We start from the raw sequence: 922,746 nt of genomic DNA, 5'->3' as shown, positions 1-922,746 counted from the left end.
AAATGTTATTAAAACAATTGATTGAATTAAAAATCATTGGTAGCTTTGATGAAATTACAGGTGTCGGTCACCGTGTTGTAGCTGGTGGCGAAATCTTTAAAGATTCAGCACTAATTACAGGAAATGTTTTAGATCAAATTGAAGAGTTATCTGAATTAGCTCCTTTACACAATCCAGCTAATGCAACAGGAATCCGTGCGTTTAAAAAATTATTGCCAGAAATTACTAGTGTGGCAGTTTTTGATACATCTTTCCACACAACAATGCCTAAAACAAGCTATTTATACAGTATCCCAATGAACTATTATGAAGATTTTGCAGCACGTAAATATGGTGCTCACGGAACATCTCATAAATTTGTTTCAGAACGTGCAGCAGAAATGCTTGGTCGTCCATTAGAAGAATTAAAATTAGTTTCTTGTCATTTAGGTAATGGTGCATCTATTACAGCTATTGACGGTGGAAAATCAGTTGATACATCTATGGGATTCACTCCACTTGCTGGTGTAACAATGGGAACTCGTTCTGGCGATATTGATCCTTCATTAATTGCTTATTTAATGGGTAAATTAAATATTACAGATATTAACGAATTCATCAATATCTTAAATAAAGAATCTGGTTTACTAGGTTTATCAGGAATTTCAAGTGATATGCGTGACTTAGAAGTTGCTCAATTAACAGATGAAAATGCGAATGTTGCATTACGTATCTTTGCAGACCGTATCAAAAAATACATTGGTTCATATATTGCAACAATGAATGGTGTTGATGCTATCATCTTTACTGCTGGTATTGGTGAGAATGATATTCACATGCGTAAAGAAATCATCGATGGTATTACAGTCTTTGGTTGTGAAATGGATGCTGAATTAAACAATGTTCGTAGTGATGAACGTGTTATTTCGACAGCTGATTCAAAAGTAAAAGTCTTATTAATTCCAACAGACGAAGAAGTTATGATTGCTCGTGATGTTGAGCGTTTAAGTAAATAATAGTAAAATAAAAAGAGTAAAGATGTCAGTTTCTGACATCTTTACTCTTTTTTTATTTTTGTGGTATTTTATTCTCTAAGTCAGTTCGTACAACTAAGACATCACAGGGAGCTTGTCGGATAACATACTCTGAAACAGACCCAATAAATATACGTTCTACAGCATTTAAACCCGTAGCACCAACCATAATTAAATCAACTTTTTTCTCTTCAGGTATTTGTTTTGCAATTAGAGCTTTTGGAGAACCATACTCAATTGTGTAAGAAACATCTTGGACATCATGTTTTTTTGCATATTTTACATATTCTTCCATCGTGTTTTTAGCTTGCTCAGTTGCTTGTTCCGCCATGGCGCCATCAAAACTTGAGACACTTTGAAAAGCTCTAGTGTCAATAACATGTAATAAAAGTAAAGCGGATTCATTCCGGTTCGCAACATGAACAGCTTTTTTAAAGGCTAATTCAGCTTCTTCAGATCCGTCAACGGCAACTAAAATGCGTTTGTATTGTTGTAACATGTGAATCACTCCAATTCATCTGATTTTTATGATATGATAGAAGATATAGTTTAGCTTCTACATTCATTTTACACTAAAACAGTAGAAAACTAAACCATGAACTCTTTAAATTATTAAATTTCTAATGAAAGGATTTCTTAATTTGAAAAAAGAATTTTGTTTAATCCAAGATGTTTTTGCTGAGCCTAAATTTAAGCTATTTAAAAACTATTCTATAGAGCATCAATTGATTTATTTACAAGATATTAGCCCAGAAATCCTTGAAAACTTTGCGAAGCAGCGGGGAGTTGGAGCAGTCAAAATGACAGCACTAATCGAGCGACTAGCAGGCCCAGTGTCAACATTGCCACTAGATGTATTTACTACAGAATAAAAGGTTAGGAGAAAAATACTCTCCTAACCTTTTTAGTCGATTCTTCGATTCAATCCGAGTATTAATAGCAGCATTATGGCACATGTAGCAACTAAAAATAGCAATAAAAGCCAAGTTGAATGAATGAAAATTAACACAAGTGCAAATATACCACATAATAATAGTAGAGCACCATAAGATTTAAAAAACACTTGATTTGCTGCATGTTGATTTGCTGCATGTTGATTTTCTTTTTCATTAATAATCAGAATACTAGCTTTTCCCGATAATAAAAAACCAGCAGTTGCAAATAAAATTAAAGCAAAGAGAATCATTAAAATCGTCATACTTAAGAAACTCCTTTCAATAAATGTGACAGTTCCTATTTAGGATAACATAAATTTCAATCAAAATAGAACAATAAACTAAAAAATCATTTCTTTTTTTTCAGTTTGTTAATCTTGTCATATTGCCCTGCTAAGCTTGCTTCATATTTCCCTGTATAATTAGGGACATAATAAGTTGCATTTTTTAACTTATCTGGTAGATATTGCTGATCTACCCATGCCTCTGGGTATGCATGAGGATACTTATAGTCGATTCCTCGTCCAAGGTCCTTAGCACCGCTATAATGGGAGTCTCTTAAATGGTCTGGAACATCGCCACTTTTACCAGCACGAATATCACTTAAAGCGGCATCTATCGCTACGTAAGTCGAATTAGATTTTGGGGACAAGCATAAGTCGACAACGGCATTAGCTAAAGGGATTCGAGCTTCCGGAAAGCCCAATTTCTCTGCGGCTTGAACAGCTGTGACAGTTCGAGCTGCGGCTGCAGGATTTGCCAATCCGATATCTTCATATGCGATTACCATTAACCGTCGAGCAATAATGGGTAAGTCTCCAGCTTCAACCAAACGTCCCATATAATGTAAAGCGGCATTTACATCACTACCTCTAATCGACTTTTGTAATGCTGAAATCACATCATAATGAGCATCGCCGTTTTTGTCATGAGTCAGAGCTTTTCGTTGGACACATTCTTCAGCGATAGCTAAATCAATGATAATGAGCCCATCTTGATTAGGGTGAGTCGATTTGACGGCTAACTCAAGCCCGTTCAAGGAACTGCGTAAATCTCCGTTAGTTGCTCTTGCAAAATGCAGTAAAGCTTCTTCAGTGACTTCTACAGCGCTATCTCCTAGTCCATTGACCTTATCGACTAGCGCCCGTTCAATAGCCACCTCAATATCAGAAATTTCTAGTGGCTTTAATTCAAAAATCTGAGTCCGACTACGAATCGCAGGATTGATTGTAATATAAGGATTTTCAGTTGTAGCACCAATCATTACAACACGCCCATTTTCTAAATGAGGCAATAAAAAATCTTGTTTTGGTTTATCTAAACGATGAACCTCATCTAATAATAAGATGACAGTCCCGCTCATTTTGGCTTCTTCAACGACAATTTGTAAGTCTTTTTTTGTATCTGTTGCCGCATTCAACATTCGAAAAGCATATTTTGTTGACCCTGCGATGGCACTTGCAATACTTGTTTTTCCAATACCAGGCGGTCCATATAAAATCATCGAAGATAGCATTTTAGACTCAACCATACGTCGAATAATTTTTCCTTCTCCAACAAGGTGAGTTTGGCCAACAATTTGATCAATATTTGTAGGCCGCATACGAAAAGCTAATGGCTGATTCATAATTTCCTCCTTTATATGCATAGATCAGATTTATTTTTTGAATTCCTCTTTTTGGTATGAATTACATGTGAAACTAGCTTAATGAAATCAAAAACTTATCTATGTTTAGATTATTCACTCGTAAGAACTATAAGAATAGTATACCATTTAATTATGAATCCTACCACGGAAGGGAACGAATGTTCAAATGGTTTCGGTTTCATTATGTTTTTGTAATAGGTTAGATAACTTTACAAGAAAACCCACTAAAATCAAGACTTTTTTCGCTTTTTTTGAGTGAAATGTGGTATATTATGGGGGTATGGAGGAATGTTCATGAATATCTATAAACAGTTTTTAATCATTTTAAGCTTTTCTTTCTTAGGCGAAGTACTGTCAAAGGTCTTTAATTTACCTGTGCCAGGAAGTGTGATTGGCATGTTATTTTTATTTTTAGCATTAGAATTTAAAATTTTGAAAGTCAAAGACGTTGAAACAGTAGGGGGCTTTTTATTAGGAAATCTAAGTATTCTATTTTTACCTGCTGGTGTCGGAATCATGGTTTATTTTCCGATTATTAAAGATACGTGGTGGTTATTATTACTTGTTTCAATTATCACGACAGCTTTCACGGTAGCTTTTGTGGGCGTAATTGTCCAAGCAGTTAAGCGGAGATTTGAAGATAGTGCAGTTGACTTAGATGAAACTAGAAAGGATGACGCAAAAAGTGTATCAAGAACTTACAAGTAATCCTATGTTTGGTTTAATGTTGTCTATTGGCATGTATTTATTTGCTTTAGCTATTTTCAAAAAATTTCCTTTTCCTTTATTTAACCCATTAGTTTTGTCAACTATTTTTGTCATTATTATCTTAAAAGTTGGGCGTATTTCGTATGAAAATTATTTCGAAGGCGGAACAATTTTAAATATCTTGATTACTCCAGCAACAGTTGCTTTGGGAATTCCATTATATAATACGTTTCATTTGTTAAAAAAACATGTTCGTTCAATTTTAACTGGAATTATATGTGGAACGATTGCAAGTACTTTTCTCACAGGAGCGTTGGCAGTTGCCTTGCATTTAAAAAAAGATTTAATTGTTTCTATTATGCCAAAATCAGTTACGACGGCAATTGCGCTAGGTATTTCAGAAAAAATGAATGGTATTGCGACTGTCACCCTAGTTATGGTAATTGTAACAGGAATTATTGGCTCAATAATTGGCCCACCTATTTTAAAAAGACTTAAAGTGGAAGATCCAGTTGCTAAAGGTATCGCCTTAGGAACATCTGCTCATGCAATTGGGACCTCGAAAGCCTTAGAAATGGGGCATGTAGAAGGGGCAATGTCTGGTTTAGCTATTGGTGTAACTGGCGTTGTAACTGTTTTTGTAGCACCATTGATGATGAAATTTATTCTAGTTCTTTTTTTCTAAAATTGAAAATTCTCCTTTTAAGAAAGCTCTTTGTTCTTTGAAGGAGTATTTTTTTATTTAATAAACAGTTATTTTGTTTAAATAAGGTGCAATTTTGTCTGTTTTTTGAGATAATAGAAAAGAGTTTAGTCTAAATGAAGACAAGAACAGTAGATAAAGGCAAAAATCCACTTACACTGGGAATAGGGAGTGTGGAGAGAGGAGTTCATTCATGTCAGATACAGAACAACGCGAAAGAATAAAAATTCAGTTTAAACCCCAAATTATTGAAGATACAACGACAATCACTGATCAAATGGTTGATACTGTAAAAGGAACATTAAATGAATTGATTACTGAGTCTGTTTCAAAAGTGAATGAATTAAACATTCAACGCTTTGAAGAAAAACAAGCAGAGCTGGAAAAAGAATATCAATCAAAAATTGGTGAACTAATTGCTGAATATGAAGTGAAAAAAAATGAACTTGATCAAAAAATCGCGGATAAAGAAAAGCTTGTTTTAGAAAATGCTAAGCTAGAAGCAGAATCTATTTTACAAAATGCTTATGAAGAATCCAATGAAATGTATCAATCGGTTCAAAATGAAATTATAAATTTAAAAGCTCAATTAATGGATTACCAAGCCGAGGTTGAAAAAGAAAAGCAAGAACAAGATAAAGAATTGGCTAGGCGCTTAGATGAACTCAATTTGGTTTATCAAAAAAAGCAAGCTGAATTAGAAGCAAGCTTAAATGAGAAAGAGCAAGCTTTGTTAAGGGATGCTCGTAACGAAGCCAATCAAACTAAAGATGAAGCTAAACAAGAGTCCTTATTACTTTTGTCTGAGGCCCAACTTAAGGCAGCCGATTTGCGAGACGGAACAGCTCAAGAATTATTAGAAGAAAAGGCTGAACATCAGGCTAAATTATCCGATGATTTCCTACGTCTTACGCGAGAGAAAGAGTGGTTTTCTTTGTATCAAGAACAAGTAGAACAAAGGTTTGTCGAAAAAGAAAGAGCTTTATATCAAAAAACACAAACTGAGTTAGATGAACTACAATTAAAAGTTCACGAACTACAAAATCAAAGTGATTTTTATCAAGACATGGATCAAGAAAGAAAAGATAAATCTTTTTCAATTGGACTTTATATTTGTTTAGTTGCTGGAGTAAATGTAGTATTAATCTCTTTATTTGGTCAAAATTCAGTTGTATTGCCCATTTTGTCGGCTTTCTTAGGTTCATACCTCATTTACACTACGCTAACAGATGGTCGTTTTGAAAGCGGAACGAAGAAATTAACGAAAAAAAATGAATGGTTAATTGAAAAAAATGATGAATTGGCTAAAAAAACAACAGAGTTAACTCAAAGTTTACAGGAAGTAATGACTGAAAAAGATCAATTGGCTAAAGCTAAATTTGAACACGAAGCGTTAGTCCAAAATCTTGAAGAGTTGAAAAATTTAGTTCGTAAACAGGGAACTCAGAGAAAATTAGTTGAATCAGAAAATATTGTGTTACGTAAACGTTTGATGGATCAAAAAAAAAGAACAGAATAGATAGTAGCCTCCAAAATTAGAGTACTATTTAATTTTGGAGGCTTTTTTTAACGATTATAGCTAAATTTGACAACTTTCTAACAATTTTAAAAATTAAACTGAATTTTTTCAATTTTTTGAGCGCATCTTTTTCTTTTATAAAGTAAGTAGGCTATAATTATGAAGCAAAGTATTACGATCAAAGGAGTTATTAAATAATGACACTAGCATCTGAGTTTGAGCAAGTAAAGGAATTTCACGAGACCTTTAGTCCAGCTACTAATAAGACACCAACAGCATTTACTGTTGAAGAAGCGTTATATCGCGCAGATTTTACAACAGAAGAAATACTAGAATTTTTATATGCAACAGTTGAAGGAGATTTGGTTGCATTTGATCAACTTGTCGCAAAGTGGCAAGAGGGAATTACAAAAACGGTTAAAAAAATCAAAACAGAAGCCAAACCCGTTGAAGATAAATTAATTGGTCAAGTAGATGCACTCACAGATGCAAACTACTTTAACTATGGTTCATTTGTTTTATTAGGGGTTGATCCCAGACCGATTTTTAATTTTGTTCATCAGGCAAATATGGGGAAATTATTTCCAGATGGCAAACCTCATTATCGAGAAGGAGATGGCAAAGTTTTAAAACCTGATAATTGGGAAACCGACTTTGCTCCTGAAAGTAAAATAAAGGCTGAAATTGAACGACAAAAACAACTATAAGAAGAGGGTCAATTATGAATGATATTAAAACACGGATTAAAAATGAAAAATTAGGACCAGCTTTCTTAAAAGGAACATTTGGACTTGAAAAAGAAGGCTTGCGTGTCACACCAACTGGTGATTTAGCTTTGACAGATCATCCTGCTATTTTTGGGAATCGTAGTTTTCATCCCTATATACAAACAGATTTTAGTGAATCTCAACTTGAGTTAATTACACCTCCAGTTGAATCAATTGATGAATTATATAATTGGTTAGCAGCCATTCATGACGTAACAGAACGTTCGCTGCCAAAAGATGAATATATTTGGCCTATGAGTATGCCTGGCGCATTGCCAGAAGAAGCGCAGATTTCAGTAGCCAAGTTGGATAATCAAGAGGATGTTGCTTATCGTATACACTTAGCTGAAAAATATGGTAAGAAAAAGCAAATGGTTTCGGGCATTCATTACAATTTTGAATTAGATGCTGGCTTTTTAAATGCTTTATATCAAGGGCAATCAAGCATAAAAGAGTATAGTCAATTTAAATCAGAAGTCTATATGAAATTAGCTAAAAACTTTTTACGCTATCGCTGGGTTTTAACTTATTTATTTGGTGCTTCTCCAACAGTAGCTTCTAATTTCTATCAAGCAGACCAAGAGCCTTTAAAAGATTATGTTCGTAGTATCCGAGGTAGCCATTATGGCTATGTAAATACGAAGGAAATCCAAGTTTCTTTTGAGTCATTAGAAAGTTATGTAGAAGACATTGAAGAACTTGTAAATAAAGGTGCATTAAGTGAAGAAAAAGAATTTTATTCAGCAGTTCGTTTAAGAGGCGGCAAAAAAAATCGAGATCTATTAACGGATGGTATTCATTACTTAGAGTTTAGAATGTTTGATTTTAATCCATATGCAGCTTTTGGTATGACGAAAGAGGATATGAAATTTATTCATTTATTCTTGATGTCGTTGGTCTGGATGGATAAAATTGCGACTGTTGAAGAAATAGAAGTTGGGAACTTAATGAATGAAAAAACGGCATTAGAGCACCCAAATACAGTTTCTAATTTTCAACAAGAAGCGATTCGCTTAGTTGATAATATGCTTGAAATGCTTCAATCTTGTGAGTTTTCAACTGAAATGAAAGAGTTGGTCATACAGGCAAAAGCACAAATTCTAGATCCGCAAAAAACAATAAGTGCCCGCTTAATTAAGGATATAGCCAAAGTGGGATCTTTTAAAGAGCTTGGTATGAAGTTAAGTCGTCAATATAAAGAGGAAGCCTTTTTAAAACCTTATAGCTTACGTGGTTTCACATCAATGGAGTTATCAACCCAATTGCTGATGTTTGATGCGATTCAAAAAGGCATAGAAGTAGGGATTCTAGATGCTAGTGAGCAATTTTTAAAACTGCGTCACTTAGATCATATAGAGTATGTGAAAAATGCGAATATGACCTCAAAAGATCAATATATCGCACCATTGATTATGGAAAATAAAACAGTGACAAAAAAAGTTCTAGCTGGCGCAGGCTATAAAGTTCCTGCAGGTGAAGAATATCAAAATGCACGAGAGGCTAAAGGGGCTTATTGGAATTATGCTGGTAAAGGAATTGTTGTGAAACCTAAATCAACAAACTTTGGAGTGGGAATTTCAATATTTAAAGATGGTCCGTCTAGAGAAGATTACGAATTGGCGATTGATTTTGCATTTAAAGAAGATAAAGCTATATTAGTCGAAGAATTTATTACAGGTACAGAGTATCGTTTCTTTGTCATCGGAGATGCTGTAAAAGCGATTATGCTGCGGATGCCAGCCAATGTAGTTGGAAATGGTGAACAGACTATTGAGGCCTTAGTTAAAGAAAAGAATAAAGACCCGTTACGTGGTACAGACCACTTAGCACCACTAGAATTAATTCAATTAGGCGAAATTGAACAACTGATGCTAAAAGAACAAGGCTATACAATTCAAAGTATTCCAACAAAAGGTACGATTGTTTACCTAAGAGAGAATTCAAATATCAGTACTGGTGGAGACTCATTTGACTATACAGATACAATTGATGACTCGTACAAACAAGCTGCAATCAATATGACTAAAGCTTTGGGAGCGGTCGTTTGCGGAGTTGACTTAATTATTCCAGATTATACAAAACCTAGCACCAAAACAAATCCTGGCTATGCAGTTATTGAGGCGAATTTTAATCCGGCGATGCATATGCATACTTTTCCGTACAAAGGACAAGGACGTAGGTTAACAATGGCTGTTTTAGATATGCTGTTTCCAGAGTTAGGCATATTTTAAGAATTAGTTATGAAAAACTGTTCTGATTCAGTTAAACTAGAAACAAAAGCCAGCAATTGATATCATCGATTGAGGAAACTTGTAGCAGTTTATGAGAATCATAACCAATTTAAACTAGGTGAGACCGGATTATTCTGGGCCCAACAGTATAATCAAAATGAACAATTAATAGAGGCTGAGGACTTTGGTCCCAGCCTCTATTTCATAAAAATAAAAAAACGACCTAAATCAAAGGAAGTATTTGTTGAAAAGGTAAATTCATGATAGAATTTGAAGCATAAATGGATTTGTTACCTATAGATAGGAGCTAATTATGGAAAAAATATATTTAGATCATGCTGCAACTAGTCCAGTTCATCCAGAGGTTTTGGAAGTGACTTACGAAGCAATGAAAAACCATTATGGAAATGCTTCAAGTATTCATAACTTTGGGCGGGACTCTAGACGATTATTAGACGATGCTCGATTAACATTTGCAAAAAGTATTGGTGCTAAACAAAGTGAAATTGTCATTACAAGTGGCGGAACTGAAAGTGACAATACTGCAATCATTGAAACGGCTTTATCTAGGCAAGAAACTGGGAAGCACCTAATCACATCACAAATTGAACACCATGCAGTTTTAGAACCCATGGAGTATTTGGAGTCATTAGGTTTTGAAGTGACCTATTTACCAGTTGATACATTCGGTAGAGTTGATCCCGAAGCAGTCCGAGAAGCGATTAGACCAGATACTACATTAGTTTCAATTATGTATGGTAATAATGAAGTTGGAACCTTGATGGATATTGCCAAAATCGGAGAAATTGTTGCTGAAACAGATAGCTACTTTCATACAGATGCAGTTCAAGCATATGGGTTAGAAGATATAGACGTGAAGAGAGACCAGATTGATTTATTATCTGTCTCAGCGCATAAGATTAATGGACCAAAAGGTGTCGGATTCCTTTATATTAGCGAAGGCATCCATTTGCCTAGCTTTATGCGCGGTGGGGAACAAGAAACCAAACGTCGGGCAGGAACAGAAAACATTCCAGCTATTGTAGGATTTAAAAAGGCTGTTGAAATTATCGCGGCCGAAAAAATGGAGCGTCGTGAAAAATATCAAGGATATAAAGGTCAGTTGATTAAGAATTTAGTGGATGCAAAAATTGATTTTGAGATTAATGGGGACCAACAAAACGGTTTAGCTCACATAGTGAATATCTGGATTAAAGGTGTTTCCTCTGAGCAATTGCTGATGAACTTAGATTTGATGGGAATTGCAATTTCAGCAGGATCAGCGTGTACAGCTGGAAATGTTGAACCTAGTCATGTTTTAACTGCGATGTATGGCCCTGAAAATCCTCGGATTTCAGAATCTGTACGGATCAGTTTTGGGCTTGGAACAACTTCAGAAATGCTCTCTGAGTTAACTGATAAACTAGCTTTATTTGTTAGCCGATTAAAAATAAATTAGGTAGTTAAATAAAGAATTGCCCAAGTAATCATGCCAATAAAAAATAATACCCCGATGATAGCTTGGTACTTGAATAAACGATCCCACTTCATACATTCGTCCTCCTAAAATAAAAAGTTTGTTGAGCCGTTTAGCTCCGGCAAGAAAATTGGGAAAATTGATAGGACGCTTTTTATCCTCTCGAATTTTCATCTTTTTCTCGAGGAGTTGGCTCAAAAGAACTAGCCTAATAAAAAGTTTGTTGAGCTTGATCAATGCTTTACATTATTTAACTTTAGTATACAAGGACATTTAATGCATTAATAGGAACAAAAATGTAAGATGTCGTACAAATTTGCCACCTGCTGTTGTCAGTTCATTAAAGTAAAAAATTAAAGTAGAAGAAGAGACGGATTGTATGATATAGTAGTAATGTAAAGGGTTTATATAGTAATGGAAAATCTAATGAAGAGGTGACCTTAAATGGCATTTGAAACAACAGCAAGTTTAGTCGGATCAACAGAAAAGTATCGCTTGACGCCAAACGTCAAAAAATTTACATTACGTGATAACGGTTTTGAAGAAACCAGCTCTGGCAATTATCAATTTATTCGTCCTTTGGATGGATCACCAGAAAATAAACAAGGAATTAAATTGAAAATTATTGTTAATAAAGATTTAAAAACGTTTAAGATGTCAACTACAACTAGCAATGGGCTAAGAGCAGTTAACATTTATACAAATGAAAACTTTAAAATGAGCGTAGACAAATTTAAATTTATTATGGATGGATTTATTGAACGTGGTGTAATGGAAAAAGCTGAATAAAGAAGAAAAGCAGTTAGAGAGAGACTCTAGCTGCTTTTTTGAACGAATTAATTAAAATAGTGACAAAAATAGAACAGATAGTAAAATTTAATAGAAATGTTCATTGTTATTCAATACATTAATCTTGATTTATCATTAAAAGCCGTTATAATGATTAAGACTGGAAAAATACGACCTTCAAATCGTAAAGATTTTCAGAATCTATTTGAAATGATGGTGAAAGAAATGACAGACAACAGCAAAACACGTGTCGTAGTTGGCATGAGTGGCGGAGTTGACTCATCTGTTACAGCTTTATTGCTGAAAGAGCAAGGCTATGACGTAGTGGGGATTTTTATGAAGAACTGGGATGACACAAACGAAGCTGGTGTATGTACAGCAACGGAAGATTACAATGATGTGATTCGTGTGGCGAACCAAATTGGGATTCCTTATTATTCGATCAATTTTGAAAAGCAATATTGGGATAATGTTTTCCAATACTTTTTAGACGAATATAAATTAGGTAGAACGCCAAACCCTGATGTGATGTGTAACAAAGAAATTAAATTTAAAGCTTTTCTAGACTACGCAATGAGCTTAGGTGCCGATTACGTTGCGACAGGACATTATGCTCAAGTTGAACGAGATGAAGCAGGTGTCACTCATATGTTGCGTGGTGTGGATACAAATAAAGATCAAACTTACTTTTTAAATCAATTATCACAAGAACAATTAGCTAAAACAATGTTTCCCTTAGGAGGCATGGAAAAATCAGAAGTGCGTAGAATTGCTGAAGAAGCTGGATTAGCAACAGCGAAGAAAAAAGATTCAACCGGTGTTTGTTTTATAGGAGAACGAGATTTCAAAAAATTCTTAATGACCTATTTGCCAGCTCAAAAAGGCAAAATGGTGACTCCTGAAGGCGAAGTAAAAGGGGAACATGATGGCTTAATGTACTACACAATTGGTCAACGCCAAGGCTTAGGTATTGGTGGCGGCGGAGCATCTAGCGAACCTTGGTTTGTTATCGGCAAAGACTTAGCAAGTAATACATTGTATGTTGGACAAGGGTTCCACCATGAATGGTTATATGCAACTCATTTAGATGCAACAGACATTCATTTTACAACAATGAAAGAAATGCCAAGAGAATTCAAGTGCACAGCAAAATTCCGTTATCGTCAAACAGACACAGGTGTGACAGTTCATTTAAACGAAGATGGAACAACTGCTCGAGTTGAATTTGACGAGCCTGTACGTGCGATTACGCCTGGACAAGCAGTTGTATTTTATGATGGTATGGAATGTTTAGGTGGCGGTACAATTGATGTTGCCTATAATGATGCCAAAGTTTTACAATATGTTTAAAAAGTAACTAAATAGAATAAAAAAACAGCCAAGAATTTTGATTCTTGGCTGTTTTTTTAACAAGGTGTGAAAAAAGTTGCACTTTTCTGCTTTATGTAAATAATAAAATTGACAAGGCTCAATAAAAAAAGGTATGCTTTTTAGATTAAGAAAGGAGTGAACTAGATATGGAAGAGATTAAAAATCTTATCAGACAAAATCCTGATAAATTCAAGAAAAACCCACTATTATCAATAGTAGCCAGTATGTGTGGCGAAGAGAAAAAAATACAAAATACCGAAGAAAATTGGTACGTGGTCTTTAAGGAAACGATTAAATTAGTTGCGATTACAACAGTAGAGGGCGTGGAGCACTATTTCAACCAATTAAACCCAACAATTGCCTATTTGCTCATCAATTACATAAAAATACTTGAGTTTTCAGATTTGGAATTATTTATGGAACATGGAATTAAACTAGTCGACCCAGAAAATCCAACAAAGTATACAAAAGAGCAGAAAGAGCAAGATTATCAAGAAATGTATGATTGGTTACTTGAAAATAGCCGACTAACAAATGAGCTATCATTGACATTAGTTATACGCTATCATGCACTATTAAATCAATTATTGATTGAAGATTAAAACGTTATAAAAAAATTTTGAAATCTAGTAACTAGAAAAAGCCAAAAATAATGAAAAGAGTATGAAAATGCTAGCTCTATCCTTGAATTTATTACTCCATTCAAGGATAATAGGATAAAAGTGAGAAGAGGGCGTGAGAGGATGGCAAAATTATATTTTGTAAGGCATGGAAAAACAGAATGGAATTTAGCTATGAAATTGCAAGGGAGCAAAGGTGACTCTCCATTGTTAGAAGAAAGTTATTTTGAAACAGCTCTCCTTGGTGAACGACTGAAGAAAATTTCATTTTCTAAAGTCTATGTTAGTCCTCAAAAACGAGCAATTGAAACAGCCAATGTTTTAATGGATGAATTACTAATCAAACCTGAAATAATCCAAAAAGAAGGTCTAAAAGAATTTGGTTTAGGTGAACTAGAGGGACAGTTGATTCTAGATGCTATTGATGCCTACCCAGAGCAGATGCACCATCTAAGAAATAATCCTCATGAGTATGATCCCAGTGAATTTGGAGGCGAAACATTTAGTGAGATGATTAAACGGAGTGTGGTTGTCGTTGAGGAAGCCGTTATGCAAAATCCAAATGAGAACTTATTGTTTGTCGGTCATGGTGCGACACTAGTTGCGCTTATTCAAACACTATCAGGAAAACCGTTGGAACAGATTAGAAAAGCAGGTGGCTTAGATAATAGCAGTTTAAGTATTATTGAAATGAATGAGTTAGGTTATGAATTAATTTTATGGAATGATACAAGCCATCTAGATTCTTTGAACTAAGCTCATTGAAAAGTCTGGTTTATCAGCTTAAGATGGTGTAAAATAGTAAGGCTGAGAAAGAGTCAGGAGTGTGGCAAATGGATGAGAATTTAAAAGCTTTTGAACTGTGGGATAAGGGAGAATACAGCGAAGCTATCCAAGTTTTATTTAATCAAATTGAAGAAAATCCTGAAAATATGGCAAGTTATTATAATTTGGCCAATATGCTATTGGTTGCCAAAAAAGAAGAAGATGCGAAAGCTATTTTGCTTGTGGCAAATGAAAAAAGTCCAAACCATCCAGAAATTTTATATGCTTTTGGAACCTATTACTATCAAATTGAAGATTATCCTCAAGGAATTCATGCATTTTTAGCTGTTTTTCAACAAGATACGTATTTAAAAAAAGATAGTTTAGTGATGATTGCTCAGTGCTATATAGCATTAGGAAATCCTCAAAAAGCTTTAGTATACTTACTTACCGCTGAGGAAATAGATGGAACGGATAGTGACGTATTAATCGTGATGGGAAATACGTTTATGCAAATTAAAGATTTCAAACAAGCTCAAGAATATTTCAAAAAAGTGACAGAAGTAACGCCTAAAAACGCGGAAGCTTGGTTTAAAAGAGGTTTAACCAGTTTAGTTTTAAACGAAGAAAAAAAACTTGTTGAAAGCTATTTTAACCAATCAATGGAATTAGATCCCGTTTTTTATCAAAAAAACAGACAGCAGTTAGCTGAAATTCAAGCATTTATTCAAAAAAATGAGGACTAGCCAAAAAGATAGGAAGGAGGCTGATAGAAAATGGCGATGCAAGAAGATTTAGATTTATTTATCGGGAGCGAACCGTTTGTCGTTGGACAAGTAGTAGCAATTTTCTATCAAAATCCAACAAATTTTTATAAAGTTATTTTGGTTCGAGTGGTGGAAACAGACAGCAATTTTAAAGAAAAAGAGATTGTTGTTACTGGGAGTTTTGGACAAATTCAAGAAGAAGAAATTTATCGTTTTTATGGGAAGCTGACGGATCATCCTAAGTTTGGAGTCCAGTTCACGGCAAGTAGATATAGCCCTGAACGTCCAACATCAGCTGCTGGAATTGTTAATTATTTGTCTAGTGAAAAGTTTCCAGGTATTGGGAAAAAGACAGCTGAAAATATTGTTGAGGCTTTAGGTGATCATGCAATTGATGAAATTATTGCCAATCCAGCCGTTTTAAAAATGGTAGCAGGTTTAAATCAAAAAAAAATTGATTTATTAGCTGAAACGTTGCAAGCTGGCGATGGTATGGAAAAGATTATAATTGGTTTGAATGGATACGGGTTTGGTAGTCAACTTGCTTTTTCAATTTACCAAACTTACCAAGAAGAAACCTTAGAAATTATTCAAGAAAATCCCTATCAATTAGTAGACGATATTGAAAATATCGGTTTTAAAAAAGCAGATGCTATTGCAGAACAACTAGGTTTTGCAGCAGATTCTCCAGCCCGTATTCGAGCGGCTATTTTGTATGCTCTCAATGAACTTTGTTTAGGACGAGGAGATACTTATACGCTTGCAGAACCACTTTTAGAAGAATCATTAAGAGTGTTGGAAGAAAGTCGTTCGGTTATGATTGATCCCGATTTTGTAGCTAATGAATTAATTGGCTTATTAGAAGAGCGACGTTTAGTTGAGCATCAAGAAAAACTTTATTTACACTCGCTATATGCTGCAGAGTGGGGGATTTCAACTTCAGTCAAACGTTTATTAGAACGTAAAAAGAAAATTAACTATGATCAACATGATATCCCAAAAGAAATTCGCAAATTAGAAAAACGTTTAAATATTTCTTATGGTGCTTCACAAATTGAAGCAATTGCCGAAGCCGTTGTTTCCCCGCTTTTTATTTTAACTGGTGGTCCAGGAACTGGAAAAACTACGGTACTAAATGGAATTGTTGCTTTATTTGCTGAATTAAATGGGTTGTCGTTGGATATTAATGACTACCACAATGCTATTTTTCCAATTTTGCTAGCGGCTCCAACAGGTCGAGCTGCTAAGCGGATGAACGAATCAACAGGCTTACCAAGTAGTACAATTCACCGATTGCTGGGTTTAAATGGGCGTGAAAAAAATTCAGACCCAGTTTCTGAACGTGAACTGGAAGGCGGTTTGTTAATTGTTGATGAGATGTCAATGGTAGACACTTGGTTGGCCAATAGTTTGCTAAAAGCCGTTCCAACAAATATGCAAGTTATTTTAGTTGGGGATAAAGATCAATTGCCTTCAGTTGGTCCGGGTCAAGTTTTACATGATTTACTTGCATCTAAAGTAATACCAAGCATGGAATTAAATGAAATCTATCGTCAAGAAGATGGTTCATCTATTATTCCATTGGCTCATGAAATCAAAGATGGCAATTTGCCGGCTGATTTTACAGCGAATAAAAAAGATCGTTCTTTCTTTCAATGTGACACGATGCAAATTGAAAATGTGATTAGACAAGTTGTTGAACGAGCAAAAACAAAAGGTTTTACGGCACAAGATATTCAGGTTTTAGCTCCGATGTATCGTGGTCCAGCAGGTATTGATGCTTTGAATAAAATGATGCAAGAAATTTTCAATCCTAATGATACAGGTAAACGTAAAGAATTAAAGTTCAATGATAAAGTTTATCGAATTGGAGACAAAGTTCTACAGTTAGTGAATAATCCTGAATCAAATGTGTTTAATGGAGATATGGGTGAAATTGTTGGCATTAGTTACGCGAAAGAAACGGATGATAAAGTCGATGAAATGACGATTCAATTTGATACAAATGAAGTGACCTATAAACGGAACGAATGGAATAAAATCACATTGGCTTATTGTTGTTCTATTCATAAATCACAAGGTAGCGAATTTAAAATGGTTATCTTGCCGATGGTACGCAATTACAATCGCATGTTACGTCGTGATTTACTTTATACAGCAATTACTCGTAGTCGCGATTTACTTATCTTATGTGGCGAACCACAAGCTTTTTGGACCTGCGTTGAGCGCTCTTCTGATGACCGTTTAACAACATTGAAAGATCGTTTACTAGAAGATGATGAATTAGAAGTTTCGTACCAAGTTATTGCTTCACCTTATCAGGAAAAAGAACAAGTACTAGACGTTGAACCAAAAGCTCTGCCTGAAAAAAAAGTTACAGAAGTTAAGACTAAAGAAGTGAACTTATTTGAATTAGAAGAAGAAAGCGTCGAGTACCAAGTTGAAATAAAAGATCCAAATCGTTATATTCTAACAATTGAAATGGTTAAAAATAATCAGATTGATCCAATGATTGGAATGGAAAATGTTACTCCATATAACTAACAAAGCCTAGAATTTAACTATAAATCTTTAACGTCCTATTCTTATAAATGAGAAGAAGAATAAATATACATCAAAAGCTAGTTAAATTGGGGTATTCAGACCCAATTTAACTAGCTTTTTAGTAGTATTGATTTAAACTGCTTGTAGTTCTTCGTTTTTTTCATCTAATAGAGCTTGTCGATCAGCAATTTTAAAGAAAGGATAATAAATTAAGGTATTGATTGTTAAACAAATTAAGAAGATTAGGATATATTTAATTCCGCCCGCCAGTGGAATAGATAATAATTTTGGCGTAGTCCAAGGCATCAAGCCAATGAGTGGATTTAAATTGACTTGAATAAATGAAGTCAATCCCCAAGCGGATAACCCAATAATTAAGGGACTAAAAACCATTGGAAGAAAGAAAATTGGATTTAGAACCATGGGCATACCGAAAACTAAGGGTTCATTAATATTAAATAATTCTGGAATGACAGCTAATTTAAACATGGCTTTGTACCGTTTTGATTTTGCCACGACCATTGAAAGAATCAATCCAAGGGTACAACCTGCGCCACCCATTGTAATCATTGTCGTAATAATCCCTAAATTTCCATAAGGAAGATCGGTACCAATTCCGCCACTGGCTTTATAAGCAGCGATGTTTCCTAAAATAATGGTATATGTTAATGGAGAAATAGCTCCATAAACCACATTTGGATGAATTCCAAAGAACCAAAGGAAGCTAGCTAAGGTTAAAATAAGAATAAAAGCAATTGGAGTAGAAGTTAAAAGTCCTAAAGGTTTTGCAACTAATTCATTAAAGAATGTCAACATATTCCCGGCTTGTGTAAAACCAAATCCCACTCTTAAAGAAAAAGCGACGCCAACCACAACCATTGAAGAAAAGGCTGGAGATAAAGATTCTGCAACCATTGGTGGGATACTATCAGGCAGTTTGGGATTAAATCCTTTTTTTGTCATTTTAATATAGAGCCAACTAGCAACGAAACTAACGAGTAAAGCTGCTAGTAATGATTGTCCCCCAAATGCAGAAATAGGAAATGCTTCGATTACTTTACTCGTCGTCTCTTTCGTAATCGGATTAGTACTGTAGTTTTTTGCCACCTCTGTGATTCCTTGGCTTGTTGTTAACATAATTGTTTGTGGGCTAATAATTAAAAAACTTAATAGCCCCAAAAATCCAGCATTTTGTGAATTAACTTGCTGCTTTTTAGCATACGCTGCAGCAAAACTAAATGAGACATAAAGAGCTAAAGCATTCGTGCTAGCATTGATAACGGCATCGACATGTTCCATTATTCCAACTGAGGTTAACCAAGTTCCCCAAGCTGTTGGAATAGGCCAATAACCAACAATTGCAACTAAGGCAATGCCTAGAATGATAAAGGTTAGACGAACAAAAGATTCAGAAAGAGCACCTAAGAAATAATTATTATTAATTTTTTCAGCAATTGGCATAATCCGTTTAGTCATTAAATCTTCAATTTTAGTCATCATGATAGTGTCATCCTTTTCTATTTTGAATTAAAAGTAAATTTTTGATAAGGTAGATGGGCTAAATCTTGTAATAAGTGCAAATCATCTTTCGATAATGTTCCAATTTTGTTTTTATTTTCTGAATGTGCTGTTGTTTGAAGGATGATTTGTAATTCACACTCGTATTGTCCATATCGATTGTTAGCGATAATAATATCACCAAATTTTAAATCTCCTAGGTAGTCAACAGGTTTAATTTTTTCTTTTTTATGAAGATGTCTTGAAAAAGCTGAACGTAATACATACTCAGAATATTCTGGCCGAACAAAGTGAAAATCCGAATTTAAAATAGTTGCTTCAGATTCTGATAAAGGACGTTCCAACTCAATATCTAAACTAAATGGTTCGTCATAAAATAAGTGACTCATTTCTTTAAGCTCTTTTTCAGAAGCAAAACAATTACCAATGATAATATGATCAGCTAAATCAAGTAATAAAATCTGTTTTAATTGCGTACTCAAAGATAAATTCCGATGTTCTTCCAACGTACATAAACCTTCTTGGAGCTGCCATGGTCCTACTTCTGCTGACTTTGAAGAAACAAATAATGTTGTTGGTAAATGATGAGTATGGTACTTTTTAGTAATTTCTTTTGTATGTTCGACTAACATTCCTGTTTGGCGTTGAGGATAGAAATTATAAGACGCCGATAATTGCTTTTTATTTGGTGAAAAGCTCATAATGCGGTCAATATATTCTAGCCCAGCACTCATATTTAGCTCAATTTTTATCCCATGAGGATTGTGACTCATTATCATTTCCTCTAAACCAGAATAGCCTCCGTCTAAGCGTAGTGTACCAACACCAAGATCAGCAAAAAAAGATAAGTCTTTCCAACTAGCTCCAAGATTAGGTAAAAGTAGTGGATTTACGTCTAAAATAACCTCCATATCTAATGAGTTTGCATAGTGTATAATTTTTTTAAACTGATTGATGACATCAGTTGAATCGCCAGTTACTTGCAAAAGACTAGTAAAAACTCTTTTAAATTTGTATTTAGCTGCAAGTTTTAAATAAGCAATTGTCTCTTCGTAGCTTGTTTTTTCTGGATAAATTGAAATACCAATTGTTTTAGTCATATAATCTCCTTAATTAAACGTTTTCATAACTAGTTATATAGTGTATAGTAAAGGAGAAAAATGATTCAAGATAGTATAAAGTATTTATAAATAGTAAAATACTACTATAATGTTAGAGGTGTGAAAATGGAAAATTTAACTTTATTTTTATTATGCAAATTACATAAAGCTAATTGTTATCATGTTGGTTATACCCCTTTTTGTGTTAAAGATATTTACACAACTTTTTCAAAATTTGATTTGTCTAATATCATTTTAAAATACGAAGATAAATTTAAAAATGCGTTGTCTGAAGATATTTATATTTATGTAATCAATGAATTAAATAGTGTAGTTATTGCCTGTTCTAAAAATCAGGAATCCTATATTTTTAGTTTACAATTAGAAGGAAAAGTGACTAAAGAGAGTATTCATAACCTTGCGGAATTATTTTACTTAGAAATTTATTCAGCTTATAAGTCCTCTTTTATTTTAGTGGATACGCTAAATTTTGATCGAGAAGCTATCAAAGAAAAAGTCTTTAAAAAAACGTATGAGCAATCTTTACATCATAATCCTAATTTTGAAAAGTATTTATTACGTGCGGTTCAAAAAGGCGATGCAAATGAAGCTTTGGATTATTTAGACGAACTAATTAAACTTCCTTTAAATGCTTCTTTAGCAAAAAATAGTGATCGCCATTATAAAAACTTGTTAATTTCTTTTGTCACCATTATTACTCGGGCGACAATTGATGGAGGACTCTATTCAGAAAATGCATATATATTAAGTGATAATACGATTGAAAAAATTGAAAAACAAACGCGATTAAATTCGGATAAAGCTTATCAATTGGCTAGAGAAATTATTTTGGAATTTATTCAACTATTAATGACCAAAAAAAGGAGTAGACATTCTGGTTATGTCAATCAAACCATTCAGTATATTCAAAAAAATACTCAAAATAAAATAAAAGTCAGTACAATTGCCGATTTATTAGACATTACACCCAATTATCTGGCAACATTATTTAAAAAAGAAACAGGGATGACAATTCTTGCTTATAGTCAAAATGAAAAAATTAAAGAAGCTATCTATTTGATTGAGAATACGACAATCTCACTTTCGGAAATTGGAAGCATTCTTTCATTTACGGATCAAAGTCATTTTATTAAGGTTTTTAAAAAAATTAAAAATCAAACGCCGAAAGACTATCAGAGAAGGAATAAGAAAGTATAATTGAATGCGAAAAAAGGTTGAAATTAATTTAAATGGTCTTTATCAGATACTATTTGGCAGGAAATTAAAGTTGAAAGTTTCGGGTATAATATATAAGAAAGCCTATGTTGATGAACCACTTACAAGAAAAAACTTTGAGTTTAGCAGTTTCGGGATTGTCTGAAACTGTTTTTTTGTTCTAAAAAAATGATGCTAATTAGTACTTTCATACATAAAAAAGGTGTTAATGAGTTTACTCATTAACACCACAAAATAAATCATTTACTTAAAACCAAAAATAACGTGAAGTAGGTGTGAAGTGGAGGTTAAAAAGTTGGCTTCCTAGTTCTTCCCCGTCTGCTTGTCCGTTCTCAGGCATTTTTGTTTCAATTCGAATATCTTTGCCATTAAAATGCAAAACAGATTTAAAACGAGTATGGCGTCCACCTAACATCATTAAGACGAAGAGAAAAGCAATTTTTATAATAGGAATTTTTGAAACAATAATAACATCAATTAAGCCATTAGTAGGTTTTGCCATAGGGGCAATATTTACTCCACCACCAAAAAAAGGATGGTTCGTTGTTGTGACTAAAAAGGCTTTGTCTAAATAATGTGATTGTCCATCTACGTCTATTACAATGGGGAAATTAGGTTGGTGAAAATAAGCTTTTATTAATGAAGATAAATAGGCGAGAGAACCTAGGTTGTATTTGTTTAGCCAAGCTTTGGAGGTGGAATGATTAGTTAATTTTACGATTAAAGCATCAAATCCTAAACCAATATTGTTCACAAAATAGCCTGTTTTTCCAGTGTTTTCTTCTGAAAATTCAATAACATCTATGCTTCGGAATGTTTCTGCATTTAGCAACTGTTCCAAGGCTTTTAAAGGTTTTCTAGAGATACCAACTCCCCGAGCGAAATCATTACCAGAGCCAGCCGGAATGTAGCCTATTGGCAAATTTTGGTACGTTTTACCTAAACCTTGGATGGCTTCATGCAAAGTGCCATCGCCCCCAATGACAACAAGTCTTTCATCAATATTAATTTTTTTTGCTATTTTTTCAACAAGTTCAATTGTTTCACCAGCAAATGTACTGGTGTATTTTTGATAAGAAATTTCTTTTTTTTCCATAATTGGTAGTATTTTATGCCAGATTTTCAGGCCATTTCCACTACCGGAATGTTCATTAACAATAAAATGATAGATGATCTTTTTCAATTTTTTTTCCCCTGATTCTTTCTATAATAAAGTAAGTATAGTCGAAAATTGCATAGAAGAAAAGGAAAGATAGTTAGCCATTTAAAAACTATGACAAAATTGTAAGCTGAGAAGGGGCATCTGTAAGCTCAACCACAGGCTAGCTAAAAAGCAATATGCTAAGATAGATTAAGTAAAATAAAGGTTTAAAAATAAGTAGTATAAAAATATAAATTACAGAAAAAGTGGAGGAATTTAAATGAATGAATCAGTAGTAAGTATTAAAGATGTTCGAAAGGTTTATGGTAAAAAAAATGAAAATCAATTTGAAGCATTAAAAGGCTTGTCTTTTGAAATTGAAAAAGGTGAATTTGTAGGGATTATGGGACCTTCTGGATCAGGGAAAACAACGCTATTAAATGTGTTAGCAACGCTAGATACTGCAACATCTGGAACCATTAAAATTGCTGGGAAAGACATTACACATTTGAATTCAGATCAGTTATCTGATTTTAGAGCAGCGCAGTTAGGATTTATTTTCCAAGATTTTAATTTATTAGAAAATTTAACTATGTATGAAAATATTGCCTTGCCATTATCACTACAAGATGTGCCTTCAAAAAAAATTATGCCAAAAGTAGAAAAAATCGCAAAAACTTTGGATATCACTAGGATTTTAAATAGTTATCCAACAGAAGTATCTGGTGGACAAAAACAGCGTGTAGCAGCAGCTCGTGCTTTAGTTCATGAACCTGCCATATTATTAGGAGATGAACCAACTGGAGCCCTGGATTCTAAAAATGCGAAAAGTTTATTAGAGTCAATGAAAGGATTGAATGAAGAGCAAGCTGTGACGATTCTTTTAGTTACTCATGATGCGTACAGTGCTAGTTACTGTAAACGAATTTTATTTATTCAAGATGGAGTTATTTTTAAAGAGCTTAAACGTAAAGAAAGTCGTGAAGAATTTTATCATGAAATACTAGATGTCTTAGCAGACTTTGGCACAGATGAGTAGAATAGGAGTTGAACGAATTTGTTATTAAAATTATCACTATCAGGTATTAAAAGTAAGTTAAAAGATTACATTGTTTTATTAGTCGGTTTAGTTATGTCTAGTTCCATTTTTTATATGTTTCAAACATTGTCGATGAATAAAGATTTCTTAAAGAATAATTCGATGCTCAGTGCCATTGCATTTGTCTTTCTGGCTGGTTCGGTCTTATTAGGAATAATTACGATAGTCTATATTCTTTATGCCAATTCATTTTTACTTTCTTTGAGGCAAAAAGAATATGGAATGTATATGATGTTAGGGGCTAAAAAGAAAAAAATTGGGAAAATGATGTTCATTGAAACCTTGATTGTTGGAATCGTGTCATTAGTTATCGGGATTATTGTTGGAATTGGTTTATCTCAAGTCGTTGGGCACTTATTGATGCAACAATTAGAGTTTTCTTCTCCTGATTATACCCCTTTTTATATACCAGCGATGAATGTTACGGCTATCTTTTTTTTCATCCTATTTGCTTTAGCAGCAATCGTAAATGTATTTAAATTGGCCCGCTTCTCCACATTAGAACTAATCAATGGTGAAAAGCAAGCAGATCATATTGTTATTCGTAAAAATAAAATAATGATTCAATCGTTTGTAGCGTTTATTTTATTACTAATAGGCTATATTTCAATGATTAATATTCTTAGATTTCAAATGTTGGGAATATTTGTTGCATTAGTTACGATTACAGGAGGAACTTTTTTATTCTTTCAAACATTTTTACCGTATTTTGTTCAACTATTAAAAAACAATCGACGTATTAGCGAAAAGAAAATTAATATCTTTACTTTTTCACAATTGAGTTTTAGGGTCAACGACTTAACACGAGTCTTGGCCATGGTAGCAATGTTAATCGCCTTAGCTGTAGGGTCAATTGCTGTTGGAATTGGTTTTAAAAACAATAGTGAATTAATGGTGGAAAAAGCAGCAGCATATGATGTTGTTATTCATAATCCAACAGAGAAAGAAGACAAAGTTTTGGATAAAATGGACTTTGCTAAGAAAGTAAATTATCACTATAAATCTGATGGAACTATGCAGTATTTTATTAAAGAAGAATTAAATGAAAATCCTTTATTTATGGCAGAAAATGGAGTTTTAAAAGCAAACGAAGAAAAATTTAGAAAAGTAGAAACTCCGCTTGAAACTGGAACGATAATTAAGGTAGAAGAACAATATAATGATGAGTGGGCTAGTGCCTTTGCGCAAATTAGAGAAGAGCGAATTGAGTATGGTCAAGATTTGCCAATAAAAATCGTTTCTAGAGACGAATTTAAACAATTATCTGGAGAAGAGCATACTGTTTTGGTTGGAAATACAACTGGCTTTTTTGATTATTTACCTCAATTAAAAAAATTAAACGAACTTGAAAAAAACCGTGAACCAAAACAAGAATATTTATCGAGTCGTTACGAGTCATATAGTACATGGAACATTTTCTCAAGTGGAACTGTTTTTATGGGGTTATTTTTAGGCTTTGCTTTCCTAGCTATGATGGCAAGTTGTTTAATGTTTAAAGTTTTATCAGGAGCTTCAAATGATATTAAACGTTATGAGATGTTAAGCAAGATTGGTGTTCGTCGTAGTCTTTTAAGTCGTTCGATATATGTCGAAATGTTCTTGATTTTTGCCTTTCCAGCAGTGATTGGAATAATCCATGTATTAATTGGAATGCAAATGTTTAAGGGTTTCTTATTAGCGCCTTATTATAAAATATGGATACCTTTTGCTATCTTTGCGGTAATTTATGCAAGTTACTACCTAATTACGGTCTACTTGTATAAAGGGATTGTCTTAGAAAAAGCAAAAAAATAAAATTAAACGAAAAACTAAAAAGCTGATTGCAAATGAAATCAGCTTTTTAGTTTTTTTTGACCTTAAATACAGAAAAAAGCCATCTGATTCGTGGCAGATGGCTAAAAAGGGTGGGGTCCAAATTGTTTCTTTTGGAATAAGTAAAGTATAGCAAATGAATATAAAGAAAATGAGTGTATTTGTGTAAAATAAAAGTAAAGGAAGACTAAAAAAGTATGTGAAAATAAAAGTTTGTAAAGTGCTAGCGTTCAATGATAGAATAGTCTAGGAATTAAATTGTACAAAGTAAGGGGAACAGAAAATAGTGAAGAAAAAATTGATGTCACATCGACATTCTATGAAGGTAGTAGATGTCTTACATGTTTTAGTAGGGGCTTTTTTTATTGCTATTGCGGTAAATGGGTTCTTTTTGCCAAATCAAATCGTTTCAGGTGGAGTTAGTGGGTTAAGTGTGGTGTTAAATTATCAATTTGGTTGGCAACCCTCACTGATTTTATTGGCTGTTAACGTGCCTTTATTAATCTTATGTTTTTTGACTCTGGGTGTATCAGCAGGGTTAAAAACTATTTTAGGAAGTTTGATTTTGCCATTTTATGTTGAATTAACTAGTACGATGAAGCCAGTTACAGAAAATCCATTATTAGCAGCCGTTTTTGGTGGGATTGTGGTAGGAATTGGAATTGGAATTGTTTTTAAAGGGAAGGCCTCAACAGGTGGAACTGGAATTATCGCTTTAGTGATTCATAAGTATTTGCGTTTACCAAAAGGAACTTCTGTAGCTTTAATCGATGGTTTAATTGTTTTTTCGGCCTTTTTAGTATTTGACGTCGACATTGTGATGTATTCATTGATGTCTCTCTTTATTATTAGTCGTGTCATTGATTTGGTTCAAGTTGGATTTAATCGCTCAAAAAATGTTTTAGTCATATCAGAATCAGTCTTACTGATTAAAGAACAAATATTAACTGAATTAGATCGTGGGGTAACCAATATCTCTATTCGTGGTGGCTATGGCAATCAAGAACAAGAAATGTTAATGTGCGTCATCCCTGAGCGTGAATTTAATCAATTAAAAGAAGCTGTTCTTGAAATTGATGCGAATGCATTTGTTGTCGTAATGAGTGCTAGTGAAGTTATGGGTCGTGGTTTCAGTTTATTACGAGAACAATAAAAGAGTTGGAATTGCTTATTTTTATTGACAAATAAGCGTTAGTCTCCTATAATTTAGACACAAGTAAAAGGTCATGCTGTTTTATTTTGTTTGCTTAAAGAAAGATCTTCCTAGGCTGAAAGAAGATTAGAAACAATAAAATTAGTGCTCCCTATTTATTAACTTATAGTAGAAATACTATCGCTTCTCGCGTTATCGAGACTTAAGAGGTAATGAATTCAGCCAGAAGAATCATTGCAAACAAGGTGGTACCGCGATTTTTCGTCCTTGTATTGCAGTGTTTTTCTGGTTTTTTTGTTTTTGAATGAAAGTATAGCTAGTAAAAAAGAATGATTGGAAGGTTGTTGAAAATGAAAAAATTATCAAGTGCTGAAGTTCGTCAAATGTATATAGACTTCTTTGCATCAAAAGGCCATAAAATTGAACCGAGTGCTTCATTGGTTCCTGTTGAAGATCCAACATTACTATGGATTAACTCAGGCGTAGCAACATTGAAAAAATATTTTGATGGAACGATTATTCCTGAAAACCCAAGAATTGTGAATGCTCAAAAGAGTATTCGGACGAATGATATTGAAAATGTTGGGAAAACAGCTCGTCACCATACATTATTTGAAATGTTAGGAAATTTTTCAATTGGTGATTATTTTAAAGAAGATGCTATTACTTGGGCTTGGGAGTTATTAACGAGTCCCGAATGGTTTGATATGGAGCCTGAAAAATTATATATGACGGTTAATCCAAATGATGAAAAAGCGAAAGAAATTTGGTTGTCATTAGGAATTCCAGAGGATCATATTATTCCTTTAGAAGAGAATTTTTGGGATATTGGTGCTGGTCCAAGTGGTCCAAATACTGAAATATTTTATGATCGTGGTCCAGAATATAATGATGTTGCAGAGGATGATCCTGAAAACTTCCCAGGTGGAGAAAATGAACGTTATTTAGAAATATGGAATGTTGTGTTTTCTGAATTCAATCACAATCCTGATGATACCTTTACACCTTTACCTAAGAAAAATATTGATACGGGTATGGGGTTAGAACGAATGGTGTCTATTATTCAGGATGCGCCAACTAATTTTGAAACTGATTTATTTTTACCGATTATCGAAGCTGTTGAAAAATTAAGTGGTACAGTAAAATATGGTGCAAATCAAACAACAGATATCTCATTCAAAGTTATTGCAGACCACGTTCGTGCTGTTAGCTTTGCAATTGGAGATGGAGCATTGCCATCAAATGAAGGACGTGGTTATGTTTTACGCCGTCTTTTACGTCGCGCTGTCATGCATGGCAAGAAATTAGGTATTCATAAAGCTTTTATGTACCAACTAGTTCCAGTTGTTGGCGAGATTATGAGTAGTTATTATCCAGAAATTCTAGAGCAAAAAGAGTTTATTGAAAAAGTAATCCGGACAGAAGAAGAACGATTCCATGAAACAATCAATGATGGATTAACTATTTTAAATAATTTAGTTAAAGAATTGAAAGAAGCTGGAAAAGAAGAAATTGAAGGCAAAGATATCTTTAAACTATACGATACCTATGGCTTCCCTGTTGAGTTAACAGAAGAATATGCTGAAGATGAAGGTTTAAAAGTAGACCAGGCTGGTTTTGAAGCTGAAATGGAAATGCAAAGAAATCGTGCGCGTTCAGCTCGTAGCGATGAAAAATCAATGAATGTTCAAACAGGCTTATTAGCAGATATTAAAATAGACAGCGAATTTATTGGCTATGATAAAACAGATGCTGTTGGAACTTTAGAGCTAATTGTTGCAGAAGATGCATTAGTGGATAGTGTTAAAACTGGTTCAGAAGCACAGTTAATCTTCAATCAAACACCATTTTATGCTGAAATGGGAGGACAAGTTGCAGATACCGGTGTCATAAAAAATAAAGATGGCGAAACGGTTGCTAAAGTGACAAGTGTGAAAAAAGCACCAAGTGGTCAACCCTTACATTTTGTTGATGTTTTAGCTGAATTGAAGCTAGGTGAAGAATATGAATTAGTTGTTGATCAAGTAGCGCGTCGTAAAATTACGCGCAATCATACTGCTACGCATTTATTACACCGTGCTTTAAAAGATATCCTTGGTGATCATGCCAATCAAGCTGGATCTCTTGTAGCACCACATTATTTACGTTTTGATTTCACTCATTTCGGTCAAATTACTGCCAAAGAATTAGTTGAAATGGAACGTATTGTGAATGAAAAAATTTGGGCTTCGCTACCAGTTGTCACAGTTGAAACTGGAATTAATGAAGCCAAAGAAATGGGTGCAATGGCTTTATTTGGAGAAAAATATGGTGAGATGGTCCGCGTTGTCAATGTGGATGGTTACTCGATTGAATTATGTGGTGGTGTCCATGTCTCAAATACAAGTGAAATAGGTATCTTTAAGATTCTTTCTGAATCAGGTATTGGAGCCGGTGTGCGCCGTATTGAAGCTGTGACTAGTGAAGAAGCATATCTAGCTTTATTTGAAGAGCAAACACGTTTAAATGAAGTGGCAGCGTTAGTTAAGGCACCACAAACCAAAGAAGTTCCGACTAAAGTTAGTCAATTACTAATGGAGTTAAAAGAAGTTCAAAAAGAAAATGAATCTTTACAAGCTAAATTAGCAAATGAACAAGCAGGAGAAGTATTCAAAGAAATCCAAGATGTTTCTGGTGTTTCAGTGGTTACAGCTCAAGTTGAAGTCAAAGATATGAATGGTTTGCGACAATTAGCAGATCAGTGGAAGCAAAATAATATTTCCGATGTCCTTGTATTAGGATCAGTTCAGGACGGAAAAGTCAGCTTATTAGCAGCTGTTAGTGAAGAAACAATTAAAAAAGGCTTAAAAGCCGGAGATTTAATCAAAGAAATCGCTCCACTAGTTGGTGGCGGTGGTGGCGGACGCCCCGATATGGCTCAAGCCGGTGGGAAAAACCCAGCTGGTCTAGCGGATGCTTTAGCTAGTGTTAATCAATGGGTTGAGGCTAAAATTTAAAAAAATGGCGAAACTAAAAGCAACTTGATTACTTATCAAGTTGCTTTTTAGTTTCGCGTAAATTAGATGTGAATAAATAACCAAATAAATAGTCGGAACTATTCTATAAATAGCCTTAAAAACTAATGATTTTAATGAAATTACTGAAATAAAAGAAAAATTTAAAAAATCAGGTAAGAATAGACATTGTAGTTTGTTCCAATTTCTTGTAGAATAATAAGTAGAATCAAGAAAAATGAGGTGGAAAGTATGAGTTCAATAGATGAAACAGTTCGTTTTAATTTTGGTGAAAGCCATGAGAAAAATGTCAAGGAAACACTAACACTAGTGTACGATGCCTTAGAAGAGAAGGGGTACAACCCAATTAATCAAATTGTTGGCTACTTGCTTTCTGGAGATCCTGCCTATATTCCCCGTCATAATGATGCTCGTAATTTAATTAGACGTCATGAACGAGATGAAATTGTAGAAGAATTAGTAAAGACCTATTTGAAAGAGAGTGGACGAACATTTAAATGAGAACCATGGGGTTAGACGTTGGATCTAGAACTGTCGGTATTGCCATAAGTGATCCTTTTGGTTGGACAGCGCAAGGTATTGAAACGATAAGAATTAATGAAGATGAAGAAAATTATGGGATCTCTAGAGTCATGGAATTAGTTCAAGAGTATGAGGTTTCAAAATTTGTAGTAGGATTACCTAAGAATATGGATAATTCAATTGGACCAAGAGCAGAGGCTTCTATGCGTTATGCTGAGTTGCTAAAAAAACAAATTGATTTACCTGTTATTTTTCAAGATGAACGATTGACCACGGTTCAAGCCGAAAGAATGTTAATTGAACAAGCAAATACTTCTCGTGAAAAACGCAAGAAAGTTATTGATAAAGTTGCAGCTGTGATGATTCTGCAAAACTATCTAGATGGGAATCCGAACTAGCTTTTTTGAAGAAGATGCTGTAAAATAAAGCTGAACCCATATATATAAAGGAGTGTTGAATATGTCACACGATCACAACCACGATGATGAACACCATGACCACGAACATATTACGATTATTGATGAGAATGGAAATGAAGAGTTATATGAAATCTTATTTACTTTTGATTCTGATGATTACGGTAAATCTTATGTTTTAGTCTATCCAGCAGGAATTCCTGAGGGAGAAGAAATCGAATTACAAGCATTTTCATATGTTGAGCAAGAAAATGGTGACCAAGGAGATTTAAAACCAATTGAAACCGATGAAGAGTGGGACATGATTGAAGAAGTTTTAAATACTTTCATGGCTGACGAAGACGGCGAATAAACGTTATAAAAAGCAACGATTTTGATAATCGTTGCTTTTTTAGTTTGTTTTAGGAAAAAGTGAAGTCAAGTTATTAATAATTTCTTAAAAAACAAAAATAAAGCTAGGATAGTCAATAGAAATAGGATAAAATAATAGCGGTTCAATTATAAAAAATAAATCGTTTTTTTGCATATAGTATTTAATAGAACCGTTATGAGAACTACTATTGGTTCGATTTTATAGTTAAAATTTTCAATATATTTGGAAAAAATTGACTTTAATGTAAAAAATAACTAGTTAAGCAACAATTCTTCAAAATTCTTCACTTTTTAGTTCTCATTAATATCATTATCATGTATAATGATTGAAGTTAGTTAAGAAATTAAAGGAAAAGATAGAGTTTGTTTCCTTAATTTGTAGTTAGGAGGGTCTTTTCTTGGGAAATAATAATGAGAATCAGTCAGAAAAGCAAGAAAAATTGGTGGCTGAATCACACTCAAGGATGCTAGAAAGAGAAAAAGAATCAAAGGTAGTGAAAAAAATCGTACTTAGTATCATTTCAGTCCTGCTAGTTTTAGTTGTTATACTAGGATTTGTGGGGTATAGATATGTTTCAACATCATTAGAACCGTTGGATCCTAAGAGCGAAAAAAAAATATCTGTCGAAGTTCCAATTGGTTCAACTTCAAAAGAAATTGCAAAAATTTTAGAAGACAAAAATATTATCAAGAGTGCACTAGTCTTTAACTATTACGTCAAGACAAACAATGCTGCCGATTTTTTAGCAGGTTTTTATCAACTTTCACCATCAATGACGTTAGATGAACTGATTACAGAACTACAAAAGGGTGGGAGTACAGATCCATCTAAGACTATTTTGATAAAAGAAGGTTACACCTTGGATCAAATTGCGGATTCAATAGCAAAATCAACTAAATTTAAAGCAGATCAGGTTATGGCATTAGTCCAAAACCAAGCATTTTTAGATCAAATGCATAAAAAATATCCAAAATTATTAGATAGTGCCATGAGTGCTGAAAATGTTAAGTATCGACTTGAAGGATATTTATTCCCAGCGGTCTATGATTTTTCTGCAAAAATGACCCTAGATGAAATTATTGAAAAGATGATCAGTAAAACAAATGAAGTACTCTATCCATTTTATGGAACGATTAACGCACAAGGAAAAACAGTACAACAAGTTATGACAGTAGCTTCTTTATTAGAAAAAGAAGGAGTTAGCTACGAAGATAGAACAAAGATTGCAAGTGTATTCTATAATCGGATTGCAGAAGATATGCCTTTGCAAACAGATATCAGTGTTTTGTATGCATTAGGGGAGCATAAAGAATTTATTTCTATTAAAGAAACAGAGGTTGAATCTCCTTATAATTTATACGTCAATAAAGGGTTTGGACCAGGACCATTTAATAGTCCAAGTTTAGAAGCAATTAAAGCTGCTTTAAATCCAGTAGATTCTAGTTATCTATTCTTCTTAGCGGATACAGATACTGGTAAAGTATATTTTGCAGACACCTATGAAGAGCATCTAGAACTGAAAGAAAAATATATCGATAGTAAATTAGAGAAATAAATAACGAGTTAATTGAGTAGTCTAAAAATAAAAGCATTGAGTCATTTTGACTCAATGCTTTTCATAAGGAAAGAGGAAATAGTTGTTATGGGAAAAAATAAACCAATCGTAATTGGAGTTACTGGTGGTTCTGGTAGTGGGAAAACAAGTGTAAGTCGAGCGATTTTTAATCAATTTTCTGGTCATTCGATTTTGTTGTTAGAGCAAGATTTTTACTATAAGGATCAAAGTCAATTAGACTTTACAGAGCGATTAAAAACAAACTATGACCATCCGTTTGCTTTTGATACTGACTTAATGATTCAACATGTTTTGGATTTGATTGCCTATAAGTCAATTGAAAAACCGGTTTATGATTATGCTGCCCATACGAGAAGTGACCAAATTGTTTTGCAAGAGCCGAAAGAAGTCATCATTATTGAAGGAATATTGATTTTAGAAGATAGTCGCTTGCGTGAATTGATGGATATAAAATTATATGTTGATACAGATGATGATATTCGCATCATTCGTCGGATTAAGCGAGATATGGAAGAGAGAGGGCGTACTCTGGATTCTGTTATTGATCAATATTTAAGTGTGGTAAAACCAATGTATCATCAATTTATTGAACCAACAAAAAAATATGCAGATTTGATTATTCCAGAAGGTGGACAGAATCAAGTTGCTATTGATTTGATGACAACAAAAATTAGTTCGATTTTGAACAATCAATAAGAAAATAAAAAAATTAAGCATGTTGTTGTTTACAATTGACCAACTTCATGGTATCTTTGCACTATTAAAAAATAAATTAGTACGCTTTCAAAAATAAATGGAAGTATTGCATTATCTGTAACTATACAGATGAATTGAAGAAGGAGAGTTAATTAATCATGGTAGAAAAAGTTTATCCAATGACATTAGAAGGAAAAGAAAAATTAGAAAAAGAATTAGAAGAACTAATTACAGTAAAAAGAAAAGAAATTGTTGAACGTATTAAAATTGCTAGAAGTTTTGGGGACTTATCTGAGAATTCAGAATATGAGTCAGCTAAAGACGAGCAAGCATTCGTAGAAGGTCGAATTACATCAATTGAAAACATGATTCGCCTTTCGCAAATAATTGATAGTAATAATGATAAGAACACAGTGTCGTTAGGTCACACTGTTACATTTATAGAATTGCCAGATGGTGAGGAAGAAGTATACACAATTGTAGGAAGCGCTGAAGCGGATCCGTTTTCTGGAAAAATTTCAAATGATTCGCCAATTGCGAAGGCTTTACTTGGTAAAAGTATCAATGACAAAGTTTTAATTGCGACTCCAGGTGGAAATATGGAAGTCAAGATTGTTAAAATAGCTTAAGCACCTTCTGCTGTTACCTTTGAAAAGAAAATTAATGAAGCGAAGCTGCTCAACAGGGGCAGCTTTTGTTTTGCTATGGTTCTTGTTGATTTGTCATGGTTCTAGTTGCTTTAGCAACTTAGAAACATGATACACATCCATCAAAGATGGACTGTGTTCCTTTTATGAAAACACAGTATGCATCGGTCCGAAAGGGGCGATGTAATCTGGAAATTTTGGTTTCTTAGGTAATAACTAAATATCAGACTATAGTCGTAGATTAACTTCATGCTTTAGCACACTGTTTAATAACAGAAAAATGACTATACTAGAGATAGAATAAGAAGTAAAGGAGAGAGGATATGAATAATAAATGGAAATTATTTATCCTTGCCGAGTGTTTATTGCTAATCGGTTTAGTTTATCAGATTTTTAGCGCAGTGCCGTTATTAATAGCGTTCATTTTAGGTGCTGGTTTATTTGCTTGGAGTCTTAAAAATAAATTTCAAAAAAAACGATCAAATAGTTTTTGGATTGTTCTTGGCAGTTTATTAATGATTTTTGTTCTTCTATCTTCCAGTGCTTTTTGGGCGATTATTATTATAGGTGTTGTTTTCTTCATCGGTAATGGTAGCGATATGTTTACCAATATGAAATCGAATGATTTTTCTAAGGCACCTTGGAAAAATAAAGAGATGATCATTGTTGAAACATCTGGAGCTGTTAAAAAAAATAATAAACGCATGAAACGACCTTGGATAGGAAATGAACGAATTGGAAATTCTGTTTATGAATGGGATGATATCAACTTTTCAATTTTTGCTGGTGATACAATTATCGATTTAGGTAACACCTTACTACCAAAGGATGAGAGTTATGTAGTTATTCGTAAAGGGTTTGGCAAGACGCGTATATTAGTTCCTGTTGGTGTTGGAATTATGATTGAGCACAGTGCTATTTCAGGTAAAATTAAGTTTGAAGGTGAGTTTTTCTCACTTAAAAATGAATCTGTTAAGTTATACAGTGAGCAGTATGAAGAAAGTACACGTAAAATTAAAATTATAACAAATATCTTAATTGGTGACTTAGAGGTGATTGGAATATGAAAAAAGCTTCAAACCAAAAGCTATTTCTTTCAGTCTCCTTTTTTTCTTTTATCATTATGTTATTAATTTCAATTGCTTATGGCTCTGCAATTTCAAAAAATGCTTGGTACATTGATTTAATCTCATTAAAAATTTTGTACATTCCTTTTTTAGTATATTTGGTTGCTTTTTCTTTGATTATTGGTTTAGCCGTTTCAATGGTTATTTATTTCATCAATCAAAAGAAGTTTGAGCAAATTGAGAATGAATTACAGTCTTTAGCCGAGGGAAATTATGAAAGTTTTATTTTTGAACAAAGAAAAGTTGACTTAGAGAATACAACTGTTTATCAGGAAGATATTGAAAAACATATCTTAGTTGTTAGAGATAAGTTGTTGGAATTGTCTAAAGAGGTTCAAATCAATGGAAATCAGCCGAAATTAGTCGATGGTGAGACCAAAGAAGAGATTTTAACCCAAGAGCGTCATCGCTTAGCAAGAGAGCTTCATGACTCTGTTAGCCAGCAATTATTCGCTGCCATGATGTTACTGTCTGCATTGAACGAACAAGCATCGGTTAATACAAATGAACTCTTTCAAAAGCAATTAAAAATGGTAGAAAGTATCATTAATGAATCTCAATCGGAAATGCGTGCTTTACTATTGCACTTACGTCCGATTAGTTTAGAAGGTAAAACCTTAAGAAAAGGAATTGAACAATTATTAATTGAATTAAAATCAAAAGTTCAGATTTTGCTAAAGTGGGAAGTTGATGATATTTATTTACCCAATGGAGTTGAAGACCATTTATTTAGAATCGTACAGGAATTGCTCTCTAATACGTTACGGCATTCAAAAGCTAAAGAGCTTGAAGTTTATTTGAAACAAATAGACCAATCAGTGCTTTTAAAAGTAATTGATGATGGTGTTGGTTTTGACACAAGCGAAACTAAAGCTGGTAACTATGGGTTACAAAATATTAAAGAACGTGTTTCAGGAATGGGTGGAACATGTAAATTTATTAGTTTTCCTGGCAAAGGCACGAGTATCGAAATTAAAATACCAATAATAAAGGGGAGTGAATTGAATGATTAAAGTATTATTGATTGATGATCACGAGATGGTTAGATTAGGTGTTTCTGCCTATTTATCTATTCAAGAGGACATTGAAGTCATTGGTGAAGCTGAAAACGGTCAAATTGGATATGAGAAAGCTTTAGAGCTAAGACCAGATGTTATTATGATGGACTTAGTTATGGATGTTATGGACGGAATTGAGTCAACGAAGGCAATCTTAAAGGACTGGCCAGAAGCTAGAATTATTATTGTGACTAGTTTTATTGATGACGAAAAAGTCTATCCAGCTTTAGAGGCAGGAGCATCAAGTTATATGTTGAAAACATCAACGGCAGGAGAAATTGCCAATGCGATTCGTTCTACATATGCGGGAGAATCGATTTTGGAACCTGAAGTGACTGGCAAAATGATGGAACGCTTTACTAAAAAGAAAGAACCTGTATTGCATGATGATTTAACCAATCGTGAACAAGAAATTTTACTGTTAATTGCTCAAGGAAATTCCAATCAAGAAATTGCGGACCAATTATTTATTACTTTAAAAACGGTTAAAACACACGTATCTAATATATTAGCTAAATTAGATGTTGAGGATCGCACACAAGCAGCTATCTATGCATTCAAACATCATTTAATTGAATGATTCATAGAACAAGACAAAGGATGATTCTATTTTTGTTTCGTTCTTTTTTTGTTATACTGAAGTAGATTAAGTTTTCAGTCAAAAAATAATGAAAAGTGAAAGCAGAAGGTGTAAAAAATGAAAAAGAACTTTGCGATTATTGGCTTAGGAAGATTTGGCGGGAGTATTTGCCGAACTTTGATTGAGGCAGGACAAGATGTTTTAGTTATCGATTCTAGTGAAGATCGGGTCAATGAATTTATGAATATTGCGACCCATGCAGTAGTAGCTAACGCTCAAGATGAGAGTGTTTTACGTTCGTTAGGTATCCGTAATTTTGACCATGTTGTTGTGGCAATTGGTGAAGATATCCAGGCAAGTATTTTAGCTACTTTAATGATTAAAGAAATGGGTGTGCCTTTTGTTACGGCGAAAGCTCAAAATGAATATCATGGGCAAGTGCTAGAAAAAGTTGGAGCTGACCATGTTGTACATCCTGAACGGGATATGGGAATTAGAATTGGGCATCATCTCGTTTCAAAGAATGTTGTTGATTATTTAGAACTATCTGATAAATACTCACTAGTTGAGTTAAAGGTAACCAATTCTAAATTTTATAATAAATCTTTGGCTGATCTGGATTTTAGAGCGAAATTTGGACTGACTGTTATTGGAATGCGTCGTGGGCAAGAAATGATTATTTCACCTACAGCGGACGAAAAGATTCAAGAAAATGATACGTTGATGTTAGTTGGCGCGGTAGATGATTTAGATCGTTTAGAAGCTAAAATGCCTTAGTAAAATACAAAACTGTATTTAAACTTTATCAATGATTACTAGTGAAGCAAGATTTTTCTTTTAATTTAAATGTAAGAGTGCATTTCACAAACAGAAGAATGTGGTTTTTAATTTATTTGTGCTAAAATAGAGAAGTGAACATATTAAGGTCAATTTGACTGACTAACTTGTTGAATGAAAAGTTAGAATGTGAAATGTGAAGGGAGGAATCACAGAGAATTAATTTCTGTGAGTATAAATAGATGAAAATTGAAATTACAGAACGCGCAAAAAAATGGTTTGTAGATGAAGTTGGTGTTTCAAGCGGGGATGCTGTTCGTTTTTTTGGTAAATACGGTGGATCTAGTCCAATTCAAACAGGTTTTTCTTTAGGTATAGATTTAACAGAACCCCAAACACCGCTAGGAAAAATTGAATTAGATGGTGTAACTTATTTTGTTGAGGAAGCAGATGAGTGGTATTTCAGAGGTCATAATTTAAAAGTAGATTATAATGAACAAGTTGACGAACCAAGTTATGAGTATGTTCAATAAGTAAAAAAATAAAAAAGAGCAGCTTTAGGTTTTGGAAAAACTAAAGGTGTTCTTTTTCTATAAGTTCAAAAGAGCTAGAACAAAAAGGTTTTATAATTCCTAAAAACTAAATTGGGTCTTAATTTAGTTCGTTCTCTTTTATGGACTAAATAAAAACCATTTAAGCATTTGCTTAAATGGTTTTTTAATGAATTTACACAGGCATAATAATTGGTAAAATCATAGGGTGACGTTCAGTTTTTTCAAACAAGAACGGTTGAAGACTCCCAATAACGGTTTCTTTAATTAACTGTTCAGTCAAGTTCTCGTCAGAGCTAGTTGTTTCTCTTAACGCTCTAAAAATGACACGTTGTGCTTCATTAATTAAATCACCAGATTCACGCATATAGATGAAACCTCGTGATAAAATATCTGGACCAGCTAAAATATCTTTTGTTTTGTAGTCAATAGTTACAACAACGACAACAAGACCTTCTTCAGAGAGGATACGGCGATCGCGAAGAACGACATTTCCAATATCTCCAATCCCTTTTCCATCAACATAAACATCGCCAGCATTAAAATGACCAGCCATTCTAGCTGATTCAGCTGTTAAAGCTAAAACATCACCATTTGCTAGAATAAAAGAATTTTCACTAGGAATACCCACTTGTTTTGCTAATGTAGTATGAATTTTTTGCATTCTGAACTCACCATGTACAGGCACAAAATATTTTGGTTTCATTAAACGTAACATCAATTTTTGTTCTTGTTGACCACCATGACCAGAAGTATGGATGTTGTTAACTTTCCCATGAATAACTTCAGCACCAGCTTCAGAGAGTAAATTGATTACACGATTTACACTAGTTGTGTTACCAGGAATTGGTGAACTAGAAAAGACAACTGTATCACCAGGTTGAATTGAAATTTGTCTATGCGTTCCATTTGCAATTCGGCTTAATGCCGCCATTGGCTCACCTTGAGAACCTGTACAAAGAATCGTGACTTCACTAGCAGGTAGGCGATTAAGTTCTTGTGCATCCACAAAAGTATCTTCAGGAGCAGTAATATAACCTAATTGTCGACCTGTTACCATAGCTGCTTCCATGCTTCGTCCGAAAACAGCTATTTTACGGCCTGTTCGAACAGCAGCATTTGCAACTTGTTGAAGACGAGAAATATTTGAAGCAAATGTTGCAAATATAATCCGTCCTTCAACTTTTTGAAAAATACTTGTAATCGATTCGCCAACAATCTGTTCTGACTTAGTAAAGTTTGGTACTTCAGCATTTGTACTATCAGATAGTAAAGCTAAAACACCTTCATCACCAATTTTTGCCATGCGGTGTAAATTAGCAGGTTCGCCAACTGGTGTAAAATCAAATTTGAAATCACCAGTTAAGACAATATTTCCAGGTGGTGTTTTGACAACAACACCTAAAGCATCTGGAATACTATGAGTTGTTCTAAAGAAACTTACACTTGTTTTACGGAATTTGATTACAGTATCTTCGCCAATTTGGTTTAATTCTGCATCACGTAAAAGACCATGTTCATCTAATTTATTACGGATTAAAGCGAGTGCTAAAGGACCAGCATAAATCGGAATATTTACTTGTTTTAATAGAAATGGAATACCACCAATATGATCTTCATGACCATGAGTAATAACTAAGGCTTTAACCTTATTAATATTTTGAACGATATAGCTGTAATCAGGAATGACATAGTCAATTCCTAACAAGTCGTCTTCAGGAAACTTAATACCGGCATCCACGATGATAATTTCATCTTGAAATTGAACGCCATAGGTATTTTTACCAATTTCCCCTAACCCCCCGATACCAAAGACAGCAGCTTCATTATTTTTTATAGTTGGTTTCATGGATTAAAACTCCGTAATTTCGAATTCAGGACTTTGTTGTTCATAAGCTAAATGTTTGCCTTCAACTGGTTGAACAAATTCAATATTATAAGGGGTATTTTCTTCAACTAGCTTACGTGCTTGAACGGCATCCTCTGTTTCGACATATAAAGCTTTTGTATCCTCACGTTTTGGATTGCGTCCTTTTGTTTCTTGATAAGTGATTTTAAAAATCATAGTTTTCTCTCCTTTATAAGTTACTGCAAAAGCAGTGATTTTATTTAATGAACGTTTATACTTACCAATGGAGTTGTTTTTTTACAGCCAATAGCTGGAACTTGTGAATAGCGATAAGACGATACAATGAAAACAAGAAAGAAAATTTAGTCATAAAAAATAAAGGTGACTAGCACCATTATTAAAATTATAGGCTAACCAAGAACAAGATGATCTGTTTTACATCACCAAGTTACTCAGTTAAATGAAACCAAATAGAGTTCTGTTTCATTATAAATGTAGGTAGTAACACTATTAAAAGAGTAGAATAACGACAAAGTTGTCAGTTTGTCGACTCTTTCTTCAATTCCGAACGATGGTTGTGGTAAAATCACAACATTGTATGATTATTTTAACATAATTTGCTTAGTAAGTATAGAAAGTAAATCGTATAATTTGAATCCAAGTATAAATGATTGTTATTTAATATAAATTAGAGCCAATAATAACAAAAAATGAACGAATAATGAAAAAAATGAATAAGATTCAGTAAAGTGCTGACTTTTTATTATTATTTATGGTATAGTCTATTTATCGAACTTTTTCGGCTTAGACCCAAGCTGAAAAAGTTCCTTATTATGTGTTATACAAAGGAGATGATTTGTTGAAATTAATGTGGAATTATACAAAAAAATATAAGAAGTTGGTCTTCTTAAATTTTATTTGTGTATTTGGTTTTATTTTGATTGAGTTAGGGTTACCAACTATTTTAGCTCAAATGATTGACAAGGGAATTGCACAAAATGATTTTGAAGTAGTAAAACGATATGGGGTACTCATGCTCGTGATTTGTTTAATTGGTTTAGTAGCGCTGATATTCTTAGCCTACTGCGGAAGTAAGATCACCACAGGAATTGTTCGAGATATCCGGGACGATCTTTTTGAAAAAACACAATCATTCTCACATAGAGAGTACGATCAATTTGGCGTTTCTTCATTAGTTACAAGAACGACAAATGACGCTTTTCAAGTGATGCAATTTATGCAAATGATTCTAAGAATGGGAATGATGACCCCTTTAATGTTCATCTCAAGCTTTATTATGATTATTCGAACGAGTCCTTCTTTATCAGGCGTGGTATTTATTGCCGTACCATTCTTATTGGTAGGAGTCCTAATTATTGGGAAGAAATCGGAACCTTTATCTGAAAAGCAACAAGCTAATTTAGATGCAATTAATTTAAATTTGCGAGAAAATTTAACGGGATTACGTGTTATCCGCGCTTTTGTTAACGAGAAGTTTCAAGAATCTAGATTTAGTAAAGTAAATGGAAATTATACAGCTGTGTCAAAAAAACTATTTAAGTTAATGGCATTCGCCCAACCAGGATTTTCACTAATTTTTAACTTATTGTTTGCTTGTATTCTTTGGCTGGGAACGATTCAAATTAGTCAGAATAATTTGCAAGTTGGACAACTAATTGCATTTATTGAATATATTTTTCATGCACTGTTCTCATTTATGTTATTTGCAAATGTCTTTATGATGTATCCAAGAGCTGCCGTTTCTGCTAACCGGATTCAAGAGGTTTTAGATACAGAGGCAGTAATTACAGAAAACGAAGATGGTGTAACTGAAACAGAAACACATGGCTATTTAACTTTTGAAAATGTAACGTTTGCTTATCCTGGAAATACTGAAACGCCTGTCATCCGTGATGTAAGTTTTAGTTCGAAACCTGGTGAAACGATTGCGTTTATTGGAAGTACAGGTAGTGGGAAATCAACTCTTATCCAGTTAATTCCACGTTTCTATGATGTGACAAGAGGCCGGATTTTATTAGATGGTGTTGATGTTCGTGATTATAAATTAAGTGCGTTACGTCAAAAAATTGGTTTTATTCCTCAAAAGGCGCTTTTATTTACAGGAACGATTGCTGAAAATATGCGTTATGGAAAGTGGAATGCAACAACAAAGGAATTGGAAGAAGCATCTGATATTGCTCAAGCAAAAGAGTTTATTTCTCTTAAACCGAAGCAGTTTGATGAGTTACTAGCAGAAGGTGGAAGCAACATGTCTGGTGGACAAAAACAACGTTTGTCAATTGCCAGAGCGATTGTTAAAAAACCTGATGTTTATATTTTTGATGATAGTTTCTCAGCATTAGATTATCAAACAGATGCTAATTTACGTGCTCGTTTGCGAGATGAAACTTTAGATGCAACAGTCTTAATCGTTGCGCAACGTGTGGGTACAATTATGCATGCAGATAAAATATTAGTGTTAAATGAGGGTGAAGTAGTTGGTAGTGGTACCCATCAAGAATTGTTGAAGACTTGTGATGTTTATTATGATATAGCTTCTTCCCAGTTATCGAAGGAGGAATTAGCATGAGAAATTCACTTGGATCGATTAAACGGATAGGTTCATATATTAAACCTTATAAAATTGGTTTTATTGTAGCGCTACTTTTAACGGTTATCTGTATGTTTGCCAATGCTCTTCAACCATTTATTATGGGCCTTATTTTGACAGAGGTGGGGCATAATGTTGCGGATATTGCAAATGGTGTTGCAGGAGCAGCGATTAATTTTCCATATGTAATAGAAATTATTATATATATGTTGATTATTGCATTGGTTTATCAAATTACAATGTACGCATCTGCTTGGTTAATGACAAATGTGGTGCAAAATACAATGCGTGATTTAAGAGCAGACATAGATAATAAAATTAATCGTCTGCCAGTTTCATATTTTGACAAAAATCAACAAGGGAATATCTTAAGTCGAGTGACAAATGATGTTGATGCTATCAGTAATGCGATGCAACAAAGCTTGATTCAAATTGTTAATTCTGTTTTGGGAATTGTATTTGCTGTTGGTATGATGTTAGTTCTTTCAATACCATTGGCTCTAATTTTAATTGTTACCATTCCTGTATCTATTTTGATTTCTAAATTTGTCGTAAATAAATCGCAACCTTATTTTAAAGGACAACAAAAATCTTTAGGTGAACTGAATGGATATGTTCAAGAGAGTTTTAGTGGATTTTCTGTAATCAAATTATATGGAAAAGAAGCTGATACATTGAAAGAATTTAAAGAAATCAATCATCGTTTAGCTAGTTTTGGCTTTAAAGCAGCATTTATTTCTGGTATTATGATGCCTTTAGTTGGGTTAGTTTCCAATCTTGGCTATATTGGAGTGGCAGTTTTTGGTGGATATGCAGTTATTCAAGGAACTCTAACTTTAGGTAATTTGCAAGCTTTCACACAGTATGTTTGGCAAATAAACCAACCGATTTCACAAATTACTCAACTTTCTGGGGTTTTACAAAGTGCAGCAGCTGCAACAGGTCGAGTATTTGAAATTTTAGATGAGCCTGAAGAGAAACCAGATCAAGTCCAACGTCCACTTCCTGAAAAAGTTGAAGGAAATGTGAGTTTTGAACATGTGCAATTTGGTTATAATAAGAGCAATCCTTTAATTAAAGACTTAAATGTCGAAGTGAAAAGTGGTCAAACAGTCGCAATTGTTGGACCAACTGGAGCTGGGAAGACAACTTTAATTAATTTATTGATGCGCTTTTACGATGTTGATCAAGGAGCAATAAAAATAGATGGCATTGATACAAAAGAGATGTCTCGCGCTGATGTGCGTTCACAATTTGGGATGGTGTTACAGGACGCGTGGTTATACAATGCAAGTATTTCGGATAATATTCGTTTTGGTAAATTAGATGCGACTGAGTATGAAGTGGTTGATGCTGCAAAAACAGCCAATGTTGATCATTTTATCCGTACATTGCCAAATGGATACGACATGATTTTAAACCAAGAAGCGTCAAATATTTCATTGGGACAAAAACAGCTATTAACTATTGCTCGTGCGGTAATTTCAAATCCTAAAATTCTTATTTTAGATGAAGCGACAAGTTCAGTTGATACTCGTTTAGAAGCTTTAATTCAAAAAGCTATGAAACGAGTGATGGAGGGTCGTACAAGTTTTGTCATTGCTCATAGATTGTCGACAATTCGCGATGCTGATTTAATTTTAGTGATGGATCAAGGCGAGATTATTGAACAAGGAACACATGAAAGTTTATTAGCTAAAGGCGGATTTTATGAGAAATTGTATAATAGCCAATTTAGTGAAGAAGCTGAATAAAAAAATTCTAGTCAGAGACAGTTAGTCTGTTTCTGACTTTTTTTGTATCTTGTTTAGTTTTAAGAATGGGCAATTTAATTGAAATTAACGTATACTAGGAGTAGTTATTGTGAAGGAGGAGTTCAAATGGAAACATCTGAATGGATAAAAAATGAGTTGAGAAAACTAGCAGTAGATGAAAAAAGTACTTTTTTAGTGAATGAAACACTTGCTTATATAGATGAAATAAAATCGGATAATGAAAGTTTACAGATTGCCTTAGAAGGGGAGCTGTGGAGTCCTAAAAAATGGAATGAAAAGCCGAAGCCTTAATTAGAAAAAGAAGTTTTGCGCTTTCAGTAAAAAACAGGTAAAATAGATTGTGCAGGAAAAAAATAGAATTAGGTGGAGAATACATGCAAAAAAAAATGATTTTTTTTGATATTGATGGTACCTTACTAACAGATGAAAAAAAAGTATTGCCGAGCACAAAAGAAGCACTGAAACAATTGAAAAAAAATGGACATGAAGTTGCAATTGCAACAGGTCGAAATTTATTTTTAGCTCGTGATGTAATTGAAGAATTAGACTTCGAAAATTATATTGTCTGTAATGGAGCTGCAGGCTATTTTCAACATGAGCTTGTTTATGAAAATACCTTGAATGCAGCTGAATATCAACGTTTAATTCAAGTAGCAGATCAAAATAGACATCAATTAGTTTACCAATCACCAGAATTATTGCGGAGAAGAGATGCAGAGGCAGATTTTATGATGTCAGAGGCAATGCGCAGTATTGATTTTGGCGTTCCTGAATATGATCGGGATTTCTATCAAAACAATACATTGTATCAAAGTTTAATTTTTTATGGTACAGATGATCATGCACTTTATGAAAGTGGTCAATTTCCACAATTCCGCTTTGTAAGATGGCATGATTTTGGTGTTGATATTTTACCTCACGATGGATCTAAGGCGAATACAGCCTTAAAAATGGCCCAATCAAAAGGGATTGCTGTTGAAGATACACTGGCTTTTGGGGATGGTTTAAATGATTTAGAACTATTAACAAAAGTGGGAGTTGGTGTCGCAATGGGAAATGCTTTTGAAGAAGTAAAATTGCGTGCGAATAAAGTGACTAAAAACAATAATGAAGATGGAATTGCTCTTGCATTAGAAGAGCTAAATCTGATATAATTACGATTGTTCGATAAGTTAATTCTTGTCGAATGATGGGGGCATAGCTCAGCTGGGAGAGCGTTTGGCTGGCAGCCAAAAGGTCAGGGGTTCGATCCCCCTTGTTTCCATTATAGATTTTAATAAGGAGTTAGAAAAGCTTTCGTGAAGCTGTTTACGAGTCTTTTCTAACTCTTTTTTAACAGGTTGTTTATTTCGTTGGGTTTTTGACTAGTTAGTAAATGATTGAATTGCATAGAAACTCACCCACTTAACTCTCTTTAATTTTGTTTGTCGAGTAATTGTTAGGTATAATGACTATAGACAATAAATTAGCTATCCTATATAAGAACGGATACCAAAGCTTTATAAAGGCAACCAAATTTTACTTTAGGGAGGTCCATAGCATGTCAACTAATTTTATTATTTGGTTAGTTAGCACAATTATAATAACGATTATTGTGGGAGTAATCATTTTTAAAAAGTTAAAAAAATAAAATTATAAGTGCTGTTACTTTTTAAAATAGATTATATTTTATAAAGAGACTTGGAATCAATCTGTAAAGATTGTTGTCTATGTCTTTTTTATTTTCTTATAAAATAGGGTACAGACTATAAAACTCAACAGTGGTTTACTTAAAATAAATCTTCTATTTTTATATGCTTAAAAATAGCCAACTTATTCGGCATGATTTTTGAGGCTAACATAGTATTCCCAAATTTCAAATCCGAGCTCATCATGAATTTCGGAGGCACTTAAATTCCATAAGTAATGCTGAAGCTCGGTTAAACTAAGTTTATGATCTTCAAATAATTTAATTAGTCTCATTAATTATAAAATGCTCCCTTCTTATTTATACCTTTATTAATACATGATACGAACATACGTTCCTTTTGTCAAGTCGTTTAATTAGACAATTAATTTTAAAAAAATTAATGTAAATTCTAGTAACCTAAAAGTTACTTGGTTTAAAATTTGATAAAAGTCTAACTTTGACATTATCATTTATTATCGTTACAATAAAGAGGTACCAAATATTATTGATGGGAGAGTTTTATTTATGACAATTTTACTAGAAGTTGAAAAAAGAGAAGTAAGACCTCGCTCTATTAAGAAGAGGTTACGACAAGAAGGACGAATACCTGCAGATGTTTATGGTTATAAAACAGAAAATATCGCAATCTCAATTGATGAGAAAATTTTACAAAAAGCGTTGAGAAAAAATGGTCAAAATGCAGTTTACACAATTGATATTGATGGAAAAAAAATGAATGTTCTATTAATGGAAGAACAGACTGATGCTTTAAGCGGAAAATGGATTTACGTAGATTTTGTGTCCGTAGATATGAAAGAGCTTACAGAAGTTGAGGCTCAAATCGTGTTGATTAACGATGCTGTAGGAGTAAAACAAGGTGGAATGTTAAATCAAACTTTATATTCTACGTTAGTATCTGCAACACCAGATAAATTACCTGAAACAATTGAAGTTGATGTTTCTAAGTTAGAAATTGGACAGTCAATTACAATTGGAGACTTAAAAGAAAATAAAGACTATACTATATTAGCTGATAAAGAAGAACAGATTGCTGCTGTTGAAGAACGTGTAGTAGCGCCTGAACCAGAAGCTGAAGAAACAACTACTGTAGAATAAAAAGAAAGCCGTAAGACCAGTACATTGGTTTTACGGCTTTTTTTGATTGGTTTGGTCTTTTAATGAGGTGATTTCTAAAAAAGGTTCAAAATAGATTTGATGATTGGACACAATAATTCCATCAGCATATTGAACTTTATACTGTTCCAAAGCTTCAATTAAAAAATCTTCAGTAACTTCTAAATATTCAGCTGTTTCAAATAAGCTGTTGCAACCAAATTTTTTAGCTCGAACTAGTTCTATTAATGGTACTAAAAGTTCATGAGCATAACGTCGAGCCACAAGTTCTTGCTTTCTATTTTCGGTAACCTGTTGGTCAAGAATATTCCCAACATTTTTAATGCCATGTCCATATTCTTCAGCAAGAATACATTTTTTTTCGATTTCACTTTGAGTTTCTTCAATTAGAATAGTTCCATTACTAAAAAATCCATAGCTACCAGTTTGCTCAATCAAAGGAACTTCATAAACTGAAAATTCTTCGGAAACATAATTTAAGAGTTGCTCATAATTCAAAATGAATCACCTTCAATCCTTTTGTTCTTTTTGACTAATAATAAAATCGATGTAGTGGTTGATATTTTCTATATCTTCCTTAGATAGCTTTTTGTTTGTATTTGCCATATGAGCTGCAACTGTATTAATTTGATCAAAATTTAGTTTGTTTTCTTCAGATGGAAATCCATACATTAAAGTTTCGATATCAACATTAAAAATCTCACTCATGATAGCTAAATCTTTAGCTAGAGGAGTATTTGCTCCGCTAATCCACTTAGAAACAGCACTTTCACTTTTCCCTAGTAATTCCCCTAAATGTTTTCTGGTCATTTTCTGTTGCTGTAAAAAATAATCAATCATTTCTCCCACAATTAACTGTTTTTTCATAGAAGTATCCTCTTTCTATTATGATAGGTTAAGTATAACTTAAACTTGATTATAAATCAATTTTATTATCTATATATTGATTATAAATCTCTTTTTCATTGACATCGGATTTTAAATCAAGTATATTGAGAGTGTAAATAAATTTATAAGGCATATTTATAAGGTTGATTAAGAAAAAGACTTGATTTTAAATCATAAGAATAGGAGTGGTATTAATGGTAACTTTATTTGATGAAATAAATAAAGAAAAAACAAAAATAGCAGCTGAGGAAGTTTTGATGCAGTATCGAAAATTAAAAATGATTTCAAAACGAGAAATTCAAAAAAGGATGATTAATACCTACAACCGTTCATCCTCTGATGAAGAATCGGATATAACTAAACGTAAAGTAAGCGCGAAAATATACGCGGAAGAAGAAACAGAACGTATTGAACGTGCAGTAGAGTCTATTCCAAATGAAAAGCAAAGAATGGTAATTGAAGAACGTTATTTAAAAGGTTTTGAAAAATATGATTCAGAATGTAGCTTTAATTTGGATATGCCTACTAGCTCCTATTCAAATTATAAAGCTGCTGGTTTAATTGCTGTTGCTTGGGCACTTGGGTGTGAAGAATACTGAAATACAAGTAGAGTTATAATAGAATATAGTTTATAAAAAGCATTAGATTTGTTGAAACATATCTAATGCTTTTTTTATTTTTAAAACGATTTAAATAAATATAATTTTGAAAAAATTTGGAAGAAAGTTGTAAAGAATTAGTAAGCAATTTATCTAAGAAAATTGATAGGATAGTAGTATCAAAGAGTTAAAGAAATAAGCAAATAGAGTCAGAACTAAATCAGAGTAGAGATGTTGCAAAAGAATTCATTACCTCTTTGATAAATGAATTTAATCTAGAAAGTTACTTTCATTGTTTATTGATATTTTAACAAGGCTAATTCTTATGAGACAGCCCTTCGGGAAAAAAGATAAATTCCAGTAAAAGTAAAAATCTTTTCTTGGGATGTTCTATTCTTCATTCGAAACTGGACGAACTCAACAAGCTTTTGGTAGCAACAATTTTTTTAAGAAAGGAGGAGTTAGATGTTCACAAATATTTTACAAGAAATAGGTGCGTTCTTATTTGGCGGAAGCATGCCAATTCTGCGTGTTTATTTATTGGCAGTGTTTATTGATCTAGTAACAGGTTACATTAAGGCACTAAAAAATCATAACTGGCGTTCGGCGATTAATTGCTGGGGTATCTTAACTAAATTAACGACTATATTTGCCATTATTTCAGCAGCAATATTAGATGCAATTGGTCCATTTTTTGGAATCCAAATTCCAATTAATATTGCTCTTTGGGCAACTGGATTTTTAATTTTGTATGAAATTGGTAGCATTTTAGAAAATTTTGGAGAAATGGGAATTAAATTAGGTTTTATCAAAAAATATTTAGGTATTTTTACAGATCAAATGAATGGAAAGGATGAGGATAAGTGAGTCGAATATTAGATATTTCTGAGTGGCAAGTGCCTACTACTATTGACTATCAAAAGGTAGCGCAAGGGCTCGATTTAGTTATTGTGCGAGTTCAATACGGAAGTAATTATATAGATAAATATTACCAAACTCATATCCGTGAATTTAAGAAATATGGGATTCCAGTTGCTGTTTATGCTTGGGTACGAGGTGTAAATCGTATCGATATGGAGCAAGAGGCAAATGATTTTTATCAACGAGCTAAAGAATTTAATCCTTGTTTTTGGTGGTTGGATGTAGAAGAGCAATCAATGATAGATATGCGAGAAGGCTGTAGTGTGTATCTGCAGAAATTAAAAGCTTTGGGAGCAAAACGTGTGGGCATTTATATTGCTCATCATCTATATAAAAAATTCAATTTAAATGTAGCTGAGGCTGACGGGATTTGGATTCCTCACTATGGATTGAATAATGGTACACCTAACAGTCAGCCTGAATTTGCTTGTGATTTGCATCAATATACATCCGTTGGTAAACTATTAGGCTATAATGGACATCTAGATTTAAATCGACTGTTAGGGTCGAGAAATATAGAATGGTTTACAGATGCAACAAAGAGTAACAATAGTTTGCCAAATCAGGAGGCTGCTTCAAAAATTTCAGTTGGCGCCCAAGTTAATGTTCAATCATTTGCTACGCATTATGCAACAGGAGAATCTATTCCGGATTGGGTTAAAAATTCTTCGTATAAGGTAATTGAAATACGTCAAAAAAAACAATCAAATTCAGAGTATCAGTATTTAATGAGTTCTATTAACTCTTGGGTATTGGAGCAAGATATTAAAGTGGAGGGGACCTCCCAAAAAGGTAATGTATACGTTGTTCAAAACGGAGATAACTTGTGGTCTATTGCGGAGAAGGTCTATGGTGTAGGTGCTGATTATCCAAAACTAAAAGCTAAAAATGGATTAACTTCAGATATCATTCAACCAAACCAACATATTAATTACTAAAAAAACATGAAAGAGCCGCTATCCGGTTCTTTCATGTTTTTTATTGAGATATTAGCCTTCGTCAACAGTACTTTCATCCATATAGACAATTTCCCATAAATGTCCATCTAAATCTTGAAAACTTCTTGAGTACATAAAACCTAAATCAGAAGGTTCATTTGTAATTTTAGCACCAGCTTTTATGGCATTGTCAACTAGCTCATCAACTGTAGCTCGTGTATCTGCAGAAAGTGCAACGATGACCTCTGAATCTGTAGTGGTGTTAGGAATTTCTTTTTTTGTAAACCCTTTAAAATATGGTTTTACCAAGAGCATTGCAAAAATTGAGTCACTAATAATCATACATGTTGCATTTTCATCAGTAAATTGTGGGTTAAACGTATATCCTAATTGTGTGAAAAATTCAACTGAACGGTCTAAATTTTCAACAGGTAAATTAACAAAAATTTTATTTGTTTTACTAGACATAGAGGCACCTCTTCTTTTTTTATTAGTGTATTACACTGATAAAATAACATATTCATTCAATTGTTGTCAAAGGATTCGCATTACACTTGTAAATAAAAAAAGTTTGATTTCTGTTTAGAAACCAAACTTTTTTATTAAGGCTAGCTCTTATGAGCCAACTCCTCGAGAAAAAGATAAAAATTCGAGAGGACAAAAAGCGTCCTATCAATTTTCCCTATTTTCTTACCGGAGCTAACCGGCTCAACAAGCTTTTTATCAAGGCCAGCTCTTATGAGCTAGCTCCTCGAGAAAAAGATAAAAACTCGAGAGTACAAAAAGCGTCCTCTCAATTTTTCCTATTCTCTTATCGGAGCTAACCGGCTCAACGAGCTTTTTATTTAAGAAATCAAAGTCACATCATTTTCGACTTTATAGGGATCATCAGGGTTAATATGGTCATAAAACATGATGCCGTTAATATGATCAATTTCGTGTTGAACAACAATTGCGGCATAATTTTTCAAACGTAATTTGTGTTCGTTACCTTCTATATCAAAGTATTGTAGGGTGATTCTTGTGTGGCGTACAACGTATCCTGGAACTTCACGATCAACAGAAAGGCAACCTTCTCCTTCAGAAAGGCAAGAGTTTTGAACAGAATGGCTAATAATTTTTGGATTAATCATCACGGTACTCAATTGAGGCTCTGGATTTTCTTCAGTTCCTGGAATGTGTACGGCAATGATGCGTTTTTTTACATCTAGTTGAGGTGCGGCTAATCCAACTCCCCCTCGTAAATTGTATTTTTCGCTAAGATCAGGATCTTGGCTGTTAACCAAAAACTCCATCATTTCTGCTGTTAATTTTAATTCTTGATCTGTTAATGGAAAGTCAACATGAGCAGCTGACTCACGTAAAGTGGGATGGCCTTCCCGAATAATATCATCCATTGTTATCATAGTAGTCTTCACTCCTGTAGTTTAATTTTCAGTGTTGTGTAATTTGTACATCTTAATTATTTTAACAGTATTCACGGGAAAATGCACGATTTTCAAAAATATGCTATAGTTTAGTTATATTTTTCTTTCCATTATTAAAAAATTATGAGATAATGATGAGAAGTTGAAAAGCACATAGAAGAATGTCTTAAATGATATCATAGCTGTACAAATAATTTTTAGGGGTGACACAATGGAAAAAGCAAAAGAATATATTGCAGCAGTGTACAAGAAAGTTGAAGAAAGAGATCCGCATCAGGTAGAGTTTTTACAAGCAGTGAAAGAATTTTTTGACACGATTGAACCTGTTTTAGTTCGTCATCCCAAGATGATTGAAGAAAATATTTTAGAACGAATTGTGGAACCTGAAAGACTCATTCAATTTAGAGTACCATGGACGGATGATGAAGGAAATGTTCAAGTAAATCGCGCATTTCGTGCTCAATTTAGTTCAGCTATTGGGCCATACAAAGGTGGTCTTCGTTTTCACCCTAGTGTAAACCAAAGTATTGTAAAATTTTTAGGATTTGAGCAAATCTTTAAAAACAGCTTAACTGGTTTACCAATTGGCGGTGGCAAAGGCGGAAGTGATTTTAATCCAAAAGGTAAATCTGATTTTGAAGTCATGCGTTTTTGTCAAAGCTTTATGACGGAGCTACAAAAATATATTGGGCCAGATACAGATGTTCCAGCAGGAGATATCGGTGTTGGTGGACGTGAAATCGGCTATTTATTTGGTCAGTATAAAAAATTAAATGGTTTTGGTGCAGGTGTTTTAACGGGTAAACCAATTCCAATGGGTGGTAGTTTAGCTAGAACGGAAGCAACAGGTTATGGTTTAGTTTACTTTACAAATGAAATGTTAAAAGATGTAGGTAGAACATTTAAAGGTCAAAAAGTAGTTGTTTCTGGTAGTGGAAATGTAGCTATTTATGCCATTGAAAAAGTTCATCAATTAGGAGGGACAGTTATTGCTTGTTCCGATTCTGATGGTTACATCCTTGATTTAGAAGGTATCAATGCTGAAACAGTGAAACGTTTGAAAGAAGTAGAGCGGAAACGTATTTCAGAATACGTTAACGAGCATACTAGCGCCGAATATATAGAAGGAAGCATTTGGGAATTAGAAAATGAGTTCCAAATTGCATTACCATCGGCTACACAAAATGAAATTAATGGAATTACGGCTAAAAAATTAGTTGCGCAAGGCGTTTATGCAGTTGCAGAAGGTGCGAATATGCCAAGTGATTTAGAAGCGATTAAGGTTTATCAAGAACATGGTGTCTTATACGGCCCTGCAAAAGCAGCAAATGCTGGTGGAGTAGCTGTTTCAGCTTTGGAGATGAGCCAAAATAGTATTCGATTAAGTTGGACATTTGAAGAAGTTGATGATCGCTTAAAAGATATTATGGCGACGATTTATCAACAATGTCGTGATGTTGCGAAAGAATATGGTGTTGAAGGGGACTTCGTCAGCGGTGCAAATATTGCTGGGTTCCTTAAAGTAGCTGAAGCAATGTTGTCTCAAGGTGTTGTTTAATTAAAAAATAGTCTAACAGACCACTCTCTTAAATTTTCAGAGAGTGGTCTGTTATTTTAGTTAAGAGTATCTCCAATAAATTTTTTCGGCTTGACTTAATTTTTTATTTGATGTACATTGAAAGGGAAGTAAGAATTGAATACACGCTTCTGTTAGGTGAGGCTCCTATATGGAAAATGCTGCTGCCCTGCACATATCGAGAGACATGTGTAGCAAAATGTTTAACATCTTATAATAAGATGGAATGGGTCAACAGAAATGGTCGAATTAAGGTCATTTTTAATGTAGCTGATGAATAATCTACGCCATATAGTGCTAAAGCTCAATGATGGAGAATACTACTAGTTTTTTTGCGCTAGTTTCAAGTATTTATATGAAAATTGTTTGTTTTTGATGAACTTTTTAGCATGCCCTCTATGATTGTAGGGGCATGCTTTTTCTATAGTCTAATTTTCTAACGAGTGGATCAGGACTTACAGCAAAAGAAAAGTGTGTGAATGATAATTAGTAGCAAGCTTTTCAAAAAATACATAAAAAAGAGAGGTGAGTATGATGGAAAAACCAAGTCAAAAAGATAGTTCAGACCCAGGAAGTCAGAGGTTGCAAGAAAAGTTAATTAAGTTTCATTGTACTCACTTGTCTATTTAGATACGTTTGTATCAAAGATGCCAGCTTTTCTTGCTTATGAAAGCGAGGAAACCAAAATGATGATGAATAGAAAAACTCAAATTAAGACAGAAAAAAAATCTAAAGACAACGAATTGAAAAAATTAGGCTATTTACAAGAAGAAGAAGTACTGAGCCAATTTGGCACTAGTCTAGCAGGATTAACAGAAGATGAAGCTAAAAACCGGTTAGAAAAATACGGTCCCAATGAGGTTGCATCACAAAAACCAACTCCTTGGTTTATATTATTAATTGAAGCTTTTAAAGATCCCTTTGTATACGTGTTAATGCTTTTATTAGTCGTTTCGGCTCTGACTAATGATGTTGAAGCTAGTATTGTGATGGGGTTAATGATTTTATTTAGTGCAGGAATTCGCTTTGTTCAGGAATATCGCTCACAAAAAGCTAGTTTAGCATTAAAAGAATTAATTGAAACAACTTGTGCGGTTACTCGAGATGGAGAGACTAGGGAACTGCCGATTGATGAAGTTGTTCCAGGAGATATTGTCGTTCTTTCCACAGGTGATATGATTCCAGCAGATGCTCGTTTGATTTGGACAAAAGATTTATTTGTGAATCAATCTTCCTTAACAGGTGAATCGATGCCTGTTGAAAAATTTGTACGTATAGATGACCATGTAGCTGATAAAGATGAAACGGCGCTAGATTTACACAATTTAGCCTTTATGGGAACAGATGTGTTAAGTGGTCAAGGCAGAGTGGTTATTTTAAAAACAGGAGGAGAGACCTTCTTTGGCGATATCGCCTCTAATGTTTCTGAAAAAAGAGGAGAGACAGGATTTGATCGCGGCGTGACAAACGTAAGTAAATTATTAATTCGTTTTATGTTAGTTATGGTGCCAATTGTTTTTCTAATTAATGGTTTAACCAAAGGGGATTGGGGAGAAGCATTCTTCTTTTCAATTGCAATAGCAGTAGGTTTAACCCCAGAAATGTTGCCAATGATTATTACTAGTAATCTAGCAAAAGGTGCAATAGCTATGTCGAAGAAAAAAGTTATTGTTAAAGAGTTAAATGCAATTCAAAACTTAGGTGCGATGGATATTTTGTGTACGGATAAGACCGGCACAATTACAGAAGATAAAGTTGTATTAGTGCGCCATGTAAATCCCGTTGGAGATGACTGTGAGCGCGTCCTTGAATTGGCTTATTTAAATTCTAATTATCAAACGGGTTGGAAAAATTTAATGGATCATGCTGTTATTCAGTATTTTTCTGAAAATCGTGAAAATTTTGCTATTGGCGAAGTCGAAAAAATTGATGAAATACCATTCGATTTTTCTAGAAGACGTTTAACAGTTGCTGTGAATAATCAAGGACATCAAGTGATGGTTACAAAAGGCGCGGTTGAAGAAATGATGAAAATCTGTTCTTTTGTAGAATTAAATGATGAGATAGTACCATTGACTAAAGAGTTAATGGATCGCATGATGGATGTTAGTATAAAAATGAATGAAAGTGGTATGCGCGTCTTAGGAGTTGCATACAAAAATGATGTCCATGATACAGCTATCTATTCAATTGAAGATGAAAATGAAATGATTTTAGCTGGCTTTATGGGGTTTCTTGATCCAGCTAAAAAGTCTTCTATTACTGCGATTAAATCACTTCATGAACACGGCGTTAATGTTAAAGTTCTAACTGGAGACAACGAAATTGTGTCTAAAAAAGTTTGTCGTGATGTTGGAATAGAAGTGGGCAATGCTTTATTAGGGACACAAATTGAGAATATGAGTGACGAAGAATTAACTTTAGCAACGGAATCAACCAATTTATTTGCTAAATTAAATCCAACTCAAAAAGCACGAATTATTGCGCTATTGCAAGCTAAAGGACATACTGTTGGTTTTATGGGTGATGGAATTAACGATGCTCCAGCTTTAAGAAAAGCAGATGTAGGCATATCTGTTGATACTGCAGCTGATATAACGAAAGAAGCTAGTTCTATTATTTTACTTGAAAAAAGTTTAAACGTATTGGAAGATGGTATCTTAGAGGGTAGATCAGTTTTTGGGAATATGATGAAGTATGTCAAAATGACGATTAGCTCTAATTTTGGGAATGTTTTTAGTGTTCTTGTAGCCAGTGCCTTTCTCCCATTTTTACCAATGCTTTCAATTCAACTACTTGTGCAAAATCTAATCTATGATGTTGCTCAATTAACCATCCCTTGGGATCGTATGGATGAGGAAGATTTAATGTTGCCAGCTAAATGGGATACAAGTAACCTAATGAAATTTACGCTAAGTATCGGACCAGTCAGCTCTATTTTTGATATTTTAACCTATTTATTGATGTGGTTTGTCTTCCAAGCCAATACAGTTCAAGAGGCAGCTTTGTTCCATTCAGGTTGGTTTGTAATTGGTTTAATTACTCAAACAGTTGTGGTTCATGTTATTCGTACGAAAAAAATTCCATTTATTCAAAGCCGTGCAAGTTTCGGTGTAACAGTATCCACTATTTTAGTTATTATTGCAGCCGTTCTAATTCCAAGTAGCCCAATTGGACAAGTATTTGATTTAGTCGCTTTACCAAGTAACTACTGGCCTTGGATGATTGGTATTGTCATTGCTTACATTGTGACTGTTCAATTAGTTAAAATGCTTTATATCAAAGTCAACAAAGAATGGCTATAGGCTAGTTAAAATGAATAAATAAAGAATCAGTGATTTTCTATAGATTATCACTGGTTCTTTTTTGCATTATTATAGAAGAAAAAAACTAGTAGTAGTCATCTTTTTTTATAAAAGCATTAGAATAAAAAAATACAAAGTTGTTCCTAAAGGAAAAGAAACGGAATTTATTTTTTAGAAAAAGGCAAAAATTCGAATTATGAGAAAAAATTAATCTTAAAAAAAAGCATTGTGAAAAAAATATAATGTGAGCTGTGTCTCAGTTGAAACGCAAAATATTAATACAGTTTTTAATTAAGAGTATAACAGTTGGATGTTGAATCGACGGTTTTTAGCAAAATTGTTTTATTTTCAATGCTTCATTTTAACAATAATAAAATAAGAAAGGGGTCAAGTGAAGAATTTCACTATAACAGTCGTGGTTCCTGTTTTTTTAAGCTAGTCCTAGGTTTTTTCACTTTTAATGGTGTGGAAATCGTAGCATAACACTTGCATAAGATATGAAAGCGTGTTAAATTAAAAGGGTAAAGAGATTACACTAATACAGTTTTAGTGGTCTGTATAAAACAGCATCTTAACAAAAACAAATAGATGGTAAAGAGAGAGGAATGGGTAAAAGATGGCGACAAAAAAGAATAAACCTATCGATTTCGATGCATTGATGGATAGCGTAAACGCTGATTTTCCAACAATACAAATTTTAGATGAGGATGGTAAAGTTGTAAATCCTGACTTAATGCCAGATTTATCTGATGAAGAGTTAGTAGACTTAATGTCTAAAATGGTTTGGTCACGTGTGTTAGACCAACGTTCAACAGCACTTAATCGTCAAGGACGTCTTGGTTTCTTTGCTCCAACAGCTGGACAAGAAGCAAGTCAATTAGCAAGTCACTTTGCAATGGAAAAAGAAGATTTCTTATTACCTGGTTATCGTGATGTTCCTCAATTGGTTCAACATGGTTTACCTTTAAAAGAAGCATTTTTATGGTCTCGTGGTCACGCTGGCGGGAACAAATATGATGTGAACCTACATGCTATGCCACCACAAATTATTATTGGCGCTCAAATCGTTCAAGCAGCAGGAGTTGCATTGGGAATGAAAAAACGCGGCAAGAAAAATGTTGTGTTAACTTATACTGGTGATGGCGGTTCTTCACAAGGGGATTTCTATGAAGGAATGAACTTTGCTGGAGCATACGATGCACCTGCAATCTTTATTATTCAAAATAATGGATACGCAATTTCAACACCACGTTCAGTTCAAACTAAAGCGAAAACTTTAGCTCAAAAAGCTGTTGCTGCTGGAATTCCAGGAGTTGTAGTAGACGGAATGGATCCATTAGCAGTTTATGCAGTTACAAAAGAAGCGCGTGATCGTGCAATTGCTGGAGATGGCCCAACTTTAATTGAAACATTAACGTATCGTTATGGTCCACATACACTTTCAGGTGATGATCCAACTCGTTACCGTACTAAGGAAACAGATGATATTTGGGAAAAACGTGATCCTTTAGTTCGTATGCGTAATTTCTTAACTGAAAAAGGTATCTGGTCTGAAGAAAAAGAAAATGAAGTAATTGAAGCTACTAAAGAAGAAATTAAAGAAGCGATTAAAGCTGCTGATCAAGAGCCGAAACAAAAAGTTTCAGATTTCTTGAAAAATATGTTTGAAGAACCAAACCAAACAATTAAAGAACAAATTGCAATTTTTGAAGCAAAGGAGTCGAAATAAATCATGGCACAAAAAACAATGATCCAAGCGATTACTGATGCGCTTGCACTTGAACTTGGTAAAGATGAAAACGTCTTGATTTTTGGTGAAGATGTTGGGAATAACGGTGGAGTTTTCCGTGCCACTGAAGGATTACAAGCAACATATGGCGAAGACCGTGTTTTCGATACACCTCTTGCTGAGTCTGGTATTGGTGGTCTTGCAGTTGGTTTAGCATTAGAAGGCTTCCGTCCAGTTCCAGAAATTCAATTCTTCGGATTTGTATTTGAAGTAATGGATTCAATCGTTGGACAAGCAGCTCGTACACGTTACCGTATGAGTGGTACTCGTAACTTACCAATTACAATCCGTGCACCATTTGGTGGAGGAGTTCATACTCCAGAATTACACTCAGATAACTTAGAAGGATTAATTGCTCAATCACCAGGGATTAAAATTGTTATTCCAAGTAACCCTTATGATGCAAAAGGACTTTTAATTTCAGCAATTCGTGACAACGATCCAGTTGTTTTCTTAGAGCATATGAAATTATACCGTTCTTTCCGTGAAGAAGTTCCAGAAGAAGCGTATACTGTTCCTCTAGGTAAAGCAGCGATTGCTAAAGAAGGTACTGATATTTCAGTTATCACTTATGGCGCAATGGTTCGTGAAGCCCTTAAAGCAGCAGAAAAATTAGAAAAAGAAGGCATTTCAGTTGAAATCGTCGATCTTAGAACTGTTTCTCCATTGGATATTGAAACAATTATTGCTTCAGTTGAAAAAACTGGCCGTGTTGTTGTTGTTCAAGAAGCACAACGTCAAGCAGGTGTTGGTGCAATGGTGATGTCAGAAATTTCTGAACGTGCAATTCTTTCATTAGAAGCTCCAATTGGACGCGTAGCTGCACCAGATACTGTCTTTCCTTTTGGTCAAGCTGAAAATGCTTGGTTACCAAATGCAAATGACATTGAAGAAAAAATCAAAGAAATCTACAACTTCTAATAAAAATTAAATAGTTTAGGCGAATACAATCGATCCTTTCAATAGATATTGATTGATTGTATTTGTTTTATAGTTGAAGCTCAGATTAAAAAGTAGCACACAATTAAAAGTAGTTATTAAGAAGGGAAGTTATTAAAAATGGCTTTTAAATTTAAATTACCAGATATTGGTGAAGGAATTCATGAAGGTGAAATCGTTAAGTGGTTTGCTAAAGTTGGCGATACAATTAAAGAAGACGATACTTTATTAGAAGTACAAAACGATAAATCAGTTGAAGAAATTCCATCTCCAGTGACAGGTACAATTAAAAGTATCTTAGTTGAAGAAGGAACAGTTGCCGTAGTTGGTGATGTTTTAGTTGAAATCGATGCTCCTGGTTATGAAGAAGAAGAAGCTGCAGCTCCTGCTCCAGCAAAAACTGAAGCTCCAGCACCAGCAGCACCAGCAGCAACAAGCGGTAACGCAGCTTTATTCCAGTTCAAATTACCAGATATCGGTGAAGGAATTGCTGAAGGCGAGATCGTTAAATGGTTTGTAGCTCCAGGAGATACAATCAAAGAAGATGATACTTTACTAGAAGTACAAAATGATAAATCAGTTGAAGAAATTCCATCTCCAGTAACAGGTATTGTTAAAAATATTCTTGTTTCTGAAGGAACAGTTGCTAATGTTGGCGACGTTTTAGTTGAAATTGATGCTCCTGATTACGTTGATCACAGTGCTCCTGCTTCTGAACAAACTCCAGCACAACCTGCTGCAGTTCCTACTTCTGAAGCTCCAACACAACCAGCAACAGGAAATGGTTCTGGTGTTGTAGCAGTATCTGATCCATCAAAACGTATTTTAGCAATGCCTTCTGTTCGCCAATTAGCGCGTGAAAAAGGAATTGACATTAGTACAGTTGCACCAACTGGAAAAAATGGTCGCATTACTAAAGAAGATATCTTAAACTTCAATGGTTCTGCTGCACCAGCAAAAGTTGAAACTGCAAGTACTACACCAGCAGCACAAAATAATGCACCTGCTGAAAAAGCTGCTGCACCAGCACAACCATTTAGCTCAAATCTTGGCGAAATGGAAACAAGAGAAAAAATGTCACCAACACGTAAAGCAATTGCAAAAGCTATGGTAAATAGCAAAGCAACGGCTCCTCACGTGACATTATTTGATGAAGTAGATGCAACTAAATTAATGGCTCATAGAAAACGTTTCAAAGATGTTGCAGCTGATAAAGGCGTTAAATTAACATTCTTACCATATGTCGTTAAAGCATTGGTATCTGTTTTACGCAAATATCCAGCGTTAAATGCTTCTATTGATGACGCTACTCAAGAAATCGTTTATAAACACTATTTCAATATTGGAATTGCGACAGATACAGATCATGGTTTGTTTGTTCCAAATATTAAAAATGCAGATGCGAAAAGTATCTTCTCAATTGCTGGCGAAATCACAACTCATGCTCAAGCAGCAGCTGCTGGTAAATTAGCAGCAGCAGATATGCGTGGCGGATCAACAACAATTAGTAATATCGGTTCAATTGGTGGCGGTTGGTTTACTCCAGTTATCAATTACCCAGAAGTTGCTATTCTAGGCGTTGGTAAAATTGCTAAGAAAGCTATTGTTAACGCGGACGACGAAATTGTAGTTGCTCCAGTTATGCAATTGTCTCTAAGCTTTGACCACCGTATTATTGATGGCGCAACAGCTCAAAAAGCAATGAACGACATGAAAACATTGCTAGCTGATCCAGAATTATTATTAATGGAAGGATGATCTTAAAATGGTAGTAGGAGATTTCGCAATAGAATTAGACACAGTTGTAATTGGTTCAGGCCCTGGAGGCTATGTAGCTGCAATTCGTGCCGCTCAAATGGGACAAAAAGTTGCCATTGTTGAAAAAGAACACATCGGTGGTGTATGTTTAAACGTTGGATGTATTCCTTCAAAAGCACTAATTAGTGCTGGACATCATTATCAAGATGCAATGCATTCTGAGGTTTTTGGTGTAACTGCTGAAAACGTGGTTTTAGATTTTGCTAAAACACAAGAATGGAAAGATAACAAAGTAGTTAAATCATTAACTTCAGGTGTTGAAATGCTGTTAAAAAAACACAAAGTTGAAATTTTAAGAGGTGAAGCTTTCTTCGTTGATGAGCATGATTTACGTGTTATGACTGAAACGAATGCACAAAGCTATAGCTTTAATAATGCAATTGTGGCTACTGGTAGCCGTCCAATTGAAATCAAAGGTTTCAAATTTGGCAAACGTATTATTGATTCAACTGGTGGATTAGCACTTAAAGAAGTTCCTAAAAAATTAGTAGTTATCGGTGGAGGTTACATTGGTAGTGAATTAGCAGGAGCGTATGCTAATTTAGGAGCTGAAGTTGTTATTTTAGAAGGAGCACCTTCAATTTTGCCTAACTTTGAAAAAGATATGGTTAAATATGTAACAGATAACTTTAAAAAGAAAAATGTTACAATTGAAACTAGTGCAATGGCTAAAGAAGCAATTGAAACTGCAGATGGCGTTACAGTTAAATATGAAGTAGATGGCGCTGAAAAATCAATTGATGCAGACTACGTGATGGTAACGGTTGGACGTCGTCCTAATACTGATGAACTGGGCTTAGAACAAGCTGGTGTTGAAGTTGGAGAACGTGGTTTAATTACGGTTGATGCACAAGGTCGCACAAATAAATCAAATATCTATGCAATTGGAGATATTGTTCCTGGTTTAGCTTTAGCTCATAAAGCTAGTTACGAAGCTAAAATTGCTGCTGAAGCAATCTCTGGTAAAAAAGTTGCAGTAGATTACAAAGCAATGCCTGCTGTATGTTTTACAGATCCTGAATTAGCATCTGTTGGACTTACTCAAGCAGAAGCTAAAGCACAAGGTTTAGATGTAAAAGCTTCTAAATTCCCATTACAAGGTAATGGACGTGCACTTTCTTTAAATGCTACTGAAGGATTCGTTCGTTTAGTAACAACTAAAGAAGATAATGTTCTTGTCGGAGCACAAGTTGCTGGTGTTGGTGCTAGTGATATTATTGCTGAGTTAGGTTTAGCTCTTGAAGCTGGCATGAACGCTGAGGATATTGCTTTAACTATCCATGCTCATCCATCATTAGCAGAAACTGTTATGGATGCTGCTGAATTAGCATTAGGATTACCAATCCACATTTAAGTTTAAATTCAAATCTAGACGCATAGACGACTAGTGCTAAATATATTTAGTTGCTTATAAAATAAACTTCCGATTCTTTATGAGTCGGAAGTTTTTATTTATAATTGGAGAGATTCAGCCATAAATAGCTTTTAATGGCCCAATCAATTAATCATTTTTTTTATGACTAAAAAACCGTTTTCTTTACGATAAAATGACAAATTGATGACTTTGTTACAAAAGTTACTATAATGTGTTTTTTTTAGATATAATAGAAGAGGAATTAAAAGGAATTTTTTCTTTTTTTGATTTGGATGAGATACAGGAGGGTGTTAGATGGGTAGAGGTCATCTCAATAAAGTGATGATTGCAGGTTCCAATGAATCAGCCTATGATTTTATATTCTTAAGCATGATTAAGATGCAAATCAAAGAGTTGGTCGTGTTGAACTTGCCAGGGTTAGAGAAAGATGTGATTGAGGATTTAAGTTACACTGAATCCATTTTTCCTAATGGCGCTTTGAAGATTGGCAATGAAAAAGACTTCCACGATACTGATTTATTGGTGATTACGGCCATTGAAGAACGAATCGAGGGAGAGACAGATCATGATTACTTAAAAAGAAATATCAAACTAATCCGCAAAATTGTGAATCAAGCCATGGCAAATAGTTTTGATGGAATGGTGCTGGTGGCTAGTGAGCCTAGTGATATTTTTACGTATTTAATCTGGAAGTTTTCTGGACTACCAAAAGAACGTATTTTTGGAATTGGGACCTATTTTGACACGATTTATTTTCAAAATATGTTAAGTAAATTCTTTAAAATTTCCGTTCGAGACGTCAAAGGGTATATTGTTGGAGGAAGTGATCGAAATCAAAAGGTAGCGATCTGGAGTCGAGCGTATGTTGGTGGTACGCCGGTGCTAGGATTAACTGTGAATCCTGATAATGATTTCAATCAAGATGTCATGTTTGAAATGGAAGAAAAGATTTTAAAACGAAGTGACGCGTTAAAAATCACAGAGTCAGGGTACACAATTGCAGCAATTTTATCTAAAATTCTTCAGTTTATTGGAAATAATGAAGAAGCAATTGTGCCACTGGTTCATTTAGTTGATATTGACGAATACAAAGCAATTCCTTTGTCCTTACCAATTTTACTAGGTGAAAATGGATTAAGTGCTAGCTATGAGTTAGGGTTTTCTGATAGTGAAAAACAAGAAATCTTAGCTGTAGCTAAAGAAGTCAGAGAAAAATTAGACTTTATTGAGCAAGGGAAATAAGCGAAAGAGCAAGGTGTAAAAATGGAGAAAAGTTACAGTTATCCGATTGATTTAGATTGGACACAAGATGAAATGATTCAAGTCATTGACCTCTGGCGAATGGTTGAACTAGCCTATGAAAAAGGAGTTAGTCGGGAGGACTTCTTAAAAAAGTATCAAGCTTTTAAGAAAGTTGTTCCAGCCATTGGCGAAGAAAAGAAGTGGGGCAGGGAGTTTGAACACATTTCAGGTTATTCTTTGTACAAAGTAGTCAAGGAAGCCAAAGAAAGTAACCGTAAAAGCATAAAATTATAAAAATAATCAGAGGAATTCGTCCTAATTTAGGCGGTTTGCTCTGATTTTTTTTTACCAAGTAAAATAGTTATTGAATTCGCTTTACACGCTTAAATTTGATACAATAAAGTAAAGAATGAAGATAGAGGTGCTTTTGTATGACACGAGACCAGATGGATAAACTCATTCGCAGTTGGATGGAAGAAGCTGCAGCTATGATTAAAGAATCTTTCAAAACAACTTTAACTATTGAGATTAAATCAGATCGAAACGACTTGGTTACAAATATGGATAAAAAAATTGAACAGTTTTTAATTGAAAAAATTCGAAGGAATTTTCCAGATGACCGAATTCTAGGTGAAGAGGGTTATGGGGACAAAATTGAGGATTTGGTTGGTAGAGTTTGGATTATTGATCCCATTGATGGCACATTGAATTTTGTTAAGCAGCAAGCAAATTTTGCGATTATGATTGGTGTTTATCAAGATGGTGAAGGCCGAATGGGGTATATTTATGATGTCATGGCTGGTGAATTTTATTGGGCATTAGCTGGAGAGGGAGCTTATTTAAATGGTAATCCACTTCCAAATGTTGCTGATATTGAGCTTCGAGAAGGATTAGTGGCACTCAGCAGTGGTGTTTTTAGTTCAGATAAATATAAGGCAAAAGAGATAGTACGTGGTAGTTCGGGATTAAGAATGGTTGGGTCAGCTGGAATTGAAACAGTTCATGTAGCGGCTGGACGCTTAGTTGCTTATATTACGCATCGCCTTCAACCGTGGGATATGGCAGCTGGTAAAGTTATTGCAGAGGAACTCGGATTGGTCTATACGCAAATTAATGGAGAGCCTGTCGATTTATTGCAACAAAACGCGACGATTATAGCGACACCTACTGCTCATAAAGAAATTTTAACTAATTATTTAGTAGATATTTAACATAAATAAATGAGAAGAGAGGATGTATTTTAGAGCGATTATGCTTGAAATAATTCCTCTTTTTTTACTTTTTTATTGAAAAAACCTTAGAAAAAATAAAATTCAAAAATTAGTAACAAATTACATAGAGAATGAGTCTTAAATCAAATAAAGTTGTTTTAGCGACAAACTGATGAAAATCAGAAAAACTAATTTGCCAGATTGTTATAAAATGAGCAAAAAGACATTAGATTAAATAGTGATGTGAATTTGATGACAAAACGCTAATTTTAACTTATACTGAATAAAAATGACAAGTAAAGGATATTTTTTTAAAAGAAAACATCTAAATTAAACCTAACATGAACATTACATCGTATTGTAAGTTGATATCTCGTTAAATCCGTTTACAATACGTATATTGAGTTTACAAATAATAATATTGTATGTATAATTACGAGAATCAGAGAAAGAAAAGGCAATAAAATTCTATGAGCTGCCTTAAAACAAGAACTGTCAGCAATTTTATCAAACAAAAAAGATAACATCTATTTGGGACTAGAGTAGTGATGTTAACTTTTTAGTATTAGGGGGTATAGATGTGACGATTAAAAAAAAATCAGAAGCAGTGCTAACTATTGGAGAAAATACGTATCATTATTATCAATTAAAAACGTTAGAAAAATTAGAGACTATTGAAATAAAAAAACTGCCTTTTTCTATCAGAGTTTTATTAGAATCTGTTTTAAGACAAGCAGGTGAAAATGGCATTACAGAAGAGCATATTAAACAGTTGGCTAAGTGGTCTGGGAAGAATTCGAATGAGGGAGAAGTACCTTTTAAACCTTCTCGTGTGATTCTTCAAGATTTTACAGGTGTACCTGCAGTTGTAGATTTAGCTTCTTTGCGTAAAACTATCGCTGATTTAGGTGGTGATCCTACAACGATTAATCCAGAAGTACCAGTTGATTTGGTTGTGGATCATTCTGTACAGGTAGATGCCGCTGGAACAATGAACGCCTTGCAAGTTAATATGAAAATGGAATTCCAACGCAATGAGGAGCGTTACCGTTTTTTAAGTTGGGCACAAAAAGCTTTTGATAATTATCGTGTTGTACCTCCAGCAACAGGAATTGTACATCAAGTCAATATTGAATATCTTGCGACTGTTGTAACAACAAAGCAACTAAATGAAAAAGAATTTTTAATTTATCCAGATAGTTTGGTTGGAACAGACTCACATACCACGATGGTAAATGCTTTAGGTGTTTTAGGCTGGGGTGTTGGTGGAATTGAAGCGGAAGCAAGTATGCTAGGAGAACCTTCTTATTTTCCAATTCCGGATGTTGTTGGGGTTCGTTTTGTTAATGAATTATCTAGTGGAGCGACTGCAACAGATTTAGCATTGAAAGTTACTCAAGTTTTGCGAGAATACAAAGTGGTAGGGAAATTTGTGGAATTTTTTGGACCTGGGCTAAACTATTTAACACTAGCGGATCGAGCGACGGTTGCCAATATGGCACCTGAATATGGAGCAACTTGCGGCTTTTTCCCAGTTGATCAAGAGACATTAAATTATTTGCGTTTAACGGGTCGTGAATCGAATCAAATTGCGTTGGTAAAACGTTATTTAGAAGAAAACCAACTCTTTTATACGCCAGGAAAAACAACTGATCCTGATTATACAACAATTATTGAAATTGATTTAAGTGAAATTGAAGCTAATTTGGCTGGACCAAAACGTCCCCAAGATTTAGTTCCATTATCTCAAATGCAAGCTGATTTTAAGCGTGCATTAACAGCGCCAGAAGGAAATCTAGGCTTCGGTCTAAGTGCTAAAGAAGTTGAAAAAACAGTTGAAGTAGAACTGGATCAAAAAAAAGTTCAAATGAAAACAGGTGCTCTAGCGATTGCAGCAATTACGTCTTGTACAAATACATCCAATCCTTTTGTGATGATCAGTGCCGGGTTAGTTGCGAAAAAGGCTGTAGAATTAGGCTTAGAAGTTCCAACATATGTAAAAACATCCTTAGCTCCTGGTTCTAAAGTTGTTACAGCTTATTTAGAGAAAGCCGGATTATTGCCCTATCTAGAAAAATTAGGTTTTAATTTAGTCGGATATGGCTGCACAACTTGTATTGGGAATTCTGGTCCGTTACGCCCAGAAGTTGAAGAGGTCATTAAAGAAGAAAATTTATTGGTGTCCGCTGTACTAAGCGGCAATCGTAATTTTGAAGGTCGCATTCATGCATTAGTAAAAGCCAATTATTTGGCTTCACCGCCACTGGTTGTTTTGTATGCTTTAGCGGGTAATGTCAATGTTGATGTTATAAATGATGCGATTGGTGTCTCTAATCAAGGGGAAGCTGTTTATTTCAAAGATATTTGGCCTACACGGGCTGAAATTGAAACGTTAATAGAAGCCTATGTTACGCCAGAATTATTTAAGAAAGAGTATGAACATGTTTTTAGTGATAATGCAGAATGGAATGCCATTGAAACAACCGATGAAGCTTTATATCCTTGGGATCCAGAATCAACTTATATTGCAAACCCACCTTATTTTGATGGAATGTCTTTGGAACCTAAAGAAATTAAACCACTAAGAAACTTAGCCGTATTAGGGAAATTTGGTGATTCTGTTACAACAGATCATATTTCGCCTGCCGGAAGTATAGGGCCAGGTAGTCCAGCTGGTAAATATTTATTAGAAAAAGGCATTGCGATTCGTAATTTTAATTCTTATGGGTCAAGACGCGGTCATCATGAAGTTATGATGCGCGGCACATTAGCTAACATTCGGATTCGCAATCAACTTGTACCTGATACAGAGGGGGGAATTACAAAATTTGAACCGACAAATGAAATCATGTCCATTTATGACGCAGCAATGAAGTATCAAGCTGAGGGTAAAGGCTTAGTGATTTTGGCCGGGGAAGATTATGGAATGGGTTCTTCCAGAGATTGGGCTGCTAAAGGAGTTCAATTACTTGGAGTCGAGGCTGTTATTGCCAAAAGTTATGAACGAATTCATCGTTCTAATTTAGTGATGATGGGTGTACTACCTTTACAATTTAAACCTGGTGAAGGGGCAGAGACTTTAGGTCTTGATGGGACAGAGGAATTTGCAATTGATATAGAAGACACAATTGGGCTACTAGGGGATGTACCTGTTTGTGCTACAAGTAAAAATGGGACTAAGATTCAATTTATGACTACGGTTCGATTTGATTCAGAAGTTGATTTAACTTATTATCGCCATGGTGGGATTTTGCCAATGGTCGTTCGAAAAAAGTTGAAAAATAAGTTATAGAAATAGATATGAGTAGAAAAACTAAGAGATAATGCTCTTAGTTTTTCTACTTACTTTAGGGGGAGATAGAATGGAAATTCATAAGGGGTTAGAAGGTGTGATTGTTTCTGAAACGAAAATTAGCTCAATTGTAGAAAATCAATTACTTTTTGCTGGATATAATATTGATGAGCTAGTTGAAAAAAATGTCTCCTTTGAGGAAGTTGTTTATTTATTGTGGCATTTGAAAATGCCGACAGAACTGGAATTTTCTATTTTCATACAAGAATTACAAGCAAATATGGCCATTTCAGATACGATTATTACGTGTTTGAAAATTCAGACAAGGCAAAATTTACATCCAATGAGTGTGCTTCGTTCAACTGTTTCATTATTAGGCGTTTTCGACCCAAAAGCAGAAGAAATTAATCCTGAGGCTGTATATGAACAAAGTTTATCTTTACAAGCTAAAATACCAACTATTATTGCAGCCTATTCTCGTTTACGAGTCGGATTAGATCCGATTGCACCACGCTATGATTTGTCTTTTGCGGCTAATTTCATGTATATGTTAACAGGGGAAGAGGCAGATGAACAAGCTGTTTCAGCCATGAATGAAGCCTTAGTTTTGCATGCGGATCACGATCTAAATGCTAGCACATTTACAGCTAGAGTTTGTGCCTCAACATCTTCGGATAGTTACTCGTGTATTACTGCAGCTATTGGTTCTTTGAAAGGCCCGTTACATGGTGGAGCGAACGAGCGTGTTTTTGATATGTTACTAGAAATTGAAGCTGGAAATTTAAGTGTGGAAGAGTATCTAGATCAAAAGTTAAGCCGTAAAGAAAAAGTCATGGGTTTTGGGCATCGTGTCTATAAAACCGAAGATCCTCGTAAAAAGCATTTGAAAAAACTAGCTAAAGAATTGACAATGGCTAATGGAAAAGAGCAGTGGTATTTTTTATCTTGTCAAGTTGAAGAGTACTTAAAAGAAACAAAAGGTTTAATTCCAAATGTCGATTTTTATTCAGCAACGGTTTACCATTGTTTAGGTATTGATAGTGACTTATTTACCTTACTTTTTGCTATGAGCCGTGTTTCAGGTTGGCTAGGTCATATTTATGAGCAAAAAGTTGAAGATTGTTTAATCCGACCAAGGTCTCACTATGTTGGACCACAAAATCAAGTTTATACACCATTAAATAAAGAAGTATCGATAGGGGGAGCTGAATGATGAGTCAAGGTACAAAAATCGAATTTGAACATGGTCAACTAAAGGTGCCTAATTTTCCGATTATTCCATTTATTGAAGGTGACGGGATTGGTCCGGAAATTTGGCAAGCAGCTAAAGCGGTATTTGAAGCAGCGGTTTCAAAGGCGTATGGGAATGAACGGAAAGTAATCTGGCAAGAAGTATTGGCTGGTGAGAAGGCTTTTAATTCAACTGGGAATTGGTTGCCTGACGAGACATTGGAAATTATAAAAAGTCATTATGTGGCGATTAAAGGGCCATTAACCACTCCAATTGGAGGTGGATTTAGGTCACTTAATGTTACTTTAAGGCAAACCTTAGATTTGTATATTTGTTATCGTCCAGTTCGTTATTTCAAAGGAGTACCTTCGCCTATGCGTCATCCAGAATTAACGGATATGCAAATATTTAGAGAAAATACGGAAGATATCTATGCTGGAATTGAGTTTGCAGCAGGTAGTCCTGAAGCAAATAAGTTAATTGCCTTTTTAAAAAATGAGTTTAATGTTGATAAAATTAGATTTCCTGAGTCCTCGGCAATTGGAGTGAAGCCAGTTTCAAAAGAAGGAACAGAACGTTTAGTCCGAAGTGCAATTCAGCATGCACTTTCTCATAAACGTAAGTCCGTTACTTTAGTTCATAAAGGTAATATTATGAAATTTACTGAAGGTGGTTTTAAAAATTGGGGTTATGAGTTAGCTGAAAAAGAATTTGGTAAGGATGTATTTACTTGGACTAAGTATCAAAAAATTAAAGAGGAGCAAGGCAAAAACCAGGCAGAAGAAGCCTATAAACAAGCTTTAGCAGAAGGTAAATTAATCATTAAAGACAAGATTGCCGATATTTTTCTGCAAGAAATCTTGATTCATCCAGCTGATTACGATGTGATCGCTACGTTGAATTTAAATGGAGATTATATTTCAGATGCACTAGCAGCGCAAGTTGGAGGCATTGGAATTGCACCGGGAGCTAATTTAAATGAGGAAACAGGTCACGGTATTTTTGAAGCGACACATGGAACAGCACCTGAATTTGCTGGCTTAAATCAATTGAATCCCTCATCTTTATTACTATCAGGTGCATTATTATTTGATTATATAGGCTGGGGAGAAGTTGCTGAGCTGATTACGTCAAGTATTGAACAAGCCATTGCAAATAAAACTGTTACGATGGATTTTGCGAGACAGATGCCTCAGGCAACTGAAGTTAGTTGTTCTGGATTTGGTGAAGAGTTAGTTAAGCTGATTCAGGCTAGTTCATTGCAATAATTTAAATAGAATCAGAAAATAGTATTTCTTGCCTGACATTCGTTAAGTATAGGGATACTATTTTTCTGTCCATTTTAATAAGTAAATGAGATTTTTACTTTTGATATAGTAGGATTTATGCGAAAAGGTCCTTTAAAATAAAGAATTTTTGACTCTGTTTTTGAATGCACATAAGAGTTGAAAAAGATTTTCAATTCAATTAAAATGGAATTTAGAGGTGTTATTTATTTTGAAGGAACAGGTGAAGTATCAACTTTAAAGCGAGTTGTGCTAGTTGTTTTAAAAAAATAAAAAGAAGAGAGGCGGAGAAAAAAATGAAGAATTTTTCATTAATGAAACGTTTTCTAAAAAAAAACCTGCAAAACCAAGATTTTTTTCTTTTCAAAGTCCCGATTTAGTGTTAGACTAGACAAGTTGATAGTTGTCTTCATAAGTTTTCAATGCGTTTTCACTTTGGATTTTGCAGAAACTTATGAAAAGTTCCCAAGTAGCTTACTAGATGTAGCTTGAAGCGAACTGTTTTACACTTAGAAGTGGATAGCGAATCAGTATAGCATTGAAATAACTCTTAAAGAGTCTCGGAGGAAAATATTTATGAAAAGAAGAACTGACATTAGAAACGTTGCAATCATTGCCCACGTTGACCATGGTAAAACGACTCTAGTGGATGAATTGTTAAAACAATCAGAAACATTAGATTCACACAATGAATTAGCAGAAAGAGCAATGGATTCTGGTGATATTGAAAAAGAACGTGGTATCACAATTTTAGCTAAAAACACGGCTGTTGATTATAAAGGCACTCGCATTAACATTATGGATACACCTGGTCACGCGGATTTCGGTGGCGAAGTTGAACGTATCATGAAAATGGTTGATGGAGTTGTTTTAGTTGTTGATGCTTACGAAGGTACAATGCCGCAAACGCGTTTTGTATTGAAAAAAGCCTTAGAACAAAAATTAACACCGATTGTTGTTGTAAATAAAATTGACCGTGATGCAGCTCGTCCTGCAGAAGTTGTTGATGAAGTATTAGAATTATTTATTGAATTAGGTGCAGATGATGATCAATTAGAGTTCCCAGTTATTTACGCTTCAGCGATGAATGGAACTTCAAGCATGTCTGACGATAAAAATGATCAAGAAGCAACAATGGATAATGTTTTTGATACAATTATCGAAGCTATTCCAGCTCCTATTGATAATAGTGACGAACCGTTACAATTCCAAGTATCATTATTAGACTACAATGACTATGTTGGACGTATCGGAATCGGCCGTGTTTTCCGTGGGAAAATTAAAGTTGGCGATAACGTAACATTAACAAAATTAGATGGATCAACTAAAAATTTCCGTGTAACAAAATTATTTGGTTTCTTCGGACTTTCTCGTGTTGAAATTAATGAAGCTATTGCTGGTGATTTAATCGCAGTATCTGGTATGGAAGATATCTTTGTTGGAGAAACAGTAACACCTGTTGATCATCAAGATCCATTACCAGTTTTACACATTGATGAACCAACTTTACAAATGACTTTCTTAGTAAATAACTCTCCATTCGCAGGACGCGAAGGTAAATGGGTAACATCTCGTAAAATTGAAGAACGTTTAATGTCTCAATTACACACAGATGTGTCTTTACGTGTTGAAAGTACAGGTTCTCCTGATGCTTGGATCGTATCTGGTCGTGGCGAATTACATTTGTCAATCTTAATTGAAAATATGCGTCGTGAAGGTTATGAATTACAAGTATCACGTCCATCTGTTATCTTGAAACAATTTGATGGAAAAGTTTGTGAGCCTTTTGAATTAGTTCAAATTGACACTCCAGAAGAATATATGGGATCAATCATTGAATCATTAAGCCAACGTAAAGGCGAAATGCAAGATATGCAAAATAACGGAAATGGACAAGTTCGTTTAACGTTCCTTGCTCCTGCTCGTGGATTGATTGGTTACTCAACTGAGTTCCTTTCAATGACTCGTGGTTACGGTATTATGAACCATACATTCGATCAATATTTACCGTTAGCTGCTGGTAAAATTGGCGGACGTCGTAATGGTGCATTAGTTTCAACTGAAACTGGTAAAACAACGACTTACGGAATTATGGGTGTTGAAGACCGTGGAACAATCTTTATCGAACCAGGTGTTGAAATTTATGAAGGAATGATTGTTGGAGAAAACTCTCGTGAAAATGATATTACAGTTAATATCACTAAAGCGAAACAAATGACCAACGTTCGTTCAGCGAATAAAGATCAAACAAATGTCATCAAACGTCCTCGTACGTTATCTCTAGAAGAATCATTAGAATTCTTAGGAGACGATGAGTACTGTGAAGTAACACCAGAAAGCATTCGTTTGCGTAAACAAGTATTAAATAAAAACGAACGTGAAAAATCTGCTAAGAAAAAACGTTTAGCAACTGAATAATAAATAGTTGAAAAACAGTTAAAGCCAATTGAGGTTTTAGCTGTTTTTTTATTTGTATTAGATTGATTAAGCGTAGGATGAGATAAAATAATGGAAACATTGGAATAGAAAGGAACGAGTCATTTAGATTGTATTTATTTAATTTGAATTGGAAGTGAGTCGTATAATTTAAATTAATTAATGAAAAATTGAGAGAATTTATGCTTTCTGTGTTATTATATAGTATATATATTTATGCTATAATAGAATAGAATGAATAGAGGAGGAGAACCCAATTATGAATGAATTTGTTCAAAAACAGACAGCATTAGATATCTTAATGGCAGATGCTGAAAAAATTTATAATTTAATTAATAGTCAAAAGCAACATCTATGTTTGGCACAATGTCCAGCTTTTGAAGAAGTTGTTGATACTCAAATGTATGGCTTTTCTAAAGAGGTTGACTATGCAGTTAAAATAGGTGTTCTAACAGATACAGAAGGTCATCGCGTTTTAAGCGATTTAGAGAAAAATTTAAACGATGTCTATACTGAAATGTATGATGAAAAGAAAGAACAAGTATAAGAAATAAGGGAGGCAAGGCTATTTAAGCTAGCCGAATCAATGAAAAAATTAAAAAATATTGATTATTATATCTTTATCCCTTACATTGTACTGTCAGTTTTTGGGGTTCTTATGGTTTATAGTGCAAGTAGTTTTGCAGCAACCATTGCGCCGATTAATGCGGCACCAGACACTTTTTTTAAACAACAAGGCGTCTTTGTTTTATTAGGCTTTTTTGTTACGATGTTTGTTTTACTTTTTAAATATGAACTTTTCAAATCAAAGCGATTAATGATGTCCGCAGTGATGGTTATTTTAGTGATGCTCCTATACCTTTTTTTCTTTGGAAAAGAGTTGAATGGAGCCGCAGGATGGCTAAGGATTGCAGGGATTAGTGTGCAGCCAGCCGAATATGCTAAGATTGTCATTATTTGGTATTTTGCTTTTATTTTTTCTAAGAAACAAAAAGGTATTGTTCATGAATTTAGGAAAACAATCACTCCACCAGTGACGATCTTTTTGATTTTCTTAGCTTTAATTATTATGCAGCCAGATATTGGTGGAGCTGGAATTATCTTGGTAATCGGTGTGGTCATGATTTTTGCTAGTGGGGTTTCTGCTTCTCTGGGGATATCATTAGGAATTGCAGGCATGGCCTTAATTTATGGGATTTTAGAACTTGTAAAGGTTTATGGCACGAAGCTCTTTTTTTTACAAGAGTATCAATATGATCGTTTTCTGGCTTTTTGGGATCCTTTTTCAGTTTCTGACACAGCGGGCACACAGTTAATTAATTCATACTATGCGCTAAGTCGAGGTGGTTTATTCGGGGTTGGAATTGGACAGAGTGTCCAAAAAACGGGTTATTTGCCAGAACCGTTTACGGATTTTATTATTTCTATTTTAGGCGAAGAGTTAGGCTTGGTCGGGGTACTCGTAGTCGTTTCGATTTTTGTTTTTTTGATTTTAAGAATTTATCTAATTGGTATTCGGGCAAAAGATGCTTTTGGCTCGTTACTATGTATTGGGATTGCAACAATGTTATTAGTCCAAGGATTTATCAATTTAGGTGGGGTAATTGGGCTTTTACCGATTACGGGAGTAACATTCCCTTTTATAAGTTACGGAGGCTCTAGTACGCTTGTATTGACGATTTCGATTGGTTTAGTGCTAAACGTTAGTGCTACTGAGAAAATAAATCAACAAAAAAGAATAGCTGAAAAAAGAAATTAGAAAACAATTAGAGAAATTGATGTTAACTGATGCAAGAATTGTGTATAATGAAAAATAAGCAGAAAAGGACTTCAGCTTGATGAGGTCTTTTTTTTCTATAAAAACAGATAGACTAATGAAATAAACATTAATAATTAGAGGAGTGGGGATCATGAAAAAGATATTAGTAGCTAATCGTGGGGAAATTGCGATTCGAATTTTTAGAGCCTGTACAGAGTTACACATTGATACAGTTGCTGTTTATGCGCAAGAAGACGCGGGTTCTGTGCATCGTTTTAAAGCAGATGAAGCTTATTTGGTGGGAAAAGGAAAGAAACCAATTGAAGCCTACTTAGATATTGAAGACATGATCCGGATTGCAAAATATGCGGGAGCGGATGCGATTCATCCTGGTTATGGTTTTCTATCTGAAAATTTGACCTTTGCTCGTCGTTGTCAAGAAGAAGGGATTATTTTTATTGGTCCTAGCTTGCATCATTTAGATATCTTTGGAGATAAAATTAAAGCAAAAGAAGCGGCTGTTGCAGCCGGTATTCAATCGATTCCTGGTACAAATGGACCTGTAAATAGTTTAGACGAGGTTCTTGAATTTGGAGAAACTCATGGGTATCCAATTATGGTAAAAGCGGCGCTTGGTGGCGGAGGACGTGGCATGCGTGTTGCGGCATCCAAAGCGGAGGCGAAAGATAGTTATGAACGTGCTAAAAGTGAGGCTAAATCAGCTTTTGGTAGTGATGAAGTTTATGTTGAACGCTATATTTCTAGCCCCAAACATATTGAAGTGCAGATTTTAGGCGATACTCATGGAAATGTACTCCATTTATTTGAGAGAGATTGTTCTGTGCAGCGTCGTCATCAAAAGGTTGTAGAAGTAGCTCCATGTGTGTCTATTTCAACAGAGTTACGCCATGAAATGTGTGACGCAGCTGTTCAATTAATGAAGCATGTAGGCTATATAAATGCTGGGACAGTAGAATTTTTATTAGAGGATGACCGTTTTTATTTTATTGAGGTAAATCCACGTGTTCAAGTAGAGCATACAATTACTGAAATGATTACAGGTATTGATATTGTTCAATCACAAATTAAAATTGCGATGGGAATGGATTTATTTAAAGACATGCATTTGCCACAGCAAAAAGATTTGCATATGATTGGTGCAGCGATTCAATGTCGAATTACAACAGAAGATCCAATGAATAACTTTTTACCAGATACAGGTAAAATTGATACGTATCGTTCACCAGGTGGTTTTGGGATTCGTTTAGATGCGGGTAATGGTTTCCAAGGAAGCGTAGTTTCGCCATTTTTCGATTCGTTGCTAGTTAAAGTTTGTGTGCAAGGAATGACGTTTGATGATGCTGTGAAAAAAATGGATCGTTCGTTGAAAGAATTTAGAATTCGTGGTGTTAAAACGAATATTCCGTTTATGCAAAATGTTATTTCACATCCAATCTTTTTATCAGGTAATGCCAAAACAACTTTTATTGATACATCTCCAGAGTTATTTATTTTCCCTAAAACACGAGATCGTGGCAATAAAACAATGAAATATATTGGCAATATAACAGTCAATGGTTTCCCTGGTATCGAAAAAGGCGAGAAAAAATTCTTAGAGGCAGCGCGAGTACCAAGTAAATTAATTTTACCGAATGAACCATATATAAGTGCTAAAAATATTTTAGATAGCCAAGGGGCAGACGCCGTTGTTGAATGGGTAAAAAATCAAAATCAAGTTCTTTTAACGGATACAACCTTTAGAGATGCTCACCAAAGTTTATTAGCGACACGTGTGAGAACACAAGATTTTGTGAATATTGCTGAGGAAACACAAAAAGGTATTCCGCAATTATTCTCAGAAGAAATGTGGGGTGGAGCAACCTTCGATGTAGCTTATCGTTTCTTAAACGAAGATCCATGGGAAAGATTAAGAAAATTACGCCGTCGGATGCCAAATACGTTATTCCAAATGCTATTTAGAGGGTCGAATGCCGTTGGATACCAAAATTATCCGGACAATGTTATTGTTGAATTTATTCAGCAAGCAGCAACTAATGGAATTGACGTTTTCCGTATATTTGATAGCTTAAACTGGATTCCACAAATGGAAAAAAGTATTCAAGCAGTTCGTGATACTGGAAAAATTGCTGAAGCGGCAATTTGTTATACAGGAGATATTAATGATCCTAAACGAGCAAAATATACAGTGGATTACTACAAAGAAATGGCATTGGAGCTGGAACGCCAAGGCGCCCATATCATTGCCTTGAAAGATATGGCTGGTTTGTTAATGCCACAAGCTGCTTATCGCTTAATCAGTGAACTGAAAGCAACTGTGGATGTGCCAATTCATTTGCATACTCATGACACTAGTGGAAATGGCATCTTCACGTATGCCTCAGCAGTTAAAGCGGGTGTCGATATTGTCGATGTTGCAATGAGTGCAATTAGTGGAGCGACTAGTCAGCCAAGTATGAGTAGTTTATATTATGCCTTAGTTAATGGTGATCGGACACCTGATATTGAGATTAAAAATGTCCAACAATTAAACCATTACTGGGAAGATGTACGTGGTTTTTATACAGATTTTGAAAATGGAATTAGTGCACCACAAACAGAAGTTTATCAACATGAAATGCCTGGTGGTCAGTATTCTAATCTGCAACAACAAGCAAAAGCTGTTGGGCTAGGTGAGAAGTGGGAAGAAGTTAAACAGATGTATTCAACTGTAAACCAAATGTTTGGCGATGTAGTCAAAGTAACGCCTTCTTCTAAAGTTGTTGGAGATATGGCCTTATTTATGATTCAGAATGGTTTAAGTGAAGCAGATGTTTATGAAAAAGGTGCTTCAATTGATTTCCCAGATTCTGTTATTGGTTTCTTTAGAGGCGACTTAGGTCAACCTGTTGGCGGATTCCCTGAGAAATTACAAAAAATAATCTTAAAAGACAAAAAAGCAATCACTGTTCGTCCTGGTTCATTAGCTAAATCGGTTGATTTTGCAGCTGTGAAAAAAGAATTAGCTGAAAAAATGGGAGAAGAGCCCACTCATGAAGATGTGCTGAGTTACATTATGTACCCTCAAGTATTCTTAGAGTATTGCAAAATGCATGATCAATATGGAGATGTGACCTTACTTGATACGCCAACATTCTTCCATGGAATGCGTCACGGTGAATCTGTGGAAGTTCGAATTGAAAAAGGTAAAACGTTGATTATTAAATTAATCGAAGTAGGCGAACCTGATTCTGAAGGGAATCGTATTTTGTACTTCGAGTTAAATGGTCAAGGGCGTGAAGTTGTGATTAAAGATATTAGTATTAAAGGGACAGCTACTTTACGCAGAAAAGCTGAGCCAACGAATAAAGAGCAAGTTGGAGCAACGATGCCAGGTTCTGTTTTGGAAGTATTGGTAGAAAAAGGCGAGCGTGTTAAAGCAGGGCAACCGATTTTAATCACTGAAGCTATGAAGATGGAAACAACAATTCAAGCTAACTTTGAGGGGATTGTCGATCAAATTTATGTTCAAAATGAAGATATTATTGAAACAGGCGATTTATTGATTGAAATTAAACCTAGATAAATGCGATAATAGGGGTACGCTTTAGAAATGAGGATTGAAAAGAGTATGAAAACTTTTTTAAGAGCTATTCCCCTATTTATTGTTTTAATGATTATTTTTTATGCTACACCTATTTTACAATCAAAAGATAATCCCAAAGTTCCTGCTAATACACATGAAACAGGACAAGAAATGGATAAACCTAAAACGGGCATGGTGCAAGAAACAATTCCAGCAACTGGTTTTGCTGCTTATATTCACCAACCAGTTTCTAAAATAACTGAAAAATATGGTGAACCTACAAGAAAAGATCCAACGGCTTATGGATTTGAATGGTGGATTTATAATCAACAAGATCGTAATTATTTGCAAGTAGGTGTAAATAATGGACAAGTTGTAACTGTTTTTGCTTTAGGTAAAGAATTGACGGTAGAACCATTTGAAATTGGTATGAACATTGATGATATCTATCAAGTAACAACACTTTATCCTAATTTTGAGATAAATTTTAATGAAGATGTTTATCAAATTGAACTTTCTGAGGCAGATATGAATTATCATCCTTTGGTTGCTTTTGATAATGGAACTTTTGCAATGCTAATGTTAGATCAAGTGTCAAATGAAATTCTTGGTGTTCGTTATTTAGATGCGGATGTATTACTCCATCTCAATGTCTATGAAGTAGCGTCAATGACGCCTATTTCTACTATTATTAATGAACAACTTGATTGGGAATTAGTCAATCAAGCAAATGAAAAACAAACGCTTGAAATGATTAACGTACTTCGAAGACGAAATCAGCTAAATAGCTTAATTGAAAATGTAGAATTAACTAAATTAGCTACATCTGTTTTTACGACGTATAATTCACGAACAGACGAAGAAATTCAATCCAAAGGTTTAAGTAATAAACAAATTTCTGAAGTTGTGACTAAAGATTCTAGTGGAGCAAAAGATAGTGACAGTTTATATTTAAATCATACATCTGACGCTACATGGGTCATGAGTTATTGGTTCAGTTTAGAAACCCAACGTGAACTCTTAATGAATAAAAAGCTTAGAAATAGTGGGATTCGTTATCAAAATCAAGAAGTAATCCTATTATTAGACTCCCTTGACAAACTCTAATACTTCTCTGTATACTAAAAATAGAATGAGTATCAGATGTTTTTCTACAGACTATCGATAGTTGAACTAAATTTGATTATAGATGAAAGAAGGTTTCCTATGATTGTTACAGAAGATTACCTTGATATGGAGACAGAGGCATTTGCTTTAGTTCAAAGTATTATGGAAAGTGATATCGGGCAAAATTATTGTGCTGCTAAAATTGCTTTAGAACAAGATGAAGCTGCACAAGCTAAAATTCATGCTTTTAATCAAGCTAAAAAAGCTTTTGAAGAAATTGAAGTTTACGGTAAATTTGCACCAGATTTTAAAGAAAAAAATCGTGAAGTTCGTCGTTTAAAACGTGAAATGGATGTTGATGAGTTCGTTTATCAGTATCGATTAGTTGAAACAGATTTACAAACCATTTTAGATGAAGTCAGTTTAACGCTAGCAAGAGCGGTGTCAGATACAATAAAAGTACCAGCTGGGAATCCATTTTTTGCAACAGGAGCAAGTGGTTGTGGAACTGGTGGAGGTTGCGGTTGTGGATAGGATGGTGAGCACAAAATGGAGTTAATTTTAAATGAACGACAAGGGATTATTGTCTGGGTATATAGTTTGCGGCATTTAAAAACACTAAAACGTTTTGGGCTTATCCATTACGTGTCGAAGCGCATGAAATATGTTGTCATTTATGTTGATAAGTCTGAAGTAGAAACGACAGAAAAAAAACTAAATGGGCTTCATTTCGTACGAAAAGTTGATCTTTCTATGAGACCAGAAATCAATATGGATTTTGGTGATCGGATTGGAAAAGCTAAAAATCGTAAAGAAGTTGAAGATGCAGAAGAAATTGCGATGATTGAGGGAGCTACTCAATTAAAGTTAAAAGAAATGGTTTAATTATGAAAAGTGACTGTGACAGTGTTCACAGTTACTTTTTTTGTTTAAAATTGTGAAATTTATATGATGAATGATGGATTTTTTTAGCAATTAAAGTAAAAAAACTAAATAAGTAGAAAATTTTCTGTTAAAATGAATAATAAAGAAAAAATATGTAAAAAGAAGGAGCTAGTTATGCGCGTTATTTCAGGTGAATATGGTGGTAGAAAAATAAAGGCTGTCCCAGGAACTAATACCCGTCCAACAACTGATAAAATTAAAGAATCAATTTTTAATATTATTGGTCCTTATTTTGATGGTGGTGTTTGCTTAGATTTATTTGCAGGAAGTGGTGGATTAGCGATTGAAGCTGTATCTCGTGGTTTTGATAAAGCGATTTTAATTGATAAAGAAATTCTTGCAATCAAAACAATTAAAGAAAATATTGAAATGACGAAAGAGCCTGAGAAATTTCAACTTTATCGAAATGAAGCGAATCGTGCTTTAGATGCTTTAAGTAGACAAAATCAAGCCTTTGATTTGATTTTTATGGACCCTCCTTATATGAAACAAGAAATTGAAAAACAACTTACCCAAATTATGGATAAACAGTTACTAAACCCGAATGGAAAAATCATTTGTGAAGTTGATAAGAAAACGGATTTACCTGATAAGGTTGCAGGCTTGGTAGCAACACGCAGAGAAAGTTATGGAATGACAAAGATTGTTATTTATCAATTAGATGAAGAGAGTGAAGAAGATGAGTAAAAAAGCGCTATTTCCTGGTAGTTTTGATCCATTAACTAATGGTCATGTTGATACTATTCAGCGAGCTGCAAAGCTTTTTGATGAGGTTATTATTGCTGTTTTAACGAATACTTCTAAAGTATCTTTATTTAATTCGAATGAAAAAATTGACTTGATTGAAAAATCATTACAACACATTGAAAATGTTCAGGTTATTTCTCATGTTGGAGGATTGACGATTGATTTAGCTAAGGACTTGGAAATTACTGCCATGATACGTGGTATGCGAAATACTTTAGATTTTGAATATGAAACGAATATTGCCTTAATGAATAAACAATTAAATGAAGAGATTGAAACGGTTATTTTATTGGCTGATGAGAAGTATCGTTTTCTCAGTTCAAGTTTAATTAAAGAAGTAGCCCGTTTTGGTGGCGATATTTCTGCATTTGTTCCTAAAGTAGTAAATGAAGCCATTAAAGAAAAATACAAAAAATTAAATTAGCAGAAAAGAGTGGAAATGATGACTAATAAACCAAAAAAAACAAAATATATCCTCCCGATTATTGCTATTTTAATTGTTTTAGGCTTAGTTGTACCCATTCCGTATTTTATTGAATCTCCTGGATCGGCGGTTCATTTGAATGAACTTATCAGCGTTGATAATCAAAAAGATAAAGAAGATGGTAGTTTTATGTTAACGACTGTTGGTGTTCGGCAAGCAACAGCCTTTACCTATTTTATGCGCTTTTTACCCTTTCATGAAGGACTAACTAAAAAAGAACTTTATGGTGATGTCAGCTCAAATAAGGAGTTCAATCAAGTACAAGACTATTATATGACAAGTTCGGTGAACGCTGCTATTGAGCTAGCTTATCGAACAGCAGGCGCTGAATATAAAACACATTATAAAGGTGTTTATGTGATGTCGATTCTGGATGAATCAAAATTCAAAGGGAAATTAGAAGTTGGGGATACAATTGTTTCTCTAGATGGGCACTCATTCAAAAGTTCAGAAGAGTTTATTGACTATGTAAAATCTAAAAAAGTTGGGGAAGAAATTGATGTAGTTGTCAATCGGAATGGGTCAGAAAAAAAAGTTTCGGCTCCATTAATGAAAATGGATACGGATAAAAAAGCCGGATTAGGAATTAGTTTGGTAAATGACACAACTATCACAACTACAATTCCTGTTGATGTAAATACAGAAGAAATTGGTGGGCCGTCTGCTGGGTTAATGTTTAGTTTAGAGATTTATACTCAATTAAAAGGAATTAATTTACGAGATGGACGTCAAATTGCTGGTACAGGGACGATTTCACCAGATGGAACGGTTGGACGAATTGGTGGAATTGATAAAAAAGTGGTAGCAGCAGATAAAGAAGGAGCGACTATTTTCTTTGCACCAGATGATGAGATTGATCCGGCTATTAAAAAGAAATATCCGGAATTAAAAACGAATTATGAAGAAGCTAAAGCAGCTGCAAAAAAAATTGGTACGAAAATGAAAATTGTCCCTGTAAAAACTTTCCAAGATGCAGTGGATTATTTAGAAAAATAAAGGAAAAAACATTCTGGCATAATCGCTAGAATGTTTTTTTATTTTAAAAATTAAAAATTGAATTTATGCATACTTTCTTTGTGAAGGTTAAAAAAAAGGAGGTTGGTGGTATGGAAAAAATACAACAAGTAAAAACATGGATGTTGGATCATTTGTTCGCACTCAAGATTGCCTTAGGGGTACTTGGCATAGGGTTAATATTTTCAAGTTTAGTATTTGCAAGAAGCTCAGCTGTTTCTGAGGAGATACCTAGTTTAGCAGTTGATTCAACACTCTTCAACGAAGATAGTAGTGAAGAAAAAAGCAGGAAAGAAGATGTTGAAGTTCCTGATGAGAAGATGGTTGTAGATGTGAAAGGGTCTGTTTTGAATCCAGGAGTTTATTCTGTAAAAGCGGAGATGCGTTTGATAGATGCAATTGAATTGGCAGGTGGTTTTTTGACTGAAGCAGATTCTGTAGGTTTAAATCTTTCTTTACGTTTACAAGATCAGATGGTTATCTATGTCCCATTAATTGGAGAAGAACCAAAATTTGAAGAAGTAGACCGTGAAGAAAATGTAAAACAGAAAGATCAGAACTCTGAAGTTGAGGCCAAGTTAAATATAAATCAGGCCGAGGCAAATGAACTCCAAACTTTAACAGGAATTGGTGCCAAAAAAGCCCAGATGATTGTAGAGTATCGGCAAGAAAATGGTTCTTTTCAAAGTATTGAAGATTTAAAAAAGATATCAGGTATTGGTGAAAAAATATTTGAAGGCTTAAAAGAGCAAATTACAGTGGGCTAACTAGTAATTGAAAAAGCGTTGCAACTTAATTCTAGCTTTTGTATACTTAAAGAAATTAAAATTAGTATTTACTTGTTTTATGAGTATAAATGTTTAGAATTAAAAATTAGGTAAATCAATTTGATAAATTAGTGGAGGGTAAATGATGAAAAGGATTCCGTGGGATCAATATTTTATGGCTCAAAGTTTATTGCTGTCTTTACGAAGCACATGTACAAGATTAACGGTTGGGGCGACGATTGTGCGCGATAAAAGAATTATTGCAGGAGGTTACAATGGTTCCGTTACTGGAGATCTCCATTGTATTGATGAAGGGTGTTATATTGTAGATGGTCATTGTTTAAGGACGATTCATGCTGAAATGAATGCTATTTTACAATGTGCAAAGTTTGGTGTAGGAACAGAAAATGCAGAAATTTATGTAACGCACTTTCCTTGTTTACAATGTACAAAAATGATTTTACAAGCTGGGATTAAAAAAATTCATTATTTAGAGGACTATCACAATGACCCTTACGCGATAAAATTAATTGAACAAGCCCACGTTCAATGTCAAAAAGTCACACTCTCAAATGAGTATTTTGCACAATTAGATTTTGGCAATGGGAAAAACAACGTAGAATAAATGCGTAATTTCTGGATTTTTCCAGCTCTTTTAAGTTTGAGTAGTGTTCTTATTTTTTTTACGAATGCCCATTTTATTTCTGTGCTAGTTGTCCTGTTTGGTATTAGCAGAATAGTTTGCATTGGGATTCCCAAAGTAATAGTGACAAGTTTTATTATAATGGGATTCACAGTTTTGTTCACGTCTCGTTTTATTATGACAAACCAAACAGACTTAGCAGGAAATGAGCAAGAGTTTGTTGTTGAAGTTAATCCAACACAAAGTAAGGTTGATGGGGATCAACTACAATTTTATGGAACAGTTTTAAAAAAGAAAAAATATGGAAAAGTAAAAAAAGAGAAAATTGTTGGGTTTTACCAATTAAAAAACGAAAAAGAACAGATTTTCTGGAAAAAAAACCAAAATTTTATTGAGCTAACAGCTAAAGGAAGTTTAGAACAACCAGAAAATAATCGGAATTTCGCTCAATTTAATTATCGAAAGTTTTTAAAGAGAGAAACTATTCATTGGGTATTGAAAATAAACAAGTTTGAAAAAGTTGAGAAAAAAAAGATTGCTATATGGCAAATTCCTAAAATAGTTGATTTGTTAAGGAGGAAATTACTTTTACATATAGAATCCTATCCAATTGATAAAGTGGGAGAATTTACTGGAGCATTACTATTTGGCAATAGCAACCAATTAGAGGAGACGACGCGTCTAAATTTTTCTAAATTAGGTTTGATTCATTTACTAAGCATTTCTGGTGTTCATGTACAGTATTTAGTTACGGTTTTTAGGCGCCTCTTTAGACGTTTCAAGCTATCTAAAGAGTTAACAGACGAAGCACTACTTATGATGTTGCCTTTATATGGAGCGTTAGCTGGTGGTCAAACAAGTATTTTTAGAGCAGTTAGTATGCGGTGGCTACCTATTTTAGGCGAGAAAATAAAATTACAATGCAGTTCTTTGGATGCATGGAGCCTGACCTTAATTATCAGCCTTTGGCTAAAACCAACTCAGATTTTTTCTGTGGGTTTTCAGTTAAGCTATTTATTAACCCTTTTTTTATTATTATTCCCACTTAATTTAATCGATTTCTTGAAGTACGATGTGATGAAGTCTCTTTTTATTTCATCTATGATGTTGCTGATGTCAATTCCCATTCTGGCGTATCATTTTTATGAGTTTTCTTGGGCAACGGTTATAGCTACGAGCCTATTTACACTTATCTTTATTTACGGATTACTTCCCATTTTATTAGCTCTGCTCATTGCTTCTATATTCTGGTTAAATCAGCCTTTTTTTCAGTTTTTAGTGGAGATTGTGGGTATATTAATTAGTTGGATCGAGAGCTTTCTTCAAAAAATAAATTCAATTGGAAGCTTTATGATTACAACAGGGCGACCAAAATTCATCTTCATTTTTTTATTTTTTAGCTGTATTCTTATTTTTATTATGCAGTTAGAAAAACGAAAACACCGATTTCTTAGTTTGGTTACACTCTGTGTCAGTTTGGCTTGTCTAATTTTCAGCACACGTTTTGATTCTTCTTTAAAGGTAGTTGTCTTGGATGTGGGGCAGGGTGATTCAATTTTAATTAAAGATCGTTTTGGCAAAGGTGCATACTTGATTGATACAGGTGGTGCATTAACCTTTGAAAAAAAGAGATGGGCAAAAAAGAAAAAAAATACGAGTATTGCGCAAAATAAATTGATTCCAGCCTTAAAGGCAGAAGGTATTAGCTATTTGAATGGGGTTTTTATTAGCCACGGGCATGTTGATCATATGGGTGCTCTGGCTGAGTTGTCTGAAAGTATACCAATCAAAGAGATTAGTTATGCGACAGGATCAGAAACGAAACCTGCTTTTCGAAAAGCGCTAAAAAAGTTAAAAAAGGCTGGAACTCGTTTAAATAGTCTGCTAGCTCCAGAAGAATGGTCTATTTCTAGTGATATAAAATTAAAAGCGTTGTATCCTTCTGAAGTAGGGCAAGGTGAAAATCGAGATTCATTGACTTTATATGCTGAAATTGGGCAAATTAGTTGGTTATTTACAGGTGATTTAGATAGTGAAGGAGAACTGAAGTTGCTCCAAAAATATCCAAAGGCAAAGGTGAATGTATTAAAAGTAGGTCATCATGGGAGTTCAACGTCATCAAGCTCAATTTTTTTAAAGACTATAGAGGCCAAAGTAGGATTGATTTCTGCTGGTCTCGATAATCAATTTCAGCATCCAAGGCCAGAAACAATTAGTCGCTTAAAAGAACAAAATATGATTATTTTTCGCACAGATTTAGATGGTGCGATTTATTATACTGAACCACTAACAGGGCAAGGTAGCTTTAGAAGGATTATGGAAAAATAATGGTGTAAAAATATCTAACTTTCACTTGTCATTAGTAGCTATTCTCATGTATGATTGAGATAGAAAATGAAAGTGGTGGAAATAATGAATTATACAGCTGAAATGGCAAAAATCACTAAAGGTCAATTTTCTCCGGTTTACTTATTTTTGGGAACGGAGTCTTATTTAGCTGATTCTGCCAAGCAGACACTTATTCAAGCAACTTTAGCTGAAGATGAACGCGATTTAAATTTTGGTATATATGATATGGAAGAAGTTCCAGTGGGAGTTGCGTTAGATGATGCTGAGTCTGTACCTTTTTTTGGGGATAAACGATTAGTTATCATGGATCGTCCCAATTTTTTCACTGCTGAAAAAAGTAAACAAAAAATTGATCATGATTTAGTTTGGTTGGAAAATTATTTGAAAAATCCGCCAGATTTTACTATTTTAGCTTTTTTTGCTCCTTATGAAAAATTAGACGAACGAAAAAAAATTACGAAACTTTTAAAAAAAACAGCTACAGTTATAGAGGTCAACACCCTATCTGAAAAAGAAGTTCGTCATTTTCTGAAAGATACCATTGCCAATGAGGGCTATACAATGACTCCAGAAGCTTTTGAGCTTTTTATCCAATTGACGGATGCCAAACTTTCGACCGCTATGTCAGAATTGCCAAAATTGCTTTTATTTAGCTCTGATACAAAACAAATTACCAAATCTGCTGTAAATGACTTAGTTGCAAAATCACTTGAGCAAAATATTTTTGCGTTGGTTGAATATGTATTAAAAAGACAAACGGCAAACGCATTAAGTTTATATCAAGATTTACTTTTACAAAAAGAAGATCCAATTAAAATAAATGCTATTTTGATGACGCAATTTAGGTTGCTTTTACAAGTTAAGTTTTTGGAGAAAAAAGGCTATCAGCAAGGAGACAGTGCGGGTATGTTAAAAGTCCATCCTTATCGAGTAAAATTAGCCATTCAACAAGCTCGGAAATTTAGTGAAAAAGTATTAGTCTCAGCTTTTGAAGGTTTGGTAGATGCTGAATACCGCTTGAAGACAGGGCAAGGGGATAAAGAAATGCAATTTGAGTTATTTGTTTTGCAGTTTGCTGCAGTTAAATAACTTGAAAAAATCGAACTAGTTTGGGGAATGAATGAGATTTTAAAAAGCTTATTTTTACTTTAGTAGCAGTGGCTTAAAAGCTAAATTTTAAGCAAATTCTCTTTTTAATACGAAATATTTTGACTACTGGATTGAAATGCTTTAAGCTTAGTGAGGATAACAACAACAATTCAGCTTTCTTTGCCTATCAAGTAAAAAAACTTTACACTTTATATTGCAATGAAGGCCGTCATTATGTATAATAGTTGATGTTGGAAACAACTGGAATGTACCACATTTTATGTTGTAAATAATTGAAAGTGGGGTGAATCATTTGCCAAATATCGAATCTGCAATCAAACGTGTACGCGTAAACGAAAAAGCAGCTTTACAAAATAACGCTCAAAAGAGTGCTATGCGTACTGCTATTAAAAAATTCGAACAAGCTGTAGAAGCTGGTTCTGAAAACGTTGCATCATTACACAAAGAAGCAATCAAAGCTGTTGACATGGCAGCAACAAAAGGATTGATTCATAGAAATAAAGCTAACCGTGACAAATCTCGTTTAACTGCTAAATTAGCTAAATAATAAGAGTTGGAACGCTCATTCTGAAAAGATGAGCGCTTTATTTTTTTCTAAAACCTGAAAACAAATGATCTTCATTTGTTTTCAGGTTTTTTGTAGCTACATATGAAAAGAAGAGTATAATGAACTTTGATTTACAGAACAAACGTTCCGTGCTAGAATAAGAATATAACTATTGAAAAGTAGGTCATTTAAATAAAATAAAATGAAAAGAAGTGATGAAATGGATAGTATTGGAGTTATTGGTGCAGGACAAATGGGCGGAGCTTTATTAAAAGGTTTGATTGAGTCTGGTTTTAGTTCATCAGATTCAGTTTTTGTTAGTGGTGGAAGTGGTGGAACCGCTGCTATATTACAAAAAGAATTACACTATAATTTATGCCAATCCAATTCTGAGGTTGCTAAAAAAGTAGATGTTTTAATCTTGGCTGTGACACCTCAAATCATGCCAACTGTTTTAAATGAAATCAAGGAAGCTATTATGCCTGATACACTGCTGATTTCATTGGCTGCGGGGATGAAATTTAGTGAGTACACTAAACTATTGAATGAAAAAATAAAACTTGTTCGCGCAATTCCTAATACGCCTGTATCAATTCAAGCAGGAATGACAGCTGTGAGTTACAACGACCAGATTGGTAGTGGTGAACGCGATAAGACAGAAGCTCTTTTTCAAGCAGTTGGTGAAGTTGTGGAAGTTAGCGAAGCACAATTAAATAGTGCGGGTACAGTTTCTGGGTGCTCCCCGGCCTTTATTGCTATTTTTATTGAAGCTTTAGCTGATGGTGGTGTTTTAAATGGACTTTCAAGAAAACAGGCTTACTTATTAGCAGAACAAGCTATTTTGGGAACAGCTAAATTAGCTTTACTGTCTGGAGATCATCCTGGAATAGTGAAGGATGATGTTTGTTCACCTGGTGGTTCCACAATTAAGGGTGTTGTGGCTTTAGAACAGTTCGGCTTTCGCAATGCAGTTATTCAAGCAATTGATGCGGCAACTAAGAACTAATTGGATTACAAGTTTAATTTGGATGGAAAGTGGTGAAAGCAGTGGTGAAAGATACATTCGATTTAGTATCAAAATATCAACCTAATGGGGATCAGCCTGAGGCGATTCGTCAATTAGTCAAGGGAATTAATGAGGGACGAAAGGAACAAACACTTTTGGGAGCGACGGGGACAGGTAAAACATTTACAGTCTCAAACGTCATTCAACAAGTCAATAAACCTACCTTAGTTATCGCTCATAATAAAACATTAGCTGGTCAATTATATGGAGAATTTAAAGAGTTCTTCCCTAATAATGCTGTTGAATATTTTGTTAGTTATTATGATTATTACCAACCAGAAGCATATGTCCCTTCTAGTGATACGTATATTGAAAAGGAATCAAGTGTCAACGATGAAATCGATAAACTACGACATTCAGCCACAAGTTCATTAATTGAGCGACGTGATGTAATTGTTGTAGCTTCAGTTTCCTGTATTTATGGCTTGGTTAACCCTTTAGATTATAAAGAGCATGTCCTTTCAATTCGGCAAGGCGCAGAAATGGAACGCAATGAATTACTACGCCGCCTAGTCGAGATGCAATTTGAGCGCAATGATATTGATTTTCAACGAGGCCGTTTTAGAGTTCGTGGCGATGTGGTTGAAATATTTTTAGCTTCAAGGGATAGTGAAGCGATTCGTGTAGAGTTTTTTGGTGATGAAATTGAACGGATTCGTGAAATTGATGTACTAACGGGTGAGATTAAAGCAGATGTTGAGCATGTACCTATTTTTCCCGCGACTCATTTTATTGCAAATGCGGATAAGACTCGTGAAGCCGTTAATAATATTAAAGCAGAACTTGAAGCTCGTTTAAAGGTTTTACGCGGGGAAGATAAGCTAGTAGAAGCACAACGTTTAGAACAAAGAACGAACTATGATATGGAAATGATGCTAGAAATGGGCTATTGTTCTGGTATTGAAAACTATTCTAGACAAATGGATGGTCGTAAGGCTGGAGAGCCACCTTATACATTGTTAGACTTCTTTCCTGATGATTCAATGATTGTGATAGATGAGTCACATATTACGATGTCGCAAATCAGAGGAATGTACAATGGTGACCAAGCTCGTAAACAACGTTTGGTTGATTATGGATTCCGTTTACCAAGTGCATTAGATAATCGTCCATTACGTTTAGAAGAGTTTGAAGAACATGTGAATCAAATTATGTATATTTCGGCAACACCTGGTCCTTATGAACTTGAGCGAACTCCAGAAGTTGTTCAGCAAATTATTCGTCCAACTGGTTTGTTGGATCCTATTATTGAAGTTCGACCAATTCATGGTCAAATTGATGATTTGATTGGAGAGATAAATGCACGATCAGAACGAAATGAGCGTGTCTTTATTACCACACTAACTAAAAAAATGTCAGAAGACTTAACAAACTATTTGAAAGAAGTTGGGATTAAAGTTAAGTATCTCCATAGTGATATTAAGACTCTTGAACGAACCGAAATCATTCGTGATTTACGCTTAGGAGAATTTGATGTTCTGATAGGGATCAATTTATTACGTGAGGGAATCGATGTTCCCGAAGTCTCCTTAGTGGCTATTTTAGATGCAGATAAAGAAGGCTTTTTACGTAGTGAGCGTTCATTAGTTCAAACGATTGGACGAGCTGCTAGAAATTCAAACGGAAAAGTAATTATGTATGCAGATAAAATGACGGATTCAATGAAAGCTGCGATTGATGAAACGGGTCGTCGTCGGGCTACTCAAGAAGCCTACAACAAAGAACATGGGATTGTACCGCAAACGATTATTAAAGAAGTTCGTGATTTAATTTCGATTACTAAAGCTGTAGATGACTCAAATGATTACGATTCAGCTGCAGAAATGATTAATGATTTGACGCAAGCAGAGCGTAAAGAATTGATTGTGAAAATGGAAATGGAAATGCGTGCTGCTGCAAAAGAGCTTGATTTTGAAAAAGCAGCAAACTTAAGAGATATTGTCTTAGAGTTGAAAGCTAAGTAACTTTTATTCATCCACTAGAGTTGAGAAATAACTTGTACAAACATAATCCATTAAGTAGTTTGAGGGGAAACTCTCAAACTACTTTTTTTATTGTAGAATAAAATAATCATACCTTTAGAAAATCCTCTATTTTTATCTACTAGGCTAAACAGTCCACTGATGTACAACTTGATTGTGCTGAAGTTGGTCTTTTTTTGTTTTAAGGGAGAACGTATAGTTAGGGTAGTTCAAAAATAAAACGTTTTCAAAAGGAGTTTGATTAAATGGCAAAGGTTAATGAAGTAACAAGAGAATCTTGGATTTTAGCAACATTTCCAGAGTGGGGTACGTATTTAAATGAGGAAATTGAAGCAACTGTAGTTAAACCTAATACATTTGCAATGTGGTGGTTAGGATGTACAGGAATTTGGCTAAAGTCAGACAAAAGTACAAATATTTTATGTGATTTATGGTGTGGAACAGGTAAACAAAGTCATGGAAATGGAAAAATGAAAAAAGGTCATCAAATGATGCGAATGAGTGGTTGTGAAAACATGCAACCTAACTTGAGGACTCAGCCATTTGTAATCGATCCATTTGCCATTACAAATTTAGATGCTCTAGTGGTTACTCATATTCATTCAGATCATGTTGATATTAACACGGCTGCCGCTGTGTTACAAAATTGTGATGCCTCAGTGCCTTTTATAGGTCCACAAGGAGTTGTTGATATTTGGATGGAATGGGGTGTTCCAAAAGAGCGTTGTATTGTTGTAAAACCAGGGGATGTTATTAAAGTGAAAGATATTACGATTACAGCATTAGAAGCTTTTGATCGGACAGCTTTAATTACGGCTGCAGAGGATGTTGTTTTGAAAGGGCAACTGCCACAGGATATGGATGAAATTGCCGTTAATTATTTATTTGATACGTCCGGCGGTTCTTTGTATCATGCTGGAGATTCTCATTATTCAAACCAATTTGCGAAACATGGCAATCAGTATAAAATCGATGTTGCCTTAGGAGCGTATGGTGAAAACCCAAGAGGAATTACAGACAAAGTTACTTCTGTTGATATGCTGAGAATGGCGGAATCTTTAAATGCTAAAGTTGTGATACCCGTTCATTATGACATTTGGGCAAATTTTCAAGCAGATCCAAAAGAAATTTCTATGCTCTGGGAATCGAAAAAAGATCGATTACAATATGGTTTTAAACCTTATATTTGGCAAGTTGGCGGAAAGTTTGTTTATCCAGATGATAAGGATAAACGTGAATTTAATTATTATCGAGGATTTGATGATGTCTTTACTGTAGAAAACGACGTGCCATTTCCATCATTTTTATAAAATAAATTTCTATACAAAGTAAATTTGGGAGGCTGAGGAATTTTTGTCCTAGTCTCATAGAGAAGGATAAAAAGAAAAAGGAGCTGGAAAAATGGACATATTCTTACGTATCTTTGAGTGGTTCGCAAATAATATTCTACAAAAACCTGAATTTTTTATTGGTATTATTGTTTTTGTTGGATATGTACTTTTGAAAAAACCGTTATATGAATGTTTTGCAGGATTCATAAAAGCAACTGTCGGTTATATGATTTTAAATGTTGGGGCAGGTGGTCTAGTAACAACGTTTCGTCCGATTTTAGCTGGATTAAATGACCGTTTTAATCTAGATGCCGCAGTCATTGATCCTTATTTTGGGCTAAATGCAGTCAATGCAGCATTAGAAAATCTCGGCATTTCATTATCATGGACGATGATTTCACTTTTAATCGGTTTTTCGTTAAATATTGTGTTAGTTTTATTTCGAAAAATCACTAAATTGAGAACTTTGTTTATAACTGGTCATATCATGGTTCAGCAGTCAACAACGGTTACTTGGATTATTTTCTTTCTATTTCCTCAGTACCGCAATTTAACCGGGGGGATTATGGTGGGAATCCTAGTTGGGCTCTACTGGGCAGTATCCTCTAATCTAACTGTTGGGCCAACGCAACGTTTGACGGGGAATGCTGGTTTTGCCATTGGACACCAACAGATGTTTGCGGTTTGGTTAACCGATAAAGTTGCTGGTAAATTAGGTGATCCAGAAAAGAATTTGGATACAATCAAAATGCCTAAGTGGTTATCTATTTTTCATGACAATATTGTCGCTACGGGTACTTTAATGATGCTTTTTTTCGGAGTGATTATGACCATTTTAGGAGAAGATTATTTACGGGAAATTAATCCAGCTTTTACTCCAACAACTTCATTTTTAATGTATATTATTTCGCAATCCTTATTCTTTGCTGTCTATTTAGCAATTTTAATGCAAGGCGTGCGTATGTTTGTGGCGGAGTTAACCAACAGTTTCCAAGGAATTTCAAATCGCATTTTACCTGGCTCATTGCCGGCAGTTGATTGTGCAGCAACGTATAATTTTGCGCCACCTAATGCAGTTTTGTTTGGATTTATTTTTGGAGCATTAGGTCAATTTATTACAATCTTTGCTTTAATTATTTTTAAATCGCCGGTGCTGATCATTACAGGGTTTGTACCAGTATTCTTTGATAATGCAACGATTGCAGTCTTTGCAAACAAGCGTGGTGGTATCCGCGCAGCCATGATTTGTTCCTTTGTATCAGGTGTTTTACAGGTGTCCATCAGTGCTTTTGCTGTCATGTTCTTTGGGTTATATAAATACGGTGGTTGGCATGGAAATATTGATTTCGAACTGTTTTGGCCATGGGCTGGCGTTATTATGAAATATCTAGGCGTTATTGGATTTGCTTTAGTATGTGTCTTCTTTTTAGCAATTCCACAATTACAATATCGTTTTTCTAAGAATAAATCGGCCTACAACGAAGGTCTAGAGTAAACAAATAAAAATAAAGAAGCGGAGATGAGCGTATGTTAAAAGTATTAGCAGCATGTGGCAATGGAATGGGTTCAAGTATGGTCATTAAAATGAAAATTGAAAAGGCTTTAAAAGAATTAGCTGTAACGGATTATAAAGTCGATTATTGTAGTGTTGGAGAAGCGAAATCACAAGCAAATGGTTATGATATTGTTGTGGCTTCACAGCATTTGATTCATGAGCTAGACGGTCGTACGAAAGGGACTTTACTTGGTTTAGATAATTTAATGGATGATAATGAAATTAAAACCAAATTGGCTCCACTAGTTTAACGATACTTTTTTAAATCAGCTATTTAGCTAGTAAATGATACTAGATTTATAGAGAAAAGAGGACAATTATGCTTTCTTTAAAACAATCATTAATTGAGAATCAATCAATAAAATTAGGTGAATCTGCTGAAACATGGCAGGAAGCAATTGCTGTGGCTGCGGCGCCTTTAATTGCTAGTGGTGCAGTTGAACGAGATTATCCAACTGCCATCATTGCTTCAACAGAAAAGTTTGGTCCTTATTATATTTTAATGCCGGGTATGGCCATGCCTCATGCTAGACCAGAAGATGGAGTAAAGCGGGATGCCTTTAGTTTAGTTGTTTTGAAAAATCCAGTTGTTTTTTCGGATGGGAAAGAAGTTTCAGTACTCATTACATTGGCAGCAACTTCTAGTGATATTCATACAGGCATTGCTATTCCACAAATTGTAGCTGTTTTTGAATTACCCAATATTATTCAACGTTTAGAACAAGCATCAGATGTTAATGAGGTATTAACTATTATTGATGAGGCGGATATGAGCGCCTACTTAAATGAATAGAAAGAGGGATAAAATCAATGGGAAGACCTAATTTACAAATTGCTTTAGATAATTCTAGTTTGAGTTCAGCTTTACAATCCATTTCTTTAGCAGGTCCAATTGTCGATATTGTCGAGGCAGGTACGATACTTTGCCTTCAATCAGGAATGGAAGCTGTCCGTTGTTTACGAGCTTTATATCCTGATAAATTGATTGTGGCAGATACAAAATGTGCAGATGCTGGAGGGACGGTTGCTAAGAATTGTAGCGATGCGGGAGCAGATTGGATGACAGTTATTTGTTGTGCCACACTTGCTACGATGGAAGCGGCAATGAAAGAAGTCAAAGAATTACAAGTTGAATTGTATGGCGATTGGACATTTGAACAAGCAAAAGATTGGTACAGAATTGGAATTAGACAAGTCATCTATCATCAAAGTCGTGATGCCTTATTGGCCGGGGATACATGGGGTGAAAAAGATTTAGAAAAATTGCGCCGATTAATCGATATGGGTTTTAAGGTATCTGTAACGGGAGGCTTAACAAAAGAGTCGTTGCTCTTATTTAAAGAATTAGATGTCTATACTTTTATTACTGGTCGCGGTATTACAGCAGCACCTGATCCAGCTCTAGCTGCAAGTGAATTTAAGGCGGAAATTAAACGAATATGGGGGTGATTTAATGAATACTTTAGGTATTTATGAAAAAGCCCTACCTAAAAATATCAGTTGGGAAGAGCGACTACAACTGGCGAAGTCATTAGGTTTTGATTTTGTGGAAATGTCAATTGATGAAACGGATGAACGATTAGCTAGGCTAGATTGGTCAAAAAATAGTCGGAATGAAGTCAGCCAAGCAATTGTTAAAACTGGGGTTACGATTCAATCACTATGCTTAAGTGGACATAGACGTTACCCGTTAGGTTCTGTTGATCCCGTTATTCGTGGAAAAGGGCTGGAGATTATGGCAAAAGCAATTGATTTAGCCTCTGATTTAGGTATTCGAGTCATTCAATTAGCTGGTTATGATGTCTATTATGAGAAAAAATCAGTAGCAACACGAAGTTTTTTTATTGAAAATTTAGAAAAATCAGTTGCTTTAGCTGCTAGAAAGCAAATAACCTTAGCAATTGAAATAATGGATGATTCTTTTATGTCATCTATCACCAAATACAAACGTATCAAAAAACAAATTCCTTCACCGTGGCTACAAGTCTATCCTGATTTAGGTAATTTATCGGCATGGCCGGAAAATGATCCTGGTTATGAACTGGAACTTGGTAAGGGAGCCATCGTTGCCACTCATTTAAAAGATACGCTAGCTGTTACGGATAATTTTTCAGGGAAATTTAAAGGCGTTCCTTTTGGCGAAGGATGCGTTGATTTCTTGGGATGCCTTAAGACAATGAAGTCTTTTTCTTATAATGGACCCTTTTTAATTGAAATGTGGTCCGAAGAGAGTTCGGATTTTAAGGAGGAAATCAAGGTTGCTAAGGCTTTTCTACTGCCAATATTAAAGGAGGCGGGTTTTAATTATGAATACTAAAGCTAAAATTATTAAAGAAATGCAAAAAAATGTTTATGAAGCCAATCTATTTTTACCCAAAGCCGGGTTAGTTAAATTAACGTGGGGGAATGTGAGTCAGATTAATCGCGAATTAGGACTGATTGTGATTAAACCAAGTGGTGTACCGTATGAAAAAATGCAAGAAGCGGACATGGTTGTAACTGATTTAAGTGGTAAGGTTTTACAAGGCGAGTTAAACCCCTCTTCTGATTTACCGACTCATTGTGTCTTGTATCAAAAGTTTCCAGAAATTGGATCGGTAGTTCATACTCATTCGAAATGGGCTGTTTGCTGGGCACAAGCAGGTCGAGGAATTTCGGCCTATGGAACGACCCATGCAGATACTTTTTACGGTACGGTACCTTGTACCCGAGAGTTAACACAAACAGAAGTTGAAGTGGATTATGAGGTTGAAACAGGTAAGGTAATTGTTGAAACTTTTAATGAAAAAAAATTAGATCCTTTAGCTATTCCTGCTGTTATTGTAAAAGGTCATGGTCCTTTTACTTGGGGAGATACTCCTCAAAAAGCTGTTGAAAATAGTTTGATTTTAGAAGAAGTAGCCGAAATGGCTCTACATTCAGAAGAATTAGCTTCAGCCACTGAGTGTTTATTGCCAGGTTATTTGTTAGATAAACATTATTTTAGAAAGCATGGATCAGCTGCTTATTATGGTCAATTTTAGCTATTTAAGCAACTAGTTGTTTTTGGTAAACTGAGGTAAGAGATAAAGTTTATTTATCTCTTACCTTTTTGATAAGGATATTGATAAGTATCAAGATGGTCAAGCTTAAAAATAGTCTATGAATTAGGCTAGTTCCATCAGTTTAAAAAAGCAGATAGGGGCGGATAAACATGCAATTTGATTCAAAGTTTAACCAGTTTTTAAAGATCCTAGTAAAGCAAAAAGAGATTAGTGGGATTACAGCTTTAGCTAATCGCTCTGGTTTATCAAGGCGAATGATTTATTATTACATTGAAAAACTAAATGAACTTCTTCTGGTTCTTGATAGTCCGATACTTGAAAAACAAGCACGGGGAGTTTTACAAGTAAGTAGTCAGCAGCAAAGAAAAATTAAGGAGTGGTTAAAAAATCAAAAAAAACAAGACTTTATTTTAACCATTAATGAACGGCGTGTGATTGTGACAGTACTGATTTTAATTGAGAATCAAAAATGGCAATTAAATCATTTTCAAGAGTTGTTTTTAGTCTCAAGAAATACAATTTTAAAGGATATTCAGTGGGTTAAGGAACATTTTGCTGTTTCAGAAATCCAATTAAAAAGTACAAAAGCAAAAGGCTATCATATTATTGTAGATGAATTAGAGCGAAGACAACTGATTTATCAACAGCTATATTTAATTGAAACAGGACAAAAAGAAGCTTGTTTTGATTTTTTATTAGGAGCATTAGGCTATGAAAATCTAGAAATTTTAAAGGAAACGATTATTGAGCCAATAAAAAAACTTATTGAAAAGACGAAGGGATCATTAGGAAAAGAGTTAGCTGCACAAGATATTCATATCTTATCCAAATTAATTTTTATTTTGAAAGATAGAAATACTAAAAATTGCATTCCAAAATGGACAGATGGAGAAGAGTTTCTAATTAAAGAACGTTTAGAATATCAAGTTGCTAAAAAGCTGTTAGTTAAAATTGAATTAATAATTAAAATCAACTATCTTGAGGAAGAAGCTTTATACTATGGTATGTTGTTATTGTGTATTGAAAAGAACACAGATGCTCATTTTAGAAGCAACCCTTTTGAAAATTTAATTTATTTAACAGAAAATCTCGTGACCTTATTTGAACAAATAGTGGGATTGTATTTTCATGATCGAGAAAATTTAATAAAAAAAATCCAAACACATTTAAAAGTTCTTTATTACCGGCATGTATTTGATATGCAAATGCCTAGTTATGGACTAGATAATGTTTCTACTTATTATCAAAAAGCTTTTCGATTAACCGAAAAAGTCAGTAATTTAATGAAGTCTGATGTGGTTTTTCAACATAGCTTTCCAGATGGTTTTTCAAAAGAAGAGTTAGCTGAAGTTGCTCTATATTTTGAAGAAGCCATTTTAAAGGAACAAACCAAGCAATATGTTCCCCAATTAATTATTGTTTCTGATTTTCCTGATGTACTGAATTCCTTATTGGAAAACCATTTGCGTCAATTGCTTCCTAATGTGTCTATTGTAGGCATTTTAAAATCAGATAATGCCCATTTTTATTCGGGAAAAGTCGATTATTGTATTTCGACAAATACGAACTATGTGCATAATCAAGGTGAAACCGTTATTGTATCTGTAATTTTAACGAAAGAAGAAAAAATACGCATCAAAAAAATTGAACAATCCCATGGTCGCTATTTAAAAATGCGAGATAAAATTAAACAGTTAATGAATGATTACCAGTATTTAACGAATCAAGAGGATTTTATTGCAGAGTTGTCTCACGTGTTGGAACAATCAGAAAAAAACAGTGTAGAAACACAACATATTGAGTTGATTGATTTCTTAAAGAATCCTTTTTTTTGCTGTATTAAGCAAGAAGTCGGCTCATTAACTGAAATGATGTCTTGGCTTTCTGGGCCTTTAATCGAAGAAAAATATATTCAACCAACGTATACACAACAAGTTTTAAAGGAATTAAAGGAAGAAAGGTTTATTTTTTTATACCCTAAAGTGCTATTGGTTCACACTGATTACCGCTTTGGATCGATGAAACAAGGCTGTAGCTTTCTCTATTTGAAGACACCGTTTGTATTGAGTACTAATGAGCAAGTCCAATTTGTCCTATTTTTAGCAACGGAAGAAAACATGGGACATGTGCCTTTGTTGTTTGAATTAGATCATTTATTACAAGGTTCTTTTTTGCGCCAGTTAAAAGAAAAAAACTCGTTTAAGGAGGCAATAGCAAGTATAGATTGGTAGTTGAAAAGAGCACGTGAAATGATGTGCAGTAAAAATAGCAACGGAAGAAAGATAACGGACAAAATTCCTTTGACAATTAGGCTAAAAGAGCATAAAATCTGCTTGCTTTTTTAATGATTATCGTGTAAAGTTTAGGTTGTGCAAAGCACATGACCCTTACTTGGTTCTTCGAGTCACCAACGAACTACTCAGTAAGTGGCAAATCTAATAGGAAGAGGTGTTTAGAAATGGCAATTTCTAAAGAAGACAAAAACGTAATCATGAAACAATATGCAACTCACGAAGGAGATACTGGTTCTCCAGAAGTACAAATTGCTGTATTAACTGCAGAAATCAATCACTTAAATGAGCATGCACGTGTTCACAAAAAAGATCATCATTCATACCGTGGATTAATGAAAAAAATTGGTCACCGTCGTAACTTATTAGCTTATCTACGTAACAAAGATGTAGCTCGTTACCGTGAATTAATTCAAAGCCTAGGCTTACGTCGTTAATCTCGTATGCTGAAGTTGAAGCGAGGTTCATAAGAATCTCGCTTCATTTTGTATGTAAGTAAAAATAGAGAAGCTAATTTCAATCACTCAATTCCAATATCCTACTATGCAAATGTAAGACGTTCCCATTCACTGTTTACATTTGTTTAGTAGCTCGTGTGTATTGTGAGGAAATAAATTAGTAATCTTTAAAAACAAAGGAGACATGTAAAAAATGACAGAAAAACAAATTTTTACAAAAGAATGGGCTGGCCGGACATTAACAATTGAAACTGGACAATTAGCAAAACAAGCCAATGGTGCTGTTTTAGTTCGTTATGGTGATACCGTTGTTTTAACTGCTGCCGTAGCAAGTAAAAAAGCAAAAGATGTAGATTTCTTTCCATTGACTGTAAATTACGATGAAAAAATGTATGCTGTTGGGAAAATACCTGGTGGATTTATTAAACGTGAAGCTCGTCCAAGTGAACGTGCAACCTTAACAGCTCGTTTAATTGACCGCCCAATTCGTCCTATGTTCGCTGAAGGTTTCCGTAATGAAGTTCAAATTACAAATACGGTTATGTCTGTTGAGCAAGACTGTTCACCAGAATTTTCAGCAATGTTTGGTTCCTCACTTTCATTAGCTATTTCTGATATTCCTTTCAATGGACCAATTGCTGGTGTTGATGTTGGACGTATCAATGGTGAGTATGTCATCAATCCAACGATTGAACAAAACGAACTGTCTGATATTCATTTAACTGTAGCTGGAACGAAAGACGCAATTAACATGGTTGAAAGTGGCGCTAAAGAAGTGTCAGAAGAAGATATGTTAGGTGCTTTAATTTTTGGACACAATGCAATTAAAGAATTAGTCGCATTCCAAGAAGAAATTCAAGCAGCAGTTGGTAAAGAAAAAATGGAAATTCAATTATTACAAATTGATGCTGAATTAGAAAAAGAAGTTAACGATAGCTACCAAGCAAAAATGGTTGAAGCGATTCAAACAGAAGAAAAATTAGCCCGTGAAGAAAACATTGAAGAAGTAAAAGATGTAGCAATTGCCTTTTTTGCTGAAAAATATGCTGATCATGATGAAGCAGCTCGTATTCAAAAAGAAATCAAACAAATTGTTGAAGATATGGAAAAAAATGAAGTTCGTCGTTTAATTACGGTAGATAAAATTCGTCCAGATGGTCGTAAAGTAGACGAAATTCGTCATTTATCATCTGAAACGGGTATCCTACCACGTACACACGGTTCAGGATTATTTACTCGTGGTCAAACACAAGCTTTATCTATAGCAACTCTAGCGCCACTTGGCGAACATCAAATTATTGATGGACTAGGACTTGAAGATAGCAAACGATTCATTCACCATTACAATTTCCCACAATATTCTGTTGGAAGTACTGGACCAAGCCGTGGACCAGGTCGTCGTGAAATTGGACATGGAGCTTTAGGAGAGCGTGCGCTTTCAGAAGTTATCCCTTCAGAAGAGGATTTCCCGTATACAATTCGTTTAGTAGCAGAAGTTTTAGAATCAAATGGTTCTTCTTCTCAAGCAAGTATCTGTGCCGGAACGTTAGCTTTAATGGATGCTGGTGTACCAATCAAAGCTCCAGTAGCGGGGATTGCGATGGGTCTAGTTAAAAATGAAGATAACTACACTGTGTTAACAGATATTCAAGGTCTAGAAGATCATTTAGGTGATATGGACTTTAAAGTTGCTGGAACAAAAGACGGAATTACAGCCTTGCAAATGGATATTAAAATTGATGGAATTACGCAACAAATTCTAGAAGAAGCTCTAACTCAAGCTAAAAAAGCTCGTTTAGAAATTTTAGAAGAGTTAGTTTCAACAATTGCGGAACCTCGTCAAGAATTAAGCCCATATGCGCCTAAGATTGAAATGATTAAAATTAATCCAGATAAGATCAAAGTGGTTATTGGACGTGGTGGCGATCAAATCAATGCGATTATTGAAGAAACTGGCGTTAAAATTGATATTGATCAAGAAGGTAATGTAAGTATTGCATCTACTGAAGCTGATATGATTAAGAAAGCTAAAACAATTATTGAAGAGTTAACTAGAGAAATCAAAGTTGGCGAAATCTTTGATGGTACTGTAAAACGTATTGAAAAATTTGGTGCTTTTATTGAAATCATAAAAGGTAAAGATGGTTTAGTTCATATTTCTGAATTAGCAAATGAGCGCGTTGGAAAAGTTGAAGATATTCTAGCATTAGGCGATAAAGTAATGGTTAAAGTTACTGAAATTGATAATCAAGGAAGAATTAACTTATCACGTAAAGCTTTGCTTAAAGAAGAAGAAGCTAAAAAATAAATTATATTGAAGTGAGCAACTTGAAGGTTTTCCTTTAAGTTGCTTTTGTCATGGTTCTTGTTGCTTTAGCAACTTAGAAACATGATACACATCCATCAAAGATGGACTGTGTTCCTTTTTTTATGCATCGACTAAAAGGGGACGATCTAATCCGAAAATTTTGGTTTGCTGTGGTTTGGTAAATTCATTTTCATGTAATTGATTAATTAAGCTTAAAAAAACGGAAATTCCAATTAGGAATTTCCGTTTTTTTTTATTATTAGATATAACCATTTAGTCCACGGATTGAAATTTCGCCAGCAAGCAAAGGTGTAGACTCAGTATCACCCTTAAATTTAACAATCAGTTGTCCTGCACTATCAATCGTAATCGCTTGTGCTTGCCTCGTTTCTTTAGAGCTGATAACGTGGATATCTTTTCCGATGACAGCCGAATGTTCACGACAAATAGTTAGAAATTTTTCCGTCGAACCTGTTTCAATAAATTCTTGATAGAGATGTTCAAATTGATTTAAAAATGCACTAATTAATTGATTGGGATAAATTTTCTGTCCAAGCTGCAAAGCAAAGGATGTAGCTTTTTTTTGTAATTCATCAGAAAAATCAGTTATGTCTAAATTAGTATTTATGCCGATTCCAACAACTACATAATGAATTTCTGTTAATTCGGCGCTCATCTCAGTTAAAATACCACAAAGTTTTTGCCCATTAACTACAATGTCATTTGGCCATTTAATCTTAACTGGTAAGATAGGTTCACTTGCTAAGACAAAGGCAGCTGCAACTATCTGTGTGATGAGGCTTGCATTTGTTGGAGAAATTGATGGGGTTAACGTGATTGACAAGGCAACTGATTTACCTTTCGTAGAGTTCCAGGTTCGTCCTAATCGTCCACGCGCCCCGATTTGTTCTTCTGCAATTAAGACATTTCCATCAATTGGTGTTACGTCAGCCAACTGCTTGGCTACTGTATTTGTTGAAGAAATAGTTGGTAGAACGGTTAGATGTTTCCCAATAAATTTGGTATTTAATTGAGCCGAGATTGCTACTTTACTAACTGGAGGTTGAGTAAAATAGTAACCACTTTTCCCTTGGGAATGGATATCATAGCCTTCTTCTTTTAAACTTTGAATGGCTTTCCAAACGGCAGTTCTTGAAATTGTTAGTTTGTCACAAATTAATTGCCCAGAGATGGGCTCTGGATAGGCTTCTTGAATAAAGGCTAAGACCTTTTCTTTAGTCGTTGTCATAGTTAGAAAATTCCTTTCAATTCAAACATGTATGATTTTATTATAGCAGAAAAAGCACTGAAAAAAATTTCTTTAGATAAAAACTACGTACAAAGTCATCTTGTGGTATGCTTAATAAAGAATGCTTGAGCCAACTCCTCGAGAAAAAGATAAAAATTTGAAGTGTCAAAAAACGCCACATCAATTTTTGCTATTTTCTTGCCGGAGCTAATCGGCTCAACGAGCTTTTTATTAGAAAGTAAGGGAGACAAGAAAATATGATTAAACTAATTGCTATTGATATTGATGGAACACTTTTAAACAGCCAACATAGATTAACACAAAAGGTCATAGATACCATTAAACGCGCTAAAGCACAGGGTGTCAAAATTGTTTTATGTACTGGAAGACCGATTGTGGGAATTCTACCATACTTAGAGAAGCTAGACTTGTTGGATTCTACTGATATTGCTATTACTCAAAATGGGGCGTTGGTGCAAGAAACGGCGAGTAAAAAAGTTTTATCTCATTTGACGATTGAGTTGGAGCAATTGAAAGAAATAGAGAAGTTTTCTAAAACACAGAAGGCACAACTAACTTTCTTTGATGATAAAAAAATGTATACGCTACATCCAGAACCAAACAAGCTGCTTTTTGATGATGCAAAATTATTGCATACAGAGCTGACTGTGATTGATAAGAAAGATCTTTCATCAGACATGCTCCTAACAAAAGCGATGTTTTTAGGCGATTCCACTGAAATTGATCAATTACTTTTAGATTTACCGCCGTCATTTTACGATGAATTTTATTGCGTACGGAGTGTTTCGTATAATTTTGAATTTTTAAATCGAGGAGCGAGTAAAGGGGAAGCTTTAAAAGTATTGGCGGAGTCATTGAATTTAAAACCTGAGAATGTAATGGCAATTGGAGATGCTGAAAATGATCGCAGTATGTTGGAGTATGCTGGATCAGCAGTCGTTATGGAGAATGCTTTGTTAGAGATTCAGGCTTTAGCTACTTTTGTTACAAAATCAAATGACAACGATGGTGTTGCATTTGCGATTGAAGAATTAGTGTTGACCAAATAAAAGAAGAGGTTGGGATTTTCCCAACCTCTTCTTTTATAGTTTGAAGCCATTTTAAAAGTAATTCACTGACTTCGCTTTGTTGTTTTTTATCAGAAATACTGGCTTTATTATCTCCTTTTTGAGGACCATAGCTACCAAATCCTGCATGATTTCCCCCATCAATTACTTGGAAATCGGTTTTAGCGGGTAATAATTTTTGGCTAGAGTGATAGCTTTCCCAGTTTAACACACCATCTTTAGAGCCAGTAATGGATAAGACTGGTAGTTCTGTTGCGTTTAAGGCTCCTTTTTCATCGGGATAACTGGCTAAAAAGAAAACACCTTTTAAATTATCAGAAGTTTGCTTTTTAGCAAAACGGCTAGCCATCACACCACCTAATGAATGTCCGCCAATCACATACGAGTCGATTGCATACTTGTCAATGATTTTTTCAGCTTTATTTGCTCCTAGGACGGCCATATTAAAGGGTTGGTGGATTAAATAGGTTTCGTAACCAGCCTTAGCCAATTGATGAGCCCAGATACTGTAACTTGTTTCATCAACTAGAGCTCCTTGATAAAATAAAACAGCAGGATTATCTGTCTTTTTTTGGGGTGTGAAGATTAAAGCATCTTTTGTACGAGTAACTTTAACATTTTCACTGGTTTTTGCTGCTGCTAAAGCTTCATCGCTAGGCGAGTACGTTTTATTTTGGATTACTAGCAAACCGATTAAAGCTAAACTAATCAGTGTCAATATAATTATTAGGCTGATTTTGTATCTACGTTTCATTTGTTTTCTCCTTTTTGATTTTATTTCATTAGAAAATAGAAGATAATCTATTCAATTAATATTAACATAAAAAGTGAAGTTTGGTAGGATTTATGCTGATTCTATGGTAAAATATTAAATGGTAACTTTTTATTCTTAAAATGTTTCTTTGAGTTGGTACTAGAGTCAATAAGTTGGAGTCAAGGTAGCGTTTATTGTAGCTCAATAGTGAATTTAATCAGCAAACTTTCCTTCATTCGAACGAAATGAGAAATAGCTACTAAATACAAATAAAAAGTGAAAACACGAGTAAATAAAAATAATGAATTAAATTAAAGGGGCTGTATGTATGAGTGGTTATCAAGTAGCAGTTGTAGGGGCAACGGGTGCTGTAGGTACAAAAATGTTAGAAATGTTAGCAGAAGCAGATTTTCCAATTGCAGGAGTTAAATTATTAGCTTCAAAACGTTCTGCAGGGAAAGTATTACTATTTAAAGACCAAGAATTAGTGATTGAAGAAACAACTGCTGAATCATTTGAAGGCATTGATATTGCGTTATTTAGTGCAGGAGGATCTGTTTCAAAAGAGTTTGCTCCAGAAGCTGTCAAACGCGGCGCTGTTGTGATTGACAATACAAGTGCTTTTAGAATGGATTTAAATGTACCTCTAGTCGTTCCGCAAGTGAATGAATTAGCTCTAAAAGAGCATCAAGGTATTATTGCCAATCCAAACTGTTCAACAATCCAAATGATGGTTGCTTTAGAGCCTGTCCGTAAAGCTTATGGATTAAGCAGAATTATTGTTTCGACTTATCAAGCAGTTAGTGGTGCGGGAGTATCTGCGATCAATGAATTAAAAGAACAATCGCAAAAAATGCTAAACGACGAACCTGTTGAAGCACATATTTTACCTTGCGGTGGCGATAAAAAACATTTTCCAATTGCTTTTAACGCTTTGCCGCAAATAGATGTTTTTAGTGACGCTGGTTACACCTATGAGGAATGGAAAATGATGAATGAAACGAAGAAAATTATGGCAGATGAAACAATCAAAGTTGCTGCAACTTGTGTTCGTATTCCTGTTGTATCAGGTCATTCAGAATCTATCTACTTTGAAGTGAAGGATGAACTAGCAACTGTTTTTGGTATTCAAAATGAACTAGAAAAAGCTCCAGGAGTAGTGTTGCAAGATGATCCAGCAACACAGTTGTATCCAACAGCCTTAACATCTGTTGGGAAAAAAGAAACATTTGTTGGACGGGTTCGTAAAGATTTAGATGATGACTTAGGTTTCCATATGTGGGTTGTATCAGACAATTTACTAAAAGGTGCAGCTTGGAATTCAATTGAAATAGCGGAAAGTTTACATCGCTTAGATTTAGTGCGAGTACCTAAATAAAAATAGATTCATAAATGCGAGAGGATGATTGTTTTTGGAAATTGCAACAGCACAAATTATGACGGCAATGGTCACCCCTTTTAACGAAAATGGCCAAGTTGATTTTGCTAAAACAGCCACATTAATCGAATACTTGTTAGCTAATGGAACTGAAGGATTGATTGTTGGAGGAACAACAGGTGAATCTCCAACATTAAGTCATTCTGAAAAGCTTGAACTGTACAAAAAGACAGTTGAAATTGTTCATGGTCGAGTGCCAATTATTGCTGGAACAGGTTCATTTAACACAGCAGAAACCATTGCCTTTACAAAAGAAGTTGCAGAAATTGCTGGAATTGATGCTGCTTTGGTAGTAGCGCCTTACTATAATCGCCCTAATCAAGAAGGCTTGTATCAACATTTTAAAGCTGTAGCTAAAGCAAGTCCGCTTCCAATTATGATTTATAATGTCTCTGCTAGAACAGGGGTCAATGTTGAAGTTCAAACAACGTTGCGTCTATCCTTACTAGAAAATGTGATTGGCATTAAAGAGTGTGCAGGTTTGGAAGCGATGAGTGCCATTATTGAAGGAAGTGAGCCAGACTTTTTAGTTTATACCGGCGAGGATCATCTTGCTTTTCCAACAAAATGTATGGGTGGTGCAGGAGTTATTTCTGTTGCTAGTCATGTTGTAGGAAATGAGATGTCAGAGATGTATCGACTTTTAGATAACGGCTTATTAGCTGATGCTGCACGTATTTATCGTATGTTGTTACCGAAGATGAGTATCGTTTTTAGTGTTCCATCTCCAGCGCCAGTAAAAGCTGTCTTAAATCAGCAAGGAATCTCTGTTGGCGGTGTACGTTTACCGTTAGTAGAATGTACAAAAGAAGAAGAAATGACTATTTTTAATCGTTTAGAAATAAATAGATAAGCAAGAGAAATAATATTTTAGAGGTGAAGAAATGAGCGACATCAAAATTATCCCGCTTGGCGGTGTACGTGAGAATGGAAAAAATATGTACATTGTCGAAGTGGAAGAAGAAATATTTGTCTTAGATTGTGGTCTCATGTATCCTGAAAATGAGTTGTTAGGAATAGACGTTGTCATTCCTGATTTTAGTTATTTAGAAGCTAATGCAGACCGTGTGACAGGAGTATTTTTAACTCACGGCCATGCAGATGCTATCGGAGCATTACCGTACTTTTTACAAAAATTCAATGTTCCAGTATTTGGAACAGAGTTAACCATTGCATTAGCAAAACTTTTTGTGAATAAGGACAATTTAGTCAAAGGCTTTAAAGATTATCATGTCATTGATGACAAGACGGAGATTGATTTCGGAAATGCAGTTGTGAGTTTCTTTAAAACAACGCATACTATTCCTGATTCAGTCGGAATTGCACTTAAAACTTCAGAAGGCACAATTGTTTATACAGGAGATTTTAAGTTTGATCAAAGCGCAACACCGATGTATCAGTCTAATTTTGGTAAAATCAGTGATATTGGCGAAGGGAATGTCTTAGCTTTATTAAGTGATTCAGCTGAAGCAGAAGGATCTGTTGAGAATGCGAGCGATTTAAAAATTGCTGGTGAAGTCTTAGATACATTTAGAAATACAGACGGTCGGATTATTGTGGCATGTATCGCTAGTAATATTATGCGTGTACAGCAAGTATTGGATGCTGCTCACAAATCAAACCGCAAAATTTTTATTACAGGTAGAGATTTAGAAGAAATTGTCAAAACAGCTATGACATTAAATAAAATCCAATTACCAAGTGAAGAGTTAATTGTTTCTGTTAAAGAGATTGATAAATACCCAGATGATGAAATTGTGGTATTAGAAACAGGTAATCTAGGTGAACCAATTCAAAGCTTACAAAAAATGGCTATTGGCAAACATCGTCAAGTCAACATTAAAGAAGGGGATTTAGTTTATATTACAACGACAACCTCTACAGCAATGGAGACGACTGTGGCTAAAACAGAAGATATGATTTACCGAGCTGGTGGAACAGTTAAACAAATTTCAACCAATTTGAAAGCTTCTGGTCATGGAACAGCAAAAGATTTACAACTAATGATTAATTTATTAAAACCAACTTACTTTATTCCGGTTCAAGGAGAATATCGTCGTTTGGCAGCCCATGCTGATTTGGCACATGAAGTGGGTATTCCTCGTAAAAACATTTTTATCCCTGGCAAAGGGGACGTAATGGAGTATACAAAAGGTAGAATGCGCATGGCTGGTCAAGTTGAAGCTGGTAACACGATGATTGATGGAATTGGTGTGGGGGATATTGGAAATATTGTTTTACGTGATCGTAAGCTCTTGTCTGAGGATGGAATCTTCGTAGCAGTGGTTACAATCAGCCGTAAGCAAGGTAAAATCATTTCTGGTCCAGATATTACTACAAGAGGTTTTGTCTACGTTAGAGCCAACGAGGACTTGATTAAAGAAAGCAATGAAATTGTTAAAAAAGTCGTTGAAGATAACTTGAGTCGTAAAGAATTTGAATGGAGTCGCTTGAAACAAGAAATTCGTGAGTCTTTAAGCAAATATCTCTTTGAAAAAACTCGTCGACGTCCAGTGATTTTACCAATCATTATGGAAAGTAGCTATCGCAATACAAAACGAAATAAAGAAAGCTAATAAAAAAAAGTAGTAAGATTTCTTCTCGATGAGGAGGAATCTTACTACTTTTTACTTATTTCAAATCTTCAATTGAGTTGATGTTTTCCATATATGTTGGTACAACAAGCCCAAGCTTAGCGCCTTCAAGATTAATACCTAAATCTTCAATATCATCTTTATAGTCTTCATAAAAAATTCCAGCTGTGTTTGGTAACCAAGCAGCAACCATAGCATCAGCCGCATTTGTGGCAACAGATGCCCACATTGGTTGAATTTCCATTGCTTGAACAGTTGTGTCATACCCAACTTCATTTAAAGCCAAAGCAACCACATTAGTTGAAGCAATTTCTGAATCCCACGCAACATACGTCAATTTAATTGGATTTCCATCGACTTTTTTAAGATCTTTTGTCCATTCTTCCAATTTTTCTGGATTGGCTTTTAACCAATCAGCAGCAGCTTTTTCAGGATCAACGCCTTCATTGACTTGTAGCATGACATCAGCCATTTCTTCAGGAGTCCAATAAAAACGATCAAGGACTTCATAAGCCGTTGGTTCATCTTTTTTCAAATCCTTACGAACAATTGTATGAATATTCTCAGCCTTACCGAAAGAACCTTTTGGATCTTCTAAGAATTTTAAATCAAATTTTGTAAACATCCAATGAGGCGTCCAACCTGTTACAACGATTGGACGTTTATCTTTAATTGCTTTTGCTAAAGTACTAGTCATTGCTGCAGTTGAACTAGGTTGAAGTTGCCAATTATTTTTATCTAGTTGATAGTCACTAATAGCTTTTTCAGTACTAGACATAATCCCAGCACCTGCATCAATCCCAGTAATTGTATAATTTATTTGTTCTCCTACTGGCTTTTTAGCATCATACGGAGATAAAACAGACGCACAACTTGCTAAAAAGAAAGGGAAGATCATTAGTAGGAGCAATGTTTTAATTTTTTTCATTCTGATTCTCCTTAGTATAGATTGTCTCTATTTACTACGTTTATCTTTTGTAAATGCTTGAGTAATACGGTCTAAAATAATGGCTAAAATAACAATTGCTAAACCAGCAGCAAATCCGTTACCAGCATCATTTCGTCCAACAGCAAAGTAAACTTTTGTTCCTAAGCCCATGGTTCCAATCATTGAAGCAATAACAACCATAGATAATGAAAGCATCATACTTTGGTTAATTCCTGCCATAATGGTGGATTTAGCTAATGGCAACTCAACTTTGAACAATTTTTGCCAAGCTGTTGATCCAAAAGAATCAGCGGCTTCGTCTAGTTCAGTTGGTACTTCACGAATACCTAAATTGGTCATTCGAACAGTTGGAGGCATTGAGAAGATAACAGATGCAACAACCCCAGGAACCATACCGATTCCGAAAAATGCTACAGCAGGGATTAAATACACAAATGCTGGCATTGTTTGCATGAAATCTAAAATAGGACGAATAATTTTTTCAGCCCAACGGCTTTTAGACATCCAAATGCCTAGTGGAACTCCAATAATTAAAGCGATAAAGCTACTAGTTAAGACTAATGTTAATGTTTGAGTCATATCACGCCAAAAACCTAAGTTCCAAATAAACAATAAACCTAGCAAGCTAAAACTAACAAGACCCCATTTTTTTCCATTTCGATTGACATAGTAAACACCTAAAACAACGACTACTATGAAAAGCCAAATTGGTAAGATATCAAAGATCCATTGGAAAGCTCCAGCAATACTGGCGATAATAATAGAAATAAAATTGAAGAAACCTTCAAATTGAGTTAAACTTTCAACCAATTGATCAATCCAATTGGCAATTGGTAATGTTGGGATATTATCCATGTTGCTCCACCTCGTTTCCTGCTAATGCAGCTAATACAGAACCACGAATAATAATTCCTCGTAGCTTTTTATTTTCAACTACAGCAATTGGAACGTTCATAGTTGAAACTGTGTCAAGTAAGTCACTAATGGCCACATCTGGCTCAGTTGTAGCGACATCGTTATGAATAATACCTTCTAAAGAATTTTTCTGTTCTTGAATCGCAGCTAAAACTTCATTAGCATGGACTATTCCGATTAATTCTCCATGACGGTTTACCACAAACAGACTAGAAAGATTTTCATCACGCATTCGTTTTAAGGCTACCCGAGGTCCGCTCTTTTCAAGAGAGACTGTTGTCGGTTCAATCATGACATTAGCCGCAGTTAAGACTTTAGAACGGTCAACGTCCTCAATGAATTTTTCAACATAGTCATTTTCAGGAGTCGTCAAAATTTCTTCTGGCGTTCCAGATTGAACAACTGCTCCGTCACGCATAATCATAATTCGATCACCGATGCGTAAAGCTTCGTTTAAATCATGTGTAATAAAAATGATGGTTTTTTGAACACTGCTTTGCAAATCTAACAACTGATTTTGCATATCTTTACGATTTAAGGGATCTAATGCTGAAAAAGCTTCATCCATTAAAAGAATATCAGGGTTATTAGCTAATGCCCGAGCTAGTCCAACACGTTGTTGCATCCCGCCAGATAATTGATCAGGATATTGGTCTCCGTATCCATTTAAGCCAACTAAATCCAAAGCTTCATTGGCTTTCAAGGCACGCTCTTCTTTTTCAACCCGTTGAATTTCAAGACCATATTCAGCATTTTGTAAAATAGTCCGATTAGGAAAGAGTCCAAAGTTTTGAAAAACCATACTCATACTTTTACGACGTGTTTCACGTAATGTTTTTTTATCCATCTTAACTAAGTCTTGATCATCTAAAAATATATCTCCAGAAGTTGGTTCAATTAAACGATTAAGCAATCGGATTAATGTAGATTTACCACTACCCGAAAGTCCCATAATAACAAAAATTTCTCCTTCTTCAACAGAAAAACTAACATTATCAACCCCAATGGTTGCTCCAGTTTCTTTTAGAATTTCTTTTTTCGACTTATTGTCTTTTAGCATTGCTAAAGCTTTGGCACTTTTTTTACCAAAGACTTTTGTTAAATTTTCGACTCTAATCTTCGACAAATTAAAATCCTCCTTTGTTATTTTTGTTGACTACGAGCTTGATTTAGCTCAAAGCAAACATTGTTTTTACTCCCTAGTCGATACGAACAAAATAAAATGATTTTTCAATCAGCCATAAACAAATTTTGAGTATGGAAATTTAAAATGATTATTCTTATTTTATTATTTCGCTAGAAAATAAAGTGTGATTTTACATAAAAAAATACCCGTTCCAAAAGGCATGGTTACTATTCTAACATTAATTTAGGTAAAATGAAAATAAATTTGCTTTCAAAAAAAATGAATAACAGCGCTATTCATTGCTATGATAGGCTCAATAAGAGATTTAAAAAAATTTAATAAAAACTAAGATATCGCTTACTTTTTGACAATTTAAATGCAAAGAGTATCTGTTAAAAAATCAATCTGATTGAAAAGTAACGAGAGGATTGATACACTATAAAGGCAGAAAAAGAAAGGGTGCTAAAAGAAAAATGAAGCTAGATAAAAGCCTAATAGTAGATAAAACAAAACAATTTGTTTACGAGGAATTGATAAATGAACCAAGCGGTCATGACTGGTGGCATATTCAACGCGTTGTGAACACAACAAATACAATCGCAAAAGAGGAACAAAAAATGCAATCCGTTGATTTGTTTATTTGCGAAATGGCTGCGTTATTGCATGATATTGCAGATGAAAAGTTAAATGAGAATGCTGCAGCAGGTGAGAAACGAGTACAAGAATGGCTGGAAAAAAATAATGTTTCCCCACTAGATCAAGCAGCTATTTTAACCATTATTCTGAATATGTCTTATAAAGGTGGAACAAATAAAGTTGAGTTAAAGACAATCGAGGGAAAGATTGTTCAAGATGCAGACCGACTGGATGCTTTGGGAGCAATTGGAATTGCTCGCACTTTAGCCTATTCAGGTCATCATGGTCGACCGATTCATGATCCAAGACGAGTGGCAAGAGAAGATATGACACTAGAGGAGTATCGTTCTGGAGAGGATACTGCCATTATGCATTTTTATGAAAAGTTACTAAAGCTAAAAGAATTGATGAAAACTGAAACAGGGGAAAAATTAGCTATAGAGCGCCACAATTATATGCTTCATTTTTTAGACCAGTTTTATGGGGAATGGGATGGAGAACGTTAGAAGTAGCATGCTTACCATTAAAGTTTTTAATAGGCTGCCTACTACTCAAAAATAAAGTTTCGTCTTTTTTAAATAGTAAAGCAGTTTTTTGTTCATCTTTCTTATTACAAAAGCTACTATAATAAGATTATTTAAATAAAGTGAAATTTGAGGGGGATAATGATGGTAAGTATCAGATATGTTCAAGATAAAGACAAATCTTTTTGGTTTACATTAGACAAGCATATATCGGAAGTAGAATTCGAGAAGAAAGTTAGAGATAAAAGGGGATACATTCTAGTAGAAAATAAGATTCCAATTGGACTACTAAGATATAATCTTTTTTGGGATAATACACCTTTTTGTACAATGCTTTTTATCGATTGGGAATACCAATATAAAGGCTATGGAAGAACCCTCATGGAATTTTGGGAAAAAGATATGGAATCATTAGGTTATGGAATGGTTCTGACATCTACTCAAGCAGATGAAACTGCGCACTGTTTTTATAGAAAAATAGGATACCATGAAGCTGGTAAATTGTGTATTGATATTCCTGACTATGAACAACCTATTGAACTATTTTTTATTAAAATGATAGGATAAATTTAATATCTCTTCAGATAAAAGCATCTTTTAAAAGTATCTTTCCAAGCAATCTTCAAAAGTTTCAAATTATTTTGAAAAGGGCTTTGGAAGGATTTTTTTGACTGGATGAGTTGGGAAAATTTATCGAAACTCAAAATGGTAGTAGCTGATATTTATCTAAGAATAATAAATTGAGTAACTTGACGCAAACTTAGCTTTGCTCTTGACCTTCATCTACATAGCAAAATTAAGAAAGCTTTAAGAAAGTTCACTAGTAAATACTAAAAAAAATAAGTTATGATAGAACCAGAATAAAGGAAGATAGTGGAGGAAATCAGATGAAAGAGTATACGGTTTTGGTTGTGGATGATGATAAAGAAATTAGAAAAGCGATTGCTATTTATCTGCAAAATGAAGAAATAACTGTGATTGAAGCGGAAGATGGTTTAGTCGCTTTAAAAAAATTAGAAGAAAACGATGTTCATTTAATCCTATTAGATGTCATGATGCCTAATTTAGATGGTATTATGACAGCCTACCGAATTCGCGAAAAAAAATTAAATGTGCCGATTGTGATGCTTAGCGCTAAAAGCGAAGACATTGATAAAATTCATGGGTTGCAAATTGGGGCAGATGATTATATTACCAAACCTTTTAATCCACTTGAATTGATGGCACGAGTAAAATCTCATTTGCGTAGATATATGACATTAGGTGTTTATGAAATAAATGATGATTTAATTGAGGTACGTGGTTTAAGCTTGGATCAAAATGCCAAAAAAATTACAGTTGATGGCCGTGAAATTAAAATGACGCCCACAGAATTTAAGATTACGGCTCTCTTAATGGGGCATGCGGGAAAAGTTTTTTCTATTGATGAGATTTATGAATCTGTTTGGCAGGAACCTAGCTTTAATGCGGATAATACCGTTTCTGTTCATATTCGAAAAATTAGAGAGAAAATTGAAGTCAATCCTAAAAATCCTAAGTATTTAAAAGTGGTTTGGGGAGTGGGGTATAAAATTGAAAAATAAATTTCGTACAATTATTTTCTGGTTATTGCTAACGTTTAGTGTATGTTATGCTGTTGTTCCTTTGCTTAAGTGGAACGCTGAACCAACTTCAAATAGTCCAATTGGCTCTTTTAGTCAAAACCCTGATGAGCTCTATGGCAATGATCAGCCGACAACGATTAACATGATCTACAGTGATCACTTTTATAAAAAATTACTAAAAGATCCTGAAAAAAATCTTGTCGTCTCAAATGATCAAATGGATGCTTATCGGTTTTTTTACGGGGATTTAGGTACACAGCTGGCTGATATTGACCAACAATATCAAGACCTACTCGTGAACGCTGTTAACGAGAGAAATCAAACTGAAATTGAGCGCCTCAATAATGAAAAAAATGTAAAGCAAGCTGCTATTATGAAAAATTTTATGGATGATGATGCACTTAGAGAAAAAATCAAAAAAGAAAAATTAATTTATTTGCAGAAAAACAAAGCCGAGTTAATGGATCAATACAAAAATGAACTAAAGGATGTTGACGAAAGTTTTTATTATTATTTAGTTGATTCAAACGGAGAAGTTTATACAAACTTACCCGAAAAGCAAGTACCGAAAAGTATTGATGAAGCGCAGAAAGTCATTAAATCTAAAAAAACAGAAGAGCTTCAAAAGATTGATGAATGGGCTTATGTAACGAATAACATCTTTGGTAACGAACGAGATCTATTATTTCGTGGAGATGGCAATCAAGTTGAAATCAAAGGGGTAGCAGCAGTAAAAGCAAATTCTCCTGTATCTAATGATAAAAAAAGAATGGAGCAATTGAACAAACGTCGTTTTTGGAAAATTGGTTTTGGAATACTAGCAGGTTTAATTGCTGTAGTAATGGGCATTAGTAATTTAAAAAAAGCTGTATTGTTTCCAAATCTACTCAAAAAATACACTAAAGTTTCATTAGATATCCGCATTTTAGCTTTAGTAATATTTAGTTTTATACTTTATATGACAGCTATTGAAGTATACTGGGGAACAAAAATATTTTTCGTAGTCAGTTTTATAGTTGTAGCTTGTTTAACAACGCAAGTCCGCTATTTAGTTGAGAGTATTCGGAAAAAAGAATTGAAAAAGCAATGGAAGAACAGTTTTTCAGTAAAAATCGGTCAATTTTTTGTAGCTGTATTTTGTAAGCTTTCAAGTCCAAGTCAAATAATCGGCTTGATTTTCGTTTATTTAGCAACAGGTTTTGGTATTCCGGTAGCTTTACTGGCTACATTACGCTATGGATACTTTTCTATACTCTTATATGGCGTATTATTCTGTTTAATATCCTTGCCAATTACAATTGGAGTGATAAAAAGCTATTTAAAAATGAAAAGGTTAAGTCGGCAACCTCGGGCTATTTTAAATCAGCTTGATGCGGAGGAATATCCACTGGAAAATCAACATTTACCAGAACTTGAAGCAGATTTAAAGAAAATAAAAACCATTGTCTTAAGCTCTGCACAGAGACAAGTCCAAAGTGAAAAATTGAAAACAGAATTAATTTCTAATGTCAGTCATGATTTACGAACACCTTTAACTTCAATCATTAGTTATGCTGATTTACTTCGCCAAGGGACGAATACAGAAGTTGAAAAAGAACATTACATTGAAATTATTAATCAAAAAGCTGGACGAATGAAGCACTTGATTGACGATTTATTTGAAGTTTCTAAAATGTCAACTGGTGAAGTGATACTGGAAAAAAGTGAAGTTAATTTAGGCCAGCTTTTACAACAATCAATTGCCGAATATACTGAAGAATTTGACAAGGCTGATTTACAACTAAGGGTCTCTAAGGGATTAGAGCCAGTTTTAATTAGTCTTGACGGAGAACGAATTTGGCGCGTATTAGACAATATTATGGGAAATATTGTGAAATATGCACTTCCTGGCACAAGAGTCTATATGAAGTTAACCGATGGTCCGGATTTTGTTCGTTTAGTCTTTAAAAATATTTCTAAGTATGAGTTAAATGAGGAAGCGACTGAACTTGTGGAACGCTTTAAACGTGGAGATGATTCTAGAAATACCGAAGGATCAGGATTAGGTCTAGCTATTGCCCATTCAATTATTGACTTGCATAAAGGGAAGTTTGAGATTATCGTAGATGGAGATATGTTTAAATTGGTGATTGATTTGCCTAAAGAAAAATTAAATGAAGAAATTAACTAAATGTTAGAAGAAAATCAAGTTGGGCAAAATGTCTAACTTGATTTTTAGTTTAATTAAAGATAGCTTTTGCTTCTACTAGAGAAAATAAACATGTTATAATAAAATTATCACGAAAAAGAAAGTTGGTGCACAGATGAGTCACATGGTAGATATTTATTTACGAGAAGCTGTTGTTGCTGATGGTCCAATACTTGAAAGTTACCAACTGGAGGATAGTCAATATACGACTATGCCGATGGAGGCGATGACTGAAAGCCTGCATATTATTGAAAAATACCCTATTTTAATTTTAGTTGAGAATGATTTGGCTGGTTTTTTTATTTTGGAAATTGGAATGGATGTTCAAATTTACACAGATGAACCAAATACAGTTCTTTTAAGAGCGTATTCAATCGATGACCGTTTTCAAGGGAAAGGGTATGGAAAGCTTTCTTTAGAACGGCTTCATGGATTTGTTGAAACAAAATTTCCAAGTATAAAAAAAGTTGTTTTAGCAGTGAATCATGGAAATATCAGTGCCCAAATGCTTTATTTGAAAGCTGGATTTTATGATACGAAAAGAAGAATTCACGGAATCAAAGGCGTTCAATTTGTTTTTGAAATGGATATTAATGAAACTAGTAAGGAGTAGTTAGGGTGAAGTTTGTTTTTGATTTAGATGGAACCATTTGTTTCAACGGAGGACCTGTTTCACCGAGAATGATGAATTATTTAAAAGAGCTTTCTGTTGATCATGAAATTATTTTTGCCTCAGCACGCCCCATTCGTGATTTATTGCCTGTTATAGATCCTTATTTTTATGGACACACATTAATTGGTGGAAATGGTGCACTTATTTCCCAACAAACGAAAATTAGCAAAATAGCTAGCTTCAGTCAATCAGATACGCAAACGTTATTGTACTTAATTGAAAAATACCAAGCAACTTATTTAATTGATAGTGAGTGGAATTATGCATATACTGGAACGGATACTCACCCGATTAAATTAGGTCTTGATCCTTTAAAACAAGCACAATTGGTTTATGTCAATGAATTAACTTCCATTGTAAAGGTGCTGATTTTAACAGCTACAGATTTAGCTGCTTTTGAAAAAGAATTACTTTTATTAAATGTTGTCTATCATTTCCATGGAGATGAAAATGTGATTGATATTAGTCCTCAGGCGATAAGCAAGTGGTCTGCATTAGAGAAAATAGGGATTAAAACGGGAGAATTTATTGCTTTTGGCAATGATCAAAATGATATTTCCATGTTTAAGGAAGCTAAAATAGGTATCCAAGTTGGAACGTATAAAAATTTAACTCCTTATGCAAGTGAAACGTTAAATGGTCAATCACAAAAGGATATAGAAGAAGCTATTATTGAAAAACTAGATGAACTAAAAGATTAGGCTGAAAAGTTGTTAAACCAAAAAGAATTGGTTTAGCAACTTTTTTATTAAGCTGGATCTTATGAACCAACTCTTCGGAAAAAAGATAACTGGTAAAAAAGACGAAAAGTGTTATTCCTCCAATTTCTTATTTTTCTGTCAGAGTTAATAGGTTCAACGAGCTTTTTTTGAGGAGTTAAGTTTTATTCATTGACAATTTATTTTGAACGTTGTACACTACTAGCATAGATCGATTACAAATGTAAACGGAAAAGGAGTGGACGAAAATGCACGAACATAATCATTCGATGATGTCTCACGATGAGATGGATCATATGTCACACGAATCAATGCCTGGTATGGGACATATGGCTCATATGGGTAATTTAAAAGTAAAATTTTTCTGGTCATTAGTTTTAGCAATTCCAATTATTATTTTATCTCCTATGATGGGCATGGAATTACCGTTTCAATTTACATTTCCAGGATCTGATTGGCTTGTTTTAATTCTAGCAACGATTCTATTTATTTATGGTGGAAAACCATTTTTAAGTGGTGCTAAAATGGAGCTGAAAGATAGAAGTCCAGCAATGATGACGTTAATTTCACTAGGTATTTCAGTGGCTTATTTTTATAGTTTATATGCCTTTATTATGAATCATTTTATTAATTCCAATGCTCATATAATGGATTTCTTTTGGGAATTAGCTACGTTAATTGTAATTATGCTATTAGGCCATTGGATTGAAATGCGCGCTGTGAGCAATGCTGGAGATGCTTTGAAAAAAATGGCTGAACTTTTGCCAACTCAAGCTAATCGCTTGGAAAAAGATGGTTCAAGTAAAAAGATTTTATTAAAAGAGGTTCAGGTAGGAGATTTACTTTTAATTAAAGCGGGTGAAAAAATTCCAGCCGATGGTAAAATTGTTGAAGGTCAATCTTCGATCAATGAATCTATGGTAACTGGTGAGGCAAAAGAGGTTAAAAAAAATCGTGGTGATAAGGTCATCGGAGGAGCTGTAAACGGCAGCGGTACTTTGACTATTGAGGTGTCTGGAACAGGAGATACGGGTTATTTAGCTCAAGTAATGAATTTAGTTGGAGATGCTCAAAAAGAAAAATCAAAAGTAGAATCTTTATCAGATAAAGTGGCAAAATGGCTATTTTATGTAGCGCTTTTTGTTGGGATCTTTACCTTCATTATCTGGTTTTTCTTAACTAAAGAATTGACTACGCCTTTAGAACGAATGGTGACTGTCCTAGTGATTGCGTGTCCCCATGCATTGGGTTTGGCTATTCCGTTAGTAACGGCACGTTCGACTTCATTAGGTGCTAAAAATGGATTGTTGATTCGGAATCGCAATGCTTTAGAAGCAGCCAAAAAAATTGATAGTATCTTAATGGATAAAACAGGTACCTTAACTGAAGGGGCTTTTAAAGTTCATACAGTTGAAAGTTTAACTAAAGAGTATTCAGAGGAACAAATTTTAGCTTACTTTGCAGCTCTAGAACGGACATCTACTCATCCTTTGGCTGTAGGGATTTTAACGAAGGCAGAAGCAGAAAAAGTGACTATTCCAGTCGCTACTGAAACGAAAAACATGCCAGGAATTGGCTTGTCAGGTAAAATTAATCAAGAAGAGATTTCTATTGTAACGGCGGCTTATTTAGAAAAGATGGGGATTGTTTATGACAAAAAGCATTTTGAAGAATTAGCTAGTTTAGGCAATTCAATTAGCTATCTAGTTCGCAAAGGTGAGGCTGTTGGCTTAATCGCTCAAGGCGATAAAATTAAATCTGGAGCTAAAGCTATGATAGCTGCTCTGATTGCTGAAGGGATTGAACCAGTGATGGTAACTGGAGATAACGCAGCATCAGCTGAAATGGTAGCCAATCAGCTAGGAATCAATCAGGTTTATGCAGGTTTAATGCCAGAAGATAAAGAAAAAATTGTGAAAGATTATCAAAAAAATAAAAAAGTTGTGATGATGGTTGGAGATGGTGTCAATGATGCACCAAGTTTAGCAAGGGCAGATGTAGGAGTTGCGATTGGTGCAGGAACAGATATTGCCATTGATTCTGCGGATGTTATTTTGGTTAAAAGTGATCCAAATGATATCTTACATTTTCTCTCATTAGCAAAAAATACAACGCGAAAAATGATTCAAAACTTATGGTGGGGAGCAGGCTATAATATTATTGCCATTCCATTAGCTGCTGGTATTTTAGCGCCGATTGGTTTTATCTTAAGTCCAGCAGTAGGTGCGATTTTGATGTCACTAAGTACGGTAATTGTGGCTTTAAATGCACTTACGTTAAGAATCAAATAAATTGTAAAAAGTAAGAATATGAGAAATCGTATTTCTTACTTTTTATTTTTTCTTAGTTGTTTTTGAAGTGAGTTTATTTTAAAATTGTTAAATGAATAAAATAAATGAGGTGATTATTTGGAAGAAATTCAGATAGAGAAATTTCAAAAAAAAGATATTTGTGAGATTATTGAGCTATTTTACCGAACGATTGAATCTGTTAATAATCAAGATTACACGAAAGACCAGATTCTTGCTTGGCAAGGAAAAGAGCATGAAGCAAAACGTAAAAGAGAATGGTCGGATAAACTTCGGAGTAGTCAGACCTATCTTGCTCGAAATTCTAAAAATCAGTTAGTTGGCTTTTTAGAATTTACCCAATTGAATGAGTTGAATTTATTTTTTGTTCATCATGATTATCAGAGAAAGGGAATTGGAAAACAACTATTTCTTTATTTAATGAAGGAACTTAAAAAGAAATCAAGCGAAAAAATAACGGCAAATGTCAGTATAACAGCACGCCCATTTTTTGAATCCCTAGGTTTTATCTCAATAAAAGAACAAGTTGTGCAACTTAATGGACAAGAATTTATTAATTATAAAATGGAGAAAAGCTTAAACAATCATTAAATAAGTGGATTTTTAAAATAATTAATGTTAAACTAAAGATATTGCTTATAGAAACTGTAAGAATTATCTTTAGTTTAGGGGTTTATGTAAGCGGTTGTTTGAATGGGGAGGAGAGAAAATATGAAACATGTCAATGAATGCAAGAAGTGTGAATCGGCAGATATTTTAAAAATTGAGGGGAAGCAAATGATTGGAGAAACAATTAATCAATTGCGAACGACCATTTTAGAAAGTATTCCTGTGACTCGTTTTTTATGTTCAGATTGTGGCTACACAGAAGAATGGGTTGAAAATCATTTAGATTTAAAACGAATGAAGCGTAAAGTTAGCCAAGTTAATGAAAGTACACATTCAATCAAGATGCTTTTAAAAAATTTAGAGTTTGAAGGCTAAAATGAATGAAATAGACAATTTCTTTTTTTGAAGGATCGATTCTTTAAAAAAAGAAGTTGTCTATTTATGTGGAATACAGAATAAATAAAGAAATGTATCTCCGACTAGTGTATACTATAATTTGAATTAGAAAATAGAGTAGAAAGTCAGTAGGTGTTGAAATGATTGATTTTTCTTATGCAAAAATGAAGCAGATTTTGGTTCATTATGTAGGAAATAAAGCGCAAGAACAGGGCTATGAGATTTCTGAAAATAGTATTGAAGAGTTAGACGAAGAGATGAGCGAAGTGTTACATGAGATTTTTCTTTCTTCCTTTAAAGAAGCAAAATTCCATCATTTTACCCATCCAACTAGTTTGGAATATAATGAATCCTATAATTATATTAAAGATGTATTTGAAGAAGAAACGAGTTTTTTTGAAGGTTCTGTTAACTTAGTGAAGCAACTCTATGCTGCTTCAAGCCATCCAAATGTTAAAGCGGGTGATTTATGGTTAATTTATATGAGTGATTGTATTGTAGAAGGCGAATTAACTGATGCAATTGGAATTTTCAAAGTTGAAAATAAAGAAGTCTTTCTAAAAAATGAATACAATAATCAGGCTGTGTCGATTGGTTATGAAAAAGGTATTACTAAAAGCGATATTGATAAGGCGGCTATTGTGTTTAATTTTAGTGCTAAGGACGGGTATCGTGTCGTAGCATTGGATCGCTTAAATCGTAATGATAGTGTGTATTGGAAACAATTATTTTTGGCTATTGAAAAGATTCAAAATGATCAATTTTTAGCCGAAAGTTTTATTAATGTTTGTGCAGAGTTTGTAAAAAAAGATGATGATGGAATTGTTGGTAAATCAGCTTTTATTAAAGAGGCACAAGAATATTTAGAGGTTCAAGAAGAAATTAATCTAGAGGATTTTGCAGATGTTTTAGTAGCAGAAGCGAAACAAGATGAGTTTAAAACGGTTGTTGAAAATTATGAAAAAAGTCATGACGTTAGTTTTCCGGATAATTTTAAATTAAATCAAGAAAATAAAGATAAATTTAGTAAAAAAGTTAAAAATAAAATCAAAATTAATAATAACATCTCAGTAATGGTAAAAGATGTAAATAAATTAATGGAGAATGAAATTACTGAAGGCTTCGATGAAGTCGAACAAAAAAGGTACTTGAAAATTTATTTTTAGTTAAGAAAGAAGAAGGTGCAACGAAACTATGGGTTTCGTTGCACCTTTTTCTTTTGTATTAGCGGTTTTGTAATAAATAAATGCGTAAGCCCATTTGAATAGCTAATAATTCTTCAGCATCTGCAAAATTAATAGTGGTCAACTCTTTAATTTTTGTTAATCGATAGCTAATTGTTTTATAGTGGACAAATAGTTGCTCAGCAGTTTTCTTTAAATTTTGATTTTCATCTAAGAAAATTTTCAATGTGGGAATCCATTCAGGATACGTATCGATTAAAATACTTAGCTTAGCAGGAATAAAAGTTGTTAACTCTGTATTTTTTTCAAGTTCAGCAAAGACACGATAAATACCTAAGTCTTGATAAAAAAGAATAAAATCTGTTTTTAAGAAAACTTGTCCTTGGCGGATGATTTGCAGAGATTTTTTACTTTCGCTATCAAGTGTTTTTAATGTACATGGATCACTGATACCAATATTTAATAAAATTGATTCACCTTGCCAATTTTGATAGATTTTTTTCATGATTGAGCTGAAATCAATGCTTTTTTTCGGCTGAAAATAAGTATCTTCAATGATAAAAACAATTCGATTACTACGAATTCTGTAAGCAATATTTGGGTAGTGTTGTTTAATCCGATCAATCAATTGTTGCCCGCAATCTGCTAATTTTTTCCGTTTTTCAAAACTCGGTTGTGTCGTAAGTTTTTGATTGCTAAATTGCCAGACAATGACCCGATATGCTGTATTTGCTGACAGTCCAATTTGTTGCGCATAATCAACTTGCTGCTCTGGAGTCGCACATTTTCCGTAGAGTAAATCATCAAATAAGTCATTTCGATAGTTTTGTTTGACATTTCGAACTGCAAACTGTTTTAACATATCCATTTGTAGTGCAATTACTGCATTTTCAATCGCCATAAAATCAATTTCCCGTGTTGGATGATTGATTTCGTGAATAATCAATAATTTTTTGCCAACTTCATTTGTATAGATTGGAATCGCTAATTGCCAAAATGAAGCCTCAGCAAAATTAGGATGGGAAACAAGTTTCCGTTGATAAGTAAAATTAACCTCTGATTTTTCTTCAATTTCAGCTTCATCTTGGATGTCACACAGATTAAGTCGGCTATCAGTTGTAGCTAAAACATTGAAGTCTTCCGTACATAAAGAAATAGGGTTATGAATATAACTTTCCAAAGCAGAGAGTATATCGCCAATCGTAGCTTGATTGAGCGCTAAAATGGAAAAGTAACTATGCACATCTCGATAACGATTTAGTAAACGAGCTTTATGATTGGATAAAAGTTGCATGACCTCAACTAAAATAGTCGTATAACGAATCTTATTAGGGATTTCAATAATTGGTAAACTAAATTGTTGACTCCCTAATATAAAACCATTGGGAATTTGTTCCACAAACCGATCTATTTTAATAATAAGACCACTTATTTTTAAGTGAGCTAATTTTTCAATAAAAGCAAATTGTTGTTGTTCAGTATAGTTTTGAATGCTATAAAGGCTAGTTAGAATTAATTGACCAGAACTGCTCCAATTTTCAACATCGGGAGCTTCCATAACCATAATATCGGAAACTTCGTTGGTTAACCCATCTGTACCGCTAATGATTCGAGAGTCGCCAAGTGAATCTAAGTCTAGAATATCTGTTAATAAAATCGGCATAATAAAGCTCCCTTCTTATTGAATAGAATAATCAATCTAAGTAAGTTTGTCTAGTGAAAAGTTTTATCTTCTATAGATAAAAAGCTGTCAAGATATTATCTGAAAAGACTAATGTAAAAAACTACGTGAACGCTTACAATGAAACTATCAAATAACTTCTTTACTCTCGCTTAGAAAAGCTAAAAATCAAAAGCCGCTTTGCTTGCAATCTAGGCTTGAATTTATTTATAGTTGAGATAGATTAGTTGTATTGGGGGCAATTTAACTAGTTTAAAATAAAATATAAAGGAGAAAGAAAATGAAAAAGAATCAGAAAAAAGGATTACTACTAGCACTTATTTTAATGATTACGGCTTTACCGACTATTGCCTATGCAGCGGGAATTGAAGCAGTAAAAACACCAACTGGTTTTATGGCATTTGTTACCATCATTCCTTTGGTCTTAGTGTTAACGCTATTATTTTTAAAAGTAGATATGATTATTGCCGGTTTAGCCGGTGGTATTTTAGCAATGTTGATTGGTGGGATTGGACTGGCAGAAGCCAATACTCAATTTTTAGAAACCATTCCTACAATGTTAAGTATTACTGTTCCAATTATTAATTCTGCTATTGCTATGGCTGTATTTAAATCAGGTGGTTATACCGCGGCACTAACATTAGCTAAGCGGGGGACAAAAGGGAAAGTTGAGTATGTGTCAGCCTTTATCGTTATTTTACTTGCTGCTGCAACTTATATGTCAGGAATTGGTGGCGGAAGTGCCATGGTTATTGCACCTTTAGCTTTTGCAGCAGTTGGTGTTGTGCCAGAATTAATTGCTGCGATGTCCTTAGCTGCTGCAGTTTCATTTACAACTTCACCAGCATCTCTAGAGTCTAGTATCGTATCAAAATTAGGTGATGTGACAGTTAGTGAATATGTTGCAACAATGCGTCCTTATTGGTTAGTATTTGTGATTATTGCTATTTTATTAGCTTTCTTTGGAACAAAACTTCGCAAAGTTGGATTTAAAGAAGATGCAACGGATGAATACTCAAGCCTAAGTAACGGACAATTATTCAAAATTACATTACCCGCTATATTCTTGTTATTTGCAGTAATCTTTGGACCATTAGTTAATGATTTAGTCGGAGTTGCGATTTTTACACCGTTAGTTTATATGGTCGTTACAATTTTATTAATCTTTATTTGTACAAAATTCAATTTAAATGAATCAGTTGAAGCAATGGTAGATGGATCTACGTATATCTTAACTCGTTTATTCCAAGTCGGTATTTTCTTAGCCTTTATCAATATTATTGCTGAAACAGGCACATTTGCTGTCATTGCTGGGGTGGCAAATCATGCACCAGCCTTCTTAGTTGTACCAGTTGCGGTTTTAACAGGAATTTTAATTGGGATTCCAGCAGGAGCTTACGTGGGGTCAGTATTAACGTTGGTTTTACCTGTTGCTGTTTCATTAGGCTTTACGCCATTAGCACTAGGTTTTGTGACGATTGGTGTTGGTTTAGGTAGTCAAATGAGTTTTGTAAATATTACGATGCAAGCTTTATCTTCAGGTTTCCAAATTCCAATTCTTGATGTTGTAAAAGGGAATATTAAATGGATTAGTTTAGCATCAGTATTACTTTTAGTGATTTCATTAGTCTTTGCTTAAAGAAAATAAAACGATATGAAGGAGCATGAAAATGGATATTTTATTAAAACAAGTACGCTTAAATGATGATGAAGAATTAATGGATGTTGGAATTACAGATGGAAAAATAAGTGCAATTGAAAAAGAGATTAATGAACCAGCTACAAAAATTATTGAAGCAAATGGCAAGGTTTTAGTTCCTGGGTTTGTTGAGAGTCATATTCATTTAGATAAAGCCCTGATTGCAAGTCGTAAACCAAATAAATCGGGTACATTACAAGAAGCAATCAAGGTGACGGCTGAGTTAAAACCAACGTTCACAAAAGAAGATATTTATACTCGCGCTAAAAAAGCATTAGAAATGATTATTCCTCGCGGTGTAACAGCAATTCGGACACATGCAGAATTTGATCCAGCGCAAGGTTTTACGGGTTTTGAAACAATTATGCAATTGAAGGAAGAGTACAAAGATTTAGTCGATATTCAAGTTGTAGCATTTCCGCAAGAAGGTATCTTTAAAGCACCAGGTACCGAAAAAATGATGTACGAAGCGATGGAGATGGGTGCAGATGTAGTTGGGGGAATTCCGTACAATGATTCGCCAGCTAATGATCATATTGATTTGATTTTTGAGATTGCTAAAAAGTATAACAAACCGATTGATTTACATCAAGATTTTAGTGATGAGGCGACAGATATATCAATTGAATATCTTTGCCATAAAACCATTGAAGAAGGATATCAAGGTCGTGTATCAGTGGGCCATTTGACAGCGTTACATGCATTGCCAAAGGAACAGTTGGATCCAATTATTGCCTTAATTGCAGAAGCTGGGATTAGTGTTATGGCATTGCCTGCGACTGATTTACATTTGGGTGCACGTAATGATGCCTATAATGTTAGACGGGCTGTAACACCAATTAGAAAGCTCAGAGACGGTGGCGTTAACATGTGTATTGCGACTAACAACATTCGGAATGCATTTACTCCTTATGGGAATGGTGATATTTTACAAACAGCCATGTTAGCAATTCCTGTAGGTCATTTAGGTGGAGCAGACGATTTACCAACTGTTTTTCCAATGATTACAGAAAATCCAGCTAAAGCTATTGGTCTAACGAATTATGGGATTGGGGTTGGAAAACAAGCGGATCTGGTTTTACTAGACACCTTGTTGAAACATGATGCAATCATTGATATTCCAGAACGAGTATTTGTTATTAAAAATGGGAAAATAACAGTTGAAAGTCATAAAGAGACGATTATTTATCGTTAAAGAAGAGTAGTAACTTAAAAACAAAGCAATAGACTATAGTTTATTGCTTTATTTTTATCTTAAAGAAACCTTTTAAGCACTGTTTTGTGTATGTAAAAGGACACATTTTAAGTATTATAGTAGCTGTTAAAGCTAAATGTCACAAAAATGTGTACGAAATAAGTATAAAAAGTGAAGGAAGTCTTTTGGATATTGATATGTTTCTAGAGGTTCGTTATAGTAGATGTATAGACAAGAGCAATGCTATTTTGTTTTTGTAGAACGATGAAATGATTCACTTATCATATATATCATAGAATGACCACATAGTTGATTTACCCAATATACCATAGGAACACGACATAGCTAATTTATCTTATATATCATAGTGGAAGATACCTAACTTCTTAAAGGAGTAGTGGTATCTTTTTACATAGTATGAAACAAAAAAAGAACGAATCAAGAGAGTTCTATCCTAAACTCAAACTTGATTCGTTCTTTTGTGGCTATTAATGGATTTTTCTAATTTGAAGAAGCAATAGGACAGCAAAGAGCAAGCTAATGACGGACCAAATAACTAAATCACTATAACTTCCTGCTCCAACAAATCCTAATAATCCACCAATTGCATATAAAAGCATACTAAAGATTAACATTCCTTTTGCACCTTTAGATGCCAAAACTGTAATTCCAGCAATCAATAATAAAATTGAAAGCAAGAATCCAGTTGAACCACCAATTTCATTGTTTTGCGAAAGAGTATTGCCTAAACCTGCAATCATTGATTGGAAGCCGACAAAAACACTTAGAATAATAGAGATAATACCGATTGTTTTACGCATAAGTGCCTCCTATTTACTGTAAAGTAAATAGGAGGCAATTTTTCATCCTTTAAGCTAAAGGTAGGACTGACTTCGACGGAAACTGGGTTTTCAGTGTCTGCCAATTTATAGGCTGTTTTAATCGTAATCTTAGCACCAGGTTGAATTTCAGTTAAGCCATCAGAAAAACCATCTTCAGTCATAACAGCGCTATCTAAGGCAACACCATTTTGAAAGACTTTAGGACTAATCGCAACAGTGAACATTTGATTGTCTTCACTATTATTTGTGAACTCATATTGTACAATTCCAACTTCAGAGCCTTCGAAATCTTGTCCTCTAGAAAAATCTTGAATGGCAACATGGAAGTCACCTAAATCACCGCTATCCGTTGCTTGGTCTTTTTTTACTTCCTCAGTTTTATCTTCTTTTTTTGTCTCTGCTTTTTTAGTTGAAGTGTCTGAACTACAGCCCAAAGCGACACCTGCCAAACTCATAATGAACAAACCTAAACCTATTTTTTTTACATTTTTCATTTTCATCTTCTCCTTTATTATTTAGTCCGTCTTACAAATACAATTATGCCGATACTAGAAGGAAAAGTCCTATGCAAGAAGCATAGTTTCAGGAAAATAAAAAAGGCTTTGGATTGTTATCCTAGCCTAAAAGTTTAGTAAGTTATGTTTTAGAATCAGTAGAGTTTAGTTCTCTTTGTTCAATAAACTCAGGGGAGTATAGGTTTTCGAAGATTTGAATAGTGATTCCACTAAGGAAAAACCAACAGATACCAACCAATAGCCAGCCACAACAAACCGCCCAGAGCTTATTGGAGTGGATAAAAGGAATCCATTTTTTTATTGAGAGAAAGTTAGTCAAAATAATAAGAGGAAAGATAAAAAGAACTGTATAAGTGATACCTTCTAAAAAGCGGTCTAGCGGCGTACCTCTAGAAAGCATGATAGAGTAGAGAAGAAAAATACAAAGATAGCCAAAACAAGCGATGACCTTTTTCCATAGTTGATTGGTACGAAAGCCAGGTACATAATGCCTAATAAAATTTGATTGCTCTTTTGTAACGGTTTTTTGAATAGATGTTTTAGGAACGAGTCGCTTTTTTTCTACCGATACTTTTGGATTCTGTTTTGGGTGATTCTTTTCTATCTTCAAAAGAGTAAGTTGTTGATGAATAGCAGCTTGCACATCTTTAGCAGATTGGAATCGATTGCTTGGATCCAGCTTAATCGATTTTTGGACAATATCCTTCAAATAAACATTTGTTGTCAGCTGATCTTTTGGATAATTTTTTGTTAAGCAAACATTCAATACGACGCCAAGTGAATATATATCACTACGTTCATCTGTTTCGGCAAAACCAAATTGTTCTGGAGCAGCAAAGCCTAGTGTACCTAAGTTAACAGTATCAGTATCTTTTGTTCCATCATAGAAACGAATTGCATCAAAGTCAATTAACTTAATCACACCATCATTTGAAATCATAATATTGGTTAGTTTTATGTCTCGGTGAATCAAGTTTTTTTCATGGAGGACTACTAAAGCTTCTGTCACACTTTTAGCAATTTCTAAAGTAGTTTCAGTAGGCAATTGTTGATTCAATTGGATATATTCTTGTAAATTTTTCCCGTGGATAAATTCTTCATATAGCCAAAGTTCATTGTTTGAAGTCACGATTTCTTCAATTTTAGGTAGATGAGGGTGAGTAATTAAACTAAGTTTTTCTAAACGATTTTGTAATGTCAGAGCGTATTTTTTTCGAACAAAAAATTCTTTTGTTTGAATATTACGCACCAAAACAGGTCCATTTTCTTTTTCTGTCAAGGCTTCAATCTCTTTATAGTGTCCTTTTTCTAAATTCATAGGTCGTTAGTATCTCCTTTACTAAACAAATGTTTCATCAATTTTATTATAGCAAATTGTCAGGTAAAGAACAGGTTTGTTTGAAGGGAATAAAAATAAATCTGAATAAATGGTCACAAATTGTTATAATAATCACATAATCTAAAAGAAGCAGGTGTCAAAATTGGAAAAAGATACAGATAAATTAATGCATTCATTAAAAAAAGCAACAGACTTTAAGACGCTATTTAGCCAACATCAGGAAAATTTAATTGAAGAAGAGCTTAAACTCTATTTGACAGAGTTACTAAGTAAGAAAAATGTCACGAAAGCAGAAGTTATGCGTAAGTCAGGTATTTCTGAAGCGACTGGTTACCAATATTTTGATGGGAAACGGAAACCATCTAGAGAAAAATTAATTGCGCTAGCGATAGGCTTTGGTATGGATGTGGATGAAACCAATGACTTATTGAAGAAAACAGGCTACGCAAAACTTTACCCAAAACATAAATGGGATGCCATCGTTATTTTTGGGATGAGTCATAGTCAGAGCTTACTTGAAATAGACGAGTTATTATTTGATGCGCAATTAAAAACTTTTTCGGATGGGTAACGAGTGAGTGAGATAAATTGAACGACTAGGAAACAGGAAAGAGTTAGGTAGGTCTAAAATATATCATTAAATTTTACTACATTTCTGGTAGAGCCAAGAAAGCTAGACTATTTGTATGTTCGTTGGAATTCATTTATTAATTATGAGAGTTGTGGGCCATATTAACAGTTGAACCGATTTAAACAATTAAAAAAGTTGCATTTATCTTTATAAATTTAGAATAAATAGCTGAACAACCTATTGTTGATTTATCTAATATAGGTTGTTTTTTTGCTAGTTATCAAATGTGTTACTATTTGCCTATTTTTTTCATAATTATTAGCAACAAAGAAAGCGTTTTAAATGATAGGCTAATAGCATCATATTCAATAGAATTTGAAAATAATAAGTAGGGAGTTGAGCCAAAGATGGAAAGAACACATGAGAAATACTATCTAAGTTTGGATGTTGGGGGCACGTTTATCAAACATGCATTAATTGATAAAAGTGGACATATTATTTGTTTAGCAAAAGTAACAACACCAATTAATCTTGCTGATTTTCTTGAAACAATTAAGCAAATTGTTCAGTCTTATTTGCCGACTATTAGGGCGGTTTGCTTTAGTTGTCCTGGGAAAATCGATACGAAATCAGGGACTGTTTATTTTGGTGGTGCGTTACTTTATTTAGATAAGTTCTCGATTAAAACTTATATTGAAACTGAATTTTCCATTCCTTGTACGATAATTAATGATGGTAAAGCAGCAGCGCTAGCAGAGTTATGGCGTGGGCAGCTAGAAGGCATTGCAAATGGTGGTGTTATAACATTAGGAACTGGAGTTGGTGGCGGCTTGGTGATTAATGGAAATTTACTTGAAGGTACTAACTTTCAGGCTGGTGAAATAAGTTATATGTTAATGTCAAGGGATTCGCCAATTGCATTATCGGAAATTGCTGGAAGTATGGGATCTGCTGTTCGTTTCATCGAAGAGGCTTCAAATTTACTTCAGTTACCTACAAGTAATGGGGTAATTGTATTCAAAGAATTGCAAAAGAACAACGCTTTAATTCAACCATTGTTTGAAGAGTATTGCCGAAACATTGCTATTATTATTTCAAATATTCAAACTGTAGTGGATCTTGAGCGGGTTGCTATCGGCGGAGGAATTAGTGAACAACCGCTGCTGATCGAAGAGATATGTAGACAATATCGCTTAATGCGTGAAACATCAAAGGGGATCTTAGAAATGATACACCCAATTAGTATTGTAGCTTGTGAATTTCGAAATGAAGCGGGCTTAATGGGAGCGTTGTATCACTTATTGATTCAAATTGAAGAAAAACAATTGGACTATCATAGTTGACTAAAAAAGAATGGAGAGATGGAAAATAGCACTAACACAAGTTGACCTTAGCTCAAATAGATTATATCGGATGGTTATCTTTAATTTAATTAAACTGACTATTTGTCTGGGACAAAATCCAGTACTGGGAAGAGAAACATAATTTGACCGTAATTATGCTTTCATCCTCGTCATTTTCATATCGATAAGCCTGACGAGGATAAAGATCTAAGAATAAGCAACTATTAAGTTAATTAAGCACTCCAATGACCTTTTCTTAGTGGAATCATTGGAGTATTTGCGTATTAGATAAATATTTTTTGAAATCTTCAGATTGGTAAAAAAATAAACATCAATATTTGCCTATAAAGTACTTAACTAAAAGCAACATAGAAATCGTTTTCAATGCTAGAATATATGTGTAAACTAAATTAGAGAGGGGAATTTATGATGCCGAGAAAATATGATAAAAAGCTACTAACTGACATAATTAAGAAACAAAAAAATGAGGTAGTCGATGACGTTAATATCCTTTTTAAACCAATTCCAGATTGTGATATCAAAGGAGCTATGGATCCAAGGTTGTACAAAGAGATGAAAAACATGGCACTACTAACAAAATTTATGCCCAAAAGAATGATGAACATGAAAATGGATATGAAATCTTTACCTAAATTAAGAAAAATGTTTAACAGTGTTGATAGTACACCAATCATTGAAGAAGGGGTTAAAGTCATTCCAGACTTTGTAACGGCTGCAGATGGATTTAAAATTCCTATTTATTGTTTTAAACAAGACAAGCCAGTTGTCGATGCACCAGTTTTGTATTTTATTCATGGTGGTGGCTTTTTTGGTGGAAGTACCGATGTTGTGACAGATGCTTTAAAGCTGATTGTTGCTAATACAAATATTGTTGCTTTTTCAATTGACTACCGTTTAGCACCCGAGCATCCTTACCCAACAGGTCATGAAGACTGTTACAATGGGCTAAAATGGATTCATGAAAATGCTAGCCGTTTTGGTGGTGATCCAAAGAATATTTTTGTAGCCGGAGATAGTGCTGGTGGTAATTTAACGCTCTATTGTACGAATAAATCGTTAGAAGATAAGCTTAATTTAGTCAAAGGGCAACTAATCTTATATCCAACAGTTAACATGGGGGGGATTGATGATGAGCATGTTCGATTTTCTAAAGATAAATTTGATATCTATAAAAAACAAGCCCGAGCGATTAACTTGTCACTGGATATGTTAAGTGGTGCAACAGACGGTTTAGGAGTCTATTTAGGGACACAAGATTTGCTGAATAAGTATTTAACACCGTATATGGATGTTAGTAGTGAGATGCCGCCAACATTTGTGACAGTTGGGGAACATGATTTTCTTAAAATTGAAACATTGGCGTACGCCCGAAAATTAATTATGCAGGGAGTTGACACAACAACTATTGTTTACAAAGGATTAGGACATGCATATATTGATCGAATCGGTTTTTTACCACAAAGTGAAGATTGCGCAATTGAAATGGGCAATTTTATTTTAAAACATAGGAGTTGAGAAAAGTGAAAAAGGCTAAGATTACTTTTTTTGTGATAATAATGACATTGTTACTAATTTGTACATTTTATGATATAGAGATTTCCAAAGCACTTTTCAACACTAGTTCTCATTATGGTCAGTTTTTTGAAGCAATAGGTGAGCTACCAATGACGTATATTGGTTGTTTTTCTGCTGCAGCGTTAGTTGTAACGACGAAAAAAAGAACCAATTGGTCGTTTTATGTCGGTAAAATAGGTTTTAGTTCCTTAATGTTACTTTTTTCTTTCTTTTCAGTCATGATGAGTGGTATGCATATTTCCATACCCCTCTGGTTGAAGTTGGTCCTAACTCTTGTGACCTGTTTGTTTTTTTATTTGTTAGCTAGGGCCGTCCCAACATCTCAACATATGAATCTAAGAAAAGCAGCTAAAGTTGGTTTGCTACTAGCTATTTCTGCTATCTTACTAATTACAATTCTTAAAATGTTATGGGGTCGGATGCGATTTAGAGAAATGACCGATCCAGCGAATCAATTTACGAGATGGTACTTGCCGCAAAGCTTGACCACAAATAATGAATTTATGTCATTTCCATCTGGTCATGCTGCTAACGCAACAGTTTTTTTATGGATCAGCTTGTTGCCAACATTTGTAAAATCTCTAGTGGGGAAAAAAAGACTGTTAGAAGTGACTGCTATTGTGTGGATTGTTCTTGTAATGATTAGCCGAATTGTGATGGGAGCGCACTTTGCTACAGATGTAATTGTCGGCATGCTGATTTCAATGATGCTATTTTTCTTCTTGAAATATAAATTTATGCCTCAAAACAGTGAGAATACTATGCTATTATAAGAGAATAATGTAAACTTAACGTTCAATCAAGAGTAAAAGAGGGGGCGTAGTTAAAAAAATTACCCTCTAACATAAAAGGTGGAATCATGATGAGTAGAACAACTTATGAATCTGTTCAAATGGATGAGAATTTACCAATGCGAATTTTACACTTTTCACATGACCGACCGTTATTATTGCCGGATGGTCGCAGTTATCAGTTTGATGCAGCGACCCTTCAATTTGTTCCGCCACATTGGCACCGAAGTATTGAGCTGACATATGTTGTCTCAGGCACCATTCATGTCCGTCAAAATGATAAGGAACAAATATATGAAAATGAATCTTTTTTTGTTGTAAACTCTGGAGAAATACATGAACTTAGTAGCGTTCCAACGGAGAATTTTGAATTAATTTGTTTTATTATTTCATATGATTTCATCCAACAATTTATCCCTGCTGTTGAGAAAATTCGGTTTGATATGGGAACAACTAATAATGGCTATCAAATGCTTACTACATTATTTCGTGAAATTATGTCACTATACTATGAGAGTCAACCCTATAGTCATTTACAAATACAAGCACGATTAATTGAGATTATCTATCATTTGTGTCTTTACTACCAGTCAGAAGAAGCAGAACCAACTTCTCAGAAATATCGCCGTAGTCAAGCGCTTAACAAGCATATTCTGGAATATATTCATAAGCATTACATGGATAATTTAACTCTCGAACAAATGGCGAAAACTTTTAGTTTTTCTCGTGAACACTTTTCTAGACTATTTAAAGATACGTTTGGAAAAACTTTTTTGAATTACTTAAATGATTACCGCCTGTATTGTGCTTTTCCAGATATTGTCAATAGTCGCAAGACCATAGAGACGATAAGTATGCTTCATGGTTTTCCAAGTTCAAAAGCATTGATTAAACAATTTAAAGAGACGTATCATGAGACACCAATACAATATCGGAAAAATAGAGTGGTTACAATTCTTGATCACAATACTGACAAGCCTAAACATTAATAGTTAATAGCTGATATATTGAAAAATACTATCAATAATCAGCTATTTTATTGCTACTAATCCGCAACAAAGAAAGCGTTTTCTTTGATATAGTAATAATATAAATTATTATAAAAAAGGGAGCGAGTTAGATGAGTATGAAAAAGTATGTGTTTAAAAAAATTGTAACAGATTTTGTAATTATTAATATTATTATTAATGGTATTTTTTACATTTTTAATTTCAGAAAATTCTCTGGACAGTTAACATTCAATGATATTACCACAGATTTGTTTGTTGGCTTGTTACTTTTAGGAGGCGCATGCTCTTTAATCGGGTTTGTCAATATGCGCAAGGAATTATTAAAAGGAAAAATAGATGTATCTGAGTTTAAGACAAGTCAACTTTATAATAAGCTACCAAAAGCAACTGTTTTACGTGTCCTATTGTTAACGCTAATGACATCTATCATCACAATGACATTTTTCATTTTAGTGCCCAAAATAGTAGGTATTGATAAAATAAATCATTTTATAGGTTTTAGTTTTAAAATCTTTACTGCAGGTTTAATGGCTGCTGTAATAGGTTATATTGTAGTTGATTTGTCAATTAGTGACTATCAGCATAGTCATATCACGATGAAAGATACAACAGTTGTGTGATGATTTGAAAAAGGCTAAATGATAAATTTAAAATTGAAAGATAGACTACTAAAGGGTAGTATTACAGTGATTGACAAACTATGAAAACCCTGTTACTATGTAAAAGTATTAGCGATAATGCACAAATTAAATAGAACAACCATCACAAAGGGGTGCTGTTTTCAGCTGAGATTGAATCTTTGATTCTAACCCTTCGAACCTGTTCGTTAGTACGAGCGTAGGGATTGTGACGGGGCGAAGTAATTATTAAATGATAATTCGAGCTCCTCCTTTGTTGTGTGGCCCTGTTCTACACACAAGGAGGAGTTTTTTTGTTGAGTAAAAATTTAGGTGTTTGGATTGAAGGAACGATTATTGCCGCATTAGCTATGGCTTTATCTTTTATTCCAATCGATATTGGTTCAAGTTTTTCGATTTCGTTAGGCATGATTCCGATGACTTTATACTGTTTTAGACGAGGTTTTGTTCCAGGGATTGTAGCAAGTTTTCTATGGGGAGTTTTACATTTTGTTGTTGGAAAGGTTTATTTTTTAAGTGTGCCACAAGTTTTAATCGAATATTTATTTGCTTTCCTATTTATTGGTTTTGCAGGTTTATTTGCTAAAAATGTACAACTAGCGATTCAAAATAATAGCCGTAAAGATTGGATGAAGTGGATTATTATTGGCACTTTAGTTGGAACAGTTGCTCGCTATTTCTGGCATTTTGTTGCTGGTGTTGTTTTCTGGGGTGAGTTTGCTTTCGGTGGCATGAGTCCAGTTGTTTTCTCTTTAGTCATGAATGGCGCAAGTGGTCTAGCAACGGCTATAGCAACAATTATGGTATTGAGTATACTTGCTGTTAAGGCTCCAGCTTTATTTGTTCCAAAAGATAGCCGTTTTTTATTAAAAGGTGCGAGATCAACCTTTCTAAATTCTAAATAAAAAAGAATCTTCTGCTATTTTAGCAGGGGATTTTTTCTTTTTAGACTATTGACAACTATTAGTAGCTTATTCTCTTACTTCATAGTAGAATAATAAGGATATAATAGAGTTAATTAGGAGGTTTTCATGAGTACATTTATGTTGGTAATGCAAGCCATATTTATTATTAATACTGTTTTTGCTATTTTAACTGTTTTTAGAGAAAAACGTGATATAGCAGCGACTTGGGCCTGGCTATTAGTCTTAGTATTACTGCCTATTGTTGGATTTATTGCGTACCTGTTTATTGGGAAAAAAATTTCACGTGAAAAGATTTTCGATATTAAAACGCAAGAAAGTATGGGAATGAAAGAGCTTGTAATGGCGCAAAAAGAAATGCTTTTAGAGGATGAGTTACTATCAACTACACAAGCAACTGAAAATGCGAAAGAAATGGCAAGTTTATTTTTAGAAAGCGATGAATCTATTGTAACCAAAGGGAATAAAATTAAATTATTTATTGATGGTCACAAAAAATTCGATTCATTAGTCGCTGATATACAAAATGCGGAACATCATATCCATATGCTTTACTATACAATTCATCAAGATGAACTTGGCAGACGTGTATTGGCTGCTTTGGAAGAACGAGCAGCAGCAGGTGTTGAAGTTTTAGTTATCTATGATGCGATGGGTTCCAGATCAACGAAACATAGCTTTTTTAAACGACTAGAAAGTTTAGGTGGGAAAGCCGAACCCTTCTTCGGATCTCATTGGGCAATTATTAATTTGCGTCTTAACTACCGAAATCATCGAAAGATTGTTGTGATTGACGGGAAAATAGGCTATGTTGGTGGGTTTAATGTCGGCGATGAATATTTAGGCAAAGATAAAAAATTCGGTTATTGGCGTGATACTCATTTGAGAATTGAAGGAAATGCTGTTTTAGCCTTACAAAGTCGTTTTGCAATGGACTGGAATGCAGCAGTAGATAAGCATAAAATTGAATATAAGGAAGAGTATTTTCCTATTATTCATAATAAGGGTAAATCGAATATGCAAATTGTTTCAAGTGGACCAGATTCAGAACAGCAGCAAATAAAAAAAGGCTATATTAAGATGATTAGTATGGCAAAAAAATCAATTTACATTCAATCGCCTTATTTTATTCCAGATGATAGTGTCCTAGATGCTATATCGATTGCGGCCATGTCAGGTATTGATGTTCGTATCATGATTCCAAATAAGCCAGACCATCCTTTTGTGTACCGTGCAACAACTTACTATGCTGGCGAAATGGTAGCGGCAGGTGCCAAGGTTTATATTTATGATAATGGCTTTTTACATGCTAAAACAATGGTGATTGATGGTGAAATTGCTTCTGTTGGAACGGCTAATTTAGATTTTAGAAGTTTTAAATTAAATTTCGAGGTTAATGCCTTTGTCTATGATCCAGTAGTTGCGATGGAATTAAAAGCAATATATGAAAAAGACATGGAAGAATGTTATTTACTAACGAAAGAGATTTTAGCGAATCAGAGCCGTTGGATGAAGTTTAAGCAAGAATTTTCACGCTTACTGTCACCAATCTTATAAAAAATTCTAGTTTATTTGTCTACTTATGAAGTGGATAGATAAGCTATTTTTTTATAGATCAGCTGAATTAATCACGTAGTCATGTCGTTAGAGTCCCTTTTAAAATAAAAATAGTCGGCTCGAATGACTGGTATAGTAGTATTTATCCATTAAATTAGATACTTTCTTAAGCTTTCGATTTGAAATATTGCCCTATTTCATGGATAATAGAGTTTAGACAAGATTAAATTTGTTTTAATTTTTAAAAATAAAATTAAAATCAACGGGGTGAAGGATTTGTTAGAATTCAAAAATGTTTCTAAAGTATACAAAGGTGGAAAAAAAGCTGTCGATGACGTTAGCTTAAGCTTTGAGAAAGGCGAATTTATTGCCTTTATTGGAACCAGTGGTAGTGGGAAAACAACAACTATGCGGATGATTAATCGTATGATTGAACCAACTTCAGGACAAATCTTAATTAACGGAGAGGATATTGCGAAAAAAGATCCAGTTGAATTACGTCGTGAGATTGGATATGTCATCCAACAAATTGGATTAATGCCACATATGACAATTAGAGAAAATATTGTAATGGTGCCAAAATTACTTAAATGGTCCGATGAAAAAAGAAAAGAGATTGCGGAACGCTTAATTAAATTAGTCGATTTACCAGATGAATTTTTAGATCGTTACCCATCTGAACTATCAGGTGGTCAACAACAAAGAATTGGTGTTGTTCGTGCGTTAGCGGCAGACCAAGATATTATTTTAATGGATGAACCTTTTGGCGCATTAGATCCAATTACTCGTGAAGCGTTGCAAGATTTAGTCAAAGAATTGCAACAGGAAATGGGTAGAACGATTATTTTTGTTACTCATGATATGGATGAAGCTTTAAAATTAGCGGATCGAATTGTGATTATGCGCGAAGGTCGTGTGATTCAATTTGATACACCAGATAATATTTTACGTGAACCAGCTGATAAGTTTGTAGAAGAATTTATTGGACATGAACGTTTGATCCAGGCTCGACCAAATATTCAAACAGTTGAGCAAGTAATGTTGAAAACGCCAGTTTCAATTACACCAGGAAAATCTTTAACAGATGCGATTCGTTTGATGCGTGAAAAACGTGTTGATACGCTTTTAGTTACAGATGATGCGGGAGTATTAAAAGGCTATATTGACATTGAAAGTATTGACTACAATCATAAAACAGCAACGAGCGTTGGAGATATCATGAATAAAAACGCATTCTTTGTTCGTAAAGATTCACTTTTACGAGATACAGTTCGACGTATTTTAAAACGTGGTTTGAAGTATGTACCGGTTGTAGATGAAAAAGGTCTGCTAGTAGGGATTGTGACTCGTGCCAGTTTAGTTGATGTCGTTTATGACACAATTTGGGGCGATGAGGAAGTTGAAGACACCCCAAAGGTAGAGAGTGAAACTGAATTGGAAGCTGTTACGGAAAGCAATGAATAGAGAGGGGAACTAAAAATGATGAATTTTTTTACTACCTATGGCTCTGATCTATTGCTTAAAACGGGAGAACATATCTACATTTCGGCAGTAGCTTTAGGCCTAGGAATTCTAGTGGCAGTCCCACTAGGAGTATTATTAACACGAACAAATAAAATAGCGTCAGTAGTGATTGGTATAGCAAGTGTGTTACAGACCGTTCCATCATTGGCTTTACTAGCCTTGATGATTCCTTTCTTAGGGATCGGTAAGACACCAGCTATTGTTGCACTCTTTATCTATTCTCTTTTACCAATTTTAAGAAATACGTATTTAGGGGTAAAAGGTGTCGATCCTAATTTAAAAGATGCAGCAAAAGGTATGGGTATGACCAACATTCAATCGATTATGATGGTTGAATTGCCGCTAGCGGCTCCAGTTATTATGGCGGGTATTCGTTTAGGAGCGGTTTACGTGATTGCTTGGGCAACTTTAGCATCATACATTGGCGCAGGTGGTTTAGGTGATTTCATCTTTAACGGATTGAATTTGTACAAACCAGAATTGATTATCGGCGGAACGATTCCAGTGACTATTTTAGCCTTATTAGCTGATTTCTTACTTGGAAAAGTTGAAAAATGGTTTACACCGCTAGCATTAAGAACAAATGAATAGGAGGCTTCCAAAATGAACACAATGAAAAAAATAAAGAACATTGTGGCGCTTGGATTGGTGGCCCTTGTTCTAAGTAGTTGTGCTTTACCTGGTTTAGGTGGCGGATTGAATAAAGAAGCGATTAAAGTAACGGGTGGAGTAACAACTGAAACACAGATTTTAGCAGGAATTGTAAAAGAAATGATTGAACATTATACGGATCAAAAAGTTGAAGTTATTAACAATTTAGGTTCAACAACGATTAATCATCAAGCGATGATTAATGGAGATGCAAATATTTCAGCTGCACGTTATACAGGAACGGATTTAACGTCTATCTTACAATTACCAGCAGAAAAAGATCCTAAGAAAGCATTGGAAATTGTTCAACAGGAGTTTAAAAAACGCTACAATCAAAACTATTACCCTTCTTATGGATTTGCTAATACGTATGCTTTTATGGTGACAAAAGAAACAGCAGAAAAATATAATTTGAAAAAAATTAGCGATTTAAAAGCTGTTGCTGATCAACTTGAAGCGGGTGTTGATACATCATGGTTAGAAAAAGAGGGCGATGGTTATAAAGCATTTAAAAAGGATTATGGCTTTGACTTTAAACGTGTGTATCCTATGCAAATCGGTTTAGTTTATGATGCTTTAGCAGCAGGTAAAATGGATGCGGTTCTAGGATATTCAACAGATGGTCGGATTGCTAGTTATGATTTAGTTGTTTTAGAAGATGATTTGAGATTTTTCCCACCTTATGATGCGAGTCCAGTTGCGTCAAAAGAAATTCTTGAAGCTTATCCAGAAATCGATAAGGTTTTAAAGAAATTAGAAGGAACGATTTCAACAGAAACGATGCAAAAATTAAATTATAAAGCGGACAATGACCTAATTGAACCAGAAGTAGTCGCAAAAGAATTTCTAGAAGAACACAATTATTTTGAAGAAGGGGGCAAATAATCATGGAAAAGATGAACATGCTTCAACAGCTCATTTATTATTTTCAACAAAATGGTGCGTATGTCTTTAGCCAGTTTATGCGTCACTTTCTAATTTCTATTTATGGAGTGCTTTTTGCAGCTATTATCGGAATTCCATTAGGTATTTGGATCGCTAGACACTATAAAATGTCAGGTTGGGTCATAGGGATGGCAAATGTCATTCAAACAGTCCCATCATTAGCTATGTTATCCATTTTAATGTTAGGTTTGGGGCTAGGTGTGAATACGGTTATCGTGACAGTATTCCTTTATTCTCTATTGCCGATCATTAAAAATACCTACACAGGAATCAGAAGTGTTGATCATAATATTCTAGATTCTGGAAAAGGAATGGGCATGACAAAATTTCAAATTTTATATATGGTTGAATTACCATTGTCAATGTCTGTTATTATGGCTGGTATTCGCAATGCTTTAGTTGTTGCAATTGGGATTACAGCGATTGGGTCGTTTATTGGGGCAGGTGGACTAGGAGATATCATTATTCGTGGAACAAATGCAACAGATGGAACGGCGATTATTTTAGCAGGAGCATTACCAACTGCAGCAATGGCGATTATAAGTGATCTTTTCTTAGGCTTCTTGGAACGTAAGTTAGATCCAGTTCGATCAAGTAAATAAAATAAAAAAAGAATTTTTACTCTAATAGGGAGTGAAAATTCTTTTTTTTAGCCTCTAGATTAATCTGCTAAACGAATGTAACGAATATCTTGTAAAGCAATCATGTGAACAGTATTGTCTTTGCGACTTTCAAGAATCGCACGATTTTGATCAAGTGGAGAGTATCTCAGTAAACCTATTTGTTCGTTTACATTTAGGATGTGCTTGGTTTTATTTATTTGTATAATAATCGCTTTTCTTTGCTCATACGCTTGGTTTAGGAAAAAACGAATTTGATTTTCGGGCATTTGCGGCAAAATTTTTAAAGATGGTTTGGTATTTCCGACTAAAAGTTTCTTTTGTAAAAAGTTAAAAGCACGAGTTTGTTTTTCTGCGAAATAATTTTCCATTTGTAAAAACCTCCGAACGTTTGTTTGTATATCTCATTATACGAACAAACGTTCAGTTTTGCAAGCTTTTTTATTTATTTTTTTAGAATGTTGTCTTTTTAAGGGAAAACATGCCATAATATAGAAGAAGTTAGTTTTTTTATCAGGCTAGTTCTTTTGAGCCAGTCTTTCGGAAAAAGATGAAATTTCGAGGTGGTAAAAAGCACCACATAAAATTTCCCTATTTTTCTGCCAGGCCTAAAGGGCTCAACAAACTTTTTATTAAGGAGTTGTTAGAATGAGTTATCAAATTTTTACGGACTCATGTTCGGATTTACCATTGGAATTCGTTGAAAAACATAAAATTGCCATTATAAGTATGATTATTAGTATTGATGGAAAAGAATATAGTGATGATTTAGGCAAAACATTTAACCGCAATCAATTTTTCCAGCAATTAAAAGAAGGAAAACAAGCAACAACCTCACAAATTAATATTGGGACTTATTATGAAGCTTTTAAGCCGTTTGTAGAAAAAAGTGAACCTATTCTTTATTTAGCTTTCTCATCAGGGCTAAGTGGTTCATACAATAATGCTGTTTCAGCAGTCCAAATGTTAGAAGATAAATTTGGTACTGTAGATATTACCGTTATTGATACAAAAGCTGCTTGTTTAGGCGAAGGGTTGCTTGTGTACCAAGCTGCTTTAATGAAAGAACAAGGCAAAACATTGACAGAAGTTGCTCAGTGGGTAGAAAATCATAAAATGAACTTACATTCATGGGTGACGGTGGATGATTTAAAACATCTTGAGCGTGGCGGTAGAATTTCATCTGTAGCCGCAACAATGGGCTCGTTGCTTAGTGTGAAACCAATTATTGTTGTGACACCAGAAGGCACATTGGAACCCGTTGCCAAAGTTCGTGGTCGCAAAAAATCGTTACATTATTTAGTCGATAAAACAGTTGAAGGGTTACGTGATCCTGAAAATCAAACGATTATTGTCGGACATGTTGGTGTTCCAGAAGAAGCTGAGGAAGTAAAAAAAGAGTTATTAGAAAAAGTGAAAGTCAAAGAAATCTTAGTTTATCCTTATGGACCAACCATTGCAGCGCACACTGGTTTTGGATCGATGGCTGTTTTTTCTTTTGGCGAAGTAAGAGTATAAACTATAATAAACTCCATTTAAGTCAAGAGTATCTTGACCTAAATGGAGTTTATTGATGACTAAGAGGAGTACTGTGACGGTTTTGACTAGCAATTAGTTCATGGATTCGGTAAAATTAAGAAAATATAACGTGATGAGGTGCAAAATTGATAGAATCTGACATGCAACAAAAGCAAAATCCAGACAAAAAAACAGCATTAGTTTTAGGTGGCGGTGGCGCACGAGGTTCCTATCAAATTGGTGTCTGGCAAGGTTTGTTAGAATTAGGTATTGATTTTCAAATTGTAACTGGAACATCAGTTGGTGCATTAAACGGGGGACTGATTGTCCAAGGTGACTATCAAGCGGCAAAGGAAATGTGGCAGGCGATTGATACCAGTCATGTCTTGGAATTTGAATCACCAGTAGACGCGACTAGCTTTAAAGGCTATCGGAAAACGGTGGGAACTTTTGTATTCAATGCATTAAGACAAAAAGGAATTAGTGCTTTGCCTTTAAAAAACAGTATCATTGATCGTTTGCTAGATGAAGATCGGATGCGAAATCGAGGGATTGAATTTGGGATAGTTTTGACAGAATTTCCAGCTATGCGTCAAGTTTCTGTGTTTTTAGATGAGATTCCTAAAGGTTTAGTCAGTCTTTACTTATTGGGTAGTGCTTCCTTTTTTCCGGCCATGCAACCGACTAAAATCGGAACTAAATCTTATGTAGATGGCGGATATCATGATAATATTCCTATTGACTTAGCTATTTCCAAAGGTGCAACAAATTTAATCGTTGTTGATGTAAAAGGACCAGGGATTACAAAAGCAATTAAACTTCCAGCTGAAGCGACTGTCCATCAAATTGTCAGTAAATGGCCGTTGGGAGCGGTATTGCTCTTTGACGGTGCCCGATCAGAATTCAATATTCGGTTAGGTTATTTAGAAACGTTAAAAAGCTATGGAAAATTAGCCGGGAGCTGGTATAGTTTTAAAAATGAGGCTATTGTGAATCATGAAAAACTATTTTATCAAAAATTTGTCCGCTTATTAAATGACCCGCAAGATTTTTTTATTGCCGCTTTTTATCGGAATGAGAAAAACCAAGAATTACTATTAAAAAGAATACGAGGATCTTGGCGTGGTCGTGTTGGGAAAAAAGAGTTAAGTTATGCGATTCATGAATTAACAGGCAAATTATTTCAACTTAATCCAACAAAAATTTATTCGTTTTCTGAATTTAATCAGGCTGTTCTTGAAAAATATGAAGCAGCTAGAAAAGCAATTGAAACAGCTAGTTTGGCAGCTACATTTGAAATTGATATGATTTATTCTGGGGATGAATGGTTAGATAATTACGCTCAAATGATTCCCTTTATTTCTAATTTAAAAATGGTTCTCTATTTCGTTGACTTACTGGAAGCTAAGCAAGGTAGGCTAATGGTTTCTAAAAATCTACAATGGCTAATTTATCGAAAACCAGTAGCTTTCATGATGGCAACCTACATTTATCAACTGAAAAAGATGATAAAGTAACTAAAAAAAACTATAATATAGACTGATTTTATGGTAAACTAAATCTTGATATTTTTTATGAATTAGTAGAAATAAAGTTAATTTAAAAGCTAGATTTGAGGCGGTGAAGAAGATGGCAAAAGAATTTTCTTTTGAAATAATGGAAGAAATTGCAGTTCTTTCTGAAAATGCAAAAGGCTGGAAGAAGGAATTAAATTTAGTCAGCTGGAATGGCAATCAACCAAAATTTGATTTACGAGATTGGGATGCGACTCACGAAAAAATGGGAAAAGGGTTAACGTTATCTAATGATGAAGTTAAAGCTTTGAAAATAGCCTTAGAAAATGTCAGCCTTTAAGAAAGTAGGGAGCTTATGAAAAGCATGACTGGTTTCGGTCGAGCTTCGACAAGTCAAGAAATGGTCCAAGTTGATATTGAAATGAAATCGGTCAACCATCGTTTTCTAGAAGTGGTTAGCCGAATACCTAAAGAATTAAATTTTATGGAATTGCCCATAAAAAAACAAGTTAGTGCTCAGTTGAAGCGCGGACGGGTTGAAATTTTTTTAAATTTGAAGAAAAGTGCTGATAGCCAAAAAAAATTAGTGATCAATTGGTCATTAGTTGACGAAGCTGTAGCATTTGCTACAGAAGCAAGTCGTAAATACGATCAAATTCCTGGCTTAGATTTTAAATCTGATTTAATGGAGTTGATTGCTTCTTCTGATTTTTTAACAGTTGAAGAAAAAGAAGTGGGTGAAGAAATAATTGAACCACTTGTTAGAGAGGCAACTGAAAAAGCTTTAAAAGAATTGGTTGCGAGCCGACTATCTGAAGGGTTGCGCCTAAAGGAACATGTCCTCAATCATTTAGAACAATTTCAACTAGCGATTCATCAAATTACAGATTTATCGGAGTTGTTTGAAGAACATTATCGAACGCGTTTAGAAGATCGATTACAAGAAGTAGTAGGAAATTTCATTGACGAACCTCGCTTATTAACTGAATTAGCAATAATGTTAGAAAAAGCCGATATCCATGAAGAATTGGAACGTTTAGATAGTCATATTGTTCATTTTCGACAGTTAGTCGAAAAGCCAGAACCTGTCGGACGAGAATTAGATTTTTTAATTCAAGAAATGAATCGGGAAGTGAATACAATTGGCTCTAAAGCCAATCAATTGAAGCTGTCTGATACTGTAATTCTGATGAAAACGCAATTAGAGAAAATTCGAGAGCAAGTACAAAATATTGAATAAAAAAGTATCGTTTAGAAAGGGTTTTAAAGAATGACAGACCGTGGACTTTTAATTGTCCTTTCCGGACCTTCTGGTGTTGGAAAAGGAACAGTTAGGCAAGCAATTTTTGAAAATGATGGAACCAATTTTGATTATTCTATCTCAATGACAACTAGAAAAAAACGTGTTGGGGAAACTGATGGAGTGGATTATTTTTTCAGAACAAAGGAAGAATTTGAAACTTTAATTGAAAATGGTGGCTTATTAGAGTATGCTGAGTATGTAGGAAATTACTACGGCACTCCTTTGGCTTACGTAGAAGAGACTTTAGCGAGTGGAAAAGATGTTTTTTTAGAAATCGAAGTTCAAGGAGCCCTGCAGGTACGAGAAAAAATGCCTGAAGGAGTTTTTATTTTCTTGACGCCACCTGATTTAGTTGAACTTAAGTCGCGAATCATTGGACGTGGGACGGATGAAATGGCTGTGATTGAAGAACGTATGGAAAAAGCGATCGAAGAGATCGAAATGATGCGTTTGTACGACTATGCTGTTGTCAATGACCAAGTTGAAAATGCTGTTAGAAATGTCAAACAAATTATTGAAAGTGAACATTTGCGTGTATCGCGAGTGATTCACCGTTATAAAAAAATGATTGAGGAGCTGTAAATAATATGATGTTAGAACCGTCTATTGATAACTTACTAGAAAAAATTGATTCAAAATATTCGTTGGTGATTATTGCAAGTAAACGTGCGCACCAATTGCATGCGAAAGAAATGCACTTATTAGAATCGTATGATTCATATAAAAACGTTGGTAAAGCACTAGAAGAAATTAATGCTGGGGATTTAGTTATTGACCCAACAACAGTTGGACCAGAAGAATAAAAAAATAAAGAATGCCAAACAAAAAGATTTTTTTGTTTGGCATTTTCTGCTTCTTTTTACATATTTTTTTAGTAAGGGCCTTAAAATGAAACTATTTTCGATTTAAAAAATAGAAAGACATTAAAACACATCATGAATTCGTTAAAAATCAAGACAAAAAGCAATTTTTCTAGTAGAATAGATTAGATGAATAAAATGAAACTAAAGTGAAAAATTTCAAATAAATGAAGAAGCTTCTTTTTTCAACGAAAACAAAAGCAGTCTATGTAGTGAAGGGAGACTTTTGGTATGTTAAAAGGAAAGAAAATTGCCTTGTATGTAACTGGAGGCATTGCTATTTATAAAGTCTGTGACTTAGTGCGAAAGCTCATAAAATCGGGAGCTGAAGTGAAGGTGGCGATGACAGCGTCAGCAACGAAATTTGTAACGCCGTTAACTTTTCAAGTTTTAAGTAAAAATGATGTTTATTTAGATACATTTGATGAAAAAGTCAGTCAAGAAGTTGCCCATATCCATTTGGCAGATTGGTCTGATATGGCGGTAATCGCTCCAGCTACTGCTAATAGTATCGCTAAGTTAGCTAATGGGATTGCAGATGATTTTGTTTCAACAGCATTATTAGCAACAACTGCGCCTATTTATGTAGTTCCAGCGATGAATCAGCATATGTTGGAAAATCCTGCAACCGTTAGAAATCTAAAAACAATTACTGCAGACGGTCGTTACATTATTGAACCAGCAACTGGTTTCTTAGCAGAGGGATATGAAGGGAGAGGGCGTATGCTTGAACCTGCAGATATTCTTAACGAAATTGAATTAAGCCTCCTTAAACAGCAAAAAAATCTGCCTTTAAGTGGAAAGAAAATAGTCGTGACGGCTGGTGGTACAAAGGAACGCATTGATCCAGTACGTTTTATCACGAATGATTCTTCTGGTAAAATGGGATACAGTCTGGCCATTGCTGCACGAGATTTAGGTGCAGAAGTCCATTTGATTTCAGCTACAACTCTTATAGAAGCGCCTAAGGGTGTTCGTGTCGTTAACGTTCAAACGGCAGCCGATATGGAAAAAGCTGTCTTAGCAGAGTTCGATGCAGCCGATATAGTTATTATGGCTGCCGCTGTATCTGATTATAAACCAGCGATTGAAATTAAAGAAAAAATAAAAAAAGACGAAGATAAACTGATTTTAAATTTAACTAAAACAACAGATATTTTGGCTGAATTGGGCCAAAAGAAAACCCATCAATTTTTAATTGGATTTGCGGCAGAGACCAATAATGTTGAAGAATATGCCCTTGGCAAGTTGAAAAAGAAAAAAGCCAATTTGATTGTGGCAAATGATGTCTCTAAACCAGATGCTGGTTTTAATAAGGAGACGAATGCAGTCACTATTTATTCAGAAGTAAGCGAACCAATTGAGATTTCTGTTCGCAGTAAATTAGAGATAGCAAAAGAAATTTTAAACGTAGCGTTAAGTCAAATAAGTTAGAGAATGTTCAAATTAAATAAAGGGTGTGAAAATGAATGGTTTCTATTGCGAAAGTGATTGTTGATGTTCCAACTATGCAAACCAATCAACCCTATGATTATGGGATCCCTCCTGAATTTGTAGAAACTTTAATGAAGGGCATGCGGGTTGAGGTACCATTTGGACGTGGTGGGAGACGTGTGCAAGGTTTTGTCGTTGATATTGTCCACTCAACAGATTATACTGGTGAACTTAAATATATTGCGAGTTTAATGGATTTGAATCCAGTCCTAAATGAAGAAATGCTGGCTTTAGGTAAAGAAATGGCTGAAACAACTTTTGCCTTTCAAATAACATGTTTACAAACAATGTTGCCTAGTGTTATGCGTGCCAAATATGAAAAGAAAATTCGTTTAATTGATGAAGTTTCTGAATCTATTTTTACGTCGATTTTTAAGGGACGGAATGAGATTAGTTGGGAAGAAGCAGAAGAACGAGAATTATTACCTAAATTAATGGAATTAAAAAAGCATGAAACTGTTGAAGTTGTTTATGAAGTCAAAGATAAAGCAAGAACTAAGAAAAAAAGGATGATTAAACGACTGCTTTCTTTTGAACAATTAGAAGAAGCAAAAATAGGATTAGGCAAACGTGCTCCTAAACAGCAGATTTTAATTAGTTATTTACAAGCTATGGAGAATGATGTTAGAAGCGTTTCTGAAGTAACTAAAAATACAACGATAACAGCAGCCAATTTAAAAGAGGCCGAAACAAAAGGTTGGTTAACTTTTTTTGAAGAGGAAACCTATCGTGATCCTTTTGAAAATCATGAATTTAAACAGACAGAAGCGTTTACCTTAAATGCCAGTCAAACAGCTGCTATTACTCCAATTTTAGCAGCCACTAAAGAAAACAGAGCTGAGACTTTTTTACTGAAAGGAATCACTGGAAGTGGAAAAACAGAAGTGTATTTGCAAACTATTGCTGAAACCTTAAAAGATGGGAAAAGTGCTCTAATGCTTGTTCCTGAAATTGCCTTAACTCCGCAAATGGTCAATCATTTTAAAGGTCGATTTGGAAATGAAGTAGCTGTCTTACACAGTGGTTTATCCGTGGGAGAAAAGTATGATGAATGGCGTAAAATTCAACGAGGTGAAGCGAAAGTAGTGGTTGGCGCAAGGTCTTCTATTTTTGCTCCTGTGACAAATATCGGGGTCATTATCATCGATGAAGAACATGAAGGTAGTTATAAACAAGATGAAAGTCCCCGTTATCATGCTAGAGATATGGCTTTATGGCGTAGTTTATATCATCAATGTCCAGTTATTTTAGGAAGTGCAACGCCTTCTTTAGAGTCGCGTGCTCGTGCTCAGAAAAAGGTATATACATTATTAGAATTAACCGAACGGGCCAATCGCAAAGCTTTGCCTGAAGTTGAAGTGGTAGATATGCGTGATGAATTAAAAAAACAGAATCGCTCAAGTTTTTCATTGGTCTTACAAGAAAAAATACGTGAACGAATAGCTAAGAAAGAACAAATTGTTTTATTATTGAATCGACGAGGATATTCTTCATTTGTTATGTGTCGTGATTGTGGCTTCGTTTTGCCGTGTCCTAATTGTGATATTTCCTTGACATTACACATGGATACAAAGACAATGAAATGTCATTACTGTGGCCATGAAGAGGCTATTCCACATACTTGTCCAAGTTGTAAAGGACATAAAATTCGCTATTACGGAACCGGAACACAAAAAATTGAAGAAGAGTTACATGCTCTCATTCCTGAAGCTAAGATTATTCGTATGGATGTTGACACGACACGCAAAAAAGGAGCCCATGAAAAATTGCTGACAGCATTTGGAAATGGTGAAGCAGATATTTTATTGGGGACTCAAATGATTGCGAAAGGGTTAGATTTTCCTAATATTACTCTTGTGGGCGTTTTAAATGCCGATACTGCTTTGGGATTACCAGATTTTAGAGCTAGTGAGCGAACGTTTCAATTACTAACTCAAGTTAGTGGTCGTGCAGGACGAGCTGAGTTAACCGGTGAAGTTATTGTTCAAACGTACAATCCAGATCATTATGCAATTGTATTGGCTCAACAACATGATTATGATCATTTTTATCAACATGAGATGTTGTTGCGTAGACGGGGAAGTTATCCACCATATTATTATACGATTCTTTTGACAACAAGCCACGAGGAAGAACTTCAAGCGGCTAAAAAAATGCAAGAAATTGTTCAATTTATTCGACCTGAGATGCAGCCAGAAACAATTATTTTAGGACCGACACCAAAAGCAGTCGCTCGCGTTAATAACCGTTATTATTACCAAACAATTATTAAGTATAAACATGAACCCTTGCTGTTTTCTAAGCTTCACGAGTTATTAATCAACTCACAAAAAGAAATGGCAAAAGGCTTACAAGTAACAATTGATTCAGAACCTATGCATTTTATTTAACGAGACAAACGACAGAGAGAAGGTTTTAATATGGCACTATTGCCAATTGTTCAGTATCCAGATGATATTCTTGAAACTCCAGCATCTGAGGTGACTGAAATCACAGACGAAACGTTACAATTATTAGCAGATATGTATCAAACGATGGTTGAAAATGATGGTATCGGCATTGCTGCTCCACAAGTAAACCATTCTTTGCGAATTGCTATTGTAGAATTAGATGAAGAATCAGGATTATTTGAAATGATTAATCCAGAAATTATCAGCCAAGAAGGTTCTTCGATTGATGTCGAAGGATGTTTAAGTTTTCCAGGCGTGTATGGGACCGTTGATCGTGCTGATTATATTGTCGTCCGCTTTACCGATCGTTTTGGTGATGAATATGAGGTCGAAGCAGACGGTTATTTAGCTAGAGCATTCCAACATGAAATTGAACATTTAGATGGTAAACTCTTTACAGATAAAATTATCGAACATATTGATCCACAAGATTTAGAATCCTATATGGAGGAGCATGGCGAATGACAAAAATTATATTTATGGGAACTCCCGCTTTTTCAGTACCAATTTTAGATGAATTAGTCCGTGCTGGTTACGATATTCAAGCAGTGGTTACACAGCCAGATAGACCAGTGGGCCGTAAAAAAACGTTAACACCAACACCTGTTAAGGTAGCAGCCTTAAAACATAATATCCCGGTTTTACAACCTGAAAAAATAACAGGTTCAAAAGAAATGACTGAAATTGAAGCTTTAGCGCCTGATTTAATTGTAACAGCAGCTTTTGGTCAATTTTTACCACAAAAATTATTAAATGTGCCTAAGTTAGGTGCGATTAATGTTCATGCCTCTTTATTGCCAAAATATCGCGGTGGAGCACCTGTTCATTATGCTTTAATGAATGGCGACAGTGAGACTGGTGTGACAATTATGTATATGGAAAAGAAAATGGACGCGGGCGATATTTTAAGTCAACGAAAATTAGCCATTACTGAAAAAGATGATGTCGGAACTTTATTTGAGCGGTTAAGTATTTTAGGTCGTGACTTATTAATGGACACTTTGCCAGATTTGTTAGCTGGTAAAATTGTACCAGTGAAGCAAGATGAAGCGTTAGTTACCTATTCACCAAATATTTCTCGTGAAGAAGAACGAATTAATTGGGACAAAACGGCTCAACAAATTGACTATCAGGTTAGAGGAATGCGTCCTTGGCCAGTAGCATATACTTTATTGGCAAGTAATCGTTTGAAATTATGGGATGTAACACCGATTACTGAAGAAACAACAACTGAAACTCCGGGAACGATCATTCAACTAGGTAAAGAAGCTATTTGGGTTGCATGCGGAGATCAGACAATTTTACAATTAAACAAAATTCAACCAGCAGGAAAAGGTCAATTGACTGCTGGCGAGTTTTTACGAGGAATCGGCAGTCAATTAACTGTTGGAGAAATGGTGGGACAAGATGTCTAAAGAACAAATAGAACCAAAAAAAGAAGTTCAAAAACGTAATACGAAAAAAACAAGTCGCTATTTAGCGATGGAAATTTTAGATAAAACTGAAAAAAATGGTGCTTATTCTAATTTATTATTAAATGAGTCCATTCAAAAAAATAATTTAAGTTCTGCAGATGCAGGACTTTTAACAGAATTAGTTTATGGCGTTTTGCAACGTCGTTTAACCTTAGATTTTTATTTGGCTGACTTCTTAGATGAATCCAAAAAAATTGATTCTTGGGTTCGTAACTTATTACGTTTGTCTATTTATCAAATGATTTATTTAGATAAAATTCCGCAACATGCCATTCTTTTTGAAGCAGCTGAGATTGCTAAAAAGAAAGGTCATGTAGGAATTAGTAAATTTGTTAATGGCGTTTTACGGAATGCTGAGCGTCGCGGATTCAAGGATTTAACAGATATTAAAGATGATGCTGAGCGCCTTAGTCTGGAAATTAGTATGCCTTTATGGTTAGTTGAAAAGTTTATTAATCAAATTGGGTATTCTGAAACCAAAGCTTTGGGAGAGTCTTTATTAATTCCAAGTCGAGCAAGTGCTCGAGTAAATCAACGTTATTTAACAGTTGAAGAAGCATTGTATGCGTTAGAGGAAGAAGGTTTTGCTGTTCGTCGAAGTGAAATTACGCCAGATGCTGTCATTAGTGATGGTGGGCATTTTGCCTCGTCGCCCTTATTTACTTCAGGTCAATTAACGATTCAAGATGAAACATCGATGTTGGTTGCTCCAGCTCTGCAGATTGAACCTCACCACCAAGTTTTAGATGCGTGTGCAGCTCCTGGCGGAAAAACAACTCATATCGCTTCCTTTTTATCTCATGAAGCAGGGGGAAAAGTTGTTGCATTAGATTTACACAAGCATAAAGTAAAATTAGTGAAAGAAAATGCGGCACGTTTACATGTCGATGATGTTGTTGAAGGTCTTGTTTTAGATGCACGAAAAGTTGATGAAGTTTTCCCAGATGAAAGCTTTGATCGTATTCTAGTTGATGCGCCGTGTTCAGGTTTAGGCTTAATGCGCCGTAAACCAGATATAAAATATACAAAAAAAGAGCGTGATTTATTAAATTTACAAAAAATTCAATTAGAAATCTTAGAAAGTGTAGCGCCAAAACTGAAAAAATACGGTATAATGGTTTACAGTACTTGTACCATAACAGAAGAAGAAAACGAAAAAACAGTTGAACAGTTTTTAGCGTTACATCCTGAATTTGAAAAAACGACAGTCTTAGTTGGAGAAACTCTTCAACCTTGTCTTAAAAATGAATTCATACAAATTTATCCTCATGATTTTGAAACAGATGGTTTTTTCATCAGTTGTTTGAAAAAAATCAACTAAAAGTCATGAAGAGTTTAAAGAGGTGGAGAAATGCAGGTTGTATTTCAAAGTGATATCGGAAAAACAAGGAAAAATAATCAAGATTGTGCTGGACAATTTGACAATCAAGCAGGACTTCGTTTAGTAGTAGTTTGTGATGGTATGGGAGGACATAAAGCTGGCGATGTTGCTAGTGAAATGGCTGTTTCTCATCTAGGTCATGCTTGGGAAGAGACCAACTATGCAACTGCAGAAGAAGTCACACAATGGATGTTAAAACAAATCACGCTTGAAAATGAGCGTATTGTTGGAAAATCTACTCAATTTTCTGATTTAGATGGCATGGGAACAACCTTGGTTGCAGCAGTTTTATTTGAAGAAGAACTTGTCATAGCTAATATTGGCGATAGTCGAGGGTATTTGTATTCAAATAAAAAATTAGTTCAACTAACAGAAGATCATTCATTAGTTAATGAGTTGTTAAAAAGTGGGGAAATCACTTCAGAAGCAGCAGCAAATCACCCTAGAAAAAATGTCTTAACACGTTCATTAGGCGTTTCCTCTGAAATTGATATTGATATTACGATTTTTTCTATTTTAAAAGATGACATTTTATTGCTTTGTTCAGATGGTCTAACTAATATGGTTGAAGATAGTGCCATTTCAGAAATTTTAAGCCAAGATATATCCATTGAAGAAAAAGTAAATGCGCTAGTGTCTTTAGCCAATGAAAAAGGTGGGGCTGATAATATTACGGTATTATTAGCTGATTTCGCCGCGAGAGAGGAGTCCTAGCATTTATGGAAATAGGAAAAAAATTAAGTGGACGCTATAAAATTATTGGAACTGTCGGTGGCGGCGGAATGGCTAATGTATACTTAGCTCATGATTTAATTCTGGATCGAGATGTAGCTGTTAAAGTATTACGCTATGACTTTAGAGAAGACAAAGATATTATTCGTCGTTTTCAAAGAGAAGCATTGTCAGCAACTGAACTAGTTCATCCGAACATTGTCAGTGTTTATGATGTAGGTGAAGAAGATAATTTCCAGTATATTGTGATGGAATATGTGAAGGGCACGGATTTGAAAAAATATATTGGAAATCATTTTCCGATTCCGTATCAAAAAGTCATTGATATTATGGAACAAATCCTATCTGCAGTAGCAGACGCCCATAGAAACCGGATCATTCATCGAGATTTGAAACCACAGAATGTTTTAATTGATGAAACAGGTCTAGTAAAAATTACAGATTTTGGAATTGCTGTGGCATTATCAGAAACGTCAATTACTCAGACAAACTCTTTGTTAGGCTCTGTTCATTATTTATCACCTGAACAAGCTCGTGGCAGTATGGCAACGAAACAATCTGATATTTATGCATTGGGAATTATCTTATATGAGTTGCTAACTGGAAATGTACCGTTTGAAGGAGAATCTGCAGTTTCGATTGCATTAAAACACTTTCAAGAAACGGTTCCTTCTGTAAAAGATTTTGATGGTCGTATTCCGCAACCTTTAGAAAATGTTGTCTTAAAAGCAACCGCGAAGGAAGCTAGTGATCGCTACCAATCAGCAGAAGAAATGGCAACAGATATAGCAACTGCGCTTTCTCCGCAACGGGCGGGAGAGCCTAAATTTGAACCGGCTAGTATGATGGAAGAAACAAAAGTGTTAACCCCTATCCCAGGAGACTTATTAGAAACAGAGTCTGTAGAAGCGGAAGAAGTTAAAGAAGAGGATGAACAAAAGCCGGTTAAAGATCAAAAGAAAAAGAGTAAAAAGAAAAAAATTATTCTATTTTCGATTATTGGTGTGATTTTACTTTTTGTGATTGGCTTTTTTGCGATTGCAATGAGCGGTCCAAAAGATGTAAAAATTCCTGATTTAACGGGTTTGTCAGAAGCAGAAGCTAAAAGTGAATTAATAAATGCAAAATTAAAAGTGGGGGATGTAACGGAAGAAGCTAACCCAGAAGTCGAAGAAGGCCAAGTTATTCGTTCAGATCCTAAAACTGATCGGACTGTCAAAGAAAACACAAAAGTGAATTTATTTATTAGTACGGGTAAAGCGACTGAAAAATTTGGGAATTTTGTTGGTGAAGATTTCCAAGTTGTAAAAGCTAAATTAACCAATTTGAAATATGATGTGAAAACACCAATTGAAGTCTTTAGCCCAAGCGTTCCTAAAGGCCAAATTATTGAACAAAGTATCGAAAAGGGCCAAGAAGTTGTCCCTAGCGAAACTCAGGTCGTCTTTACAATTAGTAAAGGGGAAGAAGGTTTTATCATGCCAGATATGTTGAATTATGGTAAAAAAGATGTCGATGATATTGCCTCTGCCCAAGGATTAAAAGTTACGTACAATTCGGATTATTCTGATACAGTGACTGCTGGATTGGTAATGGCACAAACACCAGGAGCTGGAGAAACAGTTTTCCGTAATGATTCGATTACTGTCACATTATCAAAAGGACCAAAAGAAATACCAGTTGTAAGTGTTACAAAAAAAATCACACTTGAATATTTAGCGAAAACAATCAACAAACCGGCTTCTACAACAGATAGTAGTAATCAATCTGCAAATTCTAGTAGTTCTGAAGAAAGCATTAGTTCAGTTAGCTCAATCACTGAACCAGTAGCTAATAAGTTTGAGGTTTATATTGAAGACGAGGAAAATAACTTTAATACACCAGTTGTAACTAAATCAATTCTTGCTACCGAGTCGATTGACTTAACCTTTAAAATTAAAGAAGGTGGAGTCGCTCGTTATAAAGTAGTTCGCGATGGTGAAACAATTATTAATGAAGAGGTTCGACCTTAAGGAATAGGTGAGAGTTAGAGAATGATTTCTCTAACTCTCTTTGGTTTGTCATTGAATGATTGGTTCAGTAGAAAATCAGTTAAAGAGAACAGAAAATAGTTGCAATCTGACTTTTGATTAAGTACAGTAGAAGAGAGAATAGTTAAGAAGGAGTGGATTTTTTGCCAAGAGGTCAAATAAGAAAAGCGTTAAGTGGTTTTTATTATGTCTATTGTGAAGGTGAAACCTATCAAACTAGAGGAAGAGGCAATTTTAGAAAACGAAACTTAACCCCTTTAGTTGGGGACGAAGTTATTTTTGAAAGTGGAAATCAAGATGAAGGCATCTTGAAGGAACTTTTACCACGTAAAAATGAACTAGTACGCCCAACGGTTGCTAATGTTGATTTAGGTGTGATTGTGATGTCAGCAGTTGAACCTAACTTCTCTTCTAACTTGCTAGATCGTTTCTTAGTTACATTAGAAAGCAAAAAAATTAAATCCCTTATTTATCTGACCAAGATTGATTTATTAGATCAAGAACAGTATCAAGAAATGGAACAAATCAAAGTAGCTTATGAAAAAATTGGCTATCCAGTTATTTTGCCTAAGAGAGAGATGGACCATGAACCGATTGAAGAGTTAACTCCTTATTTTAAAGAGAAGATAACTGTTTTTATGGGACAATCTGGGGCAGGTAAGTCAACTTTATTAAATCAAATTGCACCAGATTTAGCTTTGAAAACTGGAGTGATTTCTAATGCCTTAGGTCGTGGTAAGCATACGACACGCCATGTTGAATTATTGCCTTTATATGGTGGGTTGGTAGCTGATACGCCAGGGTTCAGTTCGATTGAATTTTTAGAAGTAGAAGCAGATGAACTTCCAGAATTATTTCCAGATTTTGTGGAGGTACAGCATGAGTGCCGTTTTAGAGGGTGTAAACATCGTGAAGAACCTGGTTGTCAAGTCAAAAAAGACGTTGAAGAGGGAACTATTTTAGCATCCCGTTATAAGCACTATTTACAATTCTTAGAAGAAGTTGAAAATCGTAAACCTAAATATGGGAAGAAAAACTAAAAAAAGTGAGGAATTTATTATGAAAATTGCACCATCTATTTTAAGCGCTGATTTTGCCAATTTAGAAAGAGATGTTCGATTAGTTGAAAGTGGCGGGGCAGACTATATTCATGTTGATGTTATGGACGGTCATTTTGTTCCTAATATTACTCTTGGAGCTAATATTGTTTCGGCAATTCGTCCAGTAACTAAATTGCCATTAGATTGTCACCTAATGATTGAAAATCCAGAGAATTACATTGAAGATTTTGCTAAAGCAGGAGCTGATATTATTACAGTTCATGTTGAAAGTACACCTCATATTCACCGTGCTATCCAAATGATTAAAGCTGCTGGTGTTAAAGCAGGGGTTGTGTTGAATCCAGGGACACCTGTCGAAGCTGTGAAGTATGTCTTAGCTGAGTGTGATCTAGTTTTAGTAATGACTGTAAATCCAGGTTTTGGTGGGCAAAGTTTTATTGAAGAAACACTAGAGAAAATTACTGAATTAAGTGCGTTAAAAGAAATTAAAAATTACCATTATGAAATTGAAGTGGATGGTGGAATCGTGCCAGAAACGGCCGCAAAATGTAAATTAGCAGGAGCTGATGTATTTGTAGCAGGTTCTTATGTCTATAATGCTGAAAATCCATTAGAACAAATTCAAAACTTGAAGGATGCGTTAAAATAAATGACTACACGGGTAGCTTTGTTAGTTGGTGGACCAGAAAACATGATTCCAGATTTTATGCAGCTGGAAAACCAAGAAACGAAATGGATTGGTGTGGATCGAGGCGCATTACGTTTAATCGAAAAAGGCCTTGTTCCACGAATGGCTGTCGGTGATTTTGATTCCATCTCAACTGCTGATTTAGCTGTTCTAAAAGAGCGAATTGCAGATGTCCGTATTTCACCAGCAGAAAAAGATGAAACAGATACAGAAATGGCTGTTGCTTTAGCTTTAAATGAGTTAAAAGCGGATGAAGTTGTTATTTATGGTGGGACTGCTGGTCGACTGGATCATTTTTTAGCTAATTTATGGATGGTGCTTCAACCAAGGTTTATTAAACATGCAGCTAAAATAAAAATGGTCGATTGCCAGAACAGTCTATCATTTTATTTACCAGGCAGTTATGAGTTAATAAAAGAAGCTGATAAGCGCTATTTAGCTTTTGTTTGTTTAACGCCTGTCACAAAGCTTTCGTTAGTTGATCAAAAATATAGATTAGACGAAGCTGACTTCCTTTATCCAACCTCGTTAGCAAGTAATGAATTTATTGGTGAAACGGGGCATTTTTCTTTTACTAGTGGTGTGATCGCTGTCATTCAAAGTACTGATTAAACTAAAAAGAGTTCACTTTAAGTATGAAAATACTTAGAGTGAACTCTTTTTTAATAAAAAAAGAACCTAGTTTATAAAAGACCAGGTTCCTCATTTATTTAGATTAAACACGTTCAACTTTACCTGATTTAAGTGCGCGAGCAGAAACCCAAACTTTTTTAGGTTTGCCGTCAACTAAAATACGAACTTTTTGTAAGTTAGCTTTCCAAGTACGTTTGTTAGCGTTCATTGCGTGAGAGCGACGGTTTCCACTTTTACTCTTACGGCCAGTAATTACACATTCTTTTGCCATTATTCTTTCCTCCTTTGCCGATATCTCGAAGCAAAGCTTCAATACTCATACTTCAATAATTTATCATAATTAGCGTAACTTTGCAATAGTTTTCTTTCAAGTATTTTTACTTGACAGCTTTTTTTGCATTCTCTAGAAGTAGCCAGATTAAGATAGAGATTATAATAATAGAAGAAAACAGATAAATAATGGATTGGAAATAATCTTTTTCTATTTACATAGTTTGAAGTAAAATGACAAAAAGATAAGAGTATCGAGTTGTTTCGGCGATTATCCTTTTAAAAACCAGATAGCTATGATAAAATATAGAATAGTAATTTATGGCCTATGAGTCAAAAGGAGGATTTTTAACATGGCAGTTAAAATCAAAACACAATTTGGAACAATCGATATTACAAATGACGTCATTGCAACCGTTGTTGGTGGCGCAGCAACAGATATTTACGGTATTGTAGGAATGGCAAGTAAAAACCAAATTCGTGATAATTTAAACGATATACTAAAAAAAGAAAACTATTCACGGGGGGCAGTTGTAAGACAAGAAGAAAATGGCGTAGCTGTTGATGTTTTTATTATTGTTAGCTATGGAACAAAAATTTCTGAAGTTTGCCGTAACGTGCAAGAAAAAGTAAAATACAATTTGGAAACAATGTTAGGCGTTTCTGCAAATACTGTTAATGTATATGTTCAAGGCGTTCGCGTCATGCAAGACTAATTAAAAACAATAGTCATTGTCACTCAGCTAAATAGAGTGACCAAGGAGGAAAATATCGGTGGAAGTAACAAAATTAGAAGGTAACCAATTTCAGGCAATGGTGGCAATTGGTGCCAAACGTTTAACTAAAAATGCTGAGTTTGTCAATTCATTAAATGTATTCCCAGTGCCAGACGGCGATACTGGAACAAATATGAACTTATCTATGACAAGTGGAGCAAAAGCAGTAAATTCTTCAACATCAGATAGCGTAGGAGAATTAGCTAATGCTCTATCTAAAGGTTTATTAATGGGAGCACGTGGGAATTCTGGTGTTATTTTGTCGCAATTATTTAGAGGATTTTCTAAATCAATAGTAGGCAAGGAAACATTAACAGCAAAAGAATTTGCTGCAGCTTTTACAAGTGGAGTTGAAACGGCTTATAAAGCGGTTATGAAACCTGTTGAAGGAACTATTTTAACCGTTGCTCGTGAATCTGCTAAAGCTGGTGAGAAGAAAGCTAAAGATACAGATGATTTAGTTGTAGTAATGGAAGCTGTTGTTCGAGGCGCTAAAAAGTCATTAGCTAAAACACCTGATTTGCTCCCTGTACTTAAGGAAGTTGGCGTTGTAGATAGTGGTGGGCAAGGACTTTTATTTGTCTATGAAGGCTTTTTAGAAGCGTTATCTGGAAATATTGTTGAAGAAGATTATCAACAGCCAAATGAAAAGCAAATGACAGAAATGGTCAATGCAGAACATCATCGCAGCGTTTCAAATCATATTGCAACTGAAGATATTAAATATGGCTATTGTACTGAAATTATGGTTCATATTGGCGATGGTGAAACAGTTGATAGTGAATTTGACTACGATACTTTCCGTAACCATTTAAATGATATTGGCGATTCTTTATTAGTTGTTGCTGATGATGAAATTATTAAAGTTCATGTTCATACAGAGCATCCAGGTGAAGTAATGAATTATGGCCAAAAATTTGGTTCATTAATGAAAATTAAAGTGGATAATATGCGTCTTCAACATGAAACTATTTTAGACCATGAAAAAGAAGCGAAGCCAGTTGAGAAAATCCCTTATGGTATTATTGCGATTGCTGCTGGTGAAGGTGTTCAAGAACTATTTAAGAGTTTAGGTGCTCACTATGTTATTAGTGGTGGACAAACAATGAACCCTAGCACAGAAGATATTTTAAAAGCAGTTGCTGAAGTTCATGCAGAAAAAGTAATTATTTTACCAAATAATAAAAATATCTTCATGGCTGCAGATCAAGCAGCAGAAGTTAGTGATACTCCAGTTGTTGTGGTGCCAAGTAAAACTATTTCTCAAGGGATGACAGCGATGTTAGCCTTTAATAGTAGCAATGATTTGGAAACAAACAAAGCAGAAATGACAGCTGAATTAGATAATGTTGTTAGTGGACAAGTTACAATTGCAGTTCGAGACACAGCAATTGATGGTGTGACGATTAAAAAAGATGACTACATGGGAATTATTGAAGGCAAAATTAAATTCTCAGAAACAAGTCGCAAACAGGTTGCAGTTGAAACTTTACAAGCGATGATTTCTGAGGATAGTGAAATTGTAACCATTATTCTTGGTGAAGATGGAGACATGAATGAAGCTAAAGAAGTTGCAGAAACGATTGAAGCTGAATTTGAAGATGTTGAAGTTGAAATTCATGAAGGCAATCAACCCGTTTACCCATATATCTTATCTGTTGAGTAAAGTCTAAGGCGTAAATGGTTTTTAGAAAGTAGGAAAATAAATGGCACAACGTTATCACAGTGTTTTTGATATTATTGGTCCAGTAATGGTTGGTCCTAGCAGTTCTCATACTGCTGGAGCAGCCAGAATTGGAAAAGTCGTTCAGAAAATATTTGGTGCCACACCAGCTAAAGTTGACATTTTTTTGTATGAATCTTTTGCAAAAACCTATCGAGGTCACGGCACTGATATAGCTTTAGTTGGTGGACTTTTAGGGATGGATCCAGCAGATGAACGGTTAGCGGATTCCATTGAGATTGCCAAAGAATTAGGCATTGAAATCAATTTCATTCCCACAAACGAGAAAGCTGAACATCCAAACTCTGTCAAATTGGTCGTATCAACTCCAGAAAAATCTTTGTCTGTTGTTGGTATTTCAATTGGAGGAGGAAAAATTCAAATTTCGGAAGTTAATGGGTTCAAAATTCAATTGGAAGAAAACCAACCAACCTTTTTAATTGTGCATCAAGATGTTCCTGGAATGATTGCTCAAGTTTCAAATATTTTAGCTGAAAAGGCAATTAATATTGGAACTATGACAGTTTCTAGAGAATCAAAAGGGCAACAAGCAATCATGATGATTGAGGTAGACCAATATGAAGTTGGAGAAACCTTAGCTGAATTAAAACAAGTTGAGCATATTAAGCAGGCTAGTTTCTTTAAATAAGCAGATAGAAAGCGGAGCAAAGTCTAATTTTGTTTCGCTTTTTAGCTATACTCATAAAGAATGAGAGTTTGAAAAGAAAGTCTTGAATTTAGACAACTAGACTAGGATAATTTTGGAAAAGAAGATATAATTTCTCTAAAGAAATCAAAAAGTAAATAGACAACGGATACGTTCGTTTTATCATAAAGGAGAAATGAAAGATGTTTCAATCAGTCAGTGAATTAGTTACAGAAGCGAATCAAGTTGGAAGTATTGCTGAGGTGATGATTCAATTAGAATGTCAAACAACAAGAATGCCACGCCACGAAGTCATCAAAAAAATGGAACAACAACTAAGTGTCATGGAAAATGCTGCTAAAAAAGGCACTGCTGGGGTTACCTCGGCTACTGGTTTAACAGGTGGAGATGCGACTAAATTAGAAGCTTACTTAGCCAAGGGGAATTTTTTAAGTGGAGAAACGATTTTAATTGCCGTTCAAAATGCGATTGCTACGAATGAAGTGAATGCGGCAATGGGGTTAATTTGTGCGACACCAACTGCTGGTAGTGCTGGAGTTGTACCTGGAGTCTTGTTTGCGGCTAAAGATCGTTTAGATTTAGATCGTGATGCAATGGTGCGTTTTTTATTTGTAGCGGGTGCATTTGGTTTAGTAATTGCGAATAATGCTTCTATTAGTGGGGCAGAAGGTGGCTGTCAGGCTGAAATTGGTAGTGCCAGTGCGATTGCCAGTGCAGCTCTTGTGGATGCTGCAGGAGGAACTCCAGAAATGTGTAGCGCAGCGATTGCGATGGTATTAAAAAATATGATGGGGCTTATTTGTGACCCTGTTGCCGGTTTAGTTGAAGTTCCCTGTGTAAAACGAAATGCATTAGGTGCTTCTCAAGCTATGATATCGGCGGATATGGCTTTAGCTGGAATCACCAGTGTCATTCCAACTGATGAAGTCATTGAGGCAATGTATAAAGTTGGCAGACAAATGCCTAGCATCTTTAAAGAAACGGCAGAAGGAGGGTTGGCAGATACGCCAACAGGACGTGAAATTAAAATGCGTATCTTTGGTCAATCTGTATAGATAAATGGGAAAATCAATTTATGATCCAATTGAGCTTTTACCGCAAGTCGGACCAAAACGATTAGAAGCGTTACATCAATTAGGCATTTATACAATTTTAGATATCTTGTCTCACTATCCGTTTCGTTATGAAGATATTCAAGTCAAGGATTTGACGGAGATTGAAGACCAAGAAAAAGTTACATTAAAAGGTGATGTGGTTTCCGAGGCTGTATTGACACGTTTTGGACCGAAAAAAAATCGTCTAGTATTCCGTTTAGTGATTGACCACGCTGTTATTGCGGTTTCTTTTTTTAATCAGCCCTATTTGAAAAATAAAATAGTTGCTGGAGAGGAGCTTGCCGTTTTTGGAAAATGGGATGGCAAGCGGAAAAGCCTAACTGGAATTAAAATACTAGGTGTTGCAACAGAGCAGGAAGCCAGTAACTTTGAGTCCATCTATAATGGAAATAAAGGGATAAAACAAAAAACAATTTTTCAATTAGTTGAACAGGCTTACGAACGCTATCAAGATGTTATTCCAGATATTATTCCAAACTATTTGAGAGAGAAATATCGTTTAATTAGTCATCGAGAAGCTATTTATGCGATGCATTTCCCAACAGCGGAAGAGCAAACAATTCAGGCGAGACGAGAAGTTGTTTTTGAGGAATTCTTAGTTTTCCAAATGAAAATGCAAGTCTTACGAAAGCAAGAAAAAGCTAGTGGTCGAGGGACAGCGATTTTATATGAGGTTGCTGATTTAAGACGTTTTATTCAAAGTCTGCCCTTTGAATTAACCAAGGCTCAAAAGCGTGTAGTCAATGAAATTTGTAGTGATTTGCGACAGTCTTTACATATGCATCGCTTATTACAAGGTGATGTGGGGAGTGGAAAGACGATTGTCGCAGCTATTGCTTTATTTGCAACAGTCAATGCTGGATTCCAAGGGGCTTTAATGGTGCCAACCGGTATTTTAGCAGAGCAGCACATGGAAAGTTTAGATCAACTATTTGATCCTCTAGAGGTGAAAGTCGCGCTTTTAACTGGGGCGACAAAAACTAAGGAACGACGAGAAATTTTAGAGCAACTAGCTTCAGGTGAGCTTGATGTTATTATTGGAACCCATGCTTTGATTCAAGAAGATGTCCATTTTGCTAAATTAGGTTTAGTGATTACAGACGAGCAACATCGCTTTGGAGTCAATCAGCGGAAAATACTTCGTGAAAAAGGGACGCATCCAGATGTCTTATTTATGACTGCGACACCGATTCCTCGGACATTGGCGATTACAGCTTATGGTGAGATGGATGTTTCTATTATTGATGAGTTACCCGCTGGCAGGATTCCAATTGAAACAACATGGACGAGACCGAAAAACTTTGAGCACACCTTATCCTTCATTGAAACCCAACTTCATAAAGGTTCTCAAGCTTATGTGATTTGTCCATTAATTGAAGAATCAGAAAGTCTTGATGTAAAAAATGCTACGGATATTTACGAAAAATTGTGCCTTTATTATGGCCCGAAAAATTTTACTGTCGGGTTGCTTCACGGTAAGATGAAGGCTGCAGAAAAAGATGCGATTATGGAATCGTTTAAAAATAATGAGATACAAGTTCTTGTTTCGACAACCGTCATTGAAGTAGGGGTAAATGTACCAAATGCAACAACGATGGTCATTTATGATGCGGATCGCTTTGGACTCTCTCAACTCCATCAATTACGTGGACGTGTTGGACGAGGATCGAAAGAATCTTATTGTATCTTAGTTGCTAATCCTAAAAATGACACTGGGATTGAGCGGATGAAAATTATGACAGAAACAACAGATGGTTTTGTTTTAAGTGAAAAAGATTTAGAATTGCGTGGACCAGGTGATTTATTTGGGAACAAACAATCGGGTTTACCTGATTTTAAAGTCGGCGATATAGTGGGAGATTTTGGAGCATTAGAAGCTGCTAGAAAAGAGGCCGCTGCTTTAATTAATCAAACTGACTTCTTTGATAATCCTAACTATGCTGCTTTGCGACGTGAAGTTGGTTTAGAAAATATGAGCGCATTAGATTTTGACTAACAGAGAGTAGCGAAACCTTGATTTGCATTTTTTAGGTTTCACATCATTTGAAAATATGCGATAATAGAAGAGTAAGTGAGAGATTAGGAGGCAAAAAAAGTGAGAATTGCAGTAGACGCAATGGGTGGCGATAACGCTCCTCAAGCAATCGTTGAAGGTGTCATGATGGCAGCCAAAGAATTTCACGATGTAGAATTTATTTTATTTGGTAAAGAAGACGCGATTCGTACGTATCTAACAGATGAAACGAATATTAAAATTGTCCATACAGATGAAAAAATTAATAGTGATGATGATCCAGTTAGAGCAGTTAGACGTAAAAAAAATGCTTCTATGATTTTAGCCGCTCAGGCAGTTAAAAATAAAGAAGCGGATGCTCTCTTTTCAGCAGGAAATACAGGGGCTTTATTAACAGCAGGTTTATTAATTATTGGACGTATTAAAGGAATCGACCGTCCAGGTTTGATGCCGACGTTACCCGTTGTTACAGGAGCAGATCAAGTGTTTAACTTAATGGACGTTGGAGCAAATGCCGATACAAAACCAGAAAATATTCTTCAGTATGCGATTTTAGCTAGTTACTATGCGAAATTTGTTCGTGGTGTAGAAAACCCATCTGTCGGTTTATTGAATAATGGAACTGAAGAGAACAAAGGGAACGATGTAACTAAACGTGCTTATGCACTATTAGCAGCAGAAAAAGAAATTAATTTTATTGGCAATGTTGAAGCTCGTGAACTATTAAATGGTGTGGCTGATGTCGTTGTAACAGATGGATTTACTGGAAATGCAGTCTTGAAAACAATTGAAGGAACGGCTATGTCTATGATGAAACTATTGAAAAATGCTGTTTATGATAGTGGAATTAAAGGGAAATTAGGCGGAGCTTTATTGAAAGACAATCTTTCTGAAATGAAAGATAAATTAGACTATTCAAGATATGGTGGAGCTGTATTATTTGGCGTGAAAGCACCTGTTGTTAAAACCCACGGGTCAACTGAAAAAGAATCTGTCTATTTTACAATCCGTCAAATCCATGAAATGCTAAATTCTCATGTTATTGATGATTTAGTCACTTATTTTGAATCAAAGGCAGAAGCAGAAGCTATTTTAGTTGAATCTAAAAAAGAAACAGAGTAAAAGCTGGCTTTTTTTAACTAAAAAGAAAAAAAGGTGGACAAATGCTCTGCTTATCAGTAAAATAATTGTGATACTGACTATCAATTTTAATAACTGTATTTTAAAATGAACTCGCGGAGGTGTAGAAGTTGTCTCAAAATGAAACTTTTGATAAAGTAGCTAAAATTATTGTTGAACGTTTTGGTGTGGATGAAGATAAAGTTACAACTGAATTAACTTTTAAAGATGATTTAGGAGCTGATTCTTTAGACATCGTTGAACTTGTAATGGAGTTAGAAGATGTTTTTGGTACTGAAATCTCTGATGAAGATGCAGAACAAATTACAACAGTTGGCGATGCAGTCAAATATATTGATGCTCATCTTAACTAATTAATAAAAAAGAAACGATCAGATAGCAGAGTCTTAGTTGATTCTAGCTATCTGTTTTTTGTTCTAAATAGGATAGAGGAAAGAATAGGAACGTGATATAATAGACAAGATTAAGGTTTTAATAAATACATAATAACTACACTTAGGATTTGTTTTAGTAGCAGTGTTTGTTAAGTATGGAGTCTTTTTTAGTGAAAAATTTTATTTTTTAGCTAAAAGCGAGTATAATAGGAGAAGTCTGAATGACTGATTGAAAGGAGCGACATAATGAACGAACTATTTTTAAAAGAATTAAAAGATAAATTTGGAATTACCTTTCGAAATTTATCGTATTTAGAAGAAGCATTTACCCATTCATCATATGTGAATGAGCACAGGGATTGTCACATTCAAGATAATGAGCGAATTGAATTTTTAGGAGACGCAGTATTAGAATTGACCGTTTCTCGTTATTTATTCGATCATTATCCAGATCTACCAGAAGGCAAATTAACTAGATTACGTGCAACAATTGTTTGTGAAGCTAGTTTAAGCCAATTTGCTAAGGAATATGGTTTTGATACGTATATTCGCTTAGGTCGTGGAGAAGAACGAATGAATGGACGGAATCGTCCAGCATTGTTATGTGATTTATTTGAATCTTTTATTGGTGCATTATATTTGGATCAAGGAATAGAGGCAGTTTTAGATTTTCTACGCCAAACCATCTTTCCTAAAATTGCAACCGGTGCTTTCTCACATGTGATGGATCACAAAACAAATTTACAAGAATGGCTCCAACAAAATGGCGAAATAGTCATTGAATATAATTTACTTGATGAAGTTGGCCCTGCCCATGAGAAAGAATTTATTGTTGAGGTTAGTGCTGAGGGGAAAGTCTTAGGTAAAGGTCAAGGTAAGACTAAGAAAGCAGCAGAACAAGCAGCGGCTGAAAATGCGTTATTTATTATTAAAACAAAGTAAGAGTAGAAAGGAGCCACGTCCACAGTGTATTTAAAGAAAATTGAAATTGCTGGATTTAAATCTTTTGCAGATAAGACAACAATTGAATTTGTTAATGGAGTCACTGCTGTTGTGGGACCTAATGGTAGTGGGAAAAGTAATATTACTGAAGCTATTCGTTGGGTTTTAGGCGAGCAGTCTGCAAAAAGTTTGCGTGGTGGTCGAATGAACGATGTGATTTTTGCAGGATCAGAATCTAGAAAACAATTAAATCTTGCCGAAGTTACATTAGTTTTAGAAAATGAAGATCATTTTTTACCATTAGATTTTAGCGAAATTAGTATCACAAGACGATTGCACCGTAATGGGGATAGTGAGTTTTATCTGAATAAGCAGTCTTGTCGTTTAAAAGATATTGTCGATTTGTTTATGGATTCAGGTTTAGGTAAAGAATCTTTTTCAATTATTTCACAAGGGAAAGTTGAAGCTATTTTTAACAGCAAACCAGAGGATCGTCGTTCAATTTTTGAAGAAGCAGCAGGCGTCTTAAAATACAAAACCCGTAAAAAGAAAGCGGAGCAGAAGTTATTTGAAACAGAGGATAATTTAAATCGTGTTCAAGATATCGTGTATGAATTGGAAGATCAAATTGAACCATTAAGGGAACAAAGTAGTATTGCCAAAGATTATGTGATGCAAAAAGAACAGTTAAGTGAAGTGGAAATTGCTTTAACCGTTGTTGAAGTTGAGATGTTAAAAGAAAAATGGTTAGCAAATAAAAATCAAGCAGAAACTTTAGCGACAGAAATTAGCGAAGCACGCCAAGAGCTACAAACGGCTGAAACTACTGTAGCAGACTTGCGGGAAAAACGTCAAAAAATGGATGCTCAACTGGATGAAAGTCAGGCTCGCTTAGTTGAATTAGTTAAAACATACGAACAAACGGAAGCCCAGAAAAAAGTCTTATCTGAGCGGAGTAAAAATACCAAAGAAAATCGTGAACAGTTTGAACAATCTAAAGCTAAGTTAGAAGTTAAAATCCAAGAACTGGACCAGCAATTAGCTGATTTAACAAAAGATTTAACGGAAAAACAAGCTCATGAAAGAGAACTGCGTGGAACTTTAGCAGCAGCTGAAAAAGAGCAAAAAATGTTTAATCAAAATAGTTCGGTTACAGTTGAAAGTTTACGCGATGACTATGTTGATTTGATGCAAAAACAGACAACTTTACGAAATGAACAAGGATATTTAGAAAAAACATTTTTACAAGCATCACAAAAAAATATGAAGTCAGATGCGACTGTTCGGGCGTTGGAAAGCGATAGTGCATTGGCTAAAGCCAAAGTTCAAGAAAAACAACTAGATTTAAGTACCGTTCAAAAAAACCTAGCAACAAAACTGTTAGGTCATCAAGAGATTCAAGCTGATTTGCAAAAAAATCGTTATGATTTAGAAACCAATGAACAAAAAATGTACGAAGCCTTACGTTTGATGCAGCAAGCTAAAGCTAAAAGAGATAGTTTAGCAGATTTAAATGAAGATTACGCTGGGTTTTATCAAGGGGTAAAAGAAATTTTAAAACGCAAACGTGAAATAGGTGGCGTTGTTGGTGCAGTAGCTGAATTAATTGATGTACCAAAAGAAACAGAAGTTGCTATTGATATTGCCTTAGGAGCAGCAAGTCAAAATGTGGTTGTAGAAGATGAGGAAAGTGGCCGTAAAGGAATTACTTATTTAAAACAGAAACGTTTAGGACGAGCAACTTTTTTACCTTTAACAACAATTAAACCACGTTATTTACCAAGTAATGTTGTCCAAACAGTCAAAGGGAATGAAGGTTATCTAGGGATTGCGAGTCAATTAGTGCGTTATCCAGAAAAAGTAGCGACAGTGATTGAAAATCTATTAGGGACGACAATAGTCGCTCGTGATTTAACTTCAGCCAATCAAATTGCTCGAAGTATTCAATTTAAATATCGAGTGGTCACTCTTGAAGGCGATATTATGAATGCAGGTGGCTCAATGACTGGTGGTGCCAGTAAAAAAGGCAACCAAGGGAGTATTTTTGCTAGAAAGAATGAATTAAGTAATTTAAATCAACAAATTAGTTCGATGGAATCAACTCTAGAAGCGAAGGAAATTGATGTTCGTGCTTTGAAACAACAAGTAAAAAAACAAGAACTCGAATTAGAAGAATTACGTGTTCTTGGTGAAAAAGAACGGCTGAAAGAGCAACAATTAAAGAATGATGTTGAACTTTACGAGGAAAAAGAAAAACGTTTGACTCGTGAATTGAAAGCTTATACTTTTGAGTTTCAAGAAGCAAAGGAAGAGACAGAGCATTACCATCAACGAACGGCTGAGATTACGGCTGAAATGTCTGAAATTTCAACTGAAATGGAAAATATTAATCGCCAAATCGACTTGATTTCTTCTGAAAATGATAAACGAACTCAATTACAAGCGTCGGCGAATCAGCGTGTTCATGAAGTCACGGCTCAACTGGCTGTTGCCAAAGAACAAGTGACAAGTTTAGTGAAGGAACAAAAACGTTTAGAGGATTCTTTACAAGTTGAAAAAGAAAATCTTGCGAGTTTGGTTGAGCAATTAGAACTAATGATTAATAGTGATGGAAGCCACCAATTGACTAAAGGTGATTTAGAAGAGAAACTGGCTGAAATTGAAGTCGAAAAGACTGCCTTTGAAGAAACTATTTTATCGATGAAAGAAGAGCGCTACACATTAGAAGAACGTATTGATGAATTTGATCGAACGGTTGCGGCTAAAAATAATCAACAGCACATCTTGTTGGAACAACGTTCTAAAGCGGAAGTTGCGATGAATCGTCACGATGTTGAAATTGAAAATCGACTGGGACATTTAAGTGAGGAATACGGTTTAAGCTTTGATTTTGCCAAAGTGAATCATGTGTTAGAGCTTTCTTTAGAAGATGCGCGTCAAAAAGTAAAATTACTAAAACGTGGTATTGAAGAGTTAGGTTCGGTTAACTTAGGGGCGATTGATGAGTTTGAACGTGTGAATGAACGTTACAGTTTCTTAACAGAACAACGAGATGATTTATTGACAGCGAAGGCTAGTCTGTTTGAAACGATGGATGAAATGGATGAAGAAGTTAAAAAACGCTTTTCAGAGGTTTTCTTTGCCATCCGGGATAAATTTTCAATTGTCTTTCCACAAATGTTTGGTGGAGGTTACGCTGAGTTACGTTTAACAGATCCTGAGGATTTATTGAATACAGGAATTGATATTATCGCTCAACCACCAGGGAAAAAATTGCAAAATTTAAGCTTATTATCTGGTGGAGAGCGCGCGTTTACAGCGATTGCTTTATTATTCTCCATCATTCAAGTCCGACCGGTACCTTTCTGTATTTTAGATGAGGTTGAAGCTGCTTTAGATGAAGCCAACGTTGCTCGTTTTGGGCGTTATTTAAGCCAATTTGAAGGGGATACACAGTTCATTGTGATTACTCATAGAAAAGGAACCATGGAAGAAGCAGACGTTCTCTATGGCGTTACTATGCAAGAATCAGGCATTTCGAAAATTGTATCTGTGCGTTTAGAAGAAGTGGAAGAAAAAGGATTAGTTAAAGGATAAAAATGAAATAAAAGGTTGTCTATCATTGTGATGCAGCCTTTTATTTGGCGTTGAGTGGATTGATTACACTAGGTAAAGCCTTTTCTTCAAATAGGTATTCACAATTTAAGAATTAAACCGTATACTTAAGAAGGAAATACGAGAAGAATAGTTGAGCTTATAGTTACCAGATCCGACCCAACTAGACTAGGAGGAACGAGACAAAATGATTAAATTAATTGCGATTGATTTAGATGGAACATTACTTAATGAGAATAAAGAAATTACACCAGAAACAAAAGAGGCCTTAACAAAAGCAAAAGCGAAGGGTGTCAAAGTGGTACTTTGTACTGGACGTCCATTATTAGGCATGGCTCATTTTTTAGAAGAGTTAAACTTAAAAGAAGAAGGCGATTATGGCATTACTTATAATGGTGGCCTTGTTCAAAAGACTCAGACGGGCGAAGTTCTTTCACAAAAAACATTAACTAAGGCTCAAATAGAAGAATTGTATCAATTAACCAATGAATTACAAGTGCCACTTAACTTTATTGATTTAGTTCAAGTTTATGCACCACCGTATCCTGAAAATCGTGAATCTTTATACGGAGGCATTATGAAAGCTTTGCCAATGGTCCCAACGACAATGGCCGACTTACCTGAGGATGCTGAATTTAATAAAGCTGTAATTGCAGTGGATGTTGCTATTTTAGATGAGGCAATTGCAAAAATACCGGTTGAATTTACAGAGAAATATACAATGATGAAATCACGTCCAGTGTTATTAGAAGTACTAAACAAAGAAGTGGATAAAGGTCGAGGTTTGGCAGTTTTATGTGATTTATTAGACATCAAACCAGAAGAAGTCATGGCTCTTGGCGATGAAGAGAATGACTTAGCGATGATTCAATTTGCCGGATTAGGCGTAGCGATGGGCAATGCAACTGAAGAAGTCAAAAAGGTTGCTCAATTTGTGACGAAAAGTAATCATGAAAATGGTGTTGCCTACGCAGTTGAAAAATTTGTTTTGAATGAGGAAACTTTTAACAGTCATTCAAATGCATAATTATGTGGTATAATAGAATATATTGTCTGAGAAAGAAGGTAGACTATGGGATTTTTTGATAAGATAAAAAAAGCATTTACAGGTGAAGAAGTTGAAAAAACAGAAGTCACTGAAAAATATGAAAAAGGGTTAGAAAAAACGCGTAAATCATTTTCTGAACGCATGAATGAGCTTTTTGCTAATTTTAGAACAGTAGATGAGGATTTCTTTGATGAATTAGAAGAAGTTTTAATTGGATCAGATGTTGGATTTGAAACAACAATGGAGATTACCGACGCTTTACGACAAGAAGTAAAATTGCGTAATGCTAAGAATCAAAATGAAGTCCAAGAAGCGATTATTGAAAAATTAGTTGAACTATATGAACGTGGCGATACAGAAATTCCTGAAATTAAATTAAATCCAACTGGGTTAACGGTTATTTTGTTTGTTGGAGTGAATGGTGTTGGGAAAACTACAACGATTGGTAAAATGGCTCATCAATATCAAGTTGCTGGTAAAAAAGTGTTACTAGCAGCAGGAGATACTTTTAGAGCGGGTGCGATTGATCAGCTAAAAGTTTGGGGCGAGCGCGTCAATGTCGAGGTTGTTAGTGGGCCGGCAGGTGGAGATCCAGCAGCAGTTGTATTTGATGCAGTTAAGCAAGCCAAAAATCAACAAGCCGATATTTTAATGGTTGATACAGCTGGGCGTTTACAAAATAAAGTTAATTTAATGAATGAATTAGAAAAAATGAAACGTGTCATTGATCGTGAATTGCCAGATACTCCGCTTGAAGTATTATTAGTACTAGATGCAACGACTGGGCAAAATGCTATGTTGCAAGCGAAGCAATTTAAAGAAACAACAGATGTAACCGGGCTAGTGTTAACCAAACTTGACGGAACAGCCAAAGGTGGAATTGTGTTGGCCATCCGGAACGAGTTAAATATCCCTGTTAAATATGTAGGATTAGGCGAAGGAATGGATGATTTACAAGTCTTTGATCCTAATGAATACGTCTTTGGATTATTTAGTCAATTGATTAACAAAGAAAATTAATGAATTGGAGTCTATCTTTTAATAAGATAGGCTTCTTTAATTCATATTTTTTTGCTTTTATAGGAATTATCTATTGACTATAGGGTGAAAAATAGGTACGCTAAACAAGTGTGTAAACAGAAATCACTTGACAGATGTCAAAGATGAAAGAAGGGGTTTAAATGGAATTAGAAAAAACAAATCAAATGAATGCTTTGTTTGAATTTTATGAATCCTTACTGACCGAAAAGCAACAAAATTATATGCAACTGTATTACGCAGATGATTTTTCACTAGGCGAGATTGCGGAAGAGTTTGGTGTCAGTCGACAAGCTGTTTATGACAACATTAAACGGACTGAGCATATCCTTAAAGAATATGAGCGTAAACTGCATAATGTTGCAAACTTTGTCGAAAGTGAAGCAGTTATTGAAGAATTGACGAACTATGTCAAGGAAAACTATCCATTGGATCAAACCTTAATTAAGTTGATTGAAGCCTTACAAACAGAAAAAGATAATGAATAAGGAACGGTGAAAATAAATGGCATTTGAAGGATTATCAGAACGTCTCCAAGCAGCAATGAATAAGATGCGCCGTAAAGGTAAAATCTCTGAAGCTGATGTTAAAGAAATGATGCGCGAGGTTCGCCTTGCATTACTAGAAGCCGATGTAAACTTTAAAGTTGTTAAAGAATTTGTTAAAACAGTAAGTGATCGAGCAATCGGTTCAGAAGTTTTAGAAAGTTTATCGCCAGCACAACAAATTGTCAAAATTGTCGATGAAGAATTGACAGCCTTAATGGGTGGGGAACAATCCACCATTCAATCTGCACCGAAATCACCAACTGTTATTATGATGGTAGGTTTACAAGGGGCAGGTAAAACGACGACTGCAGGTAAGTTAGCGAACTTCTTACGTAAGAAGCAAAATCGCCGTCCGTTGCTTGTAGCAGCCGATATTTACCGTCCAGCAGCGATTCAACAATTGGAAACCTTAGGGGAGCAATTAGATATTCCTGTTTTTTCAATGGGAGATCAAGTTAGCCCAGTTGAAATTGCAAAAATGGGAATTGAAAAAGCGAAAGAAGAGCATTTAGATTTTGTAATCATCGATACGGCAGGTCGTTTGCATATTGATGAAACCCTGATGACCGAGTTAACAGATATTAAAGCTGTGACCAACCCAACAGAAATCTTCTTAGTTGTCGATGCAATGACTGGACAAGATGCAGTTAACGTTGCGGAATCCTTTAATGAACAACTAGATATTACTGGGGTCATTTTAACGAAATTAGATGGAGATACCCGTGGTGGAGCTGCACTTTCAATTCGTTCTGTAACTGGTAAACCAATCAAATTTACAGGTCAAGGTGAAAAATTAGAAGACTTAGAACCTTTCTATCCAGATCGTATGGCTAGCCGTATTTTAGGTATGGGAGACATGCTAACACTGATTGAAAAAGCACAACAAGATTTTGATGAGAAAAAAGCTGAAGAAATGACCCAAAAAATGCAAGATAATAGCTTTGATTTCAATGATTTTATTGAGCAAATGGATCAGCTAAATAACATGGGACCAATTGAAGATATTTTAAAAATGATTCCAGGCATGAACAATGTACCTGGTCTTGACAAAATGCAAATTGACCCTAAAGATACGGCTCGTATGAAGGCGATTGTGTTATCAATGACACCTCAAGAACGTGAAAATCCAGATTTATTGTCACAAAGTCGCCGTCGTCGAATTGCTCGTGGTTCAGGTCGTCCAATTGCTGAAGTCAACCGCATGATCAAGCAATTTAATGAGTCTAAAAAAATGATGAGTCAGATGTCAAAAGGAAACTTTAACGGCATGGACGGTATGTTTGGTAGTGGCGTAGGTGGAAAATTAGGTAAAATGGCGATGAATTCTATGGTTCGCAAAAATAAAAAGAAATTAAGAAAGAAAAATAAAAAGAAAAAATAGACAATAAGCGTATTTTTTTTAAAATGAACGAAAAAAATTTATGAAAAAATAGAGCCATAAATCCAGTTAAATCAATGTTTTTGGTTCTGTAAATAAAAAAAAATGCCCTGTAAAGAAAAAACACTTTACAGGGGGGCAATTTACTGGTAATATATGTAATTGTGAGATAAGTAATTGGAGGTGTAAATAAACATGGCAGTAAAAATCCGTTTAAAACGTATGGGCTCTAAAAAGAATCCATTTTACCGTATGGTAGTTGCAGATTCACGTTCTCCTCGTGATGGACGTTATATCGAAGTAGTTGGAACTTACAATCCAGTTGTACAACCAGCTGCAGTAAAAGTGGAAGAAGAAAAAGTACTTGGCTGGTTAGCTAATGGTGCACAACCTTCTGATACAGTTCGTAATATCCTTTCAAAAGAAGGCATTATGAAAAAATTCCATGATTCAAAAAACGTTAAATAAAAAGGATGTTTTCTATGGCTGACGTTAAAGAATTAATTCTTACCATTGTTCGTCCTCTTGTTACTCATCCTGATGAATTGGGAATTGTAATTGAGGAAACTAACGAGTATCTTGACTATCAATTGTCGGTTCATCCTGATGATATTGGACGGGTAATTGGGAAACAAGGTCGCGTAGCAAAAGCAATTCGTACGATTGTGTACAGCGTGAGGGTCAAAGGACCAAAGCGTGTACGTTTATCAATTGTCGATGGTTAATCCCATTTAATAACGAAGAAAACCATTTCTAACTTAGAGATGGTTTTTTTATTTACCTTAGAATTGCTTTATTTAAGATGAATTTCAGTATTTAGGCAGAGTTTATCTTGATTTTATGGTACAATAATGACGACAAAATAATAATAAATGAGGGATATTGTGGCTGAATTATTTAATGTAGGTAAAATTGTAAATACACAAGGATTAAAAGGAGAAGTGCGTGTCATTTCTCGAACTGATTTTCCAGATGAACGTTATAAAAAAGGGAATACGTTACTTTTAGAACAAGAGGGAAAACCTTTAATAGAATTAGTTGTAGCGAGTCATCGTAAGCACAAAAATTTTGATATTCTAAGTTTTAAAGATCATCCGTCAATCAATGATGTTGAAAAATACCGTGATGGAATGTTGCAAATTACTTCAGATCAAATGCATGATTTGCCTGAGAATGAATTTTACTTGCATGAAATCATTGGCTTAAAGGTGATTGATGAAGAAGGCGAAGAGATTGGTAAAATCAAAGAAGTCTTATCACCAGGAGCAAATGATGTCTGGGTGATTCAGCGTGTTCAACAAAAAGATTTATTGATTCCGTACATTGAAGAAGTGGTGAAAAAAGTCGATATCGCTGAAGGGGTAGTCACAATTCATATTATGGAAGGATTGTTAGACTAATGAGAATTGATGTGCTAACTTTATTTCCGCGCATGTTTGATGGGCCAATGAAGGAATCGATTATTGGGAAAGCCATTGAAAAAAAATTGCTAGAGTTCAACGCAATAAATTTCCGAGAATTTTCGACTCATCGTCATCAAAATGTGGATGATTATCCTTATGGTGGTGGTGCAGGAATGTTATTGATGGCTCAACCGATTTTTGGAGCTGTTGAAGCGATTGAAGCTGAGGTACCTGAGACTAAAAAACGCGTTATTCTTTTAGATCCAGCAGGTGTTCCTTTTACTCAATCAGTTGCAGAAGAGTTAGCTGAAGAAGAGCATTTAATTTTTATTTGTGGGCATTATGAAGGATACGATGAACGTATTCGTGAATTAGTCACAGATGAAATTTCGCTAGGCGATTATGTCCTAACAGGTGGAGAATTAGGGGCGATGGTGATTGTGGATGCAACTGTACGGCTATTACCAGACGTTTTAGGCAATCAGTCCTCTGCTATGACAGATTCACATTCAACAGGGCTCCTGGAGCACCCACAGTACACTAGACCTGCTGAATTTAGAGGCATGGAAGTTCCGCATGTCTTAACCAATGGAAACCACAAATTAATTCGTGAGTGGCAGGAAAAAGAGTCTTTACGTCGCACGTATCAACGACGTCCAGATATGTTAGAAGAAGTTGAATTATCTAAGGAACAGAAGAATTGGTTGAAAGAAATTCAAGCCGAGGAAGATGATTCTGAAGAATAATGTCAGATATCAAGGAAAAGACCTTTACAGTCATTTTGAGATATGTTAAACTATTTTAGGTGAGTAGAGAAAATCTACTCGATTAACGATATTCCGCTATGCCCGAATGGAGGTATATGAATGTTTGTTGGAAGGAGAAAAAAACATGAGTCAATTAATGGAATCAATCACAAATGAACAATTACGTTCTGATATCCCGGCTTTCCGCCCAGGAGATACAGTTCGTGTTCACGCACGCGTAGTCGAAGGTACTAGAGAGCGTATCCAACTTTTCGAAGGTGTTGTAATCAAACGCCGTGGAGCTGGAATCAGCGAAACTTATACTGTTCGTAAATTATCAGGCGGTGTTGGTGTTGAACGTACGTTCCCAATCCACACTCCACGTGTTGCACAAATTGAAGTTGTTCGCTTTGGTAAAGTTCGTCGTGCTAAATTGTACTACTTACGTGCTCTACATGGTAAAGCAGCTCGTATTAAAGAAGCTCGTCGTTAAGATAAGCTTAGGAACCCTTGATTATTCAAGGGTTTTTTTGTTTAATTGGCTATATACAAAAATGAAGCCAAGTATGTTTTGATCTGAAATATAATTTAATAGAATTTATTTCTTATATTGAAAAAATTATCACTTCATTTACTGAGAATATAGTTAAACTAACAATCTTCATGATATAATAGATTAAATGGTTGAACAATTAAAAAACAAAAGGAATGATTGATTAATGATTAACGAACAGCATAGATACGAGCAAACAACTATTAATGTACAAAAACAGGCTAATTTAATATGGAATGTTGCAGATATATTACGAGGTTTATACAAGCCTCATGAATATGGAAAAGTAATTTTACCAATGACGGTAATAAAAAGACTACATGATACACTATTACCTACTAAAGAAGCAGTGCTAGAAGCTTCCATAAAAACAAAAGATATGAATGATACAATGCGGACTCGTTTCTTAGAACAAGCATCAGGCTATTCTTTTTATAATACCAATCTTTATACATTTGAAACATTACTATCAGATCCTGATAATATTGAAGAAAATTTCAGAGCGTATTTAAATGGTTTCTCAAACAATATGCAGGATATTTTATCAAACTTCAAATTTGATGTTGAGATTACTAATATGGCAGATAATGATGCGCTATTCTATGTTATCCAAGAATTTAATAAGAAAGACTCTTATTTAGGCCCAGATAGAGTTACTAGTACTGATATGGGCTATATTTTTGAGGAATTGGTTCGTAAATTTTCAGAAAGTTATAATGAAGAAGCTGGCGCTCACTTTACAAGTAGAGATATTATCTACCTGATGACCGATTTACTATTGGCTGAAGATCGGGATACGTTAGCAGGAAAAGACGTAGTAAAAACAGTATACGACCAAACAATGGGAACATCTCAAATGCTGTCAGCAATGATGGAACGTATTCAATATTTTAATAAGGATGCAGATGTAAAAACATTTGGACAAGAGCTTAATCCAGAAACATATGCAATTGCGAAGGCTGACACAATGATTCGTGGTGGGGATGCTGATCAAATGAAGTTGGGAAGCACGCTATCAAATGATCAGTTTACAGATTTTACTTTTGATTATTGTATTTCTAATCCGCCATTTGGAATTGATTGGAAGAAGGATAAAAAAGCTGTAGATGCGGAGCATAAACATGGGGAGAATGGTCGATTTGGTATAGGGCTTCCAAAAATTAGTGATGGACAATTATTATTTCAGTTGAATGGTATTTCTAAGCTGAAAGAGACAGGACGAATGGCAATTGTCCATAATGGCTCCGCTTTGTTTTCTGGCAATGCTGGTGGAGGAGAAAGTGCGATTCGCCAATATGTTATTGAGAATGATTGGTTAGAAGCAATTGTCCAATTGCCTTCAGGGTTATTTTATAATACTGGTATTTCAACTTATGTCTGGTTGATTACAAAAAATAAATCAGCTGAACGTCAAGGAAAAGTTCAATTAATTGATGCATCAAAATGTTTTGAAAAAAGGCGTAAAAATATTGGTGAAAAGAAAGTAGATATTACAGAAAAATGTCGAAATTTAATTATTCAGGCCTATGGAGAATTTTCTAGAAAAGTATATCAGCAGGAAGAACGAATAGTTGAATCAAAGGTCTTTGACAATGACGAGTTTGGTTTTACAAAGATTACTGTTGAAAGTCCTCAAAGAAATGACGATGGAACGTTCGTTCTAAATAAAGGGAAACCTGTTGCTGATACAAAATTACGTGATACAGAAGATATTCCATTAAAAGAAGATATAAAAAGTTATTTTGAACGTGAGGTTATCCCATTTAATCCAGATGCATGGATAGATCGTAAAAAAGACAAGGTCGGATATGAAATCCCATTTACTCGTTTATTTTATAAATATACTGCGCCAGAACCGTCAGAAGTCATTGCTGAACGTATCCAAAATCTTGAAGAATCAATTGTATCAAACTTCGAGATCCTATCAGGGAAGGGTGTGTCTAACGTTGACTAGAAGAATGAAAGATTCAGGTGTTGAGTGGATAGGGGAGATACCTGAAAAATGGGAAATGCGAAGATTGAAAACATGTCTTAGAAAAGAAAAAAATATAGTTAATAAGCATGAAGGACAGCGAATATTATCACTCACTATGAATGGTGTTATTGTTAGAGATATAGCTAATCCAAAAGGTAAGATGCCGACAACTTTTGATGGGTATCAAGAAATAAAATCTGGAAATATAATTGAATGCTTATTTGATATTGATGTAACCCCAAGGTGTGTTGGTATAGCAAGAGATGACGGATTAATTAGCCCAGCGTACACACAATTTAAAATCATTAATAGTTTTGATACAGAATTTGTGTATCATTATCTCTTATTATTAGATAATGATAAGATTATTGTCCCAATTACAAAATCTTTAAGGAATACTATTAAAAGTGATGATTTTCTTAACTTACCTTTTAGTTTTCCAAGTCTGGAAATGCAAAAGAAGATTGTTAAAGAGCTGAAGCTGAAAATGGAATCAGTGGATAGGATTATATCTGAAACTAAGGAATCCATCATTGAGCTGAAAAAATACAAACAATCTTTAATTACAGAGACAGTAATAAAGGGATTAGATAAAGATGTTGAAATGAAAGATAGTGAGATTGAATGGATAGGTTGTATACCTAAACATTGGACCAAAGCAAGGGTGAAAAACTTATTTTTTTTAAGAGGCAGAATAGGCTGGCAGGGACTCACATCTAAGGAATATCAAACAGAAGGAGCACATTTAATTACAGGGACGGATTTTAATAGTGGCAAAATTAACTGGGCTACCACGGTTAGGATTAGTGAGGAAAGATATAATGAAGCTCCAGAAATTCATGTTCGAGATAATGATTTATTAATTACAAAAGACGGAACTATTGGTAAGGTAGCTATTTCAAAAAATACTCCAGAGAATGTTTCGTTAAATAGTGGGGTAATGTTAATGCGAGAACGAAAGAATAATGTCGTTAAAAAAAAATATATATATTATGTGTTAATTTCTGATGTCTTTTGGAGATGGTATGGTTCTAATGATATCGGTTCTAGTACTATAAAACATCTGTACCAAGGTCAATTTCAGAATTTTTCTTTTCCATTACCAGATGCAGCTGATCAGAAAAAAATTATAAAGTTACTTGATACTAAAATCCAGATAGTGGAGGAATTGATTGCTAATAAAGAGCAGATTATAAAAGAATATCTATGTTATAAAAAAACATTGATTTATGAATATATCACTGGAAAAAAAGAAGTTTTAGGAGGGGAGTTTGTTGATAGAAAATAAAGAGAGACGTTTTGAGCAGGATATTGAAACCAGTTTAACTAATGATAGTGGTTGGCAAAAATTATCATTTCTTCAATCAAATTATGATACTACTATTGGTCTTGATTTAGATCAGTTGCTCTCATTTGTTGAGACAACTCAACAAAAACAATGGACTAGGTATCAAAAGATTTATCGAGAGAAGTCTCGAGAGAAATTTTTAAAACGTTTTAACGAAGAAGTAAGTACGCACGGGTTGCTTCACGTATTGAAAAATGGTATCAAAGATCGTGGTGTTACTTTAAAAGTAATCTATTTTAAGCCTGTATCTGGCCTAAATGAATTAACTCAACAACAATATGAAGCTAATCATTTTGCCTGTATTCGTCAATTTGCTTATAGTTCAAATAATCAGAATACTATTGATATGGTTTTGTCAGTAAATGGTATCCCTTTGGTTGCTTTAGAATTAAAAAATCAATATACTGGACAATCAGTTGAAAATGCTAAAATTCAATTTCAAAAAAATCGTAATCCTAAAGAAATGGTTTTCGGATTTAATAAACGCTTTTTGGTTTATTTTGCTGTGGATCATTTTGATGTATATATGACTACTAAACTAGCTGGGAACAAGACCTACTTCTTACCATTTAATCAAGGGTCAAATGGACCTGGTAATGTTGGAGGAGCAGGAAACCCTGAGAATAATGAAGGATATCCAACCTCATATTTGTGGGAACAAGTTTTGACAACCGATAGTTTAATGGATATCATTCAAAAGTTTATGAACTTAGAAATAAAGAAGGAAAAAAATGGTGAACAAGAAATTACAAAGAAAACGTTAATTTTTCCTCGTTTTCATCAACTAGATGTTGTTCGCAAACTAGTTAGCGATGTAAAAAGTAATGGTAGCGGTGAAAACTACCTAGTACAACATAGTGCTGGGTCTGGTAAATCAAACAGTATTGCTTGGTTGGCCTATCATCTAGCTTCAATACATGATAAAAATAACTATCCAATTTTTTCTTCAATTATCATTGTCACGGATCGAACTGTTCTTGATCGACAATTGCAAGATACTATCATGAGCTTTGAACATACTGGTGGTCAAGTGGAAACAATTGATGATAAAAAATCGTCAGAGGATTTAAAGATGGCGATTAACGATGGAAAGAAAATAATCATTACGACATTACAAAAATTTCCTGTAATTTACAAGGAAGTAGATGAGGTTGTAGGAAGGTGTTTTGCAATCATTGTTGATGAGGCCCATTCTTCACAAACAGGCAACAGTGCTCAAAAGTTAAAAACCGCATTGGCAGATAAACAAGCTACTCTACAAGAGTACCAAGAAATTGAGACAGAGATTGAAAATCAAGAATTGGATGGACAAGATGAGTTAGTAAAAACACTAATTTCTCAAGGAAAACATAGTAATTTAAGTTTCTTTGCTTTTACAGCGACACCAAAAGAGAAAACGATTGATATGTTTGGAACGCTTCAAGAAGACGGAACAAAAACTCCCTTTAATGTATATAGCATGCGTCAAGCTATCGAAGAAGGATTTATTCTTGATGTATTAAAAAATTATATGACTTATAAAACTTCTTATCGTTTAGCAAAAGAGATTGAAGAAAATCCAAAATTACCAACAACAGAGGCTGTAAGAGCTATTGCAAGATATCAAGCTTTTCATCCTTGGGTCTTACGCCAAAAAACAGAGATTATGGTAGAACAGTTTAGAGAAGTGTCAAAGAAAGCGATAGGTGGTCGTGGAAAAGCGATGGTGGTGACTTCATCTCGTTTACATGCTGTTAGATATATGCGAGAATTTAAAGATTATATTCGAGAAAAAGGTTATAAAAATTTAAATGTTTTAGTCGCATTTTCAGGAAAAGTAACTGATGATGAAAATGAGTATACAGAAACATCGCTTAATCGTAATAAAATAGGCGAACAGATTAAAGAAAGTCAATTGAAAAAGGCTTTCCATTCAGAAGAGTTTAATATTCTCATTGTTGCAGAAAAATATCAAACAGGATTTGATGAACCATTACTTCAGACAATGTTTGTAGATAAAAAGTTACGAGGAGTAAAAGCAGTTCAAACTTTGTCTAGACTGAACCGAACTATACCAGGAAAAAAGGATACATTCATTTTGGATTTTGTAAATACTAATGAAGAAATACAAGAAGCTTTTCAACCATTCTATGAAGAAACACGATTAAATGAAGAAATCAATATTAACTTGATTTATGATACACAGGCAAAATTGAGAAAGTATAATGTATATAATCAAATTGACATAGATAGTGTGATTAAGTTAGTGAAACAAGCACAAAAAAAGCAAGATGAGCGCTTGTTAGGTAAAATATCCAGCCAGTTTAAACCGATTCTACAACGTTATGAAGAATTATCCGATGCACTAAAGTATGAATTTAGAGTCAGTCTTCGCAACTTTGGTAAGTGGTATAATTATATTTCTCAAATTGACCGTACTTTTGATATGGAGTTGTTAGAAGAAAGTATTTTTACTAATTATCTATTGAAGTTTATTCCTAGAGAACAACAAGAAAAAATTGACATCAAAGATAAAATTAGTATGGAATATTATAAAATTCAAAAAGATTTTGAAGGTGAAATTTTCTTGGTTTCAGAAGATCCTGATTATGGCATGTTTACAAATCCTAAACAAATAAATGCTGGAATAAAGCCATTAGATGACCGCGATTTTTTAAAAGACATTATTTTTAAAGTTAATGAACGTTTTCTAAATGACTTTACAGAAAAAGACAAGGTCTTATTGGAAGAATTGTATCGTTCATTTGTTGATGAACCAGATAAAAAACTAATAAATATGGCAAAAAATAATGATGCACAGATGTTTGAAAAAACATTATTCAAAGACATATTTGAAGCTAAGGTGATGAATGAATATCAGAAAGGTCAACAAGCGTATGAAAAACTCTTTAGTAAAGATGATTCTTATTTCAAATTAGTGTATACGCTTATTGCAAAAGACTTGTATAAGATGTTGAGAAATAAATAATGTACAATGGTAAGTATTGAAATCTTATTAAGGTCATAAAGCTAAAAAATCTGAAATTTAGCGAGTAAAGAAGCTCGTCTGTAAGGAAAGTTGGGAACTTTTTGAATATTCAAGAGGTTTATGTTTAGAGAAAAAAATATTTTTGAGATTTTTTTGATTTATAAAAAAGAAGTTTTAAGGAATTTATGTTTACTCCTCTTAGTACTTGCAACTCCTAGCCAATAAAAAATTTGTAAAATAGACGAATTATCCTCTATAATAGAAGAGTGAAGGCGATACAATCATTCCCTTATTCATTCTACGAGCTTTTTATACAAAGGAGGAACAACCAATGAATATTAAAAAAATTAGTGAATTAAGTGGTGTTTCAGCAGATACAATCAGGTATTATGAGCGAATCGGGTTAATCCCTCCAGTTAAAAGAGCTGCAAATGGCATTCGCGAATTTGATGAAGAAGATTTGCGTTGGATTACATTTAGTCGACAAATGAGAAATGCTGGACTTTCGATTGAATCATTAGTTGAGTATCTAACCTTGTTCCAAATAGGAAATGAAACAGTCCCAGCGAGAAAAGAAATTATTGCCAATCAAATTTCAGAATTAAAAGAAAAAGCAGAAGCTCTTAATGGTGCAATTGATCGCTTGGAATTTAAATTAGAAAATTATGATGAGCATATGTTAGTCACAGAAAATTCATTACGTAGCTTTAATGAAAATAAATAAAAATAAAAACTTCTAAATAGTTGGTTTAATCAGAAAAATCTAGATTAAACCAACTATTTTTGAAGATTTTTTTATTTTTTAAAAGAAAGCGCTTGACTTGGAGTGCACTCCAAGAGATAGACTATATTTGTAGATCAGAAAAGGAGGGTGAATATGGCTATTAGTAAAACTGCACAAAAGAACCACGATGAACTTTTTCCAAATCACCAGTCCGTTCTAGTCGAAACCGATCCAGAATTTATTGAACTGTTTGATAACTTTACTTTCGATGAAGTTCTTCAGTATTCAACAATCGATGTGAAGTTACGAATGAAACTCACTTTGGCTTCATTAATTGCGATGCAGTCGGTCAATGAGTACAAAGCAATGATGGTCGGTGCACTTAATGTGGGTGTTTCTCCAGTAGAAATCAAAGAAATTGTTTATCAAGCTGTACCCTATGCAGGACTAGGTAAAGTTTTTGATTTTTTACATGCTACAAATGAAGTTCTACTAGAGAGGGGAATTAAGCTTCCTCTAGAGAAAAAAGGCACCACAACAGTCGAAAATCGCTATCAAAAAGGCTTGGAAGTTGTCAGGCAAGTTGCAGATGATGCAGTGGATAAAATGTTAGAAACAATGCCGTCAAATCAGAAGCATTTAGCAACATTTTTAGCAGATAATTGTTTTGGTGACTACTTTACACGAGAAGGCTTAACCGCTCAAGAACGTGAACTTCTAATAGTTGCTATGCTGGCTTCAATGGGCGGCGCAGATGTGCAATTAAAAGGGCACATTCGCAATAATGATCGGATAGGCAATAAAAAAGAACGTTTGATTGAAACTATCACGATTTTGTTACCTTTTATTGGTTATCCCAGAACCTTAACCGCATTAACTTGTATCAATGAAATTTTACCAGAAAAAAATAAACTATCAGAAATGGAGAATGTAAAATGAAGTATGTAAAATTTGGCAACACTGGAATGGACGTTTCACAATTATGTCTTGGAGCAATGGGATTTGGAGACCCAAATAGTGGTTTTCATGAATGGGTTTTAGAAGAAGAAGAAAGTAAAGTTGTAATTAAAAAAGCGTTAGATTTAGGGATTAATTTTTTTGATACAGCCAATATTTATTCTTATGGAGCAAGTGAGCGCATCCTCGGTAAAGCTTTAAATGAGTATGCGAATCGTGATGAAATTGTAGTTGCGACAAAACTTTTTTCAACAATGAAAAAAGCACCAAATAGTGGTGGATTATCAAGAAAAGAAATTTTCCATCAACTTGATCAAAGCTTAGAACGCTTAGGAATGGATTATGTTGATTTATATATTATTCATCGTTGGGACTACAACACACCTATTGAAGAAACAATGGAAGCTTTGCACGACGTGGTTAAATCAGGGAAAGTTAGATACATTGGTGCTTCTGCGATGGCTGCTTGGCAATTTGCTAAAGCCCAAGCGGTTGCGGATAAGAATGGTTGGACAAAATTTGTTTCGATGCAAAACCATTTAAATCTTCTTTATCGTGAAGAAGAAAGAGAAATGCTTCCTCTTTGTGCAGATCAAAAGATTGCTGTGACACCTTACAGCCCATTAGCAGCTGGACGTTTGACAAGGGATTGGGGTGCATCAACTAAGCGTTTTGAAACAGATAAAACCGCGATGTCAAAATATGATAAAACGGAGGAACAAGATCGTTTGATTGTTGAACGAGTAGCAAAAATTGCTGAAAAACGCGGAATTGAACGCGTGGAAGTTACCTTAGCTTGGTTGCTTCAAAAAGAGCAAGTTGTGGCACCGATTATCGGGGCTACAAAAGAAAGTCATTTATTGAAAGCAATGCCAGCGTTGGATTTAGTTTTAACAGAGGAAGAAATTAAATTTTTAGAGGAACCTTATCTTCCACATGCGATTGTTGGGGCTAACTAAACCGCTAAGTTGATAAAACTATCTTTTTATTAAAGTAGGAAGCTAAAATGAATATTAAAGAAGTAAGTAAAAAAACAAATACTTCAGAAAATACGATTCGTTATTATGAAAGAATGGGTTTAATTCCGGTTATAAAAAGAACAAACGCTGGCATTCGTTGGTTTGATGAAGAGGATCTAAAATGGATTCTCTTCGTTAAACAAATGATGGAAGTAAATCTTTCAATTGAAGGCTTAATTGACTACGCAACTTTGGTTGTTCAGGATAATGCAACGGATCAAGCAAGAATTGAGATTTTAACAGAGCAAAAAATGCAACTTCAAGAGCAAATCGTATTATTAGAAAAAGCTAAACTGCGTATTGATTGCGAACTTGAAAAACAGCACAACGAAACAAATAAATTATCAGATAACTAAAGGAGTTTTTTTATGTGTGAAAGTTGTCAAACAAAAGTATTCCAGGCAGTAGACAAAAATTATTCATCATTTGAACGAGGCTTCATTGAACGTCGTGCATTAAAACCAGATGATGTAGCAATAGATATAAAATATTGTGGAATTTGTCATTCTGATATTCATCAAGTTGATAATGATTTTGGGCGTGGAGTTTATCCTATGGTTCCAGGTCACGAAATAACCGGAATCGTATCAGCAGTTGGCGATCAGGTCACAAGTTTTAAAGTAGGGGATCGAGTAGGAGTGGGTTGCTTTGTCGATTCTTGCGGTGAGTGTGATTACTGTCTCCAAGGCGAAGAGCAATTTTGTACCAAAGGAGTTGTTGTCGTTTTTAATTCTACTAATTATGATGGAAGCAAAACATACGGTGGTTACAGTCAAAACATTGTTGTAAAAGATAAATTTGTAATTCAAATCCCTGATACACTTGATTTAGCTGAAGCAAGTCCTTTATTATGTGCTGGGATCACTACTTTTTCCCCAATGAAACACTGGAATGTTGGACCGGGTAAGAAGGTCGCCATTATTGGAATGGGTGGTCTAGGTCACATTGCTGTTCAATTTGCTCATGCTTTAGGTGCGGATGTAGCCGTGTTAGGTCATTCTGAAAGTAAAAAGAATGAAGCTCAGCAATTTGGTGCAGATCATTATTATCTAACAAGTGATCCAGAGACATTTGAAAAGTTAGCGGGTCAATTTGATTTCATTTTGAATACAGTAGCTGTGAGCTTAGATGTTGATGCATATATTAGTTTACTAAAAATTAACGGTGCTATGGTTTATGTTGGATTAGCTACAGAAGCGCAAAGTTTCCATGTTGGAAAATTATTTGGGAAACAAGCGATTATTACAGCATCAAATGTTGGTGGAATTCCTATGACACAAGAAATGATTCAGTTTGCAGCAGAAAATAATATTTTGCCTAAAATTGAGTTGATTACAGCTGACCAAATCCCAGAAGCTTATGAACGAGTCTTAAATAGCGATGTTAAATATCGATTTGTTATTGATATGGAAACACTTTAATAAACTGTAATTTGGAATGAATTCTTTTAGCAGTTTTTTGTATTTTAATGTAAACTATAAAGGAATACAAAAAAGGAGAGTATCTATGGAATTAAGATTACTTCGTTATTTTTGGACAGTTGCTGAGGAAAAAAACATTTCAAAGGCTGCTAAAGTACTGCATATTACTCAGCCAACGCTTAGTCGCCAAATTAAAGAATTGGAAGAAGAGCTTGGTACAGCCCTTTTCAGCCGCGAAAAAAAACAGTTAAGGTTAACTGAAGAAGGCTATTTTTTAAAAGAACGGGCAATTGAAATTTTGTCTCTAGCAGAAAGCACAGAACGCGAATTTCGCAACCAAGCAAATAAGATTAATGGTGGCTATTTTTCGATTGGCTGTGTGGAGGCTGATAATTCAGACACTATGGCAATGATGCTGGAAGAATTACTTCATGATTATCCTGAAGTAGCGTTTAATATTGTTTCAGGTACAAGTGACGATATTAGCGACAAGCTTGAAAAAGGCATTCTTGATTTGGCAATTTTATTGGAACCTACCACTGTAAACGATTTTGGAAAGATTATTTTGCCTAGAGAAGAGCGATGGGGCTTACTGGTGTCCAAAAATTCTTTTCTCGCTAAAAAGAATCAAATAGAACCTGTTGATTTAGAAGGCATACCGCTTCTTTGTTCAAATCGAGTAGCAATTCAATCGATGTTAGAAGATTGGCTAAACAAACCACTTGATTCTTTACACATTATAGGAACCTATAATTTGATTTTTAATATTTTTTCTTTAGTCGAAAATCGTGTAGGATCAGCTTTAACGATTGAAGGAGCTACCTTAAATCGAAATGCATCTGAATTTACTTTTGTACCACTATTTCCTGAAATAAAAACAAATTGTGTATTGGTTTGGAAGAAAAATCGAATTCAATCTCCAGTTGTGAAAGAATTGATTCAACGATTTCATCATGCTTTTGAAGCATAGTAAAGAATTTTTTAAGCGTTAGACGGTTGTGATTATTAGTTGTATGATTTACTTATTAATAGTAAATCATACAACTTTTTTCTTAGATATACTAAAAATTGGGGGAAGAACAAATGGCAAAATTTGAAGAAGTAAAAAAAGGTATTATTTTTCCAATTGGTGAAAAAAATGAGGCCTACGCAAATTATTTTATTGGGCAAAGTTATTTAAAAACCTTGATTGCAGATTCAGCAGTGAATGTTGGTGTAGCCAATGTAACCTTTGAACCTGGATGTAGAAATAATTGGCACATTCATCACGAAGGCTTCCAACTTTTATTAGTTACCGGAGGAGAAGGATGGTATCAAGAAGCAGGAAAAGCTTCTCAGTTTTTACAAGTTGGAGATGTGATTGTGACACATGATGGAATCAAGCATTGGCATGGTGCAACAAAAGATAGTTGGTTTGAACATATTGCGATTACAGCTGGAGTACCAGAATGGTTAGAGCCTGTTTCAGATGAAGAGTACAGTCAATTAAAAAAGTAAGCTAAAAATGAAAGATATAGAAATAATGGATTAGTGGACTAAATTAATTTTAGGAGAGAATTCAATGCACAAGCTGATAAAAATTTCTTTGTTGTCTGTTTCATTACTTATAGTGTCTGCTGGCGCAATTGCAGCAAATATTCCAGCGATATCCTTGGCATATCCACTGGTCCCTAAAACACTAGTGGAGTTTATTACGACAATGCCGTCCTTATTTATTATTTTAACTGTACCTATCAGCCATAAAATTGCTCGGAAAATTGGTTATAAATTAACAGTACAAATAGGTGTATTTATGGTTTTAACAGCGGGAATAGCTCCGATTTTTGTCCATTCTTTCGGGCTCCTTTTTATGAGTAGGGTGCTATTTGGAGTGGGCATTGGTTTAATAAATCCTTTATTATTTTCTTTTGCAACTCAATTATATAAAGGTCAGGAATTATCTTCAGTAATTGGTTTACAAAGTGCTTGTGAAGGAATTGGTGGAATGCTGATAACCTTTTCTGTAGGTCAATTATTAATTACGAACTGGCGGTTATCATTTTTAGCATATCTAATCGCCTTGCCTATTCTTTTACTTTTCACTAGCTTTGTTCCGAAGGTTACTCCTATTATTGAAAAAGAAAAAAATAAGCTAAAAAAAGTAAAATCAACGAATACAATTTATGGTTACTTTATATTATTGATTTTAGTTGTCACAATTTATATGTCATTTTCGATAAAAAGTACCGCGCTATTACTAGAAAAAGGAATTGGTACAGCAACAGATGGAAGTAACTTGTTAGCCTTAGTTGGTTTAGGTTCAATGTTAGCTGGCTTTTTATTTGGTCGAACGCTCACATTTACCAAAAACTGGACAGTAGCTATTTCTTTTTTAGGCTTAGGCATTTCTTTATTCATCATCGCCTATTCTCAAACGATAATCTGGATTTCTATTGCATCTATTTTCTGCGGTTTTTCTTTTCGCACATTTGTTCCTTATCTATTTAATGAAGTGAATCAAAATCAAGCGGGAAATTCAGAAAGAGATACAGCTCTTTTATTGATAGGTTTTAATTTAGGGGCAGCCTTTACGCCGATGTCAATTGCACTCCTAGAAAGGATCATTCCATTTAAAGACAGCTCAGGCATTTTTTTCACAGAAGGGTTGATTATGTTTCTTTTAGCGATAGGAGCAGTTAGTATTCAAATTAAGAGTCACTTAAAAATGAAGGACTTATAGAATAAGTATGAGTGTATTAAGAAAAATTAACGAATTCTAATGAACAAAAAAAGCATGTGGCTACGACGAATATATTCAAGGTTTTTGCTATTTCACAACCAGAATCAGTTGGTATTACAGAAATGACCATATTATCAACTAAGCAAGCCTAAATTTTTTGAAATTAGGAGCTGTAAAATTTAAAAATAAAAACATATTCCCTTTTTTAAATGCTATAAAAATTATATTCAAATAAGCTTGCATTTATCGATGTATTATGTTAAATTGATATAGTTTTCAACTGAAGAATAGTGTTGTTGATCTAAGGATAAAGATCCAATCTAAAAGCTGGTTATTGTATCTTGATGGTGCTATAATAGGTTAAAATATTTCAGTTATTTTTTTATAGTAGTTTTAGTAAAAAGGGAGCTAAATGAGATGAGAAATTATTATTTTTTAGAATATGGCAGTGACAAATGCATCGCAGTTGTTGAGAATGATTTACGTGAGCGTTATGATTTGGAATTTAATAAACACGGAGATTGTATTGTAGGTGACTGTATGAACTATTCTGGAAAATATGCGGATCAAATGCTAATCAAAGAAAATTATTTTGGTAAAGACTGGCAATATCCTGAGCATAAAGAGTACAAAACAGTGATTGCAATTAGCTTTATTGAAGGAAAAAATAAAAATAAAATCCAAAAATGCAATACTATTAAAGATTGGTTTGCTGGGATGGAACATGTTCATCTATTAAAAGAAGAAACGGTTGTTGGATAAGTAAAATCAGTCTAATCAATCGATAATTAGTTAACTAGTAGTAAAAGCTGAATGATTAAGGGATAGTCTGTAAAGTAGAGGGAAAATCTGACTTTACAAGAGCCTTAATCGATTTCAGCTTTTTTTTATTATCTATTCTTTACTCAGTAAATAGTTTATAATTAAGAGGAAAAAGATTTATGAGAGGTAGGGAATAATAATGCCAAATATAACAGCAAGTTTCGAGGGGATTTTACGTGAGAAACAAGTTCCATTAGCTAAATCAATTGATGAGCAAAAACAAACTTTTTATAGTGGAAGTTTTCAGTTAACACCAACTAAAACGTTACCATTTCATGTCGCTTTTCAATCAGCAGATGGAATTAGCGATGTAGAGATTGTCTATTCAAAATTAGCAATGATTTCAAACTATCAAAAAAAAGCAGAGCTGTTGGAGCTATTTAACCAATTAAATGAAGCTGAAACAGCTTATTACCGAATTTGTTTAGCCGGTGATGGAGAAGTGTATTTACGATTGCTGACTCGTACTACAAATGAAGTAACGCCGATTTATGAAATGTTAATTACAGGATCAGGGATTGCGCAACAAATCATCAATAAGATTGAAGCCCTTTTAAAATAGGCTATTTCGTAGTGGAAGGAGCGAGGCATTCAGATGGAAAAGAGTATTTATCATACTGAAGTTGTGAATCAAGATGGTGGGACAGGTTTTGCTTATGTAAAAAATAATGGTTTATCTGTTCAAGTTTCTAGTCCTTTAAGTTCAGAAGAAGGATCAAATCCAGAAGAATTGTTAGGATTAGCCTATAGTACGTGTTTGAATGCAACGATTCAAGCAGTGTTGAAAGAACAAGGGAAAAGTAATTTAAGTCGCGTTCAAATAAATGTTGATTTAATTCCTGAAGAGATTGGCTATCATTTTAATGTTGAAGCTTTGGTTTGGATTGATGAACTATCGATAGAGGCAAGCCAAAAAGTAGCTGAAGCTGCAGACCTAAGATGCCCAATCTCCAAGTTACTTGCCGGTAGTGAGACAGTTGTCATGCACGCAGTAGCGGATTTAGATTAAAAAAAACGTATGAACTCCAATTAATTTGGAAGAGTTCATACGTTTTTATTTATCTGTAATTTGAGAATTGTAAATCAACAGGTAAATTAGCTCCTCTTAATAAAGAGATCACTTGTTGCAAGTCATCACGGCTTTTACCAGTCACGCGGATTTGATCATCTTGAATCGTACTTTTTACTTTAATACCAGATTGTTTAATCAAAGTATTAATTTTCTTAGCATTTTCTTTGTCAATCCCGCTGATTAACTCCGCATGTTGTCGAACATTTCCGCCAAAGGCTTTTTCACTTTCACCGTAATGGATATTTTTAGTCGGAACACCACGCTTAATTAATTTACTGGTTAGAACATCTTTTACTTGTCCAATTTTATAGTCATCTTCAGAAATAAGCACAAGTTGATTGTTTTCTATTTTAATATCACTAATAGAACCTTTAAAATCAAAACGATTTTTTATTTCTTTTAATGCAATTGCAACGGCATTTTTGACTTCTTCATGATTAATCTCTGAAACAATGTCAAAACTTGCTTCTTTAGCCATAATATAAACACTCCTTCATTTAATTTAGTTAATAATTTCAGTTTACCACATTTTATCAAAATTCTGAACTCTCTTTAAATTTAATAAGATCAGCTACTTTAGAAATAGTTTGTTTTATGAGACTATTCTGCCAATTACAATTGTATTAAACTTAGTCTAGGAATGTTGTAATAGAGCTTGTTATAACGTATAATCCAAGAGGGTTATTTTTATAATAAATGACGATGCATTACCGATATAAAATAAATAGGAGGAACTTAAATGGCACAATTAAAAACGCCTAGTTTTTATTCAGAATTGGCAAAAAAAATATTTTTTGTATTTTTTGCGGCAATTACTAATGCGATTGCATTAAATAATTTTTTAATTCCTGCTCGTGTTTATGGAGCTGGGTTAAATGGAGTTTCACAGCTATTATCTTCCTTTTTATTCGATTTCAGTCATATAGAAATTAGTACAGGACTTTTAATTATGCTTTTCAACATCCCAATTGCCTTATTAGGCTGGTATAAAGTCGGGCGTGATTTTACATTATTTAGTTTTTTGACAGTTGCTTTAATGTCTATATTTTCAATGATTTTACCCATTCAAGAGGTCACAAATGACCCGATTATGAATGCGATTGTTGGTGGAGTTATTAGTGGAGTTGGTGTTGGACTTTCTTTAAAATATGGATTTTCAACAGGTGGAATGGATATTGTTTCAATGGTTTTAGCTAAAACGACAGGTCGTTCTATTGGTACCTTAATGTTTGGTATCAATTTCATCGTCATTTCACTGGCAGGTTTTGCTTATGGCTGGGAATATGCTTTATATACGCTATTGTCTATCTATGTCTTAACAAAAGTAGTCGATACGATTCACACCAGTCATCAAAAGGTTACAGCGATGATTGTGACTCAACACTCTGCTGAAATGACAACAGCGATTAAAGAAAAGTTAATTCGTGGGATTACACTTTTACCAGCAAAAGGCGGATTTTCAGGCGCAGATAGCTCGGTTTTAATGGTTGTGGTAACACGCTATGAACTATATGATTTAGAACAAGCTGTTAAAGAGACGGATCCGTTTGCTTTTGTAAATATTTTGCAAACAAACCGCGTGATTGGTGAATTTTGGGATAGTGATAGACAAAAATCTCATCGTGAAGAAACAAAAAGAAGTCAAGAAAATAGATAAATAAAAAACGAGACAGAATTTTCTGTCTCGTTTTTTATTAAGCTAAATTCAAGTAATTCTCTAAATAAAGTGCCAAGCCATCTTCATCATTTGTATGACGCGTAATGTCATTTGAAATGTTTTTTAACGCTTCAATCCCATTTTGCATCACAACTCCATGACCAGCATACTGAATCATTTCATAATCATTATCTTCATCACCAAAAGCAATAATATCTTTTTGTTTAAAGCCGTAGACATCGGCAATTCGCTCAACACCAAGTGCTTTTTGAACACCAGCAGAAACAACTTCTAAACAAGGTGTGTTGCCACCCCAAGTTCGAACTTCAATGGAATCACCATAGCGAGCAATTAATTCATTTGTAATCGGTTTTTGGTTTTCAGCAGTTGTAAATAAACAAACTGAAGTTGGATTATCTTTTAAATTTTGTGGAGTTAACGCTGTAAAACTATTTTTTCCTTCTGGGAAAAAATGTTGATTTGGTTCATAAAAAGTATCTGCGTAAAATGAATCTTTGACTTCAGCACAAATCATATGAATATCTATATGTTGCTTTAAGCTTAGAATATCTAAAGCGACATCACGTTCTAAAGTCATATGATATTGAGATTCCCAATTTCTATTTGCAGGCATGTGACATAGAGCACCATTGAAATTGACAATTGGTGAATCTAATCCTAGTTCTTGGTAAAACTGTTTACTAATTCGGTAGGGGCGTCCTGTAACGATGGAAACTGTGTGGCCAGCATCACGTACCTTTTTAAAAACATCCTTCGTTTTTAACGAAATTTTTGACTCATTATTTAAAGTTGTGCCATCTAAATCGATTGCAATAAGTTTCTTTTCCATAAATACCTCCAAGTGGTTCTTTTCTTACAAATTCAACCTTTTATGGTACACTATTTTTAAGGCTATACAAATAGTGTACCATAAAAAAAAGGGGATTTGTACCCACTAGGAAAGAAGGAAAAAGAATGATTACAATTAAACGAGTGGTCATTGATGGCAATCCATTATTAGAAGTAGTGTCACAAGACAAGGCGACGGAGCAATTACCGACAGTAGTATTTTATCATGGCTGGACCAACTATAAAGAAAGTGTCTTAGTAAATGGCTATGAATTAGCAAAGCGGGGAATGAGAGCATTACTTCCAGATGCATACTTACATGGCGAGCGAATGGAAATGCCATTAGTTGAGGAAGCTTATAGTGAATTTTGGAACATTGTGACCCATAATTTAAAAGAGTTGCCTGGAATTAGAGACTATTATGTAGAAGCAGGCCTATCGGACCCTAATCGGTTTGGCGTAACGGGTCTATCAATGGGAGGTATTACAACTTGTGGAGCATTGACGTGCTATCCATGGATTAAAGCCGCTGTTTGTTTAATGGGAAGTCCTGAACCCATTCAGTTTTCACATTGGTTACTAAGCTCATCTTGGGCAGAAGGACTGAGTGTGCCTGAAAAATATTTAACCAAATTACAAGAATTAGAACCCATTGATTTAAGTTGTCAACCGGAAAAAATTGCAGGCCGACCCGTTCATTTTTGGCATGGTACAAGTGATACAATGGTACCTTATCAACCAACTTTTGATTTTTATCAAAAAATAAAAGAAGAAAATTTTGCTAAGAATGTTAGTTTTACGACAACAGAAGGAGTCGGGCATAAAGTTCCCTATTTAACTTCAGTCGAAATGGCCGATTTTTTTGCTGAGCATATCTAAATAGAAGCTAAGAAAGATTTACTTTTCATCTAAAAAAAGGTATGATTATGTCAGAACTTAACTGGAGGTAGTATGATACATGACTGATAAAGAAACAGTTTGGACCGAAGATGAAATTAATGCAATTAAAGAACATATCGTAGCTGCTTTGGAACAAGTTATTGATCCAGAATTAGGGATTGATATTGTGAACCTAGGACTAGTCTATGAAGTGGAATTATATAATGGTGGACAATGTGTCATTAAAATGACCCTAACAACTATGGGATGCCCATTGGCAGATGTGATTACTGAGCACATTATCCAAGCGCTAAAAGAAGTACCAGAAGTTTCAGAAACAAAAGTGGAACTTGTTTGGTATCCTGCGTGGACAACTGATAGAATGTCAAGATATGCACGAATTGCTTTGGGGATTCGTTAAAAATGAGTGAATTTTTAAAAGCTAGCTTACTTTGTCTAAAAAGTGAGCTAGCTTTTTTATAAGTTTTATTTGCTTAATGTGGTGGGATTTATGATTCTTTCATATAGCAACGTATAGTTAAAAATGGTATAATGAGCTATTATTATTTAAATAACTAAGAAAGTGGTGTGGGGAACCCGATAAATTATGAAAAAAATAGAAATTGATTGGAATTATTGGATTGTACGATTTTTATTCGTAGTTGTAGTTATACTTGGTTTTATATTCATAACAAATTTTCAAATTGTAATGGATGGAATAGGGCGATTTTTAGGTGTCTTATCACCTTTTATATTTGGCTTTATAGTAGCTTATTTATTAAATGGTGCTCAGAAAAAAATAGAAATTCTTGTTAAAAAAATTAATGTCCCTCTTATACAAAAGCGCAGTCGAGCAATAAGTGTGTTGATTTTATATACTGTTAGTCTCTTCTTAATCTTTTTAATTCTGAATTATCTTGTGCCTTTAATTATTCAAAATATTATCGATGTCATCCATTTGTTGCCAGCTTTTTATAGCTCTTTATTAGAGTTTGCGACTGGGTTAGAAGATAAAGGCATTATTGAGTTAATTAAGTTAGAAGACTTCTTTAAATCATTTACATCTAGTTACACGCCTGAAAAAATATTAATGCAAAGTACGGCGTCTTTAGCTTCATTAGGAATTTTTGCCAAAAATATTTCTGTGGGTGTACTAAATACGTTCTTAGCTTTCGTTATTTCAATTTATGCGTTGATTTTCAAAGATTCTTTACTTGGTTTTTTTGCACAAGTTTCTAAGAAAATTTTATCAGAAAAAACATTTAAGCGCAGTAAAACATTGGTGCAAAGAACGAATGAAATATTTTATAAATTTATCATTTGTCAGTTTATTGATGCGTGTATTTTAGGAGTGCTATCAACAATTATTTTATCCCTATTAGGTGTGAAATTTGCAGTAACACTAGGAATATTATTAGGTATTTGTAATATGATTCCTTATTTCGGCTCCATTTTCGCTTCGATTGTGACGATGATTATTACCTTTTTCACTGGCGGACTAAGCTTAGCAATAGCTACGATCATTTCGTTACTAATCCTGCAACAAATTGACGGTAATATCATCGGACCTCGTATTATGGGAGGGGCACTGAATTTAAACCCAATTTTAATTATTTTATCGATTACAGTTGGTGGGGCTTATTTCGGAGTATTGGGAATGTTTTTATCGGTTCCAGTAGCCGCAATTCTCAAAATATTAGTCATGAATTGGTTAGAAGCAACCAGTAAAGGCGATGAAAAAGGTCAAGAAATTTCTCCACTGTGAAAATGAAGAAGAAAGGCATTTTGTCTTTCTTCTTCATTTTTTTACATAAAATCTACCGTTCTCTTTTGTGTTAGTAAGAAAAGTTATAAAGAATACATAATAAAATTATGGTAAACTTGATGATTTTATTTCAAAATTTAGTATTTTTCTACCTAAATTAAAAGGGGTATCAGTTCAAGTTTTGCTTCAGTTGTATTATACTAAAGAAAAGGAGATGATGAACTATGCCTCAAGAATATCAACGAGTATTGGTAGCCATTGACGGATCAAAAGAATCTGATTTAGCCTTTAAAAAAGCCGTTCAAGTGGCGAAAAGAAACAAAGCTGCACTAATTAGTTTGCATGTGATTAATGATAGTGATTCAGTTTTCAGTTATGGATATGCAGGGATTGATTTGAATCAATTAATTGCAAATGAAACCAAAGAATCAAAAGAAAAGCTTGATACTTTACTGCTTTATGCAAAAGAACAAGGTGTTGAGTCGGTGCAATCTATTATCGAATTTGGCAATCCTAAAAAATTAATTGCTAAAACAATTCCTAAAAAAGAAAAAATTGATTTAATTATTGTCGGTGCAACTGGCTTAAATGCAATTGAGCGTGTGTTAGTAGGTTCGGTAGCAAGTTATGTTATTACACATGCTGCTTGTGATGTGTTAGTAGTAAGAGATGAAATTTCTGAATAGAAAAAACAAAGATTGGTCAAAATACCTATTGAAAACACAGCGATGCTTTGATGTGAATTTAATGGGTATTTTTTGCGAAAAAATAAATAGATTTTGTTTGACCTTTTTTGACCAATTAGATATAATACTAATAGAAAGTAATTAAATAAATAAAAATCATGTTGGAAATTGCTCTTAAATGAGCCTAAAAGAATTCAAAAAACTTTTTGTCTTGACCAGTTTTTATGAGCCAGTCCTTCGAGAAAAAGATGAAATTTCGAGATGGCAAAGAACGCCACATCGAATTTCCCTATTTTCTTACCAGGCCTAATCGGCTCAACAAACTTTTTATCAAGGCTAGTTCTTATGAGCCAGTCCTTCGAGAAAAAGATGAAATTTCGAGATGGCAAAGAACGCCACATCGAATTTCCTTATTTTCTTATCAGGCCTAATCGGCTCAACAAACTTTTTATCAAGGCTAGTTCTTATGAGCCAGCTCTTCGAAAAGAAGATAAAATCCCCTCAAAGTAAAAAGATACTTTGTGTGTATTTTCCTATCTTTTTGCCAGAGCTAAACGGCTCAACAAACTTTTTATTATAGGAGGAATTTTTATGGAATTAGAAAAATTAACTTCAACGATGCAACAAGCATTAGGTGATGCGCAACAAATCGCCGTGACTCGCCATAATCAGGATATCGATATTGTCCATCTTTGGAAAATATTTTTAACTCCTGATCATTTTGCTCGAGGTTTGTATCAAGAAAGCGGAATTGATACCGCCGCATTTGAACAAGAAGTTGATCGTGAATTAGATCGCTATCCATCTGTTGAAGGTGGCAATGTTCAATACGGGCAAGGTATGAGCCAAAATTTGTACAATTTATTATTAGAAGCAGATAAAATTAGAGAATCTTTTAAAGATGAATATATGGCAACAGAAACAGTTGTGCTTGCTTTAATGAAATTAAAGAATTATAGCTTAACTAGATATCTAAAAGAGCAAGGTTTAAATGAAAAAACCTTGCGTGAATTAATTGAAAAAATGCGAGGAGGAGATCGTGTGACATCACAAAATCAAGAAGAACAATACCAAGCATTAGAAAAATATGGTACTGATTTGATTCAGGCAGTTAAAAGTGGAAAGCAAGATCCGGTCATCGGTCGTGATGAAGAAATTCGCGATGTAATCCGAATTTTGTCTCGGAAAACAAAAAATAATCCTGTTTTAATTGGGGAACCAGGTGTTGGTAAAACCGCAATTATTGAAGGATTGGCTCAACGGATTGTGCGGAAAGATGTTCCTGAAAATCTAAAAGATAAAACTATCTTTTCTTTAGATATGGGTGCTTTGATTGCTGGAGCAAAATTCCGGGGTGAATTTGAAGAACGATTAAAAGCAGTCTTGAAGGAAGTTAAGAAAAGTGACGGTCGAATTATTCTCTTTATTGATGAAATTCACACAATTGTCGGTGCTGGAAAAACAGAAGGTAGCATGGATGCAGGGAATCTTTTAAAACCAATGCTAGCTCGTGGTGAATTGCATTGTATTGGGGCAACAACTTTGGACGAATATCGTCAATATATGGAAAAAGATAAAGCCTTAGAAAGACGTTTCCAACGAGTTTTAGTCAATGAACCAACTGTTGAGGATACAATTAGTATTTTACGTGGACTGAAAGAGCGCTTTGAAATTCACCATAGTGTCAATATTCATGACAATGCATTAGTAGCAGCAGCAACATTATCGAACCGTTATATTACAGACCGCTATTTACCAGATAAAGCGATTGATTTGATCGATGAAGCCTGTGCAACTATTCGTGTTGAAATGAATTCAATGCCAACAGAGCTAGACCAAGTCACAAGACGTTTAATGCAGTTAGAAATTGAAGAAGCTGCTTTGAAAAAAGAAAGCGACGATGCAAGTAAGAAACGCTTGAATTTATTACAAGAAGAGCTTTCTGAATTAAGAGAACAAGCGAATCAATTGAAAATGAAGTGGGAAACTGAAAAAGAAGAGGTTTCTAAAATTCGGGATAAACGGGCTGAAATTGAACAAGCACGTCGTGAACTAGAAGAAGCAGAATCAAATTATGACTTGGAACGTGCAGCAGTGCTACGCCATGGTCAAATTCCAGAATTAGAAAAAGAAATTGAAGCTTTAGAAGCTGAGAATGAAGAAAAAATTAAAGGCGATAATCGTCTTGTTCAAGAAGCGGTAACTGAAAATGAAATTGCGACGGTTATCGGTCGAATGACAGGTATTCCTGTTAGCAAATTGGTTGAAGGCGACCGCGAAAAATTATTGAAACTAGGCGAAACCTTGCATAAACGTGTAATCGGTCAAGAAGAAGCAGTTGATAGTGTAACGGATGCTGTTATTCGTGCTCGGGCAGGACTACAAGATCCATCAAAACCATTGGGATCATTCTTGTTCCTAGGACCAACTGGAGTAGGGAAGACAGAATTAGCCAAAGCGTTAGCTGAAAACTTATTTGACTCTGAAGAGCATATGGTTCGAATTGATATGAGTGAGTATATGGAAAAACACAGTGTTTCTCGTCTAGTTGGTGCGCCTCCAGGATATGTTGGTTACGAAGAGGGCGGTCAATTGACAGAAGCAGTTCGTCGCAGTCCATATACAATTGTACTTTTGGATGAAATTGAAAAAGCTCATCCAGATGTCTTCAATATTTTATTGCAAGTCTTAGATGATGGTCGTTTAACAGATTCTAAAGGCCGAATTGTTGATTTTAAAAACACTGTTTTAATTATGACAAGTAATATTGGTTCTAGTTTATTACTAGATGGAACAGATGCTGATGGTCAAGTTGATCCAGCTGTTGAGGATCAAGTTATGAATTTACTAAAAGGTTCATTTAAACCAGAATTTTTAAATCGAATCGATGACACTGTTTTGTTCACACCATTGAGTTTAGAAGATGTTAAAGGGATTATTGTTAAAATGACAGCTTCACTAAGCGAAAGATTAGTGGATCAAGAAATTGTCTTAGAGATTTCTGATGAAGCTAAAACGTGGATTGCTGAAAATGCTTATGATCCAATTTATGGAGCTCGTCCATTAAAACGCTTCTTAACAAAAGAAGTTGAAACACCGCTAGCAAAAGAAATGATTGCTGGTCGTGTCCTACCAAAAACAAAAGTCATTGTGACATTACTCGGTGACCGTTTGGTTTTTGAGAATATTGATTTAAGTGAAGATGTATAAAAAAATTAGTGAGAAACCTTGAATTGACGCGGAGTTGATTCAAGGTTTTTTTATGTATTTAACTAAATATACATTTGTGAATAGCTGCGCATGTATAAAATGCGTAATTGTTCAATTGTGAGCAAATGCTTTTCAGCAACAGATTTAGAAAAATAAAATAGAATGGAAATAAAAAAAGTACCAGCTAAAAAGCGATACTTTTCTTTTTGAACATTCAATTAATTAATCTGTTGTTGTTTCAATTTTAGCTTTTTTTGAATCACTAGCTAGTAATTCTCCGATAGCGATACAAAGTACGCCGCCAGCTAAACCAAGTAGTGTTGCTAATTTAAAATCATACGTACTATTTCCAAGGGCACTTCCAATATAATAAGTGGCTTGTCCAACACAAAATGCCCAAAATATAGTTGCTACATATTTCATTATTTGCACCTCTTCTCATTCGCTTATATTTTATCATATTTTAGTGTTTTGTAAAGCCTAAACCTGATTTATTTATAAGAATCGTCTAAAAAAATTAGGTTTAAAAAAAATGATTAAAATCTTTAAAAAATAAAGGGGAATGTTCGTTTGCTAAGTAGGCAGAAAACAGGTTATAATAGGAAAGATGATTGGTTTTAACTAGTAGTAGATAAATAACGATGGGGGTGACCAACAGTATGACTTTTGTACACTTACAAGTAATCAGTGCCTTTAGTCTTTTAAAAAGTACAACTTCAATTGAAAAGTTGGTTATTTCTGCTAAAAATAAAGGGTATAGTGCAATAGCTTTAACGGATCACAACGTACTATACGGGGTCGTGGATTTTTATAAATGTTGTTTAAAGCATAACATTAAACCTATTTTAGGTTTAACACTAGATATTGCAGGGGTAATGGATAGTGGGAATAATTATCCGATAGTTTTATTAGCTGAAAATTTAGAAGGATATCAAAATTTGATGGCTTTGTCTACTGAAAAACAGCTTTTACCTGATGGGGAACGGCTTGATTTTCAATATATAAAACCATACTCTGCACATGTCATTGCAGTTACACCCGGTGAAACTGGGGAAATCGAACAGGCTTTGCTTAATAAAAATCCCCAACTAGCTGATGATATTACGACGAAATGGTTGGACTTATTTAAAAAAGAAAATTTTTATTTAGGTGTTCAAATCCATCAAAAGTTACAACCAATTCAGTCAAATTTGAAGGCATTAGCTGAAACAAAACATTTGAAAACTGTCGCATTACATGATATACGCTATTTAGATCCAAATGATGATTTCAGTACAAAGGTGCTGCGTGCTATTGATGCAGGTGAAAAAATTGATTTAGCTATCGAGTCTACCAGTGGCCCTTTCTATTTACCTGAAATGTCTGGAATACGAGAACGATTCGCAACAGCTGGTTTAGAAAAAGAAGTTGAGGAAACTGTAAAATTAGCTAATCGAATTCAACCAGAAATCTTATTGCACCAACATTTGCTTCCGAGATACCCTGTTCCAACAGATGCTAAAACAGAAGATTATTTAGCAGAACAATGTTTTAAAGGGTTACAAAAACGTGTTCCTAATGCAGATGAGCGTTATCAAAAACGTTTAAATTATGAATTAAGTGTCATTCAGAAGATGGGTTTTTCAGATTATTTCTTAATTGTTTGGGACTTAATGGCCTATGCTCATAAAACGAAGATTTTAACAGGAGCGGGTAGGGGTTCAGCTGCAGGTTCATTGGTTTCTTACGTGCTTGAAATTACGGATGTAGATCCAATTGAGTATGATTTGCTTTTTGAACGTTTCTTAAACGAAGAACGTTTTACGATGCCGGATATTGATTTAGATTTTCCGGATAACAGACGAGAAGAAATGTTAATCTATGTTAAAAATAAATATGGACAGGACCATGTGGCACAAATCGCGACATTTGGAACTCTCGCAGCCAAAATGGCTTTACGAGATGTAGCCCGTGTCTTTGGTTTGAGCCAAAATGAAGCGAATGTTTGGTCGAAAGCTATTCCTACGGTACTAGGGATTACTCTTGAAGAAGCTTTTAAAACATCAAGTAGTTTAAAAAAATTAGTGAATGAAACTGAAAAAAATAAACTTTTATTTGATACAGCTAAACGCATAGAAGGTTTGCCACGTCATGTTTCCACTCATGCGGCTGGGGTTGTAATCAGTGATCAACCACTAGTTTCGTTAATTCCGTTGCAACACGGCAGTAATGGAATTCATTTGACGCAATATGCCATGGGTAATGTGGAAGAGATTGGTTTATTGAAAATGGACTTTCTTGGACTTCGTAATTTACAGATATTAGATAACGCCTTACAACTAGTAAAACGTGAAAACGGAACAGATGTAGATATTCATAAAATTCCAATGGATGATCAAGCGGCTTTAGAAATATTTAGAAAAGCGGACACTTCTGGTGTTTTTCAGTTCGAGTCATCTGGTATTAAGAATGTTTTGCGGAAGCTTGGTCCAACATCAATTGAAGATGTAGCTGCGGTTAATGCTTTATATAGACCAGGTCCGATGGAGCAAATTGATTTGTTTATCGATCGAAAAAAAGGGCAAGTTCCAATTGAATACCCTCATGATAGCTTGAAAGAAATTCTAGGTGTTACTTACGGGGTTATGGTTTATCAAGAACAAGTTATGCAAGTGGCTTCTAAAATGGGTGGTTTTAGTCTAGGGCAGGCGGATATCTTACGTCGTGCTATGAGTAAGAAGCAGAAAAATATTATTGACGAAGAGCGTAAACATTTTGTTGAAGGTGCGCTAGAAAAAGGGTATACATCTGAAGTTGCTACAACTGTCTATTCTTACATTGAACGTTTTGCTAACTATGGATTTAATCGAGCGCATGCCTTTGGTTATGCCTTTATTGCGTATCAACTGGCCTTTTTAAAAGCTCACTATCCCCATGCTTTTTTTGCTGCCTTGTTGAATTCAGCTATCAACAATCCAACAAGAATCAAAGAATATTTATTGGAAGCTAAAAAACGAAAAATAACGGTTTTACCACCAGATATTAATCAAAGTTTGTATATGTTTTCTTTGAAGGAAGGTAAAATCCAATTTGGACTAATTAGTATCAAAGGCTTACGTCGTGATTTAGTCAAAGAGATTATTGCTTCGAGAAAAGAGCATGGACCATTTAAGGATTTAGTTGATTTTTTACGGAGAATAGATCAAAAATGGCTGAAAGATGAGATTATTCGTCCATTTATCTATGCTGGAGCATTTGATTGTTTTGGATACAGCCGTGGAGTGCTAGTTGCTTCTTTAGATGGGATTTTAACAAGTGTCAAATTTAGTGGGAATAATGTTGGTTTATTTGATATTTTAGCGCCAAAATATGAAACTCATACAGCTGATCTAAGTATGGAAGAACGATTAGAGATGGAAGAGCAAACATTAGGCGCCTATTTATCAGGACATCCAGTCGAAAGTTTTGAGAATATTCGGTTTTTAAAACAAGCGGGCTATATCAAAGATTTACAAGCTGGGACCAATGCTCGGATTATTGGTCTGGTAAAAAGTGTTCGTAAAATTAGAACAAAAAAAGGTGAACAAATGGCTTTTGTCCAAGTTAATGATCAATCGGCTGAGTGTTCCATTACTTTATTTCCGCAAAAGTTACGTCAATTTGGACGTTTAATTGAGAAAAATAAAATTATCTATATAGAAGGTAAAGTTGAAGAAGGTCAGCAAGAGGAAAAACAAATTTTAGTCAATCAAATTCTAGATGCGGTTGTTCTTGGAAGTGAAAGTAGTAAAGATAAGTGCTTTATTCGGATTCAATCTGAATTGGACTCACCTGAAATTTTAAAAAAAATGAATCAGATGCTGCAAGAAGAGCATGGGAATATTCCGGTTATTCTATATTATGTTGCCACCAATAAAAAAATGGTGCTCAATGAATCTGAATGGGTAAATGGTTCAGAAAAACTCATTCTAAAATTAGAAGAATTAGTCGGAAAAGGCAATGTTGTGCTTCAAAAAGGGAGTTAAAAGTTGAATCTCTGGTTCATATTGCACAAATAACGTTCTTTTTTTGCAAAATCGCTATTTTGAAAAGACAATTGCTCTGAAAAGTGTTAGAATAGCCATGTGAGCTTTTTACGATGCTATTGTTTGATTTGTTTCAACGACGGCTTAGAAAAAGGTTTAGGAAGACGTAAAAATTCTTTTTTGAAAGAAAAAAGTTATTTTTACGATAATAATTCTATGAGGTGAGAGGTATATGAAACGTATCGCTGTTTTAACAAGTGGCGGGGACGCTCCTGGTATGAATGCTGCCGTTCGCGCAGTTGTTCGTAAAGGAATTTACGAAGGTATGGAAGTTTACGGAATCAACTACGGTTTTGCCGGTTTAGTTGCTGGGGATATCCGTAAATTATCAATTAGTGATGTAGGAGATATGATCCAACGAGGAGGAACATTCTTATACTCAGCTCGTTATCCTGAATTTGCCACTGAGGAAGGCCAATTAAAAGGGATTGAGCAATTGAAAAAATTTGGTATTGAAGGATTAGTTGTTATTGGCGGAGACGGTTCGTACCACGGTGCAATGGCTCTAACAAAACATGGCTATCCAGCTGTAGGTCTACCTGGAACAATCGACAATGATATTCCTGGAACAGATTTTTGTATTGGATTTGATACAGCAATCAATACGGTTTTAGAATCAATTGATAGAATTCGTGATACGGCTACTAGTCATGTTCGGACTTTTATTATTGAAGTAATGGGTAGAGATGCTGGGGATATCGCTCTTTGGGCTGGTATTGCTGGTGGAGCAGAACAAATTATTATTCCTGAAAAAGAATTTGATATGGCAGAAGTTGCAAAAACAATCCAAAAAGGCCGTGACCGCGGTAAAAAACATAGTTTAATTGTGGTTGCAGAAGGCGTTATGGGCGGAAATGAGTTTGCTGAGAAGCTAGCTGAACACGGCGATTACCATGCTCGTGTAACAGTTTTAGGTCACGTACAACGTGGTGGTTCTCCATCAGCTCGCGATCGTGTTTTAGCAAGTAACTTCGGTGCTCATGCTGTTGATTTGTTAAAAGTAGGTCGTGGCGGTTTATGCGTTGGGATTCGCGATAACAAGATTGTTGAAAATGATATTGTTGAAACACTTGAAAAAGGTAAGCATAAAGCTGATTTATCCCTATATCAATTGAATAAAGAGATTTCTTATTAAAAAGAATCAAATAATTGAGATTTAAGGCTTAAAAATATATTTTTGGGAGAGATTATAAAACATGAAAAAAACGAAAATTGTATGTACAATCGGTCCAGCAAGTGAATCAGTAGAAACTTTGGTGAAATTGATCGAAGCTGGAATGAACGTTTGTCGTTTAAACTTTTCACATGGTGATTTTGAAGAGCACGGTGCACGCATTAAAAACATCCGTGAAGCATCAAAAATTACTGGTAAAATGGTAGCTATTCTTTTAGATACTAAAGGTCCTGAAATTAGAACACACAACATGAAAGACGGTAAAGTTGAATTTACTACTGGAGATGTTGAACGTATTTCAATGACTGAAGTTGAAGGCGATAATACAAGATTCTCTGTATCTTATCCAGAATTAATTAATGATGTTAATCCAGGTTCACACATCCTTTTAGATGATGGCCTAATTGACTTAGAAGTAACTGATATTGATCGTGCTGCGAATGAAATCGTAACAGTAGTTAAAAACTCAGGTACATTAAAAAATAAAAAAGGCGTTAACGTGCCAAATGTTTCAATTAACTTGCCAGGAATTACTGAGAAAGATGCAGCTGATATTATTTTCGGAATTGAAAATGATGTGGATTATATTGCAGCTAGTTTCGTTCGTCGTCCTAGTGATGTTTTAGAAATTACTGAAATCTTAGAAAAACACAATGCAACACACATCCAAATCATTCCTAAGATTGAAAACCAAGAAGGTGTCGATAATATCGATGAAATCTTGAAAATTTCTGATGGTTTAATGGTTGCTCGTGGCGATCTTGGAGTTGAAATTCCAACTGAAGATGTTCCTATCGTTCAAAAATCTTTAATCAGAAAATGTAATGAATTAGGTAAACCAGTTATTACAGCAACTCAAATGTTGGATTCTATGCAAAAAAATCCACGTCCAACTCGCGCAGAAGCAAGTGATGTTGCCAACGCAATTTTTGATGGAACAGATGCAATTATGCTTTCTGGTGAAACAGCTGCTGGGGATTATCCTGTTGAAGCCGTTCAAACAATGAATAGCATTGCTATCCGTACTGAAGAAGCTCTAGTTAATCAAGATGCTTTTGCTTTGAAAGCATACAGCAAAACAGACATGACTGAAGCTATTGGTCAATCAGTGGGACACACAGCTCGTAACTTAGGTATTCAAACAATCGTTGCAGCGACTGAATCTGGTCACACTGCACGTATGATTTCTAAGTACCGTCCTAAATCACATATCCTTGCGATTACATTCTCTGAACGTCAAATGCGTGGTTTAGCACTTTCATGGGGTGTTTATCCTCAAGTTGCTGAAAAACCAGTTTCAACTGATGATATGTTCAATTTAGCAACTCGTGTTTCTCAAGAAACAGGTTTTGCTAAAGAAGGCGATTTAATTATTATTACTGCTGGTGTTCCAGTTGGTGAACGTGGTACAACAAACTTAATGAAGATTCAATTAATCGGATCACAATTAACAAGTGGTCACGGTATTGGTAGAACTTCTGTCATTGGTAAAGCAGTCGTTGCTAAAAATGCAGAAGAAGCAAATGCAAATGCTATTGAAGGCGGAATTTTAGTTGTTCCAACAACAGACAAAGAGTACTTGCCAGCAATCGAAAAATCAGCAGCAATCGTTGTTGAAGAAGGCGGCTTAACAAGTCATGCTGCTGTCGTGGGAATTGCTATGAGCATTCCAGTAATTGTTGGAGCTGCAAATGCAACTTCATTAATTAAAGACGATGAATTAATTACTGTTGATTCTCGTCGTGGTATTATTTACCGCGGTGCTACAACAGCAATTTAATTAAAAAATAAGACGAGTCTTGACCTTAAACATTTGTTTAGGTCAAGACTTTTTTTGTACCCAAAGGACCTTAATGGTTTGTAAAGTTTTTCTTAATAATGAAGAATTAACTTAAGTCAGTCTAGTGTTTTAGGTATAATAAAAAGGTGCTGTTTATGTAAAGTTAAAGGTAGGGATAATATGAACTATACAGTGTTAATTGTTGAAAACAAGCAAGAAGCAAATCAAAAAATTGCAGAAGAATTATTTGCATCAGGCTATCATATTCGACTTGCAAACAGTAGTGAGACAGTAGATGAAGAGCTTAAGAAACAAACTCCAGATTTGCTGTTGATTGACAGTTGTTCAATTACTCAACAAGAACTAGGTGCTCTACTAAAAAAAGGTCAAAAAAATGTAGTACCTGTTCTAGTTATAACGAATAAAGAATCTCAAGAAAAAGTTTTAAGGCTATTAGGTGTGAAAAAAGAAGCGTACATAACTAGTCCTTTTGAAATAAATGATTTAATTAAACAAATTTGTAATCTTGTAGGTCACCAATCTAGCAACACTCTTAATAATCAAAATCAATTTAGTGGCACTAGAATAGGTGATTTAGTCGTAAATATAGAAAAAATGCTCGTTAAAAAAGAAACAGTCGAAATTGAATTAACGACGACTGAATTTAATATTCTCAAGTACTTGATGCAACATCCTAATCAAGTCGTAACAAAAGAACGAATTTATCGTTCTATCTGGCAAGAAGACTATCATGAAGGTGAAAATAGTATTAATGTCCATATCTGTAATTTGAAGAAAAAAATTGAAACTTTTCCCTCGAAACCCCAATATATCAAAACAGTTTGGGGAAAAGGTTACATGCTTGAATGGTCTTGAAAAGTTGATGTAGTCCATTAAATACTAGATTGCCCTTTTATTTCAGTTGGTTTTTCGTTAGAATAAAGAGGATGGAAAAGGAGCGAATAAATGATGATAGAAAGTTGGCTGTTTTTAGGTGTTATATTAGGAATTGCTTTAATTGCTAAAAATCAATCTTTAATTATTGCAACTGTGGTTGTTTTAATCTTAAAATTAATTCCTCAAACCGATAAATGGATGACACTGATCCAATCAAAAGGGATTAACTGGGGAGTAACGGTGATTACAGTGTCTATTCTAATTCCGATTGCAACAGGTCAAATCGGGTTTAAAGACTTGGTAAATGCTTTTAAGACACCTGTTGGATGGATTGCAGTTCTTTGTGGGATTGGTGTTTCCTTATTATCAAGTAAAGGCGTTGGTTTGTTAGCTGGAAGCCCAGAAGTAACGGTTGCGTTAGTATTTGGAACGATTATGGGCGTTGTTTTACTTGAAGGATTGGCAGCAGGACCTGTGATAGCGGCAGGTTTAACTTATTGTATTTTACAATTATTTCAATTGGATAAGTAATTCCACTAGACTACTATAGAAGAGTTTTTCTAACTTAAATGAAAATTTATAGGCAAAGCTCGTATTCTAAGCTATAATAAGATGAACGAAAAAGACGGAGGAACAAAAAATGAATGAATCCTTAGGGAAAATCGTCACAGGTATTGTGACAGATGAGAATGAGAAAGCTTATTTTATCCAAAAAGAGGGCGTTACTTACCGCCTAAATAAAACTGAAACAATGAACTATCAATTAGGTGACCCCGTTGAAGGATTTGCCTATATTGCTATGAATAAAGACTTTGTGATGACACAAGAAATACCTAAAGCCCGTGTGGGACATTATGCTTGGGGAACAGTTGTGGATACAAGAAAAGATTTAGGTGTTTTTGTAGACATCGGTTTACCTGATAAAGAAATGGTTGTTTCGCTAGACGAATTGCCAACAGAAAAGCGTCTATGGCCAAAAAAAGGTGATCAATTGATGATTGCTATTAAAGTTGACCAAAAAGATCGTATGTGGGGAACTTTAGCAGAAGAATCTGTATTTCAATCAATTGCTCGTAAAGGGAAAATTGAAGAATTAAAAAATAAAAATATAACTGGGACAGCATTCCGTTTGAAATTAGTTGGAACGTACTTGATTACGGAAGACTTTTATTTAGGTTTTATTCATCCTTCAGAAAGAAAAGACGAACCTCGTTTAGGTGAAGTGATTCAAGGACGCGTTATAGGTGTTCGTCCAGATGGCTTATTAAATATTTCTTTAATGCCTCGAGCTTTTGAAGCTATTGATGATGATGCTGGTATGTTATTAGCTATTTTAGAAAGAACACAAACAGGTAGTTTCCCTTATACAGATAAAAGTGATCCTGAAGCTATTCAAGAGCGTTTTGGTATTAGTAAAGGTCAATTTAAACGTGCATTAGGAAACTTAATGAAACAACGTAAAATAGTTCAAAAAGATGGAGAAACCATTTTAGTTGAAGCTCTAAATGAGAATGAAAAATAAGATTTTACTAATAAAACTTAATATAACAAGGGAAACTCATTGCAATTACATTGTAATATCTATAAACTAAAGAAGAAAATAAGGTACCACTGTTTATAATAATTATCAATAAGCGAGGCTAGTACATTGAAAACAACTGAATCTCCATTACTAAAAATTAAAAATCAATTACATTCAGCTGGATTTAAATTAACCCCTCAGCGTGAGGCCACAGTTGGAGTGTTATTGGAAAAAGAAAAAGATCATTTAAGTGCTGAAGAAGTTTATATGCTAGTGAAAGAAAAAAGTCCAGACATCGGTCTAGCAACAGTCTATCGAACGCTAGAGATTTTGACAGAATTAAATATTGTGAATAAAATAAGTTTTAATGATGGTTTGGCCCGTTATGATGTTCGTAAAGAAGGCGCTAAACATTTTCATCATCACCTACTGTGTATTGAATGTGGGAGTATTGAAGAAGTTCATGATGATTTATTGGAAGATATCGAGCGTGTGGTAGAAAGCCGTTTTCATTTTATTGTTAAAGATCATCGGTTAACATTTCACGGCATTTGTAAAGAGTGTCAGGAAAAAGGAAAAAAAGACTCGGAATAGTCTAATAAAAAAGGAGCAATGATCATTTTAGTTAGTGTTCACTGCTCCTTTTCTTTGTAAATTTTGTAGAAAAGAGGGAAGAGTAAAATGGAAGATGATTTAAAAGAGTATCTTCATTTTTTAACCATCGAGCGTGGTCTTTCAAAAAATACAATTGAAAGTTATCGCCGAGACTTAGTTCATTACTTAGATTATTTAAACGAGCATCAAATAGCTAGTTGGAATGAATTAGATCGTTATTTTGTGCTGAGTTTTTTGCAACAGCTTAAAGATGAAGAGAAAGCTGCAGGTACGATTATTCGGATGGTTTCTAGTTTGCGAAAATTCCATCAATTTTTAAAACAAGAGCGCTTAAGTGAAATCGACCCAATGTTACACATTGATACTCCTAAAAAAGCGCAAACACTCCCTAAAATTTTATCAATGAAGGAAGTTGAAAAGTTAATTGAAACTCCTGACACAAATACTACCTTAGGACTGAGAGATCGGGCCATGCTAGAAGTGATGTATGCGACGGGGTTGCGTGTAACTGAATTAACGGAATTAAGGTTAACCGATTTGCATTTATCTTTAGGATTGATTCAAACAATTGGAAAAGGAGATAAGGAGCGAATTATTCCGTTAGGTGATTTAGCCATTGAATGGATTGAAAAATATTTACGTTATAGTCGGGTAAAATTAGAAAAATCAGGTAAGCGAACGCCTTATTTGTTTTTAAATCATCATGGTGGCGGTTTAACTAGACAAGGTGTTTGGAAAAATTTGAAAAAATTAGTTCTCTTAGCAGGAATTGAAAAAGAGGTCACACCACATACTTTAAGGCATTCATTTGCAACTCATTTATTAGAAAATGGAGCTGATTTGCGAGTCGTACAAGAGCTTTTGGGGCATGTTGATATTTCGACGACTCAAATTTACACACATATCACTAAAAAACGGATGACAGAAGTGTATAAAACCTATCATCCGCGTGCTTAAAATAGATGGAAATTTAGGTGTTTTTCTAGTATTTCATGTTTTTTTTTACTATAATTAACTAGATGAATAAATAAGTAGGAGGATGAATAAAATGGTATTTAAAAGAATTCATTTAATCGTAATGGACTCAGTTGGAATCGGGGAAGCCCCGGATGCTGCAGTTTTCGGAGATATAGGTAGTGATACTCTGGGTCATATTGCTGAAGAGGCTGGCTTGACGATTCCAAATTTAGAAAAATTAGGTTTAGGAAATATTCGTCCTCTAAAAGGTATTGCAGAACGTATCGATAATCAGGGTTATTATACAAAGTTAGAAGAAATCTCGGTAGGAAAAGATACAATGACCGGACATTGGGAAATTACTGGTTTAAACATTCAAACCCCATTTAGAGTTTTTCCGAACGGATTTCCACAAGAACTTTTAGAAAAAATCGAGGCATTTTCAGGACGTAAAATAGTTTGTAATTTGCCTTACAGCGGAACTGAAGTTTTAGAAGACTTTGGTGAACATCAAATGAAAACTGGTGATTTAATCATTTATACTTCTGCAGATCCTGTCTTGCAGATTGCGGCGCATGAAGAAATTATTCCACTAGAAGAATTATACAAAATTTGTCAATATGTCCGTGATATTACGTTAGATGATCCTTATATGATTGGTCGGATTATTGCTCGTCCCTATTTAGGAACACCAGGTGCATTTAAAAGAACGAGTAATCGACATGATTATGCGCTTAATCCTTTTGGTAAAACAGTTTTAAATGATTTATCTGAAGCAGGAAATGACGTTATTGCAATTGGGAAAATCAATGATATTTTTAATGGATCAGGGATTACAGAATCTGTCCGTACGACAAGCAACATGGATGGAGTCGATCAACTATTAAAAGTGATGACTCAAGATTTCAATGGTTTGAGCTTTCTAAATCTTGTTGATTTTGATGCTTTGTTTGGCCATCGTCGTGATGTTAAAGGATACGCAGAAGCAATTGAAGAATTTGACCAACGATTACCTGAAGTTTTAGCAGAATTACGATCAGATGATTTGCTCTTAATTACTGCAGATCATGGCAATGACCCTACTGCTCCTGGTACAGACCATACAAGAGAATATGTTCCTTTGTTGGCCTATTCACCGAAACTAAGTGGACATGGTAAAATTCCTCAAGGCCATTTTGCTGATATTGGAGCAACAATTGCTGAAAATTTCAAGGTGGATGGAACAGGATTTGGAACAAGCTTTTTAAAAGAATTAATCTAAGTTATTGAACTAAAGGAGAATAATAATGACTACAAAATTACAAGAAAAAATAACAGAGGCAGCAGAATTTATCAAAAAACAAGGTATTGAAGATGTAGAAATTGGCTTGATTTTAGGTTCAGGACTCGGTGAACTTGGTGATGAGGTTGGAGAAGCTAAAAAGATTAAATATGATCAAATTCCTCATTTTCCAGTTTCAACAGTTGAAGGTCATGCAGGCCAGCTTGTTTATGGACAACTAGGTGGGAAAAAAGTTTTAGCTATGCAAGGTCGTTTTCATTTTTATGAAGGCTATACTTTAGAAGAAGTTACATTTCCAATTCGCGTGATGAAAGAGCTTGGCATTCATTCAGTAATCGTAACAAATGCCGCTGGTGGTATCAATACAAGCTTTGCTCAAGGTGAATTAATGCTGATTACTGACCATATTAATTATACGGGCGTAAATCCTTTGATGGGACCCAATGATCCTGCTATGGGACCACGATTTACTGATATGAGTCAAGCTTACGATGTTGCTTACCAACAAATAGTTCGAGAAGTTGCCAAGGAAATGAGTTTAGATTTAAAAGAGGGTGTTTATATTGGCTATACAGGTCCTACGTATGAAACACCAGCTGAAATCAAAATGTCAAGAATAATGGGAGCTGACGCAGTAGGGATGTCTACGGTTCCGGAAGTGATTGTAGCTGCACATGCAGGGCTGAGAGTTATTGGTATCTCATGTATCACGAACTTAGCTGCCGGAATGCAAGAAAGCTTGAACCATGATGAGGTTGTTGAGACGACTCAACGTGTAAAAGGTACCTTTAAAGCTTTGGTTAAAAACACCTTAGCAGCTATTTAATCTGTGAATTCCATGAATTACGCTTTTTTTCATTTTAATTAAGCGGAAATAGTGGTATCATAGCGTTACTGGATAAAAAGACAAAAAGAGGCACTTCACTTTAAAGTGGCTCGTTTTTGTTCCGCGTCAAAACAATTGGCCTGACGCCAGTCTGTTTTAAAATATTGATTTATCTATTAAATTAGAACAATATTTGAGTATATAAAAAGAGTGTGTTAAAGTAAATAGAATAAATTAGTAAGGATTGAAACGGGGAGAAAATATGGAGAATTCTTTATTAACGGGGACTATGAAAATTAATCAAGAAAACCATTTAGAAATTGGTGGGGTAGACACAGTTAAACTAGTGAAGAAATATGGAACGCCTGTTTATGTATATGATGTTTTTCAAATAAAAAAGCAAGCAAGAGCTTTTAAACAAGCTTTTTCGGCACAAAATATAACAGCTCAAGTAGCCTATGCAAGCAAAGCCTTTGCATGTCTAGCTATGTATCAATTAATGGCGCAAGAGGGTCTTTCTGTCGATGTCGTTTCTGGTGGTGAATTATATACAGCCATTCAAGCTGATTATCCACCTGAAAAAATACATTTTCATGGAAATAATAAAACAGAAAGTGAATTGATCGAAGCCTTAAACTATAAAATCGGTTGTTTTGTCGTTGATAATTTTAGTGAGTTGCATTTGTTGCATAAGTTGACCACTGAACGGAAACAAGAAGTCAACATCTTACTACGTGTTACACCTGGCGTAGAAGCTCATACTCATGAGTATATTTCAACGGGACAAGAAGATTCTAAATTTGGGTTTGATCTCTTAAATGGTCAAGCTAAATCGGCAGTTGATTTAGCGTTAACAATGCCTTACATGAAACTGATTGGGTTACACAGCCATATCGGCTCGCAAATTTTCGAGACAGAAGGATTTATAATGGCGATTGACAAGTTGCTCGCTTCTGTTAAGGAATGGCAAAAAGCAACAGCTTTTGATTTGGAAGTTCTTAATCTTGGCGGTGGATTTGGCATTCGTTATATCGAAAGTGACAAACCTTTAGCCATTTCAGAATATGTTGATAGAATTATCGCTGAAGTAATTGCTAAAACCACAGAGTATGGAATTACGATGCCTGAAATTTGGATTGAGCCAGGACGCAGTATCGTTGGAGACGCAGGTATTACGTTGTATCAAACAGGATCCGAAAAAGAAGTACCAAATGTGCGCAACTATTTAGCTGTGGATGGTGGAATGTCTGATAACATTCGTCCGGCACTCTATGATGCTGAGTATACTGGGATTTTAGCCAATCGTGGAAATGATCCAGTTACAGAAACTTATTCGATAGCAGGAAAATGTTGTGAATCTGGGGATATGTTAATTTGGGATTTACCGTTACCAAAAGCAGAGCGTAATGATATTTTAGCTGTTTTTAGTACAGGTGCCTACGGATATTCGATGGCTAATAACTATAATCGTATTCCAAGACCTCCAGTTGTATTTGTGGAAAACGGAACGGACTATCTAGTCGTTGAAAGAGAAAGCTATGCTGATCTAATGAGATTAGACCGCTCCTTACCGAAGGGTTAAGAGTAAAGTAGGAGGATATTTGATGTTAATTAACTACAAGAATGATTATGAAAAAATTATGATGGGGTTACTCTCTTTTGTGCCTGATTTAAAAGAGGTTTCACGTTTAAAAGCAGAGATTAATTGGTATCAAGCAGAAGAAAATCGACGCTTATATTTGTGGAGCAACGAGGAAACTACCGATTTTATTGGAATGTTAGGCATTGAAATTGAGCCGGAAATGGTTTTACTACGTCATATTTCGATTAATCCATCTTTTCGTAAAGAAGGCATCAGTTTTCGAATGCTGCAGGAACTAGATGAGAAGTTACCAGAAAGAAAAATAATTGGAACATTAGAAACAGCGCCTATCATTGCTAAATGGGAGCATTATAAAGAAAATTCTGAGAAACCGAACGAGCTAACTTAAAGAAAGAGGTTGAAAAAATAATGGCAGATATCACTGTTAAAATTGATGTTTTCGAAGGACCTCTAGATTTATTGTTACACTTAATTCAACAGTTGGAATTAGATATTTATGATATTCCGATGGCTGAAATCACTGCCCAGTATCTAGCCTATCTCCATACTATGAAGGAGCTAGAGTTAGATATAGCAGGTGATTATTTAGTAATGGCAGCAACTTTGATGGCGATAAAAAGTAAAATGCTTTTACCAAAGCAAGAATTGGAAGTAGACGAGGACGAAGAAGGCTTTTATGAAGAGGGAGAAGATCCTCGAGATGCCTTAGTTGATCAGTTACTAGAGTATCGTAAATACAAATATGCGGCAGACCTACTCAAAGATAAAGAAGAAGAGCGGAGCCAATATTACACAAAAACACCAATGAATTTGCAAGATTTACAGATTGATGTTCCTTTGCAGCCATTGCAGGTAACGACAATTGATTTATTTACTGCTTTTCATCAAATGATTACAAAAAAACAACAAAAAATACCCATGCAAACGAAGATTTCGTCAGAGGAAATTACAATTGATGAAAAGATGAAGACAATTGTCAAACGATTAAAACGCTTAAAAAAAGATGAAGCTATTTTATTTGATGATTTCTTTCAAGATCCAACTAAATCAGAAATGGTCACAACTTTTATGGCTCTTTTAGAGTTAATTAAAGAAGGAGCGATTTGGATCAATCAAGAAGAAATTTGTGGAGATATTTTAGTTTACGGATCTCAAGATGAAAATGAAACAACTCAAGGAGTAGAATGATGATGAATGAAATTGGTGCTGTAGAAACGTTACTTTTTGTGGCAGGAGATGAGGGGCTTTCTTTAGAAGAAATTGCGACTGTTTTAGAATGTACAACGCAATTTGCTTTTCAATTATTAACACAGCTACAAAAAAATTATGAGTCTTCTAAGGCGAGTGGTTTAATGCTGCTTGAAGTAGGGAATCATTATCAGTTAGCAACAAAAAAAGAATATGCTGGAATTATAAAAAAATATGCTGTCTCACCCTTATCAACAAATTTATCTCAGGCAGCCTTAGAAACGTTGGCAATTATTGCGTATAAGCAACCTTTAACGAGAATGGAAATCGATGAAATTCGTGGTGTCCAAACAAGTGGAGCCTTACAAAAACTATTACTTAGAGGATTAATTGAAGATAAAGGTCGTGTAAATGGCCCAGGACGGGCGATTTTATATGGGACTACGAATTATTTTATGGATTATTTTGGTTTAAAGAATATTAAAGAACTGCCAGCAATTGATGAATTAGAACAAGATCAAGAAGAAGTTGAATCTGATTTGTTTTTTGAAAAATTCAATCAACAATTTCAATCGCAAGAAGAATAAATGTTGAAAAAAGGGGAATTATTATTATGGAACGATTACAAAAAGTTATTGCACACGCAGGTGTTGCGTCAAGACGTAAAGCTGAAGAATTAATTGCTACAGGTCATGTTAAGGTGAACGGGCTAACTGTTAAAGAAATGGGTATTCAAATTGGAAATTCTGATGTTGTTGAAGTTGATGGTGTTCCCATTGATCGTGAGCAACCTGTTTATTTCTTACTATACAAACCACGAAATACTATTTCTGCAGTATCAGATGACAAAGAGCGTCGTGTTGTGACTGATTTCTTTGGTGGAGTTTCACAACGTATTTATCCAGTTGGAAGATTAGATTATGATACAACTGGTGTTTTAATCATGACAAACGACGGTGAACTATCGCAACAACTGATGCATCCTAAGTACCACATTCCAAAAACTTATGTAGCGAAGGTAAAAGGAATGGTAGATCCAATGTCAATCAAAAAATTAGAACGTGGAATCAAAATAGATGGCAAAAAAACAGCTCCTGCTAAAGCTAATTTAATTTCAGCAGATCGTGTAAAACAAACGTCTATTGTTGAGTTGACTATCTATGAAGGTCGTAATCGCCAAGTTAAAAATATGTTTATGGCATTAGGTTTTCCAGTTCAAAAATTAAAGCGCGAAACCTATGGTTCTTTAAATTTAGAAGGTTTAAAACCGGGTGAATGGCGTGAGTTGAAATCATTTGAAGTGAATAGCTTACGCAATTTAGCAAAAGAATCTCAAAACCAAAAAGATAAACGCTAAAAAGGTTATTGGTTGAAAAAATCAAGGTTTCTTGTGTATAATTGAGAAGATAGTGGATTTACTTGGAGAAAGAAGGTAGCTTAGATGAAAACTGATGCAATAAATATATTGATTGTAGATGACGAAGAGCGGATTCGTCGCTTATTAAAAATGTATCTAGAGCGAGAAAATTTTATTATAACTGAAACGGATAATGGAGAAGACGCTCTCTCTTTAGCTTTAGAGAATGATTACGATTTGATTCTGTTAGATTTAATGTTACCTAAAATGGATGGAATTGATGTAGCTAAAAATTTAAGAGAAACAAAAGATACACCAATCATGATGTTGACGGCTAAAGGCGAAGAAACAAATCGGGTTCAAGGTTTTGAAGTTGGAGCAGATGATTACATTGTAAAACCCTTTAGTCCAAGAGAAGTTGTCTTACGTGTAGCCGCTATTTTGAAAAGAACTCAAAGTGCGAAACCTATTACTCCAGAAAATCCTGATTTAATCGTATTCCCGCATATTGAAGTTGATAATCAAGCCCATCGTGTTCTAGCGGATGGTAAGCCGGTTAATTTAACTCCAAAAGAATATGATTTATTATTGTATTTAGCTCAAGCACCAGACCAAATATTTGGCCGCGAACAATTATTACGTGAAGTATGGAAGTATGAATTTTTTGGTGATTTACGCACTGTTGATACGCACGTAAAACGATTACGTGAAAAATTAGCTCAACAGTCAGATAAAGCAGCTAAAATGATTGTGACTGTATGGGGTTTAGGCTACAAATTCAATTCTCACTATGACTCTAAGGAGTAGTGGAGTATGACAAAATTAAATAGTATCGTTTTTCGAACATGGCTGGTGACAATGGTAATTGTCGCCTTTTGTTTGATTAGTAGTACACTAATCTATTCAACAATTTATCAACGAACAGTTGAAGAAATATATGTAACTGATTTTAATAAATCAATTTCGAGTGTCGAAAAGCTGGTTGTTAAAAATCCAGTTTTTTTATTGAATAATCCTGAAAAATTTGATCCTTTTGATGCGCATCTCTTTTTTTTAATTGAGTATGATGGAAAAAAAGAATCTTTTTTTAATGAGCACTATGAAACGTTGTCTACTACTTATGCAGATAAAATCATGACTCGAAAAGATGTTCAAGAGGCTGCTAAAGCAACTGAAGATAGAGAAATCCGTGGCAATATGGGTGGGAAAAACAATTCGGAATTTATATTAAATATTAAACACTTTAGTTATGATGGAAAAAAAGGAACGCTGTATTCTTATGCAGATTTATCTTTTTTAACGTCGATTGCTAAGAAAATGAATCAATGGACAGCTTTCATTTTTATTATGTTGCTAATTCTATCTGTTTTATTTTACTATTATTTAAAATTACGAATTGGCAATCCTTTATCAAGAATGCGCGACATTGCTTTTGAATATGCAAAAAATGATTTTACAAGACAGACCCCAATTAGATCGAGAGATGAACTCTCGCAACTTGCATTAGCAATGAATAAAATGGGTAAGTCGCTGGAGTCAATCGGGATGGCTACAAGGCAAGAAAAGGAGTTACTCGCACATATTTTGTCTTCAATGACAACTGGAGTTCTATTTTATAACCGAGATAAGGATTTATTAATGTCAAATCCTAATGGCGAAGAATTTCTACAGCAGTGGCGTCGGAGTGCTCAATATTCTGATGTTGAGCGCATGCCTTATATCTTAGACCAAAAAATTAATGATGTCATTGAAAATACGGTTGATCTTATATTCGAGCTACAGTTAGATGATTACTATTATAAAATTAATCTGGTTCCATTATATAGTGAAGATATGGTAACAGTTCGGGGTGTATTAGCTTCTGTCCAAGATATGACTAAGGAGCGACGTTTAGATACAATGAGGGTCGACTTCATTAATAATGTTTCACACGAGCTCAGAACGCCTCTTGTTATGATTCGTGGCTATAGTGAAGCAATTCTAGATGATGTGGCCGAAACGCGTGAGGATAAACATGAGATGGCGAAAATAATCTGGGAAGAATCAGAAAGAATGAGCCGAATGGTTAATGAAATGTTAGATTTATCACGAATGGAAGCTGGCTATATTGAATTGCAGCGTACTGAAGTTGATTTATATAGTTTTGTGCGAGATTTAACTTCACGTTTCAATCAAATTGCCCAATCGAGTGAAGTGAAACTGTCATTTGAGATTCAACCAGATATGGAAACATATTACATGGATGAAGATAAAATGAGCCAAGTCTTGTTTAACTTGATTAATAATGCGATTAGACATACAACAATGGCTCATAAAAAAAATGGGCAAGTAGAGATATTGGTTCATTTAGATGAAGTAATGGATGAGTTACTGATTGAAGTTAAGGATAATGGAACTGGAATTCCTAAGAAGGACCTACCATTTATTTTTGAACGTTTTTATAAAGCTGATAAATCTAGAGTAATGAATAAAGAAAATAAGAGTGGTACTGGAATTGGCTTATCGATTGTCAAAAGCATTGTCGAAGAGCATGAAGGCTATATGGAAGTCCAAAGTATCGAAGATATCTCAACAAGTTTTATTATTCATTTGCCATACAGAGATAAGGTCAATTAACTAATTTTAGTATCGAAAGGCAAGCAGGCTGAAATTTCCTGTTTGCTTTTTTTGGCATCTAAAGCCATTAGTTAGAGAGGGAAAAGTATAATTCACTAACAAATAGTAAGTTTTTGTTGCAAAATTAAGTAAAAAAGGTATAATAGAATAGTACACAGCGCTGTGTCAAAAATAATTTAATGATTCGTCTTCAGGGGCAGGGTGAAATTCCCGACCGGTGGTATAGTCCACGACCTATTTGGTTCGCCATTTAGCTGAACTGGTGTAATTCCAGTACCGACAGTAAAGTCTGGATAAAGAAGATGGGGCTTATTTGAATCTATTCAAATGCTCTGTTTGATTTTTTTCTGAAGAGAAAGAAGTTAGGCGGAGCATTTTTTTGAGAACGTTCGATAAAGGGACGCGCTTTTGTTTAGATTTAAATAATTCCATAATCGCTCTAGATGAATCCTTTTAGGAGGATTTTTTATGAAAACCAGTAACACAAAAAGATTAGTTGGGATTGCAATGTTTGGTGCAATCGCCTATGTATTGATGTTCTTTGCTTTTCCTATTTTACCCAGTGCTTCATTTATGAAGGTCGATTTCAGTGATATTCCAATTTTGTTAGGAATGTTTTTGTATGGACCTGTTGGTGGAGTTTTAATTGCACTTGTTCGTACGGTATTACATTACCTTCAAACATCAGGTGATATGGGCTACCCAATCGGAGATATTGCTAGTTTTATCGCAAGTATTGTTTATAGTTACCCAATTTATTTTATCATGAGCAAACACATGAAAAAAGGAACATTAACAATGTCAAATACGCTTGTAGCTAATGTGACGGGAGTCATTTCTTTAGCAACTATCATGTCACTTGCCAACTGGCTAATCATCACACCTTTGTATTTAGCTGTCATGGGGTTCAGCGTTGGACCTATCAAAGAGTTCGTACTTTTAGGTGTTTTACCTTTTAACATTATTAAAGGACTATTAGTAAGTAGTGTATTTATCTTTATGTTTACTAAATTGCAACCTTGGATTATTAAAAACCAAGCTACACATATAAATGAATAAAAACAAGGCTTAAAAGGATGTCCTTTTAAGCCTTGTTTTTTTAGTTTTAGAATTGACTTAGATAACTCGTGCCAGATAGCTAGTTATTTGTTATGATAGAAGGACTAGCATTAAATGGTTCTGATTTCCGTAAAATAGCGTTAGTTGGACAAGCTGTATAAGCTAGTTTAAATTCAGAAATAAGTGCATCAGGCAATGGCATTTGACCAGTATTTTGATCAATGAGATTATAGGCCAAGCCATCTTCTGTATACTCATAAATTTGTGGCGCTTTTATTTGGCATAAGCCACAAGCAATACATTTTTCTTGATCGACTTTTGTGTAGAATTTAGGCATGATTTAACCTCTTTTTAGTTTATTTATAGATAAGGAGCGCGCGTAAATGGATGAACTTTCATACTTAGATTACCTTTTATTTAGTTTTTTTTCAACTAGTGAACCTCGAAAAGCCATGACTGTTTTCCATATTATATCAGGCAAACGGACAGCTTCGATTTTATATCAGGCAGAAATTTATCGATTATCTGCTTATTTTAGCCTCTTTAATAAGTTGAAAAAAGAGCATTATCAGCATAGCTTAAAAAAAGGAATAGCTTTAAAAATTCTAAAAAAAGAAGAAAATGACTATTATTGTTTGACGGAAATGGGGCAAAAAGAAATTACTGCTTACTTTGAAAAACAGTATTATCCGACGGAATTAAACTTTTTGCAGAATGGTCGTTGGATTCATGTTTATTGGCGTAGATTAGTTTTTGTAAGCCAAGTTTTATCGGAAATTCGTTATAAAAATCAATCCTATATTCCAATAGAAAAAGAATGGAGTCTCCAAGTATGGGTAAAAAAATGGGTAAAAAGCAAGTCTGAGAGCCGTGAGGAATTAGCCGAAGCCTTTGGAATAGAGTGGCTTCAACTAGCTAGAAACCAATCAAAAATAAGTGCTGAGATTATGATTGGTTTTCTAACTGGTCATGATTATTACGGACAAACAACCATGCAATTAGCAACGGCATTTTTAAAAGAAGCTGTTGAGGTTAGAATAATTTTGTTAGATGGACTAAGTAAGTTAATTCATGAAGTTACCGAACAACCAGAGACATTCCCAATTTTTTTCAGCATTTTTACGGATTTACTGGAAACGCATGGAGCTGTGAGCCAAAGTGTGAGACAAACGCAGAAAAATTTAATGGAAGGCTTGGATTTAATTGAAATTGCTAAAATTAGGCAATTAAAATTAAGTACTGTTTCTGAACATGTGATTGAATTAAGTTTGATAGATAAAAAATTTAATGTTCACAGTTTAATTAAGGAACAACCTTTTTTGGAAGTTAAACAACAATTAGAAAATCAGCCTATGAGTTCATTTTCTGATATAAAAGAATTTTTCCCAGAAGTACCTTTTTACGTGTATCGTCTCATGCAAATTGAAAGGTGGCGTGAAAAAAATGCGAACTAAACAACAAATTATAGAAGAGGCATTATTCGAACATTTTGGCTATCGACAATTACGCTCAGGACAATACGAAGCCATATCAGCAGCTTTAAGTGGTGAAAATACATTAGTTTTACTACCAACAGGAACTGGAAAATCGATTTGTTATCAACTGACTGGCTATTTGAGTGAGGGATTGGTTGTGATTGTATCACCGTTATTATCACTAATGCAAGATCAAGTTGAGCAGCTCCGACAAAAGGGTGAAAAAAAAGTTGCGGCATTAACTAGCCTACTAGATTATAGTGAAAAAGCTTATATTTTCCAGCAGTTCAATGAATTGAAATTTTTATTTTTATCACCAGAAATGCTGCAACAAGAGCGTGTTTTAAATGCACTGAAAAAAAGTACGATTGCTTTATTTGCCATAGACGAAGCTCACTGTATCTCACAATGGGGAATGGATTTTCGCCCAGATTATTTAACGTTAGGTTCTGTTTTGAAGGAACTAAATTCGCCTTTAACAATGGCATTAACAGCAACAGCCAATCAACGTGTCAAAGAAGATATTTTTGCGGCTCTCCAGTTGATTCCAGAAGAAACTACTCAAATTATTCATTCTGTAGATCGACCAAACATCGCACTGGAAGTGGTTGAGTGTTATAAAAATAAAAATGAGCAACTAATGGACTATGTGACTAAACTAGAAAAGCCGGGTATTATTTATTTTTCAAGTCGAAAACTAGCAGATGAAATTGCTGAAATGATCCGAAAGATGACACCTTATTCTGCAGAAAGCTACCATTCAGAAGTTGAATCGGCGGATAGAATCCGTCTGCAACAACAGTTTATTCATAATAAAATAGACATTATTTGTGCAACCAATGCATTTGGAATGGGCATTAATAAACCGAATATTCGCTTTGTAATTCATTATCATATCCCAAGCAGTATGGAAAGTTATTTACAAGAAATAGGTCGTTGTGGACGTGATGGCTTACCTAGCCTAGCTGTTTTGTTATATGAAAAAAGTGACGTCTATATTCAGATGCGTCTTCAAGAAAATGATTTGCCAACAGAATCAATGCTCGAATATGTGTATCGCAAAGGAAGCATTGTACCGGGAAGTTGTAGTGAGAGTCAGTACCGTTTACTCGAAAGTTATTTAAATTTAAACATCCCATTACATGAAGCCAAAGCTCAATTAAAAAATAGAAGCTACCAAAAAAATGCTCAATTAAAGTATATGACTGATTATGCGGAAACGACTAGTTGTAAAAGAGCGGTAATGCTTCACTACTTTGAAGAAAGTCAGGCAACAAAGATTAGTAATTGTTGTAGCAACTGTGGAATAGCGTACGAACCTTATTTAGCTAAAGAAAAGGAACCTGAGATTGCAGAAGAAAATAAAGAACTAAAATGGTTAGAAAAAATAACCTATTTATTTAAGCTAGATAAAGATTCTAAAAATGGCTAGATAAGCAAAAAAATGGTACATTAAAGGTATCAATTAATCTAGTAGTCTATTCATAAGAAATTTTTAAAAGACAAACATCTGAGGAGTATGGTACAATTAAGTCGAAATATTTTTAGGAGGAATACCAGATGAGTAAAAAAAGAATTGATGATCAGCAAAAAGAAGAAGCATGGTCACGTAAATTTGACGATGAAGGTGGTTTCTCTGAAGGGAACTATTCAAGAACAGCTCGCAAGAAAGCTAAGGGAGGAATCTCTCCTATTCTAACAACATTATGTGTGTTTTTGGCATTATTAATTATTTTACCGATTTCAGTCGTTTGGTGGTATTCAAACAATAAAGATGTAGAAGATACTGGGTCTGCTAATGACCAAGTAACAATGAATAGTAGCAGTAGTAGCAAAGAAAGTAGTAGTTCTAGTAGTAAAGAAAGTAGCAGTGAGTCAAAACCGGCAGAAAGTTCATCAGCTGTTTCATCTTTTAGTGCGCCAGTTGAAGAAACGCCAGCTCCTGTTGAACCAACACCACCAGTTGAGGAAACCCCTCCACCAGTTGAAGAGCCGCCAGTAACAAATACGTATACAGTAAAATCCGGGGATAACTTATATAGAATCGCTGTAAATAACGGTATGACATTAGATCAAATTAAACAGTTAAATGGTTTAAGTTCTGATACGGTATCTGTTGGGCAAGTTTTAAAAATAAATTAAGTTAGAAAAAAGGATAAAAAGCCGTCAGCTCTTGACGGTTTTTTATCTGTGTGAGAAGTTAAAGTTCAGAAAGAAGGCGTAATAATGACAGAAAAACGATTAAGAATAGCAATTGATGGTCCAGCATCAGCAGGTAAAAGCACAGTAGCTAAAATTTTAGCAAAAGATTTGGGCTATATCTACTGTGATACAGGAGCGATGTACCGTGCATTAACTTATATGGCGATGGAAAATAATATTTCAGTTGATGACGAAGCAGGGTTAGTTCAGTTGTTACAGGATATGACGATAACTTTTGATCCAAGTGCGGAAATTCAAAAAGTTTTTGTCAATGGAAAAGAAGTGACGGATGAAATTCGTCAAAGTGATGTGACCAATGGTGTATCAGCGGTCTCGGCTCATCAGGCTGTGCGAGTAGAATTAGTCAAGCGTCAGCAAGAAATCGCTAAGGCTGGCGGTATTGTCATGGATGGTCGCGATATTGGAACAGCAGTGTTACCTGATGCTGAAATTAAAATATTTTTAGTGGCTAGTGTCACAGAGCGAGCAGAAAGACGTTTTAAAGAGAATCAGACGAAGGGGATTACGACTGCGTTAGAAGTCTTACAACAAGAAATTGCAGATCGTGATTATAAAGATTCAACACGTAAAGTCTCACCATTGCTACAAGCGGAGGATGCTATTTTAGTTGATACCACGAGCTTATCCATTGAAGGTGTTGTTGCGAAAATTAAAAGTATTATTGAAGAAACTGTAAAAAAATAGCGTTTTTTTCAATTTCATGAATCTTTTTGTAGCAATATTTCCGAATATTCGCTAAAATAGAGAATGTAGACTTAAAAGGCTGTTAAGGAGGACTAAAAAATGACTGAAAACGTAGAAAATCAAGAAACAATGATGGATGCCATGAACAGTGTCCAAGATGTAAATATTGGCGATATCGTTCAAGGTGAAATTTTAACCATTCAAGATAACAAACAAGCAATTGTTGGGATTGTTGGCGGTGGTGTAGAAGGTGTGATTCCTTTTAATGAATTATCATCTACTCCCTTTGAAAACGTAACCGATGTGGTAAATGTTGGAGATGTAGTCGATTTAGTTGTAATTAAACCTATTAAAGATAAAGAAAATGGAAGTTTCTTACTTTCAAAACGTCGTATTGACGCTAAAAAAGTTTGGGAAGGAATCCAAAAAGACTTTGAAGCAGGTACGATTATCCAAGCGCCTGTCACAGATGTTGTTAAGGGTGGCTTAGTTGTTGATGTTGGGATTCGTGGATTTGTACCAGCTTCAATGGTAGATGCACACTTCGTTGATGATTTTTCTGTTTATAAAGGTCAAACATTAGGCTTTAAAATTGTTGAAATTGAACCAAGTGAAAACCGTTTGATTTTATCACATAAAGCTGTTGTTGAAGCTGAAAAAGAAGTAGCTAAAAAAGAAATTATGACAAAACTTGTTGAGGGTGATACAGTCACAGGTACTGTTGCTCGTTTAACTAATTTTGGTGCATTTATTGATCTTGGTGGAGTAGACGGACTTGTTCATATTTCTCAAATTTCATACAATCATGTGAAAGCACCAGGTGATGTTTTAACAGTTGGCGAAGAAGTTCAAGTTAAAATTTTGTCAATCAATGAAGAAACTGGTAGAATTTCTTTATCAATCAAAGATACTCAACCAGGACCTTGGGAAAATATTGAAGAACGTGCTGCTGTAGGTTCGACTTTATCAGGAATCGTTAAACGTCTAACTAGCTTTGGTGCATTTGTGGAAGTTTATCCTGGCGTAGAAGGATTAGTTCATATTTCTCAAATTTCTCACAACCATATTGCAACGCCTCATGAAGTTTTACATGAAGGTGACGAAATTAAGGTTAAAGTTCTTGAAGTGAATCCAACTGATCAACGTTTATCTTTAAGTATTAAAGCGTTGGAAGAAAAACCAGCTTCAGAAAAATCTGAAAAAGAAGATGTTGTTGATTATACATTACCAGAAGAAGATTCAGGTTTTACTTTAGGTGATATTTTAGGTGAACAACTTTCAGATATGACTTCAGAGGACGATGAATAAAAAATAAAACGAATTTTACTTAGATTTAAGTAAGATTGTTTATGCGATGATGAGGCTAAGGACATCTGTCCCAGCCTCATTTTCTGTTTTTTTGGACATTCGTTCTAAAGCATCTTAATTTCTTCTAATAAATTGGACGGAAAGCTTGCAACTTGAACGTTTATTCTATAAACTACTAAGAGGAACAAGAAATCTAAAAAGATGTTTCGTCTAAAAGGAAAATTGAAACCAGTTAGTAGTCTGAATAATGAAAATGAAATACTAATAAAATGATTTTTTATTTGGCAATTGTGGGAAACATGTTTTTGACAATTTAGAAACTTAATGAATAAAGTTTCAGATAAACTAAAAGAAGGAGGCTAAAACCATGGCAAAACCAGTTATCGCCATTGTAGGTCGTCCAAATGTTGGAAAATCAACTATTTTTAACCGAATTGTTGGGGAAAGAATTTCAATTGTAGAAGACGTATCAGGAGTCACCAGAGATCGTATTTATGCAGATGGTGAGTGGTTAGGAAAAGAATTTAATATTATTGATACAGGTGGTATTGATATTGGAGACGAGCCGTTTTTAGAGCAAATTAAGCAACAAGCTGAAATTGCAATGGATGAGGCTGACGTGATCATTTTTATTACTAGTGGCCGTGAAAGTGTTACGGATGCAGATGAAAATGTTGCTAAAATGTTATACAGAACTAAAAAACCGGTTTTATTAGCCGTTAATAAGATCGACAATCCAGAAATGCGTAATGATGTTTTTGATTTTTACTCATTAGGATTAGGAGAGCCTTATCCAATTTCAGGAAGTCACGGTTTAGGTTTAGGTGATTTATTAGATGCAGCTATTGGGCATTTCCCAGAAGAAACTGAAGAAGAATATGATGATTCTGTCATTAAATTTAGTTTAATTGGTCGTCCAAATGTTGGGAAATCTTCATTAGTAAATGCTATTCTAGGCGAGGAACGTGTTATTGTTTCAGATATTGCTGGAACGACTAGGGACGCAATTGATACTGAGTTTGTATCAGCTGATGGAACTGAATTTGTTATGATTGATACTGCTGGAATGCGAAAACGTGGAAAAGTTTATGAAACAACTGAAAAATATAGTGTTTTAAGAGCTTTACGAGCGATTGAACGTTCTGACGTTGTCTTAGTTGTACTAGATGCTGAAACAGGGATTAGAGAGCAAGATAAGAAGGTTGCGGGTTATGCTCATGAAGCAGGACGCGGTATTATTATCGTTGTAAACAAATGGGATACGTTAGAAAAAGACAATAGCACAATGAAGAAATTCGAAGAAGATATTCGTGAATCCTTTGCTTATTTAAGTTATGCACCAATTGTCTATGTTTCAGCGAAAACGAAACAACGTTTAAATACGTTACCAGATGTGATTCAACGTGTTAGCATGAGTCAAAATCTAAGAATTCAATCTGCAGTCTTAAATGATGTAATTATGGATGCTGTAGCAATGAATCCAACTCCGACTGATAAAGGCAAACGTTTGAAGATTTATTATGCAACTCAAGTGGCAATTAAACCACCAACTTTCGTTATTTTTGTTAACGAACCAGAGATGCTTCATTTCTCTTACTCGCGCTTTTTAGAAAATCGTATTCGAGACGCTTTCACCTTTGAAGGTACGCCGATTCGAATTATTGCTAGACAAAGAAAATAGGCATTTTAACACATTTGTTTGCGCTTTTCAAATAATATGAAAAAAAATGCGAAAAAGATTAAATTTTTACTGAAAAAGAGTAAAAAGCATTGCAGTATAAGCATTTCTATGATATCTTTTAGATGAAATGTTGTTTGTGGTTACTACAGGCTACAATTTCATTCAAACCATTTTTGGACCACTCAAAAATGGTATTATCGATGTATATTTGCTTATTCAAACAAAGCATATATTCTTCTTTTCGAGGGAGGTGAAATACACATGGCTAACAAAGCAGAATTAATCGAAAGCGTTGCAACTTCAACAGGTTTAACTAAAAAAGATGCAACTGCAGCAGTTGATGCAGTATTTGAAACAATCCAAACTACTTTAAGTTCTGGAGAAAAAGTTCAATTAATCGGTTTTGGTAACTTTGAAGTGCGCGAACGTGCTGCACGTAAAGGTCGTAACCCTCAAACAGGGGAAGAAATCCAAATCGCTGCAAGCAAAGTACCTGCATTCAAACCAGGTAAAGCTCTTAAAGACGCAGTTAAATAAGACGTTTAAAAAAGGTTGTTGCACTTTTGTGCAGCAACCTTTTCTTAGTAATAACGTAAAGTTGATTATCGTACATATTGAGTTAAGAATTATGGTAAAATAAGTTGAATTAGAAAGAGGATTGGAGGTCTAAAGATGAAAATAAGTCTAACTAGGAATCAACAAGTTGTCCCTTTTTATTTTGCAGCCCCCATTTCTAAATTAGTAGCTGAAAATAAATTTTTATTGCAGGAAACCAATAAGTATTTAATTATTACAAATCAAACTAGCTATGATCGTTATTATGAAAAATTACGGTTAGCGATTGGAAATGAATTCAATCAATTTTGGTATGTGTGTCCAAATGGTCAACAAAGTGCCAATCTAGCTGAATTTTCTAGTGTGCTTGCCTATTGTGAGGAAATGGAACTAACAAGTTCCATTAGTGTCATAGCTTTTGGAGATGAAGGCGTCAGTCGATTAGCTGGTTTTTTTGCTAGTTTATACCTAGGTGGTGTGTCGCTGATTGATATTCCGACAACTTTAATGGGCTTAGAAATAAGTTTGCTACATCAAGTAGCCTTAAATCATCAGAGAAATCTAGATATTCTCGCTACTCAGCAAACTGTCTCAGCAATTTTTTTTGAAGCAAGGTTTCTCCAAGATAATCAATTGAGTGAGTTGCAAGAGGGGTTCAGTTGCTGGCTACAGTTAGCTGTAACTTTAGATTCGGTTTTTTATGATTTATTGAAGGAGCAATTTCCAACTAGTAAAGAGCTAGAAATAAAAAGTGTCGTTCCTTATGTCACTTCTTACTTAAATTTGATTGAAACGAGCAATAAAGTGAAATCAGATGGGCTAGCGCGCTACTTTGGTTCGGAATTTCATCTAGCGATTACCCTAAATTCAACAGAAGAATCTATGTCAAGTAACAGTTTAGCTATTGGACTCAGTTTTTCTTTACTTATTTCGGCGAGGTATATGGGAGCATCACTTGACTTGGATGGTTGGTTTAAATGGTTAGCAGATTTAAATTATGATTTGAATTTACCTAAAAGTTGGTTCATAACAGATCTTTTAGCAAAATTAACGCAAAATGATTTAGGTAAAAAAACGATTTTAATGGTATTATTAGATAGCTTTGGTAAATTGAAGCAAGTAGCTGTGCCGGTTTTAACTGTGGCAGAAGCGATCGAAGAGTATCAACTTATAAAAAAATGAGACTATATACGTTAGGAGATAGAACTATGAATTATGGAGAACAAATGATTGAGGCTTTACAAAATAATGCTTTAGAAGAAGCGCAAGAATTATTTATCGAGGCTTTAGAAAAAGATCAACCCGAAGAATTATATGTCCTAGCAGATACACTCTATCAGCTTGGTTTTTTAGCAGAAACAAAAGCCATCTATGAGCATTTACTTATTGATTTTAGCCATGATGATGAATTGAAGATTGGTTTGGCAGAAATTGCAATTGAAGAAGATGATATTGATGGGGCGATGGATTGGTTAATGGCAATTGAAGAAGAGAGTCCGGCTTACCCGCAAGCCTTATTAGTTTCTGCTGATTTATATCAAGTTCAAGGATTGTATGAAGTTAGTGAACAAAAATTATTATTAGCTAAAGAACTTTTACCAGATGAGCCTATTTTAACGTTTGCACTAGCTGAATTGTATTTTGTAATGGGAAAATATGCCCAGGCTATTTATGGCTACGAGGAGCTCTCTGAAGCAGGTTTAGGTGAGATTAGTGGAATTAACCTGGCACAACGAATAGGGAGCGCATATAGCGCTGTTGGAGACTTTGAACAAGCAATACCATATTTAGAGTTAGCAGAAAAAGAAAATGAAACGACTGATTTATTATTTGAACTTGGTTTTACTTATTTGCAAAATAAAGAGTATCGACGGGCAAGCGAAACGTTATTTAAATTAAAAGAGTTAGATCCTAGTTATACGTCTCTTTACCCTTATTTAGCTAAAAGCTTAGAAGAAGAGAATCAATTAGACCGTGCTACCGAGGTTATTCGTGAGGGACTAAGAGCAGATCAATACAATCCAGAATTATTCTATTATGCTGCTGATTTATTCTTGAAATTAGGCGATGAAGAACAAGGAGAATATTACTATCAAGAATCTTTGGAGTTGAATCCTGATAACGAAACAGTGCAACTAGCGCTGATTAATTTATATTTAAAACAAGAGCGGTTTAGTGAAGCTGTTGTAAAAATTGAGACAGCGCTGGAAAATGAAGAAGCAGATGCACAGTTTTACTGGAGCTTAGCTTTGGCGCAAGAAAGATTGGAAAATTATGCTAAAGCTGCTGAAGCATACCAAACAGCGTACCCAAGTTTTACGCGTAATAAAGACTTCTTAAAAGCATATGCCTTATTCTTAAGAGAAGAAGGAGCGTTAGAATTAACCAAGGAAGTTATCGAGAAGTATCTTGAAATAGAATCCTCAGATGAAGAGATGATTGCCATCTTAGATGAAATTAATAGCGATATTTAATAAAATAGGCTATAATTAATTTAGATTAGTGGATTAGATAGATCATGATATGTGTAAGCCGAGATTGGGGGGGTTGAGATGAGCACTAAAATATCTTTAGAAACAAAAAAAGAGTTTTTAAGTTGGTTTTTAGATTACCACCAACTAAAAAGAAGAGAAGCTATGTGGATTTTAAACTATTTAATGACTCATGAAACAGTTCTAAATAAAGTTCATTTTGTTGAAGCTGTTCGAACAACTCCTAGAGGTATGGCTTTATCGGCTATTGGTACTGAGGAAGAGCCGTTTCGTTTCTTTAAGGAAGGCGCAGTTTTTGAAGATCCTGAACAAGGTTTTCATGAGATTCGGTTAAATTGGGCAGATCAACTGTATGTTGAATTGTTTTTCAATGATCAATGGAAATCACCAGAATATGTGGCTGTTTTAGAAGACAACCCGTATCATCGTTGGAACGACAGTGTTAGTGATGAAGTGAAACAAGAAGTTGATGAAGCATTAGTTAAATTTGACTTAGAACGAAAAAAAGCAGAATTAACGCCAAAAATTAATAAAGCATTAGAAGAAGGAAACCGAGCATTGTTTGACGAATTATCCAAAGAATGGAACCAGTTAATGGTTGAATTTGAAAAATTATAGCCAAAAAGTGTTAGAGAGTTTCCTCTCTAGCACTTTTTTTGTCATGGTTCTTGTTGCTTTAGCAACTTAGAACCATGATACACATCCATCGAAGATGGACTGTGATCTTAAACTATTGGTTTACTGAGGTTCTTGTTAGTTTGATCCGATTTCTATGAAATTTCGTGATGACAAAAAGCGTCACATCAAATTTTTCCGGCCTTTATTCGATCCTTAGCAAACTCAATAAGCTTTTGAAAGTGTTAATCGTCTCAATGAGCTTTTATTATTTATTAAAGGAATATCCTTTTTCTGACTAGCATCAAATGAGAAGAAATTGTATACTAAGTAAGAGAAACATAGCAAGGAGGACAGTCATTTGAAAAAAAGTTTACAAGATATGCAAGTAGAGGTCGATGATTATATCAATCAATTTAAGACTGGGTACTTTTCGCCGTTGGGTCAAATGGCTCGTTTAACTGAAGAAGTAGGGGAACTGGCACGGGAAATTAATCACCATCATGGTGAAAAATTAAAAAAAACCAGTGAACCAGCCAAAGAAGTAGCGGAAGAACTAGGCGATGTGCTTTTTGTTGTTTTATCAATGGCAAATTCTTTAGATATAGACATGACTGAAGCTTTTGATTTAGTTATGAAAAAATTTAATCAACGGGATAAATTCCGTTTTGAAAGGAACGATGGAAAAAATGATTAAAATAGTTGTAGCCGGATTTAAGGGTAAGATGGGTTTAACAGCCACTAAGATGGTTTTAGATAAAAAAGAATTTGAATTAGTTGGGGTTTTAGATCCATTTGCAAAAGAAGAAAATATCAATCAGTTAGCGCTTTTTAGTGAAGAAAATGTGCCTGTTTTTACGACAAAAGAAGCATTAGCTAGCCAAATTTCACCAGATGTTTGGATTGATTTTACAATTCCAAAAGTAGCCTATGAAAATACGAAGTTTGCGATTGAGCACGGGATTCGTCCGGTCGTAGGGACAACTGGATTCACAGATACCCAGGTTCAAGAATTAATTGCTGAATCAAGCGAAAAACAAATTGGTGGCTTAATTGCACCTAACTTTGCAATTGGTGCGATTTTGATGATGCAATTTGCTCAAAAAGCAGCGCACTATTTTCCTGATGTTGAAATTATGGAATTGCATCATGACCAAAAATTAGATGCTCCAAGTGGCACGGCCATTAAAACAGCTGAAATGATTGCTGAAGCCCGTGGCTACCATCAACAAGGAAATCCTGAAGAAAAAGAAATAATCAAAGGGGCACGTGGCGCTGACTTCGAAGGAATGAAGATTCACAGTGTCCGTTTACCAGGTTTGGTTGCTCACCAACAAGTACAATTTGGTAGTGTTGGAGAAGGTTTGACAATACGTCACGATTCTTATGACCGGGCTTCCTTTATGACTGGGGTAGCATTGGGATGCGAAAAAGTTATGGAACTAAATCAATTGGTTTATGGGTTGGAAAATTTGTTATGATGCAATTAGCTCCAGAATTTGAAGAAGCACTTCCTGTTATTCAAAAAATTGAAGAAGCTGGATTTGTTGCTTATTTTGTTGGTGGAAGTGTCCGAGATACGATTCTTAAGAAACCTATCTCAGATGTTGATATTGCAACAAGTGCTTTTCCAGAAGAAATTAAAGCTATTTTTCCTAGAACGGTTGATGTGGGCATTGAGCATGGGACCGTTATGGTTTTATGGCAAAAAGAAGAGTATGAAATTACTACGTTCAGAACGGAATCGACCTATCAAGATTTTAGAAGACCAGATGAAGTCACTTTTGTGCGATCTTTAGAAGAAGACCTAAAACGGCGTGATTTTACGGTAAATGCATTAGCAATGAGTCGTGATGGCGAGATTATTGATTATTTTGATGGCTTAGTAGATTTAAATAAGGGTATCATTAAAGCTGTTGGCTCCGCTACGGAACGTTTTCATGAAGATGCTCTTAGAATGATGCGTGGTGTTCGTTTTGTTAGCCAATTGGACTTTACTTTAGAAGCGAAGACAGAAGCTGCAATTATGGAGCACCATGCTCTTTTAGAAAAGATTGCAGTAGAACGCGTACAAGTAGAATTTATTAAGCTACTGTTAGGTAAAGGGCGTAGTCAAGCAACGATTAAATTAATTGAAACCGAACTATATCAGTACTGTCCTGGTTTAAGAAAGCATGGAGAAGGTTTATATCGCTATGCAGATTTAAGTGGAGAACTTCCTGATAGTTTGACTGCATGGACCTTGCTTGTTTATTTTATTCAATTAGACAATCAATCTATTGATGCTTTTATGCGCGAGTGGAAATGCTCAAAAAAAGCGATTCAAGAAGTTGAAGTAGCCAAAAGAGCGTTAGATTTCCGTTTGACTACAGACTGGTCAAAAGAACTGCTCTATCATACCGGTTTAGAAATAGCAGTAGCCGTTGAAAAAATGCACGCCTTGTTAACTGGTGAAAGTGACCTAGCTGCGTTAGAAACGCACTATAAAAACTTGCCTATCCATAATAAGAAACAGTTAAAAGTGACGGGAAACGAGCTGATAGCTACTTTAAATCGCCAACCAGGTATTTGGTTAGGTGAATTATTAGTTGAAATAGAAAGAGAAGTACTTATTGGACGACTTTCTAATCAAACGGAGGCTATTTTAAGTTGGGCTAAAGAACGAGAAATTTAATGAGCTCTGAAAGGAATCCTGATAGTATGATAACTAAACTAAGTAAAACGTTTATTGTTAAAGAAAAACAAACAGCTATAGAAATGAAATCTGGTGATTTAGCTGTTTTAGCAACACCAGCCTTAGTTGCAATGCTAGAAGAAACAGCCAAAGACAGCATCTTAGAGTTGCTTACTGAAGGAGAAACAACTGTAGGAATTGAAGTGAACTTGAAGCATGTGCGTCCGAGTAGGATTAGTGAAGAAATTCAATGTGAGGCTGAGTTGATTGAGCAAACAAAAAATATTTTGCGCTTTACTTTAAAGGCTTTCGCAGGAGAATCAATTATTGCTGAAGGAACGCATCAAAGAGCCATCGTAAATAGCGAAAAATTTATGGCTAAACTAGCCAAATAACAAGTATTGGAACCAACAATAGGTCATTTATTATTGTTGGTTTTTTTATGTTTGTGGGAAGCATCAGAAGCAGCAATAGCCTTTAGAGAAAGTAGGATTTGACAAAATAGGAATAAACCCCTATATTAAACATAGATAGATATCTATGTGGAGGTGGGATAGTGGACTATTTAAGAGTATCAAAAATGATGAAAGCTATTGCTGAGCCAAATCGATTACAGATAGTAGATAAGATTTCTACGGGTGAAAAATGTGCTTGTGATATTTTAGATGATTTTAACTTTACACAGCCAACGCTTTCACATCATATGAAAGTCTTGATAGATGCTGGGATTGTGTCCGCTCGTAAAGAAGGTAAATGGCATTATTATTCTCTGCTATCAGAGAATATTGCAGAATTTCAAAAACTCACAAATCAGATTTTTAAATTACAATAAAATTGAATGTTACTTAATGGTAAATAAGGTGAATAAACTATTGCTAAAAAGTTCAAAAAATGGAGAGTATAAAAATGAATGATGTTCAAATAGTTGAAAAAATTTTAAATTCTCTTGATACTGATTTTCAAATTGAAAAAAAATATTTAGATAATTACACTTCAAAGGTATATAAAATAGTTAATAGTAACTCTGAAAACAAAATAATGAAGATTTTCCCAGATAAATATGATTATGAAAGGGAGTTCGAAGTTATTCAAGCTTTGTCCGATGAGAGTCTTTATGAAATATCTTTTGCTGGAAATTGGGAGGGTGTTTACTACATTATTAGAAATTATATTGAGGGAAATATTCTTTCAAGTAGCTATTTAGAAAATCATTTAAATGTATGCTTTAAGTTGGGTCAATTACTAGCTAAGTTTCATTCTGTTGAAGCTCCTGATTTTTTCAAAGAAAGTTTAGGAGATATTTATATGAAATGGTCAACTAAATCATTACAATATTTTTCAATAGAAAAACAAAACTTGATTAGAAAAATCGCATTAAATAACACTTCGGCTCATTCATTGACGAAAATCACGCATATGGACTTCCGACTGGGAAACATTATCGTTGATGCAAAAGAAACTGTACAAGTAATTGATTTTGAATCAGTTAAATTCACAGATCCATTTCTTGATTTCCCAAAAATTCGAACAGAGTTATCAAAGATAGGAAATAACTATTGGTTAGAATTTGCTAAGGGTTACGATTCTTTAACAGATATCAACATTTTGAAACAGGACAATAAACATAAAATAGATTTCTGTGAATTCTTACATGGTCTAGGTGGACTATCCTTTATCCATAATAGTAATAGAGATACTGACGACCCTTTTTTTATAGCTAATAGACATATAATAGAATCTTACTTAGAGAATTATGAAAATGAGTAAAGGATATTATATTGGATGTAAGCGTGAAATCAATGTAGTTGTTAAGATGATATAATTTAATTCTATGTTTGAAAGAAATTGATTATCTTAAGTAAAAATTAAATACAGATGCTCTCACTATTTAGATAAAAAAAAGAGCTTGGAACATAAGTTCTAAGATAAACAAAATAGAAGACCGAAAATCGTAAAATGATTTTCAGTCTTCTATTTTTTAGTTTGTGGAAAGAATCCTCCTTGGATGTCATTAAAAATCTAAAAGTGTAATTTTTCCATTACTTTTACTGGCTAGATTCTCTCAAAATTAATGAAATAGGAACCAAAATTTTCTTACCTAATTCGACATTATTATTAATTAAAGACAATAGAGAGTTAACTGCATGAGAAGCAATTAAATCTGTATTCTGTTTAACGGATGAGAGGCTAGGAGTCGTGTATTTACCAGAATTAGTGTTATCAAATCCTATTATTTTTATTTTTTTAGGAACATCAATATGGTTTTTTTTGAGATAAAGCATTAATTCTAATGCTATTAAATCATTTATTGAGAAAATACCATCTGTAGCTGGATGCTTAGCAAGAAATGAGAGTAAACTTTTTTCAAAATTAGAATTTCCAATCTCTACATAAAGCAAATTTTGTTCGTTACTGAAAGAAATATGATTATTTTTTAAAGCATCTTTAAATCCTTTCAGACGTTCTTTTGCACTAGTAGATTTTTGATTGTGTATAGCAATAACAGGCTGTTGACATCCCTTGCGGATTAACTCTTCAGTACTTTCTAAAGCCCCTTGATAGTGATTAGACGAAATGAAAATAGTGTCTTTTTGATTTTTAGGTTCGCGATCAATACAAACATATGGAATTGTTTTTTCAGAGCTAGAAGAATCAAATTCAAATTTTTCTGCTCCAGAAATCACAATGAGACCATCAATGCCTTTTCCTTCTAAAATGCGAAGATATGCCAGTTCTTTTTCTGAACTTCTAGAAGTATTACAAATAATAGTCGAATACCCTTTAGCAAATAAAATTTCTTCTAATTGTTGAACAACTTCAGAAAAGAAGGAGTTGCTTATGTCTGGTACTAAGATTCCAATAGTGAAAGATTTTTTCATTCGTAAATTTTTTGCACTGTAGTTCATTTTATAACCTGTTTCTTCGATAATTCGCAGTACTTTTTTTCTAGTTTCTTCAGAAAAACGTCCATTATCGTTAATAACTCTAGAAACAGTTGCTACTGAAACACCGGCTATTTCAGCAATGTCTTTAATAGAATAATTTTTCATATATAGTATCCTCTTGAGTCATCTTTTTTTTCTTTCATCTTCTTTTGTATTTTCTCACATAAATGAGTGTAATACAAACTTTTAAATTCTTTTTGAGTTGACAGACTAAAATATTGATGATATATTATCCGTAATCAAGGTAAACGATTACTCACTTGTGATTTTTGTTTTTGGGTAATCGTTATCTCAAAGGAGGAAAAATAGATATGAAGAAATTATTATGTCCATCAATGATGTGTGCAGATTTTTCTAATTTAAAGAAAAATGTTGAAGAGCTTGATCAGGCAGGTAGTGACATTTTCCATATGGATTTTATGGATGGTAGTTTTGTTCCAAATTTTGGTATGGGGTTGCAAGATTTTGAATTAGTTCGTTCTGTTACAGATAAACCCTTGGATGTTCATTTAATGATTCAAGAACCCTACAGATATGTTGAAAAATTTGCTGATTTGGGTGCCGATATTATTTATATTCATCCAGAAGCAGATCAGCAACCTGCCCGAACGTTGGATGCGATTCATCAAAAGGGTAAAAGAGCTGGAATTGCAATTAATCCAAGTACGTCTGTTGAGATGATTCAAGACTTATTAGCATTAGTAGATTATGTAATGGTCATGACTGTTCATCCAGGTTTTTCTGGCCAGCAGTATTTAGAATATACGTATCCTAAAATAGAAAAGTTGGTAGCGTTATCGAAAAATAGTGATTACAAAGTGATGGTGGACGGAGCCATTTCACCTAAAAAAGTTATAAAACTTAGTGAAGTGGGCGTGACTGGATTTGTATTAGGTACATCAGCATTGTTTGGCAAACCTGAAACATATTCTGAAACGATAGCTAAATTAAGAATGTAGTACGAGTTCTAGTATAAGTAATAGGAGGAATTTAAAGATGAAATTAGCAATAGGAAGCGACCATGTAGGGTTTGAATTGAAACCAATTATTATAGAATATGTAAGAGAACTAGGTCATGAAATTGAAGATTTAGGGACTTTTTCATCAGAAAGAACGGATTATCCTCAATATGGGAAAAAAGTTGCAGAAGAAGTTGCATCTGGAAATTTTGATGCTGGTATTTTAATTTGTGGTACTGGAGTAGGTATTTCTATTTCTGCAAATAAAGTAAATGGAATTCGAGCTGTTGTTTGCAGTGAGCCTTATTCGGCCAAGCTTTCTAAAGAACATAACAATACAAATATTTTAGCTTTTGGTTCTCGAGTAGTCGGAAGCGAACTAGCAAAAATGATTGTAAAAGAATGGTTAAATGCACTTTTTGAAGAAGGGAGACATGCGCATCGAATTGAAATGATTCATCAAATAGAAAAATAAAAAATGAGTTTTTTTTGGAATTTTATGAACTTTTATGAAAATAAATGAAAAATAATGATTGAAAATGAAAAAGATAAATGCTATGATTGACTCGTAGAAGAGAAAAGGGGGAATAAAAAATGAAATTAGCAACAAGAATTAACTCATTTTTGCCAAAATTTAATAATAGTGTAGAAGAAGTCTTGCAAGAGTTTAATCAGTTAGGCCTCACTCATGTTGATTTTAATTATCCAGAACATGTAATCGATATTTCTGCAACAAAGATGAAAGAAATAGTTCAAGAAAATAATTTACTTGTGAATGGTGTAGCACTTCGTTTTAGAGATGAATTTATCAATGGAGAATTAGGTAATGCGGATTCAGCTATTTCTGATCGTGCAGTAGAATTGTGTAAAGAGGCATGTGATTATTGTCGTGATATAGGAGGCGAAGTTGTAACTATTTGGTTAGGCTTTGATGGTTTTGATTACTCATTTCAGATAGATTACGAGAAGGTTTGGAATCAAATCAAGGACTGTTTAATCCAAATTGCAGATTATGCACCGGATCTTAAAATTAGTATTGAATACAAACCTTTCCAACCGAGAGCCTATGCTTTTTTAGATAGTTTTGGAGTGTCGTTGTCAATGATTCATGAAGTAGGACGTGAAAATTTAGGCATTACTCTAGATTATTGTCATATGTTAATGAAACATGAGAATCCTGCCTATGGAGCAAGTATATTAGGAAGTCGGAAAAAGTTATTTGGAGTCCATTTAAATGATGGATATGGGTTAAATGATGATGGTTTAATGATTGGAACAAACAGTCTGATTAAAACAATTGAATTTATTTACTACACAAAATTACACAGTTACGAACATGCTTTTTACTTCGATACATTTCCTGTGATTGAAGATCCTATAGCAGAATGTAAACGAAATATCAAAATGATTAAAAAAATTGATTCTGTTATAGATAAATTAGGTATGGACTATATTTCAGGCGTCATCAAAGAAAATAGTGGAGTGAAAGTTAGTGATTTAGTACTAGAGATCTTAGCATAAGATTTCTAGTACTAAATGATAGTAATAAAAATAATAAGGGGAGTGGATGAGAATGAATTTTCAATTGGCTGCAAAAGAAATATTAGAACATGTAGGTGGCAAGGATAATTTGGTGAATATGACGCATTGTGCTACACGTTTAAGATTAACATTAAAAGACTCTTCTAAGGCAAATAATGAATCAATAAAAGAGATTGATGGTGTAGTTGGTATTGTGAATAAAGCTGGACAATATCAATTATTAATTGGGACTGAAGTACCAAAGCTATACGATGAATTTGAAGCATTAGTTACAGGTGGTGATGGAAGTGTCCATTTGAATACTAGCGATGAAAATTCTGGCACTATTATAAGTTCTATTTTTTCAGCAATTTCTGCAATATTTGCTCCGTTATTACCTGCGTTAGCTGGTTCTGGTATTTTACGCGGGCTCTTGATTTTAGCTGTGCAAACGGGTATTTTATCTGAAAATAGTGGAACATATAGTATTTTGAATGTTGCATCAATGAGTGTTTTTTATTTCTTGCCAATATTGTTAGCGTTTACTTCTGCTAGAAGATTTGGAGCTAGTCCTTATTTATCAGCTTTAATTGGAGCGGCATTATTAAATCCGGAATTTATTGCGTTAATGGGAAATACCGGAAATGGTGCTATGACTAGTTTTCTGAAAATACCTGTGGTTTTAATGAACTACAATTCTACAGTTGTTCCAATCATTCTTTCCATCTGGGCATTTTCTTATCTTTATAAATTTCTAGATAGAACTGTTCCTGAAACATTGAAATTGGTTGTTATTCCGTTGATTTCTTTATCTGTAATGATTCCTCTGACTGTTATTGTGATTGGCCCGCTTGGTGTATATAGTGGTGAAGCTGTTGCACAAGTTGTTAATTGGTTGATTGAGCGTAGTAGTATTTTGACAGGCGTGTTAATTGGTGGTGGCTGGAGTGTTTTAGTAAGTTTGGGTATCCATTGGGCTGTCAATCCAATCATGATTAATAATGTTTCAACTTATGGATTTGATTATATTGTTCCTTTTACATTTGCGTGTAACTTTGCAGTTATTGGTACTACAATTGGTGTGTATTTGAAAGCAAGAAATAAAAAGTTGCGTAATTTTGCAGCAACAGGACTAGTAACAATCGCACTTTCAGCTATTATTGAACCTGTTCTATTTGGGTTATTAGTAAAGAATAAAAAGCTTTTTTTAGCACAAATCATTGGTGGAGCTGTAGGTGGTGCTTATTTAGGACTAACCAAAGTCGTAACGAACGCGTTTGTATTTGGCAGTGTGACAACTTTTCCTGCATTTGTAACAGATAAATCTTCAAACTTTATTCAAGCAATGATTGGACTAGGAATTTCGTTGGTTGTATCTGCTATTTTAGCTTATATGTTTACTGATAGAGAAGAAGCGTTGTCTTAAAAATAAAAAGAACTTCTTTCAAATATACTTATTTCATTACTATTTATGTCTATTTATGGTATTTTAAGAATGGGGCTTTTCTTGAAAGTATAAGTAATGAAAAATTGAAAGGAGTTTCTTATGATTCCATATGTGCGACAAGAAAAAATTATAGAGATATTAGCAAACAAAGAATTAATTAAAATTGAAGAATTACAAAAATTTATTCCGGAAGTTTCAATTTCTACTCTTAGACGTGATTTAAAAGAACTAGAAAATGTAAATAAAGTTCAGATATTGTCAGGGGGAGCTGTCAAGATTTGTTCAAGTGTTTCAGAATTACCTATGGCAACAAAATCTAGTTTACAAACAAAAGAAAAACATTATATAGCAGAATTGGCTGCTCGTGAAGTCAGTGTTGGAGAAACGATTTATTTAGATTCAGGTTCCACATGTACAGTATTGTTAAAGGAATTACTAAAAAAAGATATTCGGATTATCACTACGAATACGGATGTACTTAGATTGACAGGTAATTTTGATGCTGAAATCACAATTTTAGGCGGAACCTATGATCCTAAAATATCGTCATTAAGTGGACCCTTAACCGAAGCAAACATAAAAAAATACGTATTTGACAAAGCTTTTTTAGGAGCAAATGGCATAGATTTAAAATTCGGTGTTACGACACCTAATTTAGTTGAAGCAACCAAAAAGAAAACGGTAATAGATTATACGAAAGAAGCCTTTTTATTATGTGATAGTTCTAAATTTCATAAGACTTCTGCAGTGAAATCATTTGATTTAAACGAAGTTGTTTTAATAACGGATAAGCTTGATTCTGAGTTAAGTAAAAAAATGAAAATTATTGCTAGGTAAAAGAAAAAAGGGTGCTGACTAGAAGATAACTGACCCAAAGAAATGAGACACAATAAAAAAAGCACTTCTTGTTGAAATCAAGTAAAATGAATTTAACAGGAGGTGTTTTTCATATGGGGACAAGAGTTTCTTATCCAATTGAAGTAAAGCAAAAAGCTATAAAAATGAAGTTAGATGGAAAAACAACAAAAGAAATTATGAGTGCTTTGACTATTAAAAATAAGACACAAGTTGAGACTTGGTGGCGTTGGCATAGAAATGGGGAAACTCATAGGTTTCTTCAGCCTTTAGGGAAACAATATACGTTTGGTAAAGGTCCTGAATACGAGTCTGAAGTTGAACAATTGAGAATTGAAAACAGATTTTTAAATCAACAAATAGAAATTAAAAAAAAGTACGAAAAATTGGAAGGGATGCGGAACCAAAAATATTTATAGACTTAGCAAATAGTATGAAAGGGAAAATGAGCATCAATGAGTTATGTAGTATGTTCCAAATCTCTCGATCAACCTAGCTTTGCATTGTTTTAAACCGCGTGTTATACTATTTTCATAATTATAAATGAAGGAGTGATTACTATGATAAAAATGAGTAATTTAAATAATAAAAGGAATCTTGGTCAAGTGATTGCTTTTACGTGTTGAATGGATTATATTTACTTGACTAATTGAAGGATTAGGAGAGAAAAAATGAATCAAATTAGCTTGAAAGAGGTCACTAAAGAGAATATTGAAGATATTTTACAACTACAAGTTAAGGAAAGTCAAAAAAGTTTCGTTGCAACTACGAGTAAAAGTCTAGCATATGCTTATGTATCCAGAGATGCAGTAAGTCCTTACGGAATATATGAAGAGGAACAACTAATTGGATACGTTTCACTTGTTTTTGATGAAAATGATCAGATGTATAATATCTGGCATTTTTTAATTGATGCGAAATATCAAGGTTATGGTTATGGAAAAAAAGCGATGAGAGCGGTAATGTATAACATTCGGGAAAAAGCATATGGTCTTACAAATGCGGTTGCGTTAGGTGTTGATTTGAATAATAAGCTAGCTATTCACTTATATGAAGAGTTTGGTTTTATTGATTCTGGAGAAACAGATGATGACGGTGAACTGATTATGTTGTGTAAAATTTAATTTTTAGTCATTTAAGTATTAATTACAGATGCTCTTATTATGTAGAGAAAAAAGCCGAAAAGACAGTATCTTTTCGGCTTTTAAAGTTCGAAATAAAGGCCTAGCTTCTTAAACCTCGACCTTTATTAATTAAATACCAGCAAACACTATATAAAATGATGGTAAAGAGAACAAGGATAGATAAAGAGAATGCGATTGGGACATCCGTTTGTCCAAGGAAGCCATAACGGAATCCAGAAACCATATAAACAATTGGGTTAATTTTAGAAACTGCTTGCCAAAATGGCGGCAACATTGAAATAGCATAAAACACACCACCAAGATAAGTTAGTGGCTGTAAAACAAAAGTAGGGACAATTGAGACATCATCATAAGACTTAGCGAAAACACCATTCAGTAGACCAGCTAATGAAAATAAAATGGCCGTCATAAGGAGTGTAACGATAACAATGAACCATGAGTAAACATGAAGTGGAACAAAAAACAATGAGATGATTGTAACGAGTGTGCCAACTAAGATACTTCTACCGAGTCCGCCAATGACGAATCCCCAAATGATAACATGTGTGGGAACAGGCGCAATTAATAATTCTTCAATATTCTTTTGCAATTTCTGTGAGAAAAAAGAAGAAGCGACATTTGAATACGAACTTGTAATAACAGACATCATAATGAGTCCTGGTACGATAAACTCCATGTAAGAAAATCCTTCTATTTCGCCGATTCTTCCTCCAATTAGATTTCCAAAAATGACAAAATAAAGCGAAGTTGTAATAACAGGCGGAACTAAGGTTTGGATCCAAATTCGTAGATAGCGGTTGGTTTCTTTTGCTGCTAAGCTTTTCAGTGCTGTAAAATATAATTTATACATGTTTTTCCTCCGTGATTTTTAGAAATAGTTCTTCCAGTCGATTGGATTTGTTGCGCATGGAGAGCACACTTATATTTTGTTTGGTCAGTTGCTCAAATAAGTTATTCAACCCTTGATTGCGCTCAACTTCAACTGCTAGCGTCAAGTCATCTTCAAAAAAGCTTTGATAGCCGTTAATTGCTGGCTTTTTGTCGTAAGGAGCTAAATCAAATATAAAGGTTTCAAACTCTAATTTTGCTAACAAAGTTTTCATACTTGTATTTTCAATTAATTCACCAGATTGAATGATACCAATATTACGGCAAAGCATCTCGGCTTCTTCTAGATAATGGGTTGTCAAGATAATAGAGGTGCCATTCTCATTCAATTCTCTTAGGAATGTCCACATTTCTCGTCTTAATTCAATATCAACACCGGCGGTCGGTTCATCTAAAATTAGTAGACGCGGTTCATGCATCAACGCTCGTGCAATCATTAAGCGACGTTTCATTCCTCCAGAGAGCATACGTGCGCGCTCGTGGCGTTTTTCCCACAAATTAGATTGTTTTAGGTATTTTTCGCTACGTTTCAGCGCTTCATTTCGAGGGACACCATAATAGCCTGCTTGATTGACAACTATTTGTTCCACTGTTTCAAATGGATTAAAGTTGAATTCTTGAGGGACGAGACCAATCTGCTGTTTTGCGCGAACTAAGTCTGTATCAATGTCATAATCAAAAACTTTTACTTTTCCAGAAGTTTTGTTAACAAGTGATGTAATAATGCCGATTGTTGTTGATTTTCCAGCACCATTTGGACCCAATAATGCATAAAAATCACCTTCTTCTACGACTAAATTGATGCCTCGCAAAGCTTCCACGCCTGTTGCATAGACTTTTTTTAAATCTGTTAATTCAAGTGCATAGGTCATTTAATAAACGCTCCTTTTATTGATATAAATTATATGGATCAATAGCTATCAGTATGTGAAAGCTATCTTATAGAATCTACTTCTATATATAGATAGATATCTATGTTAAATATAGATTAATGCGAATCTAATGTCAAGCAGAGCTATTTAGCTGAGGGAAGTATGGACTGAGAAATTTTAAAAAACTACTTAGGAAGTGGAATGTTAGAAGAACAATAAGGGGTAAAATCTATTTGTTAGTGGAGTGAAAGTGCACAAATAGCCTGTTTTGTATAAAACTTTAAAAAAGTAAGTAAAAAAGGTTTACTTACTAAAAGAAAGATGGTAATATATTGTTTGTAAGCAAATTAGAGGAGGAAAACAACATGTCAAACAAATATATTGAATTATTAAAAAATCGTCGTTCTATCTATGGAATTGGTAAAGATGTAACATTAGCAGATGATGCAATCGTGTCATTGGTAAAAGAAGCAGTTAAAGAAAGCCCAGCATCATTCAACTCACAAACATCTCGAGTTGTAGTATTATTTAACGAATCTCATAATAAATTATGGAGTATTGTTGAAGATGCGCTGAGAAAAGAAGTTCCTGCAGATGCATTTGAGCCAACTTTAGCTAAATTGAATTCATTCCGTGCTGGATATGGAACAATTTTATTCTTTGAAGATACAGATATCGTGAAAAACTTACAAAACCAATTTGAATTATATGCAGATAATTTCCCAGTTTGGTCAGAGCAATCAAGCGGAATCGCACAACATTCTGTTTGGACAGCTTTAGCAGAAGAAAATATTGGTGCAAGTTTACAACATTACAATCCACTTATTGACGATGCAGTTAAAGCAGAGTGGGATTTACCAGCAGCTTGGAATTTAAGAGCACAAATGCCTTTTGGTTCAATCGTAGCAGAAGCTGGCGAAAAAGAATATATGGATGATGCAGCAAGATTCCGTGTATTCAACTAATTAATTAGATGAATTGTTAAACCCTTATTTCTTTGGAAATAAGGGTTTTTTTGAGAGTGAAAAATGTGTTTAAATTATGCAGAATTGAATTAGAGATGATTTGCTAAAGTATTTTTGTTCCTTCGAAATTTCGAAGAGCTAGTTTAAAAGAGTTGGTCAAAACTAGTTAACTAATGTGATGAATCGAAGAGAATCTATGAGACTTCCTAAAAAAAGAGCTAGAAATGACAATTCCATGATCATTTCTAGCTCTTTTTTTAGTTAGTATAAGTGAATATCTCGGGGTGTTTTTATACATTGTTTATGCATTTATACAAAGATTAGAAAAAGATTAGAAAAAGTGCGTTAAACAAGTTGACTTCTAGAATGTCTTTGACTATAATAAGCTTTATATTCAAATAAGGAGTGGTTTTTTGAAGGTTTCTATTATTGGGGCAACGGGATATAGTGGGTTAGAATTAATTCGTTTATTAGAATCACATTCAAAAGTAGAGATTTTTTCTTTGCATAGTTATTCTAATTATTCAGAAAATGTTGCATATTTATATCCGCATTTAAAAGGGATTTGCGAATTACCATTAGAACCAATTGATGTTTCACGTATTTGTCAACATAGCCAAGTTGTTTTTTTTGCAGCTCCTTCAGGAATAGCAAAGGATCAAGTGGCACCGTTTCTTGAGGCAGGTTTGACGGTTATTGATTTATCAGGAGATTTACGTTTGAAAAATCCTGACGATTATCCAACTTGGTATCATTTTCCAGCAGCTGAAAAAGGGCTATTGGATCAAGCTATTTACGGTTTAAGTGAATGGGCTGATGTTAAAAAGCAAAAATTAATTTCAAATCCAGGATGTTACGCAACAGCAACCTTACTTGCTTTAGCCCCTTTGGTAATAGAAGACCTTATTGAGCTAGATTCGATTGTTGTCGATGCCAAATCAGGTTTATCTGGCGCCGGAAAATCAATGCAAACAACAAGCATGTACACGGAAATCAATGATAATTTAACAATCTATAAAATGAATCAACATCAACATATCCCTGAGATCATTCAGCAATTAAAAAAATGGCAGTCAGGAGTTGAGACCATTCAATTTTCAACTTCCTTAATTCCAGTTACGCGAGGGATAAGTACCACGATATATGCTAAGTTAAAGAGCAGATTAACAACAGAGGAGTTAAACGCTTTTTATACGAGTCATTATAACGATAAACCGTTTGTTCGAATTCAAGCACCAAACAAATTGCCAACCATTAAACAAGTTGTGGGATCAAATTTTTGCGATATAGGAATGACAGTAAATCCTACTACAAATCAAGTCATTATCGTTTCGGCGATTGATAATTTAGTCAAGGGAGCCGCTGGTCAAGCAGTCCAAAATTTAAATCAGAGTTTTGGTTTCGCACCTAATGATGGTTTAAAATTTAGCCCGATTTTTCCATAAGTAATTTTAGAAAAGGAGCAATGAATAAATGAAAAATATCGAAGGAACGATTGCTTCACCAATTGGTTTTTTTGCAGCGGGTGTACACGGTAAATTAAAATATAAAAAGAAAGATATTGGGTTAATTTATTCAACTTTCCCAGCCCAAGCTGCAGCTGTTTATACAACGAATCAGTTTCAAGCTGCACCAATTAATATAACGAAAGATAGCTTGAAGAATGGCCAAACATTACAAGCAGTTATAGTGAATAGTGGAAATGCAAATGCTTGTAATGGGGATCAAGGGATAGAGGATGCTTACCAAATGCGGCAATTAACAGCGGATAAATTAGGTATTCCGGCAACCGAAATTGCGGTAGCTTCAACAGGGATTATCGGCGAACCAATGCCTATGGACAAAATTACAGCTGGGATAACGGCGCTTGATTATTCAAAAGGAGAGCCAAGTGATTTTCACGAAAGTATTTTGACAACGGACACCTGTGAAAAGTTGATTGTGGTGGAAGTTCTCTTGAATAAAAAAAAGGTGACTATTTCAGGTGTGGCAAAAGGTTCAGGTATGATTCATCCCAATATGGCGACTATGTTAGCATTCATCACAACAGATGCAGCTATTGACGCAAAGTTATTAGACCAAACATTGCGTCAAAGTGTGAATCAAACATTCAATCAAATTACAGTTGATGGGGACACCTCTACGAATGATATGGTTTTAGTTATGGCAAACGGAGCAGCTAAAAATGACGAACTAAAAAGTGATACGTCAGATTATGTTATTTTTAAAAATGCTTTTGATGCTGTTTGTCAGCACTTAGCCAAAAAAATTGCTCAGGACGGTGAGGGAGCAACAAAATTAATTGAAGTAACGGTTGCATCAGCTAAATCTGTTTTAGAAGCACGAATGATTGCTAAAACAATTGTTTCCTCTAGTTTGGTAAAAACAGCGATGTTTGGCGAAGACCCTAATTGGGGGCGAATTATATGTGCTTTAGGCTATAGCGAAGGTACATTAAATCCAGAGAATATCAACATTGAAATTGGACCGATTGAAGTATTAAATCGAACAAAAGCGGTCTTATATGATGCAAATGCACTACGAGAGTATCTTCAAAATGAGGTCATTCGAATCACTGTAGATGTTGGTGTTGGCAATGAGAATGGTGTAGCTTGGGGATGTGATTTAAGCTATGAATACGTCAAAATAAATGCTTGTTACCATACTTAATAAAGTTAGCTTTTATGAGTCAGTACTTCAACAAAAGATAAAAATTCGAAATGGCAAAAAGTGCCATTTCAATTTTTCTTATTTTCTTGCCGGAGCTAATCGACTCAACAAACTTTTTATTCAGGCCAGTTCTTTTGAGTCAGACCTTCGGAAAAAAGATAAATTCCCAAAAAAGCAAAGAGACACTTTTCTTGGAATTTCCTATTTTTCTGCCAGGTCTAATCGACTCAACAAACTTTTTATTCAGGCCAGTTCTTTTGAGCCAGACCTTCGGAAAAAAGATAAATTCCCAAAAAAGTAAAGAGACACTTTTCTTGGAATTTCCTATTTTTCTGCCAGGTCTAATCGACTCAACAAACTTTTTATATAAGGAGGAAATTAAATGAGTGGAACAAATCGGATTGTGATTAAAATTGGCGGCGTTTCTTGTGAAGAGCTAGATGATACATTTTTTTTAGATCTAAAAAAATTACAGCAGCAAGGCAAAGAAATTATCATTGTTCATGGTGGTGGTAAAGCTATTACACATTGGATGGAAAATTTGGCTATCCCTGTTGAAATAAAAAATGGTTTACGTGTCACAAATGAAAAAGCTTTGGCAGTGACAAAAATGGTTTTATTAGGGGAAGTTCAGCCAAGCCTATTGCAACAATTTGCTCGGCAAAAAATAAAGTGTTTAGGGTTGAATGCTGCTAATAACAAGTTACTATCTGCTAGTCAAGTTCAACAAGGTAGTTTGGGGTTTGTTGGAGAAATAAAAACAGTAAATACTGAGTTACTTAAAGATGTCCTAGATCAAGGCTATATTGCTATTGTGGCACCATTAGGGGTTGACGATAATGGTCAATGGTTGAATATTAATGCAGATGATACTGCTAGTAAAATTGCAGAAGCCATGAAAGCTGAGGAATTGATTTTAATGACCGAGGTTTTAGGCGTTAAAAAAGAAGGGAAAATTCTTAAAAGCTTATCTTATCAGGAACTGGATTTGTTTATTGAAAACGGGACGGTTTCTGGTGGGATGATTCCTAAATTAAAGTGTGCTCATTACGCTTTGCGAAATGGAGTGAAACAAGTTCGGGTTACATTAGGACTAACGGTGCAAGGAACTAAAATGATTGGGGAGGGAAGTTAATGGTGAGCTCTTTGTTTCAAAATTATACAAAAGTACCGATTGAATTGGTTCGTGGACTTGGAACTACCGTTTTTGATCAAGAAGGGAAAAGTTATTTAGATTTCACCTCTGGAATAGCGGTTTGTAACTTAGGTCACTGTCATCCGCAACTGGTGAGTGTCCTAGAAGAACAAAGTCATAAAATTTGGCACACATCAAATTTGTTTGAAAATAGTTTGCAAGAAGAGGTGGCTGAAGCTTTATGTGGAGTTAATTATGTAGCATTTTTTGCGAATAGTGGTGCAGAAGCCAATGAAGCTGCGCTGAAATTAGCCCGTAGACATACTGGGAAAGAAAAAATTATAACGTGCAAAAATTCATTTCATGGTCGGACTTTTGCCACTATGAGCGCAACAGGACAAGCTAAAATTCATGAAGGATTTGGCTCATTATTGCCAACCTTTGATTATGTGGCCTATAACGATTTTTCTGCATTAGAGGCAGCTATTGATGAAGAGACAGCAGCGGTTATGTTGGAATTAGTTCAAGGTGAAGGTGGCGTGATTCCTGCTGAAAAGGAGTATATTACGGATTTAGTTGCTTTGTGTCATAAAATGGGTGTTTTAGTGATTGTTGATGAAGTCCAGACAGGAATTGGTCGGACAGGGAACTTTTTTTGTTATCAGCATTATGATTTTGAACCAGATATTATCACACTTGCAAAAGGTTTAGGTAGTGGTTTTCCAGTTGGAGCAATGTTAGGAAAAAAAGAATTAGCTAAGAGTTTTGGCGCTGGAGTTCACGGTTCAACTTTTGGAGGCAATAAATTAGCGATGGCTGTTGCTAGTAAAACAATTGAAATTATTAATGAAGAATCATTTTTAGCAGATGTAACCAATAAAAGTTTGTTTTTTAAACAAATACTAAATGAACAGTTAGCAGCTAAGAAGCAAGTTGTAGCTATCAGAGGTATAGGATTGATGATTGGCATTGAACTGACAATCCCAGTTGTAGAAATTGTTGAAAAATTAAGAACTAACGGTTTACTTGTACTTGGTGCTGGTGAAAAAGTACTGCGCATTTTACCACCTTTAACAGTGGCAAAACCAGAATTGGAACAGGCAAGCCAAATGATTCAAGAAGTAATCGTTTAAAGTGTTAGCTAAATTGTAAGGGAACTAGTTTTTGATAGGTCTAAACGGCTCAACAAACTTATTATAAATAGGAGGATTTTAATGCAGACAACTAAAAAAGATACATTAACATTATTGGAATGGAGCTCAGAGGAATTACTATCCATGATTGAATTAGCCATTGATATCAAAGGCAAGCCTGAAAAATATCAAGAAGCTTTAAAAGGCAAAATATTAGGCATGATTTTTGACAAAGCTTCTACTCGTACAAGAGTATCATTTGAAGCTGGAATGTTGCAGTTAGGTGGTTCTGCTATTGTGCTGTTTTCTCGTGATTTGCAAATTGGTCGTGGCGAACCAATCATAGATACCGCAAAGGTTCTATCCGAATACCTAGATGGGTTAATGATTCGGACATTTGCCCATAAAACTGTGGAGCAACTTGCTGAATACGGGACGATGCCAATTATTAATGGTTTGACAGATGAGCATCATCCTTGTCAAGCAATCGCTGATTTGCTGACTATTTATGAAGTCAAGGGGACTTTTGAGGGCGTTAAATTGGCGTATTTAGGCGATGGAAATAATGTCTGTCATTCATTGTTACTAGCAAGTGCTTTGGTCGGGTTAACGATTCATTGTGGAATTCCTCAAGGATACGCAGTTGATCCGGTTATTTTAAAAATAGCCCAAGATATTGCCGAATCAACAGGTGCCGTTATATCCATAACTGAAAGTCCAATTGAGGCTGTAACAGATGCTGATTTTATTTATACAGATGTATGGACAAGTATGGGACAAGAAGCAGAAAATGATAGTCGATTAAAAGATTTTGCCGAAGAGTATCAAGTAAACGCGAAATTAGTAGCGTATGCAAAACCAGACTATCATTTTTTACATTGCTTACCTGCCCATCGTGAGGAAGAAGTCACTAGCGAAATCATCGATGGACCACACTCCTTAATTTATCAACAAGCGGGAAATAGACTTCACGGGCAAAAAGCTTTACTTGTCATGACCCTTGGCGAAAATAATAGCATCTAACGTCTAATTACTTGAGAGGGTTTCCAAAATGGATTAAAAATCTGATTAAATTTAAGCATTTTATTTTAGAGTATGGTAAACTGTATGTGTGGGTTAGGTTAATTCGTTAGCGCTAACACCAAATTCTAAAGAATACACTGCGAAGGAGATCATACACATGAAAAGAGAAGTAGTAGGACTAAAATTCTTTTTCAGAAATGGTGAAACATGGACAATTGGAAAAGAGCATATCGGTGATTTATGGATTAAACAAATTACGAAAAGTTTTGGTAGAATTGGAACAAGTGATTTTCAAGAAATTTATCCTTGTGAGTCTTTAAGAATTGAAATTGCTCAAGAAGCAGATCATGTTCATACAGATGATATTAACTTAGGTGGATTAGAATTAGGTATGTTTGAACGTGCAACACAATATCCAGATATCGAAATGATGGATATTTTATACAAAGATGCAAATCATCCTAAATCTGACGTAATTGTGGATAAAGACCGCGTGTATTTCCCATATAAAGCGACAGATTCAGATGGTAATGACAATGAGTACCAAAGCTCTCATGTTAAGGACAATCATTTATATATTGTGATTGATCCAACTAAAACAGTGAAAGATTTATATCCAGAAAAATTCTAATAGTATAACCTTACGAAATTTCCAGATTTTTTGGTTGTTTCGTAAGGTTTTTTTGTATTTTTAGCCACTTCATAGTATGATGTATAGTGATGAAAAACATGACGAAACAAGAATTAGGTGACGATTTTGAAAAAGACAGAAACATACGCAGTTGTTGACATTGAGACGACTGGTGGAAATGTTGAAAATGGCGATAAAATGATCCAATTTGGCTGTGTATTAATTGAAGATGGCGAAATTGTTCAAAAATTTGCGACAGACATTAATCCATTAATGCGTATTCCAAAGCAAATTGAATATTTAACGGGTATTACAACGAAACAAGTTGCAAATGCGCCCTATTTTGAAGATGTTGCTACTACAATATATAATCTTTTAGCAGATTGTATATTTGTCGCTCATAACATTCAATTTGATTATCAATTTTTAAATGGAGAATTAAAACAAAGTGGCTTGCCGCCGCTTAAACTAAAAGGGATGGATACTGTTGAGTTAGCTCAAATTCTACTACCCACAGCACCAAGTTTTCGATTAACGGATTTAGCTACGCAATTTAATTTTAAACATGAGAATCCGCATCAAGCAGATAGTGATGCGTATGTTACTGGGCAACTTTTTTTACTCCTAAAAGAAAAAGCCAAAGAATTGCCCCTAGTAACGTTAGAAAAATTGGTTCCTTTGGCTCAACATTGTTCAATGGATACCGCTGAATTTTTTAGTGATCGTTTAGAGGAACTTAAAAGTAGTTTGCCACCGTTACCAGAAAATCTACTTATAAAAAATGGCATTGCGCTTCAAAAGAAAGAAGTTGTAATTGAAAGCCGTTCTTATCGGGAGCAATCTGATTATCCACTCGGTACAGATGAGAAAACGACTTTATTTAAAGATAAATTGACAGTACGTGAAGCTCAAATAACCATGATGGATACCTTAAATACTTATTTTTCTGGGGATTCTAAAAAACATATGGCGATAGAAGCTGCGACGGGTGTTGGGAAAACATTAGGCTATTTAATTCCATTGGCTTATCATGGAACACCAGAAAAACCGGTAATGGTAAGTACCTATACAACATTATTGCAAAAGCAACTGATGGAAAAAGACATTGCGCAGTTGAATCAACTACTGCCATTTAAACTTTCTGCTGCTATTATTAAAAGCAAAAGCCATTATCTACATCTAGCCAAATATGAAGCAGAATTAAAAAAAGAAACAACACATAAAAACGAAGCTTTAATTAAAATGCGAATTTTAACTTGGTTAACTATAACTAAAACGGGAGATATTGATGAGTTAAATTTAGCTAATTTAAATCAACCTTTTTGGCAAAAAGTGCGCCATCGAGGTTGGTTGGTAGACGCCAAGGAAGATGCATGGAAAGACGAAGATTTTTACTTATTTGCTAAAAAACAAGCAGAAAAAGCCAGTTTAATTGTGACGAACCATGCTTTTTTATGTCACGATTTGCAAAGAGAAGAACGAGAATTACCATGTGTTGAAACCTTAGTCGTTGATGAAGCTCACCATCTTTCTGATGTTGCTATTAGTGCTTCTAGCGAACTATTTAATTACTACAGTTTAATTCAAGCTTTCCGAACATTGGGTAAAATTGAAGCGGACTCAAGTTTTTTACAACAATTTTGTCAATTAGGAAAACGAATAAAAGCGATTAAAATGTATCAACTGACGAGTTTAGAAATGAGTATTTTATCTTTGGATGAGCAATTATCTGATTTTATTGATTATTTATTAACTTGGAGCTACTCTTTAAAAGAAGGTTCACAAAAACGTCAAGAATATACAGAAATTTTAGTGGATCCCGAAACGATTTGGCCTTTAGAAATAAAAAAAGCGATTAAAGATATTCATGCTTTATTTGTTGAAATTAATTTTATTGGAGAACAAATCGTAGCTAATTGTTTAAATGAAAAAGAACAACTAGGATTATCCGAAATTTATTTTGTAGAAGAGTTTAACCAATTGCTTAAGGGCATAGCTAAGAACCATGTAGTGTTTACGGAAGTTTTCCAATTGTCTGAAAAAAAAGATGTGACTTGGTTTACTTACAATGAAAAAAGTCCGAAAAATAGTTTTAAAATAAAACGTTCAAAATTAGATAGTGGTAGTTTCTTACAAACGAATTTGGTTGAAAAGATTTCTAAAATAGTTTATACAGGCGCAACATTAGAAATTAAAGAAAGTTTTTCTTATTTCACAGAGCAAATTGGTGAAGCTGAATTAACTACTTTAGTACTACCCTCACCGTATAACTATGCCAAGCAAGCACGACTTTATTTTTCAACAGATATGAAACCAATTAAGAGCTTATCGAAGAAACAATATGTTACAGACATTATCAGCCATTTAGAACAATTAGCGACAGAAAATGTAGAAAATATGCTCGTGCTATTTAATTCATTAGAGACCTTGCAAGATGTTTATCGAGGCATTCAACAAAAAGCTTTATTTACAGAAAGAGAAATTTTAGCTCAAGGGATTTCTGGCAGTAGAGAGCGGATGTTAAAACGTTTTTTTCATGCCAATGGTGGGATTTTGTTAGGTGCAGATAGTTTTTGGGAAGGTGTCGATTTACCAGGCAAAGCCTTGCGGATGATTGTGATTACGCGTTTGCCTTTTGATTCACCAGAACAGCCCTATACAAAAGCGAAATACCAATTACTTGCCCAGCAACAGTTAAATCCTTTTTCAGTAGATGCTTTACCAAAAGCAACTTTACGTTTAAGACAGGGATTAGGGCGCTTAATTCGGTCAGAGCAGGACAAAGGGATTCTATTAATTTTAGACGATCGTTTATTTAAAACTAATTACGGTAAGCATATGCTGCAAGCATTACCTAAAGAATTGCCTAAAGAGTCATTAACGATTAAAGAAATTTCGGCTGAAACCAAAAAATTCTTACGTTAAATATAAGAATTTCGTGTAAAAAAAGCGCTGGAAATTTGATATACTAGAAGAGTTAGAATAAAACTAATCGTGTGAAATTAATTATAAACTCATTAAAGTAGGTGAACGAATGAAAAAAGGAATTATTTTAACCTTAACGATTGTGATGTCCATTATTGTCATTGGAGCGGGGTATGTGTATTATGTTGGGCATCAACCGATGGCGAAAGCACGAAAAGAAGCTGTAGAAATCGCTGAAGAACATGCAGGATTAAAAGAAATGGATCAATTTTTCTGGTATAATGGAACTGAAACTTATTTTACTGTAACTGGAAAAAATGATAAAAAAGAAAATATTATCGTGATTATTGCAAAAAAAGGAGCAAAAACGCAAATTATTCAACAAAGCGATACAATTTCTGAAAGCGAAGCTCGTAAGTTAACTCGTGAAGCCAAAAATCCTAAGAAAATTTTAGAAACAAGAATTGGGATGGAAAAAGGAGTCCCAATTTGGGAAGTTGCTTATAAAGAAGAAAATGGACGACTAGGTTATCATATTATTACGCTAAAAGACGGAGAGTATGTTCGTGATATTGGCAATATTTAAGTAGTAAATAATGGGGGCGTGGAAGAATGGATTTAATTTCTGAGAGAATGAAAAATGTATCACCATCGATTACTTTAGCAACAAGTGCAAAAGCTAAAAAATTACTTGCTGAAGGCATTGATATTATTGGCTTAGGGGTTGGGGAACCTGATTTTCAGACTGCGGATTCAATCAAAAAAGCAGCGATTCGATCTATTGAAAACGGAAGTGCTAGTTACTACACTGCAACGGCTGGTTTACCAGAGTTGCGTAAAGCGGTGTTACAGCGCGTTTTAGAAGATGAAGGACTTGTTTATGAAGACAATGAAGTTATCGTCGCAGACGGTGCTAAAAATGTGTTATATAATTTGTTTCAAGCTATTTTAAATGAAGGTGATGAAGTTTTAATTTTAGCACCTTACTGGGTTAGCTATACAGAACAAGTGAAATTAGCGGCAGGACAACCTGTTGTGATTGAAACACAACCTGAAAATGATTATAAGGTAACTGTGGCGCAACTTGAAGCACAGCTATCTTCCAAAACAAAAGCCCTTTTACTGAATTCTCCTTCGAACCCAACTGGGATGATTTATACAAAAGAAGAGTTGGCGGCAATTGGAAATTGGGCAGTTAAAAATAATATTTTAATTGTTTCAGATGAAATTTATGGCAAACTGATTTATAATGGACATGAGTTCATTTCGATTGCGACGATATCTGATGAAATTAAAGCTCAAACTATTTTAGTGAATGGTGTTTCAAAGACTTATGCAATGACAGGGTGGCGGATTGGATACGCTTTGGGGAATGCGAAGATTATTAAAGCCATGATTGATGTGGCAAGTCATTCAACTAGTAATCCAACAGCAGCGAGTCAATATGCAGCGATTGAAGCATTAAGTGGCGATCAAGAGATTGTTGAAACGATGCGTCAAGCTTTTGAAGAACGATTAAATGTAGCTTATTCACTATTGTCAGCTATTCCTGGATTTGATGTCAAAAAGCCACAAGGAGCTTTTTATTTATTTCCTAATGTCAAAAAAGCAGCGATGGCTTGTGGGTTCTCATCTGTTGATGAATTTGTCGATGAACTTTTAATGGAAGCTCATGTAGCGGTCGTCCAAGGTTCTGGGTTTGGTGCACCAGATAATTTTAGAATTAGTTATGCAACAGATTTAGTAACATTAACTAAAGGGATTGAGCGAATAAATCAGTATGTACTAGAAAAAATGAATGACTAAAAAATTCAGTTGAACTAAAGGAGCAAGCAGACGTGAAGAGAATTACGATTAATGAAGCAAAAAATTATGTTGGTGAAGAAGTAGAGATTGGAGCATGGGTGGCAAATAAACGCTCAAGTGGTAAAATTGCCTTTTTACAATTACGAGATGGAACAGCTTTTTTCCAAGGAATCGTAGTAAAAAGTGAAGTTGGCGATGATGTTTTTCAATTAGCAAAAGGTTTAAATCAAGAAACATCAATTATGGTTAAAGGAACGATTCAAGAAGATAGCCGCTCAAAATTCGGTTACGAAATTGTTGTCAGTGGTGTTGAAGTTATTGGTGAAAGTCATGACTATCCAATTACTCCTAAAGAACATGGAACTGAATTTTTAATGGACCATCGTCATCTTTGGTTACGTTCTTCAAAACAACATGCAATTATGCAAATTAGAAATGAATTGATTCGTGCAACATACGAATTCTTTAATAAAGAAGGATTTATGAAAATTGATCCACCTATTTTAACAGCAAGTGCTGCTGAAGATACAACAGAATTATTCCATACTGAGTATTTTGATGAAGAAGCTTATCTTTCTCAAAGTGGTCAATTGTATATGGAAGCAGCTGCAATGGCTTTTGGTAAAGTCTTTTCATTTGGTCCAACATTTAGAGCTGAAAAATCTAAAACTCGTCGTCATTTGATTGAATTTTGGATGATTGAACCAGAAATGGCCTTTATGGATCAAGATCAAAGCTTAGAAGTCCAAGAACAATACGTTGCTTATTTAGTCCAAAGTGTTTTAGATAATTGTGATTATGCATTAAATGTCTTAGAACGTGATAAAGAATTATTGAAAAAATATACAGAGTTGCCATTCCCAAGAATTTCATATGATGATGCTGTTAAGTTATTAAATGAAAATGGCTTTGATGATGTTAAATGGGGAGATGACTTTGGTTCACCTCACGAAACCTTTATTGCTAGTTCATTTGATAAACCAGTCTTTATTTTGAACTATCCTAAAGCGATTAAACCATTCTATATGAAGCCACATCCTGATCGTGATGATGTTGTTTTATGTGCAGATATGATTGCTCCAGAAGGTTATGGAGAAATCATTGGTGGTAGTGAACGTGAAGTTGATTTTGATAATCTATCAGCTGCAATTAAAAAATTCGGTTTAACAGAAGAAGATTACGCTTGGTATTTAGATTTACGTAAATATGGAACAGTTCCGCATTCTGGTTTTGGCTTAGGTCTTGAAAGAGCGGTAACTTGGATTAGTGGTACAGAACATATTCGTGAGTCAATTCCATTCCCACGTCTATTAAATCGTATCTATCCTTAATATGAAAGCAGATGTTACCTATTTATTAGGTAACATCTTTTCTTTTCATTGATCAGTTGTTTTACCACAAAAAATAGCGTAAGATAATGAAGTAAGGAGTTTGATGAAGATGAATAATCAAGTGTTACAAAAATGGTTAAAAGCGGGAGACACAACGGTTTCTAATGTTCTATTAACCTATTACCGTCAAATAGGTCTAAGCAATGAAGAGCTTGTTTTAATTATCCAATTAAAAGCGATGATCGATCAAGGGAGTTTATTTCCCGATACCAAACAAATTGCAGATCGAATGGGCAGCTCAACAGACCAAGTTTTTCAAGGTATCCATGAGTTGATAAAGAAACAAGTCTTAACTATCGAAACGGAAACAAGCCCTGATGGGAAAAGTCAGGATTATTATAGTTTAACCTTACTTTGGGATAAATTAGTCATTTATATCCATCAAGAAGAGCAAATAAAAAAACAATCTGATTCGATTGATCAAGAAAAGAATTTATATGAACAATTTGAAGCAGAATTTGGCAGACCGTTATCGCCGATTGAAATTGAAACGATTGGAATGTGGCTAGATGAAGATCATTATGCGTTGGAATTAATCGAGTTGGCTTTACGAGAAGCTGTTTTGAGCCAAGTTTATAGCTTGAAATATGTTGATCGAATTTTGTTAAGCTGGGAACGCAAAAATATACGGACAAAAGATCAAGTATTAAAAGAGTCTGAAAAATTCAGACAAAATTCAGCACCAGCGAATCAAGTAAAAAAAGCAGCAAAAAATGAATCTACCATGCAAGTACCTTTGCATAATTGGTTGAAAAATGAGTAGTCAGTAGAGGAGGTAGAAGTTTGTTCTCAAAAGCTAAAACAATTCATGCTATTGAAGTGATGGGGGAGATGTTCCCTAATGCTAAATGTGAATTGACACATAAAAATCCCTTTGAATTATTAATTGCGGTGATGCTAAGTGCGCAAGCAACAGATATTTCAGTTAATAAAGTCACACCGCATCTATTTGAAAAATATCCAACTCCAGAAGCCTTTTTGGCTGTTCCAGTGGAAGCAATCATGGATGATATTAAGACGATTGGTCTATTTCGTAATAAAGCTAGACATATACAGGGATGCTGTCGTAAGTTGATTGAGGAGTTTAACGGTGAGGTGCCAAAAACGAGAAAAGAGCTTACTTCTTTACCAGGTGTAGGTATCAAGACGGCCAATGTTGTACTAGGAGATGCTTTTGGTGTACCTGCTATAGCTGTTGATACCCATGTTGAACGAGTAACAAAACGCTTAGGGATATGCCGCTTAAAAGATTCGGTGGGTGAAGTGGAAGCAACATTAATGAAAAAATTACCCGAATCAATGTGGGTTGAAGCCCATCACCGTCTTATTTTTTTTGGTCGTTATCATTGTACAGCTAGGAGTCCTAAATGTGATATTTGTCCGTTATTAGAAGAATGTCGTGAAGGCAAACAACGGATGGGTATTTAAAAATAAATAAAAAGTTCTCTCTCAAAATAAAACTATTTTGAGAGAGAACTTTTTTTATTCAATGATTAAAACCAATTTTTAACAAAACTAGTCAGTCCAGCTAAAAATGGAATGGTTTCTTTACTGCCACTTTTAGCGTTGGTATTTCTTGCGGTCCCTCCAGGAGGCGGTGTGCCCTCTGGGTCAGGAACTTCCTCACTGCTACTGCTAGAACTGCTACTTTCTGGTTCTGATGAAGAAGATGTAGCAGATGAACTGCTACTGCTTGAACTAGACGAACTGCTTTGACTAGAACTATCACTAGAAGAATCTTTTGCTGGCGGTTCTTCAGTTGTTTTTGGTACTTGAACTGAAGTGGATGCTGCAGGTCCAGTTTTTCCATTTGCGCTAACAGAAAGGCTAATACTTACTTCACCTTCAGGAGGTGATAAGACCGTATAATTTAAATCACTGGTTGTATAACTTTGTCCACCGACTGTTAGAACATAACTTGGTGTACCTGAAGCTTGTAACTTGTATGCATCCCAAGAAATTGAAATGCTGTTCTTCGCTTTATCGTAGCTAGCCGTTAATCCTGTTGGAGCAGTTAATGCTTCCCCGTAAGAAATTGATGTTTCTGTAGGAGCAAACCCTTTGACAAAAAGTTCATTAACAATACTACTTTGTGGTGTGTTTGGTCCTGGCTTTTTAGCAGGATTAGAACCGTTTTCTACAGCGGAAGAGACAACTGTACTTGGCTTTTTCCAATCTTTTGTTTCGATATTTGCTGAAACGTGGGACATTAATTCTTTATAAATTAAGCCTGGTAATTTTTGTGAAGTCGGATTTAGATCATGATTATCTGCATTTGGATCATCATATCCTACCCAAACAGAAATTGAGTAATTTGTTGTATATCCGCTGAACCAAGCATCTGGAGCAGAAGAATCAGGGAACTTAGCCGCAATTGTATCATCGTAATTAGTTGTTCCGGTTTTACCAGCTTGTGGTAAGTTTGGAATTTGTGCGTTTGTTCCCGTTCCGCTTTTAATGACATCTTTCAGCATATCAGTCATCATGTAAGCAGTTGAATCTTTCATTGCTTCTGTACCTTTGGTTTTTAAATCAATTTCAGAGTCATTTTGTAAGACAACTTTGCTAACTGCATAAGGTTCATAATACGTCCCACCATTGGCAAAGGCTGCATATGCCGCAGATAATTGAAGAGGGGTAACCTCACCACCAATAGCATTAGATTCGACTAAGCCGTTGGTAACTCCATCAGGTTGCTTAATATCGATTCCTAATCCTTGTAAGAATGTATTCGATTTATCTAAACCGACTTCTTGCAAGGTTTTTAATGCTGGAATATTTCTCGAATCTTCTAACGCTGTTCGAATGGACATTTGACCTCGATAGCGTTTGTCATAATTGGCAATTGGCGTTCCATCAGAATAAGTGTAAGGTCCGTCAATTACTTGTTGATAGGTTGAATAATTTAAATAGTCAATTGCTGGCCCGTAGGCAGATAAAGGTTTCATTGTTGAACCAACACTACGTTTTAAATCAGTAGCGCGATTTAAGCCACGTTGAGCAGTTTGTTTGCGACTTCCACCTAACGCTTTAATTTGTCCAGTATTTACGTCTACCATTGAGACACCAGCTTGCAATTGATCATCTGGATAAGCAATATAGTCTTCTGTATTTAAGGTATCATAAAGATGTTTTTGCGCATCCATATCTAAGTTTGTATAAACAGTTAATCCATCAGTGAAGACATCTAAATCTGTTTTTTTCGTAACCTCTTCAATAACCTGTTCTAAATAAGCATCAATCACTAAATCATCTGAACTATCGGCTTGATGTTCCACAAGACCCGTCGTTACATCTTCTGCTTTAGCCGCATCACGCTCACTTGCTGTAATTTTTTTATTGTCATACATAGCGTCTAAGACCAAGTTGCGACGTTTAGTTGCTTCCTCAGGATTCGTGTAAGGATCATAGGTGTTAGGAGCTTGTGGCATACCAGCTAATAAAGCCACCTGAGCTAAACTTAATTCAGTTAAAGGTTTTCCAAAATAATAGGTACTAGCTTTGGCCATACCGTAATTATTATTAGCAAGATAGATTTTATTAATATAAAATTCAAGGATTTGTTCCTTTGAAAATTTGCGCTCTAATTGAATAGCAAGCCAAGCTTCTTGAGCTTTTCTTTTTAAGGTTTGATCTGAGGCTTTTGTGGAAAAGACTGAAAGTTTAACTAATTGTTGGGTTAATGTACTTCCACCTTCGGAAGCAAATCCACCAGTTAAATTGGCAACGACAGCCCCGCCAATTCGAATGGGATCAATACCGAAATGTTTATAAAAACGGCGATCCTCAATGGAAGTAATGGCGTCTTTAAGTTGTTGAGGAATCTCATCCCCTTCAGCGACTTCACGATTTTCACTTCCAATTTCTTTAATAACCTGACCCTTACTATCTAAGATTTTAGATGAAATCACGCCACGTAAATCTTTTTCAGTTAACGTTGGGGCAGAAGAAGCATAATAAGCAAATAATGCTACGCCAGATGCTAGTCCGATAACGCCGATACCAACAATACTTAAAATGATTTTTTTCCAAAGTTTCATTTTAGGTTTTCCATTTTTTTTAACTTTAGTTGTTGTTTTCTTTTGTTTCTGTGCAACTCGTGACATCTCGTCATTGTTATTGTCCATCATTTATCTACTCCTTCAAAAGACGATTATTCGTCCGCTTTTTCAATAATTAAATCAACTGCATCTAAATACGGGATGCGAGGGGATAACCCATAATACAATTCATAGCCAGATTTTTCAAGTTCTTCTAATGGAATTGACTTGCGACCTTCATTATTTTGTAAGTCCCAGAATGAAATTAGCTTGGTTGCCTCAAGCAAAAAGAGCCGATTAGATAATGAAAAACGCAAGAGAACAAAACAAATGGCTTGTTGCTCGATACATTGTTTCATATGAGTTATTTGGTGCTCATGGAAATTTTTCAAAGGAAAAGATTGTTTGTTTTTCGTTTCCTTCGCTTCGAAATCTAAATAAAAACCTTTATATACCCCATTATAATCTGTTGTAGAAGCTTGTCTAAAATAAGCTTCTTTAATTACCGCAGCGCTTCTTTTTGGATAATCCACTTGCACGATTTGAACAGGTGTTGGTTTTTTATGGATAACCGCTTTTCCAAAAGCTAGATAGCTTTCATTGCTAGCATTTATATCCTCTTCCAAGGTCATTCCACGTTTGGCAAAAGAATGATCTTTTTTCGGGGCTTGCTTTTTTTTGCTAAATTCGGCACTATTAGTATAGCTCTTACCGTTTGGATATTTAATAGCCACAAATAATCACACTCCTTTTTCTATTATATCAAATTATAGGCGGTAAAGAAAAGTAGAAGGCTGGTAGCTTATGTCAAATTTAATAATCAGTGGATATCGTTCTTTTGAATTAGGTGTATTTAAAGAGGATGATCCTAAAATAATAGTCATAAAAAAATGTTTAAAAGAAAATTTAATAAACTTGATTGAAAATGGGGTTGAATGGATTTTAGTTGGTGGACAATCTGGCGTAGAACAATGGAGTGCAGAAGTAGTCAATGAATTGAAATCTGATTATCCAGAAATCAAACTAGGGGTTATTTTTCCGTTTTATGAGTTTGGCTCTAACTGGAACGAACAAAATCGAATGAAATTAGAAAAAATTAAAGGATACGCAGATTATACAGATAGCACTTCGCATAAACCATATGAAAATCCGCTCCAATTAAGAGCGCATCAACAATTTTTATTAGACCATAGTGATGAAGCTTTATTAGTTTATGACCCCGAATTTGAAGGGAAAACAAAATACTTATATGAAGCAATTCAACGTAAAGCAGATCAAGTTAACTATCCTTGTTCCTTGATTGACTTTGATCAATTGCAAAATAGTAGTAGTGATTTGTAAAATTAGTTTTTTTTTACTGTTATTTTTGGTACAATAGCATTAAGTTACAAAATTGTGTTATAATCAATTTGTGAGAGTATGAAAAAATGAGGTGTAACCATGGCAAATAGAAATTTAACCACAAAAGATATTTTACAAAAAGAATTTAAAACAGCAATGCGCGGCTATAGTCCAGCGGAAGTTGATGAGTTTTTGGATAATGTAATCCGCGATTACGAATCGTACAACAAAGAATTAACGCAACTGAAAGCTGAAAATGAGCGTTTACTTAGTAAAGTTGACGAATTAACTAAACAAGCGACTGTTGCAAAACCAGCGTATTCAGCACAACCGAATACAACAGTAACTAATTTTGATATTTTAAAACGCCTTTCTAACTTAGAAAGACACGTATTTGGTTCAAAATTAGACGATACAGATGAATTATAAGTTTAAATTTAGTTAAATGAATAAAAAATTCAATAAAATTTGTAAATTTTGGGTAATTGCGGTCTAGCTAGACTAGGCTGAGGAAAGTCCATGCTCGCACAAGCTGAGATGCTTGTAGTGTTCGTGCTTAGCGAAAAAATAAGCTAAGGCCTTTATAGAAATATAAAGTAACGGCAGAAAAAAAGTGCTAAGGTTACTTGTAACTATGCCTGAGTATTCTTGAAAAGTGCCACAGTGACGAAGCATTAGTGGAAACGCTAATGGTGGAACGCGGTAAACCCCTCGAGCGAGCAACCCAAACTTTGGTAGGGGCACTCTTTCTAAGGAATTCAACGAGAGAAAGAGGCAAGTAATTGCAGACAGATAATTACCTCCGGATAAAAGAGACCCTGACTTTTTATCTGAGACAGAACATGGCTTACAGAAATTTACAAATTCAGGAAGGCTCCATCTTCTTTTGAAGGTGGCGCTTTTTTATTTAGTTTAGTTTGTATCAACCGATCAAATTTTTGTGAAATCGCATCTAAAAAGTGCTACAATAGGAAAGAACTGTTTATAAATAAGTTTTTTGTAGATAGAGGAATGAAATAAACTTATTTTGATCAAGTAATCAAAATAGAAGTGAGGAATTTAAATGAAAAATTTTCAACTTGTTGCAACGGCAGCTAGTGGGATTGAAGCTCTTGTCGGGAAAGAAATTAAAGATTTAGGGTATGAGTGTCAAGTAGAGAACGGTAAGGTCTTTTTTAAAGGAACAGAACGTGACATTGCTAAAACCAATTTATGGTTACGCACAGCAGATCGAGTTAAAATTATTGTTGGAGAATTTGATGCGTACGAATTTGATGAATTATTTGAAAAAACGAAAGCTCTACCGTGGGAAGATTTATTGCCGATGGATGCGCATTTTCCTGTAGCTGGAAAATCGATTAAATCAAAACTATATAGTGTTTCAGATTGCCAAGCGATTGTAAAAAAAGCGATTGTTGACCGGTTAAGTGATGTCTACCATCGGAATACTCGTTTGCCTGAAACAGGTGCCTTGTATCAATTAGAAGTGGCTTTGTTAAAAGATAAAGTTACCTTGACTTTAGATACTACTGGACCAAGTTTGTTTAAACGTGGCTACCGTACCTCTAAAGGTGGCGCTCCGCTAAAAGAAAATATGGCAGCGGCGTTAGTTATGTTAACAAGTTGGAGAAAAGACCGCCCTCTATATGATCCTGTATGTGGTTCTGGAACGATTCCAATTGAAGCAGCCTTGATTGGGCACAATATTGCACCAGGCTTTAACCGTAGTTTTGCGGCAGAAGAGTGGGAATGGTTTGATAAAGAGATTTGGTCTGAAGTACGTACAGAAGCTGAAGGTTTAGCGGATTATGACGTTGAATTAGATATTGTAGGGACAGATATCGATGGCTATATGATTGAAATCGCACAAGAAAATGCTATTGAAGCTGGTTTAGGAGATAGCATTACCTTTAAACAAATGCAGTTAAGTGATTTTACTACCGATAAAAAATATGGAGTAATTATTGCAAATCCACCATATGGTGAACGTTTAGGTGAAGAGGAAGCTGTTCATACTCTTTATCGTCAAATGGGTACGACTTATCGTCCACTAAAAACGTGGAGTAAGTATATTTTAACAAGTGATTTAACTTTTGAAAGTTTTTATGGCGAACGTGCAACTAAAAAACGTAAATTATACAACGGTGCTTTAAGAACCGATTTCTTCCAATATTGGGGAGAACGTCCACCTCGTGCACCGCGTAAACAGGAGGACTAAATATGACAGAATTAGAACAACAAATACAGGGATTTTTAGGTTTATTAAAAGAAATTTCATTGCTAGAAGAAACAGATGCTTTATTAGGTTGGGATGCATTAACAGGTATGCCAGAAGATTCTAGTGAGCACCGCTCAGAAGTAACTAGCTATATCGCTGGTTTAGCTTTTGAAAAATCAGTTTCTAAAAGTATGGCCGATTACTTGACTTATTTAAGCCAACATCAAGAAGACCTGAACTCTGATTTGAAAAAAATGGTTGAAATTGTTCAAAAGAACTATGATTTAAATCATAAGATTCCACAAGCTGAGTACCAAGAATTTATTAAAGTTATTTCTCAAGCAGATAGCTCTTGGCGCAAAGCTCGTGATGCACAAGATTTCACTATTTTTGAACCTTCATTAGCTAAAATTATTGCTTTTAAAAAGAAATTCATTGAGTATTGGCATAAGGATGAAAAGACGCCTTATGATGTTTTATTAAACCAATATGAGCCAGGGATGACTGTCGAGATTTTAGATGCTGTTTTTACTGAACTTCGTGAGGGGATTCAAGAAATAGTAAAAAAAATCAACGAAAAAGGAACAACTCCAACAACTGATTTTTTAAGTCGGTATATCAGTATTGAAAATCAACGAGCTTTTAGTATAAAAGTGATTGAAAAAATGGGTTATCGCTTTACCGCGGGTCGTTTAGATGATACGACACATCCTTTTATGGAAAGTATGAACCGAAATGATGCACGAATCACAACAAGATGGGATGAACATAATTTTAAAATGGCTGTATTTGGCATTATTCATGAAGCTGGTCATGGTATATATGAACAAAATATTGCTGAACGTTTTGATTACACTCCTTTGCGAGGAGGAGTATCAATGGGGATTCACGAATCGCAGTCATTATTTTACGAAATTGTGATGGGTAGTGATAAGAATTTTTGGCAGGACAACTATGAATTGCTTCAATCATATAGTGTAGGAAAACTAGATGACATTGATTTTGAGACATTCTATAAAGGTCTTCATAAAACAGCGCCATCTTTGATTCGAATTGAAGCAGATACGTTAACCTATCCATTGCATATTATTATCCGTTATGAGATTGAAAAGCTGATTTTTAATGAAGGGGTGTCTGTTTCTGACTTGCCGCAAATTTGGAATGAAAAATATCAAGAGTATCTAGGGATTACACCTGAAAATGATACAGTTGGTATTCTACAAGATGTGCATTGGAGTGGTGGCAGTTTTGGCTATTTCCCATCGTATGCTTTAGGCTTTATGTATGCAGCTCAATTACAACATTCTATGGCTCAAGAAATAGACTTGGCAGCTATCTATAAAACGGGTAACTATGAACCAATCCGTCAATGGTTAACGGATAATATTCATCAATATGGTTCTCTTAAAGAACCAAATGAATTAATTAAGAATGCAACAGGCGAACCTTTAAATCCTCGTTATTTATTGGCATTGCAAGATAAGATTTACCAAGAAGTTTATCACTATTAAGCAAATTAAAAGGCTAAGAATTCTCAGTTAAGAGAATTCTTAGCCTTTTTTTCAATCTTTTGTAGCCAAATTATGATCTATTTGTTTTTTGTGTTAAATAAATAGTTGGACCAACTATTGAAAAGATAAAGGCAGAAAAGAAAAGAGTGTGAAGGCTATCCGAAGAAACTCTAATTGAACTTAAACCACCAAATAAAGTGACTACTGCGGCCCAAATTGCACTAGAACCAACTCGTCTAGCTAATCTAAATTGTTGTTGAATTTTTAATTTGCTAGGATTCCCTTTTGGTTCTTTGGCTAAAATCCAAAGCATTTTGCCTTTATAAATCAAACGACCTAAAATAAAAAGAATCAGTGAAGTTAGTAGCAACATAGCAATACCTGCATTATCAGAGGCTGATCTAGCTGTTAATAGGACTATCATAATTAGAACAACTCCTTTATTGTTTTAAACTGGAAGAGCCAACATAAGCAAATGAACTATTCCTTAGTTTTAGTATACTGTTTATTCATAAAAATTCAATCAATTGAGCTTTTTTGTTCAATTGATTTTAACCTTTCTTGTAAAGCTTGACGAGCCATATGATCTGCACCTTTATTTTGATTTTCAGCTACCCAATTAATAAAAGTTAATTCAAAAGGAGCTAAAAGAGAACGGATTTGACTTAAGTATAGTTGATAATTTGCTTTTTTTGCGTAATTGCGCTCAACGGCTCTAGCTACAATTTGGCTATCTGTATAGATCATTAATGTGCCAGCTTGCATATTTTGTTCTTTTAAATAGGTTAAACCACAAATTAAGGCTTCAAATTCAGCTTCATGATTGTCTAATAAGTTTGTTAATGGAAAAGCAAGTTGATCATAAATATTTTCCCCAATCACGACAACTCCAGCGCCGCTTGGGCCAGGGTTCCCTTTAGTGGAAGCATCAGTATATAGTTTTAACATAGTTAGCTCCTTTTAAATAAGTTTAATAAGACAAGTGTAAAAGTTTCATGAAAGAAAAGCTAGTGTTTTATCTTTTATTTATATAAATAAAAGATTTTGTTTACGTATTTATCCAAAATAATACTTACTTCCTTTGTTTTTTTACATAATTTATTCTTAAGATTATTGGTTTATGATTTTCTTAATGGCATCCTCTTTTAATCTGTGATACTATGTAAACAGTGGAGTAACGCAAAAAGGAGTGAGCACAGTTTTGAAAAATGAAGATAAAAAAAATTATCGACTTTCCTTAGAGCCTGCGTATCAAGTTATTTATTGGTCTGTAAGTTCAATCCTATTTTCTATTAGCTTAATTGGAATTTTAGAAATACAGCGTGCAAATGCGATTAGTATTATTTTTGCTCTTTTATTTGTCACTAGTGTTTATTTAGGGATGGGCTCACATTTGATTATCCAACAAAATAAAATTTATTTGAATTATTTAAGAGGAATTAAAAAGACAGATATTTCGATTGATGAGATTGGACATGCGACAGTTTATCGTTGGGGACAAGACTTAGAGATGAAAAACGATGAACACTCAGTTGTGCTTTATTTTTTCAATAAAAAGAATAAGCAATTATTTTGGAAAAAATTTCTTGAAATGTACCCGGAAGTTTCTGTGACTAAAGATGAAGACACAGTTTCTTATATTCATGGAGCAACCGTGGAAAATAGAATGGATACTGTAAAAAAAGCTACAAATTAATAAAACTCAAACCTGATAAATGGTTTGAGTTTTATTTTTTAGTTTTCATCATTTTTCTTGTGTTATAATAGGTTTATTGTTAAAAATGAGTAGAAAATTCTTATGATAAACCCGAAAAAAATAATAGGTGGAATAAGGAGCATAGGAATATGGAGTCAAAAGTGAATCCAATTTATTTTGAAAATCGAGAAGAATGGCGGCATTGGCTGCTAACGAATGCGGATAAATGTACTGAAATTTGGTTTTTATTTCCTCTAAAAGCATCACATAAAAGTGGGGTTTCCTACAACGATGCCGTAGAAGAAGCTTTATGTTTTGGCTGGATAGATAGTACGGTAAGATCATTCAATGAAGAGTTTAAAGTTCAAAGGTTTTCTCGAAGAAATCCTAAGAGCACCTATTCCCAAGCAAATAAAGAAAGACTACATTGGTTAATGGCTAACCAACTCATTCATCCAACTATTCTAGATGAGGTGTCAAAAGTTCTTTCAGAAACATTTGTTTTTCCAGAAGATATTCTGTGCCTCTTAAAAGAAGATCAAGAAGTTTGGGAAAATTATCAAACATTTTCAGATCCCTATAAACGTATTCGAATTGCTTATATTGATGCTGCGCGGAAACGACCAGATGAATTTCATAAAAGATTGAATAATTTCATTCGAAAGACGAAACAAGGAAGCCAAATTAAAGGCTACGGAGGTATTGATAAATATTATTAAAGAAGAACTTTTTGAAAGCGGAAAAAGATAAAATCCCCACAAAGTATTTTTTACTTTGCGGGGATTTTTCTATGAGCTTTTTATTCAATAATTATTCTTTTTCTAAAACATTCACTTGGGTAGCTTGTAAACCACGGGTGCCTTCAAGTACAACAAAACTGACATGCTGTCCTTCTGAAAGAGTCTTAAAACCTTCTCCTTCGATTCCGGTAAAATGGACAAACAAATCTTCACCATCATTATATTCAATAAATCCGTACCCTTTTTCAGTACTGAACCACTTGACTGTTCCATTTTCCATATGTACATGTCCCCCTATACTCGTAATGGTAGTGACCATTCAAAAGAGTTATTGTCTGGCTACCTTCATTATAGAAAGATTCCGCTCCCACGTCAATTATAATCGCTGATAATTATAAAATAAATACTGATTTATACAATCGGGTTCCTTTTTACCAAGGTTGTATTGTATAATTGACCCAGATAGATTGAAACTAATCACGATTAGTTTGGAAAACGGGGGAGATTTTGAATGACTTTATCAGATATTGAAATTGCACAACAAACAGAAATGGAACCAATTGAAAAAATTGCGCAGAAAATAAATTTAGAGAGTGATCACTTAGAGCTTTATGGGAAGTATAAAGCAAAAATAGATTTTGAAACACTTGAAAAGAGTCAAGAAGGCTCAACGGGTAAATTAATTTTGGTGACAGCAATCAATCCAACTCCAGCTGGCGAAGGGAAATCAACGGTTACAATTGGTTTAGCAGATGCTCTAAGTCGTCTTGGTAAATCCACTATGATTGCATTAAGAGAGCCTTCTTTAGGTCCTACAATGGGAATCAAAGGTGGTGCTGCTGGTGGCGGATATGCTCAAGTTGTTCCGATGGAAGATATTAATTTGCATTTTACTGGCGATATGCATGCGATTACTGCAGCAAATAACGCGTTATCTGCTTTAATTGATAACCATATTTTTCAAGGAAATGAATTATTGATTGATTCTCGTCGCGTTATTTGGAAACGGGTTGTTGATTTAAACGATCGTGCCTTACGACATGTGACAATCGGTCTTGGTGGTCCTTTACAAGGGGTACCTCGCGAAGATGGTTTTGATATTACGGTAGCGAGTGAGATTATGGCAATATTATGTTTAGCTACAAGTTTAAAGGATTTGAAAAAAAGATTATCAAAAATTGTAGTTGGCTATACCTATCAACGTCAGCCAGTTACTGTCAAGGATCTAAAAGTTGAAGGTGCTTTAACATTGCTTCTAAAAGATGCGATCAAACCTAATTTAGTTCAAACATTAGAACATACACCTGCTTTAGTTCATGGTGGCCCATTTGCTAACATCGCGCATGGATGTAATAGTGTCTTAGCAACCCGAACAGCGTTACATTTAGCAGATTACACTGTGACTGAAGCTGGATTTGGTGCAGATTTAGGCGCTGAAAAATTCCTTGATATAAAAGTCCCACAGTTGAAAAAAGCTCCTGATGTAGTCGTTGTTGTGGCGACTATTCGCGCGTTAAAAATGCATGGTGGCGTTCCTAAATCTAATTTAGCTAGTGAAGATGTGGAAGCCGTTGAAATTGGATTTTCAAATTTACAAAAACATATTGAAAATATGCAAAGCTATGGATTGCCAGTAGTTGTGGCAATTAATGAATTTGTCAGTGATACTGTTGCTGAGGTCCAAATGGTAAAAGAAAAATGTCTAGCATTAGGTGTTGAAGCTGCATTAACTTCAGTTTGGGAGAAAGGTTCTGAAGGTGGTGTAGCTTTAGCAGAGGCTGTTTTAGCAGAGATAGACCATACACAGGTTTTTTCTCCTTTGTATGATACTGACAATGAAACTATTGAAACCAAAGTTACGAAAATTGTTCAAAAAATATATGGTGGAAAGGGTGTTGCCTTTTCTAAAAAAGCCTTAACACAAATGAAAAATTTCGAAGAAAATGGTTGGGGTAATTTACCTATTTGTATGGCTAAAACCCAATATTCTCTTTCGGATGATCCCAGTTTATTGGGGTGTCCATCCGACTTTATCGTGACAATTAGAGAATTTGTTCCAAAATTAGGAGCTGGATTTATTGTTGCTTTAACGGGTGATGTAATGACGATGCCTGGTTTGCCTAAACAACCTGCAGCTTTGAATATGGATGTTGCAGAAGACGGAACAGTATCAGGCTTATTTTAAATAGATAAATGCAGAGAAACATAGATGAAAATCTTTTGTTTCTCTATTTTTAATGAAATGGTCAAATAAAAGGTGTTTTAGACGGGAATTATTTTTGAGGTAAACGAAATAAAAAATAAATTGTTGACTGTGTGGTTACCACATAGTTTATGCTAAAGCAAGGAGGTGGGAAACATGATTAAATTAACAAGTGGACAAGTAGCGCAATTAACTAACATTTCTAAATCTACATTAAGGCATTATGTAGACAAAGAATTGGTAACACCGTCTGTTTCAAATGAGAATGGGTATCATTTTTTTACGGAGAAAGATCTTTATATGGTTTTTCAAATAAAAATGTTACGGACGATTGGTTTTTCAATTGAGGAAATTCGAACTAGTTTTAGGGTTGATTATTTTGGAGATCATTTTGATGAAATTTATAATCGAACAAAAGATCAAATTGATGAACTAGAAGCTATAAAGGACAAACTATTAAAATTAAAAGAAATAAAAAAATCTATTACAATAGGAAAAACTGAAGTTGTTTTTTGTTCAGATAGGTATTTAAAAAAACTACCAGAATCCTATCAAGTAGGTATGTTTCAACTTGACTATCAAACGTTAAGTAAGTTAAAACAGAGCGATTTTGATCTAAGTGCTGAACTTTATTATATGTATCATAAAACTACTGGCGAAACTCTTTCGTACTATGAAGGTTCCTCTAGTTCTTATGATAAAAAGTTAGAAGCTGGAAACTATGCAGTTAAACATTTTTTAGCGAATAGTGAACAAAAGTTTGAAGAAGAAGTAGCTGCTTTTATGAAAGATTCTCTATTTTTATTAGGCTTTGTAGCTACTAATGATCTTTATATACATGAGAATAGTTATTTATCTTTGGGGTATTCAGATGAAATGGTTTATTCTATAGAGGTGAGAGTGAAATGACATTTAAATTGCATGATTTAAAAGAAGGGGATATTGATGACTCCGTCTTTTCAAACCTAATTTTAGAAGGATTTAACGAAAAATTCACCCATAAGTTGTATGCTAAGCACTCAGTAGAACATTTTAGTCGTGCTCTAGCAAATTATTATTACGCTAACGCGCAAATTATTTTCATTTTAGAGGGTGAAGAGGTTTGCGGATGTATTGTTTTATCGAATCAGAATGTCAAAATAACTCACCTATTACGGCATTTTTTTGAGTATTCATTGGGAATAGCTGATTGTTTTCGTGCGCTTTTTTTAGTGATGCTGTTAAGCCATCGGGTGGCAAAGTCAGAATGCTATATTGAAATGCTCGTTGTTCGTTCAATTGATCAAGGTAGAGGATTTGGGAATAGATTAATTGAAGAGGCACAAAATAGATTAGCTATAGATAAAACGTTGACTCTTTATGTAGCGAATAAAAACAAAGCCGCATACTATTTATACAAAAAGAAAGAATTTCATTTAGAAAAGATTATTTATAGCAGAGTAAGTGAGTATATTATGGGAGTTTCTAAATGGTCGTTTATGCGCTATAGAAAGGACAGTTCTGATGATTAAAAAAATTGTTTTAAGCCTTAGTTTAGTTTTAATCGCAATACTTGCTGTTTTTCTTGTAGGGAATGATTACCAAATGAAAGAACAAAGGGTTAGCATTCCAACAACTGGTGGCACATTATCAGCTGTGATTACAGCACCAAAAAAGCAAAAAATTAACGGTGTTGTCGTATTTGTTCATGGTGATGGACCTCAAGAAGCCACGCAAGAGGGTGGGTATAAACCCTTGATGGAACGTTTTGCAAAACAAGGATATGCATCTATTTCTTGGGATAAGTTAGGCGTAGGTCAATCAAGTGGAAATTGGTTAAGCCAATCGATGGATGATCGTGCAAAAGAAGTGGAACAAGTCATTAAATGGTTGAAAGAGAACAAACCGGAAATGGTAGATAAAATTGGGTTATGGGGAGCTAGCCAAGCAGGATGGGTCATTCCCAAAGTATTGAATAGTCAAGAAGATATAGCTTTCTCTATCCTTGTAGCGCCAGCAATTAATTGGCAGAGCCAAGGGAAATACAACACTATGGAGGAACTAAGAGCAGCTGGAAAATCAGAGCAAGAACTTCAAAAAGCAGGTGTTGATTTTGATGCAGAGTCTGAATTGATAAAAAAGAATAACAGCTATCAAGACTATTTAAAAAGTGGCGGAGAGTATGATTTGTCAGAGGATCGTTATGGGTTTATTCAAAGAAATATAAATTCTGATGCGTCGAAAGATTTAGAGGGAGTCCGTTCAAAGATTTATCTGGTTCTTGCAGAAAAGGATCAAAATGTTGATTCTGATGAAACAAAACGTATTTATTCACAGAAAATTGCCAATGCTTCCTTACAAGTTAAGGTGATTAAAAATGCAGAGCATATGATGTTAAATCCTAAAATAGCGCACTCTTCATTTCTAATTCAGACGATTGGTTTATTTTTGCCAAAATATTTTTTGATTAATGAAGACTATTTAAATTATTGTGAACATAGTTTGAAAGAGCAACAAGAAGAGTTTTAAGCGATTTTGAAAGGTAGTGAGTTAGTGGATACAATTTTGACTAAAAAGATGATTGAAGAAGCTAAAAGAAAAACGGAGAAATACGTAGTTGAAGGATTTTTAGCTGGACAAGGTCCTAAAAATCCTAAGTTTATGCTGATTGGGGAAGCTCCAGGAGAAGTTGAAGCGATGGAAACAGGTGTGCCTTTTTCTGGACGAGCGGGCAAGGAATTAATGCGTTTTTTTGATTTATTAGAAGTAACTAGAGAGGATGTTTATATCACAAGTCCTTTTCGAAGTAGACCTTATAAAATAAAAGAAAAACTGGATCGAAAAACTGGTGAAATAACATCTCGGAAATACAATCGGGCCCCAAATAAAAAAGAATTGTTGGCCCACGCTCCATTGATAGACTACGAAATTGATCAGATTCAACCACCTTTCATTTTAACGATGGGAAATATAGGCTTGCAACGTTTGCTTGGAAAGGATAAAAAAGTTGGACAGGTCCATGGCGAATTAATTATCAGCCCTATTCTTAAATTAAAAAATAATGGTTTAGATGGATATGAATGGACTGAAAAAGAATATGCAATTTTTCCAACTTTTCACCCAGCGTCTATTTTTTATAATCGTCAATTAAATGAAAAAATTCAAGCTGACTTACTGCTATTTAAAAAACTTATTCAATCAAAAAATGAGAGATAGTTCGGAGTTTCAAACTAATTTTCAAAAAGCATACTCGTCTGAGGGAATCCATGTTAAAATAGGGAGGATATAGTTTTAGATAAAAGGAAGTGGTGTATTCAAGATGAAAGATATAAAAGTACTGAATCTGACGAAAACATATGGCGAAAAAACATTGTTTGACGACATTTCTTTTACAATAAATGAAGGCGAACGAGTTGGTTTAATCGGAACTAATGGGACTGGTAAGACAAGCTTGTTGAATGTATTAACCGGAATTGATGGGGCTGAAAAAGGCGATATTCAAACAGCAAAAGATTATCGAATTGGTTATTTAAAACAGCATCCAGATTTAAATCCTGAACAAACGGTTTTCGACGCGGTGTTTGATGGAGATACGCCAATTTTAGTAGCCGTTCGTGGCTATGAAAAAGCCTTAGAGCGCTTAACTTTAGACCCTATGAATGAGAATTATCAAAATCAATATAGCCAAGCTGAACAAGAAATGAATCGTCACGATGCTTGGATTGCCGATACAAATGCTAAAATGATCTTAAATCAACTGGGTGTAAAAGATTTAGAACAATCTGTTGCAACTTTATCTGGTGGACAACGTAAGCGGGTTGGGTTAGCTCAAGTCTTAATTCAAGCTCCGGATTTATTGATTTTAGATGAACCGACCAACCATTTAGACTTTGCTACAATTAGTTGGTTGGAAAAATACCTAAGTAGTTATCGTGGCGCGTTATTATTAGTAACACATGATCGTTATTTCTTAGATCGTGTTGTCAATCGCATGTTAGAGCTATCTTATGGAAAACTAACAAGTTATACAGGAAATTATGAAAGCTATGTTAGAGAGCGTGCAGAACGCCAATTAGAAGCTGAAAAACAGGATCAAAAACGTAAACAACTCTATTTAAAAGAGTTAGATTGGATGCGAGCTGGTGCAAAAGCTCGAACTACCAAACAACAAGCACGAATTGATCGTTTTCATGATTTAGAAGGCAATCTTAACCAAGCGAAAAGCGATGGAAAAGTTGAGATAAATATGGACGGTAGTCGTTTAGGAAAACGTGTTTTTGAATTAAAAGATGCTAGTTTAACTTTAGATGATCATGTTATTTTAAACGAATTCAATTTACTTGTTCAAACGCGAGATCGTATTGGAATTAGTGGGTTAAATGGTGCTGGTAAGTCGACACTATTAAATACGTTAGCCGGTCGTTTTATTTTAGATAGTGGTGAAATGATTGTTGGAGAAACTGTTAAGATTGCGTATTATACCCAAATGACTGAAGATATGGATCCAACCAAACGTGTTATTCAATATTTGCAAGAAGTTGGTGAAGAAATTGAGACAACCAATGGAACTCGAGTAAGTGTAACGGAATTATTAGAACAGTTTCTATTTGACCGTCACATGCATGGTGCGCTTATCAGTAAACTTTCTGGTGGTGAGAAAAGACGGTTATTTTTACTAAAACTGCTTATGGAACGTCCAAATGTTTTGTTATTAGATGAGCCAACCAATGATTTAGATATTGCGACATTAACTGTGTTGGAGGATTACATTGAGACCTTCCCAGGAGCTGTTATTTCTGTTTCACATGATCGTTACTTTTTAGATAAAACAGTGGAACGTTTACTGATTTTTGAAGGAAATGGTATTATCACACCTTATTTAGGGAGTATTACAGAATATATTGCTCTAAATAAAGATACACCTGAAACTCATGAAAATAAAAAAGCGATTGATCCAGTTGCAGCAGCAAATGCAAAGGATTCGGAAATAAAAAAAGAAAAAGTGAAACTAACTTTTACAGAATTAAAAGAATGGGAAACTATAGAAGAAGAACTTGAATCTTTAGAATCAGAGATTGAAGATGTGAAAGTTGCTATGGCTGAATCAGGAAGTGATTTTACAACTCTGCAAGAACTACAGGTGAAAATGCAAAAATTAGAAGAAGATTTAGAGAATAAAATGAATCGTTGGGACTATTTAGGTCAATTTGTAACGGATTAACGGAGGGAAATAATGTGGAAAAAGAATATTTAGCATTAGGAAAAAAAGTAATGGAAACTGGGGCTGTTAAGACTGATCGAACAGGAACAGGAACTAAAAGTCTCTTTGGTTACCAAATGCGTTTTGATTTAGCCAAAGGTTTTCCTTTGTTAACAACAAAGCGCGTACCAATGGGTTTAATTAAAAGTGAGTTGCTTTGGTTCATTAAAGGCGATACAAATATCCGTTATTTACTCCAACATAATAACCATATCTGGGATGAATGGGCTTTTGAGCGATACATTAAAAGTTCAGATTATGTAGGTCCAGATATGACTAATTTTGGACGTCGTGCAGTAACTGATCCTGATTTTAATGCAATTTATCAAGTTGAGTTGGAAAAGTTTTGTACTCGCATTTTAGAAGATGAAGCTTTTGCTGCCATTTATGGTGAATTAGGAAATATCTATGGGTCCCAATGGCGTAATTGGAAAACAACCCAAGGGGAAACGATTGATCAGCTGAAAGATGTCATTGAAATGATTAAAAAAACACCAGATTCAAGACGTTTAATTGTTTCAGCTTGGAATCCAGAAGATGTTCCTTCAATGGCTTTGCCTCCATGTCATACACTATTCCAGTTTTACGTAGCAGATGGAAAATTAAGTTGTCAATTGTATCAACGTAGTGCAGATATTTTTCTAGGTGTTCCTTTTAATATTGCTAGCTATGCTTTATTAACACATTTAATTGCTCATGAAACTGGCTTAGAGGTTGGAGAATTTGTTCATACGCTAGGTGATGCACATTTATATTCTAATCATATGGAACAGATGACTGAACAATTGTCACGAGATATTAGAGAGTTTCCAACGTTGAAATTAAATCCTGACAAAGAAAGTATTTTCGATTTTGATGTCGCAGATATAAAAATTGAAGGGTACGATCCTCATCCAGCAATTAAAGCACCAATTGCTGTATAGAAAGAAGCATGAAAGGATGAATAGTGATGATTGCATATTTATGGGCGCAAGATGAGCAAGGCGTGATTGGCAACAAAGGAACCTTGCCTTGGAGTTTACCAAATGATTTGAAATATTTTAAAGAGATGACAACTGGAAATGCGATTGTAATGGGACGAAAAACCTTTGAAGGTATGGGTAAAAGACCATTACCAAATAGAATTAATATCGTACTAACTACGGATCTTGGGTACGAAGCAGAGGGCGTAACTGTGATGCACACTCGAGAAGAAATTCTTGATTTTGCTAAAAATTACGAGAAGGATACATTTATTACTGGTGGCACAGGTGTCTTTAATGCTTTTATTGATGATGCAGATATTCTCTACCGTACAATGATTAAGGGGACGTTTGAAGGAGATACAATTTTTCCAGAACTCGATTGGTCTGAATGGGAAATAATTTCAGCTGATCCTGGAATTTTAGATGAAAGAAATCGCTATCCACATGTTTTTGAAGCTTATAAACGCAAGTGAAAAAGAGGTTGAGACAAAAGTCATAAAATAGCAGAAACCGCATGAAATCGATTTTTACAAATGTTGATTTCATGCGGTTTTTTAGTTTTGATTAGACTGGATTTTACTCAAAAATGGAGTTTTGTCCTAGTCACTTTAATTTATCATAAATCATTTGATAAAGATTTTGAGAAATTTCAAAATGACCAAACCTTAATTTTGAGCTCATCTGATTCCATTCAGGAAATTTACGTAAATCCTGTAAGGTAACTTCTTTTTCTATTTTTTCAAAAAGGACATTCCGTCTAAATGTAATAAAATTAGGAGCCATTTCAAATTCGTAAATGCTGTCATCTGCAATGGTTCCAACAGCAACGATTTTTTGATAAGGATTTGGTATATTCATAGATATTTTAGGGGCATAATACAGTATTTTATCCCCTTTTTTCATGCGAGTTAATGGTGCTTTTTTACCATGAGAGAGTTGACAAAACCCTCCGTTTACTCCTAATAGAACATGTTCTTTAGATGCAACACCAATCCAATATTTTATCATATTTATTCCTCCAATAACTTGAGTAATAACAGGTTCAGTTGTTCTTTTTTAGTTCCAAGCTTTTCAAAAAATTCTTGATCGACAGCTTCAACTACAGGCAATGCTTTAGTTAAAGTTTTCTGACCATGTTTCGTTAATTGTACTGATTTTGCTCTAGTGTCTATTAGTGAATTCTGGCGAATGACTAGTTTTTGTTTTTCTAAATTTCTAATAATAGTAGAAACGGTCATTACATCAATATCGGATTGTTTTGAAATATCAACTTGGTTAACCTCAGAATTTTTTTGATTTAGGTGACCTAATGAAGCCAAAACGACAAATTGAGGGTGGGTCAAATTGATATTTTTTAATTGTTCTTTGATTTTTTTGTGCCATAAATTGTAAACTTTTATAAAAGAAAGTCCAATAGATTGAGTGGCATCACTTTTGTAATGCGAAGGGAATTCACTCATTTTGCGGCCTCAATTAATTTAAAAACAGAAGTGGGAACATCAGAAAATATTTGAGCTGCAAAGTTTAAATCTTCCCTAGTAGGAGGTTGTTTTTCTGGAATAAATTCAACAGAATGTTTAATAAGTGTCATGCCATTTAACTGTTTTAGTTCATGTTGGAAATAGATATCTGCAACATTTGGAATAGATGTTTTATCAGTAAATTCTTGATTTTTTTCAGCAGAAGTTAGAATAAAGGATAAAGAGGGTTGTCCTTTTAATTTCATGTTACCTGTAGTTCCGGTTTCAAAATTTCCATTTAAAGAAATAGCTTCTAAATCATCTTCCCATAAAAACCAATTATCAGTAGTTGCATATAATGGCCAAATTTGTTCAGGTAGTAGCTGCGTTTCAGTTTCAAAACTAAATTTCATAGTAGATAGCTCCTTTTTAGTAAGTGTACTTATAATATAAAGTTATATAATATTTTTGTCAAGTGAATTTTTGTTTAATTAGGCGTTAAAAGATATTGACTACGTTGAAGAGTACGGGAATATCCATTACATAGTGTGTTAGAAAGAAAAAAATCTTCGCTAAAGTAGTGAAAATACTTTAGCGAAGATTCTTATTTTTTGATTGAACTCATTGAGATTTTTGTCAAGGCCAGCTCTTTTGAGCCAACTCTTCGAGAAAAAGATAAAAATTCGAGGTGTCAAAAAGCGCCACATCAATTTTTCCTATTTTCTTGCCAGAGTTGACCGACTCAACAAGCTTTTTATCTTTAAACATATAATAAAATTGAAAAATACATAAATCCAGTTCCTAACATAACGAACAAGTGCCATAAAACATGCATAAATTTAACGCTGCGCATGCTATAGATTAGTGCACCTACTGTAAAGGATACCCCACCGGCAACTAATAACCAGAAGCCAACAGGTCCTAATCCATCGTACAAAGGCTTCATTGCGAGAATACATAACCAACCCATAATGATATAAATAATGGTTGATGCGTTTTGGTATTTATCTAACCAAATACATTTGTAGATAACACCTAAAATAGCCATAAACCAAATGATGCCAAATAGTGTCCAACCTAATGCTCCACCAATTGTGACTAGACAGTAAGGAGTGTACGTTCCAGCAATAAGTAGATAAATGCTACTATGGTCAAAAATCTGAAAAACACGCTTAGCTCTTGTGAAAATTAAACTGTGAAACAAGGTTGAGGCTAGGTAAAGTAAAATTAAGGTTGAGCCATAAATTGCGTAAGAAACTGTTTCGAGAACGGAACCTGATTGAGCGCCTTTAATTAATAAGATGACGAGACCTGCGATACTTAATCCAGTAGCAATACCATGTGTTACAGCATTAAAAACTTCATTGACAATTAAGTAACTTTTTGAAAAATGAGTTTGATTATTAAGTGTTTCTTTCATAGTTGACGACCCTCCAGAGTTGATAATTTACTTAGATATGTTGAAAAATAGTCTATTTTTCGCACTTAAACAAATTTATTGGATTTTTATTCAGATTTCAACAGAAGTTTTCGTATCTCTAGTGTACGAAAATTCAAGAATCTGTTATACTACATTACAGAAGTTAAAAATTTAAACGTGTTTAATGAAGAAGCCTTTTTTATCTGCTTTTTATTATTATAGCACGAACAAGTCAATTTTTGCATAAAGAAAGTGTGGGGTTAATAAAAAATGAAGAAAATTAAAATTGTGACGGACTCTTCCGCCGAGTTAGGCTCAGATGAAATTGAAAGTTTAGGAATCCATGTCTTGCCATTAACGGTGATGATTGATGATGTGTTATATACAGATGGTGTAACCATTAAAAAAGAAGACTTTATGGGCATGATGGCTGAAGCTAAGGATTTACCAAAGACAAGTCAACCACCAATCGGTTATTTTGTTGAGCTTTATGATGAACTAGGGGCCGATGGTAGTGAGGTTATCTCCATCCATATGACTGAAAAGTTAAGTGGAACAGTTAATGCTGCGCACCAAGCCGCTCAATTATCTAAAACTGATGTGACCGTTATTGATAGTGATTTTACGGATCGTGGACTGTCATTCCAAGTTCTTGAAGCTGCGAAATTAGCTCAAGAAGGGGCAGATAAAGAAACGATTCTTAAGCGAATTGAACATGTTAAGGAACATACAAAACTTTATATTTGTGTCGTGACTTTAGAAAACTTAGTCAAAGGTGGGCGAATCGGGAAATTAGCCGGTGCTCTCTCAAGTTTCTTAAATATTAAAGTGATGATGGAATTAGTCAATGGTCAACTTGAAGTTTGTGTTCGAGGACGCGGTATGAAGCCAATCAATAAATGGATTGCTGAATTACAAGAAACACTGAAAAATACGCCTAATTTAAATGCGATGTCTTTTTCATTTGCGGATGACGAAGTGTATTTAGAAAATTTAAAAAATGAATTTCAAGCAATTTTGCCAGATACACCAATGCGTGTGAAGTTAACGAGTCCAATTATTTCTACTCATGCTGGAAAAGGTGCATTTGCGATTATGTATTATACAGACTAAAGCAAAGTGATTTTGATGAACAGATCAATTAAACTTGATCTGTTCTTTTTAAACTCACTAAAAATAAAGTGGGGGATCAGAATGAAGAGAATACGTTCCTTTTTAGGAATCATCCTTTTTTTAGGAGTGGTAGCTCTGATTGTCTTTCAAGTAATGATGTTTATTTCAAAAGATAACAGTAAGACTACTATAATAGAAAATAAGGGCAAAGAAATCAGTTCCGAGCAAATCAAAACAAAAGAGTTGAACTTAGTCGCAATTGGCGATTCTTTAACAGAAGGTATCGGCGATAGTACTGGGCGAGGTGGTTATGTCCCGCTAGTTGCAGAATTACTTGAAAGCAAAGACGAAATTGAAACCGTATCAACAAGTAATTATGGGATATCAGGGAATCGTAGCGATCAAATTTTGAAGCGGATAAAAAAAGATGAGAAATTGCAAAATGATGTTAAAAAGGCTGATGTGATTGTTTTGACAGTTGGTGGCAATGATTTAATGAAAGTTGTTCGTTCAACGTTATTAAAAGTCAAAGAAGATAGTTTCATCAAACCTCAAAAGGAATATAAAGAACGAATTGAAGAAACTTTTAAAGAGCTACGTTCGTTAAATTCAGATGCTCCAATTTATGTTTTTGGTATCTATAATCCATTTTATTTATACTTTTCAGAAATAACTGAAATGCAAGATATTGTTGACTCTTGGAATGAAACGACGCAAAGTGTTGTTGAAGAGGAGCAAAAGGCTCACTTTATTCCAATTAATGATATTTTATATAAAGGTGGAAACCAACCAGAACTGTCTGAAGATCAAAAAGATACAATTGATTCTAGTGTAAAAGATAAGAAAGAAAGCAAAGTATTTAATGATTTACTTTTTGAGGAAGATAACTTCCATCCAAATGATAGCGGGTACGAACTGATGGCTCAATCACTTTTTGATGAAATGATGGCTAGTCGTAAAGAGTGGTAAAAAAATAAAATGTAAAGGAAGTCGATTGACTTTATGAAAACAAAATTAACAAATTGGCTAAAGTCGCTTAAGAAAATTAGAATTGATAATCCTTGGAAATGGGCATTTTTAGGCTTAATTGCGATTATTTTAGGTTTAGGCATCTGGGGATTTACTAAGATAACTGTACCAGTTAATACGATTACCGATACAACTGCATCCAAAAATAAAAAAGATGTCTCTTTTGAAGTAGCTGCTGAAAAAGCAGAAATTAATCGACTGGTTGCTCATTCTTTAAATGAATTTATTGAAGATGATGGCATTAAATATGAATTAGTTTTAAATGATGAAGCGGAACTGATTGGTACGTTTAAATTATTTGGGCATGATGTTCAATTTTATTTATATCTATTACCATATGTGATGGAAAATGGAAATGTTCAGCTGAAAGCTACTAATCTCTCAGTTGGGGAGCTGAATTTACCAATAACTTCTGTCATGAACTTGCTTGCTAAGCAACTTAAAATACCGGAATGGGTACAAATTGATAGCAAAAAACAATTAATTGTTTTAAACTTAAACGAGTACAAAACGGATACTGGAATGACAATCAAGGCGAAAAAATTTGATTTGAAAAATGATGATATTCGTTTCACAATTTCAGTTCCTTTAAAAGAAATTAAAAAATAAAAAGTAGGTGGAAAAATGAAGGAAATAGCAATTTTTGCTGGTGGCTGTTTTTGGTGTATGGTAGCGCCATTTGATGAACAACCAGGTATTCAGCAAGTTCTTTCTGGTTATACTGGTGGGCAAACAGTAAATCCTACTTATGAAGACGTTATGAGTCATAAGACGGGACATACAGAAGCTGTTGAGATAACTTTTGATCCAACTATTATTTCTTATCAAGAGCTTGTTGATATTTACTGGCAACAAACGGATCCAACAGATGCTATGGGCCAATTTCAAGATCGTGGGGATAATTATCGTCCAGTTATTTTTGTTACAGGTGAGAAACAACGAGAAATTGCTGAACACTCTAAAAGCCAGCTTGAAGCAAGTGGAAAATATAAAAAGCCAATTGTTACAATGATTGAAGAAGCGAGTGTTTTTTATCCAGCCGAAGAGTATCATCAAAATTTTTATAAGAAAAATCCTGCTCGCTACGAAGCTGAACAGCAAGAACGACAAGCGTATGAAAAAGAAAATAGAAGGGATGGTGTGTGATGAGACAATCTTTCTATCACTTTTTAATGACTGAACGAAATCCACATAAACGAGATGAAGTCAGTCAATTTGCTAATGATGCCTTTTTAGACATCGCTTTTCCAAAGCAATCAGAGAGTTATCATGATATTAGTCATTACCTAGAAATGAATGGAGAGTATTTACCCTCTATGCGCATTTTTGATGAGGCGTGGGAACGATACATTGAGAAAATGAATTAACAAATAAAAATGAACTTAATTTGGAGGAAATCAAACATGAGTATTCATATTGAAGCACAAAAAGGTCAAATTGCAGAAACAGTTTTATTGCCAGGTGATCCATTGCGAGCAAAGTATATTGCAGAAACATTCTTAACAGAAGTGGAACAATACAATCGAGTTCGGAATATGTTTGGCTATACAGGGCTTTATAAAGGTGAGCGTATCTCTGTACAAGGAACAGGTATGGGCTTACCTTCAATGATGATTTATGCAGAAGAATTAATAACGGAATACAATGTTCAAAATTTAATTCGCGTAGGGACTGCTGGCGGAATGCAAAAAGATGTAAAAGTTCGCGATGTTGTATTAGCGCAAGCAGCAACAACTGATTCAAGTATTAATCGAAATACTTTTGGTGGTCAAGTTGATTTTGCACCAATCGCTGATTTTGATTTATTGAAAACAGCCTACGATATAGGTACAGAAAAAGGTCTTTCTTTAAAAGTCGGCAATGTTTTATCGGCTGATCGCTTTTATAATGCTGAATTAGATAAAGTTAAATTGGCTAATTATGGAATTTTAGCAGTTGAAATGGAAGCAGCTGGATTATACAGTTTAGCCGCGAAACACAACCGTAAAGCATTAGCTATTTTAACCATTAGTGACCATATTTTTACTGGAGAAGAAACCTCTTCTGATGAACGAGAGCGCACATTTACAGATATGATGATTGTTGCACTAGAAACAGGGTTAAAACAAAAATAATTTTGGGGGCGCCATATGAATAATGAATCAGAGGAAAAAGAAACTCAGCTAAATAGCTCCAAAAGAAAAACTAAAATTGGTTTACCAGCTTATATTGTTTCATTGTTACTGGTTGCGCTAATTGCTGCTGGTGGGACGTATTTTGTTACAAAGCAACTTAATGAAAATGCTACTAGCCAATCAGCTACTAATAGTGGAGCAAAAACTGAACAGGAATTTGCTAAATTACAAGAGGTTTATCAACAGTTAACGACTCGTTTTTTCCAAAAAACGGATAGCAACAAGTTGATTGAAGGAGCAATTACCGGGATGGTAAATTCTTTAGATGATCCTTATTCACAATATTTAAATGCGGAAGAAGCAACGGCCTTAAATGATAGTATTTCTTCTTCTTTTGAGGGCATTGGCGCAGAAGTTATGAATCAAGACGACGCAATTACAATTTCTGCACCGATTGTCGGATCTCCTGCTGAAAAAGCAGGGTTGAAAACAAACGATATTATTTTAAAAGCCGATGATAAAGAATTAACAGGGCTTAGTTTGACAAAGGCTGTTTCCTTTATTCGTGGCGAAAAAGGCACAAAAGTAGTGTTAACAATTAAACGTGGAGATCAAGTTTTCGATGTGACTGTGACTAGGGATACGATTCCAGTTGAAACGGTTAAGAGTCGTTTAGATGAAAATGATCCAACGATTGGTTATATTCAAATCACCAGTTTTGCTACTCCAACGTATAAAGAAGTTACAGAAGCCGTTGAACAATTACGAAAAGATGGCGCGAAATCTTTCATTTTTGATGTCAGACAAAATCCAGGTGGTTTACTGGACCAAGCCTTACAATTATCTAATATGTTTGTTGATGAAGGTAAAATTCTAATGCAAACACAAGAAAGAGGACAAGAGCCACAAGTTATTAAAGCTGATGCTTCATTAGGTGACTTTAAAGTGACTGAACCTGTGACATTGTTAGTGGACGAAGGTAGTGCTAGTGCTTCTGAAATCTTAGCAGGTGCTATGAAAGAATCTGGAAATGTGACAGTTATTGGAACGAAAACTTTTGGTAAAGGAACTGTTCAAACAGTAGCGAACTTATCAGATAAGAGTGAGTTGAAATTGACAATTGCTAAATGGTTAACACCAGAAGGGCAATGGATTCATAAAAAAGGCTTGGAACCAACCATCACTGTAGATTTGCCAGATTATGTGCATTTATTACGCGTGGATTCTTCCAAAAAATACCAAGCAGGTGATTTATCTGATCAAGTTAAAAATCTGCAAGCTATTTTGAAAGCTTTAGGTTACACACTTGATAATACAGATGGTTATTTTGATGCCTCAACTACCGAAGCTGTGAATGCATTCCAAACAGCACATGAACTCCCAGTTGATGGGATTGTTACAGGAAAAACAGCAGATGCATTAGTTGCTGATTTAGTTAAATTAATTAAAGAAAATGATACACAATATGAAAAAGCCGTTTCTTATTTACAAGAAAAGTAACGAGTTGGAAAAGCCATCAAGGGAAGTTATTCCTTTGATGGCTTTTTTTATTTAATTAGTGCTTTTTTTTATAATGATTATCTAGGGAAGCGCTTTATTTAAGTAGAAGGGAGAAAAATTTGAAAAAACATCATTAATTTGTTGTAAATTAATAGTTATTTTAGGGATAATCTTGTATGATAGAAGAGGATTAATAAGTTTAGTAGTTTGGAGTGAAGTGCATGGAAAATAAAATTTGGCGAGACCATCTGTGGGATTGGTTTAAAGCATTCCTTTTAGCTGTTTGTGTGGCCGTTGCGTTGCGCTATTTCATTCTATTGCCAATCACGGTACAAGGATCATCAATGATTCCAACATTGCACCAAGGGGACCAAATGATTGTTGAATCAATATCTAAAATGAGACGTTTTGATGTCATTGTTTTTCAAGATTCTTCTAATCGCACATTAGTTAAACGAATTATTGGTTTACCAGGAGACACAATTGTCTATAAAGAGGATCAGCTATATGTCAATGACAAAAAAGTAAGTGAACCTTTCTTGAAAAATAGCTTAGTTGAAAAAGCTGGTGAAACTTGGACATCCGATTTTGATTTAGAACAATTAACAGGCACAAATAAAATACCTAAGAATAGTTATTTTGTTTTAGGTGATAATCGTAGATCAAGTAATGATAGTCGAGCATTTGGCTTTGTAGATGAAAAGGATATTATTGGTAAAACAAATTTTATTTACTATCCTATGAAACGAGCCGGTTTTATTAATTGATTCTAGTTATAGCAAATGAACTCTAAAATGTGAAAGTTTAAGGAAAGTAGGAACGCATATGGCAAAAACAAATTATTCAGACACTAGTTTTGATGAAATCGAAAATTTTGAACCAAGAAGTAGAAAGTATCCTTCTAAACAAAGTGGAAAAAATAAAAAAGGGAAGAAAAATAAACGCAATGAAATTGTTAGTACCTTTGGTTACATTATTGTAGCTTTAGTCATTGCTTTATTAGTTAGACAATTTTTATTTGCTCCAGTCAGTGTAGATGGGGAATCAATGATGCCAACTTTAAAAGATGGCGATCGAATTGTTTTAAATAAATTCGAAAAAATTGACCGCTTTGATATCGTTGTATTTCCAGGGCCGGATGATCCATCAAGATTGTATATTAAACGTGTTATTGGTTTGCCTGGGGATGAAATCACTATTCAAGATGACATTTTGTACATTAATGGTAAAAAAGTAGATGAACCTTATTTAGATGTATTTAAAGCTAAATTAAAAGAGAACCAATTGTTAACAGGCGATTTCACTTTAATGGGTAAAACTGGGGAATCTAAGGTTCCTGAAGGTGAATATTTTGTGATGGGGGATAATCGCTCCAATTCAAAAGATAGTCGGATTTTTGGTTTTGTCCATGCTGATAAAATAGATGGAACAGCCGAATTTAGAATATGGCCATTGACTGATTTTGGCTTTATTAAGGCTCGTGAAAAATAAGAATAAAAATTGAAAAGGGTGGCAGTTATTATTGCCATTCTTTTTTAGTGAGAATAGGAGAAAAAGTAAATGACAATTCAATGGTTTCCAGGACATATGGCAAAAGCACGACGTGAGGTTTCAGAAAAATTAAAATTAGTGGATATTGTTTTTGAATTGGTGGATGCACGCATTCCTTTATCAAGTCGTAATCCAATTTTAGATGAATTAATCGGAGAGAAGCCTCGTGTCATTATTTTGAATAAAAGTGATTTAGCTGATGAGCGTCAAACAAAAGCCTGGGTAAATTATTTTAAGGAACAAGGAATCTCAGCTGTACCAATCGTAGCCCAAGAAGGTAAAGGTATGCAAAATGTGATGTCTGAGGCCAAGTTACTATTAAAAGAAAAATTTGACCGTATGCGTAGTAAAGGCATTAACCCTCGAGCAATACGAGCGATGAGTATAGGCATTCCAAACGTTGGGAAATCAACATTAATTAATCGTTTTATCAAAAGAAATATTGCGAAGACAGGAAATAAACCTGGCGTAACTAAAGGGCAACAATGGTTGAAATTAGGCAAAGAGCTTGAGCTATTAGATACTCCTGGAATTTTATGGCCTAAATTTGAAGACCCAGAAATCGGAAAAAAATTAGCTTTGACAGGTGCAATAAAAGATACCCTTTTACAAATGGATGATATTGCCTTATTTGGATTAGATGTAATGCGAACGTATTACCCAAACCAACTTGCTAAACGTTATAGTTTGACAAAGGAAGAATTGGTTTTAGAGTTGCCAGAGTTATTGATTTTAATTAGTGAGAAGCGTGGCTTTAGAGAAGATTATTCTAGAGCAAGTGAAATGATTGTTTTTGAAATTAGAAGCGGTCGATTGGGGCGCTACACATTAGATCAAGCGCCAGTTACATTGCCAACAGAAGGATTGGAAAATGAGTAATGGAAAAAAAGCAAACAATTAAAGAAATTAAAACCATTTTAGCTAGCATTACGGATGCAAATGATCCTCGTTTAATCGAGTTGAAAAATGATGAACGCAAAGGAACTATTAATGCGATTAAAAGTTGGGAAAAAGCACAAAATAAACTAGTTGCTCTTGAAGTTAAACATCAAGAGATGCTGGCTTATGAGCTAGCTATTTGGCAAGATGGTCGGAATTATATTGCTGGAATTGATGAGGTTGGACGTGGTCCATTAGCAGGTCCAGTTGTGGCGGCAGCTGTTATTTTGCCTCATGATTTTCATGTATTAGAAATCAATGATTCAAAACAGCTTTCAGAAAGTAAACGTGATGAGTTATTTGATAAAATTAAAGACTCAGCTTTAGCCATTGGTATAGGCATAAAAGACGAAGGAATTATTGATCAAGTCAACATTTATGAAGCAACAAAATTAGCAATGATTGAAGCTGTTGAAAATCTAACAATTGATCCAGAACATTTGCTTATTGATGCGATGGTCCTTGATTTACCAATCCCGCAAAGTAAAATTATTAAAGGGGACACGAAAAGTTTATCCATTGCTGCAGCAAGTATTATTGCGAAAGTTACACGTGATCGGATGATGAAAGAATACGCTAAAATGTATCCTGGTTATGGTTTTGAAAAGAATGCGGGATATGGAACAAAAGTTCATTTAGCTGGTTTAGATGCACAAGGTATTACACCTATTCATCGTAAATCTTTTTCACCAGTGAAAGAGCTGGTGTTAGAAACAACTGAATAGCCTGACTAGAAACTGCAAATTGTATTTCTTGCAGTTTTTTTAGTTAGTCCGCCTCACTTTAAAAGTTTTTAGTTCTTTTAGTGGATATTATGACGAGAAGACTAAAATTTGAGGGGTTGGAATAAATGAAAAAAGAAACATTACGAGACCAATTAGTTCACTTTACACTCTGTCAAGGCATCGGTGCTACGGCAAGCATCCAAATGATAGCGGCTTTAATTGATCAACCAACTAGTTCACTGTATGAGTTGAGTCAACTAGTTGGATTATCAGCATCTAAAAGAACCGCTTTTATTACAAGCTATCATAAAATTAATTTTGAAGAAATAAAAAAACTCTATCAAAAAATGCATATCGGTTGGGTAACTATTTTAGATGACGATTATCCAGATTATTTAAAGCATATTTACAATCCGCCAGCAGTTTTATTCTATCAGGGAAATAAAGAGTTATTACGAAAAAAAATGTTGGCTGTTGTTGGAGCACGAAAAAACACTTTATATGGAGTACGAGCTTTAAAACAAATTTTACCTGGTTTGATCGCCTCAGATTTTTTAATTGTCAGTGGTTTAGCTACGGGTATTGACTTCGAAGCCCATAAATTAACACTAGAACTTTCTGGTGAAACAATCGGAGTCGTTGGCACAGGACTTGATTTGTGTTATCCTAAGGAAAATCAGGATTTACAAAAGAAACTCGCTAAAGAACACCTGGTTCTATCAGAATATCCACTTGGTACAAAGCCTTTAAAACAACATTTCCCAATGCGAAATCGGATTATTTCGGGTTTAGCAATTGGGACACTAGTGATAGAAGCTGCTGCAAGAAGTGGAAGTTTGATTACGGCAAATTTAGCTTTAGCAGAAGGGCGAGAAGTTTTTGCTCTACCAGGTAATATTACAAGTAGTTTGTCTGCTGGAACGAATGAATTGATTGCCAAAGGAGCAAAATGTGTGACAAAAACGGAAGATATTTTAGAAGAATTTTATCAGTAAATCGAATTTTTAGTAAGACAAATTCAAATGAATATCGATTGTTTTTTATTTTTTCTTCTATTATATATAATAAACTAATACGTTACTTAGTTGACAAAGTACCTAAAAATAGCATAAGATGAATTACGATTTCAATTTAAAAAAAGAAAACTATTAAAAGCTCAATGAAAGGAGCATTTCTTTGGCCTATAAATATTTAGTCATAGTAGAATCACCAGCTAAAGCAAAGACAATTGAAAAATATCTAGGAAAAAATTATAAGGTTCTAGCAAGTTTAGGACATATTCGTGACTTGCCAAAAAGTAAAATGGGGGTTGATGTAGAAAATAATTATGAACCTCATTACATCTCTATTCGTGGTAAAGGCGATATTATTAAAGACTTGAAAAAGCACGCTAAAAAAGCTGAAAAAGTTTTTCTCGCAGCCGATCCAGATAGGGAGGGGGAAGCCATTGCTTGGCATCTTTCTTTCTTACTCGGTTTAGATATCGAGGATAAAAATCGTGTTGTATTTAATGAAATTACTAAAGAAGCAGTAAAAGGTGCTTTTAAAGAACCACGGTCAATTAACATGGATTTAGTTGATTCACAACAAGCACGCCGAATTTTAGATCGTTTGGTAGGTTATACAATTAGTCCAATTTTATGGAAGAAAGTCAAAAAAGGCTTAAGTGCAGGTCGAGTTCAATCTGTTGCGCTGAAGTTAATCATTGATCGAGAAAATGAAATTACTGCTTTTAAGCCAGAAGAATATTGGACGATTGGTGGTAATTTTAAAAAAGCGGCTAAAAAATTTAAAGCCAATTTTTATGGTATTGATGGCAAGAAAAAAGAATTAAAAAATACGGATGATGTACAAGCAGTTATAAAAAAATTAACGTCCAAAGATTTTGAAGTAACAAATGTGACAAAAAAAGAACGTAAACGTAATCCAGCCGTTCCATTTACAACGAGTAGCTTGCAACAAGAAGCTGCACGTAAATTGAATTTCAGAACGCGGAAGACAATGATGGTTGCTCAACAATTATACGAAGGAATTTCATTAGGCCGTGGTGGTGCAGTTGGTTTAATTACTTATATGAGAACTGATTCAACTAGGATTGCTGACAGTGCGAAGGCTGAAGCGGCAGAATTTATTGTTAAAGAGTACGGAAAAGAGTATTCTGCGACAACCTTTAAGAAAACCAAAAATGCACAGGGCTCTCAAGATGCCCATGAAGCGATTCGTCCTTCAAGTGTTTTACGAACACCCGCTGAAATTGAAAAGTATTTAACGAAAGATCAATTAAAATTATATAAACTCATTTGGTCGAGATTAGTTGCTAGCCAAATGACACCCGCTGTCTTTGATACGATGCGCGTTGATTTGTTACAAAACGGGGTTATGTTTAGAGCCAATGGTCAAAAAATAAAATTCCCAGGATTTACAAAAGTTTATATTGAGGGCAATGATGAAGGTACTGAGGAAAAAGATAATATTTTACCTGATATGGAAAAAGGCGATTTAGTTAAATCAGTAGATATTGAGCCAAAACAACATTTTACTCAACCCCCTGCTCGATTTACAGAAGCTACCTTAATTCGTTCCCTAGAAGAAAATGGTGTTGGACGCCCATCAACATATGCTCCAACATTAGAAACAATTCAAAGACGTTACTATGTGAAGTTACAAAGTAAACGATTTGAACCAACAGAACTTGGCGGGATCGTGAATACAATTATTGTTGAATTCTTCCCTCAAATTGTTGATATTCATTTTACAGCAGATATGGAACAACAACTCGATTTTGTTGAAGAAGGAAAAGAAAACTGGGTTGGAGTTATCGACCGATTCTATAAACCTTTTGAAATAGAAGTTGCTAAAGCTGAAGAAGGTATTGAAAAAATTCAAATCAAAGATGAACCCGCTGGATTTGATTGTGATTTATGTGGCCATCCAATGGTGATTAAGTTAGGACGTTATGGAAAATTTTATGCATGTAGTAACTTCCCAGAGTGTCGTAATACTAAAGCTATTGTGAAAGAAATCGGTGTTACTTGTCCAGTCTGTAAAGAAGGACAAGTTATTGAACGTAAATCTAAAAAGAATCGAATCTTTTATGGCTGTGATAAATACCCTGAATGTGAGTTTGTTTCATGGGATAAACCAGTTGGAAGAGATTGTCCTAAGTGTCAACATTATTTAGTTGAGAAGAAACTTAAGGGCGGTAAACAAGTCGTATGTAGTGACTGTGATTATAAAGAAGCAGTTCAGAAATAATTATCAAGACATCCTTAGAAGCTAGAGGAAACTCTGCTCCTAAGGGTGTTTTTATAGTTTTATTCATTTTTTAGTTGAAAAGAGTTAAAATTTTTATTAAGCTGTCAACTTTACAGAATTTCCGATTTAACTTTTATGCAAAAAAGTGTATAATTGTATAAGTAGAAAACGCTATCTAAATGAATAGTTAGGGTTAACTTTTAAAAAAAGATAAATGGTGTCTAGTTTTGGAAAGAAGGGATAGTATAAATGAATAATGCACAATTTATTAATGTGATTGGAGCAGGATTAGCAGGAAGTGAAGCTGCTTTTCAAATTGCAGAAAGAGGCGTGAAGGTCCACTTATATGAAATGCGGCCAGTAAAAAATACTGAAGCACATCACAGCCCTAATTTTGCAGAGCTAGTCTGTACCAATTCGTTAAGAGCCAATCAACTAACCAATGCTGCAGGCTTATTGAAAGAAGAAATGCGCCAATTCAATTCATTAATTATCGCAGCAGCTGATGCTACTGCGATTCCAGCAGGTGGGGCTTTAGCTGTGGATCGAGATACATTTTCAAAAAAAGTAACGGATTGTTTGAAAAACCATCCTAATATTACGGTTTATTCGGAAGAAGTCACGACCTTACCAGAAGGTCCCACTATCATTGCAACAGGTCCTTTAACTTCAGAGGCGTTAGCCAAGGAAATTTCTGCATTTACTGAATCTGAGGGACTTTATTTTTATGATGCAGCAGCTCCAATTGTAGATAAAAACACCATCGATATGGATAAAGTCTATTTAAAATCACGCTATGATAAAGGTGAGGCAGCATACCTTAACTGCCCAATGACAGAAACAGAATTTAATCGGTTTTATGATGCTTTGGTGGAAGCTGAAGTTGCTCCTTTGAAATCTTTTGAAAAAGAAAAGTTTTTTGAAGGATGCATGCCTGTAGAAGTAATGGCTCAAAGAGGTCGGAAAACATTATTATTTGGTCCAATGAAACCTGTCGGGTTGGAAGATCCTAAAACAGGACGCAGGCCTTATGCCGTGGTCCAACTGCGCCAAGATGATGCTGCAGGGTCGTTATATAATTTAGTTGGTTTCCAAACTCATTTAAAATGGGGGGAACAAAAACGGATTTTACAAATGATTCCAGGTTTAGAACAAGCTGAAATCGTACGCTACGGTGTGATGCATCGCAATACTTTTATGAAATCGCCTGATTTATTAAAACAGACTTATCAATCTAAAAAACGTTCAGATTTATTCTTTGCAGGTCAAATGACAGGTGTAGAAGGCTATGTTGAGAGTGCCGCAAGTGGATTATTGGCTGGTATCAATGCAGCTAAGTTAATCAAAGGTGAGGAATTACTTGTTTTACCAACTGAAACAACGATGGGAAGTATGGCTCATTACATTACTCATGCCGATGCACGTTATTTTCAACCAATGAATGCCAATTTTGGTTTATTTCCACCTTTACCCGAAAGAATTCGCGATAAAAACCTACGAAATACAGCGTATGCAGAACGTTCATTAGAAATAGTTGCAAATTTAAAGAAAATTCGCTCAATTCAGTAATCTATTGATTGTATTCTCTTTGTTGATATGATAAAGTAATTTTGTCTATGAATAGGGGGGATTTTTTTGAAAGAAGATCAGTGGAAAAAAACTTTTTTACAGTATTTAATCATTGAGCGCCACTATTCTGAATTAACTAGAAAAGCCTATGATGAAGATATCTCTGATTTTCATGATTTTTTGGCTGAAACCGGAGAGGCTTCTTTTTTGGCTGTTGAGTTAGCTGATGTTCGCATCTATTTAGGTGTTTTAAACGAAAAACAATACAGCCGTAATACCGTTTCCCGAAAAATATCGAGTTTACGTGCTTTTTATCAATTTCTTTTAAAAAATGAAGTCGTTGAAGAAAATCCTTTTTCGTATATTCACTTAAAGAAAAAATCCTTACGTTTGCCACGTTTTTTTTACGAAAAAGAAATGGAAAGTTTGTTTGAGGCTGTTAAAGGAGACGAACCACTGGATTTTCGGAACGAAGCACTTCTTGAAGTATTGTACGGAACAGGAATTCGAGTCAGTGAATGCTGTGGCATTTGCTTAAAGGATATTGATTTTGAATTAGGAATATTGTTAGTACACGGGAAAGGGAATAAAGAACGTTACGTTCCTTTTGGTCATTATGCAGAAGAGGCGATTCGAACTTATCTAAAGCTTGGCCGAGAGGTTTTAATGACAAAATATGGAAAACAGCATGACTATTTATTTATTAATCATCATGGAGATGGTATTACAGCAACAGGTGTGGAATATGTTCTCAATCAAGTCATTAAAAAAAGTAGTCTGACTTCTGAAATCCACCCACATATGCTGCGGCATACATTTGCAACACATTTGTTGAATAATGGAGCAGATATGCGGACAGTCCAAGAGTTGTTAGGTCATGCAAGTTTATCTTCAACTCAAATATATGCACATGTTACAAAAGAACATTTACAAAAAGATTACCGAGCTTTTCATCCACGAGCATAAGGTGAAAACTTGAAGTTCGAGTTAAAAGGGTTTAGCACGGTTTTTATGAGCCAGACCTTCGGAAAAAAGATGAAATTTCGAGGTGGCAAAAAACGCCACATCAAATTTTCCTATTTTTCTGCCAGGTCTAATCGGCTCAACAAGCTTTTTATCCAGGCTAGCTCTTATGAGTCAACTCCTCGAGAAAAAGATAAAAATTCGAGATGGCAAAAATCGCCATATCAATTTTTCCTATTTTCTTGCCGGAGCTAATCGACTCAACAAGCTTTTTATATAAGGAGGAAATACAATGACAACTTTTCATGCAACAACGATATTTGCAATTAAGCACAACGGTAAATCAGCAATGGCTGGTGATGGCCAAGTGACAATGGGTGAATCTGTTATTATGAAAGGCACTGCTAGAAAGGTTCGCCGTATTTATAATGGCGAAGTTTTAGTTGGATTTGCTGGAAGTGTAGCGGATGCTTTTACCTTGGAAGAGAAATTTGAAGGTAAGTTAAATGAATATAAAGGAAATTTAAAACGTGCTGCAGTTGAATTGGCTCAAGAGTGGCGCACGGATCGGGCTATGCAAAAGTTAGAAGCTCTATTAATTGTTATGAATAAAGATGAAATGTTAATGGTCAGTGGTGGCGGTGAGGTCATTGAACCGGATGATGGTATTTTAGCTATCGGTTCTGGCGGAAATTACGCTTTATCTGCTGGTAGAGCATTGAAAAAACACGGCAAACATCTTTCTGCTCAAGAAATTGCGCAGGAAAGTTTAACGGTTGCTGCGGATATCTGTGTCTTTACAAATCATAATATTGTTGTTGAAGAATTATAAGAAGGGTGTGCTGAATTTATGATGAATACAAATATGCAAATGACTCCAAAAGAAATAGTTGCTGAATTGGATAAATACATTATTGGGCAACATCAAGCTAAAAAATCAGTCGCAGTTGCGCTACGTAATCGTTACCGTCGAATGCAATTGGATGAAGAAATGCAACGAGAAGTAACACCTAAAAATATGTTGATGATTGGGCCAACTGGTGTTGGTAAAACTGAAATTGCTCGTCGTTTGGCGCAATTAGTTCAAGCCCCTTTTGTAAAAGTTGAGGCTACTAAATTTACTGAAGTTGGGTATGTTGGTCGCGATGTAGAGTCAATGGTACGAGATTTAGTTGAAAATGCAATTAAAATTGTTGAAAAACAACAATATTCAAATGTATATACTAAAGCTGAGAACAAAGCTGTCGAACGTTTGGCTAAATTGTTAGTTCCTGGTATTAAAAAGGAGAAGAAAAAAGCTGAATCAACCAATCCTTTTGAAAGCATGATGAATAATATGGGAATGAATATGAACCAAATGGCAGAGGAGCCTGAAGAGGAAGTCACTGAACAGATTTCAACCAATCGCAAGGTTATTGCGCAACAAATTCGTGATGGATTGCTAGACCAACGTGAATTGACTGTAGAGGTTGAGGAACGTAAGAAAACAGTTAACTCACCAATGAATGCTGGTTTAGAGCAGATGGGTATTGATTTAAACGATACTTTAGGTGCTTTAACACCAAAACGTAAAGTAAAGCGGACAGTAACGGTGAAAGAAGCTTTGGAATTGTTTATTCAAGAAGAATCATCTAAGTTAGTAAATCCAGAAGATATTCATTCAGAAGCGATTCGATTAGCTCAAAATACTGGGATTATTTTTATTGATGAGATTGATAAGATTACATCTAAAGCTGGGCAAAGTGGTGAAGTTTCTCGTGAAGGTGTACAACGTGATATTTTACCTATTGTTGAAGGCTCACAAGTTAGTACAAAATATGGCACGATTCAAACAGATCATATCTTATTCGTAGCTTCTGGTGCGTTCCATGTTTCGAAACCAAGCGATTTAATTCCAGAATTACAAGGACGTTTTCCAATCCGAGTGGAACTTGATGATTTAGATGCTAGTGATTTTGTTAAAATTTTAACTGAACCAAATAATGCGTTGGTTAAACAATATGTGGCGATGCTGGGTACTGAGAATATCAACGTGACCTTTACTTTTGAAGCAATCGAACGTTTAGCTGAAATTGCCTATCAAGTGAACCATGAAACAGATAATATCGGTGCTAGACGCTTGCACACGATTCTTGAAAAATTATTAGAAGATTTATTATTTGAAGCACCAGATATGCACATGGGGGATATTACCATTACAGAAAGCTATGTAAATGATAAAATAGAACATATTGTTGCAGATAAAGATTTAAGTCGTTACATTTTATAAGTTGATTGATGGAGGAATGAAAATGAACGAATTACTTTTGAAAATGCGTCAAATTAACAGCATGCTACAACAAGAAGGTGGCATTGATTCAGCTAAAGTCGCTAAATCTGGCTCCTTACCTTTTAACAGCATGGTGGAGATTTTAGGCAATTCATTAGATGCTAATACCTACTTGATTAGTGAAAAAGGTCGGTTATTAGGTTTTAATGAAAAGCATGAGATTAATAATGAACGTGTGAAACAAATGTTGCAAGATAAGAAATTTCCACAAGACTATACAACAAGTATGTTAAGCATTACTGAAACCAAGGCGAATATTGGGATTGAAAGTGATTATACGGCTTTTCCAATTGAGAATCGTGATTTAGTTGCGGATGGTTTAACAACTTTAGTGCCAATTTATGCTGCTGGAGAGCGATTAGGTACGATTATATTAGCTCGAATATCACGTGAATTTACAGATAGTGATTTAATTTTAGCTGAATATAGTGCGACAATTGTGGGAATGGAAATCCTTAATCAAAAATCGAATCAAATTGAGGAAGAAACAAGAAGCTTAGCAATTGTTCAGATGGCAATCAAAACATTGTCTTATAGCGAATTAAAAGCTGTTAAAGCTATTTTTGAAGAGTTAGATGGAACGGAAGGGCGTTTAGTTGCTTCCACAATTGCTGATAAGATTGGTATTACTCGTTCAGTTATTGTTAATGCATTAAGAAAGTTAGAATCAGGTGGGATTATCGATTCTCGTTCATTGGGTATGAAGGGAACTTACATCCGAGTCAATAACTCTAAATTTATTCAAGAATTAGCTAAAGAACAAATTTATTAAGAGGTTACCCGTAAAAAGTTATCTTGTCTTTAAACCAAGATAACTTTTTATTCTATCAAGATAATTCCAAAACCTGTCATGTTTAATTACTCATTTTGTGCTATAATCAATTTTAATTGTATGAACTTAATGACTATTTTGCGACTAGAAAGTACATGTACCTATGAAAAAGGAGGCAAAAAAATGACGATTCAACTAGAAAATGAACGAATTAGTGTCACTATTTTAACTAAAGGTGCTGAATTAGCTAGCATTAAAAATAAAGAGACAGGAATTGAATATTTATGGCAAGCGGATCCAACCTATTGGGGACGACATGCACCGGTTTTATTCCCTGTTGTCGGTCGTTTAAAGGAAGATAGCTATCAAGTTGATGGGAAAAGCTATCCAATGAATCAGCATGGTTTTGCACGTGATGGGGACTTCGAAATAGTTGAACAAGATGATTCATCTGTAACATTAGAGTTAGGTGCAACAACTGAAACAAAACGTGTTTATCCTTTTGACTTTAAGTTAAAGATTCAGCATCGCCTAGTGGGAGAAACAGTTACAACTCACTATACGGTTGAAAATCCAAGCTCGACTGAAAAACTTTATTTTTCAATTGGTGCTCATCCAGGCTTTAATATCCCTTTGACAAAAGAGACGGTGTTTGAAGATTATTTCTTGAGTTTTTCACCTAGAAAAACAAGAACAACCATTCCTTTGACAGGGGCTTATCTAAATACGCCAGCTAAAACATTAGCTCAAACAAATACGGATATTGCACTTAGTCGTCATTTATTTGATAATGATGCCTTGATATATGAAGTAAAAGGCGAAAATATTTTTACAATTAAGTCTGAAAAAACACCTCATAGTGTGTCTGTTAAATTTACTGACTTCCCGTATGTTGGTGTGTGGTCACCACCCAAAACGGATGCGCCTTTTGTATGTATTGAACCCTGGTTTGGAATTGCAGATACATTTGATGCCAACGGAAATCTAAAAGAAAAATTAGGTATTCAAAGCTTAGAACCGACTCAACAGTTTGATGCCGAATTTGATATTACCGTTAGTTAGACAAACGATTCGACTAAAAAAGCCTTCTATCAACGTAAAAAATTGTTGATAAAAGGTTTTTTATTCATTATTATTCAGTTTTTTTACTTTTTTTGTAGCCCAGTCCAAAGGGGACTTTGTTTTCAGTTCCATCTAAGATTCTAGTAATATTGCCACGATGCCTTAAAATGATAAAGACCATCAAGATTGAAGCGATGGTGGTTAAGATTGGATCATGATAATACCAACTAGCAGGTGCAATAATCAAAACCGCAATAATGCTAGCTAAGCTAACCATTCTAGTCACGTAGATTAGCGTGATAAAGAGTAAGGCACAAAAAACGAAAAATTGAGGATTATAGGCTAATAATGCCCCAGCACTTGTAGCAACAGCTTTTCCACCCTTGAATTGAGCAAAGATAGGATATGTGTGTCCAACAATGGCTCCTAAGCCAATGATTAAAGGATTGACATCACTGTGGAAAAAGAAAGGTAAACTTGCTGCTAAGGTTCCTTTTAAAATATCCATTAGTAACACAGCTGTTCCTGCTTTTTTTCCTAAAACTCGGTACGTATTTGTTGTTCCAGAGTTCCCACTACCAAAGTTGCGAATATCTTTGTGATAGAAAATTTTTCCAATCCAAACACCTGAAGGAATCGAGCCTAATAAGTAGGCGATGACTAACATAATACAGATTTCAAGCAAATTAACTCGCTCCTTAAATAAAAAATTGCGTTCCGCCATATTTTAGCATTTTACATGGGTATTGGCTAGCTATTTATACGATTTAAATAGAAAAAAGGAATGAATTTAGAATGGCGAAGAGTATGTTAATGATTCATAAATAAAAAAATAAATAAGAATCTAAGTACAAAACAGTCATTTTTACTTAAATTTAGCTGAAAATGTGAAAGAATGTTAGTTTTTTCAATTAAAATAAAGGATTTGACTTTTCATTATCAAAAAGATAGAGTATCATTGTATAGATGCGCTAACTATTAGCGCTAGTTTCTATCGTCTAAGGAGTTTTGAAGATGCCGAAAAAAATAAATATGGAATATAACGATGAAGCCATCCAAGTTCTTGAAGGACTTGAGGCCGTTAGAAAACGTCCAGGAATGTACATTGGATCAACTGATAGCCGTGGGTTACATCACTTAGTTTATGAAATTGTTGATAATTCAGTTGATGAGGCTTTATCAGGTTATGGTACAGAAATTACTGTTACGCTACACAAAGATACTAGCGTCAGTGTGAAAGATAATGGTCGTGGTATGCCCGTTGGTATGCATGCGTCTGGAATTCCCACTGCTCAAGTTATTTTTACTGTCCTGCATGCTGGGGGTAAATTTGGTCAAGGTGGCTATAAAACCTCAGGAGGCTTACACGGGGTTGGAGCAAGTGTTGTAAATGCTCTTTCTGAATGGCTAGTTGTTACAATTGTGAGAGATGGTGTCGTTTATGAACAACGCTTTAAAAATGGCGGAATTCCAGTTGACACACTGAAAAAAATTCGAAATACAAAAGAAAAAAATGGAACAACTGTGCATTTCAAGCCAGATACAACTATTTTTTCGACCGTCAACTATTCGTATGATATTTTATCTGAACGTTTAAGAGAATCTGCTTTTCTCTTAAAAGGACTAAAGATTGAATTAATTGATGAACGTACAGAAAAAAGTGAGATTTTTCATTATGAAGAAGGAATTAAAGAATTTGTTGAGTATTTAAATGAAGAAAAAGATCATTTAAATCCTGTTGCCTATTTTTCTGGTGAAAACAATCAAATTGAAATTGAATTTGCTTTTCAATACAACGATGGATATTCAGAGAATATTTTATCATTTGTTAATAATGTCCGGACTAAAGATGGTGGAACACACGAATCTGGGATGAAAACATCATTAACAAAAGCTTTCAATGAATATGCGCGTAAAGTCAATTTGTTAAAAGAAAAAGATAAGAATCTTGAAGGTAGTGATTTCCGTGAAGGACTTGCGGCAATTATTTCAGTACGTATCCCCGAAGATTTACTTCAATTCGAAGGACAAACCAAAGGGAAATTAGGTACACCACAAGCACGTGCTGCAGTTGATGCTGTTGTAGGGGAGCAACTTGGTTTCTATTTAATTGAAAATGGAGAAACTAGCCAAATGTTGGTTCGTAAAGCTTTAAAAGCGCGTGAAGCTAGAGACGCTGCTCGTAAAGCACGTGAAGAAAGCCGAAATGGCAAGAAGCGCAAGAAAAACGAATCTTTACTATCTGGTAAACTAACTCCGGCTCAAAGTCGTAATCCTAAACGGAATGAGATTTATTTAGTCGAAGGAGATTCCGCTGGTGGTTCTGCTAAACAAGGACGCGATCGGAAATTCCAAGCTATTTTGCCATTACGTGGGAAAGTAATTAATACTGAAAAAGCTAAACTACAAGATATTTTAAAAAATGAAGAGATCAATACAATGATTTATACTATCGGTGCAGGTGTTGGTGCTGAATTCGATTTAGCTGACTGTAATTACGATAAAGTTATTATCATGACCGATGCCGATACAGATGGAGCACATATTCAAGTTCTGTTGCTGACTTTCTTCTACCGTTATATGAAACCTCTTATTGAAGCAGGGAAAGTTTATATTGCTTTGCCGCCTTTATATAAAATTTCAAAAGGCATTGGCAAAAAAGAAGTAATTGAATATGCTTGGACAGATGACGAGCTAGAAGCGAAAACAAAAAAAGTTGGAAAAGGCTACATTTTACAGCGTTATAAAGGTCTTGGGGAAATGAACGCCGATCAACTATGGGAAACGACAATGGATCCTGAAACAAGAACGTTGATTCGAGTGCGAATTGATGATGCTGCACAAGCAGAGCGTCGTGTTTCTACCTTGATGGGGGATAAAGTTGAACCTCGTCGTAAATGGATTGAATCCCATGTTGAGTTCTCGTTAGAAGACGGTGGTAGTATTTTAGAAAATAGCCAAATGATGGAAGCGAGCAATGAACAAGTAGCGTTATTTGAAACAGAAGGAAGTGTTGAAGATGGAAATTAGATCTGATATTCAGGAACTGACCCTTGAAGAAGTAATGGGTGATCGTTTTGGACGATACTCTAAATATATTATTCAAGAGCGGGCACTTCCAGATATTCGTGACGGTTTAAAACCTGTTCAACGCCGTATTTTATATGCGATGAATGTTGAGGGAAACACATCAGAAAAAGGCTTTAGAAAATCAGCCAAAACAGTCGGAAACGTAATTGGTAACTATCATCCTCATGGAGACTCAAGTGTCTATGAAGCTATGGTACGGATTAGTCAAGATTGGAAATTACGTGAAGTTCTAGTGGAAATGCATGGAAACAATGGGAGTATGGATGGAGATCCACCTGCTGCAATGCGTTATACAGAAGCACGTTTATCAAAAATTTCAGCTGAATTACTACGTGATATTGAAAAAGAAACGGTTGATTTCGTATTAAACTTTGATGATACAGACAAAGAGCCAACTGTATTACCTGCAAAATTCCCTAATTTACTTGTAAATGGGGCAACAGGGATCTCAGCTGGTTATGCAACAGATATTCCCCCACATAATCTAAGTGAGGTAATTGATGCGACAATTCATTTAATTGATAATCCTGAAGCTACGGTTGAAGAATTGATGCACCACTTGAAAGGACCGGATTTCCCAACTGGTGGTATTTTGCAAGGAATCGATGGCATTCGCCAAGCCTATAAAACAGGTAAAGGCAAAGTTATCGTTCGCTCTAAAACACACATTGAAGATTTACGTGGTGGAAAACAACAAATAGTGATTACTGAAATTCCTTTTGAAGTGAACAAATCAGTGATGGTTAAGCGTATGGATGAAATTCGTCTAAACAAAAAAATTGATGGAATCGCTGAAGTTCGTGATGAATCTGATCGAACAGGTTTACAAATTGTTGTTGAATTGAAAAAAGACGCAAATGCTGAAGGTATCTTAACGTATTTGTTAAAAAATACAGACTTACAAGTTTCGTATAACTTTAATATGGTTGCGATTGATAAAAAACGCCCTGAACAAGTCGGTATTGTGCGAATGTTATCTGCATATATTGAACATCAGCGTGAGGTTATTACTCGTCGGACTAACTTTAATTTATTTAAAGCAGAGTCGAGACAACATATTGTTGAAGGTTTAATTAAAGCTTTGTCGATTTTAGATAAAGTGATTGCGGCTATCAGAAGTAGTAAAGATAAGAAAAATGCGAAAGAAAATTTAATTAAAGAGTTTGCTTTTACAGAACCTCAAGCAGAAGCCATTGTTTCTTTACAACTATATCGTTTAACTAATACGGATATTACTGCGTTGGAAAAAGAAGCCAAAGAATTGGCAGCCAGCATTTCTTCTTATCGTAAAATTTTAGATAGTCCAAAAGAAATGGCGCGTGTCTTGAAAAATGAATTGAAGGAGATTCAAGAAAAATTCAGAACTCCTCGTAGAACCATTATTCAAGATGCAATAGAAGAGCTTAAAATCGACACTGAGGTTCTTGTTTCACAAGAAGAAGTAATTGTGTCAGTGACGCGTGAAGGCTACTTAAAACGCAGTAGTTTGCGTTCTTATAGTGCTTCTAAACCAGAAGAGATTGGATTGAAAGACGGAGACTTACCAATTTTTGTTAAACAGATGAACACATTAAATCATCTATTAATGTTTACAAGCAATGGTAACTTAATTTATCGTCCTGTTCATGAAATTGCAGACTTACGATGGAAAGATATTGGCGAGCATATTTCCCAAACTATCGGATTAGCGATGGATGAAACAATTGTTAAAACAATTGGCTTAGTTGATTATTTACCAGAGGCGACCTTTACCTTTATTACGAAAGCCGGCATGATTAAGCAAACGGCAGTTGCCGATTTTGTTGCTGGTCGTGGATATAAGACGAGAGCAACCGTTGCGATGAAGTTGAAGCAAGAAGATGATCATCTGATTGAAGTTGTTTATTCTGAAAATCCTGCTAATAAAGATGTCTTTTTAGTAACGAATCGTGGATTTGGTTTACGTTATCCGTTATCGGAAGTCCCAGTAGTAGGCACTAAAGCTGCCGGTGTCAAAGCGATTAACCTGAAAGAGCATGATTATGTTGTCAATGGCATTTTAATGGCTACAGACTCGACAAGAACAAACGTTGTGATGTTAACTCAACGTGGTGCTGTTAAGAAGATGAACGTAAGTGAGTTTGATATTTTAGGACGTGCTAAACGTGGATTACTTGTCTTGAGAGAATTGAAAAAAAATCCGCACCGTATGATTTTCATGCAGGCAGTGGAGAAAGATACAACCATTAACGTTGTCACCACTAAAGGCAAAGAATTTATTGTGAATACAGATAGCTATCAAGTTAGTGATCGTTATTCAAATGGTTCCTTTATTTTAGACGAAACAACAGATGGCGAGCCACAAGATTGTCAAATCATTTTACCTTATCCTGTAATTGTAAAGGATAATGGGAAAAATTAATTTTTAAAGTTTAGAAACAGGAATGACTGTTTCTAAACTTTTTTTGTTTGCAATTAACACTAATAGGCGACAGTTTTCTAACGAATCAAGTTCAATGTTGAACTTGATTCGTGATTCTGTATTACTTTTTGTGCAATTTTTCATGCTTAAACTAATCTATTGTAGTACAGTTTAATCGTTTTTAATATAACAGAAAAGCTGTTATTAGAAAAAAATATCCGTTCTACTTCTAAGTTGGATAATAATTTCACATACTTATTATACTTATTTATCAACGTTTGTACCGTTTTTTCGTTATTAAAACAAAAGATTGTACGAAAAATTCGTAAAAAATCCTTGTTTTATTTTTATGACGTGTTATACTATGTTTGTAAGAGCTGTTACATTAAATTAAAAGTTCAATTAAAAACAAAAAAACAGTTATCGGGAGGCTCATTTTATTATGAAACAATGGAATGGATTCAAAGGCGAAAAATGGAGAACATCGGTTAACACAAGAGATTTTATCCAAGCAAACTACACAGAATACACAGGTGACGATTCATTTTTAGAACCTATTGCACCAAGTACAGATAAATTATGGACTAAACTACAAGAATTATTTGACGTTCAACATGAAAAAAATGGCGTTTATGATATGGATAACAATATTCCTGCAACAATCACTTCTCATAAACCAGGCTATTTAATTAAAGAAGAAGAAACTATTGTTGGTTTGCAAACAGACGTTCCATTGAAACAAGCTTTCATGCCATTTGGCGGAATTAACATGGCAAACAATGCATTGACAGCAAATGGTTTTGAAGTAGATGACGAAATGACAAGCATCTTTACGGACTGGCGTAAAACACATAACCAAGGTGTTTTTGATGCTTATACTCCTGAAATGCGTGCAGCTCGTAAAAATAAAATCATTACAGGTTTACCAGATGCTTATGGTCGTGGCCGTATCATTGGTGATTATCGTCGTATTGCTTTATACGGTGTTGATTTCTTAATGAAACAAAAAGCGAAAGACCATGCAAACACTGGGAATAAAGTCATGACTGATGACGTTATTCGTTTACGTGAAGAAATTTCTGAACAATATAGAGCTTTAGGTCAAATTAAAGAAATGGCTGCTTCATACGGTTTTGATATTTCTCAACCAGCAGAAACAGCTAAAGAAGCAATCCAATGGTTATACTTTGGTTATCTAGCAGCAATCAAATCACAAAATGGAGCAGCTATGTCAATTGGTCGTATCTCTGCTTTCTTAGATATCTATATCCAACGTGATTTAGAAGCTGGCTTGATTACTGAATTTGATGCTCAAGAAATGATTGATCATTTAATTATGAAATTACGCATGGTTAAATTTGCACGTACGCCAGACTATAATCAATTATTCTCTGGTTACCCAATTTGGGCAACTTTATCAATTGCTGGTATGGGATTAGATGGTCGTTCATTAGTAACTAAAAATGATTTCCGTATTCTGCATACACTAACAAATATGGGACCTTCTCCAGAGCCAAACTTAACTGTTTTATATTCTTCTAAAGAACCAACTGGTTTCAGAACATTTGCTGCTAAAATTGCGAAAGAAAGTTCTTCTATCCAGTTTGAAAATGATGATTTATTACGCGCTAATTGGGGATCTGATGACTGTGCAATTGCTTGTTGTGTATCTGCAACTGTAGTTGGTAAAGACATGCAATTCTTTGGTGCTCGTGCGAACTTAGCTAAAGCCGTTCTTTATGCAATCAACGGTGGTGTTGATGAAATGACTAAAGCACAAGTTGGTCCTAAATTCAGACCAATGACTGGTGATACACTAGATTACAAGGAATTTATTTCACGCTACAAAGATATCATGGATTGGTTAGCAGAATTGTATGTAAATACATTAAATGTAATCCACTACATGCATGATAAATATGCTTATGAAGCACCACAATTAGCTTTGATGGACAGTGACTTGAAACGTACTTTTGCAACTGGTATTGCAGGTATTTCTCATGCTGCTGATAGCTTGATGGCAATTAAACACGGGAATGTAGAAGTTATTCGTGACGAAAATGGTTTAGCAATTGATTACAAACCAACTAATGAGTTCCCAACTTACGGAAACGATCAAGAAGAAGCAGATGAAACAGCAAACTGGATTCTTGATTACTTTATGACACAAATTAAACGTCAACACACATACCGTAATTCAACACCAACAACATCTCTATTGACAATTACGTCAAACGTTGTTTATGGTAAAGCTACTGGTAATACACCAGATGGTCGTCGTGCAGGTAAACCTTTAGCACCAGGAGCAAACCCAAGTTATCAAGATGGCGCGTTCTTAGGTGAAAAGAATGGATTATTAGCTTCACTTAATTCAACTGCTCGCTTAAACTACGGTTGTGCATTAGATGGAATTTCAAATACTCAAACAATCAATCCTACTGGTTTAGGTAAAGATGAAGAAACAAGAATTGATAACTTAAGAAACGTGATGGACGGTTACTTTGATAATAGTGGGTACCACTTAAACGTCAACGTCTTTACAAATGAGTTATTGCTTGATGCTCAAGCACATCCAGAAAAATATCCTAACTTAACAATTCGTGTATCTGGTTACGCAGTTAAATTCCGTGACTTGACACCTGAACAACAAGCAGATGTTATTGCTAGAACTTCACATGATCGTTTATAATTAAAAAATTAGATAAGAGAGGTGGCTCCGGTCATCTCTTTTTATTCAAAGAAATGAGGAGCAATTATGTCACAACCTGTAATCGGTACAATTCACTCAACTGAAAATTTTGGCACGGTAGATGGACCAGGAGTTCGTTTTATCGTCTTTACACAAGGATGCCGGATGCGTTGTCAATTTTGTCACAATCCAGATACTTGGAAAATCGGTGGCGGAAAAGAACGTTCAACAGATGATATACTAGCAGAAGCCTTACGTTATAAAACGTATTGGGGTAAAGATGGTGGTATAACAGTCAGTGGTGGAGAACCTTTATTGCAAATGGAGTTTTTAATTGATTTATTTAAAAAGGCCAAAGCAGCAGGTGTGCATACAACCCTTGATTCTTGTGGCAAACCATTTACACGTGAAGAACCTTTCTTTAGTCAATTTGAAGAATTGATGAAATATACAGATTTGATTCTATTTGATATTAAGCATATTGATGATGAACAACATAAAGTTTTAACTAGTTTAGGTAATTCTAATATTCTAGAAATGGCTAAGTATTTATCTGAAATCAATCAACCTGTTTGGATTAGACACGTTCTAGTCCCACAGAGAACCGATTATGATGAGTATTTAATTCGCCTATCTGATTTCATTAAAACACTGAATAATGTTAAGAAAGTTGAAGTATTGCCTTACCATACAATGGGATTATATAAGTATCAAGAAATGGGTATTCCTTATCCTTTAGAGGGAATTGAAACGCCATCGACTGAACGTGTAAATAATGCGAAAAAAATCCTACAAACAGCTGACTATACAGGATATTTAAATTAGTATATAAGAAAAAATTAATGAAGAGAGCAACTTTTTGTTGCTCTTTTTCTGTTTATTGATTATCATAGTATTAGTGGAATTTTATTATAAAAAGGAGTCAATTGTATGAAAACAAAGTCAGACAATATTTTTTCATCTAAAACGTTAAATTATTTTTTACAGTTAGCTGATACAATGAATTATACACAAGCGGCTCAATTGTTAGGGATTACGCAACCAGCATTAACTCAACAAATAAAAAAATTAGAACGAATTGCTGGTGCGCCTTTATTTTATTCTGTTGGAAAAAAATTACATTTATCTGATGCAGGTAAAACAATGTTACGTACGACTCATGAAGTCTATGACATTTTAAATGCTGCCACAGATGAAATTCAACAAACAACCAGTGCAACTATTGGAAAAATCAGAATTGGCTTATTATCTTCAATTGAAGATAAAGTATTTACTGATTTTATTATTAATTATTTTAACAAATTTCCTGACGTTGAAATTGCATTAATGATGTTGCCACGCAATGAAATTTGGGAAAAATTAGAGAATAACAAAATTGATTTAGCGATTATGTACTTACCAGATGAAAGTATCAAAAATTGGAAACCTTATAAATCTAAAAAAATTATGGATGAAGAAATTTTATTTTTACACCATGATGAAAATTTAGATAAAAAGAAAAAAATTAAAATGAAAGATACAACTGGTAAACGTTGGGTGACCTATCCAGATAGTTATTATATCAATGAAGTATTGAAAGAAAGTTTTAAAAATCAAATGGCAGACTTACCGGTCGTAGCTGGAAACTATACGACTCCAGCACAATTATATAAATTTAGTAACGCAACTGAGTGTTATACGGCGTTACCAAATTCATTTATCAAGGCCCATGAAAAAGAAGCTGAGCTAAAAGCCATTCCTTTTGAGCCAGCAATTAAATTTACAATGTCATTTGTTTTCCGAAGCGACAAAGATCAAATTCCACGCATCGCTAACTTCTTACAGTCATTTGATGCTTATATGAGTGAGTCAGATTATATTTCCCGCTTAAAATCATAAAATTTAAATTTTGAAGGAGTTTTTTTAATGAGTAAAGTATTAATTTTTGGACATTTAAACCCGGATACAGATGCGATCACTTCAGCTATTTCTTTTGCGTATTTACAAAAACAATTAGGAGTAGATGCAGAAGCTGTTTCATTAGGTGAAATCAGTGAAGAAACAGCATTTGCTCTGGATTATTTTAATGTACCTGCACCAAGAATTGTCGAAACAGTTGCGAATGAAACTAAGCAAGTTATGTTAGTTGATCATAATGAGTTCCAACAAAGTGTGGCAGATATTCGTGAAGTTGAAGTTTTAGCTGTTGTAGATCACCACAGAATCGCTAATTTTGAAACAGCAAATCCTTTATATTACCGTGCTGAACCTGTTGGTTGTACAAATACAATTATTTTGAAATTGTACAAAGAACATGGCATCGAGATTCCTAAAGAAATTGCTGGATTAATGGCATCTGCTATCGTTTCAGACAGTTTATTATTTAAATCACCTACTTGTACGGAAGAGGATGTAAAAGCCGCTAAAGAGCTTGCTATCATGAGTGAAATTGATTTAGCCGTATATGGTTTAGATTTATTGAAAGCTGGTACAAATTTAGCAGATAAAACGCCTGAACAGTTATTAAATATGGATGCTAAAAGTTTCCCAATGGGAGCTAAAAATGTCCGTGTTGCTCAAGTCAACACAGTAGCTATTGAGGATGTCTTTAACAAACAAGCTGCAATTGAAGCAACTATGCTTAAAGAGATGGCAGAAAATAACTTTGATTTATTTATTTTAGTTGTAACAAATATTTTAGATAGTGATTCCGTTATTTTAGCTTTAGGGAATCCAATCACTGCTGTTGAAGAAGCTTTCAACGTAACATTGACAGATAATAAAGCACTACTAAAAGGGGTTGTTTCACGTAAGAAACAAGTCGTTCCTCAATTAACAGAAGCTTTAAGCTAAACAACTTTAAAGATAAAATCATCTGGGATTCATTTGAAAATAATGATTTCAGGTGATTTTTATTTTAAATAAGAAGATAAAATTAATCATACAATTGTTTATTTCTTATAAACCATGGTAAACTAAATAGAGTACTTTTTGGAAAGGACGTAACGAATGTTTAGTTTATTTATTATGATGATGGAACGAGTTGGCTTAATTATTTTATTAGCTTACTTGTTAGTTAATGTGACTTATTTCAAAACTATTTTATTAAATCGCGAACGTTTAAGTTCTAAATTACAATTAATGGCTGTTTTTGGTTTGTTTGCAATTATTTCTAATTTTACTGGGGTTGAACTTACAGCAAATAAAATTATTTCAACAGATTTTTTGACAGTCTTATCAGACAATGCTTCAATTGCTAATACTCGAACGTTAACTATAGGTGTTTCAGGACTAATTGGTGGCCCTTTTGTTGGTTTAGGAGTGGGTTTACTTGCGGGTATGCATCGTGTAATTCAAGGTGGAGGAACCTCTTTATTTTATTTGTTTTCATCTAGTTTTGTCGGGATTCTTTCTGGCTTAGCTGGCGCTAGATTTGCTAGGAAAAAGCAGTTTCCATCACCTATTCAGGCAGCAGGCATCGGAGCTTTAATGGAGTTAGTGCAGATGTTATTTGTATTTTTGTTTAGTGGGACACTTTTAGAAGGTTGGCTATTGGTCAAATTTATTGCTTTTCCAATGATATTATTAAACAGTATCGGAACGTTTATCTTCTTATCAATTATTACATCGACGCTTAAACAAGAAGAACAAATGCGCGCTGTCCAAACCCATGACGTGCTAGACTTAGCAGCAAAAACCCTACCTTATTTTAGGGAAGGTCTAACAGAAAGTTCTTGTCGCCAAGTTGCAAAAATCATTCAACAATATACTAAAGTTGCAGCTATTAGTATGACAGATACCCACCAAATATTAGCCCATGTTGGAGCTGGAAGTGACCATCATATTCCTGAATTAGAAGTGATTACTGAACTTTCCAAAGATGTGTTGCAAAATGGCCAATTGGCTATTGCAAAGTCTAAAAATCAAATTGGATGTAGCAATCCTACTTGTCAATTAAGTGCAGCAATTGTGATTCCATTGATATCAAAGAACCAAGTCGTTGGGACATTAAAAATGTATTTTACAGATCCAACAAAATTGACCCACGTAGAAGAACAATTAGCAGAAGGACTAGGTACTATTTTTTCAAGTCAATTAGAGTTAGGTGAAGCGGAAATTCAATCAAAGTTATTAAAGGATGCCGAGATTAAATCCTTGCAAGCTCAAGTGAATCCACATTTCTTCTTTAATGCAATGAATACTATATCGGCTTTAATGCGACAAAATGCTGAACAAGCGCGTACGTTATTGCTTCAGTTAAGTACTTATTTTAGAGCTAACTTACAAGGTGCACGTCAGGTGTTAATTCCTTTAACTGCTGAGTTAAAACATGTAGAAGCCTATTTATCATTAGAACAAGCACGCTTTCCACAACGTTTTCAAGTAACCTTCAATATTGATCCAAATTTAGAAACTTTATTATTGCCACCATTTTTACTTCAGGTTTTAGTAGAAAATGCCATTCGCCATGCGTTTGGAAATCGTAAAACAGATAATCAGATTGTTGTCCAATTGGAACAGAAAGAAAATTTTGTGCTTGTTCAAGTTTCAGATAACGGAATTGGAATCCCACTAGATCGTGTAGAAAAGGTTGGGAAAGAAGTCATTGAGTCTGAAAAAGGGACAGGGACTGCATTAGAAAATTTAAATAAACGTTTAGTTGGTTTATTTGGTTTAGAAGCTAGTTTACATTTTATTCAAAATAAAACGGGTGGAACAACTGTGTTATTAAAAATACCACTAGATAGGGAGGAGGGGTGATATGCATATTTTAATTGTTGACGATGAACCCTTAGCTCGTGATGAGTTGGCTTATCTAGTTGAAACGCATCCCAATGTAATCTCTGTTGATAAAGCAGAGTCAATTGAAGAAGCATTAGAAAAAATGGTCAATCAAAAACCTGATTTAGTCTTTCTTGATATTCATTTAACAGATGAAAGCGGGTTTGATTTAGCAGATAAATTCAAGAAAATGAACCATCCCCCAAAAATTGTTTTTGCTACAGCTTATGATGAATACGCATTAAAAGCTTTTGAAGTTGATGCAATTGATTATATTTTAAAACCATTTGAGGAAGAGCGGGTGAGACAAGCAGTTGAAAAAAGCCATTCTGCTATTTCTCATCTAAGCACAAGTGAAGAAACAACAAACCTGGCTAGAGAAATAAATGGGAAGATTGCTATTCAAGCTGATGAACGAATTTTTGTGATTACACTAAGCGATATTTTATATATAAGTGTCGATAACGGTGCAAGCCATATCATTACGAAGCAGCAACAAATTGATACGAATGAAACATTGACTCATCTAGAAAGCAGATTAAATTCAACGCTTTTCTTTAAAACTCATCGTAGTTTTATTGTAAATCGCGAAGCCATCCAAGAAGTTCAACCTTGGTTTAATCATACCTATCAAGTTACTGTTAAAAATGGGGATAAAATTCCCGTTAGCCGTTCTTATGTCAAACAGCTTAAAGAAGAAATAGGACTAAATTAATCCACTAGAGAAGTCAAAATTGATTTCTCTAGTGGATTTTTATATTGAATAAGGTCACTCACCAGATGATTTTGGCAACTCAGCTGAATATTCTGTCATTCCAACGTTGAAAGCGTATAAAAAAAGGGGAGGATAGTATAATAAGAGTATCAAAAGATATTAAGGGAGCGATATTCTATGGAAACAAAGAAAATTTATACGTTTTTACAACAAGCATTTGTTTTTGCCTTTATTATGTTACTAGCTAATCTGATTGTAGGTATTTTACCATTTCCAATGCCAGCTTCAGTCATGGGTTTAATTTTATTATTCATCGCATTATGCTTAAAAATAGTTAAGTTAGAACAAGTAGAATCCTTGGGAAATAGTTTAACAGGACTAATTAGTTTTCTATTTGTTCCGTCAGGTATTTCGGTTATGAATTCATTAGGGATTATGGGACAATATGGTGTGCAAATTGTTTTGATTATTATTATTGCCACAATTATATTACTTGCTATTACTGGTTGGACAGCAACAGCACTCTTAAACTTAAAAAAGAATCAATCTTTCTCTTGGGATGGATTGAAATCGCTTTTTTCTATTAAGAGAACACATAAAAAATTAGACGAGGTGAAGTGATATGACTCCATATTTTGGGATTATTGTTTCAATGGTAGCATTTGGAATTGGTACGTTTCTTTTTAAGAAATCAAACGGTTTCTTCCTATTTACACCCTTATTTGTGGCAATGGTTTTAGGGATTATCTTTTTAAAAGTAGGCCATTTTAGTTATACTGAATACAGTAGTGGCGGCAAAATGATTAGTTTTTTTCTAGAACCTGCCACAATAGCATTTGCAATTCCATTATATAAACAGGTAGATGTCTTGAAAAAATATTGGGTACAAATTGTTTCAGCTATTATTGTCGGATCAATTGGATCAGTCGCAGTTGTTTATATTTTATCAGGAATAATCCATGTAGATCAATCGATTATGGCATCCTTATTACCTGAAGCATCAACAACCGCTATAGCAGTTCCGCTGTCTGAATCCATTGGTGGTATTGCTGCAATCACTTCATTTGCTGTGATTTTCAATGCTGTGATAATTTATGCTTTAGGACGATTTTTATTAGAAAAATTCAAGATTAAAAATCCAATTGCTAGAGGACTAGCGTTAGGAGCAAGCGGTCATGCCTTAGGAGTTGCTGTCGGAATTGAATTAGGCGAAGTCGAAGCAGCAATGGCAAGTATCGCCGTGGTGGTAGTTGGTGTAGTTACGGTAATTGTTGTTCCAGCATTTGCTGTATTTATCGGATTATAACTTATAAGTTAAGATGGTTTGATTTTCAGTCAGCAAAACAAATACAGCCAACAACATATACGTTGTTGGCTGTATTTGTTTCTAGTCATTTAAATAAGATTTTTAATGGGAATTTTCCATAGTATTAGGGTGTTAGTACATTAAATTGTTGAACTTTACTTGACTCAAACACAATTGGTTCGGTCTGACTTATTAAGTTAGAATTTAAAGAAATTTTTAATGGATAAGTATCTTCGTAAGATGACATATAGTAATCTAAATTTGTCACGTCCATTATTGCTGTATATTGTGTGTAATCAAGTGTACCATCTTCTTTTACTTTAACCCCTTTCGGAATAGACACTGATGAGAGAATGTGAAATAAACTATTGATAGCTGAAATCTTATCTTTGCCAGGTTCTGTAAATTCAGCATTGAAAACAGTTCTTATAAAACGGGATTCAGATGTATAGTCACCTGGCATACCAAAAGCACCATTACCAAGCTCACCTGAATTAGGTTTAAATTTATAAAAATGACTAGCTGGTTTTAATTGATTACTTAAAAAAGAATAATGATTTAAATTGGCCAAATGCCATGGATAGTCTGGGGAATTAGTCATAACTCTAACTTTATTATCATAGATTGACATTCCAGACTTAGTAATTTCTATAATGATTGAACTGCCTGTTTGATCTGCGACAATCCAATGCAGTGGTACAACAACATCTAATAAATTATTTTTAGCAGAAACAACATTTATATTAGATGCTTCTTTTTTTAACTCATCTATTGATGCAATGTTTCCTAAAAGCCAAGATACTAGCTCGTGAGGGGCTATGCTTACTTTTCCTGGTTCTTGTGAAGGATTGTATTCAGCATAGTCACTGAAATAGAGAGCGCAAACTGAAAGCCCCTTTTCATTTAAACCATCAGCAAAAAAATAGTCTTCTAACTTACGCCCAGCACCTAAAAAAGCATACTTGCTTTTATATGTGACATTAGACACAATATTACTTTTAAACACGTAACCTCTTGGTAAATATACAGGAGAGGCATCTAGTTCGAATGCAAAATCCATTGTTCTTGATAAAAAATTTGATTGATCCTTAGATTGGTAAATTAAAGACGTACACATCATAATCACTCCTTAAATTTTAGTATAACTACAATAGAAACTGTTACAAAGACAAAAACTATTAAAAAAATTTATGTCGCAATGAAGTTGGAAATTCGTTAGGTGAGGGTGGTTTAGAAACAGTAATCGATTGTTACTTTAATTATAATTATAACAGAACCTGTTTGTATAGACTAGGATAACAGGTTGTATTGTAAAGTTATAAATTAGAATAAAGCTGATAGTAAGCCAGGAAGTATTCAAAATTAAAATAAGCTCCTATGAACTTGTTTTAATTTTTTATTGGATTAACAAGTTATTTTACATAAAACAGTTAAATTAAGCCTCAAATAAAGATTACGTACTAAAAAAAGGATGTGATTCATAGTTAAAGGGCAAGTTAAATGCTATAAATTAATATTTTTAATGGACAGTCTACTTTGTATAATATATATTATGTAAACTAGAATATAAAATCTTTTACAAGGCAGCGAATGTTGCGGCTACCCTGTTTCGATTTTCAGAAATCGTTAAAATTCATATCTTGATTACATCTTACATATTCTACGAAGATATGTCAAGTGTTTTTATTGATAAAATCAATTATTTCTATTTTCCCTAATAGTATCAAGGTATTTTTTATATTTATCGACATCTGATTTGTAGTACAAATTTAAATGTTGCTTTCCATTTGGTAGTTTATGAAATGGTTCTAATTTTCTATCTTTAGATAATTTACTTAAATTAGTAGTTTTAACATTAAGATATTCAGAAACTTGTTGCTGAGTCATAACATATTCATTCAATTGGGCTATAATTTGCTGTTTAATGATTTCATCTGATAGATATAACATTTATTTATTTGCACCTCACAAAACGCTTAATTTGCTCTAATTATAGCATATAAACGATCTGTTTAAATCATTAACTACCTAAATAAATATTTTTTTATGGCTTTTTGTTTTTCTTTATACTGAACGTGTGTATAAATCTTAGTTGATGAAATGCTAGAATGTCCTAGTAGTTCTTGTATGGTCCGTATATCAGCGCCATTTTGGAGTAAATGTGTAGCAAACGAATGCCTTAATTTATGTGGATTTATGCTGATATGCAACTTTTTCCCAACATTAGAAATTTCACTATAAATTCTATTAGAGCTTAGTTTTTTAGCGGTTCTCATGTCAACCATTAAATAAGAATGTGATTTTTTATTGAATTTTAAGAGGTATAACCTGAAATTTAAGTAGTCAATTAGATAGGGTTCTAAACATTTTCCATAAAGAACCAACCTCTCTTTACCTCCCTTCCCTCGTACTCTTATCACCCTATCTTTTAAATCAATGTCATTAATCCTAATATCAGAACACTCAGTAACTCTAATGCCAGTGTCGTATAATAATTCAAAAATAAATCGTTGGAACATTGTTACATTTTTTGATTGCTCCATATCCAATACTATTTTTTCTATTTCTTCTTTATAAAAGAATTCTACGTTTCTAAAACCAGTTTTCATATTAATTTCTTTGAAGTGGTTTTCTAATTTAAAATCGTAAAAAGTAATTAAAACATCGTAAAAATTTCTTAAATCGCTAACATATGACATTACAGTGTTTTTTTTACATGTTAGCAATAGATATTCTAAATACTCTCTTTTTTGATTCTTGTTAATATCAACACATTTCACAAAAAATAAGTATCTTTTTAAAGTGCTTTTTCTTTTGGTAATTGTTTTAGAACTCAAATTTTTAGCTTTTAAATAATCAATATACAAATTAACGCACTCATCATTGTTAAACATATTGGACTCCCCCTTAATCAAAAATGATATAGAAAATAATAAATTGAATAATAAGTAAAGTTTAACATTAGGTGAGTTTTTTTAAAATTGAATATCGCTTTAAAAATAATTTATTGAGATATGATATATTATCAAATAAAAAGAACAAAATATGCTAAATATCTTGTTCTAATTTCTTTATATAATCAAATTGTTGTAAATTGAATTCTTTTATATCCTCAATTATTGCTTTTTTTACTGTCATTATATTGCTTTCTATGGCATATGATGAAGCATAGAAATAATTTAGTGCTGCATCTTCAAAGTTACCTATTCTGGCTAAATTATTTGCTAATTCATAGTATAAGTATGAAGCATGATACTTTATATCTAAATTTCTGATAACTTGAATCCCTCGTTCACTTAAATTAATTGCTTTGTAGCAGTCATTTTGAGAGCTATAAAACTTTGCTGAATTATAATATACCTTAGCAAGCTCTTTGATATCTGAAAAGTCTTTAGCTTGGTTTACAGTTACATCAAAGTATGACATAGCCATTTTTAAATTATTTTGCATATATGAACTGATACCAAGTCCACAAAAAGTCAAAACATTAATAAAATCTTGCTCGAGCTTCATATTTAATACTAAATTAAAATTTTTTTCAGCTTCTTCATAGCGGAAAAATCCGATTAGTTCAGTAATTCCCAAATAGTAATAGAAAAGTTTTTTTTCTTGAATTGAAGTTAAATCAATTTCACTTGATTTTTCTCTCAGTAGGTAATACCCTTTTTTATGTTGATTTAGTTCAATTAACCTATTCACTTCTGTGAATAATTCATTTGTCATTGCAGCTTCATCAGTTATATAGAATTCATCTAATCTAATTTTTAGTCGCTCAGCAAGTAACTCCAGTGTAATAAAGTTAGGCATTGTAATTCCATTCTCAATATTGCTAATTGTAGATTGAGTACATATGTTTTTCGCTAATTGATGTTGTGTTAAACCATTTTTAATTCTCGTAGTTTTTATAAAATCCCCTAATTTTTTCAACCTGCACCCCTTTTATTATATTGTATTATTCCTATATTACTATATAATAATAAATAATAGAAGTAGAACAACTAATATAAAGAAAAATTATTATTTGGAGGTGAAAAAATGAATGATTTTCAAAATCAAATAGCAAATATCACCTCAAAAATCCCTACAATTTCGCCATTTGGAAATGCTAATTGGACATGAAAAAAAGATAAACTAGTCAAATTTGATTAGTTTATCTTTTTTCATGTCCAATTATGAAGAGACATTAAATTTAAAACGATACTTAAAAATAAGCAATATCAAGTACACTATGTTCAATTAGTTCTTCATTAATTAACTGGTTGCATTTAAGAGTATTTATAACTTTACAGCTCATATTCCACGACAATCATTTTTATACTGATTAAATTTGATTAACTTATCTTTAACTAAGTTTTTATTGAATCTGTTTAGTAATTGTAGTTTACAAAGTCAAGTATAACATATATACCAAAAAAATTTTGTTAATGACCACCCTAACTACACTCTAGAACGGTCTTAAAATAAGCTCAAAAGAAAATGACAATAAAGTATACCCTATTGTCATTTGTTAGAATGAAAAATATCATCTAATGCCAATTTTATTTTGCTGCAAGTATTGCCAACATCTAAACCTAAAAATATTCTCTTTTAGTTAACTTTTCAAAACAGGCATAAACAAATGTTTTTGCCTATCATTAAAAATACGGTTATTTTTTTAGGTAAGATATGACAGTCTCAAAAACTGTTTTGTCAAACTGTAAAACACATTATTAATATTAATAAATTTTGGTATTCCAAAGATCCACTAGTAAATATTAGTTGATCTTATTTTAATTTTTATTAAATTTCAAAACATAGTATTTGACCGCTCAAGGTTATACTAAAAACAACAGCAGTCATCACCACACATACCTCATTCAAATTCTTTTTCAAAAATGCGAGTGTCTATTATTAACTTGTCAATCTTAATGTCATTAAATGACTTAGGATTTTCACCTTTAATAATTGTTAATTCGTTCTTTATTACATGTAGCAATGGCAGTGTATTCATTACTTGGGATTGATTGAGTAAATTTAAAAAATTTTCACTGATTGAATATTTAGTATTAATAAGTTCTTCTACAATTTTTTTTGGTGGAAGAATCAAGTTTCTATCATCGAAGATTGAACTTATATTTATCACTAAAGGAATGCTTTTAGTTTTTAATTCTTCAATTATATTACTAATATCAACTATAGATTCACAACTTTTCAGTAAAGTTTCTTCATTTTTCTGATAAAAAGTAGCGTTCTCAATAATTAATGTCTCTTTAACTCTAAGTAATTCGCTCATCTGCACATTTGGTAATAGAAAAGCATAACCCAGATATCCTGTAGTATTATTATCAAAAGTAGATCTTGTTCTAAATTTTTTGTTCTTTCCCAAAAACTCATTAAATTCTTCCGTTACATTCAAATTAATTAAATCTTTTTCTTTTAAAAAAGCTACAATACACAAATAATGATACATTTCGCCGATATCATAGAAATCACTTCTTAAAATATTTTCTTTTATATGAGCAATGTCAGTAATACCACAAATTACCAGATCATACAAATTGTCTAAAAAATATTTTATTTGGCTCATGGGTGAATTTTCAGCTATTGTTTCGCTTTTCCTAACCTCTATCTCATTTTTTATTAGATCAGCGTACTTGCTAAAATCACCTCCTAAATTTATCGAGTCCCATTTCTCCATTAGTGGAATACTTGCGTCCATACCCAGAGTAACAAAAAACTTATTAATAAAATTAGTACTATTTAATTTTGATTTTTCTCCATTTGCCATTTTAAGGTAGAAAAAACCATTATCTGCGAGGTAAGTTACCATTTTCATGTAAATAATTTTTTCAAAGTATTCGTGATTTTCTCTAATAAAATCTTCCGTAATATAAGCGTGGTTGAATACTTCTTCAATAAAATATATCATATCACTTAGTGCATATTGATAAACCCTTAAATTGTTGTTCTTATTCACAACAACTTCCTTAATCCTTTCATTTACCTTATCCATTGAATTATAAACTAAGTCTTTTTTTTCAGAGCTTTCAATTTTGCATTCTACTATTATTTCATCAGAAAAAGCTTTAAATGCTGTATCGACATCAGAATCTAAAATAAATGTTTTCCCAATAACTTTTTCTTTAAATTCAAAATACAAATTATTATTATTGTTTTCTGTGTTATCCTCTTTTTTAATTCTTAATTTTGACTCATTACAAACAAGAACAACTTTCATATCATTTTCAAATATTAAACGCGAACAAAATCCTAGAATTTCAGAAAAATTAATATTTGTCCTTTCAAAATCATCTATTATTATTAGAGAATCTCCATTTTTTTTCACTTCAGTTTCTATGCTTTTTTTGAAATTTTCTAATAATTCCTCTCCACTTATTTTTGTTCCAACAAATCCTAAATTTATATCTAAATTTGTATTACCAGCAAACTTTCTAATTGCTTTTTTTATGATACCAGACTCACCAGATATTGAGTCGATAATAAGGTTTTCTAATTCAATAATTTCGTTTAACCCAAAAGCTGATATAGTAAATATTTTTCTTTCAGATTCATTTTGCAATTCAATATATTTTTTTACAAAGTAACTTTTTCCCGTGCCCCATTCACCATCAATCATTACAGCAAATTTATTTTTTTTATTTACTATATATCTGTCTAAATACTTAACAATATGATTATTTCGTTCCAATAATGGATCCACATTACACACGACCAATCTCTTTTATTAATTATTCTTTAAAAATAGTTATTTCAATAAATGTCATACTCATTTTTAATTTAGGCACATCTTTTAAGATGAGCTAAGATATTAAATATTTTTGATAGAAATTAATTATTGTAATTTAGACTTGTAAATAATAATTTGCTAAGCCTTGATAGAATGCTCTCTGCCAGCTATTTTTATACCTTCTAGTATACTTATTTTCCAGAACAGAAAAATGTTCATATCTTTCTAAATCGTTAGCCATTGGTTCTATAGCTTCCTTAAAACTTTCCATTTGATTTTGAAATTCTTCTTTTGCCTCTATAGAATAAAGATTATCAAGATTCAATACATCAAAATGATTAGTGATTCTTTCATTTAAACTCTGGCTAAAATCATCAACAGATTTAACATTAAAAGATAATAATATATTGTCTTCTTTCCAATCAATTAGATCTATCTTACAGAATAACCATTGATAATTATCAATTTCTCTATCAAAATAAGGATGAATAATTAAATCTCCATTGCTTGTAATATTTTTATCTTTTTTATCTGTATTGCAATCCTTACACGACGGAACGAGATTTTCCATAACCACACACAAAAATGGATAGTTTGATTTAGGTAAATAGTGGTCTACTGTAGAAACATTTCTATGTCCACAATATGGACATTTACTATTTTGAGTTATGCTTCGAATATTGTTATATATACATCTCCCTAATGTATCATTAGCTGGACCTACCATATACGAAGTATAAATATTAATAACATCTTTTTTACTTAACTGGCAAATAATAATAGAATTAGGGTGAGCATAATTAGCTTCAAATTCATATAGACTTCCAGTATTTCCTTTATTCTTATATTCTGCCTCGTTATCTATTATATATTGTGAGATTTCTAAATAGTCAACTTTCTTTCTGCTTTTAGTAATTATTTCTTCATAAAAATCTTCAATTTTATTATCTAAAGGATCGAGAGCTCTCATAAATTTTCATCTCGTTTCCTAACTAATACTCTTAATATCCCCATTGCTTCAATACCTAGTTCATCGTTGAAAAATTCGATGAAGTCGTTAAAAGATTTAGTTGGATAATCTCTAACTGCTTCTTTTAGCAAATTATGAAAGCCCGATTGGGTTACCTCATAGGAAAACACTTCACGATTTAATGTTGAAATATTTTCTCCAAATGTTGACATATCAAATCTTTCAGCCGATAAATTATCACCAAATAATTCTAATTTCCATATACAACTAGTTGGAATTTCTTGTAAAACAATAGGAGAATGTGTCGCCATTATTGCAGCACCATTTACTTTTCTTAATAAAAATGATATAGTCCGGATTAAACTTGATAAAAGTGGAGGGTGTAAATGTAATTCAGGTTCATCCATAATTATTAAAGTTCTTTCAGTGGCAAGTTCCACCAATTTACATACTGTTAAAATAACTATTTTATGTCCTGAACTTAAGTTTTTATATAATTTTTGTGCTTGATTTATATATTCATTTTTTCCAGGAGACTTATCTGCATAGAAATTAAATATTAAACGTCTTACCTTTATTCCCTCAAAAACTGGATCACTATTTAGCATATCCATGCATTCAGTCCATCTTGTTGGCTTATTTTCAATACATTTTGTAACACTTTCTACAAATTGGCTCATTAAATCATCTGGAGACATATATTTTGGTAAGTAATCATTGGTTTCTTTATCTTTCATCATCATAGTGGAACCTATATGATGATAAATCATCGAATTATTTGAATCAAGATTATCTTTATATATTTTTTTATCCTCAAAAGAACTAAAATTAATTGTAACTAACTTCGAAAAGAATGAAAGAGAATCCATTTGACCAAAAATCTCAAACCCCCCATCCTTCTCAACTTCAACTAAAGATTTAATCATACTTGATAGCAAGAAAGATTTACCAACACCATTTCTTCCAATTATTGCATGAATATTAGTAGGTATATGATTTTGATTCTCTATATTAAAATCTAAGCTAATTTTTGAGCGTTTAGACTCTATATGGTCTGTTGAATATCTAAAATGATAATCAGTAAGTTCTGCGTCTCCGGAAGCCATTTTTCGAAATTGTGATTCCATTGTATCATACCCAATACCGCGTGAAATTGAGACTCTAAATACGTCAGTTTTTTTTGCTTTTTCATATAATTCAACATCTAACGCTATATCATTTAATCCATATAAAATTGCTTCTCTATGGTCTTTCACTTCTTTTCTGTTTAATTCCGCATAGAATGACTCATCAGTTCCCATTGAAAAGTAATCATTACTTAATTGATTAAATGTTGACGGTAAGGCTTTACATGGCTTAGTGTTTTCAAAATCTCCAATTTTTACACTACCTAGATTAATAACATTTGAATTAACCGAATAAGAAAACAAAACAGTATAGGTAATTCTATAAGTGAACCAATCATCCCATCCGTTTTTTATCAAATATACTCCTTCTGGATATTTATTTGATAAGTCAATAGTTTCGATAACACTATATTTCATTTTTTTCCTCCTTATAATTTAGTCTTTATAGTACTAATATTAATTTCCTGCAATTTTCTATTTAGATATTCACATCATCTATAAACTTACTCTTCTACCACTCAACTTCACTAAACTATTATGATCATTTTTCACACCAATAATCGTTTTATTCTTATTCGTTACTTTCACCCGGTACTTGCTGCCTGCTGTTCCTTTAAAACAATTGTGTGATTCATCTTTTACTGCAGTAATTTGATTACTCGCACTTTCAAATGAGCTACTATTCTTATCCTTCAACTTTTTGGTTTCTTCAATCATATCATCTTGTTATTCTAAATTCTTCGATGTTAATTCAAACATAATTTTTCTTAATACAAAATTATTGTCTTCCAAAGATTTACTTTCTATATACTTACCTAATTTTTTTTCTAAGCTGTTAATTTTTTTGTATTTATGAACAATTTGGCTTTTTATTAAGGCATTGTCTGTATCCATAGTATTCCTTATTTGAAGTCCAATTATCTTTCTATTTTTTTTCTTATCAAACATTTTTATGAGTAGATGAACTGCATGCCATCTCAAATCTACTGATTCAGAATTCATCCATATTAACGCATATTGTAAAACCAAATTTTCTAACTCAAATCGAACCTTAACATTGTCATAATTGAAAAAGAAGACTTTTAATATTTTACATACTTGAATTTGGCTCCCTACGGATCTGAAAGTTGGCATAATATTTATTATGTCCTTATATTTATTTTTTTTAAAACACTCTAAAAGAAGAAAGTGAGAAAAAAAGAGTACAGATTTTTCTAAATAACTAGTCATGGTTTCATATGCATCGTCAATTTTATTGTAATGAATTAAATTTTCGACACAGCCTACATTTCTTCTTATAATTTCTAAATCGTATTTACAAAGAAATATCAGTAACGTGTATGCATTAAATTTATCCTCAATGAGCTGATTAGAGCATAAAATTGTTTCAGAAGTTACTTCAAACAATTGATCAAGCAAATTGACGTTTTCATAATGTTTTTTTTCAGCAAGAACATTTAATGTTTCACCAAAGCTATTTCTTGAATATCCTGCATAAACACCATTAGTTCCTTGCGTTTTATTATTACGACTAATTTCAGATATCTTATTTTTCAGAAAACAATCTACATATTCAATACCATCGGATGTTTCCAGTAAATATTCTTGTCGATAAAATTTTGGCCAACTTTCATTTACAAATTTATTAAGTTCTATTTTTTTTGAAAAATCAATTTGACCTATAATACAAAAAATATTTTTTACGGACGTTATGTCACTTGAATTTTTATTTTCTTGAACATAATTTTTTAATATAACAAACAGCTCATCTACCTTTATACTATTAACTGCAGAATATTCTATAAAATTACCTCCTAACAAGCTAAATACATCATCATAATACCTAACTTTTGAAGATTTTAGCAAATTCATCGAAAAATCAATAATAAATTCATCATTGACTCTATTGTTAATTCTTTTAATACAATCAAATATATAAGGCTGCAAAAAAACTGAACTATTTTCATCTTCTACCCATAGCAGTATTTTTTTTGACAATTCATCCCAATATTGCTTAAAATCCTCATCGCTTAAAAAATAACCAATTTCAGAAATGGCAAGTAAATTTCTACTAAATCTTTTAGATTCAAATTTAATATTATTAGTGTATTCATAAATTTCTTTAGCGTCTGCAGCATTCATTTTTTCTAATAATTTATCAAAGTGTTTAGTCAAATTATGAACTTCTTTTCTATTAGATGAAATTATCGAATTCTTTATAACTAGCATAAACCAATGCCAATAATTATCATATGAACATAACTGAAAGCTTAATTTCTGTATCAACGAATATATTTGATCCATGTGTGACGCTGAGCCAAACATCATGTTTTGATAAAATATATCTGCAATATAATTACTAACTGAGGAAAGATCGCCGTACCAACTTTGTGTAGAATACGACATCGTTTCTTTTTTTTGCCTTTCTTTTTCAATCCATTCCAAGAGATTTAATTCATTTCTATCGTTTAAGGGGTAATATAGTTTTTCTTGCCGTTCAATTAATTGTTTTTGTGCTGGATTTTCAGTTAAATATTCATTTTTCATTTCAGCTATTTCTTGATACTTATTTCTTAAATCAATTAAAATATCTTGAACCAGCCACTCTACTATGCCATATTTTTCTTTGGTTGCAAGATTTAACGCTTCTTCCAATAGTGTAATAGATTCATCATATTTTCCAATAGAATATTTTTGAATTGATTGCCATCGCTTAGAAATTATTTCAAAATATTTATTTGGTAATAAATTTTCTAAAGAATCCAAAAACAGACTTAAATTAAAGTTTTCAATACTACTCCCATCAAACATAACAGCTAAATATTGAAAAGAATAATAATCAAAATCTTTTTTTTCGTATACTTTCATTGGATATCCAAATAAAAGATTTCCAAAGTAATTTCTACAAATTTCATTCTTATATTGTTTTTTTTGTAAAATATTCGATACTAAGATATCTTCTGGATTAGGTAACATATTTTCAATAGTTTCCGTATCAGGTTCTCCAATTGAATCTAATTCTTTAAATGGCCTTTTATAGTTCATAATAAGATCATTAATTAAGTCAGAAGCACAATCTTCAATAAAATTGGAAAAAGATTCAATGTTTACATGTTTCGGTAAATCTGGTCGTTCCAAATCAATCTGTATTTGAGTTTTGTCCTTTTTTTCTCCATTACAAAAGTAATACAATGACGGAATTTTATATTTTTCTACAGTTTCAATCTCTAATTTAACACCTTCAGGAACTCCATCTTTATTATCTATTAAAAAAATGCAGCTATCGCTATCCTTTAAATTAAATTCAAAATGTTCAATTGCACTACTTACTGAAGCACCTTCGTTTTCAAAAGCATACACTTCAAATAACCCAGTTGATTCCAATATATTTTTTACTGCCGCTCTTGCAAGCATGTATTTTTGATCCGAATTTGTATCTCCAATTTTGGAACTTATAAACACTTTTAATTTTCTTTTTATTTTCAACTTATTTCCTCCTCATTTTAAAATGTAAGACTTTAAAATCGCATATTCACATTGCCATTATTTAATTTTTTACTTATGTCATTATCAATAGTTATACCTATTCAACTTAAAATCAGACATATCAATTGCTATTGCTTCAGTGACAATTTTATTTTTGTTTAAAATAGCAGCCGATGCTGCATGGAAGTAAAATTCTTCTGCTTCTTTCATTTTTCCTAGTTTTGCCAGGTTAAATGCTTTTTCATAAAACAATCGATCTAACTCGAAATTTGTATGATTCATTTGTTGTAGCGCAATACCTAAATTACAGAGATCAACCGCCTTCTCATAATGTTCAATTTGAGAATAAAATTTTGCACTATTAAAATAAACACTAGTAATATCAACACTATCCCTTATTTCCCCTAGATTTTCTATCAATTCCTCTAATTGACTAAGTGCTTTTTCATAGTAGGTCAATGCTTTATCTAAATCAGAATTAAGTACGTACGCAATTCCAACACCATTTGTTGCTAAAACGTCAATCAACTCTATGTGTGATTCAGATTTATCAGACAATACCAAATTAAAGTAGTAGTGAGCTTCAGTAAAATTTTTATTGGCAATTAACTCCGTCAGTCCTAAGTAATAGTGATACTTCTTAATTTCATAGCATTTTTCTAATTTTTTTACATCTATTTCTTTTACTAATAAATCATGCGCCTCTTTATGTTTATACGTTGCACATAATTGTTTTACCTGGTTAAAGATAGCTGCATTGTAGTTAGAATTCATTATCGTGTAATCAGATATCTCACTAAATTCAATATCAAGTCTGTTCGCAATGGCTATTAATATTGGCAAATTCGGCATTCCCGACTTGTTCTCTAAATTACTGATAGTAGCTTGCGTACAAATCCCTTCAGCTAACTCACCTTGTTTGAGTCCTTTTGCTAAACGTTTTTCTTTAATGACTTCCCCTAATGTTTCCATCGTTAAACTCCCTATCTTCTATGATTAACTAGTATTGATTAATTGTACCCTAAACGTTATGATTAATATAGTAATAAATAGTTAACTTTCAAAAAGGAGGCCACTTGCATGACCATTGACGATATTATGAACCTATCTTCAGATTTAACAGTTTTTTCTCCATACGGAAATATTCCTTATGGATAATTGAACGCCAGTAACCTAATAGAAAAGAAAAATATTTTCTCTGATTATTGTATATAAACCCGTCTCTTATTTTAAAAGTGACGGGTTTATTTTTTTAATTTTCATATCCAATTGGATGCTTTAAATGAATTTTCACATGTTTTTACCTTCATATTGTATCCCTAAAATATACTTAAGACAAATCATGCCTGAAAGAAAATATAAATTTAAGGATATACTACTTTTTAAAATGATATCTTAAACTATGAGAATTAGTGGGATTTAACTTAGCTTTATATCAGTATTTAAAATTTGAAAAAAATTTCAAAACCAAAAACATCACTAAATTTAAATTTAGCGATGTTTTTGGTTACTATTTCTTCTTTTGTTCCTGTACCCAATCTTCTAATGGTTTTTCTACAGTTTAATAGCATCTCCTATACAACAGTGCTGCTTTTTTGAAATCATTCATTCGATTCCTCTTTTTCTTGCTTACTTTAAAAATACACCTTTAAAAAGCAACTCAAATATTAAAATGACAATGAATTTTTCCAATCAGCAAATGTCGATTGAGAGTAATCAAACGTCTCTCCTTCAGACAGCAGCACCAGCTACCATAATTTTTACTTGTTTTTTCTTTTTTAAATCTGCTTTATCAAAACTAAGAACTTCTATTATTTCTTTTATTGTCATTTTTCTTCCTCCATTTGTTTTACAAATACATATTTATTTCGCCTTTTTTATAATATCTGGATATATTCTCCTTTTACATATTCCTACAAAAGGACTCTATCTCCGACTTGAAAAATCCTTATTCTTTTTCCGAATTTCGAACGTTTTTCTATAGCTTACGATTTTCTCATAGTAACAAGTTGCAATTTTTGTATTCGTGAATTATCACAACTTTCACCACTTTTTCGTTTGAGTTTGGTATTGGATCACTTCATTTTCTTGCGAATCAATTTGATAGGCTCCAGAGGAATTTTTACTAATAGATAAGCTCACAAGTATTTCATACTTATTCGGTGTTATATCTATAACTCCATAAGAGTAAGTCAACCTTACAACAGCTCTACTCCCATCTTCCGAAACCTCATAGATTTTACTATCAATATAGGTTGATTGAATTGGTGTATCTGAATTATACTGAGTAATAAAGTCAAAGTATTTATCAGAAGCAAAAGGTCTCACTGCTTTATTACGTTCTGCATTGCTGCCATAAGTGAACATGACTTCTAAATAATCAGTGATAAATTGCTTCAGTTCTTCCTGATTCGGACTAGTTTCTTCTGTAACTGAACTACTATTTTCAGAGGAATCCACCGCTTCATTAATTAATTCCGATTGTTCTTCCTCTAGCTGCTCTTTTTGTAATTTTAAAGCATCATTCTCTTTCTTTAACTTTTCTATACGTTTATCTATCCCACTCACAGAAACAGCTTGTTGTTTAGTATAAGAAACCAATCCGATACCGCAACCTATAATTAGTGCGAGTAGTACGACGAATGTCATCATTTTAACTCTATTATCCATACTTGTTTTCCCCCTTATTTTGCTCTACCATATCCAACAAAATGACTTTGCCAAAACTGAGTTGTAATATCCGCATATCCAATCGGATCGCCCGCATGGAACATTTTTCCATTTCCTAAATAAATGCCCACATGAGTTATAAAATCAGGCGTATCATAGGTATCTTTAAAAAAGACTAAATCCCCAGATTGCGCTTCTGATTCATTCGTAACAATAGTCATTGTGTCGTACTGCATTTGTGCGGTACGTGGTAATGAAACACCAGCCGCACTATAACACCATTGCGTTAAGGAACTACAATCAAACGCCAACGGAGGGACACCACCAAAAGTATAAGGCAAGCCTTGATATTTCAACGCTTCTTCCATTACTTTATTCGGAAATTCTGAATCCAACGTAGGATTGGTATTCCCTATATACCGCCTAACATGAGGGACATACTCTTTATCTCCATAATTGCTCCAGCCCATTTTTGCAGCCATGATTGTGCTAAATTGGACCGCTAAATCTTTACTGTATTTCCCGCCTTTATCTGCTAACCAACCAATAAACCCACCACCATAGTTATAGCTTTGAATAGCAGTATCTTCATCTTTCGTACCCTTTAACAGACTGGCATAATACTTCACTCCTTGTGCGATACTTTCTTCGGGTTGCAAGGTATTCACTGGCAATCCTAAGCTCTCAGAGGACTGCATAACGTCTGGTACACGACCACCTGATTCTTGCATCATAATCGCTAAGATAAGATTCACTTGATCTGGAATATTTTCAATCTTACAATATTTTTCTACCAAAGGTTTATAAGACAAAACTTCTGGCGATAAGCCAATGTTTGTCGTATTTCCTGAATCTATGGTAGTTGTTGACACATCCCCCATAATAAAAACGGAGGACACAATCGTAAGCACCATCACAATTGGCAATAGAATCAGAAAAATTCCAAATAGAATGATTTTTTTCATTTCGCACCTCCTAAAAAAAGATAAAAAAGCCTTCACTGAATCAAAGGCTTCACATTTCGTTATTAATTATTGAGCTGAATTAAACGCTTCTTGATAGAAACCATCTGAATCATTTAACTCCATTGTTCCTTCATTATCGTTTTGCTGAAATTGTTCAGGATCAGGAATCTCTTGTACGGTAAACAATGAATCATCTGGAATAGAATCATAAAAAAGTGGATGCCCAACTAATTCATCAGATTGTCCTAACATTTCATTCTTTTCACTTTCGATTGTTTCCACGAAATCTTCTCCCTGAATGCCATCAGAATCAGACGTTTCAGGTAAAACTGAATGAGACTCCTCAGTGAAATCATCCCCATCTAAATCGTTCAGTTGAACGTTGACATCTTCTTCCATCTTATCTTCTAATTCATTATCAGAAACCAAATCATCGCTATTCATTACATGGACATCTTGAATTTCGTCCTTTTCGTCAAGTTCAGGTTCTTCTCCCATAAATTTATCTAGTGAAGTAGGCAGAACCGACTTATCTTCATTAATAAGTTCGTCCTCAGTATCCTCATCATCAAGAGATTTTTTTTCGTTCATAAACGGATCGTTCTCTAGTGACGGAGCAGTGCCACCGCCATCATCCATTAAACCGCCAACACCTGATAACATCATTTGAGGATTTCCTGTATAAGCACCCGCAACAGTTTCTACAACATTCGTTCCTGTATCTACCGCTTTCTCCCCAACTTCTTCAATTTTATTCATAGGCGCATTTACAACGGTGTCATCTATCTTATTATCCGAAACTAATTTCAGAAGTTTTCCTTTATTTTTCCAAATAAGTGTAAACAATACGGCTTTAGTGACAATTAAAACCAACATCACCACAATTAAACTCGTTCCACCTAAAGCAGCCATTGCTACAGGCACACCTAAAACATCCGCTGCTTTAGAGAGAATAAAATTATCTACAACCCCATTTAAATAAAAGAAAATGCCTAACATAAAGCCAATTAAAACAGGCATAAACAAGATTCCAAGCATCATTTTTAAAATGCGCATTGCTGCGTTTCTAAAGAACGGAATAAAAGACAACAACAGCGCTAACGGAAACAACAAAATCAAGACTAGAAAAATAAATTGAAAGGCGCTCAGTGTCACATTGGCATATACAATTGGAAAACCTAATGTCACTGCATTGGCATAACTCAACGCGACCATCACCATCTTATCAACGAGTTTATCAGCGTTGTTTTGAACATATGGATTTTCCTCCGCAATTTCTTTCAAATATCCCTCACGCTCTTTATAAAAGCTTTTCTTGTCTTTTGTAGAAAGGTTTTCGGCTGGGATTAATTTTGAATGATCTAATTTTTCACCCGTTACATATTCTCCATTTGTGTTTCCTGAATTAATATAATTGAATGTATTCAAAATGATATAGTTCTTATAATACTCCCCATACCCATCTTGACTGGTCAGACTTTCATCTGATTTTCCAACTGAAAAAGTTGTAATCATTTGAGATTTTAGTTGTTCAGACACATTATCTACCGTATTAAATAAATACATGCCCCCACTCGTTTGGGTTCCTTGAGCAGTGAAATTACCAAAATAAGCAAATCCTAAACAAACCACAACAATGACATGTAAGGCTTTTTTCGCAAATCCTCCTTTTCCAAAGAAAAATTGCCATGTCAGATACATAAGAGCCATCATCAAAAGGATAAAACCAAGTGATCCTGTTGAAATCCGACCATTCGAACCCCCAATAAATTTTAAATAAATATCTTTTGACTGTTCAAAAAAAACGGAACGTTCACCTTTAATCTTTGCTGAAACATCCAACAAGTCTAATACAAAGGTAATACATGACGTTATTATTCTTAAAAAAGCAAATGGAATTTCAATAAAAAAGGTTTGCATCACACTAAATACTTTCCCCATTACATCTAACGAGCCAGTCGGTTCAAGAAACAGTTTATACTCATCATAATTCATTTACTCACCCCCTACGACGCACGAGCATATTTATTTTCAATAGAACTAGCTACGGTATCCTTCATAGGAGAGAATAACTCTAACCAGCTTTCTAAGAAAATATGAATAGAGATACGATTCACATTTCCAAATACATCCTTCAATAAACATTGCCCTGAACTCATATTGTCAATCCATTTTAAATTACGATCATTCACTTTAAGACCAACATGTTCTAATATTTGTTCTCGTTCACTTTCTTCATAAAAGGCTAGAATCGTCCCAAATCCTGTTGTATCATCATCACTCTTGGCATCATTTACAGATTGAGTGATTAACACAAGTGTATTATTTTGAGAACGACCAACACGTCTCATAGATTTAATAACCTTCTGTCCTTCTAAGCTAGCTGTTAAAATCCAGCTCTCATCGAAAAATTCCATTGTTTCTTCATGACGATTTTTTTCACCAAAACGTTTACAGAAGTTTCCTAACGCAAACATCAAGACAATAGAATTTCGCTCATGTTCAGAAATTTTAGTGGATTTTTCTTTTGGTAACGTTAGATCAGCGACTTCCAAAATAGTGACACGATCATCATAATTTAATCCTTTAGTTGAACCATCACTAAATGCTAAATCTAAGATTGTTCCGTCAATCATTTCAAATAGATATTCTCCAGCTTCTTGGATTTCTTTTTCTTTATTTCTTCGCAGCTCTTCAATAACATGTTTAAATCCAACCTTTTCACCTTGACTTCGCATGTTGACAATTTTCTTAACAGCTTTACTAATTGCTGTTTTTTGGGTCATTTCCCATTCGCCATTCCCTAAATAGTCAATCATGGATTTTGCAGTTTCTATTGCATCGGTTGGTTCTAAAATGACAATTGGGTCTAGTACGCCATAATTCTTTTTATCCCGAACATCCAGCGTAACAAAATTAAACGATTCAATATGTTTGACGAGCTCTGGATTTTTATTGCGGAAAATAGGATCATTACACAAAGCTAAATAATGAGCTTTCAATTCTTTCTTAGGATCAACATATAACAATTTCACATTCGTAAGAGACATTTGGAAAAATATATCCTGAGCCGCTACTGATTTTCCACTACCTGTTGCACCTGTCATAATAATATGTGGATTTTTAGTGACCTTTCCAGCAATGCCTTCTTTATTGGCTATCGTTGGGTTAAATAGAACGATATTTCGTGAAGCTTGAATGGCTTCTGACAAACTGTCCCATTTGTTATACACATTATCTACTCGGCCTAAATAGAATCCTGAATTTGTTCCACCAAAAGTCGTTGTAAACAACATTTGTTCACTCAACCCTCTAGCTGTAGAACTATGAATCCATTTACGAGTTGTTTTCTCTAATTTATTTCCAAAAAGGACACTTTGGAACAAGTAAGGTGTGTCAAATGTCGCACGACTAACGTGTATGTGTATATTTTGAAAGGCACTTAACACTGTTTTTCTTCGTTGCTTCAATTGTCCTTTTGTTTTAGCTGCTACAATCAGATACATTCCATATTCCACATAAGGTTCCTTATTTCCAATCTTTTTAGATAAATCATCAAGAGCAATTTTGCCTTCTATAATACGGTCTTGTTGTGTACTTCCTGTATTGTGGGCTTCTTTAATAATGTTAGACGTACGTGTCCTAGAACGCTCCATTTTAGCACGTACACCCATAGAACCATTCACGTCTGTAAATTCTGCTTTTATTCTTAAACCCACTTGGAAATTAAAGTTCTGTACAATCTCTCCAATGTGTTGAAAATTCATTAAGGTTGGAATTTTTCCAATTGGCAACACATCGACATAACTTTGTCCGTATTCTGTACTCAATCGTAAATGCCCTAATTTACTGGTAATTTGTGTATCTGTCACATTCTCAATTCCGCGATTTGCCACCACTTCTTCTTGTGTATGGGGCATGTACCATAAAAACTGATACCGTTGGTGGTAATACAATTCTTCTTCTGAAAGACGTTTCGCTCGAATAGAGCTAAGAGTTTGATACACCTCTGCTTCTTCTGTTCTCCAGTCGTCAAACCAATCTTCTTTCACAGCTACCTCATACCCAAATTTCTCCATTACGGTTTCACTCACATGGTTAAACCCATCTGCCAACGCTTTCTTTAAGTCTAATGAGCTATCATTTTTATTGAGCGGAACCCCAATCACCCATTCATATTGATAAGGGATTTCCATTTCTTTTGTTAAGCCTGAAACCGTCTTATTTAGAACTTGCACTCCTAACGGTCTACTTTCTGTTGCAAGAGTGGATTCCACATCTTTCATTTTTTCAAACAAACGGTAATCTTTTGGTACAAGCGCAATTTCAAACCATTTTTGTGGAAACAAGCGTTTCAATACTTTCGCCACATCTTGTTTTGTTTTTTTCTTCTTTTCATCATCCGTAATCGCTACAGAAATACTTGGAACGCTAAAATAAGCGATTGCTTCATTTTCTTTCGTTAAAACTAAATTTCCTTGCATTTTCTGCACAGGATACTCAAATTTTTTCTTCACTTCTTTTCAGCTCCTTAAAAAATAAAGACAGAAGGAAATCCCTCCGCCTTTACTCGTTATAGTTTTATTTTTTCAAACACAATTTCTTCCTCTTCTACCTCTACTCGTTCGCCCTGGTAAATAATTGTTTTATTTAACAAAAAATCAATGCCATATTGAAATACATCTGATAGATACATATGCATTTTTTTACCATCTGGCTCAAACTCACAATAAAGCCGTGCTAAGCGGTAAGGCGCATATAAATAAATCAACATACCCAATCCAAATGAATAATTTGCGATTAATTGGATCACAGGCGCAAAAAGTAAGCACAGTAGAAAAACAAGGAAAAAGGTTACAAAAAAAGACAGTTCCATTGGTGTTGAAAACCACCACAATAACCGCCCTTTTCCGTCCCTTATTTCTTGAATCCAATAGGGAGTATTCAGTCCAACTGAATAATCATAAAATTTTTCGTCCATACGATCCTCCTATAAATTTAATCCGAACCATTTTAAAATTCCATTAACAAACGACCAAATATCAGAGCCTTTGGCTACAGCGATAATTACTGCTGCAAAAATTAACGATCCAGCAAATTTTAACCAATCTTGTTTTTTCCAAGCTTGTAAAGCAAAAAAACAAAACAGCGCACCCACCAGAATCGGAAAATCATTACTCATAAAACTACCTAAATTTGCAAAACTCATACTTAAACCCTCATTTCATTTATTTTTTTTATTTAATAAAGACATGTTGCATATCCACAACGAACCAAGATTTTTCTTGTTTCGCTAATTGAAGTGTGAAAGGTTCCGTATGAACGAAATCCGTTTCTTTATTTTTAAAGGACACATAGACTTGAACAAGAACATTTTCTCCAACAAAGGAATAACGAGCTTGCGAAACATCTACTTTATCTAACTCATAATTACCACCCATCAATTCTACTTTTTTCATCAGCAGCGTTAAATCCGCTTTATTACTTTCAGCATATTTTTTAAAGAACGTTGGCAAATATTTTTCAATGGAAGGCTTCACTTTTGCCATTTCTTCGGTAGTGTCCGAGCTTTCAGACATTTCAAGAGCTGGAGCTTTTCCATACACATCTTGTTCGCTTGAAAAATAAGGTAGGCTCACTACAGTAATCAGTCCATCAGACTGTACATAAGGAATACATAAAATACTTGTCACTTTTGAGCTACGCTTTTCCTCTTTTTTCGTTTTTTCATTGAGGCTCATTTCAGTAATTTCATACTCGACTTTATATTTCGCAAGATCATACTGCTTCATCGCTTGAACACTTAACAAGTTTAGAGACGTTAATTTTCTAGTTGTTTTTTTATCCAGATTGTCATTTAATTTAGAAACATCAAAAGCAAAATATTTTTCAAGATTTTTTAAACGCTGCTGTACGATTTCATCTTTTGATAAATCCACATTCATATAGGCAGAAACAAATCCACCCATATAACGTTCAACAAGAGGATAATCAATTTGAGTAATTTCTGTTTCTGTACTTAAATTATCCTTTTTCAACGTCACCATTTCTTTATTCAATTTTTCAATGGCTGTAACAGAAGATAGATTTTTAATTGTTCCAACAGCAAGCACTCCTACAAAAAGAATCGCAGCAAACACAATAACCATATTGGCTTTTTTCTGCGAGACTTGTTTTAGTTTCGGAGATTTCACTTTCTTTTCTTTCTTTGTAAATTTCATAGGTTCCTCCTTGGAAAGGTTTATTAGTCACTTTTTTAATTTTCTTCACTCTCACGAATAGCTAGTTTAACAGCTTCAATCGTGCTATCAACAGAGTCCATATCTACGCTATTTTCCATATTAAATTCATTCAATAAATTTAATAGAGTATTTAATTGTTGAACTTCCATTTTTATCCCCCTTCCCAAAATAATGAATTATTTTTTTAACATTTTTCTAAATCAGCAGTATGATTATCAAATTCATCGTATACTTGTAAATTATTCGATTCGTAATATACCTCAATCCCATCTTCTAAATACCCTCTTATAATTTTTAAATCATAGATAGTCGCTGGACGTAAACCGTTTTCTCTTAAAATCGCTAGATTTGTAATTTTACATTTCATCCCAAACACTCCATTTCTATTTTTATTTAATAATCAAACTCGGTCATGCAGCCAATGCATTTCGCTGAGTTTAAGAACATTACTTTTTAACTCATGATACTCATCTAAACTTTTTTCAAAATCTAACACATACGTTTTGGCCACATTTATTTTTTCATCAATAAACAAGCAAAAGTGATATAACCTACTTTCAGCTTGTTCTTGTAAATCCATTTCTTGTAAAAAACGATTTGTGTGCATTGAAAAATCAGATTCATTTACTTTTTTCTCATAAAAGTCTAAATCCACTTGAAAAACATGTTTTTTCATAATTGGAATTTTTTCTTCATAGGATAGAATTTTTCGACACCACGAATTTATGTCCGACATTTTCATACTTTCAGGCGACTTCAATTCATGTTCAATTTCATCTAAACGTTCAATAAATTGGGCAACCTTTCTATGATACATTTCATCACCTCATTTATTTTTAATTCTGTTTTTTAATATACTCTTTCTTTCTCTTTTTCTTCTGCTATTTCTTTACTCCAATACAAAAAGGCACTATTCTCATTTTTATCGAGACGTGCCAGTTCACCATTGATTACATTTTCTTGTTTTTCAGAAAATTCGATTTTCGACATACAAAGTTCTAACCATTCATAAAGCCACTTTTCACCAAAGATTTCTCGCAACATTTTTAACGTACCAATCACTTGTGTTTCAACCCAGCGCATAGATCGCTCTATGCTTGTCTCTGTCTTTTTCCCATTAACCTTTATTTTTTGAAATTGACCAAAAACAGCATAAAACCGTTCTGAAAAAGTATATTCAACTTTATTATTTTTTTTGATTTCGTCATATACTTCGATTTTAGAAAGCAATAGGTCAATTGAAATCTTTTGTAAAGGTACGCCCCTAGCCAATTCTTCAATCACAAATTCGGCATAATGTTCTCTCAACTGCAATTCATAACGGTTCACCACGCCATATTCTTCCAGCACCATATCATAATCTTTCCGTTCTTTTTTTGCACGCTCCTTCGCTTTTTCATACATCCGAATTAGAAAATGACCATTAGCAGAACCCCAATATAAAGTTAAACCTTGAGGTTCTCCATGAAAATTAGCTTCGATATTTTTATCGGCTGCCAATTGCGTGGAAATTAATTCTTTTTCTGGATGTTCCATTTTCGATTTCAACTCGTGAAGATCATAATTTCCCTTTTCTTCACTATATAATTCATCAATCGCGGTATCTAACCTAGAGGATTGAATCCTCGAATACAATCCTTTTTTTAAATAATATTCTTCATTTGTCACTCTTAGCAGCCAGTCATCCAAAGTTAACCCATATTCTTCTAAATGTTCCTCCAATTCCATTAAACCTTGACCACTTAATTCTAATAAAAGACCTTGTTTCATTACGGTACTAACATAAATTTTAATAGCCCCACAGCTATAAATCCCTTGATAGTTTTTAGCATTTGAAGGTTGAAACGTAAAATAGCCTTTCTGAATACCTAATACATGATTCATAATGATAGATACCTCAGAATCAAAAAAAGTAAAACGCAGATAATCAAGGTGAACATGTAAATCATATTCCCCTTTTTCTTCAAAAGACCTTCCCAAAGCGGTCAACATTTGTTTTTCTTTATTTTCTGAAATAAAACGAGTTCCTTTTTCATAATACGAAATAAGAACATGGCTTAAACCAACCTTTTCTCCAAAATCTCGAAGGGAATAACCTAATTTTTTCCTGAGTTTTTTCAGCTCTTCTCCTGTCATTTCAGCAACCTTTCAGCAAATCCGCTATTTTTTACTATATCCAAAACTTAAACACTGTATTTTAGACGATTATTCAAACTATTTTTCTTGTTAACAAAACCTCTATTTTTGTTAACAACTTTTTTAGTGCTACAAATCTTATTCCAGCAACATTCGCATAACGTTTTCCACATGAATATCAAATTTTAATACCCCGTGTTACTAAACGGGGACATTAGGATTGTCAGGGGCTTACGCCCCTGACAATTACTGCGTTCATTTTTGTACACAAAAAACGCACGTTGCTTTACGCTTTAAGCGTAGTTCAACGTGCATTTTATGCACAACATGAGACTTGTACAAGCCATTATTCATCTTTATGGTTCATTATTATAATCAATTATCTTTTTTTAAAGTCAACTATTTTTCAATAGTCAAGTTTTTGGCTAAAACCCAACCTCTAAATCCATATGAAGAAGCTATAATGTAATACTTTAAGTTCTCTTTATTTAATTTTGCATCCAGTTGAGAAATATCTTTATAGTGCATAGGCCAAGCATGTTTTCTTCCTTCAATTAGCAAATTTTCATTATCTCCAATAAATTTTTCTATTGGCTCTTCAAATAAATCAAGAATAGTACTCCCTAATAATTGGTTTTCAAAATGATATGCAAATACATCAGTAAAACACAAACATTCTTCTTTTTCGTTAGGTGTTTGAGTTTTTATATTTATTGTTTGTTCTTTTAGATTTATTTCATAAGAAATAACTTCATTATCATGCATTTTCATTGTGTTACCTCACTTTATAATTAATATTTTGATTCAGGTTGTCTAGGTGGTTGTTTATTCCAGTCCCATTTGTGTCTATGCGGAAAAGTATGTGTTCCGTTGTCAGTATGATTATAGTCTATATCTTCTAATATGTCTCCATTTTTATCATAATATCTTCTTTGTTTTACACTACCATCTGGATTTAATAAATCTTGTGATGAATTGGGTTCACCTTCTGATTCCAAACCATTTTTATCTTTACTATACGGTTGCGTTTTGTGATTTTCACTAGGTTTACCTTCTTCAATTGCTTTTTCAAAATCAGCCTGTTCCTTAGTCTTAGAAACTTGAATACTCAAAAGTTGTTCAGTTAATAGGCTTGCTCCTATAATCGTACTTCCTATATCTTGTGCATTCCTTAAAGCAAATCCACCACCAAAAATTGATGAAGTGCTCCCTACAGCTCCCCTGTATGGAACAATCACAATATCTTTTGAAATTTTCATTTCTTTAATATTATATCCTTTTCCAACGAGACTTTCACCCTGTGCATCTAATAATTGACTATACCTACTAGCATCTAAACGTTTACCATCTTTTATTATATACCATACTTTCTTTCCATTATTGTCAGTATATTGAATATTAGCGTTTTTCAATTCACTTAACAGCTTTGCTTCATAATCTTTGTCTTTTTTCTTTTGATGATCTTTCCACGAATTATTAATATCTCCAGCCCAATCTAAGTTTAACCCCATAGTCGAAAAGGTACCTGTAGATTGATTCCAAGCTTTCCCTTCGGATAAAATAGTGACACCAGCTTCTAATGTTGCCAATTGGGATTCTAATTCATCAAAAATTTGAATAGAAAAATAATCATATTCTCTTAAAGCATCTAATTTTCGGACTGTTTCTTGGCGCATGTCTTGCAACCCATCAATCATTCTTGCATTAAACCCAATTGGATCAACTATGGAATCTAACATTTCGCTCAACCGATTATATTGTCGAATACGTTCTTCTAAAACAGATTCTTGTAAACTATTAACATCAACTTGATCTAAATACCGATTTAGGAACTGTTGATTCGTTTCTATCATTCGTTCGCATACCAAGATAAACCCTTTTGTAACAGGCATATATACGGTATTGAAATAATTCTTCATTGAATCGTAAGTTGCCCCTTTTAAGCCAGGCTCTATAATAATCGCACTTAAGGCTTGTTGGATTTGTTCCATTGTTGCTACGGTTGACTGACAATTAGAATTAATAGACTGAACTTGTTGACGAACTTCTCCTACATACATATTAATACTCATTTAGTCGTTTCCTTTTCTAATAGCTCTTTTTTTTCAGTCATTAAATCCGTTTCTTTCTGATAAAGATAACTATGTTCACGTTCAAGTTCATCTAAATCATCCTCGTATTGATTCCAAAATTTACTTTGACAACTAGAAACCTCATCAAAAATAGAATCAGATTTATACCTCATTTCTCCCTCTTTCCAAATCTCTTTGTCCTCGTGAAAAGAATCAGTAACTTCTTTGAAAATACTAGAAACATCATCTTTTTTACGATAATGTTCTGTAAAAGCACGTCTATTATCATCTAATTGCTCTGTAATCTGTCTTAGTTCATAAGTTGCTTCTTCAACGGTTTTATTTATCATTTGGCTTTACCTCCAAATGCTGCAGGAGTCATTAAATTTTCTAATTCTTTATTCATCACCTCAAAATCGCTTGCGACACTATGAATATTTTCAATATCTCGTGTTAATGCTGCTGCAAATGAATTCTTTAGTCCCTGTTGTTTTTCTGTTAAAGATACGGATTTGCCGTTCCCTTGTAAAGTAGTTAATGTCGCTGTTTGAATTTTCTTTCCTTGGTTCAATGGTGCTACTGAATTGGATAAACGAGTTGCTAATGCACTCGCTTTATTTAGATCACTTTGAAATGTTGCCATAAATTAACCTCGATTCTATTTATGATATATTTAATTTTATCACAAATGTCATCTAATTTATACATAAAATTTTAGTGGTTATATTTACGCTATCTTTTTCATAAAAATAGAGAAAAATACTAAAAAGACAAGGACACCAATTTCTAAATAGTCTGTTGCGTTCATAATCATTGAACCTCCTTGTCTTTATAATTCGCAAGCACTTTCTCTTTCAAAAGCTTGTAATTCCAATTATTTTCTCTCAAAAACTCATAATCATCTTTGCGTAAAAATACTTCAAAAATTGCTTTTTCCAATCGTACTCCACGTTTTCTTAATTGAATTATTTCCTCAAATTGTAAAATTTCTTTTTCACGAATCAACAATTGAGGAGTAGGCTCTCCATGAACAAAATAGGGATTATCTTTATCTATTCGGCGCAAAAAGTATTTAGGTGTATATTTTTCAATCTTACGCACCCAAGAATAAAGCGTTTGAGTTTTAATTGGATCAGATAATGCAGCCACTGCCTCACTCACTGTATAAGTTAACTCTTGATTCATTAAATCACCTCCACTTTTTTTCAATTCCATATTACAATCTCAACCACTTTATATTAAAGATAAAAATTTAAGCCAATTGAGAATCCTTAATTAAAACTCTACTAATTCATTTCCTTTAATTTTCCACTCGAACCATTCTGAAAAATCTTGCTTAACCCCATTTATGCTAAACTTATCTTGAAATGCAGCCTCTTCCGAATCAGAAGGATCAAGATAAGTTGGTCTATTTCTAGGACGAGCATAGACACCTACCCATGTAGTGAAATCTCCCTCAAACGAACCATCCACAATATAGCCCTTTTCATTTAAAAGCTCTCTTACCTTTTCTTTTACTACTTCAATATTATCTTGTTCGCTTGTACTCATTTTTTTCGCCCCTTTTCAATTAATAATCTAAACCAGCTTTTTTCGCCAATTCCTCAGCTAAAGCTTGTTTCTGTTCTTTTTCCTGAAGCAAAACAGCTTGTTTATTTCGTTCAATCAATTGGGCTTCCTCAGAAATTAAGGAAGGTTCTAATTCTTTTAATAGTTCTTTATCCGTTTCATTTACCCTAACTTCCGATAAATCAGAAAAAGGCATAGCTGGAAAAGCTTTCCAAAACTCATTAGGATTAAAACTTTTTTGAAAGAACGGAGCATAAAGTTCTACAGGAACACCTGTCCCAACATTTATATACCCTCGCCCAATTAACTTAGGTTTATTCACAAAAGCTTTGTTTTTATTTTCGTTACCGAATAACATACCATACCCATCTTCTGATAAAATCCCAAGTGATACTTTGCAGGAAAGATTGTCTCTAATAATCCCCTTAATGACGTCAGTTCCAGCACGCTGAGTGGCTATAATTAAGAAGATACCCGCTTGCCTTGCTTTTAATACCAAAGGCGTTAATAAGCCATAAAAATCCCACCATTGATAGCCTTTTTCTTTACTATTTTCTAACTCACTCATTAACGCTGCGAATTCATCAATAATATAGAACTCAGGTTTTAATCCGTAATACTCAAAATCTTCACCAATAACAAAATCAGGATGATTCAACATATACAGATAACGCTTATCCATCAGCTCGTTGGCTTCTTCGAGCATTTCAAATATATCTATCGTTTCAGATACTACCAAACCCTCGAAGGCTGGGAAATGTGCTAATTGGGATAAATCGCTCTTTTTTGGATCGGCAATGTGCACTCTGCCAACTTGACCAAATGCATTGATTAAAGCATAAATGAACATGGTTTTCCCGCCACCAGTACCTCCAGCAATTAACATATGTGGGAGCTTTTTATAAAACCATTCAATTCCCTTCATAATGGTAATTCGACCATTTTCAGCTTTCACATTTTCAAAGTTTAATCGTTTTTGGATATTATCAATTAAGTAAGAAAAGGAAACAAAGCCCATTTCTCGTTCAATATTAATTAAATCCGCCAAAAATAAATTTTCTAAATCTTTACTAATTTCAAGAAAATTCCGTTGAAACTTGTTGCCGATTTCAAACGTAAAAACATCCAATTCTTTTTTAGACCGATAATAAACTTTGGTAAACTTTTCCGTTACTTTTTTCCCTTTTTCTGTTTTCTTTTCTATCTTTTCAACAAAGTTATTCCCTTTTAAAAAGCGAGCAAGCATTTGTTTTTTCTTGCGATTAAAAAAGAACCCTTGCCTTAACACGCTCGTTCTTATTAAAAATAACGAACCAATCACACCAATAATAAAAGCCCCTAGCGTTACGCTAACAGGCTCTATATAGACCGTATAATCCTTTAAATCCATCCCTTTTGAAAAGAGCGGATATAGTCTGAAATAATAATAAAAGCCTAATAAGACTATGACTGGAACCATCATCAATATGCCGTAATTCCTCAACAATTTTGTATGTCGCATTTTCAAACGTTGACCACGATAGACAATTAATTTTTTTAACATCAATCCTCACCTTGATTTTCTGACTTAATAAATTTCTGATAGTTATTTTCTTTTAAATCAAACAAAAGCTCCCGCAAATCATAGTAAGCTGAATCATCTAAAATAAAAACCATGTCTAGTCGAATATCACTAACACGCAACAGATACTCTCCTTTTTTCCCTTCATATAGCAAGCTGCTAACATATTCTATATGTTTCTTTCGTCGACTACGGTCATAGTAAGATTGTTTTAGGATAATAACTCTATTTGATTTTTCTAAATAGTACCTACTCATTACATTTAACTTTTGAATATCCTTTTTTTCACTAATACTCCATAACCAACCTATTCCAAACACAGAACAAATAAAGAAAAAAAGCATCACATTCGATCCAAACAAAATTTTCACCTCTTTAAATCTCTGTATTTTAAAGCTTCATTGTAAATTTTTTGACCACCTTCTAAATATCCTTTATTCATCATAAAGAGCAAGTGCCTAGCAACTTTCGTTACACATGCAATGGCAGTAACTTCTGTACAGTAAACTTTTAAAATGTGAGATTGTTTTTTGTTCATTTGAAGCTTATAAAATTCATATTTTATTTTTGAGGTATCTTTAGGATTATCTCTTTTCATACTTTCTACAACCAATGAAAGATTTTTACCATAATCTAATAAAAAACATTGTTCCGTTTTTTTAGAAAGTACCATAAATCCCATACCTCTCATGGCATTACTCATAGAAAAATACTGCATAGTCTTTCAGACCACCTTTAGATCAGATTTAATTATGCCCTTCATACCGAATAACATTTCTTCCATCTTCATTTTCTTCAATAACAAACGCAAAAATGGTACGTTCATTATGAATTTGTTCACTCTCAATTAGCGTTATAGTAAAACTTCCATCATTTTTACAAATTCGAGCAATTTCTCGTAAACTTCCTATTAATCGTTCACTATCTACATTTTTATTTTTTGATTGTTCTTTAAAATCAGAAAGAAAACTTTTTAATTCTAAATCAAAATACATCATTTCAACTCCTTCTTTATTATAAAAAAAGAGAGCTAAAGAATAGCCCTCTCAATAATTGTTTTTTTCAATTAAAAACTACCTTCCTCAATATAACTCTTTAATTGAATAACATGACTATCAAGTTCTCCAATTTCTTCTTCAAAACTTGAAAATCTTTTTTTAAATTCTTCCATTTTCTCCTCATACTCAGTGAAAAATCTTTTACCATTAGCATTTTTATTACTGTCTCTAATTTCGTTGAGGTTTTTTTCAATATTTACTAAATAAATTTCTACATCTGAATAATTACCCATTGTTTCTTCCCTCCCTAAAAAAGAGAACTAATTTAGTCCTTCTTTTTGTTATTAATTGTTAGGCTTTTTTTCAGGTTTTTGGTTGCCTTTATCATGTGGTGAATCTGCTTGTTTTTCTGGTTGAGCATGTTCAGGTTTAGCAGCAGCATTTACTTTTTTACGAACTGTATCAGCTTTTAGACTAATGTTAATACCACCACGTTCTACACTAGAGACATCTTCAAACAAGCTAGAGATTTGCGGATCAACAAATTCAACTAAATCAACTAGTGGGCGGAATTGAGTATAATCTGTTTCTAAATCAGATACTAAGAAGGTAAAGGTTGCATTTAATTTATCCGAAGAGACAGTCACTTCATACCCTTCATATTCTCCAGTCTTTTGACCATCGAAATACTCTTCTTTCGCAACTGCATTTACAAATCGAATATCTCCGAGCATCTTTTCATAATCCACATGCTTTGAAATAAATTCTAATTTAGATCCCGCATTTGTTTTAATGTCGGTAATACTGTTTTCCTGAACATTAAAATTATTTATATCTGCTGCACCTTTTACGTCTACTTTATCGGCTAAAAGAACTAATTTAACAAAAGAAATGGAATTTTGTTGGAAGCCACCTCTTTGTTGTGGCAGCATAGGCATAATTTTCAGGTCACCCACTTCTAACTCTTGCATAGCTTCTGAATGTTTTCCTTTTTTAGGATTTTGAACAAAAATTTCTAACTCTGAAATTGCTTCAGATGTAGCTGCATATTTAATAACTTCATTTTGCATGCCTTGCACTCGTACCTTTACATCCTCCGTTAGAGTGATGATTTTTCCTAATGCTCCAGCTTTTAGTGGAATTTGCGTAATTGTATTCGACATGATAATTTTACCCCTTTATTTAAATTTATTTTTTTTTTAAACCATTTGGACAATTATAAAGCTTCTCTTTCTTTGTACATATCATTCGATATTTCCTCAGTTAATTCACTGATTTTTTTGATTAAACTAGAATCTTTTTTCCTTAATTCATCATACTTTTCCATTAAGGCAATTTGTTCTTTTGCTAGTTCTTCATCTTTTTGTTCCAAATCAGAACCTTCTGCAGCAATTCGATCTGCATATTTTTCTTCATTGTTAGAAACACTAGTATAGTGCATATTCGCATACCCTAAAGTTCCCAAAGCTTCTTCTATTGGATGTAACATTACTTTCACCTTACAATCATTAAATTTTAATCATTTTCCTCAAGAACAGATAAAGCACTAGTTGCATTACAAATAGCATCGTCTGCTTCTTTAAGTAAAGCTCCAACTTTCGAAAAACCAATGGATTTATTTTTCTTATTTTCAATTTTTTCGCTAACTGATCGTAATTCTGACAAAATTTCATTTAACTCTGACATCAATTCATAGCAGTAAAACGCATGATCCATACATTCCAGCTCCTTTAAATTTCTGAATAAAAGAAATGTTCTAAAGATACTTTCATTCGTTCACTTTCAACAGCGACTTAATATTTAAGCACTCTGTACGACTTAGTGGCTCTGTGCTTCATATGAATTTCATAACTAAAATTCTTTACCACTAGCCAATTATGAGGGTTCAAATTCTTTGAACAAATTAAGTTTTTCTGAACCCTATTTGGTTTTTTACCATGTTTCAAAATCATTCACCCCCTCATTTTGGCATAAAAAATAAGCCTACAGATTCGCACGCTTTCCTACAAAACTATTCATCTTCATTACTTGTTTCTTGACTGGCTTCTTTCTTCTTTTTATTTTGGAAATAAATCACACAAGCAGCACCAGCAATTACTACTAGCCCAACGATCATACTTGCAGTTTTAACTTCTTCCCCTGTTTGAGGGAATAATTTTAGAATAGCTGCCTTTGGTTCTTCTTGTTTAGGCTCTTCTTTAGGAGTTTCCTTTTTAGGCTCTACCACAGGCTCTTCTTTAATAATTGGTGTAAGGTCTTGCGTTTTTTCTTTTCCGTCAAAGTTATGTTTTACATCTTCAACATACTCTTTTTCAGAAGGTTTATTGTAGCCAATTTCTTTAAAGTAATAACGTGTTCCCTTAGGGTCTTTCTTATAATCGTATTCAGATAAAACACGTTCTGTTGTTTCTTTATCTGCTACTTTATAATCAACTTTTTCAGTTGACCACACGTCTTTTTCTGTACCATCAGGATATACCGCAACTTGAATTGTTTCATAAGCACGATCTGTACCTACCGGAATATTTTTATGAGTAAGATTCACATCATCATACGCTTTTAATTCTTCACCCCATATAAAGGTTTGAGTTTTTCCGTCTCCAGTATGTGCTTGCGTTGAAATTCCAACAACTGGTTTTTCAACAACAACCGCTTTGTCTTTCAACGTATAGGTTCCCAAGTCCACATTTTGTCCTTGTGAAAGTTCTAGTTGAGTGAGCGTTTCTTCATTTAAAATATTTCCTGATTTTTGGTCTTTCACTGTAAAGGTAAAAGAATTAGATTCTTTATCATACGAGTGTAGAATTTCGATAGGATCAACGTTTTTATATCCCTCAACGCCTTTAGTTTCAGTAAGGACATAATCATCAATTGCTAAATCAGCATAGTTGAAATACCCTTTTTTACCGTCTACAGTTGACGTTGTGATTACTTTTGTTTCTTGGGTACGTTTATTCGTTAGAGTAAACTCAACCCCATTTTTAAAGATTTCGTTCGTATCATTTTGAATCAATTTTTGACCATCTAAATTCATACGGATTACATCTTCATTGCTTGCAGCATCTTTTACAACTACTGGTGTCACTTGGTCTTTATACGTCAACTCCACAACATGTTTTGTTTTATCTAACGTGTAACCAGTTGGAGCTAGTGTTTCACCCCAATAGTATGAACCAAGTTCTAGTTTATCTACAGAAGCGGTTAAATCAGCAGCTAAGGTAAATTCTTTTAATAGAGTACCATCTTTCTTAAACAAGCCATACTTAGCTCCAGCAAGAGGATACGTTGGATTCAACGCTTCTTTTGATTTTGTAGTAGCATCTTGTTTCACTAACGTTGTTTTCCCTGTTGCACGTTCATTTTTAAACTCAACACTGGCTGTTTTCCCAGCTTGAACCACTACTTCTTTCGTATTATTTGTATCTAAAATATATGGCGCTGGTACAAATTTTTCAGTTACATTGACTTTAGATTCGTGTGGAACATCTTTTACAATAGCTTCCCCTTTTGAATCAGTTGTTACAGATTGAGTTTTTCCGTCAAAAGTAACATCAAATTTAGTACCCGGAACGACTTTACCAGTTCCTTTATCCAGTTTAGTAATTTTCACTTCGCCAGTTTTAATGATTTCTAGATTAATTTGATAACCATTTGGATCATCAATTGCGCCCGCCATTACGGTTTGTTGACCTGCTTTTTTATAAACTACAGGAGTACCAACATCTACAGATTTAATAAATCTTAAAAAACCATCGATTTTAGAATCTTTTTTAGGTGTAATCACTAGATTATTTCCATTAATTTTCCAATCAACATTTGCATCACTTTTAGGACTTAATGTATCAAATCTTGATAATCCCACATTATCTAAATCTGTTAATGTTACAGATTCGCCTAAATTAATTTTAATTTTTTGATTGTGGAAACTAGGTCTCTTTTCGTAATCAGTTACGATTTGATTAATTTTATCTTTAATCGCTTGATAGTTAGAAAGCGGCGTTCCATCAGGTTTATTAATATCTGTGATTGTCAAACCATTTACTTCTTTCCAAAACATAGCTTGCGCTACCATTTGTGTATCAGCATCAGTACCAACATATTTCCACAAAACAGAGATAAACTTCGCTCGTGGCTTATTTGCAATTTCAGGCAACGGATTAGAAGTATAGCCCGGTGTATTAGGATTATTTATAGGTACGCCCGGTTCAGTGCAAAATAGAGCCTGTTTAATGCCATCATATTGAGCATACAGCGGTAAAGTATGCGTGTTAAACACTCGTCCATCAGAAAATGTACCTGTCATTGAATACAACTGATCTAAATTGTACTCTAGTGTTATTTCTTTAGGAAAATTTACATCTGCTTTTGCAACTATAGGTACTAAAGAAGAAACAACAACTTGCCCCATAACCAAAATACCTGTCACAATTTTTTTCATATTTTTACTGAACTTGAATTTTTTCATATTTTCCTCCCAATTGTTTATATTTTCTTCTTTCAACAATTTAGAAAAATGGGAGGTTCTCTACTTCTAACCATATTATTTCACCTCTTTTCAAATAAAAAAGCAACCTTCAAATTTGAAAGTTACTTTTTTTCATATTATTAGTATGGTCGAATATATGCTCCTGAAATATCATAACCATAATAACCGCTATCCATTAACCAATCCATTAATTCTCCACTACCAATTGGATACGGCGGAGACATCCAACCAGCAGGTGGTCCAGTTGGTTGTTGCGGTTGTTCTGGCGCTGGCGTTGGTGGTTCTGGCGTACTTGGTTGTTGCGGTTGAACAGGTGCACTCGGTTGTGCTGGTGGTGTTGGATTAGATGGGGCTACTGGTTGTACTGGCGCAACTGGATTAACAGGTGTTTCAGCAGCTGGAGCTACATATTGTGATTCTTGAACTGGCTGTTCCACTACTTGTTGCACTGGAGTTTCAGCCGCTGCAACTTGTTGTTCAGCTTCAATTTTTACTTGCTCTGCCTTTTCGCTTTCAGCTTTAGCACTACTTTCCGCTTCTACCTTTGCCTTAGTTTCACTTTCAACTTTTGCTTTAGCTACTTTTTCAGATTCAGCCTTTTTCTTTTTTTCTGCTTCAATTTCCACTTTCTTTTTTTCTACTGGCGTTTTTTTCTCTTTCGTCTTAATGCCAGTATTGGAAACTACTTTAATTTCTTCTTTTTCGTTTTTCGTTTGCTTACTTGCACTACCAACAATAACAAATGAAGAAACAGCCACAAGCAACACAGATAAACCAATAATCACTTGTTTCTTATATTTCAATACCAACACTTTTAATTCATTTAATTTTTCCATTTTCATTCTCCTTTTAATTAAATGCATAATATTATTTTATTATACACTATTGTTATTTTTTGTAAAAATTAATATTACTTTTAAATTAGCTTGCATTAATTGTCCTTCTAGTAAAATCAACATCTTTAGCATTTCTAAAACCCTCTTGATAAGCTCCTGAAATTTCTACAGGAGGAGGGGCAATATTGGATGTTCCCCAATCCGCAGACATCTCTTGAAAGGATTCTTCTACCTCTCTAGGCACAAGAACCATCACTTCGTAAGATTCTCTCAACACAGACAGCTGTTCTTCAAATCGTTCAGACAGCCCATCTAAGAACCCTTTAATATAGCTAGATTTAATACTTTCTGTTACATATCTACTTCGCTTTTCTTGATAGTTGTTGTAGCTTTCGTTAATATATTGCTTTGTATGAAATAAAATGACATCATAAGCTAAAATATACATTTCTTTAGCGAGTTCTAAATCACGACCGTATCCGTAAAAAACAATCTTTTTCTTTCTTTGCTTTCCTTTGTCAATATACCGACCACTTGAATATTCTTTCACTCTGAAATTCTTAGCAATTAATTGTGATAAATAGTGTTCCCACCAATACAAGCGTTTATAAATTGTTACCGATTCTTCATTAATTTTATCTGATTCATTTAATAGGTCGTAATCTTCAACTTCATGTTTTGAAATTGAATATTGGATCATTAATTTTTGAGCTAGGATAAATGCTGATTGGCTTTCTTCATCATTCTTTTCGTCTCTAGCTATTGCCAACAAACCTTTTACCTTTTTTATAATTTTCGAATTGCTACTTTTCAAGATTCCTCATCCTCCAATTTTTTGTATGTAAAAAGCTACCTCAATTTCGAGATAGCTTAATTCCTCAATTCTTAAAATTTTATCGCTACACTAAAATTAGTTTCATGGCGCTTATCAGTACCCAAATTGGTTACCTAGTAGCTGTTCTTTACAGCGAAGCAAATCAATTATGATTATCAAATCAGTTCCCTGTAACGTAGTAAACTGATTAGTACGACACGAATAGAAAGTTACTATTATGGATAGATTGAGTAAAGTTTTTAATTGAAAACTCAAATTAATTTACTATCATTAGGGATTCGGTTGGACTTTAACCAACATCGACCCTTGCAACTGTCAGTCGTTGCTTAATCACTCCTCATTGCATATTATTAAATTTCATACTATAATATAGCTGTCTAGGAAATATTATAGTGGTCGTTCATTGTCTTGCAATGTTCGGCTATTTTTTTGTCAAAGGGCATTTTTTGATATAAAAAAAACATATCATTTAGATATGTTTTCGATCTCTGCATTTAATTCTTATTTCCATAAACCAATAAATGCTATACATCTATATATTATGTAAACTAGAATATAAAATCTTTTACAAGGCAGCGAATGTTGCGACTACCCTGTTTCGATTTAAATAAACTTGTTCCACTCATATCGTACCTTTACTATACGCACCTTGGGACGGAATTTTAAATATTTTTTTGTATTTATCAACATCAGATTGAAAAATAAATTCAAATTCATTTTACCATTTTCTAAAATATGAAATGCTTCAAGTTTTTTTGTTTAATTAATTTGCTCAAATAACTAGAATACATTTAGATAGTCACAAACTTGTTGCTGAGTTAATACATATTCATTCAATTGCGCTACAATTTGTTGTTTAATAATTTCGTTTGATGGGTATAACATTCAATTGTTTGCACCGCACCTCACCTCACAAAACGCTTAATTTTCTCTAAATATAGTATATAAACGATCTGTTTAAATCACTAACTACCTAAATAAATATTTTTTATAGCTTTTTGCTTTTCTTTATACTGGACATGAGTATAATCTTTGTTGATGATATGCTAGAATGAGCTAGTAGTTCATGTATAGTCCTAATATCAGCGCCATTTTGGAGTAAATGTGTATCAAACGAATGCCTTAATTTATGTGGATTTATGCTGATATGCAACTTTTTCCCAACATTAGAAATTTCACTATAAATTCTATTAAAGCTGAGTTTTTTAGGCGTTCTCATGTCAACCATTAAATAAAAATGTGATTGTTTATTGAATTTTAAGAGGTATAACCTGAAATTTAAGTAGTCAATTAGATAGGGTTCTAAACATTTTCCATAAAGAACCAACCTCTCTTTACCTCCCTTCCCTCGTACTCTTATCACCCTATCTTTTAAATCAATGTCATTAATCCTAATATCAGAACACTCAGTAACTCTAATACCGTGGTTTTATAATTTAAAATCGTAAAAAGTAATTAAAACATCGTAAAAATTTCTTAAATCGCTAACATATGACATTACAGTGTTTTTTTTTACACGTTAGCAATAGATACTCTAAATACTCTCTTTTTTGATTCTTGTTAATATCAACACGTTTCACAAAAAATAAGTATAACTACTCAAATCCCTACAATTTCGCCTATGATAATGCTAATTGGACGTAAAAAATAAACTAACCAAATTTTATTTTAATTTGGTTAGTTTATTTCTATAATATAAGCTAACTATATATAATTTTGATACTACTTTTTTTCAATTTTTATTGATTCAGTTTCATAAATGTTTTAAGTAGTTTTTAAACAAATACAATCTTCCAATTGATCTATATGGACTATTTCTACAATATTATACAATTTTTTGTGTATAATATTTTTTATCTGTTTTCTATCTAAGTTTGGATCTAATATTAGAGTTTTAGAAAATTTTTCTATTTTTTCAATACCTCCTATTTTTATCTTAGCTTTAAAAACTACATAATAAATAATTTTATCATCCCAATGTTCTTCTACTTTACTAATAACTATTCCTCCCTAAAGTTTAGAATTTATATAATTTATGGAGCATTTTTTAATGACCATTGAATAACGCCACTATAATTTCCAACTTTACCTTGACCTGGCAACATTTTTAAATGTAAACCTGAACTATTATCATTTTTCAGCTCTAGATTGGTTATTTTATACTTGTCAACGGCACTTTGCTCTATTATTGTGCTCTCCTCATTATTAAAAATAAATGTATTATTTGAATTATCTACATAGTATAAGGTTTCTTTCAGCTCACTATTTTCATATGTCAACGGAGTTACAATTTTCGCCGTCAACTTCCAATTATCAGAATCTATTCCTCTTGAATCTTCAATAGCTATATTAGAATCTGTATATAAATTATAAATTTTTTCAGTACTTGATACGCTAATTTTACCAAAGTCTAAGTTAGTATCTACTGAACTAAATTCAAGATAGCCATCTATTACTGTTATTTTTATAGTCTTTTCTACTATTTTATTATTGGAATCTTGCGCTCTTATTAGAGCACTATAGCTTCCTTTAGAAAAATCTAAATCATTTTGTGCAACACTAATCGTTTCAATTTCTTTGCCCGTTACAATATCCCAAGCCTTAGAATCAGATTTCTCTAAAATTAAATTGGTTAAATTTGAATTACTTACACCTTTTTTTAAGTCCTCTATAGTTATGTTAAAATCATTACCAGTTAAAATACTATTTCCTACTATCGGTGTAGTCTCATCATAAACTGTTACAGGAATTTCAATTACACTTTGATTATTTGATTGATCATTTAACGTAACTTCAGCGGTAAAGTATCCAACTTTATCAGTTGATGGAATTTTTGTTATTGAATAGGTAACACTATCTGCTCCACCATTATCAGCTACATTCGTAATTAAAGATGAAGCATTAGAGGTGAAAGTTGAATTTTTTTGGATTTTTTGTGGAACCGCAGTTGCTGTTGGATTTACTGTATCAACCACTTCAAATTCAACTGTTATTGTATCTGTACTTATGCCATTAGTAACCTCAATACCAATATTTTTTTTACCGACCTTTTTATTATCTGGAATATTTACAAATTTATTTATTTTAACAGTATTTCCTGCACTATCTTTTAAATCTGTTATAAAATCTGCAGGATTTAATTTACTAAAATCAGTTCCGGCTTCAACCTTTTATTGGTGCTGCTACCTGTCATCACTGAATAATCAACAGTAAAACTTTGACTATTGTCATACGAATCTAAAAAGCCAGTATTGGCAGAAACTTCAATAGAATAACTTTTTCCTTCTTGAAATTTGTCATAAGTCAAAGGAACTGGAACATCAAATGTTGCTTTTCCATTTATATAAGTAACATCCATATCTTTAATTGAATAAACATTATTACCTATGTTTAATGTGAGTTTTGATGTATCTACTCCAGATACATTTAATGATCCAGTTATATGGATATCTGAATTTATATATTTTTTTCCTACAACACTATCTACTTTAAGATTCAGCATATTTGTAGTAGTATATAGTTGTCCAAATGACATTAACCATCGTCCATCAGCTGTTGTATTCGAGTTTGTAGGTCTGTATGAAAAATAATAATCATTATAAAAGTCAAAACCCATCGCATAGTCAAAGTTACTACTTGTTGATACTGTAAAACTATATCGATTTGATGAAATCCCTACATACTTGGCATAGAATCTAGAATTAGTAGGAATTTTACTTTCATCTGTATAAATATCTTGCGTATACTGAACAACCGATATACTGTTATCAGAGTTTATTGTTAATAACTTATTAGGGGCCTTCATTGAGGTGAAAATAAATTGTCCATTTGATAATTTTTTTGAGTACCAATATCTATCAGTTATTAAACTAGTATCTCTGTATCCGTATACTAAACCATTGCTATCAATATCTGGAAATATCCCCGTACCAACTATATATAATGATATGGTTCCAGTAGGGACTTCAAATGCAGAATATGCACTAGATGACTGTGGCTTAATGAATAGTAACAAACCTAATAGAATAAATTCAAATACCAAAAGGAAAAAATTTCTTTTATGTGATTTTTTTCTTATTTCTTTCACTATTTTTTACCTTCCTTCTTTTTTTAATTCTGGCAGCTTTTAATTTTTTTTCTCTTTCAATTTTCTTTTTACGTCTAATCAGTAAACCAGTAATCACAATGCAACAGCTCGCTATAAGTAGAAAAATTAATAATGCTACTATGTTCCAATTTATTTCTTTTTTATTAATGTCTACTGCTTCATCATTTAATTTTTTTGTATCTTCTTTACCAATTGAAAAATTTTTATCAAAGCTCCATTCCTTTTCACCTGTATTAATTTTTAAATGGAGAGTATAATCGCCTGCTTCTAACGGCTCATTATCCCAACTAATAGGAAAATCGAAATTTGAATTAGGAGCCATTGACATACTTTGTTTTACCGTTTCATGTAGAACTTCAGTTTTATTTTTTTCGGTTACTTTAGCATTTATTACTAAATTATTTATAATAGTTGGTTTACTATTTTGAATATTTGCAGTAATCGCAGTACGATAATTTTGAAGAGCAGGTTTTATTTTATTAAGATTGACAACTGGTTCAACAATTGTGTCATTTTCAGATAATTGAATTCCAATTACATAAGAATAAGAATTTCTTATTTGAACATTCTCGCTTGTATTTTTTGAATCCGTGTCCTCCTTATAGATATAAAAACCTCCTAACACTATCCCGTCAATTTCTTCGCTAGGCATTTTCAACTGAAAACTTACTTCTTTTGTTTCTCCTGGATTTAATGCTATTTTTTGCTTACCAGAAATGATATCGGTTAATGAATATACTTGAGAATTATCTTTCTTGAGGTTTTCTTCACTATAATCGATAACTCCATTTTGGTTAGTTTTTGCATTGTTTGGGACAATATTTAACTCTATCTTTTCTTCAGAACTATTGCTTACTGTTAAAGTAATTGTTTGTTCTTCACTCGGTTTCATTTTTAAATCAAAATATGACTTGTCTTTATCAATTTGATTTTCTGGGATATTTGCTTTAACTGAATACCCCATTGATGCAGCATCTACGTTAGTACTAATTAATAGAATGCTGCATATAAATATACAGATTATTAAAAATTTTTTTTTCAAATCGGTGCCTCCTATTTCAAAAGAGGCAACAAGAAATGAGCTTCTTGTTGCCCTATTTTAATTCTATTTTGGAGCGTCAGAGAGCGCCCACTTTAGATCTGCAGTATACGTTGTGTTGGCTTTTGCAGATCCAGCGTATACTTTTAATTGTACATTGTCATTTGAATCTGTACCTGTTGTCCAAGTAGTCAGCCATGTACCACTACCTTGATTTACATGCGCATTCATTACTGTTTGCGTCTCTGTATTTAATAATGTTACATCATTACTCGTAGGAGGAGTTGAAACATTTCCTTTACTTGCAGCTTTCACAGTTGGATTTTTAAAAGAAAGTTCAGCACCTTTTAAAACTTCTGTGGGATCATTCGTTGCTACAAATTCACTAGCTGTAACAGAGAGGCTCCACCCAACATTCGTACCTCTAACATCTGTAACCTGTACATAAGGAGCTTTATTAAGCGCGCTATATACTTGATCTTTACCACTTACTTTCTTTTCACCAAACTGTATATTTGATACAAAATCCAGAGATAAGGGACCTGGATTATCTGTACCAGGATTGTTGGGATCAGCTGGATCGATTACAATTGGTAAATCCGGATCTTCTGGATTTACTGGTCCTGTAATATCTTCCCCACCTCCAACGAAAGTGATAATATTTTCACTCGTTTCTTGGCTAGTGGTACTTGCTTCCACCTCAGTTAGATTTACTAACAAAGCAGAACTAGTTAAAGCAACGTACGAAATTAATAATTTGTTTTTCATATTTTCTCCTAAATATAATTTATTTTTTTATGCTGGTGCATCTTGCAATGACCAGTTGATTATTGCACTATACGAATCAATATAACTATCTGTTGGAATAAGTAAATTAACTTTTCCAGAATTCCCCTCAAAAGCATTTGACCACGTACCCATTCCAGAATTTTGCTCTGCATAAAGTATCTTTGATGGAGATTCATTCAAAGTTGCACCTGAAGCAATTGCAGGAGTCAAACTATTAGCATCAGTTCCTTTTACTTTACCTGATGGAATTGTTAATTGCGCTTTCAGTTTTTTTGTTTCATCTGAATTTGAGAATTCAGTAATGCTTGCCATTAAGCTCCAGCCTGCACCGGTACCTCTAACATCTGTTACTTGGGCACCTAAAGTTTCTCCTTCTACCGGAATAGCATTTTGCGTTGTCACACCTAATTTGACTTTTCCAAAATTAAAATTTGATACAGCATCTATTACTAAAGAACCTGTATGACCTGTTCCTGGTTGTACTCCATCAATAATAGGATTTTGTTCATTTCCACCGGCTTCAATTTCTACCGCAGTAGTACTCTGTTGTGTATCAATTTCTGCAGCAAGTACTTGAGTATTTGTAAATCCTGCCCCTACAGTAAGTAAGCCCACACAAACTAGATATAATTCAATCTTCTTCATTTTATCTCCTCCTAAATTAATTTTTTTATTTTGGTGCATCTTGTAAAGACCACACAATTTCGGCAGAATAACTATCTGCATAGTTCCCATCAGGTACCACTATAGAGACATGGTTTCCCTTCCCCTCAAAATCTGTTGACCATGTACCCATACCAGAGTCTTGACTCGCAGAGAAAATAGATTGCTCCGTTGCATTCAATGTTACAGATTTTGAAATAGCTGGATTATCTTTAGACACACTTGTAGTTGAGACATTTCCTTCTGGGATTAATAGCTGTGCCCCTTTTAAGACTTTTGTCTTATCTGCATTCTCAAAATCTGAAATTTTAGCTGTTAAGTCCCAACCTGCACCAGTTCCTCGCATATCTGTAACCTGTGTTCCTAACGTTTTATCTGTTGGTATTACAGCATTATAAGTAACTGTCTTACTTTCAATTTTTCCGTTTTCAAAGGTGAAATCTGATACTGCATCAATTACTAAATTACCCGTATGATTCGTAGGAGGATCAATTGGAATAATGGGATTAGTTGGCTTATTGTCTTCAGTTCCTCCTTCCAATGTAAAGTCAGCTGTCGTTTTAAACCCGTCTGCTTCAGCAGCGAAAGCTGTATTTCCAATACTAGTAGTCATTATCAAACCTAATCCAACCATACTTATTTTCGTTAATTTTTTCATAATTTTCTCCATTCATGTTAAATTTGTTGCGATATTCTTTTTTATTCAATAAAAAAAGACCTAAAGCACTTACCAAAAAAGCAAAACTTATTAAACCATACTTTTTTTGAAATTGACCTGTAGAAGGTAAGTAGATATTTTCTTTCTTTGTGCCATACTCCAAACTTGAAACTTTTTTGTTTTCAGTCTGACCACCCTTTATGGAATCGTTATTATCTGTATTTTCATTTTCTGAAAAACTAATACCTGCTTGACTTGTATTATCATCCATTGCAAAAACTTCTTCATACAAAATAAAACTGCCCATAAAAACTACAAAAATAATACTCAAAAATATTTTCACCTTCATTTCCACCTCCACTAAAAATTATTTTTATGGTTTTCTTATTGTAAAAGGATCACCAAAAACCTAAGAAGTGTTAATACAAAGTAGTTATATCTTTCATAACAACCTTTCTCGATAAAAATCATCACTATAAGGAGCATTTTTTAAATAGTGTATAGTTTTATATTTCACATGGATGTCCTTACCACGATAATTCTATTGTTTTTAAACAATATTTAAAAAATATATTCTTATTAACCTATATGTATCATCCTTAGTTGTTAAGACAGTTTTTATTATAACAAGTCACTTCTTGTAATACTTTTTTTTAAATGTAGTTCTTATTACAGAAAAAAAAAGGAAGAAATGCCTTTAATAAAGCATTTCATCCTTTTTTCTTTTTTCTCGACTTAATTTTCATCCTTTTTTACTTACTATTTTTTTATTTTTTATTTTTTTTTGACAAAAAAATAAAAATAAGTGCTAAATCAATTTTACTTATATTTTAAACTAGATATTATTCCTTTACAGTAAGTTTTATTTAGCTTGTATACTATCTAATTCTTTTATCAACGATTTCCTTAATACGATGTATAATTCTATTTTTTGACCTATCAGATGGATTTACTTCCCATAATAACATTTCTATTTCAGTGTCTTTTAACTCATCATAAACTCTATCTGTAATAATTAAATCAACATCATTACTTAGAGATATTGTTACATCAACAATTTGATCTAGATCATTCATTCTTAGTAAATCATTAAAATCTTTACTAGTTTCACCCCCGTAAATTGATAACAGGCAAATTTTTATGTGATTAATTAAATATTTTTTCCCTGCATATTTTTCTATCAAAACTGAATACTTATTGATTAAAAATACTCTGTTTTCAAAAAGAGGATTTTCAAATGTTGATTTCTCAACTAATATTTCATAAAATTTATTTACTATATGTGTAAGTGGCCCCTTGGATTTTAAAATGCCTGGGATATCTTCAGAGATACTGTCAATACCCTCAAATAATGAAGCTCTAGAATGAATATGAATTAAATTAGAATATAAAATACTATATTCTCTAGCATTTAATTTAATATCAAAATAAAGAAAGAACTCTTTCATCCAAAAATTTGTGTATTCTACTACATTGATGTCATGTGTTTGCACGTAAACTAACATTTCTGATACAATCGCATTATCTTCTAAATGGAATTCAAGTCCAAAAATAGTAAGATAAAGAAATGCTATTTCAGATTCAATATCTTTTTTCATCAACTTTGGAAATATACTTTTATAGATTGGGAACAAGCTTTCTTTAAGTATAGTGTAGTGTTTACTATCATCTAGCAATTGATTTTTCAAAATAGACTCGTCACAAGTCTCACCTATTTCTATTCTATGAAAGATTATTGCAAAATAATAACGTAAAATTTCTTTTTCTGAAAGTCCAATATTTCGAACCCTAATTTTTTCTATATACTTAAAAAAGATATCGAACTTTTTTTTTTCAACATTATAAAAAGGCCATTTCAAACCACTATATGAATACCAAAAAAAATCAAAAAAGAATAGTCTCTTTTGCTTTTCATCGCCTAAAATCGTTGCATTAACATTAGTATTAAATTGTAACTTGTATCGAGAAAGAATATTTCTATCAATTACCTTCATATTTTTATACATCGTAGAATACGAAACATAGTGATCTAAGGCATATTCATTTATTTCCACAGTATTTTCAAAAAAATATTGCTTCATCCAATTAAAATTAATATTGTCCTCTAAGTAGTATAAATAGATACCATGAATTGAAAGGTCTGAAGGAATATAAACATATAAATAACCATCAGACTTTTGTTGTAAATATACTTCGCTATCCCATTGTTTTACATCATTTTCTAATTCATCCAGTACATCTTTGGTCGTTCTTACTGTACATTTTAAATACTCACTAACGTTATTCAAATCGACATTTCCATTATTTTCTACGATAAAGTAGAATGCTAGTATTTTTCTCAATGTTCTTCTATTAAAAAAAAAATTCACTCAAATCACTCCTTATTTTTCTTAATATATAATTTTAAAAACTTAACATACTACCTTTTTTTTGTCAATAGTTTTCAAAGTATTATTTTGCTATTGTCCTCTTATGTAGAAAAACATTAGTAGATTTTAAAAAGTATGAAATTGAAAAATTAAAATCACATGCAACCTGTATTTATAAATGATTTCATATGATTAATTCCTAATCTAGTATTTAATAAGATTATTTTTTGTAAACATAATATTTACATTTATTTCTATAAAAAATTAGTTAGTTCAACAAACAGATACATTGCAATGCTCAAAAAGATTAATTCTATTATTGGGATAATCTTTTATAAGCATTAACTATTATTCATCAATACCTAATACTTGTTACAAAAATTGATACTTCTAATAGAACAACTATCATAAACCATCATTTATATATAACTGCTATAAATTCTCTAAGTAAACGACTGGATAAAAATAATAACTGGTTCAGCTGTTTCATTCTCTGTACCCACTCTTCTAAATTTTTTTAAACTCATATTTTCAAGAGTAGTAGTTGCAGTATCTTACTTAATTAATTGCTTAGAAGGAATCTACTTTGAAACTAAATATTTATCTATCGCATATACTTCTGATACAGGTTAATCTTTCCCTTACCAACCCCTAACTACAAACTTAGGTTTCTTTAATTTTTATAAAATGATAAAAGTCTAATACATTATCTATTAGACTTTTAAGCAGAGTTAATCCATCCTCGGAACGATTTAAAATAACTCCCAAAAAAGTTGTGACAATCTTTTTTGGGAGTTTTAAATATTTTGTGTACGTTACAAAATGGTATAAAAAAACAATCCAGACGAAACACACAGGTACAATATTCTAGCTCCTTAAATTCATGACACATAATAAATACTATAGACCAATGCCATCAGTGCTCTCTGCTACAATGTCATCATAAAGACAGCATTCAACTGATGATTCGATTAATCATTTCTTTTTTTTAAAAGTAAGAATATCAATGTCGATACAAAAAAAACATTAAAAACAACAGCTACTTTAATTGTCTTTCTATGAATTTCTGAGGAATAATCAGGTATACTATCTAAATCCAAGTTTTCATAAGCTTCAACCATCTGCTCTTGACTGCGAATATCACTATAATACCCTGGACTATCTGATAGATAGTGTTGTGCATATGGAAAATAAACAACTTCATCTGGCTCATTCTGACACAACCCTCCAAACCAATTATTTTTTATAATATTCACTTGCTTTAGCGGAACACGGTACCCTTTTTCAACTTCTTTTTGGTTGAATTTTAATGAAAAGGCTTCATTGGTATTTTGAGAAATATCACGCCCGTATGCAACAGACAAGTTTCCTTCCAACCATAAGCGACTATCTAATAATTTTTCTGTTGAATTTTGTGTACTTAAATCAAATATCAAAGAACGCTCTTTTTCTTTATTTTCAATATCCGCAATAATAGTACCTTCATAATCTGTTGTAAAAACAACTTTTTCAGTCGTTGATTCAACAACACCGTTTAATTTATCATGACTCAACGTGTTCGTATCATAATCAATAATAACCCAACTTAATAAATTAGTCTTATTATTTTTCGCAATAATATTCACCTCTAAACGTGTGCCCCAAAAAGTACTTGTATGAACATTAAACGTTCCAAAAATCATATAATACTTTGGTTCACCATCGGAAAAAATTTTTGTTTTTATCAATTCAAAATCATCTGGTATAAGACTTTCTGCCCATTTCAAATCTAAAATTTCATAGCACAAAAATGTACTGTATGGCTCCACAACAAAACCCATATAAGGATTTTTCTGTGCAGAATAGTTCATGACTGCATTTTGAAATCTTTTTGGTATTAACTTACTTAAAGGTGCCATGACCTGTAGAGTTGCAGTATCTTTTGGCGTAATCATTTGTTCTACTTTTTTTATGAATTGAAATTTACCCATGTTACCTCCTTGAATAATTAATTGGACTATCCTGAAAAATTAAAATTTAAAATTTAATTAAATCACTTTTCATGGTATTTCTATAACCTTTATTACTTCTCTGATCCTCTATAATATTTTGTTTGTCACTAATTAAAGGTTTAGCTGTGTTCTAAATTCCCATCATGCTTTGCTACGTTTTTATGCTCATTATCATAACAAATCAATCGCATAATGTAGCTGGAATTTATTTTTGAATACTCCTATTTTATTCCCATATCTTTTACTTTCATTAACCGTGTAATATTTGCGCGTTCATTTTCTTCAAGTTTCATTTGTATATAACGAATTGTTTCTTTTAGTTTAGGAATCGTCATATACTCTAACGCATTTACTCGTCGTCTAGTTTTTTCTATTTCGTCAGCAAGTAATTGACATGTTTTCTCTATCTCTGCTAACTCCAGTAATTTCGGTAAAATTTGCGATAGCTCATCAATTGATTGATCTAATTCACTATTCGAGTTTAGATAACCATAGGGTAACTCTTTTTCAGCCTCTGGATAAGAAAAATTCATCACAGGTACTTCTACATTCATTATGTTTTTTTCATAAATATCTACGATTACTTTTCTTGCAGGAACTACTACTAATCCTTCAATAAACTTTTCATTCAAAAGAGCCTTTGCCATAACAAACGATTGCATACTTGTAATTAAGGAATTTTCAACATCGCTTCTTAACAGGTTATTTTGTCTGACTAAAATAATAAAACGACGCATTAATTCATCTTGCTTATCTTTAAGCAGCTTATGCCCTCTCGTTGCCGTTGTTAATCTTTTTTTTAATTTTGAAAGCTCCATACGTGTAGGATTTACATTTAAACGTACCACAGTAGTTTCACTCTCCCTTTAATAAAAATTGATCTAGCAACTCATCTTTAATTCTCTTCAATTCTGTTCTTGGTAAAATTGACAGCAGTTCCCATCCTAAGTCCAACGTCTCTTCAATTGTTCTATTTGTAGTAAAACCTTGATTAATGTATTCTTTTTCAAAGCGTTCAGCAAAAAGTGCATATAATTTATCAACTTTGGAAAGTGCCGATTCACCAAGTACAACAGCTAATTCTTTGGCTTGCTTTCCTTCTGCATATGCAGCAAATAATTGATTCATTGTGGCGGCATGATCGTGACGTGTTTTCCCTTCTCCTGTTCCTTTATCCTTCAAACGTGATAAAGAAGGCAATACATCAATAGGAGGTTGTATACCACTTTTATATAACTCACGAGATAAAATAATTTGACCTTCGGTTATATATCCTGTTAAATCAGGAATGGGATGTGTCTTATCATCCTCTGGCATAGTTAAAATTGGTATTTGGGTAACAGAACCTTTTTTCCCCTTCAACCGCCCAGCACGTTCATATAATGTTGCTAAATTTGTATATAAATACCCTGGATACCCTCGACGCCCTGGTACTTCACGACGTGCAGCAGAAATTTCTCTCAAGGCTTCACAATAATTCGTCATATCTGTCATAATAACCAAAACTTGCATCCCTTTTTCATAGGCTAAATACTCTGCCGCTGTCAAAGCCATTTTGGGTGTTGCGATACGTTCAATAGCAGGATCATTGGCCAAATTAATAAACATAACTGATCGATCAATTGCCCCAGTTTTACGAAAATCTTCCATAAAATATTCTGCTTCCTCAAAAGTGATTCCAATTGCTGCAAATACAACTGCAAATGTATCTTCACTATTTGGTACTGTTGCCTGCCTAGCTATTTGAGCTGCTAATTCTTTATGAGGCAACCCCGAACCTGAAAAAACTGGCAATTTTTGACCGCGGACTAATGTATTTAAATGATCAATAGCAGAAATTCCAGTTTGAATAAACTCATTCGGATAATCTCGTGCCATAGGGTTGATTGCCTCGCCATTTACATCTAAACGTTTTTCTGGAATCAAATCTGGACCTTCATCCTTCACACGCCCCATACCATCAAAAACACGGCCAACCATGTCTTCAGAAACAGCTAACGAAAGAGGACGCCCCAAAAATCGGACCTTTGAATTTTTTAAGTTAATTCCATCAGAGCCTTCAAATATTTGAACCATAGCTGTATCTCCATCAACCTCTAACACTTGTCCGTGTCTAACCTCACCATTTTGCATCTGAATTTCAACTAATTCATCATATTTTACTCCGTTAACTTTTTCAACCGCCATCAAAGGACCGACTATTTCATTTATTGTTCTGTACTCTTTAAGCATGATTGTCCATCCCTCCATTAGCTACAATTTCTTTAAGCACTCGTTTTATTTCAGTTTTGATTAAATCAAACTTTGTTAATTCAGATTCTGATATATATTTGCTACGAGAAATCTTATCTCTCAATTGAAGCGTCCCTTCCAATATTTCTGACAGGTAAGCCCCTAGATTCAGTGCATTTCGTGCTTCTTCTCCAAAATATAAAATAAGTTCCAACATATAGGCTTGTTTTTGACGCGAGGTATAAGTATCTACGTCATCAAATGCATTTTGTTGGAGATAATCTTCACGTATAGATTTTGCAATGCTTAAAGTAAGACGATCTTTTTCTGACAATGAATCTAGTCCAACTAAACGAACAATCTCTTCTAACTGAGATTCCTCTTGTAAAATACTCATAGCATTTGTAACCATCTCACTCCAACCCATATTTAATGCTTGATTATTAAACTTACCAACTTCTGGCAAATACAGCGAATAAGAACTTAACCAGTTAATGGAGGGAAAATGACGTTTTTGAGCTAAAATTGAATCTAATCCCCAAAAGACTTTAACAATCCGTAACGTATTTTGAGTAACTGGCTCTGAAATATCTCCTCCTGGTGGAGATACAGCTCCAATAGCGGTAATACTCCCTTGACGTTTCTCTGAACCCAAAGCAATAGCTAAACCTGCTCGCTCATAGTATTCTGCTATTCGACTACCTAAGTATGCAGGATACCCTTCATCTCCAGGCATTTCTTCTAAACGACCAGACATTTCACGTAATGCCTCTGCCCAACGCGAAGTAGAATCTGCCATAATTGCCACACTGTAGCCCATGTCTCGAAAATATTCAGCAATTGTAATACCAGTATAAATAGAAGCTTCTCTGGCAGCTACTGGCATATTGGAGGTATTGGCTATGAGAATCGTCCGTTCCATCAAAGACTCTCCAGTATTAGGATCAATCAACTCTGGGAATTCATTTATTACATCAGTCATTTCATTCCCACGTTCTCCACACCCAACATACACAACAATTTCTACATCGCTCCACTTAGCTATTTGATGCTGTACAACTGTTTTCCCAGCACCAAATGGTCCCGGAACCGCTGCAGCTCCACCCTTAACTACTGGAAAAAAAGTATCAATAACTCTTTGCCCTGTTGTCATCGGTTCTGTTGGGTTTAATTTCTTAGCAATCGGTCGGGCACGTCGAACGGGCCATTTTTGCATCATTGTAAATTCTTTTAATCCACTGAGAGTTTCAAGGGTATAGACTGTTTCCTTTAAATTGAAATGTCCAGCTTCTAATGCAACTATTTTTCCACTTATTCCATTAGGAACCATTATTTTATGCACAATCACTTTAGTTTCTTGAACGATTCCAATAACATCTCCGCTAGAAACATCCATTCCTAGTTCTAAAACTGGTTCAAACAACCATTTTTTTTCATGGTCTAATGCTTCGATTGAAATACCACGAACTAAAAAATCACTTTTTGTCACTTCCATAAATTCTTTTAAAGGACGTTGGATTCCATCAAACATTTGAGCAATTAAACCAGGGCCCAATTCAACAGATAACGCATTACCAGTTGTCGTGACGGGTTCGCCTGGACCTACCCCTGACGTTTCTTCATAGACTTGAATAGAGGCGACATCTCCTCGCATTTCAATAATTTCACCAATTAATCCAATTTTACCGACTTGACAAATATCTTGAATATTCGCTTCTTCCATACCTTTAGCCATAATTAAAGGACCTGAGACTTTAATGATTTCACCTTTTTTCAAACCAATATCCCCCTACTATAAAATATTTTTTCCAACTGCTTTTTCTACATTTTCTTGAATTCGATTTTTTCCAATATTTAAAACACCTAAATGATTGGGGATTAAAATAATAGCTGGAGTAATTTTTTCATCATAACGTTTAATTGTTTCTGGTATTAACGCTCCAAGTTGCTCAGTTAAATAGATAATTCCATAATTATCTTCTGCCAGCTTAGGAATAATTATTCTAACGGAAGCTGCATCTTCTGCATAAAAAACATCAAAACCAAGAATTTTAAACGGTAAGATTGAATCTTTGTCTCCAATTACTCCAATTTTATGCACCATAGTTCAACCGCATCCTTTCTCTCAAAGAATCTTGCGGGATTTGATTTTTTTTCCCAACTAAAATAAGTCTTAGGTTTCTTACCTCGGTTTGTTTTGCATAAAGATAGGCTAATATAGGCATAGGGCCAAAAACTTCAAATTTCGCCATTTGAAAAAACTTCATTAGCGAATTATCAGTCTCTAAGTCAATTTTAATTGGCGATATTTGTCTGGTTTCCGAATTAGTAGCTGCTTGAATAATAGTCTTATAAGGCAATTTCATTAATTTTTTTGACAAACTCCCTAAATCCTCAGAAGCTAGCTCAATCAAAGTTGCTTTAGAAACCTCACCAGAACTTGATAAGACAGCATGAAGAAAATTTCGTGTTTGTTTTTGATCAATCGCTCTACATAGAATTGAAAGGTTGTTAAAATCGATAAATAGATTTGCTAATTTAATAATTTTTGGTTCGTTTAATTCTAGAGATAACGCTTTAATATGTCTAAAATAAAAACGATCTAAAATGATATCTATCGCCTGTATATTATGATACTCTTCATAATAATCAAGCGCATCTTCCAAAGCTTCTATAATAATTGGGTGAAGTACTTCAGATTTCCCCGCCTCAACAACGTGACGTAAAGCTGAAAGCGGCTCTTTGCCAATATCTAGTAATAAATAATCAAAATTCTCCCCTACTAACTTAGCCTTCAATAAAATTTTCAAATTATGATAAGAGTATCGTAAAGAAAAAAACTCAATTAAACGTGGTTCTGGACTGATCTCAAATAATTCTTTAAATGTTCGTTGCATTTCATTGTCTATTAACAGTTCATAGTCTTTATTTTCTTTTATTTTTTCTACATCCTGTCGATATGAGCTATCTTTCAAAACATTGACGGCCTCTTCAAAACTGCTTGCCTGAAGCATCGTTTCGAACTGTTCATTTCTTAAAAGGCGTGTTTCATACACACGAATTAACGCATTCGTTCCAGCATAATCCGTAGCTTTCATAACTGACCTCCGTCCTTCTAATTAAATAGTTTAGTTGAAACCATAGGCATTAAATCTTCTTTTTTTGTCTTTATAATATCTTCAAAGCAAAAATTATAATCAATTCCAGCCATTCTTAAAATAAAACCTGATTTATTAGCAATTTTTTCCTGCGAAAGTACTATTAAAAAACTAGATTTTATTTCTAACTCGTGAAGAAATTCTTGTGAAATATAGCCACTGGATTTGTTGCCTAATATAACTTCAATTTTCTTTTCTGTACTAAACTGCTTAATTGCATGTTCTAGAAAGTCTTGAAACTCAGTAGAATTCCAATCCTTCATTTTTTTCAATGCCTGTTCAAATGTTTCTTCAATAATTTGTTGTTTTTCAGCTAGCAATCTATTTCGTAATTTTATTTTATATGAATTTAAATTCAAGTTATAATCCTTCAAAATAGTTGCATCAATTTTTGCTTTTTCACTATGAGACTGATCCATTAATTGCCGTTCTCCTGAAGATAACAACTCTTTAGCTTGAATTTTTGCTTTTGCAGTTTTTTCTTCAGATTCATTCTCTATTCGCTTTAACATTTTTTCTGTAAGTTTTGTTAAATCTGACATTTTTTTCACTCCTTTTATTCAAAACAGTTAATTAATTAAAAACTAGAATAAACGAAATAACAAAACCTAAAATTGCATATGTCTCTACCATTGCTGCGTATATAACACCCTTCATCACGTGTTCTGGTCTTTTGGCTAAAATTTGGATCGCTGCTGTTGCAACACGACCTTGATAAATCCCTGAAAATAATCCTGTAAACGCGACTGGTAATGCAGCGACAAAGAAATAAATCCCCTTAGTCAGACTTAAATCCGCATCAGCTTGAATAAAAATCATAAATGCAATAACGAAACCATACAGTCCCTGCGTTCCTGGTAGTAATTGAAGAATTAAAGACTTACCAAATTTTTCAGGTTGTTCCGTTAATAATGCTGCCGCTGCCTCCCCGGTCATACCAACTCCTTTAGCTGAGCCAATTCCTGCAAAAATCATTGCTACCGCCATCCCTAACCCTGCAAATCCAATTCCACCATTATTTTCCATAAAAAAAGTTAACCAATTATTCATATGATCCAATTCCTCCATATCTTTTTTTTAATCTATTCAATTAAGACAATAGATACTTTATTTTGATTTCATTTCACGTTTCTTTAAATAAATATATTTTTCATAGGTCTTTAAAGGCTGTAAAGCTCTTCCTCCACCTTGATAAAATTTACCAAAAAATTCAACATATTGTAACCGCGCACCATGCACATAGGCGCTTAAGAAACTTAAGAAAATATTAATAGAGTGTAGTAATGCAAATAGTAATATTCCAACGGTAAATTTGGCAATTGGTGGCAATAAGTCAATGATTAAATTGAAAGCCTGAGCAATACTTCCACCCGCTATTCCTAGTGCCATTAATCTTGTGTAGCTCACTAAATCACCTACATAGCCCGTAATTCCGTATAAGGAATATAAGCCGCTCCCGAATCCTACTAATTTATTTTTAGATCCTAAAGTGGAAAATAGTAGCAATCCAAAAACATTAATCCCAATTAAACTAGCCCCAATTAAGAATACTGCATAACTTGGAAACACTAATAGCTCTAGCGTAATCAAAGCAATCCCACATAAAATTCCAACCCATGAAAACGACTCTACATATCCATTTCTGATTTGCTTTTTTCTCCACAAAACTGTGCCGTTTACACATAGCCCAAAGATTAGTTGAATGAAGCCAAAAACGACAGAAGTAATTAAGATTGTATTCACATCTTTTTGCGGGTTTAACAGCTGAAACGGCAGTGTATAACCAAAAAATGAACCGTATACTGCTCCCCATAAAATTGTAGGAAAGGAAAGCAAATAGAAAAAGCGGATGTTCTTCGCGATCCCTCTATCTAAATTTAAAAAATGTTGTATTAGAAAGGTAACAATTAGTAATAATAAACCGTATCCTACATCCGCAACCATCATCCCGAAAAAGACCATATAAAAAGGCATCAAAAGAGGAGTCGGGTCTACATCATCATACTTAGGCATACTATACATCTCCGTCAAGGTTTCAAAAGGTTCTACAATTGCGTTATTAGTGAGTACAATTGGTACCTTGCTTACTTCAGCTGGGTTAATTTCTTCCGCAATTAAAGCATACGACTCTTCACCTATATCGAGAGATAATAATGTTTTAAATTCTTCTATTTTTGTTGACTCTAGCCACCCGCTCAAAATAAAAAGATGCTGCCCATTCATTACTAGTGATTTTCCTTTTTCTCTTTCTAAAAGGTTTACATAGTACTCTATTCCTAACTCTAAAAGCTCTGCTTGATTAACGTATTCACTAACTTTATTTTTTAATTTATTTTGTTTTTCTATAATCGCAGCAATATTAAGCTGACATTTTTCCAACTCAACTACTGGTTCATTAGGATAATCATAGATTAGGGATGAAAAGTGATGGCTTTGAGTAATTTTTTCCACTTTAGCGGAATCTAATTTATCAAAATAAAGAACAAGGCCCATGTCATCTCTAGTTTGATAAATTTCTTCTAAATATACATCCTTTTCTTCAGCAAGGTTCGTTTTTAATTTCATTCCATTATCCACTGAAACGGTACCAATTAAAATAATAAAATAATTCAATTCTTCGCGTATCTTTGGATTAAACGTTAGTTTCTTCCAACGAGTAAAGAAATCTAATTCATTGTTTTTATTTTTACGCAATTGATCTAGATGATGCAATTCTTTTTCAACTATTTTAAGTCCTTCACAGAGTTCTAGTAGTTCACTACTCTCAACCATTTGCTCTATTTCATTGAATTCATATTGTTTGCGACCTATTCTGTAATTAGAGAATCCTTTTGCTTTTAGCTTGAATTTCTGAATAAAAGCGTAGGATTCCTCTATCAACCGCAACGTACTTTCTATTTCCTTTTGATTGTTTACTGCCATATCCATATTATAATAGTGTAAAAAACTCTCTTTTTCTTGTAACTTTGTTATGTTAACTAACTCTAGATTCTGTAATTCTTGCGTAGATTTTATTAGTTGTTCTTTTTCAGAATGTTGTCCAATTAGGGTGATTTTTTTCATTTCAGCTATGGCCATACTGACTCACAACCTCCCTCACGATATCTTCAATGACCTCTTCTTGATTCAAGCTGACTTTATTTTTAATCATCTGGCTATTTGACTCGAGTTTTTCTAACATAATTTGTTGATTTTCCTCGAATTTTAATTGATAGTTTCGTTCTTTTTCTTTTTTATAATCCTCTATATCTTTAGCTAATATTCTTTTTTTTTCCTCAAGTATTTTATTGGTTTTGGACAGCAACTCTTCATTGAATTTTTTTGACTCTCTTTCTATCTTCTCCGCCTTTTTTTCTTGACTTATCACAAACTCAATAGAACTTTTACTCATTTTTTTCACCTCTACTCTATTTTTTAACTACAAAAAGGCGCAAGATTCCAATATATTCTTCTCACCCCTGAAGAAATTACCTTGAAAGCTTGCGCCCAACCGATTTTATCTATGTTAAATTTAAGTTATCTTAAATTTAACATACCACTTTTTTTTTGTCAATTTTGGCATAGAAATCTTAAAATATTGTTGAAAAAATTACATTATATTTCCATTTAAACTAGTATATATATAAAGTGATACTTTATGTCTCATGTATTTTTTTAATTGTGATACTAAATTACGTTCTTATGAATCTGATTAATATAGAATCCATAGTAGTCATATATCTTCCATCCTAATTATATTTTTGATGGAACTTTTTTCATCTAGCATAAATTTATTATCTACAGTATTTAAAAACAATAAAGCAATACCAATAACATCCTCCACCGTGATTTTTTTATGATCTTCCTCACTACTATAGCCAATGTCTTTTAATAGCAAAGCTATGAGTGCATTGTTAAAAATAAAACTAATTGTTTTATAATATTGGTCTTCACTTTGCTCTTTATCATGAAATTCTCTTAGCTTGTTTGATAAAATCAAATCAACATATTCTTGTCTACATCTAAAAAAATTATCTAGTTCCTTATTACCAATTTCTTTAATAGAAGCAACAATTAAATAACGATTTTTTTGAAATAATCTTTGAATAAAATATCCAGTTTGTCTTAGTAAGTCTTGTTGATTTTCAAAATCAGACAAAAAGAACAACGTTGCTTCTTCCTTAATTCGATTGGTATGTTGCTCAAATGCTATAGCTAACAAGGCATTCTTTGACTTGAAATTTTTAAATATTGTTGTCTCGTTCACTAATGCTTCTTCAGCAATTAATTTTGTTGTTGCACTTTTGTACCCTCCTTGAGAAACAAGATATATTGCAGCATTAATTATACGTTCCTGCGTTTTAGAAACTTCCTTGTTTATAACAAAATCCCTCCTAATTAAATTTTATAGCCTCTTTACTCTTTATTTGAAATAAATAAAAAAAGCGCACACTTCTAAGTTATTCTTCTCACCCCTGAAGAAACCACCTTGAAAGCTTGCGCCCAACCGATTTAAATTATAATATATTGTGATAAATTTATCACAATATATTTTTTTTGTCAAATTTAAACATAACACTCTTTTAAAACGGATTTGACTTGTAAAGTCAACGGATAAATTGCGCGTTTTTAAAGCATAATTTATCTATTTTTATTATTATAAAAGAAAAAATGGATAACTTCTAAACAAGTATGAATTAAAAAAAATTAAAAACACACGGAACATACATTTAAAAAGACTAAATTTTTATAACCTTAAAATTCACTTTTTATCATAGAAAATTATTTATTTCAAATAAGTTAAAAATGTCTTAGAAGGAATAAAAATTATTTCTTAGAGCAAATTTATTGAACCTATCCTTGCATTTAATTTCGCATTTGTTGTTTGAAGTCCGACTATTTTATAGGAATAAAATCTTTTCTCTAAAATATCCAAAGTAGCTGTTAGAGCTTCTATGCCAGATTCATCCCATATATGAACGTTTGATAAGTCTATTATAATCTTTTCTTGCGGATCTTGTTTTTCAAAATACTCTGTTAGAGAATTGGCTGACGCAAAAAATAATTGACCACTAATATAAATCGTTTCATTTGCTTTGTTAAATTTCAATTTTGATATTTTCGCGATGAAAACAAAAATACTTAACAACACACCTACTAAAATACCAATTGCTAAATTATGAGTATAGACAACTATTGCAATGGTAATTAACATGATTAAGGTTTCTGTTAATGGAGCTTTTTTTAAGTTTCTTGCGCTTTCCCAATCAAATGTTTCAAATGCTACTGTAATCATAATTCCAATTAGAGCAGCTGTTGGTATTTGAATCATTACTTCTTTTAGCGCAACAATTAAGAAAAGTAAAGCTAATCCTGCCGTAAGAGTGGAGAGTCTTTTTCTACCGCCAGATTTGACATTGATGACCGCTTGACCAATCATAGCACAGCCAGCTGGTCCTCCAAAAAAACCAGTAACAACATTGGCTAAACCTTGAGCTTTAACTTCTCGTTTATTATCACCCTTTGACTCAGTCATATCGTTAATTAATGGTAAAGTTAACAAAGATTCAATCAATCCGACCATCGATAACGCCAAAGCTGTTGGGAAAATAATGACTACTGTTTCGAATGTGAAGGGAACCATTGGCAAACTTGGGAAAGGTAACTTTCCTGACATATCTCCTAAATCACCTACAGTTTGAAGTCCAAATTGTGGAAATAAGGAAAGCAGGGTCATCACAATAATCACTATTAAGGCTGGGGGAATTGCTTTAGATAATTTAGGGATGATATACATCAGCACAATGGTCACTCCAACCATTGCGTAAGTAAAGATATTCTTACTTCCTAATTGTTGAACTTGAGCAAGAAAAATTAAAATGGCTAATGCATTCACAAAGCCTAGCATAACTGGTTTTGAAATAAACTTCATTAATTTATGAATTCCTAAGTAACCAAGAGATAACTGAAGGATTCCTGTTAAAATAGTTGCAGCAACCATATATTCAATCCCGTGAGTTTTTATTAAGGTAACCATAACTAGAGCCATTGACCCCGCTGCGGCCGAAACCATAGCAGGACGTCCACCAGTAATCGAAGTGACAATGGCTGTAGTAACTGACGCAAATAAGGCAGTAATAGGATTAACTCCTGCGATAATTGCAAATCCGATAACTTCTGGAATAAGTGCAATTGAGGTAACTAAACCTCCTAAAACATCATTTTTTATATTTCCAAACCATTCCTCTTTTTTTAAACTAATTAACATAAATAAATAAAACTCCTTTCTGTTTATTTAACAATCAACACAGGAATAGGCACATATTTCATTACTTTGTGGCTTACGCTTCCCATAACAAATTCTTGAAGAAGATTTAATCCTCTGCTTCCCATAATAAGCAAATCATAGTTATTTTTTTTAACATGTTTAATAATCTCTGAAGCTGGGTCTCCAATGAGAATTGAAACTTCAAAAGTATCTACTAACCCGGCTAATTGTTGTTTCACTTCATCTATTCGTACATTTTTTCTTTCCTCATAGTTTTTTGATAGATCAAGTGCTTGGTCCTTAGCTTTAGCGATGTCAAGAACTTCTAAAATTGTTAAACTGACACCTGGAAAACCTTGCATCAATTTTTTAGCTTCATTGACAGCATTTACTGCATGGGTGGACCCATCAAACGCAAGTACGATTTTTTTCATTCTTCTTTCCCCATTTCCTTTTAGTAATGAATGACTCAGTTAATAGTAGCATAGTGTAGTCAATTTTCCAACAAAAATTCACCACTGAGTTAAAAATACGACGAATATATACATACATGAGTAAATAAAATAGTTATTACCTTATATTTCAACCTACATATTGCATTCCTACAAATTAATAGATACTATTAAAGAGTAGAGAAAAGAAAGGTAGGTAATAAGTATGGTAACTAATGTTGGTGAAAAAATACAAGAACTTAGAAAAATAAATAATATGACTGCAAAAGAATTAGCACAAAGAACTGAGGTATCCCCTTCTTTTATTTCAGCAATTGAAAATAATTCAACTAAATTGTCATTAGCAACTTTAAAACACATATGCGATATTCTAGGAGTTTCTTTATCTGAATTTTTTTCAACAGATCTTACTCCTGTTGAAAAAAAACTAATTACAACTGTGAAGAAAATGCCTACTCAAAAAAAAACTGAGCTGTTAACATTTTTAGAAGATATTTTCTAAATTAAAAAAAAAGAGTGTACAGAAATTAATTAATTTGAAGTGAGCTCCCTAAGTTAGACCAAAAAATCTAACTTAGGGGGCTTTTTATAGTGGCTAAAAACGAACTTGGAATAAAGGTGAATCAGAAGAAAATTCGCCGAATCATGCGTAAGTTTGGACTGAAGGGCTAAAAATTTACGCGTAAATCACGTAAGTACAACTCCTACAAAGGAACTGTTGGACGAGCGGCAAAGAATCGAATTCACCGACGTTTCACCACTTCGGTTCCACACCATAAGATTACGACGGATACTTCGGAGTTTAAGTATTACGAACAAGGTACAGACGGAAAACCTGTCATCAAGAAGCTTTTTTTAGACCCGTTCCTGGATTTGTTTAACGGAGAGATTCTGTCCTATCGAATATCAGAAAACCAAAGGTAAAGGCCGTTCTTGACGCTCAGAAAGAAGCCATAGTATACACAGTGGACTGCCCTTATCGTCGGACTTTCCATTCTGATCAAGGTTGGACTTACCAGATGAAGAGCTATCGAAAGCCATTAGCAGATAAAAAGATATTCCAGAGCATGTCACGAAAAAGAAATTGTCTCGACAACTCTCCGATGGAGAACTTCTTTGGACTATTAAAGCAAGAAATGTATCATGGTGTGATTTATACAAGCTTTGAAGGGTTGAAGCGGGCAATTAATGAGTAGATTAATTACTATAATCACCATCGAATCAAAACGAAACTTGGCTGCAGTCCTGTTCAATATCGCGAACGGATGACCGCATAAAAACCCGACCAAATTTCTTCGGTCGGGTTTTGGTCTAACTATTGGGTCTCACTTCAATTTCTGTACACTCTTTTTTTGAGTTCATTTAGAGATTCCTTTGCAATTAATCCTGCATTTGCGGTAAATTTCTTGAAATACTGAATCTTAATCATTGTGATTTTCCATTTCCACTATGACTTGATAGTTTTTATTACCTCCGGATAAATTATAAACCTCTTTAAAACCTTTATTTATCAGAATATTTTGAGCTGCATTCCCACTTACTCCTTTGTTACAATACGTGATGGTTACTAAATCTTTATCTAATTCTGACTGCCTTTTACGTAATTCTGTTAATGGAATATGAATGGCTCCCTCTACACTAGATTTTTCATATTGCTTCTTAGATCGTGTATCTATAATTTGAAGTTTTTCCTCATTTACTTGTCTTTTCATTAATTCATTTGGAGTCATTAATGGTGTTCCTTTTTTTACAGCATTATCCAGTGCCATTCCTGTATATAGAATTGGGTCTTTTGTTGTCGCAAATGGTGGTGCATAAGCAAGGTCTAGATGGAATAAATCTTCAGCTACTGCTCCAAAAGAAATAGCTGTCGCTAGAACGTCAATACGTTTGTCAACGCCCTGTCTCCCTATGATTTGCGCACCTAGAATTTTTCCGGTACTTTTATCTGCTAACGCTTTTATTGTTAATTCTTTCCCACCAAGATAATCTGCATGATCCGGTTTAATGTTATAAAGAATTGCTACATCAATACCTTCAGCTAGAGCTTCTTTTTCACTTAATCCAGTATAACCAATGGTTAAATCAAAAGCTCGAACAATACCAGTACCTAATATACCCCGATGTTCTAAGGTTCCGCCTGTAATCACATCGCCAGCAATTCTTCCCATCTTATTCGCGGTTGATCCTAGTGGGCGATAGATAGGTTTCTTGGTGATTACTGAAAAACTTTCAGCAACATCACCTACAGCGTAAATATGTGGTACGGAAGTTTCCATTTTTTTAGTTACAGCAATCGCTCCAGATGTACCTAACTTAATTTTTGTAGCTTGCGTTAAGGACGTATTTGGTTCAACTCCAGCTGCCAGTATAACTAAATCAGATTTGATTGTTTTTCCTTGATTCGTCACCAATTCAGTAATAAACTCTTCCTTACCAATAACTTTGGTAATAGTTGTATTTAAGAGAACATCCACATTATTTGTTTCGAGTTCTTTTTGTGCTCGAAATGCCATATCTGAGTCCATCTGTTTCATAATTTGTTGACCACGTTGGATAAGTGTAACTTCAATTCCTTTATGAGCTAATTGTTCAGCCATCTCTAACCCAATAAATCCAGCTCCAATAATTGTTGCCGTATTAATTTTTCCATTTTGTATAAACTCATGAATCGAGCGTGCATCCTGAATATTTCGTACATGAAAAATATTTTGTTTTGATTGTTGGTTTAAAAACACCTCTGGAACAATCGGTTTTGCTCCTGTAGCTAGCACCAATTCATCGTAACTATCAATAAAGATCTCGCCAGTTTGAAGATTTTGTATTTCAAGTGTTTGTTTTTCAGTATTTATTGCCGTCACTCGATGTTCTGTAAAAATGTCTACATTATAACGCTTTTTAAACCATGCAGCATTGCGTGGTGTTAATTTATCTAAATCCTCAACTTCTTCTCCGATATAATAAGGAATACCGCAAATAGAGTACGAAATATCCTTATCTTGATCATAAACACAAATTTCTGCATCCTCTGTATTTCTTCTTGCTTTTGCTGCCACACTTGTTCCTGCCGCTACCGAACCAATAATCACTATTTTCATTCTTTTGCCTCATTTCTATTATTTTTGTTAGTTTTATAATATTTTTGTTTGAATTTCAAGGCTACATTTACGAGCGCAATCAAGACAGGTACTTCAACTAACGGTCCAATAACTGCAGCAAATGCTTCTCCAGAATTGATACCAAATACTCCAACTGCTACAGCAATAGCTAACTCAAAATTATTACTTGCTGCTGTAAAGGATAGTGAAGCAGCGATTGGATACGTTGTTCCCATCTTTTTAGAAATAAAGAACGAAACAAAAAACATTAGAACAAAGTAAATTAACAAAGGAATCGCTATTCGAATAACATCCATTGGTAATTCAATCACTTTTTCGCCTTTAACAGAAAACATCACAATAATTGTAAATAGCAAAGCAATCAGTGTAATTGGGCTGATTTTAGGAATGAATTTTTCTTCATACCATGTAATGCCTTTTCTTTTAACTAAAATTTTCCTAGTTAGAAAACCTGCAATAAAGGGAATGCCTAGATAAATGAAGACACTTGTAGCAATTTCTCCCATGCCAATCGAAATAGAATGAGTTTCTAATCCTAACCAACCTGGAATAACAGTTACAAATATATAAGCAAAAACAGAATAAAAGACAATCTGGAAAATAGAGTTGAATGCAACTAAACCAGCTGTGTATTCATTATCGGCTTGAGCTAAATTACTCCATACAATAACCATTGCAATACACCTAGCTAAGCCAATCATAATCAATCCTACCATGTATTCAGGGTAATCATGTAAAAACAAAACAGCTAAAACAAACATTAAAATTGGTCCAATAATCCAATTTTGAAATAATGATAGCAAAAGTACTTTCCAATCTTTAAATACGCGCCACATTTCTTCATATTTAACTTTAGCTAATGGTGGATACATCATTAGTATCAACCCGATTGCAATTGGAATAGATGTTGTTCCAATTTCTAATTTGTTTATTCCAGTTGCAATATCAGGTACAAAATAACCTAGCCCTACACCAATTCCCATTGCAAGGAAAATCCAAAGAGTTAAATACCGATCTAATAATGACAATTTTTTCGTTACACTTTCCATAATTAACATCTCCATAATTAAGATTTATTATTAATATGAAAACTTCTTACTGTTCGACTCTAAGTAGGAAGTTCAACATTATTTTAAATAAGTAGAGTTACTACTATTTACTAGTTAATCATTGTTACAAGAACATTCTCCGTTCTCAATTGAATGACAGATACAATTCTCATTATTTTTGACAAGACTTTGAATGACATCAGAAATAAATGTCATGTTCTCCTCATTTAGGGAGTAGTTATGCCAAATCCCCGATTTTCTCGTTTGTACAATCTCTGCACTTATTAATACTTTCATATGATGCGATAGTGTTGGCTGTGTAAAATTAAAATGTTCTAACAAATCACAGGCGCACAATTCACCGCAAGACAACAAATCAACAATTTGAACTCTATTGGAATCACCTAAGGCTTTGAATATTTTTGCTATTAATTTATAATCCATTATTATTCCACCTTTCATACATAGACAAACATCTATTTATAATATAGACATTTGTCTATGTATTGTCAACTAAAAAATTAATTTCTAAAATATAATTAACAAACTCCCTTTTACTATTCTTTTGTCTGAGTTTGATAATGGATTGCTTCATTTTCTTGCGAGTCAATTTGATAGGCTTCAGCGGAATTTTTGTTAATAGACTAACTTACTAACATTTCATACTTATTCGGTGTTACATCTAAAACTCCATAAGAGTAAGTCAGTTTTACAATAGCTTTACTCCTATCTTCCGAAATCTCATAGATTTTTCTATCAATGAATATTGACTGAGTCGGTGTATCTGAGTTATATTGATTAGTATTTACCAGAGGCAAACAGTCTCATTGCTGCCATAACTGAACGTGACTTCTAAATAATCAGTGATAAATTGATTTAATTCTTCCTTATAATGAGTTTCACTGCATAAAAAAACAGAGTAGAAAAAATCTACTCTGTAGAAAGTCTAACTTTTTTGGGTCACTACATAGTCAAATTTGATTTGTTTATCTTTATTACGTTTTTTCTGTGTATCTGTATAAACACAGCATCCCTACTCTTTCGGAATTTTAACTTCGTTTGCAATCTTTTTCATTTTTTCTAGCAGATCATTGGTTGTTATTTTGAATATAGTTAGTTTCCCTTTTTCTTTAAATTCAGCATTTCCACTAATCTTTGTAGTTCCTGATTCATTATTATTATCAGTATAATTAATTGTAGCAGTAAAGGTATACCTAAGTTCATCCTCCTTATTTTGGGTAACGTAAACATCTTTAACTTTTGTTATAAATTCAGCATCTTGTGTTGTTGTAACATAATACATAGCCGTTTCATTTATAAATTTCCCATATCCTTCATCTGTAAATTGAGAATGAAACATATTTTCTAAATTAGTACTATTTTCCACTTTATATTTGTTTAGTCATTAGATAATCTGTTTGTTTATCTTGTCCTAACATGAATGAGTGTTCGCCTGTAATGCAAAAACCTAAATTTTTATAAAAATGTAAAGCAGGCTCATTCTTTTCCCATACTCCTAACCAAATTGTCTCTACACCAGTATCTTTCCCATATTGACTAGCAAAATGTATTAATTTTTTGCCTAAACCTTTTCTTTTATGTGCTGGAAGAATATATATTCTTTCAATTTCTAATGAGTTAGAAAATGTATTTTCAGTTTGTGCTTCTTTACTATTGAGTTTCATATAACCAGCTAAATCATCATCTGAAAATATAAAATAGAATATTGAATTAGGGTTTAATAACTCTATGCGTAATTTATTTTTGTTATAGGCAGTATCTATATAATTTATTAAATCTTGTTCTGTATTGTACTTTTCAAAAGTGTCTTTAAATGTACGAATACTAATTTTGCGAATACAATCCAAATCTTTTAATTCACATTTTTTGATTTCAACCTTCATTACTATCATTTCCTTTCAAATAGTTTCTTTTGTGCCCTTTTTTTACAATTTTCCAATCACTATCAATATTAGTACTAATTTTTTTTAACATGCTTGAAAACTGCAGGGCTTCTTCTTCTGTAAATCCTTGTAATGCTACAGTGTTAGAGTAGTCGTTTTCTTTTTGAATGATAGGCACTACCTCTATTCCTTTTGAGGTGACGTATAGTCTGCGAATTTTTTTATTAGCAGGATCAGTCATTTTTTTAATCAAGCCATTCTCTACAAGCTTATTAATAGACCTTGCAGCTGTAGTTCTATCAACTTTGACTAACTCTGCTAACTTATCTGGAATGATGCCAGGATTTTCATAAATACGAACAATGTATAGATATTGTCCTTTTGATAGTTTATAATTTTTAAATTCAACATTAGCAATAGAATCAAGAGCTCTTGCTATTGTTCCAATATCTCTCAGTATCTCGACCATAGTAACACCTCCTAAGGGTACATTAACATTTTATTGTCGCATTTGCAACAATTTGAATTAACGTTTATAACATAATAAGGAACAAGTTTGCTTATCAAGGCAACTATCTGTTTTGTTAAAGATGGAATAGATAGTTTAGCGATTTTTCTGAGCATTTAGGAAATTGATTCTCCAGCTAATTTTATATCCTCAATTACCCTTTCTAAAAAATAATTAAAGATTAAATGTTATTCATTTTTATAGCTTTACTTTTCGAACGTTTGTTCGTATAATGTGTTTATCAACTACTGGAGTGAATAGTTATGGAATTAGAACTTGATTATACGAATGAACCTCGCTCAGATATTTTATGTATTGATGTAAAAAGTTTTTATGCTTCTGTTGAATGCGTGGAGCGGAACTTAAATCCTCTAACGACGATGTTAGTAGTAATGTCTAATGCTGAAAATGCTGGAGGTTTAATTTTAGCTAGCTCCCCCGCTGCTAAACAAAGGCTTGGAATTTCTAACGTGATGCGAAAATTTGATTTGCCTACACATAAAGATTTATTAATCGTACCACCTAGAATGGCCTTGTACATTGATAAAAATAAAGAAATTATTGAGATATTTCGTAAGTATGCTATTGAAGATGATATTCTTATTTATTCAATCGATGAAGCGTTTATCAAAGTGACTCCTATTAAAAAACTATTGAAAGCAACGGCATACGAAATAGCACGTTTAATTCAGCAAGATATTTATCATACATTAGGCTTGTATTCGACGGTTGGAATTGGAGACAATCCCCTGCTAGCTAAATTAGCTTTGGATAATGAGGCAAAAAACGCGAAAGACTTTAAGGCTGAATGGCGCTATGAAGATGTTCAGGAGAAGGTTTGGCGGATTTCTCCTTTGACGGATATGTGGGGAATTGGTAGGCGAACGGCTAAAAAATTTGAATTAATGAATATCAAATCAGTGTACGATTTAGCCCGCTATGACTACCATTTGCTAAAAGAAAAAATGGGTGTCATTGGCGAACAGTTATATGCACATGCCTGGGGAATCGATCGCAGTGATATTGCTAAAAAGTATACTCCTCTTGAAAAATCGTATAGCAATGCACAAATACTGCCACGTGATTACACACTAGCCTCGGAGATTGAGTTGGTGATTAAAGAGATGGCTGATCAAGTTGCTACTAGGCTAAGACAAAAGCAATGTCAGACACAATGTATCAGTCTTTTTATTGGACATTCGATGTACGAATCAACGAAAGGTTTCAATCATCAAATGAAAATTTCTGCAACAAATAATACGAAAAAATTAACGGATTTTTGTCTACAATTATTTCGTCAACATTATCGTGGTGAAACAATACGGCAAATTGGCGTCGGTTGCTCTAAGATAGTTTATAGCACGGATATCCAATTGGATTTATTTAGAGAATCTGAGGAAGTCGAAGCAGATGCTGGTCTTGATTTTATTGTTGATTCTATTCGGGATAAATACGGCTTCACCTCTCTCGTTCATGCTAGCAGTTTAATGACAGGCGCAACAGCGATTAAACGCAGTCATTTAGTCGGTGGACATGCCTCCGGAAAGGATGAAAAAGATGTTAAATAAATTTAATGAACGTTACCAAGATCGTGGAACAATTAAATGGCTTGGCATGTATCTATCTGAACATACGGCTTCTATGGATGCGGATAAAAGTAGTCGAAGTTTAAAAATTTTGCAAAAAAAGCAGATGAATTTTCTTGAAATAGCGACAATACTAGATAGTGCCCTAATTAAAAATCAAGCTGTATCTATTCAGCTTGAAGAAATAGATACAGATGGGAATTATTTACCGGATATTACTGGAAAAATTGAAGGTTATGAGGATAGTGGGATTTGGATCGATAACACTCATATAGCCTATGAAGAAATCAGAAACATTAGTTTATACACTGAAATCAAATGGAGTGCATTTGAAAAAAGAAATCAAAGCTAAGTTACTAGAGTATATGTAACTTAGCTTTGATTTTTCTTCTTTTAAGAGACTTAAAATTTACTCGCCCATTTTAATTGCAGCCCCCTCTTCAGTTGTTTTTACATCATACTCTTTTCCATCAATTTTTACTTTTGATTCTTTTCCAGGGGTGATCTCTTCTTTTTTTGAGTTCCCACCACACGCAGTTAAAGCAACTGATACAAGAATTAGTGCGATTATTGTTGTTAGCTGTTTTAGTCTATTTTTTGGAATCATTTCATTCACCTCCTACCGTTAAATCAAGATTAGCATCGCTAACTGTAGTTTAAATGAATTTTTTCTGTAGTTTATGTAGAGTTTAGATAAAAAAGCCACTTGATTTTTTATCAAGTGACGTTCTATATTAACATTAACAGATAACTTTTTTACGTTTCTTTCCAATTCGTTCAAGGCGAATCGCTTTTTCAATCGCTTCGCTAGCAAGAGGAACTTTGCAGTCTTTACTTCCTAAGGTAACTTGAACTGGGCCAATTGTTTCGGCAACTTGTTGGGCTTCCTTTAACAAGGGTGTGTAGTAGCATCCGGTGTTAATCACAAACTGGTTCATGGTATATCGAACACTGTTTTTAGCTTGATGGATTGTATTTTCAACAATTTTCAAAAGTGCAAGTACTTCTTCTTGATCAATGCTTGTATCTGGAGCAAAGCTTAAAAATTTCCCATAGCAGCTCCAACCTGTATCTTCAATCAATTCTTGATCAGATGTCATCCACTCTTTAGCTAATTCAACAGCATAAGGACTCTCTGAGGCAACGCCAGCAACAACGAATTCACTGATTGCAGACCAATTTGAATAGTTGGCCCAATGTGTTAATTGTTTTTTTTCAATCAGCTTAGGATTAATAGCTAGTCCGGCTAAATATTGAGCATCTGAATTCCCAGTTTCAAATAAGTCCAAGGCTAATTGTTGATCTTTTTTAACGTCTTTTAATAACTCTTTTTTTAAATCACCAATTTTCACACCAAATAATGGACCTGGTGCGCCATGACGTAAAAATGTTTTTTTTGTTTGTTCGGTCCCTAATCGCTCAAGAGTCTTCATGACTTGATTTAACTCCATTACAGTTCCCCCACTTCTATTCCCAATAATTATACCCTTTTAGATTGTAGTCTTTCATATTTCTTTTTATGCCGTCCACAGCGTGCTGGTTATCATTTAAGTTAGCCATTGCTGCAGCATAAAAATAATACCTCTCGGCTTCTTCAACTTGACCTAATTTCATTAAATTAAAGCCTTTTTCGTAAAGTAAAAAGTCTAAATAATAAGAAATATGTTGTTCCTGAATAAGGTTTATTCCTAATGTACTTAAATGAACAGCTAATTTATAATCTTTAATTTTAGAATAAAACTTAGCCATGTTGTAATAAATTTTTGCAACTTCAATACCATCTTCGATTCTTGGTGTAGAACAGGTTAGTTGATCCAGTTGATTCATCACTTTTTCAAAGTAAGTTAAGGCTTTATTATCTTCATTTCTAATGTCATAAACAGTTGCCATACCGCTAGTAGCAAGTATATCTAGAAATTCTACATTTTTACCAGATTCAGTCGTTAAAGCCAAATTGAAATAATAAATGCCATCGGAGCTATTTTTATTGCCAATTAAACTTGTAATACCCAGATAATAATAGTACTGCTTTAATTCATAAGGTGTTTCTAAACGGTTAAAATCAATTTTTTCCTTGATTAAATCATAGGCGTCTTTATGCTTAATTTGCGCACATAAAACGCGAACTTGTTGAAAAATATCTGCATAGCTATCTTTCTTTTTAGTGGTATATTGATAAATTTCATCGAAATCTATGTTTAAACGCTCTGAAATAATCATTAAAGTTAAAAGCGAAGGAATTGAAATTCCTTGTTCTAAGTTACTAATGGTGGACTGGTTACAAATCCCTGCAGCTAATTCTTTTTGGCTTAAACCAGCCGTTAAACGGGCGTTTTTTATTTTATTTCCTAATATTTTCATTAGAATTCTCTCCTAATTCTACTTGTTATATTGATTAATCATACATTAAGTAATATCATTAAGATAGTACTTTAGGTAAATTCTACAAATATTATTATCATTATTTAATCTTTTTTTGAAGGGAGGTTAATTCAATGAGTACAGAAGAAGCTATTTTAATTTCTATCACTTCACCGTTATCTCCATTTGGCGATCTTAGCCACGGATAAACGTGAAAATAAGACAGATTTGCAAATTAAAAATCTGTCTTATTTTTATTTACCACTCCATATTTTTAGGTGTCCCGAAAAAATAAATTGACATTCCTTAAAAAAGTTCTATAATAAGGTTATAAAATAATTATAACAAGATAAATGTTACTATAGGAGTGGATTTGAATGAGTCGTAAAGAAGAGTTAAAAGAAAAACACCAGTCCACCGGTTGGTTAAGAAAATCCCATAATATTAGTTTAGAAGAAGTCAATAATACCGTTAAAATTCCCCAAAATGCGGGCTTTTGGCGTAAGCTTTTTGCTTTTATGGGGCCAGGAGCGTTAGTTGCTGTAGGTTATGTCGATCCTGGTAACTGGGCAACCTCAATTGCTGGGGGTTCAAAGTTTGGTTATACATTATTAAGTGTCATCCTAATTTCTAATTTAATTGCGATGCTTTTACAAGAGATGTCGGCACGTTTAGGAATAGCTACAGACATGGATTTGGCCCAGGCGACTCGGAATTCAGTTGGGAAAAAACCAGCTATTGTTTTATGGATTTTAACTGAATTAGCTATTGTTGCTACAGATATTGCTGAAGTAATCGGTTCGGCTATTGCCTTGAATTTATTATTTAATATTCCCTTACTAGTTGGTGTCGCGATTACGACATTAGATGTACTCGTGTTGTTGCTACTTCAGAAGAAAGGGTTCAGAATTATTGAATCAATCGTTATTGTTTTAATGTTTACAATTTTTATTGTCTTCCTTTTTGAAGTTATTTTGACTAGACCTGATATGGCAGCCTTATTATCGGGCTATATTCCAAGTTCACAAATCGTGACGGATCCTAGTATGCTATTTATCGCATTAGGTATTTTGGGCGCGACAGTCATGCCTCATAATTTGTATCTACACTCTTCTATTATCCAGACTAGACAATATGAACGGACACTAGAAGGACGTAAAGAAGCCGTTAAATTTGCAAAAATAGACTCTGTATTCTCTTTAACTGGAGCATTTGTGATTAACTCATTGATTTTGATTTTAGGAGCTTCTGCTTTTCACGGGACAGGCAGTGTCGTGGCTGAAATTCAAGATGCTTATAAATTATTAAGTCCAACTGTTGGAGTTGCAGCTGCTAGTACCTTGTTTGCTGTTGCTTTACTGGCTTCAGGGCAAAATTCAACGATAACAGGAACCTTAAGCGGACAAATTGTCATGGAAGGGTTTATCCATCTACGTGTCGCTCCTTGGTTACGTCGTGTGATTACCCGATTAATTGCTGTAGTTCCAGTATTTATCTGCACTTGGTTACTAGGTGAAGGCGGAACCGCACAGCTATTACTTTGGAGTCAAGTTATCTTAAGTTTGCAATTGCCATTCGCCGTTGTTCCATTGGTCCTTTATACAAGTGATAAGAAAAAAATGGGTGAATTTGTGAATCCAACTTGGATCAAAATATTAGCTTGGATAGCAACTGTAGTGATTATTGCATTAAATGTCTTTTTAGTCGGCTATATTTTGATTACAGGACAAGATTTAGGTTAACTAAAAACCAGATGCTCACTTCTCAGTGAGTATCTGGTTTTTCTATTGGTTATTCTTCAGTTTCTCCAAGTAAGTAAGAATTTTTTCCTGCTTAGTTTTATTTTTATACTCTAATTTCAGTTCAATATAATCAGATATAGCCATGAAAAAGGCACACATATTAAATAATGCTTCCCAAGTCGATTGAATTTCGCCATTTGAATAGGTTGTTAATAGTGCTCTCCACTCTTCTGTAGTTAAATAGCTTTGTAAAAATTTACCATTTTTGCCTAAATTTAAGGGCTGGTTTGACTGAGCTACAAGCTTCCAGTTTAATGCTAATAAAAACATATCACGAACTGGACCATCAAGCATTGCTTTAGCATAGGTTATTTCTTTTCGAGCAAGCCCTTTAGCAACATAAGTAGATACCCACCAAAATTCATTTATACAGTCATTAAATTCAGCTTCACTAGGAAGAGAGACGAGATAATCAGTCGCATCTGATTCAGGTAAGTTAGTAAATAATTGATCTTTATCTAATAAGACTTTTGTTAAACTGTCTAATTTGGTTTGTTTTTTCACTGTTTCACTAGATATCAAAGTCAGATCAATTCGATTTCCATCTTCAAACTGCATTAAGTAAGCAAAAGTTTCTTTGCTGGTATCGTTTGGGAAAAGTGCAGATTCATCTGGTAATTGCATAATTAGCCGCGGTCCAAAATAATCAACCCATCGACTATCCTCTATAAAACTAGTTAATTCTGTAACAACATACATAATATCAAAGTCCTGTAGCCTATCTGGTTTCACGTGTTTATTCGCACGGGACCCGTTTAATAAGACCCCTCTAATACGTTCATCTAATTGTGCTTTTTGCAAAATCAGATGATACATCTCTTCTTCACTACGCATATTTTAATATACCTCCCTTAAATAAAAAGCTCGTTGAGCCGTTCAGCTCTGTCAGAAAAATAGGGAAATTTGATGTGACGTTTTGTGTCACCTCGAAAGTTCATCTTTTTTCCGAAGAGTTGGCTCAAAAGAGCTAGCCTAAATAAAAAGCTCGTTAACTTAGAACGAAAAAACCAACAATTAAAGAAGTTGTTGGTTTTTTCCAGATAGATAAAAATTAGTGAACAATTTTTTTTAAGGTTCGAGCCACGATAGGTGCAATAATACCTGCTGCGAGAGCTTCTGCGAGACCATTTGTTAAAACGACTGTCCCTAATACTTTCAGTAACCCACTAACATCAACTTTCATAGCTGCCGCATAATCTGCACCATTAAAGATATAAATAAAGAATAAAACTAAAATAGTGTTGGTTAAAGAAGCTAATACAGAGGCTATGACCATCGCTGAACTTTCTTTTAATTTTCTTCTTAGTAAATAAAAAGCATATCCTGCAATAAAACCTACTAAAATTCTTGGTAAAATTGTAATAATAGGATTAATAAAGATAATCGGATCTAACGGACCAGGCATTAAAAAGACCTTTGCCCAACGAGTTAAGCCCCACACACCACCAAGAATGACTCCTTCTTTCGTTCCCAATGACAAAGCCGCAATAATAACAATAATATGAATAATCGTTGGATTTAATGGTGGAATAGGAATATACCCTAACATTGGAACAAAGCTTTGAATGAAAATAATAGCGGTTAAAATACCTAAAATTGCAATTCTATATGTTTTATTTTTTGTATTGTTCAATTGACCCACACTCCGTTTTACAAATAAGTTCTAAGGCTTAAGCTAAGCTTCTCAAGAATAGCATTTTTTGTGAACTTTGACAATTTAATTTTTGAAATTACGTGCCCTTTTCATTTCAAAACAAAATGCTTTAAAGGCTTAGCTACAAGAGGCACAATCACAGCTGCTGCAATTGCTTCAGCCAATCCGCTAGTGATGACTACTGTTCCTAAAACAACTAATAAACTGCCCACATCAACTTGAACAAATGCCGCATATTCTTGGCGATAAAAGATATAAATGAAGGTTAAAACTAAAATAGTATTCGTTAAAGAGCCTAGTATTGCTGAAATTATCATAGCAAATGTATCTTTTACTGCTGTTCTTTTTAGTATTTGATACACATATCCTGCTACCAAACCTACTAGAATTCTCGGAACAATTGCGATCACTGGATTCGTAAATAACAATAAATCTAGTGGTGTAGTTGGAAACGTAAACGCTCTGATAATACAGGCAACACCCCAAATACCACCTAGAATCATACCGTCTTTATAGCCTAATGTGATAGCAGCGATAATTACTGTAATATGAATGATGGTTGGGTTTAGTGGAGGAATTGGAATATATCCCATCACTGGTACAAAATTTTGAATCAATATAATTGCTGTTAGCATGCCTAAAATGGCAATTCGATAGGTATTATTTTTGTCTCTACCCATAAAAGGTCCTACTTTCTTTAACTTAGTAAGTTTCTTATTTTTAAAAGAATAGCACTTTTTCAAAGAATAAACAATATTAAAGAGTTACTTCTATTAAAATGACCAATAATTGGTTGCTTTATTTATCATCAGCTAGAGTCATTCTTAATTTACCATGGTCTTCATCAAAATAAACAATTTCCCCAATCGATAAGGCTTTTGAAGATGCACTATGCCCAATTTCATGTGTCATTAGAATAGGTTTTTGATAATTCATTAAATAAGAAGACACAAGTTTATAAAAAGCTGTAGTTTGTTTTTGTGCTTCAATCTCTGTAAACTGACCTAGTATCACAGCTTGGCATTGTTGCAAATAACCAATTTGATCCAATTGAGCCAGGTAAGTTGCCATAGCTGTGATATCCCCACTGTTTGCTTCTAAAAAAAGTAATTTATTTTGACAATTAGGTAAATAGTCGGTTCCAGCAAGTTTAAGTAAGCAACGAATATTCCCTCCTATTAGGGTTCCTTTTATTATATTTGTGATTGGACTCGAAGAGCTAAGCCATTGGGCCGTTATTGATGTTTGTCTTTTATTATGAAAAAAATAATCATTGAAATACGCTAATTGAGAACTCTGTTCTTCTCCAACTAAGTTAAGGAGTTGATAATTAATTCCGCTACATGTAGTTTTAGTATATAATGCATTTAAAATCACAGTTAAGTCACTATATCCAACAAATAATTTTCGCTGCTTTTCAATCTGTTTAAAATCCAAATAAGGCAAAATTTCATTGGCTACATTCCCTCCTGAAATATCAAAAATCATGACAACAGAGGGATTTAGATAAAGCTGCATTAATGCCTGAGCTCTTTCCGCGGGTGTTCCACTAAAAGGGAACTCATTTTTTTCATAAATTGTAGCAGCCTCAATAACAGTCAAAGAAAATTGCGTTTCTAATAAGTTAATAAGTTCGTTAATCTTCTTTTTTTGACTTAGTTTTTTTCCGTTAGAGCAAGCAATAATGCCGATTGTATCTCCTTTTTTTAACATGTTTCCACCTCATTTGTTTATTTTACTAATTTAAAAGGATGTCATGAGCCTTAATTTACAAAATCCCCCTATTTATGTATAATAAATGAGAAAGTGAGGGATTAATCAATGAAAAAGAAAATTTTATGTTTTTTATCACTGGGAATTGGTTATTCTACAGCTGTTTTCTTCTAAAAAAGTCTAATTTAGGGTGGAATCTGTTGGAATTAAATCATAAAACAGGTTAGCACTCTATTGATATAGCCCAAAGTTAGACTAAACTAAAAGAATAGAGGAAATCAAATGAACACAATTATTCGAAAAAACCCAAGGACTATGCCTGCTCCAGTAGGCGAATACAGCCATGTAACTATTGTACCAAAAAATAGTACATTGTATACTTTTTCTGGTCAAATTGGAACTGATCTGTCTGGATTTATTTCTGAAGATCATGAAAAACAAGTTGAGGATACGTTCAAAAATATTGAACGAGCCTTACTATCTGAAGAGCTAACATCAGATAATATTATTAAAGTAAATGTCTGGTCTGTTGATGAAATCAATTGGGACCATTTTTATGATATGTGGGGCAAATTATTTTCCGTCAACCCATCAATGACAATCGCATATGTAACTGCTCTAGGACTTCCAGAAATTAAAATAGAAATTGAGATTCTAGCAGCTAAACCAGAATAAAAATAAACAGAAAGAGCATCTTTAGAGACTGTTCTTTCTGTTTATTTGATTGTTGAATACTTGTCTCTTACTCAAACTGTTCTTGTACTTGACTTGTTGACAAGATTTCAGCAAACTCTTCATTCAGTGTAACTACAGTTAGTTCTTGAACTTCATTAGCAGAATATTTTATTCCAGTATGGCCAATCAGTTCAAACGACGCTGTCGCATCCTCAACCAAATAGCATTTGAATCCTAGATTTGCTGCCATTCTTGTTGTTGTAGAGATACAATGAGGTGTAGTTAATCCGACAATATATATCTTTGTTATGCCTTTTTCATGAAGTATTTCTTCTAAATTTGTCCCTATAAAAGCACTATTAACCGTCTTACTCAAAATAAGTTCATCTTTTAATGGAGTTGCTTCAGATTTAAATTCCGAGGTTATGTGCTCCGGATAAAATAATGATTCTGGATTATTTGATTGATGTTTAATATGGATAACATCTATTTCATTCTGACGAAATAGTGTGATGAGTTCGGCTATATGACTCTCAGCAGTTTGATTACTTCTTTCACCCCAACTTACATCATTAAATGCCTTTTGCACATCCACAACAAGCAATACCGAATGAGATTTATCAGCCATATTATCCTACTCCTTTTATGCGACGAGTCGCAATGATTCTTTATTTTTTTATTTTGGAATGATCCGATTTCGCATCTTTTTCGATTAGGAAAACTAATAAAATTAAAATAAGCACACTGGCGACTAATAAAATCGCTTTTTCATGGTTTCCTTTGAAAAAAGCATCTCCACCAAAAGCGTATAGGACTGAAGACGGCAATGCACCGAAAAGTACCATCCAAATTAAGCGTTTGGCTTTCACGTTCATAATTGTAGTCGTATAATTAACTAAAAAAGAAGGTATTACCGGAATCATATAGGCAAAAGTAATCCCAATATCAGGATGTTTTGCTCTAGAAATAGTTTTAACCCAATGATTTGACGTTTTAGATTTGTCTATAAACTTAAATTTTCTAATTAAAAAAATAGAAAGAATATTCCCTAATGTGTTGCCAATAATATTTAACATACTTCCAACTAATGGGCCGTAACAGATTCCAATCAAGACACCTATAATTGAAGTTGGCAGTCCCGGAATGGCACACATAATGCTTGTTAGTAAAACTAAAAGGACGCCTGTACTTATTCCATGGGAGCGTACTTTATTCATTAAAATTTCTTTACTTACATCTGGGTTAAAAAACATTTCGATATCGGGTGCAAATTTGTTCCAGAGTAAATAACCTAGTAAACCAATTAGAATTATACCTATAACAATAAAAAGGGTCTTTATTTTGACTTTCATACAATTCCTCCATGTTCATTCTAGTGCTAAATATACAGGTTGTGCTCACTTTGGGATCAGAATTTTCGTTATGTATACGAATCTTCTCTTTATTATGAATCGCTTTTTCATCCAGTTAGATAATCTCAGTTTAACATAGATTCCCTAACTTTTGAAATTTAAGAGAACGAAAAAAAAGAGCCGCAAGCGACTCTTTCCCATTATTTTTCTAATGCTGCTAAATAATGTTGCATATATTCAGGTAAATCAGGTGGGCGACGGCTTGAAATAATATGACCATCTGTGATAGCCGGTGTATCATGCCAAATAGCTCCAGCATTAGTCATATCATCTTTAATACCAGGTGTACTTGTTACATTAACACCATCTAAAATTCCCGCAGAAATTAAAACCCATCCCGCATGGCAAATTTGACCAATCGGTAATTTTTGTGTATCAAAGTAGCGCACCATTTCTAAGACTTCTGGAAAACGTCTTAATTTGTCAGGTGACCAGCCGCCAGGAACTAAAATACCTGCATAGTCAGCAACCTTAATATCCGTAAAGCTGTAATCAGAAGTTACAGGAACTCCATATTTTCCGTGATAAACAGTTTGAGCTTTTTCAGCAACTAAATCTACCGTGAATCCTGCTTCTCGTAATCGCAATACTGGATACCATAATTCTAAATCTTCAAAATCATCACTAACTAAAGCGATTATTTTTCTATTTGTATGTGTCATTTGAATGCCTCCATCTTTTAAACTCTCTTTAGTGTAACAAGAGTTGATAGGAACTGTAAATGTATATGCTTAAAATAGTACTCTAATCTTCTAAAAACTTCGCAAGTGCTTCACGATTTTGTTCGACATTGATATCTAAGACACTCCCACTACCCTCATAAGTAGCATTTTCCCAAGAACCTTCAACAGGTAGAGTTAATGTTTCCATAGGTTTTGTATCACCTAAGATAAAATCTTTAGCAACAGATAACAGTAAACTATTAGGCAAATTGGTTACGGTATAGCCTTCAACTTTTCCTAAAATGCTTGGTAATTTTGTAATCTTATTAAATTGTGCTCCTTGTTCAGCTAAAGCATTTAAAGCTTGTTGTTGGCGTCTAACACGTCCAAAATCACTTTCTTCATCATGACGGAAGCGAGCGTATTGAAGTAATGTTTGGCCATCCATTTTTTGTGGTCCAGCTGAGATAGCTACATCAATGTATTCGGACATATCTTTTTCTGCATCAATCTCAACACCTTCTGGTAAAAGCGTATCGACAATTTTAGGGAAGCTTTCAAAGTCAACAATTGCATAATATTGAATATTAATACCAAAATCTTCGGAGATTGTTTGACGAACTAATTCAGCACCGCCGTAAGAATACGCTGCGTTAATTTTATCTTTTCCATTACCAGGAATATCGACATACATATCCCGCATAACAGAGACTAGTTTAGGTTGTTTCGCTTTTGAATCGTAGTGAGCAATCATTAGAGAATCAGAACGCCCACGATCCTCGCCGCGCGAGTCACTCCCAATAAATAAAATGTTTACATCATTAGCGTCTTTGGCTTTTTCCCCATTAAACGTAATATCTGATTCAGAAGGTAAATTTTGATCCTTTAACGCTTCTTTTAGGCTGCCACGGTAACTAGCAAAAGCCCACCCACCAATTCCAATTAAAATGACACAAATGATTAAAATAAAATTTCTAAAAAAATGTTTCTTTTTTCGATGTTGATTTCTCATGTACAAGTCCTTCTTTCTAAAACTCAATTTAATTTAGTCCTTTTTTATGCAACGCATAATAAACTCATCTTAATTTAACCACAAAATAATTAAGTATTTAATAAGGAAAAGTAAATCATTCTTAAGATAGATAAAAAGCTTGTTGGACTGGTTAACTCTGGCAAGAAAATAGGAATTGTTCCAAAGTAGTTGGTTTATTATTTCCCTTCATCATAACTAAAGAATAGAAAAAATTTATCAATTCCTCTTTCTACTCCTCCACCTTTTTCTGTTGATGCAAGCTTCTTGCCACTCTTCCAAGTAAAATTGAAAGCAATTGTTTTTCTTCTTCAGACCACGTATGAAAAAGGCTAGTCCATGGTTGTTCCAACTGCTCTTCTATTTTTGTTAAAGATTCTTTACCAAAAACCGTTAAAGAAATGAATTGCATTCGTTTATCGGCGGATTGATCTTTAATGAGCCAACCAGATTTGACCAGAGAAGCAACTTGCCGGCTAAGTGTTGATTTTTCGGTAGTTAAACTAAGAGCTAATTTCTTCAAAGATAAAGCTTCTATTTTTAATTCTGTTAAAATTTTTAGTTGTGCTTCGTTGATTCGATGTTGTTTTAAAACTTGTTTTTTTAGTTCAGAAAGTTCTTGATAAAAAGTATTTATTTGTTCTAATAATCCAGATTCAATCCCCATCGTAAGTTCTCCTAGTTCTATGATTATTCTGTTAAAGTCAATAAAAAAAGCACATAGTTGCACCACGCAACTAATTAGTTGTATAGTGCAACTATATGCTAAAAGGCTGATTTAATCAAGTTTTTTTAATTTGATTAAAGAATCATTTCATCTTTAATCTGTCCATCCTTCGTAGCAGATTGGAATAAGTTCATTACTTCAGGCACAGTTAAATTTGCTTTTTCTGAAGAGTTTAAATCGACAACAACTTTACCATAATCTAACATTATTAAGCGATTGCCATAGGTTAAAGCATCTTGCATATTATGAGTAATCATTAAGGCTGTTAAGTTATCCGCTTTAATGCGTTCATCTGTTAAGGCTAACACGACTTTAGCCGTTTTAGGATCTAAGGCTGCAGTATGTTCATCTAATAGGAGTAACTCTGGCCGTTTCATTGTAGCCATTAATAAGGTAATTGCTTGCCGTTGACCACCAGATAATAGCCCCATTTCTGTAGCTAAACGATCTTCTAAGCCTAAATCTAGACGGCTAAGTTGTTCTTTAAAGAAGTCTTGTTCTTTGGCTGAAGTACCTTTTCTCAGCCCTCTTTTAGCCCCACGTCGATAAGCCATTGCCATATTTTCTCCAACGGTCATTCTAGGTGCTGTTCCTAAGCGAGGATCTTGAAAAACTCTGCCAATCAAGCCCGCGCGCTGATCTTCTTTAAGTTTAGTGATGTCTTTATCATTAATTTTGATTGAACCAGAATCAATGATAAAATTTCCCGCAATACTATTTAATAAGGTTGATTTACCTGCACCATTTCCACCAATAATTGTGACAAAATCACCAGCTTTGACTTCTAGGTCTAGCCCTTTTAGAACTTCATTTTGATTAGCTGTTCCAGGATAAAATGTTTTCTTAATACCTTTAATGGATAAAACAGATGGTAGTGTCATCATTATCTGGCCTCCTTATTTGTAGTAAAGAAATTTAAATTGAGTTTTGTTCTTAAACTTGGCATTGCTAAACAAATAGCTAAAATAAAGGCTGAAATAAGTTTTAAATCATTTGATTCTAAGCCAATAAATAAGACGAACATAATAATTAAACGATAAATAATGGAACCTAAAATAACACATACTAAGCGATTTTTAAAGGATAGATTACCAAAAACAACCTCTCCAATAATCACAGAAGCTAAACCAATGACGATAGTTCCAACCCCTTTACTAATATCTGCATAACCGTCATCTTGCGCGATTAAAGCACCCGCAAAGGCAATTAGCCCATTGGAAAGCATTAAACCAAGAATTTTAGTCTTGTTTGTTGAAATCCCTAATGAACGGGCCATAATTTCATTGTCACCAGTTGCAATTAAGGCTTGGCCCAGTTCAGTTCGAAAGAATAAAACTAATGCACTAATAACAAAAACTGCGATAAATAATCCAATAAAAATGGTATCAAATTGACTTGGTAGATTAAATTTTTGTAAGAGATTATCAATTGTTGGTTTACCAAGTAAACTTAGATTCGCACGCCCCATCACTCTTAAATTAATCGAGTACAAACCAGTCATAGTTAAAATTCCAGCTAGTAAACCAGGTATATTAAATTTTGTAATTAAAATCCCTGTGACTGCCCCTGCCAACATCCCAGTTACAAAAGCAATTAAGGTTGCTACAATGGGATGAATCCCCATAATAATCAATTTCACACAGACAGCTGCTCCTAACGGAAATGATCCCTCTGCCGTCATATCTGGTAAGTCTAAAATTCGAAAAGTAATAAAAATTCCTAATGCCATAATTCCCCACAACAATCCTTGGGATGTTGCCGTTACAATTAAGTTCATACTGATTTCCTCCTACGTCATTCTTTATTTGATAATAATGGCTGAATCTAAAATATCTTGTGGAATTGTAATGCCCAATTCTTGAGCTTTTTTAGGATTAACGATTTTATCCCCGGTTTTTAAATATTCAATTGGTGTTGTTGCAGGCTTACTTTCACCTTTTAAAATACGAGCAGTCATTTTCCCCGTCATTTTGCCTAATTCATATTGATTGAGACCAACTGTAGCTAAACCACCTTCTTCTACCATGGTATCTACTGCTGGAAAAACAGGTATTTTCGCAGCATCCGTGATATTAACTAAGGTACTCATAGCACTAGCAACTGTATTATCAGCTGGGACATAGATGGCATCAACTTGGGTGGCTAAATTAGTCGCAATTTGAGACACATCATTTGTTGAGGCAACTGTAGCAGTAATCGTTTCTATGCCTAATTTTTTAGCCGCTTCAGCAGCTTGCTTCCCTTGAATAATTGAGTTATCTTCACTTGAAGAATAGATAATTCCAATTTTCTTCGCTTCAGGGACTAAGGTTTTAATCAAATTAAATTGATCCTCAACAGGTGTTTGATCGCTGACGCCAGTAATGTTTCCTCCTGGGTGTTGATTGTCTTTAACTAAGCCTGCACCTTTAGGATCCGTAACAGCTCCTAAAACAATTGGAACTTCGCTGGAAACATTGGCTAGTGCTTGAGCAGAAGGAGTCGCGATTCCGACCATAATATCTGCTTTTTTAGTCATAAAGCGCTCGCTCATGGTTTTTAAATTACTTTGGTCGCCTTGAGCATTTTGAAAATCTAAAACCATAGTTTTGCCATCGATAAACCCATCTTCTTTAAGAGCATCAACAATTCCCTCATAAATTTTATCTAGGGCTGGATGACTTGTTAATTGTAAAACACCAACCACAGGAATAGCTGATTTTTTCTGATCCTCTTTTTTTGATTCTGTGACAAAAGCGTAACTTAAAATAAGGGCTAATACAGTGATAAATCCAATCATTTTTTTCATTTTAGTTCCTCCAATTTCTCAGTTAATTTCGGTATAATTTAAAAGCAAAAAAACAGTAACCAACGACTAAACATGCTTCGTGGTTACTGTTTTTAGGTAAACAAAAACCACATAGAATAAGACTATCTCTTTCTATGTGGTGTACTTTTAATTTGAATTCTCAAATAAACCAACATAGATACACGTTCAGATTTCTGAAGGCTGTATCCATGAGAATCTCATTTCAATCAACCTATCTATTTTGGCTTTGCCAGCTACTATTCAGTTGTGTTTGAATACGAATAGAATAAGTATACATAAAAATGATCTCCTTTGTTTTTAATTCTGTAAATCCATCTTACTATGGGTTTCTTAAACTGTCAAGCGAATATTGGAAAAGAAGTTTATTGCTCGTTTAAAGAGAAAAATTTATCTTTCAGCCGCGCTTTTTGTCTCGGTTGCTTGTTTTAAAAAGCCTTCCAATTCCATTCTTTTTTTCCTGTGTAGCATATCAACAATTTTGCTTCCGATAATAACGCCATCACATACTTGGTTAAAATGTTTGACTTGCTCTAAGTTAGAAATTCCAAAGCCAGCTAAAACTGGAACAGGACTCAATGCTTTAATAGTCTCCAAATGTCGATCCAAATCCGCATTGAATAATTGGCGCTCACCAGTTGTGCCATTAACAGTTACAGCGTAGACGAACCCCTCAGCTTCGCTGACAAGAGTTTTAATTCGTTCTAAGGGGCTTGTTAAAGAAACTAAGGGAACTAAGGCAATATCTGTTCCTGATAGGTAAGGTTGAATCAATTCTTGATGTTCATAGGGCAAATCAGGAATAATTAGCCCTTTGATGAACGTTTTTTGAGCTAAATGAACAAAATGCTCAATTCCTATTTGCATGATTGGATTAAAATAACTCATAATCACTAAGGGAACCTTGACTTTACTTGTTGATAATTTTGTTAAAATCCCTTCCAACGACACCCCATCATTTAGGGCTCTTAATCCAGCAGCTTGAATAACTGGTCCATCAGCAACAGGATCAGAGAAAGGAATCCCTAATTCGATTGCTGCAACACCCGATTCTTCCAGTAACTGTAAATCTTTTTCTAATTGATCCAGACCTCCGTCGCCGGCCATAATATAGGTAACTACCGGTACTTTAGCTTGTCTAATAGCTTTCTCTAAGGTCTTTTTAGTCATGAGAGCTTCCTCCTTTTAAGTACGTTCTAATTTGATCTACGTCTTTATCGCCACGGCCTGATAAACACACAATCATACTTTCTTCAGGCTGCATTTCTTTTGCTAACTTAATAGCATAAGCAATCGCATGTGAGCTTTCCAAAGCTGGAATAATCCCTTCAACTTGGCAGAGTAGTTGAAAAGCAGCTATCGCTTCTTTATCTGTTACACCGTGATACGTTGCTCGTCCTAAGTCACGGAAAAAACTGTGCTCTGGTCCGACACCTGGATAATCTAAGCCTGCAGAAATCGAATAAGGTTCCGTGATTTGACCAAATTTATCTTGTAAAACGTGCATCATAGAACCATGAAGCACACCGACTTCCCCTTTTGCCATCGAAGCTGCATGTAAAGTAGTCTCAATTCCCATCCCAGTAGCCTCAACGCCGTACATTTTGACAGATTCATCATTAATAAATGGATAAAATAAACCCATAGCATTACTACCTCCACCAACACAAGCCACAATAGCTTCAGGTAAACGATTTTCTTTTTCTAAATGTTGTTCTTTAGCTTCCAACCCAATTACACTTTGGTAATCACGAACAATTTGCGGAAATGGATGTGGACCCAAAACGGATCCCATTACATAGTGAGTGTCTTCGACATGTGCAACCCAATAGCGTAGAGCTTCATTAACGGCATCTTTTAAGGTTTTTCCGCCAGAGGTTACGGTTACCACTGTTGCGCCTAGTAACTCCATCCGGAAGACATTTAAAGCTTGACGTTTCACATCTTCTTCCCCCATGAAAATAATACAGTCCATATTGAACAAGGCTGCAACAGTCGCTGTCGCAACACCATGTTGTCCAGCCCCTGTTTCGGCTACAATTTTCCGCTTGCCCATCTTTTTGGTTAACAAAGCTTGCCCAATGGTATTATTGATTTTGTGTGCTCCTGTATGATTTAAGTCTTCTCTTTTTAAATAAATTTTTGCACCACCAGCATATTTTGTTAATTGTTCAGCGAAATACAACGGACTTTTACGTCCAACATATTCCGTCAAATAGTAAGCCAATTCTTTTTGAAAAACTTCATCTGTTTTTGATGCTTCATAGGCTAGTTCTAATTCTTTAACGGCTTCCATTAAGGTTTCAGGAACAAAACGTCCGCCATAATTTCCATAAAATCCATTTTTGTCTGGGGCTTGATAAGTCATATTACGCCACTTCCTTTGCTTTTTTTATAAATTCTTTAATTTTTTGAGGGTCTTTTTGCTGGTTTGTTTCAACACCTGAGGAAACATCAACTACTAAAGGGTGAAAATAGCGAATCGCCGATTGAACATTGCTAGCGGTTAATCCACCTGCTAAAAATAGCTGCTTTCGATAATCAACAGGTATAGCTAAATTTTTCCATTCAAAGGTTTCACCATTGCCAGCAATTGGTGCATCTAACAACAAATAATGGTCTGCATATGGTTTTAATTTTTCCAAAGCAAAGTCAGATTGAACCCCAAAGGCTTTAATTGCTGGAACTGGTAGCTGATTTAGATACGCTACAGATTCATTGCCATGACATTGAACCAAATCCAATGGGACACTTTTAATAAAATCTAGGACTTCCTTTAAGGGCGCATCTACAAATACACCCACAATTTTTACTCGTTTTGGAATTTTTTTCGCAAGTTCATGAGCATGTTTTTTTGTGATTTGTCTTTTACTGGGCGCAAAAACAAATCCAATAAAATCAGCGCCAGCTTCAATAGCTGTCTCTACATCCTTGACTTCTTTTAAGCCACATATTTTTACTTTCATCGCTTAATCCTCAAATTTCTAGCAGCTTGTTCTGGTGATTGTTCACGCATCAATGCTTCTCCAACTAAAACAGCTTGATAGTCTTTGGCAACACGCTGAACATCTGCTTTTTCTTTAAAACCACTTTCGCTAATGTAGCAAGTTGAGCCTTTTAAAGACAGCTCTTTCGCTAAGATTTCACTAACTGCGATGCTGACTTCAAACGTTTTTAAATTACGGTTATTGACTCCAATTAATTTGGCTCCTAAATTTTCAGCAATTTTTAATTCTGCTAAATCATGAACTTCAACTAATACCTCTAGCCCTAATTCTTCAGCAGCTTGATACAACTCAGTTAACTGTTTAACAGACAAAGCGGCAACAATTAACAAGACAATCGATGCTCCAGCATTTGAAGCTCGAATCAATTGTTTTTTTGAAATAATGAAGTCTTTGCATAATAACGGCACATTTACTACTTCTGCTACTCGTTGTAAATCAGTAATGGAGCCTTTAAAAAATTGTTCATCCGTTAAAACAGAAATTGCTCCTGCACCAGCTTTTTCATACAACTTAGCTTGGTTTAATGGATCTATATCTGTAGCAATGGCTCCTTTAGAAGGGGAAGCTCGTTTAATTTCAGCAATAAGTTGCATGTGCTGAGGGTGCTCTTTTAAAAATTGATAAAAAGAAGGACGTTTCTTAATTTTTTTGATTTCTTCTATTTGCATACTAGCGACTTCTTTATTTTTTACTGCAATAATTTCTTCTAAAAAACTCATAATTGTTTCACTCCTTGGGTAAATAGTTTGATTTCCTCTAATTTTTGTAAGGCTAAACCTGACTGGATTACTTTATTTGCCATTTCGACTCCGGCTTTAATTGAGCTGACTTTTCCATTGGCATAAAGCCCCAATCCACTATTTAATAAAACCGTATCATAATAGGCACTTGATTCTCCTCGTAGTACACTTAGTAAGATTGCCGCATTTTCTTTGGCATCGCCACCTTTAATATCAGCTAGTTGATAGGTTTTCAAGCCGACTTCTTCCGGTGTAACAGTATGGAGACTGACTATTCCATCTTCTAGCAGTGCATAATGATTAATGCCACTTAGAGAAGCTTCATCCATAAAGTCAGCTCCATTAACCACAATTCCTCGTTTTCTCCCTAATTGTTGTAAGGTTAAAGCCACATTTTCAATTAAATCCCGCCGATAAATACCCACTAACTGTGTTTCAAGAGGAACAGGATTTGTTAGCGGACCAATTAAATTAAAAATAGTTGGAGTTTTTAATTCTTTACGAATACTACTAACATATCTCATATTCGGGTGTACATATGGCGCAAATATAAAGGTAATTCCAACTGTTTTTAAAGCTTGCGTTGCTTCTTCAATAGATAAATTTAATTCAATCCCTAGTTCTTGGCAAACATCTGAACTTCCAGAACGGCTAGAAATACTACGATTGCCGTGTTTGGCAATGGGAATTCCAGCTGCGGCTAAAACAAAAGCTGAGGTTGTACTAATATTAAAACTTTCAGAAGCATCCCCCCCTGTGCCGCAATTATCCATGGCTGTTGCTGATTCTTCTTGAACAGATGCTCCTAAACTTTTAATTGCCTCAACCATTCCTACCATCTCATCAATTGTTTCACCTTTCATTTTTAAAGCGGTTAAGAAAGCTGTAATTTCAATAGATGAAGCTGTCCCGCTAAGCATATAGCTTCCAATCAAACGCGTTTCGGAAATCGATAAATTCTCTTTTCGATAAATTTTTTGCAATAATGTTTCAATCATTTACTTTCGTCTCCTTTCTAGTTTCTTTAATAAAATTCTCGATCATTTTTTTACCGTAGGGTGTTCCAATTGATTCTGGATGAAATTGCAGACCATAAACTGGATAATCCTTGACTTTTAAAGCCATAATTTCATGATCATCCATTGAAGTGGCTAGAATGTTTAGTGTTTCAGGGAAATGTTCTTTTAATAAAACGAGTGAATGATATCTCATAACGGTTAATTCATCCGGCAAATGTTGAAAAATAGCTTCGCCATTTTGAGAAATTTTTGAGACCTTTCCATGCATAACAGACTCAGCAATAACTAACTTAGCGCCAAAAAACTGACCAATGCCTTCGTGTCCTAAACAAATACCTAGAATAGGCTTTGTTTGATGGAAAATTCGAATTAATTCCTGCATGTTACCGGCAGTGCTTGGTGTGCCTGGACCAGGTGAAAGAATAATTCCATCAGCTTGTGTCGCACTATCAAAAAGATCAGATGCATCATTTCGTTTGATGACGACTTCATGAGCAAATTCACCAATATATTGGGCTAGATTATACGTAAATGAATCGTAATTATCGACTAATAAAATCATTTTCCTACCTCCAGTAAAGCTTTGGCTTTTTGTAATGTTTCTAGATACTCCGATTCTGGAACGGAATCAAAAACAATTCCTGCACCAGCTTGCACATAGGCTTGTTCTTTATGCAAAATCATTGTTCGAATTGCTAAAGCAAAATCGCAATCGCCATTGTTACTCAGATAGCCAACTGCACCCCCATAGATACCTCGGCGCACATTTTCCCATTGATAAATGCGTTCCATTGCTCTTAATTTAGGTGCACCACTGACTGTTCCTGCTGGTAAAACAGATTTTAAAGCGTCTAATGCTGTAAGGTTGGTTTTTAATTTTCCAGAAACCACTGAAACAATATGCATCACATAACGGAATCGTTCAATGGTTAAATAAACAGGAACACTAACCGAGCCGATTTCAGCTACTTTGCCAATATCATTCCGACCTAAGTCAACGAGCATGCGATGTTCAGCCAATTCTTTTTCATCAAGCAACAGTTCTTTCGCTAAATACTCATCCTCTCCGCTTGTTTTTCCACGTTTTCTAGTTCCAGCAATTGGATTAGTTGTGACTAATTGTCCTTCAACTTTAACTAAACTTTCAGGAGATGAGCCGATAATTTTTGTTTCACCAAAATCTAAATAATAGAGATAAGGGGTTTTATTCAAAAGTCGGAGCTCTTCATAGTAGCTAAACGAATCCCCAGTAAAAGGCGCTGTAAGGCGTTGGGATAAAACGATTTGGAAACAATCTCCTTCATGAATTTTCCTTTTTGCTTGATTGACTAAGTTGATAAAGGTTTCTTTATCTAAATTACTTTGATAGTCTAAATTAAATTTTTGAGTTGCCTTTTTAGGATTATCTTGTCTTAAAAAAAGGCTGATTTCTTTTTTTACTTTTGCTAAATCATTTGTTAGCTGCTCTGCACTTCTACCAGAATACGTATTATCTTCTACTAGTGTTAACTGTTTTTTTTGATGATCAAAAATCATAAACGACTCATAAATGTAAAAGCAGCAATCAGGAATGTCTCGTGTCTCAGGTGGCAGTGGACCGAGATTTTCATAGATAGCTAAAGTGTCATAACCTACATAACCAATTCCTCCGCCCTGAAAGGGTAAATCTAGCTGATTCTCTCCATGATTACGCGAGATAAAGTGTTGAATTTTAGCAAAAGGATCTGCTTCTACACTTTTTAACCCATCAAAATAAAAATTCTTTTGATAGACTTTTAATTCGTGTAGCGGATTACGGGCAATAATCGAAAATCGTCCTTTAGAAGTATTGTTGTCATACGATTCTAGTAATACCTTCTTTTCACCCGTTAGTGCCCGATAAAGTTGATTGATAGAGTGACTATCTTTTTTTAATACTGTCATTTTTTTCATAAAATAAATCCTCCTCTAAGTTAAAAAATAGAAAAAGCCCTCTAAATTCCAGTTGTATCACTAGAATTTAGAGGGCGAAAATTCGCGGTACCACCTCTATTAAAAAGACGAATAAACAAGTCTTTTTATCTCATTTCGAGTACATTAGATACTCTATCTCAGTAACGTGAGAAGACGTTTGCTCCTACTTTCAAATTAGGGTTCAAAGCAACACTATAAGGGCCATTCACTTACTCATTTAACATCAGTTTTCACCAACCACTGACTCTCTACAGAAAAATTAAGCTAAGCTACTCATCCTTACGTAACGATTTCATTTATGCAATTTTTTTGATAAAAAAAGAGCCTATCTCCATGTCTAAATAAATAGACAAGGACGATAAACTCGTGGTGCCACCTTGATTAATCAGCTTACTGATTCACTTAGTCCAACTCATTCATTGTTACAAATGAAGTGGATGCCTTGTATAACGATAAGGCCTAATCGATCCCCCTACTGCATAAAATGGTTCGGGTTCAACGCTCAAAAGTCCATTCACACTACCCACGTAATTGTCTCCCACCAACCGACAACTCTCTTGTTACGTTTTCTAATGCTACTTACTCTTTTTCGTTGCGCTTTAATCTTTCTCTAATTAAATACTAATTTAACCTAGTCCATACCAGATGTCAAGCCTTTTTATTTTGATAAATAAATCGGTCGATTTTTTCTTGGCTGAACGGGTCGGTTTGTTTTTCCTATTTGTTCTTTAAAAGCCTCCAATAAACCTTGACGCATATAAACTGGTGACTTAAATACAACCCAATTGACCGGGCCTGATGTTGGTGGAGTCGTTAATGAGCCTGAATAATGAAAAAAGCCTAATTCATCTGGTAATAATTGCATTAAATCAATTGGAACCAATAATCCACGAGCTGAATTTCTAGGATTCAAAGCTTTACGATCTAGATTCGCCATTTTTTCATTTAAAGGAACCATTGTTGGCTCTGCCATAATTCCAATTACCAATAATTCATTTTTAGGTGAGCGATGCACCATATGAAACTCTAACGGAAAACTTTTTTCATCTATCAAATGTTCACTTGGTAAGTGAAAGTGAATATCTTCTAAAACATAGCGCTTATGATTGAAGACTACATGATTAATGCTTTCATTGGCTATCGGCGCTAAATGCAGCGTATGGTTATAGTAAGATGTTTCAAAAGTCGTTGGATGATAATCAAATTGGAGTAAGCCAGAAGCAATCCAGTTCGTTACATCCTTTTGATTTAAGCAAATTGGCGATTGTAAGCTGCCTTCTTCTGCCTCTTTAAAAATAGCACAAATATCTTTCCATTTTTCCGGGCCGCGATCACCCTGATAATACCAATCCATCCCCATCACCCTTGCTGTAAAATTCTTGTCTAGCAACTAACACTTTTTCCCTATTTTTTAGTGTACCTTTTCTACAAAAAAAATGTCAATCAAAACAACTTCAACTTTAACAATAAGTTTTGCTTCTCTTACCTGTTCTAGAGGTTTCAGCTTTCTTTTGCATGATAAACTTTAAACAGATTCCTCCACTCGTCGTCATAAGAATAAAACTTCCGATTAATAAGAATGTCGGAGAGACTTTTTCGCTGGTTTTAGGAAAGTTTTTTTGTAAGTCAATTTTTGTTTCTTCGATTACTAGATTGTTAGCACTTAATTGCTGTTTAAGAGTTAAATTAGGCTTAGATAATTCTTGATTTCCACTATCAGGAATAGGTTCAACTTTTGTTTCTTCACCGTTGTTAGTTATTTCAGCATCTTCAGTCACCGCTGATTCATTTGGAATTGGAGTTTCTTTATCAATTGGTATTTCCGGTATTTCAGCAGCGATACGATTAAAGCCATAATGATTTTCAAAATAATCTCCCACATCTAATAATAAATAATCATTATCGGCTGAGGTTGTAAATTGAATGCCTAATGGTAGGCCTTCTTGGGAAACATAAGTCGGTAAACTTATGGCTGGCGTGCCTGTTAAATTTGAAATTTGAGTAAAAGGTGTATGGGTCAACCCTGCTAACCATTGTTCATAAACAAGGTTTAATTTTTCTTCTTTTGGTCTATTTTCCATATTTTTAATTTGTTCAATATGTTCTGGGAGCATAGCCGTATCGTTTAGTAGTGGTGCGGTTGTAGCAGTTGTCGGTGTTAAAAATAAAGGATAGTCATTTTGAAAAGTGACTAACTCATCTGTAATTTTACGCACATTTTCCCAAGCTTGGTCAAGATCTAGTTTAGTTAAGTCTTTGCTTGCTTGAAATAAAGCCCAGGTAGTCCAGTCTACATCCGCTATTTCTACTGGTCGTTTTGCTTGTTGCTTCGCTAAATAGTCAATAATCCCCATAGAACTAGCTCCAATAGTATAATAATTTTTCATTAATTCTACTCCATCGTAGGGAGAGTCAACTTCTTCAACTTGAAACCCTTCCTCACGTAAAAAATCCACCGCACTCTCTACTGCTTGGATAGCTTCGGGATCAACTTGCGTATTGACTGGTGATTTTACCGAATATCCAATTTTTACATTTTTTGTGAAGGTATTTTGGGGTAACTCTTTGTTTTTTAAGGCATCAAACAAAGCGCGTGTATCTGCCATAGTCTTTGTTTCTGCAAAATGACTTGTTTGTCCTCTTTCGCTAGCTGAATTCCCAACTAAAACACCACGAGAAGGTTTGAATCCGATAATTCCATTCCAAGAAGCAGGGATTCGAATAGACCCTCCAGCATCGCTTCCAGTTCCAATGGGTGTATATCCAGCAGCTACTGCCGTTGCCGAACCCCCAGATGAGCCACCTGCTTGGTAATCTGGATTCCATGCACTACCAGTTGGCCCGTAAAGCTTCGAATTCGTGATATTTTTAAGCCCCATCTCTGGAAAGTTTGTTTGTCCAATCACGATAAAACCAGCATTTTGAAATGCTTTGACAAAAGTACTCGTTGATTTTGAAATACTATCTTTTCCAAATAATAATCCGTTCGAATTATAGCCACCACTAATAGTGTGTCCCAAGCCTTTTACCACAAGAGGAACTCCTAAAAAAGGTTGTCCGGTATCTTGCAAGTTACTAGCTTCTTTTAAGGCCTCTTCTTTGCGTAGTGAAATCATTGCATTGTATATTTTGTCGTTTTCTTCAATAACCTGAAAAGCAAACTGAACTAATTGGACACTGCTCACCTGTTTATTCCTGACAGCAACTGCTAATTCAGAGGCATCACTTTTTTTATAGTCTTCCACGGTAAACGTACTTTCTATTTCTGTTGCTGATTCACTCAAAGAATTTGATGAATCTTGAGGTTTTTCACTGTTTTCAGTTGGTGGCGCTATCTCTGAATCTTCAGGACTAGCAATGGCTTCTTGAGGCACAGAGCTATCTTTTATCACCAGTGTTTGAGATTGTGGTTCATTTGATTCTGAGGCAATGATTATTCCCTCGGGGGTAAAAGAACTCACCATGATTCCTGTTAAAATTAACAGACTTATCTGTTGCCACTTACGTAATCTATTTTTCATAAATTCTCCTTCATTTGTTTTTTATTTAAAACTATATCAGCTGAAACTAGTATTGGAAATGAGATTTGTTGGTTTTAGCACTTATGCTTTTCAAAGTAGTGTAAACAGCCCTAAAAAGTGAACTCAAAGATACAATATTGTTTTTATTCTTTGTCTAAAGCAGCTCTCTTTATCAGCTGACTTGTCCAATACCTTTAACGTACAAGAATGAATTGCCACTTTCTTATTTGCCTATTAAACGTTATAATTAAGCTATTGGTTTTTAAGAAGACTAAAGAAATTAGTTAATAAAAGAAAGCGAGGGGATTCCATGTCATTTGATGGTATTTTTACCCATACAATGGTTGATGAGTTAAAAGAATTGCTAAGCAATGGACGTATTTCAAAAGTTCATCAACCCTACCAAAGCGAAATTATCTTAGTGATGCGTGCCAACGGGAAAAATCATAAAGTATTACTTTCTGCTCATCCAAGCTATGCTCGTATCCAAATTACCGAAATCCCATATGAAAACCCAAATACTCCGCCAAATTTCTGCATGATGATGCGCAAACAACTTGAAGGCGCGATACTAGAAAATATTGAACAAATTGGCAATGACCGAGTGATTCATTTTACTTTTAAAAGTCGTGATGAAATTGGTGATGTGCGTAATGTTGTTTTAATTGTTGAATTAATGGGACGTCACAGTAATATCTTTTTAATTGAACAAGATACAAAAAGAATCGTAGACTGTATTAAGCATGTGCCAACGAGTATGAATACGTATCGTTCTGTGATGCCTGGGGCAACCTATATTTCACCACCCCATCAAGATAAATTGAATCCATTTGCTACAACTGAAGCTGAGATTGCCCAAGTAGTTACACCAGATCCTGAAACAACGATGCAAAAACAACTCCAAACGGCTTACCAAGGTTTAGGTGGCGATACGGCAGCAGAGTTAGTTTATCGTAGTGAAAGCAATCCTGCCGAACTTCCTGCTGTATTTCAGGCTTTTATTAGTGAAGTTTCGGACGGGAAATACACTCCAACATTAACGGGAAATAATAAAAAAGAACATTTCACACCGACTCCATTCTTAAGTTTAACGGGAGAAAAGAAACTATTTCCTAGTTTAAGCCAGTTGTTAGATGCTTATTATAGTGGAAAAGCTGAAAAAGATCGGGTGAATCAACAAGGGTCAGAGTTGATTCGTCTAGTTAACGTTGAATTGCAGCGAAATGTTAAAAAACTAAAAAAATTAGAAAAAACGTTAGTTGAAACTGAATATGCAGATGATTATCGTGTTAAAGGTGAAATTTTAACTGCCTATTTACATGAATTTGAAAAAGGTCAAAAGGAAGTTACGTTACCTAACTTTTATGATGAAGAAAAACCACTTTTAATTACACTAGATGTGCGTAAAAATCCTTCTCAAAATGCTCAAAAATATTTTGCTAAGTACCAAAAATTACGTAATGCTGTGGCTTTCGTTGGTGAACAAATTGAATTAACGTTAAGTGAAATTGACTATCTAGAGTCTGTTGCTACTCAACTTTCATTAGCTACACCAAAAGATGTTGCTGAAATCAAAGAAGAATTAATGCAAGAAGGCTATTTAAAAAAGAAAAAAACGAAAAAGAAACAAATGAAAGCTCAACAAAGTAAACCTGATACCTATTTATCTAGTGATGGAACCACCATTTTAGTTGGTAAAAATAATTTGCAAAATGACCAATTGACGTTAAAAACGGCTAGAAAATCAGATATTTGGTTGCATACTAAAAATATTCCCGGATCCCATGTCATTATTCAAGATGCTGATCCATCTGAGGAAACGATTTTAGAAGCTGCCAATATTGCTGCTTATTTTTCAAAATCCCAATTATCTGCCTCTGTTCCAGTTGATTTAGTCCCAGTAAAATTGATTCGTAAACCGAATGGTGCTAAACCCGGTTATGTTATTTATGAAGGACAACGAACGGTTTATGTAACACCAGATAAAGAGTTAGTCGCACGTTTAAAAGTATCAAAATAAGACAAAAACGTGACTGGGACAAAACTCCATTTTTGAGTGAAATTCAGTCTAATCAAAACTAAGAAACCGCATGAAATCAACATTTTCAAAAATGGATTTCATGCGGTTTCTGCTATTTTATGACTTTTTGTCTCAACCTCACGCCTTTTTTATTGTTACTAGTAATTTTATTATGGCGCACTTTAATGGTGGCATGTAAACTAACAGAAACTACTTAGGATAAATCAATCAATCTTTGCTTCTCTTTTTAAAGATAAATACTCTTGGCGCGCTTCAGTTGAAACTTGCTTCATGTCAGGATAAGCTTTTTTTATATCATTTGCCGTAATAAAAAAGAATATGAATGCTACGATTTGAACAGGAAGTGCAATCAAATTAGCTAGTCCTAAAACTATATCTCCTGTCCCACCGTTAGATATTTCGATAATAATCGGAATAACAAATAATATAACTAATACGTTAGTTATATACATTAATATGGGAGCAACATACTTTCTTTTCGATAATAAGGTTAATTTACTAGCACCTTTATTGCCTAAGATGGTAATTATCAAAATTAGGATTCCTGTATTACCCAATGTCACATTTAGAAATGATAATACATAGACAGCTACACCATAAATTGGAATACCTATATAAATTTGATATGTTTGATAAGGGGCACACTTTTCTTTCATTTCTTGTTTTGCTATCTTAAAGTCTTTTTTCATGGTTGTCTCTCCTTACTGATTAAAATGATTTTCAATAAATGCAAATCGTGGTATGCAAACCAACACAAATCACTTAGACTAAATAATCAACAAATGGATTACACCCTATTGGTTTTTCTAGAACATTAATTTATAGTGACCACCCTAAATGCACTCCACAATTAGCGTGAAATGGATTGAAAATAGATGACACAGCGGTATACCCTATTGTCATTTGTTTCAAATTAAAAAGCATTAGATAATTTCACGAAATACCAATGTCTTTCACTAATGCATCAATTTTTATTACATTTAATGATTTTAGATTATCTTTTTTATATTTATTGAGTTCACTATTTATGCTTGTAAGTAAAGGCAGAGTATTCCACCTATTACCTAACGAAACTAATAACAATATAAATTTCTGTCCAATTAAGTACTCAATTTCCATCAGTTCACTTACTATTTTGAATGGTGAAAAATTTTCATGTGAATCGTCAAGGATTGTGCTTATATCTATTCCTTCTACTAGCTCATCATTTTTAATCATCTCTATAGTAGTAGTTAAATTTTGAATATTTGAACTCTTATCTAATAAATCAATTTTTTCTATACCAATAAAATTTGAATTACGCTCAACTAATTTTTGTTTCATTGCTAGCAGTGCTTCTTCTCCTTTATCTGGCATTAAAAATGTATATTGACCGTATCCGGTCAAGTTATAGTTAAAGTTTGCTCTTGACCTAAATGGTTTTCCATTTTTAACAAACCTATTAAATTCATCTTCTAAAACTAAATCTGTTAAACTTCGTTCCTTTAAAAAGCCAATTATACATAAATAATGAAACACCTCACCAGCATCATAATAATCACTGCTAATTAGTTTATTTCTAATATCATCTGTTCCTTCAATTCCATTAATCTCTAAGTCATACAAATGTTCTAAAAAATGTACTATTTTTCTCCAAACGGAATCGGCTAAGCCATTTTGAATTTCCATAATTTTTATGTCATTTATAATAGTATATGAATAGGAGCTAAAGTCGTTATTTTTGTGTATTTCAGTCCATGAATCAACTATAGGAACACTACTTCCCAAATCAAGTTCGAAGAAAAAATCCTGTATTACTCGCTGAAAAGTTATAGATTCATTGGTCGTATCCTCAACATTTTTTGATTTAAAGAAATTATTTTCCCAAAGATATGCTAATAGTTTTAAATATATTACTTTCTCGAAATAATCATTATATTTTTGAACGTACTCATCATTTATATCCGAATTACTATAAATTTCTTCAATAAAATATACCAAGTCACTAAAAGCATATTGATACATCCTTAAATTAAATATTACATTAGGGAATACAAGTAGCATTCCTTCATTAAATTTATTAATCGTTTCTTTTAGCATTTTACTTTTAAAGCTATTCCTATCTTTACATGTATATTTTAAATCTTCACTGTATAAAGTAATTGCTGTTTCTATATCCGGAGACAGTAAAAATTCTTTTCCGATTACTTTTTCTTTAAAATCCATGTATTGCTGGTTCTCTTCAATCATTTTTGATTCATTGCAAACCAAAATTATTTTTATCCCACTTTCAAAAATCAACCTAGAGCAGAGACCAAGAACTTGAACAAATTCTATGTTTGTCCTTTCAAAATCTTCAACAATTATTACTAATTCTCTCTTTTTATTAATTAGTTCTGTGACATTTTTTTTATTACTATCTATCAATTCAGCTGTATTCAATGTTGCTATACCAATATTAAAACTCGTGTTTCTAAAAAAATTTTTACTTACTTTTTTTGTTCTTCGAACTACCGTATTTGGTACAATAAAATTAGTTTTCTTTTCAAGTAAACCAATTGCTTTATTAAAAATTCCTGATTCTCCTGCTATTGCTTCCACAATCAAATTTTCTAATTCTGAAATTTCACTTAGTCCAAATGCTGATATTGTGTACATATCTACTTTAGTACCTTTAAAATTTTCACATTCTTCATATTCATTTTTTCTTTCAACATACTTTTCAATAAAGTAACTTTTACCAGTTCCCCACTCCCCATTTAACATTACTGCAAATTTAGTCTTTTTATTTCTAACATAGCTATCTAAATATTTAACAATATGACGATTACGTTCTAGCATTGAATCCAATTTATTCACTCCTAGCCATTTTTTTTAAGCGAGGGTTCAAGCGCTTATGGGTAATTTGTATTGATAAGACTTGCATAAGATCTTTAAATCAATGATTCTTAAGCTCGAATTTGATATTAGAATGAGTTTTGGAGCTGAAAATAAAACAGTCTGGATTCAATGGGTCTTTAAAAGTATCATAGACTGTTGTTTAAAGCACTAATCAAATTGATTCTAATTGGATAAAATAACGAAGTAATTCTTAAAAAATTACCTTATCGATACAAATTCCCCTTGCGTGATTGGGACCCTCAAACTGAATTTTATAATTTAATTAGTCTGTATGGATTAAAATTAGAAGCTTCTTTTTTAGCATCAATTTCATTTTTAAAAATGGTGGCATTTTCTTTCGATTTCACTGTTAAATTAATTGGACCTTTCTTTTCTACTAAATACTTCTCTGATTCAGTATTTTGAACAATAATTCCCATTTCTATTCCTACTTTCTAACTTCTAATTTTTCTTTCTCTCTATATTGTATCATAGTTGTTATATTTATAATCTTAGTAACCTTTTTTTTATTCCATTCTGAATAGTTTATTGTTGGTGCTGTTTTAGATGGGAATTTAGCCCCTTTAACTGCTTTTTTTAATGCTGCTGCATGTGCATCAGCTTGAACCGTATGCGTTTGAATTGCTTCCATTTGATTCCTCCCGACTGTATAATTTAATTAAACCACAATTGTTCTATAAAAAACAACCTTAATTAATTTTTTCTTAATAAATAGGTATCAAAATAATTCTTTTATTCCAAAAAGAGACCAGGACAAAACTCCATTTTCGAGTAAAAGTCAGTCTAATACTAAATAAGAAAAAGCATGAAATCAACATTTGTAAAAATGGATTTCATGCTTTTTTTTTATGACTTTTGCTCAAGTCTCTTTGCTACATTGTAACCTTAATTCTGTTATTATTTGGCGTAACATCTAAAATAACATTGCTCTTTTTTTTCATTAGACGCGGTGTTACTTTTGATTTAAACTTGCTTCCATATCGACTTTAAATTGATTCAAGGCATCAAAGGATATTACAAAATCGAAGTCACTCATCGTATAATTTGCAACAAAATTGCCATCTTTTTCGCGCACCATAAAGGCAGCTCTAACAGTATCTCCTATCGCATCTCCACTTGTTTTCTCATGATAAAATACCCAATGAGTAACTGTGTTTACATGTTTCTTTTCCTTCGTTAAATCTTCTTTTATAATGGTTAGTAGTTTGTTTTGTAATTCGGTATCCGGAGTTTCTGTTATATAACCATACCAAATTGTTCTAAAGTCACCAGTCTCATGCTCATGTGTTTCATCAAATAATTTTTTCAATACGATCCCTCTTTCAGTTACTTATTTAGTGTTCAAGTTTATTTTTGAATATGGTTGAGAGTGTAGCATCCATGTTATGCCATATTTATCAACAAGTTGCCCCATCTTTCCGCCCCAAAATTGTTCTTCAAACGGCATTGTGATTTTGGCTTGACCTGATGCAGCTATTTTTTGATAAAAAGCATCGGCTTCATGTGCTGCCTGAGCATCTTCGCTATTGATATCTAACATAATGGAAACTTGATTTGATGATTGTACGGGTCCCATAAAATTGTCAGCGCAAAATAAAGGTGCTCCTAAAACAGCAAAGCTAGCGTGCATAGTTGTGTCAGCTAACTTTTCAGCTGAAATCCCAAATTGAGTTACTTGTTCAGGACTGACTGGTAAACGTATAATGTCCGTTGCTCCAAAAACTTCAGTATAATAGTCTAAGGCTTCTTTTGCAGAATCAAATGCTAGATATGGATAAATTTTGGCCAAATGAATCACTCCTACTAATTTTTTAGTTATTACTTTCAAAGTATACAAACATTCGTTCTTTATAGCAAATAATATCCCTTGAGTTATTTAAATAAAATGGAGCTTCGCACAAGTAACTGTACAAAGCTCCATTTTATTAACAAACAGCGTTCTTTCTTTTTTTACCCACGCGATCTAATTTAATGATCTTTTCAATAGTTTCAGTTGCAATAGGAACTTTACACGCTGTATTTCCAACATTAACAGAAACTTTTCCAATAATATCAGCAACTTGTGCAGCTTCTTCAACTAAGGGAGCATAATAACTCCCCACACAAATAACGAATTGATTCATAGAATAGCGAACTCTATTTTTAGCAGAATGAATGGTGGTTTCAACAATTTTTAATAACTCTAAAATTTCATTCTCGTTAAGCAAACTATCTGGAGTAATTGAAATGAAATTGGCATAGGCTGCCCAGCCAGCATCTTGAATTAGTTCTTTTTCTGATTTCATCCATTCAGTGGCTAATTCTACTGCATAAGGACTTTCAGCTGCTACGCTAGCCACGATAGATTCAGAAATCATTGACCAGTTAGATTGTGTAACCCAGGTTTGAAGTTGTTCTTTAGTGACTTTTTTAGGATTAATAATTAAACCAGCTAAATATTGAGCATCTGAATTTCCTGTATTAAATAAAGCCAAGGCTAATTCATTATTATTTTTAAGTTCTTTGACTAGGTATTTTTTTAAGTCACCAATTTTCACACCAAAAAGTGGCTCTGTAGCACCATGTCTCATAAATGTTTTTTTTGTTTGCTCATCGCCTAGTTCTGCTAAACGGTTCATTATAGTTGTTAAATCCATATTTCCTCCTAAGGAACATTATTTATATATCGAGTATACTAAATAACAGCTACTTATGCGAAATAATTGCTTGTCTAAATACTAGTTATTTAAATAGTCATACTGCTTAAGACCATGTTTGATAATTTGTTCTCTAAGCAACTGAATTTGCTTGTCATTTTTATTTAATTTTGCTAAAGCCATCGCATAAAAATAATATTCTTCTGCTAACTCGACATCTCCCAAATAAAATAAACTTTGTGCTTTGATGTCCAATAAATCTTCTAAGCCTTGATTGATATTCTCAGTGGCATAAAAATTAATTCCGGCTGCACTTAAACTTAATGCTAATGAATACTGAGCAATTTTCAAATAAAATGTTGCAGCTTTTTTATAGGCTTCAAGAATATCGAGTCGATCATGAGGTGATTTTTTCCATGAGCTAACCTGCTCTAACTGATTAATGGCTTTGATAAAATAGGTATCAGCTTTATCAAACTGATGACACATATAATAGGCTTCTGCAATTCCCATGGTTGCTAATAAATCAAGCGTTTTTAAGTCATCAACTTCCGACAATGCGAGACATTGATTAAAATGATAGTGAGCATCTGAAAAATCATGTAGCCCTCTTAAACTACTCACTCCAAAATAATAAAAATATTCCTTTTTTTCATAGATAGATGCTAGATCTGAGTAATCAATCGCGTTTTTTAATAGTTGATTTGCTTCAATATAGTTGTTTTCTCTTTGCAAACTTTTAACTTTATTAAAGGTATCTATATACCCACTACTATTTACAAGAATAGCTTCATATAAGTCAGTATGTTTAATCGATAGACGTTCGGCTATCAAAAGTAAATTAGCGATTGAAGGCAATGAACTATTGTTTTCTAGGTTGCTAATTGTCGCCTGTGTACAAATGCCATCAGCTAGTTGGCTTTGTGTCATATTTTTCTCTAACCGGTATTTTCTAATTTTATTTCCAATTTTTTCCATCAAATAATCCCCTTTTATCTATTTTTCGGCGGATTTTGATTTGTTTATTTTTTACTGCATTTTTGCTAGTATGTCTTGGTAATACGTGTTTTGATTCCGTTCATCAAATTTTTGCGCCAAAGTTGTAGCTTGCGCCAAACAATCTTCTTGTTTCTCGTGCTTTAGCCCTGCTGATGCTAGATAAAAATGCAAGGTACTCAAATCACCTTCCAACTCAGAGGCAATTTTTTGATTCTCTTGATAAACTTGTACCGCTTCCTCTTGGTTATCTATCAACAATAGATAAGTTATAAATTGACTGACTGTTGTCAATAAAGATACGCGTTTTTTCACCATCGGGTAACCCAATTCAAAAGAATTTTGAGCTTCTTCTCTCTTATCTAAGTGGTAATAAGACAGCGCGGTATGTCCATAGGTTAAATGTGGTACTTCTGCGCAAGCTTGTCTACCAGCTAGGATTGGTGCGGCGGCTTTAATGGCGGCTTGATAATCCCCAATAAAATGGTAATAAGCAACAATTTCAGTTGTTTCACAGGCAAGACAATCATTCATAAAATCACTTTTTGTCCCCTGCCATAACGGGAAAAATTCATTTGCCATAGCTCTATTTCCCATTGAAATAGCTTGAAGTGTTTTCACTTTGTAATAGGGACGTAAGGAGTAATTATATTCTTTAAATTTCTTCTGCATATCTTCAGTTAATGCATTTATTTTGGATAAAGAAACTTCTGGAAAGCGCACAATATGTTCTGCAATCCATTTATAGTGCCACAATAAATCGAAGACGTCGACTTTTCCTTCACTTGACTCGTACAAATTAATTAACCACGAAAATGCGATTAATTGTTTTTTAGGAAAGCCGACATACAGACAGGTATCAATTAACAGCCAACGAGCTTCAACAGCAGTTTCAATATCCCTAGCTAGATCTGCTTCTCTAATCACTTCTTCCAGCAAGGGTAGACGAGCTTCTGACATCTCATCTAATTCGTATGCTTCTTCCAATAGATTTAAATAATTCATATAATTTCCTCTTTCTATGCATCATTCCAGTTTAAATAAATTGATCTAACAATCCTAATAAACTGCTATTTAGTAAGTTTAATTCTTTCTTCTTTAACGGATAATGTCCTAATAGTAAGGCCTGAATATATAATACCTCAATGATATTTTTAATTCCTGCAGGTTGTTTTTTCTCGAAAATACGTTTAACTAAGGGATTGTCATAATTTAAATAAAGCTTCGCTGGTGGCAACTGGTCCGCTTCTAACATTAAATCTTCCAAGATACCACCAAATAATTGATTGCTTTCTTCGGCTGTTCGTTCTAGCTCGCGTTGATTCTGAGTTAGATGATTGGACAATAGCACCATTGGCATTGAGCTGGGATCAAAATGTTTAACAATGACCAGTAAATTTAATTCTTCAAATTGCTGATTGATCTCTTTTAGTTTTTCTTGTAAATGAGTACTTTCAAAAAATGACAACGGTTGAAATGTATGTTGGAAATCTTCTGGCTGGATAATTTTCAATTTATTAAAAGGAAAATCTTCTAAAATTTGACTAATTTCAGTTAAAAGCTGACTGTCATAGGAATAGCCACCATTGATGACAATTAACCCTTGATTTCTAGCTAAATCGGCAATTTGTCTGAAATCATCCACAGACAATGCATAATAAATCGTTTCATTTTGACTTAAAATATCGGCAAATTTTTCTTCTCCATTTAATGTTCTAAAAGGTAAGAATGTGTAGACCATTTTTAGAAAATCAGGGTCTTCACTCGCCAAAGATTTGAAGGATAAATAATGTGCCGCAATTAACTTTTCTAACGCACTGCTTTCTAGCATTTCTATTCCTTGTTTTAAAGAGCTACCTAATTCTTTAGCAACAGTCTTTAGCCGTTTATTTTTATAAAAATCTTCTCTTGAAGCAACTGGTTGCAACTCATCTGTCCAGAGAATACAACGAGTAAAAAAGGCCCATGAAGGTAAGAGTGAATCAATTTCATCAGAAACAAACATTTGATTTAAGTAAATAGTATTTCGCTTTTTAGCATTCATCCTCACCGTATGAGGAATAATATAAGCAATACCTTTCGTTCTTCCATTAGCTGTTTCAATCAACAAATAATCTTGGAAATCTTCTTGTAATATTTTTTGTCCTAATTTGAGAATTTGATCACGAGAAAGGGATTCAAGCGTATCGGATTTTCCTAATCCCATCGTTTCTTGATTCACAATTTTTTCCCCTTTATCGCAAGTTAAAAAAATTGGAACTTCCAAACAGCGACCGTATTTAACTAATGCATCAGCCAAATCTTCTAGAATAAAGTTAGTATGCTCTTCGTGATTTTTCAAAGCTTTACTCGTTAGATAAATTTTAGTGCCAGGCTCTTCTAACGACTGGCTTAATTTCTTTATCTCATAAGTCCCATCAGCATTTCCTTGCCATTGAAAACTTTCCCGTGTTTTAGCACTAGTTGTCACCATCACGATTTCATCTGCAACAATAAAACAAGAAAGTAGACCAATTCCAAATCGTCCAATAAAATCTTGTTTCTCTTCAAAGTTTTTTTCGCCTTTTGATGAACTAGCTATGGTTGCTAAAAATTGATGAATCTCATCTTCTGTTAGTCCAATTCCATTATCTTCAAAAAACAATGTACTAGATCCTGACCTATGTATTGTTAGATCAACATGGATTTCACCAACAAAATTATCTTCGCTGATTAACTTTCGACCGCGAATAGCATCCGTTGCATTTTGCAACAATTCCCGGATGTACACATCTTTTTGACTATATAAATGATTGGATAGGATCTCAATCATTCCACCTAAATTAACTTTAAATCGATTCTCTTCAGGGTTCATATTTTCTCAACTTTCTTCGTAAATTTTAAGTATTTTATTGTAATAAGTAGCAACTTTACTTATTAGTATATCAATAGTCACTTAAGATTAAAACAAGCAAAAACGAACCTGTTTGTTGGGTTTCCTTTTCACAAGCCCTATTTTTCCATTTTAGCATAGATTTAAACTAATCTTTAAAAAAGGAAATTTTTCTATAATTATGGCTTTAAGGCTCCCGTTTAATAAAAACTTTCCTTTTAAATAAAAAGAAAGATATTTTTTTGAGGAGTAATTTGTTACACTAAGAACAGAAATGAATTAGAGTTAGGAGCATGTCCATTGAAAAGAAAACAATCAAAAAGAATTAGTTATAAAATAATTGGACTTGTTTTTTTATTAATTTTACTTATTATTTGCTCCATTGGTTGGATGTTCTATCAACAAAGTAAGCCTGTTAAGGACATCTTTATCCCTGAATGGCAGTACCCAATCAAACAACTAAATTTTCCCAAATCTTCATCTAAGGTAATTTCTCATCGAGGGTACAAACAAGGTGGTGTCGAAAATACGTTAGAAGCAATTGAAGCTGCCGCGCATTTTGAGCCAGCTTATGTTGAAATTGATATCCAACAAACTAAAGATGATGAGATGGTTGTGATTCATGACCGTAGTTTAAAAAGACTAGCAAATAAAAAAAGAAAGATTCGAAATTCGACTTTAAAAGAGTTGAAAAAAGTGAAATTGAAACAAAATGGATTTGTTGGCCAAATTCCGACTCTTGAAGAAGCTATTCAATTAGCTCAACAGGAGCAACAACCTTTACTTCTAGATATTAAAACAAACCCAACTGACAGTCTAGATTTCCCGCAACAACTCGTCGATTTATTAACGAAATATAAAGTTCAAAACTATTATTTAATCCAATCACAAGACGAAAATTTTTTAAAGCGCGTAAAACAAATAAATCCTCAAATTCAAGTTGGACTTATTATTACGGCATTGCCATCAAAAGATTTTTCAGATTTTCAATTTCTGTCCTTAAAATATAAACTAGCAAACCAAAATTTATTAGACTCTCAAGTTAAAGAAAAGCGTCCCATTTTTTTATGGACCTTAGATCAACCTGCTGAAATAGAATTATTTATGCATAAAAATATTGAGGCTGTAATTACCGATGACTCAAGTACAGCTACTGTTCTGCAACAAACAATCAAACCTGCCACACTTTCCAGCTCCTATTTAGAACGGATAAAAAATGCTGAACAGAAAGCCGATTTAAAAAGAAGTCTTTCTGTTCCTTGAAATCATTCTTTAGTCTAGGTAAATAGTTGAAAAACATCCATTCTATGGTATGATTTAGTTAGGTATCCCGAAAAATAGAGCTCGTTCTATTTATAGAAAGGAATGTAGACATGATTCAATTTTTAATGCAGTTTGAACCGTGGCAACAAGCACTGATTGGTACGTTATTTACTTGGGGACTAACTGCTTTAGGATCCGCATTAGTTTTTTTCTTTAAAGATATTAACCGCGATGTTTTTAACCTAATGCTAGGTTTCGCTTCTGGGGTTATGATTGCCGCAAGTTTTTGGTCATTGTTAGACCCAGCATTAGATATGGCGGAAGCAAATGGCTCAATTCCGTGGTTAGTCGTGGGAATTGGTTTTGCTGTGGGAGGACTTTTTCTTTATCTAGCGGATAAATTATTGCCTCATATGCATTTCGGTGAAAACCATGAAGTGGAAGGTTTGCCTAGTAACTTACGCCGGACAATTTTACTAGTTTTCTCAATTACCCTGCACAATATTCCCGAGGGTCTAGCTGTAGGAGTTGCTTTTGGAGCAGCAAACCAGGTGTCTGGTAGTCCAGAAGCTGGGATTGCGGCAGCCTTAGCAGTAGCAATTGGAATTGGGATTCAAAATTTTCCTGAAGGTGCGGCTGTTTCCATACCACTTAGACAAGAAGGATTAAGTCGGACAAAAGCGTTCTTATATGGACAAGCTTCTGGAATTGTTGAACCGATAGCTGGCGTAATTGGGGCTATTTTAGTGACCTATGTCAGTTCAGTCTTACCTTATGCACTAGCATTTGCAGCTGGAGCAATGATTTATGTTGTTGTCGAAGAATTAATTCCTGAGGCTCAACAAAAACAAACAGCCAAAGGCGCTCATTATGCTACTTTTGGGGTGATGGTTGGTTTTTTGATTATGATGATTTTAGATGTAGCACTAGGTTAAGCAATTGATTCAAAAAAGTTGACCCCTAATTACTTTGAGCGTTTTTCAAAGCAATCAGGAGTCAACTTTTTCTTTTTGGCCATTAGCTAAGTAAATTGTAAGTTAGACATAATGGTTTTTTAGTTCGTGGATCTTCTGTAATCAAGGCATCAATTTGAAACGTCTTTTTTAATATTTCAGTTGTCATGACTTCTTTCGGGCTACCTTTTTCAATAATAGTCCCGCCATTAATCGCCACCATAAAATCAGAAAAACGTGCAGCTAAATTAATATCATGAAGCACCATTACAATAGTTCGTTGTTCTTTTTGATTTAATTGTTCAAGTAACTCTAAAATTTCTAATTGATGAGCTAAGTCCAAGTATGTTGTTGGTTCATCTAGTAAAATTAACTCTGTTTCTTGTGCCAAAGCCATCGCAATCCAAACTTTTTGGCGTTGTCCACCAGATAAACTATCTACTTCACGGTTTTTATACTCTGTAAGTTTTGTTTGCTGAATGGCTTTAGCAACAATCTCTTTATCATAGGTAGTTAATTTTCCAAAGCCTTTTTGATGAGGAAAGCGTCCATAAATAACCAATTCTTCAACGGTCATACCACTTGGGGCTTGCTGTTCTTGAGGCAAAACAGCCATTTGTTGAGCAATCTCTTTAGTTGGAAGTTTCTGAATATCCTCACCATTTAAATATACACTACCCATTTTCTGTTTCAATACGCGTCCAATCGTCTTAATGACAGTTGATTTACCGCAGCCATTTGCCCCAATTATACTTGTAATCTTCCCCGTTGGAATCGTTAAATTTAATTTTTCAACAATTAATTTCTTTTCATAGGCAATGGATAATTCCTTAGTCTCAATTGTTGCCATTTTCTCACTCTCCTAACGACTTCTTGCTAATAAATATAAAAAATAAGGGGTACTGATAATTGTAATTAATAACCCCACTGGAATAGTTCCACTTAAATGACTGGCACGTAGGAGTGTATCTGAAAGTAAAATAATAATTCCGCCGACTAAACCTGAGGCTGGAATAGAATATTTATGATTCACTCCGACCATTTTTTTGGCAATATGGGGACTAATCATTCCTACAAAGAAGAAATTACCTCCAATTGCGACACTTACCGAAGACAATAAAATACTAACAAATGCCATCAATAAAAATTCTTTTTTTACTGAAACACCTAAACCAATCGCTGATTCGTTCCCTAGATGTAACGCATTTAGATGAATTGAATGAAAATAGGCCCATAGGGAAAGTATTAAAATACACGGAATTAAAAAAAGTAAATAAGACCATTGATCCCCCCATAAACTACCTGCCATCCATCTTTGAGCAAACTCAAATTTATCCGTATCCATCCTTAAAGAAAATAATAAGGTTAATGCATCGTAGCCTGTAGCTAAGGCAACTCCAGTTAAGATCAACGTTAATGGTGACAGTTGTTTTCCTCGTTGATAGGAAAAAATAAAAATCAGCCCAGCAGCTAATAACCCACCAATAAAAGCCATAATCGGCAGCATTAAAGGCGATACTTCACGCATCCCCATCATTAAAGCAAAAATAACGAATACCCCTGATCCAGAGCTAATCCCTAGCGTTCCCGGGCTAGCCATATCATTTTTAAGCAAACTTTGCATTAGGCACCCAGAAATACCCATTCCAATACCAACAAAAATACCTAGCAGAATTTTGGGCAATCGAAATTCAAAAATAATTAAATGTGCTTTAGCAGTTCCATTTCCTAGTATGATTTGCATGATTTCATTTGGTGTTAATGCCATTTTCCCGGTATTTAAACTCCAAATAATGAGACCTATTAAAAATAGACTAAGTAAAAGCAAAATAAAAAGCGGATTTTTTCGTTTTTTCAATTAAAATCCCTCCCCTGTTGTCGTGAAAGAAACAAGAAGAAAGGAACTCCAATAATAGCAAAAATAATTCCCAAAGGTGTTTCTTTAGGCTGATTGATTAGGCGTCCCAGTAGGTCTGCTGCAATCAAAAATACAGCTCCATAAATCAAACTTGCTGGAATAATGCGACGGTAGTCAACACCCACAAAAAATCGGACAATATGAGGAACAATTAAACCAACAAAACTAATTGGTCCAACAAGAATAACGGATAATCCAGTTAAAATTAGAACGATTAAAACTGAATTCACTTTAATCCAACTTGCTTTAAGACCCAATCCGACAGCTATATCTTCACCTAATTGAAGAATAGTTATTTTAGGCGAAAGAAAAATAGAACCAATTACTCCGATTATAAATACTGGGGTCAAGACTTTTAAATCAGTCCAATTGGCACTCGCGGTTCCACCAGCAGACCAATAAACCATTGCTTTGCCTAATTTAAATTGAATGGCAATTAATGTACTTAGTGCTCCAAATAACATTGAAACGGCAATTCCAGATAAAAGTAACCGTTGGGGCGTAAGACCTTTTTTCCCAAAGGCTGCCATACCATAAGTAATCGTTGTTGTGAAAGCAGCACCTAAACATGAATATAAAAGCATTTGCCAGTAGGTGTATTCAGGAACAAAGGCTAAACATAAAGCGACAGCGAAAGCTGCCCCAGAACTAATGCCTAATAATCCTGAATCGGCCATTGGATTACGGGTTGTCCCTTGCATAATAGCTCCCGTAACAGCCAAGCTTGCTCCAACAATTAAATCAGCAATTGTTCTAGGTAAACGTAATGTGCGAATAATTTTATGGTCCATTTCATTCTCATGATAAGAAAAAACAGCTTGCCAGGCTGTGTTGACTTCTATTTTTGCTGCACCAAAAGAAATCGATAAGATAAATAGAATCAGCAATAAAACAAGACCAATTAAGATAAAGATTGAGTAAGAAAACGGGTATTTATTTTTGGTTGAACTGTTCATTTAAAACACCCTTCTCATTCATTGTAAAAAAATTCTTCAACTAGAACTTTATTTTGATCAGTAAATTTATCATTGTGTGAAGAAACTGCTGCATGAGAATGAGCCGTTGGATCTAAATAAAGCTTGGCTTGGTTAACTGCATTCGCAGCATCTTGGAATGCTCCAGCAATTAGGTGCAACTTCCCTTCATGATGAACCACATCCCCTGCCGCAAAAATACCTGGAACATTAGAAATACCAGCTGGGCTGATTTCAATATAGTAATTATCTTTTTGTTTGAGCCCAACCGTATTTTGTTTAAAAATGGTACTTTCTTCCTCATACCCATGATTGATGACTACTTCATCAATTTCAATAAATTGAGTAGCTCCAGATTGTGAATCTGTTAATTGAACTTTTGCAATTTTCGTGTCTGACTCATCTGGAATAAAAGCCTCAATCGTTTGATTAAAATGGCATTTCACTTTGCTAGCTAGTAGTTTACTGACTTCTGCTTCGTGTCCTTTTAACTCGTCTTTACGATAAACTAAGTGAACAGAATCCGCAATCGGCTCTAATAAATTGGCCCAATCCACAGCTGAGTTACCGCCACCAGACAATAAGACTTGTTTGCCTTTTAAGCTTTGGGGATTTTGAATGGTGTAATTTAAATTAGTTTTTTCAAATTTTTCAACATCAGTGAGTTCGATTTTTTTAGGCTTTAGAATTCCCCAACCGATGGCTAATACCACTGTTTTTGAGTAGTGTATTGCACCGTTTTCAGCCGTTAAAATAAAATGACCGGCCTCATTTTTATCAATAGACACAATTTTTTCATTGGTTTTTATTGTGGGATGAAAGGTTTTTGCTTGCTGAACAAGATGTTCTACTAATTTTCCACCAGGTAAAGGCGGTAATCCACCCACATCCCAAATCATTTTTTCCGTATATAAATTGAGTTTGCCACCTAATATAGGATGACATTCAAGCACTTTAGTTTTCATTTCCCGCAATCCACTATAAAAAGCACTGAATAAACCAGCTGGGCCAGCTCCAATAATCGTTATATCGTATAATTCATCATTCTCCATGTCTATTCCTCCATTTTTAATTAGTCGTTGCTTTTTCAATTAGTTGATCGCGGATAAAGTCGATTTGCGCATTAGCAGATAAAATATCCGTATAGTAGCTTAAACCAAATGGTATTTCGATTAGGTGTTTATTTTCGATAGCGGGCAAAGCTTTCCAGATTGCACTATCATTCATATTATCCATTCCGTCATAGGTATTGCGAATAATGTAATCTCCTGCATATTCTGGTAAGACTTCCAGTGATAACGAAACCGTAAATTCATCCTTATCTAGGACTTCTTTTTGGATTTTTTCTGGTGCAATTAATTTCAGATTATCATAGGCAACTAATCCTGTTCCAAATTTTTGGCCAATAACCATCATTTCTTTTAATCCACCTTCAAAGATAGAAACTGTTGATTGATCAAAACCAACATCTTTTAATTTTTTTTGTGAATCAATAATGTTATCATTATACTCTTTTAATACTTTTTCAGCTTGACTTGATTTATTTAAAACATCCCCAATAAAGGTCACACGTTCAGTAGTTGTCATTTCACCATAAGGGACATAAACTGTCGGCGCAATTTTACTGAAGCGTTCATAGGTGGCTTTATCGATAGTCAAAATCAAATCCGGATCTAAGTCCATCATTTCTTCCTCATCCCATTCAGCCCACTGACCTAAATCTTTTACGTCTTTAACTTTGTCTTCATAAGCAGCAGAATCATACACTTCTGACATACCTATCGGCTCAATTCCTAACGCTAAAACATCTCCAGTGATATATTGGACAATCACACGTTTTGGTGACTTGGGAACTTTTACCTCGCCCAATTCTGTTTTAATTTGACGTGTATCTTCTTCTGTATTTTCCCCGTTGTTACTGGCATTACCACAGCCAATCACAAATAGTAAAGAACTGACGATGGTAATAAATACTATCTTTTTACCTGTAAATAAATGTTTCATTTTTTCCTCCTCCTAAATAAAAAGTTTGTTGAGCCGGGTAGCTCCGATAAGAAAATAGGGAAAATTGATATGGCGTTTTTTTGCCATCTCGAATTTTCATCTTTTTCTCGAGGAGCTGGCTCATAAGAACTCGTCTAGTATGCTAAACTCGGAATAATCATTACCCGAGTGAAACTGACTGAATAAAATCGTTAAACCCAACCCTTAATTGAGAATTGTTCTCAATTACATATTATAGCCAAATTCAGACAAGATTACAATCACTATTTGTGATTTATTTAACTATTTAATTTAAATAAAGCCTGAGTTAAATTAATTCGATTCAATCTAGTTTTTATTTCGGATGTTATCTGTTAAACTAGAATTAGTATAAGAAAGTAGGTAAAGATGTGCATATTTATATTGACGCTGATGCTTGTCCAGTTAAAGACATTATTATTTCTGAAGCAACTCAACGCTTATTAGCTGTTACGATTGTCACAAGTTTTTCTCATTTTTCAACTGTTCTCCAACCTGCTGGTGTGGATACTATTTATGTTGACAATGGTGCCGAAGCAGCCGATTATCGCATTATGCGTTTAATAAAAAAAGACGATGTTCTCGTAACTCAAGACTACGGTTTAGCCTCTCTTGCTCTTGCAAAAGGAGCTATTGTCCTTCATCAAACTGGATTCCGTTATTCAACTGAAAATATCGATCAATTGTTGCAATCCCGCTATTTAAGCGCTATGCAAAGAAAAAGTGGCAAACGAACCAAAGGACCTAAAGCTTTTACAAATGAAGATCGTGAAAAATTTAGAGCTCTATTTATTGAAACAATCTCTAGTAAATGAACTACACTCCCTCAATAAGCTAAAGCATGCTTATTGAAGGAGCTTTTTTTTTATCAAAAACAATTTTAATTTTTTTAATCTGTTCGCCTTTACTTTTCGAACGTTTGTTCGTATAATGAGAATGTATTCAAAACTTACCGATCTAATTACTATTTCAAAAAGTTAAAGGAGGAATAAAAATGACCCAAACTGATACGAATGTAGTTGCCATTTTAACGGATTTAATTGAAAAAAAGAAAAGTCTAGATAGCAGCGTCTATGCCTTTTATTTTGAAGGAGTAAAGCAAAGTGTTCGTTTATTAGATACGACCTATGAACTGTATCCTAAATTTTTAGAATATACGACAAATGAAGGTATTTTACCGGAATTAGCACTTCCTGAAGGTGCCTAAATAAAAAGAGAAAGGAAGCGTTTATTATGAATTTTGTAGCATTAACTGGGGCCGTTATTTCAGAAGTTAAAATCATTAATTTAAGCAGTGGTGCCCCCCTTTGTAGATTCACATTCGAAGCTGATGGTCGCTCGTTTAACTGCCTTATTTCAGGCATGTTAGCGTACGATTTCGTTTATGAAGTCGAAGAAGGCACCTTTCTAACTTTTGAAGCACGAATTAATGATAGAATGCAATTAGTCTTAGTCAACTATACTCTTGATAAAAAAGGCTTATCTTTTCATTCAGCCGCAGCTTATCAAGATACTGGTTACCCACATAAAAAAATTTCGTAACAAAAAAATCGAAAATTCTTGTTTTCAAGAACTTTCGATTTTTGTTTTAACGTGCATCAAGTGGTACATACGAAGTCGAAGCTAGAATGCTATCGTAGGCAGGTCGGATAATTTTGTTGGTGTTGATTAGCTCTTCCAAACGATGCGCACTCCAACCAACAATCCGAGCAATTGCAAACACAGGCGTATAAAGTTCCGTCGGCAACCCTAGCATGCTGTAAACAAACCCACTAAAGAAATCAACATTGGCACTAACTCCTTTGTAAATATGTCGTTCTTCGCCAATAATTTTAGGAGCTAGCTGCTCAACTAATGAATAGAGCTCAAATTCATCTATGCGCCCTTTTTCTTCAGCTAATTGCTGGACAAAACCTTTAAATATCTCAGCTCTGGGATCTGAAATCGAATAAACTGCATGTCCCATTCCATAAATTAGGCCTTTTTTATCAAAAGCTTCCTTATTTAATAACTTCCGCAAATAACTAGCGACTTGCTTTTCATCCTGATAATCTGCTACATTTTGTTTTAAATCTTCAAACATTTCCACTACTTTAATATTTGCTCCACCATGTTTAGGACCTTTTAAAGACCCTAGAGCTGCTGCAATTGTTGAATAGGTATCTGTGCCAGAAGACGTAACAACATGCGTTGTGAAGCTAGAATTATTCCCTCCGCCATGTTCCATATGCAAGACTAGCGCTAAGTCTAAAATTAAGGCTTCCGACTCTGTATATTCTTTATTTGGACGAAGCATCCGTAATAAATTTTCTGCAGTAGACAGGGTCTCATCAGGATAATGAATATATAAACTTTCACCACGTTCATAATGATTAAAAGCATGGTAGGCGTAGACTGATAATAATGGAAAAACACTAATTAACATCAAGCTTTGATTCAATACGTTAGCCAAAGAAATGTCATCAGCTTGTTTATCATAAGAAGCCAGAGTTAAAACACTTCTAGATAAAGCGTTCATGATATCCCGACTAGAGGCTTTCATGACAACATCCCTCACAAAATTGGTTGGCAGTGTTCTTTTTTGTGCTAGAATTTTTTGGAAATCTGCTAATTCTGCCTTTGTTGGTAAAATGCCAAACAATAATAAATAAGTGACTTCTTCAAAACCAAAACGATTGTCATGCATATAACCAGTTGTTAACTCTTTGATATTGATTCCTCGATATTCTAAAAGTCCATCTGGCGAAACAACTTCACCATTTTTTACAGTTTGTGGTTGGACAGTTGAAATATTGGTTAGTCCAGCCAAGACACCTTTTCCGTTAATATCTCGCAATCCTTTTTTTACATCTAGTTTTTGATATAAATCAGAATCGATTTGACTATTATGCACACATAATGCGGTTAATTGTAAAATTTCTGGCGTCACGTTCAAATGTACCTCAACCATACTCAATTCACTCCTTTTTTTAATCCCATTCTAATGATTATCTTATTTTACACTATTTAGGGAAAAATACAAAGAAGTATGCCATTTTATATCGGTTAAAAAAAACAAGGTTAAGAAATTTTCATTCTCAACCTTGTTTCTTTATTTCCCCCAACTAGCAGGATCTTTTTTCCATTCTTTTAATAATGTGATATCTTCCGCTTTAATTGAACCCATTTCTAAAGCAACATCAATTAAAGTTGAATAATTGGTTAATGTATGGAAAGATAATTTATTTTCTTTAAAGTTGGCTAAACCTTTAGGTAATTCATACGTAAAGATAGCAGCTGTTCCAATCACGTCTGCACCTTCATTTTTAGCAGCAACCGCAGCTTCAATCACACTGCCACCTGTTGAAATTAAATCTTCAATAATAACCATTTTTTGATTGGGATTGATTCGTCCCTCTATTTGATTGCCTTTGCCATGTTCTTTCGCTTTGCCACGAATATAAACCATCGGTAAATCCAATAAGTCAGCGACCCAAGCTGCATGAGGAATCCCTGCTGTTGCTGTTCCGGCAATCACTTCTGCATCTGGATAATTGGTTTTAATTAAATCTGCTAGTCCTTGAGCAATTTCACGTCGGACCTTTGGGTAACTCATCGTAATCCGATTATCACAATAAATAGGACTTTTAATTCCACTAGCCCATGTGAAAGGTGCATTCGGGCTTAGGCTAACTGCCTCAATCGTTAATAAATCTTTTGCAATCGTTTTTTCTAATGTCATTTAATCTTCGACTCCATTCCATTGATTTTTAATTGTATGATACGCTTTTACAGGATCTGCTGCTAATGTAATTGGACGACCTACAACAATAAAACTTGAACCCGCCGCTCGAGCTCGAGCTGGTGTAGCTACTCGTTTTTGGTCGCCTTTTTCATCTCCGGCTGGACGAATTCCAGGTGTCACACATAAGAAATCAGAAGCTGTATTTTCTTTAATTAACTGCGCTTCTAAAGCCGAGCAAACGACACCATCTAAACCAGCACTTTGTGTTAGTTTTGCATAGTGGATCACACTTTGTAACAATGGAACCTGAATTAATTGTTCCGTTCTCATAGCTTCTTGTGTTGTAGAAGTTAATTGCGTTACTGCAATCAATTCTGGACGTTGACTTCCAGCAGGAGTACCAGAAATAATGCCGTTCATTGCAGCTTCCATCATCTGTTTACCGCCTGCAGCATGAACATTAATCATATCTACATCCAAAGCTGCCAGACCTTTCATTGACCGTTCAACTGTATTGGGGATATCATGTAGCTTTAAGTCAAGAAAAATTTGATGACCTAAACTTTTCATTAATTTTACAACTTCAGGTCCATTTTGATAATATAATTCCATTCCGACTTTAACAAATAATTGTTCCTCTTTAAAATGAGCTAAAAATTGCTTTATTTCTTCGCTAGTTGAAAAATCCAATGCGATAATTGGTTTCGATTGCATGTTATCTTCCTTCCCGTACTTCTTTAATCAGTTCACTAAGTGTTGAAATTCCCAGTTCATCCATTCTTTTTGGTAATTCTTGAATTAATTTAGGACAAATGGTTGGATCTGTAAAATTAGCTGTTCCAATAGCCACAGCACTAGCACCTGCCATAAACATCTCTAAAACATCATCAACTGTGTAGACTCCGCCCATACCGATAATTGGTATGTCAACTGCATGACTCACTTGATGAATCATTCGAATGGCTACAGGTTTAATTGCTGGTCCCGATAATCCACCTGTTTGATTGGCTAAAATAGGCTTCTTTGTTTTCAAATCAATCCGCATCCCAAGCAAAGTATTGATCATCGTAATGCCATCTGCTCCTGCAGCCTCAACAGCTTTAGCAATTGGGACAATGTCTGTGACATTTGGTGATAATTTAACATAGATAGGAACACTTGAAACTTCCTTAACAGCTTTTGTTAAATCATAAATCACTTCTGGGTCTGTTCCAAAGGCGATTCCACCATGTTTTACATTCGGACAAGAAACATTTAACTCAATTGCATGGACATTAGGGGCCAAACTGATTTTTTCGCAAACTGTGACATAATCTTCTTTTGTTGAACCGGCTACATTTGCAATAATCGGTACATTATATTTTTCTAATTTAGGCAGTTTGTCTCGCATAATAACATCTAAACCAGGGTTTTGTAATCCAATGGCATTTAACATTCCACTTGGTGTTTCAGCTACTCTGGGAGTTGCATTTCCAAATCTAGGTTCTAAAGTAGCGGCTTTAACCATCATAGAGCCTAAGACGTTTAAATCAAAGTATTTAGCATACTCTTCTCCAAAACCAAAACAACCACTTGCTGGCATAATTGGATTTTTTAAATCAAGACCTGGTAATTTTACTGCTAAACGATTCATTATAGCACAACCTCCCCGACTTTAAAGACTGGTCCTTCGTCACAAACCTTCATACTCGTTGCTCCAGTAGGATCATCCTTTTTGTGACAGACGCAGGCATAACAGGCCCCCATCCCGCAAGCCATTCGAGCTTCCAAAGAGAAATACGCATTGCTATTTTCATATCGATTTTCAACAGCCATTAATAAACCTCTAGAACCACAAGCATAAACAACGTCAGGTACATAATCTGAATCAAGTGTATCTAAGGCCATTCCAACATGACCATGTAGACCATAAGAACCATCATCAGTCGAGTAGAGAACATCTCCTAATTTTTTGAATTTTTCTTCATAAAAAATAACCTCTTGGGTAGCAAATCCAAAAACATGTTGAACTTTAACGCCCATTGCAACTAACTGCTTAGATAGTTCATAGAGTGGTGGAACACCAATTCCGCCACCAATAATAAGCGCTTTTTCTCCAGGCTTAACTTTGTCTAAAGGATAACCGTTTCCTAAAGGTCCCATTACATCAATTTTATCTCCAGCCATTAGTTCGCTCATTGCTGCCGTTCCATCACCATCAACTCGATAAATAATGACACATTCTTGACGTTCTGGAATAATTTCAGCAATACTGATAGGACGACGTAAGATTAAATCCTTACGAGGAACTAATAAATGTAAAAACTGATCCGGAGTCTGCATTTCTTTCACAAGTTCACCTGTTAAACGCATTTCAAAAATTTTAGGTGCTAATTGTTCTTGACTGACGACTGTCATGATTTCTTGTAACATAGTTTCCTCCAGTATGATGAGATTTTTAATCGATATTTTCAGATTAAGTATACTCTTTTTTTATTTAAGAGACTTCCAAAGTAGGTAAATCTCTTAAATAAAAATCAAGCTTAATTCTATTTTAGCATTTATAAAGCAAGTGTATCAAATGAACGTGATTCTAACACTTTTAAGATAGCACTAGTCGTATCTAGTGAAGTAAATAACGGGACTCCTTGTTCAACAGCTTCGCGACGGATTTGGAAGCCATCACTTTGTACTTCTTTATCTCGTCCCATCGTATTCACTACAACTTGAACTTTACCTTCACGAATAACATCTAGCACAGTCAGTTCTTCATCCTCAGTAATCTTATTAATTTCTTTAACAAGAATACCTTCCTGCTTCAAGTACTTAGCTGTTCCACTCGTCGCAACTAATTGGTACCCAATAGCCAAGAAGCGTTTAGCAAGTTCGCCAGACTCAACTTTATCTTCATCTGCAATCGTAAATAATGCTGTACCATGATCGGCTAAATGCATATTGCTTCCTTCAAAAGCTTTGTATAAAGCTTTTTCTAGAGTTGAATCAGTTCCCATAACTTCGCCAGTTGATTTCATCTCTGGTCCTAAATTAGTATCAACACTCAACAATTTAGCAAAAGAAAAGACCGGTGCTTTAACATGAACTTTTGTTGACTCTGGATATAATCCATCTTTGTACCCTTGTTCTTTTAAAGACTTCCCTAAGATGACATTTGTTGCTACTTGAGCCATTGGAATACCCGTTACTTTACTTAAGAACGGCGCCGTACGGCTAGCTCGTGGATTGACTTCAATCACATAAACTTGCTCTTCGAAAATAACGAACTGGACGTTCATCATACCGATACAATTTAACCCAAGCGCTAAGCGTTTTGTGTAATCTGCAATTGTATCTTGGATTTTTTGAGATAAATTTTGCGGTGGATAAACGGCCATAGAGTCACCAGAATGCACTCCAGCTCGTTCAATATGCTCCATAATTCCTGGAATTAAGACATCTGTTCCGTCACTGATTGCATCAACTTCACATTCTTTGCCTAACAAGTAGCGATCAACTAGGACCGGATGTTCTGGCGAAGCTTTAACGGCATTGCGCATGTAATTTTCTAAATCTTTTTGATTCTCGACAATTTCCATTGCCCGACCGCCTAAAACATAACTAGGTCTAACTAAAACTGGATAACCAATGCGATTGGCTATTGTTACTGCTTCAGCTTCACTTCTAGCTGTGTCTCCTAAAGGCTGCGGAATATCAATTGATTTCAATGCTTGCTCAAATAAATCACGATTTTCTGCACGATCCAAATCTTCGACGGTTGTTCCCAAAATCGGAACACCTAATTTAGTTAACGGTTCGGCTAAATTGATTGCAGTTTGTCCTCCAAACTGAACAATTACGCCTTTTGGCTGTTCTAAATCAATCACATGCATGACATCTTCTAAAGTTAAAGGTTCAAAATAAAGTTTATCAGAAATCGAAAAGTCAGTTGAGACTGTTTCTGGATTGCTATTCATAATAATCGCTTCATACCCACATTTTTGTATTGCTTTAACAGAATGAACCGTTGCGTAATCAAATTCGACTCCTTGGCCAATTCTAATTGGACCTGAACCTAAGACTAATACGGATTCTTTTTTACTGACAATACTCTCGTTTTCTTGCTCATACGTACTATAAAAATAAGGTGTTTTTGATTCGAATTCACCAGCGCAAGTATCCACCATCTTGTAGACTGGAACCAATCCATTTTCTTTTCTAATTTCGCGAATGCGTAAGGCATCTGTTTCCCAAAACTTAGCAACTGCAACATCTGAAAAACCATTTTTCTTGGCATTTTCTAAGCTAGTAAGGTCATAAGGATGATCTTTTAAATCTTGTTCAATTTCAACAATATGCAAAAGCTTATCTAAGAAAAATAAATCAATTTTAGTCAGTTCAGCCAAATCTTGGATACTATACCCTCGTCTGATACCTTCAATTAAATAAAATAAACGGTCATCCTGAGCATTAATAATTTTCCCAACAAGATCTTCATCACTTACTGCATTAGCTTCTGGTGTTTCAATGTGAATTGTCCCAATTTCTAAAGAACGGACGGCTTTTAAAAGCGCCTCTTCAATATTTCGACCAATTGACATGACTTCTCCAGTCGCTTTCATTTGCGTTCCTAATTTGCGTTCCCCATGTTCAAATTTATCAAAAGGCCAGCGTGGAATTTTAGCTACTACATAATCCAGTGCCGGTTCAAATTGCGCATAAGTTGTTCCAGTTACCGGATTTTTCATTTCATCTAAAGTCAATCCAACTGCAATCTTGGCTGCTAATTTAGCAATTGGATAACCCGTTGCTTTACTGGCTAGCGCTGATGAGCGGCTAACACGAGGGTTTACTTCAATAATATAATAATTAAAACTATTTGGATCAAGAGCTAGTTGAACGTTACAGCCCCCTTCAATTCCTAACGCGCGAATAATTTTCAACGAAGAATCACGTAAAAGTTGATACTCATAATCAGAGAGAGTTTGACTTGGTGCGACAACAATCGAGTCACCTGTATGAATCCCAACCGGATCAATATTTTCCATATTACAAACAACCATGGCATTATCAGCACTATCTCGCATAACTTCATACTCGATTTCTTTGTAGCCGGCGATACTCATTTCTACTAAACATTGTGTCGCTGGTGAAAGTTTTAAGCCATTCGTGACAATTTCTTTTAATTCTTTTAAGTTGTTACAAATTCCGCCACCAGTCCCACCTAAAGTAAAGGCAGGTCGAACAATTAATGGAAAACCAATTTTTTCAGAAAAGGCAACTGCTTCTTCAACAGTATGAACAATATCTGATTCTGGAACAGGCTCATTTAAATCATGCATCAACTGTCTAAATAAATCACGATCTTCTGCTTGGTCAATAGCACTTAATTTAGTTCCAAGTAATTCGATTTCAAGTTCGTCTAAAATGCCAGAAGCTGCTAATTCCATTGCCATATTTAAACCAGTTTGCCCACCTAAAGTTGGCACAATTGCATCGGGTAATTCTTTTCTTAAAATTCTTGAAACAAACTCTAGTGTAATTGGTTCGATATAAACTTTATCTGCAATCTCTTTATCTGTCATAATTGTTGCTGGATTTGAGTTGACTAAGACAACCTCGTACCCTTCTTCTCGCAATGCTAAGCATGCTTGCGTCCCTGCATAATCAAATTCCGCGGCCTGGCCAATAATAATAGGACCAGAACCAATCACCATAATTTTTTTTATATCTGTTCTTTTAGGCATTGGCTTTGCGCTCCTTTCCAGCATCCATTAATTCCATAAATTGATCAAACAAATGTCCTGCATCATGTGGACCAGGAGCTGCATCTGGATGAAATTGAACGCTGAAAACTGGGTGATGACGATGTTTAATTCCTTCAACTGTTCCGTCATTTAGTTCAATATGAGTGACAATTAATTCATTCTTATCAATGCTTTTTTCATCTACTGCATAGCCATGATTTTGTGACGTGAAATCAATCCGTCCTGTTGCAATTTCTCGTACAGGGTGATTAAAACCTCGATGTCCAAATTTAAGTTTGAATGTATCAGCTCCATTTGCCAAAGAAATCAATTGATGTCCCAAACAAATGCCGAAAATAGGTAGTTTCCCTTGGATTCCACGAATCATTTCCAAAGCCTCTGGTACATCCTTTGGATCACCAGGCCCGTTGGTCAACATAACACCATCTGGATCTAACTCTAAAATCGTTTGAGCTGTTGTATTATACGGTAAAATAGTTAAATTACAATTTCGGTTACTTAATTCTCTTAAAATACTGTGTTTTAAACCAAAATCAATGACAACAACATTTCTGCCGCTCCCAGGACTTGGATACGGTCTAGAAGTAGACACTTGAGCAACTTGGTTTGTTGGTAAAACAGTCGCTCTTAATTGATCGAAAGCATGTTCCAGATTTTCATTTGCACCTGTAATCATCCCTTTAATTGTTCCTTTTTCGCGCAATAGTTTAGTTAATTGCCTTGTATCAATACCAGAAATTCCTGGAATATTCTTACGCTTTAAAAACTCATCCAAAGTAATTTGGCTTCGCCAGTTTGAAGCCACTCTTGCATGTTCTTTTACAATAACACCTTTACACGTTGGCTCAATTGACTCAAAATCATCACGGTTGATGCCATAATTTCCAACTAATGGGTAAGTGAAAACAATCATCTGACCATTATAGGATTGATCTGTTATGGTTTCTTGGTAACCAGTCATTCCAGTGGTAAAAACAACTTCTCCAGTTACTTCAATTGGAGCGCCGAAACCTTTACCTTTAAATATTGTCCCATCTTCTAATAGTAATAAACGATCCATCCTATCAAGCCTCCTATGAATAAACTACTTTTCCATCAACTAGCGTCATAACTGTATTTCCAACTACCTTCCAACCAATAAATGGCGTATTACTTGATAGTGATTTAAAATCTTTTGCATCTATTTCTTCTTCTTCAGTTAAATTGAATAATGCCAGATCTGCTGGTGCGCCTACTTCTAAACTACCTGCATTTAAATTGAAAACTTCAGCCGGTTTTGTACTCATCCAATCAATCAGTTGTAGCAAAGTGAATTTCCCAGTTTTTACAAAGTGGGTATACAACAGTTGAAAGGCCGTTTCACTTCCAACAATGCCAAATGGTGCGCCAACCATGCTTCCTGATTTTTCTTCTGCGCTGTGGGGAGCGTGGTCTGTTGCAATAAAATCAATTGTGCCGTCTAGTAGTCCTTCAATCAATGCTTCGCGATCATCAGTCCCTCTTAATGGTGGATTCATTTTATAAATGGCTGTATCACTTGGAATATCTTCTTCGGAAAGCAACAAATGATGAGGTGTTACTTCAGCAGTGACATGAATACCAGCTTTTTTCGCATCGCGGATAACTCGCACACTTTCTTTTGTTGAGACATGGCACACATGGTAATGAGCACCAGTTGCTTCACTTAACAAAACATCTCGCGCAATTTGAGAGGCTTCAGTAATGCTTAAAATACCTGGTAAGTTTAACTTTTCTGATATTTTACCTTTATGCATCACTCCCCCAAAAAGTAAGGAGTCATCTTCTGTATGAGCAACAATGGCTGTATTATTTTTAGCTGCCTCTACCATGGCTAAATACATCGTTCCAGCTGGTTGAACACCCACACCATCGTTTGTAAATGCAAATGCACCTGCAGCTAGTAAGCCTGGTTGATTAACTAGTTCATCACTTTTTAAGCCTGTTGTAATAGGTGCATAATGTAAAACTTTAACAACAGCATCTTTTTTAATGAGTGCTTGTAATTCCTCAAATTTTTCAACAGTATCAGGAACAGGATTTGTATTAGGCATCGCACAAATTGTAGTAAATCCACCTCGTGCGGCAGCTTCACTACCTGTTTGAATCGTTTCTTTATATGTGAAACCAGGCTCTCTTAAATGTACATGAACATCAACTAAACCGGGGGTAATCAAAGCATCTTGACCATCAATTGTTTTTTCAGCTTGGATTCCAATCAAACTTAAATCCGTCCCAATTGCTTCAATTTTATCATCCTTAATCATTAATTCAATTGCCTCTAACTCATTACGATGGTTCACCATTTTTACATTTTTAATCCAAGTATACATTTAGTTGCCTCCAAGTTTTTATTTTTAAATTTTATTGAATTAGACCAGCTTTTCTCACACCTTAGAAAAATCAGCAAAAATAGTTTCAGTAGATAGCTACTATCCCTATTTTTACTGACCTAGTTTTTCTATTCTAAAACAGCTTCCAAGATAGCCATACGTGTATAAACACCGTTGGACATTTGTTGAACAATTCTAGAGCGTGGGCACTCAACTAATGACCCTTCTAGTTCAACATCTCGATTTACTGGAGCAGGATGCATAATGATTGCATCTGGTTTCATTTTACTTTCTCGCTCTTCAGTTAATCCATAGGTAGCTAAATATTTTTCTTTTGAGAAATTTCCGTAATATTCATGACGTTCATGCTGAACTCGTAGCATCATCATAACATCAACTTCTTCAACTAACTCGTCTAATGGCAAATACGTACCAAATTCATTGTAACTTGCATCAAACCACTCTTCTGGTCCAGAAAAGAAAACTTCTGCTCCTAATCGATTTAATAATTGCATATTTGAATTGGCCACTCTAGAATGAGTTAAATCACCCACAATTGCGACTTTCAATCCTTCAAATTTGCCAAATTCTTCATAAATTGTCATTAAATCTAATAAAGATTGGCTAGGATGTTGGCCGCTACCATCTCCACCGTTTACAACAGCTAGTTTAATCCCAGTACTTGCAATTAACTCTTCATAATAAGCTTCATCACCATGACGGATGACAGCTACATCAACACCTAAAGCAGACATCGTTAAGACCGTGTCGTAAAGTGTCTCACCTTTTTTCACACTACTAGTAGCAACTTCAAAATCAATAATATCCAAACCTAATTTTTTCTCAGCCATTTCAAAACTTTTATGGGTTCTTGTGCTATTCTCAAAAAATAAATTCACTGCATATTTTGGATGCTTAGGATGATAACTTGCTCCATTTTTGAATTCTTGCGCACGTTTGATTAAAGTCATGACTTCTTCATTGCTTAATGCTTCAACTGAAACTAGATGGTCTAATTGTAATTTTTGAATCGTTGCTGTCATGGTAATTCCTCCTTAGTATGTTGAACTTACAGAATCAGGCTTGACTATATCCTTGAATCTTATTTTGTTTATACTTTTGCTTCGTGTTCAATTTCACTTTGTGCTTTTTTTGGTAGGATTAGATTTAAAACAATTCCTACAACTGTTGCTAAACTCATCCCTGATAGGGTTAACGATCCAAATTGGAAATATGCACCACCAATTCCAATCACTAAGATAACTGAAGCGATAATTAAGTTACGTTTTTCATCAAAATTTATTTTATTATCAATTAGAATTCTTAAACCGCTTGAAGCAATAACTCCGAATAACAGGAAGCTAATTCCCCCAATAACAGGACCTGGAATACTTAAGATGACTGCACTAACTTTTCCAACGAAACCGAACAAGATGGCTAATGTTGCAGCACCTCCGATGACAAAAACACTATGAACTTTTGTTAAAGCTAAGACGCCAATATTTTCACCATAACTAGTTGCAGGTGGTCCTCCTAATAAGGAAGCAACAACTGTAGCGGCTCCATCAGCGAAAAGAGTTCTTGATAGACCTGGTTTCTTAAAGAAATTACGCTCTGTAATTTTATTTAAGACCATCAGATGACCGATATGTTCACTCATTGTGACAAATGCGATTGGTGCCATTGTCGCCAAAGCTGCTAGTGAAAAGGCTGGTTTATAGGATAAAAACGGAATTTCAAATTTCGGAACCTGGAACCAAGCTGCTTCTTGAACACCTGATAAATCAACGATTCCAAAGGCTAATGAAAGAATATATCCTCCAACTATGCCAATTAAAATTGGAATTAAGCTTAAGAATCCTTTTAAATACATGTTGCAAACAATTGTAATGGCTAATGTTGCTAAAGCGATTAAAATATATGTCACATTGTAATTTTCTGGTGCGGCTGTTGCGTGTTCATACATTGCTTGTGTTGCTGCTGTTCCTGATAAACTAAGACCAATTACCATTACAACCGGACCAACAACAATTGGAGGTAGCACTTTATCTAACCAATCAGATCCAATTAATTTAATCACCAATGCTACAACCCAGTAAACTAGCCCTGCATACAAAGCACCTTGGAATGCCGCTGGATAGCCACCTTTTTCGATGACAAGAATCATCGGTGTAATAAAAGCAAAGCTACTTCCCAGATAAGCTGGTATTTTACCTTTTGTGATTGCTATATAAAGAAGTGTACCGATACCAGATGTCACTAAGGCGATACCAGGATTCAAACCAACTAAAATTGGAACTAAGACTGTTGCTCCAAACATGGTAAAAAGATGCTGCAGGCTTAACCCAAACCAATGGATAGTGCCCGGCTTCTCATGAATATCTAAAACAACATTTTCATTTCTAAACTTTTCTTGCGACATAAACAAATTACTCCCTACTCGTTTTCATTATATTTTTTTATAAAAAGCTCTGTGAGTTCGCTCATACGAACTAGCTTACAAAAAAAGAACCTAGTGTCTGAGTGAGACTGCTAGGTTCTTCTAATTTATGCATAGAGTTAAGCCTCTAAACATAGCATAGTGTGACCTTCTGTGCCTCTCTGGACTCAGTTAAAGTTTCACTTTATTTAATTTTTTGTATACTTACTTTATCAAGCCCATCTAATTCTTCAACTTCGACTTTAATTTGCTCATCTAATGAAGTTGGGATATTTTTCCCAACAAAATCAGCACGAATTGGCAATTCACGGTGACCGCGATCAACTAATACTGCTAGAGAAATCTTACGAGGTCTAGCAATATCCATCAGAGCGTCTAACGCAGCACGAATTGTTCTACCCGTATATAACACATCATCAACTAAAATAACTTGCTTTCCTTCAATTGAAACTGGGATATTTGACCCGTTGATTTCAGGCTCACGTCCATCGCTTGTATGAACATCATCACGGTATAAAGAAATATCTAACTCACCAACTGGGATATCAACACTTTCTAATTGTTTCAAACGATCAGCAATTCTTCGAGCAATATAAATGCCTCTGGTTTTAATTCCGACTAAAACTAAATCTTCAATCCCTTTGTTTCTCTCGATAATTTCATAAGTGATTCGAGTTAAAGCACGTTTCATCGCGGCAGCATCAACTACTTCGATTTCTTTTCTTTCCGTCATGTTTAAACTCCTCTCAAATTTGGTATTGGCTCATTTCCACAAAAAAACCTCTCACCTAGTTTAAGGTAAGAGGGCACAGTTAGTCTATCTTTTACAAAAGTCTTAGCCTATTCCAAGCTTAACTTTTGTGCATGCTCCTTCTTAGCCTCACAGGACTATTGTTAAAGGAAATATTTAATTTTTTTACTGAATTAAATATACCTAATTAAGGGTTTAATGTCAATCATTATTTCTTAATTCGGTTAAAGTTTCTTCGAAAATTTCTGGAATTGGTGCTTCAAAAGTCAGAAATTCACCAGTCGTTGGGTGTTTGAAGCCCAATACTTTAGCGTGTAAAAATTGACCATGACCTTTAATCGTTTTTTTAGGACCATAAGTTGGGTCGCCCACAATTGGAAATCCAATATAACGCATATGAACACGAATTTGATGGGTTCTGCCAGTCTCTAGTTGTAATGAAACAACTGTGTAATCTTTCAATCCCTCAATTACTTTAAAATGAGTGACCGCTGGACGACCATCATCAATAATTGCTTGTTTTTTACGATCTTCCTTAGCACGTCCAATCGGTGCATCAATTGTTCCTTTTTCATGAGGAATTTCACCATGAACAAGCGCAACATATTCACGTAAAGATGTTTTATCTTTTAATTGAGCTGCTAACTTTTCATGTGCTTGGTCATTTTTAGCAACCATTAATAATCCAGAGGTGTCCTTATCAATACGGTGTACTATTCCTGGACGAACAACGCCATTAATACCAGATAAATCTTTAATATGATACATTAATGCATTGACCAGTGTTCCAGTCATATGACCTACAGATGGATGCACAACCATTCCTTGAGGTTTGTTAACAACTAATACATCTTGATCCTCATAGACAATCTCAAGGGGAATGTTTTCTGCCACAATTTCTAAAGGAACGGCTTCTGGTTCAATAATTGATATCTTATCACCTTGTTGAACTTTGTAATTCGCTTTTGACGGTTCATTATTTACTAAAGCATCGCCTTCTTTAATCCATTGCTGAAGTTGTGAACGGCTTTTACCAGGTAAAAGTTCAGTTAAAACCTTATCTAAACGTCCTTTTTCTTCATTTACTGTAAAATTATGTTCATCAGTGGTTCTCATTTTTTCAAATCCTTCTTCTGTTAAGACAGCTTTTTATTTTTTTCATCTAACAATACATAGAGAATAATTACGGCAACTCCAATACTTAAGGACATATCCGCAACATTAAAAATCGGGAAATTCATAAAATCTAAACGAATCATATCTACAACATACCCTAAACGTAAGCGATCAATAAAGTTACCCAAAGCACCTGCTAATATTAATGACAAGCCCAAAGAAAATAACCAATTGCCTTTTGCGTATTTTTGCATAATATAGATAACAGCAATTACTACTGCAAAGGTTATAATGTAGAAAAACCACATCTGACCCTCTAAAATACTCCATGCAGCACCCGTATTACGAATATACATCCATGATAAAATTCCAGGAATTACTTCTTTAACTTCATATAAATCAATATTGTTCACGACTACATACTTTGTAATTTGATCTATAACTAGAATTACAGCCGCAAGTGCATAATAAACAATCATTATATACCTCCTTGAATAAAAAGTTTGTGGAGCCGGTCAGCTCTGGCAAGAAAATAGGGAAATTTGATATGGCGTTTTTTGCCATCTCGAAATTTCATCTTTTTCTAGAAGAGTTGGCTCATAAAAACTAGCCTAATAAAAAGTTTGTGGAGCCGATTAGCTCTGGCAAGAAAATAGGGAAATTTGATATGGCGTTTTTTGCCATCTCAAAATTTCATCTTTTTCTAGAAGAGTTGGCTCAAAAGAACTAGCCTTGATAAAAATCTTCTACCTCTTATTCTACAATAATAGTGGACGTAAGGATAGCTTTTTATTCCTAGATTTAGAATTTAGTAGAATAAACAGGTTAATTTTATTAATGATAACAAATTCTTAGCCTATTTATTTTTCTAAAATGAAAAAACCATCTACCCTCAGATGGTTTATTACATTTAAAAGACTAAAACTGAGGTTCCTACAGGAGCAATAGCAAATAGTTTTTCCATAACTCCAGGTGGTGTATTAATACAACCATGAGATCCTACTGTTAAGTATAAGTTTCCCCCGTACGCTGATTGCCAATTTGAGTCATGAATTCCTACTCCATCCCAATCAATCGGCATCCAATATTTGACTGGTGTTTCGTAATCGACACCGCGCAAGATAGCATTTGGTTCACGATTCCAAATATAGAAAGCACCTGGTGGAGTGGGAGTAGTTGGCTTACCTGTTACAACGTCTGTCTCTAGAGCCACTACACCATCTTTGTAAAACCACATATGTTGATTTGTTAAATCAACCTCTACATAAGTTTTCCCAATATCAACTCCATACCCACTACCTTCATGTTTCGGCTCTCTATCTTGTAAATTCGTTTTTGTTCGTATATCAGCAACTAATGAATTGACCTCATCATTAACTAAAAACGTCCATCCATAAATTCCTGGCGGCACATCAACTATGCCCTTTTTTGTACTAACAAACTTACGAGATTTAGTTTTAGTGCTATATTTAGTTGCCAATTCTGTCAAATAACTTGTAACTTTATCTTCATCAATCACAATATTATTTTCAGCATCTAAACTAATCCACTGAAATAAACGTTCTGCCGAAATAGTTTCTTTTTGGTCAACAATTAAATAAGATATGTCTAATTTACTAAGGCTATTTGCTTCATTTGTTATTTTGATTAGCTCAGGATTATCTTTATAAATAGTTGGTTTTTGATAATAATCATCTAAACTAATCCGAGTTTCTTCTGATTCGATCGTCGTAATCAACGAAGCTTTCACTTTATCTAGATCAAATGTATTCCCCATAACTTCAGGCTTTAAGTTAAAATTACTTTCGTTTTTTTCTATTTTGGCATTCTCTGGCTTGATACGATTAGCACTCACTAATGGCAATCCGGCGAAAAATCCAGCAAAAGTTTCTTTATTGTAAGTGGTTTTTTCGAGTTTTTCTTTTTGAACTTTATTTTTCAAGATTCGAATTGGCCAACTCCACTGATCTTGTTGATCTTTTATCAGCGTTAAACTTTCAGTAAAATCATCTGTGATTCCTACGTCAGACCCAGTGAATTTAAATAATTCCATTCCACCTTCCGTGGCAACAAAAGTTTTTCCCCGATATGATTTTTGTAGCTCTTTGTTTACTTGAAAAACAGTTTTATTAGAAATATCCATATCGTTTATCATTGTTTTTGGTAAAAATTTGGTTTGATACGTTAATGCTTTTCCTGTATATATTCCTATAACTATTAATAAAGCTATACTACTAACTATAATTGCTATTTTTTTAAAAGACATCATCTAATCCTTTCTAAACCTTTAAATATAACTACAGTTACAATTATACCGTACCTTCTACTTTTTTTCAATTTCTTATTCTAGATTTAGATGCTTAATCGAACATAACTAAAAAAGCTCCAGAAAATTCCAAATTTCTGAAGCTTTTTAGTAAACTATTTATTTTTGACTATCATAGACTTTCATTGCAGCTAACGTTGCTTCACCTTTAATAATTTCTCCACCATGGTAAAGAATTGCCGCTTCCAATGCGCCAAGCGTATGAAGTACATTTTCTTTTCGACTACTATAGCCCATATTTCCAATCCGCCAAATTTTTCCTTTTAACGAACCAAATGAGCTTGCAATTTCTACGCCAAACTCGTTTAAAAGAGTGCTTCGAACGGCTTCTCCATCCACACCTTTTGGGATTTCAACACATGTAACAGTCACCATTTTAGATTTAGGGTTACCAAATAAATTAAGACCCATGGCCTTGATACCAGCCATCATAGCCTTCTCATTTAAAGAATGACGTGCATAACGCACCTCTAAAGTTTCTTCTTCAACAATACGTAACCCTTCATGGATCCCATAAATCATTGAAGTCATTTCAGTATGATGATTAATATGTTCTGGTCCCCAATAACGTTGAATTTGGCTTAAATCTAGGTAGTTACTTTTAATAAAGTCAGAGTTGCGATGTTCGTCTGACAGGCCTAATTCCATTTGATAACGTGAAGTTAAAATATCTTCTACTTTTTTATTGTAGGTAATTGGTGACATACCGGAAGGAACACTTAAACATTTTTGAGTTCCACCAACAGCTATATCAATCCCCCATTCATCAACTTTAACAGGTGCACCACAAAAAGTAGCTACTGCATCCACTAAAAATAAATGACCATTTTCTTGGCAATATTGACCAATTTCTTTAAGTTCTTGAATTTGTCCGGTTGATGTTTCACCATGAACTAAAGCAACTACTTTTGGGTTGAATTCTTTAATTGCTGCAATAACTTCCTCTGGCGAGAATGTTTCGCCCCAAGTTTTTTCAATTAATTTAACTTCACCACCCGCTCGCTCTGCTAATTCCACAAATAAATAACCAAAGCGTCCATATGCAGGGACTAAAACACGATCACCTTTTTCAACTAAACCCAACATAGCCGCTTCCAAACCTGAACGAGATGTACCATCTACAACAAAAGCCTGTGCATTTGTTGTTTCAAAAGGTGTTTTTAACAGGGTGGATACTTCCCCCATTACTCTAAAAAATTCTGGATCGTACTGCCCAATAATCGGTGTAGATAGCGCTTTTAAAACACGAGGCTCAACTTCTACTGGACCTGGTGTCATAATTGTACGCGTTGGCACTGAAAGTTGTTTAATCATATTTTTTTCCTCCAATTAAATAATTTCTAGCTAAATAGATTGATTGTATTCATTAAATTTGTTTTTTTGTATAAACTAAACGTAATTCCATAAAATTTAATGCCTATTTAGCAATTAAATGACATGTTCTCACTACTATTTTAATCGAAATCAACTTGTGAATCTTTGTTCAATACAAACAATAAAACAAACTATATTCGTTCAAACTAACTAAATTCAGATTGCTTTAACTTAAAAAAAACGGTAAGATAGGAGAATAATACCAAAGAGATAGGAGAATTTTTCATGACAACAATTGGCGAGTTATTACAAATTCCACGTTTTTCAAATATTCAAGTTCTAAACAGCCATGCAGATTTAACTAAAATAGTGGATACAATTGAAATTTCTGAAACTCCTGATGTGGCCGCATATTTACCTAAAAATGTTTTTTTACTGACAACAGCTATGGTTTTCAAAGATGACCCTAAAGGATTATGTGATATGCTTCGGTCATTAAATGCACTACCCGCAGCAGGAATCGGCATAAAGTTAGGACGTTTCATTAACGAGCTAGATCCAATGGTTTTAGCTGTTGCTGATGAATTAGGCTTTCCTGTACTTCAAATTCCCTCAACCGTTACTTTGGGTACCACTTCCCATCAATTATTATCCTATTTATGGGACACAGAAACTGAAAAATTAAATTTCGCACTAGATATTCAACAAAAATTTTCAAATATGATGATTAAAGGAGCAACTTTAACATCTTTAACCAGACATCTTGGAAGTATTTTAAAAAGACCTGTATTACTTATTAATCCTTTTCTTGAAGTCGTTGCAGAATCTCGTCATCTTCAAAATGATCCTAAATTTTCAAATACCACCATTGAAAAAATAAAGCCTAAATTGAGAGAAGCCCAATCTTCAGGCAAAGAGTATTCTTTTCTTTTAGAAGACGAGGAAGAAAACCCACTATTAGTTTCTGTTTTTCCAATTATGAGCAGTGCCTATTTCCCATATTTACTAGTTATTTTTAAAGCCGATCAAATTCCCTATCCTTTTTCACAGTTTGCTATTGAACAAGCAAATACTGTCTTATCCTATACTTTATATAAAAACTTGAAATTAACAGAAAATCTTTTAAATCAAAAGAAAGATTTTTTCTATCAATTAAGTGAAAAAAAACTACCTGCAGAAGCAAAATTAATCAATTGGTTAGATTATGGTAAAGATTACGGAATAATTAAATCCTCGTATTATCGTGTTATTATAATTAATTTTGAAGAAACCTTACTTGATCAAACGAATCAGCAACTTTCTGATGATCGTTCTTATTTAAGTTATGAATGGCTAGAAAAACAAATAAACCTGCATTTTAAAAAGGCACTTTTATTTCCTATCAAACATACCCATTATTACGCATTGCTTTTGCAAAAATCAACTAATTTGCTTGCTGATAAGTTAGTAGCGATTCATAATGGATTGATAGATCAACTCCCAATCTCCTTAAATTTTTCAATTGGGAATGAAGTAACGGACCCTGCAAGTATTCATTTTTCTTTTAGAGAAGCTATGGATGCCCTTGATATTAGCTTAAAAGAAGATGTTCAACCAGTTGTTACTTTCTTTCAATCAAAAGGTTTAAACAAGTTAATCGATTATGTACCAAAAGAAGATATTGAGCACTTTTGTTTGGTAAATTTAAAAAGTCTGGCTTTTCCTCGCAGTGAAATGAATCGTGAATTGAGGCGCACACTAAAAGTTTATCTTGAATCACAATGTGAAATCACTATCACAGCAAAAAAATTGTTTATCCATCGTAATACAGTGAAATATCGAATCGCAAAATGCGAAGAATTATTTGAATCTCCGATTAATGATCCAAAACTATCATTAAACCTACGATTAGCATTAGTACTATCTGATACAGAGGACCAAATTTAACTAAAACCCACTTACTTTTTATGTAAAAAAGTAAGTGGGTTTAATGCTATCAATTAAGCGGGTAATACACGTGTCCCAGCTTCGCCACGAAGAGCAGCAACAGCTTCATCTAAGGAACAGATAATGGATTCTTTCCCTTGTGCTGCAAAAGCAATCGCAGCTTCCATTTTAGGTCCCATACTGCCATCAGCAAAATGACCTTCTGCCATATATTTATTAGCATCTGCTAACGAAATTCCTTCTAACTTCAACTGATCTGGTTGACCATAATTTAAATATACATTTGGAACATCTGTTAAAATCATAAAAACATCTGCATCTACTTGCTCTGATAAACGTAAAGCTGAGCGATCTTTATCAATAACAGCTTCCACGCCTTTCAAAAAGCCTTTTTCATCTGCTACAACAGGAATACCTCCGCCACCTGTTGAGATTACAACAGTATCCATTTCAATTAACGCTTTAATTGCAGATACTCCATGAATTTTAACTGGTTGTGGCGATGGAACAACACGGCGATAACCACGTCCAGCATCCTCTGCCATTACCCAACCTTTTGATTTTTCTAATTCATTAGCTTCTTCTTCAGTAAAGAAAACCCCAATTGGTTTTGTCGGTTCAAGAAAAGCAGGATCTTTAGCATCTACTTCAGTTTCCGTTAATAAAGTGACAACTTCTCCTTTTACATCTGCTAATTTCAAAGCGTTTTTCAAAGTTTGTTCCATCATGTAGCCAATGAAGCCTTGTGATTCAGCACTACAAACATCAATAGGTAGAGGCGGAACAAAAGCTTTAGCTTCTTCATTTTGACGTAAAATATTTCCTACTTGCGGACCATTGCCATGAGTAACAACTACTTTATGACCGGCTTTTTTTACTTCTGCTATTAAATCTGTGCTAGTTTTAACGTTTGCTAATTGATTTTCAAATGTTGCCTCTTGGTTTGGACGTAAAATAGCATTTCCTCCAAGCGCAATGACTACGCGTTTTCCCATAGTTAACTTGCCCCTTTTTTTATGTCTTTTGTTCCAATTAATAATCCGACCAAAATCCCTGTTAAGGTATCTATCCCAGATGTATGGCCATTTTGAATTATTTTTGTAAGAATATCTGGTAAAGCAGTCTTATTTTTTGTGCCAGCTAAAACATCGATTAGTTGGTTGATTGATGTGCTAAACCGCCCTTTTAAAGCAGCTTGCAAATATGCCTCACTAATATCTGTTGTTAATTTTTCTGATGAAACGAATGTCTCTAATATAATTTCAAATTGATTATCTACTATAGAAAAACCTTTTTCAAGGCTTAACAAACCAACTAAAAAATCATCACCTGATGGAGTTAATCCTTGTCCTCGACCAATAAAGTAGTGTAATCCATGTTGAATTTCAACTGGGTTTTCTGAAAATAAATAACCAATAGCTTGTTTGTTTTCGATCATCCAATTGTCCAATATGAATTCAGTCGTAGGCAAGTATTCACCCAATCCATTTCGCTTTTTTTCTTCCTTACTTGCCCATTTAAATAAAGAATCAACTGCGTCACTATTTAGCTGACCTTTTTTTTCTAGAGCCACAGAATAAGGAGTACTATTTTTTAAGGATAGGCTATATTCTAGATTTTCTTGATTAACAAATGTTAAATTATGATAATGAAATCGAGTGTTTTTATTTAGTTCTGCTTTAAAATGAACTAAATTTCGAAACGTCAAATGAAGACCAAATGGCAATTCACCATTTTTATCTGTTCCAATAAATAATAAATTCCCAGCCTCATCTACTAAATTCACACCATTTGTAAATTCACTATGAAGTTGCCAAATACTATCTGGTATTAACTCGTTGATTCGCTCAATGGGGTATTTCCAGACCTCAATCATTTGACAACCTCCTTTCGTGAATTAAACTATTAATCAAAGCAAAACAGCTTTTTACAAACCTTATACTTAACTATCCATTCCTAATTTTTTTGCATAAGCAACAATCGCTTTTTCAAAACATTCAATTGGTGGATGGACGGTTCCTGCTCCAATTTGTCCTGCTCCAGCTTTTTTATTCGCAATTCCTGTATTGATTACTGGAGTAATTCCAGTTTCAACGACTTTACGAGCATCAATTCCTAAACAAATCCCTTGGAAATCCCAAGTTGGAACTGTGAAATTAGGGTTTTGATCAATCACAATTTCTAACATTTCATTGCTGATCGCTAATGCATCTTGGAAACCACCTGTTCCGATAAAACGAGTAACTGCAGGTGCAGCTATCATAGCCATTCCTCCAACACCAAAGGTTTCAGTAATCGCACTGTCTCCCATATCCGGGCTAGCATCTTCTCCTGTAAATCCTGTAAAGTACAGTCCTTGAGGCGTATTTACAGGGCCTGTGAACCATTCGTCACCCATCCCACTAATACGGATACCAAAGTTTTCTCCATTGCGACACATTGCTGTGACAATCGTTCCTTCTTCAATCATTCGTGCTCCATCCATAACAGCTTTAGTTGCAGCCATCATAATATTTAAGAAGAATTGATCTGTATCAGCTAAAAATTTAATTACAGCTTGACGATTCGTATCATCCATATCTAAACCAACAATAATAGGTGCCATTTCTTTTAAGAATGCTAATGATGCAGCAATGTTACGTTGATGGAATTCATCTCCCATTGCAATTGCTTTAGCAATTAAAACATTTAAGTTCAAACCATTTTCAATTGTTTTTAAAGCTTGGCTTAGTGTTGGTCCTAAAACATCGCGCATCCAACGTAAACGATTTACAACTTCTTCTGAATAAGCCCCAAAACGTAAAACTGCTCCAATACCTTCATTCATAGTACAATAAGCAAAGTTACCATCTGTTTTATTTTCAACAATAAAAACAGGCATATTGCCAGAAGTAATTCCGCCCATTGGTCCGACTGCATCGAAATGATGACATGGCATAAATTCAACTTTGCCACTCTCTAATAAGGCACGAGCACTTTCTTCATCTGTTTCCCATTCTTCAAATAATACTGCTCCAATACATGAGCCTTTCATTGGATCAGGCATGTTTTCCCACTTGATAGGTGGACCTGCATGAAGTAAGACTTTTCCTTCTAGCACTGGAATAGCTTCTTTGGCAGGAACTACATCTAATAAAAAGGGTGAAGATGCAACTACTTTAGCTGCTACCGCTTTGTTTGCTTCATCAATTGTTTTGTATGTCATTGGTATGGCCTCCTAATAATTTTAAAATGCTCTATTTAGTTTGATAATTGTTCAAGAAATATAAGACTTTTTGCAATCTTACATCTCCGCCTGCAGCTGGACGCCAATCAAATTGGACAGCTTTCCCACCCGTTTCACGGATTGCTTCTGAAAAGCTTTTTAGACCAAGGTTAATTACATAAGGCTGAGTCGTTAATAGAGCTGACACTTTTTCAGATACTTCTGGAATTGCAACAGATTCAGTTGCATCCGCTGCTTCCACTTTTTTCTCAGTGTCCGTTACTTGATAGCCTAAAATACCTAACCCTGTGCGAACAGCTTTATTATTACTTTCGCAAACAATTACGCCAGCTTCTTCTAAAATTTCTTTTTGACGCATCAAGTTTTGAGGGTCACTAGTTGTTCCAACAACCGTTCCTAGAACAACTAATTCGCGACCTGCTGCATGGGCTTTAGCTTTAACTTCTTGAATTGCTGGTGCTAATTCGCTTGCCATATCCATATGCGCGCCATAACCTAAAACAACATCTAATAAGATAATCGCCGTTTCAGCATCATCTGCAGCATGCTTAATCATTTCAATACGCTTTTCTGGATCAATCATTGGATGAGGTTTTCCTTGAGTATACATATCATCCCCTAAATCAATGATTTCATTGCCATCTGTTTTTAAAACAAAGCCATCCTGTTTAATTAAACCGTCTTTTAATTGAAGAGCATCAGCAATTAACATACCTGCTTCACTCGCTAAAGTTCCTCCTGAATAGTAGCCTTTTAAATGTTTTTGATTTGGTTGTAAGCTTACTTCTGGAATTGTAATTGATTCATCAAGCGCTGTTACTTCCTTACCATTTAAAACATCAACAGCCAATTTTGCAGCCTCTTCAAGCGTATAAGCAAAATATAGATTTTTTTCATGATGGGTTGGTTTTTCACCTAAGAAAATTGCAACAACTGGTTTTGAAACTTCTCTTAATAGAGCCACAACTTTGTCACGAACAACTTTTGCAGGTGGCTTAGAAATCACAACAATGACTTCTGTTTGAGGATCTTTTTCCAAAGCTGCAATACTATCCAACATTGTAATTCCACCAATTTTTTCAGATAAATCGCGACCGCCAGTTCCAATTGCATTCGTCACTCCTGCACCCAATTTATCAATAATTGTTGAAACTTCTTGAATTCCAGTGCCAGAAGCACCAACAATCCCTATTTTTCCAGGTCGAACAATATTTGTAAATGCCATAGGAACGCCATTTATAATTCCAGTTCCACAGTCAGGTCCCATTACTAACAAGCCTTTTTCATGTGCTTTTTGTTTCAAATGTAATTCATCTTCAATTGTCATGTTATCACTAAATATAAAGGCATTTAATCCTTCATCAAGGGCTTTTTCAGCTTCTAAAGCTGCGTATGTTCCAGGAATAGATAGTAAAGCTAAATTAGCATCTGCGCCCATTTTCATCGCTTTATCCCAAGTGCGAACCGTTTCATCTGCAACTTCATTGTCTGATGTAGCTTGAGAAGTTAAAAATTCGTCCACTTCAACTAAAACTCCATCAATAATAGAAGCATCTTCTGTATCTAAAACAATTGCTAAATCATTAGCTGACGCTTTTTCTAATTCTGGTGTGCGTAATCCACTACCGCCCATAATATCTTTATTAGCAGGTGTTCCCATCATAATAGAAACTCGATTTACACCGTCCATCGTACTAATTTTATTGGTTAAAAGCATTAAAACAACTGAGTCTTGGTAGGCATTTTCTTTAATAATTGTGTGCAACATTGAAATTCCTCACATTCTTTTTTTAATTTTTATTCAGCAAATTTATTTTTGTGATCGTATCGATCAAAATGAATGGCATCACCAATCAGATAATTATAGATGTCATCAACAATCTCAATGCCAGTTTCTTCATACTTCTTCTCACGCATTCGACCACGCTCACCAGGATAGTTAACTTCTGAAAATCCTTCACTAGGTTTAATTTCTTTGAGCTCATCTAGCATTTGACTGATGTTTTCTTTAAAGAGGTCTAAATCTGTAAAAAATGCTGGATTAATAACGATGTGTAATTGTCCAAGCTCACGACCAGCTGATAAATCATGGTACATAGAGCTGACATGTTTGCCGAATGGTAAACCCAATAACATGCCTGACAAAATATCTACCATCATCATTAAGCCATAACCTTTTGGTCCTGCAATTGGAACTAAAGCACTTACTTTGGTTGAATCAGTGGTTGGATTTCCGTTTTCATCAACTGCCCACGTATCAGGAATAGCTTCATTCCGTGAACGAGCATGAAGAACTTTACCCCAGGCTTGAACCGTTGTCGCCATATCAAAAGTAATCATCCGATCATCATGGCTTGGAGCAGCAAAGGCAATTGGATTGGTTCCAAAATAGGCTTCACTTCCACCAAAAGGCACGACCATTGGATCTGATTGACAGACAGAGATCCCAACTAAGTCATTTTCAGCAGCCATTTCAACAAAGTAGGCTAAAGCTCCACTATGTGACATATTTCGTACTCCGACAACTGCTAAACCTGTTTCTTTAGCCATTTTGATTGCCTCATCCATCGCCAACTTTGCAGCAACGTGGCCGGAACCATTATCAGCTTCAAACACACCACAACTCGGAGCTGTTTTTTTAAAACTAAATTCTGGACGATTTGTAATGCCACCCTTTGCAATTCGCTCAGAATAATATTCAACTCGAACAGCACCATGAGAATGAATGCCTCTTGCATCTGCAAAAGTCAAAACATCACTTACAATTTCAGCATGTTCTTTCGTCAATCCTGCCGCTTCGATTTTTGTTTCAATAAGTTTATGCAATTGTTTCTTTGGTATTTTCATAGTCTTCCTCCCTCTAAAATAAATTTGTCTATTCTTCCCCAAACTACTATTTATATCTGGTTAATTTAACTTCTCATTTGATAAATCAACCTAATTTTCAATTTTAGTGACTAGTCTTGCTCCCCAAAAGCACTAGCCTTGTCATAGCGATTAAAATGAATCGTTTCACTAACTAAATAGTCATAGATTTCTTTCACTATTGGAATACCCTCTTTTTTATATTTTTCAGAAACAATTTCAGATAGTTCCCCTGGATATAAAACTTGATCAAACCCTGATGCTGGCTTCGTTTTATGAAGCTCTTCCACCATTTGATTCACATCTGCTTTAAATTTATCTAAATCAGTAAAGAAGCTTGGATTAATAATAATGTGTAACTGTCCTAAATTACGACCAGCTGTAATATCAGTATACATGGAAGAAACATGTTTCCCAAATGGTAAGCCTAATAAGGTTCCAGATAAGATATCGACCATCATCATTAAACCATAGCCTTTTGGACCAGCGATTGGTAACAATGCTTTTACCTCATGAGGATTAGTTGTTGGATTGCCTGAACCATCAACGGCCCACGTATCTGGTATATCAACATTGCGAGCACGAGCATCTAAAATTTTGCCCCAAGCTTGAACCGTTGTTGCCATATCAAAAACAACAGGAGTATGATCTTTCCTAGGAGCAGCAAAGGCAATTGGATTGGTTCCGAAATAAGGTTCCGCACCACCAAAAGGTACGACCATTGGATCTGACTGACAAACTGATAAAGCAATCATATCAGCTTCGGCTGCTTGTTTAACAAAATAAGCTAAAGCCCCACTGTGCCCCATTTGGTGAACACCTACAACGCCAATTCCAGTCTCCTTAGCCAAACGAATAGCCTCTTTCAAAGCTTCATTGGACGTATAATGCCCAACTCCATTATCGGCTTCAAAAATCCCTGTACTTGGTCCAGTTTGATTGAATTTAAAATTAGGTGTTAAATTACTTCCACCTTTAGCGATTCTTTCAGCATAATAATCAACCCGAACAGCTCCATGAGAATGAATACCTCTTGCATCGGCAAAAGCTAAGGTTTCAGCTACAGTATTTGCATGTAAACTTGATAAACCTGCTTTTTCTAATTTTTTTTGAATTAATTCATGTAATTCGGATTCGGTTACTCGAACCATTTCTAATTCTGTCATGACTAAAAACTCGCTTTCTACGAATAAAATTTATATTTGTGCATCTCGGTTACAATCTTTAGAGTATAAATAACTAAAGCTTTCATCACGTCCAACTGCATAAGTTGCTTGAGGAACGTATGCTCCCATAAATAAATAGTCTCCCTTTTTAATTGGTAACCATTCATTATCTAGTACATAGACTCCAGCACCCGACAACATATAAGCACCGTGTTCTTGGACATGGGTTTCAATATAACCATGGCTAGCTCCAGGTTTAAAAGATAGAATATGGAAATTCATATCAAACCCTAAACCTTTAGGTAGTAAATCAGTTAAAAGAACATCGCTCATACCTTCATACTCTTCAGCTTGAATGTCATTTGTATTTCCAGAAACTACATGAGCTTCATATCCATCAATTGCTTCATAGCGTTTTTTATATAGGAAGAGTTCACTATTTTCGCCATAAATATTTTCTAAATACATTTTTTTTCCAGCGGGTAAGTAGACATAGCCTCCATCCGTATGAATGTATTCGTTTTCACCATCACTTATTTTAACTTTTCCAGAAAGTACATAGACAAAAGTCTCAACTCCTGGTTCACCGAATCCACGTGTATTTTTCCCATTTGGTAACAATGTAACCAAATAATCAACAAAGCTTGCACCTAATTTAGGTGATGAAAGAATTGATAGTTCACAATTTTCAAAACCTGGAATTGTATTATTCACTAAACCATCTGGTGGAATCAAAGCAAAGTTGCCTCTTCTTATAATTGAACGTGACGCTAATAAATCATCATTGTAACCTGTATTTTTATTTCTATAACCCATTTAAAAATCCCTCACTTTAATTTTCTTCTGTTTTATTGGTTGAAATGAGGCTGAGAAAGTCTCAGCCTACATTCCCAATCTATTTGCTAAAAATACTTATTCCGCTTTAGCTTTTTTATTTTTCATCATAATGTTGGCTCCTAAAAATAGAACGGTCCCAACAACCATGATAATAGCTGATAAAAAGAATCCATTAACTTTTGAACCTGTAGCATCAGAGATCACTCCTGTAACCCAAGGTGCCAATACTGAGGAACTCATACCAAAGAAATTGAATACTCCAAAAGTTGTTCCATAGCCTTTTTTCGGTGCAGTATCCCCGATATAAGAAATGATAATTGGTTCAACAGCTAATTTTCCTAATAATCCATATAACACTAACCCAACAAGTAAGACACCAGATGTAGGAGCCATAACAGTTAAAACAAGCATTGCTGCAGCTAATAATTCTAGTACAACAATAAATTGAATTTTTTTGTCTTGAAACTTATCAGATAAACGACTAAAGAACAACGCTCCAGGAATAGCTGAAAAAGCAACTAAGGCAGAAGAAAAACCAATTGCAACCCCTTCAAATCCACGTTCTTGCTGTAAAAATGATGGCAACCATGTAACAACCATATAATAGCCATAACATGTTGCGAAATAAAGAACATAGGAAGCAATCATATGTGGAGCAAATAAAGTGCTCATTGAAACTTTATCCTCAGGATCATGTTTTGCTTTAGCCGTTGGATGATTCACAACAGCATCTGGAGTCGTACGAATAACTTTTATAAAGACAATCATGATTAAGACAACTAAGATTGCTACTAAATACATCATAATTTGCCAAGGCAATCCTAATTGTTTTACTAGTAAACTTGATAAAATAAGACCGATCCCCATACCCACTGCGGAACCACTATTAATAATTGCTGTTGAAAGTCCACGACGTTCTTGCGGAATACTTTCAGATGATAATGAATAGGCAGAACCATAATAAGATCCACATCCAATACCAGCCATTAAACTTCCTGCATAAACCATAGTAATACCATTAGCATTTGCAATGACGATTGCAGCTAAAGCAAACAATGTAAAACCAGGAATTAAAACCATTTTCTTCCCAAATTTATCAACTAAAATACCTGCTGGAATTTGCATCCCTGTATAACCAAAGAAATAAAAGCTGGCAATAGCCCCTAAAGAACTATCACTAATTCCGCCACCTAAAGATAGGTTTAACTCTGGAAAAATTGGCGACAAAGCTGAACGATAAATCCAAATAACTGTCCAACCTAAACACAACATAATAATAATCTGTTGCCAATATTCCAAGCCTTTTTTCTTTGCAACTTGCTGATTCTCCATTAATAATTCCTCCTATAATAAAAAGTTTGTTGAGCCGGTTAGGCCTGGCAGAAAAATAGGGAAATTTGATGTGGCGCTTTTTGCCACCTCGAAATTTCATCTTTTTTCCGAAGGACTGGCTCAAAAGAACTGGCCTTAATAAAAAGTTTGTTGAGCCTGTTAGCTCCGGCAAGAAAATAGGAAAAATTGATATGGCGTTTTTTGCCATCTCGAATTTTTATCTTTTTCTCGAGGAGTAGGCTCAAAAAAACTAGCCTTAATAAAAAATTGACCCAAATAACTCACTAATTTATCGCATTTGGGTCAATTAAAATTTTCTGATTAACTAGTCTACATAAGCTAACTTATAAAGTGCCGCTGCCATTGTTCGAACACCCTCAACTAAATCCTCGTTTTTAGTATCTTCAGCTGGGTTATGGCTAATTCCACCAATACTTGGTACAAAAATCATAGCAGTTGGAATATGAGGTGCAATAATTTGTGAATCATGACCCGCTCCACTATGCATCATTCGATAATTAATTCCCTCAGCTTCAGAAACTTCTTTTAACACATTGATAATTTTTTCGTCCATTGGAACTGGAGGCTCATTCATCCAAAGATCAATCTCAATCTCCATTCCCATTTCCTCAGCTATTCTCTTCATATCTGCTTCAATTCCAGCTGTAAAAGCATCTAATTCAGCTTGATTGGTATGACGACAATCCATTGTGAATAGAACTTCTCCTGGAACAACATTAACTGTATTTGGTTTTGGTTCAACTTTTCCAAAAGTTAACACTAATGGTTCTCCAACCTCACGAGCCTTATCAATTGATTGAGCACATATTTTACTAAACGCGTAAACTGCATCTTTACGGTATTTCATTGGTGTCGTTCCAGCATGATTTGCCTGACCTTTTAACACAATTGTATAGCGTTTTTGTCCAACAATGCTTGTCACAACTCCAACTGATTTGCCTTCAAGCTCTAAAACATTTCCTTGTTCAATATGAATTTCAACAAATGCTTTAATATCATCACGAATTGGTTCAGACTCATCTTTAAAATCAAAACCTACATTATGCATAGCATCGACAAATTTTATGCCGTTAAAATCTGAAATATCAATAACATCTTCTTTTTTCGCTTCATTAAACAGGTTTTTACTTCCCCAAAATGCATAAGGAAAACGGCTACCTTCTTCTTCAGCCATTGAAATAACTTCTAAACTACGTAATGGTTGACCATACTTTTCTTTTAATAATTTAACTGCTAAATAGGCCGATAACACTCCGAATTGCCCATCTAACTTCCCACCGTTAACAACGGTATCAATGTGCGAACCAGATAAAATAGTTTCTTCTGGATATTTAGAACCTTCTAAACGACCAAATAAATTGCCAATAGCATCAAATTTAGTTGTCATGCCAATTTCCTCTAATTTAGCCTTGACGCCATTTTGAGCTTCTAACCATGAATCAGAGTACAATAAACGTGTTGTTCCGCCTGTAGGATCTGCGCCAATATTAGAAAGCCATTTAACACTTTCTAGTACTTCCTTATCTAAATCTAAATGAGTCATTTTTTTCTTCCTTTCTTGGATAAAATTGATTCAACTATAGGTCTTTACTACACTTATAATTGTAAGCGCTATTCATTAAGATAGCATTGTCCAAATAAGCTAAATCCATGTGCAACTCTTTGTCCATAACAGCCAAATCGCTTTAATCAATTCGTTCCTTTTGCTCTGGTACTTTAGTCTACTTTTCGTTATACTAAAATTAAATTAAACGTACAGACTACTTTTTTTAGAATGTACCAACTCTTGGAGGGATTTCATGCTCTTATACAAAGATTTTATTTTTCATACAACTGAAAAATACCAATTAGAAGCATCACTTTATCAGCCAACAGGCTCCCCTTTAAATCAAACCATCATCTATCTCCATGGCGGAGGGTTAATATGGGGTTCACGATTTGATTTACCTGAAGAATATATTCAATTATTTTTATCAGCTGGTTATCACTTTTTAACATTAGACTACCCTTTGGCGCCAGAAGTAGAACTTCCTGAGATTGAAGCTGCCATTCAAACTGGAATTAACTGGTTTTTAAATCAAGCTAATCAGAGCTTAGAATTAAAAAGTAATGAATTTATTTTATTTGGTCGTTCAGCCGGGGCTTACCTTGGATTTTTATATCAAAAAAACGTCCTAGCCGTTCAGCCAAAAAAATTCATCAGTTTTTATGGTTATCACAGTATCAATGAAGCTTTTTATTTAAGACCTAGTTCATTTTATCTTCGCTATCCTAAAATTTCTGAAGAAACAAAAAAGGCATTAATTCAAACAAAGCCTCTTGTTTCTGGGCCATTAGAGACTAGGTACGCTATTTACATGTATGCACGACAAACCGGCCGATGGATTGATTTAATTTTACAACACCAACAAAACTATTCCAACTATTCCTTAACTAATGAAGAGCTGAAAATGTTACCTCCAACTTTTATTGCTCAAAGTACTGCAGATCAAGATGTTCCCTATTCAATTGGAGCTTATTTAAATCAACATATTTTAAATAAAGAGTTTATAACAATTGAAGGTCTAGCTCATGATTTTGATAAAGACCCGAACATTAAAGAAGCTCAAATGACCTATCAAAAATTAATCGAATGGCTTTCTAAGGACTGATTTATAAAAACGGATTACTTCTCTAAAAGATAAGTAGTTCGTTTTTTTCTATAAAAAATTATTAAATATCTATTAGGTTTTAATGTGGAAATATTTAAGATACATGGAATTTATGTCAATTAGGAGTATAATTTCTAATAGAGAATACTCTCTGTATATTTATATGAAGTAATTCAATATTGGAGGACGAAAAACTGTGAAAAAAGAAAAAACCTTTTTCGGTCAACCTAGAGGATTATCGACCCTCTTTTTTACTGAAATGTGGGAAAGATTTAGTTACTATGGAATGCGTGCTATTTTAATTTATTATATCTATGATTCAGTTGCAAATGGTGGACTTGGATATTCAAAATCCTTAGCCGCTTCGATTATGGCAATTTATGGTTCAATGGTTTACATGTCCAGCGTCATTGGCGGTTGGCTAAGTGATCGCGTTTTAGGTAGTCGAAAGACAATCTTTTATGGCGGGATTTTAATTATGATTGGACATATTATTTTAGCTACCCCTTTTGGAGCACCTGCACTATTTGCTTCAATTGCTATTATCGTATTAGGAACAGGGATGCTAAAACCAAATGTTTCAGAAATTGTTGGTGGATTATATCATAAAAATGATTTAAGGCGAGATTCTGGTTTTAGTATTTTTGTAATGGGAATTAATATTGGTTCATTCTTAGCTCCAATTATATTAGGAGCTGTTCAAAAAGAATACAACTATCATGTCGGTTTTTCTATCGCAGCCTTTGGGATGTTAGCTGGTTTAATTCAATACTATTTCCAAGGGAAAAAATATTTAGGTACTGTAGGTCTTGAACCTACTAATCCGATTTCAGAAACTGAAAAAAGTGCAGTCTATAAAAATTTAATCAAGGGTATAGGGCTTCTCGCAATAGTTATTTTAGGTGCGGCATTACTTGGAAAATTAACGATTGAATTTGTTATTTTCCTACTAAGTATTTTAGGGGTAGCATTACCTGTTTATTATTTTACTAAAATGATTCGTAGTAAAGATGTAAATGATATGGAACGTTCTAGAATATGGGCTTATATTCCCCTTTTTATTGCAAGTATCTTTTTCTGGTCGATTGAAGAACAAGGGTCAGTTGTCTTAGCTATCTATGCTGATGAACGAACAAATTTAGATTTTATGGGTTTTCACCTAATTCCAAGTTGGTTCCAGTCACTCAACCCCTTATTTGTTATTCTGATGTCAACAATGTTTGCTTGGCTTTGGACGAAACTTGGCGAACGTCAGCCTTCAACAACCATTAAGTTTTCAATAGGAATTGTCTTTGCTGGTCTTTCTTTTGTTATATTAGTCATCCCAGCGTTATTAAATGGTGTGGATACTTTAGTTAGCCCATGGTGGTTAGTTCTAAGCTTTTTCCTAGTTATCGTTGGTGAAATGTGTTTGTCCCCTGTTGGATTAAGTGCCACAACAAAACTCGCGCCAAGAGCTTTCCAATCTCAAATGATGAGCGTCTGGTTTTTAGGGGATGCAGCCGCACAAGCAATCAATGCTCAAATCGTTTCCCTTTACTCACCGGAAAATGAAGTTATGTATTTTGCGATTGTCGGCGGATTTACAATTGCTGTTGGTTTACTATTATCTCTGATGAATTCAAAAATAAAAACGTTAATGCAAGGCTTGAATTAAGTAATAAATGAAAACCATTCTAAAGGTCCTTATTTCCAGGTCTTTTAGAATGGTTTTCTTTGTAAAATAACTATTAAAATTAACTATCTAAGCGGCTTAAATATTAAGTTTATGTCAACTTTGTGTTTTACGCTAGACAAAATAGTAAATTGACGTATAATGATGGTAACACAACAGAAAGGAGTGACAAATTAAAGATGATAACAACAAATATTGAAAAAGTTTGGGCAATTCAAGGCTTACTATTTAAAAATGAAGATTATCAACTTGCGTTAGAACTAGAAGATAGTGGAAATCGTGTTCAGTTACGCTATATCGTTTTAAATGAAGATTCGCCAAACTATCAAATCAACCAAGAATTTGGTTGGAACCAATCAGATTTCGAACTTTACAAAAGTTCCCGCGATGCAGAAGAAAACCTTCTAGTAATCGCCTAAGAGTAGGTTATTGCAGCTCGTCCATGAGGGTAGCAACCTACTTTTATTCATATAAAATAAACAGTCATCCCTTCTATGTAAAAGAAGAGGATTATTTTTTTGTCTTTTTTTAATCTTATATGTTATATAGTCGCTGAATCGATTTAGCATTTAGCTGCTGACTACCTTGAGTTAAATCTAAAAAATAATTCAACTGCCATTTTTGCGTTTGGATTGCTTGTGGATTATCCGGCTGATCCCACAATGGATAAACTCGAAACCCTCTTTTTCCACCTACCCCATTGACTGATAAAATCCCTTTTTCAATTAACACTTTTTTCGGAAAAACAAATTGACCGATATGCTCACCTAATCTTGTATTAATCACGACAAAATCCATTTTATCTTGACTTGTGTACGGCTCAATTATTCCTTTCACATTTCTTTTCCATAAAGTAACAAACTGGCCTACTTTTGTTGGTGTGGTTTTCGCTACTCTGAATCTAATCAATAAATGATCGAGCTTAATTAAATAAGCCCCATACTCACTATTTTGTTTTTCAACCTCCCAATCTAATTGATTCCAGTCAAAATAACGAAAAACTTCTTCTGTAGTTACGATTAAATCCGGATGAATAGAAGCTTCAGTAAGCTGTGGATTATTATCTAACTTCCTTTTTTTATTTTCCATAATTAGAATCCCTACCTTTTCAATTTAATTTAGTATAACAAACAAAACCAGACAACTGAATGTCACCTTTTAAACAATATAGTTTACATAATAAAATTACTGTATACTAATTTTTTTTTTACAGTTTAATGACAATTTTAACAAATTATAAATAATCCATTAAGCTTCGGCTTAATTCTTAGGCAGTTGGATAGATTCATGTTATAGTAAAGGATAGTAAAAGTGTAGAAAAGGTGGATCAAAATGAAGAATAGAAAAGATTATTTAAAGTTACTATTTTTGATCAGCCTATCCGTATGCTTAATGTTCTTTATTAATGAGCATTATATTAAAGCTGATAAAAAAAATCCAGTCATCTCATCAACTGAACCAGCGGTCACTCCTAAGAAAAAGACGAAAACCTCTGACTTACCTATTTCGGCTCAATTGGATGTACCCTTACTCTATCAATTTGACGAACCAAGTCTTTATAATGGCTGTGAAGTTACTTCCTTAGCAATGCTAATTCAGTTTTACGGATCAACAGTTACAAAAAATGAATTAGCAGATAATCTTGTTAGTGTTCCTTTAATGGAGGATGATGGCTATATGGGTAATCCTAATCAAGCTTTCGTTGGAGATGTTAGCGGGAATGATTCACCTGGTTTAGGTGTTTATCATGGTCCTATTGCTAATTTAGCTAAAGAATACGTTGGAAATGAGAATGTACTTGATAGCACTGGTTCTGATTTTACCGATGTTATGGCACAAGTTGCCGCTGGTAACCCTGTTTGGATTATCACCACAGCAACATTTTCTCCTGTAGATGATTTTGTTACTTGGGAAACAACAACTGGTAAGATTGATGTAACATACAGCATGCACAGTGTTGTGGTAACTGGCTATGATTCTGAATCAATTTATTTTAATGACCCTTATGGTGAAAAAGATGCTTCTATGGATAAAGAAAATTTTATAGCTGCTTTTGAGCAAATGGGCTCTCAAGCGATTTCGCTTTTCAATAATTAAAAAACTGACTTAAGCAGTCTCCCTCTGTATCCAGGAGCAACTTAAGTCAGTTTTTTTTTATTTCTCAATTAATAAAGTCTTGCCAATACTTAACAAACATAAATAAGCTGCTTTAACAGGTTTGCCACTGATATTTTCAAGGGCTTCTCGATATAAATTCATTTGTCCACGATAGTTCTTACTAATTTTTTCAATTGCTATTGTAGAGTTTTGATCTACATAATCCGTTTTAAAATCATATAAAATCAACCCATCTTCTTCTTCAAGAAAGCCATCAATGATTCCATGAATCAATAGCTTATCACTGGCATCTTCATGCATATCCGTAAATATTTTTTCAGCATCCATCAATAATGAAAATGGCGCTTCGCGAGTGACTAATTTAGGCTTTTTCAACATTAATTCACCTAATTCCGTTGTAAAAAAAACTAATATCGCATCCACTTGGATCTTTGTAGCTAACTTATCTGTTAATAAACCTTTTGCAACGAATGTAGCAATTAAATCTTTAACACTTTCTTTTGTTGGAATCTGTGTTAAATCTATATTTTGCATGATTAAATGCGTAGCTGTTCCAATTTCGGCAGCTGATGGTTCACTTTCATCACTCATAAATTTAGGACGAGATAATTTTTCAGAAACAAATCGATTTCGAGGTTTATTTACATCAATTTTAACCATTCGAGCATTTTCAGGCTCTTCAAACAGCCGCTTAATTTCTGACACCGACTGATAACTAGTAGTCCGTGTCGCACTTTCGTGAGTATACTCATACTCCATGCGCTTAACAGCTAGTTGAAAAGCTTCATCATTTTGATGTTTGTCATTATTTTTAGCTTGTACTTCTAAATTTTCTAACCAGGTTGAGTCTTCATCCAAGTCGATAGTTTGTATATTTTCACGTATTGAGCTCTCGTTGTGAAATGAAATCTTAAAACGAGCTGGATGTTGCCAAATACTGCCAATTTTTGCTGGAATTTCTAGATAATCATTTTTCCCATCTGGATGTCTGACTAATGACATTCCAATCCATTTCATTAAGCTAGAGGCATTAAAACGTTCACTACTTGGTAAAATAGCTTCACTATAATGTGCCGTTTGGCCCCATTCTAACCAAGCGGATTCTTCATTTTTATACGATCCGACTAAAAATAATTTTTCTTCCGCTCTTGTGACAGCTACATATAACTTACGCATTTCTTCAGATAATAATTTTTTCTTTTTTTCTATTTTTAAAGCAACCTCTGGCAATGTTGTATAACTAATTCTTCGCTCTAAATCTTTAAAACTCGTTCCAACACCGTAATCTTCATTAAATAAATAACTTTTTTGAATATCTTGTAAATTAAAGCGCTTAGTCAAATCTAAAACAAAGACCACTGGAAATTCTAAACCCTTACTTCCATGAATAGTCATCACACGTACGGCATCTTCAGACGCTGAGATTGCTGTAGGTTCAGCCAAATCTTTATCTTTTTCTTGCATTTTCTCAATAAAACGAACAAACTGGAACAATCCTTTAAAGCTACTGACTTCATAACTCTCTGCTCGTTGATACAAAGCATGCAAATTGGCTTGACGCTGTTTTCCTGAGCTCATTCCACCAACGTAGTCTAAAAAGCCTGTATCTTCATAAATCGTCCATATTAAGGTCACTAATTGTTCACGTCTAGCGATTCTGCGCCAGTTCTCTAATTGCTCCATAAATCGTTTAACTTTTTCAAATAGAATCGTATCAAAATGACTGGCTTTTGCTTGACCTTGATAAGTTTTATAAAAATTTTCTAGTGCTGCGTAATAATCACCCGTTTTTTTCGTAATTCTAATTGAAGCTAGTTGATTTTCATCTAATGCAACAATCGGCGAACGTAGCACAGCAGCTAACGGAATATCTTGATAAGGATTATCAATAATTTTCAAAAGTGCCATCATAATTTTGATTTCTGTAGTTTGAAAATAATTTTGCGTATCACTAACATGAATTGGTACAGACATCCGTTTAAAAACATCCAGTAAAATCAAATTATTTTTTTTAGTTGGAGTTAGTAAGACAATATCTCGATATGAAATCGGTCGATTAACCTTTTTATCTTTATCATAAATGGGAAATTTCTCAGCAATTAATTGTTGAATACGCTGAGCGACCATTAATAACTCACCTTCTGTTTTATCATCAATCCGCATGTCCCACTCAACCGATTCAACTTCTTCAGAGTCAGTATCCTCATTAGAGCCTTTTTCGTAAATCAACAGCTCTGGTTGGTGGCAATTGGTTTCTGGAAAATCAGGAAAACCATGAATTAACTTCGCATCTTCATCATAAAATAGTTGACCAACAGATTTATCCATTAATTGTTCAAAAATTAAATTGGTAAAATGTAAGACTTCCCCTCGGGAGCGGAAATTTTCAGCTAAAATGATCCGTTCGCCATCAATATGTTGACCAAATTTTTCATATTTTGTTAAAAATAAACTCGGATCAGCTAAGCGAAAAGAATATATAGATTGTTTGACATCCCCCACCATAAATAGGTTTCCATTTACAGAATCTTCACTACTTAGCCAACGAATAATATTTTCTTGTAATTGATTGACATCTTGATATTCATCCACTAGTACTTCACTAAATTTTTCTCGATAGTAGTTAGAAGCTTCTGTTGGTGACCATGTGTTTCCTTCAAAATTCGCTAAAATTTCTAAGGTTAAATGCTCTAAATCATTAAAATCCAGCACATTTTGACGACGTTTTTCTTTAGAATAAGCTTCTGTAAATAACTGTGTTACCCGTGCCATCTCGTCCACTAAAGGTGTCGCTTTTTCCATGATTGCGCTCATTTCTTGCGGAGAAGTAGTAAAATAATCTGTCACAAGTTGATTGTATCGTTCTTTGTATTGGTTTCGTAATGCTTTTAATTCAGCTCCAGCTTCTTTAATGCTCTCATCTGCGGCTTTTTTTACTGTAGCTATGCGCTCAAATTTAAAAGCACTTAGTTGATTATAGGCTGTTTCATAGTGATTTCCCATAATTGATTCCAATAATTCTTCAAAAAATAAGGTTTCACTGAAAACAAGCTCATGTTGTTTGGTTAATTCTTCAGTTCCTTCCGCGATACTGCTAGCTTTTTGCCCTGTTGCAATTAATCCATATAAACTCTCTATTATTTGCGGTTTTAAAAGCTCTTTAAATAATTTGGTATCTGCTAAATCACCAGAATCCACTCGATATAAATCCGATAAATGTTCTAACCATAAACGAGGATTTGGGTTTGCTCTAGAAAATTCATATAGAGAAAAAATTAATCGTGTTAAACCATCATCATTGCGATCATTTGAATAGGTGGCCGTTAAAGCATAAAAATCATTATCATCCGTACCATAAAGCTCTTCTCTTAAATCACTCCAAACATCTTCTTTCAATAACAGCATTTCCGTTTCATCTGTCAATAAACGAAAGACCGGATCTAAATCAATTAAATAGTAATAACGACGAATCACTTGCAAACAAAAAGCATGTAATGTACTAATCGAAGCTTGTGGCAATAAAGGGACTTGTTTGACTAAGTGTTGTTTCATTGCTACGTCGCCCTCGCCAGTGATTGCTTTTTGAATCGCAACTTGAATTCGAGCTTTCATTTCGCGTGCAGCGGCTTCTGTATACGTGACAATTAACAATTCATCAACATTTACACCTGCTTTAATTTTTTCAATCACACGCTGAACTAAGACCGTTGTTTTACCAGAACCAGCCGAAGCAGAAACTAAAATATTATGCCCTTCTTCGTAGACAGCCTGCCATTGTCCGTCTGTAAAGCGACTATTCTGTGGTTTAATAGGCAATTCCATCATTCGGTTTCTCCCTCCTTACTAGCCATGCGACGTAAAACTTCTTTTGGATCAATCGGTTCCACTCGATGATAATTATTTTCTGGCAACATCACATCAAATTCACAAACCGAACGAAATGGACACATGCCACAGGCAATTCTTTGTTTATCTTTATAATATGGATTTAAATCAGTTGCTCCTGCCATGATTTTATTCCCAGCTTTCGTAAATAATTCTTGATTGTGGGATCTCAAAGCATTCATTTCTGATTCATTCACAAATTTAGCTGATTTTAAACTTTCATTTTTTAATTCGCGGTAAGGATAAACAATCGAGCTTTTAGTTGGTTCTAAACTTTTATCAAGTTGCCGCAACATTGCTTCATCTTCAAGTAAAATTCCATCTAACTTGAAAGGTTTTAATAGCTCTTCTTGATAATTTTCTTCATTACTGATTTTATCATTTGAAATAAATGGATTTTTAACATGTAAATAAAAAGCACCTGAAGGTTTAGCCTTTCCTCCAATTAATGTTTCAGAATTCATTAAAGCTGTATCCAAATAGGTAATCATTTGCATCGCTAAACCATAATAAGCATCACGGTAATCAAAAGTATGTGCGCTTGATTTATAATCAATGACACTTAAATACTGTTCCCCAGCAACTTCCATCGTGTCTACTCGGTCAATTTTGCCTCGTACATAAAGTTGTCCTTGGTTTTCTAAAGGCAGAACCAGCCCATCAATGCCTTTTTGACTGGCTATCTGACCAAATAAAACTTCAGTTTCAACTGTCGTCATCCCGCTACGTCGACTTTGATTGGCTAAAGCCCACGCCACACGCTTAATTGTATTTCCTAACTGAAAACGAATATAATTCATTCGATTAGATGTCGACAAAATCAGATATTTTGGTTTTCCATATAAAACTTCTAAAACATCGTTTGCGACATTCTTTAAAGAAGCTTCGTCTAAATTTTCTAATTGTAAGTTGCGTTCTTTTAACGATTTAAATAATTGATCCAGAGCATCATGGAAAAATTCACCTGTACCGGCGGAAGATAACTCAAAAACATCTCGTTCTTTTAAGCCTAAACCATAAGTTGCATAATGTTTAAAATGACAAGAATAAAAATTTTCCATTCGTGATACAGAGGTGTAAAGATCCTTACCATATAGCTCCTCAACAATTTCAGGCTTCAATTGAATCGGAACGTTTTTATGCTGTAAACTACTTTTAAGCCTTTCTAATAACGCTCCTGTTTTAGTGCCATCCATTTTGATTCGGTGATATAAACTTAGCCAAAATGGAGGTATCTCTTCACCATTTTCTTTTCTTTGACGCAATAAAACTAATAATTGTGTTAACGTACTTCGTTTTGTTCCAATAAATTCCAGTTGTTCTTCAATAGAGGCTGTTGGTGCTAAATCGGCGACTGTTCCAACTTTTTCTTGAATTATAATTTCTAATCCCGCAACTATTCGTTGAACATAAGGGGATAATTTTGGACCCTCTTTTGAATCATCTGCCACTGGATAACTAAAAATCAGCTTTTCTGTTGAGGCTAAATAGGCTAGATAAGCTAAGTAAGGTTCATTAGCCGTTTGCGCTTCAATCGAAGGCCTTAAATACTTCCCTTCCTCTAAAAATGCAGAAAATAGTTCGCGATCTGTTTCGGTTAAAACACTTGCATTTTCACTCTTAGCTGGCAAATTTACTTCTGTCATACCTAAAATAAAGGTAACTTTAGTTGTACCGATTCGTGTACTTTCAATACTAGAGAAAGTAACTTGATCAATACTTGGAGGAATCATACTGTAAGTGGCTTGTTCAAAACCAGTCATGATAATTTCATAAAAAGCGTCTAAGTCAAAAGATGTTTTCCCTAAAACCTCAACATATTCATCTAACAATTGTAAAAATGTATCCCAAGCTTGCTCGTGCTCTTTAGAAGTCTCTAGATCACCAGATTCAATGGCTTGATCACGCCAAAAAGCGATTTGGTCCGATACGCCACTACTTTCTAAAAAGGTATAAACGATTTCTGCAGCAGCTAACCCATTCTTTGCTTGATCTAATTTTTTAAACAATGGCTCAAGCAAATTTTTTAGAAAAAGACGGACACTATTAGAAATTTCTTCAATTCGTTGATCTTCTGTTGTTTGTCCAGCATTCTCTTCATGAACAAATTTAGTATAATGCCATGGTTTATTAGAGGTCCAATGATACCCTTCATAGCCATAAGCTAAAATAACATTTTCAGCAATGTCGATTTGACTTCTAAATTTATTCACTTGTTGTTGCCTGACTGCGACACGTATTTTTCGATCATCAGATAACTCAGAATCGCTTACAGGAATAAGTAACTCTGTTCTAAGTAACCGCATAATATCTTGGTAACGCCAATTATATTTTTTGATAGCTAGAAGTGCTAGTACAAATTCAACTAAAGGATGATGATTCATCGTTTCAGCTTGATCGTTAAATAGCTCTATATCATTTTCTTTAAAGATTGGATTCACAAGTGCCCGATAGTCATTTAAATGACGGGTTAAAACCAATACATCTTGATAACGATACTTACCAGATTCCACTAATCGTCGAATTTCTTTTGCTACATGAGTCACTTCTGCTTGCTTATCGCTTGCTGCCCAAACTTCAATGCCTTCATTGACTGAAATAAGCTCTTTAGCTTCACTATAATTACTGGGTAACAGGCGGCTACTTGTCAACCAAAAATCTTCCAATTGATTTAATTCTTCTGAATACTCAGCTGATTTTTCAGAAATGATACAATCCTGTTTCACTGGAATATTCCCATTACGAGCTAATTGATAGAGTTGATAGTAGGTTTCACCTGTTGCATAAAAAAGTTCATGTAAAGCTGGTTTTTCAACTGGATAGCCTTGATCTAAATTAAGTGCGATTGTGACATCTTTACATTTTTTTAAAAGTGCTCCAATTAGTTCCTGTTCCTGAGCGTTAAAACTTTGGTAACTTTCGATATAAATCGTTGTTTGACTAAAATCAAGCGTTTCAATTTTTTTTGTTAATGCCGTTAAAATATCTTCTTTTTCAATATAAGAACCAATTAAATTTCTTTCAAAACCACGGTATAATAATAAAATATCTTGTAATTTTAATTTGAAATCAGCTTCTTTAAGACTGTCACCTTGCTTTGCAATAATTTCTGCAACATCAGCTTCATTGATTCTGCCACTACGAAGTTCTAAAAACAACTCCGTCAACTGTTGCACGAATCCTGACTTCCGGACCTCACCACGATAAATAGTTAATTCTTCTTCATGCTCCAAAAGTAATTTACGAATTAACATAGCCAGCCCAGCATTTGTTAATTGTGGTTTAATGAAAAGATCACTATCTTGTAAAAAATACCAAGCCAATCGACTAAAACTAAATACTTGAAGACGCATAGCACCCATTATTTTTTGTTCATTAAAAGGAGGCAAATCAGCTAACCTCTTTAAGACTGAAACTTCCGCTTCAAATTGAATATGATCTGGAACTAAATAAAAAATCATTGCCTGCTTGTTATTTGTGATTGTAGTGGCAATTTCTTCTAGCATTATTGCTCTTTTGTCTGTATTTCCACGTCCTAAGACAAATTGCAAACCCATTTTCCCACAACCTTTCTAAAGTTGACTCATTGCTATTTTAACATAGTTTAGACTTTTCGGGCTTTAATTTTCACTCAATAAAATAAATTAAAGGTCTCTTATTTTGACACCTTTCAGTGGTAGAATAAATTTAATCAAACGAAAGGGGAAGATATAAAATGAAAAAAATGTTTTTAACTTCATCATTTAAAGATAGCTTCCATTACCTAGAAGCATTTGCCAAGGAAGAATTACGAGGAAAGACCGTTACTTTTATTGATACAGCAAGTCTAGTAGAAGAAATGACTCATTATGTTGATTCAGCTATTGATGCTTTTAATCAATTAGGAATGCTCATCGAAAGATTAGATATATCTAGACAGAATCGGGAATCTATCGAAAAAACCATTAAAAAAAATCAGTATATTTACGTTTCAGGTGGAAATACTTTTTATCTTTTACAAGAATTAAAAAACAAAGCAGTTGATACTATTTTACTTTCAGAAATTAATAAAGGTAAAATATATATTGGAGAATCAGCTGGTTCAGTTATTATGTCTCCAAATATTGCGTATATAGCACTAGCAGATAATTCCGATAAAGCAGCTAATTTAAGTGATTATACTGGATTAAATCAACTAACTGGCTACCCTGTACCTCATCTTAACAGTGCTTTTCTAGGCAAGGAAATGAACGAAATAATAAAATGCTATCAAGATAAACTCGAGCTTATTCCCATTACGGATGAACAAGTCATTCTATTTGAAAATGACACTATAACAATTATTTGAAATAAACTTAGTAGAAAACCAAGGGGATAACGCTTTTAGTTATTACTCTTGGTTTTTATCTTGTATCCAAAGCTTTGACCAGTTCAACTAATTTCAATGATGTTTTCCAGTTGCGAAGGGTCCAATCATTTTTTTTAAATAATTTCTGATAGTCTTTCAACAACTTTGATTCTAATTGCGGACCAGTGATTTGCATACAAACAGCTTTTTTGACTATCCAGCCTGATTCAACATCATTGCTTAAAGTTAATGCCTCTATGTCAACTATTTCTTCTTGTTGATAGGCTAGAATCAGTTGTTGATCATCACGCAATCTGCTTGCAATCGAAAGATTTTTCTCAACTATTTCTTTAAATTCACTACCCGTATAAATCACGATTGGAATTAAAAAACCTGCCAATTGACTTAATTTCAACTGAATCTCTTTAGCCAATGCTGCTGTATCTATATTTTTACCAACCATAACAGCATTCCCGCTACGAATATAGGTTGTAACTTGAGTAAAGTTAAGTGATTCTAGCAGCTTTTTTAAATCTGACATGGCTAAAAGATGATTCTTACCAACATTTATCCCTCTTAATAATACAACATAGCTCTCCATAAATTACCTCCCAAAATTGTAACTAGCAAAAAAGCGCAGACCTACGGAATAAATTCCTGAATAAGTTGCGCTTTTTACCTAACATACTAAAATAAAAAATAGAGAATTCCGAGCATTAAAATCGTTCCTAAAGAATAAATAACCTTAAATTTTGGTACACGTGTTTTATGATGAAATAAGGTCATACCTATTAAACCACCTAATCCACCACCTAAAATACCAAAGGACAATAATGTTTTTTCTGGAATTCGCCACAATCTTTTTTTAGCTCGATACTTGTCCACTCCCATTAAAATAAACAATAAACTATTCACACTAACAAAATAAAGACATGCTATAATTGTATCCGACAATTATCTTTCCACATTCAACTTAGCGATTTCAACAATCACATCTGTTGCTTTTCTCATACTTTCAACGGCTACAAACTCATAACGTCCATGAAAATTTTCTCCACCTGCAAAAATATTTGGTGTTGGTAATCCCATAAATGAAAGCTTAGAACCATCCGTTCCTCCACGAATAGGTTCAATTATAGGTTTAATTCCTAAATTAATCATAGCTTTTTCAGCTAAATCAACAATTGATAAATCTTTCTCAATAATATCTTTCATATTATAGTATTGATCAAATAAAGTTACATTTACTCGCTCTGAACCAGACTCTTCATTGATTTTGTTAGCGATATCTTGTAATTGATTTTTTCTTGCTATAAATTTATCATGATCATGATCTCGAATAATATACGTCATTTGGGCTTCTTCAACTTCTCCACTCATTGAAACTAAGTGAAAGAAACCTTCACGCCCATCTGTTTTTTCTGGAACTTCATCTTGCGGCAATGCAGCATCAATTTTTAAAGCTAATTTCAAAGCATTTACCATCGTATTTTTAGCTGTTCCTGGATGAACATTTTTCCCTTGGATTTTAATTTCAGCTTGGGCAGCATTGAAACTCTCATATTCTAATTCACCAACAGGTCCGCCATCCATTGTATAAGCAAAATCAGCTCCAAAATTAGCAACATCAAATAAATCTGCTCCAATCCCGATTTCTTCATCTGGACCAAAAGCAACTTTTATCGTTCCGTGTTTAATTGTTTTATCTTTTAAGAGTATTTCCATCGCTGTCATAATTTCAGCAATTCCCGCTTTGTCATCTGCGCCAAGTAAGGTCGTGCCGTCGGTTGTAATCAGCGTTTGACCGATATAATTTTTTAAATTAGGAAAATCATTTGGGGCTAAACGAATATTTTCCGTTGCACTCAAAATAATTTCTTCACCATTGTAATTCTCATGGAACTGCGGATTCACGTTTACTGCATTAAAGTCAGCCGTATCCATATGGGCAATAAATCCGATTGTTGGCACTTCTTTATCACAATTACTTGGCAATGTTGCTGTAACAAAACCATTTTTTTCATTATATGAAACTTGTGACATCCCTAAATCAGCCAACTCTTCTTTTAATGTTTGGGCAAACTCTACTTGACTTTGCGTCGAAGGAACAGTCTTACTTGTTGCATCTGAACGTGTTTCTGTTTTAACATAGCGTAAAAAACGTGGAATTAAATTTTCATACATATTGAATACATCCTTTCAGTTTTCCTAAATTAGTTGTTTAAATAAATGTAAATGGATCGGTATTTAGTGTTGACTGTACAATCTCTATATCCCAATGATTGGTTTGAGACCATTCAGTAAATAAATCTGCTAGTTCCGCAATGCAAATACTTTCAATGTGGTGTCCCGGATCAATTACAGTCATGCCTGAAGCCAACATGTCATGGGCAGTATGATAATAGACATCACCTGTGATATATACATCCGCTCCATGTTTTTTTGCATCTAAATAATAATCACCTGCAGATCCACCACAAATAGCTACCCGCTGGATCATTTTTTCCGGTGTTGCTGTCACAACTCGTAAACCTGAAACAGAAAAAATTGTTTTTAACTTCGTTGCAAAATCTAAGACTGTAATTGGTTCTGCTAAATTTCCTACTCGTCCAAAACCATAGCTATCAACAAAATTTTCAATTGTATATAAATCGTAAGCAGGTTCTTCATACGGGTGACTACTAAATAAAGCCCGTTCGACTGATTCTGTTAGACGTTGCGGGAAAATAACTTCAACTTTAGCTTCATTTACTTCCTCTGCTTGATTTAATTCACCAATTGCTGGAAGTGCATTATTAATAGGTGTGAAACGACCAACACCATCTAAAGTATAGCTACACTGCGCATAATTAGGACCGATTTTCCCAGCACCAGCAGCTGTTAAAGCTTCTCTAACTTGCTTTTCATGAGATTTAGGAACATAGCCTGCCATTTTTTTATAGCTTTCTTGCTTAGAAATAGACATAATTTCTGTATTGTCTAATCCAATCGCTTGTCCTAACCAATCATTTAACCCGTTTGTGGCTACATCTAGATTTGTATGCGCTGCATATACGGCTATATCATGTTTTAACAGTTCTGCATACATCTTATTTTGTGGATTGTCGATCACCAGATTTTTAGCACCACGGAAAATTGGCGGATGATGTGCAAAGATTAAATCAACATTTTGTTCAATTGCTTCCGCTACAACTTCTGGTCGGACATCAAGTGTAACTAGAATGCGTTTAATAGTTTTATTTAATGTCCCGATTTGTAAACCAACTGGATCACCATTTTCAGCTAAGGACTTTGGCGCAAATTCTTCGAATTTTTGAATAAATTCATTTCCTAGAATTTTTTTCATTGGATTAACTCCTCAATTTCTGCAATTTTAGTTTTAAATAGAGCTATTTTTTCTTTTTGGTCACTAGTAGCTGCCTCAAGGCTTGCTAAAATAGTATATTCTTTTTCTAGCTGACGTTGCCATTTTTTTATAAATAAGTCAGGATAATTTTCTTTTAATTCCAAACCAAATTTTAATTCGGACTGACTATAGCTTGGCTGTACGATGCTTTTTTCAGCGACAATAATTTCATATAATTTAGCATCTTCTTCTAATAGCTCTTCTGCAATAATTTGATAATCGTGATCCATTAACCATCTGCGAACATTTTCTTCACCAATATTAGGTTGTAAAATCAAACGTTCTCCACCTGTTAATTTTCCCGCATGGAACCCATCATCTAAAATCGAGGCAATTAACGTACCACCCATTCCACAAATTGTAATCGCTGTAATTTGGTCTGCTAAATCAATAACGGCAAGACCATTTCCTAGACGAACATCAATCATTGCTTGAAAACCTAAACGCTTAACTTGCTCTTTTGCAGTTAAAAAAGGACCTTCAACTACTTCTCCTGCTACTGCAAATTGAATTTTTTTTTGATAAACTAACGCACATGGTAAATAAGCATGGTCCGAACCTATATCAGCTAATTTACTATTATTTGGTACATAATTACTTGCTTTTTCCAAACGTAATGATAACTGCTTTTCATCCATAAACTAACTGTCCACTCCTTTTATGATTCTTATCTATTATACACTAAATGACAAAAAAATTCCTTACTAATCCAATTCATTTAACAGATAAAACAGACAAAAAAGCTAGCAAGAAATAAAAATCCCTTGCTAGCTTTTTAAGACTACACTGTATGAATTGTCAACGTTTGTCCAATAAATAATAAATTATGCTTCATATCGTTCCAATGTTTAATTTCAAGTGGTGAAACATTGAATTTTTTAGAAATTGTGTAAAGTGAATCACCTTCTGCTACTTGGTATTCTTCTTTAACACTCCCTTGGTTTAAATCTGATGTTGTTTCATCAAATGCCAACGTGCCATTTTGTTTTTGTTGGAAGCCAGTTAAATTAGTATTAGTATCTTCTACTTTTTTTGTATCTGTTGCAGCAGCAGATACATTTTCAACTGGTGCTACCACTGGTGGAGCAACTGGAGCCTTTTTAACAATCAATTCTTGATTCACAAAAATTAAATCGCTAGTTAATTGATTCCATTCCATCAATTCTTGAACACTCACACCAAATGTATTTCCTAAATCCCATAATGTATCGCCACTAACAATAGTATGCATAACATCTTGTTGAACTTCAGTTTCCGAAACCTTTTCCACACCGTCATCATATTGTGTCAAATCATAGGTCTCAATTAATTGATCTAGCTTTTCAGCATACCTAGTATCTGTCGCATATTTTCCAGTTAAAAAAGCTGTTGCATCTTTGTAAGATGTTGTGTTTGATTTCCAAGTACCTGAATAAAAACTTGCATTAAATGACGTTCCACCAGTTAACAACTTAGAGTAATCTTCTAATGATTCTTTGTAAGAAGGATATTTTCTAAATTCTCCTGTAATTTGATAATAATTTCCACTACCATCATCTTCTAACGTTAATAATGCCACAGATTGATTTTCGAAAGTTCCTTTGATTCCAAATAAATTATAATTAGGCTCACTAGATAACGAGCTATTTCCCGATCCACTTTCTAGAATTGCTTGGGCAATCATAACAGATGCATATAAATCTTTTTCTGCGCCAATTTCAGCAGCAGATTCAGAAATCTTATCAATAAATTCTTGCGTGCTCTGATTTTTAACAAACATAATTTTTTCTGCTTCTGAATGATTGGCTTCTGGTACTTGAACCTCAGCAATATTTTGTTGTGATACTTCTTCTTTAGAGAAAGGACGAGTCGTTTCTACTTCCACTTTAGGCGTAGGTTTTGTTTCAACTATCGGTGCCACGGGTTTCGTTCCAGGTGTTTCTGGCTTTACTTCCGGTTTTGTTTCAGGCGTCTCTGGTTTTGTCTCAGGTACTTCAACCTCTTCTTTAGGTATCTCTGGCGTTTCCTCAATTGGTGTCTCAGGATCTACCGGTACCGGTGTTGGAGCTATTTCTGTGGCTGTATCACTAGCAGAATTTGAGCTATCAGCAACTGCTTTAATAACGCGTTCACTAGTCGTTGCATTTTCTTCTGCACTAGCTAAAACAGAAAAAGTTGGAATTGCTAAAGATGCCATTATAATAGATGTATTCACAATTCCAGCACTTTTACGAATCATTTTTTTCTGGTTTGTTTTTTTCAGTTCAGCAATTCGTTCATTTCTACTTTTCATCATTTTCATTTCCTCCCATAGTAGTCACATCAATTTGTGAAATTGAGTTTATCTTTGTATCAATATCTTCAAATAGATTTGTCACGTCTAATTTTGTTCTTAAAATAGTTTGTTGCGTTTCTTGCAATTTTTTTTGAAATAAAGCCAATTCAATGGCAGCTTTATTTTTATAACCTACCACTTCTTCATCTGCTGTTTCAACAATTTTGCGAGCGCGCATTTTAGCATCAATTAAAACTTCAGCAATTTCAGCTTTTGAATTTTTTAATTCAAGCTTAATTTGATTCTTTTCTCCAATTAGTGTTTCAATTTGAATTTCTTGTAATTTTATCTTTTCCAATAATTCATCTTGAGCAAATCTTGTAGAATCCTCTTTCACTACTTCATTATAACTTGGGGTTGTATCAAGTTTATTTTGTAACACTTGATTTTCAGAAGCTAGGGAATCTACCATCTTTTTATAGTATTCTAACTTTTCTTCAACATCTTGATAATGTGCAGGTAAAGCTTTTTCCTTAAATGACTCTTCTTGAATTTGATTTTTTTCTAGCTCCATAGCTTTATAAGCCTCATAGGAGTGTCTTAATTTTTGACGAATTCTACGATTTTCTTTCTCTAATAAGCTAACTTGCTCGCGCAAATTTTCTGTCATAACAACTGCTGCACTCCTTCAATTTTTCAATTTTTTAAAAACAAGTTATGTACATGTTCTTATCTAAATCACTCAATTAATACTTTTTTACTTATGTTATTAATTATAACACAATTTCTTCTATTTAAGCACATAAACTCCTTTCTTTTTTTTCCATATTTGAAGGAAATTTGAACACTTTACTATTTTCAAATTACATCTAGGAGATTTACGCTTCGGTTAAATAAAAAAAGCCCAAATTTTAAATTAGACTTTTTTTTCTAATACTTCCATTCTCTCTTGTAATTCGTTTAATAAGTCAACTTGTATATTTTGAATATTAACTAAATGTTCCCATTGTTCCGTCAACATGTGATCCATTTTTTCATGTAGTAACCTAATTTCAATTTCAGATTTCAGATTCACTTGGTAATCACTATCTGATTGTTGTCTATCTCTTTTTTCCTGACGATTTTGACTCATCATAATAACAGGAGCTTGAATTGCTGCTAAACACGATAAAATTAGATTTAATAAAATAAATGGATATGGATCAAAAGGTTTCGTAAATAATGCAATTGAATTAATAATAATCCATGCAACTAGTACAAATAAAAACAAGAATATAAAGCCCCAACTACCACCAAATTTAGCGATTCCATCAGCTACTTTTTCACCTAAAGTTAGGTTTGTTGTTACATCTTCATTTGTATTTTTTGCTATGGGCATTCCCTCTTTAATACTATCTAACACATTTTTATTCAAAGACTCAATATTTTCAGAGTCAGTTTTAATCATATCTTTGATGTAATGCAAACGATAATCCATCAAATCATCCATACAAATAAAGGCTTCTTCAGAAAAATCTGGATGCTCTGATAAAATTAATTCCCTTAGTTCTTTACTTAGTGTAGTTAAATGAAGTCCGTCAGTTTCACTATAATCTTTATGACATATTATACATTTTTCTTTTTTTTTCATTAAAACCACCTCTCTTCCCTATATTCATTTATTGATAACGCGTATCAATTTCCAAAGCATTGTCACTGTTTCCTGAACTAAAAGTAATCTTAACAATTTGAACTGGATTAATATAAATGGCATCTTCTTGATCATTGTAAAAACGGATTAAGCGGCTTCTCAAAAATCCATCACCATTTGATATTTTTGAAAAAAGTTCTTTTTCTGAAATTTTAAGGATTACCTTTTCACCATCACTTAAACTAACCAAGCATTCTGACATCGGATTTTCCCACCTTTTTAAATTGATACTTCATTATAACAAACACGACTATATAAGCAAATTTCACGCAAATTAAAAGACTGGAAAACGAATTCCAGTCCAGTTAAGCTTTATTTAACAACTATTTTATGAACATCTTTACCAGGGATTTGAGGTGGAATTGACATTGTTGAAACAGGTTCGGCTGCTAATGTAACTTCAAGATTAGTCCCAGCTTTAATTTCATCTAAGGAAATTTTTTCATTTGTTTTTCCATCAAAAACATTACTTCCATCTGTTAATAAAACAACTTCTTCTTTGAAAATTGGGGGTGTTTCCTTATTGGAGTCAACCGGTAATAAACTTTCTACCCATACCTGTCCAGTTTCACTATTACTATCTTGTTTGACAACAGCAGTATACACAATTGGCTCTTCTACAGCGGGTGCAGTTGAAGATGTCTCTGCTTCTTTTTCAGAGTCAGAGGTTATTGAACTACTTGATTCTGTTTTTTTATCTGCAGCATTTCCACATCCTACTGCAACTACAACTAAAATAGCAACTACTAAACTAAAAGCTAGTTTCTTTTTTTTCATTGTTAATTCCTCCTAAATATCATCTGTATCACTACTACTAGTATCTTAGAATTTAAAAAGAATTGCAAATATAATCCTCTGTCTTTACTATTTTTTAAACTTAACGCAAAAAAGAAGAGTAAGAATTTAATCTTACCCTTCTCAAATTTACTTTTATTCCAAAAAGTCCTTTAATTGTTTAGAACGACTTGGATGACGTAATTTACGTAAAGCTTTGGCTTCGATTTGACGAATACGTTCTCTCGTTACACCAAATACTTTACCCACTTCTTCAAGCGTTCTCGTACGTCCATCATCTAATCCAAAACGTAAACGCAGAACATTTTCTTCTCTATCCGTTAAGGTATCAAGAACGTCCTCTAATTGCTCTTTTAATAATTCATAAGCAGCATGCTCTGCTGGGCTTGTTGCATCTTGGTCTTCAATGAAATCACCTAGATGTGAATCGTCTTCTTCACCGATTGGTGTTTCTAACGATACCGGTTCCTGAGCAATTTTCAATATTTCACGAACTTTTTCAGTTGGTAAATCCATTTCAGCTCCGATTTCTTCTGGTGTTGGTTCTCTACCTAAATCTTGGAGTAACTGACGTTGAATACGAATTAACTTGTTAATTGTTTCAACCATGTGCACTGGAATACGGATTGTTCTAGCTTGATCGGCAATTGCACGGGTAATTGCTTGGCGAATCCACCATGTAGCGTAGGTAGAAAATTTAAAGCCTTTTTGATAATCAAATTTTTCAACAGCTTTCATTAATCCCATATTTCCCTCTTGGATTAAATCTAGAAATTGCATGCCACGTCCAACATAACGCTTAGCAATACTTACAACTAAACGCAAGTTTGCTTCTGCTAGACGTTGTTTAGCTTCTTGATCTCCTTGTTCAATCAATAAAGCTAAGGCTACTTCTTCTTGAGCATTTAAAAGTGGAACACGTCCAATTTCCTTTAAATACATTCGAACTGGATCATTAATTTTAACACCCGCTGGAGCAGTTAAATCTTCTTGCTCTTCAGCAGCTTTTTTATCTTTTTCTTTGGCTAAAATTTGACGGTCAGTTGGACCACCATCATCTCCTACAACACTTACGCCACCATCTTCAACTTGCATGATCACATCATCAATTTGATCCGCATCTAATTCATATGGTGTAACAACTAAATTTGTTAATTCATCGTAATGAATTGAACCTTTCAGTTTGTTATCCTTGATTACTTTTTTTATTGCTTGTTCTAATAATGTTACCGTGTTGTTTTTTACTTCTTCTTTTTTAGCCATTAAAAAAGCCTCCTTTAATCAATCCTATAAAATTCATTCATTTATTCTTCAACTGGCGTGACAAGTCAACAATTTCTAACATTAATTGTTGTAAAACAACTTGATCCCCAATTCGTTGAGCTTCTTTCATTGCTGCTTGTTTGTGCTTTAACTGTTCTGATAAACTTGATTTCCGGACAATTACATCCAAATAATCATCTATTTCTTTAGCAGTCATTTCTTCACTTAAAGAAAGCATTTCAATTTCCACTAATAAGTTTTTTAATGGAGGTTCTTTTACAAAATCAATAAATGCATCAATTGATCCATATTCCCCTACAGTATCTTTGAAACTCTCAAACAAAAGATACAAAGTCTGATAGTCGTCATGAATAAAGTGGTAGTCTTCAACTTGACTCTGAACTTGAATCCAGGCCTCTTCAAAGTGAAATAAGCGATTTAGCAAATAACGTTCTGTTTGCTCAATTAAATCAAGCTTCCTTTTTTGAGTATCGACTTGAACGACCATTTCCTCTTCTGGAAAATAAGGTTCTATTTCAGGTTCTGGTCCAAAATTAAATTGATTTTTTACCTCTTTGCGCTGAGCTCGCTTTTCTTTAAAAAGTTGTTGATACTGTTCATTTAAAGAATCTAACGAAATATCAAATTCAGACGATAACTGTTTAAGGTACATCTCTCTTTCAACAGCAGAAGTGATAGTGAGCATATCCGTTAAAATTAAATCTAGATAACTCAACCGCTCATTTTCGTTTTGTAAATTTAACCCTTTTCGATGATAACGCATTTTAAATGCAAATAAAGTATCTCGTCCATGAGCTAATAACTCAACAAATGCACTCGCTCCATATTTTTTTATAAAGTCGTCTGGATCCAAACCTTCCGTGAAGCTAACAACTTCAACATCAAAGGCTGTCTCAGTTGTCAATAAGTCAACACCACGTTTGGTTGCTTCGATTCCAGCATTGTCACCATCATAAGCAATTAAAACTCGATCTGTCACTCGATCTAACATATGGATCTGTTCATTTGTTAAACTCGTCCCCATCGAAGCAACACCATTTTTAACGCCTGCATTCCAAGCTGCAATCACATCCATAAAACCTTCAAATAAAACAACCTCTTTTTCTCTTCGAATTGCTCCACGAGCCATATCAAAGTTAAATAGGACATTTCGTTTATTAAATAAATAGGTTTCAGGACTATTTAAATATTTGGGTCCGGCTTTATCTTCGGTTTCTTGCTGAAAAATTCTTCCTGAAAACGCAATTGTCTTTCCTTGTTGATTACGAATTGGAAACATAATTCGATTATAAAAACGATCAATGAGTTCACCGTTATCTCTTTCAACAAACAATCCAGTCTCGTTTAATACCTCGTCTGTGTATTCTTTGCCTAATAAATATTGGTGGAGCATCGTTCGTTCCCTTGGGGCGAAACCAATTTTAAATGTTTCAATTAATTCCTTGGTTAATCCACGATTTAATAAATAATGATAGGCTTCTTCACCAACTTTAGTATTTAACAAAACGTGTTGAAATAAGTCAGCCGTTTCTTCATGTGCTTGAATTAGCTTATCCCGTTTAGAGTCACTCTCTTGGTTTTGATGAGATCTATTGTTTAATAGTGTATCATCCAGTTTTATTTGACTCATTTCGGCTGTTTTAAAAACAGCTTCTGGAAAACTTAAGCCATCCACTTCCATTAAAAACGTAAATACATTTCCACCTTTTCCGCAACTAAAACAATGAAAAATTTGTTTATCTTCCGCTACTGAAAATGACGGCGTTCGTTCTTCATGAAACGGGCAGAATCCAAAAAGATTTTTCCCACTTTTTTTCAATTGAACGTATTGGCTAACCACATCAACAATATTTGTTTCCTGTCTAATTCGATTGACTGTTTCCTCTGGTATCATCATAGCCACATACATCACCTCTTTGGACGATCAAGAAAAATTAGTTAGTCATAATTAGTTAAAGATCCACATAAAACTGACTGAGGATCTTAATTAAAACTATTTGGTGACATAACTATACATTTTGCAGTATAACATATAATCCCCATTCTAACAATAAAAAAAGCTTATTTTACAGCGTGGAAATTGTAGAATTTTAACAAGTTTATTATTAAAAAAGTCATGAAATCAGCATTAAGCTTTATTCACGACTTTTTGTTCAGTTAATCTTTAAATTGTGCGTCATATAATCGTTTATAAGCGCCATTTCGAGCCATTAAATCATCATGGGTTCCTTCTTCTGCAATTCCCTCTTCATTTACGACCACAATTCGATTCGCGTGCTTAATCGTCGCTAAGCGATGCGCAATAATTAAAGTTGTTCTTCCTTCAGATAGTGAATTTAAAGATTCTTGAATGACTTGTTCAGTTTCAGTATCCAACGCAGAAGTCGCTTCATCTAAAATTAAGATTGGAGGATTTTTCAAGAACATTCGAGCAATAGCTAAACGTTGCTTTTGGCCTCCAGATAACTTCACTCCACGTTCTCCAATAATCGTTTCTAACCCATCTGGCATTTCTGCTACGACTTGTTCTAAATGTGCCAATCTAATCGCATGATTAATTTCGTCTTCCGTAGCGTCAAGTTTCCCGTAAGCCACATTTTCCTTAATTGAACCTGGGAATAAAAAGACATCTTGCTGTACAACACCAATTTGACTTCGAAGACTACTCATTGTCAATGCGTCAATAGTATACCCATCCACTAAAACAGCACCTTCATTCACTTCATAAAAGCGCGGTAATAAATTACAAATAGTTGTTTTTCCAGCGCCGCTTGGTCCAACAAAAGCAACTGTCTCGCCTTCTTTAATTGACAGATTTATTTTATCTAAAACCTTCTTAGAATCATCATACCAAAAAGAAACCTCTTTATATTCAATATCTCCAGTTAAAACAATATCGTCACGAGCATTGGGTACATCTTGAATCGCAGGTTCTTTATCAATTTCTTCAGTAAAGCGTTTAAAACCAGCAATTCCTTTTGGATAACTTTCAATCATATTATTTACCTTTTCAATTGGTCGAACAAAAACATTAGTTAACAAAATAAACCCAACAAACTGACCATAGGTAATCTCGTTAGTAATCGTAAAGTATGCTCCAAAAAATAAGGCAAATAAGTTAATTAGGCGCATCAATAAATAATTATAAGCTGCGCTAATTCCCATCATTTTATAAAATAAAACTTTTGATTTTCTGTACGCTTGGTTTAACCCTTCAAAACGTTCTTGTTCATGAGCCTCATTTGAAAAGGCTTGGACAACTCTCACACCACTAACAGAAGCTTCAACACCTGCATTAAACTCACCTAAGTCACGATAAATTTGGGTATTCACTTTTGTCATTCGCTTATTAAAAAAGACAAGTGCCAATGTAATGAAAGGTATCATAATAAAGGTAGCTAACGCTAATTTAACATGGATAGAAAGCATTAAAGCAAATGAACCAACTAAAGACATAATGGTAATGAATACATCTTCAGGTCCGTGATGCGCTACTTCTGATATCTCGAATAAGTCTGTTGTTAAACGACTCATTAGCTTACCCGTTTTTTGATTATCATAATAGCTGAAAGGCTGTGATTGCAAATGAGCATAAAGTTCTCTCCGCATATCCGTTTCGATATTAACTCCTAGCATATGACCGAAATAAACAACAACATACTGCAAAGCTGTATTTACAACGTAAAAAAATAATAATGATAATGCAGCGGTAACGATTAATGACCAATTTCCAGTGGGAAGAAGCTTATCAATGACTTGATTAACCACGATTGGAAAAGCCAACTCTAAAATAGCAGCAACAATTGCACAAGAAAAATCTAAAATAAATAACTTACGATAAGGCCGATAATAACTAAAAAATCTTTTTAACATCTTTTCCTCCCCCAAATAAAAAGTTCGTTGAGTCGCTTAGCTCCGGCAGAAAAATAGGGAATTCCAAGAAAAGTGTCTCTTTACTTTTTTGGGAGTTCATCTTTTTTCATAGGAGATGACTCATAAGAACTAGCCTTAATAAAAAGTAACCTCTCAGAAACAACTTTCTAAGAGATTACTGCTAATTTTTATTTTTACTTATTTGACGATCAATTGGTCAATACTTGCAAAAGATAATGCCAAGTTACCCAATTGAACTAATAAAGCTAAACGATTATTACGAATTTTTTCATCATCTGTCATAACCATATTGTCTTCAAAGAAAGCTTCAACTTTAGGCCCTAATGTTTCTAGAGCTAAATAATTCAATTCCATATTCTCCCCTGAGAAGGCTTCTTTCGCTACAAGAATAGCTTCAAAAAGAGCTTTTTCTGATTCAGTTTCAAACAACTCTGGTTTGACCTCTAATTGGCTTTCTGAAAGAAGCTCTTGTCCTTTTTTAGCTAAGTTCATAACGCGCGTTAAAGCTTCAATTGTAGGCTTAAAGGTTGCTTCTTGAATATGTTTTTCTAAAACTAAGGCTGTCTCAGCCATTTTGATTAAATCTTCTTGTTCAGATTTTAAAACAGCATCGATAATATCATAACGGATTTTTTGACTAAGCAAATGTTGACGTACTCTAGCTTTGATAAAATCAATAACTTCTGGAGTACTCGCTTCTAACTGATCACTTAATTTACCTTGATGTTGGATTGCTGCACTTATCATCTCTCCACGCAATGTTTCAATAGGGAAGTACCAACCTTTGTTTTCAACGATTCGAACGACACCATATGCTTGACGACGTAAAGCATATGGATCATTAGAACCTGTTGGAATCATTCCAACTGCAAAAAAGCTCATAACACTATCTAATTTATCGGCAATTGCTAATACAGCCCCAACATTAGTAACTGGTAAGACCCCATCACTGCTTGTTGGTAAATAATGCTCTCTGATTGCAGTCGCCACAGAAGGTTTTTCACCTTGCATCAATGCGTATTTTTCACCCATAATCCCTTGTAACTCAGGAAATTCGCCTACCATGTTTGTCACTAAATCAAATTTATAAATTTCGCTTGCTCTTTGTAAATCACTTAATTCTTCATTTGTCAGACCAACCACTTTTCCGATTGTCTCAGCAAAATAAGAAACACGTTGCATTTTTTCATAAATACTTCCAATTTTCTCATGGAATGTAACCAATTTTAAACGTTCAACTGCATCTGCGATTTTAATTTGTTGATCTTCTTGGTAGAAAAATTCACCATCTTCTAAACGTGCAGTTAGCACTTTTTCATTTCCTTTAATGACGTTTTCAATATGAATTGCATTTCCATTTCGGACAGAAATAAAATAAGGAGCAAGTGCACCCTTTTCATCACGAACTTCAAAATAGCGTTGGTGCTCTTTCATAGACGTAACCAATACTTCTTCTGGAATACTTAAATATTTTTCTTCAAAACTACCTGCAAAGGCTGTTGGATATTCAACTAAATTAGTCACTTCTTCTAGTAAATCCGCGTCTAATTCAACCTGCCATTGTTTTTCAGAAGCAATTTTTTGAATTTGATCAACAATCATTGCTTTACGTTTTTGGCTATCTGAAATAACAAATTCTTTTTCCAATTTACTTTCATAATCACTAGCACCTGCAAAACTTGTATCTTCTCCAAGAAAACGATGCCCACGACTTGTATTGCTCGTTTCAATATCTAAAATTTTAAAGGGGATGATTGTTTCATCAAGCATAGCTGTAATCCAATGAATCGGTCTGATATATTTGAATGAATGGTTCCCCCAACTCATGCTGACTGGAAAAGTCATTCCAGTGATGACTTGATCTAATTTTGTTAAAATATCCATTGCTGGTTTTCCAGCGGTAAACTTATCAATGTGAACATACTCCACACCTTTAATTTCTTTAAACGTGATATCCTCAACCGTTGCTCCTTGACCACGAACAAAACCTTGTGCCGCTTTGCTCCAATTTCCTTCAGCATCAAGAGCAATTTTTTTGGCTGGTCCTTTGACAATTTCAGCTGTATCTTCTTGTTTATCTGCTACTGATTTAACAATGACTGCTAGTCTTCTTGGTGTTGAAAAAGGCACTATCTCTCCAAAAGTTAATTTATTTTCGGTTAAAAAGTCGGAAACACGTTTAACCAATTGTTGGCTACTTGGTGTGACATATTTAGCCGGAATTTCTTCTAACCCAATTTCTAATAATAAGTCTTTCGCCATCTTAATTTTCCTCCTTTACTAACACATCATTATTTTTTTGTAGTAATGGGAAGCCTAATTTCTCACGCTCAGCTACAAAAGCTTTGGCTAATGCTCGTGCCATATTTCTAATTCTAGCTAAATATCCAGCTCGCTCTGTTACTGATACCGCTCCACGAGCGTCTAACAAGTTAAACGTATGACTACATTTCAACACATAATCATAGGCAGGATGCACTAAGCCATGTTCAATTTGAACTTGTGCTTCCTTCTCATAAGCATCAAATAAAGTTAGTAATAACTCTTGATTGCTTGTTTCAAATGCATATTTAGAATGTTCATATTCTGGTTCAAAGAAAATTTCTCCATAACGAACACCATTTGTCCACTCTAAATCATAAACACTATCAACTTCTTGCATATAAGAAGCTAAACGCTCAATACCGTATGTGATTTCACTTGTGACAGGTTTACATTCTAGACCACCAACTTGTTGAAAATAGGTGAACTGAGTAATTTCCATTCCATCTAACCAAACTTCCCAACCTAAACCAGCACACCCCATTGAAGGATTTTCCCAGTTATCCTCAACAAAACGAATATCGTGCTCTAATGGATTAATTCCTAATAATTTCAAACTTTCCAAATAAAGCTCTTGAATATTATCTGGTGAGGGCTTCATTACAACTTGGAATTGATGGTGTTGGTATAAGCGATTTGGATTTTCTCCATAACGTCCATCAGCTGGTCTTCTAGATGGTTCCACATAGGCTGCGTTCCAAGGCTCTGGACCAATTGCTCTTAAGAAAGTATATGGGCTCATTGTTCCGGCCCCTTTTTCTGTATCATAAGATTGCATTAACATACAACCTTGATTTGACCAAAAATTTTGTAATGTTAAAATCATCTCTTGAATCGTTAATTTTTTACTCATTTTTATCGCTCCCTTTTTTTAATGTATTCTCACTTACAGTCTTATTTTCTAGCTTTTTTATTCCTCCTAGATTCATTTAAAATACAACAAAAAATCCCTATACTAACAAGAGATTCCTGTCAGTATAGGGACGATATTATCGCGGTTCCACCCTAATTCTAGTTAAAAAAACTAGCATCTTCATTGAATAAGCTCCAGAACGCCTTCAAAATTCCTTTTACATTTGGCTTCCACTATCCCAAACTCGCTATACTAAAATTAGAATTCTTACTACTTTCCTTCATCACTTCATTAGTATTTACTTGTTACTATAATAGCGTTAATCTAAGTCCTTTGTCAACTCATTTTAGCATTTCCTTACTCTCTAGCAAAAATAGCTTGTCCCTCTGGAGATGCATCTGTCATTTTTAATTGTTTCTCAAAATCCGCTTGGACCACTAGACGCTCAACCCCAGCATCCGTGCTACATGTGTATAAGGTTAGTAACGTCTGTCCAATCACATCATCTAAAATATCCACACGTTCAGGTTCAACAACATAACTTTCTCTCGCAGTATAAATATAGATGTTTTGATTATCAGAAAGATAAATCTTCATACCTGGAGTCACCTGAAATAAGGGACCAAATAAAGAAGTGTCATTCCCTGGAACTTTATGCGCAGCCATTGGATAATTACCTTTCCCCATTTGTTGCCCTATTTTGTTAGTAGCTGCTCCACGATAGAGATTTTGTTCTCCAACACCTTTAACGATGGGCAAATTTAAATTTACATCTGGAATCGCTATACTCCCTAGATAAGTCTCGATATCTGAATCATCTAAATAGGTTTCAATCGGTTGGTAAGGTTGCTCTTTAAAAGCACTGCGCTCTTGTTTTTCATCTTCACTCTTCGCAGGATTGACTTTTTTTATTTTTTCCATAGTTATTTGCGTGTTTTGCTCAATTTTACGAGCCAAGTAAGTTCCATAAATGCTATTGGCTGAAAGTCCACCAATCCCAATAATTAATAGAACCACTGCTAAAATGCGCCATTTCTTTTGATTTGTTCTTTCTTTTGGACTTATTGATTGGTTCAATGAAAAAGCTTCTTCAATTTTTCCTTCTAATCTTAGTGCTAATTTTTGTCCCTCCAAATCAAAGCTATCCTGAGTTGGAAAAATAAAATGAGTACTAGCCCATTTATATTTTATTTTTAAAGGTTCTTTTGTATAATCTACTTTAATTCTATTTATATCTGACAAGTATGAAAAAATAGTTGCTTTTTCTGATGTTACTTTTGTCCCACTCTCTTTTGATTGATTGACCTCTATATTTTCTTGATTTAATTTATCTTTAGCCATGTTTTCCACCCTTGTATTCATTTAGAAACTAAGTATTATACGCAACAATGTACCTATGTATCCATCATAAATACTCCCAAACACGAACATTATAAAATAAGTCGTGCTTGGTTTTTATTTATGATGAAGTTATAATTTTTAGTGTTTATTTATTATTTTTTACGACGGCTTTTAAAGATAGCACCAATTGAACCACCCACTGCTGTCAAACCACCCACTGCAGGTAGCATACCTAATCCAGCATTAGTTTGTGCTAATTTAGTTGGTTTGTTTGCTTTAGCACCTGGAGATTTAGCAACTGGAGCACTAACTGTAGGTGCGACTGTGTTACCTGTATTAGCTGCAACAGAACCAGTACCAACATCTGTTCCACCAGTACTAGTTGTAAAAGCAAAATTAATCGTATATTGATCTAATTGTTTGAAAATATCTTCATAGGTTACATCTAAAACGTAGCCAATTGTTGTATTAGAAGAGAAATTAAATTCTTTAACAACTGGCTGTCCTTCTGTAAGTAAATCAACTACATTTAATGTATAGTTGGTTCCACCTGTATTCCAAACATCAAAACGCAATGTGTCATCTTTAGCAGTATACGACGCTTTATTGTCTACATTGTTTTTAGCTGAATCAATAGTTAAAGTTGTTTCCTCTTTATATGTTTGGAATATTTCATTAACAACTGCAACTGGAACTGTAAAACTTGCAGTTTGTAATTCTGTTGTTGTTGCTTTTGTTGATTTTCCAGCTGATGCTTCGCGAGTTTCGTTAACTGTATACTGAACTGGATAGATACCCAGCTTAGTTGTATCTAGAGAACTAACATCAGCAGTAATTGTTCCAAGAAAAGCTTCCCCATCAGCATTTACAAAAGTGATTTTATCTAATGGATTAAATGTTGAACCTAAATTAATTAGTGGAAAATTATTTTCAGAAAATTCAGCTCCACCAAACAATAATGTGAAGTCACCGATATATTGGCCCACTTCTTTCTCTTCTTCAGTCAACGTCACTGTAAACGGAAAGGTATCTTCCCCATTTGTGATCGTGAATGTAAATTCAGTACCAATAGTACCGCTTCCATTTGCTACAGCAGAATTTGGATCAGTATTTTCAAATGCAGCCCAGAAAAAACCAGTTTCTGATGTGTGTTTAAATCCAATTGAATAAGTATCATCTAACGCTATTGTTTGATCATAGTAAGCCGAATACTCATTTCCTGAATCTTTTTCTTTACTTGCAGTAATTGTTGCTGCATTTGCTGCAATTGGAGATAAAATAGCGGTTACACCTACTCCTAAAACTAAACTACTAACTACAATACCTTTAACTAAATTATTTTTAAAACTATTCTTCATTTTCTTCCTCCTAGAATCCTTTTTTCTTATAGTATCTTATGGATACATTTATAATGTTATCAATGTGCACTTTAAATTTCAATTGTATTTTTTAAATAAAAACCTCGACTTTGTTAATGTGAACAACATGTGAATTTTTATTTTTATTAAATAACGGTAATTTTAAAAACTGGGAATATAAAATAAATATCTATGTAAGCTTATTCAGGAAAAAAGCTAATATAATATAACAATTATGTATATTTTGTTTTTCTGATAAATTAGCAAGTTAATTATTTCTTTTTTAGAAAAAAGAAATTGCTAAAAAAAAAGAAACCAACATTATTCTATTGGTTTCTTTTTCGGTAAAAGCATGTCACCCCAAGTATGCATTTGATCAATAAAGCTTTTACTTTTTAATTTAATTCCAACCGATTCGTCATAAATCATATCTAGTAACCGTCGCAACTCCGTCTTTGTTTCCCCTTTTACCTTAATTTCACCTAGTTGCTCTAAATCAATTCTTGAAAAAATGCGTAAAAAATGAATAGCTCTTGGCGTAGCATGGTAACGATGTACATCTAAATGCCAATCTTTTTGACAGAGTAACCCACCATAGCTAGAAGAGTAATCAAAAATCCCTTCCGTTGTACCGCAAGCAACACAACCTCTAAGTTCAGGAGCAACACCAAAATAAGGTAAAAGTTGAACTTCAAAAATATTCAGCATGATTTCAGGGTCATAACCTTCGTCGATATCTGTTAAGGTCATTTCAATTTTATGAAACAGAGTTGGATCGACAATACCATCTTCCAATGCTGCATCAGCTAATCCTAAGACATACGTTGCATATGCATTTAAAAAGATATCTTTTTGCATAGAAGAATAATGATGAACTTCTTTTGCATCTCTTAAAAAACAAAGCCCTGACTCACGAATATCGGCAATATATTGAGCTTTTGTAAAAGGTAAAATAGCAGATTTTAATTTGCTATTTGGTTTTCTTGTTCCTTTCACGAAAAACATTCGTTTTCCAAAACGATTGGTAAATATTTTAACCAACCGATCATTTTCACGATGATTTCGGACAGATAAAATGATTCCATCCACTTCTTCTAATTGAGACATCCTATCGCTCCCTCCTACAACTAGTATTTAAAATCAAGAAAAGCCGAGAAATTAATCTCAGCTCTTCTAAAATCTGGTTTAATAGTTATCTTTACGGTAACCATAATCGGTTAAATAGTTTTGTTTATCGCGCCAATCTTTTTGAACTTTAACCCACAATTCTAAATAAATCTTATCTCCTAGCATTACTTCAATATCTCGACGAGCTTTAATTCCGATGTCTTTCAACATTTTCCCGCCCTTACCAATAATAATCCCTTTTTGCGAAGAGCGTTCCACGATAATCGTCGCTTGAACTTGAACTTTATCATTTTCATTGCGTTTCATACCTTCTACTACTACTGCAACTGAATGAGGGATTTCCTCACGAGTCAACTCTAAAACCTTCTCACGAATTAACTCAGAGACAATAAAGTACTCAGGATGATCTGTTACTTGGTCTTCTGGGTAAAATTGTGGTCCAGCAGGAAGATAACGTAACAACTCATTCAATAGTGTTTCAACATTATTCCCTTCTGTAGCAGAAATCGGCACAATTTGTTCAAAAGGTAATAATTCCCGATAATTATCAATAATTTCCAATAATTTTTCAGGTTGTACTTTGTCAATTTTATTAATAACTAAGAAAATTGGTGTCTTATTTCCTTGCAATTTTTCAATAATAAAATTATCACCAGGGCCACGTTTTTCTTCTGCATTTACCATTAAGATAATAACATCTACTTCTCTTAAAGTACTTAAAGCTGAATCCACCATAAAATCACCTAAGCGATGTTTTGGTTTATGAATACCTGGAGTATCAATAAAGATCATCTGTGCTTCTGGTGTTGTATAAATCCCTTGAATTTTATTTCTAGTCGTTTGTGCTTTGTCACTCATAATTGCAATTTTTTGCCCTACTACGCGGTTTAGTAAAGTTGATTTTCCAACGTTAGGACGGCCAATAATGGCAACAAAACCTGATTTGTGTTCGCTCATGTAATTAAATCCTCCGGTGTAAAAGCGCCAGGTAAAAGACTTGCAATCGTCGTTTCCATTTGGTCACCCTTTTTATTTGTTAATAAGATCGGCATAGTAGACGGACAAAATTCAGCTATTACTTGTCGACAAGCTCCGCATGGTGCAATAGGACCATCTGTATCGCCTGTAATCACTAAGTAACTAAACTCTCTTTCGCCCTCTGAAATCGCCTTAAAAATAGCTGTACGTTCAGCACAATTTGATAAACCATAGGAAGCATTCTCAATATTACATCCTGAATAAATCTTACCATCTGTTGTTACTAAAGCAGCACCCACAGGAAAATGCGAGTATGGAACATAAGCTTTAGTTAACATTTCGTTGGCTTTTTGAATCCAAAGTTGTTTTTGGACGTCGTGCTTTGTCATAACTAGTTACCCCTTTAAAAGAATAGTTGAATTAATTTGGGAATAAAAATAATAGCTCCAACAACAACAGAAAAACTCGCTGTCACTAAAACGGCTGCCGCTGCCATATCTTTAGCTTTTTTTGCTAAAGGATGAAACTCTTTATTCGTGGCTAAATCAACAACATTTTCTATCACAGTATTCCATATTTCCATCACAATTACAAGAAAAATAGTCAACAGCATCCATAACCATTCATTTTTACTAATATTCAAATACCAGCTTAAGAGCAAAACAAGAGCACCAAGTAAAAGATGAATTTTCATGTTTAATTCTTCTTTATAGACCGTTACAACCCCATCACAGGCATGCTTAAATGACTCCAAAAAATTTTTATTTTTTTCACATCGTTCATCAAATTCTTTTTTGTCTTGAGCTTCTCTTTCATCGTTCCAGTCCATAGGCATCCAATATCTCTTTCTGCAAGTCAAACATCACTTTTTCTTCCGCTTCTTCCATATGGTCATACCCATTTAAATGAAGGAAACCATGAAGGGCTAGGAAACCAAGTTCGCGGTCAAAACTATGTCCATAGTCAGATGCTTGCTCTGCTGTTTTATCAACCGAAATAATAATATCGCCAATGTTTCTAGGCATTTTTTCATCTAATAAATCAAAATTGATTGCAACTTCATCAGGAACTTCATCCTCCATTGCAAAGCTAATTACATCAGTCGGTTGGTCTTTTCCTCGATAGTCCCGATTGATGACTTGTATTGCAGCATTATCAACAAAAGTTACAGACATTTCTGTATCTTCTGGCAAATTTATATGTGATCCCGCAAATTCTAAGAGAGTTTTCACCATTTTCGTTTGTTCTTCTGTAATTTTTCCTGTTTCGTCAAATAAATCTAATTCCATTGTCGGCCTTCCTTTCACCCTATTTTTCAGTCGCTTTATCTTTTTTTAAGCTAGGGTATTCTATTCTTGAGTGAAATGTTCCATTTAGACCTTCACAAATTGATTTTTCAATAATTTTGAGCTCTTTTAAGGTAATTTCACATTCGTCAAACTGTCCGTCAATAATTCGGCCATTAATTAAATTGTGAATAAAATCAGCAATTTTTTCTTTGGTTGGATTTGACATTGCTCGAACTGCAGCTTCAGCGCTATCGGCAATATTAATAACTGCTGCTTCTTTAGTTTGTGGCTTTGGTCCTGGATAGCGGAAATCAGACTCTTTAACCGTATCATCGTGCTCTTTAGCTTTCACATAAAAAAACTTCATTAAAGTTGTTCCGTGGTGCTGTGCACATATATCAATAATACTCTGAGGCATCTTAGCCTCCTCTAACATTTTAACACCTTCAGTTACATGATTAAAGATAATTTCTTTACTCTCTTCAGGAGTTAACATATTATGCGGATTATCCATGCCTACAGGAAGATTTTCAACGAAAAAGAACGGATGCCTAATCTTACCTACATCATGGTAATAACTAGCTACCCTAGCAAACATAGAATTCCCACCAATTGCTCCAACTGCATTGGCACTAAGGTTCGCTACCATTAGACTGTGATGGTAGGTGCCTGGAGCTCTTGTTAAAAGCTCTTTTAACAATTCTTGGTTTGGATTAGCTAATTCATTCATCGTCATAACCGCATTGTCTTCAAATAAAACTTCAATATAAGGATTTAATAATAAAGCCATTAAATAAGATAGTAACCCACTCAACGACCCATAAACAATAATCATTATTCCTTCTTGAGACGCAATTTGAATATTTAAATAGAAGATAAACGCGAATAAAAAGAGTATATTGAAAATAGTTAACCAAATAAAACTAATATACATTTTTCTACGCACTCGGTTCCGACTTAACATCGTTCCCATCGCTCCACTTAGTAAGTAAAATAATGTAATAATAATGCTAAAACTCGTTCCAGTATCTGAAATATAAATAAAGATAGAAAAAGCGGCAAGAAAAGCATTCGCAATTATACCGAAACGCCTAGATAAAAAGATCGTTAGCAACAACGGAACTAATGCCGCCGGATAAAACATTGCTAAGAAATCAGCTCCAACATCTTGAATTAATTGCAGGCCTTTCATTACTCCAATCCCCATGATCATCATAAAGGCATATAAAGTTAAATTTTTTCCACGTTGGACCATTTTTTCGCGTTGCGTCAACTCTAAGAAATACAATACCAACGCTTGAGCTATCAGCATAATCACTAAACCGTACATTGGTTGGTAAGAAGTTTTCTTATCTAATAGCCCTAATAATTTTAATTGATGCATCACATTAGAATCAACTATATGACCTTCTTGTACAATCACTTGTCCTTGTAAAATCAATGCTGGTTGAACTCTTTCAACAGCTTCCGCTTTCGCTAGTTCTGTAGCTTTTTTATCATAGATATCATTTTCGACAATACTATTTTCAATTAATAGTACACTAACTCGTTGATTGTTTCCTGTTAAGTTTGTATAATCTAATTGATCTTTAGCTTTTTGTTTAACATCAGCTAAAGCCTCAGCACGAATAGGATTTTCCATTGCCTCTTTAACTAATTTCAAGACATTTTCTTTAATCGTTTTTAATGTAGAACTTTCTGTATCTACTAAATGAACCAAAGCCCAATCTGGCAAAGCAGTAATGAATTCCTCAGCTTGATCATTTGTGTTTTTCATTTTTTCATGAATCAAACTTATTTTTTCTTTGGAGCTAGCCTCAGATGTTTCTGCAGTTGCATTAGGTGCCTCTGCTTTTTTTCTTTCAGCTAATTGACTTTTCACCTCATCAATTGTTGCAAATAAAAAGTTAATATTTGAAATTTTCGTCGTTGCGATCGTTGAGTTAAAACGATATACCGGCGTGACATTTTCTTTTGCTAAATTTTGAGATTCTAATGTTTTCTCTCTGTCTTCGACCGTTGCATTTGCTCGAACCGTTTCCTCTGCAACCTGGTAAAGTTTTACATCTAGTGATCGGGGTTGCACACTATGAAACATAATTAAGAAAAGAACAACAGAAAATAGGATTAGTAATGTAGGTATATAATATTTTCCCATCTTCTTTTGTATTCGTTCTATCGCTCGTTTCATTCCTTCACTTCCTATTCTGGTTCATTAAATTGTTGTTTCGTCTCTTGGTCATAGGCTTCTATAATGCTGGCAACAACTGGGTGACGAACAACATCATTGGAGTCAAACGTAACAAAGCCAATTCCTTTAATCCCTTGGAGCGTCCGTTCTGCATGAACTAATCCACTGGATGCGCCTCTGGGCAAATCAATTTGCGTTTTATCACCATTGACAATCATTTTAGAACCAAAACCTAAACGAGTTAAAAACATCTTCATTTGAGCGGCTGTTGCATTTTGGGCCTCGTCTAGAATAACAAAAGCATCTTCTAGCGTTCGACCACGCATATAAGCCAACGGTGCAATTTCAATTACACCACGATCCATTAAACGACTTGTATGCTCGGAACCAAAGACACTGTTTAAGGCATCATAAATGGGACGTAAATAGGGATCTACTTTTTCTTTCAAATCACCTGGTAAAAATCCTAGTTTTTCTCCGGCTTCAACTGCCGGTCTAGTTAGAATTAATTTTTTGACTTCGCCTTTTTTTAAGGCATCGACTGCCATAACAACAGCTAAATAAGTTTTTCCAGTTCCTGCTGGACCAATTCCAAAAGTAATATCGTTCTTTTTTACAGCTGCTACATATTGTCTTTGCCCAAAATTTTTAACTCGAATGGGTTTCCCTTCACGATCTTTCCCAATCTCTTCATCATACATAGAGCTAAAATAATCAAGAGTACCACGATCCGCCATTTTAAGAGCACCTATAATATCAGGCGTACCAATTGAAATCCCTTTTTTTAATAGTTCTTGTAATTGTCTTAAAATAGAAACTGTTGTATCTACGTTTTTTTCTTGACCACTAACATCTATCTTTTCGCCTCGGCTATTAATTGTTACATTTAATGATTCTTCTAGTAAAGTTAAGTTTTTATCATGATTTCCAAATAATGCAACAGCAATATCGCCATTATTTATCTGGAGTTCTTTCGTTACTTCATCTGATTTGGTCAAACTAGTGACCCTCCTTTTCCAGTTACGATTCTGAATGGTTTCACTTAAAATGATAGCATATTTTAGCCTTAAAAAGAAGTATTGACTTTCGCTAGAGAAAGAAACATTCTTCTACAGTTAAAACAGAATAATAAAAATAGTTAAATCAAGTTTATAGAAAACCCAATTTAACTATTTTAATAGTAGTTTTTAGTAATTACTTATTTTTGATTTCTTTTTAAATAGAGATTAATTAAAAGCGATGTTGTGCTTAATACCCCTATCCCAAGACCCCATCCGTTTAATTTTTGATTGAGAACTAATTGACCGACTGGGACCGTCAACAATAGACCGTTTACTAAAGTATTCACCTTAAAGCCTTTCCTCATTATAACAGGGTCTAACGCTTTATCTGTTAAATTTTCCGTTGTATCAACTAAATTCCTTGTAATTTCAAAACTTTTTTTTGTCGTATTTCTAATAAATTTTTCCATTTTAATAGCCTCCCTCGTATTCTTCCTCAAAAAATTTGTTTCACTTATTAAAACATATACCTTTTGAACTAAATTGTCAACTACTAATAATATGTAAAAAAAGAAGAAAAGTAACGGTTACTTTTCCTCTTTTTTAGATTCTTGCGGTTTAATGATGCCAGATAACTCGATAAATAATTGGTTAATTTTAATTAGTGTTGTATTCATTTCTTCTAGCTGATTTAAATCAAAATCAGCAAACAGTTTTTCAACAATTTCTGTTGCTTTTTTTGTATTTTCAATTAGTACTACACGCCTATCTTTCTTAGAACGAGTACGAAAAAGATACCCTTTTTCTTCTAATTTATCGCACATCGCGGTAGCTGCTCCCGGTGTCATAGCAAACATTTTTGAAATATCCGTAATTTTAACGTCTGATTTGATTGAAAGTGTGACTAGGACAATCATTTGACTTTCAGATAAATCCGAAGCGCTTGACGAAGTAAAAATGGTATTAAAGTCAGTGGTATTCTTTTGTATCTCACTTAACGTACTTAACACATGATTAATGAGTTCTTCTTTCATTTAATTCCTCCTCATTTAGTTGACTTATTAAAACATATACTGCTTAACAAATAAAGTCAAGGAACGAAAGCATAACAAAAAAGAGTCTAGTAGAATTTCTTCTACCACACTCTTTAAAGTTTTAGTTTAATAACTCTTTGACAATCCGATTAACTTCATTGCCATCTGCTTTACCTTTTGTTTCAGGCATCACAGCACCCATTACTTGGCCAAAGTCCTTCATAGAAGAAGCTCCAACTTTAGCAATTGCGGCACTAACAATTGTTTTAATCTCATCCTCAGAAAGTTGTTTAGGCATATATTTTTCAACAATTTCAATCTCAGCTTGAGTTTTATCAACTAAATCTTGACGATCAGCTTTTTTAAACTCTGCAACTGAATCACGACGTTGTTTCATTTCACGCGCAAGAATAGTTAATTCTTGATCTGCATTCAATTCTTCACCTAATTTAATTTGTTCATTTTGTAATGAAGCCTTAAGCATTCGAACTACAGACAAAGTTTCTTTGTCTTTTGCACGCATTGCTGTTTTCATATCTTCATTCAAAGTTGTTAGAAGTGACATTGGTGTCCCCCCTCAGTATTAGTGAAACTGTTGTTAGAATTTACGCTTTCTAGCAGCTTCAGATTTTTTCTTACGCTTCACACTTGGTTTTTCATAGAATTCGCGTTTGCGAGCTTCTTGTAAAGTACCTGTTTTAGAAACGGTACGTTTGAAGCGACGAAGAGCATCATCAAGAGATTCGTTTTTACGAACGACTGTTTTTGACATATTAAATTCCCTCCCTCCGAGCTTATAAAAGTAACCGTTTTTCATTATGCAACCAACTTAAGTTTGTCATAAATAATAACTGTCCTTCTACATTATAGCGAATGAATAAAATTACGTCAATAAAACATTTGAAATTCTTACGAAAAACTTCAAATTTTTTATTTATTTGTTGGTATATAAGCTTAGTGAGACCTATTTTTTTTAAGGACTCTCATTTTGCCTTAACATTTAATTAAAAATGTCATCCATTTTTTTGTTTATCTCTTAAAATAAGTGTATAAATCAAAAAAAGTATTTTAGAATCCCAACTAAAAAATCCTAAAATACTTCCTATTAAATGGCTACACATTTTTCACATTTTCCAAATATTTCAAATCGATGGCTTTCAATTTCACAACCTGTTAATTGATCTTCAAAAAAATTCATTGGACACATGTTAATTTCTCTCGTATTTCCACATATTGTACAGATAAAATGATGATGATGTCCTGTATGCATGCATCCAAAACGAAATATTTTTTCACCATTTAGTTCTGTTTCTTCTAGAATATTCATTTCTACAAAAGTGTATATATTTCGATAGATAGTATCATAACTTAAATTAGGATACTTATCTTTTAAACAAATTTGAACTTCCTTTGCAGTCAAGTAACGATTTTCGTTTGCAAATAATAGGAGCATATTTTCACGCTTGTCAGTGTACTTATACCCATTTTCTTTTAGTTTTTGAATTGCTTGTTCAACTGCTGTCACGCTTATTTACCCCCTTTATTCGATTAATTTCTCTATCCTCTATTATAACGATTCCTCTTCTTTTAAGCAACTATGCTTACTTATTATAAGCAAAAAAACAGAATAGAGTACTATTTACTTCAATATAAACATTTTTAATAGGTCTTTTTTCTATTTAATACGTCTTATTGCATTTTTATAGTATGTATTATATACTATTTTTTAAAGAAATGACTGCAATTGAGGTGTAACAATGGAGTTAACAACAAGACAAAAGAAAATCATTCAAATTGTTAAAACAGATGAACCGATTAGTGCCGATAATATTGCGAAACAATTAAGTTTATCCAAACCAACATTAAGAAGTGATTTAGCTATTTTAACGATGACTGGCATTTTAGATGCTCGTCCTAAAGTTGGTTACTTCTTTTCTGGACAAAATTTTGACCCGCTGCTTTTCGATGATTTATATGAAAAGAAAATTACAGAAATCATGGTTCCCCCTATTAATGTGAAAAAGGAAACTACAGTTAGTGACGCTGTAACCATGCTTTTCATGCATGATGTCGGCACTTTATATGTCGTTGAAAATGATGAATTGTTAGGTGTTATTTCACGAAAAGATTTGTTACGTAGTACGATTTCAAGTACTGATACGCATACTATCCCAGTAGCTATGATTATGACTAGGATGCCAAATGTTATTACAATTCAAGAAAATGAACGTATTCTTGATGCAGGTTACAAAATTATTCAACATGAAATTGATTCTATTCCAGTTGTTGATACACAAAATCCTCTAAAGGTAATTGGGAAAATTTCAAAAACTGTTGTACTAAAACATTTTATAAACGAAGCATTACATTTAAATAGATAATTTTATTTAATCCCTTAAACAGCTATAGAAGGAGTTTAGGTTATGAATACAAATCCTGTTATTTATGTTTTATCTGATTCGATTGGAGAAACTGCTCAAAAAGTGGTCTCTGCTGTTCTTGTTCAATTTCCAACTTTAAAAATTACAGATATTCGCCGCCATCCTTTTATTGAAGATAAGATGATGTTAAACGAAATCTTAAATGAAGCCTTAAAAGAAAATGGCGTAATCGTACATACTTTAGTGACCGCTGAATTTGTAGATTTAGTGACTAATTTTTGCCAAGATACGGGACTTTCTTTTGTTGATGTGATGAGTCCTTTAACTAAAGTTCTCCATGCTAAAACAGGAATTGCTCCAAAAGAAGAACCTGGCGCCCTTCACAAGCTTGACGAACATTATTTTAGACGTGTCTCCGCAATTGAGTTTGCCGTAAAATTTGATGATGGTAAAGATCCTAGAAGTTTTTTATTGGCAGATTATGTTATTTTAGGCATTTCACGTACCTCTAAAACACCGCTAAGTATGTATTTAGCTAACAAAAATTATAAAGTTGCAAATTTACCTTTGATTCCAGAAGCAAGTTTGCCAAAAGAATTATTTGAAATTGATCCTGCGAAGATTATCGGTCTAACAAGTAGTCCAGAAGCTCTTATGAAAATCAGAACCTCTCGCCTAAAATCGTTAGGTCTAAATGAAGATTCTAGCTACTCTAGTAAAGAACGAGTTATTGAAGAATTAGCTTATTCAGCTAAGCTTTACAGTCAGCTTGGCATTAAAGTTATTGATGTTGAACATCGAGCTATTGAAGAAACAGCTGCTCTAATTTGTGAACTACCCTAATTACGTTTGTCCCTCCATATGGAGTACAATATATTCGATACCTTTAGGCATAAAAAACCTCATTTTTGTGTCTCCTAAACCTTTTGACTTGCCTCCTCAGGGCAAGTCTTTTTTTCTACCTTAAATTTGAGTTGCTTCACTTGTTAAATACGCTATAATAAAAGAAACAATAGAAATTATTAAAGGAGCTTTTTTTATGGAGAATCAAACAGATCAATTTGTTTACATTATTTCAGATTCAGTTGGCGAAACTGCCAATAAATTAAGTCAGGCAGCCATGTCTCAATTTCCAACAACCGATTTCAATGTTTCTCGTTACCCTTTTGTACGTGGAGAAGGAACATTACTTTCAATTTTAGAACAAGCTAAGAATGAAAATGCGATGATTGTTCACACCTTAATCACGGATGGTCTAAGTAAAATTGCGTGTGATTTTTGTCAGAAACATAATTTATTTTGTTTTGACTTGTTAAACCCAATGGTAGACGAAATTGTTAAACGGACTGGATCTACTCCTAGTAAAGAACCTGGTGCCCTACATCAATTAAACGACAATTATTTCCACCGTATCGGTGCGATTGAGTTTGCCGTTAAGTACGACGATGGAAAAGATCCAAAAGGCTTCCTAGAGGCTGATATTGTTATTTTAGGCGTATCTCGTACGTCTAAAACACCTTTGAGTATGTTTTTAGCTAATAAAAACTTAAAAGTGGCAAATCTGCCATTAATCCCAGAATCACATATTCCAGATCAGTTATGGAAAGTCAATCCTAAAAAAATTGTGGGGTTAACAAATGATCCAGAACTATTAAACTCTATCCGACGTGAACGCATGATTGCTTATGGATTAAATCCAGATACGACTTATTCTGATAGAGATCGTATTAATGAAGAATTAGAATTTGCGCAAAATCTCTATGAGAAATTAGGCTGCCTAGTCATTAATGTTGCCACGAAATCAATTGAAGAAACAGCTGCCATTATTTTGGACACCCTTCAATTAGACGATATGAGCTATGATAATTAATCGTTAATAAAAAAGCGTATTCTCTTTTGAGAATACGCTTTTTTCGCCTGGACACGCATTAGTTACCTTCACTAATGTCTGATTATTTGATTGTTCTTTTAAAGGTTAAATTAAGCTTGGATTTCAGCTACAACGCCGGCTCCAACTGTACGTCCACCCTCACGGATAGAGAAGTTAGTTCCTGCTTCGATAGCGATTGGGTTGATAAGAGTTACTTCAATTGTAACGTTATCGCCAGGCATTACCATTTCAACGCCTTCTGGTAACTCACAAACACCAGTTACATCAGTTGTACGGAAGTAGAACTGTGGACGGTAGTTTGTGAAGAATGGAGTGTGACGTCCACCCTCTTCTTTTGATAATACATAGATTTCAGCTTTAAACTTTGTGTGTGGAGTGATTGTACCTGGTTTAGCAAGTACTTGTCCACGTTCGATATCTTCACGAGCTACACCACGTAGTAATGCGCCAATGTTATCTCCAGCTTGTGCGTAATCTAATAATTTACGGAACATTTCAACACCAGTTACAATTGTTTTTGTAGGGGCTTCGTTGATCCCAACAATTTCAACTTCTTCACCAACACGTACTTCACCACGTTCAACACGTCCTGTTGCAACAGTTCCACGTCCAGTGATTGAGAATACATCCTCAACTGGCATCATGAATGGTTTTTCAGTATCACGTTGTGGAGTAGGAATATACTCATCAACTGCAGCCATTAATTCTAGAACTTTTTCTTCGTATGAAGCTTCGCCTTCTAGAGCTTTAAGAGCTGAACCAGCGATAACTGGAGTATCATCACCTGGGAAATCGTATTCTGATAATAGATCACGAACTTCCATTTCGACTAATTCTAATAATTCTTCATCATCAACCATGTCTACTTTGTTTAAGAAGACAACGATGTATGGAACACCAACTTGACGAGAAAGTAAGATATGCTCACGAGTTTGTGGCATTGGACCATCTGCAGCAGATACTACTAAGATAGCACCATCCATTTGTGCAGCACCAGTGATCATATTTTTAACGTAATCCGCGTGACCTGGGCAATCTACGTGTGCGTAGTGACGAGTTTCTGTTTCATACTCGATGTGTGAAGTATTGATTGTAATACCACGTTCTTTTTCTTCTGGAGCGTTATCGATATCTGCATAGTTTTGCGCAGAACCGCCACCATGTTTAGATAATACAGTTGCGATTGCAGCTGTTAAAGTTGTTTTACCATGGTCAACGTGTCCGATAGTACCAATGTTAACGTGACTTTTTGAACGATCAAATGTTGCTTTTGCCATTTTATTATTTCCTCCTTATAATTACATCTTTTTTATTTTATTTAGAATTGGCTCGTTTAAATTAAACTTCTCCGCCATTTTTTTTAATAATTTCTTCTGAAATTGATTTTGGAACATCTTCATAATGATCAAATGTCATTGAGAATGTACCACGTCCTTGTGAAGCTGAACGCAATGTTGTTGCATAACCAAACATTTCTGATAAAGGAATCATACTTTGAACGATTTGAGCATTACCACGTGTTTCAGTTCCTTCAATTCGACCTCGACGAGCTGTAACATGTCCCATAACATCACCTAAATAATCTTCTGGTACTGTAATTTCAACCGCCATAATTGGTTCAAGAATAACAGGATTTGCTTTTTTAGCCGCATTTTTAAGTGCCATTGAAGCAGCTACCTTAAAGGCCATCTCATTTGAATCGACATCATGATACGATCCATCATACAGTTTCGCTTTAATATCCACTAATGGATAGCCAGCTAAAACGCCATTTTCTAATGCGCCTTCCAAACCGGCCTTAACAGCTGGGATATATTCACGAGGAACAACCCCACCAACAATCGCATTTTCAAATTCAAACCCTTTACCTTCTTCATTCGGTGTAAATTCAATCCATACGTGACCGTATTGACCTTTACCACCCGATTGTCGAACGAATTTACCTTCGGCTTCAGTCGAACCACGGAAGGTTTCACGATAAGATACTTGAGGAGCACCTACGCTAGCTTCTACATTAAACTCGCGACGCATACGATCAACAATAATATCTAAGTGTAACTCTCCCATCCCAGCGATAATTGTTTCGCCAGTTTCTTGGTCTGTTTCAGCCCGGAAAGTTGGATCTTCTTCAGCAAGCTTTTGTAAAGCAATACCCATTTTATCTTGATCAGCTTTTGATTTTGGCTCAATCGCTACTTGGATAACAGGTTCTGGGAAAATCATCGATTCTAAGATAACTTCTTGTTTTTCATCACATAATGTGTCACCAGTTGTTGTATCTTTAAGGCCAACTGCCGCTGCAATATCTCCTGAATAAACGACAGGAATTTCATTACGTGAATTCGCGTGCATTTGTAAAATACGACCGATTCGTTCACGTTTGCCTTTAGTCGCATTTTTTACATAAGAACCACCATTTAATGTTCCAGAATATACTCGGAAGAAAGTTAAACGTCCAACGAATGGATCTGTCATAACTTTAAATGCTAAGGCAGCAAAAGGGGCATCATCATCAGCTGGACGAGCAACAACTTCTTCAGTTCCAGGAACCGTTCCAGTAATTGCAGGTACATCCAATGGTGACGGCAAATAATCAATAACTGCATCAAGCATTAATTGAACCCCTTTATTTTTAAAGGCTGATCCACATAATACAGGATAAAATTCAGCTTTGACAGTCGCTTCACGGATAGCGTTAACGATTTCGTCATTAGTCAGCTCTTCGCCTTCTAAATATTTCATCATTAAGTCTTCGTCTGTTTCAGCAACGGCTTCGATTAATTTATCACGCCACTCATTAGCCAGTTCTTGATAGTCTGCAGGAATATCTTCCTCACGAATATTATTACCTAGATCATCTTCATAAATTTCAGCCTTCATTTTGATTAAATCAATAATTCCAGTAAAATTATCTTCAGCACCTATTGGCAATTGAATTGGATGTGCATTTGCCTGTAAACGATCATGGATTGTTCCAACAGAATATAAGAAATCAGCTCCTGTTTTATCCATTTTATTCACAAAAACAATACGAGGTACGCCATATGTTGTAGCTTGACGCCAAACGGTTTCTGTTTGTGGTTCTACACCTGATTGTGCATCAAGTAAAGCAACAGCTCCATCTAACACGCGCAGTGAACGTTCTACTTCAACAGTGAAATCAACGTGACCAGGAGTATCAATAATATTCACGCGGTAGCCATTCCATTCTGCTGTTGTTGCTGCAGATGTAATCGTAATTCCACGTTCTTGCTCTTGATCCATCCAGTCCATTTGTGCTCCACCATCATGCGTCTCACCAATTTTATGAATTTTACCTGTGTAATAAAGGACACGCTCTGTTGTTGTTGTTTTACCAGCATCAATATGCGCCATAATTCCAATATTACGTGTTTTTTCTAGAGAAAACTCTCTTTTTGACATTAGTTTCGTACACCTCTCTTTTGGTTAAAATTTAAGCTGTATTACCAACGATAATGAGCAAAAGCTTTATTGGCTTCTGCCATTTTATGAGTATCTTCACGTTTTTTAACAGCTGAACCAGTATTGTTAGCAGCATCCATGATTTCTTTTGCAAGACGTTGTTCCATAGTGTCTTCTCCACGTAAACGTGAATAGCTTACTAACCAACGTAAACCAAGCGCTGTACGACGATCGGCACGAACTTCAACTGGAACTTGATAGTTAGAACCCCCAACACGACGAGCTTTAACTTCTAGCACAGGCATGATATTTTTCATTGCTTGTTCAAATACTTCCATTGGATCATTGCCAGTTTCCTCTTTGATCATTTCAAATGAACTATAAAGAATTGTAGCTGCTTTTCCACGTTTTCCATCAACCATAATACGGTTAACTAAACGTGTTACTAATTTTGAATTATAAATTGGATCAGGTAAGACATCACGTTTTGTAATCGGACCTTTACGAGGCATCCAAATTCCTCCTTTCAAAGAGTATATTTTTTAAGTTTAACAATTTCATCTAAAATTTAAGCTTTTGGTCTTTTCGCACCATATTTTGAACGGCTTTGTTTACGATCTGTCACTCCAGCTGTATCTAAAGCACCACGAACAATATGATAACGAACTCCTGGTAAATCTTTTACACGTCCACCACGAATAAGAACGACACTATGTTCTTGTAAGTTGTGCCCAATTCCTGGGATATAAGCAGTCACTTCTAATAAGTTAGACAAACGCACACGAGCATACTTACGTAACGCTGAGTTAGGTTTTTTAGGCGTCATTGTTCCCACACGAGTACATACACCACGTTTTTGAGGTGATTTAGTGTCTGTTTGACGTTTCTTAAAACTGTTGTAGCCTTTGTTCAATGCTGGTGAATCTGACATTGATTTTGTTGACTTACGACGCTTACGAACTAATTGATTAATTGTAGGCATTTAATTTCCCCCTTCCTAAATTCTTTCATACTAGGTCCACACATCCGGGTGATTCTTTTTTTTGCAAAAAAAAACAACTAACTGTTTAAAGCAATAAAATCGTCCCTGTATGTACGCTGTTGGCTGATTAAATTTCCCAGCTACCTTTCCTTAAGACTGGTGTTAAAGGAATCTCTTTCAAAGCCACTACCAATACTATCAGCTTTAAATATTTTGTCAACCGTTATTATATAAAAAGTTATTTTTTCTTGAAATAGATAACACAAAAAAATATAAAAAGTTATTTTTTTATTTGAAATTTCATTGCCATCTCAATGTTATCCTTTGTTTTTGGTATTCATTTTAGATAACATTGCTATTTTTTTTATTTTTTAACAATTTTTTTAAAAGTGCTTTTTTTAAATTCATTTCCTCTATCTTTATTCAATAAAAGAACCCTCAAATAAATAGTTGTTATTAAAAAAACTGTTAAGCACGAATTGCATTTCGTACTTAACAGTTTTTAATTTTAGATTTCTTTGATACTATTCTTAAAAACTCCTGCCAGCTCCGCCTCCGCCGCTAGAACCGCCACCGCCAAAGGAGCCTCCACCACCAAAGCCGCCAGAACCTCCTGAACCACTGCCACCTCTGAAAATTCCGCTAGATAAGCCAAATAATAGTGGTGAAATGTTTCCTCTACGTCTACGTCCACCTGGGCCATTAGAACCGCCTCCACCAAAAAATATACTGACTACAACAATGATTCCAATCAAAATAAAAACACTTAGTATTCCAGAATCATCGCTATCTGAATATTTCTCAGCATCAACTTCGTATCCAGAGAAAATTTCCTCATTCTTAAAATCGTATTCACCATTTATTTTAACTGCTACTTCTGTAAAGATACTCTTTAAAGCTTCGTCAAATTTATCGGCTTTTAACAAGTCTATATTCCGATCCAAAATTGCACCTGTACCACTATCTGTTAATGCTCCTTCAAGACCATATCCAACTTCAATCCAAATTTGGCGCTCTTCAAGTGAAAATAAAATTAGCACTCCGTTATCCAATTTTTTATTGCCAATTTGCCATTTTTCAAATAATTGATTGGCATAGTCCTCCCGCGTTAACCCCTGCATATTTTTTACAGCTGCAACAGCAATTTGAGGTTTCTCTGTGGTTTGTTGATAGTTATTATTCACTGATTGAATAAATTGCTCAGTAGTTGAGGATAGAATTTTTGCGTCGTCCACATAATAATTAGAGGTCGCCGCTGGAAAAGTAGGCGCTGCTTTTATTGTTTGTGGAAAAAAGAACAGGGCCATTAAACTAACGACAATTACGCTCAGATACAAAGACAATTGTTTATTTTTAATTTGCATTTTCTTCAGCTCCTAGGCTCTTTTCACTCATAAATTCTTTTTAATCAAAATTAACTGATGGAGCTTTATCGGCTCCATCTACTGCAGTAAAGAATGCTCGAGGTTCAAAGCCAGTCATGTTCGCAATAATTGAGCCTGGGAATCTTTTGACTTTATTATTATACGTTTGAACAGCTTTATTATAGCGATCACGCTCAACAGAAATTCTATTTTCAGTTCCTGCTAATTCATCCATTAATCCCTGTACATTTTGATTTGATTTTAAATCAGGGTAATTTTCAACAACAACTAATAATCTTGAAACAGCTGATTCTAGTTCATTATTGGCTTTAACCTTATCATCTACTGTCTTTGCTCCACTTAACTTAGAACGCGCATCAGCAATTGCACCAAAAACTTCCTTCTCTTGTGTCATACTTCCTTTAACAGAATTGACCAAATTGGGAATTAAATCATATCTTCTTTGTAATTTTGATTCGACATTTGCCCACTGAGAATCGACAGCACTCTCGGCATTTACCAATGAATTGTATGAGGTAATAAATGGAATAGCTAGTAGAGCTAAAACCACCACCACTCCAATAACAGCTTTCATCCAATTTTTCATTTTCATTCCTACTTTCTATAATTATTTAAATTAAAAATGTAACTTAATTATACAATATGCACAATCTGAAAGAATCCATCTAAAGGTGTATCTTTATTTTGTATCTAGATTATTCCTTTTGACAATCACTAACGCTACTAATAGAACGACAATTCCAGCTGATAAAATTAATGTGTCAATTGGTTGGCCATGATTAGTAATAATGATTCTAATTACCGCTGTAATGCCAATATAAATGAAATAATCCAAAGGAAAATGATAGTTGGATTCAAAATATTTCACAACGAGGGAAATAAACTCGAAGTACAAGAAGAAAACTAATATTTCTTGAATCAATTCATAATAGTCATGAAATCCATTTTGGGTAATCATTAAGAAAATATAGACAATCTCTTTGGCTAAACAATAGGCTAAAACTAAACCTAAAATAGATAACGCAACATTTAGTAACAATCTTAAGAATTTAGCTATTTTTAAGGTATATTTATTCTCATTAAATTCCATCTTGCTCACTCATTTCTTTTTGGGTATAGTTTATCATAACTTTTTTTTAGGAAAATAAAAAGAAATAATGTTTAATTTTCTCATTTTATTTAAATTTCTTACTAAATGTAAAGTATTTCTTTATTCCGATAAAAACCACACTATTTTAATTAAAACTTGGTATAATAGTTTTTAAAGAACTTATTTGCATGGTTTTTACTAGGATTATCTGAATTTTCAACCTATACTTACTTAGTGTGGCTATTTTAGTATTCTGTTTTTTCAAAAAAACTGAAAATTCGAATCTGATTGAACCTACTATTCTATAATTGGAGGAACTAAAATGAAAAAAATATTAATTGTTGAAGATGATAATGACATTAACAAACTTTTATCTGAATTTTTATCTGCTGAAGGATATGAGACACAATCAGCTTTTTCAGGCACAGAAGTTCAATTTTATACAAAACAAACTCAATTTGATTTAATCCTTTTAGATTTGATGCTACCTGGAATCAATGGTGAAGAGATTATTCAAGAAATTCGTCAAACAAACCAAACTCCCATCATCGTGATTTCAGCTAAATCTGATAAGCAATCTAAAATAGATGTTCTAAAATCAGGTGCAGATGACTTTGTTTCAAAACCTTTTGATTTAGATATTCTTTCTGCAAGAATTGAAACCAATTTGCGCAGAAGCAACACTCTTCCTATTGATACAAAAAACATGGAGTTAACGCATAAAGGGATTCTTCTACAACCAGATAGTCGCAAAGTATATTTAAATGAACAGTTATTGAAACTAACAAACTTTGAATTTGATATTTTAGCTCTTTTAATGTCTAATCCGAAAAAAGTATTTACTAAAAGTAATATTTTTGAAAGTGTTTGGCAGGAAGAATCTTTGGTTGGCGATGATGGGACTGTCAGTGTTCATATTAGTCATTTACGGACTAAATTTGCAAAAGTAAGCCCTGATATTGTTTATATTGACACTGTTTGGGGTATTGGCTTTAAAATGAATGATGATTAGTTTCTTGACTAACAAAGCTTATTAGTTTCTTACAGTTTATCTTTTAAACTTAAACTGTTGTTGCTTCAATTTTATTAGGCTAGTTCTTTTGAGCCAGTCCTTCGAGAAAAAGATGACATTTCGAGGTGGCAAAAAATGCCACCTCAAATTTCCCTATTTTCTTGCCAGGCCTAACCGGCTCAACAAACTTTTTATGCAAAGGAGAACTTTTATGCTGGAACCTGTCTTAGTGACTTATAATTTAAGTAAATATTTTAAAAAAGAAGCCGTTGTAAAACAGGTTTCTTTACGAATCAATAAAGGCGATATCTACGGATTTGTTGGGAAAAATGGGGCTGGTAAAACAACTACACTTGAGATGCTTTCTGCCCTTATTGAACCCGATTCTGGAGAAATAGAACTTTTTGGCGTACACGAAAAAGTCAAAAAAAGACGAGAAATGAAACGTATGGCCGTTCTTGTTGGTGAACCAGCCTATTTCCCTAAGCTAACTGCAAAAGAAAATTTGACTTATTTTTGTTCACAACACGGAATCGTAGAAACAGAATTGATTGATAAAACATTATTAAAAATGGGATTAGATCCTTGTGATAAGAAAAAAGCTCGCTCTTTTTCTTTAGGTATGAAACAACGCTTAGGGCTTGCCTATGTATTTATACATCCAGCCGATTTGATTATCTTAGATGAACCAACAAATGGACTGGATGCTTCTTCCATTACAACTTTAAGAAACTTAATCTTGGAATTAAATCAAAAATATCAAGTAACTTTTCTAATTGCGAGTCATTTGCTATCAGAATTAGAAACGATTGCGACTAAATATGGTTTTATTCATAATGGCGCCTTGATTGAAGAATTAGATCAACAAACTTTAGCTGAAAAGCTTAGCCCAAAAATTAAAATTATTCCATCTGATATTGAGAAAACCATCGTCTTGTTAGAAACGATGGTTGATTCAGATGATTTTGAAGTTTTGCCGCATAATGTCATTGTTGTTCGCTCAGATAAAATATCTGTTGAAGAATTGAGCTTATTCTTTTTTAATGAACAACTTTATATTAAAGAAATTTATGAAATCAAACCAACATTGGAACAATATTTCACGCACTTATTAAAAGAACAACAACGAAAGGATGGCCTGTGATGTGGCTATTAATTAAAGCTGATTTTTATCGGTACACTAGAGGCAAAAAATGGATTGGACTTTTTGCTACACTCTTGGTTATTTCAATAACAAGTATTGCAACTTATTATTATATTCCTCTACTGCTAGATTCGATTGCCGTTAGTAATACAGAAGAGCCACTTGACATAGAAACTATCCAGGAAGGTGAAACGATTAGGCGCGAAGTGCAAGAAGCTAATGCTCCAACTTTTCTTAAAGTGACTGGTGGGAATACTTTTTGGGTAGTCCTTTTAGTTATTTTTGTTAGTATTAACTTTTTGGTGGAAGATTTCAACTCTCGTATTCACAAAAATAATCTCTCCTTTGGCATCTCCAGGAAACAAATCTATTTAGGAAAATATTTTTTCGGTTTATTAGCCATAACTATTATCACTAGCTTCTATCACTTTTCTTCTTTAATTATTAACTGCTTATTATTTAATATTACGGATTCTTTTTTTGATTACTTTTCACGAACTGTACAAGTTGTTTTGATGCAACTACCTTTATTTTTTGCTATTTATGCCGTTTGCTTTGGTTTTGTATATCTACTTAAAAGCAAACTTAAAATCTATGGAATTATTTTTGGTGGTTCACTTATTTTGATTCCAATTCAAATGAAGCTAGCAAAATTTTTCCCAGATGCGGTTCCAATGATTGATCGCTTCAAAATTCTTTCTAGTATTGGAAAAATAGGTAGTTGGGAAAATCATTCTCTCGACCGATATGCTTTAAATTTAATTATTTTTTCTTTGTATAGTCTGGTCTTCTTAACATTAGGTTGGATAGGATTTAAAAATTACAATCTAGAAAAATAATTTTTAATTATTAAATAAAATGAATTGAAAGGACTTATTATGACATATTTGTTTATTTTTGTTTTAGGTATTTTAGTTGGATCTGTATCTTTTCGTTTTTTTATTAATCAGCAGCTTAAAACAATGACTACGAATTTAAAAACAATTACTAAACGTTCGACAAATGAACGACTTCGAATTAGCTCCGGTCAAAAAGAAATCAAAAAGTTAGTAAAACAAATTAATCTTCAATTAGAAAAAGAGCAACAAACTCGTCTCTTAATCGATGAAGAATTTCTTTTGTTACGACAAGCAATGACTAATATGTCTCACGATTTACGAACTCCCTTAACCTCGATTTTAGGGTATTTAAAATTAGCAGAAAAAGACACTATTACTCCAGCAGAAAATAAACGCTACTTAGCGGTAGTAAAAAGTAAAACAATCAATTTAAATTATCTTATTGAGCAATTTTTTGAACTATCACGCATCGAATCTAAAATTCTAGTCGTTGTTAAGGAACCTGTTGATTTAACAAGTATTATCCAAGAGATTTTAGCTAGCTACTATGAAGATTTCATTCAAAAACAAACGATTCCAACAATTACGATTCCAGAGCATCCTGTTTGGGGTATGGGGGATAAAGAAGCCTTACGTCGCGTTTTTAATAATCTTTTACAAAATATGTTAAAACATAATGCTTCTAGCGTCTGCCTTTCATTAGAAGAACAACCTGAAAAACAAACTGTCTTATTAACATTCAAAAATCATGCACCTAATTTATCTCCAGAAGATGTGAAACAAATTTTCAATCGCTTTTATACAGCCGACCGCATGCGTAGTGGTCAAAATACCGGTTTAGGATTAACAATCGTGAAAGAACTTGTCATACAAATGGGTGGCGAAATCGATGCTCGTTTGCAAAATCAGCAATTAGCTATCTCAATTAAGCTTGCAATGAAAGAGTAGATTTTGGCTAATTAAAAAGCAGTGTACATCCTTAATTAAAAGGATATACACTGCTTTTTTCTAAAAGGCTCCGCCGCCTGATCCGCCACCAAAACCTCCTGATGAACCACCACTAAAGCCTCCGCCAGTACCGCTAGCGCTACTTGCATTTGAGACTGCATTGCCCATTGCATTATTAAAGCTAGTTTCAAAACCAGAATTAACACTTGATCCAAAATTAGAATGGAACATTGCTCCGTAAAGATAATAATGGCCAATCGTCATTGAGTCTAATGCTTCAGCAGGAAATTGAAGTGCCAAAGCTTTGATTACTTCTGTCGAAACACCTAATGAGATAGCATAAACCAAAAAGTGATCCCAAATAATTAATGAACCAACATCAGCCATTTTTAGATTGCTAACATCGCGTAACATATCAGAGAAGGCTTGCCATTGACGAACGGCTGTTTCTCCTTCTAGTGTGCGGACAGGGAAAAAACCAATCCATTGTACTGCATTTATAACTGAAACTACAAAAAGCAGAATCATTATAAGTGGATAAAAAGCATTTAGCGTACCCATCAGAATTAAGGTCACAATTAATAAAATAAATAAGAAAATACTATAAACACTAATAAAAGTCAGTGCTTTTGTATTAGTCTTTGAAATATACCCTTTCTCATCTGCAGCTAATTTGACTTTATCTTGCCATTTTTTATATGAATCAGTAAATTTTTTCGCCTTCTTTTGTTCTTTCTTTCCATAGTCTTCAATCATTTTCAAAGTGACTGCTTCGCCATTTCCAACTTGGTCAAACAACCATTTCATTAAATATTTCTCATGACTCAGTAAAGTTAACTCTGGTGGATTAGACACTTTTTTTAACAAAAATGTTGTTTTTCCTTTTTTCGACTTACCAATCTCAATCTCATCAATCGTAACTTGTTTTTTTCGAACTAAATCCATTAAAGTCGCTGTAATCTCAGTAGTCCTTGGCGCTTTATTCTTCGTAGCACTGTACATAACTGCCGGCGTCATATCTTCTGGCAATTCATATAAATGTTCTGGAACAAAAAGGTCTTTGAATTTATTTTTTTGAGCTATTTTTCTACCCCAAATAGAGCCAACAACTGCCACCACAACTGAAATCACAGCTATAATAATAAAAATCCACATAATTGTTTGTCTTTTTCTATTAGCTGCCTCAGCCATTTCTTTTTCTTCAGCCATAATTTTAGCTAAGCGCTTTTCATTTTTAACATTTGGATTATCTGGAGTCACAGCCGTTGGAAAAATGACTCGAGCTTCAACAAAGGTATTGCTTGGATTATTTGGAACCTCAAGTTGAACTTTTTTATCCTTTATCACAGCAATTTTCCCACTTAAATCGCCATGAGCCCATGCTCGTAAAGTGCCTTTTTCAGCTGCTTGGGGTAAATTGATATGAATGATAATATTATCAATTGGATCTTCCCAACCCGCACCAATTAATCGTCCATTAAACTCTGCTGTATCCGTATAATTAGTTACTACTTCTGGAATTTTGTATCGATAAACGACTGTTTTTTGTTCATCATTCGCTTTTTGAAAAACTTTAAATTTCAAAAAGTTATTCTCTTCTGTTAGCTGATATGTCCCAACTTTTTCTGAATCATTTTGAGTAAAAGGAGCTGATTCTTGCCCATCTTTCCCTTTAACAGTTACTTCAATGTTTGTTACATCTTTAATACCTGTTCGATCTAGATTATAAAATACTCCATTAAACGACCCATCAAAATCATAGGTTATTTCTTCTTTGAATTCTCCACTACCGTCTTTTTGTAAATCAACATTGACATCGTAACTCGTTATTTCATAACTACCATCAGCTAGTGCCAACATGTCAAATGAACCTAAAGCCAACAACAATACAACTAATCCAACCAACTTTTTCTTCATTTCTCATCCCACCTTAACATAATATATATAATTATATTATGCCACATTTAGTTCTATTAAACCAATGAATTCGTTTTAATCAAGCAAGAAAACACCTGATTAAGTCTTCAATCACTTAATCAGGTGTTCAATAATAATCTTATTCAAATCCAACTTGATTTAAAATATCTTCAATCAAATTAGGATTAAATTTCTGTTCTCTAAACATTTTTATTTCATAGCCGTATGGTGCCTTTTTATCTTTCTTGTCTTCCCCAACATAAGGCGTTTCTAATATCTTAGCTAGATCTGATAATTTCGGATGATGAACAACTTTATTTAAGGCTTCAAACCCAATTGTTCCAAATCCAATATTTGCATGGCGATCTTTGTGGCTACCTTGTGGATTTTTAGAATCATTAACATGGATAACTTTCAAACGGTCTAATCCAATAATTCGGTCAAACTCTTCCAATACACCATCAAAATCTTCTCGGACATTGTAGCCTGCATCATTGATATGACAAGTATCCAATGTTACAGATAATTTCTCATTTAGTGTTACTCCTTCAATGATTTTAGCTAATTCTTCAAAAGTACGGCCAATCTCAGTACCTTTTCCAGCCATTGTTTCAAGAGCAATTTGAGCCGTTTGATCTTTCGTTAGAACTTCATTTAATCCTTTAACAATTTGAGCAATTGCAGCATCTGCTCCTGCTCCAACATGAGCACCTGGATGCATAGTTATCTGTTTAGCTCCCAAAGCCTCAGAACGAACAATTTCTTCTCGTAAAAATTGAGTAGCAAAACCAAAATTTTCTGGTTTAATTGTATTACCTAAATTGATAATATAAGGGGCATGAACAACAATATTTGATAGTTTGTGTTCTTTCATAAACGCTTCGCCAGCTGGAATATTCATCTCTTCAATTGCTTTTCGACGTGTATTTTGAGGAGCACCTGTATAAATCATAAATGTATCAGCATTGTAGCTCGCTGCTTCTTCAGCCGCACCAAGCAACATTTTTTTTCCACTCATCGAAACATGACTTCCTATTAAAACCATTATTTATCTCCTCTTTCTCTCTTTAGCAGTATCTCCTCTATTGTATGTGAAATTGTCTAAAAGTACAAATAATTTATTGCAAAATGATAAATTAACGTTACAATAAAGAGTAGAATATAATGAAGTGAGGAATGAACTATGAATCCAGTTATTGAAACAATTATCAAACATAAAAGTATTCGAAAATTTAAAGAAACTCCTTTAAGTAAGGAGCAAGTTGAACTTCTAGTAACAGCAGCTCAACATACATCAACTAGTAGTTTTATGCAATCTTATTCTATTATTGGTGTCACAGATCCTATAAAAAAACAACAACTAGCCGAAGTTGGCAATCAACCTTACATTGCTGAAGCAGGTCATCTTTTCGTTTTTGTTGCTGATTTAAACCGCAATAAACAAATTGCTGAAAAAAATGAAAAAGATACGACTGTTTTAGAGTCCACTGATCGTTTCTTAGTAGGTTTTACAGATGCTAGTTTAGCTGCTCAAACAACTTTATTAGCTGCAGAAAGTCTCGGACTTGGGGGTGTATTCTTAGGAAGCCTTTTGAACAATGCAGAAAAAGTTATTGAAATTTTAGAATTACCTACTCAAACGTTCCCTGTCGTTGGTTTAGCTGTTGGCTATCCTGACCAAGAACCACAATTAAAACCACGTTTGCCAATGGCTCATATTTATCATGAAAATACTTACAAGGTTCAAAGTGAACCTCAGGAAGCTTTAGCAGACTACGATTCAGTTGTAACAGAGTACTATGATTTAAGAAATGCAAATACTCGCATTGATAGTTTTACAAATCAAGCGACTAAAAGTATGGATTTAAAACACCCTGGACGGATGAAATTATTAGAAATGATTCATGCACAAAACTTGCTAAAGTATTAGCTATACGAAAAAAGGTCCTTCTGCACTTAGAAGGACCTTTTTAAGTTAAACAGGATCTAGTTGGCTGGCTTTCAATAAATTCTCAGACACAACTGAGGTATCGGAAAGCAAATCCCCGACATGTTGTTTTTGAGGTGTAAAGAGCAATACTAAATATAGCGCTCTTAGAACACTTAGATTTAAAAAATAGCGACAGAATCCTTCACGAACAAGAACTGTGCTCCAACTTAAATTTTGCTCTTTAAAACAGACTACTCGCAATCCAAAAATCATTTTCCCAACAGTTTGTCCATTGGTAAATTTTGTCATTAGAATAAAATAAAGTAAATAAACAGCCAAATGAGCTAATGTATAGTAGCTAAAACTTGCAGTATCCTTCGGCAAATTGAATGCTGTAAACATATTATTAACGGCGATTCGACCAATACTTTGAATAACGATTAAATCAACAAGGTAGGCAAACAATCTCAACCATAAACCTCCATAAAAATAATCAGGATAGCGATGGAACGGGCGATTTTCTAAATCTTCTTTCACTTGCTTCTCTTGCCAATATTGCCTTCTTATTTCTCTCGTGCTGAGGGTATTTTCAAGAGGGGACTCTTTTTCCTCTGCACTTGGCGAACTTAATTTTTCTTGACTAGTAGGTATGTTACTTGATAATTTTATGCCCTGTGTTTCAAAAGAAGGCTCTTTACTACTTAATTCTTCTTTCACCATCTCTGCTTGAAATTCCTCTTTACTAAATTGTCTAGTTGAAGATTTTTTTTCTTCTTCGGAGTCAATTTTTTTATTTAAAAATTCTCTATCCATCTCATTCACCTCCGTACAAATACATCATTTTAGGTGATTCTACGGTTCCGAATTTTTCAATTAAGCGATTCAGCTCTGAAACAGTGTTTTTTTCTGGTGCAAGTGCACTACTGGCTTTAGAGAATAGTAGACTACTCAAGGGAAAACTAGCTGCTTGATATTCAAAAACTTGTGCATTTTTTAAATTAAAATCCTTTTTCAATGCGTTAATCGCATCTTCTTTATAGCCAATTTCATCAACTAAACCCACACTTTTAGCTTGAGCACCATCGTAAATACGCCCATCTGCCAATTCTCGAACACGAGCCTCATCCATTTCTCGTCCTTCTACAATAACATTTACAAAACGAGCATAGGAATCATCAATCATGGTTTGTAAAATGGCTTTATCGCCATCTGTTACTGGTCTTGATTGTGACATAATATCTTTATATTCGCCACTTTTGATTGTGGTATCACTAATACCTAATTTGTCATAAAGCCCGCTATAATTTAAGCCAGACATAATTACACCAATTGAGCCAGTCATGGTTTCTTCGGTTGCAAAAATTTTATCTGCGTTGGCGGAGATATAGTAGCCACCACTAGCAGCCATATTTTGCATCGAAACATACAAAGGCTTCTTCGTTTTATTTTTAATTTCAACTAGTTTATCTTTTATTTGAGCACTTTCAAAGGTACCACCACCTGGTGAATTCACCACTAAAACGATTCCTTTTACTGCTTTATCTTCTTCAATCCATTGTAATTGCTGCATAAAAGCAGCATGATCGTAACCCGCACTACCAAAAAGTCCTGAAGTGCCTCCGGATACAATCGTTCCATCAACAGTTAAAACAGCAATTTGTTTATCGGTCGAACCGTCTTCAATAATCGTTTTAGAAACTTGATCTTCGCCAAATAAGGACTGGTAGGTTCCTGTTAAAGAATCCGTTTGATCTTTTTCTTTTTTTACAACGCCCATCATATAAGTCGAAGCAAAGGATAACAGAAACAACCCTACAGCGATTCCAATTGCTGTCCATCTCTTTTTATTCATTTTGTATCTCCTCCTCTTGTTCCATTTTTATTCATTCAACCCATCTCTATTTTGGCAAAAAACAACTGATATTGCAAGCTGTATCCAATTAATGCTTTATTTTTTTAGTAATCTATTTGGGACATAAAAAATAAATAATAAAGAGCAGTTAAATCAAGAGTTTGAAATCCTGATTTAACTGCTCAATCTACCCTGCTTTTACCTAATTTATTCTGTTTCTTCTTCTGCTTCAATACGAGTTGTCTTAATTGATAACTCATCCAGTTGGGCTGGGCTAACAATACTTGGTGCAGCAGTCAGCGGATCAACTGCTTTTCCATTTTTAGGAAAAGCAATGACTTCACGAATATTTTCTTTTCCTGCTAAAAGCATTGCTAGACGATCTAAACCTAATGCGATTCCGCCATGTGGTGGAAATCCATAATCTAAAGCTTCTAGCAAGAAACCAAATTGTTCCTCTGCAGCTTTTTTAGTAAAACCTAATGCTGTGAACATTTTTTCTTGAATATCACGAGAATGGATACGTAATGATCCACCACCTAATTCATACCCATTTAAAACAATATCATAGGCTTCTGCATAAACTTTACTTGGATCTGTTGTCAACAACTCAATATCTGACTCTTTCGGCATAGTAAATGGATGGTGAGCTGAAGTATAACGATTATTTTCTTCATCAAATTCAAGCAATGGCCAGTTTACAACCCATAGGAAAGCAAATTGTGATTCATCAATTAAATCCAACTCTTTACCTAATTTCAAACGAAGCGCTCCTAAAGTATCTGCAACGACAGATTTCTTATCAGCGACAAATAATAATAAATCACCTGCTTCTGCATCCATTGCCTGAATAATTGTCTCGCTATCTTCTGTAAAGAAACGCGCAATTGGTCCAGTAAGTCCTGTTTCTTCTACTTTTAACCACGCCAAACCTTTAGCGCCATAAACACTTGCAAATGTACCTAATTCATCGATTTCTTTACGAGTGAATTTTGTTGCAGCACCTTTAACGTTAATTCCTTTAACTTCTCCACCGGTAGCAATTGCTCCACTAAATACTTTGAAACTTGAGTCTTTCATTGCTTCACTAAGTTGAACAAGTTCTAAACCAAAACGAACATCTGGCTTGTCGCTACCATAACGACTAATCGCTTCATCATAGTCCATACGAGGTAATGGCAAATCTATCTTAACGCCTTTAACATCTTCCATCACTTTTTTCAGTAAACCTTCTGTTAAATCTTGAATTTCTTCCGCTTCTAAAAAGCTCGTTTCGATATCAATTTGAGTAAACTCAGGTTGACGATCACCACGTAAATCTTCATCACGGAAACAACGAACGATTTGGTAATAACGATCGAATCCAGCACCCATCAGTAATTGTTTAAATAACTGTGGCGATTGTGGCAAAGCATAAAAATGACCTGGATGAACACGAGATGGGACTAGATAATCTCTAGCTCCTTCAGGTGTTGATTTTGTCATATAAGGTGTTTCAATATCAATAAAACCATCATGGTCTAAATAATCACGAATTGATTTTGTAATTCCGTGACGCATAATAATGCTTTTAGCCATTTCAGGACGACGTAAATCTAAATAGCGATATTCCAAACGTTTTTCATCTGAAACACTAACGCCATCTTCAATATAAAATGGGGTTGTCTTGGCTTTATTTAGAACGGTTAATTTTGTTGCTTCAAGTTCGACTGCTCCTGTAGCAAGATTTGGATTGATTGCATCCGCCTCGCGTTTAACAACTTTACCAGTTACTTCAATTACGTATTCACTTCTAACTTTTTCAGCAATTTCTAGTGCCTCTTTTGAAAAAGTTGGATTAAACACAATTTGCACGAGTCCTTCACGATCACGTAGATCAATAAAAATTAGATCTCCATGATTTCTTCTCTTTTGTACCCATCCTTTTAAAGTAATTTCTTGTCCAACTAATTCTTCTGATACTTGCCCTGCATATATAGTCCGTTTTGCCATCTATTTCTTCACTCCTAGTCTAATTAATTCTTAGTCTTCCTTGTTGAAAAAGTCATTAAATGCTGTCATATCTGTTGTTTGCAAATTAAAGACTTTATCAAAATTTTGATAGATTTCTTTCATTGAAACCGTTTCTTGTTTACCAGTTTTCATTACTTTAAAGTTAACTACTTGGTTTTCTAATTCTGATTCACCAACTGTTAGTACAACTTTAGCATTTAATTTAGCTGCTGTTTTGAACTGCGCTTTTGCTTTACGATTTAGATAATCTCGTTCAGCAGAAAAACCGAATTCTCGAATGTTTTGAACTAGTTTCAATGTTTCAATATTGGTTTCATCTCCTAAACCAACAACATAGACATCTAATTCATTCAATTCAGGAATTTCAACGTTTTCAGAGTCAAGTGCAATCATTAATCTTTCTAATCCCATTCCGAAACCAAAACCAGGTGTTTCTGGTCCACCGATTTCTTCCACCAATCCATTGTAACGACCACCTGCACATAGGGTTGTTAATGAACCAAAACCATCTGCATCACTCATTATTTCAAAAATAGTGTGATTATAGTAATCTAGTCCGCGGACCATTTTATGATCTATTTCAAATGGAATCTCTAACGCTTCTAACATTGTTTTCACTGTTTCAAAGTGTTTACTAGACTCTTCATTTAAGAAATCTAAAATAGAAGGCGCATTTTTTACAATTTCATTATCTTTTTTATCTTTGCTGTCTAAAACACGTAATGGATTTTTGTGTAAACGAACTTGCGAATCATGACTTAGTTCATCAAAATGTGGTTCAAGGTACGCAATTAAAGCGGCACGATAGGCATCACGGCTCGTTTTATCACCTAACGAATTAATCACTAATTTAAATTCTTTTAAACCAAATTGGTGAAAAAGATCCATTGCTAAAGCCATTGTTTCAACATCCGTCGCTGGATTATTGCTACCAAAAACTTCAACACCTAACTGGTGGAATTGACGTTGTCTTCCACCTTGTGGGCGTTCATAACGAAACATAGGTCCCATATAATAGACTTTATAAGGGTTGCTATGCTCAGGTCCAAATAATTTATTTTCAACATATGCACGCACAATTGCGGCTGTTCCTTCTGGTCTTAAAGCTAATCGACGATCACCTTTATCCATAAAGTCATACATTTCTTTTGAAACAATATCACTTGTTTCTCCTACTCCTCTAGAAAACAACTCATAACTTTCGAAAATTGGGGTTCTCATTTCATGGAATTGATAATCCCCCATCACCATTCTTGAAATTTCTTCCACATACTGCCATTTTTTTGAAACACCTGGAAGAATATCCACGGTTCCTTTTGGTTTTTGAAATGCCATTTTCAGACACGCTCCTTTTCAATCTATTTTTGTTCATTACTCTTGCTTTTCAATGGTCAACTTTCTTTTTAAAAATAAAAAAACTCGTCCCTATTCTTTGTAAGAATAAGGACGAGTGCATATGAATAGACCGTGGTACCACCTTTTTTTGAAAGCTTCATGCTTTCCTCAACGATTAACGCTCGTAACGTAGCAACTTTGTATTGCTAGTCCTCCAGAGTGTCTTTCAATAATACAAATGGGAATTAGTTTCAGCCACGCTAATTCTCTCTATCTACACATTATCCATTATTTACTCGCTCTTTCATCGGATATTTCTATTAGATTAAGTACTAGATTACAAGAAATAACGCCTAAAGTCAAGATATTAAATGAGAAAAATCAAATAAATGACCGGTTGTTTTAGATTGTTCATAATAATAAAAGATACTATAATTATTTTCCACCTTTTTAATCTGCGATTTAGATTGAAATATAGTAGTGCTTTTATCTTTAAATCCATTTGATAAAATAACTTTTATATTTTTTGTTAAAAGGCTTCTTTACATCCTATATTCATAGAAAATCGATAAAATAATGTGAAAAATTTAAATTTTTAGTGGTTTTTATGATTCTATAATTGCTAAATAGAACAATTTATTGCTATAATCAACTATGAAACCAATTTTTATACAAACTCGGTTTATTTGGCTAATAGAAAGTAGTGAACTCGGTGATGAAATCAAAAAACATACCTCAACAACATAAAAAATATTTTTTACTTTTCTTTATCGTCTTACTCAGTTTAACCATCTTTGCAACAGTTGCTTTGGCTAATTTTAGTACGATCAAGGTTGATGCTGCTGTAGTGAATGTTCGAACTGGACCTGGACTGTCTTACGATGTTATGAGTCAAGTTGGTGCAGGAGACACAGTCAATGTTCTAGAAGAAAAAAATGAATGGTATAAAGTTCGCTTAAGTAATGATCGGATTGGTTGGGTTGCCAGTTGGTTAGTAAATAATACCGAAATTAGTGCAGCAACAAATACCGTCGGAACAATTACAGGTGAGAAAATTAATGTTCGTAGTGAAAGTAATGAACAAGCTGAAATCATTGGTTCTGTCGTTAAAGGGACAGAATTAACAGTACTTTTCCAAGAAAATGGTTGGACTCAAGTTCAATACAATCAACAAGTTGCTTGGGTTAATTCTAATTTTATTGAAGTGAAAGCTGCTGCTGTTCAAGAGGCGCCTCAAACCGTGGCTACAAAAGACAATTCAAACGCTGATGTTCAAACAATTAGCATTCGAACAGAAGGTACGCGCATTCGAACTAGCCCTTCTACGGATAGTAAAGTGGTGCTGACAGCTTCTCAAGGCCAAAGTTTTAGTTACATTGGCACAGAAGGCGATTGGTATCATGTTAAAGCGAGTGATGGAACAGAAGGATATGTAGCAAACTGGTTAGTTGATTTATCAGCAACTGCAGAAGCCGCTCCTACTGCACAAATCTCTTCCCTTTCGGAAGCAACGATTGTCATTGATCCAGGTCATGGAGGCAGTGATCCAGGAGCTGAAGGGTCAAATTACTACGAAAGTGAAATCACATTAAGTACAGCTGAAATTTTAGCAGATCGTCTAAGACAATCTGGAGCCAATGTTATTTTAACTCGAACAACTGACACAGATGTTGGACTTCGCGATCGAGCTTATATCAGTAATCAAGCAAAAGCAGATGTTTTCATCAGTATTCATTATGATTCAACTCCGAATCCAAATGAAGGTAGTGGAACCACAACTTATTACTACAGTGATAGCAATAAAGCCTTAGCTAAAGCCGTTAATAATGGGCTTAGCAAAGGACCTTTACCAAATAATGGGTACCGCTTCGGTGATCATCAAGTCACTCGTGAAAATGCTCAACCTGCTCTATTGTTAGAAATGGGCTATGTTAACAACGATACGGATAGTGCGTTAATTACAACAAAATCCTATCAACAAACAATGTCAAACCACATTGTCGATGCCTTGACAAATTACTTTAATAAATAAAAATTCCCAGTTTAAAACAGTTCGAACTGTTTTAAACTGGGGGTTTTTTTATTTATTTTGACTATCCAAAATGATGGTAACTGGACCATCATTTACTAAAGAAACGGCCATATCTGCACCAAACTCACCGGTTTCTACAATTAAACCACTTTTCCGTAACTTGTTGTTTAAGGAATCGTATAAAGCTGTCGCTTGTTCTGCTCCCGCCGCTTTTATAAAGCTTGGTCGGTTTCCTTTTTTAGTATCTGCATATAAGGTAAACTGAGAAATAGAGAGAATTTTCCCACCGATTTGTTCAATGGAAAGATTCATTTTTCCTGCATCGTCTTCAAAGACACGCATTTTGCTAATTTTCCCGACTAAATAATCAACATCAACTTCAGAATCTGTTTCTGTTACACCAACCAATAATACAAAACCCTTGTCAATTTCACCGACTATTTTCTCGTTAATTTTTACGGATGCTGCTAAACTCCTTTGAACAACTACTTTCAAATTTATCCATTCCTTTCTCTTCCCAGAAAAAAACAGACGATGACTAGCATCATCTGTTTTTTATTAAGATGTTATTCTGCGTACGCTATAAACATCTGGAATTGTTTTAATTTTATCAACAATTTTTTCTAACTGATTCAGATTTTGAATCCCGACAGTTAAAGTAATTGTTGCCATTTTATTGTTATCTACTTTGCCATTTACACTAGTTAAATTACGGGTCATGCTGTTCACTACTTGTAAAACTTCATTTAAAAGACCCGTGCGATTATACCCTTCAACTTGAAGTTCAGCGTCATAATCTTGCCCTTTTGATGCCGCATCTTCCCACTCAACTTCAATTAAACGATTTTCTGTATCATCTGCGCCTTTAATATTTGGACAGTCTTCACGATGAATCGATATTCCACGCCCTTTTGTGATATACCCAACGATTTTATCACCAGGTACTGGACTACAGCAACGACTAATACGCACTAAAAGATTATCGACTCCCTGAATGACAATTCCGCCTTCATGACGAACTTTCATTTTTTCTGGTTTTTTATCATTTTTCTTTTCGATTGTATCAAGTGATTGATTCTCTTTTTCTTTATCACGTTCACGACGTTCTTTTTCCGTCAAGCGATTTGCAATAATCAACGCTGTTAATTCTCCATAGCCGACTGCCGCATATAAATCATCCTCATTAGTAAAATTAAAGCGTTCTAGTAGTTCTTTGATATGTTGTTTGGTTAAAAAATCTTTTGGTGCAAATTGCATCTCAATTAATTGTTTTTCAATCATATCTTTGCCTTTTTCAATATTTACATCACGATCTTGTAGTTTGAAGAAACGCTTAATCTTATTTTTAGCTTTACTTGTAGAAACAAGATTAATCCAGTCACGACTTGGTCCAAATGAATTTGGCGATGTCATCACATCAACAATATCCCCATTTTTCAATTTATAATTGAGAGGCACAATTTTCCCGTTTACTTTAGCACCAATGGTTTTATTGCCAATTTCTGTATGGATATTAAAAGCAAAATCTAAGGGACCAGCGCCTGAAGGTAATTCACTCACGTCCCCTTTAGGAGTAAAGACATACACTTTATCTTTAAAAATGTCCTCTTTAACACTTTCCATAAAGTCACTAGCATCATTAGCCTCATCTTGTAACTCAATAATATCTCTAAACCAGCTTAATTTCGTCCCTACAGCATCATTTTCAATTTTCTTCGTGATACCCTCTTTGTATGCCCAATGTGCGGCCACCCCAAACTCAGCGACTTCATGCATTTCAAATGTACGAATTTGAACCTCAACGGGGTTGCCTCTTGGCCCGATCACTGTTGTATGAATTGATTGATACATGTTAGCTTTAGGCATCGCGATATAGTCTTTAAAACGCCCTGGCATTGGTTTCCATCTGGTATGGATTGCACCTAAAACAGCATAACAATCTTTAATTGAATCCACCATAACCCGAATCGCTAATAAATCATAAATTTCATTAAATTGTTTTTTCTGGTCTTTCATTTTACGATAAATCGAGTAAATATGTTTTGGGCGACCATAAATCTCTGCTTTTAATTTTAATTCATCAACGGATTCTTGAATTTTATCAATCGAATCTGCAATATAAGCTTCACGCTCTTCACGTTTTGAATTCATTAAATGAACAATCCGGTAATACTGTTGCGGATTTAAATAACGTAATGAAGTATCTTCCAATTCCCATTTAATTCGACTAATCCCTAATCTATGAGCTAACGGTGCATAAATTTCTAAAGTTTCATTGGCAATACGGCGCTGTTTATCCGCACGATGATGTTTTAATGTTCTTAAATTATGCAAACGGTCCGCTAACTTAACCATAATAACCCGTAAATCTTGCGCCATAGCTAATAACATCTTCCGATGATTTTCAGCTTGCTGTTCTTCATGAGATTTATATTTAATTTTCCCTAATTTTGTCACGCCATCAACAAGCATTGCTACCTCAGGTGAAAATTCTTTAGCGATATCTTCAAGAGTCATCTCGGTATCTTCGACAACATCATGCAAAAATCCAGTTGCAACAGTTGCTGGATCCATTTTTAATTCAGCTAAAATTGCTGCCACTTGGATAGGGTGAATAATATATTCTTCACCAGATTTTCTAAATTGACCCTCATGTGCCTTGGTCGCGTATTCGCAAGCTTTTTTTACAAATGCTACATGTTCACTGTTCATATAAGTTGAAGTTAAAGCGATTACTTCTCCAGCAGAATAATTTTTATTTTTTGGCATAAGGTCACCCTCTTTTCATTAATTTATTGGCGTGTCCTTAGCGATAACTGTTCTCGCTAGGCTAAATTGAGATTGCATCTTATGACATCAATCTGACTTTATAAAAAACAGCACCCGTCATCGAGTGCTGTTTCTTCATACACTTTAAATTAATTATAACTTCTCTCGCCTTTTAATTCAAACAGAAAAGTCGTGAATCATTAGGTTTTCTTCATTTAATTTAAAAATAACTTAAAAAGATTGGGGATTTTTATTGATTTACATTGTATCTACACTATTTTCAAATAATTTTGCTTTTTACTTTTATACCCTTGAGTTAAATGATGGGAATATAGATATCAGTATAACTTTTATCTTTTAAACTTTTTGGTGGTTCTGTTACATATAATTCAAAAGGTACTGCATCTCTTGCTTTGCCTTCTTCTTTAAATAGCCATTCTTGATACATATATTGCCAAGCTTCTTCATATTCTTTTGCAGATAGTTCAAAATGACCTACACCAAATTTACCCGAAATACTAGAAACACAAATGTTTCCCTTCTCAATAACGTTAATACTATTTGAAATCGTCATAGCAACACTTGTCCGCAAGTCTTTCTCTTGTGTAATGTATGGATTATCATCATAAATTGTTAAAATTTTTGTGATATCTGGAATGATTAAATTATTTGTAGTAGCAAAGTCAAATAATTCTTTAAATAGTTTACGACTATTTTTCCTAAATTCCGTGTAACTTCCTCTAAAACGAACATAAATAATCTTTTGATGTTCTAAAATTTCTGTAGTAATGCTAATTGGTTTAATCATTTTTATAGCCTCCATTTCCTAATATAGGCCAATTATGTCATATTATTTTTAATATTTCTTGTCATTTCTTGCTCTCTTCGATAAATAGAAGGGCTACACCCGAAATGACGCTTAAATGCTCTACTAAAAGAACTAGAATCGTTATAACCATATTTTGAAGCAATAATTGTTAATGATAAGGATCGATTAACAGACATAAAAATAGCAGCTCGCTCTAACTTAAATCGAGTAATAAATTTTTTTAAGGTTATATTAGAATATTTTTTAAATATTCTATGAAAATGATAGTCAGAAAAATTAGAATAGTTGGCTAAATTTGATAGTAAAATGGCTTCATTAAGATGCTGTTCAATATAATCTTCTGATTTATTGAATAGGCGAATATAAACTTCTTCTTGTTTTGAAATTTTATTCGACAAACTATTTCTCTCCTTTCTTTTTTATATTATATCAATTCAAAAATAAATGTAGGAAGTATTGATACAAAAATAAAAATATTTTAATTTTGGTTAATTCATCTTTATTATTTTCTATTGAATAGCTTTAATAGGTAAAAGCAGCTGGAAAAACTACGTCTCAAAGAGCAAACCTTTTTTGACATTCAGTCCAGTTATTTATCCGTTCATTTAAATGTTCTAAAAAAACACAATCTAACTATTTAAAACTAATTAAATAATTAGATTGCGTTTTAACCGTTCTATTATTTTGGACTACTTTTCTTTTATTAACCTTCTTGACCTAAATTTAAATTATCAATTAAAGGGGCTGGATCGACTACATGTCCAACTCCACCTTCTGGACTAGTCCGGACTTCTAAATGTAAATGCGGTCCATCTGATTGACCTGTTTGACCAACTTTTCCAATCACCGTTTTTGTTTCTACTCGATCACCAACTTTTACAAGGAGTTCAGACTGATGAGCGTACAACGTCCATGTTCCATTATCATGTCGAATCACAACGACATTTCCATATCCCTCGTACATAGGTCCATCTTCTTGGGCGACAACGACTTCACCAGCCATCACTGGATGGATTTCTGTTCCAATAGCTGAGGCAAAATCAAGCCCTTTATGGAAACCATTTGTATCATAACCAGATCGTAAACCAAAAGTAGATGATATCGGATCTTTAACTGGCGCTTCAAAGCCAAATTGAATAGATGGTAGTTCAGTACTTTCTGATTGTGAAAATACAGCTATATCTTGAGAAATTTGAGTTGCTCTTTTATCCCACAACACATTTTGTTGTTGATAGGAATTTTTAACGGCTTCAATTTGTTCAGTAGCGATACCAGAATCTGGTTTAGTCGCTGCAGCTTCTAAGACAACATACTCTTTTTTTAGATTCGCACGTTTTAACTCAAGCTTTTTTTGAACTAATTCTGCTGCTAATAATTTTTTTTGTTGTGTAGTTACCTTAATCTGCTCTTGAATCATTGGAAATTTAGCTTCTTCAGAAAAATGAATTTCTTCTTTTTCAGGAGGAGTTGAATCATTTACTGTTAGACGTTTTTGATCTGACCAAGTAGCTCCTTTTTCTGCTAATAAAGGTTTTAAATTATCTTTTTGACTTTCAAATTTTTTTACAGCAACTAGTCCTTCTTTTATTTTAATTTCTTGCTCTTTAATTTTTGTTTCTAATGCCTTTATTTGGCTATTAAATTTACCTATACTCACATCTGATTGCGTCATGGCTTCGTCTAGTTCTTTGATTTTGGCTTCTATTTGACTCACTTGAGTATGTACATCGACAATTTCAGCATCTGTTATCGCATAAGCAGTATCCGTTTGAAAAAAAATAGGGCTAAGTAAGATAGCAACGGTTATGACTAGTGTTAATTTATTGGAAAAAAAACGCATTTTATGGGTTCCCCTTTACATTCTTGTATTAAACTCATCCAAATTATAACACATCACTTTTTTTAAATATGACGTTCTGTTAACAGTTAGATGACATTTGAATGACTTGAGGGACTTTACTTGACATATAATTAATCTCAAAATAGGCCTAGGATAATAATCACCCTAGGCCTATTGCTTCATTTCTGATTAATAATCGTTTTTAGCTGTTTGACCTTCCATAATGGCAACGCCACTAGAAGCACCTAAACGAGTTGCACCAGCTTCAATAAATGCCAAAGCATCTTCTAAGCTACGCACGCCTCCACTAGCCTTAACTCCCATTTCTGGTCCAACTGTTGCACGCATTAATTTCACATCTTCAACTGTTGCCCCACCTGTTGAAAAGCCTGTTGATGTTTTAACAAAATCAGCTCCAACTTTTTTAGCAATTTCACAAGCTCTGATTTTCTCTTCTTCAGTTAACAAGGCTGTTTCAATAATCACTTTAGAAACTGCACGATTTTTAGCAGCTTCAACAACGCCACGCATATCACGCTCAACTAATTCATCATCTTTGCCTTTTAAAGCACCAATGTTAATAACCATATCCACTTCATTTGCACCGTTTTTAATGGCATCATTCGCTTCATATGCTTTGACTTCTGGCGTGTTTGCACCTAATGGAAAACCAATTACTGTACAAACTTTAACATCTGATTCTGCTAATAAAGCAGCTGCTTTACTAACCCATGTTGGATTAATACAAACTGACATAAAATTGTATTTTGCAGCTTCTTGGCAAAGAATAGTAATTTGTTCCTCCGTTGCCTCTGGTTTTAATAACGTATGGTCAATGTATTTATTTAAGTTTTCACTCATGTTTTTTCTTCCTACCTTCTCATAATTATTTAGTATCTTCATTATACCCTACTTCTTGCTCTTAGGACATAGCCGTTTCACTTATTTAGATTGATTTAATTCTAATTGATAAGATAACGCAGATAAAACATATAAAGGTGCTGTTTCAGTTCTTAAAATCCGTGGTCCCAATGCACAACAAATAAAACCCGCATCCGTCAAACTTGAAATTTCTTTTTCGGATAATCCGCCTTCTGGACCAAAAACAACTAATACTTTTTCACCTGTCTCCAGATTTTTCAAGACTTTGGCAAAGTTCTGGTCCTCTCCAACCTTAGCACTTTCTTCATAAGCAACTAATAATCTATCATACACCTGACTCGTTTCAATCAACTGACTCAGTGAGTGAACAGCTTCGACTGTAGGAACAACATGACGCTGTGCTTGTTCTGCTGCTTCAAGTGCAATCTTTTCTAAACGTTGGATTTTTTTCAGTCCTTTTTTTTCATCCCATTTTGTAATCGAAAATTTAGCAGCAAATGGGATAAAATGACTTGCACCTAATTCTGTTCCTTTTTGAACAATTAATTCTAGTTTATCGCCCTTAGGCAACCCACTAACTATGGTTACTTCTACAGGTAATTCTTTATTTTGATGCTCATCCGCAATCCATTTTAAATCTAAATAATCATTTTCAATTGTTTGAATTTCGGCAATAAAAGCCTGACTGTTGGGTAAAACTAAAAAAACCTTATCTTCAACTTTCATCCGCATCACACGAACCATGTGATGATATTGATCTCCTTCAATGGAAATCAGCTGATTTTGATAGTCATCTATCATTTCCTTTAAAAAGTAACGTTGCATTTACTCTTCCTCCGCCGGTTTTCTAGCAATAATCGCGAACCAATCTTTCATTTGTAAAATTTGTTCAATTTCAAATCCTTGTGCAACTAAATGTTCTAAGACTTCATCACGTTTGCTATCAATAATACCTGAAGTAATAAATAAGCCGTTTGGTTTTAAAACACGCCAAGCATCTTCAATTAATAAAAGAATAATTTCAGCTAGAATATTAGCCATGACAATATCCGCTTCGATTGTGATACCTTTTAATAAATCATTGGCTTTAACAGGCACATCTTTAGCGTAGTCATTTAAAGCCATATTTTCTTTCGCCGCTCGAACAGCTACTTCATCTAAATCGTAGGCAAAAACATCACCTGCACCTAAAGCTTTACTGGCAATACTTAACACACCTGAACCTGTTCCGACATCTAACAAGGTTTCTCCGCCAGTAATACTGGTTTCCAACGCTTGCATAGATAAACGAGTCGTTGGATGCGTTCCTGTTCCAAAAGCCAAACCTGGATCTAAGCGAATAATCCGTTCATCGCTAAACTTTGGTGTATAGTCTTCCCAACTAGGTACAACAGTCATAAAACGTGTGACTTGTAGTGGATGATAATATTTTTTCCAAGCTGTTGCCCAACTCGTATCGCTGACCTCCGTTGTTTCAACCTGATTCGCTCCAATATCCAATCCAAAAGTTTCCAATTCTAAAATTCGTTGTTTAATCCCTGGTAAAATTTCTGGTAAAAAAACGGTCTCTGGAAAATAAGCTTTAATAATAACACCATTTTCTGGAAAATCCTCTTTATCTAAAGCCCAAATTTCACCAAATCCATCATCTGGTGTATGATCAAAATCAAACATATCTTCAATTGAAACACCACTTGTTCCGGCCTCAACTAGTATATTTGAGATTGCCTCTACGGCTTCACTTGCGGTTAAAACACTTACTTCTGTCCATTTCATTCTGTTTCCTCCTTGTATGATAAAAACTAACCTGATAAAAAGTTTGTTGAGCTGTTTAACTTCGACAGAAAATAGGAAAAATTGATAGGACGTTTTTTGTCCTCTCGAATTTTTATCTTTTTCTCGAAGGACTAGCTCATAAAAACTAGCCTAGTATTTAGGATAAGCTATTAATGTGTCCTCATAACGTCCTGTTTCTTTTAATGTTGCAATTGTTCCTGCAAAATCATTGTCATTCCAATGCATTTCAAAGGTTTCAATTGTTGGATCCGTTGCAAAATCTAATAGGTCAGCTTGTCCTTCAGTCACGACAATGCGTAAATATTTTGCAGCAGCTTCAATTACACCCTTTTCAATTCCTTTTTTACTATCAAATGGGATTCCAACTAAATAATCGTCTAAATTTAGTTTTGATTTCAAGGGATCGTAAAAAACAATTCCATCTTCAAATTCAATAATATCATTTTCTGCCACTGTTCCATCAACATCTTCAATTACAGTTGAACTATCCGTTTCAACAAAAAGTGTGAAAAAGACTTCAATTCCATGCTGACGTTTATTCCATTGTACCAACCAATCAAATTCAAAATTAGCTGCTTCAAATGTTTCATTAATATAATCAAGTAATTCTTCTTTTGCCATTAAAATCCCTCTTTTCTTATTTTTTCCATCCATAATCAGGTTCTATCGTTCCTTTTAATTTAGAAACATAAGGATTTCCTTTAACACTATAACGTAAGAAAGCTTCTGTCCATGTACCTTTATTTGGAATCCCAATTCGTTTAGAAAGCTCAACTTCTTGAGGATACCGACGCTCTTTTTGTGAAATTGTTAAAGGTGGTACTAGCATCGAACTTCCATCATCACTTTTATCGATGCCCATTGCTTTAGTTAACTTGCCTGGTCCGTCCGTAACAGCGAAGCCGGTTTGAGCTCTTCGTTCTTCCATTATAGCGAGCCCTTCAAATGGTTCTATCCCTCTAATTAAAACAGCTTCTGGTATACCTTTAGCTTGTACAACTAGATTTAACATATGATGTGTGTGCATACTATAAATATAAATAGTTCCTGCTTCTTGATACATAGAATTCAATCGTGGTGTTTTTTTCAACTTGTAACTATGTGCAGCTTGATCAATTTCACCTAGATACGCTTCTGTTTCAACAATCCAACCAGAGACAATTCCAGCATCGGTTTCTTTTACAACTAGCATACCTAATAACTCTTGCGCGATTTCTTCTGTTGTTTTTTTTGAATCAAACCAAGGATTCATCTTGCACCTCCTAACTCCCGAAATGCCACTTATTTATCCATCTACTAGTATACCTTAAAATAAGCTTTTCTGTTATAAAAATTAGTTGATTTCTTTGACCAAATTTTCTACTTAGTTTTTTAGTTCATTTGTAAAAAGCTTAGCAATAAATAAATTACAAACAATATTTATTTTTCATACAAAATAAAATTAATTTTTTTATCGCATCTGACTTTATTCTATGCTAGAATACAATTTGTTGTAAAAATTATAGATGGAACTCTCTCAGAGTATTCATAGATTGGAGTCGGGAAATGAAAAATAGAGAAAATTCTTATTTTGATGGTGGTTTGTTTGAATTAATTGGTTGGAATATTTTAGGTACATTGATTACAATTTTCACACTTGGCATTTGCGCACCATGGGCAATTACCATGGTTTATGGTTGGAAAATTAATCATTCTGTTATCGAAGGACGCCGCTTGCAATTTAATGGATCTGCTGTTGGCTTGTTTGGTCACTGGATTAAATGGCTATTATTAACAATTATTACGTTTGGGATCTATGGCTTTTGGGTATCAATCAAGTTAGAAAATTGGAAAGTTAGCAATACTACTTTTAGAAACTAGCATTTATTTATTTATTTATAAAAAAGCATCCCTCTATTTTTAGAAGGATGCTTTTTGTTATTATCTTAAAGACTGAATTTGAAGATAGAACTTACCTCACTATGCTTTTTTCTTCTGCTAAATTTTCATAGTTATGTTTAATTATTGCTATTAAATCTGAGTTTGTTAAATTTGTGACAGTAGAAATCACTTCACTAATAGATGCATTTTCAATTAAACGAGCTAACTCGATACTTTCTGGATCTTTCTCGTCCCGATAGGTTAAAATCATTGCAACGGTTTTTATTAATGCTTCATTCTTTAAATGAGAGTCATTTGTTTCTCGAATTGGGCGAATAAAGCGTTCGTCGTACCCTAATTTACGGAGAGGTGTTCTAGCTACTCGACTAATTTCATCTGAAATATATGGATTTTCGAAACGAGAAAGAATTTTATTAATATAGGCTTGGTGCTCGGTTGGATTAAATTTCCATTTGGTAATCAATAAATCTCCCGTTTCTTTTAAGACTGCTTGGACTTGATTTTTTACAGTTGGGTCTTTAATTGCTTCTTCAATCGTTTCAAATCCATGATATTTCCCAGCATACGCTGTTGTTGCATGACCTGTATTGACTGTGAATAGTTTACGCTCAATAAAAGGCAATAAGTTTTCTACATACTGAACTCCTTTTAATTGGATTGCTTCATTTTTAAGAGTTGTTGCATCAACAACCCACTCTTTAAAAGGTTCAACTGAAACAAATAACTTATCTTCATGATGCTGAATCGGTACAATTCGGTCTACTGCAGCATTTGGAAAACCGATATAAGTAGTCAAATATTTTTTTTCATTTTCTGATAAGTGTTTTTCAACTTCTTCTTTTAAATAGTCACTACCGCCAATCATATTTTCACAGGCAATCACATCAATCGGTGTTGTTATATTTGCCTCAAATCTACGCTTGATTCCTGCTGCAATCAATGGCGCAATCAACGGCAAAATATTCGGCCCAATTGCTGTTGTAATAATATCAGCCTGAATAAGTGCTGCGACAACCTCTTCTGGATTCAGTTGGTTATTAATGCCAGATACATTTTTAACAGTAATTTGTTCTTTTCCAGCTGCCGCTAATTCTATTTTATAACTTCCGAATGTATTTAAAGCATTTATAATTTCTGTATTGACATCAACAAAGATAATGTCAAAGCCATTTTGAGACAACACTTCACCGATAAATCCTCTACCAATATTTCCTCCACCAAAATGAACAGCTTTCATTTAATCCACCTCCTGAAGTAAAGCCACGATTTCTTCTGCCGTTTGTGCACTAGCCAATTCGACAACATTGTCAATATCAGAACAAAAAATAGCAATTTGTGACAAAATATCCAAGTGTTCGTTTTCGACTCCTGCTATCCCAAAAAGAACGGTTACCATTTTTTCTTCTTCTGGAGTACCAAAATCAACACCATTAGGAACTTGAATAATAGAAATACCTGATTTTTTAATGTATTTTTTGGCCTCATCTGTTCCATGGGGAATGGCAATAAAATTTCCCATGTAAGTTGTCACGTCATTTTCACGTTGTACCATAGCATCAACATAGTCAGCTTCAACATATCCAGCAAGAACAAGGACTTCTCCTGCAGCTCGAATGGCACTTTCTTTCGTCGTAAAATGTTGGTTTAATTTGATATTTTCAATTGTTAATATATCCATCTTCAAACATCCTTTTCATTTATATTTAGTTAATTCTATGAGAAATAATTTACTTAATAGACGATAAATCTCATCTCGTGCACCGGAATTATACAATTCCATATTTAAGTTACTTTCTATAATAGATGCGCTAATTTCACCTAAAACTTTCTGATCATAATCAGACAAAGGCTCAGGGCCTAGCAGCAACAAAATTCGCTTCATCTTTATCGATGTTCGATCCATGCCAATAATACTTAGTGGCTCTTTGATTTCATAAATTGAAAAGTAGGGAAACTTAATTTCACTAGAAATACAATGGAATAATGCCAAATTAGTTTCTGGTATACCAATTGGCGCCTGTTTTAGACGTCCCATTAGTTTAGCGGCAACAACTTTTGCATCTGTTAAAATAAGTCCTTCTAAAGACTGACAAATTTCATTAATTGTACTTTCCAAAGTTTGACTATAGCGTACGGCTTTTATATCGAAATTTTCTAAAATTTGATTTGCTACTTTCATTCCTTTGTAGACTTCTTGAAAACTTTCTATTTGATCATTTGTAGTGTTTATCTGCTGACGAGTATCTTTAGTTAAAAAGGTTGTACTAGTAAAGTTACTTTTAATATAGAGCTGAATATCACGGATTTCCTCTTCTAGTAACAACGGTGTAATCACTTTATACTCCGCTCTAAAACCCGACAAAAAAATTGTTGATAGTATCAAATCAAATGAGCCTAACTCCAAAGAATCCAATTGTGCAATTCTAGAAATAAGCACCTCATTAATTTCCGGTATATTTTTCTTTAGTCGATTTTCCAAGATCTTAGCGGTTCCAATGCCACTTGAACAAATAACTAAAACCGAAAGTTTTTTTGTTTTCGACTTTTTTTCATACGTTGAAGCAAAGTGAATGACGATATAAGCGACCTCATTTAACAGAAAGACTGTTTCAGGAAATACACTGGCTAAAGATTCCTCTAAAATTTGATAAAGTTCAGTATATTTAATTTTTATTTTTTCTAATAAAGGATTATTCATTTGTGGGATTGGGGCAACAGAACGTTTTAATGCCGCAGATAAATGCGCCATTAAATCATAAAACAAGGTAGTATCATGACTAAAATCCCATTCTATTCGTGTTGAAACAAGATGAATTAACTCTTTTATTTTGAAAGATAGTTCTACATCATAATTCTCCAGAAAAATATCTCTTTGAATATGACCATTCATTCCTCTAATTTGTAGTGCTAAAAAATAAATTTCATGATCTGTGACGTTGACTTCGATTAACTTTTCTATATCAGCAAATAATTCACTAGCAATTTCAATAGGCTGATGAATATCCGTTTCTTTAATTGAGTATTGAATGTCTGTGATTTCCTTGCCTAACTTCAATCTATGAATTGAAATAGCCAATAAAATAATTAATTGTTGTAACTGACTATCTGTTACTTTTTCAAAGAACCTTTTTTGAATGCTCTGAATCGCATGATTTGCTATATATAAAGACTCATTATCGATGTATTTCATAAAATAATTATCTAATGTATCTAGCAATTGCTCTCTTTCTAATCGTTTTAAAAACTCAAAAAAATCATACTCATTAAGCTCACTATTAATGACGCCACTTAAAATTTGACGACGTTCACTTTCTGGTGCTTTAACACTAATTCCAATTGATTTTTTTCGTTGCACTTGAATCGTAAATCCGCTTAAAATTTCTTCAATGGAGGCTAAGTCAGCTTGGATTGTGCCGATACTTACTCCAAAATCAAGCGCCATCGCTTCCATCTTCATTTCTTCATCTGTCGTTAAAAGAAGACAAGTTATCGCACTTTGTCTTTGTTTCGGATCAAATTCATTTTTGATTTTACTCAGTTTCATTTTTAATTCAGCCAATAAAACCTCATTGCCTATTAATTTATACCCAGCACCTTTTTCTTTAATCAATTTCATTTGATACTGCGCTAAAGTGCCTTCAAGACTCGATAATTCACGATAAATAGTTCGCTTACTGACTTTGAACTCTTCACATAAATAATCAATCTGCACCCCTAGTGGATTGTGTAAGAGTATTTCAACTATACGTTTCTCTCTAGCTGAGAAATACATCACTACTTCACCCTTTCTATGCTAAAACCAACTATCAAGCAACAGCTGAGAATCAACTGCTACTTGATTTGGAACACCTTATTTTTTTAATTTATCGACAATTTCGTCGTATCTTGGACTATTTAAAAAGTTCTCAACCGATACATGAATTGCTTGCGGTGTCTTAACTTTTGCGCGTTCTGCCAATTCTTCTTGAGTGATGATTAGTACACCCTCTTCATCAACTAAATTATTAATCGCCGAGTTAGTAACAGACATATCTAAACCTGCTCTCTTAACTTTATTGCGTAAAATAGATGCACCCATAGCACTTGAACCCATCCCAGCATCACAAGCAAAAATAATACGTTTAATTGTTCCAACACTTACATCAGTTTCAACTAAATCAGAAATAGTTTCGATTGTTTGACCTTTAGATTCAGCTTTTAAAGCTTGAGTAGCTGCAACTTGTCCTTCAAAATCATCTTCATCTGTTGTTTTATCTGCTTTTAAAATAACCATTGCTACTAGGAATGAAACAATTGCGCCAACTGCTACCCCAGCAATTACTGGGAAATAGCCATCTCTTGGCGTCATTGCCAACACAGCTAAAATGGAACCTGGTGAAGCTGCAGCGACTAAACCTGCGCCTAAAATTGAGAATGTAAAGGTTCCCGCTACGCCACCTGCAATTGCTGCAAAAAATAGTAGCGGTTTCATCAAAATATACGGGAAGTAAATTTCATGAATACCTCCAACAAATTGAATGACTGCTGCGCCTGATGCTGAAGCGCGAGCAGAACCTTTGCCAAAAAACATATATGCGACTAAAATACCAAGACCTGGCCCTGGGTTTGCTTCTAACAGAAATAAAATTGATTTCCCTGTTTCAGCTGCTTGTTCGACCCCTAAAGGTGTTAAAATACCATGATTTATCGCATTGTTTAAGAATAAAACTTTTGCTGGTTCAATAAAGATATTAGCTAGCGGCAATAAGCCAGCATTAACAATCACTTCAACACCATTGGCCATTGCTTGACTTAGTGCTGTTACGATTGGACCAACTCCAAAATAGGCAATAATAGCTAAAATAAATCCAATAATTCCACTTGAAAAATTATTTACCAACATTTCAAAACCTGGTTTAATTTTAGCCTGAAAGACATCATCAAATTTTTTCGCGCAATACCCGCCCAAAGGACCTAATAACATGGCACCAATAAACATTGGGATTTCCGAACCAACAATGACTCCCATTGTGGCAATTGCTCCAACAACGGCTCCTCTTTGACCGTAAACCATATTTCCTCCTGTATACCCAATCAATAACGGCAATAAATACGTTAACATTGGACCAACCATGTTAGCTAACTCTGCATTTGGCCACCAGCCCGTTTCAATAAATAAAGCTGTAATAATTCCCCATGCAATGAAAGCTCCAATATTCGGCATAACCATTCCACTTAAATAGCTTCCCATTTTCTGAATAATTGCTTTAATTCCTTTTTTTTCTCCATGCTTCTGTGCCATTTGTTTTTCCTCCTTTTTAAATTAGAAAGCTTCTTGAGCCAGTTAACGCTAGCAGAAAGTTAAGAAAATAAAATACACGCAAAGTATCTTTTGACTTTGTAGGGATTTTCTCTTCTTTCCGAAGAGTTGGCTCATAAAAGCTGACCTAAATTAGAAAACCATTCGTTTCTTACTGCCTCATCATAAAGCCAAATGAACGCGTTTCCAATAAATAGAAGAGGCAATTTTGTCACAGACATTTGTGACAAATCCCTATCAACTAGTATTAACACTATGGTATATAAGCATTTCTAACAGCTCTTAGAAAATCTTCTGTTTTTTTCACAAACTTCTTCAACTCAAAAAAGCAGTTTTAAAAGCAATTTTTTACTCATAATTATTTAGTAGTAAATTAACTATTTATTTACGACTCTTTATATTACAATATCCTTATAGGTGTTTTAGATTACCTAATTGAAAAAAGGGGGAAAGTGCTATGGCTAAAAGTTATTTATATCCTAGAAAGAAGAAAAAATTCACAAAAATTAAAACTACTTTACTTATATGTATTTTGCTTATTTTAGTTTTAATGAGCTTTTATTTTTATAAGACCACAATCAAGAACCAAACAATAGTTTTCCAATCTCCAGTTGTTTTTGTGGAAAAAGATCAACAAAAAAAGACTCTTTCAGCTCCATCAAGGATTTCTACTTTTAAAGAGAATTCTTTTGAAATTTCAACAAAGCAGATAGTAGACAACAATGAGACAAATAATCAAAATAAAGTGATTGTTTTCGATCTCACAATTACAAACAATAGTAAAAAAGATAGTACTTTTTCAGATAATGATTTTACATTAGTCCAAGGGGGGACCCATTTTACTGGAAATATGTCGGGTTTGACTGATAAAGAGACTTTCAATTCTGAAGTGATTAAACCAAAGACAACTTTGACACGTTCGGTTGCTTTTTCGGTTCCTGCAAACATCGCCGAAAAAAAAGAGTTTGATTTAATTATTTCCAATGATAATTGGGCAAATCAACAAACGACCATTCACATTACAAATTAAAAAAGGCTAAAATTCAGAGTTTACAATCTCTGGATTTTAGCCTTTTTTACTAATCCTATTTATCTTACGTTTTAAATAATTGGCAGACAGTCGCTTTTCCATCTTTAATTTCAACGGTTGCACGCGCACCATTTATCCATGTAATTTGTGGTGGGACATGGCCGCAGTCAACATCATACACAATTGGAACGCCAAGTTCTTTTTCCAGATCCTGATACAATTCCTCTACTGTATAACCATCTTGCGGTAAATTGGCGTCACTACGCCCAAATAAAATTCCGCTAATTGAATCAAACCAACCAGCTAACTTCATTTGAAGCAAACTTCTTCTTAAATCTGGTAAAGTTAATTCGCAATTTTCTAAATACCATAAGATGGGTTCATCTAAAAGTTGCTCTTTTTGGAATTTTTTTACATCGCCGTATGGAGTTCCAATTAAACTCCGAATGACATCTACACACCCACCTAATAAACGTCCATTTAAAGTTTTTTTCGTTCCCGACACTAACTTCCATTGCGTTTTATGTGTTAAATCAAAAATCATTTCTGTCGGTTCTTCAAAATTCCAGTCTTTTTGATACCTTTCAGAAGAAAATTGCTGAACGGTTTGGTTGACTTTAGTTCCTAAAACTTCTAGCCATTTTCCAGTTGTGTTATCCGTTCTCTCCCCTCTTAAATCGATTAAATTAGTACCATGCGCAGTTGCAATTCCAGTATTTAATGTAATAGCAAGTAGTAACATGCTTGTGTCTGAATAGCCTAAAATCCATTTAGGTTGAACAGCTGAATAATCGATCAAATCAATAATTTCCAAGAGCAATTCTCCGCCCCATGGAGGAATAATTAAATCAATATTTGGATCAGTCAGCATCCGATTTAACTCTTCGGCTCTTTGATAGGCTGGTGCAGATTTCAATTTGCTGTGCATCCAAGGAGTTTCCCCACACTGAACAGCAAAACCTCTTGCCTCCATACGTTCAATTGCTTCTTTCAAAATTGGATGGAGCTCTTTTTTTACTCCAGATGATGGAGCTGTTATGCCAATTGTTCCATTTCTTTTTAAAATCGGATAGTTTAACATATCTAATTTCCCCCTTAATATGTAGTATCGTCTTTTCATTATAGCTTACTTACTAAAAAATTAAAAATAGTAAAAATCATAACATTCTATCCGTTTATTTGATACAATAAACCTACTAAAGAAACTGGGGGAATACTATCTTGACTGATTTAAATTATCTTTGGAAAATAAAAATTGAAGAATTGCCTTTTGGAGCAGAAGGTGCTGTCCTAGAAGCAATGCATGACTATCCTAAAGGAAAAACAATCTTATTGCCGCCTGCCGATTGGAATGGCGATTCAGAAGAAGAATTCTTTTTTGACCCCATCGGTTTTAAACACAAATTGATTGCTTTATTCCATCACTACGCTGCTCAAGCGACAACTATTATGGAAGCTAATTTAACATTTCAAGAGCGAGCAAATCAAATTATTAAACTAGATGCTACTCTTTATACAATTCTTTATTACTATTTAAACCAAGAGCATGATGCTTCTACTCTTGATTCTTCCGATATAGAAAGGTTAATCTTAATGTCTACGGATCTTTATTTTAAGCCAACTACTTCCACTAAAAATGACTGGTTAAATCAACTTAACCAAGCTAAATTTTTGAAACTTTAAAAGACTGGGAAAATTTCACTTAATGATGAGACTATTACTTATTAAGCGGCTCTTTTTTATGCTCAGGAATATTTTGATTGACAACTAAATTGATTCTTAAGTTATTTTTGTTGCTTATTCTGTCCACATAAAAAAAGATGCGGCTTTTAATTAAAATAGCGGCACCTTTTCTTATCATTCCTGACTAGGAACTCATTTTATATCAGTTCATTTGTTCTTGTCTTTCTTTAACATTGTCTAATATTTTGATTAACATTTCTGCATTTTTAGGAATCGTGATCACAGAAATTCGGTCATTTTTTTCAATTACCAAGTTCATTTCAGTTACTTTAACATTTTCAATTGCATGTAATTTTATATAGTTTAAAGCAACGTCACATTGGTTTATATAATTCGTTTTTCGAAACAAGATACCAGCCCTTCCTCAGTTATTTAATATAGCATAAAATTAAAAAAATGGCGAATGATATGATTATTATCCACTATAAAATAATTTCAGAAAGCACTAAATATAATTCAATACCACTCCCACTCTTTAAGGAGACTACCCTATGAAATCTGCTGAAGAACTTGCCCATTACTATGTAAGAAAGAAAACTTTAACTGGACTCTCTATTGAAAAATATATTTCTATTTACCATAGAATATTTCACTATACAATTCCAAGTGACGTTATTTTATTCTCATTTTCCGGCTTTCAAAAACGGCTGAATCCTTATCAACATGAAGGCTTTTTTATCTATGTATTAACAGCTGATTATTTGATTGCTTTAGATACTTCTGAAAAACTGTTGGACCAAAAATTCCCTTTAAAAACAATGACTAAATTAAGTAGTCAATCTGGCTTGTACTATAGTCATTTGACCCTAACAATCAATCACCAACTTTATCAAATTGATTCACCCGTAATAGAAGAATTTATTATTTGTTTAACTAAATTGCTGCCAGCATACACAATTAAACAAGCTACTTTAGAAAAAAACGAAAATTCTGAGGCAGAACGTAAAGCCTTAGAAACTAACCAGTCAGCCAAAGAAAATTGGTTGATTACTTTATGTTTTGGTCAATCTAGCTCTAAAAAATTATCACTAGCTGTAGAACTAGCCAAAAAAACTGCCACTTATTATGAAGAAGACATGCTGGATAATAAAAAAAGCTTTCAAGCCAGTTATACAAAGGAACATTATCTGAGATTTATTGAGCTATATGAGATAGTAGGTTTATGGAAATCCACTTCAATTAAAATTCAACATGTCCCCATAGAACGATCAATAGTTGGCGGTTTAAATTATTGTTATGGAGACAAGTTGAAATCGAACAATAATGGTTTCTGTTTTGGTGCAAGTGCTTATACGAATAATCCTTTTGGTTGCCACCGTTTAAAAATTAGTGTTGGAAACCATCCTTGGTGGTCATTTGGGCGTTATAACGATGAAAAAAATTGGGTAATTGATAAAATAGCTTTGAAAAAAAGAATGTTAGAACAAGCCCAATTTTATCTGTATTGCCCTGCCTTTGATTTAGAATACAGTTTGCTTGTACTGGATGCTTTACCTAAGTTCCTTAATCCAAAAAAAGATCAAGAAAATTGGATTTTTTATAATGATTCTGTTTTACCAAAACGTCCGGATGAAGAACGAATTGAGTCAAATAATCATTTTATAGATCACTAAACTTTACTTAAAAATAAAAATGCCCACGAGGTTATTTTCTCGTAGGGCATCTTAAGTAACACAGTCAAAGAATTTCTAGCTTATTATTCTTATTTACTGCCATCAAAATTATTAAAAATTTCAATAATTTTATCTTTATCTGGATGTTCAGAAGCAATTAATATAAAATTACCGTTGACTTCAACTGGGATTTTAGCAATTCCTTCAATTTCAAACTCTTTATTTTTAGTGATTTCTTTAAGCTTTTTATCATTTTTTTCAAATTGATAAATTTCAATATTTTTATTATTTACTGGTAATGCAAAACCTTCTTTAGCCCCAATAAATTCTGCCATTTTTTCTTCACGTTCACCAAGATCATATTTTTCCTTCTTTAAAGCTTTTTCAAAATTTTCAAAAGTTAAAGCTTCTTTTTTTGGTACCTTAGAATCTGCATTCCCACAAGCGATTAATCCAACTGCTAGAAACAAAAACATCATTAACACTAAACTTTTCTTTTTCATTTATCCATAACCTCCTAAATATAATAAATTTAATTATATCATTTCGATATACATAAATATATAGATAACAAAGCTTACTCTAAATAAATTATGACACTAGTGCATATGTCTCATAGGACTAATCCGCAACTGATTTTTATTCTTTATTAGTATTTGATCTTCGTCAGTTATAGGATGCTACTGATTATACTTTTTATATTTGAGACATATAAAACACACAAAAACAATCCCCCTTTAGTATTAACCTAAATTAGTACTTATGTGTGATTTAACAACTTTTTCTAAATGGTAAAATTAAGTTACACATGAGGAGGTAGTTTGCTTGGAAAATAAATTAAACAGTTTTCATTTGAAAGTCTTTGCCATTATTGCAATGCTAATTAATCACATTGGGAGTGGTTTCAGATTATTTGTGTATTCAGAATCATTATTTTTTTTCACGGAATTTATTGGAAAATTAACCTTTCCAATAATGGCCTTTTTACTTGTTGAGGGATTTCATTATACAAAAAATGTAAGGAAATATGCTTTTCGATTAGCTTTTTTTTGGATTATTTCAATTTATCCATTTCACATGTTGCATTATCCAAACTCGCCATTCGACTTGATTGAATTGGTGAATAATATCTTCTTTACTCTTTTAATAGGGCTTATCTTACTCGTTCTATATGAAAAAACCAACAATCAATTCGTTCACATCGGATTAGTTATTATTTTTACTTTAGCCACATTTATGTCAGATTGGAATTTATTTGGAATATTAATGATTTTTGGATTTTACGTGATCAAAAATGACAAGTTGAAAAAAATAATTCCTCCAGTTTATACAACCGCTTTTTTATTCTTAATTATGTTAATTGGTTATCTGGTTGAACCAAGTTCAGTCCCTTGGTATGAAATGTTTTCAACTTTAGGTGTGCTTATGACAATCCCATTATTGCTTAATTATAATGGACAACGTGGCTATTCTCCTAGCTGGATTAAATGGGGCTTCTACCTATTCTATCCTCTTCATCTTATCGTTTTAGTTCTAATTAGAGCATTGATATAAGTTGAATCTGTATTTAGCAAGCTGATTTACCCTAATAAGGTAAGTTAGCTTTTTTCATATAAAAAAATTCCCACGAGTTTAATCTCTCGTGGGAACATGATATAAATTTTATTTCTTAGGTTGGTCTTCGTCCATTTTCAGAACAGCCATGAAGGCATCCTGAGGTACTTCAACCGAACCGATTTGTTTCATGCGTTTTTTACCTTCTTTTTGTTTCTCAAGCAATTTACGTTTACGTGAAATATCTCCACCATAACATTTTGCTAATACGTTTTTACGCAAAGCTTTAATTGTTGAACGTGAAAGAATTTTATTTCCAATCGCTGCTTGAATTGGAACTTCAAACTGCTGACGTGGAATTAATGATCTTAATTTCTCAACAATAATTTTACCACGTTCGTAAGCAAAATCACGATGAACAATAAAGCTTAGTGCATCTACTTTTTCAGAATTTAACATGATTTCCATCTTAACCAATTTACTTGGACGGTAGCCAATCAAATCATAATCTAAAGAAGCATAGCCTTTTGTACTAGATTTTAATTTATCAAAGAAATCATAAACAATCTCAGATAACGGAATTTCATAGATTACATTGACACGGAACTCATCTAAATAGTCCATTGTAATAAATTCTCCACGCTTACGCTGTGCAATCTCCATTACAGCTCCAACGTAGTCATTTGGTACCATAATACTCGCTTTAACATAAGGCTCTTCAACAGAGTCAATAACCCCTTGTTCAGGCATTTCTGCCGGATTGTCCACCACAACTTCTGAACCATCAGTCAGATTCACATGATAAATTACTGACGGAGCAGTTGTAATCAAATCTAAATCAAATTCACGCTCTAAACGTTCCTGAATAACGTCCATATGCAAGAGTCCTAGGAAACCACAACGGAAACCAAAACCTAATGCTTGAGAAGTCTCAGCTTCAAACTGCAAAGCCGCATCGTTTAGTTGCAGGCGTTCTAATGCTTCACGTAATTCATTGTAACGGGAAGAATCAATTGGATACAAGCCGCAATAAACCATTGGATTCATTTTACGATAACCCGGCAAGGCTTCTGTTGCTGGATTATTTGCAAGTGTAATGGTATCCCCAACTCGAGTGTCTTGCACAGTTTTTATACTAGCCGTAATATAACCAACATCCCCGACCATTAAGAAATCACGTTTAATTGGTTTTGGTGAGAAAATCCCCACATCAGCAACTTCAAATGTCGCTCCATTGCTCATCATTTGAATCTTATCGCCAGATTTAACCACACCCGACATAATGCGGACATTTAAAATAACTCCACGGTAAGAATCATAGACTGAATCAAAGATTAAAGCTTGTAATGGAGCATCTAAATCGCCAGTTGGTGCTGGAACTTTTTCAACAATCTGTTCTAAAATATCTTCAATCCCAATACCAGCTTTAGCACTCGCTAAAACGGCATCACTGGCATCAATTCCAATCACATCTTCAATTTCTCCACGAACGCGCTCTGGATCGGCGGCGGGTAAATCTATTTTATTAATAACTGGAATAATTTCTAAATCATTATCTAAGGCTAAATAAACATTGGCCAGTGTTTGTGCTTCAATTCCTTGGGCAGCATCAACCACTAAAATAGCTCCTTCGCAGGCTGCTAAACTTCTAGAAACCTCGTAGGTAAAATCGACGTGTCCAGGAGTGTCAATTAAATGGAATGTATAATCAATTCCATCTTTAGCTGTGTACGTTAGTTCAACTGCATTTAATTTAATTGTAATCCCACGTTCTCTTTCTAAGTCCATAGAATCTAACAATTGTGCTTGCATATCACGATTAGCTACCGTATCCGTTTTTTCTAAAATACGATCGGCTAACGTAGATTTTCCATGGTCAATATGGGCGATAATCGAAAAGTTTCGGATTCGCGATTGACGAATTTTCATTTCATTTTTGTCCATCTAATTTATTGCCTACTTTCCTTTATTTAATCAAAAGTGTCATTGTAAATTATACCAATGAAATAGCTTAAATACAAGAAAAGTTACAGTTAAGGAGCTTACTCAATGTAAAAAAGCACAAGTAAACCAATTTCCAAGTAAAAGTTTACATAAAAAAAGATAACTTGAAGAACAATCCTCAAGTTATCCAACTTCTTATTTTTTATTTACGTTTTTTTTTGCCATCTGATTTAAAGGCATCTTTGACTTTATCAAAAATGTTGCCTTCTTGTTCACTAACTTCTATACCACTTGCTTCAGCAAAATCACGCATTGCTTTGGCTTGTTTCTCAGAAAGGTTTTTAGGTGTAATCACTTGAACTTTAACGTGTTGATCACCCGTTCCATTCCCACGAAGTTTAGGCGCACCTTTACCTCTTAGACGGAAATTAGTTCCTGTTTGGGTTCCAGCTGGTACTTTTAATTTAATCTTACCATGAACCGTTGGAACTTCAATTTCATCTCCAAGAGCTGCTTGGACAAAACTAATTGGTAAATCGTAATAAATTTCAGAACCATCACGATCAAACAAATCACTTTCCTCAACGCGGAATACAACAAATAAATCGCCATGAGGTCCGCCATTCATACCAGCTTCACCTTGACCTTGTAAACGCATTTGTTGTCCATCTTCAACACCAGCAGGAACGGTTACTTTAACAGTATGGCGTTCTTTCACATGTCCAGCACCATGACAGGTTGGACATTTTTCTTTAATTTCTTGGCCAGTTCCATGACAAACGTCACAAGTTTGGCGTGTCATAACACGACCAAGTGGTGTATTACGCTCAACATTCAATGTACCTGAACCATGACATTTCGAACAAGTTACTGGGTCTGTTCCTGGTTTAGCACCATTCCCATGACACGTTTCACAAGTATCTTCACGGTTATAAGTAATCGATGTTTCTTTCCCAAAAACAGCTTCTTCAAACTTAAGATTTAATGTATATTGTAAGTCATCACCTTGTCTTGGTGCATTTGGATTTTGCGAACGACCGCCGCCACCAAAGAAAGATTCAAAAATATCTTCAAATCCGCCACCAAAACCTGCGCTACTTCCGCCAAAACCACCAAATCCGCCGCCACCGAAACCGCCACCGCCAAAGTTTGGATCTGTACTCGCATGACCGTATTGATCATAGGCTGCACGTTTTTGTGCATCGCTAAGAACTTCATAGGCTTCAGCAATTTCTTTAAACTTATCTTCTGCACCAGCTTCTTGGTTAATATCTGGATGATACTTCTTTGAAAGCTTACGATAAGCTTTTTTTATTTCATCGTCACTTGCACCTTTGGCTACACCAAGTGCTTCATAATAATCTCTTTTTGCCATCTAATTCCCTCCATCGTTACGTATGCAAATTAAGTCACATTCGCTACCTCTCGATTATCCTTTAAAAGCATACCACATCCTAGAAGAAAAAGCCAAAAGCATTTTGCCTTGGCTTCTCCCTCCTAGAACATTTAAATTAGTTATAGATTATTTGTCTTCGTCTTTTTCAACTTCTTCAAACTCTGCATCAACTACATCATCTGCACCTGCTTGAGCTGCTTCTGGATTTTCTTCAGCTTGTTGTTGAGCAGCTTGTTCATATAATTTTACTGTCAATGCTTGAACGATTTCATTCAATGCATCGCGTTTTGTTTTCATAGCTTCTAAGTCATTTGCTTCAACAGCAGCTTTCAACTCTTCACGAGCTTCTTCAGCTTTTTTAACTTCATCTGCATCAACTTTTCCTTCTAATTCAGCTAATGTTTTATCAACTGAGAATAACAATTGATCCACATCGTTACGTAAGTCAACTTCTTCTTTACGTGTTTTATCTGCTTCAGCATTCGCTTCGGCATCTTTAACCATGCGTTCGATTTCTTCGTCTGATAAGCCTGATGAAGATTTGATAGTAATTGTTTGTTCTTTTTGAGTACCTAAATCTTTCGCACGAACATTTACAATCCCATTTTTGTCGATATCAAATGATACTTCGATTTGTGGAACACCACGTGGAGCAGCTGGAATATCAGTTAATTGGAAACGACCTAATGTTTTGTTATCTGCAGCCATTGGACGTTCACCTTGTAATACATGCACATCTACAGCAGGTTGGTTATCTGCAGCTGTTGAGAAGACTTGTGATTTACTTGTTGGAATTGTTGTGTTACGGTCAATAAGTTTTGTAAATACGCCACCCATTGTTTCAATTCCTAATGATAATGGTGTTACATCAAGTAAAACGATGTCTTTAACATCTCCAGTAATAACTCCACCTTGAATTGCAGCACCCATTGCTACAACTTCATCTGGGTTTACTGATTTGTTTGGTTCTTGGTTTGTTTCTTTTTTAACAGCTTCAACAACTGCTGGAATACGAGTAGATCCACCAACTAAGATAACTTCATCAATATCAGAAGCTGTTAAACCAGCATCTTTTAATGCTTGACGAACTGGAACTTTTGTACGATCAACTAAGTCATGAGTTAATTCGTCAAATTTAGCACGAGTTAAATTCATTTCTAAGTGTAATGGACCAGCTTCCCCAGCAGTGATAAATGGTAAGCTAATTTGAGTTGAAGTTACACCTGATAAGTCTTTTTTAGCTTTTTCAGCAGCATCTTTCAAACGTTGAACAGCCATTTTATCTTTAGATAAATCGATAGCATTTTCTTTTTTGAATTCAGCTACCATGTAGTCGATGATTTTGTTATCAAAGTCATCTCCACCTAATTTGTTGTCCCCAGCTGTTGCTAGTACATCAAATACACCGTCGCCTAATTCTAAGATAGATACGTCAAAAGTACCGCCACCTAAGTCAAATACTAAAACTTTTTCATCTTTATCTGTTTTGTCTAAACCATATGCTAATGCTGCAGCAGTTGGCTCGTTAACAATACGTTCTACTTCTAAACCAGCAATTTTACCAGCGTCTTTTGTTGCTTGACGTTGTGCATCGTTAAAGTAAGCAGGAACTGTAATAACAGCTTTTTCAACTTTTTCGCCTAAATATTCTTCAGCAAAACCTTTTAGATATTGTAAAATCATTGCTGAGATTTCTTGAGCTGTATATTTTTTGCCTTCCATTTCAATACTGAAACCAGCTTCACCAATGTGGCGTTTTACAGAGCTGATTGTATTTGGATTTGTTACTGCTTGACGTTTAGCTACTTCACCAACTTGGATTTCACCATTTTTAAATGAAACAACTGATGGTGTTGTACGGTTACCTTCTGGATTCGCAATAATTTTTGCTTCTCCGCCTTCTAATACTGCAACTGCAGAGTTTGTAGTTCCTAAGTCAATACCAATAATTTTACTCATAGTTAATTCCCTCTTTACAATTTATTTTTTTTTTCGTTTTTAAACATTTATTGATTCATACTGATTACTCAGTGAATACTTATTTTTTGCCTCTAGCTTTAGTATAAGCCTAATGCTAGAAATTATCTAAAGAAAACCATCGACTACTCAATAATTATTGAGCAACAATCACCATTGCTGGTCGTAATACACGGTCTTTTAATACATAACCTTTTTGTAAAACGGTAACGACAGTATCTGATTCTTGACCTTCTTCAACTGGTTGCGTTTGAACAGCTTGATGGAAATTCGGATCAAAAGCTTCGTTGACAGGATTAATTTCTTCAATCCCTTCATTTTTCAAAGCCGTTCTGAAAGTCGTCATAACCATTTCTAACCCTTTTTTCAAGCCTTCGCTTTCTTCATCACTAACTTGTGATGCCATTGCTCGTTCCAAATTATCAATAACTGGTAAAAGCTCTGTTGCTAAGTTTTGTGCACGATATTTTGCAGCATCTTCACGCTCTTTTTGATTTCTTTTACGGATATTCGCCAATTCAGCTTGTAAACGTAAATAGCGATCTTCCATTTCATCTAAAGCAACTTTAGTTTCAGTTAATTCATCAACTTCAATTAACTCTTCTACTTCAGTGTCTGTTGATTCCTCAACTTCTTCTGTCTTATTTTTTAATTCTTCGTTTAAATCTTGCTTCTCTTCTTTAGCCACATTAAAATCTCCTTTTCATTAGTCTTCCATTGAACGATAGTACTCAATCATCTTTTGCGAAAGTTCATTTCGAAAAACATCAACTAAACCAATCATTTTTGAATAAGGCATGCTCGTTGGTCCTAGTAAAGCAATCATACCTGAACCATGTCCGACTACATCGTAACTAGCTGTAATCAAACTGAAGTCTTGGAATAATTCATTTTGTAATTCTTGCCCAATCTTCACTTCAATTCCTTCATGGCTTTGATTAATTAAACTAGTCAAACTTGTATTTCCATCCATCAGATTGTATATAGATTTAAACTTTTCAACATCCATCGCTTCATTAAAATCAAGAATATTCATTCTACCTCTAACAAAAATGCGATCTTGCGCTGCTCGAGTGATAATATTGTCTACCACATCAATGATGCCAATTGGAGTACGAACATATTTTTGCAGAAGTTGGGGAATATCATTTTTTAATTTCTGATACACCTCAACTAATGGATAACCCACTAATTGATCATTAAAAATACGCACAATTTTTTCCAATTCATACCCATTGATGCTTTTTGGCAAATTAAAAATTTGATTTTCAACATGCCCTTTATCCGTTACTAGAATAACCATTACTTGAAAATCACTTAATGGCACTAAGCGAAATCCAGTTAAGCGACTATCTTTTAGTTCCGGACCTAATGTTATTGCTGTATAACTAGTTAATTGTGAGAGTACCTCAGCTGATTCTGCCACAATCTCATCTAACTCATGGAATTCATTTCCAAAAGAAGATTTGATAATCGCAATATCTTTTGAGGTTACTTTATCAGGATGAACTAAGTGATCCACATAAAACCGATAGCCTTTAATCGATGGAATACGACCTGATGAAGAATGGGTTTTTTGAATAAAACCAAGCTCTTCCAAACGTCCCATTTCATTACGAATGGTAGCAGAACTGTAGTTCAATCCAGCCTCATTCATTAATGTCTTCGATCCGACAGCATTTCCATAATCTGTGTACAATCGAATGATTGTTGTAAGAATTAAAATCTGCCTTTCTGTTAACATTATCTCACCTCTTTTTAGCACTTAACAAGCACGAGTGCTAATACAAGTATTAATTTACCAAATTCCCCCGTACTTGTCAACGATATACTACTAATTTTTTATGATTTTTTTGCTTTTTTTATGTATTTTTCTAAAAATCCAACTAAGTATGTAGATATTTCTAGGTACTTAGTTGTATTTTTATTTTTTATTAATAGATTATTATTTTATTTTTTTAAAAATGGAAATTGTATGAATCATTTCTCCACTTTTATTACTTTTTGTAGTGCTCCACTTTCAAAAAAGCAACTAAAGTACTGTTTATCAGGGCTTGTTAATAAATGATTTAATATAAAGGGAATATTATCTGGCATGCCTTGGTTTTTTTCTGCAAATATCCAGTCAATTTTTTTAAAATCCAAAATCCCTTCACGTGTTCCTTTTGGAGTTAGGTAGTGAAAATCAGCTGGTAATTCTGCTAAGTATAATTCTAATCCACCTCGCAACACTCCATCTTCATACCAATCCATTTGCCCGCCATAGTGCGCATGGTCCAATGAAATGTCGGTTTCTTCTTTAATTTCTCGTAAAGCGCACTCTAATGGGGTTTCTCCAACTTCAATTTTTCCTCCAACACCATTCCAACGCCCCATCCAAGGATTTTTTTGACGATTTAGTAATAGAATTTCATTTTCTTTTTTTAGAAAACACAATGTATATATCTGCACTTTAGAACCTTCTTTCTTTACTATGAATCTTGAGGGAATAAAAAAAATGAGCTTAATAAATAAGGGATTTCGTAATGAATTGTAAGCTTTCTTAAATACGTCACGAGTATTTTTGAAGATGCCATTCCTGCTTGATAATCAAAAAGTTTTCGTTGAAAGGTCAGCTTTTCCTCATTTGTTGCAATTTTTTTGAAATATCCCCAAACATGCTTCACCGCATTGCTAAATGAGCCAATAGTTTGCTCAACGGCTAGTGCTTCTCCCACTAACCGTTTAAAGTCAACATAGCTCTCTACTAGATTGCAACTCTCTTTAAACAATAACCGAATTTGATTATAATGCTGTTGAGAATGGGCCATAACTAAATATTTGAATTGTCCCCACTCTTTTTGTATCTCGTGAATGGTTCTTTTAAACTCTGTCACTAGCGTAAACTCCTAACTTTTTGCGATTGAATTCTAATTCTATTTTACTCTTATTATGTACAAAAACAAACCATCTTATCCAATAAATGGAATAAAATGGTTTTTAATTAACTTAATTTAGCTTTAGCAATCGCTGCTTCTATTTCTGAAAAGGCTGTTCCGCCAGCAGATGTTCGTCTTGCAACGGCAGTATCAGACTCTAGAAAATAATAAATATCTGCTTCTATAATTGGAGCAACTTTTTGATACTCTGCTAGCGATACATCTTGTAAATAAATGCCTTTTTTAGTACATGCTAAAACTAATTTCCCAACAATTTCGTGAGCTTCTCTAAATGGAATCCCTTTTGTAGCTAAATAATCTGCTAATTCAGTCGCATTTGAAAAATCTTTTTGAGTTGCTTTTTTCATTGTTTCTGAATGAAATTGAATTGTAGCAATCATTCCTGTAAAAATGCGTAAACTTTGAAGAACAGTCTCTACTGTGTCGAACATGCCTTCTTTATCTTCTTGTAAATCTTTATTGTAGGCTAAAGGTAGGCCTTTTAGGACTGTTAATAAGCTAAATAGATTGCCATAAACTCTACCCGTTTTGCCACGAATCAATTCCGCCATATCAGGATTTTTTTTCTGAGGCATAATCGAACTTCCTGTTGAAAAAGCATCTGTTAATGTAGCAAACTGAAATTCATGACTCGTCCATAAAATAATTTCTTCGCAAAATCTGGAAAGATGCATCATTAAGATACTGCTATTACTTAAAAATTCAAGAATAAAATCTCGATCACTGACGCCATCAAGGCTATTGCTATAAATCTTAGAGAATCCAAGTAAATCAGCTGCATAATGACGATCAATGGGGAAAGTGGTACCAGCTAAAGCTGCACAGCCAAGTGGCGATATATCAATTCGTTTTAGACTTTCCTCTAAACGTTCCAGATCGCGTTTAAACATACTGTGGTAAGCCAATAAATGATGGGCTAACGAGATAGGTTGAGCGTGTTGCAAATGAGTATAACCAGGCATAATTGTTTGAATATTGCTCTCAGCTTTTTCAATTAAGATGTCCAATAAATCATTTACCGCATGAATAATTTCAGCTACTTGATTTTTTAAGTACAAGTGCATATCTGTCGCTACTTGATCATTACGACTTCTAGCCGTATGCAGCTTCCCAGCTACTGGGCCAATCTCATCGTGAAGTAACTTTTCCATATTTAAATGGATGTCTTCATTTACACTGGTAAAATGCAATTTATTTTCGGCTAATTTTTCTACTAGTTTATTTAATCCACCAACAATTGTCTCTACCTCTTCTTGTGGAATAATTTTACATTTTCCTAGCATTTGTACGTGAGCTAAACTGACTAATAAATCTTCTTTGGCCAGTTTCTGATCAAATTCAATGGACGCTCCAAATTGATCTACCCAAGCTTCACTCTTTTCTTCAAATCGACCACCCCATAATTTTTCGCTCATTTACGTATGCACCTCCATTAACTTTTTTACTTTTTTAGAACTTCTGCACTAACTTGCGTTGGTAAACCCCATAATTTAATGAAGCCCACTGCTGCTTCTTGATCAAATGTGTCGGCCGATGTATAGGTTGCCAGTTCTTCATCATACAGAGAGTTTGGTGATTTTCTACCTTCAACAATCGCATGACCTTTAAATAGTTTTACCCGTACAGTTCCATTTACATATTGCTGCGTTGTTTTTAAAAAGGCTACTAAAGCTTCTGTTAGTGGGTTAAACCATAAGCCATTATAAATCATTTCAGTAATTTTTTGCTCAATCAGAGGTTTAAAATGTGCAATGTCACGAACAAAGGTTAAATCTTCTAATTCTTTGTGTGCAGTGATTAATGTAACTGCGCCTGGCGCTTCATAAACTTCACGGGATTTGATTCCGACTAAACGGTTTTCAATATGGTCAATCCGGCCAACTCCATGTTTGCCTGCTAACGTATTTAACTGAATAATTAATTCAGATAATGACAAGGATACTCCATTCAAAGCCACCGGAACGCCAGCTAAAAATTCGATTTCAATTGTATCAGGTGTATCAGGTGTTGTTTCTAAACTATTCGTTAATTCATACGCAACTTCTGGTGGTGCAATCCACGGATTTTCTAAAATACCACATTCATTACTTCTCCCCCATAGATTTTGATCAATTGAAAAGGGATTATCTAAATCAATTGGAACTGGTATCTCATGTTTTTGAGCATAAGCAATTTCTTCTTCCCGTGACCATTTCCATTCACGGACAGGGGCAATAACTTTCATCGATGGAGCCAGAGAATGAATGGCAACTTCAAAACGTACTTGGTCATTTCCTTTGCCAGTACAACCATGGGCAATAGCTGTTGCCCCTTCTTTTTCTGCGACTTCTACTAATTTTTTCGCAATCAAAGGACGAGAAAGAGCAGAAATCAATGGATATTTCCCTTCATAATAAGCATGAGCTTGTAGAGCGATTAAAGCAAAATCATTGGCAAATTCTTCTTTAGCATCAATGGTATATGATGCGGAGGCTCCCATTGTTAAAGCTTTTTCTTTAATAAAATCAAGATTTTTTCTTTCACCGACATCTAAACAACATGCTATTACATCATAACCTTCTTCTAGTAACCATTTGATGGCCACCGAGGTATCTAATCCGCCAGAATAAGCTAATACAATTTTTTCCTTTGTCATCCTTGTTCTCCCCTTTTCTACATTTCCTTAAAGTTAATCTGGTTGTATCATAACATTAAAGAAAAATTAAAACAAGATTAAAAACGGATTTTTATACAATTATTTGTATTTAAAACACTATATACAGCTTTTTTATGTATATTAATATATTTTATGCAAAATAAAAAGAGTTAAGACAATTGCCTCAACTCTTTTTATCAGTTAATTACTTAATCCCAGTATCCTTCATGGACAGCCGCAGCTTCCACTTCAACGCTTGGAAAAGGTCCAATAATTTGGATATCTTTTTGACCACGAGCAATAATTTCACTACTAGGTAAATTAAATGTTGGGTTTTGATCATTATCGCCTGTTAGCTCTAATAGACGCTTTTCAGTCATGGCAAAAACAATAGTTCCAATGTTCCCCCAGTAAATAGCTCCTGTACACATTGCACAAGGTTCAGCTGTTGTGTATAAGGTACATTCCCATAAAAAGTCTTTATCATATTTTTGTGACGCACGAGCTGCTAAAGACGTTTCTGCGTGCCCAGTACAAATATGTTCTGTGATCTCAATGTTTTCTTGTTCAAGCAAAATGCTTCCTTCTGCATCCACTAACAATGCTCCAAAAGGTGTATTTCCATTGTCTCTTGCACTTTGCGATAGTTCGATACACCGTTTTAAGTAAAACTCATGGCTCTCTCTTGTCAATATAATCATCCTTTCCTCATCTATTTATTTTTTCCATCGCTCAATAAGAACGCTTGAAAAACTTCGTTTCCTAGAAATTTCCCTCTAGGAGTTAAACGTAACCATTGTTGGCTGACTTCTAACAAACCAGCTTCAACTAATTCTTCAATCGTTTCTTGATAGATATCAAAAACAGAAACTTGAAATTTGTCGAAAAAGTGTTCAATGCTAACACCTTGCAACTTGCGCAAACCTAAGAATAATTCTTCTTCTATTTTTTCCTCAAGTGATAATTTTTGACTTCTTAAAACTGGCAATTTATGCTCTCTTAAAGGCTTTAAATATTGTTGGATTGGACCATTATTTTGGTAACGATGTCCACCTAAATAGCCATGAGCCCCCGCACCAAAACCATAATATTTTTCATTTTTCCAATAAATCAAGTTATGTTTAGACTCATAACCTGGCAAAGCATAGTTACTAATTTCGTATTGCTTACGACCTTTGTCCGCCATTTGATCAATAGCCATTTGATACATATTAGCCTCAGCATCTTCCGTCGGTAAAGGCAGCTTCCCTTGCCGCATTAAATTATAGAAAATCGTCTTGTTCTCTAAAATTAACGAATAGGTAGAATAATGAGGTAAATCTAGCTCTAAAGCTTTTTTTAAACTTGATTCAAAATCAGCCTCAGTTTGACCTGGCAAGCGATAAATAAGATCAATGCTGATGTTTTCAAAACCGACTTGTCTGGCGTTACTAATAGATTGATAGACATCGGAAACACGGTGGATTCGTCCAATCTTTTTTAGTAAGTCATCATTAAATGATTGAACGCCCATACTTAAACGATTGACTCCATGATCATGTAAAACTTGTAATTTTTCAACTGACAAATCACCAGGATTCGCTTCAAAAGTAAATTCATTCCCAATTTTAAAAGGTAAATTTTCCTTGATTCCAATTAATAAACGATCTAATTGTTTTTCATTTAATGTTGTTGGAGTCCCACCACCAACATAAATCGTTTCGATTTCAGTTTCTCCTTGTTGTTCCATTGTTAATTTCATTTCCCTAACCAGTAAATCCACGTATTCATCAACTGGTTGACCTTCTAAGAAAACTTTATTAAAATCACAATAAAAACAAATATGCTCACAAAAAGGAATATGAATATATGCTGCAGTCATTTTGCGCGACTCCTTTCAAACAGATTACTTGCTCTCATTGAAAAAAGTAGCAGTATCAATTTCATCTTGTTTTAATTGGGCAATCAATTGTTCAACTGAGTCAAATTTCAACTCACTTCGTAAATAATGATACCAAGCAACTTCAACTTGTTCCCCGTATATATCTTGATTGAAATCTAAAATATAGACTTCGACTGTTAAATCTCGATCGTCACCAAAAGTGACATTGTAGCCAATTGAAGCCATGCCAAGATGCCAATTTTGGCCAACTTTAATTTTAACTGCATAAATACCTGGTTGCGGCAGACGAACCCCAGAGGTAACTTCAATATTAGCCGTTGGAAAACCTAACAATCTTCCCCTAGCGTCGCCATGAACTACACGTCCCGGCGTTTGATATGCATAGCCTAATAAGGCATTAACTTTCTCCATTTCACCTTCTGCTAACTTTTCTCTAATTCTAGTCGAACTTATTTTTTTATTATCCGTTGTTTGTTTATCTACAACTACGACATCAAAGCGTTCCGCCGCATATTCTGGTAAATGAGCCATATCAGCTATTTCTTTTGGTCCATAAGTGTAGTCAAAGCCTGCAACAACAACCTTAGCATGTAAATCAACCATGTACTGATCAACAAAATCTAATGGCGCTAAACTCGCAAAGTGTGACGTAAATTCGATAATGTATAAATAATCGACCCCTAAGTCTTCCATTAAACATTTTTTACGTTCGATAGTCGATAAATATTTCATTTGTTCTGGATTAATTTTTTGAAAAACAATTGATGGATGCTGATTAAAAGTCATAACAGCTAATTTCAACTTTTTTTCATCTGCTATTTTTTTTGCTCTTTCAATGACTTCTTGATGACCTAAATGAACGCCGTCAAAAAAACCTAACGCTAAGACAACATCCTCATTTGGAATTTGACTTGCTTCGTATGGATGGTGAATGTTGATAACTTTCATAATCAGAATACCCCTTTAGCTTTCTTGATTTCGTAAAACTTTGACTGGTTTTAACAATGTTGGTTTAGTCGGATGAACATCGTAAATACTACAAGCCCTATCTTGATACATGACGACAAAAGGAAAGCTTGTTACATCTTGGTAGTCACTTTTTGCTAAGACTGCTCCATCCTTAACTTTTTCCCAGACATCTTTTGAAATTTCAACTGCCGGTATGTCTTTTAAACCAAACTCTAATGGAAAAAGTTTTTGATCAATTTCAGCTTGATCGACTGCTTCTTGAACTTGAGCAAGAGTCACACAATCACTAGCTTTAAAAGTCCCGCTTAAAATCCGAGTTAAATCTGACATATGAGCTGGATAACCTAATGCTTCACCTAAATCAACAGCCAAAGTTCGGACATAGGTGCCCTTGCCACATTCAACTTCAAAGCGCCAAGACACCGTTCCAGCGTTTTCATTAAACACAGGCTCTGATGAACGAATAAATTTTTTGATAGTGGCTTGTCTTTCTGGGCGCTCTACAGTTTCACCGTTTCTAGCATATTCATATAACCGCTTTCCGTTAACTTTAACAGCTGAATACATTGGTGGGACTTGTGTGATTATCCCTTCAAATTTTTTCATTAATTCATCAATTTCTGCTATTGTTGGGACTTCACTAACTTTTTTCGTTTCAACTACTTCACCACTACTATCTTCTGTAGTTGTTGAAAAACCTAGCGTAATTTCACCAACGTAGGCTTTCCCAGTTTCCATCATATATTCAACAACTTTAGTTGCTCGTCCAACGCAGATTGGCAACACACCGTCTACGTCTGGATCTAAGGTTCCAGTATGTCCAATTTTTTTTGTTTGTAAAATTTTTCTTAGTTTAAAGACACAGTCATGACTTGTCATACCGCGTTCTTTCCACAATGGGAGAATTCCCTCCACAAAGCATCCCTACTTTCTTTTCATAACTTGATAATTATAGCATATTTCTGAGAATCATTAAACTTTTGATTCTTAAAATTCCTTAATGTTCACAGTGATTCAGGTAATTACTATGTCTTTTTCGTGTGAAATTTGTTATTCTTAGTAAGTAGGAAGTTCCTTTTCCTAATTTCCATCTATCTGAGGAGGCAACTTTATGAAAAACATCAAAATTGTAACGGATTCTACCGTTCAATTATCCAAGGAAGAAATAGAAAAATATGACATTACTATTGTTCCCCTAACGGCCATGATTGATAGTACAGTTTATATTGATGAAAAAACAATTACAAAGGAAGAGTTCCTTGAAAAAATGAATGCTGCAACTGAACTCCCAAAAACTTCACAACCAGCTATTGGTTCGTTTGTTGACACTTATCGTGATCTAACTGCTGATGGTAGTGATGTATTATCGATTCATGTTACTGAAGTTTTAAGTGGAACTGTTCAAGCGGCGCATCAAGCTTCAAATTTAATTAAAGGGAATGTAACCGTTATAGATTCGAAGTTTATTGATCGGGCAATGGCTTTCCAAGTAATTGCTGCGGCTAAGATGGCACAAAAAGGGCATTCAATAGCTGAGATTTCTGAAAAACTAGATGCTATTCGTAGTAAAACGGATTTATTTATCTGTGTTGTTCATCTAGATAACCTAATTAAAGGCGGCAGAATTGGGCACACAATGGGGAAAATTTCTAATTTCCTGAATATTAAATTAATGCTTCGTCTAACAAAAGATGGTTTGGAACCAGATACAAAAGGTCGGGGTATGCGTTCTATGCAAAAACGAGTCGATAAAATGATTGAAGATATGAAAAAAACTGCTGGGATTAAAGCCATTGGAATTACGCATATTGGTTTAACCCCTTTTACTGAAGAGTTGATTGCTAATTTTAAACAGCAATTTCCAAGTGCGGAATACCATATTGCATATGCAAGTCCAAGTATTATGACCCATGCTGGAAAAGATGCTTTTTCGGTTATGTACCTCACTCATTAAAAATTAAATGCAAATAAAGAAAGTTGATGAAATAATATGGTAAAAAAAGTAATGATTATTTTCAATCCCTCATCTGGTAAAAGTCAATCTAAAAAAATTGCACAACAAGTTCAAGATTATTTAGAAGAACAAGACTCAGCTTATCAGGTAAAACAAATGGGAACTAAAAGTGAAACAGATGCCACTAAATTCGCTAAGGAAGCCGCTGAAAATAAATTTGATTTAGTCGTTTCAATTGGTGGAGATGGCACAATCAGTGATGTAGTTTCTGGACTATCTCCTTTTGAACATCGACCTAAACTAGGAATTATCCCAGCTGGAACGGTTAATAATTTAGCCCGAGTGTTAGAAATACCACTTGATATTCCCGCAGCTATTGAAAATTTAGTTACAGGTGATTTAACTCCTCTTGATGTTGGTCAAGTCAATGATTCTTATATGATTAGTACTCTAACCTTAGGAGTTTTAGCTGATGCCGCTTTAGAGGTCAGCCAACAGGAAAAACAAAAGTTTGGACCGTTCGCCTTTATTTTTAAAGGAAGTAAAATTCTTGTTCAGCACAAACACTACCACTTAAAAATCCAGCATGATGAAGGAAAATGGCGTGGTTCAGCACAATTATTACTGGTAACGATGACCAATTCAGCTGGCGGATTTCCTTATTTAGATCCCGATGCAGCCGTTGATGATGGTTATTTTCATGTCTTTATCGTTCCAGAATTATCTTTTACTGGCTCTTTACGTTTTTTACCGTATTTTATTAGTGGAAAAGCCAAAAAAATTCCTGATGTGACTTATTTTAAAACAAAAAAAATGACAATTGAAGGAGCAAAAAAGGAAATCCGCTCACGTATAGATGGTGATCCATCTGAAAAATTGCCCTTAAATATGCAAGTTTTAGAAGGACACATTCAAGTTTTAGCTCCTTAATGCAAAAGACAACGCTAAGTTTACCTAGCGTTGTCTTTTTTACTAATAATTAATTTTTGATTGATTTTTAAGTTGATTGCTTCAAATTCTCTAAAAAAATCATTTGTCGCTAGGTGTTTTTCAACCCCTTGAAAGCAATCCTCTGCATTTAAGCCCGTAATATACAAACCACAAGGTAAAAAAGAATAGGGTCTTGATTTCCCATTATCACGATGATCTCTAATTGGATCCCAGTATAGTAAACATTCTACTTTTTTATTTCTTATAAAAAGAGTTTGAAAATACTCTTCACAACTAGTTAATTGTGCGAAATAAATCTTCTCCATTTTTGATAAAAGTACGTTATCATTTAGCTGAGATTCAGTTAGTGTTAAATGATAGATTTCAGTTTCAGCGAAAGGAAAATCCGTAACTTCATAGACATAAGGTAAGGTAAACATAGAAAGAATCAGCGGATCAGTAACTTGCTGTAAGATACTAAATACATTAAATAGTGGTCTGCTATCGCCTTTTTCAATAATCCTAACTTCTTCCCTTTTTAGTACTGGATTACTCTTTTTCATTTCAGTGTAAAAATCTTCCTCAGATAAATCTGCCGGCATATTTTCACGTTCTGCAATGATGCAACGACTTGGATCTAAAATTTTTGATAATTTCAGAGGTTTCTCCGTAGCTAAATAAGAAAAAGGCATCATACTAGTTCCCCTCCTATCCTAATCATTCAGGTTTTAAAACTATTTTTCAATCACTAAAAATTCTTTTTCTCCTAAGTCCAACAATAGTGGATTGGCTTTAACTATATCCCATTTTTCGACGCGGCGTTGTGCTTCTCTCACACCTTCCTCACCCATCCAACATGTATACAGCTCGACTTTATCTGTATCTTCAAAACATTTTTCTAACACATCCATAAAACTAGTTTGTTGAACAGCGTTAACAGCACGTGCTTCATCCATCATTTGTTGGTATTGCGTAATTTGCTCAAAGGTATATTCATCACCAGTATTGGTTTCATTTTCTATTGGTTCCCAGACTGGAAAGTCAGAACATTCATAAACAAATTTTGTGGTGAAATGTTTTTTTATATCTGTTGAGTTAGTCAAATTTAGGATTTCAAATCCTCCAACAATTTCTTTTTCTGTATCAAAAAAAGCAATTTGATCTAAAGTTAAACTATTATCACCAGTCTGGTTTTGTAAATAACTTAGTACCATTTCATCGGTTACACCTTTATCTAAAGTATCCCGAGCAATCATTGCGACAATATTTTCAGCTGGCGGTTCAGCTACTGGCATCTTTTTTTCTGTTCCAATATAAGAATATAAACTCATTTAAACTTAGCCCCTTTTTAATTTATCTCGTATTAGTATAACAAACTTCTAAAGAAATACCTATAGTTAAAAGGCTTATTTGTTTCTAATTTAAGAATACAAAAAAAGAACCAATCACTTTTCAGCAATTGGTTCTTTTTTGTTATTCTTTATTTAAATCACGTAATAACTCATCAATCCGATTTCCGTAAGCTACAGACTCATCGCGCGCAAAACTAAGTTCTGGCGTTTTGTAAAGTGTTAAACGTTGACCTAATTCTTTTCTAATTAAACCAGCGGCTTTTTCAAGACCTGCTTGAGCCTTTTCAATATCGCTTGCTTTATCAGATAAGATACTATAATAAATAGTCGCTTGTTGTAAGTCTCCTGTAACACGTACATCTGTAATATTTACATCTTGAACGCGTGGATCACGAACACGTTTTTTTAAAATGTCATTTACTTCTCTTTGGACTTCTTGAGTGACACGACCTAGTCTATGATTTGCCATGATATATCCCTCGCTTTTCCATTAAGATTTTATTTATTTACGTTTAATTTCTACCATTTGGTATGCTTCAATAACATCATCCATTTGAACTTCATTGTAATCTTTAATCATGAAACCAAATTCAAATCCAAGTTTAACTTCCTTAACATCATCTTTAAAGCGTTTCAAACTAGCTAATTCGCCTTCAAAAATAACAATGCTATCACGGATTAAACGAATGCTACTGTTACGTGTGATAAAGCCTTCAGTTACATAACCACCTGCGATTGTTCCAACTTTAGACACTTTGAAGGTCTCACGAACAATTGCTTGCCCAGTGATTTTCTCTTCAAATTCAGGATCTAACATCCCTTTCATTGCTGTTTCAATTTCATCGATAGCATTATAAATAATGCGGTGTAAGCGAATATCAACGGCTTCTTGTTCAGCTTGTTGTTTAGCTTGAGGTGTTGGACGAACGTTAAATCCAATCACAATTGCATTACTTGCTGCAGCTAAAGTAATATCACTTTCATTAATAGCTCCAACTGCCGTATGAATGATTTTAACACGAACGCCTTCAACTTCAATTTTTTGTAAGCTTGCTGCTAAAGCTTCAACAGATCCTTGTACATCTGCTTTGATAATCACGTTAACTTCTTTTAATTCGCCTTCTTGTAAGCTATCAAACAAGTTATCTAATGTTACACGATTCGTAACAGAACGTTGCTCAACAGCAGCACGTTTCGCACGATCTTCACCTGCTGAACGAGCAGTTTTTTCATCTTCAAAGACAACAAAACGATCGCCAGCTTGTGGAGCATTGTTTAATCCAGTAATTTCAACTGGTGCAGCTGGACCGGCTGTTTTCACACGACGACCAGTTTCGTTAGACATTACACGAACCCGACCAAATGTGTTTCCAACAACAATTGGATCTCCAACTTTTAGTGTTCCTTCTTGAACTAATAGCGTTGCAACTGGACCTTTACTCTTATCTAAACGAGCTTCAATCACTGTTCCAATAGCCAAACGAGTTGGATCAGCTTTTAATTCTTGAACTTCAGCAACTAATAAAATCATTTCAAGCAGTTCTTCTAAGTTTTGTTGGAATTTAGCAGAAATCTCAACAAAAATTGTTTCTCCACCCCATGATTCAGGAACCAATCCATGCTCAGTTAATTCTTGCATCACACGCTCTGGATTTGCACCAGGCTTGTCAACTTTATTAACTGCAACAATAATCGGTACTTCTGCTGCTTTAGCATGGTTAATTGCTTCGACAGTTTGTGGCATAACACCATCATCTGCTGCTACAACTAATACAGTAATATCTGTGATACCTGCTCCACGAGCACGCATCGTTGTAAAGGCCGCATGTCCTGGTGTATCTAAGAATGTGATTGGTTTTCCGTCAACATCAATTTGATAAGCTCCAATATGTTGTGTGATTCCGCCTGCTTCTCCTAAACTTACTTTTGTATTACGTAATGAATCTAGAAGTGTTGTTTTACCATGGTCAACGTGACCCATAATTGTAACAACTGGTGGACGAGTAACTAAAGCCTCTTCGTTGGTCTCTTGGTCAAAGTAGACATCTAAATCAGATACATCTAATTCGATTTTTTCTTCAGCTTCAATACCATAATCTGTTGCTAATAATTCAATTGCTTCTTTGCTTAAAGATTGATTTAAAGTAGCCATTACGCCTAATAGGAATAACTTCTTAATAATCTCTGCTGGTTCACGGTAAATCTTTTTAGAAATATCCGCAACTGTCATACCATCAGAATAAACTAATACTTCTGGTAATTCTTTAAATTTACGTGGCACTGGTGGTGCTACTGGTTTTGTTTCGCCACTACGACGTTTTTTCTTTCTGAAATTATTGCGATTGTTATAACCGCCTTGATAGCCACCACGATTGCCGCCTTGTCCACCACGGTTACCTTGATAACCGCCTTGTCCTCCGCCGCTTCCACGATTTGCTCCTTGAGCATTATTTCCACTTGTTGTTCCTTGGCCTTGAGCCGCTGGACGACTAGTGTTACTTGATTGCCCTTGACTAGTTTTAGCTGCTGGGCGATTTGTGTTGTTTGATTGTCCTTGACCTGTTTTAGCAGCTGGACGGTTTGTATTGCTTGATTGTCCTTGACCTGTTTTAGCAGCTGGACGATTTGTATTATTTGATTGTCCTTGGCTAGGTTTAGTAGCTGGACGAGTATTTGTTGTTTTATTTTGTGCTGGCTTCCCTGTTTGAGTTGGTTTACCTGCATTTTGTCCACCACTTTGAGCTGGACGCTTCTGATTATCTTCTTTAGAGTTCGTAGTGTTACCCCCTTGTCCACTTGAGTGTGGACGGTCTGATTTTTTAGTATTAGCAGCAACCTTTGTTCCTGCTTCTTTTTTTGTAAAAACTTGATTTAATTTTTGAATTTGATTTTCATCGATAGTAGACATATGATTGCCTAATTCAATTCCCAGTTCTTTTGCTTTTTCAATTACACGCTTACTAGACATATCATGCTCTTTAGCATACTCATGAACACGTTTTTTCCCCATGTAATCACCCTCCAATTATATTGATAATAACTCACGAAATTTCTTTGCGAAGCCTTTATCGATAATCGTACAAATGGTCCGTTCTTTCCCAATCGCATGGCTCAATTCCATTTTTGTGAAATGAACTGCTACAAGGACTTCATAATGCTGACCTTTATCGGATATTTTTTTTCGTGTATTTTCACTTGCATCCACTGCTACAATGACTAATTTAGCAGTGCCATTTCTGATTTCTTTCAAACTTAAGTCTTCTCCAGAGACGAGCTTTCCGGCACGCTGCGCCATTCCAAGAAGATTAAGCACCTTTTGATCATTATTCATAAACTCATCCGTGCTTTCTGATGGGTTACATAATCCAATAATTCTTGGTAAAATTCATCGTTAATGGTTGCTTCTAAATGACGATCAAGGACATGTTTGTCCCAAGCCGTTTGAACAACTGTCGGTTCAATAGAAACATAAGCTCCACGTCCAGGCATTTTTCCAGTTGGATCAATGGCGACAACGCCTTCTTTGTTTCTAACAATTCGAATCATTTCTTTCTTAGGCTTCATCTCGTTAGTTACAACACATTTACGCATTGGTACTTTTCGCTTTTGCATCTAAACAACCTCCTGCTTACTCGTCGACTCCGTCTTGTTCTTCTGCTAATTCGATTAACTCTTCTGCATCTTCTGGATTTAAAATATCTTCTTCTGTTTCAGAATCCAATTCTGAAACTTCACGAGACTCTTCTAAATCTTCTATGCTTTCAAGAACTTCTTCAGCATCATTTTCAGCTTCAACTGCCATATTTTCTTCTACAGCCTCAACATACTCAGCAACCGTCTCTAAATCAGTTTCTTCTTTTACTTCTGCTAATGCAGCCATATCAGATTCTGATTTAATATCGATTTTAAAGCCAGTTAATTTGGCAGCTAATCGCGCATTTTGACCACGTTTCCCAATAGCAAGTGACAATTGATAATCTGGAACGACAACTACACAACTTCCTTGTGCTTCGTTAAAGGTTACATCAACTACTTGTGCTGGGTTCAATGCATTTGCAATATAAGTTGCTGGATTTTCATTCCATTCAACAATATCCATGTTTTCGCCTTTCAATTCATTGACAATGGCTTGAACACGTTGACCTTTAGGACCTACGCAGGTTCCGACAGGATCAATATTAGCATCTCTTGACATAACAGCTACTTTAGCACGATCGCCAGCTTCACGAGCGATAGAGACAATTTCAACTGTTCCATCATAAATTTCAGGAACTTCTTGCTCGAATAAACGTTTTAATAAATCTGGATGACTACGGCTAACAAAAATTTGTGGGCCTTTTGAAGTATTTTCTACTTTAGTCACATAAACTTTAATACGATCATGGGCTTTATAGGTTTCATTTGGAATTTGTTCTTGCTTAGATAGAACAGCCTCAATCTTGCCAAGGTTTACATAAATGTAACGATTGTCTTGACGTTCAACAATTCCTTGCATGATATCATTCTCATAAGCGACAAACTCATTATAAATAATACTGCGTTCAGCTTCACGAACACGTTGCATAATGACTTGTTTAGCTGTCTGTGCAGCAATACGTCCAAAGTCTTTAGGAGTTACTTCAAAACGGATTTTATCGCCAATTTCATATGCTTTGTTGAGCTCTAAAGCATCTTCAATACTCACTTCTAAACGAGAATCAAAAACAACTTCAACGACTTCTTTAACGGCATAAACGTGGATATTTCCCTTTTTCATATCAAACTCGACTTCAACATTTTGCGCTTGACTATAATTCCGTTTGTAAGCAGAAACTAAGGCAGCCTCCAACGCTTCAATCACGATTTCTTTTGCAATACCTTTTTCTGTTTCTAAAGCATCAAGAGCATTTAACATTTCTTTGCTCATTATTCACTTCTCTCCTATCTACGTATCATAAATTTAAAACTTGATCGCTAACCTTGCTTTCGCAATTTTCTTGCGATCGAATTCCATCTTTTTCTCTCTAGTTTTTATTCGAATTGTTAAAATCAAACTGTCTTCATTCACTTCTTCTAAAGTGCCTTCATACATTTTTTCGCCATCAACAGGTTCATACAATGAAATATTCACATAAGAACCAACTGCATTTTGATAATCCTGTTCTTTCTTCAAAGGTCTTTCTGCTCCTGGAGAAGAAACTTCTAAGAAATACGCTTGAGGGATTGGATCTGGATTAATAGCATCCATTTTTTCACTAATCTTTTCACTCACTAACGCACAGTCTTCAATGTCAATTCCACCGGGCTTATCAATGTACATTCTTAAAAACCAACTTTTACCTTCTTTTACAAATTCCACGTCAACCAATTCAAAATTAAATTCGTCAACGATTGGTTGAACAATAGTCTTGACCGTATCAACCACATTACTCAATCTCATCGCCTCCTTTAGACACTTTTCACCTGACTGCCGAAAAAGAGTGAGCGTCGCCGCTCACTCTCTACAGGATATCTAAATACATTAACTATAATACCACGTTTTTACAGTGTTTGCAACTAAAGTCAGGTAGTTTATCGAATCATTTTGTGGTGTAATAAAGGTTTTACTATCAAATAAAAAAACTCAACTTTCTTAGTTAATCTAATTACAAAATTATTTAGTGCTATTTGTCCATATTTTTTTTGCCATGGGTGTATTTATTCTGTTTAATGAACCCTTTCAAGATGCTTTATAAAAACTTTTAAAAGATACTTATTATCGCTATCAAGTACCTTACATTTTTGTTATAAGATTGTTAGATACTCCAATGGTAGATTGTTTTTAATGCTGATAAAATGAATGTTGAGGTGACAAAAACACGCCACATGAAACCTCCTTATTTTTCATTAACAGACTAAACCGGATTAAAAAAATTAGTGTCAGGAGGAACGTTTATGGATCAAGATTTTTTATTTATGTGTGGGATTATTGTCTTTTTCACAGGTGCTTTTTCATTAAGTTTATCAGGAATGTGCTACCGTTGGCGTGCTTTTCTAAATAAAAAAGCCTGGGATGGTTTAACATTGCCCTTTCTCTACTTTGGTTTGCCACTAGTTAGTATTGGATTAATTCTCATTTATTTCTATTATCCATACTAAAAATAAAAATAGGAACAAAGCCTATAATTCGGCTTGTTCCTATTTTTTTACATCATATCAAATAAAGATAATTGATTTTCGTCTGGTAAGTCTTTCAAAACATTGTTCTCAGTCATATACTCAATCAATGTTTTAGAAACTTTACCACGCTTCGCTAAATCTTCTTTAGATAAGAATTTCTTCTCTTCACGGGCAATACAAATTTGCTTCGCCACATTGGCTCCCAAACTTGGTACTGCTCTGAAAGGAGCAATTAAAGCGTTGCCTTCGATAATAAAATCATTTGCATCTGATTTATATAGATCAATCATTTTTATTTCAAAGCCACGCTCAACCATTTCATTACAAATTTCTAGTATTGTTAGTAAATTCTTTTCTTTGGTTGAGGCATCAAGGCCCTTATCATTTATTTCTTTCATTTTAGCTTTTAACGCTTCTTTTCCTTGGCTCATTGCGACTAAATCAAAATCAGCTGCACGAACTGATAGAAACGCTGCATAGTAAAGAATTGGAAAATGGACTTTATAATATGCCACTCGTAAAGCCATTAGAACGTAAGCTGCCGCATGGGCTTTAGGGAACATATACTTAATTTTCAAGCAAGAATCAATATACCAAGTTGGTATTTTTTCATCTCGCATTGATTTTTGCCAATCTTCTGGAATTCCTTTACCTTTACGCACACTTTCCATGATTTTAAAGGCTAATCCATCATCTAAACCATTATGAATCAAGTAGACCATAATATCATCCCGGCAACCAATTACTTGAGAAAGCGGAATATCTTTTGTTCGGATTAGCTCTTCGGCATTCCCTAACCAAACATCGGTACCATGTGATAACCCAGAGATTTGGAGTAACTCTGCAAAGGTAGTTGGCTTCGTTTGTTCCAACATCCCTCGAACAAATCTTGTTCCAAACTCAGGAATGCCAAGCGTTCCAGTATTTGATTCAATTTGCTTAGGAGTCACACCTAAGATTTCAGTCCCACCAAAAATTTGCATTACATCCGGATCGTCTGTTGGAATCGTTTTTGGATCGATCCCTGATAAATCTTGTAGCATCCGAATCACAGTTGGATCATCGTGACCTAGAATATCAAGTTTTAAAACATTATCGTGAATGGAATGGAAATCAAAATGGGTTGTTTTCCACTCAGAATCTTGGGCATCTGCCGGAAATTGAATCGGTGTGAAATCATAGACATCCATATAATCAGGAATAACAATAATTCCCCCAGGATGCTGTCCAGTTGTTCGTTTCACGCCTGTCGAGCCTTTAGCTAAGCGATCAACTTCAGCTGCTCGGAAATTTAAATTCATATCTCGTTCATAGCCTTTTACAAAACCATAGGCGGTTCGATCGGCAACCGTTCCAATTGTACCAGCCCGGAACACATAATCTTCACCAAATAAAACTTTGGTATAATCATGGGCTTTAGCTTGATAATCACCCGAAAAGTTTAAATCAATATCGGGGACTTTATCGCCGTGAAATCCTAAGAAGGTTTCAAAGGGAATATCATGACCGTCTTTAAACAAACGAGCACCACATTTTGGACAAGCTTTTTCTGGCAAGTCATATCCTGAACCAACGGAGCCATCTTCGAAAAACTCAGAATATTGACATTCTGGACAACGATAATGAGGTGGCATTGGATTTACTTCGGTAATTCCCGTCATTGTTGCAACAAAACTGGACCCAACGGAACCACGTGACCCAACCAAATAGCCCTCGCTGACACTTTTGTGTACTAGTTTTTGGGAAATTAAATAAATTACGGAGAAACCATTTCCAATAATACTTTTTAATTCTTTTTCAATCCGTTTTTCAACTATTTCGGGAAGCACTTCGCCATATAATCGATGAGCTTCATCATAACTTAATTTTCTAATTTCATCTTCAGAACCTTCAATTTTAGGTGTATATAAATCTGTTTTAACTGGCGTAATATCATCTGCGACTAAATCTGCAACTTTGTGCGTGTTTTCCACGACGATTCGCTCAGCCATTTCTTTCCCTAAAAAGCTAAATTCTTTTAGCATCTCATCAGTTGTCCTAAAATGAACTTCTGGCAAAATACTACGATTAAGCGGATTAGCACCACCTTGAGAATGAATCAAAATCTTGCGATAAGTGGAGTCTTCTGGATTTAAATAATGAACATTTCCAGTTGCCACTACTAACTTACCTAATTCATCACCCATTCGTACCATATTTCGAATAATTTCTTCTAAATCTTTTTCACTTTTTACTAGTTCACGCTCAATTAATGGTGCATAGACTGGTTTAGGCATGACTTCTAAATAGTCATAAAATTTGGCACGATTTTTTGCTTCATCGTAGCCTTTCTGCATCATTGCTTCAAAAACTTCGCCTGAGCTACATGCAGATCCAACAATAAGTCCTTCACGATATTCAGTTAGTTTTGACCTTGGAATTCGTGGTGTCCGATAAAAATAATTGACCATTGACATCGAAACAAGTTTGAATAAATTTTTCAATCCATCTTGGGTTGTCGCTATAATAGTGGCGTGGAAAGGTCGCGCTCGTTTATAGGAATCCCCTTCACCAATGTGCATATTTAATTCATCATGATAATGCATATCATGTTCTTCTCTAGCTTCTTTAATAAATATCCAGCATAATTGACCCGTTGATTCCGAATCATAAATGGCTCTGTGATGCTGTTCTAAATTTACACCATAGCGTTTTGCTAACGTATTTAAACGATGACTTTTTAATTGCGGATGTAAGAAACGTGACATTTCTAACGTATCAATAACTGGGTTTTCGGCTTCTGCTATATCATATTTGCCATAGCTTGTATTTAAGAATCCCATATCAAAACTAGCATTATGGGCTACTAAAATATCATCACCAGAAAACTCTTTAAACAGCCGTAAAACTTCTTCTTCAGATTTTGAGCCACGAACCATATCATCAGTAATTCCTGTTAAATTAATGGTTGTTTGGGACAACGGGTGACCTGGATCAATAAACTGTTCAAAAGTTTCAATAATATTGCCTTTATACATTTTTACTGCAGCCAATTCAATAATCGTATCATAGACTGCCGAAAGACCGGTTGTCTCCACATCAAAAACAACATAGGTTGCTTCGCTTAAAGCAATATGTTTTGGATTATAAGCAATTGGAACACCATCATCGACAATATTCGCTTCAATACCATATAAAATCTTAACCCCATTTTTCTTCCCGGCATGATAAGCATCTGGAAAAGATTGTGCGCCACTATGATCTGTAATAGCTACTGCTGGATGTCCCCATTTAGCTGCTTGTTCAACTAAATCGGTAATATTGTTTGTTGCATCCATTTGGCTCATATTGCTGTGCAAATGGAGTTCAACTCGTTTTTTATCTTCATCAGCTTTATCTTTTCTTAACTCTCGACTGACTTCGGTGATATCTCGTGCGCTCATCACTAAATCACGCATAAAGTTATCTTCTTGTACAGCTCCTCTAGCTCGAACCCACATACCTTTTTTCAAAGCTGCAAAGACAGCCTCATCTTCTGGCGAATTCGAAAACATTTTAACCGCAAAAGATGAAGTGTAGTCCGTAATTTTTAAAATTAAGATTTGGCGTTCGGAACGCAATACTCGCACTTCTACATCAAAGACATATCCTTCAATTGTCACACGACGTTCTTCTTCAATAATTTCAGCCATTGGCTTAATTTCTTCTTTATCATTGATTGCTCTTCCTAAGACTAATTTTCCTTTTGGAAGATTGGCAACTTTATTGTCACCGCCATTACGTTTTCTTTCTTCTTCAGCTTTTTGTAAATTATCCGCTGCACGTTCAGCTAAAAGTTGCTCGGCTTCTTCTTTTTTAGCTTTAAATTCAGCCAATTTCGCAGTATTCGCTTCTTCATCAATCACAGGTTCAATCCTAAATTTAGGAAAGCCGAGTTTTTGATAGTGCTCTTCAACTGGAGGCAGGTACTGATTCGTCAAATGACCTTTAACTACTTCATTTTCAACATAAAGTTGCACTTTTTTTAGATTCAGAACAGGTAACTGTTGGCGAAATAGTTGATTGATAATTGGTGAAGAAACACCACTACGCTTAACCGCTTCTGGCCAATAATGTTCTAATTTTTCAATCGTTAATTCTGGATTTTCGGTTTCAATAGAAAAAGAAATTGCGGCTATCGAACGAAAAGCAATCTGCAATTTCTCTGAAAAATTTTGGTAGATTTCAAATGGCAAAATATCTTGAAAATAAAAATCAAAATGCCATAACTTTGACTGTTTATGCACTGTTACTTTACGTATACTCGCTTTTTCAAAATAAGGTTGGTAGTCTAATTCTTGATGCAAATTAATTTGCTCCAATAATTTTTGAAATAATTCTTCTTGACTTAAACTCATAGGATACCCCTTTCGTCATAATTCTTTGACGGTATTTCCTGCTTTACACTTGAAAAAAGGCACACTTCCTAAAAAGGTGCCTTCTGATTTTACTTCTATTATTGTATCATAGTTTTACTAGTTTGCGTTTAATAAAATATTTAAGGTATCAATTAGTTCTTCTTTTTTAACTTCAATCGTTTCACTTGTTTTGCGTAATTTAATTTCCACGATACCTTCACTCGCTTTTTTACCAACTGTGATTCGTACTGGTAAACCAATTAAATCAGAATCTGCAAATTTAACACCGACACGCTCGTTACGATCATCCATTAAAACAGATAATCCGGCTTGTTTTAATTCAGTGTATAAATCGTCTGACAAGCTTGTTTGATCTTCTGCCTTCATATTAACAGGAATTAAATGAACTTCATATGGTGCAATGTTACGTGGCCAGTTTACACCACGGTCATCTGCTTGCTGTTCAACAATAGCTGAAAGTAAACGACTAACGCCAATACCGTAACACCCCATAATAACTGGAATAGAACGACCATTTTGATCTAAGATTGTCGCATTCATTGATTCACTGTAGCGAGTACCTAATTTGAAAATATGTCCAATTTCAATTCCTTTAGTGAACTTAATGACACCTTGTCCATCAGGCGATAATTCCCCTTCTAAAACAAAACGTAAATCAAGGTACTCTTCAACTTTTAAATCACGATCTGGATTCACGTTGATGAAATGGAAACCTTCTTCATTTGCGCCACAAACAGCATTTCCTAAATCTTGTACATAACGATCAGCAATCACTTGGATTTCTTCTGGAACATTAATTGGTCCAAGAGAACCAAAACTAGCACCTAACAACTCAGAAGCTTGTTCATCGGTTGCCATTTCTAAGAAGTCTGCATTTAAATGATTTTTCAATTTCACATCATTGATTTCATGATCTCCACGAACAACAACTAAAACAGGTTTTTCATCGGCAATAAATAAAATACTCTTAATCACACGGCTTTCTTCAACTTCTAATAAATTCGCAACTTCTTCGACTGTTTTCACACCTGGAGTTGCAACTTTTTCCAGTTCTTTTTCAATCTCGTGGGATTTTTTGCGCATGTAAAAATTTGTCGCCATTTCTAAGTTTGCTGCATAGTCACTGGCATCAGAATAACAAATTGTATCTTCACCAATATCTGAAATCGCCATAAACTCTTTTGAATCACTACCGCCCATTGCTCCACCGTCACCGATGATGCTACGGAACTCTAAACCACAACGTTCAAAAATACGATTATATGCTTGTTCAAATTGACGATACCCTACATCTAAACTTTCATCGCTATCGTGGAAAGAATAGGCATCATTCATAATAAATTCGCGACCACGTAATAAACCAAAACGCGGACGTTTTTCATCACGGAATTTTGTTTGAATTTGGTAAAGTGATAATGGCAAACGTTTATATGAATTAATTTCATCACGAATTAAGGTTGTAAAAGCTTCTTCATGAGTTGGTCCTAATAAGAAATCACGTCCATTACGGTCTTTTAAACGCATTAAATTTGGTCCGTATGTTTCGTAACGACCAGATTCTTCCCATAATTCTTTAGGTAGTAATGAAGGCATTAACATTTCAACTGCATCTATTTTTTCAAATTCTTCACGAATAATTGTTTTTAACTTTTCAATTACTAGATTAGCTAATGGTAAATAGCTGTATACGCCACTTGAAATTTGACGGATGTATCCAGCTCTTAATAACATTTGATGACTGATAACCTCAGCATCGTTTGGAACTTCCCTTAATGTTGGGACAAATAATTTTGATTGTTTCATTCTTCTTCTCCTTTATGCACTTCATTCTATCCCTCTATCAGACTTCTCCAAAAGTTTACTCTAAAAGACAAGATAGAATATGTGCGGTTCGACTTTTACATTACTTAATTATAAGCTTTCTAGACTAAAAGAAATAGCGTTGGATATCGTTCCAAGTCACTAAAATCATCAACAACATCATTAAACCAAAACCAACCATTGTAATGATACCTTCTTTATCTGGATCTAAAGGTTTGCGTCTGATGCCTTCTATAATATTTAACAATAACTTTCCACCATCTAAAGCTGGTATGGGAAGTAAATTAACAATACCTAAATTAATACTCAAAACAGCTAGGAAATTAAACACGCCCATAAAACCAATTTGAACGACTTGCTCTGTTGCTGCATAAATCCCTACTGGACCTGAGAACATTCCAATATTAAACCCTTTGGTAAAAATAGAGCCTAAAACTGTTACGATTTGAACCATAATAAACCATGTTTGGGTAAATCCGTATGCAATCTTCGCTCCAAATGAAGTATCAATTGCTGGTCCAATTCCAATCTGACCAATTTTTTTATCTTCAACTTTTACAGATTTAGGTGTTACATTGATTGTTTCTTTTTTGCCAGCTTTTGTTTCAACATCCAATTTAATTTCTTTGGCTGGATGAGCTTGAATCGTTGTTGCTAACATTGTCCAATCTGACATTTTTTTTCCGTCAACTGCTAAAATAGTATCGCCTTGAACAAGTCCAGCTTTAGCCGCTACGCTGTCAGAGGCTATCTCACCTAATTGCGTACTATGACTCACAACCCCGCCTTGCATAAAAGCAATCACGGTAAAGGCTAAAATTGCTAAAATAAAATTATTCATAGGTCCTGCAAAGTTTGTCATCATTCGTTTAGGTAAGCTTGCAGATTGAAATTGAACATCAATCGGAGCAATCTGAACCTCTGTACCGTCTTCTTCAATAATAGTCGCATCATGTAGGACAGGATAGCGAACTAACTCGTCTTCATTTCCTGCTAGATATCCTTCAACGTGTAAATCCTTTTCCAAATCAATTGAAACGACTTCCATTGGAACAGCTTCCATCAATTGGGTTTTCTTAGAGGTATTAATCGTTGTCACAATACCTTCAGAATTAATAATTAAACCAATCGGCATACCGGGTTTAATTTCGGTTTCATCTTCCCCGTAACCAGCCATACGTACATAGCCACCAATTGGTAAAATTCTAATCGTATAGGTTGTTCCATTTTTACGATAAGAAAAAATTTTCGGTCCAAATCCAATCGCGAATTCGCGTACGAGGATTCCCGATTTTTTAGCAAAATAGTAATGTCCGTATTCATGTACGACTACTAAAATACTAAAAACAATCAAAAATGTGATAATCGTTGTTACCATAGAATTCGCTCCTTTATAGCCAACTTGTGACTAATTTTCTTGTTTCTTTGTCAACATTAAGAATGGTTTCCAAATCTGGATTTTTTACATAATTATCCAGTTTAATCGCTTTTTCTACATAGTTCTCAATCTCCAAAAAGGAAATTTGCCCTTTTATAAACGCTGCAACAGCTATTTCATTCGCTGCATTCATCATGGTTGGTGCGGTACCACCCATTTTACCAGTCTCATAGGCTAGGGCTAACAATGGAAAACGTTCAAAATCCATTTCAGCAAAATGTAAAGCGCCAATCTTTGCTAAATCAAAGGGTTTTGGCTGAATCATTGGAATGCGCTTTGGATAAGACAATGCATACTGAATCGGCTCACGCATGTCACTAGCTCCCATTTGGGCCATAACGGCTCCATCGACAAAACTGACCATTGAATGTACAATGCTTTCTTTGTGTAAAACAACTTTAATTTTATCATAAGTCAGACCAAATAACCAATGTGCTTCGATAACTTCCAAACCTTTGTTCATCATTGTCGCAGAATCAATCGTAATTTTCTGACCCATTGCCCAATTTGGATGGTTTAAAGCATCTGATAAAGTTACATTAACTAACTCTTTACGACTTAACTCTCGAAAACTACCACCAGATGCTGTAATAATTAGTTCTTCTACTTCGCTAATATTTTCACCTTGTAGACATTGAAAAATAGCTGAATGCTCACTATCAACAGGCAGTAACTTAACATTTTTTTCTTTCGCTAAATTCATAACCAGAGCACCTGCCATGACTAACGTTTCCTTATTAGCGATGGCGACAGTTTTACCAAGTTCAATAGCTGTCAGTGTTGGCAATAAACCCACACTACCACTTAAGGCTGTTACTACTAATTGAACTTCTGAGTCAGCAACAACTTCTGATAATCCTTCTATACCATAAGTAAAGCGAATTTCGGGAAATTCTAATGAAAGTCCAGCTGCATCCTCTTTCGTAGCTACTGAAACAAGTTTGGGTTGCAGTTTTTGAATCAGCTTGCGCCCTTTTTCCTTATTTTGGTAGAAAGAAAAGGCGACTATTTGAAATTGATCTGGATGGGCAGTAACAACAGCTACTGTGTTTTCACCAACAGACCCTGTTGCACCTAACAAGCATATTTTTTTCATATTAGATTAAAAGTAGCTATCAAAGGCTGACAACTACTTTCCCACTCCCTTTCAACAAATTAAATAAGTGCAACTAAATGAAGCATTGGTAAAACAAATAATAGACTATCAAAGCGGTCTAAAATTCCACCATGTCCGGGTAAAATCTTACCTGAATCCTTAACATCATAATGACGTTTAAAAGCGGACTCCACTAAATCACCTAATTGACCGAAAATAGAAAATAGAACCGTTAAAGCTAACATGATGCCCATTGAGTAATCTTGTGGATAAAATGTTAAATATAGAGCTGCTACTACTAGAGCTGATAAAATACCACCTAATGATCCTTCAATCGTTTTATTCGGACTAATTGCTGGAGCTAATTTATGCTTCCCAATTTTTCTACCAAACATATAGGCGCCGATATCTGTTGCCCAGACAACAAAAAGAATATACATTAACAAATCTAAGCCTGCAGCGCGAGTAGCAATAAAATAATGGAAGCCATATCCAATATACAAAGCACCTAGAATAGCCACACCTGCATCATCAAAAGAAAAGCTATTTTTCGAGAACACAGTACAAACTAATAATAAAATTCCGCAAATATAAAATAAATAAAGCGGGGAATAATTACTTGGTAAAAAACTCAGACGTTCCGTTGGTACTAATAGTAGCAACATACCGATACTAGCTAATAACCCCTCTATTGTAAAAAATGAGTTACCTTTCATTCTAAATAATTCAAACAAGCCTACTAAACCCATCGCAGCTGCCACAATTTCTAAAGTCCATGATCCAATATAAAGAACAGGGATAAAAAATACTAAAGCAACTACTGCTGTAATAACACGTTGTTTCACTTTACGTTCCTCCTTTAATAAAAAGCTCGTTGAATCGGTTAGCTCTGACAAGAAAATAGGAAAAATTGATAGGACGCTTCTTGTCCTCTCGAATTTTTATCTTTTTCTCGAAGAGTTGACTCAAAAGAGCTAGCCTTGATAAAAAGCTCGTTGAGTCGGTTTAGCTCTGACAAGAAAATAGGAAAAATTGATAGGACGCTTTTTGTCCTCTCGAATTTTTATCTTTTTCTCGAAGAGTTGGCTCAAAAGAGCTAGCCTTGATAAAAAGCTCGTTTAATAATTTCAGTACTAAACAAAATACTAAAGACATTTGATACGAACTTTTCGTCGCCTCTAGTCACCTATTTTTTACATCCTATCAAACTCAAAAATAACCACCTAATAAATTATAAGCCACCGAATCTCCGATGACGAGTTTGATATACTCCGATAGCTGTTTCTAGGACGTCTTCATCAAAGTCTGGCCATAAAACTTTTGAGAAATAGAATTCACTATATGCCACTTGCCATAGTAAAAAATTGCTAACCCGTTCCTCACCACTAGTTCGAACCAATAAATCTGGATCTTGGTAGTCACCCAATGTATGCGTCATTAAGGCCTCTGCATAAACTTCCTCTGTAATTTCATCAAGTTTCAATTGATTATTTTGAACTTTTTCAGCAACTATCTTTGTAGCCTCAAGCATTTCACTACGACTGCCATAATTTAAGGCAAAATTCAAAATCATACCAGTATTGTGCTTCGTATCTTCAATGGCTTTTTCAACTGCTTTTTTTGTGTGATCAGGCAATTGATCAACAAATCCCATGACATTCACTTTGACATTTTCTTTAATTAAGTCGGGAACAAATGTATCGAAAAAATCAACAGGCAGCTGCATTAAAAAACTGACTTCATCGGTTGGGCGCTTCCAGTTTTCTGTTGAAAACGCATAGAGCGTTAAAACTTTAACGCCTAGTTTATTTGCATGTTTAGTAATTTTTTTTACTGTATTCATGCCTTCTCGGTGTCCTGCAACTCGTGGCAGGAATTTTTTTTGTGCCCAGCGTCCATTGCCATCCATGATGATAGCAATATGATTGGGGATTACTTCATTTTCTTGAAAAGGATGCGGATTTGTTCCAGCTTGTTGTTTTCCTTTTCGCTTAAATAAATGTTTCAAGTAGTTCCCTCCAATTTCTGTACTCAACTTAATCTATTGTAGCAAAAAGTTAAAGACATTCCTATTAGTTTTGCAAAAAATCCTACATTTTTCACATGATTTATATTTGTTCGTTAAACTTCTTTTCTATTTTAAAGGATATAAGACCGCTTGACTACTTTATTTGTGTTAAATTTTAGTTAATTAGCTCTAATAGTCTATTAAAACCTGCTCATTTGAAAGGGTTATCATTTGACTAGGTTTGGTTGCTTTAGTATGCTTATTTTATCTAATAGAGAAAGAAGGAATCGATATGGATGATTTTACAGAGTTCACAGATAGCGAAACGAAAAAAGTAGCAGCGCTACAAGAAATTGCAGATACCGTTGACCGTCTAGATACTATTTTAGAAGAACTTAAAGGAACAGATAACAAATTAAAAGCTTGGTATGAACAAAAAAAAGCCGTTTATGAAATCAAAAAAATCTTGCATGATGCGACTCATTACGAACGTTACAACAAAGCTGAAGCAGATGAATTTTTAAGCGAATATAATAGCTTTGTTCGTCCAAAACAACCCTAATATTTCAACATAAATTTTTTCAGATTAAAATAAACCAACATTTAAGGACCACAGTCCATCTTTGATGGATGTGTATCTTGGTTCTAAGTTGCTAAAGCAACAATAACCATGAAAAAAAGAGGCTAAGGATCAAAAATCCTTAACCTCTTTTTTAACTGATTGCTCTTATACTTCTAAGAGTTCTTTTTCTTTATCTGCTGCAATCTTATCAAGATTTTTAACACTATCATCTGTCAATTTTTGAGCTTCTGTTTCATAGTTGCGTAATTCATCTTCAGTCATTTCTTTATTTTTCTCTGCTTTTTTCAACTCATCAATTAAATCACGACGAATATTTCGAACAGTTACTTTAGAATTTTCAGCTTCTTTTTTAACTCTTTTCGCTAATTCTTTACGACGCTCTTCTGTTAACATTGGAATCACTAAACGAATCACATTTCCGTCGTTTGTTGGGGTAATTCCAACATCACTTTGCATTAATGCACGTTCGATATCTTGTAAAGATGTTTTATCAAATGGTGATACCATTAAAACTCGTGCTTCTGGAATCGTGATTGAAGCCAATTGGTTTAATGGAGTTGGTGCTCCATAATACTCTACTTGAATACGATCTAAAATACTCGCATTTGCGCGACCAGCACGGATAGAACCTAATTCACGTTGTAAAGCTTGTTCAGCCTTTGTCATTTTTTCTTTTGCTTCATTTAATAATACTTGACTCATTTTATTTCCCCCTCACTGTTGTACCGATTGTTTCTCCCAGCGCAACACGTTTAATATTGCCCGTTTCATTTAAGTTAAAGACCACCAATGGAATATCATTGTCCATACTTAATGAACTTGCTGTTGTATCCATAACCTGTAACCCTTTATTAATAATTTCTAAATGAGTTAATTCTTCAAATTTAGTAGCTGTAACGTCGACTTTTGGATCTGCTGAGTAGACTCCATCAACATTGTTTTTAGCCATCAAAATAACATCCGCATCAATTTCAGCAGCACGCAATGCAGCAGTTGTATCTGTTGAAAAATAAGGATTCCCTGTTCCACCTGCAAAAATAACAACACGCCCTTTTTCTAAATGGCGCATAGCTTTGCGACGAATATAAGGTTCTGCAATTTGACGCATTTCAATTGATGTTTGAACTCGTGTTGGAACGCCAACAGTTTCTAAATTATCTTGTAACGCTAAAGCATTCATAACGGTTGCTAGCATTCCCATATAGTCTGCTTGAGCACGGTCCATTCCCATTTGAGAACCAACTTGTCCACGCCAAATATTTCCACCACCAACAACAATAGCGATTTCAACACCAAGATCATGCACTTCTTTAATTTCTTTCGCAATCTCTCTAATTGTTGGCGGTTTAATACCGAATCCTTCTTCTCCAGCTAAAGCTTCTCCGCTTATTTTTAAGACAATACGTTTGTATTTTGGTTTGTTCATGTTAGCTTCCCTCCATTGGCTTCATTACTCTTCTATTTTAACATAATTGCAAGAAAAAAGGGAGCGCTCAATACGATGCGTTCCCTTTCTCATTAAAGTCTCAGGTTTGATTATTTATTTACTTGACTCATTACTTCTTCAACAAAGTTATCTTCGCGTTTTTCAATTCCGTCTCCAACTTCAAAGCGGACAAATGTTTTCACAGATGCGCCTTTAGATGCTAAAAATTGTCCAACAGTTTGGTCTGGATCTTTAACGAATGGTTGGTCAACTAAACTGATTTCAGCTAAATATTTATTCAAACGACCTTGAATCATTTTTTCAACGATATTAGCTGGTTTTCCTTCGTTTAATGCTTGTTCAGTTAGAATTTTTGTTTCATGAGCAATTTCATCTTGTGAAACTTGGTCACGTGAAACATATTTAGGATTGATTGCAGCAATGTGCATAGCAACATCTTTAGCAATTTCTTCATCAGTTGTTCCTTCGATTAAAGTTAAAACAGCAATACGTCCACCCATATGCAAGTATGCACCAAAAGCAGAGTTGTCATCTTTAGTTAAACGTTCGAAACGACGGAAGCTGATTTTTTCACCAATTACAGTCGTTGCTTCCATGATTTCAGAGCTAATTGTACCACTAGCAGTTTTGATTTCTAAAGCTTCTTCAAGAGTTGCTGGATTTGCTTCAGCTACTTGGCGAGTTACTTCTGCAACTAATGTTTGGAATTGATCATTTTTAGAAACGAAATCTGTTTCTGAATTAATTTCTACGATTGCAGCAGTATTTCCTTCAACAAAAACACTTGCTAAACCTTCAGCAGCTACACGGTCTGCTTTTTTAGCAGCTTTTGCCATTCCGTTTTCTCTCAAATGGTCAACGGCTTTATCAATGTCACCTTCTACGGCTACTAATGCTCTTTTCGCATCCATCATTCCAACACCGGTCATATCACGTAATTTTTTAACTAAAGCTGCAGTTACTTGTGTCATTTTTATATTTCCTCCTAATAGATAATGTTTGATTTTCAATTTATTTATAGAAAACTCCATAAATAAAAATTAGGCTATCTCTAAAAGAGAAATGATGCCGCTTCGTAAAAAGTCGCTCTCACTTCTCTCTTTACTCGAGACAGCCTAAAAGTTTTATATTGGTTGATTATTCAGCGTTGTCGCCTTCAACTACTTCAACGATTTCTTCGATTGATGCAGTTTCAGTACCTTCTTCTGCTACAACTTCAGCAACAAAAGTTTCTTCAACAACTTCATCTTCACCTTGACGACCTTCAATCATTGCATCAGCCATTTTAGCTGTCAATAATTTAACGGCACGAATTGCATCGTCATTCGCTGGAATAACTACGTCAATCTCGTCTGGATCACAGTTAGTATCAACGATACCTACGATAGGAATGTTTAATTTGTGAGCTTCTTGAACAGCAATACGTTCTTTACGAGGGTCAACAATAAACATTACATCTGGGATTCTAGGCATATCTTCGATACCGCCTAAGAATTTTTGTAAACGTTCGCGTTGTTTAACTAAGATTCCAACTTCTTTCTTTGGAAGAACTTCGAAAGTTCCGTCTTCTTCCATTTTGTTGATCTCTTTCAAACGTTTGATACGTTTTTGGATTGTATCCCAGTTAGTTAAAGTTCCACCTAACCAACGGTGATTTACAAAGTATTGACCTGAACGAATTGCTTCGTCTTTAACAGCTTCTTGAGCTTGTTTTTTAGTTCCTACGAATAGCGCGATTCCGCCATTTTCAGCAACATCTTTCATGTAGTTGTAAGCTTCGTCTACTAATTTAACTGTTTTTTGCAAGTCAATAATGTAGATTCCGTTTCTTTCTGTAAAGATGTAGCGTTTCATTTTAGGGTTCCAACGACGTGTTTGGTGACCGAAATGAACACCTGCTTCTAGCAATTGTTTCATTGAGATTACTGCCATGATGATTTTCCTCCAATATGGTTTTTTATTTTCCTCCCTCGAATTCAACTGTAAGGAGACTTGAGTTGCTCAAGCACCATTCCTTTACATCCTTCAAGGTGTGAAATTAGTTGGTTTTTACACCGTTTATAATTTTACTACACAGACGAATACTTTGCAAGAGTTTTCTTATATCTAGCACTTTTGATAAAACTTATGGCTCAACAAGTCTTTCAATGGGATACGTCCAAATAATAAATCTCTTCCCCATTTTCATCAACTTTAGTTGTAGTGATAAATCCGTACGCTTCATAAAATTTTCTAGCGTTTTGATTTTCAGGATAGAAACTTAAAAGGATTTGCTTCAGTTCATATTCAGTTGGTAAGTATTGACAAATTTTTTCTAAAAATAGTTTACCGAGGCCATGACTTTGACTGGCTTCACCAATCATAAAACGGTCTAACCAAATTGAGCGGTTAGTTGAATCATAACAACCATACATAGCAAAACCCACTAATTGATTTTCACTATATAAACCTACTGGAACCCAATCTTCTCCTTCAAATACAGCTTCTAAAAGGGACTCAGCATTGCTTTCAATAAAATTTTCTTGCCCCTTAGCTACCTTGAGTTGAACAATTTCTCGCCAATTTTCTTTTGTAACCCTTCTTATTTCTGTTTTCATTATATCCCTCTTCTATTGATTAATTTATCAATCGTAACTTTAACATAACCAAGCTAAAATTTAATTAAAAAATGAGGATATAACTTTTTTAAAGTTGACTATTTTTATTTTTTGTCACATTTAACTGACTAATTTCTATTATCGTTGCTGTGGCTTTTTCCATGCTTTCAACACTAATAAATTCATAGCGACCATGAAAATTTTCTCCACCTGTAAATAAGTTAGGGCATGGTAACCCTAAATAAGAAATTTTAGAACCATCTGTTCCGCCTCTGAAAGGTTCCACAATGGCTTTAATACCAATATTTTTCATCGCCTCAATTGCCAATTGAATAATTTCAGGTTTTTTTTGAATTATTTCACCCATATTATAATATTGATCTTTCAAAACTAAGCTGATAGCTTCATAACCTAAATCTAGATTCATTCTATCGACTAAGTTTTCAAAAAATTGTTTACGTTCACTAAATTTTTGCTGATCATGATCACGAATAATATACGTTAACTGAGCATCTTCTACATCTCCACTCAAGTTATTTAGTAAATAAAAACCTTCATAACCCGCTGTTCTTTCAGGAACTTCATTTTGTGGCAATGCCGCATCAAACTCTAAAGCTATTTTCAATGCATTAATCAACGTATTTTTAGCAACACCTGGGTGTACACTCTTTCCTTTAATTACAATTTTAGCCTCAGCGGCATTAAAGGTTTCATACTCTAAACGTCCGACCGTGCCACTATCAATTGTATAAGCAAAATCCGCACCGAAATTAACTACATCAAATAAGTCTGCTCCCCTGCCTATTTCTTCATCGGGACCAAACGCAACTTTAATCATTCCATGCTCAATTTCCGGATTTTGAATAAAGTAATCTATTGCTGTCACAATCTCAGCTATTCCAGCTTTATCATCTGCTCCTAAAAGAGTGGTGCCGTCTGTCGTAATTAACGTTTCCCCAATATAATTTTTTAAATTTGGAAAATCAGTGGGCTTCAATTTAATATCCAAATCTGAATGGAGTATTAGCTCTTTCCCATCGTAATTAGGATGTATTTGTGGTTGAATATTTACTGCATTAAAATCGGCCGTATCAATATGGGCAATAAAACCAATAGTTGGTACTTTATAGCTAGTTGTACTAGGTAAAGTTGCTGTTACAAAGCCATTTTTGACATTCAACTGAACATCTCTCAAACCTAAATTCGTTAATTCTACAACTAAATCTTTAGCAAAATCTGTTTGTGATGTTGTTGTAGGGACTGTCGAACTTGTTGGATCTGAACGGGTTTCTTTTTTTACATAGGTCATAAAACGTTGAACCAAATCGGGATACATATACTTCCTCATTTCTCGCTATTGCGCTCTCATTTGTTTTTCACTTTTAATTAGTATACCTAAAAAAGACTCATGAATCCATTCTATTTAGTTGCTTTAAATCATTTTAAAATTGTCTATTGACAAGCACCTAAAGAATTTGTTATGATTCATCCATAGATTAGAAATAGATGTTTTTTTAATGAGAAATAAATGAATAACTAACAACTTTGAGAAGGAAAGTAGATATAAATAAGCTTTTAGAGAGCCCTCATTTGCTGAAAAAGGGCAGCTGATGTTTTATCGAAAATGGCCTTTGAGTTTAACGATCGAACAGCTTTGGCCTTTAGATTGTTACAGGTGCACCTGTTATCGTGCAACAGTTTAACGAATCGAATTTGATTCAAGAACTGTTTGAGATAGGAATCTTGAGATTCTTATAAATTAAGGTGGTAACACGACGTTTAAACGCTCGTCCTTTCTAGTTTTTTAACTAGTTATGGATGGCGTTTTTTTATATACTCGATTCTTTCTCATTAAAGATAGCTTCATTCGTCATTAAAAAAATAAATTTTACTATAAAGGGGATTGGGAGAAAATGAAAAAATGGAAACTAGGTTTAAGTTTGGTTATAACTGCTAGCATCTTAGCAGCATGTGGGGGTTCTAACGGTAAAGATACAGCTGCAACGAAAGAATCAGATACAAATAAATCAGCAAATGTGGCACAAGTTCTGCGTGCTAGCGTGCCGGCAGAGATTACTACATTAGATACAACTAAAGCTACAGATCGAAATACTTTTACAGTTATCGAACAAATTTTTGAAGGCTTGTATCGCTTTAACGGTGATAATGAACTTGAATTGGCCTTAGCAAAAGAGCCGGCAAAAATTAGTGACGATGGATTAACTTATACATTTAAATTGAAAGAAGATGCAAAGTGGTCCAATGGGGAACCTGTTACTGCCAATGATTTCGTCTATGCTTGGAGCAAGATTGTAAATCCTGCTAGTGCTGCACCAAATGCCTACTTATTTGCTAATATAAAAAATGCAAAAGCCATTACAGCTGGTGAAAAAGAATTAGCTGAATTAGGCGTTAAAGCTACTTCAGACTATGAGCTAGAGGTGAATTTAGAATTGCCGCAGCCCTCTTTCCTTAGTTTAGTGGCCATTGGTTGGTTCTATCCGCAAAACCAAAAATTTGTTGAAGAACAAGGCGAGGGCTACGCTATGGATACAAGCAAGATTTTGTATAACGGTCCTTTTACTTTAACAGATTGGAAAGATGGCGCTACAAATTGGAGCTATGAAAAAAATAAAAGCTATCATGATCAAAAAAATGTTTCTTTAGATAAAGTTGATATCTCTGTAGTTAAAGAAACTTCAACTGGTGTTCAACTTTATGAAGCCAATGAATTAGATGTCACAACATTAGTTGGCGACTATGCTAAAGAAAATGAAGACAACCCTGATTTAGTACGAAAACAAGAATTGGCTTTGCAATATCTGAGCTATAATACAGTTGAAGGCAGCCCACTAGCAAATACTCATTTAAGAAAAGCACTCTCTCTTGCAATTGATCGTTCTGCTATTACAGATAACATCGTAGCCAACGGTTCAGATCCATTGGGTGGACTGATTCCAACTAAGTTAGCTAAGAACCCTGAATCTGGCGAAGATTTCCGAAAAGAAAATGGTTCATTTTTAGATTATGACCTAAAAGAAGCTAAAAAAGAATGGGATTTAGCTAAAAAAGATGTTGGAGAACAGTTAGAATTGGAATTAGTAACTTCAGATGATGCGATGGAGAAAAAATTAGGCGAGTATATCCAAAGTACAATTAGTGAAAACCTTAAAGGAATTACAATTAAAATTCGTAGTGTACCAAAAAATGTAGCCTTAGAAGAACGTCGTGCAGGTAATTTTGATTTAGCAACTGCGGGTTGGATTGCTGGTGATATTGATCCCACTGGATTTTTCGTTTTATTTGAAACCGATGGTGCCTATAACTATGGAAAATATAAAAATGATAAATTCCAACAATTAATTACTGATTCTAAAACTATTGATGCTAATAATCCCGAAAAACGGTATGAAAAATTCTTAGCTGCTGAGAAAATTTTATTTGAGGATGCGGCATTTGAACCCTTATATCAAAGAACTACCAATTATTTACAACGCTCAACAGTTAAAGGATTAGAAAGTCATCTGTTAGGTTCCGACTTCACCTTTAGAAATGTAACGATTTCAAAATAAAGATTTATTAATTGAAAAATCAGCTCTAATCGTATTTTACATGAAATGCAGTTAGAGCTGATTTTATCTTTTCCTCGACCATTTAGGCGCTTTTGCCATTTAAAAAATAGACTTTCTAATTTTTCAAGAAATATTTCATGAAAATATACATAGAACTACTAAGAACGCCTTTTTAAATAAGAAGCTTTTTGCTATACTAGAAATTGTGTGAAAAAAGTAACTTGATGGAAGGATTTGTCCGATTTTGATTAATGCAATTGTTTTTGATGTTGATGATACATTATATGACCAACAAGCACCTTTTAAAAATGCTATTGCCAATTGTTTCCCTGCATACTTTGGTTCTTTAGATTTAACTAGAGCTTATCTCCGTTTTCGTTACCATAGTGATGAGACTTTCTGCAAGTATATTTCTGGAGAATGGACTTTAAATTATATGCGTTTTTACCGAATTCGCGAAGTATTAAAAGAACAAGGTTACTCACTAACTGAGGATCAGGGACTACTCTTTCAAGAAAACTATGAAACGGAACTGAACTCCATCCAATTATTACCTGAAGCTAAAGAATTGCTAAATGCGTTAGCTTCAAAAAGTGATATTCAAATTGGGATTATTACCAATGGCCCTACTGATCATCAATCTAAGAAGATTCAACAACTACAACTAGAACAATGGATTCCAGCAGAAAAAATGATTATTTCAGAGAGTTCAGGATTTGCAAAGCCTGATCGACGTATCTTTGATTTGGCCGCTAGACAATTTAAATTTGAGCCTAGCACTACTCTCTACATTGGCGATAATTATGATAATGATGTTAATGGAGCCAAGGAAGCTGGTTGGCAAGCTTTCTGGTTCAATCATCGGAAACGTGAAAAACCTGTTAGTCTATGGTCTTGTGATGAAGAAATTACTGAATTTCATGAATTTTCCTCAAAAGTATTGAGTTTACTTGATTAATCAGAGTAAAAAAACAAGGAATGCGGCAGTTTTCAACTGTCCACATTCCTTGTTTTTATATACTCCAGTTTTCTAGCTTTTGTTTAACTGACTCTTAAACCCCAATATTTAAAATCTCACGAATATCAGATTCGGTTAATTGAGTCAATTGTTTCGTATCTGTTGCTTCAGATGTAATCACTTGATCAAATAAAGCCTTCTTTTCTTGTTGCAATTGGCTAATCTTCTCTTCAATTGTACCTTCCGCAATTAAGCGCCAGACTTGAACCACTTTCTTCTGACCTAGACGATGTGCTCTACCAGCGGCCTGTTCTTCAACGGCTGGATTCCACCATAAGTCATAAAGAATAACGGTATCTGCTCCAGTTAAATTCAAGCCAGTACCTCCGGCTTTTAGTGAAATCAAGAATACTTCTTTTTCACCTGCATTAAATCGATCAACCATCTCGATCCGTTCTTTAGGTTTCGTTTGACCGCTTAAGTAGAAGGTCTCAATTCCTTCTTGAGCCAGTTCTTCTTCAATAATAGACAGCATTGATGTAAATTGAGAAAAGAGCAAGACACGCTGTCCATTTTCTTTGGCCGTTTGTAGCAATTCTTTCAATTGCTCAAGTTTACCAGAGTCTCCTGTATAATTATCAACAAATAAGCGGGGGTCACAACAAATTTGGCGCAATCTAGTTAAGCCTGCTAAAATTTCAATTCGATTGCGCTTAAAGTCATCACCGCTCATACTTCTGACACTATCTTGAATTCGTTGTAGATAAGCTAAATAAACCGTTTTTTGTTCTTTCGTCATCGAGCTATATAAATCTGTTTCAATTTTATCTGGTAACTCTTTAAGCACGTCTTTTTTGATACGTCTTAAAACAAAAGGTTGAATCATTCGTGCAATTTGCGGATACGGCATCGTTTTAAATTGTTTCATTGGCGGGAAAAACCCTGGCATAATTAGTTGGAATATCGCCCATAATTCTTCAATTTTATTCTCAATAGGTGTTCCACTAAGGGCAAAACGTTTACGAATTGTTAACTCTCGCAATGCTTGTGCTGTTTTCGTATGGTAATTTTTCACCATTTGCGATTCATCTAAAACTAATGTACTGAATTTTTTCTTTTTATAAAATTCTACATCCTGTCTAAAACTAGGATAAGATGTAATTAGAATTTGATTTGGTCCAACTTCTTCAATCCGTTTTTGACGCTCTTCTGCTGTGCCCGAAACGACAAAGCTTTCTAAACTAGGAGCAAATTTTTTGATTTCATGATGCCAGTTATAGGTTAGTGAAGCTGGAGAAACAATTAAGAATGGCTCGTTTTTTCCATAATCCTCAATTTCAGATAAAATAAATGTAATCACTTGAATTGTTTTCCCTAATCCCATGTCATCTGCTAAAATCCCACCAAAGCCGTATTTAGCTAACATTTTTAGCCATTTAAATCCTGTTATTTGGTAAGGTCGTAATTCAGCTTCTAGATTTTTAGGAACTTCCGCCTCAAAGTGAGCAGGGTCATTTAAATCTTCAATTAGATTTTTAAATTTTCTTGAAAGCTTGCGTTTATTGCTTTCTTCTAAACCAATTGTCTCTTGTACTTCAAGTCCACGATAACTTGGTAATGTGATTTTTCCATTTTGAAAATCCTTTGTAATGCGTAATTCGGCTAAAACATCACTAACATGCTTAAATGCATCTGTTTCTAATGAAAGCAATACACCATTGTCCAATTTGTGAAAAGAACGTTTTTCAACTAAGCTTTTCAACACTTGATCAACTTCGTCTGGAGTGATACCTTTGATATCAAATCTAACATCTAAAAGTGAACCTTCATTTTGAACATCAATTGATGTTTCTGGATCAATTTGATCTAAAAACATACTATCTAATAAATCATCTACATAAACTTCTGCATCCATTTCCAAAAAAGGTATTTCTTTGGTAAATAATGTATAAAAGTCATCATCTCTAACCATGCGTTTCGCATAACTTGTTTCATCACGATGATAGTCAAATTGTTTAAATGAATTTAAAATTTTCAACTCTTGTTGGCTATCTCGAATCACTTGAACACCTGAATCGCCTAGTTGATTGTTTTTTTCATCTGTTGATAATACTAAGTTTTTATAGCTGAAATCAACAACTGCATGAACCGCATCTTGGTGATAGGTAAAATAAATTTTTGTTTTTAAAGGTTCTTGAATAAAGGTATCTTGAATAGCTTCATCAATTGAAACTTCACCAATTTTTGCTAGTAAAGGCAGTACATAGGCTGTGAAATCAGGCATATTAACTGGATCAATGACCACTTCTTTCCCATCATATCGCTGTAAAAAATTTTGTAAAGGTTGATATGCTCTCAATTGTTCTTTTGAGGGTTGGAAAATGGCATGCTTCGCAATAAACCAATGATAGGCTTTTAATCTCGCATCCGTTTGGTTATTAATATATAATGAAATCTTTTGGTTTTGCTGAAATAGTTCGAATGAGATTGGCAATTGATTGGGCACAAAAATCATACGTTTATGTTTGTTTTCGCCAACAAAAAATTGTAGCTTACCATTTTCTTGAATCAATTGAATGGTTTCTTCTGCTAAAATTGGGGAAATAACTAAATAACGTTTATTGCTATAAATTGATTTTGGTTCTTTACTGCCGACGCCCATCATTTCATTAGAAGCTGCTTGTTGCCCTAAAAAATCTAAAATCAAGCTATCTTCAGCTGAAATTTTGATTTGCTTAAAATCTAATGTCTGATTTGTATTTAAGTCAAAAGTTCCTTGATTGTGATAGCTTTCAAAAAAACTGGCGACATCTTTAACAATATATAATTTATCTAAGCCTGCTCTTAAACGTAAAGCAAGGACTTCATCATTATTTCTAATTAATGAATTGCTCGTTGATTTTATCTCAACTTTATATTCCATCATTAATTCAAGCTTATCCTCAACTTCTAAAAAAATCTCACGGTTTTCTTTCAAAAAAACACGAGTGAAGGATTCCGTTAGTTCTTGTCCTGGATCAGGTAAGACAGCAGTCATTTTCTCAGCATTTTCAGCTGTCATCACACGACTAACACCTTGTTCTTTTAGTGCTAATTCCACTGCAACTGTATGTTTACAGTACCCATGGTCTTTCCAATAAGGGCATTCGCAAAAATCTGATTCTCTTGTTGTCCCATCTAGCTCTACATGATAGATTTCGCTGCCCATTACTTCCGCAGTCCAAATTTTCTTTTCTAAAAAAGGCGTAATAACAAGAACCCTTTTTTCGGCTACGTATATTCTGGCGCGATCAATAACTCGTTCAGGTATGCTCCACTTCATTCAAAATTCTCCCACTTTCTTCCAACAATCCATCAAATTCTCAGCTTATTTTTATTTTATCTATCTCACCATTGTACGCTATTCTTGAAAAAATTACACTAACTTCATGATAATTTTTGATTGAACGATAGAATTAACTGACTGGATACTTTCCTTTAAATTTGTTAACCATGACTAATTTTAATTTTACTCTTACCGGTACCATTAGATTCAACTAATAGCTTGTCTGGAATCCGTTCTTTAAGCTCTTTAACATGGCTAATAATTCCGACTAATCTCCCACTACCTTCAATTTGCAATAAGGCATCCATCGCTTCTTCCAATGCATCTTCATCTAAGGAACCAAAACCTTCATCAATAAACATCGTTTCGATTTGAATCCCACCAGCATGCTGTTGCACAACTTCAGATAGTGACAGCGACAATGCTAATGCCGCAATAAAGCTTTCTCCACCAGACAGGGTGCGGACATTGCGTAAACCACCAGCATTATCATCATAGATATTAATTTCTAAACCTGTATCCGTTTTTCTTGACCCTTCTTCACGATTTAAATCAAATAAATAACGATTATTTGATAATTGTTGTAATCGGCCGTTAGCAATCGTTAAGACTTCTTCTAAAAAATAAGTCAAAACATAGCGCTCAAAGCCCATTTTACTTTGATCACCGTCACCATTAGCCACTGCTGATAAATTCGTTACTTCATCTAATAAATCCCATTGTTCTTGAATAGAATGAATAATTTCAGTCGCTTCTTTTAAAATTTTTTTATTTTGCATGTGAATTTGTTGATTCCTCGTCTGCTCTTCTTGCATAGTTTCTCGTTTAATAGCCACTTCCTTAAGACGCGATTCTGCAATCTCAACATTTGGCTTTTCAACAGAAAGTAACTGGTTTTCTAATTCAGCTATCCGTTGAGTGATGCGATACTCTTCTTTTTCGTATTGTTGAACTTCCTTTTCCCAATCAACTACTTCTTCCAATTCAGTCAAGGTTGCTTCAATCGACTTTTGGTTTTCAAAACTTGACTGACTAATCGCATCATTCAATTTTTCTGTTAACTCAAGTTCTAATTTTTCAGCCTTGGCTGATTGTTTTTTTAAATGAACTTGATTACTTATAATTTCTTTTAATTGATCTTGTGCTGCTACTTTTTTTAGTTCACGTTCTGAAAGTTCTTGCTTAAATGCTGCAACTTCCAATTCCAATTGAGATAATCGCCCTTTAAAAATCGTTTCATCTAGTAATTCTAAAGGTAATTGTTGTTTTATTTGGGTTAATTCTCCCTTTTTCTCCAGTTGCTCTTGCCATACATTTTGATAATCCTGCTCTATTATATTTAATTCTGCAGATTTTTTCTCAATAAAACTTTTTAATTTATTTTGCTCTTCTAACAATTCTGTTTCTTTTGAATGCTGTTGCTTTAATTCCATTATCTGTGTTTCTATTTTCTCTAATTGCACTTTAACTTCTTTTTTTAGTTGATCTAGACTACTTTTTTCCAATCTAGTCGCAAGTGGGTCATTTTCCATTCGTTTTTCTAATTGACTTTCTGAATCAGCAAGTTGCTCGTGTAGCCCTTCAATTCGGGTTTTAAAACTAGCAACCGTTTCTTTAACTGTTGTTAATTCATTTTCCCAAAAATCCAATTGATTTTCTGCCTGGCTCATTGTTTCAAATTCATCCATATCTTCAACTTGGCTGTGTAAATACGGATGTTCCACCGACCCACATACTGGACAAGGAGCACCATCTTCTAAGTCTAAAGCGAGTCGCCTAATTTGAATTTTAGCCCAATCACTTTTGGCTTTCAAATAATTTTTTTCTGTTTTCGCTACTTTTTCCTCAGCCAATAATAGTGAGTCTCTAACCGTTATTTCTTGGTTTTTTAACTGCTGAATTTTCTCTTCTATTTGACTAAATTCAACCAGTTTTTGATCAATGGTTTGTACCCTTGTCTGTTCTTTATCCAACTGATTCAGCTGTTGTTCAACTTCTTTTAATTGATCTAATTTTTGAACAATCGCCATTTCTTGTTTTTGTTTTTCTTGTAACTGGTTACCACAAGCTACTTTTTCTCTATCTAATAAGTTAATTTTTTCAGCTAATCTTTCAGCCTCTTGTCGCACTCGACTATAACCATCCAGTACTATTTTTTGTTGTTTCAATTCAATCAGCTTCATTTCACGACGTTCTTGTTCTGGACTTTCAGCTAGCTTTTCTTGATACAGAGTTTCCCAATAATTTTGCTCTTTTTCAGCTAGTTTTTTTTGATTCTCAAGAGAATGTACTTCCGTCGCTAACTCAGCCATTTCATTTTTCAGTTCTAATTGTCGAACTAATAATGGTTGAATGAGTTCTGCTTCCTTAAGTTTATTTAATTTCTCTTTTAAAGTCATTATTCTTTCTGTTGCTGATTTGTGTATAGTTTGTTGAGAATATAGCTGTTCCCTTTCGTTAAACAATAAGATTTCTGCTTGAACTTTTTGTAGCTCAAGTTGCCTCTTATTTTCTTCTTCTTTTAGCAATTGAATTCTTTTTTCATTTTTTTGCAATTGATTATGCATATTCTCTTGCTGTTCTTTTAAGTAGGATAACTCTTTTTTACCTCGCGCTTGTCCAAGCTCAAGAATTTCAGGTAACTCGGTGACCCAACGAGCATGTTGTAAAGTAGTAATTAATTCTTTCTCTTGATCTTTAATAGCAACACTAATTAATTTTTTTTGTTCTTTTAATTTCTCACTAAATAAACGATAAGGTTCTGTACCAAATAATTTGCGTAGAATTTTTTCTTTTTCATTACTATTCGCATTTAAAAAGCGTCTGAAATCACCTTGAGGCAACATAATAATTTGTCGAAATTGCTCATCTTCTAATTGAACAACTTCTTCAACAATTTGATTGACTTCTGTAGTCTTAGTAAAATGGTTTAGCTCTTTGCCAAATTCATCAAAAATTGTAATTGTGGCTTTAGCTTTAACTTCCCTGACTCCATCACCGCGTTTTTTGGCTAGGACTTGTTCAGGAATTCGTTCTATTTGATACACTTTATTTTGTGCCGAAAAAGTAAAAGCAACTTTCGTTTCTTCACTTGGTTTTGCAAAAGTTGATCGCATTTCTTTTGGCTCACGATTTAAACCATTCGTTTTACCAAATAAAGCATAACTCATTGCATCAAAAAGGGTTGTTTTACCTGCACCAGTTTTACCAGCAATCAGAAAAATATGATGTTCATAAAAGGAACTAAAATCAATCGTTTCATTTAAGTATGGGCCGAAAGCCTGCAAATTTAATTTTATTGGTTTCAATTTCTTCCTCCTTTGTTTGTCACATCTAAATTTTGTAACAACTCGTTTAATAAGGTTTCCTGCTTACTTGATAGTGCTTCACCCATTACTTCTTCATAGTAGTCTTTAAATAGTTCACTTGGATCCTTTGTTTTTAATTTTTCACGAGTAGTCAAATTCATAGTTGCCATTAAACCACTGCGGTCCAAACGTTCCATTCCTAATACATTCGGATAAATTTCCCGCAAACGATTCATTGCATCAGGAATCATTTTTGTATCTTTTAGCTGAACATAAATAAAATCATCTCTTTTTTGTGCTTCATAATAGGTTGGTTCAATCAAATCAGCAAAAAAACCTTCAAGTACTCGAAGTTCTTTTTCAGGAGAAACAGGGAAAAATTGATTGGTCAGTTCACCCTCATCGGAAAGTTCAATTAATTTGAAGCCTTTTTGCTGATTCGCTTCCGAGATTGAAAACTTTAACAAGGTACCCGAATATTGTAATTTAGCATGTCTAGTTGCATTTGGATCATGTAAATGTCCGAGGGCAACGTAGTCAAAAGCATTAAAAATACTTGCAGATACTTGATCCAATCCCCCAACCATCACTTCAGTTTCAGATTCTGTCCGTAAACTCCCAGCCACAAATAAATGCGCCACCAATACCTGATTATACTCCGAATTAAACTGCTTCTCCATTTCTTCAACGACCCGTTTAGCCGCTAATTCATGAGTAACTAGTGTCTCATCTTTAAAATAGAGACGAGCATCTATAGGTTCAAAGTAAGGCAATAAAAAAAACTGAGTATTCCCAATCACAATTGGTTTGAGGCTCTGACTAATTTTTGTATGAAGATGAAAATTTAGGGTTTGGTACCATGGTCCTCCAGTTTCTAATCGGGTTGGGCTATCATGATTTCCAGAAATAGCTAAAATAGGGAAACGATTTTCAATATTTAGTTCAACAAATAATTGATTTAACAATGCCACTGCTTCACTAGGTGGAACCGCACGATCATACAAATCACCTGCTACAACAATAGCATCTACTTCCTCACGTATAGCCACTTCTAGCATTTGCTCAAAAACTTCGCGTTGCTCTTTTAACAATTGAAAACCATGAATTTTCTTTCCAATATGCCAATCTGCAGTATGAATAAATTTCATTTTTTAACCTCCGAATTTTAGCTTCTGCTTCTATTATAACAAATTGTAAAAAATTAAGATGCTTCCTAGTGCTTTTTTAGCAAATTCTTTTTTATGTGTAGGAATAAGAAAATTTTCTTGCTAAATACGTAATAATCTTGCATACTGTTAAGTAAGAAAATAGTTACATTTGAATTTTAAACTAGAGAGGTTGAGTTAACGTGTTCTATCGATTTATACGTCAGGTAGCTCGATTTGTAGTTTTTCTCCTTAATGGAAATGCACGCTACACGAATAAAGAGCGCCTACCTAAAGAAGAAGCTTATATTTTAGTTGGTCCCCATAGAACTTGGTTTGATCCAATCTATTTTGCCTTAGCAGGAACTCCAACTATTTTTTCATTTATGGCCAAACAAGAATTATTTAAGAATCCCATTTTACGTTGGATTTTGGTCCATGCCAATGCTTTCCCTGTCGATCGAGAAAATCCAGGACCAAGTGTAATCAAAAAACCAGTTAAGTTTTTAAAAGAGGGCAATCTAAGCTTAATTATGTTCCCAAGTGGAACACGCCATTCAAACGATTTGAAAGGTGGAGCTGCAACAATTGCTAAGCTAAGTGGTGCTCCAATCGTTCCAGCTGTATTCCAAGGTCCCTTAACCATTAAAGGACTACTTTCTAGAAAACGTGTAACTGTCAATTTTGGTGAACCTATTTATTTAGATAAGAAAGTAAAATTAACTAAAGAAACACTGAAAGACATTGAAGATCAAATGCAAGCAGCTTTTGATCAGTTAGATGCAGAAATTGATCCAAACTATAAATATGAAGCTAAATAAAATAGAACCAATTAGTTTTCTCGCTAATTGGTTCTATTTTTTTAGGCTAGTTCTTTTAAAGCCAGCACCTCGAGCTTTTTAATTAGCGAATACCACGTTCATACTGTTTAGGAGGTACAACTGATTTGCCTATTTTTTTCAAAGCATGGATTCCCCAGTAAGGATCATCTAGCAAACCTCTTCCAATCGCAACTAAATCAGCATCTTGATTGGCAATAACCGCTTCAGCAAGTTCAGGACTCTCTAATTTTCCTACCGCAATCACAGGTACATTTAGCATTTCACGATATTTCCTAGCCATTGGAACTTGGTAACCTGGATAATTACCTGGTTTTAAAGTTCCTGGAGTCCCTTCTCCACCACTTGAAATATGAAATACATCAACACCCGCTTCTTGACATTTTTTAGCTATTTCAAGAGAGTGTTGAATATCGTAGCCATTTTCAACGTACTCAATTGCTGAAAGACGCATAAGCAATGGCATATCATCTGGCATAACACTTTTGACAGCCTTAATAATTTCAACTGGAAATCTAGCTAAGTCCTGCCCGTATTGATCCTCACGGGTATTCACCAAAGGCGAGATAAACTGATGAATTAAGTAACCATGAGCTCCATGAATTTCAATCGTATCTACCCCAGCTTCAACGGCTCTTCTAGCTGCATCTTTGTATTTATCCACCATAGCACCAACCTCTTCAGTTGTTAATGCTCTAGGTACACCACGTCGAGAGACACCATCTTCGATTGGTTGATTAGTTGCTCCAACAGGTTCCTCTGTATCTTGTGCCTTACGACCTGCGTGGGCAATTTGAATACCAATTTTAGCTCCTTGACGATGGACGTCATCAATTATTTTTTTGAAAGCTGGTATCTGTTCATCTGTCCATAAACCTAAATCATTATTTGTAATTCGACCATTAGGTTCAACATCCGTCATTTCTATCAAAATTAAGCCGACACCACCAACAGCACGAGAAACATAATGCACAAAATGCCAGTCATTTGGTTTACCATCTTCTTTTTCGACTGAATATTGACACATTGGAGCCATAACAATTCTATTTTTTAAGGTTAACCCTTTAATTGAAAATGAATGATCTAAATTCACCATACTTTTCGCCCCTACTTTCGGATAAGTTTTTCTATACTATCTCGCTAAAAAAATTATTTGTCAACTAAAAAAGTTCGTTGAACTGGTTAGCTCCCACAAGAAAACAGGAAAATGGATATTACGCTTTTTGTCCTCTCGAATTTTTATTTTTTATCGAAAAGTTGGCTCATAAGAACTGAGCTAAAAAACAATACGGAAGCAACATATAAGTAGCTTCCGTATTGTCTATTTAAATGAATTAACCAGTTGCATTTTCACTATTTTGCAAGCGATACATATCATAATATATACCACCTAATTCAATTAGTTCTTCATGTGTTCCACGTTCAATAATTTTTCCATGATCTAAAACAAGAATTAAATTTGCATCGCGAATTGTTGACAGACGATGAGCAATCGCAATCGTAGTCCGACCTTGTCGCATTTTTTTAAGGCCTTCTTGAATTAATGTTTCGGTCTCCGTATCAATATTAGCCGTTGCTTCATCCAATACTAAAATTTTCGGATCCGTTACAATTGTTCTGGCAAATGAAATCAGCTGACGTTGACCACTAGAATAACTGGCACCACGCTCAATAACTTTTGCATTGTATTGTCCGGGCAACTCTTCTATAAAACTATCTGCTTGAACAAAACGAGCAGCCTCTTCAATTTGATAGTCCGTAATCGTTTGATTCATTAAGCGAATATTACGTTTAATATCTCCATAAAACAAGAAAGAATCTTGTAATACTAAGCCCATTTTTTCACGTATTTCTGTAATCGGATACTCTTTAATGGATTTTCCATCAATTAAAATATCTCCTCGATTAAATTCATAAAAGCGTAATAATACATTAATTATCGAGCTTTTTCCACTCCCAGTATGACCGACTAAAGCGACCGTTTCACCAGGTTTTGCTGTAAAACTAATATCTGTTAACACATCGTGCTCGCCGTCATATGAAAAACTCACATGCTTAAATTCAATCTCAGCATCCTGAATTTCACCTGTAGCGAGTGAGTCTTGTTGAGGAGTTAGGCTTGTTTCATCCATTACTTTTAACACACGGCTACTTGAAACAATCCCATCTTGAAAAATGCTTAAATAATCCATCATATTTGTCATTGGATTAAAAAAACTTTGAGTATATGAAATAAATGCATAAATCACACCAATACTAACAGGTTCTGTCAATGCATTATATCCAAAAAATCCTAGAATAACTGCAAGAGAAAACGTATAAAGCAAGCTAATAATTGGTCCTAGTAACAACGCGTTAATTTTTACCATCGAAATCCTTGATTGAAAATAGTCGTTATTCGTTTCATTAAATTCAGCTTGTAGTCTTTTTTCCTGACGAAACTGCTGAATAATTCCCATGCCTGAAATAGACTCATTTAATTTTGTATTTAATTGGCTTAATTTTTCACGCATACCACGATATACTTTCGAACTAAAATGTTGGTAATACCATACAACTACCATTAAAATTGGCAAGAAAAGTAAGCACCACATAGCAATTTGACTATTCAACAAGAACATCGCTGTAAATGCGGAAATAATAGCAAATAGACCTTGTAATACTGTTAAAAAGACCGCCCAAAATTCTTTAATCGTTTCAGTGTCATTTGTTACTCTTGAAACAATTGATCCTGCTGGAGTTTGATCAAAATAACGCATTCCTAGTGTATGCAGTTTTTCAAATAATTGATTACGAATATTTTGAACTGTTTTTTCAGCTGCCATATTAAAAATATACATCTGACAAAACCAAACAACTATTTTTGCTAAAGTTACTGCAAAATAAATGCTTGCAAAAGTAATAATTATCTCTGTTGTAGCTTTTCTTGGCGTTAAATAACTATCCATAAAAATTTGTAAAATACGAGGCAATAAAATGTTAATAATCGCTAAAATAACTCCGAAAAAGATAGCAATAAAAAACTGTTTCTTAAATGGTTTAGCAAAAACAAACATTCTTTTTACAATGGCGACTTGTTCTTTGACTGGAATTGACTTTAACCACTCTGATTTATTTTCTTCCACTAGTTCGCACCCCCTTCAAGCTTGTCTTCTAGTTGTTGGCGATCGAACATATCTTGATACCAGCCGTCAATTTCTATTAATTCTTGATGATTTCCTCGTTCAATAATTTCAGCATCGTCTAACACAATAATCTCTTCTGCATGCATGACACTACTAATTCGATGTGCCGCAATAATTGTAGTTTGGTCTAGACGTTGGGCTTTCAAAGCCGATAAAATGGCTTCTTCTGTTTTTGCATCAACTGCAGAAAGGGCATCATCTAAAATTAATAACTCTGGATTTGTAATTAATGCGCGAGCAATAGAAATTCTTTGCTTTTGCCCACCTGATAAGGAAACACCACGCTCACCAACTAAAGTGTCATAGCCATTCGGCAATCCCAAAATATCATCATGAATAGCTGTTAATTTAGCTGCATTGATTACGTCTTCTTCCGTTAAATTGGGGTTTGCAAACCGGATATTTTCACGAATTGTTGTTGAAAATAAAAATTGATCTTGAGGAACATAGCCAATACCATGAAGTAATGCATTTAATGAATAATCACGAATATCGTGACCTCCAAATCGAATACTTCCTGCATACTCATCATATTCTCTCAATAATAATTTAAACAAAGTCGTTTTGCCTGCTCCAGTTTTACCAACGATACCCAAAGTATCCCCCTGTTTAATGGTAAAATGTACGTGATTAAGCGCTACTCGATCATCCTCAGGATAATGAAACTCATCAATTCGATAATCAAGTCTGCCATTAACTAGCTCTTGAACAGCATTTGGATTTTCAATAATTGATGAACTTTCGCTTAATAATTCCTCAACTCGGTTATAACTCGCACTCCCACGTTCTAAAATATTAAATAAACGACCAATTGCAAACATTGGCCAAATTAGCATTGCAATATAGCTGATAAACGAAATCAGTTGCCCAATTGAAATTGTCCCGGACATTACATAACTCCCACCAATAATAATGGTAAGCACATAAGAAATTCCCATGATAAATGTAATCGCCGGGTCAAATAGGGAATCAATCAGATACACACGTTTATTTTTGGCAACAACTTTATCTGTCTGTTCTTTAAAATCTGCCACATCTGCGGCTTCTTCTCCAAACGTCTTAATAACCTTAATCCCACTAATACTTTCTTGTGTTTTATCGTTCATAGAAGAAAAGGCAGCTTGAGCACCTCTAAAACGTTCATGTAGTTTGGACCCTAAAACCCGGGAAGCCACTGCTAAAAGTGGCAAAGGAATGAGCGCTATTAACGTTAAACGCCAATCAATAAAAATAGCCATTGCGATAATTGTTGCTCCACCAGTAATCATTGAATCTGCTAAGGTTAAAATTCCACCACCTGCAACCATTTGAATTGCAGATAAGTCATTCGTAGCATGTGCCATCAAATCCCCAGTTCGATATTTTTGGAAAAAGCTATGATCCATCTGGGTAAAATGTTTAAATAAATTATTTCGTAGCGTTTGCTCTAATTTTGCAGCGCCACCCCAAATATTTAATCGCCAAATGTAGCGAAAAGTATATTGACCGATTCCAGCGGCAACTAAAATAAGGAGCCAACGACTAAGAGAAGCCCCCGTCATTTTCCCAGCCGCAATTTCATCCACAACTACTCCGATAACCCGTGGAGGTACTAGTTGAACTAGTGCAACTAAAATAAGGAAAAAGATACCTGTGATATATGATTTTTTTTCTTGCTTAAAAAACCAACCTAACTTTTTAAAAATACCCATAACTGTTTCTTACACCTACTTTTTATTTTTATTTTGACCACTCTATTAGAAGCCTGTTTATTTATACATGATTTCAAAACAATAGCCAAAATCAGCTATTAAAAACAAAAAAGACGAGCAGAATAATCTGCCCGTTTTTTTTGAAAGAATCAAAATAAAAAATCAGTCCCCTAATTTATTAAATTATTTCTTTTTATTCGCTTTTTCTGTTTGAACTTGCATTGAAGCCATCATCTGTTTAATTTTCTTTTCAGACGGTTTTTGACCCATTTGCATCATTAACATACGTAGCATATCCTCATTAACGGGAGGATTCTTTTTAAAATAATCCATCATGTATTTTCTTGCAATAAAATATCCACCAACTAATCCTCCTACTAAAGCAAGAACGATTAATAAAATAGCAATTCCCATGTTCATCTCAATTCACTCCTTTCCAGACTTCTCATTTATCAATTGTACTAGATTATCACTTAAAAATAAATAGCTACTCAAAAGAATATTAAAAAAAGTTGATTTATTTCTTAATTTAGCAGTTTTATAGCTTAATTTGACTATTCTTTTGAATAAACATGCAAAAAGGAGCTGAGATTTCTCAATCCCAGTCTCCTTTTTACTACTTTGATGTGACATTATTTTATAAATTTTTAAATGTTTGAACTACATTTTCAACTGTAAAACCATATTTTTCAATAACAATATCGCCAGGAGCACTTGCACCGTATTTGTCGATTCCAATCATAGCTCCATCAAGTCCAACAAAACGTTCCCAACCAAAAGTTGCGCCCATTTCAATTGACACTCGTTTGCGAACATCATTTGGTAAGACACTTTCTTGATAAGCTTTGTCTTGTTTCGCAAATAAATCAAAGCTAGGCATTGAAACAACAGAAACATCTTGACCTTCTGCTTGTAACGCTTTTTGAGCTTCAATTGCTAGAGCTACTTCAGAACCTGTTGCAATTAAAATACCAGCTGGTTTTTCACCGGCTTGAGGAGAAATTACATATGCTCCTTTAGCTACATTTTTACGAGCATTTTCTTTTGTTCCAGGTAAAACTGGTAAATTTTGACGAGTTAAGACAAGGATAGTTGGATGATCTGTTGATGTAATAGCTTGTTCCCAAGCAGCAACAACTTCATTTCCATCAGCCGGACGAATCACTGAAAGATTTGGCATTCCTCGTAAACTTGATAACTGTTCTACTGGTTCATGAGTTGGTCCATCTTCTCCAACTGCAATTGAATCATGAGTAAATACATACGTTACTGGCGCTTTAGAAATAGCAGCTAAACGAATAGCAGCACGTAAATAATCTGTAAAGACAAAGAATGTTCCGCCATATATTCTTGATCCGCCGTGTAGAGCAATTCCGTTCATTGCTGCTGCCATTGCAAATTCACGAACACCGTACCAGATATTGCGTCCTTCATATTGTCCTGGTTCAAAATCTTTTTCACCAGCGACCATTGTATTATTTGATGCTGATAAATCTGCTGACCCGCCCCAGAAGCCTGGTAAACGTTTCGATAATGCTTGGATAGTTTCGCTACTTGTCACACGAGATGCTGCACTTTGCCCAACTTCGTAAACAGGTAATTCACTATTCCAATCACTTGGTAAATCGCCAGAAATAATTTTTTCAAATTGTGCTGCTAATTCAGGGTAAGCTGTTTTGTATGCTGCAAATTTCTCATTCCAAGCAGCTTCAGCTTCAGCTCCTTTTTGAATCATCGTTTCTTCAAAACGCTCTGCAACAGCAGTTGGTACTGTAAATGCTGGATAATCCCAACCGTACGCTTTTTTAGCTGCTTCAATTCCATCAACACCAAGTGGAGCACCATGAACTTTAGATGTTCCGGCATTTGGAGCACCAAATCCGATAACAGTCTTAACCTCAATTAATGTTGGTTTTTTTGTTTCAGCTTTAGCTGCTTCAATAGCTGCTTCAATCTCAGCTAAGTCGTTGCCATCTTTTACTAAAATATGTTGCCAATTATATGCTTCAAAACGTTTTCCAACATTCTCTGTAAATGCTTTAGAAGTTGGTCCATCTAATGAAATATCATTTGAATCATAAAGAACGACTAATTTACCTAATTCTAAATGCCCTGCCATACTTGCTGCTTCAGCAGAAACACCTTCCATTAAATCACCATCTCCACATAAAGCGTAGGTGAAATGATCAACGATTGTATGTCCCTCTTTATTATACGTAGCTGCAATATGGGCTTCTGCCATTGCCATACCTACAGCATTAGCAATTCCTTGACCAAGTGGTCCTGTTGTTGCTTCAACACCATCTGTATGATGAACTTCTGGATGTCCTGGTGTTTTGCTATCCCATTGGCGGAAGTTTTTTAAATCATCCATAGTAACCGCATAACCAGATAGATGTAACATGCTATATAAAAGCATTGATCCATGTCCAGCGGATAACACAAAACGATCACGATCCGTCCAGCTTGAATTCTTAGGGTTGACTTTCAAATGCTTTGTCCAAAGTGTATAGGCCATTGGAGCTGCCCCCATTGGTAAGCCTGGGTGTCCAGAATTAGCTTTTTGAATTCCATCCATACTAAGTGTTCTAATCGTATTTACTGCAAGTTGGTCAGTTGTATCGAACAATTAAATCATCCTCTCGGTTTTAATATCTTTATTCTACTGTTTTATTTGTATTTGTGCAACGCTTTCTACAAAGAATTTAATCGTTTTTTCGTTTAATAACAACTAAACGTTCATTTTTAGGTATTTTTCACTTATATTATTTTTTATTTTTATGTGAAGATTTTAATCAATTGGTCTATTTGGCTCCTATTTAGTTTTAAAATTCTCACAACACTTTATTTTGTCCAAAAATTTATTTAGGTATTTTTCACTACTATTAAGCATTTTATATTTCTTATTCTTTAGATTCTTTTAATTTCGATACATGCCATTGCTCTATTTATTTCCTAGATTTCTTTAATCCGCTTTTTATCGTTTAAGTAAATTTTGGCTAATTTAAAAAATCATTAAATTACAGCACTGCTTATAAAATTAAATTAACCATTTATTGTTTAAACAGAAAAAAGAACTCAGAAAACAATCTGAATTCTTTTAAAAATACAAATAGACAACAAGGGATTAACGACCATGAAGTCCTTTTTCTTTTTGAATATCTTTTAACTTCTCAGGAGTTACATCATTTCCTTCATCATCAACAACCTTCATTCCTTCGATATGATGGCGCATCCCACCGCGAAATGCTGTTAAATATTCTTCACGTAACTGTTTTTGCTCTGCTTGTTCAGTTATAGTCAAACCTTCCTTTTTAGCTTTATTAGCTAGTTCATTAATTCGACTCATTTTATTTTTTTCTAACACTTTAATCACTCCATCTCTCTTATCTTCTCTTCATACTATACCAAAAAAAACCAAAAAAATATATTCCTTTGCTTAATTCTCCACAAAAGCGAACATCTGTTTGAATTTCATTTCAATCTATGGTATTCTATAGATAAGAAATTAAGAAAGAAAAGGGGTGCACTATTTTATGCGTAAAACACCAGAATCAAGACAAATCGAGGTACTACAGTACATACATGAACAAGTGCAGTTAAAAGGTTATCCACCGACTGTTCGTGAAATTGGTACTGCAGTCTCACTTTCTTCTACATCTACTGTCCATGGACATCTATCACGTTTAGAAAAAAATGGTTACATCCAACGAGATCCTAGTAAACCTCGTGCAATTGAATTAACCAGTTTAGGCCTTTCAAAATTAGGTGTTCCATCTGATAAAATTCCTTTATTAGGAACTGTTACTGCTGGTGAACCAATTTTAGCAGTTGAGGAAGCCATTGATTATTTTCCAATTCCACCTCATCTGAGTTATGATCCCGAATCTTTATTTATGTTAAAAATTCGTGGAGAAAGTATGATTAATGCAGGCATACTTGATGGAGATGATGTCATTGTTCGTAAGCAAACAAATGCAGATAATGGTGATATTGTTATTGCTATGACCAATGAAGATGAAGCAACATGCAAACGATTCTACAAAGAAAAAACACACTATCGTCTGCAACCTGAAAATGATGCTTTAGAGCCAATTATCCTGAATGAAGTTAGTATTTTAGGTAAAGTTGTCGGTTTATACCGTAGCCATATTTCTTAAATCTATGTAGTCACTAAATAAAGCAAAAAGCTCACACTTTTTGCTTTATTTTTTTGTTTTCAATTCGTTTCATTTGTATCTTCTTGTATTTGTGCTAAAATTTATGGTGTAGATAAAGGCTAGTTCTTTTGAACCAACTCTTCGAAAAGAAGATAAAATCCCCTCAAAGCAAAAAGATACTTTGTGTGTATTTTCCTATCTTTTTGCCAGAGCTAATCGGCTCAACAAACTTTTTATCAAGGCTAGTTCTTTTGAACCAGGCCTTCGGAAAAAAGATGAAATTTCGAGGTGACAAAAAGCGTCACATCAAATTTCCCTATTTTTCTGCCAGGCCTAGACGGCTCAACAAAATTTTTATTATTAAGGAGGAATTATTAATGGTTGCATTTATGTTTTATTGGTTTAGTTTATTAGTACAAGTAGCTTGGATTGTTTTAAGCGTAGGTCTTTGTGCTATGTATCTAAACAACAAAGAAAATGGAAATTTATGGGCTTTTGGTGCTTTAAATATTCTATCAATGATTTACAGCTTGGTCGTAATTTGGATTTATAATACATGGGACTTCGGTGTAACAACATCCAGTTGGTTTATCATCATTGTTGGTATACTTGCCATACTAACTGTACTAGAATTTATCTTAGGTCGCGAACCTAAAACAAAAACAGCCTAATTTAATTAACTTGTAGCAAAAACCTTTCGTGGGTTTTTGCTTTTTTTTATGTGAACTCTTTAAATACATATGAAATTAAAAAATAAATAAAAATTCATTAGCATAGGAATCATTATTATGATATGCTATATTTTAGAGCCTTTAACTAATAAAGACTACACTTAAAAATATTGGAGGATATGTAAGTGAAAAATGTAAAAGTTGTATTGGTATTTCTATTCTTGTTAAATGGTTCACTATTCCCTGCTTTTGTCAATGCGGATGAAGCAAAAAATGACTTTATTACAGTGGAAAAATCAACTGTAATAGCAAACAAAAATGGTGAAGCAAAAGTATCTGGAACTACAAAGAAAAAGACTAAAGTCAACTATGGTAAGTTTAAATCTGAAAAATCAGATAGTAAAGGAAAATTTACGCTAACTTTAAAAAATAAAACAAAAGAAAAAAAAGCATTCACTTTAAAAGTTAAAATAAACGGAGAAACCTACTCTAAAAAAGTTTCTGTTAAGCCCTATTCAAAAAAAGAGGCTGAGCAAAAAAAATTAGAAGCAGAAGCTAAAAAAATAAAGAAAGAAAAACTTGCTAAAGAATTAAAAACTGCCACTAATGCAGTCAAATTAGCCGAAAGGAAACCTACTAGAGCTAGCTACGATAAAGCGAACACTCTGGTCGTTGCTTTAACTAATGAAAATAAAGAATTATCTAACCGGTTAATAAAAATAATGGATACAGTTGAAGCAAATGAAGCTCTAGCTCAAAAAAAAGCTGAATCTGAAAGTAAAGAAAAAGAAAGAATTGCAAATGAAAAATTAGAGGCCGAACGTAAAATTGCAGAAGAACAAAAAGCTCTGGAAGAAAAAAGAATTGCTGATGAACAAGCTAGGATAGCTCAAGAACAAGAACAGCAACAAGCTCAAACAGCAGCAGAAGTTGAAACTGGACAAGGACTAATAAAAGGAAGCGAAAGTGGCATTTATCACACTCCTGGTAGCACCTATTATGATCGTACGACAAATGTTGTCCAATGGTTCAATACCATTGAAGAAGCTGTTGCTGCTGGCTACCGAGCACCAAAAAGATAACCAGTCGGATAAGCTATTATCCTTAAAAAAATCGATATAATTGTAATTCCAACTATTTATTGTGAACATAAAAAAAGTTGCTGACTAAAATTCTTAGTACAGCAACTTTTTTTGATTCACATTCTAAAATTTTAATTGTTTTATTTATTGAAAAAATTTACTTATTTTACTTTTGATTCTTTTCTCATAATGAATGCTGAAATAACTACCAATAATATATTAGCCATGAATCAAACTAGGAAATAATTGATTATACAACAATATCTAACTATCTAATGGGTTTTCTATTGCTCTTAAACTATTCTAAAATTTATCTTTTTTACTATTCATTCGCATTTTCCACCTTAAGCTAAGTTGCTCTCAGATTTCTCACGATGAATAGTAGACATTACTTTTCGAGCTAGTGGTTGCGCAATCAATAGTTCAATAAATAGAACAACACCAAAGTTTCTAGGCCAAGCCATTAAAAATCTAGCTACAATCCCTTTCTCAAGTACAAATCCATGTCCAATAAAATCGCCTATCAGTGTCATACAAAACGACATTCCAACCACAGTAAAGAAGATGGAAAAGAGAATGTGAGCGTTAAAGCTATCTTGAGTTGCTGAATATTTTTCTACTAGTTTATTTGCAAAACGACTAATAACAAAATTTTCCAGTAACATCGCCACAATAAAAAATAAAGGAAAAGCTTTTAAAATAATAAATAGCACCTCTTTATTTACTGTATAGAATTGGAGGTAAATATTTAGAAAAGTCATTAAAAATGCTGTAATTCCACAAATAATCATACCATATAAAAGTCCTTCTTTACTACTTTGGGGTAAACGTAAATCATGTTTCATTGTCAATCTCCTATCTTTTTTTCAGAGAACAAAAAAAGACGCAGAATCCCATCTGTTCAGATGGTTCCTACGTCTACTTGTAATGTTCACTGTTTGATAATTATAACAAAACAACTGGATTTTGTCTAGATTTAAATAATAAATTTCATTCGTTTTCAATAGGAGTAATTCTATCTAGTATCAAATGATAATGATACACACTCACCCACTGAATTAATGAAAACTTCACCTACTAGTTCAAAAAAATTGTTTATTTAAAAATAATATTTACATTTTTTCAAACAAAATTTTAAAATCGCTTTTAAATAAGCCTAAAATGCTACTAGTCTTAATATTCCATCAAATTAAAGATATCATAACCTTTAATTTTATCTCGGCCATTTAAATCTGTTAATTCAATAAAGAAGGCAGTTCCAACTACTACTCCACCTAATTTTTCAATTAATTCAATAGTTGCTGCGATTGTTCCACCAGTTGCTAATAAATCATCACAAACTAAAACTTTTTGCCCTGGTTTAATCGCATCTTTATGAACTTGTAAAATATCAGAACCGTATTCAAGACCATAGCTAACCTCAATTGTTTCACGAGGGAGCTTTCCTTTTTTACGAACGGGTGCAAAACCAATTCCCAATTCATATGCGACTGGACATCCTACAATAAACCCACGAGCTTCAGGCCCAACAATCATTTCTACACCTTTGTCTTTTGCATATTGAGTAATTTGATTGGTTGCATAACGATATGCATCCCCATCAGCCATTAAAGGTGAAATATCACGAAAAATAATTCCTTTTTCAGGGAAATCAGGTACATCAGCTATATATTTTTTTAAATCCATCTTCAAAAATCCTCCATTCAATCTTCGTTTGTTAATTGTGCTTTTAACCATGTCTCAAGTTCAGCAAAGTGACTATAGACTAGCAATTTTTCAGCTTCTATTTTTTCTAAACGGTTTTTATAAACCACTGCTTCACTCAATTCACTTTTTGGTGCATTTTCAACAAAATTCATTATGCCGTTTTCTATTGTAACAAATCCAACTTCAAAAAACACGTTAATCATAAAAATTAAATTATTTTCTTTAATTTTTAAATAATCTGATAGAACTTTTAGTTTGTGACGAATGTCAACATCACGATGACTTGCTGCAAATTTAAATAATTGACCAAACTGTTGGCGACTAGGCATGCCATTCAAGTATGAGTCGTCTCCACTGTAAAAACAAGCGATTATTTTTTCAGCTTGTGTATTACGAAGAATTTCAGTTACTAGTTCTGTTTGATTAGGACAATCTACAAAAACAATTTTTTCTTTTGTAGTTGTAACAGCACTTGCTTCAGCTAAATTCTCAATGAATTCGACTTGACTGCCCGCCGGAATATTTGTTTGTTGCTTTTCTTGTATTTTTTTATTGAAAAAGACAAAACAAGCATCCTCTTGCCAAATTGTTGGTGAAATATGAGTACCACGCATATCAAAAATTTGAAGACCCTCAACAGCAATATCCTCTAACATTAATTGTGGTTTTTTATTGCCATTCCACTCATTCACGCTGAGTTTTCCAACCAATGAAACCTCGGCATCTTTATTCATCTCATCAGCAACTGGACCAAATTGAAAGCCAATTACATCCAATGATGTTTCTTTATCGACAGCTTTCATTTTTAAATGGGCATTGTTGCCGCCAATTTTTCGAATATCTTGGCCTGAGACATGTTCAATTAAGAAACTAGGTTTCGGATTTCCCGTTCCAAATGGCGCCAATCGATCAATTTCATCAATTGTAGCAATCGTAATTTCTGATAATGTGATTTTTTCATCAATTGAAAGTTCAATACCAGCAACAGAAGTATTATTTTGGCGCTCCCAAAATAGATTTAACTGTTCTTGCAGTAATTCGATATTTTCCATTGGCAACGTGATACCCACAGCCATATGATGTCCTCCGAAGCTAGTAGTTAAACCTCGCACCTCATTAATCGACTCATATAAATGATACGATGAAATACTTCGACCAGAGCCTTTTACATAACTTCCTGTTTCATCTATATTCAAAACAAGTGCCGGTTTCCCCGTTTTTTCAACAACTTTACTAGCAACGATACCTAATACACCTTCATGCCAGTTCTGACGTGCTAAAATATAGACTGATGGCTCTTCGGTTAAATCTGCAATCATTTGAAAAGCTTCTTCTGTAATTTCAGCTACATATGCTTGACGTTCTTCATTCTTCTTATTTATAAAAGTTGCTAAACTATCGGCTTCTTCTTCATCAAAAGTAGTTAGTAATTCAACAGCTGGCTTGGCTTCTCCAAGACGTCCAACAGCATTTAAACGTGGTGCTAAAGCAAAACCAACTGTTTCTTCTGTAACAGTTTCTTGAGTTACTCCTGCCGCTTTAATTAAAGCACTTAATCCAATTCTTTCAGATGATTTTAATACTGCTAGTCCTTGCTTGACTAAAGCACGGTTTTCACCAGTCAATGAAACCAAATCAGCAATTGTCCCAATCGCAACTAAATCCAATAACTCAACTGGAAATTCTCCAAGAAGAGCTGTTGCTAGTTTAAATGCGACACCTACTCCCGCTAAATCACCAAATGGATAAGCACCTGCTGGATGTCGTGGATGGATAATTCCATAGGCCTCTGGTAAAGTTTCTGGTAACTCGTGGTGATCTGTTACAATCACATCAATACCCAATTCATTGGCTTTTTGAATTGCTTCATGTCCGGAAACACCGTTATCACAAGTTAAAATTAAACCTGCTCCCTCTTCAATTAGTTCCTCAAAGACACGAACATTCGGTCCATATCCATCCGTAAAACGATTAGGGATATAAAAATCAACTTCAGCCCCTAACATTTCCAGCGTTTCTTTTAAAACAGAGGTACTTGTGACACCATCAGCATCATAATCTCCGTAGACAACAATTTTTTCGCCAGCTTCAATAGCAGTCGTAATCCGTTCTACTACTTTATCCATATCAAATAATAAAAACGGATCATGAATCCAACTTTCATCAGGGGTTAGAAAAGCTTCGGCCTTTTCCTTCGTATCTAGCCCTCTGTTTAGCAATAGCCCTGCGAATAATGGCGAGCTAGACAATGATTCACTTAATTCAGTTATTTTATTATGTTCAACTACTTGATTTATTAATTTCCAGTTCATTCGAGATTTCAACAATCAAATCACTCCTAACCTATTTATTATACCAAATTATCTCTCAATAGAGTAGCAACTCTTTCAATGTTATTTTTTATTTTTGTTGTATCTTGATTCGTTTAACTTTATACTAGAGATATTCTTTTTTTTGTAACATTTAGGAGGTTTTAGCCATGACTTGGAAAGTGAAAAATTTTAATGAATTAACAACTACTGAACTCTTTTATATCTATCAACAACGGATTAAAATATTTGTTGTTGAACAAAATTGTCCTTATCAGGATATTGACGAATTAGATTTAACGAGTCTTCATGTCTTTAAACAAAGTGAGTCTGGTGAAATTATGGCTTATGGACGAATAATTGCGCAAGATCCGCGACTCCATTTCGGTCGAATTATTGTTGCTCAAAAATATCGAAAAACTGGACTAGGTAAAGAACTTCTTTCAACTATTTTAAAAACCATTGAAGAAAAATTTCCTAACCGCGAAATTGAAATCCAAGCCCAAGCTTATTTAGAAAAATTTTATGGCAGTTTTGGTTTTCTACCGATTTCTGAAATCTATTTAGAAGATGATATTCCACATATAGATATGTTGCGCCAAGTTTAGTTTTTTCAAATCAAAAAAAGCATTGAGAATCTGATTCTTCAGATCCACAATGCTTTTTCATTTTATGATTTATTTCTTTTTCTTTGTAGATTTTGGTTTTGTAATAATGCCAAATGGTTTTCCAATTGGTAAGAAGGTATACCCAAAATGTCCATTTAAAACAGCTGCTCCACAACCATAGAATGAGAATACAGCGATTAAAAATTCTGCAATAGCTGCCATCATATGGAAAAACTCAGGTGCAATGCCTAATGTTGACATAAATAGTCCTAGGAATAGAAAATCAATTAAAAAGAAAATAATAAATAGAACTTTGTTTGTTTCAAGCGCTCCAATTGTCATAAAGACAGTAAAGATAAAATAACCAATAAATGCAAAACCTAAATCTTTCACATCAAATGACTCTTGTAAAGCTGTTCCAAACAAGCCACTTTGAATCATCCAGCTCATGCCAGTACCTAACCAAAATAATCCGTATGCCGCAAATGCTGTTGCTCCAAAAAGATTGTTATGCTTAGCATCATATGCCGAAGCAATTAATTGTGCTACCCCACCTAAGAAAATCGCCCAAGGAATAACCCCGCTTGTTCCTTCAGTCCAACCTAATTTTTGTGAAGATGCTACTAATGTAACGATTGCTAATCCAAAAAGACCAATTGCAGTCGGATCAATCGTGACTGTCTTTACTTCATAATACTTTTTTTCCATTTCTGTATGTGCTCCTTTAAAAATAAAATTATCAACTCGTACTAAAATAACACGTTATAGAGCACTCGTCAATCTAATTTTATCCCTTGTCATCATCCCTTAATAATAGGTAGCCACTGTTTTTTAATGAAAGCGAAACCATCTATCTTAATTTCTTAATTCACCTTTTCTAGTATTTTTCCATATGTAAATAATATAAAAAAAGCTAGCCAAAATATTATTGGCTAGGCTTTTTAATAATAGATGGTTTTAAACGATTGGATTTGTCATTTTACTGACTAGCTCATCTTCTAAACTATTAATTTTCTTTTGTTTTGCTTCGATTTCTACTTCTTTTTCAAGTAACTCTTGCTCATACTCTGCTTGAACCTTAGAAAGTTGTTCTTTAGTTTGATTATCTTTATCATCCAATTCTTTTTTCACTTTTTTTAATTCTTTTTTTACTTGAATACTTGAACTAGTAGAAACTAAAACTGTTGCGATAGCCCCAATAAACAAAGAACCTAAAATAATCATAATTAAAGGCCAATCAACTTTAATAAAGCCAAAATTCACAGGAACTGCATCTACATTAAAAATTGCAAATAAAACGATAATTAACACTAAAATAATACCAACTACTAAACGCCATTGATTTTTCATCCCTAACACTCCTTATAATAAAAGTTTGTTGAGCCGATTAGGACTGACTCATAAGAACTAGCCTGATTAAAATTTTTGTTGAGCTGGCCAACTCCGATAAGAAAATAGGAAATTATGCGAAAAGTGTTTTTTTCCTTTAGCTTAATTTATCTTTTTCTTGAGAGTCCAACAACATCAACCTAGCTTTCTATCTAAATTTAAATTCAGATTTAATTCATCTACCACTTAAGCATACCTTTTTTTTATTTTCTTGTCTAATATTTTCTACTAAATTTAATAATTTTCAAATAGAAAAAGCTAAGAAAAAATTCTTAGCTTTTTATGTGTTTATTTATTATTAAATACATTTCCGGCGATATAATCTCCAATATGCGGAAATAATGTATAAAATTTGCTGGCGACTTCAAGTAACACAGGTAAATTTAATTCTCGACGAGGAATCCCCATAACACCAACAATACGATTGGCAACTACTTCAGAATCAAGCACTAGACGGTCTACTTTATCCAAATAGCCCCCCTCTTTATCTGCAATATCAAAAAAGTTTGTAGCAATTGGCCCTGGATTAACTGTTGTTACATAAATACCTAAAGGTTTTAATTCCAAACGTAATGCATTGGAGTATCCTAGTACAGCAAATTTAGTTGCTGAGTATACGGATGATTTAGGAGTAGCCATTTTACCAGCTTGAGAAGCAACATTAATGATGTGCCCTACTTTGCGTTCTGCCATTTGTAAGGCCACTAATTGAGTCATATACATCATTCCCAATACATTGACGCGGAACATTTTTTCAGCAAGATCCATATCGAATTTCAAAGCTTCTTCAAAGAAACCAAATCCAGCATTGTTAACTAAAACATCCACAGTTCCAACTTCATCATAGATACGCTCAACAACTTCTTTAATAATTTCTGGATTCGCTATATCAAGTTGAAAAGCATAAGCTTCTTTACCCGAAATTGCTTCACAATTTTGCTTCACCTTACCCAGTTTATCAATTCGTCTTGCGCAAACAACTACTCTAGCATTTTGGCGAGCACAAGCATACGCTATCTGTTCTCCCAAACCACCTGAACCACCTGTAATCACTACTACTTTATCCGTTAAGTCTCGACGATTATCTAACATAAATTTCAGCTCCCTTATTTTAGTTAACTTTATTTATCGGTTCGCACCAACTGAATCTCAATTTCTTCAAAATCTTTGACGATGTGTGACTTTTTAAAAATGCTCTGAGCTTCCTTTTCAAGGGCGTATGCTTCTTTCCCTAAATATCTAGCACTGATGTGTGTAAGCAATAAACGTTTGGCATTGGCCTCTTTAGCCACTTCTGCAGCATCTAAGCTAGTTGAATGGTGATAATCACGAGCAATTTTTCGATCTGCTCCATCAAATGTACTTTCATGGACTAATACATCGGCATTTTGAGCCAATAAAACACTATTAGGATGCTTTCTTGTATCACCTAATATGGTTACAATTCGACCTTTTTGATCTTCTCCCACAAAATCCCGACCATCAATTACTTGTCCATTTTCTAAGGTGACTGTCTCTCCATTTTTGATTCTACCATACATTGGTCCAAAAGGAACGCCAACGGCTTTCAACGCTTCAACTTGGAGCATACCTTGGTGATCGCTTTCTTCAATTCGGTAACCAAACGACTGAATTCCATGATCGAGCTCTAAACAGGTAACTTTAAATTTCTGATCTTGAAATAAAACCCCTTCTTCAGTAATTTCATGAAAGCTCAAAGCATATTTCAAATGAGTTCCTGAAACTTTTAAACTAGTTAACACATATTCACGAATTCCTTTTGGACCATAGACAACGAGTGGTTCGTCTCCACCTTGAAATGAACGACTACTCAGCAAACCAGGTAAGCCAAAAATATGATCTCCATGCAAATGTGTGATAAAAATTTTCTCTATTTTTCTCGGTTTAAGCGTTGTATGAAGAATTTGCTGCTGTGTTCCTTCACCGCAATCAAATAACCAGATACTATTACGTTCTTCTAATAATTTTAATGCAATGCTTGTTACATTACGATGTTTCGCAGGGACACCTGCTCCAGTACCTAAAAATAATAACTCCATATATTCATGTCCTATCTATATCTTATTCTTTCATCTTCTTTATTTTAGCAGAAAACGGAAACTTTGACTAAGAAATAATTGATTCTGGCTAAATTTATTTTTACTCTATTTAATTCTTCAAAACGCTTGTAGCAATCAACTTCGTATATTCTTCCGCTCCAGCTTCATTCGGATGAACTCCATCTTCATAAAACCAGTCACTATGATTTTGACTGTAGCTATTCCAGTCAATTACTTCAACATTAGAATGTCGCTTAGCAGCACTACTTATGCCTTGATTCACACTGTTTTTCCAATTCTTTGGCACTTGAGTATTAACTAGATAAACTTTTTTAGAATCGCCAACAGCTGCCAATAAATCATCCATTTGTTTATCTGTAAAGGCTCCATTTGTTCCTAATGCTATCACGACTGGATTGCCTAATTTATCCTCTTGCTTCAAGCTTTCTACTACTGGAACTGTTTGATAAAGTTGTCTTCCAATCACACCATCAATCACTGCTTTTGGAAATAGTTGTTCAACAGGATTGACGACACTTAACATCACAGAATCGCCAATTAAGGTTACTTTCAGTTCACCAGCTTCTTCCATTTGCTCTGGAGTCAGACCAAATAGCGGTTCTCTTACAGCTGATTCTTCTACTTCTTTATTTTTTTGTTCAATCAAATCTTGTTTTTGCTTATCAATTTTAGTTTGATTTGCCTTTAACTGTGCAGCTAATCTTATTTTGCCAGGGCTATCCCCAACTGGCGCTACTGTAAAACCTACTAATGAAATAATCAAGATCAAGCTCAATAGCACAATCCCTACTTTATGCATCTTTCCTGTTATAGTTTGATTTCTCCATAAAGATTTCCCATGGTCTACAATCACATTCCAATTCAAAACTTCACGAATGTTTAGTTTCTTGAATGGCATCTCAACGAATCGATATGAAGCCTCTGAAATCAGAATAATCAACGTAATTTGGATAATTAAATGGCGCAGTGGATGTAAACTTGTATCACCTACTTTGACTTCATATAAAATCATCACTGGATACTGCCATAGGTACAAGCCATAACTCCGTTGACCAATCCATTTTAACGGTTGAAGACTTAATAATTTAGCTAGCCATGTCGCTGGGTGAGCAACTACTGCCACTAAAATGCCACTGATGAGACTAAAAATAAAAATGCCGCCATAATACGTAAATGGATCACTATCCATCAATTGAACCATTAACCAGATTAAAAGACCTAATGACAACACACCAACAGCATCTAATGTTACTCTACCTGCATTTGGCAAGTTTTTTTTCAGTTTCGTACTTGGCCAGATAAAAGCTAATGCTGATCCAATTAATAAAGAAAATGCACGTGTGTCAGTTCCATAATAAACACGACTAGGATCTGCTCCTGGAACATATAAAATAGCCATTAACAAAGCCGATAAGATTGAAACACCAATAAAAGTATAGAAAATCCAATCATTTCGTTTAATAAAGACAATCGCAAAAACGACTATCACAGGCCAAATCAAGTAAAATTGTCCTTCAATTGCCAACGACCATAAGTGGACAAATGGTGAAGGTGTTGTAAATCGATCAAAGTAAGAAGCACCTTGGCTAATTTGCCACCAATTATTTAAATAAACTAAACTAGTTAAAATCATATTTCGAATATTTAATAACAAACTACGCTCAAAAATTGTAATCCACCCGGTGACTAAAATCAACATAGTCACTAAAGCAGGATAAAGACGATTTAAACGTCGTTTCCAAAATTGTTTCAAACTAATTTTGCCATTTTGTTCAAATTCTTGAATCAATAAATCACTAATTAAATAACCAGATAAAACGAAAAAAATGGGAACCCCTAGAAAACCTCCTGGCAATATATGAGGTGTTAAATGATAAAATATGACGCCAATTACTGCTAATGCTCTTAAACCATCTAAACCAGACATATATCGACTACTTTTTAGTCTTTTAGCTTTCTCCATTTGTTCCAATCTCCTTTAAACTCTGTTACTTTTTCTTTAAGTTTCTTTTCTTTAGTGTAACAAAGTTAGTTGAAATATGCGACACTGATTGACTGTTTCATTCTAATTATTCTTAAAATTTATAAAAAAAGCAAAAAATAAAGCTTGTTTTCATAAAAAATAACCTAAAACGAATTTTCGTTTTAGGTTATTTTAAAATTAGAGAATAATTGATTTTCTATTATTCAACAAATTCAAATTCATATTTCATAATACGAACAATATCGCCATCTTTCGCACCACGAGCACGCATCTCTTCATCGACACCCATCGCACGTAATTGTCTAGCAAAACGCATGATACTTTCATCATGTTCAAAGTTCGTCATTTTAAAGGTTTTCTCAAGCTTGTCGCCACTAAGAACCCAAGCAGCATCAGGATCACGAGTAATTTCAAAACCTTTTTCTTCTGGTGTATGTTTGTATAAAACAGTTTCATCTTCATCAACTAATTCATAAAGTGGGAATTCTGATGTAACATCTAAAACATCAGCTGTTGCACTCAACACATTATTCATTCCTTTATGGCTAATGGCAGATATTGGAAAGACCGGAATATCGTCAGTAAACTCATCCGTTTTCCCTGCATTTAATTTCTCTCTGAAAATTTTCAGATTCTCTTCAGCTTCAGGCATATCCATTTTATTGGCTACAATTAATTGCGGACGTTCCATTAAACGTAGGTTATACGTTTCTAACTCTTTATTAATTGCTAGATAATCATCAAAAGGATCTCGACCTTCACTCCCACTCATATCAATCACATGTAAAATAACACGAGTACGTTCAATATGACGTAAAAATTGTGTTCCTAAGCCTATTCCTTGAGAAGCCCCTTCAATTAAGCCGGGTAAATCAGCCATAACAAAGCTACGACCATCTTCTGCTTGAACCATGCCTAAATTAGGAACCAAGGTTGTGAAGTGATACGCACCAATTTTGGGACGCGCTTTTGAAACGATAGATAAGATTGTTGATTTTCCTACTGAAGGAAATCCTACTAAACCAACATCAGCTAAGACTTTTAATTCTAATTCTAAATTACGTTCTTGACCTGGTTCACCATTTTCAGCAATCTCTGGCGCTGGATTTCTAGCAGAAGCAAAACGGATATTCCCACGTCCACCACGACCACCTTTAGCAACTACTAATTCTTGGTCATGATAAACTAAATCACCTAATACCATTCCAGAATCTGTATCTTTAATCGTTGTACCTGGCGGAACTTTAATAATTGTATCACCAGCACCACGACCATGCATGCCTTTGCTCATTCCTTTTTCGCCTTCTTGAGCTTTAAAGTGACGAGTAAAACGGAAATCTAAGAGTGTACGCAGACCTTCATCTACAACAAAAACGATATCTCCACCGTCTCCACCATCTCCACCTGCAGGTCCACCATCAGGAACATATTTTTCTCGACGAAAAGCCACCATACCATTCCCACCGGAACCGGCTTTAACATTAATTGTCACTTGATCTAAAAACATTGACATCTTTTTCTTCCTCCTCATTAAAGTCTGAGTTTGTGAGAATTTAACTTCATTCATTTATTTAATTCATTAAGCTACTCTTTGGATTACTGCGACTATTCTAAGTGTTACACTTGTTCCAAGATGTAATTTAAGATGCGAATTCCCAAAACACATTCGCCATTTAATTGAGGCATGTTCAGTCTGCCCCACTTAATCCATTCTCTATTGTACTTGTCAATTGCTAGTTTGTCTATAAAGATACTCGATATTTAATGTAATTTTAGTTGAAATTGTAAATTCTCACTCTGAATTCTAGGAATTTACTGAGCTAAAATAAAAAATACCACAAACTTAAGTTTCTAGCAAAAGTTTGTAGCAACTTATTTTTATGTCAATTGGCTATAATTGATTCGTTCAATCCCTAAAGAAGCAATTTTATTTTTAACTTCATTAGAAGTTAAGATATCTAATTCATCTAGCCTTTTCTTTGTATACGAACTTAGGGCTAATAAATCATTGTCAATAAAAGCCGGATGAGTGGCAATTTCTAAAGATTCAACTGCTTGGTAGCTTTGCAATAATTGATTGAGTTTTTCAACTGTTGCTTCAGAAGCATAAAATCCAGCGTCAAAATTCGTTGTGTGTCGAACTGTTGGCGTCAATTCTTCAATTTTTGCGCCTGTATTAAGGTCGTGGTGACTTTGTCTCAAAGGCACTTGGTACTTTTCAGCTAATTTCAAAACAAGAGGCAATAAACTCGGATTCATATGAACATGATGATGACTGTCTATATGCGTCATAGATAATCCAGTCTGTTTAAATTGTTGTATTTGCGCTTCCCATTCCTTTTCCACTTCTGTAACAAGTACTTTTTCACTATAGTCTTCTTTTTTATAAAAATTGTTCGTCTTTTGATCCGTTAATGATGAGACATTTTCAGCAATAGGCTGCCCCGCTGTCAACACCAAATGAATTCCAACTCCTAGACTTGGGTTTTCTTTGGCTAATGCAACTGCCGAAGAAAATCCAGGCATGTTGACCATTAACGTTGTTGATGTAACAATTCCTGAACGATGGGCCTCTATAATTCCGTAATTAACTCCTTTAGATAATCCAAAATCATCTGCATTGACAATTAATTTCATCTAACATTCCTCATTCCATCATTTATTAAGAAAAAACAACTTCTAAACTGTAGCTTAATTTTTTTTATTTTGTTCATCCTTATTCTTTTTACGCATAAACACTAAAAATAAAATCACTAAAATGACTAATATTATCCCCATAATTAAAGGTAGCTGACTTTTTTGTTCCCCAGTTTGTGGAAACACATCTGTTACATAAGTAACTTCATCCATTACTTTGTTTTCACTATTATTAGCATCCGCTGCTGGCGGATTAACTGCTGGAGTTTCAATAGTTGCTTCCTGTTCCGCTTGTGTGCCCGGATTTTGTTCTGAAACTGCATTATTAAGATTATTTCCAGAAGAAGTCGAATCTTCTAAATCAGTATTTCCATTGGAGACGTCAGCTATACTTGATGATGATTCCTCTTTCGTTGGTGCATTTTTTTCGCTAGAACTACTATCTAAACTCGAAGTTGACTCTTTGTTAGATGAATCAACCTCACTTGAGTTACTAGCTAGACTCGAAGATGATTCTTTTTCTTCACTTGAACTCACTTCTTCTGAATCCGTTTTTGAATTTTTATTTTGGCTGTCATTATTTTTAGTTGTAGATGCTTCGCTACTACTTTTAGAAGATGATGACACATTAACTTGACTTTCTGGACTCGATCCGCCTAAATCAGCAAATGAAGCAACTGCCGTAGCAGCTAAGCCTAGTCCAATTGTTCCTAATACAATCACTCCTAATAATGTTGAACTTTTCATTGTTAAACACTCCTCCATTCTACCAACTTGCTATGTATCAAATTGTTATATTTCTATTATACGTGTTTATGTCTAAAAACGCACGTCTCTCTCTTTCTTTTTTCTTCTTGAACTAAAGAAATTTTAATAATAGCTTTTATACTCGGTTATATATATAACCGAGTATCCAATTTATAAACAAATTAAAAATAGCAGTTGCACCAGAAAATTGGTGCAACTGCCACTAATGTAACCTTATTTATTTTCAATTAATTTAAAGTTTGACCATGGTTTTAAGAAGTCTAGTAAAAATAATTCGTCGTCACTAATTCGTCCAACTACATTGACACGACCGATATTTTCCATTTCCTTCAAAGCAATTTGCATCTCCCCTTTATACTGACCAAAATCAACGTTGTCGACTAATAAATCGCCGCGTTTAATATCGATTGTATTATGAGGTGGAAACTCTTCATTTTTATATTTTATTCTAGTCATTGTTGAACGTAAAATATAAGCCGAACGGTCACCACGGTAACTGTGTAACTCATCTAACACAACTTTTCTTTCAACATCACTAATCTCTTGATCTAAGTCTACTTTAACAGATGGATAATCTGCATTAAAAGCTTCTGCCATGGCAATAATTTCAGCTTCTGATGCATACGCATTTCCAATAATGATATCATCAATTAAATCTGTTAGTACTAAGTGTTTGACTTGAGTCGCAATCTCTAAATCGCGATGATCTTCTAATGAACAAAGTCCATCCTGTGTTGGCCAAGGTCCAAAAGTCGCTTCATGCGAATTCACAAAGGCTGCTGTATTTAAGTTATGGTTACGATATTGGTTTGAACAATAAACAAAATGATTATATTCTAAACCAGAATAACGATGTGGGTAAAAATTATGTGAGCCTAATAAATTTTCACGATTTGGTGAAAATGCCATAATACTATCTACATACTTTGTTCCAGAACTCATATTAACTTCTATTTTAATGCCATAAGGATTACGTGTCATACGCGCTTCTTCTTGGCCAGTAAATCCAATATCTAAGCGAATGCCATATGCTCCCATTTTATGGAAGAACGATAAATCATCATAAGAAATATTTAATTGTGTAAATAAACCTGGGTTGATATCAACCATCACTTCCATGCCTAAACTATTTGCATAGGCTACAACTTTATTAAAACTACCTAAAACTTGATCAGCATCGCCGTCAATTTCTAACAAACTAGTAAAAACTCGTGTGTACCCATGTTTGTGTGCTAAATCTAAATAAGCTTGGTCCTTTTCAAATGTTGAACGTTCTGGATAAATCGAAACACCTAATTTTCCCATCGTTTATTCCTACCCCCATACTCTATTTTAACGCATCTATTTTACTTAAACGAATACGCTACCATAAACATTATAACAAATGAAAACTGTTTCATCTAGGCTTATTTCCGATAAAACTTACACAACTTAACCACCAATTAATTGGTACGTAAAAAAACAAACGATTGCCCCTAGTTGAAAAGTTTCTTTAAAAAAACTGGTATACACCATTTAATTTTTTGTTTATTTTCAATCTGATGAAGAAAAGAAAGAAACGAACAAATCCAATGACTTCTATTCCATATTTGCTCATTTTAAGGTAAAATAAACGTTGGCTAATAAAATAGAATGAAAGTGTGGTAAAAAAATGAAAAACAAAAAATTAATTTTAGGAATTTTACTTTTAATTGTTGCAATTGTAGCAATTATTTTTGGAATCAACTATGTCAACAAAGACAAAAAAGATGATGTAAAAACAGAAAATTCTTCATCTAGTGAACAAATTGAAAGTAGTAGCGAAGCTGAAGCACCTGTTGATTTTTCAAAATTGACACTTCCTCAGCTTTCAAATGAAGTCACAGAAAACGAAGCTGTTGTTGAGATTGTAACAACAATGGGAACGATTAAAGCAAAACTATTCCCAGAATTCGCTCCTAAAGCTGTTGAAAACTTTATTACTCACAGCAAAGATGGCTACTATGATGGTACAATCTTCCATCGCGTCATTGAAGACTTTATGATTCAAGGTGGCGATCCCGACGGTACTGGCATGGGTGGCGAAAGTATCTGGGGTAAACCATTTGGTGTAGAAATTTCACCAGAACTTTATCATATTCGCGGTGCTTTAGCTATGGCTAAAACAAATCAACCCATTTCAATCGGCAGTCAATTTTATGTTGTTCAAAATCCGGCTGATATGAGTGCTGGATTATCTTCAAGTACAACTCCTGAAAAAATTATTGAAGCTTATAAAAATGGTGGATATCCAAGTTTAGATGGAGGATATACAGTCTTTGGCCAAGTAATTGAAGGCATGGATGTTGTCGATAAAATCGCTGCTGTCGAAGTTGGACAAAGTGATAAACCAAAAGAAGATATCAAAATCGAAAAAATTAACGTGATTCAAGAAGCAAAGTAAACTGAAAAAACTGCGCAAGAGTCTCTCTTCGCAGTTTTTTTATACATAATAATCAGATTGGAGTGAATAGAATGGCAGAAGAAGCAGAGTTAAAAGCTATCATTCAAAATGATCAAGAAATGCTACGCATCCTAAAAATAGTAAAAAGTTTAAATTTACCAGATTGGTGGATTTGTGCTGGTTTCATTCGCAATAAAATCTGGGATGTTCTGCACGGTTACCCTTCAGATACTCCTTTAAATGATATCGATATTATTTATTTTGATCCAGTAGATACGAGTATTGAAACAGAAGAAAATTTGAATAAAAAATTACATGTTCTAGATTCTACCATGCCTTGGTCTGTAAAAAACCAAGCTCGAATGCACCATAAAGCTGGCTTCCCACCATTTAAGTCTTCACAAGATGGAATTGCTCATTTTCCAGAACTTCCTACCGCTATTGGAGTTAAGTTGACTCAAGATGGTCAACTCCTGATTGCTGCACCATGGGGAATAAAAGAATTAATGAACTTAATCGTTTCGCCAACACCTTACTATAAACTAAATTCACAACACTATAGTATTTATCAAGAACGATTAGAGGAAAAAGACTGGCAAAAAACTTGGCCTTTACTAAAATTTAGAGACTGTTAATAAATTTTCAAAACAACAAAGGATGAGCTTCTCTAAAAATAGATTAGCCCATCCTTTTATTGCTATTACATTGTTTTCACAATTAACTCTACTGCTTCTCTCACAGCTTCATCCTTTTCGGGATTTGTGCCATTTTCATACTCAATTGATTGAATCAAATTTTCAGCAACCATTAATCCCATGACTTTATCGATACTGGAACGAACAGCTGATAATTGTACAATGATTTCTTTACACTCTTTTCCATCTTCCATCATTTTTAAAATGCCACGCATCTGTCCTTCTGAGCGCTTCAAACGATTTAAGATTTTTTTATCACATTCCATAGACACTTTCTCCCTTCCAAGCTGACATACCTCCCATTACATTCGTAACATGGTACCCTTCTTGAGCAAGATACTGACAAACGGCATTTGAACGTACTCCACTATGACAAACAAGATAATAATTTTCATCATAATCTAACGTATCTAATTTTTCTGGAATAGATTGCATCGGTATAAATAATACATCCGCAATATGTCCTTGTTCATATTCATGAGCTTCTCTGACATCAATTATTGATACAGATTTCTTTTTAATTAATTGCTCAAATTCAGGCATAGAAATCGTTTCAAACATTTTTACTTAACCTCCTCAGGTCGAACCGTTGAATACAGGCTAAAAGCCCCGTCTAAATTTTTCACTCGGAAACCATTTTGTTTTAAAATTCTTTCCGCTATATAACTCCGTAAACCACTTTGACAACTAACGATAAATTCTTTATCTTGTGGAAGTTCATTCATTCTTTCACGTAAACTATCTAAAGGAATCCTTAAAGCATTAGGAAAATACCCATTAGCAGCAATTTCTTTTTCTCCGCGAACATCTAACAGCAATGCACCCTTTTCTAAATAACTTTGGAGTTCATACCACTGAATGGATTCAGTGATACCTTCCATACTATTTAACGCTGCATAACCAGCCATATTTACAGGATCTTTTGCCGAGCCAAATGGTGGCGCATAAGTAAACTCCAATTCTGGTAAATCTTCAACTGTCAGATTACCTTTAATTGCTGTAGCCAAAATATCGATTCGCTTATCAACACCCTCTTTTCCAACAGCTTGGGCTCCATAAATTTCTCCAGATATCGGATTAAATAATAGTTTAAGCAGAATCATAGAAGCATTTGGGTAATAGCCTGCATGATTCTTACCTTGAATATGGACCACTTGATAATTTTTTTCTTCACTCTTCAACTGCTGTTCAGTTAATCCTGTTGAAGCAATTGTTTGATCAAACACGCGCACAATTGCCGTTCCTAAGCTACCTAAATTCTTTCTCTTTAACCCTGATAAAATATCGGCAACTTGTCTTCCTTGACGATTAGCAGGAGAAGCAAGTGAAATTAAAGTATCTTTTTGAGTGCTATATTGCTTTACTAAAATAGCATCCCCAACAGCGTACACATCTTTAGCACTTGTTTGATAATTATCATCTACTACTATACCACCTCGTAGCCCAGTTTGGATACCTGAATCTACTGCCAAACGACTTTCTGGCTGAACTCCCACAGATAATAAAATAAAATCAGTTTCAATCTTAGCTCCATTTTCTATTATGACACTGCGACCCTCATTTTCGATTCCAATAACAGAGGTACCAGTTATTACATTGATTTGATTCTTACTTAATTCTTTCGTAATAAAAGCAGCCATCTCTTCATCAATAGTCGGCAATACATGTGGTGCTTTTTCAACAATTGTTACATGAATTCCTCTGTTGACTAAACTCTCAGCCATTTCTAGCCCTATAAATCCCGCACCAATAATAACTGCCTTCTTAGGATTGTGTGACTCAATATAAGTCATAACTTCATCAACATCTGGCACATTCCGTAAAGTAAAACTATTTTTTGCCATTTCCAATCCTTTAATTGGTGGAATAAATGGTTTCGCACCTGGCGACAAGATAAGTTTGTCGTATGCTAATGTATAGGTATCACTTTCTGAAGCTACCACTATTTCCTTACCCACCGTATCAACTTTAATGGCTTCACTATTTGGACGGACATCTAATCGAAATCTAGCTTTTAACTGTTCAGGAGTTTGCACAAGCAAATCAGAACGGTTTTCAATCTCCCCTGCCACATAATAAGGCAATCCACAATTAGCAAAAGACACATAAGGACCTTTTTCCAGTACAATAATTTCAGCTTGTTCATTTAACCTTCTTAATCGTGTAGCAGCAGACATTCCTCCTGCAACTCCACCAATAATTACAATTTTCATCTTTAGTTTCCTCCTTTAATACTACCATTCCATGCTAACATACCGCCTTTAACATTGATCGCATCGTATCCTGCATTGATTAATTTTTTTGTGGCTGCTTTGCTACGCATACCTGATTGACAAATAACATATACCTCTGTCTTTGGTTTATAATTGCCAATTTTATTTAGTGGGATATTTTTTGCACTAAGAATATGTCCATTTCTAAACTCATTTGGTTCCCTAACATCAATGAGAACAATCTTTTCAGTTAACTTACGTTCTAATTCCTTAATTGAAATAGAAGGAATTTTTTTAAATAAAAACATAATTTCCCCTTTCTGTAAACCTAATTTATCCAAAACCTCTCAAATAATACCCCTATAGGTATAAACGTATTATACCTATAGGGGTATTATTTGTAAAGAAAAAAAATTCAGCATTACACTGAATTTTTTTTCTTAGCAGCAATTAATAGCATCATTGGTCTGCGTAATTCATCCTGCATATAAGGAATATCTAGCAGTTCTTCAGCAGGTTCTGGCTCAACAATACTCATAATTTCAAAATTATTTTTTAATAAAGTATTCAAATAACTTGTCAATGTTTTATGATATTTTATTACTTCTTCACCTAAAAATATACTGCTACGTTGATCTTCATCAAAATAACGATCCACAGGCCAATGAAGTCGATTACCAGCTTCATCGTAGGACCAATCTTGCATTCCTTGTGCTGTAAAAATAGGATGCTCAACAGAAAAGACAAAATCCCCACCAGAAACTAAACATTGTCTAACATTTTTACAAATTTGTTCAAAAGACTCAATGTAGTGGAAAGCTAATGAGCTAATAACTACGTCAAAGCTATCTTTAGGATACTCATACTCTTCAATTCCTTGTTGAATATACTGTATCTGCGGAAACGATGTTTTCTTTTTTGCCTCAGCTAACATTCTTTCTGATAAATCAATTCCAATCACTGAGGATGCGCCATGCTCAGCAGCATAAATACAATGCCAACCAAATCCACAACCTAAATCTAAAACTCGTTTCCCTTTGAAATCAGGTAACATTTTTTTTAATTCATGCCATTCTCCCGCTCCTTTAAGTCCTTCAACAGAACGACTCATTTGACTGTATTGTTCAAAAAACTTCGGATTATCATACTTATTTTCTTTCATCATCTCACCCCTCAGCTCAATTTATATTACTTCAAAAAATTATGGGAACAAAAATAATTATAAACTTTTATTTTTGTGATATCAATAATCTTAAGTTCTATTTAAGTTGTAATTTATTTGAACTTTTTTTACTTTAATTGAATAAAATACCTATTAAAAGAGGAATTGCTAAAATAGCAATTAGAAACGCCCAACTTTGCCAACGTGCCATGTTCATTGTATTTCCAACGCCAAATCGTTTTTCTACCCAAATTGAGGGATCTTTTGAATTAAAGTAAATCACACCTAATTTCCAACTTATGTCGTCATCGTAACCTGCGACGGTTTCAATTTTATCACCTTTGCTGCCTTTTAATTTTAGACGTTCTCCCCCTTGACCATATTTAAGAGACAAGATTAATGTTCCTCCAATTGTTAAAACAACAAAAATAATAATCATGAGCGGAAAATTGACTTTATTCATCCAGTCAAAAATCATAATTAATTGCAATCCACCTAGCAAAAGCTGAAGTAAAATCGACATCACTAATCCATAAATGGACCAAGCATAACGAAAAGCTCGATTCTTTTCAATCGATACTGCTGGATTACGTGGATCTACTTTTTGCTTAGCTTTTTGAAAAGATAGATTTGCGACATACATTGTTCCCATCATAAATAATTGCATCACTGGTAAAGCCAAAGCACTTGTATATCTTTTAGCAACTGTTACACTAGGTTTCATATTAATATCCCAGTTCGTAATAATTCTGTCTGGCATTTGTTCATAGTTTATTAATGTTATTCCGACAACAGCTAAAATAATAATTAAATTAGAGATGATAATAAAATAGCTTGGTACAATCAACCTTCTTTGACGATAGGTGGTATCAACTACGATATCATGGCTCTCATCTGCTACTATTTCTTTTGGTATCGTAGATTTAAATTCTATAATATTTTTACGAATTTTTAAAAATAATAGTCCAACAATTCCCATGAAAGCTACTAGTGCAAAAAGTAAGTAAAAAGAAATAAATTGAGCAATTTGTTCAGAAACGTCAAGTCTCATTGCATACAAAATGGGCAATCCTAAAATAAAACTTAAACTTACATTCATGCTTAAAAAGAAGCGTTGTTGCTTCTTAATAAATGGATCATCTTGATATTCAACTGGTATACTAACCCCAAATTGACTGCTTCGACGACTGAAATAAGGCGTTATTCCATTAATGATTCCCAACATAAAAATGGTTCCAAACATTATCCAAATAAATAAAATCATATCTGTTCACTCTCTTTCAACATTTTTTCTATACTTTCTCGCATTTTTTCAATTTCTTCCTCACTAATACTAAATATATGCGTATCAATTATCAGCTCTTCTAAACGTTCACGATAAAGTGCTAATTCTTTTTCTTGCATCTTTATTTTCATCGTTGGATTCACCATAAAACCTTTTTTTTGTTGAACTAAAACACCTTCTTCGACTAATAACTTATAGGCCTTATTTACAGTATGCATATTAATACCAATATCTCCTGCTAAGCTTCGAACACTGGGTAAACCTTCACCTGGAAGTAATTCTTTTTTTAAGATGCCTCGCTTTATTTGGTAAATCAATTGCGTATAAATTGGTGTCTGACTTTCTGGCTGAATACGAATAAACATTTGATTCCCTCCTATCTATGCATGGATTGTATATTTTCTATGTTTAATCCATATAACACTACTATAAATCAAAATAGCTGCTGTACTAATTAAAAAAATAAGTGATCCAGTAACCGTTGCATTCCATTTTTCTGTTACTAAAAAATTGATTGCTTGTTGACTCAACATTGCAGGGTTGATTATATTTATAGCTAAATCAAAGCTAGCTACTAATTTTAAAAGAAAAAAAACACCTAAAGTAATCAAGGCAACCATTCCTTGGCTTTTAAAAAAAGTACTACAAAATAAAATCAGTGAAATTATCCACCCTACCCAAAGTAAGAAGCAGATTAATGCCCAAAAACTGGTTATCAAAGGCACTGCTGAATAATAAATCATCGTATAATAAATAGAGGCATAGTAGCCTAAAATAATCCCTATTGCTACTATTGAAAAATTGGCCAACCATTTACTTATTATATAATTCCATTCTGAAACTGGTTTCGTTAAGATGAAATCCAACATTCCATTATTTTTTTCAGATAAAATTGTGCCCATTGTCGCAACGACCACTACCATCATACCCAGTTGATCAAACTGTGAACTTAAGGTTGCTGATAAAACTTCACTTCCAGATTGCTGAATAGGAATAATCGAAATACCCTCAGTACCACCTAATTTTTTTAGTATCTCTGGTAAAAAATATAAAGTAATAGGTTGACTAATACCTAAAAATAAAAAGACAATTGGCAACCAAAATAATTTAAATTCTTTGTAAGATTGCTGATATTCCTTTTTTAACAAAACAAGTAAACCTTTCATTCTGCTAAAACCTCCTTAAAAAAGATATCTTCAATACTTTCTTGTCTCACTTCAAATGAGATTACATCAAGATTAACTTCTACTACACTAGATAAAATCTTGATCTTATTTTGTGCGCTATCTGTAACAGAAATAATTGCTTCTTGTTTTTTTTCACTCACTTCTATGACAAACGACAATTGCCGAACATGTTCTAACCACCTTGACCCATCGCCTTTATACTTGACGACAAATTGGTTTTTAGAATTAGCATCATATAATTCATCTAATGTAGTGTCTAATACTTTATGTCCTTTTTTTATTAAGCAAAAACGATCACATATTTCGCTTGCATCATTTAAAATATGGGTTGAAAAAATAATTGCTGTTTCTTTCTTGATCTCATTTAAAATAGCAATTACTTCTCTTCTACCGATAGGATCTAATGCTGAAACAGGTTCATCCATAACTAGAAAGCTTGGTTTATGCAAAATCGCTTGTGCAATACCTAAACGTTGTTTCATACCGCCAGAAAATTGACTGATTTTTATTTTCCCGCTATCGTGTAATCCAACTTTTTTTAGGACTAAGGGAATCTCCCTATCAAGCTCAATTGCACTCATATTTGATAAAGATCCCATAAAAAATAAAGTCTCTTCTGCAGTCATCCATTGAAAAAATTGAGGTGTTTGAGGCAAATATCCAATTTTTTTCTTTTGAGTCGTACTTTTTTGATCATTTAAATAAATAGTTCCTTCAGAGGCTTCTAAAATCCCAACAATAATTTTTAGTAAAGTTGTTTTGCCAGCCCCGTTTGGTCCAATCAATGCCACACACTCATTAGCCTGTATCTTTAAGGAAAAATCCACGACTGCTTTTTTTTGTTTAAACTTTTTTGATATATTCTCAATGCTAATTTCCATAGTATTTATCCTTTCTGCCGAAAATAAAATAAAGTATCGAACCTATTGTATTGACAAATAAAATAATAATAAACCATATCCAAAAATTCTTACGTTCTTTGCGGTAACGAATCAGATCAATTAATGCAACAACACTGAGTAAGGTAGCTAATACAATAATTGGAATAAAGGGTCTTAAATCAATTTGACTTATTTGACTAAAATCTGTATTCATTTTACTCTCATCTCCTAAACCTATTTTCGTTATACACAAACTATAACACCAACCATGTTCTATTACAACTAGAACGAACAAAAAAATAAAATTAAATCCTTTTCCTATCTTTTACATATAATCTTAATAAGAGAGCATCTAAAGGAGGATTTAGTGTTTTAAAACATGCAGTTCTTATAAAAATACGTTATAATTTAAAATAGTCTCTTATTTTAACGAATAGTTCTTTACTTATCGAACAATTGTTCGTATAATAGAAAAAGAGAGAAAGTTTAGAGGAGGAAAAAAAAGATGGCAAAAGAAAAAATGGCTCCAAGAGATATATCACAAAAAATGGGCGACGGCAAACAAGCTGCATTAAGCAAAGCTCTTAGTAAAATTGAAAAAGATTTTGGTAAAGGCGCCATTATGAAATTAGGCGAAAAAACATCAATGAAAATTGAAACAATTTCAAGCGGCTCAATCGCTTTAGATGTGGCATTAGGAGTAGGTGGTTATCCTAAAGGACGGATCCTTGAAGTCTATGGTCCTGAAAGTTCTGGTAAAACAACTATGGCTTTACATGCTATTGCAGAAGCCCAAAAAGCTGGTGGAACTGCAGCCTTTATTGATGCCGAACATGCTTTAGACCCAAAATATGCAGCCGCATTAGGCGTTAATATTGATGATTTACTTCTATCACAGCCTGACACTGGTGAGCAAGCACTTGAAATTGCTGATGCATTAGTATCCAGTGGTGCCGTAGATATTTTGGTTGTCGATTCAGTTGCTGCTCTTGTTCCTCGTGCCGAAATCGAAGGTGAAATGGGACAAAGTCATGTTGGTCTTCAAGCTAGACTTATGTCACAAGCTCTTCGTAAATTATCAGGATCAATTAATAATACAAAAACTATTTGTATCTTTATTAACCAAATTCGTGAGAAAGTTGGCGTCATGTTTGGGAATCCTGAAGTAACTCCTGGTGGACGTGCGCTTAAATTCTATGCAACCATTCGGTTAGAAGTTCGTCGTGCTGAACAAATTAAAACTGGTACTGACATTTTAGGAAATAGAACAAAACTAAAAGTTGTAAAAAATAAAGTAGCTCCACCTTTTAAAATTGCTGAGGTAGATATTATGTACGGTGAAGGTATCTCACGTGCTGGTGAATTAGTGGATATGGCTTCTGATAGTGATATTATCGACAAGGCTGGCGCATGGTATTCATATAATGGAGAACGCATTGGTCAAGGCCGTGAAAATGCTAAAAAATATCTATTAGATAACCCTGAGCTATATGCTGAAATTGAGAAAAAAGTTCGCGATAATTACTTTGCTAAAGAAGTTGCTGTTGAACCAGAAAAAACAGAAGCACCTATTGAAAAAGAATAATTTCTACTCCTAACCTTTCCTTGGTTAGGAGTTTTTTTACTAAATATAAAGATAAAATAAAAAAAGTGACTGTTTCTATTTCAAAATAGTAGCCTGTTAAAAAGAATATGCTATACTAGTCTTAATGAGAAACACTCAAAAGTTGAAAGAAGGTATCGAATGAAATTAAATAAAAGCTTAGAACAGGCGATTTGTATTATTACTCTGCTTGCGACACAAGATAAAGCCATCCCTGTTACTTCTAGTGTAATTAACCATCGTTTAAATGGATCTCCAACGTATATAAAAAAATTAATGCGTAAGCTGGTAGTTAATAATTTAGTTACCTCAGTTTCTGGAAACAATGGAGGTTTTACTTTAGTTCACTCCCCCGATGATATTTCAATTTTACAAATTGTTGAAGCGGTTGAAGGAAAAGTAAGTACCTATCCAAACTCAGGATTAATCGACGTCGTTTTTCAAGATATGCAAGTAGCTGCCAATCAAGGAGAAGTCGTATTGGCTGAGACCTTTGAACAAGCAGATTCATTATGGAGTCAATACTTAGCTAAACAATCTGTTGCTGATTTGCTTTATAAAACATTAGGACGTAATGCCATTCCAGTTCTAAATTGGAATGAGTTAGATGAGCATAAAAGCCTTCTAAAAAAAGTTTTCAATAGTGTATCTAGCGCTGAAGTAGATGAAAAGTAAATAAATAAGAGATTGGCAGAAAAACTAAAATTAGTTTTCTTGCCAATCTCTTATTTTTAAATCTATCTACAAAACGGTTACTCAATTTTCTCAGTATAACTATTTGTTTTAAACAGAATTTAATTATTAATTTAAAAGTTCATAGTTTCCATCTAGATAAACTTTATATCTGCCTATTGTTCCACTTCCACCATTATTTTTCAATTCCAATGAAACTAAGCGAATCGTATAAAAATCGCCTTTATCATCTTTTTCAAGTTCAGTAACACTATTTTCTTCACCGCTACCTTGAATGTCTGGTCCCATATTTAATTGTTTTAATAAATATTCAGTTGCAGACTTCGCATCAGTTATCTTAGTTTCAACTTCTTCCACAACTACCTCTGATGATGATTCTTCCTCTACAATACTACTACTTACTTCTGAAGAAACTTCCGAACTAGATTCACTATTTGTTTCATTTTTTGAATTTTTGTCTTTTTTCTCTTCACTAGAAATAGCACTCATTTCACTTGTACTTTCTTTTTTTACATCTTCATTTTTTGTTCCACATCCACCCAATACCATTAATGAAATACATACAAATCCTACTATTAGAATTTTTTTCATCTTTTCTCCTCCTTAGATACTACCAAGAAATCTATTCGCAACATAATTGTATCCCTAAAGAAATCAAACAGCAACAATAACGATCATTCCATTATTTATTTTTTCTTCAACTACGAATAAATAATTGAAATATCTATTTTTAAAAATAATGTTGTATTAAAAGAACTACTATTTGACGGTTTTTGACTACTTAATTTAGTATCCTGACAAATCAGCCAAAACCAATCACTACCAATACTTACACTAATTTCTAGTTAATCTAAAATTGGTAGCGCTACAAATTAATTTCACTTTTTTTAAAACTTTGACACCTTTTGATTGTTTTTGACCGTTTTTGATGGTACACTTCTTTTATCATAAAGAATTAAGGAAATTTAATTTGTATGAGGCAATTTCATTGAATAATGTAGTCTTGATATTTTTAGGTTAGAAATTTCTTTTTTAGCTCTCATTATTTAGGATAGGAGGAATACTATGTTAACCGAGGAAAGGCATGCGTTTATTATCAAGAAATTAACTGAATCGGATATTGTTAAGTCCCAAGATTTAATGATGGAATTAAATTGTTCTGAATCAACAATCAGAAGAGACTTAGCCTTACTTGAAGAAAGTGGCGAACTAATCCGAGTCCACGGTGGTGCCAAAAGAAATTATCACCTCGACGAAGAATTAGATATCGTTGAAAAATCGGCTAAGAATATTGTTCAAAAAAAAGCTATTGCTCAATTAGCAGCTTCTCTAGTTCATAATAATGATACTATCTACATTGATGCTGGCTCAACAACAATCGAGATGATTCCCTTTCTAACTCAAAAAAATATTACCGTGGTCACCAATGGCGTGCAACATGCCTCACTTTTAGCTGATTATAAAATCAATACAATTTTAATTGGTGGTCAGTTGAAAAATACAACTAAAGCAATCATAGGTTCAACAAGCATTGCCGAGTTAGCTCGTTACCAGTTCGATAAAACATTCCTTGGCATGAATGGTGTACATCCTAAATACGGTTATACAACACCTGATCCTGAAGAAGCTTCATTAAAATCCATGGCGCTTAAACAAGGATTTGAAACTTTTATCTTACTTGATAAAAGTAAATTTGATAAGGTTAATTTTACTCAAGTGGCTTTAATTGAATCAGCAACTATCTTGACTGAAACGCTTAACCAGATTGATTATCAATCCTACTTTACAAAAACAAAAATTATAGAGGTGAAAATATGATTTATACGGTTACATTAAATCCATCTATTGATTACATTGTTCATTTAGAAAAAATTGAACTAGGTGAACTAAATAGAATGGATAGCGATCTTAAATTACCTGGTGGAAAAGGAATTAACGTTTCCCGCGTCTTGCATCAGTTAGATCATGACACAACCACTCTTGGTTTTATTGGAGGATTTACGGGTCATTTTATTAGCGATTGGTTAGTAAAAGAAGGTGTGAAGACTAATTTCATATCCATTCAAGATGATACTAGAATTAACATAAAATTAAAAGCGATTTCTGAAACTGAGGTCAATGGTTTAGGACCGACTATTACATCTAAAGAAGCTTCGGCATTATTAACTCAATTAGATCAACTAACATCAGATGATGTCGTTATTTTATCAGGGAGCAAACCTCCTTCTTTACCGGATGACTATTATCATAAAATGATTGAGTTGATTACTAAATCGGGTGCTGAATTTGTTATTGATACAACAGGTACTGATTTAATGAATGCTCTACCCTACCATCCACTTTTAGTTAAACCAAATCATCACGAGCTTGCAGAGTTGTTTAATGTGACTTTTTCAAGTGTTGAAGAGATGTTACCTTTTGGCAAAAAATTAATCGAATTAGGTGCACAATATGCTCTAATTTCAATGGCTGGCGACGGCGCACTCTTCTTCACGCCTGATGTAATTTATACGTCAACTGTTCCTAAAGGCACAGTCAAAAATTCAGTTGGTGCCGGTGATTCAATGATTGCAGGATTTATTGGGACATACGTTGCAACAAATGATCCCATTAAAGCTTTTCAAATGGGTGTAGCAACAGGAAGCGCGACAGCATTTTCAGATGACTTAGCTACGAAGGAAAACATTTTAGCCTTAGTGAACGATGTAAAAATTACTCAACAATACTAAAATAAATTGGAGGAATTATTATGAATATAAAAGACCTATTAGTCAAAGATGTAATGATTATGGATTTAAAAGCAACGACCAAAGAAGCTGCGATTGATGAAATGATTGCAAAACTAGCAGCTAGTGGAAGAATTAGCGATGCAGAAATTTATAAAGAAGGCATTATGAAACGGGAAGCTCAAACATCAACTGGTTTAGGTGATGGAATTGCTATGCCACATGCAAAAAACAAAGCGGTTAATCAAGCAACTGTGTTATTTGCTAAAAGTGCCCAAGGGGTAGATTATGACTCACTAGACGGACAACCTGCCTTTCTATTCTTTATGATTGCTGCTCCAGAAGGCGCAAATGATACTCACTTACAAGCACTAGCAGGACTTTCAAAATTACTCATTAATCCTGATTTTGTAGCCTCATTAAAAGAAGCAACTTCACCTGATGAAGTTGAAGAACTGGTTGCTCAAGCTGAAATTGCTTATGCTGAAGCTGAAAAAGCTGAGCTAGAAGCTAGTAAAAACTCAGTACCCAGTGAAGATAAACCCTTTGTCGTGGCCGTAACAGCTTGTCCCACCGGTATTGCTCACACTTACATGGCGGAAGATGCATTAAAGAAAAAAGCAGCTGAAATGGGTGTTGATATTCGTGTTGAAACTAATGGATCTGAAGGAATTAAAAATAAATTAACAGATGATGAAATTGCTCGCGCAGCTGGTGTCATTGTTGCTGCAGATAAAAATGTAGAAATGAATCGTTTTGCAGGAAAAGCTGTTCTAGAACGACCAGTTAGCGATGGTATTCGTAAATCAGAAGAGTTGATTCGTAAAGCAGTTGCCAGTGATGCACCTATTTATCATGCTAGTGGTGAAAAAAGTTCTGAGACGAATGAAAAATCTGGTGGCTCTATTTGGAGTAAGATTTATAAAGATTTAATGAATGGTGTTTCGCACATGTTACCTTTTGTGGTTGGTGGCGGAATTTTAATGGCTATTTCTTTCCTAGTTGAAAATACGATGGGAGATAAAAGTCAAGCCTTTCAATTCTTAAACTCAATTGGTGGAAATGCTTTTAGCTTTTTAATTCCGATTTTAGCTGGATTTATTGCAATGAGTATCGGTGATCGACCAGGTTTAATGCCTGGTATGGTTGGTGGATTTATGGCAGTTGAAAGTGGTGCTGGATTCCTTGGTGGTTTAGCTGCTGGTTTTATTGCCGGATATATTATCTTAGGCTTAAGAAAGCTCTTTAGTGGGCTTCCAAAATCACTTGATGGTATCAAACCAATTTTATTGTACCCTGTCTTTGGGCTTTTAATTATTGGTGCAGTAATGTTCTTTATCATTGACCCTATCTTTGGTTCAATTAATACAGCAATGCTAAATTTCTTAGAAAATCTTGGAACTGGAAATGCCGTTTTACTTGGTGCTTTACTAGGTGGAATGATGGCATTTGATATGGGTGGTCCTTTTAATAAAGCTGCCTATACCTTTTCAATTGGCGTCTTTACTGATACTGGTGATGGAAAATTAATGGCAGCTGTTATGGCAGGCGGAATGGTTCCTCCTTTAGCAATTGCATTAGCTTCAACTATTTTTAAAAATAAATTTACTGCAGATGAAAGAAAATCTGGTTTAACAAACTATATTTTAGGTTTATCATTTATCACAGAAGGTGCAATTCCTTTTGCAGCAACGGATCCGATTCGAGTTATTGGTTCTTCTGTTATTGGAGCGATTATCGCCGGAGGTTTAACGCAATTCTGGGGAATTAGTATACCAGCCCCTCATGGTGGAATTTTTGTTATTACTCTAGCAAATCATGCATTGCTATTCCTAGCTTCACTCGCTATCGGAACAGTTATATCTGCCTTGATTTTAGGTATTTGGCGTAAACCAGTTGATTTAATCGACTAAATCCTATGTTATAAACTTTAGTATAATTTGCATATCAGCTCTTGCTACTTGTTCTTGGATCTATCCATAAACGATTAGCGAGAGCTTTTTATAGCGAATCAAATTTACATAACACTTTTTAGTACTCTTTGCTATATGCAAAAACGACAACCATACACCGGGTATACTCCGGTATAAAGTCATCGCTCTTTAAAAATTAGTCCTATCTCTTTGAACTAGTTAATTTACTTCACACATGCCATATTGAATAAAATACAGCATTTCTTTTGTTCTGGTAAATAAAAACTCAAAATCTGTGGCAGTTGCTTCTGGGTTAGCTTTCAAATAGCGTTGTGCTTCAATCTGGATATTTTCAAAAACACTTTGAATTAAACTAACAGCAACCTCCTTAGATACCTCAGGTTTCAAAGTCATTTGATTCAATACATGCTCGATCACTTCATAAGATTTCTTTTGCTGTTCTTGATAAAACTCCTGAAGTTGACTTTGCAGTTTTTTAGGAGCATTTCCGTAGGATTGTAAAACCAGACGAAAAGCCAATGGATATTCCTGACTTAAAAAAATCTTTTTGGTTGTTGACCAAACAACTAACTGAACTAAATCTTTTTTAGGCGCTTGATCTAAATCCACGGCATTAATCAAGATAGTCAAAGCCGCTTGGACTGTTTGTAAATATAATTTTTCTTTTGATCCAAAATAATGAAAAATTAACCCTTTTGATACTTTGGCAATTTCCGCAATTCGATCCGTCTTGGCTTCATAGTAACTATGAGTAGCAAATTCACTCATAGCGGCATCTAAAATACGTTGTTCACGCTCTTCTTTCATATTTTCAAATCCTTCTTTTGATACATAAAAATACTCAATAAACTAAAAACAGTTATCACTACTATTAAAATAATTAAATAAGTCCAACCCATCCACTCTTTTAGTAAATTAGCAGGAACGCCATAATGTAATAGTGAAATATATTTAAGAAAACTAACTTTATCATTTAACTCAGATAAAATCCCAATCACATATGTTCCAAAAACAAATCCTAAAGCTAAACCTGTCGCTTGTTTACTTGATTTAATAATTGTTGAAAAAAAGAAACCAATACCTAATAAAGCTATCAAAATTAAACCATCATTTAAAAATAATTGAATCAACTTAAAAAATATATCACCTAATTTATCTGTTTCGTTTCTAAAAATCAAAATAATTATTGCTGCAAAAATAAAAGTTATCACCCAAAAAGTAGCAAGTATTGCTAAATTAGCAACCATTTTAAAACCTACTAATTCTTTTCTAGTCATTGGCTGAGCATATAAAAATTCAATCGTTCCATCTGATTCTTCTTTAATTAAAGCTTGCGCGCCTATAAGAACGGCATAGATAGCAGAAGCAATAAAGACATATTGAAAAACATAAGCAAAATAACCCATCACTTCCAATAAACTAGATCCATCATTTAAATTAAATATTTTCAAAACATCTTGCGGCATTGCACTAAGTTTCGTGTTAACGATATCTGTCATTCCTGCACTCTGCATTGTTGGAAAAACAGCCATAAATAAACTTAAAATAAGCACAATGACACCACACCAAGCAAGAACACTTTTATATTGTGTTTTCCATTCAATTTTAAAAATTGTCATGCTTTTTTACCTCCCTCATACATCGCCATAAACTTATCTTCTAAATCTTGATTTTTAATAATAATATCAGTAATTGACGAATTTACGAATAACGGTAAAATCAGCTGTAAATCTCCATTATAAATAAACTTGAGACTAGACGTTGTTGATTCTATAATTGTAGCGCCTTTTTTAATAAACTCTGTTCCATTCAGGTTCTTTCCTCTTAATTGGACTACCTTACCATCTGCTTTATCTTTATCAATGTCTTCAATTCGAATAAGCTCACCATCTTTAATAAAAGCAGCCTTACTGCAATAATTTTGAACTTCCATTAAATCATGGCTAGATAAAAATACAGTCATCCCCGCTTTATTCCTCTCAGTTAAAATTTCAAATAAACGATGCTGCATTAATGGATCTAAGCCACTTGAAGGTTCATCTAAAATCATTAATTTAGGTTCAGCAATTAAACCAGCAACAATTGCCACTTTTTTCTTATTTCCTAGCGACATATCCCCTAATTTCTTATTCGATTCAATTTCAAAGCGGTCATAATAATGCTTTATTTTAGCTTCGGCATCTTTAATTTGATGAAATTCTGCAGCATAGCCAATAATTTCAGAAGCCGTCATCGCTGGATAAAAGCGTACATCACTAGACACATAACTGACTTCTCTTTTTATAGCCTTGGAATCTTTCACACTATCTAACCCTAAAATTTTCGCACTCCCACTAGTTGGATAAATGAAATTTAAAAGAGCTTTAATTGTCGTTGACTTCCCTGCTCCATTAGGTCCAATAAAACCAAATATTTCTCCCTCATTTACCTCTAAATGAACATTTTTAACAGCAGCCTTGTCTTTGTACATTTTAGTCAATCCATTAATCTCGATTGCTTTCATTTTACTCACTCCCCCAATCTATTACACACTAATTGACTTACTAGTCAAACAAGAGCATACGCCCTTTTGACTGAGAAGTCAATCGAAAGCACTTTAAATTTTTGTAACTTATTGTTTATTTATTGCCCATTTTACAGTAAAGTAAAATAGAGAGAAATACGCGCTTAAAGTTAATTAAAAGGAGAATAAAAATGAAAATTGCACATTTTGGTGTTGAAGAGTGGTTAAATGAAAGAGAAAAATCAGCAATATATGATTTAGCAGGCAGTTCAATTGCTTCGTTTACTTTAGAAGAAATTATTTCAATTGATGGTACTCAGCCACAAGATTTTTTTTCAGAATTATTACCTAAAAAAATGAATTATGGATGGATTGAGGGATCACCCGAATTTAAAAATGAAGTGAGTAAGCTGTATAAAAATATGCCTGTTGATAATATTTTACAAACAAATGGCGCAACAGGTGCCAATCTTTTAGCTTTATATGCTTTAGTTGAACCTAATGATCATGTAATTGCGATGCACCCAAGTTACCAACAGTTATATGATATCCCAAAATCACTTGGAGCAGACGTTTCTTTTTGGGAAATAAAGGCAGAAAATGCTTGGCAACCCCAATTAGCTGATTTAAAAAAACTAATTCGAACAGATACAAAATTAATTTGTTTAAATAATGCTAATAACCCCACAGGAACCTTGTTAAGTGAAGAATTCTTACAAAAAATTATTGAAATTGCTAAATCAGTTGATGCTTATATTTTAGTTGATGAGGTATATAAACCATTGGATGATGCTCATTCAATTCCATCAATTGTTGATTTATACGAAAAAGGTATTGCAACAAATAGTCTCTCAAAAACTTATTCCGTACCTGGGATTCGAATTGGCTGGACAGCAAGTAATCATGAAACAGCGAACTTATTCAGAAAATATCGTGATTATACGATGATTTGTGCGGGTGTCATTGATGATGCTTTAGCTGTTCATACACTAAAAAATAAAAAGCTGGTCTTAAATAGAAATAAAAAAATTGTTTCTAAAAATCTAGCTATTTTAGAAAAATGGGTTGCTAATGAACCTTTAGTTTCTGTTATTCTTCCAAAATCAGTCTCTACATCTTTTATTAAACTTGATATTCCGCTTAACTCAGAAGAATTTTGTATTCAACTATTAGAGGAAACAGGAGTTTTACTAGTTCCTGGTTCAAGATTTGATTTAGAACAACATGCTCGTTTAGGATACTGTACGCACACAGAGACTTTACTTACTGGCTTAGAAAAACTATCTCATTTCTTAACTCGCTATACAGAAAAATAAAAAAGAGAAAATTTGGACAATCTTTGATGGACAATCCAAATTTTCTCTTTTTATTTTTTTAATTTTTTTTTGATATATTCCTTAGCTTCAACCAAATTTTCAATATAAGTATTTATTTTCTCATACTCATCTTCAAGTGCTTTTTTTTCAACCGTACACTCTTTATTCTCGCTATTAATTAATTTTGCATACTCTCTTAAATCAATTAATGGCAATCCACTTCTTTTTAATTTTTTTACAGATTCTAGAAAACGAATATAACTGATATCCTCTTCTGAATAGGAACGATAGCCATTTGGATTACGTGAAATATTACTTAACATTCCCTCATGTTCATAATAACGAATAATTTGCGGCTTAACCCCAATTTTTTGAGCAACTTGATTAATTTTATAGCTCATATCTTTATCCTCCTCTACATCTGTCTTATTTTCACGTTTTTAAAAGATACTCTCAGAAAACAACTTTAGTTATCAAGATTCCATACATTTAGCTCAATAAAAAACCACTTGGTTTTCTTCTTATACTAAGTACACATTCTTCTTAATTTAATTTTATTACTCTTATTATTTTAACATTTAAAGTAACTTAAATCTAGTCTAAATGAGAATTAATTTTAAAGGTTACAATGTAAAAATCATTCTATTTTATACTAAAAAAGTAGCACAGCCGTTTGCTGTGCTACTTTTTTTATAATACTTTTGCTAGAAAATCTTGTGTTCTTTCATTCTTTGGATGTTCAAAAACTTCAGTTGGTGTTCCTTGTTCTACAATATAACCAGCATCCATAAATAGTACGCGATCGGATACTTCTTTTGCAAATCCCATTTCGTGAGTGACAACCACCATCGTCATTCCTGATTCTGCCAAGTCTTTCATTACCTTAAGAACTTCTCCTACCATTTCTGGATCTAAGGCTGAAGTTGGTTCATCAAATAGCATCACATCTGGATCCATCGCTAACGCTCTCGCAATCGCAACCCGTTGTTGTTGACCACCTGATAGGCTAGCTGGATAGGCGTCAGCTTTATCAGCTAAACCAACTTTTGCTAATAAATCTTTAGCTTTTTCCTCTGCCTCTGTTGCAGTTAAACCTTTAACTTTCATTGGAGCTATTTTTAAGTTTTCAACAACAGTCATATGTGGAAACAAATTAAAACTTTGAAAAACCATTCCCATTTTCTCGCGAAGTTGGTTCAATTTGTCTTGTCCAACCTTTGTAATCGTCGTATCTTCAAAAATAATATCTCCACTTGTTGGTTCTTCAAGCAAGTTTAAACAACGTAATAGTGTACTTTTACCTGAACCAGAAGGCCCAATAATTACTACTACTTCGCCTTTATTAACTTCTTCATTGATATCTTTTAAAACCTCAACGTCACCAAATGACTTCTTTAAATGTGCAATTTTAATCATGATTCATCTTCCCTTCATAATAATTTAGTAGTTTTGTTAAGCTAAATGTTAAAATAAAGTAGATAATTAAAGTAACTGCTAATGGAGCAACAGGGCGATAAGTAATCGCTGTAACAACTTTTGTTTGATAAATTAAATCTCCCACTCCAATAATAGAAACGATTGAACTTTCTTTAATAACTGTAATAAATTCATTCCCTAAAGCTGGCCAAATATTTTTAAGGGCTTGTGGGAAGATAATATAGCGCATAGTGTCAACCTTACCCATGCCTAAACTTCTAGCCGCTTCCATTTGCCCTTTTGAAACAGAATTTAAGCCTGAACGAATGATTTCACAAATATAGGCACCACTGTTTAAAGATACCGCAATAATTCCTGCAAGTAAAGCTGGAATATTAATGACGACCCCTAAAGCAAAATAGATAAACATCACTTGAATCATCATTGGAGTTCCACGAACAAATTCTACATATACTCCGGCTATTCCTCTTGAAATTTTACTTTTAGAAAGACGCATTAATGCTAATACTGCCCCTAAAATAATCCCTATAATAACACTAATAAAAGCAATAAAGATTGTATAACCCGTTCCTTTGGCAAAATATTCCCAGAATGAAAAGATTGGTTTAACATCGCCTTCTTCATTACCACCTTGTCCCTCAATAAGTTGTTCTCCCGCTTTTTTGATAAATTGTGGAATTAAGTTTTGCTCCTTAATCTCAGCAATACTTTGATTAACTGCAGTTACTAATGATTCAGAGCCTTTTCTAAAAGCAATAGCGGAACCTTGCTCATTTGCATCTAAGTCAAATTTCCCATCAATAAAAGCCAAATTTTTATCATTTGAAACATAGGCTAAAGCACTAGGTTCTTCTAACACAATCCCATCAATTTTCTTAGTTGTTAACGCTAATATCAAATCAGGAATCTTAGTTAAACCCATCATTTTTACGTCTTCAATTTGTTCTTTCGCAACAGTTTCTTGCATTGTGCCTTTTTGAACACCTAATATTTTACCAGAAAAATCACTTTTTTGAGTAAAAATATCTTTATCTTCATTTCTGATAATAATAAATTGTCCACCTTGATAGTAGATATCTGAAAAATCTACACTCTTACGTCTTTCATCCGTTGGATTCATTCCTGCAATGACCATATCCACCTTACCAGCTTCTAAAGCAGGTAATAAACTATCATAATCCATATCACGAATAACTAAACTGACACCGATATCTTTTGCAATTTTTTCAGCAATTAAAATATCCATACCTACGATTTGATCTTTTCCATCTAGTTTTGCATGGAATTCATAGGGCGGATAATCCGCACTTGTTCCAATAACCAACTTTCCACTACTTTTCACATCAGCTAAAGAAGTTTCCGCCGCTTCAACCGTTTTTGTTCCTCCCCAAATACTTAAACTCACACAGAGAAACAGAATTAAATTAATCCATTTTTTTTGCTTCATCTTAATTACTCCTCTTCTTTAAAAAAATATAAGTGCATCTTACTATTATTAGTCTCGTCTAATTTCTATCTTGTATAAATAATAGCAGAAAAAGAATATTTATGCTATATAAAAGCCAAAAAAACCCATTTTTTTTACTTTTTATGCACATATAGCGTTTGCATACAAAAATAAATGTATAAAAAAAGCGAATAAAAAAATTGGACCAAGGATTGTACCTTTGATCCAACTTTTTTATTCAACTATCGATGCTTCATAACCAGCAGCAATCACTGCATCATTAATTTTAGCTGGGGTAGCAAGTTGCTGATTGTATTTCACTTTAGCGATTCCTTTTTTTAAATGAACCTTCACTTTTTCAACGCCATTAATTGTTAAAACCGATTCTTCTACTCTTTTCACACAATGTTCGCAACTCATTCCAGTTACTTTTAATTTAATCGTTTCCATTATACACACACTCCGATTTTTATCATTTTAGATAGTGACATTTTGGTGCTCCTGGCACTCACACTGACCCGGCACACAATTGCAAACAATCTCTTCTACTGCTGTTGCTTTTTTTGATTGAATTAGTTTTTCCAACATTTGTATATCTGACTTAGACAATTGTGCTTCTTCAATTAAATTCCCAATCGTTGATCCTACTTTTTTACTACATACGTGAGCAAATAGGCTTTCTGTTGCTGATTTTACACTTTCCGTTTCAGAAACATTAGCTCGATATATAAAACGATTTCCATCTGCCTCTGTTGTTAACAATTCTTTTTTCACTAAACGCCCAATTAAGGTTTTTATCGTCGCCGGTTTCCAATCCATTTTTGTTGCCAACACCGAAACAATTTCTTGGCTAGAAGCTTGTTTTTTTGACCAAACTACGCGCATAATTTCCCATTCAGCATCACTAATCTTGACTTTTTCAGCAGTTGTCATTTAATCCCTCTTTTCGTTTACATAAGTAATCTACTTAGAGTTTACAACTGTAATCTGTTTTTGTCAAGTATTCTTCATGCTACATCAAAATATCCTGCTAGCTTTTTCACTTAAAATCAGCTAAGATAAAAGAAAGATGAAAGGGGATATACCGATGGGATTAACACATAAAACTGAAACAAACTTAGATGATTTATTTAGTCGCTTTGCAGTCGAGCCTGAACCTGAAAAACGTAAGGAAGACGACGACGACGAAAAAGATGATGATAAAAAAACTAAGGCTAAAAAAACAGAAGATAAAAAAAAATAACACAAACGAACTGAAAGTAGCTAGACTTCTGTTACTTTCAGTTCGTTTGTGTTTATATTCTAGCAAAATAGTCATTTCGCACCATTCCATAATGATCCATATCATAAAATTGCTGATCTTTGTAAAAAGATTCTCGCGTTTTACCTTCAAAAAAGAGACCATTTTTCTTCATTACCGCTGCAGAAGCTTGATTTACAGAACAACATTTAGCTGTTAGTCGATGCACGTTAATCTCTTCAAAAGCAATTTGGATTAACTTGCTAAAAGCTTCAGTAACATAGCCTTTTCCCCAGTGTTCTTCGGCAATCACATAGCCAACCTCAACATTTTCATGCATATCTGACCAACTGACAAAATCAATTGCTCCAATCATTTCGCCTGTTTCTACAATTTCAATTGCCCAAGGCGCTAGAACTTGTTTTTCATAACAAGTTAATATAAATTGGATATATTTCTGAGCTTCTTCAATCGTTTGATATACAGGCCAACTACAATATTTTGCAACATTAGGATTACTTGTATATGTATACATTGAGTCAGCATCATCGACCTTAAATTGCCTCAACTTCAAACGACTTGTTTGATAAATTTTTTGCTTTTTAAAAAATTCTTTTTCACTTAACATGGTAATTCACTCCCAATGTATATTTCTATTATCTTAGCATGATTCATTTTTCTAAACAAGAAAAAGCTTAGCAAAGTGATTACACAACTTTGCTAAGCAAATAAGAACATATTAATCGTCTACTCGATTTTGGCTCGCTTCTTTTGAAAAACCATTTGGATAACGCTTTTCTAGTTTTTCAATATTTTGGGTTGCAACATTTTCAAATGGGATATCAGCCCATTCAGCAATTTGTGATAAATACCAAAGAACATCTCCCAATTCTTTCGTTAACGCCTTTTTATCTAAATCATGCCCATGAAACGTATATTTTTTAATTAAGTCAACAACTTCACCAGTTTCACTAGCAACTCCCAATGCACAATTTGTCAACACCTGTTCATTGCCATACAAGGTTCTATTTGCTAATTTTTGATAATCATTAAACTCCATATTAATCTAACTCCTTTTCCAATCAAGCTATTTATTCATAATTAATGCAGTAAAACTTTCATCCATTGCTACCAGTGTCTCTTCAATATCCGAAAGCGTATGTGCCTTAGACAAGAACAAACCTTCAAACTGAGAAGGAGGTAAAAAGATGCCACGATTAGCCATTTCACGATAGTAATTCCCGAAAAATTCAGTATCACTCGCTTTACTTTCTTGATAATTAGAGACAGGTCCTGAATTAAAAAACAAACCAATCATACTGCCCGCACGATTAACTGTAATTGGCAGGTTATATTTCAAACTGAGTTTAGCAATTCCTGTTTCTAACGCATCTCCTAATTTCTCAAAATGAGTATAATCGGCTTCGTATAAATTACTTAAAGTTGCATAACCTGCTGCCATGGCTAAAGGATTTCCCGATAACGTCCCCGCTTGATAAACACTTCCAGCTGGCGCCATATGTTCCATAATATCACGTCGTCCGCCATATGCACCAACAGGAACTCCACCACCAATCACCTTTCCTAAACAGGTTAAATCTGGGGTAACAGAATAATGCCCTTGCGCAGAATAATACCCAACTCGAAAACCCGACATTACTTCATCAAAAATAAGCAATGCACCATCTTTTGTCGTTACCTCTCGGACTGTTTCTAAGAAACCAGGAACAGGTGGAATAACTCCCATATTGCCTGCTACCGGCTCAACAATTACAGCAGCAATTTGGCCTTGATACTCTTTAAAAATCCTTCTAACAGCTTCACTGTCATTATAAGGCGCCACTAACGTATTGCTTGTTGTACTTTTCGGAACACCTGGAGAATCTGGCAAACCTAATGTTGCTACCCCTGAACCAACCTTTACTAGGAGAGCATCATCATGTCCATGATAACTTCCTTCAAGTTTTAAAATCTTATCTCGACCAGTGTAACCACGAGCCAAACGTAAAGCACTCATAGTTGCTTCTGTTCCAGAATTAACAAAGCGAATCATCTCGATTGAGGGGACTCGTTCAATGACTAATTTAGCCAACTTATTTTCCATTAACGTTGGTGCTCCAAAACTCGTTCCTAAGCTAGCTGTTTGTTGAATAGCAGCAACAACATGTGGCTCTGCATGGCCTAAAATCAGTGGACCCCATGATAATACATAATCAATATAACTATTTCCATCAACATCCACAATTCGACTACCTTTTCCATGATCCATGACGATTGGGGGCACATCTACGGATTTAAACGCTCGGACAGGACTACTCACCCCTCCCGGCATTAATTCAACAGCTTCACTAAAAATCGCTTCTGAATGTTCTGTCGACCTCATAAATCGCCCTCCTTTTCTAACAGTTGTAAGTCTTCGATTGGGACTTCTGTCTGTTCTTCACTTTGTTTTAAACCAATTGAACGAACAAATAGTTCCAGTGCATCATTCATATCCTTACTTGGGTTCATTCGAGCAAACTCTTTCATCGATTGAATCGGAGTTTTAATCAATTGATTCACAACACTTTGCATATGTTTATCTATCAACTTCATTTCTCTAGCATCTAAATCAGGTAATTTCTTAGCTAAACTATCAATTGTCTTCTCTCTAATTGCCATCGTATCTTTTCTAATTTGATAAATGTAAGGAACTGCGCGGCGCTCTTGATACCAACGATTAAACTTAATTACAGCTTCATCAATATCCGCTAAAATACCTTTAATTATTTTTTCCCGCTCTTCTTTAAAATGATCAATTTGCACAGCTATTTGATCCATGTCAAAAATACGAATCCCTTTAACTAAATTTAGGTCAGGGTCAACGTTCCTTGGAACCGCTAAATCAATCAGACATAATTCTTTAACTGAGCCACTTCTAATCGCCTGCATTTTAATAATACTCTCTGTTGTAACAATATATTCTGACGCTTTCGTTGCTACAATTACACCATCTGCTCCAGCTAAAGCCATGGGTAAATTTTCATATTCAGCGGAATATACATAACGCTTTAACTTTTCAGGATGATAGTTAGTTTGGACCCATTCATTCATATCATGGGCAAACGCCTCTGCTTTCAAACTATTTCTCGAAACTACCGTGATATGCTGTGCTCCATTTTCCAACAATGATTTTGCTGCCAAACGAATCATTTTACCCGCACCTAAAAGTAAAATTCTTTTTTCTTTTAAATTTTCCCACTCTAATTTTAAGAGCTCTACTGCTGCCGTACTCGGATTAAAAGAAAGTTGATCAATTTTCGTGTGAGTATGTACTCGTTTAGAAAATGAAACAGCCTTGTTAAAAAGCGAGCTTAGAATTGGACCTGCTGTTGCCACTTCCTGTGCATTTTTTAAAGCAAATTTGACTTGACTTAATATTTGCGTTTCCCCAACCATTAATGAATCTAGACCTGTTGCAACTTTAAAAATATGAGTTGCCACATCGCTATTTGACTTTCCATAACTTGTTGAGATCACATCAGATACGTCATAACCAGTATACTCTCCAATATAACGCAACATGTCACCATGCATAAATTCAGTTTGATCTATATATAAATAATATTCAGTGCGGTTACATGTCGTTAAAATAACTACTTCGCTAACCCCATTAAAAGCTTTAATTTCGGTTAATTGTTTTGGCACATCGTCCTCTTTAATTGTATACCGTTCTCTTATTTCTATCGGTGTTGTTTGATGACTTACGCCATACAATAAAATTTTCAACTTTACTCACTCCTATGACTAGCTACTGTAACCCGCTGTATTTTTAAGTTAAATACCAGAAAAAAACAACTAAGAAAAATCTTAATTGTTTTTCTAATCTTTCCTGACCTTTGATTATTGGCTAGTCAACTTTTTATAAAGCTAAATACTTCTCAATCAAACGCCAAGCCTCATCTTTTCCTTCGCCAGTTTCTGATGAGAACATCACAAATTCATCGTTTTTATCAAACTCTAACGTATCTTTGACAATCTTGATATGCTTGTTCCATTTACTGCGTGGAATTTTATCGGCTTTTGTAGCAACTACAATTACAGGCAAATCATAATATTTCAAAAATTGATACATTTGGACATCTTCCTTACTTGGAGCATGTCGCAAATCAACAACAGATAATACGGCTTTCAATGTGTCACGTTTTGTTAAATAGGTTTCTAACATTTGCCCCCATTTAGCACGTTCAGTTTTTGATACTTTAGCATAACCATAACCAGGTACATCAACAAAATAAAATTGATCTTGAATAATATAAAAGTTTAAAGTTTGTGTTTTCCCAGGCTTACTAGACGTCCGAGCTAATCCTTTTCGATTAATCATTCGGTTAATAAACGATGATTTCCCTACATTAGAACGACCTGCTAAAGCAATCTCTGGCAAACCTGTGCTTGGGTATTGAGCAGGTGCGACTGCACTTATTACGATATCGGCTTTATGCACATCCATTTTTTTAATCTCCATCTCTATTCTAAATTCTTTTACCATTTTAACATAAAAAAACAAGATAAGATATTCTTTCATAAAAATAAAAAAACATAAACAAAAAACAGAATTACCATCTATTTAGTGGTAATTCCATTTTTGTTATTTATTAAGACTAAAACATATTTTATTAATCAACATAATAGTGTTGCCCATCCATCCAAACTATATTTGAAGAAACCGTATTATGAATTATCTTACAAGTTCCATTTGTTAATACTTGGAAAATAAATTTTTTCGTTGTATCACTATCTTGTACTGTAGCTGACGCTCTATATTCTTAACTTGGATAAAAACCACTCGGCATAATCAAAAAGGTATAACCACCTGCAATTGGAAAATTACCACCACCACGAAACTCAACTCTATTCCCAATTTTACGGTAAGAAAATGGTTGATTGGCATTATGCGTCACTCCAGAAGTTATCGCTTTTATCCAACCAGAATCACTAACTTTAGCTTCTTTTTGATTTAATTCTGTTTGTAAATTAGTAATTTGACTAATATACAAAACTCACAAAGGACAATTCATTATTTAAAGATTTTTCGTGATTAAAGAAAATTTCCAGTTATTTCATTAACCTATACTGGCAATTCTTCGTCTGTAAACCATGATATTCCGTTAAAAATAACTGGCGCATTGTCTTTAACATTATATAAAACAACCACATTTCCGTCCTTATTAAAAAACAAAATACATCTATGTCCCGTAGATGACTCTTGAAACCCTAAATCATAAGCAAAACCATCGCTGGGCCTTAACCCTTTTGGCAAAACAAAAACAGTTGCACTAGTACTTTCATTTACAATGCTTGTTCCTTTTAATTTGACCTCCTTTCCAATTCTTCGTACCTGAATCCCTTTTACAGGTCCAGTAACATCAACCCAGCCACTATCATATATTGCTATTTCCAATTTTTTGAAATTTTCATCAATTACTGTCCCTGCTTTTTTCATACCATCATAAATTTCTTCTAATTTTGCCATTATATTATAACTCCTCATTTTTTATTTTTAATTTATAGTATTTCTAAACTTTTTAACCATTATATGCCTTGAAAACTTACTCCATGTTGCACCATTTTTTTAATATATCACTTTATATTATTAACGTTATCATTAATCCTAATTTCCAATGAATTGATATCTTCAATTAACAAATATTTATTTGATGTTAGTTTAATAATAGTAGGATGTTCCATACTATAATTTTTAGGTACTAAGACAGATAGCTTATTTCGACTATAATAACGCACCTCAGCCACTATGCTGGATACATCGGTTCCATCAAAATTAATATCGTTAGGTTGAGTATTTAAAGGAACTGTGCCAATTCCATATCTCCATGCTAAAACAGATATCTGAGGAAATTCTTTTAAATTATGCTCAATGGTCAAAACTACTTCTGTTGCTTTTAATTCTTTTTTGTCCGCAATAAGTTCATTTAATTGATTTTGTAAATTAGTTGCAGTATTTTCATCTAACATTTCTTTTAAATAGTTGAACCAATCTCTAAATTCTTTTTTTGCTTCAACTAGATATTTTTTTAGTTCCTCTGTATTCAAGTTCATTTCATTTTGTTTATTTTCATACCATTTTTTCCAGTCTGCTTCAAACTGTAGCCATAAAGTTGTTGGATCAATATCAATTAGCGAGCTAACATAGCCACATAATTCACCATTCCCTCTCGTATCCTTGATCATGCTCTGAGTAATTGGCAAACCACCACCAGGAATCGCTACTTCCGCTAACATCAATTCATAAATCGAATTTGTTCGCGTCAACTCAGTCGTTCCTTTTGTCTCCACACTCATTAAACGTTCATTTAAATCCATTCGTAAGACAACTGCACCTTTTTTAGCCGTTCCAGAAACATCGGCTACTTTAAAGACAATCGTTTTAGCTTCTGTCAATTGATACAGATAACCGTTAATATTTCCGTAACCAGCTCCAACGACTACTGCTAATCCATTTGTTTTAGAAGCTAGTACCTGTAAATTTTCACTATTATTACTAAATACACCGTTTGAAAATAAATGGGAAAAATAGCCCGTAAAATCACTTGCTTTGTATTTACGATCCCCGTTTTTAGAAGGGAAAAATAAGCCTTGTTCCATCTCTCAATCACTTCACTTTCTTTCTAATTTTATCAACCAATGTCGGTACTTGATTGCCGAATGACAATCGAATTTCCAATCCTCGTTCTTCGTAAACTTCTTCTACAGTCTCAATCCTTGTATCTAGTTCTAAGCCTAAACTCTCTGATAGAATTGTGACTCGATCGCCTAACATGAAGTCCTCTTGATAACGAGTAGACCCATTCATTACAACATCTGCTTCAACGGTTTGAATGATCTGGAAGTCTAACAACTCTTTCGTTCCTACTTGTTTGACTAACTCTTTTTGTTGCGTTTCAGTTAATTTATCTTCGCCTGTAGGTTGTCCAATATTTTTAGCATCAACATAGATTTCTCTTCGCAAAATGTCTGATGTGGAATTTGCTACTTCTAATAAATATTTCTGCTCTTCCCATTGTGATTCTACTAAAGCTGTCGTTTTTAAATTCAAATTATTAACTATAACTGATTGGGTTAAAATGTTTTCAAAATCCTGTGAAAATAAAACTTTTATGTTTTTTGATTGGCCATTAGTACGATCTACACCTTCATATATTGTTAGAACTAATTGCTTAGTACTCAATTCTATCTCAACAGAAAAACCCCATTCTAATTCTTGGCACAACGTTGAAATAGATTCTAATAAATTCGTATATTTTAATTCCACCGACATTGTTCGTGTCGAATTTGGAAAATCGCCCAATTTAAACTGCTTCATTTTGCGTTGATTATCTTTAGGGTTTATGACACAACTCTCCAACCAATCATGTATTAATTTTTGAGGTGTTCCAAAATAAGCTTTTTCACCTAGAATAATCCTTCGATCTAAATAAGCCCTTAAATCGCGCCCTTTTATAACAATCTCTCCACCATTTTTTTCAAAATTTGAATTCATTTCTTCAATTAAATAACCAACTAATTCTGACTCTTTCATTAAAATATTTCCTAATGATAATTGGTTATCTTGAATTAATTGCAGATTTTCTTCCGTCATTGGCAGATGTAACTCAAATTCACTTGGTACTGAATATCGCTTTGTTAGAACAAAACTACTAAATTGTTCAATTCCATTAATACGCTCCAACTCTTGATTTAATACCCATAAAATCATATTTATACCCCCACGTAACGTGATTCATACTGAACCTTAATTTCTAATTGATCGCTATGAGTCGCGGCTGTAGAACGTAGATAATTCTCTCCAACACCTAATTGTATAAAAGTACTATCCATAGTTAATGTATTAAAAATATTTAGCCATTTTTGCCTATCATCTGACCACTTTTCAACTCGTTTTTGACCCGAAATAGTTGAAATTCGGATTCTATCACCAGCTTTCATACTCGTCAGTAATTTCATTTTCTGCGTACTTGACCCATCTGGCATGATACGAATGATTTCAGGATTCAACACATCACCACTAGCGCTTAACAAAAAAATTGCACCCGTGAACTCATCACCATCATTTTCTAAGGTAACTAGTCCATCTTTTAGAAAGGTTTCTAACTCGATACCTAAGTCTTTATTTTCAGTTAATGGAAATTCTAGCTCCCACTCTAAATTGGGTTGCCAATTAGATAAATAATGAACCTCAGAATTTTCTGCATACCAGAAAGGATCTGAGGCAACTAATGTTAGTGTCACTCGTTGTCTTTTTTTTCCTAAATAATCTTCAGTTGTAAAGGTTGGAACATGGTCACTAGCAACATTGATTCGATACGTCTTTTGCTCTTCTTTATATCTTAACTCTAGTAAACCAGCTTTTGGATTGACTATTTTACTGATTTCTCGACGTAATTCTTCCATATTTTTACTTTCATCAGCTAAAATAACTAATTCGATTTGAAGTTCTCGCTCTGCCAAATTAGAATTGATATAGATACTTCCGTCTCCATGAGCATCCATCGTATGTCGATCTGCTTGAACTTCACCCAATCCATCTAGTTTTAATAAAAAATAGTTCCCTTTCGGATTGCCATCAGTGGCAAAAGTTTCAGTTATATAGTCCTTAATCATTAATTTTTGACCAAGTACTTGATTATAAATTTCACACTCCACTACATGTTCCACCCCATTTCTTGATTCGCTTGACGCATTTTACGCAGCAATTCAGAAGGTCTTGCAATAGGCTGATTAAATTGAATCGTTTGCTGATTGCTAATCATTTTACGGTTACTATTGCTTGCCTCTAACCCTTGAGTATCAATCATATTTGAAAAAGACAAAGGTTTAGATAAGCTGCGCATATCTGACATCTTCATTTTAAGATCTTTTGGATCTATCATTGCTGCTTCTGCTAAATGATCAGTAGCACGTTTAACTTTATCAGACTCACTCTCAATCCCGTTTGCTAATCCAATCGACATATATCCTCCAATACCTTTCATTACTCTCGAAGGTGATTTAATACCAAAAAGACCTTTAATTCCATCTAACATACTATTTCCAATTTCTTTAATTTTGTTAACCACAGCATTTTTCATAGCTCCCACACCATCTATTAAACCTTGAATAATATTTTTTCCTATATCCAACATGCCTGCCATTTTTTCAACAATACCATCTTTTAACTTGTTGAATATTTCAGCACCTTTATCTTTAAGTTGCCCGATAACAGTTGCAATCCCTGAAATAATCGTAGAAATAAAATCGCCACCAATTTTCAATAAATTTCCAATCATAGAAGTAATCCCTCCAATTAAAGCGATTAAAATCTGAATACCTGCAGCAATCAAGTTTGGAATTGCACTAATAACCATCGCAACAAAACCAACCATCAAACTTAATGCTGTCGCTAAAATAGTCGGAATAATCGTCACTAACCCACTTATAAAATTTGTTAATAGCGTAATTCCTGCTTGAATTAACCCTGGAACTGCTGAAATGATTGTATTAACAAAATTAGTTAACATTTCAATACCAGATTGAATAACTTCCGGAATCTTCTCGGAAAGCCCTTTAATAAAGCCTATAATTAAATTTTTTCCATTTTCTATAATTTGTGGAACTGCTTCAATAATCCCTGAAACAAAACCAAACAATTTATCTTTTAAGGTAATAAAAAATTCTCCTAATGACATATCTCCACTAAATACTTTGCTAATATCTGAAAATATTCCTAAGTGATTCATTAGCAATGCCACTCCTGCAACGACTGCAATGATTGGCAATGCAATCGCCAAAAATGGTGCAATTAATGCCCAGACACTTGCAGCTGCTGCCATTGCTCCAGTTCCAAGCGTGCTTAATAAAGGTAAAATCGCTGAAAAATTTGGCTTGGGAATAGATGACATTAAACCGCCTAAATCACTAAAATCTGCTCCCGTCACACTCAACATCTCTTGAAGATCTGTAAAGGTCCCTTTAATCTCCGAAAAACCTGATAGAGCACCTGATATATTCTCAGCACTACTGACAACACCACTAAATGCTCCTGACAATCCATCGATAATTCCAATATCTCCACTAAAAATATCCCCAATTGAACCGGCAGAATTTTTAATATCTTCAACCGCAGAATGGACAGCTCCGAACGGTTCCATTAATTGCCCTATAGTACCTGACAATGCGGAAAAATCATCTTGAATAAGTCCGACAGTTCCTAAGATATCATTTAAATTACCTGACATACCAGATAAATTCATATCCATACTGTTCCTCCTTTCTAGTTTTTATACTTGTGCATCTGCTATAAATTTCACCTCATAGTATTTCAAAGCACGACTTGCATTACTGATTAAATTTGGATTAAGTTTATTTTCATGACTTCCTACACTTAGACTTCTCAGAGCTTTTTCTTTATCGAAAATTTTACGCTCCTTCGCTTGCTTTGCATGATGGGCATAGCGATTGGCCATAGCTGATTTAGCCATCATCTCATAACTATCTATGACTCTGAGTTGCATTCCTTTAATTGCAGCTTCATATTCAGCAATACTTAATTCTAAAATATCATCGATAGAACTTACTCCATATTGAAAACAAGTTTCTATAATTTTGAGAGTAGAGAAATGGCTTTCTTGCGTTTTTGTTCCATCTGTTTTACTAGTTCTTTGTTGCTGGCTTCCTTCTTCAAATTTTCCATTACTGTTTTTCTTGTTTTTGCGAAAAAACCGCTTAGTTCCATGACACCTACTGCTTTTAAAAACAGCACATCTAGCGCTTCCTCATCTTGTTCTAGCAGCTTATCAAGTGCTGTTTCAATTTGATCCATGCTGGGTCTTTCTGACGTTTTAATGCCGTAATATAGAAAATTTAACAAGGCATTAATTGAATCACTTTGTAGTCCCATATATAATAGTGCCAAACCATTTAGCTGATTGATGCCATCTTTCTTAGTTGATAAATACGTCTCAATGTCTCGAGCAAAACGTAAATTCCCCTTAACCTCATAAGCTTTTTCATTAATATCAATGGTAAACATCTAATTCCTTCTTTCTAGTTGCTAACTTTTAATTTGACTAGTAGAAACATACGTATCCTACTAGTCGAGATACTCAGTACTATTCTTTTGCTGCTTCTTCACCTAGCTCACCAGTTTTTTCTCCTGGATTTTCAAAACCATATAAAGCTAGATTAATTAATTCTTCTGGAATATCCGTTAACGTTCCTGGTTGGGTTTTTCCAATTACTGGTAAAGTAACTGTTAACTCTGCAAAACTATCTGCATCTGAAATTGCCACACTTTGAATAATTGAATAACCAAAACGAGCAGGATATGAACCATCAGTATTTTGCTGTAATTCAACGCGCCAAACTTTAACTTGTTCTTCATTGTCATATGCATTGGCAATTGCTTCTTGCCCTGCATCCCCTGGTGCTGAATAAAGAGTTAATTCAAACGTTTCAGTCTTTGCCCCATATCCTAAAATACGTCCTGACTTTGTTTGTTCATCTAAAGCCTCATGTTCACGTGTCCATGTTCCTTCTGTCTGGAAACCAGGAAGTAATGCTTTTGCTCCTTTTGCTGCGTTTGTTGCTTGGACTAAATAAACTACTTTCTTCCCTTCAATTGGTTGTACTGTCATTTTACATTCCTTCTTTCTTTTTTTTAGATTATAAATCTTTGTTGTTAGGAAGTCTTACTTGCCTTTCAACATCCTTAGTATACAACCTAAACGAACGAACGTTCCCTCTTGTTTCGTCATTTTTCCTTCTTTCAATCTTTATAATCTCTGTCAGTCTTCTTTCGACTTCCTTTTAATACTGTCTAAAAGACTGTTTCAAATAACTTGTGATTCCCTATCTAAAATTCTAATTCTATTTATTAAACAGCAAAAAAGAGCTATTCTGAAAGTAAAATCAAAATAACTCTTTTTTATTTAATCAATTTTCCCATTAAACTAAGTAACACTTTTAGGTTTAAAACCCCCATAAAAAACTTAATAATTCAAATGCATCTTTTTTTAAGCGATAGTAATAAGATTCACTCATATTCAACTCCATGTAAACTTGAATGTCTGTTTCATACTTGTTTTGAACAATGTAACGCTTGGTTAAAATATCTTTTTGCAGTTCATCTGGCAACGAAGATATCGTTGCCTTAATTGTCTCTAGCTCAAGCTTAGCTTCTTCCAAACGCTTTTTTAACGCCGGTTCAGCAATTACTCGTTCAGAGAGCTTAACCATTGCCGTTAGTTTGGGGATATTTCTTAAACGCTCATCAACCAATTTTTTACTTTGTTGCTTTACATAAACTTCTCCCATTTTATCACCACTTCATCATATTGAGATTAGAGGTTATCTCTTTATTTCTATTTCCATTGTAACGAACATTTGTTCGATAAGCAACAAAAAAAAACTTCAATTACCCAAAATGAGTAATTGAAGTTTTTTTATTTTTTTATTTTAATCAATTGAAAGTCAACAATATAAGGCTTTCTTTGAACTTTATCAACTGATTTTTTTAAGGTATAGGTTACCTTTAACTCTTTTAATTTATACAACTGCTGAACCTTCAGTATCATATAGTTCAGGCTTTCCAGAACCAATAACCGTATCTTCAGTAATCACGCATTTGGTAATTTCAGGACGACTTGGTAAATCGAACATAATTTCTAACATAATACTTTCTATAATGGAACGCAATCCACGAGCACCAGTATTTCGTTCAATCGCTTTTTTAGCAATTTCTCGTAAAGCCTGATCTTCAAAAACCAATTCAACATCATCTAAGTCAAACAATTTTTTATATTGCTTCACTAATGAATTTTTTGGCTCAGTTAAGATATGGACTAAATCCTCTTCTGTTAGCTTTTCTAAAGCTGCCATAACAGGCAAGCGTCCAATAAACTCTGGTATTAAACCAAATTTCAATAAATCTTCTGGAATAATTTGTTGCATTAGACTTTGACTCTCATCAATTTTTTTCGTGTTGGTACCAAAACCAATTACTTTTTCGCCCATTCGATTTTTAACAATCTCTTCAATGCCATCGAAAGCTCCACCGACAATAAATAGAATATTACTTGTATCTAATTGGACAAACTCTTGATGCGGATGCTTACGCCCTCCTTGAGGCGGAACGTTTGCAACTGTACCTTCAAGAATTTTCAATAATGCTTGTTGAACACCTTCACCACTTACATCACGGGTAATTGATACATTTTCACTTTTACGAGCAATTTTATCAATTTCATCAATATAAATAATCCCTTTTTCAGCTTTTTCTACATCATAGTCAGCTGCTTGCATTAATTTTAAAAGAATATTTTCTACATCTTCTCCCACATAGCCTGCTTCTGTTAAACTTGTTGCATCTGCTATTGCAAATGGAACGTTTAAAATTCTAGCTAGACTTTGAGCCAAGAATGTCTTTCCTGAACCAGTAGGTCCGATTAATGAAATATTACTTTTTTGTAATTCAACTTCATCTTCTTGACCATTTAATTGATTCACACGTTTATAATGATTGTATACAGCAACAGATAAAGCTTTCTTCGCTTGATCTTGACCGATAACGTAGTCATTTAATATACTTCTAATTTCTTGCGGTTTAGGCACATCTAAGAACTCACCATAGCCAGCTTCATTGAATTCTTCATCAATAATTTCCTTACATAATTCAATACACTCATTACAAATAAACACGCCAGGTCCAGCAACAATTTTTTTAACTTGATCTTGTGATTTGCCACAAAAAGAACAATTAACCGGGCCCTTTGTTTCTTCATCATTAAACATTGCTTCATCCACCTCTATTCTCATTCATACCACTTTAATAGTATCAGATTTATCCCTCAACATACAAGGGATTCTCTACATCCATACTATCTTAGCATAAAGTTCTCTAAATTTAAAACATTTTTATTTCATTCCTACTAGAATGCATTTTTTATACGTGCAAAAACCCTATTCTTATGCCCTTAATGAGCAAAAAATAGAGTTCTCAATCAAAAGCACCAAGGAATCACTTTTAAATTTAATTTACGTTACTTCTTTATAAATAATCTTTTAATTGCTTAGAACGACTTGGATGACGTAATTTACGCAAAGCTTTTGCTTCAATTTGTCGAATTCGTTCTCTCGTTACGCCAAAAACCTTACCCACTTCTTCCAACGTCCGAATACGACCATCGTCTAGTCCAAATCGAAGGCGTAAGACATTTTCTTCCCTATCTGTTAGTGTATCCAATGCATCTTCTATTTGTAGCTTTAAAAGCTCATAAGAAGCTTGTTCTTCTGGATCAGCTGCTCCGTGATCTTCAATAAAATCACCTAGTTGAGAATCATCTTCTTCTCCAATTGGCGTTTCTAACGAAACTGGTTCTTGAGAAATTTTTAATATTTCTCGAATACGTTCCGTTGATAAATCCATTTCAGCACCTAATTCTTCAGGAGTCGCTTCACGACCTAAGTCTTGGATTAATTGTCGTTGAATTCGAACAAGCTTATTGATTGTCTCAATCATATGAACCGGAATACGGATTGTTCTCGCCTGATCCGCAATAGAACGTGTAATAGATTGGCGAATCCACCAAGTCGCATACGTTGAAAATTTAAAGCCTTTAGTATGATCAAATTTTTCAACAGCTTTCATTAGACCTAAGTTTCCCTCTTGAATTAAATCTAAGAATTGCATGCCTCGACCCATATAACGTTTGGCAATACTTACAACTAGTCTTAAATTGGCTTCTGCTAAATGATTTCTAGCATCTTGATTCCCTTCTAAAACTTGCTCTGCCAAAGTCACTTCCTCAGCACCTGTTAATAGATCAACCTGACCAATCTCTTTTAAATACATGCGAACAGGGTCGTCCATGGGTACACCCGCTGGTGGAGCTAAATCAGCTTTTTTTATTTCTATTTTTTCAATTGCTGGAACCAATAATTGACGCTCAGTCGGACCACCATCATCACCAACAACACTTACCCCAGCATCCTCAATCCGTTGAATCAATGTGTCGATTTCTTCAACAGTTAAATGATTGGGTAAGGCTAACTCTTTTGTTACTTCATCAATATGAACCATTGCTTTTAATTTGTGCTTTAAAATAAATTTATCAGTGGCTTTTTTCATTGTTTTTTTATCTCCCTTAGCTTGTGTACTCAATAAATTGCCTCCTGTTCAAATTTAATTAATGCTTCAATATATAAATTAATCAATCTAAAAAAATAATATTAGTTATCTTTTTTGTTACTAAAATGACTGATGAGACATAAAATTTGATACTCTGTAAAAATAGACCAAATAAAAAAAAGCGCTTAAAAATAGGATACATTGCCTCATTGAACCTACCTTAAGTATACTCTTTTAACTAAACAAAGCAACCTAAGCTATTTGTACAAAGACAAATAGTCCTATGATGCTTAAAAAATATTTTTTTACTAATTAAAAAGTATCCTATCACTTTAAATTTTTAGTGATAGGATACAAAATTTACTTCTTATTTTTCAACTGCTGTTTCAGTAATAGCGTCGATTGCTTTTTTCATTGAAATGTCATGTTTTAACATATCAACACTTAAAGCAGCACGAACAGCTTTTTCTTCCATGTTGTATTGTTCAGCAAGTTCTTTAATTTCTTTTTCAACTTCTTCTTCAGATGGATCAAAGCCTTCAGCAGCAACAATTGCTTCAAGAACTAGATTCGTACGAGTACGGATATCAGCATCTTCTTCCATTTGTTTATGCAAGTCTTCTTCAGTTGTGTTTGTTAATTGATAATACATTTCTGGAGAAACACCTTGACGTTGCATGTCATTTAAGAATTGATCCATTTGACGATGAACTTCATCATGTACCATTACATGTGGCAATTCAACGATTTCAGCATTATCAACAGCTTGACGAATAGCAGCTTCTTGAACAGCTTCCTCAGCTGCTGCTGTTTTAGCTTCAACTAGCTCAGCTTTAATTTTAGCTTCTAATTCTGCCAATGTTTCAACTTCTTCATCAACATCTTTAGCAAATTCATCATCTAATTCTGGTAATTCTTTAGCTTTAACTTCATGGATTGTTACGTTAAAGACAGCATCTGCGCCTTTTAAATCTTCAGAATGATATTCTTCTGGGAAAGTAACTTTCACTTCAACTGTATCGCCAGCCTTAGCTCCAATTAATTGCTCTTCAAATCCTGGAATAAATGAATTAGATCCAATTTCTAAAGAAGTATTTTCGCCTTTACCGCCTTCAAATGCAACACCGTCTTTGAATCCTTCGAAATCAATGACAGCAGTATCGCCATTAACAATTGCATCTTCTTTTAAAACTAATTCAGCTTGTGCTTCTTGTTTTTCTTTAATTTTTGCAGCAACATCTTCATCTGTTACTTCGCGATCTTGTTTTTCAACTGTTAAGTTTTTGTATTCACCTAATTTAACTTCTGGTTTTACAGTTACTTCTGCAGTAATAATCCAAGGTTGGCCTTTTTCCATGCTTTCAACATCAATTTTTGGTTGGTCAACTGGATCAATTCCAGATTCTTCCAAAGCAATTGTATAAGCTTCTGGTAAAAGAATGTTTAGTGCATCTTCAAATAAAGATTCTTCACCATACATTTTGTTAAACACTTGACGTGAAACTTTCCCTTTACGGAATCCTGGTACATTAAGGTTTTTTTTCACTTTGTTAAAAGCTTTTTCTAAACCTTCTTTAATTTTTTCTTCTTTAATTTCAAATTTTAAGACACCATCATTAGTGCCTTTCTTTTCCCATTTTGCAGTCATTAATATTCCCTCCGACACACTGATTTTTCGCAATCTTAATTGCAATTGCACACTCACTAATAGTACACTATCGTGAAAACTTTGTAAATACAAAGACAACAATACATTAAAAAAGTTTCAAGTTTTTGTTGTCTTTTCTATATAAAGCACTAATAAAAGCTTTTTATTTTTAAGACTTATTCCTATTATTCGCTTAATTAGCTCATTAATTCTAAAATCAACTCATTTAAACGATTTTGCCAAAGCTTTAAATCATCAAAATGGGGCAATTTTTCTGTTTGCCCAATGTAATCTAATTCATATTGCTGACGATAAAGCTCAACCCAAGTTTCTGGAGAGGTAATTACTTCTTCAATGAAAGGATATAAGAATATAAAATGCAGTTGTGCCTCTTGACTAACGCTAGCAAATAAAGTTGGATCATTTAAGCCAATCTTTTCTTCTAGCAATTGCTGTACCTGTCTAACTGTGGCATTCTCCTCAATTGAGGTCAATTCTTTGGGTCTAATAATGCGCTCTTGGTCGAACCAGGTAATTTCAATCGCTTCATCTAGTTGCTCATTAACAAGCCGTTCAATAATCGTTGCTTTGATTAATCCACTAACGAAAGGATTTTGTAGTAATAGTTTCGCTAATTTCAAGTAAGATTGAAATGGGATTGTGTCCATTTCCTTCATTAAATCTGATTGTTCTTGATAAGACTTATCCATCATTGATAGGACACGTTTTCCTATATCTGCTATCTTTTTTTCTTGACTAACTTGTTTGTTTTTTTGCTCTTCTTTAGAAAAGCCCAATAGACTTTGCCACGTGATTTTTTCAGAATCGTTCCCTTTACGCATCAACTGCTTTTTAATAATCGCCTCCGCCTGTAAAAAATAGTGAGAACGAATTAAAATAGAGACATAAAATGCGTATAATTGATTTTCCTTTTCATAGAAAGCCAATTGATCCTCTACCACTTCTTTAGCTTCTTGATAACGCCCCACTTGGTATAGAGCCGTTGCATAAAAAGTATTTATTTTTTCTTCCTGCTTTAATTGATACGCTTCTTTAAAGTATGGAAGAGACTCCTCCATCCGACCTAACTGGAAAGCGGCGACCGCCTTTTTTACATACTGTTCATAATTCTTAGGAAAAATAATTTTTTCTCCCATATTAATGTCACAACCAATCTATAATTTTGATGCTCACTTAATCTACTACTATCATAGCAGATTATCTTCACAAAAATCAGCATTTTTGTGTATTTCTTTTATTTTTAAAAAAATAGTTTAGTTCGACTCTTCTTTGTGATATGATGAACTAAACAAGAATGAGAATCACTATCAATTAGATAAAAAAGAATACATATTAATCAGAGGAGGACTAAAATGACTTCATTTAGTAAAATTAACTTACATGAATTACTAACCATCAAAGATTTATCACAGCTTGACCAATTAACGAGACGCAGATTAAAAGATGTCGGGATAACTGAAGGATCAATTGTTGAAATTAAGCGTCGCTATCCTTTTGGCGGTCCATGTATGATTGAAAGTGATGGTCAACGCGTAGGAATCCGCAAACACACACTGGACTTCATTTTTGGAGATTTAGTCTTATGAAAATTGCTCTTTTAGGAAATCCAAATACTGGTAAAACAACAGTATTTAACCATCTAACCGATTCTTATGCTTATGTAGGGAACTGGAATGGGGTTACTGTTGAAAAGAAAATCGGAAAAATTCAAAACTCCAAGATAAAAATTGTCGATTTGCCAGGAGTTTATTCATTAAACCCCTTAACTAAAGATGAATCTGTCGCCACTTCTTTTTTACTCAAAGAATCTTTTTCAGAAATACTCAATATTGCTAACGCAGCTCAATTAAAACGAAACCTTTTGCTCACTATCGAACTATTGGAATATGGAAAACCTGTAACCCTCATTCTAAATATGATGGATATTGTCAAAAAGCAAGGGGTAGAGTTAGACCTTAAACTACTCGAACACGCCTTACAAACAAAAGTTTTGGCATCCGATGCGAGAACAAATCAAGGATTACCTGAAGTACGTCAAGAGCTGTTAGAACATGAAAACCAACCATTAAAAAACAACTCTTTTTTTCTTGATTATGGACCAGTTATAGAGGGATTAATCAAAAATGGACAAGATATTTTAAGTCAACACTATCAGTTTAACCCTGAAATTTCTAGGTGGTTTATGATTCAGTTTTTTGCTGGAAATAAAATGATTGACGAATTTATCCACGCAAATAACTTTACTTTGTTAGACAACTTAAAGCAGAAAGCTTCAGAGAAAACAGCATACAAAGATGCTGAGGATGCTATTTATTCTGTCAAACTACTATTTATTGAAGAAACTTTGAATAAAGCAATTACGAAAGAAGCCAATCAAAAAATCACAAAACTAACACAAAGAATTGACAAAATAACAACTCACCCATTTTTAGGGATTCCATTGTTCTTAACTATTTTCTTTTTTATGTTCAAGTTGACCTTTGATTGGGTTGGCGGTCCTCTCTCCGATTTCTTAGATACACTTTTAAGTGGTCCCATTTCAGAAGGGATAGATGGAATCCTAACTTATTTAGGAGTTGCCCCTTTTATTCATTCTTTAATTGTTGATGGATTAATTGCTGGAGTTGGTGGCGTTTTAGTCTTTATTCCACAAATTTTTGTCCTCTTTGCTTGCATTTCGTTTTTAGAAGACTCTGGTTATATGTCACGAGCAGCGCTTGTAATGGATCGTTTAATGGAAAGTGTGGGCTTAAATGGCAAAGCTTTTATTCCTTTATTAATTGGTTTTGGATGTAACGTTCCTGGAATCATGGCTGCTAGGACTATCGAGCAAAATAATGAACGGCTAATCACAACTTTAATTTCACCCTTTATGAGTTGCTCAGCTCGTCTGCCTGTTTACAGTTTGTTTATCGCGGCATTTTTTGATGAACATAGAGCTTTAATTGTCTTATCCTTATACTTACTTGGAATTTTTGTTGCTATTCTTCTTGCGAAAGTTTATTCACTTATTTTTAAAACAAAGGATTCTTCTGTTTTCATTGTTGATTTACCAGAGTATAACCTTCCAAAATTAAATGTCCTATGGCATAGTACTTGGGACAAAGGCAAAGGTTTTGTCAAAAAAGCAGGAACAGTTATTTTTTGTGGGACAGTCATTATTTGGCTGTTAAGTTACACGGGACCTACTGGCATCGCTCCTTCTATTGACACTAGTTTTATGGCTGTCATAGGACATTCATTAGTTCCATTTTTTGCTCCTCTAGGCTTTGCTAGTTGGCAAGCAATTAGTGCTATTATGGCTGGTGTTTTAGCAAAGGAAGTTGTAGGCTCGACAATGATTATTCTTTTTCATGTGAGTGGTGAAACAGCATTAATTAGTGAGTTATCCTCTGTTTTCACTCCACTAGCTGCCTATAGTTTCTTAGTTTTTGTCTTACTTTACATTCCTTGCTTTGCTGTTTTAGGCGCCATAAAAGCAGAAACTGGCTCATATAAATGGGCAGTATATTCTGCTTTTTCAAGTTTAGGGATTGCTTATCTTTTTTCATTTTTAGTCTACCAAATTGGACTTTTATTCAGCTAAATCCTTTGACTAAACTCAGAAAAAATAGAAATTCTCGTCTGAATAAATCAAATAAAATTTTTTATTCGTCTAGCCCTTTTGGACCAACTCTTCGGAAATAGGAGGAATCTATATGTCAATTTTTTCACTATTAGTTACAATTAGCTTAGGAATTTTAATTTTTGGTTGGACATTTTATCAGCTAATCCAACTTTTCAAGAATTCAAAACAGGGTACTTGCAGTGCCTGCAGTAGCGGTTGCGAAGCTAAACAACTTGCCGATGCCGCCAAAAAGAAAAAAGATACTATTAAATTTTGACAAATTTACGAACTTTGTTAACTATTTAACACTTTTTTCTATCGACTTTTCTATTTTTTTTAAATAAATAATGGTACAATTAATAGTGAGTCTAAAACGTTATGACCTATTTCAAGGCTATAACAAGGAGGAAATTGCTGTTGAATCAAGGATATGTAAGAGATCTTTCTAAAGAGGATCAAATAGAGCTACAAACTATTTCAGACTTAATTTTTGTTGAAACAATTGTGAACGGTTTTTATGAATTAAAAACTATTCAAGTCCCTTTACCAGCAGATATTCCATTAGGTCGAATCTACACACGTGAGAAGATTGGGGATTTATTACTTAACGAAAACCACTTTTCAATATTAATAGAAACAAATGATGACAAATATTTATATCAATCCTCAACGGTAAAAATACCATCTTATGTTCTTCGTGATCGTGATTAAAAAACTGGATCATCTCAAATTTAATAGGTTTCTTAAACAAAAAAAGCGAAATCAGAAAGAAAACTCTTTCTGATTTCGCTTTTTGATTATTTCTTTAATATTTTCTAAAACGATTGTAACGATCTTCAATTAACTCTTCTGGAGTAAGTTTATTTAAGGTTTCTAGCGCCTCTATCAGCTGCAACTGCATTTCCTTAGCAATTGTCTCTTGAGCTAACAAAACACCTTCTTTGGTCTCAGGAATCAATAAATCAATAACATCTAACCCTAGTAAGTCACTCGCTGTCAATTTCATAAGTTCTGCTGCTTCTTTAGAGCGTGAAGCATCTTTCCATAAAATTGAAGAGAAACCTTCTGGGGATAAAATGGCATACATCGTATGTTCCATCATCCATACTTGATTTCCTAAAGCCAAAGCCAAAGCTCCCCCACTTCCGCCTTCACCAATGATAATCGAGATAATCGGAACTTTTAATTGACTCATTTCCATCAAGTTACGAGCAATCGCTTCACCCTGTCCTCTTTCTTCTGCCTCAACTCCACAATACGCCCCAGCAGTATTAATAAACGTCACAATAGGACGATTAAATTTTTCAGCTTGTTTCATTAAACGTAATGCTTTACGATAGCCTTCTGGATGAGGGGAACCGAAATTACGCAACATGTTTTCTTCTAAAGTATGGCCTTTTTGAATTCCTATAACCGTTACTGGTTGTGCATTTAAAGTCGCAATACCACCAACAACAGCTTTATCATCACGATAAGAACGATCTCCATGAAACTCAATAAAATCCTTAAAAAGAAAGTTCATATACTCTAATGCCGTTAACCGTGTCGTTTTACGCGACAAGGCGACAATTTCACTCGCATTCTTCAACCTTTTCACCTTCTTTGTTGCAGTCTCTTTAATGTAAACGTAACAATAAGCTTAATGTGTTTCTTAATTCTGGACGAGGAACTATTTTATCAACGAAGCCATGTTCTAGCAATGATTCTGCTTTTTGAAAATCATCTGGCAAAGCTTCATTAATTGTTTGCTCAATAACTCGGCGACCAGCAAAACCAATTAAAGCTTGCGGTTCAGCTAAAATAATATCTCCTTGCATCGCAAAACTAGCCGATACTCCACCAGTTGTTGGATCTGTTAGGACAACAACATACAACAGTCCAGCAGCACTATGTTTAGCAACAGCTCCACTAATTTTGGCCATTTGCATCAAGGATAAGATGCCTTCTTGCATTCGAGCGCCGCCAGATGCTGTAAAAATCAAGACAGGTAATTTTTCTTTTGTTGCTTTTTCAAAAGCTCGAGTGATTTTTTCACCAACAACAGTCCCCATGCTTCCCATAATAAAGCTAGCATCCATTACGCCAATAACTAAAGGTTGTCCATCAATCAATGCCTTACCTGTCACAACAGCTTCATCTAAACCTGTTTTTTGTTGCAAACTAGCTATTTTTTCAGGATATCCAGGAAAATCCATTAAATTTTTATTTTCAATCCCTCGATCCCATTCCTCGAAGCTACCTTCATCAACAGTTAATTGAATCCGTTCTAATGCTCCAATTCTGAAACAATAACCACAACTTGGACAAATTCGCTCTTCCCCTAAATCTTTCGTATAGATGGCTTTTTTACAACTAGGACATTTTTCCCACATACCATCTGGAACTTTAGGGTCATTTTTTTCCTCAGCTTGAATTCTTTGTCGATTTGGATCAATCGGAATATATTCCCGCTTTTTAAAAAGTCTCACTTTATCACCTCTTTAACATCTTTTAAACGTGGATTAGCTATTTTTTAATGTCCACTCAGGCAGATAGGTGTCTTGTAAAAAGTTTGTATCGTACTCACCGTTTACAAAACGCTCGTCTTGTAACAAATCTTCTTGGAAAAATTGATTGGTTACAATACCATCAATAACTAATTCACTTAACGCACGCTTCATTTTTGCAATAGCTTCACTACGATTTTCACCTTTAGTGATAATCTTTGCAATCATAGCATCGTAATAAGGCGGAATTTCATAACCTGCAAACATTGCACTGTCCACACGTAAACCTAATCCACCACTTGGTAGTAATAAATAATCAATTCTACCTGGTGACGGAGCAAAATGGAAAGCTGGATTTTCGGCATTAATACGACATTCAATTGTATGGCCAGTTAAATGAATATCAGATTGCTCTAACGTCATTTTTTTCCCACTGGCAATTAACAGTTGCTCTTTGACAATATCAATCCCTGTCGCCATCTCAGTTACAGGATGCTCGACTTGAATACGCGTATTCATCTCCATAAAATAAAAACCGTTTTGATCCACTAAAAATTCAATGGTCCCAGCATTTTTATAGCCCACATGTTTCGCTGCTCGCACAGCTGTTTCTCCAAGAATTTGTCGTTCTTTATCACTTATAGCAACTGAAGGGGATTCTTCAATAATTTTCTGATTATTTCGTTGTAAAGAACAATCACGTTCTCCCAAGTGTATCACATGACCATAGTTATCCGCTAAAATTTGAACTTCAATATGTCTAGCATGTTGGATAATTCGTTCCATATACATGCGGTCATCGCCAAATGCAGCTCCAGCTTCACTACTAGCACTCAAATAGGCGGCTTCTAATTCTTCAGGCTTCATCACTTTACGAATCCCTTTTCCACCACCACCAGCAGCTGCTTTTAACATAACTGGATAACCGAGTTGATCAGCTATTTCAACCGCCATTTCCACACTTGTAACAAACCCATCACTACCAGGAATAACTGGAACATCTGCTTCAATCATTAATGCTCTGGCATTCGCCTTATTCCCCATCATATCAATAGTTTCTGCATCTGGCCCAATAAAGGTAATATTACATTCCCCACACATAGTTGCAAAAACACTGTTCTCAGATAAAAAGCCAAACCCAGGATGAATCGCCTGGGCTTTAGTAACAACAGCAGCACTTAAAATGCTCTGCATATTTAAATAAGAATCAGTAGCTTTAGCTGGTCCAATACAGATGGCTTCATCTGCCAATTGCATATGAAGGGCATCTTTATCTGCTTCTGAGTAAACCGCGACAGTTCGAATTCCAAGTTCTTTACATGCTCGGATAATTCGAACTGCAATCTCACCACGATTTGCTACTAATATTTTTGTAAACATAGGCTTATCTACCAATGATGAAGGTTAATTCAGCTTCACAAACCTTTTTCCCATCAACATAAGCAACAGCTTTACCAATTCCAGCGTAATCTTTTAATTTAATGATGTCTACATGTAATTTCAAAACATCACCAGGAACAACTTTTTTACGGAATTTAACTTTGTTCATTCCACCTAAGTAAGCTGTTTGTCCTTGGAATTTGTCTAATTTTAATAATGGAATAGATCCTGCTTGCGCTAAACTTTCTAAAATTAAAACACCTGGCATTGTTGGGTTCCCAGGAAAATGCCCTTGGAAAAAGTCTTCATTAATTGTTACATTTTTAGTGGCTACAACATGCTCCCCAGGGATTAATTCATCTACATAATCAATAAAAAAGATTGGGTATCTATTTGGGATTAACTCCATTACTTCTTGTGCTGTTAAAACGCTCATTTCATTTCCTCCTAATAATTCACTTTTAGACGATTCTAAATAGTGGTTGGTTATATTCTACAACTTCTTCATTTTCAATTAAAACTTCAGTAACTGTCCCAGCGACATCGCTAGTAATTTCATTCATTAATTTCATTGCCTCAACGATACATAAAGTTTCGCCTACTTCTACTGTATCACCAACTTTTTTAAAGTTAGGCTTATCAGGGGAAGCCGCTAAATAAACGACTCCAACTATCGGAGCTTTAATTAAATTTCCTTCTTCACTTACCGTAGTTTTCACGACTTCTTCAACTTGTACCTCAGTTGCAGTTTGCGGAACTGCTGATACTGCTGTCGCTTGTTGGGTTTGAGCTTGTGGTGCCGCCATTTCTTTAGGTGCTTGATGTGTGTTTTTACTCATATGCAACACAACATTATCCATTTGTAAATCAAACTCTGTCAATTTAGAGTCATTTACGATGGTTAGTAATTCTTTAACTTCAGCAATATTCATTACGCGTCCTCCCATTTTTTAAAGCAGACAACGGCGTTATGTCCGCCAAAACCTAATGAGTTACTTAAAGCATATTTAGCTTCTGTTGCTGCACGACCTACATTTGGAATGTAATCTAAATCACAGGCTTCATCAACTACTTGATAGCCAATAGTTGGTGGTAAAAATCCATCTTGTAAAGCTTTAACACAAGCAATCCCTTCAATAGCACCAGCTGCGCCAAGCAAATGACCAACCATACTCTTCGTACTAGAAATTGGCACTTGTTTAGCAATTTCTTCGCCCATTGCATATTTGATAGCTGTTGTTTCAGCACTATCATTTGCAGGGGTGCTTGTTCCATGAGCATTAATATAATCTACATCACTTGCAGAAATACCCGCTTCTTTCATGGCTTGAATCATCGCTTTTCCTGCTCCACTACCATCAATAGACGGAGCCGTCATATGACCAGCATCACATGTAGAGCCATAGCCAACAACCTCGCCATAAATTTTAGCGCCACGGTCTAAAGCATGTTGCAGTTCTTCTAAAACTAAAACGCCGGCACCTTCACCCATAACAAATCCATTACGTTCTTTATCAAACGGAACTGAACCACGTGCGGGGTCTGTTGATTTGCTTAAGGCAGTCAACGCTCCAAAACCAGCAATGCCGATTTCACAAATAGTTGCTTCTGTTCCACCTGCTAAGATTACATCTGAGTAACCATGTTTAATTGAACGAAAAGCTTCGCCAATAGAGTTTGTTCCAGATGCACATGCTGTTACAATCGAAGTACATAATCCTTTTGCTCCTACTCGAATCGCAATATTTCCTGCTGCCATATTTCCAATAACCATTGGAACAAAGAATGGTGCAACGCGCTTTGGACCTTTTTCATGCATTTTAATGACTTGTTCTTGAATTGTATTCATTCCACCAATTCCAGAACTAACAATCACGCCAAAGCGATCTACATCTATTTTTTCTGTATCTAATTGACTATCATCCATTGCTTGAACAGCTGCTGCAATCCCATATTGAGAAAACAAATCTGTTCTTTTCGTTTCTTTTCTTGGCATATATAAAGTTGCATCAAAATCTTTCAATTCAGCTGCAAGAGTAATTCCTGTTTCTGAAGCATCAAATCGTTTAATTTCTGCGATTCCGCTCTTACCATTTTTTAAGCTATCCCAATAAGTCTCAACTGTATTTCCTACTGGTGTAACAGCACCCATACCTGTAATAACTACTCGATTCATTTTATAAACTCCTCTCATTATCCATTCATTACCATGCCGCCATCAACATTGATAACTTGGCCTGTAATATAGCTATTTTGACTTAAAAAGACCGCTGCTTTTGCAACATCTTCAACTTGACCAAAACGACTTAATGGAATTTGTTGCTTCATTAAATCTTTATTTTTATCACTTAATTCATCTGTCATATCCGTTTCAATAAACCCTGGTGCAATCGCATTTACGGTAATACCACGGGCTGCTAATTCACGAGCTGCCGATTTAGTTAATCCAATTACGCCCGCTTTACTTGCTGCATAATTAGCTTGTCCAACATTTCCAATCTGACCGACAATACTTGATAGATTAATAATCGATCCACTACGCTGTTTTAACATAATTCCTGTTGCATGACGAATCGTATTAAATGTTCCTTTTAAATTTATATTAAGTGTTGCATCAAAGTCTTCTTCTGACATGCGCATGAGTAATTTATCATTGGTAATCCCAGCATTGTTGACCAAGACATCTACACTCCCAAAGACCTCTTTCGTTTCATCTATTAACTGTTTTGCCATATCAAAATTGCTTACATCACCAAGAATTGTATGACATTTCACGTCAAACCCTTCAATTTCAGCAATTAACTCTTCTGAAATCGGCTTGCGACCATTTAAAACAATATTGGCTCCTTCTTTAGCAAATTCGATAGCAATAGCTTTTCCAATCCCCCGCGAACTACCAGTAACAATCACTGTTTTCCCCTTTAAAGTCATTTGCTCATTCCTTTAATTGTATTTTATTCTTGTTTAAATTTACTCAGCTTTTAATTTTTCTAAGGTTTTTTCAAGAGATTTTTGGTTTTCAACATTTAATACGGTCACTGATCGATCAATTTTTTTAATAAAGCTACTTAATGCTTTACCTGGTCCGACCTCTATAAATGTTGTTACCCCAAGATCATCAATCATTGTTCGAACGCTATCCTCCCATAAAACAGGAGACATCACTTGACGTACCAATAACGGTGCTATCTCAGCTTGATTTCCAATCACCTTTGCTTCAGTATTACTTATAATAGGAAGCTTTGGCTCATGAATGGATACGTTCTCAAGAGCTTTTTCTAACTGTTTAGCAGCAGGTTCTAATAATGCTGTATGAAAAGGACCACTTACTTGTAGTGGAATAACACGTTTAGCACCCTTTTCTGTTAGAATCTCACCTGCACGTTCCACTGCTGCTTTCATTCCAGCAATAACAATTTGACCAGGCATATTATAATTAGCTGGTGTCACAACACCTAGTTGACTAGCCTCTAGACAAGCAGCTTTAACCGTTTCACGATCTAATCCCATAATGGCACTCATTGCACCTGCACCAGACGGAACAGCCTCTGTCATAAATTGTCCACGTTTTTTAACTAATAGAAGAGCTTCTTTAAAATCCAAAACTCCTGCTTTTACCAAAGCACTATATTCACCTAAACTTAAACCTGCAACAACTTCTGGCTCAATACCATGCTCTTTTAAGAGGGTATCAATCGCGACACTAACTGTTAATATAGCAGGTTGTGTATAAGTTGTTTCATTTAATTTGTCATTTTCATTAAAGCATAATGCAGCCATATCGAAGCCTAGTACTTCTGTCGCCTCATCAAACAACTCTCGTACCGTTTGATTCGCTTCATAAAATTCTTGACCCATACCTTGATATTGAGCACCTTGCCCACTGTATACAAAAGCAATCTTCATTGGATTAACTCCTTTTTAAAAGTTAAAAGCTCAATAGATTTGACCACAGAATTAAGTTCCTACTCATTCTTTAATGAAACAAACTATTGCCGCCTAAAACTAAATCCTTATAAAAACAAGCCTTAAAAGGCTCGTTTTATTTCTATTCTATTGCCACCCTGAACTACTTACAAAGCCTGAGCTTTTTCTTTAATTACAGTTTGGTATTCCGTCATCAATTCTAAAATAATATCGCTACAACTCTGCTCTCTACTAACTAATCCAGCAATTTGACCTGACATCATTGAACCATTTTTGATATCCCCTTCAACAACGGCCAAACGTAATGTGCCTTTGCCAAGTTCTTCTAAACGCTCAAAATCAGGTTTATCTTTACTAGTCTCTTCTTTTTCGGCTTGATCATAAATTCGTGTTAATTTATTGCGAATAGTGCGAACTGGATGTCCTGTAATTTGACCAGTAACAGTTGTATCAATATCTCTAGCTTTTAAAACGGCATCTTTAAAGTTTTGATGGATGGTACACTCATGAGCAACTAAGAAACGCGTTCCTAGTTGTACAGCTGAAGCTCCTAGCATAAACGCTGCTGCCATACCACGCCCATCTCCTATACCACCTGCAGCAATCACAGGAATCGAAACAGCATCTACAATTTGAGGAACTAATACCATCGTCGTTAACTTGCCAATATGACCTCCGGCTTCCATTCCTTCAATAATAATTGCATCTGCACCATCTTTTTCCATTCGTTTAGCTAAAGCAACAGAAGCGACTACAGGTATAACTGTAATGCCATGTTCTTTAAAAAGCTTCATATACTTCCCAGGGCTTCCTGCTCCAGTTGTAACAACCTTCACACCCTCTTCACAAACAGCTTTTACAACTGCATCTACATGTGGAGATAAAAGCATAATATTCACACCAAATGGACGATTCGTTTTTTCTTTTGCCTGCCTAATTTGATCGCGAACAACTTCTTCTGGAGCATGTCCTGAGGCAATAATACCTAACCCGCCAGCATTTGAAACAGCACTTGCCAATTCAGCATTTGCTACCCATGCCATCGCTCCTTGAATAATGGGATAGTCAATCCCTAGTTTTTCGCATATATTTGATTGCATGCAGGTTCCCTCTTTCTTCTTGATTTATTTATTTTTTAATTCTGCTTCAACAAAGTTAACAATATCTTGAACTGTATTTAAGCCTTCTTCAGTTTCAATTTTAATATCAAATTCATCTTCAATATCGTTAATGATTTGGAATAAATCTAAACTATCTGCTTCTAAATCCTCACGGAAATTAGTAGTTAATTGTACTTCAGCTTCCTCTTTGTCTAATTGGTCCACGATAATTGCTTGAATTTTTTCGAATGTCATTGTTATTTCCTCCATTATTGGTTTTATTTTTGTTTGATTGCTGCGTTCGAAAACACTGCATTTATTTTATAACTCGATTAAAATGGAACCCCATGTTAGGCCCCCACCAAAACCAGTTAAAATAACTTTTTCATTACTTCCTAAGACTAATTCATTGTTAGAGACTAATTCGTCTAATAAAATTCCGATACTAGCTCCAGAAGTATTGCCGTATTCAGCCATATTTGTTTTAAACTTAGTCATCGGTAACTTCAGCTTTTTAGCAATAGCTTCAACAATCCGATAATTTGCTTGATGCGGAAGAATATAATCAATATCTTCCAACTCTAATCCAGCATTTTCAACAACTTGACGAACACTTTTTGGAACACTACGTATGGCAAAATCAAAAATACCTCGCCCATCCATTTTCAAGTAGTACCCGTTTGTTTCTTCTGTTTTATGGTAAGGATTATTGACAGCCATCGAACCTGCTGTTAAAGATAAAGCACGACCGCCATCTGCATGAAGATCTTCGGCAATAAAAGTATTTTTTTCAGAATTTGCTTCTAATAATACCCCGCCTGCTCCATCTCCAAAAAGAACCGCTGTGCTTCGATCTGTCCAATCAATAACTTTTGACATAACTTCACCGCCTATTACTAAAGCATAATGAAATTTGCCACTAGCCATCATTTTTTCAGCCACCGACAGTGCATACACAAAACCTGAACAAGCTGCATTTAAATCAAAAGCCATCGCTTTATTTGCACCGATGTATTCTTGAACTAAACAAGCTGTTGATGGGCTTAAATAATCGGGTGTCATGGTTGCTACAATAATCAAATCAATTTCAGACGCTTCAACATCCGCCTTATCTAACATCGCTTTAGCAGCCTTGCCACATAAAACAGAAGTGTTCTCACCTTCAGCTAAATGCCGATGATGAATCCCAGTTCGTGTCTTAATCCATTCGTCATTTGTTTCCATAAAACTTTCCAACATTTCATTGGAAACTTGTTTTTTTGGAACGTAACTCCCAGTACTAACAATTTTTGTTCCCATAGAGTTCAGCCCTGTTCTTTCAATTTTTTTTGTGTTTTATCTAAGAAACCATGTAAGTTTCGCAAACCTTTAATTAAAATATCAATCTCTTCAGGTTGCATATCCTCAATTGTTTCTTTTACCATTTCCTTATGAAATTTATCGTGTAGTCGAAATAATAAGCGACCACGTTTGGTTAAACCTAATTTCACAACTCGTCGATCATCTTCGCTTCGAATTCTTTCTACATAGCCCTTTCGGACTAAATTATTGACTGCAACAGTTAATGTACCCACAGTAATTTGAAGTTTCTTAGCGACTTCTGAAGTCGTACGTCTCTGATACATGCCGATTGCTTCAACTGTATGCATTTCTTTAATTGAAACATCTTCAAAACTACTATTTTGCAAAGCTGTTTCTTCAATTGTCAGAATTTCATTAAACACATCGACTAAATAATCGTTAATCGTTTCAAATGAGTTTGGCAACACCAACTCCTCCCTTTCGATTCATTTATCAACTCTTTCCAAACTTACTTTGAAGTTCAAATTGTTTGACCATCAAACTATATTATTTTTTTGCTAAACTGTCAAGTAAGTTTTTACAAAATTAGTGAAAAAACTTCTAAAAACCCCATGAAATCTGGATTTATAAAACTTAAAAATATTTTGAACATCAAAGTATTTAATCCGATTAAGATAAAAAAAATCAACTTCAGAAGAAATTTCTGAGTTGATTTTTGAATTATTCTGTATCCATTCAATTAAAAGCATAAAGATAGTAACTTGTTATGATACGACATTTAAATTAGTGACTTCAATGATATCTTTGAAATTGACAATTGTTTTATCTTCACAAACATCTTTCATAATAGATGAAGATTGTTCCCAGAAAATTTCGACTACAGCACTATTTGTTAACAGTTTTTGAATCACTCCAGCCATTTTTTCATCACGAAATGTAAAGCGAATTTCATCTCCTACATCTGGTCTAAATGACTCTTTTACTTCGTCAATAATCACTAAAGCCTCATCGTAATTAACACCTAAAAGCGTTGCAATTCTTGACTTGCTAGCACCTTTTCGAAGCTCAATCTCAACAACTGACTGAATCTCATCGGTTATTTTAAATCCCACACAAATCCCCTCATTTCTTTGGTTCTTAAAAACGTAAAATCAAAATCACCATAACGTTCAATATCCTATTATAACATATTTTCATCCTTAATTGTTACATTTATCTTTTATTTTTTAATTCACTCTTTTTTATTCAATAAAATTATGCTAAAATAATCGATTAAAGATTTTAATTTACTTATCAGCGAATAACCTTGCTGACTTCAAACAAAAATCTTCCTTTTCTGATAAACTAGTATTAAGAAGACATACTTTTTAATCGATTTAAACTATAGTTAATCACTTAGAATAAAAATCACTCATTTAAAACGTTACAAGGATCATAGACATTATGATGATTAAATTTAAAAGGATGGAATTTTATGAAGACAATTTTAGTTGCCGATGACGATCAACTTATCAAAAATATGGTTCACTTTTTTTTAACTTCAGAGGGATTTAACGTATTGACGGCTAGTGATGGAGACGAAGCTTTAGAAATAATCACAAAAAATCAGATTGATTTAGCTATCCTTGACGTTATGATGCCAGGGAAAACAGGCTATCAAGTTTGCCAACAGATTCGAGAAAATTCTTCTATTCCAGTTATTTTACTAACTGCTAGAGGTGAAATGGTGGACAAAGAAGCCGGATTCCAAGCGGGAACTGATGACTATATTACGAAACCTTTCGAATTAAAGGAATTGCTTTTCAGAGTTAACGCACTCTTACGACGTTCTCAAACCCCAAATGAAACAGTCATTCAGATTGGGCAATTAAAAATCGATTCACAAAACTACTTGGTTACATTAGGAAAAAAAGAACTTTACTTACCATTAAAAGAATTTGAAGTCCTGCATAAATTAGCTTCTTATCCAAAAAAAACATTTACTCGTGACCAACTAATTGACTCCATTTGGGGATTCGATTATGAAGGTAATGACCGAACTGTTGACGTTCATATTAAGCGCCTAAGAGAACATTTAACACCAGAATCTGGTGTTAAAATTTCAACAATTAGAGGACTAGGTTATCGACTTGAGGTGCAACTATGAAAACATTATATAAAAAAATTGTAGGTGCAACTTTTTTAGTATTAGTTTGCAGTTTTTTTCTGGCTTTCTTACTTTCAAATCTGTACTATCAAACTCATTTAAAACCCATTAATGACAGCAAAGTGACAAAAATAGCGGAAGAAATGCGGGATTACTTCGCTAAGAATACAGAACTTGATTTAACCTCGTACTTAACTCATATTACTTCATTAGGGTATGAAGTGTATCAAGTTTCAGAAAATGGAGAAGAAACTGCTTATGGAGATTCTTTTAGAAAAACCTCTTTACCCCAAGAATCGATTGATTTAGTTCGTTCTGGAGAAATTTATCATGGAATTGCTAATTTTCCACAAAACATTTTAATCACGGGCTTTTTTGATAACGACTTAAGAAATACAATTGGAGTACCTATCAAAACAGCTAATTCAACAGAAGCTATTTTTATTCGACCTGACCCTACTCAGCAATTTGGTGAGTTACGCATTTACTTTGCACTACTTTTATTGCTAACCGTTTTAATCGGATTTTGTTTTATTTTTTTAAGCAGTTCTTTTATAGTTAAGCCCATCAAAAAATTAACAGAATCAACTAAACAACTAATTAGTGGGCAATTCACTGAAATTAACTCGACTAGTAGGCAAGATGAAATTGGTCAGTTAACAAATTCTTTTGCAACAATGGCCACTGAAATTAATAAATCTGAAAAAGCTCGACAAGAATTTGTCGCAAACGTCTCTCATGAAATTCAATCACCTTTAACGACTATTCAAGGGTATACAAGTATCTTAAAGACCAATCAGCATAGCTTGGAAGAAAATTTTAATTACTTGACAATCATTGAAAGCGAGACTGCGCGCTTGTCTGATCTAACCAAACAATTATTAGCCCTGTCCTATTTAGACAACGAGAATCAATTGGTTCAAAAAAAATCAGTTGATATTGCTGCTCAAATCCGGCATTATATTCAATTTACTCAATGGAACTGGCAAGAAAAAAACATTTATTTATCGGTCGAATTAATCCCAGCTTTTATTAATGGAAATGAAAATTTTTTATACCAAATTTGGCAAAACCTCATCAACAACGCTTTAAATTATACGCCTGAATACGGAGAAATCCAGATTAAAATCGAAGATACCACTGAAAATTTCAGAATAACTATTTTTAATAGCGGTCCTACTATCCCTGACTCTGATATAGACCACTTATTTGAACGATTCTACCAAGTAGATAAAAACCGAACTCGACAGAATGGAACCAGTGGTTTAGGTCTAGCAATTACAGAAAAGATTGTTCACTTACACAATGGAACTATTTCTGTACTCAACAAAACGCATCCTAAAGGTGTTTTATTTAGTGTCCAATTGCCAAAAGCTCATTTGTAAACTTGTGTTCATATTCAGTTCATACTTCCATTATAAGATAGTGCTATCAAAGAAATGGAGTGTGAACACAATGTTTTTAGCTTGGCGAGAAATAAAACACACAAAAGTACGCTATGCCTTAATCGGTTTCATTATGATTCTCATTATTTGGCTTGTACTATTCGTAACAGGTCTGGCAAATGGTTTGGCTAGTGATAATGCTTCGGCAATTAAAGAGAGTCCAGCTTCCTATTATGTTTTGGAAAAAGGTGCTGATAATCGATTTGCTCGTTCGACAGTTACATCTGATGAATGGCAAATGATTCAGCAAAAATTAAAGGCTGATGCAACTCCACTCAGCATCCAAATGAGTACGATTAGTAACTCAAAAGGAGAAGAAAAAACAGATATTTCTTATTTCCTTTTAGAACCAAGTAGTTTCCAAGAACCTCAACTAAGTTCTGGAAAATTTCAAAAAACAGATCCTAAAAAAGTTATTGTTGATGAAAAATTGCAACGAAATGGGTATAAAATCGGTGACTCAATTAAAGATACCGTGAGTGAAACTGTTTTTACTATCAGTGGCTTCACTAAAAATCAAACCTATAGCCATACAGGTGTAGTTTTCTTATCTCCTGAACAATGGAAATCAATTAAACAGCCGCAAAAAACTGATGCGATTACGTATAATGCAATTGCCTTAGATATTTCTAAAAGTAAAGCAGAAACTTTATCCTTTAAAGGTCTAGATGTCGTCCCACAAAATGATATTGTTCAAAATATTCCAGGATATTCGGAAGAACAAGGTTCTTTAACCATGATGATTGCCTTTTTATACATTATTGCAGCCTTTGTTTTAACTGTTTTCTTTTATGTAATTACTCTTCAAAAAATGGACCAATTTGGTATGTTAAAAGCAATTGGAGCAAAAACAAGCTATTTAGGTAGAAGTTTATTTATGCAAATTACCCTGATTTCTATTTTCAGTCTTTTAATTGGGAATGGACTAACTTATGGTACAGCAGCAATCTTACCTGCTAGCATGCCTTTTAAATTAACTGGCACGACTGCCCTTCTTTCTTCGATTCTTTTCCTAGCAGTCGCTTTAATTGGTGCCTTATTATCTCTCTATAAAGTGGCAAAAGTCGATGCTATTGAAGCGATTGGAGGAACAAACTAATGACAGCTAAACTTATTTTAGAAGATGTATCAAAATATTATCAAGACGGCTCTGAACAAATCGAAGTCCTTAAAAATCTTTCCTTAAGCGTGGCAGAAGGAGAATTCGTTGCGATAGTTGGACCAAGTGGTGCTGGTAAAAGTACATTCCTATCAATTGCTGGCGCCTTACTTTCCCCTTCTTCTGGAAATATCCAGATTGGTGGAACGAGCCTAAACTCTTTATCTCAAAAAAAATGGACACAATTGCGCTTAGAAAAAATTGGCTTTATTTTCCAGAGTGGCAATTTAATTCCTTATTTAAATGTCCTAGATCAACTCTTATTGATTCCAGAACTAAATGGTACAAAAAAACAGAATCGCCAAAAAGCATTGGACTTATTGGAAGATTTGGGATTGTCTCATCGCTTAACCCAATATCCTGAAAAATTATCAGGTGGGGAGCGACAACGAGTTGCGATTGCTCGAGCATTAATGAATGAACCTGATATTATTTTAGCAGACGAACCAACAGCGAGCCTTGATTCTGAGCGAGGCTATCAAGTTGTAAAAATGATTGCTGCTGAAGTCCATAAAAAGAATAAAGCTGCTGTCATGGTTACTCATGATGAACGTGTCTTAGATCTAGTTGACCGTGTCTTACGAATTGAAGATGGTCGGTTATATACAGTTTAAAAGTAGCTTATTTTTAAGCTTAATAAAAAAAGTGAGACTAAAGAGAAAATTCTTTAGCCTCACTTTTTTCTATTTTTTAGTATAAAATTTACCGAATCTTACCTATCCTGTTGTTTTATCTCACGATGAATTTTTTTCAACGCTTTTTTAGATCCCCTATTGATGTCATGATCTAGCTTACGCTCTGTATAGCTCGTAAATAAGGTAGATAAATCATAATCAGGCGGATACAAATCAGTAGCTAAAACTTCTAATTTCAACCGCTTAGGAACTACTTCATGATAGTCATTTCTATAAAAAACAGTCACCGTTTCCCGCAATGGATTATCTTCAAAAACTAAACCATTCTCATTATAGTCTAAAAGCAAGACACGATCGCCTTTTTTTAATAATGAGACACTTTCTGCTCTCTCTGTTTGACTATCGATCATCGTTTTATTTTTTGGAATTGAAGCTTTTGTTAAAGAGTAATCTTTATCCTCCATATATCGTTGTGCTTGTTGAATGACATGCTCTTTTAAATTCATTTTTTTAGCAATCCACAAGGCATTACTTTCACCTGATTCCCCCATTAATAATTGATACAATGGTGTTAAGGTCGCTTGATCGAATGCCATTGCAGCATTAATAAAATCTGGATGTATTTCTGAGTAACGCTTAATTTCGCCATAATGAGTGGTTGCCACGACGATATTTCCGCGCTGATAAAACTCCTCTAATATAGCTATCGCTAAAGCTGCCCCTTCATTGGGTTCAGTACCACTACCGATTTCATCAAATAGAACTAAACTATTTCGGGGTGCTACTTGCATAATATCGGCTATATTTTGAATATGTGAAGAAAAGGTACTTAAAGCATTTTCTAAACTTTGACTATCTCCAATATCAACAAATATACCTTCAAATAAACCCATCTCTGTTCCTTCATCAGCTGGTAATTGAATACCTAACAAAGTCATTAAAGCTAACAAACCAACGGTCTTTAACACAACCGTTTTACCTCCTGCATTGGGCCCGGTAATAATTAATCCACGATAGTCTTCACCAACTGTAAAATTTAACGGCACAGCGTTTGCTTCTATTAAAGGGTGTACCGCATTCACTAAATGAATGTAACCTCTTTGATTTAATTTAGGTGTCACACCTTGAATTAGCCGACTATATTTCCCACGAGCAAAAATCATATCATATTCTGCGATGGTCTCTAAATTTAATTGAATAGGAACTAAATTTTCCAAAATTAAACCAGATAGTGTTGCAAGTATTTGATAAATTTCCGTACTTTCTTCAACCTTTAGCATTGCCAATTCATCATTTAATTTGGTAACTGCAGTTGGCTCAATAAAGACAGTTGTACCTTTCGAAGAAGTTTCAATAATTGTGCCAGCAACTTGATTTTTATAAGCAGCCTTTATTGGAATTGTAAATCGTTCATTTTTCTTGCTTACAAAAAATTCTTGAATTTGTTTTTGGTTGTCTTTATTTTTAAGAAATTTACTTAAACGCTCCTCTATTTTACTTTCCTTCTCAGCAATTAACCTCCGAATGCGTCTTAACTCTTTACTAGCTTCATCAGCTACTTGCCCATTTTTAATCGAAAAATAGATTTCATCTTCAATTTCAGTGAACTCAGTGATAGATCTTGCGTACATTGTTAATGTCGGGGCTAATGATTCATGTTTTTCCATGAAGCGTCGAATCATGCGACCACTGCGTAAGAAATCAGCTACGTCAATTAGACTACTAGCCTCTAAGAGCAAACCCTTTTCTAACTGCTCCATAAAAACATCAATGCTTGATAGTCCCATAAATGGCATCGTCAACTTAGCATCTAATAACGCCCGCGCTTCTTCAGTTTCGTTATACCTAGTTGTAACAACCACTGGTTTAGCATTAAGCTGTAATTTTTTAAAGCGTTTCTTTCCTAATGAACTGACACAATGTCGTTCTATTTGTTCTTTCACTTGGTTAAATTGAATTTTTTCAATTGTTGTTAAATTCATCTTCTCTTCTCCTCGTTTTTAGAAATCACGAAGATACCCATAGTTAGTTAATGGACAATCACTTTATTTTATTGAACGTTTATGCAACAAAAAAAGCCGTGGAAACCCACAGCTTTAGTAATTCACTCTATATTAATCAAACAAATTTGCTGATTAGAAAGTGGCTTTTACATAAAGTAAGACAGGTATCTTCATAGGTAACCTAAATAAACCAATTCTTCCTCAGAATTTTTTAGTCTATTTAGCTTATTTAATTCAGCCTATTTAGATACGACTCCACTCACAAAAAGCACCTCAATTTAATATAATCGTCCATTTAACATTACTTCATTTAAATTATACAATTTTTTCCAAACTACGTCAAATCACACTAATTTAGATAACTAAAAAATAAACCTAAAAAAATAGAGGGATGACTTTTAACTCAGGCAAACTAAATTATCAATTTTCACCAAACCCACACAATGAACCTTGCTATAATAAAAACTAAGCTAAATTTTATAAGCAAGCTGCTGCACAAGAAGCTTTTTTCTATTCTAATTTGTCTCCTTCTTCGCCTAAATAAGAAAACAGGAAAAATATTCGGTATGAACTACTGATTGGGCTATCACTTTTGATGCTTTAAGACTTGCTAACGCCTAAGTCTTGCTATTTCTAACAAACCCCGCCTTGAATACTCAGATAGCACTACAATATCCAAGGGAGCTACTCTCAGGCATTGAAAGAACTAGTTCATAATGAAATGGAGCAGATTATGCAAGAGCTGTATAAATAATATTTTTTTATTCAGTCTCATATTTTACTTTTAACTTTTTATGGTCATGTATAGAAAATAGGTACAACTCATAACATTTTGCATTGCACCTGTTTTAATACTAGCTTAAGTACAACAAAAAAACTCCCAACTCCTTGTTATAAAAGGAATTGGAAGCAAATTCGATATTTATGCATTTTTAAGATTACGTCTCAAGAGAGATTCGAACTCCCGACCGTCCGCTTAGAAGGCGGATGCTCTATCCAGCTGAGCTATTGAGACTAGTTATAACGACAAGATTTATTATAGACAAAATTGAATAAAAAGTCAATACTATTTACTAAATTAATCTACTTCTCATAATCATTCACCGAAAACTTCATTTAAACAAATAGCCTAAAAGCTACACAATGCAGAAAAAACCAGCCAATCCGGTAAATCTATTGAAAATTAGACATACTACCAACTGTTAAAATTCCTTATTTTTTCTCGTTTTGCATAATTATTAGACATAGTCTTTTAAACTATCCTATGGTATTATCTTATTATTAACGAATTTACTTAAAAGAGAGCTGATACTATGTACTACCTTTACGCTAACCTAATTGGCGAATGGACATGTCTTAACTTAGATCCTAATGCACGCATTGATGGAATACATCCAGATTTATGGTTAAAACAACATCCTGATTTTCTTTTTGATACACCATTTGTAGAAATTTTTTACGCCAGTGTCCATTATCAAATTCATACTTCACAAATCCAAACCTTTAAAATGTCGACAAACAAATAAAACACGCAGCCCCTATCATTACTAGATAGAGGCTATTCTCAGCATACCACTTTAGCCTTCCTTAATTAGAATCTCTTTTAATTCGTGCTTTATTTCAGCGATAAAGCTCTTCAGATCAGTAACCTCAACTGCAAACCGATATCCTTGATCATATCCTTTAGTCTCTGATTGAGAAAGTACATCCATATTAAACCAAAATTCAACTTCCACTAAATCAGCTTCCAAAGGATCGATAAAAATCATCCCAAAATAAGCTTGAGAAGAATAAAATTCAATTTCTTCAAATGTATTGACAGCTTCTTTGGTACCTAAATTTTTCTCAAGCTCCCCAATCAAACGATTAATTTCATATAAAGTAAAGACAGCTCCTCTTTTAGCTTCATACTCATAACAATCTCCGGCTACATCTAACTTTAACGCAAAAGGAATCCACGACTCATGACTACTTTCTTTTATTTCTAAGAATTTATTATTTAGCAACTTCAGCGATAGTTGGATATTTTTGTCGGTATTTTTAATTAATGCCATAGAATTCCACCTCAAACTTTATTCGTATTTATCTATATATGCTTCTTTAAGATACTCTATTATTCAGTACTTTTCAATTCATTTATAAAAATCATTAGATGGATTCAAATCATTTTCTATGTAAGGCTCTCCCCTTTAACAAATAAAAAAGGGTTTTAGTCAGCTACAGCCCACTAAAACCCTCTTACTTAACCACCCTAACGCTATCAACTATATAAGTGCATCGAAAACGATTTTGTGCTTTTCCAATTCTTCATCCACTGCATCAAGTACGTGTTGATTATTGTCCACATACGCTAAAGCCTTGGCAATAAAATAATTTTTTGAACTATTTACCCTATCACCAAGCTCAAATAAATTATATCCTAACAAAAAATACAAGGCACTCAAATGGTAACGCGAATCTAAATTAATTAAAATCGATAATGCCTCTAAACACAAATCAACAGCTTTTTTATACTCCTTTTTATCTGAGTAATGTTTAGCTGTATTAAAAGCAATTTTCCCCATCTCTTTTTGCTCAGATAAAACCTCTGTCTCAAATTTTTTCATATGCTCCAATGATTTCATAAAGTAAAATTCAGCTTTATCCATTTCCCCTTTAAAAGTATAAGCAATACCCAACCCATTTAATGCTAGTACATCTTCAATTGTTTCCGTTTTAGCTTCATTCTCAGTATTTAATGTACGACTAAAATTAAATATCGCTTCATCAGGTTTCTCCAAATGAATAACTTGAGTTAAACCTAAAAAATAGTAATATTTTTTTTGGAAACAAATAGTAATCAACTGTTCTTCTGCAATCTCCTCCATCAGCAAAATGTATGCCTCCCGATGTCTATGATTGCCACATAGCCATTGCAATTGATCGAAATTAGCCGTTAAATTCTTAACTTCTTCTGTATCAATAGGTTCACCATATAAATCTTGTAAAGCAATTTCTAATTTATCACAAATTTTTATTAGAATTTCCATTGATGGATTTTGTTTATTATTTTCAATATTACTTAATGTTACATTTGAACAAATTCCTTTAGCAAACTCTTTTTGTCGCATTTCTTTTTGAATACGTAACGCTTTGATTTTCCCCCCGATATTTCCCATCAATTCACTCCTTTTCCTTTAAGTCCAACACTAATTACTTCTCACTATTTTTAGCACGAATGGTAATTAAAATTTATTATAGCATTAATTATCTGACAATTACAGCAGTATTTCCTCATCAAATATTAATTTTTCAAAAAAACCGAAAAAACTCCTTCTATAAAAGCGTCATACTATTCAGTTGTACTTAACTATTTTTGTTTTACTATTTATTAAAAAATAATTCATATAATAAAAAAACTCTTTTCAATTTATTAACTGATAGACAAAAAAAAGAAACCCTAATCAAAGGATTCCTTCTTGTTGTTTTAATAAAGTTCCATGTATTGCTCACGTTCCCATTCAGAAACTTGTTGACGGAACGCCGCCCACTCAATTCGTTTTGCTTCAACAAAGTTATTGTAAATATGAGAACCCAAAGCTTCTTTTACAACTTCATCTTGACGTAAATACTTAATTGCATTGTGTAAGGTTGAAGGTAAATCATTAATACCTCGTTCATGGCGCTCTTCTTCAGTCATCACATAAATATTACGATCGACTGGATCCGGAACTTTCATTTGATTTTTAATACCATCTAGTCCAGATTTTAAAAGGACTGCCATTGCCAAGTACGGATTAGCAGTTGGATCTACGCTTCTAAGTTCGATTCGTGTTGATAGCCCACGAGATTCAGGAACACGGACTAATGGAGAACGATTACGTCCACTCCAAGCAACATAAACGGGCGCTTCATAACCAGGAACCAAACGCTTATAAGAATTGACTGTCGGGTTACAAATTGCTGTATAGGCTCTGGCGTGTTTTAAAATTCCAGCCATAAATTGACGAGCAGTTTCACTTAATTGCATTTCTCCCTCTTCATCATAGAAAGCATTGCCATCTTTATTGAATAAAGACATATTAAAATGCATACCAGATCCATTTACTCCAAATAACGGTTTTGGCATAAACGTAGCATGAAGACCATGCTGACGAGCAACTGTTTTCACAACTAACTTGAAGGTTTGAATATAATCACACGCATCAATCGCATTGGCATATTTCCAATCAATCTCGTGTTGTCCTGGAGCTACTTCATGATGGCTAGCTTCAATTTCAAATCCCATTTCTTCTAATTGTAAAACAATTTCACGACGACAATTTTCACCTAAGTCAGTAGGCGCAAAATCAAAGTAGCCACCTTTATCATTTAACTCAAGAGTAGGTTCCCCATTTTCATCTAGTTTGAATAAGAAAAACTCAGGCTCAGGCCCTAAGTTAAATTCAGTAAAACCAAATTCTTCCATTTCTTTAAGGACACGTTTTAAGTTATTTCGTGGATCACCAGCAAAAGGAGTTCCGCCAGGATTATAAATATCACAAATTAAACGAGCAATTTTTCCTTTTCCAGTTCCCCAAGGAAAAATCAACCAAGAATCTAAATCTGGACGTAAATACATATCACTTTCTTCAATCCGAACAAAACCTTCGATCGAAGAACCGTCAAACATCATTTTATTGCTCAATACTTTTTCTAATTGACTAATCGGAACCTCAACATTTTTGATGATTCCCATAATATCAGTAAACATTAATCGTAAAAAACGAACATCTTCTTCTTTAGCAATACGTTTAATTTCTTCTTTTGTAAATTCTGGCATTTCCTTTTCCCCCCGTTATAGGTTAGTAATTTTTTACTTTTTTTAACCATAAAAAGTTAAAATGGCTCTATATAATTAAATCCTAAATCATTCGCTTAGGATCAACAGACTGATGTGGACCATTTGCATTAAGACCACTGACAGATAAAAATTCAGCATGTAAAATTCGACGAACATCGTCATCTGTCATTACTCTTTTTTGCTCAATTCGTTTCTTTTCTTTTTCTTGTTGTTTTAATTCATAAATTCTTTTAATCCCTGCCATATTGATTCCATCAGATAAGTAATCTTTAATCTCTAAGAGAACATCAATGTCATTTAGAGAATACATCCTTCTGTTCCCTTCATTGCGCTCGGGGTGAATTAGATCCTGTTCTTCATAATACCGAATTTGCCTTGCTGTTAAATCTGTTAATTTCATAACTGTACCAATTGGAAAAACCGACATTGATCTACGAAGTTCTTTCTCTTTCATTTTTGCCCTCCTTTCAATTACTTTATTAGAATACCAGTGTTTAATTCACTTGTCAACAAAAAAAAGACCAAATGTCAGATTATCTAACACCGTTTAACGAATGATCCATTATATATACGGATTTTTAGTTTGGATTAAATAAAAAAATTACATATAGACCACTCTATTTTTTATTGATTACTAATTCCAACTAAATAAAATAGACCTAGAGTGAATTCGCCAAAAACTCTGGCTGAATTCAAACTCTAAGTCTATTATTCCTTTTTATTGCTAAAAAAACAACTCTGAAACAGCTGCCGTAACAGCTAACTTAACATGTTCATAAGTTAAACCACCTTGAACATAGAGTGTATAAGGCGAACGAATAGGGCCATCTGCAGTCAATTCTAAGCTTGCGCCTTGAATAAAAGTTCCAGCAGCCATAATAACATCATCTTCATACCCGGGCATATAAGCCCCAATTGGCATTACATGAGCATTTATAGGTGAATATTTTTGAATTGTTTGTGCAAAACGAACCATTTTCTCAGGATCATTTAATGAAATCATTTGAATGAGATCCGTTCTTGGATCGTCCCATTTAGGGGTACTTTCAATCTGGCATTCAGCTAACAAAGCGGCCGTATAGATAGCTCCCTTAACAGCTTCACCAACTACATGAGGCGCTAAAAAGAATCCTTGGTACATTTCCTGAAGACTATACAGAGAGGCTCCTGCTTCTCGACCAATCCCTGGTGAAGTCAGACGATAGCCACAAGCTTCGATTAAATCTTCACGCCCAACAATATAGCCTCCAATTTTAGCTAAACCGCCACCTGGATTCTTAATTAGAGAACCTGCTATTAGATCAGCCCCAACTTCGATTGGCTCTCTTTCTTCAACAAACTCTCCATAGCAGTTATCGACAAAAATAACAGCTTCTGGAGCCCATTGACGTACAGTCTGAATCATTGCTTCAATTTTTTCAATCGTAAAGGAAGGACGACTTGCATAGCCTCTTGAACGTTGAATCGCAATCATTTTTGTTTTCGGGGTAATACAATTTTTCACAGCATCAAAATCGACTTCACCATCTACTAATAGATCGACATGTTGGTACCCAATTTGGTACTCTTTTAAAGAACCAATTCCATTTCCCGTTTCCCCAACAATCTCTAAAAGCGTATCATAAGGTGCCCCAGTTATATATAACAAGTCATCTCCTGGACGCAATACACCAAATAATGCTGTAGAAATAGCATGTGTCCCAGAAATGATCTGTGGTCGCACTAATCCCGCTTCCGCTTTAAATACATCCGCATAGACTTTTTCTAATGTATCTCGGCCAAAATCATCATACCCATAACCGGTTGTCGGATTAAAATGTTGATCAGAAACCTGATTTTCTCTAAAACTACTTAAAACCTTATTCTGATTCTCTAAGGCTATTTGATGAACCAAATCATGTAAAGGTTTAATTTTTTCTTCAACCTCTTGAATCTTTTGTTTTAATTCTATTGTGTATGGACTTTTCCAACTCATTCTAATTCTCGCTCTCCAATCCATTTTGATTGCTCTTTTGCATACCCTTTTACAAAATAACTATTTTTCTCTTCGTTATATTCTTCTGAAATAATTAGCGTTTCTTTCTTCAACTTAACTAGCGCCCCACCTTGATCTGCGGCTATTTCAAATTGATAAGGTACTAGCGTCTCTTTCATAATTTCCATAATCTTATGATACAATTCAGCAATATCGTCGTCATTACGGGCAGATATCAGCACACTTGGAAATAAATCAGGTAAAAATGAACCCGTAATCAAATCTCGTTTGTTATAGACCGTCAACATAGGAATTCTATCCATCTTAAGTTCTTTCAATAATTCTAAAACCGTTTTTTCATGCCCGAGCATATCTTCAGCCGCTGCATCTACAACATGGAGTAACAAATCAACATTTTTAGTTTCCTCTAAAGTGGAATGGAAGGCATCGATAAGCTGTGTAGGTAAATCTTGAATAAAACCAACTGTATCCGTTAAAGTCACATTCATTCCTGTCGGTAAAACTAATTTACGAGTCAACGGGTCTAACGTTGCAAATAGTTGATTTTGTTCATACGTTTCTGCATGGGTTAATTGATTTAGTAATGTTGATTTCCCAGCATTTGTATAACCCATTAACCCAATCTGGAAGGTTGTTCCATCATTTCGTCGTTCACGACTTCTTTCACGATGTGCCTCCGTTTCTTTCAAGGTACGTTTAATATCTGTAATTTGGTCCCGAATATGGCGCCGATCTGTTTCCAATTTGGTTTCACCAGGTCCTCTTGTCCCAATTCCGCCCCCCAATTTAGAAAGATTTTTACCTTGCCCAGCTAAACGTGGCAATAAATAGTGCAATTGAGCTAATCCCACTTGCAACTTGCCCTCTTTACTTTGTGCCCGCATTGCAAAAATATCTAAAATCAATTGAACTCTGTCAATCACTTTAAGATCGATTTCTGCTTGAATATTGCGCGTTTGACCAGGAGTTAACCCGTGGTTAAAAATAATCACATCCGCTTCAGTTTCTTCAGCTAACCGAACTAATTCTTGTAACTTCCCTTTACCTAAGTATGTTTTACTATCCATTCTTGGGCGTTTTTGCGTTAATTCAGCAACAACCTCACCTTTTGCAGTTTCTGTTAACTGCGCCAATTCTTTTAACGAATAAACGAAGGCTTGATCTGATTCTGTTGTTTGTACTCCGACTATAATCACACGTTCACGGGCTTCTTTGGTATTCATACAACCACCTACTTTTTTATTTTTGATTACTAAGAAATGTCTTGATTGTTTCAATTAAGGTAGCTTTTTGATTTGGATTTTTAATTAAATCCCACCATTCAACAACTGCCCAACGATTGCGAAACCATGTCAATTGCCGTTTTGCATACCGCCTAGAATTTTGTTGTATTTGTTTTTGAGCTTCTTCCAAATTTATTTTTCCGTTAAAATAAGCCGTTAACTCTTTATAGCCAATCCCTAATGCCGCCTGAGAATTAGGAATATTTTGCTGATAAAGCCAATGCGCTTCTTCCAATAAACCCATTTCGAACATGTTTAGAACACGTTCATTTATTCGCTGATAAAGAACCTCACGATCTGTTGTTAATCCTATAATCTTAGCATCGTAGAAGGGTTCCTTTATTGTATGCTCTTTCTGGAAGCTAGAAAAAGGTTTACCCGTCAAATGATAGACCTCTAAAGCTCGAATCACTCGTTTCACATTATTAGGATGGATATTTTCTGCTGCTTTAGGGTCATTCATTTGTAATTCGGACCATAAAGCGAGATTCCCTTTTTCTCGTGCCTCTGATTCCTTTAAATGGCGATAGGCCAGATCAGTCTCTTCAACTGTTCCTCCAAAAGACAAATCATAAAGCAGTGCTTCAATATACAAGCCTGTTCCACCTACAATAATTGGCACTTTTCCACGAGCTTCGATAGCTGAAATCGCTTTTCGAGCATCTTTTTGAAAATCAGAAACCGAATATCCTTGAGTTACATCTACACAGTCAATTAAATGATGCGGTATGCCTGCCTGTTCGTCTTTCGTCACTTTTGCAGTTCCAATATCCAGTCGGCGATAAATCTGCATAGAGTCCCCACTAATAATCTCACCATCAATTGCCTGTGCCAACGAGATGCTTAAATTCGTTTTTCCAACCGCAGTTGGTCCAACAATAATCACAATTTTTGTTTTATCAGTCATTCTATTCTCCTTTATCCCAGTGATTACGTATCATTAATGCTATCTCTGGATAATCTGTAATAATTGCAGCTACTTTTTTACGAATAAAATACTGTATACTTGATTTTTCATTCACTGTCCAAACTCGAAGTGGCAAGCGCGGTTTACCAAGTATAAGTCTAGCCTTAGCCCAGTCCACCGGCACATGCCAAGCTTCCACAGAGTACTCCCCATTTAAACGCGTCTGGGCACGACCAACTTTTTTAAATAGTAAGGCCACCTGATTCTTATCATTTATTTTTTTCATCTCAATTAATGTATCATAATTAAAACTAGAGTAGACAATATCATAGGCGGGTGCTGTTTCTTGAACTAAGCTATATACTTTTCGACTCATCTCAGGATAAACAATTTTATCTGTCTTTAATTCAATATTCAGAAGCCCACAAAACCCCTCAGTTACTAACATATCCAATACTTCCTTTAAAGTCGGAATAGTCACTTTAGAATATAAAGGATCAAACCAGCTTCCAGCATCTAACGACTTTAACTCTTGCAAGGTCAACTCGCTTACTAAACCAGTGCCATTCGTTGTTCGATCAACTGTCTCATCGTGAATGACTACGACTTCACCATCCGAACTTAAATGAACATCTAATTCAATTCCATCACTTCCAACATGTAATGCTTCGCGAAAGGCAGTTAGTGTATTTTCAGGTCTTGTACTTTTACTTCCTCGATGGGCAATTATTTTTGTTTTCATTTATTTTCTCCACGTAGTAAGTTTAATTTCAATATCCCTATTGTACCATGAAACCATTTATTTTCTGCTAAAAAATAGCTATATTCAAGATTGTTTCAATTATTTTTTTAAAGATTTATTTTTCTAGCTAACATAGCTCGTCTTTTTCTTAAAAATAACGTAAAATAAAACAAAGGAGTGTGCCCATAATGTATTTAACAATTGAAGAAACGGCTGAATATTTAAACTTACCTATCAGTGATATCGAGCGCTTGATTCGAGAAAAACAAATTCGAACCTTATCTGATGGTGAAACACTGTTAATTTATAAAGAACAATTTAACCTCTTTATTAAAGAAATGGAAAAAGCAAAAAAAGAGCTAGAAGATTATTTAGCTGAACCTATCCCAGAAGATATTGATATAAAAGATGAAGACTAATCCATAGTTACACGTTCATTACCCATTAAACATAGAAAAAGCATCTAAAATCGACTAACAATTTTAGATGCTTTTTATTTTTATGATTTCTTTTTAACTTTGCCTGTCCAACCTTGGTAACCATTTTTCAGACGATAAATTTCTGTATAACCCGCTTTTTTCAAACGAACAGCCGCACGGCCACTCATTGCCTTTTTTTGGTCATATAAATAAACTGGAATATCTTTTCTAATTTCGACCATTCGGGTTTTAAATGCTGAATACGGAATGTTACGAGCTCCAAGGATATGTCCAGCATCAAATTCTGCTTTTTCACGAACATCAATCACTTGAACTTTACGCATGTCTTTTTTGAAATCCTCTTCAGATAGTTCAACAGCTGCACGTTTTCTATTAAAATAACCATAGACTTCATACCCGATCATACCTAATAAAACTAGTGCTAATAAAATATTTACAATTAAATTTCCACTCAACTTCATTTGCCCCTTTCATCTATCGCCTACAATGAACAATTGTACACAAGAATGACAAAATTTGCTAGAGTTTTTTAAAAAACAAACAAGCTAATCACGATTTTGGTGTCTTTTCCGGAATATTCAAAAGTGGGTAAATCTTTTTCGTCTTTAAATCAGCTACATTTTCAAACCGCCAACCATATAAAACGCGCTTCCCATTTGGACTTACCTGGATTGGGGCATTATCAGGCAAATCTAATATCGGTATGATTTTACGCTCTTCAAAGTCTAATTCAGCTAATTGATACTCTCCCATCTCTAACTCCAGATGCACCGCTTTTTTTGGCAACACTCCATAAATAGGGGCTTTTCGCTGAGCTTGAGAAAGATAGGGAAACAATAAACGGTCATTCATTGACATTTTAGGGACTTCCAAAAATCCTTTATCTACCATAAAAGGATATTGATAACTTAAAAGCAACTCGTACTCATTGAAGTCTGACGGCGAAAAAGTAATTAATGCATCATTATTTAGATAAAAGCCTGATACTTGATTACGTAAATAAGTTTTTTTACCCGTGCGAACATCTCCCAGATACAACTCACCTTTTGTCAATAAAAACTCACCTAAATTATCCACATACACATACAAGTTATCTGAATACCAAACCGGAGTCAAAGAATCATTAGGCACATCTTTCAATGTATTCTCCGAAACTTTCCAGTCTAAAACTTTCAACACATTTTCGGTTTCATAATAAGCTAAAAACAGTTCCGCATTATTTGAACCATTCCAACTAACATTCAAATACCCTTGTGTATCAACAGTATTTTCTTTTAAAATTTTCCCTTCTAAATCAATTACTTGCAATTTACTTTTTTGTTCTTCAGCTAATTGGATGAAAATTTTCTTGCTATCTGGCGAGATTGCAGAAGTTAAAATAAGTGCATTTGGTTTATATAAAATTTTTAACTCACCAGTAACAACATTAAATTTATATAAAACATCTTTAAAATCATGTCCGCAATGAACTAAAACTTCTTCATTAGATAACCATCCCATCACTTTTTTGATACTATCTAGCTCAATTGGAATCTTTTTATAACTTATTGCGGTCTCTTCTTTTTTTTCTTCATGATTTTCTACCGTTTTCCCACACCCACCTAAACCAATAATTGAGAGGAAAACCAGAATTATAGTTCCATATAGAGCTTGTTTTGTCCATTTCATGCCATCACCCAATTATTCTAAATTTAGTTTTTGTTTATTAATAAAGTATAGCATAGCATGAAATCTTTAGCATCCAAGAGGCATTTAAGTTTTAAAAATTCAAAAAAAAAGCTGCGCAGTTTTGCTCAGCCTTAATTTTTATAGCTATTATTTTTTACTAAACTGACGAGCTAACGAGCTAGCTCCAATGATACCTGCATCATTTCCTAGTTGAGCCAGTTTAATCCGTGTGCTCTGACGAACTTGCGGAAAAGAGAATTGTTCAAAATAATGACGAACTTGGTCCAATAAAAACTCACCAGCCGCTGAAACTCCACCACCAATAACAATATCTGACGGATTTAACATATTCCCAATATTTCCACAAGCTAAACCTAGATAGAAAGAAACTTTATCAATGACTTTAATAGCAAGAACATCCCCATCTTTAGCTAAATCGAAAACCGTTTTAGCCGTTACTTGTTGTCCATCATCAATCATATATTTCAGACGAGAATCACCAGAAAAATTATCTGCATAATCTCTGGCAACACGCACTACTCCAGTGGCACTTGCAACGGTTTCTAAACACCCTTTTTTCCCACAAGTACATTCGTAACCTTCTGGATCAACGGTAATATGCCCAATTTCTCCAGCAGCCCCCACAATACCGTGTAACAAGTGACCTTCAGCAATAATACCTCCACCGACACCTGTACCCAATGTAATAAAGGTTACATCATCCCCGTTTTCTCCAGCACCTTTCCAACGTTCACCTAAAGCGGCAACATTGGCATCATTATCAATAGCAAATGGGATACCCGTTCCTTCTTCGATATCCTTTTTAACAAACTGCAGTGTTTTCCAATTTAAATTGTACGCTCCAATAACAGTTCCTTTTTCACGATCAACCGTTCCTGGTGAACCCATTCCAATTCCAATAAAATCAGCTTTCGTCATATTATAACGTTCCAAGTGTTGATTAATAGATGCAACAATGCTCGGCACAATCTTAGAACCTTCATCATCACTATCTGTTTCAATACTCCATTTTTGTTGAACTTCGCCTGCTTCCGTTAGAATAGCAAATTTAACAGTTGTACCACCTAAGTCAATTCCAATCAGTTTTTTAGACACTGCTATTTCCTCCAAATCACTTATTTTTCTTTTCCTTCTTCAATACGATGCTCCTGTTTTAAAACTAAAACTGCTGCAATGTAGGTTTCATTGGGAATCAATCCTTCATCATTTAAACTTTTTAACTCGATTTGCATTAATTCGATGTCCCACAAACGTTTTCCCACATAAACATAAATACCAAATCTTCTTAATAGTTGTTGAACATCATACAACGTTCTCACATTGCCACATCCTCATAATTATACTCCAATTGTTGTTCTTTTGAAACCGATTGCGATAAAAAATAATAGCGCTATCGTATAAGCAACTCCTGCAATAATCCGTTTCGTTTTTAAATCTACAGGAGCATTAGGAACAGAGATAGCTGTTGCAATTAAAAAGCCACCTACCAAGCCACCAGCATGCCCAGCATTATCTACATTCCCATCTCCTATTGAAAGAAATCCTGTAATAAAGTTAAATACAATTAGAATTCCAAAAGTCTTGGCAATTTCACGATAATAAGCATTTCCTTTAAAGGTTTCTGCCAACATTAAAGTTGTAGCAAATAAGCCAAATATTGATGTACTTGCACCAGCAGATACTGAATCACTAAACGCAAAACTAGCTACATTTCCAGCAACACCACTCAATAAATAAATTAACGCGAAACGCCAATGCCCCATAATTTTCTCTAAATGTGTTCCAATATAATACACACATACCGAGTTAACCGCCAGATGCAACCAACCGATATGCAGAAACATTGGTGTGATCAAACGCCACCAATCACCCATTACAATTAAGGGGTTAAATTTCGCTCCAAAAAGAATCAGTGTATACGTATTTTCACTACCGCCCAAAAAAAGCGTCATTAGTAAAAAAAGTATAATTTGAATCGTTAAGAAAGTATATGTCATAAAAGGTTTATTTGAGAAACGTTTTAATTTCATTTCAGTTTGATAATTCAATACTTCACCTCATTTTCATTTTATCTTTCTTATTATAGCGAACTCCCACATTATTTTCTAGTCTATTTTCAGCAAACTTAAGTCAAAATTAACTGAACAGGAATGTCGTATGAATCTACAGTCCAATCATTTGTTAGTTGTTGAGGAAGCGCTAAAGAAATTGTTTTCCCTTGATAATCTGCCAAATACCGATCATAATAACCAGCTCCAAAACCAATTCGATAACCAGCTGAATTAAAACCTACCCCCGGAACTATCAGTAATTGAATTTGCTCTTTTGGGACAGCTGGTAATGATTTTATCGGCTCTAAAATGCCAAATGAAGACCTTTCCATTTTTGTTTCTGGCGTATAATAGACAAAATCCATTTGTCCCGCTTTTTTAGTTCTAGGAACAACTACCTTTTTATCCGATTGCCAAGCTGCTTTAATCAGAGGCTTTGTGTCAATTTCAAGCGCTTGAGCTAAAGTTAATCCAATTGTGGAGGCATTTTCCCACCAACTATGAGCAAGTAATTTTTCAACAAGTCTTTTTTCAATTTTAGCCTTCTCAACCTCAGAGAGTTTTTCTAATCTTTCAATTAACTCAACTCTTACTATACTTTTATCCATTAGCTCCCCCACCCTCTAACTTTATTTCTAATTATCTACGTTAGCCTATCAATACATGTGAAATTTATTACATTTTGAATACAAAAAAAACAACAGGATTCCTGTTGTTATTTTGTTTCACGATGTAATGTCATACGACGTTCACGCGGACAATATTTTTTAAATTCTACACGATCTGGATTGTTACGTTTGTTTTTCTTTGAGTGGTAATTACGTTCTTTACACTCAGTACATTCCAATGTAATGTTTACACGCATGTTCTTCCCTCCAAGCATTCAACCATATTTGAAGAAACATTTTTGTTATCTTCGGACTTGAATATCATATCATTTTTTTGCAAAAGTTGCTAGCTTTTTTTTATACTTTGTAAAGTTTTTTTACTTTACAAGGAATTTAAACTATTTTCCTACATTTAAAACTCTTAAGTTTTGTTCATTTAAATATTAAATTTATTTTACAAAATACTTTTAGACGGTCAAATATGGTACACTAACTAATGAGATTTAATGAAAGAGGTGATTTAAAAAATGGACATTTGGTGGATCGTTATTATCCTATTGATTATTTCAGTCGCATTGATTGTATGGTCTTTCTACAAAAAGGACAATGGAGAAAAAGTACAAGAAGAATTTGAAGAATTATCTTTGCAATTGATGCAAGATATTTATCATTTAAAAAATCGCGTAGCAGCGCTTGAAAATGAACTGAATATTCAATCAGAAGAAACTTCTTCTTCAATGAAAATTCACGATGTATTGAAAAATCATGTGGTTACCTTATACACACAAGGCGTATCTCTTGAAAATATTGCGTCACAAACACAATTATCACTTGCAACTGTTCAAGTTGTTGTAAATGAGTACGTTGAACAAAATTAAAATTCAAAGGAGAATTATAAATGAATAGACCTGCATTACGCTTTTTAGCAGTCGGCTTTTTAGTTTCTGCCTTGGTTCTTTCAGGTTATCGTCTCTTTCTGTATGAACCTTCAACTTCAACTGCAAAAAGTAGTGAAACAGCTAAGAAAGAAAAAACTTTGTCTGCAGATGAAAAGTCTTATAAAGAAAAATATGAAGAGCTTCTAACTAAAGTTGAACTTGAAAAAGTAACTGGTGATAGTAGCTCAACTGATAGCTCTAAAACTGATTCTAGTTCTAAAACAGCTGATGATAAGAAAGCAACTGACGCTGCAGCTGCAGCCGCTAAAAAGAAAGCTGATGAAGAAGCAGCGAAGAAAAAGGCTGAAGAAGATAAAGTCAAAAAATATACTTTAGTTATTGGTCAAGGTGATCCAACTAGTGCCGCTGTTGATCAATTAGCTAGCCAAGGAATCATTAAAGACGCAAATGAATTTACTCAATTCTTGTCTGCTAATGATTATGAAATGTATATCCGTGATGGTTCTTATGAAGTGAACAGCTCAATGTCTTACGAACAAATTGCAAAAATCATTACACACCGTTAAATAGAAATTAAACCCAAGAAACTATCTATCTTAGTTTCTTGGGTTTTTATATTTTTTGTCTAAATAAAAACGATAGGAAAAACATTACCAGTTAAGGAGATGTTTTTCTTATCGTTTTTCATTATTTATTTTTTCATATCAAAATAGGCATTAAAAACAGCACTAGCTACATCTTTATTGATCGTATTTTTATCATTTGGCATAAATGGCACAACGACAGTCACTGCAATTTCTGGGTTGTCAGCTGGCGCATACCCAACAAATGTTAGATTGTATACGGAAGTACCATTCATTGCTGTTTGAGGCCCATAATAAAAGGCCTCTGCTGTACCTGTTTTACCAGCAATGTTGTTAGGTGATGCTACTAAACTTCCGGTACCTGTTTTATTTCTATGGCTACCATGAACCACATTGTACATCCCTGTTTGAACCCGTTTAATTTCTTCATTTCCTACATTCACTCGGTTAAGAATATTTGGCTGTAGCTCAGTTTGAAGCGCACCTAACTTGCCATCCTCATCTGTTTCTCGAATTTCCTTCACAACACGCGGTGCAATTCGATTTCCACCATTGGCAATTGTTGAAATATACTGATTTAGTTGAAGCGTTGTATAGGTGTCAAATTGACCATAAGCGAAATCGAGAGCTAACCCTGCATTGGATTGTTCGCCTGGCAAACCAGTTGATTCACCTGGCAAGTCAATTCCAGTTGGGACTCCTAATCCAAATTGCGCATAATACGATCTTAATTTTGAAAAAACTAAGTTCATATCAATATCCAGGCTTCCATTAGGAACATAATTGTTTTGACCACCCATTCGCATAGCTATTTGCATCATATACGAGTTAGAAGAAACTTCTAAGGCTGTTTCATCTGACATTAATTCGTTGCTGCCGTTTCGGTTAAACCACGAACTTTTTAATGCTGTTCCTTTAAATAGCAAAGGTTGATCTAGAATCATGTTATTATCTAAGCTAATGACACCATCCATATAGCCAGCCAAGACAGTCGCCCCTTTGACAGAAGATCCCATCGTGTATTGACTATTCATGACACCTAATGCATCATCTTCAATTTGATTGGTTTCGAAATTATATTTCTGGCCGGTCATCGCTAATATTTCCCCTGTATGAGGGTCAGAGGCCATGACATACATTCTATCTGTCAAACCACCTAAAATTCCATTAAGAGCATTTTTAGTGATTTCTTCAACTTGTTTTTGAAACTCAATATCAATGGTTAAAACTAAGTTATCGCCTTTAGAACCTTCGTACTTGGCAATCGTATTGATAATATCACCATTTGCATTCGTTTCTGTTTCTGATTTTGATTTTGAACCACTTAACACTGTTTCGTATTGTTTTTCTAAATAACTATTCCCAACACGATCATTTCTAGCATAACCTTTAGCTAACAGCGCACTTGCTTGATCCTCGGGTAAACCAACTTTTTCAGTGGTTACACTCCCTAAAATACTTCGTAACATTTCACCTTCAGGATAAACACGTTGCCAGTCTGTCGACGTATCAACACCTGGTAAATCAACTAAATTCTCACTAATTGCTGCAATTTCCGTATCAGAAACATCTTTACTTTTAATATACGTTGTTGTTAATGCATACGCACCGTTCATTCTTTTAAAAATAGCTGCCACTTGCTTTTCTTGTTCTGTAATCGGTGCAAGATCTTCAGGCGTAATTTTTGATAATTGAACTTGATATAACTCAGATCCTTTTAATTCAAGTTCTTTTTTACTTAAACGTTTATTTAATTCTTTTTCATGGACAATTGCCCAATAGTCTTGTAAATCCCGCTCATTTAAATCCTCTATGCTATCTGGTGTCATCTGAATAAAGGTACCGAGTTTAGTCGCGATTTTCATCATATCTTTCCCACTAACTTGCGCACCTCTAGTATAGGTAATTGCTTGTAGAGCTGTATTACCAACTAATTGACGTCCTTGACTGTCATAAATCATCCCACGGGGAACCGTTCCGGTTGCCGTTGTCATTTCCGTTCGCTTAACTTCTGCTTCAAATTCTTCTCCCTTAACAATTTGCAAATAACCTAATCGAACAATTAAACTTGCAAATAAAAGAAAGACAATAAAAAATAACAAATTTAAACGAAAAGGAATATGGGATTTTTTCTTTTTCATACTACCATTTGATTCTGCCACTATTCCACCATCCTGTTCATTTACTGATTCTATTTGATTGTAACAAATTTATTAAAGTTTCACCAATATTAAATAATTTTCAGTTAATTTCAACCCGTTCTATGCTATTCTATAACAAGATACTAAATATAGTAACAAAAACTTGAATTCTTAAAAAAAATTTAGAGTTCAAAGTGTTTTTCTAAGGAGTGCATGTGAACTATGTCAAATTTGCTTCAAGCCATTAAAAAATTTTTCCAAAGTCATTGGCCACTTTTACTAGCGTTTTTTGGTCCTTTTATTATTATGGCCACAATTTATGGATTCCAAGGCGTTTATCCCTTTGGAAATAGCACCTTATTAACGGTTGATCTCGGTCAACAATATGTTGATTTTTATGCTTATTATCGTGAAACCTTGCTCCACAATCCTTTAAGCTTTTTTTATTCTTTTTCTAAAGCAATTGGTGGCGATATGATTGGGCTTTGGGCTTATTATTTAACCAGTCCTTTTAATTTAATTTTAATCCTTTTTCCACCCAAATTAATTACTTTAGCCGTTACTACTTTAACGTTAATAAAAATTAGTACTGCTGGACTAACTTTTGGTATTCTTCTAAAAAAAGCATTCGATGGCAAAGGATTTATTTTGGCCGCCTTTTCGATTAGCTATGCATTAATGGGCTATACGATTGTCAATCAATTAAATATTATGTGGTTAGATGGACTTGTTTTTCTACCCATGGTTATTTTAGGAATTGAGAAATTACTTATTACAAAAAAAGGTAGTTTTTATACCCTCTTTTTAGCTATTATGCTGGTAGCAAATTACTACATTGCCTATATGATTTGTATTTTCACTGTTGTCTATTTTTTCTTCCGTTTAACAGGTATTCATTTTCCTAACAAAATTGCTTTAAAAAAGAAAATTATTTATTTTTTCACAACTTTTTTACGGTTTGCTTGGTATTCTTTATTAGCTGGTGGACTCTCAGCCTTCTTATTGATCCCAACCTTCAATGCTTTGTTAGCTAGTAAGGCAAGTTACACAAATTTCAAATTAGATTGGAATTTCAATTATCCTATTCAAGAAATTATAGCTAAATTCTATCTAGGCGCCTTTAATTTTGATCAGATGCCTGATGGAACACCCAATGTTTTTATTGGCAGTTTAGCGCTTATTTCATTTGGTTGCTTCTTTTTTAATCGGGCTTTTCCAATTCGTGAACGTTTTGGCGCATTATTAGTCAGTATATTTTTAATTCTATCCATGAATATCAAAGCACTTAATTTAATGTGGCATGGGATGCAATATCCTATTTGGTACCCTTATCGCTTTTCATTTGTTTTCTGCTTTTTTATGATTTTATTAGGTTTTAGAAGTTTTATGCAGTTGAAAAAAATACCTATTTGGGGCATTATCCTAACACTTTCTTTAACTGCACTTGCCTCTGTTTATCTTTTGAAGGCTCAGTTTGATTTCATTTACGAAGCGCAGATTATTTTAACTTCTCTCTTTGTTGTTCTGATTGTCTTGCTTTTAATTCTAAAAGCACAAAATTATTTTTGGTTGCCTTTAGCCTTTTTTCTCGTTAGTGTTGCTGAAATGACCATTAATGCCACTGTTGATCTATCTAGATTAAGTTATGTAACAAATTCCAGTTTCTTAGATTATAAAAAAGAAGTTGGCTCTGCCATCAATCAAATTCAAGAAAATGATTCTGATTTTTATCGAATTGAAAAAACTTTTTTACGTTCAAAAAATGATAGTTTTCAATTTGGTTATCCAAGTGTGACTCATTTCAGTTCGACTTTTGAAAAAGAAATCCCCACACTTTTTGGCAATTTAGGCTTTCCAGTCGGGAATGGTTTTGTCACTTATTCTAACGGAACATTGTTTACAGATGCATTTTTTGGCATTAAATATTTTGCTAGTGAAAATAATACTCTTTATCAACTTCCAGGAAATTATCTAGACTCATCATCGGAATTAGCAACAGATTCTTTACCTGATAATCCTTTAAATGAAAATGTACTAGAGAATTTTACTAAATCGGAAAGCAACTTAACGAAGCAAGACTTAACCTTAAATGTGATGTCTAACAAACCTGATTTACGCTACTATTTAAAACAAAATAGCCATGAATTTATTTCAATTTTTAAAAACCCAAATGCGCTACCAATAGCCTTTGGGGCCGATGAACAGTTGCTCCAAGAAAAGTTATTAATTGGCCAACCGATTCAATTACAAGAAAATTTACTCCAAAGTATGGACCAAAAAGATGAACGAATTCGTTACTTCACACCTTTAGCTTTCAATAGTACTGTTTTTCAAAATGTGACTTCAAATGGCAATATGCAAAATATTACCTATAAAAAACAAGTTGCAAATAAAAAAGCAACGGTTGATTTTCAATTTACACCTCAAACAGATGATCCGTACTATATTACGCTAGGTCCAAGTATTAAAGAAAAGAATGCCACCATTTATTTAAATGGGAAAGTATTGAATCAGTATAAGACCTACCGTGATTCAATTGTAATCAACGTTGCAAGTCGACAAAAAGGTGAAACTATTACTATTTCCTTCGAACTCTTAGAAGATACATTATGGCTTGATAATTTTCATCTTTATCGTTTTAACGAAGCGGCTTTTCAATCTGTTATAACTAATTTAAAAGCGAATCAATTAACTATAGATAGTTACGGAGAAACCTACTTTAAAGGTCATGTAACAATCCAAAACGACAATCAAATTCTAATGACGACGATCCCTGATAGTCCTGGATGGACCGTTAAAATTGATGGTAAACCAGTGAAATCAAAAAAAGTCTTAGATACATTAATGGCTGTGCCTATTTCTAAAGGCAAACACCAAGTTGAAATGCGTTACCGTACACCGTATTTTAAAGAAGCCGTAATTATTAGTTTGCTTAGTGGCGGGCTTCTGATTGCCTCGCACCTATTTTTTACCAAAGGGAAACATAGTCACAATCAAGTTCAATTAAAGGAGACAAAACCGAAATGAAGCCCATAAAAAAAGAGTTACCTAGAATTCCAAAGCAATTAATTCTAGCTGATTTTGATGAAATTGAAGACGAAGCTTTTTATGAAAACTGTTTATTTGAAAATTGTACTTTATCTAATCGCCAATTAGATAAGGTATGCTTTAAACATAGTCGCTTTATCAACGTGACATTTGAAAATATGACTTTCCATCAATTAGAATTATTGGATGTTGAGTTTCATAAATGCAATATCAGCAATACGGAAATGATTGGGGTTATTCTACATCGAAGCCTTTTAAAAGGCAGTAAATTTGTTGGATGTAACTTCTCAGAAGGGATGGTCCTGGATACTTCTTTTGAGGACTGTTTTGGAAACTACAGCTTTTTTAGTTATACCACATTTAAACGTGTTGTTTTTGAAGCAACTTCGTTAATTGAAAGTGATTTTTTTGAAGTCAAATGGCAAAAATTACAATTTGATCAATGTAATTTAGATGGTGCTAATTTTATGAACACTGATTTACGAGGGTTAGATTTTAGTACTTCAATTTTTGAAAAGATAGCTCTATCCTTTGATTTGCTGAAAGGTTGCACAATTAACCCTCAACAATCATTAGTTCTAGTTGCTGCTTTAGGTGTAAATATCTCCTGAAATTTTATTAAATAATTAAATAAAAATAAGTGTTAATGACTGAAAATCATTAACACTTATTTTTTTATCATGAAAATTCTAACTTTTTCACAAATCTAACTACACCTTATTTTTATCACTGGCTAGATTACCTCTATACAAAAAAACTTTCTTACCTAAAATAGGTAAGAAAGTTTCATTCAATCTATTTAGCAGCTGCATAGTGTTTAGCAACTTGTTCCCAGTTTACTAGGTTCCAAAATGCTTTAATATAAGCTGGACGTACATTTTTGTAATTTAGGTAATAAGCATGTTCCCATACATCTAAGCCTAAAATAGGTGTTTTACCTTCTGATAATGGTGTATCTTGGTTTGGAGTTGAAGTGATTGCTAATTTGCCACCATCTAAAACTAACCAAGCCCAACCTGAACCAAAACGAGTTGTTGCTGCTGCTGCAAAATCTTCTTGGAATTTTGCAAAGCTACCAAAAGTAGCGTCAATAGCGTCTTTAACCTCACCAGTTGGTTCTCCACCACCTGTTGGTGATAAGATTTCCCAGAAGAATGAATGGTTTGCGTGTCCTCCACCGTTATTACGTACAGCAGTACGAATATCTTCAGGAATTGCATCTAAGTTGCTAACTAAATCTTCAATTGTTTTTTCACCTAATTCAGGGTGTTTTTCAATTGCCGCATTTAAATTGGTTACGTAAGTTACATGATGTTTATCATGATGTAAATGCATAGTTTCTGCATCAATATTTGGTTCTAGTGCATCATAAGCATAAGGTAATTCTGGAACTGTATAAGTCATTTGTATCTTCCTCCAATAAAAGTTTTTTATGTAATCACTTACTTGGCGACTACCCTCTAAATGTATCACGTCTTAAGTGAAATTTCAAAGTTTCTGCTTCATTTCTTCTAAAAAAATGAATTTAGTTTTTGATCAGACTCCTTGCATTAACTTTCATACCAAATACTGTTGAGTTTCCTTCACCAAAAGTTTACAATAGTAAAGATGACTTCGTTTTTTAAACGCAATAACCACAAGTCAATTCGAAACTATGGGAGTGAGCATTATTCAATTAACTAAATTATTTATCGCTTCATTAAGCAAACCAGAACAGCTGACTGCAGCAGCTAATTTAAAAAAAGGAAAAGTCTTTCTTTACTTCCTTTTCATCGCATTTATTTCAGCGATTCCTGCATTTCTGCAAAGTTATCAACTTTTAACTGATTTTAATCGTGATGGTCAGACAATCATCTCGGAAATGCCTGAGTTTAGTATTAAAAATGGAGAATTTATCACTGACGAACCGATTGATTCTTTTTCAAAAAAAACTCATTCTATTAATTTCGTCTTTGATCCTGAAGGTACAAAGCCAGAATTAGAAGAAGATTTATCTGAAAACCTTGTTGGCATTGGCTTTTTAAAAGATGGACTACATTTTAATAATGCTAGCCAACCGATTAGCTTAACTTATCAGCAAATGGACGGTCTTTCCAAAGAATTTTTTGTTAATATTTTGGCATCTATGCAGCGCATGACCGGCTTTATCTTAGTTATTGCTTTTATCTTAATGCTCCTACTTTCCTTATTTTTAACCTTATTATTTAATTTCTTATATACCGTTTTTGCAAACTTAGTAACAGCTTTGACAAGACGTCGCTTACCTTTCAGTCATGTATTTAAAATGACACTTTTTGCCTCAACTCTACCAACTATTATTTTTACACTCTTTAATTTATTTGGCCTTAGAATTGCCTACCAAACTGAATTGAGTTTGATTGTAACTGTGTACCTTTATTATTTGGCCTTAAGAACTTTACCAAAACCTGAATAATCTAAAAGCAGTTCCTTTTACTATCTAAAGGGAGCTGTTTTTTTGTTGTCTTACCAAAATGCTAAAAAAAGCTCGTTGAGTCCATTCAGCTCCGATAAGAAAATAGGAAACATTGATGTGGTGCTTTTTACCAACTCAAATTTTTATCTTTTTATCGAGGAATTGGCTCATAAGAGCTCGCCTGCAAAAAAAAAGTAGTACCTAATTCTAGGCACTACTTTCTCAGCTATTTCTTTTTATTGGCTTTTTTAATGGCTCTTGCTTGACTACGACGTTCAACACGACGCTTTTGTTCGTTGTGTTCTTTAATCGTCCGGCTCATTTTCTTTTTGTAAGCTGGCTTAACTTTTTTCTTCGCTTTTTGAACCATTCCACGCATACTTGGATTCAATGTTTCTTTGGTTGTTTTGTCACGATGATTTCGACGATTACGATCAAACGTATCCACGATTTCATCATTTTTAATTGTTTTAGGAACAAATTCAATTCCTAATTTTTCAATATCATTGACCAACCCTTCATCACTTGGTGCATATAACGTGATTGCAGTACCTTTCATTCCATTTCTTCCAGTTCTCCCAACACGATGGATAAAGAAATCTAAATCACGTGGAATCTCTGCATTAATAACATGAGAAACACCTTCAATATCAATACCACGAGCAGCTAAATCAGTCGCTACAACAAATTGGTAATCTAAATTTTGAACTTGCTTCATGACACGTTTACGCTCACGAGGAGGAATATCACCATGGATTTTCGCAACTTTTAGACCGCGCGATTTCAAACCATCTGCTAACTCATCAACTTTTTGCTTTGTATTTGCAAAAACAATGGCTAGATATGGTGTACCTGTTGTTAATAGTTGATAAACAACATCTACTCGATCGCGTCCTTTAGTCGAAATCAACCAATTTTCAATAGTTGGTGAAATGACCGATTTAGGTTGGATATGCTCGTAGTGAGGATTTTCCATATATTTTTTTAAAAATGGTTTTAACTTTGTTGGAATTGTTGCTGAAAAAACTAACATTTGCAGATTATTAGGCAAACGGCTAGCAATTTGATCCACTTCAGTTAAAAAGCCCATGTCTAATGTCATATCTGCTTCATCGATAACTAAAACTGGAGAAGTATGAACGCGTAATGCATTCTCATTAATCATATCTAAAATACGACCTGGTGTCCCAATAACTACATGCGGTTGTGTTCCTGCTAATTTTGTTAGCTGACGTTTTTTATCCGTTCCTCCAACAAAACTTTGAACAATAATTTTATTTGGTGCATGTTTGACTAATTGTAACGCAGCTTGATAAATCTGCTCAGCCAATTCACGACTTGGAGTTGTAATCACCACTTGCACTTCTTCTTTTAAAGGATCAATATTATTAAATAACGGTAATAGGAAAGTATGTGTTTTCCCAGTTCCTGTTTGTGAATGGCCAATTACGCTTTCTGATTTCATAATTTCAGGAATAAGTTTTTCCTGAACTTCAGTAGGTTTAGTGAAGCCAATTTCTTGAATTGCGTCTATTAAAAAGGGTTGTAAGCCAAATTTTTCAAATGTATGTTCCATATTTTCGCCTCGTTTCTCTTCTTGCTCATTTCAATCCTTAGTATTATAACATAAAAACGACTACAATAGTGCCTTATCTAGCAATCCTCACTAAATTTTTTTCTAACCTTAAAAATAATGATTCTTCTCAATTTTAAGTGGCGCATATTTATGATTTTATTTTTTAAATTTAAAAAAATTCATTTGCTTACGGCGTAAATTAATGTGTTTTCAATGATAAAATGCATTGTTTTTTCTAATCTAAATTTTATTTATTGCGTCAACGGCAATAAAACAGTACAATATATAAGATAACCCTATTTAATTAGCGGTGAATTTAGATTTTGAAGGTGAGGAAACTTAGATGATTGAAGAAAAAATTGCATTGTTCACCATTTTTGGAGGAACCGGAGACTTAGCTCGTAGAAAACTATATCCGTCCCTTTATCGTTTATATAAAAAAGGCTTTTTAAATAAAAAGTTTGCCGTTATTGGAACAGCTAGAAGAGAATGGTCCGATGAGTATTACCGTGAAATTGTACTGGATACGATAGCAGAAATAACTGAATCAAAAGAGGATGCAATTGAGTTTGCTAGTCATTTTTACTACCAAGCCCATAATGTAACCGACACTGAACACTATGCTTCTTTAAAAACTTTGTCTCAAAAACTAAATGAAAAGTATAAATTAGAAGAGAATCATATTTATTACTTAGCGATGTCTCCCCAATTTTTTGGTACCATCACAGAACATTTAAAAGACCAAGGATTAATTAATGACACAGGCTTCAATCGTTTAATTATTGAAAAACCTTTTGGACATGACTATGAGAGTGCATCTATATTAAATAACCAAATCCGTTCTTCATTCAAAGAAGAACAAATTTACCGTATTGATCACTATCTAGGTAAGGAAATGATTCAAAATATTTCTGCAGTTCGTTTTGCTAATGCTATTTTTGAATCAATGTGGAATAATCGTTACATTGATAACATTCAAATTACATTAAGTGAATCATTGGGCGTTGAAGAACGTGGTGGCTACTATGACACAAGTGGTGCCCTACGTGATATGGTTCAAAATCATATTCTGCAAGTTGTTTCGTTGCTAGCAATGGAGCCACCTACTGAATTAAAAGATGAAGCAATTCGCGATGAAAAAATTAAAGCTCTTCGTTCGCTTCGTATTTTCAGTCCAGAAGAAGTCCGAAATTATTTTGTTCGTGGCCAATACGGACCTAGCACTGTGAACGGAGAAAATTCTTTAGGTTACCGTGAAGAAGAAAATGTTGCGGATGATTCTACAACTGAAACATTTGTGGCTGGAAAAGTCTTAATTGATAATTTCAGATGGGCTGGAGTTCCTTTCTACATTCGTACGGGTAAAAAGTTAAGAGAAAAAGGCACTCAAATAAATATTCAATTCAAAAACATGCCTTTAAATTTATTTAATGACGATCATAGCGTGCCATTAGAACCAAATGTTTTAACTATTTATATTCAACCAACTGAAGGCTTCTCACTTCAATTAAATTCTAAAAAAATTGGCCAAGGTTTAGAAACAGAACTATTAAATCTAAAACATAAAAATTCAGCTGAGACTTCTGCTAATAGTCCAGAAGCTTATGAAAAATTAATTTTAGATTGTTTAAATGGTGACGCAACAAACTTTACGCATTGGGATGAAGTTGCCAGTTCATGGCGCTTTGTAGATGTAATTCGTGAAGCCTGGGATCAAGAAACACCAGAGTTCCCTAATTATCCAAGTGGATCAATGGGACCTGTTTGTAGCGATCAGCTATTAGCTTCTGATGGTTTCAAATGGTTTTGGAACCCACAAAAATAATCATAAAAGCCGGAAATTAAGATGCTTGTCATCTTAATTTCCGGCTTTTTAGCTAACTAATTTCTAGGTGTACCAAATAACTGGGTCCCATATAGGATTCCATCTTGCTTATAAATTCCAGTCCCTACCTCATTAAAGTTAGGACTAATCATATTTTTATAGTGCCCTGGACTTTCTTTCCAAAGTTTAAAAAAGTAGGCGCCCATTTCCTTCGGTGAACCTTGGTAAGTTGCCATCACAATATTTTCACCTACAGCTTGATAAATGTATTCATATTCAGGCTCCTTAAATATGGAAAAACTAGAAATACCTTGACGTTCATGAGAAAAATCTGTCACAATCTCTTCCGAACGTTTACGACTAGCTTTTACTAACTGTGGATTAATAGCCAAAGAAGGCACTCCTTGCGCTTCTCTTTCCTCGTTCACTAGGCGGTGAATCTCAGCCTCTATAATTTCCAACTCAGATTCTGACTGGTCTGGAGGTGTACTTTTCTCTTCTTCATTTATCTCTTCATTCGTTTTTAAGGATTTGGTATCTTCTGTTGTTTTATTTGAGACTGGTTGTGTCGTTTTACTGCTCTCTGAGCCAATCTGGCTTTGACTTCCATAATAATAGCCAATGCCTAGTGAAACCATTGTAATCACCAAAAACAACATGATTTTCCTTAAAATACGCATTGACTGACCGCTCCCTTTTACCTTATTTTATTTAGTTTAGCATTTTATGACCTTAAACTAAATAAAAGAGCTATAATTTGATAAAAACTTAAAGAAAATAATCATTCTAGCATTTTTATTTCAGAATCAAAATATTGCTCCAAAAACTCAACACTTTTTTTAATTTCTTTATGCGAAAGTTTCTCTCCTATTTTTGTAGCCACCCATTTATCCTCAATATCATCTTTTCTATAAATAACAGCGACTACTTCACCTTCAAAAACTACTAGTTCCTCATTAATTTCTTTAGAAATTATATAAACGTCCTGTTCTTCGCCATCTCCCGCAATGACACCTTCAACAAATCCGTAATTAACTGGGTAGACCGTCCCAAATTTATCTTTGTATCCTATTGGGCGATCAATCTTTACGTTTACAGTAAATTTTTTCATTTAGCTTCCTACTCCTTTTATACGATTTTAAATACGAAGTTTTAATCACTTCAGAAAAATAGGAAATCCCAAGAAAGCTATCGGTTTACTTTTTAGGAATTTCTCTTTTTTTCAAATAGTTTCCGAGTGAAACTAATGGTTTTACTACTCACTTGTTTATAACTACATATGAATACAATAGTGTAACAAAATAAAAATAACCTCGAAGGATATAACACCTTCGAGGAACTTATCTTTTTTAAGTTTGTAACATGTTTTAGACATTCCAATTTTTAGCGGCTTCATCAAATTCGCTCATAATTTCAGCGACTTCGGCTAAATCTTTTGCATTTGCTCCACTTGCCAACGGATGTCCACCACCATGATGACGTTTAGCAATTTCATTAATCACTGGCCCTTTTGAGCGTAAACGACAACGGAAATAGCCTTCTGGTTGTTCAACAAAAATCCCCCATAATAAAACTCCTTCAATACTACCAGGCAGAGAAACGACTGCTGCAGTTTCAGAGTCAGCTACTCCAAATTCAGCTAAGCATTCTTTTGTTAAAATAACACGACCGACACCTAGCTCATTTACTTCTATGTTTTGTAAAACATAACCGGATAGTAGCGCAACTGATGGGCTCATCACATTTAATTCATTATTTAAATCTGTTGCTGAAAAATTATAGGTCATCAACTCAGCTGCAACTTGCAGCGTATGTGAAGTTGTCGCAGGATAAAGAAAACGCCCTGTGTCTCCAACAATCCCCGCATATAACAATCGAGCACCTTCATCTGTTAGCTTTAATTCAGCTTTATGGTAATCATAAAAATCAACAATAATTTCACTACAACTACTCGCTTTGGTATTCACAAAAACAATATCTCCATAGGGTTCATCATTAGGATGATGATCAATTTTAATTAATTTTTCCCCTAATGTATAGTCATCGCCACTAATTCTTGGACTATTTGCCGTGTCGGTTACAATTACCAAAGAATTTTTATAATCTTCTGCAGTCACTGGATCCATTTCTGATAAAAATTGTAATCCTTCAACTGGGCCTCCTGCTTTTAAAATCTGTTTATCAGGAAAGCTTGCTTTTAAGATTTCAACTAAGCCACCTTGAGAGCCTAAAGCATCTGGATCAGGTCTTTTATGACGGTGTACAATAATTGTTTTATAGTGTTTAATTTCATTTAAAATTTGATCAAATACTTCTTGCGACATCGTTCGTTCCTCTTTTCATAAATTGATAACTAGGTGCGTTCCATTAATTGGCAAATAACAATCGCTTTGGCAACTAAGGTATTTTCAATAAAAACTTCTATATCTAACTTTGAAGAACGACGCCCTATTTCTAACACACGAGGTTTTATTTCTAATTCACTCTCTAATTGGATCATTTTAAAATAGTGCAAATTCATTTGTTCAATAACAGCATTGCGCTTTTGATAAGCAAGCAAGGTTCTTTGAGAAGCATTAGCTACCAACTCACTTAAAACACCAAAAGAAATAGTTCCAACGCTATTCGTCATTTGCGGACTAACGCTAAACTTAAAGGAAGGAATGGCTGCATCCCATTGAGTTGGGTCGTCACTAGTTAATTCTAGCTGTTCAGCAATCTGATCAGCAATTGTGTCCCCCACCTGTGGTTGTCTTTGAGCTAATTGCATGGCCTTCATAATATCTTGTCGTGAAACAATCCCCATCAAAGTTAAATCATCTTTTACTACAGGCATCACTTCCAACCCGTCCCAAATCATCAAATGTCCAACACTCGCTACACTCATATGTGTTTTCACACAAGATGGATCTTTTGTCATCACACGGTCAATACCCAAATTATCTGGTTTTCCAACAACATCTTTCGCTGTAACAATTCCAATTAAGCGCATTTTTTTATTTACAATTGGGAAACGTGAATGCCGACTTTTATCATTTAGTTTGCGATAATCCGCAACTGTTGCATCACTATTTAAGTACATCGTTTTCTCTAAATTTGTATAAATATCTCCAACTAACATAATATCTTTTTTTATTAGTTGATCTGTCATAGCTCGATTGATCATTGTTGCAACTGTAAATGAATCATAAGTTGTACGAATAACTGGCAATTCAAATTGGTTGGCCAACTCAACAATCTCATCACAGGTATCAAATCCACCAGTAATTAAGACAGCTGCACCATTTTTTAAGGCTAGACGTTGAGCTCCTACTCGATTCCCAACAATCATTAGCGAACCAGGAGTAATGTAGCGTAGCATAGCTTCTTCCGTCATGGCTCCTATGATAAATTTATTTAAGCTTTTATCTAATCCAGCAATCCCACCTAAAATATCACCCTCAATGATTTTAACAACTTCACCAAAAGTTAATTTTTCAAAATGCTCTTTCATTTTCCGTTCAATTCGAATCGTTCCAACTCGTTGGATTGTAGAGACTAAACCAACGTTTTCAGCTTCTTTTATGGCACGATATGCCGTTCCTTCACTTACTTGTAAATTTTTTGCAATTAGTCGAACTGAAATTCGTTCTCCAACTGGAAGTGTTTCAATGTAGGCTAATATTTGATCATGTTTCGTAGGCATTTGCTGTCCTCCGGTTTCTTTTCTTATAGAGTTAATTGTGCCCCAACTTCCAAAATGATTCCTTGATCTTTAGCTAATAATTTAGTAAATTCCTCAGGGTCTTGATGAATAAGTGGGAACGTATTGTAATGAATGGGTACTACTTTTTTGGCAGCTAGTAATTCGGCAGCTAATGCTGCATCTTCTGGACCCATCGTATAATTATCACCAATTGGTAAAAAAGCGATATCAATTGGCTTAAATGCACCGATAAGCTGCATATCACTAAACAAAGCTGTATCACCAGCATGATAAAATGTTTTATTTTCTATTGATAAAATGATTCCAGCTGCTAATCCTAAAGTTAACTGGAGTCCATCAATTTCATAAGTTGAGCCATGAATCGCAGGGGTCATTTTAATCAAACCAAAATCAAATTGGTGTTTTCCACCCATTTGCATTCCGTGAGTTCGATAGCCTTTGTTAGAAAAGTAGTTGGCTATTTCTACATTTGCAATAATTAATGCATTCGTACGTTTCGCAATGGCTTCTGTATCCCCGATATGATCATTATGAGCATGGGTTATAATAATGACGTCTGCCTCAACTGTTTCAGCATTTAAATCACTGGTTGGGTTTCCTGTAATATAAGGATCAAATAAAATTGTTTGATCTGTATTGGTTATAATTCTTATACAAGACTGTCCATGCCATGATATCTTCATTTTTAAGCCCTCCTGTATGTTATAATACAATGTTAAAACTGTATTAGTATTAATTAATTATAGCGTTGTTTTTCTTGAATTACAAGTCGCTATATACGATTCATACAGAATAAAAAAATAACTAAGAGATTGATAAAGGAATTTAAACTTTATCAATCTCTTAGTTATTTATAAAACAAGAAGATAACCTAAAAAAATAAACTAATAAAACTTATTCTTATCCCACAAAGGTAAAATAATATTTTCAAAAGTAATTGGATCTAAACCAGTTATGGTAATACCCACTAAACGAATTCCTTTGTCTAGCGATCCAACTTCTTCCCACAAATTTCTAGCGTGAAAAAAAATTTCCTCACTACCCTTGACATAAGCAGGCAAACTAATCCTTTTCGTCATTGTTTCGTAGTCCGTATTTCGTAACTTCAAAACGACAATCTTCCCATGTTTTTGGTTACGTGTTAATGAACTATGAACTTTTCCAGCTAAAAAACGAAGTTCTGATAATACCTCTTCTTCCGTCGTTAAGGGGGTTCCATAAGTATGTTCACGTCCCACAGACTTCCGCTCCCTTGAAGGTTGAACTGCTGAGTTATCAATCCCTCGTACCTTACGATATAAAGAATAGCCCATTTTACCAAAAAGATGAATGAGTTCTAATTCACTAAGCTTATATAAATCAGCACCATTAAAAATATTTCGTTCATACATTTTTTCAGCAGTTTTTTTCCCAACTCCATAAAACTTCCCAATCTCTAAAGCTTTTAAAAAGTCTAAAGCCTTCTCTGGTGGAATAACAGTGATTCCAGCTGGTTTTTTGTAATCAGAAGCTAGTTTTGCAATAAATTTATTATATGAAACACCTGCTGAACAAGTTAAATGCAGTGTTTCCCATATTTCTTTTTGAATTAAATAGGCGATTTGAGTCGCACTTTTCAGATTTTTTTTATTCTCTGTTACATCTAAATAAGCTTCATCTAAAGAAAGCGGCTCAATTAAGTCTGTATAATGTTTAAAAATTTCACGAATTTCAGCTGATATTTCTGAATAAAGCTCATGTCTACCAGGAACAAAAATAGCATGTGGACAAAGTTCATAAGCTTTTTGTGCACTCATGGCCGAATGAATCCCAAATTTCCGTGCTTCATAATTAGCCGTTGTCACTACACCTCGTCCCCCGTTGTCTTTTGGATGTCTTGCGATAACCAGAGGCTTACCTTTTAAATCAGGATTTTCTCGTTCCTCTACAGAGGCATAGAAAGCATCCATATCCACATGAATAATTTTTCGCGAAGTATCTCTTACAGGTTCCGCAAATTGAATTACACCATCCATCCTTTCTACACCTCCTAAATAAAAAGCTCGTTAAGTCTGTTAACTCCGACAAGAAAATAGGAAAAATTGATGTGGCGCTCTTTGCCACCTCGAATTTTTATCTTTTTCTCAAGGAGTTGACTCATAAGAGCTGGCCTAATAAAAAGCTCGTTGAGTCGGTTAACTTCGGCAAGAAAATAGGAAATGTAAAGAATGACGATTTTTGTCATTTTTACCAGGTATTTTTTTCCGAAGAGTTGACCTACTTTTAGTAGTAGTATAACACGAACAAGAGTTCTTTTGAAGCGTTATACTACTGAATACTGTAAAATTATTGGATTTTCGGTATTTTGAACATAACAAAAAAGAGTTACAAATATCCTGGAGATACTCACAACTCTTTTTGCACTATAGAAAAGGGCAATCACTTTCTATTTAGTTTTCATTTTATAAAATTTGTATAAACATATTACATGCTGCTTTATAACTAATTTGAATTTTTTCATCATCTTTTATTAAGGTAATAGGTCCTTCATACGCACCAACTTCATATACGCTACATCTGTCTCCAATTTTCAAACCCGCAGCAACTAAATAATCTAATAACTCACGGTCATCTAGAACACGTTTTAATTCAATCATTTCGTTCACTTTGGCTTCAATCAACGTTGGCAATGTTTGCTCTACAATCGTGCCATCCTTATCAGGAATCACACCACCATGAGGACAAATGTCAGGAAATTCTAAATAATTTTCCAAGCGGTCTGCCAATGTTCCGGAAGTAACATGTTCTAAAACTTCGGCTTCATCATGAACTTGATTCCATGAGTACCCTAAATGCTCTACTAAAAAGACTTCCCATAAACGATGCTTTCTAATTAATATTCCTGCTTTTAAAAGTCCAGCATCCGTTAACTGAACACCTTGATAAGGAGTATGTTCTACATAGCCATCCTTTAATAATTTTGACATCATTTCACTAACCGAAGCAGCCGAGACGTTTAACCCAGTCACAATTTGTTTATTATTAATTTTTGCATGGGCTCCACCAAGTTCAAAAATTATTTTTAGGTAGTCTTCTTTATTGGGCGTCATTATGCCTCACCTTTCTTTTGCCTAGATAGCCATACTTATAGAGCTATTTCTTATAAATTTATTCGGCTCAACACACTTTTTATTAGGCCAATTGTTTTGAGCCAACTCTTCGAAAAAAAGATAAATGGTAAAAATGACAAAAAACCGTCATTCCTCCCATTTTCCTATTCTTTAGCCGACCCTGAGTAGTACTCAGCAAGCTTTTAATAAAGCTCCCCGACTCGACAAACTTTTTATTAGGCCAGTTCTTTTGAACCAACTCTTCGGAAAAAAGATGAAATTTCGAGGTGACAAAAAACGTCACATCAAATTTCCCTATTTTTCTGCCAGAGTTAAACGGTTCAACAAACTTTTTTTATTATAATTACCTTTTTATTTTTTGCTCCCTATAATCATAACGAAATTCAAAGCTGTTTTCAAGTTTTTCTTATTGGATTCATTGATTCTTTATTTTTCTAGCTAAGTAAAATGAAAAACCTATCAGCGTCTTGATGACATCTGATAGGTTTAACAGGCTAATTCAATTTATTTTACCAAATGATTAGCGCTTATTCACCAATATATGAATCAATAATGATTTGGCGCAATTCACTGATTAATGGTTCTTTAGGATTTGCAGTTGTACATTGATCCATAAAGGCTAATTCAGCCATGTTATCAACAGTTGTATCTAGTGTTTCTTGCGTCACACCTTGACCTTTCAAGCTCATATCAATATTCAATGATTTACCTAATTTGATAATTTCTTGAACTAGAGATTCAACTAATTCAGCTGTTGTATTTCCTTTGAATCCCATGAAGCGAGCGATATCAGCATAGTCTTCATCCGCACGGAAGAATTCATATTTAGGGAACAATGCATGTTTAGAAGGATCTTTTGCATTGTAACGAATAACATGTGGCAATAGAATTGCGTTTGTACGACCATGAGGAATATTGTATTCTCCACCAATTTTATGAGCGATTGAATGGTTAATTCCTAGGAATGCGTTAGCAAAAGCCATACCAGCCATTGTTGAAGCATTATGCATTTTTTCTCTTGCTTCTTCATTTGCTAATTCATATGAGTTTTTCAAGTTTTCAAATACTAATTTAATCGCTTGTAAACTTAAACCACGAGTATAATCACTTGCCATCACTGAAACATAAGATTCAATCGCATGTGTCAGTACATCCATTCCTGTATCAGCAGTAACAGATTTTGGCACACTCATAACAAATTGAGGATCAATAATCGCTACATCTGGTGTTAATGCGTAATCTGCTAAAGGATATTTAACATGTGTTTCACTATCAGTAATAACAGCAAATGGAGTTACTTCAGATCCTGTTCCTGATGTTGTTGGGATACAAACAAATTGTGTTTTTGTTAAAGCAGGGATTTTATACGTACGTTTACGAATATCTAAGAATTTTTGTTTTGCTCCAAAGAATTCTGTCTCTGGTTTTTCAAAGAATAACCACATTCCTTTAGCAGCATCCATTGCTGAACCACCACCAAGAGCCACAATTGTATCTGGATTGAAAGCTAACATAGCTTCTGTACCTTTTTCAACTGTATTTGTAGATGGGTTTGGTTCTACTTGTGAAAAGACTTCGATTTGAACCGCATTATTACGTTTATTTAGCTCTTTAATAACTAAATCTGCATAACCAAATTGAACCATTCCAGGATCACAAACTAAGAATACACGTTCAACATTTTCCATTTTTTGCAAGTATTGTAAAGAATTTTTTTCAAAGTAAATTTTTGAAGGTAATCTGAACCATTGCATATTATTTCTCCGTTTCGCGATTGTTTTGACATTCATCAAGTTAATTGTTGATACGTTTTTAGAAACTGAGTTCTTTCCGTATGAACCACAACCTAATGTTAATGAAGGAATCATATTATTATATAAATCACCGATACCACCTTGTGCTGTTGGTGAATTTACTAAAATACGACAAGCTTTCATTTGAATTCCAAATTCGCGTGCTAAATTATCGTTTAATGTATGAATCGCTGCTGAGTGACCTAATCCGCCTAATTCAAGCATTGTATCACATAGCTCAAAAGCATGTTCAGTTGAAGTAGCTTTAATCATTGCTAATACTGGAGATAATTTTTCACGTGACAATGGATATTTTTCACCAGCCCCAGCGATTTCAGCGATTAATATTTTTGTTCTTTCAGGAACATCAATTCCTGCTAATTTAGCAATTTCGTATGCTGATTTACCAACAATTGCTGGATTAACGGCATATTTACCTTCATTCATAACCACTGCTTCTAATTGAGCAATTTCTTTTTGTTTTACAACATAAACTTGATGTTTCACAAATTCTGCTTTAACTTCATCATAAATTTCTTCATCTACAATCACTGCTTGTTCTGATGCACAAATCATACCATTATCAAATGATTTAGAAGCGATGACATCATTAACTGCACGTTTAATTTTTGCTGTTTTTTCAATATAACTTGGTACATTACCAGGACCAACTCCAAGAGCGGGTTTTCCAGTTGAATACGCTGATTTAACCATTGCTGAACCACCAGTTGCTAAAACAATCGCAATATCAGGGTGATTCATTAGTGAATTTGTTGCTTCAATTGAAGGTTTTTCAACCCATTGGATACAGCCTTCAGGAGCACCTGCTTTGATTGCTGCATCATACAAAACTTTAGCAGATGCTGCAGAACAATTTTGAGCTGATGGATGGAAAGCGAAAATAATTGGATTACGTGTTTTAAGTGAAATAATTGCTTTAAACATCGTTGTTGAAGTTGGGTTTGTTACAGGTGTAACACCACAAACAACACCAACTGGAGTTGCAACTTCTGTAATTTGTGTTTGTTGATCATCACTAATTACGCCAGCTGTTTTGTTATGTTTAATTGAATTCCAGATTGATTCTGTTGCAAACATATTTTTAATACACTTATCTTCGTAAATCCCACGGCCAGTTTCTTCAACAGCCATTTTTGCAAGTGGCATATGTTGGTCTAATCCTGCCATCGCCATTTGGTGAACAATGTAGTCAATCTTTTCTTGATCAAATGTTTCTAATACTTTTAATGCTGCTTGTCCTTTTGCTGCTAACGTATCAATCATTTGTTGAACATCATTTTCTTCTACCACTGCTACTTTTTTTTCTGTTTTAGTCTTAGCCATGTTTTGCTTCCTCCTATATTTGGAAAACTTATTTTGTTTGTTAATTACTTCACAAGAACATCATAACCTGTTTTCCAAGTTTTGTAAATAGTTTTTTGTGATTTTTTTCACTAATATTGAATGTAAACGTTTAAATTATAAAAAAATAGTTATTTTTAACCTTTTATTAAAAAATAAACTTGAACTTAATTCACAATCAGACCAAAAAAAGCTAAATTCTTTACTATACAAAAGAATTTAGCTTCCCTTTTATTTTTATTTATAATAAACCCTCTAAGTCCATTTCACTAAGGGACTCAACTTGATAGACTTGCGCTTCTAATGATGCAAAATCAAGATAATCATTCACAGTGATTCGAACAATTTGTTTAATTTGTTGATAATAGTGTTCTGGAGTTGTTCGTTTCCAACTAAAACTAACTAAAAAGCGCCATAAATCATCTTCAGTAATGGTTGGATAGCCTTCTTTAGTAAATTCCTTAACCTTTAAAGTTAGCCATGGTTCGATCCGTTCATAAGATAAAATTTGCCTACTCTCCAAACTAACTCCTCCTTTCCGACTACATTTCTGATTATTCTATTTGATCATTGGAGTGATTAGTTAGGCTCTTTTTTTTACCAACAACTATAACAAGTTGAAGCATCGTAAATAAAATTGAACTTTTCTTACGGAATGCGACATATTTAGGAATCCAATTTGTGACATACTTTTCTTTGTATTTACGCAATCCTTGGAAACCATAAAATTTCGTTCCGTATCGATAAATCACGCCAGCAATCCGTTCACTTAAAAAACTATACCTAGTGACGCCAACTTTTGATAGTGGTGCCATCCCCATATTAAAACTTTCATAACCTAATTCTCGATTCGACTCAAAAAGTTGAACAAATAAATAATCCATTACCCCTGGTGGAGCATCAACCAAATGATGACGCATTAAATCAATTGAAATTAATTTATCTGTTCCTGACGGCATCATACTTGCAAAAGCGACTATATTTCCAGCCTCGTTTGTCACAACTGCAACCGCTGCTTGATTAAGATAATACTCATCAAAAAAGCCTAATGAAAAACCTTTTTCTTGCCTATGATTCAACCAATTATCTGAGACAGCTTTTAATTCAGTAAACGTATCCTGCGTAAAAGGGGGCTCTAAAATAGAAAAATGAAAGTTTTCCCGCTCTAATTTATTCATTAAAGCTCTTTCTGCGCGCCTTTTTTTACCCGATATAGTAAAGTCTGGTAAATTTACATGGCCTTCTTCTCCAACTTTCATAAAATCGTAACCTAATTCGTGCAAAATTGTGACTAGTGATCCACTGACTTCATAGAAAACTAAAGAAAAACCAAATCGATTAGCTTCATCCATAAAATGAACAATTGCTTTTTCTAAAAAGGCTTGATTTCCAATCGGTTCACCCATAATAATTAATTTATCTGCTTCTTCTCGGTATTGAAAAACAATTTGATCCTCGTTCTCTTCTTGATAAAAATAGTATCTCTTATCACGTAAAAATACTAAATGGCTAACTTCATTTCCTCCAAATTGACTCAGCAAACGCATTAATCGAGTTTCATCAAATGAAGTCCCAATTTTCTCTTTTGAACGTCTTAAATAAGCAAGAATCAACATAAAACTCGCTATTCCAGCAATCACTCCAATAAAACCTGCTATCCAAACAGTATGTGATGGGAATAAAAAGTAATGAGGCACTGGTTTCCGATGATGAAAACGTGGTGAATTTAAATAGCCTATAATAATATATAATACTAATGTACCAAAAATAACAACACCATCAAGTAATATTTTTCCCCATGAATAGGTTAATTTAACCCGTTTAAATTCATGTCGAGAAACGTAAACCGCTACTAAGACAATACCTAAAAAAATAGTCAATCCCCATGAGAAATCTTTCTGCAAGGTATTGATAATTCCAAAACCTAAGATAATAATAGTCGGTAAATAAGCTTTTTTAACTTTACTTTCGATACCTCTTGCTAAACCTAATAATAAAAAGCCAAAGATAACATTACTTAGCTGTGTAAGAAAGAAAAAGGTAAAAGGATAAAGTCTGACAAATATCGGATTGTCAAAAGCTAAGTTAGGAACGGTTGAAATAATAATCATCATAAATCCTGAAAAATAAACAAAACTAACTAAGAAAACATGCGCTAATTTTTGTAGTAAGATCTTAGGTAACCCATCTAAGTATTGATTGATTCTACTTCCGCCATCATGTACAAAAAATAATATCCCAATAAAGAATGGAATAATATAGTAAAAGATCCGGTAAAATAATAACCAAATAACAGCTAGCTCTTTAGAAACACCAATTTGACCCAAGCCATAAATCATGAAAATATCAAATGTTCCCACACCACCTGGAACCATAGAAACAATCCCAACGATTGAAGCAATCACGAAAATAGGGAAAACTTCAGTTAAATGGACCGGTTCTTTCAATAAGTAGCCAATTAAAATGAAAAAGCCCATTGCTGCTCCCCATTCTAATAATGAAGCAAAAACTAGTCGTAATTCACGGCTTAGTGGTAAATCTTCGAATAGCGTTTTGCTTTTTATTTTGGTAAAAATAAAAACTAACGGAAAATATAGGGAACCTCCTAATAACCAAGGCCAGTAACGCCTAAACACAATTCCGTAGTCGCCAAAAGTGAAACTACCTAAAGCCATCATGGAATAGATTGATAAACCAGATAATAAAAAAATAGCAATTTTAGAAACAGCTAAGACAATTTCTTTATGATTGGCACTTTTTCCATAGAATGTTGCTCGTAATGAAGCTCCTAAGAAACCTCCAAACCCACCAATATTTGTAAATGTATTTGTAATCCAACCTGATTTAAAAATATGTTCTTTTGTAAACTCACCTGGTAGAAGTTTTACAATTGTAAAATCATATATCAGCATAGGTAAAATAGCAATTAAACCACCAACTAGCATAATTATAATTGCTAGTGGACTTTGTGAAAACAAATTATTTTTTAAATCTTGGTAATTTATATCCGAAGCAATTTTCAAAACCTGTGATAAAACAAATAATAAAATAAAGCCAATAAAAAAAAGTTTAATCCATGTTAAATGTTTTTGAAACCAAGCAACTACATTCTTAAATTTTTTATCCATTCTCTACCACCTCAAACCATTTATCTCATTATTATATACTAACTCTATCATAGCTAATTTAACAAAATATATAAAGCAATAGCTATCATTTTTAATAAAAATCACAATAAAAAGACTTTATCTATATAAATCAAAAAACTTGAAGAGAACCGTGATGATTCTCCTCAAGTTTTGTTATTTATTTTGTTTCATCAATTGTTTCTGTTTTTTCTTCAACTATTACTTCTTCTACTGAATCAGCAGGAGCCTCAATAACTGTTTCTTCTGTAACAATTGTTTCAGCTACCATCGGTGCAGAATTTGTCACACGCGCAATTGCTGCTCTTTCAAAAGTTAGATAAATACCATCACAATCAAGTACAACAGTTTTATCAGATTCATTGATTTCATCAATTTCACCGTGTAAACCACCGATTGTTACAATGCTATCCCCTTTTTTTAGTGCATTCATCATTTTTTTCTTTTCATCAGCTGCTTTTTTTTGAGGTTTCATCATTAGAAAATAAAAAACTCCAACTACAGCGACCATTGGCAATAAGCCAATTAAGTTACCCATATCATTCACTCCGTTTCTTTACTTTAGCAAATTGTTTCACTACTTACTGTAACAAATTTTTGCGCTTTCAGCTAGTTATTTCGGCGGATTTTCATTTATTTCTTAAAAGTTTTTTGCATTTGGTTTATTAAAACCATATTCTTCAAAGAAAGCTTCTCTAAATTCTAATAAATTATCGTCCATGATAGCCTGACGAACATTTTTCATCAAGTTTTGTAAGAAATACAAATTATGGTAACTTGTTAATCTTAAACCAAACGTTTCATCTGCTTTAATTAAATGACGAATATAAGCTCGTGTGTAATTTTTACATGTATGACAATCACATTTTTCATCCAACGGACGGAAATCACGTTCATATTGGGCATTTTTCACAACTAAACGACCAGCACTAGTCATACACGTACCATTTCTAGCAATTCGAGTTGGCAAAACACAATCAAACATGTCGACTCCACGAATAACTCCATCAATTAAAGAATCTGCTGAACCAACTCCCATTAGGTAACGAGGTTTGTGTTCAGGAATTAAAGGCGTCGTATATTCAAGCACCTCATTCATTAAATGTTTGGGCTCTCCGACAGATAAACCACCAATTGAGTAGCCTGGAAAATCCATTGAAACTAAGTCTCTAGCACTTTGTTCTCTAAGCTCGCGGTAACCAGCACCTTGGATAATACCAAATAAGCCTTGATAATCTGGATTTGCATGGGCTTTTAAGCCGCGCTCTGCCCAACGAGATGTCCGCTCGACTGATTTCTTTACATAATCAAAACTTTCATCAAATGGTGGGCATTCATCAAAACTCATCATAATATCTGGACCTAATTTATTTTGAATATTGATTGCTTTTTCAGGAGATAAAAACATTTTAGAACCGTTTAAATGATTTCTAAAATGAACACCTTCTTCTTCAATCCGACGCATATCACTTAGTGAGAATACTTGGAATCCACCAGAATCCGTTAGAATACCTTTATCCCAATTCATAAATTTATGCAGTCCGCCGGCTTCTTCAACAATATCTTCTCCTGGACGCAACCATAAATGGTACGTATTACTTAAAATAATACCTGCTCCCATTGCATCTAATTCTTCTGGAGCAATACTTTTGACAGTTGCCAAAGTTCCAACTGGCATAAACATAGGTGTTTGAAAAGTTCCGTGCGGGGTAATAATTTCACCTAAACGAGCACCTGTATGCTTTTCTTTTTTTATTAAACGATATTTTACTGCTGGCTCTGTCATGATTTCTTCTCCTACTCTAACTTTTTTGTCTTTTATACTTGTTCCTCATCAAAAGGACGCAAGGTCATATCAATAATATTTTCCAATGTAATGGCTGATTTTTTTTGTTCACCGTTCTGCTGAATTTTTTGTAATAATAAAGCAACAATCGCATTATTATAAATAAAACTAATCGTTTCATAGTCTTTTTGACAAAAATGATCCGCATCGGGAAATTCTTGTAGCTTCTCTGATAAAGCCGCATTAATATATTCTTGTTTGTAATTAAAAATCGTTTTTGCTTTCTCATTTCCAACTTCTTTAATCGAACCAATCACTACATATCGATGTTTTTCATACGTATCTTGAATAAAATGTCCAGTTCGCTTTAATAGGTCTCGTGAATTCTCAAATTCTTGTTGAAAGAAAGAATCAACTTCTTCTTTAATTTGATTCGCATGTTGTTTGAAGGCTACATTCATTAAAGCTTCTTTTGATTTGAAATTTTTAAAAATAGTTGTTTCATTTACTTCAGCTTCTTGAGCAATTAATTTTGTTGTTGTACTTTTATATCCAACTTGAGAAATTAGGTGCAAAGCGGCATCAATAATGCGTTGCTGCGTTCCCGTCATTTTTTTCTCATCTATCGGACTCACACCTTCCATTGTATAATTAGAAAATAGCTGTGAACTAACTAGCTTTCTCTGTTAAATTTCTTGCTCAACTTAATCAAATCGAGCTACTTTTCATACAAGCATTTACTTGCCATTAGAATAGTATAGCACAGCCAAATACCAAGAGCAATCAGACTTTTGTCCCTCTTAATGACCTTTTCATTTTGAAACAAACTAGCTTTACTTTAAGTAGGAAATTTAAAACAAAAAAGTTGAAACCTTTTAACTTGCAAACGCTTTCCTCTTATGCTATATTATAACTATAAAGAGAGATGATTATACGAATAAACAGAAGGATTTCTCATTTGTTTAGATTTTGATTGATGGAACAAGTTAAACTTAGTATCGTGTTTTAAGATTTTCTGATTCAACTGTCAACTCATTCAATGAAGTACAGTTAACAAGTGTTTTGTAAATGTGAAAGATAGTCACGAAGAAGTAAAAAAGAACCGAATTTGTTTTTTAAAGAAATTCAAGACTTGCGTAGGCAACAAAGATTCACTTTATTGTTTATTCGTATCCTCTCTGAATCATATAAAATAGCGGTTGGCGATGAAAAGCCAACTGCTATTTTTTTATAGCCACTATCTTAACTTTTTTCACTAAAAAGGCAACTAAGTGTTTCCACTTAAGTTGCCTCTAGGATAATGACTATTTATTTAATAAACATTGCATCGCCAAAACTGAAAAAACGATACTGTTCGTCAATAGCGTGTTGATAAGCAGCTAAAATCTTTTCTCTTCCGGCAAAAGCACTAATTAACATCACTAATGTTGATTGTGGCAAATGAAAGTTAGTTGAAAATGCATCGACTACTTTAAATTGGTAACCAGGTGTAATAAAAATACTTGTCCAGCCACTATCTGCTTCGATTTCTCCATTAAATTTAGTCCCGATAGTTTCCAGTGTCCGTATTGATGTAGTTCCAACAGCAACAATTCTTCCGCCATTCGCTTTCACTTTTCTCAAGGTTTCTGCACTTTCTTCTGATAATCGGTAGAATTCCGCATGCATTTCATGATCTTCAATTGAATCAACACTAACAGGTCTAAATGTGCCTAAACCAACGTGTAAGGTTAAAAAGACAATTTCAACACCTTTGGCTTTAATTTTCTCTAATAAGTCTTCCGTGAAATGTAAACCAGCTGTTGGTGCCGCTGCCGATCCATTCTCTTTAGCATAGACCGTTTGATAGCGTTCGCTATCTTCTAAGCGTTCTTTAATATAAGGTGGTAAAGGCATTTCTCCAAGTGATTCTAAGACTTCTAAAAAGATACCCGTATAAGAAAACTCAATGATTCTTCCACCATGCTCTAGCTCTTCTAAAACAACAGCTTTTAAGCGTCCATCACCAAATTCGATTTCTGTTCCAACTTTTGCTCTTTTGGCTGGTTTAACAAGTGTTTCCCACTGATCACCAGTTGTATTTTTTAATAACAAAACTTCCAGATGACCGCCCGTTTCCGGTTTTGTGCCATATAAACGTGCCGGTAATACACGAGTATCATTCATAACCAATGCATCACCTTCGGATAACTCATCTAAAATATCTGTAAAATGCTTATCTTTGATTGCTCCCGTTTCACGATCTAGCACTAATAATTTAGATGCTGAGCGATCTTCTAATGGTGTTTGAGCAATTAATTCTTCTGGTAAATCAAAATCAAAATCTTTTGTTGTTAACATAACATCATTTCTCCTACTAGTCAGTTTGATAAGGATAACCTAAATGGTCATAGCCTAGTTTGGTTACTATTCGTCCCCGAGGGGTGCGTTGTAAAAAGCCCATTTGTAATAAATAAGGTTCATACATATCTTCGACAGTTTCAGTTTCTTCTCCAATATTTGCAGCAATCGTTGAGAGCCCCACCGGTCCACCACGATATAATTCAATCATTGTTTTTAACATTTTTTGATCAATGTAGTCTAATCCAGCTTGGTCAACACGTAATAAAGCTAAGGCTTCATCAGCAATCTCTTGACTAACAGCCCCATTTCCTTCAACCTGGGCAAAATCACGAACCCTTTTTAACAAGCGATTGGCAATCCGTGGTGTTCCTCTAGAACGTCTGGCAATTTCAAGAGCACCCATTCCATCAATTCTAGTTTCAAAAACATCTGCAGAACGCAAGACGATATCACTTAAATCTTTGACTGTATAATACTCCATATGCGAAACAATTCCAAAACGGTCTCGTAAAGGTGCTGATAATAAGCCCGCCCTTGTTGTTGCTCCAATTAACGTAAATGGTGGCAAAGGAAAATGGACTGGGTGAGCACTCGGTCCTTGACCAACAATAATATCAACGAAAAAATCTTCCATTGCGGAATAAAGCATCTCTTCGACCATGCGCGGCATTCGATGAATCTCATCAATAAATAAAACGTCTCCGGCTTCTAACTCGTTTAATAAAGCAATCAAGTCACCCGCTTTTTCAATAGCAGGTCCACTTGTGGTGCGGATTCCAACATCCATTTCATTAGCAATGACCATAGCCATTGTTGTTTTACCTAATCCAGGCGGTCCATATAATAAAACATGATCCAATGCTTCCTCACGAGTTTTAGCCGCTTCAATGTAAATAGTCAATTCTTTTTTTACTTTCGTCTGGCCAATATATTGATTTAGACGTTGAGGACGTAAGGATTTTTCATAGGATTGCTCTTCGTAACTTTCGCTTTCCCCTGATAGGATGCGTTCTTCGTCATTCATCTTATTCACCACTTTTCTTTCCGTAATTAGCTAGTTGTTTACTATTTTTTCTTCATCAATAAACGCAAAGCAGCTCGTAAATAAGCATCTGTTGAGTGTTCATTTAAACTTCGTATTTGTGGTTCAATTCGTTTGATTTCTTTCCCACTATAGCCTAATGCTGCCAATGCTTCAAGAGTTTCCTCAACATGACCATGATTTGTCGGCAACGTTAATTTCTCTTGTAAAGCACCGCTTATAACACCATCTGCTGGAGTCATTAAATCATCTAACTTACCTTTTAAATCAAGGACAATTTGAGAGGCTGTTTTTTTGCCCACTCCAGGAAATTTAGTTAGATAGGCTACGTCGTCTCCTTCAATTGCTTGAACTAGACCGGCATGATCATCACTAGCCAAGATAGCTAAGCTACTTTTTGGTCCAATTCCAGACACACTGATTAATTTTAAATAAAGTTGTTTTTCACTAAAGTCCTTAAAACCAAATAACGTGATTGCATCTTCACGAACAGCTTGATACACATATACTTGAACTTCTTGATTTAATCTACTTGAAAAACGAAATGGATTAGCAATTAATAGTTGATACCCTATGCCACCATTTTCAATCACGATATATGCCGGACCCACAAAGGTCAGCGTACCTTTAATATATTCATACATTTTTATTTACCCCAATCGCTACTCTAATTAATAGTACATTCGTTCCCCTATGCATTTTACCATATTTTTGAATTAAAATGGAGCCTTCTACTCAAAAAAGCTAATTTTTACCTCTTACGTACTAATTTCTTTGCTACTTTCTCATTCTTCACCTTTTTGTAAAAGAAAAGCAGGACTAGCCACATACAAAATACAACAATTAAACTTACTTTTCTAAGATGGACGTAAATTGCCAATAAACTCACAACTCCAACAATAAAAATTGAAAGCAAAGCCTCTACTAAGTCATAAAAGCTAATGAGTAGACCCATTTTACTGATTGGCAAATAGTTTTGTCTGAACGTGTAAAATCCTGTATTTGCAAATGCTAGCGCAAACGAAAGTAGAAAAAAACCGACTGCTGCTGAAATAAAATGAGTTGATATGGAGTAAATAAAATAACCAAGTACAAAAAAGAAAGATCCACTTTGTAATAGATGTGCGACTGATAACTTTTCACTAAAAATAGTCACTATTCCCGAACCACATAGAATACCTAAGCCAGCAATGCTGACTAACAAACCATATTCACCATCTGTCAAATCTAACATTCCTTTAGCAAAAGAGGCTTCAATCGAATCTAACCCCGCTGCAAAACTCATTAATAATAAGAAACTGCTGTAAATTAACGTTTCATTCCCATACTTTAAACTAAAACTTCTAACCTCAAACCAGGTTTCACTAAATGTGATACCTGTGTTTAGCTTTTTCTCCCTGGGGACCGTTTCGCAATTTGGCAACAAAAAAATAAAATAGGTGGATAAAAATAAGGCGGTACTATTGACTACAATTGCTAATTTAGGCGTTCCTACCATTAATAGTAATCCTGCTATAGCTGGACCTAATAAGAATCCGCCAGAATGAACTAAACTACTAAGTGCGTTATATTTTTTTCGTTTTTCTGCTGGAATTAGCGATACTGTATACGTAATTACCAGAGGCGAATGAATTGAAACGGCTCCTTGAATCAAAAAAACAATCAAATAAATCCACCATAACTCATTGATTATCACTAAACTTCCAATCATACAAGCTCTCGTTATGTCTAAAATAATCAACCATTTGCGCTTCTTCAAATCATCTAAAAAATGACTCACAATACTTGTCGTTAAGACTGTTGCTAAGGGACGAAGAATATAAAGTACTCCAACGGCTGCTGGGGTTGCCCCACGATTTAATACAATTAAGTTTAGCGCAATAAAATAAATCCATTCCCCAATACTAGAAATCCCACTACTTGCTAATAATAAACTTGTTATTTTTTTCTTATTCATCCTTTAGCACCCCCAATTTTGATAATATAAAAAGCTTGTTGAGTTCGCTCAGGCTCGACTGAAGAATAGGGAAAATTGATATGATACTTTTTTCCATTTCGAATCTTCATAGGAATTGGCTCAAACCAACATTTTGAGATCACAGTCCATCTTCGATGGATGTGTATCATGTTTCTAAGTTGCTAAAGCAACAAGAACCTCTGTAAACCAACATTTTGAGATCACAGTCCATCTTCGATGGATGTGTATCATGTTTCTAAGTTGCTAAAGCAACAAGAACCTCTGTAAACCAACATTTTGAGATCACAGTCCATCTTCGATGGATGTGTATCATGTTTCTAAGTTGCTAAAGCAACAAGAACCATGATAAAGCAACGAGAACCATGATAAAGTAACAAGAAGCATGACAAAAAAACTCACCCCCAAGACCAAAGTCTTAGGAGCGAGTCAAAATCGCGGTGCCATCCTAGTTCAAAATAATGTTGCCATTATTTTCTTATCAAGTACGCCAAAAATTGCTTTGGTTATACTCTATCTTAGTAACGGAAGAACCCGTCACACCATCCCTAATGTTCCGATGTGCAGCTACAAAGGCTTGTTTCAAAAAGGCTTATTCCATCTCTTTTCAGCAACCGAGACTCTCTGTAAAAATCTATACTTTGATTAGATTTTATTGAAATAACTGAACTTTTCTACTTTTCTTTGTCAACGCTTTTAAATTTAAACTATCATATCAGAAACAGACGTTTTCGTAAAGTGAAAGTTTAGCCTTCTTATATTCAACCTTTACCACACTACCTTTTAGCTTTTCAAACCATACTTTTCAACGCGCTGGTCAGTTATCACACCAGTCCAATTTAGTCCGTATGCAAAATCATAACTATTATGATTTTCATCGCGATGGCAAGTCATATCAAAAGGGACATCCTCTAATTGTTTTTCAACAGATTCCATCTTATCAGGAATTTGAAAAGGAAGTAAACCTGATGGCTCAACTTCTCCTGATAATAGAGAAAGCAAGGCTTGTGTTTGCACACCAAAATCAACTAAAATCCCATCCACAAGAGTTTCAAATTCATGAAGAATGGTTGGATTTTTCATCGCTACAATCGCAATTAGGGGTTTATTCCCCATTTTTTCTCGAGTTTCTATCACAATGTCCAAATCCGCTTCATTGATAGCTTCATTTGATTTTCCATAATAACTTCGGTTCGAGAAGGCTTCTAACGGATCACCACCAGCTAAACTTTCCTTACGCCCTAATCTAGCTGTGTAAGGTCGGTATTGTAAACTGATTGGGACATAACCCGTTCCACCTTTAGCAAGATCCTCTAAACTAAAACCACTTGTTTGGGGAGATTCCATAAAGCATAGTGCAAAATCTGCTTGCGTGGGATCAGTTGTTAAATGATAGTACTTTTCAACTAAAGCTGCTTCAACAGGCAAGAATTCTCTTGCTGGTATTTCTTGGCCGAACCAATCTTTACTCGCTTTCAATCGTCTTTTAGGAATATAAACTGTTTGTTTTTTAGCTACTGGTAAAACGTTATTTTTATTTTTTAATAAAATAATCGACTTTTGCTGAGCTTCAAATCCTTTTTTCATAAAATCAGGGTGACCAACTGTTTTCTTGGTTTTCGCGCTATCAATATAAGGATTCTCAAATAAGCCTACTTGAAATAGATTACGCAATAATCGTTTGGCTGAACGACGAAAACGAGCTTCAATAAATTCTTTACCAAATTCAGCTTTTCCTAGTTCGTAGGCTGCCATAATCGGTTCAACCTCATTGTTACCCCCGAATTGATCCACACCCGCTAATAGGACCTTATAATGCCTTTCAGCAACCGTTAACTCTTCAACACCCCAATCTTTTCCAGATAAAAAACTATCCATTTCTTGATGGTCTTTTGTAATTCCCCAATCCGTGCAAACAACTCCATCATAGCCATACTCATCACGTAATAATTCTTGGACTAAATAATGACTATAGCCATTTCCTACATTTTCTCTATTTTTAAGATCTTGATTAGTTGAAATCGTGTAGTAAGGCATGACAGCTGCAGCTTTTTCCGTCCCACCTTTTAATTTAAACGCCCCTTCCGTAAATGGCTTCAAATGTTCTTTAAAATTTCCACCTGGATAAACAGCATACTTACCAAAAGCATAATGCGCATCACGACCGGCTTCTCCACTTCCGCCACCAGGCCAGTGTTTTACCATGGCATTGACACTTGTATAGCCCCATCCTGAATGTATCTCACTTGCCTTTTCTGAAGTTTGAAAACCCGAACAGTATGCTTCCGATAAATCTGTAACTAATTTTACACCTTCACCAAAAGTTCCACTAAATCGCATCCATCTTGGTTCAGTCGCTAAATCAACTTGAGGAGAAAGTGCAGTGGCAATCCCTAATGCACGATATTCTCTCCCAGCAATATGACCAAAATCTCTCACTAATTCTGGCTCAAATGTTGCTGCTAGGCCCAGAGCCTCTGGCCATTTTGAAATATCTCCACCCGCACCTGCGTTGTATTCAGAATTAGCATCTGCTCCATGACGAGGGTCCGAGCTAATATTAACTGGAATTCCATGACCTAGTCCTTCCACAAAAGCTTGCAAGTTATTTGACCAAGTAGCAGAAATTTCAGGCGATTCAACAACTGTAACTAAAATATGTCGCAAATGATCTTTTGTTAAAAATTCTTTTTGTTGATCTGTTAAATCTGAAACAACTGCCGTACTATCTTCTAAAGCTAACCCATCATACGTACCAGCAAACATGCTTGCAAAAGAATTTTTGCTAGATGTTACTGCTTGATGACCACTATAAAGCATCAAACCAGCAATCTCAGATATCGTTAATTGATTAGCTAAATCCTCAATTCGTTCACTGATAGGTAAACGCCAATCTTTGTAAGGCTGTAACTTACCATTTCGATTTAAATCTTTAAAAGCATATCCATCCGCTTCAATAATCCCAATCCCTGATTCTGTAGAAAATCGTAAAGTTGCACCATTTTCATTTTTAATCGTTACTAAACCGTTTTCAATTAGTTGACTCCATTTTTTTTGCATCCCTCTATCGACTCCTTTATCAATTCTTTTCTCCATTTATCGTAACATAATTTTGCAAAATAAACCTATGCTATTTTATTATTTACTTCTATAATTCTTGTAGGCTAGTCAATAGATTTCAAAAAATGGTTTAATTTTCCTTTTAATTTTAAGATTTATGTATTCTATCAGAAACTCAAATAGCGGCTGAGACAAAAATCAATCCAATCTCAAATAAAAAAAGCATGAAATCAACATTTGTAAAAATGGATTTCATGCTTTTTTGCTATTATTCTTCTTTAAAATATTTCTGATAATCGCCGTATCCTTGTGCTTCTAATTCTTCAACAGGAATAAAGCGTAAAGCTGCAGAATTAATACAATAACGCAAACCACCTAATTCTTTCGGTCCATCTGTAAACACATGACCTAAATGAGAATTTGCTTCTTTGCTTCGTACTTCAACTCGTTTCATACCAAAAGTTTGATCCGTCTTTTCAATAATTTCTTTTTCAGAAACGGGTTTTGTAAAAGCCGGCCAACCACATCCTGCATCATATTTATCTTTAGAAGTAAATAACGGTTCACCACTGACAATATCAACATAGAGTCCATTCTCATAAAAATCATCATATTCACCTGTAAACGGACGCTCTGTTCCGTTATTTTGCGTGACTTCATATTGAATATCCGTTAATTTTTGTTTTAATTCCTCTTTATTTTTTTCAGTCATTTCAAATCCCCCTGTCTTTCTACTTTTAATTATAACAAATAAAACAATAAAACAACGTTATTTTGCTCACTTTACCTATTCTCACTTAAGACAAGTCCTAAAGCAACATAAATAACAATAAATAACGTTGAAAAAGCAAAATAATAGACTTTCTTTTGTATTTCGGAATTATGATCTATTTTTTGATAGGCCCAGAAAGCTAATTGAGCAAAAAATAAATTACAAATTAGATGTGCCGTTGATAATCGCCAATCAATAACTCCATTAATAAAGGCAAATACGAGTTCAAAAATAGCAGATAATGCCACAATTAATAAGGCAAAATTTAATTTCTCTATAAAAGTATCTTTATGCAACCCTTTGACTAGTTGACGACAATAGCCATGAACATTCTCGCCAAATAAATCCTTACTCGTTTTTCCAATTTGCTCCAATTCTATTAAATGATCCAATAGTTCAGCTAAAATTTCTTCTGTTTTTTTCGTATTTACTGGTGAAGCACGTAGGTACTCCACAACCTCTTCAAAAACCAGTGCATTTTCTGAATTGAGTTGTTGTCTTAGCTGATTCGTTCTTTGTTTTAATTTAGCTGTCTCCATAACAACAACCTCCTTTTTATTTCTTAACTCCTCATTATATCATCGTTCATGATTGGCACTGAATTCAATGATATCATTTACACTTGTAGCAACTTTGCTCCACTGCTTTTGAAATTCTTCTAAATAAGTATGGCCTTGTTTTGTAATGGAATAATATTTACGTTTTGGACCTTCCTTTGAGGGTAACATTCGGCTACTTACATAATCTTGTTTTTGTAATTTTAATAAAACAGGATAAATACTACCTTCACTAACCATATCTAACCCATAATCGGCTAATTTAGCTACCATCTCGTAGCCATAGGCTTCTTGATCTTTTATAATGCTTAAAATACAACCTTCTAGTAAGCCCTTTAGCATTTGACTTGTCTCCATTTAGCAAGCACCTCTTTATCTATCTTCTAAAACAAGTTTGCCTATTTTTCTATCGCTATCTTGCAATGCAAAATAGCTTAAACATATCATAACTTAAGGCTCTTTCTTTGTAAAGAGGAACTTACTGAATTTTTCACAGAAAAAACTGCTACCTAATAACTAGGTAGCAGTTTTGCTTAACGGGCAAAATCAATTTCTATTCCATCAAATTTAGCTAACATTCGATATACGACTGCGACTGGAAAACCTGCGACTGCATAAAAATCACCTTGAATTTCAGAAACCAATAATGCACCTAAACCTTGAATACCATAAGCTCCAGCTTTATCCATTGGTTCACCGGAGGCAATATAGTTTGTAATTTCTTTCTCAGTTAATGGATATAACGTTACAATTGTATCAACTACTTCTGTCACTTCGAGGGAACCATTCGTCATATAAACGGCTGTGTAAACATGATGCTTGGTGCCACTAAGCTTACCTAACATTTGAGCTGCCTCTTGCTCGCTACTTGGTTTCCCTAAAACTTGACCATCTAAATAAACAATTGTATCACTTCCTATAACTAAATCAGTAGGAAAATTTTTAGCCACAACTAAGGCTTTCCGTTTTGCTAATTCTGAAACTATTACGTTTCCAGGTAAGCTTTCATCAATTGTCTCATCAACATCTGAAACAACGACTTCAAAATTCGAAATAATTTTACTTAATAATTCTTTACGTCTTGGGGAACCTGATGCTAAGATAACTTTCATTTTCTAACCTCTTTTGTCATGATTTAATGGGGATCTTGAATCCGTTTAAACATTCTTTCCATATCTTTATTGGTAAATTGAATCAACACTGGTCGTCCATGAGGGCAATTATAGGGATTTTCTGTTTTAGCTAAATCAACTAATAAAGCTCTGGCTTCTTGATCGTTTAAATGATGATTTGCTTTAATTGATCCTTTACAGCTCATCATAATTGCTGTAGCTTCCCTAAACTTCGCAACACTGATACTGCCTTGTTCTAATAACAAGTCAATCATTTCTTTAATGATTTCCTCTTCTTGACCACGATTAAACCAAACAGGGTGGCTACGTACTAAGAAACTATTTTGGCCAAATGGCTCAAGAAAAAGTCCAATTTCTTCCAAAGCTTCATTATTTTCTTTGATTTTTATCGCATCACTATTAGGATAGTCTAACATAATTGGAACCAATAAATCTTGCAAATCACGGCTAACTTCCCCAATTTTCTTTCGGAAAAACTCATATTTAATTCGTTCTTGAGCCGCATGTTGATCTAAGATATATAACCCATTTTCATTTTGAGCAAATAAATACGTCCCGTGCATTTGTCCCACGTATTCTAAATTCGGCAAATGGGCAATGGCTTTATTTTTCAACTGTGTTTCTTCTTTAATTAACTTCTCGGCAGCCTTTAAATGAGATTCCGTATGCAATTCTTGCAACTCACTTTGATTCTGATTCGATTCTATTTCAGGGGGTTCTGACTGTAGATTGTGTGTAGTCTCCACTGTTACTTCATTCATTAAATTTTCTGGAATTGGGGCAAATGGATCTTCAATAAACTCCTCTTCAACACGATCTTTTTTTAAATAAAATTGACCTTCTGCAGCTTCATATCCAATTCCTCGTTCAAATGGAGATGCTTCTCTTTGAGCTGGAATTGGACTTGGTGTTGATTTAAAGGGAATTGTTTTGAAATAATCTTGATTTTTATCCTCAGTACTTTTCTTTTCAATTGAATGTACTTGATTTTCTTTTGAATCTTCAGCTTGATTCTTTGAAAAAAGTTCATCCGAACTAGTTTTAGATGCTGTTAAATCAATTTTTGTTTGTTCAGATTGAAATCTAGAAGCATCATATGGGCGTTTAAAACTAAAATTCTCTAAAGACTCTGGAATCAATTGTTCATGACTTAAACATTCATGAATAGCTGTCTCAATTAGTTCCATCAATTCTTTTTCTTTACTAATCCGAACTTCTTGCTTGGTTGGGTGAACATTTACATCTACTAGAAGTGGATCCATTTGAATATCCAAACAGACAAAAGGAAAACGACCAACCATTAATTTCGAACGATAACCAGCTACAATCGCTTTATTTAGTAAATAATTTTTAATATATCGTCCATTAATCATAATTGACATATAGTTACGGCTAGCTCTCGTTAATTCTGGTAAAGACACGTAGCCTTTTAATTTGAAATCTAAATCTTCTTTTTCAACTTCGCGCATTTTTTTTGCAACCGATACACCATAAATTCCTGCTAAAGTTTGTTTTAAATCGCCATTTCCCATAGTGCGTAGCATTTGATTGCCATCATGGACTAAACGAAAAGCGACTTGCGTATTACTCATAGCTAAACGGTTAACTATATCTCCAATTGTAGCTAATTCAGTTTGAATCGTCTTAACATATTTTAAGCGCGCAGGTGTATTGAAAAATAAATTCTCAACAGTAATACTTGTGCCTTTTCGAGCTGGATTTGCTCGCTCTTCGACAATATCGCCACCTTTTAACGCTAAATAACTTCCAGCCCCAACACCTGTTGCAGTCTCTAAGGTAATTTCTGAAACTGAGGCAATACTTGGTAAAGCCTCGCCACGAAATCCTAAAGTACGTATTCTAAATAGATCATCTCGTGAATGAATTTTGCTTGTAGCATGGCGCTTAAACGCATTTCGAACATCGTCAGCAGCTATTCCAGCACCATTATCAATAATTTGAATTTTTTTAAGTCCTGCTTCTTCAATTAGAATATCAATCTGTGTACTTCCTGCATCAATAGCATTTTCAACTAGCTCTTTTACAACTGAGGCTGGGCGCTCAATAACTTCACCAGCTGCAATTTGATTGGCTAATTTTTCAGAAAGTTCTACTATTTTTCCCATGCTCAGTCCTCCATCTTGTCGGAAAAGCTAAGAACTTGTCTAGCTCTTAGCTTTATCTGTGTCTATTTATTTTAGTTTTTGTTGCAATTGACTTAGTGTATTGATGGCATCTAATGGGGTCATCGCTAATAAGTTTAATTGATTAATCGCATCAATTACATCAGCTTCATTGGGATTTCGTTCACCAAATAAAGACAATTGTCCATCTGATTCTTCAACAATATTTGTTTGCTTCGTTTTTTCTTCTGTTATTTTTGGAGCTGCTGTTGCATATGTTGGTTGGTAATCTAATACAACCGTATCTTGTTGCTCTAGCTTTTCTAAAATTGTTGCTGCTCGTTCTAATAACTCTTCAGGTAAACCTGCTAATTTAGCAACATGGATTCCATAACTTTTATCTGCAGGTCCAGGCATCATTTTATGAAGGAAAACAACCTCTCCATTTTCTTCAACAGCTCCGACATGAATATTTTCCAGCCCTTTAAGACTATCCTCTAAAACTGTTAGTTCATGATAATGGGTCGAAAATAGCGTTTTTGCATGAACATGTTGATGAATATATTCAATGATTGCTTCTGCTAATGCCATCCCATCATAAGTTGCAGTTCCTCGTCCAATTTCATCAAATAGAATTAAACTACGATCAGTTGCATGACGCAAAGCTTGATTGGCTTCCATCATTTCAACCATAAATGTACTTTGACCTGAAATTAAATCATCAGCTGCACCAATTCGAGTAAAAATCTGATCAAAAATAGGCAGGTCAGCTTTTTCAGCTGGTACAAAGCACCCCATTTGGGCCATAATCACCGTTAAGGCTAATTGTCTCATATAGGTACTTTTACCAGACATGTTTGGTCCTGTAATTAAAAGAATATCAGTTTCAGTTGTCATTTCCACACTATTTGGTACATACGTTTGTTGCCCTAAAACTTTTTCAACTACGGGATGACGACCTTCTAATAGGTTAATTTCGTGTTTTCCTGTTGTCATTGTCGGTTTAATAAAATGATATTTTTCACTAACCGTAGCAAAACTTTGCAATACATCAATTGTTGCAACATTTTTTGCCAAGCGTTGCAAACGTTCAATATAGCTTTTGACTGTTTCACGAACTTCAGCAAACAACTCATATTCTAAAGCCATTGATTTTTCTTCTGCTTCAAGAATTAACGTTTCTTTTTCTTTCAAAGCTGGTGTTATGAAACGCTCAGCGTTAGCCAATGTTTGCTTTCTCTCATAGGTTCCCTCAGGCAAGTTAGCTAAATTAGCTTTGGTGATTTCAATATAATAGCCAAAAATTCGATTGTAGCCAACTTTTAAACCTTTAATACCTGTTTTCGCTCGTTCTTCAGCTTCTAGTTGAGCCATCCATTTTTTTCCGTTTCTCATTGCATCCCGGTATTGGTCTAACTTCTCATGATAGCCATCTTTAATGACCCCACCATCCTTTAGAGAAAGTGGCGCATCTTCATGAATGGCCAATTCGATTAAATCAACAACCTCAGTAACAGGATCTAGAGCGCCTAACAAAGTGTCCCATTCAGTATCATTAATAATTGCAATGATTTCAATCAGTTGTGGAATTTGCAGTAAAGATGTTTTCAATTGCAATAAATCTCTACCATTTACATTGCCGAAAGCTACTCTTCCAGCTAATCGTTCTAAATCATAAACACGTGTCAAGGCTTCATTTAAATCTGTTCGTTCAAAAAAGTGATTCATTAGGCTCTCAACAATCGCTTGGCGGCCTTTTATTTTTTGCTCTTGAATTAATGGTCGATCAATCCACTGTTTAAGTAAACGACCACCCATTGCTGTTTTTGTTTCATCAAGCAACCAAAGTAAGGTGCCTTTTTTTTGTCCATTTCGAATAGAAGTTGTTAATTCAAGATTATATTTTGAATAATGATCCATTTTCAAGAAATGAGTTGGGACGTATGTCTCAGCTTTTTGAATATGAGCTAAACTTCTTTTTTGCGTGACACTTAAATAAGAAAGTAATAATTTTAAAACGGATAGTGTTGACGTTTCTTCAAGATCACTTGTTAAATAAGAAAATTCAGCATTTTCAATAATTTCCTTTTGATTGGAAATCATCACATCTAACTTATTTTTCAATTCTTGCTGAAATTCCTCATTACTTTCACCGTTAAATACAATTTCTTTTGTTTGAATACTTGAAAGTTCATTAATGACATCTTCGACCGAATCCAATTGAGTCGCCTTTAACTCACCTGTACTTAAATCAACATAAGCTAAGTCAAATTTATTCCCCTCTTGAACTAAGAGTGCAGATAAATAATTATTCTTTTTTGCATCCATGTTTTTCGTTTCAATAGCTGTTCCAGGCGTGATAAGTTGAACGACTTCTCGTTTTACCATTCCTTTAGCTGTTTTAGGGTCTTCTACTTGCTCGCATATAGCGACTTTATATCCTTTTTCAATTAATATATCAATATACCCTCTAGCTGCATGGTAAGGAACACCGCACATCGGAATGGGTTCATCTGCATTACGATTGCGTGCCGTTAATGTGATTTCTAGTAATTGAGTGGCTTTAATGGCATCATCGTAGAACATTTCATAGAAATCTCCTAATCGATAAAACAAAAAAGCATCTTCGTAATTGGCCTTAATGGCTAAATATTGTTCCATCATTGGGGTATGTTTAGTTTTTTGAGGCATTTGACAGCATTCCTCTCTTTCTATCGATTGTCTTCTAAGGTTTGATTAATCTGCTCTTTTAATTCATCTTGAACAGTCGCTACTAAATGTTGTAAGATATCGTTGGCTTCCACTAAAGCATCTTGGTAGCTTGTTACAACCATATGTTCATTAAATTCTTTAGTAAAAGCTTCCGCTTCTTTAATCGCAATTTTTTCAGCTTCTGGCTTTCCATAATGATTAAAAGCAACAGCCTCTTTTTGCTTAATTTTAATATCTGCAATTAATTGATTTAAATGTGCATGATTTTGAGCTTTTTCTTCAATCATTTGATAATCTTGAATCAGTTCATTCTCTTTTAGCAAGTCTGTTAAACGCTGTAAATGAGCTTTAGTTGCCTCATCTAATAAAGATTCATTTGTCCCTCTCATTCAAAATCTCCTCCAAAAGGATGGTCTTCATTGATTAATATAGGTTCAATTTTCTTGGCTGCTCCGGTACTATCATCAAGCTCAATATAACAAGCTGATAGCGTTTTACGACCTGTTTTTGGTACTTCAAATCGGGTTGGCATTTGCGTTAAAAAACGATTGATTACTTGCTCTTTTGCCATACCTAAAATTTCATCATACGGTCCAGTCATCCCAACATCTGTTAAATAAGCCGTACCTTGTGGTAAAATTCGCGCATCACTTGTTTGAACATGGGTATGAGTTCCAACTACAGCTGAAACCTGACCATCTAAAAACCAGCCCATTGCTTGTTTTTCACTTGTTGTTTCAGCATGGAAATCAACAAAAATAAGGGGTGTACGTTGTCTTGCTTCATCGACTAAATCTTCAATTTTTCGAAAAGGATCGTCTAAATCAGCCATAAATACACGACCATGAAGATTGATAACTGCCAACTCAAGTTGATTGACTTTAATGAAAGCCATGCCTTTACCTGGCGTAGTATCTTCAGGATAATTAGCTGGACGAATCATTTTTTTTGCATCGTCAATAAAATCAAAAATTTCTCGATTGTCCCATGTGTGATTCCCCATTGTGACAATATCTACACCATCTTGTAAAAAAGATTTATATATTTTTTCTGTAATTCCACGTCCTGCTGCGGCATTTTCACCATTTAAAATCGTCACTTGAGGACGGTATTTACGTTTTAATTTAGGTAGGTAGTCATGAACCATCTCTCGACCCATCGAACCTACTACATCTCCAACAAATAATAATCTCATTTTTTTGCCTCTTCTCTATTTGTCCATTCTCTCTATTTTAACAATTATTTACAAAAAATGAAAGGTTTTGTCTTAAATACTCCACGCCTTACAACTATAATATGTATTTATCTTGATTAAACTTTTTATATCCCAATGAACAAAAAAAGAACAACAAAGAATGCTCTTTGTTGTTCTTTCCTTTATTTCGCGTAGTCAACCGCTCGGGTCTCACGAATAACTGTCACTTTAATATGTCCTGGGTAATCCAGTTCATCTTCAATTCGTTTACGAATATCTCGTGCTAGTGTGATTGCCGTTAAGTCATCAATAATTTCTGGTTGTACCATAATCCGAACTTCACGTCCTGCTTGGATAGCAAAACTGCGTTCAACACCAGTAAAGCTATTCGAAATTCCTTCTAGTTTTTCTAGACGGCGAATATAATTTTCTAAAGATTCGCTTCGTGCGCCTGGTCTAGCAGCAGATAGTGCATCGGCTGCAGCAACTAGGACAGAAATAACAGAAGTAGCTTCCGTGTCTCCATGATGAGAAGCAATCGCATTAATTACGGTAGCATTTTCTTTGTATTTAATGGCAATTTCTTCTCCAATTTCGACATGAGAACCTTCAATTTCATGATCTAATGCTTTCCCAATATCGTGAAGTAATCCAGCGCGTTTAGCTAAAGTAACATCTTCACCTAATTCAGCTGCTAAAATACCAGCTAATTTAGCTACTTCAATAGAATGATTTAACACATTTTGACCATAACTTGTTCTAAAACGTAAACGTCCTAAAATCTTAATTAAATCTGGATGTAATGAGTGGACTCCTACATCAAACGTAGCTTGTTCACCAATTTCACGAATGCGTTCATCCATTTCTTTTCTTGATTTTTCAACCATTTCTTCTATTCGAGCTGGATGAATTCGTCCATCTTGAATCAGTTTTTCAAGTGTCATTCGTGCAATTTCGCGACGAATTGGATCAAACCCGCTTAAAATAACTGCTTCAGGTGTATCATCGATAATCAAATCAATTCCTGTTAAAGTCTCTAAAGTACGAATATTTCGACCTTCGCGTCCAATAATTCGACCTTTCATTTCATCACTTGGTAGCGTTACAACGGATACCGTTGTTTCAGAAACTTGATCAGCCGCACAACGTTGAATCGCTAATGAAATTAAATTTTTCGCTTTTCGATCTGCTTCTTCTTTTGCTTTCTGTTCAGATTCTTTCACCATAACTGCTAGTTCGTGGGAGAGATCTTCTTCTGTTTCTTTCATAATCATGTCTTTCGCTTCATCTCGTGAAAGAGCGGCTACCCGTTCTAATTCAAGTTGTTGCTCTTCAACTAATGCCGTTACCTTTTGCTCTTGATCGTCAATTAGTTGTTGTCTTGAACTTAATTTTTCTTCTTTTGCTTCAAGAGTACGTTCACGTTTTTCTAATCCATCGTCTTTACGATCTAAGTTTTCTTCACGTTGGACCAACCGATTTTCTTGTTTTAAAATATCGCTTCTGCGCTCTTTTAGCTCACTTTCAATTTCAGTTCGATATCTGTGGTTTTCATCCTTCGCTTCTAACAAAGCTTCTTTTTTTAAGGTTTCTGCTTCTCTTTTTGCTTCCTCCAAAATTCCAGTTGCAGTGTTTCTAGCACCAGCCAGTTCTTTTTCGTGGGTTGATTTTCGGACGATATATCCTACAATTAGACCAACAACTAAAGCAACAATAGCGAAGGCTACACTGATAATAATAGTATTCATTCTTCCACCTCCGTATCATGTATTTAATTGTCATTTATTTTTTTCTTTGGCAAATTTTTTAAATTTTATTCAAAAAAAGTCACCGCGTATATTTAAATAAGGTAATACACAACTCTAATTTTAATTGTACATCGCCAACATGTCAACTGAATTAACACGTTTTGAACCACCTTTTCTTTTTTTCTCCCTTTTATTTCTAAAAAAAAAAAAGTTTCTCTAAAGAAACCCCTTACTTTAAAAGCCTTATTGCTTAAATTTGAATAAAAATAGAATTTAATAAATAATTTTAATTTCTAACGTATTCTTTAAAAATAACGACCTTCATGGGAATAAAATCTAAAAAAAAAGTATTTTATTGAATTTCATCAATAAAATACTTTTCGAAGCTTTATTTTTCTGGGTCAATTTCAGGTAAATCTAACACAATTTCTGTTTGATTCTCATTTTCTTTAGCTATTTTATCTACAGCTATCGATTCAGCCTCAGAAACTTTTTTTTCAACCGCTTTTTTTTCATTTTTTACAGGTTCTGTTTTTTCTTCTTCAACAACTTCTTCACCAATCCCATAAGCTGCTCGAACCTTTTGTTCAATTTCTACTCTTAATTCTGGGTTTTCCATAAAATATTTCTTCGCATTTTCACGACCTTGACCAATACGTTCACCTTCATATGAATACCAAGCACCACTTTTATTTACTATATCTTTTTCTGATCCCATATCCAGTAATTCTCCTACTTGAGAAATACCTTCCCCGTACATAATATCTACTTCAGCAACTTTAAATGGTGGCGCAACTTTATTTTTTACGACTTTAATTTTAGTGCGATTTCCAACTACATCTGTGCCATTTTTAATTTGTTCCGCTCGACGAACTTCCAAACGAACAGTTGCATAAAATTTCAACGCTCTACCACCCGGTGTTACTTCTGGATTTCCAAACATGACTCCAACTTTTTCACGAATTTGGTTAATAAACAAAGCAATCGTTTTGGTTTTATTGATAGAACCTGACAGTTTACGTAAAGCTTGAGACATTAAACGAGCTTGTAAACCTACATGGCTATCGCCCATCTCCCCTTCAATCTCTGCTCTAGGCACTAAAGCAGCTACCGAATCAACCACCACAATATCGATAGCACCACTAGAAACCAACGCATCTGCGATTTCCAAGGCCTGCTCACCTGTATCTGGTTGAGATAGTAATAACTCATCAATATTTACTCCTAATGCTGCAGCATATTTAGGATCTAACGCATGCTCAGCATCAATAAAGGCAGCAATTCCACCTTGTTTTTGAACTTCTGCTACAGCATGTAAAGAAACAGTTGTTTTACCTGAACTTTCAGGACCGTACACTTCAATAATCCGTCCCTTAGGATACCCGCCTACTCCTAACGCTACATCCAAGGCTAAAGACCCACTAGGTATTGTTAAAACTTGAGTATCAATTTTTTCGCCAAGCTTCATTACTGAACCTTTACCAAAATTCTTTTCAATTTTTTTCAATGCTGCATCTAGGGCTTGTTTGCGATCATCTGCCATTAAAATTCCTCCTTGATATAAAAAAGTTTGTTGAGCCTTTTAACTCTGATAAGAAAATAGGAAAAATTGATAGGACTCTTTTTGTCCTCTCGAATTTTTATCTTTTTCTCGAAGAGTTGGCTCATAAGAACTAGCATTAAATCTGTCCATTCTTATTTTATTTAACGTTTATCTTTTATTATTTTGTTTCACAAAAACTATCATAATCGTTATGCCAAAAAAAAGCAAGAGAAAAACGAACAAAAGTTCGGTCTATTTTTATTTTAATTTTTTTTATGAAATTAAATTCGATTAAATCAACATTTTCACTCTTCATCTAGCGGAATATTTTTTAATATGCGACGAACCATTTCTAATCCACTTAATGCGGCTTGTTCGCGATTGCCATTTCGATTCCTACCAAAATGAAAACATTTCGCAATTGTTTTTTGACCTGTTACCGCTAATCCAATCCAAACTGTTCCTGCTGGCTGATTTTCTAATGTCTCTGGACCTGCCACTCCTGTAAAAGAAATAGCTATATCTGTTCCGTATAACTGTTTAACACCTTCTGCCATTTCAATACTGCATGCCTCGCTAACAACTCCATACTGCTTAATTGTGTCGGAAGATACGCCTAATACCTTTGTTTTACTCTCATTGCTATAAGTGACTACGCCTCCATCAAAGGTAGCAGAAACTCCTGAAACGCTAGCTAGTAAACTTTGAAAAGCTCCTCCTGTTAAACTTTCTGCAGCTGTTATCTTCAATTTTTTTTCTTTTAATAAATCAACAACCACTTCAACTAATGTTGTTTCGTCTCCATAGCCATAAAAATACGTTCCTACCCTTTCTTGAATCGTTGCTTCCAATCTATCTAGAAGTTCATTACAGGCTTTCTCAGAGCCTCCATTTGCTGTTAAACGCAAAGTTACTTCATGAACTCCAGCATAGGGAGCAATCGTTGGGTTTTTTTGATTTTCAATTAAGTCATCTAAAATCGTAACTAATTTCGATTCACCTATACCAAAAAAGCGCAATACTCTTGAAACAAGCAGTTCAGGTTTATCACTATTTGCTAATAGTAAAGGTCTTGCTTCTTGTAAAAACATTGGCTTTAATTCGCTAGGTGGTCCTGGTAGCAATACATACATTTTTCCATTCTCTTTTATAAACATTCCTGCTGCTAAACCTGTTGGATTTTTTAAAACTGTTGAACCTTCTATTACAACAGCTTGCAATTTATTATTTTCAGGCATCGGTCGTTTCGTTTTTTCATGATATTCAACAATTGTTTTTAGTGTTGCTGCATCTGTTATAAGTGATCGATTTAAGTGCGCTGCGATTGTTTGTTTCGTCATATCATCTTTAGTGGGCCCTAAGCCTCCTGAAAGAATAATTAAATCACTACGTTTTTCAGCTTCTGTTAATACTTGATCTAGCCGCTCAGGATTATCTCCAACCACAACATGATGATACACATTAATTCCTAATACAGCCAACTCTTGTGAAAGAAAAGCCGCATTGCTATTAACGATTTGTCCTAATAATAATTCCGTTCCAACTGCGATAATTTCTGCTTTCATTGCTCTTCCTCCATCTCTTCTTACTTACTTTACACTCTTTGAAAAAAATACTTTTATTTTAAAAATTGAAAAGGGATTTTCAATTGGATATTATTGGTATCTTGATCAATATAAATGCTCTCAATATAACTAGTTAAAGAACTTTTCGGTTGCTTTTGTAATGCTTGGTACGCAGGATTTTGTTCCAATTCACGTGTGACTTTTTCCACTTCTGCTTTTTCAACAAAAGATTGGCCACCAAAGAAGCGAATATTGGCTTCACCAACAAATTTCCCAATACTTTCAGCCTGACTTTTATCTGGCCATTGTTCTTCATAGATTTGACTTATTGCAAAGGCTTCTCCATCTTTTTGCATCAGTGTCCTTAAATACTCATTGTGATTAAGTAAATCGGGATTTTTATTTTTTGTTGCTTGGGCCCAGATGTCTACATCTGTAGAAATACGTTGGTACTCCATTTGACCATTTTCAAAAGTCAATTCTCCAATTGGATTTGACAACATGGAAAAAGAACCTGTGACAATATCATAAATGGGTTCTCCATTCAACTGCTTACTAGCAATGTCTTGAGCATGAATATGACCAGATAAAGTAAATGATACCTTTTCTTGACTAAGTAGCTTTTGCATTTCTTCAGCATTATCTAATGTAAATCCTTGATTGACCAACTGGTTATGATCCAATAAATTATGATGGATAACTGGAATCACTTTGGCACCTTTTTCAGCAGCCAATGTAAAGCATTCCTGTAACCATTGATAAGTCTCATCTCTAAGACTGCCGCTCGTAATTGGACCTCGAGTCGATCCTTGCCAACTATATTTGTTTGTATCGATCATGGCAATCCATAAATTTTCTCGTGGGGCAACCAAATAGCTGAGAGAATTTGAATCAACACTAATCGCTTCATTATAGCCAAAGTCTTGAAAAATCCGGCTGAAATCTTTTGGTAAAATTTGATCTGTCGCCTCCGCTTTCTCAGCCTGATATTTTTTTGCCCAGCCGTCACTAATATCATGATTTCCTGGAATCACGTAAACGTTTGTTCCAGTTTTTTCGATTTCAGCAAAATATACAGCTAATTCTATCGCACTTTGTTTCTCACCATTCAAAGTTAAATCGCCACTTACAACTAAAACATTGGGTTTTTCACGCTGTGCTTTATACACGAGGGCTTCTAATGTTTCTTCTTGGTAGATGATATCTTTGCCTGCCGATGTTTGAATAATAAATTTAAACTTCTCACCATCATCATATAAACTAGGTGAGATATAGTGAATATCTGTAATGACCCAGAGTTTAAAACCTGGCTCTACAACTTGATTTTTTATGTTGCTTTCACTTATTTGGTTAGTTCCTTTTTGTGTTGCTTCATTTTTTTGGCTACACCCACTTAAAAATAGAAAAAAGATTCCTAAAGCCAACAACAAAGTTTTCTTTTTTTTCATTTTTCCCCTTCTTTCACTTTGTCCTGCTCCTCTATTTTAACACAAGCATGTTCTTAAAAACTAAAAAAAAGAGCAGTGGAATAATATCCAACTACTCTTTTAACTACTTTCTTACATGGGTCCAGAAAAAACGTGTTTATTTTTAACAAAATAATCAATTCCTGAATAGACCGTGAAGAATAAACAGATATACAACATAATCATAGCAAAAGGAAAGTTCATTCCTGCAAATGGAAAGTTATTTAGTAATAATAAAATAATCGCAATCATTTGAGTTGCTGTTTTAATTTTACCAGGCATCGCTGCTGACATAACTTCTCCATCTCCGACTAATAATAAACGTAAACCTGTTACGGCTAATTCGCGACAAATAATAATGGCCACTACCCATGATGGAACAACACCTTGTCCAACCAAAACGATAAAAGCTGTCACAACTAACATTTTATCTGCCAAAGGATCGGCAAATTTCCCAAAATTCGTCACAAGTCCTCTTGCTCGTGCTATTTTGCCATCAAGCCAATCTGTAATGCTAGCTACAGCGAAAATAATTGCACCAACTAATTGTGTAATCTCGATTGTACTGCCTAACCAAGTTACTTGTCCCCAGTCAAATGATCCTAATACAACAATCATAAAAATAGGAATCATAAAAATTCGTAATACAGTTAATTTATTTGGTAAATTCACTTTTAATTTCCTCCGTTTCTAACGAGCAATTATTAGTAGGCAATTGCTCAACTTACTCTCTTATTTTATCACAGACACATTCTCCATGATAGCCAAACGAGAAGCTCTCGTCAATAAAAATCTCATTCTACTGAATCTTAATTAATACTAAGCTCACTTAATTCATCGTAAGTTACCCGTTCTCCTAATTGATTAGCTGTTGCATAGTCAATTTCTCCAACATCTAGTAATCGCTGAATTTCTTCACGTTCAAGCTGCAAGGCTAAACTTGCATAACTTCGGACTTCATTTTTAGAAATTCCTGAGCTTAATTTTGCTAATTTCAAGCGTCTATTATAGCGTTCCATTACAATTAAAGATTCTTTGCGATTTTCTGGTGTAATTTGTTTTTGAATCGTTCCAATCACACTTTCCGTTATTAGACGTTGAGAATGAGTAAATTCTTGAATCAGTTCACTATTTTCATGAAATCTAGCTTGAAAACGCTCAGTAAACTGCTCAGTAAATTTTTCTTTTTGCATTTTCTTAAGTCGTTTTTTCATTAAGCCCATTTTCAAACGAAACCAGACTTTCTTAAAGAAATTTGTTTCTGAAAATTGTCGTGAATTTTCTAAATAAACTTGATACAAACGTTGAACCATAGGTGAAATTTCGTTATTTTCTAACAACTCATTAATTTGTCGGCTTTCCTCATTTTGAGCTGTTTTTAAGACTTCAGCAATTATCTTACGATTTTCATCGCGAACGTAACCTGTTTCTATTTCAGTCAATTTAGAGCCAATTTCCATTATAATCTCGTTTAGAACATAATGATTTTCATCGGTTCTATTTTGTTCAAGGCGTACAATCGTTTGCTGTAAAACTTTTTGATAGGCACTGGCCTCACTTAAAATTGGAACCAACATAAGTTCATTCTTCTCTTTAGGTAAAATTAAAGGTAGTAAAATGGTTGCACTGACTAAACTGATTAGAATGACACAGGCAGTAATGAAAAGAAGTTCGTTTCGCAGCGGAAATGCCTCGCCATTAGTTAAAATTAAAGGAATAGATAATGCTGTCGCTAATGAAATCGTTCCATGAACACCTGCCAATGTCGTGATAAAAGCATACTTGAAACGAGAAATTTCCGGTTCTTTTTCCACAGATTTTTTTCCAGCTAATTGAGCTAAATAATCTTCAAAACTACCGTAATTTGGGTCAACAAAATGATTGTATAAGACATAAACCCATATAAATCGTAAAAACATTAAAAAGCTGATAATCAAAATAGATGCTAATACTAAATCCAGAACGTGCACATCTGCCGCATCCCAAATTTCTTGTATCACACTGGGTAATATTGAACCTAACAATAAAAATACTAAACTGTTCAAGAAATAAACCAACGTAGACCAAACATTGTTTGATACTAATTTTAATTTTGTTGTAGTTTTCTGTAATTTATCATGCTCAAAACCATGAACAATCCCTGCTGCTACAACAGCTAAAATGCCAGAAAATTCCAGTTTTTCAGCTAAAATATAGATGACAAAGGGGGTGGCTAGTTGGATTAGAATCAGCAATTCAGATTCTTCTAAACCCATTTTCCTTAAACGTAAGCGCAATTTGACAAACATCACCCCAATAAAGGCTCCTAAAACAACCCCACCAATCGCTGCTACAACAAAGCTGACACTTGCTTCTTTTACTGAAAAAACACCAGTTAAAGCAACACCTAAGGCAACCTTAAACGATACTAGACCTGCTGCGTCATTGATTAACGACTCACCTTCTAGGACGCCCATAATATTAGTTGGTAGCTTCACATTTTTCACTATTGATTTTAAAGCGACGGTATCTGTTGGTGAAATAATTGCGGCTAAAGCAAACGAAATCGCTAAAGGCATACTTGGAATCAACCAGTGAATCACAATTCCACCTAATACCACTGATAGTAAGACTAAACCAAATGCGAGTAATAAAATCGGACCTTTTAATTCCCACAATTCTTTTCTAGAAACTTTTTGACCTTCATAAAAAACTAAAGGTGCGATTACACAGACCATAAATATTTCTGGTTCAAAATGTACTTCTCGATTTAATGGCAAAAGAACCATTAAAATCCCAATTGAAATTTGAATCAGTGCTAAAGGAATTTTCGGTACATATTTACTAATAACTGCAGAAAATATAATGCCAACAATCATAATTAAAAATAAAAATAACGTTTCCATATTTGACCTCCGATACAAACTAAATTTATTCAAACAAAAAAATTTCATTAGCCAGCAAACCGGCTAATGAAATTTTAGTTTATTGAGCCACTACAGGAGTAATCGTAAAGGTTAAACTTTGCGTAATAACGCCTGCCGCTTCAGGTGCAAAGGCTACGGCTTCACCGTTTAAGGTAATACTAGTCGCAGCAGCATTTCCGATTCTAACCGAAACAGAAGTTGTTCCTGCTGGTAATGGAACTTCTAAACTCTCACCACTCTGCATTGTTTTTTGATCTGCAGGAGCTCCGTTTACTTCAACACCAACCCAACTTGCGCCTCCTTGGGCAGTTAATGTAATAGTCCCAGGTTCAGTTGCATTTGTCACTGTATATTCAGTTGTAGCACCCGTTGAAGAAGCTACAGCTACAGCTTGTTTAGGTTTTTCTGGTTCTTTTTCAGGTTCTTTAGAACTAGAAGATTGACTTTCTTTTTCTTGGCTTGATTCTTTCGATTCACTCGTACTTGTAATGGATACACTGTCAGCGTCTTTTGAAATAATCGACCCATCGTCTTTATTTCCAGTTTTAGTTGCCGCATACCAAATTCCACCGATAATCGCAAAAACCAAAAGAACAATCAAAATCGTTGGTAGCATATTTTTTATCTTCTCTACCAATTCATTCGTTACATGATTTTCAGAACGTGTTTGGTTTGTATTGACTTTCTCAACATATTCTTCATCATGTGTTTGTGGAACAGCATCTGTGTATTGTTCCAATAACTGATCACCATTTAACCCAACAGTATCAGCATATTGTTTTATAAAAGCACGGGCATAAAACTTGCCAGGCATCACATCAAAATTACCTTCTTCAATTGCAATTAAATAACGTTTTTGAATTTTAGTCATTTGTTGCAAATCATCTAATGTGTATCCCTTTGCTTTTCTAGCTTCTTGTAATTTTTCACCTATTTCATTCATAAACCAACCACCCACTAGATCTCTTATTTAGAGAATTAATTTCTCATATCCATATTATTATAGCATAGGAATCTATAACAAAACATTAATTTTTTCTTTACTTTAACCATCCACCGCTGACAATTAGTGACTGGCCCGTCATATACTGACTTAACGGCTCAACTAATTGTTGTACCCAAAAACTAATCTCAGCAGTTGAACCCATTCTACCAAGTGGAATTTCACTTTTTAATGCGTTGAATTCAGCTTCAGAAAATGACTGATTCATCTTAGTTGCAATGGCTCCTGGTGAGATTGCATTTACGGTAATCCCTAGGCTCGCTACTTCTTTACTATAAGACCTAACAAAAGCTAGCTGAGCTCCTTTAGTCGTTGAATAAAGAACCTCCATGGCACTACCTACCTCGCCATATATAGAACTAATAAAAATCACTCGTCCATTCGCACTTGCGGCTAATTTTTTTTGCAACTTTTGCACTAATAAAATTGGAGTTTTGATATGGACTTGCCACATCCGATCCATGACTTGTGACTCAGTATCAGTTAGTAATTGATACTGAGTAAAGCCGCTAGCAATAATAAAAGCATCTAATTGAAAAATAGAATCTAAAAAAGACGGAATTTCGGTTTCATTGGTCATATCCAATTGAAGGGTAAAAAAATCTTGTTGAGGATACTGTACTTGATAGGCTTTTACTTGCTTTTCAACACTAGAAAAATCAGTATGGTAATGCAAATATAATGACCAGCCAGCTTTGGCTAAATCTTGCGCAATTGCAGCTCCAATATCCCCACTAGCGCCCATAATTAAAGCAAATTTCACGCTTTACTCGCTCCTTTAGGAACAATATGGAAAACACTCATATGTTCAGGTACCATGAAGTTTTCAGCTAACTGAACGACTTCAGTTAATGAAATAGCTTCAATTATTGGGACCAAATCAAATAAACTAGCTTCCCCATAAGACTCCTGGCTGTATTGATTCGCAATATATTCTAATGAATTCAGTGATTGTAAAACACTACCAATCATGCGCTTCTTGACCATTTCTAGATTTTCTTGTGTTAATTCAGGGCTTGTTTTAGCATTGATTAATATCACTTTTACTGCGTCACTTAAAGCCTTCGGATCTTTTGCATCTCCGCCAACATCGACAAAATGGAAGGTTCTTTCTAAATTAAATTCATAGGAAAAACTATCATCAATGGTTCCTTCGTTATACAAACGCAAATAATTTTCAGATGTTGAACCAAATAATAAACTTAATAAAAGATTCATTGTGGTTTTATAAACTAAAGCGGCCTTACCAACGGGCGCTGGCGCTACACCTTTAACCCCAACAATGCTTTTCGCACGATTAACAGGCATTTCAATCTGATCAAAGGCTTTAATTTCACTAACAGTTTCAGTTGGAAAATGGCGCACTATTTCAGTCGCTTGCGGAAAGTCTTTCTTGGCTTGATTTTGACGAATCCACTCCATCATCTCAGTTGGATCCATTTTACCAACAACTAATAAATTCATATTGCTTGGGTGATAAAATGTTTCATAAGATTCGTACAGATTTTCAGCAGTAATATCCATAATACTATCAACAGTTCCTGCAATATCAATATGGAGCGGGTGTAATGGATACATATTGCCAATGATGCCGAAGAATAAGCGCCAGTCTGGTTCATCATCATACATTTGAATTTCTTGAGCGATAATGCCTTTCTCCTTATCAACCGTTTCTTTGGTAAAATATGGCTCTTGGACAAAATCTAACAAGGTTGCTACATTCTCTAAAACATGACTAGTACTAGAAAATAAATAGCTCGTCCGAGTAAAACTTGTAAAAGCATTAGCAGAAGCTCCCTGCTTCCCAAATGTATTAAAAATATCTCCATCTTCTTTTTCAAACATTTTATGCTCTAAAAAATGAGCAATTCCATCAGGGACTGTAACCATTTCTGATTTTCCTAGTGGGATAAATTGGTTATCAATTGATCCATAATTCGTCGTAAACAAGGCATACGTTTTATGGAACTCATTTTTGGGTAATAACGTTACCTTTAAGCCATTTGGTAAAGTCTCTGTATAAAGTGTTTCGTCTAGTTGTTGATACTCTTTTTTTTCCATGTTACGCCTCCCCAGTTAAAAAGAATGTCGCTTTTAAATGTACTTGGTTGGCAACTGCAATGATTTCTTCTTTTTTAACAGCGTCAACAGCATTTTGCCATTCCTCTACCGATAACTTTTTATCGACAACATCATAGATATACATCCGTTCAATTAACGCTCCCGAATTATCTTCTGATTGTAAAATTTGATTTTTTAACATTTCTTTTGTTTGATTCATCGCTTCTTCTGAAAAATTTCCTTCTTGCATTTCAGCTAGTTGTAACGCAATAATTTCAGAAACTTGTTGAACTTTATTACTTTCAATTCCAGTTTGAACTGTCATCATTCCTCTAAAAGTATCTAGTGAGCTAGATGCATAGTAAGCCAAACTTTCTTTTTCACGAACATTCATAAATAATTTAGAATGCGGATATCCACCAAATAAACCATTAAACACTTGCAAAGCAAAATAATCTTTTTCCAAGTAATAGCCATTTGTCTCATAAGCTAAATTGTATTTTGCTTGAGTAATCTCTTGCTTTTCTACTTCAGATTTACTATTATTTCGCAAAGTTTCCTTATAGTAAATTGATCCAGTTGCTTTTTTGCGCGGAGTGAAATTAAAGTCTGCAAATGCAGCCTTCATTTCAAGAGCATCTACATCTCCTAAAACATAAATATCAATAGTATCTTCTTTAATAAGTTGTTGATAATAGGTATATAGAGAAGTCGCTGTGATTTTTTCTAGCTCTTCAGCTGTACCAATACTAGGCATTTTTTGATCCTCGTTTTCAAAATAAAGAGCTTGTAATGCTAAGCTCGCATAGGCCTGTTTGTCATCAAAAATAGATTCATAATAATCAAATAAATTTTCTTTCTCGCGTTGAAATGTAGCCTCATCAAACTTGCCATCTGCTGCATTTGGATTTAACAAAATTTCTTTAAGTAGGGCAATGCCGTTCATTAAAACAGCCGGTTCACCTGACAAATATTTTTCATTTACCAAATTCATTCCCGCTGTAAAAATATGTTGAGTCCCTTTTTTCGTTACAGATAGACCAAAGCTAGCACCATATAAATTAGCCAACTCGCTTCTTAGCTGTGTTTGAGTGGGATATTTTTTACTATTTGTTTCTAAAATACTAGATAATAAAGCACGTTTTGTAATCGTTTCTGCATCTATTGGCGCTCTGAATTTAAGCACAAAACGAACCGTTTTATATTTTTTAGTTGGGATTACATGTAAATGTACTCCTTCTTCAAGTTGAATTGTCATCGTTTTCCTCCTTAAGCAATTAAAAACTTCCATTCCTCTATCATAAGTGAATTAGGAAAAGATTACAATTAGAAATACTCATCGACGTTATTTTTCTAATCTAATATAAAAGCTGACTCATTTATTATACAAAAAATCAGCCTTTCTCCACAAGGGACAAAAGGCTGATTTCTTATTGTTATTTTGATTTAATATAGGTTTCGCCGTCAGCCGCTGGAGCTTCTGACTTCCCGATTACACCAACTAACACAATAATTGTCAAAATGTAAGGTGCCGTTTGTAACACAACACTCGGAACATCTTTAATTAATGGGATATAACTTCCAATCACACTTAAACTTTGAGCAAAACCAAAGAATATGGCTGCACCCATTGCGCCGAGTGGATTCCATTTCCCAAAAATCATTGCTGCTAAGGCAATAAAACCTTGACCTGCAATAGTTGAATGCGAGAAATTTAAAGAGATTGATTGGGCTGCAACAGCTCCACCAATACCACCTAATAATCCAGAAATCATCACACCTGCATAGCGCATTAGATAGACATTAATTCCTAACGTATCTGCTGCTTGCGGATGCTCACCAACTGAACGCAAACGTAAACCAAAACGTGTTTTAAAAAGTAAAAACCATGCTAATATAGCCACAAACATCGCAACAAAAGCCATTGCTGATGTATTTGTAAAGAACATTTTCCCAATAATAGGAATATCTTTCAATAAAGGAATGCTACTTTTCCCAAAATTTTGTTGAATAATATCTGTTTGACCCTTGCCCTCAAATAGGACGCGCGTTAAAAAGACTGCTAAAGCTGGTGCCAGCATATTAATAACCGTTCCTGACACGATATGATTGGCACGTAAATTGACAGTTGCAACTGCGTGAATTAAAGAGAAAATCACACCAATACCCCCACCAACTAGCAATGCAATCCAAGGAGTCCAAGAACCTAGTTGCTCCGCAAAAGCTAAGTTAAAGACGATTGAAGAAAAAGCGCCCATGACCATAATTCCTTCTAGCCCAACGTTAACAATTCCACCACGTTCAGAAAATGTTCCGCCCAATGCGGTAAAAATTAATGGAGCAGCATAAATTAACGCTGATGATACGACGATTGAAACTGTTGAAATAAAAGCATCCACGTTAATTCACCCCTTTCTTAGCTTCGCTGTTAGTTGCAGCTATTTTACGATTTGGTCGTTTTGCCTTATTCATAAAGTAACGAATCAAATAACTTGAACCAACGAAGAAAATAATTGAGGCAATAACAATATCAACAACTTCTGTCGGAACATCTGATCCCATTGGCATGCTAATTCCACCAATTTTCAATGCTCCAAATAAAAGACCTGCTAGTAATATCCCAAATGGATTTCCTGCTCCTAATAAAGAAACAGCCATTCCGTCAAAGCCAATGCTCGGCATACTGCCTTGGACAAATAGATTTTGGAAATTTCCTAAACCTTCCATACTACCACCTAAACCAGCTAAACCACCAGAAATAACCATAGCTAAGATAATATTTTTCTTCGTACTCATACCTGAATACTCTGAAGCATATGGATTTAATCCAACGGCACGTAATTCATAACCCAAAGTCGTTTTTTGCATCATAATCCAAACGACAACACACATAATAATTGCTAATAATAGACCATAATGGAGCGTTGAATTATCACTAATTTGGGCTAACCACTCTGAACGCAAACTTGCATTTTCAGAAATCCGCGGTGTCGCATCGTCCCCTTTGGTTAATACATTCCGAACCATATGATTCGCGATATATAAAGCCGTATAGTTTAACATAATCGTTACAATCACTTCACTGGTATCAAAATAAGCACGTAAAAAACCAGCAATTCCAGCCCAGATAGCGCCACATAAAGCACCAACGATCAAGCAAAGTGGAACTAAAAGCAGCTTAGGTAAATCAGGCATCATTAATGCCATCGTAACCGATCCAACCCAACCAAATAGTGCTTGACCGGCAACACCAATATTGAAAAATCCTGCCGTATTGGCTACCGCAAAACCTAATGCAGTTAAAATTAATGGTGTTGCTTGACGCAATGTTTCACCTATATAAAAAGGCCCACCAAATGCTCCCTCAACTAAAGAGGTATAACCTAAAACTGGATCGTAACCAAAAGACCACATAATAATGGCACCTAATAACAAACCTAAAACAACAGATAAAACCGGAACTAATATATTTATAAGACGTTCACTTTTATGATTCAATCGAGTGCTCCTTTCCAGCAGACTCTGCTGCACGGGCTTTTTCAAGTGAAGAACCAGCCATCAATAAGCCTAACTCTTCCCTCGTTGTTTCCTCAGGTTTTACCACTGCGACAATATTGCCTTCATACATAACAGCGATACGATCTGAAACATTTAAAATTTCATCTAATTCAAAACTCATTAATAAAACAGCTTTATCATTATCTCGTTGCTCAATCAAACGTTTGTGAATATATTCAATTGCTCCAACATCTAAACCACGAGTTGGCTGAGCTGCAATTAAGAGTGACGGATTTCGATCTAACTCACGAGCAATAATCGCTTTTTGTTGATTTCCCCCAGACAAGGCACTTGCTGGCACACGTTCATTGTGACAACGAACATCAAATTCAGCAATTAATTTTTTAGCATAGGTATTAATTGCTTGTTGATTTAGGAAACCATGGCTACTTAATGGTTTTTGATAGTAGGTTTGTAACGCAATATTATCTTCTAAACTCATTGGTAAGACTAAACCATATTTATGGCGATCTTCAGGAATGTGACCTAAACCAGTCTCAGTAATTTTACGTGGTGGTAGATTTTGAATTTCTCGACCATTTAACGTAATTTTTCCTTTTTCAACTTTACTTAAACCAGTAATCGCTTGAATCAATTCGCTTTGACCATTTCCGTCAATTCCTGCAATTCCTAAAACTTCACCGGCTCGAACTTCTAAACTTAAATCTTTAACCGCATCCAAACCACGAGACTCTTTAACAATCAAGTTTTCAACAGATAAAACTACTTCTTTTGGTTTTGCGGCCGTTTTCGTTGTTTTAAATGACACTGAACGTCCAACCATCATATCAGCTAACTGTTGTTGACTTGTTTCTTTTACATTTACAGTACCAATACTTTGTCCACGTCTAATAACTGTACAACGATCAGCAACTTGCTTAATCTCGTCTAGTTTGTGGGTAATTAAAATAATGGATTTACCTTCTTTAACTAGTTCGTGCATGATCTCAATTAATTCACCAATTTCTTGAGGCGTTAACACAGCCGTTGGTTCATCTAAAATTAAAATATCCGCACCACGATAAAGTGTTTTAATAATTTCAACTCGTTGCTCCATCCCAACCGAGATATCTTCTACAACAGCATTTGCATCCACTGCCAGACCATATTTACCTGATAGTTCCTTAATAATTTTTTTTGCAGCAAGCTTATCAATAAAGCCTAGTTTACTTGGTTCGCTACCTAAAATAATATTTTCAGTAACGGTAAACTTCTTCACTAACATGAAGTGTTGATGAACCATTCCAATTCCTAACTTATTAGCCATACTAGGAGACGAAATTGTTACTTTTTTTCCATTAATCTTAATATCCCCGGAAGTTGGCTCAAGAAGCCCAGAAAGAATATTCATTAGTGTGGATTTACCCGCACCGTTTTCACCTAAAAGAGCATGTATCTCACCCTTTTTTAATTGGAGATTAATGTTATCATTGGCCTTGAAATCGCCAAATTGCTTGGTTATTCCAGACATTTCAATTACATAATCTGTCCCTGTCACGTTGGCTCACTCCTTCTTTATAATTGCTGTTTTTCCTTGTATATTATACTTTATTTAAAATGAAAGGGCTAGCTAAAAATGAAAGTATTCTGTTATTTTCATGAAAAAAAGAAAGAATAAATAAATTTTTTCACTTTTTATTCGTGTATGCATTAAAAAGAGTAACATTTAATCAAAGAATGAGCATTCATTCCAGCTAATTTTTTACGGTTATCGTTTCCGAATGTTATAATAATAGAGACAAATAAAAAATCTAAAAGAAAGAAGTCCTAATTATGTTAGCTATGAAACGGATTTATGAAGACTATGATGCAACCGATGGGACACGCGTCCTAGTCGATCGACTTTGGCCAAGAGGAATCAAAAAAACTTCAGCTCATCTTGACTATTGGGCAAAAGAACTCGCACCTTCTACACAATTGCGTAAATGGTTTAACCATGAAGAAGAAAAAATGCCTGAATTTGCTGCCGCCTATCGAAAAGAATTATTTTCTTCTACAACGGCTAAAAATAAAATGCAAGAGCTTAGCAAAAAAAGTCAGCATGAAACACTAACCTTTCTGTTTGCAGCTAAAAGTTATGAAGTCAATCATGTAGTTGTATTACTATCTATTATGAAAAAAGAATATGGTGCTAAATTAACTTCTACTAAGTAAAAAGACCGAAGCAGCTGCTTCGGTCTTTTTATATAGATGAATGAAATTAAGGTTTTTCTGGAACTTCAACTTTTCCATCAATAATTTGTGCTTTATAATCATCGACATCTTTCAGAACTTCTTTAGAAAGATTTCCTTCAGTGATACCAACGCCATCTTCTTTCAATCCATAAGTCAATGTTTCGCCACCAGGGAATTTATCGTCCATTGCACGGTTTGAAATATCAATAACCGTTGCAGCTACACCTTTAAGGGTTGAAGTTAATGTTAAGTTTCCTCCGTCATATTCACCTTCAGCATCTTGATCACGGTCAACACCGATAACCCAAACTTTTTTAGACTCATCAGCTTTCATGATATCTTTAGCTTCTGAGAAGACACCATTACCAGTATCGCCAGCTGCTTGATAGATAATATCAATGCCACTGTTATACATTGCAGCTGCTAGTTGTTTCCCTTTTGCAGGATCACCAAATGAACCAGCATATTCAACTTTTACATCGATATCAGGATCAACAGCTTTTACACCTGCAATAAATCCAGCTTCAAAACGGCCAATTACTTCGCCTTCTTGTCCACCAATGAAACCTAATTTTTTCGTTTCAGTTGTTTTAGCAGCAGCAACTCCTGCTAAAAATGCAGCTTCATTATCTTTAAAGACGATTGAAACTACGTTATCTCCTTCAACAACTGAATCAATGATTGCAAAGTTTGTTTTAGGATTTTGTTTAGCTACATCTTCTAATGCTGGTGCAATTTTATATCCAATTCCAAATACGGTATTAAAATTACCTTTAACGGCACTGTTTAAATTTGTTACGAAATCTGAGTCAGAGTTTGATTGCAAATAGTTAAAGCCATCTTTCCCCTTTTTAAGGCCATGTTCTTTACCCCACGCTTGTAAACCTTCCCAAGCTGATTGGTTGAAGGATTTATCATCCACTCCACCAACATCTGTTACCATTGCTGCTGTGTGAGTTGTTTTTTTATCATCTCCACCATCTTTGCCTTTGTCTCCACTGTTGCCACCACAAGCAGCTAATGTCATACTAACACCAACACCTAGTGCAAGTAGACCCATAAGATTACGTTTTTTCAATTTAGAACCCCTCCAACATTTTTTATATGAAAATGAGTCGCTAAAACTAGCAATTCATCACTCATCTGTATTCTACCACCTTTCACTCAGAAAATAAACTGCTAATGCGATTAATGAAACCGTTTTTCTTAAAAAACGTTCACTTTTTAATGATATTATCATTTTCAAGGCCTCTTTATTAAGAATTGGCTTTCGATTAATAAAAAAATCGTCGTCAACAGAACTAACCTGCTAACAACGATTTACATATTAAGCTCTTTTTTAAGTTGGATTTGATTCTTCTGACTCTCTTTGGGGTAAATGAGTAATATTAACTTTACGTGGTTTACTTCCTTCAGAAGGACCTACAATACCACGCATCTCCATTTCATCCACTAAACGAGCAGCTCGATTATACCCAATTCTAAAACGACGTTGCAACAAAGATATACTAGCTGTTTGCATCTCTAAAACCATCGCAACAGCATCATCGTATAATTCGTCTTGAACTTCGCCGTTAACCGTTTCAGGAATTTCAGTTGGCATCATTTCTTCTTGATAGTTCGCTCCTTGTTGCTCTGTTACAAATTCAACAACGCGTTCAACTTCTGCATCTGAAATGAAGGCCCCTTGAACACGAACAGGTTTATTTTCTCCCATTGGTAAAAAGAGCATATCTCCACGGCCCAATAATTTTTCAGCACCACTTCCATCAATAATCGTTCGTGAATCCGTTCCACTAGAAACAGCGAAAGCTATTCTTGAAGGGACATTAGCTTTAATAATCCCAGTAATAACATCCACACTAGGTCTTTGAGTAGCTAAGATCATATGAATTCCCGCTGCACGAGCCATTTGCGCTAAACGAGTAATTGACTCTTCAACTTCATTACTTGCGACCATCATTAAATCGGCTAACTCATCGACAATAACAACAATATAAGGCAATGTCGGATTATTTTCACCATTTTCCAAATTGTGTTCAATCACCATAGCGTTATAACCGGTTATATTTCTCATACCTGTCGCAGCAAATTTTTCATACCGCTGTTCCATCTCGATAACAACTTTTTGCAAAGCTTGAGCAGCTTTTTTAGGATTTGTCACAACTGGCGTTAAAAGATGCGGAATTCCATTGTATACATTTAGCTCGACCATTTTCGGATCAATCATCATCAATTTAACTTCGTTCGGTTTAGCGCGCATCAAGATGCTTGTAATAATGCCATTAATACAAACTGATTTGCCACTACCAGTTGAACCCGCAACTAATAAATGAGGCATTTTGCTTAAGTCAGCTACAGCCACAGATCCAGTAATATCTCTGCCCAAAGGAACTTCCAATAATTTATCTGGATGAATCGTTTGGCCTTCAATAATGTCACGAAAAGCAACAGTACTCACTTCACTATTAGGAACTTCAATTCCAATAAATGACTTCCCTGGAATTGGCGCTTCCATTCGAATATCTTTGGCAGCCAAGGCCAGAGCAATATCGTCACTTAATCCAACAATTTTACTAACTTTAACCCCAACAGCTGGCTGCACTTCATACTTAGTTACTGCTGGACCCAAATTCGCTTTTGTTACTTTAGCTTCTACACCAAAACTAGCAAAAGTTTCCTCTAGCTTTTTCACGTTTAATTTAATCAGCGCGTATTCATTGGTTTGATCCAAGGCTTCAATTTCATTTAGTAGTGATGTTGGTGGCAATTGGTAATCACGATTTTCAGGCTCTGCTTGAATTTCAAATTCTAGTTCACTTAACCCCTCTTCATTCGCGTCACTTACATCCATTGCCTCTGTTGCTTGTTCTACTTTTACTTCAGGCTTTTGCACCCGACTTTGGTAACTATCGATTTCTAAATTTAACTGCTGAGCCTCACCTTTTTCAGGTTCCTTCACTTCCTCAGCCAATTTTTTCCCAGCTGAGATTGGCTTAACCTTATTTTTAGCAACTGCTTCTGCTTGACTCTTTTCTTGTTGAGTTTTCTTTATCGCTTGTTGCTCTTTGTACACAATCCATTTCTCTTTTAACAGTGCATACATTTTTCTAAGATAATTGCGAACATACTCTAATGCCACTTTAAACGATAAATTAAAGAACAGAAAAATTCCAATTACAAAAATGAGCCCACTAATTAAATAAGTTCCCCATTGAGAAAACAAAAAGTAACTCAAACTATACAATAATGCACCAATCATCCCACCACCAAGCGATTGACTTGTTGTACTAGCAGACATATCCGTCATGAAATAGCGAATTGTTGCAGAAATCACATTGACCTTGGTATCCATAATTGGACCGAATAAAAAAGCGTGAAATAAGATTAAAACACTAGTATAAATTACACTAAACCCAATAATTTTTTTGTTTTTATACACTGGCTCTTTGCCGCGAATTAATAAATAAGTGCCATATAACCCAAAAATAAGTACACTAACCAAATAGGTATTTCCCACAAAAAAGCGGAATAAATTAGCCATTAAACGACCAACAAAACCCAGTTTAATTCCTGCTAAAATAGCGGAACAAATAAATATTAATCCGATAATTTCAATTGAAAGGTTGCGTCCTTGTTGTTTTTTTGTATTTTTTTTCTTTTTCTTTTTTTGTGCCACGATTTTGCTCCTTTCATCTACCTTACCTATTATACACAAAAAGGAGAACATTTGTCCCCTTTTTTGTGCATTCCTTTAACGATTGCAACAAAAAAAGTTGTTCATTCGAGAATTTCAGTTCTCGAATGAACAACTTTTAAATAGAAGAAACTAAAAATTAAATTTCAGCTACTTTTTCATCAATTTTCACATCAGTTAAGTGACGGTAAAAATTTTGCTCTGAAGTTGTAAGATAAGGATAAATATAGAAGTTAATAACTAAGATATAAATTATAAGGGCAAAATAACCTAGTAATGCAAACGCTAAAAAGAAGCCGTTACTCTCGTTGCTGCCTCCTAATGCACCTAATAATACAATAACGAGAATTAATACTATAACTGGAATCACATACCATAAAATAAATGTTAATTGAAGAACAAATAATTGCCCTTTTTTGCCATCCATTAATTTTCGGCTAGCTGTAATAGCATCCATAATCCCAATTTCAGGATTGTCTTTTAAAATATTTAAAGCTTGGCTATAACTATAGCTTTTAATAATACCTGGAACAATAAACAATAGACTCCATAATCCAGTAAAAATACCCATCATAATGATTAAGCCAATCGTTTTAAAGCTTGTGCGGTTAAAACCTTGAAATAATGAACCAACACTATAATTTTTACCATCAATTAAATCTAATAATGCCCATTTATAACCCACTGATAATAATTGCTGAACAAGAGCTACTACGATTGAGAAAACAATTATAACTCCCAAGCTTCCAATAAATGCTGGAATTAAGGCTAACATTGCTTCTTCTGAATTCTCCATATAACTAAGTGGGATCATTTGTAACATTGTTGACAAACCCGAAACCATCGATACAACAAAGTTAATTGCCATCACTATTAGTCCCATGATAAACATACTACCAATTGCCGTACCCCAATTTCCTTTCAAATAACTTTTTGCTTCCTTTTTAATAACTTTAATCTCCATAACACGCCTCCAATAAAATAATAAGCGCTCTTTAATAGTACCTTACTCTTGTCTTCTTGTCTATAACTGAAAAGATTTTTTTCTTTTTAACTAAAAAAAATAAAAACTAACTTTAAGACTCTTATCGTCAGAAAGTTAGCTTTTAATTTATAAATTTATTTAATCCTCAGAGTCTGCCATTGCTGCTTTTAAGGCTAAGGCTAATGGACTTTCAACTTCTTCGGTCGGTTGACTGTATTTTTTCAACATTTTTTTCTCTTCATGCTTAGACATCTTCTTATTTTTCTTATCGCCTATTTTTTCAGAAATATTACAGTACTTACATTTGAAGTAAGCTCCATTTTTGCCTTCATGAACTTCCATTTTTTTATGACATTGCGAACATCGATGCATAGAAACTTTAGGATCTTTACGACGACGGTATGAACATTCAGAACTACTACAGACTAAAATTTTCCCGTCTCGACCACTTTTCTCTTTAAGTTTTTCACCACATTCTGGACAAACTTTATTTGTTAATGAATGGTCTGTGTAATTGCGGTTACTTGTTTTGATTTCCTTCACTAATCGGCTTGTTTCAGATTCAATTTGCTTAATAAACTGATCTTTTTTTAATTTCCCATTAGCAATTTCTTCTAAAGATTTTTCCCACTGGGCTGTTAAATCAGGAGTCACCAATGCCGGATTAACCAAAGTTAATAATTGACGCCCTTTTGGCGAAACGGATAGTTTATTTTGATTTCTTTCCATCAAGTCGCTGCTAATTAATTTCTCAATAATCTCTGCGCGTGTTGCTGGTGTTCCAAGTCCGGTTTTTTCCATTTTTTGTAATAAAGATGCTTCCGTCAGACGACTCGGCGCTTCTGTTAAATGTTTATTAACTGTAAAACTTGGATTGCCTAAGACTTCCCCTTTTTTATAGCTTGTCTGACTACTAACGACAGCTTCAGCCTTCCACCCTTTTTCAATGACCTTCTCTTGCGTTAATTTGAAACTTATTCCATCGACACTTAATGTGTATGTGTGCTTAACTGCTTGATAGGCTGGTAAGAATAAGCCTAAAAAGCGCTCTACAACCATACGATAAATGCGCAATTCATCATTATCCATTTTTTCTGCTCGTGGGCGTTCTTCAGTTGGAATAATCCCATGATGATCCGTAACTTTACTATTATTGTAGACACTTTTATTGGTAGCTTTACCACCATTTTTCAAGGCTATTTTTACTCTTTCTGGATCAAATCCTTGAATAGCCAACAAACGATCTTTCATTGTAGCAGCCATATCCGTCGTTAAATGCTTCGAATCGGTCCTTGGATAAGACAGTACTTTGTGACGTTCATATAAATTTTGCATTAAACCTAATGTTTTTTTAGCTGAAAATTGATAGCGTTTATTAGCATCTCTTTGCAATTCAGTTAAATCATATGGCAGTGGAGCATACTCAATCTGTTGCTTTTCTTTAACCTCAACAACTTTAACAGCTTGATTTTTTAATCGTGTTGCTAATGACTCTGCTTCTTTGCGATCACTGAATTTAGTTGCTGCTCCTTCAGTCACTTGAGCTTTTTCACCGTTGCTAAGTAAAGAAACAGTGTAGAACGTTTCTGGCACAAATTTCTCAATTTTCTCTTCCTGCTGACGCACCATTGCTAATGTCGGTGTTTGAACCCGACCAGCAGACAAGCTATCTTGATATTTTACAGTTAGTGCACGAGTAACATTCAAACCAACTAGCCAATCTGCTTGCGAACGGGCAATTGCCGAATCATATAAATGGTCATAAGCCTGACTAGGTTTTAAATTTTTAAAGCCATCCTTAATCGCCTTGTCTGTTTGAGATGAAATCCAAAGGCGCTTGACAGGCTTATTAAAATGCACATATTCTAAAATCCAACGTGCAACTAATTCGCCTTCTCGTCCTGCATCAGTTGCAATTATTGCACTTGAAACATCTTTACGAGTCGCTAATTGCTTAATTGCCTTTAATTGATGTCCTGTATTTTTTAATGGTTTTGTGGCCATTTTAGGCGGAATTAAAGGTAAACTTTCCATATCCCAAGTAGCCCATTCTTTTTTATAATCTTCTGGCATTTTTAGTCCTAGCAAATGACCTAACGCCCAAGTGACAATATAATCCTTGCCCTCAATATAATTTTTACTTTTTTGTGTTGCACCCAACACGCGTGCTAGCTCTTTTCCAACACTTGGCTTTTCAGCAATAACTAAAATTTTCATTTGATTTCCTCTCTAAACTGAACCTACCTGATGGTTAATTTCCATCGGTTTTTCTTCTTTTAAAAGCATGATGCTATGAAACAATTGTATGTCATCTTCGCAATCTTCGCAATAACGCTTTTCTTCTTCATTCCAAAAAGCCGTTAAATAATGTTTTTTTGTGACATAATTTTCATAATCATCTATTAGTTTTATATATTTTTCATGATAGTTTTGATTTGCTTCTGAAAACGAATCAAACTGTTCAAAAGAAACAATTTCTTCTTTCCAATCTTCAAAGAACCACCAAGGTTCATATTCGCCAAATAATGTCACCACTTGATACATTTGATCCCCTCCATTTCTATTTCAGTATACCATAGGCCCACCTTTTCGCGCTCAATTCGGGATTGAGAACAAGACGTTTGACGAACACCATAATCATCGTTAAAATAGACTAAACAAAAACTGACTGGAGGAATCTTTATGAGAACAATAAAAATGAATGCAAGCGGCAGAGTTCAAGGTGTCGGATTCCGGTATATGACTAAAATGGTTGCTGATCAAATCGGAATTGGGGGGATTGTTTGTAATCAGAATGACGGATCCGTTTATATAGAAGCAAATGGTACCGAAGATGAGATTGATTTATTTATTGAAAAAATTAAAAAATCACCTTCACCAAGCGGCAGAGTGGATCATTTAGATATTATTGATGATCCTAACATAATGATTCGAAATAAATTTTCCGTAACCAATTGAAATTTTATCACAATTAAAGTATAGTAGGAATGTTACCTACTAAATTAAACAAAGGATTGTGAAGCATGAATAAATTAAAAAAACTAGTTCTTACTAGTGGAGTCTTAAGTCTTGTCCTATTCCTCTCAGGATGTATGAAGATGGATAAGCAAGGAAATCCAACCGGTTTTATCTATGAATATTTAGTTGTTCCTACGGGAAATGCGATTATCTGGTTAGCTGATTTGTTCAATGGTAGTTATGGCTTGGCGATTATCTTTATTACTTTAATCGTTCGAATCATTATTTTGCCATTAAACTTAAGCCAATCTAAAAAATCAATGGTGCAACAAGAAAAAATGGCCTTCATCAAACCTGAGCTTGATGTCGTTCAACAAAAACAAAAAACAGCAACAACAGCTGAAGAAAAAGCAGCTGCACAACAAGAATTGATGGATGTCTACAAACGTAACAATATGAGTATGATGGGCGGAATTGGTTGTCTACCAATCCTCATTCAGATGCCTGTATTTACAGCTATGTTCCAAGCAATTCGTTTGTCTCCACAAATTGCAGAAAGTAACTTTTTAGGAATTAATTTAGGTGACCGTAACGCTTATCTAGCAATTGCTGCTGGTTTAGTTTATGTTATCCAAGCCTTTATTTCTATGATTGGTCTTTCACCAGAACAAAAGAAACAAATGCGGACTATGTTATTTATGAATCCAGTGATGATCTTAGTTTTCACTTGGTCTTCTCCTGCTGGATTAGGATTATATTGGTTAGTGGGTGGAGTTTTCGCTTGTTTCCAAACATTAATTACAAACTTATACCACAAACCTAAAATTAAAGCAGCTATTGCTGAAGAATTAAAAGACAGACCTGTTGTACAACCTGCAGCACCGATTAAACAGGCCGAAGTCGTTAGCCCTTCTCCTAAAAAAAGTACCCCTAACAATAAGAAAAAACGAAATGACGGCAAGCAACAACGTCGTAATTAAGTTAAAAGAGCTCTGAAATCAGAGCTCTTTTTTTGTTCAAAAAAAATAAACCACAGTTTCTGTGGTTTATTTTTCCTCTCGATAGATAGGTAAACGAATTCGGAAAATCGTTCCAAAATCAAGAACACTCTCAACTGTGATATTGCCTTGATAGCCATCCAATAATTCCTTAGCAATAGCTAATCCTAAGCCATTTCCACCTTTTTCACGACTTCTAGCCTTGTCAATACGATAGAAACGATTAAATATTTTTTGAAGATCCTCTGGCGCAATACCTTCACCAAAATCTTGGATTGCAATTTGAATATCATAAAGGTCTTCTGCAACTGAGATATGAATTTCTTTACGATTTGTTGAATACTTAACGGCATTATCTAATAGTATAATCAAAATTTGTTCAAAATGATTCCGGTAAATTTGAACCATCACATTACCAGCTAAATCATCATCTAAATTAAAAACAAAATCAGGATGAATCATTGAGAAATTATTAAAGACTTGATTAATAATATTTTTAACATCCGTCAATTCATGCTTATAATGAATATCAACTTGCTCAGCTCTTGATAAATCAAGCATTTCTTGAACTAAGCTTTTCATTCGTTCTATTTCTTGCAAAGAAGCTGTCAAAGATTCTTCTAAAATTTCAGGGTCTTCTTTACCCCATCGATCTAAAAGTTTTAAATGACCTTCCATAATCGCAACGGGAGTTCGTAACTCATGGGAAACATCTTCAACGAATTGCTTTTGCTGTTCAATATATTTCTGCATCTTATCTAACATATCGTTAAATAACTCAGTTAGATGACTGAGTTCATCATTACTATCTGGTACAATCATTCTAGAATCTGACTGCGTATCTTTGCGAACATCATTCATCGTTTGCGTCATTTGTTTAATTGGACGCAAAAAATTAATAGCTAACAGATAACCTAAAACACCACTAACAACTAGAGCTAGAAAACCCATTAATAACATAGCTAACAAAACTGTATTACTCATCTCATGGTAACGTGTTAAATTATTCGTTACTTGAACATAGCCGATAATATTTTGATTTTGCGAGGACATTATTGGTGTGACACCACTTAAGCCCCTAGCACCGTTAATTTTAATCTCTTTAATCTCAGGTTTAGGTTTTTTTTCAAATGTAACATGACTAGGTCTAGATTCATATAGTTTCGACCCACTTGGATCAAACACAGCAACAACTATCCCAATTTCATTAATTTTTGAAAAAAGTGCATCTGCTGTAGTATCTAATCCTTCTGTCATCAAAAAGCGATTATCAACAGTTGAGTCGATTTCGTAGTAGTTAGGAGTCAATGAATTCTTAACTGTTTCTTTTGTCAAGTTACTGCTTCCAACTTTTAATTTTGCTGCTACACCTGACATAATGTCATTCACATTGCTATTTTCTTGACTAATCATCATCTGAGTAAAGCCTAAATAAATTGCGACAGAAAAAAGTGTATAGGTGAAAAAAATCGCCATACTTGCTCCAATTGTCCACTTCCATTTGAGAGAAACACGGCGCCTTACACCAATTTCTTTTTCTCTTTCTTTGGTCGTTTTAATCACGAACGCATCACATAACCTGTTCCTCGAACGGTTTGAATATAACTTTCCTCTTCTGGAACATCAATTTTATTACGTAGATAACGAATATAAACATCAACAACATTCGTTTCAACTTCTGTTTCGTAACCCCAAACTTTATTTAATAAAACATCACGAGCTAAAACGACATTAATATTTTCCATTAAAGCTAATAATAATTCATATTCTCGTTTAGTTAATTCAATCACTTTATCTCCACGACGAACAACGCGATTTTCCTTTTCAATCGTCAAATCACGATACGTTACTGTTGTTTGTTTTGTCACATTTTGTTCACCTTCGATATCAATACGTCGTAAAAGTGCACGTAAACGAGCTAATAACTCTTCAATAGCAAATGGTTTAACAATGTAATCATCTGCTCCATGATCTAAACCAGAAACGCGATCAATAACTGAATCTCGTGCTGTCATCATGATTATCGGAGTGTTCTTCACTTGACGAATACGACGACAAACTTCTATACCATTCAATTCTGGTAACATTAAATCTAATAAAATCGCATCCCAATCTGAATCAAGGGCTGTTTCCAATCCTTTACGACCATTATTTTGTACTTCAGTTTCGTATCCTTCATGTTTTAATTCTAACTCAACAAAACGAGCTAAATTCTTTTCATCTTCAATAATTAAAATTCTATTCATACCTCATCACCTTTTCCTTTACATTCAGTGGTCTTACTCTAAAATGTACGCCTTTAGTACAATAACATGTTTGACGTATCACTACAATGTTTTTCTAATTGAATTATCAATCTTATTTTACCATAAACCAATAAAAAAGAAACGTTATTTCCTATTAAATCGCTAATTCTTTATTTTTGCAGAAAAAGTTCGTAAATAAATTAAAAAACATTGACATTTATTATATATTAAAATAAAACGCTTACAAAAAAGTAATTCCATAAGTTTAATTTACTTTTTTACTTCTTTAAACAAATGGTCAATCCATTGTACATTTTTAGTATTTCGTTATTTGTATAATTAGTATTAAATAAAAAAACTAGTGAACGAAACAACACGAAAGGTTATTGCATCCACTAGTTTTTATTCAGTATTTTCTTTTAAAAATTATTTATTTTCTTGTCCGTACCAATCATAATGGAAGACGCCCTCTTTGTCTGTTCTTTCATACGTATGAGCGCCAAAGTAATCGCGTTGTGCTTGAATTAAATTAGCTGGCAATGTAGCTGAACGGTAAGAATCATAGTAAGCAATAGCAGATGAGAATGTTGGAATTGGAACACCAGCTTTAACTGCGATTCCAACAACATCACGAACAGCTTCTTGATAACTTTTAGTGATTCCAATAAAGTATTCATCTAATAACAGATTTTTTAATTCAGGTTCGCGAACATATGCATCTGTAATTTTTTGTAAGAAACGAGCACGAATAATACAACCAGCACGGAATATCTTCGCAATATCGCCGTATTGTAAATCCCAATCGTGTTCTTCACTAGCAATACGCATTTGAGCAAATCCTTGAGCATAACTCATTAATTTACTGAAATACAATGCTTGACGTACTTTTTCAATAAATTCTTTTTTATCTTCTTCTAAAATAAAGCCAGCTGGTTTTGGTAAAATTTTGCTAGCTGTTACACGTTCGTCTTTCATTGCTGAAATGTAGCGAGCAAAAACAGACTCTGTGATAAGTGGTAACGGAACGCCTAAGTCTAACGCACTTTGTGAAGTCCATTTACCTGTTCCTTTATTTCCGGCGCGATCTAAAATAACTTCAACGATTGGTTTACCAGTTTCAGGGTCTTTACGAGTTAAGATATCCGAAGTAATCTCCATCAAGTAACTGTCTAACTCGCCTTTATTCCATTCTGCAAAAACTTCAGCTGTTTCTTCAACTGACAAGCCTGCAACATCACGTAATAATGCGTAAGATTCAGCAATTAATTGCATATCTCCATACTCAATCCCGTTATGCACCATCTTCACATAGTGACCAGCTCCATTAGGGCCAATGTAAGTGACACAAGGTTCTCCGTCTTCTTTAGCAACTGCTGCAATTTTTTCTAAAATTGGAGCAACTAAATCATAGGCTTCTTTTTGGCCTCCAGGCATAATTGCTGGACCTTTTAATGCGCCTTCTTCTCCACCAGAAACACCAGTACCAATAAAGTTAATTCCTGATTGGTCTAGTTCTTGATTACGACGAATTGTATCTTCAAAGAATGTGTTCCCTCCGTCAATTAAAATGTCGCCTTTAACTAGGTGAGGCAATAATGCTTGAATTGTGCTATCTGTTGGTGCTCCAGCTTTAACCATGATCAGAATACGACGTGGTTTTTCTAAAGAAGCAACAAAATCCTCAATTGTATAGGTTGGAACTAATTTTTTGTCTGGGTGTTCAGCGATTACTTCTTCTGTTTTTGAACCAGTACGGTTAAAAATCGAAACAGTATAACCACGACTTTCAATATTTAAGGCCAAATTTTTTCCCATTACGGCCATTCCGATAACGCCAATTTCTTGTTTACTCATTACTAACTCTCTCCCTTCAAATCTTGCACCTTGTTGATGTGCTTTTAATGCTCTTCTAATCCTACCAAATAATTGACCAAATGAAAAGAATAGAATTCTTTTTTACCAAAATTAGTTTAAAGTAATCTCTTCAACAATTTGATAAGCCATTGCTGCAGCCTTTGTAAACTCAGAAATCGGTAAATATTCATGAACTGTATGAATCTTTTCATAACCAATTGCCAAATTAGTCGTTTCTTTCCCTTTACCATTAAATACATTTGCATCGCTTCCACCACCACTTACTTGGTAGTTAGGTTTAATACCTATATTAGTTAAAGCTTTTGCAGCTATTTTAACTACATTGGTTTCTGGCGTAAAGCGATAACCGTTATATTTTTTTTCAGTAATTACAGCTGCTTTTCCACCCATTTCTGTTGCTACCCGTTCAAAGGTTTCAATCATATGTGCCACCTGAGCTTCGCAGGAGTCCGCATTTACAGAACGGGCTTCAGCGATAATTTCTAAACGATCCATCACAATGTTTGTTGCCACCCCACCATTAATAAAACCAATATTGGCAGTTGTTTCAGCATCAATCCTGCCTAATTTCATTTGATGAATCGCACTAGCTGCTATTTGAGCAGCAGAAACACCTTTTTCTGGCGCAACACCTGCATGAGCTGTAACACCAGTTAAAATGGCTTCTATGCGATACTGGGTTGGGCTTCCAACTGTAATGCTTCCAACTGGACCACCAGTATCTAAAACAAACCCAAAACTACTAGATAATTGTTGTACATCAAATGCATTTGCCCCGACCAATCCACTTTCCTCACCAACTGAAATGATAAACTCAATTGTTCCATGAGCAAGTTTTCTTTCCTTCAATAAGTGAATAATTTCAAACATAATTGCAATTCCAGCCTTATCATCTGCTCCTAAAATCGTCGTTCCATCTGAATAGATAGTCTTATCCTTTATAACGGGCTTAATTTCATTACCAGGAGCTACTGTATCCATATGACAAGAAAAGAAAAAAGGCTCAATTTCAGGATTTCCATTGAGGGTACAAATTAAATTATTTGCACCAAATCCCGTTTCTCCACTAGTTTGATCTTCTTCAACCGTCAGCCCTAATAAAGAAAACTCTTTTTTTAAATACTCTTGAATCAAAGCTTCATGACGTGTTTCTGAATTGATTTTAATTAATTCCAAAAACCGGCTTACTAAACGATCTTCATTTACTTCCAACATGTTCTCACACTTCTTTCTTTAAATTGAGTATCTCTATTCTATGCTATTCGTAAAGAATACGCAATTAAGCTTTCAATTAGAAATTTTATATAAGAATTTACTTTTAGAAAATTATACTTAACCTTTTCTCTCTATTCTGTTGTATAATGTTAGAATATACTATATGACCTATTTGTAGAATAAATAAGCTACTTTATATAGATTGGAGTTTTCATAATGAGGCAAGGTTATCATACAAACGAATCAGGTGTTCTAGTTCCTAATTCTGAAGATTATGTCGGTGGTTGGATTCATGTGTCTGACCCTAGCGAAGAAGAAGTCAATCAATTAGTCAAAGAATTTAAATTTCCAAAAGACTATATTACCAGCGTTTTAGATGCTCATGAAGTCTCTAGGCAAGAAATGTTAAAGGAAGAAGATACGAATTCAGCAATTTTACTCGTTCTTCAATATCCGTTCCTAATTGAAAGCGAACTAGGCTATAAGGAATATATGACCTATCCAATCTCGATTATTTTAACGGATCATACAATTATAACGGCAAGTAAACATTTGCCGCAATTTATCTCTGAAATTACTCATAATAATCCTAATTTTGCAGTAGATACGACTCATCAAGAACAATTTGTTTTGCGTTTATTTTGGTATATTTCGGCTTCTTATATGCGTTTTCTACAAGAAATTGATATTGAAACACGACGTTTAGAACTCCAATTAACTCAATCTACAAAAAACGAACAGCTGTATGCATTAATGTCTTTACAAAAAAGTTTGATTTATTTTTCGACTGCAATTAATAGCAATGGTCCGATTTTTGATATTATGAAAGAAACAGATCGCTTTAGTAAAGATGAACGAACTCGCAGTTTTTTACATGATGTTATTGTTGAAAACAACCAAGCTCAAATTATGACTTCCCAGTATCAAAAAATACTTGATCAAGTTAGCACTGTTTTTTCTGCAGTTGTTTCGAACAATTTAAATAATATTATGAAAATTTTAACATCTATCACAATCGTTCTTACTATCCCAACTATTCTAGGTGGGATTTATGGCATGAATGTAGAGATTCCCTTTATTGATACGCCAGGTGCATTTTGGCTAATCATGGTAATTATGATTATTTCAAGTGTTTTAACTGTTTGGCTTTTGAAAAAGAAAGATTTTTTTTAAAGAACTCTTGAATTCTTATCAGGTTTAAGTGTAAAATAGGTCTAATGACTTAGATGAAAGTGAGGAATTTTCATGAAAAATAAAGACTTGAATAAAGTTACTTATAAAAAAGCACCAACAAAAATGGAAAAAATAACTAAAATTGTTGTTTGGATTATGTTATTTGCTATGGTTGGTTCTGGCTTACTAACTGTACTATATACCTTATTTATAAACTAAACACTAAAAAGCCTTTACTTGCGTAAAGGCTTTTTGCTTGTTTATTTATCGATAAATTGCCTTGATTGGATCCATTCTGGCTGCATTGATAGCTGGAATAATCCCAAAAACAACCCCTGTTAAAATAGATACTAACGAAGAAATCAAGAAAATTTGTGGGGTCATTACTGGTTTGATTTGAACAAATCCACCAACAATCGTTGAAAGACCATAGCCTAAACCAATCCCAATCAATCCACCTAATAAAGTAATAAATGCAGCTTCTAACAAAAACTGAATTAAAATTGTGCGAGGTTTTGCACCAATTGCGCGACGAATCCCAATTTCTCGTTTTCGCTCAGTCACCGAAACATACATAATATTCATCACACCAATCCCACCAACTAATAAAGAAATAGCAGTAATTGCCATTAAAAATCCAGTCATTCCGCCAATTGCAGCTTCATTTTGTTTTTGCATTTGTTGATTAGAATCATCTTCTTTAAAAATACCTTTAACATCTGGATGTAGTTCTTGTAATGTAGAAATGACACTTCCAATTACTTGAGTCCTATCAACATCATCCTTCAGCTTTAGCTTAATACCACTAATTGCTTTTGATTTTGCCAATTCATTATACGAAGCTTTTGATATATAGCTTTTATAAGCGGACATATAATCAAAACCGCCCATCATATCCGTCATTGACATGCTATCGAAATCAACTGGCTCTGTAATTCCAATCACTTTATACATATAGCCACCAATTGAAACAGCTTGATTAATCATATCTGCTGGATTCTCCATACTAATAGAATCATCAAAAACAGTATGACTTAAAATAATGCGGTCTCGATTGGCATCACTAGGTTGAAAATCACGACCATATTTCACCTTGATACCACCCGTATTTGGCGCCACCATTAAATAGGCTTTTGTTCCAAAGTAGTCTAATTCTTGGTCAATCGAATCGCCCATAAATTGTTGTCCATAATCAGGAAAAATAGATTCCAATCCTTCGGTATCCTTAATTTTTTTTAAATCAACCATTGAAAAGCTAAAATCACTATTGGAATAATCAACATACCCCATACCAGTGTTATCTTCTTGTTCCATACTATACATGATTTTAACATTATTCGCACTTGTTGAGCTTGTAGCAGATAAAACTTGTTGTTTCATCCCTTCACCTAATGTTGAAATAGTTACTACTGATGTAATCCCAATAATAATTCCAACCATCGTTAGGAAAACTCTGAGTTTATGTGCTTTTAAGCTCAGAAAAGTACTGATTAAAATATTGATAATCATTGGTGCACCTCTTCCTCAACAAAGAGTCCATCTTTCATATGCACAACACGAGTCGCATATTTTGTCATATCCGCATCATGGGTAACCATCACAATGGTTTTGCCTTCTTCGTTTAATTTTTTTAGTGTTTCCATAATCTCACGACCTGTTTCACTATCTAATGCTCCCGTTGGTTCATCTGCCATAATTAGCAATGGATCGTTGACTAACGCTCGGGCAATTGCTACCCTTTGTTGTTGACCACCAGATAGCTCAGAAGCTTTTGATTTTGTTTTTGTTCCTAATCCAACAAGTTCCAAATATTTCTTTGCTTTTTCATGTTTTTCACTACTTTTTTTCACGCCTTGATAGACCATTGGCAATTCGACATTTTGCATAACATTTAATGAATCAATTAAGAAAAATTGTTGAAAAACGAACCCAAAAAATTCATTGCGGTACTCAGATTTTTTATTCTCTGATAATGTTGAAACATCTTTGCCTTTAAATAAATATGTTCCTTCTGATATCCGGTCTAGAAATCCAATAATATTCATTAATGTTGTTTTCCCACTACCAGATTTCCCCATAATCATGATAAATTCGCCTTCTTCAATTGTTAAATCCAACGATTTTAGCACACGGAGTTTTTCTTTTCCAACTGGAAAATATTTATTAATATCTTTCAAAACAATCAAAGGCGCTTTTTCATTTGTTTCAGTCATTTAAATGCGCCTCCTTCTAGTTAGCTGTAACAACTGGACCACCACTGTTGCTACTATCTACTGATTCTTCTCCACCTTCTAAAATATCGCCTTCTTTAATTTCTTTTTTAGAAGAAACGATAACTTTATCAGCAGATTCTAAGCCTGATTGAATCGTAGTTTCTTTCCCATCTTCTTCTCCCAAAACTAATTCACGACGAATTACCGATCCGAAATCATTAACTAATACATAATTTACTGCACCATCTTTACGAATCGCAGCTGTTGGGATTTTAATCAATTCATCCCCTAAGTTAATTGTAGCTTGAACATGATAGCCATTTTTAATGCCTTCTAAAGAGTCCAATGATAACTTAACTAAATAAGAAGACATACCTGCTGCCGCTCCTCCTGAAGCATCAGCGGAAGCATCATTGTTTGACGCTACATCTGGTGGATTATCATCAATAAATGAAATTTTTCCCGTAACTGTATTTCCATTTGAGACAACTTTGATATCTGCTTTTTGATCTAATTTAATTTTACTTAAATCTTTTTCGTTTACTTTTCCAGCTACATAAAAGCCTTCCGAAGTTAAACGTAAAATTGGCGCACTTGCATCTTTGACTTCTGGAATTGACACTCGACCTCTAAATTTTGCAGTTGTAGTAATATACTGCTTCTCAGCAGCAGCGACAACTTGTTCATTTAAAGCTTGAATTTCCTGGTCAATGCTATCAATAGTATCTTGTGCTTGACTTGAAATATTATTTTTTTCTTTTGTTGTATCGCTAGTTGTTGTTTCTCCTGTTTCCGGATCAGTCATTGTTTCAGCCTTAACATTAGCTAAATCACGATCACGCTTCGCAATGGCATTGGCTCTCTGAGTATAGCCTTTATTAATCCCTCGGTTGCCTTCTTCCATTTCTTTTGTGACTAACTTATCTTCATACGTAAACAATACTGTCCCAGCATCGACAACATCACCATTATTTACTTTGATATCTGGCTCTGAATCATTTGCCTCTTTTTTAGTAAAAGATTCTGTTTGATCTGGTGTAACAGCACCATTAATATAAACTTGATCAACATCTGGAACGACAAAGTAATCAATCCCATCATCTTTACTTTGGCTCTTTACAGGTTGCTTAGGTTTTGACATATTTATTGCTACAACGATTGCAATGACAGCAACAACGACAATTACAATCCCAACTATCCACTTCTTTTTCACTTTTTATCCTCCTCTAGGTACTCTGTATTGATTTAGTCCTTTTATTTTCTCCAAGCTTAAAAGCTTACTATCAGTATACCGATTTAATAAAATAACTTGTACAAAAAAACCCGTACTTTTTAATAATTCATAAATTCATATAATTTCTGTCACATTTTTGACATGATTATGTAATTAATTTAAATTTTTCTCAAATTAGTTATGTAGCAACATTGTTTCCGGTTTCAAAAAAATAAGGTTATCTAATTTCTTCATTAGATAACCTTATTTTTAGATAGAATTGTATTTTTCTTTTTCAGTTTTTGCTAATTTTAGTAATTCTTTAGCGTGTTCAATCGTTAACTTTGTAATTTCAGTTCCAGCTAACATTCTAGCCACTTCTTGAACTTTTTCCTTTTGTTGCAATGCCGTCACATGAGTTTCAGTTCGCTCATCAACTTGTGTTTTTGAAATAAACAAATGATGATCTGCCATTGCCGCAACCTGTGGCAAATGTGTAATACATAAAACCTGTGAATGGATTGCCACCAAGTAAATTTTATTGGCAATTGCTTGTGCGACTCTACCGCTAACCCCTGTATCTACTTCATCAAATATAATACTTGTAATTCCTTGTGACTTAGAAAAAATAGTTTTCATCGCTAACATCATTCGTGAAAGTTCTCCACCAGAGGCAACTTTTGCTAAAGGTTTTAGCGGCTCTCCTGGGTTTGTTGCAATATAAAATTCCACGATATCTTGGCCTTTTTCATTAAATGTTTTCATTTCACCAGCTTTTTCAGTTGCTAAAAATCGAACTTCAAAGATTACTTTTTCCATATATAACTCTTTTAGTTGCTCATGAATTTCTTTTTCTAAAAGTCGAGCAATTTCCTGTCTTTTAAGCGAAACAGTTTCTGCTTTTTCCGATAAACTTTTAGACAGCATTCCTAATTGGCTAATCAGTTCATTCATATGTGTCTCACGATTTTGAATTTGATCCAATTCAACAATAATTTTTTCGTAATAATCAAGAACTTCTTGAACACTTTCTCCGTACTTACGCTTCATTTGTTGAATAAAGTCTAAGCGTTTTTCAATTTCATTTAAACGCTCTTCATCATAAGCTAATTGATCCATTTCCCTTAAAATTTCACTAGCTGCTTCTTGCAATTGGAAGTAACTGTTTGCAATATTTTCTGAAATTTGGCGATAGCTTTCATCTAGAGAATCTATTGTGGTCATTTCAGTCATAGCTGTTCCTATTAAATCAACACCACTGCCTTCTTCACCTTGAAGTGCATCGTAACTAACAGATAAAGCACCAACAATTCGCTGATAATTAACCAATAAATTTTTTTCTTCTATTAGTGCTTCTTCTTCTCCAGAAACGAGCTCAGCTAATTCAATATCGTTTGTTTGGTACACAAGCATATCCATTCGTTGAGCTAATTCTTGTTCACTACTTTGCCATTTGTCATAGGCTTTTTTTACTTTTTGATACTCTACATAAGTAGAATCGTAGTCCGTCAGTAGCTGAACTAACTCTTGATCACCGAATTGATCCAACATATCTAAATGTCGCTCAGGATTCATTAGTTCTTGATGTTCATTCTGACCATGAATATCAATCATTGTTTCTCCAATTAAGCGTAACGTCGCAATCGTAACCAGTCTACCATTAATTCGACAAACATTTTTACCATTTCGATGAATATAACGTTGAATTAAGACGGTTTCATCTTCAAAATCAATATCAAATTCTTTTAATAATTCAAAAGTAAGAGCATCCTTATTTAACGTAAATAATCCTTCTAAGACGCATTTATTTTCACCATGACGAATAAAATCACTTGAAGCACGGCCACCTGCTAGTAAACCAACGGCATCAATAATAATCGATTTACCAGCCCCAGTTTCACCAGTTAAAACGGTCATTCCTGTTTCAAAGCTTAAAGACAAATCATGAATGATTGCAAAATTTTTAATTGCTAACTCTTGTAGCACAACTTTCACCTCTTTAATGAATCATACAAATTTTTATACATTATACCAAACTTAGTAGTTGGTCTTGGATTTGATTGGCTGCTGTAGCTGAACGACAAATAATTAAGATGGTGTCATCTCCTGCAATTGTGCCAAAAACTCCATCAAAATTAGAGGACTCAATCAATTTACCTAGAGCGTATGCGTTACCAGGTATCGTTTTCAGAACTAAAAAATAATCTTGATAATCAATAGAAACAAAGGCATCCTTGATTAAACGTTCTAATTTTTTAGCAGTATCAAATTGGATATCAGGTGGTAAGCTGTAGCGATAACCTCCAGTTTGAGCTGGAACTTTGACTAAATGTAGTTCTTTGATATCTCTCGAGATAGTCGCTTGTGTGACTTCAATGCCTTTTTCCTCTAACACTCGAACAAAATCTTCTTGTTTTTCAATTACATGCTCTTGAATTAACTCTTTTAACAATTGATGTCTTTCTTTCTTTTTCATGATTACACCTCAGTTTCTAAAACAGTATATTTATACATTTATTTAGTACCATCATACCGCATTTTGCTCTTATATAAAAGAACTAAGCCATAAAAATCAAAAAATTGCCAAAAATAACAAATTAATTGTATAAAAAAGAAAATAATAAACAAAATACAGTGAAAAAACACCTTGCTAAAAAACAAGGTGCTTCGGCTGTTTATTTACTTTTAAGCGTATCATATGCACTAGCTAGCGTATGGTCTATATTTACTGTATAAGCAATCGTGCCTGTTGTTTTTTGATTCCATTTTAGATGCATCAAAAATTCAATATTTCCTTCGCCACCAGTAATAGGAGAGTAATCCAAAGCCATAACATCATAGCCGATCCCAATTACGAAATGGACCATATCTTCTAAAACTTGCTTATGAACGGCTGGATCACGAACAATTCCTTTTTTTCCAACACCCTCACGCCCTGCTTCAAATTGTGGTTTGATTAAAGCCAGCACATCTCCACCAGGTGCCAGAATATTTTTTAATACTGGTAAAATTAAACGTAAAGAAATAAAAGATACATCGATTGAAGCAATTGTTGGCTGACCTTTAGTGAAGTCTTCTGGAGTACTATGTCTAAAATTCACACGTTCCATCACTTCGACACGAGGATCTTGTCGTAATTTCCAGGCTAATTGATTGTATCCAACATCTAATGCATAGCTCATTTTTGCTCCATTTTGTAAAGCTGCATCTGTGAATCCACCTGTTGATGAACCAATATCTAACATGATTTTATCTTCAACAGTTACCTCAAAAACTTCTAATGCTTTTTCTAACTTGAGTCCACCGCGGCTCACATAACGTAAGGTCTCACCTTTTATCTTCAAGCTTGTTTCTGTTGGAATTTTTTCTCCTGGTTTATCCAAGCGTTCTTCATTTTGATTATAGATTTGTCCAGCCATTATTGCTCTTTTAGCTTTCTCACGCGTCTCAAAAAGACCTTGTTCAACTAAAAGGACATCTACTCGTTCTTTCTTCATAACTTCGCCTATCTTTCTCTTTAAATCTCTAATAGTGTAATAAAATCTTCTAACAATTGAGTATCGGCAACTGATTTATTGTTCAAATTCGCTAAGCTAGTTTGAGCTTTCGCTAATTCTTCGGCTAACTCTTTTTTTGCTCCTGCTAAAGTCAACAAACCTGGATAGGTACTTTTTTGATGCACAGCATCCATTCCTGTTTCTTTGCCAAGTTCAGCAGTTGTCCCTATAACATCCAAAATATCATCCCGAATTTGGAAAGCTAAGCCTAAATGGCTAGCAAATTTAACAAGTTGTGTTTCTGTCTCTTGATCTGCATCTACAATCACGGCTCCTGCATAAGCTGCAAATTTAAGTAACTCACCGGTTTTCTTTTTGTGAATGTTCTGTAAATCAGTTAAAGTTAGTTTTTGGCTCTCGCCTTCCATATCAGAGACTTGTCCAACAACCATTCCATTTGCTCCTGCAGCCTTAGATAAGGCTAAGATTAACCTGACTTTTTGCTTTTCTGTCAAAGGACTCTTGGCTAACAATTCAAAACCTAAAGTCAACAAACCATCGCCTGCTAAAATAGCTAATGCTTCCCCATAAATAATATGATTCGTGGGTTGACCACGTCGTAAAGCATCATCATCCATTGCTGGTAAATCATCGTGAATTAAAGAGTACGTATGGATATACTCTAGGGCTGATGCGGCTAAAAGTCCAGACTTTATATTTCCACCTAATGATTGGATTGTAGCTAAAAGTAATAATGGTCGAATCCTTTTTCCACCAGCTTTAACGGAATAAGTCATTGCCTCAAACAAGCTACCTTTTGTTGGAACACCTATTTCAAGTTCTTCTAGCAAAGTATCTTCTAGTTGTGGTAATGCAATTGATTTAAATTCATTTAAATCCATTTGTACAAATCCCCTCTATTCATTTTCACTTGGATTTTCAAATGGAGCTTCATTGCCTTTTTCATCAACCATTTTAGTTAATGTTTCTTCTGCATTTTGTAAAGTTTCTTTACAAATTTTACTTAAGCCCACACCTTTTTGGAATTGTTCCAAAGCTTCCTCCAAAGGTACATCCCCACGTTCTAAATTCGTTACAATTTCTTCCAATTGTTGCATGGCTTCTTCAAATTTTAATTTTGCTTTTGCGCTCATGTTGTTTCCTCAACTTTCTCAATTACTTTCGCTTCGATTTGTCCAGTTCCTAGATGAATTTTCAAAACATCATCTAATTGAACTTGTTGACTTTCTTTAATGACTTCACCATTTTTAGTTACATAGCTATAACCTCTATCCATAATTTTTAACGGACTCAAATAATCCAATGACTGCATCAAATTATGAATATCTTTTGTTTTATCTGCCATATAACGTTCCATTTGTACGGTTAATTGTTGTTCTAAAAATTGGACTTCTTCTTTTCTTTGTTTAACTAATTGACTAGGATCAAAAGCTTTTAGCTTCGTGCTTAACATAGTTAAATCATGATTTTGTTGAGTGATTCGATACTCTAAACTTCGGATTAATCGCTCCGTCGCTAAATCTAAATTTTGAGCATAGCCTTCATACAAACGCTCAGGTTGTCTGAAAATATAAGAACCTAAACTTCTCATTAAGCGTTGTTTCAACACATCGATTTTTCCAGCATAACTTTTCATTAGACGCATGCGCATTTGTTCAATTTTCAGGATTTCATCTCTTAATAAAGGCACTGATAATTCCGCCGCTGCAGTTGGAGTTGGTGCTCGCACATCCGCAACTAAATCGGCAATTGTTGTATCCGTTTCATGTCCAACCGAAGAAATTGTCGGTGTTGTAGCTTCAAATATAGCACGCGCAACACTTTCTTCATTGAATGGCCATAGATCTTCAATTGATCCACCACCTCGTGCAATGATCATTGTATCAAAATCGCCTTTTTCTTCCACCATCTGAATGCTTTTTACAATATCTTGCGCCGCTCGTTCACCTTGAACGAGAGTTGGAAAAATGACCAGCTGAACAATTGGATAACGCCGTTTAATTGTTGTCATAATATCTCTCACAACTGCACCTGTTGGACTTGTGATTACAGCAATTCGTTTAGGAAAAGTGGAAATCAATTGTTTTGGAGCATCAAATAATCCTTCAAGCTGTAGCTTCTTTTTCATTTCTTCCAAAGCTTGGTACAATGCACCTACACCGTCTGGTTCCATATGTTCAACATAAATTTGATAATTTCCACTTGCTTCATAAAGGGAAATGCGTCCAATAATAAGGACCTTCATTCCTTCTTCTGGAGTGAATTTTAGTTGTTGAAAAGCCCCCTTAAACATTAACGCTGAAATTTTAGCTTGATTGTCCTTTAAACTAAAATATTGGTGAGCATTTGGTCGCATTCGAAAATTTGAAATTTCACCGGTTAAATAAACTCTTTCAAGATAAGGATCATGATCGAATTTTCGTTTTATATATTTTGTCAATGCCGTTACAGTTAAGTATTCAGGTGACAAAAAGAGCCCTCCTTTTAGAACGATTTTACTTGTTTTTCTGCATTTTTGATAGTTTGGTATAGTAACATGGTAATTGTCATTGGTCCAACTCCTTTGGGTACTGGAGTTAAGTATCCTGCAACTTCCGCAACTTCCGCAGAAGCAACATCACCAATTAACTTCCCATTTTGATCGCGGTTCATGCCTACATCAATTACAACCGCTCCTGACTTAATAAATTCTTTGGTAACAAAATGTCCTCGACCAATTGCTACAACTAAAATATCAGCTGTTTTAGCTAGTTCAGCTAAATTAGCTGTTTTTGAGTGCGCTATTGTAACTGTCGCGTGCTCCATTAATAATAACTGAGCCATTGGTTTTCCAACAATATTACTTCGACCAATAATGACCGCATTTTTCCCAGCTATATCAATCTTGTAACGCGCTAATAATTTCATAATACCATAAGGAGTGCAAGGAATCATATCCGGTTGACCAATTAGAAGTTTCCCCATATTCACTGGATGGAAACCATCGACATCTTTACTCGGATCAATCGTATTTAAAATTGTTTCAGCATCAATATGGTTTGGTAAAGGTAACTGAACTAGTATACCATGAAAATCTGGATTTTGATTATAGAATTCAATTTCATTAACTAATTCTTTTTCTGAAATGCTTTCTGGTAGGCGTTTCACTAATGAATTAAAACCTAGTGCTACCGCACGTTTTTCTTTATTTTTTACATAAGTTTGGCTGGCTGGGTTTTCTCCTACCAATAAAACAACTAATCCCGGAGTAATTCCTTTCTCTTTTAAGCCCTCTACAGTTTTAAACATTTCTACTTGCATTTCATCTGCAAGTCCTTTTCCATCCATTATTATTGCACTCACTTAAAATCACTCCTCAATCATTTCATTTAGTTGATTACATAGACCATTTTAACATAATCAGAAGCTTCTACCTAGCTTATTTTAATTAAAAAAGCTTTTTAACCGATTATTATACAATTTCAGATTGTTATCATTCGTTAAAAACGTAATTACAATTATAATTACCACGAATAAAATGAATTAGAATAATTAAAAACGAACATTAACAATTAAAAGCACATTAAAAAAAGAGGCTATAATAGCCTCTTTTTTCATCATTAACTTAATAGTATGAATTAATTTTCTTGATCAACAATTTTTGCTAACACACCATTGACAAATTTACGTGATTTTTCATCACTATAAAGCTTGGTTATTTCTAGTGCTTCATTTAAAGCAACTCTGCCTGGTACGTCTGTAACATACAACATTTCAAAAATAGCGACACGCATAATAATTAAATCAGTTTTAGCCAAACGATTCATTGACCAGTTTTCAAGGTTTGCTTGAATTTTCTCATCAATAATAGCTTGATTTTGAAGAACTCCCGTCACAACTAAATCTAAATACTTAGGGACTTCGACAACTTCAACTTCATCTTGCAACTCATCTTCACTTGTTAATGCTTGTTGAATAGCTTGATCAATTGTCAAACCTTCATTAGCTGATAGTTGAAATAAAGCTTGTAAGGCTTTTTCTCTAATATCGCGTCTTGTTAAACTCACGCATCTTCACCATCTTCATCTAAATCTAAGTCTAAAAGTTCTTGTGGAACTGTTTTTTCAGGAACAATACCTACGACATGAATGTTTACTTCAGCTAATTCAATATCTGTCATAAATAAAAGTTGTTGGCGAATTTTTTCTTGCATTTCACTAGCAACCTTAGGAACAGATACCCCATAATTGATTAAACAATAAACATCAATTTTTAAACCTGATTCATCAACCGTTAAATGAACCCCTTTTTTATGACTAGTGCGACCAAATAATTCAACCACACCTGAGGTTAGATTGCCATGCATTGCATAGACACCCTCAATTTTACTTGCAGCAATTCCAGAAATCACTTCAATTACTTCTGGAGCAATTTCGATTTCACCAAGACTTGCTTTATTATCTTGTAAAGTTAATTTTGTTTCTTCAGCCATTAAGCAGCCCTCCATTTTTTCACTCATGTATCTTCTTAAAGATACAATTGTTTCATTATTAAGCTCTAGAGACGTATGAACCATCTTGTGTGTTCACAATCAAAACATCATCCACGTTAACAAAGAATGGTACGTTTACATAGACGCCTGTTTCCATTTTAGCTGGTTTTGAACCACCGGAAGATGTATCACCACGAATACCTGGGTCTGTTTCTTCAACACGTAATTCAACAGTATTTGGCAATTCAACACCTAATGTTTCAGCACCATACATAATGATTTGAACTTCCATATTTTCTTTTAAATATTTTAGTTCATCTTCAATTTGAGACTCTTGTAATTCTAATTGATCGTAAGTTTCGCTATCCATAAAGACATGAGCGCCACCACTCTCGTATAGATATTGCATACGACGGTTGTCGATTTGTGCTTTAGCTACTTTTTCACCTGCACGGAACGTTTTTTCTTGTGCTGCTCCAGTACGTAAATTTTTTAATTTAGAACGAACAAAGGCTGCCCCTTTACCTGGTTTTACATGTTGGAATTCAACAACACGCCAGATACCGCCATCAAATTCAATAGTTAAGCCTGTTTTAAAATCATTTACTGAAATCATTCATTTTCCTCCTAGAGTCATCTCTGTTCTTACACTATAGTGTATCATTTTTTTTGCATTCTTACTATAAAATTGTTATTCCATCCAATTTTTTCAGCATTCTCACATATAAATTTAATCTTTCCAATAACGATATGGTCTAAACCATTTATTATAGAATAATTAATTCTTTCGGTGAATGAACCAAAATCTCATTGCCACCAACAGTAATTAATAAATCATCTTCAATCCGTACTCCACCAATACCTGGTAAATAGATACCTGGTTCATCAGTAATAACATTTCCTGGAACGAAGGCTTTTTCTGCTAATTTTGATACATTTGGACCTTCATGAATCTCTAATCCAATCCCATGACCAGTTGAATGTCCAAAGGCTTCACCATAACCCTTAGAAGCAATATAATCACGAGCAACAGCATCTAATTCAATTCCTGATATTCCAGGCTTAGCTGCATCAATAACACGCAATTGAGCTTCAAGTGTTACTTGGTAAATTTCTTTAAGTTTAGCTATCGGCTCTCCAACTGCAAATGTTCGAGTCATATCTGAAACATAGCCGTTGTAGTAACAGCCAAAATCAAGTGTTACAAAATCGCCTTTTTCAATTAACTTTTGACTTGCAACTCCATGAGGCATTGCTGAACGTAAGCCACTAGCAACAATTGTATCAAATGAAACACCCGTTGCACCTAAACTACGCATATGGAAATCAAGCAAATTAGCTACTTCAATTTCTGACATACCTGGTTTAATTACACCTAATATATAGTCAAAAGCTGCATCCGATATTTGACAAGCTTTTTTGATTGTTTCAATTTCTTCTGGTTCTTTTACTTCTCTTAACCCTTCGATTAAACCTGATACTGGAACTAAATCAGTTGTTTCAGGAATAATTTCTTCTAACATATCAAAAATGCTAAAGGTCACAAAATCTTGTTCAAAGCCTAGAGCTTCAATTTTTTGTTCCGTTACAATTTTGACAACCTCATCATAAATAGGACCATGATTTTGAACAACTGTGAACCCTTTAGCTTGTTCAGCAACTTGCTCAGTATATCTAAAATCTGTTACAAAAAAAGCATTTGTTAGCGTAATAACACTTAGACCAGTTGTTCCAGTAAAGTTGGAAACATAGCGAAGATTATAAGGACTTGTTACCAATAAGGCATCTAATCCTCTTTGTTGCATACCTTTACGTAATTTTTCAATCCGGCTCATATTTTTAGTTCCTCCTAAAATAAGTATTTAGTCAAAATCATTTCTACTGCGAAAATTTGCACAATTCATTTTATTATATCGTGAAATACGTCTGATTACAATGAATATTGCCTTCTGTTTCATTTCTTTTGCTATGCTTAAATAGTTGATTGCCGTACACGTTCAAATTTCTATATGTAGGAACACAGTTTTTGGATATACTGTGTTTCTTTCATTTTCCTAACTTTATTTCATGGAGAAATATTTTCGCTATTCACCTCAGATGTATCTACTTTTAGCGGAAGATCCGACAAAGTAAAAACGTCTTCCAATATATAGTCATTTTGTAGTTTAACAAAAAACTGAAATTCCCCTACTTGTCCTTGTTTAATTGTTACATCTCCAGTAGAATATTCCAATTTCATCGCCTTAACTTCCCTTTTTACTGCACCTCTTTTTATTTCTAGTTGCTTTTTAGCGATCAGCATCAGACTCTTCGCTTCATAATGCTGATTAAGTATCATTAATTGGCGCATCTGTCCCTGATAAATCGTAATTGTTCCCAGCGCAAGCAACAATAATAATGCAACAAACATAATTACAGTTGGTAAAATAGCACCTTTTTGATTCATTTAGCTATCCCCCATATAGTTAACTTTTACAAGTGCTTCGTAGCTTTCTTGATTGGTAAAAGTTACCTTGATTTCCAAAAAATCATTTAATTTTTTGAACTTTATTGTTTCAAGTTTCATTAATACAGGTTGATGACCACCAGCCCCTTTATTCGTGCGTTTTCTCAGCATATTACGATATTTTTCATAAAAAAACTGGTCTTTTTCAGGACTGTTATCTCTGTTGAAAACAACTTTTTCTACTTCTATTTTTACTAGACTAGTATTTTTCACTTCTTCTTCAAATTGATTTAAAAATAAATGCCATTCTAACTGGCGATCTTTAAATGTTACTTCTCTAATTCGTTGATAATTTTGAAGACTTAAAGAAAGGATTGAGACACAAATAAACAAAATAAAGGTAGCAACTAAAGCTTCTAACAAAGTAAAACCCGCTATAAAATTATTTTTAGTTGAAGAATGAACGATTTTCAAATTATTCTTCATCCCATTCAATTCCTTTCAATTGAATCTCGCTTAATTCGTCACTACCTAATTGAATTTGTTCATATCTTCTCCTGTTTTTTTCAACATTAACTTTTTCAATCTGAAGTCGTTGCAGGATAGTTGTCAGCAGTGGAAAATACAGAGAAATAGTAGATAAAATTAAAACAAATGCCACGAGCCCTTCTAACACTAAATAACCAGACTCTTTACTCGCTTTCTTCAAAAATATAGCGTCCACTTCCCATCTGGAATTTAAACGTGTAGCCTTTATCTAAACTTTTAAATTTAATCGTTTTAAAGGATGAAGGACGTCCAGTCTTAGCAACGTAACGAATCGAATTATTGTTATCAACTGTTAAGCTTTTCGGAATATTCAATTCTTGATTGACTACACCTTTTGCTTCAGAAAGCACTTGATATCGAACCGTACCCGATTTAAATATGGTCATACTCGTTTTTTTATTTGCTAACAATGCATAATTTTGTGTAGCAAGTAAATGGCTTTGAAAAGCCTCAAAAAACAACATTTTTTGTACTTTTTCGTATGTTTTATTGGCAATCACGGTTGGTAATCCAAATAAAACCATGATGATACTTAAGATTAAAATCGTTTCAATTAAAGTAAATCCTCGAGCATTGATCATCGCTGGACAACCTGGTTATTTTCAATCGCTAACCCTTTGTTAATCGCATTATCAATTTGTTTTTGTTTTAAATAATTATCCGCTTTTAATGCCGCAAAACTGACCTCTATTCCTGGCTCTTTTTCCAATAAAAAAAGTTCAATTTGAGTTTCTATCACAGTCATTAAAGCTTCGGTACCTTGGTTATCAATTTTCTTTTTTTGCTGAACAACATTTGGAATGACTAAGATTAACAATACAGAAATAACAAATAAAACTAAAATCATTTCTACTAATGTAAAGCCCTTATTGTTTAATTTCCATTTTTTATGACTTACTCTTTTATTTTTCATAAAATCCCCTCCATCATAGTAAACATTGGCAATAATAAAGCTAAATAGATACATAAAATAAAGAATGCGACTAGAATAAAAACGAGTGGTTGAATCCATCCCATAAATTTTTCGATTTTCTGAACAAATTCATTTTGACAAATTTGACCGTACAAATTTAGTTCGCTAGCTAACTGACTGGTGAGTTCACCATGGAATATAATTGCTCCTAATTCAGTTTTCAAAAATGGCAATTGCTTCATAACGACATGTAATCCTATCCCGTTTTTCATTCCTTTTTCCATTTCATTAGCTACTTCTTGCATTATTTTTGTTGTTTCTTTGGCTTTCATTACTTCAATAATCCGCAACATAGAATAGCCACTTTTAAATAATTGAGCCCATTCATAGCTAAAATAATACGTATAATATAGTTTAATTAAATTTCCAAAGAAAGGTAGCGCCACAATAAAATTCAATTTAGCTATTGCTGTTTGTTTTTTGAAATAGTTAGTTAAACTAATTTTTATGATTAAAAGACTAAAAAGTAAGCCCATAAATACATAGGGAAAATAATAAATCAAACCAATTGCTATTCCACTAACAAGTGACGTAAATGAACCATTTTGTTGAACTAAGTCGTTAAAGTGTGGCAGTAGTAACAAACGAATACCAAATAAAATACTAAACATGAAGATAACAAGTAACATTGGATACTGCAAGAGTTGTTTTAATTTCTTTTTACGTTTCCCATTTGCTTCTAAAAAAGCACCACTATCAGCTAAAACTTGGCTAAATTGACCATGAATTTGCGCTAAATACACTTGACTTGAAATTCGTTCAGAAAATCCTAGCTGATTGAGTACTTGAAAAAATTCTTGACCTTCTTCTAATTGATTTAATGCTTGATTTAACCATACTGCTTGCTTTGGAAGCATAATTTTTAGAAAGAGTAAACTTTCCTTTAAAGAAAAACCTTCTGCAACTAATACGGCTAATTTTGTTAAAAAAAAAGATTGCTGTGTTTCTTTAATCTTTTTATTGGATTTTGTATTGTCGATAACTTTTTTTCGTAATAAACCCATAACTATACGCCTTCCTTAAATAATAATTAAAAGATTTTGTTTGTTTTTCTAAATTTATCTGAGCATCTCCACCTTCCATTAAACCTTCTAATTCTCGCCCTGTTAACGTTTCATAAATGACTGACCGTTTAGCATATACTGCTAAAAAACTACAGTAAAGATGGCATTCACCCTGACAAAACGGACAATATTGTGGAACTAGTTTTTGAGAAATAACACCTATTAAACTTTGTTTAATTTGTTGAGCTGATACACCTAATTCAAGTAGTCGTTTAACCACACCCACTCCATTTTTAGCATGAATGCTACTAACAATTAAATGACCTGTTAGTGCAGCTCGAATGACCATTTTAGCTGTTTCTTGATCTCTAATTTCTCCGACAACAATGATGTCTGGATGATGTCGCAAACTAGCTTTTATAAGTAAATCGTAACCAATACCAGCTTTTGGATTAACTTGGGTTTGGAGAAATAACGTTTCTTGAATTTCTACAGGATCTTCAATTGTAAAAACCTGGCAATTTTCTTTACCTACAAATTCTTTAATTAATTGGAACATCGTGGTTGTTTTTCCTGACCCAACCGGACCAGAAAATAAAATCAATCCACTTTTCACCTCAATTAACTGCTTTAACACTGTAACTTGATTAGGAAAATAACAGGTTTGAACTAGTTTGCGCTTTTGCGTTTGATTTAAAAAACGAATAACTAGAGATTCTTGATGAAGAAAGTCAGTAATTGTTGAGAAGCGTACAGATTTGTTGCTTCCATTTATCAGCATATTTTTTGCGCCACTTTGTGGGAACCGTTTTTCCCCAACATCCATATTTGAAAGGAATTTTAAATAAGCAATTAATTGAGCCCCTTTCTTAAGAGAAACAACTGAGTGTTCCACTAAATGACCACTAACTCTAAAATAAATCTGATACTTATTTTCTCTAGGTAGCAGATGAATATCATTCACACCCCGCTTTTCTGCTTCTCCCATTAACTGGATTACATTTTGCTCAATTTTCATTCTCGAACTCCTTTCCACGTCCCTCTCAGCTATACTATATGTAAAAACCATTTATTATTTTTTATTTTCTGATCCCAAAAGGCAATCATTTAAATAAGACCAAATAAAAAAGCTAAGAACAATTAAATGCTCGTTAGCTTCTCTTCATCAGTCTATTTTTAATTCTTTTAACCTTGTAATGAACTGATTGCTTACTGCTCGTTGCCACTCAATTTCATCTTTCTTTCTAATTAAATAAAAGGAGCGTTGATAGTGGCTAGGCAGACTTTGATACGGTATATTTCCAACTGCTCGTTTAGAAATAATACTTTTACCAATGCCTTTTTCTAACAGTTTAACAATCATTTCGTTACTTTCAACTAGCATTTTTTTAGGTGTCAATAAATTAAACTCCATTAAATAGTCATGCGTATAATGTTGGGTTCCAGATCCGGATTCTCTCAATAACCAAAAGTCCTCTTCCGTTTTTCCAGCTAAAACTAACTCGTCTTGTAAAACTTGAATTCGTTCTAACTCACCAGAGTTCAAGGTTGTTTCAATTAAACCAAAATCCCATTTCATATTTCTTACATTCTTTAAAACTTCATCAGAATTACTCATATAAATTTCAAAATCAATCATTGGGAAATCCTGTTTTAATTCTTTTAAAATCAATGGCAATACATAAACAGCAATTGTATTTGATGCTCCAATTTTACATGTATGTCTAATTTGACCGTGTACTTGTTGAATTTTTTCGTGGGTTTCTTGCCAAAGGGTTAACATTGCTTTCCCCTGAATGTAAAGTATATCTGCACTTTGAGTAGGGATTACTTTTTTTCGCCCATCTCGAATAAATAATGTCGTAGATAATTCTTCTTCTAATTTTTGAATATGCATTGAAACAGTTGGCTGTGCAATAAATAGTTTCTCTGCGGCAAGTGTAAAATTCATTTCTTCATAAACTACTTTAAATGTCTCAATTAATCTAAGCATGTTCCAACCTCTTTCTATTATATTTACTAATCGAATTCATCAGTTTTTCGTATTTTAATAATGATAACATAGAGTGTATACTAAATATATAAATTAATTTTAAAAAGGAAAAAAATAATAAAATTAGTAGATTTCAAGAAAGAAGGAAAGCATCATATGAACAAAATAAAGCAATTTTTACCCGGTGTCATTATTTGTGTTGGAGTAGCAGTTTTAAGTAAAATTTTAGCTATTTTTCTCCCCACTTTAGGGGCAGCAACACTTTCAATTTTTTTAGGTATTTTTCTTGGAAATACATTTCTTAAACATGAAAGATATAGTCGTGGAACCAAGTTTTCAGAAAGTACATTATTGGAGTATTCTGTTGTCTTGTTAGGTGGAACGATTACTTTTCAAACAATTTCTGTTCTAGGCATTAGCGGATTTTTATTTATTATTTTACAAATGACTGGAACCATTTTATGTGCTATCTTTATTGGTCGAAAGTTGAAATTTTCTGAAAACATTACGCTGCTTATGGCAAGTGGAAATGCTGTTTGTGGATCATCAGCAGTCGCGGCTACAGCTCCTGTTTTAGATGCCGATGAAGAAGAGGTTGGACTAGTTATTACAATTGTTAATTTAACGGGAACTCTTTTGATGTTACTGCTACCTGTATTGAGTTATTTCCTTTACAATTATGAGCATCTGAAAACCTCTGCTCTGATTGGTGGGATATTACAATCTGTTGGTCAAGTTGTTGCAAGTGGGAGCATGGTAAATAGTCAGGTATTAACAACAGCTATGATTTTCAAAATCATGCGAATTCTCATGTTAGTTGTTATTGTCTATTTATTTGGTCGTTATAAAACAAACGAAACAGCTAACAAACAAGCAACAGGAAAAAAATCGGTTAAAATTCCATGGTATGTGATTGGTTTCTTCATCATTTGTTTGATTGGAAGTTTAGGTTTTATCCCAGAATTTTTGCAAAACGTTATGCATGACACTAGTGGTTGGTTTGAAATTATTGCATTAGCAGGTATTGGTTTACGTTTGAATTTAGCTGATCTAATTAAACAAGGTAGCCGCTTTGCTCTTTATGGATTGGGAATTGGAGTAAGCCAAATTTTAATTGCGGTAACCTTAATTTCTATTTTCTTTCATTAAAGAGCTTCGCATATAAATTCAGTTGCCTATCGACTCCTTTTATGATATATTTTTCTAGGTAGAAAAGAAATTTAGTTTGTCATAAGAGATTGTTTATCAATCGGATTACATTTTGTTTTCGTTCTTTTTTCATAAAAGACTCTGAATGCCCAGTAATGGAGCAAGCAGTGTCTTATTTTTTGCAATTTATTCCGTTGAAATTAATTGATTTGTAAACGAACAAAACTAAACCAAATTGAAAATAATCTATCTATAACCAAAAGGAGTGGTGCTAAGATGGACAAAAAGACGATTTTTAATTATTTGAAAATTGTTGTGGGGGCTTTTATTTTTTCACTTGCAGTCAATATGTTTGCAATCCCAAATGAGCTCGGAGAAGGCGGCGTTACCGGAATAACGATGATGCTGTATTATTTATTTACTTGGTCACCTGCTTTAACAAATCTAATGTTTAACAGTGTTTTATTGATTATAGGCTACAAATACCTTGATAAAGCTACGATATTTTTAACTATTTTCGCCGTTGCCTTAACTTCTATATTTTTACGTTTAACAACCGGCTGGGGATTTTCTGCTGATGAAACGATTGTTGCAGCTTTAGCAGCTGGAGCGATGATGGGTTGTGGAATGGGATTAATTATGCTTGGTGGTGGAACAACTGCTGGTAGTGCCATTTTAGCAAAATTGGCAAATAAATATTTAGGCTGGAATACAAGTTATGCTTTATTATTCTTCGATCTAATTGTTGTTATTCCTTCTGTTTTTATTATCGGATTAGAAAACATGCTCTTTACAGTTCTATCTTTATACGTTTCTACAAAAGTTCTTGATTTTCTTTTGGAAGGCTTTAATCCTAAGAAATCCGTTACTATTATTTCTGACCAATATGAGCTGATTGCCCGTGATATTGATAAAGAATTGGAACGTGGTATTACTATTTTTCATGGTCAAGGCTATTACTTAAAACAAGATCGTAAAATTTTGTACACAGTAGTCAATCGGCAACAGTTACTTCATTTGACTAAGATTGTAAATAAATATGATCCAAAAGCTTTCTTTATTATTAATGATGTTCAACGTGTAGTTGGAGAAGGTTTTACTAAACAAGTAACAAGTGAATAAAAAAAGCAAGTTGAGACCGATCTCAACTTGCTTTTTTATTTGATTACACTTCTACTTGCATATGATTGTATCTATGTCCACCAATCACTAATGATCCTACTGTTTTGAAATTGAAAGAAGCATAAAACTGAAGAAGCTGAGGGTTATTTTGAGCACAATTTAACCCAATCGTTCCTTTTTTTGAATTTAAAATAGCTTGTAATAATTCTTTCCCATAGCCTTTTCCACGCTGATTGGCTTTAATAATCATAATATCTAGATACCATTCTTCTTGAAATGTTTCTCGGTCTGAAAAAAAAACAAACTCTTCACTAAAACCATGACTCACTAGAATTGGAGTGAAGGGTTGATCTATAATAGGTCCCAATTCTCCAGGATAACCAAAAGCAACACCCACGGTCTCATCAAGATTATTCGTTAGAACAATTGCATTCTTATAACTGTATCGATAATCTTCAAGTTGGAAGCCAAGTTGTAATAGTTGAGTTAATTCCTCAGAACTCATTGTGGCTAAAATACTCAGCTCAGCTTCGACAATCATTTCTACTATTAAAGGTACAACCTCGTAAACGTCAGCTTTCCTTCCTACTCTAATCATGATTTGATATCCCCCTGTATCCCAATTCTCTTCTTTTATTTTTCCATAAAAGCAAGAACTGGTGCAAGATTATAGCTATGGAAATCCAACGAATTTAATTGAATATATTTTTCTACAGGAAAATTGCCGTGACTAAATTTTCTTTCAAGTCCTGGTAATAACACAATTAAATCGGTCTGTTCTTTTAATAATTCTTCCAAATCAGATTCTGTTTCATCTAACTTAAACGACCAATCAAGGTTTTTTTCTTGAATGACTGCCTTCATTTTTTCAACATATTTTTGTGGATTTCCTACATCAAACAATCCAACTGCTGAAGAACGAATAACACTTCTTCCCATCATTGGAGTTCCTGAATAAACTAATACACCTTTTTTCAATTTTAACCCCTCCAACTTTCCTGCAAGCCCCTTTCTTGTCTCCAAATAAGAAAAAGTCTAAATCAGTTTATTTTCTTTTTACATTTCAGCATTATGAAATATTTCTGATACGTCATCATCCTCTTCCAATTTATCAAGCATCGTTTGAAATAAGGCTCTTTTATCAGCTGGCAATTCATTTGTAGTTTGAGGCACCATTGTAATTTCAGCTTGAGCTAACTTATATCCACTGGCTTCTAAAGCATCTCGCACAGAAATAAAATCACTTGGTTCTGTATAAATTTCAAAGACTTCATCACTAGTCTCCATATCTTCGCCACCAGCTTCTAAAACACTCATTAACATTGTATCTTCATCAACTGCCAAATCACGACGCTCGATTGCCAGATAGCCTTTTCGATCAAACATATAACTAACTGAACCTGTTTCTCCCAGTGATCCCCCGTTTTTATTAAACGCTACTCGGACATTGGTTCCAGTCCGATTACGATTGTCTGTCAATGTGTGCACTAAAACTGCAATTCCATTAGGACCATAGCCTTCATAAGTGATTTCTTCATAATTTTCACCTTCACCACTTTGACTACCCTTCGCAATTGCCCGTTTCACATTATCATTTGGCATATTTGCAGACTTAGCTTTATCCATCATCATACGCAGCTGAGGATTGGTGCTCGGGTCAGGTCCACCACTCTTAACAGCCATATAGATTTCTCTTGATATTTTTTGAAAAATTTGACCTCTTTTGGCATCTTGTGCATTTTTTCGTCCTTGAATATTACTCCATTTCGAATGTCCTGACATCCAAATTCCCTCATTTCAGTGTGTATTTTTTAACGGTAACGCATTCATTTTACCAAACATCTACTACGAAAGGCAAATCCTCTTTAGTTTAGCCTCACGTTATAAGGATTTATAATGAATTTGAACAAGCTCTTTATACTGTCTAACTTGGTCTAATTTGTAGCGTTTTTCTAAATAATCACCAGCAAAAAGTGGAATGCCTTTACCTATTAAAACAGGAGCAATTGATAAAATAATTTCATCAATTAAATCTAGCGCTAAAAATTCAGTAATGATTTGGCTGCCTCCAATTAAAAAGATATCTTTTCCAGCTGTTTTTTTAATTGTGGAAATAAACGCTTTAATGTCTCCCTTAATAAAATGAACCCCATTTTCATCATTTACTGGTGGATGGTTTGTAAAGACATAATTTTCGTAACCTACATATGGAAAAGGCACATCAAAACCTAGCACTTCATCATATGTTGTTCTTCCCATTATCGTTGTATCAATTTGTCCCATAAACGCAAACAAACCATTATCCCCATCGTTTTCACTATTAATAAGCCAATCTAAATCACCATCAGGCTTAGCAATATACCCATCTAATGAGCTTGCAATATAAAGTATAATTTTTCGATTCATTTTAATTTCTCCTTTCAGCTACCTATATTTAGAAAGAAAACTAGACAATTTAGCGTCTAGTTTTTTTTCTTTTCTTCTTAGTAAATAATTGAATAAATAATAAAGCTACTAATATCCCTGTCAATGCGCCAACGCTATCTAAAATGACATCTTGAAAAAGCGGTGTTCGATCAGCTGTAAAACTTTGGTGAAATTCATCAAAAGCAGCATATCCAGCAGCTAAAAGCCAGGCAATTAAAGCGGCTAAACTACTACTACTTAATTTATTTTTCAATCCTAAAAACCAAAACAAACCTAGTAAGAAATAGGTACCAAAGTGGGCTCCTTTACGAATAAAAAATTCAATAAAAGACGAATAACCTTGGGCGGCAATGCTAACTTCACTTCCAGCATAATGAAAATTCACACCACTTAGTAACTCCTTAAAAGGTTGATTAACCAAAATTTGATCTAATAAAGGTGTAACTGATTGTTTCCCATAGGGTTGTGAAGAACTATAAAACAGCACTCCCATCATAAAAATAGCTAAAACAATAAATAAATTATCTTTGGTACTGGCTTTCATTTTCATTTTTTAAATCCTTTCTTGTATCAAAAGAGTCAGTCTATTAAAAAGCGCATTGAGTTCACTCAAGTTCATAAGTAATCAGAGCTAGCCCTACTATCGTACTATTTTTTCAAAAAAAATACAGCCTTTTAACTTAAATTTTATCATTTTATTAAAAAATAGCTACAGAAGGACAAAATAAAAAGACCCTATGAAGGTCTTTTTTACCTACCAAGCACTATTTAATTTCTTTTTTGGATATGGTAGCTTAATTCATCTAAGCCAAAGATAATCCACCAGATTAAAACAACAATTAGCATAGCTGCAAATACGCCAGATGTAAATAACCCAACTAATAGGCTACCAATACATAGGTAAAGTGCTTTTTTTCCTAAATCGTGATTATTATTTTTATTTGCAACGGCCATGATAATGAAACTCCCAATCAGTAATGTAACCAAAATTGGATTTCGAACCAAATCTTGAATAAATGATAATGCCAGAATACCTTCAATTGCTAAAAAAACTTTAAAATTACGACTCATTTTCTACTCCTCTTTTCTATAAAAGCTATTTGATAACTTTATTATAGCGAAATAAAAGTCGCTAACCTACAGCCAAAAGAACCAATCTCACTTCAGACTTTAGGCTGACGATTTGGCTAGCTAGTTGCTATTTAACGCAATTGCGTTATAATTAATTTAGTTTAAATTGGAAAGGGAGTTAGCTATGAAGTACACAATGAATTGGGATTTAGAGTCTATTTTCCCAGGCGGAAGCGCCTCACCTGCTCTAAAAGAAAAAATCAACCTAATGACTGAACAAATAATTGATTATACTGCTGAGGTCACATCATGGAATCCGCAGCTAGATCAACCAACGTACACACATCTTAAAACTATTTTAGAAAAGGAAGAAAAAATCAAATACGGGTTAACCCAATCTTTTAGTTTTATTAATGCTGTGCAATCTGCTAACGTTAAAGATACTCAATCTGGCGCAATCTTTGGACAGTTATTTGAATTGAATAGTCAATTTGCTACTTCAGAAACTATTTTCATAAAAAAAATGGTTGAAATTCCTGACGAAGAATGGCAAAAATTAATTGCATTACCTGATTTTAGTCCAATTAAATTTAATCTAAGTGAAAATAGACAACACGGGAAAGAGTTACTCAGTGAAGCAGAAGAAGCCTTAATTAATGCTTTAAGTATTGATGGATTTGAGGCTTGGAGTAAACATTATGATACGCTAGTTGGAACTATTGAGATTCCTTTTGAGGAAAAAGATGGGACGACTACTTTATTGTCAGCAGGTCAAGCATTTAATAAAATGACTGGGGATCCTGACCCACTTGTTCGCGATCAATTATTTAGCCAATGGGAAGCAACATGGAGCAAATTAGCGCCTGTTTTTGCAGACACATTAAATCATTTAGCTGGTTTTCGTTTAGCAACCTATAAAGCTCATGGTGTTACAGACTTTTTGAAACGTCCTCTTGAGTATAACCGAATGAAACCTGAAACTTTAGATGCAATGTGGCAAGCTGTCTCTTCACATAAAACAGCTTTTGTGGACTATTTAAATCGTAAAGCTAAATTATTTGGCAAAGAGAAATTAGATTGGCAAGATTTAGATGCTCCTATTATTATTCCAGGATCTAAAGCACAGGTTTATCCATATGATGAAGGTGCTGAATTTATCATTGATAATTTTAAAAAATTTAGTCCAAAAATGGCTGATTTTGCGCAAATGGCTTTTGACAATCGCTGGATTGAAGCTGAAGATCGTCCTGGAAAACGTCCTGGTGGCTATTGTACCTCTTTACCAGAATCAGGTGAGTCGCGTATCTTCATGACGTACTCAGAATCTCCTAGTGAGGTTTCAACATTGGCTCATGAATTGGGTCATGCCTTTCATAGTTACGTTATGAAAGATTTACCTGGCGTTTCACAAGAATATGCTATGAACGTCGCTGAAACGGCGAGCACTTTTGCGGAAATGATTGTAGCCGATGCAACGGTTAAAGAAGCTAAAGATGATGCTGAAAAAATTGCTCTTTTAGATACAAAAATGTCTAGCGCTTTAGCAATGTTTTTAAATATTCATGCCCGTTTCTTATTTGAAACAAACTTCTATACTGAACGTCAAGAAGGGATTGTTTCCTTTGAACGTCTTTCTGAATTAATGGAATCTGCTCAAAAAGAAGCTTATCAAGATTCATTAGGATCTTACCATCCACATTTCTGGGCTAGCAAATTACATTTCTTTATTTCAGATGTTCCTTTTTATAATTTCCCATACACATTTGGTTATTTATTCAGTTTAGGTATCTATGCTCGCTCAATTGAGGAAGGTGCTGGATTTGAAGATAAGTATATCGCCCTATTACGAGATACGGCTTCAATGACGACTGAAGAATTAGCAATGAAACATTTAGGGGTTGATTTAACTAAACCAGATTTCTGGGTTGCAGGTATTAAGATTATGGAACAAGATGTTCAAACCTTTATGGATTTAACGGATTCTTATAGTAAATAAAAATAAACTCTTAACCTCTAATAGCAATCTTGAGGTTAAGAGTTTATTCTTTAGCGAAATGGTTCAAAATGATTTTTAATATGCCTTTATCACCATAAAAAAAAACTTGAGAAATTTTCTCAAGTTCTTTTTTAATTTAATTATTTATAAAATTCGATTTAGTAGCGACCATATCCTACAATATATGCTCCCCAATATCCGCTATATGAAGCATAAGCAACTCCTGGTGTACTTTGTGATCCGATAAAGGTACTAGAATTTACATAGATTCCAACATGATCAATCACACCACCTGAACCAGGTTGTGAGAAGAATACTAAATCTCCAGCACGTGGGTTACTCACTTTTTGTGAAGCTGAGTATTGTGCAGATGCCACTCGTGGAATGCTTACTCCTGCTTTAGCAAATACATACTGTGTAAATCCAGAACAGTCAAAACCACTAGTCGTTGTTCCACCCCATTGATAAGGGATTCCAATTAGAGATTCAGCAATTGGCTGCAAGTTGCTCCAAGAAGTACCACCACCTGTTGCTGGTGGGTCTGGGATTGGCGTTGGATCTGGTTTATTAGCTGGAGGTGTTACATTACCTCCATTACCACCGTTTCCAGCATTATTACCATTGCCTGGATTAGGAGCCGGCGTTGGATTTACTGGTGCAGGTGTTGAGCTATCTACTGATGAGCTTGAGTCAGCTGCCGAATCTTGATTAGAAGCTGTGTTCGTTGCTATAGTTGCTGTTTCTTTAGTTGCAGCTGCAACTTGAACAGCCTTAGCAGATTCTTCTTTAGCTGTTGCTAATAAAGCTGCTTGTTTTTCAGCTTCTGCTTTTTGAGCTAGGAATCCAGCTTTTTCGCCTTCAGCAGTAGCTGTTTCTGAAGCTAATTGTGCAACAACGGCTTCTTTTTCAAATTTTTGGCTTGCTAATTTAGCTTGAGTAGCTTCTAATTGACCAGCCAATGTATTTTGTTGATTCACTTTTTTCTCAGTTTCAGTTTTTTTCGTTTTCACAGATTCTTGATCACGAACTTGTTCTTTAACTAAATCACGGTTAGCTGTTACTAATTTACTAACAACATCAATTCTTCCAATAATATCCGTAACAGATTCCGCATTAATAACAAACTCAACATAGTTTGCACTGTCTCCGTTTACTTGTACAGAACGCGCTTGATTTTGTAATTGCTCATTACGTTGTTCTATTTTAGTTTGTAATACACCAATTTCTTGATCTAACTGTTGCATTTCATTATTAGCCGCTTTAATTTCAGCTAATAACTCTTTAGCACTCGTTTCATTTGTCGCAATAGAAGTTTCAATAGCTTCCAAGTCAGCTTGCGTAGATGATGAGTTCGCTTTTAAAGTATTAATTTTATTGTCTTGTTGTTCAATTTTTGAATCCACTGTATCAGCAGTTGCAATAGCTGGTAATAATACTGAACTAAATGTCATACTGCCTATAATGGCTATGGTTGCTAGTCTTTTATTCATTTTATTCATTCCTCCAAAGTAGTGTAGGCATTTTTTTAGTTTTTAAATTTTTCTTAACGTTCGTTCATTATAACATACCTCACATTTAAATAGCATATCGTTTAGGTTACAATCAAATTTCATTTATATCGTTATATTTCATTGCTTGAACAATTTTTTACAAATAAAAAAAAGACTCTCTAGATATGGTCGGAACTAGAGAGTCTCGAATATAAGCTAAGATTCTGTCTTTGACTTATATTTATACTTTATATTATAAAACTTTTTGTCCAAAAAGGAAAAAAATCTGCTTATTAATTAGTTTCTAAAATCACAGTCCATTAGATGATCATTTGTTAAACCCGCAGCTTGCATGAAGGCATAACAAGTAACCGGACCCACAAATGAAAAACCACGTTTTTTTAAATCTTTGGCTAGCTTCTCAGATAATTCCGTTTTTGCTGGAACTTGGCTAATTTCTTTAAATTCATTCAAAATTGGTTTACCATCTACAAAAGACCATAAATAATCATCAAAACTTCCCCATTCTTTTTGAACGTTTAAAAATGCTTTAGCATTATTTATAATCGATTTTATTTTCAATTTATTTCGAATCAGTCCTTTATTTTCTAAAAGCTCTGTATATTTATTTTCATCGTAAGTTGCAATCAAATGATAATCAAAACCGTCTAGCGCTTGACGAAAATTTTCTCTTTTTACTAGGACAGTTGACCAACTTAAACCTGCTTGCATCGTTTCTAAAATCAACAACTCAAAAATAGCATCGTCACCATGCAACGGTTTCCCCCATTCTTCGTCGTGATACGCCTTATCTAATTCTGATTTTGCCCAATCACATCGTCTCATTTCTTCACTCCTTCTTGTTTCTCTAAGTATAACAATCTTTAGTGTGAAAATACATGTAAACTATTTTATTTTCCAAAAGAATTCGCAAAGATGAATCAAAAAAAATACAAACCGTTATAATTTGTTCAAAGCTTGTTATCAAAAGCTTTTTGTGATTATTAACACAATCAAAATGTATTGTACTTCTTCTTTTAAACATGTTAAAATCTATTATTAGTGATTCTAGCTATTTTTTTCACTGCAAGGAACATTTAACTAGGAGGAATTGAGAATATGTCAAAAGATATTCGTGTTTTACTGTATTACCAATATGTACCCATTGAAGATGCGGAACAATTTGCGAAAGATCATTTAGCTTTTTGCCAAGAAATCGGTTTAAAAGGTCGGATTTTAATCGCTGATGAAGGGATTAACGGCACTGTTTCTGGTGATTTCGAAACGACTCAACGCTATATGGATGAAATGCATGCTGATCCTTATTTCGCTGAGACTGTATTTAAAATTGATGATGAAAATCAAGATGCCTTTAAAAAAATGCATGTTCGTTACCGTCCAGAATTGGTTTCACTAAATCTTGAAGATGATGTAAACCCATTAGAATTAACAGGTGCGTACTTAAGTCCAAAAGAATTCCGTGAAGCTATTTTAGATGATGATGTCGTTGTTATTGATGCCCGTAATGATTATGAATATGATTTAGGTCATTTCAGAGGTTCAGTTAGACCCGATATCCGTAGCTTTAGAGAGCTACCTCAATGGATTCGTGATAATAAGGAACAATTTATGGAAAAACGTGTTGTTACTTATTGTACTGGCGGTATTCGTTGTGAGAAGTTTTCAGGTTGGCTTGTCCGCGAGGGTTTTAAAGATGTTGGTCAACTACATGGTGGGATTGCAACTTACGGAAAAGACCCGGAAGTTCAAGGCGATTTATGGGACGGCCAAATGTATGTATTTGATAGTCGTATTAGTGTTCCGATCAATCATAAGGAACATGTCATTGTTGGTCGTGATTGGTTTGATGGAACTCCATGTGAACGTTATATGAACTGTGCTGATCCAAAATGTAATCGTCAAATTTTAGTTTCTGAAGAAAATGAAGCTAAATATTTACGTGGCTGTAGCCACGAGTGTCGTGTCTCTCCAGAAAACCGCTATGTGAAGGAACAAAATCTTAGTTTAGATGAAGTTGCTGAACGTTTAGCCGTAATCAATGAGAAATTACCTACTTTAAACTAAATCTATTAATAAAAGCCATTACAGCAAGTTTTATCTTGTTGTAATGGCTTTTTCAGTCTTAATTTAGGCTAAAATTAAAGCATCATCTGTTAACGTTTGTCCACTATTTTTTTGGAATAGAGCTAATAAATCAGCAACCGTCAAATTATTCTTTTCTGGCCCTTTAATATCGACAACAATCTTGCCATTATATAACATAATTAGACGATTTCCATAACGAATGGCATCTTCCATATTATGAGTAATCATTAAAGTTGTTAGATTTTTTTCATTGACTATTTTTTCTGTTAAGTTTAAAACAGATTGGCTTGTCTTAGGATCTAAAGCCGCGGTATGCTCATCTAATAATAATAATTTTGGTGTCACTAAAGTTGCCATTAATAAGGTTAAAGCTTGTCTTTGACCACCAGATAGTAAGCCAACTTCCATTTTTAATCGATTTTCTAAACCTAAATCCAGTTCTTTTAGCTGTTCTTTAAACTCAGCTCGTTGTTTGTCCTTGACACCTCTTGATAGGCCACGTTTTTTCCCACGATTATAAGCAATCGCTAAATTTGCTTCGATTGATAAACGAGTTGCCGTACCCATCCTTGGATCTTGGAACACACGTCCAATATATTTTGCTCGTTTTGCTGTTTTTTGTTGGGTTACATTTATGTTGTCTAAGAGTATTTCACCTTGATCCACACCAAAACTACCAGCAACACTATTTAAGAGTGTTGATTTTCCAGCTCCGTTTCCACCGATAATTGTGACGAAATCGCCCTCTTCTAATGTTAAATCGATTCCTTTTAGCACATGATTCTCATTGACAGTCCCGACTTCGAAACTTTTATGGATTCCTTTTAATTCTAAGATTTTAACCATCTTATTGAACCCCTTTCTTAACTGATGCAGTTTTTGATTTTAATTTTAGCAATCCGCGTAATTTGCTTCTTAGTAATGGAGAAGCTAAACAAATAGTTAAAATAATAGCTGAGAATAATTTCAGATCTGTTGGCGCTACGCCTAATTCTAAAACACCCGCAATAATTAAACGGTAAATAATAGATCCGATGATAATCACAAACAAACGTTTAACAAAGCTAACATTATTGAAAATAACTTCACTGATAATAATTGAAGCCAGACCGATAACGATTGTTCCAACCCCCATACTAATATCTGCATAACCATTATTTTGGGCCATCAAAGCTCCAGACAAAGCGATTAAACCATTAGAGATCATATAACCCATAATTTTCATTGTATCGGTATTAATTCCGTTTGCTTCACTCATTTCATTGTTATCACCAGTTGCATGAATCGCTAACCCAATTTCAGTGCTGAAGAATAGGTATAAAAATATAATTACAATAGCTACAAATATTCCTCCAACAGCTAAAACTGCCATTTGACTATCCATTCCCATTGTCGTTAACATACGCATCACTGTTTCTTTACCTAATAGGGAAACATTTGCTTGCCCCATGATTCTCAAATTAATCGAATATAAAGCTGTCATGGTTAGTATACCTGTTAAAAGTGCTGGTATTTTTAATTTCGTGTGGAGTAAGCCTGAAACCAAACCAGCTACCATTCCTCCAACTAAGCCTAATAATGTTGCTAATACAGGTGACATCCCTGCTACAATCTGACTCGCACAAATAGCAGCACCTAAAGGAAAACTTGCCTCTGCTGTTAAATCAGCAATATCTAAAATCCGATAGGTTAAGTACACTCCAATTGCCATAATCGACCATAATAATCCTTGTGACACGCTTGATAATAGAATATCCATAAATCAATCTTCCCTTCATTCTTCCACCTGAATTTATATCTAAGGTAGGGAATCCCTACCTTAGTCTTTGAAAATAATTTATTTTTCGACTTTAATACTAGCTGGATCAATGTCTAACGCTTTTGCCATATCTTCATTAACAACTAATTTTAAATTCTTTGATGTTTCAATAGCTAAATCCCCTGGCTTAGCCTCACCTTTTAGAATTTTAACGGCTAGTTTACCTGTTTGACGTCCTAGTTCATTGTAATCAATTCCGTATGTTGCTAATCCTCCAACTTCAACTTGCTCTGTTGAACCAGCTACTACAGGAATTTTATTACTTTTAGCAATTTCTCCAACTGTTTCCATTGTATTAGCTAATGTATTATCTGTTGGAATATAAATTCCATCGACATCTTTAACTAAAGAAGTCATTACTTGTTGGACATCATTAGTTGAAGTCACAGTTGCAACTTTAACCTCAACACCAGCTTTTTCTAATGCTTTTTTAGCCAAATCAGCTTGAATTACTGAATTTTCTTCACTTGAATTATAAATCATGCCAATCTTTTTAGCTTTTGGCACAATTGATAAAAGTAAATTTGTTTGATCATCAATTGGAACCATATCGCTTGTTCCCGTGATGTTTCCGCCTGGTTTTTCATTACTCTTAACGATATCTGCGGCTACAGCATCTGTTACTGCTGTAAACAAGACAGGAATTTTGTCTGTTTCATTTGCAACTGAAATAGTCGCTGGTGTTGCAATGGTTAAAATCAAATCATTTTTCTCTTTAACTAAACGTTCGCTCATACTTTTTAGATTTGCTTGATCTCCTTGCGAGTTTAACGAATCAACTTTCAAATTTTTGCCTTCCTCATAACCAGCATCTTTTAACTCTGCTAAAAATCCTTCACGGGCAGCATCTAAAGAATTATGCTCCATATATTGTAAAATCCCAACACTTACAGCATCTTTATCTGTTGCTGTTCCTGAATCCTTTTCTTTATTGCCACACCCAACTAATAATCCTAATGCCAACGCACCCGTCAATCCAGCTACCAAATATTTTTTCGTCGTTAATTTTTTCATGTTCATTTCCTCCGTTTTATCTTTTTTATTTTAGTTGATTAAGCTTTTTCTTTTCGTCTTTCCTCCCCAATTCTATTTTGCTCTACTTGCGTCTTTTTAGAAAACAAATAAAGACATCCACTAAGAATTTGATAAAATCCAAGTGAATGTCTTCAGACTGACAAAAATTCTGTCAGTTAAATTTAGTAAGCCACTTAGATTTTATCAATCAATCTATGTGGCGAATTTTGCTCGTTAAAATCCTTCAGCCCCATAGACACAAACATTTCGGTTTGCATCCATGATTTTTCATGTACACAAACACTATCTAAAGTAGCTAAAGAAAAAAGTATTCAGTTGTGTTGGTTTTCGTAAGTTGCTGTTTAACATAGCAATCCCTCACAATCTAAATTTGTTGTGGTTTTAGTATAGTAAAAATTGGGTAAGAAGTCAACATTTTTTTATCATAGCATTTTAACCTTCTTTTAATAGAAAAATTTGCTATAATTATACTCTAGATTTAGTTCAAAAATTTTACTAGGCTAGTTCTTTTGAACCAACTCTTCGAGAAAAAGATGGAATTTTGAGGTGACAAAAAACGCCACATCAAATTCCCCTATTTTCTTGTCTGAGCTGAACGGCTCAACAAACTTTTTATTCTAGGCTAGTTCTTTTGTGCCAACTCTTCGAAAAGAAGAGAAAATCCCCTCAAAGTAAAAAGATACTTTGTGTGTATTTTCCTATCTTTTTGCCAGAGCTGAACGGCTCAACAAACTTTTTATTCTAAGGAGCATAAACTATGGAGCAATTATTAATCAAACAAATTTTATCTTTATCAAAAAAATATGGCAATCAAAAAATTTATCTAGCCCCCAATTACTACCGTATTAAACGCGAGGAAGATATCTACCGCATTAGTCAATTAATGGCAGATTCGTGTGGGAGTTATCTTCATAATCCAAGAATAACAGTAAGGATTGATACAGAAAAGGAAAAACTAACCTTATTAAACTATTACAATGATTATAAAACGCCCGTCCAACTAATCTATTACACTCCTTTAGAAAATGATTTTTTTATAGACGAGCTAAGAAAAATTTTAAAAGAAATGACCTCAATTGACTACTAATGAAACAAATAGTTAAATTTCACAGAAAAATGTCACACTTTTTCGTAAGATTTTTGATTAATGATGTTATTTCCTAGCGCTTTTTGTTATAATAATGCAGAATATAGATTTTTACTAAACTCTGATATTGAGGTGAACATGATTTGAATGATCCACAAAACAACAGTCCTTCCTTTATTGAACGCTGTAAAAAAGGATTCAATCACATTTTAAGGACTGTGAAAGAAAAATGGATTTCTTTCAAAGATAAACGTGCTTCTACTAAATCGAATTTGAATGAGACAACCCTCTCACCTAACTTGACGGAAGAAGAAGAACAAACCCCAGTCGATACTAATAAAGAAACAATAGATACTATTGGATCATCTCAGCAAACTGAACCACTTGCTGATACGACTGATTTACAAGAAGAAAATTCCAATGAAAAAAAACAGTTTGATGAAAATTTATCAACTGAATCTGTTGCATCCAAGGAGGTAGAGCCTTCCTTAGAAGAAAAGAGTTCTGATAGTGTCACAGATAAACCAAAAAATAAAGTTATTGCGATTTTATTTGCAACGCAAGTCATTATTTTAGCAAATTGGAATAGTTTAAAAAGACACTGGAGCAAACTCTTACCAACGCCAACGGATGAAACAGCTATTCCAAGTTCTAAAGTTGAAGATTCTCCCTCTGTAGAATCTGAATCCGCAATGTCCTTAACTGATATTGCTCCAAAAGAACCTACAGAAAAAGAAGCCGAAACTGAAATGAAGTACGAACTAGCTATTATTCCGACGCAACCTGAAGAAGTCATTTCTGAAAATGAGGATAAAAAAGAAAAACTAATTTTTACATTCAACGTTGCAATGGGGGTTATTAAAAATTTAGCCTTGAGTTTGTTGGTTCTTTTATTAGTTGGTGGTGCTTTAGCTGGCGGAATCGGGTTAGGTTACTTTGCTTATCTTGTTTCTACCGAGAAGCCACCTACCTATGAAGAAATGCGAGCAGATATTTCTAATTTAGAGCAAGTCTCAAATATGTATTTTGCTGATAATCAACCGATTGGTGCCGTTCAATCTGATTTAGTCCGCAAAGTGGTTCCTTTAAGTGAAATGTCAAAATATCTCCAGTCTGCTATTGTTGCTACTGAAGATGAATATTTTTACGAACATAATGGAGTTGTTCCAAAAGCTGTCGCCCGAGCATTGGTTCAAGAGTTTACAGGATCAAAAAACCAAACTGGTGGGTCAACTCTAACTCAACAATTAGTTAAGCAACAAATTTTAAGTAGTGAAGTCTCATTTAAACGCAAAGCCAACGAAATTTTACTTGCTATTCGTTTAGAAAATTACTTTACTAAAGATGAAATTCTTGAAGCTTATCTAAATACTTCCACTTTTGGACGCAATAGTAGTGGTCAAAATATTGCTGGAGTTGAAGAAGCTGCTTTAGGAATTTTTGGGATTCATGCAAGTGAATTAAATTTACCGCAAGCTGCCTTTATTGCTGGTTTGCCACAAAGTCCGTCTCAATATACTCCTTACAACCAATTAGGTGAACTGAGAACGAATTTAGAACCTGGTATGGAACGTAAAAATACTGTCTTATTTAGAATGTACCGTGAAAAATTCATCACAAAAAAAGACTATGATGAAGCAATGAAGTATGATTTAGCTAAAGATTTCATCCAACCTACTGAAAGTGTGGATAATCACGATTATTCTTTTGTTTATAATAGTGTCTTAAAAGAAGCTACTTTACTCTTAATGAAACAAAATTATAAAAAAGACAAATTAACGGATGCAGATATTGCAGACAGTGATACTTTATATAATAAATATTACTTTGAAGCTCAAGATCAATTACAAAATAATGGCTATGAAATTCATTCTACAATCGATAAAGGTGTTTATGATGCCATGCAAAATGTCGTTGCTAATTATGGTGACCGTTTTGGCACTACGTATTATCGCAATAAAATAGATGAATTTACAGGTGCTGTTGTTTTAGATGAAACAACTGGTGAACCTGTACAAGAGGCCGAACCTGTCCAAAATGGAAGTGTCTTGATGGACAATGCTTCTGGGAAAATTATTGGATTTGTTGGTGGACGTGACTTTTCTATTAGTCAAGTCGATCATGCATTCGGTACTCATCGTCAACCAGGTTCAACCATAAAACCATTATTAGTTTATGCACCTGCTCTTGAACAAGGATTGATTCAACCGACAACTATGATTCCAGATACAGTCATTAACTACCTTCAGCCTGATGGAAACCTCTGGAATCCATCTAACTATGGTGGTGGTATAAGTGGTAAGTTTGTCAGTGCTCGTGAAGCTTTAAAACGTTCTTACAATAACCCAACATCAAAAATTTATTTAGAGATGTTGAAAAACTCACCTGCTGGAATGAGCCCTAAGGATTATATGAAAAAATTAGGCTTCACTTCAATTGCAGATGAAGAGTATGAACGCCCTGCCCTTTCGCTGGGTGGAACAGAAACAGGCCCAACAGTCTTAGAACAAACAAATGCTTTTGCTGCTGTTGCCAACAATGGAAATTATGTTGAAGGCTACATGATTGAAAATATTACAGATAAAAAGGGCAACATTATTTATGAACATGAAACAAAATCAGAACCTGTTTTCACTCCGCAAACAGCCTATCTAACTATTGATATGATGCGTTCCGTTGTGGAAAGTGGAACAGCTGCTGGAATTTTAAATGAGCTAAACTTTTCACCTGATCTTGCTGGTAAAACAGGAACAACAAATGATTTTATTGATGTATGGTTCATTGCTAGTACTCCTCAAGTAACTTTAAGTTCTTGGATTGGATACGATAATGACGGAGATGAACGTCGTCAATTACAATACTATGATAATGGTGCCGATTTTGATGCTAGTGGAGCAAATGAAAGTTATTGGGCTGAATTAGCCAACGCAATCTACAGTGTCAATCCAACTATTATGGGGGCTGACAAAAGTTTTGTTCGACCAAATGGTATTGTTTCATCCACCGTCTTAGCACAGACTGGTATGAAACCAGGTAAAATGACTTTACCTGATGGCAAAACACTTGATGTCACTGGACCTACGACAACTGATTTATTCAATAGTAACTTTTTACCTGGAACAACAGTCTTTAACTTTGCTGTTGGTGCTACTCCATCCGAGCTAAACACATTTTGGTTTGATACCTATCTGAAAGCTCGTGAAGAAGAAGAGAAGAAAAAAATTGAAGACGCCAAAGATAAAGAACAAAAGAAAAAAGAAGAAGAAAACAAGAAAAAATCAGAGGAAGACAAAGCTTCTGAGGAGAAAAAGAAAAAAGAAGAGGAAGAGAAGAAGAAAAAAGAGGAGGAAGAAAAGAAAAAGGCTGAAGAAGAAGCCAATAAACCTCCTACTGAAGGAACCGCCCCTGGAACGGGTACTGGAACCATTCCTCCTCCCGCAAACTAACCTTCACCACCTAAAAGAGAGCATCTTTTAGGTGGTTTTTTATTTGTATAAAATAAAAAAAGCTGTCTCCTTATTTTATGAAAAATAAGGAGACAGCTTTTAGTCATTATTTTTTAGTTGTATCGCGATCTGCAATGTTATACGGTAAAACAATTGTTTTTTCGTCAACTTCTTCTTTGTTCATTAGTTTAGTTAACAAACGCATTGAAACGGCACCAATATCATACAAGGGTTGTGTGATAGTACTTAGACGTGGACGTACCATTTCAGTTAATTTTGAGTTATTACTTGTGATAACTTCAAAGTTAGCTGGAATTTTCACGCCATGATCTATAGCTCCATTTAAAACACCAATTGCTAATTCATCGTCCCCAACAAATGCAGCAGTTGCTTTTGCTCCTGCTAATTTATCCCATAAAGCTTCACCGGCTTTATATGAATACTCAGATTCAAAAATCAAACTTTCGTCAAATTTTATACCTGCTTTTTTCAAGGCATTTTTATAGCCATTCAAACGATAAACACCATTAATTGGCTCTAGTAATGATCCTGTAATGAAAGCAACTCGTTTATTTCCTTTAGCAATTAATTGAGTAATCACTTTTTCTGTTGCTGCTTGATAATCAATATTTACACTTCCAACTTGTTCATCTGGATCAACTGTTCCAGCTAGTACAACTGGTGTCTTAGAGCGAGAAAATTCAGCACGCATTTCGTCTGTAATTTTATGCCCCATGTAAATAATTCCATCTACTTGTTTAGCAAGTAATGTGTTTAAAACTTGAACTTCTTTGACATCATTTTGGTCAGAGTTTGCTAAAATAATATTGTATTTGTACATAGTTGCAATATCATCAATCCCTCTGGCTAAAGAAGCAAAATAAAGATTTGTTACGTCTGGTATAATAACCCCAACCGTTGTTGTTTTTTTGCTAGCTAGGCCACGAGCTACAGCATTTGGACGGTAATCCAAACGATCAATAACCTCTAAAACTTTTTTTCTAGTTGTTGGTTTCACATTAGGGTTGCCGTTGACTACCCGTGAAACAGTTGCCATCGAGACATTCGCTTCTCTTGCAACATCATAAATTGTAATTGTTTGTTTTTCCATGATTGTATCTCCCTCATTTTTTAAATCTAATTCTTGACAATCCTATCCTTCTACAATTTAACAAAAAATAAACGAAATTGCAAACGTTTTAATTGTGTTTTCATGAAATTTTCATAAAACTTTTCAAAAAGCGCTCTCTTTTAGCTCTACTAAAGCTTTTATGCTTTTATTGACTAACATTTTTCTAAACATATTGTTGATTTAATGGTACACTATTAAATGAAGATATAGAGTGAATTAGCTTTTAAAGAAAGAAGGAATTTTATGAAGAAACAACTTATTGATTTAAAAAATTGGTTAAAAGAAAACCAAGGAGATGTGGCTTTTATTAATGACCCCGCCAATGTAGCCTATCTAACAGGTTACGAAAGTGATCCACATGAACGTGTGCTCGCTTTACTTGTCTTTCCTGATGCTGATCCATTTTTATTTACACCAGCCTTAGAAATGGATGATGCTCGAAATGGTGCATGGGAATACGATGTTTTTGGTTACTTGGACAATGAGAATCCATGGGAAATTATTGCTGAGAAAGTAAAAGCAGCTGTGCCTACAGTATCTAATTGGGCGGTTGAAAAAGAATTTTTAACCTTAGCTCGTTTTGAAGCTTTACAAAATGAGTTTCCAACAGCCACTTTTAAACAAGATTTAACCTCTTTTATGCAGCGCTTAAAATTAATTAAGACACCTACTGAAATTAAAACTATGATTGAAGCTGGAAAATGGGCTGACTTTGCTTTTGATGTTGGTTTTAATGCAATTAAAGAAGGCGTTATGGAGCAAGAAATTGTTGCTGAAATTGAATACCAATTAAAGAAAAAAGGCATTATGCAAATGAGTTTCTCGACTATCGTCTTAGCTGGGGACAATGCTGCTAGCCCGCACGGAAACCCAGGGCAACGGAAAATTCAAAAAGATGAGCTTGTTTTATTTGATTTAGGTGTCGTATACGATGGATACACAAGTGACGCGACTAGAACTGTCGCTTACGGTGAGCCTAGTCAAAAGGCGCAGGAAATCTATGCAATTGTTCTAAAAGCCCATCAAGCGGCCTTAGATGCAGTTAAACCAGGTATTACAGCTGGTGAATTAGATACAATTGCCCGTGATATTATTACTGATGCTGGTTATGGCCCTTACTTCAATCATCGACTTGGGCATGGACTAGGTAGTTCTGTTCATGAATTTCCATCTATCATGGCTGGAAACCCACTTGTAATCGAAGAAGGTATGTGTTTTTCAATTGAACCTGGTATTTATGTACCTGGAGTTGCAGGAGTTCGAATTGAAGACTGCTTATATGTAACAAAAGATGGTTGCGAAGTCTTTACTCACACCCCTAAAGAATATACCGTTATCGGTTAATTTTATAAAAAAACTCAAAATCCAAATGGATTCTGAGTTTTTTTTATTATTTTTTCACTTCAGATTTAACTTCTTCAACTTGTTTTTTTGCTTCATCTTTTACATCTGTTGCTTTTTCTTTTGCATCTTTAGCAACTGACTTCGCTTCTTTAGTCGCATCTTTAGCTGTTTCAGTCACGGTATCTTTAATTTCTTCACCTTTATCTGTTGCAACATCCACAACATCTGCTGCACTATCAGCTACATCAGCTGAAGCGTCTTTTAATTCAGCACGGATATCATCTAAATCACTACCCACTTCTTTAGAAGTTTGTTTTAATTGGCTAGCAAATTGATTAGCCGTTTCTTTTAAGTTAATTTTAATATCTGATGTTGCATCAACTGCAGCATTTTTAATTTCTGTACCTTTATCGACTGCTAAATCTGTATAATCTTTAGCTGCACCTTTGAATTCTTCTGTTTTATTTGCTAAATCTTCACGTAATTCTTGACCTGATTTTGGAGCAAATAATAAAGCCGTAATTGCTGCTGCTGTTCCTCCAATAAATGCACCTAATAAAAATCCACCATTTTTACTCATATGTTCATTCTCCATTCTATTATTTATTTGTTTTTAAAATTCCTGTTTTGCCGTTTTCTTTGCTTTACGATTACGATTCATAGCCATCGCTGTGCGGCCAATTTTTGATGCCACAGATACTTGAGCTGTTTTTTTAGTTGCACCTGTAACATGTCCAACTAAATTACGGCTAGAATGATTTAAATCAGAAACCGTCACACCAAGATCACCAATCGCTTGGAATAGAGGATCTGTCTTCCCAAGTTTTCCATTTACATCATCAACTAATGCGTTGGCTTTGTTTAGTAACCCTTCCACTTCAATAGACAAGCTATCCACATCTTTTGTGATTACGCTAATACTATTGTTTGCTTCTTTGACTGTTTGCTGTATTTCGCCAGCAATTTTTGATAGTTTCATTAAATTAACAACTATAAAAATTACCAACACTGCAAACGCAACTGCTGCAATAATTGCTGCAATCTCTCCACCTGACATTTTATCGCCTCACTTTCCGTTCAGTTAGCAGTTTAGATTCCCTTTTGAGACCATTTATTTTCAACCAAATGCCCATAAATAGAAAAATAAACTTACTGCTACTCTACCATATTAGAATAACATTAAATGAAATTTTCTTCAAATTATTTGAAACGACTTTCATAATTTTTTTTGCATTTTCCTTAATATTTGTTAGAATAAGAAGAAGATTCTATTTAAAGGAGTTTTGATATGGATAGTAGTAGCACCGTCGATAGTTCTGTCACAAGTGAAGTCGCTCAAAAAGTAGAGAAAAGTACGAATTTTTTGCTTAATTATTGGGATAATATTAAATGGGGCGATATTATTGCCATTTTTATTACTAAAGGAATTCAGTTGCTTATTTTAGCAATTTTGTTTTTAATTTTAAATAAAATTGGCCGAGTTTTCATTGAAAAAAGTTTTAATAATTATAAACTAAAAAAACAAGTATCTGAAAGTAGAATGGATACTCTCTCTAGTTTATCTTTAAATGTTTTTTATTATATAATGTTTTTCTTCTTTCTCTATGGTTTATTATCCATTTTAGGAGTTCCAGTGGCAACGCTATTGGCCGGAGCTGGAGTTGTCGGAATCGCAGTTGGTTTAGGAGCCCAAGGTTTTATCAGTGATATAGTAACAGGTTTCTTTATTATTTTAGAAAAGCAGTTAGATGTTGGGGATTATGTACGATTAGACCCGATTGAAGGTACTGTTATTGCTGTTGGTTTACGCACAACACAAATAAAAAGTGTCAATGGTACGCTTAATTTTATTCCAAATCGTAATATTACCATTGTTAGTAATCTTTCAAGAGGAAATATGCGCGCATTAATTGACATTAGAATGGTTCCTAATGCAGATATTAATTTAGTGACTGAAGTCATTGAAAAAGTAAATAATGAGCTAGTTCCAGAACATTCAGAAATTGTTCAAGGACCTACTTTGTTAGGTTTAACTGATTTAGGAAATGGGCAATTAGCTTTTCGGGTGGTCATTTTCACCTTAAATGGAGATCAATACCATGTTCAAAATGAATTTCTGAAACATTATGTACAAGCTTTAACTGAAGCTGGTGTTGAAATTCCAGCTTCTCCTCTTAATATTTTAAAATAGTCATCATAAAAAAACGGATTTCTAAATGAAATCCGTTTTTTATCTACTCTTTTTTAGTTATATATCCTGTTTCATCATATGGTTGCTCTTTTTCTAACCATGTTTCTAACTTTTGTTCCAATATTTTTTTCATCGGTTTTTTTTCTAATTCTTTTTCAGTTACAACTTCTAAAACTTTAAATTCAAAAACTTCTTCGCCAAAGGCTGTCCATTCTTCTTGTAACTGCTTATTGATATAACTTTTATTTTTAAGTGAAAATTTCAAACCGTTTAAGCTTTTTAAATTGGGAGTGGAAGCAATTAGACGTTTGCCGTTCTTAGTATTTTTTATTTGATAAATACCACCTTCAATTTTCACCTCTTTGGCTTGCATTTTTAATTCTTTTTTATAATCCATCTGATGCTTTTCTCCTTCTATCTTTTCATACCAAGTTCCTGCCAAATCACGTTGTAAAAAATTCATATCAATTAAACGTCTTCTAAGCAATGCGTGATCTTCTGGATAAATTTTTGATAAAACTTGATTGATTTCTTTTTCTGAATATTTTTTTCCAACTTGAAAATGTAGACTTATTTTTTCTAAAATAACGAATTCTACTTTTTTCCCCTTTGGATAACGAATAAGCTGACCATTATGCGTGAAATAATCTTGTTCCTTTGTAAATTTTGTCGGATTTTTTTGTTGTTCATCATCTTTTAAAAATGCCATAATCCGAAGAAAATTTTGAGCTTGTCTTTCTTTTTTTCGCAGATTGAAGCGGTGATTACGTAAAGTTGAAAGGCTGGCAATTCCAAGCTCCTTTTGGATATCGCTATCTTTCTTACCTTGGTAAAACAACGAAATGAGCTCAACTTGTTGTTGAGACAAACCATGCTCTTCTTTGCCTTTTGCTAAAAGTGCCATTAAAACAGAATGATGTTCTGTTTTAATATGGTGCTCCATAAAACGCCATGCTTCAAAAAATTTATTTTCATCTTCAATCGGATAAACTTGACCTTTTTCCGTTGTAAATCGACAAAATTCACACTGATAAATCCCATTCTCTTCGTTATAACCTAAATCTTTCATTCCAATCTCCTCTCCTATTTTTCATTTTTACTATACGTCAAAAAAATCAAATAGTCAAACTTTTAATAGATATTCCCAAATTAATCTATGTATATATAGACAAAAGAAAAAAGAACATTTCCCGATTATTAATCAGAAAATGTTCTTTTTAAGATTAGACTTGATTTAATTTTGCCGCTAAAAAGGCTCCGACTTGTTCAATTGCAAATGGAATTGCCGCTTCATTAGGATTCATTTTTGCATGATGCAATTCGAAAGGACTATTAACACCTAACCAAAACATTGTACCAGGTATCTTATCCAGTAAATAACCAAAATCTTCACCAATCATTGCAGTTGGAGAAAGCACAAAATCAACTGCTGGATTATTTTCCATAAAGGCTATAAATTCATTAGTTTCTTTTTCTGCGTTGACAACTGGTAAATAGCCACCTTGTTGTAAAATCAATTCAATTTCACATTGATAAGACTGTTCAATGCCAACTTTAATTTGCCTCACGCGTTCCATCATCAATTGACTCATCTCAGTCGTTAACGTTCGGATAGTACCGCTCAAGTTCGCTTCACCGCTAATAATATTTTCAGCCGTTCCGGCATTAAACGTACCAATCGTAATCACGCCACCTTCTACAGGGTTAACACTCCGACTTACAATCGTTTGTAATTGAGTAACAAACTGACTAGCAGCTACAATCATATCATTTGATTTATGAGGGTATGCGGCATGACCACTTTTCCCTTTAAATTTCGCTCTGATTGTACAAGTACCAGCAAATAAAGTTCCAGAACGCGAACCAATTGTACCGACTGGTAAATCTGGCTGAACATGTAACGCATAGATTTCATCTGGCATCCATTCATCTAATAATCCATGATCATACACTAATTTTCCACCTGATTCATTTTCTTCAGCCGGTTGAAAAAGCACAACAAAATTATCTTTACCTGGCTGATGACTAAACTTAGTTAATAGACCTAGTGCAATGGCCATATGCATATCATGTCCACAAGCGTGCATTCTACCTTCATGAATTGATTGAAAAGATAGGCCTGTTTCCTCAGTCACAGGCAAGCCGTCAATATCGGTGCGCCAACCAATCGTTTTAGCGCCTTCCGTTCCTTTAACTCGAACAACAATTGCGGTATTCCATGTTTTTATTTCAAGATGCTCTTGTGGCAAATCCATAATTTTTTTCATTAAATACTCATGGGTTTTATATTCCTCTAAACCAATCTCAGGAATTAAGTGCAACTCCCGACGAATTTTCACAAAAGGATTTTCATTTAACATTTACTTCACTCCTAAATAAAAAGTTTGTTGAGCTGCTTAACTCCGACAAAAAGATAGGAAAATACACACAAAGTATCTTTTTACTTTGAGGGGATTTTGTCTTCTTTTCGAGGAGTTGGCTCATAAGAACTGGCCGAATAAAAAGTTTGTTGAGCTGATTAGCTCCGACAAAAAGATAGGAAAATACACACAAAGTATCTTTTTACTTTGAGGGGATTTTGTCTTCTTTTCAAGGAGTTGGCTCATAAAAACTAGTCCGTATTTTTCAAAAAGAGGCTGGGACAAAAGTCCATAGCCTCTTTCTTTTTATTTTCTATTGTTTCATTCTTAAAGTTTGCGTAATTCTTCAATTAAGCCTGTTTTACTTTTAGTTTTTTCATCGATATCTTTAATCTTTTTAGCGGGAACTCCAGCTACAACAGTATACGGCGCAACATCATTAACAACAATTGATCCTGCTGCAACAACGGCACCCTTACCAACACGAATTCCTTCTAATATAACAGCATTTGCACCAATTAAAACATCATCTTCAATGACAACAGGTTGTGCACTTGCTGGTTCAACAACACCTGCCAAGACAGCCCCTGCTCCAACATGACAATTTTTCCCTACAGTTGCACGACCGCCTAAAACAGCACCCATATCAATCATCGTATTATCACCAACAATCGCACCGATATTAATAAGAGCACCCATCATAATAACAGCTTGGTTGCCAATTTCTACTCGATCACGAATAATAGCACCAGGCTCAATACGAGCATTTAACGGTTTAGTATCAACCAATGGTACAGCTGAATTACGACGATCATTTTCAACAACATAATCTATAATTTGAGCAGCATTTTCTTTTAAAAACGGTTCAACATCTTTCCAATCACCGAATAAAACACCTGATTTACAATTTGTAAAATTTTGAATAGTTTCAGGAAAAGTAACTTCCTTTAAACTTCCTTTAATATAAACCTTTACGGGTGTCTTTTTTTCACTTTCAGCAATAAATTTAATAATTTCATTTGCATCCATCTATTAACCACTCCTTCTAATCTAATTTTCATTATTCCTCTATCAGTATATCAAACTTTATGGAAGGTTTCATCCCATTTTAACGAATTGCAGATTTATTTGAAGCCTTTTTTTCAGCTTTCCTTACAACTTCGAATTCATTTTCAAATTCATGAGCAATACGATTAGTAGCTTTTAAAATTTCACGACGTGTCACAATTCCTGTAAAACTGCCATCTTCACTCGCAACACATAAAAAAGCATTATCCACAAGCAAATGTAAAACATCCTCTAAATCATAGGGATTACGAACAATTGGAAATTCGGTTTGCATAACTTCATGAACACAAATATCACTTAGTTTATCAAAATCTATTTCTTCAAGCCCCATGATTGCATCAATAACCATCGGCATTGAAATTAAGCCTTTAATTTTGTATTCATTATCCAGCACTGGTATGACAGAATATCTAATTTTGGTTAAAACTAATAGCGCATGATCTAAATGATTATTCACTTGTACATGAGCAACCATTTCTGCGGGAATTAAAAATCCCTCTTTATTCTCAAGTAGCATCTCGCCAATTTCTTTACCTATCATGTCTGACTGTTCCTCCTTATATAAAAAGCTCGTTGAGTTTGTCTAGCCTCGGCAGAAAAATAGGGGAATTTGATGTGGCGCTTTTTGCCACCTCGAAATTACATCTTTTTTCCGAGAGGCTGACTCATAAGAGCTAGCCTGATAAAAAGCTCGTTGAGCCGGTTAGGCCTGGCAAGAAAATAGAAAAAATTGATATGGCGCTTTTTGCCATCTCGAATTTTTATCTTTTTCTCGAAGGACTGGCTCATAAGAGCTAGCCTGATAAAAAGCTCGTTGAGCCGGTTAGGCCTGGCAAGAAAACAGGAAAAATTGATATGGCGCTTTTTGCCATCTCGAATTTTTATCTTTTTCTCGAAGGACTGGCTCATAAAAGCTAGCCTGATAAAAAGCTCGTTAAGCCGGTTAACTCCGGCAAGAAAATAGGAAAAATTGATATGGCGTTTTCTACCATCTCGAATTTTTATCTTTTCCTCGATGAGCAGGCCCATTAAAAAGCTTGTTAATCTCGCTCGCATTGAATGAAAAATAGAGAAATTTAATGTGGCGTTCTTTTCCACCTCGAAATAACCTCTTTACTCCAAGGAGCTCATTGGTTCAGTAATTCTACCACTTCTCTATTTTACGTTATCTTTTAGAAAAAAAGTAGTTAAATATACTAAAAATTTCATTTTAATAAAAGTTTAATGATTTTTATTGGCTTTAACTATGTAACGATCAATTATAATAAATATAAAGCAGTGCAATCAAGTTCTATTGTCTTAATTACACTGCTTTCATTAAAAAAATTAAACGACTCTTTTCCAAATTTTACTCGTTAATATGAAAAAGCTAACGAACAAACTAATAATTCCCACTGCTCCACGATTAATTTGATTCGCTTCACCTGTTTGAGGAAATTCAGACTTTCCTTGATTTCCCGTAGACACTACTTGTTCTTTTGGATTTGTTTCCTTTGGAATTAATGTTTCTTTTTCTGGTTTAGTAGCTGGAACTTCGGCTTTAACTTCTTCTTTTAACACCAATTCATTGATAGCATTGGTTAAATTGGTTTTTGCAGCCACCAAATTTTCGATTGTAGCAACTGGATCAGCTACTACTCCTTCGACTTGATTTACTACTTGTTCTAATTTTTGACTAGATAATTCATTATATTTTCCACTTGAAATAGCCTCTTTAGCTTTTGTTAGTAGCTCAGTAATTTGAATTTTTAAAGCGTTTCTATCTACTGATTCTTGTGTCACTAATTGATCAATTGCTGTTGCTAGATTTAAATGTGCTCCTTCTATTTCAGCTAAAGTTGCTGGCTTACGTAAAAATAATAATCCAGTAGCCTCTTCCATCGCTTTCGTTAAAACACTATAGCTGTCCGTAGTATAGTCGCTAGCAACTATCGCTTTCGCAGTTTCCAACAACTTTGTTAGTTTTTCACGTGCTTCGGTTAATGTTGCTTCTTCGAGTGAAATAAGTTGATTAACACTGTTTTCCAAATTTCCTAACGTTTCTTCTAATTCTTCTAAAGTAACCATTGGATTTTCTATTACTTGTTTAGCTAACTTAATTTGCTCAGTAACTTTCGCAAAAGAATCTGACGTGTAATTCAACTCATTTAAGGCTTCTAATGCCTGTACATAATCAATTAACTTTTGCAGCGCAACTTCTTTCGCTTCTTCTTTAATTGTTTTCAAGTTGTTCATCGCCTGAATTAACGTCACATTACTTAATTCAATATCTTGCAATTTACCATTTGGTTGCTCTAAAATAACCTCTGCTAATTCAAGGGCTTCCTTTACTTTTTGATAAGTTGCAACTGTATATTCTTTTTCATTTAATGCTTTAGCAATTTTTTGATTGGCTTGCAACTCCTCAATGGCTTTTTCAAGGATTGCTGATTCACTTGGAACTAACTCAGCTAATGATTGGGATATTTTTTCCTTATCTGCTTGAATCATCTCTACAGTTAACTCATTTTTTTGCAAATTCTCTTTGGCTATTTTTATGTTTTCAAACAAGGTAGCCAAACTTTCTGGAGTATAATTATCGGCATTTAACAGCTCGATAGATTGTAAAAATTCTTCTAATTCTTGGCGGGCTTTCGCTAGTTTATCTGCTTCAAGAGTAACTAAACTATTCATTGTTTTGGTTAGCTGAAACTTAGCTATTTCCAGTATTGATAATGAAGCTACTTCATTATTAGCTAACTCTTCTGCTGTTTGGATACTTTTAGTTAACTCTTGATAACTTTCAGCCGTGTAGTCTTCTGGTTGAATTTTCTTAGCTTCGACAATCAAATTTAACAATTCATTTCGAGTTTGTTCAAGCTGATCTGTCTTTAAAACTAAGTTGATTTTTGCTTCTTGTAGTTGCTTAATTTGTACAACTAATGCGTCGATTGTAGTATCAGATTGTATAAGCAATAGCTCTGCTTTTTCAATTTCACTCGTAAATCGTTCAAAGCTAGCTTCAGTATAAAGAGTTCCCTCTATTTTTTTCGCTGCATTGATTTCATTTTCTAAAGTTAAGCGAGCGGAGTCTTTGACTGTTACTAAGGAATCAAAAGCTCCTTTTAGTTGTTGTTTAGTTGTTTCAATCTCATCTAAGCTAGGTGCATCCTTATCTAACACATTTTTAACTGCTAGACGCGTCGCTACTAAATTAGCAAAGCTATCTGCCGTATAGTCTGCCTCATTAACATTGGTTTGATAGTAAAGCGAGCGTAATTCGCTCAAAGCTGCTTGATTTTTGCCAACTTCGATACCTGTTTTATCATATCCTAAAATTTCAAAATCATAGATTCGAGCCACTTTACCGGTTTGCTCCGCTTTATTTAATTTCAATTTCACATAACGCGCTTCTGTTAAGGGAATTGAATATTCGGTTATGCCTTTAGTATTTTTGTCTTGATGAACGACTTGAGTCCAATTTTGATTATCGTGGCTTACCAATATTTCGTAATCTCTTGTATTCCATTCTGCATTTTCACCGCCGGCTTCTGCATGAAAAAGTTTAAAACTGGTTAGCGAAACTTCTCGTCCTAAATCGACGCTCATCCATGGCTGATCATTCGCATTATCACACCACTTCGTTAATAAGTCACCATCTAAGGCTTGCATAGGCGTTTCATTTTGATTTGTATAACCAGATGAGTCGGTATCTACAGCACTTAGAGATAAGTTTACCAATGGTTCAGTAAATGTCTCATCGTAAACCGTAATATAATTTTCTTTGATTGCTTCATTGGCTCCTGCTTGGTTACTTGCAGTTAGACGAACCGTATAAGTTCCTGCCTTCGAAAAACTAGTTTTCACTGTTTCTCCCTCAGCATTTTCAGGTGTCCCACCTTCAATTAACCATTCTAATTTCTCCGCTGATAGAGCTGAGTGACTCGTTAACGTAATTTCTTCGCCTACTTTAATAAATGATTTACTGGCAGAAAAATTAGCTAACGGTGCCTGTAATTCAGGAAAATTAAATTCAACCTCACCCGCTTGTTCACTATATTCATTTTGTTGATTATCAACTGGAACAATTTGATAGCGTAAGATATTATCAGCTGGACGTTTTTGACCACTAACATAATATGATTGATTGCCACTCGTGCCTTCATAATGTCTTGCGCCAGCTTGATCCACCCTGTAGATTCTATAGTTAGTTGTATTTTCAGCTGCTGATTCCCAGTTTAAGCGTAAATTAGCAAAAAGATCCTCTTCAATGCTTTGCCCTGAAATCGTAACATTTTTAACTGGGCTAACCAATGAAGTTTTATTTTCAGCAATAGCGATTTGTCCAAGCGCTATTTTGGTAGATGGATTCGCTGTCGTTCCTTTTACTTTTACAGAAATCGTATCCACTGTTTTATTTTGATAAGCATCCAGCGCAACTTCAACTTTTTTCCAGTCTCCAACGGTTGTTGTTTCTCCAACTAATGACACCATTTCCTCTGGTTTATCTTTAAAACCTAAAACCAATTCTAATTCCGCTTCTCCTTGATAAAGAATCGTTCCACTTTCTTTCCCAGTCAATGCCAATTCGCTCTTATACAGTTTAACTGTTGAAGTGCCACCTACTGTTGTAGATCCTGTTAAAGCAATTGATGAGCCGCCATTATAAGCTGTACTATAATCAACTGAGGGCATTAATTGATTGCCTTCATTTGCAACAATCCAGCGATAAGTTGGCATAATATCTTGCAAACTCCGATTATTAAATGTTCCCTCTTTGACTAATTCACCATTTTGATAAACATTATCTCCATTTCCGACATTAAAATTCGTAACAAAAGGTAAACTTGTAACTGGGGATTTTTCAACAAAATAACGAGAAATACCTTGCCATTCATTAGCACCTAAAGTTGTATCTCGCGGATCTCCAGCTGCATTTACCCAAAATTTTTCTTCGTTTTGCCAATATTTTGTTACATCATAATTGGCACCATCACGCAGTGTCCAATCTGGGCAATATAATCCCAGTGATACGATAGGTTTGCCATTTTCAACAATCGCACTCGGCTTAGGTCTAGAATTAAAACCTTGTGCTTGAACATCGATTCCCGCAAACAAATCATAAGGCGAACGATTCAAATCCTTGGCAGCTTCAGCTGACTTAGAAATTTTGCTCAATGTGTTTTTCCAATTAAAATCTAAAAACATTGTATCTGAAACGCGTGTATCGCCTGTTTGAAAGTAAGCTGAATTTTTATCATTTAATGCTCCTTGCCATGAAATAGACCCGTTTTCTAACATCGAGTCGTACCACATGATATCCATTTCGGCTTTTTTATGCTCTTGTAAATAAAGGAGTAATTCTTTCATAGCTTTTGCTGTTGCTGGATCTGTTTGAGTTTCTTGATTAATAAACCAACCATCAAAACCATAATAATCAGCTAATTCTAATAATTTGTCTGCTACAATAAAACGACCATTTTCATCTTTTTCAACAAATTGTTGCACCCATTCTGACTTTCCACCATAAGCTGCCGGTGGAAAAAAGACCGTTCCTAAAACTGGAACTCCATTGCGATGAGCAGAGTCAATAACATCCCCACTTGGTGGAACGATAATGCCTTCACCTGCAGACCCCGCCCAAGCAACCATCGTGTCAATATATTGCCAATAGCTAAAGTTATAAACGGCTTTATCTGAACTTCCTTGTGAGGGTGTTCCACTGGTGTTTCGATTTGTAATAGCCAATGAAACTACCTTTGCTTCCGTACTTTGATCTTGATTTGTTTTCGATCCTTGCACCCGTTTTGCTAAAGGTACATTTGATTTATTGTGACTAGCATTAGCATCTGTCTCCGGTGACCACTTCAATAGCTCTTTTGGGAAAAAATGTGAAGCATATGGTGCTTCTTTTATTTCAGGAATACTCGTGCTTGCTACCTCAGTAGGGCTCTCTTGTGAAGTTCCAACAGCTGTCACAGATTCTTCTAAAGGTAGTATAATAGCTAAAGAACATAAAGCGCTTACAGTTATAAGTGAACGTAAAATTGATTTTTTAATAGACAAAATGCAACTCTCCTTTTTATGTTAATTTTCAACTTAATGCAACACGGTCTCCTTTCATTTTATTCCTTACCTTATTTAGCATAACAAACGTAAAGGGTTTTCTATATAAACATTTTATAGTTTTTTAAGGACATACCATAGTTTTTTAGATTGTATTTGTTGTTCTGCACAAAAAAAATACGAATTTCTAAAACAAGTTTCTTAGCTTGTTTTAGAAATTCGTATGGTTTAACGGTTAAATTTAAAATTAAGTCCGCCAACAGGTTTATGGGTTGGGTCATAATAGGTAACATCAATTTCTTCTGGGGTTGTCTCAACAATCGCATACGTTTTGATACTCGCATATTGCCCTCTAGGTAAGCGAATACTCCCTGGATTTAAAAACAAAATACCATCGACATATTCTACAGCTAGTTCGTGGGTGTGCCCAAAGAAAGCAAAATTAGCTCCAACTTCCTTAGCTGTATACAATAAGGTGTTCATTGTAAATTTGACATCATGTAAATGTCCATGAACTTGTAAAATTGTTTCGGATCCAACTTTTGTTACTCTCGTATCGGGATATGCTGAATCATAATCACAATTTCCTCGAACGGTAAGCATTGTATCCCAAACTGAATCTGTTGCTTCTAATTCTGAATCACCACAATGAAAAAATTTATCTACTTTACCTTCATAAGTGTTAATTAAATCAACCAATACATCACGATCTCCATGATTGTCACTGACAACTAAAACTTTCATTTATTTCACCTCGTTTTATTCTTTTGTTTCAATCCAAGTATCCCAAACTTTTTCTAAATTCTGTAAAGCTATCGCCCGATGGCTTAGTTTATTTTTTTCATCACTCGTAAGCTCTGCCATTGTTTTTTCTTTTTCTGGCAAATAGAACAATGGATCATAACCAAATCCGTTTTCTCCACGAGGTATAGCGATAATTAAGCCCGCTACTTCGCCAGATACAACCAGACTTTCTTTACCAGGCATCGCTAATGCCAGTGTGCAATGAAATTGTGCTGTCTTATCTTCTGGTTTTGTTGAACTCAGTTCATGAAGTAACTTTGCATTGTTTGCTGCATCACTTTTAGGTTCACCAGCAAACCGTGCGGAATACACTCCCGGTTGCCCATCAAGTGCGTCTACTTTCAACCCAGAATCATCTGCTAAAACAAGCATATTTAGTTTCTTCGCAATTGTTTCAGCTTTCAACAAGGCATTTTCAGCAAACGTTGTTCCAGTTTCTTCAACTTCAGGAATTTCAGGGTAGTCTAATAATGTTTTGACTTGCCAGCCTTTTTTGGCAAATAAGGCTTCAAATTCCCGTGCTTTTCCAGGATTATTCGTTGCAACTAAAATTTCATTTGTTGGAATTTCTGCATGTCGCTTTACTGGTGAAGCAGTATCCTTGATCACACTATTTTGAAGTTCAATCAAAGTGGCAATTCCATTTTTCCCTAATGCTAGCATCTGGTTTAGTTCTTCAGCCGAAAAAGTCGCTTCTTCCCCTGTTCCTTGAATTTCAACAAACCGTCCAGAAGCTGTCATAACTAGATTCATATCAACTAAAGCCGAGCTATCTTCTGGATAGTTCAAATCTAAAACAGCCTCACCTGATGGAAGTATTCCAACACTAATTGCCGCCAAATTTTCTTTAATTGGGTCTTGTGTTAATTCACCTGAGTCTAGCAGGGTTTGAATCGCTAATTTTAGTGCCACGAATGCACCAGTGATACTAGCCGTTCTTGTGCCACCATCAGCTTGGATAACATCACAATCAACTGTAATCGAACGCTCACCTAATACTTCTAAATCAACAACAGAGCGTAATGAGCGAGCAATGAGACGTTGAATTTCCATTGTTCTCCCTTTAACCTTGCCTTTGGCCGATTCACGAATAGATCTAGACTCCGTAGCTCGAGGCAACATGCTATACTCAGCATTTACCCAACCACGACCTTCACCACGCATAAAAGGCGGTACTCTGGTTTCAAGAGTTGCATTGCAAATTACCTTGGTGTCCCCTACTGAAATTAAAACGGACCCTTCTGGATGTTTTAAATAATTGGTTTCAATTGTTACTTTACGACCTTCGTCATACTCTCTTCCATCACTGCGCATTTCATTGACTCCTCTTTTCGTTTTAGTCATTGCCAAGTTTGATTTGTTCGACTTGCATATCAGGTAAATTAAGCCATTCTGAACCGATTTCTTTGAACATCTGTGCCGAACCTGTCGTATAAAAATGACGTTCTGAAACTAGCTTACTTTTACTATCTTCCGCAATTGCAAAATAGTCTAAAATTGTACTAACTTCACTAACCGTCTCTGCTCCAGAATCAATCAATGTGACTTTAGAACCCATCACGTTTTGAATAATTGGACGTAGTAGAGGGTAATGGGTACACCCTAAAATCAAAGTATCTACTCCCTGTTTCTGCATAGGTTTTAACGTTTCTGCCACAACTTTTTTGGCAATGGCACTATTGTATTTATGACTTTCAACAATAGGAACAAACTTTGGACAAGCTAAACTAGATACTTGTGCCAAACGATCCTTCGATCGAATCATTTGACGATACATATCACTCTTGACTGTCCCTGCTGTTCCAATTACCCCGATTGCATTCGTATTCGTCGCTTTAATAGCTGCTCGACTTCCTGGTAAAATCACTCCAATAACAGGAATTGCCAATTTCTTTTTAATATCTTCTAGTGCTGCTGCAGTTGCTGTATTGCAGGCAATCACTAACATTTTTATATCCTTATCTAATAAAAAATGAGTCATTTCCCACGTAAATTGACGAACCTGTGCTTCTGGTCTCGGACCATATGGACAACGTGCGGTATCCCCAACATAATAAATAGATTCATTTGGTAGTTGACGCATCGCTTCTTTAACAACTGTTAGACCGCCTACTCCAGAATCAATAAAGCCGATTGCTTGTTTTTCCATAAACTACCCTCATTTTTTAAATTCATTTAATGATCACTAATTTGATACTAGTTCTATTTTCGCTTTTTTTCAACCAAAATTCAAGTCCTAGGTCAATCTTTTACATTTTTCTTACTAAATTGTCTTTAGATTTTATTAAGGAAATTAAAAAAGATAGGCTTCCTAAGCGTTTCACGTTATAATAGAAAAGAAGACAAAATGAGGTGACTTGAATGAAAAATGAAGAACAAGCAAAACCAATTGATTTAGAAAACTTAACAGGCTCTATCTCCATGTTTGGGTATGAGTTAATTCGTGATAGTCTCATACCTAATCTACTAGGGAAAGAAACGAACGAAATTTTATACTGGGCTGGAAAAGAATTAGCTCGTCAATATCCAGTTGCAAATTATTCTGATTTAGTACTATTTTATAAAAAAGCCTGTTTTGGTGATTTAGTTTTAATTAAAGAAAAAAAACACCAAAAATTATTCACCTTGACTGGACCCACTGTCACTAAAAGGATGGAACAACACAACCCTAATTTTAGTTTAGAAGCTGGATTCCTAGCAGAACAGATGCAAATGTTGCAAGAATTGTATGCTGAAGCTTTATCAGAAATCAATCTTCGAACAAAAACTGTGACGATCACGTTGCAATGGGATGCTAAAGAACCTGTCTCAATTGATCAACCTTTAGAAACAGTCGTTTTAAGCGAGGACTATTTATCTGATGAAGAATTAGAAGCTGAGTATCAAGAACTCGATTTATCTAAAAAAATCATCGATGAACCAGAATTTGCTGAAGATGAACCTGAAGAAATCGCTAGTTTTCCTGATTTCCAAGAATTTAACAAAACTCAGGAATTAGATAATGAAGAAATAAGTTATCCTGAACTTGAGGTTAAAGAGGCTGATTTAGAAGAAACTTCACTTCCTAAGGAAACAGAAGAATTGCCTTTGGAAGAAAAAGAACTTGATGATGACGAAGAAGAAGACATCATTGTGATTGAATCGATTCCACCATTTATTGAAGTAGAGCCTGCTATTTTTGATGATTTAACGGAGACTCTTGCTGATGAAACCTTTTCAGATTTAGAACACTCTGATTCTGTTATTGTTGAACCAACAATTCCAACTGAACATTTAACAGCTGAAGAAGCCTTGCATGAATTCGATGCACTAAGCCAAGTGTTTAGTGATATCAATAATGAAGCGGCTCCGATTGAAGAAGAAGAGTTATCCATTTTCGACTCGCTTCCATCTCGTTCTTCTCGTCATAATAAAAAGAAAAAATAATAAAAAATCTTACTTCAGCTAAATCTAGCTTGAAGTAAGATTTTTTATTTATCCTATTTTTTAATTCGTTCATTTCGCATAATCACCCAAGAATTTTTCATGGTTTTAAATAAACCAGTATCTGAGTAGACTAATACGTTTGAGCGGTACATCATCAATGACAGATAGGTTACAACGCCAGTAAAGACAAAAGTAATCAAAATTGATGTCAGGACACCGCCTGAACTAACTGTATCATTTGCAATTCTAAATGGCATTATAAAAGGAGTAAATAGAGGCACATATGAACCGATTTTAACTAACGGCGCATTGGGTGAACCCATTCCGTAAATTCCAGCAAAAAAACCAATCATAATGACAAAAGTTAATGGTGTTACAGCTTTACTAGCTTCTTCTACTTTGGATACTAACGAACCTAAGAATGCTGAAAGAACAGAATACAATAGCATTCCTAAAATAAAGAAAATCAATGAGTAACTAATTAACCCTTTTAGAATTTCAACCAAATCAATACCGTTCATTAAATTCTGAACAAAATCAAGTGACTTACCAAATCGATAAGCAATGGTACCCATCACAATATAGGCTACGATTTGAGTTAAACAAACAAATAAAATTCCAACTAATTTTCCAAAGAAATGTTCTGTAGCAGAAACGCTAGATAAAATAATTTCCATAATACGGGTGCCTTTTTCTGAAGCAATTTCTTGTGCAATAATGGCTGAGTAGTAAATCATCAACATATAGATCACAAAACTAACAAAGTAAGCACCAAATACTTTAATCATTGTATCCGTATCATTATTTGTTTGTTGTTTATCTCCATCAAACTTAATTGTTTTCACTTTGATATCCGCAGGTTGTGTTAAAGAGCCTACTTCTTCTTGACTCAAACCTAAATTGGAGGCAATTTGATTCGTTTGAAGAGCTGTTAATGTTTGTAGCATCAGTGTCGTATCTACATCAGCACTTGTGGGAGTCTTAATAAACTCGCCTGTAATCGCCGATTTAGACTCATTGATGACTAAATACCCAGCAATATCATCTTTTTTCAACGCTTTTTCTGCATCTGCTGTTGTTGTGATTTTCGCGTTTACTTTATAAGACTTCTTGTCTGTTTTTAGCAATTGGACAATCTCTTGATTATCAGATACAATCGCAATTTTTGGTACTTCAGAACTTGAATTAACAAAGAAAGCTACTATTCCAATAACTGCTATAATAATAACTGGCGATAAGACCATTGACAGAAACGCACCTGATTTTACATTTTTCTTATAGACTTCACCGACGATAATCCAAAATTTATTCATGTAAGTCACCTGCTTTCATTTTGAAAATTTCTTCTAATGTTGGTGGCATTTGACTAAAAGTTGGGATATAGCCGTCTTTTGTCACAATATTAAAAATTTCTTGCCCATAAGCAGGATCTGTTAAATGCAGCACAGATAACCCTTCTGTCGTCGTTGAAACTTCACTTACACCTGGTAACGCTAACAGTTCATTCTGATTTAATTTTGAATCAATAAAGATTTTCGTCCGGCCAAATTGCTCCCGGATATCTTTCACTTTTCCATTTAGAACCATTTCTCCATTTCGAAGCATGACTAAATGATCACAAATTTCCTCAACATTCTCCATTTGGTGACTAGAGAATATAACGCAAGAACCTTTTTCACGTAACTCAATAATGCCTTTTTGTAATAAATCTGCATTGACTGGATCTAAGCCACTAAAGGGTTCATCTAAAATAACTAGTTTAGGTTCATGGATTAATGTGCAAATTAATTGAACTTTTTGTTGATTTCCCTTAGATAAAGATTTTACTTTATCTGTTTTTTTGCCTTTTACTTGAAATTTTTCCATCCAACCATCAATAAGAGGCTTGATTTCTTTTTTACTTTTTCCACGTAAGCGCGCAAAATAATAAATTTGATCTTCAATGGATACCTTTGGATAAAGACCACGTTCCTCAGGTAAATACCCAATAATATCATAATCTGTTTTCTTTAATGGATGACCATTCCACAATACTTCTCCCGAATCTTGTGTTAAGAATTTCAGAATCAATCTAAATGTTGTCGTTTTTCCGGCTCCATTTTGACCAATCATTCCTAAAATTTCTCCATCTTTAATTGTGAATGATAAATCATCCACTGCGGTCAAATTTCCAAATGTTTTCTTTAGATGTTTGACTTCCAACATTGTTCTTCTCCCCCATTCAACAAACTTATTCATTGGTACTCCTTAAAGCATAAGCTTGATTCAAAAAGAAATCAATATAAATTTTAATTTCTTCGTTTTAAAATAACGATTCATATCAATAAAATAGTGTTCCTATGTCTTACTTAATTCAATAAAATCAGCTTTTCAGTTGACTAAAAAAAACTTCCGATAACAGACACTTAAATCACTTTATTTTATCATAGCTTCTTGTTCCAAGGCAAAAAAATCCCGCTAGTTCAACATGCTAGCGGGATTTTTTTAGTTTATTTAGTTGGAATATCTTTAGCTGGTAAATCCTGCCATTCCTTAGATAGAAAATAATTATTTAAGGTAATCTTGGATTTATCAGGTTTCTCTGCTGATAAAAAGGGGTCTAATTGCTTATCTAAGGCAACCCAACCACGCCATCCAATATGAATCGTATCCTGCATAAAGTAGTCCTCAGATCCGTCACCAGATAGGTCTATTACTTGAAAACCTTGACTAGTTAACTGATGGGTAATTTTTTTCGAGAAGTTATTCAACATTTCTTGTGAAAGTCCTGTATATTCTAGCCATTTTTGATTCACTGGAGGAATCACAAAACGCACATTCATATTGTTCGCTTCCATTTTATCTAAAACAACTTGAAAATCTGAAAATTCTTTTGAGAATTCATAATCAAATGTTTTCTGTGAGCCAGCTAATTCTCCTTCGATTGGTTGAATTCGAGTCTTGTAAAATCCATTTTTGATTTGGTAAGGATTATTTGTACTTGATTTCTTCCCAACTTCATAAGCTTTTTGATCTAGCTGCTCATTGTCATAGGTATTAGGTAAATTCTTAAGCTGATTTTGCACCTTTTTGGCATTTTTGCCAGATACATAAGCGCCAAATAGTTTATCTTCATTACGTAATACTTGTCGTTTCAACTTAGCATAACCTTTTTGTCCTTTAGTGATTGACTCGCCTTTTTCAATTTTATGGAGCATCTTTTCCATATTTTGATCAGAACAAACTGCTTTATACTCTAAAAAACGTTCTGCTGCATAGCGTCTTTGCGGACTATCCACTTCATCGGATAAAATAAATTCATATGTTTGAAGTGGTGAAAAATGGGAATCAAACATCATACTTGGCGCTCCACCTTTGACAAACCATTGTGGAGAAATAATAAAAACAGCTTTTTTATTGGTTAGACTTTCGCCCATCCCTTCCATAGCTAGAAAGTGTGTCAATGATTGTGAACCCGCGTTTCCGATTAAATAAGGTGTGTAGTTACGATCATATTTTTCGGCTAAAACAGAAGGATGAAAAGCATCAAAACGCGAAAGCTCAGATGAGCCAAAAAATGGAATCATCCGTTTTTCTTCCATCGCTGCTTGATAAACTTTTTCACCTTTCATAATATTCGTACTAATTGCTGTTGCTGAATTGTTAATTTGTTTTTGGCCGGTTGGTAAAATGGTAACTGGTAAAAATAAAAGCCCTAGTAGCACGACCACTGCTACAACAAGCGGTCCAACGGCCATAAAGAGTTTGCGTTTCATGGTCATTACATGTTCTCTAACTGTTGTAAAATCAAATTAGGTGTAGCCCACTCTGTACGGTCAAATTCAGAAACAGGTACGGATATTCCCATAGTTGATTCAATTTCAATTAAAAGCTGAACCGTTCCTAATGAATCTAATAATCCTTCATCAAATAAAGCTACATCCATATTTTCACGCGCTTCATCGCTACCTGTTAAATCTTCTAAAATATCTAATAATGCTGCTTTCTTATCCATGTTTCATTCCTTCTTTCATTTTCTAAGTGATTTATTTATTAACTTGATTTCTCTTTTAATGAAGCATTTTAGCAAAAATACCTGAGAAAATCAAAAAGCTAAAACAAACTGTGTTAAAGGTAATAAAAATAGCCAGGGCCTTGGTTGCCCAGTTACTTGGTAAATTCTTATGTTTTTTCTTATAGCGCAACCAAGCATCATTGATACACATTGCTACGCCATGAAATAAACCATAAGCGATATAAAACCAAGTTAATCCATGCCAAATTCCCATTAAGAGAAAGAGAGTCATGTACCCAATATTTGAAACTGTAATACGACTTTTAAAGACTTTTTTCTTCATTAAAGTAAAGACCATGCGCATAAAAACGTAATCCCTAAACCAGAATGAAAGACTCATATGCCATCTATTCCAAAATTCTTTTAAGTTTGGACTTGAAAAAGGCTTATTAAAGTTAACTGGTGTTTGAATCCCCATCAGGTAGCTAGTCCCGACTGCGAATAAACTGTAGCCAGCAAAGTCAAAAAATAAATATAAGCTATAGCTATACATATACATTAAGAGACTAATTGAAAAACCTCCCACATCTAAAGCTAATCTTTCAGTATAGGGAACGGCAAAAGTTCCAATGTAATGAGCAATGATAAATTTGTATAATGAACCTAACATAATCATCCAAATACCTTTGCTAATTAAGGCAATGTACTCTTCTTTTACAGGAGGTTGTTTAAAATCTTTCTCAAAGCGACGGTAACGATCAATTGGTCCCGATGAAATTGTTGGGAAAAATAGTAAGAATTGTAAAAACATTTTTGGATCAAATTCTTTAATCAGATCGTCGCGGATTTCCATTACCATTTGAACAGCTTTGAATGTTAAATAAGAAATACCTAAAAAGCCAATAATTGACACATGTCCTGAAGTAAATGGGACAATTTTAACGATAGCTAATGGCGCAATGGCTAAAAGTACTGCACCAACAAATATATTGGTAGCATTCTTTTTTTGGCGATAATTAAAATAGCTATAAACAAGCGCCCATTGCCAGATCAAGTAGATAATAATAGATATCCCTTGATGCCAACTTTTTCCACCAAAAGTCAGAAAGAGCATGATTAGTGTGACAATATTTTGATAGACTAAGTAACGTTTGCCACGCAATAATCCAATAATAATTGGCAGTAACAAAGCACCTATTATAATAAAGTAAGACGGAGCATCATATGGCTGAATCATTTGTTCACCTCATTCATTAGACCCTTACGATCCACCTTGCCATTACTTGTTAGAGGCAATTGATCTACATAGATCCATTTGTTTGGCATCATATAGTCCATAATTAACGGAGCTAGTTCTTTTTTGATTGCATTTGTCAATTGATACTCTTTTTCAAATTCATGAGGCTCTGCCACCACATAGGCAACTAAGCTATGCGCTTTATGTTCTTTTAATTTTGGTACAACCGTCGCAGCTTTAACGTAGGAAACTTGTTCAATATTGTGATCAATGTCTTCTAGTTCAATCCGATAGCCATGTAATTTAATTTGAAAATCAAGACGACCTTGATAAAATAATAAGTCTCCTTCGTATTTACCAGTATCCCCAGTCAAATACGCTCCTACACCATCAATTTCATAAAATGCGGCATTTGTTTTTTCAGGGTTATTCAGATACCCTTTCGAAACACTCGGACCGGTTATAACCATTTCCCCAACCTGACCCGGTGGGACCTCTTTTAAGTTTTCATCCACTAAAATAATTTTTGTGTCTGACTTTACGCGTCCAATTGGTAAACGAGAATATTTGCTAAGTGTCTCTGGTTTGATTTGCACTTGTGTGACTGCAACTGTCGCTTCTGTTGGTCCATAGGTATTAAAAATTTGCGCATTAGGGAAGCGTTGCATTAAAAGCGTCGCCGTACTATTGGTTAATTCTTCACCACAGAACAAGAAAGTTGTCAGACCAGGATATTCTTCACTAGAAAAGTTCTTATCTAATAAGCAAATATCAATAAATGAAGGAGTCGAAACCCAAACATTTACTTTTAGTGTTGGTAAAACTTCAAATAACTGTTTGAAATTATTGGTAATTTCTTTTTCTAAAGGTACTAGAGTTCCTCCTGATAACAAAGCTGGATACAGATCCATTACCGATAAATCAAAAGAATAAGGAGCTTGTGCTAAAAAACGTTGTCCTTTTATTAAATCAAAATCTGACAACATCCACTCACTAAAGCTCAACAAATTATCATGACTGATTTGCACGCCTTTTGGAGCTCCAGTTGTTCCAGAAGTAAAGATAATATAAAAATTATCTGATCCTTTAACGGCTAAGTTTGCATCAAGATCTTTCTGCGTTGAATTTTGTCTAATACCCTCTAGTTCTTCAGCTGTGATTTCTTTAGTCATTGCACTTGGTTGATGCGGTAATTCAGATAAAGTTACAACTACCTCAGGTTCCGCAATAGCTATAATTTGCTCTAAACGTTCAGAAGGAGTGTGGCTATCAACAGGAATATAGGCATGTCCTGCCTTGATAGCGCCAATAAAAGTAGCCACCATTTCAAATTCTAATCCTCCAAAAACTAAAATTGGACTTTTTGGAGTTAGATTAATTGATTGAAAGTAGACTGCAATCCGATCCGACTGCTCTTTTAAATCTAAATAAGTATATGTCTTTCCTGCTTTTTCATAACAGATCGCTGTTGGATCTGCTATCGCTAGGTCATTTAAGCGTTGAATAATTGTTTGTTTCATATTAATTGCTGTTTTACTTAAGTAAAAACAGCGGCCCTCCTTTTTTATCTAGAATTCATTGTAAATAAAATTCCCACTATTTGTGTTAGTATAATCATATAAGTAAACTAGAATTAGTAATACAACAAAATAAAAAACAGTTTTAGCACAAAAAATAAAAATTTGATTTTCTTTTAATTTTTGAAGTTTGGCAAACATTTTGAAAACCTCCAATCATAAAATGTTGAACTAGTTGTTCTAGGCTCAACTAGAAAATAGATGCTTGATAAAAGAGCATTTAGTGAGGTGTTTATCATTACCCCTCTACCTCAAGAGCTACTGCTAAAAACTAACTTTATTCAAACATATCCCCCTAGGTTGCTCTTAAATATTATTTCAAATATTACATTTCCATTACGTGTCAAATCATTTTAACACTTATCCGATTGATTTCCTATAGGAAAATTCATAGGATTTCCTAACATTTTTGTCACTTGTGTTAAGAAACCTATAAGAATATAATTTTTTTTATAAAAACAGGATGAATACAAATAACTTAGCTAAATAGTTCATTTTTTGATAAGTACTTTCCCTACTAATAATAGGGAATTAAAACTATTCCAGCATCCGTCTTAAGGTTGATTTCCTTCTCCCACCTTTGCCCAATATGTACGGTTTAAAGACAGAAAAATAGGAATAAAATCTACATAAATTAGAAGACTTTACTCCTGCTTCATTTTTATTTATCTGAATCTAATTCCGGATTTAATTCAGGTTGCTTAAATTTCTCATAGACATTTTCTGCAACATTTTTAGGCAAGCCAATAGCTTTTAACTCTTCAATACTAGCCCCTTGAATATTTTTCATCGACTTAAAGGCTTTTAAAAGATTTTTTTTACGTGTTGGACCAAGTCCATCAATCCCATCTAATTTTGAAGCAAAGCTATTTTTGTTTCGCAATTGACGATGGAACGTGATCGCAAAACGGTGGACTTCATCTTGAATTCGTTGTAGCAAGAAAAATTCCTGACTATTTCGCTTCAAAGGAATAGTTTGCAATTCTGGACCAAATAATAATTCGCTTGTTCGATGTTTATTATCTTTAGCTAGGCCAGCAATTGGAATATCTAAGCCTAACTGATTTTCTAAAACTTCCCTAGCTGCGTCAACTTGCCCTTTTCCACCATCAATAACAACTAAGTCTGGCAAAGGTAGGTCTTCTTTCAAAACTCTTGCATACCGTCGATAGATTACTTCACGCATAGAGGCATAATCATCAGGCCCGACAACCGTCTTAATTTTGTATTTTCGATATTCATTTCTGGCTGGTTGACCGTCTAGAAATACAACCATTGCTGAAACTGGATCAACCCCCATTGTATTAGAGTTATCAAAAGCTTCAATTCGGCTAGGTAAGGGAATGTTCATTGCATCACCTAACTTTTTAACGGCTCCATAAGTACGTTCTTCTTTCTTTTCAATTAAAGAGAATTTCTCGGATAAGGAGACTGCTGCATTTTTATTAGCAAGTTCAACCAATTCTTTTTTCTGACCACGTTTTGGTTGCAGAACATTCGCCGTCACTAAGGCTTCAACGCTTTTAGCATCGCTATCTTTAGGGATTAAGATTTCTTTTGGAATAAAATGGTGATTTTTTTGATAAAACTGACCAATAAAAGCTAAAAAGTCTTCTTCTGGTTCATTATAAAATGGGAAAAGTGAAACATCTCGTTCAATTAATTTGCCTTGACGAACAAAAAATACTTGTACACACATCCAGCCTTTATCAACTGCATAACCAAAAACATCTCGATCAACAAAGTCGGCACTTGTCATCTTTTGTTGCTCCATTGTTGTCACAATAGAATTGATTTGATCTCTAAATTCAGCAGCTTTTTCAAATTCAAGATTAAGACTAGCTTGTTGCATTTTTTCTTCTATCTCTTGTTTTACTTCTTGATAACCACCATTTAAAAAACGTTTAATCTCTTCGACCATTTCAGTGTAAGTTTCTTTGGGAATTTCTTGGATACAAGGCGCTAAGCATTGACCCAAATGGTAATATAAACAAACCCGATTAGGCAAAACTTTACACTTACGAAGCGGATATAATTTATCCAATAACTTTTTCGTTTCATTTGCAGCTTTAACATCTGGATAAGGACCAAAATAAGTGGCTTTATCTTTTAAGACTTTACGAGTAATCAATAATCTAGGATATTTTTCATTCGTAATTTTAATAAAAGGATAGGTTTTATCATCCTTTAACATGATATTGTATTTAGGATCATTTTTTTTAATCAAATTAATTTCCAGCAACAAAGCTTCGATATTTGACCCTGTAACAATATATTCAAAATCAGCAATTTCACTAACCAGACGTTCAGTTTTCGTATCATGGCTACCTCGAAAATAAGAGCGCACACGATTTTTCAAAATTTTCGCCTTGCCAACATAAATAATAGTACCATTCTTATCTTTCATCAAATAGCATCCTGGTTGATTAGGTAGCAGAGCCAATTTGTGCTCAATATGTTCATTCTTCATTTGATAGTAACACCTCCATAAAAAGCTCATTGAGCCGGTTAGCTCCGGCAAGAAAATAGGAAAAATTGATGGGGCGCTTTTTGCCACTTCAAATTTTTATCTTTTTCTCGAGGAGTTGGCTCATAAGAGCTAGCCTGATAAAAAGCTCGTTGAGCTGGTTAGCTCTATTAAAAGCTTGTTGAGTTCGCTCAGGCTCGATTGAAGAATAGGGAAATTTGATGTGACGCTTTTTGTCACCTCGAAATTTCATCTTTCTTCCGAGAGGCTAACTCAAATAAGCTCCTTGAGCCATTCAACTCTGGCAGAAAACAAGAAAACCCCTCTGATTCTCGAAAGTTTTATCACTTCAAAAAACTCACCCATAATAAAAAATAATGCCAGACTTTTGCATATAGTTATTAGTGAGGATTTACCTCAGTCTTATCCGAATTAAACAGCAAAAATTCCAAGGCTAATTTGTTAAACATTTCTGGATGCTTCATAATTAAAAAATGATCCGCAGCTGGAATAATGGCTAGCTGAGCATTGGGAATTGACTCAGCAATTAATATCGTATGCTCTTCTTCAATCATATCCTTTTCTCCAGCAATTACCAATGTTGGAACATTTATTGTTTTGAGTTGATCTGTTGTTAAATTTAATTGTTTTAACATTAGATCAATAATTTGTTTACGTTGGTTAAATTTCGAACTAAAATTCGCTAAAAACGCCGTTGTACGATAGGCTAATTTCACTCCTAAAAAAGATGTTTTTTTCATCCCTTTTGGTTCCAAATTTGCTCCAATTAAAATTAAGGATTTTACATAACTTGGATGCTTCACAGTCAAATACATAGCGCTATTTCCACCGTCACTAAATCCAATAAAATCAGCTTTTTCAATTGATAAATAGTCTAATACGGCCACAATGTCCAAAGCAATTCGTGTGAAATTCAAAATATCCGTACCATGTTCTGATCGTCCATGACCTCGTGTATCAATAGCAATGACTTGGTAATGATCACTGAAAAATAAAATTTGCTTTTCAAAAATACGACTGTCTTCCCCGTTTCCATGTAATAAAACTAAAGGGGACCCTTTGCCATTTATCCGAAAAAAAATTTCTGTTCCCTCAACTGGGATATAGACTGATTTCATAAAAAAACTCCTTAGTAGAACTAACTTATATTTAACTTACAAACGTATATATTACTAATTTCATTTTAAATGTATACAAAAGCAACAATCCTATCTTACCACTTTTTCACTATTTAGTCATTGTTAAAAAAAAGTTGTTATTCATTTTTCACAACTAAAAAGCTTCACTTTCTCAAGTACTTGAGAAAGTGAAGCTTCCTTTAAAACTAAGCGTACTTAGCGATAATTTCTTCTAATTGTTCTTTAGCATGGTAGCCAACTAATTTTTCAACTACTTCGCCATCTTTTTTAACTAACAACGTTGGGATACTCATAATTCCAAAATCAGCTGGAACTACTGGATTGGCATCCACATCCATTTTTACGATTTTAACTTTATCGCCAATTTCTGTTTCTAATTCATCTAGGACTGGAGATTGCATACGACATGGACCACACCAAGTTGCCCAAAAATCTGTAATAACTAATCCCTCTTTTGTTTCTGTTTCAAATGTTTTATCTGTTACTGCTAATACCATAATTAATTCCTCCTCGTTATTTTCTCAAAAACTTAGTCTATTAAGTCTAAGTTCGAGTATATCTAGTTACTTTTAACTTATAATTTGTAAGCTTAATGTTATTATAGCAAAAGTAAGGGTAAAAAACTAAATTTTTGCTTCATTATTTATTTTTTAGCTAAAATAAACAATGGTCGCTCCATTTCCACCTTGATTTTGCGGAGCAGTTTCAAATTTTTTCACTGAACGATGATTTTTAAGTGCTTCTGTAACGCCTTGTCTTAATGCTCCAGTGCCTTTTCCATGAACAATAGTGACTTGTGGGTAACCCGCTAATAAGGCTGCATCTAAATATTGGTCCATTTCACTTAAGGCTGACTCATAACGTTCGCCACGTAAATCTAATTGTGTTGATACATGACTATCATTGCTAGAACGAACCGTCGCAACCATTTTACGTGTTGGCTCTTTCTCTGGTTGCGCTAAGGTCATGTCGCTCTCTTTGATTTTCATTTTTAGAATCCCTAATTGAACTAGCCAATTATTGCCTTCGACTTTCTCCATTAGAGTTCCTCTTTGTCCATATGAAGCGACGATTACTTCGTCCCCTTTTTTAAATTGTTGTTTTGCTTTAGCTTTTTTTAGAACTTTATTCTTCGTTAGTGTTTCTTCATGATGAAGATTTGCTAATTTTGATTTAGCGTCAATCAATTCATGCTCTTTAATTCCGCCTTCAAATTGACCAGTTAGCTGCATTTTACGTAAGTCACTCACGATTTTACTGGCTTCTTCTTCAGCTTCTGAAACTATTTGATTCGCCTTTTCACGAGCTTTTTTGACTAAGTCTTCTCGTTCGCCAAAAAATTGCTCTAATGCTGTCGTTAAGTCTTGATAGAGCGTTTCTGCTTCTTCAACATATTGTCGAACTTCATGGTATTCCATTTCAGTCATTTTACGGCGATTCTCTAAATCCGCAATCATTTCATTTAAATTTTGACTTTCGCCATCAATTAAACTTCTAGCAGAGTCAATAACTGCAGTATCTAAGCCCAAACGTTTTGAGATTTCAAAGGCATTACTTCGACCTGGCACACCAATTAATAAGCGATAAGTTGGACTAAGTGTTTCCACATCAAATTCCATACTTGCATTGATGGTTCCAGGACGATTATAACCATAGGCTTTCAATTCTGGATAATGAGTAGTGGCCATAACATAACTGCCCACGGCCCCAACTTGATCTAAAATCGCAATAGCTAAAGCTGCACCTTCTTGGGGATCCGTTCCAGCACCTAATTCATCAAATAGAATCAGGCTTTTATCATCAATTTTATTCAAAATCGAAACAATATTTGTCATATGAGATGAAAAAGTACTTAAGCTTTGCTCAATAGATTGTTCATCCCCGATGTCAGCAAATACTTCTGTAAATATCCCCATTTGACTACCTTCAGCCACAGGCAGTTGCAAACCCGATTGGCCCATTAGTTGCAATAACCCTAATGTTTTCAAAGTAATTGTTTTCCCACCAGTATTTGGTCCTGTGATAACCAAAGCTTGATAGTCTCCACCAATTAAAATGTCATTTGCCACTGCTTGTTTTTCATCAATAAGTGGGTGACGTGCTTGAATGAAACGGACATCATTTTCTTCATTAACTAACGGCCTAGTTGCTTTGATATTTTTACCATATGCAGCCTTAGCACCAATAAAATCTAACTTTCCTAACAGAAACATGTTATTTAAAATTTCGGCACCATAAGGAGCTATTTCATTTGATAGCTCAGCCAAAATCCGATCAATTTCTTGTCGTTCTTCTATTTGAAGTTGACGTAGTTTATTATTTAAATCAACCACACTTTGTGGTTCAATAAATAAAGTTTGCCCAGTCGAACTTTGATCATGAACAACACCACCAAAATGGTTACGGTATTCTGCTTTTACAGGAATTACATAGCGATCATTTCGCATAGTTACAAGTGCATCACTTAAATACTGAGCATTTTTTCCTCTGATAAGACTATCTAACTTTTCACGGATATTACTTTCTGAACGTTTCATTCCCGTTCTAATCCCTTTTAAAGCTTGACTTGCATCATCCATGACGTGTCCATCTTCATCAATTGCTTCACGAATCATTTGATTTAAAGTAGGCAATGTAACTAATTTAGCTACGAGCTCATAGAGTCTAAACAATTCTACGCCGATTTCTGATAAATCATCAAAAAAGCGTGTCACTTCTGTAGTTGTTCGCAAAACTTTCCCAATTTGAGCAATTTCAATCCCATTCAACATTGCGCCGATTTCTAAACGTTTTAAATGAGGTTTAATATTTTGTAATTTAGGAATTGGCATCCCGCCTTTTAAGCGTAACAACTTAGCTCCATCTTCCGTTTCTTCTTGCCATTGTTGAACTTTAGTAAGATCTGTCGCTGGCATTAATTCTTCGACTTCCACTCGTCCTAATTCTGAGGCGGTGTAAGCGATTAAAGCTTTTTTTATTTTATCAAACTCTAGAGTTTGCATAATTTTTGTATTCAACTGATTCACTCCTATATAAAAAGTTTGTTGAGTCGGGTAGCTCCGTTAAGAAAATAGGGAAAATTGATATGGCGCTTTTTGCCATCTCGAATTTTTATCTTTTTCTCGAGGAGTTGACTCATAAGAACTAGCCTGATAAAAAGTTTGTTGAGCCGGTTAGGCCTGGCAGAAAAATAGAAAATTCCAAGAAAAGTCGCTCTTTACTTTTTTGGGAATTTATCTTTTTTCCGAAGAACTGGCTCATAAGAACTAGCCATGATAAAAAGTTTGTTGAGTCGGGTAGCTCCGGTAAGAAAATAGGAAAAATTGATATGGCGCTTTTTGCCATCTCGAATTTTTATCTTTTTCTCGAGGAGTTGACTCATAAGAACTAGCCTGATAAAAAGTTTGTTAACTCATTCAATCTTAACAAAAAACAAGTTAGCTATTCAATTCATCCGCATTGTAACGCTAAGAAAAAACGCCCTCCATAACTAAATCATGAAGAGCGTGACTATTACTTAATTGTTCCAATCCACCAATTATAGATTTGATTGGATAAAATTGGTGTATTTTTTACAATCATCTGAGCCAAACCACTTTGTCCTAATGCATTTTGAATACTTTCCATTGGAATCATTGCTAAAATACTCAAAATTAGAAAGACTGCAGTGTAAGAGACGACAAAACCTAACATGCCTCCACCTAAATAATTAGCTTGTCTAACTATCGGAAAAAAGGTCAATGAATTTAAAAAGGAACCAACAAATCTAGTCAGCAACCAGCCTACAAAAATAATCAGCATAAATGCTACTGCATTGTAAAAAGCTTTATCCAATTCTAATCCAAGACTATGATCAAAAAATACAAACGTACTATTTTCAGTTGCTGAGGGATAAGGCACAAATAATTCTAGTTGTGATCCTAATCTTATATAATATATTCTTGCAACTAAATAGGATAGTAAATAACCAATTGTTAGAACGATTTGTAATACTAGGCCTCTTCTTGCCCCGCTATAAAAACCAATTGCTATAATTAATATAATTCCTAATGAAAGCATTCATCTCATCCTTTTCTAAACAGAGCTGACTAGACTACTCTTTTGTTTCAGCCATTTCTAACTGATTAATTTTCTCTTGTAATTCTTCCATTTCAAGTTGCATATTTTCCATTTTTATTTGCATTTCCAATTGATCAGACACAGCATTAACAGCTGCTAATACCGCAATTTCTTCTAAATCTAGTCCGGTTGTTAAAGCTTTGATTTGATGTATCTGTTCATCCACCGTATTGGCCACTAATTGAAGGTGTTCAATTGGTCTAGAGCCAACGATGGTATAGGATTTTCCTGCAATGGTTGCTTTGAAACGTTTTTTACCACCTGACATTGCATATTCCTCCTAGTTTAAAAGCTTCTCGCCTATCGAATTTTTCTATTTTATTAAAAAGACTGATAGTATAAGATAGCTTAATTGACATTTCTCTCATTTTAACATGAATTCGAAAGGAGTGGCATCTTTTTTAGAAATAATTATAAAATTAATGCCAAAAAAGCCTTTTTCAACTGAAATATTCTTCATCTCTATTCTTAAATATGCTAAACTAAAAAGAAAGTCTGTTAGAAATGAGTGAACTTATGGCAAATGAAGTCATCTTAGTTGATAAAAAAACGGTTTTAGAAATGAAGAATTATTATCAAAGTGTTTTAAAATCTCAAACGCCTCCAGGAGCGGTTTTTGCTGCAAAAAAAAACACAGTGAATGTAACTGGCTATAATTCTGGTAAGGTACTTTTTCAAGGTGCTTCGGCTTCTCAGGAAGCACAAATTTGGTCTAGCAAAGTCATAGATACTGGTTCAACCACAAAAAAGAAAGCTTCCTCCAGTAAAAAACCAATTGATACACCTTTACCTAGTGGTTTTAGTAATTGGTCAGTGATTGGAAGTGACGAGGTTGGAACGGGTAGCTATTTTGGACCTTTAACAGTCGTGGCTGCTTTTGTTTCTAAAGAGCAAATCCCACTTTTAAAAGAGCTAGGTGTAAAAGACTCTAAAGATTTAAAGGACCCACAAATTTGTGCTATCGCAAAAGATTTATTGACGTTTTTACCTCATAGTTTGTTAAATGTTATGCCTGAAAAATACAATAAAATTCAGCCAACTATGACTCAAGGAAAAATGAAAGCTGTCTTGCATAATCAAGCGTTGGGTAATGTCTTAGCTAAAATACAACCTGAGATTCCTGATGCGATTTTAATTGATCAATTTGAACTTCCTAGCACTTATTATAAACATATTGCTGATCAACCAAATCAAATCAAAGATAAAGTCTATTTTCAAACTAAAGGTGAAGGTCATCATCTAGCGGTTGCCGCTGCTTCAATTTTAGCACGTTATGCCTTTTTAAAAGGGCTTGAAGAGATGTCTAAAGATGCCGGTACAACGATTCCGTCTGGTGCTGGTAGCACTGCCGACTTAGTTGCTGCTAGGCTCTTAAAACGTGGAGGTATCAACCTTTTAGGTAAATACGCTAAACTACACTTTGCAAATACCGAGAAAGCAAAAAAAAATGCTGGTTTAAATAAAAAATAACTTAAAAAAGAAGATTGCCAAGCATTTATGCCTGCAATCTCTTTTTTTATTTCTTTTGACTATATAAATAAACTGGCAGGCCCAATAAAGTTAAACCTAGTCCTAATAAGGCATTAGCAGGCTGTACATATAACGTATTCAAGATAATGTAAAATCCACCTAAGATAGCAATCAAGGGTACAACTGGATAAAATGGAACCTTATATGGACGTTCAATACTAGGAGCTGTCTTCCTTAGTTTAATCACTGCCAAAAATGTCAACGTATTAAAAATCCAAATAACAAAAACAATTAAGTCTGTCAGCTGATTAAATTGTCCTGATATAATCATTATAATTGAAATCAAAAGCATCACAATACCGCCATTTACTGGCATGTTTCCTGTTTTACCTAGTTTTCCAAACCATTTGCTAAAAGGCAATAGATTTTGACTAGCTAATGTATACGGAATACGTAATCCAGAGATGGTGTATCCATTGATTCCACCAAAAACCGAAATTAAAATTCCAATGGTTACTAATTTCCCACCAAAATTACCAAATAAAAGATGCGCCACTGCTGCTGCAGGAGTATCTGTAGCAGCCAATTGACCTGCGTCTAAAACAAAAAGATACGCTACATTAATCAAAATATAGATAGCTGTAACAATTGATAATCCTCCAATAATAACTTTAGGCAAGACCTTACCAGGATTCTTCATTTCCCCAGCTAATGTTCCAACATTCATCCAACCATCATAGGCAAAAACTGTTGCAACTAAAGCTGAACCTAAACTTGTTACAAAAGGATGATCTGTTGCGCTTATTGGAAACAACCGGACAACGCCACCACCAGAATAGACTAAACCGGCGATAATAATAACCGCAATCGGAATTAGTTTTAAAAAAGTAGCTATATTTTGCACAAATCCACCATATTTTGTTCCTAATAAATTTAACCCCATTACACCAGCAGCAACTATAATTGCAATTGGAACAATAATACCATCTTTTAAATCAAACAAACTAACAACTTGAGTTGCAAAAATAATAGCTAATGCAGCAATATTAGCTGGGAAATAAACAATCATTTGCGCCCAACCAACTAAAAAACCTAACCATTTTCCAAAAACTTTTTCTAAATAAATCATCATACCGCCAGTTTCAGTGTAGATGGTCCCGATCTCTGCAACGGTTAAACCGCCTGCGATAGCAATAATACCACCTAAAATCCAAGCGATTAATCCTAACCCTGGTGATCCTGCAGCACCATATACTGCCGTTGGTTTAAAAAATATTCCTGCACCAATAACAGTTCCAACAACTACTGTTAAGGCTGTTAAACTGCTTACTTCTTTTTTTAACTGTCTTTCGCTCATAAGATGCTCCTTAAATAAAAAGTTTGTTGAGCCGGTTAGCTCCAGCAAGAAAATAGAAAAAATTGATAGGACGCTTTTTGTCCTCTCGAATTTTTATCTTTTTCTCGAGGAGTTGGCTCATAAGAACTAGCCTTAATAAAAAGTTTGTTGAGCCGGTTAGCTCCGGCAAGAAAATAGGAAAAATTGATAGGACGTTTTTTGTCCTCTCGAATTTTTATCTTTTTCTCGAGGAGTTGGCTCATAAAACTAGCCTTGATAAAAATTGTATAGTCTTCTTAAATAAATAAGAGACTCTATTGAGTTAATAGAGTCTCTCATCTAATTCTAATTATCTTACCACAACATGGAAGGTTTCTACTAGTGCTTTTTGAACTTTATCAAAAGCAAGTGTCACTTCTTCTTCAACTAAAGTAGCTTCTGGATTTAAATAAGATAATTTATAGGCCATTGATTTTTTACCCGCTTCAATTTTATCTCCATTATAGATATCAAATAAATGGACATCAGCCAAATATTTTCCACCTTTAGCTTCAATCAACTGAGTAATCTCTTGATTCGTAACAGCTTCATTTACTAACAAAGCAATATCACGAGTCATGCCTGGGTACTTAGGAATCGTTTGATAGATTGTCGGTTTTTTCTCACTATCAAGTACTTTTTGTAAATTAATTTCAAAACCATAAGTGTCTTTTAAATCATATTCTTTTGCGCGTAGTGGGTGAATTTGACCTAAATAACCAATTTCAGTTTCTCCAACTAAGATTGTTGCTGTGCGTCCTGGATGCATGCCATCACGATTTTGATCTGCTTGATATGAAATGTCAGCAGTAAAACCATAAGTGTCAAGTAATCCTTCGATAATTCCTTTTAAGAAAAAGAAATCTACCGGTTTTCCATTACCATGCCAATCATTTTTCACTTGCAAACCTGTCAATACTCCAGCTAAATGTTCTTCTTCAATTGGTAAAACGCGTCCTTCTTCATGATAAAATACACGACCCACTTCATACAAAGCTACATCTTGATTCTTACGAGCTATATTGTAGTGAACATCATCTAATAAACCACTTAATAAATTCATTCGCAATGTGCTACGATCTTCTGTCATTGGTAAGTCTAACAAGGTCGGCTGACTTTCTTGTAGCATAAATTGTTGTGCCTTTTCTGTTGTTGTTAACACATAACTGATGGCTTGCGACAATCCTGCCCCCTCTAAATAGTGTCTAGTATGACGAACTAAACGCTGTTTTGGACTAAGACTACTTGCAGTTGTGCGCCCTTTTGGTAACGTTGAAGGAAGATTATTGTACCCGTAAATTCGAGCTACTTCTTCTATCAAATCAGCCTCGATTGAAATATCCCAACGACGTGGGGGAATCACAACTTCAAACAACCCGTCTGCATGGTTCACTCCAAAGCCTAAACGTTGGAATATCGCCACAACTTCAGAACTAGTAATATCTGTCCCTAATGAACCATTAATTCTTTCTAGAGTAATGTTTAATGCAACATCAATTGCTTTTAGTTCGCCTTTTGATGCTACGCCTGAAACCACTGTCCCACCTGTTAATTCAGCAATTAAACTAGCTGCATGTTTAGATGCTTCTATTACAGTAGCTTTATTAATCCCTTTTTCAAAACGCGAGCTTGATTCACTGCGTAAATTTAATGCTTTAGCCGTTTTACGAATTGAAATGGGTTCAAAAACAGCTGATTCTAAAGCAACAGTTACCGTTTGGTCGATTATTTCAGAATCTAATCCACCCATAACTCCAGCTAATGCTACTGGTTTTTCACCATTTGTAATCACAATCATTTCACTTGTTAATTCTTGCTTCTTATCATCTAAAGTAACTAATTCTTCCCCAGTGTTTCCCCGACGAACAACAATCTCTTTTGAACCTAAACGATCATAATCAAACGCATGTAAAGGTTGGCCATATTCTAATAAAATATAATTCGTAACGTCAACAACATTATTAATTGGGCGAATTCCAGCATTCATTAATTTTGTTTGCAACCACATAGGGCTTTCTGCAATCTTCACATCTTTAATGACTCGAATTGTATAAATCGGTGCATCTTCTTTAGCTAATACATCAACAGTTAAATAATTTTCAATTGTATCATCTGCTGCTTCATTTAAAGCAAAGTCTTTAAATTCTGGTTTTTGATTGTAAATAGCACCAACTTCATAAGCGACTCCTCGCATACTTAAAGCATCTGCTCGGTTTGGAGTAATGGATAAATCTAAAATCGCATCGTCCATTGCTAAAATTGGAAAAACACTCTCTCCTGGAATCGCATCTTCAGGTAAAATATAAATGCCTTCTGCATATTTTTTAGGAACAACATTTTCAGAAAAAGCTAATTCTTGTAACGAACAAATCATTCCATTTGAAACTTCACCACGCATTTTACTTTTTTTAATTTTAGCATTTCCAACAATTCTAGCGCCTGGTAATGCCACAATTACTTTTTGACCTGTCGCAATATTTGGTGCGCCACAGACAATTTGTGTGGGTTCCCCTTCTCCAATATCCACTTGACAAATATGCAAGTGATCTGAGTCTGGATGATCAACAACAGATAAAGTATGACCGACAACAATTTTTTTCAAACCTGTTTCGCCATAAAAAACATCCTCAACCTCAATTCCAGTCCGAGACATTTTATCTGCTAACGCATCTGGTGTGATTTCATCTAAATTTAAATATTCTTTTAACCATTGATAAGATACATTCATTTTCGTCTACTCCTTTACCTTGAATTGATTTAAGAATCTGACATCGTTTTGATAGAAATGACGAATATCATCAATTCCGTATTTCAACATGGCTACGCGATCTGGTCCTAATCCAAAGGCAAATCCACTATATTTCGCTGCATCAATACCTGCCATTTCTAAGACATTTGGATGAACAATCCCAGCACCTAAAATTTCAATCCAACCTGTATGTTTGCAGACATTACATCCTGCTCCACCACATTTAAAGCAACTAACATCCACTTCTACTGAAGGCTCAGTAAACGGGAAATAACTAGGACGTAAACGAATTTCACGCTCTGCCCCAAAAAGATGCTTAGCAAATAATTCTAATGTCCCTTTTAAATCGCCCATTGTAATCTGTTCATCAACCACTAATCCTTCAATTTGATGGAACTGATGTGAGTGAGTTGCATCATCGCTATCTCGGCGATAGACACGTCCTGGACTAATCATTCGTAGTGGTCCTTTAGAAAAATCATGTTTTTCCATCGTTCTAGCTTGAACTGGTGAAGTATGGGTACGTAACAACACCTCTTCCGTAATATAAAAAGTATCTTGCATATCACGTGCTGGATGATCCTTTGGTAAATTCATCATTTCAAAATTGTAACGGTCCTCTTCAACTTCAGGACCTTCAATAATTGAATAACCCATACCAATAAACAAGTCTTCGATTTCTTCGATTATCTGAGTCAACACATGCGGTTGTCCCACCCCAACATGGTTACCTGGCAAAGTCACATCAACTGTTTCAGCTGCTAAAGCTTGATTAATTTTTTCCATCTCTAACAATGCTTTTTTCTCTTCTAGCATAGTCGTGATTTCGTCACGAACAACATTGGCTAAAGCCCCAATTTTCGGACGTTCCTCAGCTGATAAATCTTTCATCCCTCTAAGTACCTCTGTTAAGGGACCCTTTTTTCCTAAATATGCAACGCGGACTTGATTTAAACTATCTAAATTCTCAGAAGCCTTAATTTTTGCTAAAGCTTCTTCTTTTAACGCATCAATTTTTGCTTTTAACTCCATGTTCTCTACTCCTTTAGTTCATATTTTATTTTTGAGAACGACAAAAAGACCTCGTTCCCCATAAAAGGGACGAGGTCTGAAATCGCGGTACCACCCTTGTTCAATTCTATTATACCTAGAATTGCACTTCATTTAGATAACGGCAAAAGCCGGAACTTTTTTCACTACAAAGCACTAAATTTAATGCTTATTGTAATATCCCAAAGTCAACTCAGGAATTGAAATTTTCATTTAACTTCTCTAATCGATACTTCCAGCCATCGGCACCGACTCTCTTTTTAGAAAGGGCTAAATTACTTTTTTCCATCATTGTTTTATTTATATATTTAATTGTGTTGAACATACTCTCTTAGTTTACGAAAATTTTGGCAAAACGTCAAGTGGTAAAGAATATTTCCTTTATTTCTCAAACTTATTATAAATGAAACCAATCTTCTACTCTTTTTTTAATAAAGGCCGTACGTTGCTCTTGTGAGATTGTTTTGATTCTGCCTAAGTGACGCCACTTAACTCTACGAATCCCATTATCTTTTAGAGTTCTATTAATCAACACTTTTTGGATATAATTTCCAACAATATATTTTAAATACCATTTTGGCGAAGTTGCCGTTGTAATTAGATGGGTTCTTTTTATATGCGTTAATTTCCCAACTAAATGAGTTGCTTTTTCATCGTAAGCAAAATCTTTTAACATGACCTTATCAATAAAACCTTTAAAAATTGCGGGTAGCTCATACCACCAAATAGGTGAAATAATAATAAGCTCGTTGGTTTGATTTAAAATAGCTTGATACTTTGAGATCAGAGGATCCGTTGTCTCCCCTTTATTGTATAAAGCTAAATCTCCTTTAGTCATTATTGGCTGAAAATCATCTGCATATAAATCAATTAACTGATACTCCGTTTTCTCTTGTTTAAATTTTTCTTCAAAAGCCGTCAATAACGCTTTATTATAGCTACCTTCCCAAGGATGCACAAATAGTATGGTCGGTTTCATTTTATTCTCTCCTCTTCTTCTACAATATCTTGATAAATTGCTGTGACTTGCTGAACTAACGCCTTTTCATTTTCGGCATAATTTGCTGCTATGATGTTTGGTTTTAAAGAGTTTAGTAAACCTAAAAGCAATTGATCCTGTTTGATTCGTTGTGTAATTTGACGTTCCTTTTCTGTAATCAATTGATCTGATAATAGACTGCAATTTGGAGTTGATGGAACATCCAATAGTTGGATAAATTGCTTCATCTCATCGATAGAAAACCCCGCATGCTTCATGACCTTAATATATTTTATTTTTAAACTATCCACTTCGTCAAAGCAACGATAATTATTTTCACTACGTTTTGGTTGAATTAGTCCTACTCTTTCATAATAACGGATAGTTGAAATTGGCAGTAAAACTTCTTGAGCTAACCCTTTAATTGTATACATATCCTAATTCCTTTCTACCAGCTGATAAACAAAGTGTAACATTGAACCAAGGTTCAATGTCAACTGTTTCATTTAAATAAACTATTCTATGAAAAAAAACAGTTTCAATCAGAAGAATCCGGCTCTGATAAAACTGTTTTTTCTTTCCACTATTTAGTTTCTTTGACTTCTGTACAATTAATGAAATAACCACCTCGACTTTGAGCTTCATTAACTTCTGCTTGATAGAGAATACCATCTAAATAAAATGTTACAGGCTTTTTTTGACTAAGAAACTCTAATTTTTGACTCGGGCTAATGAATTCTTCAATTGACTGACAAACACTTTGGTTTGAACTTGGATAAACTTCCCCAGTTGCCTCAACAAGAAAACCTCTTTTGAAAAAATTATTCACTGTTTATTCCTCCTAGATAAAAAGTTTGTTGAGCCGGTTAGCTCTGACAAAAAGATAGGAAAATACACACAAAGTATCTTTTTACTTTGAGGGGATTTTATCTTCTTTTCGAAGAGTTGGCTCATAAGAACTATCCTCTTATTCTACTACATTGGTTGCTCTCTTTCTGACTACTTAGTTTTATAATCACTGTAAAATAAAGTAAGCCCTCATATGTGAATTCATATGAGGGCTTACCAATATGACTTATTTTATCTAAAGGATACTTAACCGACCCATTTATCCGCCCAACATTGAACTTCATCCATCACTGGTTTTAATGATTCGCCTTTTTCAGTTAAACTATACGCAACTCTAACTGGAGAATCGGGATAAACCGTACGTGTAACAATACCGCACTGTTCAAGCTCTTTTAATCTTTCTACCAAAACACGGTCACTAACACTAGGAATTTTAGCAGCCATATCTTTAAAGCGCTGAGGACCCTCTAATAAAACATCGATAATCAGACCCATCCATTTTTTACCTAAGATAGAAAATGTTTGTTCAAATTTTGGACAAATTGTTGCCTGCTTTTCTTCACATGTCTTTGTTTCCATACTCTTCACCTCTTTTTCATATTATAGCACCATTTGGTTATAAATAATAAGTAACTTGCTTTTATTTGTCATTTTTTATTTCTAACTACAGCTCTACTTTTATTCTAGGCTAATCATACCATTATTTTAGAGGAATTAAAAGAGACTAATTATTTATTAGTATCCATTCTTATCTCTCAAATTAGGTCCAAATGAATATTTTATTTTTTACAGAATATATTAGTTGCTTATTTTTAGTAACTATAGTATAGCCACTTATATAAAGTAAGTAAAAAATAATTGGAGGAATTTAACATGTCAAAAACAAATGTCGCTGTAATTTACTATAGTTCAACTGGTGGAAATACCCAAATGGCTCGTTGGGTGGCTGAAGCTGCTAAGGAAGCTGGTGCAGAAGTTCGTTAGTTAAAGCACATGAATTAGCTCCTGATGTTGCTATTGATTCAAATCCAATCTGGCGTAAAAATGTGACAGATACGGCTGATATTCCTGATGCAACTAGTGTTGATTTAGAATGGGCAGATGCTATTATTTTTAGTTCTCCTTCAAGATTCGATGTTATGGCTAGTCAATTGAAACAATTTATTGATTTACAAGGTGGGCTTTGGGCTGCTGGTAAATTAGCTAATAAAGCTGTTACGGCTATGGCAACTGCAGGGAATCCACATGGTGGACAAGAAGAAGTTATCCAAAGTATTTATACAGTTATGCAACATTGGAGTACTATTATCGTTCCAACTGGCTATATTAATCAAAGTACATTTGCTGCTGGTGGAAATCCTTATGGAACAAGTGCAACTATTGGAAATGAAGGCAATGTTGTGGACGCTGAAAACATTAAACCTGCTGTTTATGATCAAGCTAAACGTGTAACCGCAGTTGCTACAGCTTTGAAAAATAATCTTTAATCATTAAAAAGGCAAGGATTTTAATCCTTGCCTTTTTTTAGTTGTTTTTTTTAAGTTTTTTCTTCTTAACTAAATAGTAGCTACCAAAACCAATCAGACCAACCAGTAGTAGATAAAGACTATTCGCCAATATCCAGACAATTAAATTGATAAAAAATGTTTGAATTTGGATTAAACTATTTTTAAATCCTTCAGAAATACGCTCGCTAATAACTTCATTTTTAACACTTTCTGTATATGCCTTTACATCTCTTAAGCTGACATATATTGTTGTATAGTTTATTTGATTATCAAAACTACGTAATTGACTTTCTAAATTTTCTATTTCAACTCTAATTTCAGATAGTCTTTTTTCTAAAACAATCATTTCATCTACATTCGTTGCTTTACCAAGTAGCTCCATTAATTTATCTTGTTCAAGTAATAAAACCTTTTTACGAGATTCTGTATCTTGATAATTTAACGTAATATCTTGATTGGTTGTATTTTTAGAAATTATTCTGCCACTTTTTTCAATCAATGGTAAAACCTCTGCTACCTTTTCTTCTGGAATGCGTAAAACAAAATCTGCAGTACGATTATTGAATGAAGGACTTTCATTGGTTTCACCAAAAGGTTTCACTTCTGGACTTACTGACGATGGATTGCCATATAAACTATAATTTTCAATATAACCATTTGCCTTTTTTACAAGTGATTCAATTTCCTTAACACTCTTTGAAAACTCTTTACTTTCCAATTCCATTGAAACCGTAGAAATAATTTTCCGATTGGGATCAGTGACGGAACTGGCTTCATTATTCGTTTCAGCTTCTGGTTCATCAGTAGTATATTCCGCTTTTTCCTGAACTTTTGTATCTTCTGCTTGGTTTATTTTTGGAGTATTTTCAAGCATAGCTTTAGAATTTAATTCCGTCTGGCTCTCTGAAGAAGTGTACTCGCTATTCTTATTAACGTATAAAGTGACTCCTCCGACAGCCAATAGTCCAACACAAGCAACTGTTATGAAGCTTTTCTTTAACCAAAAGGGTTTTGATTTTGGACTTCTGCTGAGCCCGTCTTCAATTGCTTGAAAAACTTTATCAGTCGGTACATCTATTTTTTCAAATTCTTCTTTAATTTTTTTATCTAAATTATCCATCCTACTTCGCTCCTCCTAGTAGTTTTTTTAATGTTTTTCGGGCTTCATGTAAATTGTATTTGACGGTTCCTTCTGGATACATCACAATAGTCGCAATCTCTTTAATTGAAAAATCCTGAAAGTAAAATAAAATGACCACATTTTGATAATTCAATGGCAGTTTTTCAATCGCTTCAAATAAAGTTAGATGTTCAATTTGTTGTTGATTTGGATTCTCAGATTCACTACTAAATTTAGTTTGTGATACTTGATTAAGATCTTCTACCGGCTTCTTTTTATCTAACACATCATATGCACACCGAATCAAAATTTTAATTAACCACGTTTTAAAGTACTGATTTTCTTTTAATGTATCTAATTTCATAGTAACCTTATAGGCTGTTTCCTGGACAACATCTAAAGCATCTTGTTCGTTTTTAACATAAATAAGAGCAGTTTTATACATTTGCTGATAGTTCTCTTTCAAAAGCAATTCTAAAGCTTTACGATTGCCCTTTTTAGCTTTGCGAACTAATTTTTCTGTTTCTATTTCCACAATCTCCACTTCCTTTCACCCTATTAGACGCCATCTGTTGATAAATGGTTGGAATTTTTTATTATTTTATTTAAGTATAGCCGATTGACTCTATTTTCCCAATTTTTTACTTTTAATTAGGAAAGTAAAAAAAGACTGTTGATCCATCAAATTGATGAATCAACAGTCTTTTTTTTAAGATTGGACAGATAATTTTAGCTTGGACCATTTTTGTTTTACACTTGTTCTAGCTTTCCCCATCAAAGGGCTAAAAACTTCAGCACAAGCACAATATTTATCAACAAAAGTGACAACATAGCTTTCTTTATAACGAGGTGGAGCAATCGTAGCCAACCACATATGTTTCACGATAATATCGCGTTCTAAGTCAGTTAAAGGTGTTAGTTTTTCTGCATTTTCACAAGCTATTCGTGGATGGACAAAAGCATGAGTGCCTTCATCAAATTTTGTATCTCTCCAGTCATAGTAAAATAAATCATGTAGCAAACCAGCACGAGCTGTTGAACGTGCATTCCAACCAAATTTCTTGGCAATTCGGTAACTACGATAAGAAACACTAATTGAATGCTCTAACCTTGTCGTAAAGTGATGCTGAGTATATTCAGCAAGCTTTTGTACCTCTTCTCGATGAATTAAATCTTCAATGTATCCAAGATATTCAGTATCTGTCTTCCATTTTGCTTCGCTCATGCAACGCCTTCCTTTTCATTAGAGTTCAATCATTTTAGCTATCTACTATTTTACACTTAATCATTCCGTTTTAGAAGGTATATAACCTAAATTTACGAACTTTAAACAATCCTTAATAATTAGCTTAGTAACCTTCTGTCAAAGCAAACATCAAAATGCCGGCTGCTACAGCAACATTTAAGGATTCAGCTTGACCTACTATTGGAATATAGAGATTTTTTGTTGTTTGTTTTAAAAAGTCCTCACTTAATCCATTGCCTTCATTTCCCATGACGAGAGCAAATTGTTTTGCTCTAGGAATCGTTAAATAACTCGCAGCAGCTTCATTTAGTTCAGTCCCATAAACGGGAATTTTAGTAGCTTTCATTAAATCAAACCATTCTTGCAGGTCCCCTTGATAGATTGGTAAATGGAAATGGCTCCCTTGCATCGAACGAATGACTTTACTATTATATAAATCAACTGATCCTTTTCCTAAAACAACTCCGCCAAATCCTGCTGCATCGGCTGTACGAATCATTGTTCCAACATTCCCTGGGTCCTGAACGTTATCTAAAAATAGCAAAGGCTTGGTTAAATCGGGGTCATTTTCAGGTACTAGCATTTGAAGCACTGCAAAAACACCTTGAGAAGTCTCTGTCTCACTTAATTGCTTTGATATTTCTGCAGAAACTAAAATTTGTTTTTCAACTGGGTAGTCAATATCTAAATTTAGTTGTTTGTCTTCACTTATAATCAACTCGCTAATAGAAGCTTGATTTTTAATTGCTTCATCAATTAAATGAATTCCTTCAATTAAATAGGCTCCTGCTTGTTCTCGACCTTTTTTAGTCTGTAGTTTTTTCCAATTTTTTACTCGTTCATTTTTAGTTGAAAGAATTGTTTCCATTCTTGCTCTCACTCTTTTCTATGCTAGTTTCTACCTTCTATACTAACAAGAATCGAGCCGTTTTACAATCCGATAAACGGGCCAGGGTTGACAGGATTATTGTTCTCACGAATTTCAAAATGTAAATGAATTCCTGTTGACGAACCAGTTGTTCCCATAACGCCAATTTGCTCGCCTTGATTGACCGTTTGTCCAGGTACTTTAGTTAAACTTCCAGCAGCCATATGAGCATAATAAGTTTTGTAATTAATACCGTTAATTACCCCATGGTCAATAATGACTAAATATCCATAGCCACCATTGTTATAGTTAGAATATTCAACAACTCCAGCTTTTGAAGCAACGATTGCTCCACCACCAGCAATATCAATGCCTTTATGAAAGGTAGTTGCGCCAGTAAATGGATCACTACGATATCCAAATGGTGAAGTTACAGGTCCATTCGCCGGAACTATAAAACCTGTTCCATTTACGTTAGGAGTTGGAGTTGACTGAGTGTTTGTCTGCTGCTGTTGCGCCGCTAAATTCATAGCCTCTGCTTGTAGATCTGCAGCAATTTTAGCTTGTTGCTCCGCTACTATTCTTGCCTCTTCTGCTTGTAGTTTATTGCTTAGCTGACTAGCTTGACTAGCCAATACAACTTTTTCATTAATCAAATCAGTCTTTTCATTTTCTGTTAATTGATACTTTGTCGCAATTTGGACAATTTTATCATCTATTTCAGACTTTTGAGCAAAAAGATTATTTTTAGACGATTCGATTTCATTTTTCATAGCAGTGGCTGTTACTTTTTCAGATTGTGCATTTTCTTCAAGTACTTCTAACTCTTGTTGATCTCTTTCTTGCTCGGAAACAATGGCTTTATTTGCTGAAACTAATGTAGTCACGGCTGAGACACGGCCAATTAAATCTGAAAAACTCTCTGCTGTTAAAACGACAGAAGCTAAATTAGCTGCATCACCATTTGTTTGAACATAGCGCGCTTGATTGTCTAACTTGTCCGTTCTTTTTTCAATTCGTTCTTCTAGTATTTTTATTTCTTTTTTCAAAACCTCAATTTTTTCTTCCGTTTTAAGCAAGGTTTCTTCTTGTTTTTGAAGCTTGATGATAATTTCATCAATTTGTTTTTGCAAGTTTGTTACATCTGTTTCTAATGCTTTTTTTTCTGTGGTTAAATTTTCTAAAGAGTTGGTTGACTCGGTAATTTTATTGGTTACTTCATTATTTTTTTTATCTATTTCTTTGGCTTTTTTATTGATTTCATCCACCGATTCCGCTTGAACTATTGAGCCTAAAGCCATCGGATTAAACGCCAATAAAGTCGTGATTACGCCAAGTGTTATTCTTTTCTTCATAAAATCCCCCTTTGAATCTGTTTCCATAACGTTTTGTCTTTAATCAAAGTATAACATAATTCCTATTGTAACAATTTGTTATTTCAGTGTCATCTCTACGACAAATATTACTGACTCGAAATAGTAAACGCTTAATTTTTATGGTAAAATGATTTAAAATCAAGGGGGAATAGATGATGGCAATCAGATTAAATAAGCAACAGGTTATTTATAATTTTTCTAAGGAGCATCCACCTGCATTAATCGTGGAAAACGGAGCAACTATTCAAGTTGAAACTGCAGACTGCTTTACTGATCAAATTGATTCAGCTAATTACGCTTTTTCTGGGTTAAACTGGGACCAAATCAACCCAGCAACTGGTCCAATATTTGTGAAAGGCGCTGAACCAGGAGATGTATTGAAAGTCAAAATTAAAAAAATCGAGTTAGATTCTATGGCGACAATGATAACCGGACCAGATATGGGGGTTTTAGGTTCTGAATTAACTCAGACTACGATAAAAAAATGTCCCATAAAAAATGATTTTGTTCAATTAACTTCTACATTAAAAGTAAAAGTAAACAAAATGATTGGCGTTATTGGAACAGCTCCTAAAGATGAAGCTATTTCTTGCGGCACACCAGATGCTCATGGTGGCAACATGGATTGTAAAGAAATTACTGAAGGTGCAGATTTATACTTACCAGTTCATACTAAAGGTGCTCTATTAGCCCTTGGAGATGTTCACGCCGCAATGGGCGATGGAGAAGTTGCCGTTTGTGGAGCAGAAGTTGCAAGTCTTGTAACAATTGAAGTGCACATTTTGAAAAACAGCTCTTTACCTACACCACTATTAGTAAATTCAGAAAAAATAATGACACTTTCTAGTTTCCCTACATTAGATGAAGCTTCTGTTGATGCCACAAAAAAAATGGTTTCCTTACTTCAAGAAAAGAGTCAACTTTCTTCAGCTGATGCGATTTTATTATTGAGTCTAGCAGGTGATTTGCGCATTTGCCAAATTGTCGATCCCAACAAAACAGTCAGAATGGAATTAGATAAACACTATTTTAAATTGCCCTTGGCTGATTAACTAGTAAAACTGGCTTCGACAGATTCCTAAAGTAAATTAGATGAAATAAATAATACAAACCTTTAATTTAGGCAGGAGGATTCATTTTATGACTAGCATCCGAGATATTGCGCGCCTATCTGGTTTTTCAGTTAGTACCGTTTCTCGTGTTTTAAACGACCATCCTTATGTATCGGCTGAAAAAAGAGCCCATATTCAAAAAATAATCAAAGAATTAGACTACACTGTTAACCAAAATGCAGTCAATCTTAGTATAGGAAAAACAAAAACCATTGGTATTATCCTCCCCTATGCCAATAATCCTGGATTTGATAAAATTATTCAAGGAATCCTAATTACTGCGATTAAGCATAAATATAACTTGATGCTTTTGCCAACAAATTATAGTAAAGATGAAGAAATCAAACACTTAAATCTTTTAAAAAATAAACGAGTAGATGGAATTATTATTACATCTAAAGCCAACTCTTGGGATGTATTAAATGACTATGCAAAATATGGCTCAATTGTTACATGTGAAGAAACACCTTTACAGACTATTTCAGCAGCTTATACTGATCGACTCAGTTCTTATTTGGAAGTCTTTCACTATTTAAAAAAACGTGGTCATACTAATGTCGCCTTTACTAGCGTTCGATCAGCTGAAAAAAGTAACAGTACAAAATCTGTCTTAGCAGCCTACGAACAGGTTTTTGCTCCACCATTAGAAAAAAACTATCGAACAAATTGTTTTACTTATGAGGATGGTTTACGGGCAGGAGAATATTTTTTAAATCAAGCAAATCCACCGACTGCTATTTATGCTAACGGGGATGAAATTGCAGCAGGTATTTACCATGTTGCTATAGAAAAAGGCTTACGTATTCCAAACGATTTAGTTCTGATTGGTGAAGAATACCTACCAGTTGGAAAAGTTTTAGATCTCTCTTCAATGGACCATCAATTAGAATTACTAGGACAAGTTGCCTTTGAATTAGCTATTCAACAAAGAATTAAAAAAAAGAAAATCCCGCATATTTTGAGATGTGCTCCGAACTAAAAAACAAGCCTTGATAGTGACTATACTAGTCCATCATTGCTTGTTTTTTTAACGTAAAGCTCTACTCGAGCAGCTCAAAAACTTTAGCGTAAATCACTTGTTGCACATTAATTGGAACAACAATCATTTCTTCACTTAAATGTTTCATTTTAGCCACATCAATAGAAGTTATCTTCTTACCATCCGCAATATCCAATAATAAATCTTGCGCAAATAAAAATAATTGATCAACCTTATAGAGTTCTTTTGATAAATAAGCAGTTAACTGTGGATCATTGATTATTTGAGAATCTAATAAAATATATTCATTAAGGGGAGCAACTTTTTCATGGAATAAGCTCTGTATAATTGCCGCATTCTCCTCCACATGAAAATTACTTTGCGTCTTATGAATCATTTTAAAGGTAATTTCCAATTGGTAATCCAATTCTTTCACTTTAGCTAACAAGTCCTTTAACACATCAACTCGTAACTCTGTACGAAAGTTTTCTTTTGCTTGGAGACGTTCATTTTCAGTTTGCCTTTTAAACTCTTCCTTTGAGACAAATGAAGCAATCCAAAAAGTAGCCATTACGCTGATCAAGCCTCCAATATAGCTTCCCCAAAACCCGATCCAATCGCTCGTATCGCCAGCAAATAAATCAAAAAATGGTGCATCGCTGATTAAGCCAATTCCTAATGGGATCGTTATAATAGTAATTAGTCCAATTAAAAATAATTTTTTATTTTCCTTAATGTATCTCATAATAACACTCCCTAATAAAAAAGTTTGTTGAGCCGTTAAGGCCTGGCAGAAAAATAGGAAATTCCAAGAAAAGTCGCTCTTTACTTTTTTGGGAATTTATCTTTTTTCCGAAGGACTGGCTCATAAGAACTGGCCTGATAAAAAGTTTGTTGAGCCGATTAGCTCCGGCAAGAAAAATTTGATAGCATTCACAAACTATTCTCTTCATTCTAATCGTTCTCCTAATAAAAAGAAAATATAATGAATTTACATTTTATTTTCTTCTGACTAAGTTTACTACTTTACAACAGAAATCTCGCAATCTAAAAATACGCTTATTATGCATTTCCCCTTATTTAAACGATAAAAAAGAAAAATAAGTTGCTTTTACTAACCAATGTTTTATATAATCTAATGTAGTTGAAAAGAATCAAAGACTGGAGAAAAAATATGTACGACTTCCTAGATAAATATACAAAACGAAAAATAAAATTAGTCCAATTACTATTGTCTGAAGATCGTTACTGGTCATTAAATGAAGTTGCTGCTTACTTAAATTGTTCAAAAAAAACAGTTCAAGCAGATATAAGAAATTTAAAGAATGAACTTCTACTTTGGACTCCAGAAATTTCGCTTGAATGTTCAAGTAAAGGCTATTATTTAACTAAAGAGCCTCACTTTAATAGCCAAAAAATAAAAATTCACTATTTGCAAACATCGGTTAGTTTTTCACTTTTTTATCATCTCTTTTTAGGTGATATTGTCAGTTTTACTCACTTTGCAAAAAAGCAATTTATTAGCTATTCTTTAATGAATAAGGAAGTCAATTTATTAAAAAAAGAATTAATGTTTTATGATCTTTCAATCTCAGCCAATCCACCTACCTTAAACGGTTTGGAAACACAAATTCGTTACTATGCCCAATGCTTTTTTTGGAATTCATATTCAGGAATTGGCTGGCCTTTTAGTGAAACAAATCGAGAAGAATTACTAGAATTGATTCTCGAAATTGAAACACTTTTTGAACATCCATTCAACCAAATTGAACGAGAACAGATTGCATATGGAATTGCTATTGCTCGTTCCAGAATTAGTAGAGGGTTTTTAATTCAAGAAGAAATTCATTTCCAAAATTTAACTGCTTTGGCACCTTTTGATAATCAACTGATTCCACTTTATAAAAAAATGCTTGCCAAATTAGAATTAACGCCACAACAGCTTGAACGAGAAATTGAGCATCTTTTCAGTTTGATGGCTATTATTCCAACCGCTACTCAGCCAACCCAAATAATAAAAAAATTATTAATGAACTATGAAATCCAAAATCCGATTTATTATCAAGCTACAAAAGCTTTTCTAAATGCTTTTAATCAAAATGTTAAAACGATTGATTTTGATTTCCAAGATCCAACTTTACAATTTAACCTGACAAGTATCCATACACATGCCTATTTTTTTATTGGTTTACCTACTCACCATATTTCTCGTACTATCATCCCTGCTAGTCAAGAAGCCAAGGACACTCTTGGCAAACTTTATGATGATTTTTTCGATACGATTAAAGATGACTATGAATTAAAGAAGATCTTTCAACAAAAAGAATTTCTGTTATCCTCGTATGCTCCACATCTAATGCCTTATTTAGATCGCAATCACTATGAGAAAAAAATCCGTATTCAGATTATATCAAACAATGGACGCCATTATGAAAGTAAACTCAAACGAGATCTCATTGATTATTATAATTTTAACATTGAAATTGTTTCTTCCTTTGAGGATACTGCTACTATTGATTTAATTTTAACAGATGTAATGACTACTCAATCTCTGAATTCATTGAATTGCTTTCTTTGGTCATCTACACCATCCAGAGGTGACTGGGATCGCTTAACCAACCATTTGAAAAAGTTAATTGACCATGCATAAGAAAAAGCCACGGATTTCATTACATCCGCGGCTTTTTCTTATAATATCGGCGTAAATAAACTAGCCAGTGTTTCTTTTATTTTTTGGCTTCTTGATTTATTATTTAAGCTTTCTACTGTATTTAGCTGACTTTCTTTCAAATCATTTTCAAAATCCATTTTCATTTTATTAATGGCTTCAGACGGCTCATAAACAAAAACCATTAATTCATGATTTAAGCGAAAACTACGAACATCAAAATTCGCCGTTCCAATTGCAGCTCGTTTTCCATCGATAATCAATAGTTTTCCATGAATAAATGAATCATTTCTATAACTATAAACCTCTGCACCAGCTTCGGTTAAGGTTTTTATATAGGCGTTACTGCCATGAAACGATAAAGACATATCTGCTTTTCCTGGAATCAATAATTTTACATTAATCCCACTCATTGCCACCCGTCGTAAAACAGCCAATGATTCTTCATCGGGAACTAAATATGGGGACATAATCCATACAGATTCATCTGCAGAGTCAATTAAATCTAGCAAAGCATCACGAATTAATTTTTCTTTATCATATGGACCACCATAAACCACTTGAATCCACTCATTTCCAACAGAGTCTGATTTCAAATAACGCTTAACTCCTTCATCACTTATAAACTCAGAGGCTGCATTTTCTCGATTCTCCATATAAACCCAATCATATAAGAACGCTTCTTGAAGCTCCAGTACACCTTTTCCTTCCATTTTCAAATGCGTATCACGCCAAAAGCGAAATCGTTGGGTAATACCTAAATATTCATCGCCTACATTTAAACCGCCAGTAAAACCAATGTCGCCATCAACCACAATTATTTTGCGATGATTTCTCAAATTAGCAGTTCGAGCAAACCAAATTGAATAAATAGGATCATATGCGTATAAATGAACCCCAGCCTCGACTAACGGAGCTAAAAATTCTTTGGTTAGCTTCTTCGAACCAAATCCATCATATAAAAAACGAACGGTTACACCCTCCTTAGCTTTTTCAACTAAGATATCCCGAATTTTAGTGGAAATAGTGTCTTGTTTAAAAATGTAATATTGAATATGAATATGGTCTTTAGCCCCTTGCAAAGCCTCTAGTATCGCTGAAAATGTTTCCTGACCGTCTGTTAACAAAGTTAGACGATTGCCTCTCATCGCATGAATGCCAGTTAAAGCTTCAATCCGCTGAGATAATTTTGGCGTTTCATTCGGTTCAGATTCACAAGATACCTGATGAATTCTTTCAATCAATTTTGCACGTTCTACATTTTGATTCGTAGAAAAAATCCTATTTTGTGGATTTCTACCAAAAAATAGATAACTAATCACTCCAAAAACAGGAATAACAAAAATAATGGCAATCCAAGCTACTTTAGAATTTGTACTTCTTTGGTCTACTAGTAACAAGCGCAGACCTATAAAAACACCTAGCAACTCAATTCCAAAACTAATTAAAAAGAATAGTTGCTGAGACCACGAGCTAAGAAAGTAGGCTAAACCTATGGTTAAACTAATAATTATTACTAATTGAATACTTTTATTTTTCATATTCTCCTCCAATAGCTAAAACAGCCAATTTAAATCTACCAATTTCTATTGTATTTTACTACGAAGCAAAAAACAAATTTAGCCGCTAAATCAAGGTCTAAATTTAAAAGTGATGTATGTATCAGAATAGGGATTATTTTGATCCCTATTCTTAATTTAGTTCGATTGTATCTTCTCTATAAAATAATTCATAACTTGGAGATTATCCGTTAATTCAGGATGAAAACTAGTAACCAAAACCGTTTTGCTTTCAGCAGCAACCACAGTCCCTTCGAAACTTGCTAGAACAGTGACACTATCCCCCATTGAACGAATATAAGGTGCTCTAATAAAAACAGCTGGTATATCTGTTTTTATTTTTTCCATCCAAACTTGAGTTTCAAAACTATCTTTTTGACGACCAAATCCATTCCGCTCTGCCTCAATATCTATTATTCCTAAGCGAACTTCATCGAATTGAGTTTGTTCAGTCTTCTTGCCACACAATATTAATCCTGCACAAGTGCCAAAAATATACTTTCCTTCTTTAGAAAATTGTTTAATCGGTTCAATCATTTGGTTTGATCTTAGTAACCGTCCAATCGCTGTTGATTCCCCACCTGGAATAATTAATCCCACTAAATCATATAAGTCAGTTGGCTTTTTTACAAGAACAACTTCTACACCCAACTGCTCTAACATTTTTTGATGCTCTGTTATCGCTCCTTGAAATGCAAGTATGCCAATTTTCAACAATTTTACCAACCTCTTTCTTGCATTCTTTCCGTTGCTGGAATTTGGCTGATATCAATCCCTTTCATAGGTGTTCCCAATCCTTTAGATAACTCAGCTAATAATGCATAATCTTCAAAGTGAGTTGTTGCTTCAACAATAGCTCGCGCAAATTTTTCTGGGTGCTCCGCTTTAAAAATACCCGACCCCACAAAAATACCATCTGCACCTAGACTCATCATTAATGCTGCATCTGCTGGCGTAGCAACACCTCCAGCTGCAAAATTAACTACTGGTAACTTGCCTAATTGTTTCACTTCTTTAATCAATTCATATGGAGCACCAATGTCTTTAGCGAAGGTCATTAATTCATCTTCATTTTTGCCACTTAAACTACGAATTTGTTGATTGACTTTGCGCATATGTCTAACAGCTTCGACAATATTTCCAGTTCCAGGTTCTCCTTTTGTACGAACCATTGACGCACCTTCCCCAATGCGACGCAATGCCTCTCCTAAATCACGACACCCGCAAACAAAAGGAACCGTATAACTAGATTTTAGTAAATGAAACTCTTCATCCGCTGGAGTTAATACTTCACTTTCATCAATGTAATCCACTCCCATAGCTTCTAAAATCCGAGCCTCGGCAATATGTCCAATTCTCGCTTTAGCCATTACTGGAATACTTACAGCTGCCATCACCTCTTCAACAATAGTTGGATCTGCCATTCGAGCTACTCCACCTGCTGCACGAATATCTGATGGAACTCTTTCTAATGCCATGACAGCTACAGCTCCTGCTGCCTCAGCAATTTTTGCTTGCTCGGCGTTGATGACATCCATTATTACGCCACCTTTTTGCATTTGCGCCATCCCTCTTTTAACTAGTTGACTTCCAATAACTTTTTCTTCCATCATATACAGCCTCCTTTAATCTTCCTTTTATCATAAGCAATTCTTTTATAAACCTCTACACCCAATTGGATTGTTTTTTACCCATCCAATTCTAATTTTATGCTATACTTATCCTAAAATTAGAAATAGGCGGGTGATTCTATGTGGGACTTAAGTCTTTATCAATCTAAAAAAATTCCTCTTTATCAAAAAATCATGCTCTTAATTCAGGATGGGATTAAAAATGGAGAGTTAGTAGCAGGAAGCCTGTTGCCTTCTGAAAGAAAATTGGCTCAACTCTTACAAGTAAACCGTTCCACAGTTATTCGAGCATTTGATGAATTAAGTGATCGAGGCATTCTCATTCGAAAAAAAGGCAGTGGAACCTATATAAATGCTGAAAAATGGGGCTTAAAAACACAGCCTATCATTAATTGGCAAGCAACTGTTAGTCCGCTAGGAGATATGGAAAGCTCTTTTTATCAAAAGCAAGTAGAACAGATAAAGCACACACAAATTTCTAGTTCTTATCTAGATTTAGGCAATGGCGATCTACCAACAGATTTATTACCGGCCTTGAAAACACCTGAACTTTCTTGGAGTCAGCTTATTCAAGAAGAAAAAGAGCTTTATTCAAATGAGTTAGGCTTAACTTCTCTTAGAAAAAGCATCCAAAGTTACTTAAAAAAAACCTATCATTTAACAGTTCCTTTGTCTGAAATTTTAGTCACATCTGGAACGCAACAAGCTTTATTTTTAATTACACAAGGATTACTAAAACCTGGCGATACAGTGGGTATCGAAGCTCCTTCTTATTTTTATTCATTAAAACTATTTCAAGCAGCTGGCGTTCGGCTTATTCCACTGCCAATCGATAATGATGGTCTTCTTTTAAATCGTTTAGAAGAATTAAACTTAAACTTTCCACTTAAAATGATTTTCTTAAATCCTATTTTTCAAAACCCAACCGGCTCAGTTATGAGTTACGAACGCAAAAAAAAGTTGTTGGATTATTGTAAATTAAAACGTATTTTAATTATTGAAGATGATGCCTATGGTGGGTTAGCTTTTTCACCCACTGTTGATACAAGTCCAATCAAAAAAATCGATCAAGACCAACAAGTCTTATATGTTGGTTCCTTATCAAAATTAGTCGGGCAAGATATTCGGATTGGCTGGATGGTTGGACCTAGCACGATTCTAAAGCAATTAGCAAAAATTAGAAGTCAAATTGATTCTGGATTAAGCGCACTGCCACAACTTTTAGCCGATAGCTTTTTAAAAAATGATCAACCTACTCAACAAGAACACTTAAAACAAACGCTTAAAATGCGTGCTCATGATTTAGAAGAATGGCTGACGGGACGCTTTGGGGAGGAAATTCGTTTTCAACCTGCTAAAGGTGGGTACCATCTTTATACCTATTTTCCTAACTATTCAACTGCGCAATTTTCTCAGTTGCTTCAAGACTTGTTAAATGAAGGAATTTTTGTAGCAGAAGGTCGCTTATTTGGCGAAAAACAACAGGCTATCCGCTTTAGTTTTGGACACTTTTCAACTCAATTTTTTCTGTCTTAAAAATTTACTCCTATAAGCTAACCAAAAAAAAGCTAGAATTCGTTTAGTACTAAACGAATTCTAACCTCTCTATTCCTGAATAAACATGCGAATAGCATTTTTTCCAATTAAGTTTGTTGAAACACCGTCGATTGTTCCACCAATTACACCGCCTGCCAAAGGAACTAATTTAGCCAAACTGACAGCGCCTTTTTCTCCAAATTTTACTACTAAAGTAAAACCAATTTTCTGATTTAATTTTAATAAAACTGCAGATGGAATTTTCTGAATACCCATCATAGCCGCTTGATTCCCAACGCGAATCCCTGTTGATTTGACTACTTCTGCCATACTTGTACCGACTAAACATAGATAAACAAACGTCCGAACTTGATCAGATTTCAAATCATAGCCGCCCATAACAGCGAACGCAGCTATCATTTGTAATTGAATCAACAATACTGCGGATATATTTGCAGGCATAGCGACTGGTAAAGTCAGCAAACCGCCTAAATTTGTTACAAATCCAGTTGTCATACTTTTACCATTTTGCATTCTGATTAAAGCTTGAGCGCTTTTCTTTACCGTTTTATGCTTCGTTAAATAATCTTGTGCCAATGATTCTGCCGAAGTCATGCCTGGCATACTTCCATCTATTATTTTGCCATATGCCCAATCTAAAAGGCTTAATACTTTATTCTCAGTTAAAGCTTGAATTGCCATTCCAACTACCTCCTACTAAAAGAATCTGACTGCTAAATTCTTTTTATTAGTTTACTCTTTAATCAGAAATCTGACATCCGCCTTAAGTCTGAGTATTAATCGTAAACCAATATTTATGGATCACAGTCCATCTTTGATGGATGTGTATCATGTTTCTAAGTTGCTAAAGCAACAAGAACCTCTGTATACCAACATTTTAGGATCACAGTCCATCTTCGATGGATGTGTATCATGTTTCTAAGTTGCTAAAGCAACAAGAACCTCTGTATACCAACATTTTAGGATCACAGTCCATCTTCGATGGATGTGTATCATGTTTCTAAGTTGCTAAAGCAACAAGAACCATGATAAAGCAGCAAGAACCATAATAAAAAAGCAACCTAAGAATTAATTCTCAGGTTACCTCTATCTTAAATTTAGTTAAATTGTGGTAAATATTGTTTATGAGCCTCTAACAATTCATCCATCACCTGTTTGCCTTCGTTTCCACTAGTTATAAGTGGATTCGTTGTAAAGGCTTGTAACAGTGTACCATAGTCTCCAGTAACGGCTGCTTCAATTGTTAATTCTTCCATAGCTTTCATTAATTGCAATAAACCACGTTCTGCTGGTGCAAATCCGCCAAATTGGAACGGAACAGGACCATTTCCAGTAATCATACAGGTTACTTCTACAGCAGAATCAGCTGGTAAATCAGTAACAGTCCCATTATTTTTAGTACTGACTGTCATAATTAAACGTTTGTCATTGTAGATAGAATTGATAATGTTACATGCAGCATCACTATATCTTGCTCCACCACGTTCTGCCAATTGTTGCGGTTTGTGGTCTAATTCAGGATCTTTATACAGTTCAAATAGCTCTTTTTCAATTGCTTTAACTTTTTCTGCACGTGTTCCATTATTTTTAAAATCTTCTAATTCATCTTTCAACATTTCATCTGTCATATAATAATACATATGGTAAGGACATGGCACCATGTGTAAGTTCTCTACTTGTTCAAAAATCAAATTATTATCTTTAATATTTGCTACAATACTCTTACCATCTGCATCTTTTCCATACATTTTCGCAATCAATTCATCCGTTAAATCGTTGCCTTGATTATCAACTACTGTATGCCAATGTAAATGATTAATTCCAGCAAATTGGAAGAACAACTCTTCTTGTTTACGCCCTAGAATTTCAGCTTCTTCAACTTCAGCATTGACAGGAATGTTACATAAACCGACAACTTTATCCCATTTTCCATAACGCAACACAGCTTCTGTAACCATACCTGCAGGATTTGCAAAGTTGACTAACCAAGCATTAGGACAAAGCACTTTCATATCTTCAACAATATCAAGAATAACAGGAACTGTTCTAAGTGCTTTAAATATCCCACCAGCTCCATTCGTTTCTTGGCCGATCATGCCATGACTTAATGGAATTCGTTCATCTAAAATACGTGCATCTAGTTGACCAACCCGTAATTGAGTTGTCACAAAATCAGCATCTTTTAAAGCTGACTTACGATCTAATGTTAAATGAACTTCACAGTCAATCCCAGCTGCTTTAAACATTCTTTTTGCCATTTCACCAACGATACTTTGTTTTTCTTCTCCTGCTTCTACATCAACTAACCACAATTCAGTTAATGGCAATTCTTCATAACGTTTAATAAATCCTTCAACTAATTCAGGGGTGTAACTTGAACCGCCGCCAATTGTAACAATTTTTAAGCCTTTTTTCATTATAAATTCCTCCAGACATTGTCTCTAAGTTCTTTACTTCTCCCTAAGTATACCTTGATTTCAACAAAAATAAAGGGCTTTCTAAGTGATTGGAACTTATCTTAGTCATTAAAAACTCGTTACATATAAGTAACAAGTCGTTACTCAAACAATTTAAAACAACCTTAAATTTGTCTATTCAGCTAGACATCAACTTTTAAAGAGTGTATTGTAATAAAGAAGATACTAATCCCTATATCGGAGGCTTAAAAGTATGTTATTTCTTGATAAAACACCCGACCTAACTTCATTAGATTTAACTTTATATAAATATATTTCTGAACATTCTGAGGCTGTTACAAAAATGAAAATCCGCGAATTAGCAGAAGCTACCCATACTAGTACCACTAGTATTTTACGTTTTTGCAAACAATTTGAATGTACTGGTTTTTCAGAGTTTAGAATTAAGTTGCAACTCTATTTAAAAGAACAAAAACAACTTAAAACGTCTTCAAAAATTAGCGATGAAACGAGTTATATTGATTTTTTACAACGAACAACCGAACCTTTTTATCAAAGTAAAATTAAAGAAGCCGTTGATTTACTTAAAGATAAAGAATTAATTTTATTTATTGGAGAAGGCTCTTCTAACGTAATGGCTTTGTATGGTGCACTCTACTTTTCATCTATTTTCAATATGGCCTTGCATATCGAGGATCCAACCAATCACCCTGTTGACTTTTTATCGTCTTCCTTATCCGATAAAGTTTGTATTGTAGCTTTATCAGTTAACGGTGAAACTCCCGAGATTATTCATTATATTAGCCATCTTAATTTTAGTAAAAGTTCCGTTTTATCAATTACAAACAGCTCAAAATCTACCGTCGCACAACTTTCAGATGTAAATATTCCTTATTATATTACGAGAGAAGTAAAAAACACTGCTGATATTACCTCTCAACTTCCCGCCCTTTATACGATTGAATACCTTGCTAAAGCAGTTGGAAATCAACTAAAAAAAGACTGAATTCATTAGAAAAAGTCGCTTTATCCAGTAACATAACATGGATAAAACGACTTTTTTTACTTATACCTTATTTTCACTATTCTTTCGAACAACTAATACATCACAACTGGCCTCACGAATCACATAACTTGAAACGGATCCCATAAAAAATCGCTCTAATGCATTTAAACCTGTAGCACCGATCATAATTAAATCAATTTTCTTTTCCTCAGCTAGATCTTTGGCTATGATTCTTTTAGGTGAGCCATACTCAATTGTATAACTTACATTTTTAACACCTAACTCTTTAGCTGTCTTGAGATAATCTTCCATATTTCTTTTAACTTGCTCACTAATTTGAACAATCACTTGTTCATTCATTAATTCCTCTGATCCTGAAAAACTTTGAAAAGCAATTGGGTCAATAACCTGAACTAATAACAAAGTTGCCTCATTACGGATTGCAACCTGAACAGCTTTTTGAAAAGCTAACTCAGATTCAGTCGAACCATCAATCGCTACCAAAATATGTTTGTATTCCTGTTCCATTTCAGTTCACTCCATTCTTGCTAAAATCTTTTTATAGGCTAAGTGTACACTAGATGATTCATAAAACCCACTGAAACCTTTTTCTCTTCAACATAAAAAGAACAAATGCCGGAATATAAATCGGCATCTGTTCTTTTTTTAACTGTCGGATTTTTTAAAATTGAATCGGTTGATTTTCTAAATCTGTCCGAACAACTAATACATCACAACTTGCATTTTGAATAACATAGCGTGAAACAGATCCCACAAATAAGCGTTCAACTGCATTTAAACCAGTCGCACCTAGCATAATCAAATCAACTTGATATTCTTTTGGAACATCTTTCGCAATCAAAATTTTAGGGGAACCATACTCAATTAAATACTGAAACTCTTCAACCCCTTGTAATTCAGCATATTTTTTGTATTCTTCTAGCGTTTCTTTCACTTGATCTGTGACATTTTCAGTAATTAAACCTTCATACCCTGAGACACTTTGAAAGGACATTGTATCAATTACATGTAGTAAAAATAGACTTGACTGGTTCCGATTTGCAACATGGACAGCTTTTCTAAAAGCTGCTTCCGATTCATCAGATCCATCTACAGCGACTAAAATTCGTTTATATTGTTGTAACATCGTAACCACTCCATCCATTTTTTAATCAATCGCTTTCATTTCCTATAGTGTACACGATTTTCAAAAAAAAAAACATAAAAATGCTCGTTTATTTCAGACTAAAATCAGCTTACTCTGTTAATAACATTTCTTTAGAGCCACTTTTTTTCTTTAAATGCCACCCGTCATCTAAGAAATCAATAAAAGTAATTGTATCTATTCCAGAAACTTTTTTTAAAAATAATTCTTTGACTTCTTCAATCGATAGTTCCTCTTCGATTACAATTGTGCGGGTAATTTTTTTTAATTCTCTAAAATTACTTAATGGTTTAAATTCAATGATATAGATAAAAACATCTGCCCAATTTTCTTCAATTTTCATAAATTTTTAACTCCTCAATTTTTCATTATATTTTGCTTTATTCCTTGTTAAATACACACTCAACTAAATTCTTATTAACTTAAATTTTAGCATGGCCACTCTATTTTGTCGTGATTTAATTTTTACTAAATATGCAAAAAAATTAAAAGCAATCGTATGTATCCATTGATAAACTTCAATTAAATCAAAAAAGTTGCCCCTAATTTGAAGGCAACTTTTTCTTTATTATTTTTTTGTAAAAAAGTTTTTTTGAATTTCAACGAATACAAGAGGTGACATGGCTAACACAAAAGAAATAATCCAGTGCGTTAAGCTCATTGGCACTAAAAAGAAAATCGTTGCTAAACTAGGAATTAAAGCTAAACCTAAAATAATTAACATTGATCCAAGTGCACTATAAAACAGTCTAGGATTAGATAAAATACCCACTTTAAAAATGGATTTATCACTTCGGACATTGAAGATATGCGCAACTGATGACCATGCTAAAATCACAAATGACATCGTCATTCCTACTTCATAACTTGCCCCAATACTGCTACTAACCGTCACAAATTGACCAATATAAAAACCAATCAAGGTTACAATTGTAAAGACTACAGCTTGCGTTCCAACTTTCTTGCCTAAACCATTTGCGAAAATACCAGCATCTTTACGAATCGGTTTTCTATTCATAATATCAGCATCTGGTTTTTCAAGGCTTAACCAAAATCCTGGAATACCATCTGAAACAACGTTAATTAATAATAATTGTACGGCTACAACTGGAACTCCCCAGCCTAAAATTACCGCGATTAACATGATGAATATTTGTGAAAAATTCGTACTTAATAAGAAATAAATAGTTTTACGAATATTTTCATAAGCTGTTCGTCCTTCTGCAACTGCATCAACAATTGTAGCGAAATTATCATCCGTTAAAATCATATCCGCAGCATTTTTAGAAACATCTGTACCTGTAATTCCCATTGCAATCCCAACATCTGCCGCTTTCAATGCAGGCGCATCATTGACTCCATCACCTGTCATTGCAACAATTTCACCATTGGCTTGCCAAGCTTGAACGATTCTAATTTTATCTTCAGGACTGACACGAGCATAAACGGAAACATCTCGAACTTTTGCTTCTAATTCAGCTTGGTTCATCTTATCCAAATCTTGCCCAGTAATAGCTAAATCGCCTTCTTCTAAGATGCCAATTTCTTTTGCAATAGCTGATGCAGTCACAATATGATCCCCAGTAATCATGACTGTCTTAATCCCAGCTTTTTTAGCTGCTAATACGGCAGGACGACTTTCTGGTCGTGGTGGATCAATCATTCCAACCATACCTAGAAAGATTAAATCATGCTCTAAAGCTTCTGCGGTTAATTCTGTTGGCATTGTATCAAATGTTTGAAACGCAGCTGAAATAACTCGCAGTGCATCTTCAGCAAACTCATCATGAACCCGTTTAGCTTCATTTAATAATTCAGGGCTAAAGGTTACTGGAATTCGATCAAAGGCTCCTTTGGTAATTGCTATATATCCATTATCAGTTTTATGAATAGTCGTCATCAATTTACGCTCTGAATCAAATGGCAATTCAAAAACACGGGGGTACTTTTCTTCCAAACTCGCTTTGGTAATGCCTTTTGCTTGTAGTAAGCCGATAATAGCCGACTCCGTTGGATCGCCCATAATTTGTTCCTTTTCCTCAATCAATTCAACTGTCGCATTGTTCGAAATACTCAACAACTCTAATAATTGATTTTCTTCATTTGTGAAAAGTTCATTAACTGATTTAGGCAACGCATTAGCTGCCCAAATTTTTTGAACTTGCATTTTATTTTGTGTTAGCGTCCCTGTCTTATCTGAACAGATGACAGAGGTGTTTCCAATTGTTTCTACAGCAGGAATACGGCGAATAATCGTATTCTTCTTGACCATATTCTTAACACCATACGTTAGTGTCAGTGTTACAATAACTGGTAATGTTTCAGGAACAGCTGCTACTGATAACGAAATAGCTACCATCAACATCTCAATCATTGTTTCACCATGAATCAAAACACCAATTCCGAAAATTAAAATTCCAGCAACTATAGCTACTAAACTTAAACGTTTAGCTAATTCTTTTAAGCGGATTTGTAAGGGTGTTTTTAACTTAGTTGTATTGTTGATTAAACTGGCAATTTTCCCCATTTCGGTGTCCATACCTGTTTCAACTACTATCGCTTTTGCACGTCCATTGGTCACTAAACAACCCGAATAAACCATATTTAAGCGATCTCCTAAAGGTACATCTTCCGTTATAGTCAAATTTCCGTCTTTTTCAACAGGTAAACTTTCGCCTGTCAAAGCGGATTCTTCTACTTGTAAACTGCTACTTTCAATAATTCGTGCATCTGCTGGGACTAAATCTCCTGCTTGCAACTCAATAATATCACCTGGTACTAATTCTTTGGCGTCAATCGGTTTTCTGACACCACTTCGAATCACTGTAGTTAAATGAGCATTCATATTTTTCAGAGCATCTAGTGCCTTTTCCGCACTATTTTCCTGATAAATCCCTAGAACTATATTTAAAACCACAATAGCTAAAATAACAATTACTTTAGCCCAACCATACCCGGTTGTTAAAGCTAAATACGCTGAAATAGCTGCAGCAACTAACAAAATAATTGTTGTGATTTCAGCTAAGTGATGTCCTACCTTTTCTAAAGTAGTCTCCTTTTTGCCTTCCTCAAATTCATTTGTACCATATTTCTTTTGTTTTTCCAAAATACTTGCATCATCCATGCCTTTGACTTCATTTGAACCTAATTTTTTCACGATCTCAGCAATTGATTCTTTGACCCATAACATAGTATTACCCCCTCTGACAAAATACTACAGTTCTCAAAAAAACACCTTTTTATAAAGGTAAGCCTGATTGAAATCTAGTTCACCAGTCTCTTCTTTAGTGACTCTATTGAAGCAGTCCTCTACATTAGATTACACTATTTTAAAGCTCTCGTAAAACAAGAACCCCCAAAACTTACAAAAGAAAGTTCAGTTACAATTTACTTCATTCATTTCTTACTTAAATTGACATTACGCATGAGAAATTTGAGGAAATTTAAACTGACTCGGCCAGTTCATTTGAAGCGGTTTAACAAATAAAGTATCATCATTATCAACGGATGGTGTTACATCAATTTTATCCATCCAATCTTCATCTGGCATAAAATGAAATTCTACTTTTTCAAATGTAAATTCTTGTTCAATTTCGTGTAAAAACTCATCTAGTTTAAGTTTTCCAGTCGTCAGAATATCAAAAATATCCAATTTACCTGCTTCACAGCTTGCTAAAATAATACTATCTAAAGAAGGTAGATAATAAATAGCATCTGCTAATGCTGTATGATAATAAAACCATTCTAGATGCTCCATAGTTAAAATTTGGAACTCTTGATTTATAGATACTCTATTAGCTATTAACCTTTGGATAAGCTGATGATGTGCTTGATTTTGACTGTCTACTTTTTCTACTGAACTTGAATTTATTTTCTTTTCCGACTGATAATTTAGAGTATAACAACTTTCAATTTGCTTTTTATAGCCAAATTTTGGATAAAAATCTAAGACTTGTTCATTTGCAAATAAGTAAAATCCTCCCATTTTATCTTGGTAATCTGCTTCAATTTTTTTTATTAATTCACGAATTAACCCTTGATTTTGATAGTCTGGATGCGTCATGACTGTGCCAATTTGAATCATTGGATAGCTCTCACCTTGATAACGTATTTGCATATGGTTGATGGAAACATTCGCGATAACTTCATTTTTAGCGAGGTAAGAATAACATTGATAGTTTTCGTTCCATGCTCCAAGTTGATACCAAGCCTCAAAATTAAAGCCGTATGTTCGTTCTACAAGTTGGTTAAAAGAATTTCGATAGTTTTCTTGTTCTTTATAATCTTTGATAAATTGATAATCTTTCATTGCTTTTCCTTTCTTATTCCTAAATTTATACTCATTAAAAAAACAATATTGCTTCTTAACTCTACTGCAAAATGTAATTATTTTTAAATTAACTATTTATATTGCTTCCTTAAAATAAACTATTCTCTTTTTTAATTGAAGTTATTTTATTCATTTGAGAAGCGTTTCATTTATTATACCAAATTATCGTTTGAATTGACTGATAAGTTTATTAGATAGGAGGAAACAAAAAAAAACAGTTCGCTACACTTACAATTGTAGCAAACTGTTTTTCTTCAAGAATTTAATGTCTAAGCCAACATTTTAAAAGTTAAACAACTTTTTTATTTCCAAGTCGTAAATTTTTCGATTGGCAAACGAATAGAATCGTAGCCTGTCTCAACTGCTTTTCCTATTGAAACAATCATTACTGGTACATAACGTTCAGGGTCTAAATCAAGTGCTTCCGCTAGTTGATCTGCTTCAAATCCACCAATAGGATTCGTTTCATATCCGTGGGTACGTGCTACAAGCATCAATTGCATTGCCGCTAAACTGGCATCAATTTGAACGATTTCATTCATTTTCTCTTTTGATAAATTTTGGTAAAGAGGCATAATAGCAGCTAATTGTTGCTCTTTAACTTCTTCCATCATTTTTCCTTCTGCTACTGCTGTCTCATAAATTTCTGGTCCATATTCATAGCATTCTAAATCTCCAAAAATAACAATCATTGCTGCTGAAGTTTCATTTTGACGAGTATTAAAACGGACTAATGGAAGTAGTTTAGCTTTTGCTTCATCACTTTCCGCCACAACAAACCGCCATGGTTGCATGTTCACAGATGATGGTGCCAATGTTGCTTCGGTCAATATTTCGGTCATCTCTTCTTTTGATATCTTGACTGATGGGTCGTAAGCTCTCACTGATTTGCGTCCTTTGATGACTTCTTTTAAACTCGTATTTGTTTTCATTTCATTCGCTTCTTTCTATTCTCTATTTTTTAATTTATTGTACTGATATTTTGAGAGATTTTCTCTACTATCCCTGTTAATTCTTTTCTTTGCTCGTTAGTAATACCTTGGTATACTTGTTCTAATGTGTCCACAGTCTTTGATTGGCAGGCTTGCATTCTTGTTAATCCAATAGGAGTAATTTGAACATAAACTTCTCTATTATTTTGAGAATTACGTTCTCGAACGATGCACTTTTCTTCTTCAAGTTTCTTTAGATGACGCGTAACAGCAGCTGGATCAATCTTTAATGCTCTCTGTAAGTCACCTTGTAAAACTCGTTCTTTTTTCGCCAAAATATGCATTATTTCATAACGAGTTAAACTGCATTCTGTTCTTTTCTCAAAACAAAGGTTCATTTGATTGCTTAAATTTTTTAATAAAAAAAATAGCTCTTCTGATTGTTTTTCTTGATTATTCACCTTCTTCATTCCTTTCTTTTGATTAGTCCATAAATGACTCGTCCATCGTTGACTTGTCAATAGTAACTCAATTTGATAAAAATGGCAACTAAATTATTTATAATTAGATAACTTTTTTGAGAAAAGCATTATTTCACCTGAAAACAAATAAAGTCATATAAATTTTGCAACTAAATTTAAATTCGTTCGTTTTATTTATGAGAGGAGTTGAAAATGTGAAAATCTATCAGTATGAAGATAGGTTAATCCAACTGTCAAAAGAATTGATTTTTTATTTGATTAAAACGGGTTCTACTAAAGAAGATGCGCAAGATATTGCCCAAGAAGTCTTTGTAAAAATACTTGAAACCGAACTTATCCTTCCAGTGGATAAGGTTAGAGCTTGGATGTACCGCGTTGCTATTAGAAAGTATTTAGATTTATATCGACGTAAAAAACGTTATTCTGAAATTATTGAAGAAAATTTTTTATCTTTGCCTAATTGGCAACTTCAAACTGAACAAAATGAACTTCTATATACCGCTTTAAATCAATTAGATCCTTCTAGTGCTTCTTTATTAATTATGAAATACGAACAAGAACTCTCTATTAAAGAAATGATGAGCATTCTAGATGCTAGCGAAAGTAAAATAAAATCAGATTTATTTCGCGCACGAAAAAAATTAGTTCAAATCCTTGAGAAAGAAGGCTATTAAATGGAAAACACTGACAATTTAGATCAACAATTTAAAACCTTAGCTCGAAAAACGAAGAGAAAACGCTGGCTAATCACGATTTTAATTTCGTTCATCGTCTCACTTTTTGTGGTTTTTGGCAGCTATAAACTAACACAATTTTTTGCTAAAAAAAGTTACCTCAAATTAGATCAACAATTTGAATTGGTTGCTGATGTTGCCTCTCCAAATATCCATTCTGATTCACGTTACATTTCTTTGAGTAATGTATTGGGCGGTACCCTGGTTAGTAATCGCTATAAAAATGTGAATGGTTATCAAATTCCTTGGGAGCAAAAACAAGGCAGTTATGATTGGATTACTTACTCAGCAGATAGCGGAACAGATGCTGTTGTTGAAATTTCCAATGATCAACAAATAGTTGGTTATAGAAATAAAGCAACTCGTAATAAAATTCCAGTTTTCTTCAATCCGCATGCAAAAGACTCTTTGATTCCAGCTTCAAATGAGGCCCAGTCTTTAAAAGACATGCCTAATCATCTAGCTGAAGTTGGGATTACTTTTGATAAACCTTATACCTATCAAGAAATTCAAAAAATGATTCCAAAAAACTTATTAATCAACTGGTATTGGATTGGAACAAACGCTCATTTCGATACAACTGTATTAAGTTCTTATCTAGGGATTAACGCTAATGAAAAAAATGGTTCTTTAACAAAAAGTGACTATAACCACTTCATTAAAAAATTGAATAAGGCTAATAAACAGATGGGTTATCAATTAAATAATGATGCTGTTTCTTACTCTCTTTACGAAGATGGTGTTGCTGTTACTGAAGAACACTCAACTCTTGAGACAGCTAAATTTAGCGGAATTATTTTAAGTGGTTCGACCGAAAACTTTAAATCTTTAGAAAACAAACCATGGCTTTATGCTTCATCTGTTGGGATTGTCATTGAAAAAGTTCCTTTTATCCAACCAACTAAATAAAAGAACCTCAACAAACCAATAGTTTATGATGCTATAACAACAAGAAAAGAGCCACACTGAAAAATCCAGCATGGCTCTTTTCTATTAATCAATAATCACATGAAAGTTTTGGTTGGTTGTTGCTTCAATGACGGGATGCTCAACTAAATAATCGGCAATTAATTCTGTCATATCAGTTTGGACTTCACGAATAATCTTACTTGCATCATACATACCGTAGTCCCCACCACCTACTGCTCGATATTGATTAGCGGTAACTTCAAGACTATCTGTTGGTCGTACTGGCTGACCATGATACATTAATTTTTCAATACGTTGACCAATTGGATTTTTTACGTTAATCGTATAATCAACGCCTTCATACATATCATAGTTATAGTACTGCGGCTTAGGATTAATGAATTCTGGATTAATCCCTATTGATCCATCCTTTTCTATTTGGAAAAAGGCAGCAGATCGCTCTAAAGCGGCTTTTAAATCAGCACCAGATACATTTAAAACAGCTAATGTATTCGGATAAATGTAATTTGTAACTACATCGCGCATTGTAATGATTTCTCCAAATCCTTTTCCTTCATTATTAAACAAGGCGGTTCCCGAAATATCCGTTCCAGTAGCTGCCATTTGCACTTTCTGAATAAATTCGACATATGGATGCTCAACCATTCTCGCTTGATTAGAATCTTTAATTGTCATATCTCCTGAAACTTTTCCTAATGGTTGATCCAACCAATCTTCAACTTCCTCAGAAATTGAAGCAATTTGCTTCATAATGGTTTCATCTGGCAAAGCCTCACCTGTTGCAATCAGACTAGCTTCTCCGGTCTTGACTTTAAAACCAGTGGCGTTTTTTTCTAAATCTAATTTGATTTCTCCCACATATTCTCCACGAAATCCAGGTTGAATTACAGGTACACCATTAATTTGTGTCGCAATTACGCGGTGTTGATGTCCAGTAATTAATGCATCAATTCCAGAAACTTCCATCAATAATTGATAGGCTTCATTTTCACCGGTTAGTACTTCTGTTGGTTTTCCTGTTTCTAAATCTTTTTCAAACCCACCATGGTAACTAACAATCACTACATCAGCTAGCTGGCGTAACTTAGGCACATATTCTTTTGCTGTTTCAACAATACTTTTAAAGCTTAAGCCTTTAATATGATCAGGGTGTTCCCAATTTGGAATGTATTGAGTTGTCAAACCAAGAATAGCTATTTTAACGCCCTCTTTTTCAATAATTTCATAGGCATTGCCAAATGCAGGCTTTCCTGCCTCATTGAGTATATTGGCACAAATAACAGGATAATTCACAGCTTGGATTGCTTTTTTTAAATAATCGGTTCCATAATTAAACTCATGATTTCCTAACAAACCGACATCGTAACCAATTGTATTTAGTGTCGCCATCAAATCAGTTGGATCTTCTGTTTTACGTCTTTTAGCAATATAATAACTTAACGGTGAACCTTGGATAAAATCGCCATTTTCAATTAAAATAACTGGTCCTTGGGCTTTTTTTTGTTCCTCTTTTAAAATCGTCGCTACCTTGGCAACGCCAAAAGGTAAATCTTGCTGACGACTGCCAAAATTACTCGGTAGAATATAGCCATGCAAATCGCTTGTTGCTAAAATTGTTAATTCCATTTTTATTTACCCCTCCAGATTTATTTAGAAAAGAGAGGCTGAGACACTAGTTCTCAACCTCTTTTTTAAACTAATTTTTTCCGTAAAGCTCCTGAAATCAAATCGATACAGGTAACCATTACAATAATTCCAATTAAGATAATCCCCACACGATCCCATGAACGCGCATCAATAGCAAAAATCATCGGTGTTCCGATTCCTCCAGCTCCAACAATCCCAAGAATAGAAGCTGAACGAACAGCCAATTCAAAGCGGTATAGAGTATAAGAAATAAATTCAGGAACTAACTGAGGCAATGTAGCAAAAAATAGCACATTGACTTTGCTTCCGCCAGCACTAGTCACTGATTCACCAGGACCTTGATCCATGTTCTCAATTGCTTCGCTGTACAGTTTTGCTAGCATCCCGATAGAATGAATACTGACAGCTAAAACCCCGGCAAATGAGCCCGGTCCAACTGTTTTGATAAACATAATAGCTAGAACAATTTCTGGAAATGTTCTAATTGCAGTTAAAACGAATTTCCCACTAGTTGAAATAACACGGTTGCTTTTTTTGTTCCGTGCTGCCCAAAAAGCAAAAGGTAAACTTAGGATTGCCGAGATAAAGGTTCCTAAAAAAGCAATGGCAATAGTTTGAATTAACATACTGATTAAATCTTCTCCATCACCCGTATAAACATATGCCCAATCAGGATGAAAAAGACCATCTAGAATCGATTTCGTTACCGTTCCAGCAGAATCTTTTATCCCATCAAAAGACGTTCCAGTGAATGCCCAGAAATAAATAAGTGCAATCATAATGATCAATGCGGCTGTTTTGTATCTATTTTTCTTTGGTTGAGTTGGCAACATTATAGTAATCTCTCCCTTAACTTGTTACTGATAGTATCGATTACTAATACCACCGCAAAAATAACTAAGACAATAATCGCAGTTCGATCATATCTGAATTGACTTAATGAACGTTGTAAATAAATTCCAATCCCACCTGCTCCAATATAACCTAATACGGTTGAAGCTCGGACATTAATTTCAAATGCATACAATAAATAACTAAAAAAATGACTACTTACTTGTGGAAAAATAGCATAGCGAATAATTTGCATTTTATTAGCGCCAGAGGCTGTTAAAGCTTCAACAGGTCCTTCGTCAATAGTTTCAATTGCTTCGTAAAAAAGTTTTGAAATCATCCCAAATGAGAAGATTGACAAGGTAATAATTCCGGCTACAGGTCCAATTCCAACAATTGCCACAAAGACAGCGGCTAACATTAAATCAGGAATTGTACGAATAATATTTAAGATAAAACGCAAAATACCATTGATAAATTTATTTTTTACAATCGTACGTGCGGCTAATAATGAAAACGGTAATGCGACAATTGCACCAAAAGTTGTTCCTAAAATAGCCATACGAATGGTTTCTAGTAAGGGTTCAATCACAACCTCAACATAGCTCCAGTCAGGACTAGCCATTTTTTTCAAAATAACTGTCATCTGGTTTCCATTGGTAAAAAGCTTGGACATATCAACGCCAGACAAATTTGCACTATAGATAAAAGCAACTAGAAATAAGCCTAACCAAATTAAGTTTTTTAGTTTACTTTTTCCTTTTGGCAATAAGTTGGATTCTGTGTTCATACAACAGCCTCCTCATTTGCCTCAAGTATTTTCTCGCCATATATCCCGCGTAAGGTTTCATCTGTCGCCTCTGCAACGGAGCCATCAAAGACAACTTGACCATCACGCAACCCAATAATTCTTGAACCATATTGGCGTGCTAATTCAACCGAATGCAAGTTAACTACAATTGTAATACCTAATTCTTGGTTGATACGACTTAAATCGTCCATCACCTTTTCTGTTGTTAAAGGATCCAAAGAAGCAACAGGCTCATCCGCTAAAATAATCTTCGGCTCTTGTGTTAGTGCTCTAGCAATTGAAACACGTTGCTGTTGTCCGCCAGATAATTCATCTGCTCTGGTATAGACTTTTTCTGCCAAATTAACCCGTTGTAAAGCTTCATAGGCTAATTGTTTATCTTCCTTAGGGAAAAGACCAAACATAGTACTAAGTGTTGAATGATACGCCACTCGACCAGTTAAAACATTTCGTAAAACACTTGAACGTTTTACAAGATTAAAGCTCTGAAAAATCATTCCAATATCGCGACGGATTAAGCGCAAATTCTTTCCTTTAGCGCGAGTGATTGATTGTCCATCAATTTCAATATCTCCAGAAGTGATTTCATGCAATCGATTTATTGCTCGTAACATCGTACTTTTTCCAGCACCAGAAAGACCAACAACAATTACAAATTCACCTTTTTCTATCTCAATATTTAAATCTTTCAAACCTTGAACACCATTAGGATATACCTTACTCACATTCTTAAAAGAAATGATTGATGTCTTTTGTTCTGCAGTAGCTGCCATTCTGCTTGGTCCCCCATCTATATAATAATTATTAATATGAATTTTCTGCCTATCAGCAAGATAAACTCAAAATCATTATAACAAATTCTCCGCCATCAATCAGTACATTTTTAATTATTTCTGACATTTGCTAAAATGTTTTACGTAAAACCTTGATTCTATCAAGTTAGGTAGATTTAAAATGGCATTTAAGGATGTAAATTTAGATAATTCTGAATCTTTAGAGGTAGACTAACTTTTGAATTTTCACTTACTTTGCTACCACGATAAATCTCGGTAGTTATTTTTAATACTGCATTAAAACCTTTCACTTAACAGCTAAAATAATGAAGTTTTAATGATTTATTGCTATAATTGATTCAACTAGACTGACTATAGGAGAATCTGCCATGTTAAAATCACAACGTATCCAAAAAATTAAAGAGTATGTCAATGCTCACCAAACCGTCTCTTTAGATAAACTTATGGAAGAATTTCAAGTTTCTAAAAATACAATCCGCCGAGATGTACAGTATTTAGTGCGGAATGAAGAACTAAAAAAAGTTTATGGAGGTGTTTCAACCATCCATTCTGAACTAATTCCATACACTGAAAGAGCAGATAAAAACCAGTCAAAAAAACAAAAGATTGCTGAATTAGCTGCAACTTTCATCAAAAATGGCGATGTTATTTTTTTAGACTCTGGAACAACAACTTCTGAACTAATTCCTTTTATTAAACACTTAGATTTAACCATTGTCACCAATAATATCACAATTATTGTCGAGTGCTTGGCTTATGAAAATCTAACTGTTTTTTCGACTGGTGGGATGTTGGAACGCAAAACAAATTCCTTTGCGGGGTTTAAAAGTCTTGAGCTATTAAAAAGTTATAACATTAACAAAGCTTTTATGGCGGCAACTGGAATTTCTATTTCAAATGGAGTAACAAACTCCTCACCTTCTGAAAGCAGCATCAAAACGACAGTCGTTGAACGTAGCTCAGAAGTTTTTCTACTGGTCGACGACAGTAAATTTGATCGTTACGCCTTAACCACCTATTGTGATTTAAAAACAATTCCAATGATTATTACTAATGAAGAACCAAACGAACATTATATGACGTACGGAAAAGAACATGGTGTAACTTTTTTATATGACTAATCCATTTATTCTTCAAACTAAAAAGCGCCAAATCATTGGCGTTTTTTAGTTTGTTTACAAAACTTTTTCTACTGCTTACTTTTTCACTGGTAGACACCAATTAAATCAAACTCTACCAAGTCTATATGATCTAAATTCTTTTGCTTCTCGAAATATTGCTGGTTTTCAAACTTTATGTACTAAAAAAATCACAACTGGTTAGTGTGATTTTTTAGCTTCTTATAGATACAACCTATCAAAGTTATTTTTCAAAATAACTTTGATAGGTCAATAGTGCTGCAAATTGATCTGTTACAGAAATCAGATCTTCTACTTTGTGTAACAGTGAAACTCAAATCCATCAATACAGCTTACTTGCCATAGCTTTTATTCAAGTTTTTAACTTCAATAATTGGATGCATTATTTTTGTTTCTCTCTAAACTTTTTAATTTTCTTATTCATTTTGCTTTTACGATCTTCAATCCAAGTACTAGCAACTTCTCTAACGATTCCATCAGCAAATTCACCAACATCGTCCCCCGTTAAAGTAAAGACATCGACATTATTGGCTGCACCTTCTTCAAACATATCTAATAAATCGCTAAGAGCCTCCAATATTTTTTGGCCTGTAAAATCGGAAAAGGTCCACATATAATCTTGAATTTCCTTAAAAACAAATTTATAATCATCAGGCATTGCATCCACACGTTTAAGGTAAGCTTTATATTCTTTCTTTTCTTCACGCCAATTTTCAGTAACTCCAAATAATTTATATAGTTTCATCTTAATTCCCTCCCAAGTATTCTTTAATTGATGACATTTTTTCTGAAATAAAAGCCCAACGTTGCCAAAAACTTGCTAGCTCTTCCTGGCCTTTTTCATTCAAGGAATAGAATTTTCTAGCAGGTCCTTTTTCTGATGGCTTTTTCTCTACTGTCACAAAGCCCATTTTTTCAATACGAAGTAAAATAGTATAAACTGTTCCTTCGACAATATCAGTAAACCCTAGTTCATTTAATGTCTTTGTAATTTCGTACCCGTATGTTTCTTTATGGCTAATAATTTCCAATACCAATCCTTCTAAAATACCTTTTAGCATCTCTGTTAATTTATCCATATTTTTCCCACCACCTACTCTGTATTACTTAGTACATCTATATAGTAATAATAAGTACCTTGAAAGTCAACTACTTTGTTTCACTAAGTAGTGATATTTATCAAATGAAAAACAAAATTTTTAGATTACTTCGTTCCTTTTCTGATCAATGTATAGTTTGTTTCTGCGAAATGATCACAGTCCATCTTCGATGGATGTGTATCATGGTTCTAAGTTGCTAAAGCAACAAGAACCTCAACAAACCAACAGTTATGGATCACAGTCCATCTTTGATGGATGTGTATCATGGTTCTAAGTTGCTAAAGCAACAAGAACCTCTGTAAACCAACAGTTATGGATCACAGTCCATCTTCGATGGATGTGTATCATGGTTCTAAGTTGCTAAAGCAACAAGAACCATGATAAAAAGGATAGCTAAGAAAAAATTCTTAACTACCCTTTCAAAATAACCTTATTTACAATAAAAAGCCTGATCTTTCGCTAAATAAAATGGGCGTAAATAAGCAACAGTATTGGATAACGGCAAAACATCTGGACTTAAATGAATGTTTAATTCATTTTCTAGATAGCTTCTTCTTGTTGCAATGCGTTCCCATAAGGCTGGATACTGCTCTTTAATCTCCATTTGTAATTCTTGATCTGCAATTGCGATACACTCTTCAGCACTAACTCCAGTGTAACCTGCAATAGATGGAATAATGTCAATTTGGAAAATCATCCCACTTTTTAGTCTTTCTGTTGATCCTGAGTAGACTGGTGATGACATCCATTCTTCATCCGAAACTAAATGTCCTGGATTTAAATGCCAATTATAACTTGCTTTCGGGAAAACCTCTTCAACTAAATCGTATAATTCAGTGCCTTCCATGCCAATTTTAATGCCTTCCAACCAGCTTACAACAGCTTGATAATAAGGTTTTGCAACTCTATCCAAATAATCTTTTTGATTTTCTGGCAATTCTTTTTCTGAATGAATCACAAAACCAGCCCTGCTAGATAAACCACCCTTAAACGCTGTTGTTAGAGATAATGGATCGCCTAATTGAACTTTTTTATGTGTTGGATATAAATTTGCTTTTGCAAAACGTTGGCCTGCTGCTGCAATTGTAACGACTGAGTTAAATTGTCCTTCAGCGGTTAATAAATTCCCTAGTTCTGACTCTGTTACTCCACTGTCAACTGCATTCATCGCATTTAATATACAGGTAGAAGCCAAATTCGCACCATATTCATAATGAGCAATCTCGTTCGCATTATTGGTTGTCCTAACACCTTTCTCGCCACCAATAAATAAATACGTCGCATTCAGCAATTCAGCTTCTGGATGCTTGACCTTTTTCAATGCTTCCACAATAAAATAAGGTAAATCAAAATAGGTTGAAGGATTGCTATTCTTAGTCGTAAACATTTTCCAGCCAACCAAACCAATTTTTTTATTTTTATCTAAGCCTAATTCAGTAAATAAATCCTCTAATGGTTGCTCATTGTCCATCGGTTGATTCGGTAAAGAAAGCAACGGGCTATGTTTCAATGTCACTGGTACTCGTGAAAAAGCGGCCATTTTCAAGTTTTCATTGCCTAATATAACCGTGCATTCACCTGAATCTTCAACAATTAACAAACCTTCTTCAAAACGAGGAATAAAACCAGTTAGATATTCAAAATTACTGCCATGTTCTTTATCGGCATAAATGACCAATGTCTGGAATCCTTCTTTTTTCATTACGGCTAAAAGTTTGCTTTTACGCTCTACAATTGTTTCATCGGTTAATAAAGTTGGTGCTACATTTGAAAATAAAACCGGCTCATTAACTTTACCTAACACTATTTCTCTTTTATTTATCATAAACTATTCCTCTTCTCTAGTTAATAGTACTTCTACATTGCTTTTATTGAGACAATCCATTAATAATTCTTTTGGTTGTTTATCTGTAACTAAAATATCAATCTCAGATAATGAACAAATCTTAAAAAAACCAGTTGTATCCATTTTTGTATGATCGCAAAGGGCAATCACCTTACGTCCTTGAGCAATCATTTGTCTTTTGACTAATCCCTCTTCTTCAGTATGAATAAATAAACCTTCTTCAGATAAAGCAAAAACGCCTAATAATGTATAGTCAGGATTATATTGCTCAATCTTTTTAACTGTTTCAGTTCCTGATAAAAACAATTGATCTTTATGGAGTTTTCCCGGTAAAAGAGTAACCGAAGTTTTTTCATATTTTGCAAGTTCTATAGCCTGTGTTAAAGAATTTGTAATGGCATGTATGTCTTTATTTCCTAATTTTGAAATTGTCGCTTCGACAGTTGAAGATGAATCAAATAAGATACTTGAATGATCTTTAACAACCTCTGCAACCTTTTGCGCAATTTCCTCTTTCACATGATTAAGTTGACTTGCACGTTGTTGATACCCCATAATCAAAGCTTCTCGATTGGCTAAAACTGCCCCACCATGGATCCGTCTCACAATATTTTTTTGCTCTAATTTGATTAAGTCTCGTCTAATTGTATCCTTGGAAACAGACAAGTTTTCAGCCAAATAATCAATTGTAGCACTTCGATTTTCTTCAATGATTGTTGCTATTTTTTCTAGTCTCTCTTCGATTAACATCCTACTCTATCAACTCCTTTTGTCAACTTCTTATTAAGCTCTATCAAAATTCGAATAACAAATAGTCTCTCTTACTTCTATTTGTTTTAAATCTATTATTAATTTAACACACAATGCATTCTTTTGCAAATTAAATACCTAAAAACAGCAAATTGTTGCAAAAAAACAACAGCCTAAAATAGCGCTGCTGAATTTCTCTACTATTAATGCCATTGGTCAAAAATTTTAACTACTTTCTTAACTAATGATAAGCCACCTTCCTCTTTCTTACGTTGACGCCATTCTGTACTACTAGCAATCGCAATCAATAGAACTCCACCTAGAATCAAATAAAACCACCAAGGTAAACTACTCCAAAAATGTCGTTGATTATAAACTAGGCTAATCGCTATTGTAGTCATTCCTACAATAAAGTAAGACTTAAATTTAAATATAAATCCCGTAATCATGCAAATTAATGCAGCAATAGAAAAAACAAGCAATTGACTCAGTGTTCCAACTTCTAGAGCCTGAACCATTAAAATACCCATACCAACAATTACATATCCCCATTCTAAAAGTAAATACTGTTGAGATACTTGCCAGACACGGCGTAAAATTAAACTCAGAATAATAAAAGCAACCGCAATTTGTGCTGTTTTATAGAGAGGCTGGTAAAGACTAGCTTCAAAGTAACGCAACATCCAATAACTTAAATCAGAAATGCTTAAATAGAATGCTGTTTTAGTAATTAAAAGAATCATTGGTTGCTGTTTTTGTTTAGTCAGCATATACAAGAAGACAGTTGTAAATATAATAATAGCCAGTTCATAGATGACTTTATTATCACTCCATACTAATTGTCTTAAACTGAGAACTCCGACAAACAATCCAATTAAACCACTGTATTTGTACCCTTTAAAATGGAATTTATACCCAATTAAATAGCAAAGTAAACTAAATACTGTGAAACTTAAAAATTGCTTGATCGTGCCAGTCCATAATGCTTCTTGTAGCAAGATCATTAATCCTAATGCTACTATAGCCCATTCAACTTTTAATTGTTTTTCTGAAAGATGCCAAACATAACGAAGAATTAAAGAAACGACGATTAAACTGACTGTCACTTTCAGAGTTAAAACAGCTGGAATAGTTACAAATTTTTGTCCATAATGAATTCCCCAATAACAAAAATCCAATACACTGACTAGAAATGCTGTTTGTAAGATAGCTTTCTCCACTTTCCCCATTGTTTGTCGGGCAAATAGATAGGTATAGCACATGAAAAATAAAATTAAGCAAGCTTCTAAAAGAACCGCTCCCTCGATATAAAGTTGTATCCTTAGATAACTAATACCAACTAATGTCACAATTAAATTAGGACTGAATTGAAGTGGATTAACTGAAAGTAACGCTGCTTTTTTTAACCAAGTTAGAATCCCATTGATAACTAAAAATAGCAACAACGTTATGAAATACCACTTAAATTCTAAAACGTGTACATGCCACGCGATTAAAGTAAACCAACCTAGTAATTGACCAATTTTCAACCCTTTTAATGGATAATCCTTTAAATAATCGCACAATAAGAACCATAAAAACAGACTAACTATAAATGCTCCCCACATAATATGCTCAAAATAAATAGGTGTATTGATGGCTAATGCAATTAAAGTTGCACCCATGCCTAACCAACTAGCTACTATTTTCAGCTGTGGAATGCCACGATAACATCCATAAAGTAGCAAAGCCATAATCAATGAAATGACCGGTCCGTCTAGCCATGAAAAGCTAGCAAGTTGCCCTAGACTCATTAGAAAAAGAGTCATTAAGCTACTATTTATGCCTAAATAACTAAATTTAGATTGAATAGGACCTTCATTGATAGTAACCATTAATAACCAGCCATAACAAATCAATGGTAGCAAATAAATAATTGGAGCTGTTAACCATTGATTAAAACTTACTATACTTCCTAGGCTGACTAAAAATAAACTATGCATCCCCCAATGTACAGATTGTTTCAACTCCTTAATTAAAGGTGCGTTTCCTTTTAACTTCCAACTAACAATACCAAATAAAACGGCAATCACTTGGCTATATAAAATTATACCCATTGGTGTAACCTTGATTAGATGTAAGGGATATAAACTACTTAGCCCACTAAATAAAACTATTCCAATTGCACTAACTTTTACCGACAAATGAGATCTTAATAAATAACTAAACAAAATACCTAAAAGTAATACTCCAATGTTCAACCAAGTTCCTTCTATTAAATTTAGTTGAACAACTAAACTGATTAAACTCACTAAATAAATTACACTAGCTACTACTATGCTACTAGCAGCCAAAATAGTTTGCTTAAAGTGAGTCAGAACAAAACTTAAAATCAGAAGGACTAAAGAAAATCCAGCAATCGCTAACCCATAGTTTTCTACATTTTTTACTAATGGTAATAAACTTATAACTAATGAAGTAGGAATTCCCCATTCTAGTAGCGGCCTGCTTTTTTCTTTTTCTACTAATTTGAAATAAATGGTTGTTCCTAAAATGACACTCCACAAAATAACTAACCAAAATGTTTGTTCCCAAGCGGTAAGTAGCCAGAAAATCTTCGTTAAAGTACTTAAATACCAAATTAAACTAGCTGAACCTAACATTAATTTAGATTGAATGAATGGTTTTCTTAAGAAAATCAAACTATAGCCAATGATACTGCTAATCAATAATAGGCACTGCCCAAAAATACCGTCTACTTGCATGAGCGTCAAACAACTTGCAATCGTTAGATAACTCATTCCGTAAAAATAGAAACAAGTAAATTTACTGTTTGTTAACTTCATAAATTGATAACTACCACCTAGGAATATCAAAGCTGCTACGCCTAAGAAAAGTTGATCAATAAATGGCTCCTTTAAATTTAAAGCTAATAGACTAAAGCCATATAACGTTCCGTAAATTAATGTAACTAGACCTGAAGCCCAAACTTGACGTTTAATAAAAATAACTGATATTACTTGCAGTCTTTTTATTTTGCTTAACCAAAGAAAAGTGCTACTCAGCACAGCCATAACAACGACCGCTATACTTGGTGAGACTGGATAAGAAAGCAGTAAACTAATCAGTATCCCTATATTTAAAAAAATATTTCCAATAATTTGTAATGCTAAATTTTCTTTTTTCAACTGGAGACTTAGACTAAAAAACAAGATTCCATAAAGTCCAAAATTAACAACTGTTAAAAAATTAGCCTGAATAGTCGTCAACAACCAAATACTACTGATTGAGAGGCTGCTAATTTGAAAAACTATTAGTTCCTTTTCGAAAAAATGGATTAAAGTCTGAATTTTTTTTTGTTTAATGATTCTACTTAAGCTAATCACTAATAACAATAATCCTAAACTAAATAGACGATACCTTGTATAACCCGTCAGAGCCAATACTAAGAAGACCATAAAGCTATAGACAAAGAGTAACGTAATCCACTTAAATAACTTAGATTCATATTTTTTAGCCACACTACCATAAATAGCTATAAAGATTCCAGTGACTATCACACCTAACCAATCTCGCCCCTCTCCTGTTAAAGAAAAAAAGGAACCAAATAACTCATAATAAGCGGAACTGACCACGCTGATTGGTAGAAATAAAAAAGCCAGTGCCATAAAAGCAAAACTCGTTTGCTTAATTTTTAATTTCTGTGCAACAACGCCCATACCCCCAAAAACAATTGAAACTGATAAAATAAATAAGACCTTAATTACTGGGGCAAACATAAACCAACTTGTTGTAGCTAATACAAGTCCACCTAACAAAAGTAAAACAACCCCTGTAGATAAAATAAATGAAAGATTGCGACTACGCTGTTGCTCTTTTGTTAATGGTTCTGCTTTTGAAGGTGTTTTTTCGTGATTTACAGAAATATTTTGTCTAGGTTCTTGAATTATTTTTTCAGCTTTAGCTTCAAAATCAACCTGAGATTCATCAGGTTCTATCTGATGGGAATTTGTTTTACCAACTAAACTATTAAGAAAAGCTCGACGTTCTTCTTCTTTCGTTGAACTATATTTTGTTTGGACTATTTTTTTACGATCAATAGATTCTAGCGGCTCTTTAGGTCCAACAGCTCCAATTTGCGAACGTCGTTTAGGAAACTCTTTCGAAATGGCTTGTTTTTTTAATACCTCCTTATTAGGAATCTCTACTTCACTGCTCACTTTATCTTTTTGATCTTCCACATAGCGCAAGTAAGCTTCCGTTACTTGCTGACTCACATAAGCACCCAAATATTTTTTAGTTTTTAATTCTTCTATTTCTTCTAAGAAAATCAATTGCCGAGCTTTTCTCGACTTGTCTTCCTCTTCATTATCTACCAAATAGTCCAACTCCTTCTCCATATATTCACTGCTTTTAGTTTACAGCTTTCATTAATAGCATACATTATTTCATAAATTAAGGCTATTTATTTTTTTATATTTCCACAACTAAAAAATAAGTATTTTTAGCCTTCTCAGACTAAAAATACTTATTTTCACTTTTATTTACTGCAAGATAGTTTAAAAATTTAGTCCATTCCACAAACCAGGCTCTTTTCAAAAAACACGATTATTCTTAAACTCTCTAATTTTTTCTTTTACAACTTTGCCAAGAGCTTCTTTAGCTGGCAATAAAATCTCTTGAGGATTATAGCTTTCAGGATTCTTCATGAAACTTGCTTTTACAGATTGCGCCCAAACTTGATTTAATTCTGTATTTATATTTATTTTAGCATGCCCAAGCTCAATGGCTTTTTTGATTTGTTCCTTTGGAATTCCAGAAGCCCCATGTAAAACTAAAGGAATACTTGTCGCCTGTGAAATTTCCAGCATTTCAGTAAAACCAAGAACTGGTTCACCATGATAAGCTCCATGAACTGACCCTAAAGCCGCAGCTAAAGCGTCAATTTGCGTTTCCTCAACCATCCTGCAACAATCAGTTAAACGAGCATATTGAATTCCACCAGTAATGCCATCTTCGACTCCACCGACTGATCCAACCTCTGCCTCAACCGATACTCCCTTTAAATGGGCGTAATCAACTACTTGCTTAGTTAACTTAATATTCTTTTCTATCGGATATTTTGAACCATCAAACATAACTGATGAAAAACCAGCATCAATTGCAGCAAAACACTTTGCAACACTTTGACCATGGTCTAAATGCAAGACAACTGGATTTGTCACGTTTAAGGTTTGAATTAATCCTCTTACAAGAGTGACCACCATCTTAAAGCCACCTAGATAATCAATAACTCGATCAGAAGCAGCAAGAATAACTGGTGCATTTTCTTCCTGAGCTGCTGCTATGATTGCTTGAGCCCATTGGTAACCATTGATATTAAACTGGGCAATGGCATAGTGTTTCTGTTTTGCCTCTTTTACTAGCTCAGTCATTGGAACCAGTCCCATTTCACCACTTCCTTTCCTATAATATTCTCGCTACTTTATTAATTTAGTTACTCTGACAGGCTTCCCTGTTGTTAATGAGAGCTTTGCAGCTTGTGCAATTCTTTGTGCCATAATCCCATCTTCAAAACTACAAGGTACCGCTTTATCCTTTTGAATTGCTTCAAAAAATTCTTGAACCTCACGAATATAGGCTTCGTTATAACGCTCTAAGAAAAAGTGTAAAGGTTGGTCTAATTCAACACCACTATTTGTAGATAATTTGGCAAGTGTCTCTGTTTCATTGCCAATCTCAACAGCTCCATTTGAACCAAATGCCTCTACACGCTGATCATAACCATAGACTGCTTTTCGACTATTATCAATCACACCTAACGCTCCATTGGCAAACTTCAAGGTAATAATGGCCGTATCGACATCTCCAAGACTAGCAAATTCTGGATTAATTAAAGCCGCACCTTGGACATAAACTTCTTCAACTTCTGATCCAGACACAAAACGTGCCATATCAAAATCATGAATAGCCATATCCATGAAAAGCCCACCTGAACTTTTCACATAGTCTAAACCTGGTGGTTCTGGATCTCGCGAAGTAATTTTCAAAATATGCAACTCGCCAATTTTACCAGTCGCAACACACTTTTTGACACGATCAAAATTTTTATCAAAGCGACGGTTAAATCCAATCTGTAATTTGACTCCTGCTTTTTCAACAGCTTTAAAGGCTTCTATTGTCTCTTCATCTGAAAAACTAATCGGTTTCTCGCAAAAAATATTTTTCCCCGCTTTAGCAGCAGCTTTAATCATAGTTGTATGGGTATCCGTTGGCGAACAAATAAAAACACAATTAATTTCGGCATCGTTAAAAATTATTTCATGATTTGACACTAGCTGCTCGATACCTAATTTTTCTGCCCAGTCCTTTGCATGTTCACTATAAGGATCAGCAACCGTTTTCACTCGAACACCTGCCATTTTTAACATATTCTCCACATGCAAGCGTCCAATTCTTCCTGCTCCAATCACACCTATAACGATATTTTCTGACATATTTTCAATCCTTTCTTTTAACAACCTTTTTAAATTTTGCATTCTTTTTTTAGATAGTTTCGTGCTTTCAGTGCATATTCAAAGGGATTGGCTACCGCCGGATCTTGTTCAGCCTCAACAACAATCCAACCTGTATAATTCGCTTTTTCAATTTCACTCATAATCGGTTTAAAATCAATTACTCCATCGCCAGGCACTGTAAACGCACCCTGTTTAACTGCACTTAAGAAAGAATTATTTTCAGCTTTTACTTCCTGTGTTACAGTATCTCGAATATCTTTAAAGTGAATATGTTTAATTCGATCTTGGTAGGCCTTATAAATTTGAAGCGGGTTTTCACCTGAAAAAACAAGATGCCCTGTATCAAATAATAAAGATACCTTTGTAGGATCTGTTTCTTTCATTAAATGATCAATTTCAGCCGTTGTTTGTACTCCAGTTCCCATATGATGGTGATACACAATCTCCATGTCTTTTTCGTGAGCTAATTCTCCTAGCGCTTCTAGACCTTCTGTTAATTTTACCCATTCTGCATCGGTAAATTGCGGTTTATCTTTAAATAATGGCGTGTCCATTTTCCCTTGGATACTGTGACCTTGTTCGGCAACAACGATTACTTTTGCGCCCATTGCCCAAAGAAAATCACGATGTTGAATAAATGCTTCAGCTGTTTCAGTATAAGGTTTAGTCGTTAAAAACGTACTAAACCAAGCACTAGCTACCTCTAAATTTCTTAGCTTTAATTTTTCTTGCAAAGCTTTTGGGTCTTTAGGATACTTATTGCCTATTTCTGTCCCAGTAAAACCAGCTAAAGCCATCTCACTAATGCACTGTTCAAAGCTGTTTTCGCTCCCTAATTCAGGCATATCATCATTCGTCCAAGCAATCGGTGCAATCCCTAATTTAATTTTAGGTTGATTCGTCATTCTTTCTCCTACTTTCTACTTTAATTCAATTAATTGATTTTTTTCAAAAGATTCTTTACAAGCCAGCGCTACTTTAGTCGCTTGTAACCCATCATAACTCGTTACTTCTGGTTGTTTTTCAGTTAAAATACACTCAATAAATTCTTTCATTTCAGTAATGAAAGCCCCAGCAAAGCGCTCAGGAAAATCTTGAGAGCAAGGACGAACAACCCCATTACTATTCAAAACAGTGACTAAATTTTTTTCAGGAAAATTCGCAATTCTCAGCATACCTTTTGTTCCAATTAGTTCCGTTTCAACATGATAGCCATGGGCACAATTACGTCCAGCAACTAAAAGCCCCATTGTTTTATCCGTCAATTGCAACATAGCTGCCCCTGTCTCCAACTCATTAACTTGATCTAATTCTGGATAAGCAGCATTTTTGCCAATTGCCCAAACTTTAGCTACTTCTGCCTTAGTAAACCAACGTACCAAATCAATATCATGGATTGACATATCTGCAAATAAACCACCACTATTGCTAGCCCCTGCAAACTTTACAAAGCTTTCCATCCCTGAACTAGGATCAATTCCATAACAACGAACAACAGTCAATTCACCTAGTTCGCCAGCCTCAACTAATTCTTTTGCATAACGATAAGAGTCATCATAACGTCGCATAAATCCTAACATAAAAATCTGTTTTGGATGACGATTAATTACATCCATCGTAGCTTGAATTTCTTCTAAATCTAGACCAATTGGTTTTTCACTATATACATGCAGCCCTTTCTCTAAAGCTGCATTAATTTGTTGGCAGTGATAGCCCGATGGCGAAGCAATCGCCACCGCATCCAGTTCAGAATCTGCAATCATTTCCGCATAATTTGCATAACCTTTTTCAACACCTAATTCTGTTTTAGCATAAATTAATTCTTCTTCATTTAAACTACAGGCTGCATATAACTGACAATTTGGTACATTTTGTGCCAAATTTTGTGCATGAATTTTTCCTAAACGCCCTAATCCAACAATGCCTACTTTTATTGTTCTCAATTCAACACCCCTTCGCTGTCTTTTATAGTCAATAATCCCGAGCTTGCTTTAACATTTCTTGTTTCTTTTGATAATAAGATTTCGTTGTATTGCCTTCGCTAACTTCTGCAACACCAACATTCCACCAGCTTTCATACCCATCTGTCATCGTCTTTGGTAGAACTTTAATATCAATTAATGTTGAAACAGTTTGTTTTTGTGCATCTTCCAATGCTGCTTTAAGCTCATTTAGGGTTCGAACCGTATAGGATTTTGCGCCGTAACCTGCTGCAACCATTGCAAAATCAATCTTCATTAAGCTATCATCTGGTTTTCTAAATTCCGTTCCAAAACTTTGACTACCATTCCCCATTTGTAAGTTATTAATACAACCAAATCCAGAATTATCAAATAAAAGAATCGTGATTTTTTGTTGATACTGGATACTTGTAATAAATTCAGAATGTAACATATGAAAACTACCATCCCCAATCATCGCATAAACTTCCTGATTAGGATGGGCAAGTTTCGCCCCTAAAGTTCCGGCAATTTCATAGCCCATACAAGAATACCCATACTCAACATGGTATGTGTTTGGCTTTTTAGGTTGCCAAATTCGTTGCAAGTCACCAGGCAATGAACCCGCAGCCCCAACAATAATGCTGTCTTCTTGTACAAAGTCATTAATAGCAAGTAGCGCAGTCGTTTGTGGCAATTCTGTTTTTAGGCTTTGAGCGTAATCATTTAGCTTATCCTGGGTAAATTGTTCCGAAATTTCTGGCACAAAGTCCTGTTGTTTAAATTCTATTTGGCTCAAGCGCTGCCGTTCCATTTGCCATTCTTTTTTTAAGGCCTCGATTTCATGATTAAATTCAGCATGATACTCCTCTAGTTGTTCTAAAAGTAAACGTAGTGTCTCTTTTGCATCTGCAACGACTTGAAAAGAATCTAATTTATAAGCCTGCATTCTGCTAACATTAATCGATAAAAATTGCTTTTCTTCATTTGCAAAAATGGATTTGGATCCAGTTGTGAAGTCTGTATAACGTGTTCCTACTCCAATCACTAAATCTGCTACATGGGCTGCTTTATTGGCTGCTAAAGTTCCTGTAACCCCAATGCCGCCTAGATTATTTTTAAAAGCTGCTTCAACCGTTGATTTCCCAGCTTGAGTTTCAACTAATGGAATTCCAAATTTCTCAGAAATTGTCATCAACTCTTCACGACAATCTGAATACTTCGCTCCACCGCCCACAATAATTAAAGGCTTTTTACTGTTGCGAATCAGTTCAATCGCTCCAATTAATTCCCGTTCTGTTGGTGCTTTTCGATCTAAATAATGGACTCTTTTATTAAAGAATTCAGCTGGGTAATCGTAAGCTTCCCCTTCAACATCCTGAGCTAAGCAAATAGTAACTGGACCAGCAGTCACTGGATTCGTCAACACTTCAAAAGCTCTAATTAAACTACTCATTACTTGTTCTGGTCTTGTGATTCGATCCCAATAACGCGATACTGGTTTTAAAGCATCATTAGTTGTAATCCCTGCGCTACTTTCTTGTTCAATTTGCTGTAGAACTGGATCGGGTTGTCTTGATGCAAATGTATCCCCTGGCAATAAAAGGACTGGAAGATTATTGGCTAACGCTGTTCCAGCAGCTGTAACTAAGTTCGCAGCTCCCGGACCTACAGACGTCGTAACAGCAAAAATCTTACGTCGCAGTTTTTCCTTACTAAAGGCAATGGCTGCTTGAGCCATTCCTTGTTCATTTTTACCTTGAATTATTTTTAGAGATCCTGGATTTTGTTCCAATGCCTGTCCAATGCCTAAAACATTACCATGTCCAAAAATATGAAAAACGCCGTCTACAAAAAGAGACTCCTTCCCATCAACAGAAAGGTATTGTTGATTTAAAAAACGTACCAAAGCTTGGGCTGTTGTCAGCCTGATTGTTTTTTTCATTCTCTCACCATCCTTGAATTCATTAGAAAACAGCTCAACTAGTCCTCTTGTTCCTGAATTAATTGTTCGATTTCTGCTACAGTTGGCATCGCTTCTGAAGAACTGTGTTTGCTAACAACAATCGCTGCAGAGGCACTGCCATACTTCAAAGCTTTTTCAATTCCTTTTCCACTATTTAATGCAAAGAGAAAGGCAGCAGCATAAGAATCCCCAGCACCAAAAGTTTTTAACACTTGTGTTTTATAGGCTTTCCCTTGATAAATTTCACCTGCTTTTGTATAGGCATATGAACCTTCAACACCATGTTTAATCACAATTAGTTCAGGTGAATGTTGGAATAAATAAGCAATTGTGGATTCATTCCTACCATTTACAATGTTTTCCATACTATCATATTCATCTCTTGTTCCAATCACAATATCTGCTTGTTCAGCAACTAAAGAATAATAAACCGCCGTTTCTGCTGGGTTTTTCCATGTGTAAGGACGATAATCCAGTTCAAAGACAACTTTTAACTGATTTTTTTTAGCCAAACTAACAGCTTTTAGCACGGCCTCCCTCGAAGGACTTTGGGCTAAAGCGGTTCCAGAAACGACTAACATTTCTGCTGATTTTAAATACTCCTCGTTAATTTCATTTGGTGTTAAATATAAATCTGCAACTTGTTCGCGATACATTAAAATACTGCATTCTTCTGGACTTTTAATTTCTGTAAAAGCTAAACCAGCCTTATGTCCTTCCGTATCAAGAATCATATTTGACGTATCAATACCACTTTTTTTCATATAATTTTCAATAAACCGGCCATGTTGATCATCAGGAATTTTTCCAATAAAGCCAACATTCAAACCAAGTTTTGCTGATCCAATCGCGATATTTGCCGGTGAACCTCCAACATACTTAGAAAAAGTCATCGTTTCTTCCATACCACGATTGTACTCAACTGCATTTAAGTCAATACAAGCTCGACCTAATGCAATCATATCAAAGTTCTTTTTTTTCATTCTTATTAGCTCCCTTTACTTTATTTACGATTTAAAATCCATTCATGTGCTGGATCATTATGAAACTGCCACTTTTTAATTGGTCCCGCCATGATGTTTAAATAATAAGATTCATAGCCATCAGGAACTCCAACGGGATGATAACCCTTGGGTACCACAACAACGTCTCCATTTTCAACTGTCATGGTTTCATCTAATGAACGGTCGTCTGTATAGACTCTTTGAAAAACAAATCCTTGCCTTGGGTTCATTTCATGGTAGTAGGTTTCTTCAAGTGAAGATTCCCTTGGCAAATCATTTTGATCATGTTTATGCGGTGGATAACTCGACCAATTCCCACTATCGGTTAGAACTTCAACTACTAGCAACGCATCTGAAATCGAAGATGTATCTGATAAAATAGTATGAACTAAACGTTTATTTTGGTACATACCACGATTTTCGATACTATTATCACTAGCTTTAATTAATTGAGTTGGTAATTTTTTTTCAGACGGTGCATAACAGAGAACAATCTTAGCCGCCGTTTTTGCTGTTACTCTAAATTTTTGTTGCGTGGATAGATAAACACTATCGGTTGGGATACGTTCAAAAACACTTTCTCTAGTGCCAATTTCTGAAAAATTTTCTGCAAAATCTGTTACAGTTATCTTGCCAGTTAAAGCAACAAGACAACATTCAAATTGCGTTAAACTCTCTTCGTAGCTGGCACCACTTTCCATTTCAATAATTTTCAAGCGAATATAAGTGAGTGGAGCATTTTTCTCACTAATTTCTTGAAGTAGCGTTACTCCTTCTGTCAATTCTTTGGATTTAGGTGGGTATAACAATTTGCTCATTTAAAGATATCTCCTTTAATAAAAAGTTTGTTGAGTCGGTTTAGCTCCGGCAAAAAGTTTGTTGAACTAGCAACTATTTTCATTCAAAACTAGCTTGCGGATAACGAGCTGTCACAACTTTTTTACGTGTATAAAAATCAACACTGTCTTTTCCATTTGCATGTAATGTTCCATAGAACGAATCTTTCCAACCTGAGAATGGGAAAAAGGCCATTGGAGCAGGTACTCCTAAATTGATACCTAACATCCCAGCATCAATTCTTTCGCGGAAATAACGAATAGCTCCGGCATTATTTGTAAACAAGCATGCACCATTAGCAAATTCTGATTGATTAGCAATCGCAACGGCTTCTTTTAAATTTTTCACTCGTATAATTGATAAGACTGGAGCAAATAGTTCATCTTTCCAAATTGTCATTTCGGTTGTCACTTGATCAAAAATAGTTGGTCCTACAAAGTAACCATCTGTCGGCACATTTTCACGTCCGTCTGTAACTAACTTTGCTCCTTCTTTAATCCCTGTTTCGATATATTTAAACGTTCTTTTTTGATTCTCTTCACGAATAACGGGACCAAGGAAAACCTCTTCTTCTAATCCATTTCCAATTTTAATATTTTTCGTTTCAGCAACTAATTGCTCCATAAATTGATCCGCAATACCTTCTTCAACAGTTACTACAGCTGCCGCCATACAACGTTCACCTGCTGAACCAAATGCTGCTGCTACAATAGCTGGTACAGTTTCTTTCAAATCAGCGTCATTTAATACAATTGTATGATTCTTAGCTCCAGTTAATGACTGAACCCGTTTTAAATGTTCACTCCCTTTGCGATAAATATATTGACCAACTGTTTTTGAACCAACAAATGAAATCGCTTTAATTTCAGGGTGTTCTAAGATTCCATTTACGACATCATGAGCGCCGTATATAACATTGAAGACACCTGCAGGTAAACCAGCTTCAGTGAAAAGCTCAACTAGTTTCTCTGTGAGTAATGGTGTTCGTTCAGAGGGTTTTAAAATAAAACTATTTCCACATGCAATTGCCATTGGGAACATCCAGCAAGGTACCATCATTGGGAAATTAAATGGAGTAATACCACCGACAACTCCAACTGGATAACGGTAATTAGCTGCTTCTACATCTGTAGCAATAGAAGCTAACGAATCCCCCATCATTAAACTCGGGGCTCCAGCCGCAAATTCAACATTCTCAATACCACGTTGTACCTCTCCTAAAGCTTCTTTTAAATTTTTTCCATTTTCAATTGTAATTAAACGTGCTAGTTCTAGTTTGTTACGAGTAATCAATTCTTGAAACTTAAATAAAATTCGAGCTCGCCTTGGAACAGCTACATTTTTCCATTTTTCAAATGCTGCCAAGCTTGCTTTCGTTGCCAGCTCAACATCTTCTTTTGTTGAAAGAGGCACTTGGCAAATAATTTCTTTTGTTGCTGGGTTCAAGACATCTTCGTAGTTTGATGTTTGGCTATTAACCCACTCCCCATTAATATAATTTTTTAATCTTCTAACCTCAACCATTCGTATTCCTCCTCATGTTTTTCTCAATCCAAAAGAAAGCGATTCCACAATAAATCAAATTAAATCTGATTTATTTGAAATTTACCTCACTATCTAATTGGTTATATCTTGGTTATATATTAACCTTAACTTAACCAATAGTCAATATATTTTATTTTATTATCCAACAAAAAAACCAAAAAAAATGCACATAATTAGTCAAAACTCTTTAAAATAAACAAACACAAGAAAACGAATCTGATTATTTGTTGATTAACTTTTGAGTATATGATATATTAGATATACTTATTAGTAAAAGTTAATGTGCATAAAGGGAGGATGCAAGAACATATGAAAATGAAAAGAATTCAAAAAATTGAAGAGTATATTCAAGAACATAAGCATGTTTCACTCAATGAATTATGCACTTACTTTAACGTATCAAAAAATACAATTCGGCGTGATATTCAGTATCTTGAAACTGAAGGACTTTTAGAAAAAGTTTATGGAGGCGTAATTGCAGCTAACTCTCAACTCATTCCATTTGAATCAAGAACTATTGAAAATAAGTTACAAAAAGAACTAATTGCTGCTAAGGCGGCATCCTTAATTGAAGAGAATGATTTAATTTTCATTGATTCTGGAACAACAACGAGCCATTTGCTAGATTCAGTTTCTCCAGCAATTCACTTTACAGTCTTAACAAATAATCTCGATATTATCAATAGTGCCGCTACCATGACAAATATCAATTTGGTTGTAGTTGGAACCACTTTTAAACGGCGGACTCGTTCTTTTGTTGAATTATCTGAAGAAACATTTTTATCTCGTTACAACATTAATAAAGCTTTTATGGCGGCAACGGGCGTCTCAATTGCCCACGGCTTAACAAATTCTGATCCCTTAGAATACGAAATAAAGAAATGGATTTCGGCCAAAACCAATCAACTTTATCTACTAGCTGACCTAACTAAATTCGATAAATCAACGCTTTTAACCTATTTAGAGCTTTCAAATATTGATGGCTTAATTACAACCAACATGCTTCCCCATGAGTATCAGCATTTTTGTAAGCAGCATCACATTCCAATATACTACCCATTAACCTAAAAGGAGAGATTTTTATGCCATTAATCCAGATTGATTTAATTGAAGGACGAACTGATAGTGAAATTAAACTACTATTGGATACCATCCATGAAGTTTTAGTTGAAACTTTTGAAATTCCAATAAATGACCGTTTCCAAATTCTACACCAACATTCTGCAAATGAAATGATTATTGAAGATACGGGCTTAGGCTTTAAACGTAGCCAAAACGTAGTCGTTCTTTCAATCACTAGTCGCCAAAGGAAAGAAAAACAAAAAGTGGACTTTTATCAAAAAGTAGTACAGGCACTAACTAATCGCTGTGGTATTGCACCCGAAGATGTTATGATTTCAATCACTATTAATGAACAAGCTGATTGGAGTTTCGGATTTGGACGAGCTCAATTCCTAACCGGCGAACTATAACTAAAATGAATAAATCAAAGATAGAACGAGGTTCGGATAAGCATCCTGGCCTCGTTCTTTTTTTATGCAATTCAACTTTATACCCGTCTATTTTTGCGCATATCGAGTACAACTGCTCCGATAATAATTCCACCTTGAATAATTTGTTGTACATATGCGTCTACTCCTAATAACGTAAACCCATTTGTTAATGTTCCTAAAATAAGCGCTCCAACTACAACTCCCCAAACGGTTCCAATTCCACCACTATGACTTGTTCCGCCAATTGTTGCTGCTGCAATAGCTGTCGTTTCATACATCGTTCCAGCTGCTGGTTGAATGGATCCACCAGTCCTACCTATATAAATTAAAGAAGAAATCCCTGCTAATACTCCTGATATTACATAAACTAAGACAAGATTTCTTTTGACATTTATTCCTGAAATCTCTGCTGCTTCAACATTACCACCAATTGCATAAATACTTTTCCCAAAAGAAGTATAATTCATTAGTACCCACATTAAGAAAATAATTACGCCATAAATTAAGACTGGAACTGGTAAGAAGCCAAAAATTCGATCTCCTAAAAAATCAATTGCTGGATTAATATTACTAATTGGCTTCCCTTTTGAAACCATCAAAGCCGCTCCCCTAACTGCTATTTGAGTCCCTAATGTAGCAATAAATGGAGGAATTCCTGTATAAGCAATCAAAGAGCCATTAATCAATCCAATCAGCGCACCAATAAGAATTGCAATTAGAATAGTCACAATAAATGGCGCTTGTCCCAATTGAGGGAAAACTTTATCAACCGCGTCTTTGGTTTGACTAATGGTACCTGCAACAATTCCAGCAAATGCCAACGTTGAACCAACAGATAAATCAATCCCCTTAGATACTAAGACAATAAATAATCCTAGAGCTAAAATACCATAAATAGACGTTTGTGTTAGTAAATTTAGAATATTGTTAAACGAAATAAAATTAGGATTGACTCCCGTCAAAATAATAACCATTCCAATTAAAACAAAAATAATAAGATATTTCTGTATAAAGGCTTTCCGATTGCCTTTTCTATCAACTACATTAGGCTCTTTCATTTCATGATTCTGTTGTTGTGCCATCCACTTCTCGCCCCTTTAATTTTTCTTTTTCTACTTGATTGGAAAATCATCTTTTTCTCCGCTAGCATATTCCAAAATTTCTTCTTGAGTTAAGTCTTTATTTTCTAAAATTCCTGTGATTTTACCCTCGTGCATCACCACAACTCGATCACTCATCCCTAAAATTTCTGGTAACTCTGACGAAACCATAATAATGCATTTTCCGGTATAAGCCATCGTTGAAATATTTCGATGAATTTCAGCTTTTGCCCCAACATCAATTCCACGAGTAGGTTCATCTAAAATCAATACTTCTGGTTTTGTTAGTAACCACTTAGCAATTAGTACCTTTTGTTGGTTTCCACCACTTAAATTCATAATAGCTGCATTAGCAGAAGGCGTTTTCACTTTTAAAGTTTCTATATAGTTTTCAGCTTCATCCGCCAAACGTTTATTATCCAATAAACCTATTTTATTTTTAAACGAATCAATGCTACTTGAAACAATATTATATCCAACTGAAAGCATTGGAAAAATCCCTGTTTTTCTACGATCCTCCGTCAAAAAAGCTAACTTGTTTTTAACAGCATCCCCTGCATTGTTTATGCTGACTTTCTTGCCATCCATATAGATTTCACCTGAAATTCTCGAACGAACTCCAAATAAAGATTCCATCACTTCAGACCGTCCAGCACCAACCAATCCAGCAAATCCTAGTATTTCACCTTCACGAACATCAAATGAAATATGATTAAAATGTTTGCCATCCGAAAAATCACGAATCTCAAATTTCACTTTACCAATCTCTGTTTTTTGCTTAGGAAATAGTTGATTAATATCTCTACCAACCATTAAGTTAATCATTTCTTGTGTACTTGTATCCTTTACCAAACGATCTGTCACATATTGTCCATCCCGTAAAACAGTTAAGGTATCACATATGGTTTGAATCTCGTCTAGTTTATGCGAAATATAAATAATACTACAATTTTCTGCTTTTAATTGCCGAATAATTTTATATAACTGTAACGTTTCTTTCTCCGTTAAAGAGGAAGTAGGTTCATCCATAATAATTAACTTAGCATTGTATGAAATTGCCTTAGCTAACTCAATCATTTGCATTTTCGCTACAGTTAAGTTCTTGATTAGCATTTTTGGATCTAATTTAGTTTGAATTCGATCTAAAACATCTAGGGTCATTTGATACATTTTTTTATGATCAATTAACCCAAATTTATTCTTAGGTTCTCTTCCTAACCAAATATTTTCCATAATACTTTTCTCTCTAACAGGGCTTAATTCTTGATGGATCATAGAGATACCCATTTCCAACGCTTCTGTAATCGTATAATTCTCAATATAGCGTCCATCAAACCAGATTTTACCTTTTGAAGGGGTATGCATGCCAATTAAGCATTTCATTAAAGTCGATTTTCCAGCTCCATTTTCGCCTAGTAAAGCGTGAACTTCACCAGGAGCAATTTTTAGTTGCACACCATTTAATGCTTTAACTCCTGGAAATTCCTTTTCGATATCCTCAACTCGTAATAAATAATTATCCGCTTCCATTTTCTCACTCCTTATAAATTTTGAAACAATAGGCTAGCCATCTGCCACTAATGACCAACCTAATTTCTCAAGATTTAGTCATCTGGACTCATTTAAATTCTGCTACATTTTCAGGTGTTACGAGTTTAAATGGAACGTATTTAATTGCTTCTTTAGGTGGTTTATTATCAAATACCGCTAAAATAGTATCTACAGCCCCACCTCCTTGACCTTTTGCATCTTGAAAGATTGTTGTAGCTAAATCACCAGACTCTACTGCATCTAAAGCATCGGGAATAGCGTCAATACCCGTAATTAAAATATCATTGCGTCCATTTTTTTTGGCGGCTTGAACAGCGCCTAATGCCATCTCATCATTATTCGCAATGATTGCTTTGACATCATCGCCATAAGTTGAAATCCAATTTTCAGCAATACTTAGAGCTTTATCTCTTTGCCATTCGCCTGTTTCTTTTGCTAAAATTTTATTTTTCGGGAATTTTCCAGCTGCCGTATCACTAACCCCTTTTGTTCGTTGGACAGCACCCTCATTTCCAAGAATCCCCATTAAAACAGTAATACCGCCTTCGCCATTTAATTGTTCGCCAATATAATCCATCTGCATAATCCCAGCTGTGATTTCATCTGATCCAACATAGTACACATCTTTTGGCATTTCTTTTTCTTTTCCAGCATAAGGATTGCGATTCACATAAACTAATGGAATGCCTGCATTTTGAGCGGCTTTCGTAATCGGACCCATTGCACTAGTATCTACGGGAACAACAATTAAGGCTGAAACCCCATTTTGAATTAATGTGTTCACTTGATCTTGTTGGGAAATTAAATCTTCTTTGGCATTTTCTACTTTTATATCAATTTTATTTTCTTTTGCTGTCTCTTTTGCCGCTTCTAAAATATACGTTTGAAATGTATCATTCAAATTGTTGATTGCATAACCAATTGTTTTTTCTTTATTCGAGCTCGAATCTGCTCCACAAGCTACCAAAAAAAATAAGGTAAACGACATCAGTAAAACTTTCCACATTTTTTTCATTCTATTTTCCCCTTTTTCTTATAATTTGATAAGACTTCATACCTTTTAGAGCTTTTACTACTTACCTCCTAACCATTTTTTACGATTAAATGTAAACCCTTTCAAATAGTTGTAAAAAAACAAAACGTAAACTTAACCAAATAATTAAATAATATAACCATTTATTGGTTAAGTGTTGATTATATTCTATTATTACTTAGCCAATTAGTCAAGATAATTTTTGCTCTTTGGCTTTTTTTTACACAAACTTTTAGTAAGAACTAAAAATCAATCAATCCTTCTCTACTAACCAATAAGCAAATTTAGGAAACTATTTTCCATGTTGTTTTTTTCACAAAGAATAGCTGGTGCAAAATAGCTAACTTACTAAAAAATAAAACTGGCTCACTCCTATAGAGCGAACCAGTTTTATTATAAAAATGCATTCATTAGATTTTATTGACCAACTTCTTTAGCATATTCTCTAACAATATCAAAATTACTATCTTTAGATTTCACATAACCTTCATGAGTGTAAATAGCTGAAATAATCGCCTTACCCTCTTCTGATTTTCCAATATTGATAAAAGCATCTTGAATTTTTGTATTCCAATCGTCGCTCATATCTGCGCGAACAGTCACAGTATCATTAGGAATTGGAGCTGTTGTATACATTGGCTCTACTTCATCAAAAATAGTCGGAACATCTTTAACAACGTTATTTCGAGCATCTTCAAAAACAAATGCTGCATCTACATCTCCATTTAAAACAGAAAGGATTGCTTGATCATGTCCTTTTACTTGTACAGTTGTAATATCACTTTTCTCAATATCAACGCCCGCTTTTTTCATTTCTGCTGCTGGCCAAACATAACCCGCTGAAGAAGTTACATCTTGAGTAGCAATTTTCTTCCCTTTTAAATCTTTTAACTCTTTAATTTTGCTACCTTTTTTTACAACAATCATTGATTTATATGAATCAACTAATTCATCCGTCTTTTTCCCGCCTGGTTGTTCAATACCATATCGTTGTGCTTGTAATAATACTTTAGCACCACTTTGTTCATGCGCTAAAACATAAGCATTTGGAGGTAAAAATCCAACATCAACCTGTTTGGAGTCCATTGCTTCAATAATTGTATTATAATCAGTTGAAACACTAACTTCTACAGGAATACCTAATTCCTTAGAAAGTAATTTTTCTAATGGTTTTGCTTTTGCTTCAAGCGTTTCTGCTGCTTGAGAAGGAACAAATTGAACGGTTAATTTTTCGGGCACATAAGCTTTATCTTTCTCACTAGCTTTTTCTCCACCACCACATGCTGCTAATGTCACAGCTAAAGACACACCTAAACCTACTAGAAATAACTTTTTAAAGTTTTTCATTGACTGAACTTCCTCCTATAAAACACATGAATTAGTACCTATTATTTTCTTCTTAGGTCCATAATTATTATAAGTTAAGTCTAAGAATTTATCAATGATTCTACGCCTTTTTACATGAATTTTACATTGAAAAAACGAATAAAAAGATAAATAAAACAAGGATTATTCGGATTTTATTCAAAACACCCTTTTGTCCCTAATAAAAAGACTTATTCAACTTGATTTAAACCCTTACTAGTTAAAATAAAAAAACACTTCTTTTACCTAAAACAAATAATTTAGTTACCTTTCTCTGATATTTTTTTAAATAAAAACCTATCAATGTCATATAACATCACCTTGACTGTTAGTTATAAAAAACTTTCTCATTAAATTTTAACATAACTGTAGACTCCGTTAAATTTAGATGCTAAAATTCCAAAAATAGAAGTTTTTATTTCTAAATAAAACAAAAGAGGTGTTTCGATGATTGATACAGGAGATACAGCATTTATTATACTATGTGGAGCATTAGTTTTCTTAATGACTCCCGGACTAGCCTTTTTCTATGGAGGCATGGTCAGACGAAAAAACACCTTAAATACCATGATGTCCGTTTTATTTGTTTGCGGACTAGCTTCCGTAATGTGGATTGCCTTTGGTTATAGTTTGGCCTTTGGCGAAGATCATGGCGGGTTTATTGGGAGCCTCAATCATTTGTTTTTTAATGGGGTTACTGGAAGTCCAAATCCAACTTACTCTGAAACAATTCCTGAAACACTTTTTGCTAGCTTTCAAATGATGTTTTCGATTATTACACCTGCTTTAATTTATGGTGCAGTAGCAGAAAGAATGAAATTTTCAACATTGTTTGTTTTTATTGCAATCTGGTTAATTATTGTTTATTACCCAATGGCACATATGGTCTGGGGTTCTGGTGGCTTTTTAGCGGAGCTAGGCTCTGTTGATTTTGCTGGTGGAAACGTTGTGCATATCAGCTCAGGTATTACTGGATTAGTTTTGGCATTATTTTTAGGAAAAAGACGTGATTATGGGCGTTTAAATTATCGCCCTCACAACATTCCATTTGTTGTTTTGGGAGCTTCACTTCTTTGGTTTGGTTGGTTCGGATTCAACGCTGGCAGCGCACTTGGTGCCAATGCTTTAGCGGTTCACGCCCTACTAACAACCAATACAGCTGCTGCGACCGCTATGTTATCTTGGATGCTTGTCGAACAAGTAACCCAAGGAAAACCAACTGTGATGGGCGCTATTACCGGAGCTGTCGTTGGTTTAGTTGCAATTACTCCCGGAGCGGGTTTTGTTCCACTATGGAGCGCCTTTATAATTGGAGGAGTCGTTAGTCCACTCTGCTTCTTCTTCATTTCTAAACTCAAACACAAATGGGGATTAGATGATTCCTTAGATGCTTTTGGTTGTCATGGATTAGGTGGTATTTGGGGTGGTATCGCAACTGGAATTTTTGCTAAAAAATCGATTAATGGTGTAGCACAATGGGATGGCTTATTTTATGGAGAAACACGCTTATTTGTTGCACAAATCATCAGTATTGTGATTACAATCGCCTTTTCTGCAATTGCTACTGGTTTAATTCTCTTAATTTTAAAACAATTTATGCCTCTTCGTGTTGAAGACAAAGAAGAAGTCCTTGGTTTAGACTTAGCTGAACATGATGAAACAGCTTACCCAACCTTTATGGGAATGGATTCTTAAAAACACAGAAAAGAAAGGTGGATTAGAATGAAAAAAATTGAAGCAATTATTCGACAAGAAAAGTTAGAGGATTTAAAAACAGCTTTGTATACTAAAGCCTCTATTTCAGGCATGACCGTTGCTCAAGTTCTTGGCTTTGGCAAACAATTAGGCTGGACTGAATATTATCGTGGCAATGAGGTCATGATTAACTTGGTTCCCAAAGTCGAAATAAAGCTGGTTGTAGCTTCTGAAACTGTTGATCAAGTAATTGACATCATTGTCGAAACTTGTCGCACTGGGGACGTAGGAGACGGAAAAATATTTGTAACTGCACTTGAAGATTGTGTGCGCATTCGAACGGGTGAACGTGGCATTGATGCAGTTTAGTTAAGGGAAAAATAAAGATCTCATGGTCGTGTCTAATTTGACAGTTGCCATGGGATTTTTATTTTGGGTTTATTTAATTAATAATAAAAAAAAGTTAGTCTCGCTTTTTTTTATTATTAATGTTACACTGCATTCATTCTCTAAAATGAAAGGGTGTTCAATATGAATCGACTAAAAAATAAAGTAGCGCTTGTAACAGGTGGTACTTCAGGTATTGGAGAAAAAATTACAGATTGTTTTATTGCAGAAGGAGCAACTGTTGTTGTTTGCGACATTAACCAAGAGGCTTTAAATAAAGCGAAAGGGAAAGAAAATGTTGTCACTAAAAAATTAGACATTTCATCAGAAGCTGAGTGGACTCAGGTTGTTCAAGAAGTAATTGAACAATTTGGTAAAATTGACATCTTAGCAAATAATGCTGGCATCTCTTCTGATAAAGGCCTTGAGACAACAACCGTTGAAGAATGGGAATTGCAGCATAAAATAAATGCACTTGGCCCCTTCCTCGGCATGAAAGCAGTTGTTCCCTACATGAAAAAAGCTGGTCAAGGTTCAATTGTTAATACGGCATCTTATACAGCTTTAGTAGGAGCAGGAATCAATGGTTATACGGGTTCTAAAGGTTCTATCCGTGCTGTTTCAAAGGCAGCAGCTGCTGACCTAGGCTATTTCAATATTCGAGTTAATTCTGTTTATCCAGGAGTCATTGAGACACCGATGTCTGCTGCTGTCAGCGAATATAAAGAAGCTATGGCACAGTTGATTCAAGCAACTCCTTTAGGCCGAATTGGAAAACCTGAAGAAGTTGCAAATGCCATTCTTTTTTTAGCCTCTGATGAAGCTTCCTTTATAAATGGAGCTGAATTAGTGATTGATGGTGGCTATTCTGCTCACTAATTAAACACAGGTAAATACCCACTAATTAATTTTCAGATGAACTGAATTTTAGTTACTGGGTATTTTTAATCTATTAAACTTCGATTCACTTAACTATCAATGGGGTCATAACTATTTTCAAATCGTTCACGAAATTCCTTTGGTGAAATCCCACATATTTTTTTGAAATTTTTATAAAAATATCCTGCACTTGTATATCCCACAGCAATTGCAATTTCATTTATATTCCCATCAGACTGGACCAATAAATTTTGCGCTTTTTTAATTCGGTATTGATTTAAATATTGGGAAAAACTTTTCTGAGTTTCTTTTTTAAAAATTTGGCCCAAATACATCACATTTAAAAACAATTCATCCGCAACTACTTTCAAAGAAAGATCTTCTGAATAACGTTTTGTAATAATTTCTAACATATGCTGCGTATTTTGGCTATAAGATCGTTCTTTCTTCACATGCTTAATTTCAAGCAACGTCTCTTCAATTACACTTTCTAATCCTTCAAACGATTGAGCCGTAGCAATTTTTTCAAAATTAACTTGATAAAAAGATTCATCTAAGTTTTCAAATTGGCGATAGAGGTCCATAAAAATTAAAAAAATCATTTGACGCGAATACTCCGGTAAAGCACCGTGTTTACGCAACTTTTCCAACATCATATCTACTTCTTCACGAATTGTATCAAAATCACGAATATAAAGTGCTTGATTAAATTTTGTAAAAGATAATTGCGGAATCATACCTGTTTCTATTTGCTTCGTTAATTCCAGACCTTTTATTTGATAAAAATTACGAATTTGAAGCGCATGTAAAGCATGCTCATAACTTGAAGCAACCTCGACTATTTCATTAACAGTCTCACCTACTCCAATTAAAAAATCACCTAATAGAGACTGACTGAATTGCTGATAGTCCTTTATAAAAGCTTTTAATTCTTCTTTTGATCCATCAAAAATAACCGTATAAGACTGATCATCATTTTGTTTATAGTACATCCCTTGCTTTTGGTCAGCAATAAATTCGATTAGTGCTTCTTCAGCTTCCATAGGATAGGCAATAATTAAAGCTGTATAAGGTCGATCTGTCAGTCTATAACCATAGCGTTTAATCATTTTCCGTAACTCAATGTAGTCAATATCATCGTGAGTCCATCCTTGCAGTAGATAATCAAAAAGAACGCTCTG

The 922,746-nt window shown here is 34.3% G+C and carries 861 protein-coding genes, 2 tRNA genes, 1 other RNA gene, 3 pseudogenes, 3 riboswitches and 9 other annotated features (2 of these 879 only partly in view); of the genes and pseudogenes, 355 read left to right on the top strand and 512 right to left on the bottom strand.

Going from position 1 to position 922,746, the window contains the following annotated elements:
- Window positions 1-995: the 3' portion of an acetate/propionate family kinase gene (locus MHI00_RS10255; protein ID WP_010050540.1), read on the top strand. The gene continues 196 nt to the left of window position 1, outside the view; the window shows 995 of its 1,191 coding nt (coding positions 197-1,191); its start codon lies off the left edge, out of view; its stop codon occupies window positions 993-995.
- Window positions 996-1,047: 52 nt separating this feature from the next.
- On the opposite strand, the gene MHI00_RS10250 is transcribed toward MHI00_RS10255, so the two are convergent.
- Window positions 1,048-1,512 carry a universal stress protein gene (locus MHI00_RS10250; protein ID WP_010050541.1) on the bottom strand — a complete coding sequence of 155 codons (465 nt, stop codon included), beginning with the start codon at window positions 1,510-1,512 and terminating at the stop codon, window positions 1,048-1,050.
- Window positions 1,513-1,654: 142 nt separating this feature from the next.
- Here MHI00_RS10250 and MHI00_RS10245 point away from each other — a divergent pair, with 142 nt between their 5' ends.
- Entirely contained in the window at window positions 1,655-1,885 is a 231-nt protein-coding gene (locus MHI00_RS10245; protein ID WP_010050542.1) for a hypothetical protein, read from the top strand.
- 32 nt (window positions 1,886-1,917) lie between these two features.
- On the opposite strand, the gene MHI00_RS10240 is transcribed toward MHI00_RS10245, so the two are convergent.
- Window positions 1,918-2,211, bottom strand: coding sequence for a hypothetical protein (locus MHI00_RS10240; protein ID WP_341113376.1), 294 nt, complete (start codon window positions 2,209-2,211; stop codon window positions 1,918-1,920).
- 86 nt (window positions 2,212-2,297) lie between these two features.
- A complete protein-coding gene (locus MHI00_RS10235) occupies window positions 2,298-3,575 on the bottom strand; it encodes a replication-associated recombination protein A (protein WP_010050544.1) in 1,278 nt (425 codons plus the stop codon).
- Between the two features lie 315 nt (window positions 3,576-3,890).
- Between MHI00_RS10235 and MHI00_RS10230 the strand changes: the two genes are divergently transcribed.
- From MHI00_RS10230 to recD2, 12 genes are all read left to right on the top strand, one after another.
- Window positions 3,891-4,304 carry a CidA/LrgA family protein gene (locus tag MHI00_RS10230; RefSeq protein WP_010050545.1) on the top strand — a complete coding sequence of 138 codons (414 nt, stop codon included), beginning with the start codon at window positions 3,891-3,893 and terminating at the stop codon, window positions 4,302-4,304.
- On the top strand, window positions 4,270-4,989 hold the full coding sequence (locus tag MHI00_RS10225) for an LrgB family protein (protein WP_035064077.1): 720 nt from the start codon (window positions 4,270-4,272) through the stop codon (window positions 4,987-4,989). The genes MHI00_RS10230 and MHI00_RS10225 overlap by 35 nt, the downstream gene beginning before the upstream one ends.
- A gap of 211 nt (window positions 4,990-5,200) precedes the next feature.
- Entirely contained in the window at window positions 5,201-6,526 is a 1,326-nt protein-coding gene (locus MHI00_RS10220; protein WP_341113371.1) for a hypothetical protein, read from the top strand.
- Window positions 6,527-6,723: 197 nt separating this feature from the next.
- Entirely contained in the window at window positions 6,724-7,233 is a 510-nt protein-coding gene (locus tag MHI00_RS10215; RefSeq protein WP_010050552.1) for a haloacid dehalogenase, read from the top strand.
- A 14-nt stretch (window positions 7,234-7,247) separates the two neighbouring features.
- Window positions 7,248-9,524 carry a bifunctional glutamate--cysteine ligase GshA/glutathione synthetase GshB gene (gene gshAB, locus MHI00_RS10210; RefSeq protein WP_341113366.1) on the top strand — a complete coding sequence of 759 codons (2,277 nt, stop codon included), beginning with the start codon at window positions 7,248-7,250 and terminating at the stop codon, window positions 9,522-9,524.
- A 313-nt stretch (window positions 9,525-9,837) separates the two neighbouring features.
- Complete coding sequence (locus MHI00_RS10205; protein ID WP_317914543.1) at window positions 9,838-10,983, top strand: cysteine desulfurase family protein; 1,146 nt, start codon at window positions 9,838-9,840, stop codon at window positions 10,981-10,983.
- Window positions 10,984-11,445: 462 nt separating this feature from the next.
- The gene (locus MHI00_RS10200; RefSeq protein WP_010050560.1) at window positions 11,446-11,790 is read left to right on the top strand and encodes a DUF1831 domain-containing protein; all 345 of its coding nucleotides are present in this window, start codon (window positions 11,446-11,448) and stop codon (window positions 11,788-11,790) included.
- Between the two features lie 210 nt (window positions 11,791-12,000).
- Window positions 12,001-13,140, top strand: a complete 1,140-nt coding sequence (mnmA, locus tag MHI00_RS10195; RefSeq protein ID WP_257613355.1) for a tRNA 2-thiouridine(34) synthase MnmA — start codon at window positions 12,001-12,003, stop codon at window positions 13,138-13,140.
- Between the two features lie 167 nt (window positions 13,141-13,307).
- Window positions 13,308-13,763, top strand: coding sequence for a hypothetical protein (locus tag MHI00_RS10190; RefSeq protein ID WP_057000284.1), 456 nt, complete (start codon window positions 13,308-13,310; stop codon window positions 13,761-13,763).
- A gap of 141 nt (window positions 13,764-13,904) precedes the next feature.
- Window positions 13,905-14,537 (top strand): histidine phosphatase family protein, encoded by a 633-nt coding sequence (locus MHI00_RS10185; protein WP_057000285.1) that lies wholly within the window; start codon window positions 13,905-13,907, stop codon window positions 14,535-14,537.
- Between the two features lie 77 nt (window positions 14,538-14,614).
- The gene (locus MHI00_RS10180) at window positions 14,615-15,292 is read left to right on the top strand and encodes a tetratricopeptide repeat protein (protein ID WP_341113359.1); all 678 of its coding nucleotides are present in this window, start codon (window positions 14,615-14,617) and stop codon (window positions 15,290-15,292) included.
- A 30-nt stretch (window positions 15,293-15,322) separates the two neighbouring features.
- Window positions 15,323-17,857, top strand: coding sequence for an SF1B family DNA helicase RecD2 (gene recD2 / locus MHI00_RS10175; RefSeq protein ID WP_341113358.1), 2,535 nt, complete (start codon window positions 15,323-15,325; stop codon window positions 17,855-17,857).
- 132 nt (window positions 17,858-17,989) lie between these two features.
- On the opposite strand, the gene MHI00_RS10170 is transcribed toward recD2, so the two are convergent.
- Together MHI00_RS10170 and MHI00_RS10165 are read right to left on the bottom strand one after the other, a co-directional pair.
- Window positions 17,990-19,357 carry a PTS sugar transporter subunit IIC gene (locus MHI00_RS10170; RefSeq protein WP_056998665.1) on the bottom strand — a complete coding sequence of 456 codons (1,368 nt, stop codon included), beginning with the start codon at window positions 19,355-19,357 and terminating at the stop codon, window positions 17,990-17,992.
- A 17-nt stretch (window positions 19,358-19,374) separates the two neighbouring features.
- Complete coding sequence (locus MHI00_RS10165) at window positions 19,375-20,475, bottom strand: DUF871 domain-containing protein (RefSeq protein ID WP_332630448.1); 1,101 nt, start codon at window positions 20,473-20,475, stop codon at window positions 19,375-19,377.
- A gap of 126 nt (window positions 20,476-20,601) precedes the next feature.
- Here MHI00_RS10165 and MHI00_RS10160 point away from each other — a divergent pair, with 126 nt between their 5' ends.
- A complete protein-coding gene (locus tag MHI00_RS10160) occupies window positions 20,602-21,693 on the top strand; it encodes a helix-turn-helix domain-containing protein (protein WP_015076110.1) in 1,092 nt (363 codons plus the stop codon).
- Between the two features lie 265 nt (window positions 21,694-21,958).
- Here MHI00_RS10160 and MHI00_RS10155 read toward each other — a convergent pair whose 3' ends face one another.
- Entirely contained in the window at window positions 21,959-22,894 is a 936-nt protein-coding gene (locus tag MHI00_RS10155; RefSeq protein ID WP_135054764.1) for a diacylglycerol/lipid kinase family protein, read from the bottom strand.
- Between the two features lie 238 nt (window positions 22,895-23,132).
- On the opposite strand from MHI00_RS10155, the gene MHI00_RS10150 reads away from it, so the two are divergent.
- The 15 genes from MHI00_RS10150 to MHI00_RS10080 all read left to right on the top strand — a co-directional run bounded on the left by MHI00_RS10150 (window position 23,133) and on the right by MHI00_RS10080 (window position 38,235).
- Window positions 23,133-23,891, top strand: a complete 759-nt coding sequence (locus MHI00_RS10150) for an ABC transporter ATP-binding protein (protein ID WP_015076111.1) — start codon at window positions 23,133-23,135, stop codon at window positions 23,889-23,891.
- Window positions 23,892-23,909: 18 nt separating this feature from the next.
- Window positions 23,910-25,745 (top strand): ABC transporter permease, encoded by a 1,836-nt coding sequence (locus MHI00_RS10145; protein ID WP_010050580.1) that lies wholly within the window; start codon window positions 23,910-23,912, stop codon window positions 25,743-25,745.
- A gap of 304 nt (window positions 25,746-26,049) precedes the next feature.
- On the top strand, window positions 26,050-26,916 hold the full coding sequence (locus MHI00_RS10140; protein ID WP_010050582.1) for a YitT family protein: 867 nt from the start codon (window positions 26,050-26,052) through the stop codon (window positions 26,914-26,916).
- 350 nt (window positions 26,917-27,266) lie between these two features.
- Window positions 27,267-29,912: an alanine--tRNA ligase gene (gene alaS / locus MHI00_RS10135; RefSeq protein WP_341113349.1), complete on the top strand. Its 2,646-nt coding sequence runs from the start codon at window positions 27,267-27,269 to the stop codon at window positions 29,910-29,912.
- A 249-nt stretch (window positions 29,913-30,161) separates the two neighbouring features.
- Window positions 30,162-30,431: an IreB family regulatory phosphoprotein gene (locus tag MHI00_RS10130; RefSeq protein WP_010050586.1), complete on the top strand. Its 270-nt coding sequence runs from the start codon at window positions 30,162-30,164 to the stop codon at window positions 30,429-30,431.
- Entirely contained in the window at window positions 30,428-30,850 is a 423-nt protein-coding gene (gene ruvX, locus MHI00_RS10125) for a Holliday junction resolvase RuvX (protein ID WP_010050587.1), read from the top strand. Before MHI00_RS10130 ends, ruvX begins: the two co-directional genes overlap by 4 nt.
- 61 nt (window positions 30,851-30,911) lie before the next feature.
- Window positions 30,912-31,220, top strand: coding sequence for a DUF1292 domain-containing protein (locus MHI00_RS10120; protein WP_010050588.1), 309 nt, complete (start codon window positions 30,912-30,914; stop codon window positions 31,218-31,220).
- A gap of 418 nt (window positions 31,221-31,638) precedes the next feature.
- On the top strand, window positions 31,639-32,796 hold the full coding sequence (gene mltG / locus MHI00_RS10115; protein WP_057000292.1) for an endolytic transglycosylase MltG: 1,158 nt from the start codon (window positions 31,639-31,641) through the stop codon (window positions 32,794-32,796).
- An 87-nt stretch (window positions 32,797-32,883) separates the two neighbouring features.
- Window positions 32,884-33,513 carry a uridine kinase gene (gene udk, locus MHI00_RS10110; RefSeq protein WP_010050590.1) on the top strand — a complete coding sequence of 210 codons (630 nt, stop codon included), beginning with the start codon at window positions 32,884-32,886 and terminating at the stop codon, window positions 33,511-33,513.
- Window positions 33,514-33,671: 158 nt separating this feature from the next.
- Window positions 33,672-34,142: a transcription elongation factor GreA gene (greA, locus tag MHI00_RS10105; RefSeq protein ID WP_010050592.1), complete on the top strand. Its 471-nt coding sequence runs from the start codon at window positions 33,672-33,674 to the stop codon at window positions 34,140-34,142.
- 341 nt (window positions 34,143-34,483) lie between these two features.
- Window positions 34,484-35,227, top strand: coding sequence for a cell wall-active antibiotics response protein LiaF (gene liaF, locus MHI00_RS10100; protein ID WP_010050594.1), 744 nt, complete (start codon window positions 34,484-34,486; stop codon window positions 35,225-35,227).
- The gene (locus tag MHI00_RS10095) at window positions 35,224-36,300 is read left to right on the top strand and encodes a sensor histidine kinase (protein WP_010050597.1); all 1,077 of its coding nucleotides are present in this window, start codon (window positions 35,224-35,226) and stop codon (window positions 36,298-36,300) included. Before liaF ends, MHI00_RS10095 begins: the two co-directional genes overlap by 4 nt.
- Entirely contained in the window at window positions 36,293-36,925 is a 633-nt protein-coding gene (locus MHI00_RS10090; RefSeq protein ID WP_010050600.1) for a response regulator, read from the top strand. The genes MHI00_RS10095 and MHI00_RS10090 overlap by 8 nt, the downstream gene beginning before the upstream one ends.
- 117 nt (window positions 36,926-37,042) lie before the next feature.
- A complete protein-coding gene (locus tag MHI00_RS10085) occupies window positions 37,043-37,702 on the top strand; it encodes a potassium channel family protein (protein ID WP_010050601.1) in 660 nt (219 codons plus the stop codon).
- Window positions 37,703-37,944: 242 nt separating this feature from the next.
- Entirely contained in the window at window positions 37,945-38,235 is a 291-nt protein-coding gene (locus tag MHI00_RS10080; protein WP_010050602.1) for a HesB/YadR/YfhF family protein, read from the top strand.
- A 193-nt stretch (window positions 38,236-38,428) separates the two neighbouring features.
- Here MHI00_RS10080 and rnjA read toward each other — a convergent pair whose 3' ends face one another.
- Both rnjA and MHI00_RS10070 read right to left on the bottom strand, forming a co-directional pair.
- Window positions 38,429-40,102, bottom strand: coding sequence for a ribonuclease J1 (gene rnjA / locus MHI00_RS10075; protein ID WP_015076121.1), 1,674 nt, complete (start codon window positions 40,100-40,102; stop codon window positions 38,429-38,431).
- Window positions 40,103-40,105: 3 nt separating this feature from the next.
- Window positions 40,106-40,318, bottom strand: a complete 213-nt coding sequence (locus MHI00_RS10070) for a DNA-directed RNA polymerase subunit epsilon (protein WP_010050604.1) — start codon at window positions 40,316-40,318, stop codon at window positions 40,106-40,108.
- Window positions 40,319-40,961: 643 nt separating this feature from the next.
- Here MHI00_RS10070 and MHI00_RS10065 point away from each other — a divergent pair.
- The 6 genes from MHI00_RS10065 (at window position 40,962) to MHI00_RS10040 (ending at window position 47,273) form a co-directional block, all read left to right on the top strand.
- On the top strand, window positions 40,962-42,692 hold the full coding sequence (locus MHI00_RS10065; RefSeq protein ID WP_015076122.1) for an ABC transporter ATP-binding protein: 1,731 nt from the start codon (window positions 40,962-40,964) through the stop codon (window positions 42,690-42,692).
- Window positions 42,689-44,467, top strand: a complete 1,779-nt coding sequence (locus MHI00_RS10060) for an ABC transporter ATP-binding protein (protein ID WP_015076123.1) — start codon at window positions 42,689-42,691, stop codon at window positions 44,465-44,467. Before MHI00_RS10065 ends, MHI00_RS10060 begins: the two co-directional genes overlap by 4 nt.
- A 126-nt stretch (window positions 44,468-44,593) precedes the next feature.
- Window positions 44,594-44,779, top strand: coding sequence for a hypothetical protein (locus MHI00_RS10055; RefSeq protein ID WP_056998668.1), 186 nt, complete (start codon window positions 44,594-44,596; stop codon window positions 44,777-44,779).
- 83 nt (window positions 44,780-44,862) lie between these two features.
- Complete coding sequence (locus tag MHI00_RS10050; protein ID WP_057000293.1) at window positions 44,863-45,642, top strand: Cof-type HAD-IIB family hydrolase; 780 nt, start codon at window positions 44,863-44,865, stop codon at window positions 45,640-45,642.
- A gap of 37 nt (window positions 45,643-45,679) precedes the next feature.
- Window positions 45,680-45,752: transfer RNA gene (locus MHI00_RS10045), tRNA-Ala, on the top strand.
- A 930-nt stretch (window positions 45,753-46,682) separates the two neighbouring features.
- Window positions 46,683-47,273, top strand: a complete 591-nt coding sequence (locus MHI00_RS10040; RefSeq protein ID WP_010050612.1) for a 50S ribosomal protein L25/general stress protein Ctc — start codon at window positions 46,683-46,685, stop codon at window positions 47,271-47,273.
- A gap of 30 nt (window positions 47,274-47,303) precedes the next feature.
- On the opposite strand, the gene MHI00_RS10035 is transcribed toward MHI00_RS10040, so the two are convergent.
- Together MHI00_RS10035 and MHI00_RS10030 are read right to left on the bottom strand one after the other, a co-directional pair.
- A complete protein-coding gene (locus MHI00_RS10035; RefSeq protein WP_317911973.1) occupies window positions 47,304-47,789 on the bottom strand; it encodes an ImmA/IrrE family metallo-endopeptidase in 486 nt (161 codons plus the stop codon).
- Window positions 47,790-47,801: 12 nt separating this feature from the next.
- Window positions 47,802-48,158 carry a helix-turn-helix domain-containing protein gene (locus MHI00_RS10030; RefSeq protein ID WP_010050615.1) on the bottom strand — a complete coding sequence of 119 codons (357 nt, stop codon included), beginning with the start codon at window positions 48,156-48,158 and terminating at the stop codon, window positions 47,802-47,804.
- A gap of 215 nt (window positions 48,159-48,373) precedes the next feature.
- Between MHI00_RS10030 and MHI00_RS10025 the strand changes: the two genes are divergently transcribed.
- The 3 genes from MHI00_RS10025 (at window position 48,374) to MHI00_RS10015 (ending at window position 50,637) form a co-directional block, all read left to right on the top strand.
- Window positions 48,374-48,778 (top strand): ArpU family phage packaging/lysis transcriptional regulator, encoded by a 405-nt coding sequence (locus MHI00_RS10025; RefSeq protein WP_015076128.1) that lies wholly within the window; start codon window positions 48,374-48,376, stop codon window positions 48,776-48,778.
- Window positions 48,779-49,243: 465 nt separating this feature from the next.
- Window positions 49,244-49,645 carry a phage holin family protein gene (locus tag MHI00_RS10020; RefSeq protein ID WP_016356407.1) on the top strand — a complete coding sequence of 134 codons (402 nt, stop codon included), beginning with the start codon at window positions 49,244-49,246 and terminating at the stop codon, window positions 49,643-49,645.
- On the top strand, window positions 49,642-50,637 hold the full coding sequence (locus tag MHI00_RS10015; protein WP_341113309.1) for a GH25 family lysozyme: 996 nt from the start codon (window positions 49,642-49,644) through the stop codon (window positions 50,635-50,637). The genes MHI00_RS10020 and MHI00_RS10015 overlap by 4 nt, the downstream gene beginning before the upstream one ends.
- 51 nt (window positions 50,638-50,688) lie before the next feature.
- Here the strand turns inward: MHI00_RS10015 and MHI00_RS10010 are convergent, their stop codons facing one another.
- Complete coding sequence (locus tag MHI00_RS10010; RefSeq protein WP_010054772.1) at window positions 50,689-51,105, bottom strand: VOC family protein; 417 nt, start codon at window positions 51,103-51,105, stop codon at window positions 50,689-50,691.
- 377 nt (window positions 51,106-51,482) lie between these two features.
- Entirely contained in the window at window positions 51,483-52,043 is a 561-nt protein-coding gene (gene def / locus MHI00_RS10005) for a peptide deformylase (RefSeq protein ID WP_341113302.1), read from the bottom strand.
- Between the two features lie 232 nt (window positions 52,044-52,275).
- Here def (MHI00_RS10005) and gdhA point away from each other — a divergent pair, with 232 nt between their 5' ends.
- The 39 genes from gdhA (at window position 52,276) to pnp (ending at window position 102,654) form a co-directional block, all read left to right on the top strand.
- On the top strand, window positions 52,276-53,622 hold the full coding sequence (gene gdhA, locus MHI00_RS10000) for an NADP-specific glutamate dehydrogenase (protein WP_341113299.1): 1,347 nt from the start codon (window positions 52,276-52,278) through the stop codon (window positions 53,620-53,622).
- Window positions 53,623-53,763: 141 nt separating this feature from the next.
- Window positions 53,764-53,963, top strand: a riboswitch (M-box (ykoK) riboswitch).
- A gap of 363 nt (window positions 53,964-54,326) precedes the next feature.
- Window positions 54,327-56,945, top strand: coding sequence for a magnesium-translocating P-type ATPase (gene mgtA, locus MHI00_RS09995; protein ID WP_315529492.1), 2,619 nt, complete (start codon window positions 54,327-54,329; stop codon window positions 56,943-56,945).
- Between the two features lie 616 nt (window positions 56,946-57,561).
- Window positions 57,562-58,674 (top strand): pyruvate dehydrogenase (acetyl-transferring) E1 component subunit alpha, encoded by a 1,113-nt coding sequence (pdhA, locus tag MHI00_RS09990; protein ID WP_010054780.1) that lies wholly within the window; start codon window positions 57,562-57,564, stop codon window positions 58,672-58,674.
- A gap of 3 nt (window positions 58,675-58,677) precedes the next feature.
- The gene (locus MHI00_RS09985) at window positions 58,678-59,655 is read left to right on the top strand and encodes an alpha-ketoacid dehydrogenase subunit beta (protein WP_010054781.1); all 978 of its coding nucleotides are present in this window, start codon (window positions 58,678-58,680) and stop codon (window positions 59,653-59,655) included.
- A gap of 138 nt (window positions 59,656-59,793) precedes the next feature.
- Entirely contained in the window at window positions 59,794-61,431 is a 1,638-nt protein-coding gene (locus MHI00_RS09980) for a dihydrolipoyllysine-residue acetyltransferase (protein ID WP_341113294.1), read from the top strand.
- Between the two features lie 7 nt (window positions 61,432-61,438).
- Window positions 61,439-62,845, top strand: a complete 1,407-nt coding sequence (gene lpdA, locus MHI00_RS09975) for a dihydrolipoyl dehydrogenase (RefSeq protein ID WP_010054783.1) — start codon at window positions 61,439-61,441, stop codon at window positions 62,843-62,845.
- Window positions 62,846-63,160: 315 nt separating this feature from the next.
- Complete coding sequence (locus MHI00_RS09970; protein WP_010054784.1) at window positions 63,161-64,108, top strand: lactate/malate family dehydrogenase; 948 nt, start codon at window positions 63,161-63,163, stop codon at window positions 64,106-64,108.
- Between the two features lie 21 nt (window positions 64,109-64,129).
- Complete coding sequence (locus MHI00_RS09965; protein ID WP_010054787.1) at window positions 64,130-64,402, top strand: UPF0223 family protein; 273 nt, start codon at window positions 64,130-64,132, stop codon at window positions 64,400-64,402.
- A gap of 137 nt (window positions 64,403-64,539) precedes the next feature.
- Entirely contained in the window at window positions 64,540-65,319 is a 780-nt protein-coding gene (locus MHI00_RS09960; protein ID WP_341113290.1) for an inositol monophosphatase family protein, read from the top strand.
- Window positions 65,320-65,899: 580 nt separating this feature from the next.
- Entirely contained in the window at window positions 65,900-68,611 is a 2,712-nt protein-coding gene (gene acnA, locus MHI00_RS09955; RefSeq protein ID WP_056998673.1) for an aconitate hydratase AcnA, read from the top strand.
- A gap of 70 nt (window positions 68,612-68,681) precedes the next feature.
- The gene (locus tag MHI00_RS09950) at window positions 68,682-69,824 is read left to right on the top strand and encodes a citrate/2-methylcitrate synthase (RefSeq protein WP_010054791.1); all 1,143 of its coding nucleotides are present in this window, start codon (window positions 68,682-68,684) and stop codon (window positions 69,822-69,824) included.
- On the top strand, window positions 69,824-71,110 hold the full coding sequence (gene icd / locus MHI00_RS09945; RefSeq protein ID WP_341115142.1) for an NADP-dependent isocitrate dehydrogenase: 1,287 nt from the start codon (window positions 69,824-69,826) through the stop codon (window positions 71,108-71,110). Before MHI00_RS09950 ends, icd begins: the two co-directional genes overlap by 1 nt.
- A gap of 594 nt (window positions 71,111-71,704) precedes the next feature.
- Entirely contained in the window at window positions 71,705-73,546 is a 1,842-nt protein-coding gene (typA, locus tag MHI00_RS09940) for a translational GTPase TypA (RefSeq protein WP_010054793.1), read from the top strand.
- A 277-nt stretch (window positions 73,547-73,823) separates the two neighbouring features.
- Window positions 73,824-74,111: a YlaN family protein gene (locus tag MHI00_RS09935; protein ID WP_010054794.1), complete on the top strand. Its 288-nt coding sequence runs from the start codon at window positions 73,824-73,826 to the stop codon at window positions 74,109-74,111.
- 39 nt (window positions 74,112-74,150) lie between these two features.
- Window positions 74,151-75,323: an FtsW/RodA/SpoVE family cell cycle protein gene (locus MHI00_RS09930; protein ID WP_051926659.1), complete on the top strand. Its 1,173-nt coding sequence runs from the start codon at window positions 74,151-74,153 to the stop codon at window positions 75,321-75,323.
- A gap of 151 nt (window positions 75,324-75,474) precedes the next feature.
- On the top strand, window positions 75,475-78,906 hold the full coding sequence (locus tag MHI00_RS09925) for a pyruvate carboxylase (RefSeq protein ID WP_341113280.1): 3,432 nt from the start codon (window positions 75,475-75,477) through the stop codon (window positions 78,904-78,906).
- Between the two features lie 45 nt (window positions 78,907-78,951).
- Window positions 78,952-80,013 (top strand): CAP-associated domain-containing protein, encoded by a 1,062-nt coding sequence (locus MHI00_RS09920; RefSeq protein WP_158380499.1) that lies wholly within the window; start codon window positions 78,952-78,954, stop codon window positions 80,011-80,013.
- 99 nt (window positions 80,014-80,112) lie between these two features.
- Window positions 80,113-80,547 carry a YlbF family regulator gene (locus MHI00_RS09915; protein ID WP_010054801.1) on the top strand — a complete coding sequence of 145 codons (435 nt, stop codon included), beginning with the start codon at window positions 80,113-80,115 and terminating at the stop codon, window positions 80,545-80,547.
- A 15-nt stretch (window positions 80,548-80,562) separates the two neighbouring features.
- Entirely contained in the window at window positions 80,563-80,898 is a 336-nt protein-coding gene (locus tag MHI00_RS09910; RefSeq protein ID WP_010054802.1) for a YlbG family protein, read from the top strand.
- Between the two features lie 132 nt (window positions 80,899-81,030).
- Window positions 81,031-81,645, top strand: a complete 615-nt coding sequence (gene rsmD / locus MHI00_RS09905; protein ID WP_267495217.1) for a 16S rRNA (guanine(966)-N(2))-methyltransferase RsmD — start codon at window positions 81,031-81,033, stop codon at window positions 81,643-81,645.
- Window positions 81,638-82,129, top strand: coding sequence for a pantetheine-phosphate adenylyltransferase (gene coaD / locus MHI00_RS09900; RefSeq protein WP_010054805.1), 492 nt, complete (start codon window positions 81,638-81,640; stop codon window positions 82,127-82,129). Before rsmD ends, coaD begins: the two co-directional genes overlap by 8 nt.
- Window positions 82,130-82,147: 18 nt before the next feature.
- On the top strand, window positions 82,148-83,185 hold the full coding sequence (locus MHI00_RS09895; RefSeq protein WP_119906446.1) for a SepM family pheromone-processing serine protease: 1,038 nt from the start codon (window positions 82,148-82,150) through the stop codon (window positions 83,183-83,185).
- Window positions 83,186-83,295: 110 nt separating this feature from the next.
- Complete coding sequence (locus MHI00_RS09890; protein WP_015076151.1) at window positions 83,296-83,970, top strand: helix-hairpin-helix domain-containing protein; 675 nt, start codon at window positions 83,296-83,298, stop codon at window positions 83,968-83,970.
- Between the two features lie 145 nt (window positions 83,971-84,115).
- Complete coding sequence (locus MHI00_RS09885; protein WP_010054136.1) at window positions 84,116-84,595, top strand: ComE operon protein 2; 480 nt, start codon at window positions 84,116-84,118, stop codon at window positions 84,593-84,595.
- Window positions 84,596-86,941 (top strand): DNA internalization-related competence protein ComEC/Rec2, encoded by a 2,346-nt coding sequence (locus tag MHI00_RS09880; RefSeq protein WP_341113260.1) that lies wholly within the window; start codon window positions 84,596-84,598, stop codon window positions 86,939-86,941. It abuts the gene before it with no gap.
- Between the two features lie 84 nt (window positions 86,942-87,025).
- The gene (gene holA, locus MHI00_RS09875; protein ID WP_010054138.1) at window positions 87,026-88,051 is read left to right on the top strand and encodes a DNA polymerase III subunit delta; all 1,026 of its coding nucleotides are present in this window, start codon (window positions 87,026-87,028) and stop codon (window positions 88,049-88,051) included.
- Between the two features lie 313 nt (window positions 88,052-88,364).
- Entirely contained in the window at window positions 88,365-88,619 is a 255-nt protein-coding gene (gene rpsT, locus MHI00_RS09870) for a 30S ribosomal protein S20 (protein WP_010054139.1), read from the top strand.
- A 220-nt stretch (window positions 88,620-88,839) separates the two neighbouring features.
- Entirely contained in the window at window positions 88,840-89,625 is a 786-nt protein-coding gene (gene proC, locus MHI00_RS09865) for a pyrroline-5-carboxylate reductase (protein ID WP_341113251.1), read from the top strand.
- Between the two features lie 29 nt (window positions 89,626-89,654).
- Window positions 89,655-91,649, top strand: a complete 1,995-nt coding sequence (uvrB, locus tag MHI00_RS09860; RefSeq protein ID WP_376711896.1) for an excinuclease ABC subunit UvrB — start codon at window positions 89,655-89,657, stop codon at window positions 91,647-91,649.
- Window positions 91,650-91,912: 263 nt separating this feature from the next.
- Window positions 91,913-92,977 carry an L-ascorbate 6-phosphate lactonase gene (gene ulaG / locus MHI00_RS09855; RefSeq protein ID WP_135054809.1) on the top strand — a complete coding sequence of 355 codons (1,065 nt, stop codon included), beginning with the start codon at window positions 91,913-91,915 and terminating at the stop codon, window positions 92,975-92,977.
- Between the two features lie 91 nt (window positions 92,978-93,068).
- A complete protein-coding gene (locus MHI00_RS09850; protein WP_057000299.1) occupies window positions 93,069-94,493 on the top strand; it encodes a PTS ascorbate transporter subunit IIC in 1,425 nt (474 codons plus the stop codon).
- 32 nt (window positions 94,494-94,525) lie between these two features.
- A complete protein-coding gene (locus tag MHI00_RS09845) occupies window positions 94,526-94,804 on the top strand; it encodes a PTS sugar transporter subunit IIB (RefSeq protein WP_010054147.1) in 279 nt (92 codons plus the stop codon).
- Between the two features lie 68 nt (window positions 94,805-94,872).
- The gene (locus MHI00_RS09840) at window positions 94,873-95,346 is read left to right on the top strand and encodes a PTS sugar transporter subunit IIA (protein ID WP_135054813.1); all 474 of its coding nucleotides are present in this window, start codon (window positions 94,873-94,875) and stop codon (window positions 95,344-95,346) included.
- Between the two features lie 17 nt (window positions 95,347-95,363).
- A complete protein-coding gene (locus tag MHI00_RS09835; RefSeq protein WP_201734924.1) occupies window positions 95,364-96,002 on the top strand; it encodes a 3-keto-L-gulonate-6-phosphate decarboxylase UlaD in 639 nt (212 codons plus the stop codon).
- A 4-nt stretch (window positions 96,003-96,006) separates the two neighbouring features.
- Window positions 96,007-96,870 (top strand): L-ribulose-5-phosphate 3-epimerase, encoded by an 864-nt coding sequence (locus MHI00_RS09830; RefSeq protein ID WP_341113245.1) that lies wholly within the window; start codon window positions 96,007-96,009, stop codon window positions 96,868-96,870.
- Complete coding sequence (locus MHI00_RS09825; protein WP_287430418.1) at window positions 96,860-97,576, top strand: L-ribulose-5-phosphate 4-epimerase; 717 nt, start codon at window positions 96,860-96,862, stop codon at window positions 97,574-97,576. The genes MHI00_RS09830 and MHI00_RS09825 overlap by 11 nt, the downstream gene beginning before the upstream one ends.
- A 170-nt stretch (window positions 97,577-97,746) precedes the next feature.
- Entirely contained in the window at window positions 97,747-99,828 is a 2,082-nt protein-coding gene (locus tag MHI00_RS09820) for a BglG family transcription antiterminator (RefSeq protein ID WP_341113243.1), read from the top strand.
- 227 nt (window positions 99,829-100,055) lie between these two features.
- Window positions 100,056-100,325, top strand: a complete 270-nt coding sequence (gene rpsO / locus MHI00_RS09815; RefSeq protein ID WP_010054155.1) for a 30S ribosomal protein S15 — start codon at window positions 100,056-100,058, stop codon at window positions 100,323-100,325.
- Window positions 100,326-100,539: 214 nt separating this feature from the next.
- Window positions 100,540-102,654, top strand: a complete 2,115-nt coding sequence (pnp, locus tag MHI00_RS09810) for a polyribonucleotide nucleotidyltransferase (RefSeq protein WP_201730967.1) — start codon at window positions 100,540-100,542, stop codon at window positions 102,652-102,654.
- Window positions 102,655-102,913: 259 nt separating this feature from the next.
- Here the strand turns inward: pnp and MHI00_RS09805 are convergent, their stop codons facing one another.
- Window positions 102,914-103,903, bottom strand: a complete 990-nt coding sequence (locus MHI00_RS09805; RefSeq protein ID WP_341113199.1) for a biotin--[acetyl-CoA-carboxylase] ligase — start codon at window positions 103,901-103,903, stop codon at window positions 102,914-102,916.
- A gap of 257 nt (window positions 103,904-104,160) precedes the next feature.
- Between MHI00_RS09805 and MHI00_RS09800 the strand changes: the two genes are divergently transcribed.
- Entirely contained in the window at window positions 104,161-104,973 is an 813-nt protein-coding gene (locus tag MHI00_RS09800; RefSeq protein ID WP_057000302.1) for a Cof-type HAD-IIB family hydrolase, read from the top strand.
- On the opposite strand, the gene MHI00_RS09795 is transcribed toward MHI00_RS09800, so the two are convergent.
- Window positions 104,909-105,745, bottom strand: a complete 837-nt coding sequence (locus MHI00_RS09795; RefSeq protein ID WP_015076170.1) for an alpha/beta hydrolase — start codon at window positions 105,743-105,745, stop codon at window positions 104,909-104,911. The two genes, MHI00_RS09800 and MHI00_RS09795, sit on opposite strands and share 65 nt — an antisense overlap.
- Before the next feature lie 328 nt (window positions 105,746-106,073).
- Between MHI00_RS09795 and MHI00_RS09790 the strand changes: the two genes are divergently transcribed.
- The 3 genes from MHI00_RS09790 to MHI00_RS09780 are packed head-to-tail and all read left to right on the top strand — an operon-like array spanning window position 106,074 to window position 109,759.
- The gene (locus tag MHI00_RS09790) at window positions 106,074-107,123 is read left to right on the top strand and encodes an aspartate-semialdehyde dehydrogenase (RefSeq protein WP_010049493.1); all 1,050 of its coding nucleotides are present in this window, start codon (window positions 106,074-106,076) and stop codon (window positions 107,121-107,123) included.
- A gap of 34 nt (window positions 107,124-107,157) precedes the next feature.
- Entirely contained in the window at window positions 107,158-108,036 is an 879-nt protein-coding gene (gene dapA / locus MHI00_RS09785; RefSeq protein WP_015076173.1) for a 4-hydroxy-tetrahydrodipicolinate synthase, read from the top strand.
- Window positions 108,037-108,067: 31 nt separating this feature from the next.
- The gene (locus tag MHI00_RS09780; RefSeq protein ID WP_187958110.1) at window positions 108,068-109,759 is read left to right on the top strand and encodes a ribonuclease J; all 1,692 of its coding nucleotides are present in this window, start codon (window positions 108,068-108,070) and stop codon (window positions 109,757-109,759) included.
- Between the two features lie 55 nt (window positions 109,760-109,814).
- Here MHI00_RS09780 and MHI00_RS09775 read toward each other — a convergent pair whose 3' ends face one another.
- The 3 genes from MHI00_RS09775 to MHI00_RS09765 are packed head-to-tail and all read right to left on the bottom strand — an operon-like array spanning window position 109,815 to window position 112,767.
- Window positions 109,815-110,705: a glycine betaine ABC transporter substrate-binding protein gene (locus MHI00_RS09775; protein WP_010049497.1), complete on the bottom strand. Its 891-nt coding sequence runs from the start codon at window positions 110,703-110,705 to the stop codon at window positions 109,815-109,817.
- A 27-nt stretch (window positions 110,706-110,732) separates the two neighbouring features.
- Window positions 110,733-111,581, bottom strand: coding sequence for an ABC transporter permease (locus MHI00_RS09770; protein WP_015076174.1), 849 nt, complete (start codon window positions 111,579-111,581; stop codon window positions 110,733-110,735).
- Complete coding sequence (locus MHI00_RS09765; protein WP_010049501.1) at window positions 111,574-112,767, bottom strand: quaternary amine ABC transporter ATP-binding protein; 1,194 nt, start codon at window positions 112,765-112,767, stop codon at window positions 111,574-111,576. The genes MHI00_RS09770 and MHI00_RS09765 overlap by 8 nt, the downstream gene beginning before the upstream one ends.
- 473 nt (window positions 112,768-113,240) lie before the next feature.
- On the opposite strand from MHI00_RS09765, the gene MHI00_RS09760 reads away from it, so the two are divergent.
- The 10 genes from MHI00_RS09760 (at window position 113,241) to MHI00_RS09715 (ending at window position 123,591) form a co-directional block, all read left to right on the top strand.
- A complete protein-coding gene (locus tag MHI00_RS09760) occupies window positions 113,241-113,909 on the top strand; it encodes an HD domain-containing protein (protein ID WP_341113182.1) in 669 nt (222 codons plus the stop codon).
- Between the two features lie 159 nt (window positions 113,910-114,068).
- On the top strand, window positions 114,069-114,494 hold the full coding sequence (locus tag MHI00_RS09755; RefSeq protein WP_341113180.1) for a GNAT family N-acetyltransferase: 426 nt from the start codon (window positions 114,069-114,071) through the stop codon (window positions 114,492-114,494).
- Between the two features lie 320 nt (window positions 114,495-114,814).
- On the top strand, window positions 114,815-115,510 hold the full coding sequence (locus MHI00_RS09750; RefSeq protein WP_010049508.1) for a response regulator transcription factor: 696 nt from the start codon (window positions 114,815-114,817) through the stop codon (window positions 115,508-115,510).
- Window positions 115,500-117,701, top strand: coding sequence for a sensor histidine kinase (locus MHI00_RS09745; protein ID WP_341113176.1), 2,202 nt, complete (start codon window positions 115,500-115,502; stop codon window positions 117,699-117,701). Before MHI00_RS09750 ends, MHI00_RS09745 begins: the two co-directional genes overlap by 11 nt.
- Before the next feature lie 133 nt (window positions 117,702-117,834).
- Window positions 117,835-118,332 (top strand): GNAT family N-acetyltransferase, encoded by a 498-nt coding sequence (locus tag MHI00_RS09740; protein ID WP_010049509.1) that lies wholly within the window; start codon window positions 117,835-117,837, stop codon window positions 118,330-118,332.
- A 5-nt stretch (window positions 118,333-118,337) separates the two neighbouring features.
- On the top strand, window positions 118,338-119,093 hold the full coding sequence (locus MHI00_RS09735; protein ID WP_010049510.1) for an HAD-IIB family hydrolase: 756 nt from the start codon (window positions 118,338-118,340) through the stop codon (window positions 119,091-119,093).
- Between the two features lie 266 nt (window positions 119,094-119,359).
- Window positions 119,360-121,402 (top strand): heavy metal translocating P-type ATPase, encoded by a 2,043-nt coding sequence (locus MHI00_RS09730; RefSeq protein ID WP_010049511.1) that lies wholly within the window; start codon window positions 119,360-119,362, stop codon window positions 121,400-121,402.
- A gap of 117 nt (window positions 121,403-121,519) precedes the next feature.
- Window positions 121,520-122,011 carry a GNAT family N-acetyltransferase gene (locus MHI00_RS09725; protein WP_341113169.1) on the top strand — a complete coding sequence of 164 codons (492 nt, stop codon included), beginning with the start codon at window positions 121,520-121,522 and terminating at the stop codon, window positions 122,009-122,011.
- A 120-nt stretch (window positions 122,012-122,131) separates the two neighbouring features.
- Window positions 122,132-122,404 carry a hypothetical protein gene (locus tag MHI00_RS09720; RefSeq protein WP_010049519.1) on the top strand — a complete coding sequence of 91 codons (273 nt, stop codon included), beginning with the start codon at window positions 122,132-122,134 and terminating at the stop codon, window positions 122,402-122,404.
- Window positions 122,405-122,565: 161 nt separating this feature from the next.
- A complete protein-coding gene (locus MHI00_RS09715; protein WP_010049521.1) occupies window positions 122,566-123,591 on the top strand; it encodes a nucleoid-associated protein in 1,026 nt (341 codons plus the stop codon).
- 58 nt (window positions 123,592-123,649) lie between these two features.
- Here MHI00_RS09715 and MHI00_RS09710 read toward each other — a convergent pair whose 3' ends face one another.
- Window positions 123,650-125,272 carry a PucR family transcriptional regulator gene (locus MHI00_RS09710; protein WP_332629409.1) on the bottom strand — a complete coding sequence of 541 codons (1,623 nt, stop codon included), beginning with the start codon at window positions 125,270-125,272 and terminating at the stop codon, window positions 123,650-123,652.
- A 343-nt stretch (window positions 125,273-125,615) separates the two neighbouring features.
- Here MHI00_RS09710 and MHI00_RS09705 point away from each other — a divergent pair, with 343 nt between their 5' ends.
- Window positions 125,616-126,929, top strand: coding sequence for a citrate transporter (locus tag MHI00_RS09705; RefSeq protein ID WP_390882023.1), 1,314 nt, complete (start codon window positions 125,616-125,618; stop codon window positions 126,927-126,929).
- 31 nt (window positions 126,930-126,960) lie between these two features.
- Window positions 126,961-128,184, top strand: a complete 1,224-nt coding sequence (locus MHI00_RS09700) for an amidohydrolase family protein (protein WP_341113162.1) — start codon at window positions 126,961-126,963, stop codon at window positions 128,182-128,184.
- Window positions 128,185-128,672: 488 nt separating this feature from the next.
- Here the strand turns inward: MHI00_RS09700 and MHI00_RS09695 are convergent, their stop codons facing one another.
- The 3 genes from MHI00_RS09695 to MHI00_RS09685 form a co-directional block, all read right to left on the bottom strand.
- Window positions 128,673-129,005, bottom strand: a complete 333-nt coding sequence (locus tag MHI00_RS09695) for a hypothetical protein (RefSeq protein WP_010049526.1) — start codon at window positions 129,003-129,005, stop codon at window positions 128,673-128,675.
- Complete coding sequence (locus MHI00_RS09690; protein WP_341113159.1) at window positions 128,969-129,520, bottom strand: DUF5067 domain-containing protein; 552 nt, start codon at window positions 129,518-129,520, stop codon at window positions 128,969-128,971. Before MHI00_RS09690 ends, MHI00_RS09695 begins: the two co-directional genes overlap by 37 nt.
- A gap of 142 nt (window positions 129,521-129,662) precedes the next feature.
- The gene (locus MHI00_RS09685; RefSeq protein WP_341113156.1) at window positions 129,663-130,859 is read right to left on the bottom strand and encodes a serine/threonine-protein kinase; all 1,197 of its coding nucleotides are present in this window, start codon (window positions 130,857-130,859) and stop codon (window positions 129,663-129,665) included.
- A gap of 163 nt (window positions 130,860-131,022) precedes the next feature.
- Here MHI00_RS09685 and MHI00_RS09680 point away from each other — a divergent pair, with 163 nt between their 5' ends.
- The 12 genes from MHI00_RS09680 (at window position 131,023) to MHI00_RS09625 (ending at window position 143,031) form a co-directional block, all read left to right on the top strand.
- Window positions 131,023-131,451 carry a helix-turn-helix domain-containing protein gene (locus MHI00_RS09680; protein WP_341113154.1) on the top strand — a complete coding sequence of 143 codons (429 nt, stop codon included), beginning with the start codon at window positions 131,023-131,025 and terminating at the stop codon, window positions 131,449-131,451.
- A 407-nt stretch (window positions 131,452-131,858) separates the two neighbouring features.
- A complete protein-coding gene (locus tag MHI00_RS09675) occupies window positions 131,859-132,794 on the top strand; it encodes an ROK family protein (protein WP_341113151.1) in 936 nt (311 codons plus the stop codon).
- A gap of 426 nt (window positions 132,795-133,220) precedes the next feature.
- Complete coding sequence (locus tag MHI00_RS09670; protein ID WP_341113148.1) at window positions 133,221-134,330, top strand: alpha/beta hydrolase; 1,110 nt, start codon at window positions 133,221-133,223, stop codon at window positions 134,328-134,330.
- Window positions 134,331-134,335: 5 nt separating this feature from the next.
- Window positions 134,336-135,163: a phosphatase PAP2 family protein gene (locus MHI00_RS09665; protein WP_341113146.1), complete on the top strand. Its 828-nt coding sequence runs from the start codon at window positions 134,336-134,338 to the stop codon at window positions 135,161-135,163.
- An 89-nt stretch (window positions 135,164-135,252) separates the two neighbouring features.
- Window positions 135,253-136,170 carry an AraC family transcriptional regulator gene (locus MHI00_RS09660; protein ID WP_341113144.1) on the top strand — a complete coding sequence of 306 codons (918 nt, stop codon included), beginning with the start codon at window positions 135,253-135,255 and terminating at the stop codon, window positions 136,168-136,170.
- A gap of 131 nt (window positions 136,171-136,301) precedes the next feature.
- Window positions 136,302-136,811, top strand: a complete 510-nt coding sequence (locus MHI00_RS09655; protein WP_056998698.1) for a hypothetical protein — start codon at window positions 136,302-136,304, stop codon at window positions 136,809-136,811.
- 138 nt (window positions 136,812-136,949) lie between these two features.
- Window positions 136,950-137,052: riboswitch (TPP riboswitch) on the top strand.
- Between the two features lie 73 nt (window positions 137,053-137,125).
- Window positions 137,126-137,734: an energy-coupled thiamine transporter ThiT gene (gene thiT / locus MHI00_RS09650; RefSeq protein ID WP_035065963.1), complete on the top strand. Its 609-nt coding sequence runs from the start codon at window positions 137,126-137,128 to the stop codon at window positions 137,732-137,734.
- 126 nt (window positions 137,735-137,860) lie between these two features.
- The gene (gene cls / locus MHI00_RS09645) at window positions 137,861-139,309 is read left to right on the top strand and encodes a cardiolipin synthase (RefSeq protein WP_010049554.1); all 1,449 of its coding nucleotides are present in this window, start codon (window positions 137,861-137,863) and stop codon (window positions 139,307-139,309) included.
- 276 nt (window positions 139,310-139,585) lie between these two features.
- On the top strand, window positions 139,586-140,773 hold the full coding sequence (locus MHI00_RS09640) for a betaine/proline/choline family ABC transporter ATP-binding protein (protein ID WP_010049555.1): 1,188 nt from the start codon (window positions 139,586-139,588) through the stop codon (window positions 140,771-140,773).
- 15 nt (window positions 140,774-140,788) lie between these two features.
- Entirely contained in the window at window positions 140,789-141,424 is a 636-nt protein-coding gene (locus MHI00_RS09635; RefSeq protein ID WP_015076193.1) for an ABC transporter permease, read from the top strand.
- Between the two features lie 21 nt (window positions 141,425-141,445).
- Window positions 141,446-142,369: an osmoprotectant ABC transporter substrate-binding protein gene (locus MHI00_RS09630; RefSeq protein WP_016356416.1), complete on the top strand. Its 924-nt coding sequence runs from the start codon at window positions 141,446-141,448 to the stop codon at window positions 142,367-142,369.
- 2 nt (window positions 142,370-142,371) lie between these two features.
- Window positions 142,372-143,031 carry an ABC transporter permease gene (locus MHI00_RS09625; protein WP_015076196.1) on the top strand — a complete coding sequence of 220 codons (660 nt, stop codon included), beginning with the start codon at window positions 142,372-142,374 and terminating at the stop codon, window positions 143,029-143,031.
- A gap of 59 nt (window positions 143,032-143,090) precedes the next feature.
- Here MHI00_RS09625 and MHI00_RS09620 read toward each other — a convergent pair whose 3' ends face one another.
- Complete coding sequence (locus tag MHI00_RS09620) at window positions 143,091-143,420, bottom strand: hypothetical protein (RefSeq protein WP_010049564.1); 330 nt, start codon at window positions 143,418-143,420, stop codon at window positions 143,091-143,093.
- Window positions 143,421-143,697: 277 nt separating this feature from the next.
- On the opposite strand from MHI00_RS09620, the gene MHI00_RS09615 reads away from it, so the two are divergent.
- From MHI00_RS09615 to MHI00_RS09540, 16 genes are all read left to right on the top strand, one after another.
- Window positions 143,698-144,567 (top strand): DegV family protein, encoded by an 870-nt coding sequence (locus tag MHI00_RS09615; RefSeq protein WP_010049568.1) that lies wholly within the window; start codon window positions 143,698-143,700, stop codon window positions 144,565-144,567.
- A 161-nt stretch (window positions 144,568-144,728) separates the two neighbouring features.
- Complete coding sequence (locus MHI00_RS09610) at window positions 144,729-146,084, top strand: patatin-like phospholipase family protein (protein ID WP_445662561.1); 1,356 nt, start codon at window positions 144,729-144,731, stop codon at window positions 146,082-146,084.
- A gap of 112 nt (window positions 146,085-146,196) precedes the next feature.
- On the top strand, window positions 146,197-146,421 hold the full coding sequence (locus MHI00_RS09605; protein ID WP_010049570.1) for a YdbC family protein: 225 nt from the start codon (window positions 146,197-146,199) through the stop codon (window positions 146,419-146,421).
- 15 nt (window positions 146,422-146,436) lie between these two features.
- The gene (locus tag MHI00_RS09600; RefSeq protein WP_233637687.1) at window positions 146,437-147,321 is read left to right on the top strand and encodes a YicC/YloC family endoribonuclease; all 885 of its coding nucleotides are present in this window, start codon (window positions 146,437-146,439) and stop codon (window positions 147,319-147,321) included.
- 30 nt (window positions 147,322-147,351) lie between these two features.
- Window positions 147,352-147,966, top strand: coding sequence for a guanylate kinase (gene gmk, locus MHI00_RS09595; protein ID WP_010049572.1), 615 nt, complete (start codon window positions 147,352-147,354; stop codon window positions 147,964-147,966).
- Window positions 147,967-147,971: 5 nt separating this feature from the next.
- Window positions 147,972-148,187 (top strand): DNA-directed RNA polymerase subunit omega, encoded by a 216-nt coding sequence (gene rpoZ / locus MHI00_RS09590; RefSeq protein WP_010049574.1) that lies wholly within the window; start codon window positions 147,972-147,974, stop codon window positions 148,185-148,187.
- A gap of 288 nt (window positions 148,188-148,475) precedes the next feature.
- Window positions 148,476-149,678 (top strand): bifunctional phosphopantothenoylcysteine decarboxylase/phosphopantothenate--cysteine ligase CoaBC, encoded by a 1,203-nt coding sequence (coaBC, locus tag MHI00_RS09585; RefSeq protein WP_341113118.1) that lies wholly within the window; start codon window positions 148,476-148,478, stop codon window positions 149,676-149,678.
- Between the two features lie 35 nt (window positions 149,679-149,713).
- Entirely contained in the window at window positions 149,714-152,128 is a 2,415-nt protein-coding gene (priA, locus tag MHI00_RS09580) for a primosomal protein N' (protein WP_015076200.1), read from the top strand.
- Window positions 152,129-152,158: 30 nt separating this feature from the next.
- A complete protein-coding gene (gene def / locus MHI00_RS09575; RefSeq protein ID WP_010049579.1) occupies window positions 152,159-152,653 on the top strand; it encodes a peptide deformylase in 495 nt (164 codons plus the stop codon).
- The gene (gene fmt, locus MHI00_RS09570) at window positions 152,650-153,603 is read left to right on the top strand and encodes a methionyl-tRNA formyltransferase (RefSeq protein ID WP_341113113.1); all 954 of its coding nucleotides are present in this window, start codon (window positions 152,650-152,652) and stop codon (window positions 153,601-153,603) included. Before def (MHI00_RS09575) ends, fmt begins: the two co-directional genes overlap by 4 nt.
- Complete coding sequence (gene rsmB / locus MHI00_RS09565; RefSeq protein ID WP_341113110.1) at window positions 153,596-154,984, top strand: 16S rRNA (cytosine(967)-C(5))-methyltransferase RsmB; 1,389 nt, start codon at window positions 153,596-153,598, stop codon at window positions 154,982-154,984. Before fmt ends, rsmB begins: the two co-directional genes overlap by 8 nt.
- 30 nt (window positions 154,985-155,014) lie before the next feature.
- Window positions 155,015-155,758, top strand: a complete 744-nt coding sequence (locus tag MHI00_RS09560) for a Stp1/IreP family PP2C-type Ser/Thr phosphatase (protein ID WP_341113107.1) — start codon at window positions 155,015-155,017, stop codon at window positions 155,756-155,758.
- Between the two features lie 5 nt (window positions 155,759-155,763).
- Window positions 155,764-157,788, top strand: coding sequence for a Stk1 family PASTA domain-containing Ser/Thr kinase (pknB, locus tag MHI00_RS09555; protein WP_010049588.1), 2,025 nt, complete (start codon window positions 155,764-155,766; stop codon window positions 157,786-157,788).
- Between the two features lie 161 nt (window positions 157,789-157,949).
- Window positions 157,950-158,846, top strand: a complete 897-nt coding sequence (gene rsgA / locus MHI00_RS09550) for a ribosome small subunit-dependent GTPase A (RefSeq protein ID WP_445662552.1) — start codon at window positions 157,950-157,952, stop codon at window positions 158,844-158,846.
- Window positions 158,847-158,865: 19 nt separating this feature from the next.
- Entirely contained in the window at window positions 158,866-159,516 is a 651-nt protein-coding gene (rpe, locus tag MHI00_RS09545) for a ribulose-phosphate 3-epimerase (RefSeq protein WP_015076203.1), read from the top strand.
- Window positions 159,517-160,167, top strand: a complete 651-nt coding sequence (locus tag MHI00_RS09540; RefSeq protein WP_010049591.1) for a thiamine diphosphokinase — start codon at window positions 159,517-159,519, stop codon at window positions 160,165-160,167.
- A 103-nt stretch (window positions 160,168-160,270) separates the two neighbouring features.
- Here the strand turns inward: MHI00_RS09540 and rpmB are convergent, their stop codons facing one another.
- Window positions 160,271-160,459, bottom strand: coding sequence for a 50S ribosomal protein L28 (gene rpmB, locus MHI00_RS09535; RefSeq protein ID WP_010049592.1), 189 nt, complete (start codon window positions 160,457-160,459; stop codon window positions 160,271-160,273).
- Between the two features lie 352 nt (window positions 160,460-160,811).
- Here rpmB and MHI00_RS09530 point away from each other — a divergent pair, with 352 nt between their 5' ends.
- The 32 genes from MHI00_RS09530 to MHI00_RS09375 all read left to right on the top strand — a co-directional run bounded on the left by MHI00_RS09530 (window position 160,812) and on the right by MHI00_RS09375 (window position 194,500).
- Complete coding sequence (locus MHI00_RS09530; RefSeq protein ID WP_010049593.1) at window positions 160,812-161,174, top strand: Asp23/Gls24 family envelope stress response protein; 363 nt, start codon at window positions 160,812-160,814, stop codon at window positions 161,172-161,174.
- Window positions 161,175-161,232: 58 nt separating this feature from the next.
- Window positions 161,233-162,900: a DAK2 domain-containing protein gene (locus tag MHI00_RS09525; protein WP_015076205.1), complete on the top strand. Its 1,668-nt coding sequence runs from the start codon at window positions 161,233-161,235 to the stop codon at window positions 162,898-162,900.
- A 40-nt stretch (window positions 162,901-162,940) separates the two neighbouring features.
- Entirely contained in the window at window positions 162,941-163,606 is a 666-nt protein-coding gene (sdaAB, locus tag MHI00_RS09520) for an L-serine ammonia-lyase, iron-sulfur-dependent subunit beta (RefSeq protein ID WP_010049597.1), read from the top strand.
- Between the two features lie 200 nt (window positions 163,607-163,806).
- Complete coding sequence (gene sdaAA, locus MHI00_RS09515; protein ID WP_010049598.1) at window positions 163,807-164,679, top strand: L-serine ammonia-lyase, iron-sulfur-dependent, subunit alpha; 873 nt, start codon at window positions 163,807-163,809, stop codon at window positions 164,677-164,679.
- A 4-nt stretch (window positions 164,680-164,683) separates the two neighbouring features.
- A complete protein-coding gene (gene recG / locus MHI00_RS09510; RefSeq protein ID WP_341113098.1) occupies window positions 164,684-166,735 on the top strand; it encodes an ATP-dependent DNA helicase RecG in 2,052 nt (683 codons plus the stop codon).
- 99 nt (window positions 166,736-166,834) lie between these two features.
- Window positions 166,835-167,875, top strand: a complete 1,041-nt coding sequence (gene plsX, locus MHI00_RS09505) for a phosphate acyltransferase PlsX (protein ID WP_341113096.1) — start codon at window positions 166,835-166,837, stop codon at window positions 167,873-167,875.
- A gap of 128 nt (window positions 167,876-168,003) precedes the next feature.
- Complete coding sequence (gene acpP, locus MHI00_RS09500; protein WP_010049602.1) at window positions 168,004-168,246, top strand: acyl carrier protein; 243 nt, start codon at window positions 168,004-168,006, stop codon at window positions 168,244-168,246.
- A 267-nt stretch (window positions 168,247-168,513) separates the two neighbouring features.
- Window positions 168,514-169,209, top strand: coding sequence for a ribonuclease III (gene rnc, locus MHI00_RS09495; RefSeq protein WP_010049604.1), 696 nt, complete (start codon window positions 168,514-168,516; stop codon window positions 169,207-169,209).
- Window positions 169,210-169,233: 24 nt separating this feature from the next.
- Entirely contained in the window at window positions 169,234-172,806 is a 3,573-nt protein-coding gene (gene smc / locus MHI00_RS09490; protein WP_341113092.1) for a chromosome segregation protein SMC, read from the top strand.
- A 205-nt stretch (window positions 172,807-173,011) separates the two neighbouring features.
- Window positions 173,012-173,851: a sugar-phosphatase gene (gene yidA / locus MHI00_RS09485; RefSeq protein WP_341113090.1), complete on the top strand. Its 840-nt coding sequence runs from the start codon at window positions 173,012-173,014 to the stop codon at window positions 173,849-173,851.
- Window positions 173,852-173,896: 45 nt separating this feature from the next.
- Window positions 173,897-174,892 carry a signal recognition particle-docking protein FtsY gene (gene ftsY, locus MHI00_RS09480; RefSeq protein ID WP_010049612.1) on the top strand — a complete coding sequence of 332 codons (996 nt, stop codon included), beginning with the start codon at window positions 173,897-173,899 and terminating at the stop codon, window positions 174,890-174,892.
- Between the two features lie 161 nt (window positions 174,893-175,053).
- Window positions 175,054-175,398, top strand: a complete 345-nt coding sequence (locus MHI00_RS09475; RefSeq protein ID WP_010049613.1) for a putative DNA-binding protein — start codon at window positions 175,054-175,056, stop codon at window positions 175,396-175,398.
- A 16-nt stretch (window positions 175,399-175,414) separates the two neighbouring features.
- A complete protein-coding gene (gene ffh, locus MHI00_RS09470; RefSeq protein WP_010049615.1) occupies window positions 175,415-176,839 on the top strand; it encodes a signal recognition particle protein in 1,425 nt (474 codons plus the stop codon).
- A 192-nt stretch (window positions 176,840-177,031) separates the two neighbouring features.
- Window positions 177,032-177,304 (top strand): 30S ribosomal protein S16, encoded by a 273-nt coding sequence (rpsP, locus tag MHI00_RS09465; protein WP_010049618.1) that lies wholly within the window; start codon window positions 177,032-177,034, stop codon window positions 177,302-177,304.
- 14 nt (window positions 177,305-177,318) lie between these two features.
- A complete protein-coding gene (locus MHI00_RS09460; protein WP_010049626.1) occupies window positions 177,319-177,561 on the top strand; it encodes a KH domain-containing protein in 243 nt (80 codons plus the stop codon).
- Window positions 177,562-177,720: 159 nt separating this feature from the next.
- Window positions 177,721-178,236, top strand: coding sequence for a ribosome maturation factor RimM (gene rimM, locus MHI00_RS09455; RefSeq protein ID WP_010049628.1), 516 nt, complete (start codon window positions 177,721-177,723; stop codon window positions 178,234-178,236).
- Complete coding sequence (trmD, locus tag MHI00_RS09450; protein WP_015076212.1) at window positions 178,236-178,985, top strand: tRNA (guanosine(37)-N1)-methyltransferase TrmD; 750 nt, start codon at window positions 178,236-178,238, stop codon at window positions 178,983-178,985. Before rimM ends, trmD begins: the two co-directional genes overlap by 1 nt.
- Before the next feature lie 145 nt (window positions 178,986-179,130).
- Complete coding sequence (rplS, locus tag MHI00_RS09445) at window positions 179,131-179,478, top strand: 50S ribosomal protein L19 (RefSeq protein WP_010049632.1); 348 nt, start codon at window positions 179,131-179,133, stop codon at window positions 179,476-179,478.
- Between the two features lie 226 nt (window positions 179,479-179,704).
- On the top strand, window positions 179,705-181,492 hold the full coding sequence (locus MHI00_RS09440) for a type I restriction-modification system subunit M (RefSeq protein WP_341113079.1): 1,788 nt from the start codon (window positions 179,705-179,707) through the stop codon (window positions 181,490-181,492).
- The gene (locus MHI00_RS09435) at window positions 181,485-182,801 is read left to right on the top strand and encodes a restriction endonuclease subunit S (RefSeq protein WP_341113077.1); all 1,317 of its coding nucleotides are present in this window, start codon (window positions 181,485-181,487) and stop codon (window positions 182,799-182,801) included. The genes MHI00_RS09440 and MHI00_RS09435 overlap by 8 nt, the downstream gene beginning before the upstream one ends.
- On the top strand, window positions 182,788-185,829 hold the full coding sequence (locus tag MHI00_RS09430) for a type I restriction endonuclease subunit R (RefSeq protein WP_341113075.1): 3,042 nt from the start codon (window positions 182,788-182,790) through the stop codon (window positions 185,827-185,829). The genes MHI00_RS09435 and MHI00_RS09430 overlap by 14 nt, the downstream gene beginning before the upstream one ends.
- 331 nt (window positions 185,830-186,160) lie before the next feature.
- Complete coding sequence (locus MHI00_RS09425) at window positions 186,161-186,553, top strand: MerR family transcriptional regulator (protein WP_056998713.1); 393 nt, start codon at window positions 186,161-186,163, stop codon at window positions 186,551-186,553.
- Window positions 186,554-186,706: 153 nt separating this feature from the next.
- Window positions 186,707-187,492 (top strand): carboxymuconolactone decarboxylase family protein, encoded by a 786-nt coding sequence (locus MHI00_RS09420; RefSeq protein ID WP_341113072.1) that lies wholly within the window; start codon window positions 186,707-186,709, stop codon window positions 187,490-187,492.
- On the top strand, window positions 187,489-188,469 hold the full coding sequence (locus MHI00_RS09415) for an aldo/keto reductase (RefSeq protein WP_341113070.1): 981 nt from the start codon (window positions 187,489-187,491) through the stop codon (window positions 188,467-188,469). The genes MHI00_RS09420 and MHI00_RS09415 overlap by 4 nt, the downstream gene beginning before the upstream one ends.
- Window positions 188,470-188,516: 47 nt before the next feature.
- Complete coding sequence (locus MHI00_RS09410; RefSeq protein ID WP_287430493.1) at window positions 188,517-188,885, top strand: MerR family transcriptional regulator; 369 nt, start codon at window positions 188,517-188,519, stop codon at window positions 188,883-188,885.
- Between the two features lie 12 nt (window positions 188,886-188,897).
- Window positions 188,898-189,950, top strand: a complete 1,053-nt coding sequence (locus MHI00_RS09405) for an NAD(P)-dependent alcohol dehydrogenase (RefSeq protein ID WP_341113066.1) — start codon at window positions 188,898-188,900, stop codon at window positions 189,948-189,950.
- Window positions 189,951-190,035: 85 nt separating this feature from the next.
- Window positions 190,036-190,920: a LysR family transcriptional regulator gene (locus tag MHI00_RS09400; protein ID WP_056998717.1), complete on the top strand. Its 885-nt coding sequence runs from the start codon at window positions 190,036-190,038 to the stop codon at window positions 190,918-190,920.
- A gap of 113 nt (window positions 190,921-191,033) precedes the next feature.
- Window positions 191,034-191,447: a cupin domain-containing protein gene (locus MHI00_RS09395; protein WP_341113062.1), complete on the top strand. Its 414-nt coding sequence runs from the start codon at window positions 191,034-191,036 to the stop codon at window positions 191,445-191,447.
- A gap of 64 nt (window positions 191,448-191,511) precedes the next feature.
- Window positions 191,512-192,669 carry an MFS transporter gene (locus MHI00_RS09390; protein WP_135054882.1) on the top strand — a complete coding sequence of 386 codons (1,158 nt, stop codon included), beginning with the start codon at window positions 191,512-191,514 and terminating at the stop codon, window positions 192,667-192,669.
- Window positions 192,670-193,086: 417 nt separating this feature from the next.
- Window positions 193,087-193,431 carry a hypothetical protein gene (locus MHI00_RS09385; RefSeq protein WP_010049662.1) on the top strand — a complete coding sequence of 115 codons (345 nt, stop codon included), beginning with the start codon at window positions 193,087-193,089 and terminating at the stop codon, window positions 193,429-193,431.
- A 199-nt stretch (window positions 193,432-193,630) separates the two neighbouring features.
- Window positions 193,631-194,053, top strand: a complete 423-nt coding sequence (locus MHI00_RS09380) for a hypothetical protein (protein WP_201730997.1) — start codon at window positions 193,631-193,633, stop codon at window positions 194,051-194,053.
- Between the two features lie 33 nt (window positions 194,054-194,086).
- The gene (locus MHI00_RS09375; RefSeq protein WP_056998720.1) at window positions 194,087-194,500 is read left to right on the top strand and encodes an OsmC family protein; all 414 of its coding nucleotides are present in this window, start codon (window positions 194,087-194,089) and stop codon (window positions 194,498-194,500) included.
- Window positions 194,501-194,549: 49 nt separating this feature from the next.
- Here MHI00_RS09375 and MHI00_RS09370 read toward each other — a convergent pair whose 3' ends face one another.
- Entirely contained in the window at window positions 194,550-195,041 is a 492-nt protein-coding gene (locus MHI00_RS09370) for a YajQ family cyclic di-GMP-binding protein (protein WP_010049669.1), read from the bottom strand.
- A gap of 261 nt (window positions 195,042-195,302) precedes the next feature.
- On the opposite strand from MHI00_RS09370, the gene MHI00_RS09365 reads away from it, so the two are divergent.
- Window positions 195,303-196,220 (top strand): YitT family protein, encoded by a 918-nt coding sequence (locus tag MHI00_RS09365; RefSeq protein WP_010049671.1) that lies wholly within the window; start codon window positions 195,303-195,305, stop codon window positions 196,218-196,220.
- Between the two features lie 37 nt (window positions 196,221-196,257).
- On the opposite strand, the gene MHI00_RS09360 is transcribed toward MHI00_RS09365, so the two are convergent.
- Entirely contained in the window at window positions 196,258-197,070 is an 813-nt protein-coding gene (locus tag MHI00_RS09360; protein WP_015076227.1) for a Cof-type HAD-IIB family hydrolase, read from the bottom strand.
- A gap of 125 nt (window positions 197,071-197,195) precedes the next feature.
- On the opposite strand from MHI00_RS09360, the gene MHI00_RS09355 reads away from it, so the two are divergent.
- The 5 genes from MHI00_RS09355 (at window position 197,196) to clpB (ending at window position 203,609) form a co-directional block, all read left to right on the top strand.
- A complete protein-coding gene (locus MHI00_RS09355; protein ID WP_035063963.1) occupies window positions 197,196-197,948 on the top strand; it encodes a prolyl oligopeptidase family serine peptidase in 753 nt (250 codons plus the stop codon).
- 79 nt (window positions 197,949-198,027) lie between these two features.
- Window positions 198,028-198,369 carry a metal-sulfur cluster assembly factor gene (locus MHI00_RS09350; protein WP_010049757.1) on the top strand — a complete coding sequence of 114 codons (342 nt, stop codon included), beginning with the start codon at window positions 198,028-198,030 and terminating at the stop codon, window positions 198,367-198,369.
- A 186-nt stretch (window positions 198,370-198,555) separates the two neighbouring features.
- Window positions 198,556-199,713 (top strand): AI-2E family transporter, encoded by a 1,158-nt coding sequence (locus MHI00_RS09345; protein ID WP_341113055.1) that lies wholly within the window; start codon window positions 198,556-198,558, stop codon window positions 199,711-199,713.
- Window positions 199,714-199,937: 224 nt separating this feature from the next.
- Window positions 199,938-200,399 (top strand): universal stress protein, encoded by a 462-nt coding sequence (locus MHI00_RS09340; RefSeq protein WP_341113052.1) that lies wholly within the window; start codon window positions 199,938-199,940, stop codon window positions 200,397-200,399.
- Window positions 200,400-200,990: 591 nt separating this feature from the next.
- Window positions 200,991-203,609 (top strand): ATP-dependent chaperone ClpB, encoded by a 2,619-nt coding sequence (gene clpB, locus MHI00_RS09335; RefSeq protein ID WP_056998723.1) that lies wholly within the window; start codon window positions 200,991-200,993, stop codon window positions 203,607-203,609.
- A 222-nt stretch (window positions 203,610-203,831) separates the two neighbouring features.
- On the opposite strand, the gene MHI00_RS09330 is transcribed toward clpB, so the two are convergent.
- The gene (locus MHI00_RS09330; protein WP_010050092.1) at window positions 203,832-204,032 is read right to left on the bottom strand and encodes a YjzD family protein; all 201 of its coding nucleotides are present in this window, start codon (window positions 204,030-204,032) and stop codon (window positions 203,832-203,834) included.
- Window positions 204,033-204,268: 236 nt separating this feature from the next.
- Here MHI00_RS09330 and dnaE point away from each other — a divergent pair, with 236 nt between their 5' ends.
- The 18 genes from dnaE (at window position 204,269) to MHI00_RS09240 (ending at window position 224,549) form a co-directional block, all read left to right on the top strand.
- A complete protein-coding gene (gene dnaE, locus MHI00_RS09325) occupies window positions 204,269-207,613 on the top strand; it encodes a DNA polymerase III subunit alpha (RefSeq protein ID WP_341113049.1) in 3,345 nt (1,114 codons plus the stop codon).
- A gap of 232 nt (window positions 207,614-207,845) precedes the next feature.
- Complete coding sequence (gene pfkA, locus MHI00_RS09320) at window positions 207,846-208,808, top strand: 6-phosphofructokinase (protein ID WP_010050095.1); 963 nt, start codon at window positions 207,846-207,848, stop codon at window positions 208,806-208,808.
- Window positions 208,809-208,869: 61 nt separating this feature from the next.
- The gene (gene pyk, locus MHI00_RS09315; protein WP_010050097.1) at window positions 208,870-210,627 is read left to right on the top strand and encodes a pyruvate kinase; all 1,758 of its coding nucleotides are present in this window, start codon (window positions 208,870-208,872) and stop codon (window positions 210,625-210,627) included.
- Window positions 210,628-210,807: 180 nt separating this feature from the next.
- Window positions 210,808-211,503, top strand: a complete 696-nt coding sequence (locus MHI00_RS09310; RefSeq protein WP_341113043.1) for a response regulator transcription factor — start codon at window positions 210,808-210,810, stop codon at window positions 211,501-211,503.
- Between the two features lie 96 nt (window positions 211,504-211,599).
- A complete protein-coding gene (locus tag MHI00_RS09305; protein WP_341115139.1) occupies window positions 211,600-212,055 on the top strand; it encodes a DUF441 domain-containing protein in 456 nt (151 codons plus the stop codon).
- 109 nt (window positions 212,056-212,164) lie between these two features.
- Window positions 212,165-213,046: a CvfB family protein gene (locus tag MHI00_RS09300; protein WP_341113041.1), complete on the top strand. Its 882-nt coding sequence runs from the start codon at window positions 212,165-212,167 to the stop codon at window positions 213,044-213,046.
- A gap of 126 nt (window positions 213,047-213,172) precedes the next feature.
- Window positions 213,173-213,640 (top strand): ferric iron uptake transcriptional regulator, encoded by a 468-nt coding sequence (gene fur / locus MHI00_RS09295; protein WP_010050103.1) that lies wholly within the window; start codon window positions 213,173-213,175, stop codon window positions 213,638-213,640.
- 87 nt (window positions 213,641-213,727) lie between these two features.
- On the top strand, window positions 213,728-214,618 hold the full coding sequence (gene xerD / locus MHI00_RS09290; protein WP_015076243.1) for a site-specific tyrosine recombinase XerD: 891 nt from the start codon (window positions 213,728-213,730) through the stop codon (window positions 214,616-214,618).
- Window positions 214,619-214,709: 91 nt separating this feature from the next.
- Window positions 214,710-215,879, top strand: a complete 1,170-nt coding sequence (gene deoB / locus MHI00_RS09285) for a phosphopentomutase (RefSeq protein WP_341113037.1) — start codon at window positions 214,710-214,712, stop codon at window positions 215,877-215,879.
- A gap of 25 nt (window positions 215,880-215,904) precedes the next feature.
- Window positions 215,905-216,726: a purine-nucleoside phosphorylase gene (locus MHI00_RS09280; RefSeq protein ID WP_015076245.1), complete on the top strand. Its 822-nt coding sequence runs from the start codon at window positions 215,905-215,907 to the stop codon at window positions 216,724-216,726.
- A 262-nt stretch (window positions 216,727-216,988) separates the two neighbouring features.
- Window positions 216,989-218,308 carry a diaminopimelate decarboxylase gene (lysA, locus tag MHI00_RS09275; RefSeq protein ID WP_341113035.1) on the top strand — a complete coding sequence of 440 codons (1,320 nt, stop codon included), beginning with the start codon at window positions 216,989-216,991 and terminating at the stop codon, window positions 218,306-218,308.
- 22 nt (window positions 218,309-218,330) lie between these two features.
- Window positions 218,331-218,717: a GNAT family N-acetyltransferase gene (locus MHI00_RS09270; protein ID WP_010050114.1), complete on the top strand. Its 387-nt coding sequence runs from the start codon at window positions 218,331-218,333 to the stop codon at window positions 218,715-218,717.
- Between the two features lie 20 nt (window positions 218,718-218,737).
- Window positions 218,738-219,517 carry a segregation/condensation protein A gene (locus MHI00_RS09265; RefSeq protein ID WP_010050115.1) on the top strand — a complete coding sequence of 260 codons (780 nt, stop codon included), beginning with the start codon at window positions 218,738-218,740 and terminating at the stop codon, window positions 219,515-219,517.
- A 2-nt stretch (window positions 219,518-219,519) separates the two neighbouring features.
- A complete protein-coding gene (gene scpB / locus MHI00_RS09260) occupies window positions 219,520-220,104 on the top strand; it encodes an SMC-Scp complex subunit ScpB (protein WP_016356425.1) in 585 nt (194 codons plus the stop codon).
- A gap of 26 nt (window positions 220,105-220,130) precedes the next feature.
- Entirely contained in the window at window positions 220,131-220,874 is a 744-nt protein-coding gene (locus MHI00_RS09255) for a pseudouridine synthase (RefSeq protein WP_010050117.1), read from the top strand.
- An 84-nt stretch (window positions 220,875-220,958) separates the two neighbouring features.
- Window positions 220,959-221,681, top strand: a complete 723-nt coding sequence (locus MHI00_RS09250) for a response regulator transcription factor (protein ID WP_015076248.1) — start codon at window positions 220,959-220,961, stop codon at window positions 221,679-221,681.
- A gap of 6 nt (window positions 221,682-221,687) precedes the next feature.
- Entirely contained in the window at window positions 221,688-223,490 is a 1,803-nt protein-coding gene (locus tag MHI00_RS09245; RefSeq protein ID WP_341113029.1) for a HAMP domain-containing sensor histidine kinase, read from the top strand.
- Window positions 223,491-223,672: 182 nt separating this feature from the next.
- Window positions 223,673-223,798, top strand: a riboswitch (FMN riboswitch).
- 160 nt (window positions 223,799-223,958) lie between these two features.
- On the top strand, window positions 223,959-224,549 hold the full coding sequence (locus MHI00_RS09240) for an ECF transporter S component (protein ID WP_015076251.1): 591 nt from the start codon (window positions 223,959-223,961) through the stop codon (window positions 224,547-224,549).
- Between the two features lie 79 nt (window positions 224,550-224,628).
- Here the strand turns inward: MHI00_RS09240 and MHI00_RS09235 are convergent, their stop codons facing one another.
- On the bottom strand, window positions 224,629-224,886 hold the full coding sequence (locus MHI00_RS09235) for a ferredoxin (RefSeq protein WP_015076252.1): 258 nt from the start codon (window positions 224,884-224,886) through the stop codon (window positions 224,629-224,631).
- Window positions 224,887-224,932: 46 nt separating this feature from the next.
- Between MHI00_RS09235 and MHI00_RS09230 the strand changes: the two genes are divergently transcribed.
- The 16 genes from MHI00_RS09230 to MHI00_RS09155 all read left to right on the top strand — a co-directional run bounded on the left by MHI00_RS09230 (window position 224,933) and on the right by MHI00_RS09155 (window position 240,023).
- The gene (locus MHI00_RS09230) at window positions 224,933-226,003 is read left to right on the top strand and encodes a helix-turn-helix domain-containing protein (RefSeq protein ID WP_341113024.1); all 1,071 of its coding nucleotides are present in this window, start codon (window positions 224,933-224,935) and stop codon (window positions 226,001-226,003) included.
- Window positions 225,993-227,456, top strand: a complete 1,464-nt coding sequence (locus MHI00_RS09225; RefSeq protein ID WP_010050130.1) for a RecQ family ATP-dependent DNA helicase — start codon at window positions 225,993-225,995, stop codon at window positions 227,454-227,456. Before MHI00_RS09230 ends, MHI00_RS09225 begins: the two co-directional genes overlap by 11 nt.
- A gap of 128 nt (window positions 227,457-227,584) precedes the next feature.
- Window positions 227,585-228,166, top strand: a complete 582-nt coding sequence (locus MHI00_RS09220; RefSeq protein ID WP_341113021.1) for an SAG1386/EF1546 family surface-associated protein — start codon at window positions 227,585-227,587, stop codon at window positions 228,164-228,166.
- An 84-nt stretch (window positions 228,167-228,250) separates the two neighbouring features.
- Entirely contained in the window at window positions 228,251-228,931 is a 681-nt protein-coding gene (gene cmk, locus MHI00_RS09215; RefSeq protein ID WP_010050133.1) for a (d)CMP kinase, read from the top strand.
- 99 nt (window positions 228,932-229,030) lie between these two features.
- Complete coding sequence (gene rpsA / locus MHI00_RS09210) at window positions 229,031-230,239, top strand: 30S ribosomal protein S1 (RefSeq protein WP_015076256.1); 1,209 nt, start codon at window positions 229,031-229,033, stop codon at window positions 230,237-230,239.
- 367 nt (window positions 230,240-230,606) lie between these two features.
- On the top strand, window positions 230,607-231,920 hold the full coding sequence (gene der / locus MHI00_RS09205; protein WP_010050135.1) for a ribosome biogenesis GTPase Der: 1,314 nt from the start codon (window positions 230,607-230,609) through the stop codon (window positions 231,918-231,920).
- Window positions 231,921-232,181: 261 nt separating this feature from the next.
- A complete protein-coding gene (locus MHI00_RS09200) occupies window positions 232,182-232,457 on the top strand; it encodes an HU family DNA-binding protein (protein WP_010050136.1) in 276 nt (91 codons plus the stop codon).
- Window positions 232,458-232,592: 135 nt separating this feature from the next.
- Window positions 232,593-233,657 (top strand): hypothetical protein, encoded by a 1,065-nt coding sequence (locus MHI00_RS09195; RefSeq protein WP_341113014.1) that lies wholly within the window; start codon window positions 232,593-232,595, stop codon window positions 233,655-233,657.
- A 26-nt stretch (window positions 233,658-233,683) separates the two neighbouring features.
- Window positions 233,684-234,949: a tetratricopeptide repeat protein gene (locus MHI00_RS09190; RefSeq protein ID WP_341113012.1), complete on the top strand. Its 1,266-nt coding sequence runs from the start codon at window positions 233,684-233,686 to the stop codon at window positions 234,947-234,949.
- 78 nt (window positions 234,950-235,027) lie between these two features.
- The gene (locus MHI00_RS09185; protein ID WP_010050144.1) at window positions 235,028-235,585 is read left to right on the top strand and encodes a ReoY family proteolytic degradation factor; all 558 of its coding nucleotides are present in this window, start codon (window positions 235,028-235,030) and stop codon (window positions 235,583-235,585) included.
- A gap of 358 nt (window positions 235,586-235,943) precedes the next feature.
- On the top strand, window positions 235,944-236,279 hold the full coding sequence (locus MHI00_RS09180) for a nucleotide pyrophosphohydrolase (RefSeq protein WP_010050146.1): 336 nt from the start codon (window positions 235,944-235,946) through the stop codon (window positions 236,277-236,279).
- Complete coding sequence (dapB, locus tag MHI00_RS09175) at window positions 236,272-237,063, top strand: 4-hydroxy-tetrahydrodipicolinate reductase (RefSeq protein ID WP_057000356.1); 792 nt, start codon at window positions 236,272-236,274, stop codon at window positions 237,061-237,063. Before MHI00_RS09180 ends, dapB begins: the two co-directional genes overlap by 8 nt.
- Window positions 237,063-238,256 carry a CCA tRNA nucleotidyltransferase gene (locus MHI00_RS09170; RefSeq protein WP_080569727.1) on the top strand — a complete coding sequence of 398 codons (1,194 nt, stop codon included), beginning with the start codon at window positions 237,063-237,065 and terminating at the stop codon, window positions 238,254-238,256. Before dapB ends, MHI00_RS09170 begins: the two co-directional genes overlap by 1 nt.
- Window positions 238,257-238,282: 26 nt before the next feature.
- Window positions 238,283-238,651 carry a thioesterase family protein gene (locus tag MHI00_RS09165; protein WP_033257152.1) on the top strand — a complete coding sequence of 123 codons (369 nt, stop codon included), beginning with the start codon at window positions 238,283-238,285 and terminating at the stop codon, window positions 238,649-238,651.
- 161 nt (window positions 238,652-238,812) lie between these two features.
- Complete coding sequence (locus MHI00_RS09160; protein WP_010050153.1) at window positions 238,813-239,088, top strand: ArsR/SmtB family transcription factor; 276 nt, start codon at window positions 238,813-238,815, stop codon at window positions 239,086-239,088.
- A 74-nt stretch (window positions 239,089-239,162) separates the two neighbouring features.
- Complete coding sequence (locus MHI00_RS09155) at window positions 239,163-240,023, top strand: phosphotransferase family protein (protein WP_341112996.1); 861 nt, start codon at window positions 239,163-239,165, stop codon at window positions 240,021-240,023.
- Between the two features lie 278 nt (window positions 240,024-240,301).
- On the opposite strand, the gene MHI00_RS09150 is transcribed toward MHI00_RS09155, so the two are convergent.
- On the bottom strand, window positions 240,302-241,306 hold the full coding sequence (locus MHI00_RS09150; RefSeq protein ID WP_057000359.1) for a LacI family DNA-binding transcriptional regulator: 1,005 nt from the start codon (window positions 241,304-241,306) through the stop codon (window positions 240,302-240,304).
- Between the two features lie 206 nt (window positions 241,307-241,512).
- On the opposite strand from MHI00_RS09150, the gene rpe (MHI00_RS09145) reads away from it, so the two are divergent.
- The 7 genes and pseudogenes from rpe (MHI00_RS09145) to MHI00_RS09115 all read left to right on the top strand — a co-directional run bounded on the left by rpe (MHI00_RS09145) (window position 241,513) and on the right by MHI00_RS09115 (window position 247,107).
- The gene (gene rpe, locus MHI00_RS09145; RefSeq protein ID WP_057000360.1) at window positions 241,513-242,160 is read left to right on the top strand and encodes a ribulose-phosphate 3-epimerase; all 648 of its coding nucleotides are present in this window, start codon (window positions 241,513-241,515) and stop codon (window positions 242,158-242,160) included.
- A 37-nt stretch (window positions 242,161-242,197) separates the two neighbouring features.
- Window positions 242,198-242,635 carry a ribose 5-phosphate isomerase B gene (rpiB, locus tag MHI00_RS09140; RefSeq protein WP_056998738.1) on the top strand — a complete coding sequence of 146 codons (438 nt, stop codon included), beginning with the start codon at window positions 242,198-242,200 and terminating at the stop codon, window positions 242,633-242,635.
- 119 nt (window positions 242,636-242,754) lie between these two features.
- Complete coding sequence (locus MHI00_RS09135) at window positions 242,755-243,681, top strand: sugar phosphate isomerase/epimerase family protein (protein WP_056998739.1); 927 nt, start codon at window positions 242,755-242,757, stop codon at window positions 243,679-243,681.
- Between the two features lie 52 nt (window positions 243,682-243,733).
- Entirely contained in the window at window positions 243,734-245,107 is a 1,374-nt protein-coding gene (locus MHI00_RS09130) for a PTS transporter subunit EIIC (RefSeq protein WP_341112991.1), read from the top strand.
- A 120-nt stretch (window positions 245,108-245,227) separates the two neighbouring features.
- Window positions 245,228-245,965 (top strand): DeoR/GlpR family DNA-binding transcription regulator, encoded by a 738-nt coding sequence (locus tag MHI00_RS09125; RefSeq protein WP_056998741.1) that lies wholly within the window; start codon window positions 245,228-245,230, stop codon window positions 245,963-245,965.
- A gap of 113 nt (window positions 245,966-246,078) precedes the next feature.
- Window positions 246,079-246,375 (top strand): annotated as a pseudogene (locus tag MHI00_RS09120) (IS3 family transposase); the annotation flags it as partial.
- Between the two features lie 279 nt (window positions 246,376-246,654).
- Entirely contained in the window at window positions 246,655-247,107 is a 453-nt protein-coding gene (locus MHI00_RS09115) for a GNAT family N-acetyltransferase (RefSeq protein ID WP_341112988.1), read from the top strand.
- A gap of 100 nt (window positions 247,108-247,207) precedes the next feature.
- On the opposite strand, the gene MHI00_RS09110 is transcribed toward MHI00_RS09115, so the two are convergent.
- Window positions 247,208-247,978, bottom strand: coding sequence for an ABC transporter permease (locus tag MHI00_RS09110; protein ID WP_010050155.1), 771 nt, complete (start codon window positions 247,976-247,978; stop codon window positions 247,208-247,210).
- The gene (locus MHI00_RS09105) at window positions 247,971-248,888 is read right to left on the bottom strand and encodes an ABC transporter ATP-binding protein (protein ID WP_341112982.1); all 918 of its coding nucleotides are present in this window, start codon (window positions 248,886-248,888) and stop codon (window positions 247,971-247,973) included. Before MHI00_RS09105 ends, MHI00_RS09110 begins: the two co-directional genes overlap by 8 nt.
- A gap of 365 nt (window positions 248,889-249,253) precedes the next feature.
- Between MHI00_RS09105 and MHI00_RS09100 the strand changes: the two genes are divergently transcribed.
- The 13 genes from MHI00_RS09100 to nth all read left to right on the top strand — a co-directional run bounded on the left by MHI00_RS09100 (window position 249,254) and on the right by nth (window position 263,995).
- Window positions 249,254-249,853 (top strand): nitroreductase family protein, encoded by a 600-nt coding sequence (locus MHI00_RS09100; RefSeq protein WP_010050159.1) that lies wholly within the window; start codon window positions 249,254-249,256, stop codon window positions 249,851-249,853.
- Between the two features lie 413 nt (window positions 249,854-250,266).
- Window positions 250,267-251,298 carry an N-acetyl-gamma-glutamyl-phosphate reductase gene (gene argC / locus MHI00_RS09095; protein ID WP_341112977.1) on the top strand — a complete coding sequence of 344 codons (1,032 nt, stop codon included), beginning with the start codon at window positions 250,267-250,269 and terminating at the stop codon, window positions 251,296-251,298.
- Between the two features lie 28 nt (window positions 251,299-251,326).
- Window positions 251,327-252,523, top strand: coding sequence for a bifunctional glutamate N-acetyltransferase/amino-acid acetyltransferase ArgJ (argJ, locus tag MHI00_RS09090; RefSeq protein WP_341112975.1), 1,197 nt, complete (start codon window positions 251,327-251,329; stop codon window positions 252,521-252,523).
- A 382-nt stretch (window positions 252,524-252,905) separates the two neighbouring features.
- Complete coding sequence (gene argB / locus MHI00_RS09085; protein WP_341112973.1) at window positions 252,906-253,658, top strand: acetylglutamate kinase; 753 nt, start codon at window positions 252,906-252,908, stop codon at window positions 253,656-253,658.
- Window positions 253,659-253,660: 2 nt separating this feature from the next.
- Window positions 253,661-254,791: an acetylornithine transaminase gene (locus tag MHI00_RS09080; RefSeq protein WP_341115135.1), complete on the top strand. Its 1,131-nt coding sequence runs from the start codon at window positions 253,661-253,663 to the stop codon at window positions 254,789-254,791.
- 81 nt (window positions 254,792-254,872) lie between these two features.
- Window positions 254,873-255,814, top strand: coding sequence for an ornithine carbamoyltransferase (argF, locus tag MHI00_RS09075; protein WP_010051215.1), 942 nt, complete (start codon window positions 254,873-254,875; stop codon window positions 255,812-255,814).
- Window positions 255,815-255,971: 157 nt separating this feature from the next.
- Window positions 255,972-256,445, top strand: a complete 474-nt coding sequence (locus MHI00_RS09070; RefSeq protein WP_010051217.1) for a hypothetical protein — start codon at window positions 255,972-255,974, stop codon at window positions 256,443-256,445.
- A gap of 117 nt (window positions 256,446-256,562) precedes the next feature.
- The gene (dinG, locus tag MHI00_RS09065) at window positions 256,563-259,370 is read left to right on the top strand and encodes an ATP-dependent DNA helicase DinG (protein ID WP_445662551.1); all 2,808 of its coding nucleotides are present in this window, start codon (window positions 256,563-256,565) and stop codon (window positions 259,368-259,370) included.
- Between the two features lie 109 nt (window positions 259,371-259,479).
- Entirely contained in the window at window positions 259,480-259,956 is a 477-nt protein-coding gene (locus MHI00_RS09060; RefSeq protein WP_010051220.1) for a cell wall elongation regulator TseB-like domain-containing protein, read from the top strand.
- A gap of 26 nt (window positions 259,957-259,982) precedes the next feature.
- Window positions 259,983-261,176, top strand: coding sequence for a pyridoxal phosphate-dependent aminotransferase (locus tag MHI00_RS09055; RefSeq protein ID WP_341112965.1), 1,194 nt, complete (start codon window positions 259,983-259,985; stop codon window positions 261,174-261,176).
- Between the two features lie 32 nt (window positions 261,177-261,208).
- The gene (asnS, locus tag MHI00_RS09050) at window positions 261,209-262,507 is read left to right on the top strand and encodes an asparagine--tRNA ligase (protein ID WP_010051222.1); all 1,299 of its coding nucleotides are present in this window, start codon (window positions 261,209-261,211) and stop codon (window positions 262,505-262,507) included.
- 109 nt (window positions 262,508-262,616) lie between these two features.
- The gene (locus tag MHI00_RS09045) at window positions 262,617-263,330 is read left to right on the top strand and encodes a DnaD domain-containing protein (protein WP_056998752.1); all 714 of its coding nucleotides are present in this window, start codon (window positions 262,617-262,619) and stop codon (window positions 263,328-263,330) included.
- Between the two features lie 20 nt (window positions 263,331-263,350).
- Window positions 263,351-263,995: an endonuclease III gene (nth, locus tag MHI00_RS09040; protein ID WP_010051225.1), complete on the top strand. Its 645-nt coding sequence runs from the start codon at window positions 263,351-263,353 to the stop codon at window positions 263,993-263,995.
- Between the two features lie 65 nt (window positions 263,996-264,060).
- Here nth and MHI00_RS09035 read toward each other — a convergent pair whose 3' ends face one another.
- Together MHI00_RS09035 and recU are read right to left on the bottom strand one after the other, a co-directional pair.
- Window positions 264,061-266,697 carry a PBP1A family penicillin-binding protein gene (locus MHI00_RS09035; protein WP_135054934.1) on the bottom strand — a complete coding sequence of 879 codons (2,637 nt, stop codon included), beginning with the start codon at window positions 266,695-266,697 and terminating at the stop codon, window positions 264,061-264,063.
- Between the two features lie 23 nt (window positions 266,698-266,720).
- Window positions 266,721-267,341, bottom strand: coding sequence for a Holliday junction resolvase RecU (gene recU / locus MHI00_RS09030; protein WP_010051228.1), 621 nt, complete (start codon window positions 267,339-267,341; stop codon window positions 266,721-266,723).
- Between the two features lie 70 nt (window positions 267,342-267,411).
- On the opposite strand from recU, the gene MHI00_RS09025 reads away from it, so the two are divergent.
- The 5 genes from MHI00_RS09025 (at window position 267,412) to MHI00_RS09005 (ending at window position 271,677) form a co-directional block, all read left to right on the top strand.
- Window positions 267,412-267,948, top strand: coding sequence for a DUF1273 domain-containing protein (locus MHI00_RS09025; protein WP_015076278.1), 537 nt, complete (start codon window positions 267,412-267,414; stop codon window positions 267,946-267,948).
- 99 nt (window positions 267,949-268,047) lie between these two features.
- Window positions 268,048-268,377, top strand: coding sequence for a cell division regulator GpsB (gene gpsB / locus MHI00_RS09020; protein ID WP_010051232.1), 330 nt, complete (start codon window positions 268,048-268,050; stop codon window positions 268,375-268,377).
- A gap of 44 nt (window positions 268,378-268,421) precedes the next feature.
- Window positions 268,422-268,803: RNase P RNA component class B (gene rnpB, locus MHI00_RS09015), an RNA gene on the top strand.
- Window positions 268,804-269,011: 208 nt separating this feature from the next.
- Complete coding sequence (locus tag MHI00_RS09010) at window positions 269,012-270,166, top strand: THUMP domain-containing class I SAM-dependent RNA methyltransferase (protein WP_015076279.1); 1,155 nt, start codon at window positions 269,012-269,014, stop codon at window positions 270,164-270,166.
- Window positions 270,167-270,168: 2 nt separating this feature from the next.
- Complete coding sequence (locus MHI00_RS09005; protein ID WP_341112944.1) at window positions 270,169-271,677, top strand: carboxypeptidase M32; 1,509 nt, start codon at window positions 270,169-270,171, stop codon at window positions 271,675-271,677.
- A 70-nt stretch (window positions 271,678-271,747) separates the two neighbouring features.
- Here the strand turns inward: MHI00_RS09005 and MHI00_RS09000 are convergent, their stop codons facing one another.
- Both MHI00_RS09000 and MHI00_RS08995 read right to left on the bottom strand, forming a co-directional pair.
- Window positions 271,748-272,101, bottom strand: a complete 354-nt coding sequence (locus MHI00_RS09000; RefSeq protein ID WP_015076281.1) for a hypothetical protein — start codon at window positions 272,099-272,101, stop codon at window positions 271,748-271,750.
- Window positions 272,102-272,196: 95 nt separating this feature from the next.
- A complete protein-coding gene (locus MHI00_RS08995; RefSeq protein WP_010051240.1) occupies window positions 272,197-272,625 on the bottom strand; it encodes a ribonuclease HI family protein in 429 nt (142 codons plus the stop codon).
- 253 nt (window positions 272,626-272,878) lie between these two features.
- On the opposite strand from MHI00_RS08995, the gene MHI00_RS08990 reads away from it, so the two are divergent.
- On the top strand, window positions 272,879-273,373 hold the full coding sequence (locus tag MHI00_RS08990) for an EbsA family protein (protein ID WP_010052955.1): 495 nt from the start codon (window positions 272,879-272,881) through the stop codon (window positions 273,371-273,373).
- Window positions 273,374-273,522: 149 nt separating this feature from the next.
- Window positions 273,523-274,092 carry a YdeI/OmpD-associated family protein gene (locus tag MHI00_RS08985; protein ID WP_010052954.1) on the top strand — a complete coding sequence of 190 codons (570 nt, stop codon included), beginning with the start codon at window positions 273,523-273,525 and terminating at the stop codon, window positions 274,090-274,092.
- 91 nt (window positions 274,093-274,183) lie between these two features.
- Here the strand turns inward: MHI00_RS08985 and MHI00_RS08980 are convergent, their stop codons facing one another.
- On the bottom strand, window positions 274,184-274,393 hold the full coding sequence (locus MHI00_RS08980) for a cold-shock protein (protein WP_015076283.1): 210 nt from the start codon (window positions 274,391-274,393) through the stop codon (window positions 274,184-274,186).
- A 231-nt stretch (window positions 274,394-274,624) separates the two neighbouring features.
- Between MHI00_RS08980 and MHI00_RS08975 the strand changes: the two genes are divergently transcribed.
- The 8 genes from MHI00_RS08975 to MHI00_RS08940 all read left to right on the top strand — a co-directional run bounded on the left by MHI00_RS08975 (window position 274,625) and on the right by MHI00_RS08940 (window position 282,993).
- Window positions 274,625-276,298: a formate--tetrahydrofolate ligase gene (locus tag MHI00_RS08975; protein WP_341112935.1), complete on the top strand. Its 1,674-nt coding sequence runs from the start codon at window positions 274,625-274,627 to the stop codon at window positions 276,296-276,298.
- Between the two features lie 174 nt (window positions 276,299-276,472).
- Entirely contained in the window at window positions 276,473-277,225 is a 753-nt protein-coding gene (locus MHI00_RS08970) for a helix-turn-helix domain-containing protein (RefSeq protein ID WP_057000373.1), read from the top strand.
- Window positions 277,222-277,827, top strand: coding sequence for a GNAT family N-acetyltransferase (locus tag MHI00_RS08965; RefSeq protein WP_341112931.1), 606 nt, complete (start codon window positions 277,222-277,224; stop codon window positions 277,825-277,827). Before MHI00_RS08970 ends, MHI00_RS08965 begins: the two co-directional genes overlap by 4 nt.
- Window positions 277,820-278,824, top strand: coding sequence for an alpha/beta hydrolase family protein (locus MHI00_RS08960; RefSeq protein ID WP_341112930.1), 1,005 nt, complete (start codon window positions 277,820-277,822; stop codon window positions 278,822-278,824). The genes MHI00_RS08965 and MHI00_RS08960 overlap by 8 nt, the downstream gene beginning before the upstream one ends.
- A gap of 48 nt (window positions 278,825-278,872) precedes the next feature.
- Window positions 278,873-279,511, top strand: a complete 639-nt coding sequence (locus tag MHI00_RS08955; protein ID WP_229251980.1) for a uracil-DNA glycosylase — start codon at window positions 278,873-278,875, stop codon at window positions 279,509-279,511.
- Window positions 279,512-279,614: 103 nt separating this feature from the next.
- On the top strand, window positions 279,615-281,516 hold the full coding sequence (locus MHI00_RS08950; RefSeq protein WP_056998759.1) for an ABC-F family ATP-binding cassette domain-containing protein: 1,902 nt from the start codon (window positions 279,615-279,617) through the stop codon (window positions 281,514-281,516).
- 14 nt (window positions 281,517-281,530) lie between these two features.
- Window positions 281,531-282,478 (top strand): thymidylate synthase, encoded by a 948-nt coding sequence (locus MHI00_RS08945; protein ID WP_015076291.1) that lies wholly within the window; start codon window positions 281,531-281,533, stop codon window positions 282,476-282,478.
- Window positions 282,479-282,504: 26 nt separating this feature from the next.
- On the top strand, window positions 282,505-282,993 hold the full coding sequence (locus MHI00_RS08940) for a dihydrofolate reductase (protein ID WP_015076292.1): 489 nt from the start codon (window positions 282,505-282,507) through the stop codon (window positions 282,991-282,993).
- Between the two features lie 130 nt (window positions 282,994-283,123).
- Here the strand turns inward: MHI00_RS08940 and MHI00_RS08935 are convergent, their stop codons facing one another.
- The 4 genes from MHI00_RS08935 to trhA form a co-directional block, all read right to left on the bottom strand.
- Window positions 283,124-283,528 carry an EVE domain-containing protein gene (locus MHI00_RS08935; protein WP_341112921.1) on the bottom strand — a complete coding sequence of 135 codons (405 nt, stop codon included), beginning with the start codon at window positions 283,526-283,528 and terminating at the stop codon, window positions 283,124-283,126.
- A gap of 2 nt (window positions 283,529-283,530) precedes the next feature.
- Complete coding sequence (locus tag MHI00_RS08930) at window positions 283,531-283,980, bottom strand: MarR family winged helix-turn-helix transcriptional regulator (protein WP_057000378.1); 450 nt, start codon at window positions 283,978-283,980, stop codon at window positions 283,531-283,533.
- Window positions 283,977-284,393, bottom strand: a complete 417-nt coding sequence (locus MHI00_RS08925) for a hypothetical protein (protein WP_057000379.1) — start codon at window positions 284,391-284,393, stop codon at window positions 283,977-283,979. The genes MHI00_RS08930 and MHI00_RS08925 overlap by 4 nt, the downstream gene beginning before the upstream one ends.
- 347 nt (window positions 284,394-284,740) lie before the next feature.
- The gene (gene trhA / locus MHI00_RS08920) at window positions 284,741-285,400 is read right to left on the bottom strand and encodes a PAQR family membrane homeostasis protein TrhA (RefSeq protein WP_010052938.1); all 660 of its coding nucleotides are present in this window, start codon (window positions 285,398-285,400) and stop codon (window positions 284,741-284,743) included.
- A gap of 270 nt (window positions 285,401-285,670) precedes the next feature.
- On the opposite strand from trhA, the gene MHI00_RS08915 reads away from it, so the two are divergent.
- The 19 genes from MHI00_RS08915 (at window position 285,671) to MHI00_RS08825 (ending at window position 304,321) form a co-directional block, all read left to right on the top strand.
- Window positions 285,671-286,513, top strand: coding sequence for a DegV family protein (locus MHI00_RS08915; protein WP_010052936.1), 843 nt, complete (start codon window positions 285,671-285,673; stop codon window positions 286,511-286,513).
- An 81-nt stretch (window positions 286,514-286,594) separates the two neighbouring features.
- A complete protein-coding gene (locus tag MHI00_RS08910) occupies window positions 286,595-287,482 on the top strand; it encodes an SGNH/GDSL hydrolase family protein (protein WP_341112914.1) in 888 nt (295 codons plus the stop codon).
- Between the two features lie 33 nt (window positions 287,483-287,515).
- The gene (locus tag MHI00_RS08905) at window positions 287,516-288,151 is read left to right on the top strand and encodes a YpmS family protein (RefSeq protein ID WP_010052933.1); all 636 of its coding nucleotides are present in this window, start codon (window positions 287,516-287,518) and stop codon (window positions 288,149-288,151) included.
- A gap of 15 nt (window positions 288,152-288,166) precedes the next feature.
- Entirely contained in the window at window positions 288,167-288,688 is a 522-nt protein-coding gene (gene msrA / locus MHI00_RS08900) for a peptide-methionine (S)-S-oxide reductase MsrA (RefSeq protein WP_010052932.1), read from the top strand.
- Window positions 288,688-288,909, top strand: coding sequence for a YozE family protein (locus MHI00_RS08895; RefSeq protein WP_015076296.1), 222 nt, complete (start codon window positions 288,688-288,690; stop codon window positions 288,907-288,909). Before msrA ends, MHI00_RS08895 begins: the two co-directional genes overlap by 1 nt.
- Before the next feature lie 36 nt (window positions 288,910-288,945).
- Complete coding sequence (gene deoD / locus MHI00_RS08890; protein ID WP_010052930.1) at window positions 288,946-289,656, top strand: purine-nucleoside phosphorylase; 711 nt, start codon at window positions 288,946-288,948, stop codon at window positions 289,654-289,656.
- A gap of 15 nt (window positions 289,657-289,671) precedes the next feature.
- On the top strand, window positions 289,672-291,156 hold the full coding sequence (locus tag MHI00_RS08885; RefSeq protein ID WP_332637788.1) for a S41 family peptidase: 1,485 nt from the start codon (window positions 289,672-289,674) through the stop codon (window positions 291,154-291,156).
- 221 nt (window positions 291,157-291,377) lie between these two features.
- The gene (lepB, locus tag MHI00_RS08880) at window positions 291,378-291,923 is read left to right on the top strand and encodes a signal peptidase I (RefSeq protein ID WP_010052926.1); all 546 of its coding nucleotides are present in this window, start codon (window positions 291,378-291,380) and stop codon (window positions 291,921-291,923) included.
- Between the two features lie 58 nt (window positions 291,924-291,981).
- Entirely contained in the window at window positions 291,982-292,647 is a 666-nt protein-coding gene (lepB, locus tag MHI00_RS08875; RefSeq protein ID WP_010052923.1) for a signal peptidase I, read from the top strand.
- A 69-nt stretch (window positions 292,648-292,716) separates the two neighbouring features.
- On the top strand, window positions 292,717-293,586 hold the full coding sequence (ylqF, locus tag MHI00_RS08870; RefSeq protein WP_010052921.1) for a ribosome biogenesis GTPase YlqF: 870 nt from the start codon (window positions 292,717-292,719) through the stop codon (window positions 293,584-293,586).
- Window positions 293,586-294,371, top strand: coding sequence for a ribonuclease HII (locus tag MHI00_RS08865; protein ID WP_317914093.1), 786 nt, complete (start codon window positions 293,586-293,588; stop codon window positions 294,369-294,371). The genes ylqF and MHI00_RS08865 overlap by 1 nt, the downstream gene beginning before the upstream one ends.
- 125 nt (window positions 294,372-294,496) lie before the next feature.
- Window positions 294,497-295,366 (top strand): DNA-processing protein DprA, encoded by an 870-nt coding sequence (gene dprA / locus MHI00_RS08860; RefSeq protein WP_341112898.1) that lies wholly within the window; start codon window positions 294,497-294,499, stop codon window positions 295,364-295,366.
- A gap of 181 nt (window positions 295,367-295,547) precedes the next feature.
- Window positions 295,548-297,626: a type I DNA topoisomerase gene (gene topA, locus MHI00_RS08855; RefSeq protein WP_010052918.1), complete on the top strand. Its 2,079-nt coding sequence runs from the start codon at window positions 295,548-295,550 to the stop codon at window positions 297,624-297,626.
- Window positions 297,627-297,875: 249 nt separating this feature from the next.
- Window positions 297,876-299,195 (top strand): FADH(2)-oxidizing methylenetetrahydrofolate--tRNA-(uracil(54)-C(5))-methyltransferase TrmFO, encoded by a 1,320-nt coding sequence (gene trmFO / locus MHI00_RS08850; protein ID WP_341112895.1) that lies wholly within the window; start codon window positions 297,876-297,878, stop codon window positions 299,193-299,195.
- Between the two features lie 66 nt (window positions 299,196-299,261).
- Complete coding sequence (gene xerC / locus MHI00_RS08845; RefSeq protein WP_010052916.1) at window positions 299,262-300,161, top strand: tyrosine recombinase XerC; 900 nt, start codon at window positions 299,262-299,264, stop codon at window positions 300,159-300,161.
- A 289-nt stretch (window positions 300,162-300,450) separates the two neighbouring features.
- Window positions 300,451-300,990: an ATP-dependent protease subunit HslV gene (gene hslV, locus MHI00_RS08840; protein ID WP_010052913.1), complete on the top strand. Its 540-nt coding sequence runs from the start codon at window positions 300,451-300,453 to the stop codon at window positions 300,988-300,990.
- A gap of 18 nt (window positions 300,991-301,008) precedes the next feature.
- Window positions 301,009-302,427, top strand: coding sequence for an ATP-dependent protease ATPase subunit HslU (gene hslU / locus MHI00_RS08835; RefSeq protein WP_081039692.1), 1,419 nt, complete (start codon window positions 301,009-301,011; stop codon window positions 302,425-302,427).
- Between the two features lie 22 nt (window positions 302,428-302,449).
- A complete protein-coding gene (gene codY, locus MHI00_RS08830; RefSeq protein ID WP_010052909.1) occupies window positions 302,450-303,259 on the top strand; it encodes a GTP-sensing pleiotropic transcriptional regulator CodY in 810 nt (269 codons plus the stop codon).
- Window positions 303,260-303,442: 183 nt separating this feature from the next.
- On the top strand, window positions 303,443-304,321 hold the full coding sequence (locus tag MHI00_RS08825; protein ID WP_341112888.1) for an aldose 1-epimerase family protein: 879 nt from the start codon (window positions 303,443-303,445) through the stop codon (window positions 304,319-304,321).
- Between the two features lie 70 nt (window positions 304,322-304,391).
- Here the strand turns inward: MHI00_RS08825 and plsY are convergent, their stop codons facing one another.
- Window positions 304,392-305,045, bottom strand: coding sequence for a glycerol-3-phosphate 1-O-acyltransferase PlsY (plsY, locus tag MHI00_RS08820; protein ID WP_180948793.1), 654 nt, complete (start codon window positions 305,043-305,045; stop codon window positions 304,392-304,394).
- A 290-nt stretch (window positions 305,046-305,335) separates the two neighbouring features.
- Between plsY and parE the strand changes: the two genes are divergently transcribed.
- From parE to lrgB, 10 genes are all read left to right on the top strand, one after another.
- Window positions 305,336-307,351, top strand: a complete 2,016-nt coding sequence (gene parE, locus MHI00_RS08815) for a DNA topoisomerase IV subunit B (protein ID WP_010052906.1) — start codon at window positions 305,336-305,338, stop codon at window positions 307,349-307,351.
- On the top strand, window positions 307,341-309,812 hold the full coding sequence (gene parC / locus MHI00_RS08810; protein ID WP_341112881.1) for a DNA topoisomerase IV subunit A: 2,472 nt from the start codon (window positions 307,341-307,343) through the stop codon (window positions 309,810-309,812). Before parE ends, parC begins: the two co-directional genes overlap by 11 nt.
- A 442-nt stretch (window positions 309,813-310,254) precedes the next feature.
- A complete protein-coding gene (pflB, locus tag MHI00_RS08805) occupies window positions 310,255-312,501 on the top strand; it encodes a formate C-acetyltransferase (protein WP_341112876.1) in 2,247 nt (748 codons plus the stop codon).
- A 66-nt stretch (window positions 312,502-312,567) separates the two neighbouring features.
- Entirely contained in the window at window positions 312,568-313,326 is a 759-nt protein-coding gene (gene pflA, locus MHI00_RS08800; RefSeq protein WP_010052902.1) for a pyruvate formate-lyase-activating protein, read from the top strand.
- A gap of 105 nt (window positions 313,327-313,431) precedes the next feature.
- Window positions 313,432-314,379: a LysR family transcriptional regulator gene (locus tag MHI00_RS08795; RefSeq protein ID WP_010052900.1), complete on the top strand. Its 948-nt coding sequence runs from the start codon at window positions 313,432-313,434 to the stop codon at window positions 314,377-314,379.
- A gap of 27 nt (window positions 314,380-314,406) precedes the next feature.
- Window positions 314,407-315,333: a manganese-dependent inorganic pyrophosphatase gene (locus tag MHI00_RS08790; RefSeq protein ID WP_010052899.1), complete on the top strand. Its 927-nt coding sequence runs from the start codon at window positions 314,407-314,409 to the stop codon at window positions 315,331-315,333.
- Window positions 315,334-315,489: 156 nt separating this feature from the next.
- Complete coding sequence (locus MHI00_RS08785) at window positions 315,490-317,241, top strand: sensor histidine kinase (protein ID WP_317914098.1); 1,752 nt, start codon at window positions 315,490-315,492, stop codon at window positions 317,239-317,241.
- Between the two features lies 1 nt (window position 317,242).
- Entirely contained in the window at window positions 317,243-317,977 is a 735-nt protein-coding gene (locus MHI00_RS08780; RefSeq protein ID WP_056998770.1) for a LytR/AlgR family response regulator transcription factor, read from the top strand.
- Between the two features lie 177 nt (window positions 317,978-318,154).
- Window positions 318,155-318,598 carry an antiholin-like murein hydrolase modulator LrgA gene (gene lrgA, locus MHI00_RS08775; protein WP_010052894.1) on the top strand — a complete coding sequence of 148 codons (444 nt, stop codon included), beginning with the start codon at window positions 318,155-318,157 and terminating at the stop codon, window positions 318,596-318,598.
- A 1-nt stretch (window position 318,599) separates the two neighbouring features.
- Window positions 318,600-319,283, top strand: coding sequence for an antiholin-like protein LrgB (gene lrgB / locus MHI00_RS08770; protein ID WP_015076314.1), 684 nt, complete (start codon window positions 318,600-318,602; stop codon window positions 319,281-319,283).
- A 124-nt stretch (window positions 319,284-319,407) separates the two neighbouring features.
- On the opposite strand, the gene MHI00_RS08765 is transcribed toward lrgB, so the two are convergent.
- From MHI00_RS08765 to MHI00_RS08470, 63 genes and pseudogenes are all read right to left on the bottom strand, one after another.
- Window positions 319,408-320,400 (bottom strand): choloylglycine hydrolase family protein, encoded by a 993-nt coding sequence (locus tag MHI00_RS08765; RefSeq protein WP_341112862.1) that lies wholly within the window; start codon window positions 320,398-320,400, stop codon window positions 319,408-319,410.
- 578 nt (window positions 320,401-320,978) lie between these two features.
- Complete coding sequence (locus tag MHI00_RS08760; protein WP_341112859.1) at window positions 320,979-321,233, bottom strand: DNA-binding protein; 255 nt, start codon at window positions 321,231-321,233, stop codon at window positions 320,979-320,981.
- A gap of 74 nt (window positions 321,234-321,307) precedes the next feature.
- Window positions 321,308-322,177, bottom strand: coding sequence for a tyrosine-type recombinase/integrase (locus MHI00_RS08755; protein ID WP_341112857.1), 870 nt, complete (start codon window positions 322,175-322,177; stop codon window positions 321,308-321,310).
- 154 nt (window positions 322,178-322,331) lie between these two features.
- Window positions 322,332-323,210: a helix-turn-helix transcriptional regulator gene (locus tag MHI00_RS08750; protein WP_341112855.1), complete on the bottom strand. Its 879-nt coding sequence runs from the start codon at window positions 323,208-323,210 to the stop codon at window positions 322,332-322,334.
- A gap of 925 nt (window positions 323,211-324,135) precedes the next feature.
- Window positions 324,136-325,983 (bottom strand): P-loop NTPase fold protein, encoded by a 1,848-nt coding sequence (locus MHI00_RS08745; RefSeq protein ID WP_341112852.1) that lies wholly within the window; start codon window positions 325,981-325,983, stop codon window positions 324,136-324,138.
- 142 nt (window positions 325,984-326,125) lie between these two features.
- Window positions 326,126-326,980, bottom strand: a complete 855-nt coding sequence (locus tag MHI00_RS08740; RefSeq protein ID WP_341112850.1) for an HNH endonuclease — start codon at window positions 326,978-326,980, stop codon at window positions 326,126-326,128.
- Window positions 326,977-328,524: an AAA family ATPase gene (locus MHI00_RS08735; RefSeq protein ID WP_341112847.1), complete on the bottom strand. Its 1,548-nt coding sequence runs from the start codon at window positions 328,522-328,524 to the stop codon at window positions 326,977-326,979. Before MHI00_RS08735 ends, MHI00_RS08740 begins: the two co-directional genes overlap by 4 nt.
- 78 nt (window positions 328,525-328,602) lie before the next feature.
- Window positions 328,603-328,824, bottom strand: coding sequence for a hypothetical protein (locus MHI00_RS08730; RefSeq protein WP_341112846.1), 222 nt, complete (start codon window positions 328,822-328,824; stop codon window positions 328,603-328,605).
- 9 nt (window positions 328,825-328,833) lie between these two features.
- Window positions 328,834-331,593 (bottom strand): hypothetical protein, encoded by a 2,760-nt coding sequence (locus MHI00_RS08725; protein WP_341112843.1) that lies wholly within the window; start codon window positions 331,591-331,593, stop codon window positions 328,834-328,836.
- An 84-nt stretch (window positions 331,594-331,677) separates the two neighbouring features.
- Entirely contained in the window at window positions 331,678-332,565 is an 888-nt protein-coding gene (locus MHI00_RS08720; RefSeq protein WP_341112841.1) for a helix-turn-helix transcriptional regulator, read from the bottom strand.
- 954 nt (window positions 332,566-333,519) lie between these two features.
- Window positions 333,520-333,609: a hypothetical protein gene (locus MHI00_RS17725; protein WP_445662560.1), complete on the bottom strand. Its 90-nt coding sequence runs from the start codon at window positions 333,607-333,609 to the stop codon at window positions 333,520-333,522.
- A 27-nt stretch (window positions 333,610-333,636) separates the two neighbouring features.
- Entirely contained in the window at window positions 333,637-334,263 is a 627-nt protein-coding gene (locus MHI00_RS08715) for a hypothetical protein (protein WP_341112839.1), read from the bottom strand.
- Window positions 334,264-334,277: 14 nt separating this feature from the next.
- Window positions 334,278-335,228 (bottom strand): bifunctional lytic transglycosylase/C40 family peptidase, encoded by a 951-nt coding sequence (locus MHI00_RS08710; protein WP_341112836.1) that lies wholly within the window; start codon window positions 335,226-335,228, stop codon window positions 334,278-334,280.
- Window positions 335,229-335,294: 66 nt separating this feature from the next.
- Window positions 335,295-337,223 carry a hypothetical protein gene (locus MHI00_RS08705; RefSeq protein WP_341112833.1) on the bottom strand — a complete coding sequence of 643 codons (1,929 nt, stop codon included), beginning with the start codon at window positions 337,221-337,223 and terminating at the stop codon, window positions 335,295-335,297.
- A gap of 11 nt (window positions 337,224-337,234) precedes the next feature.
- A complete protein-coding gene (locus MHI00_RS08700; protein ID WP_341112831.1) occupies window positions 337,235-339,745 on the bottom strand; it encodes an ATP-binding protein in 2,511 nt (836 codons plus the stop codon).
- Window positions 339,746-339,801: 56 nt separating this feature from the next.
- Complete coding sequence (locus tag MHI00_RS08695; RefSeq protein WP_341112830.1) at window positions 339,802-340,209, bottom strand: TcpE family conjugal transfer membrane protein; 408 nt, start codon at window positions 340,207-340,209, stop codon at window positions 339,802-339,804.
- Window positions 340,210-340,218: 9 nt separating this feature from the next.
- A complete protein-coding gene (locus MHI00_RS08690; RefSeq protein ID WP_322809735.1) occupies window positions 340,219-340,437 on the bottom strand; it encodes a hypothetical protein in 219 nt (72 codons plus the stop codon).
- A 28-nt stretch (window positions 340,438-340,465) separates the two neighbouring features.
- Entirely contained in the window at window positions 340,466-341,449 is a 984-nt protein-coding gene (locus MHI00_RS08685) for a conjugal transfer protein (protein WP_341112825.1), read from the bottom strand.
- Window positions 341,450-341,484: 35 nt separating this feature from the next.
- Window positions 341,485-341,619, bottom strand: coding sequence for a hypothetical protein (locus tag MHI00_RS08680; RefSeq protein WP_341112822.1), 135 nt, complete (start codon window positions 341,617-341,619; stop codon window positions 341,485-341,487).
- 35 nt (window positions 341,620-341,654) lie between these two features.
- Window positions 341,655-341,837, bottom strand: coding sequence for a hypothetical protein (locus MHI00_RS08675; RefSeq protein WP_341112820.1), 183 nt, complete (start codon window positions 341,835-341,837; stop codon window positions 341,655-341,657).
- A gap of 33 nt (window positions 341,838-341,870) precedes the next feature.
- Window positions 341,871-342,287 (bottom strand): hypothetical protein, encoded by a 417-nt coding sequence (locus tag MHI00_RS08670; protein WP_229251907.1) that lies wholly within the window; start codon window positions 342,285-342,287, stop codon window positions 341,871-341,873.
- Window positions 342,288-342,319: 32 nt separating this feature from the next.
- Entirely contained in the window at window positions 342,320-343,606 is a 1,287-nt protein-coding gene (locus MHI00_RS08665; RefSeq protein WP_341112816.1) for a replication initiation factor domain-containing protein, read from the bottom strand.
- A gap of 399 nt (window positions 343,607-344,005) precedes the next feature.
- The gene (locus MHI00_RS08660; protein ID WP_341112814.1) at window positions 344,006-344,377 is read right to left on the bottom strand and encodes a hypothetical protein; all 372 of its coding nucleotides are present in this window, start codon (window positions 344,375-344,377) and stop codon (window positions 344,006-344,008) included.
- 20 nt (window positions 344,378-344,397) lie between these two features.
- On the bottom strand, window positions 344,398-345,678 hold the full coding sequence (locus tag MHI00_RS08655) for a T7SS effector LXG polymorphic toxin (protein WP_341112812.1): 1,281 nt from the start codon (window positions 345,676-345,678) through the stop codon (window positions 344,398-344,400).
- Complete coding sequence (locus tag MHI00_RS08650) at window positions 345,675-346,028, bottom strand: DUF3958 family protein (RefSeq protein WP_341112811.1); 354 nt, start codon at window positions 346,026-346,028, stop codon at window positions 345,675-345,677. Before MHI00_RS08650 ends, MHI00_RS08655 begins: the two co-directional genes overlap by 4 nt.
- Window positions 346,025-346,321 (bottom strand): TIGR04197 family type VII secretion effector, encoded by a 297-nt coding sequence (locus MHI00_RS08645; protein WP_322809957.1) that lies wholly within the window; start codon window positions 346,319-346,321, stop codon window positions 346,025-346,027. Before MHI00_RS08645 ends, MHI00_RS08650 begins: the two co-directional genes overlap by 4 nt.
- A gap of 167 nt (window positions 346,322-346,488) precedes the next feature.
- Complete coding sequence (locus tag MHI00_RS08640) at window positions 346,489-346,863, bottom strand: hypothetical protein (protein WP_322809968.1); 375 nt, start codon at window positions 346,861-346,863, stop codon at window positions 346,489-346,491.
- A gap of 90 nt (window positions 346,864-346,953) precedes the next feature.
- The gene (locus MHI00_RS08635) at window positions 346,954-347,229 is read right to left on the bottom strand and encodes a hypothetical protein (RefSeq protein WP_341112801.1); all 276 of its coding nucleotides are present in this window, start codon (window positions 347,227-347,229) and stop codon (window positions 346,954-346,956) included.
- 19 nt (window positions 347,230-347,248) lie between these two features.
- Entirely contained in the window at window positions 347,249-348,790 is a 1,542-nt protein-coding gene (locus tag MHI00_RS08630; RefSeq protein ID WP_341112796.1) for an FtsK/SpoIIIE domain-containing protein, read from the bottom strand.
- Window positions 348,790-349,170: a hypothetical protein gene (locus MHI00_RS08625; protein WP_341112795.1), complete on the bottom strand. Its 381-nt coding sequence runs from the start codon at window positions 349,168-349,170 to the stop codon at window positions 348,790-348,792. The genes MHI00_RS08630 and MHI00_RS08625 overlap by 1 nt, the downstream gene beginning before the upstream one ends.
- 5 nt (window positions 349,171-349,175) lie before the next feature.
- Window positions 349,176-349,526 carry a hypothetical protein gene (locus MHI00_RS08620; protein WP_341112794.1) on the bottom strand — a complete coding sequence of 117 codons (351 nt, stop codon included), beginning with the start codon at window positions 349,524-349,526 and terminating at the stop codon, window positions 349,176-349,178.
- 28 nt (window positions 349,527-349,554) lie between these two features.
- Window positions 349,555-349,806 carry a hypothetical protein gene (locus MHI00_RS08615; RefSeq protein ID WP_341112792.1) on the bottom strand — a complete coding sequence of 84 codons (252 nt, stop codon included), beginning with the start codon at window positions 349,804-349,806 and terminating at the stop codon, window positions 349,555-349,557.
- Window positions 349,807-349,874: 68 nt separating this feature from the next.
- Complete coding sequence (locus tag MHI00_RS08610) at window positions 349,875-350,099, bottom strand: hypothetical protein (RefSeq protein ID WP_341112790.1); 225 nt, start codon at window positions 350,097-350,099, stop codon at window positions 349,875-349,877.
- Window positions 350,100-350,150: 51 nt separating this feature from the next.
- Entirely contained in the window at window positions 350,151-350,969 is an 819-nt protein-coding gene (locus tag MHI00_RS08605; RefSeq protein WP_341112788.1) for a hypothetical protein, read from the bottom strand.
- Between the two features lie 53 nt (window positions 350,970-351,022).
- Complete coding sequence (locus MHI00_RS08600; protein WP_341112786.1) at window positions 351,023-351,295, bottom strand: hypothetical protein; 273 nt, start codon at window positions 351,293-351,295, stop codon at window positions 351,023-351,025.
- A 26-nt stretch (window positions 351,296-351,321) separates the two neighbouring features.
- Window positions 351,322-351,522, bottom strand: coding sequence for a hypothetical protein (locus tag MHI00_RS08595; RefSeq protein ID WP_341112784.1), 201 nt, complete (start codon window positions 351,520-351,522; stop codon window positions 351,322-351,324).
- A 77-nt stretch (window positions 351,523-351,599) separates the two neighbouring features.
- Window positions 351,600-351,758, bottom strand: a complete 159-nt coding sequence (locus MHI00_RS17720) for a DUF6906 family protein (RefSeq protein ID WP_414734197.1) — start codon at window positions 351,756-351,758, stop codon at window positions 351,600-351,602.
- Window positions 351,759-351,817: 59 nt separating this feature from the next.
- Complete coding sequence (locus MHI00_RS08590) at window positions 351,818-354,271, bottom strand: SpaA isopeptide-forming pilin-related protein (RefSeq protein ID WP_341112782.1); 2,454 nt, start codon at window positions 354,269-354,271, stop codon at window positions 351,818-351,820.
- A gap of 140 nt (window positions 354,272-354,411) precedes the next feature.
- Entirely contained in the window at window positions 354,412-355,128 is a 717-nt protein-coding gene (locus MHI00_RS08585) for a hypothetical protein (protein WP_341112780.1), read from the bottom strand.
- 85 nt (window positions 355,129-355,213) lie between these two features.
- On the bottom strand, window positions 355,214-355,942 hold the full coding sequence (locus MHI00_RS08580) for a DUF2786 domain-containing protein (protein ID WP_341112777.1): 729 nt from the start codon (window positions 355,940-355,942) through the stop codon (window positions 355,214-355,216).
- 1,009 nt (window positions 355,943-356,951) lie between these two features.
- Window positions 356,952-357,383, bottom strand: a complete 432-nt coding sequence (locus MHI00_RS17715; RefSeq protein ID WP_445662559.1) for a tyrosine-type recombinase/integrase — start codon at window positions 357,381-357,383, stop codon at window positions 356,952-356,954.
- A 613-nt stretch (window positions 357,384-357,996) separates the two neighbouring features.
- Window positions 357,997-358,938, bottom strand: a complete 942-nt coding sequence (locus MHI00_RS08575) for a hypothetical protein (protein ID WP_341112773.1) — start codon at window positions 358,936-358,938, stop codon at window positions 357,997-357,999.
- A 161-nt stretch (window positions 358,939-359,099) separates the two neighbouring features.
- Window positions 359,100-360,050: a hypothetical protein gene (locus MHI00_RS08570; protein WP_341112771.1), complete on the bottom strand. Its 951-nt coding sequence runs from the start codon at window positions 360,048-360,050 to the stop codon at window positions 359,100-359,102.
- Window positions 360,022-361,113 (bottom strand): DUF916 and DUF3324 domain-containing protein, encoded by a 1,092-nt coding sequence (locus tag MHI00_RS08565; RefSeq protein ID WP_341112769.1) that lies wholly within the window; start codon window positions 361,111-361,113, stop codon window positions 360,022-360,024. Before MHI00_RS08565 ends, MHI00_RS08570 begins: the two co-directional genes overlap by 29 nt.
- A gap of 63 nt (window positions 361,114-361,176) precedes the next feature.
- Entirely contained in the window at window positions 361,177-361,878 is a 702-nt protein-coding gene (locus MHI00_RS08560) for a WxL domain-containing protein (protein WP_341112767.1), read from the bottom strand.
- 27 nt (window positions 361,879-361,905) lie between these two features.
- Window positions 361,906-362,544, bottom strand: coding sequence for a WxL domain-containing protein (locus tag MHI00_RS08555; RefSeq protein ID WP_015076321.1), 639 nt, complete (start codon window positions 362,542-362,544; stop codon window positions 361,906-361,908).
- Between the two features lie 25 nt (window positions 362,545-362,569).
- Window positions 362,570-363,220, bottom strand: a complete 651-nt coding sequence (locus tag MHI00_RS08550; protein WP_341112762.1) for a WxL domain-containing protein — start codon at window positions 363,218-363,220, stop codon at window positions 362,570-362,572.
- Window positions 363,165-363,569, bottom strand: a complete 405-nt coding sequence (locus MHI00_RS08545) for an LPXTG cell wall anchor domain-containing protein (RefSeq protein ID WP_341112758.1) — start codon at window positions 363,567-363,569, stop codon at window positions 363,165-363,167. The genes MHI00_RS08550 and MHI00_RS08545 overlap by 56 nt, the downstream gene beginning before the upstream one ends.
- A gap of 529 nt (window positions 363,570-364,098) precedes the next feature.
- Window positions 364,099-365,589 (bottom strand): helix-turn-helix domain-containing protein, encoded by a 1,491-nt coding sequence (locus MHI00_RS08540; protein WP_341112755.1) that lies wholly within the window; start codon window positions 365,587-365,589, stop codon window positions 364,099-364,101.
- 971 nt (window positions 365,590-366,560) lie between these two features.
- A complete protein-coding gene (locus tag MHI00_RS08535) occupies window positions 366,561-367,559 on the bottom strand; it encodes a hypothetical protein (RefSeq protein WP_341112753.1) in 999 nt (332 codons plus the stop codon).
- A 242-nt stretch (window positions 367,560-367,801) separates the two neighbouring features.
- Window positions 367,802-368,428: a V-type ATP synthase subunit D gene (locus MHI00_RS08530; protein ID WP_016356433.1), complete on the bottom strand. Its 627-nt coding sequence runs from the start codon at window positions 368,426-368,428 to the stop codon at window positions 367,802-367,804.
- A 7-nt stretch (window positions 368,429-368,435) separates the two neighbouring features.
- The gene (locus MHI00_RS08525) at window positions 368,436-369,812 is read right to left on the bottom strand and encodes a V-type ATP synthase subunit B (protein ID WP_015076327.1); all 1,377 of its coding nucleotides are present in this window, start codon (window positions 369,810-369,812) and stop codon (window positions 368,436-368,438) included.
- Complete coding sequence (locus MHI00_RS08520) at window positions 369,805-371,589, bottom strand: V-type ATP synthase subunit A (RefSeq protein ID WP_341112748.1); 1,785 nt, start codon at window positions 371,587-371,589, stop codon at window positions 369,805-369,807. The genes MHI00_RS08525 and MHI00_RS08520 overlap by 8 nt, the downstream gene beginning before the upstream one ends.
- Window positions 371,590-371,604: 15 nt before the next feature.
- Window positions 371,605-371,916, bottom strand: coding sequence for a V-type ATP synthase subunit F (locus MHI00_RS08515; RefSeq protein ID WP_015076329.1), 312 nt, complete (start codon window positions 371,914-371,916; stop codon window positions 371,605-371,607).
- The gene (locus tag MHI00_RS08510) at window positions 371,906-372,910 is read right to left on the bottom strand and encodes a V-type ATPase subunit (RefSeq protein WP_341112741.1); all 1,005 of its coding nucleotides are present in this window, start codon (window positions 372,908-372,910) and stop codon (window positions 371,906-371,908) included. Before MHI00_RS08510 ends, MHI00_RS08515 begins: the two co-directional genes overlap by 11 nt.
- A 17-nt stretch (window positions 372,911-372,927) precedes the next feature.
- Window positions 372,928-373,512 (bottom strand): V-type ATP synthase subunit E, encoded by a 585-nt coding sequence (locus MHI00_RS08505; protein WP_015076331.1) that lies wholly within the window; start codon window positions 373,510-373,512, stop codon window positions 372,928-372,930.
- A gap of 31 nt (window positions 373,513-373,543) precedes the next feature.
- On the bottom strand, window positions 373,544-374,020 hold the full coding sequence (locus MHI00_RS08500) for a V-type ATP synthase subunit K (protein ID WP_015076332.1): 477 nt from the start codon (window positions 374,018-374,020) through the stop codon (window positions 373,544-373,546).
- A 57-nt stretch (window positions 374,021-374,077) separates the two neighbouring features.
- Window positions 374,078-376,048 carry a V-type ATP synthase subunit I gene (locus MHI00_RS08495; RefSeq protein WP_341112733.1) on the bottom strand — a complete coding sequence of 657 codons (1,971 nt, stop codon included), beginning with the start codon at window positions 376,046-376,048 and terminating at the stop codon, window positions 374,078-374,080.
- On the bottom strand, window positions 376,035-376,361 hold the full coding sequence (locus tag MHI00_RS08490) for a hypothetical protein (RefSeq protein ID WP_016356435.1): 327 nt from the start codon (window positions 376,359-376,361) through the stop codon (window positions 376,035-376,037). Before MHI00_RS08490 ends, MHI00_RS08495 begins: the two co-directional genes overlap by 14 nt.
- A gap of 55 nt (window positions 376,362-376,416) precedes the next feature.
- Window positions 376,417-376,462 (bottom strand) — a sequence feature (sodium ion sensor (DUF1646 type); this cis-regulatory element may regulate processes involved in with the transportation of sodium ions).
- Window positions 376,463-376,682: 220 nt separating this feature from the next.
- A complete protein-coding gene (locus tag MHI00_RS08485) occupies window positions 376,683-377,294 on the bottom strand; it encodes a TetR/AcrR family transcriptional regulator (RefSeq protein ID WP_257613353.1) in 612 nt (203 codons plus the stop codon).
- Window positions 377,295-377,412: 118 nt separating this feature from the next.
- Window positions 377,413-377,458 (bottom strand) — a sequence feature (sodium ion sensor (DUF1646 type); this cis-regulatory element may regulate processes involved in with the transportation of sodium ions).
- Between the two features lie 325 nt (window positions 377,459-377,783).
- Complete coding sequence (locus tag MHI00_RS08480; RefSeq protein ID WP_307781482.1) at window positions 377,784-378,101, bottom strand: STAS domain-containing protein; 318 nt, start codon at window positions 378,099-378,101, stop codon at window positions 377,784-377,786.
- Window positions 378,090-379,217: pseudogene (locus MHI00_RS08475) on the bottom strand (SulP family inorganic anion transporter); the annotation flags it as partial. The pseudogene MHI00_RS08475 and the gene MHI00_RS08480, both read right to left, overlap by 12 nt.
- A gap of 23 nt (window positions 379,218-379,240) precedes the next feature.
- Entirely contained in the window at window positions 379,241-379,651 is a 411-nt protein-coding gene (locus MHI00_RS08470; RefSeq protein ID WP_341112730.1) for a universal stress protein, read from the bottom strand.
- A gap of 223 nt (window positions 379,652-379,874) precedes the next feature.
- Between MHI00_RS08470 and MHI00_RS08465 the strand changes: the two genes are divergently transcribed.
- Window positions 379,875-380,171 (top strand): helix-turn-helix domain-containing protein, encoded by a 297-nt coding sequence (locus tag MHI00_RS08465; RefSeq protein ID WP_015076339.1) that lies wholly within the window; start codon window positions 379,875-379,877, stop codon window positions 380,169-380,171.
- Between the two features lie 98 nt (window positions 380,172-380,269).
- A pseudogene (locus MHI00_RS08460) lies at window positions 380,270-380,946 on the top strand (IS3 family transposase); the annotation flags it as partial.
- 144 nt (window positions 380,947-381,090) lie between these two features.
- Here MHI00_RS08460 and MHI00_RS08455 read toward each other — a convergent pair.
- The 6 genes from MHI00_RS08455 to MHI00_RS08430 all read right to left on the bottom strand — a co-directional run bounded on the left by MHI00_RS08455 (window position 381,091) and on the right by MHI00_RS08430 (window position 386,210).
- Entirely contained in the window at window positions 381,091-382,767 is a 1,677-nt protein-coding gene (locus tag MHI00_RS08455) for an FAD-dependent oxidoreductase (protein WP_341112725.1), read from the bottom strand.
- Window positions 382,764-383,846 (bottom strand): ACR3 family arsenite efflux transporter, encoded by a 1,083-nt coding sequence (arsB, locus tag MHI00_RS08450; protein WP_229251984.1) that lies wholly within the window; start codon window positions 383,844-383,846, stop codon window positions 382,764-382,766. The genes MHI00_RS08455 and arsB overlap by 4 nt, the downstream gene beginning before the upstream one ends.
- Before the next feature lie 105 nt (window positions 383,847-383,951).
- Window positions 383,952-384,281 carry an ArsR/SmtB family transcription factor gene (locus MHI00_RS08445; RefSeq protein WP_187957902.1) on the bottom strand — a complete coding sequence of 110 codons (330 nt, stop codon included), beginning with the start codon at window positions 384,279-384,281 and terminating at the stop codon, window positions 383,952-383,954.
- A gap of 589 nt (window positions 384,282-384,870) precedes the next feature.
- The gene (locus tag MHI00_RS08440) at window positions 384,871-385,224 is read right to left on the bottom strand and encodes a hypothetical protein (protein ID WP_341112720.1); all 354 of its coding nucleotides are present in this window, start codon (window positions 385,222-385,224) and stop codon (window positions 384,871-384,873) included.
- A gap of 1 nt (window position 385,225) precedes the next feature.
- Window positions 385,226-385,741: a GNAT family N-acetyltransferase gene (locus MHI00_RS08435; protein ID WP_010052820.1), complete on the bottom strand. Its 516-nt coding sequence runs from the start codon at window positions 385,739-385,741 to the stop codon at window positions 385,226-385,228.
- Window positions 385,731-386,210: a MarR family winged helix-turn-helix transcriptional regulator gene (locus MHI00_RS08430; RefSeq protein ID WP_015076345.1), complete on the bottom strand. Its 480-nt coding sequence runs from the start codon at window positions 386,208-386,210 to the stop codon at window positions 385,731-385,733. Before MHI00_RS08430 ends, MHI00_RS08435 begins: the two co-directional genes overlap by 11 nt.
- Before the next feature lie 302 nt (window positions 386,211-386,512).
- Here MHI00_RS08430 and MHI00_RS08425 point away from each other — a divergent pair, with 302 nt between their 5' ends.
- Together MHI00_RS08425 and MHI00_RS08420 are read left to right on the top strand one after the other, a co-directional pair.
- On the top strand, window positions 386,513-387,817 hold the full coding sequence (locus MHI00_RS08425) for a Y-family DNA polymerase (RefSeq protein ID WP_341112717.1): 1,305 nt from the start codon (window positions 386,513-386,515) through the stop codon (window positions 387,815-387,817).
- A complete protein-coding gene (locus MHI00_RS08420; RefSeq protein ID WP_010052815.1) occupies window positions 387,807-388,187 on the top strand; it encodes a hypothetical protein in 381 nt (126 codons plus the stop codon). Before MHI00_RS08425 ends, MHI00_RS08420 begins: the two co-directional genes overlap by 11 nt.
- A gap of 57 nt (window positions 388,188-388,244) precedes the next feature.
- Here the strand turns inward: MHI00_RS08420 and MHI00_RS08415 are convergent, their stop codons facing one another.
- The 3 genes from MHI00_RS08415 to MHI00_RS08405 all read right to left on the bottom strand — a co-directional run bounded on the left by MHI00_RS08415 (window position 388,245) and on the right by MHI00_RS08405 (window position 390,196).
- The gene (locus tag MHI00_RS08415) at window positions 388,245-388,442 is read right to left on the bottom strand and encodes a hypothetical protein (protein WP_015076349.1); all 198 of its coding nucleotides are present in this window, start codon (window positions 388,440-388,442) and stop codon (window positions 388,245-388,247) included.
- A gap of 133 nt (window positions 388,443-388,575) precedes the next feature.
- Window positions 388,576-389,286, bottom strand: coding sequence for a DNA alkylation repair protein (locus MHI00_RS08410; RefSeq protein ID WP_035063900.1), 711 nt, complete (start codon window positions 389,284-389,286; stop codon window positions 388,576-388,578).
- 16 nt (window positions 389,287-389,302) lie between these two features.
- Window positions 389,303-390,196, bottom strand: a complete 894-nt coding sequence (locus tag MHI00_RS08405) for a helix-turn-helix domain-containing protein (RefSeq protein ID WP_229251931.1) — start codon at window positions 390,194-390,196, stop codon at window positions 389,303-389,305.
- A gap of 377 nt (window positions 390,197-390,573) precedes the next feature.
- Here MHI00_RS08405 and MHI00_RS08400 point away from each other — a divergent pair, with 377 nt between their 5' ends.
- Window positions 390,574-391,938 carry an Nramp family divalent metal transporter gene (locus MHI00_RS08400; RefSeq protein WP_010052810.1) on the top strand — a complete coding sequence of 455 codons (1,365 nt, stop codon included), beginning with the start codon at window positions 390,574-390,576 and terminating at the stop codon, window positions 391,936-391,938.
- A 42-nt stretch (window positions 391,939-391,980) separates the two neighbouring features.
- Here the strand turns inward: MHI00_RS08400 and MHI00_RS08395 are convergent, their stop codons facing one another.
- The 4 genes from MHI00_RS08395 to MHI00_RS08380 form a co-directional block, all read right to left on the bottom strand.
- Entirely contained in the window at window positions 391,981-392,832 is an 852-nt protein-coding gene (locus tag MHI00_RS08395) for an aminoglycoside 6-adenylyltransferase (RefSeq protein WP_341112708.1), read from the bottom strand.
- 217 nt (window positions 392,833-393,049) lie between these two features.
- Window positions 393,050-393,631, bottom strand: a complete 582-nt coding sequence (locus MHI00_RS08390; RefSeq protein WP_341112706.1) for an ECF transporter S component — start codon at window positions 393,629-393,631, stop codon at window positions 393,050-393,052.
- A 110-nt stretch (window positions 393,632-393,741) separates the two neighbouring features.
- Window positions 393,742-394,332 (bottom strand): ECF transporter S component, encoded by a 591-nt coding sequence (locus tag MHI00_RS08385; RefSeq protein WP_010053858.1) that lies wholly within the window; start codon window positions 394,330-394,332, stop codon window positions 393,742-393,744.
- Between the two features lie 118 nt (window positions 394,333-394,450).
- Window positions 394,451-395,365 carry a S66 family peptidase gene (locus tag MHI00_RS08380; protein WP_315528121.1) on the bottom strand — a complete coding sequence of 305 codons (915 nt, stop codon included), beginning with the start codon at window positions 395,363-395,365 and terminating at the stop codon, window positions 394,451-394,453.
- Between the two features lie 282 nt (window positions 395,366-395,647).
- Here MHI00_RS08380 and MHI00_RS08375 point away from each other — a divergent pair, with 282 nt between their 5' ends.
- Entirely contained in the window at window positions 395,648-396,040 is a 393-nt protein-coding gene (locus MHI00_RS08375; protein WP_010053856.1) for a RidA family protein, read from the top strand.
- A gap of 67 nt (window positions 396,041-396,107) precedes the next feature.
- Here MHI00_RS08375 and MHI00_RS08370 read toward each other — a convergent pair whose 3' ends face one another.
- The 17 genes from MHI00_RS08370 to MHI00_RS08290 form a co-directional block, all read right to left on the bottom strand.
- A complete protein-coding gene (locus MHI00_RS08370; RefSeq protein ID WP_341112700.1) occupies window positions 396,108-396,668 on the bottom strand; it encodes a cysteine hydrolase family protein in 561 nt (186 codons plus the stop codon).
- Between the two features lie 40 nt (window positions 396,669-396,708).
- The gene (locus MHI00_RS08365) at window positions 396,709-397,392 is read right to left on the bottom strand and encodes a TVP38/TMEM64 family protein (RefSeq protein WP_010053852.1); all 684 of its coding nucleotides are present in this window, start codon (window positions 397,390-397,392) and stop codon (window positions 396,709-396,711) included.
- 200 nt (window positions 397,393-397,592) lie between these two features.
- Window positions 397,593-398,114, bottom strand: a complete 522-nt coding sequence (locus MHI00_RS08360; protein WP_010053850.1) for a type 1 glutamine amidotransferase domain-containing protein — start codon at window positions 398,112-398,114, stop codon at window positions 397,593-397,595.
- A gap of 82 nt (window positions 398,115-398,196) precedes the next feature.
- Entirely contained in the window at window positions 398,197-399,126 is a 930-nt protein-coding gene (locus MHI00_RS08355) for an LCP family protein (protein ID WP_015076360.1), read from the bottom strand.
- A 250-nt stretch (window positions 399,127-399,376) separates the two neighbouring features.
- Window positions 399,377-399,811 (bottom strand): MarR family winged helix-turn-helix transcriptional regulator, encoded by a 435-nt coding sequence (locus tag MHI00_RS08350; RefSeq protein ID WP_057000418.1) that lies wholly within the window; start codon window positions 399,809-399,811, stop codon window positions 399,377-399,379.
- A gap of 134 nt (window positions 399,812-399,945) precedes the next feature.
- On the bottom strand, window positions 399,946-400,755 hold the full coding sequence (locus MHI00_RS08345) for an ABC transporter ATP-binding protein (protein ID WP_341112689.1): 810 nt from the start codon (window positions 400,753-400,755) through the stop codon (window positions 399,946-399,948).
- Window positions 400,755-401,648, bottom strand: a complete 894-nt coding sequence (locus tag MHI00_RS08340; protein WP_056998794.1) for an ABC transporter permease — start codon at window positions 401,646-401,648, stop codon at window positions 400,755-400,757. The genes MHI00_RS08345 and MHI00_RS08340 overlap by 1 nt, the downstream gene beginning before the upstream one ends.
- A gap of 24 nt (window positions 401,649-401,672) precedes the next feature.
- On the bottom strand, window positions 401,673-402,659 hold the full coding sequence (trpX, locus tag MHI00_RS08335) for a tryptophan ABC transporter substrate-binding protein (RefSeq protein ID WP_287430046.1): 987 nt from the start codon (window positions 402,657-402,659) through the stop codon (window positions 401,673-401,675).
- 408 nt (window positions 402,660-403,067) lie between these two features.
- Window positions 403,068-403,847, bottom strand: a complete 780-nt coding sequence (gene trpA / locus MHI00_RS08330) for a tryptophan synthase subunit alpha (RefSeq protein WP_341112682.1) — start codon at window positions 403,845-403,847, stop codon at window positions 403,068-403,070.
- Window positions 403,840-405,045 (bottom strand): tryptophan synthase subunit beta, encoded by a 1,206-nt coding sequence (gene trpB, locus MHI00_RS08325; protein WP_057000423.1) that lies wholly within the window; start codon window positions 405,043-405,045, stop codon window positions 403,840-403,842. The genes trpA and trpB overlap by 8 nt, the downstream gene beginning before the upstream one ends.
- Window position 405,046: 1 nt before the next feature.
- Window positions 405,047-405,643: a phosphoribosylanthranilate isomerase gene (locus MHI00_RS08320; RefSeq protein ID WP_341112679.1), complete on the bottom strand. Its 597-nt coding sequence runs from the start codon at window positions 405,641-405,643 to the stop codon at window positions 405,047-405,049.
- Window positions 405,640-406,404 carry an indole-3-glycerol phosphate synthase TrpC gene (trpC, locus tag MHI00_RS08315; RefSeq protein WP_341112677.1) on the bottom strand — a complete coding sequence of 255 codons (765 nt, stop codon included), beginning with the start codon at window positions 406,402-406,404 and terminating at the stop codon, window positions 405,640-405,642. Before trpC ends, MHI00_RS08320 begins: the two co-directional genes overlap by 4 nt.
- Window positions 406,401-407,423: an anthranilate phosphoribosyltransferase gene (gene trpD, locus MHI00_RS08310; RefSeq protein WP_010053832.1), complete on the bottom strand. Its 1,023-nt coding sequence runs from the start codon at window positions 407,421-407,423 to the stop codon at window positions 406,401-406,403. The genes trpC and trpD overlap by 4 nt, the downstream gene beginning before the upstream one ends.
- Window positions 407,416-408,006 carry an anthranilate synthase component II gene (locus tag MHI00_RS08305; protein WP_341112674.1) on the bottom strand — a complete coding sequence of 197 codons (591 nt, stop codon included), beginning with the start codon at window positions 408,004-408,006 and terminating at the stop codon, window positions 407,416-407,418. The genes trpD and MHI00_RS08305 overlap by 8 nt, the downstream gene beginning before the upstream one ends.
- Window positions 408,003-409,376: an anthranilate synthase component I gene (trpE, locus tag MHI00_RS08300; protein ID WP_341112672.1), complete on the bottom strand. Its 1,374-nt coding sequence runs from the start codon at window positions 409,374-409,376 to the stop codon at window positions 408,003-408,005. Before trpE ends, MHI00_RS08305 begins: the two co-directional genes overlap by 4 nt.
- A gap of 67 nt (window positions 409,377-409,443) precedes the next feature.
- Window positions 409,444-409,693, bottom strand: a binding site (T-box leader).
- A gap of 52 nt (window positions 409,694-409,745) precedes the next feature.
- Window positions 409,746-409,999, bottom strand: a binding site (T-box leader).
- A 56-nt stretch (window positions 410,000-410,055) separates the two neighbouring features.
- The gene (locus MHI00_RS08295) at window positions 410,056-410,751 is read right to left on the bottom strand and encodes a carbonic anhydrase (protein ID WP_035063876.1); all 696 of its coding nucleotides are present in this window, start codon (window positions 410,749-410,751) and stop codon (window positions 410,056-410,058) included.
- A 106-nt stretch (window positions 410,752-410,857) separates the two neighbouring features.
- Entirely contained in the window at window positions 410,858-412,918 is a 2,061-nt protein-coding gene (locus MHI00_RS08290) for an amidase family protein (RefSeq protein WP_341112667.1), read from the bottom strand.
- A gap of 310 nt (window positions 412,919-413,228) precedes the next feature.
- Between MHI00_RS08290 and MHI00_RS08285 the strand changes: the two genes are divergently transcribed.
- Window positions 413,229-414,938: an NFACT RNA binding domain-containing protein gene (locus MHI00_RS08285; protein ID WP_341112665.1), complete on the top strand. Its 1,710-nt coding sequence runs from the start codon at window positions 413,229-413,231 to the stop codon at window positions 414,936-414,938.
- A gap of 224 nt (window positions 414,939-415,162) precedes the next feature.
- Here the strand turns inward: MHI00_RS08285 and MHI00_RS08280 are convergent, their stop codons facing one another.
- From MHI00_RS08280 to MHI00_RS08235, 10 genes are all read right to left on the bottom strand, one after another.
- Window positions 415,163-415,648: a hypothetical protein gene (locus MHI00_RS08280; RefSeq protein WP_341112664.1), complete on the bottom strand. Its 486-nt coding sequence runs from the start codon at window positions 415,646-415,648 to the stop codon at window positions 415,163-415,165.
- 244 nt (window positions 415,649-415,892) lie between these two features.
- Entirely contained in the window at window positions 415,893-417,779 is a 1,887-nt protein-coding gene (locus MHI00_RS08275) for a P-loop NTPase fold protein (RefSeq protein WP_341115119.1), read from the bottom strand.
- 311 nt (window positions 417,780-418,090) lie between these two features.
- A complete protein-coding gene (locus MHI00_RS08270) occupies window positions 418,091-418,258 on the bottom strand; it encodes a hypothetical protein (RefSeq protein ID WP_341112662.1) in 168 nt (55 codons plus the stop codon).
- An 8-nt stretch (window positions 418,259-418,266) separates the two neighbouring features.
- Window positions 418,267-418,470 carry a hypothetical protein gene (locus MHI00_RS08265; RefSeq protein WP_341112660.1) on the bottom strand — a complete coding sequence of 68 codons (204 nt, stop codon included), beginning with the start codon at window positions 418,468-418,470 and terminating at the stop codon, window positions 418,267-418,269.
- Window positions 418,471-418,791: 321 nt separating this feature from the next.
- Complete coding sequence (locus MHI00_RS08260; protein WP_187957884.1) at window positions 418,792-419,148, bottom strand: hypothetical protein; 357 nt, start codon at window positions 419,146-419,148, stop codon at window positions 418,792-418,794.
- Between the two features lie 21 nt (window positions 419,149-419,169).
- The gene (locus tag MHI00_RS08255; RefSeq protein WP_341112657.1) at window positions 419,170-419,628 is read right to left on the bottom strand and encodes a VOC family protein; all 459 of its coding nucleotides are present in this window, start codon (window positions 419,626-419,628) and stop codon (window positions 419,170-419,172) included.
- Window positions 419,629-419,764: 136 nt separating this feature from the next.
- Window positions 419,765-420,475, bottom strand: coding sequence for a DNA alkylation repair protein (locus MHI00_RS08250; RefSeq protein WP_057000432.1), 711 nt, complete (start codon window positions 420,473-420,475; stop codon window positions 419,765-419,767).
- An 81-nt stretch (window positions 420,476-420,556) separates the two neighbouring features.
- The gene (locus MHI00_RS08245; RefSeq protein WP_341112654.1) at window positions 420,557-421,453 is read right to left on the bottom strand and encodes a helix-turn-helix transcriptional regulator; all 897 of its coding nucleotides are present in this window, start codon (window positions 421,451-421,453) and stop codon (window positions 420,557-420,559) included.
- Window positions 421,454-421,504: 51 nt separating this feature from the next.
- On the bottom strand, window positions 421,505-422,476 hold the full coding sequence (locus tag MHI00_RS08240) for a hypothetical protein (protein ID WP_341112652.1): 972 nt from the start codon (window positions 422,474-422,476) through the stop codon (window positions 421,505-421,507).
- Between the two features lie 31 nt (window positions 422,477-422,507).
- The gene (locus MHI00_RS08235) at window positions 422,508-424,325 is read right to left on the bottom strand and encodes an HSP90 family protein (RefSeq protein WP_341112650.1); all 1,818 of its coding nucleotides are present in this window, start codon (window positions 424,323-424,325) and stop codon (window positions 422,508-422,510) included.
- A gap of 318 nt (window positions 424,326-424,643) precedes the next feature.
- Between MHI00_RS08235 and MHI00_RS08230 the strand changes: the two genes are divergently transcribed.
- Entirely contained in the window at window positions 424,644-425,606 is a 963-nt protein-coding gene (locus MHI00_RS08230; RefSeq protein WP_010053808.1) for a glycerophosphodiester phosphodiesterase family protein, read from the top strand.
- 110 nt (window positions 425,607-425,716) lie between these two features.
- Window positions 425,717-426,541, top strand: a complete 825-nt coding sequence (locus tag MHI00_RS08225) for a ZIP family metal transporter (RefSeq protein WP_010053806.1) — start codon at window positions 425,717-425,719, stop codon at window positions 426,539-426,541.
- 82 nt (window positions 426,542-426,623) lie between these two features.
- On the opposite strand, the gene MHI00_RS08220 is transcribed toward MHI00_RS08225, so the two are convergent.
- The 5 genes from MHI00_RS08220 to MHI00_RS08200 are packed head-to-tail and all read right to left on the bottom strand — an operon-like array spanning window position 426,624 to window position 431,455.
- On the bottom strand, window positions 426,624-427,409 hold the full coding sequence (locus MHI00_RS08220) for an ABC transporter ATP-binding protein (protein ID WP_157455358.1): 786 nt from the start codon (window positions 427,407-427,409) through the stop codon (window positions 426,624-426,626).
- Window positions 427,410-427,421: 12 nt separating this feature from the next.
- Window positions 427,422-428,417, bottom strand: a complete 996-nt coding sequence (locus MHI00_RS08215) for a FecCD family ABC transporter permease (RefSeq protein WP_016356445.1) — start codon at window positions 428,415-428,417, stop codon at window positions 427,422-427,424.
- On the bottom strand, window positions 428,414-429,433 hold the full coding sequence (locus MHI00_RS08210) for a FecCD family ABC transporter permease (RefSeq protein ID WP_341112644.1): 1,020 nt from the start codon (window positions 429,431-429,433) through the stop codon (window positions 428,414-428,416). The genes MHI00_RS08215 and MHI00_RS08210 overlap by 4 nt, the downstream gene beginning before the upstream one ends.
- Before the next feature lie 14 nt (window positions 429,434-429,447).
- Window positions 429,448-430,503, bottom strand: coding sequence for an NAD(P)/FAD-dependent oxidoreductase (locus tag MHI00_RS08205; RefSeq protein ID WP_317944028.1), 1,056 nt, complete (start codon window positions 430,501-430,503; stop codon window positions 429,448-429,450).
- A 16-nt stretch (window positions 430,504-430,519) separates the two neighbouring features.
- Window positions 430,520-431,455 carry an ABC transporter substrate-binding protein gene (locus tag MHI00_RS08200; RefSeq protein WP_057000440.1) on the bottom strand — a complete coding sequence of 312 codons (936 nt, stop codon included), beginning with the start codon at window positions 431,453-431,455 and terminating at the stop codon, window positions 430,520-430,522.
- A 389-nt stretch (window positions 431,456-431,844) separates the two neighbouring features.
- Here MHI00_RS08200 and MHI00_RS08195 point away from each other — a divergent pair, with 389 nt between their 5' ends.
- The 3 genes from MHI00_RS08195 to MHI00_RS08185 all read left to right on the top strand — a co-directional run bounded on the left by MHI00_RS08195 (window position 431,845) and on the right by MHI00_RS08185 (window position 433,015).
- Window positions 431,845-432,288 (top strand): YaiI/YqxD family protein, encoded by a 444-nt coding sequence (locus tag MHI00_RS08195; RefSeq protein WP_010053798.1) that lies wholly within the window; start codon window positions 431,845-431,847, stop codon window positions 432,286-432,288.
- Between the two features lie 179 nt (window positions 432,289-432,467).
- A complete protein-coding gene (locus MHI00_RS08190) occupies window positions 432,468-432,680 on the top strand; it encodes a hypothetical protein (RefSeq protein WP_010053797.1) in 213 nt (70 codons plus the stop codon).
- 26 nt (window positions 432,681-432,706) lie between these two features.
- Window positions 432,707-433,015 carry a hypothetical protein gene (locus tag MHI00_RS08185; protein WP_010053794.1) on the top strand — a complete coding sequence of 103 codons (309 nt, stop codon included), beginning with the start codon at window positions 432,707-432,709 and terminating at the stop codon, window positions 433,013-433,015.
- Window positions 433,016-433,061: 46 nt separating this feature from the next.
- Here the strand turns inward: MHI00_RS08185 and MHI00_RS08180 are convergent, their stop codons facing one another.
- The 15 genes from MHI00_RS08180 to MHI00_RS08110 all read right to left on the bottom strand — a co-directional run bounded on the left by MHI00_RS08180 (window position 433,062) and on the right by MHI00_RS08110 (window position 451,236).
- Complete coding sequence (locus MHI00_RS08180) at window positions 433,062-434,423, bottom strand: citrate/2-methylcitrate synthase (RefSeq protein WP_318588936.1); 1,362 nt, start codon at window positions 434,421-434,423, stop codon at window positions 433,062-433,064.
- Window positions 434,424-434,564: 141 nt separating this feature from the next.
- Window positions 434,565-435,194, bottom strand: coding sequence for an orotate phosphoribosyltransferase (gene pyrE, locus MHI00_RS08175; RefSeq protein WP_015076405.1), 630 nt, complete (start codon window positions 435,192-435,194; stop codon window positions 434,565-434,567).
- A complete protein-coding gene (gene pyrF / locus MHI00_RS08170) occupies window positions 435,195-435,911 on the bottom strand; it encodes an orotidine-5'-phosphate decarboxylase (protein WP_010053791.1) in 717 nt (238 codons plus the stop codon).
- 1 nt (window position 435,912) lies between these two features.
- Window positions 435,913-436,830, bottom strand: a complete 918-nt coding sequence (locus MHI00_RS08165; protein WP_010053789.1) for a dihydroorotate dehydrogenase — start codon at window positions 436,828-436,830, stop codon at window positions 435,913-435,915.
- Window positions 436,830-437,609, bottom strand: coding sequence for a dihydroorotate dehydrogenase electron transfer subunit (locus MHI00_RS08160; RefSeq protein ID WP_015076407.1), 780 nt, complete (start codon window positions 437,607-437,609; stop codon window positions 436,830-436,832). Before MHI00_RS08160 ends, MHI00_RS08165 begins: the two co-directional genes overlap by 1 nt.
- A gap of 128 nt (window positions 437,610-437,737) precedes the next feature.
- Entirely contained in the window at window positions 437,738-440,917 is a 3,180-nt protein-coding gene (gene carB, locus MHI00_RS08155) for a carbamoyl-phosphate synthase large subunit (protein ID WP_010053785.1), read from the bottom strand.
- Window positions 440,910-441,998, bottom strand: a complete 1,089-nt coding sequence (locus MHI00_RS08150) for a carbamoyl phosphate synthase small subunit (RefSeq protein ID WP_010053784.1) — start codon at window positions 441,996-441,998, stop codon at window positions 440,910-440,912. The genes carB and MHI00_RS08150 overlap by 8 nt, the downstream gene beginning before the upstream one ends.
- 13 nt (window positions 441,999-442,011) lie before the next feature.
- Window positions 442,012-443,289, bottom strand: a complete 1,278-nt coding sequence (locus MHI00_RS08145; RefSeq protein ID WP_341112626.1) for a dihydroorotase — start codon at window positions 443,287-443,289, stop codon at window positions 442,012-442,014.
- A 128-nt stretch (window positions 443,290-443,417) separates the two neighbouring features.
- Window positions 443,418-444,332: an aspartate carbamoyltransferase catalytic subunit gene (locus tag MHI00_RS08140; RefSeq protein WP_056998818.1), complete on the bottom strand. Its 915-nt coding sequence runs from the start codon at window positions 444,330-444,332 to the stop codon at window positions 443,418-443,420.
- Between the two features lie 68 nt (window positions 444,333-444,400).
- The gene (gene uraA, locus MHI00_RS08135) at window positions 444,401-445,711 is read right to left on the bottom strand and encodes a uracil permease (protein WP_201730556.1); all 1,311 of its coding nucleotides are present in this window, start codon (window positions 445,709-445,711) and stop codon (window positions 444,401-444,403) included.
- Window positions 445,712-445,913: 202 nt separating this feature from the next.
- On the bottom strand, window positions 445,914-446,462 hold the full coding sequence (gene pyrR / locus MHI00_RS08130) for a bifunctional pyr operon transcriptional regulator/uracil phosphoribosyltransferase PyrR (protein WP_010053777.1): 549 nt from the start codon (window positions 446,460-446,462) through the stop codon (window positions 445,914-445,916).
- A gap of 219 nt (window positions 446,463-446,681) precedes the next feature.
- Entirely contained in the window at window positions 446,682-447,596 is a 915-nt protein-coding gene (locus tag MHI00_RS08125; protein ID WP_341112619.1) for an RluA family pseudouridine synthase, read from the bottom strand.
- Window positions 447,597-447,616: 20 nt separating this feature from the next.
- Window positions 447,617-448,078: a signal peptidase II gene (gene lspA, locus MHI00_RS08120; protein ID WP_283644799.1), complete on the bottom strand. Its 462-nt coding sequence runs from the start codon at window positions 448,076-448,078 to the stop codon at window positions 447,617-447,619.
- Between the two features lie 428 nt (window positions 448,079-448,506).
- A complete protein-coding gene (locus MHI00_RS08115) occupies window positions 448,507-449,865 on the bottom strand; it encodes a L,D-transpeptidase family protein (RefSeq protein WP_341112617.1) in 1,359 nt (452 codons plus the stop codon).
- A gap of 156 nt (window positions 449,866-450,021) precedes the next feature.
- Window positions 450,022-451,236 (bottom strand): pyridoxal-phosphate-dependent aminotransferase family protein, encoded by a 1,215-nt coding sequence (locus MHI00_RS08110; RefSeq protein WP_201730555.1) that lies wholly within the window; start codon window positions 451,234-451,236, stop codon window positions 450,022-450,024.
- A gap of 285 nt (window positions 451,237-451,521) precedes the next feature.
- On the opposite strand from MHI00_RS08110, the gene MHI00_RS08105 reads away from it, so the two are divergent.
- Window positions 451,522-453,162, top strand: a complete 1,641-nt coding sequence (locus MHI00_RS08105; RefSeq protein WP_010053771.1) for a PucR family transcriptional regulator — start codon at window positions 451,522-451,524, stop codon at window positions 453,160-453,162.
- 53 nt (window positions 453,163-453,215) lie between these two features.
- On the opposite strand, the gene arcC is transcribed toward MHI00_RS08105, so the two are convergent.
- From arcC to allC, 9 genes are all read right to left on the bottom strand, one after another.
- Window positions 453,216-454,157 (bottom strand): carbamate kinase, encoded by a 942-nt coding sequence (gene arcC, locus MHI00_RS08100; RefSeq protein WP_010053770.1) that lies wholly within the window; start codon window positions 454,155-454,157, stop codon window positions 453,216-453,218.
- Window positions 454,158-454,159: 2 nt separating this feature from the next.
- On the bottom strand, window positions 454,160-455,038 hold the full coding sequence (locus MHI00_RS08095; protein ID WP_056998822.1) for a DUF2877 domain-containing protein: 879 nt from the start codon (window positions 455,036-455,038) through the stop codon (window positions 454,160-454,162).
- Window positions 455,039-455,104: 66 nt separating this feature from the next.
- Window positions 455,105-456,367, bottom strand: coding sequence for a YlbE family protein (locus MHI00_RS08090; protein WP_010053768.1), 1,263 nt, complete (start codon window positions 456,365-456,367; stop codon window positions 455,105-455,107).
- Window positions 456,368-456,398: 31 nt separating this feature from the next.
- Complete coding sequence (gene fdrA / locus MHI00_RS08085) at window positions 456,399-458,156, bottom strand: acyl-CoA synthetase FdrA (protein ID WP_315529246.1); 1,758 nt, start codon at window positions 458,154-458,156, stop codon at window positions 456,399-456,401.
- A 29-nt stretch (window positions 458,157-458,185) separates the two neighbouring features.
- Entirely contained in the window at window positions 458,186-459,235 is a 1,050-nt protein-coding gene (allD, locus tag MHI00_RS08080) for an ureidoglycolate dehydrogenase (RefSeq protein WP_341112609.1), read from the bottom strand.
- Window positions 459,236-459,345: 110 nt separating this feature from the next.
- Window positions 459,346-460,419, bottom strand: coding sequence for an ureidoglycolate dehydrogenase (gene allD / locus MHI00_RS08075; protein WP_341112608.1), 1,074 nt, complete (start codon window positions 460,417-460,419; stop codon window positions 459,346-459,348).
- A 30-nt stretch (window positions 460,420-460,449) separates the two neighbouring features.
- Window positions 460,450-461,235 carry a (S)-ureidoglycine aminohydrolase gene (allE, locus tag MHI00_RS08070; protein ID WP_010053760.1) on the bottom strand — a complete coding sequence of 262 codons (786 nt, stop codon included), beginning with the start codon at window positions 461,233-461,235 and terminating at the stop codon, window positions 460,450-460,452.
- Between the two features lie 96 nt (window positions 461,236-461,331).
- Entirely contained in the window at window positions 461,332-462,588 is a 1,257-nt protein-coding gene (locus MHI00_RS08065) for an MFS transporter (RefSeq protein ID WP_010053759.1), read from the bottom strand.
- A 325-nt stretch (window positions 462,589-462,913) separates the two neighbouring features.
- On the bottom strand, window positions 462,914-464,152 hold the full coding sequence (allC, locus tag MHI00_RS08060; RefSeq protein WP_341112604.1) for an allantoate deiminase: 1,239 nt from the start codon (window positions 464,150-464,152) through the stop codon (window positions 462,914-462,916).
- 256 nt (window positions 464,153-464,408) lie between these two features.
- Between allC and MHI00_RS08055 the strand changes: the two genes are divergently transcribed.
- From MHI00_RS08055 to MHI00_RS08045, 3 genes are all read left to right on the top strand, one after another.
- Window positions 464,409-465,260, top strand: a complete 852-nt coding sequence (locus tag MHI00_RS08055; RefSeq protein ID WP_341112602.1) for an alpha/beta hydrolase — start codon at window positions 464,409-464,411, stop codon at window positions 465,258-465,260.
- 196 nt (window positions 465,261-465,456) lie between these two features.
- The gene (locus tag MHI00_RS08050; protein ID WP_010053755.1) at window positions 465,457-466,917 is read left to right on the top strand and encodes a peptide MFS transporter; all 1,461 of its coding nucleotides are present in this window, start codon (window positions 465,457-465,459) and stop codon (window positions 466,915-466,917) included.
- Window positions 466,918-467,114: 197 nt separating this feature from the next.
- Entirely contained in the window at window positions 467,115-467,354 is a 240-nt protein-coding gene (locus MHI00_RS08045) for a hypothetical protein (RefSeq protein WP_341112598.1), read from the top strand.
- Between the two features lie 115 nt (window positions 467,355-467,469).
- Here the strand turns inward: MHI00_RS08045 and MHI00_RS08040 are convergent, their stop codons facing one another.
- Entirely contained in the window at window positions 467,470-468,024 is a 555-nt protein-coding gene (locus MHI00_RS08040) for a MepB family protein (protein WP_332629061.1), read from the bottom strand.
- Window positions 468,025-468,267: 243 nt separating this feature from the next.
- Here MHI00_RS08040 and MHI00_RS08035 point away from each other — a divergent pair, with 243 nt between their 5' ends.
- Window positions 468,268-469,032: a C39 family peptidase gene (locus tag MHI00_RS08035; protein ID WP_341112595.1), complete on the top strand. Its 765-nt coding sequence runs from the start codon at window positions 468,268-468,270 to the stop codon at window positions 469,030-469,032.
- 57 nt (window positions 469,033-469,089) lie between these two features.
- Here the strand turns inward: MHI00_RS08035 and addA are convergent, their stop codons facing one another.
- Together addA and addB are read right to left on the bottom strand one after the other, a co-directional pair.
- A complete protein-coding gene (gene addA, locus MHI00_RS08030) occupies window positions 469,090-472,878 on the bottom strand; it encodes a helicase-exonuclease AddAB subunit AddA (RefSeq protein ID WP_341112593.1) in 3,789 nt (1,262 codons plus the stop codon).
- Window positions 472,875-476,495, bottom strand: coding sequence for a helicase-exonuclease AddAB subunit AddB (addB, locus tag MHI00_RS08025; protein WP_341112591.1), 3,621 nt, complete (start codon window positions 476,493-476,495; stop codon window positions 472,875-472,877). The genes addA and addB overlap by 4 nt, the downstream gene beginning before the upstream one ends.
- A gap of 158 nt (window positions 476,496-476,653) precedes the next feature.
- Here addB and MHI00_RS08020 point away from each other — a divergent pair, with 158 nt between their 5' ends.
- The gene (locus MHI00_RS08020; RefSeq protein WP_317912129.1) at window positions 476,654-477,265 is read left to right on the top strand and encodes a Type 1 glutamine amidotransferase-like domain-containing protein; all 612 of its coding nucleotides are present in this window, start codon (window positions 476,654-476,656) and stop codon (window positions 477,263-477,265) included.
- Between the two features lie 55 nt (window positions 477,266-477,320).
- Here MHI00_RS08020 and MHI00_RS08015 read toward each other — a convergent pair whose 3' ends face one another.
- The 29 genes from MHI00_RS08015 to MHI00_RS07875 form a co-directional block, all read right to left on the bottom strand.
- Entirely contained in the window at window positions 477,321-477,866 is a 546-nt protein-coding gene (locus MHI00_RS08015) for a DUF1697 domain-containing protein (protein ID WP_187957862.1), read from the bottom strand.
- 86 nt (window positions 477,867-477,952) lie between these two features.
- Complete coding sequence (locus tag MHI00_RS08010; RefSeq protein ID WP_010053742.1) at window positions 477,953-478,219, bottom strand: DUF1294 domain-containing protein; 267 nt, start codon at window positions 478,217-478,219, stop codon at window positions 477,953-477,955.
- Window positions 478,220-479,449, bottom strand: a complete 1,230-nt coding sequence (gene pepT / locus MHI00_RS08005; protein WP_010053740.1) for a peptidase T — start codon at window positions 479,447-479,449, stop codon at window positions 478,220-478,222.
- Between the two features lie 37 nt (window positions 479,450-479,486).
- The gene (locus tag MHI00_RS08000; RefSeq protein ID WP_341112583.1) at window positions 479,487-480,611 is read right to left on the bottom strand and encodes a Nif3-like dinuclear metal center hexameric protein; all 1,125 of its coding nucleotides are present in this window, start codon (window positions 480,609-480,611) and stop codon (window positions 479,487-479,489) included.
- Complete coding sequence (locus MHI00_RS07995; protein ID WP_010053738.1) at window positions 480,608-481,309, bottom strand: tRNA (adenine(22)-N(1))-methyltransferase; 702 nt, start codon at window positions 481,307-481,309, stop codon at window positions 480,608-480,610. Before MHI00_RS07995 ends, MHI00_RS08000 begins: the two co-directional genes overlap by 4 nt.
- Window positions 481,310-481,452: 143 nt before the next feature.
- Window positions 481,453-482,946, bottom strand: a complete 1,494-nt coding sequence (locus MHI00_RS07990; RefSeq protein ID WP_010053736.1) for a glucosaminidase domain-containing protein — start codon at window positions 482,944-482,946, stop codon at window positions 481,453-481,455.
- Complete coding sequence (locus tag MHI00_RS07985; protein ID WP_341112579.1) at window positions 482,933-483,595, bottom strand: hypothetical protein; 663 nt, start codon at window positions 483,593-483,595, stop codon at window positions 482,933-482,935. The genes MHI00_RS07990 and MHI00_RS07985 overlap by 14 nt, the downstream gene beginning before the upstream one ends.
- A gap of 246 nt (window positions 483,596-483,841) precedes the next feature.
- On the bottom strand, window positions 483,842-484,555 hold the full coding sequence (locus MHI00_RS07980; RefSeq protein ID WP_056998833.1) for a DUF1003 domain-containing protein: 714 nt from the start codon (window positions 484,553-484,555) through the stop codon (window positions 483,842-483,844).
- A 28-nt stretch (window positions 484,556-484,583) separates the two neighbouring features.
- Window positions 484,584-484,817, bottom strand: coding sequence for a hypothetical protein (locus tag MHI00_RS07975; protein WP_015076434.1), 234 nt, complete (start codon window positions 484,815-484,817; stop codon window positions 484,584-484,586).
- 110 nt (window positions 484,818-484,927) lie between these two features.
- Window positions 484,928-485,392 carry a hypothetical protein gene (locus tag MHI00_RS07970; RefSeq protein WP_056998834.1) on the bottom strand — a complete coding sequence of 155 codons (465 nt, stop codon included), beginning with the start codon at window positions 485,390-485,392 and terminating at the stop codon, window positions 484,928-484,930.
- Between the two features lie 153 nt (window positions 485,393-485,545).
- On the bottom strand, window positions 485,546-486,673 hold the full coding sequence (gene rpoD / locus MHI00_RS07965; RefSeq protein WP_010053730.1) for an RNA polymerase sigma factor RpoD: 1,128 nt from the start codon (window positions 486,671-486,673) through the stop codon (window positions 485,546-485,548).
- A gap of 37 nt (window positions 486,674-486,710) precedes the next feature.
- Window positions 486,711-488,597 (bottom strand): DNA primase, encoded by a 1,887-nt coding sequence (dnaG, locus tag MHI00_RS07960; protein ID WP_057000463.1) that lies wholly within the window; start codon window positions 488,595-488,597, stop codon window positions 486,711-486,713.
- Between the two features lie 254 nt (window positions 488,598-488,851).
- The gene (locus MHI00_RS07955) at window positions 488,852-490,567 is read right to left on the bottom strand and encodes an ABC transporter ATP-binding protein (RefSeq protein WP_341112569.1); all 1,716 of its coding nucleotides are present in this window, start codon (window positions 490,565-490,567) and stop codon (window positions 488,852-488,854) included.
- Window positions 490,568-490,765: 198 nt separating this feature from the next.
- Window positions 490,766-492,850, bottom strand: a complete 2,085-nt coding sequence (glyS, locus tag MHI00_RS07950; protein ID WP_056998837.1) for a glycine--tRNA ligase subunit beta — start codon at window positions 492,848-492,850, stop codon at window positions 490,766-490,768.
- 1 nt (window position 492,851) lies between these two features.
- Window positions 492,852-493,763: a glycine--tRNA ligase subunit alpha gene (glyQ, locus tag MHI00_RS07945; RefSeq protein WP_010053724.1), complete on the bottom strand. Its 912-nt coding sequence runs from the start codon at window positions 493,761-493,763 to the stop codon at window positions 492,852-492,854.
- Between the two features lie 123 nt (window positions 493,764-493,886).
- Window positions 493,887-494,056: a binding site (T-box leader), on the bottom strand.
- Window positions 494,057-494,120: 64 nt separating this feature from the next.
- The gene (locus tag MHI00_RS07940) at window positions 494,121-495,104 is read right to left on the bottom strand and encodes a class A sortase (RefSeq protein WP_341112567.1); all 984 of its coding nucleotides are present in this window, start codon (window positions 495,102-495,104) and stop codon (window positions 494,121-494,123) included.
- 152 nt (window positions 495,105-495,256) lie between these two features.
- Window positions 495,257-496,462: a cell wall protein gene (locus tag MHI00_RS07935; RefSeq protein WP_341112566.1), complete on the bottom strand. Its 1,206-nt coding sequence runs from the start codon at window positions 496,460-496,462 to the stop codon at window positions 495,257-495,259.
- A gap of 321 nt (window positions 496,463-496,783) precedes the next feature.
- Entirely contained in the window at window positions 496,784-497,569 is a 786-nt protein-coding gene (gene recO / locus MHI00_RS07930) for a DNA repair protein RecO (protein WP_341112563.1), read from the bottom strand.
- Between the two features lie 78 nt (window positions 497,570-497,647).
- On the bottom strand, window positions 497,648-498,547 hold the full coding sequence (gene era / locus MHI00_RS07925; protein ID WP_341112560.1) for a GTPase Era: 900 nt from the start codon (window positions 498,545-498,547) through the stop codon (window positions 497,648-497,650).
- Window positions 498,544-498,957 carry a cytidine deaminase gene (locus MHI00_RS07920; RefSeq protein WP_010053717.1) on the bottom strand — a complete coding sequence of 138 codons (414 nt, stop codon included), beginning with the start codon at window positions 498,955-498,957 and terminating at the stop codon, window positions 498,544-498,546. Before MHI00_RS07920 ends, era begins: the two co-directional genes overlap by 4 nt.
- Before the next feature lie 14 nt (window positions 498,958-498,971).
- The gene (locus MHI00_RS07915; RefSeq protein WP_010053715.1) at window positions 498,972-499,397 is read right to left on the bottom strand and encodes a diacylglycerol kinase family protein; all 426 of its coding nucleotides are present in this window, start codon (window positions 499,395-499,397) and stop codon (window positions 498,972-498,974) included.
- Complete coding sequence (gene ybeY, locus MHI00_RS07910; protein ID WP_010053714.1) at window positions 499,381-499,857, bottom strand: rRNA maturation RNase YbeY; 477 nt, start codon at window positions 499,855-499,857, stop codon at window positions 499,381-499,383. The genes MHI00_RS07915 and ybeY overlap by 17 nt, the downstream gene beginning before the upstream one ends.
- Window positions 499,858-499,876: 19 nt before the next feature.
- On the bottom strand, window positions 499,877-502,048 hold the full coding sequence (locus tag MHI00_RS07905; protein ID WP_016356449.1) for an HD family phosphohydrolase: 2,172 nt from the start codon (window positions 502,046-502,048) through the stop codon (window positions 499,877-499,879).
- Window positions 502,049-502,059: 11 nt separating this feature from the next.
- Window positions 502,060-503,010, bottom strand: coding sequence for a PhoH family protein (locus MHI00_RS07900; RefSeq protein ID WP_278752372.1), 951 nt, complete (start codon window positions 503,008-503,010; stop codon window positions 502,060-502,062).
- Between the two features lie 236 nt (window positions 503,011-503,246).
- On the bottom strand, window positions 503,247-503,519 hold the full coding sequence (locus tag MHI00_RS07895) for a hypothetical protein (RefSeq protein ID WP_010053711.1): 273 nt from the start codon (window positions 503,517-503,519) through the stop codon (window positions 503,247-503,249).
- 117 nt (window positions 503,520-503,636) lie between these two features.
- Window positions 503,637-504,083, bottom strand: coding sequence for a MarR family winged helix-turn-helix transcriptional regulator (locus MHI00_RS07890; protein WP_015076452.1), 447 nt, complete (start codon window positions 504,081-504,083; stop codon window positions 503,637-503,639).
- Window positions 504,084-504,204: 121 nt separating this feature from the next.
- The gene (locus MHI00_RS07885) at window positions 504,205-504,648 is read right to left on the bottom strand and encodes a GatB/YqeY domain-containing protein (protein ID WP_010053708.1); all 444 of its coding nucleotides are present in this window, start codon (window positions 504,646-504,648) and stop codon (window positions 504,205-504,207) included.
- 33 nt (window positions 504,649-504,681) lie between these two features.
- Window positions 504,682-504,855 (bottom strand): 30S ribosomal protein S21, encoded by a 174-nt coding sequence (rpsU, locus tag MHI00_RS07880; RefSeq protein WP_010053707.1) that lies wholly within the window; start codon window positions 504,853-504,855, stop codon window positions 504,682-504,684.
- 333 nt (window positions 504,856-505,188) lie between these two features.
- A complete protein-coding gene (locus MHI00_RS07875; protein ID WP_056998840.1) occupies window positions 505,189-505,608 on the bottom strand; it encodes a Fur family transcriptional regulator in 420 nt (139 codons plus the stop codon).
- Between the two features lie 232 nt (window positions 505,609-505,840).
- Here MHI00_RS07875 and MHI00_RS07870 point away from each other — a divergent pair, with 232 nt between their 5' ends.
- The 3 genes from MHI00_RS07870 (at window position 505,841) to MHI00_RS07860 (ending at window position 508,334) form a co-directional block, all read left to right on the top strand.
- A complete protein-coding gene (locus MHI00_RS07870; protein ID WP_010053704.1) occupies window positions 505,841-506,464 on the top strand; it encodes a helix-turn-helix transcriptional regulator in 624 nt (207 codons plus the stop codon).
- A 42-nt stretch (window positions 506,465-506,506) separates the two neighbouring features.
- Window positions 506,507-507,307, top strand: a complete 801-nt coding sequence (locus MHI00_RS07865; protein ID WP_010053703.1) for a pyruvate, water dikinase regulatory protein — start codon at window positions 506,507-506,509, stop codon at window positions 507,305-507,307.
- Between the two features lie 196 nt (window positions 507,308-507,503).
- Entirely contained in the window at window positions 507,504-508,334 is an 831-nt protein-coding gene (locus tag MHI00_RS07860; protein WP_056998841.1) for a pyruvate, water dikinase regulatory protein, read from the top strand.
- Between the two features lie 110 nt (window positions 508,335-508,444).
- Here the strand turns inward: MHI00_RS07860 and tuf are convergent, their stop codons facing one another.
- The 7 genes from tuf to psiE form a co-directional block, all read right to left on the bottom strand.
- Window positions 508,445-509,632, bottom strand: a complete 1,188-nt coding sequence (gene tuf / locus MHI00_RS07855) for an elongation factor Tu (RefSeq protein ID WP_087064524.1) — start codon at window positions 509,630-509,632, stop codon at window positions 508,445-508,447.
- A gap of 61 nt (window positions 509,633-509,693) precedes the next feature.
- Window positions 509,694-511,778, bottom strand: a complete 2,085-nt coding sequence (fusA, locus tag MHI00_RS07850) for an elongation factor G (RefSeq protein ID WP_057001039.1) — start codon at window positions 511,776-511,778, stop codon at window positions 509,694-509,696.
- A 41-nt stretch (window positions 511,779-511,819) separates the two neighbouring features.
- Window positions 511,820-512,290: a 30S ribosomal protein S7 gene (rpsG, locus tag MHI00_RS07845; protein ID WP_010053698.1), complete on the bottom strand. Its 471-nt coding sequence runs from the start codon at window positions 512,288-512,290 to the stop codon at window positions 511,820-511,822.
- A gap of 56 nt (window positions 512,291-512,346) precedes the next feature.
- Entirely contained in the window at window positions 512,347-512,760 is a 414-nt protein-coding gene (gene rpsL, locus MHI00_RS07840; protein WP_010053697.1) for a 30S ribosomal protein S12, read from the bottom strand.
- 530 nt (window positions 512,761-513,290) lie between these two features.
- Window positions 513,291-514,124: a TPM domain-containing protein gene (locus tag MHI00_RS07835; RefSeq protein ID WP_057001040.1), complete on the bottom strand. Its 834-nt coding sequence runs from the start codon at window positions 514,122-514,124 to the stop codon at window positions 513,291-513,293.
- A 40-nt stretch (window positions 514,125-514,164) separates the two neighbouring features.
- Entirely contained in the window at window positions 514,165-514,731 is a 567-nt protein-coding gene (locus tag MHI00_RS07830; RefSeq protein ID WP_010051800.1) for a LemA family protein, read from the bottom strand.
- Window positions 514,732-514,824: 93 nt separating this feature from the next.
- Window positions 514,825-515,235, bottom strand: coding sequence for a phosphate-starvation-inducible protein PsiE (psiE, locus tag MHI00_RS07825; RefSeq protein ID WP_010051799.1), 411 nt, complete (start codon window positions 515,233-515,235; stop codon window positions 514,825-514,827).
- A 322-nt stretch (window positions 515,236-515,557) separates the two neighbouring features.
- On the opposite strand from psiE, the gene MHI00_RS07820 reads away from it, so the two are divergent.
- The 4 genes from MHI00_RS07820 (at window position 515,558) to MHI00_RS07805 (ending at window position 519,178) form a co-directional block, all read left to right on the top strand.
- Window positions 515,558-516,247 (top strand): response regulator transcription factor, encoded by a 690-nt coding sequence (locus tag MHI00_RS07820; RefSeq protein ID WP_010051798.1) that lies wholly within the window; start codon window positions 515,558-515,560, stop codon window positions 516,245-516,247.
- A gap of 211 nt (window positions 516,248-516,458) precedes the next feature.
- Window positions 516,459-517,391, top strand: coding sequence for an ATP-binding cassette domain-containing protein (locus MHI00_RS07815; RefSeq protein WP_015076460.1), 933 nt, complete (start codon window positions 516,459-516,461; stop codon window positions 517,389-517,391).
- Window positions 517,391-518,230 carry an ABC transporter permease gene (locus MHI00_RS07810; protein ID WP_010053902.1) on the top strand — a complete coding sequence of 280 codons (840 nt, stop codon included), beginning with the start codon at window positions 517,391-517,393 and terminating at the stop codon, window positions 518,228-518,230. Before MHI00_RS07815 ends, MHI00_RS07810 begins: the two co-directional genes overlap by 1 nt.
- 39 nt (window positions 518,231-518,269) lie before the next feature.
- Window positions 518,270-519,178, top strand: coding sequence for a sensor histidine kinase (locus tag MHI00_RS07805; protein ID WP_010053901.1), 909 nt, complete (start codon window positions 518,270-518,272; stop codon window positions 519,176-519,178).
- Window positions 519,179-519,238: 60 nt separating this feature from the next.
- Here the strand turns inward: MHI00_RS07805 and MHI00_RS07800 are convergent, their stop codons facing one another.
- Window positions 519,239-521,095, bottom strand: a complete 1,857-nt coding sequence (locus MHI00_RS07800) for a DUF2207 domain-containing protein (protein ID WP_341112447.1) — start codon at window positions 521,093-521,095, stop codon at window positions 519,239-519,241.
- A 139-nt stretch (window positions 521,096-521,234) separates the two neighbouring features.
- Window positions 521,235-522,140, bottom strand: coding sequence for a deoxyribonuclease IV (locus tag MHI00_RS07795; protein ID WP_010053898.1), 906 nt, complete (start codon window positions 522,138-522,140; stop codon window positions 521,235-521,237).
- A 138-nt stretch (window positions 522,141-522,278) separates the two neighbouring features.
- On the opposite strand from MHI00_RS07795, the gene nfsA reads away from it, so the two are divergent.
- Window positions 522,279-523,025: an oxygen-insensitive NADPH nitroreductase gene (gene nfsA / locus MHI00_RS07790; protein WP_010053896.1), complete on the top strand. Its 747-nt coding sequence runs from the start codon at window positions 522,279-522,281 to the stop codon at window positions 523,023-523,025.
- A gap of 45 nt (window positions 523,026-523,070) precedes the next feature.
- Here the strand turns inward: nfsA and MHI00_RS07785 are convergent, their stop codons facing one another.
- The 4 genes from MHI00_RS07785 to hisS all read right to left on the bottom strand — a co-directional run bounded on the left by MHI00_RS07785 (window position 523,071) and on the right by hisS (window position 528,225).
- Entirely contained in the window at window positions 523,071-523,838 is a 768-nt protein-coding gene (locus MHI00_RS07785) for an RDD family protein (RefSeq protein WP_201734406.1), read from the bottom strand.
- Between the two features lies 1 nt (window position 523,839).
- Window positions 523,840-524,877, bottom strand: coding sequence for a signal peptide peptidase SppA (gene sppA / locus MHI00_RS07780; protein WP_035063819.1), 1,038 nt, complete (start codon window positions 524,875-524,877; stop codon window positions 523,840-523,842).
- Between the two features lie 207 nt (window positions 524,878-525,084).
- Complete coding sequence (gene aspS / locus MHI00_RS07775; protein WP_341112444.1) at window positions 525,085-526,869, bottom strand: aspartate--tRNA ligase; 1,785 nt, start codon at window positions 526,867-526,869, stop codon at window positions 525,085-525,087.
- A 30-nt stretch (window positions 526,870-526,899) separates the two neighbouring features.
- The gene (gene hisS / locus MHI00_RS07770) at window positions 526,900-528,225 is read right to left on the bottom strand and encodes a histidine--tRNA ligase (protein ID WP_056998848.1); all 1,326 of its coding nucleotides are present in this window, start codon (window positions 528,223-528,225) and stop codon (window positions 526,900-526,902) included.
- A gap of 104 nt (window positions 528,226-528,329) precedes the next feature.
- Window positions 528,330-528,542 (bottom strand) — a binding site (T-box leader).
- 398 nt (window positions 528,543-528,940) lie between these two features.
- Between hisS and MHI00_RS07765 the strand changes: the two genes are divergently transcribed.
- Window positions 528,941-530,257, top strand: a complete 1,317-nt coding sequence (locus tag MHI00_RS07765) for an N-acetylmuramoyl-L-alanine amidase (RefSeq protein ID WP_010053890.1) — start codon at window positions 528,941-528,943, stop codon at window positions 530,255-530,257.
- A gap of 48 nt (window positions 530,258-530,305) precedes the next feature.
- On the opposite strand, the gene dtd is transcribed toward MHI00_RS07765, so the two are convergent.
- From dtd to MHI00_RS07715, 10 genes are all read right to left on the bottom strand, one after another.
- Entirely contained in the window at window positions 530,306-530,752 is a 447-nt protein-coding gene (dtd, locus tag MHI00_RS07760; RefSeq protein ID WP_010053889.1) for a D-aminoacyl-tRNA deacylase, read from the bottom strand.
- A 63-nt stretch (window positions 530,753-530,815) separates the two neighbouring features.
- Window positions 530,816-533,026, bottom strand: a complete 2,211-nt coding sequence (locus tag MHI00_RS07755) for a RelA/SpoT family protein (RefSeq protein ID WP_010053887.1) — start codon at window positions 533,024-533,026, stop codon at window positions 530,816-530,818.
- A 316-nt stretch (window positions 533,027-533,342) separates the two neighbouring features.
- Window positions 533,343-533,834 (bottom strand): AraC family transcriptional regulator, encoded by a 492-nt coding sequence (locus tag MHI00_RS07750; RefSeq protein WP_010053886.1) that lies wholly within the window; start codon window positions 533,832-533,834, stop codon window positions 533,343-533,345.
- Window positions 533,835-533,866: 32 nt separating this feature from the next.
- The gene (locus tag MHI00_RS07745; protein ID WP_010053885.1) at window positions 533,867-534,253 is read right to left on the bottom strand and encodes a helix-turn-helix transcriptional regulator; all 387 of its coding nucleotides are present in this window, start codon (window positions 534,251-534,253) and stop codon (window positions 533,867-533,869) included.
- 305 nt (window positions 534,254-534,558) lie between these two features.
- A complete protein-coding gene (locus MHI00_RS07740) occupies window positions 534,559-535,695 on the bottom strand; it encodes a M23 family metallopeptidase (protein WP_187958700.1) in 1,137 nt (378 codons plus the stop codon).
- Window positions 535,696-535,884: 189 nt separating this feature from the next.
- A complete protein-coding gene (gene deoC, locus MHI00_RS07735) occupies window positions 535,885-536,556 on the bottom strand; it encodes a deoxyribose-phosphate aldolase (RefSeq protein ID WP_010053882.1) in 672 nt (223 codons plus the stop codon).
- Between the two features lie 81 nt (window positions 536,557-536,637).
- A complete protein-coding gene (locus tag MHI00_RS07730) occupies window positions 536,638-537,402 on the bottom strand; it encodes a 16S rRNA (uracil(1498)-N(3))-methyltransferase (RefSeq protein WP_341112432.1) in 765 nt (254 codons plus the stop codon).
- Window positions 537,403-538,353: a 50S ribosomal protein L11 methyltransferase gene (prmA, locus tag MHI00_RS07725; protein ID WP_010053875.1), complete on the bottom strand. Its 951-nt coding sequence runs from the start codon at window positions 538,351-538,353 to the stop codon at window positions 537,403-537,405.
- Window positions 538,354-538,503: 150 nt separating this feature from the next.
- Window positions 538,504-538,995: a DUF3013 family protein gene (locus MHI00_RS07720; RefSeq protein WP_015076475.1), complete on the bottom strand. Its 492-nt coding sequence runs from the start codon at window positions 538,993-538,995 to the stop codon at window positions 538,504-538,506.
- Between the two features lie 16 nt (window positions 538,996-539,011).
- Window positions 539,012-539,626 carry a DNA-3-methyladenine glycosylase gene (locus tag MHI00_RS07715; protein WP_010053872.1) on the bottom strand — a complete coding sequence of 205 codons (615 nt, stop codon included), beginning with the start codon at window positions 539,624-539,626 and terminating at the stop codon, window positions 539,012-539,014.
- Between the two features lie 293 nt (window positions 539,627-539,919).
- On the opposite strand from MHI00_RS07715, the gene MHI00_RS07710 reads away from it, so the two are divergent.
- The gene (locus MHI00_RS07710; RefSeq protein ID WP_010053870.1) at window positions 539,920-540,234 is read left to right on the top strand and encodes a DUF898 family protein; all 315 of its coding nucleotides are present in this window, start codon (window positions 539,920-539,922) and stop codon (window positions 540,232-540,234) included.
- A 91-nt stretch (window positions 540,235-540,325) separates the two neighbouring features.
- On the opposite strand, the gene MHI00_RS07705 is transcribed toward MHI00_RS07710, so the two are convergent.
- The 4 genes from MHI00_RS07705 to MHI00_RS07690 form a co-directional block, all read right to left on the bottom strand.
- Window positions 540,326-541,492, bottom strand: coding sequence for a mannitol-1-phosphate 5-dehydrogenase (locus MHI00_RS07705; RefSeq protein ID WP_287430327.1), 1,167 nt, complete (start codon window positions 541,490-541,492; stop codon window positions 540,326-540,328).
- Window positions 541,493-541,933 (bottom strand): PTS sugar transporter subunit IIA, encoded by a 441-nt coding sequence (locus MHI00_RS07700; protein ID WP_015076479.1) that lies wholly within the window; start codon window positions 541,931-541,933, stop codon window positions 541,493-541,495.
- 15 nt (window positions 541,934-541,948) lie between these two features.
- Entirely contained in the window at window positions 541,949-544,027 is a 2,079-nt protein-coding gene (locus MHI00_RS07695) for a BglG family transcription antiterminator (protein WP_341115101.1), read from the bottom strand.
- 78 nt (window positions 544,028-544,105) lie between these two features.
- Complete coding sequence (locus MHI00_RS07690; protein ID WP_341112421.1) at window positions 544,106-545,536, bottom strand: PTS mannitol transporter subunit IICB; 1,431 nt, start codon at window positions 545,534-545,536, stop codon at window positions 544,106-544,108.
- A 475-nt stretch (window positions 545,537-546,011) separates the two neighbouring features.
- Between MHI00_RS07690 and MHI00_RS07685 the strand changes: the two genes are divergently transcribed.
- Window positions 546,012-546,584, top strand: a complete 573-nt coding sequence (locus MHI00_RS07685) for a DUF4352 domain-containing protein (RefSeq protein ID WP_315527016.1) — start codon at window positions 546,012-546,014, stop codon at window positions 546,582-546,584.
- A gap of 64 nt (window positions 546,585-546,648) precedes the next feature.
- Here the strand turns inward: MHI00_RS07685 and MHI00_RS07680 are convergent, their stop codons facing one another.
- The gene (locus MHI00_RS07680; protein ID WP_187958705.1) at window positions 546,649-547,665 is read right to left on the bottom strand and encodes a S66 family peptidase; all 1,017 of its coding nucleotides are present in this window, start codon (window positions 547,663-547,665) and stop codon (window positions 546,649-546,651) included.
- A gap of 140 nt (window positions 547,666-547,805) precedes the next feature.
- On the opposite strand from MHI00_RS07680, the gene MHI00_RS07675 reads away from it, so the two are divergent.
- Window positions 547,806-548,267 (top strand): hypothetical protein, encoded by a 462-nt coding sequence (locus MHI00_RS07675; protein WP_015076483.1) that lies wholly within the window; start codon window positions 547,806-547,808, stop codon window positions 548,265-548,267.
- Window positions 548,268-548,469: 202 nt separating this feature from the next.
- Here the strand turns inward: MHI00_RS07675 and MHI00_RS07670 are convergent, their stop codons facing one another.
- Window positions 548,470-548,676, bottom strand: coding sequence for a hypothetical protein (locus MHI00_RS07670; RefSeq protein WP_010053137.1), 207 nt, complete (start codon window positions 548,674-548,676; stop codon window positions 548,470-548,472).
- Between the two features lie 142 nt (window positions 548,677-548,818).
- Between MHI00_RS07670 and MHI00_RS07665 the strand changes: the two genes are divergently transcribed.
- The gene (locus MHI00_RS07665) at window positions 548,819-549,940 is read left to right on the top strand and encodes a hypothetical protein (RefSeq protein WP_341112410.1); all 1,122 of its coding nucleotides are present in this window, start codon (window positions 548,819-548,821) and stop codon (window positions 549,938-549,940) included.
- 89 nt (window positions 549,941-550,029) lie between these two features.
- Here the strand turns inward: MHI00_RS07665 and MHI00_RS07660 are convergent, their stop codons facing one another.
- Entirely contained in the window at window positions 550,030-550,443 is a 414-nt protein-coding gene (locus MHI00_RS07660) for a hypothetical protein (protein WP_015076485.1), read from the bottom strand.
- Between the two features lie 322 nt (window positions 550,444-550,765).
- Here MHI00_RS07660 and MHI00_RS07655 point away from each other — a divergent pair, with 322 nt between their 5' ends.
- Window positions 550,766-551,494, top strand: coding sequence for a TraX family protein (locus MHI00_RS07655; protein WP_341112406.1), 729 nt, complete (start codon window positions 550,766-550,768; stop codon window positions 551,492-551,494).
- Between the two features lie 108 nt (window positions 551,495-551,602).
- Here the strand turns inward: MHI00_RS07655 and lepA are convergent, their stop codons facing one another.
- From lepA to truB, 13 genes are all read right to left on the bottom strand, one after another.
- Complete coding sequence (gene lepA / locus MHI00_RS07650; RefSeq protein ID WP_010053131.1) at window positions 551,603-553,438, bottom strand: translation elongation factor 4; 1,836 nt, start codon at window positions 553,436-553,438, stop codon at window positions 551,603-551,605.
- A gap of 202 nt (window positions 553,439-553,640) precedes the next feature.
- The gene (gene dnaJ / locus MHI00_RS07645; protein ID WP_010053120.1) at window positions 553,641-554,813 is read right to left on the bottom strand and encodes a molecular chaperone DnaJ; all 1,173 of its coding nucleotides are present in this window, start codon (window positions 554,811-554,813) and stop codon (window positions 553,641-553,643) included.
- A gap of 147 nt (window positions 554,814-554,960) precedes the next feature.
- The gene (gene dnaK, locus MHI00_RS07640; RefSeq protein WP_010053117.1) at window positions 554,961-556,793 is read right to left on the bottom strand and encodes a molecular chaperone DnaK; all 1,833 of its coding nucleotides are present in this window, start codon (window positions 556,791-556,793) and stop codon (window positions 554,961-554,963) included.
- 154 nt (window positions 556,794-556,947) lie between these two features.
- Window positions 556,948-557,499: a nucleotide exchange factor GrpE gene (grpE, locus tag MHI00_RS07635; RefSeq protein WP_010053115.1), complete on the bottom strand. Its 552-nt coding sequence runs from the start codon at window positions 557,497-557,499 to the stop codon at window positions 556,948-556,950.
- A gap of 18 nt (window positions 557,500-557,517) precedes the next feature.
- A complete protein-coding gene (gene hrcA, locus MHI00_RS07630) occupies window positions 557,518-558,555 on the bottom strand; it encodes a heat-inducible transcriptional repressor HrcA (protein WP_010053113.1) in 1,038 nt (345 codons plus the stop codon).
- A 236-nt stretch (window positions 558,556-558,791) separates the two neighbouring features.
- Complete coding sequence (locus tag MHI00_RS07625) at window positions 558,792-559,262, bottom strand: NUDIX hydrolase (RefSeq protein ID WP_010053112.1); 471 nt, start codon at window positions 559,260-559,262, stop codon at window positions 558,792-558,794.
- Window positions 559,263-559,282: 20 nt separating this feature from the next.
- Window positions 559,283-559,687, bottom strand: coding sequence for a YbgA family protein (locus MHI00_RS07620; protein WP_341112398.1), 405 nt, complete (start codon window positions 559,685-559,687; stop codon window positions 559,283-559,285).
- A 107-nt stretch (window positions 559,688-559,794) separates the two neighbouring features.
- A complete protein-coding gene (gene argH / locus MHI00_RS07615) occupies window positions 559,795-561,165 on the bottom strand; it encodes an argininosuccinate lyase (protein ID WP_341112397.1) in 1,371 nt (456 codons plus the stop codon).
- 26 nt (window positions 561,166-561,191) lie between these two features.
- Window positions 561,192-562,385 carry an argininosuccinate synthase gene (locus MHI00_RS07610; RefSeq protein ID WP_056998874.1) on the bottom strand — a complete coding sequence of 398 codons (1,194 nt, stop codon included), beginning with the start codon at window positions 562,383-562,385 and terminating at the stop codon, window positions 561,192-561,194.
- Window positions 562,386-562,594: 209 nt separating this feature from the next.
- Window positions 562,595-563,086: a nucleoside deaminase gene (locus MHI00_RS07605; RefSeq protein ID WP_010053107.1), complete on the bottom strand. Its 492-nt coding sequence runs from the start codon at window positions 563,084-563,086 to the stop codon at window positions 562,595-562,597.
- An 11-nt stretch (window positions 563,087-563,097) separates the two neighbouring features.
- On the bottom strand, window positions 563,098-564,246 hold the full coding sequence (gene hemW / locus MHI00_RS07600; protein WP_010053105.1) for a radical SAM family heme chaperone HemW: 1,149 nt from the start codon (window positions 564,244-564,246) through the stop codon (window positions 563,098-563,100).
- A gap of 24 nt (window positions 564,247-564,270) precedes the next feature.
- The gene (ribF, locus tag MHI00_RS07595; protein WP_056998877.1) at window positions 564,271-565,215 is read right to left on the bottom strand and encodes a riboflavin biosynthesis protein RibF; all 945 of its coding nucleotides are present in this window, start codon (window positions 565,213-565,215) and stop codon (window positions 564,271-564,273) included.
- 15 nt (window positions 565,216-565,230) lie between these two features.
- The gene (truB, locus tag MHI00_RS07590; protein ID WP_341112393.1) at window positions 565,231-566,151 is read right to left on the bottom strand and encodes a tRNA pseudouridine(55) synthase TruB; all 921 of its coding nucleotides are present in this window, start codon (window positions 566,149-566,151) and stop codon (window positions 565,231-565,233) included.
- 196 nt (window positions 566,152-566,347) lie between these two features.
- Here truB and MHI00_RS07585 point away from each other — a divergent pair, with 196 nt between their 5' ends.
- Both MHI00_RS07585 and MHI00_RS07580 read left to right on the top strand, forming a co-directional pair.
- Window positions 566,348-567,190 carry a DegV family protein gene (locus MHI00_RS07585; RefSeq protein ID WP_010053100.1) on the top strand — a complete coding sequence of 281 codons (843 nt, stop codon included), beginning with the start codon at window positions 566,348-566,350 and terminating at the stop codon, window positions 567,188-567,190.
- A gap of 36 nt (window positions 567,191-567,226) precedes the next feature.
- Window positions 567,227-568,120 carry a diacylglycerol/lipid kinase family protein gene (locus MHI00_RS07580; protein WP_056998879.1) on the top strand — a complete coding sequence of 298 codons (894 nt, stop codon included), beginning with the start codon at window positions 567,227-567,229 and terminating at the stop codon, window positions 568,118-568,120.
- Window positions 568,121-568,140: 20 nt separating this feature from the next.
- On the opposite strand, the gene MHI00_RS07575 is transcribed toward MHI00_RS07580, so the two are convergent.
- The 8 genes from MHI00_RS07575 to rimP form a co-directional block, all read right to left on the bottom strand.
- A complete protein-coding gene (locus MHI00_RS07575) occupies window positions 568,141-568,815 on the bottom strand; it encodes a hypothetical protein (protein ID WP_035063792.1) in 675 nt (224 codons plus the stop codon).
- A 39-nt stretch (window positions 568,816-568,854) separates the two neighbouring features.
- Window positions 568,855-569,451: a hypothetical protein gene (locus tag MHI00_RS07570; RefSeq protein WP_317914576.1), complete on the bottom strand. Its 597-nt coding sequence runs from the start codon at window positions 569,449-569,451 to the stop codon at window positions 568,855-568,857.
- A gap of 142 nt (window positions 569,452-569,593) precedes the next feature.
- A complete protein-coding gene (gene rbfA / locus MHI00_RS07565; protein ID WP_010053093.1) occupies window positions 569,594-569,941 on the bottom strand; it encodes a 30S ribosome-binding factor RbfA in 348 nt (115 codons plus the stop codon).
- A 33-nt stretch (window positions 569,942-569,974) separates the two neighbouring features.
- The gene (gene infB, locus MHI00_RS07560) at window positions 569,975-572,482 is read right to left on the bottom strand and encodes a translation initiation factor IF-2 (RefSeq protein WP_341112390.1); all 2,508 of its coding nucleotides are present in this window, start codon (window positions 572,480-572,482) and stop codon (window positions 569,975-569,977) included.
- Between the two features lie 15 nt (window positions 572,483-572,497).
- Entirely contained in the window at window positions 572,498-572,803 is a 306-nt protein-coding gene (locus MHI00_RS07555; protein ID WP_010053090.1) for a YlxQ-related RNA-binding protein, read from the bottom strand.
- Complete coding sequence (gene rnpM, locus MHI00_RS07550; protein ID WP_010053089.1) at window positions 572,800-573,084, bottom strand: RNase P modulator RnpM; 285 nt, start codon at window positions 573,082-573,084, stop codon at window positions 572,800-572,802. The genes MHI00_RS07555 and rnpM overlap by 4 nt, the downstream gene beginning before the upstream one ends.
- A gap of 16 nt (window positions 573,085-573,100) precedes the next feature.
- On the bottom strand, window positions 573,101-574,378 hold the full coding sequence (gene nusA / locus MHI00_RS07545; RefSeq protein ID WP_010053088.1) for a transcription termination factor NusA: 1,278 nt from the start codon (window positions 574,376-574,378) through the stop codon (window positions 573,101-573,103).
- Window positions 574,379-574,411: 33 nt separating this feature from the next.
- Window positions 574,412-574,885, bottom strand: a complete 474-nt coding sequence (gene rimP / locus MHI00_RS07540; RefSeq protein ID WP_010053087.1) for a ribosome maturation factor RimP — start codon at window positions 574,883-574,885, stop codon at window positions 574,412-574,414.
- 500 nt (window positions 574,886-575,385) lie between these two features.
- Between rimP and MHI00_RS07535 the strand changes: the two genes are divergently transcribed.
- Window positions 575,386-575,589: a hypothetical protein gene (locus MHI00_RS07535; protein ID WP_015076583.1), complete on the top strand. Its 204-nt coding sequence runs from the start codon at window positions 575,386-575,388 to the stop codon at window positions 575,587-575,589.
- A 47-nt stretch (window positions 575,590-575,636) separates the two neighbouring features.
- Here the strand turns inward: MHI00_RS07535 and MHI00_RS07530 are convergent, their stop codons facing one another.
- The 6 genes from MHI00_RS07530 to MHI00_RS07505 form a co-directional block, all read right to left on the bottom strand.
- The gene (locus MHI00_RS07530) at window positions 575,637-579,986 is read right to left on the bottom strand and encodes a PolC-type DNA polymerase III (protein ID WP_010053084.1); all 4,350 of its coding nucleotides are present in this window, start codon (window positions 579,984-579,986) and stop codon (window positions 575,637-575,639) included.
- Between the two features lie 117 nt (window positions 579,987-580,103).
- Window positions 580,104-581,810, bottom strand: a complete 1,707-nt coding sequence (locus MHI00_RS07525) for a proline--tRNA ligase (protein WP_010053082.1) — start codon at window positions 581,808-581,810, stop codon at window positions 580,104-580,106.
- A 124-nt stretch (window positions 581,811-581,934) separates the two neighbouring features.
- Window positions 581,935-583,206 carry an RIP metalloprotease RseP gene (gene rseP / locus MHI00_RS07520; protein ID WP_010053081.1) on the bottom strand — a complete coding sequence of 424 codons (1,272 nt, stop codon included), beginning with the start codon at window positions 583,204-583,206 and terminating at the stop codon, window positions 581,935-581,937.
- Between the two features lie 13 nt (window positions 583,207-583,219).
- The gene (locus MHI00_RS07515) at window positions 583,220-584,362 is read right to left on the bottom strand and encodes a 1-deoxy-D-xylulose-5-phosphate reductoisomerase (protein WP_016356470.1); all 1,143 of its coding nucleotides are present in this window, start codon (window positions 584,360-584,362) and stop codon (window positions 583,220-583,222) included.
- 59 nt (window positions 584,363-584,421) lie between these two features.
- A complete protein-coding gene (locus MHI00_RS07510) occupies window positions 584,422-585,207 on the bottom strand; it encodes a phosphatidate cytidylyltransferase (RefSeq protein WP_010053078.1) in 786 nt (261 codons plus the stop codon).
- A 386-nt stretch (window positions 585,208-585,593) separates the two neighbouring features.
- Complete coding sequence (locus tag MHI00_RS07505; RefSeq protein ID WP_341112378.1) at window positions 585,594-586,370, bottom strand: isoprenyl transferase; 777 nt, start codon at window positions 586,368-586,370, stop codon at window positions 585,594-585,596.
- A 292-nt stretch (window positions 586,371-586,662) separates the two neighbouring features.
- Here MHI00_RS07505 and MHI00_RS07500 point away from each other — a divergent pair, with 292 nt between their 5' ends.
- Complete coding sequence (locus MHI00_RS07500) at window positions 586,663-586,932, top strand: hypothetical protein (protein ID WP_010053076.1); 270 nt, start codon at window positions 586,663-586,665, stop codon at window positions 586,930-586,932.
- 165 nt (window positions 586,933-587,097) lie between these two features.
- Here MHI00_RS07500 and frr read toward each other — a convergent pair whose 3' ends face one another.
- The 6 genes from frr to pepT (MHI00_RS07470) all read right to left on the bottom strand — a co-directional run bounded on the left by frr (window position 587,098) and on the right by pepT (MHI00_RS07470) (window position 592,333).
- The gene (gene frr / locus MHI00_RS07495; RefSeq protein WP_010053074.1) at window positions 587,098-587,655 is read right to left on the bottom strand and encodes a ribosome recycling factor; all 558 of its coding nucleotides are present in this window, start codon (window positions 587,653-587,655) and stop codon (window positions 587,098-587,100) included.
- 1 nt (window position 587,656) lies between these two features.
- Complete coding sequence (pyrH, locus tag MHI00_RS07490) at window positions 587,657-588,379, bottom strand: UMP kinase (RefSeq protein WP_010053072.1); 723 nt, start codon at window positions 588,377-588,379, stop codon at window positions 587,657-587,659.
- Window positions 588,380-588,489: 110 nt separating this feature from the next.
- Window positions 588,490-589,371, bottom strand: a complete 882-nt coding sequence (gene tsf, locus MHI00_RS07485) for a translation elongation factor Ts (protein ID WP_010053071.1) — start codon at window positions 589,369-589,371, stop codon at window positions 588,490-588,492.
- A gap of 166 nt (window positions 589,372-589,537) precedes the next feature.
- Window positions 589,538-590,332 (bottom strand): 30S ribosomal protein S2, encoded by a 795-nt coding sequence (gene rpsB, locus MHI00_RS07480; protein ID WP_010053070.1) that lies wholly within the window; start codon window positions 590,330-590,332, stop codon window positions 589,538-589,540.
- Between the two features lie 212 nt (window positions 590,333-590,544).
- Window positions 590,545-590,997, bottom strand: coding sequence for a GNAT family N-acetyltransferase (locus MHI00_RS07475; RefSeq protein ID WP_010053068.1), 453 nt, complete (start codon window positions 590,995-590,997; stop codon window positions 590,545-590,547).
- A gap of 88 nt (window positions 590,998-591,085) precedes the next feature.
- The gene (gene pepT / locus MHI00_RS07470) at window positions 591,086-592,333 is read right to left on the bottom strand and encodes a peptidase T (RefSeq protein WP_010053066.1); all 1,248 of its coding nucleotides are present in this window, start codon (window positions 592,331-592,333) and stop codon (window positions 591,086-591,088) included.
- A 200-nt stretch (window positions 592,334-592,533) separates the two neighbouring features.
- Window positions 592,534-592,795 (top strand) — a binding site (T-box leader).
- Between the two features lie 115 nt (window positions 592,796-592,910).
- Between pepT (MHI00_RS07470) and MHI00_RS07465 the strand changes: the two genes are divergently transcribed.
- Window positions 592,911-594,569 carry a peptide ABC transporter substrate-binding protein gene (locus MHI00_RS07465; protein WP_010053064.1) on the top strand — a complete coding sequence of 553 codons (1,659 nt, stop codon included), beginning with the start codon at window positions 592,911-592,913 and terminating at the stop codon, window positions 594,567-594,569.
- 247 nt (window positions 594,570-594,816) lie between these two features.
- Complete coding sequence (locus MHI00_RS07460; RefSeq protein WP_371861320.1) at window positions 594,817-595,527, top strand: HAD family hydrolase; 711 nt, start codon at window positions 594,817-594,819, stop codon at window positions 595,525-595,527.
- A 94-nt stretch (window positions 595,528-595,621) separates the two neighbouring features.
- Here MHI00_RS07460 and MHI00_RS07455 read toward each other — a convergent pair whose 3' ends face one another.
- The 3 genes from MHI00_RS07455 to MHI00_RS07445 form a co-directional block, all read right to left on the bottom strand.
- Window positions 595,622-598,849 (bottom strand): DEAD/DEAH box helicase, encoded by a 3,228-nt coding sequence (locus tag MHI00_RS07455; protein ID WP_341112369.1) that lies wholly within the window; start codon window positions 598,847-598,849, stop codon window positions 595,622-595,624.
- Between the two features lie 164 nt (window positions 598,850-599,013).
- Entirely contained in the window at window positions 599,014-602,160 is a 3,147-nt protein-coding gene (locus MHI00_RS07450) for an SbcC/MukB-like Walker B domain-containing protein (protein ID WP_341112367.1), read from the bottom strand.
- Window positions 602,157-603,308: an exonuclease SbcCD subunit D gene (locus MHI00_RS07445; protein WP_010053060.1), complete on the bottom strand. Its 1,152-nt coding sequence runs from the start codon at window positions 603,306-603,308 to the stop codon at window positions 602,157-602,159. The genes MHI00_RS07450 and MHI00_RS07445 overlap by 4 nt, the downstream gene beginning before the upstream one ends.
- A 200-nt stretch (window positions 603,309-603,508) precedes the next feature.
- Between MHI00_RS07445 and MHI00_RS07440 the strand changes: the two genes are divergently transcribed.
- Entirely contained in the window at window positions 603,509-604,126 is a 618-nt protein-coding gene (locus tag MHI00_RS07440; protein WP_010053059.1) for a lysophospholipid acyltransferase family protein, read from the top strand.
- A gap of 82 nt (window positions 604,127-604,208) precedes the next feature.
- Here MHI00_RS07440 and MHI00_RS07435 read toward each other — a convergent pair whose 3' ends face one another.
- The 6 genes from MHI00_RS07435 to MHI00_RS07410 form a co-directional block, all read right to left on the bottom strand.
- Complete coding sequence (locus MHI00_RS07435) at window positions 604,209-605,240, bottom strand: NADH:flavin oxidoreductase/NADH oxidase (RefSeq protein WP_229251327.1); 1,032 nt, start codon at window positions 605,238-605,240, stop codon at window positions 604,209-604,211.
- Window positions 605,241-605,478: 238 nt separating this feature from the next.
- Entirely contained in the window at window positions 605,479-607,269 is a 1,791-nt protein-coding gene (locus MHI00_RS07430; protein ID WP_056998890.1) for an ABC transporter ATP-binding protein, read from the bottom strand.
- Window positions 607,269-609,020, bottom strand: coding sequence for an ABC transporter ATP-binding protein (locus MHI00_RS07425; RefSeq protein WP_135055269.1), 1,752 nt, complete (start codon window positions 609,018-609,020; stop codon window positions 607,269-607,271). Before MHI00_RS07425 ends, MHI00_RS07430 begins: the two co-directional genes overlap by 1 nt.
- Window positions 609,021-609,203: 183 nt before the next feature.
- Complete coding sequence (locus MHI00_RS07420; RefSeq protein WP_010053053.1) at window positions 609,204-609,440, bottom strand: YneF family protein; 237 nt, start codon at window positions 609,438-609,440, stop codon at window positions 609,204-609,206.
- A 217-nt stretch (window positions 609,441-609,657) separates the two neighbouring features.
- Window positions 609,658-611,649: a transketolase gene (gene tkt, locus MHI00_RS07415; protein ID WP_056998892.1), complete on the bottom strand. Its 1,992-nt coding sequence runs from the start codon at window positions 611,647-611,649 to the stop codon at window positions 609,658-609,660.
- A gap of 498 nt (window positions 611,650-612,147) precedes the next feature.
- Entirely contained in the window at window positions 612,148-612,387 is a 240-nt protein-coding gene (locus tag MHI00_RS07410) for a DUF896 family protein (RefSeq protein WP_010053050.1), read from the bottom strand.
- A gap of 169 nt (window positions 612,388-612,556) precedes the next feature.
- Between MHI00_RS07410 and lexA the strand changes: the two genes are divergently transcribed.
- The 3 genes from lexA to MHI00_RS07395 all read left to right on the top strand — a co-directional run bounded on the left by lexA (window position 612,557) and on the right by MHI00_RS07395 (window position 614,933).
- Complete coding sequence (gene lexA, locus MHI00_RS07405; RefSeq protein WP_010053049.1) at window positions 612,557-613,180, top strand: transcriptional repressor LexA; 624 nt, start codon at window positions 612,557-612,559, stop codon at window positions 613,178-613,180.
- Window positions 613,181-613,557: 377 nt separating this feature from the next.
- Window positions 613,558-613,851, top strand: coding sequence for a hypothetical protein (locus MHI00_RS07400; RefSeq protein WP_015076603.1), 294 nt, complete (start codon window positions 613,558-613,560; stop codon window positions 613,849-613,851).
- 185 nt (window positions 613,852-614,036) lie between these two features.
- Window positions 614,037-614,933 carry a sunset domain-containing protein gene (locus MHI00_RS07395; RefSeq protein WP_229251330.1) on the top strand — a complete coding sequence of 299 codons (897 nt, stop codon included), beginning with the start codon at window positions 614,037-614,039 and terminating at the stop codon, window positions 614,931-614,933.
- 344 nt (window positions 614,934-615,277) lie between these two features.
- Here the strand turns inward: MHI00_RS07395 and MHI00_RS07390 are convergent, their stop codons facing one another.
- The 3 genes from MHI00_RS07390 to recJ all read right to left on the bottom strand — a co-directional run bounded on the left by MHI00_RS07390 (window position 615,278) and on the right by recJ (window position 618,967).
- Window positions 615,278-615,778, bottom strand: a complete 501-nt coding sequence (locus MHI00_RS07390) for a hypothetical protein (RefSeq protein WP_010053044.1) — start codon at window positions 615,776-615,778, stop codon at window positions 615,278-615,280.
- Between the two features lie 328 nt (window positions 615,779-616,106).
- Window positions 616,107-616,619 carry an adenine phosphoribosyltransferase gene (locus tag MHI00_RS07385; RefSeq protein ID WP_010053043.1) on the bottom strand — a complete coding sequence of 171 codons (513 nt, stop codon included), beginning with the start codon at window positions 616,617-616,619 and terminating at the stop codon, window positions 616,107-616,109.
- Between the two features lie 17 nt (window positions 616,620-616,636).
- Entirely contained in the window at window positions 616,637-618,967 is a 2,331-nt protein-coding gene (gene recJ / locus MHI00_RS07380) for a single-stranded-DNA-specific exonuclease RecJ (protein WP_332490284.1), read from the bottom strand.
- 152 nt (window positions 618,968-619,119) lie between these two features.
- Between recJ and MHI00_RS07375 the strand changes: the two genes are divergently transcribed.
- Entirely contained in the window at window positions 619,120-619,557 is a 438-nt protein-coding gene (locus MHI00_RS07375) for a GNAT family N-acetyltransferase (protein WP_010053039.1), read from the top strand.
- A 69-nt stretch (window positions 619,558-619,626) separates the two neighbouring features.
- On the opposite strand, the gene MHI00_RS07370 is transcribed toward MHI00_RS07375, so the two are convergent.
- The 9 genes from MHI00_RS07370 to MHI00_RS07330 all read right to left on the bottom strand — a co-directional run bounded on the left by MHI00_RS07370 (window position 619,627) and on the right by MHI00_RS07330 (window position 629,721).
- The gene (locus tag MHI00_RS07370) at window positions 619,627-620,265 is read right to left on the bottom strand and encodes an acetate uptake transporter (RefSeq protein ID WP_010053038.1); all 639 of its coding nucleotides are present in this window, start codon (window positions 620,263-620,265) and stop codon (window positions 619,627-619,629) included.
- A 249-nt stretch (window positions 620,266-620,514) separates the two neighbouring features.
- On the bottom strand, window positions 620,515-620,907 hold the full coding sequence (locus MHI00_RS07365; protein WP_010053037.1) for a lipopolysaccharide assembly protein LapA domain-containing protein: 393 nt from the start codon (window positions 620,905-620,907) through the stop codon (window positions 620,515-620,517).
- A gap of 327 nt (window positions 620,908-621,234) precedes the next feature.
- Complete coding sequence (locus MHI00_RS07360) at window positions 621,235-622,038, bottom strand: SDR family NAD(P)-dependent oxidoreductase (protein WP_010053036.1); 804 nt, start codon at window positions 622,036-622,038, stop codon at window positions 621,235-621,237.
- Window positions 622,039-622,067: 29 nt separating this feature from the next.
- Entirely contained in the window at window positions 622,068-623,006 is a 939-nt protein-coding gene (rnz, locus tag MHI00_RS07355) for a ribonuclease Z (RefSeq protein ID WP_201730487.1), read from the bottom strand.
- Between the two features lie 109 nt (window positions 623,007-623,115).
- Entirely contained in the window at window positions 623,116-624,990 is a 1,875-nt protein-coding gene (locus tag MHI00_RS07350) for an acyltransferase family protein (protein ID WP_332489518.1), read from the bottom strand.
- A 220-nt stretch (window positions 624,991-625,210) separates the two neighbouring features.
- On the bottom strand, window positions 625,211-626,518 hold the full coding sequence (gene obgE / locus MHI00_RS07345; protein ID WP_010053031.1) for a GTPase ObgE: 1,308 nt from the start codon (window positions 626,516-626,518) through the stop codon (window positions 625,211-625,213).
- 371 nt (window positions 626,519-626,889) lie between these two features.
- The gene (gene chbG / locus MHI00_RS07340) at window positions 626,890-627,648 is read right to left on the bottom strand and encodes a chitin disaccharide deacetylase (protein ID WP_056998896.1); all 759 of its coding nucleotides are present in this window, start codon (window positions 627,646-627,648) and stop codon (window positions 626,890-626,892) included.
- A 54-nt stretch (window positions 627,649-627,702) separates the two neighbouring features.
- Entirely contained in the window at window positions 627,703-628,395 is a 693-nt protein-coding gene (locus MHI00_RS07335) for an LPXTG cell wall anchor domain-containing protein (RefSeq protein WP_010053026.1), read from the bottom strand.
- Window positions 628,396-628,629: 234 nt separating this feature from the next.
- Window positions 628,630-629,721 (bottom strand): DUF871 domain-containing protein, encoded by a 1,092-nt coding sequence (locus tag MHI00_RS07330; RefSeq protein ID WP_015076612.1) that lies wholly within the window; start codon window positions 629,719-629,721, stop codon window positions 628,630-628,632.
- A 346-nt stretch (window positions 629,722-630,067) separates the two neighbouring features.
- Here MHI00_RS07330 and MHI00_RS07325 point away from each other — a divergent pair, with 346 nt between their 5' ends.
- Together MHI00_RS07325 and MHI00_RS07320 are read left to right on the top strand one after the other, a co-directional pair.
- Window positions 630,068-630,838, top strand: coding sequence for a peptidylprolyl isomerase (locus MHI00_RS07325; protein ID WP_015076613.1), 771 nt, complete (start codon window positions 630,068-630,070; stop codon window positions 630,836-630,838).
- A gap of 71 nt (window positions 630,839-630,909) precedes the next feature.
- Entirely contained in the window at window positions 630,910-631,473 is a 564-nt protein-coding gene (locus tag MHI00_RS07320; protein WP_229251335.1) for a nucleotidyltransferase family protein, read from the top strand.
- A gap of 65 nt (window positions 631,474-631,538) precedes the next feature.
- On the opposite strand, the gene MHI00_RS07315 is transcribed toward MHI00_RS07320, so the two are convergent.
- The 10 genes from MHI00_RS07315 to MHI00_RS07270 form a co-directional block, all read right to left on the bottom strand.
- The gene (locus MHI00_RS07315) at window positions 631,539-631,799 is read right to left on the bottom strand and encodes a metal-sensitive transcriptional regulator (RefSeq protein WP_010053021.1); all 261 of its coding nucleotides are present in this window, start codon (window positions 631,797-631,799) and stop codon (window positions 631,539-631,541) included.
- Complete coding sequence (locus tag MHI00_RS07310) at window positions 631,789-632,094, bottom strand: rhodanese-like domain-containing protein (protein WP_341112341.1); 306 nt, start codon at window positions 632,092-632,094, stop codon at window positions 631,789-631,791. Before MHI00_RS07310 ends, MHI00_RS07315 begins: the two co-directional genes overlap by 11 nt.
- A 2-nt stretch (window positions 632,095-632,096) precedes the next feature.
- Window positions 632,097-633,746: an FAD-dependent oxidoreductase gene (locus MHI00_RS07305; RefSeq protein WP_341112340.1), complete on the bottom strand. Its 1,650-nt coding sequence runs from the start codon at window positions 633,744-633,746 to the stop codon at window positions 632,097-632,099.
- A 2-nt stretch (window positions 633,747-633,748) separates the two neighbouring features.
- Window positions 633,749-634,054: a rhodanese-like domain-containing protein gene (locus MHI00_RS07300; RefSeq protein WP_029451614.1), complete on the bottom strand. Its 306-nt coding sequence runs from the start codon at window positions 634,052-634,054 to the stop codon at window positions 633,749-633,751.
- A gap of 113 nt (window positions 634,055-634,167) precedes the next feature.
- Complete coding sequence (locus MHI00_RS07295) at window positions 634,168-634,908, bottom strand: class I SAM-dependent methyltransferase (protein WP_057001129.1); 741 nt, start codon at window positions 634,906-634,908, stop codon at window positions 634,168-634,170.
- Window positions 634,909-635,041: 133 nt separating this feature from the next.
- Window positions 635,042-636,172: a DUF1648 domain-containing protein gene (locus tag MHI00_RS07290; RefSeq protein WP_341112338.1), complete on the bottom strand. Its 1,131-nt coding sequence runs from the start codon at window positions 636,170-636,172 to the stop codon at window positions 635,042-635,044.
- The gene (locus tag MHI00_RS07285) at window positions 636,169-636,558 is read right to left on the bottom strand and encodes a GntR family transcriptional regulator (RefSeq protein WP_010053010.1); all 390 of its coding nucleotides are present in this window, start codon (window positions 636,556-636,558) and stop codon (window positions 636,169-636,171) included. Before MHI00_RS07285 ends, MHI00_RS07290 begins: the two co-directional genes overlap by 4 nt.
- 15 nt (window positions 636,559-636,573) lie before the next feature.
- The gene (locus tag MHI00_RS07280; protein WP_056999480.1) at window positions 636,574-637,359 is read right to left on the bottom strand and encodes an ABC transporter permease; all 786 of its coding nucleotides are present in this window, start codon (window positions 637,357-637,359) and stop codon (window positions 636,574-636,576) included.
- Window positions 637,356-638,261 carry an ABC transporter ATP-binding protein gene (locus tag MHI00_RS07275; RefSeq protein WP_035063756.1) on the bottom strand — a complete coding sequence of 302 codons (906 nt, stop codon included), beginning with the start codon at window positions 638,259-638,261 and terminating at the stop codon, window positions 637,356-637,358. Before MHI00_RS07275 ends, MHI00_RS07280 begins: the two co-directional genes overlap by 4 nt.
- A complete protein-coding gene (locus MHI00_RS07270) occupies window positions 638,251-638,475 on the bottom strand; it encodes a PLD nuclease N-terminal domain-containing protein (protein WP_010053004.1) in 225 nt (74 codons plus the stop codon). The genes MHI00_RS07275 and MHI00_RS07270 overlap by 11 nt, the downstream gene beginning before the upstream one ends.
- Before the next feature lie 333 nt (window positions 638,476-638,808).
- On the opposite strand from MHI00_RS07270, the gene recA (MHI00_RS07265) reads away from it, so the two are divergent.
- Window positions 638,809-639,846 carry a recombinase RecA gene (recA, locus tag MHI00_RS07265; RefSeq protein ID WP_016356480.1) on the top strand — a complete coding sequence of 346 codons (1,038 nt, stop codon included), beginning with the start codon at window positions 638,809-638,811 and terminating at the stop codon, window positions 639,844-639,846.
- A 159-nt stretch (window positions 639,847-640,005) separates the two neighbouring features.
- Window positions 640,006-640,539, top strand: coding sequence for an Rrf2 family transcriptional regulator (locus MHI00_RS07260; RefSeq protein WP_057001132.1), 534 nt, complete (start codon window positions 640,006-640,008; stop codon window positions 640,537-640,539).
- A gap of 126 nt (window positions 640,540-640,665) precedes the next feature.
- Here the strand turns inward: MHI00_RS07260 and MHI00_RS07255 are convergent, their stop codons facing one another.
- The gene (locus MHI00_RS07255) at window positions 640,666-641,148 is read right to left on the bottom strand and encodes a hypothetical protein (RefSeq protein ID WP_332630642.1); all 483 of its coding nucleotides are present in this window, start codon (window positions 641,146-641,148) and stop codon (window positions 640,666-640,668) included.
- 474 nt (window positions 641,149-641,622) lie between these two features.
- Here MHI00_RS07255 and MHI00_RS07250 point away from each other — a divergent pair, with 474 nt between their 5' ends.
- From MHI00_RS07250 to MHI00_RS07240, 3 genes are read left to right on the top strand one after another with little or no spacing between them, the layout of a single operon-like run.
- Window positions 641,623-642,375 (top strand): DeoR/GlpR family DNA-binding transcription regulator, encoded by a 753-nt coding sequence (locus MHI00_RS07250; protein ID WP_010052999.1) that lies wholly within the window; start codon window positions 641,623-641,625, stop codon window positions 642,373-642,375.
- Window positions 642,372-643,286, top strand: a complete 915-nt coding sequence (pfkB, locus tag MHI00_RS07245; RefSeq protein WP_341112334.1) for a 1-phosphofructokinase — start codon at window positions 642,372-642,374, stop codon at window positions 643,284-643,286. Before MHI00_RS07250 ends, pfkB begins: the two co-directional genes overlap by 4 nt.
- A 20-nt stretch (window positions 643,287-643,306) precedes the next feature.
- A complete protein-coding gene (locus tag MHI00_RS07240; protein ID WP_135055323.1) occupies window positions 643,307-645,196 on the top strand; it encodes a PTS fructose transporter subunit IIABC in 1,890 nt (629 codons plus the stop codon).
- Between the two features lie 219 nt (window positions 645,197-645,415).
- Here the strand turns inward: MHI00_RS07240 and MHI00_RS07235 are convergent, their stop codons facing one another.
- From MHI00_RS07235 to MHI00_RS07225, 3 genes are read right to left on the bottom strand one after another with little or no spacing between them, the layout of a single operon-like run.
- Window positions 645,416-646,024, bottom strand: coding sequence for a TetR/AcrR family transcriptional regulator (locus MHI00_RS07235; protein WP_056999484.1), 609 nt, complete (start codon window positions 646,022-646,024; stop codon window positions 645,416-645,418).
- Window positions 646,021-646,836: an ABC transporter permease subunit gene (locus MHI00_RS07230; protein WP_341112330.1), complete on the bottom strand. Its 816-nt coding sequence runs from the start codon at window positions 646,834-646,836 to the stop codon at window positions 646,021-646,023. The genes MHI00_RS07235 and MHI00_RS07230 overlap by 4 nt, the downstream gene beginning before the upstream one ends.
- Complete coding sequence (locus MHI00_RS07225) at window positions 646,833-647,720, bottom strand: ABC transporter ATP-binding protein (RefSeq protein ID WP_135055329.1); 888 nt, start codon at window positions 647,718-647,720, stop codon at window positions 646,833-646,835. Before MHI00_RS07225 ends, MHI00_RS07230 begins: the two co-directional genes overlap by 4 nt.
- A 191-nt stretch (window positions 647,721-647,911) precedes the next feature.
- Between MHI00_RS07225 and MHI00_RS07220 the strand changes: the two genes are divergently transcribed.
- Window positions 647,912-649,036 carry an aminotransferase gene (locus MHI00_RS07220; RefSeq protein ID WP_317912199.1) on the top strand — a complete coding sequence of 375 codons (1,125 nt, stop codon included), beginning with the start codon at window positions 647,912-647,914 and terminating at the stop codon, window positions 649,034-649,036.
- Window positions 649,037-649,086: 50 nt separating this feature from the next.
- Here the strand turns inward: MHI00_RS07220 and MHI00_RS07215 are convergent, their stop codons facing one another.
- The 5 genes from MHI00_RS07215 to MHI00_RS07195 form a co-directional block, all read right to left on the bottom strand.
- Window positions 649,087-649,437: a MerR family transcriptional regulator gene (locus tag MHI00_RS07215; RefSeq protein WP_010052990.1), complete on the bottom strand. Its 351-nt coding sequence runs from the start codon at window positions 649,435-649,437 to the stop codon at window positions 649,087-649,089.
- A 289-nt stretch (window positions 649,438-649,726) separates the two neighbouring features.
- Entirely contained in the window at window positions 649,727-650,452 is a 726-nt protein-coding gene (locus MHI00_RS07210) for an amino acid ABC transporter ATP-binding protein (protein ID WP_010052989.1), read from the bottom strand.
- Window positions 650,445-651,920 (bottom strand): ABC transporter substrate-binding protein/permease, encoded by a 1,476-nt coding sequence (locus MHI00_RS07205; RefSeq protein WP_010052986.1) that lies wholly within the window; start codon window positions 651,918-651,920, stop codon window positions 650,445-650,447. Before MHI00_RS07205 ends, MHI00_RS07210 begins: the two co-directional genes overlap by 8 nt.
- 234 nt (window positions 651,921-652,154) lie before the next feature.
- Complete coding sequence (locus tag MHI00_RS07200) at window positions 652,155-652,370, bottom strand: heavy-metal-associated domain-containing protein (protein WP_056999488.1); 216 nt, start codon at window positions 652,368-652,370, stop codon at window positions 652,155-652,157.
- Window positions 652,371-652,397: 27 nt separating this feature from the next.
- Entirely contained in the window at window positions 652,398-652,853 is a 456-nt protein-coding gene (locus MHI00_RS07195) for a CopY/TcrY family copper transport repressor (protein ID WP_010052983.1), read from the bottom strand.
- 154 nt (window positions 652,854-653,007) lie between these two features.
- Here MHI00_RS07195 and MHI00_RS07190 point away from each other — a divergent pair, with 154 nt between their 5' ends.
- Complete coding sequence (locus tag MHI00_RS07190) at window positions 653,008-653,163, top strand: SPJ_0845 family protein (protein WP_164468466.1); 156 nt, start codon at window positions 653,008-653,010, stop codon at window positions 653,161-653,163.
- Between the two features lie 52 nt (window positions 653,164-653,215).
- On the opposite strand, the gene MHI00_RS07185 is transcribed toward MHI00_RS07190, so the two are convergent.
- From MHI00_RS07185 to MHI00_RS07095, 19 genes are all read right to left on the bottom strand, one after another.
- Window positions 653,216-653,788, bottom strand: coding sequence for a GNAT family N-acetyltransferase (locus tag MHI00_RS07185; RefSeq protein WP_317913728.1), 573 nt, complete (start codon window positions 653,786-653,788; stop codon window positions 653,216-653,218).
- 111 nt (window positions 653,789-653,899) lie between these two features.
- Complete coding sequence (locus MHI00_RS07180; protein WP_010052981.1) at window positions 653,900-654,220, bottom strand: nucleoside triphosphate pyrophosphohydrolase family protein; 321 nt, start codon at window positions 654,218-654,220, stop codon at window positions 653,900-653,902.
- A 27-nt stretch (window positions 654,221-654,247) separates the two neighbouring features.
- Complete coding sequence (gene hemL, locus MHI00_RS07175; protein ID WP_015076624.1) at window positions 654,248-655,543, bottom strand: glutamate-1-semialdehyde 2,1-aminomutase; 1,296 nt, start codon at window positions 655,541-655,543, stop codon at window positions 654,248-654,250.
- The gene (gene hemA, locus MHI00_RS07170) at window positions 655,540-656,928 is read right to left on the bottom strand and encodes a glutamyl-tRNA reductase (RefSeq protein ID WP_010052979.1); all 1,389 of its coding nucleotides are present in this window, start codon (window positions 656,926-656,928) and stop codon (window positions 655,540-655,542) included. Before hemA ends, hemL begins: the two co-directional genes overlap by 4 nt.
- A 133-nt stretch (window positions 656,929-657,061) precedes the next feature.
- The gene (yihA, locus tag MHI00_RS07165; protein ID WP_010052977.1) at window positions 657,062-657,649 is read right to left on the bottom strand and encodes a ribosome biogenesis GTP-binding protein YihA/YsxC; all 588 of its coding nucleotides are present in this window, start codon (window positions 657,647-657,649) and stop codon (window positions 657,062-657,064) included.
- Between the two features lie 316 nt (window positions 657,650-657,965).
- Window positions 657,966-658,196 (bottom strand): hypothetical protein, encoded by a 231-nt coding sequence (locus tag MHI00_RS07160; protein WP_341112300.1) that lies wholly within the window; start codon window positions 658,194-658,196, stop codon window positions 657,966-657,968.
- A 71-nt stretch (window positions 658,197-658,267) separates the two neighbouring features.
- Window positions 658,268-658,672 carry a hypothetical protein gene (locus tag MHI00_RS07155; RefSeq protein ID WP_157455472.1) on the bottom strand — a complete coding sequence of 135 codons (405 nt, stop codon included), beginning with the start codon at window positions 658,670-658,672 and terminating at the stop codon, window positions 658,268-658,270.
- 107 nt (window positions 658,673-658,779) lie between these two features.
- Complete coding sequence (locus MHI00_RS07150; protein ID WP_010052972.1) at window positions 658,780-659,802, bottom strand: hypothetical protein; 1,023 nt, start codon at window positions 659,800-659,802, stop codon at window positions 658,780-658,782.
- 7 nt (window positions 659,803-659,809) lie between these two features.
- Complete coding sequence (locus MHI00_RS07145) at window positions 659,810-660,913, bottom strand: siphovirus ReqiPepy6 Gp37-like family protein (protein WP_341112293.1); 1,104 nt, start codon at window positions 660,911-660,913, stop codon at window positions 659,810-659,812.
- Window positions 660,914-660,915: 2 nt separating this feature from the next.
- Entirely contained in the window at window positions 660,916-661,860 is a 945-nt protein-coding gene (locus MHI00_RS07140) for a phage tail domain-containing protein (protein WP_187958308.1), read from the bottom strand.
- Entirely contained in the window at window positions 661,860-663,452 is a 1,593-nt protein-coding gene (locus MHI00_RS07135) for a phage tail protein (protein WP_341112288.1), read from the bottom strand. Before MHI00_RS07135 ends, MHI00_RS07140 begins: the two co-directional genes overlap by 1 nt.
- A 21-nt stretch (window positions 663,453-663,473) precedes the next feature.
- Window positions 663,474-663,707 carry a hypothetical protein gene (locus MHI00_RS07130; protein ID WP_010052968.1) on the bottom strand — a complete coding sequence of 78 codons (234 nt, stop codon included), beginning with the start codon at window positions 663,705-663,707 and terminating at the stop codon, window positions 663,474-663,476.
- A gap of 83 nt (window positions 663,708-663,790) precedes the next feature.
- Entirely contained in the window at window positions 663,791-664,225 is a 435-nt protein-coding gene (locus MHI00_RS07125; protein WP_010052967.1) for a tail assembly chaperone, read from the bottom strand.
- A gap of 79 nt (window positions 664,226-664,304) precedes the next feature.
- A complete protein-coding gene (locus MHI00_RS07120; protein ID WP_015076633.1) occupies window positions 664,305-664,829 on the bottom strand; it encodes a phage major tail protein, TP901-1 family in 525 nt (174 codons plus the stop codon).
- A 334-nt stretch (window positions 664,830-665,163) separates the two neighbouring features.
- The gene (locus MHI00_RS07115; protein WP_015076634.1) at window positions 665,164-665,508 is read right to left on the bottom strand and encodes a DUF1492 domain-containing protein; all 345 of its coding nucleotides are present in this window, start codon (window positions 665,506-665,508) and stop codon (window positions 665,164-665,166) included.
- A gap of 231 nt (window positions 665,509-665,739) precedes the next feature.
- The gene (gene clpX / locus MHI00_RS07110; protein WP_010053615.1) at window positions 665,740-666,984 is read right to left on the bottom strand and encodes an ATP-dependent protease ATP-binding subunit ClpX; all 1,245 of its coding nucleotides are present in this window, start codon (window positions 666,982-666,984) and stop codon (window positions 665,740-665,742) included.
- A gap of 256 nt (window positions 666,985-667,240) precedes the next feature.
- Entirely contained in the window at window positions 667,241-668,353 is a 1,113-nt protein-coding gene (gene rpoD, locus MHI00_RS07105) for an RNA polymerase sigma factor RpoD (protein WP_010053614.1), read from the bottom strand.
- Window positions 668,354-668,687: 334 nt separating this feature from the next.
- A complete protein-coding gene (gene tig / locus MHI00_RS07100; protein WP_010053613.1) occupies window positions 668,688-669,968 on the bottom strand; it encodes a trigger factor in 1,281 nt (426 codons plus the stop codon).
- Between the two features lie 197 nt (window positions 669,969-670,165).
- Entirely contained in the window at window positions 670,166-671,125 is a 960-nt protein-coding gene (locus tag MHI00_RS07095; protein WP_056999496.1) for a tetratricopeptide repeat protein, read from the bottom strand.
- Window positions 671,126-671,341: 216 nt separating this feature from the next.
- On the opposite strand from MHI00_RS07095, the gene MHI00_RS07090 reads away from it, so the two are divergent.
- The 4 genes from MHI00_RS07090 (at window position 671,342) to MHI00_RS07075 (ending at window position 674,307) form a co-directional block, all read left to right on the top strand.
- Entirely contained in the window at window positions 671,342-671,575 is a 234-nt protein-coding gene (locus tag MHI00_RS07090) for a FeoA family protein (protein WP_010053608.1), read from the top strand.
- On the top strand, window positions 671,572-673,575 hold the full coding sequence (gene feoB / locus MHI00_RS07085; protein ID WP_015076639.1) for a ferrous iron transport protein B: 2,004 nt from the start codon (window positions 671,572-671,574) through the stop codon (window positions 673,573-673,575). The genes MHI00_RS07090 and feoB overlap by 4 nt, the downstream gene beginning before the upstream one ends.
- A 112-nt stretch (window positions 673,576-673,687) precedes the next feature.
- Window positions 673,688-673,873 carry a FeoB-associated Cys-rich membrane protein gene (locus MHI00_RS07080; protein WP_010053605.1) on the top strand — a complete coding sequence of 62 codons (186 nt, stop codon included), beginning with the start codon at window positions 673,688-673,690 and terminating at the stop codon, window positions 673,871-673,873.
- Between the two features lie 140 nt (window positions 673,874-674,013).
- The gene (locus MHI00_RS07075) at window positions 674,014-674,307 is read left to right on the top strand and encodes a hypothetical protein (RefSeq protein WP_010053604.1); all 294 of its coding nucleotides are present in this window, start codon (window positions 674,014-674,016) and stop codon (window positions 674,305-674,307) included.
- 94 nt (window positions 674,308-674,401) lie between these two features.
- Here MHI00_RS07075 and MHI00_RS07070 read toward each other — a convergent pair whose 3' ends face one another.
- From MHI00_RS07070 to MHI00_RS07010, 13 genes are all read right to left on the bottom strand, one after another.
- Window positions 674,402-675,184 carry an acetyl-CoA carboxylase carboxyl transferase subunit alpha gene (locus MHI00_RS07070; RefSeq protein ID WP_010053366.1) on the bottom strand — a complete coding sequence of 261 codons (783 nt, stop codon included), beginning with the start codon at window positions 675,182-675,184 and terminating at the stop codon, window positions 674,402-674,404.
- A gap of 28 nt (window positions 675,185-675,212) precedes the next feature.
- Complete coding sequence (gene accD, locus MHI00_RS07065; RefSeq protein WP_010053364.1) at window positions 675,213-676,064, bottom strand: acetyl-CoA carboxylase, carboxyltransferase subunit beta; 852 nt, start codon at window positions 676,062-676,064, stop codon at window positions 675,213-675,215.
- A gap of 33 nt (window positions 676,065-676,097) precedes the next feature.
- Complete coding sequence (locus MHI00_RS07060) at window positions 676,098-677,462, bottom strand: acetyl-CoA carboxylase biotin carboxylase subunit (RefSeq protein WP_010053362.1); 1,365 nt, start codon at window positions 677,460-677,462, stop codon at window positions 676,098-676,100.
- A gap of 4 nt (window positions 677,463-677,466) precedes the next feature.
- A complete protein-coding gene (fabZ, locus tag MHI00_RS07055) occupies window positions 677,467-677,898 on the bottom strand; it encodes a 3-hydroxyacyl-ACP dehydratase FabZ (RefSeq protein WP_010053359.1) in 432 nt (143 codons plus the stop codon).
- 25 nt (window positions 677,899-677,923) lie between these two features.
- On the bottom strand, window positions 677,924-678,394 hold the full coding sequence (gene accB / locus MHI00_RS07050) for an acetyl-CoA carboxylase biotin carboxyl carrier protein (protein WP_056999499.1): 471 nt from the start codon (window positions 678,392-678,394) through the stop codon (window positions 677,924-677,926).
- A complete protein-coding gene (gene fabF, locus MHI00_RS07045; protein WP_010053357.1) occupies window positions 678,394-679,638 on the bottom strand; it encodes a beta-ketoacyl-ACP synthase II in 1,245 nt (414 codons plus the stop codon). The genes accB and fabF overlap by 1 nt, the downstream gene beginning before the upstream one ends.
- Before the next feature lie 17 nt (window positions 679,639-679,655).
- On the bottom strand, window positions 679,656-680,393 hold the full coding sequence (gene fabG / locus MHI00_RS07040; protein ID WP_010053356.1) for a 3-oxoacyl-[acyl-carrier-protein] reductase: 738 nt from the start codon (window positions 680,391-680,393) through the stop codon (window positions 679,656-679,658).
- Window positions 680,394-680,432: 39 nt separating this feature from the next.
- Window positions 680,433-681,368 carry an ACP S-malonyltransferase gene (gene fabD, locus MHI00_RS07035; protein ID WP_010053355.1) on the bottom strand — a complete coding sequence of 312 codons (936 nt, stop codon included), beginning with the start codon at window positions 681,366-681,368 and terminating at the stop codon, window positions 680,433-680,435.
- Between the two features lie 167 nt (window positions 681,369-681,535).
- Window positions 681,536-682,489 carry an enoyl-[acyl-carrier-protein] reductase FabK gene (gene fabK, locus MHI00_RS07030; protein ID WP_010053353.1) on the bottom strand — a complete coding sequence of 318 codons (954 nt, stop codon included), beginning with the start codon at window positions 682,487-682,489 and terminating at the stop codon, window positions 681,536-681,538.
- Between the two features lie 24 nt (window positions 682,490-682,513).
- Window positions 682,514-682,744: an acyl carrier protein gene (locus MHI00_RS07025; RefSeq protein WP_010053351.1), complete on the bottom strand. Its 231-nt coding sequence runs from the start codon at window positions 682,742-682,744 to the stop codon at window positions 682,514-682,516.
- Window positions 682,745-682,810: 66 nt separating this feature from the next.
- On the bottom strand, window positions 682,811-683,788 hold the full coding sequence (locus tag MHI00_RS07020) for a beta-ketoacyl-ACP synthase III (RefSeq protein ID WP_010053349.1): 978 nt from the start codon (window positions 683,786-683,788) through the stop codon (window positions 682,811-682,813).
- A 5-nt stretch (window positions 683,789-683,793) separates the two neighbouring features.
- Entirely contained in the window at window positions 683,794-684,255 is a 462-nt protein-coding gene (gene fabT, locus MHI00_RS07015; RefSeq protein ID WP_010053347.1) for a fatty acid biosynthesis transcriptional regulator FabT, read from the bottom strand.
- A 300-nt stretch (window positions 684,256-684,555) separates the two neighbouring features.
- Entirely contained in the window at window positions 684,556-684,903 is a 348-nt protein-coding gene (locus tag MHI00_RS07010) for a DUF2187 domain-containing protein (protein ID WP_010053346.1), read from the bottom strand.
- A 362-nt stretch (window positions 684,904-685,265) separates the two neighbouring features.
- On the opposite strand from MHI00_RS07010, the gene MHI00_RS07005 reads away from it, so the two are divergent.
- From MHI00_RS07005 to MHI00_RS06990, 4 genes are all read left to right on the top strand, one after another.
- Window positions 685,266-685,937 carry a response regulator transcription factor gene (locus MHI00_RS07005; protein ID WP_010053345.1) on the top strand — a complete coding sequence of 224 codons (672 nt, stop codon included), beginning with the start codon at window positions 685,266-685,268 and terminating at the stop codon, window positions 685,935-685,937.
- Window positions 685,934-687,322 (top strand): HAMP domain-containing sensor histidine kinase, encoded by a 1,389-nt coding sequence (locus tag MHI00_RS07000; protein WP_332630698.1) that lies wholly within the window; start codon window positions 685,934-685,936, stop codon window positions 687,320-687,322. The genes MHI00_RS07005 and MHI00_RS07000 overlap by 4 nt, the downstream gene beginning before the upstream one ends.
- 70 nt (window positions 687,323-687,392) lie before the next feature.
- Entirely contained in the window at window positions 687,393-688,481 is a 1,089-nt protein-coding gene (locus MHI00_RS06995; RefSeq protein WP_010053343.1) for an ABC transporter permease, read from the top strand.
- Window positions 688,481-689,155 carry an ABC transporter ATP-binding protein gene (locus tag MHI00_RS06990; protein WP_010053342.1) on the top strand — a complete coding sequence of 225 codons (675 nt, stop codon included), beginning with the start codon at window positions 688,481-688,483 and terminating at the stop codon, window positions 689,153-689,155. Before MHI00_RS06995 ends, MHI00_RS06990 begins: the two co-directional genes overlap by 1 nt.
- 98 nt (window positions 689,156-689,253) lie before the next feature.
- On the opposite strand, the gene MHI00_RS06985 is transcribed toward MHI00_RS06990, so the two are convergent.
- Window positions 689,254-691,158, bottom strand: a complete 1,905-nt coding sequence (locus tag MHI00_RS06985) for an endonuclease MutS2 (protein ID WP_229251356.1) — start codon at window positions 691,156-691,158, stop codon at window positions 689,254-689,256.
- A gap of 962 nt (window positions 691,159-692,120) precedes the next feature.
- A tRNA-Arg gene (locus MHI00_RS06980) sits at window positions 692,121-692,194 on the bottom strand.
- A 298-nt stretch (window positions 692,195-692,492) separates the two neighbouring features.
- Here MHI00_RS06980 and MHI00_RS06975 point away from each other — a divergent pair.
- Window positions 692,493-692,705 carry a hypothetical protein gene (locus MHI00_RS06975; protein ID WP_315528033.1) on the top strand — a complete coding sequence of 71 codons (213 nt, stop codon included), beginning with the start codon at window positions 692,493-692,495 and terminating at the stop codon, window positions 692,703-692,705.
- A gap of 51 nt (window positions 692,706-692,756) precedes the next feature.
- On the opposite strand, the gene MHI00_RS06970 is transcribed toward MHI00_RS06975, so the two are convergent.
- From MHI00_RS06970 to MHI00_RS06935, 8 genes are all read right to left on the bottom strand, one after another.
- Window positions 692,757-693,233 carry a WapI family immunity protein gene (locus MHI00_RS06970; protein WP_010053338.1) on the bottom strand — a complete coding sequence of 159 codons (477 nt, stop codon included), beginning with the start codon at window positions 693,231-693,233 and terminating at the stop codon, window positions 692,757-692,759.
- 210 nt (window positions 693,234-693,443) lie between these two features.
- Window positions 693,444-694,337 carry a helix-turn-helix transcriptional regulator gene (locus MHI00_RS06965; RefSeq protein WP_341112255.1) on the bottom strand — a complete coding sequence of 298 codons (894 nt, stop codon included), beginning with the start codon at window positions 694,335-694,337 and terminating at the stop codon, window positions 693,444-693,446.
- Window positions 694,338-694,645: 308 nt separating this feature from the next.
- Window positions 694,646-695,980: a type I glutamate--ammonia ligase gene (gene glnA, locus MHI00_RS06960; protein ID WP_010053336.1), complete on the bottom strand. Its 1,335-nt coding sequence runs from the start codon at window positions 695,978-695,980 to the stop codon at window positions 694,646-694,648.
- Window positions 695,981-696,062: 82 nt separating this feature from the next.
- Window positions 696,063-696,455 (bottom strand): MerR family transcriptional regulator, encoded by a 393-nt coding sequence (locus tag MHI00_RS06955; protein WP_010053334.1) that lies wholly within the window; start codon window positions 696,453-696,455, stop codon window positions 696,063-696,065.
- Window positions 696,456-696,725: 270 nt separating this feature from the next.
- On the bottom strand, window positions 696,726-697,976 hold the full coding sequence (locus tag MHI00_RS06950) for a methionine gamma-lyase family protein (RefSeq protein ID WP_341112252.1): 1,251 nt from the start codon (window positions 697,974-697,976) through the stop codon (window positions 696,726-696,728).
- Window positions 697,973-699,220 (bottom strand): GTPase HflX, encoded by a 1,248-nt coding sequence (gene hflX, locus MHI00_RS06945; RefSeq protein ID WP_056999506.1) that lies wholly within the window; start codon window positions 699,218-699,220, stop codon window positions 697,973-697,975. The genes MHI00_RS06950 and hflX overlap by 4 nt, the downstream gene beginning before the upstream one ends.
- Window positions 699,221-699,236: 16 nt before the next feature.
- The gene (miaA, locus tag MHI00_RS06940) at window positions 699,237-700,187 is read right to left on the bottom strand and encodes a tRNA (adenosine(37)-N6)-dimethylallyltransferase MiaA (protein ID WP_056999507.1); all 951 of its coding nucleotides are present in this window, start codon (window positions 700,185-700,187) and stop codon (window positions 699,237-699,239) included.
- Window position 700,188: 1 nt separating this feature from the next.
- Window positions 700,189-700,929 carry a glycerophosphodiester phosphodiesterase gene (locus tag MHI00_RS06935; protein WP_056999508.1) on the bottom strand — a complete coding sequence of 247 codons (741 nt, stop codon included), beginning with the start codon at window positions 700,927-700,929 and terminating at the stop codon, window positions 700,189-700,191.
- A 188-nt stretch (window positions 700,930-701,117) separates the two neighbouring features.
- Here MHI00_RS06935 and MHI00_RS06930 point away from each other — a divergent pair, with 188 nt between their 5' ends.
- Window positions 701,118-701,348, top strand: a complete 231-nt coding sequence (locus tag MHI00_RS06930) for an excisionase family DNA-binding protein (RefSeq protein ID WP_015076653.1) — start codon at window positions 701,118-701,120, stop codon at window positions 701,346-701,348.
- 80 nt (window positions 701,349-701,428) lie between these two features.
- On the opposite strand, the gene MHI00_RS06925 is transcribed toward MHI00_RS06930, so the two are convergent.
- From MHI00_RS06925 to rpmG, 7 genes are all read right to left on the bottom strand, one after another.
- Window positions 701,429-701,830 (bottom strand): rhodanese-like domain-containing protein, encoded by a 402-nt coding sequence (locus MHI00_RS06925; RefSeq protein ID WP_029451663.1) that lies wholly within the window; start codon window positions 701,828-701,830, stop codon window positions 701,429-701,431.
- Window positions 701,831-701,918: 88 nt separating this feature from the next.
- Complete coding sequence (locus MHI00_RS06920; protein WP_015076654.1) at window positions 701,919-703,037, bottom strand: YqgU-like beta propeller domain-containing protein; 1,119 nt, start codon at window positions 703,035-703,037, stop codon at window positions 701,919-701,921.
- Between the two features lie 147 nt (window positions 703,038-703,184).
- Entirely contained in the window at window positions 703,185-704,153 is a 969-nt protein-coding gene (locus MHI00_RS06915; RefSeq protein WP_010053322.1) for an ROK family glucokinase, read from the bottom strand.
- Window positions 704,154-704,173: 20 nt separating this feature from the next.
- Window positions 704,174-704,377 carry a YqgQ family protein gene (locus MHI00_RS06910; RefSeq protein WP_015076657.1) on the bottom strand — a complete coding sequence of 68 codons (204 nt, stop codon included), beginning with the start codon at window positions 704,375-704,377 and terminating at the stop codon, window positions 704,174-704,176.
- 18 nt (window positions 704,378-704,395) lie between these two features.
- The gene (locus tag MHI00_RS06905; RefSeq protein ID WP_341112242.1) at window positions 704,396-705,106 is read right to left on the bottom strand and encodes a rhomboid family intramembrane serine protease; all 711 of its coding nucleotides are present in this window, start codon (window positions 705,104-705,106) and stop codon (window positions 704,396-704,398) included.
- 77 nt (window positions 705,107-705,183) lie between these two features.
- Entirely contained in the window at window positions 705,184-705,717 is a 534-nt protein-coding gene (locus MHI00_RS06900; RefSeq protein WP_010053314.1) for a 5-formyltetrahydrofolate cyclo-ligase, read from the bottom strand.
- A 107-nt stretch (window positions 705,718-705,824) separates the two neighbouring features.
- Window positions 705,825-705,974 (bottom strand): 50S ribosomal protein L33, encoded by a 150-nt coding sequence (gene rpmG, locus MHI00_RS06895; protein WP_010053313.1) that lies wholly within the window; start codon window positions 705,972-705,974, stop codon window positions 705,825-705,827.
- A gap of 270 nt (window positions 705,975-706,244) precedes the next feature.
- On the opposite strand from rpmG, the gene MHI00_RS06890 reads away from it, so the two are divergent.
- Together MHI00_RS06890 and MHI00_RS06885 are read left to right on the top strand one after the other, a co-directional pair.
- Complete coding sequence (locus tag MHI00_RS06890; RefSeq protein WP_010053312.1) at window positions 706,245-706,595, top strand: hypothetical protein; 351 nt, start codon at window positions 706,245-706,247, stop codon at window positions 706,593-706,595.
- 20 nt (window positions 706,596-706,615) lie between these two features.
- Window positions 706,616-707,182, top strand: coding sequence for a hypothetical protein (locus tag MHI00_RS06885; protein WP_015076658.1), 567 nt, complete (start codon window positions 706,616-706,618; stop codon window positions 707,180-707,182).
- Window positions 707,183-707,307: 125 nt separating this feature from the next.
- Here the strand turns inward: MHI00_RS06885 and MHI00_RS06880 are convergent, their stop codons facing one another.
- Window positions 707,308-709,362 (bottom strand): peptidoglycan D,D-transpeptidase FtsI family protein, encoded by a 2,055-nt coding sequence (locus MHI00_RS06880; protein WP_010054286.1) that lies wholly within the window; start codon window positions 709,360-709,362, stop codon window positions 707,308-707,310.
- 201 nt (window positions 709,363-709,563) lie between these two features.
- Here MHI00_RS06880 and MHI00_RS06875 point away from each other — a divergent pair, with 201 nt between their 5' ends.
- Both MHI00_RS06875 and MHI00_RS06870 read left to right on the top strand, forming a co-directional pair.
- Window positions 709,564-712,368, top strand: a complete 2,805-nt coding sequence (locus MHI00_RS06875; RefSeq protein ID WP_332629169.1) for a YfhO family protein — start codon at window positions 709,564-709,566, stop codon at window positions 712,366-712,368.
- Window positions 712,365-713,000, top strand: a complete 636-nt coding sequence (locus tag MHI00_RS06870; protein WP_332629171.1) for a pentapeptide repeat-containing protein — start codon at window positions 712,365-712,367, stop codon at window positions 712,998-713,000. The genes MHI00_RS06875 and MHI00_RS06870 overlap by 4 nt, the downstream gene beginning before the upstream one ends.
- Before the next feature lie 184 nt (window positions 713,001-713,184).
- Here the strand turns inward: MHI00_RS06870 and MHI00_RS06865 are convergent, their stop codons facing one another.
- Entirely contained in the window at window positions 713,185-713,793 is a 609-nt protein-coding gene (locus tag MHI00_RS06865) for a superoxide dismutase (RefSeq protein WP_010054283.1), read from the bottom strand.
- A gap of 250 nt (window positions 713,794-714,043) precedes the next feature.
- On the opposite strand from MHI00_RS06865, the gene MHI00_RS06860 reads away from it, so the two are divergent.
- Window positions 714,044-714,823 carry a DUF1189 domain-containing protein gene (locus MHI00_RS06860; protein ID WP_332629173.1) on the top strand — a complete coding sequence of 260 codons (780 nt, stop codon included), beginning with the start codon at window positions 714,044-714,046 and terminating at the stop codon, window positions 714,821-714,823.
- Window positions 714,824-715,049: 226 nt separating this feature from the next.
- Here the strand turns inward: MHI00_RS06860 and MHI00_RS06855 are convergent, their stop codons facing one another.
- On the bottom strand, window positions 715,050-716,399 hold the full coding sequence (locus MHI00_RS06855; RefSeq protein ID WP_010054280.1) for a DEAD/DEAH box helicase: 1,350 nt from the start codon (window positions 716,397-716,399) through the stop codon (window positions 715,050-715,052).
- Between the two features lie 343 nt (window positions 716,400-716,742).
- Here MHI00_RS06855 and zwf point away from each other — a divergent pair, with 343 nt between their 5' ends.
- The gene (gene zwf / locus MHI00_RS06850; protein WP_010054279.1) at window positions 716,743-718,224 is read left to right on the top strand and encodes a glucose-6-phosphate dehydrogenase; all 1,482 of its coding nucleotides are present in this window, start codon (window positions 716,743-716,745) and stop codon (window positions 718,222-718,224) included.
- Window positions 718,225-718,280: 56 nt separating this feature from the next.
- On the opposite strand, the gene MHI00_RS06845 is transcribed toward zwf, so the two are convergent.
- From MHI00_RS06845 to MHI00_RS06655, 39 genes are all read right to left on the bottom strand, one after another.
- Window positions 718,281-718,904, bottom strand: a complete 624-nt coding sequence (locus MHI00_RS06845) for a CAP domain-containing protein (protein WP_187958286.1) — start codon at window positions 718,902-718,904, stop codon at window positions 718,281-718,283.
- A gap of 101 nt (window positions 718,905-719,005) precedes the next feature.
- Window positions 719,006-719,335 carry an inorganic diphosphatase gene (locus tag MHI00_RS06840; RefSeq protein WP_056999517.1) on the bottom strand — a complete coding sequence of 110 codons (330 nt, stop codon included), beginning with the start codon at window positions 719,333-719,335 and terminating at the stop codon, window positions 719,006-719,008.
- A 256-nt stretch (window positions 719,336-719,591) separates the two neighbouring features.
- Window positions 719,592-720,548, bottom strand: a complete 957-nt coding sequence (locus tag MHI00_RS06835; RefSeq protein WP_322808726.1) for a DHH family phosphoesterase — start codon at window positions 720,546-720,548, stop codon at window positions 719,592-719,594.
- A 29-nt stretch (window positions 720,549-720,577) separates the two neighbouring features.
- Window positions 720,578-721,909 (bottom strand): DRTGG domain-containing protein, encoded by a 1,332-nt coding sequence (locus MHI00_RS06830; RefSeq protein WP_010054273.1) that lies wholly within the window; start codon window positions 721,907-721,909, stop codon window positions 720,578-720,580.
- 23 nt (window positions 721,910-721,932) lie between these two features.
- Window positions 721,933-722,613 carry a metal-dependent hydrolase gene (locus MHI00_RS06825; protein WP_010054272.1) on the bottom strand — a complete coding sequence of 227 codons (681 nt, stop codon included), beginning with the start codon at window positions 722,611-722,613 and terminating at the stop codon, window positions 721,933-721,935.
- Window positions 722,614-722,814: 201 nt separating this feature from the next.
- Entirely contained in the window at window positions 722,815-723,945 is a 1,131-nt protein-coding gene (gene dinB / locus MHI00_RS06820) for a DNA polymerase IV (protein WP_010054270.1), read from the bottom strand.
- Between the two features lie 426 nt (window positions 723,946-724,371).
- Window positions 724,372-725,019, bottom strand: a complete 648-nt coding sequence (locus MHI00_RS06815) for a metal-dependent transcriptional regulator (RefSeq protein WP_010054269.1) — start codon at window positions 725,017-725,019, stop codon at window positions 724,372-724,374.
- 548 nt (window positions 725,020-725,567) lie between these two features.
- The gene (adhE, locus tag MHI00_RS06810; RefSeq protein WP_010054267.1) at window positions 725,568-728,177 is read right to left on the bottom strand and encodes a bifunctional acetaldehyde-CoA/alcohol dehydrogenase; all 2,610 of its coding nucleotides are present in this window, start codon (window positions 728,175-728,177) and stop codon (window positions 725,568-725,570) included.
- A gap of 259 nt (window positions 728,178-728,436) precedes the next feature.
- Window positions 728,437-728,718: a post-transcriptional regulator gene (locus MHI00_RS06805; RefSeq protein WP_010054266.1), complete on the bottom strand. Its 282-nt coding sequence runs from the start codon at window positions 728,716-728,718 to the stop codon at window positions 728,437-728,439.
- Window positions 728,719-728,749: 31 nt separating this feature from the next.
- Entirely contained in the window at window positions 728,750-731,323 is a 2,574-nt protein-coding gene (gene mprF, locus MHI00_RS06800; RefSeq protein ID WP_341112215.1) for a bifunctional lysylphosphatidylglycerol flippase/synthetase MprF, read from the bottom strand.
- A 178-nt stretch (window positions 731,324-731,501) separates the two neighbouring features.
- Entirely contained in the window at window positions 731,502-731,879 is a 378-nt protein-coding gene (gene yajC, locus MHI00_RS06795; RefSeq protein ID WP_015076671.1) for a preprotein translocase subunit YajC, read from the bottom strand.
- Between the two features lie 102 nt (window positions 731,880-731,981).
- The gene (gene tgt, locus MHI00_RS06790; protein ID WP_010054263.1) at window positions 731,982-733,127 is read right to left on the bottom strand and encodes a tRNA guanosine(34) transglycosylase Tgt; all 1,146 of its coding nucleotides are present in this window, start codon (window positions 733,125-733,127) and stop codon (window positions 731,982-731,984) included.
- A 32-nt stretch (window positions 733,128-733,159) separates the two neighbouring features.
- Entirely contained in the window at window positions 733,160-733,771 is a 612-nt protein-coding gene (locus MHI00_RS06785) for a TetR/AcrR family transcriptional regulator (RefSeq protein ID WP_015076672.1), read from the bottom strand.
- Between the two features lie 664 nt (window positions 733,772-734,435).
- Window positions 734,436-735,467, bottom strand: a complete 1,032-nt coding sequence (gene queA / locus MHI00_RS06780; RefSeq protein WP_015076674.1) for a tRNA preQ1(34) S-adenosylmethionine ribosyltransferase-isomerase QueA — start codon at window positions 735,465-735,467, stop codon at window positions 734,436-734,438.
- Window positions 735,468-735,483: 16 nt separating this feature from the next.
- Entirely contained in the window at window positions 735,484-736,494 is a 1,011-nt protein-coding gene (gene ruvB / locus MHI00_RS06775) for a Holliday junction branch migration DNA helicase RuvB (RefSeq protein WP_010054257.1), read from the bottom strand.
- A 41-nt stretch (window positions 736,495-736,535) separates the two neighbouring features.
- Window positions 736,536-737,156, bottom strand: a complete 621-nt coding sequence (gene ruvA, locus MHI00_RS06770) for a Holliday junction branch migration protein RuvA (protein WP_056999520.1) — start codon at window positions 737,154-737,156, stop codon at window positions 736,536-736,538.
- A gap of 107 nt (window positions 737,157-737,263) precedes the next feature.
- Complete coding sequence (locus tag MHI00_RS06765) at window positions 737,264-738,469, bottom strand: MFS transporter (protein WP_341112203.1); 1,206 nt, start codon at window positions 738,467-738,469, stop codon at window positions 737,264-737,266.
- 435 nt (window positions 738,470-738,904) lie between these two features.
- Window positions 738,905-739,187, bottom strand: a binding site (T-box leader).
- A gap of 83 nt (window positions 739,188-739,270) precedes the next feature.
- Window positions 739,271-741,547 carry a glycoside hydrolase family 3 protein gene (locus MHI00_RS06760; protein WP_341112200.1) on the bottom strand — a complete coding sequence of 759 codons (2,277 nt, stop codon included), beginning with the start codon at window positions 741,545-741,547 and terminating at the stop codon, window positions 739,271-739,273.
- Window positions 741,548-741,815: 268 nt separating this feature from the next.
- Window positions 741,816-742,259 carry a peptide-methionine (R)-S-oxide reductase MsrB gene (gene msrB / locus MHI00_RS06755; RefSeq protein WP_010054252.1) on the bottom strand — a complete coding sequence of 148 codons (444 nt, stop codon included), beginning with the start codon at window positions 742,257-742,259 and terminating at the stop codon, window positions 741,816-741,818.
- A gap of 71 nt (window positions 742,260-742,330) precedes the next feature.
- Window positions 742,331-742,858, bottom strand: a complete 528-nt coding sequence (locus MHI00_RS06750) for a hypothetical protein (protein ID WP_010054251.1) — start codon at window positions 742,856-742,858, stop codon at window positions 742,331-742,333.
- Window positions 742,859-742,897: 39 nt separating this feature from the next.
- On the bottom strand, window positions 742,898-743,233 hold the full coding sequence (locus MHI00_RS06745; RefSeq protein WP_341112195.1) for a PadR family transcriptional regulator: 336 nt from the start codon (window positions 743,231-743,233) through the stop codon (window positions 742,898-742,900).
- A 176-nt stretch (window positions 743,234-743,409) separates the two neighbouring features.
- The gene (locus MHI00_RS06740) at window positions 743,410-743,988 is read right to left on the bottom strand and encodes a Maf family protein (RefSeq protein WP_010054249.1); all 579 of its coding nucleotides are present in this window, start codon (window positions 743,986-743,988) and stop codon (window positions 743,410-743,412) included.
- A 23-nt stretch (window positions 743,989-744,011) separates the two neighbouring features.
- The gene (gene mutL / locus MHI00_RS06735; protein WP_341112192.1) at window positions 744,012-746,135 is read right to left on the bottom strand and encodes a DNA mismatch repair endonuclease MutL; all 2,124 of its coding nucleotides are present in this window, start codon (window positions 746,133-746,135) and stop codon (window positions 744,012-744,014) included.
- Window positions 746,136-746,201: 66 nt separating this feature from the next.
- Window positions 746,202-748,823 (bottom strand): DNA mismatch repair protein MutS, encoded by a 2,622-nt coding sequence (mutS, locus tag MHI00_RS06730; protein WP_015076685.1) that lies wholly within the window; start codon window positions 748,821-748,823, stop codon window positions 746,202-746,204.
- Between the two features lie 20 nt (window positions 748,824-748,843).
- On the bottom strand, window positions 748,844-749,233 hold the full coding sequence (locus tag MHI00_RS06725) for a RicAFT regulatory complex protein RicA family protein (RefSeq protein WP_010054244.1): 390 nt from the start codon (window positions 749,231-749,233) through the stop codon (window positions 748,844-748,846).
- Entirely contained in the window at window positions 749,230-750,039 is an 810-nt protein-coding gene (locus tag MHI00_RS06720) for a TIGR00282 family metallophosphoesterase (RefSeq protein WP_010054242.1), read from the bottom strand. The genes MHI00_RS06725 and MHI00_RS06720 overlap by 4 nt, the downstream gene beginning before the upstream one ends.
- A 182-nt stretch (window positions 750,040-750,221) precedes the next feature.
- The gene (gene rny / locus MHI00_RS06715) at window positions 750,222-751,787 is read right to left on the bottom strand and encodes a ribonuclease Y (RefSeq protein ID WP_010054241.1); all 1,566 of its coding nucleotides are present in this window, start codon (window positions 751,785-751,787) and stop codon (window positions 750,222-750,224) included.
- A 388-nt stretch (window positions 751,788-752,175) separates the two neighbouring features.
- Complete coding sequence (recA, locus tag MHI00_RS06710) at window positions 752,176-753,330, bottom strand: recombinase RecA (RefSeq protein WP_015076688.1); 1,155 nt, start codon at window positions 753,328-753,330, stop codon at window positions 752,176-752,178.
- Between the two features lie 305 nt (window positions 753,331-753,635).
- Entirely contained in the window at window positions 753,636-754,895 is a 1,260-nt protein-coding gene (locus tag MHI00_RS06705) for a competence/damage-inducible protein A (protein ID WP_332589220.1), read from the bottom strand.
- Window positions 754,896-754,948: 53 nt separating this feature from the next.
- Window positions 754,949-756,343 (bottom strand): metallophosphoesterase, encoded by a 1,395-nt coding sequence (locus tag MHI00_RS06700; RefSeq protein WP_341112178.1) that lies wholly within the window; start codon window positions 756,341-756,343, stop codon window positions 754,949-754,951.
- A gap of 111 nt (window positions 756,344-756,454) precedes the next feature.
- Window positions 756,455-757,033, bottom strand: coding sequence for a CDP-diacylglycerol--glycerol-3-phosphate 3-phosphatidyltransferase (pgsA, locus tag MHI00_RS06695; protein WP_010054237.1), 579 nt, complete (start codon window positions 757,031-757,033; stop codon window positions 756,455-756,457).
- 137 nt (window positions 757,034-757,170) lie between these two features.
- Complete coding sequence (locus tag MHI00_RS06690) at window positions 757,171-759,246, bottom strand: Na+/H+ antiporter (protein ID WP_187958626.1); 2,076 nt, start codon at window positions 759,244-759,246, stop codon at window positions 757,171-757,173.
- 79 nt (window positions 759,247-759,325) lie between these two features.
- On the bottom strand, window positions 759,326-760,210 hold the full coding sequence (locus tag MHI00_RS06685; RefSeq protein WP_010054235.1) for a helix-turn-helix domain-containing protein: 885 nt from the start codon (window positions 760,208-760,210) through the stop codon (window positions 759,326-759,328).
- A 97-nt stretch (window positions 760,211-760,307) separates the two neighbouring features.
- On the bottom strand, window positions 760,308-761,033 hold the full coding sequence (ymfI, locus tag MHI00_RS06680) for an elongation factor P 5-aminopentanone reductase (RefSeq protein ID WP_056999528.1): 726 nt from the start codon (window positions 761,031-761,033) through the stop codon (window positions 760,308-760,310).
- Window positions 761,030-762,331 carry an EF-P 5-aminopentanol modification-associated protein YfmH gene (gene yfmH, locus MHI00_RS06675; protein WP_010054231.1) on the bottom strand — a complete coding sequence of 434 codons (1,302 nt, stop codon included), beginning with the start codon at window positions 762,329-762,331 and terminating at the stop codon, window positions 761,030-761,032. Before yfmH ends, ymfI begins: the two co-directional genes overlap by 4 nt.
- A gap of 1 nt (window position 762,332) precedes the next feature.
- Entirely contained in the window at window positions 762,333-763,589 is a 1,257-nt protein-coding gene (yfmF, locus tag MHI00_RS06670) for an EF-P 5-aminopentanol modification-associated protein YfmF (RefSeq protein WP_135055496.1), read from the bottom strand.
- Between the two features lie 178 nt (window positions 763,590-763,767).
- Window positions 763,768-764,730 carry an ABC transporter permease gene (locus MHI00_RS06665; protein ID WP_010054229.1) on the bottom strand — a complete coding sequence of 321 codons (963 nt, stop codon included), beginning with the start codon at window positions 764,728-764,730 and terminating at the stop codon, window positions 763,768-763,770.
- 1 nt (window position 764,731) lies between these two features.
- The gene (locus tag MHI00_RS06660) at window positions 764,732-765,829 is read right to left on the bottom strand and encodes an ABC transporter permease (RefSeq protein WP_015076698.1); all 1,098 of its coding nucleotides are present in this window, start codon (window positions 765,827-765,829) and stop codon (window positions 764,732-764,734) included.
- Window positions 765,819-767,360: an ABC transporter ATP-binding protein gene (locus MHI00_RS06655; protein ID WP_033257515.1), complete on the bottom strand. Its 1,542-nt coding sequence runs from the start codon at window positions 767,358-767,360 to the stop codon at window positions 765,819-765,821. The genes MHI00_RS06660 and MHI00_RS06655 overlap by 11 nt, the downstream gene beginning before the upstream one ends.
- Window positions 767,361-767,662: 302 nt before the next feature.
- On the opposite strand from MHI00_RS06655, the gene MHI00_RS06650 reads away from it, so the two are divergent.
- Window positions 767,663-768,043 (top strand): DUF488 domain-containing protein, encoded by a 381-nt coding sequence (locus MHI00_RS06650; RefSeq protein WP_015076699.1) that lies wholly within the window; start codon window positions 767,663-767,665, stop codon window positions 768,041-768,043.
- Between the two features lie 46 nt (window positions 768,044-768,089).
- Here MHI00_RS06650 and MHI00_RS06645 read toward each other — a convergent pair whose 3' ends face one another.
- The 5 genes from MHI00_RS06645 to MHI00_RS06625 all read right to left on the bottom strand — a co-directional run bounded on the left by MHI00_RS06645 (window position 768,090) and on the right by MHI00_RS06625 (window position 775,290).
- Complete coding sequence (locus MHI00_RS06645; RefSeq protein ID WP_010054225.1) at window positions 768,090-769,142, bottom strand: BMP family lipoprotein; 1,053 nt, start codon at window positions 769,140-769,142, stop codon at window positions 768,090-768,092.
- 261 nt (window positions 769,143-769,403) lie between these two features.
- Window positions 769,404-771,743 carry an FtsK/SpoIIIE family DNA translocase gene (locus MHI00_RS06640; protein WP_341112170.1) on the bottom strand — a complete coding sequence of 780 codons (2,340 nt, stop codon included), beginning with the start codon at window positions 771,741-771,743 and terminating at the stop codon, window positions 769,404-769,406.
- Between the two features lie 157 nt (window positions 771,744-771,900).
- Window positions 771,901-772,725, bottom strand: a complete 825-nt coding sequence (locus MHI00_RS06635; RefSeq protein WP_057000787.1) for a DUF975 family protein — start codon at window positions 772,723-772,725, stop codon at window positions 771,901-771,903.
- 159 nt (window positions 772,726-772,884) lie between these two features.
- On the bottom strand, window positions 772,885-774,963 hold the full coding sequence (locus MHI00_RS06630) for a DNA topoisomerase III (RefSeq protein WP_341112167.1): 2,079 nt from the start codon (window positions 774,961-774,963) through the stop codon (window positions 772,885-772,887).
- Window positions 774,964-774,975: 12 nt separating this feature from the next.
- Complete coding sequence (locus MHI00_RS06625) at window positions 774,976-775,290, bottom strand: DUF1033 family protein (protein ID WP_135055507.1); 315 nt, start codon at window positions 775,288-775,290, stop codon at window positions 774,976-774,978.
- Window positions 775,291-775,428: 138 nt separating this feature from the next.
- Between MHI00_RS06625 and MHI00_RS06620 the strand changes: the two genes are divergently transcribed.
- Both MHI00_RS06620 and yidC read left to right on the top strand, forming a co-directional pair.
- Entirely contained in the window at window positions 775,429-775,704 is a 276-nt protein-coding gene (locus MHI00_RS06620) for an acylphosphatase (protein WP_010054214.1), read from the top strand.
- 65 nt (window positions 775,705-775,769) lie between these two features.
- Entirely contained in the window at window positions 775,770-776,684 is a 915-nt protein-coding gene (gene yidC / locus MHI00_RS06615) for a membrane protein insertase YidC (RefSeq protein WP_341112160.1), read from the top strand.
- Window positions 776,685-776,750: 66 nt separating this feature from the next.
- On the opposite strand, the gene MHI00_RS06610 is transcribed toward yidC, so the two are convergent.
- The 4 genes from MHI00_RS06610 to MHI00_RS06595 form a co-directional block, all read right to left on the bottom strand.
- Entirely contained in the window at window positions 776,751-778,265 is a 1,515-nt protein-coding gene (locus tag MHI00_RS06610) for a HAMP domain-containing sensor histidine kinase (RefSeq protein WP_010054211.1), read from the bottom strand.
- Window positions 778,262-778,948 (bottom strand): response regulator transcription factor, encoded by a 687-nt coding sequence (locus MHI00_RS06605; protein WP_010054209.1) that lies wholly within the window; start codon window positions 778,946-778,948, stop codon window positions 778,262-778,264. The genes MHI00_RS06610 and MHI00_RS06605 overlap by 4 nt, the downstream gene beginning before the upstream one ends.
- 426 nt (window positions 778,949-779,374) lie before the next feature.
- A complete protein-coding gene (gene gndA, locus MHI00_RS06600) occupies window positions 779,375-780,802 on the bottom strand; it encodes an NADP-dependent phosphogluconate dehydrogenase (RefSeq protein ID WP_341112153.1) in 1,428 nt (475 codons plus the stop codon).
- A 111-nt stretch (window positions 780,803-780,913) separates the two neighbouring features.
- A complete protein-coding gene (locus MHI00_RS06595) occupies window positions 780,914-782,038 on the bottom strand; it encodes a M20/M25/M40 family metallo-hydrolase (RefSeq protein WP_341112151.1) in 1,125 nt (374 codons plus the stop codon).
- Window positions 782,039-782,254: 216 nt separating this feature from the next.
- Between MHI00_RS06595 and MHI00_RS06590 the strand changes: the two genes are divergently transcribed.
- Both MHI00_RS06590 and MHI00_RS06585 read left to right on the top strand, forming a co-directional pair.
- Window positions 782,255-783,211 (top strand): magnesium transporter CorA family protein, encoded by a 957-nt coding sequence (locus tag MHI00_RS06590; RefSeq protein ID WP_010054205.1) that lies wholly within the window; start codon window positions 782,255-782,257, stop codon window positions 783,209-783,211.
- Window positions 783,212-783,283: 72 nt separating this feature from the next.
- Window positions 783,284-783,430, top strand: a complete 147-nt coding sequence (locus MHI00_RS06585; protein ID WP_010054204.1) for a DUF4044 domain-containing protein — start codon at window positions 783,284-783,286, stop codon at window positions 783,428-783,430.
- Between the two features lie 45 nt (window positions 783,431-783,475).
- Here the strand turns inward: MHI00_RS06585 and MHI00_RS06580 are convergent, their stop codons facing one another.
- From MHI00_RS06580 to MHI00_RS06475, 22 genes are all read right to left on the bottom strand, one after another.
- Window positions 783,476-784,720, bottom strand: coding sequence for an ABC transporter permease (locus tag MHI00_RS06580; protein ID WP_035063735.1), 1,245 nt, complete (start codon window positions 784,718-784,720; stop codon window positions 783,476-783,478).
- Entirely contained in the window at window positions 784,717-785,424 is a 708-nt protein-coding gene (locus MHI00_RS06575) for an ABC transporter ATP-binding protein (protein WP_010054202.1), read from the bottom strand. The genes MHI00_RS06580 and MHI00_RS06575 overlap by 4 nt, the downstream gene beginning before the upstream one ends.
- A 16-nt stretch (window positions 785,425-785,440) precedes the next feature.
- A complete protein-coding gene (locus MHI00_RS06570; protein ID WP_010054200.1) occupies window positions 785,441-786,637 on the bottom strand; it encodes an efflux RND transporter periplasmic adaptor subunit in 1,197 nt (398 codons plus the stop codon).
- 270 nt (window positions 786,638-786,907) lie between these two features.
- Entirely contained in the window at window positions 786,908-788,623 is a 1,716-nt protein-coding gene (recN, locus tag MHI00_RS06565; RefSeq protein ID WP_332489450.1) for a DNA repair protein RecN, read from the bottom strand.
- Between the two features lie 40 nt (window positions 788,624-788,663).
- Window positions 788,664-789,113, bottom strand: coding sequence for a transcriptional regulator AhrC/ArgR (ahrC, locus tag MHI00_RS06560; RefSeq protein ID WP_010054195.1), 450 nt, complete (start codon window positions 789,111-789,113; stop codon window positions 788,664-788,666).
- 199 nt (window positions 789,114-789,312) lie between these two features.
- On the bottom strand, window positions 789,313-790,134 hold the full coding sequence (locus MHI00_RS06555; protein ID WP_010054194.1) for a TlyA family RNA methyltransferase: 822 nt from the start codon (window positions 790,132-790,134) through the stop codon (window positions 789,313-789,315).
- Window positions 790,135-790,154: 20 nt separating this feature from the next.
- On the bottom strand, window positions 790,155-791,036 hold the full coding sequence (locus tag MHI00_RS06550) for a polyprenyl synthetase family protein (protein WP_341112140.1): 882 nt from the start codon (window positions 791,034-791,036) through the stop codon (window positions 790,155-790,157).
- Window positions 791,037-791,051: 15 nt separating this feature from the next.
- On the bottom strand, window positions 791,052-791,288 hold the full coding sequence (locus tag MHI00_RS06545) for an exodeoxyribonuclease VII small subunit (RefSeq protein WP_015076782.1): 237 nt from the start codon (window positions 791,286-791,288) through the stop codon (window positions 791,052-791,054).
- Window positions 791,285-792,625: an exodeoxyribonuclease VII large subunit gene (xseA, locus tag MHI00_RS06540; RefSeq protein ID WP_010054191.1), complete on the bottom strand. Its 1,341-nt coding sequence runs from the start codon at window positions 792,623-792,625 to the stop codon at window positions 791,285-791,287. Before xseA ends, MHI00_RS06545 begins: the two co-directional genes overlap by 4 nt.
- 14 nt (window positions 792,626-792,639) lie before the next feature.
- On the bottom strand, window positions 792,640-793,482 hold the full coding sequence (locus MHI00_RS06535) for a bifunctional methylenetetrahydrofolate dehydrogenase/methenyltetrahydrofolate cyclohydrolase (protein WP_341115092.1): 843 nt from the start codon (window positions 793,480-793,482) through the stop codon (window positions 792,640-792,642).
- 290 nt (window positions 793,483-793,772) lie between these two features.
- A complete protein-coding gene (nusB, locus tag MHI00_RS06530; protein ID WP_010054189.1) occupies window positions 793,773-794,201 on the bottom strand; it encodes a transcription antitermination factor NusB in 429 nt (142 codons plus the stop codon).
- A complete protein-coding gene (locus tag MHI00_RS06525; protein WP_010054188.1) occupies window positions 794,198-794,626 on the bottom strand; it encodes an Asp23/Gls24 family envelope stress response protein in 429 nt (142 codons plus the stop codon). Before MHI00_RS06525 ends, nusB begins: the two co-directional genes overlap by 4 nt.
- Before the next feature lie 58 nt (window positions 794,627-794,684).
- Window positions 794,685-795,242, bottom strand: a complete 558-nt coding sequence (gene efp, locus MHI00_RS06520; RefSeq protein WP_010054187.1) for an elongation factor P — start codon at window positions 795,240-795,242, stop codon at window positions 794,685-794,687.
- A 151-nt stretch (window positions 795,243-795,393) separates the two neighbouring features.
- Window positions 795,394-796,461 carry a M24 family metallopeptidase gene (locus tag MHI00_RS06515; RefSeq protein WP_010054184.1) on the bottom strand — a complete coding sequence of 356 codons (1,068 nt, stop codon included), beginning with the start codon at window positions 796,459-796,461 and terminating at the stop codon, window positions 795,394-795,396.
- Between the two features lie 230 nt (window positions 796,462-796,691).
- Entirely contained in the window at window positions 796,692-797,072 is a 381-nt protein-coding gene (locus MHI00_RS06510) for a hypothetical protein (RefSeq protein ID WP_341112132.1), read from the bottom strand.
- Window positions 797,073-797,558, bottom strand: a complete 486-nt coding sequence (comGF, locus tag MHI00_RS06505) for a competence type IV pilus minor pilin ComGF (RefSeq protein ID WP_010054182.1) — start codon at window positions 797,556-797,558, stop codon at window positions 797,073-797,075.
- Complete coding sequence (locus MHI00_RS06500; RefSeq protein ID WP_010054181.1) at window positions 797,548-797,781, bottom strand: hypothetical protein; 234 nt, start codon at window positions 797,779-797,781, stop codon at window positions 797,548-797,550. The genes comGF and MHI00_RS06500 overlap by 11 nt, the downstream gene beginning before the upstream one ends.
- The gene (gene comGD, locus MHI00_RS06495; RefSeq protein ID WP_341112126.1) at window positions 797,765-798,202 is read right to left on the bottom strand and encodes a competence type IV pilus minor pilin ComGD; all 438 of its coding nucleotides are present in this window, start codon (window positions 798,200-798,202) and stop codon (window positions 797,765-797,767) included. Before comGD ends, MHI00_RS06500 begins: the two co-directional genes overlap by 17 nt.
- On the bottom strand, window positions 798,199-798,534 hold the full coding sequence (gene comGC / locus MHI00_RS06490) for a competence type IV pilus major pilin ComGC (RefSeq protein WP_010054179.1): 336 nt from the start codon (window positions 798,532-798,534) through the stop codon (window positions 798,199-798,201). The genes comGD and comGC overlap by 4 nt, the downstream gene beginning before the upstream one ends.
- A complete protein-coding gene (gene comGB, locus MHI00_RS06485) occupies window positions 798,531-799,598 on the bottom strand; it encodes a competence type IV pilus assembly protein ComGB (protein ID WP_341112122.1) in 1,068 nt (355 codons plus the stop codon). Before comGB ends, comGC begins: the two co-directional genes overlap by 4 nt.
- Window positions 799,552-800,616, bottom strand: a complete 1,065-nt coding sequence (comGA, locus tag MHI00_RS06480; protein WP_010054175.1) for a competence type IV pilus ATPase ComGA — start codon at window positions 800,614-800,616, stop codon at window positions 799,552-799,554. The genes comGB and comGA overlap by 47 nt, the downstream gene beginning before the upstream one ends.
- A 147-nt stretch (window positions 800,617-800,763) precedes the next feature.
- Entirely contained in the window at window positions 800,764-801,591 is an 828-nt protein-coding gene (locus tag MHI00_RS06475; RefSeq protein ID WP_010054173.1) for a LysR family transcriptional regulator, read from the bottom strand.
- Window positions 801,592-801,747: 156 nt separating this feature from the next.
- Between MHI00_RS06475 and MHI00_RS06470 the strand changes: the two genes are divergently transcribed.
- Both MHI00_RS06470 and MHI00_RS06465 read left to right on the top strand, forming a co-directional pair.
- Window positions 801,748-802,740: a YeiH family protein gene (locus MHI00_RS06470; RefSeq protein WP_010054172.1), complete on the top strand. Its 993-nt coding sequence runs from the start codon at window positions 801,748-801,750 to the stop codon at window positions 802,738-802,740.
- Window positions 802,741-803,016: 276 nt separating this feature from the next.
- Window positions 803,017-803,862 (top strand): YitT family protein, encoded by an 846-nt coding sequence (locus tag MHI00_RS06465; RefSeq protein WP_010054171.1) that lies wholly within the window; start codon window positions 803,017-803,019, stop codon window positions 803,860-803,862.
- Window positions 803,863-803,905: 43 nt separating this feature from the next.
- Here MHI00_RS06465 and MHI00_RS06460 read toward each other — a convergent pair whose 3' ends face one another.
- The 6 genes from MHI00_RS06460 to MHI00_RS06435 form a co-directional block, all read right to left on the bottom strand.
- Window positions 803,906-804,460, bottom strand: coding sequence for a GNAT family N-acetyltransferase (locus tag MHI00_RS06460; RefSeq protein WP_341112115.1), 555 nt, complete (start codon window positions 804,458-804,460; stop codon window positions 803,906-803,908).
- Between the two features lie 35 nt (window positions 804,461-804,495).
- On the bottom strand, window positions 804,496-804,840 hold the full coding sequence (locus MHI00_RS06455; RefSeq protein ID WP_056999545.1) for a hypothetical protein: 345 nt from the start codon (window positions 804,838-804,840) through the stop codon (window positions 804,496-804,498).
- Between the two features lie 78 nt (window positions 804,841-804,918).
- Window positions 804,919-805,644 (bottom strand): YebC/PmpR family DNA-binding transcriptional regulator, encoded by a 726-nt coding sequence (locus tag MHI00_RS06450; protein ID WP_341112112.1) that lies wholly within the window; start codon window positions 805,642-805,644, stop codon window positions 804,919-804,921.
- 99 nt (window positions 805,645-805,743) lie between these two features.
- Window positions 805,744-806,268, bottom strand: coding sequence for a dihydrofolate reductase family protein (locus MHI00_RS06445; RefSeq protein WP_057000776.1), 525 nt, complete (start codon window positions 806,266-806,268; stop codon window positions 805,744-805,746).
- A gap of 49 nt (window positions 806,269-806,317) precedes the next feature.
- Window positions 806,318-806,839 (bottom strand): VanZ family protein, encoded by a 522-nt coding sequence (locus tag MHI00_RS06440; protein ID WP_010054164.1) that lies wholly within the window; start codon window positions 806,837-806,839, stop codon window positions 806,318-806,320.
- A gap of 218 nt (window positions 806,840-807,057) precedes the next feature.
- The gene (locus MHI00_RS06435; protein WP_010054162.1) at window positions 807,058-807,360 is read right to left on the bottom strand and encodes a DUF7649 domain-containing protein; all 303 of its coding nucleotides are present in this window, start codon (window positions 807,358-807,360) and stop codon (window positions 807,058-807,060) included.
- A gap of 184 nt (window positions 807,361-807,544) precedes the next feature.
- Between MHI00_RS06435 and MHI00_RS06430 the strand changes: the two genes are divergently transcribed.
- Window positions 807,545-809,356: a M3 family oligoendopeptidase gene (locus MHI00_RS06430; protein WP_010054160.1), complete on the top strand. Its 1,812-nt coding sequence runs from the start codon at window positions 807,545-807,547 to the stop codon at window positions 809,354-809,356.
- Window positions 809,357-809,514: 158 nt separating this feature from the next.
- On the opposite strand, the gene MHI00_RS06425 is transcribed toward MHI00_RS06430, so the two are convergent.
- Both MHI00_RS06425 and MHI00_RS06420 read right to left on the bottom strand, forming a co-directional pair.
- Window positions 809,515-810,846, bottom strand: coding sequence for a C40 family peptidase (locus MHI00_RS06425; RefSeq protein ID WP_341112103.1), 1,332 nt, complete (start codon window positions 810,844-810,846; stop codon window positions 809,515-809,517).
- A gap of 297 nt (window positions 810,847-811,143) precedes the next feature.
- Window positions 811,144-811,692: a DNA-3-methyladenine glycosylase I gene (locus tag MHI00_RS06420; protein ID WP_010054525.1), complete on the bottom strand. Its 549-nt coding sequence runs from the start codon at window positions 811,690-811,692 to the stop codon at window positions 811,144-811,146.
- A 273-nt stretch (window positions 811,693-811,965) separates the two neighbouring features.
- Between MHI00_RS06420 and trhO the strand changes: the two genes are divergently transcribed.
- A complete protein-coding gene (trhO, locus tag MHI00_RS06415) occupies window positions 811,966-812,931 on the top strand; it encodes an oxygen-dependent tRNA uridine(34) hydroxylase TrhO (RefSeq protein WP_010054524.1) in 966 nt (321 codons plus the stop codon).
- Window positions 812,932-812,994: 63 nt separating this feature from the next.
- On the opposite strand, the gene MHI00_RS06410 is transcribed toward trhO, so the two are convergent.
- The 3 genes from MHI00_RS06410 to MHI00_RS06400 form a co-directional block, all read right to left on the bottom strand.
- Window positions 812,995-813,798 carry an ABC transporter ATP-binding protein gene (locus MHI00_RS06410; RefSeq protein WP_010054523.1) on the bottom strand — a complete coding sequence of 268 codons (804 nt, stop codon included), beginning with the start codon at window positions 813,796-813,798 and terminating at the stop codon, window positions 812,995-812,997.
- A 1-nt stretch (window position 813,799) separates the two neighbouring features.
- Window positions 813,800-814,711, bottom strand: a complete 912-nt coding sequence (locus MHI00_RS06405; protein ID WP_010054520.1) for an ABC transporter permease — start codon at window positions 814,709-814,711, stop codon at window positions 813,800-813,802.
- A 78-nt stretch (window positions 814,712-814,789) separates the two neighbouring features.
- Entirely contained in the window at window positions 814,790-815,785 is a 996-nt protein-coding gene (locus MHI00_RS06400; protein WP_056999549.1) for an ABC transporter substrate-binding protein, read from the bottom strand.
- Window positions 815,786-816,563: 778 nt separating this feature from the next.
- Here MHI00_RS06400 and MHI00_RS06395 point away from each other — a divergent pair.
- Together MHI00_RS06395 and MHI00_RS06390 are read left to right on the top strand one after the other, a co-directional pair.
- Window positions 816,564-816,893 carry a hypothetical protein gene (locus MHI00_RS06395; protein WP_015076799.1) on the top strand — a complete coding sequence of 110 codons (330 nt, stop codon included), beginning with the start codon at window positions 816,564-816,566 and terminating at the stop codon, window positions 816,891-816,893.
- 143 nt (window positions 816,894-817,036) lie between these two features.
- Window positions 817,037-820,339: a transglycosylase domain-containing protein gene (locus MHI00_RS06390; RefSeq protein WP_187958920.1), complete on the top strand. Its 3,303-nt coding sequence runs from the start codon at window positions 817,037-817,039 to the stop codon at window positions 820,337-820,339.
- 106 nt (window positions 820,340-820,445) lie between these two features.
- On the opposite strand, the gene ccpA is transcribed toward MHI00_RS06390, so the two are convergent.
- Window positions 820,446-821,450, bottom strand: coding sequence for a catabolite control protein A (gene ccpA / locus MHI00_RS06385; RefSeq protein WP_010054129.1), 1,005 nt, complete (start codon window positions 821,448-821,450; stop codon window positions 820,446-820,448).
- A gap of 264 nt (window positions 821,451-821,714) precedes the next feature.
- Between ccpA and MHI00_RS06380 the strand changes: the two genes are divergently transcribed.
- A complete protein-coding gene (locus MHI00_RS06380; protein ID WP_056999551.1) occupies window positions 821,715-822,815 on the top strand; it encodes a M24 family metallopeptidase in 1,101 nt (366 codons plus the stop codon).
- Between the two features lie 46 nt (window positions 822,816-822,861).
- Here MHI00_RS06380 and MHI00_RS06375 read toward each other — a convergent pair whose 3' ends face one another.
- Both MHI00_RS06375 and MHI00_RS06370 read right to left on the bottom strand, forming a co-directional pair.
- The gene (locus MHI00_RS06375) at window positions 822,862-823,395 is read right to left on the bottom strand and encodes a YtxH domain-containing protein (RefSeq protein WP_051926654.1); all 534 of its coding nucleotides are present in this window, start codon (window positions 823,393-823,395) and stop codon (window positions 822,862-822,864) included.
- Between the two features lie 33 nt (window positions 823,396-823,428).
- Complete coding sequence (locus MHI00_RS06370) at window positions 823,429-823,872, bottom strand: DUF948 domain-containing protein (RefSeq protein WP_010049695.1); 444 nt, start codon at window positions 823,870-823,872, stop codon at window positions 823,429-823,431.
- A 231-nt stretch (window positions 823,873-824,103) separates the two neighbouring features.
- Here MHI00_RS06370 and MHI00_RS06365 point away from each other — a divergent pair, with 231 nt between their 5' ends.
- On the top strand, window positions 824,104-825,006 hold the full coding sequence (locus MHI00_RS06365) for a mechanosensitive ion channel family protein (protein WP_015076803.1): 903 nt from the start codon (window positions 824,104-824,106) through the stop codon (window positions 825,004-825,006).
- Between the two features lie 43 nt (window positions 825,007-825,049).
- On the opposite strand, the gene MHI00_RS06360 is transcribed toward MHI00_RS06365, so the two are convergent.
- The 9 genes from MHI00_RS06360 to racE form a co-directional block, all read right to left on the bottom strand.
- Window positions 825,050-826,075 carry a DUF2087 domain-containing protein gene (locus MHI00_RS06360; RefSeq protein ID WP_010049692.1) on the bottom strand — a complete coding sequence of 342 codons (1,026 nt, stop codon included), beginning with the start codon at window positions 826,073-826,075 and terminating at the stop codon, window positions 825,050-825,052.
- Between the two features lie 154 nt (window positions 826,076-826,229).
- Window positions 826,230-827,366 (bottom strand): N-acetyldiaminopimelate deacetylase, encoded by a 1,137-nt coding sequence (locus MHI00_RS06355; RefSeq protein ID WP_010049691.1) that lies wholly within the window; start codon window positions 827,364-827,366, stop codon window positions 826,230-826,232.
- A gap of 327 nt (window positions 827,367-827,693) precedes the next feature.
- Window positions 827,694-828,395 carry a 2,3,4,5-tetrahydropyridine-2,6-dicarboxylate N-acetyltransferase gene (gene dapD, locus MHI00_RS06350; RefSeq protein ID WP_010049690.1) on the bottom strand — a complete coding sequence of 234 codons (702 nt, stop codon included), beginning with the start codon at window positions 828,393-828,395 and terminating at the stop codon, window positions 827,694-827,696.
- Between the two features lie 79 nt (window positions 828,396-828,474).
- Window positions 828,475-828,975 (bottom strand): cyclic-di-AMP-binding protein CbpB, encoded by a 501-nt coding sequence (gene cbpB, locus MHI00_RS06345; RefSeq protein WP_010049689.1) that lies wholly within the window; start codon window positions 828,973-828,975, stop codon window positions 828,475-828,477.
- A gap of 98 nt (window positions 828,976-829,073) precedes the next feature.
- Window positions 829,074-829,532, bottom strand: coding sequence for a hypothetical protein (locus MHI00_RS06340; RefSeq protein ID WP_341112087.1), 459 nt, complete (start codon window positions 829,530-829,532; stop codon window positions 829,074-829,076).
- A gap of 228 nt (window positions 829,533-829,760) precedes the next feature.
- Window positions 829,761-834,479 (bottom strand): endo-beta-N-acetylglucosaminidase, encoded by a 4,719-nt coding sequence (locus MHI00_RS06335; RefSeq protein ID WP_341112084.1) that lies wholly within the window; start codon window positions 834,477-834,479, stop codon window positions 829,761-829,763.
- Window positions 834,480-834,707: 228 nt separating this feature from the next.
- Window positions 834,708-835,223, bottom strand: a complete 516-nt coding sequence (locus MHI00_RS06330) for a metallophosphoesterase (RefSeq protein WP_057000769.1) — start codon at window positions 835,221-835,223, stop codon at window positions 834,708-834,710.
- Window positions 835,224-835,238: 15 nt separating this feature from the next.
- A complete protein-coding gene (gene rph / locus MHI00_RS06325; RefSeq protein ID WP_056999556.1) occupies window positions 835,239-836,597 on the bottom strand; it encodes a ribonuclease PH in 1,359 nt (452 codons plus the stop codon).
- A 22-nt stretch (window positions 836,598-836,619) separates the two neighbouring features.
- On the bottom strand, window positions 836,620-837,432 hold the full coding sequence (gene racE / locus MHI00_RS06320; RefSeq protein WP_010049681.1) for a glutamate racemase: 813 nt from the start codon (window positions 837,430-837,432) through the stop codon (window positions 836,620-836,622).
- A gap of 212 nt (window positions 837,433-837,644) precedes the next feature.
- On the opposite strand from racE, the gene MHI00_RS06315 reads away from it, so the two are divergent.
- Window positions 837,645-838,709, top strand: a complete 1,065-nt coding sequence (locus MHI00_RS06315; RefSeq protein ID WP_341112078.1) for a YslB family protein — start codon at window positions 837,645-837,647, stop codon at window positions 838,707-838,709.
- Window positions 838,710-838,762: 53 nt separating this feature from the next.
- On the opposite strand, the gene MHI00_RS06310 is transcribed toward MHI00_RS06315, so the two are convergent.
- The 13 genes from MHI00_RS06310 to MHI00_RS06250 form a co-directional block, all read right to left on the bottom strand.
- Window positions 838,763-840,022: an ABC transporter permease gene (locus MHI00_RS06310; protein ID WP_056999557.1), complete on the bottom strand. Its 1,260-nt coding sequence runs from the start codon at window positions 840,020-840,022 to the stop codon at window positions 838,763-838,765.
- Window positions 840,015-840,914, bottom strand: coding sequence for an ABC transporter ATP-binding protein (locus MHI00_RS06305; RefSeq protein ID WP_010054047.1), 900 nt, complete (start codon window positions 840,912-840,914; stop codon window positions 840,015-840,017). Before MHI00_RS06305 ends, MHI00_RS06310 begins: the two co-directional genes overlap by 8 nt.
- A gap of 284 nt (window positions 840,915-841,198) precedes the next feature.
- Window positions 841,199-842,470 carry a D-alanyl-lipoteichoic acid biosynthesis protein DltD gene (gene dltD / locus MHI00_RS06300; protein WP_010054046.1) on the bottom strand — a complete coding sequence of 424 codons (1,272 nt, stop codon included), beginning with the start codon at window positions 842,468-842,470 and terminating at the stop codon, window positions 841,199-841,201.
- Entirely contained in the window at window positions 842,470-842,703 is a 234-nt protein-coding gene (dltC, locus tag MHI00_RS06295; protein ID WP_010054045.1) for a D-alanine--poly(phosphoribitol) ligase subunit DltC, read from the bottom strand. The genes dltD and dltC overlap by 1 nt, the downstream gene beginning before the upstream one ends.
- Window positions 842,704-842,758: 55 nt before the next feature.
- A complete protein-coding gene (dltB, locus tag MHI00_RS06290) occupies window positions 842,759-843,940 on the bottom strand; it encodes a D-alanyl-lipoteichoic acid biosynthesis protein DltB (RefSeq protein WP_341112074.1) in 1,182 nt (393 codons plus the stop codon).
- Window positions 843,937-845,460 carry a D-alanine--poly(phosphoribitol) ligase subunit DltA gene (gene dltA / locus MHI00_RS06285; RefSeq protein WP_119906486.1) on the bottom strand — a complete coding sequence of 508 codons (1,524 nt, stop codon included), beginning with the start codon at window positions 845,458-845,460 and terminating at the stop codon, window positions 843,937-843,939. The genes dltB and dltA overlap by 4 nt, the downstream gene beginning before the upstream one ends.
- A 48-nt stretch (window positions 845,461-845,508) precedes the next feature.
- A complete protein-coding gene (locus MHI00_RS06280; RefSeq protein ID WP_010054039.1) occupies window positions 845,509-845,658 on the bottom strand; it encodes a teichoic acid D-Ala incorporation-associated protein DltX in 150 nt (49 codons plus the stop codon).
- Window positions 845,659-846,178: 520 nt separating this feature from the next.
- A complete protein-coding gene (gene uvrC / locus MHI00_RS06275; RefSeq protein WP_341112067.1) occupies window positions 846,179-847,987 on the bottom strand; it encodes an excinuclease ABC subunit UvrC in 1,809 nt (602 codons plus the stop codon).
- A 398-nt stretch (window positions 847,988-848,385) separates the two neighbouring features.
- On the bottom strand, window positions 848,386-849,123 hold the full coding sequence (locus MHI00_RS06270; RefSeq protein WP_341112064.1) for an alpha/beta fold hydrolase: 738 nt from the start codon (window positions 849,121-849,123) through the stop codon (window positions 848,386-848,388).
- A 206-nt stretch (window positions 849,124-849,329) separates the two neighbouring features.
- Window positions 849,330-849,641, bottom strand: a complete 312-nt coding sequence (gene trxA, locus MHI00_RS06265) for a thioredoxin (protein ID WP_010054034.1) — start codon at window positions 849,639-849,641, stop codon at window positions 849,330-849,332.
- Between the two features lie 153 nt (window positions 849,642-849,794).
- Complete coding sequence (locus MHI00_RS06260; RefSeq protein ID WP_015076824.1) at window positions 849,795-852,161, bottom strand: endonuclease MutS2; 2,367 nt, start codon at window positions 852,159-852,161, stop codon at window positions 849,795-849,797.
- 496 nt (window positions 852,162-852,657) lie between these two features.
- Window positions 852,658-853,203 carry a CvpA family protein gene (locus tag MHI00_RS06255; protein ID WP_010050841.1) on the bottom strand — a complete coding sequence of 182 codons (546 nt, stop codon included), beginning with the start codon at window positions 853,201-853,203 and terminating at the stop codon, window positions 852,658-852,660.
- A 34-nt stretch (window positions 853,204-853,237) separates the two neighbouring features.
- Window positions 853,238-853,531 carry a cell division protein ZapA gene (locus MHI00_RS06250; RefSeq protein ID WP_057000759.1) on the bottom strand — a complete coding sequence of 98 codons (294 nt, stop codon included), beginning with the start codon at window positions 853,529-853,531 and terminating at the stop codon, window positions 853,238-853,240.
- A gap of 248 nt (window positions 853,532-853,779) precedes the next feature.
- Here MHI00_RS06250 and rnhC point away from each other — a divergent pair, with 248 nt between their 5' ends.
- A complete protein-coding gene (rnhC, locus tag MHI00_RS06245; RefSeq protein WP_341112049.1) occupies window positions 853,780-854,733 on the top strand; it encodes a ribonuclease HIII in 954 nt (317 codons plus the stop codon).
- A 46-nt stretch (window positions 854,734-854,779) separates the two neighbouring features.
- Here the strand turns inward: rnhC and MHI00_RS06240 are convergent, their stop codons facing one another.
- The 7 genes from MHI00_RS06240 to MHI00_RS06210 all read right to left on the bottom strand — a co-directional run bounded on the left by MHI00_RS06240 (window position 854,780) and on the right by MHI00_RS06210 (window position 862,314).
- Complete coding sequence (locus MHI00_RS06240; RefSeq protein WP_341112047.1) at window positions 854,780-856,090, bottom strand: APC family permease; 1,311 nt, start codon at window positions 856,088-856,090, stop codon at window positions 854,780-854,782.
- 328 nt (window positions 856,091-856,418) lie between these two features.
- The gene (pheT, locus tag MHI00_RS06235; RefSeq protein WP_341112045.1) at window positions 856,419-858,836 is read right to left on the bottom strand and encodes a phenylalanine--tRNA ligase subunit beta; all 2,418 of its coding nucleotides are present in this window, start codon (window positions 858,834-858,836) and stop codon (window positions 856,419-856,421) included.
- 6 nt (window positions 858,837-858,842) lie between these two features.
- Window positions 858,843-859,889, bottom strand: a complete 1,047-nt coding sequence (pheS, locus tag MHI00_RS06230; RefSeq protein WP_010050834.1) for a phenylalanine--tRNA ligase subunit alpha — start codon at window positions 859,887-859,889, stop codon at window positions 858,843-858,845.
- A gap of 62 nt (window positions 859,890-859,951) precedes the next feature.
- Window positions 859,952-860,208, bottom strand: a binding site (T-box leader).
- 96 nt (window positions 860,209-860,304) lie between these two features.
- Entirely contained in the window at window positions 860,305-860,886 is a 582-nt protein-coding gene (locus MHI00_RS06225; protein ID WP_015076833.1) for an NAD(P)H-dependent oxidoreductase, read from the bottom strand.
- Window positions 860,883-861,320 carry a MerR family transcriptional regulator gene (locus MHI00_RS06220; RefSeq protein WP_010050830.1) on the bottom strand — a complete coding sequence of 146 codons (438 nt, stop codon included), beginning with the start codon at window positions 861,318-861,320 and terminating at the stop codon, window positions 860,883-860,885. Before MHI00_RS06220 ends, MHI00_RS06225 begins: the two co-directional genes overlap by 4 nt.
- 149 nt (window positions 861,321-861,469) lie before the next feature.
- Window positions 861,470-861,715: a DUF4318 domain-containing protein gene (locus MHI00_RS06215; RefSeq protein ID WP_341112041.1), complete on the bottom strand. Its 246-nt coding sequence runs from the start codon at window positions 861,713-861,715 to the stop codon at window positions 861,470-861,472.
- Between the two features lie 266 nt (window positions 861,716-861,981).
- Window positions 861,982-862,314 carry a winged helix-turn-helix transcriptional regulator gene (locus MHI00_RS06210; RefSeq protein ID WP_010050826.1) on the bottom strand — a complete coding sequence of 111 codons (333 nt, stop codon included), beginning with the start codon at window positions 862,312-862,314 and terminating at the stop codon, window positions 861,982-861,984.
- Window positions 862,315-862,781: 467 nt separating this feature from the next.
- On the opposite strand from MHI00_RS06210, the gene MHI00_RS06205 reads away from it, so the two are divergent.
- Window positions 862,782-863,222: an NAD(P)H-dependent oxidoreductase gene (locus tag MHI00_RS06205; RefSeq protein ID WP_341112040.1), complete on the top strand. Its 441-nt coding sequence runs from the start codon at window positions 862,782-862,784 to the stop codon at window positions 863,220-863,222.
- A gap of 37 nt (window positions 863,223-863,259) precedes the next feature.
- Here MHI00_RS06205 and MHI00_RS06200 read toward each other — a convergent pair whose 3' ends face one another.
- The 5 genes from MHI00_RS06200 to MHI00_RS06180 form a co-directional block, all read right to left on the bottom strand.
- Complete coding sequence (locus tag MHI00_RS06200) at window positions 863,260-864,363, bottom strand: DUF4349 domain-containing protein (RefSeq protein ID WP_341112037.1); 1,104 nt, start codon at window positions 864,361-864,363, stop codon at window positions 863,260-863,262.
- A gap of 1 nt (window position 864,364) precedes the next feature.
- Window positions 864,365-864,898, bottom strand: a complete 534-nt coding sequence (locus tag MHI00_RS06195; RefSeq protein WP_010050821.1) for a sigma-70 family RNA polymerase sigma factor — start codon at window positions 864,896-864,898, stop codon at window positions 864,365-864,367.
- Between the two features lie 174 nt (window positions 864,899-865,072).
- Entirely contained in the window at window positions 865,073-865,588 is a 516-nt protein-coding gene (locus tag MHI00_RS06190; RefSeq protein WP_010050820.1) for an HD domain-containing protein, read from the bottom strand.
- 124 nt (window positions 865,589-865,712) lie between these two features.
- Window positions 865,713-866,477 carry a TrmH family RNA methyltransferase gene (locus MHI00_RS06185; RefSeq protein ID WP_010050818.1) on the bottom strand — a complete coding sequence of 255 codons (765 nt, stop codon included), beginning with the start codon at window positions 866,475-866,477 and terminating at the stop codon, window positions 865,713-865,715.
- Window positions 866,478-866,539: 62 nt separating this feature from the next.
- On the bottom strand, window positions 866,540-867,832 hold the full coding sequence (locus tag MHI00_RS06180) for a murein hydrolase activator EnvC family protein (protein WP_341112030.1): 1,293 nt from the start codon (window positions 867,830-867,832) through the stop codon (window positions 866,540-866,542).
- 176 nt (window positions 867,833-868,008) lie between these two features.
- On the opposite strand from MHI00_RS06180, the gene MHI00_RS06175 reads away from it, so the two are divergent.
- Complete coding sequence (locus MHI00_RS06175; protein ID WP_341112028.1) at window positions 868,009-868,905, top strand: acetamidase/formamidase family protein; 897 nt, start codon at window positions 868,009-868,011, stop codon at window positions 868,903-868,905.
- 88 nt (window positions 868,906-868,993) lie between these two features.
- Window positions 868,994-869,944, top strand: a complete 951-nt coding sequence (locus tag MHI00_RS06170) for a LacI family DNA-binding transcriptional regulator (RefSeq protein ID WP_341112026.1) — start codon at window positions 868,994-868,996, stop codon at window positions 869,942-869,944.
- A 61-nt stretch (window positions 869,945-870,005) separates the two neighbouring features.
- Here MHI00_RS06170 and MHI00_RS06165 read toward each other — a convergent pair whose 3' ends face one another.
- Window positions 870,006-870,689 carry a hypothetical protein gene (locus MHI00_RS06165; protein ID WP_317913348.1) on the bottom strand — a complete coding sequence of 228 codons (684 nt, stop codon included), beginning with the start codon at window positions 870,687-870,689 and terminating at the stop codon, window positions 870,006-870,008.
- A gap of 429 nt (window positions 870,690-871,118) precedes the next feature.
- Here MHI00_RS06165 and MHI00_RS06160 point away from each other — a divergent pair, with 429 nt between their 5' ends.
- Window positions 871,119-872,594 (top strand): helix-turn-helix domain-containing protein, encoded by a 1,476-nt coding sequence (locus tag MHI00_RS06160; RefSeq protein ID WP_317913349.1) that lies wholly within the window; start codon window positions 871,119-871,121, stop codon window positions 872,592-872,594.
- 38 nt (window positions 872,595-872,632) lie between these two features.
- On the opposite strand, the gene cls (MHI00_RS06155) is transcribed toward MHI00_RS06160, so the two are convergent.
- From cls (MHI00_RS06155) to pdxS, 3 genes are all read right to left on the bottom strand, one after another.
- Window positions 872,633-874,153, bottom strand: a complete 1,521-nt coding sequence (gene cls / locus MHI00_RS06155) for a cardiolipin synthase (RefSeq protein WP_332489719.1) — start codon at window positions 874,151-874,153, stop codon at window positions 872,633-872,635.
- 156 nt (window positions 874,154-874,309) lie between these two features.
- Window positions 874,310-874,885 carry a pyridoxal 5'-phosphate synthase glutaminase subunit PdxT gene (gene pdxT, locus MHI00_RS06150; protein ID WP_197537123.1) on the bottom strand — a complete coding sequence of 192 codons (576 nt, stop codon included), beginning with the start codon at window positions 874,883-874,885 and terminating at the stop codon, window positions 874,310-874,312.
- Between the two features lie 5 nt (window positions 874,886-874,890).
- Window positions 874,891-875,781: a pyridoxal 5'-phosphate synthase lyase subunit PdxS gene (gene pdxS / locus MHI00_RS06145; protein WP_016356514.1), complete on the bottom strand. Its 891-nt coding sequence runs from the start codon at window positions 875,779-875,781 to the stop codon at window positions 874,891-874,893.
- Between the two features lie 141 nt (window positions 875,782-875,922).
- Here pdxS and MHI00_RS06140 point away from each other — a divergent pair, with 141 nt between their 5' ends.
- A complete protein-coding gene (locus tag MHI00_RS06140; RefSeq protein WP_332489717.1) occupies window positions 875,923-877,338 on the top strand; it encodes an aminotransferase-like domain-containing protein in 1,416 nt (471 codons plus the stop codon).
- A gap of 69 nt (window positions 877,339-877,407) precedes the next feature.
- Here the strand turns inward: MHI00_RS06140 and MHI00_RS06135 are convergent, their stop codons facing one another.
- On the bottom strand, window positions 877,408-878,040 hold the full coding sequence (locus MHI00_RS06135; RefSeq protein ID WP_287430572.1) for an EcsC family protein: 633 nt from the start codon (window positions 878,038-878,040) through the stop codon (window positions 877,408-877,410).
- 416 nt (window positions 878,041-878,456) lie between these two features.
- The gene (locus MHI00_RS06130) at window positions 878,457-879,776 is read right to left on the bottom strand and encodes a 6-phospho-beta-glucosidase (RefSeq protein WP_057000745.1); all 1,320 of its coding nucleotides are present in this window, start codon (window positions 879,774-879,776) and stop codon (window positions 878,457-878,459) included.
- Window positions 879,777-880,029: 253 nt separating this feature from the next.
- Between MHI00_RS06130 and MHI00_RS06125 the strand changes: the two genes are divergently transcribed.
- Complete coding sequence (locus MHI00_RS06125) at window positions 880,030-880,782, top strand: MurR/RpiR family transcriptional regulator (protein WP_010050799.1); 753 nt, start codon at window positions 880,030-880,032, stop codon at window positions 880,780-880,782.
- Between the two features lie 60 nt (window positions 880,783-880,842).
- On the opposite strand, the gene MHI00_RS06120 is transcribed toward MHI00_RS06125, so the two are convergent.
- The 7 genes from MHI00_RS06120 to MHI00_RS06090 form a co-directional block, all read right to left on the bottom strand.
- Window positions 880,843-881,310, bottom strand: a complete 468-nt coding sequence (locus tag MHI00_RS06120) for a universal stress protein (RefSeq protein ID WP_119906498.1) — start codon at window positions 881,308-881,310, stop codon at window positions 880,843-880,845.
- 154 nt (window positions 881,311-881,464) lie between these two features.
- On the bottom strand, window positions 881,465-881,929 hold the full coding sequence (locus tag MHI00_RS06115; RefSeq protein ID WP_010050794.1) for a universal stress protein: 465 nt from the start codon (window positions 881,927-881,929) through the stop codon (window positions 881,465-881,467).
- Window positions 881,930-882,038: 109 nt separating this feature from the next.
- Entirely contained in the window at window positions 882,039-882,290 is a 252-nt protein-coding gene (locus tag MHI00_RS06110; protein ID WP_229251406.1) for a hypothetical protein, read from the bottom strand.
- A gap of 225 nt (window positions 882,291-882,515) precedes the next feature.
- Window positions 882,516-885,137 (bottom strand): cation-translocating P-type ATPase, encoded by a 2,622-nt coding sequence (locus MHI00_RS06105; RefSeq protein ID WP_341112004.1) that lies wholly within the window; start codon window positions 885,135-885,137, stop codon window positions 882,516-882,518.
- A gap of 228 nt (window positions 885,138-885,365) precedes the next feature.
- Window positions 885,366-886,256 carry a GNAT family N-acetyltransferase gene (locus MHI00_RS06100; protein ID WP_341112001.1) on the bottom strand — a complete coding sequence of 297 codons (891 nt, stop codon included), beginning with the start codon at window positions 886,254-886,256 and terminating at the stop codon, window positions 885,366-885,368.
- A 323-nt stretch (window positions 886,257-886,579) separates the two neighbouring features.
- Window positions 886,580-887,209: a nitroreductase family protein gene (locus MHI00_RS06095; protein WP_341111998.1), complete on the bottom strand. Its 630-nt coding sequence runs from the start codon at window positions 887,207-887,209 to the stop codon at window positions 886,580-886,582.
- Between the two features lie 29 nt (window positions 887,210-887,238).
- The gene (locus MHI00_RS06090; protein WP_202882771.1) at window positions 887,239-887,679 is read right to left on the bottom strand and encodes a MarR family winged helix-turn-helix transcriptional regulator; all 441 of its coding nucleotides are present in this window, start codon (window positions 887,677-887,679) and stop codon (window positions 887,239-887,241) included.
- A 206-nt stretch (window positions 887,680-887,885) separates the two neighbouring features.
- On the opposite strand from MHI00_RS06090, the gene MHI00_RS06085 reads away from it, so the two are divergent.
- Both MHI00_RS06085 and MHI00_RS06080 read left to right on the top strand, forming a co-directional pair.
- Window positions 887,886-888,365, top strand: coding sequence for an RNA polymerase sigma factor (locus tag MHI00_RS06085; protein WP_315529265.1), 480 nt, complete (start codon window positions 887,886-887,888; stop codon window positions 888,363-888,365).
- A complete protein-coding gene (locus MHI00_RS06080) occupies window positions 888,366-889,334 on the top strand; it encodes a sigma factor regulator N-terminal domain-containing protein (RefSeq protein WP_317913807.1) in 969 nt (322 codons plus the stop codon).
- A gap of 84 nt (window positions 889,335-889,418) precedes the next feature.
- Here MHI00_RS06080 and MHI00_RS06075 read toward each other — a convergent pair whose 3' ends face one another.
- From MHI00_RS06075 to phnC, 4 genes are all read right to left on the bottom strand, one after another.
- Window positions 889,419-890,981, bottom strand: coding sequence for a bifunctional metallophosphatase/5'-nucleotidase (locus MHI00_RS06075; RefSeq protein WP_341111987.1), 1,563 nt, complete (start codon window positions 890,979-890,981; stop codon window positions 889,419-889,421).
- A gap of 65 nt (window positions 890,982-891,046) precedes the next feature.
- Window positions 891,047-891,838 carry a phosphonate ABC transporter, permease protein PhnE gene (phnE, locus tag MHI00_RS06070; protein WP_029451093.1) on the bottom strand — a complete coding sequence of 264 codons (792 nt, stop codon included), beginning with the start codon at window positions 891,836-891,838 and terminating at the stop codon, window positions 891,047-891,049.
- Window positions 891,835-892,623 (bottom strand): phosphonate ABC transporter, permease protein PhnE, encoded by a 789-nt coding sequence (gene phnE / locus MHI00_RS06065; RefSeq protein ID WP_010050783.1) that lies wholly within the window; start codon window positions 892,621-892,623, stop codon window positions 891,835-891,837. The genes phnE (MHI00_RS06070) and phnE (MHI00_RS06065) overlap by 4 nt, the downstream gene beginning before the upstream one ends.
- On the bottom strand, window positions 892,620-893,417 hold the full coding sequence (gene phnC / locus MHI00_RS06060; RefSeq protein WP_010050781.1) for a phosphonate ABC transporter ATP-binding protein: 798 nt from the start codon (window positions 893,415-893,417) through the stop codon (window positions 892,620-892,622). Before phnC ends, phnE (MHI00_RS06065) begins: the two co-directional genes overlap by 4 nt.
- 389 nt (window positions 893,418-893,806) lie before the next feature.
- On the opposite strand from phnC, the gene MHI00_RS06055 reads away from it, so the two are divergent.
- Entirely contained in the window at window positions 893,807-894,559 is a 753-nt protein-coding gene (locus MHI00_RS06055) for a DeoR/GlpR family DNA-binding transcription regulator (protein ID WP_010050779.1), read from the top strand.
- Between the two features lie 400 nt (window positions 894,560-894,959).
- On the opposite strand, the gene MHI00_RS06050 is transcribed toward MHI00_RS06055, so the two are convergent.
- From MHI00_RS06050 to iolA, 13 genes are all read right to left on the bottom strand, one after another.
- Window positions 894,960-895,322, bottom strand: a complete 363-nt coding sequence (locus MHI00_RS06050) for a DUF1048 domain-containing protein (protein WP_015076864.1) — start codon at window positions 895,320-895,322, stop codon at window positions 894,960-894,962.
- Window position 895,323: 1 nt separating this feature from the next.
- Complete coding sequence (locus MHI00_RS06045) at window positions 895,324-895,656, bottom strand: PadR family transcriptional regulator (RefSeq protein ID WP_010050775.1); 333 nt, start codon at window positions 895,654-895,656, stop codon at window positions 895,324-895,326.
- 451 nt (window positions 895,657-896,107) lie between these two features.
- Window positions 896,108-897,502, bottom strand: a complete 1,395-nt coding sequence (locus MHI00_RS06040; protein ID WP_341111978.1) for a M24 family metallopeptidase — start codon at window positions 897,500-897,502, stop codon at window positions 896,108-896,110.
- A gap of 3 nt (window positions 897,503-897,505) precedes the next feature.
- Window positions 897,506-898,273, bottom strand: coding sequence for a DeoR/GlpR family DNA-binding transcription regulator (locus MHI00_RS06035; protein WP_057000738.1), 768 nt, complete (start codon window positions 898,271-898,273; stop codon window positions 897,506-897,508).
- Window positions 898,274-898,476: 203 nt separating this feature from the next.
- Window positions 898,477-902,640, bottom strand: a complete 4,164-nt coding sequence (locus MHI00_RS06030; RefSeq protein ID WP_341111974.1) for a hypothetical protein — start codon at window positions 902,638-902,640, stop codon at window positions 898,477-898,479.
- A gap of 207 nt (window positions 902,641-902,847) precedes the next feature.
- Complete coding sequence (gene fba, locus MHI00_RS06025) at window positions 902,848-903,702, bottom strand: class II fructose-1,6-bisphosphate aldolase (RefSeq protein ID WP_341111971.1); 855 nt, start codon at window positions 903,700-903,702, stop codon at window positions 902,848-902,850.
- 30 nt (window positions 903,703-903,732) lie between these two features.
- Window positions 903,733-904,749, bottom strand: coding sequence for an inositol 2-dehydrogenase (gene iolG / locus MHI00_RS06020; RefSeq protein WP_035063722.1), 1,017 nt, complete (start codon window positions 904,747-904,749; stop codon window positions 903,733-903,735).
- A gap of 29 nt (window positions 904,750-904,778) precedes the next feature.
- A complete protein-coding gene (gene iolE / locus MHI00_RS06015; protein WP_010050761.1) occupies window positions 904,779-905,675 on the bottom strand; it encodes a myo-inosose-2 dehydratase in 897 nt (298 codons plus the stop codon).
- A 15-nt stretch (window positions 905,676-905,690) separates the two neighbouring features.
- On the bottom strand, window positions 905,691-906,713 hold the full coding sequence (gene iolG, locus MHI00_RS06010; protein WP_010050760.1) for an inositol 2-dehydrogenase: 1,023 nt from the start codon (window positions 906,711-906,713) through the stop codon (window positions 905,691-905,693).
- A gap of 28 nt (window positions 906,714-906,741) precedes the next feature.
- Window positions 906,742-908,655: a 3D-(3,5/4)-trihydroxycyclohexane-1,2-dione acylhydrolase (decyclizing) gene (gene iolD / locus MHI00_RS06005; protein WP_057000733.1), complete on the bottom strand. Its 1,914-nt coding sequence runs from the start codon at window positions 908,653-908,655 to the stop codon at window positions 906,742-906,744.
- 38 nt (window positions 908,656-908,693) lie between these two features.
- Window positions 908,694-909,659, bottom strand: a complete 966-nt coding sequence (iolC, locus tag MHI00_RS06000; protein ID WP_056999588.1) for a 5-dehydro-2-deoxygluconokinase — start codon at window positions 909,657-909,659, stop codon at window positions 908,694-908,696.
- Between the two features lie 20 nt (window positions 909,660-909,679).
- The gene (iolB, locus tag MHI00_RS05995) at window positions 909,680-910,498 is read right to left on the bottom strand and encodes a 5-deoxy-glucuronate isomerase (RefSeq protein WP_341111960.1); all 819 of its coding nucleotides are present in this window, start codon (window positions 910,496-910,498) and stop codon (window positions 909,680-909,682) included.
- A gap of 79 nt (window positions 910,499-910,577) precedes the next feature.
- Entirely contained in the window at window positions 910,578-912,041 is a 1,464-nt protein-coding gene (gene iolA, locus MHI00_RS05990; RefSeq protein ID WP_010050756.1) for a methylmalonate-semialdehyde dehydrogenase, read from the bottom strand.
- A 330-nt stretch (window positions 912,042-912,371) separates the two neighbouring features.
- Here iolA and MHI00_RS05985 point away from each other — a divergent pair, with 330 nt between their 5' ends.
- Together MHI00_RS05985 and MHI00_RS05980 are read left to right on the top strand one after the other, a co-directional pair.
- The gene (locus MHI00_RS05985) at window positions 912,372-913,130 is read left to right on the top strand and encodes a DeoR/GlpR family DNA-binding transcription regulator (protein WP_010050754.1); all 759 of its coding nucleotides are present in this window, start codon (window positions 912,372-912,374) and stop codon (window positions 913,128-913,130) included.
- A 14-nt stretch (window positions 913,131-913,144) separates the two neighbouring features.
- Window positions 913,145-913,534, top strand: coding sequence for a tautomerase family protein (locus MHI00_RS05980; protein WP_010050753.1), 390 nt, complete (start codon window positions 913,145-913,147; stop codon window positions 913,532-913,534).
- A 77-nt stretch (window positions 913,535-913,611) separates the two neighbouring features.
- Here the strand turns inward: MHI00_RS05980 and MHI00_RS05975 are convergent, their stop codons facing one another.
- The 4 genes from MHI00_RS05975 to MHI00_RS05960 all read right to left on the bottom strand — a co-directional run bounded on the left by MHI00_RS05975 (window position 913,612) and on the right by MHI00_RS05960 (window position 918,586).
- Window positions 913,612-914,637, bottom strand: coding sequence for an ABC transporter permease (locus MHI00_RS05975; protein ID WP_010050751.1), 1,026 nt, complete (start codon window positions 914,635-914,637; stop codon window positions 913,612-913,614).
- A 30-nt stretch (window positions 914,638-914,667) separates the two neighbouring features.
- Complete coding sequence (locus MHI00_RS05970) at window positions 914,668-916,185, bottom strand: sugar ABC transporter ATP-binding protein (RefSeq protein ID WP_010050749.1); 1,518 nt, start codon at window positions 916,183-916,185, stop codon at window positions 914,668-914,670.
- A gap of 88 nt (window positions 916,186-916,273) precedes the next feature.
- The gene (locus MHI00_RS05965) at window positions 916,274-917,221 is read right to left on the bottom strand and encodes a substrate-binding domain-containing protein (RefSeq protein WP_015076939.1); all 948 of its coding nucleotides are present in this window, start codon (window positions 917,219-917,221) and stop codon (window positions 916,274-916,276) included.
- Window positions 917,222-917,656: 435 nt separating this feature from the next.
- Entirely contained in the window at window positions 917,657-918,586 is a 930-nt protein-coding gene (locus MHI00_RS05960; protein ID WP_010050745.1) for a phosphate/phosphite/phosphonate ABC transporter substrate-binding protein, read from the bottom strand.
- 465 nt (window positions 918,587-919,051) lie between these two features.
- Here MHI00_RS05960 and MHI00_RS05955 point away from each other — a divergent pair, with 465 nt between their 5' ends.
- The 3 genes from MHI00_RS05955 to MHI00_RS05945 all read left to right on the top strand — a co-directional run bounded on the left by MHI00_RS05955 (window position 919,052) and on the right by MHI00_RS05945 (window position 921,565).
- Window positions 919,052-920,299 carry an ammonium transporter gene (locus MHI00_RS05955; protein ID WP_010050742.1) on the top strand — a complete coding sequence of 416 codons (1,248 nt, stop codon included), beginning with the start codon at window positions 919,052-919,054 and terminating at the stop codon, window positions 920,297-920,299.
- A gap of 27 nt (window positions 920,300-920,326) precedes the next feature.
- Entirely contained in the window at window positions 920,327-920,668 is a 342-nt protein-coding gene (locus MHI00_RS05950) for a P-II family nitrogen regulator (RefSeq protein WP_010050739.1), read from the top strand.
- A 162-nt stretch (window positions 920,669-920,830) separates the two neighbouring features.
- A complete protein-coding gene (locus MHI00_RS05945) occupies window positions 920,831-921,565 on the top strand; it encodes an SDR family NAD(P)-dependent oxidoreductase (protein WP_010050738.1) in 735 nt (244 codons plus the stop codon).
- A gap of 89 nt (window positions 921,566-921,654) precedes the next feature.
- Here the strand turns inward: MHI00_RS05945 and MHI00_RS05940 are convergent, their stop codons facing one another.
- Window positions 921,655-922,746: the 3' portion of a response regulator transcription factor gene (locus MHI00_RS05940; RefSeq protein ID WP_015076943.1), read on the bottom strand. 396 nt of this gene lie beyond the right edge of the window; only the last 1,092 of its 1,488 coding nucleotides appear in the window; its start codon lies beyond the right edge, outside the window — the gene reads right to left on this strand; it ends in the stop codon at window positions 921,655-921,657.

The organism is Carnobacterium sp. FSL E2-0243 (assembly GCF_038003605.1).
GTDB classification, from domain to species: Bacteria; Bacillota; Bacilli; order Lactobacillales; family Carnobacteriaceae; genus Carnobacterium; species Carnobacterium maltaromaticum.
This window is presented reverse-complemented; position numbering and strand designations above follow the sequence as displayed.

What these genes read in the sequence shown, in the direction of transcription:
- miaA (WP_056999507.1), bottom strand. Translation starts at nt 700,187, where the DNA reads ATGACTGATAAAACAAAAATTGTGATTATTGTTGGACCAACTGCGGTT.
- MHI00_RS08395 (WP_341112708.1), bottom strand. Translation starts at nt 392,832, where the DNA reads ATGCGTAGTGAAGAAGAGATGTATCATCTGATTTTGCAAAAAGCACAA.
- proC (WP_341113251.1), top strand. Translation starts at nt 88,840, where the DNA reads ATGGATAGTATTGGAGTTATTGGTGCAGGACAAATGGGCGGAGCTTTA.
- pknB (WP_010049588.1), top strand. Translation starts at nt 155,764, where the DNA reads ATGGAAATAGGAAAAAAATTAAGTGGACGCTATAAAATTATTGGAACT.
- MHI00_RS07400 (WP_015076603.1), top strand. Translation starts at nt 613,558, where the DNA reads ATGGTTGCATTTATGTTTTATTGGTTTAGTTTATTAGTACAAGTAGCT.
- MHI00_RS08970 (WP_057000373.1), top strand. Translation starts at nt 276,473, where the DNA reads ATGATTAAATTAACAAGTGGACAAGTAGCGCAATTAACTAACATTTCT.
- MHI00_RS06100 (WP_341112001.1), bottom strand. Translation starts at nt 886,256, where the DNA reads ATGAAAGATTATCAATTTATCAAAGATTATAAAGAACAAGAAAACTAT.
- MHI00_RS06545 (WP_015076782.1), bottom strand. Translation starts at nt 791,288, where the DNA reads ATGAGCGCAAAAGCAAAATTAAAATTTGAAGAAGCCATGCAACAATTG.
- MHI00_RS08410 (WP_035063900.1), bottom strand. Translation starts at nt 389,286, where the DNA reads ATGGAGTTAAATCAAGTCATGAAGACTCTTGAGCGATTAGGGACCGAA.
- MHI00_RS06585 (WP_010054204.1), top strand. Translation starts at nt 783,284, where the DNA reads ATGAAAAATAAAGACTTGAATAAAGTTACTTATAAAAAAGCACCAACA.
- MHI00_RS09920 (WP_158380499.1), top strand. Translation starts at nt 78,952, where the DNA reads ATGAAAACTTTTTTAAGAGCTATTCCCCTATTTATTGTTTTAATGATT.
- MHI00_RS08205 (WP_317944028.1), bottom strand. Translation starts at nt 430,503, where the DNA reads ATGGAGAATGATGAATTATACGATATAACGATTATTGGAGCTGGCCCA.
- frr (WP_010053074.1), bottom strand. Translation starts at nt 587,655, where the DNA reads ATGAGTCAAGTATTATTAAATGAAGCAAAAGAAAAAATGACAAAGGCT.
- MHI00_RS07890 (WP_015076452.1), bottom strand. Translation starts at nt 504,083, where the DNA reads ATGAAAGAAGAACTCATTAATCATGTGTTAAGTACGTTAAGTGAGATA.
- MHI00_RS09265 (WP_010050115.1), top strand. Translation starts at nt 218,738, where the DNA reads ATGGCAGATATCACTGTTAAAATTGATGTTTTCGAAGGACCTCTAGAT.
- chbG (WP_056998896.1), bottom strand. Translation starts at nt 627,648, where the DNA reads ATGAAATTAATTGTCAATGCAGATGATTTTGGATTATCTAAAGGAGTT.
- MHI00_RS09360 (WP_015076227.1), bottom strand. Translation starts at nt 197,070, where the DNA reads ATGGAAAAGAAACTTATTGCAATCGATTTAGATGGCACAACTTTAAAT.
- cls (WP_010049554.1), top strand. Translation starts at nt 137,861, where the DNA reads ATGAGTACATTTATGTTGGTAATGCAAGCCATATTTATTATTAATACT.
- MHI00_RS07865 (WP_010053703.1), top strand. Translation starts at nt 506,507, where the DNA reads ATGAATACAAATCCTGTTATTTATGTTTTATCTGATTCGATTGGAGAA.
- MHI00_RS09270 (WP_010050114.1), top strand. Translation starts at nt 218,331, where the DNA reads ATGTTAATTAACTACAAGAATGATTATGAAAAAATTATGATGGGGTTA.
- MHI00_RS09190 (WP_341113012.1), top strand. Translation starts at nt 233,684, where the DNA reads ATGAATTATGGAGAACAAATGATTGAGGCTTTACAAAATAATGCTTTA.
- MHI00_RS08270 (WP_341112662.1), bottom strand. Translation starts at nt 418,258, where the DNA reads ATGGGAATTATTGTTCAAAATACTGAATCAGAGAAGTATTTAGTAGAA.
- MHI00_RS07810 (WP_010053902.1), top strand. Translation starts at nt 517,391, where the DNA reads ATGTGGCTATTAATTAAAGCTGATTTTTATCGGTACACTAGAGGCAAA.
- MHI00_RS07830 (WP_010051800.1), bottom strand. Translation starts at nt 514,731, where the DNA reads ATGAAAAATTGGATGAAAGCTGTTATTGGAGTGGTGGTGGTTTTAGCT.
- MHI00_RS06200 (WP_341112037.1), bottom strand. Translation starts at nt 864,363, where the DNA reads ATGGATAATTTAGATAAAAAAATTAAAGAAGAATTTGAAAAAATAGAT.
- MHI00_RS06425 (WP_341112103.1), bottom strand. Translation starts at nt 810,846, where the DNA reads ATGAATAAAAGACTAGCAACCATAGCCATTATAGGCAGTATGACATTT.
- MHI00_RS08610 (WP_341112790.1), bottom strand. Translation starts at nt 350,099, where the DNA reads ATGGGTAATTATTCAGATGTAGAAATTTATTTAGTAAATATTGAAAAA.
- MHI00_RS07270 (WP_010053004.1), bottom strand. Translation starts at nt 638,475, where the DNA reads ATGAATACAGATTTTAGTCAAATAAGTCAAATTGATTTAAGACCCTTT.
- MHI00_RS07275 (WP_035063756.1), bottom strand. Translation starts at nt 638,261, where the DNA reads ATGGAAATTAGCATTGAGAATATATCAAAAAAGTTTAAACAAAAAAAA.
- MHI00_RS07915 (WP_010053715.1), bottom strand. Translation starts at nt 499,397, where the DNA reads ATGGACTGGAACGATGAAAGAGAAGCTCAAGACAAAAAAGAATTTGAT.
- trpX (WP_287430046.1), bottom strand. Translation starts at nt 402,659, where the DNA reads ATGAAAAAAATGATTGGATTTATCACTGTATTAGCCCTTATTTTAAGT.
- MHI00_RS09660 (WP_341113144.1), top strand. Translation starts at nt 135,253, where the DNA reads ATGAGTAGAACAACTTATGAATCTGTTCAAATGGATGAGAATTTACCA.
- MHI00_RS09440 (WP_341113079.1), top strand. Translation starts at nt 179,705, where the DNA reads ATGATTAACGAACAGCATAGATACGAGCAAACAACTATTAATGTACAA.
- MHI00_RS09375 (WP_056998720.1), top strand. Translation starts at nt 194,087, where the DNA reads ATGGAAAAGAGTATTTATCATACTGAAGTTGTGAATCAAGATGGTGGG.
- MHI00_RS09395 (WP_341113062.1), top strand. Translation starts at nt 191,034, where the DNA reads ATGGCAAAATTTGAAGAAGTAAAAAAAGGTATTATTTTTCCAATTGGT.
- MHI00_RS07425 (WP_135055269.1), bottom strand. Translation starts at nt 609,020, where the DNA reads ATGGGTATTTTTAAAAAGTTAGGTTGGTTTTTTAAGCAAGAAAAAAAA.
- MHI00_RS08765 (WP_341112862.1), bottom strand. Translation starts at nt 320,400, where the DNA reads ATGTGTACGTCTTTAATTTACCAATCTAAGGATCAATCAAATTTTTTA.
- MHI00_RS06430 (WP_010054160.1), top strand. Translation starts at nt 807,545, where the DNA reads ATGAAGTACACAATGAATTGGGATTTAGAGTCTATTTTCCCAGGCGGA.
- MHI00_RS08525 (WP_015076327.1), bottom strand. Translation starts at nt 369,812, where the DNA reads ATGCTTAAAGAGTACAGAACAATAAATGAAATAGTCGGTCCTTTGATG.
- MHI00_RS06125 (WP_010050799.1), top strand. Translation starts at nt 880,030, where the DNA reads ATGTTATTTCTTGATAAAACACCCGACCTAACTTCATTAGATTTAACT.
- MHI00_RS08555 (WP_015076321.1), bottom strand. Translation starts at nt 362,544, where the DNA reads ATGAAGAAGATTGAATTATATCTAGTTTGTGTGGGCTTACTTACTGTA.
- MHI00_RS06445 (WP_057000776.1), bottom strand. Translation starts at nt 806,268, where the DNA reads ATGAATCGAAAAATTATACTTTATATTGCAAGCTCATTAGATGGGTAT.
- MHI00_RS07000 (WP_332630698.1), top strand. Translation starts at nt 685,934, where the DNA reads ATGAAAACATTATATAAAAAAATTGTAGGTGCAACTTTTTTAGTATTA.
- MHI00_RS08290 (WP_341112667.1), bottom strand. Translation starts at nt 412,918, where the DNA reads ATGAAAAATAGATTACGTAAGTGGCAACAGATAAGTCTGTTAATTTTA.
- MHI00_RS09695 (WP_010049526.1), bottom strand. Translation starts at nt 129,005, where the DNA reads ATGCGTAAAACAATCGGTATTATCTCTATTATTCTAAGTGTTTTTGTC.
- dapD (WP_010049690.1), bottom strand. Translation starts at nt 828,395, where the DNA reads ATGGATGCAAATGAAATTATTAAATTTATTGCTGAAAGTGAAAAAAAG.
- MHI00_RS08790 (WP_010052899.1), top strand. Translation starts at nt 314,407, where the DNA reads ATGAGTAAAGTATTAATTTTTGGACATTTAAACCCGGATACAGATGCG.
- rny (WP_010054241.1), bottom strand. Translation starts at nt 751,787, where the DNA reads ATGAATACTATTATTATCAGTGTAGCCTTCGCTATTGTTGCTTTAGTT.
- MHI00_RS09400 (WP_056998717.1), top strand. Translation starts at nt 190,036, where the DNA reads ATGGAATTAAGATTACTTCGTTATTTTTGGACAGTTGCTGAGGAAAAA.
- MHI00_RS07285 (WP_010053010.1), bottom strand. Translation starts at nt 636,558, where the DNA reads ATGTTTATTCGTATTCAGCCAGAAAGTCAGACACCAATTTATACGCAA.
- dltB (WP_341112074.1), bottom strand. Translation starts at nt 843,940, where the DNA reads ATGATTCAGCCATATGATGCTCCGTCTTACTTTATTATAATAGGTGCT.
- MHI00_RS07690 (WP_341112421.1), bottom strand. Translation starts at nt 545,536, where the DNA reads ATGGCACAGAAGCATGGAGAAAAAAAAGGAATTAAAGCAATTATTCAG.
- MHI00_RS06725 (WP_010054244.1), bottom strand. Translation starts at nt 749,233, where the DNA reads ATGAGAGGGACAAATGAATCTTTATTAGATGAGGCAACTAAAGCTCAT.
- MHI00_RS07465 (WP_010053064.1), top strand. Translation starts at nt 592,911, where the DNA reads ATGAAAAAATGGAAACTAGGTTTAAGTTTGGTTATAACTGCTAGCATC.
- recG (WP_341113098.1), top strand. Translation starts at nt 164,684, where the DNA reads ATGGGAAAATCAATTTATGATCCAATTGAGCTTTTACCGCAAGTCGGA.
- MHI00_RS10055 (WP_056998668.1), top strand. Translation starts at nt 44,594, where the DNA reads ATGGAAACATCTGAATGGATAAAAAATGAGTTGAGAAAACTAGCAGTA.
- accB (WP_056999499.1), bottom strand. Translation starts at nt 678,394, where the DNA reads ATGAATATTGCTGAAGTTAAAGAATTACTAACCATCGTAAATGACTCT.
- sdaAA (WP_010049598.1), top strand. Translation starts at nt 163,807, where the DNA reads ATGTTTCAATCAGTCAGTGAATTAGTTACAGAAGCGAATCAAGTTGGA.
- racE (WP_010049681.1), bottom strand. Translation starts at nt 837,432, where the DNA reads ATGGAAAAACAAGCAATCGGCTTTATTGATTCTGGAGTAGGCGGTCTA.
- MHI00_RS05985 (WP_010050754.1), top strand. Translation starts at nt 912,372, where the DNA reads ATGAAAATGAAAAGAATTCAAAAAATTGAAGAGTATATTCAAGAACAT.
- gmk (WP_010049572.1), top strand. Translation starts at nt 147,352, where the DNA reads ATGACAGACCGTGGACTTTTAATTGTCCTTTCCGGACCTTCTGGTGTT.
- MHI00_RS06620 (WP_010054214.1), top strand. Translation starts at nt 775,429, where the DNA reads ATGAGAACAATAAAAATGAATGCAAGCGGCAGAGTTCAAGGTGTCGGA.
- MHI00_RS07935 (WP_341112566.1), bottom strand. Translation starts at nt 496,462, where the DNA reads ATGAAGAATAGTTTTAAAAATAATTTAGTTAAAGGTATTGTAGTTAGT.
- yidC (WP_341112160.1), top strand. Translation starts at nt 775,770, where the DNA reads ATGAATAAATTAAAAAAACTAGTTCTTACTAGTGGAGTCTTAAGTCTT.
- MHI00_RS09970 (WP_010054784.1), top strand. Translation starts at nt 63,161, where the DNA reads ATGGGTAGAGGTCATCTCAATAAAGTGATGATTGCAGGTTCCAATGAA.
- ftsY (WP_010049612.1), top strand. Translation starts at nt 173,897, where the DNA reads ATGGGATTTTTTGATAAGATAAAAAAAGCATTTACAGGTGAAGAAGTT.
- fabZ (WP_010053359.1), bottom strand. Translation starts at nt 677,898, where the DNA reads ATGAGCGTTTTAACAGCACAAGAAGTAATGGAGTTAATCCCAAATAGA.
- MHI00_RS06815 (WP_010054269.1), bottom strand. Translation starts at nt 725,019, where the DNA reads ATGACGCCCAATAAAGAAGACTACCTAAAAATAATTTTTGAACTTGGT.
- rpoD (WP_010053730.1), bottom strand. Translation starts at nt 486,673, where the DNA reads ATGGCTAAAAAAGAAGAAGTAAAAAACAACACGGTAACATTATTAGAA.
- yfmF (WP_135055496.1), bottom strand. Translation starts at nt 763,589, where the DNA reads ATGACAATTCAACTTGAAGAAGGAGTACATTTACATGTAATCCCAACT.
- MHI00_RS09425 (WP_056998713.1), top strand. Translation starts at nt 186,161, where the DNA reads ATGAATATTAAAAAAATTAGTGAATTAAGTGGTGTTTCAGCAGATACA.
- MHI00_RS05955 (WP_010050742.1), top strand. Translation starts at nt 919,052, where the DNA reads ATGATTGATACAGGAGATACAGCATTTATTATACTATGTGGAGCATTA.
- hisS (WP_056998848.1), bottom strand. Translation starts at nt 528,225, where the DNA reads ATGGCATTTCAAAAACCAAAAGGAACCGTGGATATTCTTCCAGGTGTT.
- MHI00_RS07210 (WP_010052989.1), bottom strand. Translation starts at nt 650,452, where the DNA reads ATGATTAAAATTGCACATTTAAAGAAGTCATTTGGTGACGTTGAGGTT.
- MHI00_RS07985 (WP_341112579.1), bottom strand. Translation starts at nt 483,595, where the DNA reads ATGACAGAAAATTTGCGCGAGCAAGTTAGCTTATTAGAGAAAGAAAAT.
- MHI00_RS09740 (WP_010049509.1), top strand. Translation starts at nt 117,835, where the DNA reads ATGAGTCACATGGTAGATATTTATTTACGAGAAGCTGTTGTTGCTGAT.
- MHI00_RS08035 (WP_341112595.1), top strand. Translation starts at nt 468,268, where the DNA reads ATGAAGAATAGAAAAGATTATTTAAAGTTACTATTTTTGATCAGCCTA.
- MHI00_RS05950 (WP_010050739.1), top strand. Translation starts at nt 920,327, where the DNA reads ATGAAAAAAATTGAAGCAATTATTCGACAAGAAAAGTTAGAGGATTTA.
- MHI00_RS09780 (WP_187958110.1), top strand. Translation starts at nt 108,068, where the DNA reads ATGAGCGACATCAAAATTATCCCGCTTGGCGGTGTACGTGAGAATGGA.
- MHI00_RS10050 (WP_057000293.1), top strand. Translation starts at nt 44,863, where the DNA reads ATGCAAAAAAAAATGATTTTTTTTGATATTGATGGTACCTTACTAACA.
- MHI00_RS09820 (WP_341113243.1), top strand. Translation starts at nt 97,747, where the DNA reads ATGCAATTTGATTCAAAGTTTAACCAGTTTTTAAAGATCCTAGTAAAG.
- MHI00_RS06420 (WP_010054525.1), bottom strand. Translation starts at nt 811,692, where the DNA reads ATGAGACGATGTGATTGGGCAAAATCAGAATTAGATAAGGCGTATCAC.
- yfmH (WP_010054231.1), bottom strand. Translation starts at nt 762,331, where the DNA reads ATGGAAAAAAAAGAGTATCAACAACTAGACGAAACACTTTATACAGAG.
- MHI00_RS09755 (WP_341113180.1), top strand. Translation starts at nt 114,069, where the DNA reads ATGATGGTAAGTATCAGATATGTTCAAGATAAAGACAAATCTTTTTGG.
- recA (WP_015076688.1), bottom strand. Translation starts at nt 753,330, where the DNA reads ATGGCAGATGATCGCAAACAAGCCCTAGATGCAGCATTGAAAAAAATT.
- MHI00_RS06355 (WP_010049691.1), bottom strand. Translation starts at nt 827,366, where the DNA reads ATGTTAAATGAAAATCCTTTTGTGAAAATTCGTCGGGAGTTGCACTTA.
- MHI00_RS06625 (WP_135055507.1), bottom strand. Translation starts at nt 775,290, where the DNA reads ATGTATCAAGTGGTGACATTATTTGGCGAATATGAACCTTGGTGGTTC.
- MHI00_RS07755 (WP_010053887.1), bottom strand. Translation starts at nt 533,026, where the DNA reads ATGCCAAAAAATAAAAATTATTCTGCTGGAGAAGTAATCGCTTTAACT.
- obgE (WP_010053031.1), bottom strand. Translation starts at nt 626,518, where the DNA reads ATGTTTTTAGATCAAGTGACAATTAATGTTAAAGCCGGTTCCGGTGGG.
- trpB (WP_057000423.1), bottom strand. Translation starts at nt 405,045, where the DNA reads ATGACTTATCAAGCCCCAGACAAAAATGGATTTTATGGAAATTATGGC.
- MHI00_RS06685 (WP_010054235.1), bottom strand. Translation starts at nt 760,210, where the DNA reads ATGAATGAAATAGGTGAAAAATTACAAGAAGCTAGAAAAGCAAAGGGA.
- MHI00_RS07420 (WP_010053053.1), bottom strand. Translation starts at nt 609,440, where the DNA reads ATGAACATGGGAATTGCTATTTTATTAATCGTTCTTGCTTTAGTAGGA.
- MHI00_RS09530 (WP_010049593.1), top strand. Translation starts at nt 160,812, where the DNA reads ATGGCAGTTAAAATCAAAACACAATTTGGAACAATCGATATTACAAAT.
- recD2 (WP_341113358.1), top strand. Translation starts at nt 15,323, where the DNA reads ATGGCGATGCAAGAAGATTTAGATTTATTTATCGGGAGCGAACCGTTT.
- MHI00_RS08915 (WP_010052936.1), top strand. Translation starts at nt 285,671, where the DNA reads ATGAAGAAAATTAAAATTGTGACGGACTCTTCCGCCGAGTTAGGCTCA.
- MHI00_RS10235 (WP_010050544.1), bottom strand. Translation starts at nt 3,575, where the DNA reads ATGAATCAGCCATTAGCTTTTCGTATGCGGCCTACAAATATTGATCAA.
- MHI00_RS06985 (WP_229251356.1), bottom strand. Translation starts at nt 691,158, where the DNA reads ATGAATTTAACAACAATTGAAAAAATTCAATTTAACCAAGTGAAAGAA.
- MHI00_RS06410 (WP_010054523.1), bottom strand. Translation starts at nt 813,798, where the DNA reads ATGGTTAAAATCTTAGAATTAAAAGGAATCCATAAAAGTTTCGAAGTC.
- MHI00_RS06220 (WP_010050830.1), bottom strand. Translation starts at nt 861,320, where the DNA reads ATGTATACAATTAAAGGGTTAGCTCAAGAAGTTTTACTGCCAATTTCA.
- MHI00_RS06035 (WP_057000738.1), bottom strand. Translation starts at nt 898,273, where the DNA reads ATGTTAATCGAAGAGAGACTAGAAAAAATAGCAACAATCATTGAAGAA.
- MHI00_RS09610 (WP_445662561.1), top strand. Translation starts at nt 144,729, where the DNA reads ATGCAACAAAAGCAAAATCCAGACAAAAAAACAGCATTAGTTTTAGGT.
- psiE (WP_010051799.1), bottom strand. Translation starts at nt 515,235, where the DNA reads ATGGAATTTAATGAGAATAAATATACCTTAAAAATAGCTAAATTCTTA.
- pyrF (WP_010053791.1), bottom strand. Translation starts at nt 435,911, where the DNA reads ATGCAATCGAAACCAATTATCGCATTGGATTTTTCAACTAGCGAAGAA.
- rnc (WP_010049604.1), top strand. Translation starts at nt 168,514, where the DNA reads ATGAACGAACTATTTTTAAAAGAATTAAAAGATAAATTTGGAATTACC.
- ribF (WP_056998877.1), bottom strand. Translation starts at nt 565,215, where the DNA reads ATGAAAGTTATCAACATTCACCATCCATACGAAGCAAGTCAAATTCCA.
- MHI00_RS09055 (WP_341112965.1), top strand. Translation starts at nt 259,983, where the DNA reads ATGGATTTAATTTCTGAGAGAATGAAAAATGTATCACCATCGATTACT.
- MHI00_RS06080 (WP_317913807.1), top strand. Translation starts at nt 888,366, where the DNA reads ATGGAAAACACTGACAATTTAGATCAACAATTTAAAACCTTAGCTCGA.
- MHI00_RS07005 (WP_010053345.1), top strand. Translation starts at nt 685,266, where the DNA reads ATGAAGACAATTTTAGTTGCCGATGACGATCAACTTATCAAAAATATG.
- hflX (WP_056999506.1), bottom strand. Translation starts at nt 699,220, where the DNA reads ATGAATACCAAAGAAGCCCGTGAACGTGTGATTATAGTCGGAGTACAA.
- MHI00_RS07220 (WP_317912199.1), top strand. Translation starts at nt 647,912, where the DNA reads ATGAAAATTGCACATTTTGGTGTTGAAGAGTGGTTAAATGAAAGAGAA.
- MHI00_RS09070 (WP_010051217.1), top strand. Translation starts at nt 255,972, where the DNA reads ATGAAAAGAGAAGTAGTAGGACTAAAATTCTTTTTCAGAAATGGTGAA.
- sppA (WP_035063819.1), bottom strand. Translation starts at nt 524,877, where the DNA reads ATGAATAAAAAGAGATGGACAGCAATTGGAATCGCTGTAGGGTTGTTT.
- MHI00_RS09655 (WP_056998698.1), top strand. Translation starts at nt 136,302, where the DNA reads ATGAGTATGAAAAAGTATGTGTTTAAAAAAATTGTAACAGATTTTGTA.
- MHI00_RS05965 (WP_015076939.1), bottom strand. Translation starts at nt 917,221, where the DNA reads ATGAAAAAAATGTGGAAAGTTTTACTGATGTCGTTTACCTTATTTTTT.
- mprF (WP_341112215.1), bottom strand. Translation starts at nt 731,323, where the DNA reads ATGGATAAAAAATTTAAGAATGTAGTTGCTTGGTTTCAAAAACATTTA.
- MHI00_RS09220 (WP_341113021.1), top strand. Translation starts at nt 227,585, where the DNA reads ATGAGTAAAAAAAGAATTGATGATCAGCAAAAAGAAGAAGCATGGTCA.
- MHI00_RS08710 (WP_341112836.1), bottom strand. Translation starts at nt 335,228, where the DNA reads ATGAAAAAAATCATTCTATTTGGAATTTTTCTGATTCTATTGCCAATT.
- MHI00_RS07115 (WP_015076634.1), bottom strand. Translation starts at nt 665,508, where the DNA reads ATGGGAGAAGTTTATGTAAAGCAACAAAGTAAAAAATTGGTTGATGAG.
- MHI00_RS09770 (WP_015076174.1), bottom strand. Translation starts at nt 111,581, where the DNA reads ATGGATAATATCCCAACATTACCAATTGCCAATTGGATTGATCAATTG.
- MHI00_RS07125 (WP_010052967.1), bottom strand. Translation starts at nt 664,225, where the DNA reads ATGTTTACCATTGATATTAATGAAAAAGCTTATGAGGTTAAGGGGAAT.
- MHI00_RS09230 (WP_341113024.1), top strand. Translation starts at nt 224,933, where the DNA reads ATGGATGAACTTTCATACTTAGATTACCTTTTATTTAGTTTTTTTTCA.
- MHI00_RS08455 (WP_341112725.1), bottom strand. Translation starts at nt 382,767, where the DNA reads ATGAAAATAGTGATTATTGGTTCGGTAGCGGCAGGAACAAGTGTGGCA.
- iolB (WP_341111960.1), bottom strand. Translation starts at nt 910,498, where the DNA reads ATGAGCAAATTGTTATACCCACCTAAATCCAAAGAATTGACAGAAGGA.
- MHI00_RS09150 (WP_057000359.1), bottom strand. Translation starts at nt 241,306, where the DNA reads ATGAAAAATTATTCTATTAAAGACATTGCTGAAATAGCCGGTGTTTCA.
- MHI00_RS07995 (WP_010053738.1), bottom strand. Translation starts at nt 481,309, where the DNA reads ATGGATGAAAAGCAGTTATCATTACGTTTGGAAAAAGCAAGTAATTAT.
- MHI00_RS07310 (WP_341112341.1), bottom strand. Translation starts at nt 632,094, where the DNA reads ATGTTTGAAACGATTTCTATGCCTGAATTTGAGCAATTAATTAAAAAG.
- fabF (WP_010053357.1), bottom strand. Translation starts at nt 679,638, where the DNA reads ATGAATCGAGTAGTTATTACAGGTATGGGTGCTGTTACACCAGTAGGA.
- hslU (WP_081039692.1), top strand. Translation starts at nt 301,009, where the DNA reads ATGATGAATACAAATATGCAAATGACTCCAAAAGAAATAGTTGCTGAA.
- lepA (WP_010053131.1), bottom strand. Translation starts at nt 553,438, where the DNA reads ATGGACAAAAATGAAATGAAAATTCGTCAATCGCGAATCCGAAACTTT.
- MHI00_RS07020 (WP_010053349.1), bottom strand. Translation starts at nt 683,788, where the DNA reads ATGGGAACAAAAATTGTTAGTACTGGGAGTTACGTTCCAAAAAAACAA.
- MHI00_RS07740 (WP_187958700.1), bottom strand. Translation starts at nt 535,695, where the DNA reads ATGCGTTTTTTTTCCAATAAATTAACACTAGTCATAACCGTTGCTATC.
- MHI00_RS09340 (WP_341113052.1), top strand. Translation starts at nt 199,938, where the DNA reads ATGCCTCAAGAATATCAACGAGTATTGGTAGCCATTGACGGATCAAAA.
- MHI00_RS07815 (WP_015076460.1), top strand. Translation starts at nt 516,459, where the DNA reads ATGCTGGAACCTGTCTTAGTGACTTATAATTTAAGTAAATATTTTAAA.
- MHI00_RS08350 (WP_057000418.1), bottom strand. Translation starts at nt 399,811, where the DNA reads ATGGGGATTGAATCTGGATTATTAGAACAAATAAATACTTTTTATCAA.
- MHI00_RS07720 (WP_015076475.1), bottom strand. Translation starts at nt 538,995, where the DNA reads ATGGCAAAAGAAGAATTACTTGATTATATTAATGAAACATTTGAAGCA.
- MHI00_RS10010 (WP_010054772.1), bottom strand. Translation starts at nt 51,105, where the DNA reads ATGTCTAGTAAAACAAATAAAATTTTTGTTAATTTACCTGTTGAAAAT.
- rseP (WP_010053081.1), bottom strand. Translation starts at nt 583,206, where the DNA reads ATGGTAACAACGATTATCACATTTTTGATTGTTTTTAGTATTTTAGTA.
- MHI00_RS09125 (WP_056998741.1), top strand. Translation starts at nt 245,228, where the DNA reads ATGATTCCATATGTGCGACAAGAAAAAATTATAGAGATATTAGCAAAC.
- MHI00_RS07970 (WP_056998834.1), bottom strand. Translation starts at nt 485,392, where the DNA reads ATGAAAAAAAAGAAACTAGCTTTTAGTTTAGTAGTTGCTATTTTAGTT.
- MHI00_RS08340 (WP_056998794.1), bottom strand. Translation starts at nt 401,648, where the DNA reads ATGAACTTAATTGTAACGGCAACATCCCAAGGATTGTTGTGGGGAATT.
- MHI00_RS06890 (WP_010053312.1), top strand. Translation starts at nt 706,245, where the DNA reads ATGGACATTTGGTGGATCGTTATTATCCTATTGATTATTTCAGTCGCA.
- MHI00_RS06250 (WP_057000759.1), bottom strand. Translation starts at nt 853,531, where the DNA reads ATGTCAGGTGGTAAAAAACGTTTCAAAGCAACCATTGCAGGAAAATCC.
- cbpB (WP_010049689.1), bottom strand. Translation starts at nt 828,975, where the DNA reads ATGATAGGTAAAGAAATTGGCGAGATGCTACTTGAGAATAAAGAGGGA.
- MHI00_RS07820 (WP_010051798.1), top strand. Translation starts at nt 515,558, where the DNA reads ATGAAAAAAATATTAATTGTTGAAGATGATAATGACATTAACAAACTT.
- MHI00_RS09460 (WP_010049626.1), top strand. Translation starts at nt 177,319, where the DNA reads ATGGCTGACGTTAAAGAATTAATTCTTACCATTGTTCGTCCTCTTGTT.
- MHI00_RS07975 (WP_015076434.1), bottom strand. Translation starts at nt 484,817, where the DNA reads ATGTCAGAATGCTTGGTTAGTTTAAGTGATGGTGAAAAGGTAATCCTT.
- fba (WP_341111971.1), bottom strand. Translation starts at nt 903,702, where the DNA reads ATGGGACTGGTTCCAATGACTGAGCTAGTAAAAGAGGCAAAACAGAAA.
- MHI00_RS08655 (WP_341112812.1), bottom strand. Translation starts at nt 345,678, where the DNA reads ATGAGTATTAATATGTATGTAGGAGAAGTTCGTCAACAAGTTCAGTCT.
- MHI00_RS08150 (WP_010053784.1), bottom strand. Translation starts at nt 441,998, where the DNA reads ATGGATCGTTTATTACTATTAGAAGATGGGACAATATTTAAAGGTAAA.
- MHI00_RS07315 (WP_010053021.1), bottom strand. Translation starts at nt 631,799, where the DNA reads ATGGAATGTGATAAAAAAATCTTAAATCGTTTGAAGCGCTCAGAAGGA.
- MHI00_RS10165 (WP_332630448.1), bottom strand. Translation starts at nt 20,475, where the DNA reads ATGACTAAAACAATTGGTATTTCAATTTATCCAGAAAAAACAAGCTAC.
- MHI00_RS08370 (WP_341112700.1), bottom strand. Translation starts at nt 396,668, where the DNA reads ATGGCTGATAAATCTCATTCGGTATTGCTTGTTGTGGATGTGCAAAAG.
- MHI00_RS09605 (WP_010049570.1), top strand. Translation starts at nt 146,197, where the DNA reads ATGGCAAAAGAATTTTCTTTTGAAATAATGGAAGAAATTGCAGTTCTT.
- MHI00_RS06920 (WP_015076654.1), bottom strand. Translation starts at nt 703,037, where the DNA reads ATGAAATGGACAAAACAAGCTCTATATGGAACTATAATTCTGGTTTTC.
- MHI00_RS06375 (WP_051926654.1), bottom strand. Translation starts at nt 823,395, where the DNA reads ATGAGTAAAAATGGTGGATTTTTATTAGGTGCATTTATTGGAGGAACA.
- MHI00_RS06975 (WP_315528033.1), top strand. Translation starts at nt 692,493, where the DNA reads ATGTACTACCTTTACGCTAACCTAATTGGCGAATGGACATGTCTTAAC.
- MHI00_RS09790 (WP_010049493.1), top strand. Translation starts at nt 106,074, where the DNA reads ATGAGTGGTTATCAAGTAGCAGTTGTAGGGGCAACGGGTGCTGTAGGT.
- MHI00_RS09540 (WP_010049591.1), top strand. Translation starts at nt 159,517, where the DNA reads ATGACTACACGGGTAGCTTTGTTAGTTGGTGGACCAGAAAACATGATT.
- MHI00_RS07250 (WP_010052999.1), top strand. Translation starts at nt 641,623, where the DNA reads ATGTTAACCGAGGAAAGGCATGCGTTTATTATCAAGAAATTAACTGAA.
- MHI00_RS07795 (WP_010053898.1), bottom strand. Translation starts at nt 522,140, where the DNA reads ATGGTTTTAATAGGAAGTCATGTTTCGATGAGTGGAAAAAAAATGTTG.
- MHI00_RS07605 (WP_010053107.1), bottom strand. Translation starts at nt 563,086, where the DNA reads ATGATTATATTGACAAGAGAGAGCCATGAGTTTTACTTAAAACGGTGT.
- MHI00_RS06400 (WP_056999549.1), bottom strand. Translation starts at nt 815,785, where the DNA reads ATGAAAAAATTAACGACGAAAAAATATTTGGTAGCTGGATTGACGGGT.
- MHI00_RS10220 (WP_341113371.1), top strand. Translation starts at nt 5,201, where the DNA reads ATGTCAGATACAGAACAACGCGAAAGAATAAAAATTCAGTTTAAACCC.
- tgt (WP_010054263.1), bottom strand. Translation starts at nt 733,127, where the DNA reads ATGACAGAGCCAGCAGTAAAATATCGTTTAATAAAAAAAGAAAAGCAT.
- MHI00_RS07320 (WP_229251335.1), top strand. Translation starts at nt 630,910, where the DNA reads ATGGCAGAAGAAGCAGAGTTAAAAGCTATCATTCAAAATGATCAAGAA.
- MHI00_RS08705 (WP_341112833.1), bottom strand. Translation starts at nt 337,223, where the DNA reads ATGAATTATGATGAGTATAAACTGTTTCTTGAACCGACTGGCTCGTTA.
- udk (WP_010050590.1), top strand. Translation starts at nt 32,884, where the DNA reads ATGGGAAAAAATAAACCAATCGTAATTGGAGTTACTGGTGGTTCTGGT.
- MHI00_RS09010 (WP_015076279.1), top strand. Translation starts at nt 269,012, where the DNA reads ATGAAAAATTTTCAACTTGTTGCAACGGCAGCTAGTGGGATTGAAGCT.
- MHI00_RS09060 (WP_010051220.1), top strand. Translation starts at nt 259,480, where the DNA reads ATGAAAAAAGGAATTATTTTAACCTTAACGATTGTGATGTCCATTATT.
- MHI00_RS08785 (WP_317914098.1), top strand. Translation starts at nt 315,490, where the DNA reads ATGTTTAGTTTATTTATTATGATGATGGAACGAGTTGGCTTAATTATT.
- phnC (WP_010050781.1), bottom strand. Translation starts at nt 893,417, where the DNA reads ATGGCAGCTACTGCAGAACAAAAGACATCAATCATTTCTTTTAAGAAT.
- dltD (WP_010054046.1), bottom strand. Translation starts at nt 842,470, where the DNA reads ATGACCATGAAACGCAAACTCTTTATGGCCGTTGGACCGCTTGTTGTA.
- MHI00_RS07180 (WP_010052981.1), bottom strand. Translation starts at nt 654,220, where the DNA reads ATGGAGTTTAATGATTATCAAAAATTAGCAAATAGAACCTTGTATGGC.
- MHI00_RS06470 (WP_010054172.1), top strand. Translation starts at nt 801,748, where the DNA reads ATGAACAAAATAAAGCAATTTTTACCCGGTGTCATTATTTGTGTTGGA.
- MHI00_RS08730 (WP_341112846.1), bottom strand. Translation starts at nt 328,824, where the DNA reads ATGATTGAAGAAACCAAAAAGTTGAAGGATAAGAATAGTAGCTCATTT.
- MHI00_RS08755 (WP_341112857.1), bottom strand. Translation starts at nt 322,177, where the DNA reads ATGTTTAACAATGATGAGTGCGTTAATTTGTATATTGATTATTTAAAA.
- MHI00_RS06240 (WP_341112047.1), bottom strand. Translation starts at nt 856,090, where the DNA reads ATGAGCGAAAGACAGTTAAAAAAAGAAGTAAGCAGTTTAACAGCCTTA.
- MHI00_RS08995 (WP_010051240.1), bottom strand. Translation starts at nt 272,625, where the DNA reads ATGTTAAAACTATATACTGATGCTTCCACTAAAGGGAACCCTGGCCCA.
- MHI00_RS09255 (WP_010050117.1), top strand. Translation starts at nt 220,131, where the DNA reads ATGGAACGATTACAAAAAGTTATTGCACACGCAGGTGTTGCGTCAAGA.
- comGC (WP_010054179.1), bottom strand. Translation starts at nt 798,534, where the DNA reads ATGAAAAATAAAAGAGTAAGTCATAAAAAATGGAAATTAAACAATAAG.
- MHI00_RS06925 (WP_029451663.1), bottom strand. Translation starts at nt 701,830, where the DNA reads ATGAAGTTGAGTGGAAATTTAATTGTAAATATTTTATTAGCACTAGTT.
- rpmB (WP_010049592.1), bottom strand. Translation starts at nt 160,459, where the DNA reads ATGGCAAAAGAATGTGTAATTACTGGCCGTAAGAGTAAAAGTGGAAAC.
- MHI00_RS08430 (WP_015076345.1), bottom strand. Translation starts at nt 386,210, where the DNA reads ATGGTCGAGATACTGAGAGATATTGGAACAATAGCAAGAGCTCTTGAT.
- pheS (WP_010050834.1), bottom strand. Translation starts at nt 859,889, where the DNA reads ATGGAGTTAAAAGCAAAAATTGATGCGTTAAAAGAAGAAGCTTTAGCA.
- MHI00_RS09110 (WP_010050155.1), bottom strand. Translation starts at nt 247,978, where the DNA reads ATGTATAAATTATATTTTACAGCACTGAAAAGCTTAGCAGCAAAAGAA.
- MHI00_RS06475 (WP_010054173.1), bottom strand. Translation starts at nt 801,591, where the DNA reads ATGCTTAGATTAATTGAGACATTTAAAGTAGTTTATGAAGAAATGAAT.
- fabD (WP_010053355.1), bottom strand. Translation starts at nt 681,368, where the DNA reads ATGAAGATTGCTTTTGTATACAGTGGGCAAGGTGCTCAATATCAAGGT.
- MHI00_RS09405 (WP_341113066.1), top strand. Translation starts at nt 188,898, where the DNA reads ATGTGTGAAAGTTGTCAAACAAAAGTATTCCAGGCAGTAGACAAAAAT.
- MHI00_RS08280 (WP_341112664.1), bottom strand. Translation starts at nt 415,648, where the DNA reads ATGAAAAAAGACTTTAAGATAGCAAAACAAGAAATGAAAGAAAAGTGT.
- MHI00_RS06075 (WP_341111987.1), bottom strand. Translation starts at nt 890,981, where the DNA reads ATGGAATTAACAATTTTAGCAACAAGCGATTTGCATGGCTATATTCTA.
- MHI00_RS10190 (WP_057000284.1), top strand. Translation starts at nt 13,308, where the DNA reads ATGGAAGAGATTAAAAATCTTATCAGACAAAATCCTGATAAATTCAAG.
- MHI00_RS08590 (WP_341112782.1), bottom strand. Translation starts at nt 354,271, where the DNA reads ATGAAAAAATTCAAGTTCAGTAAAAATATGAAAAAAATTGTGACAGGT.
- MHI00_RS08405 (WP_229251931.1), bottom strand. Translation starts at nt 390,196, where the DNA reads ATGAAAATATTAGGAAATAAAATAAAAAACGCCCGTTTAACGGCTGGT.
- MHI00_RS07885 (WP_010053708.1), bottom strand. Translation starts at nt 504,648, where the DNA reads ATGTCACTTCTAACAACTTTGAATGAAGATATGAAAACAGCAATGCGT.
- MHI00_RS08065 (WP_010053759.1), bottom strand. Translation starts at nt 462,588, where the DNA reads ATGGAGAATCAGCAAGTTGCAAAGAAAAAAGGCTTGGAATATTGGCAA.
- iolC (WP_056999588.1), bottom strand. Translation starts at nt 909,659, where the DNA reads ATGAAAAAAAAGAACTTTGATATGATTGCATTAGGTCGAGCTTGTATT.
- liaF (WP_010050594.1), top strand. Translation starts at nt 34,484, where the DNA reads ATGAATAATAAATGGAAATTATTTATCCTTGCCGAGTGTTTATTGCTA.
- MHI00_RS07360 (WP_010053036.1), bottom strand. Translation starts at nt 622,038, where the DNA reads ATGTTAGATAATCGTCGAGACTTAACGGATAAAGTAGTAGTGATTACA.
- MHI00_RS07730 (WP_341112432.1), bottom strand. Translation starts at nt 537,402, where the DNA reads ATGCAACGTTACTTTTTAAAGGAAATGATAGATGACTATCAAAATCAG.
- MHI00_RS07665 (WP_341112410.1), top strand. Translation starts at nt 548,819, where the DNA reads ATGAAATCTGCTGAAGAACTTGCCCATTACTATGTAAGAAAGAAAACT.
- MHI00_RS06950 (WP_341112252.1), bottom strand. Translation starts at nt 697,976, where the DNA reads ATGAGTTGGAAAAGTCCATACACAATAGAATTAAAACAAAAGATTCAA.
- MHI00_RS07225 (WP_135055329.1), bottom strand. Translation starts at nt 647,720, where the DNA reads ATGAAAGCAATCGAGATTAATGGATTGACTAAAATGTACAAAGACAAG.
- MHI00_RS08385 (WP_010053858.1), bottom strand. Translation starts at nt 394,332, where the DNA reads ATGGGTAGAGACAAAAATAATACCTATCGAATTGCCATTTTAGGCATG.
- MHI00_RS10225 (WP_035064077.1), top strand. Translation starts at nt 4,270, where the DNA reads ATGACGCAAAAAGTGTATCAAGAACTTACAAGTAATCCTATGTTTGGT.
- MHI00_RS08660 (WP_341112814.1), bottom strand. Translation starts at nt 344,377, where the DNA reads ATGAAAATGCATGATAATGAAGTTATTTCTTATGAAATAAATCTAAAA.
- MHI00_RS06255 (WP_010050841.1), bottom strand. Translation starts at nt 853,203, where the DNA reads ATGCTTTCATTAGGAATTATATTAATTATAGCAATTGGTTTTTATAGC.
- MHI00_RS07870 (WP_010053704.1), top strand. Translation starts at nt 505,841, where the DNA reads ATGGAGTTAACAACAAGACAAAAGAAAATCATTCAAATTGTTAAAACA.
- tsf (WP_010053071.1), bottom strand. Translation starts at nt 589,371, where the DNA reads ATGACACAAGTAACTGCAGCTTTAGTTAAAAAATTACGTGATATGACC.
- MHI00_RS06580 (WP_035063735.1), bottom strand. Translation starts at nt 784,720, where the DNA reads ATGATTATCAATATTTTAATCAGTACTTTTCTGAGCTTAAAAGCACAT.
- MHI00_RS09840 (WP_135054813.1), top strand. Translation starts at nt 94,873, where the DNA reads ATGCTTTCTTTAAAACAATCATTAATTGAGAATCAATCAATAAAATTA.
- MHI00_RS10150 (WP_015076111.1), top strand. Translation starts at nt 23,133, where the DNA reads ATGAATGAATCAGTAGTAAGTATTAAAGATGTTCGAAAGGTTTATGGT.
- MHI00_RS08690 (WP_322809735.1), bottom strand. Translation starts at nt 340,437, where the DNA reads ATGAGTTTTGCAAATTTAGGTAGTTTTATGAGTAATGATTTTCCGATT.
- MHI00_RS10020 (WP_016356407.1), top strand. Translation starts at nt 49,244, where the DNA reads ATGTTCACAAATATTTTACAAGAAATAGGTGCGTTCTTATTTGGCGGA.
- comGD (WP_341112126.1), bottom strand. Translation starts at nt 798,202, where the DNA reads ATGATCAATGCTCGAGGATTTACTTTAATTGAAACGATTTTAATCTTA.
- MHI00_RS06095 (WP_341111998.1), bottom strand. Translation starts at nt 887,209, where the DNA reads ATGAAAACAAATACGAGTTTAAAAGAAGTCATCAAAGGACGCAAATCA.
- MHI00_RS06885 (WP_015076658.1), top strand. Translation starts at nt 706,616, where the DNA reads ATGAATAGACCTGCATTACGCTTTTTAGCAGTCGGCTTTTTAGTTTCT.
- MHI00_RS08365 (WP_010053852.1), bottom strand. Translation starts at nt 397,392, where the DNA reads ATGAAAGTCAAAATAAAGACCCTTTTTATTGTTATAGGTATAATTCTA.
- MHI00_RS07990 (WP_010053736.1), bottom strand. Translation starts at nt 482,946, where the DNA reads ATGATGAAAAGTAGAAATGAACGAATTGCTGAACTGAAAAAAACAAAC.
- MHI00_RS07570 (WP_317914576.1), bottom strand. Translation starts at nt 569,451, where the DNA reads ATGAGTTTATATTCTTATATTGGAACAGAAAAAAAGATGCCAGTAGCT.
- MHI00_RS08235 (WP_341112650.1), bottom strand. Translation starts at nt 424,325, where the DNA reads ATGAACCCTGAAGAGAATCGATTTAAAGTTAATTTAGGTGGAATGATT.
- arcC (WP_010053770.1), bottom strand. Translation starts at nt 454,157, where the DNA reads ATGGGAAAACGCGTAGTCATTGCGCTTGGAGGAAATGCTATTTTACGT.
- comGF (WP_010054182.1), bottom strand. Translation starts at nt 797,558, where the DNA reads ATGAAGAATAATTTGAAAATCGTTCATTCTTCAACTAAAAATAATTTT.
- MHI00_RS07710 (WP_010053870.1), top strand. Translation starts at nt 539,920, where the DNA reads ATGAAAAATAGAGAAAATTCTTATTTTGATGGTGGTTTGTTTGAATTA.
- MHI00_RS08305 (WP_341112674.1), bottom strand. Translation starts at nt 408,006, where the DNA reads ATGATTTTATTAGTCGATAATTACGATTCATTTACGTATAATCTAGCC.
- MHI00_RS07205 (WP_010052986.1), bottom strand. Translation starts at nt 651,920, where the DNA reads ATGAAGCAAAAAAAATGGATTAATTTAATTCTGTTTCTCTGTGTGAGT.
- MHI00_RS06465 (WP_010054171.1), top strand. Translation starts at nt 803,017, where the DNA reads ATGGACAAAAAGACGATTTTTAATTATTTGAAAATTGTTGTGGGGGCT.
- lepB (WP_010052923.1), top strand. Translation starts at nt 291,982, where the DNA reads ATGGCAAAAACAAATTATTCAGACACTAGTTTTGATGAAATCGAAAAT.
- MHI00_RS09950 (WP_010054791.1), top strand. Translation starts at nt 68,682, where the DNA reads ATGGAAATTCATAAGGGGTTAGAAGGTGTGATTGTTTCTGAAACGAAA.
- MHI00_RS09925 (WP_341113280.1), top strand. Translation starts at nt 75,475, where the DNA reads ATGAAAAAGATATTAGTAGCTAATCGTGGGGAAATTGCGATTCGAATT.
- MHI00_RS08595 (WP_341112784.1), bottom strand. Translation starts at nt 351,522, where the DNA reads ATGGATCATGCGTTTTACTGCTATGAATTGATGTCAGAGTTAAATGAA.
- cls (WP_332489719.1), bottom strand. Translation starts at nt 874,153, where the DNA reads ATGAAAAATAAAAGTATTCAATTAGTAATAATTATTAGTTTAACCATA.
- hemW (WP_010053105.1), bottom strand. Translation starts at nt 564,246, where the DNA reads ATGACTGCAGCATATATTCATATTCCTTTTTGTGAGCATATTTGTTTT.
- MHI00_RS07215 (WP_010052990.1), bottom strand. Translation starts at nt 649,437, where the DNA reads ATGAGCTATAAAATTAATCAAGTTGCTCAAAAAATTGGGGTTAAGCCG.
- MHI00_RS07575 (WP_035063792.1), bottom strand. Translation starts at nt 568,815, where the DNA reads ATGATGCCTTTTTCTTATTTAGCTACGGAGAAACCTCTGAAATTATCA.
- pfkB (WP_341112334.1), top strand. Translation starts at nt 642,372, where the DNA reads ATGATTTATACGGTTACATTAAATCCATCTATTGATTACATTGTTCAT.
- MHI00_RS10200 (WP_010050560.1), top strand. Translation starts at nt 11,446, where the DNA reads ATGGCATTTGAAACAACAGCAAGTTTAGTCGGATCAACAGAAAAGTAT.
- trpD (WP_010053832.1), bottom strand. Translation starts at nt 407,423, where the DNA reads ATGATTGAAACATTATTGCAAAAAATTTATCGAAAAGAGAATTTATCG.
- MHI00_RS08355 (WP_015076360.1), bottom strand. Translation starts at nt 399,126, where the DNA reads ATGAGAAATCAACATCGAAAAAAGAAACATTTTTTTAGAAATTTTATT.
- MHI00_RS06720 (WP_010054242.1), bottom strand. Translation starts at nt 750,039, where the DNA reads ATGAGATTATTATTTGTTGGAGATGTAGTAGGTTCGATGGGTCGAGAG.
- MHI00_RS09240 (WP_015076251.1), top strand. Translation starts at nt 223,959, where the DNA reads ATGAAAACCAGTAACACAAAAAGATTAGTTGGGATTGCAATGTTTGGT.
- MHI00_RS09235 (WP_015076252.1), bottom strand. Translation starts at nt 224,886, where the DNA reads ATGCCTAAATTCTACACAAAAGTCGATCAAGAAAAATGTATTGCTTGT.
- MHI00_RS09245 (WP_341113029.1), top strand. Translation starts at nt 221,688, where the DNA reads ATGACAAAATTAAATAGTATCGTTTTTCGAACATGGCTGGTGACAATG.
- MHI00_RS09025 (WP_015076278.1), top strand. Translation starts at nt 267,412, where the DNA reads ATGTCAAATTTAATAATCAGTGGATATCGTTCTTTTGAATTAGGTGTA.
- MHI00_RS06650 (WP_015076699.1), top strand. Translation starts at nt 767,663, where the DNA reads ATGTTAGCTATGAAACGGATTTATGAAGACTATGATGCAACCGATGGG.
- MHI00_RS05970 (WP_010050749.1), bottom strand. Translation starts at nt 916,185, where the DNA reads ATGGAAGCGGATAATTATTTATTACGAGTTGAGGATATCGAAAAGGAA.
- MHI00_RS06310 (WP_056999557.1), bottom strand. Translation starts at nt 840,022, where the DNA reads ATGAATAAATTTTGGATTATCGTCGGTGAAGTCTATAAGAAAAATGTA.
- MHI00_RS08545 (WP_341112758.1), bottom strand. Translation starts at nt 363,569, where the DNA reads ATGAAGGTGAAAATATTTTTGAGTATTATTTTTGTAGTTTTTATGGGC.
- lexA (WP_010053049.1), top strand. Translation starts at nt 612,557, where the DNA reads ATGCGTAAAACACCAGAATCAAGACAAATCGAGGTACTACAGTACATA.
- arsB (WP_229251984.1), bottom strand. Translation starts at nt 383,846, where the DNA reads ATGTTAATTATGGAAAGTGTAACGAAAAAATTGTCATTATTAGATCGG.
- MHI00_RS08220 (WP_157455358.1), bottom strand. Translation starts at nt 427,409, where the DNA reads ATGGCAACAATTGAGACTAAGGAATTATCCATTGCCTATGAAAAGAAA.
- MHI00_RS08015 (WP_187957862.1), bottom strand. Translation starts at nt 477,866, where the DNA reads ATGGAGAGCTATGTTGTATTATTAAGAGGGATAAATGTTGGTAAGAAT.
- MHI00_RS10085 (WP_010050601.1), top strand. Translation starts at nt 37,043, where the DNA reads ATGAAAAAGAACTTTGCGATTATTGGCTTAGGAAGATTTGGCGGGAGT.
- MHI00_RS07525 (WP_010053082.1), bottom strand. Translation starts at nt 581,810, where the DNA reads ATGAAACAATCAAAATTATTTGTCCCAACATTAAGGGAAGTTCCAAAC.
- MHI00_RS07060 (WP_010053362.1), bottom strand. Translation starts at nt 677,462, where the DNA reads ATGTTTACAAAAATATTAGTAGCAAATCGTGGTGAGATTGCAGTTCGA.
- tig (WP_010053613.1), bottom strand. Translation starts at nt 669,968, where the DNA reads ATGACTGCAAAATGGGAAAAGAAAGGCACTAATGATGGTGTCTTAAAA.
- MHI00_RS07255 (WP_332630642.1), bottom strand. Translation starts at nt 641,148, where the DNA reads ATGAAAAAAATTCTAATAGTAGGATTTGTATGTATTTCATTAATGGTA.
- MHI00_RS08465 (WP_015076339.1), top strand. Translation starts at nt 379,875, where the DNA reads ATGGTAACTAATGTTGGTGAAAAAATACAAGAACTTAGAAAAATAAAT.
- trmD (WP_015076212.1), top strand. Translation starts at nt 178,236, where the DNA reads ATGAGAATTGATGTGCTAACTTTATTTCCGCGCATGTTTGATGGGCCA.
- MHI00_RS09880 (WP_341113260.1), top strand. Translation starts at nt 84,596, where the DNA reads ATGCGTAATTTCTGGATTTTTCCAGCTCTTTTAAGTTTGAGTAGTGTT.
- scpB (WP_016356425.1), top strand. Translation starts at nt 219,520, where the DNA reads ATGAATGAAATTGGTGCTGTAGAAACGTTACTTTTTGTGGCAGGAGAT.
- MHI00_RS08095 (WP_056998822.1), bottom strand. Translation starts at nt 455,038, where the DNA reads ATGATTGAGGTCTGGAAATACCCCATTGAGCGAATCAACGAGTTAATA.
- MHI00_RS10120 (WP_010050588.1), top strand. Translation starts at nt 30,912, where the DNA reads ATGTCACACGATCACAACCACGATGATGAACACCATGACCACGAACAT.
- MHI00_RS09115 (WP_341112988.1), top strand. Translation starts at nt 246,655, where the DNA reads ATGAATCAAATTAGCTTGAAAGAGGTCACTAAAGAGAATATTGAAGAT.
- MHI00_RS06550 (WP_341112140.1), bottom strand. Translation starts at nt 791,036, where the DNA reads ATGGATTTAAATGAATTTAAATCAATTGCATTACCACAACTAGAAGAT.
- MHI00_RS06635 (WP_057000787.1), bottom strand. Translation starts at nt 772,725, where the DNA reads ATGGAGATTAAAGTTATTAAAAAGGAAGCAAAAAGTTATTTGAAAGGA.
- MHI00_RS06270 (WP_341112064.1), bottom strand. Translation starts at nt 849,123, where the DNA reads ATGAAATCAGTCTATATCCCAGTTGAGGGAACAGAAATTTTTTTTCGG.
- MHI00_RS10240 (WP_341113376.1), bottom strand. Translation starts at nt 2,211, where the DNA reads ATGACGATTTTAATGATTCTCTTTGCTTTAATTTTATTTGCAACTGCT.
- MHI00_RS08210 (WP_341112644.1), bottom strand. Translation starts at nt 429,433, where the DNA reads ATGAACAGTTCAACCAAAAATAAATACCCGTTTTCTTACTCAATCTTT.
- MHI00_RS08645 (WP_322809957.1), bottom strand. Translation starts at nt 346,321, where the DNA reads ATGGCAACATTTCAAAGTGATCTAAATAAAGCGAGTGCATTAGCAACT.
- MHI00_RS07475 (WP_010053068.1), bottom strand. Translation starts at nt 590,997, where the DNA reads ATGAAAACAGAAATAAGAAGGGTTACAAAAGAAAATTGGCGAGAAATT.
- der (WP_010050135.1), top strand. Translation starts at nt 230,607, where the DNA reads ATGGCAAAACCAGTTATCGCCATTGTAGGTCGTCCAAATGTTGGAAAA.
- cmk (WP_010050133.1), top strand. Translation starts at nt 228,251, where the DNA reads ATGACAGAAAAACGATTAAGAATAGCAATTGATGGTCCAGCATCAGCA.
- rplS (WP_010049632.1), top strand. Translation starts at nt 179,131, where the DNA reads ATGAGTCAATTAATGGAATCAATCACAAATGAACAATTACGTTCTGAT.
- ruvX (WP_010050587.1), top strand. Translation starts at nt 30,428, where the DNA reads ATGAGAACCATGGGGTTAGACGTTGGATCTAGAACTGTCGGTATTGCC.
- MHI00_RS08975 (WP_341112935.1), top strand. Translation starts at nt 274,625, where the DNA reads ATGACTTTATCAGATATTGAAATTGCACAACAAACAGAAATGGAACCA.
- MHI00_RS07120 (WP_015076633.1), bottom strand. Translation starts at nt 664,829, where the DNA reads ATGACAGTACAACCAATTGAAGGGAAGAAAGTAGTTTATTTAGTCCAA.
- MHI00_RS09760 (WP_341113182.1), top strand. Translation starts at nt 113,241, where the DNA reads ATGAAGCTAGATAAAAGCCTAATAGTAGATAAAACAAAACAATTTGTT.
- argF (WP_010051215.1), top strand. Translation starts at nt 254,873, where the DNA reads ATGCAGACAACTAAAAAAGATACATTAACATTATTGGAATGGAGCTCA.
- MHI00_RS09600 (WP_233637687.1), top strand. Translation starts at nt 146,437, where the DNA reads ATGAAAAGCATGACTGGTTTCGGTCGAGCTTCGACAAGTCAAGAAATG.
- MHI00_RS09830 (WP_341113245.1), top strand. Translation starts at nt 96,007, where the DNA reads ATGAATACTTTAGGTATTTATGAAAAAGCCCTACCTAAAAATATCAGT.
- MHI00_RS06765 (WP_341112203.1), bottom strand. Translation starts at nt 738,469, where the DNA reads ATGAATAAGAAAAAAATAACAAGTTTATTATTAGCAAGTAGTGGGATT.
- MHI00_RS08825 (WP_341112888.1), top strand. Translation starts at nt 303,443, where the DNA reads ATGACGATTCAACTAGAAAATGAACGAATTAGTGTCACTATTTTAACT.
- MHI00_RS06930 (WP_015076653.1), top strand. Translation starts at nt 701,118, where the DNA reads ATGTATTTAACAATTGAAGAAACGGCTGAATATTTAAACTTACCTATC.
- codY (WP_010052909.1), top strand. Translation starts at nt 302,450, where the DNA reads ATGAACGAATTACTTTTGAAAATGCGTCAAATTAACAGCATGCTACAA.
- fdrA (WP_315529246.1), bottom strand. Translation starts at nt 458,156, where the DNA reads ATGTTGCACACAATTATTAAAGAAAATGCCTACCAAGACTCAGTTGTT.
- MHI00_RS06170 (WP_341112026.1), top strand. Translation starts at nt 868,994, where the DNA reads ATGACTAGCATCCGAGATATTGCGCGCCTATCTGGTTTTTCAGTTAGT.
- MHI00_RS09825 (WP_287430418.1), top strand. Translation starts at nt 96,860, where the DNA reads ATGAATACTAAAGCTAAAATTATTAAAGAAATGCAAAAAAATGTTTAT.
- gpsB (WP_010051232.1), top strand. Translation starts at nt 268,048, where the DNA reads ATGGCAAATAGAAATTTAACCACAAAAGATATTTTACAAAAAGAATTT.
- MHI00_RS09795 (WP_015076170.1), bottom strand. Translation starts at nt 105,745, where the DNA reads ATGAAACGTAGATACAAAATCAGCCTAATAATTATATTGACACTGATT.
- MHI00_RS07375 (WP_010053039.1), top strand. Translation starts at nt 619,120, where the DNA reads ATGACTTGGAAAGTGAAAAATTTTAATGAATTAACAACTACTGAACTC.
- MHI00_RS09935 (WP_010054794.1), top strand. Translation starts at nt 73,824, where the DNA reads ATGAATGAATTTGTTCAAAAACAGACAGCATTAGATATCTTAATGGCA.
- MHI00_RS07190 (WP_164468466.1), top strand. Translation starts at nt 653,008, where the DNA reads ATGGGATTAACACATAAAACTGAAACAAACTTAGATGATTTATTTAGT.
- MHI00_RS06655 (WP_033257515.1), bottom strand. Translation starts at nt 767,360, where the DNA reads ATGTCTGGAATAACCAAGCAATTTGGCGATTTCAAGGCCAATGATAAC.
- ruvA (WP_056999520.1), bottom strand. Translation starts at nt 737,156, where the DNA reads ATGTATGAATATATTAAAGGTACGCTGACCTTTGTGGGTCCGGCATAT.
- MHI00_RS10080 (WP_010050602.1), top strand. Translation starts at nt 37,945, where the DNA reads ATGAAAATTGAAATTACAGAACGCGCAAAAAAATGGTTTGTAGATGAA.
- MHI00_RS10025 (WP_015076128.1), top strand. Translation starts at nt 48,374, where the DNA reads ATGGTAACTTTATTTGATGAAATAAATAAAGAAAAAACAAAAATAGCA.
- MHI00_RS09200 (WP_010050136.1), top strand. Translation starts at nt 232,182, where the DNA reads ATGGCTAACAAAGCAGAATTAATCGAAAGCGTTGCAACTTCAACAGGT.
- MHI00_RS08535 (WP_341112753.1), bottom strand. Translation starts at nt 367,559, where the DNA reads ATGGGTAAATTTCAATTCATAAAAAAAGTAGAACAAATGATTACGCCA.
- MHI00_RS09630 (WP_016356416.1), top strand. Translation starts at nt 141,446, where the DNA reads ATGAAAAAAATAAAGAACATTGTGGCGCTTGGATTGGTGGCCCTTGTT.
- MHI00_RS07435 (WP_229251327.1), bottom strand. Translation starts at nt 605,240, where the DNA reads ATGGTGAATTTAGATCATTCATTTTCAATTAAAGGGTTAACCTTAAAA.
- lrgA (WP_010052894.1), top strand. Translation starts at nt 318,155, where the DNA reads ATGGAAACAAAGAAAATTTATACGTTTTTACAACAAGCATTTGTTTTT.
- MHI00_RS08930 (WP_057000378.1), bottom strand. Translation starts at nt 283,980, where the DNA reads ATGAGTGAATTCCCTTCGCATTACAAAAGTGATGCCACTCAATCTATT.
- MHI00_RS07940 (WP_341112567.1), bottom strand. Translation starts at nt 495,104, where the DNA reads ATGGCTAAAGATAAATTAAATCAAGAAAATATAGAGGTCAATCAATCA.
- MHI00_RS06965 (WP_341112255.1), bottom strand. Translation starts at nt 694,337, where the DNA reads ATGGGAAATATCGGGGGGAAAATCAAAGCGTTACGTATTCAAAAAGAA.
- clpB (WP_056998723.1), top strand. Translation starts at nt 200,991, where the DNA reads ATGGAATTAGAAAAATTAACTTCAACGATGCAACAAGCATTAGGTGAT.
- MHI00_RS08505 (WP_015076331.1), bottom strand. Translation starts at nt 373,512, where the DNA reads ATGTCAGATTTAACAAAACTTACAGAAAAAATGTTAAAGCGAATAGAG.
- yidA (WP_341113090.1), top strand. Translation starts at nt 173,012, where the DNA reads ATGATTAAATTAATTGCGATTGATTTAGATGGAACATTACTTAATGAG.
- pnp (WP_201730967.1), top strand. Translation starts at nt 100,540, where the DNA reads ATGACAGAAAAACAAATTTTTACAAAAGAATGGGCTGGCCGGACATTA.
- MHI00_RS09690 (WP_341113159.1), bottom strand. Translation starts at nt 129,520, where the DNA reads ATGAAAAATGTAAAAAAAATAGGTTTAGGTTTGTTCATTATGAGTTTG.
- MHI00_RS06835 (WP_322808726.1), bottom strand. Translation starts at nt 720,548, where the DNA reads ATGTCGCAAGAAGTATTTGATCAAATTTTAAATGAAATTAAACACTAT.
- MHI00_RS06380 (WP_056999551.1), top strand. Translation starts at nt 821,715, where the DNA reads ATGAAGAAACAACTTATTGATTTAAAAAATTGGTTAAAAGAAAACCAA.
- MHI00_RS08470 (WP_341112730.1), bottom strand. Translation starts at nt 379,651, where the DNA reads ATGAAAAAAATCGTACTTGCGTTTGATGGGTCCACCCATGCAGTAAAT.
- pheT (WP_341112045.1), bottom strand. Translation starts at nt 858,836, where the DNA reads ATGAATGTATCTTATCAATGGTTAAAAGAATATTTAAATTTAGATGAA.
- MHI00_RS09130 (WP_341112991.1), top strand. Translation starts at nt 243,734, where the DNA reads ATGAATTTTCAATTGGCTGCAAAAGAAATATTAGAACATGTAGGTGGC.
- mnmA (WP_257613355.1), top strand. Translation starts at nt 12,001, where the DNA reads ATGATGGTGAAAGAAATGACAGACAACAGCAAAACACGTGTCGTAGTT.
- ruvB (WP_010054257.1), bottom strand. Translation starts at nt 736,494, where the DNA reads ATGAATGACGAAGAACGCATCCTATCAGGGGAAAGCGAAAGTTACGAA.
- MHI00_RS08115 (WP_341112617.1), bottom strand. Translation starts at nt 449,865, where the DNA reads ATGATGTCTTTTAAAAAAATAGCAATTATAGTTAGTAGTATAGCTTTA.
- MHI00_RS09410 (WP_287430493.1), top strand. Translation starts at nt 188,517, where the DNA reads ATGAATATTAAAGAAGTAAGTAAAAAAACAAATACTTCAGAAAATACG.
- uraA (WP_201730556.1), bottom strand. Translation starts at nt 445,711, where the DNA reads ATGTCGCAAGAAAAGTTTAGAAATGAAAATGTTGTTTTAGATATTCAT.
- MHI00_RS08585 (WP_341112780.1), bottom strand. Translation starts at nt 355,128, where the DNA reads ATGGAAAAATTAAATGAATTAAAAGTGTTGGTATTGAAATATAAGAAA.
- pfkA (WP_010050095.1), top strand. Translation starts at nt 207,846, where the DNA reads ATGAAACGTATCGCTGTTTTAACAAGTGGCGGGGACGCTCCTGGTATG.
- MHI00_RS06360 (WP_010049692.1), bottom strand. Translation starts at nt 826,075, where the DNA reads ATGAAAGATTTAGGTTATAACGAAGAGAATGGGATTTATCAGTGTGAA.
- MHI00_RS07025 (WP_010053351.1), bottom strand. Translation starts at nt 682,744, where the DNA reads ATGACATTCGAAAAAATTCAAGCAATTATCGTGGACCAATTAGACAAA.
- MHI00_RS08225 (WP_010053806.1), top strand. Translation starts at nt 425,717, where the DNA reads ATGATTCAATTTTTAATGCAGTTTGAACCGTGGCAACAAGCACTGATT.
- nusA (WP_010053088.1), bottom strand. Translation starts at nt 574,378, where the DNA reads ATGAGCAAAGAAATGTTAAATGCTCTTGATGCTTTAGAAACAGAAAAA.
- MHI00_RS07390 (WP_010053044.1), bottom strand. Translation starts at nt 615,778, where the DNA reads ATGAAACATGATTTACGTTTACCCCAAAGTAGTAAAGAAGGACTTTTA.
- MHI00_RS07145 (WP_341112293.1), bottom strand. Translation starts at nt 660,913, where the DNA reads ATGATTTTATGGGTATTAAATCAAGAGTTGGAGCGTATTAATGGAATT.
- rpmG (WP_010053313.1), bottom strand. Translation starts at nt 705,974, where the DNA reads ATGCGTGTAAACATTACATTGGAATGTACTGAGTGTAAAGAACGTAAT.
- MHI00_RS08865 (WP_317914093.1), top strand. Translation starts at nt 293,586, where the DNA reads ATGGAAAAAAAGCAAACAATTAAAGAAATTAAAACCATTTTAGCTAGC.
- clpX (WP_010053615.1), bottom strand. Translation starts at nt 666,984, where the DNA reads ATGTTTAATGATGAAGAAACAAAGGGCCCGGTTAATTGTTCTTTTTGT.
- MHI00_RS08345 (WP_341112689.1), bottom strand. Translation starts at nt 400,755, where the DNA reads ATGATGACACTACCATCTGTTTTATCCATTAAAGGTATTAAGAAAACA.
- glyQ (WP_010053724.1), bottom strand. Translation starts at nt 493,763, where the DNA reads ATGAGTAAAAAATTAACGATTCAAGAGATGATTTTAACATTACAAAAT.
- MHI00_RS07370 (WP_010053038.1), bottom strand. Translation starts at nt 620,265, where the DNA reads ATGGAAAAAAAGTATTATGAAGTAAAGACAGTCACGATTGATCCGACT.
- MHI00_RS06140 (WP_332489717.1), top strand. Translation starts at nt 875,923, where the DNA reads ATGTGGGACTTAAGTCTTTATCAATCTAAAAAAATTCCTCTTTATCAA.
- pepT (WP_010053066.1), bottom strand. Translation starts at nt 592,333, where the DNA reads ATGTATCCCGATTTGGTTCAACGTTTTATGACCTATGTAAAAAAAGAA.
- MHI00_RS09915 (WP_010054801.1), top strand. Translation starts at nt 80,113, where the DNA reads ATGATTGTTACAGAAGATTACCTTGATATGGAGACAGAGGCATTTGCT.
- MHI00_RS06955 (WP_010053334.1), bottom strand. Translation starts at nt 696,455, where the DNA reads ATGAAAGAGAAAGAACTTCGTAGATCAATGTCGGTTTTTCCAATTGGT.
- recO (WP_341112563.1), bottom strand. Translation starts at nt 497,569, where the DNA reads ATGTCTCAATTAGAAGAAGTGGATGGAATCATTTTATCTGTCCGAAAT.
- MHI00_RS07585 (WP_010053100.1), top strand. Translation starts at nt 566,348, where the DNA reads ATGAAAAACATCAAAATTGTAACGGATTCTACCGTTCAATTATCCAAG.
- rbfA (WP_010053093.1), bottom strand. Translation starts at nt 569,941, where the DNA reads ATGGCAAATCATAGACTAGGTCGTGTCACTCAAGAAGTCCAAAGAGAA.
- MHI00_RS08180 (WP_318588936.1), bottom strand. Translation starts at nt 434,423, where the DNA reads ATGGTTGAGGTACATTTGAACGTGACGCCAGAAATTTTACAATTAACC.
- MHI00_RS08090 (WP_010053768.1), bottom strand. Translation starts at nt 456,367, where the DNA reads ATGACATACAAAACAATTGATGAAGCAAACAAAGCGGTAGCAGCTAAA.
- MHI00_RS06745 (WP_341112195.1), bottom strand. Translation starts at nt 743,233, where the DNA reads ATGGAGACAAGTCAAATGCTAAAGGGCTTACTAGAAGGTTGTATTTTA.
- gdhA (WP_341113299.1), top strand. Translation starts at nt 52,276, where the DNA reads ATGGAAAAAGCAAAAGAATATATTGCAGCAGTGTACAAGAAAGTTGAA.
- MHI00_RS09715 (WP_010049521.1), top strand. Translation starts at nt 122,566, where the DNA reads ATGATTGATTTTTCTTATGCAAAAATGAAGCAGATTTTGGTTCATTAT.
- MHI00_RS06830 (WP_010054273.1), bottom strand. Translation starts at nt 721,909, where the DNA reads ATGCCTACGAAACATGATCAAATATTAGCCTACATTGAAACACTTCCA.
- MHI00_RS06840 (WP_056999517.1), bottom strand. Translation starts at nt 719,335, where the DNA reads ATGAAAAAATTTACTGTAAACGTAAAGATTGATCGCCCAATAGGATAC.
- MHI00_RS07135 (WP_341112288.1), bottom strand. Translation starts at nt 663,452, where the DNA reads ATGGATATGAATTTATCTGGTATGTCAGGTAATTTAAATGATATCTTA.
- rnpM (WP_010053089.1), bottom strand. Translation starts at nt 573,084, where the DNA reads ATGCAAAAGCGAAAAGTACCAATGCGTAAATGTGTTGTAACTAACGAG.
- MHI00_RS06595 (WP_341112151.1), bottom strand. Translation starts at nt 782,038, where the DNA reads ATGTTGGAAGTAAATGAAGATCGTTTAGTAAGCCGGTTTTTGGAATTA.
- rpsU (WP_010053707.1), bottom strand. Translation starts at nt 504,855, where the DNA reads ATGTCAAAAACAGTCGTTCGTAAAAACGAATCTCTTGATGATGCTCTT.
- MHI00_RS07290 (WP_341112338.1), bottom strand. Translation starts at nt 636,172, where the DNA reads ATGATTTTATTTATTTGGATAATGTTTGGAACCATTTTTATGTTGGGA.
- MHI00_RS08125 (WP_341112619.1), bottom strand. Translation starts at nt 447,596, where the DNA reads ATGAGAACCACTGATGAACATAATTTTACAGTAAATGAAGAAAAAGGA.
- MHI00_RS06440 (WP_010054164.1), bottom strand. Translation starts at nt 806,839, where the DNA reads ATGAAAATGAAAGCCAGTACCAAAGATAATTTATTTATTGTTTTAGCT.
- MHI00_RS06995 (WP_010053343.1), top strand. Translation starts at nt 687,393, where the DNA reads ATGTTTTTAGCTTGGCGAGAAATAAAACACACAAAAGTACGCTATGCC.
- MHI00_RS09720 (WP_010049519.1), top strand. Translation starts at nt 122,132, where the DNA reads ATGAAACATGTCAATGAATGCAAGAAGTGTGAATCGGCAGATATTTTA.
- MHI00_RS08650 (WP_341112811.1), bottom strand. Translation starts at nt 346,028, where the DNA reads ATGATAAATAAAACCGTTGAAGAAGCAACTTATGAACTAAGACAGATT.
- MHI00_RS06970 (WP_010053338.1), bottom strand. Translation starts at nt 693,233, where the DNA reads ATGGCATTAATTAAAAATACCGACAAAAATATCCAACTATCGCTGAAG.
- MHI00_RS06435 (WP_010054162.1), bottom strand. Translation starts at nt 807,360, where the DNA reads ATGAGTCGTAATTTTAAAGTTTTTTTAGCAATTGAAGGTATTCTGGCA.
- MHI00_RS10060 (WP_015076123.1), top strand. Translation starts at nt 42,689, where the DNA reads ATGAGAAATTCACTTGGATCGATTAAACGGATAGGTTCATATATTAAA.
- mutS (WP_015076685.1), bottom strand. Translation starts at nt 748,823, where the DNA reads ATGCCTCAAAAAACTAAACATACCCCAATGATGGAACAATATTTAGCC.
- MHI00_RS10090 (WP_010050600.1), top strand. Translation starts at nt 36,293, where the DNA reads ATGATTAAAGTATTATTGATTGATGATCACGAGATGGTTAGATTAGGT.
- MHI00_RS08425 (WP_341112717.1), top strand. Translation starts at nt 386,513, where the DNA reads ATGGAATTAGAACTTGATTATACGAATGAACCTCGCTCAGATATTTTA.
- dnaE (WP_341113049.1), top strand. Translation starts at nt 204,269, where the DNA reads ATGACTTTTGTACACTTACAAGTAATCAGTGCCTTTAGTCTTTTAAAA.
- MHI00_RS06845 (WP_187958286.1), bottom strand. Translation starts at nt 718,904, where the DNA reads ATGCGTATTTTAAGGAAAATCATGTTGTTTTTGGTGATTACAATGGTT.
- MHI00_RS08615 (WP_341112792.1), bottom strand. Translation starts at nt 349,806, where the DNA reads ATGATGTATTTTGATTTAGAATTAAAAAGTTTTCTTTCTGATTTTAAA.
- MHI00_RS06875 (WP_332629169.1), top strand. Translation starts at nt 709,564, where the DNA reads ATGTCAAATTTGCTTCAAGCCATTAAAAAATTTTTCCAAAGTCATTGG.
- feoB (WP_015076639.1), top strand. Translation starts at nt 671,572, where the DNA reads ATGAAAATTGCTCTTTTAGGAAATCCAAATACTGGTAAAACAACAGTA.
- MHI00_RS08760 (WP_341112859.1), bottom strand. Translation starts at nt 321,233, where the DNA reads ATGTTATATCTATCAGATGAAATCATTAAACAGCAAATTATAGCCCAA.
- rph (WP_056999556.1), bottom strand. Translation starts at nt 836,597, where the DNA reads ATGCGCAGTGATGGAAGAGAGTATGACGAAGGTCGTAAAGTAACAATT.
- dnaK (WP_010053117.1), bottom strand. Translation starts at nt 556,793, where the DNA reads ATGAGTAAAATTATTGGTATTGACTTAGGAACTACAAACTCTGCAGTT.
- MHI00_RS08435 (WP_010052820.1), bottom strand. Translation starts at nt 385,741, where the DNA reads ATGAAGGTTGAAATCAAAAAATGTGAATTAAAAGATTTGGATTGTATT.
- MHI00_RS09420 (WP_341113072.1), top strand. Translation starts at nt 186,707, where the DNA reads ATGGCTATTAGTAAAACTGCACAAAAGAACCACGATGAACTTTTTCCA.
- pdxS (WP_016356514.1), bottom strand. Translation starts at nt 875,781, where the DNA reads ATGGAAGAAAAAGTTATTGGAAGTCAACTAGTTAAAAGAGGGATGGCG.
- MHI00_RS09100 (WP_010050159.1), top strand. Translation starts at nt 249,254, where the DNA reads ATGTCAAACAAATATATTGAATTATTAAAAAATCGTCGTTCTATCTAT.
- MHI00_RS06315 (WP_341112078.1), top strand. Translation starts at nt 837,645, where the DNA reads ATGAAAAATGAAGAACAAGCAAAACCAATTGATTTAGAAAACTTAACA.
- MHI00_RS07150 (WP_010052972.1), bottom strand. Translation starts at nt 659,802, where the DNA reads ATGGAACAAGGCTTATTTTTCCCTTCTAAAAACGGGGATCGTAAATAC.
- MHI00_RS09730 (WP_010049511.1), top strand. Translation starts at nt 119,360, where the DNA reads ATGCACGAACATAATCATTCGATGATGTCTCACGATGAGATGGATCAT.
- msrB (WP_010054252.1), bottom strand. Translation starts at nt 742,259, where the DNA reads ATGACTGAAAAAAATAAAGAGGAATTAAAACAAAAATTAACGGATATT.
- MHI00_RS08320 (WP_341112679.1), bottom strand. Translation starts at nt 405,643, where the DNA reads ATGAAAGTAAAAATATGTGGCTTAAAAGAAGTCAAGGATGTAGAGACA.
- MHI00_RS07785 (WP_201734406.1), bottom strand. Translation starts at nt 523,838, where the DNA reads ATGGATAGAGAATTTTTAAATAAAAAAATTGACTCCGAAGAAGAAAAA.
- MHI00_RS06045 (WP_010050775.1), bottom strand. Translation starts at nt 895,656, where the DNA reads ATGGATAAATTAACAGAGATGCTAAAAGGTATTTTAGAAGGATTGGTA.
- prmA (WP_010053875.1), bottom strand. Translation starts at nt 538,353, where the DNA reads ATGAAATGGACAGAAGTAAGTGTTTTAACCGCAAGTGAAGCCGTAGAG.
- MHI00_RS09710 (WP_332629409.1), bottom strand. Translation starts at nt 125,272, where the DNA reads ATGCCGATTTTATTAACAGATATTCTAGACTTAGATTCACTTGGCGAC.
- fabK (WP_010053353.1), bottom strand. Translation starts at nt 682,489, where the DNA reads ATGCAATCAAATATATGCGAAAAACTAGGGATTGACTATCCCATTATT.
- MHI00_RS06510 (WP_341112132.1), bottom strand. Translation starts at nt 797,072, where the DNA reads ATGAATCAAAAAGGTGCTATTTTACCAACTGTAATTATGTTTGTTGCA.
- MHI00_RS09105 (WP_341112982.1), bottom strand. Translation starts at nt 248,888, where the DNA reads ATGACCTATGCACTTGAATTAACAGATTTAAAAAAAGTCTATGCAACA.
- dltC (WP_010054045.1), bottom strand. Translation starts at nt 842,703, where the DNA reads ATGGATAAGAAAGCAGCATTATTAGATATTTTAGAAGATTTAACAGGT.
- argB (WP_341112973.1), top strand. Translation starts at nt 252,906, where the DNA reads ATGAGTGGAACAAATCGGATTGTGATTAAAATTGGCGGCGTTTCTTGT.
- MHI00_RS06120 (WP_119906498.1), bottom strand. Translation starts at nt 881,310, where the DNA reads ATGGAACAGGAATACAAACATATTTTGGTAGCGATTGATGGTTCGACT.
- MHI00_RS08415 (WP_015076349.1), bottom strand. Translation starts at nt 388,442, where the DNA reads ATGATTCCAAAAAATAGACTAAAACAGCTAACAACAATAATCGCACTA.
- MHI00_RS09890 (WP_015076151.1), top strand. Translation starts at nt 83,296, where the DNA reads ATGGAAAAAATACAACAAGTAAAAACATGGATGTTGGATCATTTGTTC.
- MHI00_RS09985 (WP_010054781.1), top strand. Translation starts at nt 58,678, where the DNA reads ATGGCACAAAAAACAATGATCCAAGCGATTACTGATGCGCTTGCACTT.
- typA (WP_010054793.1), top strand. Translation starts at nt 71,705, where the DNA reads ATGAAAAGAAGAACTGACATTAGAAACGTTGCAATCATTGCCCACGTT.
- MHI00_RS08985 (WP_010052954.1), top strand. Translation starts at nt 273,523, where the DNA reads ATGGAGTCAAAAGTGAATCCAATTTATTTTGAAAATCGAGAAGAATGG.
- allD (WP_341112609.1), bottom strand. Translation starts at nt 459,235, where the DNA reads ATGAAAATACCAAAGAAACAATTGCATAAACTTATTGAAACAAAAATC.
- MHI00_RS08950 (WP_056998759.1), top strand. Translation starts at nt 279,615, where the DNA reads ATGAAAGATATAAAAGTACTGAATCTGACGAAAACATATGGCGAAAAA.
- MHI00_RS08605 (WP_341112788.1), bottom strand. Translation starts at nt 350,969, where the DNA reads ATGTCGAATACAATTACGCAAATTCCACTAAAAGCTGGAGCATTAGGA.
- rpsG (WP_010053698.1), bottom strand. Translation starts at nt 512,290, where the DNA reads ATGCCTCGTAAAGGTCCGATTACAAAACGTGATGTCTTACCTGATCCA.
- rpsL (WP_010053697.1), bottom strand. Translation starts at nt 512,760, where the DNA reads ATGCCTACAATTAATCAATTAGTTCGTAAGCGTCGTAAGTCAACAAAA.
- dnaJ (WP_010053120.1), bottom strand. Translation starts at nt 554,813, where the DNA reads ATGGCAAAAAGAGATTATTATGAAGCACTTGGTGTAGCCAAAGGTGCA.
- allC (WP_341112604.1), bottom strand. Translation starts at nt 464,152, where the DNA reads ATGACTCATTTAGATTTAGATAAGGAAGTACTAGAAAGTGTTAAATGG.
- rpoZ (WP_010049574.1), top strand. Translation starts at nt 147,972, where the DNA reads ATGATGTTAGAACCGTCTATTGATAACTTACTAGAAAAAATTGATTCA.
- MHI00_RS17720 (WP_414734197.1), bottom strand. Translation starts at nt 351,758, where the DNA reads ATGATTTTGAAACATGGTAAAAAACCAAATAGGGTTCAGAAAAACTTA.
- MHI00_RS09475 (WP_010049613.1), top strand. Translation starts at nt 175,054, where the DNA reads ATGGAATTAGAAAAAACAAATCAAATGAATGCTTTGTTTGAATTTTAT.
- coaBC (WP_341113118.1), top strand. Translation starts at nt 148,476, where the DNA reads ATGTTAAAAGGAAAGAAAATTGCCTTGTATGTAACTGGAGGCATTGCT.
- MHI00_RS08680 (WP_341112822.1), bottom strand. Translation starts at nt 341,619, where the DNA reads ATGGAAGTTCAACAATTAAATACTCTATTAAATTTATTGAATGAATTT.
- rsmD (WP_267495217.1), top strand. Translation starts at nt 81,031, where the DNA reads ATGAATAATAAAGAAAAAATATGTAAAAAGAAGGAGCTAGTTATGCGC.
- MHI00_RS08375 (WP_010053856.1), top strand. Translation starts at nt 395,648, where the DNA reads ATGAACACAATTATTCGAAAAAACCCAAGGACTATGCCTGCTCCAGTA.
- MHI00_RS07230 (WP_341112330.1), bottom strand. Translation starts at nt 646,836, where the DNA reads ATGACAATTTTTAAAATTGAATGGAAAACACAATATAAAAGTGTTCTT.
- MHI00_RS08630 (WP_341112796.1), bottom strand. Translation starts at nt 348,790, where the DNA reads ATGTTAAAAAAATTAATTGTCTATCGTGGTCAACGTTTGAAAATGCGA.
- MHI00_RS06525 (WP_010054188.1), bottom strand. Translation starts at nt 794,626, where the DNA reads ATGGCTGAAGAAACAAAATTAACTTTACAAGATAATAAAGCAAGTCTT.
- lepB (WP_010052926.1), top strand. Translation starts at nt 291,378, where the DNA reads ATGGAAAATAAAATTTGGCGAGACCATCTGTGGGATTGGTTTAAAGCA.
- allE (WP_010053760.1), bottom strand. Translation starts at nt 461,235, where the DNA reads ATGGGTTATAGAAATAAAAATACAGGTTACAATGATGATTTATTAGCG.
- MHI00_RS09385 (WP_010049662.1), top strand. Translation starts at nt 193,087, where the DNA reads ATGAGAAATTATTATTTTTTAGAATATGGCAGTGACAAATGCATCGCA.
- MHI00_RS09620 (WP_010049564.1), bottom strand. Translation starts at nt 143,420, where the DNA reads ATGGAAAATTATTTCGCAGAAAAACAAACTCGTGCTTTTAACTTTTTA.
- MHI00_RS09365 (WP_010049671.1), top strand. Translation starts at nt 195,303, where the DNA reads ATGGCACAATTAAAAACGCCTAGTTTTTATTCAGAATTGGCAAAAAAA.
- MHI00_RS06700 (WP_341112178.1), bottom strand. Translation starts at nt 756,343, where the DNA reads ATGAAAAAAAAGAAAACTTTGTTGTTGGCTTTAGGAATCTTTTTTCTA.
- MHI00_RS06180 (WP_341112030.1), bottom strand. Translation starts at nt 867,832, where the DNA reads ATGAAGAAAAGAATAACACTTGGCGTAATCACGACTTTATTGGCGTTT.
- ulaG (WP_135054809.1), top strand. Translation starts at nt 91,913, where the DNA reads ATGGCAAAGGTTAATGAAGTAACAAGAGAATCTTGGATTTTAGCAACA.
- MHI00_RS09000 (WP_015076281.1), bottom strand. Translation starts at nt 272,101, where the DNA reads ATGATAGTCCTATTAACAGCTAGATCAGCCTCTGATAATGCAGGTATT.
- MHI00_RS09615 (WP_010049568.1), top strand. Translation starts at nt 143,698, where the DNA reads ATGAGTTATCAAATTTTTACGGACTCATGTTCGGATTTACCATTGGAA.
- lpdA (WP_010054783.1), top strand. Translation starts at nt 61,439, where the DNA reads ATGGTAGTAGGAGATTTCGCAATAGAATTAGACACAGTTGTAATTGGT.
- parE (WP_010052906.1), top strand. Translation starts at nt 305,336, where the DNA reads ATGCCGAAAAAAATAAATATGGAATATAACGATGAAGCCATCCAAGTT.
- sdaAB (WP_010049597.1), top strand. Translation starts at nt 162,941, where the DNA reads ATGGCACAACGTTATCACAGTGTTTTTGATATTATTGGTCCAGTAATG.
- MHI00_RS07535 (WP_015076583.1), top strand. Translation starts at nt 575,386, where the DNA reads ATGGATCAAGATTTTTTATTTATGTGTGGGATTATTGTCTTTTTCACA.
- MHI00_RS07920 (WP_010053717.1), bottom strand. Translation starts at nt 498,957, where the DNA reads ATGACAAAGCACGACGTCCAAAAACAACTTTGGATTCAAAAAGCCAAC.
- fabG (WP_010053356.1), bottom strand. Translation starts at nt 680,393, where the DNA reads ATGACTTTAAAGGGGAAAACAGTGATTGTTACTGGTAGTTCGCGGGGG.
- MHI00_RS06405 (WP_010054520.1), bottom strand. Translation starts at nt 814,711, where the DNA reads ATGGATATTCTATTATCAAGCGTGTCACAAGGATTATTATGGTCGATT.
- MHI00_RS07765 (WP_010053890.1), top strand. Translation starts at nt 528,941, where the DNA reads ATGAAATCAAAAAACATACCTCAACAACATAAAAAATATTTTTTACTT.
- MHI00_RS06750 (WP_010054251.1), bottom strand. Translation starts at nt 742,858, where the DNA reads ATGGAGACAGCTAAATTAAAACAAAGAACGAATCAGCTAAGACAACAA.
- pyrE (WP_015076405.1), bottom strand. Translation starts at nt 435,194, where the DNA reads ATGACATTAGAAAAAACGATTGCAAAAGATTTATTAACGATTGAGGCA.
- yajC (WP_015076671.1), bottom strand. Translation starts at nt 731,879, where the DNA reads ATGGGTAACTTAATTGGCTTATTGCCAATGGTCGCTGTAGTTGGAGTT.
- MHI00_RS07445 (WP_010053060.1), bottom strand. Translation starts at nt 603,308, where the DNA reads ATGAAATTTATTCATACTGCAGATTGGCATATTGGAAAGAAAATTCAT.
- carB (WP_010053785.1), bottom strand. Translation starts at nt 440,917, where the DNA reads ATGCCTAAAAGAACAGATATAAAAAAAATTATGGTGATTGGTTCTGGT.
- addA (WP_341112593.1), bottom strand. Translation starts at nt 472,878, where the DNA reads ATGATGGAATTGCCTATTAAACCACAGAATAGTCGCTTTACAGACGGA.
- MHI00_RS08665 (WP_341112816.1), bottom strand. Translation starts at nt 343,606, where the DNA reads ATGACAGGAGAAGAGCTGAAAAAACTCAGGAAAAAATTAGGTTATTCC.
- MHI00_RS07955 (WP_341112569.1), bottom strand. Translation starts at nt 490,567, where the DNA reads ATGTTAAAAAGATTTTTTAGTTATTATCGGCCTTATCGTAAGTTATTT.
- MHI00_RS06105 (WP_341112004.1), bottom strand. Translation starts at nt 885,137, where the DNA reads ATGTTATGGGTCAAAGAATCAATTGCTGAGATCGTGAAAAAATTAGGT.
- infB (WP_341112390.1), bottom strand. Translation starts at nt 572,482, where the DNA reads ATGGGGAAAAAACGTGTTCATGAGTATGCTAAAGAGCATGATATGTCT.
- MHI00_RS07980 (WP_056998833.1), bottom strand. Translation starts at nt 484,555, where the DNA reads ATGAAAAAAAAAGAAAAATGTATAATATGTCATAAAGATTATAGTGAA.
- trhO (WP_010054524.1), top strand. Translation starts at nt 811,966, where the DNA reads ATGTCAAAAGATATTCGTGTTTTACTGTATTACCAATATGTACCCATT.
- MHI00_RS07800 (WP_341112447.1), bottom strand. Translation starts at nt 521,095, where the DNA reads ATGAAGAAAAAGTTGGTTGGATTAGTTGTATTGTTGTTGGCTTTAGGT.
- MHI00_RS09670 (WP_341113148.1), top strand. Translation starts at nt 133,221, where the DNA reads ATGATGCCGAGAAAATATGATAAAAAGCTACTAACTGACATAATTAAG.
- MHI00_RS06090 (WP_202882771.1), bottom strand. Translation starts at nt 887,679, where the DNA reads ATGAAGAAGGTGAATAATCAAGAAAAACAATCAGAAGAGCTATTTTTT.
- MHI00_RS09185 (WP_010050144.1), top strand. Translation starts at nt 235,028, where the DNA reads ATGAGCACTAAAATATCTTTAGAAACAAAAAAAGAGTTTTTAAGTTGG.
- MHI00_RS10070 (WP_010050604.1), bottom strand. Translation starts at nt 40,318, where the DNA reads ATGATTTTTAAAATCACTTATCAAGAAACAAAAGGACGCAATCCAAAA.
- ylqF (WP_010052921.1), top strand. Translation starts at nt 292,717, where the DNA reads ATGACAATTCAATGGTTTCCAGGACATATGGCAAAAGCACGACGTGAG.
- MHI00_RS08635 (WP_341112801.1), bottom strand. Translation starts at nt 347,229, where the DNA reads ATGAGTACAAGCGAACAAGATAATATTGAAGTAGTAAAAGAAAAGGTA.
- MHI00_RS10095 (WP_010050597.1), top strand. Translation starts at nt 35,224, where the DNA reads ATGAAAAAAGCTTCAAACCAAAAGCTATTTCTTTCAGTCTCCTTTTTT.
- ffh (WP_010049615.1), top strand. Translation starts at nt 175,415, where the DNA reads ATGGCATTTGAAGGATTATCAGAACGTCTCCAAGCAGCAATGAATAAG.
- MHI00_RS10180 (WP_341113359.1), top strand. Translation starts at nt 14,615, where the DNA reads ATGGATGAGAATTTAAAAGCTTTTGAACTGTGGGATAAGGGAGAATAC.
- MHI00_RS07695 (WP_341115101.1), bottom strand. Translation starts at nt 544,027, where the DNA reads ATGTATTTCTCAGCTAGAGAGAAACGTATAGTTGAAATACTCTTACAC.
- MHI00_RS06450 (WP_341112112.1), bottom strand. Translation starts at nt 805,644, where the DNA reads ATGTCAGGACATTCGAAATGGAGTAATATTCAAGGACGAAAAAATGCA.
- MHI00_RS08105 (WP_010053771.1), top strand. Translation starts at nt 451,522, where the DNA reads ATGACAACAATTGGCGAGTTATTACAAATTCCACGTTTTTCAAATATT.
- MHI00_RS08400 (WP_010052810.1), top strand. Translation starts at nt 390,574, where the DNA reads ATGAGTCGTAAAGAAGAGTTAAAAGAAAAACACCAGTCCACCGGTTGG.
- MHI00_RS09775 (WP_010049497.1), bottom strand. Translation starts at nt 110,705, where the DNA reads ATGAAAAAAATTAAAACATTGCTCCTACTAATGATCTTCCCTTTCTTT.
- MHI00_RS08600 (WP_341112786.1), bottom strand. Translation starts at nt 351,295, where the DNA reads ATGTTACATCCAATAGAAGAAGCTTTGGGAACTTTAGGGTATGCGAAT.
- MHI00_RS09350 (WP_010049757.1), top strand. Translation starts at nt 198,028, where the DNA reads ATGACTGATAAAGAAACAGTTTGGACCGAAGATGAAATTAATGCAATT.
- rnjA (WP_015076121.1), bottom strand. Translation starts at nt 40,102, where the DNA reads ATGAAACCAACTATAAAAAATAATGAAGCTGCTGTCTTTGGTATCGGG.
- rpsO (WP_010054155.1), top strand. Translation starts at nt 100,056, where the DNA reads ATGGCAATTTCTAAAGAAGACAAAAACGTAATCATGAAACAATATGCA.
- MHI00_RS10160 (WP_015076110.1), top strand. Translation starts at nt 20,602, where the DNA reads ATGGAAAATTTAACTTTATTTTTATTATGCAAATTACATAAAGCTAAT.
- MHI00_RS08055 (WP_341112602.1), top strand. Translation starts at nt 464,409, where the DNA reads ATGCTCTTATACAAAGATTTTATTTTTCATACAACTGAAAAATACCAA.
- MHI00_RS10130 (WP_010050586.1), top strand. Translation starts at nt 30,162, where the DNA reads ATGAGTTCAATAGATGAAACAGTTCGTTTTAATTTTGGTGAAAGCCAT.
- MHI00_RS09380 (WP_201730997.1), top strand. Translation starts at nt 193,631, where the DNA reads ATGCCAAATATAACAGCAAGTTTCGAGGGGATTTTACGTGAGAAACAA.
- mutL (WP_341112192.1), bottom strand. Translation starts at nt 746,135, where the DNA reads ATGGGAAAAATAGTAGAACTTTCTGAAAAATTAGCCAATCAAATTGCA.
- MHI00_RS10250 (WP_010050541.1), bottom strand. Translation starts at nt 1,512, where the DNA reads ATGTTACAACAATACAAACGCATTTTAGTTGCCGTTGACGGATCTGAA.
- MHI00_RS06365 (WP_015076803.1), top strand. Translation starts at nt 824,104, where the DNA reads ATGGATAGTAGTAGCACCGTCGATAGTTCTGTCACAAGTGAAGTCGCT.
- MHI00_RS08140 (WP_056998818.1), bottom strand. Translation starts at nt 444,332, where the DNA reads ATGACAGCAACGATTCAAAAATTACAATTAGACCATCTAGTTTCAGTT.
- MHI00_RS08735 (WP_341112847.1), bottom strand. Translation starts at nt 328,524, where the DNA reads ATGAAATATAGTGTTATCGAAACTATTGACTTATCAAATAAATATCCA.
- MHI00_RS06900 (WP_010053314.1), bottom strand. Translation starts at nt 705,717, where the DNA reads ATGGATAAAAGTATAGTAAGAGTTGAGTTAATTGAAAGATTAGAAAAA.
- MHI00_RS07335 (WP_010053026.1), bottom strand. Translation starts at nt 628,395, where the DNA reads ATGAAAAGTTCAACATTATTAGGAGTGATTGTATTAGGAACAATTGGA.
- MHI00_RS07555 (WP_010053090.1), bottom strand. Translation starts at nt 572,803, where the DNA reads ATGAATAATGATCAAAAGGTGCTTAATCTTCTTGGAATGGCGCAGCGT.
- MHI00_RS09345 (WP_341113055.1), top strand. Translation starts at nt 198,556, where the DNA reads ATGAAAAAAATAGAAATTGATTGGAATTATTGGATTGTACGATTTTTA.
- MHI00_RS06305 (WP_010054047.1), bottom strand. Translation starts at nt 840,914, where the DNA reads ATGTTGGAAGTCAAACATCTAAAGAAAACATTTGGAAATTTGACCGCA.
- pflB (WP_341112876.1), top strand. Translation starts at nt 310,255, where the DNA reads ATGAAACAATGGAATGGATTCAAAGGCGAAAAATGGAGAACATCGGTT.
- MHI00_RS06855 (WP_010054280.1), bottom strand. Translation starts at nt 716,399, where the DNA reads ATGGAACATACATTTGAAAAATTTGGCTTACAACCCTTTTTAATAGAC.
- MHI00_RS07195 (WP_010052983.1), bottom strand. Translation starts at nt 652,853, where the DNA reads ATGACAACTGCTGAAAAAGTCAAGATTAGTGATGCTGAATGGGAAATT.
- MHI00_RS08685 (WP_341112825.1), bottom strand. Translation starts at nt 341,449, where the DNA reads ATGAAATTTACAAAGAAAGAAAAGAAAGTGAAATCTCCGAAACTAAAA.
- rpe (WP_057000360.1), top strand. Translation starts at nt 241,513, where the DNA reads ATGAAGAAATTATTATGTCCATCAATGATGTGTGCAGATTTTTCTAAT.
- MHI00_RS06825 (WP_010054272.1), bottom strand. Translation starts at nt 722,613, where the DNA reads ATGAAGATATCATGGCATGGACAGTCTTGTATAAGAATTATAACCAAT.
- MHI00_RS06225 (WP_015076833.1), bottom strand. Translation starts at nt 860,886, where the DNA reads ATGAAACCGACCATACTATTTGTGCATCCTTGGGAAGGTAGCTATAAT.
- MHI00_RS10215 (WP_010050552.1), top strand. Translation starts at nt 6,724, where the DNA reads ATGACACTAGCATCTGAGTTTGAGCAAGTAAAGGAATTTCACGAGACC.
- MHI00_RS09895 (WP_119906446.1), top strand. Translation starts at nt 82,148, where the DNA reads ATGACTAATAAACCAAAAAAAACAAAATATATCCTCCCGATTATTGCT.
- MHI00_RS08550 (WP_341112762.1), bottom strand. Translation starts at nt 363,220, where the DNA reads ATGAAAAAATTAACGAAAATAAGTATGGTTGGATTAGGTTTGATAATG.
- rpiB (WP_056998738.1), top strand. Translation starts at nt 242,198, where the DNA reads ATGAAATTAGCAATAGGAAGCGACCATGTAGGGTTTGAATTGAAACCA.
- MHI00_RS09415 (WP_341113070.1), top strand. Translation starts at nt 187,489, where the DNA reads ATGAAGTATGTAAAATTTGGCAACACTGGAATGGACGTTTCACAATTA.
- MHI00_RS09625 (WP_015076196.1), top strand. Translation starts at nt 142,372, where the DNA reads ATGGAAAAGATGAACATGCTTCAACAGCTCATTTATTATTTTCAACAA.
- MHI00_RS06160 (WP_317913349.1), top strand. Translation starts at nt 871,119, where the DNA reads ATGTACGACTTCCTAGATAAATATACAAAACGAAAAATAAAATTAGTC.
- era (WP_341112560.1), bottom strand. Translation starts at nt 498,547, where the DNA reads ATGAGCGAACACAAATCAGGTTTTGTTGCCATTATTGGCCGTCCTAAC.
- glnA (WP_010053336.1), bottom strand. Translation starts at nt 695,980, where the DNA reads ATGCCAGAATTTACAAAAGAAGAAATTAAACGTATTGCTAAAGAAGAA.
- iolD (WP_057000733.1), bottom strand. Translation starts at nt 908,655, where the DNA reads ATGAAAAAAACAATCAGGCTGACAACAGCCCAAGCTTTGGTACGTTTT.
- yihA (WP_010052977.1), bottom strand. Translation starts at nt 657,649, where the DNA reads ATGGATGTGCATAAAGCCGATATCGTAATAAGTGCAGTCGCACCTGCT.
- MHI00_RS08910 (WP_341112914.1), top strand. Translation starts at nt 286,595, where the DNA reads ATGAAGAGAATACGTTCCTTTTTAGGAATCATCCTTTTTTTAGGAGTG.
- MHI00_RS05975 (WP_010050751.1), bottom strand. Translation starts at nt 914,637, where the DNA reads ATGGCACAACAACAGAATCATGAAATGAAAGAGCCTAATGTAGTTGAT.
- tuf (WP_087064524.1), bottom strand. Translation starts at nt 509,632, where the DNA reads ATGGCAAAAGCAACATTTGATCGTTCAAAAAGTCACGTTAACATTGGT.
- MHI00_RS09355 (WP_035063963.1), top strand. Translation starts at nt 197,196, where the DNA reads ATGATTACAATTAAACGAGTGGTCATTGATGGCAATCCATTATTAGAA.
- MHI00_RS08380 (WP_315528121.1), bottom strand. Translation starts at nt 395,365, where the DNA reads ATGTTAAAAAAAGGAGATACAATCGGCATTATTGCTTGCTCTAACGGA.
- MHI00_RS08275 (WP_341115119.1), bottom strand. Translation starts at nt 417,779, where the DNA reads ATGCTAGAACGTAATCGTCATATTGTTAAATATTTAGATAGCTATGTT.
- addB (WP_341112591.1), bottom strand. Translation starts at nt 476,495, where the DNA reads ATGGGTTTGCAATTTGTCTTAGGACGTGGAAATACAGACAAAAGAGCA.
- MHI00_RS08445 (WP_187957902.1), bottom strand. Translation starts at nt 384,281, where the DNA reads ATGGATTATAAATTAATAGCAAAAATATTCAAAGCCTTAGGTGATTCC.
- MHI00_RS06040 (WP_341111978.1), bottom strand. Translation starts at nt 897,502, where the DNA reads ATGATAAATAAAAGAGAAATAGTGTTAGGTAAAGTTAATGAGCCGGTT.
- MHI00_RS07130 (WP_010052968.1), bottom strand. Translation starts at nt 663,707, where the DNA reads ATGCAACTCAGAGTCATAGATAGTTATGAGATGATGGCTAAATCAGCT.
- MHI00_RS06535 (WP_341115092.1), bottom strand. Translation starts at nt 793,482, where the DNA reads ATGGATGGAAAAGGACTTGCAGATGAAATGCAAGTAGAAATGTTTAAA.
- MHI00_RS08165 (WP_010053789.1), bottom strand. Translation starts at nt 436,830, where the DNA reads ATGAATCGTTTAGCAGTAAAATTACCAGGTCTTGATTTAAAAAATCCA.
- hemL (WP_015076624.1), bottom strand. Translation starts at nt 655,543, where the DNA reads ATGAGGTCGACAGAACATTCAGAAGCGATTTTTAGTGAAGCTGTTGAA.
- MHI00_RS06280 (WP_010054039.1), bottom strand. Translation starts at nt 845,658, where the DNA reads ATGTTTGCCAAACTTCAAAAATTAAAAGAAAATCAAATTTTTATTTTT.
- MHI00_RS08780 (WP_056998770.1), top strand. Translation starts at nt 317,243, where the DNA reads ATGCATATTTTAATTGTTGACGATGAACCCTTAGCTCGTGATGAGTTG.
- MHI00_RS06330 (WP_057000769.1), bottom strand. Translation starts at nt 835,223, where the DNA reads ATGAAAGTTTTAGTTGTCAGTGACAATCATGGAGATCGTGATGTATTG.
- MHI00_RS08185 (WP_010053794.1), top strand. Translation starts at nt 432,707, where the DNA reads ATGAATTTTGTAGCATTAACTGGGGCCGTTATTTCAGAAGTTAAAATC.
- MHI00_RS07805 (WP_010053901.1), top strand. Translation starts at nt 518,270, where the DNA reads ATGACATATTTGTTTATTTTTGTTTTAGGTATTTTAGTTGGATCTGTA.
- MHI00_RS06860 (WP_332629173.1), top strand. Translation starts at nt 714,044, where the DNA reads ATGGGAGTGAGCATTATTCAATTAACTAAATTATTTATCGCTTCATTA.
- MHI00_RS07280 (WP_056999480.1), bottom strand. Translation starts at nt 637,359, where the DNA reads ATGAAAGGTTTACTTGTTTTGTTAAAAAAGGAATATCAGCAATCTTAC.
- gshAB (WP_341113366.1), top strand. Translation starts at nt 7,248, where the DNA reads ATGAATGATATTAAAACACGGATTAAAAATGAAAAATTAGGACCAGCT.
- MHI00_RS08740 (WP_341112850.1), bottom strand. Translation starts at nt 326,980, where the DNA reads ATGAGAGCTCTCGATCCTTTAGATAATAAAATTGAAGATTTTTATGAA.
- MHI00_RS07155 (WP_157455472.1), bottom strand. Translation starts at nt 658,672, where the DNA reads ATGGCAAAATTAGAAGAAATTTATGATGGTATGAAAAAAGCAGGGACA.
- trpE (WP_341112672.1), bottom strand. Translation starts at nt 409,376, where the DNA reads ATGAAAAAAATGACAGTATTAAAAAAAGATAGTCACTCTATCAATCAA.
- MHI00_RS06130 (WP_057000745.1), bottom strand. Translation starts at nt 879,776, where the DNA reads ATGAAAAAAGGCTTAAAAATTGTTACAATTGGCGGCGGTTCAAGTTAC.
- MHI00_RS07200 (WP_056999488.1), bottom strand. Translation starts at nt 652,370, where the DNA reads ATGGAAACGATTAAATTAAAAGTAACTGGAATGAGTTGCGAACATTGT.
- MHI00_RS07580 (WP_056998879.1), top strand. Translation starts at nt 567,227, where the DNA reads ATGGTAAAAAAAGTAATGATTATTTTCAATCCCTCATCTGGTAAAAGT.
- MHI00_RS08200 (WP_057000440.1), bottom strand. Translation starts at nt 431,455, where the DNA reads ATGAAACATTTATTTACAGGTAAAAAGATAGTATTTATTACCATCGTC.
- MHI00_RS08490 (WP_016356435.1), bottom strand. Translation starts at nt 376,361, where the DNA reads ATGAGTAAAAGTTCTATTGAGTTTGTGATAAGTCAAGAAAAAAAGGCG.
- MHI00_RS08515 (WP_015076329.1), bottom strand. Translation starts at nt 371,916, where the DNA reads ATGGTGCATAAAATTGGAGTAATTGGAGACAAAGATTCAATCTTACCG.
- MHI00_RS09850 (WP_057000299.1), top strand. Translation starts at nt 93,069, where the DNA reads ATGGACATATTCTTACGTATCTTTGAGTGGTTCGCAAATAATATTCTA.
- dinB (WP_010054270.1), bottom strand. Translation starts at nt 723,945, where the DNA reads ATGGATGGTGTAATTCAATTTGCGGAACCTGTAAGAGATACTTCGCGA.
- deoC (WP_010053882.1), bottom strand. Translation starts at nt 536,556, where the DNA reads ATGAGTGAAAACTTAAATAAATACATTGACCATACGTTATTAAAACCA.
- MHI00_RS07350 (WP_332489518.1), bottom strand. Translation starts at nt 624,990, where the DNA reads ATGGAGAAAGCTAAAAGACTAAAAAGTAGTCGATATATGTCTGGTTTA.
- MHI00_RS09135 (WP_056998739.1), top strand. Translation starts at nt 242,755, where the DNA reads ATGAAATTAGCAACAAGAATTAACTCATTTTTGCCAAAATTTAATAAT.
- MHI00_RS06190 (WP_010050820.1), bottom strand. Translation starts at nt 865,588, where the DNA reads ATGAGCGAAGCAAAATGGAAGACAGATACTGAATATCTTGGATACATT.
- MHI00_RS06865 (WP_010054283.1), bottom strand. Translation starts at nt 713,793, where the DNA reads ATGACTTATACAGTTCCAGAATTACCTTATGCTTATGATGCACTAGAA.
- MHI00_RS07680 (WP_187958705.1), bottom strand. Translation starts at nt 547,665, where the DNA reads ATGTTAAACTATCCGATTTTAAAAAGAAATGGAACAATTGGCATAACA.
- MHI00_RS07750 (WP_010053886.1), bottom strand. Translation starts at nt 533,834, where the DNA reads ATGATTAAACCAATTAGCATTACTACAGAAATTTTAGAACATCAAAAG.
- MHI00_RS06055 (WP_010050779.1), top strand. Translation starts at nt 893,807, where the DNA reads ATGTTAAAATCACAACGTATCCAAAAAATTAAAGAGTATGTCAATGCT.
- lrgB (WP_015076314.1), top strand. Translation starts at nt 318,600, where the DNA reads ATGACTCCATATTTTGGGATTATTGTTTCAATGGTAGCATTTGGAATT.
- MHI00_RS09835 (WP_201734924.1), top strand. Translation starts at nt 95,364, where the DNA reads ATGGGAAGACCTAATTTACAAATTGCTTTAGATAATTCTAGTTTGAGT.
- alaS (WP_341113349.1), top strand. Translation starts at nt 27,267, where the DNA reads ATGAAAAAATTATCAAGTGCTGAAGTTCGTCAAATGTATATAGACTTC.
- MHI00_RS09750 (WP_010049508.1), top strand. Translation starts at nt 114,815, where the DNA reads ATGAAAGAGTATACGGTTTTGGTTGTGGATGATGATAAAGAAATTAGA.
- MHI00_RS09225 (WP_010050130.1), top strand. Translation starts at nt 225,993, where the DNA reads ATGCGAACTAAACAACAAATTATAGAAGAGGCATTATTCGAACATTTT.
- fusA (WP_057001039.1), bottom strand. Translation starts at nt 511,778, where the DNA reads ATGTCAAAAAGAGAGTTTTCTCTAGAAAAAACACGTAATATTGGAATT.
- MHI00_RS06590 (WP_010054205.1), top strand. Translation starts at nt 782,255, where the DNA reads ATGAGGCAAGGTTATCATACAAACGAATCAGGTGTTCTAGTTCCTAAT.
- MHI00_RS08960 (WP_341112930.1), top strand. Translation starts at nt 277,820, where the DNA reads ATGATTAAAAAAATTGTTTTAAGCCTTAGTTTAGTTTTAATCGCAATA.
- aspS (WP_341112444.1), bottom strand. Translation starts at nt 526,869, where the DNA reads ATGGCAAAACGGACTATATATGCAGGGCAAGTATCAGAAGAATTAGTT.
- MHI00_RS08940 (WP_015076292.1), top strand. Translation starts at nt 282,505, where the DNA reads ATGATTGCATATTTATGGGCGCAAGATGAGCAAGGCGTGATTGGCAAC.
- MHI00_RS08500 (WP_015076332.1), bottom strand. Translation starts at nt 374,020, where the DNA reads ATGAATAATTGGTTAACTTTTTTTATGGAAAATAATGGTGGAATTGGA.
- xerD (WP_015076243.1), top strand. Translation starts at nt 213,728, where the DNA reads ATGGAAGATGATTTAAAAGAGTATCTTCATTTTTTAACCATCGAGCGT.
- MHI00_RS07835 (WP_057001040.1), bottom strand. Translation starts at nt 514,124, where the DNA reads ATGCAAATTAAAAATAAACAATTGTCTTTGTATCTGAGCGTAATTGTC.
- MHI00_RS08110 (WP_201730555.1), bottom strand. Translation starts at nt 451,236, where the DNA reads ATGATTAAACAACTTTCAGTGCCAACGCGTACAATTATGACACCAGGT.
- MHI00_RS10170 (WP_056998665.1), bottom strand. Translation starts at nt 19,357, where the DNA reads ATGATGACTAAAATTGAAGATTTAATGACTAAACGGATTATGCCAATT.
- MHI00_RS09845 (WP_010054147.1), top strand. Translation starts at nt 94,526, where the DNA reads ATGTTAAAAGTATTAGCAGCATGTGGCAATGGAATGGGTTCAAGTATG.
- MHI00_RS06395 (WP_015076799.1), top strand. Translation starts at nt 816,564, where the DNA reads ATGGAGCAATTATTAATCAAACAAATTTTATCTTTATCAAAAAAATAT.
- MHI00_RS07185 (WP_317913728.1), bottom strand. Translation starts at nt 653,788, where the DNA reads ATGTTAAGTGAAAAAGAATTTTTTAAAAAGCAAAAAATTTATCAAACA.
- icd (WP_341115142.1), top strand. Translation starts at nt 69,824, where the DNA reads ATGAGTCAAGGTACAAAAATCGAATTTGAACATGGTCAACTAAAGGTG.
- msrA (WP_010052932.1), top strand. Translation starts at nt 288,167, where the DNA reads ATGAAGGAAATAGCAATTTTTGCTGGTGGCTGTTTTTGGTGTATGGTA.
- MHI00_RS09310 (WP_341113043.1), top strand. Translation starts at nt 210,808, where the DNA reads ATGAACTATACAGTGTTAATTGTTGAAAACAAGCAAGAAGCAAATCAA.
- MHI00_RS09965 (WP_010054787.1), top strand. Translation starts at nt 64,130, where the DNA reads ATGGAGAAAAGTTACAGTTATCCGATTGATTTAGATTGGACACAAGAT.
- MHI00_RS09705 (WP_390882023.1), top strand. Translation starts at nt 125,616, where the DNA reads ATGATTACGGCTTTACCGACTATTGCCTATGCAGCGGGAATTGAAGCA.
- pepT (WP_010053740.1), bottom strand. Translation starts at nt 479,449, where the DNA reads ATGTATGAAAATTTAATTCCACGTTTTTTACGCTATGTTAAAACAGAA.
- MHI00_RS09330 (WP_010050092.1), bottom strand. Translation starts at nt 204,032, where the DNA reads ATGAAATATGTAGCAACTATATTTTGGGCATTTTGTGTTGGACAAGCC.
- MHI00_RS06870 (WP_332629171.1), top strand. Translation starts at nt 712,365, where the DNA reads ATGAAGCCCATAAAAAAAGAGTTACCTAGAATTCCAAAGCAATTAATT.
- MHI00_RS08720 (WP_341112841.1), bottom strand. Translation starts at nt 332,565, where the DNA reads ATGGAAACATTAGGGGAAGTCATTAAAGAAAAACGTTTAGCAAAAGGA.
- MHI00_RS07080 (WP_010053605.1), top strand. Translation starts at nt 673,688, where the DNA reads ATGTCAATTTTTTCACTATTAGTTACAATTAGCTTAGGAATTTTAATT.
- MHI00_RS09035 (WP_135054934.1), bottom strand. Translation starts at nt 266,697, where the DNA reads ATGATGGACAATAACAATGACGAGATGTCACGAGTTGCACAGAAACAA.
- MHI00_RS09960 (WP_341113290.1), top strand. Translation starts at nt 64,540, where the DNA reads ATGACACGAGACCAGATGGATAAACTCATTCGCAGTTGGATGGAAGAA.
- deoB (WP_341113037.1), top strand. Translation starts at nt 214,710, where the DNA reads ATGGTATTTAAAAGAATTCATTTAATCGTAATGGACTCAGTTGGAATC.
- MHI00_RS07330 (WP_015076612.1), bottom strand. Translation starts at nt 629,721, where the DNA reads ATGGGAAAATTAGGTGTTTCGATTTATCCAGAACGTTCAACATTTGAA.
- MHI00_RS08980 (WP_015076283.1), bottom strand. Translation starts at nt 274,393, where the DNA reads ATGGAAAATGGAACAGTCAAGTGGTTCAGTACTGAAAAAGGGTACGGA.
- MHI00_RS08935 (WP_341112921.1), bottom strand. Translation starts at nt 283,528, where the DNA reads ATGATAAAATATTGGATTGGTGTTGCATCTAAAGAACATGTTCTATTA.
- argH (WP_341112397.1), bottom strand. Translation starts at nt 561,165, where the DNA reads ATGAGCGAAAAATTATGGGGTGGTCGATTTGAAGAAAAGAGTGAAGCT.
- MHI00_RS07090 (WP_010053608.1), top strand. Translation starts at nt 671,342, where the DNA reads ATGACTTCATTTAGTAAAATTAACTTACATGAATTACTAACCATCAAA.
- MHI00_RS07895 (WP_010053711.1), bottom strand. Translation starts at nt 503,519, where the DNA reads ATGGAAAAATTTATTAGAAATACGACAAAAAAAAGTTTTGAAATTACA.
- MHI00_RS09155 (WP_341112996.1), top strand. Translation starts at nt 239,163, where the DNA reads ATGAATGATGTTCAAATAGTTGAAAAAATTTTAAATTCTCTTGATACT.
- deoD (WP_010052930.1), top strand. Translation starts at nt 288,946, where the DNA reads ATGAGTATTCATATTGAAGCACAAAAAGGTCAAATTGCAGAAACAGTT.
- MHI00_RS09885 (WP_010054136.1), top strand. Translation starts at nt 84,116, where the DNA reads ATGAAAAGGATTCCGTGGGATCAATATTTTATGGCTCAAAGTTTATTG.
- MHI00_RS09910 (WP_010054802.1), top strand. Translation starts at nt 80,563, where the DNA reads ATGGAGTTAATTTTAAATGAACGACAAGGGATTATTGTCTGGGTATAT.
- rnz (WP_201730487.1), bottom strand. Translation starts at nt 623,006, where the DNA reads ATGGAGTTATTATTTTTAGGTACTGGAGCAGGTGTCCCTGCGAAACAT.
- MHI00_RS08495 (WP_341112733.1), bottom strand. Translation starts at nt 376,048, where the DNA reads ATGGCCATAGCTGAAATGAAAAAAATCACCCTAATTGGACAACATTCT.
- MHI00_RS09800 (WP_057000302.1), top strand. Translation starts at nt 104,161, where the DNA reads ATGATTAAACTAATTGCTATTGATATTGATGGAACACTTTTAAACAGC.
- MHI00_RS08895 (WP_015076296.1), top strand. Translation starts at nt 288,688, where the DNA reads ATGAGACAATCTTTCTATCACTTTTTAATGACTGAACGAAATCCACAT.
- pyrH (WP_010053072.1), bottom strand. Translation starts at nt 588,379, where the DNA reads ATGAACAAACCAAAATACAAACGTATTGTCTTAAAAATAAGCGGAGAA.
- pdhA (WP_010054780.1), top strand. Translation starts at nt 57,562, where the DNA reads ATGGCGACAAAAAAGAATAAACCTATCGATTTCGATGCATTGATGGAT.
- rpsP (WP_010049618.1), top strand. Translation starts at nt 177,032, where the DNA reads ATGGCAGTAAAAATCCGTTTAAAACGTATGGGCTCTAAAAAGAATCCA.
- def (WP_010049579.1), top strand. Translation starts at nt 152,159, where the DNA reads ATGGCACTATTGCCAATTGTTCAGTATCCAGATGATATTCTTGAAACT.
- MHI00_RS07325 (WP_015076613.1), top strand. Translation starts at nt 630,068, where the DNA reads ATGAAAAACAAAAAATTAATTTTAGGAATTTTACTTTTAATTGTTGCA.
- MHI00_RS06740 (WP_010054249.1), bottom strand. Translation starts at nt 743,988, where the DNA reads ATGAAAGTTATCTTAGCATCAGGTTCCCCAAGACGTAAAGAATTATTA.
- nfsA (WP_010053896.1), top strand. Translation starts at nt 522,279, where the DNA reads ATGAATCCAGTTATTGAAACAATTATCAAACATAAAAGTATTCGAAAA.
- greA (WP_010050592.1), top strand. Translation starts at nt 33,672, where the DNA reads ATGGTAGAAAAAGTTTATCCAATGACATTAGAAGGAAAAGAAAAATTA.
- MHI00_RS07515 (WP_016356470.1), bottom strand. Translation starts at nt 584,362, where the DNA reads ATGAAAAAAATATGCTTGTTAGGTGCAACAGGGTCTGTTGGTGAAAAC.
- MHI00_RS06630 (WP_341112167.1), bottom strand. Translation starts at nt 774,963, where the DNA reads ATGAAAATTTTAGTTATTGCTGAAAAGCCAAGTGTTGGAAAAGAGCTA.
- rnhC (WP_341112049.1), top strand. Translation starts at nt 853,780, where the DNA reads ATGGCAAATGAAGTCATCTTAGTTGATAAAAAAACGGTTTTAGAAATG.
- comGA (WP_010054175.1), bottom strand. Translation starts at nt 800,616, where the DNA reads ATGAAAATTGAGCAAAATGTAATCCAGTTAATGGGAGAAGCAGAAAAG.
- MHI00_RS08560 (WP_341112767.1), bottom strand. Translation starts at nt 361,878, where the DNA reads ATGAAAAACAAATTATTAATTTCGTACGTTGCTTTAACTAGTTCTGCT.
- MHI00_RS07295 (WP_057001129.1), bottom strand. Translation starts at nt 634,908, where the DNA reads ATGAAAGAAAATAAGTATGATAATCCGAAGTTTTTTGAACAATACAGT.
- MHI00_RS08240 (WP_341112652.1), bottom strand. Translation starts at nt 422,476, where the DNA reads ATGAATTATTTAAATCTATTGGAAGAAGCATACGAATTAGATGAGATG.
- MHI00_RS06115 (WP_010050794.1), bottom strand. Translation starts at nt 881,929, where the DNA reads ATGTTACAACAATATAAACGAATTTTAGTCGCTGTAGATGGATCTGAT.
- MHI00_RS06555 (WP_010054194.1), bottom strand. Translation starts at nt 790,134, where the DNA reads ATGAAGAAAGAACGAGTAGATGTCCTTTTAGTTGAACAAGGTCTTTTT.
- MHI00_RS06050 (WP_015076864.1), bottom strand. Translation starts at nt 895,322, where the DNA reads ATGAAACTATATAAATTATTTGGAGTTACTGAAAATTGGCGTGAAGAA.
- pyrR (WP_010053777.1), bottom strand. Translation starts at nt 446,462, where the DNA reads ATGACGGAAAGAAAAGAAATCGAAGTAGTTGATGCTGCCGCGATGAAA.
- trpC (WP_341112677.1), bottom strand. Translation starts at nt 406,404, where the DNA reads ATGAGTTTTTTAGAAGAAATTATTGCAGTAAAAAATAAAGAAGTCGCT.
- mgtA (WP_315529492.1), top strand. Translation starts at nt 54,327, where the DNA reads ATGATGATGAATAGAAAAACTCAAATTAAGACAGAAAAAAAATCTAAA.
- rsmB (WP_341113110.1), top strand. Translation starts at nt 153,596, where the DNA reads ATGTCTAAAGAACAAATAGAACCAAAAAAAGAAGTTCAAAAACGTAAT.
- MHI00_RS08905 (WP_010052933.1), top strand. Translation starts at nt 287,516, where the DNA reads ATGAAAACAAAATTAACAAATTGGCTAAAGTCGCTTAAGAAAATTAGA.
- MHI00_RS05980 (WP_010050753.1), top strand. Translation starts at nt 913,145, where the DNA reads ATGCCATTAATCCAGATTGATTTAATTGAAGGACGAACTGATAGTGAA.
- MHI00_RS06575 (WP_010054202.1), bottom strand. Translation starts at nt 785,424, where the DNA reads ATGACTGAAACAAATGAAAAAGCGCCTTTGATTGTTTTGAAAGATATT.
- MHI00_RS07305 (WP_341112340.1), bottom strand. Translation starts at nt 633,746, where the DNA reads ATGAAAATTGTAATTATTGGTGGAGTTGCAGGAGGAATGTCTGCTGCT.
- MHI00_RS08640 (WP_322809968.1), bottom strand. Translation starts at nt 346,863, where the DNA reads ATGAATCAAGAGTTAACTTATACAGTGAGTGAGGCAGTGGCTGCATTA.
- MHI00_RS07700 (WP_015076479.1), bottom strand. Translation starts at nt 541,933, where the DNA reads ATGGATATATTAACAATTGAAAATATCAAATTAAACCAACATTTTACG.
- dltA (WP_119906486.1), bottom strand. Translation starts at nt 845,460, where the DNA reads ATGAAACAAACAATTATTCAACGCTTAAATGACCTAGCGATAGCAGAT.
- MHI00_RS07260 (WP_057001132.1), top strand. Translation starts at nt 640,006, where the DNA reads ATGAAATTAAATAAAAGCTTAGAACAGGCGATTTGTATTATTACTCTG.
- plsY (WP_180948793.1), bottom strand. Translation starts at nt 305,045, where the DNA reads ATGGCGGAACGCAATTTTTTATTTAAGGAGCGAGTTAATTTGCTTGAA.
- MHI00_RS07660 (WP_015076485.1), bottom strand. Translation starts at nt 550,443, where the DNA reads ATGAAAAAGAAAAGTTTAGTGTTAATGATGTTTTTGTTTCTAGCAGTT.
- MHI00_RS09250 (WP_015076248.1), top strand. Translation starts at nt 220,959, where the DNA reads ATGAAAACTGATGCAATAAATATATTGATTGTAGATGACGAAGAGCGG.
- recA (WP_016356480.1), top strand. Translation starts at nt 638,809, where the DNA reads ATGGGCGACGGCAAACAAGCTGCATTAAGCAAAGCTCTTAGTAAAATT.
- MHI00_RS06760 (WP_341112200.1), bottom strand. Translation starts at nt 741,547, where the DNA reads ATGCAAAAAAAATGGAGTCAACTAATTGAAAACGGTTTAGTAACGATT.
- MHI00_RS06135 (WP_287430572.1), bottom strand. Translation starts at nt 878,040, where the DNA reads ATGGCAATTCAAGCTTTAACTGAGAATAAAGTATTAAGCCTTTTAGAT.
- adhE (WP_010054267.1), bottom strand. Translation starts at nt 728,177, where the DNA reads ATGGCTAAGACTAAAACAGAAAAAAAAGTAGCAGTGGTAGAAGAAAAT.
- MHI00_RS08925 (WP_057000379.1), bottom strand. Translation starts at nt 284,393, where the DNA reads ATGAAATTTAGTTTTGAAACTGAAACGCAGCTACTACCTGAACAAATT.
- fmt (WP_341113113.1), top strand. Translation starts at nt 152,650, where the DNA reads ATGACAAAAATTATATTTATGGGAACTCCCGCTTTTTCAGTACCAATT.
- MHI00_RS06110 (WP_229251406.1), bottom strand. Translation starts at nt 882,290, where the DNA reads ATGAAAATTGAAGAAAATTGGGCAGATGTTTTTATCTATATCATTGAA.
- MHI00_RS08145 (WP_341112626.1), bottom strand. Translation starts at nt 443,289, where the DNA reads ATGTATACTTGGATTAAAAATGTAAAAATGGTGAACCATCGTAATGAG.
- MHI00_RS10185 (WP_057000285.1), top strand. Translation starts at nt 13,905, where the DNA reads ATGGCAAAATTATATTTTGTAAGGCATGGAAAAACAGAATGGAATTTA.
- gndA (WP_341112153.1), bottom strand. Translation starts at nt 780,802, where the DNA reads ATGAGTAAACAAGAAATTGGCGTTATCGGAATGGCCGTAATGGGAAAA.
- trhA (WP_010052938.1), bottom strand. Translation starts at nt 285,400, where the DNA reads ATGAAAGAAACACTTAATAATCAAACTCATTTTTCAAAAAGTTACTTA.
- MHI00_RS05960 (WP_010050745.1), bottom strand. Translation starts at nt 918,586, where the DNA reads ATGAAAAACTTTAAAAAGTTATTTCTAGTAGGTTTAGGTGTGTCTTTA.
- MHI00_RS08675 (WP_341112820.1), bottom strand. Translation starts at nt 341,837, where the DNA reads ATGAAATGTAAAATTACAAATCTAGCGATTTTAAGAGAAAACGGTTTA.
- MHI00_RS06605 (WP_010054209.1), bottom strand. Translation starts at nt 778,948, where the DNA reads ATGAATAGAATTTTAATTATTGAAGATGAAAAGAATTTAGCTCGTTTT.
- rpsA (WP_015076256.1), top strand. Translation starts at nt 229,031, where the DNA reads ATGACTGAAAACGTAGAAAATCAAGAAACAATGATGGATGCCATGAAC.
- MHI00_RS07300 (WP_029451614.1), bottom strand. Translation starts at nt 634,054, where the DNA reads ATGTTTTTATTTAAAAAAATTCCTTCTATTTCAATTAAGGAATTAGAA.
- rpsB (WP_010053070.1), bottom strand. Translation starts at nt 590,332, where the DNA reads ATGGCAGTAATCTCAATGAAACAATTGCTAGAAGCAGGTGTTCATTTC.
- ybeY (WP_010053714.1), bottom strand. Translation starts at nt 499,857, where the DNA reads ATGGAATTAGATTTATTTGACGAAACAGGAAAAATTACAGAAGAACAA.
- MHI00_RS06785 (WP_015076672.1), bottom strand. Translation starts at nt 733,771, where the DNA reads ATGGAAGGTGTGAGTCCGATAGATGAGAAAAAAATGACGGGAACGCAG.
- MHI00_RS07905 (WP_016356449.1), bottom strand. Translation starts at nt 502,048, where the DNA reads ATGAAACGAGCGATAGAACGAATACAAAAGAAGATGGGAAAATATTAT.
- MHI00_RS07235 (WP_056999484.1), bottom strand. Translation starts at nt 646,024, where the DNA reads ATGAAAGAAGAGCGTGAACAACGTATTTTAGATGCCGCTATGAGTGAA.
- MHI00_RS08955 (WP_229251980.1), top strand. Translation starts at nt 278,873, where the DNA reads ATGATTGAAGAAGCTAAAAGAAAAACGGAGAAATACGTAGTTGAAGGA.
- MHI00_RS07685 (WP_315527016.1), top strand. Translation starts at nt 546,012, where the DNA reads ATGGCTAAAAGTTATTTATATCCTAGAAAGAAGAAAAAATTCACAAAA.
- MHI00_RS06515 (WP_010054184.1), bottom strand. Translation starts at nt 796,461, where the DNA reads ATGAGCCGGATTGAAAAATTACGTAAAGGTATGCAACAAAGAGGATTA.
- MHI00_RS08510 (WP_341112741.1), bottom strand. Translation starts at nt 372,910, where the DNA reads ATGAAAGCTACGGATTATGCTGGAACGAATGCGTTAATTCGTGTGTAT.
- argJ (WP_341112975.1), top strand. Translation starts at nt 251,327, where the DNA reads ATGAAAAATATCGAAGGAACGATTGCTTCACCAATTGGTTTTTTTGCA.
- MHI00_RS08695 (WP_341112830.1), bottom strand. Translation starts at nt 340,209, where the DNA reads ATGGACGAAAAATTTTATGATTATTCAGTTGGACTGAATACTCCCTAT.
- holA (WP_010054138.1), top strand. Translation starts at nt 87,026, where the DNA reads ATGAATTATACAGCTGAAATGGCAAAAATCACTAAAGGTCAATTTTCT.
- phnE (WP_010050783.1), bottom strand. Translation starts at nt 892,623, where the DNA reads ATGAACACAGAATCCAACTTATTGCCAAAAGGAAAAAGTAAACTAAAA.
- iolA (WP_010050756.1), bottom strand. Translation starts at nt 912,041, where the DNA reads ATGGTTGAGGTTAGAAGATTAAAAAATTATATTAATGGGGAGTGGGTT.
- MHI00_RS07860 (WP_056998841.1), top strand. Translation starts at nt 507,504, where the DNA reads ATGGAGAATCAAACAGATCAATTTGTTTACATTATTTCAGATTCAGTT.
- MHI00_RS08250 (WP_057000432.1), bottom strand. Translation starts at nt 420,475, where the DNA reads ATGGATTTAACAACTATAATGAACCGTTTAGCAGAACTAGGCGATGAG.
- MHI00_RS08245 (WP_341112654.1), bottom strand. Translation starts at nt 421,453, where the DNA reads ATGGAAAAAATTGGAAATAAAATTAGAAAATACCGGTTAGAGAAAAAT.
- MHI00_RS06460 (WP_341112115.1), bottom strand. Translation starts at nt 804,460, where the DNA reads ATGATTAGAGTAGGAAGGAAAGCTGACGTTTACGAGGTTGTACCTTTA.
- MHI00_RS08045 (WP_341112598.1), top strand. Translation starts at nt 467,115, where the DNA reads ATGATAACAACAAATATTGAAAAAGTTTGGGCAATTCAAGGCTTACTA.
- MHI00_RS06185 (WP_010050818.1), bottom strand. Translation starts at nt 866,477, where the DNA reads ATGGAAACAATTCTTTCAACTAAAAATGAACGAGTAAAAAATTGGAAA.
- MHI00_RS08000 (WP_341112583.1), bottom strand. Translation starts at nt 480,611, where the DNA reads ATGAAAAAAATTCTAGGAAATGAATTTATTCAAAAATTCGAAGAATTT.
- rpe (WP_015076203.1), top strand. Translation starts at nt 158,866, where the DNA reads ATGAAAATTGCACCATCTATTTTAAGCGCTGATTTTGCCAATTTAGAA.
- MHI00_RS09005 (WP_341112944.1), top strand. Translation starts at nt 270,169, where the DNA reads ATGACAGAATTAGAACAACAAATACAGGGATTTTTAGGTTTATTAAAA.
- MHI00_RS09390 (WP_135054882.1), top strand. Translation starts at nt 191,512, where the DNA reads ATGCACAAGCTGATAAAAATTTCTTTGTTGTCTGTTTCATTACTTATA.
- trmFO (WP_341112895.1), top strand. Translation starts at nt 297,876, where the DNA reads ATGAATAATGCACAATTTATTAATGTGATTGGAGCAGGATTAGCAGGA.
- MHI00_RS09675 (WP_341113151.1), top strand. Translation starts at nt 131,859, where the DNA reads ATGGAAAGAACACATGAGAAATACTATCTAAGTTTGGATGTTGGGGGC.
- MHI00_RS08265 (WP_341112660.1), bottom strand. Translation starts at nt 418,470, where the DNA reads ATGGAAGCAATTCAAACGCATACGGTTCAAGCTGATGCACATGCAGCA.
- MHI00_RS06165 (WP_317913348.1), bottom strand. Translation starts at nt 870,689, where the DNA reads ATGAGATACATTAAGGAAAATAAAAAATTATTTTTAATTGGACTAATT.
- MHI00_RS06175 (WP_341112028.1), top strand. Translation starts at nt 868,009, where the DNA reads ATGGCAATCAGATTAAATAAGCAACAGGTTATTTATAATTTTTCTAAG.
- allD (WP_341112608.1), bottom strand. Translation starts at nt 460,419, where the DNA reads ATGACAGAATTAGAAATGGTTCGAGTAACCGAATCCGAATTACATGAA.
- MHI00_RS08040 (WP_332629061.1), bottom strand. Translation starts at nt 468,024, where the DNA reads ATGGAAAATAAAAAAAGGAAGTTAGATAATAATCCACAGCTTACTGAA.
- MHI00_RS08620 (WP_341112794.1), bottom strand. Translation starts at nt 349,526, where the DNA reads ATGCAGTATTTTTCTATGAGTAATGCCATGAGAGGTATGGGATTTATG.
- coaD (WP_010054805.1), top strand. Translation starts at nt 81,638, where the DNA reads ATGAGTAAAAAAGCGCTATTTCCTGGTAGTTTTGATCCATTAACTAAT.
- MHI00_RS06990 (WP_010053342.1), top strand. Translation starts at nt 688,481, where the DNA reads ATGACAGCTAAACTTATTTTAGAAGATGTATCAAAATATTATCAAGAC.
- MHI00_RS08160 (WP_015076407.1), bottom strand. Translation starts at nt 437,609, where the DNA reads ATGTTACAAGAAATCATGACAGTCGTCAGTCAAGAACAATTAGCACCT.
- MHI00_RS08885 (WP_332637788.1), top strand. Translation starts at nt 289,672, where the DNA reads ATGAATAATGAATCAGAGGAAAAAGAAACTCAGCTAAATAGCTCCAAA.
- MHI00_RS09280 (WP_015076245.1), top strand. Translation starts at nt 215,905, where the DNA reads ATGACTACAAAATTACAAGAAAAAATAACAGAGGCAGCAGAATTTATC.
- def (WP_341113302.1), bottom strand. Translation starts at nt 52,043, where the DNA reads ATGATAACAATGGATGATATTATTCGGGAAGGCCATCCCACTTTACGT.
- MHI00_RS10205 (WP_317914543.1), top strand. Translation starts at nt 9,838, where the DNA reads ATGGAAAAAATATATTTAGATCATGCTGCAACTAGTCCAGTTCATCCA.
- MHI00_RS09165 (WP_033257152.1), top strand. Translation starts at nt 238,283, where the DNA reads ATGATAACTAAACTAAGTAAAACGTTTATTGTTAAAGAAAAACAAACA.
- MHI00_RS07715 (WP_010053872.1), bottom strand. Translation starts at nt 539,626, where the DNA reads ATGAATCCTTGGTTTGATTCAAAAAAAACAACAGAAGAAATCGCGCAA.
- MHI00_RS07530 (WP_010053084.1), bottom strand. Translation starts at nt 579,986, where the DNA reads ATGAGTTTAAGTCAAGAAGAATTATTTCAAAAATTATTGGAGCAAATT.
- MHI00_RS09195 (WP_341113014.1), top strand. Translation starts at nt 232,593, where the DNA reads ATGAAAATAAGTCTAACTAGGAATCAACAAGTTGTCCCTTTTTATTTT.
- iolE (WP_010050761.1), bottom strand. Translation starts at nt 905,675, where the DNA reads ATGACGAATCAACCTAAAATTAAATTAGGGATTGCACCGATTGCTTGG.
- MHI00_RS06370 (WP_010049695.1), bottom strand. Translation starts at nt 823,872, where the DNA reads ATGTCAGGTGGAGAGATTGCAGCAATTATTGCAGCAGTTGCGTTTGCA.
- ccpA (WP_010054129.1), bottom strand. Translation starts at nt 821,450, where the DNA reads ATGGAAAAACAAACAATTACAATTTATGATGTTGCAAGAGAAGCGAAT.
- trxA (WP_010054034.1), bottom strand. Translation starts at nt 849,641, where the DNA reads ATGGTATTAGCAGTAACAGATAAAACATTTGAAACAGAAACAAAAGAG.
- MHI00_RS07610 (WP_056998874.1), bottom strand. Translation starts at nt 562,385, where the DNA reads ATGACAAAGGAAAAAATTGTATTAGCTTATTCTGGCGGATTAGATACC.
- MHI00_RS08965 (WP_341112931.1), top strand. Translation starts at nt 277,222, where the DNA reads ATGACATTTAAATTGCATGATTTAAAAGAAGGGGATATTGATGACTCC.
- MHI00_RS09980 (WP_341113294.1), top strand. Translation starts at nt 59,794, where the DNA reads ATGGCTTTTAAATTTAAATTACCAGATATTGGTGAAGGAATTCATGAA.
- pyk (WP_010050097.1), top strand. Translation starts at nt 208,870, where the DNA reads ATGAAAAAAACGAAAATTGTATGTACAATCGGTCCAGCAAGTGAATCA.
- MHI00_RS09700 (WP_341113162.1), top strand. Translation starts at nt 126,961, where the DNA reads ATGGATATTTTATTAAAACAAGTACGCTTAAATGATGATGAAGAATTA.
- MHI00_RS06210 (WP_010050826.1), bottom strand. Translation starts at nt 862,314, where the DNA reads ATGGAAACAAAGACATGTGAAGAAAAGCAGGCAACAATTTGTCCAAAA.
- comGB (WP_341112122.1), bottom strand. Translation starts at nt 799,598, where the DNA reads ATGGGTTTATTACGAAAAAAAGTTATCGACAATACAAAATCCAATAAA.
- efp (WP_010054187.1), bottom strand. Translation starts at nt 795,242, where the DNA reads ATGATTTCAGTAAATGATTTTAAAACAGGCTTAACTATTGAATTTGAT.
- zwf (WP_010054279.1), top strand. Translation starts at nt 716,743, where the DNA reads ATGATTGAAGAAAAAATTGCATTGTTCACCATTTTTGGAGGAACCGGA.
- MHI00_RS08190 (WP_010053797.1), top strand. Translation starts at nt 432,468, where the DNA reads ATGACCCAAACTGATACGAATGTAGTTGCCATTTTAACGGATTTAATT.
- MHI00_RS08795 (WP_010052900.1), top strand. Translation starts at nt 313,432, where the DNA reads ATGAAAACAAAGTCAGACAATATTTTTTCATCTAAAACGTTAAATTAT.
- iolG (WP_035063722.1), bottom strand. Translation starts at nt 904,749, where the DNA reads ATGTCAGAAAATATCGTTATAGGTGTGATTGGAGCAGGAAGAATTGGA.
- MHI00_RS06705 (WP_332589220.1), bottom strand. Translation starts at nt 754,895, where the DNA reads ATGAAAGCAGAAATTATCGCAGTTGGAACGGAATTATTATTAGGACAA.
- MHI00_RS10030 (WP_010050615.1), bottom strand. Translation starts at nt 48,158, where the DNA reads ATGAAAAAACAGTTAATTGTGGGAGAAATGATTGATTATTTTTTACAG.
- MHI00_RS08670 (WP_229251907.1), bottom strand. Translation starts at nt 342,287, where the DNA reads ATGTATCATAGAAAGGTTGCCCAATTTATTGAACGTTTAGATGAAATT.
- uvrC (WP_341112067.1), bottom strand. Translation starts at nt 847,987, where the DNA reads ATGAAGAATGAACATATTGAGCACAAATTGGCTCTGCTACCTAATCAA.
- MHI00_RS09045 (WP_056998752.1), top strand. Translation starts at nt 262,617, where the DNA reads ATGAATAATCAAGTGTTACAAAAATGGTTAAAAGCGGGAGACACAACG.
- MHI00_RS09930 (WP_051926659.1), top strand. Translation starts at nt 74,151, where the DNA reads ATGAAAAAATTAAAAAATATTGATTATTATATCTTTATCCCTTACATT.
- MHI00_RS08420 (WP_010052815.1), top strand. Translation starts at nt 387,807, where the DNA reads ATGTTAAATAAATTTAATGAACGTTACCAAGATCGTGGAACAATTAAA.
- MHI00_RS08285 (WP_341112665.1), top strand. Translation starts at nt 413,229, where the DNA reads ATGTCATTTGATGGTATTTTTACCCATACAATGGTTGATGAGTTAAAA.
- MHI00_RS09300 (WP_341113041.1), top strand. Translation starts at nt 212,165, where the DNA reads ATGAATGAATCCTTAGGGAAAATCGTCACAGGTATTGTGACAGATGAG.
- MHI00_RS07705 (WP_287430327.1), bottom strand. Translation starts at nt 541,492, where the DNA reads ATGAAAGCTGTTCATTTTGGTGGAGGAAATATTGGTAGAGGATTTATC.
- hrcA (WP_010053113.1), bottom strand. Translation starts at nt 558,555, where the DNA reads ATGTTAACAGAAAGGCAGATTTTAATTCTTACAACAATCATTCGATTG.
- MHI00_RS07365 (WP_010053037.1), bottom strand. Translation starts at nt 620,907, where the DNA reads ATGAAAAATCAATGGCGTTTAGTAGTTGGTATTATTTTAGTGTTAATT.
- MHI00_RS09170 (WP_080569727.1), top strand. Translation starts at nt 237,063, where the DNA reads ATGCAATTAGCTCCAGAATTTGAAGAAGCACTTCCTGTTATTCAAAAA.
- MHI00_RS09685 (WP_341113156.1), bottom strand. Translation starts at nt 130,859, where the DNA reads ATGAATTTAGAAAAAGGACACTATAAAGAGATTGAAGCCTTGACAGAA.
- MHI00_RS09370 (WP_010049669.1), bottom strand. Translation starts at nt 195,041, where the DNA reads ATGGCTAAAGAAGCAAGTTTTGACATTGTTTCAGAGATTAATCATGAA.
- MHI00_RS08020 (WP_317912129.1), top strand. Translation starts at nt 476,654, where the DNA reads ATGAAAAAAATGTTTTTAACTTCATCATTTAAAGATAGCTTCCATTAC.
- MHI00_RS10040 (WP_010050612.1), top strand. Translation starts at nt 46,683, where the DNA reads ATGACAATTTTACTAGAAGTTGAAAAAAGAGAAGTAAGACCTCGCTCT.
- MHI00_RS07095 (WP_056999496.1), bottom strand. Translation starts at nt 671,125, where the DNA reads ATGGGAGAAAAAATTATTTTTCCTAAGAATTATGAACAGTATGTAAAA.
- MHI00_RS08715 (WP_341112839.1), bottom strand. Translation starts at nt 334,263, where the DNA reads ATGGATAATAGAGTTAAAATGATGACATTCGTCGTACTACTCGCACTA.
- MHI00_RS06935 (WP_056999508.1), bottom strand. Translation starts at nt 700,929, where the DNA reads ATGAAAACAAAAATAATTGCCCATCGAGGAAGTAAAAGTACAAGACCT.
- lysA (WP_341113035.1), top strand. Translation starts at nt 216,989, where the DNA reads ATGGAGAATTCTTTATTAACGGGGACTATGAAAATTAATCAAGAAAAC.
- dprA (WP_341112898.1), top strand. Translation starts at nt 294,497, where the DNA reads ATGAAAAAAGAAACATTACGAGACCAATTAGTTCACTTTACACTCTGT.
- pflA (WP_010052902.1), top strand. Translation starts at nt 312,568, where the DNA reads ATGTCACAACCTGTAATCGGTACAATTCACTCAACTGAAAATTTTGGC.
- MHI00_RS07240 (WP_135055323.1), top strand. Translation starts at nt 643,307, where the DNA reads ATGAATATAAAAGACCTATTAGTCAAAGATGTAATGATTATGGATTTA.
- MHI00_RS10230 (WP_010050545.1), top strand. Translation starts at nt 3,891, where the DNA reads ATGAATATCTATAAACAGTTTTTAATCATTTTAAGCTTTTCTTTCTTA.
- priA (WP_015076200.1), top strand. Translation starts at nt 149,714, where the DNA reads ATGGTTTCTATTGCGAAAGTGATTGTTGATGTTCCAACTATGCAAACC.
- hslV (WP_010052913.1), top strand. Translation starts at nt 300,451, where the DNA reads ATGACAACTTTTCATGCAACAACGATATTTGCAATTAAGCACAACGGT.
- queA (WP_015076674.1), bottom strand. Translation starts at nt 735,467, where the DNA reads ATGTTAACAACAAAAGATTTTGATTTTGATTTACCAGAAGAATTAATT.
- MHI00_RS06690 (WP_187958626.1), bottom strand. Translation starts at nt 759,246, where the DNA reads ATGGAAACGTTATTTTTATTTTTAATTATGATTGTTGGCATTATATTT.
- MHI00_RS08360 (WP_010053850.1), bottom strand. Translation starts at nt 398,114, where the DNA reads ATGACACATACAAATAGAAAAATAATCGCTTTAGTTAGTGATGATTTT.
- MHI00_RS07455 (WP_341112369.1), bottom strand. Translation starts at nt 598,849, where the DNA reads ATGAAGTGGAGCATACCTGAACGAGTTATTGATCGCGCCAGAATATAC.
- MHI00_RS07385 (WP_010053043.1), bottom strand. Translation starts at nt 616,619, where the DNA reads ATGGATTTAAAAAAATATATAGCTGATGTACCTGATTTCCCTGAAAAA.
- MHI00_RS09635 (WP_015076193.1), top strand. Translation starts at nt 140,789, where the DNA reads ATGATGAATTTTTTTACTACCTATGGCTCTGATCTATTGCTTAAAACG.
- MHI00_RS09560 (WP_341113107.1), top strand. Translation starts at nt 155,015, where the DNA reads ATGCAGGTTGTATTTCAAAGTGATATCGGAAAAACAAGGAAAAATAAT.
- ahrC (WP_010054195.1), bottom strand. Translation starts at nt 789,113, where the DNA reads ATGAAAAAGAAAGAAAGACATCAATTGTTAAAAGAGTTAATTCAAGAG.
- trpA (WP_341112682.1), bottom strand. Translation starts at nt 403,847, where the DNA reads ATGACTAAAAAGACCTTAGAGAAAGCTATTAGACAAGCTAAAGTACCG.
- MHI00_RS09805 (WP_341113199.1), bottom strand. Translation starts at nt 103,903, where the DNA reads ATGACAACGACTAAAGAAAAGGTCTTAGCCTTTATTCAAGAAGCCTAT.
- dapB (WP_057000356.1), top strand. Translation starts at nt 236,272, where the DNA reads ATGATTAAAATAGTTGTAGCCGGATTTAAGGGTAAGATGGGTTTAACA.
- MHI00_RS07500 (WP_010053076.1), top strand. Translation starts at nt 586,663, where the DNA reads ATGGATGATTTTACAGAGTTCACAGATAGCGAAACGAAAAAAGTAGCA.
- MHI00_RS05945 (WP_010050738.1), top strand. Translation starts at nt 920,831, where the DNA reads ATGAATCGACTAAAAAATAAAGTAGCGCTTGTAACAGGTGGTACTTCA.
- glyS (WP_056998837.1), bottom strand. Translation starts at nt 492,850, where the DNA reads ATGGCGAAAGACTTATTATTAGAAATTGGGTTAGAAGAAATTCCGGCT.
- parC (WP_341112881.1), top strand. Translation starts at nt 307,341, where the DNA reads ATGGAAATTAGATCTGATATTCAGGAACTGACCCTTGAAGAAGTAATG.
- MHI00_RS08295 (WP_035063876.1), bottom strand. Translation starts at nt 410,751, where the DNA reads ATGGATTGGTATTATCAGGGTGATCGCGGCCCGGAAAAATGGAAAGAT.